This window comes from Gordonia bronchialis DSM 43247 (assembly GCF_000024785.1).
GTDB lineage: Bacteria > Actinomycetota > Actinomycetes > Mycobacteriales > Mycobacteriaceae > Gordonia > Gordonia bronchialis.
In genome coordinates, this window is record NC_013441.1 from 4,472,900 (window position 1) to 5,208,602 (window position 735,703).

The 735,703-nt window shown below is 66.9% G+C and carries 653 protein-coding genes, 1 tRNA gene, 41 pseudogenes, 1 riboswitch and 5 other annotated features (1 of these 701 only partly in view); of the genes and pseudogenes, 316 read left to right on the top strand and 379 right to left on the bottom strand.

All coding sequences use genetic code 11. The features are described 5' to 3' along the window. Window positions 1-1,041: the 3' portion of a phage holin family protein gene (locus GBRO_RS20710; RefSeq protein ID WP_012835830.1), read on the top strand. 927 nt of this gene lie to the left of the window's left edge; 1,041 of the gene's 1,968 nt are visible here — the last part of the coding sequence; its start codon lies off the left edge, out of view; its stop codon occupies window positions 1,039-1,041. Window positions 1,042-1,050: 9 nt separating this feature from the next. On the opposite strand, the gene GBRO_RS20715 is transcribed toward GBRO_RS20710, so the two are convergent. Together GBRO_RS20715 and GBRO_RS20720 are read right to left on the bottom strand one after the other, a co-directional pair. Continuing rightward, window positions 1,051-1,827 (bottom strand): enoyl-CoA hydratase, encoded by a 777-nt coding sequence (locus GBRO_RS20715; protein ID WP_012835831.1) that lies wholly within the window; start codon window positions 1,825-1,827, stop codon window positions 1,051-1,053. 10 nt (window positions 1,828-1,837) lie between these two features. Continuing rightward, window positions 1,838-2,905, bottom strand: coding sequence for an enoyl-CoA hydratase/isomerase family protein (locus tag GBRO_RS20720; RefSeq protein ID WP_012835832.1), 1,068 nt, complete (start codon window positions 2,903-2,905; stop codon window positions 1,838-1,840). A 95-nt stretch (window positions 2,906-3,000) separates the two neighbouring features. On the opposite strand from GBRO_RS20720, the gene GBRO_RS20725 reads away from it, so the two are divergent. Then, window positions 3,001-3,873: a siderophore-interacting protein gene (locus GBRO_RS20725; RefSeq protein WP_012835833.1), complete on the top strand. Its 873-nt coding sequence runs from the start codon at window positions 3,001-3,003 to the stop codon at window positions 3,871-3,873. Window positions 3,874-4,138: 265 nt separating this feature from the next. Here the strand turns inward: GBRO_RS20725 and GBRO_RS20730 are convergent, their stop codons facing one another. The 3 genes from GBRO_RS20730 to GBRO_RS20740 all read right to left on the bottom strand — a co-directional run bounded on the left by GBRO_RS20730 (window position 4,139) and on the right by GBRO_RS20740 (window position 6,000). Beyond that, window positions 4,139-4,507 carry a histone-like nucleoid-structuring protein Lsr2 gene (locus GBRO_RS20730; protein ID WP_012835834.1) on the bottom strand — a complete coding sequence of 123 codons (369 nt, stop codon included), beginning with the start codon at window positions 4,505-4,507 and terminating at the stop codon, window positions 4,139-4,141. Window positions 4,508-4,657: 150 nt separating this feature from the next. After that, the gene (locus GBRO_RS20735; RefSeq protein WP_012835835.1) at window positions 4,658-5,524 is read right to left on the bottom strand and encodes an SDR family oxidoreductase; all 867 of its coding nucleotides are present in this window, start codon (window positions 5,522-5,524) and stop codon (window positions 4,658-4,660) included. Then, entirely contained in the window at window positions 5,521-6,000 is a 480-nt protein-coding gene (locus GBRO_RS20740; protein ID WP_012835836.1) for a MarR family winged helix-turn-helix transcriptional regulator, read from the bottom strand. Before GBRO_RS20740 ends, GBRO_RS20735 begins: the two co-directional genes overlap by 4 nt. Before the next feature lie 103 nt (window positions 6,001-6,103). On the opposite strand from GBRO_RS20740, the gene GBRO_RS20745 reads away from it, so the two are divergent. Beyond that, window positions 6,104-7,621, top strand: a complete 1,518-nt coding sequence (locus GBRO_RS20745) for an MFS transporter (RefSeq protein ID WP_083775636.1) — start codon at window positions 6,104-6,106, stop codon at window positions 7,619-7,621. Between the two features lie 12 nt (window positions 7,622-7,633). Here the strand turns inward: GBRO_RS20745 and GBRO_RS20750 are convergent, their stop codons facing one another. Both GBRO_RS20750 and GBRO_RS20755 read right to left on the bottom strand, forming a co-directional pair. After that, complete coding sequence (locus tag GBRO_RS20750) at window positions 7,634-8,365, bottom strand: GntR family transcriptional regulator (RefSeq protein ID WP_012835838.1); 732 nt, start codon at window positions 8,363-8,365, stop codon at window positions 7,634-7,636. An 18-nt stretch (window positions 8,366-8,383) separates the two neighbouring features. Next, window positions 8,384-9,535, bottom strand: coding sequence for an acyl-CoA dehydrogenase family protein (locus GBRO_RS20755; RefSeq protein ID WP_012835839.1), 1,152 nt, complete (start codon window positions 9,533-9,535; stop codon window positions 8,384-8,386). Between the two features lie 288 nt (window positions 9,536-9,823). Between GBRO_RS20755 and GBRO_RS20760 the strand changes: the two genes are divergently transcribed. After that, entirely contained in the window at window positions 9,824-10,825 is a 1,002-nt protein-coding gene (locus GBRO_RS20760; protein WP_012835840.1) for a MaoC family dehydratase, read from the top strand. A gap of 15 nt (window positions 10,826-10,840) precedes the next feature. After that, a complete protein-coding gene (locus tag GBRO_RS20765; RefSeq protein ID WP_012835841.1) occupies window positions 10,841-12,013 on the top strand; it encodes a CoA transferase in 1,173 nt (390 codons plus the stop codon). A gap of 38 nt (window positions 12,014-12,051) precedes the next feature. Here the strand turns inward: GBRO_RS20765 and GBRO_RS20770 are convergent, their stop codons facing one another. Next, entirely contained in the window at window positions 12,052-12,720 is a 669-nt protein-coding gene (locus tag GBRO_RS20770) for a GntR family transcriptional regulator (protein WP_012835842.1), read from the bottom strand. 130 nt (window positions 12,721-12,850) lie between these two features. Between GBRO_RS20770 and GBRO_RS20775 the strand changes: the two genes are divergently transcribed. Beyond that, window positions 12,851-14,023, top strand: coding sequence for an acyl-CoA dehydrogenase family protein (locus GBRO_RS20775; protein ID WP_012835843.1), 1,173 nt, complete (start codon window positions 12,851-12,853; stop codon window positions 14,021-14,023). Between the two features lie 33 nt (window positions 14,024-14,056). Continuing rightward, window positions 14,057-14,800 (top strand): 3-oxoacyl-ACP reductase FabG, encoded by a 744-nt coding sequence (gene fabG / locus GBRO_RS20780; RefSeq protein WP_012835844.1) that lies wholly within the window; start codon window positions 14,057-14,059, stop codon window positions 14,798-14,800. 74 nt (window positions 14,801-14,874) lie between these two features. On the opposite strand, the pseudogene GBRO_RS25485 reads toward fabG, so the two are convergent. Continuing rightward, window positions 14,875-15,132: pseudogene (locus tag GBRO_RS25485) on the bottom strand (aldehyde dehydrogenase family protein); the annotation flags it as partial. A gap of 115 nt (window positions 15,133-15,247) precedes the next feature. On the opposite strand from GBRO_RS25485, the gene GBRO_RS25490 reads away from it, so the two are divergent. Both GBRO_RS25490 and GBRO_RS20790 read left to right on the top strand, forming a co-directional pair. Continuing rightward, window positions 15,248-15,727: a PucR family transcriptional regulator ligand-binding domain-containing protein gene (locus GBRO_RS25490; RefSeq protein WP_083775637.1), complete on the top strand. Its 480-nt coding sequence runs from the start codon at window positions 15,248-15,250 to the stop codon at window positions 15,725-15,727. Window positions 15,728-15,762: 35 nt separating this feature from the next. Continuing rightward, complete coding sequence (locus GBRO_RS20790) at window positions 15,763-16,791, top strand: PucR family transcriptional regulator (protein WP_083775638.1); 1,029 nt, start codon at window positions 15,763-15,765, stop codon at window positions 16,789-16,791. 34 nt (window positions 16,792-16,825) lie between these two features. On the opposite strand, the gene GBRO_RS26070 is transcribed toward GBRO_RS20790, so the two are convergent. Continuing rightward, window positions 16,826-17,227, bottom strand: a complete 402-nt coding sequence (locus GBRO_RS26070; protein WP_147290673.1) for a hypothetical protein — start codon at window positions 17,225-17,227, stop codon at window positions 16,826-16,828. Between the two features lie 24 nt (window positions 17,228-17,251). Here GBRO_RS26070 and GBRO_RS26420 point away from each other — a divergent pair, with 24 nt between their 5' ends. Further along, window positions 17,252-17,419: a hypothetical protein gene (locus GBRO_RS26420; protein ID WP_155825191.1), complete on the top strand. Its 168-nt coding sequence runs from the start codon at window positions 17,252-17,254 to the stop codon at window positions 17,417-17,419. 256 nt (window positions 17,420-17,675) lie between these two features. Here GBRO_RS26420 and GBRO_RS20800 read toward each other — a convergent pair whose 3' ends face one another. Then, complete coding sequence (locus GBRO_RS20800; protein ID WP_012835846.1) at window positions 17,676-18,578, bottom strand: oxygenase MpaB family protein; 903 nt, start codon at window positions 18,576-18,578, stop codon at window positions 17,676-17,678. 80 nt (window positions 18,579-18,658) lie between these two features. Here GBRO_RS20800 and GBRO_RS20805 point away from each other — a divergent pair, with 80 nt between their 5' ends. The 3 genes from GBRO_RS20805 to GBRO_RS27190 all read left to right on the top strand — a co-directional run bounded on the left by GBRO_RS20805 (window position 18,659) and on the right by GBRO_RS27190 (window position 21,357). Beyond that, on the top strand, window positions 18,659-19,306 hold the full coding sequence (locus tag GBRO_RS20805; protein ID WP_012835847.1) for a TetR/AcrR family transcriptional regulator: 648 nt from the start codon (window positions 18,659-18,661) through the stop codon (window positions 19,304-19,306). A 217-nt stretch (window positions 19,307-19,523) separates the two neighbouring features. Then, complete coding sequence (locus GBRO_RS20810; RefSeq protein WP_012835848.1) at window positions 19,524-21,125, top strand: HNH endonuclease signature motif containing protein; 1,602 nt, start codon at window positions 19,524-19,526, stop codon at window positions 21,123-21,125. After that, on the top strand, window positions 21,112-21,357 hold the full coding sequence (locus GBRO_RS27190; RefSeq protein ID WP_012835849.1) for a hypothetical protein: 246 nt from the start codon (window positions 21,112-21,114) through the stop codon (window positions 21,355-21,357). The genes GBRO_RS20810 and GBRO_RS27190 overlap by 14 nt, the downstream gene beginning before the upstream one ends. Before the next feature lie 82 nt (window positions 21,358-21,439). On the opposite strand, the gene GBRO_RS20820 is transcribed toward GBRO_RS27190, so the two are convergent. Further along, the gene (locus GBRO_RS20820) at window positions 21,440-22,783 is read right to left on the bottom strand and encodes a hydroxysqualene dehydroxylase (protein ID WP_012835850.1); all 1,344 of its coding nucleotides are present in this window, start codon (window positions 22,781-22,783) and stop codon (window positions 21,440-21,442) included. A 143-nt stretch (window positions 22,784-22,926) separates the two neighbouring features. Here GBRO_RS20820 and GBRO_RS20825 point away from each other — a divergent pair. After that, window positions 22,927-23,247, top strand: a pseudogene (locus tag GBRO_RS20825) (FAD-dependent monooxygenase); the annotation flags it as partial. A gap of 158 nt (window positions 23,248-23,405) precedes the next feature. Here the strand turns inward: GBRO_RS20825 and GBRO_RS20830 are convergent. From GBRO_RS20830 to GBRO_RS20875, 10 genes and pseudogenes are all read right to left on the bottom strand, one after another. Beyond that, window positions 23,406-25,047, bottom strand: a pseudogene (locus GBRO_RS20830) (protein kinase domain-containing protein); the annotation flags it as partial. Between the two features lie 69 nt (window positions 25,048-25,116). Then, complete coding sequence (locus GBRO_RS20835; protein ID WP_012835851.1) at window positions 25,117-26,085, bottom strand: Gfo/Idh/MocA family protein; 969 nt, start codon at window positions 26,083-26,085, stop codon at window positions 25,117-25,119. Between the two features lie 4 nt (window positions 26,086-26,089). Next, window positions 26,090-27,331: an MFS transporter gene (locus GBRO_RS20840; RefSeq protein WP_012835852.1), complete on the bottom strand. Its 1,242-nt coding sequence runs from the start codon at window positions 27,329-27,331 to the stop codon at window positions 26,090-26,092. After that, a complete protein-coding gene (locus tag GBRO_RS20845) occupies window positions 27,328-27,966 on the bottom strand; it encodes a GntR family transcriptional regulator (RefSeq protein ID WP_012835853.1) in 639 nt (212 codons plus the stop codon). Before GBRO_RS20845 ends, GBRO_RS20840 begins: the two co-directional genes overlap by 4 nt. Before the next feature lie 95 nt (window positions 27,967-28,061). Continuing rightward, entirely contained in the window at window positions 28,062-29,342 is a 1,281-nt protein-coding gene (locus GBRO_RS20850) for a benzoate/H(+) symporter BenE family transporter (RefSeq protein ID WP_012835854.1), read from the bottom strand. Window positions 29,343-29,546: 204 nt separating this feature from the next. Then, window positions 29,547-30,812, bottom strand: a complete 1,266-nt coding sequence (locus GBRO_RS20855) for a glucarate dehydratase family protein (protein WP_012835855.1) — start codon at window positions 30,810-30,812, stop codon at window positions 29,547-29,549. Between the two features lie 2 nt (window positions 30,813-30,814). Beyond that, the gene (locus GBRO_RS20860) at window positions 30,815-31,741 is read right to left on the bottom strand and encodes a 5-dehydro-4-deoxyglucarate dehydratase (RefSeq protein ID WP_012835856.1); all 927 of its coding nucleotides are present in this window, start codon (window positions 31,739-31,741) and stop codon (window positions 30,815-30,817) included. A gap of 52 nt (window positions 31,742-31,793) precedes the next feature. Then, window positions 31,794-33,388 (bottom strand): annotated as a pseudogene (locus GBRO_RS20865) (aldehyde dehydrogenase (NADP(+))). 158 nt (window positions 33,389-33,546) lie between these two features. Continuing rightward, complete coding sequence (locus GBRO_RS20870; protein WP_012835857.1) at window positions 33,547-34,563, bottom strand: 2-hydroxyacid dehydrogenase; 1,017 nt, start codon at window positions 34,561-34,563, stop codon at window positions 33,547-33,549. A gap of 9 nt (window positions 34,564-34,572) precedes the next feature. Then, a pseudogene (locus GBRO_RS20875) lies at window positions 34,573-35,064 on the bottom strand (TSUP family transporter); the annotation flags it as partial. A gap of 418 nt (window positions 35,065-35,482) precedes the next feature. Here GBRO_RS20875 and GBRO_RS20880 point away from each other — a divergent pair. Continuing rightward, window positions 35,483-36,523, top strand: coding sequence for a 2-hydroxyacid dehydrogenase (locus GBRO_RS20880; protein ID WP_012835859.1), 1,041 nt, complete (start codon window positions 35,483-35,485; stop codon window positions 36,521-36,523). After that, window positions 36,523-36,917, top strand: a pseudogene (locus tag GBRO_RS20885) (universal stress protein). The gene GBRO_RS20880 and the pseudogene GBRO_RS20885 overlap by 1 nt, the downstream one beginning before the upstream one ends. Before the next feature lie 132 nt (window positions 36,918-37,049). Here the strand turns inward: GBRO_RS20885 and GBRO_RS20890 are convergent. Both GBRO_RS20890 and GBRO_RS20895 read right to left on the bottom strand, forming a co-directional pair. Next, the gene (locus GBRO_RS20890; RefSeq protein ID WP_012835860.1) at window positions 37,050-37,943 is read right to left on the bottom strand and encodes a LysR substrate-binding domain-containing protein; all 894 of its coding nucleotides are present in this window, start codon (window positions 37,941-37,943) and stop codon (window positions 37,050-37,052) included. A gap of 74 nt (window positions 37,944-38,017) precedes the next feature. Next, window positions 38,018-38,803 carry a thioesterase family protein gene (locus tag GBRO_RS20895; protein ID WP_012835861.1) on the bottom strand — a complete coding sequence of 262 codons (786 nt, stop codon included), beginning with the start codon at window positions 38,801-38,803 and terminating at the stop codon, window positions 38,018-38,020. A gap of 136 nt (window positions 38,804-38,939) precedes the next feature. Between GBRO_RS20895 and GBRO_RS20900 the strand changes: the two genes are divergently transcribed. Continuing rightward, complete coding sequence (locus tag GBRO_RS20900; protein WP_012835862.1) at window positions 38,940-39,422, top strand: NADPH-dependent FMN reductase; 483 nt, start codon at window positions 38,940-38,942, stop codon at window positions 39,420-39,422. Between the two features lie 89 nt (window positions 39,423-39,511). Here GBRO_RS20900 and msrA read toward each other — a convergent pair whose 3' ends face one another. Both msrA and msrB read right to left on the bottom strand, forming a co-directional pair. Continuing rightward, complete coding sequence (msrA, locus tag GBRO_RS20905; protein ID WP_012835863.1) at window positions 39,512-40,051, bottom strand: peptide-methionine (S)-S-oxide reductase MsrA; 540 nt, start codon at window positions 40,049-40,051, stop codon at window positions 39,512-39,514. Further along, a complete protein-coding gene (gene msrB / locus GBRO_RS20910; protein ID WP_012835864.1) occupies window positions 40,048-40,524 on the bottom strand; it encodes a peptide-methionine (R)-S-oxide reductase MsrB in 477 nt (158 codons plus the stop codon). The genes msrA and msrB overlap by 4 nt, the downstream gene beginning before the upstream one ends. 236 nt (window positions 40,525-40,760) lie before the next feature. On the opposite strand from msrB, the gene GBRO_RS27625 reads away from it, so the two are divergent. After that, complete coding sequence (locus GBRO_RS27625) at window positions 40,761-42,173, top strand: fatty acid desaturase (RefSeq protein WP_012835865.1); 1,413 nt, start codon at window positions 40,761-40,763, stop codon at window positions 42,171-42,173. A 6-nt stretch (window positions 42,174-42,179) separates the two neighbouring features. On the opposite strand, the gene GBRO_RS20920 is transcribed toward GBRO_RS27625, so the two are convergent. Continuing rightward, on the bottom strand, window positions 42,180-43,397 hold the full coding sequence (locus GBRO_RS20920; RefSeq protein ID WP_012835866.1) for a PucR family transcriptional regulator: 1,218 nt from the start codon (window positions 43,395-43,397) through the stop codon (window positions 42,180-42,182). Between the two features lie 136 nt (window positions 43,398-43,533). On the opposite strand from GBRO_RS20920, the gene GBRO_RS20925 reads away from it, so the two are divergent. After that, window positions 43,534-43,728, top strand: coding sequence for a ferredoxin (locus GBRO_RS20925; RefSeq protein ID WP_012835867.1), 195 nt, complete (start codon window positions 43,534-43,536; stop codon window positions 43,726-43,728). Between the two features lie 11 nt (window positions 43,729-43,739). Next, window positions 43,740-44,900, top strand: a complete 1,161-nt coding sequence (locus GBRO_RS20930) for an NAD(P)/FAD-dependent oxidoreductase (RefSeq protein ID WP_012835868.1) — start codon at window positions 43,740-43,742, stop codon at window positions 44,898-44,900. Window positions 44,901-44,903: 3 nt separating this feature from the next. On the opposite strand, the gene GBRO_RS20935 is transcribed toward GBRO_RS20930, so the two are convergent. From GBRO_RS20935 to GBRO_RS20975, 9 genes are all read right to left on the bottom strand, one after another. Beyond that, on the bottom strand, window positions 44,904-45,173 hold the full coding sequence (locus tag GBRO_RS20935) for a DUF4235 domain-containing protein (protein WP_012835869.1): 270 nt from the start codon (window positions 45,171-45,173) through the stop codon (window positions 44,904-44,906). Between the two features lie 2 nt (window positions 45,174-45,175). After that, the gene (locus tag GBRO_RS20940; protein ID WP_012835870.1) at window positions 45,176-45,454 is read right to left on the bottom strand and encodes a DUF3618 domain-containing protein; all 279 of its coding nucleotides are present in this window, start codon (window positions 45,452-45,454) and stop codon (window positions 45,176-45,178) included. After that, complete coding sequence (locus tag GBRO_RS20945; protein ID WP_012835871.1) at window positions 45,451-45,849, bottom strand: phage holin family protein; 399 nt, start codon at window positions 45,847-45,849, stop codon at window positions 45,451-45,453. The genes GBRO_RS20940 and GBRO_RS20945 overlap by 4 nt, the downstream gene beginning before the upstream one ends. A gap of 232 nt (window positions 45,850-46,081) precedes the next feature. Beyond that, complete coding sequence (locus tag GBRO_RS20950) at window positions 46,082-46,690, bottom strand: hypothetical protein (protein ID WP_012835872.1); 609 nt, start codon at window positions 46,688-46,690, stop codon at window positions 46,082-46,084. A 28-nt stretch (window positions 46,691-46,718) separates the two neighbouring features. Continuing rightward, on the bottom strand, window positions 46,719-47,588 hold the full coding sequence (locus tag GBRO_RS20955) for a universal stress protein (protein WP_012835873.1): 870 nt from the start codon (window positions 47,586-47,588) through the stop codon (window positions 46,719-46,721). Between the two features lie 93 nt (window positions 47,589-47,681). Beyond that, window positions 47,682-48,158 carry a ribose-5-phosphate isomerase gene (locus GBRO_RS20960; protein ID WP_012835874.1) on the bottom strand — a complete coding sequence of 159 codons (477 nt, stop codon included), beginning with the start codon at window positions 48,156-48,158 and terminating at the stop codon, window positions 47,682-47,684. Window positions 48,159-48,169: 11 nt separating this feature from the next. Continuing rightward, complete coding sequence (locus GBRO_RS20965; protein WP_012835875.1) at window positions 48,170-49,900, bottom strand: dihydroxyacetone kinase family protein; 1,731 nt, start codon at window positions 49,898-49,900, stop codon at window positions 48,170-48,172. Window positions 49,901-49,933: 33 nt separating this feature from the next. Then, complete coding sequence (locus GBRO_RS20970) at window positions 49,934-50,707, bottom strand: SDR family NAD(P)-dependent oxidoreductase (RefSeq protein WP_012835876.1); 774 nt, start codon at window positions 50,705-50,707, stop codon at window positions 49,934-49,936. Window positions 50,708-50,738: 31 nt separating this feature from the next. Then, window positions 50,739-51,353: a sugar phosphate isomerase/epimerase family protein gene (locus GBRO_RS20975; RefSeq protein WP_083775713.1), complete on the bottom strand. Its 615-nt coding sequence runs from the start codon at window positions 51,351-51,353 to the stop codon at window positions 50,739-50,741. Between GBRO_RS20975 and GBRO_RS20980 the strand changes: the two are divergent. After that, window positions 51,285-52,679: pseudogene (locus GBRO_RS20980) on the top strand (sugar porter family MFS transporter). The gene GBRO_RS20975 and the pseudogene GBRO_RS20980 sit on opposite strands and share 69 nt — an antisense overlap. 67 nt (window positions 52,680-52,746) lie before the next feature. On the opposite strand, the gene GBRO_RS20985 reads toward GBRO_RS20980, so the two are convergent. From GBRO_RS20985 to GBRO_RS20995, 3 genes are all read right to left on the bottom strand, one after another. Next, entirely contained in the window at window positions 52,747-53,376 is a 630-nt protein-coding gene (locus tag GBRO_RS20985) for an alpha/beta hydrolase (RefSeq protein WP_223372656.1), read from the bottom strand. A gap of 75 nt (window positions 53,377-53,451) precedes the next feature. Then, window positions 53,452-54,324, bottom strand: a complete 873-nt coding sequence (locus GBRO_RS20990; RefSeq protein ID WP_012835877.1) for a LysR family transcriptional regulator — start codon at window positions 54,322-54,324, stop codon at window positions 53,452-53,454. Window positions 54,325-54,612: 288 nt separating this feature from the next. Further along, window positions 54,613-55,008 carry a tautomerase family protein gene (locus GBRO_RS20995; RefSeq protein WP_012835878.1) on the bottom strand — a complete coding sequence of 132 codons (396 nt, stop codon included), beginning with the start codon at window positions 55,006-55,008 and terminating at the stop codon, window positions 54,613-54,615. 150 nt (window positions 55,009-55,158) lie between these two features. On the opposite strand from GBRO_RS20995, the gene GBRO_RS21000 reads away from it, so the two are divergent. Next, window positions 55,159-55,338 carry a nuclear transport factor 2 family protein gene (locus GBRO_RS21000; protein ID WP_041920014.1) on the top strand — a complete coding sequence of 60 codons (180 nt, stop codon included), beginning with the start codon at window positions 55,159-55,161 and terminating at the stop codon, window positions 55,336-55,338. 241 nt (window positions 55,339-55,579) lie between these two features. After that, window positions 55,580-55,909 carry a hypothetical protein gene (locus GBRO_RS21005; protein ID WP_005195283.1) on the top strand — a complete coding sequence of 110 codons (330 nt, stop codon included), beginning with the start codon at window positions 55,580-55,582 and terminating at the stop codon, window positions 55,907-55,909. A 53-nt stretch (window positions 55,910-55,962) separates the two neighbouring features. On the opposite strand, the gene GBRO_RS21010 is transcribed toward GBRO_RS21005, so the two are convergent. From GBRO_RS21010 to GBRO_RS21020, 3 genes are read right to left on the bottom strand one after another with little or no spacing between them, the layout of a single operon-like run. After that, window positions 55,963-56,343 carry a BlaI/MecI/CopY family transcriptional regulator gene (locus GBRO_RS21010; protein WP_005180013.1) on the bottom strand — a complete coding sequence of 127 codons (381 nt, stop codon included), beginning with the start codon at window positions 56,341-56,343 and terminating at the stop codon, window positions 55,963-55,965. A 47-nt stretch (window positions 56,344-56,390) separates the two neighbouring features. Beyond that, on the bottom strand, window positions 56,391-57,623 hold the full coding sequence (locus GBRO_RS21015) for a sensor histidine kinase (protein ID WP_012835879.1): 1,233 nt from the start codon (window positions 57,621-57,623) through the stop codon (window positions 56,391-56,393). Continuing rightward, window positions 57,613-58,347, bottom strand: coding sequence for a response regulator transcription factor (locus GBRO_RS21020; RefSeq protein WP_005180009.1), 735 nt, complete (start codon window positions 58,345-58,347; stop codon window positions 57,613-57,615). The genes GBRO_RS21015 and GBRO_RS21020 overlap by 11 nt, the downstream gene beginning before the upstream one ends. Window positions 58,348-58,590: 243 nt before the next feature. Between GBRO_RS21020 and GBRO_RS21025 the strand changes: the two are divergent. After that, window positions 58,591-59,091 (top strand): annotated as a pseudogene (locus GBRO_RS21025) (pyridoxal-phosphate dependent enzyme); the annotation flags it as partial. A gap of 16 nt (window positions 59,092-59,107) precedes the next feature. Here the strand turns inward: GBRO_RS21025 and GBRO_RS21030 are convergent. Next, window positions 59,108-60,378 (bottom strand): IS3 family transposase gene (locus GBRO_RS21030; protein ID WP_085950389.1). Its coding sequence is split into 2 segments (ribosomal slippage): window positions 59,108-60,102 and window positions 60,102-60,378, totalling 1,272 coding nucleotides; the frame shifts between segments, so codons are not numbered across the junction. Between the two features lie 59 nt (window positions 60,379-60,437). Here GBRO_RS21030 and GBRO_RS21040 point away from each other — a divergent pair. From GBRO_RS21040 to GBRO_RS21070, 7 genes and pseudogenes are all read left to right on the top strand, one after another. Further along, window positions 60,438-61,085 (top strand): annotated as a pseudogene (locus GBRO_RS21040) (pyridoxal-phosphate dependent enzyme); the annotation flags it as partial. Between the two features lie 3 nt (window positions 61,086-61,088). Then, entirely contained in the window at window positions 61,089-62,357 is a 1,269-nt protein-coding gene (locus GBRO_RS21045; RefSeq protein WP_012835880.1) for an MFS transporter, read from the top strand. Window positions 62,358-62,460: 103 nt separating this feature from the next. Then, on the top strand, window positions 62,461-62,667 hold the full coding sequence (locus GBRO_RS21050) for a heavy-metal-associated domain-containing protein (protein ID WP_005195294.1): 207 nt from the start codon (window positions 62,461-62,463) through the stop codon (window positions 62,665-62,667). Between the two features lie 92 nt (window positions 62,668-62,759). Further along, entirely contained in the window at window positions 62,760-63,719 is a 960-nt protein-coding gene (locus tag GBRO_RS21055) for a hypothetical protein (protein ID WP_012835881.1), read from the top strand. 62 nt (window positions 63,720-63,781) lie between these two features. Further along, the gene (locus GBRO_RS21060; protein WP_012835882.1) at window positions 63,782-66,139 is read left to right on the top strand and encodes a heavy metal translocating P-type ATPase; all 2,358 of its coding nucleotides are present in this window, start codon (window positions 63,782-63,784) and stop codon (window positions 66,137-66,139) included. Further along, complete coding sequence (locus GBRO_RS21065) at window positions 66,136-68,298, top strand: copper-translocating P-type ATPase (protein ID WP_007239617.1); 2,163 nt, start codon at window positions 66,136-66,138, stop codon at window positions 68,296-68,298. Before GBRO_RS21060 ends, GBRO_RS21065 begins: the two co-directional genes overlap by 4 nt. Next, window positions 68,295-68,642, top strand: coding sequence for a metal-sensitive transcriptional regulator (locus GBRO_RS21070; RefSeq protein ID WP_005195356.1), 348 nt, complete (start codon window positions 68,295-68,297; stop codon window positions 68,640-68,642). The genes GBRO_RS21065 and GBRO_RS21070 overlap by 4 nt, the downstream gene beginning before the upstream one ends. 22 nt (window positions 68,643-68,664) lie before the next feature. Here GBRO_RS21070 and GBRO_RS21075 read toward each other — a convergent pair whose 3' ends face one another. After that, a complete protein-coding gene (locus GBRO_RS21075; protein ID WP_012835883.1) occupies window positions 68,665-69,600 on the bottom strand; it encodes a M23 family metallopeptidase in 936 nt (311 codons plus the stop codon). 269 nt (window positions 69,601-69,869) lie between these two features. Between GBRO_RS21075 and GBRO_RS21080 the strand changes: the two genes are divergently transcribed. Continuing rightward, a complete protein-coding gene (locus GBRO_RS21080) occupies window positions 69,870-70,523 on the top strand; it encodes a DUF305 domain-containing protein (RefSeq protein ID WP_012835884.1) in 654 nt (217 codons plus the stop codon). A 28-nt stretch (window positions 70,524-70,551) separates the two neighbouring features. Here GBRO_RS21080 and GBRO_RS21085 read toward each other — a convergent pair whose 3' ends face one another. Beyond that, on the bottom strand, window positions 70,552-71,502 hold the full coding sequence (locus tag GBRO_RS21085) for a M56 family metallopeptidase (protein WP_012835885.1): 951 nt from the start codon (window positions 71,500-71,502) through the stop codon (window positions 70,552-70,554). Window positions 71,503-71,737: 235 nt separating this feature from the next. Here GBRO_RS21085 and GBRO_RS21090 point away from each other — a divergent pair, with 235 nt between their 5' ends. From GBRO_RS21090 to GBRO_RS21115, 7 genes and pseudogenes are all read left to right on the top strand, one after another. Then, window positions 71,738-72,055 (top strand): hypothetical protein, encoded by a 318-nt coding sequence (locus tag GBRO_RS21090; RefSeq protein WP_012835886.1) that lies wholly within the window; start codon window positions 71,738-71,740, stop codon window positions 72,053-72,055. Between the two features lie 135 nt (window positions 72,056-72,190). After that, window positions 72,191-73,027 carry a F510_1955 family glycosylhydrolase gene (locus tag GBRO_RS21095; RefSeq protein WP_041920015.1) on the top strand — a complete coding sequence of 279 codons (837 nt, stop codon included), beginning with the start codon at window positions 72,191-72,193 and terminating at the stop codon, window positions 73,025-73,027. Window positions 73,028-73,304: 277 nt separating this feature from the next. Then, window positions 73,305-73,691, top strand: coding sequence for a nuclear transport factor 2 family protein (locus GBRO_RS21100; protein WP_052298317.1), 387 nt, complete (start codon window positions 73,305-73,307; stop codon window positions 73,689-73,691). Window positions 73,692-74,127: 436 nt separating this feature from the next. Then, the gene (locus GBRO_RS27825; protein WP_440588767.1) at window positions 74,128-74,217 is read left to right on the top strand and encodes an Lsr2 family DNA-binding protein; all 90 of its coding nucleotides are present in this window, start codon (window positions 74,128-74,130) and stop codon (window positions 74,215-74,217) included. Between the two features lie 193 nt (window positions 74,218-74,410). Beyond that, on the top strand, window positions 74,411-75,724 hold the full coding sequence (locus tag GBRO_RS21105) for a TrkH family potassium uptake protein (protein WP_052298318.1): 1,314 nt from the start codon (window positions 74,411-74,413) through the stop codon (window positions 75,722-75,724). A 16-nt stretch (window positions 75,725-75,740) separates the two neighbouring features. Further along, window positions 75,741-76,382 (top strand): potassium channel family protein, encoded by a 642-nt coding sequence (locus tag GBRO_RS21110; protein WP_012835889.1) that lies wholly within the window; start codon window positions 75,741-75,743, stop codon window positions 76,380-76,382. A gap of 268 nt (window positions 76,383-76,650) precedes the next feature. Beyond that, window positions 76,651-78,660, top strand: a pseudogene (locus tag GBRO_RS21115) (type I restriction endonuclease subunit R); the annotation flags it as partial. Window positions 78,661-78,748: 88 nt separating this feature from the next. Here GBRO_RS21115 and istB read toward each other — a convergent pair. Then, window positions 78,749-79,510 (bottom strand): IS21-like element helper ATPase IstB, encoded by a 762-nt coding sequence (gene istB, locus GBRO_RS21120; RefSeq protein ID WP_012832286.1) that lies wholly within the window; start codon window positions 79,508-79,510, stop codon window positions 78,749-78,751. A 52-nt stretch (window positions 79,511-79,562) separates the two neighbouring features. Beyond that, window positions 79,563-81,119 (bottom strand): IS21 family transposase, encoded by a 1,557-nt coding sequence (gene istA, locus GBRO_RS21125; protein ID WP_012832285.1) that lies wholly within the window; start codon window positions 81,117-81,119, stop codon window positions 79,563-79,565. Window positions 81,120-81,426: 307 nt separating this feature from the next. Between istA and GBRO_RS21130 the strand changes: the two genes are divergently transcribed. Beyond that, a complete protein-coding gene (locus GBRO_RS21130) occupies window positions 81,427-82,143 on the top strand; it encodes a type I restriction-modification enzyme R subunit C-terminal domain-containing protein (protein ID WP_041920019.1) in 717 nt (238 codons plus the stop codon). Between the two features lie 280 nt (window positions 82,144-82,423). Here the strand turns inward: GBRO_RS21130 and GBRO_RS21135 are convergent, their stop codons facing one another. Then, entirely contained in the window at window positions 82,424-84,964 is a 2,541-nt protein-coding gene (locus GBRO_RS21135) for a S8 family peptidase (protein ID WP_012835890.1), read from the bottom strand. Window positions 84,965-84,969: 5 nt separating this feature from the next. Further along, entirely contained in the window at window positions 84,970-85,968 is a 999-nt protein-coding gene (locus GBRO_RS21140; protein WP_012835891.1) for an AAA family ATPase, read from the bottom strand. Window positions 85,969-86,675: 707 nt separating this feature from the next. On the opposite strand from GBRO_RS21140, the gene GBRO_RS21150 reads away from it, so the two are divergent. Together GBRO_RS21150 and GBRO_RS21155 are read left to right on the top strand one after the other, a co-directional pair. Continuing rightward, window positions 86,676-87,323: a TetR/AcrR family transcriptional regulator C-terminal domain-containing protein gene (locus GBRO_RS21150; RefSeq protein ID WP_012835893.1), complete on the top strand. Its 648-nt coding sequence runs from the start codon at window positions 86,676-86,678 to the stop codon at window positions 87,321-87,323. Beyond that, a complete protein-coding gene (locus GBRO_RS21155; protein ID WP_012835894.1) occupies window positions 87,320-88,999 on the top strand; it encodes an acyl-CoA dehydrogenase family protein in 1,680 nt (559 codons plus the stop codon). Before GBRO_RS21150 ends, GBRO_RS21155 begins: the two co-directional genes overlap by 4 nt. A 99-nt stretch (window positions 89,000-89,098) precedes the next feature. Here GBRO_RS21155 and GBRO_RS21160 read toward each other — a convergent pair whose 3' ends face one another. The 4 genes from GBRO_RS21160 to GBRO_RS21175 form a co-directional block, all read right to left on the bottom strand. Further along, window positions 89,099-89,761, bottom strand: a complete 663-nt coding sequence (locus GBRO_RS21160; RefSeq protein ID WP_012835895.1) for a response regulator transcription factor — start codon at window positions 89,759-89,761, stop codon at window positions 89,099-89,101. Then, on the bottom strand, window positions 89,758-91,284 hold the full coding sequence (locus tag GBRO_RS21165) for a sensor histidine kinase (RefSeq protein ID WP_012835896.1): 1,527 nt from the start codon (window positions 91,282-91,284) through the stop codon (window positions 89,758-89,760). The genes GBRO_RS21160 and GBRO_RS21165 overlap by 4 nt, the downstream gene beginning before the upstream one ends. Before the next feature lie 18 nt (window positions 91,285-91,302). Further along, entirely contained in the window at window positions 91,303-91,650 is a 348-nt protein-coding gene (locus GBRO_RS26425; protein ID WP_052298319.1) for a hypothetical protein, read from the bottom strand. A gap of 72 nt (window positions 91,651-91,722) precedes the next feature. After that, on the bottom strand, window positions 91,723-93,090 hold the full coding sequence (locus GBRO_RS21175) for an FAD-binding oxidoreductase (protein ID WP_012835898.1): 1,368 nt from the start codon (window positions 93,088-93,090) through the stop codon (window positions 91,723-91,725). 40 nt (window positions 93,091-93,130) lie between these two features. On the opposite strand from GBRO_RS21175, the gene GBRO_RS21180 reads away from it, so the two are divergent. Next, window positions 93,131-93,553, top strand: coding sequence for a nitroreductase family deazaflavin-dependent oxidoreductase (locus tag GBRO_RS21180; protein ID WP_041920020.1), 423 nt, complete (start codon window positions 93,131-93,133; stop codon window positions 93,551-93,553). 37 nt (window positions 93,554-93,590) lie between these two features. Then, on the top strand, window positions 93,591-94,511 hold the full coding sequence (locus GBRO_RS21185) for a serine/threonine-protein kinase (RefSeq protein ID WP_041920749.1): 921 nt from the start codon (window positions 93,591-93,593) through the stop codon (window positions 94,509-94,511). 66 nt (window positions 94,512-94,577) lie between these two features. On the opposite strand, the gene GBRO_RS21190 is transcribed toward GBRO_RS21185, so the two are convergent. Beyond that, a complete protein-coding gene (locus GBRO_RS21190) occupies window positions 94,578-95,714 on the bottom strand; it encodes an amidohydrolase family protein (protein ID WP_012835901.1) in 1,137 nt (378 codons plus the stop codon). Between the two features lie 95 nt (window positions 95,715-95,809). Between GBRO_RS21190 and GBRO_RS21195 the strand changes: the two genes are divergently transcribed. Further along, on the top strand, window positions 95,810-96,961 hold the full coding sequence (locus GBRO_RS21195) for an FAD-binding oxidoreductase (RefSeq protein ID WP_012835902.1): 1,152 nt from the start codon (window positions 95,810-95,812) through the stop codon (window positions 96,959-96,961). Between the two features lie 11 nt (window positions 96,962-96,972). Here the strand turns inward: GBRO_RS21195 and GBRO_RS21200 are convergent, their stop codons facing one another. From GBRO_RS21200 to dnaK (GBRO_RS21220), 5 genes are all read right to left on the bottom strand, one after another. Beyond that, the gene (locus tag GBRO_RS21200) at window positions 96,973-98,067 is read right to left on the bottom strand and encodes a hypothetical protein (RefSeq protein ID WP_012835903.1); all 1,095 of its coding nucleotides are present in this window, start codon (window positions 98,065-98,067) and stop codon (window positions 96,973-96,975) included. 110 nt (window positions 98,068-98,177) lie between these two features. Then, complete coding sequence (locus GBRO_RS21205) at window positions 98,178-98,606, bottom strand: heat shock protein transcriptional repressor HspR (protein ID WP_041920751.1); 429 nt, start codon at window positions 98,604-98,606, stop codon at window positions 98,178-98,180. Continuing rightward, window positions 98,606-99,808: a molecular chaperone DnaJ gene (dnaJ, locus tag GBRO_RS21210; protein ID WP_012835905.1), complete on the bottom strand. Its 1,203-nt coding sequence runs from the start codon at window positions 99,806-99,808 to the stop codon at window positions 98,606-98,608. Before dnaJ ends, GBRO_RS21205 begins: the two co-directional genes overlap by 1 nt. 140 nt (window positions 99,809-99,948) lie before the next feature. Next, a complete protein-coding gene (gene grpE, locus GBRO_RS21215) occupies window positions 99,949-100,593 on the bottom strand; it encodes a nucleotide exchange factor GrpE (RefSeq protein WP_012835906.1) in 645 nt (214 codons plus the stop codon). Then, entirely contained in the window at window positions 100,590-102,431 is a 1,842-nt protein-coding gene (gene dnaK, locus GBRO_RS21220) for a molecular chaperone DnaK (protein ID WP_012835907.1), read from the bottom strand. The genes grpE (GBRO_RS21215) and dnaK (GBRO_RS21220) overlap by 4 nt, the downstream gene beginning before the upstream one ends. 379 nt (window positions 102,432-102,810) lie before the next feature. On the opposite strand from dnaK (GBRO_RS21220), the gene GBRO_RS24850 reads away from it, so the two are divergent. Further along, on the top strand, window positions 102,811-103,410 hold the full coding sequence (locus GBRO_RS24850) for a TetR/AcrR family transcriptional regulator (RefSeq protein WP_012835908.1): 600 nt from the start codon (window positions 102,811-102,813) through the stop codon (window positions 103,408-103,410). A gap of 110 nt (window positions 103,411-103,520) precedes the next feature. Here the strand turns inward: GBRO_RS24850 and lon are convergent, their stop codons facing one another. Next, window positions 103,521-105,848 (bottom strand): endopeptidase La, encoded by a 2,328-nt coding sequence (gene lon / locus GBRO_RS21230; protein WP_012835909.1) that lies wholly within the window; start codon window positions 105,846-105,848, stop codon window positions 103,521-103,523. Window positions 105,849-105,964: 116 nt separating this feature from the next. Continuing rightward, window positions 105,965-106,537 (bottom strand): TetR/AcrR family transcriptional regulator, encoded by a 573-nt coding sequence (locus GBRO_RS21235; RefSeq protein WP_012835910.1) that lies wholly within the window; start codon window positions 106,535-106,537, stop codon window positions 105,965-105,967. Window positions 106,538-106,641: 104 nt separating this feature from the next. Here GBRO_RS21235 and GBRO_RS21240 point away from each other — a divergent pair, with 104 nt between their 5' ends. Both GBRO_RS21240 and GBRO_RS21245 read left to right on the top strand, forming a co-directional pair. Then, window positions 106,642-107,622, top strand: a complete 981-nt coding sequence (locus tag GBRO_RS21240) for a zinc-dependent alcohol dehydrogenase family protein (protein ID WP_012835911.1) — start codon at window positions 106,642-106,644, stop codon at window positions 107,620-107,622. A 156-nt stretch (window positions 107,623-107,778) separates the two neighbouring features. Beyond that, window positions 107,779-108,246 (top strand): hypothetical protein, encoded by a 468-nt coding sequence (locus GBRO_RS21245; RefSeq protein WP_012835912.1) that lies wholly within the window; start codon window positions 107,779-107,781, stop codon window positions 108,244-108,246. A gap of 53 nt (window positions 108,247-108,299) precedes the next feature. Here the strand turns inward: GBRO_RS21245 and GBRO_RS26085 are convergent, their stop codons facing one another. Together GBRO_RS26085 and GBRO_RS21250 are read right to left on the bottom strand one after the other, a co-directional pair. Further along, entirely contained in the window at window positions 108,300-108,440 is a 141-nt protein-coding gene (locus tag GBRO_RS26085) for an FAD-dependent oxidoreductase (protein WP_012835913.1), read from the bottom strand. A gap of 132 nt (window positions 108,441-108,572) precedes the next feature. After that, the gene (locus tag GBRO_RS21250) at window positions 108,573-109,013 is read right to left on the bottom strand and encodes a DUF4186 domain-containing protein (protein ID WP_223372679.1); all 441 of its coding nucleotides are present in this window, start codon (window positions 109,011-109,013) and stop codon (window positions 108,573-108,575) included. 59 nt (window positions 109,014-109,072) lie between these two features. On the opposite strand from GBRO_RS21250, the gene GBRO_RS21255 reads away from it, so the two are divergent. Beyond that, window positions 109,073-109,447, top strand: coding sequence for a DUF488 domain-containing protein (locus GBRO_RS21255; protein WP_012835915.1), 375 nt, complete (start codon window positions 109,073-109,075; stop codon window positions 109,445-109,447). A 45-nt stretch (window positions 109,448-109,492) separates the two neighbouring features. On the opposite strand, the gene GBRO_RS21260 is transcribed toward GBRO_RS21255, so the two are convergent. Beyond that, complete coding sequence (locus GBRO_RS21260) at window positions 109,493-110,953, bottom strand: MFS transporter (protein WP_012835916.1); 1,461 nt, start codon at window positions 110,951-110,953, stop codon at window positions 109,493-109,495. Between the two features lie 97 nt (window positions 110,954-111,050). On the opposite strand from GBRO_RS21260, the gene GBRO_RS21265 reads away from it, so the two are divergent. Together GBRO_RS21265 and GBRO_RS21270 are read left to right on the top strand one after the other, a co-directional pair. Beyond that, window positions 111,051-112,226: a S8 family serine peptidase gene (locus tag GBRO_RS21265; RefSeq protein WP_012835917.1), complete on the top strand. Its 1,176-nt coding sequence runs from the start codon at window positions 111,051-111,053 to the stop codon at window positions 112,224-112,226. Between the two features lie 40 nt (window positions 112,227-112,266). Beyond that, a complete protein-coding gene (locus tag GBRO_RS21270; RefSeq protein ID WP_012835918.1) occupies window positions 112,267-112,500 on the top strand; it encodes a hypothetical protein in 234 nt (77 codons plus the stop codon). A gap of 4 nt (window positions 112,501-112,504) precedes the next feature. Here the strand turns inward: GBRO_RS21270 and GBRO_RS21275 are convergent, their stop codons facing one another. Both GBRO_RS21275 and GBRO_RS21280 read right to left on the bottom strand, forming a co-directional pair. Continuing rightward, window positions 112,505-113,491 (bottom strand): crotonase/enoyl-CoA hydratase family protein, encoded by a 987-nt coding sequence (locus GBRO_RS21275; RefSeq protein WP_012835919.1) that lies wholly within the window; start codon window positions 113,489-113,491, stop codon window positions 112,505-112,507. Then, a pseudogene (locus GBRO_RS21280) lies at window positions 113,488-115,145 on the bottom strand (acyl-CoA dehydrogenase family protein). The gene GBRO_RS21275 and the pseudogene GBRO_RS21280 overlap by 4 nt, the downstream one beginning before the upstream one ends. 169 nt (window positions 115,146-115,314) lie before the next feature. Between GBRO_RS21280 and GBRO_RS21285 the strand changes: the two are divergent. The 3 genes from GBRO_RS21285 (at window position 115,315) to GBRO_RS21295 (ending at window position 118,753) form a co-directional block, all read left to right on the top strand. After that, window positions 115,315-116,388 carry an IS630 family transposase gene (locus tag GBRO_RS21285; RefSeq protein WP_012832538.1) on the top strand — a complete coding sequence of 358 codons (1,074 nt, stop codon included), beginning with the start codon at window positions 115,315-115,317 and terminating at the stop codon, window positions 116,386-116,388. Window positions 116,389-116,400: 12 nt separating this feature from the next. Beyond that, complete coding sequence (locus GBRO_RS21290; protein WP_012835920.1) at window positions 116,401-117,135, top strand: PaaX family transcriptional regulator C-terminal domain-containing protein; 735 nt, start codon at window positions 116,401-116,403, stop codon at window positions 117,133-117,135. 112 nt (window positions 117,136-117,247) lie between these two features. Then, window positions 117,248-118,753, top strand: coding sequence for an FAD-dependent oxidoreductase (locus GBRO_RS21295; protein ID WP_012835921.1), 1,506 nt, complete (start codon window positions 117,248-117,250; stop codon window positions 118,751-118,753). Here GBRO_RS21295 and GBRO_RS21300 read toward each other — a convergent pair whose 3' ends face one another. Further along, the gene (locus tag GBRO_RS21300; RefSeq protein WP_223372683.1) at window positions 118,754-119,653 is read right to left on the bottom strand and encodes an SDR family NAD(P)-dependent oxidoreductase; all 900 of its coding nucleotides are present in this window, start codon (window positions 119,651-119,653) and stop codon (window positions 118,754-118,756) included. Window positions 119,654-119,981: 328 nt separating this feature from the next. Here GBRO_RS21300 and GBRO_RS21305 point away from each other — a divergent pair, with 328 nt between their 5' ends. From GBRO_RS21305 to GBRO_RS21315, 3 genes are all read left to right on the top strand, one after another. Further along, entirely contained in the window at window positions 119,982-121,550 is a 1,569-nt protein-coding gene (locus GBRO_RS21305) for an HNH endonuclease signature motif containing protein (protein WP_041920021.1), read from the top strand. Between the two features lie 248 nt (window positions 121,551-121,798). Next, window positions 121,799-123,385 (top strand): phytoene desaturase family protein, encoded by a 1,587-nt coding sequence (locus tag GBRO_RS21310; RefSeq protein ID WP_012835924.1) that lies wholly within the window; start codon window positions 121,799-121,801, stop codon window positions 123,383-123,385. 30 nt (window positions 123,386-123,415) lie between these two features. Further along, window positions 123,416-123,850, top strand: a complete 435-nt coding sequence (locus GBRO_RS21315; RefSeq protein WP_012835925.1) for an SRPBCC family protein — start codon at window positions 123,416-123,418, stop codon at window positions 123,848-123,850. Between the two features lie 411 nt (window positions 123,851-124,261). Here the strand turns inward: GBRO_RS21315 and GBRO_RS21320 are convergent, their stop codons facing one another. Both GBRO_RS21320 and GBRO_RS21325 read right to left on the bottom strand, forming a co-directional pair. Next, window positions 124,262-125,119 (bottom strand): SDR family oxidoreductase, encoded by an 858-nt coding sequence (locus GBRO_RS21320; protein ID WP_012835926.1) that lies wholly within the window; start codon window positions 125,117-125,119, stop codon window positions 124,262-124,264. A 304-nt stretch (window positions 125,120-125,423) separates the two neighbouring features. Further along, window positions 125,424-126,254, bottom strand: coding sequence for a SigB/SigF/SigG family RNA polymerase sigma factor (locus tag GBRO_RS21325; RefSeq protein ID WP_012835927.1), 831 nt, complete (start codon window positions 126,252-126,254; stop codon window positions 125,424-125,426). 306 nt (window positions 126,255-126,560) lie between these two features. Here GBRO_RS21325 and GBRO_RS21330 point away from each other — a divergent pair, with 306 nt between their 5' ends. Then, on the top strand, window positions 126,561-126,884 hold the full coding sequence (locus GBRO_RS21330) for an STAS domain-containing protein (RefSeq protein WP_012835928.1): 324 nt from the start codon (window positions 126,561-126,563) through the stop codon (window positions 126,882-126,884). A 10-nt stretch (window positions 126,885-126,894) separates the two neighbouring features. Here GBRO_RS21330 and GBRO_RS21335 read toward each other — a convergent pair whose 3' ends face one another. Further along, window positions 126,895-127,335, bottom strand: a complete 441-nt coding sequence (locus tag GBRO_RS21335) for a hypothetical protein (protein WP_012835929.1) — start codon at window positions 127,333-127,335, stop codon at window positions 126,895-126,897. A 174-nt stretch (window positions 127,336-127,509) separates the two neighbouring features. Here GBRO_RS21335 and GBRO_RS21340 point away from each other — a divergent pair, with 174 nt between their 5' ends. Next, on the top strand, window positions 127,510-128,259 hold the full coding sequence (locus tag GBRO_RS21340) for a methyltransferase (RefSeq protein ID WP_012835930.1): 750 nt from the start codon (window positions 127,510-127,512) through the stop codon (window positions 128,257-128,259). Next, window positions 128,256-128,462, top strand: coding sequence for a CDGSH iron-sulfur domain-containing protein (locus tag GBRO_RS25515; RefSeq protein WP_012835931.1), 207 nt, complete (start codon window positions 128,256-128,258; stop codon window positions 128,460-128,462). Before GBRO_RS21340 ends, GBRO_RS25515 begins: the two co-directional genes overlap by 4 nt. A 48-nt stretch (window positions 128,463-128,510) precedes the next feature. Here the strand turns inward: GBRO_RS25515 and GBRO_RS21345 are convergent, their stop codons facing one another. Both GBRO_RS21345 and GBRO_RS21350 read right to left on the bottom strand, forming a co-directional pair. After that, complete coding sequence (locus GBRO_RS21345; RefSeq protein WP_012835932.1) at window positions 128,511-129,506, bottom strand: iron-containing redox enzyme family protein; 996 nt, start codon at window positions 129,504-129,506, stop codon at window positions 128,511-128,513. A gap of 96 nt (window positions 129,507-129,602) precedes the next feature. Then, window positions 129,603-130,358, bottom strand: coding sequence for a GAF and ANTAR domain-containing protein (locus GBRO_RS21350; protein WP_012835933.1), 756 nt, complete (start codon window positions 130,356-130,358; stop codon window positions 129,603-129,605). 240 nt (window positions 130,359-130,598) lie between these two features. Between GBRO_RS21350 and GBRO_RS21355 the strand changes: the two genes are divergently transcribed. Both GBRO_RS21355 and GBRO_RS21360 read left to right on the top strand, forming a co-directional pair. Continuing rightward, window positions 130,599-131,318 carry an ATP-binding protein gene (locus GBRO_RS21355; RefSeq protein ID WP_147290674.1) on the top strand — a complete coding sequence of 240 codons (720 nt, stop codon included), beginning with the start codon at window positions 130,599-130,601 and terminating at the stop codon, window positions 131,316-131,318. Window positions 131,319-131,430: 112 nt separating this feature from the next. Next, window positions 131,431-132,165 carry a cutinase family protein gene (locus GBRO_RS21360; RefSeq protein WP_012835935.1) on the top strand — a complete coding sequence of 245 codons (735 nt, stop codon included), beginning with the start codon at window positions 131,431-131,433 and terminating at the stop codon, window positions 132,163-132,165. A gap of 61 nt (window positions 132,166-132,226) precedes the next feature. Here the strand turns inward: GBRO_RS21360 and GBRO_RS27425 are convergent, their stop codons facing one another. After that, on the bottom strand, window positions 132,227-132,868 hold the full coding sequence (locus GBRO_RS27425; protein WP_256596650.1) for a hypothetical protein: 642 nt from the start codon (window positions 132,866-132,868) through the stop codon (window positions 132,227-132,229). Window positions 132,869-132,936: 68 nt separating this feature from the next. Continuing rightward, window positions 132,937-133,599: pseudogene (locus GBRO_RS27430) on the bottom strand (glucose-6-phosphate dehydrogenase); the annotation flags it as partial. Window positions 133,600-133,679: 80 nt separating this feature from the next. Between GBRO_RS27430 and GBRO_RS21370 the strand changes: the two are divergent. From GBRO_RS21370 to GBRO_RS21385, 4 genes are all read left to right on the top strand, one after another. Then, window positions 133,680-135,461, top strand: a complete 1,782-nt coding sequence (locus GBRO_RS21370) for a glycoside hydrolase family 15 protein (RefSeq protein WP_012835936.1) — start codon at window positions 133,680-133,682, stop codon at window positions 135,459-135,461. 37 nt (window positions 135,462-135,498) lie between these two features. Continuing rightward, window positions 135,499-136,713, top strand: coding sequence for a MacS family sensor histidine kinase (macS, locus tag GBRO_RS21375; RefSeq protein ID WP_012835937.1), 1,215 nt, complete (start codon window positions 135,499-135,501; stop codon window positions 136,711-136,713). Beyond that, window positions 136,713-137,363 (top strand): response regulator, encoded by a 651-nt coding sequence (locus GBRO_RS21380; protein WP_012835938.1) that lies wholly within the window; start codon window positions 136,713-136,715, stop codon window positions 137,361-137,363. Before macS ends, GBRO_RS21380 begins: the two co-directional genes overlap by 1 nt. 223 nt (window positions 137,364-137,586) lie before the next feature. Further along, complete coding sequence (locus GBRO_RS21385; RefSeq protein WP_041920758.1) at window positions 137,587-139,590, top strand: DUF2339 domain-containing protein; 2,004 nt, start codon at window positions 137,587-137,589, stop codon at window positions 139,588-139,590. A 54-nt stretch (window positions 139,591-139,644) separates the two neighbouring features. On the opposite strand, the gene GBRO_RS21390 is transcribed toward GBRO_RS21385, so the two are convergent. After that, the gene (locus GBRO_RS21390; RefSeq protein ID WP_012835940.1) at window positions 139,645-140,145 is read right to left on the bottom strand and encodes an alpha/beta fold hydrolase; all 501 of its coding nucleotides are present in this window, start codon (window positions 140,143-140,145) and stop codon (window positions 139,645-139,647) included. A 151-nt stretch (window positions 140,146-140,296) separates the two neighbouring features. Here GBRO_RS21390 and GBRO_RS21395 point away from each other — a divergent pair, with 151 nt between their 5' ends. Beyond that, entirely contained in the window at window positions 140,297-140,704 is a 408-nt protein-coding gene (locus tag GBRO_RS21395; RefSeq protein ID WP_012835941.1) for a YciI family protein, read from the top strand. Continuing rightward, window positions 140,701-141,877 (top strand): annotated as a pseudogene (locus GBRO_RS21400) (RNA polymerase sigma factor). The gene GBRO_RS21395 and the pseudogene GBRO_RS21400 overlap by 4 nt, the downstream one beginning before the upstream one ends. A 45-nt stretch (window positions 141,878-141,922) precedes the next feature. Here GBRO_RS21400 and GBRO_RS21405 read toward each other — a convergent pair. Then, entirely contained in the window at window positions 141,923-142,378 is a 456-nt protein-coding gene (locus GBRO_RS21405) for a CinA family protein (protein ID WP_227892806.1), read from the bottom strand. Window positions 142,379-142,504: 126 nt separating this feature from the next. Here GBRO_RS21405 and GBRO_RS21410 point away from each other — a divergent pair, with 126 nt between their 5' ends. Together GBRO_RS21410 and GBRO_RS21415 are read left to right on the top strand one after the other, a co-directional pair. Then, on the top strand, window positions 142,505-143,683 hold the full coding sequence (locus GBRO_RS21410) for a zinc-dependent alcohol dehydrogenase (protein ID WP_012835943.1): 1,179 nt from the start codon (window positions 142,505-142,507) through the stop codon (window positions 143,681-143,683). 38 nt (window positions 143,684-143,721) lie between these two features. Next, window positions 143,722-144,441 (top strand): cutinase family protein, encoded by a 720-nt coding sequence (locus GBRO_RS21415; protein WP_012835944.1) that lies wholly within the window; start codon window positions 143,722-143,724, stop codon window positions 144,439-144,441. 40 nt (window positions 144,442-144,481) lie between these two features. Here GBRO_RS21415 and GBRO_RS21420 read toward each other — a convergent pair whose 3' ends face one another. Beyond that, the gene (locus tag GBRO_RS21420) at window positions 144,482-145,600 is read right to left on the bottom strand and encodes an XdhC family protein (RefSeq protein ID WP_012835945.1); all 1,119 of its coding nucleotides are present in this window, start codon (window positions 145,598-145,600) and stop codon (window positions 144,482-144,484) included. A 160-nt stretch (window positions 145,601-145,760) separates the two neighbouring features. Between GBRO_RS21420 and GBRO_RS21425 the strand changes: the two genes are divergently transcribed. From GBRO_RS21425 to GBRO_RS21450, 6 genes are all read left to right on the top strand, one after another. Further along, window positions 145,761-146,651: an AAA family ATPase gene (locus GBRO_RS21425; protein WP_012835946.1), complete on the top strand. Its 891-nt coding sequence runs from the start codon at window positions 145,761-145,763 to the stop codon at window positions 146,649-146,651. Further along, window positions 146,648-147,742 (top strand): vWA domain-containing protein, encoded by a 1,095-nt coding sequence (locus GBRO_RS21430; protein WP_012835947.1) that lies wholly within the window; start codon window positions 146,648-146,650, stop codon window positions 147,740-147,742. The genes GBRO_RS21425 and GBRO_RS21430 overlap by 4 nt, the downstream gene beginning before the upstream one ends. A 137-nt stretch (window positions 147,743-147,879) precedes the next feature. After that, the gene (locus tag GBRO_RS21435) at window positions 147,880-148,434 is read left to right on the top strand and encodes a (2Fe-2S)-binding protein (protein ID WP_012835948.1); all 555 of its coding nucleotides are present in this window, start codon (window positions 147,880-147,882) and stop codon (window positions 148,432-148,434) included. Then, complete coding sequence (locus tag GBRO_RS21440; protein WP_012835949.1) at window positions 148,431-150,839, top strand: xanthine dehydrogenase family protein molybdopterin-binding subunit; 2,409 nt, start codon at window positions 148,431-148,433, stop codon at window positions 150,837-150,839. The genes GBRO_RS21435 and GBRO_RS21440 overlap by 4 nt, the downstream gene beginning before the upstream one ends. Beyond that, a complete protein-coding gene (locus GBRO_RS21445) occupies window positions 150,836-151,696 on the top strand; it encodes an FAD binding domain-containing protein (RefSeq protein WP_012835950.1) in 861 nt (286 codons plus the stop codon). Before GBRO_RS21440 ends, GBRO_RS21445 begins: the two co-directional genes overlap by 4 nt. A 1-nt stretch (window position 151,697) precedes the next feature. Further along, the gene (locus GBRO_RS21450) at window positions 151,698-152,375 is read left to right on the top strand and encodes an SRPBCC family protein (RefSeq protein WP_012835951.1); all 678 of its coding nucleotides are present in this window, start codon (window positions 151,698-151,700) and stop codon (window positions 152,373-152,375) included. Between the two features lie 176 nt (window positions 152,376-152,551). Here the strand turns inward: GBRO_RS21450 and GBRO_RS21455 are convergent, their stop codons facing one another. Further along, a complete protein-coding gene (locus tag GBRO_RS21455; RefSeq protein ID WP_147290675.1) occupies window positions 152,552-152,809 on the bottom strand; it encodes a hypothetical protein in 258 nt (85 codons plus the stop codon). A gap of 1 nt (window position 152,810) precedes the next feature. Continuing rightward, window positions 152,811-153,485 carry a nitroreductase family protein gene (locus GBRO_RS21460; RefSeq protein WP_012835953.1) on the bottom strand — a complete coding sequence of 225 codons (675 nt, stop codon included), beginning with the start codon at window positions 153,483-153,485 and terminating at the stop codon, window positions 152,811-152,813. A gap of 126 nt (window positions 153,486-153,611) precedes the next feature. On the opposite strand from GBRO_RS21460, the gene GBRO_RS21465 reads away from it, so the two are divergent. Both GBRO_RS21465 and GBRO_RS21470 read left to right on the top strand, forming a co-directional pair. Beyond that, the gene (locus GBRO_RS21465) at window positions 153,612-154,049 is read left to right on the top strand and encodes a hypothetical protein (RefSeq protein ID WP_012835954.1); all 438 of its coding nucleotides are present in this window, start codon (window positions 153,612-153,614) and stop codon (window positions 154,047-154,049) included. 22 nt (window positions 154,050-154,071) lie between these two features. Further along, window positions 154,072-154,614: a hypothetical protein gene (locus tag GBRO_RS21470; RefSeq protein ID WP_012835955.1), complete on the top strand. Its 543-nt coding sequence runs from the start codon at window positions 154,072-154,074 to the stop codon at window positions 154,612-154,614. Window positions 154,615-154,617: 3 nt separating this feature from the next. On the opposite strand, the gene GBRO_RS21475 is transcribed toward GBRO_RS21470, so the two are convergent. Together GBRO_RS21475 and GBRO_RS21480 are read right to left on the bottom strand one after the other, a co-directional pair. Beyond that, window positions 154,618-155,313 carry a DUF6766 family protein gene (locus GBRO_RS21475; protein ID WP_041920760.1) on the bottom strand — a complete coding sequence of 232 codons (696 nt, stop codon included), beginning with the start codon at window positions 155,311-155,313 and terminating at the stop codon, window positions 154,618-154,620. A gap of 26 nt (window positions 155,314-155,339) precedes the next feature. Further along, the gene (locus GBRO_RS21480) at window positions 155,340-156,062 is read right to left on the bottom strand and encodes a hypothetical protein (protein WP_012835957.1); all 723 of its coding nucleotides are present in this window, start codon (window positions 156,060-156,062) and stop codon (window positions 155,340-155,342) included. Window positions 156,063-156,138: 76 nt separating this feature from the next. On the opposite strand from GBRO_RS21480, the gene GBRO_RS21485 reads away from it, so the two are divergent. Beyond that, window positions 156,139-157,248: a Rieske 2Fe-2S domain-containing protein gene (locus tag GBRO_RS21485; protein WP_012835958.1), complete on the top strand. Its 1,110-nt coding sequence runs from the start codon at window positions 156,139-156,141 to the stop codon at window positions 157,246-157,248. A 25-nt stretch (window positions 157,249-157,273) separates the two neighbouring features. Then, window positions 157,274-158,359 carry an NAD(P)H-dependent amine dehydrogenase family protein gene (locus GBRO_RS21490; RefSeq protein ID WP_012835959.1) on the top strand — a complete coding sequence of 362 codons (1,086 nt, stop codon included), beginning with the start codon at window positions 157,274-157,276 and terminating at the stop codon, window positions 158,357-158,359. 124 nt (window positions 158,360-158,483) lie between these two features. On the opposite strand, the gene GBRO_RS21495 is transcribed toward GBRO_RS21490, so the two are convergent. From GBRO_RS21495 to GBRO_RS21505, 3 genes are all read right to left on the bottom strand, one after another. Beyond that, window positions 158,484-159,422 carry an oxidoreductase gene (locus tag GBRO_RS21495; RefSeq protein ID WP_012835960.1) on the bottom strand — a complete coding sequence of 313 codons (939 nt, stop codon included), beginning with the start codon at window positions 159,420-159,422 and terminating at the stop codon, window positions 158,484-158,486. 43 nt (window positions 159,423-159,465) lie between these two features. After that, window positions 159,466-159,828 (bottom strand): hypothetical protein, encoded by a 363-nt coding sequence (locus GBRO_RS21500; protein ID WP_041920022.1) that lies wholly within the window; start codon window positions 159,826-159,828, stop codon window positions 159,466-159,468. 73 nt (window positions 159,829-159,901) lie between these two features. Beyond that, entirely contained in the window at window positions 159,902-161,293 is a 1,392-nt protein-coding gene (locus GBRO_RS21505; protein WP_012835961.1) for a styrene monooxygenase/indole monooxygenase family protein, read from the bottom strand. Window positions 161,294-161,432: 139 nt separating this feature from the next. Between GBRO_RS21505 and GBRO_RS21510 the strand changes: the two genes are divergently transcribed. Both GBRO_RS21510 and GBRO_RS21515 read left to right on the top strand, forming a co-directional pair. Next, window positions 161,433-163,568 carry an acyltransferase family protein gene (locus GBRO_RS21510; RefSeq protein WP_012835962.1) on the top strand — a complete coding sequence of 712 codons (2,136 nt, stop codon included), beginning with the start codon at window positions 161,433-161,435 and terminating at the stop codon, window positions 163,566-163,568. Between the two features lie 43 nt (window positions 163,569-163,611). Further along, window positions 163,612-164,217, top strand: coding sequence for a flavodoxin family protein (locus GBRO_RS21515; protein WP_012835963.1), 606 nt, complete (start codon window positions 163,612-163,614; stop codon window positions 164,215-164,217). Here the strand turns inward: GBRO_RS21515 and GBRO_RS27210 are convergent. Next, entirely contained in the window at window positions 164,208-164,705 is a 498-nt protein-coding gene (locus GBRO_RS27210) for a hypothetical protein (RefSeq protein ID WP_012835964.1), read from the bottom strand. The genes GBRO_RS21515 and GBRO_RS27210 overlap by 10 nt on opposite strands. Window positions 164,706-164,879: 174 nt before the next feature. Beyond that, window positions 164,880-165,188: a hypothetical protein gene (locus GBRO_RS27215; RefSeq protein ID WP_012835965.1), complete on the bottom strand. Its 309-nt coding sequence runs from the start codon at window positions 165,186-165,188 to the stop codon at window positions 164,880-164,882. A gap of 213 nt (window positions 165,189-165,401) precedes the next feature. Here GBRO_RS27215 and GBRO_RS21525 point away from each other — a divergent pair, with 213 nt between their 5' ends. Then, the gene (locus GBRO_RS21525) at window positions 165,402-165,665 is read left to right on the top strand and encodes a DUF6480 family protein (RefSeq protein ID WP_012835966.1); all 264 of its coding nucleotides are present in this window, start codon (window positions 165,402-165,404) and stop codon (window positions 165,663-165,665) included. A gap of 22 nt (window positions 165,666-165,687) precedes the next feature. Here GBRO_RS21525 and GBRO_RS21530 read toward each other — a convergent pair whose 3' ends face one another. Beyond that, window positions 165,688-166,257, bottom strand: coding sequence for a SanA/YdcF family protein (locus GBRO_RS21530; protein ID WP_012835967.1), 570 nt, complete (start codon window positions 166,255-166,257; stop codon window positions 165,688-165,690). A 184-nt stretch (window positions 166,258-166,441) separates the two neighbouring features. Between GBRO_RS21530 and GBRO_RS21535 the strand changes: the two genes are divergently transcribed. From GBRO_RS21535 to GBRO_RS21560, 6 genes are all read left to right on the top strand, one after another. Further along, window positions 166,442-167,833 carry a WS/DGAT/MGAT family O-acyltransferase gene (locus GBRO_RS21535; RefSeq protein WP_012835968.1) on the top strand — a complete coding sequence of 464 codons (1,392 nt, stop codon included), beginning with the start codon at window positions 166,442-166,444 and terminating at the stop codon, window positions 167,831-167,833. Between the two features lie 263 nt (window positions 167,834-168,096). Continuing rightward, window positions 168,097-171,744 (top strand): (Fe-S)-binding protein, encoded by a 3,648-nt coding sequence (locus tag GBRO_RS21540; protein WP_012835969.1) that lies wholly within the window; start codon window positions 168,097-168,099, stop codon window positions 171,742-171,744. A 120-nt stretch (window positions 171,745-171,864) separates the two neighbouring features. Continuing rightward, the gene (locus tag GBRO_RS21545) at window positions 171,865-173,118 is read left to right on the top strand and encodes a pyridoxal phosphate-dependent aminotransferase (RefSeq protein ID WP_041920023.1); all 1,254 of its coding nucleotides are present in this window, start codon (window positions 171,865-171,867) and stop codon (window positions 173,116-173,118) included. Window positions 173,119-173,186: 68 nt separating this feature from the next. Further along, window positions 173,187-174,953 (top strand): SDR family oxidoreductase, encoded by a 1,767-nt coding sequence (locus GBRO_RS21550; RefSeq protein WP_012835971.1) that lies wholly within the window; start codon window positions 173,187-173,189, stop codon window positions 174,951-174,953. A gap of 26 nt (window positions 174,954-174,979) precedes the next feature. Further along, window positions 174,980-175,900, top strand: a complete 921-nt coding sequence (locus GBRO_RS21555) for a metal-dependent hydrolase (RefSeq protein ID WP_012835972.1) — start codon at window positions 174,980-174,982, stop codon at window positions 175,898-175,900. Window positions 175,901-175,908: 8 nt separating this feature from the next. Beyond that, window positions 175,909-177,048, top strand: coding sequence for a PDR/VanB family oxidoreductase (locus GBRO_RS21560; protein ID WP_012835973.1), 1,140 nt, complete (start codon window positions 175,909-175,911; stop codon window positions 177,046-177,048). Here GBRO_RS21560 and GBRO_RS21565 read toward each other — a convergent pair. After that, window positions 177,010-178,572: an MFS transporter gene (locus GBRO_RS21565; protein WP_012835974.1), complete on the bottom strand. Its 1,563-nt coding sequence runs from the start codon at window positions 178,570-178,572 to the stop codon at window positions 177,010-177,012. The genes GBRO_RS21560 and GBRO_RS21565 overlap by 39 nt on opposite strands. 114 nt (window positions 178,573-178,686) lie before the next feature. On the opposite strand from GBRO_RS21565, the gene GBRO_RS21570 reads away from it, so the two are divergent. Further along, on the top strand, window positions 178,687-179,277 hold the full coding sequence (locus tag GBRO_RS21570; RefSeq protein WP_012835975.1) for a TetR/AcrR family transcriptional regulator: 591 nt from the start codon (window positions 178,687-178,689) through the stop codon (window positions 179,275-179,277). 61 nt (window positions 179,278-179,338) lie between these two features. Beyond that, window positions 179,339-180,124: a MerR family transcriptional regulator gene (locus GBRO_RS21575; protein ID WP_041920762.1), complete on the top strand. Its 786-nt coding sequence runs from the start codon at window positions 179,339-179,341 to the stop codon at window positions 180,122-180,124. Between the two features lie 107 nt (window positions 180,125-180,231). On the opposite strand, the gene GBRO_RS21580 is transcribed toward GBRO_RS21575, so the two are convergent. Together GBRO_RS21580 and GBRO_RS21585 are read right to left on the bottom strand one after the other, a co-directional pair. Continuing rightward, window positions 180,232-181,653 (bottom strand): hypothetical protein, encoded by a 1,422-nt coding sequence (locus GBRO_RS21580; RefSeq protein ID WP_012835977.1) that lies wholly within the window; start codon window positions 181,651-181,653, stop codon window positions 180,232-180,234. 129 nt (window positions 181,654-181,782) lie between these two features. Beyond that, entirely contained in the window at window positions 181,783-183,180 is a 1,398-nt protein-coding gene (locus GBRO_RS21585) for a UDP-glucose dehydrogenase family protein (protein WP_012835978.1), read from the bottom strand. Window positions 183,181-183,539: 359 nt separating this feature from the next. Here GBRO_RS21585 and GBRO_RS25530 point away from each other — a divergent pair, with 359 nt between their 5' ends. Both GBRO_RS25530 and GBRO_RS21595 read left to right on the top strand, forming a co-directional pair. Next, window positions 183,540-184,091, top strand: a complete 552-nt coding sequence (locus tag GBRO_RS25530) for a RelA/SpoT domain-containing protein (protein ID WP_115311732.1) — start codon at window positions 183,540-183,542, stop codon at window positions 184,089-184,091. Beyond that, window positions 184,088-184,387: a hypothetical protein gene (locus GBRO_RS21595; protein WP_012835979.1), complete on the top strand. Its 300-nt coding sequence runs from the start codon at window positions 184,088-184,090 to the stop codon at window positions 184,385-184,387. The genes GBRO_RS25530 and GBRO_RS21595 overlap by 4 nt, the downstream gene beginning before the upstream one ends. A gap of 10 nt (window positions 184,388-184,397) precedes the next feature. Here the strand turns inward: GBRO_RS21595 and dcd are convergent, their stop codons facing one another. Next, window positions 184,398-184,973: a dCTP deaminase gene (dcd, locus tag GBRO_RS21600; RefSeq protein ID WP_012835980.1), complete on the bottom strand. Its 576-nt coding sequence runs from the start codon at window positions 184,971-184,973 to the stop codon at window positions 184,398-184,400. A gap of 197 nt (window positions 184,974-185,170) precedes the next feature. On the opposite strand from dcd, the gene GBRO_RS21605 reads away from it, so the two are divergent. The 3 genes from GBRO_RS21605 (at window position 185,171) to GBRO_RS21615 (ending at window position 188,672) form a co-directional block, all read left to right on the top strand. Next, window positions 185,171-186,550: a hypothetical protein gene (locus GBRO_RS21605; protein WP_012835981.1), complete on the top strand. Its 1,380-nt coding sequence runs from the start codon at window positions 185,171-185,173 to the stop codon at window positions 186,548-186,550. A 197-nt stretch (window positions 186,551-186,747) separates the two neighbouring features. Next, window positions 186,748-188,487, top strand: coding sequence for a DUF222 domain-containing protein (locus GBRO_RS21610; protein WP_012835982.1), 1,740 nt, complete (start codon window positions 186,748-186,750; stop codon window positions 188,485-188,487). Window positions 188,488-188,598: 111 nt separating this feature from the next. Then, window positions 188,599-188,672, top strand: a tRNA-Gly gene (locus tag GBRO_RS21615). An 83-nt stretch (window positions 188,673-188,755) separates the two neighbouring features. Here the strand turns inward: GBRO_RS21615 and GBRO_RS25535 are convergent. Beyond that, window positions 188,756-189,082, bottom strand: a complete 327-nt coding sequence (locus tag GBRO_RS25535) for a hypothetical protein (RefSeq protein ID WP_012835983.1) — start codon at window positions 189,080-189,082, stop codon at window positions 188,756-188,758. Between the two features lie 109 nt (window positions 189,083-189,191). On the opposite strand from GBRO_RS25535, the gene GBRO_RS21625 reads away from it, so the two are divergent. Genes GBRO_RS21625 through GBRO_RS21635 form a run of 3 tightly spaced genes read left to right on the top strand, consistent with a single transcriptional unit; the run spans window position 189,192 to window position 191,178 of the window. Continuing rightward, entirely contained in the window at window positions 189,192-189,686 is a 495-nt protein-coding gene (locus GBRO_RS21625; protein WP_223372702.1) for a YciI family protein, read from the top strand. Beyond that, entirely contained in the window at window positions 189,686-190,912 is a 1,227-nt protein-coding gene (locus GBRO_RS21630) for an RNA polymerase sigma factor (protein ID WP_012835985.1), read from the top strand. The genes GBRO_RS21625 and GBRO_RS21630 overlap by 1 nt, the downstream gene beginning before the upstream one ends. A gap of 44 nt (window positions 190,913-190,956) precedes the next feature. After that, window positions 190,957-191,178 (top strand): hypothetical protein, encoded by a 222-nt coding sequence (locus GBRO_RS21635; RefSeq protein WP_223372703.1) that lies wholly within the window; start codon window positions 190,957-190,959, stop codon window positions 191,176-191,178. A gap of 15 nt (window positions 191,179-191,193) precedes the next feature. Here GBRO_RS21635 and GBRO_RS21640 read toward each other — a convergent pair whose 3' ends face one another. The 3 genes from GBRO_RS21640 to GBRO_RS21650 are packed head-to-tail and all read right to left on the bottom strand — an operon-like array spanning window position 191,194 to window position 194,474. Then, window positions 191,194-192,126 (bottom strand): MBL fold metallo-hydrolase, encoded by a 933-nt coding sequence (locus GBRO_RS21640; protein WP_012835987.1) that lies wholly within the window; start codon window positions 192,124-192,126, stop codon window positions 191,194-191,196. Between the two features lie 48 nt (window positions 192,127-192,174). Next, window positions 192,175-193,524, bottom strand: a complete 1,350-nt coding sequence (locus GBRO_RS21645) for an LLM class flavin-dependent oxidoreductase (protein ID WP_012835988.1) — start codon at window positions 193,522-193,524, stop codon at window positions 192,175-192,177. Next, entirely contained in the window at window positions 193,521-194,474 is a 954-nt protein-coding gene (locus tag GBRO_RS21650) for a MetQ/NlpA family ABC transporter substrate-binding protein (protein WP_012835989.1), read from the bottom strand. The genes GBRO_RS21645 and GBRO_RS21650 overlap by 4 nt, the downstream gene beginning before the upstream one ends. A gap of 109 nt (window positions 194,475-194,583) precedes the next feature. Here GBRO_RS21650 and GBRO_RS25540 point away from each other — a divergent pair. Further along, window positions 194,584-195,457: pseudogene (locus GBRO_RS25540) on the top strand (carboxypeptidase regulatory-like domain-containing protein); the annotation flags it as partial. A 93-nt stretch (window positions 195,458-195,550) separates the two neighbouring features. Here the strand turns inward: GBRO_RS25540 and GBRO_RS21665 are convergent. The 4 genes from GBRO_RS21665 to GBRO_RS21680 all read right to left on the bottom strand — a co-directional run bounded on the left by GBRO_RS21665 (window position 195,551) and on the right by GBRO_RS21680 (window position 197,997). Then, window positions 195,551-196,216, bottom strand: a complete 666-nt coding sequence (locus GBRO_RS21665; RefSeq protein WP_012835992.1) for an MspA family porin — start codon at window positions 196,214-196,216, stop codon at window positions 195,551-195,553. A 39-nt stretch (window positions 196,217-196,255) separates the two neighbouring features. Continuing rightward, window positions 196,256-196,972 (bottom strand): MspA family porin, encoded by a 717-nt coding sequence (locus GBRO_RS21670; protein WP_012835993.1) that lies wholly within the window; start codon window positions 196,970-196,972, stop codon window positions 196,256-196,258. A 210-nt stretch (window positions 196,973-197,182) separates the two neighbouring features. Continuing rightward, on the bottom strand, window positions 197,183-197,569 hold the full coding sequence (locus tag GBRO_RS21675; RefSeq protein WP_147290676.1) for a hypothetical protein: 387 nt from the start codon (window positions 197,567-197,569) through the stop codon (window positions 197,183-197,185). Continuing rightward, window positions 197,545-197,997 carry a hypothetical protein gene (locus tag GBRO_RS21680; RefSeq protein ID WP_012835995.1) on the bottom strand — a complete coding sequence of 151 codons (453 nt, stop codon included), beginning with the start codon at window positions 197,995-197,997 and terminating at the stop codon, window positions 197,545-197,547. The genes GBRO_RS21675 and GBRO_RS21680 overlap by 25 nt, the downstream gene beginning before the upstream one ends. Before the next feature lie 68 nt (window positions 197,998-198,065). Here GBRO_RS21680 and GBRO_RS21685 point away from each other — a divergent pair, with 68 nt between their 5' ends. Next, entirely contained in the window at window positions 198,066-198,953 is an 888-nt protein-coding gene (locus GBRO_RS21685) for an LLM class flavin-dependent oxidoreductase (RefSeq protein WP_041920028.1), read from the top strand. A gap of 83 nt (window positions 198,954-199,036) precedes the next feature. Here GBRO_RS21685 and GBRO_RS21690 read toward each other — a convergent pair. The 4 genes and pseudogenes from GBRO_RS21690 to GBRO_RS21705 all read right to left on the bottom strand — a co-directional run. Beyond that, window positions 199,037-199,477 (bottom strand): annotated as a pseudogene (locus tag GBRO_RS21690) (DUF72 domain-containing protein); the annotation flags it as partial. Between the two features lie 9 nt (window positions 199,478-199,486). Further along, entirely contained in the window at window positions 199,487-199,864 is a 378-nt protein-coding gene (locus tag GBRO_RS21695; RefSeq protein ID WP_012835998.1) for a hypothetical protein, read from the bottom strand. Then, the gene (locus GBRO_RS21700; protein WP_317629916.1) at window positions 199,861-200,100 is read right to left on the bottom strand and encodes a hypothetical protein; all 240 of its coding nucleotides are present in this window, start codon (window positions 200,098-200,100) and stop codon (window positions 199,861-199,863) included. The genes GBRO_RS21695 and GBRO_RS21700 overlap by 4 nt, the downstream gene beginning before the upstream one ends. A gap of 328 nt (window positions 200,101-200,428) precedes the next feature. After that, window positions 200,429-201,361 (bottom strand): TIGR03564 family F420-dependent LLM class oxidoreductase, encoded by a 933-nt coding sequence (locus tag GBRO_RS21705; protein WP_041920765.1) that lies wholly within the window; start codon window positions 201,359-201,361, stop codon window positions 200,429-200,431. A gap of 97 nt (window positions 201,362-201,458) precedes the next feature. Between GBRO_RS21705 and GBRO_RS21710 the strand changes: the two genes are divergently transcribed. Both GBRO_RS21710 and GBRO_RS21715 read left to right on the top strand, forming a co-directional pair. Beyond that, on the top strand, window positions 201,459-202,340 hold the full coding sequence (locus tag GBRO_RS21710) for a DUF1295 domain-containing protein (RefSeq protein ID WP_012836002.1): 882 nt from the start codon (window positions 201,459-201,461) through the stop codon (window positions 202,338-202,340). Between the two features lie 2 nt (window positions 202,341-202,342). Beyond that, a complete protein-coding gene (locus GBRO_RS21715) occupies window positions 202,343-203,950 on the top strand; it encodes an FAD-dependent oxidoreductase (RefSeq protein WP_012836003.1) in 1,608 nt (535 codons plus the stop codon). A 19-nt stretch (window positions 203,951-203,969) separates the two neighbouring features. Here the strand turns inward: GBRO_RS21715 and GBRO_RS21720 are convergent, their stop codons facing one another. Together GBRO_RS21720 and GBRO_RS21725 are read right to left on the bottom strand one after the other, a co-directional pair. Further along, window positions 203,970-205,244, bottom strand: coding sequence for a hypothetical protein (locus tag GBRO_RS21720; RefSeq protein ID WP_012836004.1), 1,275 nt, complete (start codon window positions 205,242-205,244; stop codon window positions 203,970-203,972). A gap of 226 nt (window positions 205,245-205,470) precedes the next feature. Then, window positions 205,471-206,676 (bottom strand): oxygenase MpaB family protein, encoded by a 1,206-nt coding sequence (locus GBRO_RS21725; protein ID WP_012836005.1) that lies wholly within the window; start codon window positions 206,674-206,676, stop codon window positions 205,471-205,473. 120 nt (window positions 206,677-206,796) lie between these two features. On the opposite strand from GBRO_RS21725, the gene GBRO_RS21730 reads away from it, so the two are divergent. Further along, window positions 206,797-207,351, top strand: a complete 555-nt coding sequence (locus GBRO_RS21730) for a TetR/AcrR family transcriptional regulator (RefSeq protein ID WP_012836006.1) — start codon at window positions 206,797-206,799, stop codon at window positions 207,349-207,351. Between the two features lie 2 nt (window positions 207,352-207,353). On the opposite strand, the pseudogene GBRO_RS21735 reads toward GBRO_RS21730, so the two are convergent. Continuing rightward, window positions 207,354-208,230 (bottom strand): annotated as a pseudogene (locus GBRO_RS21735) (MFS transporter). Window positions 208,231-208,349: 119 nt separating this feature from the next. Continuing rightward, window positions 208,350-208,529, bottom strand: coding sequence for a hypothetical protein (locus GBRO_RS25545; protein WP_012836007.1), 180 nt, complete (start codon window positions 208,527-208,529; stop codon window positions 208,350-208,352). 108 nt (window positions 208,530-208,637) lie between these two features. On the opposite strand from GBRO_RS25545, the gene GBRO_RS21745 reads away from it, so the two are divergent. Next, entirely contained in the window at window positions 208,638-210,038 is a 1,401-nt protein-coding gene (locus tag GBRO_RS21745; RefSeq protein ID WP_041920768.1) for an amidohydrolase family protein, read from the top strand. Between the two features lie 75 nt (window positions 210,039-210,113). Here the strand turns inward: GBRO_RS21745 and GBRO_RS21750 are convergent. Both GBRO_RS21750 and GBRO_RS21755 read right to left on the bottom strand, forming a co-directional pair. Beyond that, window positions 210,114-211,208, bottom strand: a pseudogene (locus GBRO_RS21750) (ATP-grasp domain-containing protein). A 266-nt stretch (window positions 211,209-211,474) separates the two neighbouring features. Then, a complete protein-coding gene (locus GBRO_RS21755; RefSeq protein WP_012832538.1) occupies window positions 211,475-212,548 on the bottom strand; it encodes an IS630 family transposase in 1,074 nt (357 codons plus the stop codon). Between the two features lie 154 nt (window positions 212,549-212,702). On the opposite strand from GBRO_RS21755, the gene GBRO_RS21760 reads away from it, so the two are divergent. The 4 genes from GBRO_RS21760 (at window position 212,703) to GBRO_RS21775 (ending at window position 215,901) form a co-directional block, all read left to right on the top strand. Then, window positions 212,703-213,749, top strand: coding sequence for a DMT family transporter (locus GBRO_RS21760; protein WP_012836011.1), 1,047 nt, complete (start codon window positions 212,703-212,705; stop codon window positions 213,747-213,749). 67 nt (window positions 213,750-213,816) lie between these two features. Then, the gene (locus GBRO_RS21765; RefSeq protein ID WP_012836012.1) at window positions 213,817-214,701 is read left to right on the top strand and encodes an SCO6745 family protein; all 885 of its coding nucleotides are present in this window, start codon (window positions 213,817-213,819) and stop codon (window positions 214,699-214,701) included. A gap of 31 nt (window positions 214,702-214,732) precedes the next feature. After that, the gene (locus GBRO_RS21770; protein WP_012836013.1) at window positions 214,733-215,197 is read left to right on the top strand and encodes a nuclear transport factor 2 family protein; all 465 of its coding nucleotides are present in this window, start codon (window positions 214,733-214,735) and stop codon (window positions 215,195-215,197) included. A gap of 14 nt (window positions 215,198-215,211) precedes the next feature. Continuing rightward, window positions 215,212-215,901: a phosphoribosyltransferase gene (locus GBRO_RS21775; protein WP_012836014.1), complete on the top strand. Its 690-nt coding sequence runs from the start codon at window positions 215,212-215,214 to the stop codon at window positions 215,899-215,901. 52 nt (window positions 215,902-215,953) lie between these two features. Here the strand turns inward: GBRO_RS21775 and GBRO_RS21780 are convergent. The 6 genes and pseudogenes from GBRO_RS21780 to thiO all read right to left on the bottom strand — a co-directional run bounded on the left by GBRO_RS21780 (window position 215,954) and on the right by thiO (window position 222,428). Next, window positions 215,954-218,548, bottom strand: a pseudogene (locus GBRO_RS21780) (LuxR C-terminal-related transcriptional regulator). A gap of 96 nt (window positions 218,549-218,644) precedes the next feature. After that, window positions 218,645-219,376 carry an ABC transporter permease subunit gene (locus GBRO_RS21785; RefSeq protein ID WP_012836015.1) on the bottom strand — a complete coding sequence of 244 codons (732 nt, stop codon included), beginning with the start codon at window positions 219,374-219,376 and terminating at the stop codon, window positions 218,645-218,647. After that, window positions 219,373-220,305: an ABC transporter ATP-binding protein gene (locus GBRO_RS21790; RefSeq protein ID WP_012836016.1), complete on the bottom strand. Its 933-nt coding sequence runs from the start codon at window positions 220,303-220,305 to the stop codon at window positions 219,373-219,375. The genes GBRO_RS21785 and GBRO_RS21790 overlap by 4 nt, the downstream gene beginning before the upstream one ends. Window positions 220,306-220,361: 56 nt before the next feature. Next, window positions 220,362-221,153: a thiazole synthase gene (thiG, locus tag GBRO_RS21795; RefSeq protein WP_012836017.1), complete on the bottom strand. Its 792-nt coding sequence runs from the start codon at window positions 221,151-221,153 to the stop codon at window positions 220,362-220,364. Then, complete coding sequence (gene thiS, locus GBRO_RS21800) at window positions 221,146-221,343, bottom strand: sulfur carrier protein ThiS (protein ID WP_012836018.1); 198 nt, start codon at window positions 221,341-221,343, stop codon at window positions 221,146-221,148. The genes thiG and thiS overlap by 8 nt, the downstream gene beginning before the upstream one ends. Beyond that, window positions 221,343-222,428, bottom strand: a complete 1,086-nt coding sequence (gene thiO / locus GBRO_RS21805) for a glycine oxidase ThiO (RefSeq protein ID WP_012836019.1) — start codon at window positions 222,426-222,428, stop codon at window positions 221,343-221,345. Before thiO ends, thiS begins: the two co-directional genes overlap by 1 nt. Then, window positions 222,425-222,529, bottom strand: a riboswitch (TPP riboswitch). Its footprint overlaps the gene before it by 4 nt. Before the next feature lie 48 nt (window positions 222,530-222,577). On the opposite strand from thiO, the gene thiE reads away from it, so the two are divergent. Next, window positions 222,578-223,243, top strand: coding sequence for a thiamine phosphate synthase (gene thiE, locus GBRO_RS21810; RefSeq protein ID WP_012836020.1), 666 nt, complete (start codon window positions 222,578-222,580; stop codon window positions 223,241-223,243). 282 nt (window positions 223,244-223,525) lie between these two features. Next, window positions 223,526-223,915 (top strand): 2-isopropylmalate synthase, encoded by a 390-nt coding sequence (locus tag GBRO_RS21815; protein WP_317629920.1) that lies wholly within the window; start codon window positions 223,526-223,528, stop codon window positions 223,913-223,915. A gap of 36 nt (window positions 223,916-223,951) precedes the next feature. Here the strand turns inward: GBRO_RS21815 and GBRO_RS21820 are convergent, their stop codons facing one another. Continuing rightward, window positions 223,952-224,434, bottom strand: coding sequence for an NUDIX hydrolase (locus GBRO_RS21820; protein ID WP_012836022.1), 483 nt, complete (start codon window positions 224,432-224,434; stop codon window positions 223,952-223,954). Window positions 224,435-224,783: 349 nt separating this feature from the next. On the opposite strand from GBRO_RS21820, the gene GBRO_RS21825 reads away from it, so the two are divergent. From GBRO_RS21825 to GBRO_RS21835, 3 genes are read left to right on the top strand one after another with little or no spacing between them, the layout of a single operon-like run. Beyond that, complete coding sequence (locus GBRO_RS21825) at window positions 224,784-226,232, top strand: hypothetical protein (protein WP_012836023.1); 1,449 nt, start codon at window positions 224,784-224,786, stop codon at window positions 226,230-226,232. Continuing rightward, on the top strand, window positions 226,229-227,251 hold the full coding sequence (locus GBRO_RS21830) for a glutamate ABC transporter substrate-binding protein (protein ID WP_012836024.1): 1,023 nt from the start codon (window positions 226,229-226,231) through the stop codon (window positions 227,249-227,251). Before GBRO_RS21825 ends, GBRO_RS21830 begins: the two co-directional genes overlap by 4 nt. Window positions 227,252-227,255: 4 nt before the next feature. Beyond that, a complete protein-coding gene (locus tag GBRO_RS21835) occupies window positions 227,256-229,958 on the top strand; it encodes a serine/threonine-protein kinase (RefSeq protein WP_083775645.1) in 2,703 nt (900 codons plus the stop codon). Window positions 229,959-229,995: 37 nt separating this feature from the next. On the opposite strand, the gene GBRO_RS21840 is transcribed toward GBRO_RS21835, so the two are convergent. The 6 genes from GBRO_RS21840 to GBRO_RS21865 form a co-directional block, all read right to left on the bottom strand. Further along, entirely contained in the window at window positions 229,996-231,192 is a 1,197-nt protein-coding gene (locus tag GBRO_RS21840; protein ID WP_012836026.1) for an acetate kinase, read from the bottom strand. Further along, the gene (gene pta / locus GBRO_RS21845) at window positions 231,189-233,309 is read right to left on the bottom strand and encodes a phosphate acetyltransferase (RefSeq protein WP_012836027.1); all 2,121 of its coding nucleotides are present in this window, start codon (window positions 233,307-233,309) and stop codon (window positions 231,189-231,191) included. Before pta ends, GBRO_RS21840 begins: the two co-directional genes overlap by 4 nt. Before the next feature lie 102 nt (window positions 233,310-233,411). Next, window positions 233,412-235,034: an FAD-binding oxidoreductase gene (locus GBRO_RS21850; RefSeq protein ID WP_012836028.1), complete on the bottom strand. Its 1,623-nt coding sequence runs from the start codon at window positions 235,032-235,034 to the stop codon at window positions 233,412-233,414. Window positions 235,035-235,040: 6 nt separating this feature from the next. Next, window positions 235,041-235,589, bottom strand: a complete 549-nt coding sequence (locus GBRO_RS21855) for a TetR/AcrR family transcriptional regulator (protein ID WP_041920030.1) — start codon at window positions 235,587-235,589, stop codon at window positions 235,041-235,043. 46 nt (window positions 235,590-235,635) lie between these two features. Beyond that, window positions 235,636-236,268 (bottom strand): hypothetical protein, encoded by a 633-nt coding sequence (locus GBRO_RS21860; protein WP_012836030.1) that lies wholly within the window; start codon window positions 236,266-236,268, stop codon window positions 235,636-235,638. 63 nt (window positions 236,269-236,331) lie between these two features. Beyond that, the gene (locus GBRO_RS21865; RefSeq protein WP_012836031.1) at window positions 236,332-237,339 is read right to left on the bottom strand and encodes a DMT family transporter; all 1,008 of its coding nucleotides are present in this window, start codon (window positions 237,337-237,339) and stop codon (window positions 236,332-236,334) included. 82 nt (window positions 237,340-237,421) lie between these two features. On the opposite strand from GBRO_RS21865, the gene GBRO_RS21870 reads away from it, so the two are divergent. Then, complete coding sequence (locus GBRO_RS21870) at window positions 237,422-238,333, top strand: LysR family transcriptional regulator (protein WP_012836032.1); 912 nt, start codon at window positions 237,422-237,424, stop codon at window positions 238,331-238,333. Window positions 238,334-238,359: 26 nt separating this feature from the next. On the opposite strand, the gene fgd is transcribed toward GBRO_RS21870, so the two are convergent. Continuing rightward, complete coding sequence (gene fgd / locus GBRO_RS21875; RefSeq protein WP_012836033.1) at window positions 238,360-239,376, bottom strand: glucose-6-phosphate dehydrogenase (coenzyme-F420); 1,017 nt, start codon at window positions 239,374-239,376, stop codon at window positions 238,360-238,362. A 146-nt stretch (window positions 239,377-239,522) separates the two neighbouring features. On the opposite strand from fgd, the gene GBRO_RS21880 reads away from it, so the two are divergent. Together GBRO_RS21880 and GBRO_RS21885 are read left to right on the top strand one after the other, a co-directional pair. Continuing rightward, window positions 239,523-240,155 carry a class I SAM-dependent DNA methyltransferase gene (locus GBRO_RS21880; RefSeq protein ID WP_012836034.1) on the top strand — a complete coding sequence of 211 codons (633 nt, stop codon included), beginning with the start codon at window positions 239,523-239,525 and terminating at the stop codon, window positions 240,153-240,155. 46 nt (window positions 240,156-240,201) lie between these two features. Further along, the gene (locus GBRO_RS21885) at window positions 240,202-242,124 is read left to right on the top strand and encodes an ABC transporter ATP-binding protein (protein WP_012836035.1); all 1,923 of its coding nucleotides are present in this window, start codon (window positions 240,202-240,204) and stop codon (window positions 242,122-242,124) included. A gap of 90 nt (window positions 242,125-242,214) precedes the next feature. On the opposite strand, the gene GBRO_RS21890 is transcribed toward GBRO_RS21885, so the two are convergent. Genes GBRO_RS21890 through GBRO_RS21905 form a run of 4 tightly spaced genes read right to left on the bottom strand, consistent with a single transcriptional unit; the run spans window position 242,215 to window position 245,014 of the window. Beyond that, window positions 242,215-242,490, bottom strand: coding sequence for a hypothetical protein (locus tag GBRO_RS21890; RefSeq protein ID WP_012836036.1), 276 nt, complete (start codon window positions 242,488-242,490; stop codon window positions 242,215-242,217). Next, on the bottom strand, window positions 242,487-243,671 hold the full coding sequence (locus GBRO_RS21895) for an acyl-CoA dehydrogenase family protein (protein WP_012836037.1): 1,185 nt from the start codon (window positions 243,669-243,671) through the stop codon (window positions 242,487-242,489). The genes GBRO_RS21890 and GBRO_RS21895 overlap by 4 nt, the downstream gene beginning before the upstream one ends. 10 nt (window positions 243,672-243,681) lie before the next feature. Continuing rightward, the gene (locus GBRO_RS21900; RefSeq protein WP_012836038.1) at window positions 243,682-244,005 is read right to left on the bottom strand and encodes a YidH family protein; all 324 of its coding nucleotides are present in this window, start codon (window positions 244,003-244,005) and stop codon (window positions 243,682-243,684) included. A 37-nt stretch (window positions 244,006-244,042) separates the two neighbouring features. Further along, window positions 244,043-245,014, bottom strand: coding sequence for an alpha/beta hydrolase (locus GBRO_RS21905; protein ID WP_012836039.1), 972 nt, complete (start codon window positions 245,012-245,014; stop codon window positions 244,043-244,045). Between the two features lie 212 nt (window positions 245,015-245,226). Here GBRO_RS21905 and GBRO_RS21910 point away from each other — a divergent pair, with 212 nt between their 5' ends. Beyond that, window positions 245,227-249,108 carry a Pls/PosA family non-ribosomal peptide synthetase gene (locus GBRO_RS21910; RefSeq protein ID WP_012836040.1) on the top strand — a complete coding sequence of 1,294 codons (3,882 nt, stop codon included), beginning with the start codon at window positions 245,227-245,229 and terminating at the stop codon, window positions 249,106-249,108. Window positions 249,109-249,391: 283 nt separating this feature from the next. On the opposite strand, the gene GBRO_RS21915 is transcribed toward GBRO_RS21910, so the two are convergent. Beyond that, window positions 249,392-249,961, bottom strand: a complete 570-nt coding sequence (locus GBRO_RS21915) for an HdeD family acid-resistance protein (RefSeq protein ID WP_012836041.1) — start codon at window positions 249,959-249,961, stop codon at window positions 249,392-249,394. A 108-nt stretch (window positions 249,962-250,069) separates the two neighbouring features. Between GBRO_RS21915 and GBRO_RS21920 the strand changes: the two genes are divergently transcribed. Further along, complete coding sequence (locus GBRO_RS21920; protein ID WP_012836042.1) at window positions 250,070-250,927, top strand: thioesterase family protein; 858 nt, start codon at window positions 250,070-250,072, stop codon at window positions 250,925-250,927. 54 nt (window positions 250,928-250,981) lie between these two features. Continuing rightward, on the top strand, window positions 250,982-252,055 hold the full coding sequence (locus GBRO_RS21925; protein WP_012836043.1) for a DUF4185 domain-containing protein: 1,074 nt from the start codon (window positions 250,982-250,984) through the stop codon (window positions 252,053-252,055). Window positions 252,056-252,135: 80 nt separating this feature from the next. Here the strand turns inward: GBRO_RS21925 and GBRO_RS21930 are convergent, their stop codons facing one another. The 3 genes from GBRO_RS21930 to GBRO_RS21940 form a co-directional block, all read right to left on the bottom strand. Beyond that, complete coding sequence (locus GBRO_RS21930) at window positions 252,136-252,744, bottom strand: DUF305 domain-containing protein (protein WP_012836044.1); 609 nt, start codon at window positions 252,742-252,744, stop codon at window positions 252,136-252,138. An 84-nt stretch (window positions 252,745-252,828) separates the two neighbouring features. Further along, window positions 252,829-253,077, bottom strand: coding sequence for a hypothetical protein (locus tag GBRO_RS21935; protein WP_223372723.1), 249 nt, complete (start codon window positions 253,075-253,077; stop codon window positions 252,829-252,831). A gap of 278 nt (window positions 253,078-253,355) precedes the next feature. Further along, window positions 253,356-254,522 (bottom strand): phosphatase PAP2 family protein, encoded by a 1,167-nt coding sequence (locus tag GBRO_RS21940; RefSeq protein WP_012836046.1) that lies wholly within the window; start codon window positions 254,520-254,522, stop codon window positions 253,356-253,358. Between the two features lie 203 nt (window positions 254,523-254,725). On the opposite strand from GBRO_RS21940, the gene GBRO_RS21945 reads away from it, so the two are divergent. The 4 genes and pseudogenes from GBRO_RS21945 to GBRO_RS21960 all read left to right on the top strand — a co-directional run bounded on the left by GBRO_RS21945 (window position 254,726) and on the right by GBRO_RS21960 (window position 259,155). After that, window positions 254,726-254,941, top strand: a complete 216-nt coding sequence (locus GBRO_RS21945; protein WP_012836047.1) for a hypothetical protein — start codon at window positions 254,726-254,728, stop codon at window positions 254,939-254,941. A 67-nt stretch (window positions 254,942-255,008) separates the two neighbouring features. Continuing rightward, entirely contained in the window at window positions 255,009-255,782 is a 774-nt protein-coding gene (locus tag GBRO_RS21950) for a deoxyribonuclease IV (protein WP_012836048.1), read from the top strand. A gap of 182 nt (window positions 255,783-255,964) precedes the next feature. Beyond that, window positions 255,965-257,800 (top strand): acyl-CoA dehydrogenase, encoded by a 1,836-nt coding sequence (locus tag GBRO_RS21955; RefSeq protein ID WP_012836049.1) that lies wholly within the window; start codon window positions 255,965-255,967, stop codon window positions 257,798-257,800. Between the two features lie 277 nt (window positions 257,801-258,077). Then, window positions 258,078-259,155: pseudogene (locus tag GBRO_RS21960) on the top strand (zinc-dependent alcohol dehydrogenase family protein). Between the two features lie 38 nt (window positions 259,156-259,193). On the opposite strand, the gene GBRO_RS24855 reads toward GBRO_RS21960, so the two are convergent. Together GBRO_RS24855 and GBRO_RS21970 are read right to left on the bottom strand one after the other, a co-directional pair. After that, window positions 259,194-259,904, bottom strand: coding sequence for an LppU/SCO3897 family protein (locus GBRO_RS24855; RefSeq protein WP_012836050.1), 711 nt, complete (start codon window positions 259,902-259,904; stop codon window positions 259,194-259,196). Between the two features lie 130 nt (window positions 259,905-260,034). Next, entirely contained in the window at window positions 260,035-261,276 is a 1,242-nt protein-coding gene (locus tag GBRO_RS21970; RefSeq protein WP_012836051.1) for a hypothetical protein, read from the bottom strand. 235 nt (window positions 261,277-261,511) lie between these two features. Between GBRO_RS21970 and GBRO_RS21975 the strand changes: the two genes are divergently transcribed. The 4 genes from GBRO_RS21975 (at window position 261,512) to GBRO_RS21985 (ending at window position 264,646) form a co-directional block, all read left to right on the top strand. Then, window positions 261,512-262,126 (top strand): TnsA-like heteromeric transposase endonuclease subunit, encoded by a 615-nt coding sequence (locus GBRO_RS21975; protein WP_223375434.1) that lies wholly within the window; start codon window positions 261,512-261,514, stop codon window positions 262,124-262,126. A gap of 475 nt (window positions 262,127-262,601) precedes the next feature. Beyond that, window positions 262,602-263,204 (top strand): hypothetical protein, encoded by a 603-nt coding sequence (locus tag GBRO_RS27220; RefSeq protein ID WP_227892807.1) that lies wholly within the window; start codon window positions 262,602-262,604, stop codon window positions 263,202-263,204. Window positions 263,205-263,465: 261 nt separating this feature from the next. After that, window positions 263,466-264,185, top strand: a complete 720-nt coding sequence (locus tag GBRO_RS27225; RefSeq protein ID WP_227892808.1) for a hypothetical protein — start codon at window positions 263,466-263,468, stop codon at window positions 264,183-264,185. Continuing rightward, window positions 264,182-264,646, top strand: a complete 465-nt coding sequence (locus tag GBRO_RS21985; RefSeq protein WP_223372727.1) for a hypothetical protein — start codon at window positions 264,182-264,184, stop codon at window positions 264,644-264,646. The genes GBRO_RS27225 and GBRO_RS21985 overlap by 4 nt, the downstream gene beginning before the upstream one ends. Here GBRO_RS21985 and GBRO_RS24860 read toward each other — a convergent pair. Continuing rightward, window positions 264,618-265,143: pseudogene (locus GBRO_RS24860) on the bottom strand (ISL3 family transposase). The gene GBRO_RS21985 and the pseudogene GBRO_RS24860 overlap by 29 nt on opposite strands. A gap of 98 nt (window positions 265,144-265,241) precedes the next feature. Continuing rightward, window positions 265,242-266,333, bottom strand: coding sequence for a hypothetical protein (locus GBRO_RS21995; RefSeq protein WP_041920032.1), 1,092 nt, complete (start codon window positions 266,331-266,333; stop codon window positions 265,242-265,244). 508 nt (window positions 266,334-266,841) lie between these two features. Here GBRO_RS21995 and GBRO_RS22000 point away from each other — a divergent pair. From GBRO_RS22000 to GBRO_RS27230, 3 genes and pseudogenes are all read left to right on the top strand, one after another. After that, window positions 266,842-267,492: a TniB family NTP-binding protein gene (locus tag GBRO_RS22000; protein ID WP_324608857.1), complete on the top strand. Its 651-nt coding sequence runs from the start codon at window positions 266,842-266,844 to the stop codon at window positions 267,490-267,492. A gap of 75 nt (window positions 267,493-267,567) precedes the next feature. Then, a pseudogene (locus tag GBRO_RS27830) lies at window positions 267,568-267,945 on the top strand (TniQ family protein); the annotation flags it as partial. A gap of 39 nt (window positions 267,946-267,984) precedes the next feature. Next, on the top strand, window positions 267,985-268,353 hold the full coding sequence (locus GBRO_RS27230) for a hypothetical protein (protein WP_223372729.1): 369 nt from the start codon (window positions 267,985-267,987) through the stop codon (window positions 268,351-268,353). A 153-nt stretch (window positions 268,354-268,506) separates the two neighbouring features. On the opposite strand, the gene GBRO_RS22010 is transcribed toward GBRO_RS27230, so the two are convergent. Next, complete coding sequence (locus tag GBRO_RS22010) at window positions 268,507-269,523, bottom strand: S1C family serine protease (protein WP_012836053.1); 1,017 nt, start codon at window positions 269,521-269,523, stop codon at window positions 268,507-268,509. Between the two features lie 844 nt (window positions 269,524-270,367). Between GBRO_RS22010 and GBRO_RS22015 the strand changes: the two genes are divergently transcribed. Genes GBRO_RS22015 through GBRO_RS22055 form a run of 10 tightly spaced genes read left to right on the top strand, consistent with a single transcriptional unit; the run spans window position 270,368 to window position 280,102 of the window. After that, on the top strand, window positions 270,368-270,871 hold the full coding sequence (locus GBRO_RS22015) for a general stress protein (RefSeq protein ID WP_005203454.1): 504 nt from the start codon (window positions 270,368-270,370) through the stop codon (window positions 270,869-270,871). A gap of 3 nt (window positions 270,872-270,874) precedes the next feature. Next, window positions 270,875-272,758, top strand: coding sequence for a molecular chaperone DnaK (gene dnaK / locus GBRO_RS22020; protein WP_007238922.1), 1,884 nt, complete (start codon window positions 270,875-270,877; stop codon window positions 272,756-272,758). Window positions 272,759-272,766: 8 nt separating this feature from the next. Beyond that, window positions 272,767-273,291, top strand: coding sequence for a nucleotide exchange factor GrpE (locus GBRO_RS22025; RefSeq protein WP_012836055.1), 525 nt, complete (start codon window positions 272,767-272,769; stop codon window positions 273,289-273,291). A gap of 48 nt (window positions 273,292-273,339) precedes the next feature. Next, window positions 273,340-274,275 carry a DnaJ C-terminal domain-containing protein gene (locus GBRO_RS22030; protein WP_012836056.1) on the top strand — a complete coding sequence of 312 codons (936 nt, stop codon included), beginning with the start codon at window positions 273,340-273,342 and terminating at the stop codon, window positions 274,273-274,275. After that, the gene (locus GBRO_RS22035; RefSeq protein WP_012836057.1) at window positions 274,272-274,601 is read left to right on the top strand and encodes a chaperone modulator CbpM; all 330 of its coding nucleotides are present in this window, start codon (window positions 274,272-274,274) and stop codon (window positions 274,599-274,601) included. The genes GBRO_RS22030 and GBRO_RS22035 overlap by 4 nt, the downstream gene beginning before the upstream one ends. Continuing rightward, on the top strand, window positions 274,583-277,213 hold the full coding sequence (gene clpB, locus GBRO_RS22040) for an ATP-dependent chaperone ClpB (RefSeq protein WP_012836058.1): 2,631 nt from the start codon (window positions 274,583-274,585) through the stop codon (window positions 277,211-277,213). Before GBRO_RS22035 ends, clpB begins: the two co-directional genes overlap by 19 nt. Window positions 277,214-277,227: 14 nt before the next feature. Then, entirely contained in the window at window positions 277,228-277,680 is a 453-nt protein-coding gene (gene trxA / locus GBRO_RS22045) for a thioredoxin (protein WP_012836059.1), read from the top strand. Beyond that, entirely contained in the window at window positions 277,677-277,943 is a 267-nt protein-coding gene (locus GBRO_RS25555) for a UBP-type zinc finger domain-containing protein (protein WP_005180064.1), read from the top strand. The genes trxA (GBRO_RS22045) and GBRO_RS25555 overlap by 4 nt, the downstream gene beginning before the upstream one ends. Next, on the top strand, window positions 277,921-279,648 hold the full coding sequence (locus tag GBRO_RS22050) for an FAD-dependent oxidoreductase (protein ID WP_012836060.1): 1,728 nt from the start codon (window positions 277,921-277,923) through the stop codon (window positions 279,646-279,648). The genes GBRO_RS25555 and GBRO_RS22050 overlap by 23 nt, the downstream gene beginning before the upstream one ends. 13 nt (window positions 279,649-279,661) lie before the next feature. Then, window positions 279,662-280,102 (top strand): DUF1931 family protein, encoded by a 441-nt coding sequence (locus GBRO_RS22055; RefSeq protein WP_172491707.1) that lies wholly within the window; start codon window positions 279,662-279,664, stop codon window positions 280,100-280,102. 508 nt (window positions 280,103-280,610) lie between these two features. Here GBRO_RS22055 and GBRO_RS22060 read toward each other — a convergent pair. The 11 genes and pseudogenes from GBRO_RS22060 to GBRO_RS22110 form a co-directional block, all read right to left on the bottom strand. Then, a pseudogene (locus GBRO_RS22060) lies at window positions 280,611-281,170 on the bottom strand (ISL3 family transposase); the annotation flags it as partial. A gap of 168 nt (window positions 281,171-281,338) precedes the next feature. Further along, complete coding sequence (locus GBRO_RS22065; RefSeq protein ID WP_012836063.1) at window positions 281,339-282,430, bottom strand: hypothetical protein; 1,092 nt, start codon at window positions 282,428-282,430, stop codon at window positions 281,339-281,341. A gap of 458 nt (window positions 282,431-282,888) precedes the next feature. Further along, window positions 282,889-283,987, bottom strand: a pseudogene (locus tag GBRO_RS22070) (hypothetical protein). 365 nt (window positions 283,988-284,352) lie between these two features. Beyond that, on the bottom strand, window positions 284,353-284,874 hold the full coding sequence (locus GBRO_RS22075; protein ID WP_012836064.1) for an LppU/SCO3897 family protein: 522 nt from the start codon (window positions 284,872-284,874) through the stop codon (window positions 284,353-284,355). A gap of 644 nt (window positions 284,875-285,518) precedes the next feature. Then, window positions 285,519-285,752 carry an AbrB/MazE/SpoVT family DNA-binding domain-containing protein gene (locus tag GBRO_RS22080; RefSeq protein ID WP_041920034.1) on the bottom strand — a complete coding sequence of 78 codons (234 nt, stop codon included), beginning with the start codon at window positions 285,750-285,752 and terminating at the stop codon, window positions 285,519-285,521. A gap of 55 nt (window positions 285,753-285,807) precedes the next feature. Then, window positions 285,808-287,835, bottom strand: coding sequence for a TerD family protein (locus GBRO_RS22085; RefSeq protein ID WP_012836066.1), 2,028 nt, complete (start codon window positions 287,833-287,835; stop codon window positions 285,808-285,810). Window positions 287,836-287,921: 86 nt separating this feature from the next. Beyond that, window positions 287,922-288,218: a hypothetical protein gene (locus GBRO_RS25560; RefSeq protein WP_227892809.1), complete on the bottom strand. Its 297-nt coding sequence runs from the start codon at window positions 288,216-288,218 to the stop codon at window positions 287,922-287,924. Window positions 288,219-288,338: 120 nt separating this feature from the next. Then, on the bottom strand, window positions 288,339-289,118 hold the full coding sequence (locus GBRO_RS22095) for an SDR family NAD(P)-dependent oxidoreductase (RefSeq protein ID WP_012836068.1): 780 nt from the start codon (window positions 289,116-289,118) through the stop codon (window positions 288,339-288,341). Between the two features lie 78 nt (window positions 289,119-289,196). Beyond that, complete coding sequence (locus GBRO_RS22100) at window positions 289,197-291,482, bottom strand: protein kinase domain-containing protein (protein WP_169309885.1); 2,286 nt, start codon at window positions 291,480-291,482, stop codon at window positions 289,197-289,199. Between the two features lie 205 nt (window positions 291,483-291,687). Next, window positions 291,688-293,367 carry a VanW family protein gene (locus GBRO_RS22105; RefSeq protein WP_012836070.1) on the bottom strand — a complete coding sequence of 560 codons (1,680 nt, stop codon included), beginning with the start codon at window positions 293,365-293,367 and terminating at the stop codon, window positions 291,688-291,690. 425 nt (window positions 293,368-293,792) lie between these two features. Next, window positions 293,793-295,088 (bottom strand): acetyl-CoA C-acetyltransferase, encoded by a 1,296-nt coding sequence (locus GBRO_RS22110; RefSeq protein ID WP_012836071.1) that lies wholly within the window; start codon window positions 295,086-295,088, stop codon window positions 293,793-293,795. A gap of 156 nt (window positions 295,089-295,244) precedes the next feature. On the opposite strand from GBRO_RS22110, the gene GBRO_RS22115 reads away from it, so the two are divergent. Together GBRO_RS22115 and GBRO_RS22120 are read left to right on the top strand one after the other, a co-directional pair. Continuing rightward, window positions 295,245-296,606 (top strand): 3-oxoacyl-ACP reductase, encoded by a 1,362-nt coding sequence (locus tag GBRO_RS22115; RefSeq protein ID WP_012836072.1) that lies wholly within the window; start codon window positions 295,245-295,247, stop codon window positions 296,604-296,606. Then, a complete protein-coding gene (locus GBRO_RS22120) occupies window positions 296,606-297,496 on the top strand; it encodes a MaoC family dehydratase (RefSeq protein WP_012836073.1) in 891 nt (296 codons plus the stop codon). Before GBRO_RS22115 ends, GBRO_RS22120 begins: the two co-directional genes overlap by 1 nt. Window positions 297,497-297,570: 74 nt before the next feature. Here the strand turns inward: GBRO_RS22120 and GBRO_RS22125 are convergent, their stop codons facing one another. Both GBRO_RS22125 and GBRO_RS22130 read right to left on the bottom strand, forming a co-directional pair. Further along, window positions 297,571-298,179 carry a TetR/AcrR family transcriptional regulator gene (locus GBRO_RS22125; protein ID WP_012836074.1) on the bottom strand — a complete coding sequence of 203 codons (609 nt, stop codon included), beginning with the start codon at window positions 298,177-298,179 and terminating at the stop codon, window positions 297,571-297,573. A 107-nt stretch (window positions 298,180-298,286) separates the two neighbouring features. After that, window positions 298,287-299,495, bottom strand: a complete 1,209-nt coding sequence (locus GBRO_RS22130) for a glycoside hydrolase family 3 N-terminal domain-containing protein (RefSeq protein WP_052298325.1) — start codon at window positions 299,493-299,495, stop codon at window positions 298,287-298,289. Window positions 299,496-299,524: 29 nt separating this feature from the next. Between GBRO_RS22130 and GBRO_RS22135 the strand changes: the two genes are divergently transcribed. From GBRO_RS22135 to GBRO_RS26430, 6 genes are all read left to right on the top strand, one after another. After that, a complete protein-coding gene (locus GBRO_RS22135; RefSeq protein ID WP_041920035.1) occupies window positions 299,525-300,133 on the top strand; it encodes a universal stress protein in 609 nt (202 codons plus the stop codon). Between the two features lie 201 nt (window positions 300,134-300,334). Continuing rightward, complete coding sequence (locus tag GBRO_RS22140) at window positions 300,335-301,018, top strand: GlxA family transcriptional regulator (protein ID WP_012836077.1); 684 nt, start codon at window positions 300,335-300,337, stop codon at window positions 301,016-301,018. Window positions 301,019-301,068: 50 nt separating this feature from the next. After that, window positions 301,069-301,800 (top strand): DJ-1/PfpI family protein, encoded by a 732-nt coding sequence (locus GBRO_RS22145; RefSeq protein ID WP_012836078.1) that lies wholly within the window; start codon window positions 301,069-301,071, stop codon window positions 301,798-301,800. 27 nt (window positions 301,801-301,827) lie between these two features. Beyond that, the gene (locus tag GBRO_RS22150) at window positions 301,828-302,028 is read left to right on the top strand and encodes a DUF2613 family protein (RefSeq protein ID WP_012836079.1); all 201 of its coding nucleotides are present in this window, start codon (window positions 301,828-301,830) and stop codon (window positions 302,026-302,028) included. A gap of 82 nt (window positions 302,029-302,110) precedes the next feature. After that, window positions 302,111-306,418, top strand: a complete 4,308-nt coding sequence (locus GBRO_RS22155) for a DUF3367 domain-containing protein (RefSeq protein WP_012836080.1) — start codon at window positions 302,111-302,113, stop codon at window positions 306,416-306,418. 136 nt (window positions 306,419-306,554) lie between these two features. Then, window positions 306,555-306,692 carry a hypothetical protein gene (locus GBRO_RS26430; RefSeq protein WP_012836081.1) on the top strand — a complete coding sequence of 46 codons (138 nt, stop codon included), beginning with the start codon at window positions 306,555-306,557 and terminating at the stop codon, window positions 306,690-306,692. Window positions 306,693-306,715: 23 nt separating this feature from the next. On the opposite strand, the gene GBRO_RS22160 is transcribed toward GBRO_RS26430, so the two are convergent. Further along, a complete protein-coding gene (locus GBRO_RS22160) occupies window positions 306,716-307,930 on the bottom strand; it encodes an acyltransferase family protein (protein WP_012836082.1) in 1,215 nt (404 codons plus the stop codon). 60 nt (window positions 307,931-307,990) lie between these two features. Between GBRO_RS22160 and GBRO_RS22165 the strand changes: the two genes are divergently transcribed. After that, window positions 307,991-309,217: a DUF3068 domain-containing protein gene (locus GBRO_RS22165; protein WP_012836083.1), complete on the top strand. Its 1,227-nt coding sequence runs from the start codon at window positions 307,991-307,993 to the stop codon at window positions 309,215-309,217. A gap of 58 nt (window positions 309,218-309,275) precedes the next feature. Here the strand turns inward: GBRO_RS22165 and GBRO_RS22170 are convergent, their stop codons facing one another. Further along, a complete protein-coding gene (locus GBRO_RS22170) occupies window positions 309,276-310,511 on the bottom strand; it encodes a lipopolysaccharide biosynthesis protein (protein ID WP_012836084.1) in 1,236 nt (411 codons plus the stop codon). Window positions 310,512-310,603: 92 nt separating this feature from the next. Here GBRO_RS22170 and GBRO_RS22175 point away from each other — a divergent pair, with 92 nt between their 5' ends. Next, window positions 310,604-311,527, top strand: a complete 924-nt coding sequence (locus GBRO_RS22175; protein ID WP_012836085.1) for an HpcH/HpaI aldolase/citrate lyase family protein — start codon at window positions 310,604-310,606, stop codon at window positions 311,525-311,527. Between the two features lie 9 nt (window positions 311,528-311,536). Further along, on the top strand, window positions 311,537-313,216 hold the full coding sequence (locus GBRO_RS22180; protein ID WP_012836086.1) for a hypothetical protein: 1,680 nt from the start codon (window positions 311,537-311,539) through the stop codon (window positions 313,214-313,216). A gap of 234 nt (window positions 313,217-313,450) precedes the next feature. Here GBRO_RS22180 and GBRO_RS22185 read toward each other — a convergent pair whose 3' ends face one another. Next, entirely contained in the window at window positions 313,451-314,614 is a 1,164-nt protein-coding gene (locus GBRO_RS22185; RefSeq protein ID WP_012836087.1) for a glycosyltransferase family 4 protein, read from the bottom strand. Window positions 314,615-314,832: 218 nt separating this feature from the next. Here GBRO_RS22185 and GBRO_RS22190 point away from each other — a divergent pair, with 218 nt between their 5' ends. Beyond that, window positions 314,833-315,591, top strand: a complete 759-nt coding sequence (locus GBRO_RS22190) for a class I SAM-dependent methyltransferase (RefSeq protein WP_012836088.1) — start codon at window positions 314,833-314,835, stop codon at window positions 315,589-315,591. Between the two features lie 6 nt (window positions 315,592-315,597). Here the strand turns inward: GBRO_RS22190 and GBRO_RS26435 are convergent, their stop codons facing one another. The 8 genes from GBRO_RS26435 to GBRO_RS22230 form a co-directional block, all read right to left on the bottom strand. Beyond that, window positions 315,598-316,386: a hypothetical protein gene (locus tag GBRO_RS26435; protein ID WP_012836089.1), complete on the bottom strand. Its 789-nt coding sequence runs from the start codon at window positions 316,384-316,386 to the stop codon at window positions 315,598-315,600. 91 nt (window positions 316,387-316,477) lie between these two features. Further along, window positions 316,478-319,039 carry an ABC transporter permease gene (locus GBRO_RS22200; protein WP_041920784.1) on the bottom strand — a complete coding sequence of 854 codons (2,562 nt, stop codon included), beginning with the start codon at window positions 319,037-319,039 and terminating at the stop codon, window positions 316,478-316,480. Between the two features lie 21 nt (window positions 319,040-319,060). Next, a complete protein-coding gene (locus GBRO_RS22205; protein ID WP_012836091.1) occupies window positions 319,061-319,936 on the bottom strand; it encodes an ABC transporter ATP-binding protein in 876 nt (291 codons plus the stop codon). 77 nt (window positions 319,937-320,013) lie between these two features. Further along, on the bottom strand, window positions 320,014-321,012 hold the full coding sequence (locus GBRO_RS22210; RefSeq protein WP_041920036.1) for an esterase-like activity of phytase family protein: 999 nt from the start codon (window positions 321,010-321,012) through the stop codon (window positions 320,014-320,016). 122 nt (window positions 321,013-321,134) lie between these two features. Continuing rightward, window positions 321,135-322,961, bottom strand: coding sequence for a phosphoenolpyruvate carboxykinase (GTP) (locus GBRO_RS22215; protein WP_012836093.1), 1,827 nt, complete (start codon window positions 322,959-322,961; stop codon window positions 321,135-321,137). A gap of 217 nt (window positions 322,962-323,178) precedes the next feature. Beyond that, complete coding sequence (locus GBRO_RS25810; protein ID WP_012836094.1) at window positions 323,179-323,643, bottom strand: DUF6802 family protein; 465 nt, start codon at window positions 323,641-323,643, stop codon at window positions 323,179-323,181. Then, window positions 323,624-325,213 carry an ERA-like protein 1 gene (locus GBRO_RS22225; protein ID WP_012836095.1) on the bottom strand — a complete coding sequence of 530 codons (1,590 nt, stop codon included), beginning with the start codon at window positions 325,211-325,213 and terminating at the stop codon, window positions 323,624-323,626. The genes GBRO_RS25810 and GBRO_RS22225 overlap by 20 nt, the downstream gene beginning before the upstream one ends. After that, entirely contained in the window at window positions 325,210-326,118 is a 909-nt protein-coding gene (locus GBRO_RS22230; protein ID WP_012836096.1) for a hypothetical protein, read from the bottom strand. The genes GBRO_RS22225 and GBRO_RS22230 overlap by 4 nt, the downstream gene beginning before the upstream one ends. A 92-nt stretch (window positions 326,119-326,210) precedes the next feature. Here GBRO_RS22230 and trmB point away from each other — a divergent pair, with 92 nt between their 5' ends. The 3 genes from trmB (at window position 326,211) to GBRO_RS22245 (ending at window position 331,155) form a co-directional block, all read left to right on the top strand. After that, a complete protein-coding gene (trmB, locus tag GBRO_RS22235) occupies window positions 326,211-327,029 on the top strand; it encodes a tRNA (guanosine(46)-N7)-methyltransferase TrmB (protein ID WP_012836097.1) in 819 nt (272 codons plus the stop codon). Beyond that, entirely contained in the window at window positions 327,026-327,718 is a 693-nt protein-coding gene (locus tag GBRO_RS22240; RefSeq protein ID WP_012836098.1) for an NYN domain-containing protein, read from the top strand. Before trmB ends, GBRO_RS22240 begins: the two co-directional genes overlap by 4 nt. A 149-nt stretch (window positions 327,719-327,867) precedes the next feature. Further along, entirely contained in the window at window positions 327,868-331,155 is a 3,288-nt protein-coding gene (locus GBRO_RS22245) for an MMPL family transporter (RefSeq protein ID WP_012836099.1), read from the top strand. A gap of 59 nt (window positions 331,156-331,214) precedes the next feature. On the opposite strand, the gene GBRO_RS22250 is transcribed toward GBRO_RS22245, so the two are convergent. Beyond that, window positions 331,215-332,480 carry an AI-2E family transporter gene (locus GBRO_RS22250; protein ID WP_052298327.1) on the bottom strand — a complete coding sequence of 422 codons (1,266 nt, stop codon included), beginning with the start codon at window positions 332,478-332,480 and terminating at the stop codon, window positions 331,215-331,217. 100 nt (window positions 332,481-332,580) lie between these two features. Between GBRO_RS22250 and GBRO_RS22255 the strand changes: the two genes are divergently transcribed. Together GBRO_RS22255 and GBRO_RS22260 are read left to right on the top strand one after the other, a co-directional pair. Next, window positions 332,581-333,759, top strand: a complete 1,179-nt coding sequence (locus tag GBRO_RS22255; RefSeq protein WP_012836101.1) for a lysylphosphatidylglycerol synthase transmembrane domain-containing protein — start codon at window positions 332,581-332,583, stop codon at window positions 333,757-333,759. 51 nt (window positions 333,760-333,810) lie between these two features. After that, window positions 333,811-334,263 (top strand): DUF3054 domain-containing protein, encoded by a 453-nt coding sequence (locus GBRO_RS22260; RefSeq protein ID WP_115311735.1) that lies wholly within the window; start codon window positions 333,811-333,813, stop codon window positions 334,261-334,263. A gap of 7 nt (window positions 334,264-334,270) precedes the next feature. Here the strand turns inward: GBRO_RS22260 and GBRO_RS22265 are convergent, their stop codons facing one another. Continuing rightward, on the bottom strand, window positions 334,271-335,908 hold the full coding sequence (locus GBRO_RS22265) for an NTF2-like N-terminal transpeptidase domain-containing protein (RefSeq protein WP_041920037.1): 1,638 nt from the start codon (window positions 335,906-335,908) through the stop codon (window positions 334,271-334,273). A 120-nt stretch (window positions 335,909-336,028) separates the two neighbouring features. Here GBRO_RS22265 and GBRO_RS22270 point away from each other — a divergent pair, with 120 nt between their 5' ends. Beyond that, window positions 336,029-336,778: a pirin family protein gene (locus GBRO_RS22270; protein WP_012836104.1), complete on the top strand. Its 750-nt coding sequence runs from the start codon at window positions 336,029-336,031 to the stop codon at window positions 336,776-336,778. Between the two features lie 44 nt (window positions 336,779-336,822). On the opposite strand, the gene GBRO_RS22275 is transcribed toward GBRO_RS22270, so the two are convergent. The 3 genes from GBRO_RS22275 to GBRO_RS22285 are packed head-to-tail and all read right to left on the bottom strand — an operon-like array spanning window position 336,823 to window position 339,777. Continuing rightward, window positions 336,823-337,557 (bottom strand): sterol desaturase family protein, encoded by a 735-nt coding sequence (locus tag GBRO_RS22275; RefSeq protein WP_012836105.1) that lies wholly within the window; start codon window positions 337,555-337,557, stop codon window positions 336,823-336,825. Continuing rightward, entirely contained in the window at window positions 337,554-338,294 is a 741-nt protein-coding gene (locus GBRO_RS22280) for a FadR/GntR family transcriptional regulator (RefSeq protein ID WP_041920038.1), read from the bottom strand. Before GBRO_RS22280 ends, GBRO_RS22275 begins: the two co-directional genes overlap by 4 nt. A 40-nt stretch (window positions 338,295-338,334) precedes the next feature. Continuing rightward, entirely contained in the window at window positions 338,335-339,777 is a 1,443-nt protein-coding gene (locus GBRO_RS22285) for a dihydrolipoyl dehydrogenase family protein (RefSeq protein ID WP_012836107.1), read from the bottom strand. A 60-nt stretch (window positions 339,778-339,837) separates the two neighbouring features. Between GBRO_RS22285 and GBRO_RS22290 the strand changes: the two genes are divergently transcribed. After that, on the top strand, window positions 339,838-341,859 hold the full coding sequence (locus GBRO_RS22290) for a M13 family metallopeptidase (protein WP_041920039.1): 2,022 nt from the start codon (window positions 339,838-339,840) through the stop codon (window positions 341,857-341,859). A 101-nt stretch (window positions 341,860-341,960) separates the two neighbouring features. Next, on the top strand, window positions 341,961-342,422 hold the full coding sequence (locus GBRO_RS22295; RefSeq protein ID WP_227892906.1) for a potassium channel family protein: 462 nt from the start codon (window positions 341,961-341,963) through the stop codon (window positions 342,420-342,422). Between the two features lie 111 nt (window positions 342,423-342,533). Here GBRO_RS22295 and GBRO_RS22300 read toward each other — a convergent pair whose 3' ends face one another. Further along, the gene (locus GBRO_RS22300; RefSeq protein ID WP_012836110.1) at window positions 342,534-343,661 is read right to left on the bottom strand and encodes an NDMA-dependent alcohol dehydrogenase; all 1,128 of its coding nucleotides are present in this window, start codon (window positions 343,659-343,661) and stop codon (window positions 342,534-342,536) included. A 234-nt stretch (window positions 343,662-343,895) separates the two neighbouring features. On the opposite strand from GBRO_RS22300, the pseudogene GBRO_RS22305 reads away from it, so the two are divergent. Both GBRO_RS22305 and GBRO_RS22310 read left to right on the top strand, forming a co-directional pair. After that, window positions 343,896-346,034: pseudogene (locus GBRO_RS22305) on the top strand (MMPL family transporter). 116 nt (window positions 346,035-346,150) lie between these two features. Continuing rightward, on the top strand, window positions 346,151-347,125 hold the full coding sequence (locus tag GBRO_RS22310; protein ID WP_012836113.1) for a R2-like ligand-binding oxidase: 975 nt from the start codon (window positions 346,151-346,153) through the stop codon (window positions 347,123-347,125). A gap of 3 nt (window positions 347,126-347,128) precedes the next feature. Here GBRO_RS22310 and GBRO_RS22315 read toward each other — a convergent pair whose 3' ends face one another. The 5 genes from GBRO_RS22315 to GBRO_RS22335 are packed head-to-tail and all read right to left on the bottom strand — an operon-like array spanning window position 347,129 to window position 352,020. Continuing rightward, the gene (locus tag GBRO_RS22315) at window positions 347,129-347,755 is read right to left on the bottom strand and encodes an ABC transporter ATP-binding protein (protein WP_041920040.1); all 627 of its coding nucleotides are present in this window, start codon (window positions 347,753-347,755) and stop codon (window positions 347,129-347,131) included. After that, window positions 347,752-348,522 (bottom strand): ATP-binding cassette domain-containing protein, encoded by a 771-nt coding sequence (locus GBRO_RS22320; protein ID WP_012836115.1) that lies wholly within the window; start codon window positions 348,520-348,522, stop codon window positions 347,752-347,754. The genes GBRO_RS22315 and GBRO_RS22320 overlap by 4 nt, the downstream gene beginning before the upstream one ends. Further along, window positions 348,522-349,340 (bottom strand): ABC transporter permease, encoded by an 819-nt coding sequence (locus tag GBRO_RS22325; RefSeq protein ID WP_227892907.1) that lies wholly within the window; start codon window positions 349,338-349,340, stop codon window positions 348,522-348,524. Before GBRO_RS22325 ends, GBRO_RS22320 begins: the two co-directional genes overlap by 1 nt. 35 nt (window positions 349,341-349,375) lie before the next feature. Beyond that, window positions 349,376-350,437: an ABC transporter permease gene (locus GBRO_RS22330; RefSeq protein WP_012836117.1), complete on the bottom strand. Its 1,062-nt coding sequence runs from the start codon at window positions 350,435-350,437 to the stop codon at window positions 349,376-349,378. Continuing rightward, the gene (locus tag GBRO_RS22335) at window positions 350,434-352,020 is read right to left on the bottom strand and encodes an ABC transporter substrate-binding protein (RefSeq protein ID WP_012836118.1); all 1,587 of its coding nucleotides are present in this window, start codon (window positions 352,018-352,020) and stop codon (window positions 350,434-350,436) included. Before GBRO_RS22335 ends, GBRO_RS22330 begins: the two co-directional genes overlap by 4 nt. Before the next feature lie 186 nt (window positions 352,021-352,206). On the opposite strand from GBRO_RS22335, the gene GBRO_RS22340 reads away from it, so the two are divergent. Together GBRO_RS22340 and GBRO_RS22345 are read left to right on the top strand one after the other, a co-directional pair. Continuing rightward, entirely contained in the window at window positions 352,207-353,064 is an 858-nt protein-coding gene (locus GBRO_RS22340; protein WP_012836119.1) for an alpha/beta fold hydrolase, read from the top strand. 150 nt (window positions 353,065-353,214) lie between these two features. Next, window positions 353,215-354,192: a hypothetical protein gene (locus GBRO_RS22345; protein WP_012836120.1), complete on the top strand. Its 978-nt coding sequence runs from the start codon at window positions 353,215-353,217 to the stop codon at window positions 354,190-354,192. Window positions 354,193-354,317: 125 nt separating this feature from the next. Here GBRO_RS22345 and GBRO_RS22350 read toward each other — a convergent pair whose 3' ends face one another. After that, complete coding sequence (locus GBRO_RS22350) at window positions 354,318-356,492, bottom strand: 3-hydroxyacyl-CoA dehydrogenase NAD-binding domain-containing protein (RefSeq protein ID WP_041920042.1); 2,175 nt, start codon at window positions 356,490-356,492, stop codon at window positions 354,318-354,320. A 70-nt stretch (window positions 356,493-356,562) separates the two neighbouring features. Further along, window positions 356,563-357,774 (bottom strand): acetyl-CoA C-acetyltransferase, encoded by a 1,212-nt coding sequence (locus GBRO_RS22355; protein ID WP_012836122.1) that lies wholly within the window; start codon window positions 357,772-357,774, stop codon window positions 356,563-356,565. A gap of 129 nt (window positions 357,775-357,903) precedes the next feature. On the opposite strand from GBRO_RS22355, the gene GBRO_RS22360 reads away from it, so the two are divergent. Both GBRO_RS22360 and GBRO_RS22365 read left to right on the top strand, forming a co-directional pair. Next, the gene (locus tag GBRO_RS22360) at window positions 357,904-359,076 is read left to right on the top strand and encodes a TetR/AcrR family transcriptional regulator (protein ID WP_012836123.1); all 1,173 of its coding nucleotides are present in this window, start codon (window positions 357,904-357,906) and stop codon (window positions 359,074-359,076) included. Then, a complete protein-coding gene (locus GBRO_RS22365) occupies window positions 359,069-360,067 on the top strand; it encodes an adenylate/guanylate cyclase domain-containing protein (protein WP_012836124.1) in 999 nt (332 codons plus the stop codon). The genes GBRO_RS22360 and GBRO_RS22365 overlap by 8 nt, the downstream gene beginning before the upstream one ends. Before the next feature lie 93 nt (window positions 360,068-360,160). Here the strand turns inward: GBRO_RS22365 and GBRO_RS22370 are convergent, their stop codons facing one another. From GBRO_RS22370 to GBRO_RS22385, 4 genes are read right to left on the bottom strand one after another with little or no spacing between them, the layout of a single operon-like run. After that, a complete protein-coding gene (locus tag GBRO_RS22370) occupies window positions 360,161-361,264 on the bottom strand; it encodes a sulfate/molybdate ABC transporter ATP-binding protein (protein WP_012836125.1) in 1,104 nt (367 codons plus the stop codon). Between the two features lie 13 nt (window positions 361,265-361,277). Then, window positions 361,278-362,087 (bottom strand): ABC transporter permease, encoded by an 810-nt coding sequence (locus GBRO_RS22375; protein WP_012836126.1) that lies wholly within the window; start codon window positions 362,085-362,087, stop codon window positions 361,278-361,280. Window positions 362,088-362,095: 8 nt separating this feature from the next. Beyond that, window positions 362,096-362,869, bottom strand: coding sequence for a molybdate ABC transporter substrate-binding protein (gene modA / locus GBRO_RS22380; RefSeq protein WP_012836127.1), 774 nt, complete (start codon window positions 362,867-362,869; stop codon window positions 362,096-362,098). Next, complete coding sequence (locus GBRO_RS22385; protein WP_012836128.1) at window positions 362,869-363,270, bottom strand: TOBE domain-containing protein; 402 nt, start codon at window positions 363,268-363,270, stop codon at window positions 362,869-362,871. The genes modA and GBRO_RS22385 overlap by 1 nt, the downstream gene beginning before the upstream one ends. A gap of 244 nt (window positions 363,271-363,514) precedes the next feature. On the opposite strand from GBRO_RS22385, the gene GBRO_RS22390 reads away from it, so the two are divergent. Further along, window positions 363,515-364,657 (top strand): ATP-binding cassette domain-containing protein, encoded by a 1,143-nt coding sequence (locus GBRO_RS22390; protein WP_012836129.1) that lies wholly within the window; start codon window positions 363,515-363,517, stop codon window positions 364,655-364,657. Continuing rightward, the gene (locus tag GBRO_RS22395) at window positions 364,654-365,499 is read left to right on the top strand and encodes an ABC transporter permease (RefSeq protein WP_012836130.1); all 846 of its coding nucleotides are present in this window, start codon (window positions 364,654-364,656) and stop codon (window positions 365,497-365,499) included. The genes GBRO_RS22390 and GBRO_RS22395 overlap by 4 nt, the downstream gene beginning before the upstream one ends. Window positions 365,500-365,538: 39 nt before the next feature. On the opposite strand, the gene GBRO_RS22400 is transcribed toward GBRO_RS22395, so the two are convergent. After that, window positions 365,539-366,729: an ROK family transcriptional regulator gene (locus GBRO_RS22400; RefSeq protein ID WP_012836131.1), complete on the bottom strand. Its 1,191-nt coding sequence runs from the start codon at window positions 366,727-366,729 to the stop codon at window positions 365,539-365,541. Window positions 366,730-367,419: 690 nt separating this feature from the next. On the opposite strand from GBRO_RS22400, the gene GBRO_RS22405 reads away from it, so the two are divergent. After that, window positions 367,420-368,466, top strand: a complete 1,047-nt coding sequence (locus GBRO_RS22405; protein WP_012836132.1) for a sigma-70 family RNA polymerase sigma factor — start codon at window positions 367,420-367,422, stop codon at window positions 368,464-368,466. A gap of 144 nt (window positions 368,467-368,610) precedes the next feature. Here the strand turns inward: GBRO_RS22405 and GBRO_RS22410 are convergent, their stop codons facing one another. Beyond that, window positions 368,611-369,027: a VOC family protein gene (locus GBRO_RS22410; protein WP_012836133.1), complete on the bottom strand. Its 417-nt coding sequence runs from the start codon at window positions 369,025-369,027 to the stop codon at window positions 368,611-368,613. 121 nt (window positions 369,028-369,148) lie between these two features. Between GBRO_RS22410 and GBRO_RS22415 the strand changes: the two genes are divergently transcribed. Next, window positions 369,149-369,844, top strand: coding sequence for a histidine phosphatase family protein (locus GBRO_RS22415; protein ID WP_012836134.1), 696 nt, complete (start codon window positions 369,149-369,151; stop codon window positions 369,842-369,844). A 79-nt stretch (window positions 369,845-369,923) separates the two neighbouring features. Here the strand turns inward: GBRO_RS22415 and GBRO_RS22420 are convergent, their stop codons facing one another. The 5 genes from GBRO_RS22420 to GBRO_RS22440 form a co-directional block, all read right to left on the bottom strand. Next, window positions 369,924-370,667 carry an SDR family NAD(P)-dependent oxidoreductase gene (locus GBRO_RS22420; protein WP_012836135.1) on the bottom strand — a complete coding sequence of 248 codons (744 nt, stop codon included), beginning with the start codon at window positions 370,665-370,667 and terminating at the stop codon, window positions 369,924-369,926. A gap of 52 nt (window positions 370,668-370,719) precedes the next feature. Further along, window positions 370,720-371,739 carry a phosphotransferase family protein gene (locus GBRO_RS22425; protein ID WP_012836136.1) on the bottom strand — a complete coding sequence of 340 codons (1,020 nt, stop codon included), beginning with the start codon at window positions 371,737-371,739 and terminating at the stop codon, window positions 370,720-370,722. Further along, window positions 371,736-372,947 (bottom strand): acyl-CoA dehydrogenase family protein, encoded by a 1,212-nt coding sequence (locus GBRO_RS22430; RefSeq protein ID WP_012836137.1) that lies wholly within the window; start codon window positions 372,945-372,947, stop codon window positions 371,736-371,738. Before GBRO_RS22430 ends, GBRO_RS22425 begins: the two co-directional genes overlap by 4 nt. Before the next feature lie 167 nt (window positions 372,948-373,114). Then, on the bottom strand, window positions 373,115-373,828 hold the full coding sequence (locus tag GBRO_RS22435; protein WP_223372770.1) for a TetR/AcrR family transcriptional regulator: 714 nt from the start codon (window positions 373,826-373,828) through the stop codon (window positions 373,115-373,117). Between the two features lie 22 nt (window positions 373,829-373,850). Next, window positions 373,851-374,585, bottom strand: a complete 735-nt coding sequence (locus GBRO_RS22440; RefSeq protein WP_012836139.1) for a TetR/AcrR family transcriptional regulator — start codon at window positions 374,583-374,585, stop codon at window positions 373,851-373,853. An 85-nt stretch (window positions 374,586-374,670) separates the two neighbouring features. On the opposite strand from GBRO_RS22440, the gene GBRO_RS22445 reads away from it, so the two are divergent. After that, a complete protein-coding gene (locus tag GBRO_RS22445; protein ID WP_041920044.1) occupies window positions 374,671-375,642 on the top strand; it encodes an oxygenase MpaB family protein in 972 nt (323 codons plus the stop codon). A 212-nt stretch (window positions 375,643-375,854) separates the two neighbouring features. Here the strand turns inward: GBRO_RS22445 and GBRO_RS22450 are convergent, their stop codons facing one another. Then, a complete protein-coding gene (locus tag GBRO_RS22450; RefSeq protein ID WP_012836141.1) occupies window positions 375,855-377,135 on the bottom strand; it encodes an alpha-hydroxy-acid oxidizing protein in 1,281 nt (426 codons plus the stop codon). A 96-nt stretch (window positions 377,136-377,231) separates the two neighbouring features. Here GBRO_RS22450 and GBRO_RS22455 point away from each other — a divergent pair, with 96 nt between their 5' ends. Further along, window positions 377,232-379,472 (top strand): MMPL family transporter, encoded by a 2,241-nt coding sequence (locus GBRO_RS22455; RefSeq protein WP_012836142.1) that lies wholly within the window; start codon window positions 377,232-377,234, stop codon window positions 379,470-379,472. A gap of 3 nt (window positions 379,473-379,475) precedes the next feature. Then, a complete protein-coding gene (locus GBRO_RS22460) occupies window positions 379,476-380,327 on the top strand; it encodes an LLM class flavin-dependent oxidoreductase (RefSeq protein ID WP_012836143.1) in 852 nt (283 codons plus the stop codon). 15 nt (window positions 380,328-380,342) lie between these two features. Here the strand turns inward: GBRO_RS22460 and GBRO_RS22465 are convergent, their stop codons facing one another. Further along, the gene (locus GBRO_RS22465) at window positions 380,343-380,864 is read right to left on the bottom strand and encodes a hypothetical protein (protein ID WP_223372776.1); all 522 of its coding nucleotides are present in this window, start codon (window positions 380,862-380,864) and stop codon (window positions 380,343-380,345) included. 78 nt (window positions 380,865-380,942) lie between these two features. On the opposite strand from GBRO_RS22465, the gene GBRO_RS22470 reads away from it, so the two are divergent. Further along, a complete protein-coding gene (locus GBRO_RS22470; RefSeq protein ID WP_147290677.1) occupies window positions 380,943-382,109 on the top strand; it encodes a sensor histidine kinase in 1,167 nt (388 codons plus the stop codon). Continuing rightward, entirely contained in the window at window positions 382,106-382,747 is a 642-nt protein-coding gene (locus tag GBRO_RS22475; protein ID WP_012836146.1) for a response regulator, read from the top strand. The genes GBRO_RS22470 and GBRO_RS22475 overlap by 4 nt, the downstream gene beginning before the upstream one ends. An 18-nt stretch (window positions 382,748-382,765) precedes the next feature. Here the strand turns inward: GBRO_RS22475 and GBRO_RS22480 are convergent, their stop codons facing one another. The 3 genes from GBRO_RS22480 to ku all read right to left on the bottom strand — a co-directional run bounded on the left by GBRO_RS22480 (window position 382,766) and on the right by ku (window position 385,767). Beyond that, window positions 382,766-383,371: a LysE/ArgO family amino acid transporter gene (locus GBRO_RS22480; RefSeq protein ID WP_012836147.1), complete on the bottom strand. Its 606-nt coding sequence runs from the start codon at window positions 383,369-383,371 to the stop codon at window positions 382,766-382,768. A gap of 73 nt (window positions 383,372-383,444) precedes the next feature. Next, on the bottom strand, window positions 383,445-384,773 hold the full coding sequence (locus GBRO_RS22485) for an MFS transporter (RefSeq protein WP_041920046.1): 1,329 nt from the start codon (window positions 384,771-384,773) through the stop codon (window positions 383,445-383,447). A gap of 52 nt (window positions 384,774-384,825) precedes the next feature. Further along, on the bottom strand, window positions 384,826-385,767 hold the full coding sequence (gene ku, locus GBRO_RS22490) for a non-homologous end joining protein Ku (protein WP_440588765.1): 942 nt from the start codon (window positions 385,765-385,767) through the stop codon (window positions 384,826-384,828). A gap of 55 nt (window positions 385,768-385,822) precedes the next feature. On the opposite strand from ku, the gene GBRO_RS22495 reads away from it, so the two are divergent. From GBRO_RS22495 to GBRO_RS22505, 3 genes are all read left to right on the top strand, one after another. Next, window positions 385,823-388,216: an ATP-dependent DNA ligase gene (locus GBRO_RS22495; protein WP_012836150.1), complete on the top strand. Its 2,394-nt coding sequence runs from the start codon at window positions 385,823-385,825 to the stop codon at window positions 388,214-388,216. Between the two features lie 81 nt (window positions 388,217-388,297). After that, window positions 388,298-389,080 (top strand): dienelactone hydrolase family protein, encoded by a 783-nt coding sequence (locus GBRO_RS22500; protein ID WP_012836151.1) that lies wholly within the window; start codon window positions 388,298-388,300, stop codon window positions 389,078-389,080. Between the two features lie 128 nt (window positions 389,081-389,208). Next, window positions 389,209-389,946 (top strand): metallophosphoesterase, encoded by a 738-nt coding sequence (locus tag GBRO_RS22505; protein WP_012836152.1) that lies wholly within the window; start codon window positions 389,209-389,211, stop codon window positions 389,944-389,946. A 38-nt stretch (window positions 389,947-389,984) separates the two neighbouring features. On the opposite strand, the gene GBRO_RS22510 is transcribed toward GBRO_RS22505, so the two are convergent. The 10 genes from GBRO_RS22510 to GBRO_RS22555 all read right to left on the bottom strand — a co-directional run bounded on the left by GBRO_RS22510 (window position 389,985) and on the right by GBRO_RS22555 (window position 400,930). Beyond that, the gene (locus GBRO_RS22510; RefSeq protein WP_052298328.1) at window positions 389,985-390,998 is read right to left on the bottom strand and encodes a YdcF family protein; all 1,014 of its coding nucleotides are present in this window, start codon (window positions 390,996-390,998) and stop codon (window positions 389,985-389,987) included. Window positions 390,999-391,127: 129 nt separating this feature from the next. Next, on the bottom strand, window positions 391,128-391,562 hold the full coding sequence (locus GBRO_RS22515; protein ID WP_012836154.1) for a DoxX family protein: 435 nt from the start codon (window positions 391,560-391,562) through the stop codon (window positions 391,128-391,130). A gap of 137 nt (window positions 391,563-391,699) precedes the next feature. Further along, window positions 391,700-393,208 carry an NAD(P)(+) transhydrogenase (Re/Si-specific) subunit beta gene (locus tag GBRO_RS22520; RefSeq protein WP_012836155.1) on the bottom strand — a complete coding sequence of 503 codons (1,509 nt, stop codon included), beginning with the start codon at window positions 393,206-393,208 and terminating at the stop codon, window positions 391,700-391,702. After that, window positions 393,205-393,510, bottom strand: a complete 306-nt coding sequence (locus GBRO_RS22525) for an NAD(P) transhydrogenase subunit alpha (RefSeq protein ID WP_012836156.1) — start codon at window positions 393,508-393,510, stop codon at window positions 393,205-393,207. The genes GBRO_RS22520 and GBRO_RS22525 overlap by 4 nt, the downstream gene beginning before the upstream one ends. Continuing rightward, the gene (locus GBRO_RS22530) at window positions 393,510-394,598 is read right to left on the bottom strand and encodes a Re/Si-specific NAD(P)(+) transhydrogenase subunit alpha (protein ID WP_012836157.1); all 1,089 of its coding nucleotides are present in this window, start codon (window positions 394,596-394,598) and stop codon (window positions 393,510-393,512) included. Before GBRO_RS22530 ends, GBRO_RS22525 begins: the two co-directional genes overlap by 1 nt. A 325-nt stretch (window positions 394,599-394,923) precedes the next feature. Continuing rightward, entirely contained in the window at window positions 394,924-396,366 is a 1,443-nt protein-coding gene (locus GBRO_RS22535) for an alpha/beta hydrolase family protein (protein ID WP_012836158.1), read from the bottom strand. A 159-nt stretch (window positions 396,367-396,525) separates the two neighbouring features. After that, window positions 396,526-397,563, bottom strand: coding sequence for a hypothetical protein (locus tag GBRO_RS22540; protein WP_012836159.1), 1,038 nt, complete (start codon window positions 397,561-397,563; stop codon window positions 396,526-396,528). A gap of 18 nt (window positions 397,564-397,581) precedes the next feature. Then, window positions 397,582-398,673, bottom strand: a complete 1,092-nt coding sequence (locus tag GBRO_RS22545; RefSeq protein ID WP_012836160.1) for an IS630 family transposase — start codon at window positions 398,671-398,673, stop codon at window positions 397,582-397,584. A 42-nt stretch (window positions 398,674-398,715) separates the two neighbouring features. Then, on the bottom strand, window positions 398,716-399,051 hold the full coding sequence (locus GBRO_RS22550; protein WP_012836161.1) for a hypothetical protein: 336 nt from the start codon (window positions 399,049-399,051) through the stop codon (window positions 398,716-398,718). Between the two features lie 331 nt (window positions 399,052-399,382). After that, window positions 399,383-400,930, bottom strand: a complete 1,548-nt coding sequence (locus tag GBRO_RS22555; RefSeq protein ID WP_041920048.1) for a molybdopterin-dependent oxidoreductase — start codon at window positions 400,928-400,930, stop codon at window positions 399,383-399,385. Window positions 400,931-401,117: 187 nt separating this feature from the next. On the opposite strand from GBRO_RS22555, the gene GBRO_RS22560 reads away from it, so the two are divergent. After that, complete coding sequence (locus tag GBRO_RS22560; RefSeq protein WP_012836163.1) at window positions 401,118-402,605, top strand: FAD-binding protein; 1,488 nt, start codon at window positions 401,118-401,120, stop codon at window positions 402,603-402,605. Between the two features lie 7 nt (window positions 402,606-402,612). Here the strand turns inward: GBRO_RS22560 and GBRO_RS22565 are convergent, their stop codons facing one another. The 5 genes from GBRO_RS22565 to nadB all read right to left on the bottom strand — a co-directional run bounded on the left by GBRO_RS22565 (window position 402,613) and on the right by nadB (window position 408,765). After that, a complete protein-coding gene (locus GBRO_RS22565) occupies window positions 402,613-404,865 on the bottom strand; it encodes a heavy metal translocating P-type ATPase (protein WP_012836164.1) in 2,253 nt (750 codons plus the stop codon). Window positions 404,866-405,054: 189 nt separating this feature from the next. Beyond that, window positions 405,055-405,267, bottom strand: coding sequence for a heavy-metal-associated domain-containing protein (locus tag GBRO_RS22575; RefSeq protein ID WP_012836166.1), 213 nt, complete (start codon window positions 405,265-405,267; stop codon window positions 405,055-405,057). A 45-nt stretch (window positions 405,268-405,312) separates the two neighbouring features. Beyond that, window positions 405,313-405,609 (bottom strand): metal-sensitive transcriptional regulator, encoded by a 297-nt coding sequence (locus GBRO_RS22580; protein ID WP_012836167.1) that lies wholly within the window; start codon window positions 405,607-405,609, stop codon window positions 405,313-405,315. Window positions 405,610-406,053: 444 nt separating this feature from the next. Beyond that, window positions 406,054-406,935, bottom strand: coding sequence for a hypothetical protein (locus GBRO_RS22585; protein ID WP_012836168.1), 882 nt, complete (start codon window positions 406,933-406,935; stop codon window positions 406,054-406,056). A 228-nt stretch (window positions 406,936-407,163) separates the two neighbouring features. Next, entirely contained in the window at window positions 407,164-408,765 is a 1,602-nt protein-coding gene (nadB, locus tag GBRO_RS22590; RefSeq protein ID WP_012836169.1) for an L-aspartate oxidase, read from the bottom strand. 133 nt (window positions 408,766-408,898) lie between these two features. Between nadB and GBRO_RS22595 the strand changes: the two genes are divergently transcribed. After that, the gene (locus GBRO_RS22595; protein WP_012836170.1) at window positions 408,899-409,450 is read left to right on the top strand and encodes a dihydrofolate reductase family protein; all 552 of its coding nucleotides are present in this window, start codon (window positions 408,899-408,901) and stop codon (window positions 409,448-409,450) included. Between the two features lie 6 nt (window positions 409,451-409,456). On the opposite strand, the gene GBRO_RS22600 is transcribed toward GBRO_RS22595, so the two are convergent. The 3 genes from GBRO_RS22600 to GBRO_RS27245 form a co-directional block, all read right to left on the bottom strand. Further along, window positions 409,457-410,503 (bottom strand): NAD(P)-dependent alcohol dehydrogenase, encoded by a 1,047-nt coding sequence (locus GBRO_RS22600; RefSeq protein WP_012836171.1) that lies wholly within the window; start codon window positions 410,501-410,503, stop codon window positions 409,457-409,459. Between the two features lie 136 nt (window positions 410,504-410,639). Next, window positions 410,640-411,122, bottom strand: a complete 483-nt coding sequence (locus GBRO_RS27240) for a hypothetical protein (RefSeq protein WP_012836172.1) — start codon at window positions 411,120-411,122, stop codon at window positions 410,640-410,642. 194 nt (window positions 411,123-411,316) lie between these two features. Beyond that, window positions 411,317-411,643 (bottom strand): hypothetical protein, encoded by a 327-nt coding sequence (locus GBRO_RS27245; RefSeq protein ID WP_223372788.1) that lies wholly within the window; start codon window positions 411,641-411,643, stop codon window positions 411,317-411,319. Window positions 411,644-411,817: 174 nt separating this feature from the next. Between GBRO_RS27245 and GBRO_RS22610 the strand changes: the two genes are divergently transcribed. Beyond that, window positions 411,818-413,194 carry an ABC1 kinase family protein gene (locus GBRO_RS22610; protein ID WP_041920049.1) on the top strand — a complete coding sequence of 459 codons (1,377 nt, stop codon included), beginning with the start codon at window positions 411,818-411,820 and terminating at the stop codon, window positions 413,192-413,194. 126 nt (window positions 413,195-413,320) lie between these two features. Beyond that, the gene (locus GBRO_RS22615; protein WP_012836175.1) at window positions 413,321-414,838 is read left to right on the top strand and encodes a DUF3068 domain-containing protein; all 1,518 of its coding nucleotides are present in this window, start codon (window positions 413,321-413,323) and stop codon (window positions 414,836-414,838) included. Window positions 414,839-415,278: 440 nt separating this feature from the next. Here the strand turns inward: GBRO_RS22615 and GBRO_RS22620 are convergent, their stop codons facing one another. Then, entirely contained in the window at window positions 415,279-416,238 is a 960-nt protein-coding gene (locus tag GBRO_RS22620) for an alpha/beta hydrolase (protein WP_012836176.1), read from the bottom strand. 322 nt (window positions 416,239-416,560) lie between these two features. Between GBRO_RS22620 and GBRO_RS22625 the strand changes: the two genes are divergently transcribed. Next, window positions 416,561-418,051, top strand: a complete 1,491-nt coding sequence (locus GBRO_RS22625) for an amidase (protein ID WP_012836177.1) — start codon at window positions 416,561-416,563, stop codon at window positions 418,049-418,051. A gap of 63 nt (window positions 418,052-418,114) precedes the next feature. Continuing rightward, entirely contained in the window at window positions 418,115-419,788 is a 1,674-nt protein-coding gene (locus tag GBRO_RS22630) for an FAD-binding dehydrogenase (RefSeq protein WP_012836178.1), read from the top strand. A gap of 25 nt (window positions 419,789-419,813) precedes the next feature. Here the strand turns inward: GBRO_RS22630 and GBRO_RS22635 are convergent, their stop codons facing one another. Next, window positions 419,814-420,407: a dihydrofolate reductase family protein gene (locus GBRO_RS22635; RefSeq protein WP_012836179.1), complete on the bottom strand. Its 594-nt coding sequence runs from the start codon at window positions 420,405-420,407 to the stop codon at window positions 419,814-419,816. A gap of 187 nt (window positions 420,408-420,594) precedes the next feature. On the opposite strand from GBRO_RS22635, the gene GBRO_RS22640 reads away from it, so the two are divergent. The 4 genes from GBRO_RS22640 to GBRO_RS22655 all read left to right on the top strand — a co-directional run bounded on the left by GBRO_RS22640 (window position 420,595) and on the right by GBRO_RS22655 (window position 426,858). Further along, entirely contained in the window at window positions 420,595-421,602 is a 1,008-nt protein-coding gene (locus GBRO_RS22640) for a Dyp-type peroxidase (protein WP_012836180.1), read from the top strand. Window positions 421,603-421,662: 60 nt separating this feature from the next. After that, entirely contained in the window at window positions 421,663-422,466 is an 804-nt protein-coding gene (locus GBRO_RS22645) for a family 1 encapsulin nanocompartment shell protein (protein ID WP_012836181.1), read from the top strand. Window positions 422,467-422,692: 226 nt separating this feature from the next. Further along, on the top strand, window positions 422,693-424,426 hold the full coding sequence (locus GBRO_RS22650) for an ABC transporter ATP-binding protein (RefSeq protein WP_012836182.1): 1,734 nt from the start codon (window positions 422,693-422,695) through the stop codon (window positions 424,424-424,426). Beyond that, a complete protein-coding gene (locus GBRO_RS22655) occupies window positions 424,423-426,858 on the top strand; it encodes an ABC transporter ATP-binding protein (RefSeq protein WP_012836183.1) in 2,436 nt (811 codons plus the stop codon). Before GBRO_RS22650 ends, GBRO_RS22655 begins: the two co-directional genes overlap by 4 nt. A 209-nt stretch (window positions 426,859-427,067) precedes the next feature. Here the strand turns inward: GBRO_RS22655 and GBRO_RS22660 are convergent, their stop codons facing one another. Further along, complete coding sequence (locus tag GBRO_RS22660) at window positions 427,068-427,748, bottom strand: hypothetical protein (RefSeq protein WP_012836184.1); 681 nt, start codon at window positions 427,746-427,748, stop codon at window positions 427,068-427,070. Between the two features lie 47 nt (window positions 427,749-427,795). Between GBRO_RS22660 and GBRO_RS22665 the strand changes: the two genes are divergently transcribed. Further along, the gene (locus GBRO_RS22665; RefSeq protein WP_012836185.1) at window positions 427,796-428,368 is read left to right on the top strand and encodes a YdeI/OmpD-associated family protein; all 573 of its coding nucleotides are present in this window, start codon (window positions 427,796-427,798) and stop codon (window positions 428,366-428,368) included. 120 nt (window positions 428,369-428,488) lie between these two features. On the opposite strand, the gene GBRO_RS22670 is transcribed toward GBRO_RS22665, so the two are convergent. From GBRO_RS22670 to rnhA, 6 genes are all read right to left on the bottom strand, one after another. Further along, entirely contained in the window at window positions 428,489-429,280 is a 792-nt protein-coding gene (locus GBRO_RS22670; protein WP_012836186.1) for an SDR family oxidoreductase, read from the bottom strand. A 99-nt stretch (window positions 429,281-429,379) separates the two neighbouring features. Then, window positions 429,380-430,360: an aldo/keto reductase gene (locus GBRO_RS22675; RefSeq protein WP_012836187.1), complete on the bottom strand. Its 981-nt coding sequence runs from the start codon at window positions 430,358-430,360 to the stop codon at window positions 429,380-429,382. Further along, window positions 430,357-430,806: a MerR family transcriptional regulator gene (locus tag GBRO_RS22680; RefSeq protein WP_012836188.1), complete on the bottom strand. Its 450-nt coding sequence runs from the start codon at window positions 430,804-430,806 to the stop codon at window positions 430,357-430,359. Before GBRO_RS22680 ends, GBRO_RS22675 begins: the two co-directional genes overlap by 4 nt. A 47-nt stretch (window positions 430,807-430,853) precedes the next feature. Next, entirely contained in the window at window positions 430,854-431,345 is a 492-nt protein-coding gene (locus GBRO_RS22685; protein WP_012836189.1) for a gluconokinase, read from the bottom strand. A 7-nt stretch (window positions 431,346-431,352) separates the two neighbouring features. Beyond that, window positions 431,353-432,276: a D-isomer specific 2-hydroxyacid dehydrogenase family protein gene (locus GBRO_RS22690; RefSeq protein WP_012836190.1), complete on the bottom strand. Its 924-nt coding sequence runs from the start codon at window positions 432,274-432,276 to the stop codon at window positions 431,353-431,355. Further along, entirely contained in the window at window positions 432,276-432,755 is a 480-nt protein-coding gene (rnhA, locus tag GBRO_RS22695) for a ribonuclease HI (protein WP_012836191.1), read from the bottom strand. Before rnhA ends, GBRO_RS22690 begins: the two co-directional genes overlap by 1 nt. A 53-nt stretch (window positions 432,756-432,808) precedes the next feature. Here rnhA and GBRO_RS22700 point away from each other — a divergent pair, with 53 nt between their 5' ends. The 4 genes from GBRO_RS22700 to GBRO_RS22710 all read left to right on the top strand — a co-directional run bounded on the left by GBRO_RS22700 (window position 432,809) and on the right by GBRO_RS22710 (window position 435,906). Then, on the top strand, window positions 432,809-433,576 hold the full coding sequence (locus GBRO_RS22700; RefSeq protein WP_012836192.1) for a methyltransferase domain-containing protein: 768 nt from the start codon (window positions 432,809-432,811) through the stop codon (window positions 433,574-433,576). 186 nt (window positions 433,577-433,762) lie between these two features. Further along, on the top strand, window positions 433,763-435,019 hold the full coding sequence (locus GBRO_RS22705) for a DUF4185 domain-containing protein (RefSeq protein ID WP_227892810.1): 1,257 nt from the start codon (window positions 433,763-433,765) through the stop codon (window positions 435,017-435,019). Between the two features lie 137 nt (window positions 435,020-435,156). After that, window positions 435,157-435,327, top strand: coding sequence for a hypothetical protein (locus GBRO_RS26440; protein WP_012836194.1), 171 nt, complete (start codon window positions 435,157-435,159; stop codon window positions 435,325-435,327). 51 nt (window positions 435,328-435,378) lie between these two features. After that, on the top strand, window positions 435,379-435,906 hold the full coding sequence (locus tag GBRO_RS22710; RefSeq protein WP_012836195.1) for a DUF1697 domain-containing protein: 528 nt from the start codon (window positions 435,379-435,381) through the stop codon (window positions 435,904-435,906). A gap of 59 nt (window positions 435,907-435,965) precedes the next feature. On the opposite strand, the pseudogene GBRO_RS22715 reads toward GBRO_RS22710, so the two are convergent. The 4 genes and pseudogenes from GBRO_RS22715 to GBRO_RS22725 all read right to left on the bottom strand — a co-directional run. Next, window positions 435,966-436,538, bottom strand: a pseudogene (locus GBRO_RS22715) (hypothetical protein); the annotation flags it as partial. Beyond that, window positions 436,465-436,788, bottom strand: a complete 324-nt coding sequence (locus tag GBRO_RS26445; RefSeq protein WP_155825187.1) for a hypothetical protein — start codon at window positions 436,786-436,788, stop codon at window positions 436,465-436,467. The gene GBRO_RS26445 and the pseudogene GBRO_RS22715, both read right to left, overlap by 74 nt. Window positions 436,789-437,203: 415 nt before the next feature. After that, a complete protein-coding gene (locus GBRO_RS22720; protein ID WP_012836196.1) occupies window positions 437,204-438,253 on the bottom strand; it encodes an isopenicillin N synthase family dioxygenase in 1,050 nt (349 codons plus the stop codon). Between the two features lie 60 nt (window positions 438,254-438,313). Beyond that, a complete protein-coding gene (locus GBRO_RS22725) occupies window positions 438,314-439,174 on the bottom strand; it encodes a chloride channel protein (protein ID WP_169309886.1) in 861 nt (286 codons plus the stop codon). Window positions 439,175-439,272: 98 nt separating this feature from the next. On the opposite strand from GBRO_RS22725, the gene GBRO_RS22730 reads away from it, so the two are divergent. After that, complete coding sequence (locus tag GBRO_RS22730) at window positions 439,273-440,583, top strand: ISL3 family transposase (protein ID WP_012831990.1); 1,311 nt, start codon at window positions 439,273-439,275, stop codon at window positions 440,581-440,583. Between the two features lies 1 nt (window position 440,584). On the opposite strand, the gene GBRO_RS27835 is transcribed toward GBRO_RS22730, so the two are convergent. The 10 genes from GBRO_RS27835 to GBRO_RS22780 form a co-directional block, all read right to left on the bottom strand. Further along, a complete protein-coding gene (locus GBRO_RS27835; RefSeq protein ID WP_052298330.1) occupies window positions 440,585-440,929 on the bottom strand; it encodes a chloride channel protein in 345 nt (114 codons plus the stop codon). 206 nt (window positions 440,930-441,135) lie between these two features. Beyond that, window positions 441,136-441,612: a hypothetical protein gene (locus tag GBRO_RS22740; protein ID WP_012836197.1), complete on the bottom strand. Its 477-nt coding sequence runs from the start codon at window positions 441,610-441,612 to the stop codon at window positions 441,136-441,138. A gap of 99 nt (window positions 441,613-441,711) precedes the next feature. Continuing rightward, window positions 441,712-442,998 (bottom strand): acyl-CoA dehydrogenase family protein, encoded by a 1,287-nt coding sequence (locus GBRO_RS22745; RefSeq protein WP_012836198.1) that lies wholly within the window; start codon window positions 442,996-442,998, stop codon window positions 441,712-441,714. 29 nt (window positions 442,999-443,027) lie between these two features. Beyond that, window positions 443,028-444,455: a phosphotransferase family protein gene (locus GBRO_RS22750; protein WP_012836199.1), complete on the bottom strand. Its 1,428-nt coding sequence runs from the start codon at window positions 444,453-444,455 to the stop codon at window positions 443,028-443,030. Between the two features lie 256 nt (window positions 444,456-444,711). After that, on the bottom strand, window positions 444,712-445,191 hold the full coding sequence (locus GBRO_RS22755; protein ID WP_012836200.1) for a MarR family winged helix-turn-helix transcriptional regulator: 480 nt from the start codon (window positions 445,189-445,191) through the stop codon (window positions 444,712-444,714). 84 nt (window positions 445,192-445,275) lie between these two features. Then, window positions 445,276-446,025: a hypothetical protein gene (locus GBRO_RS22760; RefSeq protein WP_012836201.1), complete on the bottom strand. Its 750-nt coding sequence runs from the start codon at window positions 446,023-446,025 to the stop codon at window positions 445,276-445,278. A gap of 12 nt (window positions 446,026-446,037) precedes the next feature. Next, window positions 446,038-446,466, bottom strand: a complete 429-nt coding sequence (locus GBRO_RS22765; protein ID WP_012836202.1) for a CoA-binding protein — start codon at window positions 446,464-446,466, stop codon at window positions 446,038-446,040. 39 nt (window positions 446,467-446,505) lie between these two features. Next, window positions 446,506-447,660 (bottom strand): DUF5995 family protein, encoded by a 1,155-nt coding sequence (locus GBRO_RS22770; protein ID WP_012836203.1) that lies wholly within the window; start codon window positions 447,658-447,660, stop codon window positions 446,506-446,508. Then, complete coding sequence (locus tag GBRO_RS22775) at window positions 447,657-448,889, bottom strand: oxygenase MpaB family protein (protein WP_012836204.1); 1,233 nt, start codon at window positions 448,887-448,889, stop codon at window positions 447,657-447,659. The genes GBRO_RS22770 and GBRO_RS22775 overlap by 4 nt, the downstream gene beginning before the upstream one ends. Window positions 448,890-448,928: 39 nt before the next feature. Next, on the bottom strand, window positions 448,929-449,549 hold the full coding sequence (locus GBRO_RS22780; protein ID WP_012836205.1) for a TetR/AcrR family transcriptional regulator: 621 nt from the start codon (window positions 449,547-449,549) through the stop codon (window positions 448,929-448,931). 146 nt (window positions 449,550-449,695) lie between these two features. Here GBRO_RS22780 and GBRO_RS22785 point away from each other — a divergent pair, with 146 nt between their 5' ends. Further along, window positions 449,696-450,475, top strand: coding sequence for a sulfite exporter TauE/SafE family protein (locus GBRO_RS22785; protein ID WP_012836206.1), 780 nt, complete (start codon window positions 449,696-449,698; stop codon window positions 450,473-450,475). Between the two features lie 50 nt (window positions 450,476-450,525). Here the strand turns inward: GBRO_RS22785 and GBRO_RS22790 are convergent, their stop codons facing one another. After that, window positions 450,526-450,879, bottom strand: coding sequence for a hypothetical protein (locus GBRO_RS22790; RefSeq protein WP_012836207.1), 354 nt, complete (start codon window positions 450,877-450,879; stop codon window positions 450,526-450,528). Window positions 450,880-450,925: 46 nt separating this feature from the next. On the opposite strand from GBRO_RS22790, the pseudogene GBRO_RS22795 reads away from it, so the two are divergent. Both GBRO_RS22795 and GBRO_RS22800 read left to right on the top strand, forming a co-directional pair. Beyond that, a pseudogene (locus GBRO_RS22795) lies at window positions 450,926-451,096 on the top strand (TraR/DksA family transcriptional regulator); the annotation flags it as partial. Window positions 451,097-451,237: 141 nt separating this feature from the next. Then, window positions 451,238-452,035, top strand: a complete 798-nt coding sequence (locus tag GBRO_RS22800) for a 3-oxoacyl-ACP reductase (RefSeq protein ID WP_012836208.1) — start codon at window positions 451,238-451,240, stop codon at window positions 452,033-452,035. Between the two features lie 79 nt (window positions 452,036-452,114). Here GBRO_RS22800 and GBRO_RS22805 read toward each other — a convergent pair whose 3' ends face one another. Both GBRO_RS22805 and GBRO_RS26450 read right to left on the bottom strand, forming a co-directional pair. Beyond that, window positions 452,115-453,767, bottom strand: coding sequence for a carboxylesterase/lipase family protein (locus tag GBRO_RS22805; protein WP_012836209.1), 1,653 nt, complete (start codon window positions 453,765-453,767; stop codon window positions 452,115-452,117). Beyond that, a complete protein-coding gene (locus tag GBRO_RS26450) occupies window positions 453,764-454,378 on the bottom strand; it encodes a TetR/AcrR family transcriptional regulator (RefSeq protein WP_169309887.1) in 615 nt (204 codons plus the stop codon). Before GBRO_RS26450 ends, GBRO_RS22805 begins: the two co-directional genes overlap by 4 nt. Window positions 454,379-454,500: 122 nt before the next feature. On the opposite strand from GBRO_RS26450, the gene GBRO_RS22815 reads away from it, so the two are divergent. Then, a complete protein-coding gene (locus GBRO_RS22815) occupies window positions 454,501-455,010 on the top strand; it encodes a hypothetical protein (RefSeq protein WP_174269483.1) in 510 nt (169 codons plus the stop codon). Beyond that, window positions 455,007-455,390 carry a DUF2255 family protein gene (locus GBRO_RS22820; protein ID WP_012836212.1) on the top strand — a complete coding sequence of 128 codons (384 nt, stop codon included), beginning with the start codon at window positions 455,007-455,009 and terminating at the stop codon, window positions 455,388-455,390. Before GBRO_RS22815 ends, GBRO_RS22820 begins: the two co-directional genes overlap by 4 nt. Before the next feature lie 16 nt (window positions 455,391-455,406). On the opposite strand, the gene GBRO_RS22825 is transcribed toward GBRO_RS22820, so the two are convergent. The 5 genes and pseudogenes from GBRO_RS22825 to GBRO_RS22845 all read right to left on the bottom strand — a co-directional run bounded on the left by GBRO_RS22825 (window position 455,407) and on the right by GBRO_RS22845 (window position 461,416). After that, window positions 455,407-456,879 (bottom strand): NCS1 family nucleobase:cation symporter-1, encoded by a 1,473-nt coding sequence (locus GBRO_RS22825; protein ID WP_012836213.1) that lies wholly within the window; start codon window positions 456,877-456,879, stop codon window positions 455,407-455,409. 24 nt (window positions 456,880-456,903) lie between these two features. Beyond that, the gene (locus tag GBRO_RS22830; RefSeq protein WP_012836214.1) at window positions 456,904-458,397 is read right to left on the bottom strand and encodes a CoA-acylating methylmalonate-semialdehyde dehydrogenase; all 1,494 of its coding nucleotides are present in this window, start codon (window positions 458,395-458,397) and stop codon (window positions 456,904-456,906) included. A 61-nt stretch (window positions 458,398-458,458) separates the two neighbouring features. Next, window positions 458,459-459,358: pseudogene (locus tag GBRO_RS22835) on the bottom strand (aminotransferase class III-fold pyridoxal phosphate-dependent enzyme); the annotation flags it as partial. 25 nt (window positions 459,359-459,383) lie between these two features. Further along, a complete protein-coding gene (locus GBRO_RS22840) occupies window positions 459,384-460,718 on the bottom strand; it encodes an NAD(P)/FAD-dependent oxidoreductase (RefSeq protein ID WP_012836215.1) in 1,335 nt (444 codons plus the stop codon). Window positions 460,719-460,780: 62 nt separating this feature from the next. Continuing rightward, window positions 460,781-461,416 carry a TetR/AcrR family transcriptional regulator gene (locus GBRO_RS22845; protein ID WP_012836216.1) on the bottom strand — a complete coding sequence of 212 codons (636 nt, stop codon included), beginning with the start codon at window positions 461,414-461,416 and terminating at the stop codon, window positions 460,781-460,783. A gap of 69 nt (window positions 461,417-461,485) precedes the next feature. Here GBRO_RS22845 and GBRO_RS22850 point away from each other — a divergent pair, with 69 nt between their 5' ends. From GBRO_RS22850 to GBRO_RS22860, 3 genes are read left to right on the top strand one after another with little or no spacing between them, the layout of a single operon-like run. Then, on the top strand, window positions 461,486-462,631 hold the full coding sequence (locus GBRO_RS22850) for a phosphotransferase family protein (RefSeq protein WP_012836217.1): 1,146 nt from the start codon (window positions 461,486-461,488) through the stop codon (window positions 462,629-462,631). A gap of 1 nt (window position 462,632) precedes the next feature. Continuing rightward, the gene (locus GBRO_RS22855; protein ID WP_012836218.1) at window positions 462,633-463,778 is read left to right on the top strand and encodes a hypothetical protein; all 1,146 of its coding nucleotides are present in this window, start codon (window positions 462,633-462,635) and stop codon (window positions 463,776-463,778) included. A 44-nt stretch (window positions 463,779-463,822) separates the two neighbouring features. After that, window positions 463,823-465,172 (top strand): linalool dehydratase/isomerase domain-containing protein, encoded by a 1,350-nt coding sequence (locus GBRO_RS22860; RefSeq protein ID WP_012836219.1) that lies wholly within the window; start codon window positions 463,823-463,825, stop codon window positions 465,170-465,172. Between the two features lie 200 nt (window positions 465,173-465,372). On the opposite strand, the gene GBRO_RS22865 is transcribed toward GBRO_RS22860, so the two are convergent. Further along, window positions 465,373-466,467: an NAD(P)/FAD-dependent oxidoreductase gene (locus GBRO_RS22865; RefSeq protein WP_012836220.1), complete on the bottom strand. Its 1,095-nt coding sequence runs from the start codon at window positions 466,465-466,467 to the stop codon at window positions 465,373-465,375. Window positions 466,468-466,640: 173 nt separating this feature from the next. On the opposite strand from GBRO_RS22865, the gene GBRO_RS22870 reads away from it, so the two are divergent. After that, window positions 466,641-467,210, top strand: a complete 570-nt coding sequence (locus tag GBRO_RS22870; RefSeq protein ID WP_012836221.1) for a type 1 glutamine amidotransferase domain-containing protein — start codon at window positions 466,641-466,643, stop codon at window positions 467,208-467,210. 109 nt (window positions 467,211-467,319) lie between these two features. Here GBRO_RS22870 and GBRO_RS22875 read toward each other — a convergent pair whose 3' ends face one another. Both GBRO_RS22875 and GBRO_RS22880 read right to left on the bottom strand, forming a co-directional pair. Further along, window positions 467,320-469,323, bottom strand: coding sequence for an OPT family oligopeptide transporter (locus GBRO_RS22875; protein ID WP_012836222.1), 2,004 nt, complete (start codon window positions 469,321-469,323; stop codon window positions 467,320-467,322). A 169-nt stretch (window positions 469,324-469,492) separates the two neighbouring features. Beyond that, window positions 469,493-470,617, bottom strand: a complete 1,125-nt coding sequence (locus GBRO_RS22880; protein WP_012836223.1) for a TDT family transporter — start codon at window positions 470,615-470,617, stop codon at window positions 469,493-469,495. A gap of 166 nt (window positions 470,618-470,783) precedes the next feature. Here GBRO_RS22880 and GBRO_RS22885 point away from each other — a divergent pair, with 166 nt between their 5' ends. Both GBRO_RS22885 and GBRO_RS22890 read left to right on the top strand, forming a co-directional pair. Then, window positions 470,784-472,013 carry an NAD(P)/FAD-dependent oxidoreductase gene (locus tag GBRO_RS22885; protein WP_012836224.1) on the top strand — a complete coding sequence of 410 codons (1,230 nt, stop codon included), beginning with the start codon at window positions 470,784-470,786 and terminating at the stop codon, window positions 472,011-472,013. A 78-nt stretch (window positions 472,014-472,091) separates the two neighbouring features. Continuing rightward, window positions 472,092-472,942: pseudogene (locus tag GBRO_RS22890) on the top strand (SDR family oxidoreductase). 12 nt (window positions 472,943-472,954) lie between these two features. Here the strand turns inward: GBRO_RS22890 and GBRO_RS22895 are convergent. The 5 genes and pseudogenes from GBRO_RS22895 to GBRO_RS22915 all read right to left on the bottom strand — a co-directional run bounded on the left by GBRO_RS22895 (window position 472,955) and on the right by GBRO_RS22915 (window position 477,655). Then, a complete protein-coding gene (locus tag GBRO_RS22895) occupies window positions 472,955-473,350 on the bottom strand; it encodes a DUF5313 domain-containing protein (protein WP_012836226.1) in 396 nt (131 codons plus the stop codon). A gap of 144 nt (window positions 473,351-473,494) precedes the next feature. Next, window positions 473,495-474,380 (bottom strand): annotated as a pseudogene (locus GBRO_RS22900) (sugar phosphate isomerase/epimerase family protein). Beyond that, complete coding sequence (locus GBRO_RS22905) at window positions 474,380-475,387, bottom strand: sugar ABC transporter substrate-binding protein (RefSeq protein WP_012836227.1); 1,008 nt, start codon at window positions 475,385-475,387, stop codon at window positions 474,380-474,382. Before GBRO_RS22905 ends, GBRO_RS22900 begins: the two are co-directional and overlap by 1 nt. Before the next feature lie 33 nt (window positions 475,388-475,420). Then, window positions 475,421-476,419 (bottom strand): sugar phosphate isomerase/epimerase family protein, encoded by a 999-nt coding sequence (locus GBRO_RS22910; RefSeq protein ID WP_012836228.1) that lies wholly within the window; start codon window positions 476,417-476,419, stop codon window positions 475,421-475,423. Window positions 476,420-476,461: 42 nt separating this feature from the next. Then, window positions 476,462-477,655 carry a Gfo/Idh/MocA family protein gene (locus GBRO_RS22915; protein WP_012836229.1) on the bottom strand — a complete coding sequence of 398 codons (1,194 nt, stop codon included), beginning with the start codon at window positions 477,653-477,655 and terminating at the stop codon, window positions 476,462-476,464. Between the two features lie 164 nt (window positions 477,656-477,819). On the opposite strand from GBRO_RS22915, the gene GBRO_RS22920 reads away from it, so the two are divergent. The 4 genes from GBRO_RS22920 to GBRO_RS22935 all read left to right on the top strand — a co-directional run bounded on the left by GBRO_RS22920 (window position 477,820) and on the right by GBRO_RS22935 (window position 482,180). Next, window positions 477,820-478,791, top strand: a complete 972-nt coding sequence (locus tag GBRO_RS22920; RefSeq protein WP_041920053.1) for a LacI family DNA-binding transcriptional regulator — start codon at window positions 477,820-477,822, stop codon at window positions 478,789-478,791. 74 nt (window positions 478,792-478,865) lie between these two features. Beyond that, window positions 478,866-479,297, top strand: a complete 432-nt coding sequence (locus GBRO_RS22925; RefSeq protein ID WP_012836231.1) for a MarR family winged helix-turn-helix transcriptional regulator — start codon at window positions 478,866-478,868, stop codon at window positions 479,295-479,297. Between the two features lie 241 nt (window positions 479,298-479,538). Next, window positions 479,539-481,239 (top strand): MDR family MFS transporter, encoded by a 1,701-nt coding sequence (locus tag GBRO_RS22930; protein WP_012836232.1) that lies wholly within the window; start codon window positions 479,539-479,541, stop codon window positions 481,237-481,239. A 419-nt stretch (window positions 481,240-481,658) separates the two neighbouring features. Continuing rightward, window positions 481,659-482,180, top strand: a complete 522-nt coding sequence (locus GBRO_RS22935) for a hypothetical protein (protein ID WP_012836233.1) — start codon at window positions 481,659-481,661, stop codon at window positions 482,178-482,180. Here the strand turns inward: GBRO_RS22935 and GBRO_RS22940 are convergent. Then, window positions 482,170-483,440 (bottom strand): IS3 family transposase gene (locus GBRO_RS22940; protein WP_085950389.1). Its coding sequence is split into 2 segments (ribosomal slippage): window positions 482,170-483,164 and window positions 483,164-483,440, totalling 1,272 coding nucleotides; the frame shifts between segments, so codons are not numbered across the junction. The two genes, GBRO_RS22935 and GBRO_RS22940, sit on opposite strands and share 11 nt — an antisense overlap. A gap of 82 nt (window positions 483,441-483,522) precedes the next feature. Continuing rightward, complete coding sequence (locus GBRO_RS22950; protein ID WP_147290678.1) at window positions 483,523-483,735, bottom strand: hypothetical protein; 213 nt, start codon at window positions 483,733-483,735, stop codon at window positions 483,523-483,525. On the opposite strand from GBRO_RS22950, the pseudogene GBRO_RS27840 reads away from it, so the two are divergent. Continuing rightward, window positions 483,689-484,123: pseudogene (locus GBRO_RS27840) on the top strand (YncE family protein); the annotation flags it as partial. The gene GBRO_RS22950 and the pseudogene GBRO_RS27840 sit on opposite strands and share 47 nt — an antisense overlap. A 24-nt stretch (window positions 484,124-484,147) precedes the next feature. Here the strand turns inward: GBRO_RS27840 and GBRO_RS22955 are convergent. From GBRO_RS22955 to GBRO_RS22960, 4 genes are all read right to left on the bottom strand, one after another. Continuing rightward, window positions 484,148-485,131, bottom strand: coding sequence for a sulfotransferase family protein (locus GBRO_RS22955; RefSeq protein WP_231140544.1), 984 nt, complete (start codon window positions 485,129-485,131; stop codon window positions 484,148-484,150). A 29-nt stretch (window positions 485,132-485,160) separates the two neighbouring features. Continuing rightward, window positions 485,161-485,511 carry a hypothetical protein gene (locus tag GBRO_RS27250; protein WP_223372824.1) on the bottom strand — a complete coding sequence of 117 codons (351 nt, stop codon included), beginning with the start codon at window positions 485,509-485,511 and terminating at the stop codon, window positions 485,161-485,163. A 67-nt stretch (window positions 485,512-485,578) separates the two neighbouring features. Then, window positions 485,579-485,803, bottom strand: a complete 225-nt coding sequence (locus GBRO_RS27255; RefSeq protein WP_227892812.1) for a hypothetical protein — start codon at window positions 485,801-485,803, stop codon at window positions 485,579-485,581. Next, entirely contained in the window at window positions 485,800-486,693 is an 894-nt protein-coding gene (locus GBRO_RS22960) for a hypothetical protein (protein WP_227892813.1), read from the bottom strand. The genes GBRO_RS27255 and GBRO_RS22960 overlap by 4 nt, the downstream gene beginning before the upstream one ends. A 105-nt stretch (window positions 486,694-486,798) precedes the next feature. Here GBRO_RS22960 and GBRO_RS22965 point away from each other — a divergent pair, with 105 nt between their 5' ends. Both GBRO_RS22965 and GBRO_RS22970 read left to right on the top strand, forming a co-directional pair. Then, a complete protein-coding gene (locus GBRO_RS22965) occupies window positions 486,799-488,079 on the top strand; it encodes a competence/damage-inducible protein A (RefSeq protein WP_012836236.1) in 1,281 nt (426 codons plus the stop codon). Window positions 488,080-488,345: 266 nt separating this feature from the next. Continuing rightward, on the top strand, window positions 488,346-490,373 hold the full coding sequence (locus GBRO_RS22970) for a copper-translocating P-type ATPase (RefSeq protein WP_370452934.1): 2,028 nt from the start codon (window positions 488,346-488,348) through the stop codon (window positions 490,371-490,373). Between the two features lie 138 nt (window positions 490,374-490,511). Here GBRO_RS22970 and GBRO_RS22975 read toward each other — a convergent pair whose 3' ends face one another. Beyond that, window positions 490,512-492,146: an acyl-CoA synthetase gene (locus GBRO_RS22975; RefSeq protein WP_012836238.1), complete on the bottom strand. Its 1,635-nt coding sequence runs from the start codon at window positions 492,144-492,146 to the stop codon at window positions 490,512-490,514. Between the two features lie 122 nt (window positions 492,147-492,268). Here GBRO_RS22975 and GBRO_RS22980 point away from each other — a divergent pair, with 122 nt between their 5' ends. Next, a complete protein-coding gene (locus tag GBRO_RS22980; protein WP_012836239.1) occupies window positions 492,269-492,910 on the top strand; it encodes a DedA family protein in 642 nt (213 codons plus the stop codon). Here GBRO_RS22980 and GBRO_RS22985 read toward each other — a convergent pair. Both GBRO_RS22985 and GBRO_RS22990 read right to left on the bottom strand, forming a co-directional pair. Then, a complete protein-coding gene (locus GBRO_RS22985; RefSeq protein WP_012836240.1) occupies window positions 492,897-493,586 on the bottom strand; it encodes an MspA family porin in 690 nt (229 codons plus the stop codon). The two genes, GBRO_RS22980 and GBRO_RS22985, sit on opposite strands and share 14 nt — an antisense overlap. Window positions 493,587-493,630: 44 nt before the next feature. Next, entirely contained in the window at window positions 493,631-494,113 is a 483-nt protein-coding gene (locus GBRO_RS22990) for an MspA family porin (RefSeq protein ID WP_012836241.1), read from the bottom strand. An 18-nt stretch (window positions 494,114-494,131) separates the two neighbouring features. Between GBRO_RS22990 and GBRO_RS22995 the strand changes: the two genes are divergently transcribed. Continuing rightward, complete coding sequence (locus GBRO_RS22995; protein WP_052298332.1) at window positions 494,132-494,983, top strand: hypothetical protein; 852 nt, start codon at window positions 494,132-494,134, stop codon at window positions 494,981-494,983. Window positions 494,984-495,126: 143 nt separating this feature from the next. Here the strand turns inward: GBRO_RS22995 and GBRO_RS23000 are convergent, their stop codons facing one another. Continuing rightward, entirely contained in the window at window positions 495,127-495,996 is an 870-nt protein-coding gene (locus tag GBRO_RS23000) for a sigma factor-like helix-turn-helix DNA-binding protein (protein ID WP_012836243.1), read from the bottom strand. A gap of 166 nt (window positions 495,997-496,162) precedes the next feature. On the opposite strand from GBRO_RS23000, the gene GBRO_RS23005 reads away from it, so the two are divergent. After that, on the top strand, window positions 496,163-497,122 hold the full coding sequence (locus tag GBRO_RS23005; protein ID WP_012836244.1) for an HpcH/HpaI aldolase/citrate lyase family protein: 960 nt from the start codon (window positions 496,163-496,165) through the stop codon (window positions 497,120-497,122). 13 nt (window positions 497,123-497,135) lie between these two features. On the opposite strand, the gene GBRO_RS26455 is transcribed toward GBRO_RS23005, so the two are convergent. Continuing rightward, window positions 497,136-497,291 carry a DUF6131 family protein gene (locus GBRO_RS26455; protein WP_012836245.1) on the bottom strand — a complete coding sequence of 52 codons (156 nt, stop codon included), beginning with the start codon at window positions 497,289-497,291 and terminating at the stop codon, window positions 497,136-497,138. Window positions 497,292-497,450: 159 nt separating this feature from the next. Here GBRO_RS26455 and GBRO_RS23010 point away from each other — a divergent pair, with 159 nt between their 5' ends. Next, window positions 497,451-498,359, top strand: a complete 909-nt coding sequence (locus tag GBRO_RS23010; RefSeq protein ID WP_012836246.1) for a LysR family transcriptional regulator ArgP — start codon at window positions 497,451-497,453, stop codon at window positions 498,357-498,359. Window positions 498,360-498,371: 12 nt separating this feature from the next. On the opposite strand, the gene GBRO_RS23015 is transcribed toward GBRO_RS23010, so the two are convergent. Then, on the bottom strand, window positions 498,372-499,370 hold the full coding sequence (locus GBRO_RS23015) for an MDR family oxidoreductase (RefSeq protein ID WP_012836247.1): 999 nt from the start codon (window positions 499,368-499,370) through the stop codon (window positions 498,372-498,374). Between the two features lie 70 nt (window positions 499,371-499,440). Here GBRO_RS23015 and GBRO_RS23020 point away from each other — a divergent pair, with 70 nt between their 5' ends. From GBRO_RS23020 to GBRO_RS23030, 3 genes are all read left to right on the top strand, one after another. Then, a complete protein-coding gene (locus GBRO_RS23020) occupies window positions 499,441-499,872 on the top strand; it encodes a nitroreductase family deazaflavin-dependent oxidoreductase (RefSeq protein ID WP_012836248.1) in 432 nt (143 codons plus the stop codon). Window positions 499,873-499,952: 80 nt separating this feature from the next. Further along, window positions 499,953-500,381, top strand: a complete 429-nt coding sequence (locus GBRO_RS23025; protein WP_012836249.1) for a MarR family winged helix-turn-helix transcriptional regulator — start codon at window positions 499,953-499,955, stop codon at window positions 500,379-500,381. 10 nt (window positions 500,382-500,391) lie between these two features. Beyond that, on the top strand, window positions 500,392-500,721 hold the full coding sequence (locus GBRO_RS23030) for a rhodanese-like domain-containing protein (RefSeq protein ID WP_012836250.1): 330 nt from the start codon (window positions 500,392-500,394) through the stop codon (window positions 500,719-500,721). 24 nt (window positions 500,722-500,745) lie between these two features. Here the strand turns inward: GBRO_RS23030 and GBRO_RS23035 are convergent, their stop codons facing one another. After that, the gene (locus GBRO_RS23035; RefSeq protein ID WP_012836251.1) at window positions 500,746-501,576 is read right to left on the bottom strand and encodes an SHOCT domain-containing protein; all 831 of its coding nucleotides are present in this window, start codon (window positions 501,574-501,576) and stop codon (window positions 500,746-500,748) included. A 168-nt stretch (window positions 501,577-501,744) separates the two neighbouring features. On the opposite strand from GBRO_RS23035, the gene GBRO_RS23040 reads away from it, so the two are divergent. After that, complete coding sequence (locus tag GBRO_RS23040) at window positions 501,745-502,539, top strand: DUF1206 domain-containing protein (protein WP_012836252.1); 795 nt, start codon at window positions 501,745-501,747, stop codon at window positions 502,537-502,539. Window positions 502,540-502,763: 224 nt separating this feature from the next. On the opposite strand, the gene GBRO_RS23045 is transcribed toward GBRO_RS23040, so the two are convergent. After that, on the bottom strand, window positions 502,764-504,215 hold the full coding sequence (locus tag GBRO_RS23045; RefSeq protein ID WP_083775655.1) for a DJ-1/PfpI family protein: 1,452 nt from the start codon (window positions 504,213-504,215) through the stop codon (window positions 502,764-502,766). Between the two features lie 112 nt (window positions 504,216-504,327). Here GBRO_RS23045 and GBRO_RS23050 point away from each other — a divergent pair, with 112 nt between their 5' ends. Then, a complete protein-coding gene (locus GBRO_RS23050) occupies window positions 504,328-505,332 on the top strand; it encodes a GlxA family transcriptional regulator (RefSeq protein WP_012836254.1) in 1,005 nt (334 codons plus the stop codon). Window positions 505,333-505,366: 34 nt separating this feature from the next. On the opposite strand, the gene GBRO_RS23055 is transcribed toward GBRO_RS23050, so the two are convergent. Next, window positions 505,367-506,452, bottom strand: a complete 1,086-nt coding sequence (locus GBRO_RS23055) for an arylsulfotransferase family protein (RefSeq protein ID WP_227892814.1) — start codon at window positions 506,450-506,452, stop codon at window positions 505,367-505,369. A 233-nt stretch (window positions 506,453-506,685) separates the two neighbouring features. On the opposite strand from GBRO_RS23055, the gene GBRO_RS23060 reads away from it, so the two are divergent. The 7 genes from GBRO_RS23060 to GBRO_RS23090 all read left to right on the top strand — a co-directional run bounded on the left by GBRO_RS23060 (window position 506,686) and on the right by GBRO_RS23090 (window position 515,539). Continuing rightward, the gene (locus GBRO_RS23060; RefSeq protein WP_012836256.1) at window positions 506,686-507,816 is read left to right on the top strand and encodes a threonine synthase; all 1,131 of its coding nucleotides are present in this window, start codon (window positions 506,686-506,688) and stop codon (window positions 507,814-507,816) included. A gap of 214 nt (window positions 507,817-508,030) precedes the next feature. Continuing rightward, on the top strand, window positions 508,031-508,180 hold the full coding sequence (locus tag GBRO_RS26460; protein WP_155825184.1) for a hypothetical protein: 150 nt from the start codon (window positions 508,031-508,033) through the stop codon (window positions 508,178-508,180). A gap of 376 nt (window positions 508,181-508,556) precedes the next feature. Beyond that, on the top strand, window positions 508,557-508,952 hold the full coding sequence (locus tag GBRO_RS27260; protein ID WP_012836259.1) for a hypothetical protein: 396 nt from the start codon (window positions 508,557-508,559) through the stop codon (window positions 508,950-508,952). 178 nt (window positions 508,953-509,130) lie between these two features. Further along, window positions 509,131-511,389, top strand: a complete 2,259-nt coding sequence (locus tag GBRO_RS23075; RefSeq protein WP_041920055.1) for a glycerol-3-phosphate 1-O-acyltransferase — start codon at window positions 509,131-509,133, stop codon at window positions 511,387-511,389. Further along, window positions 511,386-512,867 carry an HAD-IB family hydrolase gene (locus GBRO_RS23080; protein ID WP_012836261.1) on the top strand — a complete coding sequence of 494 codons (1,482 nt, stop codon included), beginning with the start codon at window positions 511,386-511,388 and terminating at the stop codon, window positions 512,865-512,867. The genes GBRO_RS23075 and GBRO_RS23080 overlap by 4 nt, the downstream gene beginning before the upstream one ends. A 98-nt stretch (window positions 512,868-512,965) precedes the next feature. Next, window positions 512,966-514,354: a wax ester/triacylglycerol synthase domain-containing protein gene (locus tag GBRO_RS23085; RefSeq protein ID WP_223375447.1), complete on the top strand. Its 1,389-nt coding sequence runs from the start codon at window positions 512,966-512,968 to the stop codon at window positions 514,352-514,354. Between the two features lie 168 nt (window positions 514,355-514,522). Beyond that, window positions 514,523-515,539, top strand: coding sequence for a hypothetical protein (locus tag GBRO_RS23090; protein WP_012836263.1), 1,017 nt, complete (start codon window positions 514,523-514,525; stop codon window positions 515,537-515,539). 277 nt (window positions 515,540-515,816) lie between these two features. On the opposite strand, the pseudogene GBRO_RS23095 reads toward GBRO_RS23090, so the two are convergent. Then, window positions 515,817-516,250: pseudogene (locus GBRO_RS23095) on the bottom strand (cupin domain-containing protein). Between the two features lie 189 nt (window positions 516,251-516,439). Between GBRO_RS23095 and GBRO_RS23100 the strand changes: the two are divergent. The 3 genes from GBRO_RS23100 to GBRO_RS23115 all read left to right on the top strand — a co-directional run bounded on the left by GBRO_RS23100 (window position 516,440) and on the right by GBRO_RS23115 (window position 519,766). Beyond that, entirely contained in the window at window positions 516,440-517,402 is a 963-nt protein-coding gene (locus tag GBRO_RS23100; RefSeq protein ID WP_012836264.1) for an FAD-dependent oxidoreductase, read from the top strand. A gap of 204 nt (window positions 517,403-517,606) precedes the next feature. After that, window positions 517,607-518,434, top strand: a complete 828-nt coding sequence (locus GBRO_RS23105) for a DUF222 domain-containing protein (protein ID WP_012836265.1) — start codon at window positions 517,607-517,609, stop codon at window positions 518,432-518,434. Between the two features lie 49 nt (window positions 518,435-518,483). After that, a protein-coding gene (locus GBRO_RS23115) for an IS3 family transposase (RefSeq protein WP_370452859.1) occupies window positions 518,484-519,766 on the top strand; the annotation gives its coding sequence in 2 pieces (ribosomal slippage) (window positions 518,484-518,766 and window positions 518,766-519,766; 1,284 coding nt in all). Beyond that, window positions 518,762-518,890 (top strand) — a sequence feature (AL1L pseudoknot). (Overlaps the previous gene by 129 nt.) A gap of 69 nt (window positions 519,767-519,835) precedes the next feature. Here GBRO_RS23115 and GBRO_RS23120 read toward each other — a convergent pair. From GBRO_RS23120 to GBRO_RS23130, 3 genes are all read right to left on the bottom strand, one after another. Beyond that, window positions 519,836-520,333: a hypothetical protein gene (locus tag GBRO_RS23120; protein ID WP_147290679.1), complete on the bottom strand. Its 498-nt coding sequence runs from the start codon at window positions 520,331-520,333 to the stop codon at window positions 519,836-519,838. 72 nt (window positions 520,334-520,405) lie between these two features. Further along, the gene (locus tag GBRO_RS23125; RefSeq protein WP_115311739.1) at window positions 520,406-520,639 is read right to left on the bottom strand and encodes a hypothetical protein; all 234 of its coding nucleotides are present in this window, start codon (window positions 520,637-520,639) and stop codon (window positions 520,406-520,408) included. Between the two features lie 57 nt (window positions 520,640-520,696). After that, window positions 520,697-521,949 (bottom strand): IS3 family transposase gene (locus tag GBRO_RS23130; RefSeq protein ID WP_085948627.1). Its coding sequence is split into 2 segments (ribosomal slippage): window positions 520,697-521,655 and window positions 521,655-521,949, totalling 1,254 coding nucleotides; the frame shifts between segments, so codons are not numbered across the junction. Then, window positions 521,534-521,665: a sequence feature (AL1L pseudoknot), on the bottom strand. (Overlaps the previous gene by 132 nt.) 90 nt (window positions 521,950-522,039) lie before the next feature. On the opposite strand from GBRO_RS23130, the gene GBRO_RS26570 reads away from it, so the two are divergent. The 3 genes from GBRO_RS26570 (at window position 522,040) to gdhA (ending at window position 524,510) form a co-directional block, all read left to right on the top strand. Beyond that, window positions 522,040-522,489 (top strand): hypothetical protein, encoded by a 450-nt coding sequence (locus GBRO_RS26570; protein ID WP_012836268.1) that lies wholly within the window; start codon window positions 522,040-522,042, stop codon window positions 522,487-522,489. Between the two features lie 102 nt (window positions 522,490-522,591). Continuing rightward, window positions 522,592-523,044 (top strand): VOC family protein, encoded by a 453-nt coding sequence (locus tag GBRO_RS23145; RefSeq protein WP_227892815.1) that lies wholly within the window; start codon window positions 522,592-522,594, stop codon window positions 523,042-523,044. 116 nt (window positions 523,045-523,160) lie between these two features. Further along, a complete protein-coding gene (gene gdhA, locus GBRO_RS23150) occupies window positions 523,161-524,510 on the top strand; it encodes an NADP-specific glutamate dehydrogenase (RefSeq protein WP_012836270.1) in 1,350 nt (449 codons plus the stop codon). 593 nt (window positions 524,511-525,103) lie between these two features. Here the strand turns inward: gdhA and GBRO_RS26465 are convergent. Continuing rightward, window positions 525,104-525,268 (bottom strand): hypothetical protein, encoded by a 165-nt coding sequence (locus tag GBRO_RS26465; RefSeq protein WP_012836271.1) that lies wholly within the window; start codon window positions 525,266-525,268, stop codon window positions 525,104-525,106. A 34-nt stretch (window positions 525,269-525,302) separates the two neighbouring features. Continuing rightward, complete coding sequence (locus GBRO_RS23160; protein WP_012836272.1) at window positions 525,303-525,746, bottom strand: Hsp20/alpha crystallin family protein; 444 nt, start codon at window positions 525,744-525,746, stop codon at window positions 525,303-525,305. Between the two features lie 179 nt (window positions 525,747-525,925). Between GBRO_RS23160 and GBRO_RS26470 the strand changes: the two genes are divergently transcribed. Continuing rightward, window positions 525,926-526,090 (top strand): hypothetical protein, encoded by a 165-nt coding sequence (locus tag GBRO_RS26470; protein WP_012836273.1) that lies wholly within the window; start codon window positions 525,926-525,928, stop codon window positions 526,088-526,090. Next, on the top strand, window positions 526,090-526,410 hold the full coding sequence (locus tag GBRO_RS23165) for a hypothetical protein (RefSeq protein ID WP_012836274.1): 321 nt from the start codon (window positions 526,090-526,092) through the stop codon (window positions 526,408-526,410). Before GBRO_RS26470 ends, GBRO_RS23165 begins: the two co-directional genes overlap by 1 nt. 215 nt (window positions 526,411-526,625) lie before the next feature. On the opposite strand, the pseudogene GBRO_RS23170 reads toward GBRO_RS23165, so the two are convergent. Both GBRO_RS23170 and GBRO_RS23175 read right to left on the bottom strand, forming a co-directional pair. Further along, window positions 526,626-527,593: pseudogene (locus GBRO_RS23170) on the bottom strand (NAD(P)H-quinone oxidoreductase). A 38-nt stretch (window positions 527,594-527,631) separates the two neighbouring features. After that, window positions 527,632-528,504 carry an acetoacetate decarboxylase family protein gene (locus GBRO_RS23175; RefSeq protein ID WP_012836275.1) on the bottom strand — a complete coding sequence of 291 codons (873 nt, stop codon included), beginning with the start codon at window positions 528,502-528,504 and terminating at the stop codon, window positions 527,632-527,634. Between the two features lie 156 nt (window positions 528,505-528,660). Here GBRO_RS23175 and GBRO_RS23180 point away from each other — a divergent pair, with 156 nt between their 5' ends. Both GBRO_RS23180 and GBRO_RS23185 read left to right on the top strand, forming a co-directional pair. Next, window positions 528,661-529,344, top strand: coding sequence for a type 1 glutamine amidotransferase domain-containing protein (locus tag GBRO_RS23180; RefSeq protein WP_012836276.1), 684 nt, complete (start codon window positions 528,661-528,663; stop codon window positions 529,342-529,344). 36 nt (window positions 529,345-529,380) lie between these two features. Beyond that, complete coding sequence (locus GBRO_RS23185; RefSeq protein WP_012836277.1) at window positions 529,381-529,953, top strand: TetR/AcrR family transcriptional regulator; 573 nt, start codon at window positions 529,381-529,383, stop codon at window positions 529,951-529,953. Here the strand turns inward: GBRO_RS23185 and GBRO_RS23190 are convergent, their stop codons facing one another. From GBRO_RS23190 to GBRO_RS23205, 4 genes are all read right to left on the bottom strand, one after another. Next, on the bottom strand, window positions 529,954-531,369 hold the full coding sequence (locus GBRO_RS23190) for a DUF7379 domain-containing protein (RefSeq protein ID WP_012836278.1): 1,416 nt from the start codon (window positions 531,367-531,369) through the stop codon (window positions 529,954-529,956). 75 nt (window positions 531,370-531,444) lie between these two features. Next, on the bottom strand, window positions 531,445-532,887 hold the full coding sequence (locus GBRO_RS23195) for a cytochrome P450 (protein ID WP_012836279.1): 1,443 nt from the start codon (window positions 532,885-532,887) through the stop codon (window positions 531,445-531,447). Window positions 532,888-533,024: 137 nt separating this feature from the next. Beyond that, entirely contained in the window at window positions 533,025-533,537 is a 513-nt protein-coding gene (locus tag GBRO_RS23200; RefSeq protein WP_012836280.1) for a hypothetical protein, read from the bottom strand. Between the two features lie 96 nt (window positions 533,538-533,633). Then, complete coding sequence (locus GBRO_RS23205; RefSeq protein ID WP_012836281.1) at window positions 533,634-534,275, bottom strand: TetR/AcrR family transcriptional regulator; 642 nt, start codon at window positions 534,273-534,275, stop codon at window positions 533,634-533,636. Window positions 534,276-534,323: 48 nt separating this feature from the next. On the opposite strand from GBRO_RS23205, the gene GBRO_RS23210 reads away from it, so the two are divergent. From GBRO_RS23210 to GBRO_RS23235, 6 genes are all read left to right on the top strand, one after another. Further along, complete coding sequence (locus GBRO_RS23210) at window positions 534,324-535,727, top strand: MFS transporter (RefSeq protein WP_012836282.1); 1,404 nt, start codon at window positions 534,324-534,326, stop codon at window positions 535,725-535,727. Window positions 535,728-535,923: 196 nt separating this feature from the next. Further along, window positions 535,924-537,231, top strand: a complete 1,308-nt coding sequence (locus GBRO_RS23215; RefSeq protein WP_012836283.1) for an SWIM zinc finger family protein — start codon at window positions 535,924-535,926, stop codon at window positions 537,229-537,231. Beyond that, a complete protein-coding gene (locus tag GBRO_RS23220) occupies window positions 537,228-538,694 on the top strand; it encodes a DUF5691 domain-containing protein (RefSeq protein WP_012836284.1) in 1,467 nt (488 codons plus the stop codon). The genes GBRO_RS23215 and GBRO_RS23220 overlap by 4 nt, the downstream gene beginning before the upstream one ends. Continuing rightward, entirely contained in the window at window positions 538,691-539,791 is a 1,101-nt protein-coding gene (locus GBRO_RS23225) for an ATP-binding protein (RefSeq protein WP_012836285.1), read from the top strand. The genes GBRO_RS23220 and GBRO_RS23225 overlap by 4 nt, the downstream gene beginning before the upstream one ends. Then, complete coding sequence (locus GBRO_RS23230) at window positions 539,788-542,055, top strand: DUF5682 family protein (protein ID WP_012836286.1); 2,268 nt, start codon at window positions 539,788-539,790, stop codon at window positions 542,053-542,055. The genes GBRO_RS23225 and GBRO_RS23230 overlap by 4 nt, the downstream gene beginning before the upstream one ends. Continuing rightward, the gene (locus tag GBRO_RS23235; protein WP_012836287.1) at window positions 542,052-543,227 is read left to right on the top strand and encodes a VWA domain-containing protein; all 1,176 of its coding nucleotides are present in this window, start codon (window positions 542,052-542,054) and stop codon (window positions 543,225-543,227) included. The genes GBRO_RS23230 and GBRO_RS23235 overlap by 4 nt, the downstream gene beginning before the upstream one ends. A 63-nt stretch (window positions 543,228-543,290) precedes the next feature. On the opposite strand, the gene GBRO_RS23240 is transcribed toward GBRO_RS23235, so the two are convergent. From GBRO_RS23240 to GBRO_RS23290, 11 genes are all read right to left on the bottom strand, one after another. Next, the gene (locus GBRO_RS23240; protein WP_147290680.1) at window positions 543,291-543,863 is read right to left on the bottom strand and encodes a hypothetical protein; all 573 of its coding nucleotides are present in this window, start codon (window positions 543,861-543,863) and stop codon (window positions 543,291-543,293) included. Next, window positions 543,863-544,144 (bottom strand): hypothetical protein, encoded by a 282-nt coding sequence (locus GBRO_RS23245; protein WP_147290681.1) that lies wholly within the window; start codon window positions 544,142-544,144, stop codon window positions 543,863-543,865. The genes GBRO_RS23240 and GBRO_RS23245 overlap by 1 nt, the downstream gene beginning before the upstream one ends. Next, window positions 544,111-544,779 carry a glycosyltransferase family 39 protein gene (locus GBRO_RS23250; RefSeq protein ID WP_041920063.1) on the bottom strand — a complete coding sequence of 223 codons (669 nt, stop codon included), beginning with the start codon at window positions 544,777-544,779 and terminating at the stop codon, window positions 544,111-544,113. The genes GBRO_RS23245 and GBRO_RS23250 overlap by 34 nt, the downstream gene beginning before the upstream one ends. A gap of 161 nt (window positions 544,780-544,940) precedes the next feature. Further along, a complete protein-coding gene (locus tag GBRO_RS23255) occupies window positions 544,941-546,044 on the bottom strand; it encodes an MSMEG_0565 family glycosyltransferase (protein ID WP_012836288.1) in 1,104 nt (367 codons plus the stop codon). 3 nt (window positions 546,045-546,047) lie between these two features. Next, window positions 546,048-546,902 carry a carbon-nitrogen hydrolase family protein gene (locus GBRO_RS23260; RefSeq protein ID WP_012836289.1) on the bottom strand — a complete coding sequence of 285 codons (855 nt, stop codon included), beginning with the start codon at window positions 546,900-546,902 and terminating at the stop codon, window positions 546,048-546,050. A 30-nt stretch (window positions 546,903-546,932) separates the two neighbouring features. Beyond that, on the bottom strand, window positions 546,933-548,378 hold the full coding sequence (locus GBRO_RS23265; protein ID WP_012836290.1) for an MSMEG_0567/sll0787 family protein: 1,446 nt from the start codon (window positions 548,376-548,378) through the stop codon (window positions 546,933-546,935). Window positions 548,379-548,382: 4 nt separating this feature from the next. Beyond that, the gene (locus tag GBRO_RS23270; RefSeq protein ID WP_012836291.1) at window positions 548,383-549,438 is read right to left on the bottom strand and encodes an MSMEG_0568 family radical SAM protein; all 1,056 of its coding nucleotides are present in this window, start codon (window positions 549,436-549,438) and stop codon (window positions 548,383-548,385) included. Beyond that, window positions 549,435-550,742, bottom strand: coding sequence for an MSMEG_0569 family flavin-dependent oxidoreductase (locus GBRO_RS23275; RefSeq protein WP_012836292.1), 1,308 nt, complete (start codon window positions 550,740-550,742; stop codon window positions 549,435-549,437). Before GBRO_RS23275 ends, GBRO_RS23270 begins: the two co-directional genes overlap by 4 nt. After that, the gene (locus tag GBRO_RS23280; RefSeq protein WP_012836293.1) at window positions 550,739-551,059 is read right to left on the bottom strand and encodes an MSMEG_0570 family nitrogen starvation response protein; all 321 of its coding nucleotides are present in this window, start codon (window positions 551,057-551,059) and stop codon (window positions 550,739-550,741) included. Before GBRO_RS23280 ends, GBRO_RS23275 begins: the two co-directional genes overlap by 4 nt. Continuing rightward, a complete protein-coding gene (locus GBRO_RS23285) occupies window positions 551,052-551,951 on the bottom strand; it encodes a carbon-nitrogen hydrolase family protein (protein WP_012836294.1) in 900 nt (299 codons plus the stop codon). The genes GBRO_RS23280 and GBRO_RS23285 overlap by 8 nt, the downstream gene beginning before the upstream one ends. Window positions 551,952-551,964: 13 nt before the next feature. Then, window positions 551,965-552,489: an MSMEG_0572/Sll0783 family nitrogen starvation response protein gene (locus GBRO_RS23290; RefSeq protein WP_012836295.1), complete on the bottom strand. Its 525-nt coding sequence runs from the start codon at window positions 552,487-552,489 to the stop codon at window positions 551,965-551,967. 55 nt (window positions 552,490-552,544) lie between these two features. Between GBRO_RS23290 and GBRO_RS23295 the strand changes: the two genes are divergently transcribed. Further along, on the top strand, window positions 552,545-553,618 hold the full coding sequence (locus GBRO_RS23295) for an IS630 family transposase (protein ID WP_012832538.1): 1,074 nt from the start codon (window positions 552,545-552,547) through the stop codon (window positions 553,616-553,618). Between the two features lie 372 nt (window positions 553,619-553,990). Here GBRO_RS23295 and GBRO_RS27265 read toward each other — a convergent pair. Together GBRO_RS27265 and GBRO_RS23305 are read right to left on the bottom strand one after the other, a co-directional pair. Beyond that, window positions 553,991-554,390, bottom strand: a pseudogene (locus tag GBRO_RS27265) (IS1634 family transposase); the annotation flags it as partial. Between the two features lie 433 nt (window positions 554,391-554,823). Beyond that, complete coding sequence (locus GBRO_RS23305) at window positions 554,824-556,218, bottom strand: IS1380 family transposase (protein WP_012836297.1); 1,395 nt, start codon at window positions 556,216-556,218, stop codon at window positions 554,824-554,826. Between the two features lie 458 nt (window positions 556,219-556,676). On the opposite strand from GBRO_RS23305, the gene GBRO_RS23310 reads away from it, so the two are divergent. Beyond that, window positions 556,677-558,053: an IS1380-like element ISGbr1 family transposase gene (locus tag GBRO_RS23310; RefSeq protein WP_012832711.1), complete on the top strand. Its 1,377-nt coding sequence runs from the start codon at window positions 556,677-556,679 to the stop codon at window positions 558,051-558,053. A gap of 163 nt (window positions 558,054-558,216) precedes the next feature. Next, window positions 558,217-559,732 (top strand): annotated as a pseudogene (locus GBRO_RS23315) (IS1634 family transposase). 42 nt (window positions 559,733-559,774) lie between these two features. Here GBRO_RS23315 and GBRO_RS23320 read toward each other — a convergent pair. Further along, window positions 559,775-561,027 (bottom strand): IS3 family transposase gene (locus GBRO_RS23320; protein ID WP_085948627.1). Its coding sequence is split into 2 segments (ribosomal slippage): window positions 559,775-560,733 and window positions 560,733-561,027, totalling 1,254 coding nucleotides; the frame shifts between segments, so codons are not numbered across the junction. After that, window positions 560,612-560,743: a sequence feature (AL1L pseudoknot), on the bottom strand. It overlaps the preceding gene by 132 nt. A gap of 345 nt (window positions 561,028-561,372) precedes the next feature. Here GBRO_RS23320 and GBRO_RS23330 point away from each other — a divergent pair. Further along, window positions 561,373-562,767: pseudogene (locus GBRO_RS23330) on the top strand (IS1380 family transposase). 472 nt (window positions 562,768-563,239) lie between these two features. Here the strand turns inward: GBRO_RS23330 and GBRO_RS25590 are convergent. After that, on the bottom strand, window positions 563,240-565,084 hold the full coding sequence (locus GBRO_RS25590) for a CHAT domain-containing protein (RefSeq protein WP_012836299.1): 1,845 nt from the start codon (window positions 565,082-565,084) through the stop codon (window positions 563,240-563,242). Between the two features lie 269 nt (window positions 565,085-565,353). Here GBRO_RS25590 and GBRO_RS23335 point away from each other — a divergent pair, with 269 nt between their 5' ends. From GBRO_RS23335 to GBRO_RS23350, 4 genes are all read left to right on the top strand, one after another. After that, a complete protein-coding gene (locus GBRO_RS23335; protein WP_012836300.1) occupies window positions 565,354-565,626 on the top strand; it encodes a hypothetical protein in 273 nt (90 codons plus the stop codon). 183 nt (window positions 565,627-565,809) lie between these two features. Continuing rightward, a complete protein-coding gene (locus tag GBRO_RS23340) occupies window positions 565,810-566,229 on the top strand; it encodes a hypothetical protein (protein WP_041920066.1) in 420 nt (139 codons plus the stop codon). Window positions 566,230-566,541: 312 nt separating this feature from the next. Then, window positions 566,542-566,829, top strand: coding sequence for a hypothetical protein (locus GBRO_RS23345; RefSeq protein WP_041920067.1), 288 nt, complete (start codon window positions 566,542-566,544; stop codon window positions 566,827-566,829). Then, window positions 566,802-567,317 carry a hypothetical protein gene (locus GBRO_RS23350; RefSeq protein WP_012836303.1) on the top strand — a complete coding sequence of 172 codons (516 nt, stop codon included), beginning with the start codon at window positions 566,802-566,804 and terminating at the stop codon, window positions 567,315-567,317. The genes GBRO_RS23345 and GBRO_RS23350 overlap by 28 nt, the downstream gene beginning before the upstream one ends. Before the next feature lie 439 nt (window positions 567,318-567,756). Here the strand turns inward: GBRO_RS23350 and GBRO_RS26125 are convergent, their stop codons facing one another. Further along, complete coding sequence (locus tag GBRO_RS26125) at window positions 567,757-567,954, bottom strand: hypothetical protein (RefSeq protein WP_012836304.1); 198 nt, start codon at window positions 567,952-567,954, stop codon at window positions 567,757-567,759. A gap of 87 nt (window positions 567,955-568,041) precedes the next feature. On the opposite strand from GBRO_RS26125, the gene GBRO_RS23360 reads away from it, so the two are divergent. Further along, window positions 568,042-569,186, top strand: a protein-coding gene (locus GBRO_RS23360) for an IS3 family transposase (protein WP_370452936.1) whose coding sequence is annotated in 2 segments (ribosomal slippage) — window positions 568,042-568,309 and window positions 568,309-569,186 — 1,146 coding nt in all. Because the reading frame shifts where the segments join, the coding sequence is not laid out codon by codon here. A 41-nt stretch (window positions 569,187-569,227) separates the two neighbouring features. Here GBRO_RS23360 and GBRO_RS24870 read toward each other — a convergent pair. From GBRO_RS24870 to GBRO_RS24880, 7 genes are read right to left on the bottom strand one after another with little or no spacing between them, the layout of a single operon-like run. Further along, window positions 569,228-570,172 carry a hypothetical protein gene (locus GBRO_RS24870; protein WP_012836307.1) on the bottom strand — a complete coding sequence of 315 codons (945 nt, stop codon included), beginning with the start codon at window positions 570,170-570,172 and terminating at the stop codon, window positions 569,228-569,230. Continuing rightward, entirely contained in the window at window positions 570,156-571,268 is a 1,113-nt protein-coding gene (locus GBRO_RS23370) for a hypothetical protein (protein ID WP_012836308.1), read from the bottom strand. The genes GBRO_RS24870 and GBRO_RS23370 overlap by 17 nt, the downstream gene beginning before the upstream one ends. Beyond that, window positions 571,265-572,986: a hypothetical protein gene (locus GBRO_RS23375; protein WP_012836309.1), complete on the bottom strand. Its 1,722-nt coding sequence runs from the start codon at window positions 572,984-572,986 to the stop codon at window positions 571,265-571,267. Before GBRO_RS23375 ends, GBRO_RS23370 begins: the two co-directional genes overlap by 4 nt. After that, a complete protein-coding gene (locus GBRO_RS23380) occupies window positions 572,959-573,489 on the bottom strand; it encodes a TniQ family protein (protein ID WP_012836310.1) in 531 nt (176 codons plus the stop codon). Before GBRO_RS23380 ends, GBRO_RS23375 begins: the two co-directional genes overlap by 28 nt. Continuing rightward, window positions 573,486-574,550 carry an AAA family ATPase gene (locus GBRO_RS23385; RefSeq protein ID WP_012836311.1) on the bottom strand — a complete coding sequence of 355 codons (1,065 nt, stop codon included), beginning with the start codon at window positions 574,548-574,550 and terminating at the stop codon, window positions 573,486-573,488. Before GBRO_RS23385 ends, GBRO_RS23380 begins: the two co-directional genes overlap by 4 nt. A 26-nt stretch (window positions 574,551-574,576) precedes the next feature. Next, the gene (locus GBRO_RS24875; RefSeq protein ID WP_012836312.1) at window positions 574,577-576,826 is read right to left on the bottom strand and encodes a Mu transposase C-terminal domain-containing protein; all 2,250 of its coding nucleotides are present in this window, start codon (window positions 576,824-576,826) and stop codon (window positions 574,577-574,579) included. Next, a complete protein-coding gene (locus GBRO_RS24880; RefSeq protein ID WP_012836313.1) occupies window positions 576,813-577,643 on the bottom strand; it encodes a TnsA-like heteromeric transposase endonuclease subunit in 831 nt (276 codons plus the stop codon). The genes GBRO_RS24875 and GBRO_RS24880 overlap by 14 nt, the downstream gene beginning before the upstream one ends. 1,122 nt (window positions 577,644-578,765) lie before the next feature. On the opposite strand from GBRO_RS24880, the gene GBRO_RS23405 reads away from it, so the two are divergent. The 4 genes from GBRO_RS23405 to GBRO_RS23425 all read left to right on the top strand — a co-directional run bounded on the left by GBRO_RS23405 (window position 578,766) and on the right by GBRO_RS23425 (window position 581,765). After that, window positions 578,766-579,080 (top strand): hypothetical protein, encoded by a 315-nt coding sequence (locus GBRO_RS23405; protein WP_012836315.1) that lies wholly within the window; start codon window positions 578,766-578,768, stop codon window positions 579,078-579,080. Continuing rightward, window positions 579,077-579,586 carry a hypothetical protein gene (locus GBRO_RS23410; protein ID WP_012836316.1) on the top strand — a complete coding sequence of 170 codons (510 nt, stop codon included), beginning with the start codon at window positions 579,077-579,079 and terminating at the stop codon, window positions 579,584-579,586. The genes GBRO_RS23405 and GBRO_RS23410 overlap by 4 nt, the downstream gene beginning before the upstream one ends. A 141-nt stretch (window positions 579,587-579,727) precedes the next feature. After that, a complete protein-coding gene (locus tag GBRO_RS27270) occupies window positions 579,728-581,215 on the top strand; it encodes a hypothetical protein (RefSeq protein WP_227892816.1) in 1,488 nt (495 codons plus the stop codon). Between the two features lie 76 nt (window positions 581,216-581,291). Beyond that, complete coding sequence (locus GBRO_RS23425) at window positions 581,292-581,765, top strand: DUF488 domain-containing protein (RefSeq protein ID WP_012836318.1); 474 nt, start codon at window positions 581,292-581,294, stop codon at window positions 581,763-581,765. Here GBRO_RS23425 and GBRO_RS23430 read toward each other — a convergent pair. Continuing rightward, window positions 581,762-582,634 (bottom strand): hypothetical protein, encoded by an 873-nt coding sequence (locus tag GBRO_RS23430; RefSeq protein ID WP_227892817.1) that lies wholly within the window; start codon window positions 582,632-582,634, stop codon window positions 581,762-581,764. The two genes, GBRO_RS23425 and GBRO_RS23430, sit on opposite strands and share 4 nt — an antisense overlap. Before the next feature lie 124 nt (window positions 582,635-582,758). Between GBRO_RS23430 and GBRO_RS23435 the strand changes: the two genes are divergently transcribed. Beyond that, entirely contained in the window at window positions 582,759-585,827 is a 3,069-nt protein-coding gene (locus GBRO_RS23435; protein ID WP_012836320.1) for an N-6 DNA methylase, read from the top strand. A 248-nt stretch (window positions 585,828-586,075) separates the two neighbouring features. Here the strand turns inward: GBRO_RS23435 and GBRO_RS23440 are convergent, their stop codons facing one another. The 6 genes and pseudogenes from GBRO_RS23440 to GBRO_RS23470 form a co-directional block, all read right to left on the bottom strand. Beyond that, window positions 586,076-587,905: a tyrosine-type recombinase/integrase gene (locus tag GBRO_RS23440; protein WP_227892818.1), complete on the bottom strand. Its 1,830-nt coding sequence runs from the start codon at window positions 587,903-587,905 to the stop codon at window positions 586,076-586,078. Next, window positions 587,902-588,921 carry a tyrosine-type recombinase/integrase gene (locus GBRO_RS23445; RefSeq protein ID WP_227892819.1) on the bottom strand — a complete coding sequence of 340 codons (1,020 nt, stop codon included), beginning with the start codon at window positions 588,919-588,921 and terminating at the stop codon, window positions 587,902-587,904. Before GBRO_RS23445 ends, GBRO_RS23440 begins: the two co-directional genes overlap by 4 nt. A gap of 79 nt (window positions 588,922-589,000) precedes the next feature. Beyond that, window positions 589,001-590,151 (bottom strand): annotated as a pseudogene (locus GBRO_RS27845) (IS3 family transposase); the annotation flags it as partial. Continuing rightward, window positions 589,745-589,873 (bottom strand) — a sequence feature (AL1L pseudoknot). Its footprint overlaps the pseudogene before it by 129 nt. Further along, window positions 590,118-590,585, bottom strand: coding sequence for an excisionase family DNA-binding protein (locus tag GBRO_RS23460; RefSeq protein ID WP_041920071.1), 468 nt, complete (start codon window positions 590,583-590,585; stop codon window positions 590,118-590,120). The pseudogene GBRO_RS27845 and the gene GBRO_RS23460, both read right to left, overlap by 34 nt. Next, entirely contained in the window at window positions 590,582-591,145 is a 564-nt protein-coding gene (locus tag GBRO_RS23465) for a recombinase family protein (protein ID WP_012836323.1), read from the bottom strand. Before GBRO_RS23465 ends, GBRO_RS23460 begins: the two co-directional genes overlap by 4 nt. A 191-nt stretch (window positions 591,146-591,336) precedes the next feature. Further along, window positions 591,337-592,589 (bottom strand): IS3 family transposase gene (locus tag GBRO_RS23470; protein ID WP_085950384.1). Its coding sequence is split into 2 segments (ribosomal slippage): window positions 591,337-592,295 and window positions 592,295-592,589, totalling 1,254 coding nucleotides; the frame shifts between segments, so codons are not numbered across the junction. Continuing rightward, window positions 592,174-592,305, bottom strand: a sequence feature (AL1L pseudoknot). (Overlaps the previous gene by 132 nt.) A 183-nt stretch (window positions 592,590-592,772) precedes the next feature. Here GBRO_RS23470 and GBRO_RS26130 point away from each other — a divergent pair. Then, the gene (locus GBRO_RS26130; protein WP_147290682.1) at window positions 592,773-593,198 is read left to right on the top strand and encodes a hypothetical protein; all 426 of its coding nucleotides are present in this window, start codon (window positions 592,773-592,775) and stop codon (window positions 593,196-593,198) included. A 222-nt stretch (window positions 593,199-593,420) separates the two neighbouring features. Here the strand turns inward: GBRO_RS26130 and dnaB are convergent, their stop codons facing one another. Continuing rightward, complete coding sequence (gene dnaB, locus GBRO_RS23485) at window positions 593,421-595,670, bottom strand: replicative DNA helicase (protein ID WP_012836326.1); 2,250 nt, start codon at window positions 595,668-595,670, stop codon at window positions 593,421-593,423. Between the two features lie 500 nt (window positions 595,671-596,170). On the opposite strand from dnaB, the gene GBRO_RS23490 reads away from it, so the two are divergent. Next, on the top strand, window positions 596,171-596,854 hold the full coding sequence (locus GBRO_RS23490; RefSeq protein ID WP_041920821.1) for a hypothetical protein: 684 nt from the start codon (window positions 596,171-596,173) through the stop codon (window positions 596,852-596,854). 297 nt (window positions 596,855-597,151) lie between these two features. On the opposite strand, the gene rplI is transcribed toward GBRO_RS23490, so the two are convergent. The 4 genes from rplI to rpsF all read right to left on the bottom strand — a co-directional run bounded on the left by rplI (window position 597,152) and on the right by rpsF (window position 598,824). Then, a complete protein-coding gene (gene rplI / locus GBRO_RS23495) occupies window positions 597,152-597,604 on the bottom strand; it encodes a 50S ribosomal protein L9 (protein WP_012836328.1) in 453 nt (150 codons plus the stop codon). A gap of 19 nt (window positions 597,605-597,623) precedes the next feature. After that, window positions 597,624-597,881 carry a 30S ribosomal protein S18 gene (gene rpsR, locus GBRO_RS23500; protein ID WP_005194109.1) on the bottom strand — a complete coding sequence of 86 codons (258 nt, stop codon included), beginning with the start codon at window positions 597,879-597,881 and terminating at the stop codon, window positions 597,624-597,626. Between the two features lie 27 nt (window positions 597,882-597,908). Further along, window positions 597,909-598,430 (bottom strand): single-stranded DNA-binding protein, encoded by a 522-nt coding sequence (locus GBRO_RS23505; RefSeq protein WP_012836329.1) that lies wholly within the window; start codon window positions 598,428-598,430, stop codon window positions 597,909-597,911. Between the two features lie 112 nt (window positions 598,431-598,542). After that, window positions 598,543-598,824, bottom strand: coding sequence for a 30S ribosomal protein S6 (gene rpsF, locus GBRO_RS23510; protein ID WP_012836330.1), 282 nt, complete (start codon window positions 598,822-598,824; stop codon window positions 598,543-598,545). A gap of 262 nt (window positions 598,825-599,086) precedes the next feature. On the opposite strand from rpsF, the gene GBRO_RS23515 reads away from it, so the two are divergent. Both GBRO_RS23515 and GBRO_RS23520 read left to right on the top strand, forming a co-directional pair. Continuing rightward, a complete protein-coding gene (locus tag GBRO_RS23515; RefSeq protein ID WP_052298453.1) occupies window positions 599,087-600,532 on the top strand; it encodes a hypothetical protein in 1,446 nt (481 codons plus the stop codon). Continuing rightward, window positions 600,529-601,119, top strand: a complete 591-nt coding sequence (locus GBRO_RS23520; RefSeq protein ID WP_012836332.1) for a GNAT family N-acetyltransferase — start codon at window positions 600,529-600,531, stop codon at window positions 601,117-601,119. Before GBRO_RS23515 ends, GBRO_RS23520 begins: the two co-directional genes overlap by 4 nt. Here the strand turns inward: GBRO_RS23520 and GBRO_RS23525 are convergent. From GBRO_RS23525 to GBRO_RS23540, 4 genes are all read right to left on the bottom strand, one after another. Beyond that, window positions 601,112-601,621 carry a hypothetical protein gene (locus tag GBRO_RS23525; protein WP_012836333.1) on the bottom strand — a complete coding sequence of 170 codons (510 nt, stop codon included), beginning with the start codon at window positions 601,619-601,621 and terminating at the stop codon, window positions 601,112-601,114. The genes GBRO_RS23520 and GBRO_RS23525 overlap by 8 nt on opposite strands. Before the next feature lie 114 nt (window positions 601,622-601,735). Beyond that, window positions 601,736-603,406: a glycosyltransferase family 87 protein gene (locus GBRO_RS23530; protein ID WP_115311869.1), complete on the bottom strand. Its 1,671-nt coding sequence runs from the start codon at window positions 603,404-603,406 to the stop codon at window positions 601,736-601,738. 218 nt (window positions 603,407-603,624) lie between these two features. Further along, complete coding sequence (locus GBRO_RS23535) at window positions 603,625-605,934, bottom strand: transglycosylase domain-containing protein (protein ID WP_012836335.1); 2,310 nt, start codon at window positions 605,932-605,934, stop codon at window positions 603,625-603,627. A 153-nt stretch (window positions 605,935-606,087) separates the two neighbouring features. Beyond that, on the bottom strand, window positions 606,088-606,477 hold the full coding sequence (locus tag GBRO_RS23540) for a DUF5318 family protein (RefSeq protein WP_012836336.1): 390 nt from the start codon (window positions 606,475-606,477) through the stop codon (window positions 606,088-606,090). Between the two features lie 195 nt (window positions 606,478-606,672). Between GBRO_RS23540 and GBRO_RS23545 the strand changes: the two genes are divergently transcribed. Then, window positions 606,673-607,431 (top strand): PadR family transcriptional regulator, encoded by a 759-nt coding sequence (locus GBRO_RS23545; protein WP_012836337.1) that lies wholly within the window; start codon window positions 606,673-606,675, stop codon window positions 607,429-607,431. After that, window positions 607,424-608,515: an inositol-3-phosphate synthase gene (locus tag GBRO_RS23550; protein ID WP_012836338.1), complete on the top strand. Its 1,092-nt coding sequence runs from the start codon at window positions 607,424-607,426 to the stop codon at window positions 608,513-608,515. The genes GBRO_RS23545 and GBRO_RS23550 overlap by 8 nt, the downstream gene beginning before the upstream one ends. Window positions 608,516-608,578: 63 nt before the next feature. Here GBRO_RS23550 and GBRO_RS25595 read toward each other — a convergent pair whose 3' ends face one another. Then, entirely contained in the window at window positions 608,579-608,797 is a 219-nt protein-coding gene (locus GBRO_RS25595; RefSeq protein ID WP_083775659.1) for an IS1096 element passenger TnpR family protein, read from the bottom strand. Between the two features lie 1,381 nt (window positions 608,798-610,178). Continuing rightward, window positions 610,179-610,505: a hypothetical protein gene (locus GBRO_RS26135; protein WP_147290683.1), complete on the bottom strand. Its 327-nt coding sequence runs from the start codon at window positions 610,503-610,505 to the stop codon at window positions 610,179-610,181. A 522-nt stretch (window positions 610,506-611,027) separates the two neighbouring features. Between GBRO_RS26135 and GBRO_RS23560 the strand changes: the two genes are divergently transcribed. Both GBRO_RS23560 and GBRO_RS23565 read left to right on the top strand, forming a co-directional pair. After that, the gene (locus GBRO_RS23560; protein WP_041920824.1) at window positions 611,028-611,603 is read left to right on the top strand and encodes a TerD family protein; all 576 of its coding nucleotides are present in this window, start codon (window positions 611,028-611,030) and stop codon (window positions 611,601-611,603) included. Between the two features lie 118 nt (window positions 611,604-611,721). Then, window positions 611,722-612,864, top strand: a complete 1,143-nt coding sequence (locus GBRO_RS23565; RefSeq protein WP_012836341.1) for a DUF475 domain-containing protein — start codon at window positions 611,722-611,724, stop codon at window positions 612,862-612,864. Between the two features lie 65 nt (window positions 612,865-612,929). Here GBRO_RS23565 and GBRO_RS23570 read toward each other — a convergent pair whose 3' ends face one another. From GBRO_RS23570 to GBRO_RS23580, 3 genes are all read right to left on the bottom strand, one after another. Beyond that, window positions 612,930-613,664: a TerD family protein gene (locus GBRO_RS23570; RefSeq protein WP_012836342.1), complete on the bottom strand. Its 735-nt coding sequence runs from the start codon at window positions 613,662-613,664 to the stop codon at window positions 612,930-612,932. Window positions 613,665-613,773: 109 nt separating this feature from the next. Further along, window positions 613,774-615,843 carry a hypothetical protein gene (locus GBRO_RS23575; RefSeq protein ID WP_012836343.1) on the bottom strand — a complete coding sequence of 690 codons (2,070 nt, stop codon included), beginning with the start codon at window positions 615,841-615,843 and terminating at the stop codon, window positions 613,774-613,776. 4 nt (window positions 615,844-615,847) lie between these two features. Next, window positions 615,848-617,524, bottom strand: a complete 1,677-nt coding sequence (locus tag GBRO_RS23580) for an Hsp70 family protein (protein WP_012836344.1) — start codon at window positions 617,522-617,524, stop codon at window positions 615,848-615,850. A 66-nt stretch (window positions 617,525-617,590) separates the two neighbouring features. On the opposite strand from GBRO_RS23580, the gene grpE (GBRO_RS23585) reads away from it, so the two are divergent. Then, complete coding sequence (gene grpE, locus GBRO_RS23585) at window positions 617,591-618,055, top strand: nucleotide exchange factor GrpE (protein ID WP_012836345.1); 465 nt, start codon at window positions 617,591-617,593, stop codon at window positions 618,053-618,055. Window positions 618,056-618,064: 9 nt separating this feature from the next. On the opposite strand, the gene GBRO_RS23590 is transcribed toward grpE (GBRO_RS23585), so the two are convergent. Genes GBRO_RS23590 through GBRO_RS23600 form a run of 3 tightly spaced genes read right to left on the bottom strand, consistent with a single transcriptional unit; the run spans window position 618,065 to window position 620,156 of the window. After that, on the bottom strand, window positions 618,065-618,826 hold the full coding sequence (locus GBRO_RS23590; RefSeq protein ID WP_012836346.1) for an AIM24 family protein: 762 nt from the start codon (window positions 618,824-618,826) through the stop codon (window positions 618,065-618,067). Beyond that, entirely contained in the window at window positions 618,823-619,527 is a 705-nt protein-coding gene (locus tag GBRO_RS23595) for an AIM24 family protein (RefSeq protein ID WP_012836347.1), read from the bottom strand. Before GBRO_RS23595 ends, GBRO_RS23590 begins: the two co-directional genes overlap by 4 nt. Window positions 619,528-619,535: 8 nt before the next feature. Beyond that, complete coding sequence (locus GBRO_RS23600) at window positions 619,536-620,156, bottom strand: AIM24 family protein (protein ID WP_012836348.1); 621 nt, start codon at window positions 620,154-620,156, stop codon at window positions 619,536-619,538. A 214-nt stretch (window positions 620,157-620,370) separates the two neighbouring features. On the opposite strand from GBRO_RS23600, the gene GBRO_RS23605 reads away from it, so the two are divergent. The 8 genes from GBRO_RS23605 (at window position 620,371) to GBRO_RS23645 (ending at window position 629,776) form a co-directional block, all read left to right on the top strand. Further along, window positions 620,371-621,486 (top strand): hypothetical protein, encoded by a 1,116-nt coding sequence (locus GBRO_RS23605; RefSeq protein ID WP_012836349.1) that lies wholly within the window; start codon window positions 620,371-620,373, stop codon window positions 621,484-621,486. Continuing rightward, complete coding sequence (locus GBRO_RS23610) at window positions 621,483-622,688, top strand: HpcH/HpaI aldolase/citrate lyase family protein (RefSeq protein ID WP_041920074.1); 1,206 nt, start codon at window positions 621,483-621,485, stop codon at window positions 622,686-622,688. Before GBRO_RS23605 ends, GBRO_RS23610 begins: the two co-directional genes overlap by 4 nt. Continuing rightward, a complete protein-coding gene (locus GBRO_RS23615; protein ID WP_012836351.1) occupies window positions 622,685-623,977 on the top strand; it encodes a phosphoribosyltransferase family protein in 1,293 nt (430 codons plus the stop codon). Before GBRO_RS23610 ends, GBRO_RS23615 begins: the two co-directional genes overlap by 4 nt. Further along, a complete protein-coding gene (locus GBRO_RS23620; RefSeq protein ID WP_012836352.1) occupies window positions 623,974-625,101 on the top strand; it encodes a cysteine protease StiP family protein in 1,128 nt (375 codons plus the stop codon). The genes GBRO_RS23615 and GBRO_RS23620 overlap by 4 nt, the downstream gene beginning before the upstream one ends. Next, on the top strand, window positions 625,098-625,961 hold the full coding sequence (locus tag GBRO_RS23625; RefSeq protein WP_012836353.1) for an HAD family hydrolase: 864 nt from the start codon (window positions 625,098-625,100) through the stop codon (window positions 625,959-625,961). The genes GBRO_RS23620 and GBRO_RS23625 overlap by 4 nt, the downstream gene beginning before the upstream one ends. Then, complete coding sequence (locus GBRO_RS23630) at window positions 625,945-627,180, top strand: TerD family protein (protein WP_012836354.1); 1,236 nt, start codon at window positions 625,945-625,947, stop codon at window positions 627,178-627,180. The genes GBRO_RS23625 and GBRO_RS23630 overlap by 17 nt, the downstream gene beginning before the upstream one ends. Window positions 627,181-627,741: 561 nt before the next feature. Next, a complete protein-coding gene (locus tag GBRO_RS23640) occupies window positions 627,742-628,650 on the top strand; it encodes a quinone oxidoreductase family protein (RefSeq protein ID WP_012836355.1) in 909 nt (302 codons plus the stop codon). A 34-nt stretch (window positions 628,651-628,684) separates the two neighbouring features. Beyond that, window positions 628,685-629,776 carry an IS630 family transposase gene (locus GBRO_RS23645; RefSeq protein WP_012836356.1) on the top strand — a complete coding sequence of 364 codons (1,092 nt, stop codon included), beginning with the start codon at window positions 628,685-628,687 and terminating at the stop codon, window positions 629,774-629,776. 48 nt (window positions 629,777-629,824) lie between these two features. On the opposite strand, the gene GBRO_RS23650 is transcribed toward GBRO_RS23645, so the two are convergent. Then, a complete protein-coding gene (locus tag GBRO_RS23650) occupies window positions 629,825-631,849 on the bottom strand; it encodes an aconitate hydratase (protein WP_012836357.1) in 2,025 nt (674 codons plus the stop codon). 356 nt (window positions 631,850-632,205) lie between these two features. On the opposite strand from GBRO_RS23650, the gene GBRO_RS23655 reads away from it, so the two are divergent. Beyond that, entirely contained in the window at window positions 632,206-633,978 is a 1,773-nt protein-coding gene (locus tag GBRO_RS23655) for a TerD family protein (RefSeq protein WP_012836358.1), read from the top strand. A 25-nt stretch (window positions 633,979-634,003) separates the two neighbouring features. Here GBRO_RS23655 and GBRO_RS23660 read toward each other — a convergent pair whose 3' ends face one another. Continuing rightward, the gene (locus GBRO_RS23660) at window positions 634,004-634,738 is read right to left on the bottom strand and encodes an MSMEG_1198 family transcriptional regulator (RefSeq protein WP_012836359.1); all 735 of its coding nucleotides are present in this window, start codon (window positions 634,736-634,738) and stop codon (window positions 634,004-634,006) included. A 170-nt stretch (window positions 634,739-634,908) separates the two neighbouring features. Here GBRO_RS23660 and GBRO_RS25600 point away from each other — a divergent pair, with 170 nt between their 5' ends. From GBRO_RS25600 to GBRO_RS27635, 6 genes and pseudogenes are all read left to right on the top strand, one after another. Then, window positions 634,909-635,529 carry a helix-turn-helix transcriptional regulator gene (locus GBRO_RS25600; RefSeq protein ID WP_012836360.1) on the top strand — a complete coding sequence of 207 codons (621 nt, stop codon included), beginning with the start codon at window positions 634,909-634,911 and terminating at the stop codon, window positions 635,527-635,529. A gap of 146 nt (window positions 635,530-635,675) precedes the next feature. After that, entirely contained in the window at window positions 635,676-636,293 is a 618-nt protein-coding gene (locus GBRO_RS23670; protein WP_012836361.1) for a hypothetical protein, read from the top strand. A gap of 52 nt (window positions 636,294-636,345) precedes the next feature. After that, a complete protein-coding gene (locus tag GBRO_RS23675) occupies window positions 636,346-636,891 on the top strand; it encodes a TetR/AcrR family transcriptional regulator (protein WP_041920076.1) in 546 nt (181 codons plus the stop codon). Window positions 636,892-637,020: 129 nt separating this feature from the next. Next, complete coding sequence (locus GBRO_RS23680; RefSeq protein ID WP_012836363.1) at window positions 637,021-638,613, top strand: GMC oxidoreductase; 1,593 nt, start codon at window positions 637,021-637,023, stop codon at window positions 638,611-638,613. A 24-nt stretch (window positions 638,614-638,637) separates the two neighbouring features. Next, window positions 638,638-640,041 carry an acyl-CoA synthetase gene (locus GBRO_RS23685; protein WP_041920829.1) on the top strand — a complete coding sequence of 468 codons (1,404 nt, stop codon included), beginning with the start codon at window positions 638,638-638,640 and terminating at the stop codon, window positions 640,039-640,041. Between the two features lie 74 nt (window positions 640,042-640,115). After that, a pseudogene (locus tag GBRO_RS27635) lies at window positions 640,116-640,247 on the top strand (hypothetical protein); the annotation flags it as partial. Window positions 640,248-640,250: 3 nt separating this feature from the next. On the opposite strand, the gene GBRO_RS23690 reads toward GBRO_RS27635, so the two are convergent. The 6 genes and pseudogenes from GBRO_RS23690 to GBRO_RS23700 all read right to left on the bottom strand — a co-directional run bounded on the left by GBRO_RS23690 (window position 640,251) and on the right by GBRO_RS23700 (window position 643,579). Beyond that, window positions 640,251-640,814: an acyl-CoA dehydrogenase family protein gene (locus tag GBRO_RS23690; protein WP_012836365.1), complete on the bottom strand. Its 564-nt coding sequence runs from the start codon at window positions 640,812-640,814 to the stop codon at window positions 640,251-640,253. Beyond that, window positions 640,811-641,467, bottom strand: coding sequence for a 4-hydroxyphenylacetate 3-hydroxylase C-terminal domain-containing protein (locus GBRO_RS27275; RefSeq protein ID WP_227892910.1), 657 nt, complete (start codon window positions 641,465-641,467; stop codon window positions 640,811-640,813). Before GBRO_RS27275 ends, GBRO_RS23690 begins: the two co-directional genes overlap by 4 nt. Further along, window positions 641,453-642,187, bottom strand: a pseudogene (locus GBRO_RS27280) (4-hydroxyphenylacetate 3-hydroxylase N-terminal domain-containing protein); the annotation flags it as partial. The gene GBRO_RS27275 and the pseudogene GBRO_RS27280, both read right to left, overlap by 15 nt. Before the next feature lie 129 nt (window positions 642,188-642,316). Further along, a complete protein-coding gene (locus GBRO_RS25605; protein WP_227892821.1) occupies window positions 642,317-642,466 on the bottom strand; it encodes a hypothetical protein in 150 nt (49 codons plus the stop codon). 28 nt (window positions 642,467-642,494) lie between these two features. Next, window positions 642,495-642,662 (bottom strand): hypothetical protein, encoded by a 168-nt coding sequence (locus GBRO_RS25610; protein WP_012836367.1) that lies wholly within the window; start codon window positions 642,660-642,662, stop codon window positions 642,495-642,497. Continuing rightward, window positions 642,659-643,579, bottom strand: coding sequence for a formylglycine-generating enzyme family protein (locus GBRO_RS23700; protein ID WP_041920831.1), 921 nt, complete (start codon window positions 643,577-643,579; stop codon window positions 642,659-642,661). Before GBRO_RS23700 ends, GBRO_RS25610 begins: the two co-directional genes overlap by 4 nt. A gap of 263 nt (window positions 643,580-643,842) precedes the next feature. Between GBRO_RS23700 and GBRO_RS23705 the strand changes: the two genes are divergently transcribed. Further along, window positions 643,843-644,418 carry a GNAT family N-acetyltransferase gene (locus tag GBRO_RS23705; RefSeq protein ID WP_012836369.1) on the top strand — a complete coding sequence of 192 codons (576 nt, stop codon included), beginning with the start codon at window positions 643,843-643,845 and terminating at the stop codon, window positions 644,416-644,418. Between the two features lie 79 nt (window positions 644,419-644,497). Here the strand turns inward: GBRO_RS23705 and GBRO_RS23710 are convergent, their stop codons facing one another. Further along, the gene (locus GBRO_RS23710; protein ID WP_012836370.1) at window positions 644,498-645,265 is read right to left on the bottom strand and encodes a DUF429 domain-containing protein; all 768 of its coding nucleotides are present in this window, start codon (window positions 645,263-645,265) and stop codon (window positions 644,498-644,500) included. A 17-nt stretch (window positions 645,266-645,282) separates the two neighbouring features. Beyond that, window positions 645,283-646,584: a TrpB-like pyridoxal phosphate-dependent enzyme gene (locus GBRO_RS23715; RefSeq protein ID WP_012836371.1), complete on the bottom strand. Its 1,302-nt coding sequence runs from the start codon at window positions 646,582-646,584 to the stop codon at window positions 645,283-645,285. Window positions 646,585-646,790: 206 nt separating this feature from the next. On the opposite strand from GBRO_RS23715, the pseudogene GBRO_RS23720 reads away from it, so the two are divergent. Further along, window positions 646,791-648,185: pseudogene (locus tag GBRO_RS23720) on the top strand (IS1380 family transposase). 200 nt (window positions 648,186-648,385) lie between these two features. Here the strand turns inward: GBRO_RS23720 and GBRO_RS23725 are convergent. From GBRO_RS23725 to GBRO_RS23750, 6 genes and pseudogenes are all read right to left on the bottom strand, one after another. Further along, the gene (locus GBRO_RS23725) at window positions 648,386-649,087 is read right to left on the bottom strand and encodes a response regulator (RefSeq protein ID WP_012836372.1); all 702 of its coding nucleotides are present in this window, start codon (window positions 649,085-649,087) and stop codon (window positions 648,386-648,388) included. Next, window positions 649,084-650,729: pseudogene (locus GBRO_RS23730) on the bottom strand (ATP-binding protein). Before GBRO_RS23730 ends, GBRO_RS23725 begins: the two are co-directional and overlap by 4 nt. Window positions 650,730-650,797: 68 nt before the next feature. Then, the gene (locus GBRO_RS23735) at window positions 650,798-652,246 is read right to left on the bottom strand and encodes a CitMHS family transporter (RefSeq protein WP_012836373.1); all 1,449 of its coding nucleotides are present in this window, start codon (window positions 652,244-652,246) and stop codon (window positions 650,798-650,800) included. 250 nt (window positions 652,247-652,496) lie between these two features. Beyond that, the gene (gene dinB / locus GBRO_RS23740) at window positions 652,497-653,705 is read right to left on the bottom strand and encodes a DNA polymerase IV (RefSeq protein ID WP_012836374.1); all 1,209 of its coding nucleotides are present in this window, start codon (window positions 653,703-653,705) and stop codon (window positions 652,497-652,499) included. A 43-nt stretch (window positions 653,706-653,748) separates the two neighbouring features. Continuing rightward, window positions 653,749-654,375, bottom strand: a complete 627-nt coding sequence (locus GBRO_RS23745; protein WP_012836375.1) for a class I SAM-dependent methyltransferase — start codon at window positions 654,373-654,375, stop codon at window positions 653,749-653,751. Then, the gene (locus GBRO_RS23750; RefSeq protein ID WP_041920077.1) at window positions 654,365-654,598 is read right to left on the bottom strand and encodes a hypothetical protein; all 234 of its coding nucleotides are present in this window, start codon (window positions 654,596-654,598) and stop codon (window positions 654,365-654,367) included. The genes GBRO_RS23745 and GBRO_RS23750 overlap by 11 nt, the downstream gene beginning before the upstream one ends. 1 nt (window position 654,599) lies before the next feature. Here GBRO_RS23750 and GBRO_RS23755 point away from each other — a divergent pair, with 1 nt between their 5' ends. Next, window positions 654,600-655,118, top strand: coding sequence for a CGNR zinc finger domain-containing protein (locus GBRO_RS23755; RefSeq protein ID WP_012836376.1), 519 nt, complete (start codon window positions 654,600-654,602; stop codon window positions 655,116-655,118). Between the two features lie 14 nt (window positions 655,119-655,132). On the opposite strand, the gene GBRO_RS23760 is transcribed toward GBRO_RS23755, so the two are convergent. Continuing rightward, the gene (locus GBRO_RS23760; protein ID WP_012836377.1) at window positions 655,133-656,284 is read right to left on the bottom strand and encodes a MalY/PatB family protein; all 1,152 of its coding nucleotides are present in this window, start codon (window positions 656,282-656,284) and stop codon (window positions 655,133-655,135) included. A 134-nt stretch (window positions 656,285-656,418) separates the two neighbouring features. On the opposite strand from GBRO_RS23760, the gene GBRO_RS23765 reads away from it, so the two are divergent. The 3 genes from GBRO_RS23765 to GBRO_RS23775 all read left to right on the top strand — a co-directional run bounded on the left by GBRO_RS23765 (window position 656,419) and on the right by GBRO_RS23775 (window position 661,541). Further along, window positions 656,419-657,219 (top strand): LLM class F420-dependent oxidoreductase, encoded by an 801-nt coding sequence (locus GBRO_RS23765; protein WP_012836378.1) that lies wholly within the window; start codon window positions 656,419-656,421, stop codon window positions 657,217-657,219. A gap of 27 nt (window positions 657,220-657,246) precedes the next feature. Then, window positions 657,247-659,322, top strand: a complete 2,076-nt coding sequence (locus GBRO_RS23770; protein ID WP_012836379.1) for a TPM domain-containing protein — start codon at window positions 657,247-657,249, stop codon at window positions 659,320-659,322. 146 nt (window positions 659,323-659,468) lie between these two features. Then, complete coding sequence (locus GBRO_RS23775; protein ID WP_012836380.1) at window positions 659,469-661,541, top strand: PhoX family protein; 2,073 nt, start codon at window positions 659,469-659,471, stop codon at window positions 661,539-661,541. Between the two features lie 80 nt (window positions 661,542-661,621). Here the strand turns inward: GBRO_RS23775 and GBRO_RS23780 are convergent, their stop codons facing one another. Then, window positions 661,622-661,849, bottom strand: a complete 228-nt coding sequence (locus GBRO_RS23780; RefSeq protein ID WP_012836381.1) for a PLD nuclease N-terminal domain-containing protein — start codon at window positions 661,847-661,849, stop codon at window positions 661,622-661,624. Between the two features lie 122 nt (window positions 661,850-661,971). Between GBRO_RS23780 and GBRO_RS23785 the strand changes: the two genes are divergently transcribed. Both GBRO_RS23785 and GBRO_RS23790 read left to right on the top strand, forming a co-directional pair. Then, window positions 661,972-662,445, top strand: coding sequence for a MarR family winged helix-turn-helix transcriptional regulator (locus GBRO_RS23785; protein ID WP_012836382.1), 474 nt, complete (start codon window positions 661,972-661,974; stop codon window positions 662,443-662,445). Window positions 662,446-662,462: 17 nt separating this feature from the next. Next, the gene (locus GBRO_RS23790; RefSeq protein ID WP_012836383.1) at window positions 662,463-663,749 is read left to right on the top strand and encodes an MFS transporter; all 1,287 of its coding nucleotides are present in this window, start codon (window positions 662,463-662,465) and stop codon (window positions 663,747-663,749) included. Here the strand turns inward: GBRO_RS23790 and GBRO_RS25615 are convergent. The 18 genes and pseudogenes from GBRO_RS25615 to ggh form a co-directional block, all read right to left on the bottom strand. Continuing rightward, the gene (locus GBRO_RS25615) at window positions 663,644-665,194 is read right to left on the bottom strand and encodes an MFS transporter (RefSeq protein ID WP_169309888.1); all 1,551 of its coding nucleotides are present in this window, start codon (window positions 665,192-665,194) and stop codon (window positions 663,644-663,646) included. The two genes, GBRO_RS23790 and GBRO_RS25615, sit on opposite strands and share 106 nt — an antisense overlap. Window positions 665,195-665,288: 94 nt before the next feature. Then, the gene (locus GBRO_RS26475) at window positions 665,289-665,633 is read right to left on the bottom strand and encodes a hypothetical protein (protein ID WP_169309848.1); all 345 of its coding nucleotides are present in this window, start codon (window positions 665,631-665,633) and stop codon (window positions 665,289-665,291) included. A 778-nt stretch (window positions 665,634-666,411) separates the two neighbouring features. Then, window positions 666,412-666,621, bottom strand: a pseudogene (locus GBRO_RS27285) (BTAD domain-containing putative transcriptional regulator); the annotation flags it as partial. Further along, window positions 666,525-666,887 carry an AfsR/SARP family transcriptional regulator gene (locus GBRO_RS27290; protein WP_052298334.1) on the bottom strand — a complete coding sequence of 121 codons (363 nt, stop codon included), beginning with the start codon at window positions 666,885-666,887 and terminating at the stop codon, window positions 666,525-666,527. The gene GBRO_RS27290 and the pseudogene GBRO_RS27285, both read right to left, overlap by 97 nt. Window positions 666,888-666,995: 108 nt before the next feature. Beyond that, window positions 666,996-667,697, bottom strand: coding sequence for a helix-turn-helix domain-containing protein (locus tag GBRO_RS23805; RefSeq protein WP_012836386.1), 702 nt, complete (start codon window positions 667,695-667,697; stop codon window positions 666,996-666,998). Window positions 667,698-667,703: 6 nt separating this feature from the next. Then, window positions 667,704-668,903, bottom strand: a complete 1,200-nt coding sequence (locus GBRO_RS23810) for an NAD(P)/FAD-dependent oxidoreductase (protein WP_012836387.1) — start codon at window positions 668,901-668,903, stop codon at window positions 667,704-667,706. Further along, window positions 668,900-670,243, bottom strand: coding sequence for an FMN-binding glutamate synthase family protein (locus tag GBRO_RS23815; protein ID WP_012836388.1), 1,344 nt, complete (start codon window positions 670,241-670,243; stop codon window positions 668,900-668,902). Before GBRO_RS23815 ends, GBRO_RS23810 begins: the two co-directional genes overlap by 4 nt. Before the next feature lie 52 nt (window positions 670,244-670,295). Then, window positions 670,296-671,039, bottom strand: a complete 744-nt coding sequence (locus GBRO_RS23820) for a GltB/FmdC/FwdC-like GXGXG domain-containing protein (RefSeq protein WP_012836389.1) — start codon at window positions 671,037-671,039, stop codon at window positions 670,296-670,298. Continuing rightward, entirely contained in the window at window positions 671,027-671,923 is an 897-nt protein-coding gene (locus GBRO_RS23825) for a class II glutamine amidotransferase domain-containing protein (protein WP_012836390.1), read from the bottom strand. The genes GBRO_RS23820 and GBRO_RS23825 overlap by 13 nt, the downstream gene beginning before the upstream one ends. A 34-nt stretch (window positions 671,924-671,957) precedes the next feature. Next, window positions 671,958-673,328 (bottom strand): type III glutamate--ammonia ligase, encoded by a 1,371-nt coding sequence (glnT, locus tag GBRO_RS23830; RefSeq protein WP_012836391.1) that lies wholly within the window; start codon window positions 673,326-673,328, stop codon window positions 671,958-671,960. A 286-nt stretch (window positions 673,329-673,614) separates the two neighbouring features. Then, on the bottom strand, window positions 673,615-674,985 hold the full coding sequence (locus GBRO_RS23835) for an ammonium transporter (RefSeq protein ID WP_012836392.1): 1,371 nt from the start codon (window positions 674,983-674,985) through the stop codon (window positions 673,615-673,617). A gap of 61 nt (window positions 674,986-675,046) precedes the next feature. Next, window positions 675,047-676,081, bottom strand: coding sequence for a heme-dependent oxidative N-demethylase family protein (locus tag GBRO_RS23840; protein WP_012836393.1), 1,035 nt, complete (start codon window positions 676,079-676,081; stop codon window positions 675,047-675,049). Then, the gene (locus GBRO_RS23845) at window positions 676,078-677,070 is read right to left on the bottom strand and encodes a PDR/VanB family oxidoreductase (RefSeq protein ID WP_012836394.1); all 993 of its coding nucleotides are present in this window, start codon (window positions 677,068-677,070) and stop codon (window positions 676,078-676,080) included. The genes GBRO_RS23840 and GBRO_RS23845 overlap by 4 nt, the downstream gene beginning before the upstream one ends. Then, complete coding sequence (locus tag GBRO_RS23850) at window positions 677,067-678,596, bottom strand: heme-dependent oxidative N-demethylase family protein (RefSeq protein WP_012836395.1); 1,530 nt, start codon at window positions 678,594-678,596, stop codon at window positions 677,067-677,069. The genes GBRO_RS23845 and GBRO_RS23850 overlap by 4 nt, the downstream gene beginning before the upstream one ends. Then, window positions 678,593-679,606: a PDR/VanB family oxidoreductase gene (locus tag GBRO_RS23855; protein ID WP_012836396.1), complete on the bottom strand. Its 1,014-nt coding sequence runs from the start codon at window positions 679,604-679,606 to the stop codon at window positions 678,593-678,595. The genes GBRO_RS23850 and GBRO_RS23855 overlap by 4 nt, the downstream gene beginning before the upstream one ends. After that, complete coding sequence (locus tag GBRO_RS23860) at window positions 679,603-680,211, bottom strand: dimethylamine monooxygenase subunit DmmA family protein (protein ID WP_012836397.1); 609 nt, start codon at window positions 680,209-680,211, stop codon at window positions 679,603-679,605. The genes GBRO_RS23855 and GBRO_RS23860 overlap by 4 nt, the downstream gene beginning before the upstream one ends. A gap of 24 nt (window positions 680,212-680,235) precedes the next feature. Next, on the bottom strand, window positions 680,236-680,619 hold the full coding sequence (locus tag GBRO_RS23865) for a cupin domain-containing protein (protein WP_012836398.1): 384 nt from the start codon (window positions 680,617-680,619) through the stop codon (window positions 680,236-680,238). Window positions 680,620-680,816: 197 nt separating this feature from the next. Beyond that, a complete protein-coding gene (gene ggh, locus GBRO_RS23870) occupies window positions 680,817-682,160 on the bottom strand; it encodes a glucosylglycerate hydrolase (protein WP_041920835.1) in 1,344 nt (447 codons plus the stop codon). Window positions 682,161-682,225: 65 nt separating this feature from the next. On the opposite strand from ggh, the gene GBRO_RS23875 reads away from it, so the two are divergent. After that, window positions 682,226-682,906 (top strand): SDR family oxidoreductase, encoded by a 681-nt coding sequence (locus tag GBRO_RS23875; protein WP_012836400.1) that lies wholly within the window; start codon window positions 682,226-682,228, stop codon window positions 682,904-682,906. A gap of 4 nt (window positions 682,907-682,910) precedes the next feature. Here GBRO_RS23875 and GBRO_RS23880 read toward each other — a convergent pair whose 3' ends face one another. Beyond that, complete coding sequence (locus tag GBRO_RS23880) at window positions 682,911-683,300, bottom strand: nuclear transport factor 2 family protein (RefSeq protein ID WP_012836401.1); 390 nt, start codon at window positions 683,298-683,300, stop codon at window positions 682,911-682,913. 188 nt (window positions 683,301-683,488) lie between these two features. Between GBRO_RS23880 and GBRO_RS23885 the strand changes: the two genes are divergently transcribed. The 5 genes from GBRO_RS23885 to GBRO_RS23905 are packed head-to-tail and all read left to right on the top strand — an operon-like array spanning window position 683,489 to window position 688,917. Continuing rightward, a complete protein-coding gene (locus tag GBRO_RS23885; RefSeq protein ID WP_012836402.1) occupies window positions 683,489-684,616 on the top strand; it encodes a glycerophosphoryl diester phosphodiesterase membrane domain-containing protein in 1,128 nt (375 codons plus the stop codon). Next, window positions 684,613-685,296, top strand: coding sequence for a DUF4129 domain-containing protein (locus GBRO_RS23890; protein ID WP_012836403.1), 684 nt, complete (start codon window positions 684,613-684,615; stop codon window positions 685,294-685,296). Before GBRO_RS23885 ends, GBRO_RS23890 begins: the two co-directional genes overlap by 4 nt. Beyond that, entirely contained in the window at window positions 685,293-686,564 is a 1,272-nt protein-coding gene (locus GBRO_RS23895) for a DUF4350 domain-containing protein (RefSeq protein ID WP_012836404.1), read from the top strand. Before GBRO_RS23890 ends, GBRO_RS23895 begins: the two co-directional genes overlap by 4 nt. After that, a complete protein-coding gene (locus tag GBRO_RS23900) occupies window positions 686,561-687,625 on the top strand; it encodes an AAA family ATPase (RefSeq protein ID WP_012836405.1) in 1,065 nt (354 codons plus the stop codon). Before GBRO_RS23895 ends, GBRO_RS23900 begins: the two co-directional genes overlap by 4 nt. After that, window positions 687,625-688,917, top strand: a complete 1,293-nt coding sequence (locus GBRO_RS23905; protein ID WP_012836406.1) for a DUF58 domain-containing protein — start codon at window positions 687,625-687,627, stop codon at window positions 688,915-688,917. The genes GBRO_RS23900 and GBRO_RS23905 overlap by 1 nt, the downstream gene beginning before the upstream one ends. A gap of 12 nt (window positions 688,918-688,929) precedes the next feature. On the opposite strand, the gene GBRO_RS23910 is transcribed toward GBRO_RS23905, so the two are convergent. Further along, window positions 688,930-689,925 (bottom strand): stage II sporulation protein M, encoded by a 996-nt coding sequence (locus GBRO_RS23910; RefSeq protein ID WP_012836407.1) that lies wholly within the window; start codon window positions 689,923-689,925, stop codon window positions 688,930-688,932. A gap of 340 nt (window positions 689,926-690,265) precedes the next feature. On the opposite strand from GBRO_RS23910, the gene GBRO_RS23915 reads away from it, so the two are divergent. Continuing rightward, window positions 690,266-691,927, top strand: a complete 1,662-nt coding sequence (locus tag GBRO_RS23915) for an HNH endonuclease signature motif containing protein (RefSeq protein WP_012836408.1) — start codon at window positions 690,266-690,268, stop codon at window positions 691,925-691,927. Window positions 691,928-692,104: 177 nt separating this feature from the next. After that, entirely contained in the window at window positions 692,105-692,962 is an 858-nt protein-coding gene (locus tag GBRO_RS23920; protein ID WP_012836409.1) for an RDD family protein, read from the top strand. Between the two features lie 6 nt (window positions 692,963-692,968). On the opposite strand, the gene GBRO_RS23925 is transcribed toward GBRO_RS23920, so the two are convergent. Together GBRO_RS23925 and GBRO_RS23930 are read right to left on the bottom strand one after the other, a co-directional pair. Continuing rightward, complete coding sequence (locus GBRO_RS23925; protein ID WP_012836410.1) at window positions 692,969-694,162, bottom strand: acyl-CoA dehydrogenase family protein; 1,194 nt, start codon at window positions 694,160-694,162, stop codon at window positions 692,969-692,971. A gap of 69 nt (window positions 694,163-694,231) precedes the next feature. After that, a complete protein-coding gene (locus tag GBRO_RS23930; protein WP_012836411.1) occupies window positions 694,232-694,663 on the bottom strand; it encodes an HIT family protein in 432 nt (143 codons plus the stop codon). Between the two features lie 79 nt (window positions 694,664-694,742). On the opposite strand from GBRO_RS23930, the gene GBRO_RS23935 reads away from it, so the two are divergent. After that, window positions 694,743-695,081, top strand: coding sequence for a TfoX/Sxy family protein (locus tag GBRO_RS23935; protein ID WP_012836412.1), 339 nt, complete (start codon window positions 694,743-694,745; stop codon window positions 695,079-695,081). A gap of 40 nt (window positions 695,082-695,121) precedes the next feature. Here the strand turns inward: GBRO_RS23935 and leuS are convergent, their stop codons facing one another. Further along, complete coding sequence (gene leuS, locus GBRO_RS23940) at window positions 695,122-697,929, bottom strand: leucine--tRNA ligase (RefSeq protein WP_083775720.1); 2,808 nt, start codon at window positions 697,927-697,929, stop codon at window positions 695,122-695,124. Between the two features lie 135 nt (window positions 697,930-698,064). On the opposite strand from leuS, the gene GBRO_RS23945 reads away from it, so the two are divergent. Next, complete coding sequence (locus GBRO_RS23945) at window positions 698,065-698,583, top strand: SdpI family protein (RefSeq protein WP_012836414.1); 519 nt, start codon at window positions 698,065-698,067, stop codon at window positions 698,581-698,583. Between the two features lie 16 nt (window positions 698,584-698,599). Continuing rightward, window positions 698,600-699,598, top strand: coding sequence for a bile acid:sodium symporter family protein (locus GBRO_RS23950; protein WP_012836415.1), 999 nt, complete (start codon window positions 698,600-698,602; stop codon window positions 699,596-699,598). Between the two features lie 80 nt (window positions 699,599-699,678). Here GBRO_RS23950 and GBRO_RS23955 read toward each other — a convergent pair whose 3' ends face one another. Then, window positions 699,679-701,694, bottom strand: a complete 2,016-nt coding sequence (locus GBRO_RS23955) for a CocE/NonD family hydrolase (RefSeq protein WP_231140539.1) — start codon at window positions 701,692-701,694, stop codon at window positions 699,679-699,681. 120 nt (window positions 701,695-701,814) lie between these two features. Beyond that, the gene (locus GBRO_RS23960) at window positions 701,815-702,492 is read right to left on the bottom strand and encodes a YqgE/AlgH family protein (protein WP_012836417.1); all 678 of its coding nucleotides are present in this window, start codon (window positions 702,490-702,492) and stop codon (window positions 701,815-701,817) included. A gap of 49 nt (window positions 702,493-702,541) precedes the next feature. On the opposite strand from GBRO_RS23960, the gene GBRO_RS23965 reads away from it, so the two are divergent. After that, window positions 702,542-703,846: an MFS transporter gene (locus GBRO_RS23965; RefSeq protein ID WP_012836418.1), complete on the top strand. Its 1,305-nt coding sequence runs from the start codon at window positions 702,542-702,544 to the stop codon at window positions 703,844-703,846. A gap of 32 nt (window positions 703,847-703,878) precedes the next feature. On the opposite strand, the gene GBRO_RS23970 is transcribed toward GBRO_RS23965, so the two are convergent. Next, on the bottom strand, window positions 703,879-704,430 hold the full coding sequence (locus GBRO_RS23970) for a hypothetical protein (RefSeq protein WP_012836419.1): 552 nt from the start codon (window positions 704,428-704,430) through the stop codon (window positions 703,879-703,881). A gap of 102 nt (window positions 704,431-704,532) precedes the next feature. On the opposite strand from GBRO_RS23970, the gene GBRO_RS23975 reads away from it, so the two are divergent. After that, a complete protein-coding gene (locus GBRO_RS23975; protein WP_012836420.1) occupies window positions 704,533-705,624 on the top strand; it encodes an aminotransferase class V-fold PLP-dependent enzyme in 1,092 nt (363 codons plus the stop codon). An 89-nt stretch (window positions 705,625-705,713) separates the two neighbouring features. On the opposite strand, the gene GBRO_RS23980 is transcribed toward GBRO_RS23975, so the two are convergent. After that, window positions 705,714-707,246 (bottom strand): glycerol-3-phosphate dehydrogenase/oxidase, encoded by a 1,533-nt coding sequence (locus tag GBRO_RS23980; RefSeq protein ID WP_012836421.1) that lies wholly within the window; start codon window positions 707,244-707,246, stop codon window positions 705,714-705,716. Further along, window positions 707,243-707,878, bottom strand: coding sequence for a TetR/AcrR family transcriptional regulator (locus tag GBRO_RS23985; RefSeq protein ID WP_012836422.1), 636 nt, complete (start codon window positions 707,876-707,878; stop codon window positions 707,243-707,245). Before GBRO_RS23985 ends, GBRO_RS23980 begins: the two co-directional genes overlap by 4 nt. A gap of 55 nt (window positions 707,879-707,933) precedes the next feature. On the opposite strand from GBRO_RS23985, the gene GBRO_RS23990 reads away from it, so the two are divergent. Continuing rightward, entirely contained in the window at window positions 707,934-708,854 is a 921-nt protein-coding gene (locus GBRO_RS23990) for a diacylglycerol/lipid kinase family protein (protein WP_012836423.1), read from the top strand. Between the two features lie 171 nt (window positions 708,855-709,025). Here the strand turns inward: GBRO_RS23990 and GBRO_RS23995 are convergent, their stop codons facing one another. Beyond that, window positions 709,026-710,495, bottom strand: coding sequence for a CCA tRNA nucleotidyltransferase (locus GBRO_RS23995; RefSeq protein WP_012836424.1), 1,470 nt, complete (start codon window positions 710,493-710,495; stop codon window positions 709,026-709,028). Between the two features lie 115 nt (window positions 710,496-710,610). Between GBRO_RS23995 and GBRO_RS24000 the strand changes: the two genes are divergently transcribed. The 3 genes from GBRO_RS24000 (at window position 710,611) to GBRO_RS24010 (ending at window position 718,563) form a co-directional block, all read left to right on the top strand. Then, window positions 710,611-711,837, top strand: coding sequence for an NUDIX hydrolase (locus GBRO_RS24000; protein ID WP_041920079.1), 1,227 nt, complete (start codon window positions 710,611-710,613; stop codon window positions 711,835-711,837). Then, window positions 711,830-714,547, top strand: coding sequence for a DUF6049 family protein (locus GBRO_RS24005; RefSeq protein WP_012836426.1), 2,718 nt, complete (start codon window positions 711,830-711,832; stop codon window positions 714,545-714,547). The genes GBRO_RS24000 and GBRO_RS24005 overlap by 8 nt, the downstream gene beginning before the upstream one ends. A 356-nt stretch (window positions 714,548-714,903) precedes the next feature. Then, window positions 714,904-718,563, top strand: a complete 3,660-nt coding sequence (locus GBRO_RS24010; RefSeq protein WP_012836427.1) for a murein biosynthesis integral membrane protein MurJ — start codon at window positions 714,904-714,906, stop codon at window positions 718,561-718,563. Window positions 718,564-718,587: 24 nt separating this feature from the next. On the opposite strand, the gene GBRO_RS24015 is transcribed toward GBRO_RS24010, so the two are convergent. Together GBRO_RS24015 and GBRO_RS24020 are read right to left on the bottom strand one after the other, a co-directional pair. After that, complete coding sequence (locus tag GBRO_RS24015) at window positions 718,588-719,586, bottom strand: alpha/beta hydrolase family protein (protein ID WP_012836428.1); 999 nt, start codon at window positions 719,584-719,586, stop codon at window positions 718,588-718,590. 85 nt (window positions 719,587-719,671) lie between these two features. After that, window positions 719,672-720,643 (bottom strand): sterol desaturase family protein, encoded by a 972-nt coding sequence (locus GBRO_RS24020; protein WP_012836429.1) that lies wholly within the window; start codon window positions 720,641-720,643, stop codon window positions 719,672-719,674. A 122-nt stretch (window positions 720,644-720,765) separates the two neighbouring features. Here GBRO_RS24020 and GBRO_RS24025 point away from each other — a divergent pair, with 122 nt between their 5' ends. The 3 genes from GBRO_RS24025 (at window position 720,766) to GBRO_RS24035 (ending at window position 722,761) form a co-directional block, all read left to right on the top strand. Further along, window positions 720,766-721,452 (top strand): TetR/AcrR family transcriptional regulator, encoded by a 687-nt coding sequence (locus GBRO_RS24025; RefSeq protein ID WP_012836430.1) that lies wholly within the window; start codon window positions 720,766-720,768, stop codon window positions 721,450-721,452. A 4-nt stretch (window positions 721,453-721,456) separates the two neighbouring features. Beyond that, window positions 721,457-721,831 (top strand): DUF2834 domain-containing protein, encoded by a 375-nt coding sequence (locus GBRO_RS24030; RefSeq protein WP_012836431.1) that lies wholly within the window; start codon window positions 721,457-721,459, stop codon window positions 721,829-721,831. 78 nt (window positions 721,832-721,909) lie between these two features. Then, window positions 721,910-722,761, top strand: coding sequence for an oxygenase MpaB family protein (locus tag GBRO_RS24035; protein WP_041920080.1), 852 nt, complete (start codon window positions 721,910-721,912; stop codon window positions 722,759-722,761). Between the two features lie 9 nt (window positions 722,762-722,770). On the opposite strand, the gene GBRO_RS24040 is transcribed toward GBRO_RS24035, so the two are convergent. Further along, window positions 722,771-723,412, bottom strand: coding sequence for a GNAT family N-acetyltransferase (locus GBRO_RS24040; RefSeq protein WP_012836433.1), 642 nt, complete (start codon window positions 723,410-723,412; stop codon window positions 722,771-722,773). A 485-nt stretch (window positions 723,413-723,897) separates the two neighbouring features. Between GBRO_RS24040 and sigM the strand changes: the two genes are divergently transcribed. The 5 genes from sigM (at window position 723,898) to GBRO_RS24065 (ending at window position 728,186) form a co-directional block, all read left to right on the top strand. Next, window positions 723,898-724,488, top strand: coding sequence for an RNA polymerase sigma factor SigM (gene sigM, locus GBRO_RS24045; protein WP_012836435.1), 591 nt, complete (start codon window positions 723,898-723,900; stop codon window positions 724,486-724,488). Window positions 724,489-724,577: 89 nt separating this feature from the next. Next, window positions 724,578-725,342 carry an anti-sigma factor family protein gene (locus tag GBRO_RS24050; RefSeq protein ID WP_223372920.1) on the top strand — a complete coding sequence of 255 codons (765 nt, stop codon included), beginning with the start codon at window positions 724,578-724,580 and terminating at the stop codon, window positions 725,340-725,342. A gap of 136 nt (window positions 725,343-725,478) precedes the next feature. Beyond that, window positions 725,479-726,471, top strand: coding sequence for a thioredoxin-disulfide reductase (gene trxB, locus GBRO_RS24055; protein ID WP_012836437.1), 993 nt, complete (start codon window positions 725,479-725,481; stop codon window positions 726,469-726,471). A gap of 56 nt (window positions 726,472-726,527) precedes the next feature. Then, window positions 726,528-726,866 (top strand): thioredoxin, encoded by a 339-nt coding sequence (gene trxA / locus GBRO_RS24060; protein WP_012836438.1) that lies wholly within the window; start codon window positions 726,528-726,530, stop codon window positions 726,864-726,866. A 129-nt stretch (window positions 726,867-726,995) separates the two neighbouring features. Next, window positions 726,996-728,186 carry an N-acetylmuramoyl-L-alanine amidase gene (locus GBRO_RS24065; RefSeq protein WP_012836439.1) on the top strand — a complete coding sequence of 397 codons (1,191 nt, stop codon included), beginning with the start codon at window positions 726,996-726,998 and terminating at the stop codon, window positions 728,184-728,186. A 48-nt stretch (window positions 728,187-728,234) separates the two neighbouring features. Here GBRO_RS24065 and GBRO_RS24070 read toward each other — a convergent pair whose 3' ends face one another. The 9 genes from GBRO_RS24070 to rpmH all read right to left on the bottom strand — a co-directional run bounded on the left by GBRO_RS24070 (window position 728,235) and on the right by rpmH (window position 735,483). Continuing rightward, the gene (locus tag GBRO_RS24070; protein WP_041920081.1) at window positions 728,235-729,035 is read right to left on the bottom strand and encodes a hypothetical protein; all 801 of its coding nucleotides are present in this window, start codon (window positions 729,033-729,035) and stop codon (window positions 728,235-728,237) included. A 146-nt stretch (window positions 729,036-729,181) separates the two neighbouring features. Further along, complete coding sequence (locus GBRO_RS24075; protein WP_012836441.1) at window positions 729,182-730,357, bottom strand: ParB/RepB/Spo0J family partition protein; 1,176 nt, start codon at window positions 730,355-730,357, stop codon at window positions 729,182-729,184. 79 nt (window positions 730,358-730,436) lie between these two features. Then, entirely contained in the window at window positions 730,437-731,384 is a 948-nt protein-coding gene (locus GBRO_RS24080; protein ID WP_012836442.1) for a ParA family protein, read from the bottom strand. 143 nt (window positions 731,385-731,527) lie between these two features. Next, window positions 731,528-732,145, bottom strand: coding sequence for a 16S rRNA (guanine(527)-N(7))-methyltransferase RsmG (rsmG, locus tag GBRO_RS24085; RefSeq protein WP_012836443.1), 618 nt, complete (start codon window positions 732,143-732,145; stop codon window positions 731,528-731,530). Between the two features lie 371 nt (window positions 732,146-732,516). Continuing rightward, complete coding sequence (locus GBRO_RS24090; RefSeq protein ID WP_041920083.1) at window positions 732,517-733,227, bottom strand: Jag family protein; 711 nt, start codon at window positions 733,225-733,227, stop codon at window positions 732,517-732,519. Between the two features lie 82 nt (window positions 733,228-733,309). Further along, window positions 733,310-734,545 carry a membrane protein insertase YidC gene (gene yidC / locus GBRO_RS24095; RefSeq protein ID WP_012836445.1) on the bottom strand — a complete coding sequence of 412 codons (1,236 nt, stop codon included), beginning with the start codon at window positions 734,543-734,545 and terminating at the stop codon, window positions 733,310-733,312. A gap of 3 nt (window positions 734,546-734,548) precedes the next feature. After that, window positions 734,549-734,896: a membrane protein insertion efficiency factor YidD gene (gene yidD, locus GBRO_RS24100; protein WP_012836446.1), complete on the bottom strand. Its 348-nt coding sequence runs from the start codon at window positions 734,894-734,896 to the stop codon at window positions 734,549-734,551. Next, window positions 734,893-735,291, bottom strand: a complete 399-nt coding sequence (gene rnpA, locus GBRO_RS24105; RefSeq protein ID WP_012836447.1) for a ribonuclease P protein component — start codon at window positions 735,289-735,291, stop codon at window positions 734,893-734,895. The genes yidD and rnpA overlap by 4 nt, the downstream gene beginning before the upstream one ends. Before the next feature lie 48 nt (window positions 735,292-735,339). Next, the gene (gene rpmH / locus GBRO_RS25620; RefSeq protein WP_012836448.1) at window positions 735,340-735,483 is read right to left on the bottom strand and encodes a 50S ribosomal protein L34; all 144 of its coding nucleotides are present in this window, start codon (window positions 735,481-735,483) and stop codon (window positions 735,340-735,342) included. Window positions 735,484-735,703 lie beyond the last annotated feature (220 nt).

Genomic DNA, 735,703 nt, shown 5'->3' on the forward strand with positions numbered 1-735,703 from the left:
ACCGTGCTGGGCATGATCGCCGAGATCGTCCGCGAACTGCGACAGGCCTGGCATCAGCGGCACCGCGACATCCTGCCCCGGGTCCCCCGCGGCGGTGTGTACCCGTTCGTGCGGGCGTTCACCACGGTTCTGGCCACTGACATGACGGTGTCGGCCGTGGTACGCGACATGATCGAGGGCCGGCGCATCATCTACATCGACCTCATCGGTTACGACGAGGTGTCCCATCACTCGGGAATCTCACGCCCCGAGACCCTTTCGGTGCTGACGCGCGTCGACGAAACCGTCCGACTGCTGCTGGCCGTTGCGGCACAGGCCGATCGGCGCTACCGGGTGGTGGTTCTCTCCGATCACGGCCAGAGTCAAGGGGCAACGTTACGTCAGCGCTACGGCGAGACCCTCGGCCAGCTCGTGGCCCGGCTGTGCGGCACGACCGTCGAACCCGCCCGTGCAGCAGCCGAATCCGAGGGATTGCTGTACGCGGCGGCCAGCGTCAACGCGCCGGTCGCACCGGAGCCCGCACAGATCCAGCAGGCGCAGACCCCGGTGGTCCTGGGGTCTGGCAACCTGGGTTTGATCAGCTTCCCGTCAATCCCCGGGCGTGCCGACGTCGACGCCATCGAGCGACGACATCCCGGCCTGATCGACGCCCTGCGCACTCATCCCGGAATCGGTTCCCTGCTGATCGCCCGCTCCGACGGCGGATCGGTCGTCCTGGGCGCCGATGGCAGCGTCGACGTCGCGACGGGCACGGTCACCGGCATCGACCCATTGGCGGTCTTCGACGGCAACGCTCTCGAAAAGATCCGCCGGACAGACGGTTTCGACAATGTCGCCGACATCATGGTGGGCGGTGCCTACTGGCCGGAGACCGACGAGGTGGCCGCCTTCGAAGAGCAGGTCGGCTCCCACGGCGGCATGGGCGGACCCCAGAGCACGCCCTTTCTGCTCTATCCCGCCGAACTACCGGCTCCCGCGGAACCGGTGCATGGTGCGCAAACGGTTCATCGCATCCTGGCCGGCTGGCGGGATCACCGATGAGTCAACGCATCAGCGATGCGTGAACTGCGGGTCGCGCTTCTCGACGAAGGCCGCCATCCCCTCGGTCTGATCGTCGGTGGCAAAGGTGGCGTAGAACAACGCACGCTCGGCCCGAACTCCTTCGGTCAGTGAGGATTCGAAGGCACGGTTGACTGCGTCCTTGGCCAGCGAGGCCGCGATGAGCGACTTGGATGCGATCGTGCGCGCCACCTCGAGAGCGGTCTCCAGACAGGCCTCGGGTGATACGACGCGGGAGACCAGGCCGAGGCGCTCGGCCTCGTCGACCTTCATCTGCCGTCCGGTGAGAATCATGTCCATCGCCTTGGCCTTGCCCACTGCCCGGGTGAGTCGCTGTGAGCCACCGATCCCGGGAATCACACCGAGGTTGATCTCGGGCTGACCGAAGACTGCGTTCTCGCCGGCGATGATGATGTCGCACAGCATCGCCAACTCGCACCCACCGCCGAGTGCGTAGCCGGTCACGGCAGCGATGATCGGGGTCCTGGTGCGCGACAGTTCATCCCAGGCACCGAAGAAGGACTCGTTGACGACGTCGGCGTAGCTCTTCGACGACATCTCCTTGATGTCGGCGCCGGCGGCGAAGGCACGCTCGGACCCGGTGAGCACGATGGCCCCGATCCCGGCGTCGGCGTCGAACTCGCGAACCGCGCCTACGACCTCGTTCATCAGCTCGGTGTTGAGCGCGTTGAGGGCCTTGGGCCGATTCAGGGTGATGACCCCGACCCGGTCCTGACGTTCGACGATGATGGTGTTGTATTCGGGCACAGTCGATCTCCTAATTGTCGGCGTCGAAGGTGAGGTCGCGCGGTAGCGGCGCGAAGAAGGCGTCGAGTTGTTCCGGGGACGCATCCGGCGCCCAGGCCGGATTGCGGTCCTTGTCGATGACCTGGGCCCGGATCCCCTCGGCCATGTCCGGATGCTCCAGGCACCGCACCGACACGCGGTATTCACGCACCAGGGTGTCCTCGAGCGAGGCATCGTCGGCGGCGGCCCGTACCGATCGCAAGGTGACCGCCAGTGCCGTCGGGCTTTTCGCGGCGATGGTGTCGGCCACCTTCGCCGCGTCGGGCGTACCGACCGCGCGGCAGCGTGCCACGATCTCGGTGACCGTGTCGGCCGCGAACGCGTGCGCGATCCAGTCACGCCGCTCGGCGATGGGGGCAGCCGGTGGCTCGATGGCGAAGCGTGCCACCGCGTCGTGGACCCCGGAGTCGCCCACTGCGGCTCGGAAGTCGGCGAGTCTCTCCGCCGGAACGTAGTGGTCGGCGAGGCCGAGCGCGATGGCGTCGGCACCGTTGAGCGGGTTCGCGGTGAGTGCGGCGTAGAGTCCCAGGTTGTCCGGAACCCGCGACAGCAGGTGCGTTCCGCCGACGTCGGGGACGAACCCGATACCGACCTCGGGCATGGCCAGACGCGTGCGGTCGGTGACGATCCGGGTGTTGCCGTGCGCCGAGATGCCCACTCCGCCACCCATGACGATCCCGTCCATGAGCGCCACGTAGGGCTTGGGGTAGGCGGCGATCCCGGCGTTGAGACGGTATTCGTCCCACCAGAACTTTGCCGACGGCGACTCGTCGGCCTGCGCGTCCCCCTCGCCGGGTGCACCGCTGCATGCCGAGGCGTCGCGATGGATGGCGACGATGTCGCCGCCCGCGCAAAATCCGCGCTCTCCGGCACCGGAGACGACAACCGACTTCACCGTGTCGTCGTCGGCCCATTCCTCGAGCAGACGTGCCATCTCGAGCACCATCTCGTGGTCGAGCGCATTGATCGATGCGGGCCGGTTGAGCACCAGGTATGCGGCCGACCCGGCCTTGTCGGCGAGCACGGACGGTTCGGTCACGGACGTCTCCTCGGTGAAACAGGTGAAGTGGGTCGCACCGAATGCTTGCATATCCAAGTAAATATGTCCACGTCCGTTACCTCTACCGTGGACTCATGAGCTACTCGAAAGCCCGCATACGCGACGTCGAGGATCTCAACCCCCGGTTTCGGCGCCTCGTGTTCGACGTCGACGACCTCGGCCGACTCAGCCTGCCGGGGGTCGCCGACGAGGCGGTGGGACTCTATGTTCCGTCGGCCGGCGAACACGACGTCCCCGATATGAGCTGCCGCGACGGGGTGTGGGCCTTCCATGACATCGACGTCGCACCGCAGGTACGCAACTATTCGATTCGCCACCTCGATGCCGCGACGGGCAGCGTCGTGATCGACGTCGTGATCCATTCGACCGGCCCGGTCACCGAATTCGCCCAGCGCGCCCGACCCGGCGATCGGGTGACGATGTCGCACGCGCGGGGCTGGTACCGCCCACCACCCGAGACCGATTGGCAGATACTTGTCGCCGACCTCGCCGCCCTGCCCGCACTCGCACGCATTCTCACCGAGAGTGACGACGACGCGCCATTGATCGTCGTCACCGAACTCGGCGATCCCTCCGACGTCGAGTTGCTTCCCGAGTTCGCGGGTACTCACCTGTCTGACGTCGGCGGCAACGGATACACCCCGAGCCGCCTGGCGGCGAGAATGCGAGATCTCGATCTCCCACCGGGACGCGGCTATTGCTGGTTTGCCGGCGAGGCCGCCGAATCCCGCTCGGTGCGGAAATATGTGCGTAGCGAACTCGGTTGGGGCCGAGACGATTACGACATCATCGGTTATTGGCGACACGACGGCGAGCGGTGGTCCCGGCAGTTCGAGGAACGCGGTAACGGATTGTTCGACGTCTACCGGCGGGCGATAGCAGACGGCAAGACCGAAAAGCAGGCGGCAGAGGAATTCGACGAGGCGCTCGAACGTGCCGGTCTCTGATCACCGGCACTGGTCGAATAGCGACGCCAACCCCTGCTGGTTGAGTAGCGACTCCCACCCTATTTGTTGAGTAGCGAAGCCCACCCCTGCTGGTTGAGTAGCGACGAGCGAGCTTGCGAGCCCGTCGCGTATCGAAACCACAAGCGAGCCAACAGTATCCGCAACCACACTCCACCCCCGACAACGACCGATGCACCCGTCCAAGACGGGTGCATCGGGTCGATGGGTGGTCGCGAGTCACGACGACGCAGAGCGCATACCTCGGTCAGTGAGCCGCTTCGTAGGCGTCGACGATGTCCTTGGGAAGACGCCCACGGGGAGCGACGTCGTAGCCGGCACCGATTGCCCACTCACGGATCTCGGTGGTGGGCGACGACGAGGACTTCGACGAGGAACTCGGGGCCGAATTGGAGCGGGTGGTGGTTGCTCGCTTGCGCCCGCCGACTCGGGTCGAGACGTCGAGCAGCTTGGCGACGGTCACCTTGCCGTTCTCGACCTTGTCCAAATTGGCCGAGGACACATCCAGCTCATAATCCACACCCAGCCACGACCACGAAACCGTGTGCGCATCATCGGAATCGATCTCGTGACCGTCGAGGTCATCAACAAATGTGACTTTCTGGATTTTTGCCATGCGTCCAGGTTAACCGATAAACGCCGAATTACCGCAGACGCCGGGGGGTCGGAGTGCCGCGTGGGCTAATTCCGCACACCGGATATTTGTTGGCTTGATCACTGTCCGCGTGATTGCGCAATTCGTCCCAGACGGACGTCTGCGCCGGCGTCAGTACGCAGCGACCTGGCCATCCTTGGGCGCCCGGTACATGCGCCACAACAGTTTCGGTATCGACCGCAGCGGCAGCCGGTGAGGCCAGTCCCGGGCCCGCAGCAGGGCTTCGGTACCGCCGTCGACCGTGATGACCGCTCCGCACAGGAAATCGGCATTGTCGGAGAGCATCATCATGACCCAGGCGGCGAGCTGTTCCGGGGTTCCGTATTCGCGCACCGGGACCGGGAACGACCGGACGTTCTTGCCCTGCGCACCGTCGAGCTGGGAGCGCAGCAGAGGCGTCATCACCGGCCCGGGCGCGATGACGTTCACCCGGATGCCCGCGCCGGCCCACTCCGGCCGGGTGCCGTGCAGCCGACACCATTGGGCGACGGCGATCTTCGACGCGGCGTAGGCCGCCGGTGCGGCCACCTGGCCCCGTCGACGTATCTGGCGCGCCGCCGCCACGGCATCCCCGCCGAGGAGACGGCGGACTGCGCGACGCGGCACGAGTGGGGTCGAGGTGGTCGAATTCGAGCCGAAGACAACCACTTTCGCATTTCCGGAGGCCGCCAGCGCAGTCCGCCAGGCGGTGAGGAGTTCGGTGACCCCGAGCACGTTCACATCCAGGATCGTCTGTTCCTGCCCGCGCCGTGGGCCGAGCCCAGCGGCCAACACCGCACCGTCGAGCCGGCCGTCACACCGCTCGATGACGCCTACGATGGCCGCATGCCGGCCGTCATGAGTGGACAGATCGGCGGTGATGTCGGCGTCGGTTCCGGGCCGGTCGATCCCGATGACCGTGTGACCCGCCGCGCGCAGGGATTCGGCGACCGCCGCGCCCATTCCCGACGCCGAGCCGGTCACCGCATACGTGCTCATCTCGCGACCCGCGAGGCGTGGTCCTGGCGGTGCAACGCGCGGTCATAGGCGTCGTTGTAGGCCCGTAACTCGTGCAATAGCGCTTCGGGGGTGCCGGGCGACAGGTCGGCGAAGACGCGCTCGAGACGTTGCGCTCGCAGCAGACCGTCGTGGTCGAACGCCTCGCGACCCCGCTCGGTGGGGCGAATACGACGGGAGAGGGACCCCTCGACAGCGAACCGCTCCAGATAACCCTGCTTGATTGCCGCATTCACCTGGCGGTTCACCGTCGACTGCTCGAGATCAAGCTCGACGGTGAGCTCACGCAGCGTGCGGGCACGCCCGTCGGACAACACCCAGAGGATGGTGAACGCGGAATTGTCCAGGACCGAGTCGGGATGCATCGCCGGCTTCCGACGGGTTAGGCGGAGCAGTTCGTCGGCGAGATCGCCGTACAAGGGCACCGGCCAGATCGACTTGTCGTCCACAGATGCCACGTCTGGACCACCTTATTCATGCAGGCAGGGGATTTGTCCGATTCGCTGTATGTAGGGTACATATGTAGTCTGCATACACCGCACACGATGCGGCCAGTGGAGTATGCCCGTGACAAGCAAGAAGCCAGATCCGAGCCAGGCGCCGCACCTTCAGGTCGTCGACGACACCGAGGTCCCACACGCCCAGACGTCCGCCGCCGGTGCGATGGGCACCGTCATCACCCTGTGCTTCGCCGGTTTGATCGCCTCACTGATGCAGACGCTGATCATCCCGGTTCAGCCCGAACTCCCGGCTCTGCTCGGGACATCGATCTCCAGTGCGTCATGGATCATCACCGCGACCCTGCTGGCCGCCGCCGTCGCCATGCCGATCGCCGGACGTCTCGGCGACATGTTCGGCAAACAGCGAATCCTGGTCGGCAGCGGCATTCTGCTCATTGTCGGCTCATTGATCTGCGCCCTCAGCACATCGGTGTGGCCGCTGGTCGCCGGCCGCGCGGTCCAGGGTCTGGCGATGGGCCTGATCCCGGTGGGCATCAGCCTCATGCGCGAGGTCACCCCACCGCGGCTGACGTCGATGGCGGTGGCCGCCATGAGTGCGACCCTGGGTGTGGGCGGCGCCATCGGCCTCCCGCTGGCTGCCTGGATCTCTCAGGAATGGACCTGGCACACCCTGTTCTGGGTCTCCACGGTCCTGGCCGCCATCGTGACGCTGGCCATCGTCGTGGTGGTTCCGCACGTCCCCGATGCCGCCGGCGGCAAACTCGACGTGCCCGGCGCGATCGGCCTGGCCGTCGGTCTGGTCGCCGCTCTCATCGCCGTGTCCAAGGGTAACGACTGGGGCTGGTCGTCGGGCGCCACGATCGGCTTGCTCATCGGCGGGCTGGCGGTGCTCGTGGCATGGGGCTTGTACGAAGTGCGCCAGCAGGATCCGCTGGTCGACCTGCGCACCACCGCCCGGCCGGCGGTGCTGCTGACCAACCTCGCCGCCGTCGCTGTCGGATTCGGCATGATGGCGCAGGCGATCGTCATCCCGGCGCTGTTGGAAACCCCCGCCTTCACCGGGTACGGCCTGGGGCAGTCCATCCTGGCCGCGGGTCTGTGGATGGCTCCCGGTGGCCTGATGATGATGCTGCTGTCCCCGGTGTCGGGGCTGCTGATCAACAAGATCGGCGCCAAGTTCACCCTGGCGATCGGTGCCACCGTCCTGGGCATCGGATACGTGGTGGCGCTGTTCCTGATGAGCTCCCCGTGGCAGCTCATGCTCGCGTCCATCATCGGTTCCGCCGGCGTGGGTATCGGGTATGCCGCCATGCCCACCCTCATCATGGGGGCGGTGCCCATCACCGAGGCCGGTGCCGCGGTCGGACTCAACGGCCTGATGCGCTCCATCGGCACCACGGTCGCCTCGGCCGTCATGGCCCTGGTCCTCGCCACGTCGACGAACACCTACTTCGGCCGCGAGTTCCCCGATCAGTCAACGTTCCACTGGTGCTTCCTGATTGCCGCGGCCGCCGCATTCGTCGGTGTGGCCATCACGCTGTGCATCCCCAACTCACGTCCCGATACCCCGGCCCCGAGCGCTGTGGACAACCGGACCCAGGTCGCCGCCGAGGCATGAGACCGACGGCGTCTATCGGAGCGCTCGCCGCAGGGTGACCCGGTAGGTGTAGTGCTCGGGCAGGAAGTGACTGACCGCCAATTCCACCGCGTCCCCGCGCGAATCGGTGTAGAGGCGGTCGACCCGCAACACCGCCTCACCCTCGGCGCATCCGAGTCCGCTCGCCAGCTCCGCCGTCGCCGTCACCGCCGTGATGGACTGCGCACACTCGTCGATGGGATGGGACAGGTGCGGTTCCAGTAGTCCGATCATCGTGTGTGAACTCGTTGCGCCGCAGACGAGATCGGGGTGATCGAGCAGGTGCGCCGCGATCGGTTCCGGCCACCACACGGTGGTCACCACAAACGGCACGTCGCCGTGCTGGCGCGCAAAGACGATGCGGTACACCACATCGGTGTCCAGACGCAGACGCCCGGCGGCCTCGAGATCGACCCGCCGCGAGGGAGAGCGGAGAACCGTCATCGCGGTGTCGGCGGAGAGGTTCATCAGATCCTCGATCGAACCGAGCTGCCGTAGGTAGCGTCCGCCGCCGTCGGTTGCAAAGGTGCCCCGGCCCGGAACCCGGTACACCACTCCCTCGGACACGAGATCCTGAAAGGCCCGACGGACGGTCTGCCGACTCAGCCCGTACTCTGCGGACAGCTCGGACTCGGTCGGCAACCGGACCCCATCGGGGTAGCGGCCCTGCGCAATTCGCGCACGCAGGTCGTCGGCGAGCGATCGGTATGCGGGTAGCCCGGTCACGACACGCGGCCCATCACGTCAGAGACCACCGCGCGCGACGAGCTGAGCGGCGATCACATTGCGCTGGATCTCGTTGGTGCCCTCGCCGACGATCATCAGCGGCGCGTCCCGGAAGTAACGTTCGATGTCGAACTCCGTCGAATAGCCGTACCCGCCGTGAATGCGCACGGCGTTGAGAGCGATCTCCATTGCCACCTCCGACGCGTACAGCTTCGCCATGCCCGCCTCCATGTCGCAACGTCGGCCACGGTCGTACTGCTCGGCGGCATGCCACGTGAGCTGCCGAGCGGCGGTCAATTTGGTGGCCATGTCGGCCAGGTAGTTGCCGATCGACTGATGCTTCCAGATCGGCTGCCCGAAGGACTCCCGCTGCTGGGCGTAGGCGAGTGAATCCTCCAACGCGGCGGTCGCGACTCCCAGTGCACGGCAGGCGACTTGGATGCGCCCGGTCTCCAACCCCTTCATCATCTGGGAGAACCCTTTACCGGCAACCGATCCCAGAATCGCCGAGCGTGGAACGCGATAACCGTCGAAGGACAGCTCACAGCTCTCGACACCCTTGTAGCCGAGCTTCGGCAGATCGCGCGACACCGTCAGTCCCGGGCCGTGTTCGCACAACACGATGGAGATTCCCCGGTGTCGTGGTTGCGCTTTGGGGTCGGTCTTGCACAGCAACGCGATCAGACCCGAGCGGCGGGCGTTGGAGATCCAGGTCTTGGACCCCGAGATCACCAGGTCGTCGCCCTCTTCTCTGGCGAGAGTTGTCATGCTCTGCAGATCCGATCCGCCACCCGGCTCGGTCAACGCCATCGTCGCCCGCATCTCACCGGTCGCCAGGCGTGGCAGGTAGGTCTGCTTCTGCTCCTCGGTACCGAAGAGGGTGAGCAGTTTGGCGACGACGGTGTGCCCGCCCATGGCGCCGGCGAGGCTCATCCATCCGCGCGCGAGTTCCTGGGTCACCCGGGCGTAGCACGGCATCGACACCGGCGACCCGCCGTACTCCTCGGGCACCGCGAGACCGTAGATGCCGATCTGCTTCATCTGCTCGATCCACGTCGCCGGATAGGCGTTGTCGTGCTCGACCTGCTGCACCGTCGGCCTGACGTCACGGTCGATGAACGCGCGTACGGTCTCGACGAGGAAGGCTTCTTCGGCGTTCAGATCGCTCACTGCGGGTACCCGGCTTCATCTCGAACGGATTTGTACGGCCAATTTAGAGATCCGGCTCAGCGGATGTCAACCGGAGCCGACGCGGCCGGCGAGAAGGGGCCGCCGTGTCCGCGCCACCTGCGTGTCCGGACCTCCGTGCGGCTCTCCGGAACTGGGGCTCGATACCCTCCCGGAACCCACCCCCTTCCGCTCAGCGACCGAGCGCGCTACTGTGCCTACGCAGTGGCCATTTGGCCGCACATTTTCGTCCGGCCGAGAGGGGCACCGCGTGGCAGGTGAGCGGAGATCATGAGTGAACCCATCGCGGTGGGCGGACCGTACTTCGACGATCTGCACCACGGGCAGGTCTTCGACGACGCGCCGTCGGCCACCCTCACCGACGGCCTCGCCGCGGTCCATCAGTCGATCGTCGGCGATCGCCTCCGGCTACCGCTCGACGCACATCTGTCGGCGTGTGTCACCGGCGCGGACACCGGCGCGGTTGCCCACCCCGGGCTCGTCTCCGATCTGGCGATCGGACAGTCCACCATCGCCACCCATCATGTGAAAGCCAACCTGTTCTACCGCGGGCTGCGGTTCCTGAGCTACCCCACGATCGGGGACACTCTCACCACGGTCACCGAGGTCGTCGGCCTCCGGGAGAACACACCAAAGCCAGGGCGGGCGCCCACCGGACTGGCTGCTCTGCACATGATCACCACCGATCAACACGGTGGTCCGGTGCTCGACTTCTACCGTTGCGCGATGCTGCCGTTGTCGCCGGATGCCCGCCCCGATCGCACGATGCACGCCGACGACCTGTCCACCGTCGGGCCGGGCGAGGTGTCCGCGCCGGTGCTGCCCGATTGGGATCTGGCAGCTTTTCGCGACAATGTTGCCGGCCGGCACTTCTCGCTCGATCTGGCCGGACGGGTCTATCACTCCAGCGCCGACGTGGTCTCCAGCGCACCGGAGCTCGCCCGCGCAACGCTGAATGTGGCTGCCACCCACCATGATGAGCGGATCGGTGTGCACGGTCGTCTCGTGTACGGCGGACACACCATCGGGCTGGCGCTGGCCCAGGCGACCCGGGCCCTCCCCAATCTGCTCACCGTCACGTCGTGGGATTCCTGTGATCACACCGGTCCCGTGCACGAAGGTGACACGCTCACCAGCGAACTCACCGTTCTCGACGCGACTCCGCTGAACACCGGCGGGCTCGTACATCTGCGGTCGGTGGTGTCCGCACACCGACCCGGTAACAACCCCGCCGAGGTCCTCGACTGGACCTTCTGGGCCCTCATGGCCTGACCCGAGGAGCACCTCTTGACCCAGCACACCACCGGAACTCCCGCGCGCCGACCGCTCGACGGGCTGCACATCGTGGAGGTGTCCAGCTTTGTGGCCTCTCCCCTGTGCGGGCTGACCCTTGCACAGTTGGGCGCCACGGTCATTCGGGTCGATCCGATTGGCGGAGCCGCCGACATCAACCGCTGGCCGCACACGGATGGACACAATGGGGCACCCGTAGGGACGTCGATCTACTGGACCGGACTGAACAAGGGCAAGCACTCCGTCACCGTCGATATGCGAAGCCCGGAGGGACAGCAGACGATTCAGGACCTCGTCACCGAATCCGGCGCCGGCGGCGGGATTCTGGTCACCAACGCCGGTGGCCGTGACTGGATGAGCCACGCGACGCTGTCGGCGATCCGGCCCGACGTCATCACCCTCGAACTGCTCGGCGGCAGCGACGGCACCCCGGCGGTGGACTACACCGTCAACGCCGGACTCGGCTTCCCGCTGCTCACCGGGCCGACCGACCACGACGGACCGGTCAATCAAGTACTCCCCGCCTGGGATGTGGTCTGCGGACTCTACGCCGCGCTGGCCATCACCGCGGCGGTCCGACGCCGTGAGGCCACCGGCGTCGGCGCCGCCATCCGCCTACCGCTCGAGGACACGGCCCTGTCGATCTCCTCGGCACTCGGATATCTCACCGAGCCCCAGGTGAACAGCAGTGGACGACCAGCTACCGGCAATGACGTCTACGGCACGTACGGAACCGATTTCGAGACCGCCGACGGCGGGCGGGTGATGGTGGTCGCGTTGACCCGCCGTCACTTTCGTGACCTCGTGTCGGTTACTGGAACCGAGCAGGTGGTGGCGTCCCTCGAGACAGCACTGGGCGCCGACTTCGATTCGGAAACAGACCGTTTCGAGCACCGAGCCGTACTCAATGCGCTGTTCGGCAAGTGGTTCGCCGACCACTCCACCGACCACGTGTGCACCGCGCTCAACGCCACTTCCGTCCTGGCACAACGTTATCGGAGCTTCGACGAGGTGGTGTCCGCCGGCACGCTCGCCCACAACGACCTGTTCGCAACCGTCGATCAGCCCGGCATCGGCGAGTACCTGGCCGCGGGCCTGCCGGCACGCTTCGACGGTGAGCACTTCCATACCGGCCCCGCACCCGACTTGGGTTCGGGCGTCAGCTGATTCGCTGCCTCACGCATTGCCGGTCCAGCCGCCCGCCATCACTCCGCAGACCAGAATCCCCGCTCCGCGAGCACCGTCACGGCCTGGTTCCCGGCCCGCAGGAAGTGGCCTTCGATCAAGGTGCGCACCATTCCCGCCGAGCGGGACCGCAGGACGTCGACGATCTCCCGGTGATCGCGCATCGCGTCGGCGATCCACTCCGGATGCTCGTCGTAGAAGCCGTCCGGAATGGCGTTGCTGAGCAGCTTGAGCTCGGCCAGCAGACGGCGAGAACCGGCCGCGCGGTTGATGATTCGATGGAACTCATTGTTGAGGCCATCACGGGAGGTACCGCTGGCTTCGCTTTCCATGGCGGTGGCGAGGTCGTCGAGCGCGGCTATGTCGTTCTCGGTCAGGTGTGCGACGGCCCGCTCGGCGGCGATGCCCGAGATCAGCCCGAACATCCAGTAATGATCACGCACATCCTCGCGGGACAGCTCCGCGACGAACGCACCGCGGCGTGGGGCCACCTGGATGATGCCCTCACCGTCCAGCGCGATCAGCGCCTCACGCACCGGCAGCTTGCTGATACCTAGGTCGGCGGCTATCGCATCCTGGTCCACTTTGCTCCCCGGACGCATCTCGCCGGCAAAGATCCGTCGTCGGATCTCCTGGGCGGCGCGTTGCTTGAGGACCGATGGCTGTGGGACATCGTCACTGGTCGACACGGTGGTCACGGTACCTGTGCACGACGCGCCTGAGCCAGTTTTTGATAATCACGAAGAATCGCGAGGCCTATGAACTGCGAATTCTCGGCGATAGTTGAGTACTACCCGCAATACTTGATAATCTGTGCCAGTGACCGACACCCCCACCCCCGAGGTGAGCGCGGAGGACTTCACCTCCGTTCGCGATCTCGTGGCAGACTTCGTCCGCACCAAGGTCATCCCTCGCGAGCAGGAGATCCTCGACGCCGACGCGGTCCCCGACGATCTGCGCGCCCAGGCCGCCGAGATCGGACTGTTCGGTTACGCCATTCCGCAGCAGTGGGGTGGGCTCGGTCTCGATCTCACCCAAGACGTCGAACTCGCCATGGAGTTCGGGTACACGTCACTGGCGTTGCGATCGATGTTCGGCACCAACAACGGCATCGCCGGTCAGGTGCTGGTCAACTTCGGCACCGACGAACAGAAGGTGCAGTGGCTCGAGCGCATCGCCTCCGGTGACGTGGTCGCCTCCTTCGCCCTCACCGAACCCGGGGCCGGGTCCAACCCGGCCGGGCTACGCACCAAAGCGGTCCGTGACGGTGACGACTGGGTCATCAACGGCGACAAGCGTTTCATCACCAACGCACCGGTCGCCGATCTCTTCGTGGTGTTCGCCCGAACCCGCCCGGCCGACGAATCCGGAACGGGGATAGCGGTGTTCCTCGTCCCGGCCGACACCCCCGGCCTCGAGGTGGGTGCCAAGGACCGGAAGATGGGCCAGGAAGGCGCCTGGACCGCGGATGTGTCGTTCAACGACGTCCGGGTCCCCGCGTCGGCGCTGGTCGGTGGTGACGAGGACGCCGGCTACCGTGCGGCGATGACCTCGCTGGCGCGCGGGCGCATCCACATCGCCGCACTCGCTGTCGGCACCGCACAACGTGCCCTCGATGAGTCGGTCGCCTACGCCGCGACGGCCACCCAGGGCGGAACGCCGATCGGCAACTTCCAACTCGTACAGGCGATGATCGCCGATCAGCAGACCGGGGTGATGGCCGGGCGCGCACTCGTCCGCGACGCCGCCCGCAAGTACGTCAACGGGGAAGATCGGCGAATCGCACCGTCGGCGGCCAAGCTGTTCTGCACCGAGATGGTCGGCAACGTCGCCGATCTCGCGGTCCAGATCCATGGCGGCACCGGCTACATGCACGGTGTGGCGGTGGAGCGCATCTACCGCGACGTGCGCCTGCTCCGCCTGTACGAGGGCACCAGCGAGATCCAACGACTCATCATCGGCGGTGGACTCATCCGCACGGCCCAGCGCTGACCCCTCGCACACCCCACCAGACAGGACACCCGCATGCCCGGACCACTTCTCGCCGATCAAACCGCCGTCATCACCGGCGCTGCACAGGGTATCGGCTTCGCGATCGCGCAGTTGTTCATCGACGAGGGCGCACACGTCGTGATCGGTGACATCGACGCCGACGCGGCCACCGCCGCCACCCGGCTCGGTGGTGACGCCCGCGCCATCGGAGTCCGGTGTGACGTGACCAGTTCGGACGACGTCGACGCGCTGCTGGCCGCCGGGGCCGACGCCTTCGGCCCCGTCGACGTGATGGTCAACAACGCCGGGATCACCCGCGACGCAACGATGCGCAAGATGACCGAGGAGCAGTTCGATCAGGTGATCTCGGTACACCTCAAGGGAACCTGGAACGGCACCCGCAAGGCGGCCGCGATCATGCGGGAACGCAAGAAGGGTGCCATCGTCAACCTGTCCTCGTTGTCGGGCAAGATCGGCCTCGTCGGTCAGACCAACTATTCGGCCGCCAAGGCCGGCGTCGTCGGACTCACCAAGGCCGCCGCCAAAGAGGTTGCGCACGACGGGGTCCGCGTCAACGCGATACAACCCGGGCTGATCCGGACGGCGATGACCGAAGCGATGCCGCAGAAGGCGTGGGATCAGAAGATGACCGAGATCCCGCTGCAGCGGGCCGGTGAGGTGTCCGAAGTCGCCTCTGTCGCACTGTTCTTGGCGTCCGATCTGTCGTCGTACATGACCGGGACCGTCTTGGAGGTCACCGGCGGACGGTTCATGTGATCGCCGCAGTCGGCTGACGTCACGACGTCAGCGCGATGTACTTGGTCGTCAGGTACTCCGGTCACGAGCTCCCACGCGCGATGCAGGATCTCGCCACGCGTCCGGGGTGGGGTGGCCGCCCACCGCGCCTGCGCCGCCGACGCGGCCGCCAGTGCGCTCAGCGCGTCGTTGGCATTCGCGTCGGCCACCGACGCCAGCACCTCGCCGGTGGCGGGGTTGAGGACGTCGAACCGTGCTCCCGACGATGCCTCGACACTGCGGCCGGCGAGCCAGAGTCCGGTGGGCACGGAGGAGGACAGCTTCGGGGAAGTGGTCAGCGCGGAAGTGGTCATTGGGGGGGACTGCCTTCTGTGAGTGGTCGAATCCCAGCGTGCGGCACATCGGCGTCAGACACATCTGCCAGAATGGCGATGATCTAGCGAGACTGTTCGACAGAATGGGTGTTCGGTGGCCGAGGGACAGTCCGGCGTGCCGGTTCGATGGTTGCTCGGGCAGCGACCACTCGACCTCCACCTCGTGGCCGGTGGCCGCGGCGTCGACGCCGAGATCACCTTCGTGGTGACCTCGGAACTGCGGACCCCGGGCGACTGGCTGGCCGGCGGCGAAGCGGTCCTCACCACCGGCATCACCTTGCCCGCCGACGCTGCCGGCCGACGCCAATACATCCGTGACCTTCACGAATCAGGAGCTGCCGCAGTCGGATTCGGCGTCGGCCTGACCCACGACGCGGTTCCGGCCGAACTGGTCGCCGCGGCCGAGGAATGCGGTCTGGCACTGTTCACGGTTCCGCTTCCGACGCCGTTTGTCGCCGTTGCCCGCACGGTGATCGACCGCATCGCCGAGCTCCAGTACGAGGCGGTGATCAGTGCCTCCCGCGCCCAGCCGCGCCTGACCAGGGCGATGCTCGGCGGCGGACGTCGACGCTGATCAAGGAACTCGCCGTCGCTTGCGAGGGTGCGGTCGTGCTGTTCGACGCGCAGGTACGCGTCACCGACACCTATCCCGACGACCTGGCGCCCGACATGCTCGACTCGGTCGGTGCGCTCGTCACGCACGAGGCCGACACTGCGGTCAGCAGCGCCACGCAGACCGATCACGGCGTCATCATCACGCAGTCGATCCGCGTCGGAAGGACGCTGCACGGCCACCTGGCGGTGATCCGGGACCGCGCACCGCACCCCACTCATCAGGTCCTCATCGGACACGCGAACTCGTTGTTGGCGCTCGACTTCGAGAAGCCCCGGCGACTTCACGGTCAGCAGAATCAGATCAACGGCGAAGCGGTCCGCATCCTGCTGTCCCACCCGGCGGACCTGGCACACGCTCGCGACATCGTCGCCGGTGCGGCCGATCGCAACCAGATGATCCGGGTACTGACCGTCCTGTTCCGAGCTTCTTCCTCCGACACCGCACGCGAGATCGTCGCCGCGGCTGTCGACGGTCAATTGCTCGCCGCTGCACGCCCGGTCTTCATGATCACCGAACACGACGCCCTGATGATTCTGTTGCGCGGCGGTGACACTGCCGAGTTCGCGGAGAGACTCTTCGAGGCGTTGCCGACCGCACACCGCGGAGACCTGCGTCTCGGCCTGAGTCGTGCCCATTCGGTCGACGCCCTGCAGGCAGCCGTCGAGGAGTCGCGAACCGCGGCCGCGTCGGCGCGAGGCGGGGGTCCGCCGGAGGAATCGAATGCCCTTGCCGGGCGTGCGCTGCTGTCGGCGCCGGAATCCCGTCAGGTCATCGATCACCTGGCGAGGATCCTGATCGACCCACTGATCGCCCACGATGCCGAGCACGGTAGCGACCTACTCGGCGCACTGCGCGCCTACCTCGAGGCCAACGGTCAGTGGGAGGCTGCGGCGTCGGCGCTCCACGTTCATCGCCACACGCTGCGCGGACGCGTCACCCGAGCCGAGGAGATCCTCGGCTGCGATCTCTCCGTTGCACGAGTGCGCGCCGAAGTCCTCCTGGCCATCATCGTGCGCAGTTGACGGTCATCGCGCGCATGTGCCACCGCCAACACGGTCAGAGGTACCCTGCGGCGGGATCATTGTTCCACGCGTTGAAGCCGACCAATTCAGCGTCAGTGGTACCTGCGCGCTGCAGCAACGACGGCCGCCAGCCGTCGAAGGTGCGCCACGATACCGGCAGGTGACCCACTCCGCCCGCGGTCAGCGCAAGTAGCTCGGCGTCGGTCCCGATCGGGAGCGCGTCAAATCGTTCCCCGTATTGGCATAAATGGATTCCTCCGTCCTCCCATGCCAGTACCTTCGCCACCGAGAATCCGCCATTCGCATCGGGTAGCCCCACCAGATCGCCACGCTCCCATCGTCGATGGTTTCGCGCCAGTCCGCGTCCGCTCGTGCCCAGCCGCTTGGAATTCGCGAAGTCCCAAGCCCGCTGGACGGACTGCGATTGCGATCCCACGCTTCGCACGGACACGCTGCACAGATGCCCAGGGCCGAGTCCGAAGTACGTGACCTCGAGCTCCTGGCGATCACCATTCCAGATCATCCTGGTGCCTACTGCGGGCACATCGCCAAAGAAGACGCAGCGGGCGACATGCTCCACTCGGGCGAGGCCGGGGACCTGGGTGAACGCAGTCAGCTTGGCCAGTGAGGTGATTGCGCCACGATCGAGTTCGACGCCTGGTGCGGATTCACAGACCACACGGAGGCTGCAATCGCCGTCGGGAGACCGCCACGTCCATATCGGATTGTCACTGGGCGAGGTGGCTTCCCACCCATCAGGCGGGGGTCGGTCGAACCAGAAGACGTCACCGACCATGAGGACCTCGCTCTCGTGATCTCCTCATATTGGCAGGTTCCGCCCAGGCGAAATGTCGTTCGCAGGAACCCGATGTGGCAACCGCGTTTCAGGCGCCTGTGGTCTCCATATCTCGGGCCGGTTCCGTTGTTTCGGCCGGACGGTGCACCGGACAACCGGGCGCGAACGTACCCATCTGGTCGATGTCGAAACCGTTGGGGTAGCTACGGATTCGTGACATGTCCTGGACGTACTGCGGCTTGCGGCGCGACGGCAGCACCGAGAGCAGGCGAGCCCGCGCCTTGAGCGCGCCTCGCGACGCGGCACGAGCGAACCTGCCCGGTTCGTCGAATCCGAACGCCTCGATGAGTGGCTCGTCCATCAGGGCACGGCTGAAGAGATCGACGCCCCGCGCGGCAAACCGCGGATAGAACGAGCACATCAGTTCCATGGTTGCGTCGGCGACGCGGCGCGATCCCGCGTCGAAGGCGAAATGCTCGGCCTCATAGCTGTCCATCAACGCCGCGAAGTCGTCGTAGGTCTCGGGAATGCCCTTGATGTTCATGTGTTTTCCGAGCGTCTGGTAGTAGCGCACCGACGCCCGGATCTCGTCGTCGGTGAGATCGCGCCACCCGAAGTCGGCCAGCCAGCGTCGCGGTACCACCACGAAAGTCGCCAGGACATAGCGGAAGTCGTCGTTGGAGATGTCATACATCTTGTGCATTTGGTTGATGCGACGGATTGCCGATCGCCCACGGGTGCTGTCGAAGCCTTCCACGAGCGGGATCTCGAGAAGGATGCCGGTGTCGTCGTAACGCTTCTGCGTCGCCTCGGTGAATGCCGCGGTCTCGTCGAGGAGTCGCCCGATGCTGGGTACGGCGTAGGTGCGGAAGAGTGCGAAACTCAGCGCCTGGTTGATGTCCCAGGGGAACTCGTAGGTGGCGAGATTGCGATACATCTCGGCGAAGTCGGTTTCCGGATTGAGTCCGGCATTGGGGCGCTTCTTGAGCACAGTGGTCTCCTTCACATCGATGACGAGAAGGATAAGTCTGGTTATGGTTTTGTGCAAGGGATCACATCTACACTGGATCGGTGGAGTCAACCGAACGGCGACGGACCACTCCGTCGCACACCGCCAAGGTGCGCTACCTCGACGCCGGATTGCACATCTTGGCCGAGCAGGGGCACGGCGGCCTGAAACTCGCGACAGTATGCAAGGCGGTCGGGGCGACCACCGGGTCCTTCTATCACGCCTTTCCCAGCTGGGGCGCCTACACAGCGGCTCTCATCCGCTACTGGCGTGCCGAGAAGAGTCAGCGACTCATCGCCGACGCCGCAGCGATCGACGACCCACTTGAACGACTCACGTTCCTCACCGGTATCGCGCCGCGGCTCCCACACGACACCGAGGCCGCCATCCGCGTCTGGGCCGACAAGGACACCGACGTGCGCGCCATCCAGGCAGAGGTCGACGAGGAGCGGCGCAGCTACATCGCCGACGCCATCACCGTCGTGACCGGCGACCGCGCCGGTGCCGAGCGCCATGCAACTGCAGCGATGTATCTGTTGGTCGGCTACGAGAACGGCACGCACCGCAGCGTCGAGGCTCTCGACTGGGCGCTGCAGACCCTGCTCACCCAGGTGCTTGCCGGGGTCGAGGGCGTAGCAACAGATGAGGGCACAGCGCGGCGTGGCGATGCAAGCAGCACGCAACCAAGCCGCCCCTACAGTCCGAACTGAGCCACCCACTACCCGAGCCCCGTCGCCGCACCTCCCCACGCCGCCTGAGGGTGTGCGAGGCGCCGGCCGAGCGCCTCGAAGGCCTCTTGACCGCGCGAACCACACTGGAGCACAACACATCACAACAAGATTCGAAAAACTGTGCGAAACCCCTTGCGCCCACCACGACCGCTCGGTACTGTCGAACATAGTTTCGATACGGCGGGGAGGGGGTTCGGTGGCCGACAACAAGTACAACGTTCAGCCAGGCGATCAGCTGTTGCCGGATGACTCGCGTTCGTCGGCGGGGTTCGAGTCGTGGGAGGTGTGGCGGCCGGGTCAGGGGTGGGAGCCGGATCTGCCGCAGTCGTATGCGGCGTTGATGGCCGCGCGGATCGCGACCGGGCGCGATCCGGCACCGACTGTGGAGTCTGCGGAGTCGTCGGGCCCCGACGGTGATCTGCCGGCCCTGTATGCGTTGTTGGGGCAGGTGGTCGATCAGATCGCGGTGGCGGAGTCCTCGGGTTTGTCGGATGCGCAGGTCATCGAGGTGGCCGAAGCCCATGAGCTGATCGCTCGCCGGTTGTGGGGGTTGGGGCATCGGCGGGTGATGGACATCTCGGACCGTGGTGCGTTCACCAAGACCGGCCATAAGTCGATCCGCCAGTTCATGGACGACCGGCTGCGGATCACTGATCTGCGTGGTCGGGTCGCGGCGATGGACGCGATCTGTGCCAAGTATTCGATGCAGGGTGAACGACTCACCCCGAAACATCCGTATCTGGCCGACGCGGTGGCTGAGGGCGCTCTCGGGCCAAGTCATGTGACCGCGGTGTTGGAGGCACTCGACAAGATTCCCGCCGCAGTGATTCCGGAGAAGAAGCACGCCGCGGAAATGCTGTTGGTCGATGCGGCCCGGTCGTGTACGCCCACCCAGATCGGGAAGGTGGGGCAGAAGATCCTGGGCTATCTGGATCCGGACGGATCGTTGACCGAAGACCGCGACCGTGCCCGCCGGCGCGGGATTCGTCTGTCCCCGCAGGACGCGCAGTTGATGTCGAAGATCGTCGGGCATCTGGATCCGGTCACCCGGGCCATGTTCGACATGGTGTTGGCGGCCTGGGCCGCGAAGGGCATGAACAACCCGGCCGATGAAGTCCCGTTGGTAGGACCGGTCGACGGGGTCGACGAACAACAGGTGGCCGAGGCCGCCGGGCGTGATGATCGCAGCCCGGAGCAACGCAACCATGATGCGTTGAAGGCGATCCTGCGGGCGGCCCTGGATGGTGGGGTGTTGGGGCAATCGCACCGGGGGTTGCCGCCGCATCTGGTTGTGAAGATCACCGAATCCGAGTTGCGCGAGCAGGCCGGGGTCGGGGAAACCACCACCGGCGCGATGTTGCCGATCTCCGATGTCATCGCCTTGGCCGCCGAAGCCCAGTCGCATTTGGCGGTGTTCGCCGATCACACCGAAGCGCCCTTGTATTTGGGGCATGGGGAACGGTTGGCATCACGCGATCAGCGGTACATGATCTTCGCTCACCAGCCGGGCTGTACCTGCCCGGGCTGCACTACCTCGACCGCCTACAGCGAAATCCACCACGCGGCGAAGGATTGGGCTGATGGTGGCACCACCGAAATCTCGATACGCCTCGGGCTCGCAAGCTCGCACGTGGCTACTCGATCCAAGTATCGACACCCTGACCACCGCGTGCGGGCCGCACAACCGGATGGTCGGCCCGAAACCCGGCCAGTACACCACCAGCGTCCTCACCGACGGGCCGGATGCCGGGCGGACGGCGTGGCGGTTGAACACCGAGGACGGGATGCCGCCGAATGAGGCGCGGATCAATCGGGTCAATGACATCGGCCCGCAGATCGTGGCCTACCTGAAAGTCATTCGTGTCCAACGCGAACACGACCAACAATCCCGGGCCGCGACGACCGCCCCGCTGATCCGGGACGTACGGGACACCCCCGACAGTCGTCGTATCCGCCGGATGATCGCCGGCTGCTGGACCATCCGCCGCATCAACCTCGACAACGACGACCGCCTCCGAGCCGGACCCTGACGCCGCCCCACCGTCAGCACTCACCCCGCCACCAGCCACCGGTGGCGGGGCACAAGTACGTGGTCGACGCAGAACCAGTAGGCTACGACCCGCCTTCCAGGATCACCTCGACAGCGCGCGCCGCACTCTGACAGGCACCCTCCATCGTCGTTGTCCAATCGGTTCGGGTCCAGTCTCCGGCCAGCGCCAGACCGCGCACCGCGGTCCGCTGGTCGGGTCGGATACCCGCGGTGCCGGGCCGCTGAGCGAAGGTCGACTTCGGCATGCGCACCACATGACTGTGAATCACATTGGCACCCTTGGCCGCCGGGTAATACCGGCGCAGCATATCCATCTGGATGTCGGTGATCTCGGCGTTGGACTTCGGAATCAGATCATAGGCAGCGGAGACCGTCGTCGAGTAGAAGAAGTTCTCCGTGGCGTCGCGGCCGTGCATCCGCTGGCGGTCCCAAACCTGTTCCAGCACACCCTCACCGCCGTGCAGGATCTCACCCCAGTCGGTCATCCCGATCGACCGGTCGAGGTACAGGTTCACGCTGACGATCGGCACCGGGGTGAGCTGATCGACTGCCGCATAGATCTTTTCGTGACCGGGGACCTGGTCGAGAAGTCCCCGGACGCTCCATACCGGGACCGCGCAGATGACCGCGTCCGCGGCGACGCGCTCCCCGTCGGACAAGGTGACACCGGTGACCGCACCGTCGGCGACATCCACCGACGCGACCACCGCCCGATGTCGAACCTGGACACCGCTGTCCGCAAAGAGCTTCTCGGCGCCCGCGATGAACAGGGTGTCGAGATCGACGGTGGGATAACCGATCGAGATCGGGGTGCGGGTCGCGCGGGCCCGGCGAATGCCTGTCACGAGCAGGTCGGCTGGCACCTTGGCCGACGAGATATCCGGTTTGTCACCCGTCAGGCCGATGACGATGCCGTCCCACAGCGCATCGCGCGCAGACTGTGGCATCCCTATTCGGCGGAACCACTCGTCGGCTGTCACATCGTCGAGCCACGCCGGCTGCCGGAGCGCCTGCCGGATCAACGTCGCCTGTGCCCGCGCCGTCCGCAGCTTGTCGAGGCCGTGGACACCTGGGAGATCTCCGAGAGCCGAGCGCAATCCAGCGATCCCGGCGAACGACGATGTCCGGGTCGCACCACCGGGCAACCGCATCGTCATATGCCCGGGAAAACTCACGTGTTCGCGGGTTCCGACACTGTCGAGGTAGCGCATCAGATGCTCGTATCCGCTGGCGAAGACATGTTGCCCGTTGTCGGGCACATCGTCGACCGCCGCCAGCGGCATCGAGATCGTACGTCCACCCAACGAACCCCGCCGTTCCAGCAGCGTCACCCGGTGACCCGCCTCCGTCAACCAGACCGCCGAGGCCAATCCGGCCAGTCCCCCACCCACGACCACCACATGCATGCGGCTCACAGTAGCGGCCAAACGCGCCTATTGGGACGTTTCCACGTAAACGTCTCAGAATCATCGGCTTTTCACTGAGTGAAAATGAAAGCTTCGGTCTGTGACCCCGGCCTCCTTATGCTGCCGAGGACGTAAGGAGTCACATGCCCCCCAACGCCTCCACCACCCGCACCCAGGTCGCCATCGTTGGCGGCGGCCCGGCCGGGCTGATGCTCGCGCATCTGCTCGGCGTCGCCGGGATCGACACCGTGGTCCTCGACCGTCGCACCCACGACGAGATCGCCCACACCCACCGGGCCGGCATCCTCGAGCGCGACAGCGTCCGACTCCTCGTCGACTCAGGTGTGTCCGACCGCGTGCTCACCGACGGCGACGAGCACCAGGGCATCGACCTGCGTTTCGGCGGGGTCAGCCACCGCATCGACTTCCAGAAGCTCGTCGGGGCGTCGTGCTGGCTCTACCCCCTGGTCCTCGCCGCGTGGTCGCTCATCAGCGTCGGCGTGTACCTCGGCCGGGAGCGAGTGCGCGGCCGGCCCGCCTCGGATTCGGCTGTCGTATCCGATGGTGCGGCCTGACGGGTACTGCCCCGGACTGGACCGTCGGAGCCGGTCGATGATCACGTCGCGGCCACCCAACCGTCCGTCGAGTTGCGCAGGTTGGTGATCTCGTCGTTGTGCAGTTCCAGGCCGGCCACGTCGCGCAGGAACCACTGCGCTTCACCGGCGTCGAAACACAAACCGGCGATGTCGGTCTCGACGAGTTCGTCCCACACCCTCATCCGGCTCACCGGCAGCCGCGCGCGGTTACGGCTGGTGACGATCACCTGCAGGTGGTGACATCCGTGTTCGAGCAGGTAGTCCATCGCGGCCACCACACCCGCGTCGGAGACGCGGTGCCAGTCGTCGATGACGATCGCCATGCGCTGATGCCCGTGCATGGATCTCGTTGATCAGCGAGGTCAGCACGTACTGTTCGGCGCGGGCACCGTGCTCGTCGATCACGTCGGGCAGATCGGTGATGACCTCCGAATCGGCGCGCCCGATCGATTCGACGAGGTTGGTGAGGAACCGCGCGACGTCGTTGTCGTCGTGGTCGACGGTCAGCCACGCCACCTTCACTCCGTCGCGCACCAGCTCTTCGGCCCACTGCACCGCGACCGTGGTCTTTCCGTAGCCCGCCGGGGCGTGGATCAGTACGAACCGGCGGCGGTCACCGGCTCGCAGGATCTCCATCAGCCGCGCACGCGGCACCTGGGCTCGGGGACGCAGCGGCGGCCGGAACTTGGTGGACGGTGTCGGCGGCGCAGTGGTGATGCCCGACCGTTTGCGCTCACCGGAGACGGTGAGCGGGTCGGCGGCCTGCCCGAGCGGAAGGGCCATGTCGCTCACCGGGACACCGAGCGCGCGCTGCACCCCGCGAAGTTCCTCACCGAAGGCCGCCACCGACGCCGGGCGGTCCTCGGGCTCCCGGGCCATCGCATGCTCGATGACCTGCGAGAGCTCGGCGGGAAATCCGGCCGCGGTGAGGTCGGGAATCGGTTCGCTCGCCACCCGAAGGAAGTGCGCGACCACCTGTTCACCGCTGCGTCGCTCGAAGGCGGCATGACCGGTCATCGCGCAGAACATCGTCGCGCCGAGGCCGTACACATCCGACGACACCGACGGCGCGACACCGGCGAGCAGTTCGGGCGCGGTGAACGCGGGTGAGCCGGTGACCATGTCGGCACCGGTCTCGAACCCACCGGAGATGCGGGCGATGCCGAAGTCCGTCAGCTGCGGCTCGCCGTACTCGGTGAGCAGGATGTTTCCCGGTTTGATGTCGCGGTGCAGGGTGCCCGCGCGGTGCGCGGTCTCCAGCGCACCGGCCACCCGCACGCCCAGGCGTAGGACATCCTGCCAGTCGAGCGGACCGTGTTTGCGGATGCGGCCGTCGAGCGAGGCATGCGGGTGGTACTGCATCACGATGAACGGGAAGCCGTCCGGTGTGGCACCCACCTCGAGGATGTTGACGATGTTCGGGTGGCCGGACAGCCGGCCCATCGCGCGCTGCTCACGCACGAATCGTTCGAGATTCTCCTCGTCGAAATGATCGGTGAGGACCTTCACCGCGACGTCACGTTCGAGCGCGGACTGGGTGCAGCGGTACACGGCTCCGTATCCACCCTGTCCGATCAGGACGGGATCGGCGAATCCGGCGGCGACGAGTTCGGCGCCGATGTCAGGCACGACATCACGCTGGGTGGTCTGCGGATCGTACTCGGCCATGGCTGCCTCGATCGCACTCGAGCGCGTTTCTCTGCTCCCAACCTATCCGCACCGGAGGGGACGTCGCGGTCATTTCGGCCGGTGGGCCGCACTCGCGCGGATCGATTCGACGGTCCGCAGCACCGCCAGAGTCCGTGCCGTGTCCACGGCGGGGTCGGCGTCGCCGGCGATCAGCGCGGCGAATCGTCGGATCTCGTGCACCATGTTGTTCGCCGGGCCGTCGAAGGTGTGCTCGGTGCGGGTCCCGTCATGCCAGGTCACCGTCGCGTATCGGGGCTGCGCCACGTGCTCGAAGGTGATCGTCGCGAGTTCCCCCTGGATCTCGTTGCGCCGATCGGATGCGGTGATCTTGGAGTACGACAGGTCGACGACGGATCCGGCGAACGTCGCGAGTGCCGCGCCCGCACCGTCGGCGCCGCCCGCGATGGGCACGGTGGTGGCGGTCACGCGGTCGGGTTCGCCGAACAGTTCCACCATCGCGGCGATCGTGTACACACCCAGGTCGTAGAGGGCGCCGCCGGCCAGTGCCGGATCGAAGATGTTGACGCGCTCACCGGCGAGCACCTTGTCGTAGCGGGCCGAGCGCTGGCAGTAGGCCAGCGACGCACGCCGTACCATGCCGATCTCCGGCAGCAGGGCGCGCAGCGCGGCCATCGCGGGATCGTGCACATTGCGCATCGCCTCCAGCACCACCACATCGTGGTGCGCCGCTGCATCGGTCAGCGCCACGAACTCGGATACCGTTGGTACTGCTGGCTTTTCGACCAGGACGTGTTTTCCGTACCGGATCGCCTGCAGTGCCTGCGCACCATGGATCGCGTTGGGCGAGGCGACGTACACCGCGTCGATCTCCGACGATGACAACAGCGCGTCGAGGTCGGCAACCGACGCGGCCAGACCGGTCTCGGCCGCGAAGGCGGCGGCGCGGTCCGGGTCTCGCGAGTAGGCCGTCGTCGCACTCACCTCCGGCACCGAGGTGGCGGCGTCGAGGAAGTTCCGGGTGATCGTACTGGTACCGATGGTGGCCATGCGGATCATCAGGTCAGTGTGCCGCCGACGGTGCGCGCTGCGCGGCCGATTGGGTCGATGCCACGCCACCGTGCGCGGGTAGGTGTCGTCGGGAACCACGCACGACGACGAGCAGCGAGACGGTCAGCAGGCCGGCGAGCACCAGGAGCAGCTCGACGGTGGTGAACGGCGGTGTCAGCGCGGCGAGCACGGTGGGGGCCGCGAAACCGATGTAGGCGACGGCATAGAAGACGCCGGTGAGTTTGGCCAGTTCATCGGCCGGCGCGATGCGCTGGACCTCGAGCAGTCCCGACACCAGGCCGATCCCGAAGCCGGCGCCGAGCACCACGCTCGCGCACACGCCGAGGATCAGACTGTCCGACGACGTCGCGGCGATCATCACCCCGAGCCCGACGAGCAGGGTGAGCAGCGCGACGATGAGACCGCGAGCACTCGACACCGAGTCGATCCGTTTGGCGACCGGCTGGATCAGCGCTCCCGAGCCGAGTGCGATGACACTGAGCAGCGTCGCGTAGGCCAGCCCGAGCGAGCCGGCAGCATCGGCGAGCAGCACCGGCTGGTACCCGTAGGACAGTCCGCACGCGATGAACAACCACGGACCGCAGACGGCCACCACCCGGACGAACCGTCGATGCCGGGCCGAGCGGACCCGCAGGCCGGATCGCAGGTCGCCGGTCCCCCGTGCGGGCACGGTCTCCGGCACCGTCCGGATCAGCCAGAGGAACCCGACGGTCACCGCCAGGTGAATCGCGAACGGCAACACGTGCGGCCACGGCCCCCACTGGGCGATGCAGCCGGCGACCAGCGCACCGAGCGCAGATCCGAGGGTGAAGGCCAACGACGTCCGCCGTGCACCCGCGCCGGCGTCGGCGCGAGGATCGTGCGGCGGCATCGAGAGCTCTTTGAGCCAGGTGGTGCCGACTGCCATCGCGGTGCCCACGGACATGCCGGCCAACAGTCGGCCGATCAGGATCGGCACCTGACCGAACCCGTCGAGAGCGAGAAAGGTGCTACCCACAAGGCCGAAGGCCACCGCCCACAGCATCGGGGTCCGTCGGCCGATGTGATCGGAGATCGCACCGGCGATCACCAGTGCGGGCGCCAGACCCGCCACGTAGATCCCCAGGAACAGCGTCACCGTCGCCGCGGAGTAGTGGTCGACCTCCTTGTACAGCAACAGCATCGGGCTGAACTGGTTGCCCGCCCAGGAACAGACGAACAGCGCGCCGAACACCCTGCGCCAGTGCCGGTTCACAGCGCGCCCTGATACTTGTCGAAATGGGCCGCCAGGACCGAGGTGAACGCGCTGCGGTCACCGCCGATCAGATGCGCTGCCAGTTGCTCATGGTCGGCGTGGGCGGCGGCCAGGTTGTCCGGGTCGATGCGCAGCCACACATTGCGCAGGCGTTGTTGCCGGCCGCTCAGCTGGGCGTAGAAGTGCCGCGCGATCGGATTGGCCGACGCCTCGATCATCAGGGCGTGGAACTCGTCGTCGGCTTCGGCAAACGCCCCGGCGTCGCCGGAACCCACCAGCGTCTGCTGCCGTTCCAGGCTCGCCGCGAGCCGCTGCCGCAGATCGGCGTCGACGCCGCCGCGGGTGAACACCTGCTCGGCACTGGCGTTCTCGATGCCGCGTCGCATCGCGAGGACATCGGCCGCTTCCGTCGGCGTGATCGGCCGGACCACCGCTCCACGACGCGGGATGAGTTCGAGCAGTTGCTCGTCGGCGAGACGCAGGAACGCCTCGTGCACGGGGGTGCGGCTCACCCCGAGTTCGGCCCCGACCTGCGCCTCGCTGAGCAAGGTGCCGCCGGCCAACTCGCCGCTCACGATGCGGGCCTTGGTCGAGGTGTAGGCGTGGTCGGCCGCGACGAGGGTGCTCGAGGACATGGTCGACAGGCTAACAGACCTTGCATGCAAGGTTGAGTGCAAGGAGTTCGTCTGCACCTAGCAGCTCGAGTCCGCTCAACCAGCGGTGGTGGCCATCATCGAGCGAAGTCACGCCGTTCGACGATCCAGGACACCAGCACGCCGGCGACCAGACCCCAGAACGGCGCACCGATGTTCAGGACGGACAGATCCGAGATCGACACCAGGAAGGTGACCAGGGCGCCGAGGGTGAACCGTGCCTCGAAGGCGGCGCGGAAAGCACTCTGCAGCGCACCGAGGAGCGCGAGGCCACCGATGGTGGCGATGAACGCCGCGGGCATGGCCAGCATGAGTTCCACGAACACCGGCGCGAAGACCCCGACGAGCACCGCGAGTACGCCGAAGGTCAGGCCCGCGGTGTACTGCCGTTGGCGGGCACCCCCGGCGACGAGGAGCGCGTTGGTCGGACCGGCCAGGCAGGTGGAGATCGCACCGATCGACGCCGCCGCCATCGACCAGATCCCGCAGGCCACGGTCAGCACGTTCACCGGCGCGCGATGTCCGGCCGAGCGCAGAACCGCAACACCCTGCCCGTTCTGGACGACGATCACGGTGATGGCCAGCGGCACAACGAGTTCGAAGATGGCACGCAAACTGAACTCCGGTGCCTGGAACGCCGGTGCCGCGATGGACGAGGTCGCCCTCTCGCCCAAGTGGAATCCTCCGCTGATGGCCACCGCGACCCCGCCGGCAACGAAGGCACCGATGATCGGTGGCACCCAACGACGCAGCGTCGCGCTCCCCAGCAGGACGAAGAACACCACGATGATCGGAAGCGACACTGCGGGATTCGCGCCGACCGAATCCACCACGTCGACGCCGAACTGCAGGAAGACCCCGGCGACCATGGCCATCACGATCGGCGTCGGTAGCGCCGACATGACCTGCCGCACCCGCCCTGTCGCACCGACCAGGGCGATCAGTCCGCCGGTGACAAGGAACGCGCCGAGGACCTCACCCCAGGATAGATGCTGTAGTGATGACCCGACGAGCACGGTTCCGGGGATGGTCCACGCGAATGCCAGCGGCATCCGGTACACCCAACTCGCCACGAGCGTCAGGATCCCGTTCAGCACGAAGACCCCGAAGATCCACGACGTGAGCTCAGCGGTACTGAGGTGGCCGGCCGACCCGGCGGCGAGGATGATCGCCACCGGACCCGACGCCGAGAAGATCAGCCCGATGAGTCCGTTGACCAGATAGGGAGTGCCGAAGTCTCGCCACACCGTTCGTGGCGTCGCGAGCGGGCACCCGGGACGTTCCACCGCCCGATCGGCGTCGAGGAGTTCATGTGCCGGGTCGTCGACCGTTGCTGACGGACCCTCGGACGCGGGCATGACTCGACCTCCTCGTCGGCGTCGGACCGGCCGCGGACGGATCAGGCTGAACGGGGGCGAGACGCAAGGATCGCGGGCCGATGCCGAATCCCGATGGTATCGACGAATTGCCGCGTGACCGGGACCGATTATCGAGCCATTGATCGCCCCCGTCGATCAATGGCCCCTGAACTGCTATTCCCCTGACCTGCTACTCCGGAACCTTCACCACCGCGGGCAGGTGTTGCGGAACTCCGGCTCGATCGACTGCATGTACCCGGTGTCGTCGCGATCGCGGATGCCGCGGTCGAGGTACTGCTGGTGTAGCTGCTCCAGCGCCGCCTCATCGATCTCGACGCCGAGGCCCGGCCCCGTCGGCACCCCGACGGCGCCGTCGGCGAAGCGCAACGCACCGGACTTCACGACATCCTCGGTCTTCCACGGCCAGTGTGTGTCACACGCGTAGGTGAGGTTGGGTGTCGCGGCGGCGAGATGGGTCATTGCGGCCAGGCTGATGCCCAGGTGCGAGTTGGAGTGCATCGACAACCCGAGCCCGAAGGTGTCGCAGATCCCGGCGAGGAGCCGCGAACGTTGCAGACCGCCCCAGTAGTGGTGATCAGACAGCACCACCGACACTGAATTCTTGCGGACCGCGGGATCGAGGTGGTCGAAGGCGACGACGCACATGTTGGTGGCCAGCGGCATCTTGGCCTCGGCGGCCACCTCGGCCATCCCGTCGAGTCCGGCGGTGGGGTCCTCGAGATACTCGACGATGCCGTCGAGTTCGGCCGCGACCCGGATCGACGTATCCACGGACCACGCCGCATTCGGGTCAAGACGCAGTGGGAGGTCCGGGAATTCGGCACGAAGCGCCTTGATCGCGGCGATCTCCTCGTCGGGCGGAAACACGCCGCCCTTGAGTTTGATTGCGGTGAAACCGTATTCGTCGATCATGCGGCGTGCCTGACGGACCAGGCCGGCCGGGTCGAGTGCCTCACCCGAACTGTCCTCCCCACCACCGGGATGACCGGCCCACTTGTAGAACAGGTACGCGCTGAACGGGACACGGTCCCGCACCGCTCCGCCGAGCAGATCGCTCACCGGGCGGCCCAGCGTCTTGCCCTGGACATCGAGACAGGCGACCTCGAAGGGCGAGAACACTCGATCGGTGGTGCTGGCGGTGGTGATCATGCCGGCGACACCGTCACCGCCGGTCACCGAGAGACGGCTGATCCGCTCATCGATGGTGGATCGGATTCGGTTCAGCAAGAACACATCCTGGCCGACGATCGATTCGGCGGCCGCCTCCAGCCGGGTGAGGTGCGCGGTGTCGGCATAGGTCTCGCCGAGTCCCTGCAGTCCACCGGCGGTGTCGATGCGGATGATCGCCCGCAGCGCATAGGGCTGATGCACGCCGACAGTGTTCAGCAGCGGCGGATCGGCGAAGGCGACCGGGGTGACGGTGACGCCGGTGATGACGGTCGGTTGCATCGTCAGACCGTTGCGAGCGAGTCGGTCAGGACAGCGCGTCCGGCGGCGGTGATCCGGGCCAGTTCGGCGCGGTGCTCGTCGGTGAGGTCGACCAGCGGCGCGCGCACCGGTCCGGCGGCGATACCCTCCATCCGCACGCCTTCCTTGACCAGCGACACGGCGTAGCCGGGAACCTTGTTGCGCAACCGCACGAGCGGGTGGAAGAACTCGCGCAGCAGCGCCTCGGTGAGCTCGGTGTTGCCGGTCTCCAGCGAGTTGTAGAAGGCCAGGGCCAGATCGGGGGCAAAGGCGAAGGTCGCCGACGAGTACAGGGTGACACCGAGGGCGCGGTAGGCCTGCTGGGTGATCTCGGCGGTGGGCAGACCGTTGAAGAACAGGAAGTCCTTACCGGTGCCGGCGAGGGCCGCCTTGACGGCGATGACGATTCGGGAGACGTTGTCGAGGTCGCCGGTGCCGTCCTTGAATCCGATGACTGTGGGGAGCTGGGCCACGGCAACCGCTCCGGCCTCGTCGAAGACCGCGTTGCTGCGGTTGTAAACGATCACCGGAAGATCGGTGGTCTGCGCGACGGCGCGGGTGTACTCGACGAGTCCGGCCGGCGGCATCGTGACGAGATACGGCGGCAGCAGCAGGATTCCGTTGGCGCCGTTGGCCTTGGCGCTGGCCGCGAACTCCTTGGCCTGCACCAGCGAACCGCCCGCACCGGCGAACACGGGGACCCGGCCGGCGACGGTCTCGACGGTGCGTCGCACGATCTCGCCGAACTCACTCAGGCCGAGAGCATGGAATTCGCCGGTGCCGCAGGCGACGAAGACGCCGCCGGGCCCGGCGGCCACCCCGCGGTTGATGTGTTCGGCGAGGCGGTCGTAGTCGACCTCACCGTCGGGGCCGAAGGGGGTGACGGGGAAGAACAGTACGCCGTCGAGCATGATGGGCTCCTTGTGTTTCTGATGTGAATGTCGAAGGTGTTGTGCGGGTTTGTCAGTCACGGGTGAGCCGGCCGTCGATACGTCGCCAGATCTGCTCCGGGTTGCCGTCGTCGATGGCCACCGGCAGCAGGGTCGTAGGTACGTCCTGATAGGCCACCGGCCGCAGGAATCGTTCGATGGCAAGCGATCCCACCGAGGTGGTCCGGCTGTCGGAAGTGGCGGGGTAGGGTCCGCCGTGGACCATCGCGTGACCCACCTCCACGCCGGTCGGCCAGCCGTTGAACAGGATGCGCCCGGCTTTCAGCTCGAGTTCGGCCAGGAGTTTTGCGGCCGCCTCGTGGTCGGATTCCTCGGCGTGCACGGTCGCGGTCAGCTGTCCCTCGAGCGCGGCGGTGACGTCGCGGACCTGCTCGGCGTCGGCGCATTTCACCACGAGGCTCGACGCCCCGAATATCTCCTGCTGCAGGGTGGGTGAACCGAGGAAGCTCTCGGCGTCGGTGACGAACAGTGCTGCGCGGCAACGGTTGGGCTCATCGGTGTCCTCGCCTCGCGCGAGTACCGTTGCCGAGGAGGCGAACTCGTCGACACCCTGCGCGAAGGACCGGGCGATGTTCGGGGTGAGCATGGTGGTCGGTGTGCTCGCGGCGACGGCCTGCGCGGCGGCGTCGATGAACTTCTCGAGGTCGGCGCCGTCTTCGGCGATCACCAGGCCCGGGTTGGTGCAGAACTGTCCGGAACCGAGGGTGAGCGATCCGATGAAGGCGCGGCCGAGCCCGGCGGCGTCGGCGCGCAGCGCACCGGGTAGCGGATAGACCGGGTTGATCGAGCTCATCTCCGCATACACCGGGATCGGCTCGGGACGAGCAGCGGCCGCACGCACCAGAGCGGTACCGCCCGAACGTGATCCGGTGAAGCCGACGGCCTTGATCTGCGGATCGGTGACCAACGCGATGCCGAGCTCGGACCCCGCGCCGAACAGCAGCGAGAAGGTGCCCGCCGGCACGCCGGTGGCCGCGATCGCGTCGGTGATCAGACGCCCGACGAGTTCGGAGGTTCCCGGATGCGCGTCGTGAGCCTTGACCACGACCGGGCATCCGGCGGCCAGGGCCGATGCGGTGTCGCCGCCCGCGACGGAGAAGGCCAACGGGAAGTTGCTGGCACCGAAGACTGCCACCGGTCCGAGCGGGATGCGCCGCTGGCGGATGTCGGGGCGCGGCAGCGGTGAGCGGTCCCCCACGGCCGGGTCGATGCGCGCACCGTTCCAGCTGCCTTCACGCAAGACTTCGGCGAACAGGCGGAGCTGGCCACTCGTGCGGCCGACCTCGCCGGTGATCCGCCCGGCCGGCAGGCCGGTCTCGGCGGTGGCGCGCTGGACCAGTTGGTCGCGCGCGGCGTCGAGGTTGTCGGCGATCGTGTCGAGGAACTGAGCGCGCTGCGCCGACGACGTGGCGCGGTAGGGCCGAAGGCCTCGCGCGCTGCGGCGGTGGCGCGTTCGACGTCGGCGGCGGTGCCGTGCGCGTAGGCGGGCTGCAACCGCTCGCCGGTGGCGGGATTCACGGCATGGATCGCGGTGCCGGTCCCGGTGACGTGCTCACCGGCGATGATCATCTGTCCGGTCAACGTTCCGGTCCGTTCTGCGGTCGTCATGTGCACTCATCCTTCGGGCTCGGCTGGCGGATTGGGACTGTGATTGGTTGGAATGGCTCCGGTGGCGACGGGGATCGCTCGTCGCGACCGGGGCCTTGTGTTCACGGTAGATCCGACGATCTATTCATGTCCAAGTCAAATGTGGTGGGCATCGATGCCTACTTTGAATCAACGGTGGTGGGGGTATTGCACTCGGCCCGCGGCCACACAACCCGCTGGATCGGGCGCCCCTCGGCGAGCCGCACGATGTTGTCCGCGACGTCACGCACGCGGCCCTCGAACGTCTCGGCGGTCACCCCCGAACTGTGGGGTGTCATCAGGATGTTGGACAGTTCGGCAAACGGGAGTTCGGATGGTGACGCCACATCGTCACCAATCGGGTAGTGGTACCACACGTCGATGGCCGCCGCGCCGATGACGTTGTCGCGCAACGCTTCATAGAGGTCCTCCGCGACCACCAGAGGGCCGCGTCCGACGTTGATGAGCACGGCGTCAGGCCCCAGACCGGCGAGTTCGGCCGCCCCGATCATGCCGGCGGTGTGCTCGTTCAGTGGCGCGGACACCACCACCACGTCGGCGTCGTGCATCAATCGGCCGAGATCGCTGGGGTCGGAATACCAGTCCAGACCATCGGGATTCGCAATTCGTCCCGACCCGGTGACCGCGCATCCACGCGCTCCGAGAGCGGCGAAGACATCGGCGGTTCGCCGGCCGATGTGCCCGAATCCCACGTATCCGATCATCGCCCCACGCAGCGACCGCGGCTGCGGTAGTCCGTCGCGGTAGACCGGCGTGGCCCACCGGCCCGCCCGCAGCGCGGCGTCCTGGGGCAGCAGGCCGCGGCGCAGTGTCACCGCCGCCGCCACGACGTACTCGGCGATCGAGTTCTCGTGATGGAAGGTGTTGGCCACCTGCGTCTGCGCCGGTAGATCCGGGCAGCTCACCTTGTCGAACCCGGCGCCGACGGGGTGCACCAGACGCAGCTGCGTACCCGCGCGGGCCATGGCCGGGGTGAGCCGACCACCGACGTAGACGTCGGCGTCGGCCAGATCGGTGACCAGTCGATCCTCGTCGAACCTGTCATGCCAGGACTGCGTGGCACCGGTCGGTTCGAGCAGTCCCGACAACATCTGTCGGTGCGGCAACAGATTTCGTTCCGCGATGACGACCTTCACGTGATCTCCTCACAATAGGGCGAATTGCTGACCGATCAGCGCGATCGCACCCAGCGTCGACACCACGATCGACACGGTGCGCAGCCGCGGTGCGTCGAGCAATCGGTTGACATATCGTGACGCGGCATAGCCGATCACCACCGCGGGAATCAGTGCGACAAAGGCGAAGGCGATGTCGCGGTGCAGATTTCCGGTAGCCGCGAGCGCAGCGAGCGACATGAGACTGCCGACGAGGAAGAACGCGCTCATGTTGCTGCGCACCCGTGCATTCTCGGGACCCGAGAGCACCAGCGCCATCGGCGGACCACCGATCGAGGTGGCCGTACCGAGCAGCCCCGACGCCGCTCCCGCGGTGGCCAGGACCCGCCGGCGCGGATGGGGTTGCCAGCCCAACGCGGCGAGAACCACACCGCCGAGAACCACGGCGGCCAGCATCAGCGCCAGCCCGCGTTCGGGCAACCAGACGAGGAGCAGCGCGCCGGCGATGGTGCCCGGCACCCCACGTCGACGGGAGCGCATAGACGCCATCTGCATGAGAACCTCCGAGCGAGTGAAGGGCGTGATCGTCTCCGGGAGTGATCCGAGGGGGCTGAGACCACGTTCTGTGACGGTAGACACACGCTAAGAGCGGACCGGCAAACCCGTCAACAGCACCGAGCTCCGGCAAAAGCCCATGTCAGACGGGTTTGCGCCGCAGTCGGGGAGCTCCCCGCAGCCACCTGCATCGGGCGAAAACAGGCCCTGACCTGTCCCTTTCCCGACCTCGCGATCGCGTCGTGGCATCATCGGCGTCCGGACAATACCGTTTGGGCATCGTTCCATGTTATTCGCGTGTTGGACACGTCTCGAGGGACCCACCTACCGTGAGAATCCCCAGCATCGGGACAGCCCTACCGTCCCGCCAGGTCGAGGAGGACCGATGAGCAGTGGACTCGCCCACACCGCCGAATCCGGTGACAACGTTGTCGCACAGCAGTTTTCGCCGAGCACCGGTTCGGTCCTGCGCGTCGGACCCCTCAAGCCGTCCCTCGAGGACACCCTGACCGATCGTTACGACGCCGCGCGGCTGCCCGACGGCGCTGCACGCACCGAGTTCCTCGCCGAACACGGCGACGCGGTCACCGCGGTGGTCACCTCCGGCCGCACCGGTGTCGACGCCGCACTGATGGATGCGCTGCCCCACCTCGGGGCGATCGTCCACTTCGGCGTCGGTTACGACACCACCGACGTGGAACGCGCCGCCCAATTGGGGATCGGCGTGAGCAACACACCCGACGTGCTCAACGCCAGCGTCGCCGACACCGCAGTGGCACTCGTTCTCGACACCATGCGCGGTTTCAGCGCCGCCGACCGCTTCGTCCGGGCCGGTCGCTGGCCCGTCGAAGGCAACGTCCCGCTGTCCCGCGAGGTCTCCGGCGCTCGGGTCGGAATCCTCGGACTCGGCCGGATCGGTTCGGCAATCGCCAAGCGCCTCAATGCATTCGACTGCGATATCGCTTACCACAATCGCCGCGAGGTAGCCGGCAGTCCATACCGCTACGCCACCTCACCGGCCGAGCTCGCCCGCGACGTCGACCTCCTCATCGTCGCCGCGGCCGGTGGCGCCGGCACCAAACACCTCGTCGATCGCGAGGTACTCGAGGCACTCGGCCCGGACGGATTCCTCATCAACGTCGCCCGCGGCAGCGTCGTCGACGAAGACGCACTGATCGATCTGCTGGAAGCCGGGCAACTCGCCGGCGCGGGTCTGGACGTGTTCGCCCGGGAACCGCACGTTCCCGCCGCCCTGATCACCATGGACAACGTGGTCCTGTTCCCCCACCTGGCGAGCGGAACCGTCGAGACCCGCGCCGCCATGGAGGCCCTCACCCTGGACAACCTCGACACCTACCTTCGGACCGGACGGCTCGTGACGCCCGTCGTCGAACCGCGTCCGGCCACCCGTCAACAGGAGGCGTGATGACCGTCGTTCTCAGCTACGTGCCCTCGATCGAGGGACGAGGTGCCCTGCCGTTCGGATTCGCCGAGGCACGCATGCGCGGAACCGAGGTGGTGGTGGTCGCCGAGGGTGACAGTTCGTCGTCGCCCGACTTCGACGTCGACCTAAAGACCGCCCGGACCACCGCCGACGCCGGGGACGCACCTACTCCGTCGCCGACCACGAGCCGGGGCTGTCGCACGCCGATGCCCTCATCGACGCCTCCTACGACGACGATGTCGATCTGCTGGTGATCGGACAGAAACGCCGCTCCCCCGTCGGCAAGCTCCTCACCGGCAGCATCGTCCAGCGTGTGCTGCTCGACGCCCAGTGCCCGGTGGTCGCGGTGAAACCTCCGGTGCGCGCGGCGGTTTGAGCCGACGTCGCTGAACGTAGACGACGAGCAGTCATCCTCCTGCATTCAGTTCTTCCTCCGGTTGCAGCTACCGGAGGAACCAACAGGTGGGGGAAGAACCTCCTCGACCCGCCGGCTGGTGCTCCGCGCACCTCAGATCCACTCCCGCTCGGGCAGAACATCGTTCATCAGCCGATGCAGTGCCGGGTTGGTGTTGTCGGCGCGCCAGGCCACATTCATCTGGACCGGCCGGTCCCGGATCGCGGTCACCTCTTTGAAGACGACGCCGTCGGGGTGCATCGTCGTCGCCGACTCGGGTACCAGCGCCAGGCCCAGTCCCGAGTGCACCAGCACGAGCATCGTGTGCACCTGCGTGACGAACTGGACGTAGCGCGGCGAGGCGCCGACCGCGGTGAATGTGCTGATCAGCAGCTCGTTGAAGTAGCGCGCCTCGGTGGGCGAGTACATGATGACCGGCTGGCCGTCGAAATCCTCGATCGCCAGATGCTCGACGTCGGCGAGGTCGTGATCGGCGGGCACGGCCGCGACCAGACGCTCGTGGTGTAGCGGCCGCGTCGCGATACCGGGCCGGGAGATCGGCGGGCGCACGATGCCGAGGTCCAGGTCGCCGCCGGCGAGACCGTCGATCTGAGCACTGGTCACCATCTCCCGCAGGACGAGCCGGACGTCCGGCAGGATCTCGCGGACCCGCTGCATCAGCCGCGGCAGCACCGCCCGGGCCGATGCGCCGGTGAAGCCGACGGTCACCGTGCCCAGGTCACCGGCCGGCACCCGGGCGACGGTGAGCGCGGCGCTCTCGGCAAGGGCGACGATGCGGCGGGCGTCGGGCAGAAACGCCGCGCCTGCTGCGGTCAGCGAGACCGCGCGGCTGCTGCGCTCGATCAGCTGGACGCCGAGCTCGTGTTCGAGCTGCTGGATCTGCCGGCTCAACGGCGGCTGGGTCATGTGCAGGCGCTCGGCGGCCCGGCCGAAATGCAGTTCCTCGGCGACGGCGATGAAGCAACTCAGACGCGACAACGAGAACATCGATCCACTTCCGGCATCACGACACCGCGAGCTGCGATGCCTGTTGGATCACGCTAACGCACGATCGGCCCGGATCAGCAGAAGATCGCCACGGTCTGACTGCCGAGCATCACGAGGTTCCCGGCCTCATCCCAGGCCTCCATCTTCTGGCAGGAGTAGCCGTCGGCTGCGGCGATGCTCGACGACCGCAGCAGAAACCAGCCGGCCGGGTCGGGGATGGTGTCCGAGCAGATGTTCACCGACCAGGTCATGCTGCTGATGGGTGCCGGCTCGGTGAACACGGTGATCGCCGCCGGCGGAAGGCTGTCGCCGAGCGCGATCAGGGCCACCGCCGGGTCGACGCCGTCGGCCCCGCGGTGACACACCCACGCGGCGAACTCCGGGACGCCGGCCTGCGAGAACGGCAGCGCACCGCCGGCGGGGCGAAGGTCGAAGTTCGCGGTGAACGCCGGCCGTGGGCCGCCGAGCTCGTCGAAGCTCGGACAATCATCGGGCGCGGGTACGTCGGGCCGCTCGACGAAGGTGTGGTCGACGCTGCTGGGCCGGGCGCCGGCGAAGATCAGATTCGATTGCGCCGCAACGTCATCGCCGCTTCTGCTGGTCACCGAGAAGCTGGTGGCGGTGCGGCCCTGCCGTAGCCGGGCGACCTCCATGCCCAGCTTTCCCACGGCCGGCGCGGTGAATGCGAACTGGGCAGCTCGCAGCGTCGGCAACGGAGCATCGCTGCTGCGCAGAACGGCCGCGACGGCCAGCGCTGCGGTCAGCCCGCCGTAGGCGGTTCGACCCTGGGTCCAGGTGTCCGGGACAGCTACATCGGCGCCCGACTCCATCGACGCCATCACCTCGGCCAGCGTGCTCATCGGTCTCCCTTCGTTCCGGCTGCGGCGATCCGGCGCGCAACTACCACTATGCAGAACAGCATAGAGTGTGACGTCAGGGCGTTGCGCAGCGGGTGATCGGGTAGATTGGCCTCATCATCCACACACAGGGGGACCGGTGCGAACCACTGTCATCGCGGGCAATCCGAAACCCGCCTCGCGCACCCTGACGGCCGGCATCGACGTCGCGACCGCGCTCACCGGCACCGCGCCCGACGACGTCATCGACGTGGTGACCCTCGGTGCGGGGCTGCTCGGCTGGGGCGATCCGGGAGTCGCGGCCGCGGTGAGCACCGTGAAGCGCAGCGACCTCATCGTGGTCGCGTCGCCGACGTTCAAAGCCACCTACACCGGCGTTCTCAAACTGTTCCTGGACCAGTTCGAGACGTCGACGGGCCTGACCGGTGTCACCGCGGTACCGCTGATGCTCGGCGCCGCGCCGGGACATGCCATGGCGCCCGAGGTCTATCTGCGACCGTTGCTCGGCGAACTCGGTGCCACCACACCGGCGCCCGGCCTGTACCTCATCGACGCCACCGCAGCCGACCCCGAGAGCTACCTCCCGTGGATCGAGCGCTGGCGCGGCGCGATTCTGGGCTGAGTCGGCGCGTCGCATTTCTGTACCGGCGAGTCCGGTCAGCTGGATAATCCAGCTGACCGGACCGACGGGTTCTGATTTCGGCAAGCTACCTACACACTTTGCCGCTTCGGCAGCACCCAGCCCGGCCGCGGGAAGTGGCAGGTGTACCCGTTCGGGTAGCGCAGCAGGTAGTCCTGGTGCTCCGGCTCGGCCTCCCAGAACGGTCCGGCCGGCTCGATCGTGGTGACCGCCTTACCCGGCCACAACCCCGACGCGTCGACATCGGCGATGGTGTCCCGCGCGATGCGTTCCTGCTCGTCGTCGAGCGGGAAGATGGCCGAGCGGTAGCTGCTCCCCACGTCGTTACCCTGCCGGTCACGCGTCGACGGGTCGTGGATCTGGAAGAAGAACGCCAGGATGTCGCGGTACGACGTCACGGCGGGATCGAAGACGATCTCGACGGCCTCGGCATGCCCCGGATGGTTGCGGTAGGTGGCGTGCTCGTTGGTGCCGCCGGTGTAGCCGACCCGGGTGTCGAGCACGCCGGGCTGACGGCGGATGAGATCCTCCATGCCCCAGAAACAGCCCCCGGCGAGAACCGCGGTCTCGGTCCCGGGGCGCCGGGTGATCTGGCCGGTGTCGGTGGTCATGATGCATCCTCCTGCGTGTCGGTGGTGTGTCCGGTGATCAGGTCCCGGTAGGCGCCGTAACCCTCCGCCTCGAGTTCGGTGAGCGGAATGAAGCGCAGTGCAGCCGAATTCATGCAGTAGCGCTGTCCGCCCGCCTCGCGCGGGCCGTCGTCGAAGACGTGGCCGAGATGGCTGTCGGCGCCCGACGACCGCACCTCGGTGCGCTTCATCCACAGTGTGCGGTCGGTCTTGGTGGTCACCGCGTCGGGCTCGACGGGACGGGTGAAGCTGGGCCAGCCGGTTCCGCTGTCGAACTTGTCGGTCGACGAGAACAGCGGCTGACCCGACACCACGTCGACGTAGAGGCCGGGCTCGTGGTTGTCCCAGTACTCGTTGGCGAAGGCCGGTTCGGTGCCGTCGCGCTGGGTGACGCGGTACTGGTCGTCGGTCAGGCGACTCACGGCTTCGGTGGTCTTGCGGTACTCGTTGCTCACGATTCCTCCTGTTCGACACCGCTGGCTGCGGCGTCATGGTGAACAACGATGTGAACGCACGATTTGGTCCCGGATCTGCCGAGCGATCATCCGCTGAATGACGCGCTGTGCTTTCACACAATCGCCGACGTGATTTTCGGCGGATCTGACGGTGAATGTGACCCGCGATGCGTCCATTCTGACAACACCAGTCCAACACCAATCACCGTCCAGCCTCGGATACAGGAGGTATCACCATGGCGCACGAACCCACGGGCACCGTCACCACCGAATCGACTCGGCGATGGCGCGACCGCAAACGCTATCTCTGGCTCATCGGTCTGATCGTCCCGTCCTTCGCTTTCGTGGCGATCGGCGGATACGAACTGACCGGATGGAGCGCCTTCCTCTGGACCGGGCCCATCGTGGTCCTCGTGCTGGTGCCGGCCATTGACTTCCTCACCGGCTTCGATCCGACGAACCCGCCCAACGATGTGATCGAGGAACTCGAGAACGATAAGTATTACCGGTACATCACCTTCGCGTTCCTGCCCATCCAGTACGCCGGCTTCATCCTGTCGATGTATCTGATCGCGACCGCGGGATGGCCCGTCATCGACAAGATCGGTCTGGCGCTGACGCTGGGATTCATCGGCGGTATCGGCATAAACACCGCGCACGAACTCGGCCACAAGAAGGAGAGCCACGAGCGCTGGCTGTCCAAGATCGCGCTGGCACAGAGTTTCTACGGACACTTCTACATCGAGCACAACCGGGGCCACCACGTTCGCGTCGCGACACCCGAGGACCCGGCTTCGTCACGTCTCGGTGAGAATCTCTACCGCTTCTGGATACGAACGGTCACCGGGTCCCTGCGTAGCGCGTGGGAGATCGAAGCAAAGCGCTACCGCCGCAAGGACACTCATCCGTTTCACCTCGGCAATGACGTCCTCAACGCATGGCTGATGACGGTGGTGCTGTGGGGGGCGCTGCTCATCTGGCTGGGCGTGGGTATCCTGCCGTATCTGGTACTGCAGGCGATCATCGGATTCTCCCTTCTCGAGATCGTCAACTACCTCGAGCACTACGGCATGCTGCGCCAGAAGACCGACAGCGGACGGTACGAGCGGGTTCTGCCGCTGCACTCCTGGAATTCCAACAACATCGCCACCAATGTGCTGCTTTACCACCTGCAACGGCACAGCGACCACCATGCGAATCCGACGCGGCGCTACCAGACGTTGCGCGACTACAAGGAATCACCGGCGCTACCGACCGGGTACTCCGGCATGATCGTGCTCGCCCTTTTCCCACCGCTGTGGCGTCGAGTGATGGACAAGCGAGTTGCCGCCCACTTCGACGGTGATATCCGGCTCGCCAATGTCGCACCCGGCAAGATGGATCGACTTCTTCGCCGATTCCCCGCCCCGGCAACCGAATCCGGTCCCGCAGCGGTCACCGACGTGAGCCGACGACCCGTCGAAGACGGGGTTCGGGCCGCGCGCTGCCCGGGCTGCGACTACGTCTATGACGTCGCCGAGGGCAACGAGCTTGAAGGTTTCGCGGCCGGAACAGCGTGGCGAGACATTCCCGACGACTGGTGTTGTCCCGACTGCGGTGTCCGCGAGAAGGTCGATTTCGTCCCGCTCACCACCACGTCCGGGCGATGATCCGGATCAGATGAGGAACGCCTCGTAATAGTCCAGTGCGAGAAGGAGATCGCCTGCTCTGATGGCCAACGGTCGTCCGAGCAGGCGTTCTGCTTGGTGTAGACGATAGCGCACGGTGTTCTTGTGCACGCCCAGCGCTGCGGCGATGACGTCGGCGTTGTCGGGCGACGTGAGTACCGAGCGCACGGTGAGCCGCAGCTGATCGTGCTCGGGTGCGGCGAGCTCACCGAGCGTCATGCGCGTGAAGCGTTCGGCGGCTTCATGATCGAGGGCGAGCAGTGTCAGCGCGGCGACATCGTCATAGGCGGTGACGGCGACCATCCGTCGGGGTGCGAGTGCCACCCGTCCGGCCGCGCGGGCATCGCGATGGGCGGACATGAATCCGTCAAATCCCAGCGCTGGACCGCCAACGGTCACCCGCACATCCGCGGGATCGATTGTCGCACCGCCGAAGATGCGACGTTCCCCAGCGCTTGACGTTCCCAGCGGGTCCTTTGCGGCGGTGGCGATCCATCCCCACAGCTCTCGGCCGCCCGGGCGAACCGCCGCCGAACGGCCCCCGGGGATCTCCAGGACGAGCTGGGCGAGCACCGACTCGAGCCGATCGATCGAGTCGGGATGAATAGCGTGTGCGATGACAGCGAGATGGGTGACACCGACGATCGGATGCCCGCCGAGTTCGGCAGACAGGTCGGCGGACGCCACTTCCCGCCCGTTGAGCACGTCAGAGATCAGCTCGAACCGCCTGGTGTCGCCACGCCGCCGGATGCGGTCGCTCTCCTCGGTGAACACCGCGACCGAACGTTCTACCGACGACCCGAACCACCGGGTTGCCTTGGTCCAGAACCAGACGAGCAACGCCTCATGGTCGAGATCGTCCGGCGCGCGGCCCACGACGTCGACGGCGAAGTCCCACGACGCCTCCTGCGCCGTCTGATAGATCTTCAGCAGCATCGCCAGGTCGCAATGGTGCCGTGCGATCTGCACCGCGAGTTCGTGAGCCGCCGGCACCAACTCGTCGCGGCCCCGGTCGTCCACGGCCACCCCGGCCAGGAAGGCGAGCCAGTGCTCGGCGACGGCCCGCCGCAGGAGTTCGTGCAGGTCGCCGGGTAGGTCGACGGCGTCCATGACGGCGTCGACCGTCGTCGTCACCCATGCCTGCACCTCGTCGGGCGAGCGTTGCGCCGACGCGAAGTCGTCCAGCCACGCGGTCATCACGTTCATCTGTTCAGCGTCGCATAGCCAATTGTGCTTTTTCACAGGTTCAACGGCGAGATTCGACGGTTCGCCCAGTGAATGGGTGCGGATACCCGGTCAAGATGACAACTACAGCCACATCATCAGTCACCAGGAGGCACCCATGAGCACCATCCACGTCGACCGCCCGGCCTGCGAGGGCATCGGGATGTGCGAAGCACAGGCGCACGAGTATTTCCAGATCGGCGACGACGGTCTCGTTGCCGTTCCCAACCCCGATGTCCCCGACAGCGACCGCGCCCATGTCCGCGCCGCCGTGGACTCCTGCCCGGTCTCCGCTCTGCGGATCGTCGACTGAGGGGCATTCGTATGAGCGCCCGAAATCTTGTCATCGTCGGTGCCTCACTCGCCGGTGTCCGCGCCGCCGAAGGGGCCCGCGCGCACGGGTGGACCGGCCGTATCACCATGATCGGTGACGAGCCACATGTGCCGTATGACCGCCCTCCTCTGTCGAAGGCGGCCCTGGAGTCCGAACTGTCCCCCGACCTGCCGATGCTCCGACGGCCGGAGATCTGGGACGCCCTCGACGTCGACCTGCACACCTCTACCGCGGCGCTCGGCGTCGACGCCGGCGCGCGCCGGGTTCACACCAGCACCGGCGACGTCGACTTCGACGCACTGGTCGTCGCCACCGGAAGCAGACCGAGATCCCTTGCCGCGCTTGACGGTATCGGTGGTGTTCATCAGCTGCGCAGCTTTGACGACGCACTCGCCGTGCGCGGTGCGCTCGACACCGCGGAGAAGCTGACCGTGTTCGGTGCCGGATTCATCGGCAGTGAGGTCGCGTCGGCTGCAGTGGTCCGCGGGATCGAGGTGACGATGGTGAACGCATCGACCCGGCCGCTCGCCCGACACGTCGGCCCGCAGGCGGCGGATATGCTGCTCACCCTGCACCACACCGCGGGCGTGCGCACGATACTCGGCGGCTCCCTGGTGGATATCACAGTGCGCGACAACCAGATTTGCAACGTCCACCTGGACACGGGTGATCGGCTCGGCACCGATGCCGTGGTCGTGGGTATCGGTGCCGAGCCGAGTACGGATTGGTTGCGCGGCAGCGATATCGAACTCGATCCGATCAGCGGCGGCGTGCGCTGCGACGCGACGATGGCCACCAGCGCCCCGGCCGTGTGGGCGGCCGGCGACGTCGCCTCAGTCGACGCCCATCCCGGTGGTCACTGGACGACCGCAGTCGCGACCGGCTTCGTCGCCGGCGCCAATGCCGCAGGTGCACAAGAGGTTCACGCCGGAGTACCGTTCGCATGGTCCAGCTGGTACGGACACCGCATCCAGATGGTCGGCCGGACGGTCGACGCCGAGGAGGTTATCGTCGCCGACGGTCACGTCGAGTATCGCGACAGCGGGCGCGTGGTGGGCGGTGTCGGCATCGACAAGCCAGGTCCCCTCGCGCGGTTACGTCGCGACCTGCTCGCGACCGCCCAGCCCACTGGACCAACCACCGCCGCGTAGGGCTCAGGTGGGATCTTCGTTGGTGACCGCTTTGTACCCCCGCGCACCGGCACGGTCCACGGCCGCGCGCACGAGTCCGAAGATCAATCCCTGCAGAGCCGCGGCGGCGAGGACCTCGGTGTTGCTGCGTCGCAGATCCTTGGGGTCGGGGGTCGACGGGTCGTTGGCAACCCGCTTCCAGATCTGGCCGAAGGCGGCACTCGCGGCGATACCGCCGAGCACCCCCGTCGCCATCGACAGCGGCTTGTACAGCACCTTGGACGTGGTACTCATGTTCAACCCTTCCTGCGGCGTCGGATGACGACGACGGCGATCAGCGCGGAAAGCGCGGCCACACCCGCGCCGATCAGAACCTGTTGATTCTCTTGTGCTTTCACCTTGGTGGTGTGAGCGGTGTCGGCGGCCGCAGACTTGACCCGGGCGGGCACGTCCGCCTTGTGGGCCAGCGCGTCGACGGTCTCGGCGAGCGCGGCGCGCTGCTCCTCGACGGGTGGTGGGGTGGGCGACTCGTAGGCCGGTGTGGTGGCCGACTCGTCGGCGTTGTCGGCGGTCATCGGAGATGCTCCTTCACGGTGTCGATGTCGGCCTGCACGCTCTGCACGGTGCGTTCGGGGGCCGGTGGGATGGCGGCTTGTGCGCGTTTCGCCCCGATGAAGGCGGCGAGACCACCGACAACCAACAGGACCAACCCGACCATCAACGCGGCCAGCCAGGCGGGTACGGCGTTGGCCAGACCGATGATGGCCGCGGCCACCAGCGCGCCAAGCCCGAAGAGGATGAGAAGTGTTCCGCCTCCGGAGATTCCGGCTCCGATACCGAACCGGGTGCCCTTGGTCTTGACCTCGTCGAGCGCGTCGCGGATCTCGGTTTTCACCAGGGTGGTGGTCTGCTGTTGGAGTCGTTCGATGAGTTGTACCGTCGACAAATCATCGACGCGGGGATCGGCCATGGTGCACCTCTCGGACCGGTCGGGGGGACCCCGACCATCGGGGTGAACGCCGAGCGTCTTCAGCGTCTTGTCGTTCGTTTCCCGACCATACCCGCCGACTCCGGTGGGTGCGAGGACGCCGATACCGGTCTGTTACCCGGTCGATGCGGGAATCTCGGAGTAGTCCCCAAGCGCCACCAACCGCACTCCATCGGGTTGGGCGTCGAGGGCTGCGAAAAGGCGCTGGGCCGCTTCATCTTCCGATTCCGGCTCCCCTACGTAGGAGATGAGGAATCGGAAGTAGAGCCGTTCCCTCCGGCGTCAGCCGCGAGCCGTCGCCGACGGTGATCGCACCATCGGCATACAGCACCACCAGCAGCATGCCGTGTTCGCGCGGCATTCCCGCGGTGATACTCGGTTGGAAAAACGGCAGATTCAGGGCCCGCCCGCCGTGCCGGGCATAGAACCGCACCCGCCGTTCGGGATCGCCGTGCTCGGCAGATGCCTCGTGCACGTCGGGCCGCTCGACCTCGGCCACCACCAGTCTGATGGTGGGGTCGTCGGCCCACATGTCGATCGCGCCGTCGAGCAGCTTCCCGCCGACGCCTCCTGATCGCCGGGAACCGCCGACGGCGAGATACGACAGGATCGCGACACCACCGGCTCCTCCGAACACCGCGGTACCCGCGGGTCCGTCGTCATCAGCCGCGACGATCATCGACGCCGCGCCGTCAGTCACCTCGCTGATGAGTTCGTCCACATCGACGAGTTCGGTGACCGGGAAGTTCGGCACCAATAAATCGCGATGCACCGCGGCAACAGTCGGATCGTCGAGGATGCGTTGGAACCGGATCGGATTCATCGGCTGCCGTCCTGCACAGACCCGGCGTTCACGAACCCTGCACGACCATCACCGGGCAGTCGGCGACGTGCAGAACGGCCTGGCTGGTGGAGCCCAGCAGCAGCCCGCGAAATCCACCGCGTCCGCGGCTGCCCATCACCACGAGCTGTGCTTGGGCGGACAGCTCGGCGATCCGCGTCGACGGGGCATCGGCGGTGATCACGTGCTCGACGATGACATCCGGGTAGTCCTCACCGTAACCGGCCAACTGCGCACCGAGCGTCTCCTCGGCTTCATCGTGCAACTGGCGCAACACTTTTTCACCCGCGTCGTAGAACGCCGCACTGGAGAAACCGCCGTAGGAATGCACTGCGACCAGCGTGGCGTTCAGGATCGCCGCCTGGGCGAAGGCCTGCGCGATGGCGTCTGTCGAGGTCGGTGAGCCGTCGACGCCGACCACGACCGGTCCGCTGGTGGGGAGTGTGTCGGAGACCACCACCACCGGGCATTCGGCATGCGCCGCAACGTGCGTGCTGACCGAACCGAGCAGCAGTCCGCTCACCCCGCCGAGCCCGCGCTTGCCGACGACCAGATTGTGCGCGCGGCTGGAGATGTCCCGAAGTGCCAGTGCGGGTTTGCCCTCGATGACCTCGCCGGTGACCGTCACCCCGTCGGCGGTGTCCTCGGCGAGTCCTTTCGCCAGTTCCACGGCCGTCTCGGCAAAGGCCCGCCCGGCGGTCGCCGCCGATTGCGCAACCGACACCGCGGCCAGGGTGAACGCGGCCGCCGGTGGTGCCACTGCGCTCACGATGTGCAACGGACGGTTCGCCCGGACAGCCGCCCGCGCACCCCACCGCACAGCATTGGAGGCCTGTTCCGATCCGTCCACCGCGACCACGATCGGCGCGTTGACCGGCATTGTCACCACTTCCTCTCCTCGGATACCCCTCCACACTGCCAGACGGCACGTCTGGCTGTCGGCGGTTCGGGCTGCCGGAGATGGGGTGCCGGATCAGACGGGACTGGCGACCTCGTAGTCGGCGATAGCCGCGACCTTCTCCGCCGACGCGGACTGCGGGTCGAACCGGTAGCCCAGCCATTCCCGGGTCAGGCGACGCGCGAGTTCGACGCCGATCACGCGCTGACCGAAGCACAGGACCTGCGCGTCGTTGCTGAGGACAGCGCGCTCCACCGAGAAACTGTTGTGGGCGGTGACTGCGCGGATTCCCGGGATCTTGTTGGCGCTGATGGCAACTCCGAGGCCGGTGCCGCAGATCAGCAAGGCCCGGTCGGCGGTGCCGTCGGCCACCAGACGGGCGGCCGCAGCGGCGACATGGGGGTAATGGGTGTGCTCGTCGGGGCCCACGCCCACGTCGATCACCGAGGCGACGCGCGCGTCGTCGACGAGGTCGGCGGCCAGGATGGCCTTGTAGTCGATGCCGGCGTCGTCGCTGCCGATGGCGATGGTCATTCCGGATGTGGTGGTCATGGGGTGTCCTCTCAGTGGATCGCGAGCAGGTCGACGATGGTCGTCACGCACAGGGCAAAGGAGGTGGCCCCGGCGTCGGGAGTGCCGACACTGCGTTCGGCGAGTGGTCGGGCACGCCCGACCTTCGGCACCATGTCGGCAGTGGCCGCAGCGGATTTCGCCGCGATCTCGGCCGATTCGCGCCACGCCGCACGCCAGTCCGGGCAGCGGTCGACGGCCACGGTCAGGGCGTCGGAGAAGGGTCCGATGGCGTCGAGCATGGTCTTGTCCCCGAGCTGGGCGCCCCCGAGGTCGAGCATGGCCGTGTATCCGGCGGCCACCGCGTCGGCGATGTCCTGCGAGGTTGGTGTTCCGTTGTCCCCCAGCCGCTTTCCGGCCGAGGTGAGCGCAGCTCCCCACAGTACGCCGGATGTTCCGCCGGCTTGAGCAGCCCAGGCCTCGCCGGCGTCTCGCACCAGCCGACCGGCGCCGGCCCCGGCGGTCGCCGCCTTGCGAGCGGCCTCGACGGCAGCGGTGAGTCCGCGAACCATGCCGCGGCCGTGGTCACCGTCGCCGGCAACCGCGTCGATCCGCGCGAGCTCGTCTTCGGCCTCGACTACGGCGCGGTGCACTGCGCCCAGCCCGGATACGATGTGGCCCGCCACGATTCGCGACTCCGCATCACCGGTGATCTGCTCGGATACGGCGGCCTCGGCATCGACGGCGGTTCGACGATGGGCTGCGGGGTCGGCCGTCACGCTGCCCCGCTTGTAGGCGGGCGTGTCGGCCGGGCTGGTCCACAGCGCTTCCAGTTCGTCGTCGAGCCAGGTGAGGGTGAGCGAACAGCCCGCCATGTCGAGGCTGGTGACGAGTTCACCGATCTCGGGGTCCACCACCGTCAGTCCGGCGGCGGACAGCCTGTCCGCCACCGTCTTCCACACCACGAACAGCTCTTCGTACTTGGTTCGGCCCAGGCCGTTGAGGATGACGGCGACGCGCCGGGACTCGATGGCCGGCGGCAGCTTCTCGGCGTCGGCGAGCACACCGTCGACGAGGAGGTCGGCGAGTTCGGCAGCACTCGGCAGGGCGTGGTTGGCGATGCCCGGTTCGCCGTGGGTTCCGAGTCCGAGACCCATCGTCGATGCCGGCACGGTGAACAGCGGCGCCTCGCCGCCCGGCATGGTGCATCCGTCGAAGGCGACGCCGAGGGTGCGGGTGGCGGCGTTGGTGGTGCGTGCGACGCGTTCCACGTCGTCGAGCGAGTAGCCGGCCTCGGCGGCCGCACTGGCACAACGGAACACGGCGAAGTCACCGGCGATGCCGCGGCGTTTGCCGGCCTCGTCGACGGGTGCGCTCGCGATGTCGTCGGTGACGGTCAGGAAACGCGCATCGATCCCCTCGTTCGCGAGTTCGGTGACCGCCAGCCCGAAGTTCATGACGTCGCCCGCGTAGTTGCCGGTGATCAGCAGAACTCCCGAATCGCCGTGTGCGGCACGGGCGACCGATGCGGCCTGCCGCGCCGTCGGCGAGGTGAACACGTTGCCGACGACGGCGCCATCGGAGAAGCCGGGTCCCACCACGCCGCAAAACGCGGGATAGTGCCCGGAGCCACCGCCCACCACCACGGCGACTTTGCCGGGCGGGGTCTCGGTGGCGCGGACCACGCCGCCCGGCACGCCGACGACGTAACGCGCGTTGGCATCGAGAAAGCCGGCGAGCATGTCCTCGGTGAACGAGGCGGGATCATTGAACAGTCTGGTCATGGTGGGTCCTTGGGTTTCCGACGGTGGTGGCCGTCAGTGCATGTGGCTGCCGCCGTTGATGTCGAGGGTGGTGCCGGTCAGGTAGGCGGCGTCCTCGCTGGACAAGAAGGTGATCGCGGCCGCGACCTCGGTGGTGGTCGCGGTGCGCGCCACCGGGATCGACGCCGCGAGCGCGGCTTCCTGCTCGTCGGTGGAGCCGACGCGGATGTCGGTGTCGACCGCGCCCGGGGTCACCGCGTTGACCGTGACACCGGTGGTACCGAGTTCGCGGGCAAGGGATTTGGTGAATCCGAGGATCGCGGCCTTGGCCGACGAGTAGGGCACCTTGCCGAAGACACCGCCGCCGCGCTGCGCGGACACCGACGACATGTTGACGATGCGCCCGAAACCGGCGTCGATCATGGCGGGCAGGAAGGCCTTGGTGACCAGGTAGGTTCCGGTCGCGTTGACGGCCATCACCTTGTTCCAGAGGTCCAGGGTGGTCTCGAGGAACGGCACCGGCGAGGTGATGCCGGCGATGTTGGCGAGCGCACCCACCACCGGCAGGTTGCCGCTCGCGACCTCGGCGGCCACCGCTGCCTGGGCCGCGGCGACCGACGCCTCGTCGGTGACGTCGATATCGGCGCCGAAGGCGGGCACCGCGTACTGGTTGCCGATCTCCGCGGCGACCTTGGCGGACAGTTCGCCGTCGAGGTCGAGAATGACGATGGCCCAGCCTTCTTCGGCGTAGCGGCGGGCGACCTCACGGCCGATGCCGCGCGGGGAGGTGGCGCCGGTGATGACGGCGGTGCGTTGGATGCTGTTCATGATTTCTCCTGATGGGTTGGGGTTGTGGGGATCAGAGGAGACCGGCGACGTAGGTGCCGGCGTTGACCGCACCCCCGGCACGTTGGTCGTCGGTGATGTCGCGGGTTTCGAGCTCGAGTGCGAAGTGGCCCTGGTAACCGGCGTCGGCGAGTGCGGCGAAACCCGCGGCGAAGTCGGTCTCGCCCGCGCCGACGCTGCGGTGGATATCGCCCGGCACGGCGTCGCGGATGTGGACGTGGGTGATGAGCGGACCGAATCGGGTCACGAACTCCACCGGGTCGCCGCCGAAGGCGACGATGTGGCTGAAGTCCATGACGATGCCGATGGTGGTGCCGGTCAGACGCTGCGCGAGCTGCGCGGCGCGATCGATGTTCCAGCAGAGGCGGAAGAAGTGCAGCGCCTCCACCCAGATGTCGACGCCGCGGGCATAGGCCCGGTCGGCGGCCCGGATCAGCTGCTCGGCGACTCGATCGAGATCGGCGTCGAGGCTCTCGATCGGATCGTGGTCCTGCGCACCGCACGGCAGCACCACCGCGCCGGCGCGGGTGCGGACGGCAAGCTCGACGAGGGCGTCGAGATGCGCGTCGCGCTGTCCCTGGGCGTCGGGGTCGAGCGCGAGGTTCAGGTCGCCGATGTCGCCGTTGATGGAGCGTTCGGCGGATTGCTCTTCGGCTACGACACCGGCGTCATCAACGGCGCCCTCGAACCCATGCGTGAAGACCTCGGATTGTCCTCGACCACCGAGGGTTTCGTGGTGAGCATCCTCATCTTCGGCGCGGCCATCGGCGCGCTGATCGGGGGCCGCCTCGCCGACCGGCACGGCCGCCGCAACAACATCCTGATGCTCGCCGGGATCTTCATGATCGGCACCATCGGCTGCGTGCTGGCGCCGGATTGGCATGTGCTGGCGGCCTTCCGCTTCATCCTCGGGCTCGCCGTCGGCGGTGCCTCGGCAACGGTGCCCGTCTACCTCGCCGAGATGGCGCCGGTAGAACGACGCGGCAGCATCGTCACCCGCAACGAGGTGATGATCGTGTCGGGGCAGTTCGCGGCGTTCGTCATCAACGCGATCATCTTCAGCATCTGGGGCGAGCACGCCGGCGTCTGGCGCTACATGCTGCTCGTCGCGGTACTCCCGGCCATCGGCCTGTTCATCGGGATGCTGCGGATGCCGGAGAGTCCTCGGTGGCTCTCCTCGTAGAACCGCGACGACGAGGCCCTCGAGGTACTCCGTCAGGTGCGTTCACCCGAATGCGCCGACGCAGAACTCGCCGAAGTGCACGCATTGGCGTTGGAGGAGAAGGAATCCCAGACCGGCGGATGGTCGGATCTGGCCACCCCGTGGATCCGACGCCTCATCATCGTCGGCATCGGGATCGGTGTGTTCTCCCAGTTCAGTGGCATCAACGTGATCATGTACTACGGCACGCATCTGCTCGAGAATGCCGGATTCTCCAGCAACGGAGCCATCGTCGCCAACACCCTGAACGGATTCTTCAGCGTTCTCGGCGTCACCGTCGGCATCCTGCTGATGAACAAGTTCAACCGGCGGTCCATGATCATCACCGGCTACGTGCTCACCACCACCTTCCACGCACTCGTCGGAATCTTCGCACTCGCGTTGCCCGACAACACCGTCAAGCCGTACGTGATCATGATCCTCGTCATCGGATTCGTGTTCTCCATGCAGGCCTTGATCGGCCCGCTCACCTGGCTGCTGCTCTCGGAGATCTTCCCGCTCAAGATCCGGTCGTTCGCCATGGGCGTCTGCGTGTTCATGCTCTGGATCGCGAACTCGATCGTCGCCTTCGGCTTCCCGCCCACCGTGGATGCCCTCGGCATCTCGTCGACGTTCTTCCTGTTCGCCGCGCTCGGCCTGGCCGCCATCATCTTCATGTGGCGGATGGCACCGGAAACACGTGGCCGCACGCTCGAACAGTTCGAAGACGACTTCCGCGTCCAGCATTCCTGACAACCATTGCCTCCGAAAGGGATTCCCATGTCCGTCCTGGTAGCCGTACCCGACAGCGTCGAGGGTGTCACCGCCCTGGCCGCCGCCGGTGACGAGGCCAAACTCCTCGACACCGACACCGGGCCAGCGCGAGATTCTGCTCGGCGGGCCCACGGAGCAGCCCGGCCTCCGGCGTCGGACCAGCGCCGGGAAGTGCTGTGCCGACGGCGATCTCGAGGCCGGTGAGATCAACCGGACCGTACGACTCGGCGACTGCCTGCACCGACGCATCCCCGTCGTCGTCCTCACCGTCGAGGCGATCGAGATGGCCGGCGAGCCCGGTGAGTGCCGCGAGGTGCCCACCCGCCGAGGCCCCCCATACCCCGACCGCCTGCGGGTCGATCCCGAGCGTCTCGGCGTTGCGCCGCAGATAACGCACCGCGGTTCGCACGTCGTAAAGCTGGGCCGGAAACGTCGCCTGCCCGCTCAGGCGGTACTCGATGGCGGCCATCGCGAGGCCTCGCTCGGCGAAGTGGACGGACAGATCCGGTGCCAGCGTGCGATCGCCGGTGAACCATCCGCCGCCGTGCAGCCAGATGACCACCGGGACCGTCGTCGCCGCGGGCGGCAGATAGAGGTCCATCTGGAGGGGGCCGCTGGGTCGTTCGGCAAAGGTCACAGTCCGGAACCCGGTGTCCGGTGTCGATGTTGCGGTCACCCGACCATGGTGCGGGTGTGGGCGCGGTCACGTCCATCAGGAATTCACGGACGCTCATCCGGATATCCCGAATGGTCAATCGGCGACGTACCGCTCGCACACCAGGTCGACGAACCGTCGCACTGCCGGGCTCGGATCGGCGGGCGGGCAGAGATAGGTGGTGATGTCACCGGCGTCGACGAGCGGTACGAAGGCCACATCGGAGTGCGTGTACATGTCGACCGCGGATGCACCCGCGACGTTCACACCGATTCCGGCGCTGCACAATTCGAGGACCTCCTCGAACGAGTCGGCGATGGCGAGCATCTCGATATCCCGACCGCCGAGCAACTCCTGCGTCCAGCGCCCCGACGTCGCGCGATCGGTGTTGGTGATCAGCTTCTCACCGGCAAGGTCGGCGATCGTCGCCTGCGGGAGTCGAGCGAGCCGATGGTGGCGGGAGGTGACCACGACACAGCCCTCCGACCACAACCGTGTACCCCGCCGTCCCGCCGGCAGGTCGCCCGCAGCCGTGACGAAAACGGCATCGACCTGGCCATCGTCGAGCGCCCGATAGCAGCCGTCGAAGCCGAGCATCTTGATCTCCCACGAGATCTCACCGAGCGCGTGAGCGGCTTCGGCGAGGACGGCCCGAATACGCGGACTCGACACCATCAGCCCGACTCGGATGGTGCCGATGTCCGGATCCTCGTCCCGAATCCAGGACCCCACGGCATCCATCGATGACTGCACCTGCTGGGCCAGCGGGAGGAGTTCCGCACCGGCCTCGGTGAGCGCCACCCGCCGCGGATCGCGGCGAAAGAGCTTGCGGCCCACCCTCTTCTCCAGGGCAGCGATGGTGTCGCTGAAGGTCGAGGGACTGATATGCAGTTCTTGTGCGGCGTTGCCGAAGTGCAGGGTGCGCGCGGTCACCACAAAGCACCTGAGCTGCTGGAAGGTGATGTCCACGAAGTCGCCGCCTCCCGGGTGTCGATCACACCGACGTCATGCCGTCGGTCCACTCTCACGATAACGGCCTCGGGCTGGTCGAGGTTCGTTCCGGCTGGTCGAGCCGGTGAGGAGGTGAGCACGGTGCGGATCACAGTCGAATCCCTCGCCTGTCCAGACATCCTCGTAGTCCGCCGATGCCGGTTCCCGTCGGACGAGGCCGTGGGTGCGAACATCGTTGTCTCGCCGGTGGTTTCGACGCGCGTCGGTGATGCTCGACGACGATGATCGGATGATCGGCGCGACGCCTCACGCCAGGGAACCGTCGACAAACTGTGCGACTCCCTCGCCGAAGGACCAGTCCTCACGAGTGTTCTCCGACACCGAGATCACGAGATCGGCTGGGCGCAAACCGGTTTCGGATTCCAGGCGGTCAGCGAGTGCACGGAACGCTGCACGCTTGTGATCCAGCGTCCGGCCCTGTTGGAAGATCTGAATGACCACCGCATCGTCGGTGCGATCGAAACCGAGGCCGGTGTCCTCCAGGATGATTCGTCCTGGTTTGTGCTCGGTGATGATCTGGTAGCGGTCGCGATCGGGTGCGGCGAAGTGTTCGAGCATGACGTCCTGAACAACATCGGCGAAGCGCCGGAGTTCGTCGTCGCTGCGACGACCCTCGGTCACGTGAATGTGGACCAGTGGCATGGTGGCATCCTCTCGATTCGGAGTGAACCTAGTATGTCCGGACATACTGACAACTGCAATAGCCGTGCTGATTGGCACGCGATCAGACACCTGTCTATCTTGTGATCCAGGGCACAGCACGCAGCGACCCGCTCCCGACGAGGAGGACTCATGTCCGATATCGCGAATCGCGATCAGATTGACGAACTCCTTGCCCGGCAAGCGATCACCGATCAATTGGCCGTCTACTGCCGTGGTATGGATCGGATCGACGTCGACCTTGCCCGCTCGGTGTTCCATCCGGACGCCGTCGCCGACTACGGTGCGATGTTCCGGGGTTCGGGATACTGATCCGATTGCCGAGTTGGCGTTGAGGGCAGAGCTCAATCGACCCCCGAGGTGGGTCCGTACTGGCAGTGTGATCGCGATTTTCGGTCTGGTGGCCGCGATAGTCTTCCGCCTGGCCCGGCCGGCCTCCTGTGGTGATTGCTTCGAGACCCTCGTTCCCGGCGCCCACGCCCGATGGCCACAAAATACGAAGGTGGTTAGTAGAAGTGGGGTGTGATGCGGGTGTGCGGGGAGGTGGTGAGGCATGACTGACGGTGTCGCGGTGCGGCGTGCGGGTCGGTTCGGCCCGCGCGGTCCTGCCCGTACGATCTCCCGTGCGGTGGGTCTTGCTGTGGTGATGTTTGAGGCGGTGGCCGCGTTCTGGCTGGTGATGCTGCTCCGAACGTCGGATCTCGTGCCATCCGACCCCCGCTCAGGAGTCGGGCGCGGTGATCCGGTTGAGCTGCGGGTGCTGACCGCTGTGGATGTGCACGACTGGGTGTCGGCTCTGAGTGCTGCGGCCTTCGCTGCGGGTGTGGCCGGTGCGCTGGTGGCGCGTCTACTCCCAGCAGTCAAGGGGCGCGCGACCGGTTGAGTAGTCGGGCCTGGGCCTCGCCGGAGTTTCCCTTGTCGGAGGGTTTCTATGGCTTAGGCTTTGGTGCCGCCGCCGCGGGTGTGGCGAGGTTTAAGGGTGAGGTATTCGCTGAGCACTTCACGCTCGGCGGGTGTCACGGTCTGGGCGAAGTGCATCAGTACTGCCGCGGAGTCCCCGCTGGCGTCGAGGACCTGACGCAAGGTGCGTGAGGTGGCCTCTTCACGGGTCTGCATGGGGAAGTACCGGTAGGCGCGGCTGACTTTTTCTCGACCGACGAACCCTTTTTTGTGCAGGTTGGTGACGACGGTGAGCACTGTGGTGTAGGCCGGTTCGCGGTCGTGGAGTTCCTCGACTAGGTCGTGCACCGACATCGCCGCACCGGCTGACCACAGCACGTCCATCACTGCGCGTTCCAGTGAACCCAGCCCAGTCATTTTCACCCACCATCTCTAGATGCGGGTCAATCTTACGACGGACTACCTCAGTTAGTAGCTTGGTCCCGTTGGAGCGCATCGGCAGCGCCGCGACGCGGGCGGTGTTTGAAGGCCACGGAGAATTCGGTTCCAGGGGTGCTGCGGTGGATGTGACGTCGGGTGGTGGTCGGCAACGTGATGGTGAAGGTGGCTCCGTGTCCGGCTCCCAGGCTTTCGGCGAGCAAGGTGCCCCCATGGTCTTCGACGATAGAGCGGGCGATGGTGAGGCCGATTCCGCTGCCGCCGGCGTCTCTGGTGCGTGAGGAGTCGGTGCGGTAGAAGCGGTCGAAGATGTGTGGAAGGTGTTGAGGGGGAATGCCGTCACCGCAGTCGACGACGCTGATGCGCACCGCGTGTGCCGGGGCGGTGTCGGCTTTCACTACGACTCGCTGGCCCGGGGAGCTGTGTCGCAGCGCGTTGGTGAGCAGATTGAGCAGTACTTGGCTCATTCGTTCGGCGTCGACATGGATGTGTACGCGCGCGGCGGTGGTGACGATGCCTAGCGTGACTTTGGCGTCGGTGAACAGGTCGGCGGCTTCTTCGTAGGTCGCGATGAGCAGTTCGTTGACAGTGATCGTCGCCGGGTGGAGGGGCATCTGATGCTCGTCGGCGCTGGATACGGTCGCGATGTCCTCGGCGAGACGCTGCAGGCGGGTGGTGGCGGTGCGCACGACGTCAAAGGTCTGTGAGTCGGGAGCCCGGATTCCGTCTTCGATGGCGTCGGTGATCGCGCCGATGGTGGTCAGTGGGGTGCGCAGTTCGTGGGCAAGGTCTGACAGCATCCGCTTACGGATGTCGTCTTGTGAATCCAGCCGTTGTGCAAGTTGGTTGATAGCTCGGCTGAGCTGGGTGAACTCGGTGCCGAGCTGGCGATCGGGTACGCGCGTGCGGTAGTTGCCGGCGCCAATAGCCACGGCTGAGCGGGCGACACTGGCGACTGACTGTTGTACGCGGCGAGCCAGGAACCAGCTGACGGCCGTGGCCAGGATCGTCGAGGTGATCAATGCGGCAGACATTGAGACGACGATCGAGGAAGTGAACGCGGCTTCGACATGGTCGGCCTGAACTGACCCTGGCTCGAGGCGAGCTTGGCCGAGGTGGTCGTGGAAGGTGTGTGGAGCCACGAATAGTGCCACGATCGCGACGCTGATGCCGCCGCCGGCGATGACGATAGCTTGAGCGAGCATGAGCCGGGAGCCGAAGCTGCCGGGGATACGTAACCGTCGACGTTCATCGTTCATCGCTGGCTCCTCGAGGTTGGCCGTCACCCATCCGGTAGCCCACTCCGCGAACGGTGCGGATGAATCGGCCGGCTACGGCGCTGTCACCGAGTTTGCGGCGCAGACTGGCGACATGGACTTCGACGACGTGGGCATCGCCGACCCAGTCGGGTCCCCAGATTTCGGTGAGCAGTTGCTCTCGACTGAACACAACACCGGGCCGCCGCGTGAGCGCTTCGAGAACGTCGAACTCAGTCCGAGTCAGCTCCACGGGTGTGCTCTCCACCTGGACTTCACGACCCTGAGGGTCGAGGGTGAGCTCCCCTATCGTCCGCGGGTGCGACTCGCCGGTTGGGGTCGGCCGTGGTCGGCGCAGCATGGCGTCGATGCGCGCCATCAGCTCACGAGGGCGAAATGGTTTCGTGAGGTAGTCATCGGCCCCCACCGACAGGCCAACGACTGTGTCGACTTCGTCCGCGCGGGCCGTGACCATCACGATGTAGGCGTTGGTGAAGGTGCGCAACTGTCGACAGACCTCGACGCCATCGAGTGACGGCAAGCCCAGGTCGAGGATGACTACTGCCGGACTCGCCGTGCGTGCGGCGGCGACTCCCTCCTGGCCGTCGGGCGCAACGGTGACCGTGAATCCGCTGCGCTGCAGGTAGTCAGCAACGACTTCGGCAATGTCGGGCTCATCTTCGATCACCAGGGCGTGCAGACCGTGCGGTGGTCGGACCACCGGCATATGGAGGTCGTCGACGACGTTGCGATCTTGGGGCACGCTCCTATGGTGGCGGTGGTCTACACGATCATCCAACCTCGTGGGCATTCTTGAGCAGATCTTGATCCACGCTGCCGATCAGCCTTGAGGTTCGGTGGGCAAGGTGGCGGTGTCGCCGGGTGGAACGTTACGACACAGTTCCCTCTCACACTGATGATCTGATTTCTGCCCGGCGGCGTCCTGTTCAACAACGCAGAGGATGCCCGTGTGACTGTCTCCTACAGCCTCACCACCAGTGATCCATTCGCCAGTACCTTCCCCGCCGAAGCCGCGTCGCCCCGTGCTGGGCTGAGTCGTCAGCTGGTGGGCGGCACCCCGGTGTTGCGCATCGAGGAACCCTTCGCCGAGCACGGGCGCGGCTTCTGGGCCAAGCTGGAAGGCTTCAACCCCGGTGGTATGAAAGACCGGCCTGCGCTGCACATGGTGGAACGCGCCCGCGCCCGTGAAGAGCTGGCCCCGGGGGCGCGGATCATCGAATCAACTAGTGGGACACTGGGATTAGGCCTGGCTTTAGCGGGCATCGTGTTCGGGCATCCGGTGACCTTGGTGACCGATCCAGGACTGGAACCGATCTTGCGGCAGATGCTCGCCGCATACGGCGCCCAGGTCGATGTCGTCAGCGATCCCCATCCGGTCGGGGGTTGGCAACAAGCCCGCCGCGACCGCGTGCGCACCCTGCTCGAGCGCGACGAGGCTGTGATCCACCCCGGCTTTTCCGGAGAGCTCAGGTTGTGAGTGCCCCCTCCGGATTGAGGGTGCGCATGTGATCGTAATGGAGTCGCTCAGCGTGGTCGGGGGTGAGGTCGTCGCAGTAACTGTGTGGGCGTTCACGGTTGTAGAACGCCACCCATTCGGCCGTGCCCAGTGACAGTTCGGTCGCGCCGTGAAATCGCGGCTGGTTGTCGACGAGTTCGTTCTTGTAGTCAGAGTTCACCGACTCCGCGAGCGCGTTGTCGTAGCTATCCCCAACGCTGCCAATAGAAGCCGCGATGCCTTCCTCGGCCAACCGCTGCCCGAACACAATCGCTGTGTACTGCGATCCCGCGTCTGAATGGTGTATGAGTCTCGTTAAATCAACTACACCGCAACGCTTTCGGTTGTCTATCGCGTTGTTGATGGCATCGGTAACCAGGTTCACTGTCATTTCCGAGGCCACTTTCCAGCCGACAATCTTGCGGGCGAACACATCGATGACGAACGCCGTGTACGCCCACCCCGACTTGGTGCGGCAGTAGGTAAAATCGGCTACCCACAACCGATTTGGTGCCGCAGCATAGAACTGTCTGTCGACCAGATCCGCCGGCCGCGACGCTGCCGCATCAGGGATGGTCGTACGCACTCGCTTCTTCTTACTCGCGCCATGCCATCCCATCTCCCGCATCACTCGTTCAACAGTGCATCGAGCAACATCAATACCACTGCTGCGCAATACTATCCATGTCTTGCGTGAACCCAGAACCCGCATCAGCGGTCGCTTCCGGCGCAAAGCGAAGATCGCATCGATGACCTGCGCATCGGCGAACATGCGGGCGCTCGGCCCGCGGTTGATGTGATCATAGTAAGTGGACGGGGCGATGTGGATACCATGCTCGCAGAGCACGGCGCACATCGAATCGACGCCCCAGACAAGGCCATCCGCACCCACCTGGTGTCCCTGGTGAGTGCGGATGAACTCCACAATTAGCGGTGTGGCCGGTCGATCTCGGCCGCGAAGAAAGCCGACGCCGCCTTCAGGATCCCGTTCGCTCGTTTGAGCTCGGCCACCTCGCGCTTGAGTCGTCGAATCTCCTCGCTATCGGCCTTGGCTGGCGCGCTGGCGGCGCCCGACGGCGCCTTGCGCACCCACTGGCGAACCGTCTCCGCCGAGCCGACTCCGAGCAAATCCGCAGTCTTGCCCATCGCCGCCCACTCGGTGGACCCCTGAGCCACCAACTGCTCGACCATGTCCACCGCGTCGCGCTTCAACTCATCCGAGTATCGCTTCGATCCTGCCACTGCCATAGGTTTCATTCTCCCTTGAGACGAACCCTCCGGAAACACCGGGACGGATCACTGCGTGGTGTCCCGACCAGTATTCCAACCCCGACAACGTGACCGGTTACAGCTCGTTGGGTGTGGAGTTGATCGCGCAGCTGCGACATATCGATGTGCTGGTGTGCTCGGTGGGCACCGGTGGGCACTCAGCCGGTGTGGCTCATACTCTGCGGCAGTTCAACCCTGAGCTGGAGGTTGTGGGCGTAGACACCATTGGCTCGACGATTTTCGGCCAGCCGGCACAGTCACGGATTATGCGGGGACTCGGCTCGAGTATCTACCCCCGCAACGTTGCCTATGACCAGTTCAGTGAGGTGCACTGGGTGGCGCCGGCCGAGGCAGTCTGGGCATGTCGCACCCTGGCCGCCACGCATTACGCCACCGGCGGCTGGAGCGTGGGCGCGGTGGCCCTGGTCTCGGGCTGGCTGGCGCGTACTCGTTCGGCCGATACGCGCATCGCGGCGGTGTTCCCCGATGGCCCCGCTCGCTACTACTGAACCATTTACAACGATGAGTACTGCCGCGCTCACGACCTGATCGGCGCCCCGGCGCCGCCCACTGAACCCCGCACCATCAGCGATCCGCTCACTCAGGTCGCGAGCAGCTGGACGCGGTGCCCTACCATCATCGACCCCACTTGCGTGCCGCACGCCGAGCCCACGAGCTGATCTATGCGACGCCTCTACCGCAGTTTCCGCAGCTTCGATCGCCCCAGCCAAGTGCTGATGGTCAATCAGTTCACCATCAATCTCGGCTTCTACATGCTCATGCCCTACCTCGCCGCCTACCTCGCCGGCCCGCTGGCCCTGGCCGCATGGGCAGTGGGCCTGGTCCTGGGGATACGCAACTTCTCCCAACAGGGCATGTTCCTGATCGGGGGAACACTCGCTGACCGCTGGGGTTACAAACCGCTCATCATCGCCGGATGCCTGATGAGGGTCATCGGATTCGTCCTACTGGCCCTGGTCAGTTCGCTGCCGGCGATCCTGATCGCCTCGGCGGCAACGGGATTCGCCGGGGCGCTGTTCAACCCCGCCGTACGGGCCTACCTGGCCGGCGACGCCGGTGAGCGCCGCATCGAAGCATTCGCCGTGTTCAACGTGTTCTACCAGGCCGGGATCCTGCTCGGGCCGCTGGTCGGACTAGCCCTGACCGCCCTGGACTTCCGGCTCACCTCTCTCTGTGCGGCAGCAGTTTTCGCGGTCCTGACCCTCGTGCAGATCAAAGCGCTACCCGCAACAACACCTGCCCCGAGCAGCACCTCAATCATTCAGGACTGGCGCAGCGTCGTCCGTAACCGGCGATTCCTGCTCTTCGCTGCGGCGATGGCCAGCTCTTACGTGCTGTCCTTCCAGATCTACCTCGCCCTGCCCCTACATGCCGACCGCATAGCAGACAACCCCACCCTCGCCACCAGTGTTGTCACCGCAATGTTCGTGGTGACCGGTCTGGTGGCCATCGCCGGCCAGCTACGCATCACCACATGGTTCGGCAACCGCTGGGGCAGCACCGGCAGCCTGAGCGTGGGAATGACGCTGATGGCTGCAGCTTTCCTGCCCCTAGTCGCCAGCACCGCAACGCATCAGCGCAACATCGCCCTCAACATCGCCGCCCTGCTACTCACCGCAGCTCTGCTCGCCGCCGCCACCGCAGCAGTGTTCCCATTCGAAATGGACACGGTGGTGGGACTGGCCCGCGGCACGCTTGTCGCCACCCACTACGGGCTCTACAACACCATCGTCGGGATCGGGATTCTGCTCGGCAACGCCGCGACCGGGTGGCTGTTCAGCGCGGCCACCACCCGCGACATGCCCGAACTGGTGTGGATCGCTCTAGTCCTCACCGGCATGGCGGCGGCGTCTGCCCTGTTGCTGTTGCACCGCCGCGGATGGCTCAGTGTCGCCGCCCCCACCGAAGCTCAGCCCACCACAACCCATTGATTACCCTAGGGGGGTAAGGTATAACGGTGGTGTGGCGAGACGCCACAGCGACAGGCCCCCTGAGGGTCGTTGGCACCACTGCTGTACCGAAAGGGCACATCTCATGAGCACATCGACAGTGATCGTCTCCGGAATGACGTGTGGGCACTGCGCGGCGTCGGTGCGTGAAGAAGTCGGCGCACTGGCCGGCGTAACTGACGTCGACGTCGACGTGGCCAGCGGGCGAGTCACCATCTCTAGCTCGGCCCCGATCGAGGCCGACGCGATCCGCGGCGCGATCGAAGAGGCCGGCTACCACCTGGCGCAGTAGCCGACGAGGGGCTGAAGTGTCTGCCCCACTGGCGACTTCAGCCTCTCCCGGGCGGCGTGGGTGTCGCCACCACCGATGACAGGAATCCAGCGATGAATGTTCCAACCAAGCTCGGCGTCTTCGCCGCGGCCCTGCTGATAGTTTTCGCTGCGGCGTACGCCATCGCCGCTGGTGTCGCTCCCGACAGGGCGTCGACCTCCCCGGCTGAGTCCGCCCATGCCGATCACAATGCTGCACCACAGTCGCGAACATCCGCCTCGTCTCCGGGGGCCGATCAGGTTCGCGGAGTTTCGATGGCAGCAGCCGGCTTCATCCTGGGGAATGTGGTGGCACCCCATGCGTCCGGGGTGCAGGCACCGCTGAGCTTTGAGATCCTCGACGCCGCCGGGGCCGCGGTCACCGACTTCGCCACCGAGCACGACAAGCAGCTGCACCTGATCGTCGTCCGCGCGGATGGCACCCACTTCCGACACGTGCACCCCACTCTCTCGCCCGAAGGGCGCTGGACGCTGCCCTGGCAGTGGGCGACGGGAGGCAGCTACCGGATCTACGCCGACTTCGTGCCCGCCGCCACCGGCCAACCCCTCACCCTCACCAGCACCGTCGAAGTCAGCGGTGACTACCAGCCGGCCCCACCCGCCGCCGAATCACGACAGTCATCCGTCGACGGGTTCGACATCGGGCTGGCCGGTCATCTGCGCGCGGGCGTCGAGTCCGAACTGACCGTCACCGTGCGCCGAGCAGGACAACCGGTCACCACCCTGCAGCCGTATCTGGGCGCTTTCGGTCACTTGGTGGCCCTGCGACAGGGTGACCTGGCCTACCTGCATGTTCACCCTGAGGGCGCGGCACCGACTGCCGGTCAACTCGCGGGACCACAGGTCCGCTTCGCCACCACCGCCCCCACCCCGGGCCGCTATCTGCTCTACCTCGACTTCCAGGTCCAGGGCGCTGTGCATACCGCCACCTTCGTTCTCGACGTCCCCACCGGCGCCCCGGCCCCGACACCTGACTCCACGGCCCCCTCGGCCGATCCGCACGCCGGACACTAACTCGCTGACCAGCGCCACCCGGGGCACTGCGCCGAGGCATTCACCCAACGAGGAACCCCCCCATGACCACCTCAGCTCCGATCCACCCACCTGCGGCCACCGCCGAGCAGACAGGCGCCGTCGATATCGAACTCGCCGTGTCGGGCATGACGTGTGCATCGTGCGCGGCACGCATCGAACGCACACTGAACAAACTCGACGGAGTGAGCGCCTCGGTGAACTACGCCACCGAAAAAGCTCACGTCAGCGCACCCGCCGGTGTCGACCCACACCTGCTGATCGAGACCATCGAACAGGCCGGATACCACGCTGCGCTGCCCGCCACTCCCACCAAAGGTGCCGCCCCCGACGATGACCCTTCGGACGACGACGGGGAGCTCGTGGCCTTGCGTCACCGACTGATCGGTGCGGTGGTTCTCTCGGTACCGGTGATCGCGCTGGCAATGGTCCCGGCGTTGCAGTTCACCTACTGGCAGTGGGCGTCGTTGACGTTGGCCGCGCCAGTGATCGTGTGGGCGGCATGGCCGTTTCATCGCGCCGCGTTGCTCAACCTGCGCCACGGTGCGGCCACCATGGACACCCTCATCTCGGTCGGCACCACCGCGGCGCTGTTGTGGTCGTTGTATGCGTTGTTCTTCGGCACCGCCGGACAACCAGGCATGACCCACGGATTCACCCTGACGGTCAGCGCTTCTGACGGTGCAGGCAACATCTACCTTGAGGTAGCCGCGGGGGTCACGATGTTCGTCCTGGCCGGCCGATACTTCGAGAAGCGGTCCAAACGGCGCGCCGGTGCGGCGTTGCGGGCCTTGTTGGAGCTGGGCGCCAAAGACGTCACAGTGATCAGGGACGGCCACCAGCATCGGATCCCGATCGGCGAGCTCGCCATTGACGACGAGTTCAATGTGCGCCCCGGCGAGAAGATCGCCAGCGACGGTGTGGTGGTGTCCGGCACCTCGGCAGTCGATGCCAGCATGGTCACCGGCGAGTCGATGCCAGTCCAGGTCGCCCCCGCCGACACCGTGACCGGCGGAACGGTCAACGCCGGCGGGCACCTGCGGGTGCGGGCGACCCGCGTGGGAGCGGACACCCAACTCGCGCAAATGGCCGCGATGGTCGAACGCGCCCAGACCGGCAAAGCCCACGCCCAGCGACTGGCCGACCGGATCTCAAGTGTCTTCGTGCCGGTGGTCATCGCCGTCGCCATCGCTGTCCTCGGCGCGTGGATCGGCGCCGGCTATCCCCTGCAAGCGGCGTTCACCGCCGCGGTCGCTGTGCTGATCATCGCCTGCCCCTGCGCTCTGGGACTGGCCACCCCGACCGCACTTCTGGTCGGTACCGGCCGCGGAGCCCAACTCGGCATCGTGATCAAAGGCCCCGAAGTCCTGGAATCCACCCGAACCGTCGACACCGTTGTCCTCGACAAAACCGGCACGGTCACCACGGGACAGATGACACTCGTCCAGGTCACCACTGCTCCCTCCACCACTCGCGAAGACGTGCTCGCCCTCGCGGGGGCGGTGGAGAATGCCTCCGAGCACCCCGTCGCGGCCGCCATCGCTGCTGGTGCAGCCGCCGAAGTCGGGCCGCTCGACGAGGTCGACGACTTCCGCAACTTCGAAGGTCGAGGCGTGCGCGGTCTGGTCCAGGGACGTGTGGTCACCGTCGGGCGTCCGACGCTGCTGGCCGAACACGGCATCGCCGTGGATGACCCTCACCTCAACGAGGCGCAGACCGCCGCCGAAGAAGCCGGACAGACCGCCGTACTCGTCGCCTGGGACGGCCGCGCCCATGCGGTCCTGGCGGTCGCCGATGCGATCAAACCCACCAGCGCACACGCCATCGCCCGGCTCGCCGCACTGGGTATGACGCCCATCCTGTTGACCGGCGACAACCAGACCGTCGCCGATGCCGTGGCCGCTGAGGTCGGTATCGACACCGTCATCGCTAACGTCTTGCCGGCCGACAAAGCCGCCGTCATCACCGACCTGCAATCCGACGGCAAGGTTGTGGCCATGATCGGCGACGGCGTCAACGACGCCGCTGCCCTGGCCCACGCCGATCTCGGGCTGGCGATGGGCACCGGCACCGACGCCGCCATGCATGCCGCTGACATCACCCTGGTCCGCGGCGACCTCAACGCTGCCGCCGACGCGATCGCCTTGGCACGCACCACTCTGAAAACGATCAAAATGAACCTGTTCTGGGCATTCGCCTACAACGTCGCCGCGATACCGCTGGCCGCGCTGGGACTGCTCAACCCCATGCTGGCTGGGGCCGCCATGGCGTTGTCCAGCGTGTTCGTCGTCAGCAACAGCCTGCGGCTGCGCGCCTTCACCAGCCCGCCCCACTCATCGTCCACAGTTCCACCCACCAACCCCTCGACGTATACCCCCCAGGGGTATAAGGTAGCGGCATGAACGAGCACTCTTCCCCTGAGCACGTCGGTCACGACGCCGCCGATGAACGCCACCACGGCCAACTCGCCGCAGCGTCACACAACCACCACGATCACCATGCTGAGCGCGCCCGCGCAGACCATGATCACGCTGGGCATGGGGGGCATGGTGATCACGTCGGGCAGTTCCGGCGGCTGTTCTGGATCATGCTGGCCCTGGCTGTGCCGGTCGTGGCCTTTTCGCCCATGTTCGCGATGCTCATCGGCTATGACCTACCCGATGGTGAGGTGTTGAAGTGGGTCTCACCGGTGCTGGGTACGGTGATGTACTGCTGGGGTGGGCGGCCGTTCCTGGTAGGCGCCTATTCAGAACTGCGGTCGCGTGCACCGGGAATGATGCTGTTGATCGCCTTGGCGATCACGGTGGCCTTCGTGGCGTCCTGGGGTGCGAGCATCGGTGTGTTGCACCACGAACTGGACTTCTGGTGGGAACTGGCGCTGCTCATCGTGATCATGCTGTTGGGGCATTGGATCGAGATGCGGTCGCTGGCCCAGACGACCTCGGCCCTGGACTCGCTGGCCGCGCTGCTGCCCGATGAGGCCGAACGCGTCGATGGCGACCAGATCACCACGGTTGCTCCCAGTGAGCTGCAGGTCGGAGATGTGGTGATCGTGCGCCCGGGGGCCAGCGTGCCGGCCGACGGTCGCGTCGTAGACGGCTCGGCCGAGCTCGATGAATCCATGGTCACCGGAGAATCGCGCACGGTGCGCCGCGGCATCGGCGATCAGGTGGTGGCCGGCACGGTGGCCACCGACTCGGGGCTGCGGGTCCAGATCACCGCCACCGGCGATGACACGGCGCTGGCCGGGATTCAGCGCCTGGTGGCAGACGCGCAGAACTCCACCTCCCGCGCCCAGCGGCTGGCCGATTCCGCTGCAGCGCTGCTGTTCTGGTTCGCGCTCGGCTCAGCGATCATCACGGCCATCGTGTGGACGGTCATCGGCCAACCCGACCAGGCGGTGATTCGAACCATCACCGTGCTGGTCATCGCCTGCCCGCACGCACTCGGCTTGGCTATCCCCCTGGTGGTGGCCATTGCCACCGAACGCGCCGCCCGCGGCGGCGTGCTGGTTAAAGACCGGTTGGCACTTGAGGCCATGCGCACTGTGGATGCGGTGCTGTTCGACAAGACCGGAACCCTGACCAAGGGTGAGCCCACGGTCATCGAGATCGCGGCCGCCGACGGCGTCGATGAGGACACCGTGCTCGCCCTGGCCGCCAGCGCCGAAGCCGACAGTGAGCACCCGTTGGCGCGAGCGATTGTCGCAGCTGCCGGAGACCGCGCGCGGCCGGTGCCGGCGGCCACCGACTTCACCTCGTCACCGGCGGTCGGTGTGACCGCTCGCGTCGAGGGCGCCACAGTGCGGGTGGGCGGGCCCCGCATGCTCGAGGAACAGGGCCATCAGGAACTGGCCATCGCTGATCGCTGGCGCGCCGACGGCGCAATCATCCTGCATGTCACCCGCGACACTGAGCTGATTGGAGCTCTCAAACTTGCTGATGAGGTGCGCGGGGAATCCCGCCAAGCCGTCGAGGTGCTGCACGCCCGCGGGGTCGAGGTTGTGATGATTACCGGCGACGCCGAAGCAGTGGCGCACACCGTCGCTCACGACCTCGGTATCGATCGGGTGTTCGCCGGTGTACGGCCGGAAGACAAAGCCAGCAAGGTGGCCGAACTGCAGCACGAAGGCCGCAAGGTGGCGATGGTGGGCGACGGCGTCAACGACGCCCCCGCCCTGGCCCAGGCCGATGTGGGCATCGCGATCGGGGCCGGCACCGACGTCGCGATCGCCTCGGCCGGGGTCATCCTCGCCAGCGACGACCCCCGCTCGGTGCTGTCGGTCATCGAGCTGTCGGACGCCAGCTACCGAAAAATGAAGCAGAACCTGTGGTGGGCAGCGGGATACAACCTGATCTCTGTACCGCTGGCCGCCGGAATTCTCGCGCCCATCGGGTTCGTCCTGCCGATGTCGGTCGGAGCGATTCTGATGTCAGCCTCGACGGTCGTGGTCGCACTCAACGCGCAACTGTTACGCCGACTCGACCTGCAGCCAGGCGCGAGTACAGTGCGTGGACTGCAGCACAACCGACCGAGATCCATTGAGAAGGTGAGTCCATGACCGCTGCGTCCGCACCGGGACAATCCTCCACCCCGGAAGAATCCTCTGCCTCGGAACACTCTTCCCACGGTTACATCAGCGATAAGGGCAAATACCTGGCCCGCCTCAAGCGCATCGAGGGGCAATCCCGAGGTATCTATCGGATGGTCGACGAGGAGCAGTACTGCATCGACATCCTGACCCAGATTTCGGCGCTGACCAAGGCGCTGGAGGGGGTCGCGCTGGGTTTGCTCGACGACCATCTCACCCACTGTGTGCTCGATGCCGCCCACGCCGGCGGGGACGAGGCGCAGGAGAAGATCGCTGAAGCCTCGGCGGCCATCGCTCGCCTCGTTCGTTCCTGAGCCACCCACCACGCCGGGTTCGTCACAGGCGTGGTTCGCCGACCCGCTGCGGCACCACCGGCCCCGGCGCGCGGGCGTCTGCATCAGCGGCCATCGCCAGAACCACCCCGCGATCGGCCAGCCACTGTGCCGGATCGACGTTGACTCCCGTCGGGTCGAGAACCTCGAAATGCAGATGCGGGCCGGTCGAGACCCCACGGTTGCCCACTGTGGCGATCGATTGGCCCATCCGTACTCGCGCGCCCTGCTCGAGCAGATTCTCGTCGTTGTGGCCGTAGGTGGTGATCGTGCCGTCATCGTGCCGGATCCGCATCCACAACCCGAACCCCTCGGCAGGTCCGGAGGTGATGACCTCCCCGTCAGCTACCGCGACAATGGGCGCGCCCAGATCATTGCCGATATCAATGCCCTGATGGCCCCGTCCGTCACCGAAGGTGGACGTGATCTCGCCCGCAGTCGGCGCCACCGCACCGCCACTACCGGGCAGCAGCGGTGTCGGCGTTCCGGGTTCCTGCGGCTGGGGGCCATGCGGCTCGTTCGGATCGTGCGGCACGATTGCGGCGATCAGGGTGGCTACCAGCCGAGCCAGCGGTAACGCGTCGATGATCCGGAACCCGTCTATCGGATCAATGAGCGAAAACGTGCCGAAGCACTGCAGTGCGGCTGCACTGCCCGCATCGCCGACGCTGCCCGACTGGGCCTGAGCGCCCAGGCAGGACGCCGTCTGCGTGATCGGCTTCCCCAAATTCGCCGCCGCGGCACCACCCAAAGCGGCCTTCACCGAGTCCTGCACGATCGCGATCAGCTCCCCGGCCACATGTCCATCGGTCGAGGCCGCCGCCGGTGCGGTGGCAATCACAGGCGCAACGCCCACGCACACCGCCGCTGCCACCCCCAGCGCTTTGGGGCCCCACTGCTGCCCCGCCTTGACCCGTAGCGATGTCAACACCATCTGCATGCGGTCGGACCTTTCCCGCGGACGTCGTAGACCCACGCACGAGTGCCATGCGTGTACCCGCGAGATCACACCACAAGTCACTTGTGCCCCACCAGTCACACGCGGCTCCACTACGAAGCGAACTAATCAGGCATTAGCGGCTTTGTTTGCGCAGTTCACCGCCCGTTTTGTGGGTGCCGGGCAGGCGACTAACTACTATCGGTGTTAGTAGAATTGTTATCGAAGCGCCGCCGGGCGGTGGCGAAGTATCACTCTTGAGGAGGAGATCGATGAGAGTCACACGAACCGGTGTCGTCGTTGCTGCCGCGGCGGCTGTTCTGACAGTGGTGGCCGCGTGTTCGGACACCTCGACTGAGGATCATTCCTCGATGTCGGGGATGGGTACCAGCACGGTCAGTACCGAATCGTCAGCGGCGGCCTCTGCCGAACACAACAGCGCGGACATCTCGTTCGCCCAGCAGATGATCCCGCACCACACCCAGGCGATCATGATGAGCGACATCCTGTTGGAGAAGGACAACATCAACCCCCAGGTCGTCAGTCTGGCCCAGCAGATCAAAGACGCTCAGCAGCCTGAGATCGAGCAGATGCAGTCGTGGCTGAAGCAATGGGGAGCCCCACTCGAGGGCCAGGGACACAACATGGACATGGGTACGTCGATGGCGCCGGGTTCCTCCCCGATGCCGTCGATGATGGGCATGATGTCGCCAGAACAGATGCAGCAGCTACGCCACGCGCAAGGAGCCGAGGCGTCGCGCCTGTTCCTGACGCAGATGATCGAACACCATCGCGGCGCCATCGCCATGGCCAAGACCGAGATTCAAGACGGCCAATCGCCCGAGGCGATCGCTCTGGCACGTCAGATCGTCACTGATCAGGAGAGCGAAATTGCGAGGATGCAGCAGCTTCTCAACAACCCCTAGCGGTCGGACCTGCCCGGGTCGGTCTCGGCTACACACACATCGCGATCACCATCGCCGAGACGACACCGGACACCGCTAGCGTGGTCGGCACCGCCACCACACCAGCCACCGCCGCGGCAGCACCCACATGATGACGTCGCGACCGGCACCGGTGACCGGAGTCCAAGCGGCTCAACCGAGGCCCCACCGACGACGAATCGCTGATCGACAACACACCCACCGGGCCCGCTACAGGTCCCGAACGGGCCAACGTTCCCAACGCCGAGCAGACCGCCCGCGCACCCACCAGCTGGGCCGCGCGGGCATCGGCGGCTTGCTCGACCAAGCCGGCGACCTCACGGCCCGCGCGGCTGAACAACGGAATCAGCGGGAACGCACGCCCGAGAGCGCGGGCCGCCAACACCACGGTGTGATGACGTTGCCGCCGGTGTGCGCGCTCATGAGCAACGACGGCATCGAGTTCCTCACCGGACAACGCCGCCTGCAACCCGGTCGTGGCGGCAATGCCGGCATCCTTGCCCGGCAGACAAAACGCCATCGGCCGCCCGTCGGCGAGCCACCACACATCGGGATAGCGCTCACTGCGGGCGCCCACCAACCGCAACGACTGAAGATACTCCTCACGAGCAACACGCATCCGCACCGCCGATCGCACCGCGATCGTCACCGCTCGGACAATCGCTGCCACGGTCACCACCGCCAGCACGCCACCAGAGATCGCTTCCACCCGCGGGGATGCGCCGTGTGACAACACCCGCAGACACGACACCACCTCAGACAACGAATGGATGCCGAAATGACCGGGAACCGCCAGCGTCACAACAGCTCCCACCCACAACAACGCAAACACGACCTGCGCGGCCGGCCAGGCCACCAACACCCAACGAGCATCGATACGGCCCTGCACCCGAACCATCCATCGAGGCCACAGCCAGCCCAGCACACCTGCGGCGACAACTAACACCACCGCTGCACTCATGGATGCTCACCCATCGTTCGCCTCGATCCTCGACGCCCGCCGTCGTGCTCGCTGAGACCCACGCTCAATACACCTTCCCGGCGGTCCGCCACCTGCACCACCAGCCAGTATGCCCCAGGGGCTCGTCCGTGACGCCGCAACTCCAGCACCCACCGCGCCGCCAATTACTAGGCCCTATAGTAGTTAGATGACGCGGGTTGACCCAGCCTGCGCGTACTAGTTCGAGGGATGCGCTGTGACCGAGAACCCGAGGGGGACGCACTCGCCCCCGGACGACCACCGTCGTCAGTATCTGCATGCCATGCGCGACGTCTACCGGGCACCCACGCCATACTCGGCCCACCAGTTCTTCCACCGCGCCCATCACCTCAGCGTCACCTCGAACCGACGCCGCCACCTCGCCGCACACATCGGTCTCGTCCGCCACCTCGCTGCGATCGGCGACCTCTCCGGGGCGCGTCACCACCTCGGTACCGTCCTTGCCTCCCTCGTCCTCCAAAGACATTGCGGCCAACAACCTTCGCAGGCTTCCATCCCCATCCAGAAGTCGTGACCACGACCACGACGCCCCAGAGGGCCAGGGTGGCTCTCTACCGACCCTCGATCCCGGTCTCGCCGCCACACCGAGCACACCATCCAGCGCCGCCACCACCGAACACGGCCCTATCCACACGAAAGTCCTAGCCGCTTGCCTGTCTCGAGCCTGTCCATCCGCACTGTTGCGGTCGTAGTCATCGCCACGCTGACTGTGCTGAGCGGTTGTGCCACCCAGGAACAACCCACATCCCCACCCCCGCCGGCAACCTCACCAGAGATAGTCGCAACACTGACCCCAGAACTCGACCACCTCCACGCCCTACACATCCGCGCCGACGGCACCATCCTCGCCGGAACTCACACCGGCGTAGTCGCCCTCACCGCAGACGGAACCACCAGCCGGGTCGGCGCCTCCGACGACGACTTCATGGGACTGACCGGGGTACCCGGCTCTGACCGGCTCTTCGCCTCCGGCCATCCCAGCCCGCGGAGCTCGGCACCCAACCCGCTGGGACTCGTCGCCAGCGAAGATGGCGGGCAGACATGGACACCGAGATCGGTGGCCGGCCAAATCGACTTCCACGCGCTCGCCACCAACGGACAACTACTCGTAGGCTTCGACGGAATCAACCGCCTGCTCGTATCGACCGACGACGGGACAAGCTGGACCACCGGCGCGTCCCTGGCCGCAGCAGCACTCACGATCACCGACCACGGCGTCTGGGCGACCACCCCCGCAGGGCTGCAACACAGCACCGACGACGCCCAGACCTTCACAATCGTCCCCGATGCGCCGGCCCTAGCCCTCCTGGCGGCCGCACCCGATGGCACGCTCTGGGGCATTGACACCGCCAACACCGTCTGGCGCAGCCCAGACGGCACACACTGGGAACAACGCAGCACCATCAGCAGTGTCACCGCGCTGGTCGCCAGAGACGCCGAAACTGCATACGCCGCAAACGGGCAATCGCTATACACGCTCAGCTAACGGACTCGTGGGGAGCAACGAAGGAAGGAGGCGACTGAGATCCGGAAGAGCGTTTAGATCTCGCCCACTCCTCGCGAGAACCGCCTAGGTCGCCCGGGCACCCCCCTCTGTCAGATCGCCTTGGGCGGGGACGGCCATCGAAGGCCCCGCCAATCGACTGTCCTGGTAGCTGCATACTGGTAACACTGCATATTCGTTCGCTCCATATTGCACGGTCCGACCGTCGTCGTCCTCGCCCAGGTGTCAGGGCGGGTGCGATTCTTGCGACGATGGAATCGTGAGCGGACATGGCGACGTAGATCGTGAGCTGGAGGCCTTGGAGCCGATCTTCCACAGACTCCCGCCCCGAGCTGATCGCCGCGCGGTTGAAGCGCTGATCGAGCCGGACTTCTACGAGGTAGGCGCATCCGGCGCGGTGTACACCCGAAGCCACGTTCTCGACGTCGTCGAACAGCGGTATCGCGAGGGTCTAGACCCAGATGATGCCGCTTGGACGGTCACAGACTTCCATTGCCACGCACTCACCGATCGCGTTTATCTCGTCACCTACCGCTTGACGCTGCTGGAGCGAACGTCCCGACGATGCACCCTGTGGGTTCGGCGGGGATCGACATGGAGGGCCGCCTATCACCAGGGGACGATATGTGACCCCGTCGGCGATTGACGGGCAGGGTCGCGAGTGACGATTGGCCTGTTTCATCCGATGAATCATTGATTCATCCAATGCATCACCGGTGCTAACTGTGCTGGTCAGCGAGCTACGGTATTGGGTGCGCTCGGGCAGCACGTGGTCCGACATAGTCCGGAGGGGACCAGCGAGTGGGCTCGAATGTCGCGGTCCGACAGTGATGTTCGTGACTACGACCAGACCACGGACGAGGGACCGGATGCGATGTGCATCTGATGCAATATGCAGGGGTTAAAATGTCGTAAACTAAGTTATCGGCACTTCAAATCGGCTGGGGGAACTAGTAATTCGGGTTCGAGTCGACATAAGTCGCCTGCCGGGCGGAGGTTGAGTTTCCGGGCGGGTCTCCAGATTCTTCCAGAGAGGTTGGGAGACAAAAGTGTCCATAACCCGGCGTCACGCGGGCGGCAGTGTGAGGCGTCGTCGCACTCGGACGCAGGCCATCCGACAGTGGGCCCGCGACAACGGCTACGACGTCTCTGCGCGTGGCCGCACCGCCTGACGGGAAGGTATCACCGGCCCTTCTCGCGTCAAGGGCGCCCGGGGGCGCGCGTATCGGCCCACGCGCACGAGTAGTGCGGCGACCGGCAACCTTATTGCTTGGTCTACCGTGGGCGGTCGTGACCGAACACTCGAGTGGTCGCCGTCGTGCACTCCGTCGAGCGGCGGCACATGCCTTGCTGACCCCGGTCCGTATGGTCGCGCTCGGGTTCGCGGCTGCGATCGTGGTCGGAACAATCCTGCTGATGCTGCCGCTCGCGTCACAGGGTGGAACCGGCCCGGGCCTGGTGGATGCCCTGTTCACCTCCACCTCGGCCACGTGCCTCACCGGCCTCATCGTGGTCGACACCCCCACGTACTGGTCGGGCTTCGGGCAGGGCGTGATTCTGGCGCTCATCCAGATCGGCGGGCTCGGCATCATGACGATGGCCTCGCTGGTCGGCCTCTTGCTCGCCAACCGGATCGGCCTGAAGGCCAAACTCAACACGGTCGCCGAGGCCAAGTCCTCCGGACTGGGCGACGTCCGCTCGGTGGTCTTCGGGGTGGTGCGGGTGAGTCTGGTGTTCGAAGCGGTCACGGCCGCGATCCTGGCCCTCCGATTCGCAATCGGCTACGACGAGAACCCCCTGCGTGCGCTGTGGCTGGGCACCTTCCACTCGATCTCGGCGTTCAACAACGCCGGGTTCGCGCTCTTCAGCGACAACATGATCGGCTTCGCCGAGGACCCATGGATCTGCGTGCCCTTGATGATCGCAGTCATCTGCGGTGGACTCGGATTCCCTGTCCTCTTCGAGATCGGGCGCAGGGTTCGACGGGACCGCACACGTCAGAGGTCGCGCCGGTGGAGCCTGCACACCCGTCTGACCGTCAGCGTGACCGCAATCCTCCTGGCGGCAGGTTTCGGCTCGGTTCTCGCGCTCGAATGGTTCGGCACTCTGCAGCACCACGGCCTCGGTTCGAAACTCCTGATCGCCGCATTCCAGGGCGTGATGCCACGAACCGCCGGCTTCAACAGTGTCGACTATGCCCAGATGGACGACGCGACCCTCCTGGTCACCGACATCTTGATGTTCATCGGCGGCGGCAGCGGGGGCACCGCCGGCGGAATCAAAGTCACGACTTTCGCCATACTGTTGTACGTAATCATCGCCGAGGTCCGGGGTGACAAATCAGTCACGGTGTTCGATCGCCGCATCGAACCGCGACTACAGCGACAGGCTTTGACCGTCTCCGCAATCGGCATCGCCCTCGTCGTCGTACCGACCGTGGTGCTCCTGGCCGGCACCTCCTTCGATCTCAACGTCCTCCTGTTCGAGGTGACCTCCGCCTTTGCCACCGTCGGTCTTTCCACCGGAATCACCGCGGCACTACCGGTATGGGGTCAGCTGATTCTGGTCGCGCTCATGTACCTCGGACGGGTCGGGCCCATCACCCTCGTCAGTGCACTCGCTGCGCGACAGCGCGGCCGTCGCTACGAACTCCCGACAGAAAGGCCGTTCATTGGCTAGGCAGACACCCTCCGACGTGGTCGTCGTACTGGGACTCGGACGCTTCGGAAAATCTCTCGCCTTGGAACTGATGGACCAGGGCACCGAGGTGCTCGGACTCGATTCGAGCGAACCCGTCGTCCAGAAACTGGCCCACCGGTTGACCCACGCGGCGGTGGTGGACACGACCGACGACGAATCGTTGCGCCAGTTGTCAGTCCACGAATACGACAGGGCAGTCGTGGGGATCGGCTCGGACCTCGAGGCGAGCCTGCTCACGGCCTCGGCGTTGATCAACCTCGGGGTGCCGAACATCTGGGCCAAGGCCATCAGCCACTCTCACGCGAAGATCTTGACCCAGATCGGGGTACATCACGTGGTCAGACCCGAGCACGACATGGGCAAACGAGTCGCTCACCTCGTTCGGGGACGCATGATCGACTACATCGAGTTCGACGACGGTTTCGCGATGGTCAAGACATCGCCTCCGGCATCTGTGGTGGGTCGCCCCTTGTCCGAGACCGCGATCCGTACCGCGTTCGGCGTCACGGTGGTGGCCATCAAGCGACCCGGCGAGGGATTCACCTATGCGACATCAGATACCGTCCTCGCAGCAGACGACACAATCATCGTCTCCGGGCAAGTCCGCGACGTCGAACGTTTCGCCAACCAGGCCTAACCGACGACCCGGCCGTTCGCAGTCAGTGGCCGCGGGCGATCCCCACTCAATACACAAATGGCGATCCGTGGCATTGAAAAGAATCTGTCCGCCTTGGGTTTACGCGCTGATTCGTCGCCGACGTCGGTGACTGTCCAGGACCATGTCTGTGAACAGCCCGTCCATGGCATCGATGCAGCCCGGGAAGCGAAGAGTCAGGGGAAATGGGCCGGACTGACTTTCCAACCCCAGGCGGAGGGTGGATCTGGACGTACTGAAACCCCGGCGAGTGGTGATGTCCCTACGCGCACAGGTCGCGGCCGCGCAAGCCGCTGCAGCTGGGCAAGCAGACACGCACGACTACGACGAAGCCCGCACCCGAACGGACATCATCGATCTGCTGCTACGCGAAGCCGGATGGGATGTCGACGCTCCACGCGTGAGGGAATACCCGGTTACCGGGATGCCCGACGGCAAGAACGGGTTTGCCGACTACGTACTGTGGGGTACCGACGGTTTACCGCTGGCAGTAGTGGAAGCCAAACGTACTTCGAAGGATGCGTCCGTCGGGCAGCACCAGTCCAAGCTCTACGCTGATTCCCTGGAGAAGATGCATGGACAGCGTCCGATCATCTTCTACACCAACGGTTTCGACACCTGGCTGTGGGACGACCTCAACTATCCGCCGCGTGAAGTCGAAGGTTTCTACACCCGTGACGAGTTGGCTCTGGAGATCCAGCGCCGGATCACCCGCAAGAAGCTTGCCGATGTCGACATCAACACGAAGATCGTCGAACGCCCCTATCAGACGCGGGCGATCCGCAATGTCACCGAAGGCTTCGAGGACAAACGACAGCGGGCTGCGCTCTTGGTGATGGCGACCGGGTCCGGCAAGACCCGCACAGTGATAGCCCTCTCAGACATGCTGATGCGCGCTAACTGGGCCAAACGCATCCTGTTCCTCGCCGACCGCAAAGCCCTAGTCAAACAAGCCGTCAACGCCTACAAGACGTTCTTGCCAGACACTTCACCGGTCAACCTGCTCACCGAGAAGACCACCGATGGACGCGTGTACGTGTCGACATACCCGACGATGATGGGGCTCATCAACGATCTCGATAACGGCCGACGACGCTTCGGCCCCGGGCACTTCGACCTCGTCGTCATCGACGAGGCCCATCGATCGGTCTACCAGAAGTATCGGCGCATCTTCGAATACTTCGACTCCTACCTCCTCGGGCTGACCGCCACTCCCAAGGACGAGGTCGACTACAACACCTACCAGCTCTTCAATCTTGAAACAGGTATTCCCACAGATGATTACAGTCTCGACGAGGCAATCAAGGATCGCTACCTCGTACCTCCGCGAGCTGTGACGGTGCCCTTGGCGTTCCCTCGATCGGGCATCAAGTACGACGACCTGTCCGACGAGGAGAAGAAGCGCTGGGAGGGTGAGGATTGGGGCGAAGACGTCGACCCCGACGAGTTTCCCGACGAAGTGTCCTCCGAGGCAGTCAACAAATGGCTGTTCAACACCGATACCGTCGACAAGGCCCTCGAAGTCCTCATGACTCGCGGACACCACGTCGCCGGCGGTGATCGTCTCGGCAAGACCATCATCTTCGCCAAGAACCAGAAGCACGCCGACTTCATCGCCCAACGTTTCGACCACAACTATCCGCAATACAACGGCCACTTCGCCGCCGTCATCACCCACGCCGTATCCCACGGGCAAGACCTCATCGACCAGTTCTCCCAACCGGATTCGAGTCCGCACATCGCAATCTCGGTCGACATGCTCGACACCGGGATCGACGTCCCCGAGGTCGTCAACCTGGTGTTCTTCAAACCTGTTCGCTCCAAGACCAAGTTCTGGCAAATGGTCGGCCGCGGCACCCGCCTCCGCCCAGACCTCTACGGGCCAGGACAGGACAAGACCGACTTCTTCATTTTCGACCTCTGCGGCAACGTCGAGTTCTTCAACGCGCACCCCGTACCCGCCGAAGCTCGGTTACCAGACTCGCTGTCGGAGCGGCTGTTCACCGTCCGCACTGATGTGGTGTGGGCGCTGGACCGCGCCCACACAAGCACCGAGTTGCGCGAAGAGATCACCGACGTCCTGCACACCCAGGTCGCCGGGATGAACCTCGACAACTTCCTCGTCCGACCACGGCGTCGGCAAGTCGAGGTCTACCGTGACCGCACCGAATGGGAATCGCTGACCGAGCACAAGATTCGTGAGATCGTCGACAACCTTGCCGACCTCCCCACCACGATTCGCGACACCGACGAAATGGCTGTCGACGGTCACGTAATTCCCCAGGTGTGTCCGTCACGGATTTCCCCATGTTCGGGTGTGCTGGGTTGAGGGTAGCTGGGGTTGTGGGTTAGGTGGTTTTCGGTGTTCGTCCGGGGCGTTTGCGTGGTCGGTAGGACGGGCCGTCCATGAGGATCTGGTGGCTGGTGTTGATGAGTCGGTCGAGTAGTGATTCGGCGACGACGGGGTTGGGGAACAGGGGGTACCAGTCTTTGGGTGCGCGGTTGCTGGTGAGGATGACGGGTTTGGCTGCGATGGCGCGGTCGGAGACGAGGTCGTAGAGGTCGTCGGAGCCGGTGGTGGTGTGTTCGCGCATGGCGAAGTCGTCGATGATCAGGACGGCGGGGCGGGTGTATTCGCGCATGCGTTGCCCGATGGTGCGATCGGCGTGGCCGCCGGCGAGGTCGGCGAGCATGCGGGCGCATTTGACGAATCGGATGTCGTGTCCGCGTAACGCGACTTGGTGGCCGAGTGCTTGTGCCACATGGGTTTTGCCGACTCCGACGGGTCCGTAGAGGATGACTGATTCGCCGGCGTCGAGCCAGCGCAGGGCGGCGAGGTCACGCAGCATCGCGGCGGGCAGTTTCGGGTTGGCGGTGAAGTCGAAGTCGTCGAAGGTTGCTGATTGTTCGAAGCGGGCCCGGCGCACGCGCCGCGCCAGGGCGGCGGACTCACGGCGGGCGATCTCGTCTTCGCACAACACCTGCAGGAACTCCAGGTGACCCAGTTCGCCGGCGCGGGTTTGGGCCAGCCGGGCGTCGAGGGTGTCGAGCATGCCGGTCAACTTCAACGTTTTCAACGCGGCTCGCAGGCTGGGATCATGAATGGTCATCAGAACGTCCTTAGTGGAATAAGCTGGTAGTTAATGGGATTGGGTGTGAGGTCTACTGGCCGGCTGCCGTGTCGAGGTCGTCGGCGAAGGCGTGCGGGCCACGCAGAAATGCCGGTGGTGTCGGCGCTACCGGCGATGTGGTGATGGTGTCGTCGTATTCGGTACCGGCGATCAGGATGCCTTTGATGGTGCGTGGCCCGACATCGCCGACGGCGATCGCGCGGGCGCAGGCGGCGTTGATGCGGTCATCGGGATACTTGGTGCGCAAGCCGACGATGGACTGGATCGCGCGCAGGCGGTGGATCGCATTGACCTCGGAGAGTTCAGCGACGACTGCGACCGCGTGCTCGCCGATCTCTTCGGCCTGCTTGCGGCACCACGCCACCGGGCGGGAGTGGTAGGCGACCTTGTGCGGCGGATAGTGCTCGAGGTTGGTTGCTCGTCCGCTCAGGTGCAGTACGTGGGTTGCCACGACCTGGTCGTCGGCGAAGACCTGGACCATATCCCCGCACGTGCGGACCCGCACGTGTGAGCCGATCAGCCGCCACGGCACCGAGTACAACGCTGTGCCCGCCTTGACATGACAGTCGGGGGCGACCTTGCCCACGTGGTAGGTGACACGTTCAAATCGTCTGGGCGGCAACGGAGTCAACACATCCCGTTCGATCTGCGCGAACAGTTCGGCGGGCGGCACCCCATCGATCCCGCGGTGGGCGTGGCGGCCGTACACGTTCAGACACCAGTCGAGGGCGGCCTGTTGCATCTGCGGCAGGCTGGTGAACTCGCGGCCCGTGAAGAACGAGTCCCGAATGTAGGGCATCGGGCGCTCGATGCGCGGTTTGTCTTTCGGAGTGAACGCGCGCGCCGGATCGATCAGCACCTCGTAGAACGAGGCGAGTTCGGCGTAGGCCCGGTTGATCTGCGGATCGTAGAGATCAGGCTTGCTGACCCCGGTCTTGAGGTTGTCACAAACGATTCGCTCGGGCACGCCGCCGAAAAACTCGAACGCATCCACATGCGAAGCGCACCAAGATGTTTGGTCCATCTTGAGGACCGGCTGCACAAACAACCACCGCGAGCACGACAGGATGATCGCGAACGCCCACACCGACACCCGCTTCCCGGTCTCAGGGTTGGTCCACATCCCGAGCTTGCCGTAATCGACTTGGGCTTCCTCGCCTGCAGGTACCGGGGGTCGTGGTGGGGTTGCGCGTTTCTCGTTGATCTTGTCAGCGAAATGTGCTGTCACATAACGGCGTACCGACGATTCCGACACATCAACCCCGTGGTCGTCGCGCAGACGTTGCGCGATCGTGGCCACCGTCACCGTGGCATCGAGCTGGCCGCTGATCCACTTATGATGCTTGGCGATCGGCGGCCACGTCACCGCCCGCGTCGAGGGATCGACAACTTCGGGGAACCAGCCGCCGATCAACTCCCGCCACACCGACTCGTCGAACTTGTCCCCGGTGCCCGGGCTCATTCCCGCCGCCAGCGCCGGCGCGAGATACTTGCGGATGGTCTTGCGATCCAGGCCCAACGCCTGGGAAATCTGTACCTGCGAGCGTCCGGCATACCAATGCCGAAACAACTCCAACAGCTGGGTCATCGTCAACGTCCTCCGTGCCACCTCAGGCCCCTTCCAGGGGCCCGGGAAGGGGCCCTGCAAGGAGCGAACCTGTAGCAGCACCCCAACCCCGCCCGACACGCCCCAGGGTGGGGAATTACGTGACGGACAGGTGAGGAATTACGTGACGGACAACCCCACCAACCTGGGGAATTACATGACCGCTGACAATGGCCAAACGCTTCGACCTCATCGTCCTGCGCGGTCAGCTCGCCGTCATCGAAGCCGATGACACCAGCCCACCCTCGAACGGCAGAAGGAAAAGGTCCGCGCCATCGCCGACGGCCTGTTGGAGCAGCTCACCATCCCCAAGATCAAAGCCGAGGAAGAACTCCTCCGTGAAGTGGCCTCCGAGGAGTGGTGGGTCGATGTCACCCCTGAGATGCTCGAGGACGCGCGCAAGGAACTACGTTCTCTCGTCGGGCTACTCGAAAAGACGAAGCAGCCGATCGTCTACACCGATCTAGAAGACACTTTCACGGGCGACATCGCGGAAGTCGACATGCCGGACATGGCGACCGGCACCGACAAGGAACGGTTCAATGCAAAGGTTCGTGACTACCTACGGCTGCAACCCGACAACCTTGCGTTGAAGAGGCTGCGAACTGGAAAACCGCTGACTCAGCACGATCTTGACTCGCTCCAGGAACTTCTTGCACGAAGTCGCGCCGGCTCCGAGCAGGAAATACAGCAAGCCATCGCGGATGCCCACGGATTCGGACGCTTCATCCGGTCGCTCGTCGGACTTGATCAGCAAGCAGTCAACGACGCATTCGCAGAGTTCATCAACGACACCAACGCTACCGCCGACCAGATTCATTTCATCGGACTTGTCGTCGACTATCTCACCCGCAACGGCGCGATGGATGCGTCTCTGCTCTTTGACCCACCTTTCACAGACAATGCACCGCAAGGGCCGACGCAAGTCTTTGAGATGGATCGCGTCACCAAACTGGTAACGATTATCGACAAGATCAGTGGAACCGCAGACGGGCAGAGTGCCTGAACGACGCCATACTCGTCAGAATCAGAGGCAGGGAAACACCTGCCGCCACACAGAGCTCCTGATCGATCTCAGGCTACCGTCCAGGAGTCGAAAGTCGGGGTGGCCACTGAGTATGGACGACACACGTCACCACGCGAGTCAGGCGTGCCCCTAACACTGAGGGGCCGGCAGCAGGGGTCGCATCTGCGCACTCGTACCGACAGCGTCTCGGCACATGGGCGTGCATGCGGGCGAACCCAAACCCACTACCGTGGCGCGGATCGGCGGCGAGAGGTTCATGTCATGTGATGGTCTCAACGACTGTTTGAATCTGAAGGGAGACCGGGGTCCATAGGTCAATGTCCACATCGGGAGCTTCGATGCTGACAACGAGGGAGTAGTCGACACCGTTATCGCTCTGGTCCCAGGCGCGACGGTATTGCCACCAGCCGGCAACTGGGTAGACGGCGATCGCCCCCTTGCTGGCTAGATTGACCGCGGGGCCGGTCCAGATGTCGGTATGCAGAGAGCCGGGCTTCTGTTGTTGGGCGCTGCCGAAAAGCCATCCCTTCTCAGTCTTCGGGCTCGGGACTCGTTGTCCTTCACCGCGGGCGCGTTTGTTGATGCGCTGCCTGAATCGGCCGACGCTCTCATCGGCACGTTTGGTCGCGAATCGCAAGCCATGCGAGGGATAGACGTACCGGCCGGTCCAGCCACGGCTCGACGGGTTAGGTTCAACGAAGTACGACAGCGTGACCCGCATCGACACTTCGATCTCACCGAGCGATTCCAGTTGCTCGATCGGCCACGGCAAGTCGTGGAGATTCATCTCGCGCACCTTGCTTGCGCCGTCGCCCCGCTCGAATGGATGAATGCGTGCCTGAGCGATCAGCGTCAGCGCGTCGGTAGCGCTCCGCAAGGCTCGGTCCAGATCAGGGACACCCATCCCATAGCGGCGCAACAGATTTGCCAGATCAGTCTTGTTGGCGTTGCAGTCTTCGAAGCGCGCGCGCATTGGTTCGGTCCACCGCGCGGAGTGCACGATCAGCGCCCGTATCGTCTCGGGAGTCAGATCTGGGTACGCCGCTCCGATACTGGCAGCGATGGCAGCAACCTGCGCGGTCGCGGCAGAAGTGGCGCTCGTAGTTGTAAAGAATCCGGTACCAAGTTGCTGCAATCTGGTCGTGAGCACACCGAGATTTGGCGGCGTGTCTGCGCTGGTCTTGTCCGGTGAAGCGGCGACGTTTCCGCCGTTCGCGACGACCTCGGGCTTGAACGGCCAGTCCCCGCCGTGTAGTACCGAAGTTCGACTGACTGGCGACAACTCCCCCCTTGCCGCGATGGGGGTGTAGCCCGCGAAAGCTGTTGGCGCGTCGGCCATATCGTCGTGCTGAGAGTAGGCACCGACCGTCAACGAGTTCCATGACTGTGCCGGATCTTCGACAGGCGAAAGGTCACTGCGATCCAGGTGGTCGTCGGCTGGGTTGATTGAGTTGATGTTGCCTGCCGAGATGACGAACAGGCGCGGTGTGCGGGGTTCGTCGCGGTCGAGGTAGGTGAGTCTGGAGTCAGTGTCATCAATCGCGCGACCGAAGGTCAAGGCGTCTACCGCAGCGGACCACGACGTGGGCCGGCCCCGCTCGACGTCGTCGGTGGACTGCGACGCGTCGGCGTCGGTGTTTGGGGCGGTGACCGCGAGCATGAACACGCGGAGCCGCTCCGCCGCCTCGATTTCAGGACGGTCTACGGCCCGGGCCGTGATCGCCCCGTACAGGTCGCGCTCGTTCTGCCCGTGATCTGGCAGGATCTTGACCGACTCGAGCCGGTGATCCAATCGGACGGCGTGAGCAGTTGTGACTGCTCGATGCAGATCTCCGAAGAGTGCGAGCCCGGCCATCTCCGTTCCGTGGGCGTTCACGGGCCGACTCTGCCAAGTGATGTCAGCGACGTGCACGTCGGCCTCGGTTAGTGAGTCCGCCAGGAGCGGATGGCCGTTGTGGACGCCGGTGTCCAGGACACACACGACTGGGGAGTCTTGGTCGGCGACCTGCAATCGGCGGCGCAGGTCGTCGACCCACTCTGATTGCTCGACGGCAGACATATCGGTGAGCAGGCTGGCAACCTCGTGCGGCCTTCGCAGCTCAGCCAGGTCATCGAGAGAGTCGAGGCCATGTGCGAGTTGGTCTGCAGTGGCACGCACGAGCATGACCGTCCGATCTTGGAAGCCGAGAAAGTGTCCGCTGGCAAGCAATTGATTCCGCTCGGCAAATCCACGCAGCCTCTCCTGCTCGTGGCCATCGCGGCGGCGCAGCCAAACTTCCCACCACACAACCTCGTTCGAGTTGGTGGGAAACTCGTCGTCGGGATCGGTCCACAGCTCTCGGATGGTGGCGCGGCGAATGGCAGCAATGCCCTCCACAAGCGTGGCGTTCTTGGCTTTGTCCTCGGTGGTGGTCTCGACATAGTCGTTGAGGCGTCGGAGGAAGTAGTCCCGCTTGTCGTTCGGGATGTAGACGGTGGCGATTTGTATCGTGCCTGAGACTGTCCGGACCTCTTTGACCGCAACGAGTTCGGGTTGCTCGCCGCTGCGCTGCACATCGAGGCTCTGAAGTGCCAGCCCCAAACCGGGGAAGGATTCGAACGACACGTAGGTTCCCGCAGTGTCCGTCTCGTCGGGAGTGGGGACGGCCCGTTCGAACTGCCGGGCTAGGGATCGCCCGTGGTCTGCACGGTCGCCGGAAAACTCTGGCCTGTCGCTGCTTCCGCCACCTTGCGTCGACGTGAAAGGTTCCGCTTCTGGCGGGGCAGGCACGAAAAGGTGCGGGCGGTCACGCTCGGCCATGCCACCTACGCGTTCGGCCCGTGCTGCGCGTCAACCCGAGCCCGCTCCGCCAACGCAGACACGAGGTCGTCGGTCCGGATGCGGGCTCGTTCCGCCAGCACTGTCCGCTTCGCCGCGTTCTCAGCAGCAGTGGCGATCTCGGCATGACTGAGGCCCTGTGCCGCGGAGATCACTCGTTTCCAACTCAGGTTGCTGATGTAGAACGAGGCGAGCCTGTTCTCGATCACAGTCCTTATGCTCTTGTCGTCAGGAAGGGCGAAATCCATCACGGTATCGAACCTGCGGAACAGCGCGTTGTCTAGCAACCGGGGGTGATTTGTGGCCGCGACGACCACGCTGTCGGAATCGTCTTCTTCCAGGAACTGTAGGAACGAGTTCAACACTCGTCGAATCTCACCGACATCGTTTGGTGCCGCACGATCCCCAGCGAGTGCATCCACTTCATCGAATAGGTAAACCCCACGCGTTTCCACCAACGCATCGAAGACCAGACGCAATTTTGCAGCCGTCTCACCCATGAACTTGGTGATAATCGAGTCCAGCCGGATCGCGAACAGCGGAAGGCCCAGCTCTCCGGCAATCACTCGAGCCGTCGAAGTCTTCCCGGTGCCCGGGGAGCCGATCAGAAGCAGCCGGCGAGCAGGCCGCAGGCCATGTCGGGCAAGCTCGTCACGCTGACGCTGTTCGAGGAGAACCTGGCGGAGCTGGTCGCCGAGGCTGTCGGATAACGCCAGGTCACTCAGCCGCGCATCCGGATAGCTGACGGTCAGCAGCGATCCGAGTTCGCCTCGCGGCTGAGTGACCGCTACTACCGACGCCACCCGGGTCGAGGTGACCCCCCTTTGACGGAGGTCATCCACGAGGTCGCGAAGCTCCTGGGCGAACTTGGACTGCCCAGAACGTGCGGCCTTTGCTGCGACCTGCATCGCGACCGAGTAGAACTGGGAATCATCGCCGTCGGCGTGACTGACTACGAGCGCTTTGAGCTGATCGTTCGTCGCCACGGACTGACCTCCCTTCGATCCACTCCAAGTCGACCGACCGATTCGGCCAGGCTTATACGCCACAAGACTATCTGGGTCCAAGCTGTCCGCTTCAGCGCACCGCCGAACCGATTCAGAGACCGCTCACTGGCCGGCCTGGCCGAGGGCCTCGTCGACGACCTCAACGAATCGCAACAGAGAGGGCTAAGGCACGACAAACCCGGGTCGACTCAGGACATGCCTCTCCACGTAGGCGCGATCGAAGTCCGCCGAAGCCAGACGGAACTGGCCGATCTCGCCGACAGCGTCCAACAGGCTATGCCCGACCCCTTCGCGGCGCCCGAACGCGACCGCTACCAGCTGGTCAGCGAGCACAAGCCAGGTCACATCCATCGCCGAGGACACCGGTCTCAGCAGCGAAGGCCATCTCGACACCTACCCGCGTGAACCGCAGGTTGGCTTGTCGCGCCACCCGGACTTGCCCCTGAGCGCACAGCTGGCGGCGCGACGCACCGGTTGGCCACCCATTCACCCGCGCTGGCCGTTCGGCCCTCCACAGGGACGACTCCCATCACATCTGATCTACGCGCGGATTATCTGAAATCGGTCGAAATAGACTTGGACAAATCGGGTTTACACGTGGATCTCACAGCCGTTCGGCTTCTGGCATGGATTGACGGCTTCGAGGGCTCTCACTTATTGTTTGTCATACAAACAAGAGGAACGGTATGACAAACGCAGCGTCACCCACCCGACGCGCCACCCGGGAGTCCGGCAAGGCCACACGGCAATCGTTGCTGCGCGCGGCCGGTGAGGTCTTCGCCGAACTCGGCGACACGGCCTCAGTGGCACAGATCTGCGCCCGCGCCAACGCCTTTCCCAATCAGGTCACCTACTACTTCGGTTCCAAGGAGCAGCTGTTCGTCGAGGTGGCCTGCGCCGGAGTGCTGCGCGCGGGCCGTCACGCCGAGGAAGCGGCGTCGACGGCGACGACCGTCCGCGAATACACCCACGCACTGATCGGCTCACTCCTCGGCGCCGAGGCGCGCAACGTCGAGATGTTCACCACCGCGATGCTGCTGGTCTCGCGTCGCGAAGATCTGCGTGAGCACATCACCACAACCCTGCGCACCCTGCACGAACGCGGAGCCGATGCCCTGATGGCAACACTGGTACGCACCGGGTGGCAGCTGCGCGCACCCATTGACGTGGAGGCCAAGGCGTTCTGGTCGGCGGTGTTCGGTCTCGTCGTCCAAAAGGCAGCCACCGGAGCCGAATTCGGCTACTCGCTCGAAGACGCCGTCGCCGTCATCTTCACCAACCTGCAGATCCCGGAATCCGTTCTCGATCAGCCCATGCGAAAGGCACGCTCATGACGCAATCGACCACCGTCCACCCGCAACCGCACCTCACCCACGAGGTACTCAACCAATCGCAGCCGCGGGTCGACGTCAACGAATACGAACTCAATACCGTTCTGCAAGAGGCCGTCTCCCGGCACGACGCCGGCTGGGCCGATGCCGAGTTGCGCGAGATCGGCGCCCTGGTCGGCAGCGAGCAGTTCCAGCACGACGCCAAGCTCGCCAACACCATCACCCCCACCTTGCACACCTTCGATCGGTGGGGTCGACGCATCGACGAGGTCGAATACCACCCCTCCTATCACCGCATCATCTCGGCCGCCATTTCCCATGGGGCGCATACGCGTTGCTGGGCGGACCCGCAGCCCGGGTCACACGTCGCACGTGCGGCGGCGTTCATGCTCTTCGGGCAGATCGAACCCGGTCACGCCTGCCCTGTGTCGATGACTCATGCGGTGATCCCCTCACTCGAACTGCAGCCCGACGTCGCCGCACTCTGGGTACCCAAGGCGCTGTCCAGTGAGTACTCACCGGAACTGAGCGCGGACAAGCCGTCGGCGATCTTCGGGATGTCGATGACCGAGAAGCAGGGCGGCTCCGACGTGCGGGCCAACACCACCGTCGCACGACCCGCAGGTGCCGGTGGACCCGGGACCGAATACCTGCTCACCGGCCACAAGTGGTTCTGCTCGGCACCCATGTCCGACGCGTTCCTGGTGCTCGCGCAGGCCGAGGGCCCTGGCGGCGAGGGACTTTCGTGCTTCCTGCTACCGCGGGTCCTGCCCGACGGCACCCACAATGTATTCCGCATCCAGCGACTCAAGGACAAGCTGGGCAACAAGTCCAACGCGTCGAGTGAGATCGAACTCGACGGCACCGTGGCCTACATGGTCGGCGAACCGGGGCGCGGCGTGCGGACCATCATCGAGATGGTCGCCCAGACCCGCCTGGACTGCGTTCTCGGCAGCGCGGCGGGTATGCGGCAGTCCGTCGCCGAAGCGGTGTGGCATGCCCGTCATCGCAACGCTTTTGGCGCTCGCCTCGTCGATCAGCCGGCCATGACCGCCGTACTCGCCGACCTCGCACTGGAATCCGAGGCAGCCACCGTCACCGCGATGCGGCTGGCCCGCGCCCACGACGAAGACGCCGACGACTCCGAGCGCGCCTTCCGACGACTGGCCACCGCCGTCGCCAAGTACTGGATCTGCAAACGCGGACCGCATCACGCCTACGAGTCGCTGGAATGCCTGGGCGGCAACGGATACACCGAGGACTTCCCGCTGGCCATGCGCTACCGCGAACAGCCGGTGATGGCGGTCTGGGAGGGCTCCGGCAACGTCATCGCGCTCGACGTCCTACGCGCGATGACGCGCGAACCGGAATCGGTGGCCGCGTTCGACGCGGAGGTGTCCAAAGCCCGGGGTAGCCACCCGGTGCTCGACGCCCACCTCGACCGGCTGCGCGTCGACCTCGGTGAACTGGCCCGCCTCGATGCCGCGGGCGCACAACGACGAGCGCGCAGCGTCGTCGAGGGGATGGCATTGGCTCTGGAAGCCTCACTGCTCGTGCAGTATTCACCGACTCCGGTAGCCGAGGCATTTGTGGGTGCACGGCTCGGCGCGGACCGCGGTTTCGAATACGGCACCCTGCCGGGCGGCGCTGATCTCGGTGCGATCCTGGATCGGCACTAGTCGCACACCGTCATCGTCTGCTGGTTGAGCCGGGACCGCGAGGAACGAGCGGCCCCGCGTCGAAACCACTGGCGACCCGCGAACTGGCGAGTGGATTCGTCAGCGCAGGCGATACCCCATGCCACGCACGGTTTCCAGACGCTGGGCGCCGATCTTGGTGCGCAGCGCGCGAACGTAGACGTCGACGACGTTGGAGGCCGGGTCGAAGTCGTACCCCCAGACGTGTCCGAGGATCTGCTCGCGGGAGAGCACCTGGTCGGGGTGGCGGAGGAATACCTCGAGCAGCGCGAACTCACGGGCGGTGAGATCGATCGTGTCCGAACCGACCTGCACGCGTCGCGACCGCAGATCCAGCCGCAGATCGCCTGTCGCCAACGAGGTCTCGGAGCCGGCGGCGGGTGCGTCGTGGTGGAGTCGCAGCCTGACCCGGGCGAGGAGCTCAGCGAACTGAAACGGCTTGGTCATGTAGTCGTTGGCACCGCCCTCGAGTCCGGCGACCGTATCGGTGACGCTGTCGCGGGCGGTCAGCACCACCACCGGGGTGGACACCCCCTCGCCGCGCAGTTGCTGCAGGACACTGAATCCGTCCATCGCGGGCAGTCCGATGTCGAGGAGGATCATGTCGATCTCGGGGCTGCGGCCCATCAGCAGGGCGGTCTCCCCGTCGGCGACGTGCTCCACGGTGTAGCCGGCCGCGCGCAAACCCTTCCCGACGAACGACGCGATCTGGACGTCGTCCTCGGCAATCAGGATGCGGCTCATGGGATCTCCTTGGTGACAGGCCGGGTGATGGGCCGGGTATCGGCGGGCGCGGTGGAGTACTCGGTGGCGGTGCCGACCGGGACGTCGAGCCCGAACGTCGCCCCCTGGCCGTAGATGCTGCGGACCCAGGCGGTTCCGTGGTGGCCGTCGGCGATCGCCCGGACGATCGCGAGGCCGAGCCCGGCACCCGAGCGGCGGGTGGTGGCGGTGCGGTCGGCGGGACCGCCGCCGCGCTGGAAGCGTTCGAAGATGGTGGCGGCATCCTCGGGCCGCACGCCCGGCCCCTCGTCGGTGATCCACAACGACAGATAGCAGGTGCCGGCGTCCTCGACGTAGCGGGAGCCCAGACGGATGGTGGACCCGTCCTCGGTGTGGGCCACCGCATTTGACGCGAGCTGCAGGATGGCCTGGGTGACGCGTTCCGGGTCCAGGACGGCGTGACCCTCGGCGACCTCCATCAGCAGCCAGCGCCGGTCCCCGAGTGCCTGCACCTTGGATTCGATGTCGAGTACCAGCGCGGCGACATCGACCGAGCGACCCACCACGAAGTCGGGTTGCTCGGCCTTGGCCAGCATCAGCAGATCGCTGACGATGCGCCCCATCCGGACCAGCTCGCTGTCCACCAGGGCAAGCGTTTTCGCACGCTCCTCCGGGTCGTCGGGTAACAGTTCGAGATGTCCGCGGACCACCGTGATCGGCGTGCGCAACTCGTGCCCGGCGTCGTCGACGAACTGTCGCTGGGTGGTGTAGGCGCTCTCGATGCGGTCCAGCATCTCGTTGAAGGTTTCCGCCAGTGCCCCGATCTCGTCGCGGCCGTGCACGGGAACCCGTGTGGTGAGGTCACTTTCGCCGATGTCGGCGGCCACGGTACGGACCGTGCGTACCGGTGCGAGGATGCGACCGGCCACCAGGTACGCGATCCCGGTGGTCAGCATCAGGCCACCGAGACCCACCATGGTGATGGTGAAGATGGTGCGGTCCACCAGATCTCGGGCGGGCTGGGTGAACACGGCCACCACGAACGTGCCGGCGGCACCGCCGAGGTTGTCGATCGTCAGTCGTCCCCACCGGATGGCACCCGCGCCGGAATCGAGGACCCCGCCGGTCGCGGTGCCGCGGACCATCACGTCAAGGAGCGCGGGGTCGTCAGTGATGAGACGCAGCCGGCCGTCACTGGGACCTTCGATGATCCGGCCGCCGATGACGCCGAACATGACCTCGCCCAGCGCCGGCGACTGTCGGGACAGATAGACCTCCAGCATGCGTTCCACCGTGGTGAACGGGCGGGTCGTGGTGGGGTCGACACCTTCGGCGGCGAACCGACGCAGTTCGGCCACCTCCTGCTCGACGTCGTTGTTGGCGCGGACGTCGGCGTCGCGCAGCGACAGGTTGCGGGCGGTGACGAGGACCACCACGAGCAGCAGCAGCGTGGTGAGCATGATCCACGCGGTGATCTTCCACCGCGCCGACACCGTGATGCCCCGCCGACGAGCGCGGGGCATCACGGGGTCAGTCGTCGTCATCGTCGGAATCGTCGCCGTTCAGATCGTCGTCGTCATCGGGGTGGTCGTCGTCAAGGTGATCGTCTGAATCGTCGTCGGTGGTGTCGTCGTCGTGATCATCATCGACCCCGCCCCGGGGATGCGGAGCGATCTGGCCGTCGTCGTCATCGAAGCGGTCGTCGGGTCGTCGTCGAACTCCCGGGTGGGTGCGGCCGGCAGCGGTTGCGGAGGTGGTGCGGGCGCAGGTGTGGACGGCTCGACGGTCATCACCACCGGTTCTGGATCGACCTCCGGGTCCGGTGAGCGCACGACGAAGAAGACCAACGTGAAGACCGCGGCTGCGGCGCCGACGGCGGTCAGCAGGGCGAGGGTGCGTGAGGAGTTCATACCGACAACCATCGGATGCTCCCGTGAGGCACCGATGAGACCAAGATGAAGGTTTCTTCACCTTGGCTGTCGTCACAACACGACCCCGGGATTCAGCAGACCCTCGGGGTCGAGTGCGTGTTTGATGAGCGCGGTCAGTTCCATCACGTCGGGTCCCACCTGGTCGGGCAGCCACGCCTTCTTGAGCCGGCCGACGCCGTGCTCGCCGGTGATGGTGCCGCCCAACGAGATCGCCAGATCCATGACCTGCCCGAAGGCGCGTTGTGCGCGGTCACGCTCATCGGCGTCGGCGGGGTCGAAGACGATCAGCGGATGAGTGTTGCCGTCACCGGCGTGCGCGATCACCGCGATCATCACCCGATTGTCGGCGGCGATCGATTCCACCCCGTCGATCAGCGTCGGCAGCGCGGGCAGCGGCACACCCACATCCTCGAGCAGCAGCGATCCGAGCTTCTCCACCGCCGGGATCGCGGCGCGACGCGCGGCGGTGAACGCCTCCCCCTCGGCCGCGTCCTCGGTGGCGAAAACCTCGGTGGCGCCGTTGCTTTCGAAGGCCTTCTGGATCAACTCCACCTCGGCGACCCCGGCCGGGCCGGGCGCATCGGACTGGGCGACGAGCAGCGCCCCGGCCTCCCGGTCGAGCCCCATGCGCAGCAAGTCCTCGACCGCGTTGATGGACGGACGATCCATGAATTCGAGCATCGCCGGACGGATCTCGGCGGTCACCGCCAGCACCGCCTCGCTGGCGTCGTGCACGGAGGCGAAGGTGCCGACCACGGTGCAGGCGGGTGCCTGCGGCGGCAGGAGCCGCAAGGTGACCTCGGTGATGATGCCGAGCAGTCCCTCGCTGCCGACGAACAGTTTGGTCAGCGGCAGCCCGGCGGAGTCCTTGAGTTGTTTGCCGCCCACCCGCACGGCCCGGCCGTCGGCGAGCACGACCTCGAGGCCGAGCACGTAGTCGGTGGTCACCCCGTACTTGACGCAGCACAGCCCGCCGGCGTTGGTGGCGACGTTGCCGCCGATGGAGCAGATCTCGAACGACGACGGGTCCGGCGGGTACCACAGTCCGTTGGCGGCCGCGGCGGCCTTGACCTCGGAGTTGAACAGGCCCGGCTGGGTGACCGCGGTGCGGGTCGCGGTGTCGATGACGAGCTCACGCATCTTCTCCGTCGAGATCATCACCGCGCCGTCGACGGCCGTCGCGCCGCCCGACAGGCTGGTACCCGCGCCGCGGGTGATGATGGGAGTCTTGTTCTCGGCGCACCAGCGCACGGCCGTCTGTACCTCGACGGTGGTGGTCGGGCGGATCAGGGCCAGCGGTGTACCGGCGTCCGGATCGTTCGCCCGGTCCTGCCGGTAGCCGGCGAGAATGTCGGGATCGGTGACGACCATCCCGTCGGGTAGCTCGGACATCAACCCGGTCAGATCGGTACCACTCATGGGTCCCACACTAGAGCTCGATATGGCGCACAATGGCCGAGTGAGCGACTTCAACGCCCAGATCATCGATGAGTTTCGCGCCAACAGCGGCTTCGTGCAGACCGCGGGCTTCGGCCGGAACCTGATCCTGCTGCACACCGTCGGCGCGAAGTCCGGCGAACCCCGCATCAACCCGCTGCTCGCACTGCCCGACGACGACGGCTGGCTGGTCATCGGGTCGGCGGCAGGCTCACCGAAGACCCCGGCCTGGGTGCACAATCTCCGCGCGGACTCGTCGGTGACCGTCGAGTCCCCGGGAATCGGCGGGGTGACCACACAGCAGGCGACGGTCACCGAACTCACGCCCGACGAGTGGGACGACGCGTGGTCGAAGTTCACCACCAAGTCCGACGCCTTCACCAAGTACACGGAGACGGCGCAGGGCCGGCAGTTCCCGATCTTCCGGGTGACGCCGACCGACTGAGCCGCAGACGGTGGGGGCGGCGTCCTACGCTGAGTGCGTGTTCGAGCTCGGCGATATGGTGGCCGGCCACACCGTCGACGAGTTCCTCGGTGGTGGCGCCACCGCCGATGTGTTCCGGGTGCACCGCGCCGACACCCCGGAACCCTTGGCGCTCAAGGTGCTGCATCCCAACGGGTCGGATCGTGTCCGCGTGATCGAGCGCTTCGAGCGGGAGTTCACCATCGCACGCGTCCTCGACCACCCGCACATCGTGCGGGTACATGCGCGCGGCGAGGTGCCCGACTCATCCGACGCGACGCACCCGCTGCTCTGGCTGTCGATGCAGTATGTTCCGGGCCCGCCGGCGACCGCGCTGATCCCGCGCGACGGCGAACCGGACATGCCCGCCATCCTGGGGATCGCGGCGCAGATCGCCGACGCCTTGGACTACGCCCACTCGTGCGACGTGCTGCATCGCGACGTCAAACCCGCCAACATCCTCACCACAGCCCCCACCAGCGACGGCCTCATCGACGCGTACCTCTCCGACTTCGGCATCGCACAGTTCGTCGACGACACCCGGCCGCTGGCCCGCAACGGACGCGTACAGGGATCGATCGCCTACGCGTCGCCGGAACTACTGCAGGCACAACAGCTCTCCCCCGCCACCGACCTCTACGCCCTTGCCTGCAGCCTGGTGGAGCTGTTCACCGGCGAGGCGCCCTACCCGCGAGCGACGGCCTTCGCGATCACCTACGCCCACCTCAACGACGACCCGCCGCGGCTGACCCGGCGTCGACGATGGTTGCCCTCGGCGACCGACTCGATCTTCGCCAAGGCGCTGGCCAAGAATCCCGCGGACCGCTACGGCACGTGTCGCGAGTTCGTCGACATCCTCATCCGTCTCATGCGCGATGTGCCGGTCCCGGAAAGCGCTGAGCCGCAACGGGTGTTCGGGTGGGCACGCGGCCGATGGTGAGCGGCCGGCGAATGCGATCGGGTCACGGGCCTTGCTGGGTCGTCGCGCCTCGGGGAGCGTAGGGGCTCAGGAGGCGTCGGCGGCAGGGTCGATGCGGTAGACCCGCATCGCGTTGTCCCGGAACACTCTACGCAAGGTGTCGGGTCCCCAGCCGGACAGAATGTCGGCAAGTGCGCCCACCTGCATGTCCATGCGCGCGTTGGGCTTGTCGATGGGAAAGTTGCTGCCGTACATGATGCGTTCGGTGCCGAAGTGGGCGATCACGTGCTCGACGAGCGGTCCCACCATCTCAGCAAGGGTCGATTGCCCGCCGATGTTGCCCCACCGCTCGTGCCCGTAGCCGAGGACCGGCATCGCCAGGCCGGACAGTTTCACCACCACGTTGCGGTGCGCGGCCAGCGTCGTCATCCGCTCCCGCCACAACCGCAGGATGTCGGCGCGGGCGGCCGCGGTGGCGCCGGTGCGCACCCCGATCGGCCCGAAAACCCCGGCCGGGATACCGAAATGGTCCAGGACGATGGTGGTGTCGGGATACTCCCGGGCCAGCGTGACGACATCGTAGAGCTGATGGGAGTACACCGAGGCATCGAAGACCAGTCCGCGACGGGCGATCTCGGCGAAACCCTCCAGGAAGGCCGCCGAGGCGAGCATGCCGTCGGCGTCGCCACCGTCGCGGACGCGCGGATCGGGGTGGCGTGAGGCGATGATGCGGATACCGCGGAATCGGTCGGACGCCGCCGCGTGCTCGTCGAGGATGCGGCCGAACTCGGCCGACCGCGGGTCTCCGTGGGCGATCAGCGCACCGAGCCGTGGGGCCGCGCCGGCACCGAACGGCAATCCGTCCACGTAGCGGGTCTCCTCCACCGCGGTGGTGTCAACGGCCGAGAGATCCGTGGTGCTCTCCGCGCGCCAGTGCGACTCGATGTGGACCACGGTGTCGATGGGTACCCCGACCACCGCGGGAACCCCGGCCGCGTCGGCCACGTACTGGTGGGGTTCGTAGGTGCGGGCCACGGTGCGCGGTGTCAGCACGTACTCCCGGTCGGCTCGCGAGACGACGACCGGGAAGATCCGGTCCCCGATTCCCGGCACGAAGCGGTACAAGCGGGAGGCCCGGTTGGCCGCCCATGGCGTACGGCGCGGATTCCACTGTTGCAGATGCGCGTCGACGATCCCCGAGATCACACCATCCAGCGACGTCACGATACGTACCCTGCCACAGCATTCGACACGGCCGCATACGATGGAGGATCGTGAATCGTCGTCGTTCCAGATCGAGTGGGAGGTGAGCGCGCGCGGTGGCCACACACTCACGGCATGCGCTGCATCATCTGCGCGCGGCGGTCAACCGCGATCCGGACGGCTTCGCCAAGAACGTCTACACCCGGATGTTCGCCATCGACCCCGACCTGCGCGACCTGTTTCCCGCGATGATGGCCGGTCAGCGCGACGCCTTCTACCGCGTCATCGATCACGTTCTCGAGGTCATCCCGGCGCCGACGGGGCACACCGAGCTCGTCGAGTTCCTCGCGCAGCTCGGTCGTGATCACCGTAAGTTCGGCGTCGAACCCGAGCACTATCAGGTGATGGCCCAGGCCCTGATGGGCGAGTTCGCCGATCTCATGGGCGATTTCTGGGACCCGGAGACCGCCGAGACGGTCGCGCAGGCGACGATGCTGCTGACCGGCGTGATGCGCGGCGCGGCGGAGACGGCGTCGGGTCCGGCGCGTTGGACGGCCCGCGTGGTGGAGAAGTACCGGATCTCGCGGGATCTCGCGGTGATCCGGCTGATCGCCGACGCACCGCTGCAGTTCACCGTCGGCCAGTACCTCGAGGTGCAGATCCCGCAGTGGCCCAAGGAGTGGCGCAACCTGTCGTCGGCGATCCCTCCGAATCCCGACGGCGAGCTCGAGTTTCACGTGCGGGCAATCAAGGGCGGCACGGTCAGCCCCACGATCGTCGCCGACACCCGCGTCGGCGATGTGTGGCAGCTCGCGCAGGGACACGGCACCCTGCACACCGATCGCGGCAGTGAGGTCCTGATGATCGCCGGCGGTACCGGCCTCGCGCCGCTGCGGGCGCTCATCATCGAGATGTCCAAACGCGCGGACTCCCCGCGCACCCACATCTTCTACGGCATGCGCTATCCGGGCGAGCTCTATGACCTGGCCGTGCTGCGTCGCATCGCGACCACCAATCCGTGGCTGCAGGTGACCGCGGTGTCCGAGGAGACCACCGACCCGTGGTGGCTCAACTCGGTGGCCACCCCGTCGGATCTGGGGCTACCGCACCGCATCGGCAGACTCGCCGATGTGGTGCTCGAGCAGGGGACGTGGGACGACCATCAGGTTCTGGTGGCCGGATCACCGCAGATGGTCGAGGCCACGCGACGACGCCTGATCATCGCGGGGGTACCGGCGAGCCGCATTCAGCACGATCCGCTGTTCTGAGGCGGCGTGACCTACGGGGTGCCGTCCTCGTCATCACCGGTGCCGTTCTCATAGGGATTGCCGGGGATCTCCGGTGTCTGCGGAACGGTCTCGGTGACGGTGGTCGTCGCCGGCTCCGCGGTCTCGGTGACCGTCCGGGTGCGGGTCACCGGGCGTCCGGTGCTGGTGACCGTCGTGGTGCGGGTCGCGGTTTCGGTGACCGTCTCGGCGGCTTCGGTGCGGACGACCGTGCGGGTCGACGGGGTCGCGGTGACCGTGGTGGTCACCGTGCTGGATTCGGTCACACCCTTCTCGGCGGCCAGGACCGCGGTGATGGCGATGGCGCCGAGCACGATCGCGGCCCCGATCGCCGCGCCGATGAACCACCAGCGTCGTCCCGTCGACGACGACGCCACGCGGGTCAGCGTCGTCGGGACCTCGGCGATACCGGCCAGCTCGGCAGCTCCGAGCGCGGGCGCCAGCGTGGGCTGATCGGCGATGGTGACGGGGCGTTGCACCGCGTACTCGAAGGCGGGGGCGACGCCGGGGATCTCCGCGCCCGGCCCGGTGCACAGCACCGAGGTGAGACGCTCACCGCCGGGCATCGTAGTCACCGTGTCGGCCAGCGCGGACGCGCCGTCGGCCTCGGTGACCGGTACCGCGTCGTCGCGACCGAACACCGACGTGCCGATGAGCCGGCCGGTGGCCACATCCACGGTGACCGCGCTCGGCCCGATCGACGGTGCCGCCGCGCGATCGAGGTCGACGACCGCGACAACCCCGTCACGAGTGGCCTGAGCCCGTGCGACCTCCACCAAAGCGGTGGGGAAATCGGTGATCTCCAGCTTCGAATACCAGTCCGCAGACCCCGGGCCGGGGGTGAAAGCACTGCTCAGGTGGGTTCGAAGCGCGTCGTCGGCGACGGCGATGCCGATCTGATCGATGTCCATCGGCACCGACGCCACGAGTTCTTCGATGGCGGCGGTCACCTGATCGGCAGTGGTGTCGGCGAGGTCGACGAGGTTGCTGGCGAGCACCGTGCCGTCACCGGCCCGAACCACCGACGAGATCTGATCGTCGACGACGGAGATGCCGAGTGCCGTGGTGTCGGCGCGGGTGTCGGTCATCTCCAGCCCTTCGAGGCTCGTCGCTATCGCTCCTCGCTCCTCAGAGACCGGGAGGCTCAACGCGAAAGAGTCGGTTTTGACCGGTCAGGATAGACGGCGGGCAGTCGGGCTCAGCCGTCGGGTCGGTCGGCGCGGGCACGCCGGGTGCGGGGCTGCCACACGACCAGCGCGCTGGTCCGGGGAACCGGGACCAGCTCGCCGCCGCGTTTACCGCGTGCCGCGGACAGCTCGTCGCTCAGTTCCCGCACGCGCTGTTGCAGGGCGTCGACCTGATTCTCGAGGTCGATGATCCGTTTGATGCCGGCCAGGTTGACGCCCTCCTCCTGGGAGAGACGCTGGATCTCGCGCAGCAACTCGACGTCGCGGGTGGAATAGCGTCGTCCGCCGCCGCTGGTGCGCTGCGGCGTGACCAGGCCGAGCCGGTCGTAGGTGCGCAGGGTCTGCGCGTGCATACCGGCCAGCTCGGCTGCCACCGAGATCAAGAACGTCGCCGCGTCGCGGGCGCCGTCCTTGCCGTCGAAGTTCGCGGGGCTCATCATCATCGCCCCCACCCGGACCGCGGGTCGAAGCCACTGGCCCGCTCGGCCTCGGCGTAGCGGCGCATGGCCTCCACGGCGGCATCGTCGAGCTTGGGCGGGACGGCGACCTTGACGGTCACCAGCAGATCACCCGATCCGCCGGACCGCTTGGGCACGCCACGACCCCGCACCCGCAGGGTGCGTCCATCGGTGGTGTTGGCGGGGATCTTGACGCCCACCGAACCCTCGAGGGTCGGCACCGACACCGTCGCACCGAGGACGAGCTCGGAAATACTCACCGGCAGTTGAACTTTGAGGTCGTTGCCGCTGCGGGTGAACACCTTGTCCGGCGTCACGTGCACGACGACGTACAGGTCGCCCGACGGCGCGCCGCGACGTCCGGCCTCCCCCTGCCCGGCGAGCCGAATACGTTGTCCGTCTTCGACTCCCGCGGGGACACGCACGTTGATGGTGCGCGCGCGGACCTTGACGCCACTGCCGTCGCAGTCGTTGCACGGGTCGTCGATCCGTGATCCGGTGCCCTGACAGTCCTGACAGGGTTCACTGAACCCGAAGGCACCCTGATTGCGGCTGATGAACCCGGAACCGTTGCAGCTCGGGCAGACTCGCGGACTCGTGCCCGGTTTGGCGCCGCTGCCGTGACAGGTGGTGCACGGCGACGGGCTGGTCACCCGGAGTTGGACGGTGGTACCGAGTGCGGCGTCCTTGAAGGACAGCGTGGTCTCGGTCTCGAGGTCGTTGCCCCGACGCGGCCGACTCGCGGTGGACGTACGCTGACCCCCGCCACCGCGATTGAACAGGCCCTCGAAGAGGTCGCCGAATCCCCCGGCACCGGTGTCGGCGCCGCCGCCGAACAGGTCACCGATGTTGAAATCGCCACCACCGGTGGTGGTGTAGGTCGTGCCTCCCCCGCCCGGGTATCCCCCGGGAAAACCGTTGGCGCCGCCGCGGAATCGTCCGCCGGCGAACATCGCGCGCGTCTCGTCGTACTCCTTGCGCTTGGCCGGGTCGGAGAGCACGCTGTGGGCTTCGGACACCCGCTTGAAGCGTTCTTCGGCCGCGGTGTCGCCCGGGTTCGCATCCGGGTGCAGCTCGCGTGCGAGCTTCCGATAGGCCTTCTTGATCTCTTCAGCCGAAGCGTCAGAAGCAACGCCCAGGTCCTTGTAGAAGTCGTGTTCAAGCCACTCTCGTTGTGGAGCCACCAGACGTCACCTCCTTAAAAGTCTTCTGTTGTCTGGTTCTTCAATTGTCGTGTGATTCTATGCGCTTCCCGGACGCCTACCGCGCCGCTCCCCGAGGTGTAGGGCACCTCAGGGAGCGGCTGTGGAGCGGTCGGGGCACCTCAGGGAGCCGGAGTGTCGGCTTCGGCGCCGGCCTCGGCCGGGTCGGTGACCGTGACCATGGCGGTCCGGATCACCTTGTCGCCGAGACGGTAACCACCGCGGTAGACCTGCCCGATGACCGGATGCGCCCCGTCGCCGTCGTGCTGGACGGCTTCGTGGAGCTCGGGATCGAACGGGTCACCGGGCACGCCGAACTTGGCGAGCCCCTCACTGCTGAGAGCCGCAACCAGTTTGTCGGCCACGCTGCGCAGCGGGCCGCTCTCGAGGTCGCCGTGCTCGCGGGCACGATCGAGATCGTCGAGGATCGGCAACAGTTTGTCGATGAGGAGTTGTTTGCCGTAGGCAACCGAACCCTGCTTCTCCTCGGCGGCACGCCGCTTGAAGTTGGCGAACTGTGCACGCTCACGTTGCAGGGCCGCGGTGAGTTCGGCGATCTCCTCGTCGGCAACCGGGGTTTCGACGTGCTCCTCGGCACCCGTCGGTGTCTCGTCGGATGTCACGGCCGGCTCGGCTTCCGCCGGGCCCGGACCGGCGGCCGAATCGTCGCGCACCGCACCCGTTTCCGGGTCGATGCGACGACGATCGGTCACCGTGACCGGCTCGTCGGGACGAGTGTCACCCGCCGCCGGCCCGCCAGCCGTCACTTCTTCTCCTCGTCGACGACCTCGGCGTCCACGACATCGGAGTCGGCTTCGGCGTTCTCACCGGCCGGAGCGTCGCCGCTGGGCGACTCGGCTGCGGCGTTGGCGTAGATGGCCTGCCCCAGCGCCTGGGACTCCTCGGACAGCTTCTCGATCGCGTTCTTGATGGCGGTCGAGTCGTTGCCCTTGAGGGCCTCCTGCGCACCGGAGATGGCCGATTCGACCTTCTCCTTCACGTCTGCCGGGACCTTGTCCTCGTTCTCCTTGAGGAACTTATCGGTCTGGTTGACCAGCGACTCCGCCTGGTTGCGGGTCTCGGCCTCCTCGCGACGCTTGCGGTCCTCGTCGGCGTGCGCCTCGGCGTCCTTGATCATCCGGTCGATCTCGTCCTTGCTCAGGCCGGAACCGTCCTGGATGCGGATGGAGTTCTCCTTGCCGGTGCCCTTGTCCTTCGCGGTGACGTGCACGATGCCGTTGGCGTCGATGTCGAAGGTCACCTCGATCTGCGGAACACCCTGCGGCGCAGGCGCGATACCACCGAGCTCGAAGCTGCCGAGCAGCTTGTTGTCCGAGGCGATCTCACGCTCACCCTGATACACCTGGATCTGCACCGAGGGCTGGTTGTCCTCGGCCGTGGTGTAGGTCTCCGACCGCTTGGTGGGGATGGTGGTGTTGCGCTCGATCAGCTTGTGCATGACGCCACCCTTGGTCTCGATGCCGAGGGACAGCGGGGTCACGTCGAGCAGCAGGACGTCCTTGACCTCACCGCGCAGCACACCGGCCTGCAGGGCGGCGCCGACGGCGACGACCTCGTCCGGGTTGACACCCTTGTTGGGCTCGCGGCCACCGGTGAGTTCCTTCACCAGCTCGGTCACCGCGGGCATCCGGGTGGAACCGCCGACCAGCACGACATGATCGATGTCGCCGACGGCGATGCCGGCGTCCTTGATCACCGCTTGGAACGGCGCACGGGTGCGCTCCAGCAGATCCGAGGTGATCTTCTGGAATTCGCTGCGGCTCAACTGCTCGTCGAGGAACAGCGGGTTCTTGTCGGCGTCGACGGTGATGTAGGGCAGGTTGATCGAGGTGCTCTGCGAGGCAGACAGTTCGATCTTGGCCTTCTCGGCAGCCTCACGCAGACGCTGCATGGCCATCTTGTCCTTGGTCAGGTCGATGCCGTTCTGGCTCTTGAACTTGTCGACGAGCCAGTCGACGATGCGCTGATCCCAGTCGTCACCACCGAGGTGGTTGTCGCCGGAGGTCGCGCGGACCTCCACGACGCCGTCACCGATCTCGAGCAGCGAGACGTCGAAGGTGCCGCCACCGAGGTCGAAGACCAGGATGGTCTGTTCCTTCTCGCCCTTGTCGAGGCCGTAGGCCAGGGCAGCCGCGGTGGGCTCGTTGACGATGCGCAGCACGTTGAGGCCGGCGATCTGGCCGGCTTCCTTGGTGGCCTGGCGCTGGGAGTCGTTGAAGTAGGCCGGGACCGTGATGACGGCGTCGGTGACGTCCTCACCCAGGTACGACTCGGCGTCGCGCTTCAGCTTCATCAGCGTGCGGGCGCTGATCTCCTGCGGGGTGTACTTCTTGTCGTCGATTGCGACGGTCCAGTCACCCTCGCCCATGTGGCGCTTGACGGACCGAATGGTGCGGTCGACGTTGGTGACCGCCTGGTTCTTCGCGGGCTGACCGACCAGCACCTCGCCGTTACGCGCGAACGCGACGACCGACGGGGTGGTCCGAGAGCCCTCGGCGTTGGCGATGACGGCCGGCTCGCCGCCTTCGAGCACCGCCACCACGGAGTTGGTGGTGCCGAGGTCGATTCCAACAGCACGGGACATATGTGTTTCCTCCTAGCTCGTGGGTCTGCACCCAAGTACGTCTCGAAACCTGAACTCCTGAAACTGCCGAACTTCAGTGCATCCGACTCATGTCTTACTGAAGGCATTCGCCGTAGTCAAGCTCAGTTGAGTCGGAGTGACTCAGGTTTCTCGTAGGGTCCAACGGGGTGGTCGCGCGGATTGTTCCCGATTCGACCAAAAAAGTTGAGTCTGATCGACTCAGGTTCGGCGAGGTCGCATCGGTGCTGGTCATTGCCGAGTCGGCCGAGCGCTCGGTCCGCGATTAGACTCGCGGCTGCGCCCACCGCGGGCGCCGTGGACCGTCGGCGGCCGCGCCACACCAGGTCGGGGGCTTGATCATCGTGACGAATTTTCTGCTGTGACCGATCGTCGACTCCTGTTCGCGCGCACCACCCTCGAGATCATCTCGGCGAAGGGGTTGCACGCACTGACCCACCGGGCCGTCGACGAGGCGGCCGGCGTGCCCGCCGGTTCGGTGAACTACTACGCGCCGACGCGCTCCAAGCTGATGCAGCTGGCGCTCGGCGCGGCCCGGCAGTTGATGTGGGACATCGCGATGGTCTCCTTCGCGCCGATGACCGACGTCTCCAACCTCGACGAGGACGTGGTCCTCGACTGCACCACCGACTTCGTCCTGAAGATGGCCACCGACGGCGAGAGCTTCGTCAAGGCGTACTACGCGATCCTCGTCGAGGCCCAGTTCGACGCGGAGCTGTTCGCCGAGATCATGCGTCAGCGAACGATGTTCATCGAGTTCACCCAGCCGTTCGTGTCGGTCTTCGAACCCAATCACACCGAGCGCGTCGCCGAGCTGGTGGTCGCCCTGATGGAAGGTCTCATCCAGCAGCAGGCGCTGGTGGCCGCCGAGACGTTCCCGCGGTCGGTGATCCGCGGGATGATCGCGCGCATCTTCGGCTTCCAGGGTGGCGAGGTGCCCGTGCGGGAGCGGGTGGACTGAGGTCTGACAGGGTTCTGCGAGAACGATGTCCGATGGGTTGCCCTGACCCAACAGACGAGTGTGACGTTGTGCCCGGATTCCGGGCACAACGTCACACAGAACTCGAAGGGTCAGGCCGCGGCGCTCGCCTCCTGCGCGGCCGGTTCCAGTGCCTGCGCGACGATCTCGGCCACGTCGGTCATCGGCTTGACGTCCAGCGCGTCGAGCACCTCGGCCGGCACGTCGTCGAGGTCGGGCTCGTTGCGTTGCGGGATGAACACCGTCTTGAGTCCATTCCGTTGTGCGGCAAGCAATTTCTGCTTGACCCCGCCGATCGGCAGGACCCGCCCGTTGAGCGTGACCTCGCCGGTCATGCCGACGTCGGCGCGAACCTTGCGGCCGGTCGCCATCGACACCAGGGCGGTGACCATGGTGACGCCGGCACTCGGACCGTCCTTGGGCACCGCACCCGCAGGCACGTGCACGTGGATGGTCTTGTTCAGTGATTCCGGGTCGATGCCGAGCTGATCGGCGTGCGCCCGCACGTAGGAGAGCGCGATCTGCGCGGACTCCTTCATCACGTCACCGAGTTGGCCGGTCAGCTGCAGAGAAGGCTTACCGTCTGTGGAGTTCACCTCGATGAACAGCACATCGCCGCCCATGCCGGTGACCGCCAGGCCGGTCGCCACACCCGGAACCGCCGTTCGCTCTTCGGATTCCGGCGTGAACCGGGCCCGGCCCACGTAGTCCTTCAGGTCGTCGACGCCGATGGTGATGGGCGCCTTCAACTTTCCGGATTCGATGTTGGTCGCCGCCTTGCGCAGTAGCTTGGCCAGCAGCCGTTCGTACTGTCGCACACCGGGTTCGCGGGTGTAGTTGGCCGCGATCTCACGCAGGGCGTCGTCGTCGACGATCACCTCGTCGGTGGTCAGGGCCGCGCGCTCGGCCTGCCGCGGGAGCAGGAAGTCGCGGGCGATGGCCACCTTGTCATCCTCGGTGTAGCCGTCGAGCGTGACCAGTTCCATCCGGTCCAGCAGCGGTCCGGGGATGTTCTCGACGACGTTGGCGGTCGCCAGGAACAGGACGTCGGACAGGTCCAGATCCAGATCGAGGTAGTGGTCGCGGAAGGTGTGGTTCTGCGCGGGGTCGAGGACCTCGAGCAATGCGGCTGCCGGATCGCCCCGGTAGTCGGAGCCCACCTTGTCGATCTCATCCAGCAGCACAACGGGATTCATCGATCCCGCCTCACCGATGGCACGCACGATCCGGCCGGGCAGCGCACCGACGTAGGTGCGCCGGTGGCCGCGGATCTCCGCCTCGTCGCGGACACCGCCGAGTGCGACGCGCACGAACTTGCGGCCGAGCGCACGCGCCACGGACTCACCCAGTGACGTCTTGCCGACGCCGGGCGGGCCGGCGAGCACCATGACGGCACCCGAGCCGCGTCCGCCGACGACCTGCATTCCCCGCTGCGCCCGACGCGCACGCACCGCCAGGTATTCGACGATGCGGTCTTTCACGTCGTCGAGGCCGTGGTGGTCGGCGTCGAGGATCTCGCGGGCACCCTTGATGTCGGTGGAGTCGTCGGTCTTGGTGTTCCACGGCAGGTCGAGCACGGTGTCGAGCCATGTTCTGATCCAACCGCTTTCGGGCGATTGGTCGCTGGCGCGTTCGAGCTTGCCGACCTCACGCAACGCCGCTTCGCGGACATTGTCGGGCAGGTCGGCGGATTCGACGCGGCCGCGGTAGTCGTCGGCGCCGTCGGGCTCGTCCTCGCCGAGTTCCTTGCGGATGGCGGCCAGCTGTTGGCGCAGCAGGAATTCCTTCTGCTGCTTCTCCATTCCGTTGCGCACGTCGTCGGCGATCTTGTCGGAGACCTCGGTCTCGGCGATGTGCTCGCTGGTCCAGTCGATCAGCAGCTGCAGTCGTTCGCCCACGTCGGGCGTTTCGAGCAGCTGACGCTTCTGGACGCCGGTGAGCCACGACGAGTAGCCGGAGGTATCGGCGAGCTCCGACGGGTCACTCATCTTGTTGACCGCGTCGATGACCTGCCACGCCTCGCGGCGCTGCAGCATGGCCAGCACGAGTTGCTTGTACTCGGCCGCACGCGCCTTGGTCTCGTCGGTGATCTGCGGATCGTCGGCCTCGGTGACCTCGACCCACAGCGCGTTGCCGTTGCCGGTGGTCCCGGTGCCGATGTGGGCACGCTTCTCGCCCTTCACGACGGCCGCCATACCGCCCCCGGGGATGCGTCCGACCTGCACGATCGACGCGATCACGCCGTAGGTCGGGTACCGGTCGTCCAGGCGCGGGGCGACGAGCAGCTTCTTCGATTCACTCGCACGTGCCGCGTCGACGGTCGCCTGAGCTGCGTCGTCGAGCGGGATGGGAACGACCATCCCGGGGAGAACGACGAGGTCGGGGACGAAGAGGACGGGCACTGAGTACGTATGGGACATCAAACCTCCAAAGTTCAGTCTGACCGACTCAACTGTGGTGGCAGGATGTTTGTTCCAGCGCGGTTTATGCCGTGGGTGAACGAGGACTGGGCCTCGCAAGGAGCGAGCATCCGTGCCTATCCCCGCCCCAACCCCGCGATCATCGCCCGCGCCAACGGCCTCGGGTCATACCCGGTGTCGTGCTCGGCACCGATACACAGGTTCCCGACGCCGCGCATGAGCTGGATTGGCTCGATGTCGGACTCGACTTCGCCGGCGGCGCGGGCCGCGTCGAGCAGCGACGCGCACACCGGGACGAGAGTGTCGAGGAAGAAGGCGTGCAGCGGATCGAAGCACGGGTCGTTGGACCGCAGCACCGAGGCAAGCCCATGCTTGGTGACCAGGAAATCGATGAAGCTGTCGATCCAACGGTCAAGGGCCCCAACGGCTGTCGACTCTGAGACGAGCAGCGCCGGCCCGGCCTTCGCGAGTTCCTCGACCTGATGGCGATACACCGCGATGACCAGATCGGCGCGCGTCGGGAAATGCCGGTAGATCGTGGCGGTGCCGACCCCGGCCCGCGTCGCGATCTCGCGGATCGGCACCTCGACTCCCCCGTCGACGAAGGCCGCCGCAGCGGCGTCGAGTAGTGCCTGCTCGTTGCGGCGCGCGTCGGCTCGTTTGGCACGTGGTGAAGCGCTGCTCGCCATCAACGACCTCGATCCCTAGATAAACGGGACGGTGTCCCGTATTGTTAGACGGGACACCGTCCCACTTAGTCCAGTGTTCCATTCCCAGCCCCAGGAGGCCAGTCATGGCACGCACCGTTGTTTTCGACGAGCCCGGCACACCCGATGTACTGCGGATCGTCGACGATCCGGTCGCCGACCCCGGTCCCGGCGCGGTCCGTATCTCGGTCGCAGCGTTCGGCGTCAATCAGCTCGATGCGCTCATACGCTCGGGCGCCTCACCGCGACCGATTCGGTTGCCGCACGCTCGACTCGGGCTCGAGGCCACCGGCACGGTCGACGCGGTGGGACCCGAGGTCAGCACCGTTTCCGTCGGCGACCGGGTACTCATCGCCGCGGTACCCGATTCCGACGTCAACGGCACCTACACCGAGCAGATCGTCGTCCCCGCCGAGCGCGTCGTGCGACGATCCGACGGACTCGACGACGTCGGCGCCGCCGCACTGTGGGTCTCCTACTCCACGGCCTATGGCGCATTGGTCGAGAAGGCCGGGATGCGGCCGGGCGACCACGTACTCATCACCGCGGCATCCAGCGGCGTCGGGTTGGCCGCGATCCAGATCGCCAACCAGATCGGCGCCGTCCCGCTGGCGACCACCCGCACCGAGGCCAAGCGAGACGCACTCCTGGCCGCCGGCGCGAGCGCTGTCGCCGTGACCGACAACGACGACGTGGTGGCATTTGCCCAGCGCCACACCGGCGGTCGGGGCGTCGACATCATTCTGGACACGATCCTCGGACCCGGACTGGCCCACCTCGCCGGTGCGGCCCGCCCCGGCGGAACGCTGGTCACCGCAGGCTGGCTCGACCCGCGTCCGGCGTCGTTTCCCAGCGGCGGCCCGCTGACCATCCACCGCTACATGAGTTTTGAGCACACGCTCGATCCGGTGGTCACCCGCCGGATGGCCGCCTTCTTCGACGCGGGACTGCGCAGCGGAGTCCTACGGCCGACCGTCGATCGGGTCTTCGGGTTCGACGAGATCATCGACGCGCACAAGTATCTGGAACAGGGCGCTCACGTGGGCAAGATCGTCGTCACGGTCTGAGCGGTAAGCCATCCACCGATCGGGGGACCCCACGATCACCCGCCCGATCCACCGGTCGGCGGAGGGTGCATCGTCGCTGGTTGCGGCACAGTCATAGGTGTCAGTAACAACCCGCCCAGCCCCACCGGGACCGGACGACACGATCAGGAGAACATCATGACGATGTCGAAGAGCATCAAGAACCGCATCCTCGCCGGGACCGCTGCACTCGGGATCTCGGCAGCACTCGCCGCCGGCGGCGCGGGGCTCGCCCACGCCGGCACGGTGCCGGCGCGCCCGGGTGAACCGACCGTGGCGATGACACTTACCAACCACACCAACCACACCGAATGGCTGGTCTCGGCCACCCCCGGGACCGGCCAGTGGGTTCAGGCACCGACCCGTGCGCTGGCGCCCGGCGCCTCGGAGACCATTGTCTCTGCCGCACCCGGCAGCTCATACGAGACCGTGTTCGTCACCTACCGGATCGGCGCCGTGGGACCGCGGGCGACCTATAACATCGAGAATGTTCGCGGGAACGTCAACACGAACATGACCGGGACCACCGGCGGGCACTACTTCATCAACAGCCCGCATATCGCCACCGGCTACCCGAACGTCAACGTCAGCTACGACCTGTGGTGACCACGTCCCTCGTGCAGAGCCCGGCCGATGCCCCGCATCGGCCGGGCTTCTACTCAGCGCCGTAGGCTCGCGACCACCTCACGCGCGGCGCGCTCGCCCGATTCGATCGCTCCCTCGATATAGCCGGGGTGTTCGCTTGCCGTTTCGGTACCGGCCCAGAACACAGTCGCGGCACGGCGCCGCCCTGTCCGCACCCATCGGCCGCCTGCACTGGGCCCGTGCGGAGACCTCCGACGTCTGGGACGGCTACATGGCCGGCGCCGTGCGTTCCGGACACGAGCCGCCGCCGAGGTACTGGCGTGTCTGGGCGACGCATGACGATGGCGTCAGAACAACGTCCCCTGCTCCGGCCGACGGCTGGTCCGGCGACGCACATCGGGTGGCGGTGACGGCGTCGGACCGGTGTCCATCTCGACGCCGATCCAGCAGCAGATGACGTCGCAGACGTAGTCGAGTTCGTCGGGGGTGAGTGCGCGTCCCGGCGCGATCCCGTGCAGCCGGTCCAGGCACCCGCGACAGCAGGTGCCGGTGGCGTGCTGGGCCCGAAAGACGGGGTGCCCGCCCCACGGGGTTTGCTTGCCGTCGTTGCGCGGATGCGCCGGGGCCAGCCGGGTGGTCAGGAGTTCGGCGGCGTGCCGGCGGACCAGCGCCATCCCGTCGCGGACGACGATGGCGCGTTCATGGCGTCTAAGATGAAATCGCGAGCGGAAGCGGTGGCCGGAGACACGCCGCACCACGGCCTCGATCTCGCCGCCCACTTCGGTCACCACACCGAGGATAGGCCCCGTGCGACGATCGAATCGGTGACCCGAAGGAGGGTGAGCGCATGTCCGAGGACGACGCGGTGATCAAACGCATCTACGACGATCCCAGCGACGACGACGGTCAGCGGGTGCTCGTCGACCGGTTGTGGCCTCGCGGAATGAGCAAACAACGTGCAGCAATCGACGAGTGGTGTAAGACCGTCGCACCCAGCACTGACTTGCGGAAATGGTACGCACACGACCCCGTGCGGTTCGACGAGTTCCGCGCCCGATACGCCGACGAGCTGGCCGATGGAGACCAGGCGTCGGCGTTCGCCCATCTGCGAGACCTGCATCAGCACGGACGATTGACTCTGCTCACCGCGTCCAAGGCGCTCGACATCAGCGAAGCGCGTGTCCTGGCCGATCTGCTGAACGAGGGAACACTGGCCAACTGAGTTAAGTTGTGCGGCAGTCCCTTCGAGATCCTCTGCTAGGGCGCCTCAGTGATCGGTTCGGACCTCCGGCCGCTGGCAACCGTGGTTGACGCCGGGTTGAACGTGCGGGGTGACCTCCGCACCGACGCGGATGGTCAGCGCGGCCACCACCCCGCCGACCGCGCAGCAGCCCGCGGAGATCAGCATCGCCGTCCCGAAGCCGTCGCCGAGGGGCTGACCGGGACCGGGATCGATACCGGCGACCAGCGGTAGCGTCGCGACGGCGAGCAGACCCGCCAGTCGCGCGACCGCATTGTTGACGCCCGACGCGGTGCCGGCCTGCCGTTGTTCCACCGCGCCGAGGGCGGCTGCGGTGAGCGGTGCGACGGTGATGGTCATCCCGAGTCCGAAGACCAGCATGGCCGGTAGCACGGTGGTGACGTAGGTGGCGCCCGGCACGATCCGCACCATCAACGCCAGCCCGGCCGCGGCGATCAACGGCCCCACGGTCATCGGCAGGCGCGGGCCGGTGCGCTGGGCGAGCCTGCCGGAATGCGGCGACCCGAACAGCATGATGACGGTGCTGGGCATCGTCGCCAGACCGGCTTCCAGCGCCGAATATCCCATGCTCTGCTGCAACTGCAGCGCGAGCAGGAACAGCGCCCCACCGAGCGCCGCGTAGACCATCAGGGTCGTCACGTTGGCCCCGGTGAACTGTGCCGACCGGAACAGACCGAGCGGCAGCAGCGCTGCCGCACTGCGGGATTCGACGACGAGGAACACGAGGATCGCGACCACCCCGACCACCGCCGCACCGATGATGGCCGGGCTCCACCCGTGGGCCGGTCCTTCGATGAGGGCGTAGATGATGCCGGCAAGGCCCACCGTCACCGTCACGGCGCCGGCCACGTCGAAGCCGCCCGCCACCGTCTCCTCGCGCGACTCCGGGACATGCCGGATCGCAATCGCGATGGCGGCCACCGCGATCGGCACGATCACGAAGAACACGCCGCGCCACGACGCGGCGTCGACCATCCACCCACCCACGAACGGACCGAGAGCAGTTGTGGCACCGGACATTCCGGCCCACAGACCGATAGCCCGGCCGCGATCGTCGGGCGAGATCTCCGCGTCGATGAGCGCGAGGCTCCCCGGCACCACGGCCGCGGCGCCGATCCCCTGCGCGATCCGCGCGACGATCAACCAGTCGACCGACGGCGCCAATCCACACGCCATCGAGGCGAGTGCGAAAACGACCAGACCCCACACGAACAGTCGTCGTCGGCCGTAGCGGTCACCGGCCGCACCCCCGGCGAGCAGCAGTGCGCTCAATGTCAGCAGGTAGCCGTCGAGGACCCATTGCTGGCCGCCGAGCCCGGTGTCGAGGTCGCGGGCGATGACCGGCAGCGCGACGTTGACCACCGTGCCGTCGAGGAACGCGACGCCGGAGCCGAGGACGGCTGCGGCGATCAGCCAGCGGCCCGCGGGCGAGTCAGCCGGGATACCGGTCGGGGCGTCGGAGTTCATCTTCCCCAGTGTGCGCTCCCGCCGCGGTTGCCGACCCCATGTCGGTCCGTCCGCATAAGGTCGGGACCACACCGACGGGTATCAGGAGGGGGATCACATGACCACCAGCGAGACCAGCAGTCGGATGCTTGTCGTCTTCGGCGACCCGGAGGCCGACGCGGCCGCCGCGCTGCGTGACATCGCCGGGATCTCCCGGGTGCGAAGTACCGCCGACTTCCACGGGCAGGCCATCGACATGTCCGACGCCGCATCGGCGCAGGCCACGCTGTACGCGGAGCTCGGCGTCGTACTCGTGGACGTCGACGACGATCAGGGCGCCGCGCTACGTGCGGCCGCGCAGCGTCAGGTCCTGTCGGTGGAACCCGAGCTGGTGTTTCGCGCGCTACCCGGCCGGTCCGAGCGCGCGGCGCGCGTGCAGACCACCTTCGCCGACACCGATGCCTACACCTGGGGATTGCAGGCGACACGCGTGGATCACACCACCGCCACCGGCGCCGGGACCAAGGTCGCGGTGCTCGACACCGGATTCGCCTTCGATCATCCCGACTTCGAGGGCCGCCCCATCACCTCCGAGTCGTTTGTCGCGGGCGAGGACGCCACCGACCGGCAGGGCCACGGAACCCATTGTGCGGGAACGGTATGCGGGCCGGCGAAGCCTGACACGGGCCCCCGCTACGGGGTCGCACCGGCCGCCGAGCTGTACGTCGGGAAGGTGCTCGGCGACGATGGCACCGGCACGGACGGAAACATCCTGGCCGGCCTCAACTGGACCGTCGCATCGGGCTGCCAGGTGGTGTCGATGTCGCTGGGCGCCGACGTCCGCGCACCGTCGGCGGCCTACGAACGGGTCGGGTCACGCGCGCTCGCGGCCGGGACGCTGATCGTGGCTGCCGCCGGCAACAATGCGAATCGGCCCGCCGATCCGGGATTCGTAGGCGTCCCGGCCAACAGCACCTCGATCATGGCCGTCGCAGCCGTGGACCCCGCACTGGCCGTCGCACCCTTCTCCGCGGCCGCCATCGACGTCGACGGCGGTGAGATCGACATCGCCGCACCCGGGGTCGACGTCTACTCCACGTGGCTGATGCCGCAGCGCTACAACACGATCAGCGGGACCAGCATGGCCACCCCGCATGTCGCGGCGCTCGCCGCGCTGTGGCATCAGCGCACCGGCGCCACCGGTGCCGACCTGTGGACGGCGCTGACCGGCGCGGCCGAGCGTCTGCGCGGCGCGCCGACCGATGTCGGCATCGGGTTGACCGTGGCTCCTTGATCGGCGGTTCGCGGCGGTGATCCACAGATAGCCTGGAGTCATGCCGGACATCACACTGACTGTCGCCGACGATCACCTCGCGAACATCGCCGCGGTCGCCGACGCGGCTCGGGCCGCCGGTATGCGAGTCGATCAGGTCCTCGACCAGGTCGGGGTGATCTGCGGTTCGGCATCCGACGACTGTGCGTCGACGCTGCGCGACCTCGACGGTGTGGATGCCGTCGAGGCCGCCGCCACGTTCCGTCTTCCGCCGCCGGATTCGAGAGTGCAGTAGGGGTTCACCTCGCCTTCGCGTCCCCGAACACACCGTCACGTTCGGCGACGGCGTTACGGAAACCCGTTGCGGCGGCCCGCTGTTGGAAGGCATAACCTTCGGCGGTGTGTCGTGAGATGCCGTCGAAGACGGTGCTGATCATCCCCGAGTTGGCCACCCCCTGCGCCAGCAACGCACTGTTGAGGGCCAGTTTGGTCATGATGAGCTGATTGATCGGGACAGCCGCGATCCGGGCGAGGAGGTCCTCGGTGCGCTCGTCGAGCAGGTCTGCGGGCACCGCCTCGACGGCCAGCCCCCATTCCGCCGCCTGCGCGCCGGTGATGCTGTCACCGGTCAACAGCAGACGTTTGGCCCGTTGATCGCCCACCCGATGCGCCCACATCCCCGCGGCGGGCACACCCCACACGCGCGTCGGTGGGTAGCCGATGCGCGTGTCGTCGGCGCAGATGATCTGATCGGCGTAGAGCGCGATGTCGGTGCCGCCGGCGATCGCGAACCCGTGCAGTTTCGCGACGGTGGGTTTGTTGGCGTAGAGCAGGCTCGCGAAGCCGCGGTTGAAGCGGCTCATCATCTGGTAGTCGATCATCGGATCCCAGGTGCCGTCCGGGTCGTGGTTGCGGGCCTGCACCACCGGGTCGAGCACGGTGCCGGTGGTGTCCGGGCGATCGCCTGGCGCCTCGGCGTTCTCGGCGAAGATCGACAGGTCGTACCCACCGCAGAATCCCTTACCCCGCCCCGACACCACGATGACGTGCACACGGGGGTCGAGGTCGGCACGTTCCACCGCGGCGGCCAGATCGATGGGTGTGTCGGCGGTGATCGCGTTTCCGCGTTCGGGGCGGTCGAAGGTGATGCGGGCGATACGGCCGGTCACCTCGTAGGTGAGCGTCGGATAGCGGGTTGGGCCGTCGGGCGTCGGACGTTCCGCGAATTGTGCTCGCTCGGTGAGTGGTTCACGCCAGGCGGCGGGGCGGTCGTCGGCCGTACTCATGCGAACGCTCCGACTGCGGGGATCGCGCGCTCGACGATGGTCGTGACGTCGACGCCGGACGGCAGGGTGCCGAACACATCGCCCCGATCGCCGGCGAGCCGGGTGGCCGAAAAGGCCCCGGCGACAGCATCGTTGCCGCGTCGAACCAACAGGGAGCCCTGAAGAAGCGCGGCCATGTCGCCGACGATACGTCGAGCGAGGTACTGCAACGCGTCCGGGTCCGTCGGGTCGATCGATGTCATGGTCCGCTCGAACTCCTCGATAGCCCGGTCGAGTCGACGGTCTTCGCCTGCGGCGGATTTCACCTCGTCGAGGAACACGCCGAGGGTGTCGGGCTGACGGGCCATGGCGCGCAACGCATCCAGTGCGGCCACGTTGCCCGATCCCTCCCAGATCGACAGCAGCGGCGCCTCCCGGTAGAGGCGCGGCATCCGCGATTCCTCCACATAACCGTTGCCACCCAGACATTCCAGCGCCTCGGCGGCATGGATCGGGCCGCGTTTGCACACATGGTATTTCGTGACAGCAAGCGTGATCCGGCGGAGGAGATCGGCGCGCTGATCGCCACCGGCGGCCCGATCGGTGAGTTCGGCGAGCCACAGCGCAACCGTGGTCGCGGCCTCCGCCTCGACCGCCAGATCGGCGAGCACGTTGCGCATCAGCGGCTGATCGGCGAGGCGCGCCCCGAAGGCGGTGCGGTGAGCAGCATGATGGGCGGCCTGCGCCACGCCGGATCGCATCGCGGTGGCGGCTCCGATGGCGCAGTCGAGGCGGGTGAGGTTGACCATCTCGACGATGGTCTTGACGCCGCGACCCTCATCGCCCACCCGCCAGGCGACGGTGCCGTCGTACTCGACCTCGCCACTCGCGTTGGAACGGTTGCCGAGCTTGTCCTTGAGTCGTTGCAGCAGAGAGGGATTGCGAGAACCGTCGGGAAGGACCCGCGGTAGGAGGAAGCGGGTCAGCCCGTCGGGTGCCTGGGCGAGGGTGAGGAAGACGTCCGACATCGGGGCCGAGGTGAACCACTTGTGACCGGTGATCCGGTACGAGCCGTCGGGTTGTGGCACCGCCGTCGTGGTGTTGGTACGCACGTCGGAGCCGCCCTGCTTCTCTGTCATCGACATCCCCGCGATCAGTCCGCGTTTGGTCAGCGGCGCCCGCAGATGGGGGCCGTATTCCGGTGCACACAAAAGGGATTCGTATTGCGCGGCGAGTTCGGGGCGGCGCGCAGGGCGGGGACGGCGGCGTAGGTCATCGAGATCGGGCAGCCGTGTCCGGCGTCGACGTGACCCCAGACGCTGAACTTGGCGGCCCGGATGAGATGTGCGTGCGGACGGGGATCGGCCCACGGCGCGGCATGCAGCCCGTGGCGGACCGCGATGTCCATGAGTTGGTGGTAGGCGGGGTCGTAGGCGACCCCGTCGATGCGGTGGCCATACCGATCGTGCGTACGGAGTATCGGGGGATGCGCCTCGGCCCGGTCGCCGAGTTCGATGATCTCGGCGGTGCCGGCGAGCGCACCGAGCGCGCGGATCTCGTCGATCGCATCGTCTTGCAGGCCGGACCGAAGGAGGAGGTCGGCCACGGCGGGTACGTCGGCGGCATTCATACCGACGAGCGGGGGGACCTGGTTGGTCACCTGATGAATGGGCATTCGCGAACTCCCTCGGTCAGTGGCTCATCGTCGGCGCGGCCGGCACGCCGCCTCGTCGCAGCATTACACATTTCGTTCGAGTGACACAAGGATGTAATGGGAATTGATGCACCGACGGGGTGCTAGTGGTCCGGGGGATAAAATAGTTTACGTTTGATAGTATGTGGGAATGGTGAATCGTGCTGCGGCTCCGCTGTTGTTGGTTGATGGGGATCGGGCACGGTTGGAGGGGTTGGTGCGGGCTTCGACGACGCCGGCCGGTCTGACGCGGCGGGCTCGGATGTGTTTGATGTCAGCCGATGGAACAGCGAAGGCCGACATTGCCGCGGTGGTGGGGGTGTCACGGCCGACGGTCGACAAGTGGCTGCAGCGCTACCGGGTTGGTGGGGTGGAGGCGTTGGTCGATGAGCAGCGCTCGGGGCGCCCGACCGAGATTGACGAGTCCAAGATCATCGCCGCCACCTTGCAGCGGCCACCGAAATCTCTGGGAGTCACCCACTGGTCGGCCCGCTTGTTGGCGCCGCGGGTCGGGGTCGATCACACCACGGTCTCGCGGGTGTGGCGCAAGTACAAGGTCACCCCCTGGCGCAGCGAGACGTTCAAGTTCTCCAACGACCCCGACCTCGACGCCAAGGTGGTCGATGTTGTTGGCCTGTATATGAATCCGCCGGAGAATGCGATCGTGCTCAGCATCGATGAGAAAAGCCAGATCCAGGCTCTCGACCGCACTCAACCGACGTTGCCGATGGCGCCGGGGCACTGCGAGCAACGCACGCATGATTACATTCGTCACGGCACCACGACCTTGTTCGCCGCACTAAACATCGCCACCGGCGAGGTCACCACCCAATGCAAACCGCGTCACCGCCATCAAGAGTTCCTCGCGTTCCTCAAACACGTCGCGAAAACCTATCCCGACCACCACCTGCACCTGGTCATGGACAACTACGGCACCCACAAGAAAGCCGAGGTAAAGGACTGGCTCGCCCAGAACCCCCGGATCACAGTGCATTTCACACCGACTTCCGGATCCTGGATGAACATGATCGAGGCCTGGTTCGCCATCATCGAACGCCAAGCGATCCACCGCGGCACCTTCACCAGCGTTCCCGACCTCGTCGCCGCCATCCGCCGATTCGTCACCAGCTGGAACACCCGCTGCGAACCATTTGTGTGGACCAAACCCGCGAATGAAATACTCGACAAAATCAAACGTAAACGAATTTCAAACACGGGCCACTAGCCTCCGAACACGATGGACAGCCCTCTCGTTCCCCCGGTCTCGGCGCGGTCAGCCGTGCTGAGCCTGCTGCTCGGCGCACAACCCCCGACGCTGAACGTGCGCGAAATAGTCGGCGCCATGGGCCTTTTCGGGATCTCCGAGTCGGCCACCCGAGTGGCCCTGACGCGGATGGTCGCCGGCGGCGACCTCTTGCGGCACGAGTCCGCGTACACGTTGTCCGAGCGGCTTCTGCGCCGACAGGAACAGGTGGAGCCACCGGCCCGGCGCCGATGGTCGGGGTCCTGGGAGATGGCGGTGGTCACCACCACCGGCCGCGCGGCGGCCGACCGCGTCGCCCTACGCACCGAGATGACCCGGCATCGGATCGCCGAGTTGCGCGAGGGTGTGTGGACCCGGCCCGCGAATCTCGTTCACCACTGGCCCGATCGGCTGCGCGAGGTGTCGACGTTCTTCGAGGCGCGCCCTGACGGCGAGCCGGCCGAACTGGCTGCGCGGCTGTGGAATCTGGACGCCTGGGCTACCCGGGGTCAGGCCTACCTCGACGCGCTGGCGGCGGTGCACGACGAGCCGACTCGATTCGTCACCATGGTCGCTGCGGTCCACCATCTGCAGACCGACCCGCTGCTGCCGACCGAACTGCTACCGGCGCACTGGCCGGGTGAGCGGCTCGCCACGATCTACGCGGACTACCGCGCCTGGCTTGCTGCGATGCGCGAGGATCTGCGCGCCGGTGGTTTCGCGAGATGAGCGTTGCCGTCGTCCGCGCTGCGGCAAGGTCACCGATCCCTGCGCTACGACGTGCGCCGATGACCACCACCGAACAGGTTTGGGCGGGCGCGTCCACGGTTACTCGGGAGGGATGACTCCACTCTGGTTCCGGACATCTGATCGGCCCGCGGTACGCACCGGAGATCTGCCGGTCGATCACTACGATCACGTGGTGATCGGCGGCGGGATCACCGGCCTGTCCGCGGCGCTCATGCTCGCCCGTTCCGGGCGGACCGTCGCCGTGGTCGAGGCCCGATACCTCGGTGCCGCCGCCACCGGTCATACCACGGGCAAGGTGTCGTTGCTGCAGGGCACGCGTTTGTCGTCGATCGGCGAGCATCACGGCCCGGAGGTGCTGACCGACTACCTCGAAGCCAATCGCGCAGCTCAGGAGTGGCTCCTGGACTACTGCCGCACTCGTGACCTCGGCGTGGAGATGCGGACTGCCGTCACGTTCGCGTCGACCCCCGACGGGGTGCGGCAGGTGGTGAAGGAAGAATCCGCGTGCCGACGTGCCGGGCTGAGTACCGAGCGAACGACGTGTCCCGAGCTGCCGTTCCGCACGAGCATCGGAATTGCTGTCGACGATCAGGCGCAGATCGACCCGATGGTGGTACTCGGGTCCCTCGCCGCCGACATCCGCGGGCTCGGCGGCGACGTGATCGAAGGTGTGCGGGTGCGTGGTGTCAAGCACCGCAAGGGCTATGTGCTCGACACCGAAGCCGGTGAGCTGTCTGCCGATTCGGTGATCGTCGCCACCGGCACGCCGTTCCTCGACCGCGGTGGGTTCTTCGCCCGGGTCCACGCCCGGCGTTCCTACGCGGCGGCGTTCGCCGTCGACGAGCCCATCCCCGAAGACATGTATCTGTCCGCCGACAGCCCGTCGGTGTCGCTGCGCACCGCTCCCGATCCGGACAATCCCGATGAAAGGCTGTTGCTGGTAGGCGGTTTCGGCCATGACGTCGGGCGGGTGCGGTCCGAACAATCCCACGTCGACGAGATGTTGGCCTGGACGCGTGACCGGTTCCCCACCGCCCGGCTGGTGGCGCGCTGGTCGGCCCAGGATTACGAGTCCATCGACGAATTACCTTATGTGGGACCGCTTCTCCCGGGCACCGATGGCCTGCAGATCGCCACGGGGTTCGCCAAGTGGGGTCTGACCAACGGGGTGGCCGGGGCGCTGGCCATCACCGGGCACCTGTTGGGGTCGCCGCTGCCGTGGGCCAGCACCTTTCGCCCGTGGCGCAACTCGGAGCTCGCATCGGTGACGTCGCTGGCGTCGAACAACGCGTCGGTGGCCGTGCAGATGGTGTCGGGCTATCTCGCGCTGCTCCGTCCCGTCGACAAGGAGCCCCGCGAAGGTGCCGGGGCCGTGGGACATTCGGGTGTCTTACCGCGTGGGGTGTGCACCGTCGGCGGGTCCACCACCACCGTGGCACCGATCTGCACTCACCTCTACGGCGTGCTGCGCTGGAACGACGCCGAACGCAGTTGGGACTGCCCGCTGCACGGGTCGCGGTTCGATCATGCCGGACGGGTCCTCGAGGGTCCGGCCACCCGGCCGCTGCCCGGCGCCGGCACCGCGACGCCCGACTGATCATCGAGCCCTTCGGTGTCGGCGGGTCAGCACCGGCCGCACCACCGGGCCGATCACCGTCGCGATCGGCCGCTGGATCGCACCCGCACCCGCCCGGGTCGCCAGATCTATTGCGCGCGCGTCCAATCCGACCATGATGCGGTCACGTCCGGCGAGCACCCCGGCGAGGATGGCGGTGGCGGCCGCGGCCGGTCGGGTTCCTGGGAGTCGATGGTCGAATCCGTTGACGACTTCGTCGCGGATGTCGCCGACGGGGTATCGGGCGTCGCGGGCGATCGCGGTGTGCACCGCCCCGGGGTACACGATGTGTAGGCGGACCGGCGAGTCCGCGACCCGTAGTTCCGCCTGGACTCCCTCGCTGAAACCGCGGACAGCGAACTTCGACGCGCAGTAACTCGGCTGCATGGGGGAACCGAATAGGCCGAAGGCGCTCGAAGTGTTGACGATACGTCCTCCGCCGCCGTTCTCCAGGTGGTCTCGAAAGGCGTTGGTGCCGTACATAACTCCCGACCAGTTCACGTCCATGATCCGGCGCGCATAGTCGGTATCCTCGTCGAGAACGCCGGCGACCATCGTCGTGACCGCATTGTTGAATACCATCGACGGTGCCCCGTGCCGCTCGACCATGGCGTCGGCGTAGGCACGGACAGCGGCCTCGTCGGCGACGTCGAGGCGATGGACCACGATCGCGGCGCCACGGCTCACACAGTGGTGCGCGGTGTCCTCGACAGACCGCGTGTCGAGGTCGGTCAGCGCGAGCGTGACACCGCACCTGCTCAGGCGCAGTGCGAGCGCACGACCCATGCCCGACCCGGCCCCGGTGATCACCACCGGTCGTCCGGCGCAGAGGCGTCGGAGACGGGTGTCGGTGGTGCGTGGATGCCAGATCGAGGAGGACACCGCACAGGACTACCCAGCTTCGAGTCACCCCACACACGCGATTGCCGATGCGCCGGCAGAACCAGCAACTCCGGACCTCATCGGCTGGACTCAGTGTTGCCACCGCCAAAGGCAACGCCTGGTACCCATATTGACGTCTCATCTCCAGCAGCCGAGTTCCCGAGGCGGTCGGTCGGTGTCGTCCGATCGAAAACATCTGCAGGGCAGTAGATTCCGTGCGAGGAGACCTACCCGAAGATTCTACTTCGGATCTTGTTGCGCACTCGACCGAAGCTGTGTAGCATCGAACATGTATTCGAGAGACGGGCGGAGGGGGCCGGGGGTGAGCATGAACGAGCAGTCATCGGGCGAGCAGTCGTTGTCGGTGGTTCCGGCGTTGCTCGCCGAGCTCGGTGGGGTGCTCGATCGCCTCGCCGCCGCTGACGTGTCGCAGTGCACCGATGCTGAGTTGGTGGACGTTGCGCGTACCCATGAGCAGTTGATCAACCGGATGTTGTTCGAGGGGGATCGGCAGATCGTGGCTCTCTCGGATCGGGGTGTGCCCCGCGCAATGGGTTACCGCAGTCTGACGAACTTCATGAATGTGGCGTTGCGGGTGTCGGATCCGGGCCGCCGCACAGATCAGATGGAGGCGACGGCCTGTTTCCGCCAGCTGTCCGGGGAGGTGTCCGACCCCAAGTATCCGACGCTGGCTGCCGGGTTTGCCGAAGGGGCGGTCGGCCCGGCGCATGTGCGTAAGGTCGCCGAGATCTTGGACAAGATCCCGCACCGGTTGCCGCACGACCGTAAGGTCGCCGCCGAGAAGACGCTGGCGGAGTTGGCGCGTGAACACACCCCGGCCGAGTTGACCACGCTGGGGATGCGGCTACTGGCCCACCTTGATCCCGATGGTGAGCTGACCGATGCGAAGGATCGGGCACGGCGACGTAATCTGTGGCTCAATCGGCAGGACGCGCAGAAGATGTCGAAGCTGACCGCCAACCTGGACCCGCAGACGCGTGCGTTGCTGGAGATGATGTTGGCGGTGTGGGCCAAACCGGGGATGAACAACCCCGACGACCCGGACTCACCCTCGGGTGGTGAGGACGACGCCGACATCGAGCAGGTCAAGGCCGCCGCCGCCCGCGACTCGCGTTCACAGGCCCAACGCAACCACGATGCGCTCAACGCGCTGTTGACGGCGGTGTTCGCCGACGGGCTGCTCGGCAAGACTCATCGTGGGTTGCCGGTGTCGTTGATCATCAAGGCCAACCTGGCGGATCTGATCCGGGAGTCGGGGTTGGCGACCACCGCGACCGGGTCGGTGATCCCCATCCCCGAGTTGATCGGGCTGGCCGGGCAGATTCAGCCGTACCTGGCGATCTTCGCCGATGCCACCGAGATTCCGCTGTACTTCGGTCGCGGCAAACGACTGGCCACCCTGGCGCAGCGGTTGGCGTCGCTGGCCCGCACCGATGGGGAGGTGTGCTCGGCGCCTGGTTGTGATCAGCCGGCGACCAATGTGGAGATCCATCACGCCGCGCTTGACTACGCCGAGGGCGGCACCACCGACATCGTCGACCTCGCCCCGGCGTGTCCGTTCCACAACCGCCGAGTGGGTCACACGGTCGGGGAGTTCACCACCGGGGTCTACCGCGACGGCCCGCATGCCGGACGGACCTGGTGGCGACGCAACCACCGGCCGGGAGCGCCGCCGAACCCGAAACGACTCAACACACGTCCCGACATCGCGACGCTGTATGAACACAACCTCGGCCGTGTGCGCGAAACGATCCACGGCCCACCCGCCGACGACGGGCCACCGGCGCGCCTACACCTCACCGAGACGATCCACCCCCCGTCCTCGGTCGTCGAAACACGCCTGGCCGCCGAACTCTACCGACTCACCAGCCAATGACGTGGCCGCACCGACGATGGCACCTGAGGCCGCGTCCGTCGACGCAGGGACCGCCTGACGCTCCCCTGAGATCAGGGGGCGTCTGGGCGCGTCCCGAGTTCGCACCCTGGCCTCTGTCCGGAATCCGGTCCTCAGACCACACCACCGGACCAACTCAGATGGTGTCCCCGCACGAAACATCGTGATTGGCGCCCGCGGGTTTCGGGTACCCCCACCCTGGCCCGTATCTGCCACACCGAGGAGACGCCATGCACGAGTCCGATGCCGTGGTGATCGGCGCAGGCCACAACGGCCTCATCGCCGCCATCGCGCTCGCGGACGCCGGATGGGATGTCACTGTCCTCGAAGCGCAGGACCAACCCGGCGGGGCGGTGCGCAGCGCCCAACTCACCCCCGGCTACGTGACCGACCTGTTCAGCGCGTTCTATCCGCTGACGCAGGCGTCCCCGGCATTCACTGATCTGGACCTGGACGCACACGGATTGCGCTGGAGCCGTGCGCCCTTGGCGTTCGGACAGCCGGCGGGTCCCGGCGACACGCAGGCTGCGGTGGTCCATCCCGACCCGGCCGATACCGCCGCGCATCTCGCCGGCTTCGACGCGCACGATGGGCGCACCTGGCTGTCTTTGACCGAACAGTGGGCAACGATCCGCGACGGCATCATCGGAACCCTGTTCGGGCCGTTTCCACCGATGCGGGCGGTGACCTCGCTGTTGCGCACAAGCGGAACAGCGGACGCGGTGCGGCTCGCCCGATTCCTGCTGCTACCCGCCAATCGGATGGTGCGCGAACTGTTTCGCAGTGAGCAGGCGCGGCTGCTCATCCTGGGCAACGCCCTGCACGCCGACATTCCCCTCGACGCACCGGGCAGCGGCCTGATGGGCTATCTACTCACGATGCTCGGCCAGGACGTCGGCTTCCCGGTGCCGGTCGGCGGAGCGGGTGAGTTGTCGGCGGCACTCGTCCGGCGATGTGAGGCCGCCGGCGGCGAGGTGATCTGCTCGACGCCCGTCGAGGAAATCGAGGTGCGCAATGGTCGCGCCGTCGGCGTCGTCGACGCCGGCGGGCGGCATTGGCCGGCACGGCGAGCCGTCCTCGCCGACGTCGCGGCACCGACGCTCTACACCCGTCTCCTACCCCCGTCGGTGGTGCCGTCCCGCGTCCTCGATGACCTCGCGCACTTCGCCTGGGACACACCGGTGGTCAAGATCGACTACGCACTCAGCGGCAAGATCCCCTGGCGAAGCGAGAATCTCGGCGGCGCCGGCACCGTCCATCTGGGCGGCGACATGAACGCCCTGGCCCGCGCCGGCGCCGACCTCGAGACCGGACGCATCCCCCGCGATCCGTTCCTACTCTTCGGTCAAATGACCACCGCGGACCCGACCCGTTCACCCGCCGGCACCGAAAGCGCCTGGTCCTACAGTCATCTGCCGCGCGGGGTCACCGACGACGAGGCCGCCCACGAGTTGGCCGAGCGGATGGACGCCGTCCTGTCAGCGCATGCACCCGGTGTGTCATCGCTGATCGTGGACCGGCACCTCCAGACGCCGCGATCCCTGCAGGACTCCGACGCCAATCTGGTGGGCGGCGCGGTGAATGGCGGTACAGCCCAACTATTTCAGCAGCTCATCTTCCGTCCCACCCCGGGACTCGGCGGCGCAAGCACGCCCGTGCGCGATCTGTACCTGTCCAGTGCCGCCGCGCATCCCGGGGGTGGCGTTCACGGGGCCTGCGGAGCCAACGCGGCGCGCGCCGCGCTGGCGGCCCACCGGACACTGCGCCGCCCGACCACCTATCTCACCCGAAAAGCGGTGCAGCGCTTGATGCGCTGACCGTCGAATCCGTGTCATGAGGAGATCAGTATGACTTCAGTACAGCAGCACACCAGCGCGACGCCGGCCCAGGTCTGGTCGGTCCTGTCCAACGGATGGTTGTACGCGACATGGGTGGTGGGTACGTCGCGCATCCGTGACGTCGACCCCGACTGGCCGCAGGCCGGCACCAAGATCCACCATTCCGTCGGCCTGTGGCCGGCACTGCTCAACGACGAGACCGAATCTCTCGAGTCGAAGGCCGGATACCTCGAATTATCCGCGGCGGCATCGCCCTTCGGTCGGGCACGCATTCGACTGACCATCGAGAAGGACGGCGACGGCTCACTCATCACGATGGACGAGTTCGTGGAAACGGCGCCCCTGCGCTGGATTCCGCCGGTCGTGCAGCGCACCGCCATGCGCCCGCGGCTGAACGAATGCCTGCAACGACTGGCGATGCTGGCCGAGCGGAATGCGCGATGAATGGTTGCCGGCCGGGTCGCCACCTCACCTGCTGACCGAGCCGCCACCCCACCTGCCGGTCGAGCCACCACCCCACCTGCCGGCCGAGCCACCATCCCACCTGCTGGTTGAGCCGCGACGGCGAGCGCCAGCGAGCCGACGCGCGTCGAAACCACAAGCACCACAACAATGTCCGCAATCAGAAACAGTCAGTTGGTCACCGACATCGTCGCCTCGCCAGTGGTTTCGATACGGCACGGGCTCGTCCCTCGCTCGTGCCTACTCAACCAGCAAAAGAAGACCCGGACTGCCCCTCGCACGTGTCTACTCAACCAGCAAAAGAAGACCCGGACTGCCCCTCGCGCACGCCTACTCAACCAGGAGAAGGAGCGGGCCATTCAACGCGAGTGCACGAGGTGGCGCCGAAGAGGTTCAGCCCGGGAGGGTTTCACCACCGATGGGGGCCAGCACCTCTCCGGTGTAGTACGACGACAGCTGGTCACTGGCGAAGAAGACGTAGGACGGGGCGATCTGGTCGGGTTGGGCCGCACGCTTCATGGGCACCTGTGCGCCGAAGTCGGCCACTTTGTCCGCCGGCATGGTCGCCGGAATGAGTGGGGTCCAAACCGGTCCCGGTGCAACGCAATTGACCCGGATCTTGCGCTCGAGGAGCGCCTGCGCCAGTGAATAGGTGAGCGCGATGACCGCGCCCTTGGTCGCCGAATAGTCGATCAGTTGTTTGTTCCCGCGAAGACCGTTGATCGATCCGGTGTTGATGATGGCGCCGCCACCGGTGAGGTGCGGCACGGCGGCGCGGGTGACATGAAAGAAGCTGTCGATGTTGACGTCGAAAGTCCGTCGCCACTGGTCGGGTTCGAGGTCGAGGAAGTCGTCCACCGGACTCTGAAAGGCCACGTTGTTGACCAGCAGATCGAGGCCACCAAGATCGTCGACGGTGCGTCGCACCACGTCGGCGCAATGGGACTGATCGGCAAGATCTCCCGGATACGCCCGACCGGACCGACCCTGCTCCTCGATCAGTTCGACGGTGCGCCGGGCGTCGTCATCCTCCTCGAGGTAAGCGATCGCCACGTCGGCGCCCTCCTTCGCGAACGCGACGGCAACCGCACGTCCGATCCCCGAATCACCGCCGGTGACAAGCGCTTTCCGTCCGGCCAGCAGATCGCGGCCGCGATAGTCACGCATCTCGTCGCGGGGCTGATCGGGCATGTCGGCGGTCCGGCCGGGGTAGTCGATTGTCTTTGCTTCGTGTTGCTCGTCGTCAGACATGTGCGTGGTGTACCCGAGGGCGGGTTCGCCAAACTCGCCGGTCTGTGGGTGGGTTGCTCGTCGGGTTGCGGACATGGTCGGGTCGCCGGTGGTTTCGATACGGCACGGGCTCGTTCCTCGCTCGTACCTACTCAACCAGCAACAGAAGAACCCGGCTCGTTACTCGCTCGTGCCTACTCAACCAGCACCAGAAGAACCCCGCTCGTACCTCGCCCGTGCCTACTCAACCAGCAACAGAAGAACCCGACTCGTTCCTCGCTCGCGCCTACTCAACCAGCAAGTGGAAGACGCCGGCTCGTACCTCTCAGGTAGTTGGCGCGTCGTCGTCGACGGTCAGTTGCTCCCGCAAGGTCTCCAGGGTGCGCGAGAGGAGCCGGGACACGTGCATCTGTGAGATACCGACCCGTGCCGCGATCTCGCTCTGCGACATCGCATGGAAGAAGCGCAGGGTCACGATCTCACGTTCACGGTCGGGCAGCTGGTCGAGCACCGGGCGCAGGGTCACGAACTCGTCGATCTGGGCCAGTCGAGCGTCATCGTCGCCGAGGGTGTCACGGATCGAACGACCGTCGTCGTCCTCTGGCGTGGCGTCGATGGAACGCGCCTGGTAGGCCGATCGCGCCAGCAGACCGTCGATAACCTCGTCGACGGGCAGACCGAGATGGGCGGCGAGCTCACTCGGCCGCGGGGAGCGGCCGAGTCGCTGCACCAGTTCGTCGGTGGCCTTGCCGATGCTCAGGGAGGTTTCCTTGGCACGCCGCGGCACCCGGATAGCCCACATGCTGTCCCGAAAATGCCGGCGCACCTCGCCCATCACGGTCGGCACCGCGAACGACAGGAAGCTGTCGCCGCGCTCGCCGTCGAACCGGTCCACCGCGTTGACCACCCCGATGCGCGCGACCTGCAGCAGATCGTCGAAGGGCTCACCGCGATCGCTGAATCGCCAGGCGACGTGTTCGGCCAGCGGCAGACATCGTTCGATGATGTTGTCGCGCTTCTTTGCGTGGGCCGCCGCGTCGGTCTCCGCCGACAGTTCGCGCAGAGCGGCCACCACGTCGGCGTAATCGTCGCCGTGCCGCGCACCGGTTCCACGTGACGCGTCGGTGCGCGATGGTGGGCGGGTCGTCGGGGGCAAACGGCGCTCCGTTCGGGTGCGGGGGTGGGCGAAACGGTCGGTGGAACCGACGCTACCGACTACCCGGGCCTGCGTGTTTCCAAACTCCCCTTGTAGACCCGGCCACAGGTCCGTACGTTTGAGTCAGGCGGTTCAGTCAATAGCTGCATGCGGACGGGCCGGTTCACACGGCCCCGTCGCACTCGTCCATCCTCGAGCGAGACGGACATGCACATGAGTCTTGACACCCATATTTCTCAGTTCCTCGACGCACTTTCTGACGCACCGAGGTCGGCACAACCACCGAGCAGAGCGTCGGCGCCTACCATGACCGCGAGCAAACCCTATTGCCTGCAACGGTTTTCCGGCGAGATCGACATGCGCAACACCATCGACTTCGCTGCGGTGCTCGATCGGATTCTCGTCGAGCCACACGATCGCATCGTCATCGACATGACGTGTGTGGACTTCGCCGGAACCTCGGCGCTCACCGTTCTGACCCAGTTCTGTGCGGCTGCCACCGAGAGTTCGACGCGGGTCGTCGTGGCCTGCGGACGGGCCGTCGCCCGCCCGATCGAGGCGTGCGGACTCGGCCCGATCGAAACCTACGACTCCGTCGACGCCGCCATCCGGGCCATCAGCACACCCTGATCCGCGCCGCTCACAAGGCGGTACGACGCTTGGCGAACCGGACGGTGACACGCCGGTCTCCACCTGAATCCACGTAGGTGAGGGTCTGCGTATCGGTGACGGTCTCCACGACACGCCAGCCGAACCCGGCGGTGTCCAGGTCGAGTCCGGTGCTGGTGCTGCCCTCGATCTGGCCCACCATGCCCAGCCGTCCGGGTCGGATCGTGACGGTCAGCCGCCGACCGGCTTCGGAGACGGCGATGAGCTGCGAGCAGATCTCGTCGACCCCGAGCTTGACGTCGGCGACGTCGTCGACGGTCCAATCGTCGAAGTAGAGGGTGCTCTCGACCACGGCGCGAATGATGGGCAGACGATCGGACTGCGCAGCCACCGACAGTTCCACCGGCGACTCCGCCGACTCCAGGAACTCGTCGATGAGCTGCTGCTCAACGGCGATGTCGTGCTCGACCATGGGTACCTCCTCGCGATCTGCTCGTCGCATCGTTGAACTGATACCCGCATTGCGTCGAAGTGAAACACACCTGTTGTTTGCGGTGCGTGTTGTCTCGCTCCGGTCACGCGGGTTTGAAACCGGGACGGTCCGGGAACCCGCCACCGGACGTCACCTTCTAGATGGGAGGCCCGCATGGGTCACTTCACCGGAACCGCACCGACCGGCGCCGACGAGGCTCCGACGCCCGGCACCCCTGCCGTGGGCGTCCTGACGCGCCGACCGGGGACCGATGTGTATCAGCCGCAGGAGGATTCACACCTCTTGCGCGACGAGCTGCGGGACCACGACGTCAGCGGGGTCCGGGTGGCCGACCTGTGTACCGGAAGCGGCATCCTGGCTCTGGAGGCCGCGCTGCTGGGTGCGCGGTCTGTGCTGGCGGTCGATTCGTGTCCCGCGGCGGTGACCGCCGCCGCGACGCTCTGTCTCGACGCGCCCTGCCCGGTTCAGGTGGAACTCGACGACGTCACCGCGCTCACGGGCTACGGCCTGTTCGACTTCCTGACCTGCAATCCGCCCTACGTCCCCACCCCTGCGGACCCCGCCGAGGTGCGCGCCGCCGGGCCATCGCACGCCTGGGATGCGGGCACCGACGGCCGAGACGTCATCGACCGTCTGTGCGCGACCGCACCAGCGCTGCTCTCCCCCGGCGGCACCATGCTGCTGGTGCAATCGGAGTTCACCGGCGTGACCGCGACCCTCGACGCGCTGCGTCGGGCCGGTCTGTCCGCCGAGGTCGCGCGCACCCGGTACATCCCCTTCGGGCCGGTCCTCACCAGCCGCGCCACCTGGTTGGAGACCACCGGGCTTCTCGAATCGGGGCGACGCGTCGAAGAACTGGTGGTCATCCGCGCGGACAAGCCAGGGACAGGAATCCGACGATGACCCGCTCCGACGAACCTCTCCGGGTACGGATGGTCCGTGGCGGCCCCACGCTCGTCCCTGGTCCCGTCGACATCGAACTGCCCGACGGCTCCCACGTGGCATCCGACCGGTTCATGGTGGCGCTGTGCTCGTGCGGGCGCAGTAAGCGATATCCGTTGTGCGACACCAGCCATCGGCGACGGAGGCGGGACAGCGCTAATTGAGTTCGGGCCAATTGAGTTCGGGCCGATTGAGTTCGGCCGGCGGGGCGGTCAGGGAGCGGAGACGGTACCCCAGCCTGACTGCAGGCCGCGGTCAAAGGCGTCTTCGACGACCAGGAAGCCGCGGATGCCGAAGACTATGTCGCTTTCCAGCTCGGGTTCGGTGGCCACCAGTTCGCCGACGACGTCGGTGCGCAGGACCTGCTCGTGTACGGCGTCGGCCTCGATGTGCTCGCGGTAGAAGTGCCTGCACGGCTCGGGGGCGTCGAGACGTTCGAGCCCGACGAGCAGTCGCGCCGACCCCGGCGACGACGTGATCTCGGTGGCCGCCAGATGCCCGACGGTGGCGCCGCGCAGGGCCCGGTGCAGGCCGAAGCAGGACATCAGGTTGACCGGCGCCAGCGCCCACCCCGGAGCGGCGTCGAGGTAGCCGAGGTTGGTCGAATCGAGTCCGGCCGCGTCGAGGAGATCGGCGTAGAGCTCTTGGTGCACCGCGTCGCCGCGCCCGCCGCCGAACTCGTCGAACTCCACCGCCACGAAGGCTGCCTTGGACGTGCGGCGCAGTCGCGGGATGGCCCACGCATGCGGGTCGGCCTCTTTGAGGTGATACAGCGAGCGCATCCGGAAGTAGTCGCCGAACTGTTCCCAGGTTCCGTTGTCGCGCAGGTGAAATGAGGCACCATCACCGTCAACGGGTTCGGTGCTGAGTTCGGCCATCTCATGGGCTGCGCTGCCGGGTTCGCCGAGTGCGTCGACGTCGTCGCGCACCGCGGCCACAAAGGCCCGCTCGAGTTCGCGCCGGAAGGCGAGGATGTCCGGGTCCCATTCGCGGTCGTCGTCGACGCCGACGAACCCCGCGTAGTGCAGTTCGTAGGCGGTGTAGAGGGCGAGTTGCAGATCGTCGCCGTACGGGTCGGCGTCGGCCACCTCGCGTACCGTCCCGATCGGTGTGCCGTGGGTGAGCGCGTCGATCAGCCGTTCCGACAGCGGACCACGTGCCGTGGGCATGGTGGCCTGCGTGGTGGGCGGGCGGGTGGTGGCGTGCATGACGGTCCTTCGCTGTTCGGCGACGTGCTTCATCGGCTATCGGTATACCCACGGACACTGCGACCAAACCTCGTCACTGCACAGACGCCACCCCGCTCACTCCAGGTGATCGGCCTCCACGATCCGCCGGGCGACGTCGACGATGGGAACATTCGATTCCTGCGACAGCTGACGCAGAATCCCGAAGGCCCGCCCGGCGTCGGTATCGTAGCGCTCCATGATCATGCCCTTGGCCTGTCCGATGATGTCGCGGGAGGCGAGGGCGACACGGAACTGCTGTCCGCGGCGCGCGCCGGACAGTGCGATCGCGGCGTGCGCGGCCAGCCCCATGGCGACCTCGGTGACGGCCTCGTCAAAGGCCTCCGGTTTCTCAGAGTGCAGGTTGAGTGCGCCGAGTTCTACGTCGTTGACGACGAGCTGTATCGCCAGCGAGGAGCGGACCGGGGTCTGCTCTCCGACGGCGCGTACGAAGGCCGGCCAGCGGGTTTCGGTCAGTACGTCGGGGACGTACACCGTCTCTTCGGTCCAGATCGCCTCGAAACACGGCCCGTCACCGAAGTGGTGCTGCAGGTCGTCGATCTGTCGCGGAATCGGGCCGGTCTCGGCGGTTGATTCGAGTTCAGGGGGCGTCGAGCGGTGCCGCCTGCGGACCAGGGTGACGCCCGCATGATCGACACCCGGGATCAGTTCGACGGCCGCCTGGGTCACCTGACTCAACACGTCGTCGGGTGCAACCGAGACCTCTGAGGAGCCGTGCATGTCGCGGGCCAGACGCGCGATGGCGGCATGCAGCGTCGCGACCGACGGGGACACTTCGTCGGGTTCCTTGGCACTGGGTTCCTTGGCGCTCACTCGTCAACCACTCCTCGAGATCGGCTTAGGCGACTACGCCTTCCATCGTTCCAGACTCATGGCGGACCGGCAGGCACACCGACGTCGGGCTCGGGTCCCATGCCGCGGCCGGTGTTTGGCGCCGACACAGACGGGTATGCGTGGTCGAGGACGAAACCGAGAACACGATTGCCGCAGAGAGAGGTGCCTGTGGGTGTCGACGGACTCTCGGTCAGGAGCACCCGGCACCACGGTGTGACGGTGCTGCACATTGTCGGTCAGCTGAACTCCGCGACGTACCTGACCATCCGTAATGCGATCGCGGCAACCGCGACCGAGACGACCGGAGCAGTGGTCGTGGACGCGCGATCGATGCGCGCCGCGTCGGATTCGGCGTGGACCGCGCTGAGCAGCGCGGCCTGGCTGGTCCGTGATTGGCCCGATGTGCCGGTCACCGTGGTCGCCGACGACGCTGCGCGACATCAGCTCGACACCGTCGGGGTGACCCGCCACATCGCCGTCTACGACGACCTCGCGACCGCGCTGGACTCGGTGCGCGCCGAGAACATGCCCGTGCGCGTCACTCACCGGGCCCGGCACGTGGTTCCACGTGGCATCGCGATGCCCATCGGCGCGGCCCGGCATTTCGTGGCCTCGACACTGCGCGACTGGCGTCGGCCACGGTACGTGGAACTGGCCCGGATGGTGACGACGGTGCTGGTCAGCAACGTCATCGAGCACACGCGTGACGACCCGGTGGTCCGAGTCGAATTGCACACGCCGGCACGGCTGGTGGTAGCGGTCGGCGACCACGATCCGCATCTCCCCGCGGTGACCGAGGACCGGCACGGTCACGTCCCGATCGCGTCGGGCCTGGCACTGCTGACGTCGTTGTCGCATCACTGGGGATGTACCCCCACCGGGTCGGGTAAGACGGTATGGGCGGTGGCCGGTGACCGTGAGGTCGAGCGGTTCCGCTGAACCTCCGACAACAGCGGGCCGAGGCGGCCGCATACTCGAGGCCGACTGCGTCGGCTGAGAAGAAACTGAGTCGAGCACCCATCCGTTCGGGCATCGCGCCCGAACAACCGGCATGAATCACACAACCCGTCCTCCTGTCCGACGCTGGATTGCCGCGCTGGTCTGCGTCTTCGGCGCACTCGGTACGAGCGTCGCGCTCAACGCGGCACCCGCATCAGCCGCCCCCGGATGCCCCGACGTGCAGGTGATCTTCGCGCGTGGCACCGTCGAACCGGCACCGCCGGTCGGCCTGACCGGGCTCGCGTACGCGGAGGCGCTGCGTTCCCAGCTGCCCGGCCGGTCGGTCGCGGTGAAGGGTGTCGACTATGCGGCGAGCGACCAGTTCAACAACCGCGTGAAGTTCGTCCGCAGCGTCGCCGACGGTGTCCGCGCGGCCCAGCGTGAGGTGACCACGACCGCCCGGAACTGCCCGAACACCCGGATCGCACTCGGCGGGTACTCGCAGGGTGCGGTGGTTGCCGGATATGCGACGAGCGGCAAGATCGCCATCCCCGATCGCTACCGCCAGTACGAGTCGGAGGTGCCACCGCCGCTGCCCGCGAGCGTCACCCGGCACATCGCCGCGATCGTCCTGTTCGGCGCACCGTCGGACCGCTTCATCACCGACATCGGCGCGCCGCCGGTGCGGGTCGGAGCGCCCTACGCCGGCCGCACGGTGAAGTACTGCATCCCCACCGACACCATCTGCAACGGCGCTCCGGTCGGCGGACCGAACGCCTCGCACGTCCTCTACACGGTCAACGGCATGGCGTTCGACGCCGCGCGGTTCACCGTTCGCCGACTCTGAGCGCAGGCGCGAGGAGCGTCGTGGGGCGGCGTTGTCGACCCTCGTCCGCAAATCGAGTGGCTCAGGGGGCCGGCAGCGGTGGCCACCCGGCCGGGCCATCCGACCCGGCCGGATAGTCGTCGAGCGGAACCTTCTCGTCTGCCCAGGCATCGATGATCGGTGCGACGATGCGCCAGCATTGTTCGGCCGCGTCGCCGCGCACTGCGAGGGTGGCGTCGCCGTCGAGGATCCCGGAGAGCACCTCCGCGTAGGCGTGCACCGATCCGGACCCGAGGTCGGCGCTGAGCTCGGCGGGCTTCAGTTCGAACGGATGGGTGCCGTTGTGCACGTCGATGTGCAGCGACATCACGTCCGGGCCGAACCGGAACCGCAACACGTCGGGCGTCGTCTGCCCGCTGAACTGCTCGGGAAGGTGACGGACGGGGCGGAAGGTGAGAGCGATCTCGCGTACGGCCGGCTCCAGCGCCTTGCCCGAGCGCAGCGTGAAAGGCACCCCCTGCCAGCGGTCGGTGCGGACCTCGAAGGTGGCCTCGGCCAGTGTCTCGGTGTTGCGGGCGGGGTCGACGCCGTCCTCGTCGACGTAGGCGGGCAATCGCTTGCCGTCGATCTCGCCGGCGGTGTAGCGCGCTCGCCGCGACGAGGTGAGTGGGTCGTCGTCCCAGACGTGGGTAGCGCGAAGCGCCGCCGCGGTTGCATCACGCAGATCGCTTTACCCAACGACGCCGGCGGATCCATTGCGACCACGGCGAGCAACTCGAGCAGATGGCTCTGCAGCATGTCCCTGAGCGCGCCGGACTTGTCGTAGTAGCCGGCTCGGCCCTCGAGGCCCAGCGTCTCGTCGTAGCGGATCACCACCGACTCGACGTGCTCGGCCGACCACACCGGCTCGAAGACGCGATTGGCGAATCGCACGCCGAACAGGTCGAGCAGAATCGACTGTCCCAGAAAGTGATCCACCCGGAACACCTGATTCTCCGGGACCAGGGCTGTGAGCAACTCGTTGAACTCGCGTGCGCTGGCCTCATCGGTGCCGAACGGCTTCTCCGGCGCGAGGATGGTTCCGTCGGGGATCTCGACGTCGCGCATCGCCTGGCACGACGTCTGGGCCACCGCGGGTGGCACGGCGAAGTAGAGCACCGCGCGGCCCTGCGTGGCGTCGAAGACCGTGCGCAGCCCGTCGGCCGCGGTGATGTCGGCCCGCAGGTAGGAGGTCGCATCGGCGAGTGACCGCGCGGTGGGCCCCGCGTCGTCGCCGAAGGCGTCACGCACGGTGGTGCGCCAATCGTCGCCGGACATCTCGCGCCGCCCCACGCCGACGAGACGCACCTCGCGGTCGGGTTCGAGGGTGAGCAACTGTCCGAGTGCCGGCAACAGCAGCCGAGCGGTCAGGTCGCCGGTGGCACCACAGATGAACAGCGTCGTCGTCTCGGCCATATCCGACGGTAGCCCCGATTCACTGCACCGAGCCACCACCGAATCACAGCCTCATATCGCGTTGGGCCACAATCGGACAGATGAGCACTCCCATCGCGGACTACGCCATCGTCGGCGATTGCCGCACCGCCGCGCTGATCTCACGTTCGGGCGACGTGGACTGGCTGTGCCTGCCGCGATTCGACTCGGCGTCGATCTTCGGTGCGCTGCTCGGCACGCACGAGCACGGCAGCTGGCGGCTGGCGCCGCTCGACCCGGATGCCCGCGCCACCCGCCGATATGACGGCGACACCCTCATCCTGGTGACCCGCTGGGAGACCTCGACCGGGGTGGCCGAGGTACGCGAGTTCATGCCCATCGACGGGGGCAGCGTCGATCTCATCCGACGGGTCGTCGGCATCTCGGGGCACGTCGAGTTCGGCACCGCACTGCGCATGCGCTTCGACTACGCCCGCGCGGTGCCGTGGGTGCGGCAGGTCGGAGATGACCGCGGGCCGGCGCTGCGTGCGATCGCCGGCCCCGACGCCGTCATCGTGCGTGGCGTCGAACTGCACGCCGACGGCACCGTGCATCGCGGCCAGTTCACCGTGGAGCCCAGCATCACCGTCGACCTGACGCTCAGCTGGTATCACTCGTATCGAACCGAGCCGAAACCGATCGACGTCGGCGCCGTCCTCGAGCACACCGGGCGATGGTGGACGACGTGGGCGAGCCGCATCGATCACAGCGGGCCGCATCACGACGAGGTGGTGCGGTCGTTGGTGGTGCTACGCGCCCTGAGCAACCTCGACACCGGCGGCATCGTCGCCGCCGCCACCACCCCACTGCCCGAACAGTTCGGCGGATCGCGCAATTGGGACTACCGCTACGTCTGGCTGCGGGACGCCTCACTGACGCTCGAAGTCCTTGTCCGACACGGCTTTCTGCACGTCGCCGAACACTGGCGGATGTGGTTGCTACGCGGGATCGCCGGGAAGTCCGACGAACTGCAGATCATGTACGGCATCGCCGGTGAACGCGACCTGCCCGAACGCGAACTGACCAGTCTCCCCGGCTACGACGGCGCGGCACCGGTCCGGGTGGGCAACGGCGCCGTCGACCAGTACCAGGGCGACGTGGTCGGCGAGGTGATGGTGGGCCTCGAAGCCGCGCGCGACGCCGGGCTCGCCGAGACCTCGTTGTCGTGGTCACTGCAGAAGTCGTTGCTGGAGTTGGTGGAGTCGCGGATGGAGCGGCCCGACAACGGGATCTGGGAGATCCGCGGGGAACCCCGGATGTTCACCCAGTCGCGGGCGATGATCTGGGCGGCCTTCGATCGTGGGGTGCGCGCGGTGGAGACCTGGGGGCTGGAGGGTTCGGTCGACCACTGGCGTGAGCTGCGCGACCGGATACGCGACGAGATCGACTCCGACGGCGTCGACCCGCATACCGGGCGGTTCGTCCAGTACGCGGGTACCGACGAGGTGGATGCGTCGTTGTTGCTGCTGCCCCAGGTGGGGTTCTGCGCGGCCGACGACCCGCGCATGCTGGCCACCGTCGCCGAGATCGAACGCACCCTGATGCGCGGCGGACTGGTTCACCGCTACCGCACGTCATCGGGCGTCGACGGCCTCGCCGGCGACGAACACCCCTTCCTCGCATGTACGTTCTGGCTGGTCACCCAGTACGCGATGAGCGGACGTCACGACGACGCGCACATGCTCATGGCGCGGGCCTGCACCACCGCCAATGATGTGGGTCTGTTCGCCGAGGAGTACGACGTCGACGGGCACCGGCAGGTGGGCAACACCCCACAGGCGCTTTCGCATCTCGCCGCGGTTCGGGCGGCCGACGCGCTCGGGGCGCATCATGTGAACACCTGACACACCGATCCGGGCGCATCGGCGATGATGGGACCTGATGTCCACGCCGAAGATCGCGCCGACGACCGGGTTCGACCGGCTGTTCCCGGCATCGTGGCGTCGGCTCGACGACACCGATCCGGTGGGACCGCTGTGGCGGGCCGCGCAGATCTTCCGGCTTGCGTCGTTCGCCTACGCCCTGGGGTTCCAGATCGTCATCAACGGCGACCTCGACCGGCCCGGTCTCACCTGGGTGCTGTTCGGCCTGATGACCGCGGCCAACGTGTGGTGGGCGGCCGGGTATCTGATCGGCTTCGGGCGTCGATGGTGGTTCGTCGCCATCGAGGTGGCCGTCTCGGCGGTGCTGATGCTGTCCACGTCCTATGTGGCCGACACGGCCTGGGTGGCGTCGAATCAGACGTGGCCAACCACCTTGTGGATGACCAACGCGGTGTTGTCGTCGGCGCTGGTCGGCGGAGCGATGTGGGGCGTGATTGCGGCTGCCGTGATCGGCGCGGCCAACCTGTACGTCAAGGGCGACATCGTCTGGAACTTCGGACGCAACGCCACTCTGCTACTGCTGCTGATGACCGGACTGGCGGTGGGGCTCGCGGCCTCACGCGCGCGCCTGACCCACCAGCGGATGACAGCCGCGATCCGCGCCGCAGCGCAGGCCACCGAACGCGAACGACTCGCCCGCGAGGTCCACGACGGGGTCCTGCAGGTGCTCGCGCTCGTCGCCCGGCGGGGCACCGAGATCGGTGGCGACGCCGCAGCGCTCGCGCATCTGGCCGCCGAGCAGGAGACGCGCCTTCGCAAACTGATCGCCGCCCAACCCGATTCTGTCCCAACGGAATTCGACGGCGACCGGAAGACCGTCGACCTGGGTGCGCGTCTGCGGGATCTGGGTGACGACGCGACCTCGGTGAGCACGCCGTCGGACCCGGTTCCGGTGCCCGAACCTACGGCCACCGAACTGCTCGCCGTCGTCGCCAACATCCTGGACAACACCCGACACCACGCCGGTGCGGGCGCACGCAGCTTCCTGCTCCTCGAGGACCTCGGTGACGAGGTGGTGATCAGCGTCCGCGACAACGGTGTCGGTATCGCACCCGGCCGGCTCGACGAGGCGCGGGCAGAGGGCAGGATGGGTATCGCGCGGTCGATCGTCGGGCGGGTCGAGGACCTCGGCGGGCGGGCCGCGCTCCAGACCGCCCCGGGGTCGGGGACGGAATGGGAGTTGACGATTCCGGTGCAGGAGGGTCGCCGCTGATGAGTACGCAACCGGTGCGGGTGATGGTGGTCGACGACCACCCGATGTGGCGCGACGGCGTCGCCCGTGACCTCGCCGACGAGGGTTTCGACGTGGTGGCCACCGCCGACGGTGTTCGCGCCGCCACCAGCCGGGCCGCGGCGGTGCGGCCCGACGTGGTGCTCATGGACATGCAGATGCCCGACGGCACCGGCGCCACGGCCACCGCCGAACTGCTCAAGGTGTGCCCCGAGGCGCACGTCCTGGTGCTCTCGGCCTCCGACGAACGCGACGACGTGCTCGACGCGATCAAAGCCGGAGCCACCGGCTATCTGGTGAAGAGCGCCCAGCGCTCCGAGCTGGTCGCGGCGGTCCACGCCACCGCCGACGGGCAGGCGGTGTTCACGCCGGGCCTGGCCGGGCTGGTGCTCGGCGAGTACCGCCGGATCGCCCGCTCCCCGGGCCCCGAGACACCCGTGCTCACCGAGCGCGAAACCCAGGTGTTGCGCGAGGTGGCGAAGGGACTGTCGTCGCGGCAGATCGCCAACCGGCTCGCCATCAGCCCGCGGACCGTCGAGAACCACGTGGGCGCCACGCTGCGCAAACTGCAGCTGGCCAACCGGGTGGAGTTGACGCGGTACGCCATCGAACACGGGCTCGACACAGACTGACCTCGCTGAGAGTCCACCGGGTGTGACACACGGACTCCCGCTTATTGATTTCCTTCCCGCTTATTGGATCCAATCGGCGGGAAGGAAACCAATAAGCGCGAACTCGGGGAGACCCGTCAGACCTGAGCCCGACACCGTGGACGCGACCGCACGGCCCACTACCCAAGCGATCTGGGTAGATCTACACATGTTCGGCGACGACGCAGAACCGACGCTGGAGTACATGACTGCCACCAACCCACTCGACGCCACACCGGCCGGCGCGCTGGACCGGATTCGCGGGGAGTTCGCCGACATCAGCCGCCGCATGACGACGGTGTCCACCGAGCTCACCGAGCTGCAGAGACTCATCACCGCCCCCGCACCCGCCGTACCCGGTCCGCCACCACCGCCCTCAACCCCATACCCCTCGACCCCATATCCCTCGACCACTGCGGGCTTCGTCCCGCCGAACGTCGTGTCAACACCTCGCCACGTGCCACCGGTGCCGCCGCAACCCCGCCTGTTCCCGGCGACCGCCGCGCACCCGTACCCCGGCCCGCCCGCACACCTCCCCCCACGTCCATATGCACCGCCGTTCACTCCGGTTCCGGCGCCGCGCAAGCCGTCCACCCCGCTGTCCGAGCGGATCGCGGCCGCCACCGAACGCGGACTGATCGGCAAGATCCTCGCCGGTGTGGGCGTGGCCATCACGCTCATCGGCGTGGTGCTGCTCCTGGTCCTGGCCGCCCAGGCCGGCGTGCTGCGCCCAGAGATCCGGGTCGCCGGTGGCGCCGTGCTCGCGGCCGTGTTGTTCGGACTCGGCGTGTGGCTCGGCGGTAAACCCGAGAAGCGCTCCGGCGCATCGGCTCTCGTCGCCACCGGAGTGGCCGCCGCCCTGTTCGACGTCCTCGCCGCAACGGCGATCTACCACTGGCTGCCCGCCTACGCTGCGATAGTCGTGGCCGCGGTGATCGCCGCGGGTGGGCTGAGGGTCGCGCACGTGTGGAGCAGTCAGGCCCTCGGTCTGATGGTCAGCATCCCGCTGATGGCCCTCGCACCGTTCCTCACCGGCGGAGCCGACGAACTGCTGATCGGATTCCTGCTGGTGTACGTGGCTGCGACATTGTGGATTCAATTGGGCCGCAATTGGATTGCCATGCACGCGGTCAACACCGCGGCGTCCACGCTCCCGCTGCTCTTCGTGGTGGTGTTCACTCCCGAGGTCGACCGCTGGTTCTTCACGGTCGCCGTGGTCACGAATGTCGTTCTGGCCGTGGGTTCGTCGATCGCACTCATGCCGTCATCGAGGGAACCCATCGTCGCGGCGCTGATCGCCGCGGTCTCGATCATCCCGATGATCGGGGCCGCCAACGTCACCGGCGAGATCGTCGCAGCGTCGATCCTCGGCGGCATCACCGTCGTACTCGTGCTCATCGCTCTCGCCGGCGCCGGGCTGCCCGGGGTCAACCGGGAGGTCCGCGTGGTCTGGCTCTCGAGCGCCGCCGTCACCGCACTCACCGCGGCCGGCACCGTCCTGGACGGCTTCGGCATGAGCGTCGCCGTCGCCGGAATCGCCGTCGTCACTGGAATCGCCGCCGTCACCGCGGTGACGTCGGTGTCCGCCAAGGACCTCGGGGTGCCGCTGCGGATCATCGCGACGGTGTTCACCGGCCTTGCACTGCTGTCCACCGCCGCCTCCGGATCGCTGGCCCAGTTGTTCGTCGTCGACGCCCTACCGACCTCCGAGCAAGTGCTGCTGCTGGTGGTCGTGGCGCTCACCCTGGCCGCCGTCGCCGTGCTCACCTACACGTGGGGACAGGCCGCGGGTCACCAGCAGCAGACCATCGCGATCGTCGGCAGTCTGTTCGCGCTGTGGCTGGTCACGCTGGGCTGCGTGGGGCTCGGCACGCTCATCGGTGCGGGCACCGACGCCGGTATCCGGGGCGGTCACGCGGCCGCCACCATCGTCTGGGTGCTGGCTGCCGCCGTCGGTCTGCTGTGGGCCCGCCGGCAGCGAGGTGGTTCACGCGCCGTCACCCTGACCGCGAGCTTGGCGGTCATCGCCGCCGCCGTGGCCAAACTGTTCCTCTTCGACCTGGCTGCACTCGACGGCGTGTTCCGGGTGATCGCGTTCATCGTCGTCGGATTGCTGCTGCTCTCGCTGGGTGTGGCCTATGCGCAGTCGCTGAGCTCCGACGAGCGGGACGGCCACCCGGTCGCCGCCCCCCTGACCCGACACAACTGACACCCCCACGCGACCGGGGCGCCGCACCGATCATCGTGCGGCGCCCCGACCGCGTCACATCTGGGCGATGACCCTGCCCACCTGTCCGTCGAACTGATGCCCGCCCGTGTCATGGGTGACCACCCGCGCCGACGGCAACCGCGCCGCATTGAGTGCGAGGTGCTCGAACGGGACCTCCGCGTCGTCGCGGCAATGATGCAGTGTCAGCGTCGCGGAAGGCTCGGGACCGTCGAAGGCGTAGTCGGCGACATCCCAGCCGTCGGGTCCCCAGTCGGGCATGGCGAGTGCCACCACCGGCGGCCACACGCGAGATTCGGCGGCGAGCACATGCAACAGGACCGACGCCCCGAACGAGTGCGCGATCACCAGATCCGACGCGCCGAGACCGGTCAGGCGGTCACGGATCGCCGCAGCCCATGTGGGAAGCGACATGTCGTCGGCGGGGATCACCGGGTAGTCGAGCGTCGCGTCGAGCCGGTCACCGAAGGCGTGTGCCAGCGGCCGGTCCTCATCCTCACCGCCGGCGCCGTGAACGAACAGCAGACGTCTGGGCATCGCATCTCCTCTCGTATTCCGATGGGTAGACCGAACCGACGCCAGAAAATCATCGACGACTTTCTGCCGACGCGATGTCGAGAACGTCGATCCGGTTCCGTCTCCCTGATGAACGCGGCCACAATGGTCGCGTCGGACCAAGGAGACAACGATGGCGAAGTATCTGCTTCTCAAGCACTATCGCGGCGGCAAGGCACCCACCAACGACGTGCCGGTCGATCAATGGGGCCCCGGCGAGTGGGATGCGCACTCGCAGTTCATGGAGGACTTCGCGCAGAAACTCGTCGGGACCGGCGAGTTCGTGGCCTCCCACGCACTCGCCGAGGACGGTGTGTGGGTTCGCTTCGACGGCGAGGGGCGCCCCCCGGTGACCGACGGCCCGTTCGCCGAGACCAAGGATCTGATCGCGGGCTTCATGATGATCGACGTCGATTCCTACGACCGTGCACTGGAACTCGCCGCTGAACTGTCGGCGGCACCCGGTGCCGGTGGGCGGCCGTTGGGCGAATGGCTGGAGTTGCGTCCGGTGATGTGGACCGCGCCGACCATCACCGAATGATCACACCGGACCGCAGCACCGCAGGGGCCGCACTGAGCGAGCAGGTCCCTGCGGTGATCGGTGTCCTCGTCCGCCGGGGAGCGGATTTCGCATCGGCCGAGGATGCCGTGCAGTCGGCGCTGGTCCGCGCGCTGGAGACCTGGGCCGGACCGGACCCGAGCGCCGAAGCGCCACAGAGCATCCGCGGATGGCTGATCACCGTCGCCTGGCGTGCATTCCTGGATCAATTGCGCAGCAACAACTCTCGCATCACACGCGAAGAGGCCGTCGCACGTGAACCCGGCCCCGACGACCTACCGGCCGGCGACGACACACCTATGGCTGTACTTCCTGTGCGCACACCCGTCGTTGACGTCGTCGTCGGCCATCGCCCTGACGTTGCGTGCCGTTGCGGGCCTCACCACCCGACAGATCGCCGACACCTATCTGGTGCCGGAAGCCACCATGGCACAACGGATCAGCCGCGCCAAGCAACGCATCGCCGGGGTGCGACTGGACCAGCCCGGTGACGCGTCCACCGTCCTGCACGTGCTGTACCTCCTCTTCAACGAGGGCTACAGCGGCGACGTCGACCTGGCGGCCGAAGCGATCCGGGTGACCCGTCAGCTCGCCGGCATCCTCGACGAGCCGGAGGTCCACGGTCTGCTTGCCCTCATGCTGCTGCACCATGCCCGACGCGCCGCGCGAACAGGTCCGGGGCACAACCTGATTCCGCTGGCCGAACAGGATCGCTCACGCTGGGACACGACGATGATCGCCGAAGGCGTGGTGATCCTGCAGGCCGCGCTGGCTCGCGATCGGCTCGGTGAGTATCAGGCGCAGGCCGCGATCGCCGCGCTCCACGCCGACGCCCCGACCGCCGGCGAGACCGACTGGGTGCAGATCGTCGAGTGGTACGACGAACTCGCCGCCCTCACCGACTCCCCTGTCGTGCTGCTCAACCGTGCGGTCGCCGTGGGCGAGGCCGATGGCGCGCCCGCCGGGCTGGCCGCACTCGAACACGTCGCTGAAACGGTGCCCCGCTACCACGCCGTGGTCGCCCATCTGCACGAGAAGATCGGCGATATGACCACTGCCGCAATCGAATACGCCGAGGCCGCACGCCTGGCCACCAACCTGGCCGAGCGTGATCACCTCACCCGATGCGCTGCACGGTGTGCGATGGACCGCTGAACCGGTAGATCCTGGATCAGCCGGCGGCCCCGCGCGCCTCGTCGATCAGCAGGCGCAGGGCGTGCAGCGTTGTCGCCTCGACGATCTCCGGCGGGTCCCCGTCGAACACCTTGCGCCGGCTGAAGACTCGCCCCCGGAGACCACGCCGAACCACACGGTGCCCGGATCCTCTTCCTGCGGTTCGGGTCCGGCCTCACCGGTGACCGCGACGACGAGGTCGGCGCCGAGTAGGCGGGCGGTGTTCGACGCCATCGTCTCCGCCGCCTGCGCCGATACGATCGGCCCGGGCGGCACCTCGAGAAGGTCGTGTTTGACGTGGGGTTGATAGGCGACGATCCCGCCGGCGAACCAGTCACCCGACGTCGATGCACGGCTGAGCGCCGACGCGATCCCGCCGCCGGTCAGCGATTCGGCGACGGCCACCGTCGGCCGCTCCTCGATCAGATCGGCCAGTTCGGAACACAGGGCGTCGATGGAGTCGGATTCGTCGGGCTCGGACATGCCTACAGGCTTATCGCGTACGGTGGGGAACAGTCCAACCATCCAAGGTGCCACCTCGAAACCGCGGGCGCGCCGTGAACCGACAACGGGTCACGACTTCGCGGTCGACCCGTGGTGAGGAGCACCATGCGAGCAGTCACCTGGCAGGGCAAGCGGCACGTGAGCGTCGACAACGTTCCCGATCCGAAGATCGTCGACCCCACCGACGCCATCATCAAGGTCACCTCGACCAACATCTGCGGCTCGGACCTGCACCTCTACGAGGTACTCGGCGCCTTCATGTCCGCCGGCGACATTCTCGGCCACGAACCGATGGGCATCGTGGAGGAAGTCGGTTCCGGCGTCGGCGATCTGTCCGTGGGCGATCGGGTGGTCATCCCGTTCCAGATCTCCTGCGGGTCGTGTTACATGTGCGACCACACGCTCTACACCCAGTGCGAGACCACCCAGGTTCGCGACCAGGGCATGGGTGCGGCGCTGTTCGGCTACTCCAAGCTGTACGGGTCCGTGCCGGGCGGGCAGGCCGAGTACCTGCGTGTTCCGCAGGCACAGTTCACCCACATCAAGGTTCCCGGCGACGCACCCGACGCGCGGTATGTCTACCTGTCCGACGTGCTGCCCACCGCCTGGCAGGCCGTCGAGTACGCCGACGTCCCACCGGGCGGCTCGGTGACGGTCCTGGGGTTGGGGCCGATCGGCGACATGGCTGCCCGCATCGCCCATCACCGCGGGTTGCAGGTGATCGCGGTCGACCGGGTGCCCGAACGGATCGCACGTCTCGACGCCCGCGGCATCAAGACCATCAACCTCGACAGCGTCGACGACCTCGGAGGCGAGATCCGCGAACTCACCGATGGCCGCGGCACCGACTCGGTCATCGACGCGGTCGGCATGGAGGCACACGGCTCGACCACCGCGAAGGTGTTGCAGCAGGTCGTCGGCCTGCTGCCGGACGCGGTGGCCGCCCCGATGATGCAGAAGGCCGGAGTGGACCGCCTCGCCGCGCTCTACTCGGCCATCGACATCGTGCGACGCGGTGGCACGATCTCGTTGATCGGCGTGTACGGCGGCATGGCCGATCCGCTGCCCATGCTCACCCTTTTCGACAAGCAGATCACCGTGCGCCAGGGTCAGGCGAATGTGAAGAAGTGGGTGCCCGACATCCTGCCACTCCTCGGCGACGACGACCCGCTGGGCGTGGACAGCTTTGCCTCCCATGAACTTTCGCTCGACGACGCCCCGCACGCCTACGACATCTTCCAGCGCAAAGCCGAGGGCGCCGTCAAGATCGTGCTGAAGCCGTGAGGCCGAATGCGCTCCTGGCACAGTCGCGGAGGCCTAGCATGATGCGGGTGATCACACGCCTGTTCGTCCTGGCTCTGTGCCTCGTATCGGCTCTCGGGGCGGCCGCAATCATCGCCACCCCGAAGGCGGCGGCCGCCCCGTGCGCCGACGTCGAGGTGGTCTTCGCCCGCGGGACCATCGAACCCGCTCCGCCGGTCGGTCTGACCGGCCTCTCCTTTGCCGCGGCGCTGCGCTCGCGACTGCCCGGCAAGTCGGTGAACGTCTACGGCGTGAACTACCCGGCCAGCGACCAGTTCAACAACCGTCTGCTGTTCGCGCAGACCGTCGCCAACGGTGTCCGGGACGCGCAGAACCGCGTCCGATACGTCGCGGCGAGGTGTCCGCGCACCAAGATCGTGCTCGGCGGCTACTCGCAGGGTGCGGTGGTCAGCGGATATGCCGTGCAGGCCAACATCGACGTGCCGGCGCGCTACCGCCAGTACGAGGACCGGGTGCCACCGCCGCTGCCGGCCGCCCTGTCCCGCAACATCGCCGCGGTCGTGTTCTTCGGCGCGCCGTCGGATCGCTTCATCCGCGATGTGGGCGCACCGCCGATCCGGGTCGCCCCGGCCTACCGCTACAAGACCGTCCGTTACTGCATACCCGGTGACACCATCTGCAACGGTTCGCCGGTGGGCGGGCCCAACGCCCTGCACGTGCTGTACACGGTCAACGGCATGACGATCGACGCGGCGAATTACGTGGCCCGACGACTCTGACCGACGGGAGTGAGACCCCGGCACCGGCGAGCAATCGAGCTCACCGCACGACGTCGGGATGGATGTGATCGTCGAGGCGGGTCAGGTTGGTCCCGCTGCCGCCGCGTCGGGCCGCGATGATCTCCGCGACGATCGACACCGCGGTTTCGGCGGGCGTCTGGGCACCCAGGTCGAGGCCGATCGGCGAATGCAGTCGCGCGAGGTCGGCGTCGGTGGCGCCTTCGTCGCGCAAGCGGCGCAGGCGGTCGTCGTGGGTTCGGCGGGAACCCATCGCACCGATGTAGACACCGTCGGGTGTCTCGAAGGCGGCCAGCAGCGCCGGGACGTCGAACTTGGGATCGTGGGTCAGCACGCAGATCGCGGTCCGCCCGTCGATGCGTCCGGCGGCGGTCTCGGCACGCAGATAACGGTGCGGCCAGTCCACCACGATCTCGTGGGCGGCCGGGAAGCGGTCCCGGGTGGCGAACACGGCGCGGGCATCGCACACCGTCACGTGATAGCCGAGCGCCGCGCCGGCCGCGGCGACGGCGGCCGCGAAATCGATGGCGCCGAACACGATCAGCCGCGGTGGCGGGGCAAACGAGTTGACGAAGACGGCGACGTCGTCGTCCATGCGCTGTCCCGTGGCGCCATAGCGCAGGATCGACGACTCGCCGAGATCGAGCAGCCCGCGGGCATCCTGTTCGACGGCGCGGTCGAGTCCGGGCTCGCCCAGAGTGCCGGACGCGTCTGCGGGCGTCACGGTGAGGTGGCCGGCCGCGCGTGCGCCGGCGATGACGGTGGCGACCGCCATGGGTCGTCGGGCCTCGACGGCGTCGGCGATGTCGCCCAGATCGGGCCAGGTCTGCTGATTGACCGGTTCGCAGAACACGTCGAGGATGCCACCACAGGTGAGGCCGACGGCAAACGCGTCGTCGTCGGCAATCCCGTACTGCTCGCTGCTCGGCGTTCCGGACTCCATGACCTCACCGAGCAACTCGTAGACGGCGCTTTCGACGCATCCGCCCGACACCGACCCGAGAACCCGGCCATCGGCCAGGCGCACCATCGCCGCCCCTGGTCGGCGTGGCGCCGAACCCGAGGTCGCGACCACGGTCGCCAACCCGACGGTCTCCCCGGCGCGCCAGTGTTCGGCAAGAACGGGCAGGACATCTCTCATGCTTCACCTCATGTCCACAATCGTCGGATGCGTGACACCCGAGCGACATCACCAGTCTGCGCGTGTTCTGCCGCGCGTCAACCCGATCCGCGATCTGCGCGGGAAATACGGGCAGCCGTTTCGGATCGATGCTCGGCGAGGGAGGGCATAGGCTCGCGTCATGACCCTTCCACCAGCTCTGCCCCGGTCACCGGCCGAACTAACGGCCGCGCTGGAGCACACCGGCTACCTCGCCGACGACGGCCTGGCGATGGCCGCGTTCCTCGCCCTGCGGATGGGTCGGCCGCTGTTCTGCGAAGGCGAGCCGGGTACCGGCAAGACATCACTCGCCGTCGGGCTGGCGCAGGCCCTGGATCTGCCGTTGATCCGCCTGCAATGCCATGAGGGCATCGACGCCGCGCAAGCGCTCTACGACTGGGACTTCCCGCGCCAGCTGTTGCACCTGCGCACCCTGGAGGCGGCCAGCGTCGGACCGCTGGATGCCGACGCGGCCGAAACATCGCTCTACACGGACAGATTCCTGCTCGCGCGTCCGCTGTTGCGGGCACTCACCGAGGCTCCGTGTGTGTTGCTCATCGACGAGATCGACCGGGCCGACGACGAATTCGAGGCATTCCTCCTCCAGCTCCTGGACGAGAACGCGGTCACCATCCCCGAGCTCGGGCACATCGCGGCATCGACCCCGCCGCTGGCGATCCTCACCTCCAACCGCACCCGCGAGGTGCACGACGCCCTCAAACGCCGCTGCCTCTACCACTGGCTCGAACACCCGTCGCTGGATCGCGAGATCGCCATCCTGGGCCGCCGCGTGCCCGCCATCGGCGACGACCTGGCCGCCCAGGTTGCCGGGGCGGTCCAGAAGCTGCGCACGCTGGAACTGCTCAAACCGCCGGGCGTCGCCGAGACGCTGGATTGGGCGCGCGCGTTGCGCGAACTCGACCGTGACGTGCTCGACGCCGAGATCGCCGCCGCCACCCTGGGTGCGGTGCTGAAGTACCGCGAGGACGTCGACCGCGTGGTGCGCGCCGGACTGGACCGGCTGTTGGCATGAGCGCCGAGCTGGTCGGGATCGCGGGTTTCGCGCGGAGCCTGACCCATGCCGGTCTGCCGGTCGCGACCGATTCGGTGGAGCTGTTCACCCGTGCCCTGCGCGAGATCGACCTCGCCGACATGACGCAGGTGTACTGGACCGCCCAGGCCACGCTGTGCCGCGATCCCGACGACCTCCCCCGCTTCGACCTGGCCTTCGAGGCCTGGTTCGGTGATCGGATGCCGCGCGCGACCCGGCGCCCGGCCCAACCCCGCCAATCGCGCGTGGCCGCGCTGCGCAGCGCCGATGCGCAGGAGACGAGCGGAGCGGGTCCGGCCCTTGCGGTGGCCGCCGACGACACCGAGGTGCTGCGGCACCGGGACATCGCAACGCTGTCGGCGGCCGAACGCGCACATCTCGCCGAGCTCATCGGCCAGCTGGCCCCGGTGCCGCCGCGTCGTCCGGCACTCCGCCGCGCCCCCGCACGACGTGGCGAGGTGGACCGGCGGCAGACCGTCCGCGACATGCTCGCCGCGGGCGGCGAACCGGTGCGCCCGCGCCGGCACCGACGCGCGACGCGCCCGCGCCGGGTGGTGCTGCTGCTCGATGTGTCCGGATCGATGAGCCCGTACGCCGATGCCCTGCTGCGGTTCGCGCATGTCGTGACCCGGGTCGCGCCCGGCGACACGGAGGTGTTCTCGCTCGGCACCCGCCTCACCCGACTGTCGCGGGCACTGCGCTCGGCCGATCCCGACCAGGCGCTCGTCGCGGCCGGGCGCGCGGTACCGGACTGGGCCGGCGGAACGCGTCTGGGCGAAACCCTGCAGGCGTTCCTGGATCGGTGGGGTCGCCGCGGCGCCGCCCGCGGTGCCGTCGTGGTGATCTTCTCCGACGGCTGGGAACGCGGCGATCCGACGCTGCTGGCAGTGCAGATGGCACAGCTGCGACGCCTCGCCCGCGCGGTGTTCTGGGTCAACCCGCATGCCGGCGCCGACGGCTATCAGCCGATCCAGGGCGGGATCGCCGCGGCACTACCGCACCTCGACCGCTTGCTCGCCGGCCACTCGCTGGCCACTCTGCAGGAACTGCTGGCCGCCATCCGAGACGCCTGAGAGGGCACTGTGAAACCCGGTTCGCTGCCACGGGATCCGCGATTTCGGACATCTGACGAGCACCGGAGGCGCACAGTTGTTCTGAGGGGCTTCGCCACGCCCTCAGCCCACCTGTGGCGAACGCATCGGAGGTCAACATGCGGATAGCAGTCACCGTCGACGGCACAACCTACGAGGACGAGGTGGAACCACGCACCTTGCTCGTACACCATCTACGAAATCAGCTGGGCAAGGTCGGCACCGTGATCGGTTGCGACACAAGCAATTGCGGCGCCTGCACGGTGCTGCTGAACGGCCACAGCGTGAAATCGTGCTCGGTGCTCGCCGTGCAGGCCGACGGCGCCGACATCACCACCGTCGAAGGTCTGCGTGGCCCCGACGGTTCACTGCATCCTGTGCAGGAGGCGTTTCGGGACAATCACGGACTGCAGTGCGGCTACTGCACTCCCGGCATGATCATGTCGACGATCGACCTCCTCGCCGAGAATCCGAAGCCCGACGAGCACGACGTCCGTGAGGGCCTCGAAGGCAACCTGTGCCGTTGCACCGGTTATCAGAACATCGTCGCCGCGGCCCTGGATGCGGCGCAGCGCTTGCGGGCCGACGCCTCGCCCCGGGTGGAACGCACCGGGACATCAGCCGGGCAGGACGCGGCGGCACCGGCGATGCAGGAGACGGGAGGCCAGCAATGACCACCACCATCGAACCGGGTGCCGCCGGACCGGATTCCGCCGAAGTCGGCAAGGCCCGGGTCCGCAAGGAGGACGAGCACCTCATCACCGGCCGCACCCGCTGGACCGACAATCTGGTGTTGCCCGGCATGCTGCACATCGCGATCCTGCGCAGCCCCTTCGCACATGCGCGGATCACCAACATCGACGTCGAAGCCGCCAAGACGATGCCCGGCGTCGTCGCGGTCTACACCGGTGCCGACTTCGCCGACGAGCAGGCCAGCCTGCCGAATGCCATGCAGATCACCCCCGACATGCTGGTCCCGCCCGCACCGTCGATCGCGGTGGACACCGTGCGGTTCGCGGGTGAGGCGGTCGCCATCGTCGTCGCCCGAGACCCGTACGCCGCCCACGACGCACTCGAGAACATCGATATCGACTACGACGATCTGCCCGTCGTCCTCGATCTCGCGGTCGCCGCGAGTGATGGCGCCGACCTCGTGTATCCCGACCTGGGAACCAATGTGCAGGCCGTGTGGGTATTCGACTCCGCCGAGGCGGGCACCGGCAGCAGCATGGACGACGCGATCCGCGACGCCGAGGTCGTCGTCGAGCGCACTCTGCGCCAGCAGCGTCTGATCCCGGCGTTCATGGAACCGCGGTCGGTGGTCGTCGACCCGACCGGCGCACAGATCACCATGTGGTCGGCCACCCAGGTGCCGCACATCCTGCGTCTCATGCTGGCGATGACACTCGGCATCCCGGAGCACAAACTGCGGGTGATCGCACCCGACGTCGGCGGCGGTTTCGGCGGCAAGCTGCAGGTCTGTCCGGAAGAGGTGCTCGCGCTGCTGGTCGCGCGTCGGCTCGGCAAGCCGGTCAAGTACACCGAGTCGCGCAGCGAGTCGATGCAGGCTGCCCACCATGGTCGCGACCAGATCCAGAAGCTGACGCTCACCGCGCGCCGCGACGGCACCGTCACCGGCATGAAGGCCGAACTGCTCGCCGACATGGGCGCATGTCTGCGGGTGTTCACCGCCGCGGTCCCGATCCTCGGCGCCTTCATGTTCAACAGCATCTACAAGTTCGACGCCTATCACTTCGCCTGCACCAACGTGTTCACCAACAAGGTGCCCACCGACGCGTATCGGGGTGCCGGGCGTCCCGAGGCGACCTTCGCGATCGAGCGGATGATGGACGAACTCGCCACCGAGCTCGGGATGGATCCGCTCGAACTGCGGGAGAAGAACTGGATCAAGCACGAGGAGTTCCCGTTCACCACGGTCGCCGGGATGACCTACGACTCGGGTAACTACGAGGCCGCGACAGCCAAGGCCAAGGAACTGTTCGACTACGACGGATTGCGCGCCGAGCAGGCGGAGCGGCGAGAACGCGGTGACACCGTGCAACTCGGGATCGGCGTGTCCACCTTCACCGAAATGTGCGGCCTCGCGCCGTCACGCATCATGGGTGAGCTCGGCGGCGGCGCGGGCGGTTGGGAGCACGCGGCGATCCGGATGCTGCCGACCGGCAAGGTCGAGGTCGTCACCGGCAGTTCGGCGCACGGCCAGGGTCACGAGACGGCGTGGAGCCAGATCGTGGCCGATCGGCTCGGAGTTCCCTTCGAGGACGTCGAGGTGCTCCACGGCGACACCCAGTCATCGCCCCGCGGGCTGGACACCTACGGGTCGCGTTCGCTGGCGGTCGGCGGTATGGCGGTCGTCAAGGCCGCCGAGAAGGTGGTGGACAAGGCCCGCCCGATCGCCGCTCATCTGATGGAGGCGGCCGAGGACGACCTCGAGTTCGCCGAGGGCAAGTTCACGGTCAAGGGCACCGAGAAGGCCATCGGCATCGCCGACGTCGCCCTGGCGGTTTTCGCCGCCCACGACATGCCCGAAGGCGTTGAGCCGAACCTCGATTCGGAAGCGACCTACGATCCGGAGAACTTCTCGTTCCCGCACGGCACCCACCTGTGCGCCGTCGAGGTGGACACCGAGACCGGATTCGTGAAGATCCGCAAGTACGTATGCGTCGACGACATCGGCAAGGTCGTCAACCCGCTGATCGTGGAGGGGCAGGTGCACGGCGGTCTCGCGCAGGGTATCGCGCAGGCTCTCTACGAGGACGCGATCTACGACGAGTCGGGCACCTTGCTCTCGGGGTCGTTCGCCGAGTACCTGGTACCTGGCTCGCCCGACCTGCCGCACTTCATCACCGACCGCACCGAGACACCCGCGACCGGAAATGCGCTGGGCGTCAAAGGAGTTGGTGAGGCAGGCACCATCGCCTCGACGCCGGCGGTGGTCAACGCGGTGCTCGACGCGGTGCGCCACCTCGGTGTGCGCGACATCGAGATGCCCTGCAGTCCCATGCGGGTGTGGAAGGCCATCGCATCCGCCCAGACCGCATCGGGAGGTGCGCAATGATTCCGTCGAAGTTCGACTATCTCGCCCCCACCACCCTCGCCGAGGCAGTCTCCGCGCTGGCCGACGCCGGCGAGGACGCCAAGGTGATCGCCGGCGGGCAGAGCCTCATGCCGGTGCTGCGGCTGCGGCTGAACTCACCGAGCGCCCTCGTGGACCTCGGGAAGATCGCGGAGTTGCGTGGGGTACGCGAGGACGGCGACGCGATCGTCGTCGGGGCGATGACCACCCACCACGACGTGATGACCGATCCCCTCGTCGTCCAGCACGCCGCGCTGCTGTCCGACGCCGAGCAGACCGTCGCGGACCCGCAGATCCGCCACCGCGGCACATTCGGTGGATCGCTCGCCCATGCCGACCCGGCCGGTGATCTGAGTTCGGTCGCCGTCGCCCTCGACGCGACGATGACCGTCGTGGGACCGGGTGGGCAGCGCGAGGTGCCCGCGGCGGAGTTCTTCACCGACATCTTCACCACCGCATTGGAACCCGACGAGATCCTGGCCTCGATCCGCATTCCGAAGCACACCGGATGGGCGGCGCACTACGAGAAGTTCCATCGGATCGCGCAGAGCTGGTCGATCATCGCCGTCGCGGTGACCCTCGAGGTCGACGACGCCGGCGGCACGATCCGTGATGCGGCGGTCGGGCTGACCAACATGGGTGCGGTGCCGATCCGGGCGAGGGCGGTGGAACAGGCTCTCGTCGGGCAGCGTGCCGATGCCGACGTGATCCGGGCCGCGGCCGAGCATGCCGCCGAGGGCACCGACCCGATGAGCGATCCGAACGCCGACTCCGAGTACCGGACCCATCTGGCGAAGGTCCTCACCCGGCGTGCGGTCGTGGCGGCAGTGGGCGCCTGACATGCAACTGGAACACAGCTTTTCGGTCGACGCGCCGATCGCCACCGTCTGGGCGGCGCTGATCGATCCGGAACGCGTCGCGGGATGTATGCCCGGCGCCACGCTCACCGAGGTCGACGGCGACAAATTCACCGGGCAGATCAAGGTGAAGATCGGTCCGGTCGCCCTGGTGTACAAGGGCGTCGGCACCTTCATCGAGAAGGACGAGGGTGCCCATCGCGCTGTGATCGAGGGCAGCGCAAAGGAATCGAAGGGTCAGGGCACAGCGAAGGCCACCGTGTCGATGACGCTCACCGACGAGGGTGGCACCACCACCGGCACCGTCCTCACCGATCTGGCGATCACCGGCAAACCGGCGCAGTTCGGCCGCGGCATGCTGTCCGACGTCGGCGGCAAGATCATCGACCAGTTCGCGAACTGCCTGTCGAAGAAGCTCGGTGAACCGGAGCCGGCCGCCGCCGAGACTGCCCCGGCGGCCTCGCCTTCCGAGGTGCCGGCGACTCCGTCGCAGCCCGAACCGTCGAAACCTCGTGCGGTGCCCCAGCCGGCCGAGGAGACCGAGCCGCTCGACCTGATGGCCTACGCCGGCGGCTCGGTGCTCAAACGTGTCGCGCCGATCGTCGGTGCGGTGGTGCTCGGCGCACTGGTGTTCGTGCTGGTGCGTCGATCACGTCGCTGACGTTCTCCAGATCGCCAACCGGTTGTCTCACCGCCCCTTCGACACTGCCGAAGGTGGCGGACGAGAACTCGTCCTCCTGCATTCAGTTCTTCCGCCGTCTGCAGTCGGCGGAAGAACCAACAGGTGGAGGAGGAACATCGCGCTCCCGCTGTCGGCTCGCGTCTGCGGGTTCTGGCTCAGCCGCGCGGGAACACGCGCGCGCCGAGGATGGCGTCGCAGGCGGCGGCACCGCGGGTGTAGCCGGCGTCGAATGCGGCGGCACGCTCGGCACGACTCGCCAGGTCGTGCCCGCCGCAGGCGCTCGTCGACGGCTGCACCCGCACGGTTCCCCAGGGCTGGGCCTGTGCGCCGGCAGGCGTCGGCAACGCGAGGGCCAGGGCCGCGAGCACGACAGCACCACCCGCCCAAGTCGTTCTCCGACGGGATCGGTTCACGTCAGGAATCACCGCCGCGAAGCGGTGTGCCGTCGAAGCGCTCCAGGGTCACGAATTCCTCGACCGGCTGTCGCCGTAGTCTGGTCAGCTGTTTCACCGGCTTTCCCAGCGGGACGACGGCGGCGATGGCGTGAGTGTCGGGGATTCCCAACAACTCTCGCACCTTCGACTCCTCGGTGACCGCCATGGTGGTGAAGGTGCCACCGTAGCCCAGCGATCGGGCGGCGAGCAGGACGTTCCAGATCAGCGGGTACACCGATCCGCCACTGACCACTCCCACCCGGTCCAGATCCTGGTCCACCGCGGCCACCACCGACAGGTCGATCGAGAAGACCAGCACCACAGGCGCTTTGGCGATCGGGGCGACGAAGTCGTCGACGCCGGGCACCTCGTCGATCTGCTGCTGGGTCACCCCGGGGGGCGAGACCGGATTCCACGGACTCTCTCCCGCGCCGCGCTGGGCGAGGTAGCGGCGCGCAGCCGTCTTGCTCAGCTCGGCGATCCGGGCCTTGGTGTCGGCGTCGCGGATGATCACCGCGTGAGCGCCCTGCCGGTTCCCGCCGCTCGGCGCGAATCGGGCGAGGTCGAAGATCGCGAACAGAACGTCGTCGGGGACCGGGTCGTCGGTGAACTTGCGGGCCGCGAAGGTCGTGGTCATCACATCGGCTAGCTCCATGCACTCAGCCTAAGTGGTTGCCACCGACACAACTCGTGAACCGTTCCCGTCGCTAACGAACTCCGGCCGGTCGACGATGGAATCCACACGCACCTCACGACACGGGACAGCCACGGAGGACATCGCATGACACCGTCACGTAAGACCTGGATGATCGCGGGCGCCGCAGCAACGGCCGTGGCAGCGGCAACGCTGGGTGCGGGCCCGTCGTCCGCCGCCGACGGCAAGACCCAGACCACGCTGTACACGCTGGCCAACGGCCCGTGTGCCGGAACGGTCGACGTGGGTGTCGGCCACTACCCGAGCCAGGCGGTGTTGTTCCTGCAGAGCAACCTCCTGGGCGTTGGACCGTGTTCGGTGGATCTCACCTACACGTTCACGCCGCGCGCAGGTGGGCCGTCAAAGAAGTTCACCCGGCACATCGTGGGCCCGGGCGTCTGGGGAACGTCGCGCGACATCGTCTCGCCCGGCAAGCCGGGGATCTATGACGTCACGGTAAGCACCAACGCGCCGAGCGTGGGCGCGACGAAGATGACCATCGACATCCAGCCCTACCGCGGCTGATCCTCGGACAGGGGCAGACACCATGTCACGTCTTCGACGCGGGCTCACCGCAGTTCTGGCCGTCGGCGTCCTCGCGGTGGGCGTCACCGCGGCCACCGCCATGGCATCGGCGGCGCCCGTTGCCCCGGACAACGTCGCGACCTTCACGTTGCCCGCCACCGGCGGTATCGAGGTCGGGCCGGGTGGCGTGCCGGGCGGTTCCTTCCGACCGGTCACGGTCCTCGCGCGGCCCGGAATTCGAACGCTGCAGTATCCGCCGCCGCCGGCCGCGGTGACGTTCACCGTGACCAACCCGGCGCCGTACCACTATCAGTACTCCTATCGGTACGTCGCGGTATCGTGGCGCAACCTCACCAACGGCAAGTCGGGAACCGTGGCGTTACGTCATTGGCAGAAGCCGAGATTCAGCGTCGACGGCTATCCGGCGTCACTTTCCACCGCGGCCAACGTGACGACCGGTGCGGGCACGGTGGTCGCGACGGTGTCGGTGTTGCGCGAGCAGTATCAGGCGCCACCGTCGGTGATCAGCGTCATCCCGGGGCTCACGGCGATCAACGTCGCGTGACGTTCAGGCGCCGGTATCGCGGTTGGGATCGGCCACCGGTTTGGATTCGGCAGACCCTCTCTGCCGGAAGTAGATCGACAACACCACGATCGCAGCCACCGCGATGAACTCGCTCTGCCAGTTCTGCATCGACTCGAACCAGAACTGGGAGGTGCCCAGATACTGCCACACCGTCACCGGTGCCTCGCCGTGCTGGATCTGCTCGTCGCTGTAGGCAGCCGCACCGCCCACAGCGTGCAGTGCAAAGGATGCGAAGAACAGAACGAAGAAGATGATCGAGAGCGAGTTCTCGTAGAGCCACAGCACCCAGCCGCCACGACGCACCGGCCACGGCGTGTGCTTCTCGATGCGCGCCTGTCGCGGGTCGGCATCCTGTGGCGCCGCAGACCCGATGGGCTTCGACTCCGAGGACCCCTTCTGATACAGAAACGCGGTCAGCACCACGTACATCCCCATCTGCAGGAACTCCGATTCCCAGTTCTCGAAGGTGGCCTCGATGAAGTCGCCACTGCCCAGGTAGCCGAACAGTGAGACGGGCGGAGATCCGTGACTGCTCTGCTCCTGGTTGTAGACGTCCCAGCCAGACGCGACCATGCCGATGAAGAAGATCAGGAACAGACCACCACACGCCAGTGCCAGTCCGTTGTCCCGGAGGAAGGCGCGGACACCGGTGAGACGGGGAGGCGCGTCGGCGTCCATGGTCCTACGGTAGGTGGCAGCGGCGATCACGGTGACAGGTACGCGATGATCGCGTTGGCCAGTCCTCGTCGGGCGAGTTCCTGATCCTGATAACTGCCGAGCTGCTTCTCCGACACCAGACCGCGCATGGCGCCCGGCAGGAACGCCGCGACCTCACGAACGCGCGCGGCCGGGACGTCGAGGTCGGCGAAGGCGCGTTCGCAGGCATCCACCCACAGCGGCCCCCACGAGGCGAGTTCGGCGGCGGTCTTGGGAAAGAGACGTTCCAGCTCGGCCGGATCACGGGGCAGCGCGGCTCGCAGGGTTTCGATGGCTCGCGAATCCGGTTCCATCAGGCCCGCATACATGAGTTCGACGATGCCGCTCACCCGTTCGGTCAGCGAGCCGTCGCCGTCGGCGACCACGGGCAGATCTCCGCGACGCCTACGCGACGTCCCCGCGGCACCCGAGGTGATCGGCAGATCTCCGCGACGCCTCCGCGACGTGCCCGCGGCACCCGAGGTGATCGGCAGATCTCCGCGGCGAACAGCCGTGTGGTGCAGAACGGCTGCCCAGAGTCCGTCGATGTCGCCGAACTGATACTTGATGACACCCCAGGTGGCCCCGATGTCCTTGGCGATCCGATTGCCCGACACGGAGTTCGGGTCACCACCGGCAAGGGAGGTGACCGCCGCGTCGAGCATCGCCTCCCGGGTGGCGATGCCGCGTTTGTTGGCGCTGCGCCGCGGAGTAGAGGCATCGGTGGTCACAGGCGCATCGTAGCCGCTCGACGGTCTTTCACAGAACCTTCTTGCATACTTTCACAGAGGGTTCTATCGTCCACTCATGGCGCAGACACCGCTGTCCATGAAGCCCACCGGCTGGTTCCAGGTCGCCTGGTCGGCCGAGATCGGCGTGGGCGACGTGCACACGATGAAGTACTTCGGGCAGGAGATGGTGGCCTGGCGTACGACGTCGGGGCGAATCGTCGTCTTCGACGCTTACTGCGAACACCTCGGGGCACACCTCGGCCACGGTGGGCATGTGGAGGGCGAGAGTCTGGTGTGCCCGTTCCACGGCTGGGAGTGGAACACCGAGGGCCGCAACGTGTGTGTGCCCTACGAGAACCACCCGAACAAGGGTCGTCGCATCCGCAGCTATCCAGCCTTGGAACGTAACGCGGCGGTGTGGATCTGGTACGACGTGGGCGGTAGTGCACCGTACTTCGACGTGCCGGACATCTTCGGCGACTTCGGCGACGACAAGACGGCCGACGACTACTACCCACCGGTGCCGGGCGCCACCCTGTTCCGGCCCGGGCTGGAGATCCATCCGCAGTACATCATGGAGAACGGCGTCGACTTCGCCCACTTCAAGTTCGTGCACAAGACGCCGTTCATGCCCGAGTTCACCCGGCACGACTTCTCCGGACCGGTGTCCTACGTCGACTTCACGATCGCCTTCGACGAGGGTGGGACTCTCGAAAAGGCCACCAGTGGTGTGGAATCCATCAACGCCGGTCTCGGCTGCTCGGTCACCAAGAGCTGGGGCATGATCGACAACCGGACCATGCCGGCGGTGACCCCTGTCGACGAGCACACCTCCGACGTTCGGTTCACGGTGTGGATCGGGCGTAAACCGGGTGAGGACGGTCCCGAGATCACCGAGTACGGAAAGACGATGGCCGGCTTCGTGATCGAACAGTTCGAGGCCGACATCGAGATCTGGGCCCATCAGCGCTACTCCGACCCTCCGGCGTTGTCCCGCAAGGAGTTCGCGGGTTTCAAGGCGTTGCGGGAGTGGGCCGTCCAGTTCTATCCCGACGGCGGGCCGTCAGGCGTCGACCCCGCCCGGCAACCCGCCAGCGGCGCCGTTCTGCCCGCCGACGCCGACGGCGAGTACGTCCGCATCCGCCGCACCGAACTCGATCGTCTGCGCAGTCTCGCCGGGCAGTAGCTCGGCTCCAGGAAAGGACCACACCATGACCACCGCCGAGAAGATCCGCGTATTCCAGGTCGCCACCGGCAATCTGGGCACCGAGATGATCGGTCGCATCCAGGAGCACCCCGACCTCGAACTCGTTGGGCTGCACTGCTATACGTCGGAGAAGGTCGGCTGCGACGCCGGAGAGATCGTCGGCGGCGAGCCGATCGGGGTGATCGCGACCGGGTCTGTCGAGGAGATCATCGCCGCCAAACCCGACGTGCTCACCTTCCACGGCGTGTTCCCCGACGAGGATCTCTACGTCGCGGTCCTCGAGGCCGGCATCAACATCGTCACCACCGCCGACTGGATCACCGGCCACCACCGCGACACCAACCATCCTCATCCGTCGGGGCGCAAGGTCAGCGAGGTGATCGCCGACGCCTGTGCCCGGGGCGGGGCCACCTTCTACGGCACCGGCATGAATCCCGGTCTCGCCCAGATCCTCGGAATCGTGCACACCGCAGACGTTTCCGGAATCAAGAACATCACCGTCACCGAATCGGTGGATGTATCCTGCCATCACTCCGTCGACACCTGGAAGGCCGTCGGCTACGGCCGCCCCGTCGACGACCCGACCATCCCGGATTCACTGCACAAGTACACCGCCGTGTTCGCGGACTCCGTGTACCTGATGGCCGACGCCTTCGACCTCGAACTCGACGAGGTGACGTTCTCCTATGAACTCGGCGCCTGCACCAAGGACGTCGACCTCGGCTGGTACTTCATGCCCAAGGGCTCCCTGGGCGCCAACTACATCAAGTACCAGGGCATGGTCGACGGCGTGCCGCGGGTGGAAACGCACCTCGAATGGCAGATGACCCCGCACACCGATCCGGCGTGGAACATTCAGGGCTGCTACATCACTCACGTCACCGGCGATCCCAGCATCTACTCCAAGCACATGATCTTCCCGAAGAAGGGCGTCGACCTGTCCGACCCGGCAAGCTTCGCGTCGATCGGCATGACCGTGACCGGACTGCCCGCGCTGAACTCCATCCGCTCCGTCGTCGATGCCTGGCCGGGCATCATCACGAGTGCCGATCTGCCGTTGCGCACGTTCGCGGGGCGGTTCGCGATCTGAGCGCCGCACTGGGGCCCCGACCAAAAGCAGGGGAAGGATTTCTTTCCCCTACTTTTGGTTTCGTCCGTGAAGAGTTTCTCGGGGAGGAAACCAGAACTCGGGGAAAGAAATCCTTCCCCTACTTTTAGTGACCGCCGGCGAGGCCGTAGTGCACACCGGTCAGTTCCTCGGCCACCGTCCACAGACGCGCCGCGACGTCGCGGTCGAGTGCCCGGGCCGATGGCGTCACGAGGACCGGTGGGCCGGCGAGGCCGAGCCGGCCGGTCGGGCCATAGTATTGGCCGCCAGCAGCTTTCGGGTCGGTGGCGGCGCGCAGGATGGACAGCATCCCTTCGGGCGGGTCCATGATGAAGCGGTCGGTGAGCCACCGCAGCGACGGCGCGAAGTACGCCCACTGCAGAAAACGGTTCTGTTCCCGCATCACACCGGTGCGGGTCCCGCCGGGATGGGCGGCGAGCGAGACGACCGGCACCGACGCCGCCGACAGCCGACGATCGAGTTCGAAGGCAAACAGCATCTGCGCGAGTTTGGAACGCGCGTAGGCCGCGGGCGAGGTGAACCGTTGCCCCATGGTGAGGTCGTCGAAGTCGATGACGCCGGTGCGATGGGCATGCGATCCGACGGTGATCACCCGACCCCCGACCGAAATCCGTTGCAGCAGATCGTGAGTCCAGACGAAATGCCCCAGGAAGTTGGTGCCGAAGTCCACCTCGAAGCCGTCGGCGGTGAGCTCACGCCTGCCACTCATCACGCCGGCGTTGTTCACGAGCAGATCCAAGCTCGGGTATTGCGCACAGATCTCGGCGGCCGCACGGCGTACCGACGAGAGGTCGGACAGGTCGAGTTGCACCACGTCGAGGTCGGCGCCGGGCACTGCCACAGCGATCTCATCGGCAGCCTCCGCCGCGGTCTTCTCGTTGCGGCACGCCAGGATCACCCGGGCACCCAGGGTCGCCAGCCCGAACGCGGTCGCGCGGCCGATCCCCGAGTTGGCACCGGTCACCACGACAACCCGGCCCGTCTGCGGGGGCGCATCGGACAGGGCCCACCCAGACCTCGACATCTGATCCCCCCATCCTCCGACGCAAACGGCACCTGACTTCGTATCACATGGATAACCACCGCCGTGATGGCCGGTCACCTTCACCGACGTTGTCGCCGCCTTCGATGCGGTGCCGTCCATCGCATCGCGATATCCGCAGATCGACCTCGACGACGTGGTCGCCGTCGGGCATTCGGCGGCGCACAACTCGCGGTGTGTGCGTCGACGCGCCCCATCTCGAACGCGGCGAGATGGGGGCGTCGCCGCGCTTCCGCCAGGAGTATGCCGCCGCGGTGTGCCGCGCCGGCGGACAGGCGATGGCCGTCATCCTGCCCGGCAGACCCACGTCTCCATCGTCGACCCGCGCGATGCCGCCTTCGCCCATGTCGTGGACCTGATCGTGCGGTTCGTCGAAGGCGCGCACCATGTTCCGGGGCTGGCTGAGAGCCGTTGTCTCACTGTCCCCTCAAGGCTCGTCGACTTCGGGACGAGCGGTGTACTCAGCCCGAGGCCGCCAACCCCGCACCGCTGAACTGGCCGGCCGGCTCGAAACGGCCGATCACGTCGTCGGCGGGTTCGCCGGCGACCGCGGAGATGAAGCCGAGGACATCCTCGCGGGTTTCCAGGGTGAGCAGCGGATTCGGTTCGGAGAGCAGACCGAACAACGCGGCGGCGATCTTCTCGTCGACGGCCGCGGCCGGGAACGACAGTTCCAGGTGGGTCGCGTAGTCGGGGTCGCCCAGATACAGCCGGGTCACCTCGACGGCCGCCTTTCCGCGCCGCTCCCAATGCTTTTCGAACTCCTGCGACAGCCACGCCGCGTCGAAGTCGCCCTCGTGCGCGGTGGCCGCCTTCACCAGTTCGGCCACCTGGATCAGTGTGTTCTGGGCGCCCTGACCGGCAACCGGGTCGACGGCGATCGCCGTGTCGCCGATGGCCGCCACCGCATGCCCGCCGCGGGTGAGCGCGACAGCCTTGCGCACCGTCGGGGTGACCGCACCCTTCAGCCACGACACCGGGTCGGACTCGATCACCTGCAGCTTCTCGATGGCCGGGGCGTCGTGCGGGAAGAACTCGCCGAAGATGTCGACGATGGCCTGCCGGGCGGACACCGCGTCGTGCACGTCGTCGATTCTGGGTGCCCACGCGCCGTCGGGCTTGGCGAACACGATGAACGACCAGGTGGCCCCGGCATCCTTGTGCAGGAACGGCCCGACGAAGATCTCGCCGTTCTCGCTGTCGAGGTTGAACAGCGAATGATCACCGCCGCCGCGGCTGCGGTAGGCGAAGGTGTCGGGTCCGTGGTCCAGGCCGGTGAGGGTCACCTGCAGCAGACGACGCTGCGGCTCGCGGTAGTGGGTACGCGATTCGTCCACCGGGAACAGGGCCGAGAGCCCGCCCTTGCCGGTGGCCACGAGGGTGATGTCGGCGTCGGCGGCGATCGCGTCGAGACGGTCGAGGTCGACGGCCTCCACCTCGAACCTCCCGCCGCGATCGAGAAACCGGCCGAGCCGGTCGTCGGCCCGTAGCCGCAGGTCGACGGCTTGGGCCACGTAGCCGTACTCGGGGTTGAACTCGAGCACGTCGGCGCGCTCATCGCCGCTGCAGGAGTGCAGCCGGACGCTGATGCCGGTGGTGTTGCCGACCTCGTAGAGGTCGTCGATGATCTCCGCATCCCACTCGCGGGACTTGCCGAACAGCACCCCGACGCCGGTCGGGGGCACCTTGTCGCGCAACGATTCCCGGTCGCGGTCGCTGTAGAGCGTCACGTCGAAGCCGGCGTCGGCGAAGCCGAGGGCCGCGCTGGTGCCGGCCAGTCCGGCGCCGACAACGGCGACCTTCCGTCGTGAATCTGCGGGCCGTGAATCCGCGGGCCGTGCGTCTGCTGCCATGGTCGATCTCCTCGTGAGTAATCGGGTCGGTGAGTCCGGGCAAGCGTGCCGGTGGCAGGGTCGCGGAAGAAGGTTTAGACGCACGACGGGTTAGAGGCCTGACGGGTCAGCCCGGGCCGGCCAAGTAGCATCGCAGGCTGTGCGCACGACCCTGGCCGACGGAGAATCGGTCGCGACGCCCAACGAGGACGCCGCGACCGGCAACACGTCGGGCTACCGTCTCGACCTCGACGGATTGCGCGGGATTGCCATCGCCCTGGTCGCCGTCTTTCACATCTGGTTCGGCCGGGTCTCCGGCGGCGTCGACGTCTTCCTGACGCTGTCCGGCTACTTCTTCGTCGCCTCACTGCTCAAACACGTCATCGCCACGCAACCCGCGTCGGTGTCCTGGGGCCAGGCGATCAATCCGTGGCCGCGCCTGTGGCGACTGCTGCGTCGGCTGATCCCGGCGATGTTCCTGGTGCTGGCGGTGATCACCGTGTTGATCGCGTGGACGATGCCGAAGACGCGGTGGGGTCCGCTGGGCGCCGAGGTGCAGGCCAGCGCCTTGTACTACCAGAACTGGCATCTGGCGTTCCAGTCGCAGGACTACTCGGCCGCAGATTCGGCGATCAGTCCGATGCAGCACCTGTGGTCGATGTCGATGCAGGGGCAGTTCTTTGTCGTCACGCTGGTGGCGGCCCTGCTGTTCGCCGGGGTGCTGCGGGCACTGTCGCGGCGCTACGACGCCCTCGCGAAGCCGACGGTCATCCGCGGGATCGTCGGCGTCGCGATCCTCGGCGTGGCACTGGTGTCCTTCGCGTGGGCGACCTACCGGCACGGGATCAATCAGCCGTTCAACTACTACGACACCGTCGCCCGGTTGTGGGAACCGCTGGCCGGCGGCCTGCTTGCGGTGTGGATGCCGCGTCTGGCTCTGCCGCAACGGATTCGGACGCTGCTCGGGATCGTCGCGCTGGCCCTGATCGGCACCTGCGGCTGGTGGATCGCCGGTGTCGCCGAGTATCCCGCCGCCTGGGCACTCGTTCCCGTCGGGGCGACGCTCCTGCTGATCTGGGTCGGCGCACCCCAGACCGCGATGCCGGCCACCGGGCCCACCCCGACGAGCCGGGTGCTGGCCCATCCGCGTCTGGTGTGGCTGGGGTCCATCGCTTATGCGCTGTACCTGTGGCACTGGCCGCTGCTCATCTTCTATCTGAACTGGCGCTATCAGGACGACGTGTCCTGGCTGGAAGGCACCGCGATCCTCGCCGTATCGGTGGTGTTGGCCTGGGCGACAACACGTTTCGTCGAGGCGCCACTGCGGTCCGGTCGCGGGTCGTCGAAGTTGCATCAGCGTGTGCTGATCGTTGGGCTGATCGCGGCGACGGTGGCGAGCGCGGTCACCATCACCGTCTGGCAGCGCGACGCGGCCAACGCCACCGTCAACACCGCGAATCTCGATCCGCGCCTGTATCCGGGAGCCCGCGCCTACCTCTACGACGCGCCCGTCCCCAACCTGCCGCCGCAGCCGAGCCCCGACCTCGCACCCAAGGACTGGCCGATCACCTGGGAGGACTCGGTCACCGGCCAGTTCACCGACGCCCCGGATCGCATCCGGTCGGGTACGTACGGCGATCTGACCGCCACCCGCACCATCGCCCTTGTCGGCGGTTCCCATGCCGATCAGTGGATCGACGCCCTCAACGTCATCGGGCAGCGTCACCACTTCAAGATCAAGACCTATCTACGCGTGGGCTGCGCGCTGACCACCACGCACGTGTACACGTGGTTCGGCCGCAAGTACCCGGAGTGCAATGAGTGGTCGCGTCGGGTGATGGCGCAACTCGCCGTCGACAAACCCGACGTCGTGTTCACCAACAGCACCCGCCCATCCGACGACGGCACCGGCGATTACGTGCCCAGCGACTATCAGGAGATCTTCGCGCAGTTCCGCGACCGCGGACAGCGGGTCATCGCGCTGCGCGACAACCCGTGGGTGAGCGCCAAACTCAAGCCACCGGAGTGTCTGGCGACCGGCCGCAAACCATCGGTGTGCGGCGTCGACCGTGACCGGGCGATGGCGCAAGTCGACCCCACGCTCGCGATCGCCGGCCAGTACCCCAACATGACGTTCCTCGATTACACCGACGGCATCTGCAATGACACCTACTGTCCGGCGGTGGTGGGCAACATCGTGGTCTACCGCGACTTCCACCACCTGACCGCGACCTACATCCGCAGCCTCATCCCGGCACTGGAAGGCGATCTGCAGCGCTCGCTGCGCTGGTGGTGAGGGGTGCGGGTTTCGGCCTGCCCGGGCCGGGTACCCGGCGGGCATGACTTCCGCACTCGCGATCAACTGCACCCTCAAACCGTCGCCGGCCCCGTCGAGCAGCGAGGTGATCGCACGGCAGGTTCTCGATGCCCTGTCGGTACAGGGCGTCGACGGCACCATGGTCCGCGCTGTCGATCACGACATCCGGCCCGGTGTCGAGCGCGACATGGGCGACGGGGACCAATGGCCGCAGATCTTCGACCGGGTGCGCAACGCCGACATCCTGTTGCTGGCCACCCCCACCTGGCTCGGCCACATGTCGAGTGTGGCGCAGCGCGTGCTGGAACGGCTCGACGCGGAGATCTCCGCGACCGATGACCAGGGACGTCCCGGCATGCTCGGCAAGGTCGCGATGTGCGCCGTGGTCGGCAACGAGGACGGCGCGCACAAGATCATCGCCGACGTCTTCGGCGCGCTCAACGACATCGGTTTCACCGTTCCCGGCCAGGGCAGCACCTACTGGAACGACGAGGCCATGGGCGGACGCGACTACAAGGATCTCGACACCATCCCCAGCGCGGTCGCCGACGCCACCAACGCCGCCGCCCGCAACGCGGCACATCTGGCCGAACTGTTGACCCGCAGCGAGTTTCCCGCCTACTCCTGATCGGCCGCGTCCGGGGATGACGCCCGCCTGCGCAGGCGTTCGCGGTGGCCATAGGTCGCGCGCAGCACGTCGTCGTAGCTGTCGGCACTCGAACCCACCGCCCCGGCGAACATCCCCAGCGACGACGCCAGCCACGCCAGGTGCACGTAAGCGGCGAATCCGGCGTCGGTACCGGTCTGCTCGGCCAGGAAACCGCGGTCGATGACGATCAGTGCGGCCGCCAGGATGGCGACGAACAGTCCCGCGTACAGGGTGAGTGCGCTGAACACCACGGTGCATGCGGTGACCGTGTTGTAGAGGCGGCGTTTCCAGCGGTCCAGGCCCGCGCGTTCCCACAGCCGGTTGTTCACGATCAGCCACAGCGAGGCCAGCACCACCGACAGCGTTGTGATGATGGCCAGCCGCCACCACGGAAGCGCTTGGGACATCGCCCAGATGGACGAGAAGAAGATCCCGAACGACGCGGCTGCAGCGGCGGCCGCGGTCATACCGGTCAGCGTCGGGATGAGCCGCCACGGCCGGTTGCTGCGGACCAGCCCGAGTACCAGCCGCGCGCGTCCCGCCTTGCCGGCGACGAGATAGGTGGTGGTGCCCGCGGTCTGCGGTGCCCAGCCGGCGCCGCCGGGATTGCGCGTCGTCTAGCCAGCCGGCGATGCAGTCGATCAGTGCACGGGCCGGCCGCGGGCCGAGTGCAGTCGTGGACACCACGATGGCGTGCTGCTCGGTGTCGGATTCAGCGACGACCACCGAACGTCCGCGCAGCCCGGCATCTCGGTGAGGAAGATCCGTAGGTCACCGTCGTCGCGGCCATCGGAGCCGGTGGTGTCCATGTTGGCGTAAGGCGTCGCGCCCAGCGTGGTGTCCGGCGCGGTCTCGAATCCCCGGTAGGTCATCCCGGCGCGCTCGACGAGCCGCTCGAGGCGGTCCTCCACCCGCTCGGCGAGCCGCGCGGGGAACCCTCGTTCGGTCACGACCCGAACTCCGGCGGGACTCCTCTGCATCGGTCGGTCACGGTCGGTTCTCACCTCGATCGGGTTCCCCACCGGACCCGGCTCAAACGTCGGTGGTTACGTCGGCCGGAATGTCTCGGCCCGGGGTTCGTCGACCGGGCGTGTGTCGGGCGAGCCGGCTTCGGGTACCCATGCGTCCAGAGCGACGTCGGCCGACGCGCAGAGAGGATGACGATGACCGACCATTCCCGTCGGGTAAAGGACCGAGACGCCATCGACCCCGCACCCGACACGACGCCCACACTGGAACCGGGCGGGGGCGTGAACCCCGGCGACACCCCACCCGACACGGCCCAGACCTCCGGGCTCTCCCACCCGCAGCGGCTGCTCAGCAAACGCTTCCCGGGCGCCGGCGTGGCCACGCTCGTAGCCATCGGATGCCTGATCGTCGCGATGCTCGTCGTCGCCGTGGGGCTGGTGGTGATGGTGATCGTCTGACGGCGCGATTCACCTCAGCCCATCACCACAGCACCGTCAGCAGCGCACGCGGCTGGGCGAGCAACAACTCCCGAAAGTGGTTGCGCACCACTGTGATGACCGGACACGCGCACTGCGCGGGCACCCCGGTGGCGTCCACACCCAGGTTGCGGCACAACGTGATCGCGCGCCGAAGATGGAAATCCTGGGTGATGATCACCGCGCGCCGGACCCCGAAGACGTCGTGGGCGCGTCGGCAACTGGCGTCGGTGTCGAGGCCCGCCGGGTCGTCGACGATGTCGCCGGCGGGTACCCCGCGCTGCTGCAGGTAGGCGCGCATCACCGCGGGCTCATCACCCGCTTCGGCAGACCCGTTGCCGGAGTTGATTATTCGTGTGATCTTCTTGGCGTGGTAGAGGACGAGTACGGTGTCGAGGCGACCACGGACATAATCGCCGGGGACACCGTCGGAGACCAGCGATCCGAGTACCAGCGCGGTGTCCGCGGCGGTGGGGTCCTGCCCGTCGGAGATCCGCCCGGCCGATGCCACGTACATCCACGTGGCCGACACGGTGATCACGAACTCCACGGCCACCAGCGCGACGAGCACCACCGCACGCCCGATCCGTCTGGCCACCCCATCACCGTAGTGGGCCCCACCGGCGACGCCTCATGGTGAGCGGCGTATCAACTTGCCGATTCGTTGATGTCAGCGCAGCCCGCGGTCGATACTGGATGAACCCGCGGGTCAGGGCGCGTCAGATGGCACGCAGCGTGGTGAGAGTGAGGGGATGGCTATGCCATACATGCCGGTCACGGAATCAATGTTCCTGCTTGCGGAAACGCGGGAACAGCCCATGCACGTCGGGGGTCTGCAGCTGTTCATCCCGCCGGAGGGACAGTCGGCCACCGAACTCGCCGAGGAGATGTACACCTGCTTCCAGCAGTGCACCGAGGTCCACCCGACGTTCCGCAAACGTCCCGCATCCCCGGTGACCCTGCTGGGCAACGTCGCGTGGTCCTTCGACGACGAGATCGACTTCGAATATCACGTGCGGCGCACCGTGTTGCCCGCGCCCGGACGCATCCGCGAACTGCTGCGCTACGTCTCGCTCAATCACGGCGCCCTGCTGGATCGCTTTCGCCCGATGTGGGAGTTCCACATCATCGAAGGCCTCGACGACGGTCGGGTTGCGTTGTACAGCAAGCTCCATCACTCGCTGGTCGACGGGGTGTCGGCGCTGCGCCTGCTCGAGCGCGCACTCTGCGAGGACCCCGACGACCGCAACGGAACCGCACCGTGGGACCCCGAGTTGTCCAAGCGCCGCAAGCGGCGGCCGGCTCCGCCGAGCCGCAGCATCGTGTCCCGGGTCGGCGGGGTTCTCGACGTGGCCGGCCAGATCGCCGGCATCGCCCCGGCGGCCGCCAAGGTGGCCGTGGCCGGACTGACCGACCCGGACTTCGTCTCGCCGGGACCAGTCGCGCCGCGCACCATCCTCGACGTCGCGATCGGCAGCGCACGCCGCTTTGCCGCCCAGCAGTGGGCGCTGAGCCGGCTGCGCGCGGTGGCGAGCGAGATGGAGATCACTCTCAACGACGTCGTCGTCGCCATGTGCGCGGGGGCGCTGCGCTCGTATCTGATCGACCACGACGCGCTGCCGGACAAACCGCTCGTGGCCGCCGTCCCGGTGTCGATGCACACCGACGACGACCATCACAAGGACGGCAACGCGGTCACCGCGATCCTGGTGAGTCTCGCGACCGATCAGCCGGATCCCGAGCGCCGGTTGCGCGCCATCGTCGCGTCGACCCGCAAGAGCAAGCAGGTGGTCCGCGGGCTGCGTCCCCTGCAGGCACTCGCGCTGGGGGCGGCGAACTTCGCGCCGCTGGCCTTTGCCACCATTCCCGGGATCGTGCAGTACACGCCGCCGCAGTTCAACATCATCATCAGCAACGTGCCCGGACCGAAGAAGCATCTGTACTGGAACGGCGCGCAGCTCGACGGTGTTTATCCGGTGTCGATCCCGATGGAGGGCCTCGCACTGAACATCACCGTCACCAGCACGGCCGAGCACATCAACTTCGGGCTGATCGGTGCGCGAGCGCAGCTCCCGAGCCTGCAGCGTCTCCTCACCCACCTCGACACCGCGCTCGAGGAACTGGAGAAGGTGGCCCACGTCGGCCCGTGAGCGACGGCGGCGTGGTGACCGCCACATCGCCGCCGCCACAACCTGACTAGACAGTAAGTTACTCGTGAGTATCATCGGAGGGACCTGTCGGGCCCGACGGAACGTTAGTTAGGTCATCCTTGGCAGCGCGCCGGGGGCGCGACGATTTACGGTTACCTGTAGTACACCGTCGACTCGTGGTGCATCAGCCCTGCGCATACGCGTAGCCGCGACGACAGAAGACTCTGGCGACGGACGACCTAAAGAAAGGCCGGTACGCTCCCGTGAATGCGACCACGATAACGATCGGCACGTTGGCCGCCATCATCAGCTTGTTCTGCTGGGCGTTGTTCCTCAGCGGCGTCTGGCAGATGATCCGGGCAATCGCGCAGGGTCAGCGAATCGACAGTACGAGATTCTGGCCGGTCCTCCCCCGCTTGTGGACCATGCTGAAGGAATTCGTCGGCCACACCCGCATGGTGAAGTTCCGGACCGTCGGCTGGGCGCACTGGCTGGTCATGTTCGGCTTCATGATCGGTGCGATCTTCTGGTTCGAGGCCTACGGGCAGATCTTCGACCCGCACTTCCACTGGCCGATCATCGGCAGCTGGAACATCTACATCCTCGCCGACGAGGTGCTGGGTCTGGGCACCGTCATCGGCATCACCACGCTGATCATCATCCGCCAGCTGAACCATCCGCGGGTCCCCGAGCGCATGTCGCGCTTCTCCGGATCCCGCTTCGGCGCGGCGTACTTCGTGGAACTGATTGTCCTCATCGAGGGTCTCGGGATGATCTTCGTGAAGACCTTCAAGATCGCCAATGGCCTTGAGGATCCGCCCATCTGGACGTCGTTCTTCACCCACTACTTCGCCCAGCTCTTCGAAGGCTGGTCCGTGTACTGGGTCACCGGCGCGGCGGTCATCAAGCTGATGAGCGGCATGATCTGGCTGGCCGTCGTCGGCCGCAACATCGACTGGGGTGTCGCCTGGCACCGGTTTACCGCCTTCCCCAACATCTACTTCAAGCGTGAGGCCGACGGTGGGGTCGCCCTCGGCGCGGCCAAGCCGATGATGAGTCAGGGCAAGGTCCTCGACATGGAGACCGCCGACCCCGACGTCGACGCCTTCGGCGCGGGCAAGGTCGAGGACTTCTCGTGGAAGGGCTGGCTGGACTTCACCACCTGCACCGAATGTGGTCGCTGTCAGTCGCAGTGCCCGGCCTGGAACACCGGTAAACCGCTGAGCCCCAAGCTGCTCATCATGTCGCTGCGCGATCACGCACAGGCCAAGGCGCCCTATCTGATCGCCGGTGGGCGCAAGGACATGGGTGGCGACGAGGTCGGTCTCGTCGACGCCGACGGCAACGTCGACGAGGACAAGCTCAACGCGATTCCGGAGGCCGCTCGCGCCGAGGCCGCCCGCAAGCTGGTGGGCGAGTCCAAGGGCGTCATGGGCGGCGGCGAGGGCGTCGTCGAAGATGACGGCGCGTTCGATCCCGAGGCACTCGGTGCCGTCATCGACACCGAGACGCTATGGAGCTGCACCACCTGTGGCGCCTGCGTCGAGCAGTGTCCCGTCGACATCGAGCACGTCGACCACATCCTTGACATGCGCCGCTACCAGGTGCTCATCGAGTCGGACTTCCCCACCGAACTCGCGGGGATGTTCAAGAACCTGGAGAACAAGGGCAACCCGTGGGGCCAGAACTCCTCGGCGCGCACCAACTGGATCGACGAGATCGACATCGAGATCCCGGTGTTCGGCAAGGACGTCGAATCCTTCGAGGGCTTCGAGTACCTCTTCTGGGTCGGCTGTGCCGGCGCGTATGAGGACCGCGCGAAGAAGACCACCAAGGCTGTCGCCGAATTGCTCGACGTCGCCGCCGTGAACTTCCTCGTCCTCGGCGAGGGTGAGACCTGTACCGGTGACTCGGCGCGCCGCGCGGGCAACGAGTTCCTGTTCCAGATGCTGGCGCAGCAGAACATCGAGATGTTCAACGAGGTGTTCTCCACTGCACCGAGTCAGCGCAAGAAGATCGTCGTCACCTGTGCGCACTGCTTCAACGCGCTGGGCAACGAGTACCCGCAATTGGGCGCGAAATACGAAGTGGTGCACCACACTCAGCTGCTCAACCGGCTGGTGCGCGAGAAGCGCCTGGTGCCGGTCGCCCCGCTCGGTGAGGGCGTCACCTACCACGACCCGTGCTACCTGGGCCGCCACAACAAGGTCTACGACGCGCCGCGTGAACTGATGGCCGCCGCGGGCGGGCAGCTGACCGAGATGCCGCGCCACGGCGAGCGTTCCATGTGCTGCGGCGCCGGCGGCGCCCGTATGTGGATGGAAGAGCAGATCGGCAAGCGCATCAACATCGATCGCGTCGACGAAGCGCTCGACACACTGGGCGCCGGGAGCGGAGCGAGCGGGCCCGGTCAGCGCGGCGCCGGGAGCGGTGGCGACGCACCGCAGAAGATCGCGACCGGTTGCCCGTTCTGCCGCGTGATGCTCACCGACGGAGTCACCGCCCGCACGTCGGGCACCGACAACGAGGGCAAGGTCGAGGTCGTCGACGTCGCGCAGATGCTGCTCGAGTCGGTCAAACGTGGTGCGCCCGAGGTCAAGCTCGGTGGTCGCTTCCTCGGGCCCCGTCCGGCGGCTGCCGAACCGGAACCCGAGCCCGAGCCCGAGCCGGAGAAGGTCGCGGCCGCCGCACCGGCTGCGGCCGGTGAGGCCAAGCCCAAGGCCAAGGTCGGCCTGGGCATGAAGGGCGGCAAGAAGCCGGGAGCGGCCGCCAAGGCTGCGGCACCCGCCGAGGCTCCCGCGGAATCGGCTCCGGCCGAGAAGAAGCCGGCCGCCAAGGGTTTCGGCATGAAGGGTGGCAAGAAGCCAGGCGCCGCGGCCAAGACCGCAGCACCGGCACCCGCCGAGGCGGAGTCGTCGGCGGCAGTGGAATCGGCGGCCAGCGAGTCGACAGCGACCGAGGCAAAGCCCGCCAAGGCCAAGGGCTTCGGCATGGCTGCCGGCAAGAAGCGGCCCGGCGCCAAGACGCCGGGTGCCGCGGCGGCCGATGCCGGTGTCACTGCTCCCGCCGAAAGCCAGGTCGACGAAGCCGGGTCGGCCCCGGATGCCGCCGCTACCGCCGACACCGAGGATGCGACCGCGACTGCGACCACCACCGAGGCAAAGCCCGCGAAGGCCAAGGGCTTCGGCATGGCCGCCGGCAAGAAGCGTCCGGGTGGCGTCGGCAAGGCAGCTCCCAAGCCTGCCGCGTCGGCGCCGGAAACCACCTCGACCGCAACAGAATCCGAGTCGACACCACCCGAGCCGGCGCCGGCAGCACCCGAGGCCGGCGGCGCGGCCGCGCTGAGTGAGGAGAAGCCCGGTAAGGCCAAGGGCTTCGGCATGGCCGCCGGCAAGAAGCGTCCGGGCGGTATCGGCAAGGCGGCCCCCAAGCCTGCCGCCGCAGCGCCGGAATCCGCGCCGGCATCCTCGGATTCGACGGCGACAGAATCGGAATCGACTGCGACAGAGTCCGCACCGGCAGAACCGGATTCGACGCCGGCGGCACCGGAAACCGGTGGCTCGGTCGCGGCGCTGACCGAAGACAAGCCGGGCAAGGCCAAGGGCTTCGGCATGGCCGCCGGCAAGAAGCGTCCCGGCGGCGCATCGAAGGTTGCGTCGAGTCCGCCGAGAACCGAGACGGCACCCGAGCCCGAGCCGGCGCCCGAGCCCGATCCTGAACCGGTAGTCGACGAGTCACCGTCGGAGCCGGACGCCACTGCCGGAACGGAGACGACCGAGACGGAAACTGCTCCCGAGCCGTCGACCAACGGGTCCGGACCCGACGACGGCCGCACGATCGCCGAAGCCGGTGCTTCCAAGGCCAAGGGATTCGGGATCGCGGCAGGTAAGAAGCGACCGGGCCACAGGTAAGCCCGTCCACAACGGTCGTCCTCAAGGGCCGCCGAGGGCAATATTCCCTCGGTGACCGCTGAGGACGACCGTTGCGTATGCAGAGAAAACCCGTTTGCGCCCGGCTGCGACAATGTACCGGTGAGTAGGCCACATGTATCCCACCTGAATCAGAACCTGAAGCCGCTGGAGCAGTCCCTGAAGCTGCAGAACGTGTGCTACGAGATCAGGGGACCCGTGCACGCGCACGCGGCGCGGCTGGAGGCCGAGGGCCACCGGATCATGAAGCTGAACATCGGCAACCCGGCCCTGTTCGGCTTCGAGGCCCCCGACGTCATCATGCGCGACATGATCCACGCCCTCCCCTACTCGCAGGGCTACTCGGAGTCGGCCGGTGTGCTCTCGGCACGGCGTGCGGTGGTGACCCGCTACGAGCTCATCCCCGACTTCCCCTACTTCGACGTCGACGACGTCATCCTCGGCAACGGTGTCTCCGAGCTCATCACGATGACGATGCAGGCGTTGCTCAACGACGGCGACGAGGTGCTCATCCCGGCGCCCGACTACCCGCTGTGGACCGCCATGACCACGCTGTCCGGCGGACGTCCGGTCTACTACCGCTGCGACGAGGACAACGGCTGGAACCCCGACATCGACGACATCGCGTCGAAGATCACCGAACGCACCAAGGCGATCGTCATCATCAACCCCAACAACCCCACGGGTGCCGTGTACTCCCGTGAGGTGCTGGAGCAGCTGGTGGATCTGGCCCGTGAGCATTCGTTGCTGATCCTGGCCGACGAGATCTACGACAAGATCCTCTACGACGACGCCGTGCATACCAATGTCGCCTCACTGGCCCCGGACCTGCTCTGCCTCACCTTCAACGGCCTGTCCAAGGCCTACCGGGTGTGCGGTTATCGTGCGGGCTGGGTGGTCATCACCGGCCCCAAAGATCACGCCACCGGTTTCATCGAGGGCCTGGGCATCCTCGCGTCGACGCGCCTGTGTTCCAACGTGCCCGGTCAGCACGCCATCCAGGTGGCGCTGGGCGGCTATCAGTCCATCGATGCCCTGGTGGAACCGGGCGGCCGCCTCTACGAGCAGCGCAATGTGACCTGGGAGAAGCTCAACGAGATCCCCGGCGTCAGCTGTGTGAAACCGATGGGCGCGCTCTACGCCTTCCCCCGACTCGACCCCGAGGTCCACGAGATCCACGACGACGAGTTGTTCGTGCAGGACCTGCTGCTGCAGGAGAAGATCCTCGTCGTGCAGGGCACGGGCTTCAACCTCGAGGACCACAACCACTTCCGCATCGTCACACTGCCCTGGGCGCGGGATCTGAACGACGCCATCGAGCGGATCGGGAACTTCCTGTCGTCGTATCGGCAGTAGCAGGCCTGGAGTATTCATGTAACCGTTGGTAACGTCTATCCCCGACGATCACTCGAAGGGGAGAGTTCATGGTCGACTGGCGTAGACGAAGTGTCACCAACGGCGGGGTCAACCTGGCTGTTTTCGAGCTCGGTGAGTCCGGCGCCGAGCGCCCGATCGTCCTGCTCGTCCACGGCTGGCCCGACACTCATCACCTGTGGACGCATGTGGCGCCGACGCTGTCCGAGCAGTTCCACGTCGTCGCCTACGACTGCCGCGGGTTCGGCGAGAGCGATCATCCCACCGGCGACGCCGCCTACCGGCTCAGCGAGATGGCCGACGACCTGTTCGCCGTCGCGGAGGCCGTCAGCCCCGACCGGCCGGTGCATGTGCTGGCCCATGACTGGGGTTCGGTCTCGGCGTGGGAGGCGGTCACCCGGCCGGGTGCCGAACGACGGATCGCCTCCTTCGTGTCGGTCTCCGGCCCCAACCTCGACTACCTCGGCGTCTGGGCACGCAAGAACTTCAGCCGCCCGACGCCCCGCAACCTGGCGCGGGCGATGGCGCAGACCGGATCGTCGGCCTACACCGCCTTCTTCCAGCTGCCGATACTGCCCAAACTCTTCTTCACACTGACCGGTTCGCCTCGGTTGTGGCGCGAATTCCTGCATCGCATCGAGGGGACGCCACGCGAGAACGCGACGTTCCAGGCGAATCTGCGTGAGGACATGATCTCCGGACTTCGCCTGTACCGGGCCAACATTCGTGGCAAGCTGCGCCGGCCCGATCCGCGACCCACCTCGGTGCCGGTGCTCGAGATCGTCAACGAGCGCGACATCGCCTTACGGGCAGCTATTTTCGACGACACCTACCTCTACACCGACCGCATCTGGCGTCGGCGCACCCCGACGGGACACTGGTTGCCGCTCACCAAACCGGACTATCTCGCCGACGCCGCAACAGAGTTCATCGCGGCCCACTCCGGTGACGCCGCGGCGGCATCGGCCATCGAGCGGTTGCGCGTCTTCGGCGCGCCGAAGACGTTGTCCGGCAAGCTCGCCGTGATCACCGGGGCCGGCAGCGGGATCGGCCGGGAGACGGCGTATGCACTCGCCGAGCAGGGTTGTGAACTGGTGCTGGCCGATCTCGACCTGGCCGCCGCCGAGGAAACCGCCCGCGAGAGCAAACGTTTCGGCGCGCACGCCACCCCTTACCCGCTCGACGTCTCCGACACCGCGGCCTTCGCCGCCTTCGCGAACACCGTGCGCGCCGACCACGGGGTCGCCGACATCGTGGTCAACAACGCCGGAATCGGGCTCGCCGGACCGGCTCTCGACGCCACCGACGAGCAGATCGACCGACTGCTCGCGGTGGACCTGCGCGGTGTGATCACCGGCAGCCGCGAGTTCGGACGTCAGATGGTGCAGCGCGGCGTCGGCGGTCAGATCATCAACGTGGCTTCCGCTGCGGCGTTCACCCCGTCGCGCGACCTGGGTATTTACTCGGCGGCCAAGGCCGGCGTGCTGCTCTTCTCCGAGTCGCTGCGCGGTGAGCTCGCCGAACATCGGATCGGGGTGAGCGCCATCTGCCCCGGCATCGTCGACACCAACATCGTGTCGCACACCCCCATCGCGGGTCTCGACGCGGAAACCGAAGCACAGCAGCGTGATCGACTCGACCGCGCCTACCAGCGTCGCGGCTTCACCCCCGATCGCGTGGCCGCCGACATCGTCAAGGCGATCATCGGGAACAAGGCGGTGGTCCCGGTGACTCCCGAGGCCAAGGTGGGCTACCGCGTCTACCGATTCGCGCCCTGGCTGTCGCGGATCGGCGCCCGCCAAAAAGTTGCCCGCTGACTCTGATTCGTGACGAGGAGAACTCGATGAGCGCACACGCACATCAGCTCGACGACCCCCGCGAACCCGTCGACCCGGACGGCTCCGACCCCGGACCCGTGGAACTGCACGCCCGTAATGTGACCTTTGACTGGTCGGGTACCCCGCTGCACTGGATTCCCAGGCACCCGGTGTCGTCGAACTTCGTCAGCGTCCTGAACCTTCTTCTGCCCGAGGGTGAACGGTGGTTCGTGCAGACCTACAACGAGGCGCTGCCACTGGTCGCCGACGACGAGCTCGCGGCGACGATGCGCGGGTTCATCGGGCAGGAGGCCATGCACGCCGAGGCCCACGACCATGTGCTGTGGGAGTTCCTCGACCATCACGGCATCGACCCGCGGCCCTACCTGGCGCAGGCCGAGTGGATCTTCCGGAAGATCCTCGCCCCCATGGAGAAGGGCAGCGCGGCGGCGCGCCAGAAGCACTTGATCGAACGCCTGTGGCTGATCGCCGCCCTGGAGCATTACACCGCGATCCTGGGCAATTTCGCGCTCAACAACACCTGGGTGGAGCACGGCGCAGATCCGACGATGACCGATCTGTTCACCTGGCACGGCGCCGAGGAGGTGGAGCATCGCGCGGTCGCGCACGAGGTGGCCGTCTACTTCGGCGACAGCTACCTGCGCCGCGGACGCGCCATGCTGGTGGCGCTACCGGTGCTCATCGTGCTCATCCAGCGCGGCTTCCGCTTCATCATGAAGCAGGACACCTCGTTGCACTACAACATCTTTCAACGCCAGTACCACTACCACCGCGGGGTGCGAGCCGGAGTGCTGCCGAAGATGTGGAAGGTCATCGTGTCCACCTTCAGCTACTTCCGGCCGGGTTTCCACCCCAACGAGATCGGTTCCACCGCACAGGCTGTCGCCTACCTCGCCGCCTCGCCGGCGGCCCGCAACGCAAGCTGAGCTCGATCATGAACCAACGCGCACACCCTCATACGACGACGTTGACGTCGCCGCCACCCCACCTGTACGGCCGGTGGCGACACGACCCGCTACTCACCGTCGGAACCGTGGTGGCCAAGGCGTGGTGGCCGTTCTGGCGGCCGCTGTCCCCGCTGCGCGACACCGTGCGCACCGACGGCATGAGCACCGTCGCGATCGTGAAGCGCGAGGTCGTCGCCGAAGACGAGAATGTCGTCGCACTCACCTTCGCCGACCCCGACGGGGCCATGCTGCACCGCTGGCACGCCGGCGCCCATCTCGACCTCCTGCTACCGTCCGGCCGGATGCGCGAGTACTCCCTGTGTGGTGATCCGGCCGACCGTTACACCTACCGGATCGCGGTACGCCGCATCCCCGATGGCGGCGGCGGATCGGTGGAGGTGCACGACGACCTCAAGGTCGGCGACCTGGTCTCGATCAAGGGTCCGCGCAACGCCTTTCCGCTCGCCATCCCCGGCCACGGCTCGCCGGCCCGGTCGGTCCGCTTCATCGCGGCCGGCATCGGCATCACCCCGATCCTGCCGATGCTGGCGGCGGCTGAACGGTTCGGCCTGGACTGGTCGATGATCTACACCGGCCGCACCCCGGACTCCATCCCGTTCATCTCGGAGGTGGGACGCTACGGCACCAAGGTGACCGTGCGCACCGACGACCAGGACGGCCTGCCGTCGATGGCGGAGCTCCTCGGTCCCGTCGATCCGGAAACAGGCCGGGCGCCTTCAGGTTTGGCGGTGTACTGCTGCGGACCGGTCCCGATGCTCGAGAGCCTACGCCGCCATCTCGGTGATCGCCCCGACATCGAACTGCACTACGAGCGATTCTCCCCGCCGCCGGTGGAGAACGGCGAGGAGTTCACCGTCACCCTGGCTTCCACCGGACAGGAGATCCCGGTTGCCGCGGATGAATCCGCGCTGGCTGCCATCCGCCGCGTGCTGCCGTCCGTGCCGTATTCCTGTCAGCAGGGCTTCTGCGGTACGTGCAAGGTCAGGACGCTGGCCGGCGACATCGATCACCGGGACAACATCCTGACCGAGCCCGAACGCGCGTCCGGGACGATGCTCACCTGCGTATCACGCAGTCACGGAGGCAATCTCACCCTCGATCTCTGAGGTGTCAGCCGGCCGGTCACCCTGCTCGCGCAGCAGGACGAAGGCCGCCACCCCGGCCGCGGCGGTGATCGCGACGGCCACCCACACGGCGTTGTGCAAGCCGTCCATGAAGACCTCCTGGACGGCGGCCTCGATCGCGGGTCGCAGCCCCGACGGTGCCCCCTCGGCTACCGCACCGCCCGCCATCACCGACTGCTGTGCCGCGTCGACGGCCTCGCGAGGCAGGCCCAGTCCGGAAAGACGGTCTCCCACACCGGCCAGATAGGCCGACGTCAGAACCGAACCGAGGACCGCGACCCCGAGCGTGCCGCCGACCTCACGCGTCGTGTCGTTCACCGCGCTCCCGGCGCCCGCTTGTTCCGGCCGCGACGAGTCCATGATCATCTGCGTGCACGGTCCGGAGATGAACGCGAGTCCCACCGCCATCAGCGACATCGACCAGATGATCAGCTCCCAGTATCCCGAGAACCGGGAGGCGATCTCGACCAGACCGAACCCCGCGGACATCACGAAGGCGCCGAACACCGCGACCAGCCGCGGGCCGAACCGGTGCGAGAGCGCCATCGCCACCGGCGAGAGGACCGCCATCACGATCGCGAACGGCAGGGTACGAAGGCCCGCCTCCAGCGGCCCATATCCCTTGACGCCCTGGAAGAACTGGGTGATCAGGAAGATGAAGCCGAACAGCGCGAAGAAGGCGACGCTGATCATGCCGGCGGCCGTGGCGAATCGGCGGTTGGCGAACAGCCGGACGTCGAGGATCGGATGGTCGATGGAGAGCTGGCGCCGGGCGAACACGCCCAGGATCGCCACGGCCGCAACGATTCCACCGATGGTGCGGAAGGTGAGCCAGCCGACGTGGGGCCCCTCGATCACCGAGTAGGTGAGCAGACCGAGGCCGGCGACGGACAGCGCCAGGCCGGGCAGATCGAATCGGGAGACCGTCTCGGGGCGTGTGCCGGGAACGACGAGAAGGATTGCGGCAAGGGCGATCACGCCGAGTGGAACGTTGACCCAGAACACCGAGGTCCAGGAGAAGTGCTCCAGCAGCCAGCCGCCCAGAACGGGTCCCACCGCCACGGCGACCCCTGACGTCGCAGCCCAGACCCCGACTGCCGCAGCACGTTCGCGCGGCTGCGTGAACACCGTGGTGACGATGGCGAGAGTTGCCGGGAAGACCAGTGCGGCAAACATTCCGAGTGCGCCGCGAGCGGCGATGAGTTGGCCGAGGCCCTGTGACCCGGCTGCCAGCACCGAGACCGCGGTGAAACCGACGATGCCGGTGATGAGCATGCGGCGGTGGCCGAACCGGTCACCGAGGTAACCGCCGGTGAGCAGCAGTCCGGCGAAGACCAGCGTGTAGGCGTCGACGATCCATTGCAGTCCGGAGATGCCGGCGTCGAGGTCTCGCGCCATGGTCGGGAGTGCGACGTTGACGATCGTGTTGTCGACCATCACGAGCAGCTCGGCGAAGCAGAGGGCGGCCAGCGCCCACCAGCGATTGTTCAGAACGGTTCCGTTCATGGGTTTGCCCTTCGGCGATCGAAGCGGTCGACGTCCAGCGATAGTGGAACATCGATCTACTGTTATAGGACGTTGTTCTATTCAAGAAGAACACTGTTCTAGTACGATGTCAATATGTCTGGCGCCAAATCCCCTCCGAAGGCCCGTACGCGCACGTCGGGCGCCGATATCCGGCCGGGACTGATCGCGGCGGGGCGTCGGATCCTGGAACGCTCGGGGCCGTCGGGGCTGACCGTCCGCGCGGTCGCCACGGAGGCGGGGGTGGCGCCGATGGGCGTCTACAACCACTTCGACGGCAAGGAGGGACTACTCGCCGCCCTGGTGACCGACGGATTCGCCGACTTCGCACGCCGGGTCGCGACCACCGACGCCGACCCGGCGCTCCGACTACGCAACAGTGGTCGCGCCTACCGCGAGTTCGCGCTCGCGAACCCTGAGCTGTATGCGCTGATGTTCTCCAGCGAATGCGAGGCCGACACCGAGACCGCCGCCGACGCCTTCCACGTGTTCGCCGAGGTCATCCGATACGGCCAGGTCGCGGGGTTGATCATGGGTGGCGATCCGGCCGGGCTGGCCATGCAGGCGTGGTCATGCGTCCACGGCGCGGTGTCGCTCGAGCTCGCCGGATCGGCACCACCGTTCCTCGATGCGACCGCCAACTACGAGCACATTCTCGACCTCATCGCCCGCGGCCTGGCGGCGTGAGCGAAGACCGTTGCGACCGTCTCGGCCGATCGGGGTCCGGCCATCTGGGACAATGACGCCCGTGACTGAGTATCGGATCGACGATCTCGCGCGCGCCGCAGGCACCACGACCCGCAACGTGCGAGGCTACCAGGACCGCGGGTTGTTACCCCGGCCCGTCCGGCGCGGCCGTATCGCGATCTACACCGACGCGCACCTCGCCCGCCTGAAAGTCATCAACGACCTGCTCAAACGGGGCTTCACCATCCGCCACATCGGCGACTTCCTGTCCGGCATGCAACGCGGTGACGACCTCGCCGAAGTCCTCGGCCTGCAGGAGGTGGTCTCCGAACCCTGGTCCACCGCGACGTCGACGACGATGTCGGCGGCGGATCTGCGCGACCTGCTCAACACCGGCAATCCCGCGCACTTCGCTCAGCTCATCGAATTCGGCCTGATCAGTCCCGACGGCCCGCAGGACCCGCCGGAGAAGTACGCGATTCTCGATCAGGAGACCGTCGCCGCGTACGGACGACTGGTGAAACTGGGCGTCGCACTGCCCGGCATCCTGGAGGTTCACCGCAGGCTCGACGCCGAGATGTCAGCGGTCGCGGCAACCGTGATCTCCGCCGGACGACGTGCCGTCACCGACGGCCATACGGACGGCTGGATTCCCCAGACACAAGCCGAATCCGATTGGGCCACTGAGCTTCTGACAGAGCTTCGACGTGCGGGTACCGTCTCCGCGCACAATGCCCTCGACCGCGCGCTCGACCGCGATATGGCCCGGCAACTCGAGGAGTACCTCGGCGAGGCGCGCAAGGCGCGGCGGGATCCGCCCAACGAGCACCCCATCACCGCCCCCTGAGCCTCCCCTGCCGGTTGAGTAGGCACGTGCGAGCTTGCGAGCCCGAGCCGTATCGAAACCACGGCGGGCCGAAAGTGTCGGCAACCCGCCGCGGTATCGCTGCCGACTCAGGGCAACACGATCGGCGGTAGTCCCGGGATCGGGTTGGGAATCGTCAGGCGCGGACGAGGCCGCGGACGTGGGCGTGAACGCGGACGTGTGGTGGTGTCGTTGGGGGTCGTCTGCGGAGGCGGCGGCGGGGGTGGGGTGTATTGCTGTGCGGGCAGCCGGGCCTCGGCGAGCACCGCGGGATCGGCATACGACGACGGCGCGGGCTGCGTGACCGGCGCCGACGACGATGGTGCCGCCGCAGTCCGCTGTGCCGAATCGTCATCGGTGAGCGCGAAAGCCGTTGCAACGCCGACCAGTGCGAGGACCGCTGCGGTCCCGACGACAGCGGCCACACGCTTCCCGCCGGCCCGGTAGAGCAGGCCGCGGTCGCGCCGATGGAACGGCGTCGACTCGACATCCGGCGCGACAGCGTCCGGTTGTTCATGGTCGAGACCGGAGTCGTCGAACAGTTCGGTGTCCCCGGCCACCGAGCTGTCCGGCGCCGACACATCCGAGTACGCAAGCGATGTCGCGATGACGGGGATGGGTTCGGTAGGAGTGTCGTCGACCGGCGGATCGCTGATGGGCGCTTCGCAAATTGGTTCTGGCGCAACAGGTTCTGGCGCAACGGGTTCTGCGGCAATCAACTCTGCAGCAACGGGCTCTGGCGCAATCAACGCTGCGGCAACGGGTTCTGGCGAAGCAGGCTCCGGGACAACCGGCATGGGAGCCGGAACCATCGCCGGAAAATCAACTGAGGCAACGTCGGTGGCGTCGACGTGAGCGTTCGTCGTCGGCGTGTGTTGGGCGTCGATCCCCAATGAGCTCCCGGTCGCACCGGGCTCCGGGGCGTCGAGGTCGACGACGGGCACCGGGACGGCGCGCGCGATGGAATCGCGAAGACCGGGCCAGTCCCGCAGGCCGTCGGCCGCGATCACCGCTGCCACCGGGCGAGGGCAGTCGGACACCGCGGTGCGGGTCATCACCTCCACGCGGGCGACGAGGTCGCGCGTCGACTCCTCGACGTCGCGGCGCGCGAGACGGAAGAGGCGGATGTGCTGGCGTCCCATGATGAAGGTGCCGTCGGAATCACGAAGTCGCTCACGTCCGCGGGCCACCAGATCGAGCAGTTCGGCGTCCCATGCAGGTGCGGTCGGCATCTCGACGCGTCCGATGCGGATGAGGTGGTCGGCGATCACCCGATCGAGCGCATCGGGACCGATGTCCTCGGCCGCGCTTGCGTTCAGAACGGCGCGCGTGGCCAGATCAACCGTCAGGATCAGCACGCCGTCGTCGAGGTCGAGCAACACCACCGGCTCGTCAACGGGCAGTGACCGCGCCTGCAGCCCGGCCGCGATCTGCTCGAGGGAGTCGACGACAAGTGGGCGCTGACCAGCATCGACCGGTCGGGTCGAGGTGTGCGCGGTGTTGTCGGTCATGATCATCGCTCGGCGGTTCGGGGACCTGGGACGGGACGAGTGGTGCACATCGCCCAGCGCCCCCACCGGCGAGAATGTGCCGAATCAAGCCAGGTGATCGACTCGTTCGAGACACCAAACTACCACGGGTCAGCGCAGGAGGGTCTCCGAAGTGTGCCCGCTCGCCTGCGCAGGCGTGCGTGGGCGGAGCCCGCGGACGGTGACCGGCCCTCCGATCGCGTGGTAGGTCCATCCGGCGTCGAGCCACATCTGCGGGTCCAGGCAGCGCCGGCCGTCGACGATGACCTTGGCGCGCACCACGTCGTCGAGTTCTTCCGGCGACATGTGTACGAACTCGGCCCATTCGGTGGCGATCACCACGACGTCAGCGCGGTCGCAGGCCTCACCGGCGGTGGCCGCGTAGCCGAGCATCGGATACATCCGACGCGAGTTCTCCAGCGCCTTCGGGTCGAAGACGGTCACCGACGCCCCGCGCAGCGCCAGTTGCCCGGCGACGCTGAGCGCCGGTGAGTCGCGCACGTCGTCACTCTCGGGTTTGAAAGCGGCGCCGAGGACCGCGATGTTGCGGCCGAGGACATCACCGCCGACGGCCTGCGCCACCAAATCGACCATGGCCGTGCGTCGTCGCATGTTGATGGCGTCGACCTCACGCAGGAATCCCAGGGTGCGCCGGGCTCCGAGTTCGTCGGCGCGCGCGGTGAACGCCCGAATGTCCTTGGGCAGACAGCCGCCACCGAATCCCAACCCGGCGTTGAGGAATCGTCGGCCGATGCGCTTGTCGTGCCCGATGGCGTCGGCGAGGGTGCTGACGTCGGCACCCACCACCTCACAGAGCTCGCTGATCGCGTTGATGAACGAGATCTTGGTCGCCAGAAACGCATTCGCCGACACCTTGACGAGTTCGGCTGTTGCCCAGTCTGTTTCGATGAACGGCACGCCGGTTTCGAGGATCTCCCGGTAGAGTTCGCCGATCACCGCGGCGGCCGACGACTCCAACGCGTCCGGGTCGGTGCCGAGCACGATGCGGTCGGGGGTCAGGGTGTCCTCCACCGCGAATCCCTCACGCAGGAACTCCGGACTCCACGCCAGTTCCACGGACACCCCGTCGGCGGCGAGTACCGCGATGCGCTGGGCGAGCGACGCCGCGGTCCCGACGGGGACCGTCGACTTCCCGATGATCAGGTGGTCGCCGCGCAGGACCGGCACCAGGGCGTCGACAGCTGCGTTGACGTGCGACAGGTCGGCGGCGTGCCCACGCGGTTCCTGCGGGGTCCCGACGCCCAGGAAGTGCACCGACGCATGCGCCGCGGCCTCTCGGTGATCGGTGGTGAAGGCGAGGCGGCCGGCGGTGATGTTGCGGCGCAGGATGTCGGTCAGTCCGGGCTCGAAGAACGGCACGTCACCGGCTTTCAGCCGTTCCACCTTCGCCGCATCCACGTCGACGCCGAGCACGTCATGTCCGAGTTCGGCCATACAGGCCGCGTGGGTGGCTCCGAGATATCCGCATCCGATGACGGTGAGCTTCATGGTCTAGTGACTACGCGCGCCGCCCTGCCGTCGGCCGACCATCACCTGGCCTGTCGTCGTCGGGTCGGTGAATTCCGCACCAACCGGTCCCCTGGCCGGCACCGCTGCTCGAGTTCGGCTGACGCCCACCGGGACCTGTGAACAGTCTCTGCTCGTCCACATGCCGTGGGGATACGTTGTGGCGGTGACGCGACCGAGTAAGTCCCAGATCAACAAGTGCGGCGAGTTGGTCAGGCAGGTGCGTTACGAGGGATTGGTTGTGTCGCCAGCTGAACTGGAGTCTGCGATCCGCAGTCATAACCGACTTTCGCGCCGAGCACTCCTACCCGTTGCTGAAGGTCCGGCTCGGCTTGTCGAGCATGATTCGGACTGAACGATGTGACCCTGTCGTCAGTCAACGCTTGAAGCGGGTGCCCCGCATCGTGAGAAAACCTCATCGAACAATCGGTTCATCAAGTGGGCGTACGCAGTTGGCGAGGTTGGAAGACATTGGTGGAGTTCGTGCTGTCCTACAGGACCGGACAGAACTGGACAGAATACGTCGACGCATCGAGCGAAACTGGCGCGACGAGTTCAAACGCACTCGTGATTACATCGCGGTACCCAAAGAGGTTGGGTATCGGGCGGTGCACTACGTCGTCGTGAGAGATGGACGCGCGATCGAGGTCCAACTTCGGACCCGTGGGCAGCAGCAGTGGGCCGACGCTGCCGAATCGGCAGACGCTCGACTGTCGGGCGTCGGTGTAAACCTCAAAGACGGTGAAGGACCCGCGGAGATGATCGAGTACTTCGCAGCGGCGGGTGAATTGATTTTTCTTCGCGAGTATGGTTTGGAGATACCCTCGTCGGTACACGACCGCTTCCGTGCTGCCCGGCGGGCTGTAGTTGAAGCGGGCTACTACAACGCATGAGGGTCGCACTCGACGGAAAGGTGGCCATGGCCAAGCACGGCGACGACTCGGTTTACTTCCTGCTGGTCTACAGCGTCGATGACGGCCGGCTGGTCGACGATCCCGCCGAGTTCGTCGACCGCGAGGAAGCGATCGAGCGCTATGACGCTACCGAACGGCTCTACCGCGGCAAGCTCAATCGATATGAGATCGTTCTGATCGCTGCTGACAGCATCGAGACTGTGATGACCACTCACGGTCACTACTTCCAGGCATCCAACGATTCGATGTTCTCCGAATTCCTCGCTGACGCCTGATCTAGCCATCTCAGCCCGCCGACCCACCGAAGTTGAGATACGCCTTCGACGGCGTCGGCCCCCGTTGTCCCTGGTACTTCGATCCGACCGCAGCGCTGCCGTACGGGTTCTCCGCGGGGCTGCTGAGCCGGATGAGACACAGCTGCCCAATCTTCATCCCCGGCCACAACGTGATCGGGAGATTGGCGACGTTGGACAGCTCGAGTGTGATGTGCCCGGAGAAGCCCGGGTCGATGAAGCCGGCGGTGGAGTGCGTGAGCAGACCCAACCGCCCCAGTGACGATTTCCCTTCGAGGCGGCCGGCCAGGTCGTCGGGCAGGCTGCACACCTCGAGCGTGGACCCGAGCACGAACTCGCCCGGATGCAGCACAAACGGCTCGCCGTCGGCGGGTTCGACGAGACTCGTCAGCTCATCTTGGCGTTGCGCGGGGTCGATGTGGGTGTAGCGGGTGTTGTTGAAGACCCGGAACAGGCCGTCGAGACGTACGTCGACGCTGGACGGTTGCACCAGAACGGGGTCGAAGGGCTCGATCCCGAGGCGTCCGTCGGCGATCTGGGCACGAATGTCGCGATCGGAGAGCAGCACGTTTGCGAGGTTATCCGACGGGCGCCGGCGACCTGGAGGTGACCGCGAGGCGAACGACATTCGACCACTTCGAGCAGATGTGCCGACCGCCCCGCCAACGGCCCCGAATGGCTTTACAGTGTTGTTCGCAGCGCTCACGATCGGCCGTTTGATGGCCGGCCACCGGGGACGGTTGCTGTCAGAACGGGGAGAGCTCGATGGTCGGGGTTCAGGTGGGGTGGCGGCGCATCGTCGTCGCGGGGGTGTCGATGGCGTTGGCTCTGTCGATCGCGCTGACGGCCGGCGAGCGGGGTTTCACCGCTGCCGCCGCACCGAAGAGCGACCGTCCGGCCGCTCCGACGGAGTGCGTCGGCTCGCGGTTCGCGACGCTCGGTGCCGTCTACGACGCCGTCTTCGACTCCTTCCTGCCGATGATGCCCGCCCAGATCCGTGATCGGTCGGCGGCCATCAAGGCACGAGCGCATCGGGATATGGGCGCGCTGCGGATCTCGACGCTGGCGGTGTCGGCACATCCCTACGATCTGGGTGCCGACGACCGCGATCCGATCATGAAGTACCGGGACCCGATCTCGCAGTGGATCGTCACCCAGCTGGTGAACGTCCGCGACGGCCGCGAGGGTCAGGCCATCACGGTGGAGAATCTCACGGTGGCGCAGGCGGTGGAGACCGTGTGGCTGTATCTCTATGTGACGGTGATGGTTCCGCTGACGATCGCACGTCGGACCATCCCGTCCATCGCGACCATCGCCGGGCCGCTGACCGTGGGCACGCTCATCTCGCTGCCGATCTTCCTGGGCGTGTACGGTGCCACCGCGCTCTACACCAACCTCAGCCAGAAGCTCGTGTCCGCATGCATCGTGTCGGTGACCGCGTCGCAGAAACGCAACGCGGGCAAGCCGATCAAGGATTTGCGATTCGCCAACTCGGTGCCGGCGATCGTTCGGGACATCGCGTCACAGGTGTCCGTCGCCGACGCCGACTCCTGCCGGCCAGTCGGCGATCTCCCGGTGTCGCGGATCGTCGACCGCACCTCCCGTTACCTGCAGGCCATCACCCGCGACGCCGCCGCCGACCGTCAGATCGCCGATCTCACCGGCCGCGTTCAGCACTTCCTGCGTTCACATCGTATGCACCACAACCTGATTCCCGCCGATCCGGCCGACTTCTCCAGCGGCGAGGGTGCGCTCTCACAGATCGGCAACTTCCTCATCCCCTACGTCGGTGGCGCACCCCTCGACATCGCGATCGGGCTCAATCACAATCTGCGCGAAGGACATATCGGCGAGACCGTGCCGATGTCGGATCTCACCGTCACCAAGAGTCTGACCGCCGCCTACTACACCTACGCATTGACCGCCCACATGGTGGAGCTGGTGTGGCGCTACGGCGCCTCCGACCCCACGGCCTCCCTGATCAACTCCCTGGTCCCGGGCCTCGGCGTCACCGCCGACATGATCCCCCGCAGTACCGGAATCCTAGGCGCCCCAAACCTTTACGGGCTCGTCGTCTACCACAACGTCCTGCGTTCGCTCTGCCTGACCGAGGATCGCCGCCCGGCTTCGACGCCGCGCTGGTAGGCCGCCAGCGGGTTGAGCCGCAACCAACCCATTAGCTGGTTGAGCCGCGACGGTCGAGCGCAGCGAGACCGCCGCGCGTCGAAATCAAGCCGCAATAACCATCGAAACCTACCCCGACCAGCAGCTCAGGAATTGTCGGACCCCCTTCGTACTATGGGCACAAAGGTTCGAAGAGAACCCCAACACCCTCGGGGGAGGTGACCACCACGACCACACCAGCACCGGCAACCGAACCAGCACCGGCAGCCGCGGGATCACCATCAACCACCCCCTGGGCCGCGTTGCCACCCGAACTGCTCAACCACATCGACCCCGCCTACCCCCACGAAGACGACATGGTCGCCCTCCTCGGCGGCCTGGCCGAACAACGCCGCGGCCAGGCCTACCTCGCCTGGACCCAATACCAAACACTGGGCGTGCTCTACGACCGGTTGGTCGCCGCCCGCGAAGACCGCGACGGCCTCCTCGTCGACGGCTTCGCCGACGCCGTGGCCCACCTCTGCGGCGTCTACGCCATCAGCCACTTTCGCGCCCAAGAACTCCTCAACGACGCCATCGCCCTGCGCGACCGCCTCCCCGACACCTTCACCTGCCTACGCGACGGCATCATCACCGCCGACCAAGCCCACCTCATCATCACCCGCACCGACCTCCTCGAAGTCGACAACCCCCACACCCCCCACATCGACACCGACATCGCCACCACACTGCGCGGCACAACCGGCACCTGGAAACGCGCCCGCCTACGCGACATGACCGACCGCATGATCTTCCGCCACGACCCCACCCTCATCCGCGAACGCCGCAAAGACGCCCTCGCAGGTCGCGGCGTCTGGACCGACAACCGCGGCGACGGCACCGCCACCCTCACCGCCGCCATGTCCGCCGAAAACATCCGCCTCGCCGACGCCGCCATCACCGCCCTGGCGAAGTCGGCCTGCGACCACGACGACCGCACCCACCAACAACGCCGCGCCGACGCGGCCTTCGCCCTACTCACCGGCACCCGGTTCGAATGCCACTGCCGACGCGACGACTGCACCGCCGTCATCCCCGACCCCGAGACCATCCCGCCCGCCGACCCCACCATCGTCATCCACGTCGTCTGCAACCAAGCCGCCCTCACCCCACCCCACAACCAACCCGACGCAGGCGAACAGACCGACAGCGAGCAGACCGACAGCGACCAGCAAGCCGACAGCGGCACCGGCGACGCCGACACCGATACCGAGGTGGAGATCGGTATCGGGTTCATGGACGGACACGGCATCATCTCCGACGACCATGTCCGTGACCTCGCCCAACGCCCCGACGCCGTCATCCGACCCCTCGTCCCCGACGGCACCCCCACCAACGACGACGGCACCGTCACGCTGCCCGCCCATCAACCCGCCGACCCCTACCGGCCCTCCACCGCATTGGATGAAGACGTCCGGATCCGCGATGGTTACTGCGCTGATGCTGGCTGCGAACGCTCCGCCTGGACCGCCGACCTCGACCACGTCACCGAGTACGACCACCACCACCCGCATGAGGGTGGACAAACCACCGAGGCCAACCTCAACGCCAAATGCCGATTCGGGCATATCCAGAAAACCTTCGGCGACTGGACCGACGACCAATACCGCGACCCCACCACCGGCCGACTGGTCACCCGCTACATCACCCCGTCGGGCTACATCATCGACGGGGACGCCGAAACCTTCGAAGACACCTTCCCCGGCCTACGCCGCATCATCTTCCGCCCACCCGACACCCCCACCCGACGCCAACGCCGCCGCAAACACTTCGACGACCACACCCGCATCAACCCCACCCGACGCGCCGGCACCCGCGCCGCAAACAAACACGCCCGCCGCCGCGCCGAACGCCACCGCAACCGCAGCCGCCACAACCACGACCACAACCACAACCACAACGGCGACCCACCCTTCTAACCCCCACCCACCAGGGCCACCCCACCAGCCGAAACACACACCCCGTGCCTCGGCAGTAGAACGCTGCCCGCGTTTGCTAGCATTGCCGACGCGGGTCTCACCGGCCCGCACGCCGATGTAGTTCAATGGCAGAACATCAGCTTCCCAAGCTGAATACGCGGGTTCGATTCCCGTCATCGGCTCCACCATCACCGCAAGTAGAGCGGCTCTCGCACCTTCTAGGTGACATTGATCGCTGGGCGCTCGTGCCGCTAACCGCAGACGCAACTCATGCGGCGTCGCCCTCGGAAGGTAGTTGCGCGACACGATGTGCCGCGGCGGCCCGAATTTGCGCGACGCGATTGTCCATGCGCCATTGCGTACCTCTCGGGATGTCAACAAAGTGGTATGGACCCCGCGGTTGATGGCGCAGGCGGCCGAGTTTGACGTCGGTCCGGAGTGCATCAGAGATGGCCTTGGAGGGCCGGCCGTTGATGACAAGGTGTTGACGTTGAATTTCGGCAACGAGTTCGGGCACGGTCATCGTTCCCTCTCTGCGCAGGGCAAGGAGAAGGACATAACGCAGTTCGATGGTGCGCAGCGGAGATGGAGCCATGAGTCGAAGTTTCACACGGGCTACCGACAGTGGTTGCTGCAGAACGCTTGTCGCACAGACGCGGGCAGATAGGGTTTGTGGTCCATGGTTGGGGCCCTGTTGAGTCTCGATGACCAGACCTGGCGGACCGAGTTCGATACACCCGCCGAACTGCCGATTCACCCCCGCCTCGATCGTCATCAAGGTAGCGGCCGACCATCCGGCCGCGCGACGATGGTTCGAGGAGGACACCATGCACTACGCACTGCTACTGAACAACGCCGAACCCGAGCCGGGAGATGTCCCCGAGCAAGTCATCCGCGAGATGCAGGAGGCGATGGCCGCTTACACCGAGGCACTGCACTCGGCGGGGGTCTTCGTCGCCGCCGAGATCATGGAGCCGATCGCTCAGACCAAGACGGTGACCCGCCGCGACGGTGAACTGCGCGTCCAGGACGGACCGTTCGCCGAGACGCGCGAATCACTCGCCGGCGTCTTCGTCATCGACGTGCCCGACGAGGACGCCGCATTGGCCTGGGCGGAACGGCATCCCGCCACGCAGTACGCCGTCCTCGAGGTACGACGCGTCGCCGCATCGTGCGTGGACGGCTCCTGGGCGAGCTGATGGCAGACACCGAGCAGGCGCGGGAGTCGGCCGAGGCCACGGCCCGCGCCTGCTATGGGCGGCTGCTGGCGATGCTGGTCGCCGAGAACCACGATGTCGCCGCCGCCGAAGACGCACTCGCCGACGCCTTCGAACGCGCGCTACGGACCTGGCCGGTCGAGGGAATTCCGCAACGCCCCGAGGCATGGCTACTCACCGTGGCACGCAATCGTCGTCGCGACCTGTGGCGCTCCGCCGCCTGGCGGACGTCGGTCCCACTCGACCCACGGCTCGACGATCGGGCCGCCCAACCCGCCGACACCAGGGACCGTCGCCTCGAACTGCTCCTCGTCTGCGCACACGAGGCGATCCCGCCGGCGATGCGAACGCCGTTGATGCTGAACACGATCCTCGGCTACACCGCCGCGCAGATCGGGCTCGCCTTCGCCGTACCGCCGACCACGATGGCGTCGAGACTCGTGCGCGCCAAGAAGCAGATCAGGCGGGACCGCATTCCCTTCACCGTCCCCGATGATCACGAACTGCCCGACAGACTCGCCCCGGTACTCGAAGCCATCTACGGCGCCTTCAGCATCGAGTGGCCGAATCTGTCGCGCGCCCGCCAGGCGCTCATCCTCGGGCTCGGCGAGGTCGTCGCCGACGTGGCGCCCGCAAGCGCCGAGGCGCACGGACTCGCCGCGTTCATGTGCCTGTCGAGCGCTCGCCTGGCCGCTCGGGCAGACGTCGACGGCCGGTATGTCCCACTGCCGCAACAAGACCCGACTTCCTGGGACACCGCACTGATCGCCCGCGGCCATTCCCATCTGCGTGCCGCGCACCGGATCGGCGAGGTCGGCCGCTTCCAGCTCGAAGCCGCCATCGCCGCCGTGCACTGCGCACGAACACCCGGCGGTGAGACCAATTGGCCGGCGCTCCGCCGACTACACGTCTCCCTGCAACGTCTGGCGCCGACCGTCGGCGGAGCCGTCGCCCTGGCGGCTGTCGTCGCGGAGACCGACGGGCCGGCGGCGGGCCTCGATCTCCTGAACCAGCTCGACGGTGCAGACCGGTATCAACCCGCATGGAGCACGCGCGCCAATCTGCTCGACCGTGTCGGTCGCGCAGACGACGCGGTCACCGCCTACGAACGGGCCATTGCACTGTCGACGGATCAGTCCGACCGCGACCACTTGACCAAACGTCGAGACGAACTCGCCGCAGCACAAGCGGCTCAATCGGACAGATGACCCACCTTTCGCGGAGAGTCGGACGACGTACTACCGTGCACGACATGCGACTCCGAGTTCTTTTCGTCTCGACAGCCATTGCAGCGGGCACCTTCGTCGGTCTCGTGGCCTCGACCTCTGCCCCCGCCGACGCCAGCACCCCGCGCCTTCACGGCGCCTGCTCGGTATCCGAGGTCGGCAAGTTCAGCTATACGGCCAGCGGCCAGAAGGTGCGCTGCACCTCCACCGGCGCGACCGGCACCAAGTGGGTTCCGGTCGCGCGATAGCGCGTCCGAGCCGTCTCACCGCCGAAGCGGCGACGTGCGGTGGTCGTGGCTGGGCACGATAGCCACGCGCTCACGCACCGAATACAGGCGGTGCAGCGTCTCCCACGCGATGTCGCGTTCGGCGTCGGCAAGCATCCCCGGATAAGACGCCTTCTGTCGGAACCGGTCGATCTGGAGATGGCTCCATACGGCGTCGCCGGCGAGCAGGGTCGGACCGGATGCCGTCTGAGCCAGGATCCCGACGCTGGCAGGCGTGTGCCCGGGCAGGTCGACGAGGATCACCGACCGGTCGCCGAAGAGGTCGAGGCTGCGGGTGAAGGTCAGGATCGGTGGGCCGTCGAGGTCATAGAGCGTCACCGGCCGATCCCGGAGCGCGGGACGAACACCACCCTGCGGCGCGAGTCGCTCACCCATCATCCACGTGTGCTCCGGCCGATTCAGGTGCACCGGTAGGCCGGGAAGATCGAGCAGTCCCGCGACATGATCCCAGTGCAGATGGGTGGGCAGCGCGAAGTCGACCGCCGTCTCGTCGATCTCGGCGAGGACCAGTGCGCGCCGGATGTCGATGACGTCACGCCCAGGCGTGACGACGACGCGCAGGGCCCACGGCAACTCGGCAACCGCACGGCCGACGACGTCGACACAGACACCGGGGTCAACCAGGAAGGTCGCCTCGGGATGCCGGACGACGAAGGCGTTGATCAGATTGGCGGTCCGAATCGGCTGCCAGACACCCTCAGCGATCCCGGCGGTAGGGACCATGCGCGGTCGTTGGGGAAGCGTGATGATCTCGACGGTCGTGCTCGAATCGGGCAACCCGCGATCGGTCAGAGAGGCCAGGAGGCGTTCGTCGGGTCGTCGCGGATGCGCGAGACCGACGGGTAGGCCGGCGAGGGCCCGGCAGCACGTGAGCAAACCCGGTCGGACGACCTCGTGGGCCTCGTTCATACAAACATCATCCCTGCTTTCGCGGGATAGCCCCCTAAGCGAACCAGCTCAGCCCGCCCGCTCCACCCGCGACCGATCCGGCACCCGATCCAACCCGAGGTGTCCGCGCAGCGTGGTGGCGGTGTACTCGTGTCGGAACAGGCCGCGCCTTCGCAGGATCGGAACCACGTGGTCGACGAACAACTCCAGCCCCGATGGGAACACGTCGGGCATGAGGTTGAAGCCGTCGACGGCACCGGCGACAAACCATTCCTCGATGGCGTCGGCGAGTTGCTCGGGTGATCCGACGACCAGCCGATGCCAACTGATGACCCGCTCCAGGAGTTCGCGCACGGTGAGCCGCTCGCGGCGCGCAACGTTGACGACGATATCGCGGGCGCCCTGCGACCCGGGTGACGCGTGCGTACCGTCGATCAGCCACTGCGGCAGCGGTTCATCCCACTCGAGCTCACCCGGGTCGACGCCGAGCTGTCCGACGAAATGGGCCAGACGACGCTCACCGGCGAGCGCGTTCAGCTCGTCGTTGCGGCGACGCGCCTCCTCCTCGGTGCTGCCCAGCACAAACGACAACCCCGGCATGATCCGCACCGCATCGCGTGGCCGCCCGTAACCGACACTGCGCCTTCGGATCTCCTCCGCATTGCGCAACGCGTCGGGGAGCGACGCCTGCGCGGCGAAGACGCCGTCGGCGTAGCGCGCGGCCAGATCCAGACCACTGCTCGAGCCACCGGCCTGGAACAGCACTGGATGTCCCTGCGGTCCGCGGGGCAGGGTCAGCGGCCCGTTGACGCGGAAGAACCGGCCGCGGTGCCCGATCGGGTTGATGGCACCCACCCGGCTGAACGCACCAGAGTGCTTGTCCCCCAATACCGCATCGTCGTCCCAGGAATCCCACAGGGCGGTGACCACCTCGACGAATTCGGCCGCCCGGGCGTAGCGGTCGGCACGGCCGGGTGCCGCGTCGTCGCGTCCCGGTCCGCCGAAGTTGTCCCAGGCGTAGGGGTCCGAACTCGTCACCACGTTCCATGCCGCCCGACCCCGCGACAGGTGATCGAGCGTCGCGAACCGCCGCGCCAGATTGTAGGGCTCCTCGAAAGACGTCGACACCGTACCGATGAGGCCGAGATGGCTGGTCGCCGACGCCAGCGTCGACAGCAGCACGATCGGGTCGACGGCGAGCGGCGGCGCGGTCAGCGGTGCATCCGGAGGCTGGAACAGCGACGGCGAGTCGGCAAGGAAGATCGCATCCAGCGTGCCCCGCTCGGCGAGCTGCGCGATTCCGATCCAATAGGACGGGTCCACAAAGGAATTGGGATCGCTGTCCGGGAACTGCCAGGCCGCCGGGTGCATCCCATCGGAGAGGACATTGAGACCGAAGTGCAACTGCCGCTCGGTCATGCCGTCACCGGCTGCGCGGGCAGCGCCAGCTTCTTGACCTCCGGGTCGGTGGCGATGAACTGCTGTACCCGCGGGTCGTTGAAAGCCTTGATCAGGTTCTTGATGTTGTCGGTCCCCGTGTAGTCGCTTCCCACCGTGAGTATCGACGCGAACTCGTCGGGCGACTTCGGCGCAAAGATCAGTTTGTCCTCCGGGACACCCGCTGCCAGAAAGCTTTCCGCATAGCCGACGATGGCGTCGAGGTCGGCGAGCGACCGCGGCTGAGCGCCGAAGTCGAGCAGCGTGAACTGCAGGTTCTTGGGGTTGGTTGCGATGTCGCGCTGGGTCAGCGCGGTGACGTCGGCACCGGGCCGCAGCGTGATGAGTCCCGCCTGCGCCAGATACCAGATCCCCTGGGCCTCATTGGCCGGGTCGGCGAGCAGGGAGATCTTCGCGTTCTGCGGAATGTCCTGGGGCGTCGCATATTTGTCCGACCAGATGCCGAACACCCAGTGGAAGATCGGCCCGGTGCCCGCCTCCTCGTGAAAGTCGGGATTGGCGTCGAGCACCTGCTGTAGCCAGTGCCGGTGCTGAAAGATGGTGCCCGCGTAGGTGCCGTCGCTGACGGCACGGTTGATCTGGTTGGAGTCACCGAGACCCACCGCTCCGACCTTGATGCCGTAGCCGCCGGCGATGTTGTTGCTGACATACTCGATGATCTTCTGCTCGGCGGGGTTGGAATCGAGGTAGACCACATTCAACGTGGCCCCGGCCGTCGTGTTCGCCGATTCGGAGCCGCCGGCGTTGCGGTAGATCACGAACCCGGCGACCAGTGCGGCGATCACCAACACACCCACGACCCACGGCCAGCGCTTGGGGCGGACGATGTCGAACCCGTTGGTGTTGGCATCCAGGGTGGTCGATGGCCCGGTGGTCGATTTCCCCGTGGTCTCCGGCGATGTCTGCGGCATGGAACTTCCTCTGTGGTCGGGTAGCTCGAAGAATCCTGAACGAATCGTCCGCACACAGAAACCATTTGGATCAGACCAGGCAGAATGGACACGATGACCGCTTCGTCCCACCGGGCTGGAGTTCTTCCCGCACCTGATCAGTGATCCGTTCTCCGACGGCCTCACCGCGGCGTTCACGTTCGCGCTGATCTGCTGTGTGCTCGGCGCCATCGCGTCGCTGTTCACCGGCGGACCCCGCAAGGCCGTGGTGCCCGAGACCGTCGGCGCCGAACTCGCCGCCATCGCCGCCGACGCCGGGGTGGGGACACCCGCGGAGCTGGTCAACGGGGTGGAATCGACGAGCCCGTCGCAGCCGGCGCGTCATCGGCTGACGTCGGCCGGAGAAGCGGTGACCAGGACGGAGCGGCCCCGCATCGCGGGCCTCATCACCGCGGGCGATGGCGGTCGCGCCACCGATCCGGCGATCACCGTCTCGGTGGCCGGTGATCTGGTGTTCCGACGCGACTTCACCCTGACAGGCGGGACCTCGCTACGCGGCACGGTGCGCGACGCTCACCGACCGTTGCCGGCGAATCTCGTTGTGACCGACCAGTCCGGCGTGGGATCGCCCGGTCCCAGGCCGAGCCCGACGGAACGTTCTCGGTCACCGGTCTCACGGTCGGCGACACCGTCGCGGTGACCGCGTCGGGGTCGAGATCGTGTTGTCGGCGACCGGTGGCGTGCAGGGTCATGTGCGGACCGTCGACGGGACACCGCTCGTCGGGGCAACGGTCTCGGCGATCGGCCCCGATCAGACGATCGTCGCGTCGGTGACCACCGACGACGACGGCCGCTACCGCATCGAGGGGCTCACCGACGCCCAGTTCACCCTGGTCGCCAACATGTACGAGCCGACCGCGGTGCAGGCCCGGGTCATCGCCGGTGAACGCACCAGCGTCGACATCGGGCTCGGCGGCGAACGCCCGTCGGCACGGCAGTTCTGACAGCTAGGCAGTCCCGACACAGCGGTGCGCGGCACATCCCGAGAAGATGTGCCGCGCACCGTATTCCACGTCAACCCAGGTGGTGAGAGGGGATCACCCGAGGCTGAACGGCTTGCCGTAGAAGGTCAGGACCTGCTCGGCGTTGCTGGTGATCACGTAGACCACCGCCATCGACCGTGCCTGCGCGTAGCCGGCGCAGCCACTGATCTGCATGGTTTCGTTGGTGTAGCCGAGACGAGCGTGGTCGGTGCTCTTGTAGGTCACCTTCGGCGAGTGTTTCTGGTTGCCGCAATCATCGGCGCTCTCGACATCGTTGATGTAGTAGTTGACCGCCTGCCCGGGGCCGACACTGATGGTCGCACCGCCACCGACGGCGCCGGTCGGTGTGCCCGTGGACGGAACAGAGCCATTTTCGTTGCCCGAGTTGGTGAGTCCCGAGATGTTGACCTGACAGCCCACCACGTAACCGGCCTGGATCTTGATCTTCTTGGCGTCCTTGCTGGTGTGCACCGAATAGGTGCCCGAGACCCACGCGTTGCGGTGTAGCGGCGTACCGCCGAGGGACGGGTTGATGATGGCCCGCTCCCCGGTCCTGGTCACCGAGACGACGGTGCCGTCTCCCATGGTGAGGCGATCGGTCTGGGACGGAAGTACCACATGGACGTCGGCACCGGCGGTCGCCGGTACGGCGAGGGTGGCGCAGGCCGCGGCGATCAGCGCGCCTCCGGCGAGGCCGAGCCGCTTGAAGCTGAGTTTCATTGTTTCCCTACTGTCTTCGTGAATGGGGTGGCGGTCTCGTCAGCCGATGGAGAACGGCTTGCCGTAGAGGTTGACCTTCTGATGGTCGGTGCCGGTGGTCTCGACGGTCACATAGGACCGGGCCTGCGCGTAACCGGCACAGTTCTGGATCTGCAGTTGCACACGGTCGTAGTTGAAGTAGTAGGTGCCGGCCTTCTCGACGTCCTTGTAGTCGATCTGGACGAATACGACCTGCCCGGGCGTGATCGGCACGCTCAGCGTGCCCGTACCACTGGGCACGCCGGTCGAGTTGATGCTCCCGGTGACGCCGGTGGTGACACCGTTGACGTTGACCTGACACCCCACGATGTAGCCGGCGGACAATGTCGCCGCGGCGCCGTCGGTGGAGGTACCCCCAGTACCCGGGGCCGTCGATTCGCCCAGCGGACCGTTGTTGGGTCCGGCCGGCGATGCTTTCAGATTCGGTGCGGCCAACGTGATGTCGGCGCTGACCCAGGCGGTCCGTCCGAGTCCGTTGGCAGCCAACGACGGTGAGATCTGGGCTGATTCGTGACTGCGGGTCAGGGTGAGCCCCGCTCCGTGCGCGGTCCCTCCGGGTAGCCGCACAAAGGCGTCCGCGTGCGCGGGGGCTGCCACGCTCGCACAGACACCCACCGCAGCTGCTGCCGACACCCAGGCGACGAGTGCGGCCCGGCCGGCCAGACCCCGCCCGATGCGCGTTCCACGGCCACGCAGAGATGACTCGATGGTGCTCATGTGTTCTCTCGAAATATCCTGTCGGTCAACGGCTTCGGCGACGTCGGGCGAAGCGTACTGTGATGCGGGGGAACAGATGGTGAACAGCGCGAGGCGGGCGGCCGTCGATCAGTACCGCGTGAGGCAAAGTGCCTGAACTCACTAATCTGTTGCGCTACAGCATAACTCGACAATCAGGACGGTTCGGACAACCTGGGCATCGGCAGATGGCTACGGTTCACACGCCTGCGTCACCCATACGACGTGGATCGGCAGCCCCCGCCAGACATGACCGGCGGCCTCGGACGCGGTGGCGACCACCACCGCAAACGGATGATGATATTCGAGTTCCACCAGTGTGCCGCCCACCGGACTCGGCGCAGACCCCGAGACGACGTCGAGCCGCTCCGCCGGAAGCGCGATCGGCCACCCGCTGGAACCGGATATCTGCGCCGCCGTCAACGCGGTGGCGGCAAAGCCGTCGCGGCCGAACCAGCACTGCGAGGCCTGCCCCGCGCAGACAGCGCCACGGGACGGACCGAGGCGAGCACTCAGCGCCTCGGCCAGCACACCCCAGTAGCCGAGCCCGTACGTCATGATGTCGTAGGTCTCGGCCACCACCCACGACGGTATGAGTGCGCAATTATGTTGCTGCTCAACGGAATTCCGTGGGACGCCATCTGGCCGGCGTCGACGACATCACCGAGCAGTTCGACGAGCCGCTCGTCATCGACCTCACGGCTCAGCGACAACGACACCGACAGGCGCGCGCCCGGGTGCGGGTTGCGCATCATCGCGAACAACACCTCCCGCGCCCGCCCCGGTGACGGCGTGACGTGGCCGTTCCGAGCGCCGGCCGCTCCAGCGAGCAACGCCAGTGGCGCCCACAGCCCCAGCGGCGAGATTCCCGCATGCGGGAACACCGGAGGGGCCGCAGCGTCGGCGTCCCCTATCTCGGCGAGGGTGGCACGCACACCGTGGAACCGCGCGCCCAGCTCCGCGAGTGCGTCTGCGATCTCGGTCATCATCCCCCGGAAGAGTTCCATCCGACCGATCCCGCCCGGTCGCCCGCAGTGCAGACTACCCGTGCGCGACGTCCGGCTAGGCTCACCGAATGCGAGTAGGAATGACGCTGCCGGTGATGGAACCGGGTCTGGACGCCAGCACCCTGCGGACGTGGGCGCACGCCATCGACGAGGGGCCGTTCTCGTCGCTGTGCTGGGGTGAACGCATCGCCTTCGACAACCCGGAGGCACTCACCCTGCTCGGCGCGGTGGCGGCCTGGACGGATCGGGTCCGGCTGGTGACGACGGTCATCGTCCCGCAACTGCACGATCCGGTGATGCTGGCCAAAGCGCTGGCGACCGGTGACGTCCTGAGTGGCGGCCGGCTCACCGTCGGGCTCGGGATCGGCGGCCGCCACGAGGACTATCGGGCGGTCGGCGCAGACGTGACCACGCAGAACATGCGCACGCTGGCCGAATCCGCCGCGACGATGCGGCGAGTGTGGAGCGGGGCGCGGCTCACCGACTCGGTCCTCCCGGTCGGACCGGCACCGTTCCAGACCGGCGGACCGGAATTGCACGTCGGCACCACCGGCCCCAAGACCATTCGCCACGCAGCCGCATGGGCATCCGGCGTGGCCGGGGTGACCCTCGACCTCGATCTGCACCGTCAGGGCGAACTCTTCGACATCGCACGGACTGCGTGGTCGGCACAGGACAAGCCCGCACCGCATCTCGCGACGTCGTTCTGGTTCGCCTTCGGCGACGACGGCAGAGCGCAGATCCACCGGCACCTGCGCCACTACATGAACTGGATCCCGGCGGACTTCGTCGACGCCATGGCCCCCACCACCGGCTGGTCCGGCAGCGCCGACGACCTATTGGCCACGCTGCGCGGGTTCGCGGCGATCGGCACCGACGAGGTGGTCCTCATCCCGACCAGCACCGATCTCGCGCAACTCGCGATCGCCGCGGAGGTCGCGGCGGAGTTCGCCTGATCGTCGTCGCCTCTAGCGGACGCTCATCCCCCGGGCTCGCGCGCGGCGTCGCGTCGTGCGGGCGTTGTCGACGGCCGCTCCGCCCGGGTCTCGTCGCTCCACCAGGAATCGTGGCGGGGTTCCACCACCACGCGGACGGTCGACGGGAATCGGCGCAGGGTGTCGTAGAGTGCCGTCGGGTCGGCTTTGAGGTTGGGCGGCAACTGGATCAGGACGGGGCCGAGGTGATCACCGAGCCCGTCGGCATGATCGAGGAACAGTGACACCGGCTCGGCGGGGTCCGTCAGCCGCCGGACATGGGTGAGATACCGACTCATCTTGGCCGCCATGGTGAAGCCCGCGGGCAGCTCACCGGCCCACTCGGCGAAGGTCGAGCGTTTCGGCAGTCGGTAAAAGGTGTTCACCTCTACCGTGCTGAACTCATCAGCAAAGTGGCGCAACCACTTTCGTTGCGGTAGGACCGTCGGGTACAGATGGCCGCGCCAGTCTCGGTACTGCCAGCCCGACGTGCCGATGTGCAGCATCCGAGGTCGTCACTCGCCGCGATAGTGCTCGCGGTAGAGCTCTTCCTCTTCTTCGGTCACCTCGGGCTGCAAGGGATCCTGCTGAACTCGGGACTCACCGTCGGAGGCAGCCAGTCGACGGCTGATCACCAGGAGTGCGACGGCGATGATGGTGACCAGCACGGCCGCCAACCCGAGCCACGGTGCAAGTGCCATGTTCCCCGCCGTTGCGCCGACGGCGAGAACGATGAGCAGCACCCCGGCGATCAGTGTGGGATAGCCGGCCAGGCCGATTGCCTTGACCGCGCGCGCATGTGGGGCTCGTCGATGATCGACCGAGCCCCGATCACGGGTTTGTGACCCCGATGGTGACCGGTCTGTCCGGGCTTTGTCGGTTGTGTGTTTCATTGGAAGATCCTTCGTTGTCCGGGGTCGGACAGATCGGCCCGGTCGGCGACGTCGGCAACACCGAGCTGACGTGCACAATGCGCGCAGCAGAAGGTGGTTCCGCCGGCCTGCACCCCGTGCCCGATGACCCGGCAACCGCAGTGTGCGCACCGTGGCGCCATGGCGTGGATCGCGCATTCAAAGCTGTCGAAAACTGCTTCGACTCGCTGCGTTCCGTCGTCCACGATGATGGTCATGGTCCGCGCGTATTCGTTTCCGCAGACGCTGCATACCGACATACTCGGTCGCCTCCTTGCCGAACCGACCGCAAGCCACCGATGGGAGTGAGAGTCGTGAATGTGGTTGAAAATCAACCCGATTGCTCACGACGCGACCTGCTGTCCCGGTTGGGGTGACGCGAGGTCGATCAGGTACCGGCCTCGCCTGCCAGCAGCTGGTGGCTGAACCGCTGTGTCTCACCCTACGGGCGGGTACGGCCGACTTCAAGGGTTCGGGCCGGTCCCGAGGCCGATGACCACCGTGGAGTCGCGCAGCTCCCACCCGGCCGGACCGTGTCCGTGCAGGTCATCCGACCACACCGGCGGCGGCCTCCCAGGTGCGTTTCTCCGCGTCGGGCCCCAGTGTCGCGGTCTGGGTCAGGATGATCTCGGTGGCCCCGGCGTCGAAGTAGCGACGCAGTCCGTCGGCGACGTGCCGGGCGTCACCGATCAGTCCGAGTTCGGCAGCGCGCGTGTGGCCGCCGAGGTCCAGGACCCGCCGGTAGGACGGAATCGTGTCGTAAAGTGCCGTGGCAGTGCTCAATTGGTCAAAGGCTGCGGCGGGATCGTCGGTGACCAGGGCGGGTACGAGGGGCACGATCCGCGGCTCCGGTCTACCGGACTCCCGGGCGGCTGTGGCGACGACCGGCACGATGTGCTGTTCGAGCACCGACGGTCCGGCGAGATTCGGCAGGATTCCGTCAGCCAATCGTCCCGACACCTCCAGGGCGCGCGGACCCAGGGCGGCGACGAGGATCGGCGGCACCGGTTCCGCACCGGGCAGACCGGTGGGAAGTGGTGTGGTGGAACTGATCTCGGTGCCGCGGAAATCACTGGACCCGGTGCGCAGCAAACTCCCGATGATGGTCAGGAATTCCTCGAGGCGTCGCACCGGGCGGCGGAAATCCACACCGTAGGTGCCCTCGATCAACGGTGCGGCACCGAGCGCCAATCCAAGTTCGAAGCGGCCGTGCGACGCGGCCTGCGCGGTCTGGGCGGCCGCCGCGACGTTGATGGGATGTCTGCTGAAGATGGGGACCGCGGACACGCCCACCCCGATCCCGGATACCTCTCGGGCGATCAACGCGGTCAGGGTGATCGCGTCGTAGTCGAACCGCTGCCCGAGCCAGACCTTGCCGAGGCCGGCATCGGCGGCCACCTGGGCGCGCACGATCGTCTCGTCGACTGCATTCTCGGGCTGCGCAAACCAGAGCGACGTGCCGATCACCGGGGAGTTCATGCCGGTGCCAACCGCACGCCGAGCCACGTCCATACCGCGTGGCGCCGCTACATCCATACTGATCCGAACCTTCGGACACGCCACTAGTGTCGACAGGGTGTCACGAGCGTCGTCATTCCGGTGGATCTGCCTGGCCTACGTGATCGCCGTCGGCGTAGGTCTCGCCTGGTTGATGTGGGGACCGGCGACCGACCATCTCTGGCTCGACACGCTCATCGCCGACGTGCTGGCCACCGTCGTCATCTTCGCCTTCAGCCGGGTGCACCACAACTCCAGCTTCTACGACGCCTACTGGAGCGTGATCCCGCCGCTGCTGGTGGTGTACTGGTGGGCGCGCGGGCCCGTCGGTCTCGACGCGTGGCATTGCTGGCTGATCGCGCTCGTCGTTGCCATCTGGGCAGTGCGCCTCACCGCGAATTGGGTCCGCACCTTTCCCGGTCTACACCACGAGGACTGGCGCTACCCGATGCTCAAACAGCGAGCCGGGCGGGCCGAGTTCGTCGTGGATTTCGTTGCCATCCACCTGATTCCGACACTTCAGGTGTTCCTCGGCATGGTCCCGGTCTATGTGGCCCTCACCCACGGCGACGCGCTGGGATGGCTGACGTGGGTGGCCTTCGCCGTGACGCTGGCAGCCGTGGTCCTCGAGACCGTCGCGGACCGTCAGCTCCAGCTCTTCGTCAGTACGGCCCAGCCCGGCGCGGTCATGGATCGCGGTGTCTGGGGATGGTCGAGGCATCCGAATTACCTCGGCGAGTTGGGATTCTGGTTCGGGCTCGCGCTGTTCGGTCTCGCGGCGATGCCTTCGCGCTGGTGGTGGATGTTCGCCGGCACCGCGGCCATGCTGGCGATGTTCCTCGGCGCCAGCATCCCGATGATGGAGAAGCGCAGCCTGGAGCGACGGCCCGCCTACGCCGGCGTGATGGATCGGGTGTCGATGCTCGTGCCGCGGCCGCCGCGCGCGAGAGCCGGGACCTGAAGATGGGGACCCGGGTGGTCGTGGCGGGTCTGGGGGACACCGGAACACTGTGTGCCATACACCTTTCCCAGTCCGCTGAGGTCGTCGGGATCTCCCCCAAACCCGGCCTGATCAGCGGGCAGGAACTCGGGATGCGTCTCGCGCGGCCGCACGCATGGGCGCGCGAGTACGCCCTGGGATACCACCGATATCGGGGTCTCGACCGGGTGTCCATTCGGCAAGCCCAGATCACCGCGGCCCACCTCGACACCGGCACCATCGAGATGATGCGGCCCGACGGCACCCGCACGACCGAACACTTCGACATCCTGATCATCGCCACGGGCGCACGCAACGGTTTCTGGCGCACGCCCGGAATACAGACGGCCGACGACGTGACAAGTACTCTGCGCGAAGATCATCAGCGGATAAGCGAGGCCGCGAGGGTGGCCGTGGTGGGTGGCGGGGCCTCAGCGGTCAGCGCAGCCGCCAACATCGCAGTGGGCTGGCCCGACAAACAGGTCGACCTGTACTTTCCGCATGCCGACGCACTCCTCGGGCACCACCCGCGCACGTGGCGACGGGTCCGGCGGCGGCTGCTCGACGCCGGCGTCCGGTTGCATCCCCACCATCGCGCCCGACTCCCCGTCGACGGTGTGCCCACCGGGCTGGGCGGAGACACCATCGGCTGGACCACCGGCCAGGCCGACACCACCGCCGATGTGGTGATCTGGGCAGTCGGCCGAGCACTCCCCAACACCGAATGGTTGCCCGCCGAGGTGCTCGACGACGCCGGGTTCGTCCGGGTCGATCCGAATCTCCGAATCCCCGCGTATCCCAACGTGTTCGCCGTCGGCGACGTCGCCGCCACCGATCCGCTGCGATCGTCGGCGCGCAACCGTGCCGACCGCCTCGTCGCCCACAATGTCCGCGCCTATCTCGCCGACCGTCCGCTGCGTGACTACCGCCCGCCCCGACGCCGCTGGGGCTCGGTCCTCGGGCCACAGCGCGACGGTCTCGAGGTGTTCACGCCCACCGGCCGGCACATCCGATTCCCGGCCTGGTCGATCGATACGGTGTTGTGGCCGTGGATCGTTCGGCGCGGAATCTCGCGGGTCGCCCGCAGTGGCGCCGTGACGCTGAGCTGTATGGCTTTCACCCTGCTCGCCGCCTGCAACTTCAGCGTCGGCGGAAGCGATGCGGTGGAGAACGCCGACGACATCGCCGTGGGCGAATGCCTGCAGATCGGCGACACCCTCGACGACGGAAAGGTCAAGGCCACTAAGGTGAGCTGCGACGGAAACGACGACCTGACCTTCTATGCGGCGGCCATCGTCGCCGAGAGTGCCGAATGCTCCGGCTCCAACACCTCGACACTGTCCTTCGCCGACGGCGACCAGAAACTGTGCATGACACCGAACTTCGACGCCGCGGCGTGCTACCAGATCCCGCTGTCGGGTGGCAGCCTGGTGGACTACCGCAAGGTCGACTGCGGTGCCACCGCCGAGGAGTCGACGATCTTCGCCGAATCCGTCACCCGCGCAGATGAATCCGTCACCTGCCCCACCGAGCAGACCAAATGGTCGTTCTCCCAGCCGGAATCCATCGGTTACTGCCTGCGGGAGGTGTGACCCGGGGCCCACACCCGGCTCAGCGGACGTCGACCACCGTGTGTGCCGCGGCGTCACCGAGGATCTTGTGCAGGTTGAACACCGGGCGATGCGATTCGAACTGGGTCTCGTACGGCACCTTCATGGTGGCGACGAGTTGCCCGAACCGGTTGTTGACCATGTCGGCGTAGCGTGGGAGCAACTCGGTGGTGACGTAGCGCCACCGCATGTCGAACACCGACCAATCCCAGTCGGCGATCGGGGTTTTCACGTTCAGGGTACGGCCATCGGCCAGCTTGGTGGTGTAGGTGAACGGGATGAAGTTGCGCAGCGCGGGCACCCCGGCGATCGACGGCGAACCCGCCAGCGTCATTGCATAGGTCAGCGCCGCGTGCACCCCGTCGGCCTTGCGGTAGTTGCGGACGTCGTCGAACTGCCACCCCACCACGTTGTACTGCTCACGACGCAGCAGGGTCTCGTTGCCTGCGGCGACCCGGGTGCGATCACCGGATGCGATGTCGCGCCACGCATTGCGCACACCGTCGTCGATGAGACCGGCGCGGCCGAACTCGTCGATCCCCGTGAGCCCGTCGCGGACGTAGGCCACGTGCAGCGGCATAAGGTCGGAGAAGATGGCCTTCTGCATCACCAGGATTCGCTTGGAGAACCAGGCGAGGTCGGCGGGCGTGATCTTGTCGGCGCTGTAGGCCAGGGTCTGCAGCCCCTTCGGGAAGATGCCGATGAAGCCGGGACCGGCAACGCGTGTGACCGCCTCGATGATCTGGGCGGCGAGCGGCTGCAGGCCGCGGATCGCGTAGATGTCGCTCATCATCACGACATCGGCGATCCCGCCGCCGAAGTCGGCGCCCACCAGTCCGGCCATTCCGGCCCACTGCAGATTGCCGTGATTGATCTGCAGGTCCTCGTAGTAGCGGTACGACTTGATCATGTTGCCGCGCATGGCATGGAAGCCCTGGTCGGGATTCCATCCGGCCAGGTCGATCCCGGCGCCGGTGGTCGCCTGCACCAGCCGGTACTGGAACAGCAGCGCGGCGTAACGGTGCGGGTCGATGCCGGAGGCGCGAGCCGCGGTCACCAGTCGGGTGAGTTGGGCCAGATCGGTGGGCAGTGCTTTGTTCACCCCGCCGCCGTGTTTGTCGGCGAAGCGGTTGGTGAGGGGGAGGTCGAGATACCGTTCGTACCCGGCAGCCGACGCCGGCGCCGCGGTCAGGGACGTGCCCAGGAGCGCGGCCAATACGGCGATGAGTCCGGCGGTCAGGGCAAGTCGGCGCGAACGGGAGGCAGACGTGAGCATGTCGGGGGGTTCCTCTCTGGCGCAGCGGAACCTACCGTGCGGTAAGTCGCGCCGTCAAAGCCGATCGCAGTCGCTTGCGAGCCGCGAATGCGCAGCTAAACGCTCATTTCTGGCGGGCCGGACCACGCGTCGATGTGATGAGACGCACACGTCGAATCGTCTCAGCCGGGCTCGGCGAAACGGAGGGGAAGGAAACCGTCCCCCAGGTTTGGTGGGCGGTCGACGGTCAGCGCGGCGCGGCGTCGACGAGGTCGTGCGTCACCCGGTAGGTCGCGCGCATCCGGGTCATCTCGTCGTCGCGGATCCGATACGACCGCTCCGCGAGCGCCTGCCGGCCACCGAACACCGTCCGGCGAACGGGCGCGACGAGCGACAGCACCGGGCCGACGCGGGCGAGTACATGCTTGAGGCGGGTGTCGGGGATGCCGAGCGCATCGGCATCGTCGTCGCCGATGAAGACGCGCTGCAGCCCGTGCATCAACGACGTCGCGGTGGCGCGTCGCCACTTCCGTGGCCCCGGAAGCACATTGGCGAGTTCGGGGACCAGGTAGTCGTCGGTGAGTGCGACGACGAAGTCGCGGTCATCGGGCCCGGGGCCGGGTGACGTCAGCCGGTAGAGCTCCTCGATACGGATATGATCGGCCGCCGAGGCCGGATTGAGATCCTCGGTCATGCCGACGACGTGACCGACGTAGCGCCACAGGTGATAGATGTCGTCGAGTTCGTCGTCGGAGAACCGGACGCCCAGCTTCTCCATCGCGTCGAGTGCGATGTGGCCGAACTCCGCCATCGTGAAGGCCATGTACGGCTGCGGGATCGGCACGCCCCAGGCCTCCTCATCCCAATCACCGCTGCGCCACAACATCTTCCGCACGTGCGCGTGGATCATCCGGACCCGCACCGTGGAGGCGAAACCGTCTCCGCCCCGGCGCATCCCACCGGGCGTGAGCACCTGCCGCAGCCACTCTCCCACCTCCACCGAGCGCACCGCGGGCTGTGACACGTAGCGCCCGGTCACCGCGAGAGGCTTGCCGGCGATGGTGTTGCCCGCACCCCGGACCAGTGACGCCGCGCCGAGCACGATGCCGAGCGCCGCGGTGTGCCGGATGAGCGCGTCGGCGGCGCGGTCGAGGCGATCATGGTCGAGCCAGTCGGGCTCGGTGTCGAGGAAGGCGAAGAGCGCACGCAGCGACGCAGGGGCATCGAGCACGGCGCCGATCCCGTCGGCGAGCGCTGTCCGCACCGCCGTGGTGGCCGATCCGCCGGCGAACTCGTCGGCGGCAACCGCGTCGGCCAGGTCGTCGGCCTCCCACATGGCGTCGAGCCACCTGTGTCCGGCGCGTCCGTAGCGGTCGATCGCGAGGTCGGCCCGGACGAGAGCGGTCGGGATTCCTCGCGTGTGGGTCTGCGTCGTGGCAGGCTGACGATCCATACTTCCATGGAAACACGAGGAATCCTCAGTTACTATTCACTTTTGATGGGCCCTGAGGATCGTCGTAAACAGGCAGTTCAACGTGGACGAACCACGCCCACCCAGCGTCGGGCACATGCGATGCGACAACAGATCCTCACATCTGCACTCGACCTGCTCTCCGGCGACGCCACCCGCCAACCGACGACCGCGCTACTCGCCCGGCACGCCCACGTCAGCATCGGGACGGTGTACCGCTACTTCGCCGACATGGATGCCATCGTCGAGGAGCTTCGGCTCGCCGCCGTTCACGACATCACCGCCTCCCTCGCGTCGGGCATCGGCCGGGCGATGGACGCCGAGCCGATGACCGCGATGGTCACGGTCGTGGAAACCCTCACGTCGGCCTTCGAGAAACACGGTGCCGTGCTGCGGGCATCGGTCACAGCCCGCGACACCGAACTCGGCGACGCCTGGGCCGAGGTGGAGGCGCCGTTGCTGCCCCTTGCCCGCATCCTCCCGATGCGGTTGCGCCCCGACCTCGACGACGCCGCGATCGACGACCTGGTGTTCATCACGATGGGCGCCACCGCCAGCATGTGCCTGCGGATCGCCCTATTACGTCCGCCGCAGGCCGACCGCAGCGCACTCATCGAAACCGCGGCGCGCATGCTGCTGGCGGCACTGGCACCGTGACATCAGCTGCTCGCGCGATCTGAATCCCCGTCGGAGAAGCTCTCGGCCGCATAGGTTTTCATCAGCGCGCGCTCGTGATCGCGCCGGGGATAGCCGAGGAACACCACCACCGCGCCGGCGAGCACGATCAGCACGGCCGCACCGTAGGCCAGCGTGTCACCGTGGACAAAGGCATCGCGCGCCGCGGCGATGATCTGCTCCGCGTACTGCGGATAGCGTTCGGCCAGAACCTCTGCGCTGGAGAAGGATTTGGTGAGCGCGGTCTCGGTCTGACTGGTGACCTGATCCGCATTCGGCGACGACGCGATGGACTCGCGGAGGTGATTGGCGTAGCCGGCGGTGGCGCAGATCGAACAGCGGAACCCGAACATGCAACTGGCGGTAGACGAAACAGCCGATTCCGATGATCGCGATCGCGGCCAGGATGTACACCGTCATGCGCATGTCGGATTCGGGTGCGAAGTTCAGTGCGAGGACCAGGGCACCGACCATCACGATCGAGAGCAGGCCTCCGAGATTGTCGACCTTCGCATCGTCGTCGCCGTGATCGGACGGAATCAATGCCAGTCCGGCGGCGACACCGCCCACGACCCGTGCTCCGAAGAGGACCTCGACGTTGCCCGCGAGGCCTGCCACCAGCGAGGCCGGGATGGTGAGCCCCGTGCCGAGGATCACCGTCATCTTGCGGCCGTGCCGGTCGCCGAGCGCGCCGAAGTACAGCACCGACGCGGCCAGCCCGAGCGAATATCCGACAGCGATCAGATTCAGCTGGGTCGACGACGCGTCGAGCTCACGTCCGATGTCGGGGAGCGCGACGTTGGCCACCGCGAGATTGATGTTCGCCACGCCCGCGACGAGGATCAGCGCGGTCAGGACCAGACCTGCGCGGGGCGGCGCGGTACCGGCGTCGACGGTGGTGGTCACTTGAGAAGCGTACGACCCGCGCGCACGACGTCACGGGCATTGCCGCAACTCACGGCGACCGACCGCGTGTGCGGTCAGATGCAGACGGAGATTGTGACCGGTCCGATCGGGATACCGAAGCAAAGCGACACCGACCCGAAGGCGCCCGCCGGAGTCGGTTGGACCGGTGCGGCGGAGGCGACTGCCGGAGAGGCAACGGCCAGACCGCCAGCGGCGGCGAGAGTGGCGACGCCCACCGTGATCCTGCGTTTCATCGTCGCTCCTCATGCGTTTGTCGCGTACATGTGACGGGAAGTTTACTCCTTATCCGTTGGGCGTCGCTCATCCGGCCGATCTGAGCAACCTGTGCTTGTGTGGTGCGGGTGAGCACGACACATCTCGGGCATGTCTTCCACGTCGCCGGGTCGCCGACCGTCGACGCGGCCGCGGCTGCTCTGGTGGAGATTCCCGACGGCGCGCTCGTGGTGGACGATGACGGAACCATCGTCTATTGCGGTCCGGCCGAGACGCGCCCGCAACGCTCCGGCGAGACCGTCGTCGAGCACGAATCCGCTTATCTCCTCCCGGGTTTCGTGGACACCCACATCCATTTCCCGCAGACCTATTCCGTCGACGCCTACGGCGGCGGGCAGTTGCTGGAGTGGCTCAACACATGCATCTTTCCGGCTGAGGCACGCCTGGCCGACCCCTCCTTCGCGCGGGAGGCGGCCCGCGATTTCACCGCGCGGCGGATCGCCACCGGCACCACCGCGGCGATGGTCTTCGGGTCCGCTTTCCCGGCCGCCCAGGATGCGTTGTTCACCGAGACCCGGCGGGCGGGGTTGCGGATCGTCAGCGGACGAGGGATACAGACCGTCGGCCCGGAGTCCGCGGCCGCGCTGCTCACCTCGGAATCCGACGCGATCGCGCTGGCTGCCGATGAGATCGCGCGATGGCACTGCGCCGACACCGCAGACCCGCGGACTGCACACCTGCAGGTGGCGCTCGTCCCCCGGTTCTCGTTGTCGGTCACCACCGACACGCTGCGCTCACTCGGCGAGCTCTACGACGACGTGCGGGACCGCGGCGTGTACGTACACAGCCACCTCAACGAGAACAATCGACCCGGCGACGGTGAGATCGATTCCGTGAAAGCACTTTTCGGTGTCGACTCCTATCTCGACACCTACGACGGCAGGTTCTTGCCGGGATCGGCCGTCGGGGGCCCCAGTCTGCTGGGGCGCCGCACCATCATGGCGCATGCGGTGCACTGCTCCGACGACGAACTGCACCGGATGGCCAACACCGGCACGTCGATCGCGCATTGCCCTGTCTCCCAACTGTTCTTGGGTTCGGGCACCATGCCGTGGAAGTGGACCACCGCAGCCGGGGTGACCGTCGCGGCCGGCAGCGACGTCGGTGCCGGTGACGAATGGCTGATCTCGCAGGTGCTCTCGGACACCTACAAGGTCCACATCTCCGAGCCCGGTGACGCGTCGGTCTCGCTGCACCCCGCCGAACTCCTGTTCACCGGAACCCTCGCCGGGGCACGGGCACTCGACATGGAAGAGCGGTTCGGGAACTTCGACGTGGGCAAGGACGCCGACTTCCTCGTCATCGAACCGCATCGCTGGCCACCGCTGGAACAGGCACTGCGGCAGGGCATTCGCGCCGACGATCCCGCACTGGCCCGCGATCAGCTGCTGTTCACCCTGCTCATGGGGCTGCGGGAACCGGCGATCGCGCAGGTCTATGTGGCGGGCTCCCGCGTGGGCGGCGAGTAGAGTCCAGCGTCGTTTGCGCACGACTCACCCGTCACCGCGGCCCTCCGCACGCGCCGTCGCGCATCTCGATCCGGCTCAGAGCCGATGCCCGTCCCACTCGTGATCGTGCATGAACCCCTCGGCCAGACCCACCTTGTACCGAACGCAACTGCGCAGGATGCCCGCATAGGCAATCGGCAGCATCACCGCGGGCATCTGATCTCCCTGACAGGTGATCACGTCGTCGGAGCCTCGGAAGTCACGGAAGAACTGGCGAATCGTCCTGTCCCGGCGGGACTCTCGTCGCCAACCCTAGAGCAGCATGCCCAGTCCGATCATCTCGTTCACGTCGGCGGCGGGTTCGATCACCGGCGCATCCGGGTCGAGATCGAGGAATGCCCGGTCGATTCCGTCCTCGGGGGCGAACATCATGATGCCGCTGGTGGCACGAGGGTTGCATTCGATGCAGAACAGACCGTCGGCATCCTCGATGAAGTCGAAGCCGATCTGGCCGGTGAATCCGATGTCGGCGACGAAATCCTTGACCCACGTGAAGATTCCGTCATGTCGGGCCGAGGTGAAGTTGAGACACGAGCTGCCGTCGATCGCATAATCGACGGGGTAGGTCGCATGCGCGCGGATGCGGCCCTCGTGGCACACCGAGTAGGTGCAGTACTTGTCGCCGGACGCCCACTCCTGGGCGATCCACGGGTTGTCGGCATCGTGATCGAGGCCGGAGAGGTCGTCACCGGGAAACACCTTGTGCACCTTCTGCGAACCGCGCGAGTACACCTTCTTCAGCGCGAAGGGCTCGGTGAAATCCAGCGCGGGAACGTCTTCGGGTCCGACCACCTGCGCGTACTTGCGCGTCGGGATTCCGCGTTCGGTGAGGAACCGCTGGAACTCGTATTTGTGATGCAGCCGGTTCTCGAGCTCGAAATCCGAGAGGAAGAGCCCACATTCGGGCGGGAAGATGTCCATCATCATCGCGATGATGTCGGTTTCCTCATGAATGGGGATCACGAGGTCGATGCGTTCGGCGGCGACGATGCGCGCCAGCGCGTGGCAGTACTCGCGCGGGGCGAACTTCGGCGGCGGCACCTTGTGGAATCCGGACACCGCTTTGGAGAACCGCCCGATCCCGATCGGGATGCTGTCGACCAAGGTGACGTGATGGCCACCCGCGGCCATCAGCCGGGCCAGCTCAAGAGTCAGGAACGATCGGCCGAAGGTGATGAGAATGCGCTTGGGGTCGGGGGTGTGCCCGCGGCGGAAGGTGTGCACTGCTGCGAGTCTAGGGCGTGTCTCCCAATTCCACTGCGAGGGATCAGGAGACATGCCCTGGTGAGTTGGGAACGCACGGCGGGCGTGGTGTCCCTGCGTGCCACCCGGCTCCGGGGGCGTGATGAGATATGCGGGGGGCGGAATAGTGAGTACACCCCGGATCGTTTGTCTTGCTAGTGGCCCGTGTTTGAAATTCGTTTACGTTTGATTTTGTCGAGTATTTCATTCGCGGGTTTGGTCCACACAAATGGTTCGCAGCGGGTGTTCCAGCTGGTGACGAATCGGCGGATGGCGGCGACGAGGTCGGGAACGCTGGTGAAGGTGCCGCGGTGGATCGCTTGGCGTTCGATGATGGCGAACCAGGCCTCGATCATGTTCATCCAGGATCCGGAAGTCGGTGTGAAATGCACTGTGATCCGGGGGTTCTGGGCGAGCCAGTCCTTTACCTCGGCTTTCTTGTGGGTGCCGTAGTTGTCCATGACCAGGTGCAGGTGGTGGTCGGGATAGGTTTTCGCGACGTGTTTGAGGAACGCGAGGAACTCTTGATGGCGGTGACGCGGTTTGCATTGGGTGGTGACCTCGCCGGTGGCGATGTTTAGTGCGGCGAACAAGGTCGTGGTGCCGTGACGAATGTAATCATGCGTGCGTTGCTCGCAGTGCCCCGGCGCCATCGGCAACGTCGGTTGAGTGCGGTCGAGAGCCTGGATCTGGCTTTTCTCATCGATGCTGAGCACGATCGCATTCTCCGGCGGATTCATATACAGGCCAACAACATCGACCACCTTGGCGTCGAGGTCGGGGTCGTTGGAGAACTTGAACGTCTCGCTGCGCCAGGGGGTGACCTTGTACTTGCGCCACACCCGCGAGACCGTGGTGTGATCGACCCCGACCCGCGGCGCCAACAAGCGGGCCGACCAGTGGGTGACTCCCAGAGATTTCGGTGGCCGCTGCAAGGTGGCGGCGATGATCTTGGACTCGTCAATCTCGGTCGGGCGCCCCGAGCGCTGCTCATCGACCAACGCCTCCACCCCACCAACCCGGTAGCGCTGCAGCCACTTGTCGACCGTCGGCCGTGACACCCCCACCACCGCGGCAATGTCGGCCTTCGCTGTTCCATCGGCTGACATCAAACACATCCGAGCCCGCCGCGTCAGACCGGCCGGCGTCGTCGAAGCCCGCACCAACCCCTCCAACCGTGCCCGATCCCCATCAACCAACAACAGCGGAGCCGCAGCACGATTCACCATTCCCACATACTATCAAACGTAAACTATTTTATCCCCCGGACCACTAGCTTGAGCTCAGGTGTGTCCGATTTGCGGTCCACGCAGCTGAGTCGGCGCGGGGGTTCGATATACCCGGTGAGCTGCAGATTTGTCGGTGTAATGCGGAAGGCGGGTCATGTTTCTGGTCGGCGTCATCTCTGCGTGCCTGGCTGCGGTGGCCTACGGGATGTCGACCGTGCTGCGTGCGCTCGGTGCCCGTCGTGTGGCCAACGAGGCGCGTGAGGAGGGCGACGCTCACACCAACGCCTCCGGCAGTCCCACGCTGCAGTCCACATTGTCGACCTTCGTCGACCCCGCGTTCATCCTCGGTACGACGATGGTCGTCATCGGTTTTGCCGGCGGCGCCATCGCCGCGCGGTTCCTCCCGCTGTTCCTGTCCCAGACCATCGTGTCGGCAAACCTGGTGGTCACCGCCCTGCTCGGCACGATCATGCTCAACATTGCCCTGCACACCCGCGACTGGATCGCGATCTGGCTCGTCGTGTTGTCGTTGTGTCTGCTCGGGGTGTCGTCGTCGCATCACACCGGCGGCGGCCAGGAACGATCCCTGCACTGGGGCCTGTTCTTCGCGACGCTCGCCCTGTGCGCGCTGTCGCTGTTCGCGGTGTACCGCCTCGGTAAGCACGGCGCGATCGTCGGCGGTGCCGCCGCGGGTTTCCTGTTCGGCGTCATCGCGATCGCCGTCCGCGTCCTCGACGGTGTACATCCCTTCGACGGGGTCGCCCTGATCAGCGATCCGGCGGCGTGGACCATTGCCGTGGCCGGCGCCACCGGCTTCTTCGTGCAGACCGTCGCGCTGCAACTCGGTGCGGTCAACGGCGTCACCGCGGTCCTGGTCGTCGGCGAGACCGCCGGACCGAGTCTGGTGGGCGTGCTGTTCCTCGGGGACACCGCCGAACCCGGTCTGGGCTGGCTCGCGATCGTCGGCTTCATCGGCGCCGTCATCGGTGCGGTGCTCGTGGCCTGGTACGGCTCGGGCGATCCGGATCACTTCGGCGAGGCACCGCCGATGAAGGGCGGGTGGCGCCGCGGACGCCGTGAGGACGAGGACGCCGCCCGCGACAACGACGACGTCGAGACGTGCGACGTCGACCATCTGCCTCTCGACCCGTTCGGCATGCCGATCCGGTTCGTGCCGCGGGACGGCGAACACCAAGACTGACCAGGACGACAACGCTGCGCCATCGAGTGCGGTTGACACCGGCCCATCGGGTCGAGACTGTTGTCCCATGACCTCGTCTGTCGAGAAGACCACGCCGTCCGCCGCCCGCACCGCCTACGAAACCCTCGAACCGTTCCACGTTCTCGCGTACTTCAATCCCGGACTCGGCGATGCCTTCCGCGACACCGCGCTCGATCCGCACGCCTTCTATGTGGGCGCTCGCGGGGCGCCGCTCGGCTCCTGCGTGCCGTCGGTGGTGGCGTCGACCTTCTACAACTTCTCCCCCGACCTCATCTCGAAGGCGTGGACGGCTGCGCTCGGCGTCGGCCTCGACACCGTGACCGCACGTCGTGACGCCATGCTCGACGAGCAGTTGCGTGCCATTCTCGGGGATGCCGCCGACGACTCGTCGATCGCCGAGCTGACCGCCGGCTATCGCGATCTGGCCGTCGGGTTGCCGCTGGGCGGGCGCGCCCTCGCCGCCGGCTGGGCGGCCGCGGCACCTCCGGAATCGCCGGTCGTCGCGCTCTGGTATGCGATCGCCGTGCTGCGAGAATGGCGCGGCGACAACCACATTGCCGCCCTCGTGCTCAACGGTCTGCACGGTATCGACGCCGTCGTCTTCCATGAGGCGCAGCTTCCCGACCCCACCGTCACACGTCGGGTCCTCGGCCGCAAGATGGTGCAACTGACCCGCGGCTGGTCCGACGACGACTGGGATGGCAGCGTCGCGCGGCTCGCCGACCGAGGTCTCATCGACCGCGGCGAGGACGGTCACGTCCTCACCGCCGACGGTGCCGCGGTCTACGACGACATCGAGGCCACCACCGACGCGCTCGGCGAATCGGTGTGGTCGGTGCCCGGCGCAAGTGACCTCGTGACGCGCACCCGACCGCTCGTCAAAGCGGTCCTCGACGCCGGGGTACTGCCGGGAACCAAGAAGAAGGGCTGATTCGGCCACGAATCAATGCCGCGCGCAGTACATGTGGAGGGTGCTCAACGACGACATCGCCGCGATCAAGACCCTCAAGTACCGCTACTTGCGCGCACTCGACACCAAGGACTGGGAGTCGTTTGCCGCGACGCTCACCGACGACGTGACCGGAAACTACGGGGAGAGCCTGCAGTTCGGCAATCGGGACGAACTCGTCGGCTACATGCGTGCCAACGTCGGGCCCGCGGTGATCACCGAGCATCGCGTTGATCACCCCGAGATCGAGATCGGCGGTGACGAGGCGTCCGGCCGCTGGTACCTGCAGGATCGCGTGATCGTGCCCGACTTCGAGTTCATGCTGATCGGCGCCGCCTTCTACGACGACCGCTACCGCCGCACCCCCGACGGCTGGCGGATCAGCGCCACCGGTTACGACCGCACCTACGAGGCGACGATGAAACTCGCCGACGTACCGAGCTTCACGGTCCGCACCGGGGCGGCCATCCACACCTGAGTCCGCCTGCAGCCATGCCACATTCGGAGCCGCACCGTCTGCCGTCGGATCATGTTTTCGCCGACCGGCGGGCGGCCGGGCGGCATCTGGGCCGGCTGGTCTCCGACGTGGTGCCCGATACGCGTGACGTCGTCGTACTCGGGCTGGCACGCGGCGGGGTGCCGGTGGCCCGTGAGGTGGCCGACGCCCTGGGCGCCGACCTCGACACGCTGGTGGTCCGCAAGATCGGCGCCCCCGGGCATTCCGAGTTCGCGATGGGTGCCATCACCCACGGCGGGCACGTGGTGATCAACGACGACGTCCCCCGCCGACTCGGTGTCGGGCCCGACCAGTTCGACGACGCCGTCGCCCACGAACGCCGCATCCTCGACGAGAGACTTGCGCTCTATCGGGCTGGGCGCGAACCCCTCTCGGTCACCGGCCGGGTGGTGATCCTCGTCGACGACGGGCTGGCGACCGGGTCCTCGATGTCGGTCGCGATTCACGCGGTGCGCGCCTGGTCGGCGTCGAGAGTGCTTGTCGCGGTCCCCACCGCCCCGGCCGACGCCACCGACGCCATGCGTGCGGTGGGCGCCGACGAGGTGATCGTCGTCGTCATGCCGTCGCCGTTTCATGCTGTCGGCCAGTCGTATTCGGACTTCCGGCAGGTGAGTGACGAGGAGGTGGTGGCGGCGCTCGGGCACCGGCCACCGGCTGATGGTTGAGCCACACCCAGCTGCTGATCGAGCCGCCATCCCCGCCTTCTCCGCGAAGGTTTCAGCCGTCCTTGAGGAGCAGCGCGGCGATCTCCGAACGGTCGGTGATGTCGAGTTTGGTGCAGGCGCGGTAGATGTGGCCCTCGACGGTGCGGACGGAGACCGTGAGTCGCTGTGCGATCTCCTTGTTGGACAGGCCGGCCGCGACGAGGTTGGCAATCTCTCGTTCGCGAGATGTCAGCGGCAGCGGGCGGGCGGCTTCGACCAGGGCCGGGGTGCGCAGCCCACCGCATTCGGCGGCGAGGCGGTTGGCTACCGCAGCCGACGCCACCGTCGCCGACCGATTGGATTCGGCGTCGTGCAGCTCACTTGCCTGAGCGGCCGCGTCCGCCGCCGACAGGCGTACACCCAGCTTTTCGAAATCGACTGCGCAGAGGTCCAATTCGATGGCATCGCCGGCAGCGAGCGCGGCGGCGTGGCGGGCGTACTCACGCACGAGGGGGCCGTCGACGGTCGCGGCGATCTCAGCGAGGCGGTCACCGACGGTGGCGTCACCGAAACGGGCCGCGCTGTGCAGCGCCTCCGCCTCGATGGCGATCTGCCCCGAGTCGCGCGCCTTCGCCGCGGCGGCGTGCGCGAGTTCGACTGCGTTGCTGATGGTGCCGGCCGCCGCCGACTGCCAGGACTCGGCCACCGCCAGCATCGGACCGAACACCGCCACGTTGCGGCCGTACTTCGCGCGGGCCTTGCGCAGCGCGGACTCGGCCTTGTCCACCTGCCCCAGCGCACTGAGCGCCTGCACCAGATAGATGTGGGCCGGATAGTTCCAGGAGAGCGAGAAATTCTCCCCGTCCAGGATGGCGAGCGCCTGCTCCATCCGACGCACCACGGATGCGCAAGCCCCCCTGGACAATTCGACGGCGGCCACCAGGATCTCCGACATCGCCCAGCCGAGGTACTGGGCGGTGTTGGCGAAGTCGACGTAGCGCTGGACGGCCTGATCACCGTCGTCGAGCCGGCCGGCCAGAGTCAGGGCGAGCATCTCACCGAAGGCCGTCGGGAAGCGAAGCATACCGTCGACCTCGACGCTGCGCCCGCGGTTCGCGATGGCTTCCACCTCGCCGCCTCGTCCGCTCAGTGCGCGGGATAGGCTGCCGCCGAACACAGCCCACTCGATCGCCCACGGCAGCGGCCGCTCGTCGGCGAACACCTCGTCGGACAGTGCGATCGCGTCGTCGAGGCGATTCTCGAACAGCGCGCACGCCGACGCGATGCCCGTGACGATCGGGATCAGCACCGGAGTGGTCACCCGCTCGCGGACCAGTTCCAGGTAGGTCTGCGCGCGCTGGGCGTCACCCACCGCCCAGAACATGTTGCCTACCCGCAGCAAACCCCACCGCAGGATCTGTCCTTCGTCGAAGTCATCGGGCGAGAACCGGCTCAGGATCTCCTCGGCCTCGTCCGGATGGCCCTGCCACATCAATGCGCGGGCCAGCAACTCCGCCTCGTCGAGACCACCACCTTCGGCGAGTGCGGCGCGGGCAAACCGTTCACCCATCGGGATCTGCGCCAGATTCATCGCGTCCCGCGCGGCGGCGCCCAGCAGACCCAGGTCGAGGTCGACGTCGCTCTCGATGGCGAGATCGGCCAGCCGGATGCGCTGGGCGGGTGTCGACTGCGGACGCGACCGCAGCGCATTGACCAACTGCCCGCGCAGCCGCCGCGAGGAGACGATGCCGAGTCGCCGCCGGATGACCTAGCCGAAGAGCGGATGATGGAAGCCGACGTTGAGCTGCCGGCCATCGCGGACGATGCGTACCAGGCCGGCGATCTCGGCTTCTTCGACGGCTTCTTCACCGGCGAGTTCGGCGAGCACGTCGATGTCGAGCGGTTCACACAGGCTGAGGTACTTCAGGGCGGTCAGGACCGAGTCGTCGAGCTGCTCGATCCGGCCCTCCAGCAGCGACGCCAGCTCAGAGGTGATCGCCGCTCGCCCGCGTAATTGCCAGACCCCCTTGACCTGACGCAGCGTGTTGGCCTGCCGGGCGCCCTCGACGAGGTGCCGCAGGAACAGTGCGTTACCGCCGGAGGCCTCCCACATCAGATTGGCCGAGTGCTCCTCGAGCTGACCGCCGAGAACGGATTCGATGAGGTCGACGCTCTGGTCTTTGGTGAACGGCGACAACGTGATCCGGGTGAGGTGGTTGTCCTTCCAGAGTGAGGTCACCGCGTCCGGGACCGCCTCGCCGCTGCGAACGGTGGCGACGATGTGTACGGCCCGGTCGATCGCGAGTTGGTGCAGCAGCGTCGCCGACAGCTCGTCGAGCAGATGCGCGTCGTCGACGCCGATCACCACGTCACCGGCCGACAACAGGGATTCGCGGGCGGCGGCGAGGTAGGTCACCGGGTCACTGGATGTCGACGGCCCGACCAGGTGGGCGAAGACCCCGAGCGGGATGGAGCGTGCCGACTCGGTGCCGGCGACCCACCGCACGCCGGTGTGCAACCCGGCGGTGACGTGTCGCGCAAGGGTGGTTTTGCCGACGCCGGAGTCGCCCGTCAGGACCACCCCGCACCCGGTGGTCTCACCGCGTAGGGCGGCCTGGATGGTGCGGAACTCACGCTCGCGCTCCACCAGCGGCCAATTCCCGGACATAAGAGGAGATTTTAGACTCATCGGGGGTGCCCGAACACCCAGAGGAGTCAAGTGTGACCGAAAGGCCCACGCAGCGGTGTCGCCGCCCGGTGATGATCAGGCGTCGCGGGCGTTGACGGCGGCGATCGCCGCCCCGAACAGCACTGCGGTGAAAACCACGAAGTAGATCAACGAACCGTAGATGTTCCAGTGGAAATCACCGCCGCCGCCCGACAGGAATCGCCAGCCGTTGGTGAACGGCAGGAACGGCTGCACGTGCTCGCCGACCTTCGGGATGATGGTGATCAGGTTCTCCAGCAGCAGCATCCACACCAACATGATGGTCACGGCCCCGGCGGTCTGCCGGATGAGTGCACCGACGGCGATCCCGATGAGCATCGAGCAGGCGACGAAGACCGGGGTCCCCCAGATCTGGCGGATGGTGTCCGAGGTACCCCAGTCCACGCCGTCGACCCAGATCCCCTGTGCGATGAGCAGTCCGATGACCGTGAGGATCAGGGCGACAACGAATCCCACACCGCCGAACACGGCACCCTTGGCAGCCAGCACCCGCCAGCGCCGCGGCGTGGCCGCGAACGATGACCGGATGGTGCCGAAGCGATATTCGGTGGTGATGCCCAGGATGGCCATGATGGTCAGGACCGCCACACCGAACTGGTTGAGCCCGTAGAGGAAGAAGTAGGCGGCGTTGTCGACGGGTAGCGAGCCACCCCCGGACGACAGCAGCGCTGCCAGACCCAGGGCGAGCAGCACCACGATCCCCACACACCAGTACGGCGATCGCGTGGAGGTGAGTTTGATCCGCTCGGCGTTGATGGTCGCGATCATGCCGGTCCCCCTGCTCCGCCGCCCTGGTACTCCACCGCGTCGGCGGTGACCTGCATGAAAACCTCCTCGAGTGATGCCGTTTCCTCGGCGAGTTCGTGCAGCACCACCCCGGCGGCCGCCGCGATGTCACCCACCTGGTCGGTGGTGGCGTCGGGGACCAGCATCACCGGGCGACCCTTGGCGTCGTTGGGGCCGGGCGCCGGCGAGAACCCGGCGTCGGCGAGGGCGACGTGGAGTTGTTCGAGCTGCGGTCCGCGTACCCGCGCCGATGTGGTGGCGCGGCCGGTGAACTCACTCACCGAACAATCCGCGATCAGCCGGCCGCGACCGATGACGACGAGATGGTCTGCGGTCAAAGACATCTCGGCCAGCAGGTGACTGGAGACGAAGACGGTCCGCCCCTCGTCGGCGAGCCGGCGCATGAAGCCGCGGATCCAGACGATGCCCTCGGGGTCGAGTCCGTTGACGGGCTCGTCGAAGAGCAGGGTGTGTGGGTCACCGAGCAGTGCGCCGGCCAGCCCGAGACGCTGCGACATGCCGAGCGAGAACCCACCGGCCCGTTTACCCGCGACCGAACCGAGTCCGACGATCTCGATGACCTCGTCGACGCGGCTCACCGGGATGTTGTTGCTCGCGGCCAGCCACCGCAGATGCGATCGGGCGCTGCGGTTGGGATGGACCCATTTGGCGTCGAGCAGTGCGCCGACCTGCCGGATCGGATTCTCCAGATCGCGGTAGCGCTGCCCATGGATGCTGACCGAACCCGCGGTGGGGCGATCGAGGTCGAGCATCATGCGCATCGTGGTGGACTTGCCGGCACCGTTGGGGCCCAGGAAGCCCGTTACCCGGCCCGGCTCGACGTCGAAGGTGAGGTCGTCGACCGCCCGTTTGTCGCCGAACTCCTTGGTGAGGTTCTGGACTCGCAGCACCCCACGACCATAGCGGCCCCGCCCCGAGGACTACTACACGGCAGCGAATCGGCACGTCACGATCCTTGAGAGACGACACTGACGTCGCGGTCGGGCGACGAGGCATGCGCCCAGAACCGCTTCGGGATACGTCCCGCGCCGGCGGCCAGACGTCCGGCGATCACCGCGTGCCGCATCGCTGAGGCCATCCGGGCGGGATCGTCGGCGCGGGTGACCGCCGAGGCCAGCAGCACGCCGTCGCAGCCGAGTTCCATGGCCAGCGCGGCGTCACTCGCGGTGCCGATACCGGCGTCGAGGATCACCGGGACCTGCGCCCGGGCGACGATCATCTCGATGTTGTGCGGGTTGAGAATCCCGAGTCCGGTGCCGATCGGCGAGCCGAGGGGCATCACCGCGGCCACGCCGACGTCCTCGAGCCGGGCCGCCAGCGTGGGGTCGTCGTTGCTGTAGACCAGCACGGTGAAACCGTCGCGGACGAGGGCCGACGCGGCGTCGACGAGCTCGATGGGATCGGGCAGCAGCGTGCGGTCATCGGCCACCACCTCCAGTTTCACCCAGTCGGTCTCCATCGCCTCCCGAGCCAGTTGCGCGGTCAGGACCGCCTCGGCGGTGGTGTGGCAGCCGGCGGTGTTGGGCAGCGGCGCGATGCCGAGCCGTCGCAGCAGATCGAGGACCCCGGTACCCGACGCCGCGTCCACGCGCCGGACCGCCACCGTGGTCAGTTCGGTTCCCGACGCCCGCAACGCGTCTTCGAGGACGGCGAGATTGGTGGCCCCACCGGTACCGGTGACCAGGCGCGAGGTGAAGTCGCGGCCGGCGATACGCAACGGGTCGTGTGCGTTATCCACCCTGCACCGCCGTCACGACCTCCACCGAGGCGCCATCGGGAATCGGTTGTGCCCAAGCACCTTTCGGGACCACGGCACCGTCCACAGCAACGGCGACCCCACGATCGGGCAGTCCGAGCCGACGCAGCAACCCGGCCACCGACTCTGCCGGGGAGAGCGCGGTCGGCTCACCGTTGAGCGTGATCGTCATCATCGTCCTCCTACTTCTGCCGCGATACCCGCGGCGGCATCTGCGCCGGCGTCGTCGAGAAGCCTCACCACGGCGTCGGCGGTCACCGGCGCCAGGACGATCCCGTTGCGGCCGTGGCCGGTGGCGATCACCGTCCGGTCGTCGACGCGGCTGATGATCGGCAAAGCGTCCGGCGTGCAGGGCCGCAGCCCGGCGCCCGCCTCGACGAGCTCATAGGTCCGCAGCCCCGGCATCACCTCGATGGCGTCGGCCAGCAGGTCGGCGACGCCACCCACCTCCGGGACCGTTCCGTTCCCCGACTGCGGTTCGTATTGTGTTGCGCCAACCACGATTCCGTCGGCACGGGGCACCAGATAGACGTTGCGGCCGCCGACCACGGCGCGCACCACGTGCCGTGGCGGCGGCACCGACCACCGGGTCCGATGCAACCGCAGCACCTCTCCCTTGGCCCCGTACAGATCGGCGGCCGGCCACAGCGCGTTGGTACCCAGCCCGGCTGCGAGAACCACCTGATCGTCGGGTAGTTCGGCGCGGGTCGCGACGCGGGTGTCGAGGTACTCGACCCCGAGTTCACCACCGGCACGGCGCAATTGCGTCAACAGGCGCCGATTGTCCAGTGCCCATTCACCTTCGGCGCGATAGCCGCCCACCAACCGGGTTCCGAGCATGGGTTCCATGGCCCGGATGTCGCGGGCCGACACATGATTCAGCGTCGCACCGGCCGACGGCTGCTGCGCCCAGACGAAGCGCGCGAGGTGATCGAGGCGTTCGGCGTCGGCGGCGGTGGAGGCCACGAACAGCGAGTCGGTCGCGGTGACGATCGACGGATCGCCGAGGCGGTCGACGAGGGCCGGCCAGCGTTTGACCGAGTCCACGGACAACGCCAGCAGCCGGTCCTCCCCGGGGTGTCCCTCGCCGAGGGACCCCAGCATGCCACCGGCCACCTGTGAGGCACGCTCGGCCGGCCCGGCGTCGAAGACGCGTACGCGCCAGCCGGCGTCGGCCGCGGCCAACGCGCACGTCAGTCCGATGACGCCACCGCCGATGACCGCCAGCGTGCCCCGCCCCGACCCTGCGGACACCATCACGTCACATCACCTTCCTTCGCCGGCATTACCCGGATCAGGTCAGACGGTCTGCGGCTTCGCCGCACTCTCAGCCCGGTCGGGCTCCCGTGTACTCCCCCGAGCCTACGCGGCCCGGTATCCGCCTCGGGTCGCGGTAGCGTGGCGCGGTGACCACTGCGCGACGATGCCTGGATTCGGCGGCCCTCTACCTGTGCACCGACGCCCGGCGCGAGCGCGGCGACCTCGTCGACTTCGTCGCGGCGGCGCTAGCCGGCGGTGTGGACATCGTGCAGCTTCGGGACAAGGGATCGGCCGGTGAGCAGCGCTTCGGTGTTCTCGAGGCCCGCGAAGAACTCGAGATCCTCGCCCGGCTGCGTGCGGTGACATCCGCGCAGAATGCGCTGCTCTCGGTCAACGACCGCGCCGACATCGCCCGCCTCGCCGGCGCCGACGTCCTGCACGTGGGGCAGGGCGATCTTCCGCCGTCGGTGGCGCGCCGCATCGTCGGACCCGAGATGGTCATCGGTCAGTCCACGCACGACGCGGATCAGGCGGCCGCCGCCATCGCCGACGACGACGTCGACTACTTCTGCGTCGGACCCTGCTGGACGACGCCCACCAAACCCGGACGCCAAGCCGCCGGCCTGGATCTGGTGCGGTCCGTCGCGGCATCGCGGCCGAGCAAACCGTGGTTCGCGATCGGCGGCATCGACGCCGTCCGACTACCCGAGGTGACCGACGCCGGTGCGGAGCGGATCGTCGTGGTGCGTGCCATCACCGCTGCCGACGATCCGACGGCGGCGGCGCGGGAACTGCGGTCGGCTGCCAGTTGAGACAACCCGGTTGCCGCACGCGGAACCCGAGGTCTAATCTCGACAGCATGCTGTACGTCAAGAACGCGCTCGTAACCCGCCGCAGCGGGGTCTGAATCTGACCGACCCCCCGCTGCGGGGTCGTCGCGTTCTCGTCGGTCATCTCGACTTCGACCGAAATCAGTACACGAGATGCACACTCTTCATTTCTCTCCGCAATTCTGTTCGTGTGACGAGCACGTTCCGTCCGCCCGACGGTTCGGCTCGGCGCTTCCCCGAGGTATGCGTGAGGAGGCCTTGGCCATGACCGCCACCGGAATGACCGCACGAGAACTCGCCGACCACTTCGCCCCGTCGGGCACCATCAAACTCGGTTCCTGGTCGGTGACATCCACCCGCCACGACCTCGTCGAATGCCGGGCAACCTTCGCCTTCGACGATCGGATCACGTCACTGTCTGCGGTGGCCGCCGGCCCGGTCGGTGCGATGACGTCGATGCTGCACGAGATCGGGGCACCGATCTCCATCGTCCGGTCCCATCAGCGCGTCCACGACGGCCAGATCACCGCGTACATGCTGTGCGAACGGGACGAGCGTCAGGTGTGGGCGCTGGGCGAGGGCGCCACCTGCGACGAGGCGAACGTCAACGCGCTGATCGCCGGAGCCAACCGGCTCATGCTCGCGTCGGCCTGACACCGGGTCGGGGAAACAACTCCGTCCGGGCCGAACTCAGCGCTGCAGGTCGAACGCGGCCATCCGTTCACGCAACCCCGGCCAGGCGAGCGCGAAACCAGGGTGCAGAGGCAGCTCGTCGACGAGGCACTGGTTGACCCAGCGCAGCTCGGCGGACTCCCCGTTGGCGATGGTGCGGACCGGCTCCTCGACGTCGGCGATGACGGTGGTGTAGGTCCAGCCGCTGGGCGTCTCGTGGGTGACGAGCGCGGCGACCACCGTGAGCTGATCGCCGCGGATGCCGGCTTCCTCACCGGCTTCACGGACCGCGGTGTCGATGGCACTCTCGTGCGAATCGCGTGCGCCGCCGGGCAAACCCCAGGTTCCGCCCTGATGCGACCACACCGCGCGGTGCTGCAACAGGATTCCCGTCGATCCGCCGTCGAGGGGTGCCCGCAGCAGCAGTCCGGCCGCGCCGTTGACACCCCAATATCGTGAGCCGTCCCTGTCGATGACCCAGCCGTCGCCGTCCCCGCGCACCCTGCCTCCTCGAGCCCGTCTGCTCGTCGCCACCTGCCGTGACCCAGACCGGGCACCTCCACCGTATGTGAGCCGGACTACGGCCGCCAGGTGACGAAATACCCACACCCGTCGATTCGACGCCCCGCGCAAGCGGTTGTTCACTTGCAAGTCGACGCCGCGTCGTATCCGGTCGGGTCCACCCCCGATGGCCTAGGCTTGACCACACGGCCTGAAACGAGCACGGGCTCCCGAGCGACAAGCAGTAGGTGACGGCTTTCGATCACAGAATGTCCACGGCGGCGAATGCCGGCGGCGGTGAACCAGCGATGAGGCGGAGAACGATCCAGCACTGAGAAGGGATCCTGAGGTGACCGGCGACGCGTCCCCGATGCGGACCGTACTCACCCGCGCCGGGCGGACGATACGGCCCGGGCAGTCCTCACCGCCGATGCGCCAGGTCCTCGCAGATCGTCGGGAACTCATGGCCTCGGCTCGGGAGCGGGCGCAATCACCATTCGCGACGCTCCGGCACTACGCGGTGACCAGCCCGGGCAAGCTCGTCATCATCATGCTCGTGATCGGCGCGGCCTGTGTGACCACGGGTCTCTACGCGTCGTCGGTGCTGGAGAAGCGGACCCAGACGCTGCAGCAGATGATCGACCGCGCCGAACCGCTGGCCGAGGCGGCGCAGGTGTTGTACTCGTCGCTGTCCATCGCCGACGCGTCGGCCAATGCCGCGTTCATCTCCGGTGGTCTGGAAACCCCGGCGCTTCGGAGTCGGTACGCGAATGCGCTGGCCACCGCGTCGTCGTCGCTGATCCTGGCGGCCGGCACGTCCGGGCAACCGGGCCCCGACGGCACACCCGACCAGTCCGAGCAGGCGGTGGCCGACGACCTGCGGACCCTGGCGACCACGATCCCGGTGTACAGCGGGCTGATCGAGACGGCGCGGACCAACAACCGGCTCGGCAAACCGGTGGGGTCGGCCTATCTGGGGCAGGCGTCGTCGATGATGCAGGATCAGATCCTGCCGGCCGCCCAACGCCTCTACGAACGCCGTTCGCTGGCCATTGCCGATCCGCAGCAGAGTCTCACCCGACCTCCGTGGGGGGTGTACGCGGCACTGCTCGCGGTCCTCGTCGCCCTGATCCTGACGTCGCGTTATCTGGCTCGTCGCACCCGGCGGCGTTTCAACATCGGCGTGGCCGCCGCGATCTTCGCGATCGCGGGCGGCACGCTGTGGCTGCTGGCCTCCGGCCTGATGTCGGTGGCCGCGACCACCGACGCGCGCACCGGCGGCGCCGACCCGTTGCGTGTTCTGACCGCCGCACGCATCCTCACCCAGCAGGCCCGATCGGCAGAGACGCTCGCCCTGGTCCGACGCGGTGATCAGGGTGGGCTGGAGCGGTCCTTCGCCGACTCCACCGCGCAGATCAGCGCCATGGTCACCAAGCTGCGGGAGAACAAGGACACCTCGCGATCGGTCAGTTCCGAGCAGCTCGACGCGGTGTCCTCGTCGCTGGAGCAGTGGGAGGTCACCGACGCCCAGGTCCGCGGCTACATCCAGTCCGGCGACTTCGGACGGGCGCGCGTACTGACCGTCGGCGACACCGACGGGAGTTCGGGACGCAGCTACGAACAGGTCGACGCCGCGCTGACCAACGCGATCACCTCGGCGCGCGATTCCTTCCGCGACGACATCAACACCGCCCAGCGGGTTCTGGGGTTCACCGGCACCGGCATCCTGATGCTGACCCTCTTTGCCGCCGTCGCGGTCGTCATCGGACTGATCCCCCGCATCCGGGAGTACCGATGAGGTCGATGATTCACCGGAACAGACGGTCGCACAGGGTCACCGCACAACGGTTACTGATCCTCGGGATGCTTGCGGTCATCGGTGTGCTCGTCACCGGCTGCGTCCGCTTCCCCGCACCGGATTCGCCCCCGCCGACCGCGCCCGCGGTGACACCCACCCCGCCGGGGGTACAGACCGACGTGCCCGTCGAGGCGCCCCCGAACGCCGAGGACTGCGACGCCACCCGCAGTCTGCGTCCCCCGGCCCAGATGCCGGCGCCCGGCCGCATGCCGCCGCGCACCACCATGGCCGACATCGTGGCGCACGGGCGGCTGATCGTCGGGCTCGACATCGGCTCCAACCTGTTCAGCTTCCGCGATCCCATGACCGGGGACATCCGCGGCTTCGACGTCGATCTCTCGCGGGAGATCACCCGCGCCATCTTCGGCGACCCGGGACGCGTGGAGTTCCGGGTGCTCAGTTCGGCCGAACGCGTGGAGGCCTTGCGCACGGGTGCGGTGGACGTGGTGGTCAAGACCATGAGCATCACCTGCGACCGGCTTCGCGACATCAGTTTCTCGGCCCCGTATTACGTTGCTTCCCAGCGCATTCTCGCGGTGCAGAACTCCGCGATCACCGGCCCGGCGCAACTCGCGGGCAAGCGGGTCTGCTCGGCACGTGGCGCCACCTCCATCGGACGTATCCAGTCCATCGCCCCGCAGGCGCGGATGGTCACCACCACCACGTGGGCCGACTGCCTGGTGTTGTTGCAGCAGGGGCAGGTCGACGCCGTCACCACCGACGACGCCATCCTGGCCGGACTCGCCGAGCAGGACCCGTGGGTTCGGGTGGTGGGTCCCAGCCTCGGCGAGGAGTACTACGGTGTGGGGATTCCGCCGGGCCGAGATGACATGGTGCGCTTCATCAATGGTGTCCTTGAACGGATTCGTTCCGACGGGACCTGGTGGCGTATGTACAACCAGTGGCTGTCCATCCTCGACAGCGGTTACGGCCCACCGCTGGTGACCTACCGGGATTGATGTGATGACCAGCGACCCCGGCCCCGACCCGCACCGTCGCCCGCCCGGCGTCGTCGATGCTGACGGTGTTGAACCCGAAGGCGTCGACCCCGACGGTGATGCCGTGAGCGAGGAGGCCGTCGTCGGAGAGGTCGAACATGTGGGCACACAACGGGTGTCGCTCGACGACCTACTCGGTGACGAGGAGGACTCCGACGAGAACGCGACCGCCGGCTCGACACTGCCGGAGGTGGGTACCCAGCGGGTGAGTCTGGCCGACCTCGAGGACGCCGACGTACCCGAGCTGGGCACCCAGCAGGTACGCCTGGAGGATCTGCTGGCCGCCGAGGACACCGACCGGCACGGGGACACCGAGGTGCACGGCGATGACACCACCGACCGGCACGAACCCGACACCGACGATCATTCCACCACCGGCACAACGGAATCGGTCAGCGATGCGGCCACCGACCACGTGATTCGGTCGCGGCCGGTCATCACCCAACTCGACGACGGGGTGAGCTCGGGCAGGCAGACCCGCCGCCTCGTTCCGCGTCGTCGGCCGCCCGCCCACGAGCGTCGGCTCGGTAGCGGGCTGGTCGAGATGCCGAAGATCGTCGACATCGAACCCGAGGACGCCGTCCTGCTCGAACCCGTCATCCCGGAGTCCAAGCGGACCTGCTGGCGATGCGGAAAACCGGTGGGGCGCACCAGCGGACCCGGCGAGGGCGACATCAGCGGGATCTGCCCAAACTGCGGTGCCCGCTACTCGTTTGTCCCCGGTCTGGAACCGGGCACGGTGGTCGCCGACCAGTACGAGATCACCGGCGCCATCGCTCACGGCGGGCTGGGATGGATCTATCTGGCCATCGACCGTAACGTCTCCGACCGCCCCGTCGTGCTCAAAGGCCTCCTGAATTCGTCGGATTCGGAGGCCCAACGGGTGGCTGTCGCCGAACGTCAGTTCCTGGCATCGGTCAACCATCCGGGCATCGTCAAGATCTACAACTTCGTCGAGCACATCAGCGAGCGTGGCGAACGCTACGGCTACATCGTGATGGAGTACATCGGCGGGCGCACCCTCAAGCAGATCACGTCCGATCAGAGCGGTACCGGCTTGCTCTCGGTGGAGCAGGCGATGGCCTACATCCTCGAGGTCCTTCTGGCAGTGGGGTATCTGCATTCGGTCGGGCTGATCTACAACGACGTCAAACCGGACAACATCATGGTCGGCAGCGACGAGGTCAAGCTCATCGATCTCGGTGCGGTCTCCCCGATCAACGGGTACGGACATCTCTACGGCACACCGGGTTTCCAGGCCCCGGAGATCGTGAAGACCGGCCCCCAGATCGCCTCCGACATCTACAGCATCGGCCGTACCCTGGCGGTGCTCACCGTGCCGATCGAGATGCGGAAAGGACGCTACGTCGACGGCCTGCCCGACCCGGCGACCACACCGGTGTTCGCCGAGAATCCGTCGTATTACCTTCTGCTGCAACGCGCTACCGCGGCGGATCCGGCCGAGCGGTTTGCCTCGGCCGAGGAGATGAGCACCCAGGTCCTCAACGTCTTGCGCGAGACGGTGGCCGTACACACCGGCGTGCCGCGCCCCGCGCTCTCCACGGTGTTCACACCGCAGCGCTCCACCTTCGGCACCGACCTCATGCTCGCGCCGGTCGACGGCTTCTTCGATCCCGATCAAGCGGCCTTCTACGACCCGGTGGACATTGCCCGCGCCCTTCCGGTGCCGTTGGTCAATCCACTGGATCCGGCTGCGGGGCTGCTGACCTCGGCCGCGCTGTCAGATCCCCGGCAGACCCTCGACTCGATCAACGCGGCCCGCGCCGAGGGATTCGTCTCGATCCTCGGCCGACGGGTGAACGACGGACACCCGTCGCTGGAGATCGATCTCCGCGAGGCCCGCGCCCACCTCGAACTCGACGACGTGGACACCGCGCTCGCGCTGCTACGGGAAATCTCGGTGCACCACGGCAATTCGTGGCGCGTGCAGTGGTACATGGGCATCTGTGCGCTGATGAACGACGAACCCGAGCTCGCCTACGAGCGATTCGACGAGGTGCTCGGCGCCATGCCCGGTGAGGTCGGTCCGAAGCTGGCCGTCGCCGGCACCGCCGAACTGATCGGCCGCTGGCTGTCCGACGAGACCGACCACTCGCCCGGGTCGGCGCAGCGCATCACCGAACTCTACGACGTCGCCCAGCACCACTATCACGACCTGTGGCTCACCGACCACGCCATCGTGACCGCCGCCTTCGGCCTCGCGCGGCTCTCGGTGGCCGCCGGAGACTACGACGGTGCCATCCGGCCGCTCGACGAAGTACCCGCCACCAGTAGGCATTTCAACACCGCACGTGCCACCGCGGTGATCGCGCTGGTGCATGGTCGGGACCCGTCGGAGGTGACGCGCGAGCAGATCGTCGAAGCCGCCCGACGTCTGGAACAAATCCCCGACAGCGAACCCCGCAAGGCGCGGATGGTCCTCATCGTCCTCGGTACCGCCCTCGGCTGGATGCACGCGAATCCTGATGCCGCACATGGTTCCGGCGAGCCCTCCACACTTCTCGGCTTCCCGTTCACCGAACACGGCATACGCACCGGCACCGAACGGTCCCTGCGCAACCTGGCCCGACAGACCCGCACCAACCGCGACCACCGGTTCATGCTCGTCGATCTCGCGAACTACGTTCGGCCGGATACGTTGTTCTGAACGCGTGCCAACTTACTGGTTGAGCAACCCCGCAGAGTCACACCACCGCTGCGGCCTGCCGCGCGATCGCGAGTTCCTCGTTGGTCGGGACCACCAGCACGTCGACGTCGGAGTCGTCGGTGGAGATGCGACGTGATTCCCTGCTGCGCAAAGCATTTCGTTCGGCGTCGACGATGATGCCGTAGTTCTCGAGGTTACTGAGCGCGTCGGCGCGAACGGGTGCGGAGTTCTCCCCGACGCCGGCGGTGAAGCAGATCGCGTCGACGTGGCCGAGGGTGATCAGGTAGGCACCGACGTAGCGTCGAAGACGGTGGATGTAGACGTCGTAGGCACGGCGGGCCGCCTCGTCGCCCTGCTCGATTCTGGCGGAGATGGCGCGAAAGTCGTTCTCGCCACACAGACCTCGTAGGCCGGACTGCTTGTTGAGCAAGGTGTCGATCTGGTCGACGGACAGCTTGGCGACGCGATGCAGGTGCAGCACCAGACCGGGATCGATGTCGCCGCTGCGGGTGCCCATCACGAGCCCCTCGAGGGGAGTCATACCCATGGACGTGTCGACGGGACGACCGCCCTCGATCGCCGACGCCGACGCCCCGTTGCCGAGGTGGAGGACGATCTGGTTCACCTCCTCGACGTCGCGGCCGAGGAACTCGGCGGCGCGTCGGGACACGTACTCGTGGCTGGTGCCGTGAAATCCGTAGCGGCGGATGGCATGTAGGTCGGCGACTCCGCGGTCGATGGCGTACGTCGCGGCGGCGTCGGGCAGGCCGTGGAAGAAGGCGGTGTCGAAGACGGCGACCGAGGGCACTTCCGGAAGAAAGGTGCGGGCCGCGGTGATACCGACCAGGTTCGCCGGATTGTGCAGCGGCGCTAGGGTGGAGATCCGGCTGATCTCGGAGATCACTTCGGGTGTGATGATCGTCGGCTCATAGAAGGTCCGGCCACCGTGCACCACCCGGTGTCCCACCGCGGCCAGCCCGGCGGTGGCGAGATCGGTTCCGTTGTCGGCGAAGCAACGTAGCGCACGTTCGATCGCGGCGTGATGATCGGCGATCTGCAGCGACTCGCTGATCACCTCGTCACCCTGCCCGTGGGTGATGGAGGATAGTTCCTCACCGATGCGCTCGACGATGCCGTCGGCGCGCACATCCCCGGTATCGGGATGCACCAGTTGGTATTTGAGCGACGACGAGCCGGCGTTGAGGACGAGCACAGCGCCTTCGGTTCCGCTCATCGTGCGTCACCGGTGTTCTGCTGTGCCTGGATGGCGGTGATGGCGACCGTGTTGACGATGTCGGAGACCAGGGCGCCCCGCGACAGGTCGTTGATGGGTTTGTTGAGTCCCTGCAACACCGGGCCGATCGCGACGGCACCCGCGCTGCGCTGCACCGCCTTGTAGGTGTTGTTGCCGGTGTTGAGGTCGGGGAAGATGAGCACGGTTGCCCGCCCGGCCACCTCCGAATCCGGCATCTTGGTGGCGGCCACACTCGGGTCCACCGCCGCGTCGTACTGGATCGGACCCTCCACAAGCACTTCGGGTGCCCGCTGACGGACCAGATCCGTTGCGACACGGACCTTGTCGACGTCTGCGCCGGAGCCGGACTGGCCGGTGGAGTACGAGAGCATCGCCACCCGCGGATCGATGTCGAACTGTCCGGCGGTCTGCGCGGAGCTGATCGCGATGTCGGCGAGTTGTTCGGCGGTCGGATCGGGAACGATCGCGCAATCCCCATAGGCGAGAACACGATCGGCCAGACACATGAAGAACACGCTGGACACGGTGGACACCCCCGGGCGCGTCTTGATGATCTCGAAGGCGGGGCGGATGGTGTGCGCGGTGGTGTGGGCGGCGCCCGAGACCATCCCGTCGGCGCGCCCGGTGTGCACCATCATCGTGCCGAAGTAGGAGACGTCACGCATCAATTCCTGCGCACGGTCGAACTCCATCCCCTTGTGTTTGCGCAACTCCGTGTAGAGCGAAGCGAATTCGTCGAGGTACTCCGACGACGCGGGATCGATGATGTGCACCCCGTCGAGATCGACGTCGAGTTCGCTTGCGCGGGCGCGCACGGCGTCGTTGTCGCCGAGCAGGGTGAGTTCGGCGACGTTGCGGCGGACCAGCCGCCCCGCGGCCCGCAGGACGCGATCCTCGTCGCCCTCGGGAAGAACGATGTGCTTGCGTGCCGACCTGGCGCGAGCGATGAGTCCGTACTCGAACATCTGCGGTGTGACGACCGTCGGCGTCCCGACATTCAGTTTCTGCAGCACCTTTTCGGGGTCCACATGCTCTTCCACCAGGTTCAGCACGGCCTCGATCTTGCGTGCCGACCCCTTGGCGAGTCGTCCTCGCGTGTGCGCCGCCGTACGCGCTGTCTCATACGTGCCCTGCTCGCAGGCGATGATCGGCAGCGTGGGTTTGAGTCCGCGGACCAGTGCCTCGATCATCGGATGGGGCCGCAGCCCACCGTTGAGGATGATTCCGGAGAGGCGCGGAAACCCTTGTGCCGTATTGGCATTGACGAGAGCCAGCAGGACGTCGGACCGATCTGCCGGGGTGATGACGACGGTCCCCTCGGTGAGGCGCTCGAGGATGTGCTCGACGGTCATCCCGCCCACCATCACCTTGAGTGCCTCGCGGTCGAGCAGTTCCTCGTCGCCGCTGTACATCTGGGCACCGAGTTCATCGCGCAGTTCGGCCATCGTCGGCGCGAACAGGACCGGCTCCTCGGGCAGGCACAGCGTCGGCATGCCGGTCTTCTCGAGTTCCTTCTCGATGACCACCAGTTGGTCGGGGTCACACCGGTTCGCGACGAGCGCGATCGTCGTCGCATGTGACGCCGCGATCTCAGCCATCAGCAGCTCGGCCAGACCGTGCACTTCCTGCGGTGTTCGTCCGGCGGCCTTGAGCGCCAAGATGATCGGGGCCGAGAGGTTGGCGGCGATGCGGGCGTTGAAGCTCAACTCCGACGGGTTGCCGACGTCGGTGTAGTCGGATCCGATCACCAGCACGCGGTCGCAGCGGGCCTCGACCGCGTGGAAGCGGGCGACGATCTCGCCGATCGCGCCCTCGGGGTCCTCGTGTACCTGGTCGTAGGTCACGCCGATGCAGTCGTCGTAGTCGATGTCCACCGAGTCGTGCTCGATGAGGAGGTCGAGGATGTAGTCACGCTCGCCGGCCGCCGCCCGCGAGATGGGCCGGAAGACACCGACCCGTCCGCCCGTGGCGGTGAGCAGGGCGAGCAGGCCCAGCGCGACCGTCGACTTTCCGGTGTCCCCTTCGGCGGAGGCGATGTAGATGCTGTGCAAGGTCGGGGTGTCGTTGGCGGTGTCGGCGTCGGTGTCGCTGGCCATGGTTCTAGAGCCTAGCGCCGCGCCTCGGGAATAGGCGACCGGTCAACGGATCGGGCTGCACAGTGAACGTGTTCGCCAGCACGATCAACGCGGGGTGGGGGGTCAGATGAGGATGCCCGGGTTGCAGATGCCGTCGGGGTCGACGGCACGCTTGACGGCGTTGATGATCTCGACGCCGACCGCGCCGATCTCGTCGTGGTAGGCGTCACGGTGATCGCGACCGACGGCGTGGTGGTGCGTGATGCTCGCCCCGGCGGCCCGGATTGCCGAGTTCGCGGCCGATTTCGCGGCCGCCCAATCGGCCAGCGGGTCGTCGCCGAAGGGGGCTGCGACGGTGAAGTACAGCGACGCGCCGGAGTGATAAACGTGACTGATGTGGCACATGACCAGCGGCGGGGTCCCCGACGCGGTGAGCGTGTCGGTGAGCGCCGCGGTCACCGTCGTCCGCAGTTCGGCGAGTCCCGACCAGAAGGTCACCGTCTCCAGCGTCTCCACCAGCACCCCGGCGTCGAGCAACGGGTCGCGCAGGTAGGGGCCGCGGAACCGGCCGGTACGCCACGCCTCGCCCGGTTCGGGTCCCAACGGGGTCGCACCACAGTCGGTGAGGACGGCGGCCGCGGCGTCATGACGCCATCGCACGTCGGCGTCGTTTCCCTCGAATCCGGTGATCGCGAGGCAGCCGGAGGCGTCGCCGCCGAGCTTGCCCGGGTCGGCGAGGTTGAGCGCGGTTTCGGTCTCGTCGGACAGGCGCAGCACCGTCGGCAGCGGGCCGTCCTGGGCCAGTCGGCGCAGGGCGTGGGCGCCGGCGTCGAAGGACTCGAAGCGCCAGCCGGTGAACAGGCGCGCCGTCGGCACCGGGTGGACGCGGACGCGAACGGCGGTGATCACCCCGAGCGTCCCCTCCGACCCCAGGACCAGTTGCCGAAGGTCCGGTCCGGCTGCCGATTTCGGTGCGGTACCCAGCGTCAGGGTGCCGCGTGGGGTGGCCAGTGTGAGGCCCTCGACCATCTCGTCGAATCGGCCGTATCCCGCCGACGACTGGCCGGCCGACCGGGTGGCGGCATACCCGCCGATACCCGCGCCGGCATAGGACTGCGGGAAGTGTCCAAGGGTGAAACCGCGTGCGGCCAAAGCAGATTCGGCTTCGGTGGCACGCATGCCGGCTTCCAGCGTGGCCGTTCTGGACACCTCGTCGAGCTCGATGAGGCGATTCATCCGTCGCAGATCGAGGCACAGGACCCCGGCGAATCCGCGGCGATCGGGAGCGAGTCCGCCGACCACCGAGGTGCCGCCGGTGAAGGGCACCAACGCAATTCGGTGTTCGGCGCACAGCGCCAGCACCGCGGCCACCTCGTCGTGCGAGCCGGGGAAGACGACGGCGTCGGGCGCGTCGGTGACGTCACCGGCCCTCAGCCGCAACAGGTCCGGCGTGGAAAACCCGCGGGTGTGCTGCACACGTTCGGCGGCCGCGACGGTCAGATTCTCCGCACCGACGACGTTCTCGATCACCGCGCGCACGGCGGCGGGGATCGTGGACGGCGAGACCTCGACGCCGGTGGGGTCGACGCCGGGGTCGGGTTCGTCGCGGGTGGCGAGCAGCCGCGCCGCGTCGGGGAGGTGTCCGGGATCGTTCGGATCACCCCAGCGGGGACGGCGCATGGCGACCGTGGGCAGTGCGGTTTCCCGGGATCCGGCAGTGTCGGCGGTTCCGGACGTCGGACTCATCGCGACCTACTTGACGATCGCGCGGACCACGAGGTCGGCGATCTCGTCGTCGGTGAGCGCGGTGTCGGGGTTGAGCATCATCGAGTAGATGGTGCGCACCAGGAACTCCGCGGCCCCCCGCGCATTGGGCGTGAGCTGATCGCCGATCTGCGGTTCCATGTCCGGCAGGGTCTCGTTGACGATCTGATGGATCAACGTCGGCCCGCTGTTCGAGGACGTCGCGACCAGCGCCCCGACGATTTCCTGCGGTTCGTTACGCAGCACGTACTGCAGCGCTTCGTGTTCGCGGATGTAGGGCAACACGTGGGTGACCTGCGCGCGGATCTTGCCTGCGGCGTCGGGGGCGGTGTCGGACCACTCGCGGAGTTTGACGCGTAGCAACGACACCTCGCGTTCCACGATCGCCGCGACAAGGGCGTCGCGGCCGCCGAACATCCGGTAGGCGGTGGCGCGGGCGACCCCGGCGTGCCGGGCCACCGAGGTGAGGCTGAGCGCCTTGGCCCCGAAGCGCGACACCATGGCCACGCCGACGTCCACCATGCGGTCACGATCCATGGTCAAACCGTATCCAACTCAGTCGCCGATCCAGGATTTACCCTGGTCACCCGCCGCTCATGGTGGTCGTTGTCGTGGTGGTCGTCGTGGCGTGCGGGGTCGTGGTCTGGGTCTGGGGCCCGGTGGTCTGGGGTGCCGTGGTCTGGGGTGGCGTGGTGCGTGGCCTCAGGGTGCGCGACGGACGTGTGGAGGTGTCGGGAGTGCGCTGCCGAGTGGTCCGGGTCGGTTGTCTCGTCGTCGGCTTCTTCGTCACCGTCGACCGTGGTGCGCTGATCGTCAGCGACGTATGCCGCGCCACCTCGGGTGCGCCGACGGTGATGCTGCGGCAGTTCAGGAGCAGGACGCGCGGCACGCCGGGTGTCATCCCCGCCGCGACGCTGCCGCGTCCACCGGGACCGAGGGTCGTCGAGTCGATCGGTGTCCGCTGTCCCGACGGGATCAGATCGCAGCGCACCGGCGACGGTCTGATCCCGTTGTTACGCAGGCCGATCACCACCTGATTGCCGTTGACGACGTAAGAGCAGTCGGGGGCCGGTCCCACGCCGTCGAACTGGCCGCAGTAATGGCGTGGCAGCGGGGGTGCCGCGTCGGTCGACGACGTTCCGATGAACGCGACCGTGCCGGCGGCCCCGGCGGTCAGGGCGGTACCGACGATGATGCCGGTGGTGAGCTTTCGCATGAGCGAGTCCTGGCTGTCGGGTCGTGTGCCGCGCGGCGTCCCCGATACCGCGTGCCTGAGAGATTACGCGCCAGGTGTGACGTGGCTCAACGGGTCGTCGTCGGCTCGATCCGCGGTGCTGCGGGTGGGCAGGACCGGGCGCGGCGTGCGGCGGCGCAGGAGCCCACGCGCGACCGCCACCCCGAGGAGACACAGGGCCCCACCGACGAGTCCGACGACGGTGGGCAGCTCGCCGAGGAACAGCCACGACATCCCGACGACGATCGCGGGCACCACCAGCGTGGTCGCGGCCATGGTGCTCGCCTGCGTGCGGGCCAGGGCATAGGCCCAGGTGGTGAAGGCGATCGCGGTCGGCCCGACGCCGAGGTAGATCACCCACCACACGTCGGCCGGTGCGGCGTCGCCGAGTTCGGCGACCGCCACCGGTGCGAAGGGCGCGGTCGAGACGAGTCCGGCCAGAGCGCCGAGCCATGTCGCGGTGAGCGCATCCACCGAGCTCAGTGCCGACTTCTGCAGCAGCACACCGAGCGCATAGAGCACCGCGGTGGCCAGACCCAGGACGATACCCAGCCAGTCCGAGTGAGCGGAGCTCCCCGCCGACGGCCCCAGCGCGATCAGGACGACGCCGCCGAAGGCGAGCGCGAGACCGGCCACCAGATGCCGCGGGAAGCCCTCGCCCATGAAGAGCCCGGCGTACACGGCCACGAGGATCGGCGCGAGATTCACCAGCAGTGCGGCGGTCCCGGCGTCGAGGTGACGTTCGGCCCAGTTGAGCAGAACCATGTAGCCGCCGAACCAGGCGACGCCGTAGGCGATCACCTGCGCGAGTGCCCGCCCGCGCGGGAACAACGGCTTTCGCGTCGACGACCGCCGGCGCACGACCAACAGGACGACGCTGAGCGGTATCACCGCCGCGAGCAGACGCAGAAAGGCCATCGACCCCGGGGAGAACGTGTCGCCGAGGGCACGGATCGCGACGAAGGCCGACGCCCACAGCACCACCGTCACGGTTGCCGCGAGCGCGGGCAGCGCCGTGGTCGGTGGCGTGTTCGCGGCAGTGGTCAAGGTCATCCGTCGATCGTGCCCGGCCGCAAACATGAGCACAAGTTAATTCTTCTGTCGAAACATTCAGTCCAACTGTAGTGTCGCGTCCATGGTCGACATCCACCGGCTCCGGATTCTGCGCTCAGTCATCGGCGAGCGATCCATCGGCGGTGCCGCCGGCGCCCTCGGGTACACCCCATCGGCGGTGAGTCAGCACATCGCCGCGCTGCAACGCGAGACCGGATTGACGCTGGTGGAGCGCGACGGCCGCGGAATCACCCCGACCGAGGCCGGCGTCCTGCTCGCCCGCGAATCAGATGGCATCTTCGATCAGCTCGCCCGGGTCAACGGACTGATCGCCGAACTACGCGACGGCCGGCTCGGACAGCTTCGCGTCAACTACTTCGCGTCGGCCGGGGCCACCTGGATTCCGCCGATCGTGGCGACCATCTCACGCGAGTTCCCCGACGTGCGGCTCGACCTGCGACTCATCGAACTCCTCGGCGACGACGCCGCACGGTCGGCCGATATCGAGATATACGTGGCCGGCAGTGATCGGGAGCAGGCCGCGTCGGCGGGGTCGGCGGGGCACCTGACCCGGCCGCTCGTCGTCGAACCGTATCTGGCCGTGATGCCCGCGGATTCGACGTGGGCGCAGCGCGAGTCACTGCCGCTGCGCGAACTCGCTGAGGTGCCCTGGGTGGACAACGACGTGGCCCGCGGGCCCTGCCGGCAGGCGCTACTCGATGCGTGCACGGCGGTCGGATTCGCGCCCGATTTCAGTGTCGAAACCCAGGATTACCCCACGGCCATCAGGTTTGTCGCCGCGGGGGTGGGACTCACCGTGCTGCCCCGGCTCGGCACCGTCGACCTACCCGCCGGTGTCGTCGCCGTCCCGATCGTCGACCCGACACCCACTCGAGCCATCCGGGTACGAATTCGCGAGGATGCGCTGAACAACCCTGCTGCGCAACGGTTTCTCGGTCTCCTGGACCAGACGGTCACCGACGCTCAGCGGTGACGCTTTCTCGGACACCGCCCGTCGAGTCACACCGACAGCTTGCGCAACCGCGGTGCGAGGTCTTTCTCGAAGTTCTCCAGGAATCGACGCTGGTCGTGGCCGGGAGCGTGGAAGACGAGGTGGTTGAGTCCGCAGTCGGTGTAGAACTTGACCTTCTCGACGGCCTCGTCGGGATCCGAGGCGACGATCCATCGCTTGGCGACCTGTTCGATGGGCAGTTCGTCGGCGAGACGTTCCATCTCGGTCGAGCTGTTGACGCTGTGCTTCTGCTCCGGGGTCAGCGACAGTGGCGCCCAGAAGCGGGTGTTCTCCAGTGCGAGTTGCGGATCCGGATCGTAGGAGATCTTGATCTCGATCATCCGGTCGATCGCCTCGAAGTCGCGTTCGGCCTTCTCGGCCCCTTCTTTGACGGCCGGGATCAGCTTTTCCTGATAAAGGTCGGCGCCCTTGCCGGAGGTGCAGATGAACCCGTCGCCGGCCCGTCCGGCATATCGGGCGACCACGGGACCACCGGCGGCAACGTACACCGGAATCGGTTGCTCGGGAACGTCATACATGTAAGCGCCCTGGGTGTGGTAGTACTCGCCGTCGAAGTTCACCTCGTCGCCGGTCCACAGCTCACGCATGAGCCGGATGGCCTCGCGCAGCCGGGCGAAGCGTTCCTTGAACTCGGGCCACTCCCCCTGAAAGCCGGCCGCGTACTCGTTGAGCGCTTCGCCGGTGCCGACGCCGAGCATGATCCGTCCCGGATACATGCACCCCATGGACGCGAAGGCCTGGGCGATGACGGCCGGGTTGTAGCGGAAGGTCGGGGTCATCACCGAGGTGCCGATCTGCACCCGCTTGGTGCGCTCGCCGACCGCCGCCATCCAGGCCAGCGAGAACGGAGCGTGTCCGCCGTTGTGTCGCCACGGCTGGAAGTGGTCGCTCACCGCCACCGAGTCCATCCCGTGCTCCTCGGCGGCGACCGCGATCTCCACGAGTTCGCGCGGATCGAACTGTTCCGCAGAGGCCTTGAAACCGAGTTTGAGTTCTTGTGCCACGTGCCTACCTCGCTTCACCCAGCCCGCGGCAGAGGTCCCGCGGGGTCACCGAACGATCACTTGGTACCCAACCTACTCACGGGGCCATCGGGCGATGTGGGCGGTGCCACCCGTGGATTGTCGGAGGGTTGTGGTGCGATTAGCCGATGAGTTCCCGGCCGCCGGTGGGACAACCCGGCTACGACGCGCTCGCCGATCTGTATGCGCAGACGTTTCCGACGGCCTTTCAGAGCGACCTGGAGCGCCATGTCGTCGACTGCTTCGTCGATCTGCTGCTCACCGAGGACGCCGGTATGCCGTCGGTGGTCGATGTGGGCTGTGGACCAGGGCACGTGGCCGGCCACCTGGCCGATCGGGGCTGTGCCGTTGTCGGTGTGGACCCGAGTCGCGCGATGCTCGACCACGCTCGTCGCACTTATGCCGGGATCACGTTCCTGGCCGGGGACGCGCGCGCCGTCGACGCACCTCTCGAGACCTGCGCCGGCGTTCTCGCTCGGTTCAGTCTCATCCACGTCGAGCCCACTGCCCTGCCGGGCATCGTCCGGGGCTGGCATCGTCGGGTGCGCGCGGGCACCCTGCTCCTCGTCGCCGCGCAGGCATCCGACGATTCGGGGGTTCACGAGTTCGATCATCTGGTGTCCCGGGCGTGGCGATGGCATCCGGATTCGCTGGCGCAGATGCTCGGCGACAACGGCTTCGACGAGGAGTTCCGCGTGGTCAGCCGGCCCGACGCGGATAACCGGTTCCCGGCCGTGCATCTCCTGTGCCGGTCCCGGTGACCCACCACTGGACCTCAAGTGAACTTTAAGTTCTACGGTGGTCGGCATGAGTATGGAATCGGTCGCCTGGGACATGATGTACAAGTCGTCGACCTCGCCGACGGACCGCCGGCTTCGTCGCGACCGCCGGACGACGCTGCGCCGGATCGGCGGATTCGCGCGGCCGCATCGTCGTCGGATCGCTGCGTTCCTGGTGTTGTCGGTGTTCACCGCGGTCCTCACCGTCGTCACGCCGCTGCTGGCCGGGCGGGTGGTCAACCTGATCACCGGTGGCGGCTCCGACGCCGGAGCCGCGATCGTCGGCCTCGCCGCACTGATCGCGTTCATCGCCGTCGCGGAGGCCGCGGTGTCGGTGGTGGTGCGGTGGTTGTCGTCGACCATCGGTGAGGGTCTGATCCTGGACCTGCGCCGCGCCGTCTTCGACCACGTCCAGCGGATGCCGGTCGCCTTCTTCACCCGCACCCGCACCGGCGCGCTGGTGAGCCGCCTCAACAACGACGTCATCGGCGCGCAGCGCGCCTTCAGCGACACCCTGTCCGGGGTGGTGTCCAACATCGTCACGCTGGCGCTGACGCTGGGCGTGATGATCGCGATCAGCTGGGAGGTGACCATCCTGGCGTTGATTCTGTTGCCTGTCTTCGTGATTCCGGCCCGGCGGATGGGGCGGCGGATGGCTGCCCTGTCCCGCGAGGCCGCCGAGCACAATGCGCGGATGTCGACCCAGATGACCGAGCGGTTCTCCGCACCGGGTGCCACCCTGGTGAAACTGTTCGGGCGCCCCGAGGTCGAGTCCGCCGAGTTCTCCGGCCGCGCGGATCGGGTGCGCGACATCGGGGTTCGGCGCGCCATGCTGCAGACGGTGTTCATGACCGCCCTGACGCTGGTGTCGGCGCTCGCCCTCGCGCTGGTGTACGGCCTCGGCGGCTGGCTGGCGATCCATCAGCATCTTTCGGCCGGAGCCGTTGTCTCCCTGGCGCTGTTGCTCACCCGCATGTATGCGCCGCTGACCGCGCTGGCCAACGCCCGCGTCGAAATCATGAGTGCCCTGGTCAGTTTCGAGCGGGTCTTCGAGGTGCTCGACCTCGAGCCACTGGTCGCCGAGAAGCCCGACGCGCGACCGGTACCGCTCGCCGACAGCGGATCGGTCGCGGTCCGCATGTCCGACGTGTCCTTTGCCTACCCGTCGGCCGACAAGGTGTCGCTGGCATCGCTGGAAGAGGTTGCGCAGCTGGATAACCGGGGTGGCGAGACGATTCTGCATCGCGTCGATCTCGAGGTCGCACCCGGCAAGATGCTCGCCCTGGTGGGCAGTTCCGGGGCCGGTAAGTCGACGATCGCCGGGCTGGTGACGCGGCTCTACGACGTCGACGACGGGTCGGTGCAACTCAACGGCGTCGACGTCCGCGATCTCCGGCTCGACTCGCTACACCGCACGGTCGGTCTCGTCACGCAGGACGGTCACCTATTCCACGACACGATCCGCGCGAATCTCGCTCTGGCGCAACCCGATGCCGATGATGAGGCGATCTGGGACGCGCTACGGCGGGCCCGGCTGGCCGATCTCGTCGGATCACTGCCCGAGGGACTCGACACCGTCGTCGGGGAACGCGGTTACCGGCTCTCCGGTGGCGAACGCCAGCGCATGACCATTGCGCGCCTGCTACTCGCACAGCCGGCCGTGGTGATCCTCGACGAGGCCACCGCACACCTGGACTCGACGTCGGAAGCGGCGGTGCAGGAAGCACTTTCCGAGGCACTGGCCGGTCGCACATCGATCGTCATCGCACACCGGCTCTCGACCATTCGGGCGGCCGACGAGATCGTGGTACTCGAATCCGGGCGCGTCGTCGAACGCGGGGACCACGCAGCGCTTCTCGCCCGCGGTGGGCGCTACGCGGAGTTGTATCGGACCCAGTTCGCCGACGACAGTGCGACGGTGACGTGCTGTGGCGAGTCGATGAGTGCGTGACAGCGTCTCTGCTGCCTGGCCGTCCTCTCCCGCGCCGGAGATGCGTCGCCTCCCCCTCTGCCGGTTGAGCCGCCGCCCCCCTGCTGGAAATCAGTCGTCGAGGTCGTCGAAGTTGTCGATCAGTCCGCGCCGCGGCTTGTCCCCCTCGGCCGGCTTGGGGGTGAGTTTGCGACGACGGAACTGCAGGAAGATCATCGCGATGTTCACCAGGATGATCGCGATGCCGATGGCCACCCACACCCACCGGCCGTCGCGCCACCACGTATAGGTGAGGGCGCTCACGCAGACCATCAGGATGATCGCGCCGACGATAGTCAGGCTGCTCGCGAAAGTCTGTGCGGTGCGCTGATATTGGTGATAGGTCATCGGAAGGCGTCCTTTCCGGTCAGGGCCTTGCCGATCATCAGCTGATGCATCTCACTGGTTCCCTCGTAGGTGAGCACCGACTCCAGGTTGTTGGCGTGGCGGATCACCGGGTACTCCAGGGTGATTCCGTTGGCGCCCAGAATCGTCCGGCATTCACGGGCGATCGCGATGGCCTCGCGGACGTTGTTCAACTTGCCCAGGCTGATCTGTTCGGGACGAATCCCGCCGGCATCCTTGCGACGACCGAGGTGCAGGGCCAGCAACTGGGCCTTACCCACCTCGAGGGCCATGTCGGCGAGTTTGACCTGGGTGATCTGGTATCCGGCAAGCGATTTGTCGAAGACCTCGCGGTCGGTGGCGTAGGCGACGGCGGCTTCCAGACAATCGCGGGCGGCGCCCACCGCGCCGAAGACGATGCCGAAGCGCGCCTCGTTGAGGCAACTCAGCGGGCCTTTGAGTCCTTCGACGCCGGGCAGCATCGCCGACGCCGGCAACCGTACGTCCTCGAGCACGAGTTCGGCGGTGACCGACGCCCGCAACGACATCTTGTGTTCGATCTCGATACCGCGGAATCCCGGTGTGTCCGTGGGCACCACGAACCCGCGGATACCGCGCGCACCCTCGTCGAGGTCGGTGCGCGCCCACACGACCGCGACGTCGGCGACGCTGCCGTTGGTGATCCACATCTTGGTGCCGTTGAGGACCCAGTCGTCGCCGTCGCGTTTGGCGCTGGTGCGCATGCCGGCCGGATTGCTGCCGAAGTCGGGTTCGGTGAGCCCGAAACAGCCGATCGCCTGTCCGGCCGCCATCCGCGGTAGCCATTCCTCGCGCTGCTCGTCGCTGCCGAACGCACGAATCGCGAACATCGACAATGAGCCCTGGACAGAGACAAAGCTGCGCAACCCGGAGTCGACGGCCTCGAGTTCGAGACAGGCCAGACCGTAGGCGGTGGCCGAGGTGCCCGCACAGCCGTAGCCCTCGAGATGCATCCCGAACAGGCCCAGTTCGCCGAGTTCGGTGGCGAGGTCACGTACCGGCAGCGATCCGTCCTCGAACCACTGGGCCACATGCGGGCGCAGCCGTCGGGCGCCGAAGTCGCGCACCGTGTCGATGATGGCGCGTTCCTCGTCGTCGACGAGGGTGTCGAGCGCGAACAGTTCGGCAACGGTTTGTGGGGACATCTCAGACCTCTCAGTAATTCTGCAGCACGATCGACACCGCGACCGCGACCGCCACCACCACTATCGCAGCGACCAGGAACAGCACCGCCGACGGCCCCGGCATCGGGTCGCCGTACTGCAGGGCGCGCGTGACCTTGCGCCACCGGTAGCCGCCGATGAGGGTGACCGCGCAGCCGACGGCGATCATCACCAGACCCAACGAGGTCTCCACGACGGTGTCGGTGACATCGGGGGCGATGTAGACGATCGCGACGCCGCCGGCGAGGAACCCCAACGAGGTGCGAATCCAGGCCAGAAGCGTGCGTTCGGCGGCGAGAGTGAAGCGGGCATCCACCGCACCGGGTATCGGTTCCCGGGGTGCGGAACCCTCGTCAGCCGGCTCGTTCCTCGCGGTTGTCAGCGTCCTTGCCCTCTCGTATCGCCTGCACCGCGAACGCGGCGGTCACGTCGATCGCGTGCAGCGTTTCCGGGTGGTGCACGGCGAGTACCGGGAACGCGTGCACCTGCCAAGCGTAACTGTGGGCCACCGCATCCACCCCGGCCGCGTCGAGGGTCTCCACCAGTTCGACGACGTCGGGTTCGAGCATCTCGCCTTCGGCGGTGATGAAGGCCGTCGGCGGGAAGATCGTGGCGTCGACGTCGCGGATGCGCCGCGCGCCAGTCAGCGGGATGGGTCCACGGTCGAAGAGGGTGGCGAGGCGGGCCATCTTCGATTTCGGGAGGTAGGCGTCGGATCGGCTGGAACGGTCCGGATTGTCGCCGAGGTCGAGGTCGAGCAGCGGTGAGAACCCGATCAGCGCGGCGGGTGCAGGCAGATCCCGCTGGGCCGCGGCTTCCACGACCTTGGCGGCGAGAAATCCGCCCGCCGAATCGCCGGCGACGATGACCCGGCGATACCCGCGTTCCCTGATCAGTTCGGTGTAGGCGTCCACGGCGTCGGCCACCGAGGTCCCCACCCCGGCCTTGGGGAGCTGACGGTACTCGAGCGCGAACACCGGGACCTCGCAGGCGCGGGCGAGGCGGGCCGCGATCGACCGGTGCGTGCCGAGTCCGCAGACGACGAAGGCGCCGCCGTGCAGATAGAGCATCGCGGTGTCGCCGTCCCGCCGCGACGGCCCGGACGGCACGATCAATTCCACCGGACGCCCCGCGAGAACCATGTCCTCACGCACCACGCCCCTGGGTTTGGGTCCTGCCGCGAAGAGCCGGTCGATGAGGAACAGGCCGGCCATTCCCGAGCGGGTCAGGGGCCACAGGGCCAGTGTCGGCTTGAGCAGTACGCGGGTGCCAAGCCACAGCGGGTACGAGCGGAGACTCGGCTTGCGGTGCGACACGATCGGCATTCGTCTCCTCCTCTACCGAAACAGCCACGTCAGGAGGCCTGCACCCCACCAGAAGTCGGGTGGACCCTGGGCCGAAGCTACACCCGACGATCGTCGTGGACCGCGTTATCGGGCGTGTTTCGCGCGAAACCTCACCGGGACCGCCACACGAGACACAGGCCACGACACCTGTTGTTCGCACTGGTGGGCTATATTCTCGGACTCGTGTCGAGATGGTGGCGGTAAGCGTGCAGATCCCTCCTCAGTTCCTGCTGTCCACGCAGGCTGCAGCCCCGCGCACCCTCTGCGACGTGTTGTCGGAGACCGCCGCCCGGTTTCCCGATGCGCCCGCCATCGACGATGGTGACCAGGCTCTCAGTTACACCCAGCTCGTCGCCGTCGTCCGCCGCGCCGCCGTCCGGCTGACCGAGGCGGGCGTGGGCCGCGGTTCTCGCGTCGGCATCCGCATGCCGTCGGGCTCGCGTGACCTGTACGTCGCCATCCTCTCGACGTTGTATGCCGGAGCCGCCTACGTGCCGGTCGACGCCGACGACCCGGAAGAACGCGCCACCCTGGTCTTCGGGGAGGCGCGGGTGGACGCCATCATCGACGCCGACGGCATCCATGCCACCGGGCACTCCGCCGACACCGGCCCGGCCGACCCCGAACTGCCCACCGTCGACGACGATGCCTGGATCATCTTCACCTCCGGGTCCACCGGAACGCCGAAGGGTGTGGCGGTCAGCCATCGCAGCGCCGCCGCCTTCGTCGACGCCGAGGCGCAGATGTTCTTGCGCGACAACCCAATCGGGCCGCATGACCGGGTGCTGGCCGGATTGTCGGTGGCCTTCGACGCGTCGTGCGAGGAGATGTGGCTGGCCTGGCGCAACGGAGCCTGTCTGGTGCCGGCACCGCGGTCGCTGGTGCGCAGTGGCATGGACCTCGGTCCATGGCTGGTACAGCGCGACGTCACGGTGGTCTCCACGGTGCCGACGCTGGCGTCGCTGTGGCCGCCGGAAGCGCTGGAGGCGGTGCGCCTGTTGATCTTCGGCGGTGAGGCCTGCCCACCCGAACTGGCCGAACGCCTCGCCGTCGGCGGCCGCGAGGTGTGGAACACCTACGGCCCCACCGAGGCCACCGTGGTGGCCTGCGCCGCCCCGCTCGACGGCACGCCACCGGTCCGCATCGGCCTGCCGCTGGCCGGCTGGGACCTGGCCGTCGTGGGACCCGACGACCAGCCCGTCGCCGAAGGCGAAGTGGGCGAACTGGTCATCGGCGGTGTGGGACTCGCGCGCTACCTCGACCCGGCGAAAGACGCCGAGAAGTACGCCCCGATGACCACCCTCGGGTGGGAACGCGCTTATCGCAGTGGGGATCTCGTCCGCCTCGACCCCGACGGCCTGATCTTCATGGGCCGCGCCGACGATCAGGTCAAGGTCGGTGGCCGGCGCATCGAACTCGGCGAGATCGACAATGCGCTGCAACATCTGCCGGGAGTCAGCGGGGCCGCGGCGGCGGTCCGCAAGTCCGCGGCGGGCAACAGCCTGCTGGTCGGGTACCTGGTGTCGGCCGACCCCGACTTCGATGTGGCCCGCGCCCGCGACGAACTGTCCCGCGCACTGCCCGCGGCGATGGTCCCGCGACTGGCCGTCGTCGACGAATTGCCCACGCGCACATCCGGAAAGGTCGATCGGAACGCTCTACCGTGGCCGTTGCCCGGGGCGCCGGCCGACGACGCCGCACCCGAACTCGACGCCCACACCGCCTGGCTGGCGCAGCAGTGGACCGATGTCCTCGGGGTCACCATCTCCGACCCCGACGCCGACTTCTTCGCCGAAGGTGGCGGATCGCTCTCGGCCGCGCAACTCGTCACCGCGGTCCGCGCCCGCTACCCCGACGTCACCGTCGCCGACCTCTACGACCATCCCCGCCTGGGTTCGATGGCCGAGATGCTGGCCGCCCGCACCTCGGCCGCCGTCGTCGTCGAACGGCAGGTGACGCCGACGCCGCGCCGGGCCGGCCTCGCGCAGATCGCGTTGTCGGTGCCGCTGACCACGCTCACCGGACTGCAGTGGGCCACCTGGCTCGGGGTGGTCAACAACGTCGCGATCCTGGTGACCGACGGGCTCGACCGGTCGGTGCCGTGGCTCATCGAGGTCAACTGGTGGGTGCTGCTGGTGGCGTTCCTGCTGTTCATCACCCCGCCCGGACGCATGCTGATCGCCGCGATCGGCTCCCGGCTGCTGCTCGCCGGCGTCGGGCCCGGCGAGTACCCGCGCGGCGGCAGCGTGCACCTGCGACTGTGGGTGGCCGAGCGGCTGCTCGAGGCCAGCGGCGCCGCGAATCTGTCCGGCGCGCCGTGGATGATCTACCTGGCCCGGGCGCTCGGCGCGCAGATCGGCCGCGGCGTGGACCTGCACACCATTCCCCCGGTCACCGGCCTGCTCAGCATCGGCGAGGGCGCCTCGGTGGAACCCGAGGTCGACCTGTCCGGATGGTGGATCGACGGCGACGTCGTCCACATCGGCGAGATCGTGATCAAGCGGGGGGCGTCCATCGGCGCCCGGTCCACACTGATGCCCGGCGCGGTCATCGGCGGCGACGCCGAGGTCGCACCCGGATCGGCGGTCTTCGGGCGGGTCAAGGCGCGGCAGCACTGGGCCGGTTCACCGGCGATCAAGGTGGGCAAAGCCGGTCATCCGTGGCCGGATCACCGGCCCCGACGCGGTCCGCTGTGGGTGCCGATCTACGGGGTGTCGTCGATGGTGCTGGCCGCCATCCCGCTGATCTCGCTGGGCGCCGGACTCGCCGTCATCGGCACCTGGGCGCTGCACGCCGACCGGCTGCGCGACGTCGGTCGCCGAGCCCTGATCCTGCTGCCCGCAGCCACCCTGACCAGTCTGCTCGTCTTCGCGGTGATCACCGTCGTGCTGGTGCGGCTGCTGTCGCTGCGCCTGGAGAAGGGGTATCACCCGGTGCGTTCGCGTGTCGGGTGGCAGGTGTGGATGACCGAGCGTCTGCTGGATTCGGCCCGCACCTATCTGTTCCCGCTGTATGCGAGCCTGCTCACCCCGTCGTGGTTCCGGTTGCTCGGCGCCAAGGTCGGCAAGGGCACCGAGATCTCGACCGCGTTGGTGCTGCCGAAGTTCACCACCATCGGCGACGGCGCCTTCCTCGCCGACGACACCATGGTCGCGTCCTACGAGCTGGGTGGCGGCTGGCTACACATCGACGAGGCGAAAATCGGCAAGCGGTCGTTCCTGGGGAACTCCGGGATGACCGGCCCGGGACGCAAGGTACCCAAGAACGGTCTGGTCGCGGTGTTGTCGGCGACGCCGGATCGGGCCAAGTCGGGGTCGAGCTGGCTGGGGAGCCCGCCGGTCCGGTTGCGCCGCACCGCCGCCGAGATCGACACCTCGCGCACCTTCGACCCGCCGACAAAACTGAAGGTGGCCCGCGCGGTCATCGAGACGCTGCGGCTGGTCCCGGTGATGGTGTCCTTCGGGCTGGGCATCTTCATGCTGCTGGGCTTGCAGTACATCGCCAGCCAGTCGCACTACGGCATCGCCGCACTGGTGTCGGGGCTGCTGCTCCTGGTGGCCGGCGTGTGTGCCTGCTGCATCGCCGCGGCCGCAAAATGGCTTGTGGTGGGCCGCATCCGGGTCAGCGAACATCCGCTGTGGAGTTCCTTCGTGTGGCGCAACGAGCTGTCCGACGCCTTCGTCGAGACCGTCGCGGCGCCGTGGTTCGCCAACGCCGCGACCGGCACCCCGATCCTGAACCTGTGGCTGCGGATGCTGGGGGCCCACATCGGGCGCGGCGTCTGGTGCGAGACCTACTGGCTCCCCGAGGCCGACCTGGTGACCCTCGGCGACGGCGCAACCGTGCAGCGCGGGTGTGTGGTGCAGACCCACCTCTTCCACGACCGGGTGATGGCCATCGACACAGTCCGCCTGGGAGCCGGCGCGACGCTGGGCCCGCACTGTGTGGCACTGCCCGCGTCGGGTCTCGGCGACTCGGCGACGGTGGGCCCGGCCTCGCTGGTCATGCGTGGCGATGTGGTTCCGGCGCACACCCGCTGGCAGGGCAATCCGATTGCGCCGTGGGAGAAGTGACCGCTCGACCCATCATCGGCGACGATCCATCTCCTCTCGGATGTGTCGCTCGAGGCCTCAGCGCCCCTTTCGCGATACGCGTGGAATACCTTCGGTGGGGCAGGCGTTCCTTCATGTGACGGTGGCGGGCTCATTGCCCCGGGCCTCACCCCTTTTCGCCGCTGCGTGCGGCCACTCGCCGAGAGGCGCACTGACCGGCACCGTCCCTCAACACACTGAAGCCGTCGACCCCGATACGGGTCGACGGCTTCAGTCGTCATGCACAACGCGCCAGAGGTCGACCTCAGACGGTCTGCGCGTCGTCGACCTTCTTCGGCAGCGTGAGCAGCGTCGCGACGCTGACGACGATCAGCATGATGCCGGCGACCCACACGAACACCCCGAGCGCCCACGGCACCGCCGCGAGCACGATGCCGGCCAGGACCGAGATGACGCCGGAGATGATCAGGTACCACTTGGGGGCGTGAGCCGAGCCGGAAAAGGCGGCATAAAGGTCGGAGACGCCCTGGAAGATCCAACCGATTCCGATGAACAGCGCGAGCAGCCACACGGCGTCTTCGGGGCTGGTCACCGCGATCACCCCGGCCACGAGAACGATGAGGCCCAGCACCCCGAGCAGTGCCCGCCACCCAACGCTGAGGAAGGTTGCGGCGAACGCCTGGTAGATGCGGAAGAGCCCGGCGACGATGAGTGCGATGCCGAACAGGAAACCCAGCACGACCGTGGTGGGCCCCGGCCACACGATGGCGACGATCCCCAGGACGATGCCGATGACGGAGGTGACGATCATGGCCGTGCGGACGGCGTTGACGAACTCGTCCGGGATCTGCTTGGTGTACACAGCGAATGTCATGCTGTGAGTTTAGCCCGCGGCACGGGCGATGGAGCCGCAAACGCGGGTGACCCGCCGTAATCAACCCCGGTTGGTCAGATGTCCCGGCCGGGACGGTAGTACATATCTGTGGCCACCATCGGATTCTTCGACCGCAGCGACGACGACCGCCTGTTCCCCACCCGGTTCTCGCGCAGCATGTGGGCCCCCGGCACCCTCAACGGCCCGGCGGTGTGCGCGATCGCCGCCCGCCACGCCGAGGTCGAGTACGGCGAGACCGGATTCCGGCCGGCGCGGTTCACCATCGACCTGTTCAAAGCGGCCCGGGAAATCCCCACGACGACGCGCGGCCGGCTCACCCGAGCGGGTGGGCGAATCCGGGTGGCCGAGGTCGACGTGGTCCAGTTTCCCGCCGACGGCCCCGACGACGGCGTGATCGTCGCGCGCAGTACCACGGTCTTCCTGAGGGACTCGGTCAACCCGCCGGGCGACCGGTGGTCGCGACCCGACGATGCGGTCACCTTCCGTCCACCGACCGTCGGCGACGACGACTACTTCCCCAGGTTCGCCTCCGACGTCGATGATGTTCCGGGTGACTGGGACTCCAACATGGGCAACCACCAGAATGGTCACCGCAAACGTCTGTGGTCACGAGCGGCGCCCGCGGTGGCCGGCGAGTCGCTGACACCCTTTCAGCAGGCCGTGATCAGCGCCGAATCGACGAGCCTGGTCTGCAACTGGGGCTCGACGGGGATCGGCTTCATCAACTGCGACCTGACCGTCGCCCTCTCCCGTCTGCCGGTCGGCGCGCGGATCGGGGTGGAGGCCGATTCGCATGTCGAGAACGACGGCATCTCGGTTAGTACGTCGGGCCTGTATGACGAGCACGGGATGTTCGGAACCGGGCTGGTGACCGCGGTGAACAACGCCGCCGCCGAGATCGACTTCACCAGTGTCGACACCTCGGAGCGCTACCGCGAGGCCTGAGCGGCGCCATGCGTCACGCGCGCGTCGCTCTCAGGTCTTGATAAGGTCACGCCCATGAATCGGAGCCTCACACGACTACGACTGGGATTGGGTGTCTCGGCCCTGACCCTGGCCATGACGGTTGGCCTCGCGGTCACGCCGTCCACTGCCCAGGCCGCCAATGCGGCCGGACCGGCATCGATCGTCAACCGGCTGACCGGACCGTTCTCGATGAACGATACCGTCGCGCGGTACAACATCGTCGGCACCGATCTGGGTGTCATGTGGGACAACGGGCATGGTGAGATCCTGACCGCCTTCGGCGACACACAGTCGTTCAACGGATGGTCGTTGCTCTACGGCCAGCTCTTCTACTGGCGCTCCAACGTGTTGCTGCGCAGTACCGACCGCAATCTGGCCGACGGCATGACCTTCACCAGTCACGCCGGTCCGCCCGGACACGCCAAGCGTCTGCTCAAGCCGAACCTGCGTCGCGAGATCACCATCATCCCGACCGCCGGGGTCGCCGCCAACGGTGCGCAGTACATGACCGTCATGTCGGTGAAGCACTGGGGCGATCCGGGCATCTGGCTGACCAACTGGTCGGGGCTGGTGAAGTCCACCGACAACGGCCGGAACTGGAAGGCCGTCAACGCCTTCCGGCCCAACGGCGGCGGCAACAAGAAGTTCCAGATGGGCGCCTTCCTCAAGGTCGGCAAGACCGTGTACTACTACGGCACCCCCGACGGACGGTGGGGCGCAGTCTATCTGGCCAAGGTCGACGAGTCCGACATCGAGAACCTCGGCAAGTGGGAGTACTTCTCCTACGGCCGCTGGGTGCGCAACAACCCCGACGCGTCCACCCCGATCATGGCCGCACCGACCGGTGAGATGTCGGTCGCCTGGAACGACTACCTGGGCAAATACGTCTCGCTCGCCCAGGGCGACATCGGCGTCAAGCTGCGCACCGCCGACAAGCCGGAGGGGCCGTGGACCTCTGGTGAGCTGGTCATCCCGTCGGCCGATCCCTACACCGGTTATGCGCCCTACATCCACCCGTGGTCCAAGGGCAGCACGCTGTACTTCACGTACTCGATCTCGCTGGGATACCAGGTGTACCTGATGCGGTTGCCGCTCAAGAAGGGCTGACCCCTTCCCCGTACCACCGACGTTTATCGCCGTAGATCCGAGCCAAATGTTTGCTCGGATCTACGGCGATATTTGTGGCGTCAGCCGCCGATGCGGCCCATCTCGTCGATCTCGGCCTGCTGCGTCGACTTGATCTGCGCGGCAAGGGCCTTGGATGCCGGGTCGGAGCCCTCAGCGATCTCGGTGTCGGCCATGGCGATCGCACCCATGTGGTGCTGAATCATCATGTTGATCCACCTCGTGTCGAACTCCGCACCCGACGCAGCGCGCAGAGCCGCCATGTCCGCCTCGGACATCATGCCCGACATGTCGCCGTGGCCACCGTGGCCAGTCGAGTGCTCATCGGTCGACGGGTCGACGCCCCACGACTTCAATCGCGCGGTCATCTGATCGATCTCGGGTTGCTGCGCGTTCTTGATTCGCGTTGCGAGAGCGATCAATTGGGGGTTGGTGGTCCGGCCGTTGACCAGCTCGGCCATCTCCACGGCCTGTTGGTGGTGCGGGATCATCATCGAGTTGAAGGTGACGTCGGCGTCGTTGTGCGTTGATGCCGGCGCCGACGCCGAACTCGACGAGCCGGTCGCGTTATCCGAGGCGGAGCAGCCGACGGCGCCGAAGGCGAGTCCGCACAGGGCGATCGCACCACCGGCGGTGACGATGATTCGACGCTGAATTGGGTTGGTGTGCATTGTTTTCCTTACGAGAGAGATGTCTTGCTGATGACGGGCACGACTATCCGACCGGAACTACGCGTTCCGGCCAGTTGGGGCCCATCAGCAGCGGATCACCTGCAACTCGAGGTGGCTGCGCATCGCCCACGGCGGCGGACGGCCGAGCACGGTGCGGACCGGGAAGCCCCGGAGCACCGTGCCGGCCAACACCAGGAAGCCCCAGATGAGGGCAACCATGATGATCGGGGGCGGATCCACGTCGGCGCCGCGCAGGAAGGCACATCCGTGCGTGTGGGCGTCGCAGTCGTCACCCGGGCCCATCGAGGCGCCGGATTGGTCGGTCCCGGGCATGATGACCGGTGCAGTGGCGGGGTGGGGTGAATGCGTCTCGGGCGCAACCGGAGTCGAATGGTGCCCAGACGCGGAAGTCGCCGACGAGGTCGCTGTCGCCGGGCCACATGCGGCGACCACGATGTGCATGAGCGGAACCGCGACCACGATCGCGACCAGCAGCGCGATGCCCCACCAGCGGCTCAGCAGCCGACCGCCGAAGGCGCTTCGTCCTGTCGGTTGAGTAGCCGGAGCGCTAACGGAGGCGTATCGAAACCCGCTGACCATCAGACGAAAACCTAGGTCGAAGCGACCACGACGTCGTCGGGATCACTCTGCCGCTCCGCTTCGTGGCGTTCACGCCGCGGTATCAGCCAGGTGCGGTCGATCACGTGGTAGGCGGCGATGACGATCGCCGCGAGACCCCAGCCGAGCAGGATGTCGAAGACGTAGTGCTCGGCGGTGTAGACCAAGGCGAAGGCCATGGCGAGCGGGTAGGCCATGAACAGTGTTTTACCAAGGGCTTTGACGCGTGGCCACATGAACAGCGCGAGCAGCATGCTGAGTCCGGCATGCAACGACGGTATGGCGGCCACGAGGTTCGACTTGCCCTGCCCGACTTCGACGAGACTCGACGCCATCGCGATCCCGAGGAAGTTCCAGCCACGCGAGGAGATGCGTTCGACGTAGGGCGCGGCGCCGGGATGGGTGGGTTCGACGTCGCCGAGGAGATTCCCCTCGACGGGACCGGCTTCCTGATACATACACGCCGGGTCGCGCGGATAGTCGACGACGTCCGCGGCAGTGCATTTGGCCGCCGCCCACGGCGGCGCCGCGGGCACCATCGTGTAGCCGATCAGACCGAGGAACGAAGTCGCCACGAAACAGGCCGCATATCGTCGCCAGGCCGTGCGGTCGCGCAGCCAGAGCACTCCGGCCACCGCGTACGGAATGATGAAGAACGACATGTAGACGATGCTGACGATGACTTCCCACCACGGGGCGGTCGGCTCCTTGAGGTGGGATTGCAGCCACACCGTGGGGTTGACGCCGAACATCCAGTGGTCGACGTCGACCGCGAGGTGCCAGTGCGTCGGCATGTTGATGGCCTGCGCGAAGTTGCGCACCAGGTCGTAAAGGATCAGGATCAGCGCGAACGGCAGCCAGTCGACGATGACCGTGATCATCTTGCGGCGACCGATGCAGTTGGCCAGCAGGCCCAGGCACATCAGGATGATGAGGCTGGTCCGGTCGACGGCCAGGCCTTCCAGCAGGAATTCCCCCACGATCAGCAGAATCCACGCGCCGATCGCGATACGCCGCACCATCGTCAGGTCACGACGCTTCTCCGGTTCGGCCTCCATCTCGGCAGCCGCGGCCAGGTCATCGAGGATGGGTTCCACCGTGGGCGGATCGGATGCCGGCTTGTCCGGTCGGGACTTCCCGACCGTCTCGTCAACACTCACCGAAGAAACTTCCTGCCCATCACACCCCGCGGGGCACCCACCCGGTCACTTCCCGTCAGTCTAGAGGCCATCTGCTGTTGGTCGAACCGACGCCCGGCCGTCAGTGTCCGATTTTCCGGTCAATCGGACACTAATATGGTGTTGTGCGTCACATCAGGGTGAACTAGACGCTCTCCCCGGATGTGAACGGAGCAGGAGGTCCGGTGCCCAATCGATATCTGCGTTACGGCGATCAGCGCTACATCATCACCAAGGAGGCGGAGGCGCGCCTGAACCGCACCCTCGACTCGGTGTATGCGGCGGGCGGCCGGAGTCACGAGTGGCTGAATCTCTACCACGACAGCCCGGCGCCGTGTCGCCTCCTCATCGCCGCGGGTGTACCGATCACCATCGAGACCGAGCCCTGCGTAGGGGACTGACAAGCCCACTATCGGCGATTCGACGACCGCCGCACGAGCTGCCAGCCGGCGAAACTATCGTGGGCTCATGCGCATCGGAGCCCACCTTCGTGAAGACGGCGACCCACTCGCCACGGCGGAAGAACTCGGCATCGACGTCTTCCAGATGTTCGTCACCGACCCGCAGAGCTGGAAGAAACCCGCACCCAACCCGCACGCCGCCGAGATCCGCGACTCCGGCGTCGACGTGGTGGTGCACTCGAGCTACCAGATCAACGTCGCGAGCCTCAACAACCGGCTGCGTATGCCGTCGCGCAAAGCCGTCGAGCAACAGGCTGCCGCGGCCGCCGAACTCGGCGCCTTCGGCCTCGTCGTACACGGTGGGCATCTGCGCGACGGTGAGGATTCCGCGGAGGGTTTTGCCAACTGGCGCAAACTCTTCGACCGCCAGGTAGACAAGGGCGGCTTCGGCGTCCCGATCCTCATCGAGAACACCGCCGGTGGTGATCACGCGATGGCGCGCACCCTGGAGTCGATCGATCGGCTGTGGGAGGCCGTCGGCGACTTCGAGCAGGCGGGTTTCTGCCTCGACACCTGTCACGCGTGGGCGGGCGGTGAAGATCTGGTGGGACTGGTCGAGCGGATCAAGGCGATCACCGGACGCATCGACCTCGTACACCTGAACAACTCACGCGACGAGTTCGACTCGGGCCGCGACCGGCACGCGAATCTCGAATCCGGGCACATCGATCCGGCTGTCCTGGCCGCGGTCGCCGCAGCCGCTGACGCACCGGTCATTCTCGAGACCCCGGCCGACGGCATCCCCGGCGACCTCGCCTATCTGCGCGAAGCACTGGGCTGAGTCCGCAGGTCGGCGCCCTCGCATCGTTTCGGGCACCCTGCGCTTGCAATAGTTAGCGGCCTCACATCGGCTCGGGTTGTCGGCCGGGCTACTCGCGAGTAAACTGAGGTTACCGGCGAGTAACTTATGCCGTTCGCCGAACGCCTCATACGCCCACACGACCCAGCCAGATAGGAACTCTCATGGGCCACTACAAGAGCAACATGCGCGACCTCCAGTTCAACCTCTTCGAACTGTTCGAACTCGACAAGGTCCTGGAATCGGGCGAGTTCGGCGACCTTGATCACGAGACCGCCGTCGACATGCTGCGCGAGGTCAAGGCCCTGGCCGAGGGGCCCATCGCGGAGTCGTTCGTCGACGCCGACCGTAACCCGCCGGTCTTCGACCCCGAGACCCATTCGGTGACGATCCCCGAATCCTTCACCAAGTCCTACAACGCACTCATCGAGGGCGGCTGGGACAAGATCGGCATCGCCGACGAACTCGGCGGCCTGCCCGCTCCTCGCTCGCTCTACTGGGCGATCGGCGAGATGATCCTCGGTGCCAACCCGTCGGTGTTCATGTACGCCGCCGGCGCCGGCTTCGCCAACATCTTCTTCAACAACGGCACCGACGAGCAGAAGAAGTGGGCGGCAATCTGTTCCGAGCGCGGCTGGGGAGCCACCATGGTGCTCACCGAGCCCGACGCAGGTTCCGATGTGGGCGCCGGACGGACCAAGGCCACCCAGCAGGAAGACGGCTCCTGGCACATCGACGGCGTCAAGCGGTTCATCACCTCCGCCGACCAGGACATGACCGAGAACATCTTCCACCTCGTGCTCGCCCGTCCCGAAGGCGCCGGCCCGGGCACCAAGGGGCTCTCGCTGTTCTTCGTGCCGAAGTTCCACTTCGACTTCGAGACCGGCGAACTCGGCGAACGCAACGGCGTATTCGTCACCAACGTCGAACACAAGATGGGGCTCAAGGCGTCGGCCACCTGTGAGGTCACCTTCGGCCAGCACGGGACCCCGGCCAAGGGCTGGCTCGTCGGCGAGGTCCACAAGGGCATCGCGCAGATGTTCGAGGTCATCGAGCACGCCCGAATGATGGTGGGCACCAAGGCCATCTCCACCCTTTCCACCGGCTACCTCAATGCGCTCGATTACGCCAAGGAGCGTGTCCAGGGCGCCGACATGACCCAGATGACCGACAAGTCCGCACCGCGCGTGACCATCACCCACCACCCGGATGTGCGTCGCTCGCTGATGACCCAGAAGGCCTACGCCGAGGGCCTGCGCGCGATCTACCTGTACACCGCGTCGCACCAGGATGTCGCTGCCGCACAGATCGTCTCCGGCGCCGACGCCTCGATGGCCCACCGTGTCAACGATCTGCTCCTGCCGATCGTCAAGGGCGTCGGCTCCGAGCGGGCCTACGCCAACCTCGGCCACGAGTCGCTGCAGACCCTGGGCGGGTCGGGCTTCCTGCAGGACTACCCGATCGAGCAGTACATCCGCGACTCCAAGATCGACTCCCTCTACGAGGGCACCACGGCCATCCAGGCGCAGGACTTCTTCTTCCGCAAGATCATCCGCGACAAGGGCCAGGCCCTCGCACACGTCGCCGGGCAGATCCAGTCGTTCATCGACTCCGAGGCAGGCAACGGTCGGCTCAAGGCCGAGCGTCAGCTACTGAAGACCGCGCTCGATGACGTGCAGGCGATGGCGGCCTCGCTGACCACCAATCTGATGGCAGCACAAGAGGATTCCAAGGAGCTCTACAAGGTGGGGCTCGGCTCCGTCCGCTTCCTCATGAGCGTCGGCGACCTGCTCATCGGCTGGTTGCTGCTGCGTCAGGCGCAGATTGCGCTCGGCAAGCTCGACGAGGGTGCGACCGGCGACGACAAGGCCTTCTACGATGGCAAGGTCGCCGTGGCGAGCTTCTTCGCGAAGAACATGCTGCCGCTGCTCACCTCCATCCGCGTCACCGTCGAGAACGTTGACAACGACATCATGGAACTCGACGAGGCGTCCTTCTGAGACAGACGAACCACACGGAAGTCCGCCCGCCGAGGGACATCATGGAACTCGACGAGGCGTCCTTCTGAGACAGACGAACCACACGGAAGTCCGCCCGCCGAGGGACATCATGGAACTCGACGAGGCGTCCTTCTGATCTGACAGTTCACCGAAATCCCCACCCGCGCCCCGGCGTAGGTGGGGATTTCGTCGTTCTCGGCGTCTCAATTCGAGACTGCGATCGGGCCGCCAGGTTCTACGCTCGGAACAGGTATCCGTACCGAAACGAGGCATCCCGATGAAGGCACTGGTGTATCACGGCCCCGGCGAGAAGAGCTGGGAGGACGTACCCGACCCCAAGATCAGTGAACCCCACCGACATCGTCGTCAAGATGGACACGACGACCATCTGCGGTACCGACCTGCACATCCTCAAGGGCGACGTGCCCGCCGTGACACCGGGCCGCATCCTCGGCCATGAAGGGGTAGGCACCATCACCGAGGTCGGCGGCGCGGTGACCACCCTCGCCGTCGGCGACCAGGTGATCCTTTCGTGTGTGTCCGCCTGCGGGAAGTGCAACTTCTGCAAGCAGGGAGTGTTCTCGCATTGCCTGGGAAGTGAAGGCGCCGAGGGCATCGGCTGGATCTTCGGACACCTCATCGACGGCACTCAGGTCGAGTTCGTCCGGGTTCCCTACGCGGAGACGTCGGTGTACAAGCTGCCGTCGTCGGTCACCCCGGAGCAGGGGGTGCTGCTCTCCGACATCCTGCCCACCGGACATGAGATCGGAGTCCGCTACGGACAGGTCAAGGCCGGCGACGTGGTGGCCGTCGTCGGCACGGGCCCGGTCGGTCTGGCCGCCATCGCGACTGCCGGACTGTACGGCCCCAGCCGCGTCATCGCGATCGATCTCGACGCGAACCGCATCGAGCAGGCCAAGAAGTTCGGCGCCACCGACGGCGTCCTCTCCTCGGCCGACGACTGGCGTGATCAGGTGATGGCCATGACCGACGGACTCGGCGTCGACGTCGCGATCGAGGCCGTCGGCATCCCGGACACGTTCCAGATGTGCCTCGACGTCGTGCGGCCGGCCGGACATGTCGCCAACGTCGGCGTGCACGGCAAACCCGTCGAACTCGCGTTGCAGGATCTGTGGATCAGCAACATCGTGATGTCGATGGGACTGGTCAACACCAACACCACCGACACACTGCTGAAACTGGTGGCGCAGGGCCGCATCGCGCCCGACGGTTTCATCAGCCACCGGTTCTCACTGTCGGAGATCATCGACGCCTACGACGTCTTCGGTCGCGCGGCAGAGACCAAGGCGCTCAAGGTGATTCTCAACGCGCGTGATGTCTCGCGTTCCGGGTGATCCCATGCTCGGATTCCCGGCATGACGTCACGCGGACACTAACTGATCACTGTCAGACAGTATGTGATCTGTGGCGGCTTGTCGTAGGTCAAGTCTTGTTGTCCGACTGCGCAGTCGCGCAACCCGGATTCGCGCGACTCCACTCGGACTGCCACGTAGGAGCTGCCCGTCGGCGAGCCACCGCACGGGATTTCTTTGATATCGGCCAGTGATCCCGTAGCGCTGCTCAACGGCCACTCGTAGCACTTACCGGCCGCCATTTCCCGCACCAGACACAGGGTCTTCGTGCCATCACCGGTGCCATGGAAGTAGAGGTAGTCGTAGCCGCCACATCCGGCTCGACTGTCGGCCTTGCTTGCCACGGAGAAGTGGAAATCGCTAGTGCCACAATCAATTTTCTTGGGCTTGACGTCATTGCCTGTCGTCCGTTCGACGCGCACGCAATCGCCGATCGCGACGTCGTCGGAATCACTCACGTTGTCCTTGGTGGCAAAGACCGCCAGAGCGATGACGCCCGCCACGATCAGCACGCCGATGACGCCGAACACGCCCAGCAGGATCCAGAGCCACTTCAGACTGCTTTTCTTGGGCGGCGGGGTGAAGCCGCCCGCCGGATAGGCGGGGTACGGCGACTGGCCCGGCTGATACGGCTGGCCCTGCTGGTAAGGCTGGCCCGCCTGGTACGGCTGGCCTGTTTGATAGGGATCGTGAGGCTGCTGGCCACCTGGGTATGGCGGAGGGTTCGTCATGAATGGTCATGCTACTGCCGTCATCCCGTGCTGAGGCGTAGGTGTCTGATCGTTGCCCACGCGCGAGTCGAACATGCCCGGTAGAACACCGGGGACAGTCACTTCCAAGTGATTCTCACCGCGTGACCGGCTACCGGTAGCAGGCCCGCCACCCCTGTGTGCGCAGGACCGTGACATCGCAGTACGTCGCCTGCGGATAGTAGGGGCCCATGGTGAGGACGGGATTCGCTCCGGGCGCCTGGCCGGCCTGCACCGAAGACGGGTAGAAAGCCGACGACGGCAACATGTTTCGCAGAAAGACCACCTTGGTCGCAACGCTGGTGTCACCCCATCCGATGACCGTCACCGTCGGATCCGACGACGCGGTCATGTCCCGTGCGGCAGCGACCACGTAGGTATAGAAGCCGTCGGCGTCGAGGCGGGTCTGGAAGTCCGCCGCGCAGGCGACCACCGGATACGGGCTGACCGTGTCGTTCTGGCACATCGACCAATACCGCAGTGCCACACCGCCTTGCGCGGGCGATGCGCCCCTGCGGGTGTCGGGATAGCTCGGCGCCTTGCCGCGAATCACCGCAACCCGTCCGGGACGGTAGCTCAAGCCCGCACCGATGTACTTGTTGTCGCCGTTGGGAAACAGGCCCGACGTCGAGCGCGGGTTGACGAAAGTGGCCTCCGGAGTGCCGGCCGGGAAGGAGCCCGACGCGGCACCACCGATGGCACGATCAAACACCGCCGTCATCGCGGCCGCGACCGGGCCGGAGTAGTTGCGCGGGTTGAACGGCACCTCGCACGGCGGCAGGCGAACGTCCCTACCGCCGAGGTGCAGCGTGACCGTGGGTAGGTGGACGCCACCGCTGAGCGAGGCCGGGTCGTCTGGCACGTAGACCCGGACGATCAGGAACCCGACGGGCACACGCTGCTTACCGGCCGGCGGGAGTCCGCGAATCTCGTTGCGCGAGTGGTCTGCCGGACGATTCACCACTGTCGCCTGCCACGAACCCCCAGTCGTCGCACCCGCGATCGCAAACGGGTTGACGCCGGATGTGGGCCGAATCTGATTGTCCCGCAACGTGTCCACCGTATTGAAGTCGGTGCCGTAGGTGTTGAGCGAGAAATAGCGGGCGCTGGGATAGCGGCCGGCCAGGGAGATCGAGTCCCCCGCGCCGAGCGCGTACGGCAGCACCCAGTAGGTGGCGTTCACATCCGGAAAGGCGACGTTGAGATCGTCGCGGTTGGACATGATCTGCCATGCACATGCCGGGCCGGGCGCGGTACCCTGCGGGACGGGCACCGCACGAGCAGCCGACGACGCCAAAGCGGCGACCGCCACCACCGCCGACAATACGAAAAGCAACCGCAAGAGTGCCTTCATCAGAGGATTGTCGCCGTCGGCGGCAGCCCTGGTGGCCGTGTAGGTTCTCGCGATCGGTGTCAGTTTCTCAATTTCGTGTCAGTTGTCTGTCAGCGGCGTGTTGGTTTCTCATTTTCGTGTCAGCACGAGTGAAGCTATGTAGGTGCCGCGAAGCGGTGAGGTCGAGGTCAGGTACGTGCAGGGCAACGGTGGTCCTGTCGCGACGACGGTCGCCGCCGCGGATCCGCTACGAATAGTGCGCGGTTTGCCGGTTCGACGAGTGCGAAGTCATCCTCGACGGAGGCATTACGCGGGCTGGTTCTGGTCAGCGACCAATCGTGACCACGTGCTCTACGAGAGCCGGTTGGAGCTCGATCGGCTGTGGTTGGCCGACTTCGCTCCGGGGGTAATCCGGATGGCGGCGCAACCGATGTGGATGTGCGGCTCGGACGGGACGAGCACACGTAGGCACGTTCCCGACATGCTTCTCGAACATGCTGATGGTGGGTTCACGGTCGTGGACGTCAAACCGGAAGAGTTCGCCCGCCGCGAGGAGGCGGCGCAGGTATTCGCCTGGACTGGGCGGGTGTGCGCCTCGCGGGGTTGGTCGTACGAGGTGTGGACAGGCGCGGACCCGGTGGTGCTGGCGAATATCCGGACCATTGGCGCCGCGCGCAGAACGGGCTCGATAGATACCACGACCGTGGCGTGCATCGAGGCGGTCGCCGTGACCGGAATGACGATCGACGAGGTGGTCGCGGCCGCAGACACGCAGCGGGGCCGCATCGCTGTGCTGGCGAAGTTGTGGTTCAGGTCGTGGACGGCGGATCTTACGGTACCGCTGTCCGGGCAAACGGTCTTGACCTGGTGAGAGGACGACTTTATGACAGAAATCCTCGATCTCCGTCCTGGGATTCGGGTCTGGTTCGGGGGCGCCTCGTGGGAGGTCGTCGCCCTCTATGGTCTTGAGGTGACGCTCCGGTCAGGGCCGTCGTTGCAAAGGGTCGCGGTCACCGAAATCGCTGCCACGCTGTGGCAATGGCCCATAAGGACGACTCCTTCGATCCCACAGCGGTGGTGCTGTCGTCGCTGACGACGTCGCAGCGCCACAAGCTCGACGTCCGAGCCGGGCACGTGCGCAGCGCGCTCGCCGCGGTCAACGATGACGGGACCAACCTGGAGTCGGTGCTAGCGGCCAAGGCGAAGGAACTGGATGTCTCGGTGCGCACGCTCTACCGCTGGATCGCGGCTTCCGGGCATCGGGGGTCGCCGGGTTGGCCGACACCCGCATTCGCAGCCGATATGCAGTCGGCGTGGACCCGCGGTGGGACGCGACGTGTCTTCAGGTGCTGGACGACTATGTCGAGGCATCCACGCCGACCATGGGAGATGTCATCGACGCGGTTGTCCGCAAGTTGGAGGCAAGCTTCGGCCCGGGAACGGTGCCGCTGCCCAGTAAAGCCACTGCTTACCGGCGTCTGAAGGTGCTGGCGAAGGGACGGCATGCGTTCGGCAGTGCAAAGGGACGGCGGTCGGTGGCCGATCGTCCGACCGGTGTGTTCGGTCGGCTCCGTGCCACCCGGCCCGGCGAGTACGTGGTGCTCGACACCACGCCGCTGGATGTGTTTGCGATGGAGCCGATCACGATGCGCTGGGTCGGGGTGGAGTTGACGGTGGCTATGGACCTGTTCACCCGCTGCGTGCTCGGACTGCGGTTGACCCCGGTGTCGACGAAAGCGCAGGACGTCGCGAACGTGCTCCACCAATGCATCACCCCAGACCGCCAGCGGGACGACGGCGGGTGGCCGTATCACGGGTTCCGCGGAATCTGCTCGTCGGCACCGAGGAACCCGACGGCGTCTCCCAGCAGCGGGTCGGCGACCTCCCTGCCTGTTTACCGGAGGCGATCGTGGTCGATCACGGCAAGCAGTACCTGTCCGATCACGTGATCGGGGTCTGCGCGCGGCTCGGGATCACGGTCCAGCCGGCGATCCCGCACAAGCCGACCGACAAGCCCACGGTCGAGAGATTTTTCCGCACGCTACGCGAATCCGTGCTCCAGCACCTGCCCGCCTACAAGGGCCCGGATGTGTACTCCCGCGGAAAAGACGTCGAGGACAAGGCATTCTACTACGTCAGCGAACTCGAGCAGATCATCCGCGAGTGGGTCGGGTCGGTGTATCACCGCACCCAAGCACGACGGGTTGTGTGTGCCGGAGATCCCGCGGGCCGAGTTCTGCCCGGCCGAGATGTTCGAGATCGGGGTCGCGAAATTCGGGTGCCTGCTGTTACCGAGCAGCCCGGACTTGGCGTACGAGTTCCTCGATGTGCGGTGGCGGATGATCCACCACTACGGGGTGGAGGTCGACGGGCTGCGCTACGACGGTGCCGGGCTGAACCTGTATCGCGGCACCCGGTCCCCGTACGGCGGTGTGCACGCCGGTAAGTGGCCGATCTTCGTCGACTCCCACGACGTCCGGCACGCCTACTTCCAAGATCCGGACACCAACGCCTGGCACCAACTGGTGTGGGAACACGGGGCGTGCCTGAACCAGCCGTTCAGCGCCGATGCCGTCGACTACGCCAAACGCGTCAGCATCCGCGAGCACCGCCACCTCGATCCGCACCGCGCCGTGCAGGACCTGCTGCTCGCGTGGAGCCGGGAGGAAGTCGAGACCCGCCGCGACCGCAGCCTGGCCCGGCGGCTCAGCGCGCAGCGGCCCACCCTCGACGGCGAACGGACGTCCGGTGCCGCGCCGGACGGCGAATCCGTGCGGGAGGACGCGTCGCTGCCCGGGGTCATCGATCTGCTCGAGCACCTCGCCCAACGCTCGACGAGCCCGGTCGAGCTTCCCGACGACCTGGACGTGTTCGAGCAGTACTACGCGCAGCGGCCGGACGAGGAGGTATTCGGGGTGTTCGACGAGTGAACCGATGGGCACGATGGTTGGCGGACAACGGCACCGCCCGCTACCAACTCTCCCGCAAGAAGGGATGGGATGCGTTCGTGCACTCCGCACCGCGCGAGTCGTTCGACGTCCTCACCCGCACCGAAATGACCCGGCTCAGCGGTGAGGAACGGGAGGACTACAACGAGGCCCGGATGGTGTGGAACGCGAACCTGCCGACGATCAAGACCAGCCAGCTGACCGCCGCGTACTCGGTGATCGATCAGGTCCTGGCCTCCGGGCGGCGGGACGGGGACAAGCTGCGCGGGTCGGTGGTGATCGACGCCGAACCCGGTTTGGGGAAGACGACCATCGCCACCCGGTACGCCCGCGACTTCCACCGCCGCGCCTACCGCCGGGAGGGCCCGGTCACCTTAGGTGGCTCTCCGCATTTGAGCGGGGCGTGTGCTGATTTCATGCTGCTGGTCTCTGCCCTCGGGTGAGGGCGATGTGGACCATGATGCGCCTTCGGTAGTTGTCCATGTTGGTGAAGCCGCATCCGACACGCTTGGTTTGCTTGATGATCCGGTTGAAGCCCTCGGTGCGGGCGTTGGTCACGTCCTCGGTGAGCGCGACGAGCACCGCTGGCCACCAGGTGTCGATCGTGGTCGCCAGGCGGCTGGTTTCCTCCATGTCGGCGCGGGCGGCGGCGTCGTAGAAGTCGTACAGCCTGCGCCGGATCTGGTGCGGCTGGTGTTCGGCCAGCAGCAGGCGCAGGCGTTCCTTGACGGCATGCGCGGCGGCCGTGCAGTTGCCGGGTGATCCGTTGACGGACCTGGGTGACCATGAGGTTGGCGAGGGCGACGAGATGCCACTTGTCGACTGCGATCCGCGCGTCCGGCAGGGCGGTGCGGATCGATCCCGGATCGACAGGTACAACAGCGCCCGCCCGCACACCCGCCTCGGCAACGCCCCACCCGCCGAGTACGAGGCAGCGCACTGCGCTGAGCCCACCAAGTCATCGCGACCGGCAATGACACCTGCATAGACGTGGCATCAACGCGTAGATGTTTCAGTTTCTTCTGTGCTGGGGCTGTGTCAGGTGCTGGACCGGGTGTAGGCAGCGGCGCGCACCACATCGTCGTCCTCCAGTCCAGCTCCTATTGCTCCGCCCACGGTGGCCAGGCTGGCGGTGAGCCAGCTGATCTTCGCGTAGTCCAAAGCGTTCACTGGGTGACCGGCGATACCGGCCAGTACCTGCTCGTCGATGAGCAGCAGCGCGCCGACCCAGGACAGGATGAATAAGCCGAGGTAGAACACCACAACCCCGATGGCCACGGTCGCGGTGGTGGCCAAATTGAACAGGATCACCTGCTCACGTTGGGCTCGCCGCCGCGGGCGCTCCCACAAGTCGGCTCCCAGGATCAGGGTGGCACCCACCGCCCCGATCGCCATCACCGCCAGCAGGACCAGGCGCACCGGCCCGTAGGCCATGGCCAGTACCCATAGGTCCGAGGCCACCAATGTCAGCATGCCGGTGGCCACTGCCCCGACCAGCGCCCGGGAGAGCCGGGCCACGAAGGCCCAAGGCTGGTTGGCGCGGATCATGCCCAGCAGCAACCGCACGTTGCCGCTCAGCACTCGGGCCGTGAACTGCACGACGTTGTCGTCCGGGCGTTCGTCGAGATCGGTGGACAGCTGGTGGGCTCTTCGAGCAAGATCCCGCTGGGCGTTGGGGTCTTCGGCGTCGTAGCCCAGGAGCTGCCCGACCACGTGCACGGTGGTCTCTTGCACCTTCTGCCGCACGTGCACGGGTCCCAGGGTTGGGACGGAGACCAGTCCTACCCCGTGCACGGGGCTGAGCTGGGTGAGCACCGGACGTCGGCCGGTCTTCAGGGGGATCTCGGTGAGCACCACGGCCAAATCCCAGTTCTCCTCCAGCACGCGGTTTCGGGCCGCCTCCAGCAGGTCCAAGGTCTCGGTGGGTGGATCGACCAGCCGGTCTTCGGCCATCTTCAGTTGCCAGCGCACTCCCGGATACCGCTGCACCAAAATCTTGCGCACCGAGGTGGTGACCTCGGGGCCGAGCACCGCACTCAGGGATGGTGAGACCACCAGGCCGATGAGCAGCTCGGCATCGGAAGGGGGTTCGGCAGGATCGGCGGTGGATCGGCAACGCTTAGCAGTCACCGCTCCATGGTGAGGCAACCACGGGCCGATTGCCACTGGCTCGATGGAGCCCCAAGGTTTCGTGCAGCACCGCGGGCCGGATTCGGTGGTCGCCTCGATCCCGGAAAGAGCGGTGCTGCTCACTGCGAAATCCTCTCCCCGCCGACGCCGCCAGCGCGAAGACATCACAGCCAGCGGGCCCGGGACCTGCCGGTGTCGAGGACGGCTTCTCGATGATGCTGCAGTGACGGATCGGTTGAAGTGCTTCGGCGGTGTGGGAGCAGTGATCAGCGTGGGGCCGGTCGATTCCGTTCGGACAGGTGATGCATCGACTGCCCAGCGGCAGGTGCGGTACTGATGCGGGGGTACCCGGTGCAGGGGTGTCAAGGCCCAGCTCCGAAGACGGCAAGCCGGGCACGTGAAAGGCGAATTATGGCCCGCCGCAACCCGAGCGGGAAGGCATGTGTGGCACGAGGCGCCGAAGACGGGCCGGGCGTTTACTGCAGAGATAAAAGGTGGGCATCAGCGGTTGCCGGTGGCGTTCGTCCCGCTCAGCGCCGGCATCACGTTGAAGGGTCTGAACCAGCAGATCCTGCGGTTCTACGGCCACCCCGCCATCGACCGGGCGTCGACCTCCAAGCTGGGTGCGTTGGCCGTCGACTGTGTCACCAGCTGCGAAACCCGGTTGGTCGTGCTCGACGACCTGCACTTCGTGGACTTCAAGCATCGCAACGGCATCGAGGTGTCCAACCACCTCAAGGGTCTGGCCAACGAGATGGCGGCGACGTTCGTCTACGTCGGAGTTCAGCTCGCCGAGAAGCGGTTCTTCGATGAAGGGCAGCTCGGGGAACAGGCCGCCTACGCGCAGACCAGCCGCCGTGCCACCCGCTGCCCGGTCGCCCCGTTCGCGGTCGATACCGATCCGGGGCTGCGGAGTTGGATCAGCCTGCTCCGCACGTTGGAGGGGCACATCAAGTTGGCCGACGCCCACGAGGGGATGCTCGTCGTGCAGGCGAAGGTGTTGCACCGGCGCACCCAGGGCCGGATAGCGTCGCTGACCAACCTCATCGACCGCGTCTGCTACCTGGCGATCGCCTCCGGCTCCGAGACGATCACCCCGGAGTTGATCGCCGCGACCACCATCGACAATGCCGGCGAATCCGCCGCCCGCACGGCCTGACCCACACCTTCCACCGCGCCCCCGGCGGCGCGGCTGAGGCCGATTCCCGGCGGTTACGACATCGACCGCTGGCCGATCACCGTCCCGATCCGCCCCGGCGAGGCCATCCCCGGATGGCTGCTGCATTTCGCCTCCCGGTACCAGCTGTCTCCGGCGCAGTTGTTGCGGGAGTTCGGCTTCACTTCCCGGCCCGCCACCGTCGACCGTGTACTGGACCAGGTCGCCGAGTGCTCGCGGGAGATCACCTGGTGCCTCGGCCTCGCGCCGCGGGCCTTGTCGCCGGCATTGTGTGGTTGGCCGGCCGAGGCCTCGCTCGGCCGCTACCTCGCGCACCGCCGCGGGATCCGGCACCACTTCAGCGGGTCCCGGTTTTGTCCACGGTGTCTCGCCGAGCCGGACTGCATCTGGCAGAGGCAATGGGCGCACCCGTTGCTTCCGATCTGCCTGCGGCACCGACTGCGGTTGCAGACCCGGTGTCCCGGTTGCGGGCAGGTGCCATTCTCCGACACCACCTGGCTCGGCAGCCACGGCCCGCCATGGCACTGCCCCCAACGGTGTCCGCGCGAGAGCGCCGATCGGAAGGTGCGTCCGTTCTGCCGGCACGACTTGCGCGACGCCACCGTAATCGAGGCCAACGACGACCTGTGCACGGCTCAGCGGTATCTGACCGCGCTGGCCGAGGCCACCGACATCGACGATCCCACCTCCCGATACGACAGGACGGCCGCGACGACCCGATTCGAGGCCTTCTGCGACCTCGCCGCCGACAAAGTCGGCATCGAGGCCTCGTCACCCTCGGCGCCCATCAGGAGCGTCAGCAAATCCGATGAGCACAGGACAGTCCACCCAGTTCGTGGCTGACCCGAAGTTGAAGTTGGTATTCCCAATTTTGTGTCCCAAGGACACGCGGACGGTAATGCTCCTCAACGCCTGCGATACCCGCAACGCTGCGGGCCGGACCGCCCGCAACACAGATCCCGCCCGCCCCGTTTTGGTCGTTCTTGGAATAGTCGTTCAGCTGGCGGGGCGGTCTGTCACTGTGACCGAGATCTGCTGGGTCTCGCCACCGCGGAGCACGGTCAAATCGACTCGATCGCCCGGGTCGAGGGCACGGAGCGCCGCGATGAAGTCCTCCGCCGACTCGATGTCGTGGCCGTTGACCGCGGTGATGACATCGCCCGGCCGGATACCCGCCGTCGCAGCCGGACCGAGCGGGACGACCTCGAGGACGACGGCACCGCTGGTGCGGTCGACTGCCAGTTGTTCGGCGATCTGCGGGCTCAGCGTGCCGGGCTGAATGCCGACGTACGCATGCCGGGCAGTTCCCGAGGCCAGCAGTTGGTCTGCGACGTCGACGACATTCGCCGCGGGGATGGCGAAGCCCAGAGCCACCGCACCCGCCGACGGGGGAATGTAGGCCTGGCTCATCCCCACGACCCGCCCTTGTCCGTCGATCAGGGCACCCCCGGAGTTACCCGGCGAGATCGCGGCGTCGGTCTGGATCAGGTCGACCAGCGGCGCCCCGGTGGAAGCCGACCCGGGGATCTGACGGTGCAATCCTGAGATGATGCCCGAGGTGACCGTGGCCTCGAACCCCAGCGGACTGCCCACGACTACGGCGAGCGCGCCGACCTCTGGCAACGCTGTCTCGAACGTCGCCGCAGTCAGATCCGTGCGGTCCGCTTGAAGGACCGCGACGTCGGTCACACGATCGACGGCCCGCACGTTCGCGGACACCTGTTGCCCGTCCGCGAAGGCCACACTCACCTGCCGGGCACCCTCGACCACGTGGGCGTTGGTGACGACGGTGCCGTCGGTCTTGTAGACGATGCCGCTGCCCACACCGGACCCGGTAAGCACGGTGACAACCGAGGCCTCCACCTGCCGGACCAGTGCCGGCAGGTCTACGGCAGGTCCCGCTGAGGGCGTCGAGGTGGTGGGAGCCGAGGCGCCGCATCCCGCGAGGAGGAGGACCACGATCGCGACCAGCGGCACCCAGATCGAGGAACGTACGGTCGACGGTACGCGCATCAGCCACCACCTCCGTGAGGAATCGGTCTCCTACTTGCACCTGCCGCGAGCGGGCCCACCCGATCAACATACCCCCGGCGGCGCCCGAGACCGGTCACCGAACCGCTTCGATGCACCCAGGCAACCGGCATCGACGAACGGCAGCGCGCATGCTCCACCACTGAGGGCCGAGATGCTTCGTATCTTGTTGCGCTGCCAACTTTTCATACAATTCTAATCTGGAGCGTCTCCGATTCGGTTGCCGCCCAGTGGAATCCGGTGGGCATGGCTCCAGTGGATGGATAAACCGACCGTTCGGAAAATGGATTTCTCCCGCCGGTTCTCTCGGCGCCAGGAACTTGTCGTTCCGCCATCGAGCACCTGCTCCTGTACGTGAGCATGAAGGAACGGCTATTGCCAGCGTGTCAGCGACTGTACTGTCATTGCGGAATTCGCTTCCCGCTTTCGACTTGTGCGGGCCTTGCCACTCACCGCGTCGGCTGCGATGATGACTGCATCGGGAGTTCTACTCGTGGACGCACCGCAGTAGTGGCCGGTACCCGGAGTTGCGTGTACCGGTCGCCTCGAGCGGGTTCCGGCGGACATCTATGCCCAGGGCAGGTATGGACGCCATTGCGCCTCTATTGTCGACGCCCGATAGGCGAATTTGCGTCGACCCCCGACAAGGGTTAGCGTCATTTCAGTGATTGCAAGCCAGGACTGTCGATAGGCGAATTGTGTTGACAGCCCGAAGGCGGATGAAGAACTCGCATTGCGGTTGGGCCGTTCGTGAGCCCAACCGGTTGACCGACGGCCGGGCCGTAGGCTCGGCGAAACCCCGCAACATCGACGCCGAGGGGGCGTGATGTCAGAGTCCAGTGGCGGAACCTCCGCCGTAAGTCCACACCCACCTGCTCGCCAGGTGATTGCGACATTCGACACCTATGCCGACGCCGAGAGCGCCGTCGACTACCTCTCCGACCAGCATTTCACGGTAGACAAACTGGCCATCGTCGGTCGCGACATCGAGCTGGTCGAGCAGATCGTCGGCCGATTGAACTACGGCTGGGCCGCTCTGCGCGGCGCCGCCGCGGGCGCGCTGACGGGTGCGCTGTTCGGCTGGATCTTCGGGTTACTCGATTGGGTCCAGCCGCTGCTCACGGGCCTCGCGCTCGCCTTCTACGGGTTAGTATTCGGTGCCGTTGTGGGCGCCCTGCTCGGCCTGCTCATGTATGCGCTGCAGGGCGGCCGGCGCGACTTCACCTCAATCCAGTCATTACAACCACGTCACTACGAAGTCCTCGCCGATGTCGAGGTCGCGGACGAAGCCGTCCGCTTGCTCACCGGCCGGACCGATCGAAAGGAATGAGTCATGGCGACTGCTGTGGGTATAGACCTGGGCACCACCAACTCGGTCATCGCAAGCTGGCAAGGCGGCGAGCCGGTGGTGATCTCCAATGTCGAGGGAGCGCGGACGACGCCGTCGGTGGTGGCGTTCACCGAGAGCGGCGAGCGCCTGGTGGGTCAGCTTGCCCGACGGCAGGCGATCCTGAACCCGAAGGGCACGATCTACTCGGCGAAACGCTTCATCGGACGTCATTACGACGAGATCTCCGAGGAGGCCAAAGCGGTCAGCTTCGACGTCGTGCCGGGTGACAACGGTGAGGCCCGATTCGACGTGCGGGGAAAGAAGTACGCACCGGAGGAGATCAGTGCCCTCGTGCTGCGCAAGCTCGTCGACGACGCGAGCAAGTTCCTCGGTGAGAAGGTCAAGGAAGCGGTCATCACCGTTCCGGCCTACTTCAACGACGCGCAGCGCAACGCCACCAAAGACGCCGGCCGGATCGCTGGCCTCGAGGTCCTGCGGATCATCAACGAGCCGACCGCTGCGGCACTGGCTTACGGCATGGACAAGCAGACCCACGAGACCGTACTGGTCTTCGACCTCGGCGGCGGCACCTTCGATGTGAGTCTGCTCGATGTCGGCGAGGGAGTAGTCGAGGTTCGTTCGACGGCCGGCGACTCCCACCTCGGCGGCGACGACTTCGACCGACGCCTGGTGGACTACCTTGCCGACGAGTTCCAGCGTGCGGAGAACATCGATCTGCGCAAGGATGCGCAGGCATTGCAGCGCCTCTTCGAGGCCGCGGAGAAAGCCAAGGTCGAGTTGTCCTCGGTAACTCAAGCCCAGGTCAACTTGCCCTTCGTCACCGCAGACGCGAACGGTCCCAAACACCTCACCACCACGATCATGCGATCGAAGTTCGAGGATCTGACGGCAGATCTGGTGGAACGCTGCCTCGGTCCGGTAAAGCAGGCAATGAGTGACGCCAAGATCACCGCCAACGACATCGACGAGGTGATCCTGGTCGGTGGTTCGACACGCATTCCGGCGGTACAGGCACTCGTTCGCCGGCTCACCGGCGGTAAGGACCCCCACATGGGCGTCAACCCGGACGAGGTCGTGGCGCTCGGTGCCGCAGTCCAGGCGGGCGTGCTCAAAGGTGAGGTCTCCGACGTACTGTTGCTCGACGTCACCCCGCTGTCCCTCGGCGTCGAGACGCAGGGCGGGGTGATGACCAAGATCATCGAGCGCAATACGACGATCCCGGCCCGGCGCAGCGAAGTGTTCTCCACGGCGGAAGACAATCAGTCCGCCGTGGACGTGGTGGTGCTGCAGGGCGAACGCGAGCGGGCCGCCGACAACCGGGTGCTCGGACGGTTCCGGCTGGAAGACATCCGCCCCGCGCCACGTGGCGAGGCCCAGGTCGAAGTCACTTTCGATATCGACGCTAACGGCATCCTCAACGTCACCGCCCGCGACAAGGACACCGGCAAGGAGCAGAGCATCACGATCAGTGAGCAGGGCAACCTGGACCAGAGTGAGGTCGAGCGCATGCTTGCGGAGGCCGAACGGAACCGGGGTGAGGACGAGGAGCTGCGCAAGGCGGTCGACGCACGCAACGCGCTCGATTCGGTTGCCTACCAGGTGGAACGGCGACTCGCCGAACTCGGTGACAGTGCGCCCCCGCACGACAAGGCGCGTGCCGAGATGCTGATCGCCGACGCCAGGAAGGCTGTGAAAGACGGTGCTTCACCCGCGGAGATAGAGCCCCTGACCTCGGAGCTGCAGCAGCTGCTCTACGGGCTCGCGCCGGTCCAAGCCGGCGGCGGCGACGGACACCAGGCCGGCGGCGCAGAGGCTGCGTCGTCGGATGATGACGACGTGATCGACGCCGAGTTCGATCGAAGCTGAGGCACACGATGGAGAGGTCTGCTGATCATTCGACGACCGAGCCGGCTACCGACGGTACCGACGGGGATCAGACCGAGACGGCGCCTGATCGCACCGACACGGGGGCCGAGTTGGCTCAACTCGAGGACCGCTGGCGCAGGGCCGTCGCAGATCTGGACAACCTGCGCAAGCGGTATTCCAAGGATCTGGATCGTGAACGCGCCGCGGAGGTGGCGAAGGTTTCCGCGGCGTGGCTGCCGGTACTGGACAATTTGGAGCTTGCGCTGGCCCATGCGGGCAGCGATCCTCAGGCCGTCGTCGAGGGTGTGAAGGCGATCCGGGATCAGGCGGTGCAGATACTGTCACGGTTCGGCTTCGAGCGCCACGACGAGGTCGGTGTGCCGTTCTCCCCGGAGCTCCACGAAGTGGTCAGTGTGGTGACCCAACCCGACCTTCCCTCCGGAACCGTGATCGAGGTCTTGCGCCCGGGCTATGGAGAGGACGGGCGGCAGTTGCGTCCCGCCGCGGTGGTCGTCAGCCGCCCCGAGGGGTGAGCACCGATGGCGCGTGACTACTACGAACGCCCCGAGGGGTGAGCACCGATGGCGCGTGACTACTACGAAGTGCTCGGGGTTTCTCGGGGCGCCGGCACCGACGAAATCCAGCAGGCCTACCGCAAATTGGCCCGCAAGTATCACCCCGACGTGAACAAGGACCCCACTGCGGAGGACAAGTTCAAGGAGGCCAACGAGGCCTACCAGGTGTTGTCCGACCCGGACACCCGGAAACGCTACGACCGGTTCGGCGCCGACTTCCGGCGTGTGCCCGAGGACTACGACGAACGGGTCCGGGCAAGCGCCGGTGGGTACGGCGGCGGGTTCGGCGGCGGCGGGTACGGCGGTGGCGGGGGCAGACGGGTGCACTTCGGTCGCGGTGTCGGTGGCGAGGGCGGCGTCGACTTCGAGGACCTCTTCGGGCAGATGTTCGGCGGCGGTGGCGGGTACGGGCCGATTCCCGGCGCCGATCAGGAAGCGGAACTGGAACTGACCTTGGAAGAGGCGTATCGGGGCGGCAAACGCACTCTCAGACTGGACGGACGGCAGTACGACGTCGACATTCCGGCCGGTGTCCTGGACGGCCAGCGAATCCGGCTGGCCGGGCAAGGCGGCCGGGGCAACGGCGACGCGCCGCCCGGGGATCTGTACCTCGTGGTGCGGATCAAGCCGCATCCCCGGTTCCGCGTCCAGGGCCGGGACATCTACGTCGACCTGCCCGTATCGCCCTGGGAGGCGGTCCTCGGGTCCACCGTCGTCGTTCCCACCCCGGGCGGCGAGGCGAAAGTCAAAGTGGTGCCGGGCTCGTCGACGGGAAGGAAGCTCCGCCTGCGCGGAGAAGGAATGCCCAATCCGCGCGGCGCCAACGGCAACCTCTACGCCGAAATCAAGGTGATGGTGCCGCCGAAACCGACAGCACGTGAACGCGAGCTGTTCGAACAGTTGGCCGCCGAATCGAACTTCGATCCGAGGAAACAGCCATGAGCACCCCCACCCCGGGCACCCAGTACATATTGGTTCGCCGTACCGGAATGTCGCTGGATGTCTTCGCCGAACGTACCGGGCTGCACCCCGACCTGACACGAAAGCTTGTGGCTCTCGGCCTGCTCGACGCACGCCGCGACCCCGGCGGCGAAATATTGTTCGAACCGTCAGCAGTGGCCCACGCTGCCCGCATCCAACGGTTACGGACGGGCCTGGGCCTGAACTACTCGGCAATCGGGCTCGTGCTCGATCTGCTGGATCGAATCGAGAAACTCGAAGCAGCGTCCCACGGAAGGAAGACACCCCCATGGACACCGGCAGTCTGACTGAAAAGTCACGAGAAGCCCTGCAGGAAGCCCAGAACGTCGCGACCAGAATGGGTCACACCGAGGTCGACGGAGAGCACCTGCTGCTCGCGTTGGTCGATCAGCAGGAAGGGTTGGTACCGCGACTGCTCGAGCAGGCCGGTGCGAACGTCGATGCCCTGCGATCCGATCTGGAACGTGAACTGTCGCGTAGGCCGAAGGTCAGCGGCCCCGGTGCGACGCCCGGTCAGGTGATGATCACCCAGCGCCTGGCCAAGCTGCTCGACGCCGCGGAACGGGAGGCGAAGCGACTCAAGGATTCCTACGTGTCGGTGGAGCATCTCGTGATGGCCCTCTCCGAGGAGGGGTCGACCAGTGCAGCCGGACGGGTTCTCACCAGCCATGGGGTCACACGAGAGACCTTCCTCGCCGCCTTGACCACAGTGCGCGGCAACCAGCGCGTCACCTCGGCCACCCCGGAGGGGGCGTACGAGGCGCTCGAGAAGTACGGACGCGACCTCGTCTCCGAGGGGCGGGCAGGCAAACTCGATCCGGTCATCGGGCGAGATGCCGAGATCCGCAGGGTAACGCAGATCCTGAGCCGGAAGACGAAGAACAATCCGGTGCTGATCGGCGACCCCGGCGTCGGCAAGACCGCGATCGTCGAGGGACTCGCCCAGCGGATCGTCCGCGGCGACGTGCCCGAGGGCCTGCGCGACAAGACGATCTTCTCGCTCGACATGGGTTCCCTGGTGGCCGGTGCGAAGTACCGCGGCGAGTTCGAGGAACGGCTACAGGCGGTGCTGTCCGAGGTGAAAGCGGCCGAGGGGCGCATCCTGTTGTTCGTCGACGAGTTACACACCGTCGTCGGCGCAGGATCGGTCGGCGGCGAGGGATCTCTCGACGCCGGCAACATGCTCAAACCGATGCTCGCCCGCGGCGAACTGCACATGATCGGTGCCACCACTCTCGACGAGTATCGCAAGCACATCGAATCCGATGCAGCATTGGAGCGTCGATTCCAGACCGTGCTCGTCGACGAGCCCAGCATCGAGGATGCAATCTCGATTCTGCGCGGACTTCGAGAACGCCTCGAGGTGTTTCACGGCGTGAAGATCCAGGACGGCGCACTGGTGGCCGCCGTGACCCTCTCGCACCGGTACATCACCGACCGTTTCCTTCCGGACAAGGCGATCGACCTGGTAGATGAAGCGTGCGCCCGGCTACGAACCGAAATCGATTCGATGCCCGCCGAACTCGACGAGCTCACCCGGAAGGTGACCCGGCTGGAGATCGAAGAGGCCGCGCTGTCCAAGGAAACGGACGCGGCCAGCAAGACGCGCCTCGAGGAGTTGCGTAGAGAGCTGGCCGATCTGCGGGCCGAGGCCGACGCCCGGCACGCTCAGTGGGAGGCGGAGCGCCAAGCGATCCGTCGGGTGCAGGAGCTGCGGGGAGAGCTGGAACGATTGCGACACGAGGCCGAGGAGGCCGAACGCAATTACGACCTCAATCGGGCCGCCGAGTTGCGGTACGGCGAGATCACCGCGCTGGAGCGCAGGCTCGAGGCGGCGGAGGAGCAATTGGCTACCAGGCAGGGCCGGAATCCGTTGCTGCGCGAGGTGGTCACCGAAGACGAGATCGCAGAGATCGTGGCCGCATGGACGGGTATCCCGGTCGCTCGACTGCAGGAAGGCGAGCGGGAGAAGCTGTTGAAGCTCGACGAGATCCTGCACGAGAGGGTCGTCGGTCAGGACGAGGCGGTGCAACTGGTCGCAGACGCGGTGATCCGGGCGAGGTCCGGCATCCGTGATCCGCGCCGGCCGATCGGTTCGTTCATCTTCCTGGGACCGACAGGTGTGGGGAAGACCGAGCTCGCAAAGACGCTGGCCAGTGCCCTCTTCGACAGCGAAGACAACATGGTGCGCCTGGATATGAGCGAGTACCAGGAGCGGCACACGGTGAGTAGGCTCATCGGTGCGCCCCCCGGGTACGTCGGGTATGACGAGGGGGGTCAGCTCACTGAGGCGGTGCGTCGCAAGCCGTACTCCGTGGTGCTCTTCGACGAGATCGAGAAGGCCCATGCCGACGTCTTCAATACCCTGCTGCAGGTGCTCGATGACGGCCGGATCACCGATTCTCAAGGCAGGCAGGTCGATTTCCGGAACACGGTGATCATCATGACCTCCAACATCGGATCCCAGCATCTCCTCGAGGGAGTCACAGCCGACGGCGAGATCGAGCCGGACGCCCGGGAGCGGGTGCTGGCGGAACTGCGCGGGCACTTCCGTCCCGAGTTCCTCAACCGGGTCGACGACATCGTGTTGTTCACCCCGCTCACGCTGCCCCAGATCGAGCACATCGTCGAGCTGCAGCTCGCCGATCTTCGGAACAGGTTGTCGGAGAGACAGATACACCTGGATATCACGCCGGAAGCACGCCGGCTCATCGCCGAACGCGGTTTCGACCCGGTCTACGGTGCACGACCCCTGCGCAGGTATATCGCCCATGAGGTCGAAACCAGGATAGGTCGTGCGCTGTTGCGCGGCGAAATCGAACCGGGCGGCACCATCAGTGTCACGGTGGACGGCGGCGAGCTCGCCGTCGCATATACGGGACCCGCCATCGCGGCCTGAGAAGAGGTGTCGTCATGGGATCCGACAAGGTGAAGTGCCCACACTGCGGCAAGGTCAACAAGGTGCCGGCGGCCGGGGACGGGAGACCCCGCTGCGGGAACTGCCACGAGCCGCTGCCCTGGATCGCCTCGGCAGGGGACGGCGACTTCGCGGAGGTCGCCGAGAAATCCTCGGTGCCTGTACTCGTTGACCTCTGGGCGACGTGGTGCGCTCCGTGCCGCATGGTCAGCCCCGCGCTCGAGCAGCTCGCCACAGAACGCGCAGGTCAGATCAAGCTGGTCAAGGTCGACGTGGACGCTGCGCCCCAGACGGCCGAACGGTTCACCGTCCGCGCCGTACCGACTCTGCTGGTGATGGACCGAGGTGAGGTACTCGCTCGTCAGGCGGGCGCAGCTCCGGTACCCCAGCTGCGCACGTGGCTCGATCAGGCGCTCTCGGAAAATGCAGGCAAGGAGGCGAAGCCATGACCTCGGTCCATGCCGACCCGCACGTGACCGCGATCCGGGCCGTGGTGCCCCGCACTCCACAGGGTTGCGAGGAATGTCTTCGCCTCGGCACCCCGTGGGTACATCTGAGGCTGTGCCTGACGTGCGGACACGTCGGTTGCTGCGACTCCTCGCCGGGCAAGCACGCGAGCGCACACGCTCACACCATCGGCCATCCGATCGTCCAGTCGATGGAACCCGGTGAAGATTGGCGCTGGTGTTATGTCGACCAGAACTTCGTCTGAGGACGCCCCACGCCTCGGCGACGGTCAGCTCGTCGACGACGAGACCCCGGATACAGTCGGAGCATTCCCGCGGCTGACGGACGACCAGATCACGACGCTCGAGGTCGGTGGCACGCGTCGATCGGTTCACGCCGGCGAGGTGCTGATCCGAGCGGGCGCGCCCAGCAACGACTTCTTCGTCATCCTCACCGGCAAGGTCGCGGTCATCGACGAGGGCGCCGAGGACGGCGAACGCCGGATACTGCGCGTGCACGGTCCGGGCCGATTCCTGGGCGAGCTCGGACTGCTGGAAGGCCAGGTGGCGTTCTTCACCGCCGAAGCGATCGAGAACGGCGAGGTCCTCGTCGTCCCGGCCGAGCGGGTGCGCGAGCTCGTCGCCCACGACCTCGTGCTCAGCGATCTGATCCTGCGCGCCTACCTGATCCGCCGGCACCTGCTGATCGGGCTCGGCGCGGGGTTCCGGATCATCGGCTCCTGCTATTCCCCGGACACGTTGCGGCTTCGCGAATTCGCCATACGAAACCGGCTGCCCCACAGGTGGATCGATCTGGAGCAAGACGAACGGGCGGAGCAGCTGCTGCAAAGCCTGGGTGTCGCCCCAGAGGACACTCCCGTCGTGATCTGGCACGGCGAGAAAGTGCTGCGCAATCCGACGAACGCCGAACTCGCCCGCATCGTCGGGCTCCCGGTCCCGGACTCGGTCCCGGACGCAGCCCCGGACGTGTGCGACCTCGTCGTCGTAGGTGCCGGACCGGCGGGTCTGGCCGCGTCCGTGTACGGCTCATCCGACGGGTTGAACACGGTGACACTGGAGTCGATCGCTGCAGGTGGGCAGGCTAGCACCTCCTCCCGGATCGAGAACTACCTGGGCTTCCCGGCGGGGATCTCCGGCGCCGAATTGGCCGAGCGCGCCCTAATCCAGGCCGGGAAATTCGGTACCCGCCTTCTCGTGTCGGCGGAGGTGACCGGTTTGGGATCCGAGGGCGGGCACCATGTGCTCCGGCTGGCGGACGGCGGCGAGATCCGCGCCCGGGCGGTCGTGCTCGCCACCGGGGCGCGATATCGCAAGTTGGAGGTTCCGGGAATCGAGGCACTGGAGGGGAGAAGCGTGTATTACGCCGCAACCCATCAGGAAGCGCGGCTGTGCGGCACCGACCCTGTAGCCATCGTCGGCGGCGGAAACTCCGCCGGCCAGGCCACCGTCTTCCTCGCAGACCATGTCTCCCACGTTCACCTCCTCATCCGCGGCCACGACCTCGGAAAGAGCATGTCCCGATACCTGGTCGACCAGATCGAACGGCATCCGCGGGTGACCGTGCACCGGAACACCGAGATTCGTCAGGTCCACGGCGACAAGCACCTCGAAGAGATTGCAATCGAGGACAATCGCACGGGCGACAAGGCCAGGATCCGGGTGCACGCTCTGTTCGTCTTCATCGGGGCGATGCCGCATACCGGGTGGCTGACCGACGCGATCGCGCTCGACGATCACGGCTTCGTCCTCACCGGCATGGACGCCGTCCCCGTCCGTGAGGACGGCAACCAGAGAATCGACGCCCCGCCGTCGAGAACACTCGAAACGAGCCGGGCCGGTCTGTTCGCAGCGGGTGACGTCCGCAGCGGCTCGGTGAAACGGGTCGCATCTGCTGTCGGTGAAGGAGCGATGGCGGTACGCCAAATCCATGAATACTTCGAGAGGAGCTGACGACATGCCAGTGATGGGCACTGCAAAATTCCAGCGGTTCTTCCGGGCAGCGGCCGGACTACAGGTCGACCGGAACGACCTCAAACGCTATACGGATTTCATCGACGACAAGATCTACGACCTGATCCTCATCGGCAAGGCCTCGGCAAAGGCAAACCTGCGGGACGTGATCGAACCGTGGGACCTGCCGATCACCAAGGGGCTGCAGGAGAGCATCCACCGGTTCGAGAAGCTGGACGAGGAGATCGAACTACAACCTCTGCTCGACCAACTGGCGGCCCGGCCATCCTTGGACGTGGCTCTCTCCGAGGAGACCGAGCAACGACTGCCGCTGATCGCCGGAGGCCTGAGCGTGGCGCTGGCGCATACCTTCGTCACGGTCGAGCCGGACCGCAAGAACCCCGGGACCGCCGAGTGGAACGTCGCCCTCGACATCTTCCATCAACTCCTCTGAACCCAGCCAGCGACCGGGCACTGATGGCGGACAAACGTGCCAGACACATCGAGGACGATGTGATCTGGCCGAGATACAAAGGCGGAATGGACCGCTACTCACAAACAACATCTCGTAGATGAAGACGATCAACATCCACGTATCGGTCTTCCCGTTACCTTCTTCGTAGCCCTGCAACACAGGGCGACGGTCGCCAAGTTCGGTATGACTTCTTGCCCCTGTCACTCGAATGATCCGGGGGGTGATGTCGCCGAACCTGGTGACGTCGATGGACCGCTGATAGGGACACGGCCGCCTGCTGTGCCGGGGCATCGGGCAGGTCTCCTCGTAACGTGGGTGCCGGGTATCGACGTCGGATCGGTGACCGTCCGGAGCGGAACGAAAGGCGCGCTTCATGGACCCCACCTACGCCGTGTTCTGCGGCATCGACGTGGGAAAAGGCGAACACCACGCCGTCGGACTCGACCCCGTCGGCACTCGACTGTTCGACAAAGCGGCTCTTCCTGATTCAGAGTGCGTCGGGGTGTTCTGCCAGGCCGCCGGAGTGGATGAGTGACCGCAAGATGTAGTGGTTGAGGTTGCGGAAGCCGAGCGCGATCCCGCGTAGGTGTTCCAGGCGCCCGTTGATCGCTTCAACGGGCCCGTTGGAGGCGCCGGTGTCGAAGTAGGCCAGGATCTCGGTCCGTCGAGCCCACAGCGAGCGGCCGAGTTGGGCAAGTTCGGCGAGTTCTTTCGGCACGCCGGTATGGATGCGTTTTGAGCAGCTTGTACATCGCGATCTTCCCGTCTCGCTTGTGCGGCTGGTCGTAGGCGTCGATCAGGTCCTGATAGACGGCGTAGGTGACCGCGACCGCCAGGTGTTCCTCACGCGCTTCGAGGCCGTTGGTGATGCGGGTCTTCTGCTTGTCGGTCAACAAGCCGATTCGAGTGAGCAGGGGGCGGCGGATTCCGTAGAGCGGGTCCCCGCTACGGCCGCGGTGTCCGCACGTATCCTGTTGCACGCGTTGTGCGACACACGGTGAGTTTGTCGGCGGCCAAGTGCACCACATGAAACGGATCCCGGATCGACAGGTACAACAGCGCCCGCCCGCACACCCGCCTCGGCAACGCCCCACCCGCCGAGTACGAGGCAGCGCACTGCGCTGAGCCCACCAAGTCATCGCGACCGGCAATGACACCTGCATAGACGTGGCATCAACGCGTAGATGTTTCAGTTTCTTCTGTGCTGGGGCTGTGTCAGGTGCTGGACCGGGTGTAGGCAGCGGCGCGCACCACATCGTCGTCCTCCAGTCCAGCTCCTATTGCTCCGCCCACGGTGGCCAGGCTGGCGGTGAGCCAGCTGATCTTCGCGTAGTCCAAAGCGTTCACTGGGTGACCGGCGATACCGGCCAGTACCTGCTCGTCGATGAGCAGCAGCGCGCCGACCCAGGACAGGATGAATAAGCCGAGGTAGAACACCACAACCCCGATGGCCACGGTCGCGGTGGTGGCCAAATTGAACAGGATCACCTGCTCACGTTGGGCTCGCCGCCGCGGGCGCTCCCACAAGTCGGCTCCCAGGATCAGGGTGGCACCCACCGCCCCGATCGCCATCACCGCCAGCAGGACCAGGCGCACCGGCCCGTAGGCCATGGCCAGTACCCATAGGTCCGAGGCCACCAATGTCAGCATGCCGGTGGCCACTGCCCCGACCAGCGCCCGGGAGAGCCGGGCCACGAAGGCCCAAGGCTGGTTGGCGCGGATCATGCCCAGCAGCAACCGCACGTTGCCGCTCAGCACTCGGGCCGTGAACTGCACGACGTTGTCGTCCGGGCGTTCGTCGAGATCGGTGGACAGCTGGTGGGCTCTTCGAGCAAGATCCCGCTGGGCGTTGGGGTCTTCGGCGTCGTAGCCCAGGAGCTGCCCGACCACGTGCACGGTGGTCTCTTGCACCTTCTGCCGCACGTGCACGGGTCCCAGGGTTGGGACGGAGACCAGTCCTACCCCGTGCACGGGGCTGAGCTGGGTGAGCACCGGACGTCGGCCGGTCTTCAGGGGGATCTCGGTGAGCACCACGGCCAAATCCCAGTTCTCCTCCAGCACGCGGTTTCGGGCCGCCTCCAGCAGGTCCAAGGTCTCGGTGGGTGGATCGACCAGCCGGTCTTCGGCCATCTTCAGTTGCCAGCGCACTCCCGGATACCGCTGCACCAAAATCTTGCGCACCGAGGTGGTGACCTCGGGGCCGAGCACCGCACTCAGGGATGGTGAGACCACCAGGCCGATGAGCAGCTCGGCATCGGAAGGGGGTTCGGCAGGATCGGCGGTGGATCGGCAACGCTCAGCAGTCACCCCTCCATGGTGAGGCAACCACGGTCGGATTGCCACTGGCTCGATGGAGCCCCCAAGGTTTCGTGCAGCACCGCGGGCCGGATTCGGTGGTCGCCTCGATCCCGGAAAGAGCGGTGCTGCTCACTGCGAAATCCTCTCCCCGCCGACGCCGCCAGCGCGAAGACATCACAGCCAGCGGGCCCGGCACCTGCCGGTGTCGAGGACGGCTTCTCGATGATGCTGCAGTGACGGATCGGTTAAAGTGCTAGTGCGAACCCGCTGCGGACCTACGGACCCGGTTCGACCACCTTCTGCTCACCGCCCACCAGCGAACCCGGCAACAGGGCTGAGTGAGTGACAGTCTCGCGGGGTGTAGGGAGTCAAACGAAACCTGGACCGGGCTGCCGACCGGTCGAGCACCCGATCTGGCACCCGCGCATCCGGGGACGGCTGGGTCGCGCGCGCTGCGCCGGCAATGATCATCCCGCCTCGTTCGACGGTTGTCGCGTCTGCTCGATGCGTTGCCGCTGCCGGACCCCGTACGCCGCCTCTCTGACGGCGGCGTCGTCCTCGAGACCCGACCCGAGCGCCCCACCGATGGTCGCGATGGACGCCAGTAGCCAGGCGAGGGTGAGGTAGTCGGAAAAATTCACCCCGTGCCCGAGAATGCGGGACAGCAGTTCCGGGGGAAGAGTCAGACACGCGGTGAACAGCAGCAGGCCGAACAAAGCCACGTGGAGGACGATCACGCCGATGACCAGCGTGACGACGGTGGCGGTGTTGTACAGCACCGAACGATCGCGCTCCTCCGGCGACTTCGGTCGTTCCCACAGTTCGTGTTCGACGAGCAGCCAGAGAATCATCGCCACGATCGACAGGACCGTCGCCGCACTCATCCGCCATGGACCCATCGTGTCGGCGAACAACCAGATCGTGTTGGTGGCCAGCGCGATCGCACCCGTGGCGAAGGCGCCGACGAGCACCTTCGACAGTCCGGTGACCAGTCGCCACGGCCGGTTGGCCCGCACCATCCCCGACAGCAGTCGCAGTCGCCGCAGTCCCGAGGGCGCCAAGTATCGGATGCCGTCCTTGATCTGCACACACGGGTATCGTCGCGCCGCGCCGGGAGGCATGAGTTCGGGTTCACCGAGAACGCGGGCGAGCGCGAGTTCGGTGACGGTGCGGATGCGGCGCTCGATCCGGACGCCGCCCACACCGGCGACCGAGATGAGCGCGAATCTGTGGTCGACGCTGACGTCGGCCACCACCGGCAGGGTGTCCTCCCGGCGCGGCAGATCGGTGAGATACACGACGAATGTCTTCCTGTTCGGAGGACGGATCGACCGTGTCGATGACATCGGTGAAATCGGCTTGCTCGTCCGGCAGGTACGGTTTGCGGCGCACACAGGTCGTCCACCGGCGCTCGGGCCGGTCAGGGCTTTGCAGGCGTTCCGGCAGGTAGTCGGCGATGCGTTCGGCAAGAGCCGCTGGTTCGCCCGGATCCGCGATCAGCAGCACCGAAACCTGCTCACCCGCGGCACCGGAGTGCCCCGCCCGCAGATGCTCGTTCGCCGTCACCGCCTTCGCGTACCCGCCCGGTGTGTCCCCAAACTCCAGGCTGTGGGTGCGAGTCGATCACAGCGCCCGCCACGGATATCGGCTGCCAGTCCGTGTCCGGTAGACACCCCGCAGCGTCTGAGGATGCACCGCGGACACGACCACAACCCGCGGGATCTGGTCCGCTCGGTGCACCCCGCTGATCGATCCATTAGGGGCAAACGGGCCAATGACTGGGCATCGATCTCCTTACGGGATAGCGACCGGGCTGAGGATTCTGACAAGTTCGCGGGAATAAGGCACTGACACGACGGCGAGAACCTGCAGGTCGGAGATCCGCGAAGTGACACCGATCCGCGGAACCTACAGGCCGATCCGGGAATTCCCTACTCGAGAAGCGACACGCAGTAACCCACCGGAGTCGGCTCGTCGAAGTTGAGTGCACCTTGGCCCGCGGGACAGGTGGCGGTTCCGTCGACCTTGGAATCGATACGAACGTTGGTGTATCCCGGCTTGGTCGTCGGCGATGTGCACGAGACCTCGACGGTTTCGTAGAACGTGCCGGCGGAGCTGTCGGCCTCCTGATAGCACTTGCCCTCTTGATACACCGGCGCCAGGCAGAGGACGTCACCCTCCTGGCCGGAGTCGCTGCCCTTGCTCTCCCGGTAGAAGTAGTACTCGAAGTAGTCGCCACAGGTGCCACGGGTCTGAACCTTTTGCGCGACCACGAAATGGAAATCGGTACTCGAGCATTCCACCTTGGTGGCGCGTACGTCGTCGGAACTCTTCTCCGCGAGGGTCGCACAATCGCCGACCCCGAGATCGTCGGAGTCGGTGACATTATCCTTCGTCAGAACAGCCAGCGTGATGGCACCCGCAACGATCAGCACGCCGATGACACCGAACACGCCCAGCAGGATCCACAGCCACTTCAGACTGCTCTTCTTGGGCGGCGGGGTGAATCCCCCGGCCGGGTACGCGGGATGCGGCGACTGGCCGGCCGGCTGCCCCGGCTGATATGGCTGGCCTTGCTGGTAGGGCTGGCCTGTTTGGTAGGGATCGTGAGGCTGCTGGCCACCGGGCTATGGCGGAGGGTTCGTCATGAATGGTCATGTTACTGCCGTCATCCCGCGAAGACTCGGAAGACGATTCAGACCATGACCAGGCGAACCTCGAGCGCTCGATAGACAGCCTCGGCCCTTCGGTCCAGCGTGACCAGAGTGGCATCGTTCTCGACGGCAGCTGCCCCACGAGCCCGTCGTACACGGATCCACCCGAGATTCCCAGCGCAACGAACCGCTCGATCAACTCGGCAAGGCGACTCCCTGGAATCTGGGCGCGAGTGTGGAAAGTTCACGGCGATCAAACGCGAAGCCGCGGCGGGCGACAGCCGGTGCGGCAGAGGGAGGCGAGTGAGTACCGAGTACGTTTCGAACACGGCATGTCCACTGAGCCCCAGACGAAAGCCGCTGAGCGCTTTCCGCGTCTCGTCATGACCCGGCTGACCAGGCCGGACCAGTGTGTCGCGGCGCTTGTATCGAGAAGACGTAGATCAGCGCTGATCACCAAGCCGCAACTCACGGATGTCGTCTATGGACAGGTCAGGTCCTCCTCCGCACAGGACCAGCAGGCTGTCCGATTCGATCAGTTCATCCGTTGGCACGGGCTGGAGAACCAGGGCACTCCCGGAGACGGTGATCTCGACGTCTCCGGGGGTCAAGCCGATGCGATCGCGCAGTTCTTTGGGCACGACGAGGCGGCCCGAACTGTCGATGGTGGTTCTCATGAACCAAGGTTACCCGCGCCGGCGGGCAGCGCGATGTCGTACGGCGGGACCGCCTTCATGAATCACGCCCAGAGCGCAGAGATTCAACTACCTCGACGTAGAAGTTGTTCGTGAGCTTGACCATCGCAGTAACGAAGCCTCCCTCAGAGCCTGCCCGCTTCGATCCCATCGAGCTTTCCGATGTAACCGTGAACTCGCGGATGTCCTTCCCATCCGCCGGCATGATCACCGTCGGGTCGGCTCGGATCTCGCTCAGAAGAGCTGAGGTCGTTTCCGTTCGACTTCCGGCGTGGTGTGCGGTCACCCGTACGTTGTCGGCAGTATCGGCAACGTGACGGATGAGCCAGCTGATCTTGGTGCCGGTCCGACCTCTGCGCGGCGCGGGAGTCTTGATCGAGCATCCGATGCGTTCGCGCGCCAGATTCGCGTTGATGACGACAGGCCCCGCCGCTCCCGTGACCCGAAGGTTCGCGAAGAGCTCACCCGAGTCAGCGAGTTGCTTTGCGCGACTGACCGTATCCGATCTGTCCGGTGGCGGCTGGGCCGTTACGCGTTGGCCTGTCAATACACTCAATTGCAGCGCGATATGCCGTGACAGTTGATCGAACCGCAGGCAGATCTCTTGGGTAGACGTGTCGCTCGCACCGATCGTCCGATTCTTGACAGACTCGCGAACTTTTACCCAGTGTCGCCCCATGTCGTCGAATGTCCACATTCCGGACTGGACTTCGCATGCGTACCAGAGGAATTCCTCGAGTATTCGGCGTCGAGACCTATCTTCGACGGTCGTGTGCTGCAGCGTGATTGCAGCATCCGCGATAATCTCCTCCCACGAGAGATGGTAGAGATCGACTGATCTGCGCACACGGGCATCTACTGTGTACGGGAGTTCGTCTGCTGACGCCCCCAGGTCCCGACTGATGGTGATGACGGCGTCAAAACCTTTCGCATTCGCGACCTTCAGATACGCTTCCACCTGCTCTGACGAAATCGTCGCCTTAGCTGTTTTAACCTCGACCAGCGCAGTCCATTCACGTCCGGCACGTCGTACTCGGATCAATCCGTCCGGGCGGACATCGACGCCGGCGTTGGAGAATCGGACTTCCGTGAAGGTCTCGATCTTGCCTCCCGGCGCTCCTAGCCGGGTGACGACCATGCGGCCGAACTCTCGGACGATCTCCACCACGGACAGCAGGACTGACGTTGCACGTCCTTCTTGTTCGGCGGTGGTCTTCATACCGACTGCCGGGAACAGCCTAGCTCGTGACCATTGCTCGTCCCCCGACCTCGGTGGACAGTAGGGGGACTTTCTCTCGCTCCAGTCTCTCGGTAATCGCAAGGGTCGACGACGACGCGAGATCGCGATCCTCTCCGAATCCACCCCCGCGGAGGGCTCTGGGGCAGTCGCATCCGAGTCCGGGTCCCGCGAATCCTGTGCCGAAGCCTCCCCTCTTTCGCCTGGCGCCTCCGACAAGTCTGGCACTGCAGCAGATTCCGACTCAGGCACATCATCGTCGTCGACGACGACACCGAAGTCCGTGACCAAAGCGACCAACCCTCCTGCGTACCCTTGTCCCACGGCTCGGATCCTCCATCGATCCTCCCGCCGATATATCTCACCGAAGATCAGTGCGCGCTCGACGGTGAGACCGTCCACCTTGTGATGCATGAGGGACCTGCCCGATTCGGCAGCCCGCGCGACCCACATCCGTAGCATGCTCGCGCCACCAAGGGGTTCGCTTGTCGCATCAGCACTCGCCGCGATAACGATTCTCGTCACCGACTCCGGCAACCGGGCGAGATCAACGCGGATCACGTCGCGGCGCACGCCGTCGGGAGCGTCCGTATCGGACGAATCCACCAGTTGCAGCGCGCCATCGAGCCCCACGGGCTGGTTGTAGAAGACGAAGTCATCGTTCGAGCGGACCTTGCCGTCCGAGCCCACGACGAGCACGCTCGCATCGGGGATCACCGTCGCTGATTCCGCTGCGGTTTCGATGGTGACGAGAATGGAGGGCGACTTTTCGCCGAAGACTTCGTCGACTGAGGCGTTCTCGCCCTTGAGCAACTCACGCGAGTCCATCGGCTCAAGATATGCGATACATAGCCACATTTGTCACGAGATCGAACACTCGCGGACGTGGTTTACCGCGAGGTGGACGATCGCCCTCACTGCAGCATCAGGTTGTTCTTCAGCAATTGATCGGGATCGGCCTGACAGAACGCGGCGACGAGCAGATAGGCGTTCTCGTTCGACGACACCAACGGCTTATCGTGCCGTTGGGCGTAAGTCTTGACCGTCGCCTGTTGCTGCTCGGGCGTCAGCGACAGGTAAGTGCGGCAGGTCATCTCGTCGGGGTCGGTAGCGGCACCGGATTGGGGTGACACCGACGTCGCGGTCGTCGATTCGGGGGCAGTCGATTCGGCAGGCGTCGACTCAGTGGTCGGCGAGGCGTTCGAGGTCACACTGTCGCTGAATACAACCGATCGCAGTGCCGTCGACGTCGCGGGCGCAACCGGCTGAGAAGACGACTGCGGTGGCGACCACCAGGGCCGCCACCGCAGATCTCGTCGTGATGATGATGCCTACTTCGGTGGCATCCGGATGCCGCCGTCGACGCGGACGACCTCGGCGTTCATGTAGGAGTTGGTGGCCAGTTCGACCACCATCGAGGCGAGCTCATCGGCCACACCCAGGCGATGCGGGAACAGGACCGACTCGCCGAGCTTGGCCTTGAAGGCCTCCGCAGCTTCGCCCTCGCCGTAGATGGGGGTGTCGATGAGGCCCGGCGCCACGGTGTTCACGCGGATGCCGACTGCGGCCAGGTCACGGGCGACCGGCAGGGTCATGCCGACGACGCCACCCTTGGACGACGAGTACGAGGCCTGCCCGATCTGCCCGTCGAAGGCGGCGACGCTGGCCATGTTGACGATGGCACCGCGCTCACCGGAGGCGTCGAGCGGCTCGTTGCGGCTGATCGCGGTGGCGGCCAGTCGGATCGCGTCGAAGGTTCCGATCAGGTTGATCGCGATGACCTTCTTGTAGGCGTCCAGGTTGTGCGCCGACGCGAACTCGCCGTCCTTGCCGATGGTGCGCTGGGCCCAGCCGATGCCGGCCGAGTTGACCAGCACGCGCAGCGGACCGAGCTCGGTCGCCTTGTTGACGGCCGCCTCGATCTGGTCGGTCTGGGTCACGTCGACGCTGACGAACGCCCCGCCGATCTCCTTGGCAAGGGCCTCGCCCTTCTCCGCGTTGAGATCGGCGACGACGACCTTGGCACCCTTGGCCGCCAGCTGGCGGGCCGACGCCGCGCCGATGCCCGACGCGCCGCCCGTGACAATTGCACTAGCTCCGTTGATATCCACGTCTCGGAGGATAACCACAACTTCTATGACAGGGAACACATGCCCCTGTCTGTTCCTCCACGGCTCACCCGAGCCGGGTCAGTCCGGGATGGTGACCTTGGTGGGTTCGGAACGCTTGGTGGTGGTGCTGTCACCGATCTGGCCGAAGGCGTTGTTGCCCCAGCAGAAGATGTCCTGCCCGACGGCGGCACAGCTCGACTCCTCGGCCGTGCTGATGGAATCGGCACCGGACAGCCCGGTCAGCTTCACCGGCGACGACACATCGGACGTGCTGTTGTTGCCCACCTGCTGCTCGGCGTTGGAGCCCCAGCAATAGGCGTCGCCACCGGCGACGGCGCAGGTGGTGTTCTTGCCGGTGGAGATCGCGGTGACGTCGGACAGTTCCGGAATCCGAACCGGCGAGGTCGACGAGATCTCGCTGCCGTTGCCGAGCTGACCATAGAGGTTGTCGCCCCAGCAGTACGCCTGCGAGTTGGCCACCGCGCAGACGGTTCCATCGTCGGTCTCCACCGACGTCGCCCCGGTGATCCCGGCGATCTTGGTCGGCGTGCCGACGTCGGTGTTGTTCGAGTTGCCCAACTGGCCTTCGTCGTTCTCGCCCCAGCAGTACACCTCGCCGCCGGCGACCGCGCAGCTCGTGCCGTCGTCGGTGTCGATGTCGGTGACGTCGGTGAGCGAGGAGACGAGTTGGGGGGACTCCTCGTCACCGGACACCGCGCCGTTTCCGAGTTGCCCGTGACCGTTGTCGCCCCAGCAGTATGCTTTGCCGTCGGACACCGCGCAGGTGCTGTCGTAACCGGTCGACACGGCGGTGACGTTCTGCAGGTTCGGCACCTGCACCGGGGTGGTGCTCCCCGTCTCCGTTCCGTTGCCCAGTTGACCGAATGTGTTTGCGCCCCAGCAGTACAGCTTCTTGTCGGCGACGGCGCAGATGTTGCCGCGCCCCAACCCGAGGTCGTACTCGCTGGACACCGTGGTGACCTTCGTGAGGTTCTCTATGCGGGTGGGCGGGCTGGTGGTGGAGGAGTCCTCGCTGAGCAGTCCGTCGCCGCTGCGGCCCCAGCAGAACAGCTCCGCGTCGATCACCGCGCACGACGCCGGGCCGGCGCTGACGACGACGTCGGGGCGCGACTCCTCGTCGTTGCCGGTGAGGAGCAGCACGGTGGTGGTCGCGGCGACGGCCACCACGACCACCGCAACCAGTGCGGCGATCGTCCACCACAAGCCTTTTCGGCTTTTGCGCCGGCCTTGCGGACCGACCGGAGCGCCCGGGTACATCGGCGAGCCGGGGTACATCGGCCCTCCCGGCGGGACCGTCGGCGGAACACCGGCGAACTGCGGCCCCGCCGGCGCGAACTGCGTCGGGTATACGGTTTGCGGCATCTGCCCGCCCGGCGGATAGGCGGTCTGCTGCGTGGGGTCGGGCGGCGGGTAGCCGGGCGGGTTCTGCGGAGAGCCAACGTAGGTGGGTGGCCCGCCACCCACCGGCACAAATCCATCCGGAATCCCTTGTGGCCCACCTTGGTACGGGGGCACTGAGGATGGCGTTGCCGGCCCCTCATCGCGCAGGCCGGCGGTGAGGGCAGCCGCGAATCCCCGACAGTCGGGGAACCGGGCGCCGGGGTCATCGGCGAGGGCGGAGGCGAAGACCGGATCGAGCGCGACGGCATCGGGACGCAGCGCGCTGACCGGGGCGATCGCCGGTGGCGCGGGCACCGTCCCGGTGAGTCGTTGGTAGGCGATCGCCGCCAGTGAATACTGATCCGACCGGGCGTCGGACCGGCCCGACCGCGTCTCCGGTGCCGCGTACGGCGAGTGCGGTGCAGCACCGTCGGCCGTCAGGGCAGCGGCAATTCCGAATTCGGACACAAAAACCGGGCCCAGTGCGCCCCCGGGTGCGCGTGCGACGATGATGCTGGCCGGCGTCAGATCCCGGTGCAGCACACCACGCTGGTGGGCGTGGTCGAGGGCGGCGGCCACCTGCTCGACGATCGCCCCGACCTCGGCGACGGACAACGGTTCGGCGTCGAGGCGGTTACCCTCGACACGATCGACGGTGAACCACGGAACACCTTCGGCGACACCGTGTTCCCGCACCGCGATGATCCCCGGATGCGACAGGCCCGACGCCTCGCCCGCCGCCGCGTCCACGCGCGCCGCGACGTCGGGCGAGGTAGCCGTCGTCACGGTGGTCAGGACGTGTTGTGTCGCGGGGTCGCCGGAAGATTCGACGAGATAGCTGTCTCCGAGAGCACCCGTGCCCATCGGCGAGATCACGCGATAACCGGCGAAGTCGTCTCCCGGATTCAGCGACACCGCGCACCCCCTCATCATCAAGTACATCGCATTGTCTGTGCGCGTCATCGTATCCGAGGGACGCGGTCGGGAGGTGGTTCTCGGGCAGGGTCCTATGCCGAACGAACGACGTGGCGCTCTGGTCCCGGGAAGGTCCGTCGACGCCCGATGAAAGTGTTCGGTCGCGCGATCGACGACATTGCCTGCACGATGAACGTGTTCACCTGCACGATGGACGAAATTGCCTGCACGATCGATGGTTTGGGGTGCCCGGTCAGCGGCACACGACGATCGGCTCCGGCGCATAGCGCACGGTGCGGGTGTGCCGGGAGATCTCCGCTCGGGTCGCGGCGTCGCGGATGATGCGGGTGTTGGAGGCGATGAACCCCCGGCTGCCGCTGCTCGCGATGCAGTTGTCGCCGCGGGGCACCGTGACCCGGTCGGGTGTCGTGTAGGAGGTGCGCTCGCCGGTGATCGACTCGACGTCCACGGTCTTGGTGCTCCACAACCGCACGGTCACCGCCGACGGGGACCAACTGGTCTCGATATAGATGCCGTGGCGGGTGTTGTTGCGGAACTTGAGGTCGATGGCGCCCTCGAACACCGTCGCCTCGCGCGCCTCGGGGTAGCGCGAGATGTAATAGGCGTGTTCGGTGTGGTCGACGTCTTCGAGTCCGGCGAAGTACGCCGCGTTGTAGAGCGTGGTGGCGAACTGCGAGATGCCGCCACCCACCGCCTTCGCGGGGCGTCCGTGATCGATGATCGTCGACGTCACGTACCCCTGCGCGGTGCCGCGCGGACCGGTGTGTCCGTTGAGGGAGAACACTTTTCCGGGCAGGACGAGTGCACCGTCGACCTCGGCGGCAACGAGCCTGATGTTCTCGCCCGACGCGCTGCTGAAGCCGTCGGTGGTGAACTCGCTGACCACCTCCTTCACGCCGAGCCGACGGGCGGCGTCGGTGGTGAGGCGGGGGGCGACGACGTCGTAGGCGACCTCGACGGTGCGGTCGTCATCGGCGAGGACGCCCGCCGCGATCGCCTCGGCGGTCTTGGCCCAGTTGATGCGGGCACCGTCGGCCGAGGGCACCACCCGCGGCGTGCCGCCCGACAGCGAGAACGTGGCGTTGCGGGCCGCGCTCTGGGTGCGTCCCAGCTTGTCGGTGAGCAACCCGCGGGTCAGGCCGGGGTCCACGCTGGGCTTCAGGCCGCCGCGCCCGTCGGCGACAAAGGTGAGGACGCCGCCGAGGTCCTCGGGCGAGACCTCCACCCGTGCTCCACGCCGCGCGGTGAGCACGAGTGGTGACTCGGTGGCACGTTTGGCCGGGCCGGCGACGGTTGCGTCGACGACCTCCGAGGAGACGGTCGGGGCGAACGGCTCCATCGGCAGGGCGATGGGCGCCGCGTCGAGCCAGCGATCGGTGAGTACCTGCGCCGCCTCGTCGCGGGCGATGCGCAGACCTGCCGCCGGACGATCCGGGCGGGGCTCGGCACCCGCGTAGTGCACCCCGCCCTCGACGGCCGCGCGTTCGAGGATGGTGCGTCGCGAATCCAGTGTTGCGTCCATGGCCCGGCGGTCGAGGTGGATCACCGGCTCCACCTCGTGGTCGCGACCGAAGAGCGCCGACAGACGTCGCAACGGATTGGCGGAGTGCTCCAACAACCGCGCCCGGGTGGCTTCGGGGTCGAAGGACAGGCCAAGCTCGGCGGCGTCGAGCTCGGCCGCCCCGGAGTCGGTCGTCACCACGACGGGCTGCGCGGCACGGTGCGACAGCTCGGCGAGGATCGGGTCGAGCTCGTCGGCCTGCCGATTGCCCGCGTCGAGTCCGGCGATCGTGACATCGCGCGCCGACGCCGAGCCGGTGAGGACGATGTCGGCAGCAAGGACCAGACAGGCAACAGAGACCACCACCACGAGGGTCCGGGCGCCGTTGCGCGCGCGGTGGCCGGTACTCACGATCGTCAACCTTAGTTACGTCATCACCGGGCTGGTCTCCCGGCAGTGTCCGCTGTGGCGAGGGCAACACGAGCGGAACGGCGATCACGCGGGCTGCGTCGCGGTGAATCCACGCGATCGACCAACCCGGCGAAAAGCAGGCGCTCCGGCCGAGCTGTCGGGTCGGGGGTCTGACAGCTCAGCCGGAGCTAACCGTTATATCTACGCTACTTTTCGCTTCGTTACATCCTCTCTCGGGAGATTTCGGGGAGATTGTGACAAATTCGCGGTTCCATCTCGGAGCTACTGAGACGAAGGTCAGGCTAAATCTCGACAGGCCCCGCGCGAAGTGTCCAAAATCGATGTCGAAGGTTCGCAAATCATGCAGAACAGCCCGGGACCGATCCGATCGGTCCCGGGCTGTGATCCTTGTCACTTTTCGACGGCTACCCCTCGATGATGGCCGTGACGCCCTGCCCGCCGGCGGCGCAGATGGAGATCAGCGCACGCCCGCCGCCGTTCTCCTTGATCTGCTTGGCCGCCTGGGCCACGATGCGTCCGCCGGTCGCGGCAAACGGGTGACCCGCGGCCAGCGACGACCCGTTGACGTTGAGTTTGCTGCGATCGATGGGGCCGAGCGCGTGGTCCAGGCCGAGGCGCTCCTTGCAGTACTCCTCGGACTCCCATGCCTGCAGGGTGGCCAGCACGACCGACGCGAAGGCCTCGTGGATCTCGTAGAAGTCGAAGTCGCCCAACGTGAGTCCGTTGCGCTCGAGCAGACGCGGCACGGCGTAGGTCGGCGCCATCAGCAGACCGTCGGGGCCGTTGACGTAGTCCACGGCGGCGGTCTCGGAGTCGACGAAGTAGGCCAGCACGCCCAGCCCCTTCTCCTGCGCCCACTCATCGCTGGCCAGCAGCACGGTCGATGCACCGTCGGTGAGCGGCGTCGAGTTGCCCGCGGTCATCGTCGCGTCGCCGAGCGAGACGCCGAAGACGGGCTTGAGCTTGGCGAGTTTCTCCACCGACGCGTCGCCGCGCAGATTCTGGTCGCGCACCAGACCGCCGAACGGGGTGATGAGGTCGTCGAAGAAGCCGGCGTCGTAGGCGGCGGCCATCTTCTGATGACTGGCCGCGGCCAGTGCGTCCTGGTCGGCGCGCTTGATGCCGAACTCCTTGGCGGTGATCGCGGCGTGCTCACCCATCGACATGCCGGTGCGCGGCTCGCCGTTCTGCGGGATCTCGATGCCGAGTTTCGACAGCAGCTTCAGTGCGCCCAGGATCTGGTCGGCCGTACTGCGGGCCCGGTTCACCTCGAGCAGCTGGCGGCGCAGTCCCTCGCCGACGGCGATGGGCGCGTCGGAGGTGGTGTCCACGCCGCCGCCGACTGCGACGTCGTAGCGGCCGCGGGCGATGCCGTCGGCCACCGCGGTGATGGCCTGCAGGCCGGTGCCGCACGCCTGCTGGAGGTCGAAGGCCGGCGTGTAGGGCGACAGTGCCGAACCGAGGACCGATTCGCGGATGAGATTGAAATCACGTGCGTGCTTGAGGACGGCGCCGCCGGCGACCATGCCGAGGCGCTCGCCCTGCAGGTTGAACCGGCTGACCAGGCCGTCGAGCGCCGCGGTGAACATTTCCTGATTGCTGACCTTTGCGTACGCCTTGTCCTGGCGGGCGAACGGAATGCGATTGCCGCCGAGGATCGCGACCGGCCGCTCGGAACGGGTCTTGGGTGTGTAAGCCACTTCGAACTCCCAGGGTGGTGTTTGGTATCTATAGAGTATTCTTACTCTTGAGTAAGTTCGTTGTCGAACGCCGCCCGCCTGAGCGCGCTCGTCAAGAACCGTCCGTCATGGGCCCGTCGTGTCCGGGCCACCCGAGAACAATCAGAGGAGATTCACGTGGCAGCCAACGGAAACACCGGCCTGTATTCGAGCTTCGTCCACTCCGGACCAGGTGCGTTCATCGCCAAGCAGGCTGGTCTCCCCGTGCCCCCGACGCTGCGACGCTTCAAGGCGTCCGAGCCGGCCCTGCCCGGACCGGTCCTGCTCGGCGGTGCGGGCCGACTCGTCGAACCGCTGCGCGAGATGCTCACCACACCGGACTACACCCTGATCCAGAACGCCACCACCGGACGCAGCGCCGACAAGTACGGCGGCCTCGTCTTCGACGCCACCGGCATCACCTCGCCCGCCGATCTGCGCCAGCTGTTCGAGTTCTTCCAGCCGGTGATGCGCTCGACGGCCGCGTGCGCACGCTTCGTCGTCATCGGCACCACCCCCGAACTGATCACCGATCCGAGCGAGCGGGTCGCGCAGCGCGCCCTCGAAGGTTTCACCCGGTCGCTGGGCAAGGAGCTGCTGAAGGGGTCGACGGTGCAGCTCGTCTACGTCGCCCCCGACGCCAAGACCGGACTCACCGGGCTGGAGTCGACGCTGCGGTTCATCCTGTCCGCCAAGTCGGCCTTCGTCGACGCCCAGGTCATCCGGGTGGGTTCGGCCGACGCCGTGGCCCCGGACTGGGACCGCCCGCTGCAGGGCAAGGTCGCCGTGGTCACCGGTGCAGCCCGCGGCATCGGTGCCACCATCGCCGAGGTGCTCGCGCGCGACGGCGCCCACGTCATCTGCGCCGATATCCCGGCCGCCGGGGAGGCGCTCGCCGAGACCGCCAACAAGGTCGGCGGCACCTCGTTCCCGCTCGATGTCAGCGCACCCGACGCCGGCGCCAAGCTGGCCGACCACGCGCTCGAACGTCACGGCGGCATCGACATCATCGTCAACAACGCCGGCATCACCCGCGACAAGCTGCTCGCCAACATGGACGCCGACCGGTGGAACGCCGTCATCTCGGTGAACCTGATCGCGCCGCAGCAACTGGTCAACGCGCTCGTCGAGAAGGACGCCATCCGCTCCGGTGGCGCTGTGATCGACGTGGCGTCCATCGCCGGTATCGCCGGCAACCGTGGCCAGACCAACTACGGCGCCTCCAAGGCCGGTGTCATCGGTCTCGTCGACGCCTACGCCCCGATCCTCGGCGAAAAGGGCATCACCATCAACGCGGTGGCGCCGGGCTTCATCGAGACCAAGATGACCGCCGCCATCCCACTGGCCACCCGCGTGGCCGGCCGACTGATGAGTTCACTGCAGCAGGGCGGTCAGACCGTCGACGTGGCCGAGACGGTCGCCTACTTCGCCAACCCGGCCAGCAATGCGGTGACCGGCAACGTGGTCCGCGTGTGCGGCCAGGGATTCCTGGGTGCGTGATGGGTAAGACGATCACTCTCGCGAGCGCTCCCAACACGGCCGAGATCTACGGCAAAGCGGTCACCGGGCTGCTGCCGGTGATCGGCAAGCCGGCCAAGGTCGCAGCCGACGCCACGCTGCCCGACACCCGCTACCGCCTCGACGATGTGCGGGTGGATCCCGATGCGTTGCAGGCCTATTGCCGTGCGACGGGGCAGCGGTTCTCGTCGACGCTGCCGCTCACCTATCCGTTTGTGCTGCAGTTCCCGCTGGTGATGAAGCTGATGACGTCGGCCGAATTCCCGTTTGGCGCAGTGGGTTCGGTACACATGACCAACACCATCGAGCGTCGGCGCCCGATCGGCGTCGACGAGCCGCTGACCATCGTCACCCACGCGGAGAACCTGCGGGAACACCGCAAGGGGCTGCTGGTGGACCTGATCAGTGAGATCAGTGTCGGCAGTGAGCCGGTCACGACGCAGACGGCGACCTTCCTCAAGCAGCAGCGGACGAGTCTGTCCGACGAGCCGCGCGGGCCGCAACCCAAGTCCGCCACGCCCCCACCGCCGGATTCCATCCTGTCGGTGGACCTCGGCCGGATTCGCGAGTATGCGGCCGCGTCGGGGGACCGCAACCCGATCCACATGGGCAACCTACCGGCCAAGGCGTTCGGCTTCCCGAAGGCCATTGCGCACGGAATGTGGAGTGCCGCAGCGGCAATCGCCAACGTCGAGGCCAAGTTGCCCGGCGACGTCACCTACGACGTCCGGTTCGGCAAGCCGATTCTGTTGCCGGCCAAGGTGAATCTGTACACGAGGCGCATCGACGGTGGAGGTGGCAACTTCGACATCTCGATCCTGAACCGTAAGAAGGGGTATCCGCACCTCACCGCGACCACGCGACAGAGCTGATCTTCCCGCTCCCCCATTTCCTTCCCGCTTATTGGGTCCAATAAGCGGGAAGGAAATGAGTGCGCGCGAGCATGTCACGCCGAGCGGTCGGTGCCCACACCCTTCAGGCCACGCCACGCGATGCCGACGAGGAGGTCGGTGGCGGTGTCGAGGTCCACGTCGCCTTCGGTGATCCGGTCGGCGACGGCCTCGGAGGCCCCGACGAGCGCCACGGCGGTGAGTTCGAAGTCGATGTCGCTGGCGCCCTCGACCGTCGTACCCGCTTTGATCAGTTCGGCGACCATCTCGGTGACCCGCTGCCGGCTGTCGCTGACGAGTTGGGCGAAGTTAGCGGTTCCGATCGCCACGCGGTACAGCACGCGCCAGGACTGGCTGTGCTGGTGCACGAATCGCAGGAACTCGCGGATGACGGTGCGGGCCTGGTCACGCTGGGACAGATTCGGGTCGAAACCCACGCTCATCGCCTCGATGAACAGTCCCGATTCGCGGGCGAGGCAGGCGCCGAAGAGTTCGTCCTTGGAACCGTAGTAGAGGTAGAGCATCGGCTTGCTGATCTGCGCCTCGGCCGCGATGGCGTCCATGGATGCCTCGCGAAAACCGTTCTGCGCGAACACCTTCACCGCCGCGTCGAGCATCTGCTGCTCACGCACCGCACGAGGTAACCGCTTGGTACCGCCCGACATGTTCACCTCCTGCGCACTCCCGGCCCGCCGCCGGGTCCGGTTTCGACAATAACGAAGAACTTACCGGCTGGTAAGTTCTTCGTGATCTCCGGGTCGGGGTGAGCGGCTCAGCAGTCGAGCACACCCTTGGCGCGCAGGACACGTACCACCTTGTCGTCGAGGCGACGTGGCGCCAGCCTACCGGCCGAGACCGCGCGCTCGAGCGTATCGAGGACCGACGACACGCGGTCGGTGGACAGCCACAGCGCGATGTCGCCGCCGGCCAGGATGAACTTCTCGACGGCCTGCTCGATGGGATAGCGCGCACTGATGGCGGCCATGCCGGACAGGTCGTCGGAGAACACCACGCCGTTGAACGGCGGACCGCCGTACCCGGCGCCCCGGCGCAGCAACTGGATCGCCGGCCGACTGATGCTCGCCGGCAACCCGTTGGTGAGGCCGGGCACGATCAAATGCCCCACCATGACGCCCGCGTTGCCCGGTTCGCGCAGCAACGTCTGATACGGCACCAGGTCGCTGGTCTTCAGCTGCGCGAGCGGCGGGGTCCGGACCAGTCCGAGATGCGAGTCGCCCGATCCGTGTCCGTGGCCCGGAAAGTGCTTGTACACCGGCATGATTCCGGCCGCTTCGAGTCCCTCGGCGTAGGCCGATGCGTACTTGGTGACCACTGCGGGATCGTTGCTGAACGAGCGGTCGCCGATGACCTCGTCGTCGGATTCGTCGCTGACATCGGCCACCGGCGCGAAATCGACGGTGACGCCGAGTCGCTTGAGCTTGGTGCCGACGTCGGTGGCCAGCGCCTTCACCTGTTCGGGCGTCTTGGTCCTGGCCAGTTCTCGCGCCGACGGCCCGTCGATGCCCAGATCGGACAGCCGCGACACCCGGCCGCCCTCCTGGTCGACCGTGACCATCAGCGGGATCGACGAGCTGCGTGAGATACGTGCCGCCGCACCACTGCTCAGGATCGACTTGTCGGTCCAGCTCCCGACGAAGATGCCGCCGATGTGTTCGGAGTTCACGATGCCCTGCGCGTCGTCGGCGCCCGTCACCCCTACCACGATCAGCTGCGCCAGCTTCTGCCGCACCGTCGTTGCGTTCAATTTCGTTGCGCCGCAACCTGTTGAGCGGGGGACACTGGCCGGCGCCACCGACGGCTTGGACGACGACGCGACCGACGCGGAAGCCGAGGACGCGGTGGTCGAGCCCGGAGCGGGAGTCGAATCGGTGGAGCAGGCCGCGACGGCCACACACGTGAGCAGAACCAGCGCGGCCACGAGCCCGCCACGAGCACGGTCATGTCGGCGAGTTGAACCCATGGCACGAGTCTGGCATGTAACCTGGAGCAATGGACGTGGGGTCCATTCCAAACGGGTCCGCACCCGCCCCCGGCGGCGGTCAGACGGACGCTGCCGAGCTGCCCACCGCACAACCCAGCGGCAATCACACCATCGGCGCCAAGACCGACCAGGTCCTGATGATCGCCTACGACGGTTCACCCAACGCCGACCGTGCCATTCGGTACGCCGGCACCTTCCTTCGCGCCGAGCGCGCCTACGTCGTCACCGCCTGGCAGCCGGGCAGCATGTCCCCGGCCCGCATGTCGACGCTGTCCGGCGGCATGCAGCCCTTCATCGACACCCAACTCGACACCGGCGTCGACCAAGCGCTGCAGGCCGAGGCCGAGAGCATCAACGCGCGCGGAGTGCAGCTGGCCACCGAGACCGGCCTCGCCGCCCGCGGTTCGCTCGTAGAGGTCGAGTCGACGGTGTGGGGTGCCCTGGTCGCGGCGGCCGACGCACTCGACGTCGACCTCCTGGTCACCGGAACACGCGGGGCCTCAGGCCTCAAGGCACTGTTGCGGTCCAGCGTCGCCGAACGCGTCCTCAAGCACTGTCACCGGCCGGTCTTCATCGTGCCGGCCAAGTGTGAGAAGCAGCCGCCGGTCACGCTGTAGCGCGGTCGGGGTGGTCTCAGGCGCGGTACGCGTGGGCTCGGTGATCGATCCTCACCGGCGGCGTACCCGCCATCAGCGGTTGCGATGTCGTCGCGTGAGAGCCAGTAGGCCCGCGAAGTCGGCAGTCGGCCCGACGTTCATGTCCTGATCTGTGCGATACCCGTCCTGGACGCCATCACCGCCGTCGGAAACGATGGATGCATGACCCGATCCGTGGTGGTCCTCGGCTTCGCCGGGGTGCAGCCGCTCGACAGCACCGGCCCGCTCGACGTCTTCACCTCGGCATCGATCGCGCTGGCCGGACGGGACGCTGCCGGCGACGGCTACGCCGTCACGCTCGTTTCGCCGGGCGGTCGGCCCGTCTCCAGCGGCTTCGGTCTCGACTTCGTCGCACACCCCCTCCCGGACCCGTCGGCCGCGATCGACACGCTGCTCCTGCCCGGCCTCGTCGAAGACGACCATGGCACCGAGGTGGCGCAGCTCGTCGCGCGTTGGCTGGTACTGCACCTTCGGCGTCCGGGCGGGCAGTCGCAGTTCGCGCCGCCGGTCTGGATGCCACGCGCCCGACGACGACCCATCCGCGACGTCCAGGAGGCCATCGAGAAGCACCCGGCCGCCGCGCACCGCATCGCCGATCTCGCCACGATTGCCTCGATGAGCCCGCGCCACTTCACGCGGGTGTTCACCGAGGAGGTCGGCGAGCCGCCCGGCGTCTACGTCGAACGCGTCCGCACCGACACGGCCCGCCGATTCCTGGAGGAGATCGACGACCCGATGCCCGCCGTCGCGAGCCGCGCCGGCTTCGGATCGGCGGAGACCATGCGGCGCGTGTTCGTCCGCCGGCTCGCCATCTCGCCGGACCGGTATCGCCGATCGTGCCGCTGAGAAGTCTTAACCGCGACAACAACATTCATCCACTCTGACAGGAGAGAGTCATGACCCAGATCGCCATCGTCGTCTACCCTCAGTTCACCGCGCTGGACTTCGTCGGCCCCTATGAGGTGTTGCGCATGCTGCCCGACGCCGAGGTGCGGTTCGTTTGGCACGAGCCCGGCCCGATCGCCGCGGATTCCGGCGTCCTGCTGGTGGGCGCGACGCACACCTTCGACGAGACGCCGCGACCCGACGTCGTGCTGATCCCGGGCGGACCCGGGTGTGCCGAGGCGGCTCGCGACGAACGCGTGCTCACCTGGTTGCGGCAGGCTCATCCGACGGCGACCTGGACGACGTCGGTGTGCACCGGCTCCATCGTGCTCGCCGCGGCCGGGCTGCTCGACGGCAAGCGCGCCACCTCGCACTGGTCGGCAGTCGCGGCGCTATCCATGTACGGCGCGCAAGCGGTGACCGACGAGCGAGTGGTGCACGCCGGCGACGTCGTCACCGCGGCCGGGGTGTCGGCGGGCATCGACCTCGCCCTGCAGCTGGCGGCCCGGATCGCCGGCGACGAGCGCGCCAAGGCGATCCAGCTCGCCATCGAGTACGACCCGCAACCGCCCTTCGACTCCGGAGACCGCGCCACGGCGTCGACGTCGACCGTGGCGCGCAGTACGGCACTGCTGTCGAAGGACGCGCTGCGGCCGGGACCGATGAAGGCGGCGACGGCGCTGCTGTGGGAGCGGGCGGTGCACCGGATCCGCGGCACCCGCGCGCCGGTGACGGCGGGATGACCGTTCGACGATGGTAGTTTCGTCGCCATGACCAACAACCGCCTCGTCGCCGGCGCCGTGGCTGCCGTCGCCGGCATCGTGGTCGGGATCGGCGCCGTGTTCCTCGGCGGTTTCCTGTCCGCGGAGACCAGCCCCTCGACCGACCTGAACAAGGTCAACGCCAACAACGGGTTCGTGCAGGGTTCCGTCGACTACGGCTCGCGCGGCGGCGCCGGCGAGAACAATTGAGCGTCTGAGCCGGCCCCTCGGGTCGCGCCTTCGGCCGTCCGCGCCGCGCATCGCTCCCCGGCTCTCCGGCAGCGCCGTCGCGGTGGCCGGTGCGATCTTCCTGGTCATCTGCCTGCTGCAGTCGCCGGGGCGGGTCGCCGCGGACACCAAACTCGATCTGACCGCCAACCCGCTGGGCTTTCTGGCGCGGGCCGCACATCTGTGGACGCCGAACGCCCCGATGGGGCAGGTACAGAACCAGGCCTACGGCTACTTCTTCCCGCACGGCGCGTTCTTCGCGCTCGGCGAGCTGGCCCATCTGCCGCCGTGGATCACCCAGCGGCTGTGGTGGGCGGTGCTGCTGACCGTCGGATTCGCCGGTGTGGTGCGACTCGCCGAGACCCTGCGCATCGGTTCACCCGCCTCACGCATCGTCGCCGGCGCGGTCTTCGCGCTCAGCCCGCGAGTACTGACGACGCTGGGCTCCATCTCGTCGGAGACACTGCCGATGATGCTGGCGCCATGGGTACTGGTGCCGGTGGTGGCCGCGCTCGACCGCCGCGACGACTCCCGGCCGCTCTGGCAGTACGCCGCACGGTCGGCGGCCGCGGTCGCGCTGATGGGTGCGGTGAACGCGGTCGCCACGCTCGCGGCACTCGGGGTGTCGGTGCTGTGGTGGCTGCTGCACCGGCCGGACCAGCGGTGGCTGCGCTTCGGTGCGTGGTGGGCGGCCGGGTTGCTGGCGGCCTGCGCGTGGTGGCTGGTGCCGCTGCTGATCCTGTCCCGGGTGTCACCGCCGTTCCTTGACTTCATCGAATCGTCGGGCGTCACCACCGAGTGGACGTCGCTGACCGAGGTGCTGCGCGGCGCGAGTTCGTGGACGCCGTTCGTGTCGTCGGAACGGGTGGCGGGTGCCGTCCTGGTCACCCAACCCGCCGCGGTGCTGGCCACCAGCACCCTCGCCGCCGCCGGTCTCGCCGGATTGTGCATGCGGCACATGCCTTTCCGTGGCCGCATGGTGACCTTGGTGGCCGTCGGACTGGTCCTGATGTGTGTGGGGTTCGCCGGGCAGCTCGGCTCCCCCATCGCCGACGACGTCCGCGCCTTCCTCGACGGGGCGGGTGCGCCGCTGCGCAACATTCACAAGTTCGAACCGTTCCTGCGTCTCCCGCTGGTGCTGGGAGTCGCACACCTCCTGGCCCGGGTTCCCCTGCCGGGGAGTGTGCCGCTGCGCGAATCACTTTCGGCGTTCGCCCATCCGCAGCGGTCGCGGCCGGTTGCCGCGACGATCGTGATCCTGGTGGCCGTCGTCGGCGCGGGATCGTTGATGTGGACGGGCCAGCTCGCACCCACCGGCACCTACCGCGACCTGCCCCGGTACTGGCAGCAGGCGGCCGGCTGGCTCAGCGACCACGCCGATCCCGACAACACCGGCGCGCCCGGCCGGGCCCTGGTGGTGCCCGGTGCGCCGTTCGCCGATCAGCTGTGGGGCCTGACCCGCGACGAGCCGCTGCAGCCCCTGGCCGACACCCCGTGGGCAGTCCGCGATGCCATCCCGCTCACTCCACCCGGCGCGATCCGCGCGATGGACTCGGTGCAGCGATCCATCGCTGATGGTCGGCCCTCCCCTGGACTGGCGGCAACGCTTGCCGCGCAGGGGGTTCGGTTCGTTGTCTTGCGCGCTGACCTCGAGCCCGACACCTCGCGTTCGGCCCGTCCGCTCCTCGCCCAGGCCGCCCTGGCCGGTTCACCCGGGCTGCGGCGGGTCGCCGTGTTCGGCCCCGACGTCGGACCGCCGTCGATCCGTGACGTCGTGCGCGACAACGGACTCCGCCCCGCGATGCCCGCCATCCAGATCTTCGCCGTCGAGGCGACCGGGTTCCCCGGTACGGGACCACTCCTCGTCGACGCCGGCAGCGTCACCGAGGTCGCCGGCGGTCCCGAAGCGCTCGCGCGGATCGCAGATCTGCGGGCTCGCATGGGATCACCACCGCTGGGTCCGGCGATACTGAGCACCGACGCCCGGCGTGCCGGCCGACCTCCCGGGCCGACGATCGTCACCGACACCCCCGCCGACCGGGAGACCGACTTCGGGCGGGTGGACGACCACAGTTCCGCGATCCGCGCGGCCGGCGACCCGCGGCGCACCCACAACGCCGTCGCCGACTACCCGGTGGACGGGCAACCGCTGGTCCGCGGAGAGTGGTTGCTGGACAACCGACCCGACGCGGTGCGCGTAGACGTGTCCGGCTCGGCCGCCGACGCCACCCAGCCGGGACAGACGTCGCCGTCCAACTCCGCCGCTGCCGCCTTCGACGGCGATGCGAACACCGCGTGGGTGAGCGCCGGTTTGCAGTCGGCCGTCGGGCAGTGGATGCGGATCGGTTTCACCACACCGCATTCCGGCCTGGCCCTGACCGTGAGGACCGCCAAGGCACTCGGTCCCGACGTCAGCAGCGTGGTGGTCACCACGGAGGCCGGCAGCACGGTGGCCTCCGGCATCAAACCGGGTGTGCCGGTGACGATCACCGTGCCGAGCGGCCCCACCCGCTGGGTGTCCATCCGCGCCGCCGAAACCGCCGACGGGTCGGCCGGTAACCAGTTCGCGCTCGGCGAGGTGTCGGTCAGTGACCTGCAATCCGGCTTCCCCCTCACCATCCGGCATCGGGTGGTGTTGCCACCGCTGCCGCCGGGAACCACGGTGGCCCAATGGGTTCTGGGCCAGGAGCTCGCCGGCCGCGCCTCGTGTGTCGACGACCCGGCGGCGGGCACCATTCGCTGCGCGCCGGCCCTCGGCCTGACCGCGGAGACACCCGGTCTGTTCACCCGCGCCCTCCAGGTGCCCACCCCCACCGCGGTGACACCGGCGGTGATCCTGACGCCCCGCCCCGGCGACGCGCTCAACGCGCTGCTGCGCGGTCCCGGACAGATCGTGGCGACCGGGCCGTCGGCCGTCACCGATCCCCGTGGCGGGCCGGGCGCCGCCGTCGACGGTGACCCGCGCACCGTGTGGACGGCACCGAAACCGGCGCGCGAGGAATCCGACGACCCCGAGCGCTCCGAAAAACCCGAGCACCCCGAAAGACCCGAGCACTCCGACGACGCTGCCGGGGACGAGGATTCGGCGGAGCCGAAGAATCCGACCCTCGAGCTCCGGTTGCCCGCCCGGCAACGCGTGGAACAACTGCGCATCGTCGCACCTCACGACTATCCGGCCGCACCGACGCGGGTGTCAGTCGACCTCGGGACCGGGCCGCAGACCCGGGACGTCGGCGCCGACGGGCTGGTGCGCCTCGATCCCGCCGACACCGACCACATCTCACTGACCATCCTCGGACAGCGCGACCTCATCGACGTGAACAGTCTCGGCTTCGCCTCCCAGGCACCGCCCGGGATCGCCGAGATCGAGATCACCCCCGCCCCAACGACTCCCCCGAATGACGACCGCACTGTCGACATCGGCTGCGCCGATGGCCTGGGCTTGACCGTGTCCGGCCAGGTGATCGGATTGTCGGTGCACACGACGACGGCTGCGCTGCGTGCCGGCGCACCGGTGATCGCCCATCCCTGTACGTCGGCCCCGGTACGACTCGGTACCGGCGAGCAGGAGCTGTCGGTGAATCCGGGGGCCGCGTTCTCCGTGGATTCGGTTGCGCTGAACACGGATTCGGCGCTGCCATCGGCGCGGGTCGCACCCGTCGAGATCCAGGGGTGGTCGGCGGTCGATCGGTCGGTGACGGTGCGCGGAGCCGACCGTGACCGGCTGCTCGTGGTACCGGAGAGCACCAACCCGGGCTGGGAGGCCAGAGCCGATGGGCGCGAACTGGATTCGGTGGTCGTCGACGGTTGGCAGCAGGCCTGGGTCGTCCCGGCCGGGACCTCGGGGACGATCCATCTCACCTACCGCTTCGATTCCCTGTACCGATGGTCGCTGCTGCTCGGCCTGATCCTGGTCGCGCTGCTGCTCGTCGCGGCGTGCCTGCCGACGCGTCGCACTGTCGACGGCCCCGACGAGATCGATTCCGGCCGAACACCGTTCGGTGTCACGGTAGCCGCTGCGGCCGGCACGTTGGTGATGGCGTGGCTGTTGTCCGGGTGGTGGGGGCTCGCGGTCGGCGTCGTGGTGGGTGCCATCGCCGTGGTGCTGCGGCCGCGGACCGTGGTGGTGGCCACCTTTGTCGCCATGATGGCGGCGACGGTCGGACTTGCCGCCGGCCCGTGGCATGCACCGGGCGGGTACAACGGTTTCAGCTGGTGGGTGCAGTTGCCCGCCCTGGTTGCCGTGCTGCTCATGGTCGCCTCGGCCGTCGGCGCCGACGATCGGTGGGACCGGCTGCGCGCGAAGGTGACTCAGATCACCCGGAGGTCATGGATGCCGGACGGGTCACCTCCGGATTCGGACCGGACGTGAGTCACTCGATGCGGCGACGTTGGTGTTGCTTACCATTGGCTTGAACGTCACTGAGCTCGGTGTTGAATCGGTATGTGGCCTGCACGGATGCGGGCCGGATATCCGATGTGACAACGATTGTGATGGAGGATTGACGATGATTCTGTTCCTCGTCGTGCTGGGTCTGTGTGTCCTGGCGACCTTTTTCCTGTCCCGTCCGGACAGCCTGAATTATCGTGCGCGCGAGGTGAATGCCGCGCAGCACGACAGCCTCCGGCACCGGGTGCGCCGGTAGCTCCGGATAGTCCCCGGCAGCCCTCAGCGGGTCGGTTGGCGAAGCGCCCTAGTGGTCTCGCGTCGACGCAGCCACCGGCGTGCGGGTTCTTCGATGAAGGCGTAACTCGCTGCGGAGATCCCGATGGTCAAGACCACCGTGATGGACCAGACCAGCAGCGTGTCCCCGGTGAACGGGATGATGCCGAACAGGCCGAACACCACGGCGAGCACGGCCAGATGCCAGATGAAGATGCCGTAGGACCATCGGCCGAGAGCGAGCATGACCGGCGAGGTGAGGATGCGGAACGGGCCCGCCGAACAGACCAGCGGGGCCAGCAGCGCGAAGCCGCAGACGGCGCCGAGCACCATCTTGGTGGCGAATTGCAGATTGGTCAGCGCACCGAGCCCCGTCGGCCCGGCCAGCGGTGTGCACGCCAGCGCATAGGCCACCACCAGCGTCGCGAGCATCCACCATCGTCGGGCACCGACCGCGGCGATCCGTTCCACCCAGCGCGACGCGTGGCCGTGTTCGATCGCGCCCGCGGTCTCCGCCAGGATCAGACCGGCGAAAAACCATGGCAGGTGGCCGAACACCCAGTTCTTGGGTTCCACCCCGGCCGGTAGCGGGAGCGCCATCGCCGGCCACGCCCACACCAGGCTGAGCGCCCCGAGCGCGAGTAGCGCCGGGATGCGCCGGGAGGCGCGACGTCCGCGCAGGCGCAGCAGCGCGAGCCCGATGACCGGTAGCAGCGCGTAGAACGCCACCTCCACCGACAGACTCCACATCTGGGTGAGGCCGGCTGTCAGGGACAGCGGTACGAAGACCTGGGTGAGGGTGAGATTCGCCAGCCACACCGTGGCGTCGGCGCCCTGTGCGTCGGGCAGGAGAAGCAGGACGACGGCGACCACGACCACATACGCCGGCCAGATCCGCACGACGCGATGCCGCAGGTAGCGGCGGATCGATGGGTGCCCACGATCGGTGCCGTCGACATGCGCGGCGTGCGCGTGGTCCACCCACGGCCGCCAGAGCAGAAAGCCCGACAGCGCGAAGAACAGCGCGACCGCGAGGTCGAGGCGGCCGAGCACCGGACCGAGAATCGGGAGACGCACCGCACCGGTCTGGAACGCGACGTGGGTGGTCAGCACACCGATCGCCGCCAGCGCGCGCATCCCCTCGAGCTGCGGATAGAACCGCCGGGCCGCGGCGGCAGGGCGTCGCGTCGACGCGGGGGTATGGGTGTCGGTGCTGGTCATGCTGTTCCACAGGGTAGCCGTGCGCCCGGACGCCGTGCCGGGGCCAGTACGCTCGCGGCTATGCCGTCGGACCCCACACCGCCCGAAGACGCTTCCCGTCCGCCGCGGCGATGGAGCACCGCCGACCTGCTGGGCCCCACCCTGCTGTTCATCGGCGGATTCCTGCTGGCGGCGACCATCGCGCTGCCGACGCTGCCCGTGGACAACCTTCGGCTGGTGCCGCTGAGCACCGACTTCACCACCGTGGCGACCAGCAGCGACGTCACCGCCCGGACACCGGCGACCATCCTGGATCGGTGTTCGCTGAACACACCGGTGGCGCGCGTCGTCGGCGCCGAGCTGGTGCGCCAGCAGCGAGTGGTGGCGGTGCAACCGTCGGACAAGCGACGGGTGACGTTGCAGGCCGGTACGTCGGTGCAGGCCGATCACCTGCTGATCGACGGGCGGCAGGTGGACCCGACGCTGCCGCGCCCGGGCAGTTCCGACCCGGGCACCTCCGATACCGCCGACGACGACCGGCCGTCGTGCACCGATCCGACCGTGTTCGCGGTGAAGGACCGGGTCACGCTGAGCCGGGACAGTGCACTGCCAAGTGTGTCCGGGGGTGGCAGTTCGGAGATCCAGTACGACAGCCGGACCGCGCCGGTGCCGGCGCCCGACCGTCCGGGCTTCACCTATCTGTTGCCCTTCGGGGTGAGCACCGACGACCAGCACGCCTACTTCGACGTCACGACCCGGCGCACCGTGCCCCTGCGGTTCGCGGGTGAGACGCAGGTGTCGGGCCACGACGCCGCACGCTTCATCGCGCAGATCCCCGATACCGATCTGAATGCCGTCGGTGGGGTGTCCACGCCGAGCCGGCCCACCCAGATCACCCGTCCCGCTTCCTGGTTCGGCGTCGACGGCGACCCGGCGCGACCGCTCACCGCCACCCTGCATCATCGCTCCGAGGTGGAGTTGTCGGTCGACACCCGGACCGGGCTGATCGTCGATCAGCGCATCGTGGTTGACGAGTCGTACCGATTCCCGGCTCAAACCCCCGGCGTCGCTGACGATTTCACGCTTCCGTTTGTGCAGGCGACCTTCCGCTACGACGAGCGGACCCGTTCCGAGATGACCTCGCGCGCCGACGATCTCGCCACCCCCTTGGTGATCTGGGGCCGGCTGGTGCCGATCGCGACCGGCGTGCTCGGGGTGGTGTTGCTCGGCGTCGGACTGTGGTTCCTCAATCCGGCTCGGCTGCCGGAACGGATCCGGCGGAGGTTGGCGGGGCCGGCGAATCCCTGAACGTGATAGTGTCACCCGCCGTTGCCGGCTCCTGTACCGGTGGGCGTCGTCGGGCGCACTATCCAGTTCGGGGATCTGCTGCGTGCCGGTTTCGGCGGTCGCCCCGGGACAGTCCGGCCGTGGCTAACACGGCGACGGTCACCGCGACCGCGGCCGTGCCGGCCAGCGCGACGATCGAGCCGACCAGCCAGACGATCACCGCCACCTCGATGCCCACCGCCAGCCAGGTCACGAGTGCCACCCGGGTGCGGTCCCGGGCAATCGCCGACAGCAACACCACCTGCAGCACACTCAGCACCGCACCCGTGTAGGCGAAGAGCCATAGGATCGGCACCAGTGCGCGGTAGTCGTCGCCGAAGATGAGCGGCACCAGTGGTCCGGCGAGTCCGGCAGCGACGGTCAGTGCCAGTCCAATGACCGCGACCACCCCGACCGCCTGCCGCAGCGATGCGCGCGAACTCGCGGGGTCGGCGAGGCGCGGATAGAACACCACCCCGATGGCCTGGGGAAGCCAGAACGCCACCTTGGTCGCGATGGCGCCGAGCGCGTACACGCCGGCGTCGTCGGCGCCGAGCACTGTCCGCGACAGCAGCAGATCCACCGACGACGCGACGATCAGCACCAGCTGCACCTGCGAGGCGCGCAGCACACCGACGGCGTCGACGGCGTCGGCGAGCGTCATGTGCGACGTCGCGGAGCGCCCCGCCCATCGCACACCCGCCCAGACCGCGACCCCGGCCACCGCGGTGCCCGCCGTCCCGGCCGCGAGTCCACCCATCGGTCCCGCGCCCGCCGCCAGGACTGCGATCACCGGCGCCGCCCGCAGCACGCCGACTACGGCCAGCAGCCATGCCAGCGCCCGGAACTCTCCGCGTCCCTGAAGAATGCCCTGACCTGCGGATATCACCGTCAGCAGCGGGGCGGCGGCGAGGGCCGCGAGCGTGGTGAGCCACGATGTGCGGGCCAGCAGCGTCACCACCGGTACCGCGATGGCCGTGATCACCACCACACCGGCGGTGGTCTGGGCGGAGACGACGCGGAGCCGATGCTCGGACCGGCCGCGCACCACCTCGCGGGCGACGACGGCTTGCAGCGCCAGGGCCGGTACGCCCAGCACGAGCATCGCCGACAACAGCACGGCGAACTCGCCGTACTCGTCGGGCGTCAGGAACCGGCTGCTCGCCAGCAGGTGCACGAGATACATGCACACGTTGGCGACCATCGAACCGCCGGCCACGGCACCGATCGCGCCGACGACGCCGAGTCGCGCAGCGCGAGGGGTCTGCCGGGTCATGCGTCAAGTGTGCCGACCGTGCCGCGGGCGCTTTGCACCGGCCGCGACGGATAGGCGACGATGGAGGCTTCAGCGCCTCACGAGAGATCGAGATGTACGACCAGAACCCGACCTTCGAGTCCGACCCCACCGACATCGGCTCCCGCATCGACCCGGTGCTGGCCCGCAGCTGGCTGTTGGTCAACGGATCTCACCACGGCAAGTTCGAGCCCGCCGCGCTCTCGCGAGCCGACATCGTGGTTCTCGACATCGAGGACGCCGTCGCACCCAAGGACAAGGCCGAAGCCCGCGCGAACGTGGTGCGGTGGCTCGGCACCGAGGCGGGGCGCGGGGACTGGGTGCGTGTCAACGGATTCGGGACGCCGTGGTGGGCCGACGATCTGGACGCGTTGTCGGCGACCGCGATCGGCGGCGTCATGCTGGCGATGGTGGAGTCGGTCGATCACGTCACCGAAACCGCCAAGCGGCTGCCCGACGTGCCCATCGTCGCCCTGGTGGAGACCGCTCGCGGGTTGGAGCGGATCAGCGAGATTGCCTCCGCCAAGGGCACTTTCCGGTTGGCGTTCGGGATCGGCGACTTTCGGCGCGACACCGGCTTCGGCGACAACCCGGCCACCCTCGCCTACGCCCGTTCACGTTTCACCATCGCCGCCAAGGCCGCTCACCTCCCGAGCGCGATCGACGGGCCGACGGTGGGGTCGAGCACGCTCAAGTTGAGTGAGGCCACCGCGGTGAGCGCCGAGTTCGGCATGACCGGCAAGATCTGCCTCACCCCCGACCAGTGTGCGCCGGTGAACGAAGGTCTCTCCCCGTCGCAGGACGAGATCAAGTGGGCCCGAGAGTTCTTCGCGGAGTTCGAGGCCGACGGCGGCGAGATCCGCAACGGCTCCGACCTGCCGCGCATCGCGCGGGCCACCAAGATCCTGGACCTCGCACGCGCGTACGGCATCTCGGAATCGGACTTCGAGGACGAGCCGGTCCACCAGCCCGCCCCGTCCGACACACACCACTACTGAGCTGACATCGTGTCCGCCGGGCGGCTGCTGCCCACGCTGTATCTCGTCAGCGCGGGGCTGACCGCGGTTGTCGCGGGGCCGCTTCTCGGGGCACTCTTCGGCGTCGGACCGCGATATCTGCTGTACCGGGATGCGGTGTCGACGCCTCGCTCGTACGTCACCGACGCGGCGCTCGGTGTCGGCGACCTCCCCCCGCGGGCCGTGCCGCAGGACTGGTTTGTGGCGATGGGGAGCCGAGTTGTCGACGGTGGTTGGCTGGTGGTCGCGATCATCGTCGCCGCGCTCGTGGTCGCGGGTGTCGGGTACGGTCGTCTCGCGCATCGGCTGGTTCCGGGAGCGGGCCACGCCGGAGCGGTGGCCGCCGCGATGTTGGCGATCTGGAATCCCTATGTCGCCGAACGCCTTCTGCAGGGGCACTGGGGCCTGCTCGTCGGGTACGCCGCGCTGGGCTGGATCGTGGTCGAGATGCTGGACCTCACCGCGTCGCCCGTGCGCTGGTGTCGTCTCGCCGGTCTCGTCGCGGTCGCCGGTCTCACCCCCACCGGTTCGCTGCTGGCGGCGGCGGTCCTGGTGACGATGTGCCTGTCGCTGCGCGTCCGACCGAGGATCGCCTGCGGTGTCGCGGGTGTCTGGATCGCCTCGGCCGCACCGTGGTTGGCGGCCGGACTGATCGGCACGGGGTCGTCCACCGGCGTCGGCGGGGTCGAGGCGTTCGGGCTGCGGGCCGAACCGTTCCTCGGCCGGCTCGGCACCGCCGCGGGACTGGGCGGGATCTGGAACGCCGACGCCGTGCCGGATAGCCGGACCATCGGCTGGGCCGCGGTCGCGTCGCTCTGTTTGCTCGTTGTGGTCGTCAGCGGGCTGATCCACCTCCGTGCGGGCGACCGGAGTCGAGCCAGCACGGCCCTCACCCTGCTGGCGGGCGTGGTGCTGATGCTGGTGATACTGAGCGCTTTCGGTCCCGGTCAGGCAGTACTCGGCTGGGCTGTCGACGCGATCCCCGGCGCCGGTCTGCTGCGCGACACCCAGAAGTTCCTGGCGCTGCTCATGCCCGCCTACGCGGTCGGGGCCGCGGGTGCGGTACTCGGGCTACGACGATGGTTCCCAGGAGGTTTCGCCCTCGCCGGGGTGGCCCTTCTGGTGGTGGCGCCCCTGCCCGATCTTGCCTGGGGTGTGGGCGGACAGCTACGTCCCGTCGCCTATCCGGCCGAGTGGACAACGGTCGCCGGCATCGTGACCGCCGACGATGGCGCGGTGGCTCTGTGGCCGTCGGATACCTTGCGGCACTACGGATTCGCGAATAGTGTATCGCTCGATCCGGCACCACGGATGATGCGTGCGCCCGTGGTGGAGAGCGGCCGACTGACCGTCGACGGCCAGGAGGTCGACCCGGCTTCACCACCGGCAGTCGCGGTCGAGCAGCTGCTCGGCAGCCCGGGCGACCCGGGTGAGCTGGCCCGACTCGGGATCGGCTGGGTACTCGTCGAGGCCGATCCACCCCCGGCGCGGTTGCGCGGACTCGAGCCAATCTTCGCCGGAGAAAGCCTGCGGCTCTTCCGCATCGAGGGCGCGCAGACGGTCCGGGCCGATATCGGTTATCGAGTGGTCGCGGTGACGGCGCACCTGGTGTGGCTGGTGATGATCGCCGGGGGTGCCGTGGCGGCGGTGTACCGACGACGACACGCCTGACCGTCGGGGTGACCGAAACGTCGGGGTGACGGACCGTTCCGGTTTGGTGCGGGTGGGTGGTGTTTGCGAATGTGGTTGTGTTACTGGTGGTTTCGACACGCCCCTCGCCTAGCGGCTCGAGTCGGCTCAACCGGCAGAAGGGGGTCGGCTCGGGTCGGCTCAACCAGCAGAAGGGGGTCGGCTCGGGTCGGCTCAACCAGCAGCGGAGGCGGCTCGGGTCGGCTCAACCGAGGCTCAACCGGCAGAGGAGGCTTGCGGAGCGGCGATCTCGGCGAACACCTCGAGGAACCCGTCGCAGGTCGCCGACCAGGAATAGCGACCGGACTTGGCCTTCGCGGCCCGACCGAGTTGCTGGGACGCCGCGTCGTCCTCGATGAGTTTCCGAGTGGCACTGAGCAATTCGTCTACGCCGTCGACGAGCAGACCGGTGAGTCCGTCGTCGATGGACTCGGCCAGGCCCACCGAACTGCGGTAGCCGATGGTCGGGACGCCGTGTTGGGCGGCCTCTATCACGGCCAGCCCCCAGCCCTCTTTGCGCGACGGCATCAGGTGCACGCGGGCCGCCGAGAGGATCTCGTGTTTACGCGGTTCGCTCACGTGGCCATGGAAGGTGACCGATGCGTCGAGGCCGAGTCTCCGTGCGGCTGAACGGAGTTCCTGGTCCCACCAGCCACCGCCGATGACGTCGAGGTGGACGTCGAGGCCGCCGCGCCGCAGGTCGGCGACCACCGCCAGGGCGTCCTCGACCTGCTTGTGCGGAACCAGCCGCGACAACACGCACAGCCGAACCGGCCGGTCGGATGCGGGCGCCGCCGGTGCCGCCACGTAGCCGGCGGGCAGCGGGTCGATTCCGTTGCGCACGACGGAGATTCGTTCGGCATCCACGCCGAGGTCGGTGAGTTCGCGTTTGGACGGCGTCGAGACGGTCACATAGCGATTGCGCCGATGCACGCGCGGTGCGACCCGCGACTCGAGGAACCAGCCGAATCGCCCGAGAAGGCGACCGGCCACCGGCCATTGTTCGCGGTGACAGTGGTGGACGAGGACCACCGTCGGCGCGGAGGTCACCAGCGACGCGAAAAAGGGCACGCCGTTCTGGGTGTCGACCACGGCGTCGGGCGAGATGTCGGCGAGCGGACCGCGACCCAGCCGGCCGGCGATGATCATGGCCGCAGCGCGCGGATAGACGGAAATCCGCCCGCCCGTGCGGACGAATCGAATGCCGTCCCGCGTCTCGTCGGAGAGCGCGCCGGGGTAGGCAGAGGTGACGAAGGTGACCCGGACGCCGCGTCGGGCGAGTTCGGCGCCGACGCGTTCCAGGTAGGTTTCACTACCGCCGCCCTGCGGGTGGCCGGTATCCCGCCAGCAGAGCAGCAGGACATCAGATGGAGAGTGCATTGCCGACAGCCTACCGATGCGTTCGCGCCATCGGATTCACGACAAGTCCCCGGGCGCCGTACATGTCATCCCCTCCATGTCATGTCCTGGCGACCCCGGGGCCTGCGCATTCGAGGGGTGAGCCCCTCAACGTGCATAGACTCTAACCGACAGGTTACCCGCGCGTCTACAACGGGAGTTGTAGACACTTTGTTAATTCTGAAGCAGGTCGTGATCCGATGCTCGAGTTCGACGCCGCCGCCACCGACATGGCCGCGCACGCCACCCTGCGTCGCGCCGTCGGACTGCTGAACGATTTCCGTTACGAACAGTCCGACCCGGCCCGTTTCTACGGTGCGCTGGCCGCCGACACCCGGCGCCTGGTGGGCGCGTTCGCCCCGCTCGACGGCGCGGTGGTGCTCGATGTCGGCGGTGGTCCGGGCTATTTCGCCGATGCTTTCCGGGCCGCGGGCGCCCACTACCTGTCGGTGGAACCCGACCCCGCGGAGATGCACGCCGGGGGTATCGCCCACCGCGGAACCGTGCGGGGCTCCGGGCAGAACCTGCCGTTTGCGGACTCGTCGATGGACATCACGTTGTCGTCGAACGTCGTCGAGCACACCTCCCGACCATGGGAGATGGCCGATGAGATGGTCCGGGTGACGAGGCCGGGTGGCGTCGTCATCATCAGCTACACCCTGTGGTGGGGTCCGTTCGGCGGCCACGAGATGGGGCTCACCCACTACGCCGGCGGCCATCGCGCGGCACGCTGGTACACCCGCCGGCACGGGCATCCGCCGAAGAACCTGTTCGGGACGTCTCTGTTCCCGGTGACCGCGGCCGACGGCCTGCGCTGGGCACACCGCACGGCCGCCACCGCCGAGGTGATCGCCGCCTTCCCCCGCTATCTCCCGCGCTGGATGTGGTGGGTCATGCGGGTGCCTGGCCTGCGCGAGGTCGCCGGCACCAACCTGGTGCTGGTCCTGCGCAAGCGCTGACGTCCGCTACTGCAGGGCCGCCGCACATCGCAGCGGGATCGGCGACGGCCCGCTGGTGGCCGACGAGATCTGCTGCCCGTCCTGCATGATCGTGCAGGTCACATTTCCGCTGATCACGATGGCGGTGATCTCGGCGGTGCCGCCGTTCACACGCACCGACTCCGACCACGGCGTACCCGTGTTGGCGATGAAACCGGGGCGCCCCGAGGCACGGTAGGTCACCGTGATGACACTGCCGCCGCCGGTCAGCTGATAGGTCACCTGATTCGACGGTGCCGTCGAGGTGGTCGTCGTGGTGGTCGTGGTCTCGCTGGTCGTGGTGGTGGTCGACGTCGTCGACGGTGTGGACGGCGCGCTCGACGTCGTCGAGGAACCGGCCGCAGTGGTCGACTTGTCGTCTCCGCCATCTCGCAGGATGAGGAACGCGACGATGCCGAGAACCACCAGCGCGGCGATTACCGCCAGCACCAGCCCGACCGTGCGGCCCGTGTTCTTGGGCGGCTCGGACCCGTACTGAAGGGGTTCGCCCGGGCCGGGACCGGCGCTCGCATACGCCTGCGACGGCGGCGGCCCGAACGACCCGTACTGATCCGTCGGCCCGGTCGGCTCGTAGCCGGACTCATACCCTGTCTCGTAGCCGGTAGGCGGTCCGGGTTCGCCGATGGCGGCGGGATCGGTGTCGGGGCTGAACTGCCGCGTACCCGGCTGCTGCTCGGGCTGTGGGGGCTCAGGCTGTGGAGGTACGGGCGGCCGACGCTGCGGATCGTACGGGTCGTCCTCGGGGGGTCGGGTCATGCGCACGATTGTGCCAGGATGCCGACGCCCCGAGCCGCTCGATTCCCCGGCGCGTCCCGCGCGGCCATGACCGGGATTCCGGTGGGGACCACTACGGATCCGCGATGGCCTCCAGGGGGCCGGTCCGCGCTGCGCGGACCGCGGGCCACATCGCGGCCAGCACGCCGACGACGGCGCCACCCACCAGCGTGACCACGATCAGGCCCCACGGGATCTGCGGTCCGCCCAGACCCCATTCGGCCAGGGTGCGCACCAGCGCCCAGCCGATCACGCCACCGAGGATGACCCCCATGACCGCGCCGAAGATCGAGATCAGCACCGACTCCAGATAGATGCCGAGCTGCACCTGTCCACGCGCCATGCCGATGGCGCGCAGCATGCCGATCTCCCGCTTCCGTTCGATCACCGACAACGCGAGCGTGTTGATGATGCCCAGCACGGCGATCAGCAGGGCGAGGCCGAGCATGGCGTACAGCGTCACCAGCATCTGATCGATCTGGGTGGTGATGCTGCTCTTGAACTGATCGCGGTCCTGGACCTGCGCGGTCAGGTAGGAGTCCGTCGCGTTCTCCAGATCGGTTCGCAGGGTGTCGAGGTCGGTCCCGGGGGCCGCCCGCACGAAGACGCCGTAGCTGATGCGCGCCGGGGGCGGCACCAGACGCTCGTAGACCGTCTGCCCCACCATCCACGGTTGCAACGCCTCGTTGTTCACGTAGACACCGGCCACCGTCACCGGTACCTGCGTGCCGTCGGCTCCGATGAACGTCACCACGTCGCCGCGTTTCCAGCCACGCTCGCTGCTCGCACGTTCGCTGACCAGCATCCCGTCGTCGGGAACCACGTCCGGCGAGCCGTCGACCATCTTCAATGACGCGACCGAGGCCACCGGACCACCGATCGGCGAGTAGCCGCTCACCTTCGTCTCGCCGCCACCGGGCTCGGCCACCTTTGCCTGCACCAGCGCGAAGGACACCGAATCCGCCACGCCCGGAACCTTCTTCACAGCATCGGCGACGACGGCGGGAATGGGCGTCTGGTTGGCGCCGGTGACGATGTACTCGGCGGTGATCCCGCTGTCCACCGCGTCGTCGACGGTCCCCTTGAACGATTCGCCCAGGATGCCGATGACCGCGACCAGCATCAGCCCGAGCGTCAGCGCGAAGGCGGTCGCCGCCGATCGCCGCGGATTCCGGACCGCGTTGGTGCGTGCCAGCCGGCCGATGGTGCCGAACGGGGCGCCGACCACGCGGCCCAGAGCCCCGACGAACGGTCGCGACAGCGCCGGTCCGGCCAGTACCGCGGCGATGATGAGCGCGGCCGCACCCGCTGCCACGGTCAGCGCCGGCCCGAGCCCCTGCCCCATCGCGCCGACGACGAGCGCGATCAGACCCGCGACCCCGAAGAGCACGCCGACGATGGTCCGCACCCGCAGCGACGCCGACCCTTCGGCGGCGCTCGCGCGCATGGCCTCCACCGGCGGCACCCGCGACGCGCGTGCGGCCGGCACCCAGGCGCTGACCATGGTGACCACCACGCCGACGACGATCGTCGCGATGATGGCCGGGGCGGTGATCTGCAGTGCGCCGTCCGGCAGCCCCGACGACGAGGTGACCAGCGCCTTGAGACCCGCGGCCAGTCCGATACCGATACCCAGGCCGATCAGCCCGCCGATGATGCCGACGATGAACGCCTCGAAGAGCACCGACCGCGACACCTGCCCCTGCCCGGCGCCGACCGCGCGCAATAGCGCGAACTCCCGGTTACGTTGTGCGACAAGCATCGAGAAGGTGTTGTAGATGATGAAGGTGCCGACGATGAGACCGATCGCGGCGAAGGCCAGCAGGATGTACTGGAAGATGTCGAGGAACTGGTTGACCTGGTCCTTCTGTGCCTGCCGCACCTCATCGCCGGTCCGGACCTCCAGCCGGTCGCCGGCAGGACCGAGCGCGGCGCGGACACGGTCGACGAGCTGCTCGGGTGTCACTCCGGGCACTGCCGACATGTCCACCAGGGCAACGTGTTTGCCGTCGGAGAACAGCTTGGCCGCGGTGGCGGCGTCGAACTGGACGTTCACATAGCCGCCGGTGGACGCCCGGAGGTTGACAAGCCCGACGACGGTCACGTCCATCGGCGTCGAAAGACCCTGCCCGACAACGATTTTTGTCTTCGAGCCGACTTTCAGATCACCGTTGTCGGCGGCCGACTTGTTGAGGACCACCTCGCCGGCGCGTTCCGGTGCCCGGCCGCCGGGTTCGATCTGCGATTCGGTGGGCGAGATGGCCTCGTCGACCGGGATGTAGGCGGTGCCGACGCTGGGTGCACCCCCGGTCTGCAACGCCTTGCCCTCGGAGTTGGCGATGGTCACCAGCCCCGAGTTGTTGACGACCAGTTTGTCGATGCCGAGTTCGTCGCGTCGCTCTCGGAGGTCGTCGACGACGCTCAGCGGGATCCCCGGCGACTGCGCAGCCGACGGGGTGATCTCGGCGGCAACACCCTGCGCAGCGCCGTCGAAGATGCTGGTGAAGGCGTTGGAGATGGTGGTGGTGAACACGATGGTGCCCGCGACGAACGAGGTTCCGAGCACGATCGAGAAGACCGTGAGAAACAGGCGTAGCTTGTGTGCGCGCAGGTTTCGGAGCGAGACCCGGCGCATCACCGAGGAGGCTGCCACAGCTCAGCGCGCCTCGGTGGTGCCGGCGTCGGGGACCTCGGGGGCCGCGTGGCGCCCGGTGCTCCCGGTGGTGATCGCGGCCTCTGCAACAACCGGGTCGGCCGCGGCGGGCGGATCGTCGAGATGGCGCATCACCTCGAAGACGTCGTCGGCGCTGGGACGGATGAGTTCCCGCACGATCTGACCGTCGGCGAGGAAGACGACGCGGTCGGCGTAGGAGGCGGCCCGCGGATCGTGGGTGACGATCACGACGGTCTGCCCGAACTCGTCGGTGGCCGCGCGCAGGATGTTCAGTACCTCGCCCGACGATCGGGAATCCAGGTTGCCGGTCGGCTCGTCGCCGAAGATGATCGACGGCTTGCCGATCAGCGCTCGTGCGCACGCGACGCGCTGCTGCTGTCCGCCGGACAGTTCGCTGGGTAGATGACCGAGGCGATCGGTGATGCCGAGGCGGTCGACGACGGCGTCGAACCACGCGGTGTCCACCTTGCGGCCGGCGATGTCGACGGGCAGTGTGATGTTCTCGGCTGCGGTCAGCGTCGGGACCAGGTTGAACGACTGGAAGACGAAGCCGATGCGGTCGCGTCGCAGCATCGTCATGTTCTTGTCGGACAGCGCCGTGAGGTCGACGTCACCGATGTGCACCCGCCCACCGCTGGCCACGTCGAGTCCGGCGAGGCAGTGCATCAGGGTGGATTTCCCCGACCCCGACGGCCCCATGATGGCGGTGAACTCGCCGGCCCGGAACGAGATTGTCACGCCGCGAAGCGCTTCCACGGCGGTATCACCCGAACCGTAACGCTTGACGAGGTTCTCGGCACCGGCCGCGACGGTGGACGTGGTCACGTGGCCGGTCGTGGCCGGGTCACTGGCGATCATGGCTTCCACCGTGCCAAATCACCGGCCCGACCGCCATCAGGAATCACCCTGAGGTGACCCGGACCATGCCGGGGGCATCACCGGGGGAGGTGAACCTCGAAGGAGTGCACCCGCGTGACGGCGTCGTCGGTGATGACGAACAGGGTGCGCGCGCGGTATCGCTGCCACGGCAGATCGGGTTGCCAGTTGCCCCACGCCAGCCCCGACATGTTGCCGGTGTTCAGCCGCGGCACACCGCTGCTGGAGAAGATGAGCCGCTTGGGCATCGCCTTCTCCTGGCCGGTGAGCCGGGACTTGCCGGTGACCCGGTCGGCGCCGCGGGTCGTGGTGAAGAAGATCCGGGTGACCCGGCCCGCGCCGCGCTCGAGGACGAGATAATCGGTCGCGTTGATCGCGAGGATGTCCGCGGCGCGGGTGTCGCGGTCGGTGCGATAGGTGAACTCGGGGTTGGTGCGCCCGAAGGTCAGCAGCCGGGCCGCGTTCGCCGGGTCCTGCCGCAGTCCGCCGGCGGTCAGCACACTGATCTGCCCGCCCGGGCCCACGGCGACCCCGGTGAGACCGCGCCGCGGATCGAGTCCGGTGTTCTTCGTCGGCCGCCACGCCGTGGGCAGTGGGAGGTCGCGACCGTAGAGCCCGATGGAACCGATGAGCCGGACGAAGGGCTGCGCGCCGCCGCTGACGACCACGTAGCCGGACCCGGCGCGTCGGATGCCCTCGAACTGCGCGGCGCCCGGCAGCAGGGGCAGGTTGCCCGGTCCGAGGATCGGTGCGCCACCGTCGATGCCGGTGCTCTGGAAGCCGCCCACACCCGAGGCGTAGCGGATGCTGCCGGTGAAGAACCGTCCCGGCGCGGAGTCCTTGGGGATCAGCACGTACCGGCCGTTGGCCACCCGGTCGAACCCGGTGATGCCGGCGAAGGTGGGCACACCGCCGATCGTCGTGGTGTCGGTGTAGAACGCGCCCACAGCGACCGGCGCGGGTGGCCGGGGAGCGGCCGACGACGGACCGACGAGCAGAGACGAGAGGCCGACGACACAGATACCGATGATCGCCGCCCCCCACAAGCGCATTCTCATAGGGCGCAACGATACCAAAGTGGCAGGTGAGGCGGTCGGGCGAGCTGCGAAGTCACAGGTACCTCACAAGCGCCGTAGATCCGTGCCACGTCGGTGGCACGGATCTACGGCAAATACGATGCTCAGCTCAGACGCTGTTTGAGCGCGTCGAGCTCGTCACGCAGGTTGGTCGGCAGCTTCTCCCCGACGAAGTCGAAGAGCTCCTCGATCAGCGGGATCTCCTTACGCCACTCGTCGGCGTCGAAGTCGAGAGCCGCGGCCAGGTCGTCGGCCGGCACGTCGAGACCGGTGACGTCGATCTCGTCGGGCTTGGCGACGATGCCGATCGGGGTGGACACGCCCTCGTTCTCGCCCTCGATGCGGCCGATGATCCACTTCAGGACTCGGCTGTTCTCACCGAATCCGGGCCACAGGAACCGGCCGTCGTCACCACGACGGAACCAGTTGACGTAGAAGACCTTCGGCAGCTTGGTGGCGTCGGCGTTCTTGCCGATGTTGATCCAGTGCGCGAAGTAGTCGCCGACGTGGTAGCCCATGAACGGCAGCATGGCCATCGGGTCGCGACGCACGGTGCCGACCTTGCCCTCGGCGGCGGCGGTCTGCTCGGAACCGACGGTGGCCCCCATGAAGACGCCGTTCTGCCAGTCCTTGGCCTCGGTCACCAGCGGCACGGTGGTCTTGCGACGGCCGCCGAACAGGATCGCCGAGATCGGCACACCCTGCGGGTTGTCCCATTCCGGCGCCAGCGACGGGCACTGCGAGATCGGGGTGCAGTACCGCGAATTCGGGTGTGCGGCTTTGTGATCGGACTCCGGGGTCCAGTCGTTGCCCAGCCAGTCGGTCAGGTGGGCCGGGGCCTCGCCGTCGATGCCCTCCCACCAGATGTCGCCGTCGTCGGTGAGTGCGACGTTGGTGTAGAGGGTGTTGCCGGCCTCGATGGTGCGCATCGCGTTCGGGTTGGAGTCATAGCTCGTTCCCGGCGCGACGCCGAAGAAACCGAACTCCGGGTTGATGGCGTAGAGACGGCCGTCCTCACCGAAACGCATCCAGGCGATGTCGTCGCCGACGGTCTCGGCCTTCCAGCCCTCGATGGTCGGCTGGATCATCGCGAGGTTGGTCTTGCCGCAGGCGCTCGGGAATGCGGCGGCCACGTAGTAGACCTTCTGCTCCGGGCTGGTCAGCTTGAGGATGAGCATGTGCTCGGCCATCCAGCCCTCGTCGCGGGCCATCACCGACGCGATGCGCAGGGCGTAGCACTTCTTGCCCAGCAGCGCGTTGCCGCCGTAACCGGATCCGAAGGACCAGATCTCGCGGGTCTCCGGGAAGTGGGTGATGTACTTCTCGCTGTTGCACGGCCACGGCACGTCGGCCTGACCGGGTTCCAGCGGGGCCCCGACCGAATGCAGCGCCTTGACGAAGAAGCCGTCCTCGCCCAGCAGGTCCAGAACGGCCTGGCCGAGGCGGGCCATGATCCTCATCGACAGCACCACGTACTCGGAGTCGGTGATCTCCACGCCGAGCTTCGGGTCCTCCGAGCCGAGGGGTCCCATGCAGAACGGGATGACGAACATCGTGCGGCCGCGCATGCAACCGCGGTAGAGCTCGGTCATGGTCGAGCGCATCTCGGCGGGATCGACCCAGTTGTTGGTGGGGCCGGCGTCCTCTTCCTTTTCGGAACAGATGTAGGTGCGGGACTCCACGCGGGCGACATCGGCGGGGTCGGAATTGGCCAGGAACGAGTTCGGTTTCTTCTCTTCGTTCAGCTTGACCAGGGTGCCTGCCGACACGAGGTGCTCGGTGAGGCGGTTCCACTCCTCGTCACTGCCGTCGGCGAAGACGACGCGATCGGGCTGGGTCAGCTCGGCGACCTCGGCCACCCAGGCCAGCAGTCCCGCATGCTTGGTCGGCGCGCTACTGGGCTCCAGTCCGGGAATAGTGGCTGCGGTCATAGTCTCCTGGCCTCCTGAAAACTGGCGACCGGCTCGACGGATCGCCAGGGGTGATGTCGTCGTTCCCCAAGGATACGACGACCGAACGGGCGCTAGGTGGCGGGGTGTGCAGATGCGGTGTATGCCACACCGGGCGAGACCGGGACGTTTTACCCTGGCTGTGCTGCGGATTTGATGATTGCTTCAATCCACTCGGCGCGACGGGCCGCCCCCGCCGTCAGTTCAATCGACCCGAATCGGTCGGAATCCACGCCCCGGTCTCGGGGTCGAGGACCGCGGACCGGAACTCGCCGTCGGCGCCGATCTCGGTGACCTTGTCGACCTGTCCGTCGCGGTCGCTGTCGGTGTAGACGGTCATGCCGTCGGGTCCGTTGCGGGTGAGCGAGTCGTTGACGCCGTCGTTGTCGGTGTCGACCTCGGCCGGTCCGAGATCCCAGATGCGGCCGTCGTCGTGCATCCACAGATGACTGTCGAGGTCGTCGGCGGGCAACGGGTCGGGGTGGGCGTACACCTCGGTCACGTCGCCGCTCGCCCCGTCGTTCCAGTACCCGCTGTCGTTCCCGAAACCACCGCCGTTCCACAACCCACCGTCTGGCCGCGTGTCGCCGACCCCCGAGATCGACGCGGGGTCGGGCTCGGGTGATTGGTCCCCCGGGATCGGGTCACCGAACGTGGGTTCCATCGAGTTCCTCTTTCCGCTGTTCGGCTCTCTGGGAGGTCTGGGGCACGGCCGGCGTCGATGCGGCATGCTGGGCCTCGGCCAGGGCCAGCTGCAGGGTTCGGGCTGCCGCAAGACGTCGTCGCCGCGCGTTCTCGTCGTCGCGCAGGGCGCGGACCCGATCGTCAAGGGCCGCCACCTCGGCGGTCACCAGCCGGGCGCGCCGATCGTAGGAGCGCGCGATCTGGCCGGCGATCCGACTCTCGGCACCTGCCACGCGCACACCGATCTGATGATCCGCCCGGGCGCGGACCTCGCCGAGGGTCTCGGTCACCCAGCCACGCGCCTGCATCCGCGCTGTCGTCCGGTGCCGCATCCGGATCACCCACACGGCCGCGCCGATACCCAGGGCCAGGGTGAGCGGCATCGCGATCCATCCCACCGCATGCACCGAGGCCATCAGCGCCGCAAGCAGCCGGCCCACACCGAGCCCGGTCGAGGCCCCGATGAGCAGCATGAGCGCATCCTCCGCGCCGCGCCGACCACCGGTCGGTGCGCGGACCGGCCCGACGTCCAGCGCCCACGGCTCGGCCCCGATGGGATCGGATTCGGGCGGATCAGGTTCAGCGGGATCGCCGGCGCGGTCTGTGCCGGCGTGATCCGATCCGGTGGGTCCGGCGTGTTCGGATTCGTTCAGGTCCACCAGGGCGGCGGCGCGGACCTCTTCGATCCGTTCCTCAATGGCACCGGACACCGTCGCGGCGAGGTCGTCGAGGAGTGCGCGCAGGCCGCTGACGTCGACGGTCTGATCGCCGTCTGACCCGGCGGCGGTGGTCGCGATCGTGCGCAGTCCGGTCTGCATCTGCACCGACGACTCGGCTCGCACCCGCCCGAGACCGGCGCGAACCGCGGCCAGCCGGTCCGTGCGCCCACGGTCGCGCCCGGAAACCAGGACCCGACGACGGCGCATCAGTGCCTCGGTGTCGTCCGCGCCCGCTGCACCGGTCAGGGTGTCGTGATTGTCGAGGTCGTAGAGCAGCCGTTCCACCGATCCGCGGGCGGCCGCGATGCGGGCACGACTCGTCCGGACGGCATCTGGAACCTCGACCTCCGAGCGCAGCCACTCCACGAGCGCGCCGACCCCGGATTCGTCGACGGCCCCGGACAGGGCGGCGATCGACGACACGGCGAACAGCGCCACGGCATCGTGCGGATCGAGGGTGTGCCGGTGGGCGCGCAGCACCCGCGGCCACTGCCAGAAGGCGTCGATCTTGGCGCACACCAATCCGACGGTGCCGTGGGTGGCGCGCAGGTCGTCGAGGATGCGACGCTCCTCCTCCCCCACCGACGACGACGGGTCGACAACCAGCACCGCCACCCCGATAGCTGTCGAAATATGTTGTTGCGCAACGTCTTCGGCGTCGACGACGTGGAGGTCCGGGGCCAGCGACCGGCAGGCGTCGACGAGTGAACTCACCCCCACCCCAGGGGTCCCGGTGACCAGAACCGACGTCCCGACGGCGATGGTCGTGGCGTCGAATCCGGTCAGATCGGCGACCCGCGCGAGAAGATCGTCGGCGTCGGCAGCGGTCATCGGGCACCCACCGCCGGCCGGTCGGCGAGCAAGGCCTCGGCCGCATCGCGGTCGCAGCCGGTCATCGCGGCGAGTTCGATCGTCTCCCGCAACTGCATCCGGCGTCGACGACGAACCGGCCCGGCCATCGCCCGCAGCGGTTCGACGAGATCGGAGATCCCGCTGGCGGCGTGCAGGAACGAGGTGAAGGTGGCGCCGTCGGCGGCCGCCGGCGATGATTCGCCGATCAGCGTGAGGGCCAGATCGATGCCGAACTGATCGAGGCGGGTCAGCAGGTCCAGCCGGGTCTGTCGTTCGGCCGAACCCGGCGGCCCGGAGAGAAACCGTCCGGCCATCGACGGCATCTCGATGCCCGCCGACGCCCAGCCGCGCAGCGTCGCGAAGTCGTCGTCGGAGACCTGGACGCAGGCCAGCAACGCCGACACCGGCGCCACCGGCACGCCGAGTCGATGCGCAGCGTTGCGCGCGATCGACGTCGCGGTGTCCCAGTCACCGTGGGTGTCGGCCTTGCCCAGCACGACGATCAGCCGGTCGCGCGGAAGCTTCCCGATCGCGTCGGTGTCGGCCCGGCGCGGCAATCCGGCCAGGACATACACCCACAGATCGGCGTCGGCGGAATCGGACGCCGCCAGCGACAACCGCTCACCGAGCGCGCGGGCCATCGTGTCGCGGCCCACCCCGGCTCTCCCGAGGACGCCGACCTGCCACGGCCGAAGATGCTCCTGCTCGGCGGCCTGGAGCACGGGCCGCAACGGCGAGGCTGGCTCCACCAGCGACGTCAGGTGTCCGGCGTCGGCGGCGCGGACGAGCATGCCGGGCTCATGCATCAGCGGCCCGCCCATCTGCTGCCGGTTCGGCGGCCGCCCGCCCAGCTGCGGCTCACCCTGCGGCTGTCCCGTCACCATCGCCCTCACCCCCGACCCGGCCTGCCCGATCCGTGCTGGCAGCCTAACCGCTGACCGGCAGTTCGGCGCCCGGACCTCCACAGGCCCCCGCGATGAGGAACGATGGGGACGTGAACAACAGCGCCGAACGCGCCCGCGAGTACCCGCGCGTGACCAGTTTCCGGTTCCGGCGGGGCAGCCTGACGACCGGCCAGCAACGCAACTGGGAAACCCTGTGGCCGCAGCTCGGCGTGGACATCCTGACCGCCGACACCAAGCCCGACGGCCCGCTCGACCTCGAGGCGCTCTTCGGCCGGCAGGCGCCGACGGTCCTCGAGATCGGCAGCGGAACCGGCATCTCGACCGCCGCGATGGCCGCGGCCGAACCCGACGTGGATGTCCTCGCGGTGGAGGTCTACCGGCCGGGCCTCGCGCAGCTCGTCGGACTCGTCGATCGCAACGGTCTGACGAATGTCCGGATGATCCGCGGGGATGCCACGGTGGTGCTCACCGAGCTGATCCGTCCGGCCAGCCTGACCGGTATCCGGCTGTTCTTCCCCGACCCGTGGCCCAAGTCGCGGCATCACAAACGCCGCTTCGTGCAGTCCGGGACGCTCGAACTGATGGCCGACCGGCTCATCGGAGGCGGGGTCCTGCACATCGCGACCGACCACGCCGGTTACGCCGAATGGATCGCCGAGAAGCTCGCCACCCAGGACCCCGCGGGCCACCATGTGGTGCAACTCACCGGTGCGTCGCCGATCTCCCTCGATCGGCCGACCACCAAGTTCGAGGGCCGCGCCGAACGCGAGGGTCGCGACGTCAACGAATTCGTCTACACCCGGCCCGTACCGCGCGGCACCGGGCCCGGCGGCACCGGCACCGGCACCGACACCGACGGCACCGCCGATGACAGCGAGGATGCGTCATGAACGAGCCCACTCCCGGCGCCACCACGGCGGGCCCGTCCGGCTTCGGCGAGGCGGTCGCCGGAGCGTCGACGACGCGGCGCATGCTGCTCGTCTGGGACGCCCCGAACATGGACATGGGTCTCGGTGCGATCCTCGGCGGACGTCCCACCGCCGCCCACCGGCCACGGTTCGACGCGCTGGGGCGATGGTTGCTACAGCGCACCGCAGATGTGTCCGCCGCCACCGCCGACATCGGTCCGGTGGAAGCCGAGGCGACCGTGTTCACCAACATCGTGCCTGGTAGCGCCGATGTTGTGCGTCCCTGGGTGGATGCCCTGCGCAACGTGGGATACGCGGTCTTCGCCAAGCCCAAACTGGCCGACGACAGCGATGTCGATGCCGACATGCTCGACCACATCCAACTTCGCAGGCAGACTGTTGGGTTAGCTGGGGTGGTCGTGGCCTCCGCCGATGGCCAAGCCTTCCGGGAGCCGCTGTCGCAGGTGGCCGCCGAAGGCGTCGGAGTAACCGTCATCGGGTTCCGCGAACACGCCAGCTGGGCCCTGACCGCCGACGACTTGGAGTTCATCGACCTCGAGGACATCCCCGGCGTCTTCCGCGAGCCGCTGCCGCGCATCGGTCTCGACTCGCTGCCCGACGAAGGCGCCTGGCTGACACCGTTCCGCCCGCTGAGCGCGCTGCTGCGCTGAGCGGTCGCCGTGAGCGACGGCACGTGACGCGCGGCCCGGCGAGCCAACGCTGCGCCGACGCTACTCAGCCACGGCTCAGGCGGCGCTGAAAGAATGCGGCGTCGCAGCCCAAACGATCTCGACCCTCGCTCACCGAAAGGAAGCCACGCGTGTTCGGAGCCATCGGCACATTCGTCTACCGAATGCGCTTCGCCGTCATCGCGGTGATGATCGCCCTGATGGCCGGCCTCGGGCTCTACGGGTTGGACCTCGGTAAACACCTCAGTCAGAGCGGCTGGTTCGATCCCACGTCCGAGTCGGTCCGCGGCTCGCAGTACGCCGACGCCGCACTCGGACGCGATCACCGCTCCGACATCATCCTGCTGGTCACCCCGCCCGCGGGCACCACCGTCGACGACCCGGCCTTCGGCGCGAAGGTGGAGACGTTCGTCGACGACCTCATCGCCGCGCACCCCGACATCGTCAACCGGCAGGACCCGGGCGTCATCGACCCGTTCTTCAAGCAGTCGGTGCAGTCCGCGGTCCAGGAACGCACCTTCACCGCGGACAAGAAACACGCGTTCATCAGCATCGGCGTCGCCGGCAACGACGACACCACGGTCCTCAACAACTACAAGACCATCGAACCGTTCTTCCACGACATCGACGACAGATTCGGGCTCGAGGGCACCACCTTCGAACTCGCCGGTCTGCAACCGGTGGCCGGCAGTATGGCCGACGGCATGGACAAGGACATCCACCGCGCCGAGGTCATCGCGCTGCCGATCGTCGCCATCATGCTGTTCTTCATCTTCGGGGGCGTGGTCGCGGCATGTCTGCCGGTCCTGATCGGCGGTCTCACGATCGCCGGCTCGCTGGGCATCATGAAGATTTTGGCGCTGACCACCGAGCTGAACATCTTCGCGCAGTCCGTGGTCACCCTGATCGGTCTGGGTATCGCGATCGACTACGGCCTGTTCATCGTGTCCCGGTTCCGGGAGGAACTCGGCGAGGGCTATTCCACCAAGGCCGCGGTCCGAAGAACCGTGATGACCGCGGGTCAGACCGTGGTGTTCTCGGCGACGATCATCGTCGCCGCCCTGGCCTGTCTGCTGATCATGCCGCAGGGCTTCCTCAAATCGGTCGCCTACGGCGCCATCGCGTCGGTGACGCTGGCCGCGATCCTGTCCATCACGGTGCTGCCGGCGATCCTCGGCATCCTCGGTCCGCGGATCGACGCGCTGTCCATCCACACCCTGATGTCGTGGACCGTGATCCCGCTGGTGCGCAAGACCCTCGGAGCGCAGCGGGCCGACGCCCTCGACGCCCGCTTCACCGGCCGGATCAAGAGTCGCCAGGAGATCGAGAACGGCTTCTGGGGCAAGCTGTCGGGCTGGGTGATGAAGCACCCGGTGGCCACCGCCGTTCCCACCGTCCTGCTGTTGCTGGTGCTGATCATCCCGTTCGGCGGCATCCAGTTCGGCGGCATCAGCGAGAAGTATCTGCCGCCGGACAACCCGAACCGGGTGGCCCAGGAGAACTTCGATAAGTACTTCCCGACCGAGCGCACCGAAGAGATCAAGCTCGTCGTCGTCTACGACCCCAACACCCCCGATTACGATTACAAGCTGCAGGCGATCGCCGACCAGGCCAACAAGATCCCCGGCTTCACCAAACCGTTCTCCACCTCGCCCAACGACGGCGCGCAGTCGGGGCAGTATCCCAACTCGGGTGCGTGGATCTTCCAGATGTCGTCGGGTCTGCAGGACCGCAACACCGCCGCCGAGGCCATCAAGGATCTGCGGGCGATCAACACCGGCGGCCTGCAGATGTACGTCGCGGGTACGCCCGCGCTGACGCAGGATTCCATCGACGCCCTGATGAGCCGGTTGCCCCTGATGGCGGTGCTGCTGGTGCTCGTCACCGGGTTCCTGATGTTCCTGGCGTTCGGTTCCATCGTGTTGCCGATCAAGGCGGCGTTGATGTCGGCGCTCGGCCTGGGCGCCACGCTGGGCATCCTGACCTGGATCTTCGTCGACGGCCACGGCGCCGAGCTGGCCAACTTCACGCCCGGCCCGCTGTTCGCGGCCGTGCTGGTGCTCATCATCGCGATCGTCTTCGGCCTGTCCACCGACTACGAGATATTCCTGTTGTCCCGCATGGTCGAGGCGCGGCAGAAGGGCGCGAGTACCACCGAGGCGATCCGGGTGGGAACCGCACACACCGGCCGGATCATCACCGCGGCCGCGGCCATCCTGGTGGTCGTCACGGGTGCGTTCGGCATGTCCGAGATCGTGATGATGAAGTACATCGCGTACGGCATGATCGCCGCGCTGATCCTCGACGCGACGGTCATCCGCATGCTGCTGGTGCCGTCGGTGATGAAGCTGCTCGGCGACGACTGCTGGTGGGCACCACGCTGGATGCGGGTGATGCAGCAGAAGATCGGTCTCGGTGAGACGGTGCTCGACGACGAGCCCGACGAGCTGCGCGACCGCTCCGCGGCGGCGAAGACGATGAGCGCGGGCACGCTGGTCGCGGAGGCACCGACGTCGGTGATGGCCCGCCCACGGGTGGCCCGTCCGGCGTCGATGGGACCACCGCCGGAGCGCACAGCCCCCGCCCGCAGGGCCGCCGATCGTGCCCGGACTCCCGAACCGACCACGGTGGCCACCGAGCGTCCCACGCGCACCCGCCCGCCCGCCGAGACCGTGCCGCCCGCGGCCCGCCCTGCACGGGGCGCCCGGGTCGGGCCGTCGGCTCCGCCGTCGGGTCCGCAGCCCGTGGGTGCCGGCGCGACGTCGGCGCCGGGTGGCCCGCCGGTCACCGGTGACCGGCCCACCCCGTTCCGTCGGCCCGCGGCTCGTCCGCGCAGCGAGGGACCCGACACCGGCGGGTGGCGACTCGGAGACGGCGGAATCCGTCTGGCAGAACCGAATTCGGGTCGACGCCCGACCGACGGGGTACGCACCTCCCTGGCTCCGACGACTCCGCCGCCAACGGGTCGTCCGGCGACCGGCCCCGGCCCCGGCGGGCCGTCCCGACCGGGCGCGCCCCAATCTCGTCCGTCCCAGCCGCGTTCACCCCAGTCCGGTGCACCGCAACCGGATTCGTCGCACCAGGGGTCGTCCCAGCCGGGGTCGTCCCAGCCGGGGTCACCCCTGCGGCGTCGGCCCGAGCTGGAGAACACCGGCGGGCGTCCGCTCGCGGCGTCGCTGTCCCCCGAGCGTTCGGGTCCATCCGCCGACCGTCCCCGCGGCTCCGGCGACCGGATGGACCGGGGCCTGAGTCCCGACGCGGTGCCGTCAGCCGACGCCACGCGCACCCGGGACTCCGATGCCGCCGAGCCCGGGCAGACGGGTTCGCGACGCTCCCGCACCGACCGTCACGCACGTTCCGACGACGGCGGGCAGATCAGCGTGCAGGACCTGTTGCGCCGCAGCCGATCCGACAGCTGAGCCGACCCCGGCGCCACGTCGAGGGGTGTTTCACGTCCTCGGCGGTTGGTGAGCGAGCGTCAGGTGTCCCGATCATCGTCGTCGGGAAGCACCGCGATGCCGTCGGCGTATTCGTCCCACATGGGCGGGTCGGGTCGCGCGGCATACATCTTGTCGCCGCCCACCTCCACCTCGGCGGTCGAGTCGATCGCCGCGGATGGTTCGTCCTCGTCGGCCGAGAGATGTCGGATCGCGGTGTTGAGGAAGGCGATCAGCGGCACGGCCAGCAGGCCGCCGATGATTCCCGCCGAGACGAGTCCCGCCGCGATCGCGAGGACCACCGCGACCGGATGCAGCCGCACCGACCGGCCGAGCAGGAATGGTTGCAGCACATGGCTTTCCAACTGCATGACGCCGATGACGATGGCCAGGGTGATGACCGCGGCGATCCACCCCTGGGTGACGAGTGCGACGAGAACCGCGAGCGTTCCGCTCAGCAGCGCGCCGACGATCGGGATGAAGGCCCCCAGAAAGACCAGGGACGCGAGTGGCAGCGCCAGCGGAACCCGCAGGATCGCCAGTCCGATCCCGATCCCGATCGCGTCGACCAGGGCGACCACCACCGTCGCCCGGACGTAGCCGACGAGTGTGCCGAAGCCGGCGATACCGGCCGCCCAGACCCGGCTTCGGGTCCCCGACGGCACGCCTTTGACCAGAAACCGCCAGATCTGTCCACCGCCGTAGAGGAAGAAGATCAGCAGGAACAGGGTGAGCAGCGCACCGGTGACGATCTCGCTGGCGGTGGTCGCGGTGGCCAGCGCCCCGGAGGTCACCTTGTCCTGATTGTTCTGCACCACGTTGAGCACATCGCTGCCGGCGTTGCGCACCTGCTCTGAGTCGACGTGCAACGGCCCGTCGACCAGCCACTGCTTGGTCCGATCCACGGTCACCCGGACCTGATCCGCGAGTTCCGGTACCCCCCGGATGAATTCGCGAACCACAAAGGTCAGGACGGCCGCGAGGATGCCGAGCGCGACGACGATCACACCCAGCACGGCAAGCGAACGCGGCACCCCGCGTCGGTCCAGGGCGTCGACGACCGGCACGAGCATCGCCGATCCCAGGATCGCCAGCGCGACCGGGACCAGCACCTCCTCGAACTCGGTGAACAGTCGCAGCAGCACGAATCCGGCCGCGGCGATGATCAGCAGGCGCCAGCTCCACTCGGCGGCTGCCCGGACCGTCGGATGCACTCGCTCTCGATCCAGTGCCGCGAGATCTCGCGCGCGTTCGCTACCGGTCACGAGAGCCAGCGTAGGACCGCCGACGGGCCGGTGGTCCGCCACGGCGAAGCGGGTGGCGCCCGGACCCGGTCAACGGCCGCGAAACCCACCGCCGCCCGACGGGTGTCCGGCGGCCGCGGGGCCAGGGCTTAGGGTGTGGTCTATGTCGTCGGAGGGAGCTGCCCCACGCAGCGCCCCGGCGCGGCCACGATTCTGGTGGGTGCGCTGGACGTTGCTCGGCATCATCGTCGCCGTGCTCGCCGTCGAGGTGTACCTCATCTGGCCGCGGCTGGAAGAGACCTGGTGGCGGATCGACGAGCTGAAGTGGCAGTGGATCATCGCCTGCATCGTCGCGGCGCTGCTGTCGATGGACAGCTTCGCCCAGGTGCAGCGCGCATTGCTGCGTTCGGCGGGGGTCAAGGTCCGGCAGTGGCAGTCGCTGTCGCTGATCCTGGCCGCCAACTCGGTCAGCCAGACGATGCCCGGCGGTCAGGTGCTGGCGCCGGCCTTCACCTACCGCGAGACCCGCAAGTGGGGCGCCACCCCGGTCGTGGCGTCGTGGCAGGTGGTGATGTCGGGGCTGCTGGCCGGGGTGGGCCTGGCCGTCCTCGGATTGGGTGGCGCCGTCCTCGCCGGGGCCAAGACCAGCCCGTTCTCCGTGGTCTTCTCGATCGTCGGCTTCATCGCCGTCGCACTCATCCTGCAGTATCTGGCCAGCCATCCCGAGTCGTTGCAGTCCACCGGCATCCGGGTCCTGGGCTGGATCAACCAGGTTCGGAGCAAGCCCGACGATCACGGTGTCGACAAACTGATCGAAACCCTCGAGCAGCTGCGTGCCGTCCAGCTCACCAAGCGCGATACGTCCGTCGCCTTCGGCTGGAGTCTGTTCAACTGGGTCGCCGACGTCGGCTGTCTGATGTTCGCGTGCTGGGCCGTCGGCGCACATCCGAGCATCTCGGGACTGATGGTCGCCTACGCCGCGGGCAAGGCCGTCGGCACGGCGGTTCCGCTGCTGCCCGGCGGCATCGGCGTCGTCGACGCAGTGCTCGTTCCCGCGCTGACCAGCTCCGGCATGCCGCTGGCCGACGCGGTGACCGCGGTTCTGGTCTACCGCATGATCAGCTATGTCCTCATCGCCGCGATCGGCTGGGTGGTGGTCGGCTTCATGTTCCGCAATCGGATCAAGACCGGGGAGACGCTCGAAGAGGAGATCACCCGCGACGAGGTGGCCGAGGGTATCGACCAACCTCCTCAACCCGGTCCCGGCCCCGTCGAGCCACCGAATCCACCGGATCCACCCGACCCGCCGAAGTCGACCGATCGAACGAACGACGACCACTGAGCGCGATCCTGAGATGACCTGACCGACCGCGAGACGCTACCGTAATCCACCATGGCGAGTTCGGACACAGTTGAGCGAACCGTCGCCCCCATGCGCGGGGTGGCCTCGGCACCCGCCGCGGGCGTCATCGACGCGGTGGTCATCACGGTGTTCGCTCTGATCGGACGTGCCAGCCACGAGGAGGCGTTCTCGCCGATCGGCATCATGCAGACGGTGTGGCCGTTCCTGGTCGGCTGCGCGGCGGGCTGGTCGATCACCTACGTGTACTCGCACGTCCGCTCGAGCGACTGGTTCGGTCATGACTTCCGCCCGGACCGGATGGTTCCGGTGGGTTTGGTGATCTGGTTCTGCACGGTCACCGTCGGGATGGTCGTGCGCTACATCCTCCACCAGGGCGTCGAGCTCAGCTTCATCATCGTGGCGGCATCGTTCCTTGGCCTGTTCTTGCTGGGCTGGCGGGCGGCCTTCGCCGCTCTCGCGCGCCGGGCGCAGGCCCGCGACTGATCCAGGCTCACCTGATGGTGAAGTACTTCTGCGCGACCTGCAGCGCCGCGGTGCCCGACTTCGGGCCCTCGGTGTAGACGACGATGACCTTTCCACCCTGGATTCCGACGAACCAGCCGGGCCCCTGCGGACCGTTGGTGCCGACGAGAGCGCGCAGGCCGGGTGCCCGGGTCAGGTCACTGGCGTCACCGGTACGGGCGGTGGCGGCCATCGCCCGGCGGACGTCGTTGATCAGCGCCGGATCGATGTCGCCCAGCGATCCGCTGACGACCTTGGTGGGCACACCCTTGATCACATACGGCGCGACCGAGCTGAATTGACCGGCCCCTCCGCGGGCGAGGGCGACGCCGAGCGCGGCCATGTTCATCATCGACGCGCTGCTCTGACCGGGCCGGAAGTCGACGGTGGTGACACCGGGCTGGCCCGGGGTGGGGGCGCTGGCACCCGGCACGGTGAACTGGACGCCGAGCCCGAGGCGGTCGAGGGTCGCATCCGCCGTCGCCTGGTTGTCGCGCGCCGCGCGGGACACCGCCTCGAACACCGGGTTGAGCGTGGTGCCCACCGGATAGGTCGCATCGACGTTGATGTTGCGCTGCGCCGCGTAGGTGTTCTGCGCCATCGCCAGGATCGCGCCGCTGGCGGCGTCGAGAGCCAGGATGGTGGCGGGTTGGCCCACCTCGACCGCGGCGTCGCCAAGGGTCAGCTGCAGACCCTGATCGACCGTCGTGAAGACGCTGGGTCCAGCCGGGCCCTGGTCGCCGACGAGTTTGCGGGGTTGCAGACCCGGCCCGACCATCTGCACCTGCCAGCCGGCGGTGGCGTCGCGGATGGCCTGCCAGTAGTTGGTCAGACCGGATTCGAGCGGCGACATCAGCCGACGATCGGCCATCACCAGAGCACCCGAGCGGCGGACGGTGACCCCGGCGACCCGAGCCGGATCACCGGCGAGGACCTCCATGTCGGTGTCCCGAAGGGTGACCGCGGTGATCGCACGTCCGTTGGCCTCGGCGAGCCGGCCGTTGATCACATCGGAGGTGATCAGCGGCGCGATCGGGGCGATGGTCCGAGCCAGCGCGCGGGCCGAGTTGGCGGTATCCGGGGTGCGGGCCGGGTCGAGGATGATGTCGTTGACCGGCTGCAGGTACATGAACACCTTGCCGGTGCGACTGCGGACCGAGGGGGCGGGCGTCGCGTCGGTGCGGACCTCGCGGAGCATGCCACCGACGGGCAGACCGGGGTAGATGATCGACGGCTCCCAGGTCACCTTCCACCCGGTCGACAGGTGGCGCGCGGTGCCGTTGCTGGTGGTCTCGAAGGTGCGACCCTTGTCCCAGCTCCAGGTGTACTTCAGCGCGAAAGACGCAGTGCCGTCGCTGTATTCGACGGGATCATGAACCTCGGCGAGCACGCTGCGGGCACCCATCGCCTGCAATGTCGCGGTGAGCGCATCCCCGGCCTGGCCGGGCGCGGTGGTGAACTGCGCGGCGCCACCGGCGTCCTGCTTGCTCAGTGCGGACGCAAAACCCTTCATCGCTGCGGCGGCACCGGTGTCGTCGGAGCCCGTGATGCCACACGAGGCGAGGACGAGGACGGCGACGACCGCGGCACAAGCCGCGACAAGCGCGCGCTTGACCCAATTCTTCATGTTCACAATTTTCACTCTTGTCACACGCAATAGCGATCCCATGAGCTTCCATTCGGGGATCCGAGCGGTCACGATCGGGTCTCGTGGTCGGGTAGAAGGTCCCACGCCCATAATCGGGGCATGGGAATCAGCGTGATCAGAGCCTCCGAACGTGCGGCGACGACGACCGACTGGCTGACGTCCCGGCATAGCTTCTCCTTCGGAGATCACTACGACCCATACAATACCCACCACGGGTCCTTACTGGCCAGTAATGATGAGATCGTTACCCCCGGGAGCGGCTTCGACTTCCACGCCCATCAGGAGTCCGAGATCGTCACCTGGGTGGTCTCCGGAACGCTCGTCCATCGCGATTCGGACGGGCGTTCCGGCGTCGTCCACCCCGGCCTGGCCCAGCGCATGAGTGCAGGATCTGGAATCCAACATTCAGAACGGAACGATACCTGGCCTGATCTGCCCGGCTCGGGTGAGGCCCCGGTTCGCTACATCCAGATGTGGGTGGCACCCGATGTGCACGGCCTCACCCCGTCCTATGAGCAGGCCGACGTCTCCGCCGCGCTCGCGACGGGCGAACTCGTCGCCGTCGCATCCGGCGTTCCGGGCCTCGACGCCGCGGTCCACATCCACAACGCGGGCGCGACGCTCTACGCCGCGCGGTTGCCGGCGGGCACGACGGTGGCGGTGCCGGCGGCCCGGTGGACACATCTGTTCATCGTCGCGGGGGACGTCCGCGTCGGGACGTCGCCCCTCCACACCGGCGACGCGCTGCGTGCCACCGAGACCCCGATCGGCAACGTCACCGCGGAGCGCGACGCGGAAATCCTGATCTGGACCATGCAGACCGACCTGATGGTGGCGCTGTCCTCCTGACACCGCATCGACCGTGCTACCGAACACGTTCACCGTGCGGCCGGTCAGCGGTTCACGGCGTGCAGATTCTTCGCCGTCGGGGACTTCTCGACGGCGTCCGGATCGGGATAGGTGCGCAGCAACCGATCCGCGGTCCCCGAGGTGGTGACGGTGAACCAGTAGTGCTCGTTGCGATAGTGATGGAACCGGTGATTGCGCCAGACTGCCCGGTACACACGGGTTTTCGGGGTGTAGTCGGTGTGGATCAGGTAGTGCGTCCACTCGTAGACGATGCCCAGCAGGCCGAGAACGATCAGGAAGGTCAGTCCGCGTTCGACGCTGCCGAGCAGCGGCACCAGAACCAGGCCGACGATCAGCGCTGCGGCCAGCACCCCGATGAGCGCCCGCCAGGGAATGAAGACCAGCGGGATGTCGCGCGGATCATGGTGGTGCTCACGGTGTGTGCGCGCCAGCAGGGTGTCGAGCGTGACCGGTCCCACCCGCCGGGGCCGCCAGTGCAGGATGAACACGTGGATCAGCCACTCGGCCAGCGGGAACACCGCGATCATGACGATCGGCACCAGCAGGTCGGCGAGTCCCCAGTCCCCGATCCACACCCGTGCGATCACCGACGCGACCAGCAGCGCCGAGATCATCCACGGCGACGGATGGTGCACGAACTCACCGAACGCCGACGTCAGACTGACGGTGCGACGGCCACGCAGCCGACGTTCCGCCACGGCGACCCGCCGCCGCGCCTGGGCATCGATCCCGTCGGATGCCGATTCGACGTCGCTCATCCGTCTCGCTCCTCGGGGTCGTCGGCGATCAGCGCAGCACACATCTCGAGCAGTGCATCGGTGGCGGGCGTCAGTAGCGCCCGCGCGGCCGTCCCGGCGCGCGCCGGATCACGCGCCGCGATCGCGTCGACGACGGCGCGATATCCGCCGATGTTGGCGATCTCGGGTTCCAGCACGGCCGCGAGCACCGGGAGCGCGGGCTCGTAGGCGGCCCGCAGCGAGTTGTACATCAGCCGGAAGGCGATCGAATCTGCGGCGTCGATGACCCGGCTCCAGAACTCCAGCGCGATGACCTGCTGGGCGATCGAATCCGGTTCGGCGGCAAGCTCATCGAGGATCGCCGACAGCGCGGGCACGACGTCGGCGGCGGCACGTCGGGCGGCGAGTTCGGCGACCTCGGGCCCCACCAGCGCGCGGGCCTCGACAACGGAGCGCGCCACCCGCGGATCGAGCTCACCGTCGCGGACCAGCAGCCGCGGCAGCAGATCGAGACCGCCGGCGACGGCCGGGTCGAGAACCTTGGTGCTGCCGCCCTGCCGGATGCTCACCAGGCCGGCCGCGGCCACCCGTCCCAGCGCCTCGCGCACCGCCGGCCGCGAGACGCCGAGAATCCGGGCGAGTTCACGTTCACTGGGCAGCGTCGCCCCGACGGCCAGCTCACCGGACAGGACGCCGGTGACGATCTGCTCGTAGACATCGGTGGGCACGCTGCGCGGCGCGACCGGTTCGAAGGGCATGGGAGTGACGGTAGTCATGTCGGATCAAGTGGTCAAGTGGTCAGACCAGTTTCGGATGGATCTGTTCGAGCAACCGCAGCCACACCTCGCTGACCGTCGGATACGACGGCACCGAATGCCAGAGCCGATCCACCGGCACCTCGCCGACCAGCGCGATCGTCGCCGCGTGCACCAGCTCACCGGTCGAGGCACCGAGGAAACTCGCCCCGACCACCACCCCGCGATCACGGTCGACGACGAGCTTGGCGTGGCCCCGATAGTCCGGTCCCAGCAGGTACGACCCGGCCACCGCGATGTCGGTCTCGGCGATCAGCACGTCGATGCCGTCGGCGCGTGCCTGCCGCTCGGTGCGGCCGACCGACCCCAGCTCCGGCCGGGTGAACACGACCTGCGGTACCGCGTGATGGTCGGCCGACGCGGCGTATCGGTCGCCGGTGATCGCACGCCCCTCGGCGCGGGCGGCGATCACCTCACCCGCCACCCGCGCCTGATATTTACCCATGTGCGTCAACGCATTTCGCCCGTTCACATCTCCGACGGCGTAGAGCCAGTCGGTGCCCGGGACCGTCAGGTGATCGTCCACCGCGATCGCCGCCCCGTCCTCGAGGCCCACCGTCGCGAGCCCGAGTCCCGCGGTGGCGGGGCGTCGTCCGGCGGCGACGAGGATCTCGTCGACGGTCACCTCGGCAGTACCGTCGGGCCCGTCCAGGGTGATCCGCGCCGGGCCGCCGTGGCGTCGTCCGTATCCGGTGTCCGCGGCGTCGGGCCGCTCCACGGCGACGATCTGGGTACCGAATCGCACGTCGACACCGCGGGCGGTCAGGCCGTCGGCAATCTGTTCGGAGACAAAGGGTTCCGCGTTGGGAAGCAACCGGGAACCCCGAACGGCCATCGTCACCGCCGACCCCAGATCGGTCAGCCAGGTGGCGGCCTCGCAGCCCACCACCCCACCGCCGAGCACCAGGATCCGGCCGGGCACCTCGGTGAGGTTGGTGGCGTCGCGCGAGGTCCATGGCCGCGCCTGCGCCAGGCCGGAGACGGGCGGGATCGACGCGGTCGAGCCGGTGGCCACCACGACGGCGTGACGCGCCCGCAGGCGTCGATCACACACCTCGATCTCCCGCTCGCCCACGATCCGTGCTCCACCGCGGATCACCTCGATGTTCGCCGACCGCGCCCACGACGCCTGCCCGGCGTCGTCACGACCGCCGGTCACCTCGTCACGCCACCCGAGGACCGCGCGTACGTCCGGCGCGGTGCCGGCCAGACGTTCGGCAGCACCGGGCAGCCCCGACGCCCGCGCCAGCGCGGCGCCCGGTCCCAGCAGCGCCTTGCTCGGCATACACGCCCAGTACGAGCACTCACCGCCCAGCAACTCGTGTTCGACGAGCACCGCGGTGCGCGAACTGCCCCGGATGGCGTAGTCGGCGGCATTCTCACCGGCAGGGCCACCGCCGATGACCACCACGTCGTAGGTGTCCATACCCTCGACGGTAGGGCGTCGGCCTGATCGCGGCTGACGGATCGGGCATCCGGTGACAGGATGGATCGCGTGACTGCTTCCGACACCACCCTCAACTCCAGTTCTCGGAATTCGGGTCTCGACCTCGAGTGGGTCGATGATTCCGTCCGTGTCCAGGACGACCTGTTCGCCCACGTCAACGGCAAATGGCTCGAGCGCCACGTCATTCCCGAGGACCGCGCCATCGACGGCGCCTTCCACGTGCTGCGCGACCGCGCCGAGGAGAATGTCCGCGACATCATCACCGAGTGCGCCGAGTCGAGCCCGCCCAGCGGCTCCGACGCCCTCAAGATCGGTGACCTGTTCGCCTCGTTCATGGACACCGACCACATCGACGCCCTCGGCATCGGCCCGATCCGCGGTGAACTCGACAAGATCGCCGGCATCGATTCGACGACCGCGCTGGCCCGGCGGATGGGCCGGCTCACGCGGCACGGCGTCGGCGGGCTCTTCGGCTTCTACGTCGACACCGACGCCCGGCAGTCCGATCGCTACCTCGTGCACATCGTGCAGTCGGGTCTCGGGTTGCCCGACGAGTCCTACTATCACCCCGACGCCGACGGCAACGACATCCACGCCGAGACCCGGGCCGCCTACGCCGCTCACGTCGAGCGCATGTTCGCCCTCGCCGGTTTCGACGCCCCCGCCGACCGGGCCGCCACGGTGCTGGACCTGGAAACCGCCATCGCCGAACATCATTGGGATGTGGTGGCCCGCCGCGACGCCGAACGTACCTACAATCTCATGTCGCTCGCCGAATTCGAGTCCGCGGCAGCCGGATTCGATCTCGGCGAGTGGTTCGGCGGGCTGGGGACCGTCGGCGACGCCACCTTTGCCGAGGTCGTCGTCGGCCAGCCGTCCTTCGTCAGCGGCGCGGCCGGGCTGATCGCCTCGCGTCCGCTCGACGACTGGAAGACATGGCTGGCGTGGCGATTGCTGCGATCGGCGGCGCCGTATCTGTCGTCGGAGTTCGTGGAGGAGAACTTCGACTTCTACGGACGCACCCTGTCCGGGGCCCAGACCAATCGCGACCGGTGGAAGCGCGGGGTCTCCTTCGTGGAGGGTGCGATGGGGTTCGCCGTCGGTAAACTGTATGTGGACAAGCACTTTCCGCCCGAAGCCAAGGCCCGGATGGATGAGCTGATCGCCAATCTGGTGGCGGCCTATCGGCGCAACATCACCGATCTCGAGTGGATGACACCCGAGACCCGCACCAAGGCGCTGGCCAAGCTGGACAAGTTCACCCCCAAGATCGGATACCCGGCCACCTGGCGCGACTACGGCGCACTCATCGTCGACCGTGGCGATCTCATCGGAAACGTCGCGCGCGCATCGTCTTTCGAGCAGGAACGCGAGTTCGCCAAGATCGGCGCACCGGTGGACCGCGACGAATGGTTCATGACCCCGCAAACGGTGAACGCCTACTACAACCCGGGAATGAACGAGATCGTGTTCCCGGCGGCGATCCTGCAGCCACCGTTCTTCGACCCCGACGCCGACGACGCCGCCAACTACGGCGGCATCGGTGCGGTGATCGGCCACGAGATCGGGCACGGCTTCGACGATCAGGGCGCCAAGTACGACGGCGACGGCAACCTGGTCAACTGGTGGAGCGACGCCGATCGCGAGGAGTTCTCCTCCCGCACAGCCAAACTCATCGAGCAGTACGGCGAGTTCACCCCGGAGGGCCTGGACCCCAAATACAAGGTCAACGGCGGCTTCACCATCGGCGAGAACATCGGCGACCTCGGTGGGCTGTCCATCGCGCTGGTCGCATATCAACTCGCCACCGAGGGCACCACGCCGCCGGTGATCGACGGCCTGACCGGGGTACAGCGGGTCTTCTACAGCTGGGCGGAGATCTGGCGGACCAAGACCCGCGAGGCCGAGGCCATCAAACGGCTGTCGATCGACCCGCACTCACCACCGGAGTTCCGCTGCAACGGCGTCGTTCGCAACATCGATGTGTTCTACGACGCCTTCGACGTGAAACCAGGCGACACACTGTATCTCGACGAGGCCGACCGGGTCCGGATCTGGTGACCGAGCCCGGGTCCGGGCGGGACCCCGAATTCGCCGGTGCACAACCGCATCCCACATTCGGCACGGTCGACCGCCCGACCCGGCGCGAGGTTGCCAAGGCCCTGGTGCGGCCACTCGCCGCAGCAGTGCTGTTGCTCGTCGGCTATTTCGGTCTGCCGATCAACAAGGCCAGCGACGTCAACATCATCGGCCTGCTCATCGGCGCAGTACTGCTCGCCTCGTTCTGCGCCTACGAGGTACGCCACTTCATCCGGTCCAAACACCCGGTGGCGACAGCGATGGAAATGCTGGTCGCCTTGGCGAGCTTCTACATCGTGGCCTTCGCCACCACCTATTTCCTGTTCTCCGAGTACGACACCGGCAGCTTCAACGAGCAACTCACCCGCGTCGACTCGCTCTACTTCTGCCTGACCGTGTTCACCACAACGGGTTTCGGCGACATCGCCGCCGACTCCCAGGGCGCACGCATCGCCGTGTCGATCCAGATGGGAAGCACCCTGATCCTCCTGGGTCTCGGCATCCGCTTCCTCAATCTCCTTGTCAACGCCCGGGTCCGGCGCTGAGCGAATCGAGCCGCCCCATCCACTCGTCGAGCCGCCACCACCCTGCGCAGAAAAGGACTCCGGGAGCAGCAGACTGCTCCCGGAGCCGGGTGGAGACTCAGCGGCGCGGGCTCAGTAGTCCCCGTCCTCGTAGACGATCATGCCGCGAATGTTGTTGCCCGCCAGCATGTCGTCGTAGGCCTCGTTGATCTGGTCGAGACGGTAGGTGTTGGTGACCAGGTCGCCCAGGTTGAGCTTGCCCGCACGGTACTCGTTGAGCAGATTGGGCACCTGGGTACGCGGGCTGGCCCCACCGAAGATGGCACCCTGCACCCGCTTCTGCAGCAGCGTCAGCTCGAAGAGGTTCATCTGCGCATCCATCGACGCGAAGTTGCCCATGCCGGTGACGATCACCTGCCCACCCTTACCGGTGAGGGCGAGGGCGGGAGCGATCATCGAGCCGTCGATCTCACCGACGGTGAGGATGGTGGTGTTGGCCATCTTGCCCCAGCTGATCTCACCGAGGACCGGCAGCGCGTCCTCCATCGACTCGAAAGTGTGTGTCGCGCCCAGTTTCTCGGCCATCTGCCGTTTGAACGGCACCGGGTCGACGGCGGCGACGATGCGCGCACCGGCCGCGGCCGCACCCTGAACGGAGTTGATGCCCACGCCACCCACACCGACGACGACGACGATGTCGCCGGCGTGCGTCCCACCGATCTCCACCGCCGAACCCCAGCCGGTCGCCACACCACAGCCGAGCAGCGCCGCCTCCTTGAGCGGGATGTCGTCCTCGATCTTGACCAGGGACGCCTCGTTGACCGTGATGTACGGCGCGAAGGTGCCCAGCAGACACATCTGCGTCAGCCCCTCCCCGTCGGAGGTGTGGCACCGGTGCGTGTCATCGGAGATCGCCAGACCGGTCAGCAGTCGCGCCCCCTCGTCGCAGAAGTTCTGGTCACCACGCGAGCAGGGATCGCAGACACCGCAGGCGGGGATGAAGGCGGTCACCACGTGGTCGCCCTCCTTCAGCCGGGTGACGCCGGGGCCCACCTTCTGCACGACACCGGCACCCTCGTGCCCGCCGAGCACGGGCATCGGCGCCGGACTGTCACCGGTGCGCAGGTGATGATCGGAGTGACACAGCCCGGAACTGACGAGCTTGACCTGAACCTCACCCGCCACCGGGTCACCGAGTTCGAACTCCTCGATCTGCCACGGCTGTCCCGGCCCACGCAGGATGGCGCCCTTCGTCTTCATCTCCAGCTCCTTCGGTCGCTGCTTCGCACGATCCCCGTCCGGCGCGGTTGCCGACAGCGCGCACGCAACCATGGCGATGCGCTTATGCGATGCAGATCACATCGTGCCTAAAGGGACGTTTTTATGCAGACGTTTCACCGATTCTCGGGGCCGGACCGATCCAAGCCGTCCGAGCTCCGAACAACGTCCGTGCACCCGACTTCGCCGACTCCTGCGCCATGTAACGATGACTCCATGCCGACGGCCGCGAACACGACGTCCCAGAACCCATCACCCTCACCCCGACGCCGACGCGCATGGCGGTGGATCATCCCCGCCGTCGTCCTTCTCGGCTGGCTCGTCATCGGCGGTGTCGCCGGGCCCTTCGCGGGCAAGTTGTCGTCGGTGTCGACCAACGACAACTCGGCATTCCTGCCCGTGTCGGCGGAGTCGACGCAGGTCAACGATCAGCTCGCCAACTGCCAGGACACCGAATTCCTGCCGGCGGTGATCATCGCCGAGCGCACCGCCGGCCTCACCCCGGCCGATCTGGACTACCTGACGCGCAGCATCGCGCCGCTGGCCGGTACCGAGGGATTTGGTCCGGCGTTCTCGCCGCCGGTCCGGTCGCAGGACGGGCAGGCCGCCCAGATGTTCGTGCCGATCTCCACCGCCGGCGAACCCGCCGACACCGTGGAGAAGCTGCGTGACGCGCTGGCCCAGCCACCGGCCGGCCTGACGGTCAAGGTGACCGGTCCGGCCGGTCAGGTCGCCGACCTCGGAGAGGCGTTCAGCGGCATCGACGGCATTTTGCTGCTGGTGGCCGGCTCGGTGGTGATCCTCATCCTGATCGTCGTCTACCGCAGCCCGATCCTGCCGTTCGTGGTCATCATCTCCGCGGTCTTCGCGCTGTCGCTGGCCTCCGGCGCGGTCTACTTCCTGACCAAACAGGGCGCGCTGGAACTCAACGGGCAGAGTCAGGGCATCCTGTTCATCCTCGTGTTCGGTGCGGCGACCGACTATGCGCTGCTTCTGGTCTCCCGGTTCCGGGAGGAACTGATCACCACCGAGCAGACGTGGCCGGCGTTACGCCGAGCGTGGCTGGCCACCATCGAACCGGTCGCCGCGTCGGCCGGAACCGTCATCGCCGGTGTGCTGTGTCTGCTGCTCAGTGACCTGAACTCCAACCGCAGTCTGGGACCGGTCGCCGCGATCGGCATCGCCGCGTCGTTCCTGGCGTCGATGACGTTCCTGCCCGCGGCTCTCGCGCTGCTCGGCCGGGTGGCCTTCTGGCCGCTGCGTCCTCGCTACCAGCCGGACGCCGACATCTAGAGCGGAACCACGCACCGGTTCTGGCGCCGCATCGCCGAGCGGGTGGCCGCCCGTCCGCGGGCGATCTGGATCGGCACGCTCATCGTGCTGCTGGTGGGCGCCGCATTCGCGCCGACCTTCAAGGCCGACGGCATCGCCGCCACCGACTTCTTCCTGGGCAGCGTCGACTCCGTGGAGGGCGCCGAGATCCAGGCCGCGCACTTCGACGCCGGGTCCGGCTCCCCCACCTGGATCATCACCAGCCAACAGAGTGCACCGGCGGTCCTCGACGCCACGCGCGGCATCGACGGCGTCGGCGAGGCCACCATCCTGGAGAAGGACGGCACACCGGTGGTGCACGAGGGTCGCGTGGCCATCCAGGCCACCCTCACCGACAACGCCGAATCGTTGGCCGCCCAGGACACCGTCGAGCGCATCCGCGACGCCGTGCACCCGGTCCCCGGGGCCGACGCGCAGGTCGGCGGTACCACCGCGATCGACCTGGACACCCGCACCACGGCGATCCACGATCGCAACCTGATCATCCCGGTCGTGCTGCTCGTGGTCCTGGCGATCCTCATGCTGCTGCTGCGCAGCATCGTCGCGCCGGTGCTGCTGCTGGCCACCACGGTCCTGAGCTTCGCCACCACCGTCGGGGTGGCGGCCCTGCTGTTCAACGGTCCGTTCGGTTTCCCCGGTGCCGACCCGGTGGTGCCGCTGTTCGCCTTCGTGTTCCTCGTCGCGCTGGGCATCGACTACAACATCTTCCTGATGACCCGCGTGCGCGAGGAGTCGATCCGGCACGGCACCCGCGACGGCATGATCCGCGGGCTGACCGCGACCGGCGGCGTGATCACCTCCGCGGGTGTGGTGCTGGCCGCGACCTTCGCCGCCCTGGCCGTGTTGCCGCTGCTGTTCCTGGTGCAGGTTGCCTTCCTGGTGGCCTTCGGCGTCCTCGTCGACGCCCTGATCGTCCGCACGCTGCTCGTGCCGGCGTTGACCCTCGAGATCGGCAGACGCATCTGGTGGCCGAGCGCCTTGGCCCGCAAGGACACCGAAAAGCCTGTACCGCAAGAGGTTTGACGATGACTGCCGCTGTTGCTCAACCGAACCTGAGAGTTCACCGAATTCAATACCGTTGACGCTGGCAACGGGTTAGCGTCATTCCATCACCCCCGAATGATCGTTAGCTGGTTCCCATGAGTCTCGTCGAGCACCACCACTCCAGGCAGCGCGCCGGGGACGGCCGCGAGGACTTCGCCTCGCTGCGCCGTGGGGGACTCGACTGGGACGAGTTCGGTCTGCACCTGTTCGTGACCGGCAACGCCCGGTTCTGGGACCCGCGCGGCATCGACTTCTCCACCGACGCGCTCGACTGGCGGGAGATGCGCGACGACGAGCGGCGCTTCGTCACCTATCTCGTCGCCCAGATCTGCGCGGGTGAGGAGGCGGTGACCCGCGATGTCCAGCCGTTCGGCCAGGCGGCCGCCGCCGACGGACGACTCGGCGACGAGATGTACCTGTCCCAGGTGGCATTCGAGAAGGCCAAACACACCGAGGTCTTCCGGCTGTGGATGGACGCGGCGGGCCTCGTCGACGACCTCAACCCGGTGCTCGACACCAATCCGTTCTACCGGCAGCTGATCGTCGAGGAGTTGCCGGCCGCACTGCGCCGGATGGAAACCGACCCCTCGCCGGAGAACCAGATCCGCGCCGTGATCACCTTCCACCAGGTGATCGGCGGGACGCTGGCCTGCACCGGCCACCGCATGTTGCAGCGAATCTGCTCGGCCTACGGCATCCTGCCCGGCATGCGCACCCTGATCCGCATGATCAGCACCGACGAGCGACGCCACATGGCCTGGGGCACCTACACCTGCCGGCGGCTCGTGGCCGCCGACGACGCGCTGGCCGACGTCGCGGTCACCCGGATGAGCGAGCTCATGCCACTCGCCCTGGGCATGATCAACTGGCTCGACGGCGAGTTCGCCCCCCTGCCCTTCGACCTCTCGACCGCGGAGTTCATCGCCTATGCCGCCGACCGCAGCCGCCGTCGGCTCGACGCGATCGGCAGTGCCCGCGGCCTCACCGTCGAGCAGGTCGAGTACGACCATTCCCCCGAGGCCCTCGAAGACGTCTTCGGCGAGGAGGACTCCGCCGCGCTCGGGTCCTGACGGCTACGCGCCGGCGCTACCGGCGGGCTCGCGGTAACCGAGGTCGATCACCTCGTCGCAGAACACCCGCACGAGGCCGCGATGGTGGCTGACCAGCACCACCCCGGCACCGGCCGCGGCGAGGTCGGCGATCACTTCGATCACCGCCTGCGCCGACACCGGGTCGAGCATGGCCGTCGGTTCGTCGGCGAGCACGATGTCGGGTGCCTGCACGGTCAGTCGCGCCAGGCAGGCGCGCTGCAGCTGCCCGTCGCTGACCTGACCCGGGTACCGGTCGAGCAGGTCCGGATCGAGGCCGACGCGGCGTGCGACCGCTTCGGCGTCGGCGGAGCGGCCGGCGACGACCGCCGGTTCGACAACGATGCGCCGCAACGTCCAGCGCGGGTTGCACACCTGTCGCGGGTGCTGGGCCATCATCGCGATCCCGTCACGGCGAGCGGTGTGGACGACGCTGCCGGACGACGCCGGGATCAGCCCGGCCAACGCCCGCAGGATGGTCGTCTTCCCGCTGCCCGACGGGCCGACGAGTCCGGTCACCCGACCGGGTCGCGCCTGCAGGTCGAGGTCGTCGACGATGAGCCGACCGCCCAGCTCGACGCCGAGGCCGCGTACCTCCATCAGCGGGCTCATCGCGTCACCCCGGCGGTGATCGGCCGGAAGAACGCGGCGACGTAGGGATCTGCGGACGACGTCACGGCGTCGGGCCGGTCCTGGGTGAGGATGCGTCCCTCGCGCATCACCGCGATCGACGCGCACGCGTCGGCGGCGAGCAACGCGTCGAGGTCGTGGGTGATCATCAGCACCGTGGTGCCCGCCGCCGCGAGCCCGGCGAAGAGGTCCCACACGTGGTCGGCCAGATCGGGGTCGAGGGCCGACGTCGGTTCGTCGGCGACGATCAGCGGCGGGTCCCCGGCGAGCGCGGCGGCCAGCGCGGCGCGTTGTGCCATACCGCCGGAGATCTCATGCGGGTACAGCGACAACGCCGAGGTGGGCAGCGCCGCCCGGGCACAGAGTTGCGTCGTGCTCGACGGCCCCGACAGCTCGTCGATGATCTCGTCGAGCTGATCGCCGAGGGTACGGACCGGCGTGAACGACGTCGCCGCCGACTGCGGGACCAGCCCGACGACGCGGCCCCGGGTCGACGGCCAGGCGGGGTCATCGGCGGTCAGCGTGCGGTCGCCGAGCACGATCCGGCCGGTGGCGCGCGACCCGGGTGGCAGCATCCCGGTCAGCGCGTTCGCGATCATCGACTTGCCGCAGCCGGATTCCCCGATCAGGGCGGTGACGGCACCGGGCTCGAGGGTGAGATCGACGTCGGACAGCACCCGCACCGGATCCGGTCGGCGGCCACGTCGGGTCGCGATGTCGACGGTCAGCGATTGCACGGCGACGCGCATCACCACACCTCCCCGGTCGGCGGCGCCATCCGCCTGCGCAGCGTGGATCCGGCAGCCATACACGCCAGTGCCGTCACGATGAGCGCGACGCCGGGCACCACAAGTGTCCACCACGCGCCGGTCAGCACATCCCCGCGTGCCTGCCCGAGCAGTGTGCCGAGACTCGCCGCGTCCGGGGACAGACCGACACCGAGGAACGACAGGGTGGTCTCGTGCCACACCGCGTGCGGCAGCAGCACCGTCATCGCCACCAGCGCCTGCCCGGTGACCGCGGGCAGCAGATGCCGGGTCGCGATGAAGGTGCGCGTCGCGCCCGCCAGATGTGCCATCTCGATCCACCCGGCCGATCGCGTGGCGAGCAGTTCGGCGCGCACCACCCGGGCCACCGCGGGCCAGTGGGTGAGCGCGATCGACGCGACGATGGCCACCGGCTCACCTCGCCACATCGCGGCGATCACGACGCCGAGCACCAGATGCGGCAGCGCGTTGACCGCGTCGACGGCCCGCATCACCAGTGCGTCGAGCCACCCGCCGGCCATCGCCGCACCGATGCCGATGACCAGGCCGATGACGGTGGACACCACCGCGCACACCGCCGCCATCACCAGCGAGATGCGCAGCCCCTGCGCGGTGCGCACCCCGAGGTCGTAGCCGGAATGATCGGTGCCCAGCACCGCACCCGACCCCGGTGCGCGCAATGCCGCGGCGAAGTCGGCGCTCTGCTCGCCGGCCAGCCACGGCACGGCCAGCGCCGTTGTCGCGATCACCAGCAGCAAGACCCACGGCCACGACCACCGCAGCCAGGCCGTCACGCGCATCCACGGTTGGGCGGGCGGTGTGCTCAGGTGCGCGGTCATGCGGTCAGCCCGATCCGCGGATCGATCCAGACGGCGGCGGCGTCGGAGAGCGCCGATCCGGCCAGGACCAGTGCAGCCGACCCCACCGACAGTGCGGCCATCAGCGGAAAGTCCAGGGCCACCGCCGAATCCACCAGCGCTTCGGCCAGTCCCGGCCAGCCGAAGACGGTCTCGACGATGGCCGCGCCGGCGATCAGTTCCGGCAGCCGGGTGCCCAGCAGCGCGAGGGTCGGCAGCACCGACACCGGCGCGACGTGTCCACGCAGCAGACGCCACCCGCCGATCCCGCGGGCCCGGGCACCGGCCACCGCGTCGGAGTCGACGGCGTCGACGACGGCCGCCCGCATGGACAGCAGCAGCCACGGGATCAGCGAGACGGTCAGCGCGATGAACGGCAGCACGGCATGGGTGAGCACGCCGTCCAGGGTGTAGTCGTCGCCCGGGCGTCGGGCGCCCGAGGTGGGAAACGCGCCCAGGCCGACGGCGAAGACACTCACCAGGACCAGCGACACCACGAACGGCGGGGTGGCCGCCAGTCCCCCCGCCGCCGTGGTGCAGAGACGGTCCAGCCATCCGCCGCGGCGCATCCCGATCACCGCACCCGACCCGACGGAGATGACGGTGGCCGCGAGCAGCGCCGCCAGCGAGAGCCCGAAGGTGAACGGAAGTCGTTGCGCCAGAACATCGGCCACCGGCAGCGACTGCGTTGACGACCAGCCGAGGTCGCCGGTGAACACCCCACCGCACCAGTTCCACCAGGCGTGCAGCCAGTTCTGGTCGAGTTGATAGGCGTCGCGGATGGCCTCGCGCTGTGACGGGGTGGCGCTCTGATAGTTGTCACCGAGGTGCGCGACGAGCGGGTCGAAGGGTGAGATCGCGGCCAGCGCAAAGATTCCCAGCGACACCAGACCGATGGTCGGGACCGCGAGGAGCAGGCGGCGGCCCAGGAGCCGAAGTGCCCGCGCACCCCTGCCGGGCCGGCGGTTCGCGTCGCGGGCCACCCGATCGATCGCCGGCGGGGTCTCGGCGATGAGGCGCGTGGTCTCCTCGATGGTCATGATCGCCGCCAACCCGGCAGATTCCACCACGGCCCCCACGCAACGCCGTGCGAATGGGGTTCCAGGATCGGCGAACTCGAACTCCAGCCGGTATCACGCATGGCGTAGGTGTGGTGCAGGAAGGCCAGGAACACCGCCGACGGCGCGGCCACATAGGTGCGTTGGATCTGCCGATAGCGTTTGTCGTTGGCCGGGCCCGGTGCGGCGACGCGGGATTCGTCGAGCAACCCGTCGAGTCCCGGCGCGGTGAAGTTGCCGGGGTTGGAGTACGGCGACGAGTCGGGCACCCGCGTATGCAGGGTGTCGTAGACCTGCGAATCGATGCTGTAGGGAGTGGCGCCGCCGCCGAGCAGGACCGCGTCGGCGGTCAGTCGGGTGTCGATCTCGTCCCAGCTGCTGCCGCGCGGATTCACCTGCACACCAATCGGTTTCATGGCCGTCGCGAAGGCGACGGCGAGGTCGCGCCGCAGCGAGTCCGACGCGTTGTAGAGCAGGGTGAACTCGGCCCGGCTGCCGTTCTTGGTTCGGATGCCATCAGGGCCCGGACGCCAGCCCGCACCGTCGAGCAGCATCGTCGCCCGCGCGCGGTCGAAGGCGAACTGAGCCGCGGGTTCGTATGCGGCGCCGTACACTTCGGCGATCGGGGTGCTCGCGGGTGCGCCGTGCCCGCGCAGGACGTCGGCGACGATGGCGTCGCGGTCCACGCCGAGGTTCATCGCCTGCCGGGCGACGACGTCGGCGGTGAAGGCGTTACCCGAGGGCAACGAGACCCCGCGCCAATCGGCCGATTTCACCGAACTCACCTCGATGCCGTCCCGGTTGGCGAGTGAACCGATCAGTGCGGGAGGCAGATTCGCGCCGTCGACCTCGTCGGCGACGACGCGCTGGGCGCGGGTGTTGTCATCGGGCGTGTAGGTGTAGACGACGCGCGAGATCTCCGGCCGGCCGGCCCAGTAGTCGTCGCGGACGGCCAGCACGGCCTGATCGGGACCCAGTGATTCCAGGGCGTACGGTCCCGTACCGACCGGTGCGGTGTTGAGACGCCACTGCGCGGCCGGTGCCGACTCCACACGCTCCGACGGCGCGATCCCCAGCAGCAGATACGGCGACGGGTCGGCGTCGGTGTTCATCGTGACCCCTACCGCGGCCGGCCCGTCGGCGTCGATGCGCACGATCGGGGCGAAGTCCGTGGAGATCTCCGACGCCACCGCCGGATCGCGCACGGCGCGGTAGGTGGCCACCACATCCGCCGCGTCAAAGCTCGTCCCGTCGGAGAAGGTCACACCCTCGCGCAGCGCGACCCGCCACTGTCGCGGCGCGATCCGCTGCGGCGTGGTGGCGGCCAGCGACGGGACCAGGGCCGGCAACGCGTCGTCGGTATCCGACTGCGGCCGCAAGAGTCCCTCGTAGATCGGTGAGACCCCGAGTTGTCCGTAACCCATCATCGGATTGAAGTCGCCGAGTTCCTGCCCCTCGGCGAGCACGATCTGGTTGTTCTCGCTGCTCTGCGACGAGCAGGCGGCGAGGCCGGCCGCGGCCAGGACCGCGGCGAGAACCACCGTGGCGAATCGCGTTGTCGTCATCCCACCCCCACCCATATACCTGTCGGCCTGTTCATATGATCAGGTCAAGGAAGCTTTCCTGCACGGTAACCGACCGCGGGCCCCGTCGGACACTGTCCGAATGGGTGGGTTTGTCCGAATCGAAAAGGCAGTACGGTCCGCCGCCCGGGGGTGACAGCGGATTAGAACACGTTCTAGTCTGGTCGCGTGGATGTCACCTTCGACGCGACCCGACGCGAACTGAGCACCGACCAGGGCACCCTGCGCTACCACGAGGCCGGCCACCCCGACGCCCCGCCGCTGATCCTGTTGCACGGCAGCGGCCCGGGCGTCACCGGCTGGCGTAACTACCGCGGCAACCTCGGCTTCTTCGCGCAAACCCACCGCTGCTTCGTGCTCGAGTTCCCCGGCTTCGGGGTCAGCGACCCGTGGGAGGGAATGCCCGTGCTCACCGCCGGGAAGTCGGTGATCGCCTTCATGAACGCCCTCGGAATCGACTCGGCCCCGATGATCGGCAATTCGATGGGCGGCGTCGTCGGGGTCAACCTGGCGATCAAGAAACCCGACCGCGTCGCCAAACTCGTCACCATCGGTGGCGTCGGACCCAACGTCTACAGCCCGAGCCCGAGCGAGGGACTGCGCCTGTTGCAGGAGTTCGCCGACGACCCCGACCGCGAGAAGCTGATCCGGTGGCTCAACGCGATGGTCTATGACAAGGCGCTGGTCACCGAGGAACTCATCGCCGAACGCTGGGAAGCCGCGATGAACCCCGACGCCCTGGCGACCGCCAAAACCATGTACGGCTCAGCGGCTTTCGAGATGCAACAGAAGTTCCTGGCCGACGCCGACATCGCGCCCTACTGGGCGATGATGCACAAGGTCTCCTGCCCGACGCTGCTCACCTGGGGCCGCGACGACCGGGTCAGCCCGCCGGACATGGCGATGGTGCCGATGCGTCTGATCCCCGACGCCGAGTTGCACATCTTCCCCCGCTGCGGGCACTGGGTGATGATCGAGGCCAAGGCGGCCTTCGAGGCGACGGTGGCGGCGTTCCTGGCGCGCTGAGGCGCGGTCACCACGAACAGGGCCGTACCGCGCGCCGCGTCAGTTCCCGCTTACTGATCTCCTTCCCGCTTATTGGATCCAATAAGCGGGAAGGAAGGCAATAAGCGGGAATCCGTGTGTCACACCGGCGGACTGCGTCAACTCTCATCCATGGATCCGGACGCGCGTCTGGTGCGTCCAATCACTGTGAGTATCTATCCCGTGGACCGTCACGGCCTCATCCGGCGAACTGCCGCGCTCGGATCCGGCTTCTGCGACAACGAACTATCGGCAGCGGTGAAACGCGGTGAACTGATCCGTCTGATTCCCGGCGTGTTCGTAGAGAACGGCACCAGATTCGCCGGACACGAAGGACGCCAGGAACTCCACCGGCTGAAATCCCTGGCCGCCGCGACGTCGGCGCTCACCGTCAGAGACGATGTGCCGCTGAGCCATTCGTCGGCCGCGAGCGTGCTAGGTGTCCCCTCACTGAAGCCAGATCTCAGCCATGTTCACTTCGTGACCGGATCACCCAGCGGTGGTTCGATCAAGACGTTCCGGCATCTGCATGCCGCGGCGATCGACGCCGACGAGGTCGTCGAGGTCGACGGCATCGCTGTGACCTGCCTCGAACGCATGGCCGCCGACGTCGCCGTCTGCGGGACGTTCGCCCAGGCGCTCGTCGTCATGGACCAGGCCCGACGGGCCGGCGCCGACGCAGAGATGATTGGGACCATCCTCGAGCGACGTCGGCGCCGCGGGGTCCGGACCGCGCGCCGAGCCCTGCTGCTGTCCGACCCCGCGTCGGAGAGCGTGGGCGAGTCGTGGAGTCGAGCTCAGATGATCGAGGCGGGACTGCCGATTCCCCGGCTCCAGCACGAGTTCCACATCAGGGACAAGACCTACGAGTCCGACTTCGACTGGGATGAGAGGCTGATCGGCGAGTTCGACGGTCTCACCAAGTACGGCAGACTCCTCGAACCCGGGGAAACACCCGAAGATGCGGTGGTGCGGGAGAAGCGTCGCGAGGATGATCTCCGCGGCGAGGGCGCGATGGTGGTGCGGTGGGTCTGGGCAGAGCTCGAGCAACGCCAGGTCGTCGAGAAACTGACGCCCTGGCTGACGAAGTACGGACTGATGGTCGCCTGAGCTCCCGCTTATTGCCTTCCTTCCCGCTTATTGGATCCAATAAGCGGGAAGGAAGGCAATAAGCGGGAAACGAAAGCCCCGGCCGGAAACTCGGCCGGGGCTTCGTGTGAAGCGATCAGCTCAGATCAGAACTTCTCACCCTTGGCAGCCTTGTCGACCAGCGACTGCGGGGGCTCGAAGTGCTTGCCGTACTTCGACGCCAGGTCGTTGGCGCGGTCGACGAAGCCCTGCAAGCCACCCTCGTACTGGTTGATGTACTGGATGACACCACCGGTCCAGGCCGGGAATCCGATGCCGAAGATCGAGCCGATGTTGGCGTCGGGGACGGAGGTGAGCACACCCTCGTCGAAGCACTTCACGGTCTCGAGCGCCTCGGCGAAGAGCATGCGCTCCTTCATGTCCTCCAGCGGGATCTTGGTGCTGCCCGAGTTGAACTGCTCGCGCAGGCCCGGCCACAGCCCGGTGCGCTTGCCGTTCTCGTCGTAATCGTAGAAGCCCTTGCCGTCCTTCTTGGCGGTGCGACCGTTCTCGACCATCCAGTCGACGACGGCGTTGGAACCGTGTTCGGGGATCGACTTGCCCTCCGCCTTCAGCGCGGCCTCGGTCTCCTTGCGGATCTTCTGCGGCAGCGTCAGGGTCAGCTCGTCCATCAGCTGCAGCGGTGCGGCCGGGTAACCGGCCTGGGTGCCCGCATGCTCGATGAACGCCGGCTCCACACCTTCGCCGACAGCCGCGATGGCCTCGTTGACAAAGGTGCCGATGACGCGGCTGGTGAAGAAGCCACGGCTGTCGTTGACGACGATCGGCGTCTTGCGGATCTGCAGCGTGTAGTCGATCACCTTGGCCAGCACCTCATCCGAGGTCTTCTCACCGCGGATGATCTCCACCAGCGGCATCTTGTCGACCGGCGAGAAGAAGTGGATGCCGATGAAGTCCTCCTGGCGCTTGACGCCCTGGGCGAGGATCGTGATCGGCAGCGTGGAGGTGTTCGAACCCAGGATGGCGTTCGGCTCGACGATGTCCTCGATCTCCTGGAAGACCTTGTGCTTCACCTCAACCGACTCGAAGGCCGCCTCGATGACGAGGTCGACGCCCTTGAAGTCCTCGGGATCGACGGTCGGGGTGATCCGGGCCAGCAGCGCGTCGGACTTTTCCTGCGTGGTCTTGCCCCGCGAGAGCGCCTTCTCCTCGAGCTTCTCCGAGTAGCCCTTGCCACGCTTGGCGGCCTCGATGTCGATGTCCTTGAGCACCACCTCGATACCGGCCTTGGCCGACACGTAGGCGATGGCCGCACCCATCATGCCGGCGCCGATGACGCCGACCTTCTTGGCGGTGTACTTCTCGATGCCCTCGGGCCGCGAGCCACCGTTGTTGATGTGCTGCAGGTCGAAGAAGAACGCCTTGATCATGTTCTGCGCGACCTGACCGGTCACCAGATTCACGAAGTAGCGGGTCTCGATGATGTCGGCGGTGTCGACGTCAACGTAGGCACCCTCGACCGCGGCGGCCAGGATGTTGCGCGGGGCCGGCATGTTGGCGCCCTTGATCTGCTTGCGCAGCAACGACGGCAGCGCCGGCAGGGTCTGCGCGAACGACGGGTTGGTCACCGAACCGCCGGGCATCTTGTAGCCCTTGACATCCCACGGCTGAGCAGCTTCCGGGTTGGCCTTGATCCATTCCTTGGCGGCCGGGACCAGCTCCTCGATCGAGCCGACGACCTCGTCGATGACACCGACTTCCTTGGCCTTGGTCGGGTTCATCCGCTGGCCCTGCAGGAGCACGTTCATCAGCGCGTTCTGGATACCGAGCAGACGCACGGTACGCACCACGCCGCCGCCACCGGGCAGCAGGCCCAGGGTCACCTCGGGCAGGCCGATCTGGTTGCCCTTCACGTCCGCCGCGATGCGGTGATGGGTGTGCAGCGCGATCTCGAGGCCACCACCGAGGGCGGCGCCGTTGATGGCGGCGACGACCGGCTTGCCGAGGGTCTCGAGCCGGCGCAGCACCTTCTTCATGCCGTTGGTGCGCTCGGTGATCGCGGTGGCGATCTCCTCCTTGGTGGCGTCGCCGCGACCGCTGGTCATGTCCTTCAGGTCACCACCGGCGAAGAAGGTCTTCTTGGCCGAGGTGATCACCACACCGGCGATGTCGTCCTTCTCGGCCTCCAGGCGATCGACGGTGGTCGCAACCGATTCCATGAACAGCTCGTTCATGGTGTTGGCGCCCTGATTCGGATCGTCCATCGTGAGAACGACGATGCCGTCGGCATCCTTATCCCACACAAACATGTTGTCACTCATCGTTTTTCAAAGTTCTTTCTCGTGAAGTGGTGCCCGCTCCCTGAGGTGCGAGCTTGCGAGCCTCGAAGGGTCAGACGCGCTCGATGACGGTGGCGATACCCATGCCGCCGCCGATGCAGAGGGTGACCAGGCCGTAGCGGCCGCCGGTGCGCTCGAGCTCGTCGAGGCAGGTGCCCAGGATCATCGCGCCGGTGGCACCGAGCGGGTGGCCCATGGCGATGGCGCCACCGTTGACGTTGACCTTCTCGTGCGGAACCTTGAGGTCCTTCATCCACTTCATGACGACCGACGCGAACGCCTCGTTCAGCTCGAAGACGTCGATGTCGTCGACGGTCAGGCCGGCCCGCTTGAGGGCGAGCTCGGTGGCCGGGGTGGGGCCGGTGAGCATGATGGACGGCTCGGAGCCGATCTGCGCGAAGGACACGAAACGCGCGCGCGGCGTCAGGCCGTTGCGCTTGCCCGCCTCCTCGCTGCCGATGAGGACGGCTGCGGCGCCGTCGACGATGCCGGAGCTGTTACCGCCGGTGTGCACGTGGTTGACGCGCTCCACCTCCGGGTACTTCTGCAGGATGACGTCGTCGAATCCGGCCATGTCGGCCAGGCCCTTGAATGCCGGCTTCAGCTTGCCGAGGCTCTCGACGGTGCTGCCCGGACGACGGTGCTCGTCGTGGTCGAGCACGATGACACCGTTGATGTCACGGACCGGGACCACGGACTTGGCGAAGTAGCCACTGGTCCAAGCCTTCTCGGCCCGGGCCTGCGACTCGGCGGCAAACGCGTCGACGTCTTCGCGGCTGAAGCCCTCGATGGTGGCGATCAGGTCGGCACCGATGCCCTGCGGCACGATGTAATTGTCGTAGGCGGTGGTGGGGTCGGTGAAGAGCGCGCCGCCGTCGCTGCCCATCGGCACACGCGACATCGACTCGACGCCACCGGCCAGGACCAGGTCGTCGAAGCCCGACGCGACCTTGGCCGCGGCGAGGTTGGTGGCCTCCAGGCCCGATGCGCAGAAGCGGTCGATCTGGGTGCCGGGCACGTTCTCGGGCAGACCGCTGTTGAGCGCCGCGGTGCGGGCGATGACGCCGCCCTGCTCGCCGACCGGGGACACCACACCCAGGATGACGTCGTTGACCTCGGACGGGTCCAGGCTGCCGTGGCGGGCCAGGACCTCGTTGATCACGCCGGAAGCCAGGTCGACCGGCTTGACGCTGTGCAGCGCGCCGCCACGCTGCTTGCCACGCGGCGTACGAATCGCCTCGTAGATGAATGCTTGATCGGCCACGTTAGTGTTCCTTTCACATGAACCACCAGTTGGTTACCCCACGAGGCTAACGCGGAATAACCAATTTGGCTATACCTGGTGGTCAGTCGGCCTCGACAATCCCCAAACGTGCGCTATGGTCGGTTCACCATGCCTGCACAGAAGCCGTCCGGACGCACCCGCGGCGCCGACACCAAACGCCAGCTCGTCGCCAGCGCCGCCGAGCTGTTCCTGCGTCGTGGTTACCCGCAGGTGTCGCTGGCCGACATCGCCCGCTCGGCCGGGGTGACGGCCCCGTCGGTGTACCGGCATTTCGACGACAAGCAGGCGCTGCTCGAGGCCGCCGTCCTCGCCGGCGTCGACGAGTTGGAGGTCTGCACCGAACGCGCGCTGGCCGACGGCGCGGACACCGACGAACTCATCGCCTCGGTGTGCACGCTGGGCGTGCAGCGTCCGCAGGCGGCGTCGCTGTGGCGGTGGACCAGCAACTACCTCACCGTCGAGCAGAACAAGCAGGTTGCCCTGCGCACCCGCGAGGTCATCGGCAAGTGGGCCTCGGCACTGGCCGACGGTCGCGACGACCTCACCGACCGCGAAGCGGTGCAACTCGCCTGGGCCAGCCTCAGCGTGTGCGGAAGCCTGACCGTGCACCACTCCCGGATGTCCGCGGCCCGGGCACGCGAGGAACTCGAGAAGATGATCCGACGCGTCGTCGCATTGCGTCCGGCGTCGGCGCCGGCCCTCGACGTCGCCGCACCGGTGGCCGCGGTCACCGCGACCCGACGCGACGAGATCCTCGACGCGGCAGCCGAACTGTTTGCCGCTCGCGGTTATACCGATGTGGGGATCGACGAGATCGGCGCCGCGGTCGGCATCGCCGGTCCCAGTGTGTACAAACACTTCCCGTCGAAGCTGGCGATCCTCGTCGGCATCGGGCAGCGCAGCGCGATGTGGCTGGAGGCCGGGGTCATCGCCTCCTTCGCCGCCACTTCCGATCCCGCCAAACTGCTTGCCCTGCTGATCGATTCCTATGTCACGGTGATCACCAGCACCACCGACCTCTCGGTGGCGTTCAACAGTTCGACCGCGATGCGCGGACAGTCCGGTGCGGCCGAACTCCTCGACATCCAGCGACGCTATGTAGCACGATGGATCGACCTGCTCATCCAGGTCGATCCGGGTCTGCGACGCGATCAGGGCGCGGTGGCCGTCCATGCCGCGCTGTCCATCGTCAACGACGCGGTGCGGATGCGGCGCGGGGTGAATCACCCCGAGTTCGCGGCCCGGATGGCCTACCTGATGAAGGGCGTGCTGGATGTCTGAACCCGGGGTGTCGCAACCCGAAGTGTCGCAACCCCTGTACACGCGCGACGAACTCGTCGCCGAACTCGGCATCTCACACGCGTACGCGGAGAAGATCTGGAATGCGTTCGGCCTGCCGCACGGCAGCGGCATCGACAAACCCCTCGACCCCGACGAGGTTGCGGCGCTGCGACTTCTGGTGCACAGCGAGCACTCGATGCCCGAGCCGGTTCAGGTCGCCACCGCCCGCGCCATCGGACAGGCGATGGCCCGGCTGGCCGACTGGCAGGCCGACCAGTTGCGTCAACTCGAGGCCAATCCCGACCTGCCGTGGTCGATGGATGAGATGGCGCATGCCCTCGGACAGATCCAGCACCACATCTGGCGTCGGCATCTCGCACTGGCCCTCGAACGCGACGCCGGCCACGAGCACGGTGATCAGGCCGACGTCACAGTGGGTTTCGCCGACATCGTCGGCTACACGAGTCTGTCGCGGCGGATCGGTTTCGCCGACCTCGAGGAAATCCTCGATGCGTTCGAGGAACGCACCCACGAGATCGTCGTCGGGCTCGACGGTTACGTCATCAAGAATCTGGGCGATGCGGTGATGTTCACCTTCGGCGACCCGCGGTCGGCGGCGATGGCCGCCATCGGAATCCACCGGCTCAGCGAGTCGGCACCCATCCCGGCGCTGCGGGTCGGCCTCGCGCGCGGTCCGGTGCTGACCCGGCTCGGCGACGTCTTCGGCGAGACGGTGAACATCGCTGCGCGCCTCTGCGGGTCAGCCCGCCAGGGCAAGACCCTGATCGACGAGTCGGTGGCCGCGGCGCTGCGCGACGACAACCGGTTCTTCGTCAAATCCATTCCCACCCTGAGTGTTCGGGGCTATCGCCGCTTGCACGCGTATACGCTCGACGTGGACCGTCGAGCCGAGAACGTCGCCATCCCCGAACCCGGCGACGACGCCGAGACGGAGCTCCGCGAGGCGCTCGACCGCGGCGTCGGCGCCTGAAAGTGGGGGAAGGATTCCTTCCCCCACTTTCGTAATCCTCCCCGACAATTTTCTCGCCGAAGGAACCAAATCCCGGGGAAAGAAATCCTTCCCCTACTTTTCGCCGGGCAGGACGGCGCCCGCGGAACCGTAGATGCCCACCTCGCTGGCCTTCACCACCAGGTATACCGACGCCCCGATCCGCACGTCCAGGTCGGCCACCGCATCCCAGGTCACCTCCGCCTGCACGGTCTGGGTGCCCACCGCACACGCGACGAGGGCATGATCGCCACTGGGTGCGAGGTCGGTGACCGTGCCCTGCATGACGGTGCGCGGACTGCCATGCGGCACATCGGCGTACACGGCCACCGAGCGCGGCGCGAACACCGCGGCACCACGCTTCCCGGCGTCAAGCTCCTCGCGCGCCGTCCCGACCACCCGGTTACCGACGGCGTCGACGACGATGTTCGGCGATTCCAGTTCGCCGACAAAGAGATTGAGCCCCGACAACGACGCCGCGAACCGACTCGCCGGCACCGACAACACCTCGCGGGTGGGGCCGGACTGGACCACGCGGCCGGTCTCGATCACCAGGATGTCATCGGCGAGACCGACGGCATCCACGACGTCATGGGTGACGATCAGCGTGGTGCGCGAACGGTCGGCGAGCAGATCACGCAACAGCGCACGCAGCCGGGCCGCGACATCGACGTCGAGCGCCCGAAATGGCTCGTCGAGCAGCAAGACCCGAGGTTGTGCCGCCAGCGCCCGGGCGATCGCGACCCGCTGTGCCTGACCGCCGGACAGCTGAGCGGGCTTGCGATCGGCGAGATCGACGACGTCGAGCGCATCGAGCCAGCGGTCGGCTCGCAGGGTGACCTCTCGGCGCGGGAGACGTTGCGACGCCGGCGCGAAGGCCACATTCGCGCGCACGGACAGGTGCGGAAACAGCCCGGCATCCTGTCCGAGGAGCGCGATGCCCCGTCGATGCACCGGCACCGGCCGTCCTCGGCCGTGAAAGAGCTCGTTTCCCAGAGCTATCCGCGACTCACCGCCGTTCAGCAGACCGGCGATCGCCCGGAGCAGCGTCGTCTTCCCGGCCCCGTTGGGCCCGACGACCGCGGTGGTGCTTCCGGCGGCGAAGGTGTGATCCACCCGCATCGACGGCGTCGGCAGGGTGATCCAGACGCTCAGGTCGGCGGCGGATGTCGTTGTCACAGTGCACCCGTGGTCACAGTGTCGCCGTCCGGTCTCGGCGCCGGCTGTGTACCGCGACGACCACCACCAACGACACCAGCACCAGGATCAGCGACAGCGGGATCGCCTCGGTCGGGTCGTCGATCGCCGCCACGTAGATCGCCAGCGGGGCGGTCTGGGTGATGCCGGGTGCGTTGCCCGCGAAGGTGATCGTCGCGCCGAATTCGCCCATCGCCCGGGCGAAAGCCAGCACCGTCCCGGCCAATACCGCGGGTGCGACGAGCGGCACGGTGATGCGCCACAACGTACGGGTGGGCCCGGCGCCGAGCGTCGCGGCCACCTCTTCATACCGGGTTCCGGTGACCCGCAGCGCGCCTTCGGTGCTGATCACCAGAAAGGGCAGGGCCACAAAGGTTTGCGCGAGGACCACCGCGGTGGAGGTGAACGCGATGTCGATGCCGACGGCGCGCAGGTGCTCCCCGACCAGACCGAATCGGCCGAACGTGTAGAGCAGCGCGATGCCCCCGACGACGGGCGGCAATACGAGCGGCAGCAGCACCAGCGACCGCAGCAGCCGGACAAGCAGACCGTCGTGCCGGGCGAAGATCACCGCCATCGGTACACCGAGCAGCAGGCACAGCACGGTGCTGGCCGATGCCGTCTGCAGCGACAGCACCAGAGCCTGCTTCGACGACTCGGAAGTCACCTGTGCGACAAAGGAATCCCATGGCGTCTTGGCGATCAGCGCGAGTGGCGGCAGAACGATCAGCAGCACGCCGAGCGCGGCAGGCAGATACAGACACCGCGGGATCACCCGGACGGCAGCGGACTTCGGCATGGTCATGGCAACGATCAGGGGGGCCCGAACCCCGCGTCGGCCAGGATGTGCTGACCTGCCGGACTGAGCACCGCGTCGACGAACTCCTTACCGAGCGTGTCATTGGCCGCCCCGCTGACGGTGGCGATCGGGTACCGGTTGACGACCGCGGCGAACGCCGGGTCGACGACGGTCGCGACCTTGTCACCTGCGCCCTTGGCGTCGGTGACGTAGACGACGCCCGCGTCGGCCTGCCCCGAAGTCACCTTGGTCAGCACGGCGCTCACCGATTCCTCCTCCGAGGCGGCGCTCACGGTGATGCCGGTGTTGCGTTCCACTGCCTTCGTCGCGGCGCCACAGGGTTGCGCGACCTGGCAGATCACCGTCGTCACCCCTGACTTGTTGAGGGCGGCAAAGGTCCTGATGCCCTTGGGGTTTCCCGGTGCGGTGACGATTACCAGGGTGTTGGTGGCGAAGATCCTGGGATCGGTCGCCTTGTCGCCGAGTTTGGTCATGTTGGCTTCGTCGGCGCTGGCGAAGACATCGGCGGGCGCGCCCTGCTTGATCTGGTTGACCAGCGTCGACGATCCGGCGAAGGACGGGACGACGGTGACACCGGGGTGGCTCTTTTCGAACTCCGCGGCGATGGCGGTGAAGGTCTTCTTCAACGACGCCGCCGCGTAGACGTGCAGGGTCGCCGGGGCACCCGAGGAGGGTGGCGCGGAATCGTCGCCCGACGAGCATCCCGCCACCACGAGCCCCGCCACCACGAGCACGGGCAGCACCATGCCGACCAGGTGTCTCTTCATCAGTTCCCTCGTCTCCGTTCGACGATCACCGTCGTTGCCTTGACGACGGCCGTTGCCACCACGCCGGGTTCGAGTCCGAGTTCACGTGCGGCCTCGGAGCTCATCAACGACGTCACCTCGAACGGTCCGCACTGCAACGTCACCTGTGCCATCACACCGTCGAGTACGGTTTCGGTGACCAACCCGGTGAACCGGTTGCGCGCCGAGCGCAGCACATCCGAACCGTCGTTCGGCGGATCGCCGGCGCGGCGTCGTGCCAGGGCGGCGAGTTCGGCACCGTCGACGGCCTGCACACCCCCGTCGTCGGCAGCCGTCAACTCGCCGGCCGCGATCCACCGTCGGAGGGTGTCGTCGCTGACGCCGAGGAGTAGGGCGGCCTCACGAACTCGAATAGCGTTCATCACCGTGATGCTATCCGCATACGCGGAGAAAGAGCACGCATAAACGCGATACTGCGGACCACGGGGGCGCTTGACCTCAACCGCGGTTGAACTCCTACGGTCTAAGGGACCGCGTACGGATTGTCCGAATCGGCCTCACCGATGAGTTGGGGGCGTGGCTGCGGTCTGCCTTCTCGTCCAACCAACGGACAGGTGGCGAAAACCCTTCGCCAATTGTCGGACCACCCCGATAGCGTGGAGAAACATGACCTCACCAACGGCTCCGGCGCTGAAAGCCCAGCGCCCCACCCACGACGCCGACATCGCCATCGAAGCCATCGATCTCGTCAAGCGTTTCGGTGACTTCACCGCCGTCGACGGCGTCAGCTTCACCGTCGGCCAAGGTTCCGTCCTGGGTCTGCTCGGACCCAACGGCGCCGGGAAGACCACCACCGTCCGCATGATGACCACACTGTCACCGCCGACCAGCGGGACCGCGCGCATCGCCGGGCACGACGTCATCGCCGAACCCGACGCCGTCCGCCGCAACATGGGCCTCACCGGGCAGGCAGCGACGGTCGACGAGATCCTGTCCGGCCGCGAGAACATCCGCATGATCGGCGGGTTGTACGGCATCGGACGCCGGGAACTCGCACGACGCGGCGACGAACTGCTGGAACAGTTTTCGCTCACCGAGGCGGCCAACAAGCAGGTCAAGTCGTACTCGGGCGGTATGCGCCGACGCCTCGACCTCGCCGTCAGCCTGCTGGCCAGCCCGCCGGTGCTGTTCCTCGACGAACCCACCACCGGACTCGATCCGCGCAGCCGCTCCGAACTCTGGGATGTGTTGCGCGGCCTCGTCGCCCAGGGCACCACGTTGCTGCTCACCACGCAGTACCTCGAAGAGGCCGACCAACTCGCCGACGACATCGTGGTGATCGACAAGGGCAAGATCATCGCCCACGGCACGCCCATGCAACTGAAGGAGCAGGCGGGGGCGGCCAGTTTGGTCCTCACCGTCTCCGACGCCGCAGACATCCCCGAAGCCGAGGCATTGCTGCGCAAGACCGGTGCCGACGTCTTCATCGACGCCGGTGCGCGGCGGCTCACCACCGCCGCGGGCGGGCTTGCTGACCTCAACCGGGTGGTCGGCTGGTTCGACGAGAGCGGCATCGCCGTCGACGACCTGGGCCTGGCCCGCCCCTCCCTCGACGACGTCTTCCTGTCGCTCACGGGGCATCGCGCCGAGGACGAAACCACGCGCGACGGCGACGCCAACACTGGCGTGCGCCGCGCCGCGATGCAGGAGGAGGCCGCAAGGAGCGCAGCGACGACGAAGAGCGGTGCTCAAGGGCGCACACCACGCGACGGCGACGCCGGCGCCAACACTGAGGAGACCAACCGATGACCGTCACCGCAACCGGGGGACCCACCCTCGCCTCCGCCGACCTGACCCACCCGACCAATATCTTCCAGCAGGCCTGGATCATGGTGAAACGCAACATGATCCATACCCGACGCATGCCCGAGATGCTGTCCGACGTGACGATCCAGCCCATCATGTTCGTGGTGCTGTTCGCCTACGTCTTCGGCGCCTCGATCCAGACCGACAGCGCCTCCTACAAGGAGTTCCTGCTGCCCGGCATCATGGGCCAGACGATCGTGTTCACGGCCTTCATCGTGGCCACCGGCATCACCGCCGACCTGGAGAAGGGCATCATCGACCGCTTCCGGTCACTACCCATCCATCCATCGTCGGTGCTCATCGGCCGCAGCGTCGCGAGTCTGCTGCACTCGTCGATCGGCATCGTCGTGATGGCCCTGACCGGCCTGGCCATCGGCTGGCGCATCCGCAACTCCTTCGGCGAGGCGGTCCTGGCCTTCGCGCTGCTGCTGCTGTTCGGCTTCGGGATGATCTGGTTCGGCATCCTGATCGGGTCGTGGCTGCGTTCGGTCGAGGCCGTCAACGGGTTCATGTTCTCCACCCTGTTCCCGATCACGTTCCTGTCCAACGCCTTTGTGCCGACCGACCCGATGCCCACCTGGCTGCGCACCATCGCCGAGTGGAATCCGATGTCGTCACTGGTGCAGGCGCTGCGTGTGCTGTGGGGCAACGGACCGGCCTTCGGCTCCGAAGCCGCACTGCCGCTGCAACATCCGGTGATCGCCACCCTGCTGTGGGCGCTGGTGCTGACGGTAGTCTTCGCACCGTTCGCGTTGCGTGCCTACTACAAGCGCACCTCGGACTAGGGGGCTGGAGGGCGGCCGCTCAACCAGCAGGAGGCCCTGTCAGGCGGTGAAGCCCACCGCCTCGAGCGGGTCGTTGTAGATCGCGTCGAGCGAGACCGCCCCCGCCGCCTGCTGCTGGACGGTGGCACCCGAATGCGACACGCGCACATCGCGCTTCGACGACACCGAGGTCTCCCGGACCGCCCTCGCCACCACCGGCAGGGTGGCCGGGTAGTCGGTGAACGCCTGGCCGCCCAGGATGATGTGGTCGGGGTTGAAGATGTCGGCGACCAGGCCGATGGTGCGACCGAGCACCCGTGCGCGCTCCTCCAGGATCTCGCGCGCCACGGCATCACCGTCGCGCGCCAAGACGTGCACATCCTCGATCTCGGACACCGAAAGTCCTAGCGCCTGAGCAGCTTCCACGATCCCCGTGTCGCTGACGGTCGGTTCCAGCTGTCCGGTGCGGGTGGGGTCGAGACGGGTGGTCGCACCCGTCGGGAAATGCCCGATGACCGGCGGACCGGCCGTCGGCGTATGCACAGTACCGCCGACGCTGAAGGCCACACCGACCATCTCGCGGGCGTAGAAGTAGAGGAAGCTCGACTTCTCCTCGTCCGACTTCGTCGGATCCGACGCGTCGTCGGGATTGACCACCAGTTCGGCTGCGGCCATCGCCTCCACGTGCGAGGCCACCGAGACGGGCAGGCCCAGGTTCTCCGCGATCACGCGGCCGACGGGCGCGCCCTGCCAGCCGAGCCGCGGATGATCGACCACGCCGCCGGTTCCGACCTTGCCGCCGATGGCGACCCCCGCCCACAACACGCGGCGTCCGGTCCAGCGCGCCGCGAACCGACGGGCGCTGGCGCCGATGACGGCGAGCGTCGCTTCCGGCGATTCGGCCACCGGGGTGGGGATCTGGATGGCACCCACAACGCGGTGCAGCAGATCATGGGTGGTGATGGAGGTGACCTTGAGGCCGATGTGGATGCCCACGGTCAGGAAGTCGCTGACGTTGATCTCGAACGGCAAGCGCGGGCGACCGATCGCGCCGGCCGGGGCGAGATCGGCGCGCTCGCGGATCAGACCAGCTCGCAGCAGGGCTCCTACCTGCCGGTTGACCGTCGAGATGGACAGCCCGGTCCGGGCGGCGGCGTCGTCGCGGAACAGCGGTCCGGACAGTCGTGCGGCGCGCAGCACCAGCGCGGCGGGTTTCGTCGACAGCTCGAGGTGCGGCGTCGCCACGTGCACGCGGCCATCTCCCTTCGCCGTCCGGGCCGGTCGACGAGCCGCCGATGCGGGCCGTCGGGCCGGCTCGAGTCGTTGACGCTCGAGTGAGCGTGAACCGTAGGCCAACGGTACGGGTTGGCGGGTGGGCGACGCAGTGCGACCGGCCAGCCCGGAACGGGCGGCTGCAGAAGAGCGGACGGGGGTACTGCGGGGGCCGAGAGTGGTGGTCATGGTGTCCTCGTCGAAAGCGCCACATCCTCACGGGACGGGCGGGCTGATGCGAAAGTTCGGGAGTTTCGACCCCGTCCGAACGGACGACCTGCGCCAGATTCGGGACAGCAGTGGGTCGGGTCAGCGCATTCGACAACAACAGAGCACACGGGCAAACGGCAGTCGGCAGCCCAGCGCGGTGGTCACATAGGTGACCTCCAGGTGGGTACTGCGGACGCTCGTCATGGCGATCAAGTTAGCAATGGCACGCGAAGTCTGGCAAGCGTCCCACCGCTGGTCAGCCGGGGTCCGGCAGGTGCGCACAGGGGCGTTCACCGGCGACAATAGGGCCGAATCCGCCCGTTGGCGCGGGTTGTGCTCAGCCTGGGCCGAAAGCCTGGGCGCCGGCACGCGTCGACCTCGGCGATCGTGCTCAGCCACCGCGGCGGCGACCGTCTGCGCCGGGTCGTGCTTGTCGGAGTCGCCGGGTAAATTGTGAGCATGACCACAACCACGGCCACCGCAGGGTCCGACGCCGAGTTCCTGCAGGTCACCGAGCCCTTCCGGCGGGAGATCGTCGCGCACTGCTACCGGATGATGGGGTCGCACCACGACGCCGAGGACCTGACCCAGGACACCTACCTGCGGGCGTGGCGCGGGTACTCGAAGTTCGATCACCGCTCGTCGGTGCGGACCTGGCTGCACAAGATCGCCACCAACACCTGCCTGACCGCGCTGCAGAGCAGGCAGCGTCGTCCCCTTCCGTCCGGTCTGGGTGGCGACGCCTTCGATCCCACCGACGATCTGCTGCAGGATCACGAGGTGCCGTGGCTGGAACCGTTCACCGGCACCGTCGACGACGTCTCCCCCGGCGACGACGCCGACCCGGCCTACGTCGTCGGCGCCCGCGAATCCGTCCGGCTCGCTTTCATCGCCGCGCTGCAGCATCTGCCCGAGCGGCAGCGGGCCGTCCTGATCCTGCGGGATGTGTTGCAGTGGAAGGCCGCCGAGGTCGCCGACACCCTCGGCGTCACCACCGCCACGGTCAACAGCCTGTTGCAGCGGGCCCGCGAGCAGCTCAAATCGTCGCGGCCCACGCAGGAGACGTCGTCGACGCTCGACGACGAGGCGCAGCGTGCACTCCTGGCCAAGTACGTGTCCGCCTTCGAGCGGTATGACGTGGACGCGATTGTCGAACTGTTCACCGACAAGGCGATCTGGGAGATGCCGCCCTTCACCGGTTGGTATCAGGGGGCCGAGCAGATCGGCACTCTCATCCGCCGCAATTGCCCGGCCGAGGGTCCCGGCGACCAGATCCTGCTGCCGGCCGTCGCGAATGGACAGCCAGCCTTCGGCTTGTACATGCGTGAGCCCGACGGCGTGCACCGGCCCTTCCAGTTGCAGGTCCTCGACCTCGATCCGAGCGGGAAGGTCCAGTACGTGGTCGCCTTCTTCAGCGACACGATGGAAGAGGACTTCGCCCGGTTCGGTCTCCCGGCGACCCCCTACGACGCGCCCGCCCGCACCGCCCCGAGCCCCTGGCACTGACACCCGTCGGTTGTGCAGGTGAACACGTTCACCGGGCGCCGATCCCGTTGACCGGGCGCTGAATTGCGTTGACCAGGTGTGCCCGGTGACGCCCGACGAGTCTGTGCGCGATGAACGAGTTGGCCGGCACGGTCGACGAGGCCGTCAGTCGTCGGTTGCCGGGATCGACGACGGGTCCATCCAGACGATCTCCCAGGCGTGCCCGTCGGGGTCACAGAAGCTGCGGCAGTACATGAACCCGAGGTCGTCGGCGTCACGCAGATGCGTGCCGCCACCGGCGAGCGCGGCGTCGGCAAATCTGTCGACCTCATGTCGCGAGTCGGCCGACACGGCAAGCAATGCCTCCCGGCCGGGAGGGAGCCGGTGGCCCGACGGCCACGCCGCATAACCGGCGAAGCGACGACGCTCGTGCAGCATCACCATCGTGGCGTCGTTGATGATCATGCACAGAGTGCCCTCGTCGCAGAACATCGCGTCGAAGCGGAACCCGAGCGAGGTGAAGAACGCCCGCGACCGCGCGGGGTCAACGACGGGCAGGTTGACGAACATCATCGGCGTCACGGCGCGGCACTCCCAGCAAGGCCGGTCGGAGCGCACCGGAGTCTCCGGTGACGTGGGACCGCCTCAGAATGCAGACCATCCCGGCGCTCCGAACTCATCGTGGCCCGCATAGGCTCGATGCATGGGAGTGATCTATCTGGTCCGGCATGGTCAGGCCAATGCCCTCGCGTACGGGGTCGACGACGCCGAAGCCGACGTCTCCAACGGTCCGGGCGGACTCACCCGGACCGGCGATGTGCAGGCCAAGCTCACCGGTGCGATGCTCGCCGGCCAGGTGGAGACCATCACCGCAGCCATCAGCGGTGACCTCCCCCGCCAGACCCAGACGTTGGCAGGGGTTCTCAGCGCCTTCGACGGTGCGCCCAGCCCCATCGTCGACGCCGGGTGGAACGAGTACGAGCTACCAGCTCTGGTGGGCTCGGTGGGCGCGGAGCTCTACCACGACGGCCGCAGCTATCAGCGCAAGCTCGACGCCGGGCTGGCCGAGTGGATCTCCGCGGGCGAGGCCGGCGAGGTCGACGGCCCCGACGAGACCTACCCCCATTTCGCCCGCCGGATCGCCGACGCCGCGGCCCGCGCCACCGAACTCGCCGGCTCCGGGCAGACGGTGCTGGTGGTGTCGTCGGCCGGCTCCATCACCCAATGGATCGCGCAGCTCTGGGACATCCCCGCCCAGCGGTGGCCCACCATGGCACGCACCATGGTGAACGCGTCGGTCACCAAGCTCATCTTCGGGCGTAGCGGCGTCTCACTCGTGTCGTTCAACGAACACGGGCATCTCGCCGATCGTGACGGCGGAGTGTCGACGTTCCGCTGAACGTTCACGACAACCCATCCACCACTTTTCGGCAAACCCACCACGCGAAGAGGTGGTGGCTTTGCCGAAAACTGGTGGGTCACGCCCGATGCAGGTTGCTTCCCGGTCGAGTGAGCACCACGTTGGGCAGCACCGCATAGCGCGACAGCTGGGTCACCGAATGAACAATGGTGGCAACGTCATTGACGGTGATCATCTGATCGCCGGGGATGGTGCCCTTGGTCCACTCCGACATGTCGGTGTCGACGTAGCCGGGCGCGATGGTCGTCGCACTCACGCCACGTTCGGATTCCTCCAGATTGAAGGTCTCACACAGCGAGATCAGCGCAGCCTTGGTGGCGCCGTAGGCGGACAGCTCAGGTTCCGGATAGACACCCGTGATCGAGGCCACCGCAATGACTTTCGACTTGCCAGCAGTGTCGGCGGTGGAACGCAGCGTCGGCAGCAACGTCTGCAACAGGATGTACGGTGCCGCAACGTTGACCTGGTAGAGCCGGTCGAAGCGACGGACGGGAAGATCGGCGATGGCCCCCTTCTGACCCATGCCGGCGTTTATCACGAGCGCATCGCACCGCCCGAACCCCTCGGCGTGTGCGGTCGCGAGTCCCGCCACCGCATCGGGATCGGTCATGTCGGCGGGGATCACCTCCACCCGACCGGCGCCACGCTCACGCAACTCGGCGGCACGTTTCTCGAGCGCCTCCTGGCCACGCGAGCTGATGGTGAGATCCCAACCCTCCGAGGCGAATCGTTCGGCAATGGCGGCACCGATACCACGTGATGCGCCGGTCACCAACGCGACCTTGGTGTCAGCAGAGCTCATGAGTTCCTGTCCCCCTGTACTTCTCGACGAAATACGCGTCCCGGACGCGTCACTACTGTGCCACGCAACGCAATCCCCGCGCGATGAACTCGGCCGTCGCCTCGGCGGCGTTCTCGGCGCCGTCGCCCGACGACGCACCCGCCCGCGCGCGATGGGTGATGCCCTCGGCGATCACACCGAGCTTCAGGTTGGCCAGGCCGAGATAGAAATCCCAGTCCCCCAGGTCGGCTCCGGAGACGGTGGCGTAGCGCTGTGCGATCTCATCGGCGTCGGGATAGCGGTCGCTGGTCCACGCGGCGGAGAAGCCGAGCACCGTGTCGAAGATCGGCTGCCGGTATACGCACATCAGCGCGACGTCGGTGATCGGGTCACCGAGCGTCGACATCTCCCAGTCGACGACGGCCGCGATCCGACCCGGATCGTCAGCGGCGATAATGGTGTTGTCGACGCGGAAGTCGCCGTGCACCACCGTTTCTCGCGACTGCTCCGGCACACGCTCAGACAGTGCGGCAACCAGTTTGTCCACGTCGGGTAGCTCGCGGGTATGCACGTGACCCCACTGCCGGGCCCACAACTTCACCTGCCGCGCAGCGAATCCCGCCGGCCGGCCGAACTCGCCGAGTCCGACGGCACGGTAGTCCACCGCGTGCAGATCGGCGAGAGTCCGCACCAGTGCATCGATGTTGGCGGCGACATCCGCGTCGGAGTAGGCCTCCAGGTCCGCCGCCGTCCGCACGACGGCGCCGTCGATGAATCCGACGACGGTGCAGGGCGCTCCGATCGCCGAGCCGTCCGCATCGAAGGCAACGGTCTCCGCCACCGGCACGGCCGTATCCTGCAGCGCCGAAGTCACTGCCCACTCGCGTCCCATGTCATGGGCCGACGGCGTCAGGCCGCCGGTCGGCGGGCGGCGCACCACCCAGCGCGACGACCCGTCGGTCACCGCGAAGGTGAGATTCGATTTGCCGCCGGAGATCAGGTCGATCTGCAGGTCACCGGCGACCGGCACACCCGAGTCGATCAGGAACTGCCGCAACCGATCCGCGTCGAGAGCGGTCTCGACGGCCGTCATCGGTTCTTCGCCTCGAGCGCCTTGCGGGCCCGGCCCACGGTACGACGCGCGATGGCCCACCGATGGACCTCGGAGGGGCCGTCGTAGATCCGGAACGGACGCAACTCCTGCTGCAACCGCGCCAGCGGCATGTCCTCGGAGACACCGAGACCACCGCACATCTGGATGCTGCGATCAGCAATGCGCGAATAGGCCTCGGCAGCAAAGGTCTTGGCGATCGACGTCTCGTTGGACGCGTGATTACCCTGGTCGAGTTCGTAGCAGGCCTTGAGCAGCAGTGCACGCGTGGCGGCCAGATCGATCTCGTTGTCGGCGACCATCTGCTGGATCATGCCGAGGTCACCGAGCCGACCACCGAATCCCTCACGCGTAGCGACGTATTCGACGGCGACGTCGTGGCAGCGGGTGGCCGCGCCGAGCCAGCGCATCACGTGCGTCATGCGGGCCGGGCCGAGCCGGACCTGTGCGTAACGGTAGCCCTCGTCGACCTCGCCGAGGATGTCCTCGTCGGGGACGAAGACATCGACGAAGTCGACCTCGCAATGCCCGCCGATCATCGACTTGTCGGTGGTGTGGATGTGCCGCTTGACCGTGATCCCCGGCGTCTGGGCAGGAGCCAGGAACATCGTCGCCCCGCCACGATCACCAGGTGCGCCCGCGGTGCGTGCCATGATGATGAAGAAGCCCGCACCGTCGGCACCGGTGATGAATCGCTTCTCGCCGTTGATCTTCCAGCCACCGTCGACCTTGGTGGCCATGGTGCGCAACGCATTCGGGTCGGAGCCGGCACCCGGCGACGGCTCGGTCATCGCGAACGCCGACCGCACCTCACCGGTCGCGAGCGGACCGAGGTACTTCTCACGCTGCACGTCGCTGGCGATGTGCGCGAGCATGTGCACATTGCCCTCGTCGGGGGCGCCGATGTGCAACGCCACCGGACCGAAGGTCGAGTATCCGGCCGCCTCGAAGACGGGCGCGCGGTCGCACATGTCGAGGCCGAGGCCGCCGAACTCGACGGGCGCGTGCGGCGCGAAGATCCCCTCCGCCTTGGCCTTGGCATTCATCTCGCGCCGCAGGTCGTCGCCGCCGGCCGCCGTGATGTCACCGGCTGCCGCGTCCTCGAGCGGCAACACGTAGTCGCGGATGAAGCGGTTCGCCTTCTCGACGATGTCCGCGACCTCGGGATCGTGGCGCAGGTTTATGGGCATCGGGTCTCCTCGCGCGGGGCGGTTTCTCGGGCACTGCGCTCGACGCTCGGCGTTGCGCCGGATCAAGCATGCCGACCGAGCGATCGTTCGGCCACGCCATACGATGCCAGTCCGGCCGTCGAGGGTCAAGTGGGTGTCGTCAGTCTGCGTTCGTCAGTCTGCGTTCGTCACTCTGCGCTGTAGCCGACGGTGTCCCGCGCGATCTGCAGGTTCCGCGCGATCAGCTCATCCGCGCCGAGTTCACCGTCGAGCTTGAACCACGTTGACACCCCGACACACATCGTCGTCACCGCACGACTCGCGTCCTTGGGGTACTGCGTCGTGAAATCACCGGCGCTGACGCCGGCGAAGACGATCTCGTCGACCATGTGCTGCTGACGATCCCGGTGTCCGATGTAGGTCTGGCGGTAGCTGTCGTCGAGACTGCGGATCTCCGTCGACCCCACGAAGGCCTGCTCACGCCGGTACATGTGGAACCGCAGCAGTGATTCGACGACCGCGTCGAACTGCTTGACCGGTTCGGGTCCGGCCTCGGCGATCGCGAGTTCGGAGCGAGCCAGCAGGTCGGTCATGGTGCGTTCGAGCAACCCTTGCAGCAGGGACTGTTTGGACGGGTAGTGGTGATAGAGCCCGGGTACCGAGAGGTTGGCCCGCGCCGCGATCTCACGTACCGACGTGCCGTGATAGCCGTGTTCGGCAAACGCCGCGAGCGCCGCGGCGAGCGGAACAGGCAGTTCAGCAGCACCGTAGTCACGCCAGTGACCCGTACCGTCGCCGTCCGCGACCACCGCCCCCGGGCCGGGATTCGACGACCCGGTCTCGTGCTCGACGGAATCGGGTGTCCCAGCGCGCACGTCCGCATCCCCAGCCCGGCCAGTCATGGGTTCCAAGATAGCGGCACGCTCAGGTGGAACTCTCAGCGGCGTTGGACCGGCCACCACCCGCCCGGTCGATCAGCCCGTGGACATGGAACAGTTCGGCGGGCGCAAGAAGCAGTCGGACGCTGAGGTCGACGATGGCGTCGCGCGTCATGTCCACATCCCCTTCGACCCACGCCGCCAGCAACCGGCTCAGGCCGCCCACCTGGTAGTGCGCGATGCCGAAGGCGGCACCGGACCCCAGTTCGGGATCGAGATCGATCACTCCGGACGCGCTCTGCAGGGTCAGGCCGGCGAAGAGTGTCGTCGACTCCATCCGCTTGGCGGCGATCACCGGACTCTGCAGGGACTGAGAGAACAGCAGACGACCTTTGCGCTGGTCAGCGGCAATGATATCGACCATCGCCGTGACCCCGCCGCGCACCTTGGACTCCATGTCCGAGCCTTCGTCGAAGGCGCGCAGCCCGGCATCGGCGAGCTCGCTGATCACCTCGTCGTAGAGCACCCCGACGAGTTCGTCGACCGATTCGAAGCTCTCGTAGAAGTAGCGTGCGGTGAGCCCGGCCTGGCGGCAGACGCCGCGCACCGTGACCGTGGCGTTCTCTCCGGCGCCGAGCAGGTCGAGTCCGGCGTCGATGAGCGCAGACCGACGGCGCGCGACGCGCGTGTCACCACCCTCGCCGCCGTAGGCGCGGAGTGTGGCGCCCGAGTCCGAACCGGAGCCGGCCCGGCCGGTCGATGTCGAGGATTCACGTGCCATACGTACATGTTGACACCCGACTAAGTTCCGCGTTGTAATAATCAGGAAACAACCGTTTTCACAATTTTGTGTCAGGAGGATCCCGGTGACCACTCAACCCATCACCAGCGGAAACGCAGCACTTTCGATGGGCACCCCGGCCGAGCCCACGGCCGTCTCGCCGATCGCTCCTGACGCCCTGCCCGCTGCCTTCGCCGCCGAGCGTCCCGACACCGAGCACCTCCCGCCGGCGACCCGGATGAGCCGTGCCGAGCTCGACGCCCTGCCCAACGACATCGACATGATCGGTGCGGGCGTGCTCGCCGGCGCCGCCAACGTCATCATGCAGCTCGCGGTTCCCGCCGTCGGCTACGGCGTCTACGAGTCCAAGGTCGACGCCGGCAACCTGTTCAAGCACCCGTTCAAGCGCACCCGCACCACGCTGAGCTACCTCGCCGTCGCGGCGATGGGGTCCCCCGAGGACCGCAAGGCCTACCGCAAGGCAGTCGGCAAGGCCCATGCGAAGGTCCGTTCCACGGCCGACAGCCCGGTCCGCTACAACGCCTTCGACCCCAAGCTGCAGCTCTGGGTGGCGGCCTGCCTGTACAAGGGAACCGAAGACGTCCTGCGCATCTACGGCGGACGTACCGAGATCACCGACGCCGAGTACCAGGCCGGTGCCGTGATGGGCACGACCCTGCAGGTGCCCCGCGAGATGTGGCCGGCCACCCGCGCCGACTTCGAGGAGTACTGGAACTCGACGGTCGCCGAGCTCGAGATCGACCCGGTGATCCGCGACCACCTGATGGCGATCGCCCGCGTCGAGTTCTTGGGCCCCGTGGTCTCCACGTTGCTTGGCTGGTGGTTCGAGATCCTCGCGCTCGGCTTCTTGCCCGAGGAGTTCCGCGCCAAGATGGGCGTCCGGATGAAGCCGTGGCAGAAGCTGCTCTTCAACGCGCACAACGCTTTGCTCCGTGCCATCATCACCCGGCTCCCGAAACCGTTGCGGCAGTTACCCTACAACCTCCTGCTCGCCGACGTCCGGTGGCGCATCCGCACGGGACGTCCGCTGGCCTGACCTTGGTGTGACCACGACGGTCCTGCCGGTTTGGCCCGATCACCAACTCGCTCTGCCGGTTACGCCTGACCATCATTCATTCTGCCGGTTGAGCCGCGACGGGCGAGCGCAGCGAGTCCGCCGCGTGTCGAAACGGTGAGGATGTAGGTGGGGGCGGTCCCGGCTCAACCAGCAGTAGAGCAGTGCAACCAGCAAATGGGGTGCTCGGCGCGTCACATCCGCTGCAGCGCATCACGATCCACGTCGGCCACACGGGTGTACCCGGCCAATCCCAGCGTGAGGTCGAGTTCGGCGATGATGTTGGCGACGGCGTCGCGCGCGCCGTCGGCTCCCGCCAGCGCCAGACCGTACATGTGTGGCCGGCCGATGCACGCGGCGTCGGCGCCGAGCGCCAGTGCCTTGAAAACATCTGCGCCGGTGTAGATCCCGGAATCGATCAGCACCTTGATGCGGCCGTCGACCACCGGCGCGATGGCGTCGAGGGCGTCGATGGAACTGATCGAACCGTCGATCTGCCGGCCGCCATGATTGGAGACGACGATGCCGTCCACCCCGGCGTCGACGGCGCGGCGCGCGTCGTCGGGGTGCAGCACACCCTTGAGCAGGATCGGCAGCGATGTACGTGCACGCAGCCCTTCGACGTCGGTCCAGTTCAGTGACGGCCGTGAGTAGATGTCGAGAAAGGTCTGCACCCCGACTCTCGGTTCGGCCGCCATCAGGTTGCGAAGCAACTTGCCCGGGGTGTTGCGGGCGATCGAGAACAGTGTCGCAATCACACCGAGTGACACCTCGGGTTTCTCCGAATCGCCTGCGGCAGCGGCACGTTCGGCGACGATCTCGGTGAACCGCCGGTCCGAGGTGTACTGTGCGATGCCCTCACCACGCGCGAAGGGCAACGACCCGAGGTTGAGATCCTGCGGTCGCCACCCCAGCATCGTCGTGTCCAGGGTGACGACGATCGCTGCGGCACCCATCTTCTCGGCGCGGACGAGCAGGCTGTCGACGAGGTCGTCGTCGACCGACCAGTACAGCTGGAACCATCGCGGCGCCCCCGGAGTAACGCCCTCCATCTCTCGCGCCACGCGCTCCATGGATGCCGAGCCCTGGTTGGAGAAGATGTAGGGCACCCCGAGTTCGGCCGCTGCGTGGCCGATGTGGATGTCGGCGTCGGACATCACCAGCGATCCGGCGCCGACGGGCGCGAACAGGATCGGCGCGGGCAGCCTCTGGCCGAACAACTCGACCTCGAGGGAGCGCTGCGAGACGTCGCGCAGCACGCGCGGCACGATCGCCCACCGATCGAGCGCAGACCGATTGGCCGCCATCGTGCGGCCCTCTCCGGCGCCACCGCCGACGTAGGCCCAGGCCCGCTCGCTCATGGCACGTCGTGCGCGACGCTCGAGCTCGGCGAAATCGGTCGGCACCCGTGGTTTCCGCCGATGAATTCCTGCGGTGTAGATGTCGTTCTGCCGCATGCGCCCCGGTCCGATCATGGCGTCACCTTACCGAGGGTCTTCACCGCTGTGGGCTGGGCCACAGGAGGATCAACTGCGGGGAAGCTAGTCTTGCGTACGACCCTGGGAGGAACCGTGGCGCTCTGGCTGTACCGGCTCGGCCGATTCAATTTCCGGCACAAGTGGTGGATCATCGCGGTCTGGGTGCTGACGCTCATCACGCTCGGCGCCCTCACCAGCGCCTTGTCCCCGAAGTTCGCAACCGACTTCGAACTTCCCGGCACCGATTCCGACAAGGCGCTGACCATCCTGTCGGAGGACTTCCCGGCCACCAACGACCAGTTGCTCAAGGCGTCGACCAAGATCCTGGTGGCCGCCGACGACGGTCTCGCCAAGCACAACGCGCAACTCGACGCGCTCGTCGCCAAGGCCCGCGAGCTGCGCGAGGTGACCAACCCCCAGATGATCCAGAACCCGGTGCGCGTCGCCGAGCAGAATCCGGCGCTCGGCGCGCAGGTGCTGCGCGACAACGGGACCGTCGGCATCATCGAGATCCAGCAGAACATCCCGGTGCAGGACCTCACCACCGACGACATGAAGCAGTTCACCGATCTGCTCGCCGAGTTCCGCGGCAACGGCCTGCAGGTCGAGGGCACCGGTGCGCTGATGCAGGTCTTCGAGCAGGGCGGGGTGGCCGAACTCCTCGGCTTCGCGATCGCCTTCATCGTCATGATCGTGGCCTTCGGCGCGCTGGTGGCCTCATTCATCCCGATCATCACCGGCATCCTGGGCGTGGGCATCACCATGCTCGCGGTCACGTTGAGCGCCAAGGTGATCGACGTCCAACAGAGCGCCACCGCCATCATCACCATGCTCGGCATCGCGGTCTCCATCGACTACGCGCTGTTCATCGTCTCCCGCTATCGATCGGAGCTGAATCTCGGTGGCACCCGGGAGGCGGCGGCGGGACGCGCCGTGGGTACCGCCGGATCGGCGGTGGTGTTCGCCGGCCTCACCGTGGTCATCGCGGTCGCCGCACTCGCGGTCGTCGGCATCCCGTTCATCACCCAGATGGGTATCGCGGCCGCCGGCGCGGTCGTCGTCGCTGTGCTCGGCGCCATCACACTGATCCCGGCACTGCTGGGTGCCTTCGGCAAGGTCGCGTTCAGGCCCCGCATCCCGGGTATCCGGCACGGCGACGAGCCGGATACACAGCCGTCCAACGGGCTCCGTTTCGCCCGGTTCCTCACCCGCTATCCGCTGCCCGTGGTCATCATCGGCCTGGTCCTGCTCGCCATCGCCGCCATCCCGATGACGAAGATGCAGCTGGGTATCGAGGCCACCAGCGACAACGAATACGCCGCAACGCAACTGCTCAACCGCGGGTTCGGCGAGGGGGTCAACGGCCCGCTGCTCGTCGTCGTCAGCGACGCCTCGGGTGGTGACGTGGCCACCGCGGCCAACGCCGTTGTCGCGCATGTGAAAACTCTCGACAACGTGGCCGATCCGGCGACGATCGCCTGGGTGGGCAACGGAACCGGCTCGGACCCGACCAAGCAGCAGGGCGCAACCGCCGCCCTGATCTCGGTGACTCCCGAGAAGTCACCGAGCGGGCCCGAGACGCACACCCTGATGGATCAGATCCGCGATTTCGGGGCGACCCACCCCGACGGCGCGACGGTCAATGTCGGCGGCCAGACGGCGATCACCTCGGACATCTCGGCCAAGCTGTCGTCGGCGCTGATCCCGTTCCTGCTGGTTGTCGTCGGGCTCGCCTTCATCATCCTGATGGTGGTGTTCCGGTCGCTGCTGGTGCCGCTGACCGCCACCATCGGCTTCCTGTTCTCGGTGTGCGCCACCTTTGGTGTCACGGTCGCGATCTTCCAGGAGGGTGACTTCGGTCTGATCGACCACACCAAGCCGATCATCTCGTTCCTCCCGATCTTCCTCGTCGGCGTGGTCTTCGGGCTCGCGATGGACTACCAGGTGTTCCTGGTGACACGCATGCGCGAGGAATACGTGCACGGGGTCTCGGCCAAGGATTCGGTGATCATCGGCTATCAGCACGGCGCCCGGGTCGTGGCCTCGGCCGCGTTGATCATGATCTCGGTCTTCGCGTCGTTCATGCTGGCACCGGACACCATCGCCAAGATGATGGGCTTCGCGCTGGCCGTGGCGGTCTTCTTCGACGCCTTCATCATCCGCATGATCGTGGTGCCCGCGATCATCGCGCTGATGGGCGACACCGCCTGGAAGTTGCCACGATGGCTCGACCGGATCCTGCCCAACGTCGACATCGAGGGCACCGCCATCCGCGAGATTCCCATCACCGATGACCCTGCGCCCGAACGCGATTCGGCTCCGGCGCCGGCCTGACGCATGCGGTACGGCATCTGCATCCTGCCCGACCAGCCGTGGTCGGCGGCGCGGCCACTGTGGCAGCGTGCCGAAGAGATGGGGTTTCACCACGCGTGGACCTATGACCACATGGTGTGGGGCGGACTGCCCGATTCGCAGTGGTTCTCCTGTGTCCCGACGCTGACCGCTGCAGCCGCGGTGACCTCCCGGATCAAGCTCGGCCCCTACGTGACCTCCCCCAATTTCCGTCACCCGGCTGCGTTCTCACGCGAGGTGCAGACGCTCACCGACATCTCCGACGGTCGGCTCATGGTGGGCCTCGGCGTCGGCGGCACCCCCGATGACAAGATCCTGGGCCAGCCGAAACTGGCAGTGCGTCAACGGGTCGACCGATTCCAGGAGTTCGTCGAGGTTCTGGATCGGACGCTGTCCGAGGATCACGTCAGTATCGACGGCACCTACTTCCGGACCGACGACATGCGGCTCGTGGGCGGCTCGGTCCGAGCGCGCGTCCCGCTGCTGCTGGCCGGAAACGGTCCGCGCTCAGTTCGTTTCGCCGCCCGGCACGGGGACGGGTGGATCACCACCGGCTCACCGTCGGAAACCATCGACGACTGGTTCGACGCGGTGGCCCGCAGCGTCGATGTTCTGCGGGAGGCACGCGCCGGCGACGACGCCCCGTTCGACACCTACCTCAGCCTCGACGCGTCGCCCCGCAACGCGCTCGAGAGCGTCGGGTTCTTCGACGACCTGGTCGGCCGCGCAACCGAACTCGGATTCTCCGACGTGGTGGTGCACTGGCCCCGAAAGACCGAACCCTACCGCGCTCCGCTCGCTGTTCTCGAACAGATCGCGTCGCGCGGGCTGCGGTGAGTGGAGCCGGACCGGTCAGCAGATGGCGGCGACGCGCGACTTCGCGATGAGTCCCTGCACGCCGAGACTGACCGCCAGGTAGATGAGCAGCGTCGCCCCGTCCAATCCACTCAGCCCGTGCCCCACGCCTTCGCCGAAGACGACCGGTACGCCGATGCTCAGGGCGACATGTGCGGCGATCGCCGCGAACCACAGCACGACCGTGACCGCGGTACCCTTCCTGACCATGATCCCGCTGGTGTTGCGGTAGATCCGCATGCTGTGGGCGCGGGGAACGGCGATCGCGGCGGCGACCACGAAGCCGAGGAGGACCGCGGTGATGGCTCCGGCGGTGAGGTGCGGTCCGGACTTCAGGTAGTCGGCGGTTTCGATGACCCCGATGATGCCGAGAATCATCGGCAGCTTGACCGGGTTGTCCTTGATCGGACGCTCGGTGGTCTGCCGGTACAGGATGAATCCGACGGCGGCCACGGCGATGAGTGCGGTGCTGATGTAGTTCATACCCATCAGGCTCGCGCGCCGACGACGCCCGGCCATCAACCCCAGGGTTGATCCCGGGTTGATTCGCGGGTCGAGAAGCCGACCCGGGCCGCGGGGCCCGTTAGCGTGAAGTACGTGCCACTCCCCGACATCCGCCGAACCCCCGACAGCGCGTTCCTGGCCACCCTGCTCGCCATCGCCGTTGCCGTGGCCGTCGGCGCCGACTACCCGGATACCGTCGTGTGGCGGGCCGTGCCCGGGGCGATCGCCGGTGGGGTGCTCGCAGTGACGCTCATCCGATCCGGCTGGTTCGGCCCGCGCGGCTTCGTCGTCGGCCCGTCGAGTGGCTGGCCGATCATGCTGACGATGTGGGCCTCGGCACTGGTGTGCACCGTGGCATTCTCCGGCGGCGCGACGCTGTGGATCGGCTACATCGCCATGGTTGCCGCGGCCAACGCCCCCGGTGGGCTGGCCACCGGTGTCACCCTCGCGGCACCGGTGATGGGTGCACTGGCCTGGCGCAGCTTCTCCCTGGACCATTCCGGGTCCACGATGCTGGTCAATCTGCTGGCCGCCGCGCTGGCCTTCGTGTACGTGCAGACCCGGCGTCGACGACGCGAGGCCGAGGAGCTCGCCGCCGCACAGCGCGAGGTGATCGAGGTCGAACGGACACGGGCGCTGGCCGCCGACCACCAGCGTGAGGTGGCCGCCCGCCTGCACGACGTACTCGCCCATACCCTTTCGGGACTCATCGTCACACTGCAGGGCGCCTCGCTGATGGCCCGGCAGCAGCAGGTCGCCACCGAGCTCGACGACAAGCTGCGCACGGCCGTCGCGCTGGCGCGGGACGGGCTGCACGAGGCGCGCGATGCCGTCGAATCGTTGCGTGAGCCCGTCATCTCCACCGCCGAACCGATCGGCGACTGGCTGCGACGTACCGTCGGACGGCTCAGTACGGCAACGGGTCTCGACGTCACCGTCGTCGGCGATCCGGACCTGATCTCCCCGTCCTGGCAGAATCTGGCTCGCTCGGTCCTGATGGAGGGTCTGACCAATTCCCTCCGGCACGCCGCCGGGGCCCCGGTACGGATCTCCATCGACGGTTCCGAGGTCACCGTCGTCTCCGACGCCGGTGGGCGCGCACTCGTGGATCGCGAACACCCCAGCGGTGGCCACGGACTATCCGGTCTGGCCGAACGTGTCAGTGCCGCAGGTGGCCTCCTGCGGTACGGTCCGACCGCTGACGGGTTCACACTGAACATGCGGATGACCACGAACGACGACGAGGGTGGCGCACAGTGACGGTACGGGTGGTGATCGCCGACGACCAGACCGTCGTCCGTGAGGGTCTGCGTTCGATGCTCGGGCTGCTCGACACCCTGGACGTGGTCGGGGTGGCCGCCTCCGGCGAAGAGGCACTCGAACTGGTCGACGAGACCGAGCCCGACGTCCTGCTCACCGACCTGCGCATGCCGGGTATCGGTGGCGTCGAGGCGATCTCGCGCCTGGTGGCATCGGGTTCGTCCACCCGCGCCGTCGCTCTCACCACCTATGACGACGACGCCACGATCCTCGCCGCCCTGTCGGCCGGCGCCTTGGGGTTCCTCAACAAGGACGCCGATCCGGAGACCATCGAGGCCGCTCTCGTCTCAGCCGCCGCCGGCCGTTCTCTGCTCGACGAGAAGGCGTTGCGCGCGTTGATGTCCCGTGGACGGTCGGCTGATGACCCACCCCGCCGAACACCTCCGGACGGGCTCACCGAGCGCGAGGTCGAGGTGATCGCGTTGATCGCCGAGGGGTTGTCGAATCAACAGATCGCGACCCGACTCGTCGTGAGCCTGAGCACCGTCAAGACCCACATCAATCACATCCTGGCCAAGACCGCGTGCCGAGACCGAGCGGCCCTGGTGAGCTACGCCTTTCGCCATCACCTGACGTGACTCACCCACAGCACAGCGCTACGCCGACAACAGCAGCGCCGCACCCATGCCCACCATCACCACGGCCACCCCACCGTCGAGGATCTTCCACGCCCGGGGGCTCGAGAACACCTTCGACAGCCGACCCGCCCCGTGGCCGAGCGAGGTGAACCACAGGACGCTGGCCGCACACGCGCCAATCGCGAAGGCCCACTTGCCGTTTCCGTGGCTGGTGGCGATGGCGCCCATCGTGAGCACGGTGTCGAGGTAGACGTGCGGGTTGAGCCAGGTGAGCGCCAGCGCGGTGGCCACCGCCGCCCACCGGCTCATCGTGGCGGCCTCGTCGGCGTTGGCGATAATGGCCGCATCGCTGCGCAGACACCGCTTGGCGGCCATCAGACCGAGGACGACGATGTAGGCGCCACCGGCGAGCTTGGCGAAGGTCACCACACCGGGGTGGGCGGCGACGAGCGCGCCGAGGCCCGCAACACCCGCCACGATCAGCACCACGTCGGACACCGCGCACACCGCCACCACCGCAGCCGTGTGTGACCGGCGCACCCCCTGCTGCAGCAGGAAGATGTTCTGCGGTCCGATCGCGATGATCAGACCGGCACCGGTCAGCAGGCCCGCCAGCGCGGGCATCACGTACGTGGTCACGTCACCCCACGCTAGGGAGCCTGCGATCAGCAGTCCAGCGAATGTTTCTGATGATTCATTAGCTGATCTTCATCTCGCGGGCGTGGCCGGATTCCGGATCGACCACCGAGACGACATCATTGATGGGATGCCGCACCTCGTCGCGCCACAGACGTGCCGCAAGATAGAAGCCGAGGGCGACCGGTACCGGCAGCAGGCCCGCCAGAATGAACGTGGTGGTCAGCCCGAGGAGGTGGCTGACAGGGGCCGCGATCGCCATCGACACCGGCATCAACGCCACCGAGACAAAGAAGTCCAGGCTGGCCACCCGGCCGAGCAGTGCCGGCGGGACGCGACGCTGCAGCAAGGTTCCCCACAGCACCATCGGACCGTCGAAGAGCACGCCCATCGCGAAGCCGGCCAGCACGAACAACCAGGTGTGCTCGGCCAGGCCCATCAGGACCAGTGGCACGCTGGAGAAGCCCCAGACCGCGAACATGACCGTGAGATACCGGCGTGGCATCGGGATCGACGCGAACACCAGGGAGGCGATCGCGGCGCCGGCACCGAATCCGGCCAGCACCAGGGCGTGATCCGACGCCCCGCCGTCGGCGCGCTCGCGCAGAGCGAAGGGGACGAGCACCTCTATGGGACCCATGGTGGCGAGCACGAGGACGCAGGCGAAGAACAGGGTCGCCCACAGCCACGGTGTCCGCCACAGGTAGGCGAAACCTTCGGAGACATCGGTGATGACGCCACGAATCGGGTTGCCGGTCAGTCGTTCCGCATCGTCGCGACGCAGGGAGACCGGGTCCATCCACACATAGAACAGAGCTGATGTGATGGACGCGATCGCCGCCAGCAGAACCGCGGGGCCCGGTGCCGTCGCGGCGATGACCGCACCGGCGATCATCGGGCCGACGGCCTGGAACACGACGGGTCGCAGGAATCCCTCGATTCCGTTGGCCGCCTGCAGTTCTGACGGCGCAACGATACTCGGCAGCAGCGCCGAATAGGCGGGGTAGTACATGCCGGTGGTGACGCCGCCCAGCACGGCCGCGGCCACCACATGCCACAGCGACAACGCCCTCAGAACCGACGCGAGACCCACCAGCCCGAAGGCGATCAGTTTGACGGCCTCGAGCCCGATCATGATGACGCGCTGTGAAACACGGTCGGTGAGAACACCTCCCGCCAGCGTGGACACCACCATGCCGACTGCGGCGGCGCCGGTGGCCAGCGACACCTGCGCCGGTCCGCCACCGAGGTCGATGACCTGCCACACCACCGCGATGGTCCACACCCCGTCGGCGAACATCGCCAGCACCAGACCCATCGCGAGCAGCCGGTACTGCCGCCGCGCGAACGGTGCCAGGGCCCGGGGCAGGCGGTGATCGGAGATGGTCATACCCACGAGCTTGCCTCACACCGGCGGGCCGCGGCCAGCGAGTTTTCTCCGGTCAGCTCGCCTTGCGGGAGGTCTTCTTCGCGGTGGACTTGGTGGCCGTGCTCTTCTTGGCGGCAGCCTTCTTGGCCGGCGCCTTCTTCGCAGCGGCCTTCTTGGCCGGCGCCTTCTTCGGGGCGGCCTTCTTGGCCGGTGCCTTGTCCTCGTCGCTGTCGTCGGCCGGGCGGTCCTTCACCGATGCACGCAGCGCCGCGAGCAGATCGGCGACCTCCGAGTCCTCGTCGACCGGCTCCTCGTCGTCGGAGGTCGGGAACGCCTCGGTCCCCTCGGCTTTGGCCTCGATGAGCTTGGACAACTCCTTCTGGTAGGTGTCCTCGAACTCGCTCGGGTCGTAGTCCTTGGCCATCGTCTCGATCAGCGACGACGCCATCTGCAGTTCCTGGTCACGGATGCTGATGTCCTCGTCGAGGAACCCGAAGTCGGGTTTGCGTACCTCGTCGGGCCACAGCAGCGTCTGCAATGTCATCACGCCGTCGACGACGCGCAGCGCCGCCATCCGGGTGCGGTTGCGAAGGGTGAACGAGGTGATGGCGAGGCGGTCGGTCTCCTCGAGTGCCTTGGCCAACAGGGCATAAGCCTTGGGCGACTTGGAGGCCGGTTCCAGGTAGTAGGGCTTGTCGAAGTAGATCGGGTCCACCTGATCGACCGGCACGAACTCCAGGATCGAGATCTCCGGGCTCTTCTGCACCGGCAACGACGACAGGTCGTCCTTGGTGAGGATGACCGTCTCACCGGAGTCCGTTTCGTAGGCGTTGGCGATGTCGGAGTAGTCCACCTCGGTGTCGGTGCCCTCACGGACGCGGCGATAGCGGATCCGGGTGCCGTCCTTGGAGTCCACCTGAAACGACTTGCGGTCGTGGCTTTCCGTCGCGGAATACACCTTGACCGGCACATTCACCAGACCAAAGCTGAGATCGCCCTTCCAGATCGAGCGCATGGCGCCCATTGTGCCACTTCGCACCCCATTCCGCGGAGAGGTGGACAATGGACGCATGGCACCCGGTGACGGCACACACCTCGACGTCGACGGCCACCGGATCTCGATCACCAACCTGACCAAGGTGCTCTATCCGCAAACCGGGACACGCAAGTTCGAGGTCATCGACTATTACTCACGCATCGCCGACGTACTGCTTCCGCATCTGCGTGGCCGGCTCGTCACGCGCAAACGCTGGCCCAACGGTGTCGAATCCACCCCGTTCTTCGAGAAGGACATGCCCGAGAGTGCGCCCGCGTGGATCACCCGGCACGGCATCGAACACAGTCAGCGCGTCATCAACTACGCCGTGGTGGACTCGCGGGCGACGCTGGTCTGGCTCGCCCAGATGGCCGCACTGGAGTTACATGCGCACCAGTGGCGGTTGCCCGTCATCGACGACGCGCTGCGGGCCAATCGGATGGTGCTCGACCTCGACCCCGGGCCGGGGGTCCCGCTCACCGAATGCGCGGCGGTGGCCCGGCTCATCCGCGATCTGCTCGCCGACGCCGGGATGGACACCTACCCGGTCACCAGCGGCGGCAAGGGAATTCACGTCTACGCTCGACTCCCCCGGCCGGTGTCACCGGATGCCGCGCGCACGCTGGCCAAGGAGATCGCCACCCGACTCAGTCGAGAGCATCCCGACACCATCACCGCGACGATGGCGAAAACCCATCGGGAACAACGGATCTTCATCGACTGGAGTCAGAACAGCGGTTCCAAGACGACGCTGTCGCCGTATTCATTGCGCGGTCGCGAACAACCCTGGGTCGCCGCGCCCCGTACCTGGGACGAACTCGACGATCCCGGCCTTGATCAGTTGCTCTACACCGACGTCCTCGACCGCGTCGACGAGCGCGGCGATCTGCTCGACGGCCTCGACGACGACTACCCGGCGTCCGGCCCACCATCCGAGCAAACCGAAGTGCACACCCCAAGGCCCCCAACCGAAGACAGCACCGGCACCGACGATCGACAGGTCATCAACCTGCGCGAGTACCGCCGCAAACGCGACGCGGCGAAGACACCCGAACCGTTCGGAGACGAGAGCCATCAGAGCCGGACAGCCCAAACCGCCGCCCCCAGCGGCGATCCCATCTTCGTCATCCAGGAGCATCACGCACGACGGTTGCACTACGACTTCCGTCTCGAACACGACGGCGTCCTGGTGTCCTGGGCGGTGCCGAAGAATCTGCCGACCGACCCGGACCAGAACCGGCTGGCCGTCCGGACCGAGGATCATCCGATGGACTACGCCGATTTCGAGGGCGACATCCCGGCCGGCGAGTACGGCGGCGGGCACGTATCCATCTGGGATCGAGGCACTTTCACCACCGAGAAGTGGCGGGAGAAGGAGATCATCGTCCGGCTGGCCGGGGAGCGGGTGCAGGGGCGGTACGCCCTGATCAAGACCGGCGACAAGAACTGGCTCGCACATCTGATGAGTGACGAACCGCGCCCCATCGTCCCCGACAGCCTCTCCGACCCAAGGCCGATGCTGGCCACCGACGAGGACATCGAGGGACTCTCCGAATCCGAGTGGGCCTTCGAGGGCAAGTGGGACGGATACCGAATCCTGTTGCGTTACATCGGTGGCGAACTCCGCCTGACCTCTCGATCGGGTATCGACATGACCCGCGACTTCCCCGAGATCGCCGAGATCACCGAGCATCTCGGCCTCCTCGACGTGGTCCTCGACGGCGAGGTGGTGGCCCTCGATTCCACCGGCCGCACCAACTTCACCCTGCTGACCTCGCGCAACCACACCGATGAGCCATATACGTTGCGGCTCTACCTGTTCGACATCCTTTACCTCAACGGCGCGTCGCTCCTGCGCAAGACCTGGACGCAGCGGCGCGAACTCCTCGAGGAGCTCGCGCCGGCCTTCCGCCACTCCCGCTACGTCGAGGTGCCACCCCTGCTCCCCGGTCCGGGCCAGGTGGCTGCCGACCACAGTCGCGAACACAACATGGAAGGTGTTGTGGCCAAACGCCGTTCCTCCATCTACCAGCAGGGCCGACGGTCCGCGTCGTGGCTCAAGCACAAGAACTGGAGCGACATCGAAGTCGTCATCGGCGGGTGGCGACCCGGCCGCGGATCACGGGAGAACACCATCGGGTCGCTGCTCTTGGGCCTGCCGGAGGAAACCGGCCTGCGCTATGTGGGGCGCGTCGGAACCGGATTCACCGACGCCGCGCTGGCCTCCCTCGCCCAGGAACTCGAACCCCTGCGGATCTCACGGTCGCCGTTCCTGGAGAAGCTCGACCGCCCGGTCGCGTCGACGGCGATCTGGGTGCTCCCCAAGATCGTCGGCGAGGTCCGGTTCATGGACTGGACCACCACCGGCCACCTCCGACACCCGAGCTGGCGCGGCATCCGGCGTGACAAACTGCCCGGCGACCTGTGACCCCGACCATCCCGCCCCCGACGACGTCCGACCCCCTCCGACCCCCGGCGATGTCCGACCCACGACGAGAGGAATCCGCACATGCCCGGTGAGACCATCACGATTTCTGCACCCGCCGGTGAGGCCGAGATGTATGTGGCCCGCCCCGACGAGTCCGGTGGCCCATGGCCGGGCGTTCTGTTCCTGGTGGACGCCATCGGCCTACGGCCGCAGACACGTTCGATGGCCGATCGCATCGCCTCCTGGGGCTACGTCGTCGCGGTGCCCAATCTGTTCTACCGCGACGGCACGGCCGCCGAGGTGGCACCCGAGCACGACCTGCTCCGTCCCGAGGACCGGGAGGCGTTCTTCGCCGTCGCGACGCCCCGGGTGCGGGCGCTGACCGACGAGATCGTCATACCCGATCTCCATTGCTATCTCGACACATTGTCGTCGCTGCCCGGCGTCGACGGCCCACATGTCGGCGTCACCGGCTATTGCATGGGCGGACGTCTGGCCCTGCTCGCTGCGCATGAACGCCCGCAACAGGTTTCGGCTGTCGGAGTGTTCCACGCCGGTGGCCTGGTGACGGACAACTCGGCCAGTCCACATCTGCATCTGTCCGGCATCGAGGCTTTTGTCCTCGCCATCCACGCCGACAACGACCACTCACTTCCCGCCACCGCCGTCGCACAGTTCGAGCACGCGTTGACCTCGAGTGGTGTCACCCATCACACGACCGTCTATCCCGGTGCCGCCCACGGCTACACGATGGCCGACACCTCGATGTATCACCACGAGGCTGCCGAGAATCACTTCAGTGAGTTGGAGGCACTGTTCGCGCGCACGCTTCCAGCGGCCAGCCCACCTCACGCCGCCGGGTAGTCCGTGGGCGCTCTGGCGGGGTGGTCCGGCGTCCGCGACCCGATGGCCCCACCCCGCACCACCCTCGCGGCACCTGCATCCACCGACGCGGCTAGCCTCAGGGGAGTCAGTGACGTACAGGAGTACCCGTGTTCGTTGTCGCCCACATCAGCGACCTCCATTTCAATGGCACCCGGTTCAATCGGAGCCGCATCGAGTCGACGCTGAGCTACATCAACGCGCGCGCCGACGGAATCGATGCCCTCCTCATCACCGGTGACCTCGCCGACGAGGGCAGCGCGAGCGAGTACCGAGAGGCCTACGGGGTCCTCGAGAGCCCCCTGCCGATGTTGATCACCGCAGGCAACCACGACGTCCGAGAGAATTTCAGTGCCGCTCTCCTCGACCATGAGACGTCGGAACCCCTCAACTGGTCGCAGCGGATCGGCGATGTCTTGTTCCTCGTCGCCGACAGTTCCATCGCCGGGCGCAATGACGGCTACCTCTCCGACGACACCCTCACCTGGATGGCCGACGAGATCACCATGCACGGCGACGAGACGCCCGTCCTGATCGCCTTCCATCACCCCCCGGTCAAGCTGTCCATGCCATTCATGGACTCGATCCGGCAGACTGGCGAGGACCGGTTGGCGGCGCTCGTGGGCCGGCACCCGAACATCGTCGCCTTCCTCTGCGGGCATGCCCACACCCCCGCCGTCACTCGTTTCGCCGACCGGCCGCTCTGTATCGCTCCCGGCGTCGCGTCGACGCTGAACCTGCCGTTCGAGGGCCACGACATCGTCAACCGTGGTCAGCCGCCCGGTATCGCTTTCCATATTCTCGACGAGGGACGGTTCGTGACGCACTTCCGTTCGGTGATGTTCTAGTGTCCCGCACCACCGACGGCTGAACGCGCCGGCATCCGCTACTTCGACGACGACCCGGTCCCGAGCAACTCCAGCAGTTTGTTGCCGATCTCGGGGATCAGTCCCGGACCCGGATCGGGCAGGTTGTCCGGCAGCACACCGGGCTGCCGGGTGGCCGGGATCTTGGCAGTTCGGGTGGCCTCCAGCCGGATTCCGGTCTGACGCTGCTTGGTCAGCGGTGTCGCGTAGCGCGACAGGTCGGTCCCGGTGGTCACCGAGGCCACCACTCGCAGGCCGGTTGCCGCGAAATCGGCTGCCGCCCTGCGAATGTGACTGGGTGAGGTGACCAAGATGATGTCGCGCACGCCCTTGCCCGCGAGAATCGCGGCGGTATTCTGCGCGTTGGCGACCGTGGACCCGGACTTGTCCTCGGTGGTTATGCGACTCGCATCGACCCCGTTGTCCACCAACCACTTCTGCATCGCCGACGCCTCGGTGATCCCCTTCTTGGGGACGCCACCGCTGACCACGATCGGTGCCGAGGTGGTGAGTTCCGCCTGCGACTTGCCCGCCCGAACCCGATTGATCAGTTCGGCGGCCATCTTTCCGTCGGCCCCCAGTCCATAGCCGAGGATCACGATGGTCGGGCGACCCGACACGTTCTTCGGCGTGGTGTCGGGCACGATCTTCGCCGCATCTGCCACCCCGGCGATGATGTTGCGTGCCGTGGTGGCCAATGCCGGATTCATCATGGACAGCTTGTTGAGCGCGGCCTGCATGGCTGCGCTGTCGTCGACTTGATCTGACCAGATCGCCTGCAGCGCAATCGCTTGCGCGTCGGCCGGCGCGACCGCGACCACCTGCTTGAGCGCATCGAGCCCGCCCGCGACGTCGCCCGCGGCGAACTTCTTCTGCGCGTCGTTGTACAGCGCCGACGAGTCGAGGCTGGTGGCGCGGGGCACCACGTCGTGATGCCCGACGACCGGCATGGTGCCGATGACGCCGCCGCCGACCGCCGCGACGAGGATCGTCGCCGCTGCCGCGACCTTGAAGCGCCGAGTCACTCTAGTCACAGAAGTCACTGGCGTAACAGTATGGCGTTTCGGCAACACCTGGGCACCCGCTTGGTCCCAAGTCGGTAACGCCCATCTCCCCGGAATCTCAGGGGATCCCGGGGAATCGAGTCGGACGGACGCGTCAGATCAGCGTCGGAGACCCGCGACCTTCAGCAACTCGGGGCGACGCAGGAGCAATCCGATCCACATCACGACACCGAGGTACACCGCGAACAGGGTGTGGTCGAGCAACGGCGCCTCGATCCGCATATTGGCGGTGACCGCGCCACCGAGGTAGGCGGTGAGTCCGACGGCACCGAGCACTGCGGTACGCGGAATCGCATACACCGCAAGGCAGATCAGCAGTACGACGCCCATCACATAGCTCTGGTCGACCGGGAAGCCGAGGTCGCGCATACCGTCGACCACCGCCTGCGGCTGGGTGAGTTTGCCGACGACGTCGAAGATCAGAAAGGGAGCCACCACCACGCTGATGATGATGCCGCCGAGCTGTTTCCGGCTGCGGATGCCCGCCGGCGCGTCGTCGATGCTGTTCTCGAGAGTTCCGATGATGGCGTTCATGATGTCCTCCAGGGCGTATTCGGGTGTTGCCGATACAGACAAACCCGAGCCGGAAAACTCATCGGCGCGTATCAGATAGACCTCGGGGCGTGCACCGGTTGTCCGATGCAGGCCCCGAGATCCAGGCTCTCCGACGGCTACAGCGCCTTCAACTCCTCGACGACCGAGTCGACTGACTTCTTCGCGTCACCGAAGAGCATCGAGGTCGCATCGCCGAAGAACAGCGGATTCTCGATACCGGCATAACCCGAACTCATCGACCGCTTGAGCACGATCACTGAGCGCGCCTCGTCGACGTTGAGGATGGGCATGCCATGGATCGGCGAGCTGGGATCGTTTCGCGCCGCCGGGTTGGTGACGTCGTTGGCGCCGATGACGATGGCCACATCGGTACGGTTGAACTCACCGTTGATGTCGTCCATCTCCTTCATCGCGTCATAGGGCACATCGGCTTCGGCCAGAAGCACATTCATGTGTCCGGGCATGCGGCCGGCGACCGGGTGGATGGCGTACTTGACCTCCACCCCCTTGCTCTCGAGCAGGGAGGCCATCTCCTTGACCGCATGCTGGGCCTGCGCCACGGCCAGACCGTAACCGGGCACCACGATCACCTGATTGGCGTACGCCATCTGGATCGCGGCATCCGCGGCCGAGGTCGCCTTGACCGTGCCACCCGCACCGCCGGCGCCTCCGGCCGGACCGGCGTCGTCGCCACCGAAGGACCCGAACACGATCGCCGGGATGGAGCGGTTCATTGCCTTGGCCATCAGGTTGGTCAGGATCGAACCCGACGCGCCCACGATCATGCCGGCCACGATCATGGCCTGGTTGTTGAGCGCGAGACCCGCTGCGGCGGCAGACAGTCCGGTGAGTGCGTTGAGCAGCGAGATGACCACCGGCATGTCGGCGCCGCCGATCGGGAACACCACGAACAGGCCCATCAGACCGGCGATGATCAGCAGCGCGACGATCCAGAACCACGGCGTCGCCTCGGCGGAGTCGGCGGACAGACCGATGTAGATCGCGATCGCGACCGCCGCGATGGCCAGCACGATGTTGGCCAGCTGGAATCCCTTGGCCGCCTTGACCAGAGCCTTCTCGAGGTTCTTGTTCAGCAGTTCCTGCAGCTTGGCGAACGCCACCAGCGAACCCCAGAACGACACCGAACCGATGATCGCCGCGAACAGTGATCCGACGATGACGTGCACGTCGGGCTGCTCATGGATGTTGGTGAAACCGTCGGATTCGATGTACTCGGCCCAGGCGATCAGGGCCACCGTGCCGCCACCGACACCGTTGAACAGGGCAACCAGCTGCGGCATCGCCGTCATCTTGGTTTTCAACGCCGGCGGAATACCCAGCACCACACCGAGAATCAGGCCGACGGCGATGAGAATCCAGTTGATCGCCGGCACACCGTCGACACTGGGCGGATTGTTGTACACGTACAGCAGGGTCGCCACGATCGCGATGCCCATACCGACCGCCGCGATCCAGTTGCCGCGCACCGCGGTCTTGGGGCCGGTCAGCCCCATCAGGCCGTAGATGAACAGCGAGAACGCGACAATGTAGAGCGCGGTCACACCGTAGCCGAGCGCCTCGTACTTCTGACCCGCTGCTTCCAGGGCGAAAGCGGTCCCGTTCACTTGGCGGCCTCCTTCTTACCCTTGAACATGCCCAGCATGCGGTCGGTCACGGCGAAGCCGCCGACCACGTTGAGCGTTCCGAACACCAGCGCGACGAATGCGATGGTCCGCACACCCCATCCCGCATCGGCGGGCAGCGAGCCGAGCACCACCAGCGCACCGAGCACGACGATGCCGTGAATGGCGTTGGTGCCCGACATCAGCGGCGTGTGCAAGGTGTTGGGCACCTTGGAGATCACCGCGAACCCCACGAACCCGGCCAACACCAGGATCGCGATATTCGCCAACAGATCCGTATACATCAGGCCGACGCCTCCTTTGCGTCACGCGTGACACACGCCGCCGCGAGCACCTCGTCGTCGAAATCCGGTGCGATGGCGCCGTTGTCGTCGAGCATCAACTCGATGAGCGCGAACAGGTTCTTCGAATACAACTCGCTGGCATGCTCGGGCATGGTGGCCGGCAGGTTCAGCGGCGACGCGATCGTCACGTCATGCTTGACGACGGTCTGCCCCGGCTCGGTCAGCTCACAGTTGCCGCCCGTCTCCCCGGCGAGGTCGACGATGACGCTGCCCGGCTTCATCCCCTCCACCGCGGCAGCGGTGACCAGACGCGGTGCCGGTCGACCAGGCACCAGGGCGGTCGTGATCACCACGTCAAAACCCTTGATCGCGTCCTCGAGTGCCCGCTGCTGCTGGGCACGCTCGTCCTCGGTCAGCTCACGGGCATAACCACCCTCGCCCGCGGCGTCGATGCCGAGATCGAGCCACTGCGCACCAACGGAACGCACCTGCTCGGCGACCTCGGGTCGCACGTCGTAGCCGGTGGTACGAGCACCCAGCCGCTTGGCGGTGGCCAGCGCCTGCAGCCCGGCCACACCGACGCCGAGGATCAGCGCGGTGGCCGGCTTCACGGTGCCCGCCGCCGTGGTCAGCATCGGGAAGAACCGCGTGGACAGGTCTGCCGCCACGATGACCGACTTGTAGCCCGAGACGTTGGCCTGCGAACTCAGCGCGTCCATCACCTGGGCACGCGAGATACGCGGGATGGCCTCCACCGCGTAGGCCTCCACACCCGCGGACTTCAGCGTCCCGATCTGATTGTCGGCATTCCGTGGCGCGAGAAACCCGACCAGCTTCTGGCCACTGCGCAGCCGGCCGATCTCCTCGTCCGACGGCGGCGCGACCCGCAACACGACATCGGCGGAATACGGATCGCCGATCGTCGCACCTGCCTCGGTGTACGCCTCGTCGGGAATCAGCGCGCCGAGACCGGCGCCCGACTCCACGACGACGGGCACACCCTTGCCCACCAGCGACGCGGCCACCTTGGGAACAAGCGCCACCCGACGCTCACCCACGGCCGTTTCGCGCACGACACCCACGCTCATGTTTCTTCTCACCTTGTCTGGTCCGCAGCGAATACGGGTACACAGCGCCACGGGGCACTCCGGCCCGATCCAGACCGGCACCCCCGAACCGCGGTCTGGCGACCTGGCTCGGAGGTCCCACACGCTGCGCGGGCGACAGAGGTGTCGCCCGGCTCACAAAACGTGCGAAGAACATAGCATGCCCTGAACAGGCGTGGCTGAGGCAGTCAGATACCTCACTCACCCCTTGACGAGACGGCCTCCTGGACTTTTGGACAAGTGTCTGGTCTGGTGTCCACACATTCTGGCGCGGGTCAACCCAAAAGCGGAATGATCTCCGCCGACATCAGTGGTCTGTGTCGTCAGAGGTCGACGATCCGGTGGTACTGCCCGAATCGGTGGTGCTGCCCGAATCGGTGGTCTTGCCCGGATCAGTGGTCTTGCCCGAATCATCACCGCCGGCCGGGTCGCCCGCATTGTCGCTATCGCCCGATGGCTGGTCGGTGCTGGTGTGGTCGGTTTCCGCGTTGCCATCGGTCGCCGACGAGTCGTCCGGGCGGGTGGGCTTCGGTGCGCTGTCGCCCTCGTCGGTCGTGCCCGTCTCGGTGTCGGCGGTTCCGTGTCCGGCGGGATGCTCAGTGGCGTCGCCGCCGGGTTCGGTGCCCGTCTCGTCGTGGGTCACCACATCGGTGGGCGCGTCGAGAACTGTTGCTCGTGCGGAGTTCTGGTTGATCGTCGCGGTGTTGGTGGCTGTCGTCGTTGTCTGCCAGGCGGCTGGGTTCTGGTCGGGGTCGGTGGTGGGGACCGTCAATCCGAGTGCGTGATAGATCGCGACCTGCAGTTCGCGCGGGGTCGGCACCGCGATCCCGGCGACGGTGGACTGTTCCCCCGGCATCGGCACCGGCACCAACGCCGGCACGATCGCGTCGAACTCCGGTGGGACCGGGATACCCAAGCCACGCAGCATCATTCCCCAGGGATTGCCACCGTCGAGCACCACGTAGGTGGTGTGCCCCACGGTCCATTTCTTCACGACCGGGTACTGGTTGACGTAGTTGCCGTTGGCGCCGTGGATGTAGAAGCCGGGCAGCAGGTAGAACGCCGTCTCGAACGGATGGACCAGCGGGTTGCCCAGCCCGCAGCCGGAATCGCCACGCACGCAATAGGAGATCACCTCGATGTCGCCGGTGGCGGACTCGTCGCGCGGGCCGTTGGTGTAGAGGCCGGGGATGATGCTCGGCAGCACGACCTCGGCGCCGGTGTTGGGGAACCGGGTGTCGGTGCCAAGGAGAACCGTCATCTGGCTATCGGGAATCGCGCCGCTCTGGTGTAGGAGGTAGGCGGCATTCCAGGCGACCGGGCCGCTCTGCGAGTACCCGTTGAAGATCAGCCGCTGCGTCGGGTCGTCGGCGTGGACGAGTAGCGCGGCGTCGACGGCTTTGATGGTTCCATCGCGTACCGAGTCGTTGTAGGTCGCGTCGCCGACGAGATACACCGGGTAGCCGAGGATGGTGAACCCGAACGCGCCCGGGTAGTTCACGACGACCACGCGTCCGGGGTCGATCTGCTGGCCCTGATCGCCGTCGAACATCCCGATCGCCACGGTGCGCCCCCGCTGGTCGGCACCGTCGAAGTCGTCGGTACCGGGCACGAGGATGACCGTCGCGTTGTCCGCGAAATCCGCGGGCAGCCATGCCGGTTTCGACCGGATCTGCTCGGGCTTCTGCCACGATGCCGGGATCTGGATGTCAGGCAGGGTGAGCGGTCCGAGCGTCGCTGACGACGCCACACCGGGCGCAACAGCAGTCCGATGGTCACAAAGACGATGAACGAGAGCAGGATTCGGCGCACGGCAACCTCGATCGCAAGGGGAGAGTGTGCCGAAGTCTACGGTTGGCTAATCCGTTTCGCAGGACAGTTAACAACCAGGTCCGGTGGGACACCTGACTCAGTCGGTCGAACCGGAATCACCAGTGCCCGAACCATTTCCATCGGATTCCGAATTGTCCGAACCATCCGAGTCGGCGGCGGTATCGGAGTCCGTGGTGCCTGTCGACTCACCGGAGTCCGACGACGTGTCAGTGTCGCCCGCGTCGGTGTCGTTTGTGCCGGTGTCGCCCGTTTCGGTGCCGGTCTTGTGCGTGTCGTCGGTGGTGGTGGTCTGGTCGCTGTCCGCGGTCCCGGGTGTGTGTTCGGTTTCGTCACGACTCGGGTGGTCGGCGGACCGGTTCTCGCTGTCGTCGGCGACCTGGTTGGTCACGACGCCGGACCGACTGGTCGTTTCGGTGGCCTCGGCGGGCGGGGCCGCGTGCGAGTCGTCTTCGGTGTCATTGGTGGGATGGTTGAGCAGTTCGTCTCGGACGTCGGGGTTGCGGTCGGGATCGGTGACCGTGACCTTCAGTCCGAGCGCGTCGAAGATGATGTCCTGCAACTCGCGCGGTGTCGGAACGGCGACGCCGGCGATGGTCGATTCCTGGCCGGGCATGGGCACCGGGATGATTGCGCTCAATACCGCATCGGCGGCCTTGGGAACCGGAATACCCAGATCGCGCAACATCATTCCCCACGGATTGCCGCCGTCGTAGACGACGTAGTGGGTGTCGCCGTTGTCCCATTCCATCTTTTTCCCGTCAGCGTCGACGGCGATATCGTATTCGTTGATCCGATAGGTCAGGAACGCGTGCACGTAGAATCCGGGCACCAGGTAGAAGAAGGTCCCGACGGGGTTGGTGAACGGATTCCCGACGCCGCAGGTCGCATCACCGCGAACGCAATAGGAGACGACCTTGATCCCGGCCGTGTCGGCGACGTCGCGGTCGCCGTTGGTGTACATGCCCGGAATTAAGCTGGGCACAACGTTTTCCACACCAGTGTGCGGGAAGCGGGAGTCGGCGCCGACGACGACGAGGAGCTTTGCCGGGTCGACGCCCTCGGTGGCCGGATCACCACCCGCGTACCGCTTCTTGAGCATGTACGCGACATTCATGGCGACCGGAGCACTCTGCTAGTGTTCTGAGTCATTAATTCGTGTGCAGTAGTGGGCGATGGAGTCGAGGATCTGGTCAGCGGTCTTGACCCACACGTAGGGGCGGGGGTTGTCGTTCCAGGTCTCGATCCATGCTCTGATGTCGGCGTTGAGCGCTCTCACGGTGCGGTGGGTGGAGCGTTGGAGCTTCTTGGTGGTCAGTTCGGCGAACCAGCGTTCGACGAGGTTCATCCAGGATGAGCTCGTCGGGGTGAAGTGGACAACGAATCGTGGGTGCGAGGTCAGCCATCGTTTGACCGCGGGCGTCTTGTGGGTAGAGGCGTTGTCCATGACCAGGTGGACGTCGAGCTCGTCGGGCACCTCGGCGTCGATCTTGCGGAGGAATCCGATGAATTCCGTTGCGCGGTGCCGTGAGTGAAGCGAACCGATGACTTTGCCCGACGCGATGTCCAACGCCGCGTACAGGCTGGAGGTGCCGTTGCGCACGTAGTCGTGGCTGGCCCGTTGCGGGGTGCCCGGGAGCATGGGAAAGATCGGCTGGGTGCGATCGAGCGCTTGGATCTGGGTCTTCTCGTCAACGCAGAGCACCAGGGCACGTTCGGGTGGGTTCATGTAGAGCCCGACGACGTCGCGGACCTTCTCGGTGAACATGGGATCTTTCGACAGCTTCCACGAATCCTGTTTGTGTGGAGCCAATCCGAACGCCCGCCACACACGCGAAACAGTTGACTGCGACATGTCGAGATGCTCAGCCATCAACCGAGTCGACCAGTGTGTCGCATTCTTCGGAGTGGTCTCGAGAGTCGCGGTGATCAGGTCTTTGATCTGCTCGTCGTCGACGGTTCGAGGTCGCCCGGGCCGGGGTTCGTCGAGCAACCCCTCGCAGCGGTGCTCGACGAACCGGCCTCGCCATCGCCGCACGGTACCTCGGTTGAGGCCGAGTCGTTGTGCCACTTCGGTATTCGAACCGCCATCAGCGGCGGCGAGAACGATTCGTGAGCGCATCGCCAAACCCGAGGCCGTCGTTCGCCGACGCGCCCACCCTTCGAGCTCACGGCGCTCGTCATCGGTCAGAACAATATCCACTGCTCGCGGACCCCGGGTTGCCATTCCCTAGCCTAACAACCGAACGGAAATTAATGACTCAGAACACTAGTAACCGTTGATCACGATCTTCTGATTCGCATTCCCGGAATCGTTGGCCGCTTCGGCTGCCGCCACACCCTTCTGAGTGCCCTCGTACGCGGACTCGTTGAACGTGCCCGTTCCGGCGAGATAGATCGGGAAGTCACCGATGGTGAAACCGAACGCGGCCGGGTAGTCGACGACCTTCACCGGCGGCGCACTCGATGGTGGGTCCCCGAACATGCCGATCCCGCGGGTCCGGTTGAGCTGGTCCTCGCCGTCGTAGTCGGTGGTTCCCGGAATGAGAATGATGACGTCGCCTCGCTCCGCATTCAGCAAGGACGTCCCGTCGTCGTTCTTCATCCACTCCGGCTGCCGCACCTGGGTCGGCTTCGACTGGTCGATGGTCGCCGGCGGATTGATGTCCGGGAAGACGATCGGCCCGATCTGCAGGCCGGCGCGTTGGCGCCGGGGCTGAGGAACAGGGCGCCCGCCGTCATCACGACAGCAAGTAACCAGAGTTGTCGACGCACAATGAATCCTTCCGCCCCACAGCACAACTCGACGCTGCCGGTTATCCGAGCCGGCCGGCGTCGATGCTCGCGCGAAGTGTATACGCCCACGGGTGTCACGATGTGCGATACGCACGACACGACCGCCCGCCACCTGGGCTTTTATCGAGGGATTCGTACGATCAGGTGATCGTATAGGTACGACCGTCCAGCCCGGTGGCCCCGTCCGGCGCGGGTGATGCGTTGTCTTCGATCTGGGCGTGCCCGGCCTTGTCGATGGCCCGACACTCGACGTCGTGGTCCCCGGTGGTCGCCTGCCACGCAAACTTCCATTGCCGCCACGTGTCGTCGCTGTAGGCGGTGGCCAGCTCGGCCGGCTGCCACGGCCCCTTGTCGATCCGCACTTCCACGCGCTCGACGCCGGTGTGCTGGGCCCACGCGGTGCCCGCGATCACCACCTCGCCTGCCGGGTGCTTGGAGTTGCCCGTCGGCCGGTCGATTCGCGACGCCAGCTTGATGGGTCCCAGCGCCGACCATCCGCGGGTCGTCCAATAGGCAGTGGCCGAGCTGAACGTGGTCAGCTCCCAGTCGACGACCCACTTGGTGGCCGACACGTAGCCGTACAGTCCCGGCACCACTTGCCGTACCGGGTAGCCGTGTTCGAGCGGCAGCGGCTCGCCGTTCATCCCGATCACCAGCAGCGCGTCGCGGCCGTCGGTGATGGCCGAGACCGGGGTCCCACAGGTCCAGCCGTCCGAGCTGGTCGACAACAGCATGTCGGAGCCCGGGCGGACACCGGCGAGTTGGAGGATGTCGTTCATCGGAACTCCCAGCCAACGCGCGTTGCCGATGAGGTCGCCGCCGACCTCGTTCGACACGCAGGTGAGTGTCACCAGGCGTTCGGTCATCGGCATGGCCACGAGGTCGGCCCAGCTCAGCCGTACCTCTTTGTCCACCATGCCGTGGATGCGCAGCGACCAGTCGCCGGTCGTCAGCGTGGGGACCTGCAGAGCGGTGTCGATGCGGTAGAAGTCGCTGTTGTCGGTGACGAACGGGGTGGCACCGTTGACGCCGATGTCGGTGCCGGGCGGGATCGGCGGCGCGGGATCCTTCGGGATCGGGAGGACCAGGCCGGCACGGTCGGCGAGCGCGTTGGCGGTGCTGGCCAACAGCCGGCGCCCTACCGTCCCGACCACGGCGGCCGCGGCCACCACCCCGGCGGCGGTCAGCACGAACCGCCGGGAAACCAATGGGCCCGGCGATGTTTCGCGACCGACCCGGTGGTCGCCGAGCTGACCGACGAGCACCCGCAACACGATCACGCCGACGACGCCCGCCATGATCGACGGCAGCGCGTAAGTCCAGGCCGAGTTCGGGCGCCCGAGCGCGGCGAGAGCGCCGACGATGCCGAAGACCGCTATGACCACGGAGCCGATCGGCGGACGAAGCTTCTCCGCGACACCGCAGCCCGCCGCGAGCAGCGCGATGATCACGCCCATCCCGACAAACAACGCCGCCTTGTCGGAGGTCCCGAAGGTGCTGATCGCCCACTCGCGGACGCCGGCCGGCGAGTGGTCGACCACAGTTGAGCCCACCGCGAAATACGGTGACGCATCCGGCGACACCGGGACGGCGGCGAGTTCGCCAACGGCGAGGGCGGCCCCGACGGACACCAGCCCGGACAGCGCGGCGAACGCCAGTCTCGCGTCACCCGCGTGCACGTTGGTCATACCTCTTGATACCCCCGAATCGGCGCAGGTTTACTCCGCCGGCGGTATCGCGTCGGGCATTCAGCCGACCCACGCCGCACTCGTCACCCTCGGCGAGCGGCCGGTCCGTGCTCATGGCCATCGATGCCCGATCAAGGCCCCTGGCAAAGCACTAGAACACGTTCTAGTTTCCGGCTATCGTGTGCCCATGGCAGCTAGCACAGAAATCCCGGAGACCGTCGCCCTCTCGAGCGTGACCGAGTTCTCCGACGAGGTCGACGTCGTGGTGATCGGGTTCGGGATCGCGGGCGGATGTGCCGCCGCGGAGGCAGCCGCGCACGGCGCCAGAGTTCTGCTCCTCGAGCGGGCAGCAGCGGCCGGCGGTACCACGTCGATGGCGGGCGGCTTCTTCTATCTCGGCGGCGGCACCCCGGTACAGGTCGCCACCGGGCAGGAGGACAGCGCCGAGGAGATGGCCAAGTACCTCACGGCCGTGTCGGTGGACCCCGAGCTCGACAAGATCGAGGCGTACTGCACCGACAGCGTCGATCACTTCACCTGGCTGGAGAGCCTCGGCTTCGCCTTCGAGCGGAGTTTCTACCCCGAGAAGGCGGTGATCCAGCCCGGCACCGAAGGGCTGATGTACACCGGCAACGAGAAGGTGTGGCCGTTCAAGGACATGGCACACCCCGCCCCACGCGGCCACAAGGTCCCGGTCCCCGGGGACACCGGCGGCGCGTCACTCGTGATCGACCTGCTCGTCAAACGCCTGGCCGAACTCGGCGCCGAGGTTCGATATGACACCGGCGCACGCCAACTCGTCCTCGACGACGACGGTGCGGTGGCCGGGGTGGTCTGGAAGCGTCCCGGCGAGGAGGGGGTGATCAGGGCACGTTCGGTGATCATCGCGGCCGGCGGATTCGTGATGAACCCGGACATGGTCGCCGCCAACACCCCGCACCTCGCCGAGAAGCCCTTCGTCCTCGGCAACACCTACGACGACGGCCTCGGTCTCCGGATGGGTAAATCCGTTGGTGCAGAACTGAAGTACATGGACAAGGCGTTCATCACCGCGCCGATCTACCCACCGGCCTCGATGGTGACCGGCATCATCGTCAACCGCGACGGCGACCGCTTTGTCACCGAGGACTCCTACCACGCCCGCACGTCCGGTTTCGTGATGGAACAGCCCGACGCCGTCGCCTACCTGATCGTCGACGAATCGCACATGAACCCCGACCGCAACTACCTGGTGCCGCTCATCGACGGCTGGGAGACGGTCGAGGAGATGGAACGGGATCTCGGCATCCCGGAGGGCAAGCTCGTCGCAACACTCAAGCGCTACAACGAGAATGCCGCCAACGGCGAAGACCCCGACTTCCACAAGGCAGCCGAGTTCCTCGAGCCGCAGGACACCGGCCCCTGGGCGGCCTACAACCTGTCCCTCGGCAAGGCGATGTACGCCGGCTTCACCATGGGCGGCATGGCGACGTCGGTCGACGGCGAGGTCCTCGACGACGCCGGACGCGTGATCGAGGGCCTGTACGCGGCCGGGGCGTCGGCGTCGAACATCGCCCAGGACTGCAAGGGCTATTGCAGCGGAACGCAACTCGGCGAAGGGTCGTACTTCGGGCGGCGGGCCGGCAGGCACGCGGCCGCACGGGCGGGCAGCCCCACTGCTGCGCGAGCCCACTGACGCGCGGCTACCTGTTCGGCGCAAACCTCCGCAGTCGCAGGCTGTTGCCGACGACGAACACCGACGACAACGCCATCGCCGCACCGGCGATCATCGGGTTGAGCAAGCCGGCCGCGGCCAGCGGGATGGCCGCGACGTTGTAGCCGAAGGCCCAGAAGAGATTTCCCTTGATGGTGCCCAGGGTGCGGCGTGCCAGCCGGATCGCGTCGCCCACCACCCGCAGGTCGCCGCTCACCACCGTGAGGTCACTGGCCGCGATGGCGACGTCGGTGCCGGTTCCCATCGCGAGGCCGAGGTCGGCCTGCGCGAGAGCGGCGGCGTCGTTGATGCCGTCGCCGACCATCGCGACCGAATGACCCTGTGATTGCAGTTCTTTGATCACGCCGAGCTTGCCCTCGGGGGACACTCCGGCGGTCACGTCGTCGATCCCGACCTGTTGGGCCGCGTGCCGCGCGGCACCCTCGTTGTCCCCGGTGAGCAGCATCGGCGTCAGCCCGAGACGGCGGAACTCGACGATCGCAGCAGCCGACGACGCTTTCACCCGATCTTCAACGACGATGGCGCCCAACGGCTTTCCATCGGCGGACACGACAACCACGGTACCCCCGCGCCGCTGCGCGCGATCCACTACCTCCGCCAGATCTGCGTCGAGAGCGCCCGGTGCACGATCCGGCGCGGTCACCACGATCTCACGGCCGTTGACGCGACCCGACACCCCAACACCCTGCGTTGACGTGAAGTTCTCGACGGCAGGTACCGGAACATCTTGCGCAGCAGTGACAATCGCGGCGGCGATCGGGTGTTCGGACGCGGATTCGACGGCGGCAGCCGCGATCAGCACCTCGGTCTCGTCGTGACCGTCGGCGGAGATGATCTCCGACACGGTCATATCGCCGGTGGTCACCGTGCCGGTCTTGTCCAGCACGATCACGTCGACGCGGCGCGTCGACTCCAGCACCTCGGGTCCCTTCAGCAGAATGCCCAGTTGCGCACCGCGACCCGTACCCACCATCAGGGCAGTGGGCGTGGCCAGACCGAGCGCACAGGGACATGCGATGATCAGCACGGCCACCGCGGCCGTGAACGCGAACGTCACGTCGCCACCACTCATTCCGGCCTGCGCCGCGACGCCCATCCAGAAGCCGAGGGTGGCAACCGAAATCGCGATCACCACGGGAACGAAGACGGCAGAGATCCGGTCAGCGAGGCGTTGGGCGTCGGCCTTGCCCTCCTGCGCAGCGGTGACCATCGCGGCCATCTGTGCCAGGGCGGTGTCGGCGCCGACCGCGGTGGCGCGCACGACGAGTCGGCCGCTGGTGTTGACCGTGGCACCCACCACGTCGTCGCCCACGGTGACCTCGGCCGGCACGGATTCGCCGGTCACCATCGACGCGTCGACGGCCGACGCTCCGTCGATCACCATGCCGTCGGTGGCGATCTTCTCGCCCGGGCGGACGACGAATTCATCGCCGACGGCCAACTGGCCGATGGGGATTCGCGACTCCCGGCCGTCGCGGCGAACCGACACCTCCTTGGCGCCGAGGTCCATCAGCGCGCGCAGCGCGTCCCCGGCGCGGCGTTTGGATCGCTTCTCGAAATAGCGCCCGGCAAGCAGGAATGTGGTGACCCCGGCCGCGGCCTCCAGGTAGATGTGCGACGACCCGTCGGCGCGTTGCGGTAGGAAGTCGAATCCGTGTGTGAGACCGGGGGTTCCGGCGGTTCCGAGGAACAGCGCATACAGCGACCAGCCGAAGGCGGCCAGGGTGCCGATGGACACCAGCGTGTCCATCGTGGTGGCGCCGTGACGCAGGTTGATCCACGCCGCGCGGTGGAACGGGTAGGCACCCCACACGACGACCGGCGCCGCGAGGGTCAGAGAAAGCCATTGCCAGTAGGTGAATTGCAGCGCCGGGATCATCGCCAGCGCGATCACCGGGATGGAGAGCACCGCGGACACGATGAGCCGCTGGCGCAGTGCATCGAGTTCGGCATCCGGGCGTTGACCGTGGTCGTCGACGGGCGGGGACACGGCGCGCGGGTCGTCAACGGGCGCGGCGTCGTATCCGGCGGCCCGGACCACGTCGATGAGTTCGTCGGTCCCGACACCGTCGGGGACCTGGACGTGCGCGCGTTCGGTGGCGTAGTTGACCGATGCGGTGACTCCGTCGATCTTGTTGAGTTTGCGTTCTATCCGGTTCGCGCAGGATGCGCACGTCATGCCGTCGATGTCGAGATCGATCGCGAGGGACTCGGTGCTCATGACGGCTCCTTCCCCGTGTCGGGATCGTGCTGATGCCCTCCGGTGGGCCCGGTATCACCGACGGTGTGCGAATTTCCGTGCGCCGGAGCGGTATCCACTTCCGGCCCCCACGCGTATCCGATACCGAAAGCGATCGCGCACACCACGATGAGCGCTCCGAGATAGGCCGTGACCTTCATCGCCATCGACTCACGTCAGCTGATAGCCGGCCTCGGCCACCGCCGCGGCGATCTGCGAGCGGTCGATCTCGCGATCACTGGTGACCCGCACGGCACCGGTGTCGAGGGTCACGTCCACCCCGGTGACGCCCGGGATCTCGCCGATCTCCTCACGCACCGAGGCGACGCAGTGGCCGCAGGTCATGCCCGTGACGGTGTAGTCGGTGGTTGTCTGAGTTGCCATGTCTGTTGGTCTCCTCGGTTGAAAGTGGTGGTGAGTGTTGGGATGTCAGGACTTGACCAACCGCTCGATGGCGGCCATCGCCTCGTCGATCTTTTCCTGACCGGCAGTGTCACTCTCCTGCGCGGCGTGCATCACGCAGTGGCTCATGTGCTCCTCGAGCAGCCCGAGACTCACCGCCTGCAGCGCCTTGGTCATCGCCGACACCTGCGTCAGGATGTCGATGCAGTAGGCCTCCTCCTCGACCATCCGCTGCAGTCCGCGCGCCTGCCCCTCGATGCGGCGCAGGCGACGCAGATAGTCGTCTTTGCGCCCGATGTACCCGTGCTGTTGCTTCTCGTCCATGATCGCTCCTATACCCCCTGGCGGTATCTCCTACCGGTATACCACCGATTCCCATAGAACACTGCCCCCCTAGGGTATGTGGACCCGCGGAGCCATCCCCCTGGCCGAACGCGCACCCATCCTGCTGACCGGACGCGCACCTCATACCTGCCGACCGGACGCGCACCTTATACCTGCTGGTTGAGCCGCGACGGGTGAACGTAGTGAGTTCGACGCGTGTCGAAACCATCAGTGAGACAACGGTATCCGCAACCACCACCGCACACGCTGGTCGCGGACGTTCATGTCTCGCGTGTGGTTTCGACGCGGCTCGGCTCGCTTCGCTCGCCGTGCCGGCTCAACCAGCAGAAGTGAAGACCCGGCTCAACCAGCAGAAGTGAAGACCCGACTCAACCAGCGGGGACGCGGAGAACCAGCTCACCCATTGAGGGAGGCATAACCCCGTCAGCTCTGGCGCAGAATCTCCGCAAGTCTCGCGATCGATGCCGCGACGTCGTCGAGGGCGGCGCTGATCCGGGCGTCACGGTCACTGAGTGGGAGGGCGATCTCGCCGGAGCCGTGGTCGGATGCCGAACCATGGTCGGATGCGTCGTCGGGCCGACGGCGCCGACCGTGATACTCGGGTTCGGGAAGGCGAGGCGCCGGGGCCGGGGGTTCGGCATCGGTCGATCGGCGACCGCCTCGGTAGGTTGCGGCCGGATCGTCTGACTGTCCGACCGGCCGCGGCGGTTCAGGGAAATGGTGCGCGCCGGTGCGCGTCGACGGCGGCGCCGGAACCGGGCCGCCGGGCGGGGGGTATCCGGGGCCGGGCGTCCCGTGGGCACCGGCCGGCGGGCCGGCGACCGGATAACCACCTGTCTGCGGGACCGGCGGTTGCCCACCCATCTGGGATCCACCCATCTGGGGTCCACCCGAGTGAGGTCCGGTGACCGGGTATCCGCCGGTCTGCGGACCCGGCGTCGAATATCCACCGACATGATGGCCGCCCTGCCCGGCACTCATCGCCGACGGCACGTGCCCGTTGGTCCGCGCATAGAAGTGCGGGCCGCCATGGCCGGCGAAGAACACACAGCCGGCACCTTCCGGCGAGGGCACCGGACACGGATTGCGCTCGATGAGCGATTGGGCCCGATTGTTGAAGTCGTTCCACTCCAGCCATAGTCGCCGGTCGTGACGCGGTCGCACACTGGCATCCGTCGCATGATTGCCGCCATGACCGATGCCGAGCCGGCATTGCAACAGCCACTCGGACTCGCTGGAAAGGCCGAGCGCCACTCGCTCGGCAGGGCGGCACACCACCGTCGACCAGCAACCTTCGCCGTTCATACGGCTCCCTCCACGCGCCTGTGCTCTCCACCGCAATCCCCGAAGACGGCCGGCCGCGTTGTGGCCGGCGTCGCCCGCGGCACTTGTGGTGACCGACTCCCGGCGACTACCACCGGGAGTGAACGACACCTGAACGCTGCGCGAACGCACACCGACGTCGTCGGTGATGTGTGGAGATCCCTCGGGTCAGTCTACGAAGGACGCCGCCTCGGTGCCACCCCCACCCGCTCAGACCGGCGTGGCGGCCGCACCTGCGAGTTCGGCCTCCTGCACCAAGCCGTCGCGCAGGCGGAAATGCCGCGATGCGGCGACTCCGTCGGTCTCGGGATGATCGATCCGCACATGCGCACCACGCGACTCGGCCCGGGCGCGGGCAGCCGCCACCACCGCGGTGGCCGCCAGCGTGAGGCCGGCGTCTTCGACGGCATCCGGCGTGGTCAGCTCCCGGATCGGGGCGTCGGCGAGGAGCGCGGCGACCTCGTCGAGCCCGTCGGCGCTCCGACGCAGCGCCACCGACCGGGACATGGCGTCCTGCAGTCGGGGTCGGCGCAGCACCGGCGCCGCCTCTTTCGGGAGACACATCGCGCCCGCCGGCTCGGTCCGTCGCACCCAGGCGACACGCGCGGCGCGGCGACCCATCACGAGTCCCTCGAGCAGGCTGTTGGACGCGAGGCGGTTGGCGCCGTGCAGACCTGTGCGGGCCACCTCACCGGCAGCGAGCAGACCGGGCACCGAGGTGCTCGCGTCGAGGTCGGTGACCACGCCACCGCACAGATAGTGCGCGCCGGGCACCACCGGGATGAGGCCGTCGGTGAGGTCGATGCCCGCAGCGGTGACACCCGCGGCGACCGTCGGGAATCGGGCGGCGAAGTCGTCGACGCCCCGCACGTCGAGGTGGACGCAGGCTGCGCCGGTCCGCTCGATCGCCGCCTCCACCGCGTTGGCGACGACATCACGCGGCGCGAGGTCGCCCATCGGGTGTACCCCCGCCGTCACCGACTCCCCGTACGCATCGACGAGTCGGCCACCCTCACCGCGGACCGCCTCGCTGATGAGCGTTCGCCGACCACGGGCTCCCGGGGTATAGAGCATCGTCGGATGGAACTGGATGAACTCCAGGTCGGCGACGAGGGCCCCGGCACGCAACGCCAGTGCGACGCCGTCGGCGGTGGCACCCGCGGGATTGGTGGTCGCGGCGTACAGATGTCCGACGCCGCCGGTGGCCAGCAGAACCGTCGGCGCGCACACCACGTGACGCCGACCATGCTGCCGATAGGCGACTCCCACAGCCACCCCGTCGTCGACGAGAATCGAAGTAGCAGTGGCATTGTCGCGGCAGTCCACACCCATGCGGCCGACCGCTGCGCCCAGCGCACGCGCGATCGCGGCGCCGGTGGCGTCCCCGCCCGCGTGGATGATGCGGCGCACATGGTGACCGCCCTCCCGGGTGCGCAGCAGCCTGCCGTCGGCGTCACGGTCGAAGAGCGCGCCGCGTCCGATCAACTCGGCCACCGCATCCCAGCCCTCGGCGAGGATCGGGCCCGCGGCGTGCGGATCGGTCAGTCCCGCGCCGGCGGCGACCGTGTCGGCGAGATGGCGGTCCACCGAGTCCCCGGGCACGTCGGGCATCACCACGGCGACGCCGCCCTGCGCGTAGAAGGTCGACGTCGACTGCTCGGCCCGATCGGCCCGCCACCGCGGCCCCTTGTTGAGGATGACCACGGACAGGCCGCGCTCGGCCGCGCAGATCGCCGCGGTCAGACCCGCGACACCGGCGCCGACCACCACAAGATCGGCACGGCTCACTGGCTCGGCAGATTCCGTTTTCATCGCTCGCCTCTCGGGACGCGGGACAAATCATCGTCGGGATCAACACCGCAGGCACGTTTTCGATTCCCAGTCGAAAACCTTACTCGCCGGCGCAACACCTGACGAGATCACGCCGGCTCGCTACGCTTCGAAGATGCGGCGACTCCTGTACACGATCAACGTCACCCTCGACGGTTGCGTCGATCATCGGGCGGTGGACGCCACCGAAGAGCTGCACGCGCATGCGGCGTCGGTTCTGGCCGGAGCCGACGCCCTTCTGTTCGGCCGAGTGACCTATCAGATGATGGAAGGCGCCTGGCGTGCGCCGCACTCCGACGCGATGCCCGCCGAGACCCAGCAGTTCGCCCGCGCCATCGATGCCGCCGAGAAGTTCGTCGCCTCCTCGACCCTGGCATCGGTCGACTGGAACGCGCAGCTCATGACCGGCGACCTCGCCGATGCCGTCCGCCGCATCAAGGACGGACCGGGTGACTACGTCTACGTCGGCGGCGTGCAACTGCCGACGGCCCTGGCCGATCTGGGCCTCATCGACGAGTACGAGTTCGTGGTGCACCCGACCGTCGCCGGGCATGGGCCCCGCCCGTTCGACGGACTCTCCCACCCCCTCGATCTGACCCTGACCGGTGCCGAGGAGTGGCGCTCGGGGGCCGTCGCGCGAAGGTATGTCCCGCGAGCGACCGCCTGAGCGGAGCTATCCGAGCGTCGCCGTGTCGATGACGAAGCGGTACCGCACGTCGCTGGCGACCACGCGGTCGTAGGCGTCGTTGATCTGATCGGCGGCGATCACCTCGATCTCGGCGCCGATGTTGTGTTCGGCGCAGAAGTTCAGCATCTCCTGGGTTTCGGCGATGCCACCGATCATCGAGCCTGCGAAACTCCGACGGTTGGCGGTCAATGCGAAGGCGGGCACCTCGATGGGATGCTCGGGCAGACCGAGCTCCACGAGACTGCCGTTGATCGCCAGCAGGCCGAGGTACTTGGTGATGTCGAGGTTCGCCGACACGGTGTTGATGATGAGGTCGAAGCTGTTGCGCAACGTGCGGAATGTGTCGGGATCGCTTGTCGCGTAATAGTGATCGGCACCGAGGCGCAGCCCGTCCTCCATCTTCTTCAGCGACTGCGACAGCACGGTGACCTCGGCGCCCATCGCGTGCGCGAGTTTCACACCGACGTGGCCGAGCCCGCCAAGGCCGATGATCGCCACCTTCTTGCCCGGCCCGGCCTGCCAGTGCCGCAGCGGCGAGTACAGCGTGATGCCGGCGCACAGCAACGGCGCTGCCTCGTCGAGTCCGATGCCCTCCGGGATGGCGCACACGTAGTTCTCGTCGACGACGATCGCGGTGCTGTAGCCGCCGTGTGTGGGTTGCCCGTCGCGCCCGACCGCGTTGTAGGTGCCGACCATGCCGCGCACGCAATACTGTTCCTCACCGGCCAGGCATGGTTCACACTCCCGGCAGGAGTCGACGAAGCAGCCGACGCCGACCCGGTCGCCGACGGCGTGGCGAGTCACCGACGAACCGACCGCCGACACGGTGCCCGCGATCTCGTGGCCGGGTACCACCGGGAAAGCGGTGCGTCCCCACTCGCCGCGCGCGGTATGGATGTCGGAGTGACAGATGCCCGCAAAGGCGATGTCGATGGCGACGTCGTTCGGTCCGAGATCGCGGCGCTCGATGGTGGTCGGGCTCAGCGGCTGGTCGGTGGCGGTCGCGATGTAGGCGTTCACGGTGGTGGGCATGTCCGCCAGTCTGCCGACGCTCGTCCACTCATGCCAGTTGACGCATATCACCTGTCACTTCGCCCCGGCCCTGGCCAGACGACAGGGCCGTCGCGGAGACCGGACAGATCAGCGCGACGGCCCCCACGGGGACTGACTACCAGCCTCGGAAGTTGGTCAACGTCAACGGAGTCTGATCCGTCGGACCCTGGACGTAACGCTTCATGTAGGCCGTCTGCCAGCGGTTGTTCCACTGCGGGAGGGGCAACGGGAACCAGTAGCCGCTGTCGAGCCACATCTGTCCGAGCAACGGAACCGGCTGACGCGAGATGTCGTACCAGGTGCCGATCGGCGCATTGGTGAAGGTGCCGTAGTGCGATCCGGGGCCGCCACGCCTGCGTCCGTCGACGTAGAACGGGGCGACGTCGGTGCCGGCCTCCTTACCGCCGATGTAGAACTGGACCGACTTGCGGCCCAGGACAACCGCATAGTCGTGTTCTTTGTCGAGGTAGCTCGTCGGCAGCAGCCGGATCTGCGGAACGACCTCGCCCGCCTTCTTGGTCATCAGGAAGAAGCCGCGCGGGAAGTCCATGCCCAGCGCATTGATGATCGGTTTGGCGAGCGTGCTCGTGTTGGCCATGTAGGGGGTTGCCGTCGTTCCACATGAACCAGGCGATCTCGAGGCCGAGCGGGTCGATGCAGCGATTCGACACACCCCACCCGGTGCCGCCGACGCGCATCGTCATCGTCATACCCGGCTTGAAGATGGGCTTGGCGAGCATCTCCGCTTGTTGTACGGGAACAGGGCATGCGGGGTGTCGGGGATGCCGAACGTCACCCCGTTGGGCTTGCCGAACCGCGGCCGGCTGAAGCGACCGACGTGTTGCACCAGTCTCGCGGGACGGTCGCGAAGTTCTCGTCCATCTTGCGGGCCGGCCGCGGATCGTTCGTCCCGATGTATCCGGCGAAGGCGCGTGGCTGCAGTACCGCGCAGTTCGGAACGCCGTCGTCGACGCCGGGAACCTGGATGTTCGGGTCCGCGGCCGCCTGGCCCATCCCAGTCCACGCCAGCAGGCATGCCGTCGCGACGGCGACGGTGCCGTGCAGAAGTCGTCCCCGCCGCCGGGTGGCCGTGCGCCGGCCGGTCGTCGAGCATCTCATCGGTGGTCCGTTCGTCGTCCCTCCCGTCGATAAGTGATACACCACGTTGTCAGATTGCGCTCAGCGGGCAATCAGTTCGATCTCAGGAAACGCTCATATCGGGCATCTGGCCGCCGGGCGGCTCAACCGCTGGGTGCGGTCTGGTGCGGTCAGCGACCGTTACAATGGCCGACAGTGACAATGCACAGTTCTGTCGACGACGGTCGGCGTACACGGTTACGACCCGTGACGCCGATCGCTGAACTCACCCGATTCGGCGCCACCAGCGCGCACGCCGCGGCCGGTGTCGGACGATTCGTCGTCAACTCCGTCGGCGACCTCATCCGTGGCCGCGGAGTAAGCGCGGCGCGGGCGGCCCACGAGGTGCGGACCACCTTCGAGCACCTCGGTCCGACCTACGTGAAGCTCGGTCAGCTCATCGCGTCGAGTCCCGGGGTGTTCACCGAGACCCTGTCCACCGAGTTCGAGTCCCTGCTCGACCGTGTGCCCCCCGCCGATCCGGCCGTCGTGCGTGAACTGTTCATCCAAGAACTCGGCGACCCCCCGGAGAAGGTGTTCGCCACCTTCGATCCCGAACCCATCGCATCGGCCTCGATCGCCCAGGTACACACCGCGACCCTGCACAGCGGCGAGGATGTGGTGGTCAAGATCCAACGGCCCGGCATCTCCGAGCGACTCGCGCCCGACGTGGCGATCCTCGAACGCGTCGCCGGCCTCGCCGAGATCTCCGAGTACGGCCGGATGCTCAGCGCCCGGCATGTGGTGGAGGACTTCGCCACCGGCCTCGACGCCGAACTCGACTTCCGCAACGAGGCCGCCACCATGCGCGAGTGGTACGACTGCCTGCGCGACGGCCCCTTCGGGAACAGGGTGCGCGTCCCCGAGGTCTACGACGACCTCACGACCACCCGCGTACTCACGATGGAACGCATCTACGCCGTGCGCATCGACGACGCGGCCGCGGTGCGCGCCGCCGGCCACGACGGGGTGGCCCTGTGCCGCAATCTGCTTCTGTCCCTTCTCGAATCGGCTTTCCACGGCGGTCTGTTCCACGGTGATCTACACGCCGGCAACGTCCTCGTCGACGCCGACGGCGTCCTGGTGCTGCTCGACTTCGGCATCGTGGGCCGCTTCACCCCGCGAACCCGTCGCATCCTGCGGCAACTCGTCGTCGACCTGATCGTCCGCGGCGACTACGAATCGGCCGGACGTGCCATCTTCCTCCTCGGCGCGGTCCACAAGCCGGGGTCGACCGCGCGCGGTGCCGAGGACATCAAGAAGGTCACCACGCCGTTGTCGACCACCGATCTCGGTTCGATGTCCTACACCGACCTCGGTCGGCAACTCGCCGCCGTCGCCAAAGCGCACGACGCCCGCCTCCCCCGCGAGCTCGTCCTGGTGGGAAAGCAGTTGCTGTACGTCGAGAAGTACATGAAGCTGCTCGCACCGCGATGGAAAGCGATGTCGGACAAGGAGATCTACGGCTACATGGCCGGCATCCTCAAAGAGGCCGAACGCGATCGTCGCGACGACCGGGCCCGGCAGCGGTGATCGCCGGCACCCGTCCGTCATCACATGTATTCATCACCGGCGGTCGTCGAGCCGCCTATGTCCACACGGGTACCGGGGTTCGATGCCCTAGGGTGAGACCGTTGAGCTGATGCACAGGAGTCACAGATGAGACGTATCGGGCCGGCGCTGCTGGCGTTCTTCGGCGTTGCCTGCATCACCGCGGCCATCGCCATCCCCGCCTGGCTGGTCCCCCAGCTCCGGGTGGTCCCGCTCGATCTGGACATCGTGTCGGTCTCGACGACCGTGCCCGCCGACAACGCCACCGGCAATCGGTTCCCGGCGGTCATCTTCGACCGGTGCTCGGTCTCGGAGAACCGTGCCCGGACTCTCGAAGCGCACCTCACCCAGCAGCGCCGATCGGTCATCATCGAACCGTCAGATCGTCGGGAGGCCACCGTCCAGTCGGCGCAGTCGGTGCTCATCGACCGCGTGCGTGATGCCGACGGAAACGAGACCGCCCCCACCGTCGCACCGGCCGGCGACGAACGGCAGTGCAGCGACGGCCTGCTCACCGCGAGCATCGACCGGGTGTCGCTGAACCGCAAGACCTCCGTGCCCAACGGCACGGTCAGCATGCTGCAGCTCGAAGCCGCCCCGGAAGGGGTCGACCCCAAGACGGTCTCGGTGGATCTCGGTAAGCGGCAGGGCTTCCAGTACAAGTTCGGCTTCGACGTCCAGAAGCGCGAGTACTACTACTACGACCTCAACACGCGTCAGGACGCCCCGGCGAAGTTCGTCGACGAGAAGGTCATCAACGGGGTCAAGACCTACCACTTCGTCAGTGAGGTCCCGGAGAAGGATCTGTCCGAGCTGCCCAACGTCCAGGGCAACGCCGCGCTCGGCACGATGCTGACGATGCCGGCCCGCTGGTGGGGTATCACCGGCCGCGGCATCCGCCCCAACACCCCCATCGAGATGCACCGCTACGCCACCGCCACCCGCCACGTGTGGGTGGAACCGGAGACCGGCACCATCATCGACGGCCGCGAGGACCAGCACCAGTACTTCCGCTCGCCCGACCAGAGCGACGCCACCGCACAGCCGGTGCGTGACTTCCGGATGGATGCGCTGAAGGCGACGTTCCAGTGGGACGATGCGACCATCGCCAACCAGGCCGACAAGGCCAATCACTACAAGAACCTGCTCAAGCTCGGCGGGTTCTGGTTGCCACTGATCCTGGGCATTCTCGGCGTCGTGCTGCTCGCGGCCTGGGCGTTCCTGTTCTGGCGGGGCCGTCGGCGCGACGACACCCGACCCGACGACGGTGACGGCTTCGACGGCCGTGGACCCGACGACGACGGACCCGACGGACCGACCCGTGTCATCCCCCGGGACACCGACGACCGGCCCGGTGCCGGTGCTGCCGCCGGTGCCGGGGCCGCGACCGCGGTGATCGACCGGGATCGCCCGGCCGACCCCGACGCAACCGCACCTTCGGAGACCGCGCGGCCCGCCGGACTGAATCCGTGGGAGCGTCCGACCGAGCAGATCCCCAAGGTGTCCGGACCGCGGCACGCCGAATCCGGCGCCGACGACTTCGGCCCCGTCCACCGCGACACCCCCGCTTCGGACGCACCTGCCGACGACACCGCCACCCGGAACTCGGAGCGTCCGGCGGAGTAGCTTCTCCGGAATCTGTACATGTGGGCGCGGGCGGGGTGACCCCCGGGTCGGTCTGGCTCCGTGGTGCAGGTTTGGGCGTCGGGGCATCGTCGTCGAAACCTGTACGCACCGGCCTCCGCAGCCGCACTATCTACCCAGCCCGGCTGGCCAGTACAGGTCTCAGCGACGACGCCCCGACGGGCCTCCGGCACCCCGTCGAAGCCTGAACCCCTCAGCACCCGAAGCTGCGCTATCCGCCCGGGCCATCTCCCTAGTACAGATCTGACACCGGCCCGACGAACCGTGAGCGCCCCAGCCCACCCAGCCGCACTATCCACCCAGCCCGGCTCCCACGTACGGATTTCGCCGGGCCGGGACCCTGGTCCGGACAAAAAGGCGAGGCCGGTCACCCGAAGGTGACCGGCCTCGCCGACGTGTTCAGTTCAGCAGAACTGTTCGCCTCAGAAGAACGACGGGGCGAAGGTGGTCCGCCAGGACTGCTTGAAGTCGCTCTGCCAGTAGTCCCACCAGTGCACACCGTCGGGCTTGACGTTGGTGGTGAGCTTGACGCCCGGCACCAGTGCGATACGCGGGATGTAGAGCTGGGTGCTCACCGAAGCGGCGGTCTCCAGCGGAACCATCTGCGAGAAGCGGACCGGGTTGAAGTTGGGGCTGGTCGGGTTGACCGAGCTGTCGTAGCGGCTGCCGAGGCCGGTGCCCGACGACAGGTAGACGTAGTGGCCGGCGAGGTTGTTGGCACTCAGGAACGGATCGTTCTGGAACCACTGGCCGAGCGGGTAGACGCCCCACATGTTGTTGGCGTTGCCACCGGTCTGCGCGACGGCGACCTGGATGCCCTGGGTGAAGCCGGGCATGGTGACGGTCGGGTAGCCGCTGTAGGAGGCCACCGCCTGATAGAAGCCGGGGTGGCGCGATGCGAGGTTCAGCGCCGAGGTGCCCGACATCGACAGTCCGGCGATACCGTTGCGACGGTTGTCGCTGCCGTGACGCGCCGCCATGTAGCGCGGCAGTTCACGGGTGAGGAAGGTCTCCCACTTGTTCAGGCCCAGCGCCGGATCGCGCTGCTCCCAGTCGGTGTAAAAGCTGCCGGCACCGCCGAACGGGATGGCGACGTTGGCGCCCTTGCCGTTGAGCCACCGCGCGACGTCGGTGTTTATCAGCCAGCCGTTGTTGTTGTTCGGCGCACGCAGCCCGTCGAGCAGGTACAGCGTCGGCTTGTTCGATCCGCCGGCCGAGATGATGCACACCGGGATGGTGCGGTGCATGGCGTTGGACCGGACGTTCTCGACGGTGCAGCCGTTGGCAGCCGAGGCCTGCGGGGCGGCGACCAGCGTCGCACCCGACACGGCCAGCAAGGCCACGAGTCCGGCGACAAGACGCTTACGGGCGCGTGTCAGCATTCGTTTTTTCCTTACGATCCTTGGAGACCCTGAGGCGGGCCTGCATCAGAGGGCATTCGTTGAGGGGATTGTATTGGCCCCTCGTCGGGTCTGGACCCGTCGTGAGGCAGTGTAACGGCTCGATAACGCACCGGCAAAGGCGAGGACGCGGCCGAAGCGGATTACCAGTGTGACACCGGACACGTCGGCGACGACGTGACCAGCGTGGATCGACCGCAGTCCGAGAGTCCGCCGCCGAGCCTGAGAATTTCGGGCGGGCAGCGTCGTCGTGCCGTTACGGAATTGCGTCGGCTTCGGTGACCCACGCCCTAGGCTGGCTGGCGTGAACCTCAGCGAGTACCTCGCCCTCGACGCCACCGCCCTCGCCGATCTCGTCGCCCGCGGCGAGGTCACGCCGACCGAACTGCTCGCCCTCGCGCGACAGCGGGCCGACGCCGTCAATCCCTCCTTGAACGCCATCGTCGTGCGCACCGACGCCGGCGCCGACGAACAGGTGGCCGACGCCTCGCGGCTCACCGGTTCCCTCGCCGGCGTGCCGTTCCTCATCAAGGACCTCGGCCAGGACTATCGCGGCTATCCGACGTCGTCGGGTTCGCGCTCGCTGCGCAACCACGTCGCCACCGAGAACGCGACCGTGGTGCAACGGTTCCTCGACGCCGGGCTGGTCATCTTCGGCAAGACCAACACCCCCGAGTTCGGGTCCAAGGGCATCACCGAGCCCGAACTGTGGGGTCCCGCGCACAACCCCTGGAATCTCGGGCACACACCCGGCGGCTCGTCGGGCGGTAGCGCCGCCGCGGTCGCGGCGGGCATCGTCCCGGCCGCGGGCGCCAATGACGGCGGCGGATCGATCCGTATCCCGGCGGGCTGCAACGGACTCGTCGGTCTGAAGCCGACGCGCGGTCTCACCCCGTTCGGCCCGACGGGCGGCGAACCCCTCTTCGGCATGGCCGTCGAGGGCACCGTCACGCGGACCGTGCGCGACGCGGCAGCCATCTATGACGCGATCGCCGGCCCGACCCCGTCGTCGGTGTATCCCACACCCGCCCACGACGTCGCGTTCACCACCCAGATCACCGAACGACCCAAGGGGCTGCGCATCGGGTATTCGACGGTGTCGGCGATCAACCCGAACCCGCACCCCGAGGCAGTGGCGGCGGTGGAACGTGCGGCGTCGTTGCTCACCGAGCTGGGCCACCACGTCGAGGAGGTGGCCCCACCCCAGGACGATGCCGCGCTGAGCCGCGATTTCCTCACCATCTGGTTCGCCAAGGCCGCCGCGCACGTCGACGAGGCCCGACGCCTGACCGGTGCGACCAACGCCGACTTCGAGGCCGACACCCTCGCCGTTGCCGAACTCGGCCGGGCGGCCGGGGTGGTCGCCGCCTTCACCGCAGTCGACAACATCAACAACCACGTCCTCGCGCTGGAAACCTTCCATCAGACCTACGACTATCTGTTGACACCCACGCTCGCGACCCCGCCCCTGCGAATCGGGGAGACCACCACGCCGGCCGCCCTGCAACGCGCCTCGCGGGTGATCGCCCGCGTGCATGCCGGCTCGCTACTCGCGCGGGCCGGACTGATCGACGACCTCATCACCCAGAGCCTCGGCTGGGTGCCCTACACCCAGCTCGCGAATCTGACCGGCCGGCCGGCGATCAGCGTGCCGCTGCACTGGACGGCCGACGGATTGCCGCTCGGCGTGCAGTTCGTCGGGCGGCTGGGCTCCGACGGCGATCTGCTCGCCCTGGCCGCGGCGCTCGAGGAGGCGCAGCCGTGGTTCGGCCGATACGCCGACATCTCCGTCTGACTCGCCCCGAGTGGTGTGTCCCGGACCACTACTCTTATCTCAACCAACACGAGGGGAGTTGCGTTGTCTGAGCAGCAGGCCGACGCAGTGGTCGTCGGCGCCGGGCTCGCGGGCCTGGTCGCCACCTATGAACTGACGCAGGCGGGCCGCAAGGTCATCGTCGTCGACCAGGAGAACCGCAACAATCTCGGCGGACAGGCGTTCTGGTCATTGGGCGGACTGTTCCTGGTGGACAGCCCCGAGCAGCGTCGTCTGGGTATCCACGATTCGGCCGAGCTGGCGTTGCAGGACTGGATGGGATCGGCCGGCTTCGACCGCGACGACGAGGATTTCTGGCCGCGCCAGTGGGCGCGCGCCTACGTGGAGTTCGCCGCCACCGAGAAGCGCCAGTATCTACACGACCTCGGTCTGCGCATCACCCCGGTCGTCGGCTGGGCCGAACGCGGCGGCGGTTTCGCCGACGGGCACGGCAACTCGGTCCCACGGTTTCATCTCACCTGGGGCACCGGCCCAGAGGTGGTGCGCGTCTTCGCCGAGCCCGTCCTCGAGGCCGAAGCACGCGGCCTGGTCGAGTTCCGGTTCCGCCACCAGGTCGACGACCTTATCGTCGACGGCGACCAGGAGTCGGGCACCGTCGTCGGTGTACGCGGTTCGCTCCTGGCCCCCACCGACCTCGAGCGGGGACGTGCGTCCAGCCGGGATGTGGTGGGCGACTTCGAGATCCGGGCCGACGCCGTCATCGTCACCACCGGCGGCATCGGACACAACCATGAGCTGATCCGACGCAACTGGCCCACCGAACGCCTCGGTCCGGCACCGGAGACGATGATCTCCGGTGTCCCCGCGCACGTCGACGGCCGCATGCTCGGGATCGCCGAGGATGCCGGCGCGAGCATCGTCAACCGCGACCGCATGTGGCATTACACCGAGGGCATCCACAACTGGGACCCCATCTGGCCCGACCACGCGATCCGCATCATCCCCGGACCGTCGTCGCTGTGGCTCGACGCCAACGGAAACCGTTTGGCCCCACCGAATTTCCCCGGTTTCGACACCAATTCGACGATGAAGGCCATCCTGGCCACCGGTTACGACTACTCGTGGTTCATCCTCACCCAGACCATCATCGAGAAGGAGTTCGCGCTGTCGGGGTCCGAGCAGAATCCCGACATCACCAGCAAGGACCTGAAATTCGCGGTCAAGAGCCGCCTCGCCAAGGGCGCACCCGGCCCGGTGGACGCCTTCAAACGCAACGGCGTCGACTTCGTGGTCGCCGACAATCTGCCCGAACTTGTCACCGGCATGAACGCGATCGCCCGCGGACCCGACCTCGACCTGCAGCAGGTGGAGCGGGTGATCTCGGCACGAGATGCCCAGCTGGACAACAAGTATTCCAAAGACGCCCAGATCATGGCGATCACCAACGCCCGGCAGTACCTGGGCGACAAGGTGGTCCGGGTGGCCAAACCGCACCGCTTGCTCGACCCGGCGCACGGCCCGCTGATCGCGGTGCGCCTCAACATCCTCACCCGAAAGACGTTGGGCGGCTTGGAGACCAACCTCGACGCGCAGGTGATGCGCCCCGACGGCACCGCCTTCGACGGTTTGTACGCCGCGGGCGAGGTCGCCGGGTTCGGCGGCGGCGGCGTGCACGGCTACAACGCGCTCGAGGGAACCTTCCTCGGCGGGTGCATCTTTTCCGGCCGGGCGGCGGGGCGGGCGGTGGCGCGCCTGTAACGCCGTCGATCATCGTCGCATCAGGTCACCGTCGCGTGTAGATCAGCAGCGCCACACCACTGTCGAAGGTCCGCGCCGAGCGCAACCGGAATCGGTCGAGTACCGGCCCGGAGCCGGCGGGCAGATCGAAGAGCGGTACGCCGGTACCGATGATGACCGGGTTGAGTTTCAGGTGGATCTCGTCGACCTCCTCATGTAGCGCACCGGCCAGCGATCCGCCACCGCACAGCCAGATGTCGCGTCCCGGTTCGGCTTTCAGCGCACGGACCCGTTCGAGCGCGTTCGACGCCACCAGTTCCACACCGGGATCGTCGATGGCCCCCAACGTCGACGAGAAGACCAGGTGCCGAAGATGCGGATAGGCGTTGGTGATGCCGATGTCCAGCCCCTTCTCGTAGCTGCCCCGGCCTTCCAGCACGGTGTCGAAGTGGCGGGGTTCGACACCGTCGACGCCGAGCATCTCCCGGACGTGATGCGGGATCATCTCCGGGTACTCGTTCATCAGAGGCTCGGCGTGGTCGCCGGTCAGCTCGAAGATCGTGCCCGACGGATCGGAACGGTCTGGACCGGCGATGTACCCGTCGATTGTCGACGCCACCAGATAGATGAGTTTGCGCATAACAGATGGCCTCCGTTCGCGTAGGTCGGTGCGATCGTTGCCGCAGACCGTCGACCATGGTGGCAGAACATGCACAGGGGGGGAAATCAGTTTCTCGTCCATGGCCGAAAAGGGTTGCCTCACCTACGCATTCATGCCGGTGGCACGCCGGGCACAGATGCCGACGGTGGTCCGCTAGGGTGGAACCGTGCCGGTGCCGCAGACCATCCTCACGCGGAAGACCCGTTCCGCGATCTTCGTGGTGCTCGTCATCAACGACGGCGGTGAGCAGACCGTCCGCGATTTCCTCGAAGACGTGCCGAGCCTGACAAACGCGGTCTCCTCCCGAGCGCCGGAAGCCGCGCTGGCGGGCATCGTGTCCATCGGATCGGACGCCTGGGACCGGCTTTTCGACGGTCCGCGACCGCGTTCGCTGCGCCCCTTCGTGCCCTACGAGGGTGAGGTGCACACCGCGCCGGCCACCCCTGCAGATCTGTTGTTGCACATCAAGGCCGATCAGCTCGACCTCTGTTTCGAACTCGGCCGCAAGTTCACCGAAACCCTCGGTGACGCGGTGACCGTCGTCGACGAGGTGCACGGCTTCCGCTATTTCGATCTGCGCGACCTCATCGGGTTCGTCGACGGCACCGAGAACCCGGTCGGGCAGGCCGCCATCGACGCGATCACCGTCGGCGACGACGACCCCGACTTCACCGGCGGCAGTTACGTCGCGATCCAGCGCTACATCCACGACCTCGGGGCGTGGAACGCGCTGAGCACCGAGGATCAGGAAGACGCGATCGGACGCACCAAACTCGACAACGTCGAGATGGCCGACGACGTCAAACCCACCAACTCGCATATCGCGCTCAACGTCGTCGAAGACGAGAGCGGCGAGGAGATCGACGTGGTCCGCGACAACATGCCCTACGGGGACGTGTCGGGTGCTGGTGAATGCGGGACTTTCTACATCGCGTACTCGGCCGGTCCGGATGTCACCGAGGAGATGCTGCGCAAGATGTTCATCGGCGATCCGCCCGGCAACTACGACCGCCTCCTCGACTTCACCACCGCCGTCACCGGATCGCAGTTCTTCGCACCGACAATGGATTTCCTCGAGGATCTGCCGCCGGCACCACCCACCGACGACGTCGAGTCACCGCCGGAGCGTGTCCGCCCCGCCGACGGCTCGCTGGGCATCGGCTCCCTGCACTGACCTCACAGAACCGACCCCGCCCGCATCGACCCCACCCGCATCGACCCAGGAGTGACCGCCATGAACAACCTGCACCGCGAACTCGCACCGATCTCCGACGCGGCGTGGCACGAGATCGAGGAGGAGGCGGCGCGGTCGTTCAAGCGCAACAGCGCCGGCCGTCGTCTCGTCGACGTCAAGGGGCCGCTGGGTCTCGACACCGCGTCGGTGACGCTGGGTCACCGCTCCAAGATCGACGCACCCGCTGACGGCATCCAGGCCTTCACCCGGCACACGCAGTCGCTGGTGGAGCTGAAGGTGCCGTTCACCGTGACCCGGGAAGCCATCGACGACGTGGATCGCGGCGCACAGGATTCCGACTGGGATCCGGTGGTCGACGCGGCCCGCGACCTCGCACTCGCCGAAGACCGCGCCATCTTCGAGAGCTACGCAGCCGCCGGGATCAGTGGCATCCGCTCCGCCGCGACGGCCACCCCCATCGTGCTGCCCGAGGACGTCCGCGACTATCCGGAGGCGTTCAGCGCCGCGCTGTCCACACTGAAGCTCGCCTCGGTCGACGGCCCGTATTCGATCGCTCTCGCGGCCGACGTCTACAACCTGGTCAACGAGACGTCGAACCACGGTTACCCGGTCCGCGAGCACATCCAGCGCCTCATCGACGGCGACATCGTCTGGGCTCCCGCCATCACCGGTGCGTTTGTTCTCAGTACCCGGGGCGGCGACTTCGAGCTCACCATCGGTCAGGACGTGTCCATCGGCTACGACTCGCACGACGCCGACACCGTGAACCTCTACTTCCAGGAGTCCTTCACCTTCCTCGCCTACACCGGCGAGGCGGCGGTTCCGCTGGTGCCGGCGAGCTGAGTTGGCGGGTCCTCCCGGCTGGTTGGGTCATCGCTGCCGGCTTCCTTCTGCCGGTAGAGCCCGGTTCAGCCGGCACGAGCGAGCGCAGCGAGTCCGAGCCACTTCGAAACCACCGGCGAGCCGACCACGTGCGCTACCCCGGCAAAGTCGTCGCCAGCTCCGGCCGGATGGGAAACCTCTCGCCGTTGTCCGACCGACTTGCTAGCGTCGTCGAAGTGGCCAGCCCATGTTGACCCGACTCATCCGCACCTATCTGCAGCGGTACCGCACCAACATGGCGGCCGTCGTGGCACTGCAGCTCGTCGCCACGGCCGCGATGCTCTATCTGCCGACGCTGAACGCCGACATCATCGACAACGGCGTCGCCCGTGGCGACACCGACTACATCCTGCGCATCGGCGGATGGATGCTGGCCATCACCATCGCGCAGGTGGTGTGCACCATCGTCGCGCAGTACTTCGGGGCGCGTGCCGCGCTCGGCGCCGGCCGTGACATCCGGCACGATCTGCTCCACCGCATCAACACCTACTCGGCGCGGGAGGTCGGGCGGTTCGGTGCACCGTCGTTGATCACCCGCACCACCAACGACGTCCAGCAGGTTCAGCTGCTCATCGTGATGAGCACCGTGATCCTCGTGATGGCGCCGATCATGTGCATCGGCGGCATCGCGATGGGCATCCACGTCGCCCCCGGGCTGTCCTGGGTACTCGTGGTCGCGGTTCCGGTGCTGGGTCTGACGATGGCGTTCATCATCGCGCGCATGATCCCGGGGTTCCAAGCCATGCAGGAGCGGATCGACAAGATCAATCTGGTGATGCGCGAACAGATCACCGGCATCCGCGTGGTCCGCGCCTTCGTCCGGGAACGCTTCGAGATGCAGCGGTTCTCGGTGGCCAACGACTCGCTCGCCGACGCCAGCCTGCGGGTCGGGCGGATGATGGCGCTGATGTTCCCCGCTGTCATGCTGATCAGCAACGTCACCATCGTCTCGATCATCTGGATCGGCGGGCACAAGGTCGCCGACGGCAGCGTCGAGATCGGCGCGCTCACCGCGATGATGAGTTATGTCGTGCAGATCATGATGTCGGTGATGATGGCGTCGTTCCTGGCGATGATGGCGCCGCGCGCCACCGTCTGCGCGGAACGAATCTGTGAGGTCCTCGACACCGAGACCTCCGTTCGTCCACCCGCCCACCCGGTTTCGTTCGCATCGTCGCCGAGCTCGGTGTCCTTCCGCGACGCCGAGTTCCGCTACCCGGGCGCCGACGACCCGGTGCTGTGTGACATCTCGTTCACCACCGAACGCGGCACCACCACGGCGATCGTCGGTTCCACCGGGTCGGGTAAGACCACGCTGATCGGCCTCGTACCGCGCCTCATCGACACCACCTCGGGCGCTGTTCTCATCGGCGGCACCGATGTCCGCGAGGTCGACCCGGACGTCTTGCGCAGCGCCATCGGCCTTGTGCCGCAACGGCCCTACCTGTTCTCCGGGACGGTCGCCACCAATGTGCGGCACGGCAAACCGGACGCCTCCGACGACGAGATCTGGGAGGCGTTGCGCATCGCGCAGGCCGAGGACTTCGTACGTGCGATGCCCGAGGGCCTCGACACCCCCATCGCCCAGGGCGGCACCACGGTGTCCGGCGGGCAGCGGCAGCGCCTCGCCATTGCCCGCGCGCTGATCCGCCGCCCCGGGGTGTACCTGTTCGACGACTCGTTCTCCGCGCTGGATCTCACCACCGACGCCCGGTTGCGCGCCGCATTGGGGCCGGTCACTACCGATGCTGCGGTGATTGTTGTGGCGCAACGCATCTCGACCATCGTCGACGCCGACCAGATCGTCGTCCTGGATCGTGGGCGCGTCGTCGGCCTCGGACGGCACGATGAGCTGCTCGCCGGGTGCGAGACCTACGCCGAGATCGCGGAATCCCAACTGGCCCTGCAGGAGGGATCATGACACGCCCCGGCGGTCCGATGATGGGCGGACCCGTCGAGAAGCCACGCTCCTTCGGTCCGTCGGTGAAGCGGCTCGTCCGGCTGCTGGCGTCGTATCGCATCGCGATGATGGTGGTGCTCGCGTCCATCGTCGGGTCGGTGATCCTGGTGGCGATCGGACCGCGCGTGCTCGGCCACGCCACCGACCTCGTCTTCGACGGTGTGGTCGGCAAGATGTTGCCGGCCGGGGTCACCAAGGAGCAGGCCGTCGATGGGCTGCGTGCCCGCGGTGACGGCACCTTCGCCGACATGGTCTCGTCGATGGACGTGACCCCCGGCGTCGGAGTGGATTTCGGCGACGTCGGCCGGGTGCTGCTGATCGTGCTGGCCCTCTACGTCGCGTCGTCGTTCCTGGCCTGGCTGGCCGGCTACCTGCTGAACATCGCGGTGGTCGGGACCATCCGCGGGCTACGGGCCGACGTGGAGGCCAAGATCCATCGACTTCCGTTGCGCTACTACGATTCCACCCCGCGCGGTGATCTTCTCAGTCGCGTGACCAACGACCTGGACAATCTGTCACAGAGCCTGCAGCAGACCATCTCCCAGTTCCTCAACTCGGTGCTGACGGTGATCGCGCTGCTGGTGGTGATGATCTGGATCTCGCCGCTGCTGGCGCTGATCGCGGTGGTGACCGTGCCGCTGGCGTTTGTCGCGACGGCATTCATCGCCAAACGATCCAAGCCTCATTTCATGTCGCAGTGGGCGTCGACGGGTGCGCTCAACGCGCAGGTGGAAGAGGCGTTCACCGGCCACGAACTGGTCAAGGCCTTCGGACGCCAGGCCGAGATCGAGGCGACCTTCGACGAGCGCAACGAGAAGCTCTACCAATCGAGTTGGCGTGCCCAGTTCATCTCCGGCGCCATCATGCCGACCATCATGTTCCTCGGGAATCTGAATTACGTGGCCGTCGCGGTGGTCGGCGGGCTGCGGGTGGCGTCGGGGTCACTGAGTCTTGGTGAGGTACAGGCGTTCATCCAGTACTCCCGGCAGTTCACCCAGCCGCTCACCCAGATCGGTTCGATGATCAACCTGATGCAGAGTGGCGTCGCATCGGCCGAGCGGATCTTCGACATCCTCGACGCCCCGGAACAATCCCCCGACGACCCCAAACCGCTGACCCCGCAAGATGATCACGGGCTCATCGAGTTCGACGACGTCAGTTTCCGCTACGTCGACGACAAACCACTCATCGACAACCTGAGCCTGGTGGCGCGGCCCGGCCACATGGTGGCCATCGTCGGGCCGACGGGCGCCGGCAAGACCACCCTGGTGAATCTGCTCATGCGGTTCTACGACGTCGATTCCGGCGTCATCCGGGTCGACGGCATCGACTCGCGCCGCATGACCCGTGACGACCTGCGGGAACGCACCGGCATGGTGCTGCAGGACTCGTGGCTCTTCGGCGGCACCATCTACGACAACATCGCCTACGGCGATCCCACCGCTTCACGCGAGGAGGTTATCGAGGCCGCGCAGTTGAGCCACGTCGATCACTTCGTCCGGACGCTGCCCGACGGCTACGACACCATCCTCGACGACGAGGGTGGCGGTGTGAGTGCCGGTGAGCGACAGCTCATCACGATCGCGCGCGCGTTCCTGGCCAAGCCGACGATCCTCATCCTCGACGAGGCCACCAGCTCGGTGGACACCCGCACCGAGCTGCTCATCCAGCAGGCGATGGCCAACCTGCGCACCGACCGCACGAGTTTCGTGATCGCACATCGGCTTTCGACGATCCGCGACGCCGACGTCATCGTGGTGATGGAGGACGGGCACATCGTCGAGCAGGGCAACCACGACGAGCTGCTCGCCGCCGGTGGTGCGTATTGCCGGCTGTACCAGAGCCAGTTCGCCCGGGGCGCTGGAAGACGGTTAGCTTCCGAAGGAGCCGTTGCCGTCGCCTGCGATGACAGCGGTCGCGACGCCGTAGAGGTCGCGGCTGCCGTTGCACACGGTCAGCACCGCGTAGAAGCCGCGGGGCAGGTCGGTGAACGTGTGGGTGGCCGTACCCTCGCGGTCGGCTACGCGAATCGGGTCCAACCGGGTGATCAGGTTGTTGGCGATCACCTTCTCGAGGAGTGTGGCGATGTCGGGATCCGCACCGCGGAGTACCGCGAGGATGTCCGGCCCGAGCACAGGGAGCGCGCGCAGGACGTCCACCACCGCCGTCGCGCAGGAGCCCGGCAGCACCACCACCCGCGGTACCCCGGTCGCCCGATACGTGATGTCGTTGCCCTCGACCGTGACCTGGTACCCGATGCCCTCGCTGCGCTCGAAGCTCAGGAGGTCGGCGCTGCCGCTACTACCGACGACCGGATGTCGTTGGGGTGCGGCCTGCGCCACTGCTGGCACAGCGGTCACGATGAGGAGCAGTCCACCGAGGACCACCAGTAGGCGCATGGGTGAAATATGAACGAACACAGTGCGATTCATCGCAGTTCCTGTTCGGTTGAGGACCCCCGCGTCCTCACGCTAGCCCAGCGACCCACACGGTCGCGCCGGATTTGCGAAGACAAAACGTCGCCGAACTCTGTACTCCGGAGAACCAGCGTGCGGACTATCCGCGCGGCACCACTGAGGCGTACAGATTCGGACGAAGCTGTTCAGTTCCCCTGGCCGCGTTCCAGCGCCGCGGCGATCCGGCTCTCCAACTGTCCGGCGGCCGCTTGCGGGACGTCGATGAGTCCGTCGAGTTCGGCGCGCGCCTTGCGGTAGGCGGCCTGCCGTTCGGCCGGGGTGGCGGCGGAGTCGGCGGCGATCGCGACAAGCTTGCGAGCGCGGTCGAGGGCGTCGCGCTCGACCGGGGAGAACCCGGACTGTTTCCGACGCCGCGCCTCCCGCTCGGCCGCCTCGAACGCCGCCGCGTACTCGCCCACCGCGTCGCGGTACTCGGCGAACTCCGCGGGCTCCATCTGCTGCTTGGCCGAAGCCGGCCGCAGGCCGTCGGCGCGCACCTTGGCGCGGTGGAAGGCCAGCGTGAGCGGTTCACGCATGTCGGTGATCAGCGGGTATTCGATCAGTGTGGCGAGGTCGAGTTCGTAGCCGAACCAGCGCTCATTGAGCTCGTCGTGACGTTTGAGTGTCTTACCGATCTGTTCGGCCGACGCCTGCGCGAGCCGAAGCCGCTCGTTCTGTGCGTTCGCCTTGATGCGGGCGAGCTCGATCTTGTCGCGACGACGCTTCTCGTTGTACCGCGCGATGTGCCCGGCCCAGCCCCCGACGACACCGCCGATCGGGAAGATCAGCCACCAGTAGTCACCTGCGAACCGGAACAGTTCGTCCACGGTTCAACTGTACCGAGACCACCCGCCGGCCCGGCTACGCTCAGACGATGGTCGACCCCGACGCTCCGCACTTGTCCGTCGACTCCATCGACGAGTGGCGAGAGTGGCTGCGCGACAACCACGAGTCGTCGTCGGGGGTGTGGCTTGTGTTCTGGCGCAAGGAGTCCGGGAAGACTCCCATCGATTACGACGGAACGGTCCGCGAGGCCCTGTGCTGGGGCTGGATCGACGGTCACACCCGCACCATCGACGACCATCGTCGCGGCATGTGGTTCACCCGGCGCGGCCGCAACAGCGCGTGGGCGACCTCCAACAAGAAGCGTGTCGTCGACCTCGTCGAATCCGGCCGGATGCAGCCGCCCGGACAGCCCGTCATCGACGACGCCAAGGCCCGCGGGCTGTGGACGCTGCTCGACGACGCGGAGTCGCTGATCGAGTCACCCGAACTCGCCGCCGCGCTCGACGCCAACCCGACCGCCCGCGCCAACTGGGACGCCTTCCCACCGAGCGCCCGCAAGCTCGGACTCACTCAGCTGGCCTTCGCCAAGAAGGCCGAGACCAAGACCCGCCGGATCGCCGACCTCGTGGCACGCGCCGAACACAATGAGCGCCCCCGTTGATCGTGCTACCGAACACGTTCATCGTGCGAGGCACGCATCCGATCCTGCCGCACCACGCCACGCGCCCGGCGGATTCCATCCACAGGGGACGGGTACCGCCCGGTCCCGATCGTGGCCGGGTTACAGATCCGGTATCGGCAGATCCAGATTGGGTGCGATGAGCCCGCCGTCGACCTCCAGGATCTTGCCCGTCACATAGCTGCCGGCAGGCGAGGCGAGGTAGAGCGCTGCCGCGGCGATGTCCTCGGGGTCACCGAGGCGATGGAGCGGAGTCGCGCCCTCCACCGTCGAGCGCATCTCGTCGTTGGCGGCGACCACCTCCAGCGACGACGTCAGGATGGAACCCGGCGCGATGCCGTTGACGCGGATGCGGGGGTTGAGGTCCATCGAGGCCAGGCGCGTGTAGTGGGCGAGCGCGGCTTTGGCGGTGCCATACGCTACGAATGCGCGGCCGGGCAGGCGGCCCATCGTCGAGGTGATGTTGATGATCGACCCGCCGTCGGCGGTGGCCAGCATGTGTTTGACCGACGCCGTGACCAGCGCGTGCGCGTTGGCGACGTTGAACTCGAAGGCGCCGGTCAGCTGTTCCGGAGACGTGTCGAGGAGAGCGCGAGGCATGGCGCCGCCGACGTTGTTGACCACGATGTCGAGGCGGCCGAACTCGTCGACGGCCACCTGCGCGAGGTTCGCCGCCGCGTCTGCGTTGCTCAGATCGACCGGGACCACCTTGGCCCGTCGACCCAGCTCCGCCACCTGACCGGCCACGTTGTCGAGTTCGAACTCACTGCGCGCGGCGATCACCACGTCGGCGCCGGCCTCGGCGAAGGCGAGCGCGATCGCTGCACCCAGACCGCGCCCGGCGCCGGTGATGATGGCGACCTTGTCGTCGATTCGGAATCTGTCGAGGATCACGCACCGAGGATGCCACGTTTTGGGTCAAAACGAGAACGTGTTCTAGAAAATGACCCGTTCGTCGTGCTCCCGACGCCCGGTCAACGCGACAACGATGGGTCAGCCCGACTGCCCCGCCACCCACGCCATGTCCGGAGTGCGATCACCCGCCGGTGTCAGCGCCGACAACCGGTCGAGTTGCTCCGGCGACAACACCACGTCGACGGCCCCGAGGTTCTCCTCGAGATATGTCCGACGCTTGGTCCCGGGAATCGGGACCACGTCGTCGCCGCGCGCGAGCACCCAGGCCAGGGCGACCTGACCAGCGGTGGCACCCACCTCGTCGGCGATCGCGCCGATCTCGTCCACCAGCTTCAGATTGGCGTCAAGGTTGTCACCCTGCCACCGCGGCAATGTCTTTCGAAAATCCGCACCGTCGGCGACCTTTGCCGCGCCCGTGAGCATGCCGCGTCCAAGCGGGCTGTAGGGCACGATTGTCGCCCCGATCTCACGTGCCGCCGGCACATCCGACGCCTCGACGTCGCGGCTGAAGATGGACCACTCCGACTGCAGCGCGGCGATGGGGTGCACGGCGGCGGCCCGTCGTAGGGATTCCGCGTTCGCCTCCGACAACCCCAGATGACGAACCTTTCCTTCCGTGACCAGCATGCTCATCTCGAGCACGGTCTCCTCGATCGGCCTGGCCGGGTCCACACGGTGCAGGTAGTACAGATCGATGACGTCGACGCCGAGCCGGCTCAGCGAGGCCTCGACGGCGGAGCGCACGTACTCGGGCGATCCGTTGACCCCGGAGGGGTAGCCGCTGTCCGGGTCGGTGACGATGCCGAATTTGGTCGCCAGCACGATGTCGTCGCGACGATCCTTCAGCACGGTCGCGAGCAGACGTTCGTTGGCGCCTCCGCCGTACATGTCCGCGGTGTCGAGCAGGTTGACGCCCCGGTCCAGAGCCAGGTTCAGCGTCGCCAGCGCCTCGGTCTCGTCGGCCGGACCATAGGCGAAACTCATTCCCATACAACCGAGTCCGAGGGGAGCGACGTCCATATCGCCGATGCGCCGGGTGTGCGTGAGTGATGCGGTCATGGTTGGGTTCTTCCTCCGTAGGTGGCGATCTTGTATTCCGTCGCGGCCAGCGACAGAGTGAGTTCGGCGATCTGACGACGGACGGTGTCACGGTGTTCGAGCAGCATCTCGAGCCGTTCGGCAACGGTGCCCTCACCCTGATCGACGAGTTCGACGTAGTGCTGCAGATCACGAATGGCCATCCCCGACAGCCTCATTCGGGACAAGAAGACCAGCCGTCGCACCGCGGCGTCGTCGTAGACCCGGTTGCCGACCGAATCGCGGGGAACGGTCACCAACCCGATCCGCTCGTAGTACCGCAGGGTGTGCGGCGAGAGGTCGAGCAGTTCCGCCGCCTCGGCGACACCCAGCGGTTCGGTGACCGCCGGCATGTCGACCAGTCGGTGGATCACCTCCACCGACATCGGGCCGTCGATCTCGCCGAGCGCCTCGAGCGCCCGCGCCATCAGGTGTTCTGTACTCACGCTCACGACGCTAGGCGTTTGAGCGCGCTCTAACGCAAGACCCGCCTCACCACGTCGTCGACGATTTGCTCGGCCGGCAGTCCCACGTCGACGACGACGCCCGGCTCGTCGGGTTCGAGCGGTTCGAGCGACGCGAACTGCGAGTCCAGCAGCGACGCCGGCATGAAGTGGCCGGTCCGCGCAGACTGACGATGCGCGATGACCTCGCGGTCACCGGCGAGATGCACGAAGAAGGTGCTCGGTGCATGTGCTCGAAGCTGGTTCCGGTAGCGGCGACGCAGCGCCGAGCAGCTGATGACACCACGGGGATTGCGCGCCAACCAGGCGCCGACGAGATCCAGCCAGGGCATCCGGTCGGTGTCGTCGAGGGGTACCCCGGCCGCCATCTTGGCCACGTTCGACGCCGGGTGCAGGTCGTCGGCGTCGGCGAAGGGAACACCAAGTCGGACTGCGAGTTCGGTTCCGACAGTGGACTTTCCGGAACCGGACACGCCCATCACGACGATCGGTCCGATGGTCATGACCGGGTCAATAGGCGCGGTCGGGGGTCACCACGGACAGCAATTCCTCACCCGCGGTGAATCGTCGGATGTTCTCGGCCACCCACGGCGCGAGTTCCCGCGTGAGCCCCGACGACGGATTCGCGACGTGCGGGGTGATGATGACGTTCGGCAACGACCACAGCGGGTCGTCGGCGGCGGGCGGCTCGGGATCGGTGACATCGAGTGCGGCACCGGCGATCTCACCGGCGCTCAGGGCGTCGTAGAGCGCCGCCTGATCGATCAGCGGGCCGCGCGCCACGTTCACCACCCAGCTGTGTTCGCCCAGTGCGGCAAAGACATCGGCGTCGATGAGGTGATGGGTTTCCGGCGTCGCGGGCGCGGCGACGACGACGTGATCGGTGTCGGACCACACCGAGGCGAGATCGCTGGTGGGCACCGTCTTCTCGGCGCCGTCAACATCACGGCCGGACCTGTTCACCGCGATCACGCGGGCGCCACACGCGTGCAGCCGCGGGATCAGCGAGGCACCGATACCACCGGCCCCGATGATGGTGACGGTGGACCCGCGCAGCGTCCGTACCGCGGGATCGATGGCCTTGTCCCAGTGCCGCAGCACCGCGGTGTTGATCTGTCGCAGACCCGAAAGAAGGAGGGCCAGCGCATGTTCGGCGACGTTCTCGGCATAGAAGCCCGACGCGTTGGTCCAGATGCGACGATCGTCGATCACCTTCGCGTTGACGAATCCCTCGATGCCGGCGGTCTTGAGCGCCACCCACTCGACCGTGTCCGGGAGGTCCGGAAAGCCGTCGGGCCCACCGATCCACACGAGGACGCGAGCATCGTCGAGACCGGTCACCGTGGCCCCGGCCTTCTCCACCGCCGCCACGATGTGCTCGTCGCGATCGGGCTCCACGGCCACCGTGAGGCCGTTGACGTTCGGAGTATTCATCAGCCCGCCACCTTTCCACTGTCGGCGATCTGCCGGGCCGCGGTCGTCGCGAGTTCGTCGGCGATCTCGTTGTACTGATCGCCCGCGTGCCCCTTGACCCACCGCCACTCGACGGTGTGCACCTTCTCCTCCTCGACGAGGCGACGCCACAGGTCGGCGTTCTTCACCGGCTTCTTGTCTGCGGTTTTCCACCCGTTGCGCTGCCAACCCTTGACCCACTTGGTGATTCCGTTACGTACGTAGGTGGAATCGGTGTAGAGGATCACCGTCGACGGTCGGGTGAGCGCAGCCAATCCCTCGATCGCCGCGGTCAGTTCCATCTTGTTGTTCGTCGAGTTCGGTTCGCCGCCCGAGATGCGTTTCTCGGTTCCCCGGTACCGCAACACAGCACCCCAACCACCCGGTCCCGGATTGCCGAGACAGGCCCCATCGGTCGAGATCTCGACAACGGGGGCACCTGCGGAGTCAGATTCGGTCACGTGTCGACCTTACCGTCGGGCCGACGACGCGCCGACCGACTATCCTCGACGGTATGCCTGTCTGGGATCCGACGCGCTACCTCCAATTCGCCGATGACCGTGCTCGCCCGTTCCTGGACCTCATCGCGCAGATCCCGACCCGCCCGGCAACCATCGTCGACCTCGGCTGTGGGCCGGGACATCTCACCAAACATGTCCGTGCCCGCTGGCCAGACGCCGAGATCCTGGGCATCGACTCGTCGGCCGAGATGATCAACACCGCGATCAGCGAGAACACCGACCATCTCGCCAACTACGACGTCGCCGACATCAGCGTCTGGACACCCACCCGTCCGACCGACCTGTTCATCTCCAACGCCGCGTTCCAGTGGGTTCCCGATCAGTTCGAGGTCATCGCCGGGCTGCTCGACCACCTCGCCGACGGCGGGACGTTCGCGATCCAGGTGCCCAACAACTCCGAGTCGGCCACCCATCGCACCCTCGACGAACTCGCCCGCGCCGAGCCCTACCGCGAGCATCTCGCCGACGCCCGCCGCCTGCCGGCGGTGTCCCCGCACGACTATCTCGACTTCTTCGCCGGCCGCGGTCTGCACGTCAACGCCTGGGAGACCACCTACCTGCACGTCCTGCACGGGCCCGATCCCGTCTTCGACTGGATCTCCGGCACCGGCGCACGACCGTTCCTCCAGGCCCTCGACGACGACCTTCGTGTCCGTTTCACCGACGACCTGCGCGCTCGGCTGCGCGAGGAGTTCCCGGCCCGGGAGTTCGGCACGGTGCTGCCGTTCCGGCGGACCTTCGCAGTCGCCACCCGTTCGTGACCTGACGGAGTAGCCTCAGCCCCGCAGAGCAAAGGTCACGTCCTGCTCGTGAAACGGTCACGCGTCGATGACGAAGTCACCGCGAGCAACGAGGGCGAGTCGCCTCACCTGCAACACTGGCAGCAACTGTCACAGCCGTAGGGGGTCTGATCTATGTTCCGACTGCAGCGGCGCTTGCGGCGCCCCATGCCGGCACGCTTGGCGATCGTCGCCGCAACGGTCGGCGCCCTGGTCGTGCCCGGTCTCGCGGTCACATCTCCACAGGCACAGGCATCCATCTGCGCGGCCACCGGCTTCCACGGTGGCGACGTCGACAGCACCGGTAGCTCCGGGTCATCTCAGCTCGGCCTCGGCAGCATGGATTTCGGCAGCTACCGCGCCGACGGGAAGAAGCCCCAGGGGCCGCCGCCGCGACTGACGGGCCCGAGCCGGACCGTCGAGTGGGTGACCGGTCCACGCAGCCCCAACCACACCGACAAACGCTTCTCCATCACCGCCACCGACGTCGGCGTGATGTGGGACAACGGGTCGGGCCAGGTACTGATGGCCTTCGGTGACACCTGGGGCAAGTGCGCCGGGCAGATGGTCTGGCGGCACAACACGATGCTGCGCAGCAACGGCAATGCCGACCTCGACAAGGGCATCACCTTTCCCGACGCCATTCCCGGATCGGTACGGTCCGGGGCGTCGGTGACACCACAGCACCCCACGTTCGCGCAGCCGATGATGAACGCGGTGGCGGTCCGCAACATCGAGGTCGGCAGAATTCCGACCGGCGGCATCTCGTTGGGCGGCGTGCAATTCATGAGCTACATGTCGATCCACCGCTGGACGGGGCCGGGCACCTGGGAGACCAACTTCTCCGCAATCGCGGTGTCGCACAACAACGGTCAGACGTGGACGACGAACAACAACACCATCCGCGCCAACCTCGACCTCGGCATTCCCGGGGTGCCGCAGGTGCAGCGCGGCCACGGCCGGTTCCAGATGGGCGCCTTCCTGCGCAGCGGCTCCTACATCTATCAGTACGGCACGCCCAACGGTCGGCGGGGTGCCGCCTTCATCTCGCGGGTCCTCCCCGCCGACATCCTCGATCTGAACCGCTACGAGTACTTCGCCCTCAACCGATGGTCACCGGACCCGTTCGCCGCCGTCCCCATCGTGCGCGCTCCGGTCAGTGAGATGTCGGTGGCCTACAACAACTTTCTGGGCAAGTTCGTGATGCTCACCGAACGTGCCGGCACCATCATGCTGCGCACCGCGCCCAACCCGGCCGGACCGTGGAGCGGCGAACGCGTGGTCATCCCGGCCCGACAATCAGCCGGCCTCTACGCCCCCTACATCCACCCGCGCTCCACCGGTCAGATGCTGTACTTCGTGGCGTCGCGGTGGGACGACTACAACGTGATGCTCATCCGCACCGACCTGTCGAAGTTGCGTTAATGGCCGCGTGCGGCATTCCGGCGTAGCGTCGGACGAGTAGGCCGAGCCCGTGCCGCCGGATTGTCCGTGCGTCCGCGTGTTCGCGCTGCTCTCCGGTGATCACCCGGCCCCGGCCCGCACCGAGAGGAGATTCGACGATGAGCCAGCCTGTCCCCCCGCCCCAGCCGCCGCCGGACCCGATCCCGGCTCCCGCACCCATCCCAGAACCGCCGTCGGAGCCGCCGATCCCGACACCGGAGCCGCCGCTGCCCGACCCCTCACCGCGTCCGCCCGAGCCCGACCCGCCACCGCGTCCGACGGTGATCTGACCCCCACCCGAAGCCACCGAGTGGCCCCTCACCGAGTGGCACACTGACCTCATGACGCGACGAGTGATCCTGATCCGGGCGGTCAACGTGGGCGGAGCCAAGCTCCCGATGGCCGAACTGCGCTCGATCGCAGCAGATCTCGGCGCCACCGACATCTCCACCTACATTGCGTCGGGGAACCTGTTGTGCACTCCACCAGGTGTGGCATCCGACTTCGACCGGGCCTTGGAGAAGGCAATCGAACAACGCTACGGCTACTTCCGTGAGGTCATCAGCCGCACCCCACAGCAGCTGGCGAAGGCTCTCGAGAGCCACCCCTTCGAGGTGGTCGACGAGAAGTTCTCCTACGTCCACTTCCTCACCGGGACGCCCACGTCAGACCGGTCACAGGCGCTGGCGGCCACCACATTTGACGACGCCCAACTGAAGGTCATCGGCGATGACCTGCACATCCGCTACGCCCAGGGAGCGGGCCAGTCCAAGCTCACCGCAGCGACTATTGCGAAAGCGCTCGGCGTCCAGGGCACCGGACGCAACCTGCGGACCGTGAGCAAGCTGATCGAACTCGCCACGGCTTAGTGGTTGCCACCGCACCGTCCGGACGACTCCGAACCCGTGGTCACGCACGACCTCCCCGGCTACCCCGCCAAAACCGCCGTCGAGTCACCGGCTGGTGCGACGCTGCCCACCTCGTCACCGGCGAGCCCGGTCCACGCCTCCAGCACAGCCTGCAGCTGCTCGGGCGAGTGACGGCCCAGACCACATTCGGTGGCGTAGCCGAAATGCGGGACGAACTCAGCGGCGAGCGCCGCCCGGGCACGCGCACCCTCGGCGCCGTCCTCGGCGTGGAGCAGACCGAGATAGAACTCGGTGCCCGGTTCCAGCGCCAGGTCGGCGAGCGGGCGCCAGTGCGCACGACGGTTCCATGCCGCGACGGTCGCGGCGTGAATCGCGTTGATATCGCGGCTGATATGCCGGGACAGACCGTTGGCGACCGTGACGATCGCCGACGCGTCGCGCGGCAGGATGTGCCGGCCGCCGCGGGCCGCGGCCTCGGCGTCGGGTGGATCACCCATGAACGGCGACGCCCCGAACTTCGAATCGCCATAGCAGAGGTGGAAGGTCAGCTCAGCATCGTCATGGATCCATTCGGCCAGGCGCGCGGTGGCCCGCAGGATCGCCTCCGGGCCGGCGTACGGGTTGGGGAACCACCTCCACCACCACCGACAGGGGCAGTCCCGGGCCACCCACCACAGTCGGCACCGAGATCCCCAGCAATCCGGATGCCGCGACCAGCTCGAGCTCGGCCACCGGCCACGACCCCGACACCTCCCGCTCCACCGCGGTACGCGCGATCTCCGGGACGATGGCATCGGCGGCCGCCAACGCGGCTTCCGGCGTGGTGAGCACCGGAACTGCCGGTCCGATTCCCGTACTCGTCTCTGCGGCAACAACAGTCATGCGATGATCCTCGAATCGTTAGGGCGCCGTTCTAGTACCGGCGCACTGCTGATCCCAACTGCCGCTGTAGCCCCCGGATTTGACGACACTTTCCGCCGGACTGCACCAAACCCCCGCCGCCGTCCGCGTCGAGCCGCCGCCCCCACCCCACTGCTCGTTGAGCCACCACCCACTGCTGGTTGAGCCACCACCCCCCACTGCTCGTTGAGCCACCACCCCACCGCTCGACGAGCCACCAACCCCACTGCTGGTTGAGCCGCGTCGGCGAGGGACGAGCCGCCGCGTGTCGAAACCACCAGCGAGCCAACAGTATCCCCGATCACGGAACGAAACCGACCCGCGCACCGAATCGACTCACCGAGGCTTCGATACGCCGCGGGCGCCCCGGCTACTCACCAACAGTAAGAAAGCAGCTTCAACCAACAGAGGGGACGTTGGCGGCACGAATCCCGTGATGCAGCTCCGCCACATCCGGATGCGCACGCGTGCGGGATTTCCACGCGTTCTCCCCGTAGGTGTTGAAGATCGGGTTGTCCGGATCGAGTTCGACGCCGCGCGACCGGGCGGCGAGATCGGCGGGCAGGTCCAAGACCGGAATCTGGGCGTCGAGGCCGGGATTGAGGAAGTACGGGATCGAGATCCGGTCATGTCCGGGCGGGGGTGCGAGGACGCGATGCCGCGTGGCGCGGAGGTAGCCGCCGGTCGCGACCTCGAGGAGTTCGCCGATGTTCACGATGAACGCCCCCGGGACCGGTGGCGCGTCGATCCACTCACCGTCGGGCCCTTCGACCTGCAGCCCGTCGGTGCCGGGTTCGACGAGCAGCAGCGTCAGCACCCCGGAATCCTTGTGTGCGCCGACCCCCTGCCGGCGGGCGTCGTCAGCGGCCTCCGCCGAATCCGGTCCCGGATACCGGACGACCTTGATCAGCGTGGCCGGCCGATCATCGAAGGCGGCGTCGAAAACGGTCGGGGGCGCACCGAACGCGGCGGCCCAGTGCCCGAGTAGTTCCCGTCCCACTGCGGCGAGATCGGTCGACCATGCCTCGAAGGCGGGCCGCAGTTCGGGCAGCGCCGACGGCCACAGGTTGGGTCCCTGGAGCCGCCAGTAGCCCTCGGCACCGTCGATCACCGGGCGCTCGGGTCCGATGTCTATCTGCTCGCGCCAGTCAACGGCCCCGTTCGTCAGTTCGCCACCGAGTCGCGAGTAGCCCCGAAACTGCGGGCTCTTGAGCTGCGAGATCTCATTCTTGTCCGCATCGGGCAGGGCGAAGAAGCGTCGGGCGAGGTCGATGATCCCGTCGAGACGTTCGGTCGCGATGCCGTGCCCGACGAGGTAGAAGAATCCCAGCCGATGGGTGACGTCGAGAATCGCCGCCTGAAAGGCCGCGGGGTCGGCGCTCGCGGTCGACAGATCCAGTGTCGGCAGTGTGTGGGATCGGCTCGTGGTGTGCTCGATAGTGCCCATCGCGCGAGTATCCCTCCGCGGCGGTGCCGCGGCCAGGGTTGCGCTCACCATGGTTGTCCGTCAGGTCGAATCCAGCATGCGCCGGCGGAGCACGTCGTAGATCGGCGGGTTGCGGACCAGTGCCGACACGGTGACCGCACCCACGCCGGCCACCAGCATCGGTACGGTCACCGAGGTGATGGCCGTCATCTCGATGACCAGCACGATGCCGGTGAACGGAGCCTGTACGACGGCCGCGAACAGCGTCGAGAGACCCACCAGGACCAGCGCGGGGGTGAGCTCCGCGCCCAGCCCGGCGTCGAAGACGCCGATGATGCGGCCGGCTACCAGGCCGAGCAACGCCCCGAGTGTGAGCATCGGCGCGAACAGTCCGCCGGGCGTGCCCGCGGCGTAGGACATCGGCCCGGCGGCAAAACGCACAACCAGGTAGATCACCACCGTCGTCAGCGCCAATCCGTGCCCGGCGAGCACCATCTCGGTGAGCCGGTCCCCACCGCCGACGGTCAGCGGGTCGATCAGCAGCGCACCACCGACCGCGAGCCCGATCCCGGCCGCTTTCACCTCCCTCGGCACCGACGACAGTGCACCCACCAGGTCAAGACAGATGACGGTCAGGCGCGAGTAGGCCACCCCGATCAGGCCGACGCAGGCACCGAAGATCATGAAGATCGGCACCATCGCCAGCGACGGCCGATCCACCGGTGGCACCGTGAAGTCCGGATGGTCACCCAGCACCAGCCGCATGCAGCCGACCGCGGAGGCCACTGCGGCCAGCGCGGCGAGTACGTCGACGACGCGCACCCGCCGCCGGATCTCCTCGAAGACAACCAGGCCACCACTGATCGGGGCATTGAAGGGGCTCTTCCTGATTGACGGTGCGTGGAACAGGTTCTTGCGACCACAAGATGTAGGGGTGAGCAAGATCGCGGGGTGATGGGCGGTGTCGCTGGAGGTGTAGGCGGGTCCTGCGGTGTGAGGATGAAAGCTCTCACACCATCAGCCCGACACCGACAGGACCCATGTTGCAGCGTAGCGCTATTGCCGACACCATTTGCCGCACCATCGAGCTCGGGGTGACGATCACCGGTGCCGCCCTCGACGGCGAGGACCGCACCCACGTGTTCTGCGAGGTCCTGGAACCGAAGAACACATGTCCCGGATGCGGGCTGCCGGGTCGGCTGCGTGACCACATCGATCGTGAGGTCGCTGATCTGCCGATCGTGGGGCATCCGACTCGGCTGCATATCTCGGTGCCGCGCTATCTGTGCGACAACCCGGACTGTCCCACCACGATCTTTCGTGCCGACATCTCGACGATCGTGGCGCCGCGGGCACAGGTCACCCGGCGCACCACGACCTGGATTCTGCGGGCGATGATCGTCGACAAGATGTCGGTGACAGCGGTCGCCGCTGCGATCGGGATGAGTTGGAACACCGTGAACAACCTTGCGTTGGACGCGGCCCGCTCGTTGGCGTCCGCACCGGCCCGCCTGGACGGTGTGCGAGTCCTTGGGGTGGATGAGCACAAGTGGAAACACGTTCGCGGCAAGGGGGATTCGAGTTTCGTGACCGTGCTCGTCGACCTGACACCGATCGTCGATGGTACCGGGCCGGCACGTTTGTTGGACATGGTCGCCGGCCGTTCCAAGGCGGCGTTGAAGGATTGGCTGACCGCGCGCGATCCTGCGTTTCGTGACCGAATCAAGGTGGTGACGATGGACGGCTTCTCCGGGTATCGCACCGCGACCGCTGAAACCCTGGACAAGGCGCGTGCGGTGATGGATCCGTTTCATGTCGTGCACTTGGCCGCCGACAAGCTCACGGTGTGTCGTCAACGCGTACAACAGGATACGTGCGGACACCGCGGCCGTAGCGGGGACCCGCTCTACGGCATCCGCCGCCCTCTGCTCACCCGAATCGGCTTGTTGACCGACAAGCAGAAGACCCGCATCACCAACGGCCTCCAAGCGCGTGAGGAACATCTGGCGGTCGCGGTCACCTACGCCGTCTATCAGGACCTGATCGACGCCTACGACCAGCCGCACAAGCGAGACGGGAAGATCGCGATGTACAAGCTGCTCAAACGCATCCACACCGGCGTGCCAAAAGAACTCGCCGAACTCGCCCAACTCGGCCGCTCGCTGTGGGCTCGACGGACCGAGATCCTGGCCTACTTCGACACCGGCGCCTCCAACGGGCCCGTCGAAGCGATCAACGGCCGCCTGGAACACCTACGCGGGATCGCGCTCGGCTTCCGCAACCTCAACCACTACATCTTGCGGTCACTCATCCACTCCGGCGGCCTGGCAGAACACCTACACGCACTCTGAATCAGGAAGAGCCATTGAAGGCCACCGCGAGGCCGGCGCCGGACAACATGGTCTGCAGAGTCCGCACATCGTCGGCGCCGACCCTCATCAGCCGCCCGACGCTCGCGCCGATGGCCACGGCCATGTGGACCGTCGGTCCTTCGCGACCGAGAACCAGACCGCCGAGCCCGATGGATGCCAGGCCGCCGACGAAGCGGGCCGGCACCACCCGCAGCAGAGGTGGCGCGGCTTCGCCGCGTTCAACAGCTTCGACGTGCTGGATGCCGCTGCCCGCCGACAACGGCTCCCACCGGGTGATGGCCGCCCCATCGCGGCACCGCCGGCCACCACGAGAATCGGTACACACCAGGCGAAGTGCCCGGTCTGCGCGGCCCAGACGACGAGGTGCTCCCGCCAGGCATCGAGGCGCTCGAGCAACCAGCGAAACGCGCCACCCACGAATCCGGACACGACTCCGGCGCCCGCGGCGAGGATCGGCAGGCCCAGCAGGTGCCGCGGCGATGGATCGGGTTCGAGCGCACTCGACGCGTTGGCGGCCATTCCGCGGCGGCGTCAGCGACGCAGAACCGATGCGACCCGGTCGAGGTCGGCGGCCTGCTTGTCCTTGGGCGCCTCCCAGAGTTCCTTGGGCAGTTCTTCGAGCACCGAGATCGCCGATTCGGCGGCGTTGAGCGCCTCGGTCTTCACCTCGTCGTCCGTGCTCTGCGACGCCGCGATCAGCTTGTCGTCGAGTGCGAAGACCGCGTCGTCGAGTCGGTCGCGCGCGGCGACGAGATCCTGGTCGCGGGGAATTGCCGGGTTGTTGTGCACGTCGGCGATCGCGTAGCGGATACGCCTGTGCAGCAAGGCTTCCCGCGAGTTGGCCGTCGCCCATTCGTCCGGTGCGCGGCTCGGTTTACCGGGGATCAGGTCGGTCGACCGGGCGAAGCGCCGGATGCGCTTGTCCGAGTCGAAGGCGAACCATGCGGCGCCGCCGAGGATGATCAGTGCGACGACAACGGTGACGGCGATGACGATCACGGCGACCATCGTCGGCCCTCCTGTCCGATCGGGACCTGCTCAGGCGTCTGCATACCTCACCCTAGCGCCGCGGAAGACGCGATGGTCCCCGTCTCACCCCGCGTGCCGTCATGATCCGGTAGCACCCGGTGTGTTCACACCCTTGGGTGCGGCACCTCCCATGAACCCGAACAGATAGCCGGCGACGCGCCGCATCTGGATCTCGTCGGCGCCCTCGGTGATCCGATAGCGGCGGTGGTGCCGATAGATGTGCTCGAACGGCTCGTGGCGGGAGTATCCCCGGCCGCCGAAGACCTGCATGGCGGTGTCGGCAGCGTCGCAGCACAACCGGTTGGCCTGGTAGTTGCACATCGACACCTCCGCCGACGCGGCGAACGGCCCGTAGGTGTCCATCTTCCAGGCGGTCTCGCGGATCAGCGACCGGATCATCGCGCACCGGGTGTGCAGGTCGACGAGGGGGAACTGGATGGCCTGATTGGTGGAGAGCTTCTTGCCGAACGGTGCCCGTTCGTTGGCGTAGGCCACCGCGCGATCGACGCAGTACTGGGCAGCACCGAGGCTCGACGCGGCCTGCCGAATCCGGTTCTCGTTGAAGAAATGCTGTACCACCTGCAAGCCGGCGCCCTCGGCACCGAAGATCGCCGAGTGCGGCACCCGCACATCGCGCAACGTCACGTGCGCATGGTCGGTGGGCATGTTGAAGGTCCACAGGTATTCCTCGACGGTGAACCCGTCGGCTTGCGGATCGACCAGGAATGCGGTGATACCGCGTGCATTTCCCGGTTCACCGTCGGTCCGCGCGAAGATGATGTCGCGGTGGGCCACGTGAATGCCGGTGTTCCAGGTCTTCTCACCGTTGATGACCCACTCGTCACCGTCGCGGACCGCGGTGGTCTCCATGTAGGTGGCGTCGGATCCGTGGTCGGGTTCGGTGATGCCGAAGGCGAAGAACTTGGTGCCCGCGGCCAGGCCCTCGACCCATTCCTGCTGTTGTTCGGGCGTCCCGTATTCGAGCATGAGGAGCAGGCCGATGTTGTTGCCGACGATGGCGTGCTCGTTCTGCAGATCGCAGTGCAGGCCCAGGCCGCGTGACGCGAGATGCTCACGGATGACGGCCATCGCGAGGTTCGATCCGTCGCGTCCGCCGTACTCGGCGGGAAACGGGTAGCGGAAATGCCCGGCGGCGTCGGCTCGTCGTCGTGCCTCTCCGAGCAGCGCCTCCCACTCCGCATTCGGCAGTCCACCGCGCTCCCAATCGGTCCGGGCGTCCTCGCGACGATGATCGAAGAACCGGATGTTGTCGTCGGCCTGCTCGAGCGGGACGATCTCGGCCTCGATGAAGGCGTCGAGCTCGTCGAGATAGGCGCGCAGGTCCTCGGGTAGTGCGAAATCCACTGGTGGAACTCCTGATTCGAATCGAGCGATTACGGGTGGGGTACGGCGAAGTAGCGGGGATTCGCCACCAGCAGGCGCGCACGGACATCGGCGACGACGGCCGCGCGTACGGCGGGGTCGTCACCGTCGATGCTGCCGTCACGAAGCCCGGCAACCAGATCCCGCTGATCTGCGACGCCGAGATCGTGGAGTCGAGAGGCGCTGGCGGGCAGGGCTTCCGGGGCGGTCAGGAGCTGCCGGCGCACGACGTCGACGACGTTCGCCGCCACCCGGGTGTGAAACTTGATGTGGGCGGCCATGTTCTCGTTGACCGGAGCGGATCTCAGGAACTCGGCCACCGACGCCAGCAGATCGGGCGCCGACGGTGGGCCATAGGGATCCTCCGGTCCGGCCGACATCGTGTGCAGCGGGTCGGCCACCGCCTCGGGCGTGACGAGACCCAGGTCGAGCAGCGCGTCGAATTCCTGTTCGGCACTGCGTCGTCCGATGGCCGCGAGCTCCACCGACCGCTCGGTGCCGTCGAGGTGCCGATTGGCCTGCACCGCGCAGATCAGCCCCCAGCGGACGGTCGCGTACAACTCCCACCAGCGCAGTGCCTGATCGGTCGGGCGCCAGCCGGCCACCTTCTCGTAGGCGTCGAGCAGGTCGGCACGCGCACCCATCCCCGCAACCGGGTCGGGCGCGGAGAACCGCCAGGCCTTGGCACACAGCCAGCCCAGGTCCTCGACGGGATCGCCTACGTGGGCGAGTTCCCAATCCAGCACGGCAGCAACACCTTCGGCGTCGATCAGCAGATTGCCGAGCCGGAAGTCGCCGTGTACCACGGTCGACGACGGTGACGGCTCGGGCCGGTTGTGTTCCAGCCACCGGGTGGCGAGGACGAGTCCGGCGGGCATCTGCGCCCACTCCCGGGGGAACAACTCGGCGAGTGCGCCGAGCGGGTCCGGCATTTCCGAGAGCCGGCCCACCGCATGCCGATCCATCTGGTGGATGCGCGCCAGGATGCCACCGGCCTGCTCGACGAACCGCCCACGCGCCGCGGAGTAGGTCTCGTCGCGAAGGATTCGACGGGGAATCGATTCGCCGGCAACGAAGTTCATCACGATGTAGGGGTAGCCCAGCACGCTGGTCGCCGGATCGAGCCCGGCGTCGAGGACCGCCGGGACCGGCACGCCGGCTGAGGCCGCCGCGGTCAGGATGTCAGCCTCGACGGCCAGCCCACCATCGTCGGACCGGGCCGACGGTACGGCACGAACGATGATCTGCTCATCGGTGTCACCGGAGAGAGCGACGAGGTAGGTGGCCCGGCTGGCACCCGCGGGGAGCACTCGCGCCGACGCGACCGTCAGGTTCGCCGACCGTCGTTGCGACAAACGCGCCGCGATCCGCGCGCCGACGTCGTCGGCCTCGGTGACGACCCCGGCCGCCTCGTGCTGTTCCCCGACCTGCTCACCCACGCGTCACGTCCCTTCGCACACCGGCGGGGTCCACGACCGATCATCCCGACCATGCGAAGCTAGTGTCCCGCGTTGGAAATTCGTTGACGATTCCGACGCCCAGGCGGCGCCTCGCTGCGTTGGCGTCGTCGCAGGTACATCCAGTAGCTGCGTCCTCCGCCGCCTTGCGATGCATCCACCTGGATCGCCGGACTCGCGCCAACGAATTTCCAACACGGGACACTAGCATGACCTTGTCACAGTCCGGGGCCTCCGGTCAGCCGCGACCGTTCTCGGCCCGTAGCGCCGCCGCGTTGACGCGGGTGAGCACCGAATGAAGTTCCTCGAGCTCGTTGCGCTCCACCCCGAGCGCGGCGACCACGGCGGGCGGGATGCCGAGCGCCTGTTCCCGAAGCCGACGACCCGCGTCGGTGAGTTCGATGTCGACGTTGCGCTCGTCGTCACCGCGTCGGCGCCGGGCGATCAGTCCGTTCGTCTCGAGCCGTTTGAGCAGAGGCGAGAGCGTCGCCGAATCGAGTTGTAGCGCGCTGCCGATATCCTTCACCGCCCGCGGCTCGGTCTCCCACAGGGCGAGCATGACGAGATACTGCGGATGGGTGAGGCCCAGCGGTTCGAGCAGTCGCCGGTAGATACGCAGCACCGATCTGTTGGCCACCGCGAGGGCAAAGCAGACCTGACGTTCGAGAAGGAGCGGATTATCTTCTGGCGCAAGCACACCCGCCGATTCCTCGGTCACCGTACCCACCTCCGTCCAGACGTTTTCACAACCCAGTCTAGTGATTCGGTCGTGCACTATCGAATCACGGTCGCGCGGCGACGCTCAGGAACCCGACGGTGATGCCTCCGGCGCCGAATCGGTTTGTGTGGGCCGGCCGGCCACCCAGTCCTCGACGGTCAGGCCCCAACGTCCGTACCGGTGGTCGAAGTTGTCCGCACGACGCTGCGCGGCCTCGTGCTTTTCCGGCGAGTAGCGACGCCGCGCCCACGGCGAATGCGGGCGGGCCAGCCGGATGGCCCCCACCCATGCCAGCGGCGGGAAGAAGGCGCCGACGACGGCCGTCGAATACTTGCCCTTCATGATGCAGATCAGCAGGCACGCGACGTTGATCGGCAGATTCGCGGTGACCACGACGGGCCCGAGCGCCACCGTCGCATCACTCCACGGGTCGAAGCCGAGCATCGTCATCCCGAGTGCGGCCACGGTCAGCGCGACCACCTGCACCGACAACTGCCCCTCCCGCGACCAGTACACGTCCTTGAGATGCAAGATCAACGCGAACTCGTCGAGAACCAGCGACGCCCCGATGCCGACGAGGATGGCGCTGATCTCTGCGGCCGGTGAGCGCCCGGCCGCGGCCACCGAGCCGAAGGCCCCGCCGATCGTCAGGATGATGCCGGGCACGGCGTGATGGATGTGGAGCCCACCGGAGACGTTGTCGCGGAACGGACCCTTACCGGCACGGATCAGCCGGGTGATGGCCCGGGTGATCACAAACGTCACGACGAAGGCCAGGAACAGCAGAAACAGCGGGAGTCGCCCGTCGTCGAGCGGGTCGTCGAAGTGGAACACCGTCGACCACGCTCAGCGTGGCGCCGCGGGGGCGCGCAACCCGGTTCGACGCTGCTCGATGATCAGGCACCGGTCTTCGACGTAGAGCAGGCCGGCCGATTCGGCGATCTCGCGCGCCTCGTCGGAGACGATGCCGAGCTGTAGCCAGAGGGCGCTCGCGCCGGCGGCGACGGCTTGCCGGGCCACCTCGGCGCATTCGGGACCGGGCCGGAACACGTCGACCAGACCGACCTGATCGGGAACGTCGGCGAGGCTGGGATACACCTTCTCGCCGACGATCTCGGTGGCTGTCGGGTTGACCGGGATGATGCGCCAGCCGTGCTGCTGCATGTAGGCGGGCACCTCGTTGGCGGCCTTGGCGGGGTTGGCGCTCGCGCCGACCACGGTGATGGTGTCGTAGGTGGACAGGATCTCGGTGACCACATCGTCGGTTGCACTCATCACCCGAGACTAGGACAGATCGTCTCGGGTGGCGGTCGGTCAGTTTACGGGCTCCGGATTCGCCGCTCTGTGTACCGCGTGGTCAAAGGCAGACATCCGGTGCCGGGCGACGTCATATCCCGTACGAGCCAGGAGTACGTCACGAATCTGAGAATTGACCCGCCCCGCGATTCCGGACCACCAGGGTTTGTGGCTCCGGGGGAGCTCATCGAGCAAGCGGTCGGATGCGATGGTGAAGACGGGGGCAAGCCGCAGATAGTCGGGGCGGAACTCGCGAAGGTCGCGGTGGGGATAGCGTTCGAGGTGCAGCTGCGCGAGTGCACGCGGGAGATCGGCGTCGATGTGGGCCGATACACCGGCCAGGAGGCCGTTCATCACCGGACGATGGGGGGTGTCGGCATCGACGATCTCACATGTGGACCAAGCGATCTGCCATGGTTTCTCGACATCACCGCCGTGTCGGTAGGCGTCGAGGTTGCGGGCGTAGTAGTCGTGGAAGGCCGGGATGATCGCCAGCACCCAATCGGGATTGGTCAGACCGAGGTCGAGATGTCCGGTTGCGGCGTCGATCATCGCCTCCGTCACATACTGGTAAACGCGCGCGAACCACTGCTTCGGATCGTCGGCGCCGGCGAGTTCGTCTGCGATCGCTCGTTGTACCCCGCGAACTGCGAGCGCGGCCTGCACGAGGACGTCGAGGTCACTGACGTCCTGGCCGGAACGTGATAGCGGAAGGGTTTGCCGTGCAGGAATATTCGCCCCCGGCGCAATCGACGCCAGCGCGAGGAGTGAGCGTTGCACCTCCCGCCGGACCTGGCGCGCCATCACGTGTGACAGCGGTCGTGGGAAGAGGGTCATCTCGACGGTCCAGCGCACTTCGACACCTCGGGAGACCTCGACGATCTGCTGTTCGCCGCGATGGTCCATCAACAGGGGGCCGCCGTCGTACACCCGGTATCTGAAAACTCTCGGATAGTCCGCGTGCTCGACAACCTCCCGCAGCTTCACCCGCCCACCGGGCAGGGTCACCATGCGGAGTGCGCCGACCGTGTCGGGGCGTTCCTGCGGTCCGAGGGAGATCGGACTGATGGGCGCTGTCGACCACCGGCACATCTGATCTGGATCGGTGAGTAGATGCCACGCGATCTCCGGGCCGCAGTCGAGGATTTGCGTCAGGGTGAACGTGGCGGTCATGCGACGGTCTCCAGTTCTCCCTTGTCTGCGGCGTCGTAGCGGCTGGAGACGATCCGATCGAGATCCATTCCCAGCCTGGAGGTGACCAGTTGCAGCTCACGATGGGCTATCCGGCTCTCTGAGCCGAGCAACCCGATCCCGCGCGCCATCTCTCTGGAGCGAATCACCGGTCTGGCGAGGGTGACGAGGTGGTGCAGCGGAGTAGGCCGCAATCCCATTGCGACGGCCACATCGTCGTCGACCCAACGTGTGGAGAGCGAAGCGAAGAGTGGCCGCAGGAACGGCCGTGACAACCGGTGGACGGCATTGTTGAGGGGGACGGGAAGCCCGAGGTTCGCTCGGTAACCGTCGTCGAGAAGAGCCCGCACGAGCAGCTTGGATTCTGCTGGCGGCGTCATTCGAAAATCCTGTGCGATCTGGTGGATCCGCACCGCCTCGGCGAAGTTGGTGGGGAGTCGGTGATCCTCGACCCCCATCACCCAGCCGATCCACCTCCACAGGTGGGTGATCGCCTCGAGTTCGGCGCGGGAGTAGTGAATTCCGAAGTCCTTGGCGACGCGAAGCGGTAACACGAGGAAGCCCGCAGTGATGGTCATCTGCGAGTACGTCTGGTTGATCGGAACACCCCATTGAGCGTCGTCCCACTGGCTACCGGCGTGCAGATGATGGCGGATCAGGGCGTGTACCAAACGGATTCGAACGGTCGACGACCATCCGGGGTGACCCGGTTCCATCATCCCCGGGGCGGTTGCGAGAGTCACCCAGCGGCCAGTGGCGACAACCCGGTCCCACGTGCCTTCGGTCAGTCGGCCGGTCGCCACCAGTGGCCGGGTGAACCCCTGGGCCTGATATCCGTAGATCAGCGACTGGTAGAGCGTGCTGGACTGCAGAGAGCCGAAACGCCACCAGGCTTCGGCGCCTGCGCGGGCCAGTGCGGGGTCGAACCACGACGGGGACCCGGTCGTCTGGTCCAGGAAACGCCGAAGCGCGTCCGGGGCTTCCGGGGCGACCCGTGTCGGGTCATCGATCGCTGCGGTGATCTGCTGCCACGACCATCCCGCACCGGAGACCATCTCGGCGACGACGGCGTCGGCGACCGCATCACCGGTCATCAAGCCGGCGGCCATCGTGTCCACGGGTCCGGGGTGCTCGGCGCGGACCCTGTGCCAATTGCGTGCGCCGGTGATCGACGCAGCGCGCTCGGGAGTGACCGTATCCACTGATGTCATAAAAAACAGTGTGTCTATTTGTCGTTCCCGAGTCAAGGATCACGCCCGGCGGGCGCCGCCCGCTCCCTCGAAGCCCGACCAGATCAGGAGATGAAGGTGATCAACCAGCGCCGCGCGCGAAATCGATCGTGTCCGTGACCACCAGCCGACTGCGGACGCCACCGCACCGACGAGGGCATACGCCCAGGCGTCGGCGGGGGCGTCGTCTTCGCCACGAGCCCGGAAACCGGCGCGGAGGATATCGCCGACGGCCGTGACGATGGCGCCCGAGTCGCCACCCGTCGGCTGATCGAGCCGGCCGGTCAGCAGTGGGGCCAGCTGTGGTTCCTCGTCGAACCACGCGGCCAGGATGTCGATGGCCGCACGCGTCTGCTCAGCCGGGTCATCGGTCCCACCGACCACCGTCGTGAGACGCTCGACGATGTGCTGTGCGTGGCGCGCCGCAAGTGCATCCACGACGGCCTCGCGATCGGCGAACGCAGCGTAAACGGCAGACCGGGTGAGTCCGGCTGCTTTGGCGACCTCGGCGAGACCGACTGCGGCGCCGGACTTCCGGATCGAGGACTCGGCTGCATCGAGCAGCATTTCGCGTCGGGCATCAGGGTCGACCGGCGGTCCCGGCGGACGGCCTCGGCCACGGCGTGCGGGTTCTTCCGTCATCTGCCTCTCCAGTGCCGGGTCACTGACGCTGCGCGTGTACTCACGTACGTCGATCCTGACCGAACTGTAGATCAGCAGGACTCACCGACCCCAGGCAGCCGGGTCGACACTCACGCGGCTCGAGCACGCCGTGCGAGGGTGGAGCGGTGACACCGTTCGAATTGTGTGCCGTCGCCGTCGCCGGTGTGGGTGCGGGCGCGATCAATGCCGTCGTCGGCAGCGGCACGTTGATCACCTTCCCCACATTGGTTGCCTTCGGGGTGCCGCCGGTGTCGGCGACGATGTCGAATGCGGTCGGCCTGGTGGCCGGTGGCGTGTCGGGGACCTGGGGCTACCGTCGCGAGCTGGAGGGGCAGTGGCCGCAGCTGCGCTGGCAGCTCCCGGCGTCGTTGTTCGGCGCACTCCTCGGGTGCTGGCTGCTGCTGCATCTACCCGAAACCGTCTTCGAGGCGATCGTGCCGGTGCTGCTCGTCGGCGCCCTGATCCTGGTGGTGGCGCAGCCGCGCATCCAGCGCTGGGTGTTCGCCCGAACCGGCTTGCGCAGGGGAGAGCGACTGCCGCTGACCACCGGCCGCATCGCCGCCATGGTGGCGGCCACCTTTGCAGTCGGCGTCTACGGCGGCTATTTCACTGCGGCGCAGGGCATTCTGCTGATCGGCGCGCTCGGCGTCATCGTGCCGGACAACCTGCAACGCATGAACGCGGCGAAGAACCTGCTGAGTCTGGTCGTGAATATCGTTGCCGCGCTGGCCTACACGATCGTCGCCTTCGACCGGATCGACTGGACCGCCGCAGCACTGATCGCCGCCGGCTCGCTTCTCGGCGGAGTGCTCGGCGCCCGCTACGGTCGGCGCCTGTCACCCGCAGCCCTGCGGGCCACCATCGTGGTCGTCGGCCTCATCGGTCTCTGGCGGTTGCTCGCGTAGGCATTTCGTGGGCATCGCCGGTGTAGCCGACCTTCCGCAGCCGACCGCGCTCACCGAGCGTGCGGCGGCGGACCGGAGTGGCCGAGGAGTTGCCACCAGTAGCTGTCCGGGATGGTCTCCCCGGCCCGCAGCACCCGGCCGAGCCCGATCGCGATGAACACGCCCAGGACGCCGAGCCACAGGCCGGACAGCGCGATCACCGTCCACGCGATGATCACCATGACCGGCCACGGATCGAGGATCAGCAGGAGCGGCGCGAAGAAGAATCCGGCCCCGATGAACCACGCCGAACCCGCGCGATCGCAGCGCAGCACCAGTGTCAGCCAGCGCGGACTCGACTCCGTGGGAACCACACCCGCAGGCACGCGCCGGAAACGTTGAACCTCGTTGAGCCGCATGGTCATCGGTACCCTCCCTCTCGGCGATGTGGGTACCTCCAGACTCCGGCACACCGGCGTGCGGCTGGCGGAGATCGACGCCGCGCTCGCACGGCACGGGAAAGGCTCCTACGGGCGCTGCGAAACCTGCGGGATGCCCATCGATCCGGAACGTCTCGAAGTGCTGCCGGCCGCGCGTCAATGCATCGGGTGCGCCCTGCGGAGCCGATCGTCGCGCTGGTGAGCGGCTCGCGAGCGTTCCCCGCAGTACCGGACGCGTCCGGTGCTACGCTCGGCTCGTCAACCGGGGTGCCGTCGTCAGACGGCTGAGATCACACCCATCGAACCTGCTCCAGTCAGTACTGGCGAAGGGAACGTCGACACGATGTCACAGGATGCACCCAGCCGCGCGACCGTGGCGGTCCCACTCACCGATCAGGTCGTCATCGTCACCGGCGGTGCGCGTGGTCTCGGCCGCAGCATCAGCGAAGCCTTTCTCCGGGAAGGCGCCCGGGTCGTGGTGAACTACCACCGCAGTGACCGGGCGGCCGAGCAGTTGGTCGCGGACCATCCGGGTCGTGCCGTCGCGGTGGGCGCCGACGTGCGCGACCGATCCCAGGTGGACACCCTGGTCGCCGCGGCTCGGGAGACCTTCGACGCGCCGGTCACGACCGTGGTGAACAACGCCCTCGTCGACTTCTCCTTCAACGGTGACGGCCGGCCCGGTGCGCACGACATCGACTACCGGGCCTTCGCCGACCAGTTCGCCGGCGCGGTGCAGGGAGCGGTCAACGTCATCCAGGCGGCGCTGCCCGACCTGGAAGCCTCCGGCTCGGGGCGGGTGATCAACGTCGGGACCAACCTCTTCCAGAACCCGGTGGTGCCGTACCACGATTACACCGCCGCGAAGGCTGCGTTGCTGTCGGTGACGCGGACCTTCGCCGCCGACCTCGGGCCACGGCACATCACCGTGAACATGGTCAGCGGCGGGCTGTTGCGGAGCACCGACGCGAGCGCGGCCACCCCGGAGGCGGTCTTCGACGCGATCGCGGCATCCACCCCGCTACGCGAGGTCACGACGCCCCATCAGTTCGCCGATGCCGTCCTGTTCTTCGCGTCGCCGTGGTCGCGGGCCGTCACCGGGCAGAACCTCGTCGTCGACGGCGGGCTCGTCAACAACTGACGCCCGAGGCGAGCACGACGATGATCACCGCGCGATCACCGCGGCCGCGGTGGCTGCACGTCACGATCCGTCGCCTCGGCTACGTCGAGATGCCCGCCCAGAAGTCGCAGTGATGCTCCGCACCGACGTCGACCGGCTTGATGGTCGGACCGAGCTGCAACGTCGGCCCGTCTGGGCCGGTCAGTCTCTGCCAACGCGGCGCCCCAGGCGCGGTTGGCTTCCCGTCACGCGCGAAGCTCGTCCAGTAGGAGATCATCGTTGCCGCCAACCGACGCTGATCGGCGTTGTGCAGCAATGACTTACCGCCCAGGTCGAACAGGTACGGGAGGTCGGTCGCGTGCGCGGCGCCCTGTGGCACCGAACGGGACCCGGCGCCATTGACGTCTGGAGCGTTCGGGTCGGCGAACTCGTAGCCGTACACCGGGTTGCCATGCCGGACCAGGGCAGCGTTCCCGGCGACGGTCGGGCACGCCCACGAGCTGTCGGTGATCATGGTTGCGAACGCGAGCGCGGGTGACGCGAACGCGGTGGGCGGATACCGGTCGAGCACCCGCGGTGCGGCGGCCCCGTACGCCTCCCGCACGAGCGTCGGATAGGTCTGCGCGGTGATCAGATTCGGGTTCGCCTTCAGCGCGCCCCCGACGAAGGCGTTCTGTTCGTTCTGATTGCTGCCGGAGAGCACCGGGACGTGCGCGACGTTGCCCGCTCGCAGGGCGGCCGCCGGATCGTCCGGCAGCAGCGGCGTTCCATACGCCAGCACGTCGGAGAACACCGGAAAGATCGTCATCAGCTTCGAGACCGGTGCCCTGCGCAGGCAATCGAGAACGGCTGGAGGAGATCCCGCGCAACCGATCTTTCGCGCCTCACTCATCCCGAGGTCGTCGCTGGCGTCCCTCGAGGCGTACGGAGTCGTCGGGGGCATGCCGACGAACAGGCCGTTCCGCGGCCAGTTCAGTTGACAGGTCCCGCCGGATGAGAGCGCGAGCTTGTCGAACAGGTCGCCGGCCTGCGGCGAGGTCAGGAGCGCACTGGAGCTCATCGCTCCGTCGGATTCGCCGAACAGCGTGATGTTGTCCGGGTCGCCGCCGAACGCCGCGGCGTTGACCTTGCTCCACTTCAGGGCGGCGACGACGTCGGCGAGCCCGAAGTCGCCACCGCCGGCGAGGCCCGGGAGCCCGAGATAGCCGAAGACCCCGAGTCGCTTGTTCACGGTCACGACGATGACGTTCCCGTCGGACGCGAGTCGTTGCGCGTCGTATACCGCTGCCGACCCGCTCGTGTAGCCACCGCCGTGTGACCAGACCATCACCGGAAGCTTCGCGCCGGGGCGAATGTGTCGAGGGGTCGTGATATCGGCGAACAGGCAGTCCTCGGTGGTGGACGCGGTCGCGTCCGCTCCCGGCGCCACACCTGCCTGCGCACACGGTCGCGCGGATCGCGTCGCGTCGACCACGCCGTCGGCCTTGGCCGGAGGCTGCGGCAGGGTCCACCGTTGCGTCAACGCAGCCGCATAGCGAACCCCGAGGAACTGTCGCGACCGCGGGGTGGCGAGACCGTGCAGTGTGCCGCTGGAGGTGTCGACCGTCAGCGGCGCGGGCGCGCCGGCATCGGACCCGGTCGCAGAACCGGCGCCGTCGTCGGTGGTGGCGCCGCCAGCGCACCCCGCGAGTGCGAGCACGAGCACCACGACCACGGCACCCGCCGCCCTGGTGACGGGAGAGCCGCCGGTCACCGCGCACTCCGTGTGAGAGCGTCGGCGGCCGACACCATTTCGGCCCGTAGCGCCTCGGTCGCACCGTCCTGCGCCACCGCTTGCGCTGCGGAATCCAGCATCGCGCGGATCATCGTCGCCACGATCTCGCAGTCGAACGCCCGGAACTGCCCGGCGTCCTGTCCGGCGCGGAGTAGCGCCGCCACGTCCGACATCTCGCGAATGTGCCTGGCCCGCCGTCGGCGGGCCCGTGTCGGCGACCGACGCGCAGCATGGGTGATCTCCACCAGGGCAGCCATGTGCTTCGGAAATGCCGCGTAGAAGTCGACGCTGCCCGCGACGAAGGCGAGCAGTGCGTCCCGTGGCGTCGGGGCCGCCACGACGCCGGGCTTCACCTGCTTCTCGCCGGTCGCGTACACCTCCTCGATCACGGCATCGACGAGCTCGTCCCGGTTCGTGAAGTGATAGGTCGCGACACCGCGACTGACGTTGGCGCGCGCGGCGATCTGGACCATCGATGCCTGGTCGACGCCGAGGTCGGCGATCGTGTCGATCGCGCATTCGATCAGCTGGGCCCGCCGTGCGGTGCGGATGAACGAGTCGGGCATCGGCACCGATTTTTGAGCAGGCATGTCCAAAAAATAGCAGGTATGTCCAATCGACGCGGTCGGCTTGCGACCCGGTGGCCGAAGGTCGTCACGGGACCCGAGGCGATTCGGGTCCCGTGACGGTGGCGACGTGGAACACTGGCGACGTGCAAGGGGTTCGGCGACGAGCATGGTGGGTCGCGCTGACACCCGTCGGGTTCCTCTTGCTCACCTTCGGCGCGATGGCGGTGCTCAACGAGGTCGCCAACCCGTCGTCGGCTCTGGACGTCACCGCCACCTGGGCGGTGGGCATGGCCTTCGGCCTGATCTTCTACCTCCCCGGGATCGGGGTGACGATCATCGGCGGCTCGGCCGTCGACCAGGTGCCGCGGACGGCGCGGATCGCCGCCACGGTCGGGATCCTGTGGATGTCCGTTGTCTGGGTGGTGGCGGTCGCGGACACCGCCAGGATGACCTTCGACCCCCTGCCGCGGGACGAATACAGTTGGACGGCACGGTTGTCGACGCCGGAACTCGTCGTCTTCGCCGTTCCCTTCGGGCTCATGCTGCTGGTGAACGGCTGGTATCTGTGGACCCTGTGGCGGGGCGGTGCCGACGCCCGGGCCGATGCGAGCCGAGTCCGCGGCGACGGCCGTCACCTGGAGTCGGAGGGATGAGCACCGACTGGTCGGACGATCTCCTGGCCGCCGTCGACGGCGCCACCGAGGTGCAGATCGCCACGCCACGACGCGACGGCACCGCGTCGGCGTTCGTGCCGATCTGGGCGGTGACCGCAGACGGGGAGGTCTACGTCCGCACCTGGTACCGGCGGGACACCGGCTGGTACGGCCGTGCCGTCCGATCAGGACGCGCCCGACTCCGCCTGAACGGCACCGACCTGGACGTCCGGGTCGACGACGTCGGCGGTGACACCGAGACACTGGCCGCGGTGGACGGCGCCTACACCGCCAAGTACGGCCACGGGTCGGGCTCGGTCGGTCGGATGGTGTCCGATGAAGCCGCCGCCACCACCCTGCGGCTTGCGCCCCGGCTCTGACCGGCGAGCTCCCAGCTCACACGGCAGCCGGTTCCTCCGGTTCCGCAACCGGTCGGGTCCGCGGCGCCGCCGGTCGGATCCGGCTGAACAGCAGCATCAGTCCGCCGCCGAGCAGCGCTCCGATCGGCCAGCTCAGCGCTGTGATGGTCTGGTCGTCGGGCAGTAGCGCCACGATCGCCGCGACGACACCGGAGATCACCAACGCGGCGAGCGCCGCCGGATTCACCCCGCGGGTGAAGAAGTACGTCCCGTCCTCCCGCACCGAGTAGAGGTCGGCGATGCGGGTGTTCTGCCTGCGCAGCAGGTAGTAGTCGACGATGAGGATGCCGAACACCGGACCCATCAGCGAGCCGACCCCGCCCAGGAAGTAGACGATGGCGACCTCACTCCCCCACACCTTCCACGGCAGCACCACGATCGATAGGACCGCGGTGATGATGCCGCCGGTCCGGAACGAGATGTACTTCGGTGCCACGTTGCTGATGTCGTAGGACGGTGAGACGAAGTTCAACACGATGTTGATGCCGATGGTGGCCAGGGCGAACAGCAGCGCGGCGATCACCACGAGGACGTCGGACTCGATCTTCGACACCAGGTGGACCGGGTCGAGGGTGCCGTCCCCGAACACCTTGAGTGCGCTCAACGAGATGATGATCGACAGCACCACGAACGCGGTCTCGTTCACCGGGATGCCCAGGGCGTTGCCGCGTTTGATCGCCTTCTTCGACGGGGCGAAACGCGCGAAGTCGCTGTAGTTGACCAGCGGTCCCGCCATGTAGGCGATCATCAGGAACGCGACCGCGACGAACGCGGCGATCGTGCTCGGGAGGGACAGCACCGCACCGACCCGCGCGTTCCAGTCGATCGACCAGTCCGCTTTCGCCAGAATCCAGATCGCCAGCGCGATCATGCCGATCCACACCACCGGGCCCGCGAAGTCCGACACCTTGCGGACGATCTCCATGCCGTAGCTGAGTACCAGCAACTGTGCTGTCCACAACGCCATGAACACGATCCAGCCGAGCGGACTCTGGCCGAGAAAGCCGCCGGTGGTCCAGGATTCGGTGGACGGCCAGATACGGACGATCAGCGCGATGACCGCCAGCGACGCCAGGTAGGTCTGGATGCCATACCAGAACACCGCGACCAGGCCGCGGAGCAGCGCCGGGATGTTGGCCCCGAAGATGCCGAACGTCGCGCGGGCGAAGACCGGGAACGGGACACCGACCTTCTGGCCCGCGACCCCGATCAGGTTCGACCCGAGCCACAGGCCGAGGACACCGACGAACAGCGCCAGCATCGTCTGCCAGCCCGAGAGTCCCAGGGCCAGCATGCCGATCGCGAAGCTGTAGCTGCCCAGGCTGTGGGCCGAGGTCATCCACAGGCAGAACAGATCCCAGGACCGCCACGTCCGTTGGGCGTCGGTGGTCGGTGCCAGGTCGGCGTTCAGCAGCCTGGTCGTCGGTTCGGGTGCGGTGGGGTCGGACATACATCCTCCGAGGGATGAGAAGGGTCAAGTGTTCTGCGGGAAGCCGAGATTGATCCCGCCGTGCGAAGGGTCGAGCCACCGCGATGTGACCGCCTTCTCCCGGGTGTAGAACGCGTATCCGGCCTTGCCGTACGCCTTCGAGTCGCCGAACAGGGACGCCTTCCAGCCGCCGAAGCTGTGGTAGGCGACCGGAACCGGGATCGGCACGTTGATGCCGATCATGCCGACCTGGACCTCCTGCTGGAACCGCCGCGCCGCGCCACCGTCGTTGGTGAAGATGGCGGTGCCGTTTCCGTACGGCGAGGAGTTGATGATGGCGATCGCCTCCGCGAAGCCGTCGACGCGCACCACCGACAGCACCGGCCCGAAGATCTCGTCGCGGTACGCCGCCGACGTCAACGGCACGTCGTCGAGCAGGGTCGGGCCGAGCCAGAAACCGGCGGGATCGCCGTCGGCGGACACCGACCGACCGTCCACGACGACGGTGGCACCGTCGCGGCCCGCGACGTCGATGTAGTCGCCGACCCGGTCGCGGTGGGCGCCGGTGATCAGCGGACCCATGTCGTTGCCGGTGCGGCCGTCGCCGATCCGCAAACCGCCCATCCGATCCCGGATCCGGCTCACCAGTTGGTCGGCGATCGACTCCACCGCCATCACGACCGAGACCGCCATGCACCGTTCGCCCGCGCTGCCGAAACCCGCGTTGATCGCGGCGTCGGCGGCCAGATCGAGGTCGGCGTCCGGGAGGACGAGCATGTGGTTCTTCGCTCCGCCCAGCGCCTGGACCCGTTTCCCCTCGCCGGTGGCGACGGTGTAGACGTGCTTGGCGATCGGCGTCGAACCGACGAAGGACACGGCGGCGACGTCCGGATGCGTGAGCAGCGCGTCGACGGCGTCCTTGTCGCCGTGCACCACGTTCAGGACACCGGGTGGCAGTCCGGCCTCGACCATCAACTCGGCCAGCCAGTTCGACGCCGACGGGTCCTTCTCGCTGGGCTTGAGGACGACGGTGTTCCCCGCGGCGACGGCGAGTGGGAAGAACCAGAGCGGGACCATCGCCGGGAAGTTGAACGGTGTGATGATCGCGACGACGCCCACCGGCTCGGTCACCGTGTACACGTCCACCCCGGTGGACGCGTTCTGGCTGAACTCGCCCTTCGCCAGGTGCGGCATGCTCAACGCCAGGTCGACCACCTCGAGTCCCCGGGCGATCTCACCCGCTGCGTCCGCCAAGACCTTGCCGTGTTCAGCGGTGAGAATGGCCGCGAGTTCGTCGCGGCGAGCGGTCAGGAGCTCCCGGAACCGGAACATCACGTTCTGGCGGGCCGCGATGGAGGTACGGGACCACTCGGTGAGCGCGGCGGTGGCGGCGGTGACCGCGGTGGAGACGTCGGCGGGCGAGGCGAGCCGCACCTCCTTGGTGACCACGCCGCGCGCCGGGTCATAGACCGGTGACAACCGGTCCGAGGTGCCCGACCACGGTTTGCCGTCCACGTAGTGATCGAGAACGTCGCCCATCAGCCTCATCCCTCCGTCGTGCGGTCCGATGCCCGGACCGCGATCGTGATGCGGCGGCCGCTCATGCGGCCACCTCGGACAGCACCGCCCGATAGATGGTCATCGCCTCGGCGACCTCGTCGGCGGTCACGACGCACGGCGGTACCACGTGGATCCGGTTGTCGGCGACGAATGCCAGCAGTCCGCGCTCGGCCAGTCGTGCCTTGACGACCCGCATCACGTCGGCGGACACCGGAGCCCTGGTCGCCCGGTCGGCGACGAGCTCGACGGCCCAGAAGACGCCCGTGCCGCGGACCTCGCCGATGATCGGCAGTTCGTCGGCCAACGCCGCCAGTCCGGGACCGATGGCGTCGGCGCCGACGCGCGACGCGTTCTCGACGATCCCCTCTGCCGCCATGGCGTCGAGGGTCGCGACCACCGAGGCGGCGGCCAGCGGATGTCCACTGTAGGTGAGTCCGCCGGGAAACACCCGGTGCGCGAACGTCTCCGCGACGGCGTCGGAGATGATCACACCGCCGATCGGTACGTAGCCCGAGTTCACGCCCTTCGCGAAGGTGATCAGGTCGGGCACCACGTCGTGGCCTTCGAAGGCGAACCACCGACCGGTCCTGCCGAAGCCCGCCATCACCTCGTCGAGGATGAGCAGGATGCCATACCGGTCGGCGATCGACCGCACTCCGGCAAGGTAGCCGGGCGGTGGGACGAGGACCCCCGCGGTTCCGGGCACCGATTCGAGGAGGATCGCCGCGACCGACTCGGGACCCTCGGCCACGATGGTCCGTTCCAGATGCCTCAGCGCGCGGGCGGATTCCTCCTCCGGCGTGGTCGCCCAGAACTCGGACCGGTAGAGGTAGGGGCCGTGGAAGTGGACGTGGCCGCGGGCGAACTCGTTCGGGACTCGTCGCCAGTCGCCGGTGGCGACGACGGCGGCACCGGTGTTGCCGTGATAGGAGCGATAGGTGGCCTGAGGTCTACTACCTCAGAGGTCATCCCGCCTGGTCATCGGCGCCGGGTCGCAGGTAGGGCTGACGCGCGGTTTCCGGATCGCCGTAGGTGATGGCGCGTTCGCGTCGGCTGTCGGTGAGCAACGACGCCGACCACGTCAGCACCGTCCCCATCCGGTTGCGCACACCGGCCAGGAACGCGATGTGGATCGCTCCCCAGGCCAGCCATCCGACGTAGCCGGACAGACGCAACCGGCCGGCCTGCACCACGGCGTTCCGCCGCGCGATGTAGGCGGCACTGCCCAGATCGCGATAGTCGAATGGCGTCCGATCTCCTTGTCCGGCAACCAGTCCGGCAATCACGGCACCCACATGACGACCACCCTGCATGGCCACCTCGGCGACGCCGGGCAGATCGTCGAGCGAACTCATGTCCCCGACGACCCACACGTTGTCGTGACCGGCGACGGACAGGTCGGGCTGCACGGGGATGCGGCCACCGCGATCCTGCTCCTCGCCGAGCGCCGTGGCGAGGGCCCGCGCGAACGGCACCGCCTCCACGCCGGTGGTCCACAGGGTCGTGCGAGCCGGATATCGCGTCACCTCGTGGGTGCTCTTGGTCGTGGTCTCCACATAGTCGGCTTCAACGGCCGTCACATGCACCCCCAGATGGGTCTCCACACCGAGACGGTCCAGGGTGCGCTGTGCGTCGGCCGAGAGTCGTGAGTCGAAGTCGGGCAACACCCGATCCCCGCCGTGCAGCAAGAGAACCCGGGCCCGCTCGGGGTCCACGGTGCGGAATTCCCGCTCGAGTGCGAGGGTGGCGAGTTCACGAATCTGTCCGGCGAGTTCCACTCCCGTGGGGCCGCCACCGGCGACGGCAAAGGTCAGCCACGAGCGTTGCTCGTCGGCATCGGAGGCCGATTCGGCCATCTCGAAGGCCGCGATGATCTTGCGGCGGATCGCCAGCGCGTCGTCGAGCGTCTTCATACCCGTTGCATGCGAGGCGATCTCATCGTTGCCGTGATACGACGTGCGCATCCCGGTGGCCACCACCAGATGGTCGTAACGCAGGGTGAAGGTCGTTCCGTCGATGCGGGCGATCGTCACCGTCTGGGTGCCGGCATCCACCGCGGTCGCCTCCCCGAGAACCACGTCGGTGTTGCGTTGACGGCGCAGCAGGTGGCGCACCGGGCTGGAGATCGCCCCTTCGGACAGCAGACCGGTCGCGCACTGGTAGAGCAGCGGCTGGAACAGGTGGCTGGTCCCACGGTCCACCACCGTGACGTCCACCGGCGCCCGTTTGAGGCGCCGCACGCAGTGCAGTCCGCCGAAGCCCGCTCCGATCACCACGATGTGAGGTCTGCTGTTGCGCATCACCCTATTCTTACAGTTCCGGCCCGCCGTCAGCCGTCGCCGAGCGGATCGCCGCTCGCGGTTCACCCGCGAGCGGCACCGTCTCCACCGGCCAGCACACCGTGCAGGACCAGTGCCGTCATCTGATCCACCCAGCCGTCGGCACGCACCGCGTCGGGATAGAGGAGCACACTGAGCATCGCCGAGCCGCCGAGTACCTCGACGAGACGGTCGGTGTCGACGTCGGCGCGCACGTCGCCGGTGTCCACCGCCCGTTGCAGCCGCCGCCCCACCGCGCCGAATGCCTCGGCGAATCTGCCGTGCACGCGGGTGGCGAGCGGCGGATCGGCACTCATCTCGGCGAGCAGCCCGGGCAGCGCGGCGTGGGCGACCGGGCTGGCGAACAGATCGCGGGCGACGACGACCATCGCCCGGATGTCGGCGGCCACGTCGTCGGTGCTCTCCGGGAGTGCGGTGATCGTGGCGAACGCGGCTTCGTGCACGAGTTCAGCCTTACCCGACCACCGGCGGTACAACGCGGTCTTGGTGGTGCCGGCCCGCTCGGCGATCGCGGCCATCGTCACCCGGTTGTAGCCGATCTCGACCAGCAGCTCCGACGCCGCCTCGAGGACCGCGGAGTCGATGCGCGGGTCCCGGGGCCGGCCGACTCCGGGGCCGGGATCCGCCGTGGACGCGAGGTCGTCGATTGTCTCTCCCATAACGCAACCCAACGTAGCGTATCTGTGGTATCGATACTCTGAGTAGCGTATTTCGAGAGGGCGAGCAGCATGGCAACCACCGAACCCACCGTCGGGCACGTCGACGGCCTGCAACGATCCAGTCGCGACAAGGAGTCGGTCCCGGTGGCCCTCGAGCGGTGGCTGGCGACCGCGATGCCGCGCCCGACTCCGCCGCACGTCTCGGTCGAGGGCGGCATCGACGCGAACGGCATGTCGTCGGAAACCATTCCGCTGCAGGTGTGGTGGGCCGACGAGACCGTCGACTGGGTGATGCGGATGGCACCGGCCGCCGACGACGTACCGGTCTTCCCGGTTTACCGGATGGATCACCAGTACGAGGTCATGCGACTGGTCGGCGAACTGACCGAGATACCCGTGCCACCGGTACGCCTCCTCGAACCCACCGGAACCGTCCTCGGCACACCGTTCTTCGTGATGGACCGCCGGACCGGCGAGGTACCACCCGACGTCATGCCCTACACCTTCGGCGACAACTGGTTCGCCGACGCCGACCCGGAGAACCGTCGCGCTGTACAGGATTCGACGCTGGGCGTCATCGCGGCGATCCACTCGATCCCGCAGCCGGAGGTCACCTTCGACTTCCTCACCGCCGCCCTGCCGCCCGGCGACACCATGCTCGCCCGCAATCTTGCGGGGTTGCGGCGCTGGTACGAGTACTCGGTCGAGGGTATCGGTGCGTCACCACTCGTCGAGCAGGCCCTCGCGTGGCTCGAGCGCAACTTCCCGGCCGACGTCGCGGCCACCGACCCGGTACTGACCTGGGGTGACGCCCGCATCGGCAACGTCATGTACCAGGACTTCCACCCCGCGGCGGTGCTCGACTGGGAAATGGCCACTCTCGGCCCCCGCGAGCTGGACGTCTCCTGGATCATCTTCGCCCACATGGTCTTCCAGGAACTCGCCGGACTCGGCGGGCTGCCCGGCCTGCCGGATGTGCTGCGCGAGGACGATGTTCGCGCCACCTACCGCGACCTCACCGGTATCGAACTCGGCGATCTGCGCTGGTTCTACGTCTTCGCCGGCGTGCAGTGGTGCTGCGTGTTCATGCGTACCGGCGCCCGGCGGGTGCACTTCGGCGAGATGCCCCCGCCCGACGACGTGGACGGCACCCTGTTCTATCACGGTTCGCTGCTCAAGCGTCTGCTCGACGACGCCGAGACCGGAGGAAACTGACATGCCCGCGTCCGCACTCGGCCCGCTCGACGAGTTCCCCGTTCATCAACTGCCCCAACCGATTGCCTGGCCCGGCGACTCCGATCGCAACTTCTACGACCGCGCCTATCTCAACGCGCACGACCGCAGCGGCAACATCTTCCTCATCACCGGGATCGGGTACTACCCGAATCTCGGCGTGAAGGACGCCTTCGTCCTCATCCGGCGACGCGGCGACGACGGTGGCGAGGGCACCCAGACCGCCGTGCACTGCAGTGACGCCATCGACTCCGATCGTCTGCATCAGCACGTCGGGAACTATCGGATCGAGGTCGACGACCCCCTCCGGTCGCTGCACGTCACGCTCGACGAAACCGAGGGCATCGCAGTCGATCTCACCTGGAACGGCCTGTTCGACCCGATCCTGGAGCAGCCTCACCTGATGCGCACGGGCGCCAAGGTGACGCTCAACGCCCAGCGTTTCGCGCAGGTCGGCACCTGGAGCGGATCGATCACCGTCGACGGCGAGCGGATCGACGTGGACCCCGGGCGCTGGATCGGGACCCGCGACCGCTCCTGGGGTATCCGCCCGGTCGGCGAACCCGAGCCGGCCGGGCGGCCGGCCGATCCGCCGTTCGAGGGCATGTGGTGGCTGTACATCCCGATGGCCTTCGACGACTTCCAGCTCGTGCTGATCGTGCAGGAGGACCCGTCGGGCTATCGCTCCCTCAACGACTGCGTGCGGGTGTGGGCCGACGGCCGGATCGAGCAGCTGGGCTGGCCGCGCATCGACGTCCACTACGCGTCGGGCACGCGCATCCCCACCGGCGCCACCATCGACACCACCACGTCCGACGGTCGGCCGCTGCACCTCGACGTCGAATCTCGGCTCGCGGTGCCCATCCACGTCGGCGGCGGCTACGGTGGCGACCCGGACTGGACGCACGGCGTGTGGCGCGGCGAGAAGTTCACCGAGCGCCTCACCTACGACATGACCGATCCGGCGGTGACCGGCCGCAGCGCGTTCGGGGTGATCGATCACGTCGGACGGGCGGTGTGCCACGAGGCCGACGGCACCACCCGCGAGGGCTGGGGTCTCTTCGAACACGGCGCCCTCGGCCGCCATGATCCGTCCGGGTTTGCCGATTGGCTCTCGGTCGCACCGTGATTCGGCTGGAGTGCCAGGAACAACGCCGTAGATCCGCGTAAGCAGTGGCATCGCAGCGTTACCTGTTCGATCTGGCACTGCAGCCGGTTGATGACTTCACCGGTTTCACCAGGCTCGAGCAGATCGGCGGCAGCGCACTGCGCTACCAGCTGAGTTACGCCTGCTACGCGCTGTCGCTGGCGCAGTACACGCGTACCCCCGCCTTCGGCGGCTACCTCGCCGAGGCGCAGGCCAACCTCATCCGCAAGATGTGCGACAAGCGGGTGTGGGGCTACTGGGCCACCGAGCGGCTCGCCGGCTACCTGCGCTGGAATCCCGATCCGATGGTGTTCGCCAACGTCATGTACACCGGGTTCTTCGCCGCGATGCTCGCCATGTACGAGACGATGAACGACGACCGCGGCTTCGACGACGACGGCTCCCTGCCCCTGGTGTGGAGCCGTCGGCAGACCTACGACTACGGATTCACCCGCATCGCACAGGCCATCGAGACCAACATGCGGGCGAGTTCGCAGACGATGTATCCGTGTGAGCCGCACCTGATCTACCCGATGTGCAACACCATCGCGCTGGCCGGGCTGACAGGTTACGACCGTCTGCATCAGACCGATCTCACCGACGACCTACTCGACAAGACCCGCGATTCCCTCAACCACAACGGCTACCGACTCCGCAACGGGCGCTTCCTGTTCGGCCGCGGACCGCTGGGCCTCATGATGCCACCCATGCTCGCCAACGACGCCGTGATGACATACTGGCTCAACGGCATCATGCCCGACATGGCCGCCGAAACCTGGGAATCCCTGCGCACCAACCGTCTCCGGATCCGCAACGGCGACGTGGCATTGCGCACCGGCCCGATCGACCATCTGGATGTCGGTTCCTACCACCTCGGCGTCGCCTGGGCCTGGGTCAACGTCTTGTGCGCGGCCAAGGAGATGGGCGACGACGAAGTGGCGCAGGGTGTTTCCGCACACATCCGCTCCGAAACCGGTTTCGAGCGGTCCCCGGAGGGAGCACACCGGCTGGCCGGTGTCTCGACCTGGGTCAACTGCGCCTACGCCTTCTCGCAGTTCGTCGGCCGCGACAGCCTGCAGGGCCTGATCACCGGCCGGGTGCCCGAGGCCTGGCGCACCGGCCCGACACTCGACGAGGCCGCCTACCCCGACGTGCTGGTGGCCAAGGCCCTCAGCGACAGCACCGGCCTCGAGTTGGTCCTCCGCCCCGGCGCCGGCGCGGTCCGTACGCCGTTGCGGCTCGGGCGTTTACGCCCCCGTGCCAGCTATCGGGTCGACGGTGGTGTCGAGTCAGAGATCATCGCCCACGACGCCGGTTCGGCCATCGTCACCGTCGAATTGGCCGACCGGCACGAGGTGCGGGTCACGGCCGCTTGAATCGCCGAGTCCCTTCCCTCCTGGTTCGGCCGTCCCCTTTTCTGTTGCTTGAGCCGTCCCTGCCGGTCACGCCCGACCCCTTCCTGCTGGTTGAGCCGGCACGGCGAGCGCCAGCGAGTCGAGCCGTGTCGAAACCATCGGTGAGAGAACACCATTCGCAATATCAAGAGACCCGATGAGGTCGTCATGCGGTCTCGGACTCAGCCCGACGCCCCCAGCCGGTCGTCGGCGCTGAATCCCTCGACCACCGACCCGGCGACCACCGATTGCGCGAGTGCTTCGCCCAGCACCGGCGCGTGTTTGAACAGGTTGTGCCCGGCCACCACGTAGGTGGAACCGGTCGAGAAGATGGCGACCCCGTCGTCGCCCCACGGCAGTGTGGTGACCCAGCAGTGCACGATGTCGCGGGGCGTCGGGTCCAGACCGGGCAGCGCGACCGACACGTATTGTACTGCCCGATCGGCGAGTTCACCGAGCGTCGCCGCATCACGGATGGTCCCATCCGGTTGCGCCGGCACCGAATCAGACAGTCCCAGGCCGTATCCCGTCCGGTCCGGATAGGCCGCGGCGTAGATGCCGCTGAACCCGAAATGATCGCTGCCGTCCTGCAGAGTCGGCATCGTCTCCTGTGGCGTGCGGGCGGCGAAGGACACCCGCACGTGCGCGCCCAGTTCGATCGGCAGATCCAGTCCCAGTCCGCTCGCCAGCGCAGCGGTGCCGCGGCCAGCCGCAACAACCAACGCGCCGTGCTCGTAGACACCGGTGGGACAACGTATTTGGACGCAGCCTCCGAGGTCACGCACCGCGATGACCTGTTCGCCGACGATGTAATCGGCGTACCGCGCCGACATCGCCTCGATCGCGGCGCGGGTGCGGATCGATCCGGCGGTGGCGTCGAAGACGGCGTCGCCCCGGTAGTCGGCGAGGACGGGCGCAAGCCGGGCGAGTTCGGCCGAGTCCACTGCGCGCGCGTCGACCTCCGGGTGTGCGGACAGATGCTCCAGCCGTCGGATCGCCGATGGTCCGAGGGCGAGACCACCGTCGCGCGAGAGCAATTCGGTTCCGAACTCGTCCTCCCACTGCAACCATCTGACCCTGGCCCGCACCGCGAGGTCGACCATTCGGGGGTCGTCGTGCGCATGCCGGAAGATCCGGGACTGACCGGCCGACTGCCCGAAACCGGGCACACCGGTCTCGAACACCGTCACCGAGAGCCCTCGGACGGACAACTCGTGGGCGGCCGCGAGACCGACGATCCCGGCGCCGATGACCGCCACATCCGAATTACGTTTCATCACTCCACGCTACGAGAACGGCGGTGGACACGATCTCATTTCGGCGTACCGTGGGAGTTGTGCCCGGTACGCCGAGGTGAAGTCATCCCTCGCCGCACGGGCCCGCGATCAAGCCACGGTCGCCCGATTCATCGCATGCGCCAGCGCGCATCGCAGACGAAGGGAAGTCAGACATGGCTGAAGAACTGAAGAACACCACCGTCGCCTTCCTGGTCGCGCCGGAGGGCATCGAGCAGGTCGAACTCACCGAGCCGTGGAAGTCGGTCGAGGCAACCGGCGGCACACCGCGCCTGGTCTCCACCGATTCCGGAACCGTGCAGGCCTTCAATCACCTCGACAAGGCCGACACCTTCCCGGTGGATGTCACCACCGACGACGCCAAGGTCGACGACTTCGACGCGCTCGTCCTGCCCGGCGGCGTCGCCAACCCGGATTACCTGCGCACCGTCGACTCCGCCGTCGCGCTGATCAAGGCCTTCTTCGATGCCGGGAAGCCGGTCGCGGTCATCTGTCACGGGCCGTGGTCGCTGGTGGAGGCCGACGTCCTGCGCGGCCGCACGATCACCTCCTGGCCGAGCGTGCGCACCGACATCGTCAACGCCGGCGGCAACTGGGTCGACGAGGAGGTCGTGGTCTGCCGCGAAGGCCCCAACACGCTCATCTCGAGTCGTAACCCCGACGACCTGCCGGCGTTCAACGCCACCCTGGTCACCGAGTTCGCGAAGCAGAACGCAGCGCACTGACCTGCCCGCGGCGGGCACTTCTCGCCCAGTTCGTCGCCCGCACGGACCGCGCGGACCGCGCGGGCATCGTCGACCGCGCGGTCCGAATGTGGCCATCCCACAGGCTGATTCAGCTCTTCGTCAGGTCCGGCGATCCGCTGTGGGTGGCGACCTTTCGGGTCCAGTTGTAGAGCCAGGCGATCGCCGCGACGAACACGATCACGCCGAGCGCCTGCGCCCACTTCTCGAAGCCGTCACCCACGACGGCGAGCACCGAGTCGTCACCGGTGGCGGCCACGATGCCGGCGAACACCACTCCGAAGAGCGCCTCGCCGACGATGAGACCGGTGGCCACCAGGGTGCCCATCCGCTTCTTGTGTTCCACATTGCCGCCGCTGTGTTCGGCCCAGCGGTTGTAGAAGTGACCGAGGAAGGCGCCGATGGGGATCACCAAGGTCACCGACATCGGCAGATACATGCCCATTCCGACGGCCAGCGGCGGCAGCCGAAAGCGTGTGATCCGGCCCATGGATTCGTCGATGACGATCACTACGACGCCGATCAGTGCACCGAGTCCGATGAGCCACCAGTTGAGGTCGTCGCCGAGCACACCCTTCGCGAGGGTGGACAGCAGACTCGCCTGCGGTGCCGCCAGGGAGTCCGCGGTGGCGCCCGGTGCGCCTTTGAAACCGAACGCCTCATACATCAGCCCGAGGATCGGCGGGATCACGATCGACCCGAAGAACACGCCGATGATCAAGGCCACCTGCTGTTTCCACGGTGTGGCACCGACCAGCTGACCGGTCTTGAGGTCTTGCAGGTTGTCGTTGGAGATGGTCGCCACGCCGAACACGATGGCGGCGGTGAACAGGGTGTAGGCCACGAGTGCGGACGTCTGATCGGCGTCGGCACCGCTGTAGGTCAACTTGATGAGAATCGCGGCGATGAGCACCACCAGGATGCCGACACCCGAGATCGGACTGTTGGACGAGCCGATCAGACCGGCCATGTAACCGCAGACCGCGGCAACCGCGAGACCGATGACGAAGATGAACACCACGCTGACGGCGATGATGCCGCCGGCGCTGCCGCCGAGCACGGTGCCGTGCACGAAGTCCCACAACATGAAACCGATCGGGATCAGCAGGACGAGGATCGTGGTGCCCACGATGTTCATCGGCAGATCGCGCTCGGTGACGTCGACACTCACCCCTTCTCGACGCGACTTCGTCGACGCCAGAGCGGATTTGATGCCACGGATGATGGGCACGATGATCTTGGCCAGCGCCCACAGCGCGGCGATGGCGATGGCGCCGGCACCGACCAGGCGGACATCGCCGCCGAAGAAGGAGTCGACCGAGTCGTAGAAGGAGTCTGCGGGTTCGAGTTTGCCCTGGCTGAGAACCGGCAGCAGAACCCCGAAGGAGATAAGGAGACCGACGAGCATCGCCACGCCCACCGACACACCGACGAGGTGACCGATACCGATCAGCGACATCAGCAGACCCGCATTGAAAAGCGTTCCGCCGGTGCCGATCTTGATCGCACCGGACACGCTGTCGCTGACCACCTTGAGTTTGGTCAGCAGCGAGAACACCGCCGACATGATGGACCCGGCGATGATCACGTGCAGGCCCGCACGATTCTCGCGGGCTCCGCCACTCGAATCGCCGACCTTCAGAACCTCAGCCGCCGCAACACCTTCCGGATACGGGAGGTCGGAGCCGGTGACCAGCGCACGGCGCAGCGGAATCGAGTACATGACGCCAAGGACGCCGCCGATCGCGCACACCGCCACGGTCACCCAGTAGGGAAAGCCGCTCCACCACCCCACCATGACCAGGCCGGGCAGGATGAACACGATCGCTGACAAGGTACCCGCCGCCGACGCGATGGTCTGCACGATGTTGTTCTCCACCACCGAGTGGTCGGCGAAGTAGCGCAGGATCGCCATCGAGATGACGGCGGCGGGGATCGCGGTGGCAAAGGTGAGGCCGACCCGCAGGCCGAGGTAGACGTTGGCGGCGGTGAACACCAGGGTGATGAGGCCACCGAGGACCACGCCCCGCAGGGTGAGTTCCCGAATGCTCTTCTGGCCGGACGATTCGATCGGGGTCATGCCTGATGTGGACATCTCCTGGTCCCCTCACTGCGAGCCGCGCACGACGGACCGCGATCAGCCGGCACGCCCCGGCGTGTCCGGCACCTTTCGGGTTACCGCACAACTGTAGAACCGAGGTCCCGGGTTCGGGCGTTGTTACACGCGCATGCTCAGTGGTCCCCACCGGAAGATCCGACGCGGGTCAGGGCGCCAGGAGCTCTCGCCGCCGGGCCACCGTCATCGCGGCGACCAGGCCCCACGCGGCGACGAGTGCCACGAAGAGCACCACCGATGCCGCCTCGACCCCGCGCGCATCGAGGCCCTTGCCGAGCGCGGCGAGGCCGGTGACGCAGGTGCCCACCGGGAACGTGAAGCTCCACCAGGTGAGCGCGAACGGCATCCGCCGACGGACGGCACGCACCGTGACCGCCACGGCCAGCGCGAACATCGCGGTCCCGAAGCCGGCCATCACCATGCCGTATCCGATGCCGAAGACCCGCAACCCCAGCGCGATACCGGCTTGGTCGCCGTCGAACACCCCTGCCGCGGCGCCACCGAGGAGGTTGGCGGCGGTGATGGACTGGCCGATCAGGCCCAGGGTGATCCAGAAGGTCGGGGCGGCGGCACCGGCCGGCGGACCGTCGTGCACGGCGCGGGCGTACACGAGGGTCATGGTGATCATGCCGAGGATCAGGCCGAGTCCGAAAAGTCCGTAGCACGCGCACAACATCGTCAGCCGCACCTGTCCCGTCGGCAGGTGGCCGATCAGTAGCGCTCCGGTGGTCGCCGACACCATCGGCGGCACCACTGACATCAGCCAGCACGGCATCGCGACACCCCGATCGCCGGCCGGGCGCGTCATCATCGAGTACGGCAGCCACACGCTGGTGGCGACGCCGATCGTGGTGCCTGCGCACCAGAGCAGCCCGTCGGTCCAGACGGCCGGATACTCGCCGATGACGTCGCCGCCCACCAGCAGGGTCGCGGCGCCGACCGTCAGCAGAGCCATTGCCGGCGCACCGTAGAAGTGGCCCATGACCGGATGCCGCGCATAGGCGCGGGCGTGGTCGGTGTGCTGGAACCAGTGACCGGCGAAGGCGATTGTCAGCACCAGCAGCATGAGCACGGCCACCACCCACACCGCGATGGCGAACGGGCGCAGGACAGCGGCCCCCACGGGAAGGGTGGTCGCCGCGGTCGCGACGATGCCGGTTCCCATCACCGCGCCGAACCAGTTGGGCGTGATGTGCGCAATAGACTGGGCCCCAACGTTTTCCGGGGTTTGCCGCGTGCTGCCACGCGGTGGTGTGTCGACGAGCACTGTCATAGACCGACCATGCCCCGACCCGCGGCCGAGCGGAAGCCGTCCAGATGTTGTGGGGTCACAAACCCAGTTTGTGGCCGGCCGATCCGCGGTCCCCCGGCATCGCGCACGCGTAGAGTGGGCCACGAGCAGACCAGAGCACATGCACAGCGACTGCCAGGGAGGCACCATGCCAACCATCGCCATCATCGGTGGCGGGCTCGCCGGCGCCAAGGCCGCGCAAGCCCTGCGAGAACAAGACTTCGACGGTGACGTCGTACTCTTCGGCGCCGAAGATCACCTGCCCTACGAGCGTCCCCCGTTGTCCAAGGACTACCTGGCCGGTTCGAAGTCGTTGAGCGAGTTCACCGTTCATGACGGCGACTGGTATCGGGACCAGCGCGTCGACCTCCGGCCGGGCACCGCCATCGAGAAGATCGACGCGGCCGGGCACAGCGTGTCACTGCCCGACGGAAGCTCGTTGTCGTACGAAAAGCTCATCCTGGCAACGGGTTCGAGGTCACGCCATCTGGATCTGCCGGGAGCCGACGCCGGCGGGGTCCATCATCTCCGCACCTACGACGACGCAGTCGCGCTGAGCGAGGCCATCTCCGACGGTGTGCGCATCGCCATCGTCGGCGGCGGCTGGATCGGGCTGGAGGTGGCCGCGAGCGCCCGCGAACGAGGCGCCGAGGTGGCCGTCGTGGAAGCGGCCGAGCAACCGCTGATCGGTGCGCTCGGCGCCGAGGTCGGTGCGGTGTTCGCCGATCTGCATCGCGCTCACGGCGTCGACCTGCACACCGGTGTCGGCGTGCAGGAGATCGTCGTCGACGACGGACGCGCCCGAGGGCTGCGTCTGGACAACGGGCAGAGGATCGACGCCGACCTCGTGCTGGTCGCCGCGGGCGCTATCCCCAATCTGGAGGTCGCCGAGTCGGCCGGCCTGGACATCGGCGACGGCGGCGTGCTGGTCACGTCGGGGTTGCGCAGCAGCGATCCCGACATCTACGCCGTCGGCGACATCGCCAATGCCGAACACCCGGTCCTGGGACGTCGGGTGCGCACGGAGCATTGGGCCAACGCCCTCAACCAGCCCGCGATCGCGGTGACCAACGCGCTGGGTGGCAACGCCGAATACACCAACCTGCCCTACTTCTTCACCGATCAGTACGACCTGGGCATGGAGTACGCGGGGCTCGCCTCCGGCAACGACCACGTGGTGTTCCGCGGCGACGTCGAGGGCCGGGAGTTCGTGGTGTTCTGGCTCGACGACGACGATCACATCCGGGCCGGCATGCAGGTCAACATATGGGATCAGCTCGACACCATCAAGGAACTCATCGCCTCGGGCAACCGCGTGGACACCGCAAAGCTGGCCGATCCGGACGTCGGGTTGGGCGAAGTCACGGTCCACTCGTGAGCTGGTGCCGCCCGAGCGATCGTTCGGGCGGCACTGTTACGCTCGATTCCTCATCCGAGCACGGGGATCAGGGGAATCATGTCAGCGGACCAGAGGTCTCAGTACCTGCAGGGCAAGGTCATCATCGTCACCGGGGCCGGCGGCGGCTTCGGCAAGCTGATCGCCGAGAAGTGTCCCGCCGGCGGCGCGCACGTCTGGGCGTCGACATCAACGCCGACGGTGTCGCCGAAACCGCCGAAGGCATTCTCGCCAAGGGCGATTCGGCCATTCATCAGGTCGCCGACGTCACCGACATGGCGCAGATGAAGGCCGCCGCGGCGTTGGCCGTGGAGCGCTTCGGCGCCATCGACGTCGTCGTCAACAATGCGGGCGTGATGCCGCTGGCCTACTTCGCCGACCACGAGCGGGCATGGGAGAAGTGGCACAAGGCGATCGACATCAACATCAAGGGTGTCGTCAACGGCATCTCTGCGGTGTACGACCAGATGATCGCGCAGGGACGCGGGCAGGTGGTCAACATCTCGTCGATCTACGGCAACGGCGGCTTCGAGGGTTCCGGCGTCTACTCGGCCACCAAGGCGGCGGTGACCACCCTCTCGGACTCGCTGCGCATCGAGGCCAAGGGCCGGATCAAAGTGACCACAGTGAAACCGACCGGCGTCGCGGGCACCAATCTCGCGAGTTGGATCGTCAACGACCGCGCCATCATGGGCATCGTCGGCCAGCGAACGGGTTCCTACCGGGAGCACGTCGCCGACCTGGTGAAGGGGACGATGCCGGCCGAACTGACCGACGTCGACTCGGTCAAGTACTGGCTGATCACCCCCGACGACCTGGCGAACGCCGTCGTCCACGTGATCGATCAGCCGTGGGGTATCAGCTTGTCCGACGTCACCGTGCGCGCCAGCGGCGAGGACTACCTGTACTGATCGCCTCCCGCGTCAGCGCCGGCCGCCGCGATACTTGCGGTAATACTCGTCGTACACGTCGGCGTTCTTCTCGCGCTCGAGCTTGTTCACCAGGTCCGGATTGAAGCCGTGCTGGCTCAGCCGGTGGCGCCGGTACACCTTGTTGAGAGCGATCGAGAAGAAGATGTACGGGATGAGAATCGGGATCGTCATGTTCAGCCGGATGATCAAATCCGCGGGGACGAACAGCATCGGCACGAGGATGATCACGCAGGGTACGGCCCATCGGGCGACCATTCGTACCGCGGCACCCGGGCCGGCGAGATCGTTGAGCACCCACTCGCGCATCGAGTCGGGCAGTTTGGCGCCGTAGGCGTACTTGACGTACTGCAGCCCCCGTGGGCCCTTGGGTCGCTCGTCTGCGGTCATCGGCTCATTTCCCGATCGGCGTCCGGTCAATTCGTGTCCGGTCAATTCGTGTCCACTGCCCATCGTAGTGACCTGCACCGTTCTCACCTCACACCCGTCGGGGCACCTCGTCTCCTAATTGATCGTACACGATTGAATTGCGGGCTAGCGCTGGGTCCCGCGGTACTTGTCCAGGTACTGCTGCATCGTCGTGCGCTGGTAGCGCGACACCTCGGCGGCGTTCTCGTCCTCCCCGAACACCGACGACACCATCACGGTGTCGTCGCGCTCGAAGAAGCCGAGCCGGCCGAGTCCGCCGAAGAACTCGTCCCAGTCCACGTCGCCGTCGCCGATCTTCAGGTGCTGATGGACGCGGACCGGATTCCCGGGCGGATTCGTGATGTAGCGCAGGCCGTGTGAACGACGGTGATCCATCGAATCCGCCACGTGCACCAGCCGGAGCCGGTCCCCGGCCGCGGCCATGATCTCGGACATGTTGCCGCCCATGTGAAAGGTGTGGCACGCGACGTAGACCATCCCGATGTTGGGTGAGTTGACGCCACGGATGATGCGTATCGCCTCGAGCCCGTCCTCCACGAAATCGTCTGGGTGGGGGTCGATCCGGACGTCGAGTCCCTCACGTTCGATGATCGGCAACAACTCTTCCATCGACCGGAAGAAGGCGCGCTCGGACTCCTCGGCCCGCTCCGGACGACCCGAGAACTCGGTGTTGATCACGTTCACCCCGAGGTCGACGGTGATCTCGATGACGCGTTTCCAGTTGCGCACCGCGGCTTCTCGGGCATCCTCGTCGGGTGCCGACCATCGCAGCACCGGCAACACCGAGGCGACATCGACGCCCGCAGCGGCACACGCCTTCCGGAACCTCCGCACCAGATCGTCGTCGGCGCGGGGGTGGTTGTAGAACGGGATGAAGTCGCGGTGCGCGAGTCAATTGCAGGTGGTCGTAACCCAATTCGGCCACCATGGCAGGAAGATCGAGCAGATCGTGACTGTGGTGAAAGGGCGTGGGATCAAGGGCGATCTTCATCAGCGTGTTCCGTTCTTCGCGTACTCGGAGATGGCGTCGATGTTGCTCTTGTCGATGAAGGCCGGCCCGGTGAGCGTGGGCATGCCGCCGCCGATCACGTTGCGGTTGTTGAGATACAGCCATAGCTGGTCGACCGCGAGGTAGCCCTGCAGGAACGGCTGCTGATCCACTGCCCATTGCACCTGACCCGACTTGATGGCGTCCACCAGTGCGGCGTTGGTGTCGAAGGTGGCGTCCTTTGCCTTGCTGCCCGACGAGCCGACGGACTGCACGGCGGTGAGGGCGATCGGCGCGCCGAGTGCGATGACGTGGTCGTTTCCCGGATCCTGCTGGAGCTTGGCCGCGATGGTCGCCTGTACGCTCGGCATGTCGGTTCCGTTGACGTTCAGATTCTCCACACCCGCACCGCCCATCCCGGATTTGACTCCGGCGCAGCGTGATTCGAGAGCAACGTTACCCTGATCCTGGATCACGCACAGCACCCGTGACGCACCGTCTTGCTTGAGCCGACGTCCTGCGGCCTCTCCGGAGATCTGCTCGTCCTGCCCGAAGTAGGCGGTGACACCCAACGCCTTCCAGTTGTCGATGCCGGCGTTGAACGCGACGACCGGGATTCCGGCGTCGACGGCGCGGCGCACCGCGGGCGCCATGGCTTCGGGCTTGGCCAGAGTCACCGCAATGGCATCGACGTCGCTGTCGATCGCGTTCTGCAGCAGGTTGGACTGGTCAGGACCCTGCAGCTCCGACGAGTACCGCAGATCGATGTTGTCCTTGGCGGCTGCGGTTTCGGCGCCCTTGCGGATCAGGTCCCAGAACGTGTCCCCAGGGGGTCCGTGAGTGACCATCGCGACGGTGAAGCGCGGCGTGTTCGCCTGCCCGGCCCCCATACCCCCGTCGGAGTCGTCGGGTTTGCCGCCGGTGCTTGAGCATGCGGTGGCCAGTGCGAGCGCGGCGACGGTGGCTGCCGCCGCCAGTACCCGGCGACCCCGAACGGAGGTGGACGTCATGTGATTCTCTCTTCTACGCAGATGTTTCGACGGTCAACCGACCAGTGCCGAGTTTGCGGCCTTGAGGGTCTCGGCGGCCTTCTGCAGACCCTCGATCTGTCCGAGTTCGACGTCCTCGTGCTCGATGTTGACGGCCATGTTCGGATCGACCTGCTCCAACGCGCGCAGGAAGCGGGCCCAGAAATCGACGTCGTGACCGCGGCCGACGGCCACGAAGTCCCATGCCGAATCCTCCGGCCACTTGTTCACGACGTGCTTGCCCCCGAGGCTTGTCGGGTTCTCCGACAACGGGATACGAGTGAATCGATCGTCGAGCACACCGTAGATCTTGCAGTTCTCGTTGATCCGGGTGTCCTTGGCGGCGGCATGGAAGACCAGCGGGCCGAGCCACTCGACGGCCGCCACCGGGTCGATGCCCTGCCAGAACAGGTGCGACGGATCCATCTCGGCACCCACATTGGTGGCACCGGTCTTCTCCACGAGACGCTTCATCGTCGGCGGATTGAAGACCAGGTTCTGCGGGTGCATCTCGATGGCGACCTTGACTCCGTTCTCCTTTGCCAGCGCGTCGATCTCGGTCCAGAACGGAACCGCGACCTCGTCCCACTGGTAGTCAAGGGAGTCGAGATAGCCTGAGTCCCAGGTGTTCACGTGCCAAGCCGGCCACTGGCCACCCGGATGCGCCTGCGGCAGACCGGACATCGTGACCACACGATCGACACCGAGCAATCCGGCGACGCGGATCGCGTTGCGCAGGTCGTCGGCGTCCTCCGGCCCCACTTCGGCGTCCGGGTGCAGGGGGTTGCCGTTGCAGTTGAGGCCCGCGATCTCGACGCCGGTGCCCTCGAAGGTGGCCAGGTAGTCCTTGGCCGAGACGTCGCCGGAGAGGAGTTCGGCCACCGGCAGGTGCGGGGTACCGAGGAACCCGCCGGCGTTGATCTCGGCCCCGGTCAGGCCGAGGGAACCGATCACCTCGAGCGCCTCGGGCAGTGAGCGGTCGTGCAGGATGGCGGTGTAGACACCGAGCTTCATGAGAATGTCCTTATTGTGTAGAGGTTTTCAGGGACCGATGATTCAGAGGACCTTGACGGTGGCACCGCCACCGGCAGCGGATTCAGCGATCGCGGCGACCACACGCATGCTGTGCAGTCCGGTGTCGAAGCCGGGGAGCGGGCCGAGCACGTCGATGCCCGCGATCTGGTCGAGGAAGGCGCGCGCCTGATAGGCGAACAGCTCGGCCTTGCCGTGGCCGACGCCGCCGGCGTCCATCGGCAGTCCGCCGCGGATGTAGGGATGGTCGGGCCCGATGGTGATCCGCCGGGGACCGTTGAGGTCGGCCCGGACGTCATCGGTGGCCAGCTGGAACTCGGCGATGCGGGCGAGTTCCCACGACGCCGACCCGCCGGTGCCGAACAACTCGAACCCGAGTCCGTCCGGCAGGCTGTGCGCGACGCGTGACGCGGAGAAAGTGGCCGCGGCACCGCCGGCGAAGGTGGCGGTGAAGGTCGCGATGTCCTCGTTCTCCACAGGCGCCTTCTGGTCGCTGACCGCGCCCTTGGTGTGGCCGTAGGTGGTTCCGATCGGGATGGGGCGTTCGGTGATCACCGTGTGGAAGCGCGCACCGGAGATCTCGGCGATGGGTCCGCAGACGAACTCGGCGAGGTCGATCAGATGGCTACCGACGTCGGCCAGGGCACCGGTGCCCGGCCCGCCCTGATAGCGCCAGGTGATCGGCGAGGTCGGGTCCAGCGCGTAGTCACACCAGTAGTGCCCGTTGAAATGGACCAGGTCGCCCACGCTGCCCGCGGCGAGTTCCCGTCGGATCTGCTCGACGGCAGGAGCCCGGCGGTAGGTGTACCCGACCGCAGCCACCTGGTCGGCAGCGCAGGCGGCCTCCAGCATTGCCTCGGCGTCGGCGAGAGACCCGGCGAGCGGCTTCTCGCACAGCACATGTTTGCCGGCGGCGAGCAGTCCCTCGACCATCTCGCGGTGCAGATGGTTGGCCACCACGACACTCACGGCATCGATGTCGTCGGCCTCGGCGATCGCCCGCCAGTCGTATTCGGCGCGCTCATAGCCGTAGCGGCGGACGTTGTCGTCGGCGACGGCGGGATTGGCGTCGGCGATGGCGACGAGCCGGACATCGGGGTGCTCAAGACCGAACAACGTTCCGGCGGTGCGATATCCGGCCGCATGCGCGCGGCCGGCCATCCCGCCACCGATCACGGCGACACCGATCGAGTCGCGCTTGGCGGTTTCAGTGGTCACTTCACTCTCGCTCTCTTGGTTTCCGTCCGCTGCCACGGGGTTGCTAGCCCGGTCTACTAAACCGGTCTAGTTGTGTACGATGTGATGACTATGAGGCAGCCCACACGGCGCTGTCAACCCCCAACCGAAGGAGACCAGTGACCAAGGCTGCACGTCGCCCGACGATGCAAGACGTCGCGGACCGGGTCGGAGTGTCCAAGGCGACCGTGTCCCTGGTCTTCCGCAAGGCCCCCGGCGTCGGCGAGGAGACCCGACGGCAGGTCGAACAGGCCGCCGACGAGCTCGGCTATCGGATGAACCGCACCGCCGCACTCATGACCGCCCGCCGGTCACACCTGATCGGGGTGGTGGTCCAGATCAGCAACAATTTTCACGCCGAGATAGCCGAATATCTCGTTGCCGCAGCAGATCTCGCCGGGTACGAGATCGTGGTGGGTGCGGTCACGCCCAGCCACGGCGAATCCCGGGTCGCCGAAACTCTTCTCGACTTTCGTTGTGAAGCAATGCTTCTCGTCGGATCAGAACTGGACTCCCGTACCATCGCGGCACTCGGCGAGCGTGTCCCCACCGTCGTCATCGGTCGCCGGATATCGTCGCCGTCGGTGGACGTGATCCGTACCAACGACGCCAAGGGGATCGCGCTGGTCGTGGACCATCTCGTCGGGCTCGGCCACCGCGGGATCACCCATGTGGCCGGTGGCGCGGGCACCATCGCGGCGGATCGGCGCACCGGATTCCTGCGGGCCATCCGACGCCACGGACTCGACGGCACTGTCGTGGAGGGTGGCGATTTCACCGAGGAGGCCGGCATCCGCGCCGCGCACGAGATCCGCTCCGGGACGCTACCGACCGCCGTGGTGTGTGCCAACGACCGGATCGCGGTCGGCGTCCTCGACACCCTCCGACGAGCAGGTGTCGGGGTGCCCGCCGATGTCTCGGTCACCGGCTACGACGACAGCACTCTCGCCCGACTGGCCAATGTCGACCTCACCACCGTCAGTCAGCAACCCCGCGCACAAGCCGATCGTGCCATCGCCGACGTCGTCAGCCGCCTCGACGGTGGCCGCACCGAACGCATGTCCTCCACGCTGGTCCCCGAACTCGTGGTGCGAACCACCACCGGCCCGCCGTCCTGAACTGCCGCGCTACCCGATCGCTACCCTGTGGGGCACGCGGCCGGAGTCGGCGGCCGATACGAAGGGACAACAGGGTGGGCTCCGATCCGATCACCGAACTCGAAACCGAGCTCGCCGATTTCTGGCGCCGCGGCCGAATCCGGACCCGGGATCGCACTCACGCCATCGACCCCCGTCTCGATCCGTCCTGTTATCCGCTGCTCACCGTGCTGTACCGCAACGATTCACTGGGCATGTCCGAGCTCGTCACGAGACTGGCGCTGGACAAATCCACCGTCACCCGGCAGATCGACGCGTTGGTGCGGGTCGATCTCGTCGAACGCCATCCCGACCCCGCCGACGCCCGCGCGCGGCGGGTCTCCCTCACGGCCGACGGCCGTCGCCGCGTCGACGCCGTGGTAGCCGCCGCCGTCGCCGACTGGCGCACCCGGCTGTCCCAGTGGGACCCGGAGGACATCCGCACCCTGACCACGCTGCTGCGCCGGCTCTCCGACGCGTCGGACTGAGGTCGGCCCCAGTTCCGGCATCGGGTCGTGACGGACACCACCCCGGTGCGGGCGGGCGGACGGAATACACGGATATAGTTGCGAGTTGCAACCATCATGGTTATAGTTGCGTTCATCAACTAGTAGTCGCGTCCGTCTCGACGCGACAGCCTGACGGCCGCTTGCTCCCGGCACGTCGTAACCCCGTACTGCACGCCTCGTTTCGTGGCGCGCTGCTCCGCGAAGACCTGGAGGTTTGTCCATGAGTGCACCTACGAGTGCCACCAACCCGAGCTCGGCAGCCGGGAATCCTGCCGACGCCGGGACGCCGATGACGCATCGGCAACGCATCGAGGCCCTCGTCGGCCTCCTGCTCGGCATGTTCGTCGCCTTCTTGTCCTCGACGATCGTGTCCAACGCGTTGCCGACGATCATCACCGACCTGCACGGCACGCAGGACCAGTACACCTGGGTGGTCACTGCCACGCTGCTGGCCTCGACCGCCACCACCCCGATCTGGGGCAAGCTCTCCGACCTGATCAGCAAGAAGCTGCTGGTCCAGCTGTCGCTGGCATTGTTCACTCTCGGGTCGATTCTGGCCGGGATCTCCCAGTCCGTGGGCATGCTGATCGGTTTCCGCGTCATCCAGGGTCTGGGTCTGGGTGGTCTGCAGGCGCTGGTCGTCATCGTGATCGCCTCGATGTTCAGCCCACGTGAGCGCGGGCGCTACCAGGGGCCCATCGCCGCGGTGATGTCCCTGGCGACTGTCGCCGGACCGCTGATCGGTGGCGTCATCGTCGACACGTCGTGGCTGGGGTGGCGCTGGACCTTCTACGTGTGTGTCCCGCTGGCCGTCATCGCGCTGCTCGTCATCCAGCGCACGCTGAACCTTCCCGTGGTGCGTAAGGCCGGCGTGCACATCGACTACCTCGGCGCCGTGCTGATCGCTGCCGGCGTGAGCACGCTGCTCATCTGGGTGACCCTGGCGGGCAAGAACTTCGACTGGACCTCGGCGATGTCGTTCGGTCTGGTGGCCCTCGGTGTGATCCTGCTGGTCGTCGCGCTGGTCGTCGAATCCCGGGTCGCCGATCCGATCATCCCGTTGCGCCTGTTCCGGGATCGGACCACGGCGCTGGCCACCGTGGCGAGCATCGCCGTCGGTGTCGCGCTGTTCGGAGGCGCGGTGTTCCTGGGTCAGTACTTCCAGATCGCCCGCGGCTATTCGCCGACCGCGGCCGGTCTGCTGACCCTGCCGATGATCATCGGGTCGATGCTCTCGGCAACCGTCTCCGGCTCGCTGATCACCCGGTACGGCCGGTGGAAGGGATTCCTGGTGGCCGGTGCGACCGCCATGACCGTCGGCTTCGGATTGCTGTCGACCATCGACGCGGACACCAACATGGTGCTGCTGGGCTGCTACCTATTCGTCCTCGGTGTCGGCATGGGTATGACGATGCAGAACCTGGTGCTCGCGGTGCAGAACAACGTCTCCCCCGACAACCTGGGTGCGGCGACCTCGACGGTCACGTTCTTCCGCTCCCTCGGTGGCGCGGCAGGTGTCTCGGTGCTGGGTGCGGTGCTCTCCAACCACGTGACCGACCTGATCGCGTCGGGACTGCAGGCCGTCGGGATCACCGCGGAGACCGGTGGTTCCGGTGCGGGGCTGTCGAATCTCAACGAACTCCCCGGCCCCATCGCCGACATCGTGCGCGGCGCCTACGGCGACGGAACGGCACGGATCTTCCTGGTGGCAGCCGTCATGGCCGCGCTGAGCCTGGTCGCGATCCTGTTCATCAAGGAGGTCGCACTCAAGACCCGCAGCGCCCTGGAGGAGCGGGCCGACGAGGAGGCCGCCGACCGCGCACTCCCCTCGACCACCACCTCTGATCTCGACGCCGAATTCGACGAGATCGTGGCCGGCGAGACGGTACTTGCCGACGACGGCCGTCACCGGAAAGACTGACCGACCGTCCCAGACAACACCACAAGCCCCCATGCTGGTTGAGCCGCCACGAGCCGCCCTCACTGCTGGTTGAGCCGCCACGAGCCGCCCACACTGCTGGTTGAGCCGACTCGAGCCGCTAGGCGAGAGGCGCGTCGAAACCACAAGCAAGACAACAAAGTCCGCAACCACCCACCCACCCGAAGCCACCCCAACGATCACGTCCACAACGGTCACCCCCGCACCCCACCGACGGCAACATGCCCACGGAGATCACCGAGGACGACCCCACCGCACACGCCACCAGATCCACCGCACCCCGACTGCGACACCCACATTCCGTTAGCCCTCCGAACGATGCCCCGAAAAGACGGGGCTAGAGCCACTACCGGCGTCACCCATAGCGTCAAAGTCACCACCCCCGACGCCGAGGTCCAGCGATGCACACACACGCCACCACCCACCGGATCAAAGCACTCGCCGCAGCCCTCGGCGCCAGCGCCGCACTCTGGTTCGGCGCCTACCCCGGCATCGCCTACGCCGACCCCAGCGGCTCCGACAGTTCCAACAGCTCCGACAGGTCCAGCAGCTCAAGCAGTTCCAGCGATTCAGACCACTCCGGATCGAGTGACTCCGGCTCGAACGGCTCTGACAACGATGCCGGTTCCGACGATTCGACAGCTGGCAGCACCACCGACTCGTCCTCCGACAACTCCAGCGATGACAACTCCAGCGGCAACGATTCCAGCACCGACGACACCGGCACCGACAACTCCGGCCCGGTCGATGCCGACAACAATTCCGGCACAGATGAGTCGGCAACCAACGAATCAGCCACAGACGGTTCAGCGGGTGCCGAATCGACCGCAACCAACGAGAGCACGACGACCGAGACCACGCCCACACCCGAGAGCACCGTCGAACTGATCCACCCCGGCTTTTCCGGAGAGCTCAGGTTGTGAGTGCCCCCTCCGGATTGAGGGTGCGCATGTGATCGTAATGGAGTCGCTCAGCGTGGTCGGGGGTGAGGTCGTCGCAGTAACTGTGTGGGCGTTCACGGTTGTAGAACGCCACCCATTCGGCCGTGCCCAGTGACAGTTCGGTCGCGCCGTGAAATCGCGGCTGGTTGTCGACGAGTTCGTTCTTGTAGTCAGAGTTCACCGACTCCGCGAGCGCGTTGTCGTAGCTATCCCCAACGCTGCCAATAGAAGCCGCGATGCCTTCCTCGGCCAACCGCTGCCCGAACACAATCGCTGTGTACTGCGATCCCGCGTCTGAATGGTGTATGAGTCTCGTTAAATCAACTACACCGCAACGCTTTCGGTTGTCTATCGCGTTGTTGATGGCATCGGTAACCAGGTTCACTGTCATTTCCGAGGCCACTTTCCAGCCGACAATCTTGCGGGCGAACACATCGATGACGAACGCCGTGTACGCCCACCCCGACTTGGTGCGGCAGTAGGTAAAATCGGCTACCCACAACCGATTTGGTGCCGCAGCATAGAACTGTCTGTCGACCAGATCCGCCGGCCGCGACGCTGCCGCATCAGGGATGGTCGTACGCACTCGCTTCTTCTTACTCGCGCCATGCCATCCCATCTCCCGCATCACTCGTTCAACAGTGCATCGAGCAACATCAATACCACTGCTGCGCAATACTATCCATGTCTTGCGTGAACCCAGAACCCGCATCAGCGGTCGCTTCCGGCGCAAAGCGAAGATCGCATCGATGACCTGCGCATCGGCGAACATGCGGGCGCTCGGCCCGCGGTTGATGTGATCATAGTAAGTGGACGGGGCGATGTGGATACCATGCTCGCAGAGCACGGCGCACATCGAATCGACGCCCCAGACAAGGCCATCCGCACCCACCTGGTGTCCCTGGTGAGTGCGGATGAACTCCACAATTAGCGGTGTGGCCGGTCGATCTCGGCCGCGAAGAAAGCCGACGCCGCCTTCAGGATCCCGTTCGCTCGTTTGAGCTCGGCCACCTCGCGCTTGAGTCGTCGAATCTCCTCGCTATCGGCCTTGGCTGGCGCGCTGGCGGCGCCCGACGGCGCCTTGCGCACCCACTGGCGAACCGTCTCCGCCGAGCCGACTCCGAGCAAATCCGCAGTCTTGCCCATCGCCGCCCACTCGGTGGACCCCTGAGCCACCAACTGCTCGACCATGTCCACCGCGTCGCGCTTCAACTCATCCGAGTATCGCTTCGATCCTGCCACTGCCATAGGTTTCATTCTCCCTTGAGACGAACCCTCCGGAAACACCGGGACGGATCACCTACACCTACACCCCCAACCCCGACTACGCCCACCAACTCGCCGCCGACCCCACCCTGCCCACCACAGACACCTTCACCATCACCGCCACCGACGCCCACACCCACAGCGCCACAACACAAACCGGCAACACCACCACCATCACCGTCCCCATCACCGCCCACAACCAGGCACCCACGGCGTCGTCCACCATCACCGGCAGCACAGCTCCGAGTTCCTGGTCGGTAGGGCTCGGCAACCTCGACTCCAGTTACGATCCGGCCAAGTCCCAGGGGATGGCGTCGTCGCCTGACGGTCGATACCTCTACATCGCCAGCGGCAACGACTCCAACACCGTCCTGTTGGTCGACACCACCACCCACACAGTGACGCAGCAGATCGCCGTGGCCAGCAATCCCACCGCCGTGGCAATCAGCCCGGACGGCTCGCGCGTCTACGCCACCAACTACAACGACAACACGGTCTCGGTGATCGACACGAGCACCAATTCGGTTGTCACCACCATCCCGGTGGGTACACGACCGGTATCGGTGGCGGTGAGCCCGGACGGTTCCACCGTTTACGTTGCCAACGAGGACGACAACACGGTGTCGGTGATCGACGCCGGGACCGCGACGGTGACACAGAACATCATTGTTTTCGCTCCCAGTTCACTGGTGCTGAGCCCGACGGGCGACCAACTGTACGTGGTCGACTCCGACATGGAGGGCGTCGTCGCAATCGACACCGAATCCAACACCATCGTCGACTTCTACTCGGTCCCACGACCGTCGACGGTGCCGGTCATCAGTCCCGACGGCCGATGCGTCTATGTGGGCAGCCGGGCGTCGAACACCGTGTACGCCATCGACACGCAGACCAATGAGATTGCCGAGTACGAGGTCACTGCCGTCCCGGATGCGCTCGCGCTCAGCCGCGACGGGACTGTCGTCGGTCAGATCGAAACCTGCTGCCGCATAGATTTGTTCGACCTGGCTCAGCGGGTCTTCGACGAGGTCCTCGTAGCGCACATCGACAAAGACGTCGGGCCGAGCAGCACGAACGTCGAGCGCACGATTCACCATGTCGGCATTGCGTTTCAGCCAATGCCGGGCCACCGCCGGTGCGTCGACGTGATCGGAGAACATCGAGTGCCCGTGTGCGAGCATGCTGGAGAACGACGCCGTGGTGCGCAGCGGATCGCGATGAGTTTGCACGATGACGGCGCCGGGGAACACGTCGAGCAAGGTATCCAGATGTTCGAGGTGCGCTGGTGTTTTCAAAACCCAGAGGCGGCGCGGATTCTGCGACTGCAAGATCTGCAGCAGCGTCTTCAGATAAGCGTACGATCCGTGCATATCCTGCCTGCTCAGCCAGTCCGCGTACGACGGAACGCTCAGCATCGCCTCGGGAACCTGCGACAGCAACGAATACTCCTGCAGCAGAACATCTTCCTCCGGGCCGTCCGCCTCGACGGCGTGGATGGCGAAGAACTGTGGGTTCAAGTATCGCAGCGCGAGTTCGGCCATTCTGGTCTGCGCGATACGCAGCGTTGGCTTGCCGGCCCGTTCGAGGTGTTTCGGGAGGAGGTGCAGGACCTCCCACGACCCCACCGATCGCATGTCGGGGTCGGCGGCGATGAGCCTGTGCAACATGGTCGTACCGCTGCGCTGCAGTCCGGCGATCACGATCGGCGGTTCGATCGGCAGATCGGTGATCTCTGGATGATCATGGAGGAGCTGGCCGACGCGCAGACGCGTCGACAGGATGCGTGCATTCGCGCCCGGATGACCAGTGCACCAAAGGTACTGAGATTCGCCTCGTCGATGATGGAACCACACAGCACCTCCAGCGCCTCGTCGGTCTGCAGATCTGCGGCCCACGGTAGACCGGTGGCTCGGACGGCGCCGCGTCGTAGCCGGTCCGCGCTCAGGTCGGGGGCGATCCCGCGCTGCGACAACGTCGCACCCACCCGATTGGTCAGCGCGACGGCACGTCTCCGATACGGGACGAATCCGTTTTCCGCACTTGTCATTCCAGATCCGCGAGTTCGTCGAATCGCACCACCCGGGTACGTGGCTGTGGATGGTCCTGCGCCCGACTCACCGGAATGACATTGCGCCACAGTCATGCCCGGTGGTCTCGATCCAGTTGGGCAGTCCCGGGTCGCGGTGAGCGACGACGATCCGGACCGAGCCGTCTGGCCGATACCGCGCGGTGTGCTTGTTGACGTGGACGGTGTGGTAGCGGTAGTCGAGCGACTCGAGCCAGTGATTGTCGAGCTGAAAGTTCCAGCCGTCACATTCGGGTATCTCGCTGTCGATCACGAGCGCCTCGTCGGGACCGAGCCGCCAATAGCTCTGGTAGTAGATGATGTTCGGATCGCCACCGGCCTTGGTGGAACGTTCCGGATCGAACATCGGCAACTCGTTGGTGTGCTGCTGAAAGTCTCTGGCCCACTTTGCGAAGAGCATCGACGCGCCGGCCACCAACAGGCTCGCCCGCCCGAGGCCCGCGTCCAGGGTGCAGCGGTCAGCGGTTTCGGCGCCGCATTCCCGCCGAGCACCTCGATGTGTAGGTCCGCGGGCACCTCGGTGGTGCGATCGGCGAAGGTCTGCCGGACGATCACCAGCCCCGTCTCCGGTGTCATCGGCAGCCAGTTGCCGGGATGCTCGGTGGCACTGAGGATTAGCTCGAAGGTGCCGTCGGGTGCGATCTCGAGATCGTCCGCCTCCACGTATCCGGTGGTCGGCATCTGACCGCCCTCGCCGTAGTTGCCCTCCTGGGTGCCGAAGCCGAGGTAATCCACGGTGCCGCGTGTTCCGGAGATGCGGTACTCGAGGGTGCCGTCGATGTTGGCGTTCATGTAGTAGTTGTCCGGGTTGTCGGACCCCAGCTTCACCGTCTCGTGCACCATCCGACGCAGGACCGGTGCGTGCGGATCGGCGCATTCCACAAACGCCTCGAGGCCGGCCCTGGTCAGCCGGCTCAGGTAGCGGTAGCCCTCGGCCTGGGTGAGCGGATCGGTCGGCGTACCGGGGAAGACCATGGCGGCCCCCGCCGATTTGAGCGTGTCGCAGAACTCTTCCCACGCCTGCCCGCTGGCCACGCGCTGTTCGGCGACGCTGTCCGGGGTCTGGCCTCGCAGCTTGAGGTAGGCCACCCGCGCGCGCTTGAACTGCCCCAGCGCCGACACCGCAATCGTTCGTCCGTTCATCGTCCGCCCTTCCCTGGCACGTCTTCCATGATCGGTGAGATCACGCGCCGTTGTCCGGGGTTCGCCCATCACGCCACGCCGGACGCGGGGACTACCCTCGACGCTGTGAGTGCGCGCGCGGGAATCATCGTCACCGGTACCGAGGTGTTGTCCGGCCGGATCACCGATAAGAACGGGCCGTGGGTTTCGGCCCGGCTGCTCGAACTCGGCGTCGACGTCGCACACATCACCATCTGCGGCGACCGGCCCGACGACCTGACCGCCCAGCTCGATTTTCTCACCGCGCAGGGTGTGGACCTCATCGTCACGACCGGGGGTCTCGGTCCGACCGCCGACGACCTCACCGTCGCGGTGGTCGCCGATTTCGCCGGCCTCGCTCTGCACGCCGATCCCGCGCTCGAGGCCCGTATCGGTGAGCGCGTCCGCGACTGGCAGAAGCGGTCGGGTGCGGTGTCCGATGAGGCCGCGACACGCGCCGGAATCCACAAGCAGGCCCTGGTACCCGAAGGTGCGCAACCCATTCCACCGGTGGGTACCGCGCCGGGCGTCGCGATCGGGGCCGGTGCACGCGACGGCCGGGTCCCGGCGATCCTGATCCTGCCCGGGCCGCCACGCGAACTACAGGGCATGTGGCGCGACGCCCTCGCCTTCCCCGCCGTCGTCGACGCCCTGTCCGGGCGCGGCGATTATCGGCAGGAGACCATCCGCGCCTATGGCCTGCGCGAGGCCGAGCTCGCCGCCACCCTGCGCGACGCCCAGAACAGCGTCGACGTCTTCGACGACCTGGAGATCACCACGTGCATGCGTGGCGGTGAGGTGGAGATCGTCACCCGGTTCGAGACCGCTGCGCAGCCCGCGTACTCCGAGCTGTCCGATGTCCTGCGGGCCGCTCATGGCCGCCAGATCTTCTCGACCGATGGCTCGACGCTCGGCGATCTCGTCGCCGGCGCGCTGACCGGCCGTCGGATCGCGACCGCCGAGTCCTGCACCGGCGGTCTCGTCGCGGCCCGCCTCACCGACCGGGCCGGATCCTCGGCGTATGTGATGGGCGGGGTGGTCTCCTACGCCAATGACGTGAAGACCGGGTTACTCGACGTCCCGGCGGAGATGATCGCCGAGCACGGCGCCGTCAGCGAGCCGGTGGCCGCCGCAATGGCCGACGGCGCACTCCGTCGACTCGACACCGACACCGCGGTCTCGACCACCGGAATCGCCGGACCTGACGGTGGAAGTCCGGAAAAGCCGGTTGGCACGGTCTGTTTCGGGATCGCTGTCGCAGGCCGGCCGACCGCGACATTCACTCGCCGATTCCCCGGCGACCGGACGACCGTGCGGGCACTCGCGACCACGGCCGCGCTGCATCTCCTCCTCGACGCCCTGAGCTGACCCGCCCCGACGTTGATCGTGCAGGTGAACACGTCCACCGTGCACCGACCCGCGCCCGGCAATACCCACTGAACGCGTTCGGGCGCACGATCAACGGATTTGGGCGCACGATCAACGCGCAACAGCACGTCCGACGGCGTCGAACCGTGGTGGCCAGATACCCCCCTAGGGTATATGGTGGAGTCATGTCCATACCTCACCACACACATCCCGAGGGACATACCGACATCGAAACGACTGCCGGACCTGCGGGTTCTCCCGATCACATGACACATTCGGACCATGGCGGCCACGCCGGGCATGCCGATCACGTCGCCGTCTTCCGGCGACTGTTCTGGATCATGACGGCGCTCGCGGTGCCCGTCGTGCTGACCAGCGAAATGTTCGCGCACCTCGTCGGCTATCACCTACCAGCGCTCGGGTGGCTGCCCTGGGTCTCGCCGATCCTGGGCACCGTCATGTACGTGTGGGGCGGGCGCCCGTTCCTGACCGGTGCCGTCGATGAGATCCGGCGCCGCCAACCGGGCATGATGCTGCTGATCGCCCTTGCGATCACCGTCGCCTTCCTCGCCTCCTGGGGCGCCACGCTCGACGTTCTCGCCGATGAGCTCGATTTCTGGTGGGAACTGGCCCTGCTGGTGGTCATCATGCTGCTCGGCCACTGGATCGAGATGCGGTCGCTGGCCCGCACCACGTCAGCGCTGGATTCGCTGGCCACACTGCTCCCCGACACCGCGGAACGCGTCGACGGCGATCGCGTCGAGGTGGTGGCGCCGAGCGATCTGAGGGTGGATGACGTGGTCGTCGTCCGTCCGGGCGCAGCGGTGCCGGCCGACGGAACCATCATCGAGGGGTCATCGGGTGTCGACGAGTCGATGGTGACCGGCGAATCCCGGGCCGTGCACCGGGGTCCTGGCGATCGGGTGGTGGCCGGTACGGTCGCCACCGACTCCGGCCTTCGAGTGCGGGTGACGGCCACCGGCGACGACACCGCGCTGGCCGGCATCGCGCGCCTGGTCTCCGACGCACAGACCAGTTCCACTCGGGCACAACGGATCGCCGATGTCGCCGCAGGCTGGTTGTTCTGGTTCGCCTTGAGCGCCGCCGTCATCACGGCCATCGTCTGGACCGTCGTCGGCATGCCCGACGACGCGGTGATCCGGGCCATCACAGTGCTGGTCATCGCCTGCCCGCACGCCCTCGGCCTCGCCATCCCGCTCGTGGTCGCCATCGCAACCGAACGCGCCGCCCGAGGCGGCGTACTGATCAAGGACCGGCTCGCATTGGAGACCATGCGAACCGTGGACACGGTGCTCTTCGACAAGACCGGCACCCTCACCGAGGGCGCCCCGACGGTCATCGCCGTCGAAGGCACGGCCGGTCACAACGCCGACGAGGTGCTCGCCGTCGCCGCTGCCGCCGAGGCCGACAGCGAACATCCACTCGCACAGGCCATCACCCGGGCCGCGACCGAGCGCGATCTCGACGTCCCGGCCGCGGCCGGCTTCTCGTCCTCACCCGCTGTGGGCGTCACCGCGACCGTGGCCGGACGAACGATCCGCGTCGGCGGACCACACCTGCTCACCGAGCGCGATGTCCCCGAGCTACCCATCGCCGAGAGCTGGCGCGGCGACGGCGCCACCATCCTGCACGTCCTCGATGGCGACGAGGTGATCGGTGCGCTCGAGCTCGCCGACGCCGTTCGGCCGGAATCCCGCGAGGCGATCGACGCCCTGCACGACCGGGGTGTCGAGGTGGTCATGATCACCGGCGATGCCGAAGCCGTGGCCGAGTCGGTGGCCGCCGAGCTGGGCATCGACCGCGTCTACGCGGGGGTCCGGCCGGCGGACAAGGAAGCCAAGGTCGCCGAACTCCAGCAGGAAGGCCGACGGGTCGCGATGGTCGGCGATGGTGTCAACGACGCACCCGGACTCGCGCGGGCCGACGTCGGCATCGCGATCGGCGCGGGAACCGATGTCGCCATCGCGTCGGCGGGCGTCATCCTGGCGTCCTCGGACCCCCGTTCGGTGCTGTCTTTGATCGAACTCTCACACGCCGCGTTCCGGAAAATGAAGCAGAACCTCTGGTGGGCAGCCGGTTACAACCTCGTATCGGTGCCGCTGGCGGCCGGCGTCCTCGCGCCGATCGGCTTCATCCTCCCGATGAGCGTAGGCGCCATCCTCATGTCGGTCTCGACGCTGGTGGTCGCGGCGAATGCGCAATTGCTTCGGCGACTTGACCTCTCGCCTGAGCACGTCGTTGAGCGAGATGGCCACGGCCGACGGGCTGGATGAGCCGCGAGGCGGATGCGGACATCGTTGACGCACTGGTGGTTTCGATACGCCTCCGCCAGCGCTCCGGCTACTCAACCAGCAGAAGAAGGGGCGACACCCGCGGAAGCAACCAGCAGGAGGATCGACCCCGGCGGCCGATCAGTCCAGCGGTCCCGTCGGAAGCTCCCGTCGCACGAGTTTGCCGGTGGGGTTGCGCGGGAGTTCGTCGACGAAGACGATGTCGCGCGGGACCTTGTAGCGGGCGAGATGTGACTTCACATGCTGCTTGAGATCTTCGACGGCGGGGTTCGCCTCGGGCTGGGCAACAATGAAGGCGCGCAACCGATGTCCGAACTCTTCGTCGTCGACGCCGACCACCGCCACGTCGGCGACGTCGGGGTGTTCGGCGAGGAGATTCTCCACCTCGAGGGGATAGACGTTCTCGCCGCCGGAGACGATCATGTCGTCGTCGCGGCCCTCGATGAACCACAGTCCGTTCTCGTCGACGCGGGCCATGTCACCGCTGGACATGTAGCCGTCGATGATCTGCTTGTTGCGACCGTCGGTGTACCCCTCGAAGGGAGCACCGTTACGGACGAAGAGGCGGCCGCGCACGTTGGTGCCGGTGATGCGCTGGTCGTTCTCGTCGAACAGGGCAAGGCGACTGGTGATCGGCGGACGTCCGACGGTCCCGGGGGCCTGCCGCAGCTCGTGGGGCTGCGCGATCGCCGCGATGGCGACCTCGGTGGAACCGTACATGTTGTAGAGCACGTCGCCGAAGGCGTCCTGCACTCGCTCCGACAGTGTCGGCGACAGTGCGGAGCCGGCGATGACGATGATCTTCAGTGCCGAGACATCGTATTTGGCAAGAACTTCCGGACCCAGCGCGAGCATCCGGTGCAGCATGGTCGGTACGGCCACCAGCACCTCGGCACGATGCTCGGCGAGCGCGGCGAGGGTCTTCTCGGCGTCGAAGCGCCGCATCACCACTGTCTGGTTGCCCAGCGCGGTCCCGACGCCCCAGACGGCGAAGCCGGTGGAGTGGAAGATCGGCGAGACGATCACCATCGAGCCACGCTGCGGCAGCGGCACCCGGTCCAGCAGCAGGGCGCTGGTGAACGGTGACACCTTGGAACGCTGCGCCCCCTTGGGCAGTCCGGTGGTTCCGCTGGTCAGGATCACGAAACCGCCGAAGGATTCCGGGGTCGGCGGCATCGAGGTGTCACCGGTGGCGATCACGTCGTCGAGCGTGTCGACACCGTCGGGGACCGGACGATCGCCGTCGACCCAGGTGAGGATGCGCGGCATGTCGGGCAGGCCTTCGAGGAGATCGGTGAACTCCTCGTCGTAGAGCATCGCGCGGACCTTCTCGCGCTCGGCGACCTCCACGAACTGGGTCTTGCCGAACCCGGTGTTCATCATCGCGAGCCGGTAGCCGGCGCGGCCGGCGGCCGACAGCGCCATGATCAGGCCGCGGTGGTCCCGGGCCAGCACGCCGATCACCGATCCGGGTTGCACTCCGGCCGCGAGCAGCGAATTGGCCAGCGCGTTGCTCTGCCGGTCCATCTCCCCGAAGGTCACGGTCCCGCGCTCATCGGTCACACACGGCGCATCCGGGTACTCCTCGGCGCCGTGGACGATGACCGTCGACGCCGGTCCGATGACCTTGGAGCGTTTGACCGCCTTGAGCAGCTCGCCCGGTTTCGTCACGTCGATCGCACCGGAGCGGTGCAGTACCCGGGCCGCGCCGACGGCGTCGGACACCATCTCCAGAGCGTTGCTGACAGAAGCCATGGTCGGCCACCCCTCGTTTTCAGAGAACGCGCGTTGTCTGATGCCAATGTAGGGCGATGATGTCACACCGGCCGGCGGTTCTCCGAAATCGGTGCCGCGCGCGGCACCCCTATGGTTGGGGAGTGCACGCATTCGCCGACTGGCTCGTCGATGTCGTCGGCTCGGTGCCGTCGTGGGCCGTTTATCTGGTGGCGTGCGGAGTCGTCTTCGCCGAGACGGCGACGCTGATCCTCGGCCTCATCCTCCCCAGTGAGGCGGTCCTGCTGGCGGCCGGCGTCGCCGCGGCCGTCGGATCGACGCAGATCGCCGCACTGATCGTCGCGGTCTGTGTGGCCGCCGTCGCCGGCGATCTCACCGGATATCGGGTGGGCCGCACGTCCGGGCACCGTCTGATGTCGTCGCGGATCGGCCGCCGGTTCGGCGAGGAACGCTGGGCGCACGCCGCCGAGCGCATCAACGCCGACGGCATGATCGCCGTCGCCTCCGGCCGCTGGATCGGTTACGTCCGCACCGTGGTCCCGCCGGTCGCGGGTACGACGCGGATGCACCTGACCCGCTTCGTCGTCGCCGACGTCATCGGCGCGACCAGCTGGGCGACGACCGTTTTGCTGGTCGGCTACTTCGCCGGGGCCGCGCTGGCCACCACCGTGCTGTTCTATCTCGCGGCGGCGATCGCGGTGACGGCCGGGCTCTACTACCTCTTCCGCTGGTGGCGTTCCCGACGGGTCGCCACCTCGGACGCCGACGAGCTCACCCGAGACTGAACGGCTTGCCGTAGAGGAACACCACCTGCATGAGGTAATCGGTCTGCGCGCCGACCTTGACATAGGACCGGGCCTGCGCGTAACCCGCACAGCCGTTGATCATCATGGTCTGATTCTTGTACAGCAGGGTCCCCTCGCCGTTGGCGAAGCTGATCGCACTGGTGTGGGCCGCCGCGCCGAAGTCGTCGGCATACCCGTAGTCGTTGACGACGTAGTTCGCGGTCTGGCCCGGTCCGATCGTGACGCCACCACCGACTTGTCCAGTGGCAGTGGCACTTTCCGGGTTGTATTCGGCCGCGGTACCGGAGCCGGTGCCGTTGGCCTTGGCACCCAGCGTCAGCTGGCAGCCGACGATGTATCCGGCCCCGATCTTGAAGCGCGCCTTCTTGTCCGAGGTCTTCACGTGATAGCGCGCCGATACCCAGGCGTTGCGATGCAACGGTGTGCCGCCCATCGACGGACTGATCCGTGCCTTCTCCGCGGTGCGGCTGATGGTGAGTTTGGTGCCGTCCTTCAACGTCTTCACGATGTTCTGGCTCGGCAGCGTGACGGTGGTGTCCGCGTGGGCTGGTGTACCCACGATCATCGGAAGAGTCACTGCCGCAGCCGATGCGGCCAGCGCGGCGCGGATTCGCCGCGACCGCGGGCGGATGGTCAGGGGATTGCGCAGGGTCATCGAAACCTCTTGTCAGACGGTGGGAATGGGACGGCGAGTACGGATCAGCCGATGGAGAAGGGCTTGCCGTAGAGACTCACCTTCTGGTGCACCTTTCCGGTGGTCTCAACCGTGGTGAACGCGCGTGCCTGTGCGTATCCGCCACAGTTCTGCACTGCGAGCTGGGTACGGTCGTAGCCGACGTAATAGGTGCCGGCCTTCTCGGCGTTCTTCGATACCAGCAGAACGAACTTCACCTCGCCGGCCGACAGCGGGACGTCGACCGTTCCGGTGACCGTCGGCGCCGACGGTGTCAGTGCGCCGGAGAGCCCGCCCTTGAGGCCTTCGATGTTCACCTGGCAGCCGACGATGTATCCGGACGAAAGAGTCGCTGCCGCACCGCTGTTGATGGTGCCGTTACTGCCCGGCATGGCGTCCTCACCGGCTGGGTCCTGCTCGGGCCCACCCTTGGCCGGCTCGAGTTTCGGCGCGCGCAGCGTGATGTCCGCCGACACCCATGCGGTACGCGACGCACCGTTGGCCGCCAAGGAGGGTGAGATCTGCGCGTGCTCGTTGGTCCGCGTGACGGTGAAACCCTCACCACGGGCGACGTGGATGCGGCGAGTTCGCCGGAGGGAACGGCCTCGGTCGGCGATGTCGCCGCACGACTCGGCATGTCACCCGATCGCACGCAACAATGGCTTCGCCGAACGGGTTTCACCGTACTCGGCGAATACGTCGTCACCTCGGCGTCGTCCACCGCCGACCTGGTGGCCGCAGTTCTGTCCATCGCCGACCGGCCCTTGAGCCTGGATGACATCGTCGCCGCGATGGGCGCGGAACGTCGGGCGGCGTCGAGTGTGCGCAACGCGCTGGTCTCCGACAACCGTATCGTCAAGACAGACCGCGCCCGGTATGGCCTCGCGCGATGGGGAGGGCCACCGTATCTGCCGGTACACCGGCAGATCGCGCAGATCGTCGACGAGGCCGGCGGCAGCGTGGCATTGAGCGAGGTCATCGAGACGATACGGTCCCGCTACGACGTCACCGAGACGAGCATCCGCGCCTACGCGGCCGCGGGTGAGTTCCGGACCGAGAACGACATCGTGTCCCGACGCGATCGCCCCCAGCGATCACGCAGAACCCCGACCCGCACCCGGGGCCTGTACCGAGAGGGTGACACCGTGCATTGGTCGACGACCATCACGACAGCGCACCTCAAGGGCTCGGGGTTCGGCATCCCGAGTGCACTTGCCGACATTCTCGGGGTGGGCCCGGATGCCCCGAGGACGCTCGAAACCCGTTACGGGAAACAGCCATTCACGTGGGCTTCGGTGCAAGCGCGGTCTGGCAGCATCAAGCGATTCGTCACCGAGCTTCTGGGGAATGATGGTCGGTGTGATCGTCGACATGCCTGAGGAGTTCTTCGACTTCCTCGACCGTCTGGAGGCCAAGGCCACCGGCGGTGATGCGCAGTCGACGCGGGTGCTGGCCCATGTGGTGGCGGCGCTGGCGGATCTTGCGGCGTTGCAGGGCCCGCCGACACGGGAGACCCCGAGTCTCAAACGGGTGCGTCAGTCGGGCCAGTATCCCCGCACACGAGCCACTCGTCGACGATCTCCACACGCGTCGACGCGGCCGCGACGACCCACCACACCGGGATGTCGGAGCCGGGCAGCACCATACCGGTGGACGGGAGCTCATCGATCAGATCCTCGATGGCGATCACCGGCGTCGCCAGCCCCACCATCTCATCGTGCAACCCACGAAGATGCGCTGTGGTGTCGACGTTTTCGCGCAACCGGGCGCGCAGTTGACGCTCGATCTGGGCGACCCGCTCTCGGGAGATGCCCAGCATCGCGGCCAGTTCGGACTGCCGGCGCGGTCGCAACGCGAGGATACGATCCTCCAGGATGAGCCGATCACGCGCATCGAGCGATCCGATGACATCCGCGACCGCCTCGAGACCGTCCGCGATCATCGGAATCGGTGCGGCGACGGCCATCACGAGGGCACCGACCAGCTCACCGACCGTCGTGGTTCCGATACGCGGCAGACCCAGCAGCGCGGTGCAGGTGCGGTCGAGGACTTCGGTGAGCGTGTCGATCCCGGTGGCATGCAGCGCCGCGCGCACCGGTTGCGCTACGTCGAGGGCGGTGACCGGCAGATCACCCGCGACAGTGGGGAAATCATCACGCAGGACCCGCTTGGATCGGTCCCGCACATACCGTTCGGAGATTCGTCGTCGGAATGCGCCGGTGTTGCTCGCCGTCAGCGTCTGCGCCGGCGACGAATCCATCCACACATTCACGAAGATCTCGTCGTCGGCGAGGATGGGAGGTCCGGTGCGGTACTCGGAGAGCCAGGGCAGCAGTTCCGACCAGGGACGATTCGAGAGTCGGGCACCGTCGGCGCGCATATCGGAGGTCATCGTTCAACAGCCGGGCTGCTGGTTCGGTGACATCGATCGGTTCCCTGGTGGTGCGTCGTGAGGTGCCCCGCGGCGGGCGACGAGTCACCAGACTACCCGGCCCGATGGCCGCGACCGGACCGCAGTAGCGTCGAACGCACAACCCCGCTCACCCCAGGAGTGACCTGTGACCCACGAACTGCGCCCTCGTCGAACCACCCTCGCCGTCCCGGCGTCGAGCACCAAGATGATCGACAAGGCACGCACCCTGGGCACCGACGAGTTCTTTCTCGACCTCGAAGACGCATGCGCACCGGAGAAGAAGCCGGAGGGACGCAAGAACATCGTCGCCGCGCTCGCCGACGGCGACTGGCAGGCGAAGATCCGCGCCGTGCGCGTGAACGACTGGACCACACCGTGGACCTACACGGATGTGATCGAAGTGGTCAGCGGGGTGGGACAGGAGGTCGACGCGATCATCCTGCCCAAGGTGAACGACCCGAATCAGGTTGCTGCGCTCGATCTTCTGCTGACCCAGATCGAGCGGACCGAAGGATTGCCGGTGGGCCGGATCGGCATCGAGGCCCAGATCGAGGACGCGGCCGGGCTCATCAAGATCTACGAGATCGCCCAGGCCTCACCGCGTCTGGAGACCCTCATCTTCGGGCCGGGCGACTTCATGGCGAGCATCAACATGCGCTCGCTGGTCGTCGGCGCGCAGCCCCCGGGCTATGAGATCGCCGACGCGTTCCATCACATCCACATGTCGATCCTGATGGCCTGCCGCGCAAACAACCTGCAGGCGATCGACGGGCCGTGGGCCCAGATCCGCGATCTCGACGGATTACGGCGCAGCGCAACGCAGGTCGCGGCGCTCGGCTTCGATGGCAAGTGGGTGCTGCATCCCGATCAGATCGAACCGACCAACGAGATCTTCACACCGAGTCAGCAGGACTACGACCACGCCGAGAACATTCTCGACGCCTACGCCTGGCACACCTCGGCCGCGGGTGGCGGCCGAGGTGCGGCGATGCTCGACGACGAGATGATCGACGAGGCGTCGCGCAAGCTGGCGCTTGTCGTCGCCGCCAAGGGTCGGGCGGCCGGACTCGACCGCGCCGAGGTGTGGTCGGCGCCGACGGACTGACGGACTGACGCCGTCAGTAGTAGTGCGCTCGACCGCCGACAGCACGGCCGGTGGCCCCGAGAATCGCCAGGATGACACCGATCACCACGAGGATGATGCCGATCGTCCAGAGGATCGGGATGCTGAAGATAAATCCGAGGATCAAGCAGATGATTCCGAGAATGATCACGACTGAGCCCCTCTCGCCATAGTTGGAAGACGGCACTCGACGCTGCTGCAAGTACTTCCCAACCCTACGTGCCCAGAGCGCCGTCATGGCTGATTCGCCGGCTTTGCTCGGGGAGTCGAGACCCCTCATTCATCGCCGCGTGACCCATACACTCTGTGCGTGGACATCTCCCTCGACGGTTTGCGCACGTTACGTGCGGTCCTCGAGTACGGCACCTTCGAGGCGGCCGCCGCCGAACTCCACGTCACGCCGTCCGCGGTCAGCCAGCGAATCAAGGCCATGGAGGTCTCGGTCGGGCGTGTCCTGGTGCATCGCACCAAACCCGCCACCCCCACCAGCGACGGCGAGGTCCTCGTCCGACTCGCCGAACAGTGGGAACTGCTCAGCGCCGAGGCCCGGCTGGAACTCGTCGGCGACGACGGGACCGGGTCACCGCCGCGGCTGATCCACCTGCCCATCGCCGGCAACTCCGACTCCCTGGCCACCTGGCTGCTACCGGCGCTGGCCCGCATCCACCGCGAGCACCCCGTCGTCGTCGAGGTGCTGCGCGACGACGAATCCCGCAACAGTGACTTTCTCCGATCGGGAGAAGTGTTGGGCGCCATCACCTCTGACCCGGTCGCGATTCGCGGCTGCACTGTGGTGCCGCTCGGTTCGATGCGCTATCTGCCGGTCGCGACGCCGCATTTTCTGGACACCTGGATGCCCGACGGAGCCGACGAGGACAGCCTGTCGCGTGCACCGATGGTGTCCTACGACCGTAACGACCACATCCAGCGAGAAGCGTTGGGCCGGTTCTCGTCTCACATCTCCGAACCGCCCACCGTGTACATCCCGGCGTCCGGCGAATACCACCGCGCCGTCGAACTGGGCATGGGCTGGGGTCTGGTGCCCACCGCCCAGATCACCGACGCCCTGACCACCGGACGCGTCGTCCGCTTCCTCGACGCCGACGTCGACGTGCCACTGTTCTGGCAGTACTGGAAACTCAGTTCCCCGCTTCTGGACGCAGTCACACAGATCATCGTCGACGCGGCGCGCACCGAACTGCTGCCGGCGCACCCCTGACTGGTTGGTCGGTCACTCCGGGGCCACCTCGATCACCACGCGCCCGCGGATCTGACCGGCCAGAATCTTCTCGGCCAGCGCGGGCACGTCGTCGAAGCCGGCCGTCACCGCGATCGCACGCAGGTCATCGACGCTCAGCGCATCATCGAGCCGCGACCATGCCGCCCGGCGCAGCTCGATGGGTGCGTTGACCGAGTCGACGCCCAGCAGCGCGACGTTGCGCAGGATGAACGGCATCACCGTGGTCGACAGTCCGGCACCACCGGCGAGTCCGCAGGAGGCGACGGCCCCGGAGTAGCGGATCTGCGGCAGCACGTTGGCCAGTGTCGCCCCGCCCACGCTGTCGACGGCACCGGCCCAGCGTTCCTTCGCCAACGGCCGAGGCTCGCCGGTGAGGGTGTCACGCTCGATGATCTCGGTGGCGCCGAGATCACGCAGGTACTGATGTTCGTCGGCGCTGCCGGTGGAGGCGTGGACCTCGTAGCCCAGCCGCGACAGCAGCAGCACCGCGAAACTCCCGACGCCTCCGGTGGCGCCGGTGACCAGGACGGGCCCCTGTTCGGGCGTGACGCCGGCCTGTTCGAGCCGCAGCACGCAGAGCATCGCGGTGAGACCCGCGGTACCGACCGCCATCGAACCCCACAGCCCCAGGCTCGACGGTGCCGGCACCACCGGCGTGGCGTCGACGCGCGCGTACCCGGCGAACCCGCCGTCACGGGTCTCCGACAGGCCGGCGCCGGTGAGCACCACCGCATCACCCGCCGTGAACCCGGAATCCGTAGCGGCGTCGACGACTTCGCCTGCCAGATCGATGCCGCAGGTCAGCGGGAACTGCCGGACCACGCCCGGTTTGCCGAGCACGGCCAGGCCGTCCTTGTAATTGAGCGACGAGTAGCGAACCCGCACCGTCAGGTCCCCCTCGCCGAGGTCGTCGGGTCCGAGCGTGACGAGTTCGGCAGGCTGCTTGGCGGCCGGGGCGCGGTAGGCCGGGAAGGACGGAACGGTGGTCATCGACGACTCCTGACGGATAGGGAACACGAACTGGCGAATGGGCAGCCCGAATTGGTGGCATGGTGCAGGTATGGCTTCAATCGACAACCTCCACGGCGATGCACATGTCGAGCGGTACCTCGAGACCGACGGCGACGAGGGTTTCCACTGGAACGGTACCCAGATCCTGATTCTGTTCACCAAGGGCCGTAAATCCGGGGCCGAGCGCAAGCACGCGCTCATCTTCCGCCCCTGGGGGGAGGATGCCTTCATGGTGGTGGCCTCCAAGGGTGGCACCGACGCACCGCCGGCCTGGTTCCTGAATCTCGAAGAGAACCCCGACGTCGAGGTGCAGGTCAAGGATCAGCGCATCCCGGTGCGTGCGCGGGTCGCCACCGATGACGAGAAGCCGGCGATGTGGGCCAAGATGACCGAGGTGTGGCCCGATTACGACGAGTACCAGAAGAAGACCGACCGCCAGATCCCGGTCGTCGTGCTCGAGCGGGCCTCCTCGCTCAACTGACGAACCGCAACAATCTGACGAACGCCCCGCTGACGGTCGCCGAGCCGAGCCGGCGTTGGACACCGCGGTAGCCTGCCTGCATGTCGAGTCCGCCACCGTTCTCGCCCACGATCATGCTGTTGACGCTGAGTCGGGTGTGGGAGGCGTCGTTGGCCGACGGCCTCACGCCCCTGGGTCTGACCACCCGGAAGTACGGTCTGCTCGGCCATATCAGGGCGACGCCGGGAATCTCGTTCAGCGAGTTGGCCCGTCGCTCGCGCATCTCGGTGCAAAGCGCGCACACCGCGGTGAGTGCGTTCGTGCGGGACGGCCTCGTCGACGATGGGACCGCCCATGCGGGTTCGGCGTCGCAGCTACGGGTAACGCCCCGCGGCGAGTCCGTTCTTGCGAAGGCCGCCGAGGTGGTCGTCCGCCTCGACACCGAGTTTGTCGCTCGCGACCCCGACCTCGTCGCTGTGTTGCGCGACCACATGGAGCGCGCCGTGTCCGACGACCCAACCTTCAGTTAAACTGAAGGTTATGAAGGTTCGTCACTACCTACGCCGTCCACCGACGATCCCTGCCGCCGACGCCCTCGAGCTCGTCGCACAGGGAGCGCTCGTCGTCGACGTCCGGCGCGACTTCGAATGGAATCGGGTACGCATCCCGTCGGCGGTCCACCTACCGCTCGAGGTTCTGCCGCAACGGTGTGTCGAACTCCCCGACGATCGCCTCCTGATCGCCTTCTGCACCGGTGGAATCCGCTCCGCTGGTGTGGCAAATCTGTTGGTGGAGAACGGTTTCGATGCAGTGAACATGAGCGGCGGACTAATCGGCTGGCGTGCCGCCGGGGGATCACTCACGCCATGATGTGACGCCCACGCGCGGGGCTGCTCACAGCCGTCCGAGCAACTCGGCCTTCTTGGCGGTGAACTCCTCGTCGGACAGGATGCCGCGCTGGTGCAGACCCGCAAGCGACTCGATTGCGGCGACGATGGCGTCGGCATCGGACGCGGGAGCCGCCGCCGGTTGTGCGGCCGGGGCCGCCGGCACGGGCTGGGGTTGCGCCATGGGCTGGGGTTCGGGGGCATACAGAGGCTCGGACTCGGCGCGATGTTTGGGCGCGGGCGCCGCCACCGGGGTCTGGGCCACTGTATGGCCGTCGAGTTCGGTCAGGGCGGAGACGTCGAAGGTCCCGAACTGGCTGGTGAAATTCAGGGAGCCCGACGCGCCGCCCTGCTGCTGTTGCACACCGCCGATCTGATGTTCACCGGTATCGAAAACCCTTGTCATACCGCCCGATTCGACGACGAGCCGGCGGGTGGCCGGGAAGATCGCATAGCGTGCACCGTTCTGGGCCCCGGTCGCGCTGGGGACACCGAGGTCGGCGGGCCACCAGTTGCCGGAGGTGAAACCACCGACCTGCCCCGACGCCGCGGGCACCGGCGGGAACACCGCCGTGGTGGCCAACAGTTGCGAGAGTTCGTTGCACAGGGCGTCGACGCGCGCTTTGAGTGCGTTGTCGAACATGTTGCCGACCATGGTCATCCCGCCACGCATCCACTGGCCGGAACCGCCGAGTTCGGGGATGGAGAACTGCGCCATCGTGCCACCACCGTTGTTCACGGCGAACAGCATTGCAAGGACCGCGTCGCGCGACAGTCCGTGGCGCCCGGCGATGTCGGTGATGGCCCGCTCGGCTTCGGGGGTGACCGTGGCCTCCATGAGTTGACTCTTTCGTCGATGCGGGAGTTGCTGAGGCCACCACTATACGAGCGGCGTACTGCTACGAGATCAGGCACTGCTGCGAGATTCGGCGCTCGGCAGACATTCGCCGTCGACAATGGTCCACTGGAGTGAGGTCGGCAAACACGATGATGACAGGGGTGTCGGGTGTCGGAACTGGTGGAGAAGGCAGCCGACAGCACGTGGTTCGAGCGGGCCGCGCGGGCCGGACAGTTCGCCAGTGGTTGCGTACACCTGCTGATCGCCTACATCATCCTCCGACTCGCCTTCGGCGACGCGGGGAATGCCGACCAGTCCGGAGCGCTGGCCATTTTCGCCGACTCCGCCGGTGGCCGGATCGCGTTGTGGGTGGCGGCGGTCGTGTTCGCGGCGCTCGCGTTGTGGCGCCTCACCGAGGCGATCGTCGGGCCGCATCCGAGTGAGGCCGGCGACGAGGATTCCGGGTGGACCGACCGGGCAAAGGCCCTCGGTTTGGTCGCGGTGTATGTGGCGTTCGCCTTCTCCACCGCCCAGTTCGCCCTGGGTCAGGGCAAATCCAGCGGGCAACAGAACGCCGGACTCAGCGCTCGGTTGATGCAGTCCGGTGGCGGGAAGTTCGTGCTCGTGGTGGCGGGACTGGTGATCCTGGCCGTCGGCGGCTACCACATCTTCAAGGGTGCGACGCGCCGCTTCATCGACGACCTCAAGGGTTCACCCAGCCGGCTGGTGGTGGTGGCCGGCGTCGTCGGATACGTCGCCAAGGGTGCGGTGCTGGCGGGCGCGGGAATTCTGGTGATCGTCGCCGCCATCCGCGCTGACCCGTCGAAGGCGACCGGAATCGACGGCGCGGTCAAGACATTGGCCGGACTGCCCGCCGGGCAGATCCTGCTCGTGGTCGCCGCGATCGGAATCGCCACTTACGGTTTCTACTCCTTCGTGATGGCCCGGTACGCGCGCATGTGACCGGCTACCCCTGTTCAGCGTGTGGTGACAACCCGCCCGGGGCATCCGGTGGTGAGCGTCTGCAGCACGAGCCGACCGAACTGTGCGTCACCCGGCTCCTCGGCGTGGGAGACCCCACGCACCCGCGGTACCTTGCACCAGCGGCCGGCGATACCGCCGTCGTTGGAGTCGGCGAGCAATCGGGCCAGAGGCCACCGTCCTTCGATGGTCGATTATGCGGGTGGTCAGGTCAACAGGCGGATGCGTTCCGCGGAACTCTCAGCGGGCTGATCCTCCGGCGGGTCCTGACGCACGCGCCGACGACGTAGGACCGCGCGGATTGCCGCGCGGATCAGGAGGCACAGACCCACCAGCGCACCGACGATAAGGAGTAGGAAGCCGAGTGCGATGGCGGTGAGGGACCACGGCCACGCCGATGTACCCGCGTCGGCGGCATCCGTCGGGTACTGCAGGCTCTTTGCGACCCATCGGGCGGTGGCGCGGTCGTAGTGGGTGGCGATGTCGCGGATCGCACCGTCGAAGGCGAACTCGTCTCGGGTGTGCAGATAGTCGACGTCGGTACCGTCGCGTCGCACGGCGTCGGCGACGTGTTCGTCGGCGGCTACCCGGCCGGGTACCACCACCCGGTCGACGTCCCGCACACCCATCCGACCGCGCGGGATGACGGTCACGCCGTGAACGGTGGTGACCGATTGTCCCGTTGACGAAAGTGTCTGCGGCATGGCGAGATACGAAAGCTCAGTGTAGGGGCGGTAGGCCGACGCGAGTTCGATCTCCCCGACGCCGGAGGTCACCAGCACCCCCATCTCGGGCCGGTTCCATCCGAACGCGGCACTGAGCACCGCGGGCAGATCCGCGGGCCCGGGTGAGAAGACAGGGATATCGAGACCGGCACCGGGACGGTAACCGGGCCAACGGATCTCGTCGGCGACGACGGTCGCGGCGTCGGCGCCCAGGAACCGTTCGGTGAGCCGCAACGCGCCGTCGATGCCGGAGAGGACCCCCGCGGTGCTGATCACACGTCCGTCTTCGACGAAGCGTTTGCCGGCCACCCAGGTGATGCCGGGATACCCGCGGCGCAGCCCGATGAGCTTGAGCCAGTGCGATGTTGCGCTCTTTCCGTCCAGAATGTGTGTCTCGGCGAGGTATTCCGCGCCCACGCACACGCTCATGAAGGTCGCGTGCGTGTTGTCCCGGTACTGCGCGGTCAACCAAGCGGTCACCGGTCCGCGGTGGCCGTGGAGTTGGGGCACCACGATGATCGCGGGTCCGTCGGGGACGGTCGCCGCCAGACTGGCAAAGCTGTGCTGGGGGACCACAGTCAGACCACCCCCCAGCGTGACCGGGCGCGCCGACGGCGCAACCAGATACGTGTTGAAGCCACCGGTCCGCGCGAACACTTCATACGGCGCCAGGGTGTCGGCGACATTCGCGCCGCCCTCCCCCATGACGACGGCCACCGTCGGCTTGCGCGGGTCATAGGCGAGCGCGCCTGCCGATGCCGCGGCTTCGGGCGGTGCCGCCTCGGGCGGTGGATACATCTCGGCCGCGGCATGCCGCATGGACGGAATGCTTGCCGCCACTTCGATTCCCAGCGCCCCTGCCAGGAGCAGCACCGTGCCCACGGCAATGAGGGCGTAGCGGAGAGCGCGTCGGACTCGGGGTTGCGATGTCATGGTCCGACGATGGCGCGCCTGCCGCATCCCGTTCCATACCTCGGAACGGTCATGTCCGAATTATTGGGAAACATGGCTGACAGACATGCCCGGGTCGTCGGATACTGAGGTCATGGACACCGCACCGCTCCTCGCCGAGCCGACGACACCTCGGCGGGTCCTAATCGTCGGCTATCCGGCCGCTGAACTCCTCGACATCGCGTGTGTGGTATCGGCGCTGCAGATCGCGAACCATCTGCACGGCCGCGCGCTGTACCAACCGCGACTGGCCTCACCGGGCGGAAACGCCATCCACACCGGCACCGGGTTGGTCGTGAATGCCGAGATCGCGCTCGAGCGAGTTCGCGGCCCCATCGACACCCTCGTGGTCAGCGGCGGTATCGGCTACGTCGACGCCATGGCCGACGATCATCTCCTGGCCCACGTCGGACGCCTCGGGCGGTTGTCCCGTCGTGTCGCCTCGGTGTGCACCGGTGCCGGAATCCTCGCCGGCGCCGGACTCCTGGACAATAGGCGGGCGGCGACCCACTGGCGCCACGCCGCCTATCTGACCCGACGTTTCCCGGCCGTCACCTTTGACCCAGTGCCGATCTTCATCCGCGACGGAGACACCTACACGTCGGCCGGAGTCACCTCCGCCATCGACCTCACGCTGTCCTTCATCGAGGCCGACGCCGGTCCGGCACTGGCTCGCGACGTCGCGCGGGACCTGGTCACCTACCTGCAGCGGCCCGGCAACCAGGCGCAGATGAGTGTGTTCACCACCGCGCCTGCACCCACCCACTCACCGGTGCGCCACGTCATCGATCACATCACCGCCCACCTCGACGCGGATCTGTCCACCGCGATCCTCGCCCACCGGGCCGGCTTGAGCGAGCGACACCTCACTCGAATGTTCAACGACGAGATCGGGCTCAGCCCAGGCAAATTCGTGCGACGCATCCGGGCGGAGTCGGCGGCCACCCTGCTCGTCGAAACCGACCTCACCATCGCCGCGGTCGCCCGCCGCTGCGGTTTCGGCACCGCAGAGGCTCTGCGACAGTCGTTCATCGCCACCTATGGCGTCGCACCGTCGCGGTATCGCGCCACCCAGCAGATGCAGCGCAGTCCGGCCTGAGACCCCGGTCCGAGATCCTTGCGGTGCCTCGAGGTCAGAGTCCCGTCGAGTAGTAGAAGGCCCGGTAGGTGGTCAGCATGCCGGACAGCTTCGCGTCATAGATCAGCGTTCCGTGCGCACTGAACGCACTGATGTGCCCGGTGGTCCCCCAGCCGCCGAACACCGAACCGTCAGCGAGGGCTTGGGCATTGCCCATGGCCCAGGCGGTGAGCCGATCGGGAGACGTGACGCGGGACACCACCCGCACCCTCCCATGCTGCCAGTCCGGACGCAGGGTGAGGATCGACGACGGCCCGCCGAGCACCGGGACCGAGGCGTTGTTGTCGAAGAGACGGATGGTCCCGTCGGGTCGCAGTTCCGCGTCATGCTGGTTGGCGAAGCGCGCGGCGTCGGGAACCCGAAGGCTCGAATGCACTCCCCCGATCGTCGCGCGCACGTTGCCGGTTCGTCCGTCGATCAGATACAGCGCCGAAGTGTTGCGCGACGAGATCAGGTAATTGCCCGCACCGTCGGGAAAGACGCTGTTGATGTGGAAGTAGTCGAGCCCCTCGCCGGGGATCGGCAGCGGGGTGGTGGTCGCGTCCACCGGCACGTGCCGTAGTGAGCTCCACCCGAATTGTGCTGCATCGGTGTCGATGTCGAGAATGTAGAAGCGCGAGTCGATGACCGGGACTCGGACCCCACGCACCACCGAGGTGGTGTGCACATAGCTGGTGACCGCCGCCCGGTGACCGTCGGGGAGGATCCGGAACTCGTGTAGGTCTCCCGAGGTTCCGGCCGGGGTGTGCAGCCGGCGCAGGACGCGAAAGTTCTTGTCGGCGATGATGTATGAGCCGGCACCGTGACCGGGCAGGCTGGCGCCCTGCCACCAGGTGTGGACACGCTGCCCACGGTAGCGTGTCCACACCTGGTGGACACGCTGCCCACGGTAGGTCTGGATGGCGAATTTGCCCGCCTCCTGCCCGGTCGGCATCACCCGCCGCGCGAGGAGCTTTCCGTTCCACGCCCGGACCTGCAACTCGGCCGGCGCGAGGGCGTCGGGGTCGGCGGCGCGCGGTACTGCCGGATTGTTGCGGATGTCCGTCGGTGCGAGCAGGATCACCCCGCCCCGCTGTGGCATTCGGTCGACCAGCACCGTGTATGCCGCCGGCGGCGCGGCCGACGCGGGTCCGGATTGCCCGAAAAGAGCCGTTATCGCCAGTGCCAGAAGAACTCCCGGCACTACCATCCATCGTCTCGTTCTCACCTGCGTGAGTCTCCACCGGCGGCGGCGACCGGTCAATAGTTCGGTCGCGCGTGCGTGACCTCGTGCGGTGTCGCGCGGTGATCCGCTGCGGTGGTAGACACGATCGGGTGGACGGTGAGCCTTATCTGTACGAGCGCAGCGGACGCCGGTACCCGATCGACGACTGGCGCTGGCGCGGCGATGACGGATCGCCGCTGTCGGTGAGCGCGATGACCGGGCCGACGCCGGATCCGATCGATTCAGCCGAGCGGTCGCTGTGGCGGTACCGCGCGGCTCTTCCCGTCGACGCCGAGCACCGAATCAGTCTCGGCGAGGGTTGCACACCGATGCCGGCACTCGACTGGCGTGGGCATCGGGTGCGCTTCAAGCTCGAATGGTTCAATCCCACCGGCAGTTTCAAGGATCGCGGGGTGTCGGTGATGATCTCGCATCTGCAGTCCCAGGGTGTCACCCGGGTGCTGGAGGATTCGTCGGGCAATGGCGGCAGCGCCGTCGCCGGTTATGCGGCCGCCGCCGGGATGGACGCGAAGATCCTGGTGCCGGCGGCGACGTCACCCGCCAAGATCCTGCAGGCGCGTGCCTACGGCGCGGAGATCGAGCTCGTCGGAGGTACCCGCGACGACGTCGGCGACGAGGCCATCCGGCAGTCCGCGTTCATTCCGTATGCGAGTCACAACTGGCATCCGATGTTCATCCAGGGCACCAAGACCATCGGGTACGAGATCTGGGAGGATCTCGGCTTCCGCGTACCCGACAACATCGTTCTGGTCGCCGGGGCCGGCAGCGTCGCGCTCGGTTGCGATCTGGCGGCGACCGAACTGCTGGCTACCGGGGCGATCGATCGTCGGCCGCGACTGTTCGTCGGACAGCCGGCGGATTGGGCCACCATCGCCGAGTTGGTCAACGGCGTCACCGGCCCCGACGATGCGCAACGTCGACCCACCATCGCCGAAGGCGCTTCGATAGCCCGGCCGGTGCGTCTGCCAGAGGTGGCCGCGGCGATCACCCGGTCCGACGGTGGGGCCGTGGCCGTATCGGAGGACAGCATCCACGCGGCGGTCCGGGCGCTCGCCGGACGTGGGCTCTACGCCGAACCGACCAGCGCTGTTGCCGCCGCCGCACTCGACCACTTCATCGACACCGGCGACATCCGATCCGACCAGATCACCGTCGTCGTGCTCACCGGGAGCGGCCTGAAATCGCCGGCGCGGATGGGCGAGGTTGTCGGGGTGTCCTGACGCTGCGGTTTTACCGTGTCCAGCCCAGTTCTTTACTAACCCTTTATCTGTTGTGGCCCTTGTGGATCGAGAATGGCGCGGGCGCACCAAAGCCGTTAGGTTCGGTAGCCGTTAACCCGGTCCAACCAGCACGCGCTTCACCTCTGCGCTCGCGTGCTTCATGTGGCTGACCGAGCGGTTGTCGACTGTGATCGTCGTTGCTGCACTCGTCGCGATGTCGAGCGTGATCCTTGCCCTGCGTGTCACCTTTCATCGCCAATTCGCCAGGCACGAACTGCTTTCGTCGCTCGTGATGGGATTGATCGCCGGCCCCATCGTCGCCGTGGTGATGGTCATCGTGGGGCTGAAGGCGTGGTCTGTGTGAAAGACCGGATCACCGCAGCCCTCGGCGCCATTGTCGGTGCCGCATTCCTGATAGTTTTCGGGGTCCTCGGCCCGGAGTTGTGGACTCTCTATGTCTTCGTCGCTCTCAGCCTGACCATTTCATCGCGTACCCGGCCCGTCAGCATTGGACTCTGGTCAGCATTCTTGGCTGCCGCCTCATTTCTTGCCGCAGGGCTTCCATTAGCGTGATGATCATCCACGCACACGGATCAATTTGGAGGTGACCGGTCATTCGAAAAGGGGCCTCCAGTCCGACCACCCGCTCCAATTCCAGCACGGCCCTGGTCGTCGGCGCGGCAACCAGCGTCAGCGGCGGATTCGCACTCGGTGTTGCAATCCACGGGACAGCTCATCAGATGATGAGCAGGCCGGCCGCCGCACTGGTCTTGCTCTGCGCGGCGGCATCCGTCGTACTGGTGCGTCTGCTGCTCAACAGTCGGTTGCACTGGCATGGGCGCTCGTCGTCGCTGATGATCGGGCTCGCCTGCGGCCTTGCTCTGGGCCGCTCCGTACGTATGGGCGGTGCCGGTCCTTCCGTGAAGCCACAGACTCAAGCCATCGCCGGAGCCGCGACCGGTTCGGCATTCCTGGTCGGTGGTCTGATCGCTCCGATCCTGTGGGCGCTCTACGTCATCATTGCGATCGGAGTGGTCCAGCGCGCACGGACCCGATCGTTCGGCATCGGCTTCTGGACAGCGCTGCTGGCAGTCACCGCGTTCGTCGCCGTGCGGATGCTGCTCGACCACGTCTAGATCCGCGTGCAGCCTACCGAGTTCACTCCTGTGGCCGTCACCTTTGCCCGCCCTGCCGAAACCCGCCCATCGGTCCCCCTCGCCGGGTCACAATGACCCTGCCGGGAGCGCCCGCACGAGGCGGCGACGCCCGGCAGGTCCGCTTTGACGCGGACCGGACGAGAGTGATGCGAGGGTGATGACCGTGGCCGATCCAGTGGTGGTGTTGGCGGAAACCCGCACGTCGTGTGAGATGACTGCGGTGACCGAGTGGGCCGACAACGCTCATCCCGGCGCACCGGTGCAACGCCTCGACGACGTCGACCTCGACGGGCTCTCTGGGGAGACCATGCTCGTCCCGGTTCGTCCGGTTTGGCTGCCGGCGGTACGGCAGGGAGAGCGCCGGGTGACGCTCGGTGACCTGCTGGTGCTGTCCAACCCGCGACGACCGGCGGCGATCGCGCAGCCGCTGATCCGTGGCCGGCGCCCGGACAGCCTGCGGGTCGCGCAGGGCGAGCCCGCGACCGTCGATGAACTGCGCAGCCGCTACGAACGCGACATGGCCGAGGGCGAGTCCTTCGCCAAGTTCGTCGAGATGGCCGCCGCGCTCTCGGCCGACCGCGCGGAACGCCAGATCATCGGTGACCGCTACAAGGTGCCGCGTCTCGTCGCCGAGCAGATCAGCAGCTCGGCCCGCTTCAAGACCGGTGCGGCCAAACTCGCTGCCGATCTCGGTCGCCCCACCGATGCGGTGATCCGCGACGCCACCGACAAGTTGTCGGACTTCGTCGCCACGCAGAGTCGCCTGATGAGCGACGTGTTCTCGGCGACGTTCAGTCGCCTGCACGAACGAGCCTGGAACGTGTCGGTCGACCTCGACACCCTCAACAATCTGCGGACTCTCAACAAGTCGACCGGGCTGATCTTTCTGCCGTCGCACCGCTCCTACGTGGACCCGCTGATCCTCGCCGAGGTGCTGCGCGCCCACGACTTCCCGCCGAATCTCGTGCTGGGCGGGAACAACCTCTCGTTCTGGCCGGTCGGCCCTATCGCCCGCCGGGCCGGCATGATCTTCATCCGGCGCAAGTTCGGCTCCGACCCGGTCTACAAGTTCGCGATGCGCTCCTATCTGTCATTCATCGTGGAGAAGCGATTCAACCTCGAGTGGTACATCGAGGGCGGCCGCAGCCGAACCGGCAAGCTGCGCAAGCCGAAACTCGGTCTGCTCCACTACGTCGTCGACGCCGTCACCCAACTCGACGAGGCCGACGTCACCCTGGTCCCCACCTCCATCGTTTACGACCAGTTGCACGAGATCGGAGCGATCGCCGCCGAGGATGCCGGTGGCACCAAGAAGCCGGAGGGGGTGGGCTGGCTGCTGCGTTACGCCAAAGCCCAGCGCAGCTATCTCGGGGAGGCCAGGGTTCGCTTCGGGCAACCGTTCTCACTGCGCAATGCACTCGACGAGGCCGGTGAGGGTCCGGCCCAGGTGGAGAAGGTCGCATTCCGGGTGATGGACGAGATCAACTCGGCCACACCGATTTCCGCGACGTCACTAGCGGGCTTTGCGCTTCTGGGCGCACGGGACCGCGCCTACACGGAACCGGAGATCGAGGCCATCCTCGCCCCGCTGCTGGACTACATCGATCGTCGCAAACTCCCCGGACCCGACCCCTCCATGTGCCGCGGCATCGGCCTGACGCAGACCCTGCGGGTACTCGCCGAGGCCGGGGTGGTGCGGTGCTTCGACGGCGGTACCGAGCCGGTCTGGTCCATCGCCCCGGACACGCACGCCGTCGCCGCCTACTACCGCAACGGCGCCATCCACCACTTCGTCAACCGCGCGATCGTGGAGATCGGGATGCTGGCCGTTGCGGAGGGCGACGTGGACGTTCCCGCCGAGACGCTGCTCGCCGCCTCTCAGAACGAGGCCCTCCGCATCCGGGACCTCCTCAAATTCGAGTTCTTCTTCCCGAGCAAGGACGAGTACTTCCACCGTCTGGGTGCCGAACTCGACCTCCTCGCACCGGACTGGCGAGAGGTCACCCCGACGCAGGAATGGACCTACGACGTCCTGCACGGCCACACCGGTGGATTGCTCGCGCGGCGCACGCTGCAGCCGTTCTTCGACGCGCAACTGGTGGTCGCCACCCGACTGGTCCAGCTCGGTGTCATCTCCCGCGACAAGGATGACATCGTCGCCGACTGCCTGGGGCTGGGAAAACAGCTGGCGCTGCAAGGTATTGTGCGGAGCAAGGATTCGGTGTCGAAGGATCTGTACGACTCCGCCTACCAACTCGCCGACAACCGCGGCCTCCTCGACGGCTCGGGTACCGACGATCTGCGCGGTGCACGCCAGGCGTGGCTCGACGAGGTCGAGGAGATGCGGGATCGACTGGGACGGATCGCCGCCATCGAGGAGATCCAGCCCGATGTGATCAACGGAGCACGACGATGAGCGCTTTCACCGACCGTATGCGCGAGATCCGTTCGGCACCAACGGGTAAGAAGGTGGCGGCGTTCTTCGACTACGACGGCACCCTCATCGAGGGGTTCTCGGCGTCGGCGATCATCCGGGCGCGAATGCGCAGCATGGAGTTCGGGCTCGGCGAACTCGCCGACTTCTTGTTCATCGGGCTGCGCGGGGTCGTGTCCGAACAGGATTACGCCGAGGTGCTCGAAGCCACCAAACCCACCTTCGCCGGCAAGACCTACGCCGAGTTGCTGAAGTTCGGCGACGAACTGTTCAAACACGAGACGGCGGCCAAACTCCGACCGCAGATGTGGCAGATCCTGCGGGCCCATCGGGAGATGGGGCACATGATCGTGATCGCGTCGTCGGCCACGCGGTTCCAGATCGAGCCGATCGCCCGCGAGATCGAGGCCGATCATGCGCTCGCCACCGATGTCGAGGTGATCGACGGTGTGGTGACCGGCAACATCATCGGGCGACCGCTGTGGGGGCCGGGAAAGGCCGCTGCGGTACGGACTCTTGCGCGTGAACACGAGATCGACCTCGACGCGTCATTCGCCTACAGCGACGGCAACGAGGACATCCCCTATCTCGAGGCGGTGGGTCACCCGGCGGCGGTGTCGCCACGGCGCAACCTGCGTGCCGAGGCCGAAGCCCGTGGCTGGCCGATCATCGACATCCGCAACCCCACCTACAACCGGGTCGGCATGCTGGCCCGCACGAGCGCCTTCTACGGCAGCTTCCTCACCTCTGCCGCAGTCGGTTTCGCCGGTGGTCTGCTCCGCGGCGACGCCGGCACCCTCGTCGAAGCGCTACCCACCGGCAACGACGTGGGACTCTCGCTCGCCGGGGTGCACGTGCAGGTCCTCGACGGCGGCGAGTTCCTGACCTCGCACCGCCCCTGTGTGTTCGTGTTCAACCATCAGTCGAAACTCGATCTGCCGGTGATGATCCACCTGGTGCGTAACGACGCAACCGGCGTGGCCAAGCAGGAGGTCAAACACGTCCCCGTGCTGGGGCAGATCCTCGATGCGGCGGGCCTGGTGTTCATCGACCGGGCCGACGCCGGCAAGGCGATCGAGCAGTTGGCGCCGGCAGTCAAAGCCCTTCGCGACGACGGCATGTCGCTCGTCGTCGCACCCGAGGGGACCCGGTCGTCGACGCCCCGGGTCGGCCCGTTCAAGAAGGGTCCGTTCCACATCGCCATGCAGGCCGGTGTGCCGGTGGTTCCTGTCGTCATACGCAACACCGGTGAATTGATGTGGCGCGGTTCGCAATTGATCAAGCCCGGGACCGTGGAGGTGCGGGTGCTGCCACCCGTCGACACCACCGACTGGCGCGCCGAGGACATCGGCGCACACGCCGAGGAGGTACGGCAGATGTTCATCACGGCGCTCGCCGACTGGCCGCTGGAATCATTCACCGATGCCGCGGCACCGAGCGGTGAGGGGGCACTGGGATGAGCGACACCCAAAACACCGACAACGACCCCACCGACAGCGATCCCACCGACACCGTCGAGAGCGGGGATCGGCCGCTGGAGTGGGCCAACGATCCGCACATGAGTGCCGTGGACACCATCATGTGGCGCGGTGACACCGACCGGCGGATGCGCGGCACCATCAGCATGCTGGAGATCTATGACTGCGTCCCGGACTGGGATCGTCTGGTCGCGGCGCACGAATGGGCCAGCCGAATGGCACCCCGATTCCGGCAGCGCGTCATCGACTCCCCTTTCGGCACCGGAACACCAAGCTGGGCAGTCGATCCCGACTTCGACCTGCACTACCACATGCGTCGCATCCGGCTTGGCGGCGACGGCAGCATGCGTGAGCTGCTGACCACGTGCGAGCAACTCGCGATGACCGCGCTCGACGCCGCGCGACCGCCGTGGGAGGGCACCCTGATCGAGGGCTTGCCCGACGGCAAGGCCGCCTATTTCCTGAAGGCCCACCACGCACTCACCGACGGACTGGGCGCAATTATCGGTCTGGCGCAACTGCATTCACCGATGCGCGATCACAACCCCAGCAAACCCCAGCCACCGAGCCCTGATCCGACCAGCATCAGCGCACTCGACATCCTCACCCGACAGGTCGGCGAGGAGGTGCGCCGCATCCCCCACCGGATCGACACCACGTGGAAGGGTGTCCGTTCCCTCACCCGGCCGCGGCGCGCGCTGAGCACTGCGCTGCGATACGGCCGTTCGGTACCGCGCGTCGCCGGACTGGTCAGCCCGCCCGGATCACCGCTGCTCGCCGGGCGCAGCCTGTCCTGGCGGTTCAGCGCCTTCGAGGTGCCCTTCACCGACATGAAAGCGGCCGCAACCGCGTGCAAGGCGTCGGTGAATGACATTTATCTGGCCGGGCTGATCGGCGGCTTCCGGCGGTATCACGAGAAGCTGGGCCATCCGGTGGAGGCGATCCCGGTGGCCATCCCGATCTCGGTGCGCCGACCCGAGGATCCTGCGGGTGGTAATCGGATCGCGGTGGGACGCCTCGCCGGGCCCACCGGTATCGCCGATCCGTTCGAACGAGTTCTCACCATTCGTGAACAGGTCCGCGCCGCGCGACACGAACCCGCTGTCGACATCTTCAACACACTGGGCTCGGTGATGGCCTGGCTGCCCGGACAGGTGCTGATGCAGTTCAGCGGCACCACCAGCCAGAACGACCTGCAGGCCAGCAACGTCCCGGGCATCCCGTGGGACACCTACGTCGCCGGAGCCAAGGTGGAACGCATGTTCCCCTTCGGCCCGCTGCCCGGGTGCGCGGTGATGGCGACGATGATCACCCACAACGGGGTGGCCTGCCTCGGTCTGAACTCCGACGGCGCCGCGATCACCGAGCCCGAGCTGTTCGCCGACTGCCTGGTCGCGGGATTCGACGAAGTTCTCGCTCTGGCCGCCGACGACGAGGTGCAGCCGGGGCGGCTGGTGCGGGTGGTGTGAACCCCACACCGGCGGTGACGCACCTCACATTCTCCTGAAAGTCGTGCGTGGCAGCGGTTTACGTGATGTTCGTCCGCCCGATTCGGCAGTGTTGGTTTCAATGTCTCGTCGACTGGCAAGACTCGGAGGTGTACGCATCCCCCATCGGATGAAGGGAGCGAATTTCCGATGACTGTTTCCACCACCACCATTCATCAGCAACTACGCACACTCCTGGCCCTCACGAACACCGAGGTCCAGATCGCCGAGACCAGGACCGGTCAGGCACGCACCGACGCCATCCGCCAGGAGCTGGCGCAGAACGCGGAGAACGGCAAACTGCGCGCCGCCGCGATCGAGAAGGCGCTGCGCGACCGCGACGGACTCGTCGACGTGGTCCGCCCGGTGATCGGCCGAATCGGCGCGACCGTCAAGGCCACCGTCGAACAGGCACAACCGCTCGACGAGGCACTGCTCGGCGACCTCGCACTCGAGCAGCAGTTGCTCGGACGCGCCACCTATCTGAAGGCGCTGGCCACCGGCCAGGACGACGCCGACCTGGTCGCGCTAGCCGAACGTCTCATCCTCGCGCACAGCGCAACGGTTGACTGGATCACGACCGTGCTCGCCGAGGAGGCACTCGGCGGCCCGGCGGCACTGCGCCGCAGCCCGACGCAGTGGGCCAGCGGATTCGCCGCCCGCGCGGTGAGCCTGCCCGCGATCGTCGCCTCGCGCGGTATCGACCGCGCCGTCGACTACCTGCGCCAGACACCCGACAACGTCACCGCCCTGCGCAAGCGAGTCGGCAAGGCCGTCGACGACGCGGGTGACAGCGTGGCCCGCGCCGGTGAGAGCGTCGCCGATGCCGGTGCCGCGATCGCGAAGACCGCTGCCGCCGGACGCGACGCCGCTCTCGAAGCCGTCGAGGACAGCGCCCGCGACAGTGGCGCACCGGGCGTCGCCGACGCCCTGCATCAGGTCCGGGAGGCGACCGGCATCGTCGACGCCGACGAGCTGCCCATCGACGACTACGCCGACCTGAACGTGGGCGACGCCGTCGCAGCGGTCAACGAGCTCACCGAACCGGCCGACATCCGCACGATCCTGCACTTCGAGGAGGCGCACAAGAATCGTCAGCGCGTCATCTCGGCCAGCGAGAACCGGATTGCCGAGATCGCGAAAGAGGTTGTCGGCGTTGACAGCTGATCACCCTGCTGGTTGAGTGGCACGCCGCTTCTCTGCTCATGAGCAGCGCCACTTCTCTTCTGCTGGTTGAGTAGCACGCCGCTTCTCTGCTCATGAGCAGCGCCACTTCTTCTGCTGGTTGAGTAGCACGCCGCTTCTCTGCTCATGAGCAGCGCCACTTCTTCTGCTGGTTGAGTAGCTCCGCGCGAGGAACGAGTGCGGAGCGTATCGAAACCACCAGTGAGACAACGATGTCCGCACCCCACACTCGCGGGGTGCGGGCATCGTCTTCTGTCCACTATCGGTCACATGCCGGAACCGGCGCATCCTCGAAGAGTGGCTTGCCGAGCGGGATGAGGTAGAGCACGTCCAGCACGACCGGCGTGGTTCCGAGGTTTCGCCCGACGTGTGTGTTCTTCTGTCCGCGTGGCTCTTTGATGATGTCGCCGGTGCGATAGACGACGGGCACACAGTCGGACCCCGGATGCGTGAGCGTCCCCGCTCGGACCAGACCCACGAGATCTCCGCGTGATAATGCCAGCCGGTGGTCCCGCCGGGGGCGATGGTGATCTCGCGGACTGCGACGTGCACGCCGTCGGGAACAAAGGGCAGCAGCCCGGCCGGGATGTCATCTTCGGCGAGGGTGACTGCGGAGATCCCCGAGGATGGCGTGGCCTTCGCCGCCGCCGAAACGAGGCAGACGGACGCGATCAGGATGAAAGCGCAGGCCAGGCGTACAGAATTCTCATGTGCGGACTGTACTGCTGACAGTCCCGAAGCGCCGAGGTTTTGCCCACCACGGACGGGCTGAACCTTTGGTGCGCTTACCAGGAGTCCCCTGCGGTGACCAGGACCTCAGTATGCTCGCGGTGAGGGATTGATTGAGGCAGCCGTTCACGCGGACCGGCGGGAGGTATCAGAATGAGCATGCCGAATCCGCTGCGCGTCAACATTATCGGCGCCGGCGTGATCGGGTTGAGCATCGCCTGCGAGCTTCTCGACCGCGGCGCGACGGTGACAGTGATCTCCGACGCTGCGCATCCCTACGACTGTTCCCCGCTTGCCGGCGCAGTGTGGTTCCCCTACGGTGTCTCCCTCGATCCCGAGGTGCTCGCCTGGTCATGGGTCACCCGCGAACGTCTCGAGTACGTCGCACATCACGATCCGGCAGCCGGTGTCGCAATCCGTGACGGCCGCTACATCATCCGTGACGACTCAACAGATGTCTCGTGGGCAGTGGGTCTACCGTCGTACCGGGAACTCGACCTGGCCGAGCTTCCCGACGGCGCGCTACGCGGATTCACGGCCGCACTGCCGGTTGTGGACATGTCACGTTATCTGCCGTGGCTACGCAATCGGGCCGGGAGTGCACACTTCGTCAACCGTCACATCACCACACTGTCCGATACTGAGTGCTTCCACCCCGACGCGGTCGTCGTCGCGGCCGGAATCCGTTCTGCCGAACTGATTGCCGACGAAGCCCCACCGAAACCCGTGCGCGGGCAGGTGGTTCGTCTGCGCAATCCGGGGCTCACCGACTGGTATGTCGATGAGCTCGCCCCCGACGGAATGACTTATGTGATACCGCGATTCGACGACGTGGTGTGCGGCGGCACCGCCCTGGCCGGCGACTGGTCCACTGAGATCGACACCGCAACCGAGGCCGCGATCCTGCGGCGCGCCATCGCCCGCGTTCCCGCACTCGCGGGGCAACCTGTCGTATCGCGGGGCGTCGGGCTACGGCCGACGCGACCGTCGGTCCGTTGCGGCTGGGTCGACGGGCAGCGCCTGCCCACCCTGGCCTGCTACGGCCACGGTGGTGCCGGGGTATCGCTGTCGTGGGGAAGCGCTGAGGCGGTTGCCCGTGCTCTGGCGGCCAGGTGATCGAGAATCAATTCGAGCCGGGTTCGAATACCGTCGCCCGCCGCAACCCGAAGTCGAACGCTCAGCCAAGCTCATTCAGCGATGAAACATGTTGCAGCGCCGCGTGTTACAGATTCATTCGAAAAGGTTTGCGATTCCCCTTGCGTGCTCGCCGGCTGCTCGGTATTGTCGAACATAGATTCGATACGGCGGGGAGGGGGTTCGGTGGCCGACAACAAGTACAACGTTCAGCCAGGCGATCAGCCGTTGCCGGATGACTCGCGTTCGTCGGCAGGGTTCGAGTCGTGGGAGGTGTGGCGGCCGGGTCAGGGGTGGGAGCCGGATCTGCCGCAGTCGTATGCGGCGTTGATGGCCGCGCGGATCGCGACCGGGCGCGATCCGGCACCGACTGGGGAGTCTGCGGAGTCGTCGGGCCCCGACGGTGATCTGCCGGCCCTGTATGCGCTGTTGGGGCAGGTGGTCGATCAGATCGCCGCGGCGGAGTCCTCGGGTTTGTCGGATGCGCAGGTCGTGGAGGTGGCCGAAGCCCATGAGCTGATCGCTCGCCGGTTGTGGGGGTTGGGGCATCGGCGGGTGATGGACATCTCGGACCGTGGTGCGTTCACCAAGACCGGCCATAAGTCGATCCGCCAGTTCATGGACGACCGGCTGCGGATCACTGATCTGCGTGGTCGGGTCGCGGCGATGGACGCGATCTGTGCCAAGTATTCGATGCAGGGTGAACGACTCACCCCGAAACATCCGTATCTGGCCGACGCGGTGGCTGAGGGCGCTCTCGGGCCAAGTCATGTGACCGCGGTGTTGGAGGCGCTCGACAAGATTCCCGCCGCAGTGATTCCGGAGAAGAAGCACGCCGCGGAAATGCTGCTGGTCGATGCCGCCCGATCGTGTACGCCCACCCAGATCGGGAAGGTGGGGCAGAAGATCCTCGGCTATCTGGATCCGGACGGATCGTTGACCGAAGACCGCGACCGGGCTCGGCGGCGCGGGATTCGTCTGTCCCCGCAGGATTCGCAGTTGATGTCGAAGTGAACCGCCCCGGGTTCGTCGGAGGCTCTCGAACCTGTGAAGGATGGAGAGCATGGCAGCACCTCGGAAGTACAGCATTGAGCTGAAGGAGCGAGCGACGCGGATGGCGGTGGAAGCCCGCAAGGACCCGGCCACACGGCCGGGAGCGTTCAAACGGATCGGCGATCAACTCGGTGTGCACCCGGAGGCGCTACGCACCTGGGTCAAGCAAGCCGAAATCGATGGCGGGCAGCGGCCGGGTACCACGAGCAGCGATTCCGAGCGGATCGCGCAGCTCGAGCGGGAGAACCGCGAGCTGCGGCGGGCGAACACGATCTTGAAGCAGGCGTCGGCTTTTTTTGCCGCGGAGATCGACCGCCCACAGCGTTGATCGTGGAGTTCGTCGCCGCTTCTCGCGACGAACACGGAGTCGATCCGATCTGCGCGGCCCTACGCGACACGGCCGCCCAGATCGCTCCGTCCACGGTACGAGCCCACCTGAGTGCGAACAAGACCGAGGCGCCACGCACGGTGCGTGACCGGGAGATGCTCGGCGAGATCCGCACCGTGCACGCCGACAATCTCGGCGTCTACGGTGCCCGCAAGGTCCACGCCGAACTACGCAGAAAGGATATCGACGTGGCGCGCTGCACTGTCGAACGATTGATGAAAGCCGATGGACTGCAAGGGATACCGAGGTTGAAGACACGCAGGACCACCCGCAGCGATGGCGCCGAAACCCCGCAACCGGCCGACCGAGTCGGCCGGCAGTTCACCGCCGAGGCGCCGAACACCTTGTGGGTGGCGGACCTGACCTACATCCGCACCCACTCCGGGTGGGTGTACGCGGCGTTCATCCTCGACGTGTACTCGCGCGTGGTCGTCGGCTGGCAGGTCTCGACCACGATGCACACCGACCTCGCATTGGACGCCTTAGACATGGGATTGTGGGCGCGTGATCGTGCCGGCCAGGATGTGGCCGGACTGATTCACCACTCGGACCGCGGAGTGCAGTATCGAGCGATTCGTTACACCGAGCGTCTCGCCGAAGCTGAAGCGGTGACTTCGGTTGGCTCCAAGGGTGATTCGTATGACAACGCGATGGCCGAGGCGTTCAACTCGTTATTCAAGGCGGAATGTATCCGCAACCCGATCATGCGCCCGAAGAGCGGGTGGGGCGGTGTCGGCGACGTCGAGATCGCGGTCGCCGAGTACATCGAGTGGTTCAACCACCGCCGTCTGCACGGCGAGATCGGACACGTCCCGCCGGTCGAGTACGAGGCCGCCTACTGGGCGGCCCACACGGTCACCAGCTACCGTGAGAACCCGGTCCCAGCAGAGGCCGGAACCAACTAACCGAGCCTCCAGCAAACCCGGGGCGATTCACGTTTGCTTTGTCAACGACTGCTTCCATCACATCCAAATTCACGTCGGTGGCGACCTGGCCCGCGGCGGGCCAGTCCACCTCCGCCGCAAGGGGAAGCCCTGCGCGTAGACGGCCCGCTCAACTCGGTACTCATCGAGCGCCGTTGTCGCGAGCGCATGAAGTACCTGTTCACCCATCTGCGGCGATCGTAGGTCAAGGTCGGGATGGCCCTCCATCCGCGAATGGATCAGCGCGTGTCCCGCTTCGTGTGCCAGAAGACGGCCAAGCTGTGCGAGTTCCAACCCGCGCACGGGGTCCGCGTTCACCACGATCACCTGGCTATCGTCCGACACCGGGATCGTCTTCGCCGCAACGACGTTCGCTCCACGGACGGTGTCGTACGTTGTTGAACTCAACAGATTGCGGACCTCGCTGACAAAGTCCTCACAGATCACGACCTCCGCGGACGCAGGGCATGACATTCGATCCAAGCCCTCGGACATCGCGGCTAGCTGATCGCTGGAGAAGCCGGCGCGGTTGTCAATGCGAATACCCACGCTGAACAGCCTATGCGCCACCAACGACATGAGCGGACCAGACCGCACAGCAGCGGTTCGGGCGGCCTGGTGCTACGGCACGATGAGGTACACGGCAACCGACTTGTGCGGGCCAGTCGTCCCGAACCCGATTGCTTGCAGACCGCGCCCGGTGTAGAGCGTCTTCTTCACCGATTTTCCGCCACGCGGGCCGGCGGTGATCGTCGGCGACCAGTTGTGCCCCGGAAGCTGGACACCCCAGTTGGACCACACCCGCATAGTGCAGGCCGGCCGGCTGAACCGGTCGGGCTGGTAGGTGGCAAACACCCGGCCAGGCTTGGCGGGGTCGGTCTTGAACCGTCCTGGATCGGATAGAGACCTGGTTCAGGCCACCTCCGCCACGGAGGCGACGCTGTCACGATAGCGCGTCTCGTACTCGACGGGTGAGCAGTAGCCCAGGGAGGAGTGCAGCCTCTCGGCGTTGAACCAGTGCACGTAGGCGGCGGTCTCTCGTTCGACCTCGCCGCGGTCCTTCCAGGCGCGGCCGGTGTCGATCAGTTCGGTCTTGTACAAGCCGATCGCCGACTCCATGAGCGCGTTGTCGAGCGCATCGCCGACCGATCCTATGGATCCGGTGATGTTGGCCTCGGTCAGCGCAGCGGTGAATGCCAACGATGTGTACTGACTGCCCGCATCGCTGTGATGAACCAAACCGGTTGCGGTGAAGTCGAATCCGGATCGGCGGCGGGCGAACAACGCTTGCTCGACAACACTCGTCACCAACGGTGTGTGCTTGCTCGCCATGACTCGCCACCCGAGGATGCGTCGCGAAAACACATCCACGAGGAACGCGACGTAGACAAACCCCGCCAATGTCCACACATACGTGAAGTCGGCCACCCACCACTGATCCGGATGTGTCGGTGTATCCCATTGTCGTTCAACATGATCAGGGAATCGTGGCGCCCTATCGTCTCGGTGGGTCGTGGTGGTGCGATGGCTGCCGCGTACAGCACCGGAGATGCCGCAGATCCCCATCAGCCGGCCGACCTGATCACGACCCATCACGTGACCGGCGCGCCACATCGTGTGATACATCTTGCGCACCCCGTACACACCGCGGTTCTTCTCGAACTGCTGGTAGACGGCATGAGCGGCGTAGGCCTCCTCGAGCATCGCTGCCGAGACCAGGCCACGCTGCTTGTGGGCATAGTAGGTGGATGGGGCAATCTGCATTCCGTACTCGGTGAGTACCCGGCAGATCGGATCGACCCCGAACCTGTCCCTGTGATCGTCGATGTACTCGACGATCAACGAAGTCGGCGGTCGATCTCCGCCGCGGCGAAAAACGCCGACGCCGTCTTCAAAATCTCATTGGCTCTGCGCAATTCGGAATTCTCACGACGCAGCTCACGCACCTGAGCATCCAACTCCCCACTGGTCGTACTCACCCCCGAGGAGACCACCGGCGTGTCCTTCTCGATCCAGTTACGCAGCGTCGCCTGATTGATATCGAGCATCTCGGCGACATGCCGGCGCGCCGCCGACTTCGACCCGCCCACCTCGCCGAGCCGATCCTGATACATCCGCACGGCACGCTCACGCGTCTCCTGGTCAAACTTCCGTGGTGCTCCCATAACAGCATTCTCTTGGTGAGATCACGGTCTCCACCAGACCCAGGACGGTTCAAAACAGCGAAATCCACCACGCGGCGAAGGATTGGGCTGATGGTGGCACCACCGAAATCTCGATACGCCTCGGGCTCGCAAGCTCGCACGTGGCTACTCGATCCAAGTATCGACACCCTGACCACCGCGTGCGGGCCGCACAACCGGATGGTCGGCCCGAAACCCGGCCAGTACACCACCAGCGTCCTCACCGACGGGCCGGATGCCGGTCGGACGGCGTGGCGGTTGAACACCGAGGACGGGATGGCGTCGAATGAGGCGCGGATCAATCGGGTCAATGACATCGGCCCGCAGATCGTGGCCTACCTCAAAACCATTCGTGTCCAACGCGAACACCACCAACAATCCCGGGCCGCGACGACCGCCCCGCTGATCCGGGACGTACGGGACACCCCCGACAGTCGTCGTATCCGCCGGATGATCGCCGGCTGCTGGACCATCCGCCGCATCAACCTCGACAACGACGACCGCCTCCGCGCCGGACCCTGACCCCGCCCCACCGTCAGCACTCACCCCGCCACCAGCCACCGGTGGCGGGGCAGAAGCGCATGCGCTGTGGGCCAAACCCGACACACACCGCAGGGATCGGAGATGTCCATCGAGCACGGTGGTGCCGGGTGCGCAGCATCGGTCACGCTGGCCGAGGAACAGGTGCGGCGAACACAGATGAGTTCGAGCACGCGGCCTGGTCTGTACCCAGAGGAGGCGATGACAATGGATCTTTTCGCAGGTATCCCGGTGACCGATCTGCCACGCGCGATCACCTGGTTCGAACAACTGCTCGGCACGGTCGAATCCTTTGATCCGAACGACGTCGAACGTGTGTGGACGGTGATCGAACACGGCCACATCTACGTGATCGTGTCGCCGGATCACGCAGGCCACGGGCTGGTGACGCTGTTCGTCGAGGAGCTCGACGACTTCATGGCTGCGGCGCAGAAGCGTGGGGTCACGCCTGTGTCGCAGGAAACCTACGACAACGGCGTGCGCAAATTCGTGTTCAACGATCCCGATGGCAATGAGGTCGGCGTCGGCGGCAAGTGAGCGTTCGCTCGCCCACCCCGTTCTCACGATTCTGTCGCTCGATAGGCTGCCGGAGGCGAGATCCACCTGGATCTGCGTCACATTTGTGCCGGCAGGCGATGAGGAGAGACGCGACCGTGGGAAACCTCGACGAGAAGATCATCGATGTCTACGAGCAGGTGGTGGCTCGCAATCCGGGTGAGGCGGAGTTCCACCAGGCCGTCCGCGAGGTATTCGACAGTCTCGGTCCCGTGCTGGCCAAGCATCCGCATTACGCCGACGAGGGCGTCCTCACCCGCCTGTGCGAACCCGAACGTCAGATCATCTTCCGGGTTCCCTGGTCCGACGACGCCGGTCGCCCGCAGATCAACCGCGGTTTCCGCGTCGAGTTCAACTCCGCACTCGGCCCGTTCAAGGGCGGACTGCGTTTCCATCCCAGCGTCTACCTGGGCGTCGTGAAGTTCCTCGGCTTCGAGCAGATCTTCAAGAATGCGCTGACCGGTCTACCGATCGGCGGCGGTAAGGGCGGTTCGGACTTCGATCCCAAGGGCCGCTCCGACGGCGAGATCATGCGGTTTTGCCAGTCGTTCATGACCGAGCTCTATCGGCACATCGGCGAGTACACCGACGTCCCCGCCGGGGACACCGGAGTCGGCGGCCGCGAGATCGGCTACCTGTTCGGGCAGTACAAGCGGATCACCAATCGCTACGAGTCCGGGGTGTTGACCGGTAAGGGACTCACCTGGGGCGGCTCGCAGGTGCGGACCGAGGCGACTGGTTACGGCGTGGTGTTCTTCGTCCAGGAAATGCTGGCCGCGAACGGCGGGTCGTTGGAGGGGAAGACCGCGGTGGTGTCCGGGTCGGGCAACGTCGCCATCTACGCCATCGAGAAGGTGCACCAGCTCGGCGGACGCGTCATCGCGTGCTCGGATTCCAGTGGTTACGTGGTCGACGAAGCGGGCATCGACCTCGATCTGCTCAAGCATGTGAAGAACGGCCGGCGCGGACGGATCGCGGACTATGCGCAAGCTCGTGGCGCGAGCGCGAAACTGGCGACCACCGGTTCGATCTGGAGCGTACCGACCGATATTGCACTGCCCTGCGCAACCCAGAACGAACTCAATGCCGCCGACGCCCGGTCTCTGGTCGCGGCTGGAGTACAGGTGGTCGCCGAAGGCGCCAACATGCCCACCACCCCCGAGGCCATCCGCATCCTCACCGGTGCCGGAGTCAAGTTCGCGCCGGGCAAGGCGGCCAATGCCGGCGGCGTGGCCACGAGCGCTTTGGAGATGCAGCAGAACGCTTCTCGCGATTTCTGGACCTTCGAGCACACCGAGGAACGACTCGGCGAGATCATGCGGACCATCCACGACACCTGCCTGGCGACCGCCGATGAGTACGGCCTACCCGGCGACTACGTCCTCGGCGCCAACATCGCGGCGTTCACGCATGTCGCCGACGCCATGCTCGCGCTCGGCCTTATCTGACCGATACGACGGCAGTGGCAGGCCACCCCGCGGATGACCTGCCACCGGTTGTCGTGTCTGATGTGTACGTCGATTCGAGCTCCCCTGCGCAGCCCACCTGCCCGGCGAATGCGTCGTCGTGACGTGATGCCCCGCCAGGTCAGCGGTCGGAGTCGCCGCCGGCTGCGGGCCGTGTTCGGTTTCGGGCGTCTCGGTTCAAGGCGTCACGCTGCCAGGGGTCGCTCGGATCGAGCCTCTGCTGGTCTTCGCCAACTATCCGCTACCACCTCCTCGCTTCTTCACTATCGTTGTCCCTCACCACAATCCGGCTGGGCGGGCCCCGCTGGCGACCACCGCGCGATGCGGGAAGGTACGCCTGCGGCGGACTGTCCCTTCCTGCTACCGGCGGATGAGAGGTCCGCATCGTCCCGGTGGCCACCCGCACCGTCGTCCGCGGGCGCAGATAGTGTTCGGCGCCCTCGCTGAACATTCGGTCGATCTGGGCACCCAGCCAGGCTTCCGCAGCGCGCCAGCACGCATCGACATCGTCGGCGATCTCAGACTCGAGAATCGTGAGGGTCTCGTCGTCGACCACCGAGAACACCGCACCCGGCCTACGGCGGATGCGGATGCTCACCGCCCGATTCGTCCTGGTCGTCGTCTCGTCGGGTGTAGGGGTATTCGTCAATGCCGGCGGCGGTGTCGTCGACAGGTATGGACTGTTCGACCCAATCACCCTCGTCAACAGCCGAAAAGGTTGGTGTGTCAGGTGATTTCATGCGAACCTCCTTACTGTGCCAACTCGGCCGGACGTCAGTCCGATCCGGTGGTGATGGCTTGCGGTGACCCGGTCGCCTCGACCGTGATCCGGCGCGGCTTGGCCTTCTCCGCGAGCGGGATCGTCAGTGTCAGAACACCATTGTCGTAATTAGCGGTGATCCGCGACGCGTCGATCCCGTCACCGAGCGACAGCTGGCGTCGATATGTGCCGGAGAATCGCTCACTCGTCAGCCACTGCACGCCGTCATCCGAGGGCGCACTGCGCTGAGCCGAGAGAGTCAGCACTCCATTGTCGACGGCGACGTCGATGGAACCCGCGTCGGCGCCCGGGAGATCGGCCACCAGCATGTAGTGATCGTCCACCTTGTACAGATCCAGCGGCATGAACCGGGGGGTGCGCGCGGTACCAGCCAGGGAGCCGGTCATCAATCCACGAGCAAGCGCATCCACATCACTGAACGGATCAAAACGAAGCACAGCTACTCACCTCCTGAACATCAGGCTGCTCGCCACCCGTTGACGAGCAGCACACGCTGTACACCAACCAAAATAGCACCGCTTCGCGACCTTCGCTAGCACTCTGTCACAAAGAGTGCTAATAGTGTTGGCGTCCGATAGAGGTAGGCGCAGAGAACCGGAAAGACAAGGAGGACACCATGACTGCGCGCGAAGCCGATCTCGTCGAGCCCATCGTCGTATGGCCCGATCCCTCCCCTCTGCACTCTTGGTGGACCACGGTCATGGCGCCACCAACCGAGACCGCCGGCGCCCGCGAATCGGTTCGACGCCCCAGCCCTGACGCGGCAGCGGAGGTGGCGTGATGGCCACCGTGCTGCATCCCCCGTTCGAAGTCGCCGACGTCGCTCACGTCCTCCGGGCCCGCGGCGCACAACCCGATCCGAGCCGCGATTGGGCGCGACGACCCGCACGCTACGGGCGGGTCCGGGGCAACTTCTTGCCGGGCGGATGGCAATGGAGCCCATTGGACGGCTTCCTGGCCGCCCTGATCGCGACCGCGGCTTTTGCAGCGACCTGCCTTCTCGTTCTCGCCGGGTCGTCGACGACGGCAGTCTTCTGGGCAGCGGTGTTCGCGTTCGTGTCGTTTGCACTCGAGATCCACGTGTTCAGTCGGCTGCCCTGAGACGCCCGTGACACCCCCGCCTTCCCCTCGAAAGCTCTCGCGCAGTGCATGCTTCAACCTTTCCGCCTCCACCTCCTTGGCGACCCGACGACATCCGGAATGCCGGGCCCGGTCATCACGACGAAGGTCCGCTGTGGCCGGCCGTCGCCGTCATCGTCACCTGCGTGCTGTTGCTGGTGGTGGTGAGTCTTACCACCTGACTGCGGTCTCCTGCATCAATCACCGGGCAGCAGAAGCACTTTCCCCACCGACGACGACGATTCCAGCAGTTCCTGGCCCTTCTCGGCGTCGGCGAGGGGGAGCTTCGCGGAGATCACCGGGGCGATGAGTCCGCCTGCCACCAGCGGCCATTCGTTCGCGGCGACGTCGGCGACGATCTCCGCCTTCGAGCCGGGACCGGTGAGCGGACGGTTACGGACGTTGAGTCCGATGATCCGGGCACGCTTGCCGATGAGCGCGCCCACGTTCACCTCACCGGTGAAGCCGCCCTGCATCCCGATGATCACCAGCCGGCCGCCGACGGCGAGGGCGTCGATGTTGCGCGCGAGGTAGCTGCCCCCATGATGTCCAGGATCACGTCGGCCTGACCTGCCAGCTCGACGGCGAAATCCTGTTCACGGTAGTTGATCACGGTGTCGGCCCCCAGGTCGCGGCAGCGTTGCGCCTTGCCTTCCGACCCGACCGTCACCGCCACCCGGGCGCCCAGCGCCTTGGCGACCTGAATCGCGTGGGTCCCGATGCCGCTGCCGCCACCGTGGACCAGCAACAGTTCGCCCTCGCGGAGTCCGGCGTCGGCGACGATCGTGGACCAGACGGTGCTCGCAACCTCCGGCAGGGCGGCCGCGTCGACGAGGGAGACTCCCGCCGGCACCGGCAGCAATTGGGCCGCCGGGACCACGGCGTAGTCCGCATAACCGCCACCGGCGATGAGGGCACACACCTCGGTGCCCACGACGGGGCCGTAAACACCGGGTCCGAGTGCGACGACGATGCCGGAGACTTCCATCCCCATGATGTCGGTGATACCGGGCGGCGGTGGGTAGAGACCTTGGCGCTGAAGCAGATCCGCACGGTTGATGCCCGCCGCGGCCACGCGGACGAGGACCTCACCGCGAGCGGGGGTCGGGGTGGGCACATCCTCGAGGACGAGGCGCTTCTCGTCGTCGAGGATGATGGCGCGCATGGTGGTCGGGGTAGTGATCATGATCGTTCTCCTGAGGTTCAGCGGACCGAGTACGGTACCGGCATGTGCAGCGCGGCCTGCGCAGAGGTGTTGACGTCGAACCGGATGGCGCGGAACGGTTTCAACGCCCGCAGGTCGTCGGCCATCCGTCCGGACCCGATCGTGAGCCGGTGCCCACGCGGCAGCGACGACGTCCCGGCAGCGAGGATGTTGGTCTGGTTCAACGTGGAATGCCACGCCCCGTCGCGACGGGTATAGGAGGTGAGGGTGGACACGTGCTCGCCGCCCGCGAAGCGTTTCTGGGTCGGAGTCGGCGCCGAGAACGCGACGTCAATCCCACCGTCCGCGTTGGCAATCCGCGCCGAGATTCGGTCCGCGTCGATGTCGACGTCGAGGTCGGTGACCCACTTGGGAAAGCCGTAGCCGTCGTGCCCGCGCACCTGCGCGATCTCGGTGTTCACCGGAAGCGACAGCACGTACGCGTGAAGATGATCGTTGCCGAGTGCGGCGGCGAGATCGGCCACTCCCGCGCCACCGTGGCGTGCCGGCCGGACCGCAATCCCGACGGCCGCCTCGGTGTAGAAGTCGATGTCGCACACGTCGTATCGGAAGAGCACGAGATCATCCGGCACATGCCGACGAATCGCCCGGGTCGGCGCGACCATCGTGAGTCTCGCCGAGGACATCGCGTAGTAGAAGTTCGGCGTGCGGGTCTCGCCGATCGGCGACTGCACCACCGTCTTGGGCAGTGTGCGAAAGAAGTCGACGCCGGGTACGCGCGGGTCGGCGGCCACCTCGTCGAGCGGCGCCGCCATCCGGTACCGATCGAACCAACCACCCCGGGGAACTGGGACGGTCCGCCCGCCCAGGTCGACGTCGACGGTGTCGGCGGGTAACGCGGAATCTGTCATGGCTGCACTCCCTGATTGTCGATGTGAGCAACGTTCACATCAAGATGGACGTCGATGTTAACGGCGTCAACACCGGCAATCACCTGCGCTGATACATTTGACGGCGGCTCGCAGACCGTCTAATGTAAGCGCCGTACACATATTTGGGAGGCACTCATGGCGCCACGCGTCCTCACTGTCGTGACCAACGTCGGCCACTACGACGATCCGTCGCACCCCACCGGGCTCTGGCTGTCCGAGCTCACCCACGCGTGGGACGTTTTCGCCGAGCGGGGGTTCGAGCAGGTCCTCGTCAGCCCGCAGGGCGGGCGGTCGCCGCTGGAGCCGAAGTCCGTGCGCTTTCCCACCTACGACAAGTCCGCGAAGTCCTGGCACGCCGACCCGGACCGCATGGACCTGCTGGAGCACACCGCCGCCCCCGAGGCGATCGACTCGGCCGACTTCGACGCCGTCTACTTCACCGGCGGTCACGCCGTCATGTACGACTTCCCCGACTGCCCAGGCCTGCAACGGATCACGCGGGAGATCTGGGAGCGCGGCGGCATCGTCGCATCGGTGTGCCACGGCTACTGCGGACTACTCAACACCACACTTTCCGACGGCTCATATCTCGTCGCCGGTCGTCGGGTCACCGGATTCGCCTGGGCCGAGGAGGTTCTCGCACGAGTGAACAAGCTGGTTCCGTACAACGCCGAGGAGGAGATGCGCAAGCGGGGCGCCATCTACGAGAAGGCGAAACTCCCGTTCGTCTCCTACGCCGTGGTCGACGGCAACCTGGTCACCGGGCAGAACCCGTTCTCGGCCAAGGAGACCGCGGCGAATGTCGCCGACCTACTGTGAGCATGCACCGCGTGCGACGCGGATAGGATCTCATCCGTGGCTACCGAAACCTCGTATCACCACGGCGACCTGCCGTCGGCACTGGTGCAGGCGGCCATCGAACTGCTCGAGGAGAACGGGCGCGCCGAGCTGTCGCTACGCGCGGCGGCACGCCGGGCCGGGGTGTCCACCGCGGCTCCGTATCGGCACTTCCCCGACCGCACGGCACTGCTGTCCGCAGTGGCCGCCGTCGGCTACACAGACCTCGCCCGGGATCTGGCGGCCGCCTGTCCTGAGCCACAGACCGTCGACGATCTGGCCACCATCGCGTACGCCTACGTAGAATTCGCTCTGCGGCGACCCGGCCTGTTCCGGGTGATGTTCGCCGAGGGCTGCGATCCGACGAGCCCGGATCGGGTGGCGGCGGTCGCCGCGATCCACGACTACCTCGGCAGCATCGTCGCCCGCGTATTGCCGAGCGACACACCCGAACCGTTGGCGCTGGCGTCGTGGGCCCTCGTCCACGGTCTGGCGTTCCTGCATCTCGACGGCAAACTCGACAGCAGTGACGATGCCACCGTCGAGGCCACTGTTCGTAACGCAGTTCTCGCCACCCTCATCCGCCGCTGACTACTCGTCGTCAAACCGCTGCGCGATCCAGTCGGTGATCTTGGGGTGGGTGAAGTAGGCGAGATGGTCGACGCCAAGGCTTTTCGGTAGCAGCAACACGTCCTCGCCCGGCAACGGATTGTCGTTGATACGGGACATCGACGTCACCGCGACGGCGAGATCGTTGGCGACGGTGAGGATCTCGTCTGCCCCGAAGTCCGCGGCGGCGAGCACCAGACCCTTCCAACCGGCCGGCTGCGGTTCGGCGTCCTGCGGTTCGAAATCACTTGCCACGGCGAGATAGCGTGCCGTGAGGTCGGTGTCGGGCCGGTTCAGGGCGTGCAGATACTCACTGTCGGGGTCCATGGCCGCGAGGCCGGGAATCTTGGTGGTTCCCTCGCCGACAACGGCTTTCACGAGTTCGGCGAGTAGTCGCAACGGCTCGGGCAGAGTGAGGCCGAACTCGGCCGCATAGGCGGCGACGAGGTTGGTCATCAGGTTGATGAATCTCTCCCAATTGTGGGCCTCGGCCATACCGGTGCCCGCGTTTGGTCCGCCCGCCATCGCGACGTTTCGGACGGTGATCGGGTCGGTGGACGTCAGAACGTGCTCGGCGAGACTCCGGGTGACCAGGCTTCCGCGGCTGTGGGCGATCACGTCGACGACGAGCGGTCCGCTCGACGCCGCGAGCAATGCCTTGTTGAGTTCCTGCGCATTGGTTGTCGGGTCGACGCTCAGCGTCCGATGGTCGTATCCCAGCACCGCATCGTATTTCTCGTGTGCGGCAGCGAGGAAGGCCTGCCCCCAATCCGTGGTGGGGAGCTGCTTGAAGCTGAACCCGGTGGTCGCGAAGATTCCGTGGACAAGCAGGAGCAGCGTCGCCGGCCGACCCGCGTGGCTGGGTGTGATGGTCCCGGTGAATCGAGGCCAGTCCTCACCCGTGGCCGGCACCGTCACCAGGCCGGGATGGATGAAACCCTCCTGGATGACCATCGCGCCGTGCACCAACTTGTCGGCAATGAAGCGGATCACGTTGACCCGCACAGACGTCCAGCCACGTTCGAGCACACCCGCGGTGTGTGGTGCACCGGGTAGCCGCGCGCCGGCGATCTCGAAGGTCATCGACGCGGCATCCGGGTCATGCTGTCCGGACACCCACCGCAGGACTCCCTGGTCGTCGGTCACCAGCAGGACGGCACCCTGATCAGCGGCCACCTCCACGCGAACCCGCGGATCGGCGACGGCAGCGGCCCGAACCGTCGTGCCACCACGGTCCACCGTGCGCAGGCCGACGGTCTCGAGGATCTCCCACTCACCCGCGCCACCGAGTGCGGTGGCGAAGTCTTCGGCCGGGGCCCTCAACGACTCGTCGGCAACCACGTCGTCGGCAACCACATGGTCCGGCAGGTCAAGGGTGACGGGTTGATTCGGCTGCATCGCCATCCTCCGTTCGCGGCCCCCGCTCCACCATGGCACACCGCAGGGCACCGGGACGACGCATTCGGTGGTTGGTCAGCGGATGGCGGTGGCGCGCACCAGGCCACCCTCACGCGGGATCATGGTCACATTGCGATGGCGCGGGCGTTCGGCGGGTTGTTCGGCCGGAGCCAGATCGACCCGCCGCAAGATCTCGGTGACCACGATCTCCAGTTCGGACATCGCCAGGGTCGCACCGAGGCAGCGACGGTTGCCGCCGCCGAAGGGCATGAGTGTGTGCGGGGCGGGCCGCACCCCGAGGAAGCGTTGCGGCTCGAAGGCGAAGGGGCGCTCGTAGAGGTCGTCGCGGTGATGCAGGAGCAGGATGCTGACCGCTGCGATGGTGCCCTCGTTCACCCGGTGGGCACCGAACTGCCAGGCCTGCTTCAGTTCTCGCACCACCAGCGGCACCACCGGCCGAGAGCGCATCGATTCGTTGAGGAGAGCGTCGAGGTAGTCGTCCTCGTCGGCCGCGGCGGCATCACGCGCATCGTGATATGCCGATGGTGTCCGGGTGAGGCGCTCGAAGGTCCAGGCCACAGTGTTCGCGGTGGTCTCGTGCCCGGCGAGTACCAGAGTCATCAGCTCGTCGCGAATCTCCCCGTCGGACAACGGATGACCGTCTTCGTCGACGGCCGCCAGCAACAGCGCAGCGATGTCGTCGCGTTGCGTCGCGGCAAATTCGGCGCGACGCTCGGCCAGCACGGCGGCGATCGCCTTGTCGACCGGCCGCAGCACCACCTTGGTGATGCCCACGGGTTCTTCACTGAAGCTGTTGGTCAGCTGGGCGATGGTGGCGACGGGGTGGGTGGACAACTTCAGGAGCCGCGTCATCGATGTCCGCAGGGCCGCTTCGGCATTCGTGGTCGGCCCGCCGTCCGGGAGTCCGAACACCGCTGCCATGATGACGTCGAGAGTGATCTGCTGTGCCAGATCGACCAGCCGGATCTGTTCTCCGACGGGCCAGGTGTCGATCCGGGTGGCGGTGGCGTTCTCGATGCTGGAGCGATACGCGACAACCGATCGCCCGTGGAACCGGGGCATGAGCAGAGTGCGCTGCCGCCGGTGACGTGGACCGGTCGAGGTGAGCACCGAGTTCGGTCCGAGGATCGGCCGCAGCGGGGACTGTTTGGTCGCCGACGGCGCGATCGCCGGGTCGGCGGTCATGATCGACTTGATGTGTGCCGGATTACACAGCACCGCAAGCAGTTCCGGTCCGCCCGGGAATGAGTAGCTCAGTACGTCACCGTGTTCGGCGGCGTCGGCGAAGAGGACGTCACCCTGCCGCAGCGCGAACTGCAGCGACGTCCGCAGCGTTCGTGGGCGCAGCCGGGCGGGGGATGCGGAGACGATCTGGGTCGGGACCGGGCCGGCGGTGTCGTCGGCTCCGACGATCCCCGACGCCGCGTCGTCGGGCCGGGTGTGCCACCGCGCCGGCGACGTGCGTATGTGCGGCGACAACAGATTCAACGCGGTCACGACGTCACCATCCCCTGACTCTCCGGATCACCCACACGGCCTCCACGATAAGCCGATTTGCGGCTGCGGTCATCGCCCATGAGACGGATGCGCCGCACCGACTGTAGGCGGAGGCGGTTCCACTCGTGGGTGGAGGATCACAGCTTCCCGAAGGCCACCCCGCGGTAGGTCCATCCGTTGCCGGTGACCACCTGTGTGATGGGCTCCTTGAGTTCCTTGGTGGCGAACCGATAGTTGTATACCTGGCCGTAGTCGAGCTGCTCGGTGAACGCGTATGCGGTGCCGAACTCGACCCCGACCTTCTGGCCGCGAAATCCCGATGCCGCGACGGACAATTCGGGCACCCCGGCACGCCATCGCACTTCCCATTCCCGGTCCACCGCCCGCACCTCGTGCGCCTCGGGGTCCAGACGCATCAGAATCTGGAACGTTTTGCTCAGACCGGCTTTCGCGAAGATCTCATACCAGCGGGCGTCGACGATGCGCCATTCCGCTATCAGGTCGACGCCCTGATCGGCGGCGTCACGGATCACGAAGGGCGCGGTCTCGCGGTTGACTGCCAGCAGGGCCGCCCGCACCTCGGCGGCGCTGCGCGGCTCGATGTCACCCGTGGGTCGTTTGGTTCCGGTGAAGATGTCGAACAATCCCATGCCCGCGCTCCTGTCTCGGTGGTGGTTGATCCAGTGTCACCGTGGCAGCGCGTTCTTGTGGCCGGCTTGGAGCGGACTTGCGCCTCCGACCGCGCATCAACGTTCCGAGATGCCCGCCATCGCCAGCACTCCTTCGATCTGCGCCTGCACCGCCTCGCGCAGGTCGAAGGCGCGCGAGAGGTTGGGCCACGACCCGAGCAGGCCCGCGACCCGGGGAAGGCCGATCAGGTCGTCGGGGGTCAACCGCTCATGCCACGACGTCTCGCCGGGTTTTCGTCGCGCCAGGGTTTCCTGCCAGCCGAGTTCGGACTGGACCAGGTACCAGCAAGCCCGCCACAAGTCCAGTGAGCGTTGGTCGTCGAGGCCGAGTTCGCTTGTGGCGTCGAGGAATTGCTCGGCGAGGGTGAGAGCCGGTACGCCGACGTTGGTCCCGGTCGTGAGGATGGACACCACCCAGGGCAGTTCGCCGAGCCGCTCGTACATGTCCATCACGATCCCGGCCATGCGCTGGGTAGGGGTGCCGGTCGGCGGGGTCCACGGGATGCTCGCGGCAACGTCGGACAGCGCCATCGACAACAGCGCCGACTTGTTGGGCACGTAGTGGTAGAGCGTCATCGGTTTGGTGTCGAGGTCGGCAGCCAGCCGGCGCATGCTGAGGCCGTCGGGGCCGTCGGTCGCCAGAATCCGAATCGCGGCGTCGACGATCGTCTGGCGATCCAGGGACGGCGTCGGCGGCATTGTCGTACGCGTACGACATCCCTGGCCGGCTGCTCTTTCGGAGGTCCCATGGTTCTCACCTCATCGCGACCCACCCGGGCGGTCTCGCTGTTCGTGGCGGTCTTCGTGTTGCAGTTCCTCGTCGCAGTCGACATGTCACTGGTCAACATCGCGTTGCCGGCCATGGCCGACGATCTCGGCTTCACGGCGACCGGACTGCAATGGGTGGTCAACGCCTACCTGCTGTGCTTCGCCGGATTCATGCTCCTCGGCGGCCGGCGGGGCGACTGGTTCGGACGACGCCGGGTGATCGTGGTGGGGCTGATCGTGTTCGCGGCGGCGAGCGTCGTCGGCGGTCTCGCCGCCGTCCCGTGGGTCCTGGTCGCCGCCCGTGCGGTGCAGGGCGTCGCGGCCGCCCTCCTCGCACCCGCCGCATTGGCCCTGGTCACCATCTCCGACGACACTCGACGCAAGAAGGCAATGGGACTCTGGGCGGCTGCCGGTGCCGCGGGAGGCGCCGTGGGCGTGGTCGCCAGCGGCCTGCTCACCCAATGGTGGGATTGGCGCGCGGTGATGTTCGTGAACGTGCCGATCATCGTCGTCGGCCTGGCCGCGACATGGCGTGGCGTGGCCGGGCACGACGAGCATGATCGAAGCCGGCTCGACGTTCTCGGCGGAGTGCTGATCACCGCATCGGTCACCGCGCTGGTCTTCGCGGTGACCTCCACCGACATCCACGGATGGACGTCGGCGCGCACGCTGATCGCCCTGGCCGCGGCAACGGTTCTGTGTGCCTGGTTCGTGCCTACCGAGCGCAGGGCCCCGCACCCACTGATGCCGCCCCGGTTGCCCGCCCCCCGAAGTATTCTGGGCGCCAACGTCTTCGGGTTCATGCTCGCTGCCGGACAACTGGCCGCGTTCTACTTCTGCTCGTTGTACGTGCAGACCGTCTGGGATGTGGAGCCGGCGATCGCCGGGGTGCTGTTCCTGCCGTTCTGCGGCTTCGTGGTCGTGGGTATCGCGGTGTCCGGGAAGCTCGTGGCGCGCTTCGGCCCGCGCAACACCATCGCCGGCCTCGGTGTGCTCGGCGCCCTCGGTCTGGCCGTATTCGCCCGCATGCCAGCCGATTTCGACTTCTGGCTCGGTATCCTCCTGCCGTCGGCCATCACCGCGACCGGCATCGGCGGTTCGATGGTGCTTCTCGGCGTGGCCGGGACCGCCGGAGTCGACGCCCGCGATGCCGGCGCGGCGTCGGGCGTGCTCAACAGTTCACGCCAGCTCGGCGGCACATTCGGGCTCGCCGTACTCGTCACCATCGCCGCGCACGCCACGTTGCCGCGCGACGGCTACCAACTCGGACTGGCCGTCGGAGCCGTGTTCCTGCTCGTGGGAAGTGTTGCGGCGTGGCTCATCCTGCCGCGGTCGACGGAGGATGCCGACGTTGCCGAGGCTGTCACGACGGCCGGGATCTGACGGTATGACTCACTCATACCCTCAATTGTTTGATAAGTGAGGGCATGATGTCGCCATGCCCTCGGATCCGCGTGCAACCTCACACGGTGGGGAGCGGGTCACCGGGCTACAACGGAATCGCATGTGGCACGCAGTCGAGGTGACCGAGATTTGGTGTGTCTGGCCAATGTCCGAGGCGTGTGATTGATTGGTCGCCATGGGGGAGCGATGGACGGTCGACCAGGTGCTGATGCTGGCGCCCGACGCCGCGTCGGTCCGGGCCGGTCAGAAACTCGCCACCCCGACGCCGTGGACAGCCACCGGCCACCGTCTGGGCGCGGTGTGGGGTCTGTGCGCGGGCAGCGGCAGAACTCCCTACCGGACCGTCGTCGATCTCACGGCGCCCGCGTACAAATGCTCCTGCCCGTCCCGCAAGTTTCCGTGCAAGCATGCGATCGGCCTGCTCCTGCTGTGGAGTGAGGGTTCGGTCCCGGAGGCAACCGAACCACCCGACGACGCCGCGGAGTGGCTCGCCGGCCGCGCAGCGCGAACGGTCACACCCAAGGCGTCGGCACCGCCGAAGGACCCGGCGCAGGCAGCAAAAACCGCTGCTCAGCGCGCCGACCGGGTGCGCGCGGGCGTCGAGGAACTGCAGCTGTGGCTCACCGATCAGGTGGCCAACGGCCTCGCCGGCGCCGAGGCCGACGCGTACCGCCGATTCGACACCGTCGCCGCACGGCTCGTCGACGCCCAGGCGCCCGGTCTCGCGCGCCGCGTCCGGCGTCTGCCGGAGCTGATCGTGACCGGTGACGGTGCCGACTGGCCGGACCGCCTTCTGGCGGAGTTCGGGCGGCTGTGGTCGTTGACCGTCGCCCACCAGCGTCTCGATCAACTCCCGGAACCTCTGCAGCACACGGTGCGACGCCACGTCGGCTATCAGACGTCGCGCGCCGATGTCCTGGCGACACCGGGGGTCACCGACACCTGGGCGTTTGTCGGGTCGCGCACCACCGAGGAAGACCGCCTGCAGGCACGACGTACCTACGTCTTCGGCGTCGAATCCGGGCGGTTCGGCCTGATCCTCGACTACGCTCCCACCGGCGCAGTGCTGCCCACCTACCCGGTGATCGGGTCGGCGCTGCGGACCGCCATGCACTTTTATCCCGGAAACCCCGACTTGCGGTGCCTGCCCGACGAGCAACCCGCCACCTTGGTCGAGGTGCCATCACTGCCGTTCGCGACTGTTGCCGACGCGCGGCGCCGGTTGGCCGACGCGGTCGCTACCGATCCCTGGCTGTCGGTTCACCCGGTTCTGATCGGTGGATGGCTCGCGCGGACCGCCACGGGCAGGGCTGCCCTGGTCGACGACGCGGGGGCGGCGGTCGAACTCCTCGATGTCGACGCGCGCTGGGCGATGCTCCTCGCCCTCAGTGGTGGGCAGCGCATCGGCGTCGTCGGCGACTTCGGCGTACACGGGCTCGATCCGTTCGCCATCCAGCTCGACGGGCAGGTGGTGGGCCTGTGAGTACCTGGGAAGAGGTGGTGTCCGCGGCGCTGGTCGGAGCACGTACCCGCGCCGTGGACGCAGAGAACCTGGATGCGGTTGTCGCCCAGCATGTCACGAGAGTTGTCGATACCGACCCGTCGATCCGGGTCCTGCAGATCGCCGCCCTCACCGCGGTGGCCACGCAGGCCAGCGGACCCGTCCCCGACCTCACGGCACAACCGCTGCCACCGGTTCCCGCCGACCCACGGCCCCTGATGTCCGAACTCGCGTCCGCGCACGTCGGCCGAGCATTCACCCTGTCACCCGCGGTAGCCAACTGGTGTGTGGACCTGTTGTCGCACAGCCGATTCCGTCCACCGATGCGGCTACTTCCGGACCTGTTGCGCCGGACCGCTCACAATGTGGCGATCCGGCCGAAGATCGAGCGGATCGCCGGACCGGCCGGGTACTGGCTGGCCGAATATGCACCGGACCTCGGAGCCGTCCTGCCGCGGGAGGAGGTGGGGACCACTACCCGAGAGGATCCCACGGTCTGGACCCACGGGGCGTTATCGGAACGGACCGCGTACCTGCGCGCCCTCCGCGGACGTGACCCCATCGCCGGTGCCGAACTGCTCGCCGCAGGTTGGGCGTCGGAAAGCGGACCCGACCGCGAAGCCCTCCTCGACACGCTGACGCAGGGCGCGTCCGTCGCCGACGAGGATTTCCTTGAACGAGCGCTCGATGACCGACGCGGCGCGGTACGGGCCACCGCGGCGCGCATACTCGACATCATTCCCGAATCCGGTTTGCAACAACGCCTTTTCGCGGCCGCCTCGCCGCACCTCGAGATGCGTGGACGCCTGCGCAAGAAGCTACATGTCACGCTGCCGGCCGAACCCGACGACGATCTGCGACGCGACGGCATCACCGTGAAACCACCGAGGGGGACCGGGCTGCGGGTGTGGGTCCTCGCGCAACTGCTGTCGCGCATCCCACCCAGCCGCTGGGAAGCCCAGTTGGGCGCCGACCCCACCACCATCGTCGACGCCATCGGCCCCGAGGACGGTGTCGTGGTCGAGAGTCTGTGCCGCGCAGCAGTTCTCCACCGCGATCAGCGGTGGGCCGACGCCCTGGTCGGACATCGGGAGGCCCTCCCCGATGTTGCGCGGGCAGCGTCGACCGCCCGGCTGGTGTCTGTCTACCCCGACCTGCCGGCGGAGAAGCTGCCGGCGTTGCTCGCGCTCATTGACGCGCCGTGGCCTGAGCCGATTGCCCGGCATACCTTTGCTGCCGTTGCCCGGTTGCTGCGCGAGAACACCTATTCCGCCCCGGCGGCCGCGCGACTTCTCGACGCGCTCGCCGTCGGCCTGCCCGCTACCGACCGGTGGCAGGAGGCCGTCGCCCAGCTGTCAGCCACCGCCGTCACCGGGCACGCCCAGCTGGCCGTGGTCAGCGAGGCCCTCCGCGTCCGATCCGTCCTCACCAAGGAGTTGCAGTGACCGAGAACCACCAGACCGACGATCTACTGCGACCGCACGCCGAACAGCTGTATGCCGATGAGCTCGCCGCGCTGCGCGCGCAGGATCACGCCACCCGGCCGACGAACTGGATGCTCTCTCCGTCGGCCGTCGTCACCTATCTCCTCGGCGGTGAACTCGACGACGGAACCACCATCTCGCCCAAGTACATCGGGCCGCGGCGCCTCATGGAGGTGGCGGTCGCGACACTCGCCACCGACCGCGCACTGCTCCTGCTGGGAGTACCCGGCACGGCGAAAACGTGGGTGTCGGAGCACCTGTCCGCCGCGATCAGCGGGACGTCCACGCTGCTCGTGCAGGGCACCGCGGGCACACCGGAGGAGGCCATCCGATACGGCTGGAACTATGCCCGCCTCATCGCCGAGGGACCGAGCCGGGAGGCGCTCGTGCCGTCGCCCATCATGACGGCCATGGAGCAGGGCAAGATAGCCCGGCTCGAGGAGCTGACCCGCATCCCGTCCGACGTTCAGGATGCGCTGATCACGGTGCTCAGCGAAAAGACCCTGCCCGTACCCGAACTCGGGATCGAGGTGCAGGCCGCCAAGGGGTTCAGCGTGATCGCGACCGCCAACGACCGGGACCGCGGCGTCAACGAGCTGTCGTCGGCGTTGCGACGGCGCTTCAACACCGTCGTCCTTCCGCTGCCGGCGACCGCCGACGAGGAGGTGGCGATCGTGACCCAACGCGTCGCGGCGCTCGGTAAAAGCCTCGAACTTCCCGACCTGCCGTCGGCCACCGAGGAGATCCGGCGCGTCGTCACCGTGTTCCGCGAAATGCGTTCCGGCGTCACCGAAGACGGACGGGCCAAGGTGAAGCAACCCAGCGGAACCCTGTCCACCGCCGAAGCGATCTCGGTGATCACGCATGGTCTGGCGATGTCGGTGCACTTCGGCGACGGGGTACTACGACCGAGTGACGTGGCAGCCGGCATCCACGGCGCCGTGATCAAGGACCCCGCCGCAGACACCGCGATCTGGACCGAATACCTCGAAGGCGTCATCCGCGAACGTGCGGACTGGGCGGACTTCTACCGCGCCGCCCGTGGCGCACTACGATGACCTCGACCGTCGAAATACCGGCACCGCAGACACTTCCAACAGGGGTCTATGTGCTCGGCATCCGCCACCACGGGCCCGGGTCGGCGCGCGGGGTCATCGCCGAACTCGATCGCATCCGTCCCGACGCCGTGCTCATCGAAGGTCCCGCAGACGCATCCGACCTCATCGCGACGGTGGCCGACCCCGATCTGTCCCCACCCGTGGCGTTGCTCGCCTACGCCGCCGACGATCCGGGTGTCGCGGCCTTCTGGCCGTTCGCCGAGTTCTCACCGGAGTGGCAGGCGATGCGGTGGGCGGTCGCCGCGTCGGTGCCCGTCCAGTTCTGCGATCTGCCGTCGACGATGACCTTGGCGCACCGGTCAACGCCCACGCCGGCACCCGACGACCCTCCACGCGGTGACGATTCGGCACACACCGTCCGCGGCGACCCGATTGCGCTGCTCGCAGCCGCCGCCGGATACGACGATCCGGAGCGCTGGTGGGACGACATTGTCGAAACCCGCGGCGAGGGAGCCGGATTCGAGGCGATCACCGAAGCCATGGCAGCACTGCGTGCCGACGCCCCGGATGCCGCGGGATCGTCGTCGGAGGTCGAGCACGACGCGCGCCGGGAAGCACATATGCGTCAGGTGCTCCGCAGAACCTTGAAACTCCCCGGTGTCGAGCGGGTGGTGGTGGTCTGCGGTGCCTGGCATGCGCCGGCGCTCAGTGGCAAGCTCCCGCCGGCGAGCACGGATACCGCGATCCTGCGGGGCACACCGAAGCTCCGCACCCGGCTGGCCTGGGTGCCGTGGACCCACTCGCGCCTCGCGTCGGCCTCCGGTTACGGCGCGGGCGTGATCTCGCCGGGCTGGTTTCACCATCTGTTCACCACCGAATCCGACATCATCGTCCGGTGGCTGATTCACGAGGCCATGCTGTTGCGCGCCAAGGACATCGACATCTCGTCGGCGCACATCATCGAGGCCGCCCGGCTCGCCGAAACCCTGGCCACACTGCGGCGGCGGCCGCTCGCCGGGCTCGCCGAGATCAACGAGGCGACGCTGGCAGTGATGTGTCAGGGCGATTCGGCCCTGGCCGACATGATGTACCGCGAGGCGGTCATCGGCGAACGCCTCGGCGCGGTACCCGAGGACGCACCCGTGGTGCCGTTGCAGGCCGATCTGACCGCCGCGGCGCGTTCGGCACGACTTAAGATGGTGCCGACGATCAAAGAGATCGACGTCGACCTGCGCAAGCCGGTTGATCGTTCCAAATCGCTGGTGCTGCACCGGATGAGAGTGCTGGGGATCGAGTGGGGCACGCCACGCGAGACCGCCGGAACCGGAACCTTCAAAGAGGGCTGGACCCTGGTGTGGCGACCCGAGTTCGTCGTCGATGTCGTGATGGCTTCGGTGTGGGGCACCACGCTGCTCGCCGCGGCGAGCGCCAAGGTCATCGACCGGGCCACCGCCGGGTCGTCGTTGGCTGACGTCACCGGCGCGCTGGAGGACGCATTGCTCGCCGACCTTCGCGACGCCCTACCGCTGGTGCTGCACTTACTTGCCGACCGTGCCGCGATCGACCACGACGTGGCGGCCCTGATGTCGGCGCTGCCCGCGTTGGGGCGTGCCCGACGCTACGGGGACGTGCGCGGTACCGATGTCGGTGCGCTGGGCGACGTCGCGTCGACGCTGCTGATCCGGGTGTGCAGCGGGTTACCGTCGGCGGTCACCAATCTCAATGACGATGCCGCGGCCGATCTCACGAAACGCCTCAACGCGGTGCATGCCACGATCGCCCTGCTCACCGACAATGACCAGGCGCGCTGGATCGCGGTGCTGCACACCATCGCCGGACGCTCCGACGTCAACGGTCTACTCGTCGGACGCGCCACCCGGCTGCTGCTCGACGGAGGTGAGATCGATGGTGGCCAGGCCGCGGTCCGGCTCGGCCGCGCACTGTCCGCCGGCGCCAGCCCGACGGCGAAAGCCCAATGGATCGAGGGGTTCTTGGGTGACGGCGGGTTGTTGTTGATCCACGATCGTGACCTCCTCGCGATCCTCGACGACTGGCTGGTGGGACTCCCGGAGCGGGATTTCACCGATGTGCTGCCGTTGGTGCGCCGCACTTTCGGAACCTTCGACGCGTCGATCCGGCGCAACATCGGCAGCCGCGTCGCCGGGCTGGATCAGCCGTCGAAACGTTCTGCCACAACCGTATTCGACGCCGAGCTGGCCGCACCGGCGGTCGCCGTCGTCGCCGGCATTTTGGGGTTGCCATGACAGACGAGCCAGAGCGCATGCGGCGCTGGCGCCTGATTCTCGGCGACGCGGCTGCCGAGGAGTTGCCCGCGCTCGGCGGCGACGACTTCGACATGGACGGCGCGCTCGGCGCCCTGTACAACAGCTCCGGCGACCGGCGAGGCGGGCTCGGCAAGTCGGCGCCGTCGGTGGCCAGGTGGCTCGGTGACATCCGAAAGTTTTTTCCGGCCACGGTCGTTCAGGTGATGCAGACCGACGCCATCGAGCGTCTCAATCTGCACGCGTTGCTCGCCGAGCCGGAGCTGATCGAGCACGTCGAGCCGAACATCGACATGGTCACCACGTTGATGGCGCTCGGTAGGGCGATCCCGGAGAAGTCGAAGGCGTCGGCGCGTGCGCTGGTGCGGACCGTCGTCGACGAGGTCGAGCGGCGCATCGCCGAACGCACCCGCAGCGCAGTGGGTGCCGCGCTCGACCGGGCCGCGCGGACCACCCGCCCGCGACTGCATGACATCGACTGGAGCACCACCATCGCTCGCAACCTGCGCCACTATCTGCCCGAGCAGCGCACCATCGTGCCCGAGCGGCTCGTCGGCTACGGCCGACGGTCCCAGGTGGTCAGCAAAGACATCGTCCTGGCCATCGACCAGTCCGGTTCGATGGCCAATTCCATTGTGTACGCGTCGATCTTCGGGTCGGTCATCGCGACGATGCGCTCGGTCCGTACTTCCTTGGTGGTCTTCGACACCGAGGTGGTGGACCTCACCGACAAGCTCGACGATCCCGTCGACGTCCTCTTCGGCACCACCCTCGGCGGCGGCACCGACATCAACCGGGCAATCGCCTACTGCCAGGAACTGATCACGCGGCCCAACGACAGCATCTTCGTCCTGATCTCGGATCTCTACGAGGGTGGCATCCGCGACGAGATGCTCAAGCGGATCATCGCCATGCGCGACAGTGGTGTCGCCGTCATCGTGCTGCTCGCGCTGTCCGACGAGGGAGCACCCGCCTTCGACCGCGAGATCGCCGGCGCTCTGGGAGCTCTCGGCGTTCCGGCCTTCGCGTGCACCCCCGACGCCTTCCCCGACCTGCTCGCCGTCGCGATCAGCCGCGGCGACATAGTGGGGTGGGCGGACGCGAACGAGCTTGCGCAGCGGGGGATGTCGGAGGATGTGCCCGACGTTCTCTGAAGTGCGAGGAGCGTTGCTTTCTCGGGATCTCGCGTCGTCGAACTTCCCCTACCCGGCCAAACGTCATCCCAGGTGCCGAAGCTCCGCCCACAAGCCCGTCGGGTCGTGCGGACGTTCACAGAGTGCGACAGGAACGCCTTGCTCCTCGTTGTCGACACCGAGCCCGTTGTCGAGGGTGGTGAGGACCACGCACGACGCGAAAAGGTGCGCAACCCGGTCGAATTGGTCTCCGACGATGAGCACCGCGTCGGTATTGTCCGGGAGCCGGCGCTGGTCATAGAGGGCGTTGTGACCCGAGTACGGGGCCGGCAGGCCATACGCCGGGCCGTAACGGGCCAGCGCTCCGGCCTCCCCATAGTTGGAGGCCAGGATCGGCGGCCGCGGTGTGGGTAGGTCGTCGTAGATCCGCGCGATCTGTGCCACATACTGGGTCCAGCCGATCTGGTCGGCAACCATCGGTCCGGCTTGCACCACCGGCGTGCGGCCGACCACGGATACCGGGATGACAGGTAGCGCCAGCACCATCGACACCACCGCATTCACGGCTATGACGCTGAGCAACAGTCGCTTTCGCCATTGATGGCCAGCGATCCAGGCGGCGACGGGTACGCATCCGGCCGCGTACATCACCGACATCAGGTGCACCGGATAGTGCGGTTGAGCACCACCGACGAAGGTGAAACCCAGCAGCACGACGAAGCCGACGACCAGCCGCCGTCGATGTTGCGCCGGTCGGCGCGCAGCAGCCAGACGACGCCGGTGCCCCACACCGCCACCAGCGGCGGCCCCAGCATCACGAGCAGCATCAGCGCGAAGCCGCTGCGCACCGACGCCGCGTTGCTCGCCCCGAGTGCCGAACCCATCTCGAGCTGCGGCCACCCGTTCATCGCTCGGTAGAGCAGGTTCGGCAAACCCACGATACCGCGACGACTCCCCAGAGGTAGGGCCACGGTGTCCGGAACGCACGCCGCGGACCCAGCAGGAGCAGCCCGAAGATCAGACCGGCGACCACGATCACCACCAACCACCGGTTGTAGGTGGTGATGCCCGCGATCAGACCAGCGGCCGCCCACCAGCGGTTGCTCCCCTGCACGGCGACGAGCAGGGCGTAGACCACCAGCAGGAGCAGGAGCAGATCGATCGTCGAGGTGAACAGGACGTGCCCGAGCATCAGTGGCATCATCGCGGTGGCGTAACCCCAGGCGGACAGGCTCTGGGCGGTTCGATTGCCACCGAGCCGCCAGGTGATCATCGCCAGAACGACCACCGACAGCGCCGACGCGAGTGTCGCGGGTATCCGCATCGCCCATTCCGCGTCGGCCAGGTGCACGGTCATCCGCGCGATCGCGGGAGTCAGCGGGGGCTGGTCGACGTAGCCCCAGGCCGGGTGGAGCATCCGATAGTAGAGCTCGTCGCGGTGATAGTCGTAGCCGACTGAACTCACGCTCAGCACGACGGCCTGGGCGGCCGCAGCGGCCCACACCGGGCCTCGGGCGAACTGTTCGATCGTCATGTGCGAGCCGTCATCGGTGTCGACGAGATCCGGCACCATCCGACGGTGGCACCCGCGGTCCGCATGATCGGCACGAGGTGTTCCTATCGCAGCCGGACGTGTGCTCGTTCCTCGAACCTACCCGGAGGACGGTTCGTGCACGCGCGAATATGCGGTGTCGGCCCAACCGGGTGTCCGGCCGATGATGTCGCCGGACGCCGTCAGCGTGACCCCGGGTAGGGGTGGTCGGCGTAGAAGTCGAGGTGGGCCTGTGCTGCCGAATCCCAGGTGAGGCTGCGCGCCAATGCATCGCCGCGACGACGGCACCGGTCGTCGGGGATTCGGGCGGCGAGTATGGCGGCCGCCAACCCGGCGGGATCGTCGGCGTAGGTGACGGTGTCACCGAAGACTTCGCGCAGGATCGGCAGTTCGCGGGCCACCACGGGGCGTCCGGCCGCGAGTGCTTCCATCGCGGCGAGACCAAATCCCTCCTTGGTGGAGGGGAATGCGAAGACGTCACACCCGGCGACCAGCGACGGCAGATCGTCGTCGGCGACGGGCCCGAGCACAATGGGGTCGATGCCGAGCTCGGTGCGTCGCCGGTCGAATTCGGCGCGGTAGTCGCGATAGTCGAACAGGGTCTCCCCGCCGGCGAAGACCAGTGCCAGATCCGGTGCCTCGGCGCGCAGTAGCGCGTACGCCTCCAGCAGATCGATGCTGCCTTTGCGGGGTTCGATCCCACCGATGGCCAGGACGTAGTGGCCGAGTTCGCGGCGCCACCGTCGACGGGCTGCCATGGCAGGCTCGGTGTCGTCGGCCGCGTTCGCGAAGCGGCGATGGTCGACGCCGTTGGGGATGACCGCCGGCGACAGGTTCCAGCCGGCGGCGACCTCGTCGGCCACCCCACGGGACACACAGATACGTGCGTACGGGTTGACGACGGCCTTCTCGTGGCATTCCTGCAGGATCGGCGTGGTGAACTGATCGAGGTGATGGATGGTTCGGATACATGTGCCGACGGCGTTGGCGCTGATGCAGTCCTGGGCGTGGACGATGTCGTACTCGGTCGGATCGAAGGCAGCGCGCAGGGTGTCGATCGACCGTACGATTCGGGCGGTGATGGTCTCGTCCGGTATGTCTGCGAACGGCACAAGACGTTGGCGGACAGACGGTTCGACCACACGGAAGAATCCCTCGTCCCCACCCCGCGCGAGACTCCAGACGGTCACCTCGGCTCCCGCGCGGGCCAGTGCTTCGGCGAGGTTGAGGGTGTGCACGACCCCACCGCGGGGCTTGGTCGAGTAGGTGAGCAACGCGATCCGCATGAATCACCCTCCCCCGACCGGCTTTTGGACGATCCGGTGGTAGGTGTCCGGTCGCAGTTCGTTCAGGTGATCGAGAACCCTACGCGCCCGGTCTATGTCGGAGTCGACGTCGACGCGCGCCAGGGCGAGACCGCCCTTGGATCGGGTGGTAGCCAGGACGTCGCCGCCGGGGCCGACGACCTTGGCCTGCCCGAGGAACCGCAGCGACCCGGTGACGCCGGTGAGGTTCGACGACACGACGAACACCTGGTTCTCGGCGGCCCGTGCGCAGTCGTAGAGGTCGAACAGACGGGACTGCCGATCGGCGGGAAGCCGTGCGGCACGGTCGGTCACGCTGGCCGGCCAGGCCGAGAGAGTCGCTATGATGCGGGCACCGTCGAGTGCCAGGGTGCGTGCGGATTCCGGGAAGGTCTTGTCGTAGTCGATGAGCATGCCGATCCGCCCGACGGGCGTGTCGAACGCCTGGAACGAGTCGCCGGCGGCATACGCCTCCGACTCCCCCGCCGGTTGGTGCACCTTGCGGTGAGTGCCGAGAATGCCGTCGCCGCACAGGCATACCGCGGTGTTGTACCGCACTCCGGCGTCGGCTTCGGTGTAGCCGATGCACACGGTCATGGCTCCGGCGGCCGCGGCGATCGCGGCGAGTTCCGGACCGTCGGGATCGAGGGTGGGTGGCAACTCGGCGGGGTCTGGATGACGGAGGTCGCCGATGTACCCGCCGATCGAGGCATCCGGGAACACGAGGAGATCTACACCGTCGCGGGTGGCGGCTTCGACGATCCCGACGGCTTTGGCGACGCCGCGTTCCACGTCTCGTCCGAAATGCGCTGCGAGAGCGCCCAGAGTGACCGTGGTCATGTCATCGCACTCTACTCAGCGTCGGCTCGGTCATGCGGCTCCCAGACCCGTCACGGTGGAGCCGACCGCCACGGTGACCTCGCCGTCGGGCCAGCGCAGCCGCACGCCGGGTGACGAGGTCAGCCGTCCACACGCTCGTGCGGTGGTGGGAGCGGGAGTGTGCTCGATGGACCGACGGTCGGCCATGAGCATCGCGTAGCCGGGGAAGCAGGTCAACCACTCCCCCATGCGCGCCGCGTCCGGCCGCGGGACGGCCGCCACGTCGAGTTCGGCACCCGTTCCGGAGGCCTCGGCCAGCATGCCGAGCGTGCCCGCGATCCCGGCCATGCTGACGTCCTTGGCGGCCGCCGGTCGCACCTCGGCCGGTAGCCGGGCCATCCGCGCCAGTTCGTCGGCGGATCGTGCGCTGGTGCTGTCCCATTGGCGCCCTTGGTAACCCGGCCGCCACGAGCCGCCGAGGTCGGTGATGAGGGAGAGGGTGTCCCCGACGCGCCCGCCACCGCCGGGGATCGGACGTTCGGTCTGGCCGAGTGCGGTCACCGACAGCGACGCGTGGACACCCACCTGGGTGTGCCCACCGAGCACCGGGGTGCGCCAGGCCTGTGCGGCCGCGGCGATCCCACGGACGACGCGGGTCAGGTGGGATCGAGTCGGCGCGCCGACGGCGTCGAGCAGGCCGAGTGGTCGGGCCCCCATGGCGGTCAGATCGTTGATGTTGACCAGTACCGAGCACCAGCCGGCCCATTCGGGATCCCGCTCGACCATCGCCGGGAGGATCGCGTCGCAGGCGGCGATCACGTCGGAATCGGGTACCGGTGCACCGTCGTCGCCGCGGAACCCGTTGCCGCCCAGTCCTCCTGATTGCGACCACAGCGGCGAGAGAATCTCGGCCAGCATCGCTTTGGTGGAGTCCGCCGCCCGCTGGATCGTTCCGATGGGCCATTGCATCCGACGATGATCACGGCCCCGGATCGTCGGACCATCACCGCGGTCGAGCCAGCCGAGGGACCGGAACATCGGTGCGTAGCGGTCCTGGACGGTCGCGTCGAAGCGTAGGACGCCGTGGGTTTCGGCGTACGCGCACGCGGCCCGTACCAGGGCGGCTCCGATCCCGGCGGCGTGTGCCGGGTCGGCGACGACGAGCCTGCTGCCCGACCACCAGCCGATGTCGTCGGTGGTGCCCGGGGCGAGCCGCACACCGCCGATCACCTCACCATCGGGAGTCGCGGCGACAAGGACGACGGTCCGTGGGTCGTCGTCGGTGTCGTCGTGGTCGCTGTGATCGAAGAGTTGTTGGCGCTCGACGAATTCCACGTGCCGCAGCGCGCGATAGGCGTCGGACGATTGTCGGTCGTCGGCCACTCGAATCAGGAATGGGTGTGGTGGCGAACAGGTTCGGACGCCGGCGAGGATGGACAGATCGGTCTTCGGCCCGTCGATCCTTCGGGCGGGCGTGGTGGCGTTGCCGTCGAGCATCGGCTCAGCCTCCCACGTTCGGCAGGACGCTGCAGGCCCCGCACGCAGCACAGCCCGCACGTTGATCCGAGCCGGTCATGCCGATGAGTTGCAGATGGGCGGCAACTTCTCGGCTGACCTTCTCGACGTCGGCCGGTGCCGGCGCACGTGCGTGATCGACATCGACGGCCAGCGTGCCGGCGTGCGGGCGGAACGGAACGATGAACGGATAGACGCCCATGTCCGCGAGTTCCTTTGCGCCCGCGATCATGTCGTCGATGTTCTCGCCGAGCCCGACGAGCAGGTAGGTCGATACCTGATTGCGGCCGAAGACGCGGACCGCCTCGGCCCACGCTGCGCGGTACTCGTCGAGTGACACCGACGACTTGCCCGGCATCCAGTGGCGACGCACATTGTCGTCGAGTGATTCGACGTGGATGCCGATGGCATCGGCGCCGGCCTCGCGCAGATCCGTGATCGTGGAGAGGTCAGCAGGTGGCTCACATTGGACCTGGATCGGCAGATCCGGTACGGCCGCCTTGACCGCGCGGACACATCGGGCGAGATGCTTTGCCCCACGATCCTTTCCGGCCGAGGTTCCGGTGGTCATCACCATCTGGGTGACGCCGTCGAGGTCGACGGCGGCGCGTGCCACCGCGGCGAGATCGGCGGGCTTCTTCACCGCGACCGTGGAGCCGCTGCGCAGCGATTCCTCGATGGAGCAGAAGCGGCAGCGCTGATCCTCCGAGTACCGGATGCAGGTCTGCACCACCGTTGTCGCGAGCACATTGGCGCCGTGCAGCCGAGCGATCTTCTCGAAAGGAGTTCCGTCGTCGGTGGTGAGGTCGTAGAAGCGCGGGCGGCCGATGGATTCCACCTGCACCCCGGTGTCGACGCCGTCATAGAGGACGCGGTCACCGTCGAACTCGAAGGGACTGAGCGGGTTTCGCGGAATCGCAGCATTGAGCCCGTCGATCAGCAGGTGGCCGTCGTCGGTGGGGCCCGCCCCGCCGGTGCGGTTCACCGGTGGCGTTCCGCGGATGCCGAGGAGGGCAAGATCGACTCGGGTGGACACGGTCACGAGGGCGCTCCGTTCACTGCTGCGGCACTCACGCCTGCGGCGACGCTGCGCCGAGAGCCACCCAGGGAGGCGACGACGTGGTCGGCGACGTGCCGGGCGTCGCGGTCGATACCGAGGAACCGGCCCGATCCCCAGGTGTGCATCCACGGCAGGCCGATGAAGCTGAGGCCGGGAACCTGCGTGATCCCGCGGGTCTGCATGGGACGCCCGGCACCGTCGAACGCGCTGGCTTCGATCCACCGGTAGTCCGGCCGAAAGCCGATGGCCCACACGATACTTGTGATGCCGGCGGCGGCGAGGTCGAGTTCGGTCGGATCGGTGTCGGGCGCCCAGACCGGTTGGTAACGGGTTGCGGGCGGGGCGTCGATCCCGTTGGCGTCGATGTAGCGGTCGATGTCGGCGCAGATGGAGTTGTAGACGGCGTCGGCCTTGTCCAGGGCAGCGGTCAGAGTGGGCGCAAAGCGCAGCGTCGAGTCCTTGCCGTCTTCGAGGGCCCCGTAGAGTCGCATGCCCTCGGTGGCGAACCGGCGGAGGTCGATGTCGCGCCCGCCATCACGGCCGGTGACATAGTGGTTCGTCTTCTCCTGTGCCGCTTTGCCTCCCGGATACTGCTGGGTCGGGGTGTCGTAGAGTCCCATGTCGGCGAGCCAGGTCATGCTGTCACGGCCGCGGTAGAACCGCGCGACGCGGGGTGCGTTCCCGATGGCCAGGTGGACGTCGCGGCCGGCGAGGTGCAGGTCTTCGGCGATCTGAGTGCCGGATTGGCCGGAGCCCACCACGAGTACCGCGCCGTCGGGGAGTTGGTCGGCGTTGAAGTACTGCTCGGAATGGATCTGGGTGACGCTCGGGTCCAGTGTTCCGGCGTAGGGCGGAATGACCGGCAGCGGGTAGCCGCCGGTGGCGACGACGACCTGTTCGCAGGTCACCGATTCGATCCCGTCGGGACCGTTGAGCGTCAGCTCGAATCCGTGGGCGCCGGTCTCGGTCAGACGGGTCACCGTGGTGTGTTCACGGACCGGTGGGGTGAAGGTGGCCAGCCACCCCTGAAGCCAGGTGACGACCTCGTCGCGGGTCATGAAGCCGTCGGGGTCCGGACCGTCGTAGACGTAGCCGGGCAGGCGGCAATGCCAGTTGGGGGTGACGAGAGTGAAGTTGTCCCAACGGGAGTCGGCCCAGGCGTGGGTCGGGGTCTTGGACTCGACGAGCAGGTGGTCGACTCCGGCACGGCCGAGGTACCAGCTGACCGAGAGTCCGGCCTGGCCGGCGCCGACGATGACGACGGGATGGTGGGCGGTTGCGCTCATGATGTCTCCAGAGCGGTTGGTGTCGAGGCGGGTAGTGGTGGATGCATTGCGATGACGGCGACGGTGCCATCGGGGTCGTACTGTGCTGCGTTGCAGACGATGTCGTCGGCCGTTGCGGCCGCCGAGGTGCACGCGAATCCGAACTTCGTCCGGACTCGTTCGCCGGCTTCGTCGAGGGCGGCTGTCGCGCGGGAGCAGAAGTCCGCGACGGTGTAGGAGTTGCCGACGGTGAGGTGATCGTGCATGACCAGACTGGGTGAATAGCATTGCTGCACAGCGCCGTCGGGCCAGCGCACGGTGAAGGTCATCTCAGGCATGAGCGAGGTCCCGCCAGCCTGCGGTGCCCGTGGCGTCGAGTTCGGTGAGCACCCCGTAGGCGTCGGGCCGCCGGTCGCGGAGGTGGAACATCCCGCCCCGCATCGCGGTGAAGGTTCCTGCGATGTCGACGTCGGCGACGGCCATTCCCTCGCCGAGGAGCGTCGAATCCAGCACGTTGCCACCAGGATCGACGATCTTGGCGTTGCCGACATAGCGCAGCGATCCAAAGGTGCCGGACTGATTGGACGCAATCCAGAAGACCTGGTTGTCCAGCGCCCGCGCCGAGTCGAACAGGTTGAACCGGTATGTCCAGCGGTCGTCCTGCAGGTTCTCGGCGGTCGCCGTGCGGGCGGCCGGCCAGGCCGACAGGCTGGCGATGATCTCCGCGCCCTTCAGTGCCATCACCCGCGCGGCTTCGGGAAACGCTTTGTCGTAACAGATTTGGAGGCCGACGCGGCCGACCGGCGTCTCGAAGACGCCGTAGTCGGAGCCCGACGAGTACGACATGTTCTCCCCCAACGGCTGATGCACCTTGCGGTAGCTGCCGTAGATCCGGGTGCCGTCGAGGACGGCGGCCGCGTTGTATCGCGTCTCCCCGTCGTCGGCGAGTTCGCAGAAGCCGATGGCGATCACCAGGTCACCGATGATCGATTGCACGCGTGCGATTTCCGGGCCGTCGAGCCGGATGGCCGGCGGCAGCGACCGCGTGGTGTTCTTCACGGTGTCGCCGTGATTGCCGAGCGAGGACAGGTAGCCGCCGATCGCCGCCTCAGGAAAGACGAGGAACTCTACGCCGCGGTCGCGGGCCCGCGCGACGTACTCGGCGATGGTCTGGTAGTTCTGTTCGAGATCGCGGGTGAAGTTGGCCGCGACGGATGCGATGGTGGTCATGTCGGTGAGCCGTTCACACCATGTAGGTGGAGTTGATGATCGCGCCCTTGCGGGCGTAGTGGATGATGGCGTCCTGCACGTCGAGCGGATGCGCGGGGATGACGCCCTCGATCAGGTCCTCTTCCCGTCCGCCGTGCAGCGCCAGCCCGAATCGGCAGCAGAAGACGGTGCCGCCCTCGGATATGAAGGTCTCGAGCGAGTCGTTGATGTTCTGCTCCCCGGGGAACCCGGAATCACCCGTCTTCGGGAACCCTCGTGTGGCAAGGCAATTAATGGCGCCGGGCCCGTAGAAGTAGATGGCCGACTCGAATCCCTTGCGCAGCGCGCGGGTCGCCTGCAGCACCGCCACGAACGACACCGACGACTCATGCGCGATGCCGTGGACGAGGGTGAAGTAGGTTTCGCCGTCTTCGGCCTGGTAGTCGGGGAAGATCTTGGTCCCGCCGTAGATGTTGGACCCCTTCGGCAGCGAGGGGTGCGGGATCTCACCGAGCGACTTGGCGATGTTCTTGGTGATGGTGTCGTCGAACGAGGGCACGGGGTCTCCTAGTGGTCCGGGGGATAAAATAGTTTACGTTTGATAGTATGTGGGAATGGTGAATCGTGCTGCGGCTCCGCTGTTGTTGGTTGATGGGGATCGGGCACGGTTGGAGGGGTTGGTGCGGGCTTCGACGACGCCGGCCGGTCTGACGCGGCGGGCTCGGATGTGTTTGATGTCAGCCGATGGAACAGCGAAGGCCGACATTGCCGCGGTGGTGGGGGTGTCACGGCCGACGGTCGACAAGTGGCTGCAGCGCTACCGGGTTGGTGGGGTGGAGGCGTTGGTCGATGAGCAGCGCTCGGGGCGCCCGACCGAGATTGACGAGTCCAAGATCATCGCCGCCACCTTGCAGCGGCCACCGAAATCTCTGGGAGTCACCCACTGGTCGGCCCGCTTGTTGGCGCCGCGGGTCGGGGTCGATCACACCACGGTCTCGCGGGTGTGGCGCAAGTACAAGGTCACCCCCTGGCGCAGCGAGACGTTCAAGTTCTCCAACGACCCCGACCTCGACGCCAAGGTGGTCGATGTTGTTGGCCTGTATATGAATCCGCCGGAGAATGCGATCGTGCTCAGCATCGATGAGAAAAGCCAGATCCAGGCTCTCGACCGCACTCAACCGACGTTGCCGATGGCGCCGGGGCACTGCGAGCAACGCACGCATGATTACATTCGTCACGGCACCACGACCTTGTTCGCCGCACTAAACATCGCCACCGGCGAGGTCACCACCCAATGCAAACCGCGTCACCGCCATCAAGAGTTCCTCGCGTTCCTCAAACACGTCGCGAAAACCTATCCCGACCACCACCTGCACCTGGTCATGGACAACTACGGCACCCACAAGAAAGCCGAGGTAAAGGACTGGCTCGCCCAGAACCCCCGGATCACAGTGCATTTCACACCGACTTCCGGATCCTGGATGAACATGATCGAGGCCTGGTTCGCCATCATCGAACGCCAAGCGATCCACCGCGGCACCTTCACCAGCGTTCCCGACCTCGTCGCCGCCATCCGCCGATTCGTCACCAGCTGGAACACCCGCTGCGAACCATTTGTGTGGACCAAACCCGCGAATGAAATACTCGACAAAATCAAACGTAAACGAATTTCAAACACGGGCCACTAGAATGTCTACGACGGGTCGGTTCCGTCGATGCATAGATGCTTGGGCGAGGCGACGCTGCCTCAGAGGGGTGGAGCAGATCCGCTTGCGGATCGGGTGAGTAGCCCTGCTGGGCTACGACATTCAGTTGACTCCCGGAGTATTTCGCGGTGGTTACCGACGGAATAATTGCGGAGCGGCTCGGGTTAACACGGCGGTCCGAGGCGGTTCTCCAGTGGGTCCGGTGGAGCAGGCAAGAGTTCCCCCGCTGAGAACCAGTCGACGGCGGCGGGCGATGCCGGGTCGAATCGCCGAGGGCCACGAGAGCGAGAGCGAGCGTATGAACTACATCGACCACCAGGACCGCAACCTGCAGACCGAGCTTCATTACCTGACTTAGCTCAAATTAGTGTCCAACGTCTGGGGCGAGTTCGCGGAGGGCCTGGGCCAGCCGTCGGGGAGCGGGTCTGCGGCGGTGATCGTCTAGCCGGCGGCTTGGATCACGATGGTGCGATATCGGCGTGCGGTGGTGACGAACTTCTTGATCGACCATCCGGGCTTCGACGATCCGGGTGATCGCGAGTGCGGCGAACACGATCGTCAGGTGCGCGCGGATGGATCCCTCGAGACGGTGGAAGATCGGGCGTCCGGCCAGGTCAGATTTCGACATGCGGAAACTCTTCTCGATCCGCCACAGCTAATGATACGAGCCGATCACGAAATCTGCTGTCGCAGGCTCGCTATTCGTCGCGTACGCCTTCCACCCCGCGAGGGTCTTGGCCTTCTCGGCCAGTGCGGAGGTGCGCTCTTTGATACGCGGGGGCCATCCCAATCGAGTCACCAACGCGATCGATACCAGCTGACCCGGACAATAGTCCCACCACACGCTGGGAACCTACTCCTTCCGCGGCCGAGGGGTAAGACCTAGAAATCGCACAGCTACTCGACGGACATGACAGCGGAGAGCCCGGTGCTGGCCTCTGCCGCACCCAACTCCCGTGCATCTGTAGAGGAAGCAAACTAGGTGAGAAAACCCAGGAGCGAATGCAAACTAGCCTCAATCTTTCGTGAGGTGGCGGTCCCTTGTTGAGTGGCCCGGATGAGTGGTCTGAGGACTGAATTCCGGGTGTGGACCGTGGCGTGTTGCCCGAGGCGTCGGTGGGCGTCGGGGTTCACGGTCCCGAGGTGAAGCATCCTTTCTGGATCGATGATCGGATCGGGCCTGGTGGTCAGGCCGGCGCGGGAAGCGCTGCGAGTCTGGCTATTCCGTCGAGCAGGAGGTCGACGTGGGGTGCGTGGGCAGCGAGTTTCAACCGGGTTCGCCGCGCGTGGCGGGTGATCTTGGCGGCGATCGCGAACAGGCGATGGCGCAGTCGTTTGGGTGCCCACCGGCGGGCGGGGTGATCGGTGAACGCGAGCATCTGGGTCCAGGCGATCAAGTCGCAGGCGAGCATCACGATGGCACACCAGATGCGGTTGGCGTCGAATCCGTGCAACGGAAGGTTCGTCAGGCCACAGTCTTTGGCCGTGCGGATACGATCTTCGCAGCGTGCCCGACGCCGGTGACGTAGCTCGAGTGTGGCGAGTTGACCACGGCTGGTGTTGGTGGCAAATGCGGTGAGCCGCAACCCATCGTGGTCGGTGAACCGTAACTGCGCACCGGGATGCGGGCGCTCCTTGCGGACGATCACCCGCATCCCGGCAGGCCAGCCCGCCAGGTCGATCAGCCCGGTCAACTCGGCCACCCATGCCCCGTCGCGTTGCACGCCGTCAGCGTCGTAGGCCGGCGTCCACGCCTCGGGGCTGATGCGGTCGATAGCGGCCGCGGTCGTCTCGGTCAGTCCGAACCCCACCGAGTAGGCCAGGCGCCGGCGGGTGAGGTAGTCGAGGAAGTCGTGGGTGCCGCCGGCTGAGTCGGTACGCACCAGCACCGACTTACCGACCCGATACCCGTGCACCTGCGGTAGCTGCTCGAGTGCGGCGGCGGTGACCGCGATGTGATCGGCAGCTGTGTTTGCACCAGCATTACCCGGTCGCAACTCGATCGCCAGGGGTTCGCCGGTGCCCTCGCTGCCGTGATCGACAAACGCGCACAACGGGTGAAACCCGAACCCCCGCTTGTAGGTTGGTGCCGCATCCTCTTTCTCTGAATGCGCAGTGACCAAGGTGGCGTCGAGGTCGAGGATCATCGGATCATCGACGTCGACGTCATGATCGGGAGCAGCGGTACCGGCTGCCGACCAGCACGCTGCCCGCGCGCCAGCGCGGGCAGTCGTGATCGCCGACAGTGCCGCCGGCGCATCATCAGCCAACGTCGAGATCAGTCGTGACACCGTGGGGTCAGAGGCGACCTGACCGAACACCGCCGGGTCGGCGCGCAACTGGTTGATGTCAGCCAAACAGTCGCCACCGATCACGACGGCCACGGCCAGATCAGCGATGATCTTGCCCGGGTCATGGGTCGCAAGGGGTTTACGCCACGGCACCAACGCTTCGGACAATCGGCTGGTCAGACCCGTTTTCTCCGCGGCCCGCAGGACCACCGTGGCGCCGGCGTGCGACACCACCCCGGTTCCGGTGCCATCTGCAGACAGCATGGGGTAGGGCGACGTAGACTTACTCACCTGAATGGTGCTCCTCGATCTGGTCCGATTGATACCTTCGCAAGTTCAATCATCCCAGGTCAGGGCACCATTCTTCATTCACGACACGAAAAAGCGTGAAAGCCCGAGGCTAGGGCAGACTCTGATGAGAAGATGCAAAGTGGGATGCGAACTGTAGGCTCCATCTCCTTCTGTCAGTCTCAAACTCTCCAACCAGCGGGTTTCCAATTTCTGTCAGTTCAGCTTTCCAGCTAGGGGTGTCAGAAACCTGACTTAGCTCATTTTCGTCTGTTTCGCGGTTTGCGGGGCTGTGACCTGGGGTGTTGGGTTCGGAGGTGGACACTAACCGGCGGTGCTTAGCCTCGATCCACCGATTTGCTTGTGATCGGTCGGTGAGGGATAAACGAAATGCCCTGTCTGAGTGACAGAATGGGACTTCTCTAGGGTTCCATCCACACACACAGGAGGGCATGTCGTAGATGCGATTGTCTCACACTCACCCGGTCCGGTCTGCATCCTGTGACGATCCGAATCTCCTCGCCGCTGCGGGGGTGGTGCCGGTGATGGCGCTGGCCGAACGCGCCAGCCTGTCGGAGTTGGCCCGCGAGCATCTGAGCGTGCCCACCGACAAGGGCGCCCATCCGGATCGGAAAATGTTTTCCCTGGTGGCGGGGATGGTGGCGGGCGCCGACAGCATCGACGACATGGCCGTGTTGCGACACGGCGCGATGGGCAAGGTGTTCGACCATCCTTACGCCCCGTCGACGTTGGGATCGTTTCTTCGCGAGTTCCGGTTCGGGCATGTCCGCCAAGCCGATGCGATCGCCACCCGGCTGTTGGCGGGACTGGCTCGCCATACTCCGGTGCTGGCGGGGATCGACGGGCCGGTGATGATCGATATCGACGACTCGATCATCGAGGTCCACGGCCCGGCCAAGCAGGGCGTCGGATTCGGCTACACCCGAGTGCGTGGGCTGAACTCGGCGATCACCACCCTCACCTGTGGTGACGGTGCGCCGGTGATCGCCGCTCAACGCCTGCGCAAAGGGGCGTGTAACTCCGCGCGCGGGGCGCATCGGTTGATCGCCGACACCCTGGCCACCGTGCGGCGGCTACGGTCGTCCGATGCGTCGGGACCGATACTGCTGCGAGCGGATTCAGCGTTCTACGGCCATCGCGCGATCACCACCGCGCTCCGGGCCGGTGCGCAGGTGTCGGTCACCGTGCGTCAGGATTCCCACGTCCGAGCAGCGATCAGCGAGATACCGGCAGATGCATGGACGCCGATCGAGTACACCGACGCCGTCTTCGACGAAGACAGCGGCCAGTGGGTCTCGCGGGCCGAGGTCGCCGAAGTACCGTTCACCGCGTTCACCTCCAAAGCCAAGCGCCTGCAGGTATCCGGACGGCTGGTGGTGCGCCGTATCCCTGACTTCGCAGCCGAGGGAGACGGCTTGTTCGACGTGTGGCGGTTTCATGCGTTCTTCACCACCAGCGACCTGGACACCGTGACCGCCGACAAGACTCACCGCGGTCATGCGATCATCGAGCAAGTCCACGCCGACCTCAAAGCCTCCGCATTGGCGCATCTGCCCTCGGGAAAGTTCTGCGCGAACGCCGCATGGCTGGTGTGTGCGGTCATCGCGTTCAACCTGACCCGCGCCGCAGCCTGTCTCGGTGGACAGCGTCTGGCGAAGGCGACTACCTCCACCATCCGACGCACCCTGATCTGCATACCCGCTCGAATCGCGTCCTCAGCGCGGCGCATCACGATGCATCTACCCGCCCGATGGCCGTGGGAACGCGAGTGGAACCTGTTGTTCAACAACACGATCAAACGACAACACTCAGCCTGACCCCTAACCATCGGCCAGAACCGGCCCCGACACGAAACCCAGTGAAACACGCCGACACCAGAGATCGGCGACTCACCCACGCCCACCGCCACCCCGAACATACACAACACATTTCACGAGACATCAAAAAGCCGATCGGTGGATCGAGGCTTAGGCTGGTCATGTGGCGTTCGTGCGGACGGTGAAGACGAAGTCGGGGGCAACGGCTGTCCAGATTGTGTACTCGAATCGTGGTGGGGCGCGCAGGATCGAGCACATCGGATCTGGTCATGACGAACAGGAGGTCGCCGCGTTGAAAGCGGCGGCTGCTGCGCGGCTGTCGCAGGGGCAGCAGCAACTGGACCTGGGGATCGCCGCCGTCGATGGGGCTGGGCCACTACCGATCACCAGTTCGCGGATGGCGGTGCTGGTCGATGCGTTGCTGAGAATCTATGACGAACTCGGATTCACCGAGAAGACATACGGCGACAACGTGTTTCGTGATCTCGTACTGGCCAGGATCATCGAGCCGACGAGCAAACTCGATTCGCTGCGGGTCCTGGATGAAGCGGGAGTGAATGCACCGTCGTATGCGACGGTCACCCGCCACCTGCGCATGTTTGCCGAGCCGCGGTGGCAGCGTGAGCTGTCGCGGGCATGCGCCGAGCACGCCCGCCTCGGGCCGGCGACGCTGTGTTTGTATGACGTGACGACCCTGTACTTCGAGACCGACAAGGCCGACGGGTTTCGCGAACCGGGGTTCTCCAAGGAACGGCGCCTGGAACCGCAGATCACGGTCGGGTTGTTGACCGACGCGTCGGGGTTTCCGTTGATGATGGAAGCGTTCGAAGGAAACCGGGCCGAGACATTGACGATGATGCCGACGCTGACCGCCTTCATGACCGCCCACAAGCTCACCGATGTGACCGTGGTGGCCGATGCCGGCATGATCTCGACGGACAATATGAAAGCCATCGAGGATGCCGATCTGACGTTCATTCTGGGGGAGAAGATCCCGACGGTCCCCTATCTGATCAGCAAGTGGCACAAAGACAATCCCGGATCGACACCGCCGGACGGGTTGACCTTGACCCAACGCAAACCGGCGAACTCGAAGACCAGCTACCGCAGGGACCGGGTGGTGTACTACCGCTACAGTGCTGATCGTGCCCGACGCAGCCTGCGGGGCATCACCGAGCAGTTGGAGAGGGCGGAAAAAGGCTGTGGCAGGCAAGATCCCGGTCAAACGTAACCGGTTCGTCACCCTGACCGGCGCGGACAAGAGTGTCAACACTGCGTTGGCTAAGAAGGCCAAGACCCTCGCGGGATGGAAGGCGTATGCGACGAACATCGACTCTCCAACACCGGATTTCGTGATCGGCTCGTACCACCAGCTGTGGCGCATCGAGAAGAGCTTCCGCATGTCGAAATCTGATCTGGCCGCCCGCCCGATCTTCCACCACCTCGAGGGATCGATCCGGGCGCACCTGACGATCGTGTTCGCCGCACTCGCGATCACCCGGATCGTCGAAGCCCGCACCGGATGGTCGATCAAGAAGTTCGTCACCACCGCACGCCGCTACCGCACCATCGAGATCCAAGCCGCCGGTCAGACCGTCACCGCCGCAGATCCGCTCCCCGACGACCTGGCTCAGGCTCTGCGCGACCTCGCCCCAGACGTGGACACTAATTTGAGCTAAGTCAGGAATAGTGAACCGTCCTGGATCGGATAGAGACCTGGTTCAGGCCACCTCCGCCACGGAGGCGACGCTGTCACGATAGCGCGTCTCGTACTCGACGGGTGAGCAGTAGCCCAGGGAGGAGTGCAGCCTCTCGGCGTTGAACCAGTGCACGTAGGCGGCGGTCTCTCGTTCGACCTCGCCGCGGTCCTTCCAGGCGCGGCCGGTGTCGATCAGTTCGGTCTTGTACAAGCCGATCGCCGACTCCATGAGCGCGTTGTCGAGCGCATCGCCGACCGATCCTATGGATCCGGTGATGTTGGCCTCGGTCAGCGCAGCGGTGAATGCCAACGATGTGTACTGACTGCCCGCATCGCTGTGATGAACCAAACCGGTTGCGGTGAAGTCGAATCCGGATCGGCGGCGGGCGAACAACGCTTGCTCGACAACACTCGTCACCAACGGTGTGTGCTTGCTCGCCATGACTCGCCACCCGAGGATGCGTCGCGAAAACACATCCACGAGGAACGCGACGTAGACAAACCCCGCCAATGTCCACACATACGTGAAGTCGGCCACCCACCACTGATCCGGATGTGTCGGTGTATCCCATTGTCGTTCAACATGATCAGGGAATCGTGGCGCCCTATCGTCTCGGTGGGTCGTGGTGGTGCGATGGCTGCCGCGTACAGCACCGGAGATGCCGCAGATCCCCATCAGCCGGCCGACCTGATCACGACCCATCACGTGACCGGCGCGCCACATCGTGTGATACATCTTGCGCACCCCGTACACACCGCGGTTCTTCTCGAACTGCTGGTAGACGGCATGAGCGGCGTAGGCCTCCTCGAGCATCGCTGCCGAGACCAGGCCACGCTGCTTGTGGGCATAGTAGGTGGATGGGGCAATCTGCATTCCGTACTCGGTGAGTACCCGGCAGATCGGATCGACCCCGAACCTGTCCCTGTGATCGTCGATGTACTCGACGATCAACGAAGTCGGCGGTCGATCTCCGCCGCGGCGAAAAACGCCGACGCCGTCTTCAAAATCTCATTGGCTCTGCGCAATTCGGAATTCTCACGACGCAGCTCACGCACCTGAGCATCCAACTCCCCACTGGTCGTACTCACCCCCGAGGAGACCACCGGCGTGTCCTTCTCGATCCAGTTACGCAGCGTCGCCTGATTGATATCGAGCATCTCGGCGACATGCCGGCGCGCCGCCGACTTCGACCCGCCCACCTCGCCGAGCCGATCCTGATACATCCGCACGGCACGCTCACGCGTCTCCTGGTCAAACTTCCGTGGTGCTCCCATGACAGCATTCTCCTGGTGAGATCACGGTCTCCACCAGACCCAGGACGGTTCAATAGTCCCACCACACGCGGGGAACCTACTCCTTCCGCGGCCGAGGGGTAAGACCTAGAAATCGCACAGCTACTCTACGGACATGACAGCGGAGAGCCCGGTGCTGGCCTCTGCCGCACCCAACTCCCGTGCATCTGTAGAGGAAGCAAACTAGGTGAGAAAACCCAGGAGCGAATGCAAACTAGCCTCGGGCTTTCACGCTTTTTCGTGTCGTGAATGAAGAATGGTGCCCTGACCTGGGATGATTGAACTTGCGAAGGTATCAATCGGACCAGATCGAGGAGCACCATTCAGGTGAGTAAGTCTACGTCGCCCTACCCCATGCTGTCTGCAGATGGCACCGGAACCGGGGTGGTGTCGCACGCCGGCGCCACGGTGGTCCTGCGGGCCGCGGAGAAAACGGGTCTGACCAGCCGATTGTCCGAAGCGTTGGTGCCGTGGCGTAAACCCCTTGCGACCCATGACCCGGGCAAGATCATCGCTGATCTGGCCGTGGCCGTCGCGATCGGTGGCGACTGTTTGGCTGACATCAACCAGTTGCGCGCCGACCCGGCGGTGTTCGGTCAGGTCGCCTCTGACCCCACGGTGTCACGACTGATCTCGACGTTGGCTGATGATGCGCCGGCGGCACTGTCGGCGATCACGACTGCCCGCGCTGGCGCGCGGGCAGCGTGCTGGTCGGCAGCCGGTACCGCTGCTCCCGATCATGACGTCGACGTCGATGATCCGATGATCCTCGACCTCGACGCCACCTTGGTCACTGCGCATTAAGAGAAAGAGGAGGCGGCACCAACCTACAAGCGGGGGTTCGGGTTTCACCCGTTGTGCGCGTTTGTCGATCACGGCAGCGAGGGCACCGGCGAACCCCTGGCGATCGAGTTGCGACCGGGTAATGCTGGTGCAAACACAGCTGCCGATCACATCGCGGTCACCGCCGCCGCACTCGAGCAGCTACCGCAGGTGCACGGGTATCGGGTCGGTAAGTCGGTGCTGGTGCGTACCGACTCAGCCGGCGGCACCCACGAATTCCTCGACTACCTCACCCGCCGGCGCCTGGCCTACTCGGTGGGGTTCGGACTGACCGAGACGACCGCGGCCGCTATCGACCGCATCAGCCCCGAGGCGTGGACGCCGGCCTACGACGCTGACGGCGTGCAACGCGACGGGGCATGGGTGGCCGAGTTGACCGGGCTGATCGACCTGGCGGGCTGGCCTGCCGGGATGCGGGTGATCGTCCGCAAGGAGCGCCCGCATCCCGGTGCGCAGTTACGGTTCACCGACCACGATGGGTTGCGGCTCACCGCATTTGCCACCAACACCAGCCGTGGTCAACTCGCCACACTCGAGCTACGTCACCGGCGTCGGGCACGCTGCGAAGATCGTATCCGCACGGCCAAAGACTGTGGCCTGACGAACCTTCCGTTGCACGGATTCGACGCCAACCGCATCTGGTGTGCCATCGTGATGCTCGCCTGCGACTTGATCGCCTGGACCCAGATGCTCGCGTTCACCGATCACCCCGCCCGCCGGTGGGCACCCAAACGACTGCGCCATCGCCTGTTCGCGATCGCCGCCAAGATCACCCGCCACGCGCGGCGAACCCGGTTGAAACTCGCTGCCCACGCACCCCACGTCGACCTCCTGCTCGACGGAATAGCCAGACTCGCAGCGCTTCCCGCGCCGGCCTGACCACCAGGCCCGATCCGATCATCGATCCAGAAAGGATGCTTCACCTCGGGACCGTGAACCCCGACGCCCACCGACGCCTCGGGCAACACGCCACGGTCCACACCCGGAATTCAGTCCTCAGACCACTCATCCGGGCCACTCAACAAGGGACCGCCACCTCACGAAAGATTGAGGCTAGGGCAGACTCTGATGAGAAGATGCAAAGTGGGATGCGAACTGTAGGCTCCATCTCCTTCTGTCAGTCTCAAACTCTCCAACCAGCGGGTTTCCAATTTCTGTCAGTTCAGCTTTCCAGCTAGGGGTGTCAGAAACCTCGTCTGATGATCTTCGTTCCAACGAGCAGCAACAGCTTGATCTGGTCTGGGCGTGCTGGCCGAGCCGGGCACGTTTCCTCCACTTCGTTGCGGATGGCGGTGTAATAGAACTACCTCGACAGGGTGTTCACCGAACTCGGGTTCGCGCAGGCAAGTTGTCAATCGAAATTCGTCGAAGGAGGAACGAGGCGGGCCCGCGACTGTAGTGATAATGAACAGTACCTCGATTTATCTCGCAGCATCAGACTCGAGTACGACGACTCCAAAGTATGATCAGCTGCGATCGATTCAATAATTTGGCGCAAGGCTTCGGAACCCAGCCTCCTTCGAATTGACCACAGAGTAGACAAGATACTGCGCGCACCTGCATATGCGAAACCGTTCGAGATAGCCGCACCAGGCAGTCTAAAATTTGTACTTCCCGACTGGCACGCGATGATGATAACGTCAGAATCTGGCAACAATCGCAAACTCGCACTCATTCCAGGCGTCAGGAAGCATTCGCGCTGATTTCTATCAATCCCTAAGAAGAGTCCACTCTTCCTGTAGTCGTGCTCGTCGTTCAAGCCATGGCAAAAGAATGCCACGGAGCGCGCTTCGGTCGTATCGGACATAATTTTCTTATGAACTAATTCATCGCCTGGGACGAGCGAGTTGAACAAGACAATACGCCAACCAGATCGCTCCGCAACTTCACATACAAGCCTGCTTTCATCCATGCTGCTATCTGCAAATAGGACTCGGAACGTTTCTGGAGGTCCGTGAGTTGATGACCTACTATTGGGGTAGGGGTTCAGTACTGCCGTCTGCTCAGACAAGTTTCCGTAGGAGAGCCAGGGGAAACGAGCGGCGTAACCGACAGGATTGATACGCGATTCGCCCGATTCGTGGATCTCCCTAGTGATTAACTTCAACGCAGAAGCCATTTTCTTGCGCAATTCTTCGTGACGAGCATCCGAGTCAGAAATAGCCGCGTCTAAGAATCTTTCAACTAGTTCTCTGTCGACCGATACGGCTACATACTTTCGGGTTAGGCCGTTCAGAGCAACGATATTCGTGAAGTCTGAGATTATATGCCATACATTCCCAAAGGTCTCGCCACTAAGTTGGTGGACTTGCCCCCAGGTATTCAGAGACAAACAAGCTGCGGAGACCCTATCCGCAAGATCGTCATTCGACGCGGCGCGCCTGAGAACATTAGGTGCTTCTATTCCAAATATTCCGATAAAACTGGCCTGCTCGTCAGAGAAAGGTGCCCCTAATCGTGCAGATTTAAGCACTACCTTCTCCAGGAGATCTAGTCGTTGCTCGTTTGAGCTAGCACTGCGAATCCGGCTCATAAACACATCCGCTACCACACGAGGGTCACCGAGTCCCTGAAACACTTCGTCGGGGAGTTCGAGTCGCGGTCCACCGAGGGAACCGGATAGAGATTCACAATTCGCACGGATCCACTCATAAAGGTCGTGCCGATCATCGGGAGCGCATCTTTCGAGTTCCGCTAGGTCAACGTAGATTTGATAAACTTTGCTTATCAACTTCTCCCTAGATGCTTGCCAGCCAGAATCAACCAGGCAAGCTGGGTTCGAAAATAGATATGCCTCGGCCTGCGTTACGAGTGTCCGTAATTCTAGTTCGAGGGTATGGATCTCCGCCGATTCCCGCATTTCCTTCTGGACGGTTGAGGTTAACCAATCGGACAACTCGGTCAGGCGCAAATAGCATTTGTTGTGTAGTCCGCAAACATCAGTACGCAGCACCTCAGTTACATAAGGTTCAAAATCAGTCCCCCAGATCCAGAGACCAGAGTAGGCGCGAGCTAGGGCACGAGTAAGTAGTAAGGCATCCTCCAAGACCAGTTGCCCTTCATACCAGGCCGATTCGCCGCTTCGAATCGCGGCAAATATGCGTTCTAAAGCGTGCTGCGGCTCCGCCAAAGATCGCCGCGTATCACTGAGTTCTTTCTGAGCGAGGGTTAGCTCATCTAAGATTGTTGAATTCACTTATCTCCACTGTAATCGGATCGGGTATCGTCGGACTGGTTCTGATTCTTTCTGAGCAGCAGCGTAGTGCATGTCCCCAAGATACACATGAGACGGTAAAGTGCCTCGTTCGATAGAGCGACCTTCGCTGAGCGATCTCGATTCGACCGGGCAGCCTTCACCCACGGCGCCGGGTTCAATGGAGCGGCTTTCGCTGGGATTCCCGGTTTGACGACGCTCGGTTCACCGGCAACGCTGAGCTCACTGAAGCCACGTTCATGGAGACCACGATGTTTCACTGGGCAAAGTTCACCGGCGTCGTCGCGTTCGACACGGCGAGGTTCATCGGCCCCGCCTGGTTCGACAAAGCGATGTTCCGAGCGCTGGATTGGAGCGGTACGCGGTGGTCGACGGTCGGGTTGTCGACAGAAGAATTGGTCGCAGAGCAAGTCGTTCTGACCGGTGCGGTGTTCGAGTCGCAGATGCGCCTCGCTCTTGCGGCCGGGTCGGTGACGGCGCAGCGGCTGCAGGCGGTGGAGCGGCTGGCGCGATTGTGGATCTGACGGATGCCGATCTGGCGGAGGGGTCGTTGATCGAGGCCGTGCCGGTCGCAGTGCCCGATGTCCCGGACAGCCGACGTGCGGGTTTCGTTCCCGGGGGCGAGACGCGGGTGCCAACCCGGCCACCGTGGACGCTGGCACCACTTTGCGGCCGGCGGGATGCCTGTGCACGCGTGGCTCAGGCACGTGCTGGCATTGTTACGCCTCGACCGCACACTCACGACGGCACTCACCCCGGGCCGCCGCGCTGCGATCGGCTCTCTGCATCGTGCACATGTGGCCGGGGTGACGCTGTCCGGGATGGACCTGTGGGAATGCGCACTCACCTCGGTCGACGGCCTCGATGAGCTTGTGATCGCCGGAGACTCCGGACTGACCAGCAACCGGGGCGCACGCGACGAGACGCGCACGTGGCACGCGCACGGCCGCACGTGGTGGCGCGTGGATCGTCGCGTGATCCGAGACGAACTGACCGTTCGGGCCACCTCGCCAACACCCTATGCGCGAACCGAGGAACCCGCTAACTCCTCCTCGGTGACGAGGAGTGCCGACACCGTCGCCTCGCACCGTCTCGGCCACCTACCGGTCCCTACGCAAAGCGCTTGAGGGCTCCAAGGATGAGCCGGGCGCCGCCGACTTCTACCACGGCGAAATGGACGCGGCGCCTCGCATCCGCGCCGATGTCGGTGGAGCGGTGGCTACTCACCGCGTACTGGCTGATTTCCGGATACGGACTACGGGCGTGGCGGGCGCTGGCAACACTTGATAGTGGTCATCGCTGTCGTCGGCTGGTGCTTCACCAACGACGCGTGGGCGCAGATTTAATCGACCAGCACCCCGACAGCGGTCAACCTCGATACCAGTGCCGTCACCTCGTCCGCACCACCATCGACCGGTCTCTCGGCGCAGCGGGCGTGGTTGTTCTCCGCGCAGGAAACGATCGCCTTGTTCCGGCCCGTCGGCACCTCCGATGTCACCTTCACCGGTGTCGGTGTCGGTGTCGGTGTCGGTGTCGTCATCGACATCATCGTGCGGGTCCTCGGGCCAGTGCTGCTCGCGTTGGCGGTGTTCGCAATCCGCAATCGCACCAAACGCTGGCGCGTTGATATCAACGCGCTGCGTATGCGCACTCTGGGCGAGCAGAGGCGAAACGCTGCGCGGATGGATACGCTGTCGCCATGCAGAGCAGCGGCAGTGGCAATCTGATCGCGGAACGCTCGTACGAGCGCCTCACCGAAAACCACCTACGTCGTCTGGCCCTGATTGCCCGCCGCGATCGTGCCTGGTTCTTCGATCAATACGGTTACGCCGACGTCGCGGCAGGGTTCCTGCTCACCGCCCTCGTCCAGGGTGGCGCCCAGCACTACCTCGGCGGCGGCAACGGGGTCAAGGACCTTGATGTGTGCAGCTACTTCGCTAAACCGCCTGGCGGCCCGAGCCTCATCAGGCGTCGACCGAAGAAGTACGATTTCGGGCCGTCGGAACTGGGCGTCCACCCCGCAGACTCGGGCTACCGGGGCCGGCATGTCGACTGTCTTCTCCGGATCGTCGACACCCAGGGGGACATCGGCGACCCCGTCGCCACGATCAGGGGACACATCCGGGAACGCGGCAGATCCGACACGGGTGAACGTGCCGTCGTGGCCCTCGACCCACCTGAATTGTTCGCAACCGCCGTGTGGCCGCTGCCGTAACGCGGGCCTGTGACGGCGCGGTCGACGTGTATTGACCCCGGGCATCGCTGTTTAGTCCGATTGTGGGTGTCAGTCAGTACACCTCGACGCAAAAGGCCGATATGGCCGGTGAGTCGATCCGACCGGCACCAGATAGCAGAGCGATCAACTCTCCCAGCGTGAGCCCGGACAACTCGGGGCAGTAGCCCTCCACCAAGTAAGACGAAGCCACCGCCGTGACCCCCGCACCACGTAGATCGGAACGCCGGATAGCGACAGAGAATCGATGTCACGGAGGATCGTTCATTCCGACTCCTCGAGTTCCACGGCGAGTTGAGTCTTCGCGCGCAGCCGACTAAGAAGTGTGTCCGACGGGGCCGCGCTGGTCGGTTTGGGCGATGCCGCCATGCGGGGGGTGAGTACAGCTACCGTGCATCCAAAATTGCGTGGACAACCATCGCTACTCGATGACATAGAACTCCGCCTGGAAAATCAGATCCAAAATGGTGCAGGTCCGCAGCCGGCCGGTCTGCCGGAACCGTATGGTCACGTCTGTGTCGTCGCGGCAGGTGATTTCCGCGTCGCCGTCGTCGCAGTGCACTTTGCTGCCGGTTGCGAGCAGTAGGGTTCCGGCGTCGGGGTGGGTTATTGCGGTCACGCCAGTGGCGTGTCCCCAGTGAACCGGCCCGGGTGGTTTTAGAGTCCTGATTGCCCTGATGAGGGCAGAGAAGGGACGATGAAGAACATGGCAGGACGGAAGCGTCACTCGGCGGAGGACATCGTGCGCAAACTGCGCCGGGCCGACGAGTTGGCCGCGGAAGGCAAGACCGGTGAGGAGATCGCCGCCGACCTCGAGGTGTCGGCAGCGACCTTGTACAACTGGCGCCGCCAGTACGGCGGCATGGACGGCGACGCCGCGAAGGAACTCAAAGAACTACGCGAGCAGAACAACCGACTCAAGCGGCTGCTCGCCGATGCCGAGTTGGAGAAAGACGCGCTGCGGGAGATAGCCAAGGGAAAATTCTGAGCCCAACCGCCAAACGCGCCGCCATCGACATGCTCACAGACGTCAAGAACATGTCAGAACGCATGGCGTGCAGGGTAGTTGGGCTGTCCCGTTCCGCGTATCGTCGGCTGCCGCAAGCACACACCCCGGCCGATCCGAACGCCGCACTGCGCGAGCAGCTGCGTGGTTATGCCCGCAAAAATCCACGGCACGGGTTCCGGCGGGCGTGGGCACACCTGCGCTTCGACGACGGCATCGAGATCAACAAGAAGAAGGTGCACCGGTTGTGGAAGGAGGAAGGACTGCAGGTCCGGCGCGCGCCACGCCGGAAACGGGCCGGCCAGTCATCGGTCCCGATCGTTGTCGCGGACGCACCGAAGGTGGTGTGGGCATTGGACTTTCAATTCGATTCCACCATCGACGGCAAGAAGGTCAAGATCGCGTCGATGGTCGACGAACACACCCGCATGTCGCTGCTGAACATCGTGGACCGGTCCATCCCGGCCGAGCGGTTGATCGAGGAGTTGGAGAAGGTCTTCGCGATCTGGGGTGGCCCACCGATGGTGCTGCGCATGGATAACGGTCCTGAGTTCATCTCCGAGGCCCTACAAGCGTTCTGCGCAGGGTCGGTGGGGATCTCCTACATTCCGCCCGGCACGCCGTGGAACAACGGGTTCATCGAGTCGTTCAACAACCGGTTGCGCGATGAGTGTTTGAACCGCAATTGCTGGCCCACCCTGCTGGAGGCCCGCGTGGTCATCGAGGACTTCAAGGACGACCACAACCACCGACACCGGCACTCGGCGCTGGGCTACCAAACCCCGACCGAGTACGCTGCCCGATGCACCCACCAACATCACCCCGTGGGCTGCGAGATCGACTGACGATCACAACAAGGAACCGGCTCTAGAACTACCTGGACCGGTTACTGGGGACCTGCCAATTCGGCCACTGGGTCCGGTCCGGTGTCGCCGTACTGGAGTGCGCGATTGGCGGCGGCTCGTGCCGCGCTTGCGGAGAGTCCTCGCGCACTGTTGTCTTCGCGTGGCATGATGTTGCCCCATTGATCGATCCCGGGGATGAGCGGCTGGGACCGGCCCGCGAGTGCCTGTCTGACGCCCGCTGGCGTGAGTTCTTCGCAGTCCGGAAAGGTATCCATCGGGCCGTTGTCGTCGGCTCGTGCTACGACCGTCGCCCATCGTGCGATGACTCGATACAACCCGTTGGGGTCATCATGATCGAGGGGTACGGTGATGTCGTGATCGACGAGTTCGATTGTGTTCTCGGTGATTCGAATGCCGTCGGTGCGCAGGTTCGCGATCACTGAGGTGGGGACCACCAGTATTTCGGTCAGCCACAGCAGTAGCGCATCGCGACGGCCTCGGAGCATCGCTGAGCCGGTGGTGGGCTGGTTCGCGATTGCACGGCGCGCCAGGTCGACATCCCGGAACCGTCGGGAGAGCATGGCGCGCAGCATGATGCTCCGTCCGGGTGGCGGGAACCCATTGGCCCGGTGTACGGCGTTGATGGCCGACACTGCGCCGCGGCGCGTGTGTTCGGAGGGGTTCTCAAACTTGAGGAATTCCGCCACCACGGCTGGGGTGGTCGGCAGGTACTCGTGGTCGAATGCGCAGGCCCAGTCGACGAAGTACGCCCACTCGTTGGTGTATCGCGGCGGCACGATGGTGCGGGGTCGGCGATGCTGGTCCTGTCGCTGGGGCCCGCTGGGGCTGCTGTCCTGGTGGAGAGGATCGTTGTCGAGAACCAGCCATGCGGCGAGGATCGTGCGCGTGTATTCATCGATGATCAGGAACTGTCGTGCGGGGCCGTCTGCTGTCTGGACGGGTCGGTCGTCAGCGTGTATGTACATGGTCGTCCTCTGTGTCGTGGGGGTGATCGAATCGGTGGAGAGCGTCGACGTTCAGTGACGCGATGCCGAGGTTCTTGGCGGTCTGACGGATGTCGTGTCCGGCGTCTATGGCGTCGGCGAGATAGCCGGCGCGCAGGCTGCGGACGCCATATCCGGTCTGGTCAATGTCGGGATAGGCGGCCGCGAGTCGTCGGCGAACTGCCCGAGTCGCGGTGTACTCGGTGAGGTGTCGTTCGCGGAAGCGTCCCGTGGTGCCACCGGGAAAGCAGGGGCTGTCGACGGTGAGACCGTGGATGGCGGGTCTGCGCTTGCAGACGTGCCAGCGCTGCTCGTGGCCGCGGGCGAGCAGTCTGATGACTCCGTGTCGCTGTCGTGTCGCGTGGGTGTCGAGGACTTCGAGCCAGCGCACCCACGCGCACGGGGCGCAGAGGTGGACGTCGGTGTGGTGGCAGATGGCGATGGGGGCTTGCTTGGTCTGCGAGCGCATTCGGTCGACGCGTATCCACCACTGTTGCCGGGCGCGGTGGACCTCGGCGATCTGTAGTTGGACACTTTCACGGCCGGTGAGTCCACTCATGGCCGGCAGCAGAATCAGCGCGGTGTCGCGTCGCTCCATCGCGCGTTCTTCCCATGTTGCGGCGTTGGTGCGTGCTGTCACGATCATGTGTTTGAGGTGATCGGCTCGGAGTGGTCGCACGGAAGGTTCCGGCTCTGCGTCGGTGGGGTATTGACGGTCGATCTCGTTGAGTGCGTCCTGGATTCGGTGGTCGGCCCAGATCGGGATGGTCGGCGCACCGGTTGTCGGATCAGGGGAGGTACGGTCCATACGGCGGTGTGCGTAGATGATCGCCGCGTAGTCGCCGCGGACGGTGCTCCGCGCGCGTCTCGGCACGCCGGTGGTCGGATCGATGTCGGTGCGTGCCCAGAGGTATCGGATGACGGTGGTCGAGGTGGCGGGTGCCGCGGCAACGTCGTGGCTGCTGCACCAGTCGATGAAGTACGACCATCTCCCCGTGTAGCTGAGGCGAGTTCTTGGGGTCTTGCAGTCGGCGAACAGTGCCGTGGGATCGGGAAGGGGTGTCCGGTAGTCGGTCATGCGGGCCTCTCCTGGGGAACAATCTGGGTAGGGGCGTGCGCACGGGGCTCCCACAGGTCGAGATCGATGGTGGAGCCGAAGGTATGGACGAGGTGGCCTTGCAGTTCGCTGCCCACCGCGCCCAAGGTCCACTGCTGATGGGTGACTTGGTAGAGGCCGGCGATCGCCACGTCGAGGGAGGGTCCGTGGACGAGTGTTCCGGTGCGTTGGTGGGCGATGATGTCGGTCAGAATGTGATCGAGGTGGCCGCCGGTGGTGAATGCGTCAAGTACCTGTTGAGTGGTGTGGTCGCGGCTGGACTGGCGCAGCGTGTCGGTCCGGCTCGGCGAGGTCCACCCGGGCAGGCTTCTTTCGAGATCGGGGGTTGGTGATCGCCAGCCGTCGTCGTAGTCGAAGGTGGGGGCCCACTGGATCGGTTCGTCGATCCTGTGGCGCAGGAGAAGGCTTTCGGCTTTGTGGCGGAGAAACTCGTGGAGGGCTCCCGCTTCCAACGCCAGGAAGTGCTTGTACGCGACGCGGATCTCTCCCGCCGGTAGTGATTGGTGAGTTCGGAACCGGGCGTCGCTGCCGGTGAGTAGTTCAAAGAGTGCATGTCCCAGAAACATTCGGCGGCGGTCGGTGGCGACGAGGTCGGCGTCGCGGCAGGCTTGGCGCCAGCCGCGGCCCGGGTCGATGAGCTTGCGGAAGATCCATCGGCGGCGTGCGTAGTCGATCGGGGGTGGGGAGTCGTCGAGGCATTCGCGGAGAGCATCGAGCACCAACGCGGTTTCGGCGAACATGTCGTTGTCGATCAGGCGTGCCATCACCGATTGGGGGGTGCGGGCGAAGGTTGAGGGGAGCGCCATCTGCAGGGCGATCGGGCCCCAGCGTGTGTATGTGCCGATTCGCGCGAGCATCATTGCTGCGACCGTGGGGAATGCTCCGGTGTCTTTGTGGGTGCTCTGCGGTAGGGCGGCGATGACGTTGGGCCACAGGCGTTGCGGGATGTGGCGAGCGGTCAGTCCGGTGAGTGCGATGTGCGGCCAGGTGGGAAGGGCGATGGTCGACGGTAGGGGCCTACGGGGGATGCGGTTGTGGAGACGGAAGGTGAGTTGGTCGCTGGGGGTCAGGTCCTGGCCTGCGAGGTCGATGGCATCGATGAGACCCGCGCGGTGACGCGTCTGCAGTCTCGGTGTGTCCGAACGCCAGTCGGCCGCGCCGTCGGTCATGTCCTCCCGCGGGGTTTTCGAGAGGGCGAGGTCGGCGTAGCGGGCCATCTCGTGTGCAGCGCGGGCCTGGGTGGGCGCAGCCAGGCAGTCGACGGCCATCGTCGCGGCCTCCCCGAAGCGGGCTGCGCACGCCACGGTGGCGGCGAGGACCGATTGGGCCGGGGCGTCGCCGGGTGGTGGGGTGACCCCGGTGGTGATGCGCCGCGGTGTGCCCAGGTTGTGGGTGACCGCATCAGTGGTGTCGACGCGTAGCAGCACCATGCGCCGCACCAGTTGTGACAGCGCGCACAGCGTTTCGATGCGCGGGACGTCGATTCCGCAGACATGCGTGGTGGCCGAGGATGGTCGGCCTGGCGAACCGATGACCCCATCGATCCATGCCTGGGTCGCAAGCAGTGGATGTCCGGTACCCAGTCGGGTGGGTTCGGCGTCACGAAGGTCGAACCCACAAACTTCACGGCTTGTCGCGCCGCCGCTGCGGATCACGTTCTGACAGAGCCATGGCACCATTCGGTGGGTCCGCCGGTTCTCTCCGAGCGGGGAACGTGAGCGCACCGGGGACATCGATCAACCAGGACGGCCTGGTGTTCGTGGCAGACGAACGTCCACTGCAAGTGCCATGACACTGGAGTGACACGGGGCCTCTCGGTCAGGCAGGCGGGGCAGAAGCGGGCACCGCTGTCGCGGGTGAACAGTGTCCATTGCGCGGTGGCGCTGCGTGATCGCTTGTAGCTGGACGGTGCGACCCCGACGTCTCGGTAGCAGCCGAGCGTCGCGGCCCTGATCTGGTCGATGTCGAGGTCGCACGCATCGGCCAGGTGGGCCATGGTGGTGACGTCGGGATTCAGCAGGGCGTGTGTGGTGCGTTCCGAGGTGATGTCGAGCCGGCGCAGCATCACAGCAACGCTGACGTGGTAGTCGATCGCCATGGATTCGATCAGGCTCTCGAAGGTTTGGCCGGGGTCGAGTCGTGCCGCGAACGGGAGCCGGCGCACCGGTTCGTGCCCGGTCATGCGGCGATGTTCTTTCCCGCAGTGTTTTCCCAGTAGGACTGGGCGATGTAGTCCAGCGGCACCAGTCGCAGGATCTCCTCGGTGATCCGTTCGGATTTGGTGGCGATGGCATAGCTCGCGGCGCGCGTGATCAGGTGATTGAGAGACACCAAATAACCTTGTGTCCGATCGTGAATCAACTGGGCGTGTGAGACGAGGTCGGTGGGTTCGTGCGCGGCGAGGACCAGTTGTTGTTCGTAGGCGGCCAGCAGGTCCTTCCACGCCCGTTTCCCCTCGCGTCCTTTGTTCGTGTATGCAGCGAGATTCACCGGCGTCCACCGGCGTCCGTTCTGAGAACTGGTGGTGTTGAAGGCTTTACCGTCGGTGTACAGGCCGCGGCTGGCGAGGTCGACTCCGGTGATGACGAGCGCAACACCGAGGTCGTTGGAAACGCCCTTGATGAAGTTCGACACGGCCAGACCGTCCCTCGAGGTGGGGTCGACGAAATGCATGTCGTCGACGGCGATGATGCGGGTATCGGTGCGGTCGACATAGTCGATCAGCATCTCGTACAGTTCGTTGCGGCGAAGGGAGTCGGTGTCGACTTGTGCGCCGCCGTAGAACCTGAGCAGGGTCGCGACAACCGGTTTGAGTCCCGCTTTTGCACTCATACCGACGCGGCACACCGGGATCCGGTCATGTCCCCGATCGGTGCGCTCCCCGTACTTGCGCAGTTCTCGTCGCTCGAATTCTCGGAGGTATTCGTTGACGGTGGTGGTTTTCCCGACGCCGGCGTCCGCGTCGATGACGACTGACGGTTTGACTCTGTCGGAGTCCACCCGTAGGCCGGTGTCGAGGACCATGGTCATCAGAGCGTGTGCCTGGACCAGCTGGGGGGTTCGGATGACACCGAAGTTCGCGTGGAAGTCCAGTCGTCTGTCGTCGTAGTCCTCTCGCGCCTCATGGGTCAGCCGATTCAGCTCGCGCACGGTCAGTACGTCCGGGCGGGCTCTGCGTTCGGACGTCACGAACGCTCGCCAGCCCTCGCGGCGGGTCAGGTCCCATCGACCGGTGTGAATCATGCTCTCCTCTCCACTTCTGCTGTCAATCAACGAATTTCGGGTGCCTGTGGGACATAGTTTTCGTCATCGTCGTCATCGTCGTCATCGAGCCCGTCAGGTGCATGGGCGGTGAACGCGCCTAACCCGCCGGTGGGTTCCTCCTCGGCCGACTCCTCGTCGTCTGTCGCCGTCTCGTTGTCGGTGTCCTCGACGGGATCGGTGGGGCGCAGTTGCTCAGCACCCTCGCTTGCCACACCGGCGGCCCGCATACACTCGGCCACGACATCATCGACCTCAGACAGATCCCAGGTCGAGATCTCTTCCAATTCAACGTGTTTCGGAGTTCTCTCCGGCGCGGCAAGGTCCGGGTCCAGTGCCGGACCCAATATCGTGTCGGCAGTGCCGCGCGTGCGCTTGTCGGACATGTGGACCGACCGTATGAGAGCGTTACGGTCATGGCGACTCATGTCAATCGACGAAATACAGTCGACGAGAATATCTTTGGTCCGCTCCGGCGACTCTCCCCGGCGTAGAGCCCACTTACGCAGGACCGCATAGGTGTCTTCCGACATCGGGCCGGTGAATTTGTGGGCGTGCTCCCACTCGAGTTCGTGCCAGCGATGTGTGCGCGGGTCCTGCACGTAGACACGGGTGATGTCGTCGGGGTTGTAGCGGATGGGCCACTGCCCGGCGTGGTGACCGGCATACGGTGAGACCCGGCCGTCGAAGGTGTTCAGGATATCGCCGCGATAGCGACGCTTCTTGCCGACCTCGAAACCGTAGTGGTGCAGTTTCCGCCACGCAGTCGGCAGGAACTCGACGAAGGCATACGGATCGCTGGCCATCCGCGCCAGCCCGTGAACCTCCACCGAGACCTCGTACATCCGGTTCGGGCTTTGCTTTTCGTGGGGGAAACGGGGATCCACCAGTCCTACGTGGCGGCGTTTGTGGTAGTGACGGGTGATCCAATGCCGAATGATATTTTCGATCTCGTCGACGAAGAAGAACGCGTCATCCTCCGCGTCGAGCCCCCGCGAATACACATCGGGGCCCTTGTAGCCGGGGAGACGCATGATCAGTCGGCGTCGCAGACTGCCGAAAAACCGTTCTACCGTGGGCTTGTCGGTCGGTTTGTATGGCTGGGCAGGCCAGAGGTTGATGCCCTTGCGGTGGCAGACCTCCATAACGTGGGTGGAGATGAACGCTCGTCCGTTGTCCACGATCAGGTTCTCCGCGGCCACCAGTGGCATGCCCCAGTGGTGGCTGCGCTCGGTGAACACGATGTTCTCCGGCACTCCGTGGTAGTTCCAGGTGGTACGTGGGTTGATCGGGCCGCGGATCGGGCGTGGATGACAGGTCTCAAACAGAACGGTCGCGACATCAACGGCCTTCGTCGACACCGGTGTCACCGACAGCCCCACCACTGCCCGGGTGTAAAGGTCCATCGCGATGGTCAGCTGGCACTGCACCCACCGCCTGGTCGCCGGCTCCATCGCGAAGACATCGAGGACCTGGGTGTCCATGATGACGTACTCGCCCGCGTGTGTCGGTTTCAGTTGACGCAGTGAGATTTCGGGTCGCTGAGCGATCGATCGGCGAGCTTTCGCCGACCCCTTGAAGGAGTTGAGATGCGAAAAGTTCTCTTTGACGTAGGCGTAGGCCGTCGACTTTCCCGGCACCCGCACGACGCCCTCGCCGAACTCCTCGATGAGTTCGTCCTCGACGTCCTCGAGGACTGGCGCGACATCCCACGTCGCGTCCCCGGTGCGGCGCGAAATGATCTCGCCGAGTTTGTCTTCCCAGCGGGGATCGATGGCGCTGCGGCGCCGGCGGGTCGCTTTCGGTCGGGTCACCCCCGTGGGGCCACCGGCCGCTTGCAGCTCATCGAGCTGGCGCCAGATTGTGCGTTCAGAGACCTGCCGTCTCGCGGCGAGCTCCTTGACACGCCGGGTCTTACCCGTGCGGGGAGCGGCTTGCTCGTAGTCGGAGATCTTGTCGAGTTCGGTACCGAAGATGACCCACAACAGTTCCCGTGTCTCCACAGACGCCTGCCGCTTGTCGGCATCCGAGGTCAGATTCCACTGGAGATCCTGCTCGATGGCGAGTGTCTCGCCGGCGCGCGTGCACGGCTGCGCCTCGGCGAAGAACGCCGCCATCGATATCGTGCGTCCGATCTGGCGGCCCATGTCACGGGTGGTAACGCGCGTCGCGTCGTATGCATCGATCCGCAGCACATCGCCCCGGAACCGGACGTGGCTGCCGACATCCAGGGGCGCCGCCGCCTCAACGACGGGCATCGTGCAGCTTGTGGTAGGTCAGCCAGGTCGACGACTCCAACGGCTCCGACATATCGAACCGATAGATCGACCTCCACATACAATGTCGCACAGCAGCTTTGACAAACATCGATGGGAAGTCCGCCGAGAGGTGCGCCACCAGATCCTCCATAGTCGACGACCGGCCGTGCGATGTCGCGGCCGCGACGATCGCAGGGTCCACAACCGATTCGCGCCGATAGCCGCTCAACAGACTCAGGTTCGCCATCACGATCGGGTCGGCGCCGCACCACACCTCATAGCGCCACCCAGCTCCGCGCAGGGCCGCACCCGTCCACGTGTATGTCTCCACCCGCTTCGGGTTATAGAGGCGAGTTTCGCTGGTGACATCGACGACCGTCGGCCCATCGGCACCCAGCAACAGCAGATCGGGAAAATGCTTGCGTGGCTTACCGTTCGGTGGACGGAACACCAGCTCCATTACCTGCGAGTTGATCGCGGTCACCGTGGGGTCGAAGTCGGCGATCATGATGCGGGCGTGCTCGAGCCTCGACTCGAACTCCACGACACGTCCACCCGTGGTCAGCGCGTCGTGCCCCGAATAGTTTTTGCGACCCTTGTATTTGGGGATCGGCCGTGCCATCCGCCCACCGTCGACACACATCGGATCGACATCCAGGAGCGGTTTCGTCGCCTCGGCCCCGCCGGCAGGGATATAGCGGACCGTCGTCCTGGCAGCCACCTCGTCCCCGTCGTACCCGCTCCCCTGCTCCATTTTCGCGAAGTGCGCCGGGTCGGGGACCGATCGCCACAGCGTCGAGCTGGTCAGCGACCGCATCGCGCGGCCTCCGCCCCCGAGTCGAGGACACACGTCCTATACGGCCGGGTAGGCGGAGACAGCGGGAGCCGGAGCGCACAGCCAGGTGCACGATGTCGGGGTACGTCGATAGAATCGCCCACGGCGGGCTCCTTCGGATTCGCGTCCGGTCATCAGGGCCTGCCATGGGACGACCGGTTCTCAGGCTGTTGGCGCAGCCTCACCGGTCGTCCCGCCTTACGGCGGGCTTGTCAACAAGCTAGGTGTTGATCGGCCCAACGTCAAGTGATTAACAGGAACTGCATGTTGCCCTCCCACCCCTTGCTACCAGCATGAGAAGACGTCAGCTCGCTATGATTACCACATACATCGAAGCCCATCTCATGAGGTGACACCACCGTGTACAAGGCAGCACTGACTCCAAAGGATCCGTCGATTCGCCCTGCAGCGCGCTCGTCGCGGCCCGCCTCCACGCTGCACTCATCCCTGAGCGACCACTCGATCGAGGCGTTCTGCATGAATCCGAGCTGCGTCAACAAGGTGACCTACGCCATCGGGCAACCTGGCAGGAAAGCACTATTCTGCAGCCACAACTGCTCAACCGAGTACGCCGGCCACCGGCGTCGGCTCCGTGCCGAAGCCGACGAACTTAAACGACAGCTGACCGCGGTCAGCGCCAGCTCAAAGGACGGTCGACGACTAGCCGAACGATTGAAGCACGTCCTCTGGCACCTCGAACGCTACGGCGGACCCACGAGCCCAGCCGCAGACTCAGGGACGTAAGACTCGGCTTTCGGCCAACAGCCGAGCAGCGATCGCGTGCGATGTGGAGCGACAGCTACCCTCAAGTCATCGCCGGGACCATTCGTCGGAAGTGATGTATAGCTCCCCGGAACGACAGGAGTGCGGGCGGACCTTCAGTTCGCCGATGACGTGGGCAACCTGTGGCGGCGGCGACATGGCGAGCAAGCGGTACCCGTTCTGGAGGGTTAGTAGGCGAAGCGATCGCTGCACCCTCACCGGCCTCGTGCCTGGGCATGCCTTACTAAAACAGAGAACGCCCGCGGGGAGGCGACCCGCCGCGGAATCGTCGGCGGATCGCGCCCCGGGGCGTCTGCACGGTCCCGAAGTAGCGTTTCCAGCATGACTAACAGCAGCAGTGATGTGACGGCGGCCGAGCGGTTCTACGCAGCGTCGGGGCCGATGGCCACGTCGGTGATGGAGTGCGACTCGCGCTACTACGCCGAGTGCCTGATGTCGGGGCGGGGAGCCGTCACGGTGTGGTTGAACTCTGGCGAGGTCGAGCACGTCGCCGGCACCCGCTACCTCGACGCGGAGAAGCTGCGCGCCGACGAGAACGGGGGCACCCTCGAGATCATCTACCTCGGTGTGGTGCTGCGCGCGTATCCGACGGGTACTTGGACGCGCTGGGAGAGCGTCGACAGCGCCGGGGAATGACCACCGCCGAGGTCCGCGAGCGCCGTGCCGCGGCAGCCCGCCGGTACCAGCCCAGCAGGATCCGGCTGCTCCTGGTAGCGCAAGCGCCGCCCGACGCCGACGACCGCTACTTCTACTTCCCCGACGTGGCGCAGCACGACTGGTTGTTCCGCGCGGTCGTGCAGGCACTCCTGCCGGGCGCCGAACTCACCAGGGACAACAAGGCGGCCCTGCTGGAGCAGCTGCGCGACCGCGGGGTGTTCCTGATTGATCTGAAGCCCGATCCCATCGTGAACAGCCGGGACAGTCTTGCCGAGTTGCGGCCGCACGTTCCGCCTCGACTGCACCGGATCGCGGAGTTGGAACCCGAACGCATCATCCTGATCAAGGCCGACGTCTACGACGCGGCGTACACCGCGCTGGCAGTCGCGGGCCTGCCGGTCAGCAAGGTGCGCATCCCGTTCCCATCATCGGGGCGGCAGGCGGAGTTCAAGCTCGCGTTCGCCAGGGCGCTCCAGGGCGAATAGCGGTCCGCGTTGTCACCCCACCGTGCGACGCTGTCGCCCATGCCCCACACAGCCGAGCAGCTCCACGCCCTCGTCGCCGCCTGCGAGCAGTTTCGCGGCTCGGAGGCACCGAAGGGTTACCGGGACGGTCTCGCCCTCTGCATGGTCGACAGCGTGCAGTCCACCGGCGTCACCTACCGCAGCGTGGGGAAGGTACTCGACCGTTACCGGGCCTACCGCCGCGAGCAGGGCGGAGAACCGGCCATCGACGGCACCGCAGAGCTGCTCGCCACCTTCGACGAGTTGGACGGCCCGGACGGCTGGGCGGCGCGAATCGGCACCCGCAACCGGACGTCTACCCGCGGCGGGATCCTGAAGGCGGAGGCGATCCGGGACGCGGCCGCGGTGCTCGCCGCCGAGGGCATCGACACTGCGCCTGCCCTTCGCCAAGCCGCCACCGATGAGGCCCGCCTGGAGCAGGTACGGAAGGCGCGGTGCGCGGTGAAGGGCCAGCGCTCCGGGATCACGCGGCGGTACGTGCTGATGCTCGCGGGCATTCCCGGGGGTGAAGCCGGACCGGATGATCTGCCGATTCGTCGCCGACGCGCTGGATGTTCCGCGCCGCAGCGTTGGTTCAGAGTTCGCTGCCGAGATCGTTACCGCCGCGGCGCCAGAACTCGACATGTCGCCCACGGCCCTCGACCACGCGATCTGGCGGTTCCAGCGGGGCCGGAAGCCGAATCCCGCAGATCAGCATGCGATGCATGTCGCAGGGAATCGGTAGCGTCGACCCTCATGGGGCCGGATGACTTCTTCGAGGAGCGCGAGACGATCAGTCCGTGGACCAGCGGCACGACCACGACGACCAAACTGCGTCGAGCATTCCTGAAGGAACTGGCGGCCGGTCCCGTGGCCGGAACGGACGACCTCGACGCCGCGGTCGCGCTCACCCACCTCGTATGGGATGAACTGATCGCGTTCGGCACCGGCGGCGGTAACACCCTCGACGACAAGGAAGTTGCGATCGCGCAGCGCGCACTCACCGCGACCCTCTCGCGCATTGGTATCACGCTGAGCTTCCCGTGGCGGGACTTCACCAGCTTCAAGGCTCACTGGTTGCGCAACGGCTGCTACAACTCCTGGCACGCCCGCCGCGAGCTGCTCAACGAGTTGTTCGCCCCGGTACAAGCGGAGCTGGATCGGCAGGAGGACGCCCAGTTCCGAGCCGTTAACGCCGAGGCGGTGTCGCCGCACACTAAGACGGGCTGGCCGAAGGTGGATGAGGAGCTCACCGAGCTTCGCCGGCGCTTCCGCAGCGCCACCACCGCGCAGGACTACCGCGACGTCGGTAACCGCGCCGTCGGCGTGCTGGAGGCCCTTAGCCGAACCATCTACGACCCCGACGTGCACCTGCGCGACGGCGAGACCGAGCCGCCGGCCGACAAGACCAAGCAGCGCATCGGCAGGTACGTCGAGGACTCGCTCGCGGGCAGCGACAACGAGGCGATCCGCGGTGTCGCGAACAAGGTGATCGAGCTGGCGCACAGCGTGAAGCACTCGACCGCGCCCACGCGGCGGGAGGCCGGCATCGCCGCGGACTCGGTGATCATGCTCGCGAACATCTTGCGCCGGGTGGATCAAGACTTCTGAGTCGCAGTCACGGTTGCATCGCGTCACCGGGGGTTCACTGCACGTCGGCACGCTCGGTGATGCACCATTGGGACCCATGGGCACCTCTGACACCACCGCCGCGCACGACGCCGCCGAAGGGACCCTGGTCAGCATCGGCTACGAGGGGCGGACAGTCGGCGACCTCGTCGCCCAGTTGCTCGCGCAGGACGTGCGCGTGCTCGTGGACGTTCGACTGACCCCGCTGAGTCGCAAGCCGGGACTGTCGAAGACGAAGCTGTCTGAGGCGCTCGCCGCCGTCGGCATCCGCTACGTGCACCATCGTGCGCTGGGCAACCCGAAGGACAACCGCGCCGGGTTCCGCGCCGGTGAGCCGGAGTCCCGCGCCCGGTACCGGGAGGTGCTCGACAGCTCGGCCGCCACCGATGCGCTCGCCCACGTATGCGAACTCCTGGACGGCGGGGCAGTGGCATTGCTGTGCTTCGAGCATGACCACGCCGAGTGCCACCGCGACATCGTGGTCCGCCAGCTGTTGAAAGCCCGCCCGGCCGCTGCCGTGGTGCACGTCTAGAAGAGGGCGTCCTCGATCTTCGGCCGCCACACGCCGAGGACGGAGAAGACCCAGTGCCGGGCGTTCTGGTTCCCGACGTAGAAGTACACGTCGTTGTCTTCGGCCAGCATCTCGCCACGCCACTTCGTCAACATCGCCTCGCGGGCCCGACCGCGGTCACCGTAGTCACGCAGCCACTTGCGGCCGCCCTGCCCGGCCTCCCAATCCAGGACCTTCTGGTCGTGGCCCTTGCATGTCGCCGTCGCGCACTTGTACCTGTATCGGACGACGAAGGGCGCCGGCTCCAGCGGAGCCAGTGATGTGCCGAACAGATCCGGCGCCGACGCCTTGTCGATCTTCGCCTGCTCGGACTTGCTCCACGGCTGCCCGTCCTCGACGGTGACCTTGATGTCGTACGGCTTGATCAGGCCGAGCGAGGGCGCCCGCTTGGTCATTTCACCCACCGGATTCTGGGCCAACAGGTCGCACATGGTCTTCGTGCCGATCAACCCATCGAGGTTCGCCCGGCGGCCCTGCCAGTTGCTGCTCGTACCGATCCATGCCAGGCGCGCCATCTCGTCCTGGCGAGGGCGGAAGGACTCCGGACGGACATCGTTGGACTGGTGGTAGGTGCCGTTCACCCGGATCACGTCGTACTTCTTGAACGTCCGGTCGAAGTCCTCATTGCGGAACCGGACGGGGTACAGGCGAATCCACTCAGGCCGTTCGCGGTCGAGTCGCACGCCAGCAACGCAGACAGTCTCCAGGTACTTGTCGCTCGGGTTGGGGTAGGTCTTGACGGTGATCATGACCTCCGCGGTCTCTTCACCCAGCCGCGGAGCCTTCAAGCCGACAGCGTCGGTCCCATCCGGACCGCCATTTCCTCCCATTCGGGCAGATTAACGGCCGCGTGAGCAATCGACGGGGACCTTCCCCAGCGTCGGCCGCGCCGCACACGAAACGCCCGGATCTGGATCTGGCGCGTGTGTCGGTATCACTGCCTATGGTCATCTCGTGCCCAGCCAACTCGCTGTCGAGACCGTCACCCGCCTTGCGCGCCGCACCCCGGCGAGGCCAGAGGCGGAGATCCAGGCCGACATCTACATGCTGTTGACCACTTCAGGCCTCGGCCTCGACTCTGATGACGTCGTGAAGATGGAGTCGCAGGTTGCCGACGGCACGCGGCGTCGCATCGACATCGAAGCGGGTCACGTCGTCATCGAGGTGAAGAAGGATCTCCGCGTCGGAAATCTCGCCGACTACGAGGAGCAGCTCGCGGGGTATGTCCAGCAGCGTCACATCGAGCTCGGTAGCCGTTACGTCGGCATCTTGACTGACGGCACCGGGTGGCGACTGTACAACCTGAGGGACGGGGTGCTCGTCGCTGTCTCCGAGCTCGAACTGAACCCGAGTGCGCCGGACGTCGACCATCTTCTGGTGTGGCTGGAATCCGTCATGGCGACCAGGGACCAGATCAAACCCACTCCGCAGGAGATCGAAGATCGCCTCGGTGCCGAATCTCCCGGCCATCAGCTCGATCACGCGTCCCTCGCGGCTCTATTCGAAGCGAACATTGACCACGCAGAGGTGAAGCTCAAGCGCGAACTCTGGGCCAAGCTGCTTCGTACCGCGTTCGGCAAGGGCTTCGTCGATGACCCCGACCTGTTCATCAACCACACGCTGCTGGTGATTACCGCCGAGCTTATCGCCCACGCCGCGATCGGATGGGACGTCTCACCCAGTGGCGGCCTGTCGCCGATTCAGCTGACGTCAGGTACGGAGTTCCAGCAGGCCCAGATTCACGGTGTCGTCGAGGCCGACTTCTTCGATTGGGTGGTACAGGTCGATGGCGGTCAAGAGTTCGTCGCAGAACTCGGTCGGCGCATCGCACGATTCGACTGGACCAAGGTCGAGCACGACGTTCTCAAGATCCTCTATGAATCGGTAATCGCCCCCGAGGAGCGTCAACGCCTCGGGGAGTACTACACGCCGGACTGGCTCGCGGATCGGGTAGTCGCGGCAACCGTCACTGACCCGCTCGGCTCGAGAGTGGCCGACCCCAGCTGCGGGTCTGGGACGTTCCTGTTCCATGCGATCAGGCGGTACCTGCGGGCAGCCGATGACGCGGGGACTGCCAGTGCGGCCGCGGTGGACGAGGTCACGGCGCACGTGATTGGGATGGATGTGCACCCCGTCGCCGTCACTCTCGCCCGGGTCACTTACCTGTTGGCGATCGGACTCGACCGACTCAAGGATGGTGAGCGGGGACCGCTGGCGATTCCCGTCTACCTCGGGGACTCGATGCAGTGGGAGCAGAGCCGCGACCTCATCGGAGGCGTGGACAGGGTGACTATCAGCACGGAGGGCGATTCCATCATCGCCGGCGGCGGCGGTGTTCTCTTCGGTGACGACTTGGTCTTCCCGCGCAGCATCCTCGGGGACGCTGGCCGGTTCGATCGCCTGGTCTCGGAGATGGCAGACAAGGCCCTCGACACGTCCAACAAGAAGAACGGAACGTTGATCGACCCCGTCCTGAGGCGGTTCAACATCACCGAGGACGAGGCCGAGATCCTGCGTGAGACATTCGCCACCATGCGGGCACTACACAAGTCGGGAAAGAACCACATCTGGGGCTACTACGTCCGCAACCTGATCCGCCCCCTGTGGCTGGCTGAGCCCGACAACCGCGTCGACGTGCTCGTGGGTAACCCGCCATGGCTGCCCTACGCGAAGATGACCGCCGCGATGCAGGAGAGCTACAAGAAGCTGGCTAAGCCGCGCAACTTGCTGACCGGCGGGCTAGGGGCGGCCAGCCGTGATCTATCCACCCTCTTTGTCGTGCGAGCAGTGGAGCTATACCTGCGTCCCGGTGGCGCGTTCGCGTTTGTGATGCCGTACGGGATTCTTACCCGTAAGCCGCACACAGGCTTCCGCACCGGCAAATGGATGACGAGGAACTCGGAACACCTCGCAGTGGAGTTCGGAGTCAGCTGGGGCCTGGCCGATGTCACAACCGGTTTCCCCATGGTGTCCTGTGTAGTCCACGGCAAGCGCTCGGCGTCGGCTTCCCCGATCGGGGAAGCCATCAGCACTTGGACCGGATACCTCGCGCGACCGGATATTCCGTGGGAAGAGGCGAAGGACAAGATCACGATCGGCGATGGCGCTGTGTCTGCGCACGATGCCGGCGCCGTGAGGCCGGAGTCGCCGTACAAGAAGGAGTTCCGTCAGGGCGCCGTTCTCGCTCCGCAGATGGTTCTCTTTGTCCGTGAAGTACCTGCAGGCCCACTCGGCGCCGGAGCGGGCCGAGTGTCGGTGACGTCCAATCGCAGCACCTACGAGCCGAAGCCTTGGAAGCACCTGGCCGCGATAAGCGCGACGGTCGAGACGAAGTTCGTTCGTCCTACATACCTCGGTATGACTGTGCTTCCCTACCGCACACTGGAACCGCGGCGAACTGTACTCCCGGTCAACGACGCCGATGTGCTCGAAGAGTCAGCCATCGATGACCACCCCGGGCTCAAGTCCTGGTGGGACCAGGCTGAGGAACTGTGGGGCGCGAACAAGTCGGAGTCAGACAAGGGAAAGCTGCTCGACCGCATCGACTTTCACGGGCAGCTGTCGGCACAACTCCCAGTCGCTTCGATCCGAGTTGTCTACACGAAGACTGGGAACAAGCTCGCAGCGGCGATAGTGCGCGACTCACGGGCGATCATCGACTTCTCCCTGTACTGGGCCGAGGTCTCGACCGAGTCGGAAGCGCGGTATCTGTGCGCGGTGCTGAACTCGGGCACGGTGCTGGAGAGGGTGAAACCTCTTCAGACACTGGGCCTATACGGCGCGCGACACTTTGACAAGTACGTGTTCCTGGTGCCGTTCCCAAAGTACGACAACACCGACGACCTGCACCTTGAGATCGCTTCTCTCGGCGAGAAGGCGGAGAAGCTCGCAGCGACCGTCGATGTGTCCTCGGCGCGTACGTTCCAGGCGGCGCGGAAACTGATTGTCCAGGCGGTTGCGGACGCCGGTATCGGCGCGGCGATCGACGCCGCGGTCGCCAAGCTGGTGCCGGCGGAAAGCTGATCCGCCGGGTTACGCCACCCGCCGCCGCACATCCTCGACGCGGATCAGCCACGCTCTGAATCGCCCCGGCTTTGCTGGAGGCTCGTTTAGTTGGTTCCGGCCTCTGTTGGGACCGTGTTCTCACGGTAACTGGTGACCGTGTGGGTTGCCCAGTAGGTAGCTTCGTGCTCGACGGGCGGGGCGTGTCCGATCTCGCCGTGCAACCGTCGGTGGTTGAACTTATGTGGGTGATCGGCGTCAAGAGCCGGTCATGAGGCGTCGGTGTCGAGTCGTTCGAGGAGTCCGTCGAAGACCTTGGCTCGGCCAACTTGGCCCTTGTGTGCGGCGTCGTCGCGTTGGGCTTGGAGGGTGGGACGGAACTCGATGGTGGTGACGAAGAAGCTGCAGGATTCGCAGATCGATTCGAAGTGGCAGTCCATGTCGACGGGCCGGGCACAGTATCCGTTGCCGAGCATGCGGCGGTGCATTTCGGCGCGGAGCTTGCGCATCTCGGAGCCTTCGTCGGTGTCGGGAAGGTGTGGCGGCTGGTCGTAGAGTGCTTCGACCTTTTCGGTGACGGAGAAGTACTGCTCGGCCACTGTCCTGTCGGCGATGCGGGCGTAGACCATGGTCATGGCGAGCGTTTTGTGGCCGAGCAGAGCGGCGATGGCGTCGAGCGACATGCCCCGGTTGATGGCCTGGGTCGCGAGGGTGTGGCGCAGTTGGTGAGCGGTGACATGTCCGATCCCGGCGGCTTCGGCGTGCCGGTCGAGCGCGGCCGTCACTCGGTGGCTGGTGATCGGGCGGTGGTTCTCAACGAGCAGCCGGCTGGTGCGGATGCCGGTGGGACGGTGGTTGTCGATCCAGTCGTCGAGGAGTTCTTTGAGTTGGGGGTGTAGTGGTATGTAGCGGTCATTGTGCATCTTGCCCAATGGGATTCGTAGCCAGAAGGCTGTGCCGATCTGGACCACGGCATCGGTGGTCAGTCCGAGTAGTTCGCTAATGCGGATGCCTGTGCGGGCGAGTAATTCGACGATCAGACGGGACAGGGGGTCGGTATCTGCGCGGGCGGCGCGGAGAAGTTTGGTGGCGGCCCCGTCGTCAAGGAATCTGGGCAGTGGCTTGTCGATGATCGGTAGGTCCCCGATGAAGACCAGCGGACGCACCGGTGCGTTCGGGTAGTCCCAGTCGGTGATCCGGTCGAAGAAGCAATGCAGGTTGATCAGAGCGTTCTTGATGCTGCCCCGGTTCAACGGTTTCCCGGTACGTGGGGTGGGTGTGGTGGACAGCCACTTCTTGAACTCCTCGATGTGAACGCGTTGCAGCTCAGCGCAATTCGCGATCTGTGGGTGGGTGTCGGTCAACCACGAACCGAAGCGCCGCAGGTCGTGTTCGATGCCGGTGACCGTATTGGGTCGCAGGCTCAGGGTGACCTGCTCGATGTAGCGGCGAGCGGTGGTCGCGTAACCGTGTGTGATCGTCGCCCAACCGGTCGTCGCGACTGGCTGATGGTTCGACGGGCGCCGCCAGGTGGACAGTTTCTCGGCATGGAACAGGGTCAGCTGGAGCTGGTTGAACATACCCGCGAGGTTGCGGCCGGCCTCGGGCAGTCCCCGCATCCGGTAGCTCGCCAGGAGCGCTTCGCGAGCCGGGAAGAACTCTGTATCACCCACTGCGGCAGGAGGAGTCGCGGTCATCGCGGAGATCTTGGCCAGTAGATTCCACTGGCCGGTGATCCGCGAGCCGCTGATCTCGACTGTCTCGCACGCCTCGAGAAACCAGCGGTAGTCCTGCGGGCAGTGGGAACGTGCGGCGTATCCCAGATGCAGATTCAGCGAGCTGATCAACTCGGCATCGGCACGCAGCTGCCCGGTGACCATCAGCCAGGACGCGAATGAGCGCGCTTTCCCGACGACCTCGAGCCGCTGCGGCGAGGTCAAGCAATGCCAGCCGCCGGCGCGACTCACTCGCCTCTGGCAGGTTTCGGCTGCCTGTGTCGTGGAGCGCCCGGTCTTGAGTCCTGCCGCGCGCATCGCCGCGAGGTAGCTGGCGACGATGTGTGCGTCGTTGCCGGACAAATCGGCGGCCGCGGCCATCATTGCTCCGAAAGGTTCTGGGCATCAATGGCTTCCATTGCTCGTCGGTACTCGCTGGCGAGCCAGTCGTTGGCCAGGTGTAGGTAGATCCGAGTCGACTCGATCGAGCGGTGGCCAGCCTGGGACTGGATGGCTTCCAACGCCATCCCGGCCTCGCGTAGCCGGGTAAAACAGGTGTGCCGCAACTGATGGCACGTCAGCTGCTCGATGCCTGCACGGCGCCGCGCGCCGGCGATGATCTCGTCGAGTCCGGCGGCGCTGAGTGGTTGCCCGCGACGGGGACCCTTGAGCACGACGAACAGGCGATCGGTGGCCGTATCCTGTGGACGCTCCCGATTCAGATAGTCGGTGACCGCGGTGAAGAAGCGTGTCGAGATCGGCACGATTCGCTGATGCCCGCCCTTTCCTTCGGCGATAAACACCCGTCTTTCACCAGGATTGAGATCGTTCAACCCGAGTCCGAGGACTTCGCAGCGTCGCAGACCGCCGAGCAGCATCGCGGCCACCATGGCCCGGTCACGGTCCGTGCGCAATGACGCGACGAATGCGTCGGCTTGCGCGGGATCGAGCACCCGTGGCAACGTCCGCGGCGCCCGGATCAACGGAACTCCCCGCACTGCCCGGCCCGGACTCCGAGTCGCTAGTCCTCGCGGCACGGGATTCGCCGTCACGACACCACGGATTCGCAGATACTCGTAGAGCCCGGCGATGCTGGACAACCGGCGCTTGATGGTGCGCGCCGACAATCCCTGCTCGCCGTCCTCGATGCGTACGACCGTCGCACCCCGACGCGGCTGACGCTGCTGCTTGAGGAAGTCGAGCACGTCATCGACGCTGACCTTCTCGGGTTCTCGGTCGACGACCTCGAAGAACACCTTCAGGTCGTAGGCGGTCGCCAGGACTGTGTTCGGTCGCGCCCGCGTGGCAACCAATTCGAGATAGTCGTCAACCAACTCGTGCCCGAGTGACACCATTCGGCCGCCGGTACTTGCGCCGCGCACCAGACAGGGATCGAACACCACGCACCTCCCGAGTCGAGGGTCCGCCTGCCCTGTAGCTATCACCAGCAGACACGCCGAGATCACCTGCATATCGTGACCAGTCGATGTACTCGGCGACGGCGATCTCGACGTCGCCGACACTGCCCCAACCGCCCTTCGGGCGCATGATCGGGTTACGGATGCACTCGGCCTTGAACAACGAGTTGAACGCTTCGGCCATCGCGTTGTCGTACGAATCACCTTTGGAGCCAACAGAAGTCACCGCGTCAGCCTCGGCGAGACGTTCGGTGTAGCGGATGGCTCGATATTGCACTCCGCGGTCGGAGTGGTGAATCAGCCCGGCCACATCCTGACCGGCACGCGAACGCGCCCACAAGCCCATGTCCAAGGCATCCAACGCGAGGTCGGTGTGCATGGTGGTTGAAACCTGCCAGCCGACGACTATCCGCGAGAACACGTCGAGAATGAACGCCGCGTACACCCAGCCGGAGTGGGTGCGGATGTAGGTCAGGTCCGCGACCCATAGCGCGTTGGGCGCCGCCGCGGTGAATTTCCGCTTGACCCGGTCTGCCGGCTGTGGGGTCTGGGCTCCCTCACTGCGCGTGGTCTTACGCGTCTTCGACCGTGGTATCCCCTGTAGCCCATCGGCTTTCATCAATCGTTCGACAGTGCAGCGAGCCACCTCAATATCCTTTCTGCGGAGTTCGGCATGGACCTTGCGGGCACCATAGACGCCGAGATTGGCGGCGTGCACAGTGCGGATCTCACCGAGCAACTCGCGGTCACGAACTGCTCGTGGCGCTTCGACTCGCCGAGAGCTCAGATGGGTTCGTACCGTGGACGGAGCGATCTGGGCGGCCGTATCTCGCAGGGCCTCGCAGGTCGGATCGACCCCGTGTTCGCCGCGAAAGGCGGCAACGAACTCCACAATTAGCGCTGTGGGCGGTCGATCTCCGCGGCGAAAAAAGCCGATGCCTGCTTGAGGATCGTGTTCGCCCGCCGCAGCTCACGGTTCTCCCGCTCCAACTGGGCGATCCGGTCAGCGTCACTGGTCGTCGTACCCGGGCGCTGCCCACCATCGATCTCGGCCTGTTTGACCCAGGTCCGTAGCGCCTCCGGGTGCACACCCAACTGATCGCCAATCCGTTTGAGCGCTCCCGGCCGCGTGGCCGGGTCCTGATGGGCTTCCACCGCCATCCGCGTCGCCCGCTCCTTCAGCTCAACACTGTACTTCCGTGGTGCTGCCATGCTCTCCATCCTTCACAGGCTCGAGAGCCACCGACAAACCCGGGGCGGTTCACTCCCGGCATCGGCGTCTCCGAGCCCGCCCGCACCGCCTCCTGCTGCCCCTTGCGGATACGCACGTTCATCGCCTGCGAGGTGATGCCCGCCAGCTCCGCGACCTCGGCAGTGCTGAGCCAGCCGTGCTCCCGGCGCCACTCGGCTGAGGCCTTACGGCTGCGGGGCACGGCAGCGACCCACTCCGGCCGCGTGACGATGCGGTCGTCGACGCGCGTGGAGGGCAGGCGGCCGTCGGCGATCATCCGAGCCACCGTGTCGCGGTGCACGGAGAGCAGCTCCGCGGCGTCGTCGATCGCGAGGAATCCCTCGGCGTGGAGAGCCGCCTCTTCGCGACGGAAGCGTGCGCGGAGGCCTTCGGCGGCGCGCTCGGAGGGGGTCATGCGGCGGACTCCTTCTCCTCAGCGAGTGCGCGGTACACCGTCGCCCGGCTCGCGCTGAGCGACTTGGCGATCTCGTCCACGCCGACGCCGCCGGCCCGGAGGAGGCGGGCGTGCCGCTTCTGCTCCGCCGTCAGCTTCGCCGGTCGGCCACCGTACCGGCCCTGCGCGCGGGTAGCTTCGAGACCGGCACGGGTGCGCTCGATCAGCAGGTCCCGTTCCATCGCGGCGAGGGCGGCCAACATCGTGTAGACGAATCGGCCCATCGCGGTGCTGGTGTCGATCTGCTCGGTGAGGGAGACCAGGCCGATGCCGTCACGCTCGAACTGCTCGCCGAGATCCACGAGGTGCTTCATGCCCCGGCTGAGCCGGGACAGGGAGTAGACGACGACGGTGTCGCCGGGGCGAAGGTCCGGGAGCATCGCGTCGAACCGCGGCCGGGACACCGCGGCGCCCGAGACGCCGTGGTCGATGTAGAGGGCGTCGACGTCGGCGCGTTCGAGCGCCCGCACCTGAAGCGCTTCATCTTGCTCGTCCGTGGATGTCCAACGACAGTGACTCACCGCCCGGCGCGGGCACCACTGAGTGCCCGACGGCTCAGGCCAGTCCGGCGGTGAGCAGAGCGGACTCGCGCGAGGGTCGAAGTCTCTAGGGGCCAGTCAAACCCGAGCTTGGACAACACATGGCAGTTCAAAGTTTGACTGGTCAGCCGCACTACCACCCTGAACCGTCCTGGATCGGATAGAGACCTGGTTCAGGCCACCTCCGCCACGGAGGCGACGCTGTCACGATAGCGCGTCTCGTACTCGACGGGTGAGCAGTAGCCCAGGGAGGAGTGCAGCCTCTCGGCGTTGAACCAGTGCACGTAGGCGGCGGTCTCTCGTTCGACCTCGCCGCGGTCCTTCCAGGCGCGGCCGGTGTCGATCAGTTCGGTCTTGTACAAGCCGATCGCCGACTCCATGAGCGCGTTGTCGAGCGCATCGCCGACCGATCCTATGGATCCGGTGATGTTGGCCTCGGTCAGCGCAGCGGTGAATGCCAACGATGTGTACTGACTGCCCGCATCGCTGTGATGAACCAAACCGGTTGCGGTGAAGTCGAATCCGGATCGGCGGCGGACGAACAACGCTTGCTCGACAACACTCGTCACCAACGGTGTGTGCTTGCTCGCCATGACTCGCCACCCGAGGATGCGTCGCGAAAACACATCCACGAGGAACGCGACGTAGACAAACCCCGCCAATGTCCACACATACGTGAAGTCGGCCACCCACCACTGATCCGGATGTGTCGGTGTATCCCATTGTCGTTCAACATGATCAGGGAATCGTGGCGCCCTATCGTCTCGGTGGGTCGTGGTGGTGCGATGGCTGCCGCGTACAGCACCGGAGATGCCGCAGATCCCCATCAGCCGGCCGACCTGATCACGACCCATCACGTGACCGGCGCGCCACATCGTGTGATACATCTTGCGCACCCCGTACACACCGCGGTTCTTCTCGAACTGCTGGTAGACGGCATGAGCGGCGTAGGCCTCCTCGAGCATCGCTGCCGAGACCAGGCCACGCTGCTTGTGGGCATAGTAGGTGGATGGGGCAATCTGCATTCCGTACTCGGTGAGTACCCGGCAGATCGGATCGACCCCGAACCTGTCCCTGTGATCGTCGATGTACTCGACGATCAACGAAGTCGGCGGTCGATCTCCGCCGCGGCGAAAAACGCCGACGCCGTCTTCAAAATCTCATTGGCTCTGCGCAATTCGGAATTCTCACGACGCAGCTCACGCACCTGAGCATCCAACTCCCCACTGGTCGTACTCACCCCCGAGGAGACCACCGGCGTGTCCTTCTCGATCCAGTTACGCAACGTCGCCTGATTGATATCGAGCATCTCGGCGACATGCCGGCGCGCCGCCGACTTCGACCCGCCCACCTCGCCGAGCCGATCCTGATACATCCGCACCGCACGCTCACGCGTCTCCTGGTCAAACTTCCGTGGTGCTCCCATAACAGCATTCTCCTGGTGAGATCACGGTCTCCACCAGACCCAGGACGGTTCACCCGGCCTTGGTGAGGGTCAGGGGGTAACCCCAGGGGTTATTAACAGGGTGGTTCCGGACTGTTCAGAACTGTCGGGTCAGAGCACTAAAATTGAGAGAACATCCACAAGGTGATTGGAAGGTAATCCACGGTGAGAGTTCCCGATACCCGCGCCGCGTTTCGTCATTTCGACCTCGTCCGTGACCCCATTGACCATCAGCTTGATCCCGCGCTACCTGAGGAACCGGGCTACGTCCACGCCGTCGAACTTCACCCCGAGTACAAGTATCGGCATCGCCACCTGCTGGCACTCGATGACTTGAAGTCTCCCTTGTTCTCGTCGGATCGCTTCGAGTACACAGCGATTTGTGAGCGCTCGGTCCGCGTAATTCTGCCAATGCCCGTTGAGCTCGATGACCCGGATCTGTGCCCACAATGCAAGCACTGGCTGGACCTTCAGATAGCTGACCCAGCTGAGTACAGGCGACAACGACTGGATTGGCGCAATGATCGGTACGCGCGCGAAGAAGAGCGGCGCAACGTCGAGGAGTGGAATCGACGAAACGGCACTTGGTGAGCTTCGAGTGGTTGCAAAGTGAGGCTGAACGACCGACTGATGCCTCCGCCAACCAACACCACCAAATACCGGCCGCGAACAATTCGTCACGTGACCTAGATGGAGTGGCCTGGGTCACTGACACGCAGGCCGGAATGTCGGGATTTGCTGACAAATCCACTGACACCGGCATTGGAATATGACAACTTTTCTTGGAACCTACACGAACCTACATCCGACCGACTAGCCCCGCGCCATATCCACGAACCGCGACAAATGCAGTTGATGCGCAACGGTAATCGTGGCCGTCGGACCATTACGGTGCTTGCCCAGAATGATGTCCGCTTCACCCGCACGCGGGTCGTCCCGTTCGATGGAGTCCGGCCGGTGGAGCAGGATGACCATATCCGCATCCTGCTCCAGTGATCCCGACTCGCGAAGGTCCGACACCTGCGGCTTCTTGTCCGTCCGCTGCTCGGGTCCACGGTTGAGCTGACTGATCGCGACCACCGGAACCTCGAGTTCCTTTGCGAGCAGCTTCAATTGGCGGGAGAACTCGGAGACCTCCTGCTGGCGGGATTCGACCTTCTTACCCGAGGTCATCAGCTGCATGTAGTCGACGACGACGAGTTTGAGGTCGTTGCGCTGCTTGAGGCGTCGGGCCTTGGCGCGGATCTCCATCATGGTCAGGTTGGGTGAGTCGTCGATGAACAGCGGCGCCTCGGAGATCTCGCCCATGCGCCGGGCCAGGCGGGTCCAGTCGTCGTCGCTCATGCTGCCGCCGCGCATGTCGCCGAGTTTGATCTTGGCTTCGGCCGAGAGCAGTCGCATGACGATCTCGGTCTTGCTCATCTCCAGGGAAAACATGGCGGCGGTCATGTGATGGCTGATGGAGCACGACCGCAGGAAGTCCATGGCCAGCGTCGAATTGTGGGTGGGCACCATGGCCTCGCCCGCCAGGTATAGGGCGTCGGGGTTGTCGACCTGCACGCAGCGCACCGGCACCGAATCGACCGGCCGCACCACGACCACCCGGCGGATACCTGCGGCGCGTCGAAGTTCCTTGTGCCGCAATGCTTTGTGGTGAACAGTGAAGACGTCATCATCGGCGTCGACGCGCAGCCAGCCGGTGACCGAGCGCTTGTAGTTGTAGCCGAGACCGGCGACCAGATCGGCCACCACCGCGGTCATGTGCCGGGTCGCGGCGGGCACGGTGATCCAGCCGTCGTCGTCGACGGTGGCCCGCGCATCGAGCAGACCCGCCAGCAACGCCCGGCGCTGAGCGATCGAACCGCGCAGATACTCGTACGGGATGCGCCCGCCGAGATCGGCCATCAACGTCATCACGTCGACGGGACCCTCGGCGTCGATGCGCATCGCGATCTCTGGGTCGTTGAAGGCCATGCCGGCCAGCGCGGCCACCGTGTAGGGGCCGTAGGCAAAACGCTTGCGCGGCAACTCCAATGGCTTGGTGTTGCGGACCACCGCACAGCCCACGTGCGACCGCAGGACCTCGGTGGTGACCACCTGTGACTCGTTGTCGACGTCGACGATCCACTGATGCTGCTCGTCGGCGACGAGGACCGTGCCGTCGTTGAACTCGACCTCGTAGCAGGGCCGGTCGGTCATCACGTCGGTCGCGGCGACGACCCGCGTCGGGCAGCCCTGCGCATCGATCAACTGATCGCCGACGGCGACCCGGCCCATGGTGGTCCAGCCGGTGGGGGTGGGCAGCGGGGTGTCGAGCGCGAGCGCCTTACCCACACCCGGGCGGGCGGCGACGATGATCATCTGACCGGGGTGTAGACCATTGGTCACCGCGTCCAGATCGGCGAAACCCGTTGGTACGCCGAGAGATATACCGCCGCGCGACGCGATGGAGTCGATCTCGTCCATCGTCGGCTGCAGGAGTTCCTCGAGCGGGACGTAGTCTTCGGCGGTGCGTCGCTCGGTGACCTCGTACACCTCGGCCTGGGCGCGGTCGACCACCTCGGCCACGTCCTGACCGTCGGCCCCGGCGTAACCGAACTGCACGATGCGCGTTCCGGCCTCCACGAGACGACGCAGGATGGCCTTCTCCGCGACGATCTCCGCGTAGTAGCCGGCGTTGGCCGCAGTCGGCACCGTGGAGATCAGGGTGTGCAGGTAAGGCGCGCCGCCCACCCGGCGCAGTTCTCCCGCGCGTTCGAGCTCGGCGGCCACCGTCACCGCGTCGGCGGGCTCACCCTTGCCGTACAGCTCGAGGACCGCCTCATAGACCGCCTGATGCGCAGGACGGTAGAAGTCCGCGGTGCGGAGCTTCTCCACGACGTCGGCGATGGCGTCCTTGGACAGCATCATCCCGCCGAGGACGGATTGTTCGGCAGCGAGGTCTTGTGGCGGTTGCCGACCGAACTCTTCGGGTGGCGGCTCGTCGTCCTGACGGCGCCCATTACCCCCGTTGAAGCCCCGACCTCTGGCCGCGTCATGCCCTCGGTCATCCACAACAGCCACGTGTGTCAAACCTCTCGGAACGCTTTGGTGTTGGTATGCCCCTGTGATACCCCGGCCCACCGACAGTGCCTGTCGGAGGAGAGACGGGTCGTCGTTTCGAGGCGCTGAGGGAGGACACTAAGACCTCCTTGCCTGCTACTCAAACCCGGCTGTTGATAGTTCTGGGGAGCATCTGTGGACGAAGTGTGAGGCGCGCAGGAGTCGTTGTGCACCGGCTGTGGACAACATGAGGAATTGTTCTGTGAGCAAACGGGTTCGTGCAGGTCAGAGCGGTGAGCAATTTCCACAATCAACGATTTTCCTTCGCGCGGCGTGTCTTGCGAATGGCAATGTCGGGCGTGTTGCGGACCGAAATCAACCCCTGGTGCCAACTTTCGGATGAACATCAGATGTGATGTACGTAACACCAGGTCACAGCAGGTTCACTCGAAGCCGGTCAAGTGGGGCGGTCGTCCCAGATGTGGAAGTTCCGGCCGCACGCGATCGACGGCTGTGATGCAATAGCGGGCGTGTCACCGAGACGTCTCCGCACCGGTTTCCTGCGCCGCCTGACGGGTCTGTCGGCTGCCGTCGCGATCGTGGCCGCCTGCGCCGCCGTACTGGCCCCGGCGTCGAGCGCAGCGCCCCGCGGACCGGCCATGCCGGTCGAGTTCGACCTCGCCCGCTATCAGCCCGTCAGCCCGACACCGTTCCGGTCACTCGCCTACGCCGACAACGGCAAGTCGTTCTTTGTCGCCGGACCGTGGATGTGCCAGATCGGCGGGCAGTACCGCTACGTCGGTTGCAAGGGCCGGCCGGCCACCGCGCCGCCGACGGCCCGCGGTGCGATCATCGTCGGCGACATCCAGGGCCCGTGGTGGGTGGTCCCGGGTGGGCCGCTCGACGTGAACTATCGCTTCGGTTCCAAGGCCGGTTTCCGGCCGCCCGTGCTGGGCGTGGGTATGCGCGTGACCATCGAGGGCGTCACCTGCACCGCACCGCGACCGTCGGTGGTCGCCTGCCGCACTGCAGAACGCGCGATGATCCTGACACCGTCGTGGCACAAGTTCTTCTGGCCGTCGTGGGACACCATCAAACCCGGCAACAATGCCGTCGCACATGACCGCAATCCTGCGCCGCGGTATCTGCCGCCGCGACTGCAATACTGGAATCAATTGCCTGCCAATCCGCCGGCACCCAAGTAGCTCGCTCTGTTGCTCCGGGGGTAGCTGCGGTTCGGTGTGTTCGGGCAGTGGTAATGCGAACATCGTTGTCTCGCTTGTGGTTTCGACACGCCTTCCGCTAGCGGTTCGAGTCGAGCTCAACCAGCAAAGGGGTCGCGGCTCAAGCCGGCTCAACCACGGCTCAACCAGCAAAGGGGTCGCGGCTCGAGTCGGCTCAACCAGCAACGGGGCAGCGGCTGAACCAGCCGAGGTGTGGGATGCGAAAAGGGACCGGGTGGAATGGATTCCACCCGGTCCCTTGGGCTTTCGCGTTGGTCGTCAGCCTGCGACGACGGCGAGCTGCACGGTCGCCGACACCTGCGGGTGCAGGTTGACGATGACCGGGTAGCTGCCGGTGGCCTTGATGTGGCCCTGCGGAAGCTCGACGTTGCGCTTGTCGACGGTCGGGCCGCCGGCGGTCTTGATGGCGCCCGCGACGTCGGCCGCGGTCACCGACCCGAACAGCTTGCCCGAGTCGTGGGTCTTGACACCCAGCGAGACCTCGGCGAGGCCCTCGAGGGCCTGCTTGAGCTCGTTGGCGTGCTCGAGTCCACGGACCTCGCGGGCAGCCTGCACGCGACGGATGTCGTCGACCTGCTTCTGCGCGCCACGGGTGGCCTTGATGGCCAGGCCGCGGGGCAGGAGGTAGTTGCGGCCGTAGCCGTCCTTGACCTCGACGGTGTCGCCGGCTTCGCCGAGGTTCTCCACGGCAGCGGTGAGGATGAGTTTCATGTCTGTACTCCCTTTCCGCTTATCGGCTGGTCGAGGTGAAGGGCAGCAGGGCCACCTCACGCGAGTTCTTCACGGCCACCGCGACATCGCGCTGGTGCTGAACGCAGTTGCCCGTGACGCGACGCGAACGGATCTTGCCGCGGTCGGACAGGAAGCGCCGCAGCAGTGCGGTGTCCTTGTAATCGATGACAGCCTTCTTGTCCTTGCAGAAGCTGCACGCCTTGGTCTTGGTGACCTTCTCGACGCGGGGCTTCCGGCTGGCTTTTGCCTTTGCCATGTGTGTGTTGCTCCAGTCAGTACAAATCTAGAAAGGTGGTTCGTCGTCCCCGCCACTGAACGATCCGCTGTTGCTGGCAGGCGCGCTGCCCCAGGGATCCTCGGCGACCTGCTGGTTCGATCCGCCGCCGCCGCGGCTTGCGCCGCCGCCCGACGATCCGAACCCACCGCCGCCGCCACCGCTGCGCGAGGTCTTGTTGACCTTCGCGGTGGCATACCGCAGCGAGGGACCGATCTCGTCGACCTCGAGTTCCACGACCGTGCGTCGTTCGCCTTCTTTGGTTTCGTAGGACCGCTGCTTGAGCCGTCCCTGCACGATGACCCGGGCGCCCTTGGTCAGGCTTTCCGTCACGTTCTCGGCCGCGTCACGCCAGATGTTGCAGCGGAGGAACAGCGCTTCGCCGTCCTTCCACTCGTTGGTCTGACGATCGAAGGTGCGCGGAGTGGACGCCACCGTGAAGTTGGCCACCGCGGCACCGGACGGCGTGAAGCGCAGTTCCGGATCGGCGGTCAGGTTTCCTACGACGGTGATGACGGTGTCGCCTGCCATGATTTCCCCTCGGGTCGTGTGGTGGGCACTCGCTGATCGACGTGCACCGGGATCGTGGGTCCAACCCTAGGTCCCGGTACCGACGTGTTCAGACGATCAAGGAATCTGTGGATTACTTCCGCAGGACCTTGGTGCGCAGAACCGACTCGTTCAGCTTGAGCTGACGGTCCAGCTCGGTCACGGTTTTGGGCTCCGCGTTCAGGTCGATGACCGCGTAGATGCCCTCGCTGTGCTTGGCGATCTCGTAGGCAAGACGGCGCTTGCCCCAGATATCGACGCCATCCACCTTGCCGCCGTCATTGCGGACAACATTGAGGAAGGTATCGAGAGAGGGTGCGACGGTGCGCTCGTCCAGATTCGGATCGAGAATGACCATCAATTCGTAGTGACGCATAAGACCACATCACCTCCTATGGGCTAGTCGGCCACGGACGGTCCGTGGCAGGAGGGTCGCCTGCGTCGGCAACCGCTCCAAGATACACGACCAGGGCGTTTGGAGAGAAATCCGTGGTCGCGGGGGCGGGTGCCGATAGCCGGAAGGTGTATGTCGTGGGGTCGTCACCCGCACCATCCACACGCCACCCGCCCCAGGTACAGATCTCGGCAGGCGCCAGGCTCCCCCGGAACCGCAGCCGGTGACCGCCTACGCTGACACCATGCGTGCCTCGCGACCCGGTCTGCGCTCGAGGTTGCGCTGGCATTCGGGGCGCGGTGAGACCGCCGTCATCATTCTGGTCGCGTTGATCCTCACCGTGCTGGCGATGCTATGGAGCTATCACATCAAGATCCGCTGCGGTGGGGAGCCGTTCAACCCGCTCGGTCGCAGCGCCCACTTCCCCGGCGGCGACCAGAGCCGACTGCTGCCCTGCTACTCCGACGTCTACCAACTCTGGCTCGACCGCGACGTGGACAAACACGTCTTCCCCTACATCCACGGCGGTATCCATCCGGATGGGACGCTCTACGGCGGGGTCGTCGAGTACCCGGTGCTGTCCGGGATGCTGATCTATCTCGGGGCGATCGGCGCACACAACGACACCGAGTTCTTCACCCACACCGTGTGGCTTCTCGCACCGTTCGCGTTGCTGATCACCATCATACTGGCGCTGATGGCCCGCTGGCGGGTGCTGCTGTGGGTGGCCACTCCTCCAATTGTGTTGTACGCCTTCCATAATTGGGAGCTCCCGGTGGTCGCGACGACGGTCGGGGCGATCGCGGTGATGGCGTGGGGTGCCACCACGAGCCCCCGCACCGGACAGCGGCGACTCTCGTTGCGGACAGCAGCCGCCTGCGCATCGGCGCTGCTGGCAATCGGGTTCTGCCTCAAGCTCTATCCGGGGCTCTTCGTGCTGCCACTCGCGTTGTATGTGCTGTACCGGGGCGCCGACGGTGTGCGCGGCAGACAACCCGACTGGGCCGGCGCCGGGCTGGTGGTGGGCGCCGCCGCGGTCACCACCCTGATCATTCAGCTCCCGTTCGTGCTGCTGGGCTTCGACGGATGGCTGGCGGCCTGGCAGTTCCAGAGTGACCGCAGCGCAGACGCCACTGCAAATTCCATCTGGTACTGGGGTTTTCGCTTTCTCACCGGCGGATCGGTGACCGACACCTACAACGCCATCGTCGGCGTGGCCTCGCCACTGCTCATCCTGTGCTCGTTCGCCGTGGCGATCGCGCTGGGCCGTCGCCGGATGGCGCAGATCGGCACCTTCCCGTGGATCGGTGTCGCCGCGTCGATGCTGGCCGGATTCATGGTGTTCCACAAGGTACATTCGCCGCAGTACACGCTGTGGCTGATGCCGTTCTTCGTGTTGCTGAACGTCCGTTGGACGGTCATCGCCGCCTATCTCGCCACCGACCTCATCCTCGACATCGCCATCTTCCGCTACATCGGGTTCATCAACTCGGGCTGGCCGTCGTGGGTGACCATCGGCGGAGTGGCGGGATCGGTCTGGGTTCACGCGGTCCTGCTCGTCGTGCTGATCGTCACCTTTGTCCGCACCCCACTGCGAGAGCCGTTGGCCACCATGATGTCCCGGAAGAATCCCGTTGACACCGCGGATACGGTGAAGCCGACAGCACGACCGGAGGAGAGCGTCCAATGAGTTCCTGGCTGGGTACCGGGCCCCTCGTCGGGGATCGGGTGACGTTGCGCCCGTTGAGCTTCGACGACGTCGGCGCCCTGGCGGGTGTGGTGGGTGATCCGGATCGTTTCCGGTGGGTGCCGGCCATCCCGACCGACGAGACGAGCGCCCGGACGTTTGTCGAGGCCGCCCACGCCGATCCGCAGCGGCGCGTCGCGTTCGCGGTGATCGACAACGAGACCGGGGCACTACTCGGTTCGACGAGCTACTACGACATCGACCAGCCGAATCTGACCTGTGCCATCGGATACACCTTCTACACCGAAGCCGTGCAGGGCACCGCCGTCAATCCGACGGCGAAGTACCTGTTGATGAAACACGCCTTCGAGGACTGTGGCGCGGTCCGTCTGGTGTGGCACACCCACGAGCTCAACGCCCAATCCCGGGCGGCCATAACGAAACTCGGTGCGACCTTCGAGGGTCTGCTGCGCAAACACCGCCGCTTCGGCGACGGTTGGCGCACCACCGCACAGTTCGCGATGACCGACGACGATTGGCCGGCTGCGAAAGCAACTCTCCTGCAGCGAATTCAGGCCGACATCAGGTGAAGAGCTCGAGGTTGTCGACACAGAGCCCGGCCGGTGCAGCTCGGACGACCACCTCGACGGTCGGCTGTTGTGATTTCTCCGCACCCCCGGCGGCCGTCGTTGCGGCCCGGTACACAACCACGACGGGGACCGTGTCCGATGTCCGTCGACCGTCGTCGGCGACTGCACGGAGGATCGTCGCCGCAGAGGTGATCTTCGACTGAACGAGAATCTGTCTCAGGCTGGTCACGCTCGACGTGAGTTGATTGCGTGTCGGCGACCCGGGACAGGTTCGCCCGATCGCCCGATCCAGTCCTGACGTGTCTGTTGGACTATAGGTGCTGAGGTCGGTGACGAATTGTTTTGCAAGGTCGACGGATTCGGCATCTCGCTGCGCCGCCTCGTCGACGTGGTTGTCATGCGTTGGCTCCGTCGACGCCGTCGAATCCGACGACTTGGCGGCCCACACCGCGCCGCCACCGGCGAGTGCGCCGACGACGAGCAACGCGATCCCGCCCAGCACCAACCCGACGATGGGTCCTCGACGCGGTCGTCTCCGCTGCGGCGGCGGTCCGCCGGGACCGAAGCCGGGCGGCCCGGGCGCAGGGTACGGCGGCGGTCCACCGGTGCCAGCCGGCTATGGCCCGGGTTGCGGTGCCAGCGGGGGTGGCGGCCTGGGCGACGGAGCTGCCCATGATGGTTGCGGGCCGTCCGACCCCGGTTGACCCCCGCCAGTCATGTGCGACCTTCCCCCTGTCGCCATGACCGTACCGTCGTCACCCGCGTCGTGTGGCCGGTTCGCGCCGACGTCAGCGACGACGCGCGATCCCAGCCGGTCGGGTGCACCGTCGAGCACCCCACCCGCCGGGTCGTCATAGTAGCCACCCAGGCGTCGTTGCCGGACGAGATCTTCGGTGGGATGCCAGATCTGCCAGATCACGACGCCGCACAGCATGATCACCATCAGTCCACGCAGGATCACCGCGCCGGTGAACCACTCGTCGGGTAGCCACCGACGGTCGGCGTCGAGGAACAGGCCCATCCGCGGAATCCAGAGCAGGGCGTCGATCACCATCCAGCTCAGCAGAAGTCGCGTGTGCGGCAACGCGAGCACGGCCAGCGGCACGAGCCACAGCGAGTACTGCGGACTCCATACCTTGTTGACCAACAGGAAGCCGGCGACGAGCAGGAAGGCGAGCTGCGCGACCCGCGGGCGGTACGGGGCGAGCAGGCCGATCGCGATCACCGCGCCGATGACCAGCACCAGCAGCAGCATGGTGAGCCCGTTGAGAAGATCGATGTTCCATGTGAAACCACCGATGTCGGAGAGCACGCGATACCAGGAATCGGGGTCGGCCCCGCGATCGGTGTTGAAGCGGAAGAACTCTCGCCACCCGGAGGGGTACGGGATGAGGACCGGCAGATTCACCAGCAGCCAGGAGCCGACCGCCGTCGCCGCCAGGACCGCGAACTCGCGCATCTTGCCGGCCCGCAGACACAGCACGGCGAACACCACCAGCAGTAACGCCGGGTACAACTTGGCCGCTGTTCCCAGGCCGAGACACACACCGGCGAGCCACGGTTGGCGCCGCGACCAGGCCAGCAACGCGAGCGCGACCAACGCGGTGGCGATGGCGTCGAAGTTGGTGAACGCATGCACCAGGACCAGCGGGGACAGGGCCGCCAGCCACACCGACCACATGCGAGTGCGGGCGGTCAGCGCGGTCGCCCAGATGGTGACGAGCCAGAACAGTGCCAGCCCGAGCGCGACGAGGTTGAAGAACATCACCACGTCCAGCGCGCCCGGCACTCCCCAGTGTTCATTCGCCCAGCCCCACCAGCCGGCGAGCCGCGCCGCACCGTACATGTACATCCCGGTGAGCACCGGGTACTCCATGTAACGCTTGATCTGTTTGCCGGTGCCGTCGTCCTGATACCAGTAGTCGCGGTAGGGCAGCGCGCCGTCGTTGAGGCGTTCGGCTCCGTACAGACTGATGACGTCGGAGTAGCAGAGGTCGGTGAACTGACGCTGGTTGTCCCAGTCGAGCCGCATGACCGCGCCGGGCTGTCCGGCGGTTCCGTCATCGGGTTCGGCCTGCTGCAGACAGCCGGCCTTGCCGAACCAGCTGAGCGCCAACGTGATCAGAGCCAGGCCGAACAGCACCCGGACCGGGGTCAGATGCCGGCTACGTCCCACGACGGCGTGCGCGCCGGACGGACCGCCGACGACCGAGCTGGCCTCGCGCACCAATCCGTCGGTGTGACTCGGGCGTATCCGATCGTCGTCGACGCGAAGGTCGGCGGACATGCGGGTGGGACTCACCAGGCCCGGTTCGGCGTCGTCACGGGCGGGGTTCGGCTCCGAGCGGCTCGGCTCGGGCGGATTCGGCTCAGACATGGGCGGCCTGGGGCGTGCGGAGGCGGCCCGTCGTGGCTCGTCGCTCACGCTGCTGGCACCTCAGGATGCGTGGGTCGGCGCCGCGCGTACACACGCGCTGCAGGGCGCGAACGTCAGCTCGATGCCCGTCAGCCGACTGGCGGTTCCGGAATGTCCCCATTACCGCCGTCCCCGTTGTCGCCGTTGTTGCCACCGTTGCCGGTGTCTCCACCGTTACCGTCGCCGTCCCCGCTGTTGCCGTTGTCGTTTCCGTTGTTGCCACCACCCGGCGGCCCGGTCGGGATGGTGATCCCGGGCACCGGCGTCCAGTTGCCGTCGCCGCCGTTGCCGTAGTCACCACGACGCGGTTGGGTCCGCGGACCACGGGTCTGGGTGGTGGTCGGATCGTACGTCACCGCCGGCGGCTCGTAGGGCACACCGGCCTGACCGCCCACCGCTTCCGGCTCGGGGAACTGCTCGATCGGCTCGCCGGCCAGGGCACCGTTCATCGCCGCCTGCCAGATGTCGGAGGGCAGGCCGCTGCCGTAGATGGACGCACCGTTGACGTTCTCCAACGGCCCACCGGCATTGGTGCCCACCCAGACCGCGGTCGAGAGCTGCGGGGTGTAACCCACCATCCAGGCATCCTTGTTGCTGCCGGTGTCGCCGAGCTGGACGGTGCCGGTCTTGGCTGCCGACGGACGCGAACCCAGCGTGGGGTCGTAGAGCGAGTGGCCGTTGGAGTAGGCCGCGATCGGTTCGAGTGCCGAGGTCACGTTGTCGGCGACCTTCGCCGGGAAGACCCGCTGACCGTCGTTCTTCTGACGCTCGAACAGGACGTTGCCGTCGGAGTCGGTCACCTTCTGCACAAAGTAGGGCTGACGGTAGATCCCCGACGCGGCGAGCGTGGCGTAGGCCGAGGCCATGTCGATCACGCGGGACGGGTACTGCCCGAGCACCACGCCACCCTCGGGATAGCCGTTGGCCTCCTGCAGGGTCTGCGCGATGTCGCCGAACGACCGGGCCACACCGGCCTGATGCGCGGCGTCGGCGACGGCCTTGGCGCCGCCCTGCAGATCCATCATGAGCCGGTAGTAGACGGTATTGAGCGACATCTTCATGGCCGTCGCGAGGTTGCACGAACCGCAGGATTCACCGTCGGAGTTCTCCACGGTCAGTCCGCCGGTGGCCTCGTACGGCGCCGAGCTGTAGACCCGCGAGAGCGGGATGCCCTGCTCGAGCGCGGCGACGAGCGCGAACACCTTGAACGACGACCCGGTCTGCAGTCCGGCCTGTGCGTAGTCCCAGCCGAGCGATTCGTCGCCGCCGTAGTAGCCGCGGACCGCACCCGTGCGCGGGTCGATCGACACCGAGGCGGTCCGCAGGTTCTTCGGTTCGCCGTTCATCTTGCCGTCGGGACATTTGTAGATCTTGTTCTGCCGGCAGGACGCCTGCACGACCGAGTTCTGCACCTGGGGATCGATGCCGGTGACGATACGCAGACCACCGGTACGCAGCTGTTTCTCGGTGATGCCGATGGAGGGCAGCTCGGCGAGCACCTGACGTTTGATCAGGCCGCTCGGGCCGGGCGTGTAGTCGGAGACGCTACGCGGCTCGATGGTGCGCGGCAGTTTGTCCCGCGCACCTTGTTCCTGGGCTCGGGTGATGGCACCGGTGGTCACCATGCCGTCGAGGACGTAGCGGTAGCGCACGAGCGCGACGTCGGAGTTGACCGCCGGGTCGTAGTAGGACGGTGCCCGGACGACGGCTGCGAGGAGGGCCGCCTCCTCAAAGGTGAGGCCCTTGCTGATCGGCTTGCCGAAGTAGGCCTGGGTGGCGACCGCGATGCCGTACGCGCCGCGGCCGAAGTAGATGGTGTTGAGGTAGGACTCGAGGATCTTCTCCTTGGACCACCCGTTGCCCGGCTTCATCTTCGCGGCGTAGGCCAGCTCGCGGAACTTGCGGGTGTAGGAGCGTTCGTCGCCGACGATCGCGTTCTTGACGTATTGCTGCGTGATGGTCGAGCCGCCGCCGGCGTCCTCGTTGCCGGTGAGCTTGCCGAGCACCGCGCGCGAGAGGCCACGCGCCGAGAAGCCGTCGTTCTGCCAGAACTCGCGGTCCTCGGCGGCGACGATCGCCTGCGTCATGGTGGTCGGGATGTCCTTGTACGGGATCACCTTGCGGTCGCCGTCGGCCTGCTTGACCTCGGCGATCAGGTTGCCACCGGAGTCGACGATGGTCGCCTTCTGGCTGACCTCGGGCTCGGGGATCTGCGCGTTGGCGTAGGTCCAGGCAAATGCCGCGATCAGGATCAGCACGATGGCCGGGACGATGAGCCCCACCGCGCCGAGTGCCCAGGCGAAGCGGCTGTGCTTCTCATGTGTCGCGCCGCCACGACCCCGATTCGACGCCGAACCGGCGCCCCGCGACGTGGGCGAAGTGCTACGTGCCTCGCTCATCGTCAACCTTTCCCACCGGGCCAAGCGCGCGTGTCAGCGCCGCAACCACAGTACTTCTCGTATGCGTTCGTTACTCTACTGTGACGTACTCGCGTGCCCGACGGCAAAAAGCGTCGCGCAGAACACAGCCGAAACGGCCGGCGATCCGTCGAACTATTTGGCCACGCGACGAGTCCGCGTGGACCGCGGTGGCAACCCCGCAACGTACGACTGCACGAGATGGTTCCAGCTGCAGGTCCGGCACACCTCGACGACGTGCACCGAGAACTCCTCGGCGCTCGCATCGAGCCGGGCGATCTCCTCGTTGCTGCGCGCCGACCCCGACACCTGCCCGAGACGGTCACCGAACACCCAGGACACGAGCGTGACCTGCTCTTTGCGGCAGACCGGGCACACCGTCGACGAGGGACGGCCATGGAATTTGGCGGCACGCAGCAGATACGGACTCGCATCGCACACATCGGCGACGGCGGTCCGGCCCGAGTGAACCTCGGCCAACCGCGCGCGCCGCTGCAGGGCGTAGTCGACGATCTGGCGTTGCACGTGTTTCAGCGTACGTCCTCACTGTTGTGGACGCCCGCGCGACGTGCGGCAGCGCTCACACAGCGTCGTCGTGGACAGTCGTTATATCGGTGCGATACATTGGCGAATACATCGGAACGGACTGTTGGCGCGTCAGTATGCGTCGACATGTCGGGTGCACTGGTGTCGGAACCATCGGCGAAAGGGGGTGCGGACATGCTCGAACTGGCTGTTCTCGGACTGCTCATCGAATCCCCCATGCACGGATACGAATTGCGGAAACGTCTGACCGGTCTTCTCGGCGCGTTCCGGGCCTTCTCTTATGGGTCGCTGTATCCGACGCTGCGCCGCATGCAGGCGGACGGTCTCATCGACGAGGCCGCCACGCCGTCGGGGATGAAGGTGCGACGCGGTCGCCGCGTCTACCAGCTCACCGACAAGGGTCGGGAACGGTTCAACGAGCTCGTTGCCGACACCGGACCGCAGAACTACACCGACGACGGATTCGGGGTGCACCTCGCGTTCTTCAGCCGTACCCCGGCTGTGGCGCGCATGCGCATCCTCGAAGGCCGCCGCCGTCAGGTGGAAGAACGCCGGGAAGGTCTGCGGGAGATCGTCGGCCGGTCCAACCGGGCCGTCGACCGCTACACCCGGCAACTGCATCAGCTCAGCCTCGAGTCCAGCGAGCGTGAGGTGCGCTGGCTCAACGAGCTGATCGCGGCCGAGAGTTCCGGATCCGGTCCCGATGACCCGGATCCGGATCGCGGCATCGATGCCGATGCCTTTGAACCCGCAACCGACACCGACGTCTCCGATGCGGATTTCCGTGTTCCGGCCACCCGCCGGGACGCGGAGGACAACGGCGGTCCCGGGTCGCGTGATTCCACGCGCCGGGATTCCGAGCAACTGAAAACACCGGTCGCGCAGCGAACGTCTGTGGCGCCGCGAGAAGAAGGAGAGCCCGACCATGGGTGAGCCCAACAAGGTGCGCGTTGCCATCGTGGGCGTAGGAAACTGCGCTTCATCCTTGGTGCAAGGCGTGCAGTACTACAAGGACGCCGACGAGAACGCGAACGTGCCCGGCCTGATGCACGTCAAGTTCGGTCCGTACCACGTGCGCGACGTCGAGTTCGTCGCCGCCTTCGACGTCGACGCCAAGAAGGTCGGCTTCGACCTCTCGGACGCGATCTTCGCGAGCGAGAACAACACCATCAAGATCGCCGACGTGCCGCCCACCGGCGTCACCGTGCAGCGCGGCCACACCCTCGACGGTCTCGGCAAGTACTACCTCGAGACCATCACCGAGGCCGACGGCAGCGGCGTCGACATCGTGCAGACCCTCAAGGACGCCGAGGTCGACGTGCTGGTCTCCTACCTCCCGGTGGGCTCGGATCAGGCCGACAAATTCTACGCGCAGTGCGCCATCGACGCGGGTGTCGCCTTCGTCAACGCCCTTCCGGTGTTCATCGCCTCCGACCCGGAGTGGGCGCAGAAGTTCGTCGACGCCGGCGTTCCGATCGTCGGCGACGACATCAAGAGCCAGGTGGGTGCCACCATCACCCACCGCGTGATGGCCAAGCTGTTCGAGGACCGTGGCGTCACCCTGGACCGCACCTACCAGCTCAACGTCGGCGGCAACATGGACTTCAAGAACATGCTCGAGCGTGAGCGCCTGGAGTCCAAGAAGGTCTCCAAGACCCAGGCCGTGACCTCCAACCTGACCGGCTCGCTGGCCGGCAAGGTCGAGGACAAGAACGTGCACATCGGACCGTCGGATCACGTTGCGTGGCTTGACGATCGCAAGTGGGCCTACGTTCGCCTCGAGGGACGCGCCTTCGGCGATGTGCCGCTGAACCTGGAATACAAGCTCGAGGTGTGGGACTCCCCCAACTCGGCCGGCATCATCATCGACGCCGTGCGTGCGGCCAAGATCGCCAAGGACCGCGGCATCGGCGGACCGGTCATCCCGGCTTCGGCCTACCTGATGAAGTCCCCGCCCCAGCAGCTCGCCGACGACGTCGCTCGCCAGCAGCTCGAGGCGTTCATCATCGAGGGCTGATTCTTCTCGATATCGAAACCCACCATTCCGCTTGCGGGATGGTGGGTTTCGTAGTTGGTGGGTCTACCTCTGCGACAGGCGGCGGTTGATGGCCGCGGCGTCGAAGAAAGTGGGATCGATCCGCTCGCCGGGCTCGAGCCCCGCCCACTCCATCAGTTCGTTGTGCCGCTCGTGTGTCGGATCATTCACGGCGGCAAGGAACTCCGCCCAGCCCCAGACTCTGCCGACATCTTCGAGCGGCGCGGTACCGGATCCTGCTCGAAGCCCGTGTCGGCCAGCCACTGCTCGAAGTCATCGAGAAGGTCATCGAGTGCGGGACCGCTGCGTCGGATCGGGACGACGTTGCCTTGCCGCTTCGCGCGCTTGCGGGTCTTCTCGGCGCGGCGGGCACCACGGGGGGCGGTTCTTCTTGCTCATCGGGGTCAAGGGTAACGCCGGGGTGAGTCGTGGTGGTCGTCAGAGACCGCTAGAGGTTCGCTTCGGCGGGTGTCCCCCTTATAGGTGTACTTCGACGTGCGTGCCACCAGGACGCAGGTGAGTGTCGGAGCGGTGTCGGCGTGCAGGAGGTCGTCGTCGACGTGCGGGGAGCATTGCCTGCATCATGTCGGCTGGACAGGTGCTCCATCAGCTGCCCACGGCGGCGAGTTGACTAGCCCACGTGCCCGGCTAATTCAACGACAGTCGCGAATCGGCGGCCGCGCCGTCGAAGAAGATAGGATCGAACCGCTCGCCGGGCTTTAAGCCCGCCCACGCTGCCAGTTCATAGTGCGTTCGCGGCTCGGATCACTTGCCGCGGCAATGAGCTTATCCACCCAACGGGTCCGCCGACGTCTTCGAGCAGGCAGGAACTGCCGCCCTGCATGGGTGCGGACGTTCGACTCAGAGAGCATCTGCTCCAGGCATAGTTGTCGGGAGACCGCGACGCTGACAACTTAGCTTTCGAATCTCCTGATGCAATGCATCGCGCAACTCAACCAGTCGCGTCGCATAAGCGTCGGGGTCTGTCTCAGCATTCTCCAAATAGTTATTGCACGCTCGGACCATGCGAGCGAGGGGCCTTGTAACAACTCAACCAGTCGCGTCGCATAAGCGTCGGGGTCTGTCTCAGCATTCTCCAAATAGTTATTGCACGCTCGGACCATGCGAGCGAGGGGCCTTGTAACGAAGGCAGTTGCCGCACCTGCGTGCGAGCGTGACGAATCTCGTCTCTCGCCGACAGCACGCTGGCGTTGGCCCGCGCGTAGTCGCCTGTGCCCACAGCACCGGGCGTAGTACCTGGTGACCCAGAAAAGGCTCGACGATGAGAGAGGTCAATGATAAGCGCTCGCAGCGCCAGCTTTTCGGTTCGCCGCACGCTCAACACGTAGGTGCCGAACGCAATGGCCACAGTCAGTGCCGCTCCGATTACTGCTACCAGCACATCCGGCCAGAACGTCGCCCACATTGTGAGTAGTCTGCCAGACCGACAGGATCGAGACTAGCTAGTACGACCTGTAGTTCTGGCGGACGTTACTGGCCCAGTGTTTCACCACAATCCCGATCTGGCTGGCGGTCTCAACATCAGGCATTCCGACGGGTAGTCTCTGGATAAATACGTCAGTGACGCCCGCGTCGAACACACCTCCTTGTATGCCGTCCTGACGGAAAACGAGCAGCGGAAGCCTCAGACCGAACAAAACTCCAGCCTCCAAGTTGTTCCAGGGGTCGGAAACGATATATTTCGCAAAGTGGCCGATGCCGAAGTACCTGGTTTCGACTGAACCTTCGAAGCAGACATCTGTTCGTAGCCAAGTATCACTCCACCAGAGCAGTGTCGGGCAATTGAATAGACCTCTTTCAGTGGCGAGTCAACACCATAATCGGTACGCCCAAGCGCGCGATGCTCGAAGTGCTCATTGGCCAATAGGTCGATAATAAAGTCGTAGGACATTTGTTGCTCTGCAGAGAGCGCCGTCGGTGCCGACACAAACACCGGGATTCGCGCACTCACGTAACATCTCCTATACCTGCAGACATCTTCGAACCTCTGCACACTAGCTCCCGGCCTGTACCCGCATTGCGATCATATAGCGCGCCACTCAGCCCAGACGGCGATGACACCAATGGTGCGCGGCCGAGCGCATCGGAGTAGGCAACGTGTCCGTGGGAACTGGCGTGCGAGTCCGATTGACAGGTACTTGGGCCTCGCGTTCGGGGCATCCCCCACCAGCACGCCGATCTGAACAGAGTCGCTCGTCCGCCGGTTGAGTGGCCAGACCCTCACACAGACGCAGGACAGCGTTCGCCGCATTGTGGATCGGTCGGCCTGGCGCGGCAGTAGACGCTGCAGAGATGCGAAGCCAATCACACCCACGCCCCCCGCTCACGAGGCTTGGCCGTAGCAGCGTCGGTCATTCGTCCAGACGGCCCACTCCCCGCAATGCCCGATTTCACATACAGTGTTGGCGAAACCGGCAAAACGTTCGGCGCCGGTTCCGCGATCACCGATGAACGCAACGAAAGGCGCTTCAACATGGGCGTAAGCCTCAGCAAGGGCGGAAATGTCTCGCTGACCAAGGAGGCACCCGGCCTGACCGCGGTCTCCGTGGGTCTGGGATGGGACATCCGCACCACCACCGGCACCGACTTCGACCTGGATGCCAGCGCCATCGCGCTCGGCGCGAACAAGAAGGTGCTGTCGGACGCCCACTTCATCTTCTTCAACAACCTGCGGTCGCCGGACGGCTCCATCGAGCACACCGGTGACAACCTGACCGGCGAGGGTGAGGGCGACGACGAGGTCATCAAGGTCGACCTCAACGGGGTCCCGCCGGAGGTCGACTCCATCGTCTTTCCCGTCTCCATCTACGACGCCGACGCCCGCAGCCAGTCCTTCGGTCAGGTGCGCAACGCGTTCATCCGCGTCGTCAATCAGGCCGGTGGCGCCGAGATCGCCCGCTACGACCTGTCCGAGGACGCCTCCACCGAGACCGCGATGGTCTTCGGTGAGCTGTACCGGAACGGCGCCGAGTGGAAGTTCCGCGCCGTCGGCCAGGGTTATGCGTCGGGCCTCGCGGGGATCGCCCGCGACTTCGGCGTGAACGTCTGAGAAAGTTCACCCCCACGACAGCATCCATGCCGCACCCGGCCCGTCCGGGTGCGGCATGCTTGTGCGATCGACACTGGTGCCCCTGCGCACCGCTCCTTAGTGAAAGGCCAGCTCCACCTTGGTAGTACGCATATTCGGCATCTCGTTCGTCGTGACGATCGGTGCCATGATCATCGCGTTCCTGTACGGGGGCTGGCAGGCGCTTATCCTGACCGTCATCCTCGGCATCCTCGAGGTCTCGCTTTCCTTCGACAACGCGGTCATCAACGCGACCGTCCTGCGTCGGATGAGCGAGTTCTGGCAGAAGATCTTCCTCACCATCGGCATCCTCATCGCCGTCTTCGGTATGCGTTTGGTGTTCCCGCTGGCGATCGTGTGGATGGCGTCGGGCCTCGGTCCGGTGCAGGCACTCGACCTGGCTCTCAACCCGCCGCCAGATGACGCCGCCTACTTCCCCAACGGTGACCCCAGCTACGAGACGATCATCACCGACGCGCACCCGCAGATCGCGGCCTTCGGTGGCATGTTCCTGCTCATGCTGTTCCTCGGCTTCGTGCTCGAGGAGAAGGAGATCACCTGGCTGAGCTGGATCGAGCGTCCGCTGGAACGCATCGGCAAGCTGGAGATGCTCGAGGTGGTCATCGCGACCGGCCTGCTGATCATCACCGCCGAGTACATCGCCGCACCTGAGGAACGGTCGACGGTGATGATCGCCGGCGCGCTCGGCATGATCACCTACATCGCGGTCAACGGGCTCGGCGAGTTGTTCAAAGTCGACAACGTCGTCGACGACGAGGACGCGGACCCCGCACCAGAGAACGCGAAGCGTTCCGGTGGTCCCAGCGACCTCGCCAAGGCCACCGGCAAGGCCGGTTTCTTCCTGTTCCTCTACCTCGAGGTGCTCGACGCGTCGTTCTCCTTCGACGGCGTCATCGGCGCCTTCGCCATCACCGCCGACCCGATCATCATCGCGCTCGGCCTCGGCCTCATCGGCGCCATGTTCGTCCGGTCGCTGACCGTGTACCTGGTGCGCAAGGGCACGCTCTCGGAGTACGTGTACCTCGAGCACGGCGCCCACTGGGCGATCGGCGCGCTCGCGTTCATCCTGCTCTACTCGATCGGCACGCACGTCAACGAGGTCATCACCGGTCTTGTGGGTGTGGTGCTCATCGGCGCGGCCTTCGCGTCGAGCATCGTGCGTCGACGACGTCTCGGTGACGCCGACGACGAGGCTTCGACGGAGGTCGAGGCCAAAGCCTGAGTTTCACCGCAGAAACGACGATGGGTTGCGCTCTTCACGGAGTGCAACCCATCGTCGTTTGGGGACTACTTGCGGCCGGCCTTCCAGTTCAGGCCCCAGTTGTAAGCCTGGTCCACCGCGGATTGCGAGCCGCGGATATAGCGGACCTCGCGGTTGATGACGAGGTCACCGCCACGGTTCTCCAGCAACGCGATGGCGCACGAGATGGCGCCCTGATCCGACTCGTCGAGGCGCACCTCGATCTGCGGACCGCTGGCCGGGAACAGGGTGACGACGCCGTTGGCGGCCGCCCAGTTGGGTGCGCCCTCGTAGATGTAGGCGAAGATCAACACCCGACGGATGCGATGGGTCTGGGACAGGTCGATGTACATGTTCTCGCCACCGGTGACCGACCCGGAGCGGTCGTCGCCGTCGAGGTAGATGATCGGCTGTCCGCTGTAGGGCGCCTGGAACGAATTGCCGAGTGCCTGAACGATTCCCTTGTCGCCGTCGGAGAACTCCCAGAGGCAGGCGAGGTCGAGGTCGACGCCGGTGGACCGTTTGAACAGGCCGCCCTTGGACCCGGCGGTCCAGTTGAGATTGACGCGCATCTGTCCGGTGGCCGAGCCCTGCTTGGTCAGCGACACGCTCGGCGCCGACTTGGTCAGCGTGACCTTGGACAGCGAGATCGGGGCCTGGGCCGGCGGCTGCTGCTGATACGGCTGCGCCGGGGGCTGTTGCTGATACGGCTGGACGGGCGGCTGGGGTGGTGCGGGCGGTGCCGGCTGCGCCTTCGGACGTTTGGTGTAGTCGATTCCCATGGTGTGGTCCTTCGCTGCTCGTGTCGGATTTGTACCGTTATCGTCTGGCCGCAGCCTATACGGATGCGGGCCGGGTCTGTCGCGGGTCGCTGCTCGGAAGAATCACTCCCTATCCGGACGCATCGAGGACGATCCGCGCCTGCGGTCCGAAAGTCGTTGCGGTGTGCAGAACTCCGCGCTCGTCGCGCCGGCATCCCGCCACCCCGACGTGCCGTATCCCGGCGGGCAGGACGAAACCGCCGTCGATCTCGTAGCGGGTGTTGGTCACCTTGGTCGCCCGTGCCTGCGGATCGGCCGGATCCGACGGTGCTCGTTCCGCGCCGACCACCACCATCGCCTCGGTGACGCCGACCGGCCAGTCGAACCGCAACCGACCGTCGGCGACGCCGCGGACGACGATGTCGGGGATGACGATCTCGGGCGCGGTACCTGGCACCGGTGACCTCGCATGCGCCGCGTCGGATCTCGCCATCTCCGACGACATCCCCGCGAGTACGGTGACGACGCCGTAGCCGACCGATCCGTCCCGCGGCGCCCCACCGTCGTCGAGTTCCGTTGCGGCAGTGCGTCCGACGGTTTGTGTTGCCCCGTCCGGCAGCAACCGCAGAACGCGGTAGACGACGCCCGGAGTCTCCGACGCCTGCCAGCTGATCCGCCGGGTTCCGTCGCTGAGGGTCTCGACGCGGACGTCACCGGCGGGCGATACGCTCAGCCGCGCGGCGAGTTCGGCGAGCTCGGGATGGTCGACACAGCCACGTGCGGCGTCGGCAATCGCCGATGGATCGGCGATACCTGCTTTGGCCTCGGCGACAACGGCTTCCGCCGCCGCGACCGCCCGCCGGGAGGTCTCCAGGACGTCACCCAGCCGGGGTCCGCCCGCATCTACCGTGTCGATGTCGGACGCATCCCGCCTCAGCGCCTCGAAGGCGGACAGTGCGGCGACGTGGCGGGCGTGGGCCGCGTCGTCGAGCGCGTGACGCCACCGCTGTGCCGCCGCCGTCACCACGGACTCGACTTCCTCTGCCAACGACCGGATCTGACGGGTGGCGTCGGGATCGTCGCCGGCCAGCTCAGCGGCCCGTCGGCACAGCGCCTGGGCCGTCACCGGACGTCCCCGACGCAGCTCGGCCCGTGCCGAACGCAACGGTTCCTCCCACTCCCGAAGTCGTGGCGCCGGAACCGGTGCCGCGTCGCGCTGCGGTGGTGTGCCCGCGCCGAAGGAGGCGGCGATCTCGCCGACCAGCGCACGCGCACCGACCGACCCGAGCCCAAGCGAACGCGCCTCATCCACCAGGAACGCGAAATCGTCTGCCAGCAGGTCATCTTCGACGAGGACCGCCGCCCGTACGCGCGGCTCGAGATGTGTCCGCACCTTGGTGGTGACGGCGGAGACGTACGCACGGGAGAGGGTCACGTCGTCGAGCAGGATCTCCCGGACGTGCACCAGGAGCTCGTCCACCACTGCACGCAGTCGGCCAGCCGGCAGCTCGCGTGATCGCTCCCGCAGTTGCTGTGTGCGCCTGTCGATCTCGGTCAGATCGGTGATCTCGTCGAGGGTCAGGTGCAGCAGATTGAGCAGTGTCGGGGTGGCGTCCCCGGTCTGCAGTCGGTCGAATTCGGCCAAGAGCGCCGCGATCTGGTCGAGGCGCTGCGTGCTGAGTTCGGCAGGCGGTGCAGGAGCGGTCGCGGGCGTGGCGTCGTCGAGAATCCGGTAGCGGCGCAACCGGGTTGCGACCTCTTCGGGGGAGAGTCCACTCATCGCACCGAGATCGTCGAGACCGGCACGCTTGGACGCCGGGATACCGCCGTGCCGCTGCATGAGACGCTCGATCGCGTTGTCCAACAACTCGTATCGTCCGGCGTCACGCTGCTCGCGCGTCTCGCTGACGGTGCGGGCCAGGGCGGCCCGGCGGTTCGCGTACCGGAGCAGTTCGCTGCGCTGGGCGTGCTCGGACACCAACTGGCCCACCAGCACCCGGTACTTGGGGTGATCGCGGCTCTTCTGCCAGAACGCCCACACCGCCTCGATCCGCTCGGCCACCTCGGCGTCGGTGAGCGCCTGGACCTGATCGAGTGGAATGTCGTAGAGCTCAAACGGATCGGACGTTTCCACACCGCCACGGCGATCCACGGCAGCCAACACCCGCTTCCGATAGTCGTTGGTGTCCAACGGTTTCACGGGCTCACCGATCTCGGCGCCGCGATTGCTGCACCTGGTCGAGTTCCCGGCTGACCTCCGACGCCGACAGCGTCGCACCGGTTTTCGCCGTCAGGGTGAGCGGGATGTCCGCATCGACGTGGTGGGCGGTCACGTGCAGCACGCCGTCGAATCCCATCTCGAACATCACCCGGACCTCACTGCCCTCGTCGTAGCCGGGCGGGATGTCGGTGATGGCGCCCTCGATGAGGATCTTCGCGTCTTCGGGCCGCGGGGATGCCTGCTGTCCCAGCTGCTCGAGCACGGTCAGATTGATGCGATCCTGATCGGCACGCACCGTCCCGAAGGATCGTCGAACACGGATCGGCAGCGTCTGGTTGCGGTGCACCAGCCAGGTCGCCTCCAGCGAACCGGAGTAGCCGCCCACCGCGAGTACCCCGAAGCCGCGCGACACCACGGTGTCCACGGTGATCTCCAACATGCGGCGCACCCCGGCCACGGGCAGCGCGAAGGCATCGGCCACCCGCCGACACGCCTCCTCGACGTCGGCGGCGTCCGCATCCAGCGGCGATGCGCCGTCCGCCAAGCGGCCACGGGTGCGCAGGTCGGCCCCCACCAGGCGTTCGATCTCGAGTTTGTCGCCGTAGATCGCGGCACCCCGCGCGACGGCGAGGTCGGGATCGGCCAGTTCCGGGGTGATTCCCACCGCATCTGCGATCGCGGCGGCGACCATCGGCATCCGCGACGAACCACCGACGAGCAGCACCCGATCGACGCGCTGCACACCGCGGTCACGGGCAGCCTGCAGGCACGACCTGGTCAGCTCGACCGTGCGCTGCAACAGCCCGCCGGTGAGATCCTCGACCTGAGGGCGGGTCAGCGTGATCGTCGAGCGTGCGCCTTCGTGGGCGACCACCACCGACGTCGAGTCCGCGTCGGTCAGTTCATGTTTCGCGCGCTCTGCGGCGATCACCAGGGCCTGTGATCCGGCGGAGTCGTCGAGCGGGTCCTCGGCGTCGGGGTTCTCCGCACAGAACACCCGCGAGAGGTGCAGCGCGATCCGCTCGTCCCAGTCGGCGCCGCCGAGCTGATGATCGCCGTCGACGGCGAGGACCGAGATCCGACGGTCGGCGAGTTCGATGACCGTCGCGTCGAAGGTGCCGCCACCGAGGTCGTAGACCAGCACGGTCTCGTCCGGAGTGCTGCCCGACAGTCCGTCGGTCAGTCGGCTGAACCCGTAGGAGAGAGCGGCGGCGATAGGCTCGGAGAGCACCCCCGCGACGTCGATCCCGGCGTAGGTGCCGGCCTGGATCGTGGCGCGGCGCTCCTCGTCGCCGAAGTAGGCGGGCACGGTGATCACCGCGCGTTGCACCTGCTCCCCGGCGAAGGCGGCGTCGGAGATCAGCGACTTCAGGATGAGTGCGGAGATGGCCGGTGCCGACCAGGTCTGCCCGTGCGCCACGAACCGCCAGTCCGGGTCGCCCATGCGTCTCTTGACCAGTGCGCATACGTTGTCGGGGTCGAGGCGGGCCTGGCGTCGTGCGCCTTCGCCGACGACGTGGTCGGTGGCCGAGGTCAGCAGCACCACCGATGGTGTGGTGGGCGCGCCGGTGAGTCCGGAGATGACCTCGGGGCGGCCACCGGCGCCGATGGTGGCGATAGCGGAATTGGTCGTGCCGAGATCGATTCCATAGACGCCCACGAGAGGCGATGCTAGCAGCGGAATGTGGACGTCGGGGCGTCGCGCACGCGCCGGTAGGCTCGGTGAATGACCGAATCGGCGGAGCCCGGCGACCACGAGCAACTGCGTCTGCTGAGTGAGCAGATTCAGGACCTGACGCGGGTCGTCGCGCGACAGTCGCAGATCATCGACAAGATCGCCACCGCCGAGTCGAAGCGGACCGGTCCGAGCACCGACACGCCGCTGCTGGTCGAGTTGTTCGCCCTGTTCACCGACGCCGACACCTGCGCGCGGACAGCCGATTCCGAGCGTGAGGCGGCCGCCTTCGGGGCGCTGCGCGACGGGCTGGAGCGGCTGATCGTCGGACGCGACGGCCGGGTCGTCATGCCCTGTGCCGGTGACGACTTCGATGTCACGGTGATGGAGGTGGCCGACGTTCGCGCCGCGTCGGACACCGCGGCGGCGGGCACTGTCGCCGAACTGATCCGGCCGGGGCTGGTGGTTGCCGGTCGATCGGTCCGCCCGGCGATGGTGGTGGTCTACCGGGGCTGAGCGCCCCCGTTACTGGTTCTGGCCGAGCTGGGCGGTGATTTCCTGGTTGATCTGCTGCAAACCGGGTACCGAGATACCCGGCAGTTGACCGCGGATGCTCTGCACGATCGAGGTGTCGTTGCGGACCTTCTCGCTGGACTGCACGAGAACCGTTCCGGCACCGACGAAGTCGAACTGTCGTTCCTCACCGGAGTTGATCCCGAAGCGGCGGCCGGCGGCCGCGATGAAGCTGTTGACCCACGCCTGGTCGAAGTGGTGGCTCGGCGACGGACAGTCGGCCCAGCCGACCAGCGCCTCCGGGTCCACCCGGACGGGCGGTTCGACGAACATGACCGGCCCGCTCGACGACGCGAGGAATTTGCCGGTCCCGATCAACGTGAGGAATCCCGGCACGATGGACTGGTTGAGCGTCAGATTCGGTTGGAACGCCAGCAGATTCGACGCCCGGATGGTCAGGTTGCCGTCGTCGAGGTCGTAGGAGTTGATGTCGTAGCCACGGTCGCCGATGACGAGCTTCCCCTGCCCCTCTGCCACCACGAAGTCGCCGAGATGCAGTGGCGCGGAGAACTGTTGGGCCACCATGTGCAGCATCTGTCCCTGCAGTCCGTGCTGCAGGGAGGTGAAGTTCATCTGGCCGTAGTAGGCGATCATGGCGCCCTTGGACAGGAACCAGGGCGCGTTGACGTCGATGACGAAGCTGTAGTTGTTGCCCGGGACGTTGTCGTCGGTCGGCAGTGTCGTCGGGTTCCAGACCGTGTTGAGTTCGCTCACAGCTTCTCCTCCGATGCCTGCACGAAGACGACACCCTGGCCGGTGCACTCCAATTGCATTGCCTCACCGCCGCTTCGGCCGACATTGCGCCAGCTCATCGCCGACCGCAGTGTGGTGTTCAGTTGTCCGCCGGCCGCGACATAGGCCTGCGGGTCGACGACGACGGGTTTGTCCGGGGTGACCGGCAGATCGAAGACGCCACCGTGTCCAAGGATCACCGCGGTGCCGGCACCGGAGAGCTGGGTGGTGAACATTCCCTGGCCGGTCATCGCGCCGGCCGCCGCCGATCGCAGCGATCCGAGCAGTCCGCCACCACCGCCACCACCGCCGCCTTGCGAGGCCACCGATACCACCGATGCCTGCAGTCCGGACGTGTAGGCGAGCAGCCTAGAGGCCTCTACCCGCAGCACCCCGCCGACGGCACCGAGATCCACGATCTGCACCTCGATGCCCCGAAAGCCGTAGTGCACCACGCCGTTTCCTTGCGCGACCATCGTCGACTCGTGCTCACCCGCCAGTGCCCGACCGGCCATCGCACCGAATCCACCGCCACCGAATCCCCCACCACCCGCGCCGGCGATCTGATGCGGCTGGAAGAGAACCTGACCGGTATAGAAGAGCATCGCGCCGCGTCGGGCGATCACCGGGCCGGTCTGGCCGATGTCGACGGAGACGACCTTGCTGTTGACCTTGGTGAACATCGCTTCCCTCACCGTTCGGCAGGCTGGATCGACACGACACCGGTTCCGTCCCAGCGCAACGAGAACGCCTCCCCGGAGCCCTGTCCCATCACGGTGCGCCACGAGACGTCGGTGACGAAGGACTGGTTCAGCTGTCCGCGCGCGCAGACGAAGGCGTCGGGGTCGACGACCAGCGGGAACTGCGGCGACACCTCGAGGTGGATGAGCGGCCCGCCGCGGGAGAGCAACGCGATCTGACCGTGTCCGGTGACGGTGGTGGTGAACAGTCCCTGCCCCGACGACGCGCCGCGCAGTCCGGCGAAGGTGACGTTGGTGGTGAGGTTTCCGTTGAGCACCATCAACTGCTGCGACTCCACCTGCATGGTCTCGCCGGCGAGTTCGATGATGGTGGTCTCGGCGGCGTCGTGCGCGAAGTAGACGACACCGTTGCCGGCGCATTCCATCAGCGACAGCGCCTCGCCGGTGGCGCGCTGTTTGAGTCCGGCGACCACCCCGGCGCCGCCGCCGAAGCCCGCCGACTTGAAGGTGACCTGCCCCTCGTAGGCGACCATCGAACCGCTGAGCGCCCGCACCGACGTGTTCTGGAGCCTGGCCTCGATCACGCGTTTGGACCGTTGCACCAATTGCATTCCGGCCTCCTCGTTGTCCCGACGCACCACCGGCGACTCCGGGGTGTGCGACACGATGATCGTCGGCCCGCATACCACCCGCATCGTCGGTCGGCGCGTTCGTGTCGGGTTGGAAGTTACTCGATAGCATCGGCTCGTGCCCAGAAACTTTGCCCGCCGCTGGTTCGGAGGAGGTGAGAACACCCAATCCGCCGTCGACTCGTCTCTCGAACAAATGACGTCGGCGTTTCTGGACTCCGATCGCATCGTCGGCGAAATCGAGATCGCGGTCGCCGCCGCACACGAACTCGACCCCCGCTCATCGCTGCGCAATGAGTGGACCGCGATCCGCGAACACCACGCGGCGCTGACCGCCGAATACCTCCGACTCAGCGGTCGCGTCGGCACCCCGGCACCCGCCCGGCCCGCCGAGGTGCGGGCCTGCACCGACGGCCTGACCCGCATCAACGCGGACATGACCCGTTTCGGGCAGGTCCACGACGCCGAACTCACCCGGGCCCGCGGCGCGCTGCGTGAGGTGGCGACGCTCGACCGCGACGCCCGGGTCGCGATCACGCGCGCGGTGGGCGCGCTCGAACAGGCCGATCGCCGCATCACCGCCCTTGGCACCGTCCGCTCGGTCACCGATGCGCTCGCCGAAGCCGACGCCGCGTTCACCGCTGCCGTCGGACTCACCGAGAAGCGGCGGGCCGGGCGGGCGGTGATCGCCGCCGCCGCGCGGGTGGAGTCCGTGCTCGGCGAGGCCGCTGGCTACGCCGAGCGGGCCGAACGGGTCATTCGGTCGGTCGAGACCTTCCGCAGCGCCATCATGACCCGCCGCGAACAGGTGGACCCCACGCTGTCGGCGTTGCGGCGCGAGTTCAGCGTCGCGTGCTCGGCCGATCTGCAGGACAACGGTGCCGTGATCGATCGGGCCGTCGCGCAGGCCGACGACGCGCTGAGCACCGCGCGCGGGCACCTCACCGATGCCCCCGACGTGGCCCTCGATGACGCGGAGACCGCCCGGGAGCATCTGTCGGTGGCCGAGGACGCCGTCGACGCCGTCCTCGACCGACTGCGGCGACTGCGTGACGTGCGCGCCGACCCCGCCGCGGTTGAACGCCGGGTGAGGTTCCGGTTACGCGACGCCCAACAGTTCGCGATCAATCACTCTGTGGTTGACGAATGGGGATCGGTGCTCGATGCTCAGGCCGACCGGATCACACGAGCCGGCTCGGCACTGGACCGGATTCACCCGGACTTCTGGGATTACCTCACCCAGCTGGAGGCTGTCGATCGACGCATCGGGGAGATCGTCGACAGGATGAGAGGACAGGTGGCAGCACGATGACCACCACCGCGGCGTCGGATGACGCCGTCGACGTGACGCCCACCGGCGTCCGCCACTTCAGCCACCTACCGACCGCGGTGACCGACGACCTGTTCTGCGTTCATCCCGAATGCATCACCCCTGCCAATCCGCGGACGCAACTGGCCCTCGCGCTGGGCGCCACGCTCTATGTGCCCGGCACCCGCCCCGACCTGGCCGACACCATCACCCACCGGCACGCTGAGGGCGTGACCTCGATGGTCATCGACCTCGAAGACGCCGTCGCCGACCACGAGGAACGTCTCGCCACCGAATCGACGGTCGAGACGCTGCGGACGCTCGCCGGGAGGGACGCGGCGTCCATGTTGCTCTTCGTCCGCACCCGGCGCTCTGATCAGATCCGGTCCATTGCAACGGATCTGGGTCCGTCGACGGTACTGAACGGTTTCGTGATCCCCAAGTTCGGTGGGGCGTCGGCGCGCGCGGATCTGCGTGCGGTGCACGACGCCGAAAACATTGTCGGCGCAAAGCTCTTCGCGATGCCGGTGCTGGAATCGCCTGCCCTGGTGCATCGCGAGACGCGCGACGGCGAGCTCGCGCACATCTCGGAGGTCCTCGGCGAGTTCCGTGACCATGTGCTGGCCGTCCGGGTCGGCGCCACCGACATGTGCGGACTGTTCGGCATTCGCCGCGACCGTGACCTCACGATCTATGACGTCCGAGTGGCCGCCGACGTGATCGCCAGTGTCGTCAACCATCTCGGCCGCTGCGACGACACCGGGCACATCGTGACCGGACCGGTGTGGGAGTACTTCGCCGACCACGAGCGACTCTTCCGGCCGACGCTGCGGCAGACCCCGTTTCAGGAGCACGACGCGGTGCTGTTCCGCCAGCAGCTGGTGCGTCGCGACATCGACGGCCTGTTGCGCGAGATCGCCCTCGACCGCGCCAACGGCATGCACGGCAAGACGGTGATCCATCCCGCACATGTTGCCCCGGTGCACGCCCTGTCCGCGGTCACCCACGAGGAGTATCACGATGCCCTCGATATCCTGGCCGACGAGGCCGGTGGGGTCCGCCGCTCGTCGTATCGGAACAAGATGAATGAACTGAAACCGCACCGGAACTGGGCGTTGCGAGTGATGGACCGGGCCGCCGTGTTCGGCGTCACCAAAGAGGGCGTCGCCTTCGTGGACCTTCTGACCGCGCTGGCACCCTCATGACCAGCAGCACCGCTGCCGCCCGGCGTCGCGAAACATCCTGGGTGACCGACACATTCGGCGCCCAGATCACCGACGTCACCGACGAGCCCGGCTTCCGGCGAGTGAGCGACCTGGTGATCCTCGGCTTGCGGCGCAACCGCCGCCGGGCACACCTGCTGGTCTCGACGGTGCTTGGCAAACACATTCCGGTGCCACCCAGCGTGATTCGCACCGTGGCCGATGACCTCGGCGATGCGGTGATCGGCGTCATCGGCGAGGCCGGGAACGCCACGGTGGTCGGCTTCGCCGAAACCGCCACCGGACTCGGTCATGCGGTGGCTGATCGGATCGCAGCGGCGGTGTATCTGCATTCGACGCGCCGGGCGGCACTCGACGTCGCCGTGCACGGCACCTTCGAGGAGGGGCATTCGCACGCCACCACCCATCTGCTGCAACCGAGTTCGCCGGATCTGCTGCGCTCCCCCGGACCCCTGGTCCTGGTCGACGACGAGATCTCGACCGGCAAGACCGCCCTCGAGGCGATCGACGCACTGCACCGCCTTGCCCCGCGTGAGCACTACGTGATCGCGGCGCTGGTGGACATGCGCGAGTCCGCGCACGAGGCGGCCACCGCCGAGACCGCGCAGCGGTTGGGCATCCGGATCGACCACGTGAGCCTGGCCCGCGGGCGGGTGACCTTGCCGGACAGCCTGATCGACGAGGTCTGCGCGTTGGACCCGGCGAAGCTCAATCCCGTTGCCGCCAAGCGCGGCCAGTGCAGCGTCAGCACCGTCGCGTGGCCGGCCGACGTACCCGACGGCGGACGGCACGGTGTGCTGCGTTCGGAAGCCCGACGATTCGCCGCCGCCGTCGACGAGGTGGCCGCCCGCTCGCGCAGCGTCGTCGACCGGCAACGCCCGCTGGTGGTCATCGGTCACGAGGAGTTCATGTACCTGCCGTTGTGCATCGCCGAGCGTCTCGAGAACGCCGGACTCGACGTCCGCTATCAGACCACCACCCGCTCACCCGCGCACGTCCGCGACGTCGCCGGGTACCCGTTGCGTCGTGGATTCGAGTTCACCGCACCGGAAGTCGATTCCGCCGCTCATCGCTACCTGTACAACGTGAACGGCACCGACGAGCTGCCCGCGCAGGTGCTCCTCGTCGCCGATTCCCCTGCCGACACCGACGCATTACGAGCTCCGGGAGGACTCATCGACGTGCTGACCGCCGCCGGCCACGACCTCACCGTCCTGGTGGTCCCCGCCTCTCGCCAGGCCACGCTGGCCGCGGCACGAGGTGAGCGATGACCGGCAGTCGCGTCACGGCACGGCCCTTACGCGGGCCCGAGTTCGGTTCGTACCGCGCCGACGAGGTGACCTGGCTGCTCAAGGATCTGTCGGCCCACGCCCTCGAAGGCGATCTCGCCGAGCGCGAACGCCGCGTCCAGAACGGCACCGCCCACTACGCCGAGTCGCTGCCCGTCGAGTTCCAGCCGGGTGCGGAATATCAGCAGCTCTTCCACACCACGCTGCGTCAGACCGCCGGGCGGATCGCCGACGCAGTGGCCGTGGTCGGTGAACTCCTTGTGGCCGAACGCCATCCGCAGCCGGTACTGGTGTCGCTGGCTCGTGCCGGGACGCCGGTGGGTATCCTGATCCGACGATGGGTCGAGTTCGCGCACGGTATCGCGTTGCCGCACTATGCGGTGTCGATCGTGCGCGATCGTGGCATCGACGCCAATGCGCTGCGCTACATCGTCGGCGAGCACGATCCGGAGTCGGTGGTCTTTGTCGACGGCTGGACCGGTAAGGGCGCCATCCAGCGCGAACTCACTGCGGCGCTGCGGGAATTCGAGCAGTCCGGCGGCCCCCGTCTGCATGATGGGCTCGCCGTCCTTGCCGACACCGGATACTGCACCGGCACCTTCGGGACCCGCGACGACTTCCTCATCGCGTCGGCCTGCCTGAATTCGACGGTCTCCGGTCTGGTGTCACGCACCGTCCTCAACCGGGACTACATCGGTCCCGACGACTTCCACGGCGCCAAGTTCTACCGCGAACTCGCACCGCACGACGTGTCCGGGCTGCTGCTCGACACCATCACCGACGAGTTCCCGGCCGTCGCCGAGCGCCTTCCGGCACTGATGCATGCCATCGCCGGCACCGACCGGACACCCACGTGGGCCGGCTGGCGAGCGGTGGAGCAGATCCAGGCACAGTACGGGTTGTCGTCGATCAACTTCGTGAAACCCGGTGTGGGAGAGACGACCCGGGTGTTGTTGCGGCGCATTCCGTGGCGGGTCCTGGTCCGGGAGGCAGATCTCGCCGATCACGCGCACATCCGGCTCCTCGCCGCCGAGCGCGGTGTCCCGGTCGAGGTGGTCCCCGACCTCACCTACTCCTGCGTGGGCCTCATCAAGGAGACCGAGTGAGTATCCTCGTCGCGACCGACCTCGACCGCACCCTGATCTACTCCCGCTCGGCCATGGGGGAGCACCAGTTCAACACGGTGGCACCGCAATGCGTGGAGATCTACGACGGCGCGCCGCTCTCCTACATGTCCGCCCGGGCGATCGGACTCCTGACGCGTCTGGCGTCGACTGCGACGGTGGTGCCGGTGACCACCCGTACTCATGCGCAGTTCTCCCGGGTGACACTGCCCGGAGCGCCGTTGCGGTACGCGGTCGTCAGCAGCGGTGGACGCATCATCGTCGACGGCGCCGACGACGCCGGGTGGCGGTCCGGGATCGAGGATGCGGTGCGCGGCCTGGGTGCCGATCTCCAGACGGTGACAACACAATTGCGTGAGCGCACCGACGACGGCTGGGTGCGGTCGCTGCGCGTCGCCGACGACCTGTTCTGTTACCTGGTCGTCGATCTCGAGCGTCAGCCCGCCGGTTTTCTCGACGAGTGGCGGGGCTGGTGTGAGCCGCGCGGCTGGGCCGTCTCGCAGCAGGGCCGCAAGATCTACGCCATGCCGCAGTGCGTCACGAAATCGGCGGCCGTCGCCGAGGTGCGACGCCGCCTCTCCGACACCAGCGAATTACCCTCCGACGCACCGCTGTTGGCAGCCGGTGACGGATGGCTCGATGCCGATCTCCTGACCTATGCCGATGCGGCCATCCGACCACGCCATGGTGAACTCGAAGCCCTCGGCTGGCACCGGCCGCACCTCGTCGTAACCGAACAGCAGGGCGCGCTGGCCGGCGAGGAGATACTGCAATGGTTCACCGATCAGGCGAACCGCTCCGACCCCATCGAAAGGACATCAGCGTATGACCCCGCTCAGTAAGGGCCAGAACGGTCCCCTGACCTCGTCGGAGGCCGTGATCACCGTCGAGGTGGGAGCCGCCGCGGACCTGTCGGCCCTGCTCGTGACCGACGCCGGGGTGGTGCGCTCGGATGCCGATTTCATCTTCTACAACCAGCCGAACGGGCCGGGTGTCACGCTCAGCACCGTCGGCGGCGGACCGCGCCTCGCCGTCAGCACCGCGGCGATCCCGTCCGACACCGCCGCCGTCCGAGCGGTCATCACCCTCGATGACGCGTCGTCGAGCTTCGGCCGGATCGCTCCCCCGATTGCCCGGGTCCTGAATTCTGCTGGGCAGGAAATGTTCACGTTCACGATCGAGGGGCTCTCGACCGAGTCCGTGGTGGTGGCCGTCGAGATCTACCGGCGCGGCAGCGATTGGAAGGTGCGTGCCATCGGCCAGGGGTACGCGGGTGGTTTCGCCGACCTCGTCCGCGACCACGGGGTCAGCGTCGACGACGAACCGGCCAGTGCCCCACCACCTCCGCCGCCTCCGGCCGCTCCCGCCTACACCCCACCGCCCCCACCTCCTCCCGCCTACAACCAACCACCCGCGTACACCCCGCCGCCGGCTCCGACGCCTCCGCCGCCCCCGGCCCCCGAACCCGAGATCAGTCTCACCAAGGCACGCCCGGTCAATCTGACCAAGGGCCAGAAGGTCACCCTGCGCAAGGAGGGCGGCGTCGCACTCACCGCCATCAGAATGGGCCTCGGCTGGGACCCGGTGCCCCAGAAAGGTTTCGGACGACGCGGTGGCGCCATCGACCTCGACGCCTCGGTGCTGATGTACTCCCAGGGCCGGTGCGTCGACACCGTCTACTACGGTCACCTCACCTCGAAGGACCGGGCGCTGAACCACTCCGGTGACAACCTGACCGGCGAGGGGGCCGGCGACGACGAGGTGATCGCGGTGAACCTGCCGGCGGTGGCACCGTCGGTCGACAACCTCGTCTTCATCGTGACCTCCTACCGCGGCCAGACTTTCGCCGAGGTCCAGAACGCCTACTGCCGTCTCATCGACGACACCACCGGCGCCGAACTCGCGCGATACACGCTCGCCGGCGGGATGCCCTTCACCGGAGTCGCGATGGCCGTTCTCAGCCGCGCCGGCGGTGACTGGAAGATGCGCGCCATCGGCGACGGCTTCAACGCGAAGACCCCCAAGAAGGCCGAACCCCACGTGCACCGGTACCTGTCCTGACGACGAGCCTCCGGCTGGTCGAGCCACCCTCCACTTCCCCACCTGCTGGTTGAGCCGCACCTCCCCACCCGCTGGTTGAGCCGCCCTCCCCGCCCGCTGGTTGAGCCGCCCTCCCCATGTGCTGGTTGAGCCGCGACCGGCGAGCGCAGCGAGACGGCCGCGCGTCGAAACCATCAGTGAGCCAGCAATGTTCGCAACCAGGGTGGACCGTGTCGCGGTGCGGACATGTTTGTCTTGCGGGTGGTTTCGACGCGCGGCGGCTCGACCTTCGGGCTGGGCGGGTGGGTGTCGGAGTGGTCGTTGCCCTTGTGCTCGTTGAGTTGGCGAGCGTCGAAACGGTCGCTACCCTTGTGCTGGTTGAGCCGCGACCGGCGAGCGCAGCGAGACGGCCGCGCGTCGAAACCATCAGTGAGCCAGCAATGTTCGCAACCAGGGTGGACCGTGTCGTGGCGCGGACATGTATGTCTTGCGTGTGGTTTCGACACACGGCGGCTCGTCCCTCGCCGTCGCGGCTCAACCAGCAGATGGTCGCGGCGGCTCACACGGACTACCGTGGAGGACATGCGCGCACGACGATCGGTGGCCACGGGGTTCGGCGGCCTCGACGACTTCGAATTCGTCGACGCCGTTGTTCCCGACCCCGGCCCGGGTGAGGTGACCATCGAGGTGCGGGCGGCGGGAGTCAATCCGGCGGATCTCAAACATGTTCGGCGAGAATCGGACCCGGACAAGCTTCCGCTGCCGGTGGGGTACGAGGTATCCGGCGTCATCACGGCCGTGGGTCCCGACACCCGGATCGGATCGGGTGACGTCGCGATCGGCGACGAGGTCCTCGCGTTTCGCGTCCGGGGCGGGTATGCGACGGCGTTGACCGTGTCCGCCGACACCGTGTTCGCCAAACCGCCGACACTCGGATTCGCCGAAGCGGCTTGCCTTCTGCTGGCCGGCAGCACCGCGGCCGACATGATGCGTGCGGCCCGCACCGATCGCGACGAGACGATCGTGCTGCACGGCGCGTCGGGCGCCGTGGGCATCGCGGTCCTTCAGCTCGCGCGCCTGCGCGGCATCCGGGTGATCGGCACGGCCAGTCCAGACAACCTCGAGAAGGTCCGCGCATTCGGCGGACTCCCGGTCCCCTATGACGCCCCCGACCTGGCGGCCCGTATTCGTGCGGTCGCCGATCCCTTTTCGCCGGCCGCGGCGCTCGACGCCGTAGGCACCGACGACGCCGTCAGCGCCTCACTGGAACTGGTCGCCGACCGGACCCGCATCGTCACGGTCGCCGCGACCGGACGCGCTGCCTCCGACGGGTTCGTGGCACTCGGCGGTGGGCAACCGGAGAGTGCGCAGTTCCGCGATTCGGTGCGGCCCTTGCTTATCCGGCTCGCATCGACCGGGGATCTGCAGGTGCCGATAGCCCGGACGTTCCCGTTGGCAGAGGCTGTCGAAGCATTGCGCCTAGTGTCCTGAGTCATTAATTTCCGTTCGGTTGTTAGGCTAGGGAATGGCAACCCGGGGTCCGCGAGCAGTGGATATTGTTCTGACTGATGACGAGCGCCGTGAGCTCGAAGGGTGGGCGCGTCGGCGAACGACGGCCTCGGGTTTGGCGATGCGATCACGAATCGTTCTCGCCGCCGCTGATGGCGGGTCGAATACTGAAGTGGCACAACGACTCGGCCTCAACCGAGGTACCGTGCGGCGATGGCGAGGCCGGTTCGTCGAGCACCGCTGCGAGGGGTTGCTCGACGAACCCCGGCCCGGGCGACCTCGAACCGTCGGCGACGAGCAGATCAAAGACCTGATCACCGCAACTCTCGAGACCACTCCGAAGAATGCGACACACTGGTCGACTCGGTCGATGGCTGAGCATCTCGACATGTCGCAGTCAACTGTTTCGCGTGTGTGGCGGGCGTTCGGATTGGCTCCACACAAACAGGATTCGTGGAAGCTGTCGAAAGATCCCATGTTCACCGAGAAGGTCCGCGACGTCGTCGGGCTCTACATGAACCCACCCGAACGTGCCCTGGTGCTCTGCGTTGACGAGAAGACCCAGATCCAAGCGCTCGATCGCACCCAGCCAATCTTTCCCATGCTCCCGGGCACCCCGCAACGGGCCAGCCACGACTACGTGCGCAACGGCACCTCCAGCCTGTACGCGGCGTTGGACATCGCGTCGGGCAAAGTCATCGGTTCGCTTCACTCACGGCATCGCGCAACGGAATTCATCGGATTCCTCCGCAAGATCGACGCCGAGGTGCCCGACGAGCTCGACGTCCACCTGGTCATGGACAACGCCTCTACCCACAAGACGCCCGCGGTCAAACGATGGCTGACCTCGCACCCACGATTCGTTGTCCACTTCACCCCGACGAGCTCATCCTGGATGAACCTCGTCGAACGCTGGTTCGCCGAACTGACCACCAAGAAGCTCCAACGCTCCACCCACCGCACCGTGAGAGCGCTCAACGCCGACATCAAAGCATGGATCGAGACCTGGAACGACAACCCCCGCCCCTACGTGTGGGTCAAGACCGCTGACCAGATCCTCGACTCCATCGCCCACTACTGCACACGAATTAATGACTCAGAACACTAGTGTCCGGCGGACATGCGGGTGGCAAGGTCGCGTTGCTGGCCGGGCGACTCAACCCTTGTCGCCGCCAGTGCGCACCGTGGTCTCCTCTGCCTCCTGGTGGTCGGAGTACTTCTCCGACGCCAGACGCGGAATCAGGCCGCCGGCAAGGACATCGGCGATCTGCCGGGCCGAGAGTCGATGACGCACGGTGAAGGTCTTGTCCTTGGTGACGTTGTGGACGTTGATCTCGTCCTTGGATTCCAGTGTGTCCCGCAGATTTTCGACGTGCAGAACATCATCCTGGTCGATGTCGTCATAGTCCGACTCATCGTCGAACTCGACGGCGAGTACCCCGAAGTTGGCCAAATTCTGCCAGTGAATCCGCGCGAAGGATTTCGCGATGACGATCCGCAGGCCGAGATGCCGGGGCGCGATCGCGGCATGCTCACGTGACGAACCCTGACCGTAGTTGTCGCCACCGACGATGACGTGGCCGGTGGATTCGGCCTCGCGGGCACGGTCGGGATAGGTCTCATCGACGCGGGTGAACGAGAAGTCGGCCAGCTTGGGGATGTTCGACCGGAACGGCAGCGCGCGGGCGCCCGCCGGGGAGATCTCGTCGGTCGAGATGTTGTCGCCGAGTTTGAGGAGTACGGGCGCCTCGATCTCGTCGGGCAGGTCGTCGAGCTCGGGCAGGCTGGAGATGTTGGGGCCCTTGACCGGTTCCACCTTCTGCGCCTCATCCGCGGGTGGCGGTTCGACGAGCATCGCCGTGTTGATCGAATGTTGTTGCGGCAGGTCGAGTTCGGGATAGGCCATATCGACGTCAGCGGCCCAGTCGCGCGGGTCGGTGATGACTCCGGTCAGCGCCGACGCCGTGGCCGTCTCCGGCGAGCACAGCCAGACCGAATCCTCTGTGGTACCCGACCGTCCGGGGAAGTTGCGCGGCATCGTGCGCAGCGAGTTGCTGCCCGTCGCCGGTGCCTGCCCCATCCCGATGCAACCCATGCAGCCGGCCTGATGGATACGCGCCCCGCCGATCACCAGGTTGGCCGTGGCACCCATCATGGTGAGGTCGGTGAGGATCTCGCGTGAGGTGGGGTTGATGTCGAAGCTGACCTCGGGCACCGTCTGACGGTCGGCGACCATCGCGGCGGCGATCGCGAAGTCGCGCAGTCCCGGGTTGGCGCTGGAGCCGATCACCACCTGCGAGATGGGCTCCCCGGCGACCTCGCGCACCGGCACCACATTCCCCGGCGACGACGGTTTGGCGATCAACGGCTCGATCTCGGACAGATCGATGGTCTCCTCGACGTCGTAGCTGGCATCGTCGTCGGCGAGCAGTTCGATCCAATCGTCCTCGCGTCCCTCTGCGGCGAGGAACTCACGCACCGCGTCGTCGCTGGGGAACACGCTGGTGGTAGCGCCGAGTTCGGCACCCATGTTGGCGATCACATGCCGGTCCATCGCAGTCAAGCCGGCCAGCCCCGGGCCGTGGTACTCGATGATCCGGTTGACACCGCCCTTCACGTCGTGGCGGCGCAGCATCTCCAGGATCACGTCCTTGGCCGAACACCACTGCGGCAGTTCGCCTTCCAGCCGGACACCCCAGATCTCCGGCATCCGGATGTTGAGCGGGTGGCCGGCGATCGCGAGCGCGACCTCGAGGCCGCCGACCCCGATCGCCAGCATCCCCAACGACCCCGCCGCCGGTGTATGCGAATCCGATCCGACCATCGTCTTACCCGGAATCCCGAAGCGCTGCATATGTGTGGGGTGTGACACCCCGTTGCCGGGTTTGGAGTACCAGAGTCCGTAGCGCGCGCAGGCCGTCCGCAGATAGTCGTGATCCTCCGCGTTCTTCTCGTCGGTCTGCAAGAGGTTGTGGTCCACGTACTGGACGCTGACCTCCGTGCGAGCACGGTCGAGTTCGAGACCCTCGAGTTCCTGCATCACCAGCGTGCCGGTGGCGTCCTGGGTCAGCGTCTGGTCGATGCGCAGGGCGATCTCGGAGCCCGGAGACATCTCACCGGATTCCAGATGAGCTTCGATGAGCTTGCGCGAGACATTCTGTGCGGTCCGGTTCTTCGACATGCGGGTCTCCTCGGAGGTGCCCCCGCGCTGATCCCGTCATCCGCCGCACAGACCTGGACCGGGCGTCGCTCTTCCTCGTGCTGCTTCTCGGTCGGTGCGGGCGGGCCGGGGCTGGACCCGTGGCGGATCTCGACGCCGGGCTGTGGTGCGCTCGATCCGGACCTTCCTCCATGGTCGCAGGGGTTGGTCGCAGGCGCCATCAGTTCGGCCGAACGCGAGCACCCGCTTGCCATCTCGACTCGAGGCAGAACCCGCCGAACGGACGACAGCGAATGCGCCGGATCCGTCTGACCTGTGCGGCACAATCCCAGCGAAGCGGCACTGCCGGCAGAGCGGTACGGACCAAGGAGGATAGGGTGATCACGGGTGTCGGAAAGTCCGGTTGGGTATTGGTCGACGTCGAGACCACCGGAACCAATGCGCGTCGTGATCGGGTCCTCAGTCTGGCGACGATGACTCTCGACTACGACGGACGCGTCGAAGACGAGTACGCGACGCTGCTCAACCCCGGGTGTGACCCCGGTCCGGTGCACATTCACAACCTGACTCGCGACCGCCTGCACGGAGCCCCGACTTTCGACGTCACCATGTCGCCGCTGCAGCAGATGCTGGCCGGGCGCACGATGGTCGCCCACAACGCGACGTTCGATCACGGGTTCCTGGTGGAAGAGGCACGACGGCTCGGCGCGACGCTCCCGATCGATCACCGCCTGTGCACCGTCACGCTCGCTCGCCGACTCCAACTCGACGTACCCAACGTCAAGCTGGGCACGCTCGCGACGTACTGGGGTATTCGGCAGCGCGCCGCCCACGACGCGCGCGACGATGTGCGCACCCTTGCCGAGGTGTTCCGCCGCAGTCTCGACCTCGCCGAGACACTCGGTCTGCGGCTGCCCGTCGTTGCCTGCGGTGTCAACTCGCGCGCCTTCCCGGACAAGGTCACTCGCGTGCCCTGCCCGTGGCGGGATCCGGGTCGGTTCGATCCGGCGGTGGGCCTCATCCAGGGCACCAAGGTGGCCATCACCGGTCCGACGACGGTCCCGCGCACCGAACTGGCACGGCGGCTGTCGGATGCCGGCCTCGACGTCATGAACAGTGTCAGCGGCAAGACCGGCATCGTCATCGCGAACCCGGGCAGCCCGGATTCACGAAAGCTGCAGCGCGCGAGGCTCGACGGTACACCGGTGCTCGACGAGGGCACCATGCTCCGCCTCGCCGACCACATACTTCCCGGCACGCTGAAGTCGGCCCCGGAGACCATCGAGGTGGTCACCGTGATCCACCCACCCTCGTCGCCGCCGACTCGACAGCCCGCCCGACGGTCGGGCCCATGGGCTTCTCGCCGCGTCCTCATCCTCGGTGGCAGCCACCTCGAGGCCACCGTGATGCGTTCGCGGATAGTGCAATTGGGTGCGGTACCGGCAATCAATCTCACCGCCGCCGTCACCGACGTCCTCCTTCTCGACGGCGGTGACGGTGACCCCCGGATGCCGCGGATTCGTGAACGTGCACTCACCATCCTGGAGATGCACCACGTCGACGCCGCGCTCGGCGTCGACCCCGATCCCGGCACCGCTGGAGTCGACACCGCCGGGCAGGGCTCGGCTGCGGCGATGATGTCGCCGGGCGAGGTGATCGACCTGCCGTCCGACGTCGCGCAGTTCACCGTCAACGTGTCCTGGAGCGCGGAAGCCGAACAACCGCCCGAGGTCGACGTCGTCGCCTTCGAGCTCGACACGGCCAACCGGGTGCTCACCGACGACGAGTTCGTCTTCTACAACCAGCCGGCAAGTCCGGATGGTGCCGTCCGGCTGACCATCGACGGCAGTTGCGAGCAGGGCATCTCCATCGATCTCCGGCAGGTCCCGCCGGATGTCGCCCGGATCGCGGTGGGCGCGGCGATCGAATCGCAGACCTTCGGTGACCTGGGCGCGCTCTCGGTCAGCGTCGACACCGAGGAGGCCGGGATCGCCACAGCGGTGCTGGATGCCGCGACGACCGAACGATCCATGATCATCGCCGAGATCTACCGACGCGGAGATGTGTGGCGGCTCCGGATGATCGGGCAGGGCTACGACGACGACCTGGGCGCGTTCGCCGTGCGCTATGGCGTCGAGGTCGACGACTGAGCACGCCGGACCGACACGGCTGAACCTACAACCGCCCGTCGAGCACATCCGCGTGCCCATGTCGTCGGCACCAGCTGACGATGTAGCGGGCGTGCAGTCCGCACCACCGGTAGACCGCGGATTGGGTCATCGGGAGCCGTTCGTCGTGTTCGCCCCGACGCTCGATGATCGGGCCGAGGTAGTGGCTGGTGACCTTGTTGGCGGTGTTCGGCGAGACCTTGGCCGCGCGCGCCAGCGACGCGTTGTCCGACGCCGCGCCGGATGCGATGGCCCCGGCCAGCCGTCCGGCGGTGTGTCCCCGCTGCCCGACGAACAGCTCGTAGAGCGGTACGCGGGGCCGGTCGATGTGAGTGTCGGGCAGTCGCTGCCCGAAGGCGACCGCACGGATGGCCGTCATCAGCGGCATCAAGCCGTCGGACTTGGCCACCACGCCCGAGACCTCCGGCCGCAACCGGGCTTCGTCGAGATGGTCGCGTTCCATACCGTGGCCCTGGGTCGCGAGAATCACCGGTGCCAGGCGGTCGTGTTTGCGCAGCGCGTCGATGACGTCGAGGCCGTCGAAGCTCCATTCGAGCTCCGGGTCGTTCCAGATCAGGTCGGCGACGACCACGTCGTAGCGGACCCGCCCGGCGACGGCGCGGGCGAACTCGTCCTCGTCGGCGGCCACGACCACCGCGCCACCCTCGCATGCCGCGCTCAGCGGCGGCGCCACGACGTGCCCCAGCGGGGACGCGACCAAGATGCGCAGACCTTCCAACACGTGCGCAATTTTGCCTGATTGGACGCGCTCGTGCGTAATCGCGCATTCAGATGACCGATTTGGGTGACCGGCGACCCAATCTCGACCTGTTCTGGTCGCAAGAACCGCTGACTTGCGCGTCCCGGTCCAGCAGGCTCGATGTCGACCCACTTCGACCTCTGGAGGAACGTATGTCCAACCCCGCCTCCCCCCTCCCCGGACGTCGGCAGCCGATGGTCGCGATCATCGGCCATCGCGACATCTACGACACCGCACTGGCGTCGCTCACCGAACGCGCAGGTTGCCGCTTCGACCTCGTCGACATCAACCACCCGGACCGCGCGGGCACCGACTCTCCCGACGCCGTGATCGTCCGCTCGGTCGACGGGCTCCGCCTGGCCAGGACCCGTGGCGGTTCACGACGCCTGCCTGTTGCCTTGCTGCACGCCGGGTACCGGCACGCAGCGATCGTCGGCGATCCCACGATCACCGCTATCCCCGAAAGCGCGCCCGACGCGGCCGGCCGCCTGGGCCGCTTCCTGACCGGTCTCGTCGGTGAGGTCATCACCCGCACGCCCGTGCACGTCACCGAGCGGGAGCTCGAGATCCTGCGCACCTACACGCTGGGTGCCACGTTGCGTCAGACCTCCCGACAGCATCAGATTGCGGAAAGCACTGTGCGCGAACACTATCGACGGGTTGCCCGTCGATATGAGGATGCTGGCCTTCCGGTGGGCAACAAGGCCCAGATGCTCCTGCGGCTGATGGCCGACGGCTGGGTGGCCTCCACCGGCACCCGTCACACGGCCTGAGCAGCAGTCGGCCGGCGGCCGGACCGCGGACCTTCGGCCCATGACACCGGTGGGCATCACGGCACACACTGGAGGTATGGCGGCGCGGGTGCGGACGCCGTCCGCTGCCGACGCGATGGCCGCCGATGATGGCAGGAGGCGACGTCATGAGGGCGTTGGGTGCGACGGTAGCGGTCATGGGAGGGTCGGCGTTGGCCGTTTCTGCTTATCTCCACGTGTTGCGACCGTGGATTCTGCACCGGGGCGCGACCCCCGCGGAGGTGGCTGCCACGCTGCCCGGGGACGAACTGCTCGACGACGCGGACGGCGTGGCCACCCGGGCGATCACCATTCACGCCGGACCCGAGCACGTCTATCCGTGGCTCGCCCAGATGGGTCCGGCCCCGCGCGGCGGCGCGTACACCTACGACTGGATCGACAATCTGCTTGGCCTCGACATGCACAGCGCCGACCACGTCCTGCCCCAGTTCCAGCAGACCCAGGTCGGTGAGGAGATCGCGCTGGGTCCCAACGTGATGCGCGTCGAGATCGCCGACCCCGGCCATGACTTCGTGACGCGATCGGCCGACGGTTCCTGGGTGTGGGCTTTTCATCTGGAGCCGGTGGCCGGCTCCACGCGACTGATCAGCCGAAATCGGTTCCGCGTCGACTCACTGCCGGCTCGTCTCGGGATGCTCCCACTGGAGCCGGCCTCGCTGGTGATGGAGCAGAAGATGCTGCGGGGAATTCGCGATCGGGCGCAACACCTCGCCCGCTCGGCGTGAGCGCGCTACCAACTGGCGGATCGCGGCTTGCGTGTCGTGAATAATGGCCCCCATGCGGTCCCGGGGAAAAATCATCGATGCCACCCTCGACCTGATCCGCACGTCGGGCTTCGCGGGGATCACCATCGCCGCGGTCGCCGAGGCCGCCGGCGTCTCGCGTCAGACGGTGTACTCGATCTTCGGGACACGCGAGGACCTCGTCTCCCAGTCCATCGCGCACCTCACGCTGACCGCGACGCACGACATCCTTAGTCGTACCGCGGCCACCGACAACCCGACCGACTTCCTCATCGAACTGGTGATGTCCGGCCGCCACTTCGCCCGCAACACACCGGTACTGACGGCGATGTTCCAGGCCGACGAGGGCAACCCCCTGTTCGACGCCGGTGTCCTGCAACGCGCCAAACCCATTGCGCTGGAATTCCTCTCACCACTCGACGGCGTCCTCGACGACCTCGACGACGTGGCCGATCTGATGCTGCATCTGAGCCTGTCGATCGTGCTGTTCGACGACCGGCCCGACGACGAGTTGCGCCGCTTCCTGCGCCGCTGGATCGAACCCGGCGTGCAACGACTTCGCACCGATACCACCGACTGAGCATCCGCCTCGCAGTGTGAGGGACCGACGCATTTCTTGACACAACCACCACAGAGTGTCTAGTTTCGGATTTCAGTTCGGGGAGATCCACTTCACACACTGGGGGAATCGGTGTCTGCTGACACGTCCATGTCTCGTCGCTCCTTCCTGGCCGGAGCCGGCACCGTCGTCGCCACGGCCGGTCTTGCTGCCACCGTCGGCACCACCATCGGGTCCACGACCGCCTCAGCCCGACCACGAGTACGCACCGTCCGCGAATCACACCGCGTGGTGATCGTCGGGTCGGGATTCGGTGGCGGCGTCGCGGCCCTGCGACTCGCTCAGGCGGGGGTGCGGGTCCTGGTGCTCGAACGCGGGCGGCGCTGGCGGACCGGCCCCAACGCCCACACGTTTCCCGACCCCACCAATCCGGACAAACGCATCCTGTGGTGCACCTCGGCGTCGCAGATCTTCGGACGTCCAATCTCGGTGGAACCCTATGTGGGACTGCTGGAAACGGTCGTCGGGGACAACATGACCAGCGTGTGCGCCGCCGGCGTGGGCGGTGGCTCGCTGGTCTATCAGGGCATGACGCTGCAACCGACTCGCGACGTCTTCGAGGCCAACTTCCCTGCGGCACTGGATTGGCCGATGATGAACCGCGTGCACTATCCGCGTGTGGCGCGCATGCTGCGGCTCGCCACCGCGCCGGACGCGCTGGTGAACTCCCCCAACTACCGCGCGTCACGCCACTTCGCCGAGCGGGTGCGGCAGGAGGGGATGCCGCTGTCGAAGATCCCGATGCCCATCGACTGGAACTTCGCGCTCGCCGAGTTGCAGGGCAAGATGACCCCGTCCTACACCACCGGCGACGGGCAGCTCGGCGTCAACAACGGCGGCAAGTTCAGCGTCGACGTCACCTACATCGCGGCCGCCGAGGCGACCGGCAACGCCACCGTCCGCACCCACAGCAACGTCACCGAGATCTTCCGTAACCGCAACGGCCAGTGGACTGTTCACGTCGACAAGCTCGATGACTCCGGCCGCGCGGTCGAAAAGCAGATCCTCACCACGCCCACGTTGATCATGGGCGCCGGCAGCGTGAACACCACCCGCCTGCTGATGCGTGCCGAGCGGCTCGGCCACATCGGCGACCTACCCGACGACCTCGGCCGCGGCTGGGGAACCAACGCCGACCGCATCTACACCTGGACCGACCCGGACGCCGACTACGGACCCAAACAGGGTGGACCGGTGGTCTACGGCAGTAAGAACTGGTCGGACCCGGCGTCGGCGTTCACGGTCATCCAGGCGTCGATGCCGCCGAATCCGCTGGGCCCCAAAACGACGATGCTGGTCGGCTACGGGGTCAGCCGCATCCGCGGCCACTTCACCTACGACGGCCGCACCGATCAGGCCCGGCTGCGGTGGCCGGCCACTGGCGACGAGAGCATCCAGAACGGCCACATCGGCCCCGCCGTGCGACGCATCGCGGGACCGCGATCAGTGCTGGTGGACACCAACGGGATGGTGAACTCCACCTGGCATCCGCTCGGCGGCGCGTGTATGGAAACCGTCTGCGACCTGGACGGCCGGGTCCACGGACAGCGCGGACTCTACGTTCTCGACGGCGCCCTGATGCCCGGCAACTCCGCGGCATGCAACCCGTCGATGACGATCGCCGCCCTCGCCGAACGCGCGCTGGACAACATCGTCGCGCGGGACGTGGGCCGGGTCATCTGAGCTCGTGGCAGAGTGACAGGGGTGCTGCTCCTGCCGACCCTGCTGCCCAACGCACCCGACCTGTCCGACGCCGTGGTGATCGGCGACGACCACCTGTCCCGCGAGGATCTCATCGGCGCGGCCACTGCGGTCGCCGAACGTATCCGGGGTGCCCACACCGTCGCCGTGCTGGCGCGGCCGACCGTCGACACCGTCCTCGCGGTCGTCGGTGGCCTGATCGCCGGCGTGGCCGTCGTGCCCGTACCGCCCGACTCCGGGCCGCGCGAGCTCGAGCACATCCTGGCCGATTCGGGTGCGCAGGCGTGGCTCGGTCCCGCACCGGACGGCGCGTCCGACCAACCAGGGTTGCCGTCGATCCCGGTGCGGCGGTATGCGCGGTCGTGGCATTCGCATCCGGAGCCACCGGCAGACTCGACCGCCCTGATCTTGTACACCTCGGGCACCACCGGCCTGCCGAAAGGTGTGCCGATCACCCGGCGCGCCATCGCCGCCGGACTCGACGCCCTCGGCGAGGCATGGCTGTGGTCGTCGGGAGACACACTGGCACATGGTCTTCCGCTGTTCCACGTGCACGGGTTGATCCTCGGCGTGCTGGGTCCGCTACGCCGCGGCGGCCGCCTGATCCACACCGTCAAGCCGACCCCGGACGGATATGCGGCAGCCGCCGACGCCGGTGCGACGATGTTCTTCGGTGTCCCGACCGTGTGGCATCGAGTTGCCGCCGATACTGCTGCAGCGCAACGGCTCTCCGGTGCCCGGCTTCTGGTCTCGGGCAGTGCGCCGCTCCCGGTCCCGGTCTTCGAGCAGATCCGCGCGCACAGCGGTCACGAGATCGTCGAGCGTTACGGGATGACCGAGACGCTGATCACCGTCAGCACCCGCGCCGACGGCGAGCGCCGTCCCGGGTGGGTGGGCCTGCCGCTGCTCGGGGTCGAGACCCGGTTGCGCGAGGGAACCGAGGACGTCCCGCATGACGGTGAGAGTGTCGGCGACCTGCATGTGCGCGGCCCGATGCTCTCGACCGGATATCTCAACCGGCCCGACGCCACCGCGGAGTGCTATCTCGACGACGGCTGGTTCGCCACCGGCGACGTCGCCGTGATCGGCGCCGACGGGATGCACCGGATCGTCGGACGCCGCTCCACCGATCTCATCAAGTCCGGCGGCTACCGGATCGGTGCCGGCGAGATCGAGACCGTGCTGATGGCGCATCCGTCCGTGCGCGAAGTCGCGGTCATCGGCGTTCCCGACGACGACCTCGGCCAGCGCATCGTCGCCTACGTGGTCGGTGAGCGGGTTGACGACCAGGTCCTCATCGACCTGGTGGCCTCGGAGCTGTCACATCACAAGCGGCCCAGGGAGATCCGCTTTCTCGACGAACTCCCGCGCAACGCGATGGGCAAGGTGCAGAAGAAGATGCTGGGCTGAGTCGCCCTTGACAATAACTGAATCTTGCGTCAGCTTCAGGTGAGGCCTTGTTGTGCTTCGCGGAGAGGACGCCCATGCCAACACCGGAGACGATCGAGGAGGCCGTACGACGTCATGCACGGGAGCGGGCCGATGTCCCCGCGTTCACCGATCCCGCTCGCACGCTGACCTGGGCCCAACTCGACGATGCCGCGGACCGATGTGCGGCGTTACTCGCCGGGCACGCAGTGGGCCGAGGCGACCGCGTGGCCTGGTTGGACCCAACTCGGTCGGTCGCGCATCGCACGGGTGCGGACCCCGGCCAGGTCGGATCCGGCACCGGGTTCGCTGAACAGCTGGCAACCGATCAGGTCACCTCGGTAGAGGCCGGTCACCACCCGCTCACGCAGTTCGGCAGGCGCGTGGTGCACCAGGGCCGGTGCCACGATGTTGAGACCCACGAAAAGCGCTTCCCGCGAAGGAAAGTCGAGCTCGTCGAGCACTGTGTCGAGCACGGTGTCGTGGGCCGACGTCAGACCCAGCCCACCCAGGTCCCGCGGTCCGCTCGGCGACGCGATACCCGCATCGAAGAGCGCGCGTTGCAGCCTGCGCATGTTGGCGACCGTCGCGTCGTGACCGGCACGCAGCTCCTCGACCGCCGCGATCCGGTCGGAGTCGACGGATTCGGTTGGTGCCGAGACCAACTCGTCCGCGAGCGGTCTGAGCCGCGTCCGCAGCTGGTCGGCGAAACCGGCCAGGTCGCGCGGCACCGCGGTGGCCACGCCAGATGTCATGCGAGACCAGCGAGTTCGAGGGCCAGTCGCTTGGCCTTGTCCATGTCGTAGTGCTTACGGGCTACCAGGCGTTGCGCGTAGAGACCGCCGCCGGACTGGAGCATGGTGACCAGCTGCCAGCCGCCGTAGGCGTCAGCGGTGAAGTCGCGAATCGCGTGGAACAGGCGGGTGCGGTACTCGCCGTCGACGCCCTCCTTGGTGCGCATGTACTTCTTGATCAGCGGGCCCACCTCGTCGTTGTCGAGGTCGGCTAACGAGGGAGCGGTGAGGATGGAACCGCCGCCGATGTCGTGCAGGTGGCGCACCATCAGGCTGTAATCGGCTGCGGCGTAATGCTTTGCCGCGTTCGTGTACAGCTCACTGGGGAAGTACCAGCCCTCCGGGCTCTCCTCCGCGTTGGCGATCGCCGCCTCCAGTCCGGACCGAACCATGGTGGCGTAGATGACCATCTCGGCGATCTTCTCCCGGATGTGCACGATCTTCTCCGTGCCGTTGGCCTCGGCGATCAGTTGCGCGAGGCCGACGAGCTGATCCCCGAATTCGGACATGTGCGCGGTACCGCCGAGCCGCTCCCACAGCCCGAGGGCGTGGGCGAAGGTCGCCGAGTGACCGGTCTGTCCGTCGAGGACGACGCGCTCGTTGGGCACGAACACGTCGTCGAAGAGGATGAAGCCCTCCGGCATGTTGTGGTGCGCGCTGACCGGGAAGTCGCCCTCGCGTTCCCGGGGGGCGTAGCTGGTGTTGACGATCCGCACGCCGGGCGCGTTGACCGGCACGGCGCAGGCCACCGCGTAGTCCTCTTCGCCGGGCTTCATGTTCTAGGTCGGCATGACGACGAGTTCGTGGCTGATGGCCGCCGACGAGATGTGCAGTTTGGCGCCGCGGATGACGATGCCGTCGGGTCGGCGTTCGACGATGCGGGTGTAGACGTCGGGGTCTTCCTGCGCCCCTGGCGGCAGACGGCGATCGCCTTTGGCGTCGGTGATGGGCTGCACACACCGCAGGTCGTTGCGGCGACAGTACTCGAAGTACTCCTCGATCCGGTGGGCGAGTTCGGGATGATCGGCGCGCATCCGCGCAGCCGCGGTGAGCAACGCCAGCAGGCCTTGGCTGGTGGTGACCGTGACCATGTCCCAGTGCAGCAGTTCTTGCAGGATCTCCTTGAGATCTGCTGTGCTGCGCGGGATCTGGAAGTACTGTCCGCTCGCGTCGTCACCCGGGCGGTAGTGCTTCTCATATCCGTCGCCGACGAGTTCGATCGCCGTCGCGAACTGCGGATGCTTCGCGAGCTCCTTGACCTCTTCACCTTCGGCGAAGATCCGGCGGCCGTCGTCGAGCGACGCGATATAGGACTCCCTGGTCATCATCGCCATCTGCGTGTCTCCTTGGGGAAATCCGAACCGGGCCGGGCTCACGACCCAGCTTTTCTGATGCTAGATTCAGATTCAGGAAACTACAAGGGTACGGCCGATCGACGACCGCGATAGGGAAGCGCCGAGGAATCAGTGCGCGCCCACCGGGGCGTGCCCGAGGAACTCGAGAATCGCCTGGCGTCGTCGCTGATAGTCCTCTTCGAAGGCCGCCGCCGGGTCGCGGGGCCGCTCGATGGTGAGCACGTCGGCGACGCGGGCCGGGCGATGCGTGAGAAGCACGACCCGATCGGCCAGCAACAACGCCTCGTTACCCGGCCATCGCCTCGTCGACTCCGTTGTCGACCACCTCCCACAACATGTGATGCAGCCCACGCGAACTCGTGGAGCCGATGTACATCCCGGGTCGTTTACGGACGACGTCGAGTCCTTCGCGGATCGCGATCGACTCCGCGCCGTAGACGGGTTGCGTGGTCATGCGACCTCCTCGGCACGGAGGATGCAGCGGAAGCCGATGTGACCGGTCGAGGCATCCTCGGTGTGGCCCTGGCGAACGGCCGGACGGTATCGGTCACAGTAATTGGGTGAGCACAGGTGTGAGCCGCCCTTGACGGTGCGCCGGGCATAGGTCTCGTCCGAGTGGGCAGCCGATTCCTGGATCGGATTGCGCAGGATGCAGCATGCGCCGGTCGGGGCCACATTCTTGCCGCTCTCGCCGTGACTGGGAGTGTGGTGATCACGCGTCCACTCCCAGACGTTGCCGGCCATGTCGTGCAGGCCGAATCCGTTGGGGCGGAACCTTCCCACCGGCGAGGTGCCGTAGTAGCCGTCGGTCTCCAGGTTCTCCCAGGGGAATTGGCCCTGCCACACGTTTCCGCCGGGCCGGCCGTGTGGTTCGCGGTCGTCAACCCACACGTACACCGCGCGGTCGAGGCCACCGCGGGCCGCGAACTCCCACTCGGCTTCGGTGGGCAATGACTTACCCGCCCATCGGGCGTAGGCACACGCATCGAAGTAGGACACGTGGGTCACCGGGTGACGGTTGCGTTCCCCCACATTGCTTTTCGGTCCCTCTGGGTGTCGCCAGTCGGCTCGCGGCACATAGGACCACCATCGTCGGTAGTCATCGAGGGGGACCGGGCCGTCGGGTGGGGTGAACACCATCGAGCCAGGTACCAGAAGGTCGGGGTCGGCGTCGGGGAAGTCGGCGGCATCAGGTTGCTGCTGCGCGGTGGTGACATATCCGGTGGCCTTCACGAACCGGCGAAACTCGGCCACCGTCACCGGATTCCGATCCATCCAGAACCCGTCCACGCTCACTTGATGGGCCGGCCGTTCCTCGGGATAGTGCTCATCCGACCCCATCCAGAAGACCCCACCAGGCACCCACACCATGTCCTTGGGTGCGGGGCCGGGGGGTGCCGCAGGGGTCTCGGCTTCATAGATCTCGGGAGCGCTCGCCAACATGACGACGATGATTCCCCTCATGCAGTCTCGGGCGCGTTACCCTGCGTGTTACGCCACCTGGTTCACGGTGAACACGCAGGTAGTGGTGCATCGCCCCGCGTTGGCGACGCGGTAACGCCACCTCAGGGGGCCGGTCAAGGCGGACATGCGGCGCGGTTGCTGTTGCGCCGGACGTCGACGAGAGTGAACTGATGCCCATCGACGTTCGCCCCGCATCGGTGTTTGACGACGTCGCCACCATGGTCGGACCCAAACGGCCCGACGCCAACGTGTGCTGGTGCCTGAGCTATCGCATCCCGAACAGACTGAACCGTGAACTTGCCCGCGAAGCCCGCGGTGAGTACGTCCGTGAACTCTGCACGCACGACGTGGCACCGGGTGTGTTGGCCTACGACGGTGACGACGTGGTCGGATGGGCGGCGGTGGCCCCGCGCGCCGCGACCACCTTTGCCACCAACCGCCGCATCCCGCATGTCGACGACCTTGACGTGTGGTCCATCTGGTGCCTGCGGGTCCGTCCCGGGCACCGCAAACAGGGCATCGCCCACCCGCTGCTCGCCGGCGCGGTGGACTTCGCGCGCGATCAGGGTGCGCCGGCCGTCGAGGGGTATCCGGTGGACAACAAGGGCGCACGGGTCGATCTGACGATGGCCTATGTCGGTACGCGCAAACTGTTCGAGGACGCCGGATTCACCAGGGCGGCCGATACGACGTCGGTGCTCGCCGGCTTTCCGCGGGTGCTCATGCGCCTCGCCCTGACCGATTGACTGGTGAATCCCGCGCTGCCACCAACCACGCCCACCATCCGCTGGTTGAGCCGCCACGCCCGAGCATGCGAGGGCGCTGCTAGCGATCCGGTCGGCTCAATCGACGGGAGGAAAGTGGCAGCTCGTCGAGGCCGCTGTCCGGAACGTGGATCCACCCTTCTCGCAACGCTATCGGAAGATCCTCGGGTGCCGGCCGGCGGGTGCGGCCCAACGCGGCGGCGCGGGCGATGAGGGCGGTGATCACGGCGTCGAAGACGTCGTCGTTCTCGATCATGGCCTGGGCATGGTCACCGAGTTCCAGCCACGGTGCCGCGGCCCTGAGCTCGGCCACCATGATCTCGCGCACCGGACGGTTCTCGATTCGTTTGTAGCCACGCGGACGAAGTCCCCAGAAGGTCAGTGCAGCAGCGGGATAAGCCTCCACCGCCCACCCGTCGACGCGATTGTCCACATCCAGATCGGCCAGCAGGCCCGCGCACCGGAACGCGACGTGGGCGATCTGATCGGCGGAGACACTGAGCGGCCGACGGCCGTTCGGTAGTCCGGCGACGACGAGGTCGGTGCGCCGATAGACGAGCGGGCGGCGGTGCGAGACGTCGTCGAGTCGCTTCCCCGACGGGGTCCGGCCCCGGTGGTGGGCGCTGATGAACTCGACGAAGGCGTCTGGCCACCCGAACGGTGCGTCGATGCCGATCCGCTGCACACCGTCGCTGATCGCGCGGATCGCGGCGTCGTCGGCCGGCATCACGAGATCGGCCAGCTTGGCCCCGCTATTCGACCAATCGACCGCCGCGACAGCGGTTTTCGACGGCGACGCGGCGAGGTCGACACCGACCGTCCGCGTCACCGTCGAAGCCGATAGCGTCAGAAGCCACCGTCCAGGAACTCGGCGTAAGCGGGCAGGTCGAGCTGTCCGTGGCCGGACAGGCCGATCACGACGACCTGCTCGGTGTCGTTGTCGGCGACCTGTGCCGCACACGCCGCGATCGCGTGAGTGGATTCGGGCGCCGGGACGATGCCCTGGGTCCGGGCGAACTGCACGCCTGCCGAGAACGCATCGTGCTGGCTGATGGCCGTACCCTCCACGAGACCGAGTGCCACGGTGTGACTGAGCGCGGGTGCCATCCCGTGGTAACGCAAACCACCGGCGTGGATCGGGTCCGGCACGAAATCCATTCCCAGCGTGTGCATCTTGAGCAGCGGAGTCAGGCCGGCCACATCCCCGTGGTCATACCGGTACTCACCCTGGGTGATCGACGGGCAGGCGGCAGGCTCCGCGGCGACGATCCGCGGATTCGATCGGCCGTGGATCTTCTCGCGCAGGAACGGAAATGAGAGGCCCGCCAGATTGGAACCGCCACCGGCACAACCGAAGACGATGTCGGCTCCGTCGGGTTCTACGGCGGCGAGCTGCTCAACGGCCTCCTGCCCGATGACGCTCTGATGCAGGACAACATGGTTGAGCACACTGCCCAGCGCATACCGCGTATCGTCGTTCTGCGCGGCCACCTCGACGGCCTCGCTGACCGCCATCCCCAGGCTGCCCGTCGTGTTCGGGTCCTTGGCAAGCATCGCCCGTCCCGACTCGGTGAGATCCGAGGGACTCGGGTGGATGGTGCCGCCGTAGGTGCGGATCAGGTAACCGCGATACGGCTTGGAGTCGTAAGAGGCCCGCACCTGCCATACCTCGATGTCTATGCCGAACTGTGCACCGGCGAATGCCAACGCGCTTCCCCATTGTCCCGCACCGGTTTCCGTGGTCAGCTTCCGGACACCGTCGACGCTGTTGTAATAGGCCTGGGCGACAGCGGAATTGGTCTTGTGACTGCCCACCGGGCTCACGCCCTCGTACTTCACGTAGATGCGGGCCTTGGTGTTGAGCGCCTGCTCGAACTTACGAGCGCGGAACAACGGGGACGGCCGCCACATCTGATAGATCTCGCGGACCGGCTCCGGGATCTCGATGTAGGCCTCGGTGGACACCTCCTGCGCGATCAGTCCGCTCGGGAAGAGCGCGACGAGGTCGTCGGGTCCCACCGGCTCCTTGGTGCCCGGGTGCAGATGCGGGGGGATGGGGGTGTCGAGTTCGGCGGCCAGGTTGTACCAGTGCGTCGGGACGTCGACGGTGATCAGGTCGGGGTTACTGGCATCCACGTGCATTGTCATGGCGTTCACTGTAGTGCGCCGTCGGGTAAGGATCGTTCGGATTTCTCCGTTCGCGATGCACCGTGAACGTGTTCGGCCGCACGATTAACGCGTTTAGCCTCGGGCTTTCACGCTTTTTCGTGTCGTGAATGAAGAATGGTGCCCTGACCTGGGATGATTGAACTTGCGAAGGTATCAATCGGACCAGATCGAGGAGCACCATTCAGGTGAGTAAGTCTACGTCGCCCTACCCCATGCTGTCTGCAGATGGCACCGGAACCGGGGTGGTGTCGCACGCCGGCGCCACGGTGGTCCTGCGGGCCGCGGAGAAAACGGGTCTGACCAGCCGATTGTCCGAAGCGTTGGCGCCGTGGCGTAAACCCCTTGCGACCCATGACCCGGGCAAGATCATCGCTGATCTGGCCGTGGCCGTCGCGATCGGTGGCGACTGTTTGGCTGACATCAACCAGTTGCGCGCCGACCCGGCGGTGTTCGGTCAGGTCGCCTCTGACCCCACGGTGTCACGACTGATCTCGACGTTGGCTGATGATGCGCCGGCGGCACTGTCGGCGATCACGACTGCCCGCGCTGGCGCGCGGGCAGCGTGCTGGTCGGCAGCCGGTACCGCTGCTCCCGATCATGACGTCGACGTCGATGATCCGATGATCCTCGACCTCGACGCCACCTTGGTCACTGCGCATTAAGAGAAAGAGGAGGCGGCACCAACCTACAAGCGGGGGTTCGGGTTTCACCCGTTGTGCGCGTTTGTCGATCACGGCAGCGAGGGCACCGGCGAACCCCTGGCGATCGAGTTGCGACCGGGTAATGCTGGTGCAAACACAGCTGCCGATCACATCGCGGTCACCGCCGCCGCACTCGAGCAGCTACCGCAGGTGCACGGGTATCGGGTCGGTAAGTCGGTGCTGGTGCGTACCGACTCAGCCGGCGGCACCCACGAATTCCTCGACTACCTCACCCGCCGGCGCCTGGCCTACTCGGTGGGGTTCGGACTGACCGAGACGACCGCGGCCACTATCGACCGCATCAGCCCCGAGGCGTGGACGCCGGCCTACGACGCTGACGGCGTGCAACGCGACGGGGCATGGGTGGCCGAGTTGACCGGGCTGATCGACCTGGCGGGCTGGCCTGCCGGGATGCGGGTGATCGTCCGCAAGGAGCGCCCGCATCCCGGTGCGCAGTTACGGTTCACCGACCACGATGGGTTGCGGCTCACCGCATTTGCCACCAACACCAGCCGTGGTCAACTCGCCACACTCGAGCTACGTCACCGGCGTCGGGCACGCTGCGAAGATCGTATCCGCACGGCCAAAGACTGTGGCCTGACGAACCTTCCGTTGCACGGATTCGACGCCAACCGCATCTGGTGTGCCATCGTGATGCTCGCCTGCGACTTGATCGCCTGGACCCAGATGCTCGCGTTCACCGATCACCCCGCCCGCCGGTGGGAACCCAAACGACTGCGCCATCGCCTGTTCGCGATCGCCGCCAAGATCACCCGCCACGCGCGGCGAACCCGGTTGAAACTCGCTGCCCACGCACCCCACGTCGACCTCCTGCTCGACGGAATAGCCAGACTCGCAGCGCTTCCCGCGCCGGCCTGACCACCAGGCCCGATCCGATCATCGATCCAGAAAGGATGCTTCACCTCGGGACCGTGAACCCCGACGCCCACCGACGCCTCGGGCAACACGCCACGGTCCACACCCGGAATTCAGTCCTCAGACCACTCATCCGGGCCACTCAACAAGGGACCGCCACCTCACGAAAGATTGAGGTTAGGCGCACGGTCAGCGGGGTGGGGTCACGGGGCCAGGCGGTACTCCTGCCGCGGACGGCCGGTGGTGCCGTACCGCAGCGTCATCGAGAGTTTCCCGGCAGCAACGAGATTGGCGAGATGGCGACGGGCCGTCGGGGCGGCGACACCGATTGCGGCAGAGACGTCGTCGGCGAACAGCGGCCCGTCGGCGGCGGCGAAGAGCTCCAGGATGCGCTTCTCGGTCGGCGACCCCGGGTCGTCCCGATCGGCCGGCCGGGTACCGAAGCGCAGCGCCGAGAGCGCCCCGTCGACGGCCCGCTGGTCGACGTGTTCGGCATCGAGGACGCGCCGGTACTGGGCGTAGCCGGCGAGCCGGCGGGCGAGTTCGGCGTCGTCGAACGGTTTGATCAGGTAGGCGAGCGCACCCGAGCGCATCGCGGTGCGCACCGCCGCGGCGTCGGTCTCGGCGCCGACGACAAAGCAGTCGCAGGGGAGGTCACCGACGAGGTCGATGCCCGAACCGTCGGGAAGGTAGACGTCGAGCAGGGCGAGGTCGACGTGCGGGTGATCGGCAAGGGCGGCCCGGGCGCCGGCGATCGATCCGGCCGTGGCCGCCACCCGGAACCCGCGCATCGCCTCGACGATGGCCGCGTGCAGAGCGGCCACGCGGGAGTCGTCGTCGACGATCAGGACGGCGAGGTCGCCGCTGCTCGGGCGGTCCGATGTCGCCGGGCGGTCGGATGTCATGGCGTCTCCGGAATGTCGAGAACACACGGTAGGTGCGCGACAAAGACCGCGCCCCGAGCGGGTTGGCGGGCCGGCTCTGGCCGCCGGTGTCGGCGATCCACACGTCGCCGCCGATGCGCCGGGCGATCTGGCGGGTCAGCGCCAGCCCCATGCCGCGGCCACCGGGCACAGCGCCGGCTGCCTTGGTGGTGACGCCCTCGGCGAAGACGGCGTCGGGATCGGTGACGGAGATCCCCGGTCCGGAGTCGGCGACCGAGATGATCACGGCGGTGCCGTCGGCGATCGCCTCCACCTCCACCACGCCGGGCTCATCGCTGTCGACCGGGCGGTCCGCGGCGGCGTCGATCGCGTTGTCGATCAGATTGCCCAACACCGTGGTCACCACCACGGGTTCGGTGAGCACGCCCTCGACCCAGGTCTGCTCACCGAGCCGCAGGACCACCCGTCGTTCGCGCGCCTGACTGGTCTTGGCGTCGATGAACGCGTGCAGGTGGGGTTCGGCGACGTTCTCGAGACCGTCGAGGTGGGCGCCGGTTCCGCTGCCGGTGATCTCGTCGAGGTAGGCGAGAGCTTCGTCGGCATGGCCGTGCCGCAACAGCCCGGCCAGAACGTGCATACGGTTGGCCGTCTCGTGCCGCTGTGCGCGCAACGCCGAACTCATCGACCGGATGGAATCCACCTCCCGGCTCAGGTTCTCCACGTCGGTGCGGTCGATCACCGACAGCACCATGCCGAGGTCGCGGCCGTCGATCTTGACACGCCGCGAGCTGACCAGCACGATGCGGTCACCCACCGTCGCCGCGACCTCGTCGGGGGTCGGCTCGTCGAGGACCGCTCGCACCCGCGGGGTCAGTCCGAGCCGGTCGACCGGGGTGCCGAGGGCGGCGTCGATGTCGAGCAGTCCGCGCGCTTTGTCGTTGATCACCCGCACGATGCCGGCGTTGTCGACGGCGAGCACGCCGTCGGCCATGGAGTGCAGGACGGCGTCTCGTTCACGGACCAGCGCGGTGAGTTCGTCGGGTTCCAAACCAAGGGTGAGTCGACGCCAACGGCGGGCCAGCAGGATCGATCCCAGGGCGCCGATGCCCAGCGCGACCGCGGCGATGAGTCCGGTGGCGATCATGTCGTGGCGGGTGTCGGCGGCGAGCTGCTCTGTGGAGACGCCCACGCTGACCAGGCCCACCACCTCCCCGTCTGGCCCGAAGACGGGCACCTTGGCGCGGACGGACTCGCCGAGGGTTCCGCGGTCGGTGGCGATGTCGACCTCGCCCCTCAAGGCGCGGGTCGGATCGGTCGAGAGGGGTTTGCCCAGTTCGGCGTCCTCGGGATGAGCCAGTCGGATGCCCTGGCGGTTGGCGATGACGACGAACAGCGCGCCCGTGCGCTCCCGCACGGCGTTGGCCTGTGTCTGCACCGGTCCGGCGGCCAGCGCGGCCGGGTCGAGGTTGGTGCCCGTGGTGGCTGCGACGCCGGTCCGCACCTCGGTGTCGCTGGCCACGGACTGGGCGATCGCCAAGGCCCGCTGGGCGTACTCGTCGCGGATGCGGTCGTCGGCGCCGACAACGACCCAGCCGAAGCCGACCGCCAGACTCACCGCGATGACGACGAGCTGCAGCAGGAGCACCTGCGTCCGCAAACGCATCTCGTGAGCCTACCCAGCGCGACGACCCGGTTCGCCGGAACCGGGTCGTCGCGATCGAGGGCGGGTGGTCAGAACGGGATGGCCCCGACCAGGACTCCGACGATGAGCATCGCCAGCGACACCACCACCGCCCGCCACAGCACCTTCTTGTGGTGATCGGCGAGGGTCACACCGGCGAGTGCCACCAGCAGCAGGATCGCCGGCACCAGTGGGCTCTGCATGTGCACCGTCTGGCCGGTGATCGAGGCGCGGGCCATCTCGGTGGGATCGATGCCATAGCGCGTCGCCGTCTCCGACATCACCGGCAGCACACCGTAGTAGAAGGCGTCGTTGCTCATCAGGAAGGTCAGCGGGATGGAGAGCACGCCGATCACGATGGCCATGTGCGGGCCCATCCAGGAGGGAATACCGTCGGCCATCCAGTGGGCGATCGCGTCGACCATGCCCGTCCCGTTGAACACTCCGGTCAGGACCGCGGCGGCGAGCACCATTGCGACCACCGACACGATGCTGGAGCTGTGCCGGGTGATGGCCTCCTGCTGATCCTTGACGTGCGGGAAGTTCACCGCCAGCGCGATACCGGCGAAGATCATGAACAGCACCGGGATGGCGACGATGTCGGCGCCCAGGATCGCCAGCAGAGCGACGGTGAGTCCGGCGTTGACCCAGAACAGCTTGGGCCGCAACGTCTTCCGGTTGGGATCGAGGACGCCGGTGAAACTGGTCTCGCCGTCGGCGTTGTACTCCTGCACGTGCAGGTCTCCGGTGGCGGGGGCGTCGTCGTCGCCGAGGTCGGCGCTGCCGCTGCGGCGGCGACCCGTGCTGGTGTCGGTGCCGGACCCACCCGCACCCACGAGCACCTCTTCGTGGGCCGGCGCCAGGATCGATTCGCGGATCTCGATCTTTCCGATGCGACGACGCTCGAGGACTCCGAGGTGGTAGGCGAAGAGCAGTACCACCAGCATCGCAGCGCCGAGAGCGGGCAGCATCGGGACGAAGACGTCGTTGGCGTCGACGCCCAGTGCGCTCGCGGCGCGGGCGGTGGGGCCTCCCCACGGCAGGATGTTCATCGTGCCGTTGGCCAGGCCGGCGACCACGGTGAGGACCACCGGACTGACGCCGAGCTTCAGGTACAGCGGCAGCAGGGCCGCGGTGGTGATGATGAACGTGGTCGATCCGTCGCCGTCGAGGGACACGACTCCCGCCAGCACGGCGGTGCCGACGACGAGCTTGGCCGGATCATGACCGACCATGCGGATCACCGCCCGGACGACGGGGTCGAAGAGTCCGACGTCGATCATGATCCCGAAGAAGATGATCGCGAAGAACAGCATGGCCGCGGTGGGGGCGAGATCACCGATGCCGTCCTTGATCATGTCGCTGATACTCAGGCCCGCGCCGGCGAAGAGGCCGAAGGCCACCGGGACGAGGATCAGTGCGACGACGGGAGTGGCCCGCTTGGTGATGATCAGCACCATGAAGGTGGCGACCATACCGAGTCCGAGTGCTACCAACATTGCGTTGCTCGATTCTGGCTGGGGAACATCTGCGACGGCGCGTGAGGCCGTTGACATTGGAGTCTCGGCGTAAGCCAGGTCACAGTCACGCTTGCGTTCAATAGACGCGTTTCGCGCTTTTCGCTCACCGGTCTCGGCGAATGCACCTCGGTCGATGACTGAGGACGGGCCCCTGACGGCCCTCCTCGGGAATAGTCCCGAGGTGCCCCGCCACGGGCCCGTCCTCAGTCATCGTTCGTCGGCACTCGCGTCAGTCCGGCAGCATCGGGGCGTCGTCGCCGTGGTGTCGGTTGATCAGGACGGCGCGAGTCACCGAGTCACGGCCGAATCGGTCACGCAACGAGTCCATCGTCGTGTCGAGTGCCGCACCGTGGTCTCGTTCGAAGGGCAGTGTCAGCTGGATGCAGTCGTGGTCGTCGAGGTTGGTCAGCGACAGTCCCACGAGCGTGCAGCCGCGGTCGCGGATGACGGGCATCGCGTCGGCGAGCAGGCCGCGGGCGGCGATCATGATGGCGTCGGTGCGGTCGGTGGCCTCGATGAGGGTGCGCGAGCGGGTGGCGCGCGCGAAGTCGTCGAAGCGGAGTCGGAGAACCACCGTGCGACAGACTCTTTCGGCGGTACGCAATCGTTTGCCGAGTCGTTCGACGATCGCGACGACGGTGGCCTCGAGGTCGGCCTCGGACTTGGGACGACGACCGAGAGCGCGTTGCGATCCGATCGATGAACGTCGACGGCCGGTCTCGACTCGACGCGGATCCTGCGCGAGGGACAGCGCGAACAGGTGTCGGCCGGCCGCGGGCCCGACGATCGAACGCAGGGCGCGCTCACCGAGTTCGGCCATCTGGCCGATGGTGCTGACCCCCGCGTCGTGCAGTTTGGCCTCGGTGACCGGTCCGACACCCCATAGCCGCCGGACCGGCAGCGGGTGCAGGAAGGCAAGCTCCGTCCCGGGTTCGACGATCAGCAGCCCGTCGGGTTTGCCGACCGCGCTCGCGACCTTGGCGAGGAACTTCGAGCGCGCGCCGCCGACCGAGATCGGTAACCCCACCTCCTCGCGGACCCGGCGGCGCAGTGCCGCGCCGATGTTCTCGGGTGTCCCGCTGATCCGACGGAGGCCGCCGACGTCGAGGAACGCCTCGTCGACGGAGATGCCCTCCACCACGGGTGTGGTGTCCCGAAAGATCTCGAAGACGGCCTTGCTCGCGTCCATGTACGCCTCGAAGCGCGGCCGCACCACGATGGCCCGTGGGCACAGGGCACGCGCCTCATGGCCGGGCATGGGCGTGCGGACTCCGAAGGCCTTGGCCTCGTAACTCGCGGCCAGCACGACTCCCCCACCGACGATCACCGGTTTGCCGCGGAGCTCCGGGTTGTCGCGCTGCTCGACCGAGGCATAGAAGGAGTCGAGATCGGCATGCAGGATCGACGCGTCATCACGGGTCCGGCGCTCGATTCGCATAGAACGTATGTTCCCACGCCGGTCTGACACCTGGCCAGGACGGCTACCTGATGCGGCGGGCTCGCAGCACCACGTCGTGCGTGTGGTGTCCACCGCCGGCTGCGCGGCCCCGCTCCCGGGTTTCGTCGGTCACGATCTCCCAGTTCTCGTCGAGCATCTCGGTGAAGTCGCTCGGCTGCACGTACTCGTCCGGGTCGAAGCCGTGTGCGCGGACACCGTCGGGCGCGTGGGCGACGACGAGCAGCGTGCCGCCCACACCGACCGCCTTGACGAGTTTTCGGGCGACGCCGGCGTCGGTCTTGGTGATCGGAAAATAGTGCAGGGCAACAAGTCCGAAATCCGTTCCGGGAATGTCGTCGGACCGCAGGTCCGCCCGAATCCAGGTGATCTCGGGCCGCGGGTCGATCTCGCGGGCACGGTCGATGGCGACCTGCGAGATGTCGATTGCGGTGACCTGCCATCCCCGGTCGGCCAGCCAGCGCGCATCGGCGCCTTCACCGGAGCCGACGTCGAGTGCGGTTCCCGTTGGTAGGTCCACGGTTTCGGCGACGAGCGCCGGGTTGACGTCGGCGGTCCAGAGCCGGTCGGCTTCGGAGTAGCGCGCATCCCACCCGGCTGCGCTGTGCGGATCGGACGGGGCGGGGCCGGTGGCCGTGTGATCAGAACTCATGGGTTCGACTCTGCCCGGGGACGAGCGAGTTTTCGAGTCCGGTTGCCGGGTTGGCAAGAACTCGCCCGGCCGAGCGTGCCGTCGCCGCGTCGCAGATCTCGACGGCAACCCGGCCGCATTCGCAACGCAGGTAGATCACCATCCCGGTCGAGATCAGATGCCGGGAGACCGTGGTCCAGTGGTGCTCGTGAATGTTTATACCCCGAGCGTGATGTAATGCCATTGTGCATTTCAACCATTACGGGCGGGATGCGGTCGAGCTTGCCGTCGCGCTCGTCAACGACCGGCCGGCGGGCCCCGCCGACCTCGCCACACGATGCGTCGAGGCCGGATTCGTGCTCGTCGGCGCCCCGACCGACGACGACCACCGACGGCTTGGCCGATTCCTCGACCTCTGGTACCTCGTCGCCGCCACCGCCGACGAGAACGGTCGTGCCGCGCAAATGAATTCGATACTCGACCGGTATGCTTGCCCACCGCGGATGACCAATCATCTCGGAACCGGTTGGCATCTGCACTTTCGCGACGACGACGTCCCGGTGTGGCGGCAGGTCGCCACGCTGCTCGGCGTCGGTACGGCCATGCATCTCACCGGTCGCGGGATCGATCGGCTCGGCGTGTGCGTCGCCGACACGTGCCCGCGCGTATATGCCGACACCTCTCGAAACGGCCGCCAACGGTACTGCTCACCCGCGTGCGCCAACCGGGCCGCGGTGCGACGCCACCGAGCGCGCCAGAGCTGAGCTGCCCCGCGGGCTCAGCCGATCACATCGGCGATCCGGTCGATCGCCTCGGTGAGCATCTCGGGTGAGCAGCCGAAATTCAACCGCGCGAAGCCATTTCCCGCCGCGCCGAAGTCGGGACCGCGATGCAGGGCAACCCGTCCGCGGTCCAAGATGGGTCCGGCCGGGTTGTCGCCGAGGCCCGTGGCACGGAAATCGAGCCACGCCAGATACGACGCCGACGGCCGGTGGACGAGAACACCCGGGAGTCGTTCGGCCACCAGGCGATCGAGCAGATCGCGGTTGGCGACGATGCGGGCCAGCGTGTCGTCGAGCCAGTCGTCGCCGTCGGTGAAGGCTGCCTCGGTGGCCGCGCGCCCCAGGATGCTGGTGCGGTAGCGCACCTCCTCGGGCTGCCGGGCGATCAGGGCGCGCATCGGCTCGGACGCGACCACCGACATGGCGCATTTGGCGCCGGCGATGTTGAACGCCTTGCTCGCCGATTGCGCGGCGATCCCGACCTGTCGCGCGGTGTCGGAGACGTCGAGGAACGGGGTGAACCCGACGCCGGGATAGACCAGCGGGGCGTGGATCTCGTCGCTGATGACGGTCGCACCGTGGGCGGCGGCAAGCTCGGCGAGCGCGGCAAGCTCGGCGTCCGCGTGCACGAGGCCGAGCGGATTGTGCGGGTGACACAGCAGGATCGCGGTGGCGCCCGCCCCCAATGCGGCTTCGATTCCGGCCAGGTCGAGTCGCCAACCGGCGTCGTCGTGGGTCAGCGGCACCTCGACGACGCGCCCGCCTGCCTCGGGGACGATCTCGAAGAACGGCGGATAGATCGGCGGCATGACGATCACACCGTCGCCGGGCGCGATGGCCACGCGCAGGGCCTCGACGAGCACAACGCTGACATCGGTGGTCAGCGAGACATCGTCGGGCGCGACCTGCCAGCCCCATCGCCGCTGGGCGAATCCGGCGAAAGCTGCTGCCGCACTTCCGGAATCACCGGCATAGCCCAGGTCGGATTCCTGTACGCGGGCGATGATGGCATCGGCGACGACGGGCGCGAGCGGAAAGTCCATCTCGGCGATGAACATCGGCAGCACGTCGTCGGGGTAGGCGGTCCACTTGACCGACGTCCGTTGACGCAGGGTCTCGAGGTCGGGGATGGCGGGACGGAGGCTCACGGTGTCCTTGCTACCCGATCTGCGACGACGGTGCGGTCGATCCGACACACGATGAACGTGTTCGGGTGCCCGGTCAACGGGGTCACCGGAATTCGGACATCGACGCGGAGGCGATCCGTGGGCAGACTGTCGTCATGAGTTCACGCGAATTCCCGCTGCGCATCGGTGTCCAACTTCAGCCCCAGCACGCCTCCGAGTACTCGACCATCCGGGACGCGGTGCGCCGCGCCGAGGATCTCGGCGTCGATGTCGCCTTCAACTGGGATCACTTCTTCCCGCTGTACGGCGATCCCGACGGCGCCCACTTCGAATGCTGGACGATGCTCGGCGCGTGGGCCGAACAGACCACGCGGGTGGAGATCGGCGCGCTGGTGACCTGCAACTCCTACCGCAATCCCGAGTTGCTGGCCGACATGGCGCGCACCGTCGACCACATCAGCGACGGCCGGCTGATCCTCGGCATCGGATCGGGCTGGTTCCAGAAGGACTACGACGAGTACGGCTACGAATTCGGCACCGCCGGTGGCCGGCTCGACGACCTCGGCGCGGCGCTGCCGCGGATCGCCGATCGGTTCGGCAAGCTCAACCCCAAACCCACCCGCGACATCCCGGTCCTGATCGGCGGCGGCGGTGAGAAGAAGACGCTGCGCCACGTCGCCCAACACGCCGACATCTGGCACTACTTCGTCGACGAGGAAAGCTACAAGCGCAAGGTCGGCATCCTCGAGGAGCATTGCGCAGCGGTGGGTCGCGACCCGTCGGTCATCGAACACTCCGCTGCGGTCGATTCGCGCGACGGCGGCGTCGAGGAAGCGCTGCAGAAAGCGGATGCGCTCCGCGAGGCCGGTGTCACCCTGATCACCGTGGGCGCATCCGGGCCCGACTACGACCTCTCGGTTCTCGACGCGCTGTGCCGTTGGCGGGACGCCGGCTGATCGGGTCCACCCGTTAGATTTGAGGCCATGCATGTCGTTCGGACGTCACCCCGGCACGCGGCCCTGACCGGCCGGATTCTGCTCGTCGAACTCCTCGGCGCGATGGCCTTGCTGTTCTCGACCCTGCTGTTCTCGACCCTGCTGTTCTCGACCCTCCTGGGCGCCGGACCGTCGTCGGCCGAAGCACCGGTCAACATGGCGACCCACGTGGTGGATTCGGCCGACGCACTCACCCCCGCCCAGGAGGCCGAGGTCACCGAACGCATCGATCGGCTCTACCGCGATCAGGGCATTCAGTTGTGGGTGGTCTACGTCCGGGACTTCAACGGACTCGACCCGGCGCAGTGGGGTAACCGCACCGCCACGAGCAGCGGCCTCGGCAGCAAGGATGTTCTGCTGTCGGTGGCCACCGACTACCAGTCCTACGACCTGTTCCCGATCGACCCCGATGCGGTGGGGCTCGATCAGTCCGACCTCGACACCATCGCCAACGACCTCGTCCTGCCCGCCCTCAAGAGCCGGGACTGGGCGGGTGCGGCAATCGCCGCCGCCGACGGCATCGACGCGGTCAAGAAACCCTCCTACACCGGCATCATCATCGCCGGCGCGGTCGGTGGCGCCGCCGTCATCGGCGGGGGCGGTGCGCTGGTCTACCGCCGTCGGCGCAAGCGCCGGCAGATCGAGGATGATCTGTCGCATCTGCGGGAGAACGAGCTGACCGTCGACCAGCTCGCCGCACAGCCCCTCGACGTCCTGCACCCGTGGTCCCGAGAGGTGCTGACCGACACCGACAACGCGATCCAGACCAGTGCCGAGGAACTCCGGCTCGCGGTGAGCGAGTTCGGCGAAGCCCAGTGCGCCCCGTTCACGCAGGCGCTGGACAAGGCCCGCCGCGGACTGGCCGACTCGTTCGCACTGCGGCAACGCCTCGACGACAACGTGCCGGAGACCGCCGACGAACAACGCTCGATGCTCGTGCAGATCATCACCACCTGCACCGACGTCGACAACGACCTCGACGCACAGGTGACCGCCTTCGACGAGATGCGCAACCTGCTGATCAACGCCGACACCCGATTCGACGAGATCACCCGGCAGCTCGTCGCACTGCGGGCCCGACTGGAGCCGGCGGCGTCGAAGCTGGACGCGCTGATCGCCAAACACGGCCGGCAGACCCTGGCGTCGGTCCTGCACAACGTCGACCTGGCCGGCGACCAGATCGCCTTCGCCGAGGCGAGCGCTGATCAGGGCCGCGCCGCGATCACCGCGCCTGCCGGCCAACAGGGACCCGCGGTCGCCGACATCCGCTCGGCCGAGGGCTCCATCGAGCAGGCGAGCCGGCTACTCGACGCCATCGACCACGCCGACGACAACATCGCCGCCGCGCATTCGCGGATGCCCGCGCTCATCGCCGAGGTGGAGGGCGAGCTGACCGAGGCGGCGGGCCTGTCCACCGACGGCGGGCCCGGCCTGGCGACCGCGGTGGCAGCCGCCCAACAGGCGGTGGCGGCCGCCCGCGACAACTTCGACACCGATCCGCTCGGCGTGTTCACCGCGCTGGTGGACGCCGACGCCGAGCTCGACGACGCGCTCGACGCGGCCCGTGCGGCCTCCGCCGAACGCACTCGCCGCACCGAGATGGTCACGGCCGCCATCGAATCCGCACAGGCAAAGGTCTCCGCGGCCGACGATTTCATCTCGACACGGCGCGGCGCCGTGCAGGCCACCGCACGCACCCGGCTGGCCGAGGCCCAACGGCTGCTCGCGAGCGCCCAGACGTCGGCCACCGGTGACCCCCTCGCGGCCGCCGATGCCGCACGACGGGCGGGCGCGCTGGCCGATCAGGCACTGATGGCCGCGCAGGGCGATGTGGTCGGCTGGCAGCAGACCCAGCAGCCCCGCTCCGACGGCGCGTCGGCAGCCGGCGCGGTCCTCGGCGGCATCCTCGTCGACAGCTTCCTGCGCGGCACGATGGCCGGCCGCGGTCACGGTGGTGGTTTCGGGGGTGGGTTCGGCGGCGGTTTCGGCAGCGGTGGCCGCAGTCCCGGTTCCTTCGGCGGGTCGGGCAGTTCCGGACGAATCGGGGTCGGCGGCCGGTTCTGACCGGCTTCCCCGCGGAATCCGTTCGTCCGCCGTTCACGTTCACCTCACCGTCGATTTCCTGAGACTCCCTAAGGTCCTCGGAGTGCTCTCCCCACAGCCCGTGGAGAGCGGTCTGATCCCGGACGCAGCCCTTCGGAGGAGTCGACGTGCGTATTCCCCTGCAGTTGTTCACCCTCGGTGCCACCACGGCGGGCGGATCGTCCCGCGCGCGTGTCACCTGCCGGTACAAGTGCGGTGACGCATGTTTCCACGAGCCCGGAAACACCAGCGACAACCCCTACTTCCGGGACGTGTTGCGCGCCGGGATCTCTCGTCGAACCGTGCTGCGGGGCACCGCCGGGGCCGCGGTGGCACTCGGCGCCACGTCGGTCCTCGCGGCCTGCGGCGACGACGCCCCGTCGGGCGCCCCGTCCACCGGCGAATCCCCTGGTGGTATGAAGTTCACTGCGGTGCAACCGAATACCGAGGACGCGGTGGTGGTCCCGGACGGCTATCGACAGCAGGTGGTGATCCGCTGGGGCGACCCGGTGGTACCCGGTGCACCCGAGTTCGACTTCGCCAACCAGACCCCGGAGGCACAGGAACGGCAGTTCGGCTTCAACAACGACTTCGCCGGACTGATCCCGGTGGACGGGGTGAGCAACCACTTCTACCTGGTGTGCAACCTCGAGTATCCGACCGAGGTGTTCATGTTCGCCGGGTACAAGGAGGGTGAACCCACCGAAACCCAGGCCCGGGTCGCGATGGCCGCGGTCGGCATCGCGGTGGTCGAGGTGGCTGCCCAGGCCGGCAGCGGCGCGCTCAAACCGGTTGTCGGCGAACGGAACCGACGCATCACCGCGTCGACGCCGTTCCGGCTGACCGGGCCCGCCGCCGGCAGCCCGTACGTCCGGACCTCCGCCGACCCGGCCGGCACCACCGTCGCGGGGACCTTCGCGAACTGCTCGGGCGGTGTCACCCCGTGGGGCACCATGCTGTCGGGCGAGGAGAACTTCCACAACTACTTCTCCAACGCGAGCAAGGTCACCGACCCCGCCGCCACCGAACACCTCGAGCGCTACTCCTTCGAAGATGACGCCGACGAACACCACTGGGGCCGGTTCGAGAAGCGCTTCGACCTGGCGTCGGAACCCAATGAGGCCAACAGGTTCGGGTACATCGTCGAGGTCGATCCACACGATCCGGCCTCGACTCCGATCAAGCATTCCGCTCTCGGGCGATTCAAGCATGAGTCGGCGAACATCCACGTCGTCGGTGACGGGCCGGCCGCCGGGACCGTCGTCGCCTACACCGGTGACGACGAGAAGTTCGAGTACATCTACAAATTCGTCTCCAGCCGCAAGGTCAAGACCGGGTTGTCACGTGCCGCCCGGGCACACAACATGGGCATCCTCGACGAGGGCACGCTGTACGTGGCCACCTTCACCGGCGACACCCCGCAAGCGATCGACGGTTCCGGAACCCTGCCTCCGGCAGGGAAGTTCGCGGGTAAGGGGATCTGGAAGCCGCTGCTGACCACCAACGCCGACGGTTCGGCCCGATCGCACGTCGAGGGCATGGACCCCGCGCAGGTCGCGGTGTTCACCCGCGCCGCGGCAGACAAGGTCGGAGCCACCAAGATGGACCGGCCCGAGGACATCGAACCGCATCCGGTGACCGGAAAGGTGTACTGCGCGTTGACCAACAACGATAAGCGCGGCACCGACGGCAAGGCCGCGGCCGACGAGGCCAACCCGCGCAACGAGAACAAGAACGGTCAGATCATCGAGATCTCCGACAATCACGTCGGCACCGACTTCACCTGGGAACTTCTGCTGGTGTGCGGCGACCCGGCAGCCGCCGACACCTACTACGGCGGCTTCGACAAGACCCGGGTCAGTCCCATCTCCTGCCCCGACAACGTCGCCTTTGACCCCCATGGCAATCTGTGGATCTCCACCGACGGCAACGCCCTCGACAGCAACGACGGCCTGTTCGCGGTGGCCCTCGACGGTGAACGTCGCGGTGAGACAAAGCAATTCCTCACCGTACCCAAGGGAGCCGAGACCTGCGGCCCGATCATCGGGGCCGACCGTGTGATCGTCTGCGTCCAGCATCCGGGCGAGGAGGATGACCACTCCGCGGACAACCCGGCGTCGCACTGGCCCGACGGCGGCACCTCCCAACCGCGGCCGTCCGTGGTCGCCGTGTGGCAGGACAACGGACAGATCGGGGTCTGACCCGGCCCCCGCGTTGACCGCGCGCCCGAACACGTTCATCGTGCGCGGACGATGAACCGTGCCGGCGAGTGAGCGCTGACCTACCCCGACGGTTTACGTCCCTTCACGAAGTAGGCGATCGGTCCGACGAAGTTCACGAAGCTCAGCGCCACCCACTTGCGCTTTCCACCGTTGATCTCCGACGCGGGTCGACGAGCGATGTCGATCAGGGCAGCGGCTTGCAGACCGATCTGCACCACCGTGGCCGCTCGGATTGCTGTCCGAGAGCGAGGTGGGAGATCCCGGAACCGCTTCTTGGTGCGTGCCATGCCGTCGAGGCTAGTCCTGCGAACGCACGATCAACGCGATCCGACGCACGGTCGACGGGCTGTCTGGTATCTCACAGGCCGTCGGCTTTTACTTCGTGTGCCTAAGTATTAGGCTTACGCATGTGTCTGATTCCGATGTCTCCGCAATCGCGGTCGCTCTGCGACCAACGCTGACTCGTCTCTACCTGGCACTTCGCCGCCACACACCGATCCGTGAGTACACCGCCGCCCAGGCGTCGGCGCTCACCGTCCTCCTCGACCACGGTCCGATGCGGATGGGTGAACTCGCCGAACGCGAGTCCATCCGGATGCCCACGGCGACCGCCCTCATCGACGGTCTGACCCGCAACGGTCTCGTCGAACGTCGACCCGATCCCGACGACCGGCGTGCCGTCCTGGTCGCGCTGACCGAGCACGGGGCCGACGTCCTCGATCGGGTGCGTGGCCAACGCGACAGCATCCTGACCGCGGCGCTCGCCCGGCTCGGTGCGGACGATCGGGCGGCCATCGCCGCCGCCGCACCCGCCCTGCAGAAGCTGCGCGAGGAACTCGACATCCAGCCCACCTCCGACCGCTCCGGCGCGTCGGCCGACTGAACACAAAAGGAACGTTCATGACCGTCACCGAGAACAGGAAGGCGACCGCACCGGCTACGCCCGACGACGCCGAACGCCATTCGCTGATCGAGGCCTTCCGCGGCCAGCCGCGGACCGTGTGGGTCACCGCCTTTGCCGCCGTGATCGCCTTCATGGGCATCGGACTGGTGGACCCGATCCTCAACAGCATCGCCGAGGCGCTCAACGCGCCGCCGGAGAAGCTCACCCTGCTGTTCGGCGTGTACGTCGGCGTGCAGTGTGTCGCGATGCTGCTGACCGGTTGGGCAGCATACCGGTTCGGCCCCAAACGCACCCTCACGGTCGGCCTCGCGTTCATCGTGGTGGCCGCGGGCATCTCGGCCTTCGCCAACGGCATCGACCAACTCATCGCCTACCGGGTGCTGTGGGGGCTCGGCAACGCGCTGTTCATCGCGACCGCTCTCGCCTTCATCGTCAGCGCCGCCAAGGGCAGCCAGCACGGCGCGATCATGCTCTACGAGGCGGCCCTCGGTGTGGGTCTCGCCGTCGGCCCGCTGCTGGGAGCCGTTCTGGGGGAATGGACGTGGCGCGCTCCGTTCGGCGGAACCGCCATCCTCATGCTGATCGGTGCCATCCTGTGCGCCGTCATGCTGCCCACCGACGGGCCGCGCTCCGAACGCATCCCCGTCCGCATCGTCGACCCGCTCAAGGCGCTGCGTAACCGCACCCTGCTGATCACCTCCATCGGTTCGGCCTTCTATACCGGCGCACTGTTCACCGTGATCGCCTGGGCGCCGATCGCCATGGGTCTGCGGCCGATCTACGCCGGACTGATCTTCTTCGGCTGGGGTCTGCTGACCGCTCTCGCCGGTGTCTTCATCGCCCCGGCGCTGGCCGAGCGGATCGGGCAGAAGGGTGGCGTCATCGCCGCGATCTCCGCCTACGCGGTGGTCATGGCCCTGGCCGGCATCGGAACCCTGAACGGCGCGGTGTGGCTGATCGGTCTCGCGGTCATCCTGTCCGGCCTGCCTTCCGGTGTGCTCAACACCCTGTTCACCGGAGTTGCCATGTCCGCCAACGGCCCCGAGGTTCCGCGTTCGGTATCGAGCGCCGGCTACAGCTTCCTGCGGTGGATGGGTGCCGCCGTCGCCGCGGTGCTCGTCGCCCATCTCGCCGAGTGGTTCGGCTCGCACGCCGCGCCCTGGTGGTTCGCCGCGGCCTACTGCGTGGTCGCCGTCGTGGCCGTATCCTTCGTCGGCGGACGTAAGGCGCAAAGCCACCACGTCGACGCGGATGCCGCACTCATTGGTGCCGAAGAGTACTGAGCCACAGCCCCTTTCCAAAACCCCGCCCGCCCGTGGCGATCCCACGGGCGGGCGGTTCCATGTCCGGACCGGCGTACCCCGTCACACCGCGGGCTCCGACGCGACATCGCGGGGCACGGTGATCCGCTCCTTCGAGAGCAGCACGACGGCGCATGCGAGCGCCAGACCGAAGACGGCGGTCGCCACCCAGAAGCCGACCGTGATCGCGTCGCCCCATGCTGCGGGATCGGTGTGCGTGTCACCTGATGTTCGACGCCCAGCACGATCGAGCCGATCACCGCGACACCCAGGGTCCCGCCCAGTTGGCGGATGGTCTGCACGAGGCCGGACGCCTGGCTGCGTTCGGCAGCACTCACGCGGGAGAGCGCGTCGGTGTTGGTGGGCGAGAACACCAGTCCGAGACCGAATCCGGTGATGATCATGCCCGGCACCTGCAGCACGTAGTCGAGATGCGGGAGTGCGACGCTCCAGCAGGCCATTCCGATGGTCGCGATGGCGAGCCCCGTGATCACCGGCGGGCGGTTGCCCCGGCGGTCGTACCAGCGGCCGCCGAGTTGCGCGGCGACGGTGATCGGCAGGATCAGCGGAAGGACGGCGGCACCCGCCTTCATCGGACTCATGTGCAGCAGATCCTGCAGGTACAGCGTGGCGAACAGGATCGTGGCGAGCAACGAGAACCGCACGAGGCCGAGGGTGACGAGATTCGCGGTGAACGCCCGGCGAGCCAACAATCGCACGGCGACAAGCGGTGTGGCCGAACGCCATTGGGTGAGGACGAAAACTCCCAGAATGAGCACGCCGACGATCAGCGACGCGAGTGTGGCCGGTGCGGTCCAGTGCCAAGTGCTGCCCTGCTGGATGGCGAGCACGGTCAAGAGCAGTCCGGTGACGAGCATGGCGGCCCCGCGCAGGCTCACCCGCGCCGCGCGATCGCGACTGTTGTCGGGCTTGGCGATGGCGACGAGGACGAGGGCGAGCAGGCCGACCGGAACGTTCAACCAGAACACCGCGCGCCAACTGATCCACTCGGTGAGTGCCCCGCCGATGAGCGGTCCGACCGCCAGGAAGATCTGGGAGACACCGGCATACACGGCCATGGCCCGACCGCGTTCGGTGATCGGGAAGGCCTCCATCACGATCTTCGCGGAGACGGGCATCATCAGCGCCGCACCCACACCCTGGGCCGCACGGGCTGACAGAATCCAGGTCTCGCCGCCACCGCCGGGGGCGAGGCCACAGAACACCGACGCCGCGAAGAACGTGACGACACCCAGACAGAAGCAGGTCACCGGACCCAGCCGGTCACCGAGTTTGCCACCCAGGGCGACGCACGCGGCCATCGCCAGTACGTAGGCGTTCACCACCCACTGCTGCCCCGACGACGACAACCCGAGGTCGTGGGTCATCGACGGCAATGCCACCGTGACGACCGTCTGGTCGAGCATGATCATCGACAGTGCGCGGTCATCGCGAAGAGGGTGAGCCACCGATTGGCGGCGAGGCCGGGTGCGGCGGACACCGCTCGGATCGTCGTGGTGTTCATCGCCGTTCCCCGATCGCGGTGGGAGCGGATGCCGGATGCGAAGCGGCTGCGGTACGGTCCGCGAGCACACCGTCGAGCCAGTCATAGACGACGTCGTCCCAGACCCGCTGGCCGAGACCACCGCAATGCCCGGAGACACCCGTGCTCTTCGCGGGCGCATAGAGCTGCTTGCGCTCGACGGTGAGGGCATCGAACAAGGTCTTTCCCTGCCCGCCCACCGGGTCCCCGTGGGATTCGACGATGAAGGTGGGACACGAGATGTCGCCGGCCCGGTCGAGCATGGTGAACGATCCCAGTTCGGTGAGGTACTCGGCGATGGTGTGCACGCCGTGACAGGCCATGCGGGAAGCGAAGAAGTCCGGCGACCTCGGCGAGGGAGAAGGTCGCGGTGCGCGCGGCGGCGAGCTCCACACCGAGGGGTAGCCCGCCCATCGCGCGACAGATACGGTCGAGGTCGGCCCGATCGTCGGGTCCGGCGTCGAACTGTCCGCTGGCACTTCGTATTCGGTCGACGAGCAGACGATGCGCAGGTGGCAACGCGCCGTTGGTCGAATCGACCGGCAGCGGGTGGACGGTCAGTTCGTGTTCGCCGTCGACACCGCTCGGTGCGCCGACGGCGAGCACCGTCACCGCGGCGCACTGCCGTAGCAGGATGTCGATGTCGTTGTCACCCGGCCGACCTCGTCGGCCACCCGAGCCCGATCGGCTGTCGAGAACGAGGAGCACCGACATCGTCGACAGATACGCGCACACCTGATCCATGGCCGTGGCTCCGGCGTCGGCGGACGGCGCGATCCGCATCGTCTCCAGAATCGTTGTGCCCAGCTCGGTGTCGTCGCGGCGAGCGATGAACCAGATCCCGTCGTCGAAGAAATCCGCTGCCCGCCTGGCGGACTCGATGGCCAGGCGGGTTTTGCCGACTCCCGGGATGCCGGTGATGGCAACCGCCCGCTCGGTCTCGAGCAGGCGAATCACCTCGGCCAGTTCGGTGTCGCGCCCGACGAACGAGGTGTGCTGGGTTGGGAGCCGGACACGACGCACCGCCCGGGTGTGGTCGTCGAGCACATGTCGTTGGGCGGCACGGACTTCGGATCCCGGCTCCACTCCGAGCTCGGTCGCCAGCAGCTCTCGGATGTCGCGGTAGGCGGTGAGTGCCTCGGACCGCTGACCCCCGGCCGACAGTGCGGAGATCTTGATCGACCACGCGTGTTCGTCGAGCGGATCGCGGGTGATCAGAGCCTGTGCCTCGTCGAGTGCGCGGTCGAGGTCGCCGCCGCAGTGTCGAAGTCGAGGGAGTCGATCACGACGTCGGCGAGGTCGAGGCGGTATCCGGCTCGGTCGGTGATGATGGCCGATGCCTCGCCCTGCGGTGACAGAGCCTTGCGCAACCGCCAGATTTGCGACTCCAGCGCGCGCTGGGTCCGTTCCGGCGCATCCGGCCCCCAGACTTCGGTGATGAACACCGCGGCCGGAACCGGGCGCCCGGCGTGTGCACACAGCAGAGCGAGGATGGTGCGCGGCTTCGCGCCGCCGGGATCACACGGCTGCGCTCCTCGTTCGACGACGAGTTCACCGAGGTCGTGGATCACCAGCATCGGCGTGCCTCTCGCGTCTGTGGGCGCGGCATATGGCGATCGTATGCGTCACCGTTACCTCGAACACCCGCTATGGCAGGACCAACGGCTGCACCGCGGACGAGAGGCTCAGACAGCCGAATCCGGGAACGCGATCACCGACAGGAAACGGCACGGCAGCTCGACGAGTTCGACGGGACCGTGCGCCCCTTCGCCGTCGAGTTGCAGGGCATCGCCGGGATGCATCCGGTAGACCGAGCGGCTGTGCGCGTAATCCATTGCGCCGGAGAGCATGTAGATGAACTCAGTACCCGGGTGCTGAAAGAGCGGCTGGGTGACCGACTTCTCCGTGAGGGTCACCAGCAGGCACTCGAGCCGCTTGTGTTCGCCGCGCAGTGAACCGAGCAACTCGTACTCATGCCCTTCGCGCGACCCCTCCCGGATGATCTGTGAGCCCTCGCCGTTCTTGACGAACACCGCGGACCGTTCGATGTCGGCGCCCCGGAACAGCGAGGTGGGTGACACGTCGAAGGCCGTGGCCAGCCGCGCGAGAGTGCTGAGGCTGCACGAGGTCTGCGCGTTCTCGATCTTGGAGAGCATCGCCTTCGAGATACCGACCCGGGCGGCCATGTCGCCCACCGACAGTCCCTCCTGCAGGCGCAACCGCCGCACGTTGCGCGCGATGGCCGCCTCGAGCTCGAGTTCCTCGACCGGCTGATCGACGGTGCGCTCTCGCGCGGTGCCGGATTGATTCCGGATCAAGGGCTCGTCCGCTGGCTCGTCCACGCCGCCAGGATAGGCAGCCGCGGCGTTCACTGTCAGGAGACACACGGGTGCTTACCGCATCTCACCCGCGCCGACGTACGGGTATCTGGTCTTCAGCAGATCGCCCTCGGCAAACCGGGTGTAGCGGAAGTCCGACTCGGGGATACGCGGGTCGGCGCTGCGACCGTCGACCACCAGGTCGGCCACCAATCTGCCGACGGCGGGCGAGATCTTGAACCCGTGCCCGCTGAATCCGGCCGCGATGATCAGGCCGTCGAACGGACCGCGTGAGATGATCGGATTCCAGTCGGGGGTGACGTCGTAGCAGCCGGCGTAGCTCGAGGTGATCACGGGTTCCGGAAAGCCGGGGAACCGGGTGCCGACCTTGTCGACGGTCAATTCGACGAATGCCTCGTCGGCTCGGTTGAGATAGCCGTCCGGGTCGGCGATCTCCAGTTCCTTCAGGTCGCTGTTGCCGAAGAGGATCTCACCGCGTACGTCGGGGCGCACGTACTGCAGCGACACCAGGTCCGAGAACACCGGCACCGCACCGAGTTCCACGCCCGGATGGATCATCACGATCTGTTCGCGGTGGACCTCGATGGGCACGTCGACGCCGTGCCGGGCCAGGAACGGTTTGGACCACGCCCCGGTGGCCACCACCACCGTGTCGGCCGAGATCGTCGAACCGTCGGCCAGTCGCACGCCGGTGACGGTGTCGCCGTTGCGGATCAGGCCGGCGACCGTGGTGCCCTGCCGGATCGTCACCCCGGCGGCCCGTGCCGACGCGGCGAAGGCCTGTGCGGTCTGATAGGCGTCACCGTAGCCGCCGCGTTCCTCCCAGCCGAAGGCGGCGAACGGCTCGAGATCGGCTGTCGGCCAGAGCTTTGCGACGTCGGACTTGTCGATCTGTTCGGTCTGTACACCGACGGCCCGCTGCGCGGCCATACTCCTGTGGAGGTTCTCGACGTTGGGTTCGCCGACGCCGACGACGTAGCCGGTCTGCCGGAAGCCGATGTCGGTGCCGAAGATCTCCTCGGCCTTCTCGAACACCTCGAGACCGACCGCAGCCATCGCGGCCAGCGAACTCACCCCGTAGTGGCAGCGCACGATGCCCGACGACTTGCCGGTCATGCCGCCGCCGACGGTATCCCGCTCGCACACCACGACATCGGTGATCCCGCGCTGGCTCAACGCCCAGGCGGCGGCCACCCCCTCCAGTCCGCCGCCGACGATCACCACCGACGCTGTTCGGTCTCCGGTGGGGCTCATAGCCCGGTCCCCGGAATCCATGAGGTACCGGCCAGCGGCACCCGCGCCATCGCGGCCGCCTCGATCGAGATCGCCACCAGGTCTTCGGGTTCCAGGTGCTGCAGATGCGCCTTGCCGCAGGCTCGCGCAATGGTCTGCGCTTCCATCGTCGTCACGCGCAGATAGTTCGCGAGGCGCTTACCGCCGGCGATCGGATCGAACCGAGCCGAGAGTTCCGGGTCCTGGGTGCTGATGCCGGCCGGGTCGCGTCCGTCCTGGAAGTCGTCGTAGTAGCCGGCCGCCGAGCCGAGTGCCTCGTACTCGGCGGCATAGCGGGGGTCGTTGTCACCCAGGGCAATCAGGGCGGCGGTACCGATGGCGACGGCGTCTGCGCCCAGGGCCATGGCCTTGGCGACGTCGGCTCCGTTGCGGATGCCACCGGACACGATGAGCTGTACCCCGTCCTTGCCCGCCCGGTGCACGCCCAGCTCCGCAAGTGCCTGCACCGCTTGCGGAATGGCCGCCAGGGTGGGGATGCCGACGTGCTCGATGAACACCTCCTGGGTGGCGGCCGTGCCACCCTGCATGCCGTCGACGACCACCACGTCGGCGCCGGAGTGCACGGCCAGCTTCACGTCGTAGTAGGTGCGGGTGGCCCCGACCTTCACGTAGATCGGCTTCTCCCAGTCGGTGATCTCGCGCAGTTCATTGATCTTGATGGCGAGGTCGTCGGGTCCGGTCCAGTCCGGGTGCCGGCAGGCGCTGCGCTGATCGATGCCCTCGGGCAGGGTGCGCATCGACGCGACACGTTCGGAGATCTTCTGCCCCAGCAGCATCCCGCCACCACCGGGTTTGGCGCCCTGCCCGAGCACCACCTCGATGGCGTCGGCCTTGCGCAGGTCGTCTGGGTTCATCCCGTAGCGCGACGGAAGATATTGGTACACGAGGTGTTTGGACTGTCCGCGTTCCTCGGGTGTCATGCCGCCGTCACCGGTGGTGGTGGAGGTCCCCACCTCCGACGCCCCGCGACCCAGCGCCTCCTTGGCGCCGGCGGACAACGCGCCGAAGCTCATCCCGGCGATGGTGACCGGCGTGTCGAGATGCAACGGGTACTTGGCATTGCGGGTTCCCAGCTGGACATCGGTGTCACAGCGCTCACGGTATCCCTCCAGCGGGTAGCGCGACATCGAGGCACCGAGGAAGAGCAGGTCGTCGAAGTGCGGGAGCTTGCGCTTGGCACCCCAGCCGCGGATGTCGTACACCCCGGTGTCGGCGGCCTTCTGGATGGCGGCGATGGTGGTGCGATCGAAGGTCGCGGACTCACGGAGTCCGCGCTGCTCGATGCTCAGGTTGTCGGTCATGGTGTTCTCCGTGGTTCTCGGTGCTGTCGGCGCGAAACGCGGTGGTGCCGGTTCAGTAGGCGGATGTGTTGTCGCTGTGGAAGTGATAGAGCTGCCGCGCCGATCCGTAGCGTGTGTAGTCCGCGGGGTCGTCGTCCTTGTAGCCGGCGGCCTTCAGGAGCCCGGCGAGTTCGTCGAGATGCTCTGCGCGCATGGGTTTCACGATGCAGTCGGCGCCGAGCGAGGCGACGTCGCCGCGCACGTACAGGCGCGTCTCGTAGATCGAGTCACCCAGTCCGGCACCGGCGTCGCCGCGGATCACCATGCGCCCGGCCTGTGCCATGAACGCGCTGTTGTGGCCGACGCTGCCGCCGACGACGATGTCGACACCCTTCATCGAGATGCCGCAGCGGGCGGCGGCGTCACCTTCGATGACGAGCAGTCCGCCGTGAGCGGTGGCACCGGCCGATTGCGAGGCGTTGCCCTTGACCACCACGGTGCCACTCATCATGTTCTCCGCGACGCCCGTCCCGGCGTTGCCGTCGATGGTGATCTCGGCCTGCTGGTTCATGCCGGCGGCGTAGTAGCCGACATGGCCGTTGACGGTGATCTTGACCGGCGCGTTGACGCCGGCCGCGACACTATGCGCACCGGCTGGGTTGTCGACGACTACCTCGCCCGAGATATCCCCGTGCAGAGCGGAATTGACCTCACGCAGTGTCGTGGTGGCGAGATCGAAGTGGTGGGCGGAGTTCATGGTCTGTGCCTCCGGGACAGTCGGGGTGCGGGTCGGCTGGGGTGCGGTTACCGTGTCCATGCGTAGACCACCTCCGGCTCGGGTTCCCAGATCCTGGCCTTCTCGACGCCCGGAAGCTGTGCGAGGGCGCGATATTCGCTGGCCATGGCGACCCAGTCGTCGGTCTCGGCAATGACCGCGGGTTTGCAGGCGATGGCGTCGCGCACCACCGCGAAGGAGTCGTGGTTGGACACCAGCAGTGTGTAGAAGCCGTCGAAGGTGGCACACACCTCCTTGAGCGCGGTCTCGATGTCCTTGCCGGCAGCGAGTTGATGCGCGACGAACCGCGCACCCACCTCCGTGTCATTCTCACTGTCGAATTCGATTCCGGCAGCGCGGAGTTCACGTCGAATGGTGGCGTGGTTGGAGAAGGATCCGTTGTGCACGAGGCACTGCTCTGGTCCCACCGCGAACGGATGGGCACCCGACGGGGTGACCGCCGATTCGGTGGCCATCCGCGTGTGTCCGACGCCCTGCCAGCCCGAAGCTGCTGCCAGGCCCCATGATTCGGTGAGGTCGCGGGGCGCTCCAACGCCTTTGAGGACGGTCAGGTCGGCACCGAAGCCGGCCACCAACGCATCTGGGTAGGCCCCGCGGGCCGCGGCGAGAAGCTCCTCGGAGTCCACCGGCGCCGACAGGACCAGGGTTTCGTCGACGGCGCGTGCGGCAACCGTGACGCCGAGTGCCGTACCGAGAGTGGCCACCACGTCGGCCGGTGTGGCAGCCACCTCGAGCAGGCTGACACACCCGTGTCCGGGCGGCGCCCAGTCGGCGTTGCCGTAGATCGCGATGCCCGCCGAGTCGGCGCCGCGATCCTGCATCTCGCCGAGCATCTGCGCCAGCAGCTCGCCGAGTCGAGGATGAAGATCGGGGTTGCGCAGATGCAACCCGACGATTCCGCACATGTTGGTGTCCTTTTCTGTTCTGGTGCAGGGGTTGTCAGAAGGCCGTCAGGTAGGAGTCGACTTCCCAGGCCGACACCGAGGCGTGCCAGTTGAAGAATTCCTCGCGTTTGAGGCCGGTGAAGTACGACGAGACGGTGGGGGCGTCGGCGGGCCAGTCCTCGGGCGTCGCGGCGTCGAGGGTGCCGGTGATCACGGCGTCGGATTCGAGCGCCTCGACGGCGTGCAGCAATGTCAGGGGAAGGTCGGCGACGTGGCCGGGGCAGGTGCCGAGTGCCCCGGGGTCGAGACTGCGTTTGATGCCGTCGAGTCCGGCACCGAGCGCCGCGGCGATCGCCAGGTACGGGTTGGCCGAGCCGTCACCCCCGCGGAGTTCGACCCGCTGGTCGTCGGGGATACGCACGTAGTGGGTGCGGTCGTTGCCGCCGTACGTGGCCTTGCGCGGCGCCCACGAGGCACCAGAGCGCGTGGCGGTCGCCCCGGTTCGCTTGTAGGAGTTGACCGTCGGGGCCATCACGGCCTGCAACGCCGGTGCGTGTTCGAGGACGCCGCCGACAAATCCGTAGGCCTCGGGCGAAAGCCCGAGCCCGCGTGAATCCTCACAGCCGAGGCCCGGGAACACCGGTTTGCCCGCCGAGGTGAGGGAGAGGTGGAAGTGCAGTCCCGACCCGGTCCGCTCGGCGAAAGGCTTGGGCATGAAGGTGGCGATCATGCCGCGCTCGGCGGCGAGTGCGGAAAGCAGATAGCGCAGCGTGATGACGCGGTCGGCGGTGGTGAGGGCGTCGGCGTAGGCGAAGTTCTGCTCGAACTGGCCGTTGCCGTCCTCGTGGTCGTTGGCGTAGTTGCTCCACCCGAGCTGGTTCATCGCGGTGGACACCGCGGTCAGGTGGTCGTACATGCGGGTAAGACCGCGTACGTCGTAGCAGGGCTGATCGGAGTCGTCGGCCGCGTCGGCGGTCACCAGCGAACCGTCGGGGGCCCGCTTGAGGAGAAAGTACTCGACCTCCGCGCCCACCCACGGTTCGAAGCCGGCGTCGCCGGCCTGTGCGATCAGCGACTTGAGGATGTTGCGCGGCGCGAACGGCCACGGCTTCCCCTCGACGTGCGGGTCGCAATGGACCAGTGCGAGACCCTCTTTGATGAACGGGATGGGCAGGAATGACGACGGATCGGGTACCGCGATGAGATCGGGGTCCTTGGGTTCCTGTCCGATGGCCCCGACCGCATATCCGGCGAAACCCACACCGTCGGTGGCGAGTTCGTCGACGGCCTCGACGGGAACCAGCTTGGCACACGGTTTTCCCCGAAGGTCGACGAACATCGCCAGGATGAACTTCGTGTCGTGGGTTGCGCAGAGTTCGGCGAGTGAGGGCTCTGACGCGGTCTCGGGGGTGGATGTGTCGGTCATGGTGATCTCCGTGGGGTGGTGTCGAGAACCAGTATGTCTACTCGGGGTGTCTTTTGTCTACCTCAAGTAGACGCGCTGGTTGTTTCGATCGTGTTTCGCGGTGGTGAGGTCTCGGTATCGTCGGGCCGCGCCGGGCGGGCCGCCGTTCTTCCCCCACCTGTTGGTTCGTCCGCCGGCTGCAGACGACGGAAGAACTGAATGTAGGAGGACGAGTTTCCTCCTACGACAACGGCGCCCCCAACCACCCCGAAGGTGGTGGGGGCGCCGAAGCCACCCGTCGGCTGAGTCAGGAGTGCCCGGCCGGAACTGAGTGGTCGCCAGCCTCTTTCGCCATCCCGCGCTCCACACTGTCGGCCGCCTGCCGGGGCGGGGTGGCCGACAGTCCCGGCGCGTGCCCGACGCCTGCGGTCGGGATCTCGTACGCGCTCTCGGCGTGGATGGTGGAATCCAGACCGGTGGTCTCCACCTCCTCGTCGACCCGCAGCCCGATCGTCTTGTCGAGCGCCTTGGCGATCAGGTAGGTCATCAAGAAGGAGAAGGTGCAGGTGACCGCGATGCCGCCGAGCTCGCGCCACAAGATGTCGATGTCCCCGCCGAACAGGATGCCCTTGACTCCCGCGGGGGCCGACTCAGCCGCGAACAACACGATGCAGAGTGTGCCGACGATGCCGCCGAGACCGTGGACGGCGAAGGCATCGAGGGTGTCGTCGACCTTGAGGCGCGACTTAAAGCTCAGGACGAAGGCGACGACACCGGCGGCGAGCAGACCGACCGCCAGCGCGCCGATCGGGTTCATCGTGTTGGCCGACGGCGTGATGCCGACCAGGCCGGCGACGGCACCGGTGATCAGGCCGAGCGATGTGGCGTGCCCCTCGCGCCACTTCTCGATGATGAGGAATCCGATCATGCCCGCGCAGCCGGCGAGCAGGGTGTTGAGGATGACGACCTGGGTCAGGAAGCTCGCGCCGAGTGCACAGCTGCCGTTGAAGCCGAACCACCCGAACCACAGGATGCCGCCGCCGAGCAGAGCCATCGGCACGTTGTTGGGGCGTTCCATCCGCTTGCGGCGCGCGCCGAGGACCAGCGCGAGGGCAAGAGCGGCCACACCGGAGTTCATGTGCACCGCGGTGCCGCCGGCGTAGTCGTGAATCTTCAGGTCGTTCAACAGGAATCCGCCCTGAGCGTCGTCGGTGTCGGCGCTGAAGACCCAGTGGGCGACCGGCAGGTACACCACGATCAGCCAGATCGGGGCGAACACCATCCAGGCCGAGAATTTCATGCGTCCGGCCGCGCCGCTGGCCGCGATGGCGATGGTGATGGCGGCGAACAGGATGAACCAGGCCAGGTAGTACAGCGTCTGCGTGGTGCCCGACCCGTCGTCCGACATCCACTGGGTCATCCCGAGGTAGTCGGCCGGATTACCGATGAGCCCCCACCCACCGACCGACGGTCCGGATTGCAGGCCGTAACCGAACAGCACGTAGATGATGGCGGTGATGCCGAGGGTCGACATGACCATCGTCATCATGTTCAGGATGTTGCGCGCACCGACCATTCCCCCGTAGTAGAGGGCGAGGCCGGGGAACATGAGCAGTACAAAGACGAATGCCGCAAGCATCCACGCCAAATCGGCGTTGGCGGCGATGACCGGTTCCATATGGTGTTCCTCGGGTTGGCGACGGGGTGTCGGGATGGTGGGTATTACCGGGATGCGGGCGTCATTGCCCGCGGAGATATGCGACGACGTTGTCGCGATAGTCGAGAAAGCCCTTGTAGGAGGCGATGTCGGGGTCGAGGGTCTCGATCACCGTGGCCAGCTGCGCAGCCCACTCGGGAATGCGGCGCACGTCGGCCAACGACGCCATGAAGGTGCGGATGTTGAAGGTCACCGCGCCCGACATCGGCAGTCGCACAAAGTGTTCCAGCTCGATCCGCAGGCGCGCCCGGGCGTAGTCCCCGTCGGTGACCATCCGCGACACATCATCCACCCAGTCGGGCAGCTCTTCCAGACTGACATCGAGTTTGTCCGAATCCGACGCCGAGAGGGTCCAGTTGACCCGGCGGTAGACCTGATCGGCGGGGAGTCGCCGCAAGAACTGCTCGGCGCGTGCGACGACGCCGCTGTGAATGAGATGCGGTACCGGAGCATGGATCTCGTACATGTCCATCCCGACATCGAAAGACACCGACCAGGCCGCCGCGAACGTCACCACTCCGGCGTCGAAATACAGTCGGCCGTCACGCTCGACGACAAGCAGCAGGTCGTCGGGGACCTCCCGGGCCAGGAAGTCCATCGGCCCGTTCGGCAGGCTGGCGGCGACGCCGAGGACGAACTCCTGATCGGTGCCCAGAAGGTCGTTACGCCAATGGAATCGGCCGTCACCCAGCTCGGTGAGCGTCATCAGCTCCGGGTAGGCGAGGTCCAGGTCGCGCAGGTAGTAGAGCAGCAGATCCCAGCAGGCGAGGTCCATGCCAGGCATCGCCCGCACCCGCGACGGATCGGCGTCCAGGATGCGCCGCCGTTCGCTCATGTAGTGCAGGTAGTCGGCACCACCGAGATCGACCAGGTGTCTGCCCCATTCACCTGCCCGCGTGCGTCGTGGGACCCGGGCGGGTTCGACGTTGACCGTGTAGGTGAACTCGTCGAGATCGTCCGGGAACGGCCAGGGCAGATTCGCGAGCCGGTCCACGGGCCGCTCGAGGTAACCGCGGGAAGCTGGGGTGCCCGTGGTGTTCTCCGGTGTGATGGTCACAATGCCACCTCGATGTCGCTGCCCCGCGACACACAGCACAGCATGGCGTCACCGGCGGCCTTCTCGTCGTCGGTCAGGACGAAGTCGCGGTGGATCACATCCCCGGAACGCACCGGGATCCGGCATTCCCCGCACACGCCCTGCCGGCAGAGATTGGGCACCGCGACGCCGTGATCGAGCAACCGCTGCAGCAACGACACCCCCGCGGGCACCTCGATACGCGCCCCGGTTGACGCGAGGGCCACCGTAAAGGGGTCACCCGCGTCCAGCTCGGGTGCAGTGAATCGCTCGGAATGTACTCGGGCCGTAGGCCATCCGGCCTCGGCGGCCGCCCGCTGATACGCCTCGAGCAACCCGGCCGGTCCGCACGCGTAAGCGTGTGTTCCCAGTGGCTGACAGCGGAAGCGACGCGCCAGCAGTGCAGCGGTGTCCGACGAGCCGTGGACCTCGTGCAGAGTGATCCCCGGCCGCCGCGCCAGGTCGCGCAGCTCCTCCACGTGCGCGCCACATCCGGGACGGTAGGAGTACACGATGTCGGCCAGACCGCCGGACCGGGCGATCGCCCGCGCGTGGGAGAGCACGGGTGTCACCCCGATCCCACCGGCCACCAGCAGAGCGCGCCGCTGGTCGAGAATCGGCGCGAACATCGACCGTGGTCCCTCGATGTCAACGAGGTCTCCCGCAGAGACGTTGTCGTGCAACCAGTCCGATCCGCCGCCCGCCCCACGTCGCAGGACCGAGATGCCGTAGGCGGTGGGCAGCATCCCGTCGCCGATCAGCGAGTAGGCGTTGCGATGCCCACCTGCCGACACGATCAGGTGACTACCCGGTTGATACGGCGTCAACACCGACGCCCCGTCCGGTGCGACCAGCCGCAAGTGTTTGATGTCGGCAGTCAGGGACCGGATCTCGGCAACCCGCACGACCCGGGCCGCGGTGGTGTATCCGGGATGCAGGTGCCCCGGATGCGGAACGGTGGGCCCGGTCATTCCGGCGCTCCGGCGTCAGTTGCCGATGCCAGGAAGCTCCCCCGCACGGCCGAGTGGTGTGGGTGGATCTCCAGTGCGCGGGCACAACCGGGGCAGCAGACGGTGTCACCGGGCGCTCCGACGACCCGGAAGGTGTCCCGGCAATGAGCACAGTAGAGCGCCAAATCGTCTGTGCGCGTGACAAATGCATCCAGTTCAGCGGCGATGGCGCCGGCCTCCCGCGCCACGGCGAGTGCGGTCATCACGTCGTACTGCCCGCCGACGACCAGGATGCGGCAGCCGGTCGTGACCGCCTCCAGGGCCGCGCGCAATGTCTGCTCATCGGCTGTCTCCGACAGCGAGTCGAGGACCAGCAGACGAGTAGGCGCCACCGCCTCGGCCGCACCGACCCACCGGCGTGCCACGTGAGCGGTCTGCGGGTCTTCGCCGACGGCGACGATGAGGTATGCCGATCCCGTGGTGTCGACCTCGGGTGGTGTCGACGACCAGCGCGTCAATCCCGGTGCGGCCGGCACACTCGGCGTGCTCCCGACTGCGCGCAACCACGCCGCCGCGCGATCCTTGTACTTGATGATTCCCTTGTAATCGGCCATGTCCGTGGGCAACTCGGCCAGCACCTCGGCTGTCCGCACGCGCCACGCCGCGACCGTCGCGAGCGCTTCGAGCGGGAGCAGGTAGGTGCGGATGAGAAACATCACCGCCCCGGAATCGGGCAGACGGATGAGATGCTGGACCTCGACACGCAGGTGGACGAGCCGGCCGAATTCGGCGTCGTCGACGTGGCCGATCATGTCCCGGTCGGGTCCCCAGTCCGGGTAGCCCTCGGTGGACACGTCGAGGCGGCGACCGATGGTCATCGTCCAGTTGGTGCGACGGTAGGGCCGGTGTGGTTGCAGTCGTTTGAGGAACTCGTGGGCGCGGGTGATCACACCCATCTTGCGGACCCGCGGCACCGGGCCGTGGATCTCCAGAAAGCTCATCCCGACGTCGAAGCCGAAGCTCCAGTCCGCGGCGAAGGTGATGACACCGGCATCCACGTACAGCGATTCATTGCGCTGATCGAGCAGCGCGATGTCCTCCTGCACCTGGGAAGCGATGTAGCGCAACGGTTCATCGGGCAGTGTGGTCCCATCGCCGTACCGGAAACGCTGATCGATGCCGAGCAGCTCGTTGCGCCAGTGCCACATTCCGTCGGGGGCGGCGTCGAGCGCCATGACATCGGGCCGCGCGATGACGAGCTCGCGCATCAGGGTCAGCATGGCATCCCAGGTCGCCGGCACCATATGCGGCAGGACGGCGTGACGTGTGCGATCGGCGTCGAGAATCGCTGCGCGTTCGGATAATTCACGGTGGTACTCGGAATCGATGTCGATGATCGAGCCGCCCCAGGCACCGGCCGCAGTCGGCACCGACGCACCGGCCGGTTCGACGTTGGTGCTGTAGCGGTAGCGGTCCTCGGGAAACGGGAAAGGAAAGCCTGCGATCAGGTCCGCGGATGATGTGTCGGTGGTGACGGTGACGGTCACAGTGAAACCTCCAGAACGGCGCCGGCCGGGGCGCGGGAGACGCAGGGCATCACTGCGTCGCAGGCGGATTTCTCTTCGTCGGTGAGGTACAGGTCGCGGTGGACCGGCACCCCGGACGTCAGTGGGATTCGGCATTCGCCACACACGCCCTGCCGACAGCGATTCGGTGCCGAGACCCCTTCGGCCTCAAGTGCTTCGAGCATGCTGGTTCCGGACGGCACGTCGATGATGCGGCCACTACCGAGTCGCACCCGGAAGGGGTCGCCGGCGTCGAGCGCATCGATTCCGAAGCGCTCGAAGTGAATGCGTGATGCCGGCCAGCCCGACGACTCCGCCTCGGCGACCACGTGGTCGATGAGCGGCCCCGGCCCGCAGATGTAGAGGTGGGTGCCGACCGGCTGGTCGGTCAGGACCGCCCTCAGTCGCCCCGCGAAATCGGCTCGCGCGGTGAAAATTTCGGCCTTCGGTCCGGCCAGGCTGACGATGTCGTCGACGTGCGCTCCGTTGCCGGGACGAAAGGTGTAGAGCACCTGCACATCGCGTCCCCAGCGCCCCGCCGCCCGCAGATGCGAGACGATCGGGGTGACACCGATGCCACCCGCGACGAGGAGGTGCTTGGCAGCGCGGGCGATCGGGGCGAACGCGCTGCGGGGCGGCAGCACCTGCACCGTGTCGCCCACCTGCAGTTGATCGTGGAGCCACCGCGACCCGCCGGCACCGTCGGCGACCCGCAGGACAGAGATCGAGTACGCGGTGGGGTGGGTGCCGTCGGAGGTGAGGCTGTAAGCGTTGGAGTGGCCTCCGGCCTGCACGACGAGATGGCTACCGGGGACGAATCCCGGGAGCGCCGACCCGTCCGGGGCGGTGAAGGTGAGGGTACGATTCGTGCTGCTGGACTTCTCGATCCGGGCGACGATCAGTTGCAGGTGGTCGGGCACGGGGGAACGTGTGGCTGCCGAACGTGTGGCTGGGGCCGGTTCGGCCGGCGGGTTGGCGACATCGAGCGTCATCGGGTGGACTCCTGGGGGATGTCATCGCCGCGCGGGAGTTCGGCGTCGACCATGAAGCCGAGGTAGGCGCCCGTCCGGCGGGACACGTGGTGGTAAACGAGCAGACTGCGCGCACAGCCGCGGCAACTGATGACATCGTCGACGACGGCGTCGACGTGATTGGTTGTGCGACAGTGCGAACAGAAGACGTCGATGGTTCGGCCACCGGGTTCGGCGTCGACGACGACCATGTCGAACTCGTCGTCCTCGAGGCCGGCGGTCACGGCGAGGGCACGCAGACGCAGCGCGCTTCCGGCCGGCGCTGCCACCAGCACCCGGACCCCGACGACGCTGCGCGAGATGGCCGCTCGCATACCGCTTGCGGCTCCGTCGGCGTCGACGTGCACGACCCGGGTGACCGCCACATCATGGCCGATGACCTCGGCCCACCGATTGACCTGTGCGGCACCGGATTCGCCGACGCCCACCAGGACATGCGACGCGCCCGTCGGTACCCGGTCGGCGGCGGCGCTGAGCGCGTCGGGGCGAGCCCAGAACGGGATGCTGGAGAAGGTGATCGGCGACTCCCCGGCGGCGTCGGCCACCGGCGTCGGGACATCTGCCATATCCGTCAATGCGATGCCCCGTGCTCAGAGCAGAGTGGCGTCGCGCTGGCCGGTGTAGAAGGCCAGGGCGTAGCTCGGGGTGCTGAAGTAGATCTTGGAGCCCTTGGGAAAGAAGATGGCGTCCTTGGCTTTTGCGACGGTGGTCTGCCCCGTCTCCTTGTTCTCGAGCAGGAACTCGCCCTCGAGGACGACCTTCATCTCGTCGTAGGCGTACTCGTAGTACAGCGGCGCGTCGGTGTGGTGCAGTTCGAAGAAGCCACTGCACATGGGGCTGCCGTCGGGATTCTCGTAGACGTCGCCGATGAATCCCTTGGTGCCCGGGTACTCCGCCGGTGGCATCTCGGGCAGATCCTTCCAGGCCTCACTGGTCACGCGGAACCGGGTTGCCTGGGTGCTGTCGACGCTCATTTCCTACGCTCCTCGGGATGACTCATAACAGTGGACTTCGTTGCCTGTTATGAAACCCAGTATTTGTTTCGCAGGTGTGACGTGCTGGTTTATTGCAGAGAAAAGTAGTTCACTGAGGTGAGACCTGCGTCACAATTGGTTCAAAAGGCGCCAATCGGACAACACTCTGCTCGCCATGAGCCCCTTGACCACTGGGATCAATCCAGCCAGTCCAACACCGACGCGGCCGTCCAGCTCTGCTGCATACTGCCGAGCGGCTCTCCGGTGAACGGTTCGTAGTACTCGGCGAAGGAGCCGTCGGTGGCCTGACGCAGCCCCTCGTCGCGCAATCGGGCAGAGCGTTCCGTCCAACCGCGACGCGCGAACGCCCAACTGAACAGCCACGTCATGACCGGCCAGACCGGGCCGCGCCAGTATTCGCGGGGGCGGAAATCCGCCGAGATGGGCGACGTCGACGGCGGAACCGCGTAGCGCAGGTCGGGATGCCCGCAGAAGCGCGGACCGTCGAAGAGCCGCAGCAGGGCCCGCTCCTGTTCGCGGGCGAGGCCGCCGCACAACAGTGGCGAGAACATCGCGATCGTCTCGGTGTTGATCCAGGCGCCCGCGCTCAGGTCGAAGTCGCGTGCCGCCCCGTTGCGATCGTTGGCGGCGGCGATCACCCCGTTGCGGAACCGATCCGACCACGCCCGCAGATCACGGACGTCGGAGCGCGGTTTGGAGTAGTCCTCGCCGATGGTGGCGAGCACGTCGCACGCGACCGAGAAGATCGCACTGACGAAGACGTCCTCCACCGCGAAGTCCATGACCTTCGGGAGGAGTTCGTCGTCGTAGTTCGCGCGTTTCATCTGCTCGACGAGCCAGATGTAGCGGTCGTACTCCAGATTGCTCGGACGCATCGACGTGTCGCCGCCGACGTGATCGAGATCGGCCCGCGTGTAGGGCGGGAGATCCTCGCCGGCAACCACATTCGCGTAGGGCCGGTCCCAACGCGGGGAGTTGTCCATCCCCGATTCCCAGCCGTGGAAGATGGTGATGCGGCCGCGGCCGCCGGGATCGCGGGCGTGGGCCAGCCACCGATGCCACCGCATGAGCGCCCCCCACCGCCGGTCGATGAACTCATTGGCCACGGCCCGGGTGGTGCGACCGTGCCGGCGCGAGTGGTCCAGGATGCGCTGCACGGCGATGGCGTGGACAGGCGGCTGGGTGATGCCCGAGGTGTCCGGGAAGTCGGGTGCGCACTCGGCCAGTCGCGCGCACTCCCAGCGTGCCGGCCCAGGGAAGTAGCCGTCACGTCCGTTGGCGAAGACGATGTGCGGGATCATCCCGTTGTGCCACTGCGCGGAGAGCAGCGTGTCCATCTCGATGACCGCGCGCTCCACCGACAGCGGGGCGAGCCCGACCGTGACGAATGCCGCGTCCCAGCTCCACATGTGCGGGTACAGCTTGGGCGCCGCGCTGGTCATCGTCCCCAGATCGTTGCCGCGCAGCAGGTATGCCGCGCGCGCGGACAACTGCGTCGGGGTGAATCCATACCGGGCCACCCGTAGATTCTGCACCCCGGTGAGCGGTGGCGCTGCGCGAGTGGCACGTCGGTAGGGTCGGATGCATGCCGACTGCGTTGATCACCGGAGCCAGCCGTGGACTGGGAGCCGAGATCGCCCGCCAGCTCGCGCCCACCCACGACCTGCTGCTCGGCGGTCGTCCGTCGGCCGAGCTGGATCGTCTCGCCACCGAACTCGACGGTGCGAGCACCTTTCCGGTGGACCTCACCGACTACGAGGAGGTCGCCGGGGCGGTGGAGCCCATCGCCGAACTCGACGTCCTGGTGCACAACGCCGGTGTCGGTTCCAGCCTCGAGCACGTGGCCGACACCCCCGTCGAGGAGTGGCGCCGCGTCCTCGAGGTGAACCTCGTCGCCGCTGCCGAACTGACCCGTCTGCTGCTACCCGCGCTGCGCTCGGCGGGCGGGCACGTGGTGTTCATCAATTCTGGTTCGGGTCGCAACGCGAAGGCGGGCTGGGCACCCTATGCGGCAAGCAAATTCGGCCTTCGGGCGCTCGCGGACGCGCTGCGCGCCGAGGAGCCGACGCTACGGGTCACCTCCGTGTTCCCCGGTCGCATCGACACCGACATGCAACGTGACCTCGTCGCCATCGAGGGACGCGAATACCAGCCCAGTGAGTTCCTGCGTCCGGCGAGCGTGGCCGCCGCGGTGGTGCATGCAGTGCACACGCCCGCCGACGCGCATCCGGAGGAGATCGTGCTACGTCCGACGGGGCGCGCGTAGCTCCTCAGAGCTGTTTGAGATCCTCCGGCTGCCATACCGCACGCATCGAGGACACCTTGCCGTCGGCGTCGAAGACCATGATGTCGACCGGCGTGATCTCGAATCGCATGCCGGAGGTGCCGGTCACCAAGGTGAACTCGAAGACCGCCGTGTCGCCGGCGATCTTCTTCCACTTCAGCGTCGCGGTCCGCTCCTCCATGTTGGTGATGATCGAATAGAACTCGACGAGCTGGTCGCGGGTGTCGCGGATGTCGGCGCCGATCGGGTCCTCGACGGTCGCGCTCGGCGCATACAGATCGGCGATCTGCTCGGCCGTCCCGGTGTTGAGGAACTCGATGTAGGACTCCACCGCGGCGTCGATCTTGTCGACGAGGCTCGTCTGCTCAACGGTCATCTGCACATACCTCCAGAATTAGAACGTGTTCTAGTTCGACGGTATCACGCAGACCGGGTCACCTCCGGTCCATTGGACGATCGACGCCACCGACCTCAGCGGCGGCGATTTGATAGGTTCACCGAACTGGCTTATGGCGAACTCATCCGGGGGAAAGGTCGGGGTTCGACGATGATCGTGCGAGACCGATGACCGGCGCACCACCGCCGAACGATCCCCCGGAGCGGTCGCCCTGGGCACGCCCGACGGCCGGCGATCCCCACGGCTACCCGGCACCGCGTGATGAATGGGCGCCGCGTGATGAATGGGCGCCGCGTGATGAATGGGCGACGCGTGCTGAATGGGCATCGCCCGTCCCGCCCTCCCCCGGCCCAGTCCCTGCCGCGCCGCAGTGGGGCAGCCGCATCGGCGACGCGGATGCGACCCTCGCACCGGTCTGGGCTGGTACCGCCCATCGACCCGGTCTCATCCCGCTGCGGCCGCTCGACATCGGCGATCTGCTCCAGGCGACGTGGTCGGCCGTCCGGCGCGCACCCGGCGTCTACTTCGGAATGACGCTTGTGGTCTGTGTCGTCATCGGCGTCGTGCCGGTGGTGATCGGTTCCCTGATGCTGGTCATCGCCGACGACGCTATCCTCACCGCGATCGGAGACTCCGCCGGACCACCGCTGCTGTCGGCGGTGATCGCGGTGGTGCTCAGCGGCATCTTTGCGCACACGGTGGCGCAGCAGTCGGTCGGTGGCACACCCACCTTCGCCGACACGCTGGCGGTTGCGCGTCGGCACGGGCTGCGGCTGACCGGGTTCGCTCTCGCACTCGAGATCCTCATGGTGGTGATCCTGTTGCCTGCCGTCGTGGTGATCTTCTGGTCCACCGGCGAGATCCGGCCCGACCTCATCGTGGTCGGGCTGCTGATGCTCTTCGCACTGGCGGTTCCCGTTGTCTGGCTCTACATTCGGTCGCTGTTCGTGGCGCCGGCGATGGTCGTCGAAGACATGTCCGTCGGTCCGGCGATCCGGCGGTCGCTCCAGCTCACCACCGGCCGCTTCTGGCGCACGTTGGGGATCGTCGTCCTGTTCAATCTCATCGCGGGCGTGATCGAGGGGGTTCTCGGGATGGCTGCCACCTTCCCGTCGTTCGTGGTGGGAACCGCGGTCACGCAGTGGCTCAGCATGGCAGCCACCGTGATCGGCACCCTGGTGATCTCACCATTCCTCGCGGTCCTGCCCGCTCTGCTGCACGTGGATGCGCGCATGCGCGACGAGGCCTTCGACGTGGCTCTCGCCCGGCACTCCACCGCGGGCTACCTGCGATGAGCACGGTTCACGCGGTGGCTGCCGGACTGTCACCGGATAACGAGCAGGCCCGCGACTGGGCGCGCGACGAACTGTCCAAGCGCGAATATCAACCGCAAGAACCGAATTGGCTGACCCGTACCGCGGAACGGGTGATGGACTGGTTCTCCGACACGTTCTCCGGGCTCGGAGATGTTTCCCAACCGCTGACGATCATCTTCTGGATCCTCGTCGCCGCCGTCGTGACCGCCATCATCATCTACGTCGCGCGATTCGTGCGTCGAACCCCACGCAGCAAACCGTCCGAGGTGGACTTCGAGCAGTCCGTGCTGGGCGGAAAGCCGTCGAGCGCCAAGCAATTCCGGGAGCAGGCCCGCACCGCGCTGGCGGCCGGAGATCTCGACGGGTGTGTGGTCGCCGCGACCCGTGCCCTGACCCGACGCGCCTTCGAGCGCCGCTTGCTCGACGATGCCCCGTCGCTCACCGCACATGAGGTGGCCTCCCGTCTCACCACTCGCTTCCCGGCTCATGCGGATGAGTTACGCAGTTGCACGGACCTTTTCGACGCGATCGTGTACGGGGATCGGCACGCCACCGTCGAACAGGCCCGCGCGGTTCTCGAACTCGAAGACGAGATCTCCTCGGCAAAGCCCGCCACCGGAACCGACGCCGAGGCCGGTCGATTCGCGGTTCCCCGATGAGCGCTCCTGTGGTGGCGCCGCCTGCCGCTCCTCCCCACGCCCCCCGATCCTCACGCCGGTGGATCGGATGGACGATCCTCGGTGTCGTTGTCGGCGTCATCCTGATCGCTCTGCTGCTCCTCGCGATCGGCCTTGCCGGACGCCCCGATCAATCCGCCGGTGACCCCCTCGATCCCGCGAATCCGGGCCCCGTCGGGACCAAGGCACTGGTCTCGGTGATCGATGATCACGGCGTCGACGTCGAGATCACGCGCGGGATCGACGCGTTGGACGATGCGGACCGCCCCGGGCCGGACACCACCGTCGTCATCTCGAATGCCGACACACTCACCTCCGACACCGCCGCCCACGTGCTGGACCGGGTGCGCAACGCGCGCCGGTTGATCGTCGTCGGGTCGTCCGGTCCCGGGCTCGACAGCCTCGGGCTCCCCGTGACCACCGGCCTGCTGCCCGCGGATGGGCAGCCGATGCAAGCGGGCTGTGACGTGCCCGGCATCGCGCCAACCGATCAGGTGAGCGGTGTGGAACACAGTTACGTCGCAACCGGTCCCGGCGCCGTCGGCTGCTTCGTGCAACAGGGGCAGGCCGGCATCGTCGTACTCCCCCCGACGCCGGGACGCCCGGAGACCATGGTCATGTCCGGTGAGATGCTCAGCAACGAGCATCTCGGCCTCGACGACAACGCCGGTGTCTCGATCAGCACAATCGCGTCGACCGACAAGGTTCTCTGGTACGTCGCGCGCTATGAAAAGCTCCCGAAGAAGGAGGGACAGACCCCGGACATCCCGCGTGCGCTGGGTCCGCTGATCGCGCTGTCGGTGTTCGTGGTACTCGCCGTGATGCTCTGGCGTGGCAGACGATTCGGACCACTGGTGAGCGAGCCGCTCCCGGCGGTGGTGAAGGCGATCGAGACCACTGCGGCCCGCGCCCGTATGTATCGTCGCGCACGCGCCGGTAGCCGCGCCGCCGCGACGCTGCGCATCCAGACCCTCAGTTCACTCGCCGGCTACCTCGGTCTGCCCTACGATCCCGCCGCGGCCTTGGCAGCGCTCGCCCAACCAGGCCACGTGCGTGACACCGCTACGCCCGCAACGGTTGCCGAGCCCACTGTCGGCGCCATCGTCGAAGCCGTGGCCGCCGCCACCGGACGCGACCCGATGCAAGTGAGCGCCTTGCTCGTCGGCCCCCTACCCACCTACGACGACGATCTCGTCGTGTTCATCACGGAACTGACCGCCCTCGAGAAGGAAGTCCACCGCACACCATGAGTTTCGAGTCCCCTCAACCCGCACATCCCGGGCAGCCACCGTTCCCGCCGGGCCCCACGCACCAGTTCACCAAACCCGCGCCCACCGACAACCCGGCCCGGCCGGCCTCGGACAACCCCGCTCGTACGGCGCTCAACGCCGTCCGTGCGGAGGTCGCCAAAGCCGTTGTCGGACAGGACCCCGCGGTCGCCGGAATCCTCATCGCGCTGTTGTGCCGCGGCCACATCCTGCTCGAAGGCGTTCCGGGCGTTGCCAAGACGCTGCTGGTACGGTCCGTGGCCACCACACTCGACGTGGACACCAAACGTGTCCAGTTCACCCCGGACCTGATGCCGGGCGACATCACCGGCTCCCTCGTCTTCGACAACGCGACTTCGGAGTTCACCTTCCGCGAGGGCCCGGTGTTCACCAACCTGTTGCTCGCCGACGAGATCAACCGCACCCCACCCAAGACGCAGGCATCGCTGCTCGAGGCGATGGAGGAGCGGCAGGTCTCGGTGGACGGTGTGCCGCGGCCGCTGCCCCGGCCGTTCCTGGTGGCCGCCACCCAGAACCCGGTGGAGTACGAGGGCACCTACCCGCTGCCGGAAGCCCAGCTCGACAGGTTCCTGCTCAAGGTGACGCTCCCCCTGCCGCCGCGGGACGACGAGATCACCGTGCTCACCCGGCACGCTGCCGGATTCGACCCACGCGATCTCGGTGCCGCCGGCCTGCGTGCCGTGGCCTCCGGCGCCGACATCGAAGCCGGCGCCGACCAGGTCCGACGCGTCAGCATCTCGCCACAGGTGGCGGCGTATATCGTCGACATCGCCCGGGCGACAAGGATTTCCCCCTCGCTGGCCCTCGGGGTGAGCCCGCGCGGCGCCACCGCTCTGCTGGGTACCAGTCGCGCGTGGGCCTGGATGAACGGACGCGACTTCGTGACGCCCGACGACGTGCAGGCACTGGCACAATCCACGCTGGCCCACCGCCTTTCGCTGCGACCCGAGGCCGAGCTGGAGGGCGTGTCGGTCGCCGCGGTGTTGGATACGGCGATCCGCTCGGTTCCCGTGCCCCGCTGATGTATCTGACCGGACGTTTTGTCGCACTGCTACTCCTCGGGGCGGTGCCGACCATCATCGTGCCCGAGTATTACATTGTGGCCCTGTGGATTATCGGCGCCCTGGTCCTGGCCGGTGTCGATTTCCTCGCCGCCGGTTCGACTGGGGCGCTGCGGATCGTCCGACGGCCGACAGACCCGATCCGGCTCGGCGAATCGACGTCCAGCACACTGATCGTGGAGAACAACAGCGGCCGTCGCTTCCGCGGGCGGCTTCGCGACGCCTGGCAGCCGTCGGCGGGGGCCACCGGCAACCGGCATGATCTGGACATCCCGGGCGGGGAGCGTGTCGCGGTCAGGACCGGCCTCACCCCCACGCGACGCGGCGACCGCCTTGCGTTGCGCGTCACCGTCCGTCGTCGCGGACCGTTGGGTCTTGCCGGCCGCCAGCACAGTCTCCCGATGCCGGGATTTGTCCGTGCACTCCCCCCGTTCGGTTCACGCCGCCACCTGCCGTCGCGCCTGGCTCGGCTTCGACAGCTAGATGGTCGATCCGCGGTCCGTATCCGTGGTCAGGGCATCGAATTCGATTCGCTGCGTGACTATGTGGAAGGCGACGATGTTCGCAGCATCGATTGGCGGGCGACAGCTCGACGACGCTCCGTCGTGGTCCGAACGTGGCAGCCCGAGAAGGACCGGCACATTGTCATCGTGCTGGACACCTCGCGCACCTCGGCCGGTCGCGTGGGAGATGTCCCCCGCCTCGACGCGGCCATGGACGCCGCCCTGCTGCTCGCGGCATTGGCCACACATGCCGGCGATCGCGTCGACCTCATCGCCGGCGACCGGCGGGTGCACACCCGCGTCGTCGGCGTGACCGGATCGAGTCTGCTCAGTTCCCTGGTGAACGCGATGACCACACTGGAACCAGCTCTGCTGGAGGCGGATTGGCCGCTGCTGGGTGCCGAGGTCACCAAGATCAGCCGTCAGCGCGCGCTGCTGGTGTTGCTGACACCGCTCGAGCCCGCCGCGGTCGAGGAGTCGCTGCTGGCACCGCTGTCGGTCCTGGCCCAGCGTTATCGCGTGGTGATCGGCTCGGTGGCCGACCCGGCGCTCGGTGAGATGATGACACACCGCGACGACCTCGAAGAGATCTACGACGCTGCCGCCGCGGCCCGGACCACGTTGTTACGCAACCGGACTGCCACCGCACTCGGACGGCTCGGCGTCGACGTGGTGGATGCGCCCCCGGAACGACTGCCGGCCGCGCTCGCTGACCACTACCTGTCTCTCAAGTCGCGCGGACTCCTCTGAGGAGAGTGCACATCACGCGGCGACGGGTACCTCGTACCCGCGATCTCTTTCGCTGATGTCGCCGGTCTGCCCGGCGTTGTGCGCCCAGCGGCCGAGGGTGAAAACGTAGGCGAGGAAGCCGATCCACACGGTGATGCCGATACCCACGCGGGCCCAGGTGGGCAACCCCGACGGTGTCACGAATGCCTCGATCACACCACTGATCAGGAGGAGTACCACGAGTCCGATCGCGACACCGATGGCCGATCGTCCCTCCTCACCGAGCGCGGTCACCCTGGTGCGTGGACCGGGCGACACCCACGCCCAGAACAACCGGAGGCCGACGCCGCCGGCGACGAACAAGCAGGTCAACTCGAGCATGCCGTGCGGCAGGATCAGCCCGAAGAACAGGTCACCGCGACCGTGCCGAATCATGATCGACGCGACGATGGCGAGGTTGGCCACGTTGTAGACGAGCATCAGGACCACGGGGAACCCGAAGACCCCCAACGCAATACATAGTGCTGCCAGCCAGAAGTTGTTGGTCCATACCTGGGCGGCGAACGAGGTGGCCGCGTATTCGCTGTAGTAGCCCTCGAAATCGTTGTTGACGAGCTTGTCCACCTGCGCGGGGGTTGTCAGGTACTGCTCGATCGCCGGGTGCTCGATCAGCCACCAGGTGATCGTCACAGCCAGCGCCATCGACACACCCATCACCGTCAGCCACCACCACCGCATACGGTAGAGCGCCGCCGGGAACGTCTGTGCGACAAAGCGGCCCATGTCCGCCCAGGTGCTCGCCTTGCTACCTGCCGCACGGGATCGGGCGCGAGCGAGCAACGCCGACAGATAGGCCACCAGCGACGCATCGGGCGCCGATGATCGGATCACCGACAGATGGGTGGCCACCCGCTGATAGGCGTCGATGATCTCGTCCGCTTCGTCACCCGAGAGGTTTCGCCTGCGAGACAGATCGTCGAGCCGCTCCCACGTCGCACGATGTGCGTTGACATAGGCGTCGAGATCCATTCGGACAGCTTAGCGGCAGAGCTGTGTTCGGCCGGGCGCTGTCATTCGGTCGCTGCCACTCGCGCCTGACATGCCCAAACGCCGGCTGAGGACCGGTCGAGGAGTGACAAGCGACGGCGGCCGGGCGCAGGAGCACCGTGCGAGGCGCCGCCCTGAGGTGCGAGCTTGCGAGCTTCGCGGGGAACGAGCAAGGAGCGTGTCGAAGTCGACGAGCCACGAAGCCTCTGGCGAGAAGTCCCACGAAATCGACCCGAGATCAGGGGTTGCGCGACCCGAGGAATCGACTTGTTATCGAAAACACGTTCGACGAACACCAGTTCGACACCAGGGGGGTGACCAGATGAGCGACCAGACCCAACCACAGTCACCGGCCGCTGAGCTGGTCGCACAGCTGCATGCCCTGACCGACCGACTTCAGGCCGTCGACCTCGCCGTCTGCTCCGACGAGGAACTGGTCGAGGTCGCCGCCGCCCAGGAACGTGCGATCACCCGCCTGACCTTTGCCGGGGATCGTCAGTTGGTGGAGATCACCGAGCGTGATCTGCCCCGCCAGATGGGGTTTCGGTCGGTGCCCAATTTCTTCAACCAGCGTCTGCGGATCTCGAATCCGCAGCGCCGCCGCACCCAGTTGGCCGCGACGGCCTCGATGCGGCAACTCACGGGTGATAGCTGTGAGCCGAAGTTCCCGGTGCTGGCCGAGGCGTTCGCCGCTGGGGCGGTCGGGACCGGGCACATCACCACGGTGTTGAGTGTGCTGGACCAGATTCCCGCGGCTGTGCCCTACGACAAGCGTGTTGCCGCCGAACGGCAGATGGTCGACATCGCCACCGAGTTCACGCCCGACGAGATCGGCACCGCCGGTCAGCGTTTGTTGGGGCATCTCGACCCCGATGGCACCCTGACCGATGAGACCGATCGGGCGCGGCGGCGCGGGATCTGGATCGGTAAGACCCGCGCGGATGGCACCGCGCACCTGTCGGGGACGGTGACTCCGGAATTGGCGGCGCGGCTGTCGATGATGATGGCCGTGTTCGGTCAACCCGGGTTGAACAATCCCGACGACCCCGACGCGCCGGCCGGTGCGCATGAACACGCTGATGCCGACCAGCTTGCCGAGGCGGTGCAACGCGACCTGCGCACCCCCACCCAACGCAACCACGACGCCCTCAATGCGGCACTGGAAGCCATGTTTGCCGACGGGACGTTGGGCACCTCGCATCGTGGTCTGCCGGTGCAGCTGATCATCAAAGCCGACCTGTCGGACCTGATCGCCGAGGCCGGGTTCGGGGTGAGCGCCACCAACACGCTGCTGCCCATGGCTGATGTCATCCGATTGGCGGCGCAGGTGCAGCCGTGGTTGGCCGTGTTCGAGGACTCGACGCCGGTCCCGTTGTTTTTCGGGAAAGGCAAACGGTTTGCCACCCAAGCCCAGCGCATGGTGAACTTCGCGCGCCCCGACGGGCATGTGTGCTCGGCCCACGGTTGTGATCAGGCGGCGGCATATCTGGAAATGCATCACGCCCAACTGGATTGGGCCGATGGCGGACTCACCGATATCGTGGACATGACCGGGGCGTGTCCGAAACACAATCGGATGGTGGGCCCCAATCCCGGGCAGTACACCACCCGCATGATCGGTGATGGGCCCGACCGCGGCCGGTGTGGGTGGCGCCTGAACACTCACCCCGGGGCACCCCCGAATCCGGAACGGGTCAATCGCGGGCCCGACATCGCCGCCGGCTACCGCCGCCACCTGGAACAGGTGCGGGCCGAGATCTACGGCCCACCTGGCGATGACCCACGCCCCGGCACTGATGACACCACCGGCAGCATCGTCGGGCCGTCGGCCCTGCCTGCCGATCGGGCTGCGATCGACGAGCAAGTTCGCGAACTGGCCCGCCTCCAACTCCGCCAGACCATCAACCCCGATTCCGGTGTGGAGAACCGGCTCGCCGCACTCCTCGAAACCCACCTCGGACTCACCAACCAGCTGCGCTCGTGATTACAGTCTCGCCAGAACCTTCGAGGCGCTCGGCTGCGCCTCGCGCACCTCAGGGAGCGGGGTGGGCCGGTGGCGATACGTCGACTTCGAGACGCTCCCCACCGATCAGTCAACCAATCGACACCGTCGGAGCACGGGCCGTATGGGACACGACGCGGGCCACTAGGGTTGATCGCTATGTACGGTCCCGTCCTTCCGCCCCAATTGGGGCCGGCCCCCGGATCGCTGGCCTGGGGGCGACGTAGCGCGACGGTCGGCGTCGGTCGTGACGATCTCGTGTCGGGTGAAGCGGTGGCCCTCGATCTCCCGCCCGCGAATCTGGGTCTCCGCATCCTGTCCGGGCTCATCGATGTGGTGCTGAGCCTCGGGATTCTCTGGGGTCTCGGCTGGCTACTGGACAAGGTGTTCTTTGACGTCGATGCGGCGTTGACCGCAGCCCTCGGGGTGCTGTGCCTGGTGACGGCCGTGGTCGTCGTCCCGACCACCGTGGAGACGGCGAGCAAGGGCAAGAGTCTCGGTCATCTCATCGTGGGTCTACGCACGGTTCGTGACGATGCCGGCCCCATCGGATTCCGGCATGCGCTGTCACGCGCGCTGCTGGGGGTCGTCGAGATCTACTCGTGCTTCGGGTTCCCGGCGCTCTTCACCGCTGCCACCTCACAGAAGAGCAAACGCCTCGGCGACATGCTCGCGGGCACCTACGTCATCCGCGATCGCCGGCGGCTCGAAGTTCCCGCACCAGTCGACATGCCGCCGCAGCTCGCGGCGTGGGCCGGGGCTGCCGACATCGCCACGCTTCCCGATCCGCTCGCCATCATGATCCGCCGATTCCTCGGCCGACGCGAAGCGATGCGACCCGAACCGCGCGAACGCCTTGCGCGCCAACTCATCTTCGACGTCGCACCGTTCGTCGCACCTGCTCCGCCACCCGCCCCCGACGAGGCGGTGCTGTGTGCGGTGATGGCCGAGCGCCGTCGACGCGACAGCGAGCGGCTGGTGCGAGAGGAGCGCCTGCGCGAGCGGCTGTTGCGGTGAGCTGCCCTACTTGAGGTCGGCGCTCGACTTCCCGAGGACGCGGCGCGCGATGATCAGTTGCTGGATCTGCTGGGTTCCCTCGAAGATGTCGAGGATCTTGGCGTCACGGGCCCACTTCTCCAGCAGCGATGTCTCCGAGAAGCCTGCTGTGCCACCGACTTCCACTGCCTTGTTGGTGAGCTCGGTGACCATGCGTCCGGCTTTGGCCTTCGACATCGACGCCTCGGCTGAGTTCGGTTGCTTGTTGTCGGCCATCCACGCCGCACGCAGGGTGTGCAACCACGAAGCTTCCCAATCCGACTCGATGCGGATGAACTCGCATACCGAGGCATGCTGTGCCGCGGCCGGCTTGTCGTAGTCGATGGTGTGACCGGCGTCCTCGAGGATCCGACGCAGCTCCTCGAGCGAGGCCCGTCCGAGTCCGACGGCCATCGCGGCCACGACGGGACGCGTGTTGTCGAAGGTCTGCATGACACCGCCGAAAGCCTTCTTGGTGTCGATCTCCGGCGAGCCGAGGAGGTTCTCTTTGGGAACGCGCGCATTCTCGAAGCGCACTACCGCGGTGTCCGACGCCTTGATGCCGAGTTTGTGCTCGAGCCGCGCCACGGTCACGCCCTCGGTGTCCATCGGTACGACGAAGCTCTTGATCGCCGCGCGGCCCAGGCTCTTGTCGAGAGTCGCCCACACCACGACGTGATCGGCGCGTGAGCCTGCGGTGACGAAGATCTTCTCGCCGTTGATCAGGTAGTCGTCACCGTCGGCGGTCGCGGTGGTCGAGACTGCCGCGGAATCCGACCCGAAACTGGGTTCGGTGATCGCCATCGCCGCCCACACATCACCGAACCGCTCGAGTTGTTCGTCGTTGGCGACGGCCGCAATCGCCGCGTTCCCCAGTCCCTGGCCGGGGATGGTCAAGAAGAGCCCGACGTCACCCCAGCTCATCTCGCGTGCGGCGATCAGCGACCGCAGGTTGGCGCCGTTGACCGACGGGGCGTCGTCTGCGGCCTTCTTGCCGTCCGCGGACTTCTCGGCACCACGATTCTGTTTGGCCAGTTTCCCCAGTTCATCGAGCTCGACGGGATACTCATGCTCGGCCTTGTCGTACTTGCGGGTGATGGGCCGGAAGATGTGTTCGGCCGCGAGGTGGGTGCGCTCGACCGTCGAATCGAACTTCTTCGGGAGCTCCAGGTTGATCGCCATGGGCCTACCTTACTCCGCGGTAAGTTCGTTGCCAAGCGTGCCCCGTCGCCAGTGGTCTGTCTCGGAAAACTAGTCCTCCAACACTGCCTCCAGGCGTCCACCCAGGTCGGCCCGGAGGTCGGCGTCGCCACCCTGGCCCGGACGCCAGGGGAGAGTCAGCCGATCTTTGGTCTTGTCCCGGTACCGCGGAATGACGTGCAGGTGGAAGTGGAACTCGGTCTGCCACGCGTCGGCGCCACAGCAGTTGAGCAGGTTCACACCGTCGGCGCCGAGTTCTGTGGCCACCGCGCGGGCGACGCGTTGCGCTTCCAGCGTGACCGCGGTGAGGTCGTCGGCCGGGATCTCCAGGAGGTCCTTGCTGTGCCGACGCGGAATCACCAGCAGGTGGCCGTCGGAGGCGGGATTGATGTCCATGAACGCGTATGTCGTCTCTGTCTGCGCGACCACCGTGGCCGGGATCTCGCCGGCCACGATGCCGCAGAACACACAGTTTTCAGCCATGGTTTCTGAGAGTAACGACCCGCCAACGATTCACCGTCAACCGGCGCCACGCGGGGCAGGAGTCAGTAGGCTCTGACCCGTGCCCTACGACGAGGACCTCGCCTACCGGATCCGCGCCCTACTGGCGACGGAGGGCGGAGTCGACGAGAAGACGATGTTCGGCGGGCTCGCCTTCCTCATCAACGGCAACATGGCAGTCGCCGCGAGCGGACGCGGCGGCCTGATGGTGCGCGTGAAACCCGAAGACACCGAGGGCCTGCTCGAATATCCGCACACCGAGCCGATGATCATGTCGGGACGTGAGACGCGGGGCTGGTTACGGGTCTCCGACGAAGGCATCGCCGGCGAACGTGCCCTGAGCCGTTGGGTTTCCATCGGCGCGGACTACGCACGCAACCTTCCGCCCAAGACCAAGTAGCGGTCTCGGCCCGCCGCCGCAGCAGGTCGGCATGCCCCGGTCAGGGGACGACGTTGACCATCCGGCCCGGCACCACGATCACCTTGCGCGGTTCGCCGTCGAGCAGCGCGGCGATCTTCTCGTCGGCCAGCGCGGCCTCACGAATCGTGGCCTCGTCGGCGTCGGCGGCCACCTGAATCCGGCTGCGTACCTTGCCTTTCACCTGGATCGGGATCTCGATGGTGTCCTCGAGGAGCCATTGCGGATCGGGGTCGGGGAACGGCCCGCGCACGAGCATCTCACCGTGGCCCAGCCGACCCCAGAGCTCCTCGGCGATATGCGGCGCCAGCGGGGCCAGCATGATCACCAGAGGTTCGACAGCAGCCCGCGGGGCACCGGTCGACTCGAAGTTCTTGGTGAGATGGTTGGTGAGCACGGTCAGCTTCGCCACCGCGGTGTTGTTGCGCAGTGCGTCGTAATCCTCGCGGACACCGGCAATCGTCTTGTGCAGCACCCGCTTTGTCTCATCGTCGGGTTCGGCCTCGGACACCCGGAGGGCACCGGTCTCCTCGTCGACGACGAGCCGCCAGATGCGTTGCAGGAATCGCTGTGAGCCGACGACGTCTTTGGTGGCCCACGGCCGGGACTGGTCGAGCGGACCCATGAACATCTCGTAGACGCGCAGGGTGTCGGCGCCGTAGTCGCGGCAGATATCATCGGGGGCAACGGAATTCTTGAGCGACTTGCCCATCTTGCCGTACTCCTGGCGCACTGGTTCGCCATTGTGGAAGTAGGCCCCGTCGCGTTCGGTGACCTCGTCGGCGGGCACGTAGATGCCCCGGCTGTCGGTGTAGGCATATGCCTGGATCATGCCCTGGTTGAACAGCTTTCGGTACGGTTCACGGCTGGTGACGTACCCCAGGTCAAAGAGGACCTTGTGCCAGAAGCGGGAGTACAGCAAGTGCAGCACCGCGTGCTCCACACCGCCGATGTACAGATCGAGACCGCCCGGGTCGTCCGGGCCGTGCAGCGCCGGCCGCGGGCCCATCCAGTAGGCCTCGTTCTCCTTGGCGCAGAACTCTTCTGCGTTGGTCGGGTCGATGTAGCGCAGCTGATACCACGAGCTGCCGGCCCACTGCGGCATGACATTCGCATCGCGGGTGTAGGTCTGCACGCCGTCCCCGAGGTCGAGTTCGACGGTCATCCAGTCGGTGGCCTTGGCCAGCGGCGGCGACGGGTCACTGTCGGCGTCGTCGGGGTCAAACGAGACCGGTGCATAGTCGTCGACCTCCGGAAGCTCTACCGGCAGCATCGATTCCGGCAGCGCGTGGGCGTTGCCATCGGCGTCGTAGACGATCGGGAAGGGTTCGCCCCAGTAGCGCTGCCGCGCAAAGAGCCAGTCACGCAGCTTGTACTGCACGGTGCCGGTGCCCTTGCCCTGCTCCTCGAGCCAGGAGATGATGCGCGCCTTGGCATCGTCGACGGCGAGGCCGTCGAGGAAGGACGAGTTGACCAGCGGACCATCGCCGGTGAACGCCTCGGTCGCGACGCCCTGCTCGGATCCGATGACCTCGACGATGGGCAACCCGAAGACGGTCGCGAACTCGTAGTCACGTCCGTCGTGGGCGGGCACCGCCATGATGGCGCCGGTGCCGTAGCCCATCAGCACGTAGTCGGCGATGAACACCGGAATCTGTTCGCCGTTAACCGGATTGGTGGCGTAGGTGCCCGTGAAGACACCGGTCTTCTGCTTGTTCTCCTGCCGCTCGAGATCCGACTTCGCGGCGATCGCGGCCCGGTAGGCCTTGACCGCGTCGGCCGGGCTCGTCGCTCCCGCGGTCCACCGGCTGTCCACACCGTCGGGCCAGGCCGCGGCGGTCAGGTCGTCGACCAGTGGATGCTCGGGCGAGAGCACCATGTAGGTGGCGCCGAAGAGGGTGTCGGGGCGGGTGGTGAACACCTCGATGAGATGATCGGTACCCGGCACGGGGAACGCCACCTGAGCACCGCGCGAGCGCCCGATCCAGTTGCGCTGCATGGTTTTGACCTTCTCCGGCCAGTCCAGCAGGTCGAGGTCGTCGAGCAGGCGGTCGGAGTAGGCGGTGATGCGCATCATCCACTGCCGAAGGTGTTTGCGGAACACCGGGAAGTTGCCGCGGTCGCTGCGACCGTCGGCGGTGACCTCCTCATTGGCCAGAACCGTACCCAGGCCCGGACACCAGTTCACCAGCGAATCACTCTGGTACACCAGGCGATAGCCGTCGATGACCTCGTTACGTTCGGTCGGCGTCAGATCCGCCCAAGCCCTGCCGTCCTCGAGACTGCGTGCGCCCGAAGTGAATTCGTCGACCAACTCGCCGATCCGCCGGGCCTTGCCCTGGGCGTCGTCGTACCAGGCGTTGTAGATCTGCAGGAAGATCCACTGCGTCCAACGATAGAACTCGACGTCGGTGGTGGCCACGCGGCGGCGTTCGTCGTGGCCGAGTCCGAGCTGGCGGATCTGGGCCAGGTACCGCTCGATGTTGGCCTCGGTCGTGGTCCGTGGGTGGGTGCCGGTCTGCACGGCATACTGCTCGGCCGGCAAGCCGAAGGAGTCGAAGCCCATCGTGTGCAGCACGTTACGACCCGTCATGCGCTGGTAGCGGGCGAAGACGTCGCTGGCGATGAAGCCGAGCGGGTGACCAACATGCAGGCCGGCGCCGGACGGGTACGGGAACATGTCCTGCACGAACAGCTTGTCGGCGGCCTGCGGTCCCCCGCCGTCGAAGGCGCTCAGGTCGCCGGCGAGCGGTCCGACCGGATTGGGAGCCTCGTAGGCGTGCCGCTCCGACCACAACTGCTGCCACCGTCGCTCGATGTCGCCGGCCATCGCGGCGGTGTAGCGGTAGCCGGCGGGTTGAGGAATGTCCGCGCCCACAGAGTCTGAAGTCACCCGACCAGCGTAAATCGTACGCACCGCGCGGCAGAAATCCGGTGCGATTCGATGTCTACGACGCCCGGTCGTATGGTGGTCACCGTGAGTGTCGTGTCCGTCGTTGTTGCCGTGGTGCTGCTGGTACTGGCCGCTGTCTGGGCGGCGACCGGCGTACTGGGCCTCGCCGGGCGGTTGAAGCGCAACCGGTGGCTCGGTGTCCGGGCCGAGGCGACCATGCGCTCCGAAGAAGCATTTGCGCTGGCCAACCGCGTCGCCGGGCCCGGTCAGATCGGTGCCGCGGTGATCCTGGTGATGGGTGCGGTCCTGACGATCGGCGTGGACAGCGCGTGGTCGGTGACCTTCGGTGTCGTCGGGCTCGTCGCCGGTCTGTTCGTCGTCGGCCTGGTCAGCGCGCTGGGCGTTCGGGCGGCGCAGACCCTGCCGGCGCCCGACGACACCGGCTGCGGCTGTTGCTCTGATTCGCCTGAACAGTCTGGCACCGCCGGCGACAATCCGGCGGGCGACAGTCCGGCCGCCGACTGCGGAACCGCGAGCTGCGGCTCGTGCTCGTTGCGGGGTCTGTGCGGCAACGAGCCCGCCCAGGCCTGACCGGAGCCAGCCGACGATGTCTGTTCAGTCGACCCTGCGCCGATGGTGGAGCCACTCCCCCGTCGACGGATTCATCCTCGCCATCATCGCCGCCGTCGTGGTGGCCGCCTTCCTGCCCGCGCGGGGCGACGCCGCGGATGTTCTCGACGCGGTCGTCGCGGCTGCCATCGCCGCACTGTTCTTTCTGTACGGCACGCGTCTGCACCCACGCGAGGCACTCGAAGGTCTCAAGCACTGGCGACTGCATCTGACGATCCTGGCGTTCACGTTTGTGGCGTTCCCGCTCATCGGTCTCGCGTTGCGGCCCCTGGTGGAACCCCTCATCGGTGATGATCTGTACACCGGACTGCTGTTCCTGTGCCTGGTGCCCTCGACGGTGCAGTCCTCGATCGCGTTCACCTCCATCGCCCGCGGCAACGTCCCCGGGGCGATTGTCAGCGCCTCCGCGTCGAACATCCTGGGCGTGTTCCTCACTCCGCTGCTGGTGGTCGCGCTCCTGACCACCACGAGCGGGGTGCACATCGACGCGACGTCGGTACTCAAGATCGTCGCGCAGATCCTGGTGCCGTTCCTCCTCGGGCAACTCGCCCGCCCCTGGGTGGGCCCGTTCTTCACCCGGCACGCCGCGGCCACCAAGTTCGCCGACCGCGGATCCATCGTCCTGGTGGTCTACTCGGCCTTCAGTGAGGGTGTGCGTGAAGGCATCTGGTCGGCTGTCAGTGTGAGCCAGGTTCTCCTGGTGACCCTCATCTCGCTGATCTTCGTGCTGGTGATGCTCGCGGTCACCCGCTGGGTTCCGCAACGGCTCGGCTTCTCCCGCGAGGACGTGATCGCAATCCAGTTCTGCGGCACCAAGAAGAGCCTTGCCACCGGTCTGCCGATGGCGACGGTGCTCTTCGCCGGATCCGTCGTCGGGCTCGTGGTGTTGCCGCTCATGATCTTCCACCAGATCCAGCTGATCCTGTGCTCGTGGCTCGCGACCCGGTATGGGCGGGAGGCTGCAGCACCTGGTTGAGCCCGCCGTTCCCAGAACTCGTGACTGGGGTCACCAAAGCTGTTGTCTCACCGGCCCATCGAGGCACGGGGTACGGTGCCTCAGGGAATCGGCTGGGACAGCGGTAGATTCACGAAGCTGGGCCGGTTCGGGTCGAGCTGGATGTGCTCCGGTTTGAGTCCGGACTCGTTGAGCAGCGGTCGCAGCGGCAGTCCCCGCATGAGATTCATCGCGAAGACGTCGATTCGCAGGCGGTGGCCGGGCCGGATCAGTGCCTCGGTCGGTAGCAACCCGATGTCGATCGAGACGGGACGTCCGGGGACCGTGCGCTGCCGCGATGCCAGCGTCAGCTTGTAGAAGGGGTCGATGACGTCGCCGTTGGAGGCGAACTGTGAGCGCGCGGGATCGATCGCCCGCAGTGACGCCATCACCTGACCGGAACTGATGACCTTGGAAGTACCGTCTGGCGCAACATCATTGAGTGTTGCCGTCCAGTAGCCATCGGTGGCGTCCATCACCGCGTTGACCCGCAGGTTCGCATACCCGGACACACTGCGGGTAGTCGTCATCGGCGCGGTGGTGAAGGTCAGCACGTTGCGTTCGGAGATGCGGGCATCGTTGGCGCAGAACGGGAAAAGAGCGAGCGCGCCCGCCATCTGCTGTGCCGAGTCACGCGAGCAGGCGGTGAGCACCCCGGGTGAAATCGTCAGTCGACCACGGGAATTGGACTTCGCGGTGGTGAGCGAGCCGTCGCGGACGGCATGCGGGGCGGTACCGCTGCGCCGGTCGCTCAGATAGAGCCGCTGCCGTGTCATCCCCGCGCGGGGGAACTGCTGGGCGGTGATCCAGGAGTCACCGACCTGCTTGAGCTGCACGGGACCGTAGGAGTCGATGCCGTTGTCCTTGCCCTTGAGCCATTTGTCGAACCAGGCCTTCTGCAGGACGTCGAGCCGCGGCGGTGTGCCGGCGCGGCCGGTCTGACCGCCACCGATGGTGAGGTGATAGCCGTCGCCCATGATCAGCTGCTTCTGGCCCGGCGGCAGCGGGATCTTGTTGTACATCCGCACCTCGCTGTTGGTGAACAGGTCGAACCAGCCGCCGTAGATGAAGGTGGGTGTCTGGATGCGTTCGGCTTTGTCCTGCCACGCCTGGCGGGGCTCGGAGTTGTTGACCAGGAGCTCACGCAATTCCGGTGGCACCGAAGGGATGTCGGGGGTGAGCAGGGCTGCGAAGAGTTGCGGGTAGAACGTGAGCGGATCCGAGATCCGGTCGGCCAGCCAGCGCCAGTCGAAGGTCCCGTTGAGCATCGACGCCACGTTCGGCACCATCTTCGTGGTGTTGACCAGGGTCAGCCACATCGGCAGGAATCCGACGCCCAGCGCGCCACCGGGTGCGACGATGTCACGGATCAGGTCGCCCCCGGGTTCGACCGGGAAGATCGCCTTCAACGCTGGCGGACGCTTGTTGGCCGCCTGGATCTGATTGATCGCCGAGTACGAGACACCGGACATCCCGATCTTGCCGTTGGACCAGCGCTGTTTGGCAGCCCAATCGATGACCTCGAGGGTGTCGCGCTGTTCGCGATTCTGGAAGACATCCCACTTGCCCTGGGAGAAGCCGGTGCCGCGGACATCGACGACGACCTGCGTGTACCCGCTGCGCACCAGGTTCTGGTCCACCAGGAACGTGCGCGCTCCCTGGTCCCGCAGGGTGTTCGTGAGCTGGGAGAGGTCCGCGACACCGCGGATGGGTGCCGAGATCTGGCCGACCGCGGTCGCCAGCTGCGTCAGGAACGGACCGAGCACCGGATGCTGGGTCACCGCCGTGCCCAGCGCGGTGATGAGCTTGGTGTAGGGCGTCATGTTCACGATCACCGGCGTCGTGGTGGTCGTGGCCCGACCGGCTGCGTTCGCCGGCCGATAGACGTTGGCGCGCAGGAAGGTTCCGTCACTCATCCGGATCGGGACGTCCCACGTGACGTTGACGCCCGCGTACGGTTGGGGTCCATCGTGGCTCGCCACCCAACGCGCCGCCGCGGGTCCGCCGGTCGGGTCGGCCGTGGCGATCGCCCCACTGCCGGCGACGAGCACCCCGATCGACAGCAACGCGCCGACCAACAATCTGATCCGGAAAATCCCCACACCCCCGATATCGATTTGTTACTGGCGGGTACGCTACGCGTGTCCGGCGTCACAGCGCAAGCCCTGGTCCGACCGCGCCACGCGGGGTCGCGGCGGTCAGTTGACGGTGACGTCGATGGGGTGGGTGGCCAGCAGCGGGGTCGGCCACGGCTGGCGGCGCAGGATGTCCGACCAGACATCGACGGCCGGTGGGGCCAGCACATCGCGCGGTAACGCCGAGGCGAGCAGCCAGCTGTCCCGCTCGAGCTCGCCGTCGAGCTGGCCGATCCCCCAGCCGGCGTACCCGGCGAAGATGCGGACGCCTTCCAGAACGTCGGTGAGGTCGTCGGGGTCGGCGTCGAGGTCGACGAGAACCACCCGGCCGTCGACGGGACGCAGCGCCGGGAATCCGGTGATGTCGGCGCCCGGCCGCGCGATGCCGAGGCACAGCGCGGCGTCCTGTTTGACCGGACCACCCACGTACAGCGCGCGTGGCGAAGCGGCGAGATCGGTCCATTGCGGCAGCAGATTGTGCACCGCGGTCTGGCTCATCCGATTGATAACCACACCGAGGCTTCCGGCGTCGTTGTGCTCGATGATGTAGACGACGCTGCGTGCGAAGGTCGGCTCGATCAGATCCGTCGACGCCAGCAGCACGGTCCCCGGTCGTACCCGATGTGCCGATTCACGTTCCCGCGCGGCGCCGGACATGCGACCACCCCCGCCCGTCCCGGCCGGGTGGGTGTCGTCGCGGGAGTCGGGGGTGGGATCGTCTGCGTCGTCGGCGCCGGCCACCCGTCCATCATCGCACGCCGGCACCCGTGTGGGTCGGTACTCTGGATCGGTGATCTCCTCCCGGTCCCGGCACTCTCGGGGCTGGCGCATATTCGTCGATTCGCTGCGTCACTCCCCAGGTCTCGGCCGGCTGCTCGCGGTCCGGCTGTCCAGTCAGATCACCGACGGGATCTTCCAGGCCGCGCTCGTCGGCGGCATCCTGTTCAACCCCGAACGGCACGCCGATCCGCTCGCGGTGGCCGGTGGTCTCGCGGTGCTGCTGCTGCCGTATTCGCTGATCGGTCCGTTCGCCGGTGCCCTGCTTGATCACTGGGACCGGCGCAATGTCCTGATGTACGCGAACCTGCTGCGCGCGGCCATCATCGTCCTGGTGGCGACCGCCATCGCGGCGGGCGCCCCGGACACGGTGGTGCTGGTCGGAGCGCTCGCGGTCACCGGAGCGAGCCGCTTTGTCGCCGCCGGCCTGTCCGCGGGACTTCCGCATGTGGCCCATCGTGAGGTGATCGTGGCGATCAACGCGTTGTTCACCACCCTGGGCGGGGCGATGCTGACCGTGGGGCTCGGTGTGACCCTGGGGTTGCGCGCCATCTTCGGCGACGACAACTCCGGCAGCGCGTGGACGATGGCGTCCGGGGTGGTGATGGCCATCGTCGCCGGCGGTCTGGCGCATCGGTTCGCGCCGCTGCAACTCGGCCCCGACCAACCCGACGACCCGGGACGATCGGCCTTTCACGCTGTGTCGGTGGGTCTGCTGCACGGTGCGCGGGCCGTCGCACACTGCCGGCCGGCGGCCGCCGCGTTGTCGGCAATCGGCGCGCACCGGCTGGTGTTCGGGATGAACACCCTGATGATCCTGGTGATCGCGCGACACATCGGATCGGGTGACGGTGTGGACAGACTCAGCCTGGTGGTCGGCTTCACCGGTGCCGGGGCCCTCGTCGCGGCAGTCCTTACGCCGGTCGTGGTCGCGCGGTTCGGTCGGCGGACCACGCTCATCGCGGCTCTCGCCGTGGGTGCGTGCGCAGAACTCACCGTCCTGTCCTTCGACTTCGCGATCATCTGCGCTGCCGCACTCGTCCTCGGACTGATCGGCCAGGTGGCCAAACTGTGCGGAGACGTGGCCATGCAGGTCGACATCGACGACACGGTCCGCGGGCAGGTGTTTTCCGTGCAGGACGCCGTGTTCAACATCGCCTACGTGGGGGCGGTGGCGATCGCGGCGCTGGTCATCCCGCCCGACGGACGCGCCACCTGGCTGGTCGTCTTCGGCGTGCTGCTCTACCTGGCCGGGATCGTGGTGGTCGCGGTTCTGCATCGTCACCGGCCGGTGCCCGCGCCGGCCGTGGCGCGCTAGGGAGGCCACACCTGGTCGCCGGCCGATCGCGGTCACGGCCGGAAGCGGGGATCACGGCTGTCGTAGCAGGCGTCGGCGCGGCCGTCGCCGTCGAGATCGACGAGGACGTGGTCGAAATGACCGTCACCGTCGACGTCGACGTATAGGCGATCCGGTGTGATCCGTCCGCTGCCAGCGGGTCCCTCGAGTCGGGCGTCGACCTGTCCGTCGCCGTCGATGTCGAGATCGGCACCGGTGTCCGGCGATGACGGTGGCGGTTGCCCGGGTGGTGGGTGGCGCGGTGGGGGTTGCCGGGGGCCGGTGTCCAGCCCCTCGCGCTCGACGCGACTGTCCCACAAGCCTTTTCCACCGTCCCGAAAGAATGCGTCGTACTCGCCGTCGTCGTCGAGGTCGAGGACGCTGACATCGGCGACGCCGTCGCCGTCGGTGTCCCACATCGCATCGTCACGACGGCCGTCACCGTCGAAGTCGAGGAGCACGGCGTCCGGAATCCCGTCGTGGTTCAGGTCGGCGTCGGCCACCGAGGTCCAGGTGGTGGTGGACCCGTCGCCGGGCCCGAAGAGGTACTCGATCACCGGGTCCATGCAGGGTTCGACGCAGCGCGCGCCGGTTCGGTTCCCTCGGCTCGCCCGCAATCCCGCACCGGGTGGGTCCCGCGCGCCGGCCACCGGGTAGGTTCAGGGCCTATGTACGTGAGCGAACTCGGCGAACAATGGCACGCGGCCCGGGTGCAGCCGGCCTTCGCTCACCTGGACTCCGCGGCCGCGGGCAGGTCGTCGGACGCCGTGATCGAGGCGATCTCCGCGCATCTCTGGCGTGAATCCGCACGTGGCTCCTACATCGCCGCCGAGGAGGTGGCCGACGAGATCGCGCGCGACAAACGCGATCTGGCGTCGCTGATCGGGCACGCCACCGGTGAGCTCGCATTCCGGGAGAGTGCCCGCGCCGCGCTGCGTGCGCTGCTCACCCACTGGCAGCTGCCCATCGCGTCGACGGTCTGGGTGGCCAAGAACGAGTTCGGTCCCAACCTCGTCGAATTCGAGCGGCGGGGCTTCGCCGTGCGCACGTTGCCCGACGCCGACGTCTACGGCCACGTGGACGTCGACGCGCTCGAGAACATGCTGCAGTTCGAGCAGCCCGACTTCTTGCACATCTGTCACATCGGCTCGATGTCCGGTGTGGTGCAACCGGTCTCGAGGATCGTCGAGATCGCCCACGACGCCGGCGTACCGGTGGTGGTGGACATGGCGCAGGCAGCCGGGCACGTACCCACCGTGACCGGGGCGGACGTGGTCTACGGCACCAGCCGCAAGTGGCTGACCGGACCGCGCGGCGTCGGCTTCGTGGCCGTCCGGCGGGACTCGTTGCGCCCGGTGGAGATCGACAGCTCGGAGGCCTTTGTGGCCGGCCGCCTCGGACTCGGCGTCGCGGTACGCGAGGTCCTCGCGATCGGACAGCAGCGGGTGTTCCGCGAACTCGCCGCGATCGGACAAGCCACCCGCGAACGACTCCACGGCATCGCCAGCTGGGAGGTCCTCGAGCCGATCGATGAACCGTCGGCCATCGTCACCCTCGCCCCGCCGCCCGGTTGGCAGGCCGAGGACCTGATCGCCGCCCGGGACAAGCTGCTCTCGCTCGGCATCCTGGTGACCGCCGCCGAACCCTGGCGCGCGCCGCTGGCGACCGAACAGGCGGTGCTTCGTCTCAGCCCGCACCTCGACCTTCGGCGCGAGGACCTCGACCGGGTCGCCGACGCCCTGCGCACCATGGGGTACTGACCCGAGCACCGTCGTGGGTGCGGCATCGTCGGGTTGCGGGGCGCGACGGCTCAACCAGCACAAGGGCGGCCCGCAGGCCGGCGGGCGGATCAACGATCCGCGGCAACCTCGCCCACGATCTCGCTGACGGCTCCCCATGCCGCCTTCGCGTCGGTGTCGACGAGTCCGATCCTGGTGCGGCGGTGGATGATGTCGTCGGTGTCCAGGGCGCCCTCGTGGGTCAGGGCGAACTCGATCTCGGCACGGGTGACGTCGATGCCGTCGACGACCGGATCGAGCGGCCGCGGCAATCGGGCCTTCTCGATGACGGTCGGCGCCTCCGCACCGAAGCGCTCCACCAGGGAGGCCGGCAGACCGGCGACCTCCCGAGTTCCGACGGCGCCGACGAGCGGCGTCACCGTGGTGATGCAGTCGCCGGCGGACAGGCGGCCGGTCGCGACGGCGGTGTCCACGGCGTCCTGGGCCATCCGCCGATAGGTGGTGAGCTTGCCGCCGATGACGCTGATCAGCGTGTCGTCGGTGATCTGCACACGGTGCCGGCGTGACACGTCGGCCAGCTCACCGTGCGCGCCCGCGACCGGGTCACCGATCAGCGGCCGCAGGCCGGCGAAGGTGCCGATGATGTCGGCGCGTGAGAGTGGTTGTTGCAGAGCGCCGTTGATCGTCTCGAGCAGGAAATCGATCTCGGCGCCGTCGGGTTGGGGCTGATCGGAGACCGGGCCCGGCGCGTCGACGTCGGTCACCCCGACGTACACGCGCCCGAGTTGTGCGGGCAGGGCGAACACGAAGCGCGACACCGATCCCGATACGGGGACGGTCAGCGCCGCACTCGGATACCCGAGCCGTTCCGCGTCGAATACCAGATGCGTGCCGCGACTGGGCCGTACGGAGATCGTCCGGTCCACATCCGGAGCCCAGACGCCGGTCGCGTTGATGACCGTGCGGGCTCGCACCTCGAAGCTTTCGCCGGTGCGGACATCGGTGAGCGTGGCACCCCGGCCGTCGACGGCGGTGGCCCGGGTGAAGGTACAGATGGTCGCACCGAAGGCGGCTGCGGTGCGTGCCGCCGCGACGACGAGTCGGGCGTCGTCGACGAGTTGCCCATCGGTGGACGAGATCCCGCCCCGCAATCCGGTGCGGCGCACTGTCGGGCACCGGCCGAGTACTTCCATCGCCGACATCGCGGCCGGCGGTGGGAGCACCGACGACGGGGTGCCGGCGTTGCGGCGCAACAGGTCTCCCGCCCGGAACCCCGCGCGCATCAGCGCGGTGGATCGACGCGGGCCGGCGTCGGGAATGACCTGCCGCAGCGGCCGGATGAGATGCGGGGCAATGGTCGTCATCAGATGATGGCGCTCCACCGCGCTTTCGCGAGCGATGCCCAGCTGGCCGGTCGCCAGGTAGCGCAATCCGCCGTGGACAAGTTTGCTGCTCCATCGCGAGGTGCCCGAGGCCAGGTCGCCGGCGTCCACCAGCGCAACCTGCAGGCCGCGGGTTGCGGCGTCGAGAGCTGCTCCGACGCCGGTGATCCCGCCGCCGATGACGAGGACATCCAGCGGCTCGCGCCGGTCGGCGAGCCGGCGCAGATCGGCTCCCCGTCGGAGGGCGGTCAGTGCGCTCACGCCGGTTCGCCATCCTCCGGAACAGATACGGCGGCAACGCTATCCGGAGTCTGGAGATAACCGGCGATGACGTGGCGCAGTTCTGGTCGCCAGTCGTCGGCGAGGATGTCGGAGACCAATGCACCCGACTGCAGGAACGACTGCGCGATCAACAGCACCATGGCAGCCATCTGTTTGGTGTCGCCGGGACGCACCAGAGCACGGGTCTGGGCCTGCGCGAGCAGATCGGCCAGCAGCGCGAGCACGCCCTGCTGGCTGGTGCCGAGACGCTCGAACATATAGGGCGCCATGAAGTCTCGCTGCTCCTGCCACAACGACGAGATGAGCTGATTGGCGCGCAGGGCGGCGACCACCTCGACGATCGCGCCGGGTAGGTCGTCGATGCCGGGTCCGGCCGACGAGTCGGTGAGTCGGCCGCCGACGACCCCCTCTACGGTGCCGAGCACCTCGCGGGTCAACAGCGTCCGGACGATTCCGGTGATGTCGAGCCACCGTCGATAGACGGTCGGACGGCTGACCCCGGCCTCGCGGGCGACCTCGGAGACCGTTACCCGACGACCCGCGCTCCGGATCAGACAACGTCGGGCGGCGTCGAGGACGAGATCGCCGATCTCCTCGTTACGGATTGACATGATGTGTAACACTGTAACGCATGATCTCCCCGTCGAGACAACGGCGGTGCCGGCCATGAGACCGGCCGCGCCCGAACATGTGACGCTCCTGGTCAACCCGTCCGCCCGTCACGGGGCCGGCGCCCGGGTCGCCGAAGACGCTGCTCGCGCGTTGCGCGACGCCGGTGTGCACATCGACGTGCTCGTCGGCCACGACGCGGTGGAGGCCGCCGACCTGGCCGGCAAGGCTGCCCGCGGCAGCAGCGACGCGCTGGCTGTGGTCGGTGGTGACGGCACCGTCCGGCTCGCGGTCGAGGCCACCATCGGCACCGGCACCCCACTCGCGGTGATCCCGGCCGGCAGCGGCAACGACGTCGCTCGCACCCTCGGTATCCCCCTCGGCGATCCGCGGGCGGCCGCCGAGGTGATCGTCGGTGGTCATCGCCGACAGATGGATCTGGGCCGGGTGACCTTCCCCGACGGTCGCAGCGCCCTGTTCACCACCGTCGCCGCCACCGGTTTCGACGCCTCGGTCACCGAACGCGCGATCGGGATGTCCTGGCCACGCGGTCAGGCGCGGTACACGATCGCCGCGATGCGCGAACTCGCCGAACTCCGGTCCCGGTACTACCAGGTGCGCGTGGACGACGAGCGTGTCGAGGGTGACGTCGTGTTCGCGGCGGTCGGCAACACCACCTCCTACGGCGGCGGCATGCAGATCACGCCGAACGCATCGATCGCCGACGGCCTGCTCGACGTGACCCTGGCCCACCGGCCCGCGCGGTTCGCCCGGGCAACGATGGCCCGTGTGTTCCCGAAGGTGTTCTCCGGCAAGCACATCACCCATCCGACGGTGCTCACGATGCGCGGTCGTGAGGTGGAGCTGTACTGCGATCCGCCCGCCCTGGTGTCGGTTGACGGTGACCTCGTCGGGATGCTGCCGGCGGTCTTCGAGGCGGTGCCCGACGCCGTCGAGGTGTTTGTCCCGAGGCACTGACCGCGCGGTGACATGGCGCGGGGTCGGCTTCGATACGCACCCCCGGGGGTGCGCTCTGGTGGTCGCGGACGTTGTCGGGTTGCGAGTGGACGTTCGACGCGCGGCGGCTCGTTCCTCGCCGTCGCGGCTCGACCAGCTGTCACGTAGCCCCCAGCAAGGGGAAGCATCAGCTCAGCCCTGTCGTGCCGCCCACCACTCACGCAGCGCGTCCTCCGCTTCTTCGTGGCTGAGTGGTCCGCGGTCCAGGCGAAGCTCTTTCAGGTACCGCCAGGCCTCCCCGACCAGCGGGCCCGGCGGTAGCCCGAGCAGTTCCATGATGGCGTTGCCGTCGAGGTCGGGCCGGACGCGATCAAGATCCTCGGCCGCCGCGAGGTCGGCGATGCGCTGCTCGAGGTGGTCGTAGTTCTGTTGCAGTCGCCGGGCGCGTCTCTTGTTGCGCGTCGTGCAGTCCGCGCGGACGAGTTTGTGCAGACGTCCGAGTAGGGGTCCGGCGTCGGTGACATAGCGGCGGACCGCCGAGTCGGTCCAGGTGCCGTCGCCGTATCCGTGGAAGCGCAGGTGCAGGTAGACCAGATCGGCCACGTCGGAGACGACCGCCTTCGGATACTTCAGTGCCCGCATCCGCTTGCGGACCATCTTGGCGCCGACGACCTCGTGATGATGGAAGCTCACCCCGCCGCCGGGCTCGTGGCGGCGCGTGGCCGGTTTACCGATGTCGTGCAGGAGTGCCGCCCATCGCAGCACGAGGTCGGGGTCGCCCTCTTCGAGGTCGATGGCCTGCCGCAACACCGTCAGCGAATGCTGGTAGACGTCCTTGTGCTGGTGATGTTCGTCGATGGTGAGTTTCATCCCGGGAACCTCGGGCAGGACGTGCTGGGCGAGCCCGGTCTCCACCATGGCGTCGATGGCATCGATCGGGTACTCACCGCAGATCAGCTTGTCGAGTTCCATTCGGACCCGCTCGGCGGTGATGCGCTCGATCTGATCGGCCATCCGGGTGATGGCGTCGGCGACGCGCGGGGCGAGCCGGAAGCCGAGCTGCGAGATGAAGCGCACCGCGCGCAGCATGCGCAGCGGGTCGTCGCCGAAGGAGTCCTCCGGGGCCGCCGGGGTGTCGATGACGCCGGCGAGCAGCGCGGTCACCCCATCGAGCGGATCGAGCAGGTCCTGCGCGCCGTCGGCGTCGACACGCACCGCCATGGCGTTGATGGTGAAGTCGCGCCGGACGAGATCACCGTCGAGCGTGTCCCCGAAGGTGACCTCGGGATTGCGTCCGACCCGGTCGTAGGCGTCGGCACGGAAGGTGGTGATCTCGATCATGGCTTCGCCCTTGCGGACGCCGACGGTACCGAATTCGATACCCACGTCCCAGATCGCGTCGGCCCATCCGCCGACGAGTTCGAGGATCTGTTCCGGGCGCGCATCGGTGGTGAAGTCCAGGTCGTTGCCGAGTCGGCCCAGGATCGCGTCGCGGACCGATCCGCCCACCAGATAGAGCTCGTGACCGGCGTCGGTGAAGAGCGCACCGAGCGGTCCGAGGACGTCCCCGAGCCCCCGCAGGGTCACCGCGCCGGCGGCGAGCAGGCGGGTTCTGCGGTCCGGATCCGTCGCTGGCGATCCGGGCGCGGTGGAGTCTGTCACGGCTTGCCACCCTACCGTCGCCGACCGGCCGGGCCGTGACCGCCGAGTCATCTGGGCGTCCACACGCGCCGGACTCCGGGCAAACAGCAGGTGACCAGCAGCTAGCATCGTGACTGTGTCCACCGATCCCTCGACCAACCCTTCAGACGTCAGTCGCGACGTCGTCCGGGGTGGTCGGGCGGCAGGTCAGCCCGAGGACACCGCCACCACGCCGGCCCACCCGGGTCAACAGCCCGGTGCCGGCCGCAACCGCAACCGCCGCGGCCGTCGTCGGCGCGGCGGACGTAAGGGCGAAGCACGCACTCCCGAGCGGCAGCCGCCGGACAGCCCCCAGCGCGCCGGCCTGCCCACCACGCCGACCACGGCACCGCCATCGGATTCGGCCCCGCCCTCCCCGACGCGCCCGCCGGCGGGACCGGCCGGGGCGACCTCCGCGGGGACCACACCCGACGCCGCGCAGCGACCCGACTCGGTTCCGACGCCCAACGATCTGGCCCGTGGTCGACGACGCGGTGCGACGCCGGTGCCCGACCCTGATCGCGTGGCGGCCTCGGTGGATCGTCTCCCGGTGGATCCCGACCGTCCGCGGCCGCGCGTCACCCCGCCCAAACCGTCGGACCTGGTGTCGGTGACGGCGACGATCACCAAGACCGGCCTGACCGCGGCGGCCAAACCGTCGGGGAAGAAGCGTCGGCGTCCGCCTCGCCCGGAACGGCCGAACGGCGAGCGGCTGCGGACCGTGCGGGAAACCTCGGCGGGTGGGTTGGTGATCTCTGACCTCGACCTTCCCGTCGACGAGCTGTCCGCCGCCCTGATCGGCCGGGTGGACCGGCGCGGTCGGATGATGTGGTCGTTGCCGAAGGGCCACATCGAAACCGGGGAGACCGCCGAGCAAACCGCCATCCGCGAGGTGGCCGAGGAAACCGGCATCCACGGCACCGTGGTGGCCCCGCTCGGCAAGATTGACTATTGGTTCGTCAGTGAAGGCCGCCGTATCCACAAGACGGTGCACCACTATCTACTGCGCAGCGTCGGCGGCGAATTGTCCGACGCCGACTACGAGGTCAGCGAGGTCGCGTGGGTGCCGTTGCACGAGCTGCCACGTCGGCTCACGTACTCTGACGAGCGGCGACTGGCCCGGATGGCCCGCGGCGTGATCGCCGATCTCGCCGCAGACCCGCACCGCCTGGCCAAGTCGGAGGCCGACAGTATCCGCACCGAACCCAACGCCTATGAGAAAGCCGCAGCCGCGCGCAATCAGCGCCGTAACGAGACGCCGCCACCGGTCCGGTCTCGTCGTCGGCGACGCCGTTCGCGCAGGCCGTCGGCGGGCGATGGCTGACGGCCTCGGGCGGCTGCAGCGACGACGACGCACCCGTGCGCCCGGGCGTGGTGTCGCCCTGCTCGCAGCGCTTCTGCTGACCGCGCTGATCGCGGCGCCGAGCACCGCGCAACCCGCCGGCACCGACGAGCGGATCTCCTTCGCGCGGATCGTCGTCGATACCCTGACCCCGACGATCGTGACCACCACCAGCGCCCCGGTGGTGACGGTGGCCGGTCACGTCGACAACACCAGTGACCGCACCGTCCGAGACCTGACGATCCGGCTCGAACGCGGTGCCGCGGTGACCTCGGCCGCCGGATTGCGCAGCAGCCTGGCCGTCGATCATCCGCCTGTCGCTGCTGCGGGCGGGTTCCGGCGTCTCACCGACACCCTGGCACCGGGTGGGCGGGCCGACTTCACCATCACGATGCCGCTCTCGACCGCCGACGGTCTGCAGATCTCGCGGCCCGGCGTGTATCCACTGCAGGTCAACGTCAACGGCGTCCCGGATTACGGCAGCACCGCACAGGTCGCCGGGTCGCGCACGCTGCTTCCGGTGCTGTCACTGCCACCCGACGCCGATCGGGCGAGTGGCTATGTCCAACCGGCGACGGAGGACTCCGGCACCACCGACGATGACATCCCCGGCCTGGGACCGGACGGCTCGGTGTCGGCGAATCTGTCGAGCCCCGCGCGGATGACGATGCTGTGGCCGCTGGCCGCTCCCCCGCAACTCGCCGCGGGAGTGCTGGGTGCGGGTACCGAGCCGGTGCGTCTGATCAGCGAGGACCTGGCCCGTTCCCTGGGTGACGGTGGCCGGCTGGCGAACCTGCTGGCCGCGCTGAGTGCGGTCGTCGGAAGCCCGCCGCCGGGCACCAGCGGAACGTCGGAGTCCACCGGGGACTCCGGGTCGGACAGCAGCGAACCCAACTCCCCTCAGCCGCCACCGGCCGCTGCCCCGCTGGCGGGCGGGCTGTGTCTGGCCATCGATTCCGATCTGCTCGTCACGGTGCGGGCGATGTCGCTCGGATACGTGGTGTCGACCGATCCGGGCGACCCTCGCTCGTCGACGGTCGAGGGCACCGGCAGTGACACCGCGACGCGCTGGCTGGCCGAGCTGCGCCGGGTCGCGTCGAAGCTGTGTGTCGTCGCGCTGCCGTTCGCCCAGGTCGATCTCACCTCGCTGGCCCGCGTCGGCAACACCGCCCTGAGTGCGGCCGCCCTCACCTCCCCGGCCGACGTCGTCGACGCGATCCTCGGTGTCCGCAGCATCCGGAATCTGGCCGTCCCGGCGGTGGGCGCCATCGACGCGGACGGCGCGGGCGTCCTGACCGGCGCGCGAGTACCCGGGGTCGCGGTGAGCACCGGTTCGATCCGGCCGCAATCACAACCCGACGACGGCGGGCTCTACCGCCTCGACGGTCTGGGTGTGGCCACCTACGAGGCCCCCATCACGGCCGCGCTCGGCGGCCTGGGCACCTCCCCCTCGATCCCCACCATCACACCGGCCGATCAGGTCGTCGACCTGGCCGCGGAGTCCGACCTCAGCCGTCGTCAGGCCGCCCTCGCCGCGCTGGCCTACCCGGCGATCTCCGCGCCGCTGAGCCCGCGCCCCGGGTCACCGTCGTCCGACGACGATGCCGCGACACCGGTAGCCGGCCGCGGAGCGCTCATCGTGCCGCCGACGTACTGGTCACCGACCGTCGCCGACGCCGACGCTCTCTTCGACACCGCCCGCCTGCTGGTGGATGCCGGTGCGGCGAGCGCGGAGTCGTTCCCGTCGCTCGTCGAGGCGGTAGAGCGGGCCCGTACCCCCGCACGATTACGCAACCCACCCGGCGTCGGTCCGATCTCGCGGCTGAGTTCGGTACTGACGCCGACGACCACCGCCGCCATCCGCGACGACGCCGAGACGAGCTGGCAGTTGCAGGGGTCGCTGGTGTCCTCCGCCGACGTCGACGCCACGCCCGAACGCTATCTCTCCCCGTTGCGCGAGGATCTGCTGCGGGCGATGCGCAGCCCGGATGTCGCCGGTGAGCCGGCACGCGCCTACCTCACCGGGCAGCAGAGTCAACGGGTGTCCGCGGTGTCATCGACGCTGCAGGGCATGCGCTCACAGGTGACGATCCTGGATCCGGGTGGCCGCTACACCCTGGCGTCCGAACGCAGCCCGCTGCTGCTGGTGGTGCGCAACGACCTCGATCTGCCGGTGCGGGTGAAGATCGCCACGACCGGTCCGGCTGATCTGGACGTCGGTGACGTGGGCGTCGTCGAGATCCCCGCCAACGGCACCCGGCAGATCCAATTGCCTACGCGCGCAGAGTCTTCCGAGGCGACATCGGTGGTGATCACCTTGTCGACGGTGACCGGCCTGCCGCTGGGTGAGCCGATCACGCTCTCGCTGCGGTCCAATGCCTACGGCCGGGTGCTGTTCATCGTCACCATCGTGGCGGGTGTCGCGCTGGTGCTGCTCACCGCGCGCCGGCTGTGGCACCGGTTCCGCGGTGAGCCCGACCCGGCCGACCTCGACCGCCCGGAGCCCGACGAGCTGGAACGACTCCTCGCCGGCAGCAGCTATCAGGAACGACGCCGTACCCTGCAACACGAGGAGGAACGACTGTTCGACGACCCGCCGGACCCCCACGCGGACACCGGGGTGGCCGCCGAATCGGTCACCGACACCGGCGACTCCGGCGACACCACGAGCGGGACGGCCGGTCCGCGATGAGCGATCGGAACAGGACTTCGGACATGCACGACGACCCGCGCGACCGTGGCCGACGGCAACCGCCGTCTGCGGGTCGGGCGGTACCAAATCGTGCGGTACCAAATTCTGGGGTGCCCGATCGTGCGGTACCGGATCAGGACCGGCACGACCCTGATCGGGCCCTCCCGCGTCGGATCCCACCGCGCGGACCGGTTCGCGGGGCCACTCCCCTGGCCGGGCCGGTGGGCGCCCAGCCGCCCCTCTCGGGTCGCCCCCCCGGGCCCGGGCAACTGCCACGTCCGTCCGGTGCTCGTTCCGGGCCACCGCGGCAGACGCGCGTCCCCTCCGCGGCCCACCCGGCCCGGCCCGCCCAACAGGTGATCCCCGAACGGCCCGGGCCCACCGTCACCGACGACGAAGAATCCTCCACCGGACTCGCCCGCGACTCCGATTCGAGCATTCTGCGGACCAGCGGTTCCATCGCGCTGGCGACCCTGTTCAGCCGCATCACCGGATTCGTCCGCACGGTCCTCATCCTGGCGCTGCTCGGCGCGACGGTGGCCTCCGCATTCCAGGCCGCCGACGTCCTGCCGAACATGATCGCCGAGGTGCTGCTCGGCGCGGTCCTCACCGCCATCGTCATCCCGCTGCTGGCGCGCGCGGAAGCCGAGGACGCCGACCAGGGCGCGTCGTTCATCAACAAGATCTTCACGCTGACCGTCGTGGTCCTCGGTATCGGGACCGTGGTCGCGATCGCCGCGGCACCGCTGCTGACCTCACTGAACGTCGACAACGACGCATTGCGGCCGCTGGCCACCGGGCTCGCGTACTTCCTGCTTGTCGAGATTCTCTTCTACGGGCTGACCGCCCTGTTCATCGCGATCCTCAACCTGCGCGGCTACTTCAAGCCGGGTGCCTGGGCACCGGTGCTCAACAACGTCATCCAGATCTCCGCGCTGATCACCTACTCGCTGATGCCCGGCGAACTCACCCTCAACCCGGTGCGGATGACCGATCCCCAGTTGCTGGTGATCGGCGTCGGCTGCGCGCTGGGTGTGGTGATGCAGGCCGTCATCCTGCTGCCCTTCCTGCGTCGCGCGGGTGTCCGGCTGCGTTTCGAGTGGGGCCTGGATGCGCGTCTGCGCAAGTTCGGCAACATGGCGCTGGCCGTGGTCTGCTACGTCGCGGTCCTGCAGGTGGGGTTGGTCATCACCTACCGGATCGCGTCGGCCGCCTCGGATTCCGGTATCAGCATCTACTTCACCCACTGGCAGTTGCTGCAACTGCCCTACGGGGTGCTCGGGGTCACCATCCTCACCGCCATCATGCCGAGGCTCTCGCGCAACGCAGCCGCCGACGACACCAAGGCCGTGGTCGACGATCTGTCGCTGGCCACTCGCCTCACCACCGTCGCGCTGGTGCCGGTGGTCGCGTTCATGACGTTCTTCGGCCCGGCCCTGGCGATCGCGGTGTTCAACTTCGGCCGCTTCGACGCCACCACCGCCGACCAGCTCGGTTCGGTGCTGGCCTGGGGTGCGTTCACCCTCATTCCCTACTCGATGACCCTGGTTCAGCTGCGCGTGTTCTACGCGCGGGAGGACGCCTGGACGCCGACGCTGATGGTGCTGGGCATCACCGCGGTCAAGGTGGTGTCGTCGTATCTGGGTCCGGTGCTGTTCGACGACCCCGACCTCGTGGTGCGCTGGGTCGCCCTGTCCAACGGCCTCGGCTATCTGGTGGGCGCCGTCGTCGGGCATTACCTGCTGCGCAAGCGTCTGGGTTATCGGAGCCTGCTGCACGTGACGCGCACGATGCTGCTCACCATCGCGGTGTCGGTGGCGGTGGCCGCGGTGGTGTGGACGGCATCCGAGCTGTCCGGGTTGCATCACCTCGTCGACGAGGCCGGCAAGATCGGGTCACTGGCCTACCTGGTGCTGACCGCGGCGGTGACGCTCGGCGTGATCTACGCACTGCTCGCCGCGCTGGGCGTGCCGGATGTGGTGTCCATCGGGAACACGGTGCGCCGCCTGCTCGGTCGGTTCATCCCGGCGCTCGCACCGCCTCCCGATCCGCAACCAGAGCGTTCCGCAACGATCACGGTTCAGTTCCCGCGCGTCACCGACGACGAGTCGCTCCCGTACTCTGGTCAGGTGCAGGTGCTGCGCCGGTTTGACCGGGGCACCGCCACCTGGCAGTCCTATTCGGTGCACTCCGGCGGGGCCGCCGGTAACCGGGACGCGCCGCGGCTGCACGCCGTTCCGCGCCCCCCGGCGCCGCCCCGTGACATGCGCTATCGGAGGAAAGGAGTTCGACGCGTGAGCGAGAGCGAGGTCGACACCACATCGCCGTCCCCCGATCCCACCACCCCGGAACCGCCCTCGGCCGATCACACCGAATCTGCCTCTCCCACCGCCACATCGGGAGCCGCCGGCCGCGACGCCGCCCCCACCCCACCGGATACCACCCCATCGGCCCCCGGTCCGCGGCGGCCGCGTGGACCGCGCCTGGTGCCCGGTGCCGCCGTCGCCGGCGGACGCTACCGATTGCTCGATCACCACGGCGGCACACGCGGACTGCAGTTCTGGCGTGCGCTCGACGTCAACCTGGACCGCAACGTCGCGCTCACCTTCGTCGACGCCGATCAGCTCGCCCCACCGCCGGAGCGCGGCGTCGCGGTCAAGACCTCCGATCAGGGTCCGCAGGCGGTTTTGTCGCGCACTCTGCTTCTGGGACAGGTGAATTCCGACGGCGTGGCCCGAGTGCTCGACGTGGTGCGCGGCTCGTCGGGTGGCATCGTCGTCACCGAATGGGTCGAGGGTTCCTCGTTGGCCGACGTCGCCGCATCCGGGCCCTCGCCGATCGGTGCCGCACGGGCGGTCCGCTCGCTCGCCGCGGCCGCGGAGATCGCACACCGTTCTGGTGGCGCCCTGTCGATCGATCATCCCGATCGCATCCGCATCAGCAACGACGGCAACGCCGTCCTCGCTTTCCCTGGCACCCTCGCCGGTGACGACAAGGCCTCTGACGTCCGCGGCCTCGGTGCGGTGCTCTACGCACTGCTGCTCAACCGCTGGCCGTTGGATGGTCCGTCCGGGTCCCGGCTGGTCACCACCGACGACACCACCGAGCCGGTCGGCGGATTGCCGATCGCCCGTCCGGGCGCCGACGGGGCACCCATCGAACCCCGGGAAGCCAACTCCGACATTCCTTTCGAGATCTCTGCTGTCGCCGCTCGGGCGCTCGACGGAACGCGCGGTATCCGTACTGCCGCCACCGTGCAGCACGTACTGGATCAGGCAACGGTGCTCGATCTCAACACCGACATGCTGCCGGCCATCGGACGCGACGACGACCCGCCGGTGTCGGTCACCACCCGCTCCGACACCGGCGAGGATCCGCGCAAGCGCCGCAACGTCGGGCTGCTGGTCGGCGCCGGGTTGCTGGCAGTGTTCCTCGTCATCGCGCTGGTGGTGTGGGCGTCGAACATCTTCGGCGGTGACGACGGATCCTCGGACATCGATTCGATCATCACCAGCAGCGCCCCGCCGTCGACCCCTGCACCGCCGGGAACCGCTGCACCACAAGCGGGTACACCGGTCGCACTGCGTTCGGTGACGGTCAAGGACTTCTCCAGCCAGCCACCGGATCCGTCGGCGAACGTCGGCAATGTCATCAGCGGCGCACCGCCGGCGTGGCGTACCGATCCCTACGACCGGACACCCAACTTCGGCGGCCTCAAGGACGGACTGGGGTTGATGTTCGACCTCGGCACCCAGCAGGCCGTCAAGACGGTGACGATCCGCACCTCGACTCCGGGCTACTCGGTGTCCATCAGGACCGCGCCGGGCGCGAACCCGTTGTTCACCCAGACCACCGAAGTCGCCTCCGGCACAGTCGATCAGCCGGTCACCACACTGACCGTCGCCAACCCCCAGGCGAGCCGCTTCGTCATGGTGTGGATCACCTCGCTACCGCCGACAGCCAATCCGTCGGGCCGCTACCAGGCCGAGGTGGCCCAGGTCAGCATGACCTCCTGACCAACAGCATTTGCCTCGCCACCACTACCGCGGCCAGTGGGTCCGGACTTCCTCCAGAGACTTGCGGGAGAAGCGGGTGACGATGTCGAGGATCTGTACGTAAGCGGCGGTGCCCGGTTGGGCGACCGATCCGTGATTGGCACCGGGCGCCACGACGAGTTGTCCGGCCCCGCCGGCCCGGTGGACCGCATCGATGTATCGTGCCGAAAGATCGACGGGTACAAGACGATCCCGGTCACCGTGGATGGCCACGACGGGTAACCGCGGGTTGATCAGCGCCATCGGATCCACCGCTCGGTAGCGATCCGGGACCTCGGTGGGAGTGCCACCGAGTACGGCGACGATGCGGTTGTTCCCGTGCACGGCCGCATACGTCATGTCCAGGGGTCCGGCGACCGTGACCACCCGCGACGGCGAGAACCGCGGCTTGCCACCGATCTCCACCGCGGCTCGGCGACCACGGCCACCGAGCCAGGCTGCGAGTTGTCCGCCGGAACTGTATCCGAGGACAAGTGCGGTGGCGAGGTCGAGTCGGCGATCCGAGTGGGCGAGGTCGACGAGATGGTCGACAGCATCGGCGACATCGGTGAAGGTGGTCGGCCAGCCGCCACCCGATCCGACGCGGCGATACTCTATGTTGTACACGGCGAATCCCCGGTGCACGAGGTCGATGGCGAAGGGATGCATCATCGTCAGATCGATTGCCGACTTCCAGGAACCGCCGTGCACCAGCACGATTACGCGCAACCGATCCGACGTGTCGGTACCCGTCGGGAGGTAGAGATCGGCGACGTTCTGGGCGGGGTCGCCGGTACGGCGGGTGGGGTAGTGGATCCGGGTGACCGTGTACCCATTGACCTCTCGCTCGTCTGCGGCTGCGAGCGGTCCGTTGTCCGCCCGGTGGACTGGCGCCGACGACGGATGTCCGAGCGGCGCTCCGGCGTCGGGAGCACAGGCGGTGAGCAGGCCGGCCACGGTGAGGACAGCGAGCAATCCGGCACGCGTGTCCGGACCGATGCTCACCGTCGTGAGATTACTCCGTGCAGTGCCGCGGCGACTGCGAAGTCCTTTCCCCAGATGGTGTTGTACGGCTGGAGCGATTCTCAGCTCAGGCGGCGGTGGTGGGACTCGCGTCGTCGAGGAGGCTCACCGACTCGGTCTGCCTCCGCGATATGGGCGCCGGGGAGGGGGTGGCCGACCAGCCGGGCGGACCGAACAGGTAGCCCATGCGGTTGCGAAAACCTCTCGCGGCGCGCACATCTCGCGCGATTGCGACGTACTCGTGGGTTTGCAGCCGCCAGATGTTGTAAGTATCGACCGGCTTGGTGAGGCCGTAGGTGGGGCGCTTTGCCTCCGCGGTGAACGTCCCGAACATGCGGTCCCAGACGATGAAGGTGCCGCCATAGTTGCGGTCGAGGTACTCGGTGTCACTGCCGTGATGCACCCGATGGTGCGACGGTGTGTTGAAGACGAATTCGATAGGCGCCCAGAGTTTTCCCACCCGCTCGGTGTGAATCCAGAACTGGTAGACGAGATTGGCTGAGTAGACCGCGAACACGACGGCCGGCGGGACGCCCAGCAGGGGGAGTGGCAGCCACATCACCAGTCCCGCACTGTTGTTCCACTTCTGCCGCAGTGCGGTGGTGAAGTTGAAGTACTCACTGGAGTGGTGTGCCTGATGAGTGGCCCAGACCAACCGGACACGATGAGCCAACCGGTGCTCCCAGTAGAACAGGAAATCCAGTGCCACAAAGGCGATGAGCCACGTCCACCACGCGCCCGCGGGCAGATGCCAGGGTGCGACGTACGCGAAGAGTGCGGTGTAGGCGAGCAGGCCGAGGAGCTTCCAGCCGGCGCTGGTGGCGATCGACACGAGACCCATCGAGAGACTCGCCCGCGAATCGCGCCAGTTGTAGGTCCCCGGCTCCGACGACGCGCGTACCTCACGCTGGGAGGGACGCTCGGTCTCGGTGTGCTCCAGCTTCCACGCGGCCAGCCATTCCAGGGTGAGCATGACGACGAAGAACGGGATGGCCAGCACCGTGGGCTCCCGCATGGCCTCCGGCAGGAAGTCCAGCATGTCCTCTCCTCACGTCATCTGACACGACTTCGAGTCAGATTGCGAATTTCTGACACGGTAGCATGTCAGATGCGTGTGGTCCAGATCTGTGACCGAGGTACACGCCGGGGACGAGGAGGATCGTGAGCGAACCGGAGGGTCGCCGCTACGCCGGGGCCGACGCCGACCTACGACGCGAGCGGCGGCGCGCCGAACTCATCGCGTCCGGGCTGGAGTTGTTCGGTACCGAGGGGTTTCGCGCCGTCTCGGTGAAGAAGGTCTGCGACCACGCCGGCCTCACCCAGCGCTATTTCTATGAGTCCTTCGCCGACCGGTCTGCCCTCCTCGCCGGTGTCTACGAGGACTGTGTGGCCTTCGCCCGATCCGCGGTACTGAACGCGGCGGGATCGGCGGGGGGAAGCGAGGGGAGTGGCGTGGCCGCCGACGACGTCCCTGCGGTGGCCCGCGCCGCGCTGGGCGCGTTCATCGGCGCACTCGCCGAGAACCCCCGTCGCGCGCGGGTGATGCTGGTCGAGGTCGTCGGCGTCGATCAGGATCTGGAACGCCTACGGCTCACCGCTATTCACGGCTGGGCGGACCTGATCCTGATGCTGGCGCGCGGTGAGGAGCGCAGTGGTCGCGCAGAGCGACTGGCGTCCATCGCCCTCGTCGGTGCCGTCACCCAGCTGCTCGTCGACTGGTACACCAGCCACACCCAGGGCCTCGGTTCCGACGACTCGGCCGACGAGTCGCTGTTCGACCTGGACGCGATTCTCGACGTCAGCGTCGAACTGTTCACCGACGCCTATGCACGCTGGCTGGCACCATGACGATATGACCACCCAACTCCCGCAGACCTCGCATTCGCCGTCGCCGATTCGGGAACGCTCGCTGCTCGCAGTGTTCCTCGCCGCCTTCGTCACCCAGAACGCCATCGCCATCCCCTACGTGCGGGAGAACGGATGGCGTTCGGTCGCAGACTTTTTCGGTGGCGACATCCTCAAGACCACACCCGGCCGTTTCGCCATGGTCGACCTCACCTATGTCGTGGTGGCCTTCCACCTGTGGGCCGTCGTGGAGGCCAAGAATCTCGGGATCCTGCGCTGGTGGATCGCGTCGGTGATCCTGACGTTCGGTGTCGGTATCGCCACCGCGATCCCGTTCTTCTTCCTCGTCCGCGAGCGTGCGCTCCGCGTGGCGGCAAGCTGATCGTCGTAGACCAACCATTGCGCAGGCCCGCACCGAGCCCCATTCTGATAACGGTCGTATTCAGATAGGGGACGCGCGATGACATACGGGACTCGCATGTCACGGGCCAAGATGGACCATATCGACAGCACCCTGTTCGCACGGTCGCTGCTGTCGATGGGACAGACGATGAGCACCGCGAACGTGATCATGCAACTCGCCAACCCGGCCATCGGCTACGGCGTCGCACGGAGCACCGTGGAAAGCGGGCGGCTCGACCGTCATACGGTCAAACGCGCCCGCACCACCGCGTCGTACCTCGCGGTGGCCGCCATGGGCAACGCCGACGACCGCCGCCGTTTTCGTCAGGCGGTGAATCGTCAACACGCACAGGTTCGTTCGGATGCGGACAGTCCGGTCGAGTACAACGCGATGGACCCCGGGTTGCAGCTGTGGGTAGCAGCCTGCCTGTACATGGGCTGGGAGGACATCTACACGCGAGTGCACGGGCCGCTGTCCGGGGCGCGACGTGAGAAGTTTTACCAGCAGGGCAAGGTGTGCGGAACCACGCTGCAGATGCCGGCCGAACTCTGGCCGGCCGATCGCGATGCGTTCACGACCTACTGGAACGAGCAGACCATCCGCCTGCGCATCGACGACGAGGTACGCGAATTCCTGCTCGGCATAGCACATTTCGGCTACGCACCGACCTGGGTACAGAAGCGGTACGGGCCGGTCAAGTATCGCCGCACCATCGGCTACCTACCGGAGCCCTTCCGCGAAGCACTGCGGGTGGACTGGACGCCGGCCGATCAGCGGTGGTTTGACGAGTACATCGCCGCACAGGTCGCCCGTGAACGCCGTAAACCACTGTGGTTGTCCCAGTTGAGTTTCCGAATCCTGCTGTGGGATGTCCGGGCGCGGGAACGGCTCGGTCGGCCGCTCGTATGATCCGCTCGGTCACTCGGGCGCGAGGAGAACGGTGAACATGACCTGCGCCGCCAGGACGAATCCGAGGGACTCGTAGAGCCGGATCGCATTGACGTTGGTGCCGTCGGCGTGCAGGAACGGCGTGTCGCCGCGAGCACGAATCCCATGGCCGAGCGCGCGCACGATCCGCGCGGCCAGTCCGTGCCCCCGATAGGCGGGATCGGTACAGACAGCACTGATCTCGGTCCAGCCGGGCGGCCGCATCCGCTCACCGCCCATCGCGACCAGCCGGCCATCACGGCGGATACCGAGGTAGGTCCCCAGCTCGACGGTGCGTTGCGCGAACGGCCCGGGTCTGGTGCGCCGCACGAGGTCCAGCATCTCGGGTACATCGTCGGAGGTGAGGATCACCGCCTCGTCGTCGGGCATTGCATCGAGACCGTCGTCGACCATCTGCACGCCCGGCAACGACATCGTGGTCGTCCACCCGGAGGGAGCATCCACCTCGACGACGGGCAAGAACAACGATCCGCCGGGACCGACGAGGTCTCGCGCATTCGCCCAATCCGGTGGGGAAGGGTCGGTGGGCAACGCCGCGATGGGACTCATCGAGGACGGGTACCGCATGGCCGATCCCCGACGCTCGGCGAGATGAGCCTGCGGTCCGCTCAAGGCCGCGAGTGCGGGGTTGCTCAGCGGCGTCGTCCCGATCCGCCTGCCACCGGCACCCTCCCCGCGCGTGTCGCCACCCCTCCCATCCACATGCAAACCGTACCGAACGTCGCATGGCCGCACCCTCTGCCGCACAGCCGTTCTCCGATCATCTGAATAGGCTCACCCCATGGACTGGATTGGCATCGTCCGACCCGACGCCGAAGCCGGCACCGGGGCTCCGCGAACAGATGCCGTCGGCGCCGCGCGGTGGGTGATCGCCGCGACTCTCGCGGCGAGTTGAGTGCCGAAGGCCGGGTCTGGTCGGAGACGACCGTTCAGTCCGCCTCCATCGACGAGTTCAGCACGGCCGCCGGGTGCGGCCGGTTCCGATCTCGGTTCGACGTCCCTGGCCATCAGGTGGACTGATCGGACGGGTCCGGCCGACCTGTGCACAACCCGATTTGGCCGCCACTGTGACAAGCACCGTCCATTACGCTCACCCCATGACCCGGGGGAGACGTGCATTACGAAGCGTCACCTCCGACGACGCCGACACCCGCACCGACGAACAACTCCTCACCGCCCACACCACCGGCGACCCGGACGCGTTCACCACCCTGATCCACCGCCACCTGCCCTACCTGTGGTCCGTGGCCCTGCGCACCACCGGTAACCACGACGACGCGGCCGACGCACTCCAAGATGCGTTGCTCAGCGCCCACCGCTCGGCACCCAACTTCCGTGCCGATGCAAAGGTGCAAAGTTGGCTGCACCGCATCCTGGTCAACTCCTGCCTCGATTCCTACCGCCGCTCCCGAGCGCGCCCGACCATCCCGCTACCCACCTGGGAGGTCCCCGAAATGGCCGACACCACCGATCACACTGTGGCCGTTGACCTCTCGATGTCCATCGGCGACGCCCTGACCACCCTCACCGACGGACAACGCGCCGCCATCGTCGCCGTCGACATCGAGGGCTACTCCGTCGCCGAGGCCGCCACCCTCCTCGGCGTCCCGGAAGGAACCATCAAAAGCCGCTGCGCACGAGGCCGGTTGCGCCTGGCCGAAACCCTCGGGCACCTTCGGAGTGAGTGATCCACACAACCCAGGGAACCGAAGACGGGGCGGGTGCGTCCAAGTACACAAGCCGCACACGACCGCGGCACGCCGATGACATCAGATGAATGGAACCAGAGACGATGATCCCGCCGGGAGCAGACCACGATGCACCCTCCGACGGCCCGGGCGACAGAGGCCAGGGGTTTCCCGATCCGCCGTATCCCCCTGAGCTGATCGCCGATCTGCACGCCGGTGTGTTGACCGACGAGCTGTCCGCCCACCTATACGCCAGGATCGCCGACGACCCTGCGGCGCAACGGATTCTGCGCGCACTTGAGGACACCCGGGATCAGCTGCACAACGCGCCGGTCGATCCGGTCGCCCCACCCCGCGATGTCGAGGCGTCGGTGGCGGCAACACTCGCCGGCCTCAGGACACCGTCCACTCCGGCGTCGGACCCGACCAGGGCGGTGCGACGACGCACTCTCGTCACGGTGCTCGCGGCCGCCGCCGTGGTGATCGCAGCGCTCGCGGTCTCCATCGCCATCCTTCGCCCCTCCGACGATGAGTCGACGCCACCCGTTGCCGAACCGACCACCACGCACACGCTCGACGGTGCCGAGCAGGTGTCCGCCCTCTCGGTTCTCGGCCGGACCGACGGTGCACCGTTCGTCTCCATCAATGCGCTTCGTCGGTGCACCTCCGCCAACGGCGTGCCCGCGCAGACCGCGACCGTGGGTTCCGGACCGATCACCGTCGGCGGGCGCCCCGCGGCCGTCATCCTGTTGTCCACGGGTGTCGCGGGCCGATTCGAGGCCCTCGTCGTCGGGCTCGACTGTGACACCAACAACCCGGCCACCGTGTCACGGACGGTCATCGGCGCGGGCTGAGAATCCGCCGACGGACATACACCGCGGTCGCCACCCACCGAACCGGGAACATCTCCGCTTACCCTTGTGTTGAAGCAGCCGTGACGCCGCTCCCACAAGCAGGGGAGAGGCGTCCGACGTCGAGCACGGAGGATGGATGAGCCAGACAGACACGCAGCAGATCCACGACCTGATCATCATCGGATCGGGACCTGCCGGGTACACCGCGGCGGTCTACGCCGCGCGCGCCGATCTGGCGCCGATCGTCTTCGAAGGCACCCAGTTCGGTGGCGCGCTGATGACCACCACCGAGGTGGAGAACTTCCCCGGCTTCCAGAACGGCATCCAGGGCCCCGCGCTCATGGACGAGATGCGGGAACAGGCGTTGCGCTTCGGTGCCGACCTGCGCATGGAGGACGTCGACGCGGTGCGCCTGACCGGTGAGGTCAAAGAGGTCGAGGTCGCCGGCGAGGTTTACCGCGCCCGTGCAGTGATCCTGGCCATGGGTGCCGCGGCCCGCTACCTCGGTGTCGAGGGGGAGCAGTCCCTGCTCGGCCGCGGTGTTTCGGCCTGTGCCACCTGTGACGGCTTCTTCTTCAAGGACCAGGACATCGCCGTCATCGGCGGCGGTGACTCGGCCATGGAGGAGGCCACCTTCCTCACCAAGTTCGCCCGCAGCGTCACGCTGGTCCATCGTCGTGACGAGTTCCGTTCGTCGAAGATCATGCTCGAACGCGCAAAGGCCAACGACAAGATCCGGTTCATCACCAACGCCACCGTCCGCAAGGTCATCGGCGACGGGTCGGTCAGTGGACTCGAACTCGAAGACACCCGGACCGGCGAGACCCGCAACCTCGACGTTACCGGCATGTTCGTCGCCATCGGTCACGACCCGCGCAGCGAACTGGTCCGCGGCCAGGTCGACCTGGACAGCGAAGGCTACGTCCAGGTGCAGGGCCGCACCACCTACACCTCGATTCCCGGGGTGTTCGCCGCCGGTGACCTCGTCGATCACACCTACCGTCAGGCCATCACCGCGGCGGGCAGCGGATGTGCCGCCTCGATCGACGCCGAACGCTGGCTCGCCGAACAGGGCGAGGCGGCCGATCTGACCGTCGTGGCCGACGTAACCGTCGACGCCGGCGCCTGAGCGCGCACAACCCCCGACCGACCCCAACTCTCACGTCCACCGAGGAGGACACCACCATGGGTGCAAACACCGTCGCCGTCAACGACACCACGTTCAAGGACACCGTGCTCGGCTCCGACAAGCCGGTACTCGTCGACTTCTGGGCAACCTGGTGCGGCCCGTGCCGCATGGTCGCACCGGTCCTCGAAGAGATCGCCGGTGACCACGCGGACAAGCTCACCATCGCCAAGCTCGACGTCGACGAGAGCCCCGCGACCGCCCGCGACTTCCAGATCATGTCGATCCCGACGATGATCCTGTTCGAGAACGGTCAGCCGACCAAGACCATCGTCGGCGCCAAGGGCAAAGCCGCGCTGCTGCGTGAACTCGACGCGGTGGTCGGTACCTCCGCCTGACGTCTTCACCTACCGCCCTGGGCAGGCCAGGTCGTATCGTCGCAGGTCAAGGCCTCGGCATCGCCAACATTTGGCGGTGCCGAGGCCACCTGAGAGAATGCAGCCTGACGAAGACGAGGAGTGTGCGAGATGCCATTGTTCCGCCTGGGGGATCACGGATCGGCGGTCGCCGAGATCCGGTCCATCCTGGCCGGTCGGGGCCTGCTCTCCGCTCCGTCGTCCCAGCCCACCGGCCTGACCAATGGCACCCGCAGCGCCGACGGGTGGACCGCACCCGAGGACATCTTCGATGCCGAGACCGACCACGCGGTCCGTGCCTTCCAGCAGGAACGCGGCCTCATCGTCGACGGCATCGTCGGGCCCGCCACATACCGCGCGCTACGTGAGGCCTCTTACAAGCTGGGCACCCGTGTTCTGGCCTTCCGGTTCTCGGCACCCATGGTGGGCGACGACGTCGCCACCCTGCAGAGTCGCCTGCAGAACCTGGGCTACTACACGTCGCTCGTCGACGGCGTCTTCGGCGAGAGTACCGACAATGCGGTACGCCTGTACCAGAGTGAGTATGGACTGTCCTCCGACGGCATTTGCGGGCCGGCCACGCTGCGCTCGCTCGAACGCCTCGGGACCCGGGTCACCGGTGGATCCCCGCACGCGATCCGCGAAGAAGAGCACGTTCGTCGCTCGGGTCCGCGACTGACCGGTAAGAGGATCCTCATCGATCCGGGAACCGGTGGGCTACACCCACTTTCGGTGGGGGAGATCGCCGAGACCGAATCCCGGTTGCTCTGGGATCTCGCGCACCGGCTCGAAGGTCGGATGACCGCCGCGGGCATGGAGACCTTCCTGTCCCACGACGGCCGCGGGCGCCCAACCGATGAAGAACGCGCTCGCGTCGCCAACCTGATGGACGCAGATCTGATGATCTCACTGCGCTGCGGCTACTATCCGAATCCGCTGGCGCACGGCGTCGCATCGTTCTATTTCGGTAACAGCCATGGCTCGTTCTCGACCATCGGACGCAACCTGGCCGGCTTCATCCAGCGTGAAATCGCTGCTCGGACACCACTTGCCGACTGTCGGACACACGAGCGCACGTGGGATCTGTTGCGCCTCACCAGAATGCCGGTGGCGCTCATCGACGTCGGATACATCACCAATCCGGACGACGCAGCGACGCTATCGGATTCGGACTATCGCAACGTCATCGCCGAGGCCATCCTAGTCGCGGTGAAGCGGCTCTATCTGCTCGGCCAGGACGACCGGCCCACCGGTAGCTACACCTTCGCCGAATTGCTTGCCGCCGAAGAGATCTCCCGCTGAGAGATCCCCGGCGGCTTCAGCATCGCTGCGGCCGGGCGTGAACCGCACTCATCCCACCGGCACTGCGGTGCGTTCCCGCCCAGCAAGGTCGATCGCCGCCATCACGACGAGCTTCTCCAGCGCACTCTCCACCTCGAACTTCCAGCCGAGTCCTTCGTCGAGCTCCAGACGGAACCGGGGGAACCGCGGATGGCTGGAGACGACGTCGAAGGCGGAGTCCTTGAGGAATCCAGCGTCGATCATGCACGCCGTACACAGACCGTCCATCGGTCCGTCGAGGATCTCGCGGGCGACGTCGACGATGGACTGATCGGTCCACGCCTCGAGCTCGAGTGCGCTCGGCAACTCCTCAGGTGCCCTGCGTGCCTCCGACGACTGCTGGTCCGGCGTCGGCGAACCTCCGCGGACGAGTCCGAAGGCTTCGACGGCGCGCACCCCGCGTCTGATCAGGTCGGCGAGCACGGCATCGAGGAGCAGTGTCGCCGCCTCCTCGTGTCCGGGCTCGGTGCGGATGCTGGTGAGCAGGACCGCGTCGTGGCTGACCGGGGAGGTGGGGAAGGCGACGGAACGCGGTACCCGATTCGGCGGGGCGTAGAACGCGGTGCCAACGACAGTCTTGGTCGTCGAGTCGATGGCGACCTGACCGCAGGTACCCCACTCCAGCAGCAGCCCGGAGATCCAAGCCTCCTTGTCGAACTCGCTCTCGAAACTTCCCAGATCGGCGAAGACGGCGTCGGCCGACGACCGGTTGGAGTTCGCCGGATCCACTTCCCAGAAGACGCAGCGACGGGTGTGCAGGGGGAGCGACTCGAACGAGTCGAGATCGAGACGCACAATTCCAATACTCACGTCACCACACCTGTCCGGGCGTCGGACGAAACTCGAGATGTGTTCTGTAGCAACTCATCTCGCTGGTCGGCGGGGATTCGACTTCGTCTGGCGTCACTGTGACATTTCTTCCGTGGGTACCCGGTAGGGGGATTCTCGTCGCCGAATCACTTCGTGGGATCGATGACCCCGACGATTCGCTCGAGGTCCTCCACCGATCCGAACTCGACCACGATCTTGCCCTTTCGTTTGCCCAATCCGACTGTAACCCTCGTGTCGAGTCGGTCGGAAAGTCGCTCGGCGAGATCCTGGAGGCCCGGCATCTGCATCTGCCGGCGCTTCGGCGACGCGGGGGACCGGCCACCGGATCCGTCATCGCGGTTCGCAAGAGTGACCGCCTCCTCGGTGGCACGTACCGACAGGCCCTCGGCGACGATCCGCGCGGCGAGCGCCTCCTGGGCGTCACTACCCGTCTCGAGCGAGAGCAGAGCGCGTGCGTGACCGGCCGACAGCACTCCCGCGGCCACGCGTCGTTGCACGGGAATCGGTAGCTTCAGCAACCGGATCATGTTGGAGATCAGCGGCCGCGAGCGTCCGAGCCGAGCGGCGAGCTCTTCATGCGTGACACCGAACTCGTCGAGCAACTGCTGATAGGCTGCCGCCTCCTCCAGCGGGTTGAGCTGTGCCCGGTGGATGTTCTCCAGCAGCGCGTCACGCAGCATATCGCCGTCGGGAGTCTCCCGGACGATCGCCGGGATCGCCTCGAGACCCGCTTCCTGGCTGGCCCGCCAGCGACGCTCACCCATCACCAGTTGGAACCGCACGCCCTCGGGTGTGGGTTCGGGAAGCTCACGGACGACGATCGGCTGCATCAGTCCGAACTCGGTGATCGAGTGGACCAGCTCGGCAAGCGCGTCTTCGTCGAAGACGGTACGGGGCTGATTCGGGTTGGGTTCGATCTGCGCGGGCGGGATCTCGCGGTAGACGGCACCGACCTCATCGTGCGGGAGGGGAGTGGTGGCCGGCGCCGGGATCGTCGCGGTCGCAGTTCCGGTTCCGGTCTCCGATGAGTGAACCGAGGTACCGTCCGGACCGGCGCTCGGTACCGAACCCGTGGCAGGGGCAGAGCCGGTGGCAGGGGCAGAGCCAGCGGCCGATGACTTACCGATGACGACGTCGGCGGCGGCCGAGCCCATGCGCGGAGCGCCGGTCGCCTGATCGTCGCTGGGCCCGGTCGGAATGAGGGCCGCCAGGCCTCGACCGAGACCACCCCGGCGCTGTGCCGCGGGCTTGGTGACAGGCTTGGGAGCGGTCTTTCCCGGAGCGGAATCCTTGGGGCTCATTGGTGTCCTCCCGGCAGGTGGTGATGACAGAGTGTGCGAGGTTGCTGGTGTCGCGGTCCGACTGAAGCGGCTTTGGGCATCAGGATGTACTTGACTCGGCGGTTGGCTCAGCTGTTCGTGCGCGCATGGCCAGCTCGCGGGCCGCGTCGAGATAGCTCATTGCTCCACGTGAACCCGGGTCGTATTCGATGATCGTCATCGCGTAGCCAGGTGCTTCCGACACCTTCACGCTGCGCGGAATGATCGCGCTCAGCACCTTGTCGCCGAAGTGTCGTCGAACCTCGTCGGCCACCTGGTCGGCGAGTTTGGTCCGGCCGTCGTACATGGTGAGCACGATGGTGGAGACATGCAGCGCGGGATTCAGATGTGCTTGCACGAGCTCGATGTTTCGCAGGAGCTGGCCCACGCCCTCGAGGGCGTAGTACTCGCACTGGATCGGGATGAGGACCTCACGGGCAGCCACCATCGCGTTGACGGTGAGCAGTCCGAGCGAGGGCGGGCAGTCGATGAAGACATAGTCGATCCCGAACTCGGTGAGCGTCTCGTCCGACAACGCGTTGCGCAGTCGGTTCTCACGGGCGACCAGCGATACCAACTCGATCTCGGCACCGGCGAGATCGAGGGTTGCCGGCACACAGAACAAGCCCTCCTGACTCGGGCTCTGCTGCATGGCCTCGCGAAGAGTCACTTCACCGAGCAGGAGTTCGTAGACCGACGCGATGTCCTGCGCTCGGTGATCGATACCGAGTGCGGTGCTGGCGTTGCCCTGCGGATCAAGATCCACGACAAGGACACGAAGTCCGTGTAGGGCGAGTCCCGCGGCGAGGTTCACCGCGGTGGTGGTCTTGCCGACGCCGCCCTTCTGGTTGGCGACCGTCATGATCCGCATCTGCGCCGGGCGGGGGAGCTGGCCCGCGCCTCCCGGGGTCAGGACCTGACTGGCGCGTTCGGCGGCGGCAGCGATGGGGGTGTCAGCGTACGGCTGTGCCGCTGTTTCACGTGAAACACTCGGGTCCTGGTCGACCACGCGTTGACTCCTTTGCCCGACCTGATAGCCGCTGATACCTGTCTCGCCGGATGTGCCGGCCGAGATCTGCTCCTGGCCACCGTTCGCATTCTCGGCAGACCGCCTTCTATTCTGCGCTCTCCGTGGAGTCCACACCACTCTGCTCACCGCTTCTTTCCGCGACCGCGCTTGCGTCCGCCACTCTCAGTTCTTGTCCCGATCACGACCGTTGTGGGGGAGGGGAGTACCTCGCCACCGACGGTCTCAACACGCAGATCAGTGAGTCCGACGCGTCCGGCAGCAACCCGATCCCGTGCGATCTCATCGCCCGCCGACGCTCCCTTGATAGCCACCAGTCGACCGCCCGACCGAATCAACGGAGCCGACCAGGTGCAGAGTCGTTGAAGAGGTGCCACCGCCCTCGACGTCGCGACGTCACATTGGCCGACCGCGGTCCGGATCGACTTCTCCTCTGCGCGACCGCGCACTACGGTCACCGACGACAAGCCGAGCTCTGCGACGGCCCGTTCGAGGAAGGCGCTTCGCCGAAGGAGGGGTTCGAGTAGGACGACGTCGAGATCCGGGCGAGCGATCGCGAGGGCAACACCCGGCAAACCGGCACCGCTCCCAATGTCCACCACGGACTCACCGTCGTCGATGACTTCGCCGATCACCGCGCAGTTCAGAATGTGTCGATCCCACAGCCGTGGGACCTCTCGTGGCCCCAGCAGTCCGTGCTCGATTCCATCGGTCGCCAGGATGCGGTGATAGACCTCGGCCATTTCCAGACGATCTCCAAAGACTGCTCGGGCGGAGACTGGTGCCGGTTGTAGGTTTGTCGCGTCATCCGCGTCGCCGTGATCGTCGGACGGTCGGTCTGACACTCTGCCCCCTTCGGGTCGAAGCTTGTTGGTCTCAGTGTTTCACGTGAAACGCGGATCACTGTGGCGGGGTAGAAGTTGTCCCCAGGGACGCCCGACGATACTGGTTGCCCCGTACGCGGGCCCATTGTGTGCGTGGCAACCCGCACTGTTTCACGTGAAACATGTCGGAACGCACTTTCCCGTTTCACGTGAAACCACACTCGTGTAATTCCTTCTCCGGATACAGATAGGGCCCCGACCATGTCGGGGCCCTATCGTCGATGTTCCGGTCACGCGTTGGGTAGAACGACCACCCGCCGCTTGGGCTCGGCACCCTCGCTCTCACTGACCACACCGTCCACGACCGCAACCGCGTCGTGCACGATCTTCCGCTCGAACGGCGTCATCGGGTCAAGCGCTTCCTTCTCACCCGACTTGAGGACGCGCTCGGCGACCTCCTTACCGAGACGTGCCAGGCGGTCCCGACGGTCGGCACGCCACCGCGCGATGTCGAGCATCAGCCGGCTGCGGTCGCCGGTGGCCTGCTGCACCGCGAGGCGGGTCAGTTCCTGGAGCGCGTCGAGGACCTCGCCCTTACGGCCGACGAGCTTGGTCAGATCATCACCACCATCGATGCTCACGACCGCCCGATCGCCATCGACGTCGAGGTCGATGTCGCCATCGAAGTCGAGCACGTCGAGCAGCTGCTCGAGATAGTCGCCGGCGATCTCGCCCTCTTCGACGAGGCGGTCTTCCTCATCCACATCATCGTCGGCGTCATCGTCATCATCGTCGGCGTCATCGTCATCATCGCCGGCGTCGGCGTCGGCGTCGGCCACTGCACTGTCGGCCGCGTCGTCGTCGGTGTCACTGACCTCCGCAACCGCACTCACGTCCGCTTCACCCTCAACCGATGCACCGAGACCGTCGGCATCGCCGACTACCTCGACATCCGGATTCTCGGTGTCGCGGTCACCCTGGGTCGCTGTTTCCGCTGTCATCTCACATCACCTAACTTCAGTACTTCCACGACGGTGTGTCGTTCACCAACAGGTCTCTGGGGTATGCCGGGGCAGTGCCCGGTCATCGTCGGCCGCCGCGACGATTGCCGCTGCGTTTCCCGGCGTTCTTTCCGCCGCGGTTGCCGGTGTTCTGCTTCTTGGAGCCCGGCCCGGAACCAGCTTTGGGACGGGTGGGTTTCTGACCCGGTTTGGGCGTGCTGCCGATTTCCGGTTCCGACGGCGAGTCCACCCCCGTCTTGCCACTGCCGCTCGTGCCACTGCCGGCTTTGTCCATCACGACCTTGCCGGTCTCATCGGAATCGCCTGTCGTGTCGACGACCTCGGTGGTCTCGCCATCACCGGCAGCAGCAACCGCCGGGGAGCTCTTCTTCTTCAACCGATCCGGCCGCACACCGGGTTTGGGGGCGTTGGCCTTCAGCTTCTCCTGCTTGGCGAGCTTGGCCTCTTCCTCTTCCTTGGCGATGCGCCCGAAGACGAGATGCTGCTGTCCGTAGGTCCAGATGTTGTTACTCATCCAGTACAGGAGGATGGCGACGGGGAAGAACGGTCCGGTCACCAGGATGCCGAGCGGGAAGATGTACAGCGCCAGCATGTTCATCATGCGGGTCTGCGGATTCTCCAGTGCCGCCTCGGGCTGCCGTGCCACCGAGGCCCGTGAGTTCATGTGCGTCGCGATGGAGGCGATGATCATCATCGGGACGACGACAATCGCGATCTGGACACGGGTGAAGTCGATTGGCTCGCCCGGGTTCACGAAGGCCTGCCACTCGGTCACCGGCTGCGTGATGAACGACGACAGCGGCACACCGAAGAGTCGGGCGTCGAGGAAGTTCTGCACCTGGTCGACACTGAAGAAGTAGTTCGGTGTGTTGCGCGTCTCGGTGGGGGACATGCCCAGCTGTCCCATACCGGTGGCCGTCCGGTTGAACGACCGGAGCACGTGGAACAAGCCGATGAAGACGGGGATCTGCAGCAGCATCGGCAGGCAGCCGAGGAGTGGGTTGAACCCGTGCTCCTTCTGCAGCTTCTGCATCTCCTCGGTCATCTTGACCCGATCCTTGGCGTACTTCTTGCGGATCGCCTGGAGTTCGGGGTTGATCTCCTGCATCTTCTTCGTGGTGCGGATCTGCTTCACGAAGGGCTTGTAGAGGATCGCGCGCAGCGTGAAGACCAGGAAGACCACCGAGAGCGCCCAGGCGACACCGTCACCGCCGGGTGAGTTGGGCAGGATGTGGTCGAACAGCCAATGCCAGACCCACATGATCCCGGAGACCGGGTAGTAGATGAAGTTGAGCACGGGTTAGTTGCCCCTCACTTCCGTCGGTGGTCTACGCCAACGGAACCCGTCTTCGGGTACCGGGTCGTAACCAGGTTTGTGCCAAGGTCCACATTTGAGCAGGCGAATGACCGACAGCCACCCGCCGTAGCGAAATCCGTGTCGTTCCAGCGCTTCGACGGCGTAGCCGGAACAGGTCGGCTCGAACCGGCACGTCGGCAGACGCATCGGCGAGATCCAGGTGCGATAGAGCTCGATGACAAAGATGAGTGTGCGCCGGGGGAGTAGTCGGACCGTGGTCAGCACCCGCGACCGGGTCGTCTGCTCGCCGGCCTCGGCGCTGGACACGCTGTTCGTCACCGGCCCGCTCATCGTCGGGCACCGGCTGCCAGTCGCGGATGCCGCCAGGCCGCCTCGAGCTGCTCGGCGAGTTCGACGCTGCTGCGCTGCGCCGCACTCCGGTGCGCCCGCACCACCACGTAGGTCTCCGGCGATGGACAGCTATCCATGGTGGCGGTGAACGCGGCGCGGAGTCGACGGGCCACCGCGTGGCGGGTGACCGCCGGGCCGACGGCCTTGCTGACGATCAGCCCCAGCCACGGACCGCCGTGCAGCGCGACGTCTCGTCGGATGCGGCTGTCATCGGGCCAGACCGGCGGAACCGGTGACGCGTGCAGGACAAAATCACGCGCCGAAACCCGCACGCCCGTGCGGAGCGTGCGGGAAAAGTCGGATCCACGTGAGATCCGATGGCGGGGCGCAGTCATCGATCAGCGAACCGAGCCACATGACGGACTCGGTTGTCGGGCCGACGATCAGGCCGTGAGCTTTGCGCGGCCCTTGGTGCGACGGCTGTTCACGATCGCGCGACCGGCGCGCGTACGCATACGCAACCGGAAACCGTGCACGCGTGCACGACGACGGTTGTTCGGCTGGAAGGTCCGCTTGCCCTTGGCCACGGTGACTCCTTGTGCTCCGTGCGTGACCCCGGCGGCTTGCGCCGTGGAACCACGTCTTTCTGGTTGGTCTGTTGATCCGGGAGCGGTGCCGAACTGATGTCGGTGGTATCGGTCGGCCGACCTCGGCGGAACCGGCGATCTCTCGACCGATCCCATCGCGGCGGCCGCGCAAATCCGCAACCTGGATGACCAGTCGAGACTACTGAGAGACCGGGCTCAA

What these genes read in the sequence shown, in the direction of transcription:
- GBRO_RS20725 (WP_012835833.1), top strand. Translation starts at nt 3,001, where the DNA reads ATGAGCTACTCGAAAGCCCGCATACGCGACGTCGAGGATCTCAACCCC.
- GBRO_RS20730 (WP_012835834.1), bottom strand. Translation starts at nt 4,507, where the DNA reads ATGGCAAAAATCCAGAAAGTCACATTTGTTGATGACCTCGACGGTCAC.
- GBRO_RS20735 (WP_012835835.1), bottom strand. Translation starts at nt 5,524, where the DNA reads ATGAGCACGTATGCGGTGACCGGCTCGGCGTCGGGAATGGGCGCGGCG.
- GBRO_RS20745 (WP_083775636.1), top strand. Translation starts at nt 6,104, where the DNA reads ATGCCCGTGACAAGCAAGAAGCCAGATCCGAGCCAGGCGCCGCACCTT.
- GBRO_RS20760 (WP_012835840.1), top strand. Translation starts at nt 9,824, where the DNA reads ATGAGTGAACCCATCGCGGTGGGCGGACCGTACTTCGACGATCTGCAC.
- fabG (WP_012835844.1), top strand. Translation starts at nt 14,057, where the DNA reads ATGCCCGGACCACTTCTCGCCGATCAAACCGCCGTCATCACCGGCGCT.
- GBRO_RS26420 (WP_155825191.1), top strand. Translation starts at nt 17,252, where the DNA reads ATGCCCAGGGCCGAGTCCGAAGTACGTGACCTCGAGCTCCTGGCGATC.
- GBRO_RS27190 (WP_012835849.1), top strand. Translation starts at nt 21,112, where the DNA reads ATGCCGCCGAATGAGGCGCGGATCAATCGGGTCAATGACATCGGCCCG.
- GBRO_RS20820 (WP_012835850.1), bottom strand. Translation starts at nt 22,783, where the DNA reads ATGCATGTGGTGGTCGTGGGTGGGGGACTGGCCGGATTGGCCTCGGCG.
- GBRO_RS20835 (WP_012835851.1), bottom strand. Translation starts at nt 26,085, where the DNA reads ATGATCCGCATGGCCACCATCGGTACCAGTACGATCACCCGGAACTTC.
- GBRO_RS20845 (WP_012835853.1), bottom strand. Translation starts at nt 27,966, where the DNA reads ATGTCCTCGAGCACCCTCGTCGCGGCCGACCACGCCTACACCTCGACC.
- GBRO_RS20850 (WP_012835854.1), bottom strand. Translation starts at nt 29,342, where the DNA reads ATGCCCGCGTCCGAGGGTCCGTCAGCAACGGTCGACGACCCGGCACAT.
- GBRO_RS20855 (WP_012835855.1), bottom strand. Translation starts at nt 30,812, where the DNA reads ATGCAACCGACCGTCATCACCGGCGTCACCGTCACCCCGGTCGCCTTC.
- GBRO_RS20860 (WP_012835856.1), bottom strand. Translation starts at nt 31,741, where the DNA reads ATGCTCGACGGCGTACTGTTCTTCCCCGTCACCCCCTTCGGCCCCGAC.
- GBRO_RS20880 (WP_012835859.1), top strand. Translation starts at nt 35,483, where the DNA reads ATGAGCAGTGGACTCGCCCACACCGCCGAATCCGGTGACAACGTTGTC.
- GBRO_RS20890 (WP_012835860.1), bottom strand. Translation starts at nt 37,943, where the DNA reads ATGTTCTCGTTGTCGCGTCTGAGTTGCTTCATCGCCGTCGCCGAGGAA.
- GBRO_RS20895 (WP_012835861.1), bottom strand. Translation starts at nt 38,803, where the DNA reads ATGAGCACGCTGGCCGAGGTGATGGCGTCGATGGAGTCGGGCGCCGAT.
- msrA (WP_012835863.1), bottom strand. Translation starts at nt 40,051, where the DNA reads ATGACCACCGACACCGGCCAGATCACCCGGCGCCCCGGGACCGAGACC.
- GBRO_RS27625 (WP_012835865.1), top strand. Translation starts at nt 40,761, where the DNA reads ATGGCGCACGAACCCACGGGCACCGTCACCACCGAATCGACTCGGCGA.
- GBRO_RS20920 (WP_012835866.1), bottom strand. Translation starts at nt 43,397, where the DNA reads ATGAACGTGATGACCGCGTGGCTGGACGACTTCGCGTCGGCGCAACGC.
- GBRO_RS20925 (WP_012835867.1), top strand. Translation starts at nt 43,534, where the DNA reads ATGAGCACCATCCACGTCGACCGCCCGGCCTGCGAGGGCATCGGGATG.
- GBRO_RS20930 (WP_012835868.1), top strand. Translation starts at nt 43,740, where the DNA reads ATGAGCGCCCGAAATCTTGTCATCGTCGGTGCCTCACTCGCCGGTGTC.
- GBRO_RS20935 (WP_012835869.1), bottom strand. Translation starts at nt 45,173, where the DNA reads ATGAGTACCACGTCCAAGGTGCTGTACAAGCCGCTGTCGATGGCGACG.
- GBRO_RS20940 (WP_012835870.1), bottom strand. Translation starts at nt 45,454, where the DNA reads ATGACCGCCGACAACGCCGACGAGTCGGCCACCACACCGGCCTACGAG.
- GBRO_RS20945 (WP_012835871.1), bottom strand. Translation starts at nt 45,849, where the DNA reads ATGGCCGATCCCCGCGTCGATGATTTGTCGACGGTACAACTCATCGAA.
- GBRO_RS20950 (WP_012835872.1), bottom strand. Translation starts at nt 46,690, where the DNA reads ATGAATCCGATCCGGTTCCAACGCATCCTCGACGATCCGACTGTTGCC.
- GBRO_RS20955 (WP_012835873.1), bottom strand. Translation starts at nt 47,588, where the DNA reads ATGCCGGTCAACGCGCCGATCGTGGTCGCGGTGGACGGATCGGAACAG.
- GBRO_RS20960 (WP_012835874.1), bottom strand. Translation starts at nt 48,158, where the DNA reads ATGACCACCACATCCGGAATGACCATCGCCATCGGCAGCGACGACGCC.
- GBRO_RS20965 (WP_012835875.1), bottom strand. Translation starts at nt 49,900, where the DNA reads ATGACCAGACTGTTCAATGATCCCGCCTCGTTCACCGAGGACATGCTC.
- GBRO_RS20970 (WP_012835876.1), bottom strand. Translation starts at nt 50,707, where the DNA reads ATGAACAGCATCCAACGCACCGCCGTCATCACCGGCGCCACCTCCCCG.
- GBRO_RS20995 (WP_012835878.1), bottom strand. Translation starts at nt 55,008, where the DNA reads ATGCCACTGGTCCACATTCACGTGACCGAGGGTCGTCGCAGCGACGAC.
- GBRO_RS21000 (WP_041920014.1), top strand. Translation starts at nt 55,159, where the DNA reads ATGTCCGATATCGCGAATCGCGATCAGATTGACGAACTCCTTGCCCGG.
- GBRO_RS21005 (WP_005195283.1), top strand. Translation starts at nt 55,580, where the DNA reads ATGACTGACGGTGTCGCGGTGCGGCGTGCGGGTCGGTTCGGCCCGCGC.
- GBRO_RS21010 (WP_005180013.1), bottom strand. Translation starts at nt 56,343, where the DNA reads ATGACTGGGCTGGGTTCACTGGAACGCGCAGTGATGGACGTGCTGTGG.
- GBRO_RS21015 (WP_012835879.1), bottom strand. Translation starts at nt 57,623, where the DNA reads ATGAACGATGAACGTCGACGGTTACGTATCCCCGGCAGCTTCGGCTCC.
- GBRO_RS21020 (WP_005180009.1), bottom strand. Translation starts at nt 58,347, where the DNA reads ATGCCGGTGGTCCGACCACCGCACGGTCTGCACGCCCTGGTGATCGAA.
- GBRO_RS21045 (WP_012835880.1), top strand. Translation starts at nt 61,089, where the DNA reads ATGCGACGCCTCTACCGCAGTTTCCGCAGCTTCGATCGCCCCAGCCAA.
- GBRO_RS21050 (WP_005195294.1), top strand. Translation starts at nt 62,461, where the DNA reads ATGAGCACATCGACAGTGATCGTCTCCGGAATGACGTGTGGGCACTGC.
- GBRO_RS21055 (WP_012835881.1), top strand. Translation starts at nt 62,760, where the DNA reads ATGAATGTTCCAACCAAGCTCGGCGTCTTCGCCGCGGCCCTGCTGATA.
- GBRO_RS21060 (WP_012835882.1), top strand. Translation starts at nt 63,782, where the DNA reads ATGACCACCTCAGCTCCGATCCACCCACCTGCGGCCACCGCCGAGCAG.
- GBRO_RS21065 (WP_007239617.1), top strand. Translation starts at nt 66,136, where the DNA reads ATGAACGAGCACTCTTCCCCTGAGCACGTCGGTCACGACGCCGCCGAT.
- GBRO_RS21070 (WP_005195356.1), top strand. Translation starts at nt 68,295, where the DNA reads ATGACCGCTGCGTCCGCACCGGGACAATCCTCCACCCCGGAAGAATCC.
- GBRO_RS21075 (WP_012835883.1), bottom strand. Translation starts at nt 69,600, where the DNA reads ATGCAGATGGTGTTGACATCGCTACGGGTCAAGGCGGGGCAGCAGTGG.
- GBRO_RS21080 (WP_012835884.1), top strand. Translation starts at nt 69,870, where the DNA reads ATGAGAGTCACACGAACCGGTGTCGTCGTTGCTGCCGCGGCGGCTGTT.
- GBRO_RS21085 (WP_012835885.1), bottom strand. Translation starts at nt 71,502, where the DNA reads ATGAGTGCAGCGGTGGTGTTAGTTGTCGCCGCAGGTGTGCTGGGCTGG.
- GBRO_RS21105 (WP_052298318.1), top strand. Translation starts at nt 74,411, where the DNA reads ATGGTCGCGCTCGGGTTCGCGGCTGCGATCGTGGTCGGAACAATCCTG.
- istB (WP_012832286.1), bottom strand. Translation starts at nt 79,510, where the DNA reads ATGACCATTCATGATCCCAGCCTGCGAGCCGCGTTGAAAACGTTGAAG.
- istA (WP_012832285.1), bottom strand. Translation starts at nt 81,119, where the DNA reads ATGACCCAGCTGTTGGAGTTGTTTCGGCATTGGTATGCCGGACGCTCG.
- GBRO_RS21135 (WP_012835890.1), bottom strand. Translation starts at nt 84,964, where the DNA reads ATGGCCGAGCGTGACCGCCCGCACCTTTTCGTGCCTGCCCCGCCAGAA.
- GBRO_RS21150 (WP_012835893.1), top strand. Translation starts at nt 86,676, where the DNA reads ATGACAAACGCAGCGTCACCCACCCGACGCGCCACCCGGGAGTCCGGC.
- GBRO_RS21155 (WP_012835894.1), top strand. Translation starts at nt 87,320, where the DNA reads ATGACGCAATCGACCACCGTCCACCCGCAACCGCACCTCACCCACGAG.
- GBRO_RS21160 (WP_012835895.1), bottom strand. Translation starts at nt 89,761, where the DNA reads ATGAGCCGCATCCTGATTGCCGAGGACGACGTCCAGATCGCGTCGTTC.
- GBRO_RS21165 (WP_012835896.1), bottom strand. Translation starts at nt 91,284, where the DNA reads ATGACGACGACTGACCCCGTGATGCCCCGCGCTCGTCGGCGGGGCATC.
- GBRO_RS26425 (WP_052298319.1), bottom strand. Translation starts at nt 91,650, where the DNA reads ATGAACTCCTCACGCACCCTCGCCCTGCTGACCGCCGTCGGCGCCGCA.
- GBRO_RS21175 (WP_012835898.1), bottom strand. Translation starts at nt 93,090, where the DNA reads ATGAGTGGTACCGATCTGACCGGGTTGATGTCCGAGCTACCCGACGGG.
- GBRO_RS21200 (WP_012835903.1), bottom strand. Translation starts at nt 98,067, where the DNA reads ATGACCGACACCCGCGCCGACACCACGGCACTCGGCATCTCCGTCGTC.
- GBRO_RS21205 (WP_041920751.1), bottom strand. Translation starts at nt 98,606, where the DNA reads ATGATGAGCCCCGCGAACTTCGACGGCAAGGACGGCGCCCGCGACGCG.
- dnaK (WP_012835907.1), bottom strand. Translation starts at nt 102,431, where the DNA reads ATGTCCCGTGCTGTTGGAATCGACCTCGGCACCACCAACTCCGTGGTG.
- lon (WP_012835909.1), bottom strand. Translation starts at nt 105,848, where the DNA reads ATGTCCCATACGTACTCAGTGCCCGTCCTCTTCGTCCCCGACCTCGTC.
- GBRO_RS21235 (WP_012835910.1), bottom strand. Translation starts at nt 106,537, where the DNA reads ATGGCGAGCAGCGCTTCACCACGTGCCAAACGAGCCGACGCGCGCCGC.
- GBRO_RS21240 (WP_012835911.1), top strand. Translation starts at nt 106,642, where the DNA reads ATGGCACGCACCGTTGTTTTCGACGAGCCCGGCACACCCGATGTACTG.
- GBRO_RS21245 (WP_012835912.1), top strand. Translation starts at nt 107,779, where the DNA reads ATGACGATGTCGAAGAGCATCAAGAACCGCATCCTCGCCGGGACCGCT.
- GBRO_RS21255 (WP_012835915.1), top strand. Translation starts at nt 109,073, where the DNA reads ATGTCCGAGGACGACGCGGTGATCAAACGCATCTACGACGATCCCAGC.
- GBRO_RS21260 (WP_012835916.1), bottom strand. Translation starts at nt 110,953, where the DNA reads ATGAACTCCGACGCCCCGACCGGTATCCCGGCTGACTCGCCCGCGGGC.
- GBRO_RS21265 (WP_012835917.1), top strand. Translation starts at nt 111,051, where the DNA reads ATGACCACCAGCGAGACCAGCAGTCGGATGCTTGTCGTCTTCGGCGAC.
- GBRO_RS21270 (WP_012835918.1), top strand. Translation starts at nt 112,267, where the DNA reads ATGCCGGACATCACACTGACTGTCGCCGACGATCACCTCGCGAACATC.
- GBRO_RS21275 (WP_012835919.1), bottom strand. Translation starts at nt 113,491, where the DNA reads ATGAGTACGGCCGACGACCGCCCCGCCGCCTGGCGTGAACCACTCACC.
- GBRO_RS21285 (WP_012832538.1), top strand. Translation starts at nt 115,315, where the DNA reads ATGGTGAATCGTGCTGCGGCTCCGCTGTTGTTGGTTGATGGGGATCGG.
- GBRO_RS21290 (WP_012835920.1), top strand. Translation starts at nt 116,401, where the DNA reads ATGGACAGCCCTCTCGTTCCCCCGGTCTCGGCGCGGTCAGCCGTGCTG.
- GBRO_RS21295 (WP_012835921.1), top strand. Translation starts at nt 117,248, where the DNA reads ATGACTCCACTCTGGTTCCGGACATCTGATCGGCCCGCGGTACGCACC.
- GBRO_RS21305 (WP_041920021.1), top strand. Translation starts at nt 119,982, where the DNA reads ATGAACGAGCAGTCATCGGGCGAGCAGTCGTTGTCGGTGGTTCCGGCG.
- GBRO_RS21310 (WP_012835924.1), top strand. Translation starts at nt 121,799, where the DNA reads ATGCACGAGTCCGATGCCGTGGTGATCGGCGCAGGCCACAACGGCCTC.
- GBRO_RS21315 (WP_012835925.1), top strand. Translation starts at nt 123,416, where the DNA reads ATGACTTCAGTACAGCAGCACACCAGCGCGACGCCGGCCCAGGTCTGG.
- GBRO_RS21320 (WP_012835926.1), bottom strand. Translation starts at nt 125,119, where the DNA reads ATGTCTGACGACGAGCAACACGAAGCAAAGACAATCGACTACCCCGGC.
- GBRO_RS21330 (WP_012835928.1), top strand. Translation starts at nt 126,561, where the DNA reads ATGACCGCGAGCAAACCCTATTGCCTGCAACGGTTTTCCGGCGAGATC.
- GBRO_RS21335 (WP_012835929.1), bottom strand. Translation starts at nt 127,335, where the DNA reads ATGGTCGAGCACGACATCGCCGTTGAGCAGCAGCTCATCGACGAGTTC.
- GBRO_RS21340 (WP_012835930.1), top strand. Translation starts at nt 127,510, where the DNA reads ATGGGTCACTTCACCGGAACCGCACCGACCGGCGCCGACGAGGCTCCG.
- GBRO_RS25515 (WP_012835931.1), top strand. Translation starts at nt 128,256, where the DNA reads ATGACCCGCTCCGACGAACCTCTCCGGGTACGGATGGTCCGTGGCGGC.
- GBRO_RS21345 (WP_012835932.1), bottom strand. Translation starts at nt 129,506, where the DNA reads ATGCACGCCACCACCCGCCCGCCCACCACGCAGGCCACCATGCCCACG.
- GBRO_RS21360 (WP_012835935.1), top strand. Translation starts at nt 131,431, where the DNA reads ATGAATCACACAACCCGTCCTCCTGTCCGACGCTGGATTGCCGCGCTG.
- GBRO_RS21370 (WP_012835936.1), top strand. Translation starts at nt 133,680, where the DNA reads ATGAGCACTCCCATCGCGGACTACGCCATCGTCGGCGATTGCCGCACC.
- macS (WP_012835937.1), top strand. Translation starts at nt 135,499, where the DNA reads ATGTCCACGCCGAAGATCGCGCCGACGACCGGGTTCGACCGGCTGTTC.
- GBRO_RS21380 (WP_012835938.1), top strand. Translation starts at nt 136,713, where the DNA reads ATGAGTACGCAACCGGTGCGGGTGATGGTGGTCGACGACCACCCGATG.
- GBRO_RS21385 (WP_041920758.1), top strand. Translation starts at nt 137,587, where the DNA reads ATGACTGCCACCAACCCACTCGACGCCACACCGGCCGGCGCGCTGGAC.
- GBRO_RS21390 (WP_012835940.1), bottom strand. Translation starts at nt 140,145, where the DNA reads ATGCCCAGACGTCTGCTGTTCGTTCACGGCGCCGGCGGTGAGGATGAG.
- GBRO_RS21395 (WP_012835941.1), top strand. Translation starts at nt 140,297, where the DNA reads ATGGCGAAGTATCTGCTTCTCAAGCACTATCGCGGCGGCAAGGCACCC.
- GBRO_RS21405 (WP_227892806.1), bottom strand. Translation starts at nt 142,378, where the DNA reads ATGTCCGAGCCCGACGAATCCGACTCCATCGACGCCCTGTGTTCCGAA.
- GBRO_RS21410 (WP_012835943.1), top strand. Translation starts at nt 142,505, where the DNA reads ATGCGAGCAGTCACCTGGCAGGGCAAGCGGCACGTGAGCGTCGACAAC.
- GBRO_RS21415 (WP_012835944.1), top strand. Translation starts at nt 143,722, where the DNA reads ATGATGCGGGTGATCACACGCCTGTTCGTCCTGGCTCTGTGCCTCGTA.
- GBRO_RS21420 (WP_012835945.1), bottom strand. Translation starts at nt 145,600, where the DNA reads ATGAGAGATGTCCTGCCCGTTCTTGCCGAACACTGGCGCGCCGGGGAG.
- GBRO_RS21425 (WP_012835946.1), top strand. Translation starts at nt 145,761, where the DNA reads ATGACCCTTCCACCAGCTCTGCCCCGGTCACCGGCCGAACTAACGGCC.
- GBRO_RS21430 (WP_012835947.1), top strand. Translation starts at nt 146,648, where the DNA reads ATGAGCGCCGAGCTGGTCGGGATCGCGGGTTTCGCGCGGAGCCTGACC.
- GBRO_RS21435 (WP_012835948.1), top strand. Translation starts at nt 147,880, where the DNA reads ATGCGGATAGCAGTCACCGTCGACGGCACAACCTACGAGGACGAGGTG.
- GBRO_RS21440 (WP_012835949.1), top strand. Translation starts at nt 148,431, where the DNA reads ATGACCACCACCATCGAACCGGGTGCCGCCGGACCGGATTCCGCCGAA.
- GBRO_RS21445 (WP_012835950.1), top strand. Translation starts at nt 150,836, where the DNA reads ATGATTCCGTCGAAGTTCGACTATCTCGCCCCCACCACCCTCGCCGAG.
- GBRO_RS21450 (WP_012835951.1), top strand. Translation starts at nt 151,698, where the DNA reads ATGCAACTGGAACACAGCTTTTCGGTCGACGCGCCGATCGCCACCGTC.
- GBRO_RS21460 (WP_012835953.1), bottom strand. Translation starts at nt 153,485, where the DNA reads ATGGAGCTAGCCGATGTGATGACCACGACCTTCGCGGCCCGCAAGTTC.
- GBRO_RS21465 (WP_012835954.1), top strand. Translation starts at nt 153,612, where the DNA reads ATGACACCGTCACGTAAGACCTGGATGATCGCGGGCGCCGCAGCAACG.
- GBRO_RS21470 (WP_012835955.1), top strand. Translation starts at nt 154,072, where the DNA reads ATGTCACGTCTTCGACGCGGGCTCACCGCAGTTCTGGCCGTCGGCGTC.
- GBRO_RS21475 (WP_041920760.1), bottom strand. Translation starts at nt 155,313, where the DNA reads ATGGACGCCGACGCGCCTCCCCGTCTCACCGGTGTCCGCGCCTTCCTC.
- GBRO_RS21485 (WP_012835958.1), top strand. Translation starts at nt 156,139, where the DNA reads ATGGCGCAGACACCGCTGTCCATGAAGCCCACCGGCTGGTTCCAGGTC.
- GBRO_RS21490 (WP_012835959.1), top strand. Translation starts at nt 157,274, where the DNA reads ATGACCACCGCCGAGAAGATCCGCGTATTCCAGGTCGCCACCGGCAAT.
- GBRO_RS21495 (WP_012835960.1), bottom strand. Translation starts at nt 159,422, where the DNA reads ATGTCGAGGTCTGGGTGGGCCCTGTCCGATGCGCCCCCGCAGACGGGC.
- GBRO_RS21500 (WP_041920022.1), bottom strand. Translation starts at nt 159,828, where the DNA reads ATGGTGCGCGCCTTCGACGAACCGCACGATCAGGTCCACGACATGGGC.
- GBRO_RS21505 (WP_012835961.1), bottom strand. Translation starts at nt 161,293, where the DNA reads ATGGCAGCAGACGCACGGCCCGCGGATTCACGGCCCGCAGATTCACGA.
- GBRO_RS21515 (WP_012835963.1), top strand. Translation starts at nt 163,612, where the DNA reads ATGACTTCCGCACTCGCGATCAACTGCACCCTCAAACCGTCGCCGGCC.
- GBRO_RS27210 (WP_012835964.1), bottom strand. Translation starts at nt 164,705, where the DNA reads ATGACCGCGGCCGCCGCTGCAGCCGCGTCGTTCGGGATCTTCTTCTCG.
- GBRO_RS21525 (WP_012835966.1), top strand. Translation starts at nt 165,402, where the DNA reads ATGACCGACCATTCCCGTCGGGTAAAGGACCGAGACGCCATCGACCCC.
- GBRO_RS21535 (WP_012835968.1), top strand. Translation starts at nt 166,442, where the DNA reads ATGCCATACATGCCGGTCACGGAATCAATGTTCCTGCTTGCGGAAACG.
- GBRO_RS21550 (WP_012835971.1), top strand. Translation starts at nt 173,187, where the DNA reads ATGGTCGACTGGCGTAGACGAAGTGTCACCAACGGCGGGGTCAACCTG.
- GBRO_RS21555 (WP_012835972.1), top strand. Translation starts at nt 174,980, where the DNA reads ATGAGCGCACACGCACATCAGCTCGACGACCCCCGCGAACCCGTCGAC.
- GBRO_RS21560 (WP_012835973.1), top strand. Translation starts at nt 175,909, where the DNA reads ATGAACCAACGCGCACACCCTCATACGACGACGTTGACGTCGCCGCCA.
- GBRO_RS21565 (WP_012835974.1), bottom strand. Translation starts at nt 178,572, where the DNA reads ATGAACGGAACCGTTCTGAACAATCGCTGGTGGGCGCTGGCCGCCCTC.
- GBRO_RS21570 (WP_012835975.1), top strand. Translation starts at nt 178,687, where the DNA reads ATGTCTGGCGCCAAATCCCCTCCGAAGGCCCGTACGCGCACGTCGGGC.
- GBRO_RS21580 (WP_012835977.1), bottom strand. Translation starts at nt 181,653, where the DNA reads ATGACCGACAACACCGCGCACACCTCGACCCGACCGGTCGATGCTGGT.
- GBRO_RS21585 (WP_012835978.1), bottom strand. Translation starts at nt 183,180, where the DNA reads ATGAAGCTCACCGTCATCGGATGCGGATATCTCGGAGCCACCCACGCG.
- GBRO_RS25530 (WP_115311732.1), top strand. Translation starts at nt 183,540, where the DNA reads ATGATTCGGACTGAACGATGTGACCCTGTCGTCAGTCAACGCTTGAAG.
- GBRO_RS21595 (WP_012835979.1), top strand. Translation starts at nt 184,088, where the DNA reads ATGAGGGTCGCACTCGACGGAAAGGTGGCCATGGCCAAGCACGGCGAC.
- GBRO_RS21605 (WP_012835981.1), top strand. Translation starts at nt 185,171, where the DNA reads ATGGTCGGGGTTCAGGTGGGGTGGCGGCGCATCGTCGTCGCGGGGGTG.
- GBRO_RS25535 (WP_012835983.1), bottom strand. Translation starts at nt 189,082, where the DNA reads ATGGCTCCATCTCCGCTGCGCACCATCGAACTGCGTTATGTCCTTCTC.
- GBRO_RS21625 (WP_223372702.1), top strand. Translation starts at nt 189,192, where the DNA reads ATGACCAGACCTGGCGGACCGAGTTCGATACACCCGCCGAACTGCCGA.
- GBRO_RS21630 (WP_012835985.1), top strand. Translation starts at nt 189,686, where the DNA reads ATGGCAGACACCGAGCAGGCGCGGGAGTCGGCCGAGGCCACGGCCCGC.
- GBRO_RS21635 (WP_223372703.1), top strand. Translation starts at nt 190,957, where the DNA reads ATGCGACTCCGAGTTCTTTTCGTCTCGACAGCCATTGCAGCGGGCACC.
- GBRO_RS21640 (WP_012835987.1), bottom strand. Translation starts at nt 192,126, where the DNA reads ATGAACGAGGCCCACGAGGTCGTCCGACCGGGTTTGCTCACGTGCTGC.
- GBRO_RS21645 (WP_012835988.1), bottom strand. Translation starts at nt 193,524, where the DNA reads ATGACCGAGCGGCAGTTGCACTTCGGTCTCAATGTCCTCTCCGATGGG.
- GBRO_RS21650 (WP_012835989.1), bottom strand. Translation starts at nt 194,474, where the DNA reads ATGCCGCAGACATCGCCGGAGACCACGGGGAAATCGACCACCGGGCCA.
- GBRO_RS21665 (WP_012835992.1), bottom strand. Translation starts at nt 196,216, where the DNA reads ATGAAACTCAGCTTCAAGCGGCTCGGCCTCGCCGGAGGCGCGCTGATC.
- GBRO_RS21670 (WP_012835993.1), bottom strand. Translation starts at nt 196,972, where the DNA reads ATGAGCACCATCGAGTCATCTCTGCGTGGCCGTGGAACGCGCATCGGG.
- GBRO_RS21680 (WP_012835995.1), bottom strand. Translation starts at nt 197,997, where the DNA reads ATGGAACTCTTCCGGGGGATGATGACCGAGATCGCAGACGCACTCGCG.
- GBRO_RS21685 (WP_041920028.1), top strand. Translation starts at nt 198,066, where the DNA reads ATGCGAGTAGGAATGACGCTGCCGGTGATGGAACCGGGTCTGGACGCC.
- GBRO_RS21695 (WP_012835998.1), bottom strand. Translation starts at nt 199,864, where the DNA reads ATGAAACACACAACCGACAAAGCCCGGACAGACCGGTCACCATCGGGG.
- GBRO_RS21700 (WP_317629916.1), bottom strand. Translation starts at nt 200,100, where the DNA reads ATGACCATCATCGTGGACGACGGAACGCAGCGAGTCGAAGCAGTTTTC.
- GBRO_RS21705 (WP_041920765.1), bottom strand. Translation starts at nt 201,361, where the DNA reads ATGAACTCCCCGGTGATCGGCACGTCGCTCTGGTTTGCGCAGCCCGAG.
- GBRO_RS21715 (WP_012836003.1), top strand. Translation starts at nt 202,343, where the DNA reads ATGGGGACCCGGGTGGTCGTGGCGGGTCTGGGGGACACCGGAACACTG.
- GBRO_RS21720 (WP_012836004.1), bottom strand. Translation starts at nt 205,244, where the DNA reads ATGCTCACGTCTGCCTCCCGTTCGCGCCGACTTGCCCTGACCGCCGGA.
- GBRO_RS21725 (WP_012836005.1), bottom strand. Translation starts at nt 206,676, where the DNA reads ATGGATCGTCAGCCTGCCACGACGCAGACCCACACGCGAGGAATCCCG.
- GBRO_RS21730 (WP_012836006.1), top strand. Translation starts at nt 206,797, where the DNA reads ATGCGACAACAGATCCTCACATCTGCACTCGACCTGCTCTCCGGCGAC.
- GBRO_RS25545 (WP_012836007.1), bottom strand. Translation starts at nt 208,529, where the DNA reads ATGAAACGCAGGATCACGGTGGGCGTCGCCACTCTCGCCGCCGCTGGC.
- GBRO_RS21755 (WP_012832538.1), bottom strand. Translation starts at nt 212,548, where the DNA reads ATGGTGAATCGTGCTGCGGCTCCGCTGTTGTTGGTTGATGGGGATCGG.
- GBRO_RS21760 (WP_012836011.1), top strand. Translation starts at nt 212,703, where the DNA reads ATGTTTCTGGTCGGCGTCATCTCTGCGTGCCTGGCTGCGGTGGCCTAC.
- GBRO_RS21765 (WP_012836012.1), top strand. Translation starts at nt 213,817, where the DNA reads ATGACCTCGTCTGTCGAGAAGACCACGCCGTCCGCCGCCCGCACCGCC.
- GBRO_RS21770 (WP_012836013.1), top strand. Translation starts at nt 214,733, where the DNA reads ATGTGGAGGGTGCTCAACGACGACATCGCCGCGATCAAGACCCTCAAG.
- GBRO_RS21775 (WP_012836014.1), top strand. Translation starts at nt 215,212, where the DNA reads ATGCCACATTCGGAGCCGCACCGTCTGCCGTCGGATCATGTTTTCGCC.
- GBRO_RS21785 (WP_012836015.1), bottom strand. Translation starts at nt 219,376, where the DNA reads ATGATCGCGACCATCAACGCCGAGCGGATCAAACTCACCTCCACGCGA.
- thiS (WP_012836018.1), bottom strand. Translation starts at nt 221,343, where the DNA reads ATGACGATCACGCTCAACGGTGAGCCGACCGCGCTCTCCCCGGCAGAG.
- thiO (WP_012836019.1), bottom strand. Translation starts at nt 222,428, where the DNA reads ATGGTGTCCGCAGGGTCGGGGCGGGGCACGCTGGCGGTCATCGGCGGT.
- GBRO_RS21815 (WP_317629920.1), top strand. Translation starts at nt 223,526, where the DNA reads ATGACCGCCACCGGAATGACCGCACGAGAACTCGCCGACCACTTCGCC.
- GBRO_RS21830 (WP_012836024.1), top strand. Translation starts at nt 226,229, where the DNA reads ATGAGGTCGATGATTCACCGGAACAGACGGTCGCACAGGGTCACCGCA.
- GBRO_RS21835 (WP_083775645.1), top strand. Translation starts at nt 227,256, where the DNA reads ATGACCAGCGACCCCGGCCCCGACCCGCACCGTCGCCCGCCCGGCGTC.
- GBRO_RS21840 (WP_012836026.1), bottom strand. Translation starts at nt 231,192, where the DNA reads ATGAGCGGAACCGAAGGCGCTGTGCTCGTCCTCAACGCCGGCTCGTCG.
- pta (WP_012836027.1), bottom strand. Translation starts at nt 233,309, where the DNA reads ATGGCCAGCGACACCGACGCCGACACCGCCAACGACACCCCGACCTTG.
- GBRO_RS21850 (WP_012836028.1), bottom strand. Translation starts at nt 235,034, where the DNA reads ATGAGTCCGACGTCCGGAACCGCCGACACTGCCGGATCCCGGGAAACC.
- GBRO_RS21855 (WP_041920030.1), bottom strand. Translation starts at nt 235,589, where the DNA reads ATGGATCGTGACCGCATGGTGGACGTCGGCGTGGCCATGGTGTCGCGC.
- GBRO_RS21860 (WP_012836030.1), bottom strand. Translation starts at nt 236,268, where the DNA reads ATGCGAAAGCTCACCACCGGCATCATCGTCGGTACCGCCCTGACCGCC.
- GBRO_RS21865 (WP_012836031.1), bottom strand. Translation starts at nt 237,339, where the DNA reads ATGACCTTGACCACTGCCGCGAACACGCCACCGACCACGGCGCTGCCC.
- GBRO_RS21870 (WP_012836032.1), top strand. Translation starts at nt 237,422, where the DNA reads ATGGTCGACATCCACCGGCTCCGGATTCTGCGCTCAGTCATCGGCGAG.
- GBRO_RS21880 (WP_012836034.1), top strand. Translation starts at nt 239,523, where the DNA reads ATGAGTTCCCGGCCGCCGGTGGGACAACCCGGCTACGACGCGCTCGCC.
- GBRO_RS21885 (WP_012836035.1), top strand. Translation starts at nt 240,202, where the DNA reads ATGAGTATGGAATCGGTCGCCTGGGACATGATGTACAAGTCGTCGACC.
- GBRO_RS21890 (WP_012836036.1), bottom strand. Translation starts at nt 242,490, where the DNA reads ATGACCTATCACCAATATCAGCGCACCGCACAGACTTTCGCGAGCAGC.
- GBRO_RS21895 (WP_012836037.1), bottom strand. Translation starts at nt 243,671, where the DNA reads ATGTCCCCACAAACCGTTGCCGAACTGTTCGCGCTCGACACCCTCGTC.
- GBRO_RS21905 (WP_012836039.1), bottom strand. Translation starts at nt 245,014, where the DNA reads ATGCCGATCGTGTCGCACCGCAAGCCGAGTCTCCGCTCGTACCCGCTG.
- GBRO_RS21910 (WP_012836040.1), top strand. Translation starts at nt 245,227, where the DNA reads ATGGTGGCGGTAAGCGTGCAGATCCCTCCTCAGTTCCTGCTGTCCACG.
- GBRO_RS21915 (WP_012836041.1), bottom strand. Translation starts at nt 249,961, where the DNA reads ATGACATTCGCTGTGTACACCAAGCAGATCCCGGACGAGTTCGTCAAC.
- GBRO_RS21925 (WP_012836043.1), top strand. Translation starts at nt 250,982, where the DNA reads ATGAATCGGAGCCTCACACGACTACGACTGGGATTGGGTGTCTCGGCC.
- GBRO_RS21930 (WP_012836044.1), bottom strand. Translation starts at nt 252,744, where the DNA reads ATGCACACCAACCCAATTCAGCGTCGAATCATCGTCACCGCCGGTGGT.
- GBRO_RS21935 (WP_223372723.1), bottom strand. Translation starts at nt 253,077, where the DNA reads ATGCCCGGGACCGACCAATCCGGCGCCTCGATGGGCCCGGGTGACGAC.
- GBRO_RS21950 (WP_012836048.1), top strand. Translation starts at nt 255,009, where the DNA reads ATGCGCATCGGAGCCCACCTTCGTGAAGACGGCGACCCACTCGCCACG.
- GBRO_RS21955 (WP_012836049.1), top strand. Translation starts at nt 255,965, where the DNA reads ATGGGCCACTACAAGAGCAACATGCGCGACCTCCAGTTCAACCTCTTC.
- GBRO_RS24855 (WP_012836050.1), bottom strand. Translation starts at nt 259,904, where the DNA reads ATGACGAACCCTCCGCCATACCCAGGTGGCCAGCAGCCTCACGATCCC.
- GBRO_RS21970 (WP_012836051.1), bottom strand. Translation starts at nt 261,276, where the DNA reads ATGAAGGCACTCTTGCGGTTGCTTTTCGTATTGTCGGCGGTGGTGGCG.
- GBRO_RS22010 (WP_012836053.1), bottom strand. Translation starts at nt 269,523, where the DNA reads ATGCGCGTACCGTCGACCGTACGTTCCTCGATCTGGGTGCCGCTGGTC.
- GBRO_RS22015 (WP_005203454.1), top strand. Translation starts at nt 270,368, where the DNA reads ATGTCAGAGTCCAGTGGCGGAACCTCCGCCGTAAGTCCACACCCACCT.
- dnaK (WP_007238922.1), top strand. Translation starts at nt 270,875, where the DNA reads ATGGCGACTGCTGTGGGTATAGACCTGGGCACCACCAACTCGGTCATC.
- GBRO_RS22025 (WP_012836055.1), top strand. Translation starts at nt 272,767, where the DNA reads ATGGAGAGGTCTGCTGATCATTCGACGACCGAGCCGGCTACCGACGGT.
- GBRO_RS22030 (WP_012836056.1), top strand. Translation starts at nt 273,340, where the DNA reads ATGGCGCGTGACTACTACGAAGTGCTCGGGGTTTCTCGGGGCGCCGGC.
- GBRO_RS22035 (WP_012836057.1), top strand. Translation starts at nt 274,272, where the DNA reads ATGAGCACCCCCACCCCGGGCACCCAGTACATATTGGTTCGCCGTACC.
- clpB (WP_012836058.1), top strand. Translation starts at nt 274,583, where the DNA reads ATGGACACCGGCAGTCTGACTGAAAAGTCACGAGAAGCCCTGCAGGAA.
- trxA (WP_012836059.1), top strand. Translation starts at nt 277,228, where the DNA reads ATGGGATCCGACAAGGTGAAGTGCCCACACTGCGGCAAGGTCAACAAG.
- GBRO_RS25555 (WP_005180064.1), top strand. Translation starts at nt 277,677, where the DNA reads ATGACCTCGGTCCATGCCGACCCGCACGTGACCGCGATCCGGGCCGTG.
- GBRO_RS22050 (WP_012836060.1), top strand. Translation starts at nt 277,921, where the DNA reads ATGTCGACCAGAACTTCGTCTGAGGACGCCCCACGCCTCGGCGACGGT.
- GBRO_RS22055 (WP_172491707.1), top strand. Translation starts at nt 279,662, where the DNA reads ATGGGCACTGCAAAATTCCAGCGGTTCTTCCGGGCAGCGGCCGGACTA.
- GBRO_RS22080 (WP_041920034.1), bottom strand. Translation starts at nt 285,752, where the DNA reads ATGAGAACCACCATCGACAGTTCGGGCCGCCTCGTCGTGCCCAAAGAA.
- GBRO_RS22085 (WP_012836066.1), bottom strand. Translation starts at nt 287,835, where the DNA reads ATGGACTCGCGTGAGTTGCTCAAGGGCGAGAACGCCTCAGTCGACGAA.
- GBRO_RS22100 (WP_169309885.1), bottom strand. Translation starts at nt 291,482, where the DNA reads ATGACGCGCACAGACAATGCGATGTACTTGATGATGAGGGGGTGCGCG.
- GBRO_RS22120 (WP_012836073.1), top strand. Translation starts at nt 296,606, where the DNA reads ATGGGTAAGACGATCACTCTCGCGAGCGCTCCCAACACGGCCGAGATC.
- GBRO_RS22125 (WP_012836074.1), bottom strand. Translation starts at nt 298,179, where the DNA reads ATGTCGGGCGGTACCAAGCGGTTACCTCGTGCGGTGCGTGAGCAGCAG.
- GBRO_RS22130 (WP_052298325.1), bottom strand. Translation starts at nt 299,495, where the DNA reads ATGGGTTCAACTCGCCGACATGACCGTGCTCGTGGCGGGCTCGTGGCC.
- GBRO_RS22135 (WP_041920035.1), top strand. Translation starts at nt 299,525, where the DNA reads ATGGACGTGGGGTCCATTCCAAACGGGTCCGCACCCGCCCCCGGCGGC.
- GBRO_RS22140 (WP_012836077.1), top strand. Translation starts at nt 300,335, where the DNA reads ATGACCCGATCCGTGGTGGTCCTCGGCTTCGCCGGGGTGCAGCCGCTC.
- GBRO_RS22145 (WP_012836078.1), top strand. Translation starts at nt 301,069, where the DNA reads ATGACCCAGATCGCCATCGTCGTCTACCCTCAGTTCACCGCGCTGGAC.
- GBRO_RS22150 (WP_012836079.1), top strand. Translation starts at nt 301,828, where the DNA reads ATGACCAACAACCGCCTCGTCGCCGGCGCCGTGGCTGCCGTCGCCGGC.
- GBRO_RS26430 (WP_012836081.1), top strand. Translation starts at nt 306,555, where the DNA reads ATGATTCTGTTCCTCGTCGTGCTGGGTCTGTGTGTCCTGGCGACCTTT.
- GBRO_RS22160 (WP_012836082.1), bottom strand. Translation starts at nt 307,930, where the DNA reads ATGACCAGCACCGACACCCATACCCCCGCGTCGACGCGACGCCCTGCC.
- GBRO_RS22165 (WP_012836083.1), top strand. Translation starts at nt 307,991, where the DNA reads ATGCCGTCGGACCCCACACCGCCCGAAGACGCTTCCCGTCCGCCGCGG.
- GBRO_RS22170 (WP_012836084.1), bottom strand. Translation starts at nt 310,511, where the DNA reads ATGACCCGGCAGACCCCTCGCGCTGCGCGACTCGGCGTCGTCGGCGCG.
- GBRO_RS22175 (WP_012836085.1), top strand. Translation starts at nt 310,604, where the DNA reads ATGTACGACCAGAACCCGACCTTCGAGTCCGACCCCACCGACATCGGC.
- GBRO_RS22185 (WP_012836087.1), bottom strand. Translation starts at nt 314,614, where the DNA reads ATGCACTCTCCATCTGATGTCCTGCTGCTCTGCTGGCGGGATACCGGC.
- GBRO_RS22190 (WP_012836088.1), top strand. Translation starts at nt 314,833, where the DNA reads ATGCTCGAGTTCGACGCCGCCGCCACCGACATGGCCGCGCACGCCACC.
- GBRO_RS26435 (WP_012836089.1), bottom strand. Translation starts at nt 316,386, where the DNA reads ATGACCCGACCCCCCGAGGACGACCCGTACGATCCGCAGCGTCGGCCG.
- GBRO_RS22200 (WP_041920784.1), bottom strand. Translation starts at nt 319,039, where the DNA reads ATGCGCCGGGTCTCGCTCCGAAACCTGCGCGCACACAAGCTACGCCTG.
- GBRO_RS22205 (WP_012836091.1), bottom strand. Translation starts at nt 319,936, where the DNA reads ATGATCGCCAGTGACCCGGCCACGACCGGCCACGTGACCACGTCCACC.
- GBRO_RS22210 (WP_041920036.1), bottom strand. Translation starts at nt 321,012, where the DNA reads ATGAGAATGCGCTTGTGGGGGGCGGCGATCATCGGTATCTGTGTCGTC.
- GBRO_RS22215 (WP_012836093.1), bottom strand. Translation starts at nt 322,961, where the DNA reads ATGACCGCAGCCACTATTCCCGGACTGGAGCCCAGTAGCGCGCCGACC.
- GBRO_RS25810 (WP_012836094.1), bottom strand. Translation starts at nt 323,643, where the DNA reads ATGGAACCCACGTTCGGTGACCCGATCCCGGGGGACCAATCACCCGAG.
- GBRO_RS22225 (WP_012836095.1), bottom strand. Translation starts at nt 325,213, where the DNA reads ATGACCGCTGCCGACGCCGACGATCTTCTCGCGCGGGTCGCCGATCTG.
- GBRO_RS22230 (WP_012836096.1), bottom strand. Translation starts at nt 326,118, where the DNA reads ATGGTGACGGGACAGCCGCAGGGTGAGCCGCAGCTGGGCGGGCGGCCG.
- trmB (WP_012836097.1), top strand. Translation starts at nt 326,211, where the DNA reads ATGAGGAACGATGGGGACGTGAACAACAGCGCCGAACGCGCCCGCGAG.
- GBRO_RS22240 (WP_012836098.1), top strand. Translation starts at nt 327,026, where the DNA reads ATGAACGAGCCCACTCCCGGCGCCACCACGGCGGGCCCGTCCGGCTTC.
- GBRO_RS22255 (WP_012836101.1), top strand. Translation starts at nt 332,581, where the DNA reads ATGTCGTCGGAGGGAGCTGCCCCACGCAGCGCCCCGGCGCGGCCACGA.
- GBRO_RS22260 (WP_115311735.1), top strand. Translation starts at nt 333,811, where the DNA reads ATGGCGAGTTCGGACACAGTTGAGCGAACCGTCGCCCCCATGCGCGGG.
- GBRO_RS22265 (WP_041920037.1), bottom strand. Translation starts at nt 335,908, where the DNA reads ATGAAGAATTGGGTCAAGCGCGCGCTTGTCGCGGCTTGTGCCGCGGTC.
- GBRO_RS22270 (WP_012836104.1), top strand. Translation starts at nt 336,029, where the DNA reads ATGGGAATCAGCGTGATCAGAGCCTCCGAACGTGCGGCGACGACGACC.
- GBRO_RS22275 (WP_012836105.1), bottom strand. Translation starts at nt 337,557, where the DNA reads ATGAGCGACGTCGAATCGGCATCCGACGGGATCGATGCCCAGGCGCGG.
- GBRO_RS22280 (WP_041920038.1), bottom strand. Translation starts at nt 338,294, where the DNA reads ATGCCCTTCGAACCGGTCGCGCCGCGCAGCGTGCCCACCGATGTCTAC.
- GBRO_RS22285 (WP_012836107.1), bottom strand. Translation starts at nt 339,777, where the DNA reads ATGGACACCTACGACGTGGTGGTCATCGGCGGTGGCCCTGCCGGTGAG.
- GBRO_RS22290 (WP_041920039.1), top strand. Translation starts at nt 339,838, where the DNA reads ATGGATCGCGTGACTGCTTCCGACACCACCCTCAACTCCAGTTCTCGG.
- GBRO_RS22300 (WP_012836110.1), bottom strand. Translation starts at nt 343,661, where the DNA reads ATGAAGACGAAGGGCGCCATCCTGCGTGGGCCGGGACAGCCGTGGCAG.
- GBRO_RS22310 (WP_012836113.1), top strand. Translation starts at nt 346,151, where the DNA reads ATGAGTCTCGTCGAGCACCACCACTCCAGGCAGCGCGCCGGGGACGGC.
- GBRO_RS22315 (WP_041920040.1), bottom strand. Translation starts at nt 347,755, where the DNA reads ATGAGCCCGCTGATGGAGGTACGCGGCCTCGGCGTCGAGCTGGGCGGT.
- GBRO_RS22320 (WP_012836115.1), bottom strand. Translation starts at nt 348,522, where the DNA reads ATGCGCGTCGCCGTGCAATCGCTGACCGTCGACATCGCGACCCGACGT.
- GBRO_RS22325 (WP_227892907.1), bottom strand. Translation starts at nt 349,340, where the DNA reads ATGCGCGTGACGGCCTGGCTGCGGTGGTCGTGGCCGTGGGTCTTGCTG.
- GBRO_RS22330 (WP_012836117.1), bottom strand. Translation starts at nt 350,437, where the DNA reads ATGACCATCGAGGAGACCACGCGCCTCATCGCCGAGACCCCGCCGGCG.
- GBRO_RS22335 (WP_012836118.1), bottom strand. Translation starts at nt 352,020, where the DNA reads ATGACGACAACGCGATTCGCCACGGTGGTTCTCGCCGCGGTCCTGGCC.
- GBRO_RS22345 (WP_012836120.1), top strand. Translation starts at nt 353,215, where the DNA reads ATGGATCCGGACGCGCGTCTGGTGCGTCCAATCACTGTGAGTATCTAT.
- GBRO_RS22350 (WP_041920042.1), bottom strand. Translation starts at nt 356,492, where the DNA reads ATGAGTGACAACATGTTTGTGTGGGATAAGGATGCCGACGGCATCGTC.
- GBRO_RS22360 (WP_012836123.1), top strand. Translation starts at nt 357,904, where the DNA reads ATGCCTGCACAGAAGCCGTCCGGACGCACCCGCGGCGCCGACACCAAA.
- GBRO_RS22365 (WP_012836124.1), top strand. Translation starts at nt 359,069, where the DNA reads ATGTCTGAACCCGGGGTGTCGCAACCCGAAGTGTCGCAACCCCTGTAC.
- GBRO_RS22375 (WP_012836126.1), bottom strand. Translation starts at nt 362,087, where the DNA reads ATGACCATGCCGAAGTCCGCTGCCGTCCGGGTGATCCCGCGGTGTCTG.
- modA (WP_012836127.1), bottom strand. Translation starts at nt 362,869, where the DNA reads ATGAAGAGACACCTGGTCGGCATGGTGCTGCCCGTGCTCGTGGTGGCG.
- GBRO_RS22385 (WP_012836128.1), bottom strand. Translation starts at nt 363,270, where the DNA reads ATGAACGCTATTCGAGTTCGTGAGGCCGCCCTACTCCTCGGCGTCAGC.
- GBRO_RS22390 (WP_012836129.1), top strand. Translation starts at nt 363,515, where the DNA reads ATGACCTCACCAACGGCTCCGGCGCTGAAAGCCCAGCGCCCCACCCAC.
- GBRO_RS22395 (WP_012836130.1), top strand. Translation starts at nt 364,654, where the DNA reads ATGACCGTCACCGCAACCGGGGGACCCACCCTCGCCTCCGCCGACCTG.
- GBRO_RS22405 (WP_012836132.1), top strand. Translation starts at nt 367,420, where the DNA reads ATGACCACAACCACGGCCACCGCAGGGTCCGACGCCGAGTTCCTGCAG.
- GBRO_RS22415 (WP_012836134.1), top strand. Translation starts at nt 369,149, where the DNA reads ATGGGAGTGATCTATCTGGTCCGGCATGGTCAGGCCAATGCCCTCGCG.
- GBRO_RS22420 (WP_012836135.1), bottom strand. Translation starts at nt 370,667, where the DNA reads ATGAGCTCTGCTGACACCAAGGTCGCGTTGGTGACCGGCGCATCACGT.
- GBRO_RS22425 (WP_012836136.1), bottom strand. Translation starts at nt 371,739, where the DNA reads ATGACGGCCGTCGAGACCGCTCTCGACGCGGATCGGTTGCGGCAGTTC.
- GBRO_RS22430 (WP_012836137.1), bottom strand. Translation starts at nt 372,947, where the DNA reads ATGCCCATAAACCTGCGCCACGATCCCGAGGTCGCGGACATCGTCGAG.
- GBRO_RS22435 (WP_223372770.1), bottom strand. Translation starts at nt 373,828, where the DNA reads ATGACTGGCCGGGCTGGGGATGCGGACGTGCGCGCTGGGACACCCGAT.
- GBRO_RS22440 (WP_012836139.1), bottom strand. Translation starts at nt 374,585, where the DNA reads ATGGCACGTGAATCCTCGACATCGACCGGCCGGGCCGGCTCCGGTTCG.
- GBRO_RS22450 (WP_012836141.1), bottom strand. Translation starts at nt 377,135, where the DNA reads ATGATCGGACCGGGGCGCATGCGGCAGAACGACATCTACACCGCAGGA.
- GBRO_RS22460 (WP_012836143.1), top strand. Translation starts at nt 379,476, where the DNA reads ATGCGGTACGGCATCTGCATCCTGCCCGACCAGCCGTGGTCGGCGGCG.
- GBRO_RS22465 (WP_223372776.1), bottom strand. Translation starts at nt 380,864, where the DNA reads ATGGCCGGGCGTCGTCGGCGCGCGAGCCTGATGGGTATGAACTACATC.
- GBRO_RS22480 (WP_012836147.1), bottom strand. Translation starts at nt 383,371, where the DNA reads ATGCCCGCGCTGGCGGGCCTGCTGACCGGTGCCGGTCTGATCATCGCG.
- GBRO_RS22485 (WP_041920046.1), bottom strand. Translation starts at nt 384,773, where the DNA reads ATGACCATCTCCGATCACCGCCTGCCCCGGGCCCTGGCACCGTTCGCG.
- ku (WP_440588765.1), bottom strand. Translation starts at nt 385,767, where the DNA reads ATGCGCTCGATCTGGAAGGGCGATCTCAGCTTTGGTCTGGTGAATGTG.
- GBRO_RS22495 (WP_012836150.1), top strand. Translation starts at nt 385,823, where the DNA reads ATGGCACCCGGTGACGGCACACACCTCGACGTCGACGGCCACCGGATC.
- GBRO_RS22500 (WP_012836151.1), top strand. Translation starts at nt 388,298, where the DNA reads ATGCCCGGTGAGACCATCACGATTTCTGCACCCGCCGGTGAGGCCGAG.
- GBRO_RS22515 (WP_012836154.1), bottom strand. Translation starts at nt 391,562, where the DNA reads ATGAACGCCATCATCGGAACTCTCGAGAACAGCATCGACGACGCGCCG.
- GBRO_RS22525 (WP_012836156.1), bottom strand. Translation starts at nt 393,510, where the DNA reads ATGTATACGGATCTGTTGGCGAATATCGCGATCCTGGTGTTGGCCGGG.
- GBRO_RS22530 (WP_012836157.1), bottom strand. Translation starts at nt 394,598, where the DNA reads ATGAGCGTGGGTGTCGTGCGCGAAACGGCCGTGGGTGAGCGTCGGGTG.
- GBRO_RS22540 (WP_012836159.1), bottom strand. Translation starts at nt 397,563, where the DNA reads ATGAATGTCGCGTACATGCTCAAGAAGCGGTACGCGGGTGGTGATCCG.
- GBRO_RS22545 (WP_012836160.1), bottom strand. Translation starts at nt 398,673, where the DNA reads ATGGCAACCCGGGGTCCGCGAGCAGTGGATATTGTTCTGACCGATGAC.
- GBRO_RS22550 (WP_012836161.1), bottom strand. Translation starts at nt 399,051, where the DNA reads ATGAAGAACGACGACGGGACGTCCTTGCTGAATGCGGAGCGAGGCGAC.
- GBRO_RS22555 (WP_041920048.1), bottom strand. Translation starts at nt 400,930, where the DNA reads ATGACCAACGTGCACGCGGGTGACGCGAGACTGGCGTTCGCCGCGCTG.
- GBRO_RS22560 (WP_012836163.1), top strand. Translation starts at nt 401,118, where the DNA reads ATGGCAGCTAGCACAGAAATCCCGGAGACCGTCGCCCTCTCGAGCGTG.
- GBRO_RS22565 (WP_012836164.1), bottom strand. Translation starts at nt 404,865, where the DNA reads ATGAGCACCGAGTCCCTCGCGATCGATCTCGACATCGACGGCATGACG.
- GBRO_RS22575 (WP_012836166.1), bottom strand. Translation starts at nt 405,267, where the DNA reads ATGGCAACTCAGACAACCACCGACTACACCGTCACGGGCATGACCTGC.
- GBRO_RS22580 (WP_012836167.1), bottom strand. Translation starts at nt 405,609, where the DNA reads ATGGACGAGAAGCAACAGCACGGGTACATCGGGCGCAAAGACGACTAT.
- GBRO_RS22585 (WP_012836168.1), bottom strand. Translation starts at nt 406,935, where the DNA reads ATGAACGGCGAAGGTTGCTGGTCGACGGTGGTGTGCCGCCCTGCCGAG.
- nadB (WP_012836169.1), bottom strand. Translation starts at nt 408,765, where the DNA reads ATGAAAACGGAATCTGCCGAGCCAGTGAGCCGTGCCGATCTTGTGGTG.
- GBRO_RS22595 (WP_012836170.1), top strand. Translation starts at nt 408,899, where the DNA reads ATGCGGCGACTCCTGTACACGATCAACGTCACCCTCGACGGTTGCGTC.
- GBRO_RS22600 (WP_012836171.1), bottom strand. Translation starts at nt 410,503, where the DNA reads ATGCCCACCACCGTGAACGCCTACATCGCGACCGCCACCGACCAGCCG.
- GBRO_RS27240 (WP_012836172.1), bottom strand. Translation starts at nt 411,122, where the DNA reads ATGGCCAACACGAGCACGCTCGCCAAACCGATCATCAATGCGCTGGGC.
- GBRO_RS27245 (WP_223372788.1), bottom strand. Translation starts at nt 411,643, where the DNA reads ATGAGATGCTCGACGACCGGCCGGCGCACGGCCACCCGGCGGCGGGGA.
- GBRO_RS22615 (WP_012836175.1), top strand. Translation starts at nt 413,321, where the DNA reads ATGAGACGTATCGGGCCGGCGCTGCTGGCGTTCTTCGGCGTTGCCTGC.
- GBRO_RS22620 (WP_012836176.1), bottom strand. Translation starts at nt 416,238, where the DNA reads ATGCTGACACGCGCCCGTAAGCGTCTTGTCGCCGGACTCGTGGCCTTG.
- GBRO_RS22635 (WP_012836179.1), bottom strand. Translation starts at nt 420,407, where the DNA reads ATGCGCAAACTCATCTATCTGGTGGCGTCGACAATCGACGGGTACATC.
- GBRO_RS22645 (WP_012836181.1), top strand. Translation starts at nt 421,663, where the DNA reads ATGAACAACCTGCACCGCGAACTCGCACCGATCTCCGACGCGGCGTGG.
- GBRO_RS22650 (WP_012836182.1), top strand. Translation starts at nt 422,693, where the DNA reads ATGTTGACCCGACTCATCCGCACCTATCTGCAGCGGTACCGCACCAAC.
- GBRO_RS22655 (WP_012836183.1), top strand. Translation starts at nt 424,423, where the DNA reads ATGACACGCCCCGGCGGTCCGATGATGGGCGGACCCGTCGAGAAGCCA.
- GBRO_RS22665 (WP_012836185.1), top strand. Translation starts at nt 427,796, where the DNA reads ATGGTCGACCCCGACGCTCCGCACTTGTCCGTCGACTCCATCGACGAG.
- GBRO_RS22675 (WP_012836187.1), bottom strand. Translation starts at nt 430,360, where the DNA reads ATGACCGCATCACTCACGCACACCCGGCGCATCGGCGATATGGACGTC.
- GBRO_RS22680 (WP_012836188.1), bottom strand. Translation starts at nt 430,806, where the DNA reads ATGGCGCGGGCGCTCGAGGCGCTCGGCGAGATCGACGGCCCGATGTCG.
- GBRO_RS22685 (WP_012836189.1), bottom strand. Translation starts at nt 431,345, where the DNA reads ATGACCATCGGACCGATCGTCGTGATGGGCGTGTCCGGTTCCGGAAAG.
- GBRO_RS22690 (WP_012836190.1), bottom strand. Translation starts at nt 432,276, where the DNA reads ATGAATACTCCGAACGTCAACGGCCTCACGGTGGCCGTGGAGCCCGAT.
- GBRO_RS22700 (WP_012836192.1), top strand. Translation starts at nt 432,809, where the DNA reads ATGCCTGTCTGGGATCCGACGCGCTACCTCCAATTCGCCGATGACCGT.
- GBRO_RS22705 (WP_227892810.1), top strand. Translation starts at nt 433,763, where the DNA reads ATGCCGGCACGCTTGGCGATCGTCGCCGCAACGGTCGGCGCCCTGGTC.
- GBRO_RS26440 (WP_012836194.1), top strand. Translation starts at nt 435,157, where the DNA reads ATGAGCCAGCCTGTCCCCCCGCCCCAGCCGCCGCCGGACCCGATCCCG.
- GBRO_RS22710 (WP_012836195.1), top strand. Translation starts at nt 435,379, where the DNA reads ATGACGCGACGAGTGATCCTGATCCGGGCGGTCAACGTGGGCGGAGCC.
- GBRO_RS26445 (WP_155825187.1), bottom strand. Translation starts at nt 436,788, where the DNA reads ATGACTGTTGTTGCCGCAGAGACGAGTACGGGAATCGGACCGGCAGTT.
- GBRO_RS22720 (WP_012836196.1), bottom strand. Translation starts at nt 438,253, where the DNA reads ATGGGCACTATCGAGCACACCACGAGCCGATCCCACACACTGCCGACA.
- GBRO_RS22730 (WP_012831990.1), top strand. Translation starts at nt 439,273, where the DNA reads ATGTTGCAGCGTAGCGCTATTGCCGACACCATTTGCCGCACCATCGAG.
- GBRO_RS22740 (WP_012836197.1), bottom strand. Translation starts at nt 441,612, where the DNA reads ATGGTCGCCGTGATCGTCATCGCCGTCACCGTTGTCGTCGCACTGATC.
- GBRO_RS22765 (WP_012836202.1), bottom strand. Translation starts at nt 446,466, where the DNA reads ATGAGTGCAACCGACGATGTGGTCACCGAGATCCTGTCCACCTACGAC.
- GBRO_RS22770 (WP_012836203.1), bottom strand. Translation starts at nt 447,660, where the DNA reads ATGACCGCCACGTTCACCCTGACGCAAATCCTCGACTGCGGCCCGGAG.
- GBRO_RS22775 (WP_012836204.1), bottom strand. Translation starts at nt 448,889, where the DNA reads ATGACATCAGTGGATACGGTCACTCCCGAGCGCGCTGCGTCGATCACC.
- GBRO_RS22780 (WP_012836205.1), bottom strand. Translation starts at nt 449,549, where the DNA reads ATGACGGAAGAACCCGCACGCCGTGGCCGAGGCCGTCCGCCGGGACCG.
- GBRO_RS22790 (WP_012836207.1), bottom strand. Translation starts at nt 450,879, where the DNA reads ATGACCATGCGGCTCAACGAGGTTCAACGTTTCCGGCGCGTGCCTGCG.
- GBRO_RS22800 (WP_012836208.1), top strand. Translation starts at nt 451,238, where the DNA reads ATGTCACAGGATGCACCCAGCCGCGCGACCGTGGCGGTCCCACTCACC.
- GBRO_RS26450 (WP_169309887.1), bottom strand. Translation starts at nt 454,378, where the DNA reads ATGCCTGCTCAAAAATCGGTGCCGATGCCCGACTCGTTCATCCGCACC.
- GBRO_RS22820 (WP_012836212.1), top strand. Translation starts at nt 455,007, where the DNA reads ATGAGCACCGACTGGTCGGACGATCTCCTGGCCGCCGTCGACGGCGCC.
- GBRO_RS22825 (WP_012836213.1), bottom strand. Translation starts at nt 456,879, where the DNA reads ATGTCCGACCCCACCGCACCCGAACCGACGACCAGGCTGCTGAACGCC.
- GBRO_RS22830 (WP_012836214.1), bottom strand. Translation starts at nt 458,397, where the DNA reads ATGGGCGACGTTCTCGATCACTACGTGGACGGCAAACCGTGGTCGGGC.
- GBRO_RS22840 (WP_012836215.1), bottom strand. Translation starts at nt 460,718, where the DNA reads ATGCGCAACAGCAGACCTCACATCGTGGTGATCGGAGCGGGCTTCGGC.
- GBRO_RS22845 (WP_012836216.1), bottom strand. Translation starts at nt 461,416, where the DNA reads ATGGGAGAGACAATCGACGACCTCGCGTCCACGGCGGATCCCGGCCCC.
- GBRO_RS22850 (WP_012836217.1), top strand. Translation starts at nt 461,486, where the DNA reads ATGGCAACCACCGAACCCACCGTCGGGCACGTCGACGGCCTGCAACGA.
- GBRO_RS22855 (WP_012836218.1), top strand. Translation starts at nt 462,633, where the DNA reads ATGCCCGCGTCCGCACTCGGCCCGCTCGACGAGTTCCCCGTTCATCAA.
- GBRO_RS22865 (WP_012836220.1), bottom strand. Translation starts at nt 466,467, where the DNA reads ATGAAACGTAATTCGGATGTGGCGGTCATCGGCGCCGGGATCGTCGGT.
- GBRO_RS22870 (WP_012836221.1), top strand. Translation starts at nt 466,641, where the DNA reads ATGGCTGAAGAACTGAAGAACACCACCGTCGCCTTCCTGGTCGCGCCG.
- GBRO_RS22875 (WP_012836222.1), bottom strand. Translation starts at nt 469,323, where the DNA reads ATGTCCACATCAGGCATGACCCCGATCGAATCGTCCGGCCAGAAGAGC.
- GBRO_RS22880 (WP_012836223.1), bottom strand. Translation starts at nt 470,617, where the DNA reads ATGACAGTGCTCGTCGACACACCACCGCGTGGCAGCACGCGGCAAACC.
- GBRO_RS22885 (WP_012836224.1), top strand. Translation starts at nt 470,784, where the DNA reads ATGCCAACCATCGCCATCATCGGTGGCGGGCTCGCCGGCGCCAAGGCC.
- GBRO_RS22895 (WP_012836226.1), bottom strand. Translation starts at nt 473,350, where the DNA reads ATGACCGCAGACGAGCGACCCAAGGGCCCACGGGGGCTGCAGTACGTC.
- GBRO_RS22905 (WP_012836227.1), bottom strand. Translation starts at nt 475,387, where the DNA reads ATGACGTCCACCTCCGTTCGGGGTCGCCGGGTACTGGCGGCGGCAGCC.
- GBRO_RS22910 (WP_012836228.1), bottom strand. Translation starts at nt 476,419, where the DNA reads ATGAAGCTCGGTGTCTACACCGCCATCCTGCACGACCGCTCACTGCCC.
- GBRO_RS22920 (WP_041920053.1), top strand. Translation starts at nt 477,820, where the DNA reads ATGCAAGACGTCGCGGACCGGGTCGGAGTGTCCAAGGCGACCGTGTCC.
- GBRO_RS22930 (WP_012836232.1), top strand. Translation starts at nt 479,539, where the DNA reads ATGAGTGCACCTACGAGTGCCACCAACCCGAGCTCGGCAGCCGGGAAT.
- GBRO_RS22935 (WP_012836233.1), top strand. Translation starts at nt 481,659, where the DNA reads ATGCACACACACGCCACCACCCACCGGATCAAAGCACTCGCCGCAGCC.
- GBRO_RS22955 (WP_231140544.1), bottom strand. Translation starts at nt 485,131, where the DNA reads ATGTTGCACAGGCTCATCGCCGCCGACCCCGACATGCGATCGGTGGGG.
- GBRO_RS27250 (WP_223372824.1), bottom strand. Translation starts at nt 485,511, where the DNA reads ATGACAAGTGCGGAAAACGGATTCGTCCCGTATCGGAGACGTGCCGTC.
- GBRO_RS22960 (WP_227892813.1), bottom strand. Translation starts at nt 486,693, where the DNA reads ATGAACGGACGAACGATTGCGGTGTCGGCGCTGGGGCAGTTCAAGCGC.
- GBRO_RS22970 (WP_370452934.1), top strand. Translation starts at nt 488,346, where the DNA reads ATGACACATTCGGACCATGGCGGCCACGCCGGGCATGCCGATCACGTC.
- GBRO_RS22975 (WP_012836238.1), bottom strand. Translation starts at nt 492,146, where the DNA reads ATGGCTTCTGTCAGCAACGCTCTGGAGATGGTGTCCGACGCCGTCGGC.
- GBRO_RS22985 (WP_012836240.1), bottom strand. Translation starts at nt 493,586, where the DNA reads ATGACCCTGCGCAATCCCCTGACCATCCGCCCGCGGTCGCGGCGAATC.
- GBRO_RS23000 (WP_012836243.1), bottom strand. Translation starts at nt 495,996, where the DNA reads ATGACCTCCGATATGCGCGCCGACGGTGCCCGACTCTCGAATCGTCCC.
- GBRO_RS23015 (WP_012836247.1), bottom strand. Translation starts at nt 499,370, where the DNA reads ATGACCACCGTTCCGTCCTTCCCGGCCTACCGCGCCCCGGCCGCCAAG.
- GBRO_RS23020 (WP_012836248.1), top strand. Translation starts at nt 499,441, where the DNA reads ATGGCTTCAATCGACAACCTCCACGGCGATGCACATGTCGAGCGGTAC.
- GBRO_RS23025 (WP_012836249.1), top strand. Translation starts at nt 499,953, where the DNA reads ATGTCGAGTCCGCCACCGTTCTCGCCCACGATCATGCTGTTGACGCTG.
- GBRO_RS23030 (WP_012836250.1), top strand. Translation starts at nt 500,392, where the DNA reads ATGAAGGTTCGTCACTACCTACGCCGTCCACCGACGATCCCTGCCGCC.
- GBRO_RS23035 (WP_012836251.1), bottom strand. Translation starts at nt 501,576, where the DNA reads ATGGAGGCCACGGTCACCCCCGAAGCCGAGCGGGCCATCACCGACATC.
- GBRO_RS23045 (WP_083775655.1), bottom strand. Translation starts at nt 504,215, where the DNA reads ATGACATCGCAACCCCGAGTCCGACGCGCTCTCCGCTACGCCCTCATT.
- GBRO_RS23050 (WP_012836254.1), top strand. Translation starts at nt 504,328, where the DNA reads ATGGACACCGCACCGCTCCTCGCCGAGCCGACGACACCTCGGCGGGTC.
- GBRO_RS23055 (WP_227892814.1), bottom strand. Translation starts at nt 506,452, where the DNA reads ATGCCACAGCGGGGCGGGGTGATCCTGCTCGCACCGACGGACATCCGC.
- GBRO_RS26460 (WP_155825184.1), top strand. Translation starts at nt 508,031, where the DNA reads ATGTCGAGCGTGATCCTTGCCCTGCGTGTCACCTTTCATCGCCAATTC.
- GBRO_RS27260 (WP_012836259.1), top strand. Translation starts at nt 508,557, where the DNA reads ATGATGAGCAGGCCGGCCGCCGCACTGGTCTTGCTCTGCGCGGCGGCA.
- GBRO_RS23075 (WP_041920055.1), top strand. Translation starts at nt 509,131, where the DNA reads ATGACCGTGGCCGATCCAGTGGTGGTGTTGGCGGAAACCCGCACGTCG.
- GBRO_RS23080 (WP_012836261.1), top strand. Translation starts at nt 511,386, where the DNA reads ATGAGCGCTTTCACCGACCGTATGCGCGAGATCCGTTCGGCACCAACG.
- GBRO_RS23085 (WP_223375447.1), top strand. Translation starts at nt 512,966, where the DNA reads ATGAGTGCCGTGGACACCATCATGTGGCGCGGTGACACCGACCGGCGG.
- GBRO_RS23090 (WP_012836263.1), top strand. Translation starts at nt 514,523, where the DNA reads ATGACTGTTTCCACCACCACCATTCATCAGCAACTACGCACACTCCTG.
- GBRO_RS23100 (WP_012836264.1), top strand. Translation starts at nt 516,440, where the DNA reads ATGAGCATGCCGAATCCGCTGCGCGTCAACATTATCGGCGCCGGCGTG.
- GBRO_RS26570 (WP_012836268.1), top strand. Translation starts at nt 522,040, where the DNA reads ATGGTGGCACCACCGAAATCTCGATACGCCTCGGGCTCGCAAGCTCGC.
- GBRO_RS23145 (WP_227892815.1), top strand. Translation starts at nt 522,592, where the DNA reads ATGTCCATCGAGCACGGTGGTGCCGGGTGCGCAGCATCGGTCACGCTG.
- GBRO_RS26465 (WP_012836271.1), bottom strand. Translation starts at nt 525,268, where the DNA reads ATGAAATCACCTGACACACCAACCTTTTCGGCTGTTGACGAGGGTGAT.
- GBRO_RS26470 (WP_012836273.1), top strand. Translation starts at nt 525,926, where the DNA reads ATGACTGCGCGCGAAGCCGATCTCGTCGAGCCCATCGTCGTATGGCCC.
- GBRO_RS23165 (WP_012836274.1), top strand. Translation starts at nt 526,090, where the DNA reads ATGGCCACCGTGCTGCATCCCCCGTTCGAAGTCGCCGACGTCGCTCAC.
- GBRO_RS23175 (WP_012836275.1), bottom strand. Translation starts at nt 528,504, where the DNA reads ATGACAGATTCCGCGTTACCCGCCGACACCGTCGACGTCGACCTGGGC.
- GBRO_RS23180 (WP_012836276.1), top strand. Translation starts at nt 528,661, where the DNA reads ATGGCGCCACGCGTCCTCACTGTCGTGACCAACGTCGGCCACTACGAC.
- GBRO_RS23190 (WP_012836278.1), bottom strand. Translation starts at nt 531,369, where the DNA reads ATGCAGCCGAATCAACCCGTCACCCTTGACCTGCCGGACCATGTGGTT.
- GBRO_RS23200 (WP_012836280.1), bottom strand. Translation starts at nt 533,537, where the DNA reads ATGGGATTGTTCGACATCTTCACCGGAACCAAACGACCCACGGGTGAC.
- GBRO_RS23205 (WP_012836281.1), bottom strand. Translation starts at nt 534,275, where the DNA reads ATGCCGCCGACGCCGTCCCTGGATCGCCAGACGATCGTCGACGCCGCG.
- GBRO_RS23210 (WP_012836282.1), top strand. Translation starts at nt 534,324, where the DNA reads ATGGTTCTCACCTCATCGCGACCCACCCGGGCGGTCTCGCTGTTCGTG.
- GBRO_RS23215 (WP_012836283.1), top strand. Translation starts at nt 535,924, where the DNA reads ATGGGGGAGCGATGGACGGTCGACCAGGTGCTGATGCTGGCGCCCGAC.
- GBRO_RS23230 (WP_012836286.1), top strand. Translation starts at nt 539,788, where the DNA reads ATGACCTCGACCGTCGAAATACCGGCACCGCAGACACTTCCAACAGGG.
- GBRO_RS23235 (WP_012836287.1), top strand. Translation starts at nt 542,052, where the DNA reads ATGACAGACGAGCCAGAGCGCATGCGGCGCTGGCGCCTGATTCTCGGC.
- GBRO_RS23240 (WP_147290680.1), bottom strand. Translation starts at nt 543,863, where the DNA reads ATGTCGGTGATGTACGCGGCCGGATGCGTACCCGTCGCCGCCTGGATC.
- GBRO_RS23250 (WP_041920063.1), bottom strand. Translation starts at nt 544,779, where the DNA reads ATGGTGCCGGATCTCGTCGACACCGATGACGGCTCGCACATGACGATC.
- GBRO_RS23255 (WP_012836288.1), bottom strand. Translation starts at nt 546,044, where the DNA reads ATGCGGATCGCGTTGCTCACCTACTCGACCAAGCCCCGCGGTGGGGTC.
- GBRO_RS23260 (WP_012836289.1), bottom strand. Translation starts at nt 546,902, where the DNA reads ATGACCACGGTCACTCTGGGCGCTCTCGCAGCGCATTTCGGACGAGAC.
- GBRO_RS23265 (WP_012836290.1), bottom strand. Translation starts at nt 548,378, where the DNA reads ATGCTCGACGGCAACGCCACCACGCCCGCCCGAAGGATCGACGGGCCG.
- GBRO_RS23275 (WP_012836292.1), bottom strand. Translation starts at nt 550,742, where the DNA reads ATGAGCGCAACCGCCCACCATCCCGTCGTCATCGTCGGCGCCGGCCAG.
- GBRO_RS23280 (WP_012836293.1), bottom strand. Translation starts at nt 551,059, where the DNA reads ATGCCTGAGATGACCTTCACCGTGCGCTGGCCCGACGGCGCTGTGCAG.
- GBRO_RS23285 (WP_012836294.1), bottom strand. Translation starts at nt 551,951, where the DNA reads ATGACCACCATCGCATCCGTCGCGGCCAACTTCACCCGCGATCTCGAA.
- GBRO_RS23295 (WP_012832538.1), top strand. Translation starts at nt 552,545, where the DNA reads ATGGTGAATCGTGCTGCGGCTCCGCTGTTGTTGGTTGATGGGGATCGG.
- GBRO_RS23310 (WP_012832711.1), top strand. Translation starts at nt 556,677, where the DNA reads ATGCGATTGTCTCACACTCACCCGGTCCGGTCTGCATCCTGTGACGAT.
- GBRO_RS23335 (WP_012836300.1), top strand. Translation starts at nt 565,354, where the DNA reads ATGTTTCACTGGGCAAAGTTCACCGGCGTCGTCGCGTTCGACACGGCG.
- GBRO_RS23350 (WP_012836303.1), top strand. Translation starts at nt 566,802, where the DNA reads ATGCAGAGCAGCGGCAGTGGCAATCTGATCGCGGAACGCTCGTACGAG.
- GBRO_RS24870 (WP_012836307.1), bottom strand. Translation starts at nt 570,172, where the DNA reads ATGTACATACACGCTGACGACCGACCCGTCCAGACAGCAGACGGCCCC.
- GBRO_RS23370 (WP_012836308.1), bottom strand. Translation starts at nt 571,268, where the DNA reads ATGACCGACTACCGGACACCCCTTCCCGATCCCACGGCACTGTTCGCC.
- GBRO_RS23375 (WP_012836309.1), bottom strand. Translation starts at nt 572,986, where the DNA reads ATGGTGCCATGGCTCTGTCAGAACGTGATCCGCAGCGGCGGCGCGACA.
- GBRO_RS23380 (WP_012836310.1), bottom strand. Translation starts at nt 573,489, where the DNA reads ATGACCGGGCACGAACCGGTGCGCCGGCTCCCGTTCGCGGCACGACTC.
- GBRO_RS23385 (WP_012836311.1), bottom strand. Translation starts at nt 574,550, where the DNA reads ATGATTCACACCGGTCGATGGGACCTGACCCGCCGCGAGGGCTGGCGA.
- GBRO_RS24875 (WP_012836312.1), bottom strand. Translation starts at nt 576,826, where the DNA reads ATGCCCGTCGTTGAGGCGGCGGCGCCCCTGGATGTCGGCAGCCACGTC.
- GBRO_RS24880 (WP_012836313.1), bottom strand. Translation starts at nt 577,643, where the DNA reads ATGCGGTCGCTGACCAGCTCGACGCTGTGGCGATCGGTCCCCGACCCG.
- GBRO_RS23405 (WP_012836315.1), top strand. Translation starts at nt 578,766, where the DNA reads ATGACTAACAGCAGCAGTGATGTGACGGCGGCCGAGCGGTTCTACGCA.
- GBRO_RS23410 (WP_012836316.1), top strand. Translation starts at nt 579,077, where the DNA reads ATGACCACCGCCGAGGTCCGCGAGCGCCGTGCCGCGGCAGCCCGCCGG.
- GBRO_RS27270 (WP_227892816.1), top strand. Translation starts at nt 579,728, where the DNA reads ATGGTCGACAGCGTGCAGTCCACCGGCGTCACCTACCGCAGCGTGGGG.
- GBRO_RS23425 (WP_012836318.1), top strand. Translation starts at nt 581,292, where the DNA reads ATGGGCACCTCTGACACCACCGCCGCGCACGACGCCGCCGAAGGGACC.
- GBRO_RS23430 (WP_227892817.1), bottom strand. Translation starts at nt 582,634, where the DNA reads ATGGGAGGAAATGGCGGTCCGGATGGGACCGACGCTGTCGGCTTGAAG.
- GBRO_RS23440 (WP_227892818.1), bottom strand. Translation starts at nt 587,905, where the DNA reads ATGATGGCCGCGGCCGCCGATTTGTCCGGCAACGACGCACACATCGTC.
- GBRO_RS23460 (WP_041920071.1), bottom strand. Translation starts at nt 590,585, where the DNA reads ATGACCCCCTCCGAGCGCGCCGCCGAAGGCCTCCGCGCACGCTTCCGT.
- rplI (WP_012836328.1), bottom strand. Translation starts at nt 597,604, where the DNA reads ATGAAACTCATCCTCACCGCTGCCGTGGAGAACCTCGGCGAAGCCGGC.
- rpsR (WP_005194109.1), bottom strand. Translation starts at nt 597,881, where the DNA reads ATGGCAAAGGCAAAAGCCAGCCGGAAGCCCCGCGTCGAGAAGGTCACC.
- GBRO_RS23505 (WP_012836329.1), bottom strand. Translation starts at nt 598,430, where the DNA reads ATGGCAGGCGACACCGTCATCACCGTCGTAGGAAACCTGACCGCCGAT.
- rpsF (WP_012836330.1), bottom strand. Translation starts at nt 598,824, where the DNA reads ATGCGTCACTACGAATTGATGGTCATTCTCGATCCGAATCTGGACGAG.
- GBRO_RS23515 (WP_052298453.1), top strand. Translation starts at nt 599,087, where the DNA reads ATGCGTGCCTCGCGACCCGGTCTGCGCTCGAGGTTGCGCTGGCATTCG.
- GBRO_RS23520 (WP_012836332.1), top strand. Translation starts at nt 600,529, where the DNA reads ATGAGTTCCTGGCTGGGTACCGGGCCCCTCGTCGGGGATCGGGTGACG.
- GBRO_RS23530 (WP_115311869.1), bottom strand. Translation starts at nt 603,406, where the DNA reads ATGTCCGCCGACCTTCGCGTCGACGACGATCGGATACGCCCGAGTCAC.
- GBRO_RS23535 (WP_012836335.1), bottom strand. Translation starts at nt 605,934, where the DNA reads ATGAGCGAGGCACGTAGCACTTCGCCCACGTCGCGGGGCGCCGGTTCG.
- GBRO_RS23545 (WP_012836337.1), top strand. Translation starts at nt 606,673, where the DNA reads ATGCTCGAACTGGCTGTTCTCGGACTGCTCATCGAATCCCCCATGCAC.
- GBRO_RS23550 (WP_012836338.1), top strand. Translation starts at nt 607,424, where the DNA reads ATGGGTGAGCCCAACAAGGTGCGCGTTGCCATCGTGGGCGTAGGAAAC.
- GBRO_RS23560 (WP_041920824.1), top strand. Translation starts at nt 611,028, where the DNA reads ATGGGCGTAAGCCTCAGCAAGGGCGGAAATGTCTCGCTGACCAAGGAG.
- GBRO_RS23570 (WP_012836342.1), bottom strand. Translation starts at nt 613,664, where the DNA reads ATGGGAATCGACTACACCAAACGTCCGAAGGCGCAGCCGGCACCGCCC.
- grpE (WP_012836345.1), top strand. Translation starts at nt 617,591, where the DNA reads ATGACCGAATCGGCGGAGCCCGGCGACCACGAGCAACTGCGTCTGCTG.
- GBRO_RS23595 (WP_012836347.1), bottom strand. Translation starts at nt 619,527, where the DNA reads ATGTTCACCAAGGTCAACAGCAAGGTCGTCTCCGTCGACATCGGCCAG.
- GBRO_RS23600 (WP_012836348.1), bottom strand. Translation starts at nt 620,156, where the DNA reads ATGCAATTGGTGCAACGGTCCAAACGCGTGATCGAGGCCAGGCTCCAG.
- GBRO_RS23605 (WP_012836349.1), top strand. Translation starts at nt 620,371, where the DNA reads ATGACGTCGGCGTTTCTGGACTCCGATCGCATCGTCGGCGAAATCGAG.
- GBRO_RS23610 (WP_041920074.1), top strand. Translation starts at nt 621,483, where the DNA reads ATGACCACCACCGCGGCGTCGGATGACGCCGTCGACGTGACGCCCACC.
- GBRO_RS23615 (WP_012836351.1), top strand. Translation starts at nt 622,685, where the DNA reads ATGACCAGCAGCACCGCTGCCGCCCGGCGTCGCGAAACATCCTGGGTG.
- GBRO_RS23620 (WP_012836352.1), top strand. Translation starts at nt 623,974, where the DNA reads ATGACCGGCAGTCGCGTCACGGCACGGCCCTTACGCGGGCCCGAGTTC.
- GBRO_RS23630 (WP_012836354.1), top strand. Translation starts at nt 625,945, where the DNA reads ATGACCCCGCTCAGTAAGGGCCAGAACGGTCCCCTGACCTCGTCGGAG.
- GBRO_RS23640 (WP_012836355.1), top strand. Translation starts at nt 627,742, where the DNA reads ATGCGCGCACGACGATCGGTGGCCACGGGGTTCGGCGGCCTCGACGAC.
- GBRO_RS23645 (WP_012836356.1), top strand. Translation starts at nt 628,685, where the DNA reads ATGGCAACCCGGGGTCCGCGAGCAGTGGATATTGTTCTGACTGATGAC.
- GBRO_RS23650 (WP_012836357.1), bottom strand. Translation starts at nt 631,849, where the DNA reads ATGTCGAAGAACCGGACCGCACAGAATGTCTCGCGCAAGCTCATCGAA.
- GBRO_RS25600 (WP_012836360.1), top strand. Translation starts at nt 634,909, where the DNA reads ATGTCCAACCCCGCCTCCCCCCTCCCCGGACGTCGGCAGCCGATGGTC.
- GBRO_RS23670 (WP_012836361.1), top strand. Translation starts at nt 635,676, where the DNA reads ATGAGGGCGTTGGGTGCGACGGTAGCGGTCATGGGAGGGTCGGCGTTG.
- GBRO_RS23675 (WP_041920076.1), top strand. Translation starts at nt 636,346, where the DNA reads ATGCGGTCCCGGGGAAAAATCATCGATGCCACCCTCGACCTGATCCGC.
- GBRO_RS23680 (WP_012836363.1), top strand. Translation starts at nt 637,021, where the DNA reads ATGTCTCGTCGCTCCTTCCTGGCCGGAGCCGGCACCGTCGTCGCCACG.
- GBRO_RS23690 (WP_012836365.1), bottom strand. Translation starts at nt 640,814, where the DNA reads ATGACATCTGGCGTGGCCACCGCGGTGCCGCGCGACCTGGCCGGTTTC.
- GBRO_RS25610 (WP_012836367.1), bottom strand. Translation starts at nt 642,662, where the DNA reads ATGACCACGCAACCCGTCTACGGCGCGGAGTCGATCGCGATCCGCGAA.
- GBRO_RS23700 (WP_041920831.1), bottom strand. Translation starts at nt 643,579, where the DNA reads ATGGTGTGGGTGCCTGGTGGGGTCTTCTGGATGGGGTCGGATGAGCAC.
- GBRO_RS23705 (WP_012836369.1), top strand. Translation starts at nt 643,843, where the DNA reads ATGCCCATCGACGTTCGCCCCGCATCGGTGTTTGACGACGTCGCCACC.
- GBRO_RS23715 (WP_012836371.1), bottom strand. Translation starts at nt 646,584, where the DNA reads ATGACAATGCACGTGGATGCCAGTAACCCCGACCTGATCACCGTCGAC.
- GBRO_RS23725 (WP_012836372.1), bottom strand. Translation starts at nt 649,087, where the DNA reads ATGACATCCGACCGCCCGGCGACATCGGACCGCCCGAGCAGCGGCGAC.
- GBRO_RS23735 (WP_012836373.1), bottom strand. Translation starts at nt 652,246, where the DNA reads ATGTTGGTAGCACTCGGACTCGGTATGGTCGCCACCTTCATGGTGCTG.
- dinB (WP_012836374.1), bottom strand. Translation starts at nt 653,705, where the DNA reads ATGCGAATCGAGCGCCGGACCCGTGATGACGCGTCGATCCTGCATGCC.
- GBRO_RS23745 (WP_012836375.1), bottom strand. Translation starts at nt 654,375, where the DNA reads ATGAGTTCTGATCACACGGCCACCGGCCCCGCCCCGTCCGATCCGCAC.
- GBRO_RS23750 (WP_041920077.1), bottom strand. Translation starts at nt 654,598, where the DNA reads ATGGCATTACATCACGCTCGGGGTATAAACATTCACGAGCACCACTGG.
- GBRO_RS23765 (WP_012836378.1), top strand. Translation starts at nt 656,419, where the DNA reads ATGAGTTCACGCGAATTCCCGCTGCGCATCGGTGTCCAACTTCAGCCC.
- GBRO_RS23770 (WP_012836379.1), top strand. Translation starts at nt 657,247, where the DNA reads ATGCATGTCGTTCGGACGTCACCCCGGCACGCGGCCCTGACCGGCCGG.
- GBRO_RS23780 (WP_012836381.1), bottom strand. Translation starts at nt 661,849, where the DNA reads ATGGCACGCACCAAGAAGCGGTTCCGGGATCTCCCACCTCGCTCTCGG.
- GBRO_RS23790 (WP_012836383.1), top strand. Translation starts at nt 662,463, where the DNA reads ATGACCGTCACCGAGAACAGGAAGGCGACCGCACCGGCTACGCCCGAC.
- GBRO_RS25615 (WP_169309888.1), bottom strand. Translation starts at nt 665,194, where the DNA reads ATGCTCGACCAGACGGTCGTCACGGTGGCATTGCCGTCGATGACCCAC.
- GBRO_RS26475 (WP_169309848.1), bottom strand. Translation starts at nt 665,633, where the DNA reads ATGGCCTGTCACGGCGTGCACACCATCGCCGAGTACCTCACCGAACTG.
- GBRO_RS27290 (WP_052298334.1), bottom strand. Translation starts at nt 666,887, where the DNA reads ATGCTGGTGATCCACGACCTCGGTGAACTCGTCGTCGAACGAGGAGCG.
- GBRO_RS23810 (WP_012836387.1), bottom strand. Translation starts at nt 668,903, where the DNA reads ATGAGCCCCACCGGAGACCGAACAGCGTCGGTGGTGATCGTCGGCGGC.
- GBRO_RS23815 (WP_012836388.1), bottom strand. Translation starts at nt 670,243, where the DNA reads ATGACCGACAACCTGAGCATCGAGCAGCGCGGACTCCGTGAGTCCGCG.
- GBRO_RS23820 (WP_012836389.1), bottom strand. Translation starts at nt 671,039, where the DNA reads ATGGACACGGTAACCGCACCCCAGCCGACCCGCACCCCGACTGTCCCG.
- GBRO_RS23825 (WP_012836390.1), bottom strand. Translation starts at nt 671,923, where the DNA reads ATGTGCGGAATCGTCGGGTTGCATCTGCGCAACCCCGATCTTCATCCT.
- glnT (WP_012836391.1), bottom strand. Translation starts at nt 673,328, where the DNA reads ATGACCGACACATCCACCCCCGAGACCGCGTCAGAGCCCTCACTCGCC.
- GBRO_RS23835 (WP_012836392.1), bottom strand. Translation starts at nt 674,985, where the DNA reads ATGGAACCGGTCATCGCCGCCAACGCCGATTTGGCGTGGATGCTTGCG.
- GBRO_RS23845 (WP_012836394.1), bottom strand. Translation starts at nt 677,070, where the DNA reads ATGACCGGGCCCACCGTTCCGCATCCGGGGCACCTGCATCCCGGATAC.
- GBRO_RS23855 (WP_012836396.1), bottom strand. Translation starts at nt 679,606, where the DNA reads ATGACGCTCGATGTCGCCAACCCGCCGGCCGAACCGGCCCCAGCCACA.
- GBRO_RS23860 (WP_012836397.1), bottom strand. Translation starts at nt 680,211, where the DNA reads ATGGCAGATGTCCCGACGCCGGTGGCCGACGCCGCCGGGGAGTCGCCG.
- GBRO_RS23865 (WP_012836398.1), bottom strand. Translation starts at nt 680,619, where the DNA reads ATGAGCGTCGACAGCACCCAGGCAACCCGGTTCCGCGTGACCAGTGAG.
- GBRO_RS23875 (WP_012836400.1), top strand. Translation starts at nt 682,226, where the DNA reads ATGCCGACTGCGTTGATCACCGGAGCCAGCCGTGGACTGGGAGCCGAG.
- GBRO_RS23880 (WP_012836401.1), bottom strand. Translation starts at nt 683,300, where the DNA reads ATGACCGTTGAGCAGACGAGCCTCGTCGACAAGATCGACGCCGCGGTG.
- GBRO_RS23885 (WP_012836402.1), top strand. Translation starts at nt 683,489, where the DNA reads ATGACCGGCGCACCACCGCCGAACGATCCCCCGGAGCGGTCGCCCTGG.
- GBRO_RS23890 (WP_012836403.1), top strand. Translation starts at nt 684,613, where the DNA reads ATGAGCACGGTTCACGCGGTGGCTGCCGGACTGTCACCGGATAACGAG.
- GBRO_RS23895 (WP_012836404.1), top strand. Translation starts at nt 685,293, where the DNA reads ATGAGCGCTCCTGTGGTGGCGCCGCCTGCCGCTCCTCCCCACGCCCCC.
- GBRO_RS23900 (WP_012836405.1), top strand. Translation starts at nt 686,561, where the DNA reads ATGAGTTTCGAGTCCCCTCAACCCGCACATCCCGGGCAGCCACCGTTC.
- GBRO_RS23905 (WP_012836406.1), top strand. Translation starts at nt 687,625, where the DNA reads ATGTATCTGACCGGACGTTTTGTCGCACTGCTACTCCTCGGGGCGGTG.
- GBRO_RS23910 (WP_012836407.1), bottom strand. Translation starts at nt 689,925, where the DNA reads ATGGATCTCGACGCCTATGTCAACGCACATCGTGCGACGTGGGAGCGG.
- GBRO_RS23915 (WP_012836408.1), top strand. Translation starts at nt 690,266, where the DNA reads ATGAGCGACCAGACCCAACCACAGTCACCGGCCGCTGAGCTGGTCGCA.
- GBRO_RS23920 (WP_012836409.1), top strand. Translation starts at nt 692,105, where the DNA reads ATGTACGGTCCCGTCCTTCCGCCCCAATTGGGGCCGGCCCCCGGATCG.
- GBRO_RS23925 (WP_012836410.1), bottom strand. Translation starts at nt 694,162, where the DNA reads ATGGCGATCAACCTGGAGCTCCCGAAGAAGTTCGATTCGACGGTCGAG.
- GBRO_RS23930 (WP_012836411.1), bottom strand. Translation starts at nt 694,663, where the DNA reads ATGGCTGAAAACTGTGTGTTCTGCGGCATCGTGGCCGGCGAGATCCCG.
- leuS (WP_083775720.1), bottom strand. Translation starts at nt 697,929, where the DNA reads ATGGCCGGCGACATCGAGCGACGGTGGCAGCAGTTGTGGTCGGAGCGG.
- GBRO_RS23945 (WP_012836414.1), top strand. Translation starts at nt 698,065, where the DNA reads ATGGTGGTCACCGTGAGTGTCGTGTCCGTCGTTGTTGCCGTGGTGCTG.
- GBRO_RS23950 (WP_012836415.1), top strand. Translation starts at nt 698,600, where the DNA reads ATGTCTGTTCAGTCGACCCTGCGCCGATGGTGGAGCCACTCCCCCGTC.
- GBRO_RS23970 (WP_012836419.1), bottom strand. Translation starts at nt 704,430, where the DNA reads ATGGACCCGGTGATCGAGTACCTCTTCGGGCCCGGCGACGGGTCCACC.
- GBRO_RS23975 (WP_012836420.1), top strand. Translation starts at nt 704,533, where the DNA reads ATGTACGTGAGCGAACTCGGCGAACAATGGCACGCGGCCCGGGTGCAG.
- GBRO_RS23985 (WP_012836422.1), bottom strand. Translation starts at nt 707,878, where the DNA reads ATGTCAATCCGTAACGAGGAGATCGGCGATCTCGTCCTCGACGCCGCC.
- GBRO_RS23990 (WP_012836423.1), top strand. Translation starts at nt 707,934, where the DNA reads ATGAGACCGGCCGCGCCCGAACATGTGACGCTCCTGGTCAACCCGTCC.
- GBRO_RS24005 (WP_012836426.1), top strand. Translation starts at nt 711,830, where the DNA reads ATGGCTGACGGCCTCGGGCGGCTGCAGCGACGACGACGCACCCGTGCG.
- GBRO_RS24020 (WP_012836429.1), bottom strand. Translation starts at nt 720,643, where the DNA reads ATGCTGGACTTCCTGCCGGAGGCCATGCGGGAGCCCACGGTGCTGGCC.
- GBRO_RS24030 (WP_012836431.1), top strand. Translation starts at nt 721,457, where the DNA reads ATGACCACCCAACTCCCGCAGACCTCGCATTCGCCGTCGCCGATTCGG.
- GBRO_RS24035 (WP_041920080.1), top strand. Translation starts at nt 721,910, where the DNA reads ATGACATACGGGACTCGCATGTCACGGGCCAAGATGGACCATATCGAC.
- sigM (WP_012836435.1), top strand. Translation starts at nt 723,898, where the DNA reads ATGACCCGGGGGAGACGTGCATTACGAAGCGTCACCTCCGACGACGCC.
- GBRO_RS24050 (WP_223372920.1), top strand. Translation starts at nt 724,578, where the DNA reads ATGGAACCAGAGACGATGATCCCGCCGGGAGCAGACCACGATGCACCC.
- trxB (WP_012836437.1), top strand. Translation starts at nt 725,479, where the DNA reads ATGAGCCAGACAGACACGCAGCAGATCCACGACCTGATCATCATCGGA.
- trxA (WP_012836438.1), top strand. Translation starts at nt 726,528, where the DNA reads ATGGGTGCAAACACCGTCGCCGTCAACGACACCACGTTCAAGGACACC.
- GBRO_RS24065 (WP_012836439.1), top strand. Translation starts at nt 726,996, where the DNA reads ATGCCATTGTTCCGCCTGGGGGATCACGGATCGGCGGTCGCCGAGATC.
- GBRO_RS24075 (WP_012836441.1), bottom strand. Translation starts at nt 730,357, where the DNA reads ATGAGCCCCAAGGATTCCGCTCCGGGAAAGACCGCTCCCAAGCCTGTC.
- rsmG (WP_012836443.1), bottom strand. Translation starts at nt 732,145, where the DNA reads ATGGCCGAGGTCTATCACCGCATCCTGGCGACCGATGGAATCGAGCAC.
- GBRO_RS24090 (WP_041920083.1), bottom strand. Translation starts at nt 733,227, where the DNA reads ATGACAGCGGAAACAGCGACCCAGGGTGACCGCGACACCGAGAATCCG.
- yidD (WP_012836446.1), bottom strand. Translation starts at nt 734,896, where the DNA reads ATGAGCGGGCCGGTGACGAACAGCGTGTCCAGCGCCGAGGCCGGCGAG.
- rnpA (WP_012836447.1), bottom strand. Translation starts at nt 735,291, where the DNA reads ATGACTGCGCCCCGCCATCGGATCTCACGTGGATCCGACTTTTCCCGC.